Below are 912,216 nucleotides of genomic sequence, written 5' to 3'. Positions count from 1 at the left end.
ACGCGCGAACGGTGGACGGCGGACGCCGAGGCACACGCGCTCCGCGCCGACGCGCTCACCGCCGATCACCGCGCTCGTGCGAGCCGGGCACAGAAGCATCCGGTCGAGGACTTCCTCTTCACGTACTACTCCTACAAACCCGCGATCCTGCGGCGGTGGCACCCGGGTCCGGGCGTCCTGCTCGAACAGGCCGACGAACGGGCCGGCTGGCGCTGGTACCGGGCGGAGGGCGACGGCGTCGAGGTGGACGCAGCGCGCTTCCGCGCCGAGAGAGGGTCGATGTACCGCGGTGTCGTCAACCTGCTGCGGGCGACCCGCGACCGGCCGGCGCAGTTCGGGTGCTTCGGGCTGCACGAGTGGGCGATGGCGTATCGCGCTGACGAGGTGCGGCACGCGGTACCGCTGCGTCTCGGACGTGACGGCACCGACGCGGTGGTCGAGGCTCACGACCTCAAGTGCACGCACTTCGACGCCTTCCGTTTCTTCACTCCCGAGGCCGTACCGCTCAACCGCACGCCGCTCCGTCGGGACGACCAGGTCGCGCGCGAGCAGCCGGGGTGTCTGCACGCGGGCATGGACGTCTACAAGTGGGCGGTCAAGCTCGGGCCGCTGGTCCCCGGTGCCCTGTTGCTCGATGCCTTCGAGCTCGCGCGCGATATCCGCACGCTCGACATGCAGGCCTCCCCCTACGACCTCACCGGCTGGGGCTATGTTCCGGTGGCCATCGAGACGCCCGAGGGCAAGGCGGAGTACGTCGCCCGGCAGCGTGGGTTGAGCGAGCGCGGTCAGGCACTCCGACGCGCCGTTATCACGGCCGTGACGAGCCCCGACGACACGCCCGGCTGCGCCGATTTCTTGCCGTCGCAATCTGTGTTGTAAGCTCATGGAGTTGCCTCGAACGGGGCGGAAAACAAAAAACGGGCCTGTGGCGCAGCTGGTAGCGCACCTGCATGGCATGCAGGGGGTCAGGGGTTCGAGTCCCCTCAGGTCCACCTCGAAAGAAGGCCTCCGCTTCGGCGGAGGCCTTCTTCGTTTCCGTCGGGCTCACCCGCCTCGCGTTCACCGCGCGGCACCCCTCTCGGGTATCACGGGTGAGCATCCGGGTTCCGTCGTTCGCCCGGGTCCGCTCGCGTGTAGCGCTGCCAGCGCCCGATGGCGCTCGCATCTCGTACCCGGCCTCCGCGAACCTCGCCGATACCTCGCCGATCGGCCTTTGCCGCGCCCGGGCGTCGATATGGCGAGCGGCACGACGGAACCGCCTCAGTTCACGCAGGGCACCGACCCCGCGCGCATCGGCTGCTGCGAGTCGGTGTACACAGACGACGTGGGGCTGGGCGATGCCGCCGGCGCGGACGCCGAGGGAGCGTCGCTCGGTGGGGTTTCGGCATCCGCCCCGGCGTCCGGGGTCGCAGCCGGGGCGGGGTGCAGCAAGGTGCTGACCTGAGCCGCGATGGCTTTCTGGTCGACGATGTTCACGCTCTCGCCGTCGATCGTGCCGAAACGCTCGACCGGCAGAGTCTGGAACGTGACGTCTCCCCCGGCGAGGCGCTGGGCGGTCGAGGCGAGGCTGAGCAGATCGAAGCCCTTGTCGACGGCGACGAATTGCTTCGCGGTGTCGAGAAGATTCTGTAGCCGTCCGAAGTCGGTGAACGTCTGTGCATCGCGGAGTTTGAGTGCGAGCGACACCATGAACGCCTGCTGGCGGCGCGTGCGGTCGAGGTCGGTGAGGAAGACGTTGCGGTATTCGGTGTCGCGACGCTGACGTACAAAGGCCATCGCCTGCGAAGCGTCGATCTGCTGCGCCCCCGCCGCGAAGTTCGCACCTGAGTACGTATCGGCGGTCGCGTGGTTGAGGCACACCGAGATCGGCTGCACGGCCTGGGCGACCCGGTAGAACGCTGCCATCGTCACTTCGACGAAATGGTCGATCGGCACACCGCCCAAGAACTGCGACACCGTCTGCATCTCCTCGGTACGGGCGGAGTCGCGGGCCTGCTGGTAAGCCTCGTCGTCCGACACACCCGCCGCGCGGAGCTCGTCGTTCTTGGCGGCGAAAGCCCGCCCGTAGGCCTCCTTGATCTTGCCCTTCTTCGTTCCCCCGGGAGCTCCCGCGTAATCGACGTAGTCGTCGCGCGGGATGGAGACGGCGACCGCTTGTCCGCCACCGGCGGGGATGTGCACGTACATCAGCACGTTCGTGTTGTACCCGCCGACCGAGGCGTCCTCCGCGTGGATCGCGTCGTAGATCTCCTGCGGGTACGGCTTCCCGTCCTCGTCCACACGGCTGTCGAGCCCCATGATGAGGATGTTCTGCTCTCCCTCGTCCTGGGCGATGCCCGGTGCGGCGGTCGGCAGGACCGCATCGGAATGATGGATGCCATCGGCCGCCCCGACGAGATTGACGGCGACGAAGGCCACGGTGCCGACGACGGCCGTGGTGACGATGGCGGCGACGATGAGCAGGAGCCGGCGACGGTTGCGGCGGACGCGGTGCGAGGTCGGTGACACCGACCCAGCATGCGCTCTGGCGTCTATGAATCCGGCGTACGAACGAGAACGCCCCCTGCCATCGGGCAGAGGGCGTCGACGCGATCGGTGTCAGTCGGCGGCGTGGGCCGGCGTGGGAAGCTCGATCGGAAGGACCGGGCAGTCCTTCCAGAGGCGCTCCAGGCCGTAGTAGACGCGCTCTTCCTCGTGGAAGACGTGGACGACGAGGTCTCCGAAGTCGAGCAGGACCCAGCGGGATTCCTGTCGGCCCTCGCGACGAACGCGCTTGTGCCCGTGCTCGAGGAGCTTCTCTTCGATCTCGTCGGCGATCGCGGCGACGTTGCGCTCGTTGCGACCGGTGACGAGGAGGAAGATGTCGACGAGCGGAAGCGGCTCGGAGACGTCGAGGGCGACGATATCGTCGCCGCCCTTCGCGTCGGCGGCGAGGGCGGCGATCTGCGCCATCTCGCGACCGTTGTCGGTGGCTGTCATCGGAAGACTCCTGTCGTGAAGGCGAGGCCGAGAGTGACGGCCACCGCCAGGAAGAGAGCACCGGTCGTGATGATGAGCCCGATGAGGAGCTTGCTGCCCTTCTCGGGCGCCGGCGGACGAATGATCTCGCCGGGCTGCTTGACCGTGCTGATCGCGGCACTTGCAGCGATCGGGGTGGGTGACGAGGCGGGCGGAAGCTCGCCGTCGAGAAGCACCGCGTCGGCGTCACGGCCGTCGGTGGTGCCGGGTGCGTGTCCGACCGAGCCCAGGCCCTCGGGCAGCTCGAAGGTGCCGGTGATCATGACCTCGCCGGTCGCGGTGACGGGGCCGACCAGCGGAACGCCGGCGGGGGTCTGCGACAGAATGAGCGCGTTGGGGGTCGACACCGCACCGCTGGCGGCGGTGTTGCGCGAAAGGAGCTGGTCGAACGAGTCGGGCAGCGTGACCTCGGGCGTCGCCCCGTCGAGCAGCTCGGAACCGAGGGCGGGATTCACCACCGAGGCGCCGGGACCGGCGTCCGCGGCGGTCGGAGCGTCAGCGGCGTCTGGCGCTGCCGGACGGAAGATGGCGGGCTGGGCGGACTCGTCCTCGACCTGCGGCTCCGGCGCGGCGCTCTGGTGGGACAACGACGACTGGAGGTCGGAGCTGATCACAGGTACCGCGGCGGTCCGGATCTTCTCCTGCGCGCGCACCTGACGACGGGTCAGGCCGGTGACACCGAAGTCGCCATCGCCGAAACCTCCGTCGAAGGAGCCCGGGCGCAGGGCAGGGGCGAAGGGCTCATCGCGCGTGGCGGCGGGCGTCGGCTCTTCCGAGACGGCGGGCTGATGCTCCTGCTCCGTCTCGGTGGAGGACTCCTCGACCGCGGACGAGTCGACCGGGGGCTCCTGCGCCGCAGCAGGCTCGGGAACGCGATCGACGACCACCGACTCGGGGGCTCCGGCCGCGGCGGCCGGGGTTTCGGCATCCGGAGTCTCGCCCTCGCGCTGCGGGACGATGATGGGCGTCGCGCCGGTCTGGCGGAGCTCGCGCAGCTGACGACGGGTCAGCGCGGGAGTCTCGGGGTTCTCGGGAGTGCTCATGCTGTGCTCCGGTAGAGGTGGTGCTTCGCGATGTACTGCACGACGCCGTCGGGCACGAGGTACCACACGGGGTGGCCCCGGCGCACACGGGCGCGGCAGTCTGTGGACGAGATCGACAGGGCGGGGATCTCCAGCTGGCTCACGTTCTCGGCGGGAAGGCCCTCGGTGGTGAGGACGTGGCCGGGCCGGGAGACGGCGACGAAGTGCGCGAGATCCCACAGCTCCTGGTGATTGCGCCAGCTGAGGATCTGGGCGACCGCGTCGGCGCCGGTGATGAAGAACAACTCCGCACCGGGGCGCTGCTCCTGCAGGTCGCGCAGGGTGTCGATCGTGTACGTGGGTCCCGCGCGATCGATGTCGACGCGACTCACGGTGAACTGCGGATTGGATGCCGTGGCGATCACCGTCATGAGGTAGCGGTGCTCGCTCTCGGTGACGTCGTCCTTCTGCCACGGGCGACCCGTCGGAACGAAGACGACCTCGTCGAGGTCGAACGATTGAGCGACCTCGCTGGCAGCGACCAGGTGACCGTGATGGATGGGATCGAACGTCCCACCCATGACCCCGATGCGAGGGGCGCGCGTCACCGACATACGGTGGGCCTCAGTGGCCGTGCGCCTCGGGGGTGGGCGTCCCGTGCTTCTGGGTGTACGCCGCCGCCTTGTGCGCGTGACGGTTCGACACGTTGCGGTACGACAGCGTCACGAGGCTCAGGGCGACGAAAACCAGGAACGCCACGGCGCCATACCAGAAGGTCTGGGCCTGGACGTTGCCGCCGTGGTGGGCGCCTTCTTCTGCGGCGTGGGCCAGAAGTGCGACGAAAGTCATCAGTGCTCCGATCAGAGGTCTGCGCGAGGCGCGCGTCCCATTTTAGGCGGTCAGGCGCGTACCTGGCCGTCGCCGCGCCCGAGCCACTTGGTGCTCGTCAGCTCGGCGAGGCCCATGGGTCCGCGGGCGTGGAGTTTCTGCGTGGAGATGCCGACCTCGGCGCCGAAGCCGAACTCGCCTCCGTCGGTGAAACGCGTCGAGGCGTTCACCAGCACCACCGCAGAGTCGACCTCGGCGAGAAAGCGGTCGGCCGCCGCGGGGTCGGCGGTGATGATCGACTCGGTGTGGTGCGTCGAGTACCGGCGGATGTGTGCCAACGCCTCGTCGAGGTCGTCGACGACACGGACGGCGAGGTCGAGGGTGCCGTACTCGCGCGACCAGTCGTCGTCGGTCGCCGCGACGACGCGCGCATCGTGCGCACGCGTGTCGTCGTCGCCGTGCACGGTCACGCCGGCATCGGCCAGGGACGCCAGCAGCTCCGGTAGCAGCCGAACGGCCGCCGCACGGTGCACGAGCACCGTCTCGACGGCGTTGCAGACGCTCGGGCGCTGCGTCTTCGCGTTGAGCACGATGTCGCGGGCCCAGTCGTCTCGGGCGGTCGCGTCCAGGTAGACGTGCACGACGCCTGCACCGGTCTCGATGACGGGGACGGTGGACTCGGTGACGACGGTCTCGATGAGTCCGGCGCTGCCGCGCGGAACAAGTACGTCGACCAGGCCTCGGGCGTTCATGAGGGCCTTCGCGCCGTCGCGACCGAAATCGTCGACGCTCTGGATGGCCTCGGGGTTCACCCCTTGGCTCGCCAGCGCGTCGCGCATGATGCGCACGAGTGTCGCGTTGCTGTTCTGCGCAGCCGACCCTCCGCGCAGCACGACGGCATTGCCGGAGCGCAGCGCGAGCGAGGCGATGTCGACGGTGACGTTGGGTCGGGCCTCGTAGATGGAGCCGACGACGCCGAAGGGAACGGCGACCTTCTCGAGCGAGAGGCCGTTGGGGAGGGTCCGGCTGTCGAGCACGCGACCGACCGGGTCGGGGAGCTCAGCCACGTCGCGAACCGCGGCGGCAAGGGCCGACACGCGCGTGTCGTCGAGACGGAGGCGGTCCAGGAGCGCCTCGCCGATGAAATCTTCCCGCCCTCTTTCGAGGTCTTCGGCGTTGGCGGCGACGATCTCGGCGGACGACGCCTCGAGAAGGTCGGCCACCGCGTGCAAGAGCGCGCTTTTGCGAGCGGAGTCGAGGAGTCCGATCTCGCGCGCCGCGTCTTTGGCCAGACGCAGGCGCTCGTCCACGGAGGCGGCGATCACGGTCATGCGCTCAGTGTACCGGCGCGCGTCAGGGCGCCCACGGGACCGGTGGACAGGGTCACGGGGTCGGGGTTGGGGGCGAACCAGGTGCCCACCGACTCCCCCGCGAGAGCGGATGCCACAAGGTCGGCGCTCGTGACGAGGACGCCCACGCCCGCGGTCGAGGCGAGCTTGGCCGCGGAGGCCTTGGTGGCCGCTCCCCCGGTGCCCACGCCGTTGACGACGCCCGCGCCGAACTCGAAGTCCGACAGGTCGTCGCCCCAGGCGACGTCGGTGATGGGGCGTGCACCCGGCTCGCTGGGCGGGAGGGTGAAGAGCGTCTCGATGTCGCTGAGCAGAACGAGCACGTCCGCCCCGATCAGCTGCGCCACGAGAGCGGCCAGCCGATCGTTGTCGCCGAAGCGGATCTCGTGGGTGGCCACGGTGTCGTTCTCGTTGACAATGGGCAGGATTCCGAGCCCCAGCAACCGCTCCATGGCTCGGCGCGCGTTCGAGCGGTGCGTGGCGTTCTCGAGATCGCCCGCGGTGAGCAGCACCTGCCCCGCGAGCAGACCGAAGCGGTCGAGCGAGGTCTGATACCGCCACATGAGGACGTTCTGTCCGACCGCCGCGGCGGCCTGCTGGGTGGCGAGGTCGTTCGGGCGACCCTGAAGGTCGAGGAGCGGAAGAGCGGTCGCGATCGCCCCCGACGACACGAGGACGACCTCGGTACCCTCGCCGTGAGCGCGCGAGAGTGCCTCGACGATCGTGTCGATGCGGTGCGCGCCGTCACCGCTGATCGACGACGAACCGACCTTCACCACGACGCGAGCGGCGCCGGGGATGTCGGCGCGCGTCGTCGCGGTCACCGGTCCTCGTCCTCGGGCGAGAGCGGGGACGAATCACCGTCGGGAGAGATGCCCACGGCACGCGCCGCGCGGCGTTCGGCCTCGAGCTCGGCTCGGGCGTCGGCCTTGGCATCCATGCGCTCGTGATACTCGGCGCGACGCTCGGAGGAGGTCCGACGCGAGTTCTGCACGAGACGGGGGTCGGTGCCGCGCGGGGCCGTCATGAGCTCGGCGGCCGAGGTGAGAGTGGGCTCCCAGTCGAAGACGATGCCGTCGCCCGGACCGATCACGACGGTCGCACCGGCGACCGCGCCGGCACGGAACAGGCCGTCCTCGACGCCCAGGCGCGCGAGGCGGTCGGCGAGATAGCCCACAGCCTCCTCGTTCTGGAAATCGGTCTGCTGGACCCACTTGACCGGCTTGTCGCCGAGGATGCGGTACACCGGACCGTAGGTGCCGCCCTCGACCTTGATCGTGAAGTCCTTCTCCGCGCCGCGCGGCCGGATGACGACGCGCTCGGCGGGAGCCTGATCGATCGTGGCGAGACGGTGCTGCTCGACGATCTCGCCGAGAGCGAAGGTGAGTTCGCGGAGCCCGGCGCGACTGACGGTCGAGATCTCGAACACGCGGAAGCCGCGGGCCTCGAGGTCGGGCCGCACGAAGTCGGCGAGCTCGTGCGCCTCGGGGACGTCGACCTTATTCAGCGCGATGATCTGGGGTCGGTCGAGCAGCGGGATCTGCCCGTCGGGAACCGGGTACGCGGCGAGCTCGGCCAGGATGATGTCGAGGTCGCTCAGCGGGTCGCGGCCCGGGTCGAGCGTGGCGCAGTCGAGCACGTGGACGAGGGCCGTGCAGCGCTCGACGTGACGGAGGAACTCCAGACCCAGACCCTTGCCCTCGCTCGCGCCCTCGATGAGGCCGGGGACGTCGGCGATCGTGAAGCGCGCGTCGCCCGCCTGCACGACGCCCAGGTTCGGGTGCAGCGTCGTGAACGGGTAGTCGGCGATCTTGGGGCGCGCGGCCGACACCGCGGCGATCAGGCTCGACTTGCCCGCCGAAGGGAAGCCGACCAATGCCACATCGGCGACGGTCTTGAGCTCGAGGACGACATCGCCCTCGTAACCGGGAGTGCCGAGAAGAGCGAAGCCGGGGGCCTTGCGTTTCGGAGAGGCGAGTGCCGCGTTGCCGAGGCCGCCGAGTCCACCCGGCGCGGCGACGAAGCGCATGCCGGGGGTGAGCATGTCGACGAGGACGTTGCCGTCGAGATCCTTCACGACGGTGCCGAGCGGCACCGGGAGCTCCTGGTCCTCGCCCAGGGCGCCGGAGCGGTGGTCGCCCATGCCGAACCCGCCGTTGCCCGCGGAGCGGTGCGGCGAGTGGTGGTACGAGAGCAGGGTGGTCGTCTGCGGGTCGGCGACGAGCACGACGTCGCCGCCGCTGCCCCCGTTGCCGCCGTCGGGACCGGCCAGCGGCTTGAACTTCTCACGGCGCACCGAGACGCAGCCGTTGCCGCCCTTTCCCGCACGCAGGTGCAGGGTCACGCGGTCGACGAAGGTGACCATGGCGGGTCCTTCCGGGTGTGGCCGGCCAAGCCGACTCGAAAAAAGAAGAGGGGGTGGGCAGCGCCCACCCCCTCGTGCGCCGAAGCGCGGGAATTACTCCGCTGCTGCGGTGACGATGTTGACGACCTTGCGGCCGCCCTTCGCGCCGAACTGGACGGCGCCGGGTGCCAGGGCGAACAGCGTGTCGTCGCCGCCACGGCCGACGTTGGCGCCGGGGTGGAAGTGCGTGCCGCGCTGGCGGACGATGATCTCGCCGGCGAGGACGACCTGGCCGCCGAAGCGCTTCACGCCGAGGCGCTGTGCGTTGGAATCACGACCGTTACGGGTGGAGCTTGCGCCCTTTTTGTGTGCCATCTCTGCGTCTCCTGGCTCTTACTTGATGCCGGTGATCTTGACGCGCGTGAGGTCCTGACGGTGTCCCTGGCGCTTCTTGTAGCCGGTCTTGTTCTTGAACTTCTGGATCACGATCTTCGGACCGCGCTCCTCGCCGAGCACCTCGGCCGTGACCGAGACCTTCGCGAGCTTGTCGGCGTCGGTCGTGACCGCGTCGCCGTCGACGAACAGGACGGCGGGCAGCTGAATGCTCTCGCCGATCTTCGCCTTCTGGCGGTCGAGCACGACGACCGTGCCGACCTGGACCTTCTCCTGGCGGCCGCCGGCGCGCACAACTGCGTAAACCACTTCACACCTGTTTTCGTTCGGGAGCGCGGAGCTCCGGTTGTCTGATGACGTCGGGAGGGTCTGAAGACCCAAGTCTCGGTGCGATCCGGCGGGCAGAACCCGCGGGGTCACGCTCTTATCAGGAGTGGACGCGACGCACCAAGGGTCAAGTTTAGCTCACCCGGCGGCATCCGGCAAAAGCATTCGACCCGCGTGTCGACCGTAGGATCGCGGGATGGCAATCCTGATCGACGACCCGCAGTGGCCCGCGCATGGACGGCTGTGGGCTCATCTGGTCAGCGACAGCGATCTCGAGGAGCTCCACGCCTTCGCCGCGGCAGCCGGAATCCCCTCCCGAGCGTTCGACCTCGATCATTACGACGTGCCCGACGAGCGGCACGCCGACCTCGTTCGCGCGGGGGCCGAGCATGTGGGCGGCAAGGAGCTCGTGCGACGCCTGCGAGCCTCGGGGCTGCGGATCACGGCTCGGGAACGGCGCCCTCAGCCGTGAGGGGCCATCTTCGGCCGCTGCGAGCAGAGCTCGGCGACAGAAGATGACCCCTCGAACGATCGGAAGCGAACTCAGGACTCGGACGACGGCTGCGCGTTCACCGGCGTGCCGGTCAGGGCGGCGGTGGTCACGCGGCGGCGCGAGCGCCCCTGTCCCGGAGCCTTGGGTTCGGGCAGGGCCTCCAAGACCGATTCGAGCAGGGCGTCCTTCTCGGTGCGCGGAGCCTTGGGCTCGCGCTTCTTGCGCGGCCGCTTCTCGCGAACCGGCGCGGGAGCCTCGGCAGCGGCCTCGGTCTTGGCATCGAGAACGGCCTCGACGGATGCCACGACCGCCGCCTCGACGATCGAGGGGTCGTCGATGGTGGGCTTGACGGTCGATGCCGCGATCTGCGCGAGAGCCGACTTGACGCCCTCGGTGATCACGTGGGTGCCGCCGGCCTGGGCCGCCGCTCCCCCGCCGTTTCCGTTGCCGCCGTTCTGCGCCGCATTGCCGCCGCCGGACGCCGCATTGCCGTTGGAGCCGTTGGAGCCGTTGTTGGAGCCTCGACCGCGACGGTTCGAGGAGCCGTTGCCGTTGCCGCCGCCGTTTGAGGAGCCTGCGGGGCGGTGCTTCGCGACGGGGTCGTGGTGCACGATGACTCCGCGACCGGCGCACACCTCGCACGCCTCGCTGAAGGTCTCGAGCAGGCCGAGGCCGAGCTTCTTCCGCGTCATCTGTACGAGGCCGAGAGAAGTGACTTCGGCGACCTGGTGCTTCGTGCGGTCGCGGCTGAGGCATTCGATCAGACGACGCAGCACGAGATCGCGGTTGGACTCGAGCACCATGTCGATGAAGTCGACCACGATGATGCCGCCGATGTCGCGCAGGCGCAGCTGGCGCACGATCTCTTCGGCCGCTTCGAGGTTGTTCTTGGTGACGGTCTCTTCGAGGTTGCCGCCGGAGCCGACGAACTTGCCGGTGTTGACGTCGACGACGGTCATGGCCTCGGTGCGGTCGATCACGAGCGAACCGCCGGAGGGCAGCCAGACCTTGCGGTCGAGGGCCTTCTCGATCTGCTCGGTGACCCGGAACGCGTCGAACGGATCCTGCTCGCCTTCGTACTTCTCGACCCGCTCGAGCAGGTCGGGGGCGACGCCCTGCAGGTACGAGGAGATGGTCTGCAATGCCTCATCGCCCTGGATGAGCATGCGCGTGAAGTCCTCGTTGAAGACATCGCGGACGATCTTGACCAGAAGATCGGGCTCGGAGTGCAGCAGGGCGGGGGCCTGGATGGTCTTGACCTGGCTCGACACGTGCTCCCACTGCGACGTGAGGCGCTGCACGTCGAGGGTCAGCTGCTCCTCGGTGGCGCCCTCGGCCGCGGTGCGCACGATGACGCCGGAAGACTCGGGCAGCACCTCTTTGAGGATCTTCTTCAGGCGCGCACGCTCGGTGTCGGGAAGCTTGCGGGAGATGCCGTTCATCGTGCCGTTGGGCACGTAGACGAGATAGCGGCCGGGCAGCGAGATCTGGCTCGTCAGTCGTGCGCCCTTGTGACCCACCGGGTCCTTCGTGACCTGCACGAGCACGCGGTCGCCCGACTTGAGCGCGAGCTCGATGCGTCGGGGCTGGTTGTTGGTCTCGACGCCGTCCCAATCGACCTCGCCGGAGTAGAGCACGGCATTGCGGCCGCGTCCGATGTCGACGAAGGCGGCCTCCATGCTGGGCAGCACGTTCTGAACGCGACCGAGGTACACGTTGCCGATGAGAGAGGCGTCCTGATTGCGCGCGACGTAGTGCTCCACGAGCACGTTGTCTTCGAGGACGGCGATCTGGATACGACCGGCCTTCGAGCGCACGACCATCACGCGGTCGACGGCCTCGCGACGGGCGAGGAACTCGGCCTCGGTGACGACGGGGCGTCGGCGACCGGCTTCGCGACCGTCGCGACGACGCTGCTTCTTGGCCTCGAGACGCGTCGACCCCTTGATGCGCTGCGGCTCGGTGATGACCTCGACTGCGCGCTGGCGCACGGGAGGTGCGGCCGGGGACTCGAGGGGCTCGTCGCGGTTGTCGTTGGGTCCCCCGCGGCGGCGGTTGCGGCGGCGAGCGTTGGCCGAGACGCGCTCGGAGGGGCCCTCGTCGTCGCGGTCGTCGAAGTCGTCGCGGATGACGACGGGAGGGAGGGCGGGAGCGTAGAAGTGCAGGGCCGTCGAGACGGCCGACACGAAGTTCGCGGGGAGCAGGCCCAGAGACACGGCGGTCGGGCGGCCGGGCTTCTCGGGCACGGCGGGGGCCTCGGGCTGCTCCGAAGCGGCGGCGGGTTCCGCCGTGGCCTTCTCGGCCTGAGCGGAGTCGTCCGAGACGGCACCGGATGCCGAGCTCTCGGCGTCCGCGGGCGGTGCGTCGATCTCCGCGGCGGGGACGGGCTCGGCAGCCTGCTGCTCGGGGGCGGCGACCTGTGCGGTCTCGTCGTCATCGTCGGCCGCGGGGATGTCCTCCACGTCCAGCATCGCGGGCGCCTCGGTGTCGTCGGCGGCCGCGTCCTCGGCATCCTGGACCGCTGCCTCTTCTTCGTCGACCGCGGGCGTCGCGTCGGAGGAAGGAGCCTCGGTTTCGGGAGAGATCGCCGTCTCGTCGGCGGGATTCTGTTCGTCTGTCACATCGGCCATGTCGGGGTACTCCCTGGCGGACGACACCGCGCGTCGTCCGACGAAATCTCATGCGGCGCCGCACCCGGCGGGGCCGCGAACTCACTCGGTCTGCAGCCGGCCTGCGGCTCGTGCTGCGAAGGGCGGTCATCGCCCGAAGTCTTCTGGGTGATGTTCCTGCGGCGCGGCCGCGGTCACATCGGCCTTCATTATCGCACGAAGTGCCGGGAACGCCCACGACCGTCGCGGTTGCCTGCACTTATCCACAGAGACTTCTCGCACGAAGCGGGGCCTCGATATGGTCGAAGCTCAGGCGAAGGGGGCCACCATAACCTTGTCCGACGGCCCACTCACCGCTTCGGAGCAGGCACGCGCACGTGTGCAAGCCCAGACGGCGAAAGCGAGAGAACTGTCGCACGAGGCGGCTCGGGACGACCTCGCGACCGCTTACAGCGACGCCGATCTCGCCGGGGCGCGCGGATTGGGGCTGACGGCACGACGCGTCGGGGGCGGATCGCTGCGGTCGTTGGCCTTGCGTTGGCCGCCAGCCTTGCGGCCGGGTGCAGCCAACTGCCGTCTCACGACGATTCGTACAAGACCGACATCCCCGCCGCGCTGAAAGCGGCCAGTCTCGGGATCTCCGACGCCTACGCCGACGTCAGCCTGGACGGGTTCACCGAGACGCTGACGGTCGGTGAAACCGTCGACCTCCCGGCCGCCGAGAAGACGAAGGCATCGCCGGACTTCGTGCGCGACGTGATCAGAGTCGCATTCGACGGGCGCGTTCTGAACATGAGGTCTCTCGATGTGGCCTTCCGGGACAGCGACAACCAGAAGATCGACGTGAAGTCGGCGCTCACCCGTCTGGGCGCAGCGCCCAGTTACGACGGCACGAGCATCACCATGGATGAGGCGAGGACGATCTCCGAGGGGGCGGGACGATGACCGCAGCAGATCAACTCGTCGAGATCGACGGTGGCGTACGGAAAAAACAGGCCGCACTGGCAAGACGCCTCGCACAGCGTCTTCACAACACACGAGTGAACCTGTTCGAGGCGACCGCATAGCGGCGCGATGAGAGAATCGCCGCATGAGCGAAACCGTCACCCCCCGTCGTCCGGTCGTGGTCGCGATCTGGCTGATCTTCGCCGGGATCGTGGGGTGGTGGGCGGCGTTCTCGCTCACCATGGAACGCTTCCACCAGCTCATGAACCCGGGGGCCGCGGCATCCTGTGACTTCAGTGTGCTGGTCCAGTGCTCGACGAATCTGCAGTCGGCCCAGGGCAGCGTCTTCGGCTTTCCTAACCCGATCATCGGACTCGCTGCGTGGATCGCACCCATCGTGGTCGGTATGGCGCTACTGGCTGGCGCGCGCTTCGCGCGGTGGTTCTGGGCCCTGTTCTGGCTCGGCTTCGTCTTCGCCCTGTGCTTCGTGATCTGGCTCATCGGGCAGAGCCTCTTCGTGCTGGCGACGCTGTGCCCGTGGTGCATGGTGACGTGGTCCGTGGTGATCCCGTCGTTCTTCGTCGTCACGCTGCACGTGCTGCGCGAGGGGGGCATCCCGCGCCCGCGCGTGCAAGAGTTCGCCGACAGGCTCATGGCGTGGGTGCCGCTCATGACGATCGTCGCGTTCGCCGTCGTCGCGGTGCTGGCGCAGGTGCGCCTGGACGTGCTCTCGCAGCTCTGAGCCGACGCAGATCCTCCGAGATTCGCAGAACCTCCGCCAGATAGACCTGGATGCCGCTGAGGTTGCGCGAATCACGGGGCGGGTGCAGCGCTCCAAAGCGCAGAAGACCCTGACAGGCTCCCCCGGCTCGCCCGTGTGCGGATGAGAATCAGGGCCGGGCGTTTCGACAGGCTCAGCCGCCTCGACGCCGAACGACGAAGGCCGCCACCCTCTCGGGGCGGCGGCCTTTACGGCATCCGGGATCAGGCGAACCAGATCGCGAGCTCGCGCTCGGCGGACTCGACGCTGTCGGACCCGTGGACGAGGTTCTGCTGCACCTTGAGGCCCCAGTCTCGACCGAAGTCGCCGCGGATGGTGCCGGGGGCGGCGGTGGTCGGGTCGGTCGTTCCGGCGAGCGAGCGGAAGCCCTCGATGACGCGGTTTCCGGCGAGGCGGATGGCGACCGACGGGCCGGACATCATGAACTCGAGCAGCGGCTCGTAGAACGGCTTTCCCTCGTGCTCGGCGTAATGCTGAGCGAGGGTCTCACGGTCGGGCTCGACGAGGCGGATGTCGACGAGGGCGTAGCCCTTCGCCTCGATGCGGGCGAGGATCGCGCCGGTCAGGCCGCGAGCGACGCCGTCGGGCTTGACGAGGACGAGGGTCTCTTCGGTAGCCATGGGTCATTCTCCGTTCGAGAGGTCGGGGGAAGCGGCGCGTCGGGCGTTCTGCCGATCGAGCGCTGCTCCCTTGATGGTCGCATACGCCCACATGCCGCCGAAAATGAGAGCCACGACGGCGAGGGCCGGAACGAGGAAGCCGCCGAGCAACAGCACCACCTGGAGTCCCCATCCCGCGAACAGCGCCCACCGGTGGCGGAGCGATCCCGACACGGCGACCATCGCGACGGCCAGGACGACGCCGCCGACGATCCCCCACCAGGGTTCGATGCCGAAGGGCAGCACCTTGAGGCCGTAGACCACGAGGCCGCCGAGGAAGACGATGATCGACTCGAAGCCGAGCACGACGGCGCCCAGCGACTCTTGGGCTCCGCGCTGACGACGGGGGCGCGGCGTGCGCGGGGCGCGGGCTCCGCGGGGGCTCATCCCTGCCACCCGGCCTTCCAGTCCTCGAGTTCGGAGAGGCGCAGGGCTTCACCGGCGAGCACGACGGAGCCGGCGATCACGACGGCCCGACGATCCGACTTGGCAGCCCACGAGCGGGCGGCATCGGCGGCGTCTTCGAGGGTGGGGTGCACGGTGACCGGCAGGTCGGCCGACTCGGCGACGTCGGCGATCACGTCCGGGTCGGTCGCGCGGTCACTGTCGGGCGCGGTGGCGAACACGCGCGCGACGCCGGGGGTGAGCGCCGACACGATGCCCGCGGCATCCTTCCCGTCCAGGATGCCGACCACGGCGCCCCACTCGTCGATGTCGAACGACTCGTCGAGAGCGGCGACCAGGGCGCGAGCACCGTGCGGGTTGTGCGCGGCGTCGACGAACACGGTGGGCGCGGTGCCGATGAGCTGCAGGCGACCGGGCGAGGTGGCGTTGCCGAGGCCGTCGGCGATCACCTCGGCCGCCAGAGGCTGGGTGCCGCCGCCGATCAGCGACTCGACGGCCGCCACCGCGAGGGCAGCGTTCGCCCCCTGGTGCGCACCGTACAGCGGGAGGTAGACCTCGGAGTAGGTTCCGGCCACGCCGCGGATCGTCAGCTGCTGACCGCCCACCGCGAGCGTCTGCGCCTCGAGGGCGAAGCCGTCGCCCGCCACGGCGACCGTCGCGCCTTCCTTCTCCGCGCGGGCGCGGATGACTCGCAGGGCCTCGTCGGGCTGCTCCGCCGAGACCACGGCGGCGCCGGGCTTGATGATGCCGGCCTTGACGGTGGCGATCTCGGCGATGGTCGAGCCGAGCCGATCGGTGTGGTCGATGTCGATGGGCGCGAACACCGCCACGTCTCCGTCGGCCGTGTTGGTGGAATCCCACTCCCCGCCCATACCGACTTCGAGCACGAGGACATCGATCGGCGCATCTGCGCACGCGACGAACGCGAGAACGGTCAGCAACTCGAAGAAGGTCAGCGGCGCGTCACCGGCCGCGGCCAGCTCGGCATCCACCATGTCGACGAACGGCTGGATCTCGTCCCAGGCGTCGGCGATCGCGGCATCGCCCACGGGCTCGCCGTCGATGAGGATCCGCTCGGTGAAGCGCTCGAGGTGCGGGCTCGTGAACAACCCCGTGCGAAGACCCATCGACCGCAGCAGGCTCTCGATCATGCGGCTGGTCGAGGTCTTGCCGTTGGTGCCGGTGACGTGGATGACGCGGTACGTGCGCTGCGGGTCGGCGAGCAGTTCGAGCACGCGGCGCGTGCGCTCGACGCGCGGCTGCACCCACTGCTCGCCCTGCCGTTCGAGCAGCGCGCTGTAGACGGCGTCGGCCCTGGTGCGGTCGCTCATGCGGAGGCTCCGATCCGCGCGACGGCCACCGTGACGGCGCCGACGTTCGCGTAGGTCTTGGCGGCGAGGACGTTCTCGAACTCCGGCTCGCCGACGGTCCCGCGCTCGATGAGCCGCTCGGTGCGGCTGGCGAGCGCGACGCCTTCGGCGAGGGTCTCGGATGCCACTCCCGCGACATCGAACGCCTGGGCCACGGCCGCTGCGTCACCGGCGTCGTCGAACGTGAGCGTCAGGGCGATGCGGTCGCTCACGTCGAAGCCGGCCGCCTTGCGCGTGTCCTGGATGCCGCGGATCATGTCGCGCGCCAGGCCCTCGGCCTCGAGCTCGGGGGTGGTGACGGTGTCGAGGAGCACGAATCCCCCGCTCGCCAGCACGGCCAGTGCTTCACCCTCGGGCCGACCCGCCGTCTCGACGACGAGGTCGTACTCGGAAGGCTCGAGCGCGATGCCCCCCGCGACGACCTGTCCGTCGACCTCGCTCCAGTCGCCCTCGCGGGCGGCCTTGATGGCCTGCTGCACCTGCTTGCCGAGGCGGGGGCCCGCGGCGCGCGCGTTCACCGAGAGACGGTGCGTGACACCGTACTCCGCGGCCGTGCCCTCCTGCAGCGGCACCTGTTCGACGCTCTTGACGTTGAGCTCCTCGCGGAGGATGTCGTCGAACTGCGCGAGGCCCGCGGCATCCGGGGTCACGACCGTCAGTCGCGGCAGCGGCAGACGCACGCGCTTGCCTTCGCGCTTGCGGAGGGCGTTCGCCACGCTCGACACTTCGCGCACGGTGTCCATCACGGTGCGGATGTCGGCGGACGCGGGGAACGCGGCGGCATCCGGCCAGTCGGTCAGGTGCACGCTGCGTCCACCGGTCAGACCCTGCCAGACGCGCTCGGTCACGAGCGGCAGCAGCGGGGCGGCGACGCGGGTGAGGGTCTCGAGCACCGTGTACAGCGTGTCGAAGGCCTCGCGGCTCGTGGGGTCGTCGGTCACGCCCACCCAGAAGCGGTCGCGCGAACGGCGGATGTACCAGTTGGTCAGCACCTCGACGAAATCGCGCAGACGCTCGGCCGCAGTCGTGGAGTCGAGCCCCTCGAGGTCGGCGGCGACGTCGCGGACGAGATCGCCGGTGAGCGCCAGGATGTACCGGTCGAGCACGTCGGTGGAGTCGGTCCGCCACTCGGCGGTGTATCCCTCCGGACCTGAGGCGTTGGCGTAGGTCGCGAAGAAGTACCACGCGTTCCACAACGGCAGCAGGAACTCGCGCACACCCGAGCGGATGCCCTCCTCGGTGACGACGAGGTTGCCGCCGCGCAGCACCGAGCTCGACATGAGGAACCACCGCATGGCATCCGAGCCGTCGCGGTCGAACACCTCGCGAACGTCGGGGTAGTTGCGCAGCGACTTCGACATCTTCTGCCCGTCGTTGCCGAGCACGATCCCGTGGCACGAGACGCCGGTGTAGGCCGGGCGGTCGAACAGCGCGGTCGACAGCACGTGCATGACGTAGAACCAGCCGCGGGTCTGTCCGATGTACTCGACGATGAAGTCGGCGGGGGCGTGCTCGTCGAACCACTCGTGGTTCTCGAACGGGTAGTGCACCTGCGCGAACGGCATCGAGCCGGAGTCGAACCACACGTCGAGCACGTCCTCGATGCGGCGCATCGTGGATCGCCCCGTGGGGTCGTCGGGGTTGGGGCGCGTGAGGTCGTCGATGTAGGGGCGGTGCAGGTCGACCTCACCGTCGGCGTTCACCGGCAGGCGACCGAAGTCGGCCTCCATCTCGGCGAGCGAGCCGTACACGTCGACGCGCGGATAGTTCGCGTCGTCGCTCTTCCACACCGGGATCGGCGATCCCCAGTAGCGGTTGCGGCTGATCGACCAGTCGCGAGCGCCCTCGAGCCACTTGCCGAACTGGCCCTCCTTGACGTTCTCGGGCACCCAGGTGATCTGCTGGTTGTTCGCGAGCAGATCGTCCTTGATGTCGGTCACGCGCACGAACCAGCTCGACACGGCCTTGTAGATCAGAGGGTTCCGGCACCGCCAGCAGTGCGGGTACGAGTGTTCGTACGACGCCTCGCGCAGGAGCCGGCCGTCCTGCTTCAGCAGGCGGATCAGGGGCCGGTTGGCCTCCATCCACAGCTCCCCCGCCACGTCGGTGACGGCGGAGAGGAACCGGCCACCGTCGTCGAGCGAGATGATCGTGGGAAGACCCGCGGCATCCGCCAGTCGCTTGTCGTCCTCGCCGTAGGCGGGGGCCTGGTGCACGATGCCCGTGCCGTCCGAGACGGTGACGTAGTCGTCGACGAGGATCTTCCACGCGTTCTGCGTACCCCAGGTCTCGGCGTCGGCGTAGTAGTCGAAGAGGCGGTCGTACGACACGCCCTCGAGCTCCGCACCCAGGATCGTGGTCTGCACGGCCTCGCGGGCGGCATCCGGGCTCTCGTAGCCGAGGTCCTTGGCGTAGCCGGCCAACAGGTCCTCGGCCAGAAGGTAGCGGTGGGCGACGGCTTCGATCGCTTCGTCGGGCGTGCCGTCGGGAGCACGGTGCACGTCGGCGGCGCCGTGGGGTCCGCCCTCGATCACGGCGTACCGGATGCCGGGGCCCACCGCCAGCGCGAGGTTCGTCGGCAGCGTCCACGGCGTCGTCGTCCACGCCAGCGCGCGCACGCCGGTGAGGCCGAGCGCCTCGGCCTTCGCGCCCACGAGCGGGAAGGTCACGGTGACCGAGGGGTCCTGGCGCATCTTGTAGACGTCGTCGTCCATGCGCAGCTCGTGCGTGGAGAGAGGGGTCTCGTCGCGCCAGCAGTACGGCAGCACGCGGTAGCCCTCGTACGCGAGACCCTTGTCGTGGAGCGTCTTGAACGCCCACAGCACGCTCTCCATGTAGGTGGTGTCGAGCGTCTTGTAGCCGCGCTCGAAGTCCACCCAACGAGCCTGACGCGTGACGTAGTCCTGCCACTCGCGCGTGTACTCGAGCACCGACTCGCGGGCCTTCGCGTTGAAGGTCGCGACGCCCATCGCCTCGATCTCGTCCTTCTCGGTGATCCCGAGCTGTTTCATGGCCTCGAGCTCAGCCGGCAGCCCGTGGGTGTCCCAGCCGAACACGCGGTCGACCTTCTTGCCGCGCATGGTCTGGAAGCGCGGGAAGACGTCCTTCGCGTACCCGGTGAGCAGGTGCCCGTAGTGGGGCAGGCCGTTGGCGAAGGGCGGGCCGTCGTAGAACACCCACTCCTCGGCGCCCTCGCGGTTCGCGATCGAGGCGCGGAAGGTGTCGTCGCTCTTCCAGAACGCGAGAGTGTCGTTCTCGATCGCCGGAAAGCGGGGGCTGGGGACGACGGAGGCTGAAGCGTCGGCGGCGGGGCCGAAGGATGAGGGGCGTGGGTAGGTCATGTCTCTCCGCAGGTTGGAATCCACCTGCGGGGACGATCCGTGCGGACCGCGGTACCACCCCGCGTTGCGCCGCCCCCGTTCGGGACCGGTGCCACTCTCACTGCGGCTGTGACGGGCCTGCCCCGCGCGGTTCTACTCGGGGCTTGCGCCCGTTTCTTCCGCGAGCTCCCCGGTGATGGCCGGATCGGTGCGTGTGGCTCCAGTCTACGCGAGCCGGGCGCGGTGCGCTGCGAGCCGTGCGCACGCGATCCGTGTCCGAGACACGCCGCGTGCCGGCAGCGGTCGCGGCGTGTCCTGGACACTCGGCATGCTGTCGCGCGCCCAGCCTCGTCGAGTGTCCAGAACACCCGGATGCGAGGTCGGTCGCGTCCGGGTTACTTGGACACTCGACGAGCAGAGGGGCCGGGCACGACCCGAGGCTCACTCTGCGGGCGTGCCCAGACCCGCCGCGGCCAGCAGCTCTCGGGTGAACGGGTGCCGGGGAGCGGCGAACACGCACGACACCGTTCCCTGATCGACCACCCGACCGTCCTTCATGACGATCACGTCGTCGGCGATCGCGGCCACGACGTCGAGGTCGTGCGTCACGAAGATCATCGCGAGGTCGCGCTCACGTTGCAGGTCGAGCAGACGCTCGAGGATCTTCGCGCGCACCGAGGCGTCCAGCGCCGACACGGGTTCGTCCAGAACGAGCAGGTCGGGAGACACCGCAAGCGCCCGCGCGATCGCGACACGCTGGCGCTGACCGCCCGAGAGCTGAGCGGGCCGGCGGCGCGCGAACGCGGGCGAGAGCCCGACCTCGTCGAGGAGGGCGGCGACGGCTGAGCGGCGGGCCGCGCGGGGCACCCCGCCCGCAGCCGCGGCCTCGGCGAGGGTGCGACCGACGCTCCAGCGCGGATCGAGCGCCCCCCAGGGGTTCTGCTGCACCAGCTGCACGCGGCGACGATCGGCGCCGCGAGCGACACCGGGCGTCCAGTCGCGCTCGACGAAACGCAGGCGTCCCGCATCGGCGCGGGTCACCCCGACCGCCAGGCGCGCCAGGGTCGTCTTGCCCGACCCCGACTCCCCCACCACTGCCAGCGTGCGGCCCCGGCGCACCTCGAAAGAGACGTCGTCGACGGCGACCCGCTCGCCGAAGCGCTTCGTGATGCCCTCGGCGGTGAAGATCGGGGCATCCGCGCGCGGGGCTCGACCCAGCGGCTCGTGCGAGACGGCGGCGACGAGCTCGCGCGTCACCGGATCGCGGGGGGATGCCAGCACCTCGGCCGTGACCCCCGTCTCGACGACGCGGCCCTCGTGCATCACGACGACCCGGTCGGCGACGCGGGCGACAGCGCCGAGGTCGTGGCTGATGAACACCACCGCCACGCCGTCGTCGGCGATGCGTCGCAGCAGCGCGAGCACGCGGGCCTGCACCGTGGCATCCAGAGCCGTCGTGGGCTCGTCGGCCACCAGGACTGCGGGCGTGGCCGACAGGGCCGAGGCGATGAGCGCCCGCTGGCGCAGACCGCCCGAGAGTTCGTGGGGATACTGACGTGCTCGCCGTTCGGGTTCGGGGAGCGCCACCCTCCGGAGACTGTCGTGCACTCGACCGACGAGGGCTCCCCCGCGCACGGCGGGCTCGTGGATACGGATCGGCTCGGCGACTTCGGCACCGACGCGGCGAAGCGGGTCGAGAGAGACGAGGGCGTCCTGCGAGACGAGCGCGATACGTCGGCCGCGCAGGCGACGCCAGTCGCGTTCGGTCAGGGATTGCGCCGACGCCCCGTCGATCTCGAGCGCCTCCGTGGACCACGACAGGCCCTCGGGCACGAGCCCCAGCAGGGCCCGGGCGCTGAGCGATTTGCCCGCACCCGACTCGCCCACGATCGCCACGCACTCCCCCGGCGCGACGTCGAGGTCGAGACCGCGCACGATCGCCCCCTCGGGGCCGTCGATACGCAAGCCGCGCACCCGCACCCCGCTCATGCGCCCCGCTCCTCGGAACGCGCGCGCAGGATGCGCCCGACGACGCTGACACTCACGACGGTCGCGGTGATCGCGAGCCCCGGGAACACGGCCACCCACGGCGCTTGCAGGAGCAGATTGCGTCCCGCCGAGAGCATGAGACCCCACTCGGGAGTGGGCTCGGTCGGGCCGAGGCCCAAGAAGCTGAGGCCCGCCGCGGCGAGGATGCTCGTGCCGACGCCGATGGTCGCCAGCACGCTCACCGCGCCCAGCACCCCGGGCAGGACGTGCCGTCCGTGCACGACGACGGCCGGCACGCCGATGATGCGCGCCGCTTCGACGTGCTCGGCGGCGGCGAGCGAGCGCGTCTGCGCACGCGCGAGACGCACGTACACCGGCACGGCCGCGATCGTCACGGCCACGGCGATGTTCGCCGGCCCCGGCCCCAGCACCGCCACGACGAGGAGCGCGACGAGGAACTCGGGGAAGGCCAGCAGCACGTCGACGACGCGCATCGCCGCGGCGTCCGCCCATCGCGGCGCGACGGCCGACAGCGAGCCCACGACCACGCCGACGACCAGGGCGAGGCCCGTGGCGAGCAGGCCGATGCCCACCGACCGGCCGGCGCCGAACACGACGCGCGAGTACACGTCGCGGCCGCTCTGATCGGTGCCGAACCAGTGCGCGGCACTCGGCGGCTGCAGGGCCGCGCGCACGTCGGTGAGCAGGGGATCGTGGGTCGCCAACAGGCCCGGGGCGACGGCGGCGAGAGCGATGACGGCGAGCACGACTCCGGCCAGCGACAGCGCGACGACGGCACCGGGTCGAGTGCGGTGCCGCCCCGCGACGACGGCGGTCATGCGGGCACCCCGGTCCGAACACGCAGCGCCGCCGCAGACGACTGCAGCCGCGGGTCGAGCAGGGGGACGACGAGGTCGACGATCGTGTTGACCACGACGAAGACGAGGGCGCTGAGCAGGATGACGCCCGTGATCACAGGCAGATCCCGGTCGGTGATCGCCGTCAGCGTCACGCGTCCGAGGCCGGGGCGCGCGAACACCGTCTCGACGAGAACGGCACCGCCCAGGAGCGACCCCACCAGGTAGGCGGCGAGAGTCGCTCCCCCGACGCTCGCGTGCCGCAGCGTGTGGTGCAGGGTCTCACGGCGACGAGATGCGCCGCGCGCCCGCACGGTGAGCAGGAACGGCTCGCGCTCGGCGGCCTCGATCCCGTCGCGCAGCACCTGCGACAGCAGGGCCGCGACCGGCAGGGCCAGCGTCACCGCGGGGAGCACGATCGCCGCGGCATCCCGCCCTCCCGACACCGGGAACCACCCGAGCTGGAACGAGAAGACGCTCAGCAGCACGAGGCCCGTCCAGAACACCGGCGACGACAGCACGACCAGCTCGACGCCCGCGGCCACGGCCCGTCCGCGGCGACCGCGCACGAGCAGAGCGGTGACGACGGCGAGCAGGATCGCGATCCCGAGCGCCAGCGCCGACAGCTGCAGAGTGGGCCCGAGCTGTCGCCCGATCACCTCGGTGACCGGCAGGCGCAGCTGGTACGACTCCCCCAGATCGCCGCGGACGAGCCGACCGAGAAAGGCGGCGTACTGCTCCCAGACCGGGCGGTCGAGTCCCAGTTCGCTGCGGATCCCCGCCTTCACGGCCTCACTGACCTGCGCCTGCGGGCCGAGCATGACGTCGACGGGGTCGCCCGGGATGATCCGGAACGCCACGAACGCCAGCGTCGCAGCCCCCCACAGCACGAGCACGACGGATGCCACGATCCCGCCGAGGCGCGTCACGAGGGCGCGCGACCGAGAGCGTGGCATCCGAGGACGGGGTCGAGGGCGCGAGGGCTCAGCCGACCGAGGCGGTGGCGAACAGCGGGCGGCCGTACAGGTCGAAGGTGAGACCCGTCACGTCGGGCCGCACGGCGCTGATCAGCGCGGGGCTGTACAGCGGCACGATCGCCGCCTGCTGCGCGTTCCACTGCTGCACCTGCGCGTAGATCGCGTTACGGGCGGCGGGGTCCGTCGTCGACGCCCCCTGCGCGAGAAGCGCATCCATGGCCGGGTCGCTCACCTGGGAGGCGTTCTGGAAGCCGTCGGTCGCCAGGTGGCTGCGCAGCAGATCGGCGTCCACGCCCGAGAAGCCCCAGTCGGTGACGTCGTAAGTCTTCGGACCGTACTGCTCGTTGTAGGCGCCGGGCTCGAGCACCTCGCGCTGCAGGTCGAAGCCCACGGCCTTGAGGTCGCTCTGCACGGCGTTGGCGAGCGCCGCGCGATCGTCGGGCACCGGGGTCCACGCGATCCAGCGCGCGGTGAGGCGCTGACCGTTCTTGGTACGGATGCCGTCGGCATCCCGTCCCGTCCAGCCGGCCTCATCGAGAAGGGCGTCGGCGGCGGTCGGGTCGAAGGGCCACGTCTGTTCGAGGCTCGCGTCGTAGCCGGGGGTGGTCGAGCCGAGGATGCTCCACGCGCGGGGGTACTGCCCGAAGAAGATCTCCTGCACGGCGGTGTCGACGTCGATGGCCTTCGAGAACGCCTGGCGCACCTTCTGGTCGGCGAAGACGCCGTACTTCTCGTTGAGGAACAGCGAGTACGGCAGACCGGGGTAGGCGATCGACTCGACGGTGTCGTCGGCGGGAACCTGGGCGACCAGGTTGGGCGGGAGGTTCGTCACGACGTCGGCCTGGCCGCTCGAGAGGGCGCCCACCCGCACCGAGGCCTCGGGGAGGATGTCGACGCGCAAGGTCTTGACCGCGGGCTTGCCGCCCCCGTCGGGGCCCCAGGTGTAATCGTCGTTGCGGGTGTAGACGAGGTCCTGGTCGGGCGTGTACTCGGTGAGCTCGAAGGGACCGGTTCCCACCGTGACCCCCGGGCCGCCGGCCTTGAGCTGGTCGGCCTTGGACGAGAGCACGGCGGGCGAATAGAAGCCCAGCAGCGCCGTGCTGGCCGCCTGCAGGAACGGGGCGTACGGCTGGGTGAAGCGCACGCGAACGGTGTGCTCGTCGACGACGTCGGTGCCGGCGTACAGGTCGCCGCCGAGCATGCTCGCAGCCTGGGCCGAGGCGGTCTCGGGGTTCGCGATGCGATCGAAGTTCGCCTTGACCGCCGCGGCGTCGAACGCGGTGCCGTCGTGGAAGGTCACGTCGGTACGCAGGCGGAAGAGGTAGCTCGCGCCGCCGTCCTCGACGTCCCACGACTCGGCGAGCCAGGGCGAGAAGGTGCCGTCGGACTCCTGGAAGACGAGCGAGTCGAGCACGGCCCGCTGCACCATCGCCGACACGTCGAGCTGGCTGGTCTGCGGGTCCATGTGCCCGGCCGAGAGGTTGGCGCCCTCGATCGCCCAGACGATCTCGCCGTCGCCCGAGGCGGCGGGGTCCGATCCGGCACAGGCGGAGAGCGAGAGAGCGGCGACCGCCGCGACCGCGGCGGCCGACAGCAGGCGGCGGGCGAGCGGCCCGCGGGACGACACAGAAGGCATGCAGAGACCTCAGAAGTTTCGATGGGGAAGCTCCCAGCCTACCCGCGTTCCTGGACCGGGTGCGGAAAGTCCGCCGCGGGCGTCGCGCCGACAGCGAACGGATTCGGACGGTCGCAACGGATTCGGATCATCGGGCTCGCGGCATCCGAATCCGCTGCACCGGTCCGATTCTGGTGAGCTCGCGCCGCACGTCCCGTCGCACCCCCGGTATCGTGGATGCCACACCCATCAGGCACGCTCACACAGTGCCGCCCATATCGCTCGAGGAGTACACCCATGGCCACCATTCCCGACAAGCCCGCCCTGGAAGGCCTCGAGCAGAAGTGGGACGCCGCCTGGCGTGAGCGCGGGACGTACGTCTTCGACCGCCTGCGCGCCGCCGAGGCCGGTCGTCAGGGGGTCTACTCCGTGGACACCCCGCCGCCGACGGCATCCGGAAGCCTCCACATCGGTCACGTGTTCTCGTTCACGCACACCGACGTGAAGGTGCGCTTCGAGCGCATGCGCGGCAAGACCGTGTTCTACCCGATGGGCTGGGACGACAACGGCCTGCCCACCGAGCGCCGCGTGCAGAACTACTACGGCGTGCGCTGCGACCCCTCGCTCCCCTACGACGCCGACTTCACCCCGCCGTTCGCGGGCGGCGACAACAAGAGCAGCAAGGCCGCCGATCAGGTGCCCATCAGCCGCCGCAACTTCATCGAGCTGTGCGAGCAGCTCACGATCGAAGACGAGAAGCAGTTCGAGGAGCTCTTCCGCGAACTGGGCCTGAGCGTCGACTGGACGCAGACCTACCGCACGATCTCCGACGACTCGATCCGCACGAGCCAGTTGGCGTTCCTGCGCAACATCGAGCGCGGCGAGGCGTACCAGTCGATGGCGCCGACGCTGTGGGACGTCGACTTCCGCTCCGCGATCGCGCAGGCCGAGCTCGAGGACCGCGACCAGCCCGCGGCCTACCACCGGGTGGGCTTCGCCAAGACCGACGGCTCGGGCGACGTGTTCATCGAGACCACCCGCCCCGAGCTGCTGCCCGCGTGCGTGGCTCTGGTGGCGAACCCCGATGACGAGCGCTACCAGCCGCTTTTCGGCACGACCGTGCGCACCCCGCTGTTCGACGTCGAGGTGCCGGTACTCGCGCACCCCCTCGCGCAGAAGGACAAGGGATCGGGCATCGCCATGATCTGCACCTTCGGCGACGTGACCGACATCATCTGGTGGCGCGAGCTCGACCTGCCGAACCGCACGATCATCGGCAAGGACGGGCGGATCGTCGCCGAGGCTCCCGACGTGATCGTGACGGATGCCGCGAAGGCGGCGTACGACGAGCTCGCGGGCAAGACCGTGTTCAGCGCCAAGAAGCGCATCGTCGAGCTGCTGCAGGAGTCCGGGGCCATGGAGGGCGATCCCAAGCCCTTCACCCACCCGGTGAAGTTCTTCGAGAAGGGCGACCGGCCGCTCGAGATCGTGTCGACGCGCCAGTGGTACATCCGCAACGGCGCGCGCGACGCCGAGCTGCGCGAGCGCCTGATCTCTCTCGGTCGCGGGATGTCGTGGCATCCGGACTTCATGCGCGTGCGCTTCGAGAACTGGACGAACGGTCTCACCGGCGACTGGCTCGTGTCGCGCCAGCGCTTCTTCGGCGTGCCGATCCCGGTCTGGTACGCGCTCGACGACAACGGCGAGCGGGACTACTCGCGCGTGCTCACCCCCGACCTGGCTGCGCTTCCCGTCGATCCGACGACCGACGTTCCCCCGGGCTACACCGAGGATCAGCGTGGCGTCCCCGGCGGCTTCGACCCCGAGCGCGACATCCTCGACACGTGGGCGACGTCGTCGCTCACCCCGCAGCTTGCGGGCGGTTGGCAGCGCGACGAGGAGCTGTGGAACCTCGTCTCGCCGTTCGACCTGCGCCCGCAGGGCCAGGACATCATCCGCACCTGGCTCTTCTCGACCATGCTGCGAAGCGCCCTCGAAGACGACCGGAGCCCGTGGTCGGATGCCGCCATCTCGGGGTTCATCGTCGACCCCGACCGCAAGAAGATGTCGAAGTCGAAGGGCAACGTCGTCACGCCCGCCGACATTCTCAAGCAGCACGGCTCCGACGCTGTGCGCTATTGGTCGGCGTCGAGCCGCTTGGGCACCGACGCGGCGTTCGACCCGCAGAACCCCACGCAGGTGAAGATCGGACGGCGCCTCGCGATCAAGCTGCTGAACGCGGCGAAGTTCGTGCTGTCGTTCCCCGTGCCCGAGGGTGCCGAGGTGACGCACGCGCTCGACGCGTCGATGCTCGCGACGCTGGATGCCGTCGTGCGCGACGCCACCGCCGCGTTCGAGGCCTACGACCATGCGCGGGCGCTCGAGATCACCGAATCGTTCTTCTGGACGTTCTGCGACGACTACCTCGAGCTCGTCAAGGAGCGCGCGTACGACCAGACCGACGTGGGCCAGGCCTCGGCGGCGCTTGCGCTGCGCACGGCCCTGTCGACGCTCGTGCGCCTGTTCGCGCCCGTGCTGTCGTTCGCGTCCGAAGAGGTGTGGTCCTGGTTCGAGCAGGGCTCGGTGCACACCGCCGCGTGGCCCGAGCCGCTCGGCATCGAGGGTGATCCCGCGGTGCTCACCGCCGTGAGCGCCGCGCTGATCGGCATCCGTCGCGCCAAGACCGAGGCGAAGGCCTCGCAGAAGACGAAGGTTGCCTCGCTCACCGTGTCGGGTCCGCTCGTCGAGGCGCTGCGCCTCGCCGAGGGCGACCTGCGCGCCGTGGGCCGGATCGAGACGATCTCGTTCGCCGAAGCCGACACCACCACCGTGACCGACATCGTGTTCGCACCCCAGGAGGCCTGATGCAACTCGGAACCCGCTGGACCGCCCGCGAGCAGCCGCCGAAGGCTGTGCCCGAGGCGCTGCACGCGCAGATCGCCGCCGTCGAGGCCGCGCTCAACCCCGACGGCCTCAGCGCCCCCGCCCCGCGGTGGACGCTGACGTTCCTCGAGGGGCGCCCCGTCGCCGAGCTCGACACCGGCGTCATCGTCACCCAGGATGCCGCGGGCGAGGTCGTCGTGCGCTACGACGACGACGCCGAGTTCGCCTGACGAGGACCGCCTCGGAACACAGAGCCCGTCGACGCGTTGGTGCGCCGACGGGCTCCGTGCTCTCGTGCCGACGACGGCATGTCCGGATGGCGAGTGCTCCGGGGCGGAGCAGAGCCGGGCTGCGGAGGACGAGTCCGCTCGGGTGATCCCCCACCGGCAGACCCTTCTCCCCGAGCGCGCTCGACCTCAGGTTCCGCGCGCCGAAATCGACCTACCGGGGCAGCAGGTACCGCGCGACGTCGCCCGACATCGCCCGGGATGCCGCGATCCCGGCACGACGAGCCGGCTCGGCCTCGACGCGGGAGATGCGCCGGCGAATGCGACGCTCGGCGACGGTCGACATGGCCTGGGCGCTCACGAGGAGGGCGTTTTCGAGGAGCGTCGGCCGGGCGGAGACGGCGATGGTCTGCGTGATGGCGCTCATGCGGAGCCCCTCTCGGTCGGAAGCGGAAAGATGTCGTTGCGGATCGTGACGGGGCGCACGCCGTCGCCGGTCTGGTCGCGGTAGCGGGCCACGGTTTCGTCGACGAGCGCGTGGATCCGCCGGACGAGGTCCTGCGACTGCTCCGCGGTCAACCGGGCGGTCGCGGTCGAGATGATCGCGGCATCCCGCCACTCCTCCGCTTCATCCCAGCCGTGATTGGCGAAATGCATCAACTGCTGATGACGAAGGGTGAGGGTTTCGGACTGCACCGCCTCCATCACGGTTCGACCCGCGGGGGTGTTCTGCATGTCGGGGTTGGTGAGCGTCACCATTCCGGCCGGGCGTTCCCACCATCGCTCGCGCGCGGTTCCACGGTCGGTGACCTCGCGGATGAGGTCGTGCTGGGCCAGGGCGCGCAGGTGGTAGCTCGTGGATCCCGTCGACTCGCCCGTGAGTTCGGCGAGGCTGCTCGCCGTCTGGGGGCCGTACTGGCTGAGGATGTCGTACAGCCGCACGCGGAGAGGGTGGGCGAGAGCTCGGAGCGCCCCGGCGTCCAGAACCCGTTCGGCGCGCGGAGACGACTGATCGGTCATACTGCAAAGATATCTTTGCAAGGGATTGTTTGCAACCCTTTCTCTGCACAGGAGCGGTGGGGGCGCATAGGCTGGAGCGATGACGGATGCCGTGAACAATCCCCTCCTCGCGCCGCCCTCGCTCCCCTACGACCTGCCGCCCTACGGCAGCATCGCCGTCGAGCATTACCTCCCCGCTTTCCACGCTGCCTTCGCGGCGCAGCGGGCCGAGGTCGACGCCATCACCGCCCAGACCGACGCGCCCACCTTCGAGAACACCCTGGTCGCCCTCGAACGAAGCGGCGAGCTGCTCGATCGCGTCGCCCGTGCGTTCTACACCGTCGCGTCCGCCGACGGCACTGCAGAGATCCAGGCCGTCGAAGAAGAGCTCGCCCCGCTGATGGCGGCTCACAGCGATGCGATCCAGCTCGACGCAGCGCTCTTCGCCCGCGTCGCCGCCGTGCACGCGCAGCTCGACGCTCTCGCCCTCGACGACGAGAGCCGTTACCTCGTCGAGCGCCACCATCGCGAGATGTCGCTCGCCGGCGCCGGACTCGACGACGAACAGAAGCAGCGCCTGACCGACCTCAACCAGCGCCTGTCCGTGCTGACGAACGCATTCGAGAAGAACCTCCTCGCCGACACCAATGACCTCGCCGTCGCCTTCGACACCGCAGCGGAACTCGACGGCCTCAGCGACGGCGAGCTCTCGGCCGCCGCCCAGGCCGCCACCGACCGCGGGCTCGACGGCCGCTACGTCGTCACCCTCACGCTCTACACGGGCCACCCGCTCCTCGCCTCGCTGAAGAATCGCGAGAGCCGCCGCCGCCTTCTCGAGGCCTCGCGCTCCCGGGCCATCCGCGGTAACGACCACGACAACCGCCCGGTGCTTCGCGAGATCGTGCGCCTGCGAGCCGAGCGCGCGGCCCTGCTCGGCTATCCCTCGCACGCTGCCGCGGTCCTCGCCGACCAGACGGCGGGATCCCCGGATGCCGTGCGCGACCTGCTCCGTCGACTCGCCGCCCCCGCTGCCGCCAATGCCCGCTCCGAGCAGGAGGCGCTCCAGGCGATCGCCGATGCCGACGGCATCCGGATCGAGGCGCACGATTGGGCGTTCTACACCGAGAAGGTGCGCGCGAAACGCTACGACCTCGACCGCGCAGCTCTGCGCCCCTGGTTCGAAGTGGAGCGCGTACTGCGCGACGGCGTGTTCTACGCGGCCGAGCAGCTCTACGGCATCCGCGTCACCGAGCGTCACGACCTGCAGGGCTACCACCCCGACGTCCGCGTGTTCGAGGTGCACAACGCTGACGGCGGTGAGCTCGGGCTGTTCCTGCTCGACCTGTACACCCGCGACACCAAGCGCGGCGGCGCCTGGATGAACTCGATCGTCACGCAGTCGGCCCTCCGTGGCACGGCCCCCGTCGTGGTCAACAACCTGAACGTGAACAAGCCCGCCCCGGGCACCCCGACACTGCTGACCCTGGATGAGGTCACCACCCTCTTCCACGAGTTCGGGCACGCCCTGCACGGCCTGTTCGCCACCGTCACCTACCCGCACTTCGCGGGTACGGCCGTCTACCGCGACTTCGTCGAGTTCCCGAGCCAGGTCAACGAGATGTGGATCCTCTGGCCCGAGATCCTCGCGCACTATGCCCGCCACATCGACACCGGAGAGCCCCTCCCGGCCGACGTCGTCGAGCGACTTCACGCGTCGGAGGCGTTCAACCAGGGCTTCGCCACGAGCGAGTACCTCGCGGCATCCTGGATCGACCAGGCGTGGCACGCTCTCTCCGTCGACGAGGCCTCGGCCGATATCGACGTCGCGGCGTTCGAGGCAGCGGCCCTGAGCGACATCGGGCTCGACAACCCCGCCGTGCCCACCCGCTACGCCTCGACGTACTTCGCGCACGCGTTCTCGGGCGGCTACAGCGCCGGCTACTACTCGTACATCTGGAGCGAAGTGCTCGACGCCGACACCGTGGAGTGGTTCCGTGAGAACGGCGGACTCACGCGTGACAACGGCGACCGCTTCCGCCGGCGCCTGCTGGGGGTCGGCGGTTCGGGCGATCCGCTCGCCGCCTACCGGGGCTTCCGGGGTCGGGATGCCGAGATCCAGCCGCTGCTGGAGCGTCGCGGTCTCGCGGGCTGAGGCCGGTCGAACCTCGGGCCCGGGCGCGTCGTGCGCGCGGGCCCGATCTCGTCACAGCCCGTACTTGAACCCGATGTGCGAATCGACGAAGCCGAGCCGCGTGTAGAACCGGTGGGCATCGACGCGCGCGGCGTCGGAGGTCAGCTGCACGAGGGTGGCGCCGGTCGCCGGAGCAGCCACGTCCATGACCCAGCGCATCACGGCGCTGCCGATGCCGCCCGACCGCCGGCTCGACGACACCCGAACCGCCTCGACGAGCAGGCGGGTAGCCCCCTGACGTGCCATGCCGGGAATGAGGGTCAGTTGGAGAGTGCCGATCAGCACTCCCCCGGCGTCGTCGACGACGAGCAGGTCGTTCAGCGGGGCGTCCAAAACGCTCCGCAGGGCCGTGTCGTAGGTCGCCTCGTCTCCGGCGTCGGCGCGGTCCCCGCGCGCGGCGCTGATGGGGTCGTCGGCGAGGAGCGCCATCAACGCGGGCAGATCGGCCGGCCTCGCCCGGCGGACGGTCACCTCGCCGATGCGGGTGGTCAGCGTCGCGGGGAGATCGAGGTCGGAGAGCATGATCTCCATCCTGCCGCGTGCGTCAGCGCCAGCCGAGCACCTCGCGCACGACGGCTTGGGATGCCGGTGAGCCGTCGTTCTTGATGGACAGCAGCTTCTCGCTGGAGATGAGCGCCCCCGATGCGCTGTACGCGTTCGAAAGGCCTTCCACCGCGCGACGGACGAGGGGGGCCGCATCGTTGCGATCCGCGCCGCCGCGCACCGAGTAATGAGGGTAGACGATCAATTCGGCGCCCTCGGGCGTCCGTCGTGCGCACGCAACGACCACGGTGGGGGTGGCCCCCCTCCAGAACCGGGGGAAGAAGTCGAAGCCCGTTCCGTCCGCGAAGAATTCGACGACTCCGCGCTTCCGGGACTTTGCGATGTCGCCGAGGCGGACGTCGCGGGCAACCCACTCCGACCCGCTGTCCCGGATCGCCGTGGCGAAGGTGTCACCCCCGTCGGAGAATCCCGCCGCGATGAGCGCGTCGGTCGCGCGGCGTACCGTCGAGGCGGGGTCGTCGTGCACCAACATCCGCGCCCCGCCCCGCGTCAGTCCGTTCCACCGGACGGGACCGACGCGGGCGTCTTCACCGGATCCGCGCATGATCACAGCGACCACGCCCGCCCCACGGCCTCGTCGGCCTCGCGGTACGCCCGGGCTGCGTCAGCGGCCGCGCGGCCGACATCGGCCAAGCGCGCAGGCTGCTCGACCGCGCGGTAGGCGTCGATGATCTCGCCCATCCGCTCGGTGCCGATACCGAAGGCCTGCGAAGACATGTCGGCGACGCGCTTTCCGACGTCGACGATGCCATCGCTGATCGGCTGGAACAGCTGCAGAATCAGCCCCAGTTCTCCCGCATTCAGGCGGGCATACGTTTCGAGATGTTCCCCGATCGCCTGCCCGTGCCCGGCTTGCCTGTCCAAGACCTGCTGCGCAAGCGAAAGCTGGTCGGTATCGACATCCACTCGGTCCCCCCGGTCCGTAGGTCGAATGTCAGCGAAGCTGAGTTACGCACTCCGTCGCTTCTGTGCGAGCACGATGGTGGGCTGCGCGCGATCCTCGACGGCCGCACGGGTGATGACGACCTTGGCGATGTCGTCAGCCGAGGGCACGTCGAACATGATCGGACCCAGGACGTCTTCGAGGATCGCACGCAACCCGCGCGCACCCGTCTTCCGCAGGACGGCGAGGTCGGCGATGGCGCGGAGGGCATCCTCTTCGAACTCGAGCTGCACCCCGTCGAGCTCGAACATGCGCTGGTACTGCTTGACCAGCGCGTTGCGCGGCGCGGTGAGGATCTCCATCAGCGCGTCCTGGTCAAGCGGCGAGACGGATGCCACGACGGGCAGGCGACCGATGAACTCGGGGATCAGACCGAACTTGTGAAGATCCTCGGGCAGGGCCTCGCTGAACAGGTCGGGCGCGTCTTCCTTGCGCTGCAGCGGGGCGCCGAAGCCCACGCCGTGCTTGCCCACGCGGGCGGAGATGATCTCCTCGAGGCCCGCGAAGGCCCCGGCGACGATGAACAGGACGTTCGTCGTGTCGATCTGGATGAACTCCTGGTGCGGGTGCTTGCGGCCGCCCTGCGGCGGGACCGATGCGACGGTTCCCTCGAGGATCTTCAGCAGCGCCTGCTGCACGCCTTCTCCCGAGACGTCGCGCGTGATCGAGGGATTCTCGGCCTTGCGGGCGATCTTGTCGACCTCGTCGATGTAGATGATGCCGGTCTCGGCGCGCTTCACGTCGAAGTCGGCGGCCTGCAGCAGTTTGAGGAGGATGTTCTCGACGTCTTCACCGACGTAGCCGGCCTCGGTGAGGGCCGTGGCATCCGCCACCGCGAACGGCACGTTCAGACGCTTCGCGAGCGTCTGGGCGAGGTAGGTCTTACCGCAGCCGGTGGGTCCGAGCAGCAGGATGTTGCTCTTGGCGATGTCGATCTCTTCGGCACGGGCCTCGGCGGGCTGCAGGGTGCCGTGCGAGCGGACGCGCTTGTAGTGGTTGTAGACGGCGACGGCGAGAGCGCGCTTGGCGGGCTCCTGACCGACGACGTACTCCTCGAGGAACGAGAAGATCTCGCGCGGCTTCGGCAGGTCGAACTCGGCGACCTCGCCGGCCGACGACTCCGCCATGCGCTCTTCGATGATCTCGTTGCACAGCTCGACGCACTCGTCGCAGATGTAGACGCCCGGACCGGCGATCAGTTGCTGTACCTGCTTCTGGCTCTTGCCGCAGAAGGAGCACTTGAACAGGTCGGCGCTCTCACCGATACGTGCCATGGCCGGTTCCTCCCGTCACCCGGCCCCCGCCGGTGTGTTACCCGAGCCTAACCCGAGCCCGGGTGATCCAAGGGCATTCGCGCGCGCGGCGGCGTCATGATCGCCGACGGCGGACATACGGCATCCGGTCACCCACCGGATCTTCGCGCTCCCCGAACCTCTGCGATCGCCACCTCGACGCGGTGCCCGACGGCCCAGAAACTGCATCATGCCGACATCTCCGCCGCCGCTTGTCGTCGGGTTGTCGGCGAGGTGCCGTCTCGCGATCCGTGGGGCCTGCCGCACACGACGAGGCGCCCGCGCACACGACGAAGCCCCGCAGACCGAAACGGGTCTGCGGGGCTGATCGTGGCGCGAGCGCGTCAGGCGGTGAGGGCCGCCGGGGTGCGCTTGCGGGTCGTGAGCACCTGGTCGACGATGCCGTACTCCATCGCCTCGGCGGCGGAGAGGATCTTGTCGCGATCAATGTCCTTGTTGACCTTCGCGACGTCCTGGCCGGTGTGGCGCGCCATGGTCTCTTCGAGCCAGGTGCGCATGCGGAGGATCTCCTGCGCCTGGATCTCGATGTCGGACGCTTGTCCGTGACCGGCCTCGCCCATCGCGGGCTGGTGGATCAGGATGCGGGCGTTCGGCAGGGCGAGACGCTTGCCGGGGGCGCCGGCGGCCAGTAGCACGGATGCCGCAGAGGCTGCCTGTCCGAGCACGACGGTCTGGATCTGCGGCGAGACGTACTGCATCGTGTCGTAGATCGCCGTCATGGCCGTGAACGAACCACCGGGCGAGTTGATGTACATGATGATGTCGCGGTCGGGGTCCTGCGACTCGAGCACGAGAAGCTGCGCCATGACGTCGTCGGCCGACGCGTCGTCGACCTGCACGCCGAGGAAGATCACGCGGTCTTCGAACAGCTTGTTGTACGGGTCCTGACGCTTGTAGCCGTAAGCCGTGCGCTCCTCGAACTGAGGGAGGACGTAGCGGCTCGAGGGCATGTGGGCTGCGGTGCCGCCGAAAGTGGGGATGTTCATGTCGGTGTCCTTTTCCTCTCGGCTCAGACCGCTGCGGTTCCGCCGCCGCCGGTGACGTCGGTGGCGTGCTCGCGCATGTGGTCGACGAAGCCGTACTCGAGAGCTTCCTGGGCGGTGAACCAGCGGTCGCGGTCTCCGTCGGCGTTGATCTGCTCGACGCTCTTGCCGGTCTGCGCCGCGGTGATCTCGGCGAGGCGACGCTTCATGTCGAGGATGAGCTGCGCCTGCGTCTGGATGTCGCTGGACGTCCCGCCGAACCCGCCGTGCGGCTGGTGCAGCAGCACGCGGGCGTTGGGCGTGATGTAGCGCTTGCCCTTGGTGCCGCTGGTGAGCAGAAGCTGACCCATCGAGGCCGCCATGCCGATACCGACGGTGACGATGTCGTTCGGCACGAACTGCATGGTGTCGTAGATCGCCATACCGGCCGTGATCGAGCCACCGGGCGAGTTGATGTAGAGGTAGATGTCCTTCTGCGGGTCTTCTGCGGCAAGCAGCAGGATCTTGGCGCAGATCTCGTTGGCGTTGTCGTCGCGCACCTCGGAACCGAGCCAGATGATGCGGTCCTTGAGCAGTCTGTCGAAGACGCTCGTTGCCATAAGGGGTTCGGGCATGTGTGCTCCTCTTCCGTGATCTGAAACGAATCTACCGGCGCGTTCCAGGGCGGGATGCCGTGTTCGCCGCGGGCGGATCAGCGCGGTTGTTCGGCGATTTCTCGCGCGTATCCGGTCACGGAGCGGGTATAGCGCGGCAGGTGCGGGGCGAGGGCCTGCAGAGCGACGGATGCCGCCCGCTCGGGCTCTGCATTCGACACGAGAGCGAGCGCGTAGAAGGCGGCGGCCGCATCGTGCAGCGGTCCGCGAGGCTCGCGCTCGTACTCGGCCTTGAGCATCGCGAGTGCCTCCGCGGTCTTGCCGAGATTACGGATTGTGCTCGCGAGCTGGATCGTCGCGCGCGTGCGGCGCTCGTCGTCGAGTCCGAGCTCGAGGGCGCGACGATAGAGCTGCTCGGCCTCGTCCTCGACGCCGGCGGAGTCACGCGCTCCGGCTCGCTCGAACAGCGCGACCGCGTCATCCGCGGGCCGCTCGGCAGCCAGCGCGTCGATGCGTTCGATCACGGCCTCGGGACTGAGCGCCTCATCGGCCCAGACGGCATCCGCTCGGCTCTGCCAGTCGCTCATCTCACGTGCTCTCTCTCATGTTGAGTGTCCCGAACATGCCGTGGGGCGCGGCGCCTGTGCGGCGTGTTCTGGGCACTCGACCGACGGGACCGGACGGCCTGCGCGGCTTCCGGGAACGAAAAAAAGGGGGCGGATGCCACGGCATCCGCCCCCTCGTGTCGACTTACTCGCTGTCCGAAGCCTCGTCGGCGACCTTCTTCTTGGCCGGCGCACGCTTCTTGGCGGGAGCCTTCGCGGGCGCTTCCTCAGCGGCGGGAGCCTCGTCGGCGGCGGGCTCGGCGGCCTTCTTCTTGGCGGGGGCGCGCTTCTTGGCGGGAGCCTTCGCGGGAGCGTCCTCGGCGGCGGGAGCCTCGTCGGCGTCGTCGTCGCCCTCGGCGGGCTCTTCGCCCTCGACGGCGACGAAGCCGGTCAGGTCGACGGGCTTGCCGTTGGTGTCGACGACCGAAACCTTGCCGAGCGCGATCGCGAGGGCCTTGTTGCGGGCGACCTCACCGACGAGCGCGGGCAGCTGATTGCCCTGCTGCAGCGCGTTGACGAAGTCCTGCGGCGCCATGTTGTACTGCGCGGCCGACTGGATGAGGTACTGCGTCAGCTCGTCCTGCGACACCTGGACGTTGGCGTCTTCGGCGATCTTGTCGAGGACCATCTGCGTGCGGAACTGCTTCTCGCTCGCCTCGGTGACCTCGGCGCGGTGCTCGTCGTCTTCGAGGCGGTTCTCGCCCTCGAGGTGCTGGTGCACCTCGTCCTCGATGAGCTGCGGGGGCACGGGGATCTCGACGGCCTCGAGGAGCGCCTCGATGAACTTGTCACGCGCGGCGGAGCCCTGCGTGAACACGGACTGCTGCGAGACGCGCTCGCTCAGCGACTCGCGGAGCTCGGCGATGGTGTCGAACTCCGACGCCATCTGCGCGAAGTCGTCGTCGGCCTCGGGGAGCTCGCGCTCCTTGACGGCGGTGATGGTGACCGAGACCTCGGCCTCTTCACCGGCGTGCTCGCCACCGACCAGCTTCGAGCGGAACGTGGTCTGCTCGTCTGCCGTGAGCGACTCGATGGCCTCGTCGATGCCCTCGAGCAGCTCGCCGGAGCCGATCTCGTACGACACGCCCTCGGCGCGGTCGATCTCGTTGCCGTCGATCGTGGCGACGAGGTCGAGCTCGACGAAGTCACCCGTCTTGGCGGGGCGGTCGACCGTGATGAGCGTGCCGAAGCGCGCGCGCAGGCGGTCGAGCTCGGCGTCGATGCCGGCCTCGTCGACCTCGGCGGCGTCGACCGTCACCGTGATCGAGTCGTACGCGGGAAGGTCGAACTCGGGACGCACGTCGACCTCGACGTCGACGATCAGGTCGCCGGAGAAGTCCTTGAGCTCGGGGAGCTCCACGATCTCGGCGTTGGGACGACCGATCACTCGCAGCTCGTTGGCCTCGACGGCCTCGCGGTAGAACCCGTCGAGACCCTCGTTGACGGCGTGCTCGATGACGGCACCACGGCCCATGCGCTGGTCGATGATCGGCGCGGGGACCTTGCCCTTGCGGAAGCCGGGGATCTGCACGTCACGGGCGATGTGCTCGTAGGCGTGGGCGATGCTCGGCTTGAGCTCGTCAGGCGAAACCGTGATGTGCAGCTTGACCCGGGTGGGGCTGAGCTTCTCGACGGTGCTGTTGACCATGCGGTTCGTTCTCCTCGTGTGGCCCGCGCGCACGCGGGGGCCGGCTAGGCCTGTGGTCTGTGGGGCCGTGACGTCGGGGCGACAGGATTTGAACCTGCGGCCTCCCGCTCCCAAAGCGGGCGCTCTACCAAGCTGAGCTACGCCCCGGGGCGGCGCGCGGCACGCGCCGACGAAACGACCGCTGAAAGTCTAGTCGATAGCCCTGGCTCCGCCGATTTCACCGGCCCCCTTGCCATCCAGGACGCCTGGATGTCTCGTCGCGCGTTCGCGAGGAGCGTCGACGTGTCGTAGAGTTGGTGTCGTCCGACTTCGCGGTTCGTCGAAAGATCCGCGAAAATCCGGGGCTGTAGCTTAGTGGTAAAGCCTCTGTCTTCCAAACAGATGATGCGAGTTCGATTCTCGTCAGCCCCTCCACAGTAAGTGCCTGGTCAAGCACCGTTTCCGTAGCTAATTCAGCTCCCTCCGCTGGAGCCTCTGACCCTCCATGGACAAAGTCTTGAATAGCACCCGCTCTCCGGCGTACAGAAGATATGACCGGAAGCACGAACATGGCCAAACGCTCCCACGGGACGGGCACCGTCACCGCGTACAAGGACGGACATCAGTTCAAGTGGTCGACCCCTGAGGGTGGACGTGGCTCGAAGGTCTTCAGACCCTCTACTCGGCCTCAGGCGGAACGAGAGCTTCGACGCATCCTCACCGAGGTTGAGAAGGGCGAGGGTCAGTGACCTTCGACGGCTTCTTTTCGGACTGGCTGGCCATCCGGGAGATGGAGGTCAAGCCGAGCACGTACAAAAATCTCGTAAGCATCAACAAGACGATGCTCAGCCCCACCTTCGGGACCAAGAAGCTCAACCCCATCACGCGCCGCAGTGTGGACAACTGGTGGGCGAAGCACTCGACCCACCCCGTGCAGCGCCGCAACAGCTACTACGCCCTGAGGGGCGCGCTGGAGCAGGCCGTGGACTGGGGCATGCTCTCCGCGTCACCGTGCAAGGTGAAAGACCCCGGCAGGGACGTGTCGAAGAAGCGGCCGACGTGGGGCGTCGAGGATTCCGACGCCGTGCTGGCTCACGTGGCCCCCTTCTACCGACCAGCGATCGAGGTGATGTTCGCCGGTCATCTTCGACTCGGCGAGCTGATCCCGCTGGACTGGTCGGACGTGTCGCGTGACGGCATGCTCACGGTAACGAAGCAGCGCCTGGGGCTGGGAATCACCGCGGACACAAAAACTGGCCAGCACAAGCGCATCAGATTGCTCCAGCGGCGCGCGGACGCCCTCCAGGCACTCCCCCGCGGCTTCGGAGCCACTCCTGTGTTCCCGGCGAGCGTGGGGCACACATGCCACGCAGGTCACTGCAAGACACCTGGAACAATGCCGTCATCGCTGCCGGGCTGGAGAACTTCCACGCGCACGACATCCGGCATATCGGTCTCAGCCTCGTGGCCGAGGATGGCGCCTCAGAGCGAGTTGTTCAGGAGCGCGCCGGACATGCCTCGGCTACGAGTACCAGGCGCTACCTCCACTCCAACGAGCGCATGCACGTCGACGCCGTGGAGAAGGTGGACGCTCTGGTGTCCAAACTTCAGCAAGGCAAGAAGCGGAAGAAGGCGTGAGCGTCTAGTGCCCCGTGCGGGGCGTGGGATGGCGCACGGCGTACGAGCGCCGCGGATGCCGGTGCCGATACGTGCACAGCCGAAAACACCGCGAAGAGCGAGCGTCAGCGGCGCCGCCGGGGTGACCGCGTCCAGAAGCGCAAGACCAGCACCGCCATCCTGTGCCCTCTCCCGGGCACGCCGGTGGCGTTGGCCTACCGCTCCGGCTGCCGGTGCGACACGTGCCGCTCCACGGCCAACCGGCAGCCCATCCGGAAGGGCGCGAGCTTCACGCAGGGCGAGCTGGACAGGATCACCCAGGAGGCCATCGAGGGCCTGAGGGGCGATGTGGGTCTCGTTGTCGAGCTGGCCGAGCTGGCCGAGCTGGCATCGTGTAATCGCCAGCTCAACCCGGGAGAGGCCACTGACGGGGCGCTAGCTATTCACCCTCGGGTGGGTTCACGGCGAAGTGGAAGTAGGCGTGACCGTCGTACCAATCGGTCCGATGGAACTTCGACGTGCTGGCCATGCGCACGTGAACCGTCCGCTGCTCGCTCACATCAGCCGCGGTCATTCGATATCGCAGCACCACCTCAGACCCGATGGCATCTGGGCCGCGATTAGGGCGCGTCATCATCTCGAACCCAGGCAACAGGTCGCCAGCGAAGATCCACCATTCCAAGTCGAACCCGCGGGCCGCGACGGCGCTAGCCTGCACCTCCACCCAATCTCCAACATCGAGGCGCGGACGGGCGGGTTGGCTATAGATGTCCGCGGGCACAACCGAAGCACGTCCTAGATGATCCGTCGCGGACTCGATTCGCGGGTAGTACCTAGTCTTGCTCCCCGAGGTACCCCTGAAGATAGCTACCTGATTCTGTACCTGCTGCGCGCCCCCTGACAGAAGATCGCGCTCGAACGGCAGGACCACGCGGTTGTGTTGTGCCGGGTTTCGATAGTCATTCACCAGCTCGAACATCACTTTGAGTCGCGCCAGGTCCTGAAACAAGGGCTTGAAGCTATCCCAATTCGACTCCACCAGACGAGTTAGCTGCGTCGTCTCTGTGTAGTCGAGAAGATCGGAGCTGGCGACTGCACCGTCTCGCTTTTTGTTGTCAATTGACTGCTTCTCTTTTAGCTTCTCAACAGCCTCAGCCGTGAGCTTTGTCTGCCACACGGGCAAAACCTCGCGTATGGCGCTACGCAGGGCGCTCTCGAAGACTGCTACAGATTCACTGGGTTCAAGAGCCATACACGCATAATAGCCAGGCGCACCTGATCGCTGATACTTATCAGCAGTGGATAGCGAGCGCTCCTGCGTGACAGAGCACCACTATCTGGTCTCCCGTTTCGACGACGTGCCACCCATTTTCCTGTGCTCTCTCGACGATCTCGTCCATCGCGCCAAAGCGCCGCACATCGTGCACGCTCCGACGGACGACTCCGCCCGCAAGAACTGCCTGCGCGTCGAACATCTGATCCACCCACCGCGACATCGCTGCCCCCATCTCGGAAACTCGTACTGGTCCATCATGGCCGATAGATAGTCCGCGTGTCTCGGCATGGACAATCCGTGGACAATCTTTGCTCTCAGACGGGTGCCTTATGACGCGAGGGAACCGCCTTGTTTCCTGAAACGACGCGGGTCTAGTCGCAGCCAAAAGGGTCTTTCATCTGTCTTCCAAACAGATGATGCGAGTTCGATTCTCGTCAGCCCCTCCACATTCCGCGAGCGAGAGATTCGTCGTTGCGATTTTCTCCTCACGCCCTCAGCGCAGCCTGAAACGATTCCGGCAGCACGACGTTCGCGCCCGCACCCGCGAAGAAGGCCGCCACCTGTTGCGGACGATAGCCGGCAATCCCGCATCCGACCTCGGTCACGAGGAACCGCAGTTCGGAATGCGTCCGCGCGAACGCCAAGAAGCGCCGGGCCTGCTCTTCCAGAACGCCGAGCCCCGACATCGTGTCGATGCCGTACGACCGGCCTTGGAGACCCTCACTCTGCCCCCACACCGCGCCGAAGCGGTCCAGGGCGAAACGCGCTGCTCCGCCCCCGTGAGCACCTGCGGCGTTCGAGCCGAAGACGAAGATCTCGTTCGGTTCCAGAGACGTGATCTGCATTCGGCGAGACTACGCCGACCGCGCGCCGCGAGACAGCTCAGCCGGCCGATATCGCCGGGGTGTCGGCATCCGGGGTCGGTGTCGCCGAGGCGTGGCGAGCGGTGTGGGCGAGGTAGGTCTGCGCGTTGCGCAGGATGCCGTCGCGTTCCTCGTCGGTCAGGGCGCGACGCACCTTGCCGGGGACGCCCGCGACCAGTGAGCCCGCGGGGATGACGGCACCCTCCAGCACCACCGCTCCCCCGGCGACGAGGCATCCGGGTCCGATCTCGGCCCCCGACAGCACGACACTGCCCATCCCGATCAGCGAGCCGTCGCCGATGGTGCAGCCGTGCACGACGGCGTTGTGCCCCACCGAGACATCGGCCCCGATGGTGACCGGCCGTCCGCGGTCGACATGAACAGACACGTTGTCCTGCAGGTTGCTGCGGGGCCCGACCGTGATCGACGCGCTATCGCCGCGCACGACGGCGTTGTACCAGACGCTTGCCCCCTCCTGCAGAGTCACGGCCCCGATGATGCGCGCACCGGATGCCACGAAAGCCGTGTCGTGAAGGCTCGGAGCAGCGTCGGGAAGGGCCAGGACAGCGGCATCGGGGGCGATCGGCATGGGCCGAGGCTAACGCGTCTGGGGTTCGGCGGTGGTGGCTGCCGTTCCGGACGTCGGAAAGATGGCCGTTCGGGCACGCTCCACACTCGCAGCCGCCGGTGCGGACGCGTCCTGATGAGTTTCGGCCCTGTGCCCGGCGCTCCTCACGGGGGTGTCGAGGCTAGGTGAGGTTTGCCTATTCACCAGGTATTTAGCCGAGCCTCATCTTGCTTGCGGAATGCTCTCACGTGAGTAGCGTTGCATCCATCGAGACTTCGAACGTCGCCTAAGGAGCAAAAAAAATGAGCACCGTTCAGACCCCCGCCGCCACCACCGTCGACCCCACGATGGCCGCCGGCACCGCCCAGTTCCTCTCCCCCGTCGTGATCGGCCTCGAGGCCCTCGTCGTCAACGGCAAGCAGGCCCACTGGCACGTCCGCGGCTCCAACTTCATCGGCGTGCACGAGCTGCTCGACTCGGTGGTCGCCCACGCGCAGGACTGGGCCGACCTGGCTGCCGAGCGCATCGTCGCCCTGGGGCTTCCCATCGATTCGCGTCTGTCGACGGTCGCCGCCAAGGCCAAGGCCACCGAGGTTCCCGCCGGCTTCGCGCAGTCCGACGTCGTCATCCGCGCGGTGATCGCCGACATCGACGCCGTGCTCGTCGACATCGAGACCGCCATCGAGGGTCTCGACGAGATCGACATGTCGAGCCAGGACGTCGCGATCGAGATCAAGCGCGGTCTCGACAAGGACCGCTGGTTCCTCTTCGCGCACCTCGCCGCGTAAGACGTCTCTGCGAAGGGGGCGGTGCTTCGGCATCGCCCCCTTCGTCGTTCCCGCACGCGGGAGCCGCCGAGAGTCGGCTCCTGTCGGCGAACGCGCGAAGGCGACGGGTAGCCCCCGCGCGGGGAAGTTCAGACGCCGTGCGTCACGCGTCCGGCCAGGAGCGTCGTGCGCACCGGCATCGACCGAAGGCTCCGCTCGTCGGCCGTGAGCGGATCCGCGCCGACGATGACCACGTCGGCGACCGCGCCGGGTGAAATCTCCGCCGCGTCCGTCGAACCCCCGGCGGTGGATGCCGCGATGGCGGTGTCGATGTCGACTCGCTGGTGAGGCTGCCACGCGTCCCGACCATCGCGCGTGCGGAAGACCGCCGATGCCATGGCTGCCCAGGGATCGAGGGGCGCGACCGGCGCGTCGGAGCCGAAGCGCAGGTTGGCGCCGCTGTCGGCGAGGGCGCGGAGCGGGTAGGGCTGGGCGGATTGCTCGGCCCAGATGGCATCCGTCATGTCCCGATCATCCAGCGCGTGTTCGGGCTGCACGCTCGCGGCGACTCCCAGACGGGCGAAGCGCGGAATGTCGGCGTGCGCGACGAGCTGGGCGTGCTCGATCGTGCCGACCGCGCCGGTGCGGGCGTAGGCGTCGAGGGCGTGGGCGTTGGCGAGATCACCGATCGCGTGGATCGCGCACTCCAGCCCCGCGGCCGTCGCGCGCGTCATCATCTCGACGAGCTCGTCCGGCGGAACCGTGAGCAGGCCGTGATTGCCGACCTCGCCCGGATAGTGGTGAGCGCAAGCGGCGGTTCGGGTCCCCAGCGAGCCGTCGGTGATGGCCTTGAGCGGTCCGACGCGAACGAGGCCGTTCGTCGACCCGCGGACGGGTTCGCCGGTGCGCAGTCCTTCGGCGATGGCGCGGTCGAGGTCCTGCGGATACGTTCCGTACGACACCCTCAGCGCGTCGAACCCGCGTGCGGAACGTCGCTGCCACGGCTCGTCGTTCCAGGTCATGTCGAGGTCGACGAGGCCGACGACGCCCCGCGCCGCCGCCGCGTGCGCCATTCGCTCGACGGCCGCGTCCGCCACTTCGGGGGCGACGGCGTTGAGCCGCCGCGAGATCTCGAACGCGTCCTCTTCGACGACGACCCCGGATGCCACGAGCTCGAAGCCCTCGCGGCGGAAGGCCGCCGTGTTCATCCACACGCTGTGCACGTCGGCGTTGATCAGATAGGTGGGGACGCCGCCGGTCGCGGCATCCAGCACGTCGAGGCTCGGCGAATCAGGCCAGAGGCCGTCGCGGAAGCCCGTGCCGATGCGGCGCCCGTCGGTCTCGGGGGCGAGGGCCATGATCGCGGCGGCGTCGCGCGCGTTCGCCACCTCGCCGAGGGCGACGCGGTCGGCGGCGAGAGCCCATTGCAACACGTGCACGTGGTGGTCCCACAGCCCTGGGAGGAGCCACCCGCCCTCGCCGTCGACGACGAAGCCGGTGGGACGCAGGTTTCCCGTGGGGGCGATGTCGGCGATACGCCCATCGGCGACGACGATGTCGACCGGTTCGGTGGTGGGGAGGAACTCCCGCCCCGGGCCGGCCACCCGCACCGCACGGACGAACCCCGCCTCCTCGCCGATCACGGACGGACCCGGGCGTCGGCGGCGCGCCGCATCTCGTCGGCGAGCTCGTGGCGCCCCTCGGCGGTCAGACCGTCGATGATCGTCTCGACGACCTCGACCGTGCGGTTCTGGCTGAGCTTGCGCTTGGCCGTCACATGCGTCGGAGTGAGGCGGAACCCCACCGTGCCCCGCTCGAGGCGCTCGACGAACGTGACGTCGTTCGGCAGCGTGTAGAGGCCGCGGGCGTCGTCTCCGTGACCTTCGAATCGGTCGACCAGTCTGTCGAGGACGCGCAGGTTCTCTTCGGGAGAAAGAAGTTCCGGGATGCCACGGAGATGGGCCGACACGAAGTTCCACGTGGGCACGGCCGCCACCTCGCCGTACCAGCGCGGTGTGATGTAGCCGTGCGGGCCCTGAACCACGACGAGCAGTTCACGAGCGCCGAGACCCAGGATCGCGTCGTCGGGCTTGCCGACGTGCCCCACGATCGTGAGGTCGTCGCGGTCTTCGTCGAGCATGACGGCGTAGTGCGAGGCGACGAGGCCCTCCTCGGCCTGGCTGACGAGAGTGACCCACGGGTTGAGATCGATGAGACGGCGGATCTCACCGACGTCGGTCATCGCGAAGCTCGGGTTCTGACGCACCGGATCAGCCTAGAACGCGGGGAGCCGGCCGTACGACAGGCTCAACGACTCGGACGCCCACGCGGCTATGCCTGGCAGTTCGGGCACCAGTAGAGCTTGCGCCCCGCGGCCTCCTCCATCAGCACCGTCGTCCCGCACACCCGGCAGGGCAGCCCCGCCCGGTGGTACACCCAGTGCCGGTCGTCGCGGTGGGCCATCGCGCGACGGTAGGCCTCGGGGTCGAGGTCGTCCATCGTCATCATCTGACCGGTCTCGACGCCGATCGGCAGAAGTCGGGCCCAATCGCGCCACAGCCCCCGCACGACCTCCTCCGGCACATCGCGACCGGGGGTGTGCGGGTTCTGCCGTGCGCGGAAGAGCAACTCGGCGCGGTAGACGTTGCCGATCCCGCTGACGACGGACTGGTCCATGAGCAGCAGGCCGATGGCCGTGGGCTTCTTGCGCACGGTCGCCGTGAACTGCTCCTCGCCCTCGGCGAGGTCGTCGACGAGCGGATCGGGCCCGAGCTTGGCGATCGTCGCCGCCACCTCGTCGGGCGTCTGCAGCGCGCACGCGGTCGGTCCGCGCAGGTCGGCGCAAGTCGTCTCGGTCAGCAGACGCAGCCGCACCGCGCCGACGACGGGCGGCGGCCACTCCGTCTGCTCCTCGAGCCCGGTCGTCTGCTCCGACATGCGCACGCGAGTACGCCGCGGGGCCCCGATCGAGCTCAGCGAGTTCTCGCCCGCCGCATCCAAGATGGGCTCGTCGTCGAGCACGGTGCCGCGCTGATTCGTGTGGCCCATCCGGCCGTTGGCCGACGCGATCGTGGCGTCGACGACCACCTCACCCGAGAAGTCCCACGCGCCGTACATGCCGAGATGGACGCGCAACCACACGTCGCCGTCGAACCGGAGGAACATCTGCTTCGCCACGGCGCGGACCTCGAGCGCCTCGCGACCGTCGATCACCGCAGCACCCTCGACGAAACGCCCCTGAGGACTGGATGCCGCGACGGTCCGGCCCACGATGTTGCGCTCGAACTGACGCGCGATGCGGTGGACGGAATGCCCTTCGGGCATCAGCCTGCCTCGGGGTCGAACGAGTCGCTGGCGTCGGTCATCGTGTTCGGCTTCTCGCCGGCGCGAGGGTCGGGCAACAGCACCCCGTCCTGCTCGTAGGCGGCGAGCTGGCCGATACGGCGCGCGTGGCGCTCTTCGCCCGAGAAGGGGGTGGCGATGAAACGGTCGATGAACGACGCGGCCTCGTCGAAGGTGTGCTGACGCGCACCGATCGAGATGACGTTGGCGTCGTTGTGCTCGCGGGCGAGCTCTGCCGTGGAGATGTTCCACACCAGCGCGGCGCGCACTCCGAGCACCTTGTTCGCGGCGATCTGCTCGCCGTTGCCCGAACCGCCGAACACGACCCCGAGGGCGTCGACGCCCGCGGCCTGGTCGCGGACGACCGCCTGAGCTGCGCGGATGCAGAACGAGGGGTAGTCGTCGAGAGCGTCGTACTCGATCGGACCGTGGTCGATGACCTCGTGGCCCTGCTCGGCGAGGTGGTGCTGGATCTGGGTGGAGAACTCGAGACCGGCGTGATCGGTGCCGATGTGGATACGCATGCGGCAAGTCTATTGAGAGGGTCCGACATCGCGGGCGGACATGACGACGCCGCCCGCTCCTCAAAAGGAACGGGCGGCGTCGAGGATGGTCAGGGGCGCAGCCCCGCGGCGACGGGCTTGAAGCCGGCACGGATGTTCTCGCAGCATCCGGGGCGGCAGACGTCGTACCAGGGACCGAGGTCGGTGAGGTGCGGTCGCTCGGACTTCGGCGTGCCCTTCAGCCGCTCTTCCACGAGGTCGACCAAGCCCGAGACGTACGCCGGGTCGATGCCCGGAGTCGGCGTGCGCACCGCGCGGATACCGGCTTCTTCGGCCGCCTCCATGGCCTCGGTGTCGAGGTCCCAGAGCACCTCCATGTGGTCGCTGACGAAGCCGAGCGGCACGATCACCACGGCCTCGGCGCCGCGCCCGGGCAGCTCCGCGATGACGTCGTTGACGTCGGGCTCGAGCCAGGGCTGCGTGGGCGGGCCCGAGCGCGACTGGTAGACGAGCTCCCACTCGACGTCGGCGACGGCGGCGGCCACCTCGGCCATGACGAACGCGGCGACGGCCTTGTGCTGCGCCTCATAGGCCCCGCCCTCGCCGAAGTCGACGTCGCGGGGGCCCGAACGCTGCGCGTCGGCGGTGGGGATGGAGTGCGTCGAGAACAGCACACGGATCTTCTCGGGCGCGATTCCGTCGGCGACGTACGCCGAAACGGCATCCGTCACTCCACGCACGAACGTGGTGACGAAGCCGGGGTGGTCGAAGAACTGGCGGACCTTGTCGATGGTCACCGTCTCGCCGAGGCCGGTCGCCTCGAGAACGCGCGCGTAGTCCTCGCGGTACTGGCGGCAGCTCGAGAACGAGCTGTAGGCGCTCGTCGCGATGGCCAGCAGAGTCGTGTCTCCGGCCTCGGCTGCCTCTGTCACGGCCTCTTCGAGATACGGCTCCCAGTTGCGGTTGCCCCAGTAGACCGGAAGACCCAGGCCGCGTTCGGCGATCTCGGCTTCGAGCGCGGCCTTCAGCTCGCGGTTGTGCTGGTTGATCGGGCTCACGCCGCCGAAGTGCCGGTAGTGGTGTGCCACCTCTTCGAGGCGCTCGTCGGGGATGCCGCGCCCGCGCGTGACGTTGCGCAGGAACGGGATGACGTCGTCTTGGCCCTCGGGCCCGCCGAAGCCGGCGAGGAGGATGCCGTCGTATGCCACCGGCGTCTCGACCCACTTGGGTCCGGACGCTGCGGCGGACGACGCGTAAAGGACGGTGTCAGGGCTGGTGTCCGTGTCGGTCGTGCTCACGATCACATCTTCCCACCTGGCTGACGAGCGCGAGGCGAGATATCTCGCTACTAGGCTTATACGGTTGTCAGCGACGTCAACCGCGTCACCCGCGACAATTCCACCCAGATCCCCGGGAGTACGCCAGTGCCAGGAGAGAACCTCACCCGCATCGAAGCGCAGGAGCGCCGCGCGATCGTCGACACGCATTCCTACGATGTGCAGCTCGACCTCACCCGCGGTGAAGAGGTGTTCTCCTCCCGCACCGTCGTGTCCTTCGCCGCTACCGAGGGGTCGTCGACCTTCATCGACCTCGTCGCGCGCACGGTGCACTCGGTGACGCTCAACGGCCGTTCGCTCGACCCCGCCACGGTGTTCGCCGATTCGCGCATCGCGCTCGACGACCTCGCCGCGCAGAACGAACTCGTCGTCGAGGCCGACTGCGAGTACACCAACACCGGTGAAGGCCTGCACCGCTTCGTCGACCCCGTCGACGGCGAGGTGTATCTCTACTCGCAGTTCGAGGTGCCCGATTCGCGCCGTATGTACACGGTGTTCGAGCAGCCCGACCTCAAGGCCGAGTTCACCTTCTCGGTCACCGCCCCCGCGCGCTGGAAGGTCGTCTCGAACTCGCCGACCCCCGACCCGGTCCCCGTGTCCGACGACACCGCCCGCTGGGACTTCCCCGCGACCCCGCGCATCTCCTCGTACATCACCGCCCTCGTCGCCGGCCCCTATGAGGCCACCTACAGCGAGCTCACCAGCGCCGACGGCCGCGTCATCCCGCTCGGCGTGTTCGCCCGCAAGAGCCTGTGGCAGTACCTGGATGCCGACTACGTCTTCGAGAAGACCCGTCAGGGATTCGCCTACTTCGAGGACAAGTTCGGCTTCCCCTACCCCTTCGCGAAGTACGACCAGCTCTTCGTGCCCGAGTTCAATGCCGGCGCGATGGAGAACGCGGGCGCGGTGACCTTCACCGAGACCTACGTCTTCCGCAGCAAGGTGACCGACGCCGTCAAGGAGCGCCGCGTCGTCACGATCCTGCATGAGCTCGCGCACATGTGGTTCGGCGACCTGGTCACCATGAAGTGGTGGAACGACCTCTGGCTGAACGAGTCGTTCGCCGAGTGGGCGTCCACCATCGCCACCGCCGAGGCCACCGAGTGGGAGGCCGCATGGACGACCTTCAACGCGATGGAGAAGACCTGGGCCTACCGTCAGGACCAGCTGCCCTCGACCCACCCGGTCGTCGCCGAGATCAACGACCTCGAAGACGTGCAGGTGAACTTCGACGGCATCACGTACGCCAAGGGCGGTTCGGTGCTCAAGCAGCTCGCCGCGTGGGTGGGCATCGAGCAGTTCTTCGCCGGTGTCGCCGCGTACTTCCAGAAGCACCAGTGGTCCAACACCGAGGTCGGCGACCTGCTCGTCGAGCTCGAGGCCACCAGCGGTCGCGACCTGGGCGACTGGTCGAAGAAGTGGCTCGAGACGGCGGGCGTCAACACCCTCGCCCCGCTCATCGAAGAGGGCCCCGACGGCACGATCACGCGTTTCGCCATCGTGCAGACCGCCCCGGCGGACTACCCGACGATTCGTCCGCACCGCCTCGGAGTCGGTTTCTACTCGCTGAACGACGCGGGGGCGCTCGAGCGCGTGCACCGGGTCGAGATCGACGTCGACGGGGACCGTACCGAGGTCGCGGAGCTGCGCGGCATCCGTCGCCCCGATCTCGTGCTGCTCAACGATGACGACCTCGCCTACGCGAAGATCCGCCTCGACGAGCGTTCGCTGGCCACGGCCATCGCGCACCTGAAGGACATCTCCGACCCCCTCGCACGCTCGCTCGTCTGGGGCGCGGCGTGGGATCAGACCCGGGATGCCGAGTCCTCCGCGACCGACTACCTCGACCTCGTCCTGCAGAACATCGGCTCCGAGACCGAGTCGACCACCGTGCGCACGACCCTCGGTCAGCTGCAGCTCGCCGCCAACTCCTACGTCGCCCCGACGACCCGCGAGGCCGCGCGCGAGCGCGTCGCCGACGGGCTCTGGGCACTCGCGCAGGCGGCGGAGGCCGGCAGCGACAGCCAGCTGCAGTTCGTCACCGCCTTCGCCTCGGCCGCCACCACCCCGGCGCACGCCGAGACGGTGCGGGCCCTGCGCGAGGGCGACAGGACGCTCGAGGGCCTCGAGATCGACACCGACCTGTCGTGGCAGCTGTTGGTGTCGCTCGCCTCCGCGGGTGCCGCAACCGCCGCTGACATCGACGAAGCCCGCGCCGCCGACAACACCGCCAAGGGCGGCGAGTTTGCGGCCATGGCCAAGGCGTCGCTGCCCTCGCACGCGGCGAAGCAGGAGGCCTGGGACTCGCTCATCGAGCGCACCGACGCCCCCAACACGATCGTTCGCTCTACGGCTGCCGGCTTCACGAACCCGGCGACGGTCGATGTGCTCGCCGATTTCGTCGAGCCGTACTTCGCGATGCTGCTGCCCATCTGGGAGTCGCGCAGCTACCAGATCGCGAACTACCTGATCGTGGGGCTGTACCCGGCCGCGCTGGCGAACACGGCTCTGCGTGACGCGACGCGCGCATGGCTGTCGCAGAACGCCGACGCCGCGCCCGCGCTGCGTCGCCTCGTCGGTGAGAACCTCGCCGGTGTCGAGCGCGCGCTGGCCGTGCAGGAGCGCGACGCAGCCTGAGCGTCCGCCCCGATCGAATGCCCTCTCCCTCCGGGGAGGGGGCATTCGTCGTTCTCGGGATCATCCTCGCGACGGCGCGAGTCATCCTTTCGAGGGACGCGGTGGCTGAGGCGTGCTTCATAGCGTGGAGGCATGATCGTTGCAGAGAACCTCACCAAGCGATACGGCGACAAGACCGCCGTCGACGGCATCTCGTTCACGGTGGCCCCGGGCCGGGTGACCGGCTTCCTCGGACCGAACGGTGCGGGTAAGTCGACGACGATGCGCATGATCGTGGGGCTCGACCGCCCCACCGCGGGACGCGTCACCGTGGGCGGCCAGGACTACCGTCAGCTGCGCTCCCCCCTCACCGAGGTCGGCGTGCTGCTGGATGCGAAGGCCGTCCACACCGGCCGATCGGCGCGCAACCACCTTCGCGCGATGGCCGCCACGCACGGCATCGGTGCGCAGCGCGTCGACGAGGTCATCGAGCTCACCGGTATCGGCACCGTCGCCGGAAAGCGCGCAGGCGGATTCTCGCTCGGCATGGGCCAGCGGCTCGGGATCGCAGCGGCCCTGCTCGGCGACCCGCACACGCTCATCCTCGACGAGCCGGTCAACGGCCTCGACCCCGAGGGAGTGCGCTGGGTGCGCCAGTTCGTGCGGCACCTCGCCGCCGAGGGTCGCACGGTGCTGCTGTCGAGCCACCTGATGAGCGAGATGTCGCAGACCGCGGATCACGTGATCGTCCTCGGTCGCGGCCGCGTGCTCGCCGACGCGCCCCTGCCCGAACTCGTGCGCACCTGGACCACGACCACACTGCTCGTGCGCTCTCCTCGCCTGGGCGAGCTCGTCACCGCCCTCGAGATCCCGGATGCCACCATCTCGGCCGTCGAACCGGGCGCGGCCCAGATCACCGGGATCACCCCCGAGACCGTCGGCGACATCGCCGCAGCCCACGGCATCCCCCTCTACGAGCTCAGCCCGCGCGTCGGATCTCTCGAAGACGCCTACCTCGCCCTCACCGACGACTCCGTCGAGTACAAGACCAAGGAGATCGCATGACCGCTCTCGCCGCCGCTCCCCGCCGGGCCACCCACACCACCGGACACCGTCTGAGCTTCGCCCACCTCCTCCGGAGCGAGGCGATCAAGATCCTCACCCTGCGCTCGACGTGGTGGTCGCTCGGGGTCACGGCCGCCTTGTCCGTCGGCATCTCGCTCTTGATCGCCCTGGCCACCAGCGGCATGGGTGGGAGCATGGCGCCAACCAACGTCATCCTGGCGCCCACCCAGTTCACGATGCTCGTCGCCGGCATCCTGGGCGCGATCGTGGTGACCGGGGAGTACTCCACCGGGATGATCCGGTCGACGCTCACCGCCCAGCCGCGCCGGGGCGCCGTGCTGCTGGCGAAGGCGATCGTCGTGGCTCTCACCATGATGGGGACCACGGTGGTCATCTACGCCGTCGCGATCGCGGCCACCGCTCCCCTGTCGGGCACCAGCATCGATTGGGCGCGCCCGGCCGATTCCCTCGTCCCACTGGCCCTCGGCGTGCTGTCGATGGCCTGCTTCACCCTCATGGGCGTCGGATTCGGATTCCTGCTGCGTAGCGGCGCCGGCGCGATCGCCGTGACCGTGGGGGTGCTCTTCGTCCTGCCGATCATGCTCAGCCTGTTCTCGATCGCCGGTCCGGACTGGATGTGGGTCGTCGAGGCCGGCAAGTACCTCCCGGTCAGCGCGGCGGGCTCCCTCACGCAGCCCGGTGCCCAAGACCTCCTCGAGCCCGCCCTCACGATGGCCGGCTGGGTCGTGGGCCCGCTGCTGCTGGGGTGGGTCGCCCTGCGCTCGCGCGACGCCTGAGCGTCGTCCACACGGATGCCTCGACGCTCAGCCGGCGCCGAGGCATCCGTCGTTAGGCTGAAGCCGATGTTCGTTCTCGCCGAAAACCCCGAACCGACCCCGTCGCCCTCGATCACGTCGCCGAGCGATCTCGCCAACCCGGACACGTGGGGCTGGATCGGCGGCCAGCTGCTGAGCTTCGGCGGCACGCTGCTGCAGATCCTCGGGATCATCGTGGGTGTGGCCGTGGGTGCCTGGCTGCTTCGCCTGATCATTCGGCGCGTGGTCGATCGCATCGTCAACGGGGCCAAGAGCAAGGCGCGTGTGGACGACACGCAAGCCCTCGATCGCTCTCCGCTCAACGCGGTGCGCCTCGTGCAGCGCACGCGCACGCTCGGCACGATCCTGCAGAACATCGTGAACGTCATCCTCGTGATCGTCGCCCTCGTCTGGATCGCCAGCATCGTCGCTCCGAACGCCCTCGCCTCGCTGACCCTGCTCACCGCGGCGATCGGCGCCGGTCTCGGCTTCGGCGCGCAGAACATCGTCAAAGACGTCCTCAACGGGATCTTCATCGTCGCCGAAGACCAAATCGGCATCGGCGACGTCGTCGATCTCGGACTCGCGACGGGCATTGTCGAGTTCGTCAGCGTCCGCATCACCCACGTCCGCGACGTCAACGGCACGCTCTGGTACGTCCGCAACGGCGAGATCACCCGCATCGGCAACATGTCGCAGGGCTGGTCCCGCGTCATCATCGACCTCGCCGTGCCCGTGGACGCCGATATCGACGACGTCGAGAAGGCCATGCTCACCGCGGCGAAGACGATGGCGAAAGAGACGAAGTGGCGCTCGCGCATCATCGAGCAGCCCGAGATCTGGGGCCTCGAATCCATCAGCGGCGATGCCCTCGTCATCCGGCTCGTGATGAAGACACGCTCGAGCGCGAAGGACGACGTGGCCCGAGAGCTGCGCGCGCGTCTGAAGAAGGCGATCGACGCGATGGGCATCGCCCTCCCGCAGCTGAACTCGATCGTTCTGACAGGCGCCGAGGGCGCACAGAGCGTGCGCGGCGCACACCCGCCCAAGACCAAGGAGACCCAGGTCACCGTCGGCGCGAGCCGGCCCATCTGGCGGCCCCGCCGCAGCAAGCTGGACGTGTCCGAGATCGTGGAGGATCATGCGGCGGACACTTCGACATCCAAGGTGAAGAAGAAGACCGTCCGCGACGACACGCCCACCGCCGTAGTGGACCTGCCTCCCGCCCCCGGAGCCGACACGCCCAAGCCCACGCCCCCGGCCGTGCGCGCCGACGACAAGGACCAGACATGACCGAGCCTGTGAACTTCTACGACCAGGTCGGGGGCATGGACACCTTCCGTCGATTGGTCGATGCGTTCTACCGCGGGGTCGCCTCGGACGAGGTACTGAAGCCGATGTACCCCGAGGAGGACCTCGGCCCTGCAGCCGAGCGGCTGACCCTGTTCCTCGCGCAGTACTGGGGTGGCCCGACCACCTACGGTGAGACGCGCGGGCACCCGCGCCTGCGGATGCGCCATATGCCCTTCCACGTCGACCCCGACGCCCGCGACCGGTGGCTGCGGCACATGCGCACGGCCGTCGACGAGATCGCCCTGCCGCCCGCGTTCGAAGCACCCCTGTGGGACTACCTCGAACGGGCGGCCTACGCGATGGTCAACACCTTCGAGTCACGCGGTATCGGCCCGCAGCAAGGCGGGCGACCCGATACCGGGCTCCCGGTCCGCGCGATCGACTGATCACCGCCCGAGGAAGTCTCCGAATCCGGGGATGTCGAGGTTGGACAGCCCCTCACCGAAGCCGCTGATCTGCTCACCCGCTCCCGAGACGGCGTCCTGTGCGCCTCCCGCCCACTCGCCGATCCCCGTGCCCTCCGCGAGCGAGGTGAGATCGACTCCGGATGCCATGGCCTCCAGGTCGACGCCCTCCGCGAGTCCCGTGAAGTCGACGCCCAGCTGCCCGGCCTGAGCCAGCAGCGGGCCGGCGACGGCGCTGACGACCGCGCCGCCGGCCACTGCGGCCAGCAGTCCCCCGGCCCCCACGATGCCGGCACCGACGAGGCCTCCGCGCCCGGCCTTGGCCAACAGCCCCGACATGCGTCCGGGCCGCGCGGCCTCCGCCCGAGCAGCGGTGCGCGCGAGATCATCGGCGGCGTCGGTGCGGGGACGCTCGTGGGGAGCCAGATCGGCATCCATCCGCTCCTTCACCAGCGCGCGTTGGGCCGGGGTGAGGCGGGCGAAGGCCTCACGGTGCATCTGCTCCACCCGATCGGGCTCGGCCGTGCGCACGAGGTAGTCGTAACGGGCGATTGCCGCGCGGTCCTCGGTCGACAGCGTGGATGACGTACGAGAAGAGGCCGGCGGGGCGTAACGGCCCTGCGACGCGGGCGGGGCATAGCCGTTCGGCGCCGCCGCGTGCGGGGGATTCGTGCGGCGATCGCCCGTGACCGCGTCAGCCGCCGAGCGCACCATGTCGCGCCAGTCCTTGCCGCCGGCGGCGCCCGGCGTGCGCTGCGACGACGAGGCCTTGCCCGCAGCCTTGGAAGCGAGATCGAACAGACGGGAGAACGAGACCATGGAGGAACCTCTCGACGGGCGGCACGCGGCCGCGACGTCAAGGTCTCCTCCGCCCTTACGGACCGACGTACCCGGAATCCAACCGTGGACTCGTGATGACGGATACGCCGCGACGGGAGTACTCCCCTTGCTGTTCTTCAGCGTAATGACGCCAGCTGTGCGCTTGCTGGATCAGCTGCCCGTCGCGCGGACGGCGGTGAGTCCGGAACGCACCGGCCCGCGCACCAGCACGTGGCCACGCGCGAGGCTCACGCGCGTCCAGGCGCCGCTGCGACGCACGGGGGCTTCTTCGGACCCGGCGATGAAACCCAGGGCGAAAGCCGCGAAGGCCGTACCCAGCGGCAGTCCGCCGAGAGCGTCGTCGGGCTGACCCCACACCTGAGCCCGCACGAGCCGCACGACGTCTTCACCCGCGTCGGCGGGGAGCGCGTCGGCGACGGCGGCGACGCCGTACTGGGCTCGGGATGCCAGAACGGCCGCGTCGACGGCATCCGTCTGTTCCCACCCTCCGCGAGGGGGCGAGATGCCGGCCCAGGCGGGAGACGTCGCGGTCTCGGGCAGCACGACGGCGGAGGCGTCGTCGGGAGCGGGAAGCAGGGCCGAGGCGTCGACGACCACGTCGCATTCGAGCTCGGGGTCGATGGCCGACACGCGAAGGCCCAGGACCGTCGGGGTCGCATCGAGCAGCCCCCGCGGGGCGAGCGGTGCGGCCGTCGCGACGAGTACTCCCCCGTCGGCGCGCAGTCGCACGGTGCCGTCACCGAGGCGGATCGTTCGGGCGGCGAAAGTGAGCAGGTCGGCTGCCGCCTGCGGGTCGGGGAACAACAGGCGCGCGGACACCCGCCCTAAACTATCAAGCGGTGCGGGTTCATCGCGCCGGAACGGGAGTCAGTGTGTCCGAGGCCATCGATCCCGTGGCGTCGCTGCTCGCCGTGCTCGACCTGCGCGACGCGGGAGCGCGCACGACCGAAGACATCTTCACGGGGGTGTCGCAGCCCATGCCGACCGGGCGCGTCTATGGCGGACAAGTTCTCGCACAGACGGTCGTGGCCGCCTCGCGAACCCTCCCGCCCGAGCGATCCGTGCACTCGATGCACGGCTACTTCCTTCGCCCCGGGGATCCGACGGACGGGATCACCTTCTCTGTCGATCGCATCCACGACGGTCGTTCCTTCTCGACCCGGCGGACCCAGGCGTTCCAGTCGGGTGTGCCCATCTTCTCGATGATCGCGTCGTTCCAGGACGAGGACCCGGGTCTCGAGCACTTCGAGCCGATGCCCGGCGGCATCCCGCAGCCCGAGGACGCCCCCGTCCTCGACGTCGACGCCCTGCACCCGGTCAGCCGACGGATCTTCTCAGAGAGCCCTGTCGATGTCCGGCACGTGACCTCGCCGCTGTATGCGTCTGCGGACGGTCCGCAGGTTCCGCGACAGGCGGTGTGGATGAAGCTGCGTCGGGCGATCACCGACGACCCGGCCGTTCACCGCGCCGCTCTCGCGTACCTGAGCGACCTCACGATCCAGGAGTCGATCATGCGCGCGCACGGCGTGGCGTGGAACGCCCCCGGGCTCAAGGTCGCGAGCCTGGACCACGCGATGTGGTGGCACCGCCCCGGCCGTGTCGACGACTGGTTGCTGTACGTGCAGGAGTCCCCCAACGCCCGCGGTGGCCGCGGTCTCGCGACGGGCAGGATCTACACGCGCGACGGCGCCCTGTTGGCCAGTGTCGCGCAAGAGGTCATGGTGCGCGTCCCGCGAGACTGATCCCGGATGCCGGCACCCCGGCGACTGCGTTCGCGAGGCGAGGCTCGAGGCCGGCGGTGCGTCGCACCCGCCGAGAACCGGGAGATCGCCGATGGAGAACAGCGGGCGAGCTCGAAGCTCTGGGGCGATGTCGGCGTCAGCCGCGTGAGGAACGGCGGCGGTACTCGATCGGGTCTCCGGTGTACGGCGCCCAGGCCGCACGCTCCGCCTCGGTCCAGCGGGTCGGCCGACCGGTCGCCGTGTCGACGAGCACCGTCACAGCGGTGGCCCGGGCGTAGAGAACGCGCTCGGCGTCTCCGACGGGGCTGTAGACCTCGTAGCAGATGTCGGCGCTGGAGCCGCCCATCGCACCGATCCACATCCGCACGTCGAGGGGACGCTGGCTGTAGGGCACGGGACGCAGGTACTCGATCTCTTGACGCGCGATCAGCGTGGCCCGGTCGCCGCCGCTCTCGAGCACGTCCATGTCGAACACCGCCGTCGGCAGGGGCTCGCCTTCGCCGTCGCTGAACCAGAAGGCGCGCAGGCGCGCCTCTTCGAGCAGCTTCAGCATCGAGGTGTTGTTGACATGCCCGAGCGCATCGAGATCGCCCCACCGGAGGTGGATCGGCACGTGCACCCGCGAGGGCCCGGCAGCGGCCGGACCCTCGTCGGGAGTGCTCATGGCGGAATCGTCAGTCACGCGTGAGCTTGCGGTAGGAGGAACGCGACGGATTGGCCGCATCGGCGCCGAGGCGTTCGATCTTGTTGGCCTCGTACGCCTCGAAGTTGCCCTCGAACCAGTGCCACTGGTCGGGGTGATCCTCGGTGCCCTCGTAGGCGAGGATGTGCGTGGCGATGCGGTCGAGGAACCACCGGTCGTGCGTGATGACCACGGCGCAACCGGGGAACTCGAGAAGGGCGTTCTCGAGCGAGCTCAGGGTTTCGACATCGAGGTCGTTGGTGGGCTCGTCGAGGAGCAGCAGGTTGCCGCCCTCCTTGAGCGTCATGGCGAGGTTCAGGCGGTTGCGCTCACCGCCGGAGAGCACTCCGGCCTTCTTCTGCTGGTCGGGTCCCTTGAATCCGAACTTCGACACGTAGGCGCGCGACGGGATCTCCGTCTTGCCGACGGTGATGATGTCGAGTCCGTCGGAGACGACCTCCCACAGAGTCTTCTCGGGGTCGATCGCGGCGCGGGACTGGTCGACGTAGCTGATCTTGACCGTTTCGCCGATCTTGAGCGAACCACCGTCGAGCGGCTCGAGACCCACGATCGTCTTGAAGAGCGTGGTCTTTCCCACACCGTTCGGGCCGATGACACCGACGATGCCGTTCGGGGGCAGGTTGAAGCTGAGGTTGCTGATGAGCGAGCGGTCACCGAAGCTCTTCTCGAGCTTCTTGGCGTCGATGACGATGCCGCCGAGACGCGGACCCGCGGGGATCTGGATCTCGTCGAAGTCCAACTTGCGCGTGCGCTCGGCCTCGGCCGCCATCTCCTCGTAACGAGCCAGGCGCGCCTTCGACTTGACCTGGCGGCCCTTGGCGTTGGAGCGCACCCACTCCAGCTCCTCTTTGAGGCGCTTGGCGAGTTTGGCGTCCTTCTTGCCCTGGACCTCGAGGCGCTGACCCTTCTTCTCGAGGTACGTCGAGTAGTTGCCCTCGTAGGGGTACAGGTGACCGCGGTCGACCTCGGCGATCCACTCCGCGACGTTGTCGAGGAAGTACCGGTCGTGGGTGATCGCGATGACCGCGCCCTTGTAAGCCTTCAAGTGCTGCTCGAGCCACAGCACGCTCTCGGCGTCGAGGTGGTTGGTGGGCTCGTCGAGAAGCAGCAGGTCGGGCTTCTGCAGCAGGAGCTTCGCGAGCGCGACACGACGACGCTCTCCACCGGAGAGCGGAACGACGGAGGCGTCGGCCGGCGGGGTGCGCAGGGCGTCCATCGCCTGGGCGAGCTGCGAGTCGAGATCCCAGCCGTCGGCTGCGTCGATCTCTTCCTGCAGCGTGCCCATCTCGGCGAGGAGTGCGTCGAAGTCGGCGTCCGGATCGGCCATGAGGGCCGAGATCTCGTTGAAGCGATCGAGTTTGGGCTTGATCGCCACGCCGTCCTGGATGTTCTCCAGCACGGTCTTGGTGTCGTCGAGCTCGGGCTCCTGCATGAGGATCCCGACGGTGAAGCCCGGGCTGAGCCGCGCTTCTCCGTTGGACGGGACGTCGAGCCCGGCCATGATCTTCAGGATCGTCGACTTACCCGCACCGTTCGGTCCGACCATGCCGATCTTGGCACCGGGCAGGAACGACATCGTGACGTCGTCGAGAATCAGCTTGTCGCCCACAGACTTGCGAGCGCGGACCATGGAGTAGATGTATTCCGCCATAACCCTCTCAGTCTAGGGGCGATGGGACATTCCGCTGACGTGCCGTCAGCCCTGCGTCACCAGTCGATCGCCCTCGTCTGGCCGATCAGGCACCCGCCGGACGACAGGCCAGGCAGCACCGCGGTGACGGGGTTGCCGATCGAGGGACCGACTTGGCCGACGAGACACTGGTCGCTGAGCCGGACCGAGAACTCGATGCTCTCCGCGGGGTTGCCGACGGTCGTCTGGTCGGCAGTGACCTGCATCGCTGCCTTGTCGAAGCCCGCCGCCGCCAGGGCGTCGATGTAGGCGCGTCCGGCGACCTGGTTCGGCCCCGACCAGACGCCGCGGACGACCTGCGTGAAGAACGGCAGGTTCTCTGCCGCCGTTCCCCCCGCGACCAGCGTCGGCGTCGCGGCGGCCGTGGGGGTCGAAGAAGGCGTGTCGACGACGGAGGCGGACGGTTCCGTCGTCTCGACGGGACCGGGGGTGGGCGACTGGCCGGTGCAGCCCGCGAGGCCCAGCACCGCGACGAGGGTCAGGGCGGCGAGGGGACGACCGAGAAGGCGAGACACGCGACCGAGTCTACGTACCCTCCCGCGCTGCTCCTGGCTGCCGCACGCGGACGTGCGTGGCCCCGGCCCCGCGCCGCCTCGAAGACCCGCGTCAGAACGGACCGCTCGACCCCGCCTCCGACGACGAACCGCCGTCGGCCGGGGCCGCACCCGCACCGGCCATCTCGAGGCCGGGTGCACCCTCGTCTGCTCCACCGGGAATCGCCCAGGCCTCCTCCGCCGACGGATCCGCCGCCTCATCCCCTGTCGCGGCGGGGGATCCCGGCGCTTTGGCCGCCTTCTCGAAGCGCGTAGTGCCCCAGCGCAGATCATGGCCGATGGCGTCGGCCACCACGTCTGCGCTGATGCCGCGTTTGACCTCGTTCTCCCACTCGCGCAGACGCAAGCGACCGGTCAGAACGACCCGCTGGCCCTTTCTGAGCGAGTGCAGTGCGTGTGCCCCCAGGTCACCGAACGCGGAGACGTTGTAGTAGTTCGTGTGACCGTCCACCCACTCCCCCCGCTCGCGGTCGAGCTTGCGCTCTCCGACTGCGAGGCGGAACGCCGCGATGGGACCTCCCCCGCGCGTGGAGCGCTGCTCCAGTTCTCCGACGATGTTGCCCACCAGGGTGATGTGATCGCTCATGTTCGTGGTTCCTCTCGACGTGGTGTGCGCTCCGGCATCCGTGTGCCCGACGGATGCCGGAGCCAGGCCCAGAATGACCGGACCGGGCCGGTCCTTCGAGGCGGTTCCGCAACTTTGTGGAGGGATCGGGCGGTTTCTCACCTGGGGAGGAGGCACTCACTCGCTCGCCCCGGTCAATGTCGGAGGTTGGTTCTACCGTCGTCGCATGAGCACGGCACTGTGGAACGATCTCGCTCCGGCCCCGCGTCCGGCCGGGTGGGGAGCGGCGACGCATGTCGCCGCGGGCCTGTGGCGCATCGCCGATCCGCGCGGCATCGTGGTCGGCCACATCCGCGCGATCGCCGCCGACGGGGGCTGGCGATACGCCGCGGAGCGGTTTCACACCGCTTCCGGAAGCTTCCGGCGCCTCGGAGAGTTCTGGTCCTCCGCAGACGCTGTCGAGTGCCTCCGTTACCTGCGCTGAGGCCCGGGGCCGGGTTCAGGACGCAGCTCCTCGCGCGAAGTCATATCGGGGCTCACACCACGGTCGCGAAGTCTGTGCGCGAGGGAATCGCGCCTCCCCCGCGGACGTCGTCCCATGCCTCGCGCAGAAGAGCGACAGCCCGCTGCAGGGTCGACGGAGCCGCGGTGAACGGGACGCGCAATCGTCGGTCATGCCCCCCTTCGACCGCGAACCGCGACCCCGCCGACAAGGCCAGTCCGCGCGCACGCGCGGACATGACCAATGGAGTGCTGAGCGGCTCGCCGATCCCCACCCACAGCGACACGCCGCCGTGCACGTCGGGGACGTCCCACTCGGGGAACACCCGCCGCAGTTCTGGAACGAGGCAGTCGCGACCGGCTCGCAGGAGCGTCCCACGCTGCGCCGCGATCTCACCGAGACGAGGAATCAGCCGGGCGGCGACGGCCTGTTCGAGCTCGGGGGTGCCCAGATCGTGCACGGGGCGACCACTCGCCAGTCGACGCACGATGTCGGGCGCCGCGCGTACCCATCCGATACGCAATCCGCCCCACACCGTCTTGCCGAGGGATCCGACACGGATGACGCGCTCATCGTCCGTGAAGGGCGCCGGGCCGACTGCGCGGTCGATGCCCAGCTGGGCGGTGGTCTCGTCGATCACCAGCAGCGTGCCGACCGAACGCGCGCCGATGAGAAACGCCTCGGTCTCCGCGGCGGTCATCGTCCTGCCGGTCGGGTTGTGGAAATCCGGCATGAGATAGGCCAGCGAAGGCAGGGCTCGCGCGAACGTCTGCTCCGCTCGCTCCAGATCCCACCCCTGAGCGGGCGAGACGGGCACCCCCACGAGGCGGGCGCCGACACGGCGGAAGGCTTCGGCGGCGTGCGGGTAGGTGGGAGTCTCGATCATGACCCGATCCGCCCGGTGGAGCAGGACCGAGGCAATCAGATGGATGGCGCTCTGAGCGCCCGTGGTCACCAGGATCTGATCGGGCGAGGTCGAGAACCCCCGATCGCGATAGTGCTCGGCGATCGCCTGGCGCAGCCCGAGATCGCCGACGACGTCGTAGCCGATCCGCGCGACGAGCGCGGGGGCGTCTTGAACGACCTCGGCCATGACGCCCGGCAGACCGGGCCACGCCGCCGGGCTCGCCTGCTGCAGGTCGATCGTTTCGGCATCGAGCTCGTGACGGCCGGGGTCGGTGCGGCGCAGGGGCAGGGTCACGCTGCCGCTGCCGCGAAGGCTTTCGATGTGCCCGGTATCGCGAAGGCTCTGATAGGCGGCCGCCACCGTCGTCCGGCTCACCCCGAGCGCTGCGGCGAGCTCGCGCTCGGCGGGGAGCGCGGTGGCGGGAGCGAGCCGGTTGTCCAGACAGAGCAGGCGAACCCCATCGGCGAGGGCCTCGTACGCCGGGCCCTTGCCTCGCCATCCGCCGAGAGACGAGGCGAGCGTCCTAGCCGATACGCGCGAGTCCATGCGGCCACCATAGTCGAATTGGCATCCTTCCCAAAAGCCAATCGCATGATTGGATCTGTCCATGCCTTCTCGGATCGCCCGCCTCCTCGTCGGACTCGTGTTGTACGGCCTCGGCTGTGCCGTCACCGTCGCCGCCGGCCTGGGCGTCGACCCCTGGACCGTGTTCGCGCAGGGCCTCTCCCGCGTCACCGGGATCGGGATCGGCTGGATCACGAACATCGTCGGAGTGGGCGTCCTGCTCCTGTGGATCCCGCTGCGTCAGAAGCCGGGTGTCGGAACCGTGGCCAACATCCTGCTGGTGGGCACGAGCCTTCAGCTGGCACTGGGGTTCCTCCCCCACCCCGACGCATTCTGGCTCCAGGCGCTCATGCTGGTCGCCGGGGTCGTGCTGGTGGCCGTGGCATCCGGGCTCTACATCGGAGCCCACTTCGGACCCGGCCCCAGAGACGGGCTCATGACGGGCATGAACCTGCGCTTCGGCTGGCCCATCTGGGCCTGCCGGCTCGGGGTCGAGGGATCCGTGCTGACTCTGGGGTGGCTCCTCGGCGGCACCGTGGGAATCGGTACCGTCGTGTTCGCCCTGGGCATCGGACCGCTGGTCCACCTCGCTCTGCCCCTGTTCGCCACGCCGAAGCCCGTGAGTCGTCCGCGCGCCGTGGCGAACGCCTGAGTCAGCGCGGGGAAAAGCCCTGCGCGACCGGGCCGGCCGCCCTCAGTGCTCGCGGAACTCCGGCCGCTCGCTCCCGGGCTTCAGGTGGGAGTGCACCGCGTTCTTCGCGATCTCCATCGAGGGGTACACCCCCAACGGGGCGTCTTTACCCGCCATGTGGACGCGATAGCCGTCTGCATCCTTCTGGATCTTGCCCACGACTCCGTTGGGCCCGTAGGCCACCCAGATTCGTCGTGTCGCTGTCTCGGACATGAGCGCTCCTTTGCTCTCGATGCCCGGAATGTACCGCCGCCCCGACGGACGCGCCAGGGGCTGGCGCGGCGTGGCGGGACCGGGCGATATCCTGGGTTCGACCCCCAGTAGCTCAGTGGATAGAGCAGCGGCCTTCTAATCCGCCGGTCACACGTTCGAATCGTGTCTGGGGGACCAGAACCGGTGCCGGAACCCCTCACTAGGATGTGGGAATGGTAAACGCCTCCGAGAACGACCGGCTCGTCTGGATCGACTGCGAGATGACGGGCCTCGACCTCGGCGTCGACGAGCTGGTCGAGATCGCGGTCGTCATCACCGATTTCGAGCTGAACGTGCTCGACCCGGGCTTCCAGATCGTCATCAAGCCCGACGACTCCGCTCTCGCCAACATGGGCGAGTTCGTCACCGAGATGCACCGCTCCTCCGGGCTTCTCGACGAGATCCCGAACGGTGTGAGCCTGGCGGATGCCGAGTTCCAGACCCTCGAGTACATCCAGCGCTTCGCACCGGTCGAGGGCAAAGCCCCCCTCGCGGGCAACACGATCGGCACGGATCGCATGTTCTTGGCGAAGTACATGCCGCGGGTCGATCGCTGGCTGCACTACCGCAATGTCGATGTGTCCAGCATCAAGGAGTTGTCGCGCCGCTGGTACCCGCGCGCCTACTTCCAGGCCCCGGCGAAGAACGGCGGGCACCGCGCGCTGGCCGACATTCGCGAATCGATCCGCGAACTCGCCTACTACCGTGCAGCGGTCTTCGTGCCGCAGCCCGGTCCGACGAGCGAAGAGGCCAAGGCCGTCTCGGCCACGGCCGTGTCGTCGTTCGCGCTGGACGTATGACATAATCGTTCAGTTGTCTGCTTCGGCAGGCACATGGTGGCTATAGCTCAGTCGGTAGAGCACCGCGTTGTGGTCGCGGGGGTCGCGGGTTCAAGTCCCGTTAGCCACCCCATTCCCGAAGGCCCGGCAGAGCATCGCTCGCCGGGCCTTCGTCATCCGAACCCCGCACTCCCCCGCGCCGTAGAATCGACGAAGGATGCCACGGCAAGCCGCCGGCATCCCTCAGACGGCTCGAGACCCCCGGGAGGCCCGCCGTGAACGACGATGTCGACGCGCGCCCGACGCTCGAGATGGACGCAGCGTCGTTCGAGAAGCTCGTGATCGATGAGCTGGACCAGCTGCCCGACGACATGGTCGACGGTCTGGACAACGTGATCTTCGTCGTCGAAGACCGCCCGGAGGACGGGTCTCTCGATCTGCTCGGCCTGTACGACGGCTGGGCGCTCACCGAGCGCGAGAGGTACGGGGTCGGCGAACTCCCCGACCGGATCATCGTCTACCGCGAGCCTCACCTCGCCGCGTGCGACGACGAGACCCAGCTGCGCGATGAGATCCACACCACTCTGGTCCACGAGATCGCACACTTCTACGGCATCGACGACGAGCGCCTGCACGAGCTGGGGTGGGCGTGATGGCGGGCCTGGCCACTCCCGATCTCGACGTCGATCTCGACACGAGCCTCGCTGCCGCACCGCCGGCGTCGTGGCAGACGGTCGTGTGGAACGACCCCGTCAACCTCATGAGCTACGTCACGCACATCTTCCGCACGTACTTCGGGTTCGACGCCCCCACCGCGAACAGACTCATGCTCGCGGTTCACCACGACGGTCACGCGGTCGTGGCTCGCGGTCCCCGCGAGGTGATGGAAGCGCACGTGCAGGCGATGCACGACTTCGGCCTGTGGGCCACGCTCAGGAAGGACCCCGCGTGAACGAGCGAATCGTCGTGCTGGAGATCAGCGGACTCGAAGCCCTGCACCTGGCCGGCATCGTCGGACAGTTCCGCGACCTCCTGGCGGACTCCCGCTCCGAAGCCGACCCCGCCATCGAGCGTCTGCTTCCCGACGCCTACCCCGACGACGCCGACGCGAGCCGTGAGTTCCGCCGCCTCACGGGCGAGGACCTCCTGGAGCGCCGATCCCAGGACGTCGCGACGGTGCTGCACACGCTCGGTCTGGACGGGGCCGACCTCGACCCCGAGAGCGACCCGGACGCGGCGATCGCCGTGGCCCTCGGCGAAACGGAGGCGCTCGCCTGGATGCGGACCCTCTCGGCGCTGCGGCTGGTCATGGCGACCCGTCTCGGCATCCAGAACGACGACGACCACGACTCGGATGATCCCCGGTTCGGCGTGTACGACTGGATCGGCTACCGACTGGACGGGCTCATCGGCGCCCTCGGCAGGGCCTGACGCGATAGGTCGTCAGTCGCCGCGCCCGCGGGGCCGTTCCGGTGTCCCTGGCGGGCAGGCGACGGCGGACGTCGTGACGCGATCCGTCGCCACGACGTACTCCCGGCACGCTCGAACCCATTAGGCGCCCGTCAGCCCCAGCAGGTCGGAACCTTCCTCGAAGCGGTACGAAGCCACCACGAAGGTATCGCCCTTCTGCGACAGCAGCACGAGATCGAACGGGAAGAGGTCCCCCAGCTCCGTTGCGGCGCGGGCGAGGAACGCCGCCGCCTCGCGAGAGGGATGGTCCGAGACCCGAACCAACGAGCGCAGGTGATCGAGCACCGTCTCATCTGCGAAGGCGGCCGCGGACCTGTCCCCCTCGCGCTGGAGCGGGCGGGGAGGCTCTGAAACCGCCCGAGAGGTGATCGACGCCACCACGACGATCGTCGCGAACGCGGCGAACCACAGACGTCTCTTCCCGCTCACCGGCATCCCCACTCGCCACCAATGATCAGGGAATGGACAGGACGAGGTCGGCGAGGCCCGCCGGGTCGTGAGCTGCGAGGTGGCGGTCCTCCTGGGCGGCCCACCGGGCCCAATGCGGACGGTAGGTGTCGCCATCTCGCCCGAGGGCGCGCGCCTTGCGCGACGGGAGCGGCGCATCGACCCACACCGAGACGTCGGCGAGGCGGGCGACCTCGGGCGTCAGGAGTCCTGCCCCTTCCACGACGAGCGGCAACGAAGGATCGACGGCGTACGGCTCCGCGCGCGAGCCGGTCTCCCAGTCCCATCTCTCCCATACGCCGACGAGACCACGAGCGTGCGGCGACAGGATCGTCTGCCGTGCGTACTCGACGCCGGCGGCGAGCCCGTCCCACCCGGGATACACATCGTCGAGCGCGACCAGTTGCACGCGCCCGCGCCCGGGCCACGCCGCAACGAGCCGTCGGGCCAGAGAGCTCTTCCCCGCCCCGCTACGGCCGTCGAGGGCGACGACCGGATTCGCGGCCCCGACCGCGACGATATGCGCTCTCACCGCCCCGAGGGCCGCCGTGAGAGCGTCGTCGACCGGGTCTGCGCTACTTCTTGAGAGCGCGGATGACACGGCTGAGGGCACGGCCTGCTACCCACACGAACGGGATGCCGACGGCCAAGAGCGAGACGAGGTTCGGGTCGAACCGCAGATCGTCGCCACGACGGATGTAGGCGCCGAGCGGAAGGGTGTAACCGCCCCCGCCACCGCCGCCGTTCCCCTGCTCGTCGGAGCCGCCGCCGTACCCGGCCCAGACGAGGGCGACGGGGACGATGCGCACACCGTCGACGTCCTGCTGCTCGCCATAGGCGGAGGTGACGCCGAAGCTCGTGGCCTGCTTGCCGAGTTCCAATGCGATGTTGGGCATGAGCCCACCGTAGCGGCCCGCCGGCGACCGGCCCAGGGTGTTGCATACGGCGTCCGGCCGTGCACCAGAAGCCGACGGAGCGCTCCACGACAGGTGGCGGTTCAGTGATCGTACGACGGGCGGGCATTCGTCGGCAGCGCTCCCCCTCCGCGCGACGGCCCCAGAAGCGATCCCCGTGTCACCGCCCCCCGACCGAAGCGCGCCGTGGCACCGTCGAGGGCGCCTTCGACGCGGCGCCACTCGGCGTCGTCATCCCACAGGGTTGCGGCCATCACCGCGGGCTTCAGCTTCTCTCCACGGACTCCGACGAGGCGCACGGCCTGCCGGCGCTCGAGCCCGTCGAAGAGCTCGATCGCCGCGTCGCCGATGCGCTGGCCGACCGATGTCGGCTCCTTCAGCGTGCGCGAACGGCTGAGGGTCGTGAAGTCCGAGAAGCGCACCTTGATCGAGATCGTCGACGCCTCATACTGCTGCCCGCGAAGACGCGCCCCGACCCGATCGGCCAGCCGTCGCAGCTCGACGTGCAACAGGCGCGTGTCGGAGATGTCGGTGTGGAACGTCTCTTCGTGCCCGATGCTCTTCTCGGTGCGGCCCGTGTGCACCTCGCGAGCGTCGATCCCGCGCGAGAGGTGCCAGATCCGCTCCCCCATCGCCGCACCGAGGACCTGGTCGAGCGCGTGCCGCGGGGTGTCGAGGACGTCGGAGACAAGACGGATGCCGCGCGATTCGAGTGCTTCGGCGGCCTTCGGCCCGACGCCCCACAGCGCCCGCACCGACCGAGGGCGAAGGAACGCCTCGGTGTCGGCGGCCGCGACGACCAGCAGTCCGTCGGGCTTCGAGATCGTCGAGGCCATCTTGGCGACGTGTTTGGTCGCGGCGACACCGATACTGCAGGTGAGCCCCGTCTCGGCCTTCACCCGCGCGCGAAGGTCGCGGGCGATCGTGCCGGGACTCCCCCAGAGTCGTCTCGCGCCGCGGACGTCGAGAAAGGCCTCGTCGATCGAGAGCGGCTCGACCAGCGGCGTAACGTCGTGGAAGATCCCCATGACCTGTCGCGACATCTCTGTGTACCGGTGATACGGCGGATTCACGACGATCGCCGTCGGGCACAGTCGCAGCGCGATGGCCACCGGCATCGCCGACTTGACGCCGTATCGGCGCGCTTCGTACGAGGCGCTCGAGACGACACCGCGCCCCTCGGAGCCGCCGATGATCAGCGGCTTCCCCGCGAGCGACGGATCGTCGAGGACCGCGACGGAAGCGAAGAACGCGTCCATGTCGACGTGCAGAATACCCGCACCCGTGTCGTCGGCGTCGGGGCGCGAGACGATGCGTCCCGTCCCATCACCTCGTCCCATGGCATCCATTCTCTCCCGGACCTCCGACATCGGATCCGGCCCCGCAGAGGGAACTCCGCGAACGACGGATGCCACGACCCCGAGCCGTACGAGACGGCCGAGGTCGTGGCATCCGGAGTCCTACTGCGCGGCGGCGCGCTCCAGGACGAGCTCGCGCACGCGCGCGGCGTCGGCCTGGCCCTTCATCGCCTTCATGACCGCGCCGATGACGGCGCCGGCGGCCTGAACCTTGCCGTCACGGATCTTCGCGAGTACGTCGGGCTGAGCCGCCAGGGCATCGTCGATCGCCGCGATGAGCGCTCCGTCATCCGAGACGACGGCGAGACCGCGGGCGTCGACGACCTCCTGCGGGGTGCCCTCGCCGGCGATGACACCCTCGAGCACCTGGCGCGCCAGCTTGTCGGTGAGGGTCCCGGCGTCGATCAGCTTCTGCAGGGCGGCGACGTTCTCGGGCGATACGAGATCGGCGGCGTCGCGCTCCTGCGCGTTGGCGACGCGGGTGATCTCCCCCGTCCACCACTTGCGGGCAGAAGCCGGCGCAGCACCCGCGGCGATCGTGTCGGCCACCGCGTCGAGCAGTCCGCCGTTGGCGACGTCCTGGAACTCGAGGTCGGTGAAGCCCCACTCGGCCTTGAGCCGGCGACGACGTGCCGCCGGCGGCTCCGGCAGTGCGGCGCGCAGCTCCTCGATCAGCTCGGGAGCGGGCACGACCGGCAGCAGGTCTGGCTCGGGGAAGTAACGGTAGTCGTCGGCATCCGACTTCGGACGACCCGGCGAGGTGCGACCCGTGTCCTCGTGCCAGTGACGCGTCTCTTGCGTGATGGTGCCGCCCTTGGCGAGGATCGCCGCCTGACGCTGGATCTCGTAGCGCACCGCACGCTCCACCGAACGCATCGAGTTGACGTTCTTCGTCTCGGTGCGCGTGCCCAGCTTCTCCTGGCCGCGGGGGCGCAACGAGACGTTGGCGTCGCAGCGGAGGTTCCCGCGCTCGAGCTTGGCCTCGGAGATACCCAGACCGCGCACGATGTCGCGGATGGTCGCGACGTACGCCTTCGCCAGAGCGGGAGCGGCGTGCTCGGCGCCGAAGATCGGCTTGGTGACGATCTCGACGAGGGGGACGCCCGCGCGGTTGTAGTCGACCAGCGAGTACTCGGCGCCCTGGATGCGACCGGTCGCGCCGCCCATGTGGGTCAGCTTGCCCGCGTCTTCTTCCATGTGCGCACGCTCGATGGGCACGGTCACGATGGTGCCGTCTTCGAGTTCGACCTCGACCGAGCCCTCGAAGGCGATCGGCTCGTCGTACTGGGAGATCTGATAGTTCTTACCGAGATCGGGATAGAAGTAGTTCTTCCGCGCGAACCGGCTCGACGCAGCGATAGAGCACCCCAGCGCCAGGCCCAGGCTGATCGACGAGCGGATCGCCTCGGCGTTCACCACGGGAAGGGCTCCGGGAAGACCCATGTCGACCGGCGCGACGAGCGTGTTCGGCTCGGCACCGTGGTTGGCCTCGTTCGCGGGGTTGGGTGCGGCCGAGAACATCTTCGTAGCCGTGTTCAGCTCGACGTGCACCTCGAAGCCGAGGACGGGCTCGAACATCTCGAGCGCCTCGTCGAAGTCCATGAGTGCGTCTTTCGCCATCAGAGCGACGCTCCGTTCGTGAGGGAAGGGGCTTTGTCGAGCAGCGGTCCGCCCCATTGGTCGACGAGCAGCGCTTCGAGCGCCGCACCGACGCGGTACAGACGCGCGTCCTCGCGAGCGGGGGCGAGGAACTGGATGCCGACGGGCAGGCCGTCTTCGGCGGCGAGACCGCTCGGCACCGAGATGCCGGGGACTCCCGCGAGGTTCGCGGGGATCGTCGTCACGTCGTTCAGGTACATCTGCAGCGGGTCGTCGATCTTCTCGCCCAGTCGGAAGGCCGTGGTCGGTGCCGACGGCGTCGCGATCACGTCGACCTGCGCGAAAGCGGCGTCGAAGTCCTGCTGGATGAGCGTGCGGACCTTCTGCGCGCTGCCGTAGTAGGCGTCGTAGTAGCCCGCGGACAGGGCGTAGGTGCCCAGGATGATGCGACGCTTGACCTCGGGGCCGAAGCCCGCGTCTCGCGTGAGCGCCATGACGTTCTCGACGGTGGCTGCCCCCTGCGGGTTCACCCGCATCCCGAAGCGCACCGAGTCGAACTTCGCGAGGTTGCTCGAGGCTTCGGCGGGGAGGATGAGGTAATACGCGGCGACGCCGTACTCGAAGTGCGGGGCGCTGATGTCGACGATCTCGGCGCCCTGCGCCTCCATGGCCGCCAGCGACGAGCGGAACGAGTCGGACACGCCCTTCTGGAAGCCGCGGTCGTCGAGTTCGCGGATGACGCCGACCTTGAGGCCCTTGAGGACCTCTCCGGTCGCGCCCTCGCGGGCGGCGGCGGCGAACGACGGCCACGCGTCGGAGAGCGAGGTCGAATCGTTCGCGTCGTGCCCGCCGATGACGTCGTGCAGAAGCCCCGCATCGAGCACGGTGCGTGTGACGGGCCCCACCTGATCGAGGCTGGATGCCAGGGCGATCGCGCCGTAACGGCTCACGCCGCCGTAGGTCGGCTTCACTCCCACGGTGCCCGTGACGTGCGCCGGCTGGCGGATCGAGCCGCCGGTGTCGGAGCCGAGGGCCAGCGGCGCCTCGAAAGCGGCGACGGCCGCAGCCGACCCGCCGCCGGAGCCGCCGGGGATGCGGTCGAGATCCCAGGGGTTGCGGGTGGGACCGTAGGCCGAGAACTCGGTGGACGAGCCCATCGCGAACTCGTCCATGTTCGTCTTGCCGAGGGGTACGAGACCGGCGGCGCGCGAGCGCGCGACGACGGTCGCGTCGTACGGCGACATGTACCCCTCGAGGATCTTCGACCCGCTCGTGGAGGGCATGTCAGTGGTCACGAGCACGTCCTTGACGGCGAGTGGGACGCCCGCGAGCTCGTGGAGCTGCTCGCCCGCCGCGCGACGGCGGTCGATGTCGGCGGCCACCTCGAGGGCGTGATCGCTCACGTGCAGGAAGGCGTGCACGTCGCCGTCGACGGCGGCGATGCGGTCGAGGTGCGCTCGCGTGGCCTCGACGCTCGACACCTCGGACGAGGCGAGCTTGGCGGCCAGGTCGGCCGCGGTCAGGCGGGTGAGGTCGGTCACTGCTCTTCTCCCAGGATCGCGGTCACACGGAAACGGCCGTCGGCCTGGTCGGGAGCGTTCTGGAGCACCTGCTCGCGCGTGAGCTGCTGCTGCACGACATCGGGGCGGAAGACGTTCTCGAGCGGGATCGGGTGGCTCGTCGCGACGACCTCGGGGGTCGCCACCTCGGACACCTTCGCGATGTTGTCGACGATGGCATCCAGCTGACCGGTGAGGCTCTGGACCTCCTCGTCGCTCAACTGGATCCGGGCGAGCACACCGAGATGGCGCACGAGATCAGGAGTGATTTCAGACACCCGGCAAGTCTAGTTCGCGCGCGGTGCCGCGCCCGCCTCGACCCCGCCGCGTACGCGCCCATAGGCTGGCGGGGTGACGAGCTTCGATCCGCCGCGCCCCTGGACCTCGAGCTATGCCGCGGGGGTGCCCGAAGACCTGGCGCCCCAGGGCGGGTCGCTCGTCGACATCGTCGACGCCTCGGTGCGGGATTACCCCGACGCCCCGGCCCTGCAGTTCTTCGGCCGTGAGACCTCCTACGCCGAGATGTCCGACCAGATCGCCCGCGTCGCCAGTGCTCTCGCAGAGCGCGGCGTCAAGGCGGGGGATCCGGTCGCCCTCGTATTGCCGAACTGCCCGCAGCACATCGTGGCGTTCTACGCCGTGCTGCGACTGGGTGCGGTCGTGGGTCGAGCACAATCCGCTCTACACGCCGCGGGAGCTCCGCAAGCAGTTCGAGGACCACGGCGCGAAGCACGCCATCGTGTGGAGCAAGGTCGTCGCGACCGTGCAGGAATTTCCCGCAGATCTGAAGGTCGACACGCTCGTCTCGGTCGATGTGACCACCGCCATGCCGCTGCGCACCCGACTCGCCCTGCGTCTGCCGATCGCCAGGGCACGCGAGGCCCGTGCCGCCCTGACGACGAAGACCCAGGATGCCGACCGCTGGGCCGACCTGACACGCCACCAGCCCCTTCCCGAGACGCACCCTCGGCCGGGCTCGACGGATCTGGCGATCATCCAGTACACGAGCGGCACGACCGGGACCCCCAAGGGGGCGATGCTCACCCACGCGAACCTCCTCGCCAACGCCGCGCAAGCACGGGCCTGGGTACCGCAGATCGTGCGCGGCGAGGGCTGCGTCGTCTACGCGGTGCTGCCGATGTTCCACGCCTACGGCCTGACGTTGTGCCTGACTTTCGCGATGTCGATGGGCGCGCGTCTCGTGCTGTTCCCGAAGTTCGACCCCGACCTCGTGCTCGAGGTCACGAAGAAGCACCCCGCGACGTTCCTTCCGCTGGTGCCACCGATCGCCGAGCGCCTGCTCGCGGCCGCGAACGAGAAGGGGGTGTCCCTCACCGGCACGGATGTCGCGATCTCGGGGGCCATGGCGCTCCCGCACTCCCTGGTCGTCCCCTTCGAGCAGGCCACCGGCGGGTTCCTCGTCGAGGGTTACGGGTTGAGCGAGTGCTCCCCCGTGCTCATGGCCAATCCCGTGGCCGACAACCGGGTCGCGGGCACCGTCGGCCTGCCCCTTCCCGGCACCGAGTGCCGCGTGGTCGACCCCGACGATCCCCGCACGGACGTCGAGCGCGGAGAACTGCTCGTGCGCGGTCCGCAGGTCTTCTCCGGCTACTACGGCAAACCCGAAGAGACCGAGGCGGTCTTCGTCGACGGGTGGTTCCGCACCGGAGACATCGTCACGATCGACGACGGCGGGTTCGTCCGGATCGTCGACCGCATCAAGGAGCTCATCATCACGGGCGGCTTCAACGTCGCCCCCACCGAGGTCGAGAACGTGCTGCGTCAGCACCCCTCTGTCGTGGATGTCGCGGTCGTCGGCGTGCCGAGCGAGCACTCGGGCGAAGAGGTCATCGCCGCGGTGGTGCCGTCGTCGCCGGGCGAGTTCGACGGCGAGGCGGTGCGGGCGTTCGCCCGCGGCATCCTGACGCCGTACAAGGTGCCGAAGCGGATCGTCGTGGTCGACGAACTCCCCCGCTCCCTCATCGGCAAGGTGCTCCGGCGCCAGGTGCGCGACAGGCTCCTCGAGGGCTGAGGACCCGGTCCCTGCTACACCCGAGCTCGTCGCGCAAGGGCAGGGGTCGAATTGGCATGGCCGGCCACGGGGTCGATACGGTGGGCGAATCCGGGCCGTGTCGTGCCCGGGTGTGACCTTGGGGGAATCACATGATCATCAAGCGCACTCCGTTCGCTCTCGTCGCAGCCTCTGCGCTGCTCCTACTCGCCGGCTGCTCGGGCGGCGCGTCGAACACCGCCGAGTCGAGCGACAACAGCTCGAACGACGGCGGTACCACCACCACGCAGGAGACCACGGCGCCCGCAACGCCCGCCGCTCCCGCGGGCGACCAGTCGAAGGCGGAGGCCTGCGACATCGTCCGCGAGCAGTTCCAGGCGGTCAGCGGTGCGGGCAGCACGGTCGACAGTTCCGACCCGCAGGCGACGCTCACGGCGTTCAAGCAGCTCGCATCCGACGTCGGCACCCAGTTCTCGTCGATCACCAATGAAGAGATCGCGCCCGCGGCGCAGAAGGCCAGCGGTGCGCTCAGCAACTACGCCGCGTACCTCGAGACCGTCGTCGCGGACCCGTCGAAGGCCAGCGGGCTGAGCGACCAGATCAGCACTCTGCAGTCGAGCTTCACCGAGGCTGCAACGGCCTGCGCCGGCTGACGCCGGACACGACCGAGCAGAGAGGGCGGGGGCTTCGACTCCCGCCCTCTCTCGTTCTCTCAGCCTGCGGACGCGGCGCGCTCGTCTGGCTCGTCGGGCTCGGAGCTGCCCGCCTCGACCCCGTCTGTCGCGCCGTCCAGGGCCGCGGGTCCCTGCTCGACGAGGATGCGGAACTGCGCGGCATCGAGGATCCGCACGCCCAGCTCTTCGGCCTTCGCGAGCTTCGACCCGGCGCCCGGCCCCGCGGCGACGAAGTCGGTCTTCTTCGACACGCTCGATGCGGCCTTTCCGCCCGCCAACAGGATCGCCTCTTGCGCGCCCTCGCGGGTATAACCCTCGAGCGAGCCCGTGGCCACGACGGTCACGCCCGAGAGCACTCCGCCCGCGGCCTCCGCGGCCCCCGGCCCGGGGTGACCCGGGATCGAGAAGCGCACCCCGGCCGCGGCCCACCGTTCGACGATCTCGCGGTGCCAGTCGACCTCGAACCAATCGATCACGGCGTCCGCGATGATCCCCCCCACGCCCTCGACGGCGGCGAGTTCTTCGCGCGACGCCGCGCGGATGGCATCGAGGGACCCGAACCACTGGGCCAGAGCGCGGGCCGCGACGGGACCGACGTGACGGATGTTCAGCGAGACGAGCAGTCGCCAGAGGTCCTTGGTCTTGGCCTTGTCGAGCTCGGCGATCAGCTTCGTCGCCTGCTCGGAGGGGCGGACCTCGCGATAGTCCTTGCGGATGCCGCGCCGACGGCGCTCCGCAGGATCGAGGTCTTCGGTGCCCGGGGGGTACGTCGCGGGCGAGAGCTTCTGGAACGGCAGGCGACGCACGAGCTCGCCGGTGTCGGGGTCGACCTTGCGCTCGCCCGTTTCGGAGTCGCGCACGATCACCTCGATGGGCACGAGCTCGTCGACGGTCAGATCGAACAGCCCCGCCTCGGTGTCGAGCGGTGGCTGGTCGGGGACCTCGGGTTGGGTCAGCGCTGCCGCGGTGACCTCGCCGAGAGCTTCGACGTCGAGCGCTCCGCGCGAGCCGATGTGTTCGACACGTCCACGCACCTGGGCGGGGCAGGAACGAGCGTTCGGGCACCGCAGGTCGATGTCGCCCTCTTTCGCCGGTCGCAAGGGGGTGCCGCACTCGGGGCAGTCCGCGGGCATGACGAATGCGCGTTCGCTGCCGTCGCGCAGCTCGACCACGGGCCCCAGAACCTCGGGGATGACGTCGCCGGCCTTGCGCAGCACGACCGTGTCGCCGATGAGCACGCCCTTGACCTTCACCACGTCCTGGTTGTGCAGGGTGGCCTGGCGGACGACGCTGCCGGCGACCTTGGCGGGTTCCATGACCGCGAAGGGCGTCGCACGACCGGTGCGTCCGACCGAGACGACGATGTCGAGGAGCTTCGTGTTCACCTGCTCGGGCGGGTACTTGTAGGCGATCGCCCAGCGCGGTGCGCGGCTGGTGGCCCCGAGCTCGTCGTGCAGCGCGAGCTCGTCGACCTTGACGACCACTCCGTCGATCTCGTGCTCGACGTCGTGTCGGTGCTCGCCGTGGTGCGCCACGAAGGCGAGTACCCCGTCGATCGACGACTCGACGCGACTGTACGGCGAGGTGGGCAGGCCCCAGGAAGCCAGCAGGTCGTAGATCTCGCTCTGCGCTGCGACGGGCGGGTTCTGCCAGGCTCCGATGCCGTGCACGTAAAGCTTGAGCGAGGCGATCCGCGCAAGCCCCGCCTCGAGCTCGAGGCCGCTCTTCTTGTCGATCTGCTGACGCAGACCGCCGCTGGCCGCATTGCGAGGGTTCGCGAAGGCGGGGAACCGCCGCGCCGCGGCGATCTCGGCCTTCTCTTCGTCGAACGCGCGTCCACCGCGACGACCGGCCGCACGCTCGCGCGCCTCGGCCAGCGCGCGCTCCCGGAGCTCGCCCTGCCGGCGATTGAGGTCCTCGAAGGACGCGACGGGGATGAAGACCTCGCCTCGCACCTCGACGATCGCGGGGTGGCCCTCACCCGAGAGCTCACGCGGGATGTCGGCCAGACGCAGCGCGTTCTCGGTCACGATCTCGCCCACCCGCCCGTCGCCGCGCGTCGCGGCCGAGGTGAGCACCCCGTTCTCGTAACGCAGGCTGATCGCGAGCCCGTCGATCTTCAACTCGCTCAGCCAGTGCACCTTTCGGCCCGCGGCGGCCTCGGTCTTGACGGCCCAGTCGCGAAGCTCGTCGGGAGAGAAGACGTTGTCGAGGCTGAGCATGCGCTCGGCGTGCTCGATCGTCGCGAGATCGGTGGCCTCGGCCGCGCCCACCGACAGAGTGGGGCTGTCCTGCCCCTGCAGCTCGGGGTGAAGGCGTTCGAGCGCCTCGAGCCGGTGCATCCACCCGTCGTAGGTCGCGTCGTCGACGACCTCGGCATCGCGCCCGTAGTAGGCGTCGCGCGCGCCGACGATGCGCTGCGTGAGTTCGCCCGCCTCGGCGCGTGCCTCATCGAGGGTGAGGTCGGGAAGCTGATCGTGCTCGGTCACTCATCCAGCTTAGGGAGGGGTTCCGACATCCTCGGAGGGCCTTGCACCACCAAGTCCCTCACCGGTCACGCCTCGACCGGAACCGCCGACACCGTCCGATCGATCGTGAACTGCCCGAGCACGCGCGTGCCGTCGTAGAGCACCGCGGTCTGCCCGGGCGCCACACCGTCGAACGGCGTCTCGGGACGCACCGTCAGCACACCGTCGACGAGCTCGGCCGTCGCCGGGACGGGATCGGCGTGCGCGCGGATCTGCGCGTGACACGCGAAAGAGGTCGACGAGGGTGCCCGACCCGCCCAGGTGAAGCGCTCCCCCGCGATCTCGGAGCACGCGAGCGCCTCCTTGGGGCCGACCACGACCGTGTTGTTGATCGGGCGGACCTCGAGCACGAATCGCGGTTTGCCGTCGGCCGCGGGAACCCCCAGTTGCAGGCCGCGACGCTGACCGACCGTGAAGGCGTGCGCCCCCTCGTGCGTGCCGACCACCGCACCTGTGCGATCGAGGATCTCTCCGCGCTCGGCACCGACCTTGTTGGCGAGCCAGCCGCGCGTGTCGCCGTCGGGGATGAAGCAGATGTCGTGGCTGTCGGGCTTCTGCGCCACCGACAGCCCGCGCTCCTCCGCCTCGGCGCGCACGAGCGCCTTCGAGGGCGTCGAACCGAGCGGGAAGTAGGTGTGAGCGAGCTGCTCGGCCGTGAGCACGCCCAGCACGTAGGACTGGTCCTTCGCGTTGTCGGAAGCCCGATGCAGCTCGCGCCCGTCGGGCGTATCGACGAGCGTGGCGTAGTGACCCGTGCACACGGCGTCGAAGCCGAGCTCCAGCGCGCGCTCCAGAAGCGCGGCGAACTTGATCTTCTCGTTGCAGCGCATGCAGGGATTCGGGGTGCGCCCGGCACGGTACTCCGCCACGAAGTCATCGATCACGTCGTCGCGGAACCGCTCCGAGAAATCCCAGACGTAGAAGGGCATGCCGAGCTTGTCGGCGGCACGCCGTGCGTCCATGGCGTCTTCGATCGTGCAGCAGCCGCGGCTACCGGCGCGGAGAGTCCCCCCGGCGCGCGACAGCGCCAGGTGTACGCCGACCACGTCGTGACCCGCCTCCACCGCGCGGGCCGCAGCCACCGCGGAGTCGACCCCACCGCTCATCGCCGCCAGAACTCGCATCGTCCCAGTCTACGAACGTCGGTCTGAACGGGCGCCGGATGCGACGGCCCGGGCGTACGCATCGGGCAGACGGGAGAGCACGGCGTCGACGTCGGCGTCCGTCGAGGTGCGGCCGAGCGTGAATCGCAGAACCGAGCGCGCCGCACGATCGTCCAGCCCGAGAGCCAGAACCACGTGCGAGGGCTCCGCGACCCCGGCCTGACACGCGGACCCCGTCGACACCGCGATCTGCTCCATGTCGAGCAGGAAGAGCAGCGTCTCGCCCGCGGCATCCGGGAAGAGCACGTGCGCGTTACCGGGGAGACGCTCGGTGGGATGCCCGAGCAGTCGGGCCGAAGGGATGGACGAGCGGATGCCGGCCACCAGGCGATCCCGCAGGGCCTCGAGACGCACGGCCTCGTCGCGGCGCTCGTGCTCGGCCGCCGTGATCGCGGCGGCGAAGGCGGCGGCTCCCGCGACGTCCTGGGTGCCGGCACGGAGGCTGCGCTGCTGCCCGCCGCCGTGGACGAGGGGCGTGAGGCGGGCGTGTCGCGAGACGACCGCTGCACCGACGCCGACCGGACCGCCGACCTTGTGAGCCGACACCGACATCGCGACGAGCCCGGAGGAATCGGTGCCCGCCCCGCGCCACGCGGCGAAGTCCACCGTGATCTGGCCGAGCGCCGAGACGGCGTCCAGGTGCAGCGGCACTCCGGCCTCGTGCGCGCGCAAGGCCAGATCGGCGGCATCCTGGATCGTTCCCACCTCGTTGCTCGCCACGAGCGCGGTGGCGAGGGCAGCACCGGGCAGAACGGTCAAGAACGCCTCGACGTCGATGCGTCCGAGCGGATCGAGGGGCGCGGCGCGCACCTGCGCGTCCTGCGTCGCAGCGAGCCACCCCACGGCGTCCAGCGTCGCGTGGTGCTCCCCGTCGGGCAGCACGATCGCGTCCGTCGCCGGCTGACGCGACCACCACAGGCCCTTCAGGGCGAGGTTGGCGGACTCGGTGCCACCCGAGGTGAAGACCACCTCGATGGGCTGGCACCCCAGGACCGCGGCGACGCTCTCGCGCGCGTCTTCGAGGAGACGCCGGGCATCCTGCCCCGCGGCATGGATCGACGAGGGGTTGCCGAGCACGTCGTGGGCAGCGAGCCACGCTTCGCGCGCTTCGGGGCGCAGAGGGGTGGTCGCCGCGTGATCGAGGTAAACCCGCATCCTCACCCTCCCCGTATCTCCCGCGCCTTTCACTAGCCTAAGACGCATGTCCCGACCCGAGACTGTCCTGCCCGCTCGCCCCGCCCTGCTCAGCTCGTCCCTCGACGACCTGGGGGTGCGCCTCGGCCCCGACGGCGGCACGCTGCGCGTCTGGTCCGGGTCGGCCGACGCGATGCAGCTGCTCGTCTTCGACGACCTCGACCTCGACTGGGCGACCGAGACGATCACCATGGACCCCGTCGGCGAGGGCGTCTTCGAGGCGACCACCGCACTGCTCCGCCCCGGCGCCCGGTACGCGATCCGCGTCGGCGGACCGCACGGGCCGGGACACACCTTCAACCCGCAGTCGCTTCTCATCGAGCCGTACTCCCGCGGGCTCGTGTCGGGCAGCTACGGCGATTGGCGCTCGGTGGTCGTGGACGGATCCTTCGACTGGGGCAGCTCGGCCAAGCCGCGCGTGCCCCTCGACCGCACGGTCATCTACGAGGGTCACGTGAAGGGCCTCACCAAGCGGCATCCGTTCATTCCGCCCGCCCTCCACGGAACGTATGCGGGTCTCGCGCACCCCGCGATGATCGACCACCTGCTCTCCCTCGGGGTGACCAGCGTCGAGCTGCTGCCGGTGCACGCCTTCGCCACCGAGCCGCGGCTGCTGCAGCTCGGACTGTCGAACTACTGGGGCTACAACTCGCTGAACTTCTTCACCCCCCACGCTCCCTACGCCACAGCGGCGAGCCGCGCCGAGGGGCCCGAAGCGGTGCTGCGCGAGTTCAAGGGCATGGTGAAACTCCTCCACGAGGCGGGCCTGGAGGTTCTTCTCGACGTCGTCTACAACCACACGGCGGAAGAGGGCATCGGCGGCCCCCGCACGAGCCTGCGCGGCCTCGACAACAGGGCCTACTACCGGCAGACAGCCGAGGGCGCGTACATCGACGAGACCGGCTGCGGCAACGCCGTGAACACCTCGACGGACGCCGCCGCGCGTCTGATCCTGGATTCGTTGAGGTACTGGAGCGAAGAGGTCCAGATCGACGGCTTCCGCTTCGATCTGGCGGTCACCCTCGGTCGCGACGAGCACCATTCGTTCACGCCCGAGCATCCCCTGCTCCAGGCGATCCGCGACGACGACCGGTTGGCGAGCACCAAGCTGATCGCCGAACCGTGGGACGTCGGAATGGGCGGCTGGCAGACCGGCAACTTCGGCGAGGGCTGGCTCGAGTGGAACGATCGGTACCGCGACCGCGTCCGCAACTTCTGGCTGAGCGACATCGACTACGCACGTCGGGCCGCCACCGCCCCCGTCGGGATCGGGGGCTTCGCCACGCGGCTCGCGGGGTCGTCCAACACCTTCAGCGAGGAGCGCGGCCCGCTCGCGAGCGTCAATTTCGTCACCGCTCACGACGGTTTCACACTGCGTGACCTCGTGTCGTACGACGTCAAGCACAACCTCGGCAACGGCGAGCAGAATCGCGACGGGGCCGACACGAACCGGTCCTTCAACCACGGCGCCGAAGGGCGCACCGACGACGAGCGCGTGCTCGCCACCCGACGCAAAGCCATGCGCAACCTCATGGGTACTCTGCTGCTCTCGGCGGGAGTGCCCATGATCACGGCCGGCGACGAGATGGGGCGCACGCAGCGCGGGAACAACAACGCCTACTGCCACGACTCCGCGCTCACCTGGCTCTCGTGGGACCTGGCGCCGTGGCAGCGCGATCTCTTCGCGCACACGCAGCGGCTCACGCAGCTCCGGCGCGAGAACCCCGCGCTGCGCCCGCGACGATTCGCCCGGCTCGGCGAGGTCATCCCCTCGGCATCCGTCATGGAATGGTTCGACGAACGCGGCGAGACGATGTCGATCGACGGCTGGAACGACCCCGCGCACCGGACGCTGCAGTATCTGGCGACCTCGACGCCCGAGGACGAGGAGCCCAACCGCGTGCTGCTCGTCGTCCACGGCACCGAGGCAGCCACCGAGATCGTCCTCCCCGAGCTCGAGGGCGCGCGGTACGTCTCGCTGTGGTCGAGCGCAGACGAGAGGCCGTCCGACCAGGCCGAGCGTTTCGCTCCCGGAGACGTGGTCCCCGTCGCCGGGGCCAGCATGCGCCTGTTCCGCGTCGACTGATCCGGGCCCGCTGTCAAGGCCGAGCGAAACCGTACGGCAACGTCGGTGGCCCGCGATAGGTTCGGACCGTGGCCACCACGACGACTCCCTCGCCCGAGCTGCCCTGGCGCAGCGCCGCCTCGATTCCCGTGCGTCCGGTCAAGCCGACGCCCACCTCGCGCAGCGTGGTCACCCCGCGCATCCCCATGGCGCTGCCGCATCCGAGCGTTCCGGGTGGCCGCTTCCGGCCTTCCGCGTACGTGGGCGAGGCCGTGCCGTTCACCGTCACGGCGTTCCGCGAGGGCCACGACCGCATCGGCGTGCAGGTGCGCCTGTTCTCGCCGTCGGGCGACGAATCGCTGCACCGTCTGAGCCCGCTGAACGACGGCTTCGACCGCTGGTCGACACTCGTGGCACCCCTCGAGCAGGGAATCTGGCGGTTCCGGTTCGAGTCCTTCGCCGACGACTTCGCCACCTGGGAGCACGCCGCCGAGCTCAAGATCGCGGCAGGCATCGACGTCGCGCTCATGCGCGAGATGGGCGCGCAGCTGTTCGACCGTGCTCGCGGCGAGAAGAAGCGCCCGGCCAGCGACAAAGACCGTCTCTACGACGCGGCCCGCGCGCTGCGCGACCCGGACGTGCACGACGACACCGCCCTCCAGATCGTCCGCGATCCCGAGATCGCGTCGCTTTTCGAAGCGCGCCCGATGATGGGCCTGGTATCGGTCGGACGGGATGCCGAGCTGCTCGTGGAACGCGAACGCGCCGGCGTCGGCGCCTGGTACGAGTTCTTCCCCCGGTCCGAGGGTGCGCGTCGCGCCGAGGACGGCAGTGTGGTCAGCGGCACCTTCCGCACCGCCGCCGAGCGCCTCCCGGCCGTCGCCGACATGGGCTTCGACGTCCTCTACCTCCCGCCGATCCACCCGATCGGACAGACCAACCGCAAGGGCCCGAACAACACCCTCGTCACCGAGCCGGGCGACCCGGGCTCGCCCTGGGCGATCGGCGCCGCCGCGGGCGGGCACGACGCCGTGCATCCCGACCTCGGAACGCTCGACGATTTCCGCGCCTTCGTGCAGGCCGCCCGTGAGAACGACATCGAGGTCGCTCTCGACCTGGCGCTCCAAGCCTCGCCCGACCATCCCTGGGTCACGGAGCACCCCGAGTGGTTCACGACGCTGCCCGATGGCTCGATCGCGTTCGCCGAGAACCCGCCCAAGAAGTACCAGGACATCTACCCGATCAACTTCGACAACGACCCTGAGGGTATCCGCGCAGAGGTCCTGCGAATCGTGCGCCATTGGATCGCGCAGGGCGTCACGATCTTCCGCGTCGACAACCCCCACACCAAGCCCCTGCAGTTCTGGGAGTGGCTCATCGCCACCGTCAGCGCCGAGGAACCCGGAGCGGTGTTCCTCGCCGAGGCGTTCACGCGCCCCGCCCCCCTGCAGGGACTCGCGATGGCCGGGTTCCAGCAGAGCTACACGTACTTCACGTGGCGCAACACGAAGGAGGAGCTCGAGGAGTTCCTCGGCGGCCTCGCTCACGAGACCTCCGACTTCCTGCGGCCCAACCTCTTCGTCAACACTCCCGACATCCTCACCGAGTACCTGCAGTTCGGCGGCCGCCCGGCGTACAAGATCCGCGCCGCGATCGCCGCGACGGCGGCGCCCACCTACGGGGTGTACGCGGGCTACGAGCTGTTCGAGAACGTCGCGCGCCCGGGTGCCGAAGAGAACATCGACAACGAGAAGTTCGAGTACAAGTTCCGCGACTGGGCCGGCGCCGAGGCCGCGGGCGACTCGCTCGCCCCGTACATTCGGATGCTCAACGCGGCGCGTCGTGCGCACCCGGCCCTGCTGCAGCTGCGCAACCTCGACATCCACTGGAGTGACGACGACTCGATCCTCGTCTACTCCAAGCACCTGACCGCAGAGCTCTCCCCCACCGGTTCCAGCGACACGATCATCGTCGTCGCGAACGTCGATCCGCATTCCGCCCGCGAGAGCACCGTGCACCTCGACACGACCGTGTTCGGCATCGAACCCGGCGTCTCGTACGAGGTCGAGGACCTCGTGACGGGCCAGGTCTGGACCTGGGCCGACCACAACTTCGTGCGCCTCGACGCCTTCGTCGAGCCGGTGCACATCCTGCACGTCAAGGAGAACCGATGACCTCTCTTCCCCCCGAGATCCTGGACGCCGTCGCCCACGGCGCCCACCACGACCCGCACAGTGTGTTGGGTGTGCACGAGACGGGCGCCGGGTGGGTCATCCGCTCGCGGCGCCCCCTCGCCCGCGAGGTGGTCGCCGAGCTCGCCGACGGTACGGCGGTTGCGTTGGAGCACGTGCGCGGAGGCATCTGGGAGGCGCCCGTCGAGACCTACCCCGGCGCCTACACCGTGCGTGCGTCCTACGACGGTTCCGAGCACGTGTCCGACGACGGGTACCGCCACGCGCCCTCCCTCGGCGAGCTCGACCTGCACCTCATCACCGAGGGCCGCCACGAAGAGCTCTGGCGCGTCCTGGGTGCGCACGTGCGAGAGCTCGACGGTTCGGCCGGCACCGCTTTCACCGTCTGGGCCCCCGATGCGCGCGCCCTGCGTGTGATCGGCGACTTCAACGGCTGGGACGGGGCCGGACACGCCATGCGCTCGATGGGCGGCAGCGGTGTCTGGGAGGTCTTCGTCCCCGGTATCGGCGTCGGCACCCGTTACAAGTTCGAGATCCTCACCCGCGCCGGCCAGTGGATCGAGAAGGCCGACCCCATGGCCCGTCTCGCCGAGGTGCCTCCCGCCACGGCATCCGTCGTCACCGCATCCGAGTACGACTGGGCCGACGACGAGTGGATCGAAGAGCGTTCGCGCACCGCACCGCTCGACCGGCCGATGTCGATCTACGAGCTCCACCTCGGCTCGTGGAAGCAGGGCCTGTCGTACCGCGAGGCCGCCGACGAGATCATCGACTACGTGGGTGCTCAGGGCTTCACCCACGTCGAGTTCCTGCCCCTCGCCGAACACCCCTTCGGCGGATCGTGGGGCTACCAGGTGTCGGGCTACTACGCCCCCACCAGCCGTTTCGGCTCCCCCGACGACTTGCGCTACCTGATCGACCGCCTGCACCGAGCCGGTATCGGCGTGATCATGGACTGGGTCCCCGGGCACTTCCCCAAGGACGACTTCGCCCTCGCGCGCTTCGACGGCGAGGCGCTGTACGAGCACCCCGATCCCCGTCGCGGAGAGCACAAGGACTGGGGAACGCTCATCTTCGACTACGGCCGCAACGAGGTGCGCAACTTCCTCGTCGCCAACGCGCTGTACTGGTTCGAGGAGTTTCACGTCGACGGCCTGCGGGTGGATGCCGTGGCCTCCATGCTCTACCTCGACTACTCCCGCAACGACGGTGAATGGGCGCCCAACCAGTTCGGTGGACGTGAGAACCTCGAAGCCATCCGCTTCCTGCAGGAAGTCAACGCGACTTCATACAAGCGCTACCCGGGCATCGCCCTGATAGCCGAGGAGTCGACCAGCTTCCCGGGGGTCACCGCCCCCACCTCTCACGCGGGCCTCGGCTTCGGGTTCAAGTGGAACATGGGCTGGATGAACGACTCGCTGCAGTACATCGGGCGCGACCCGATGTACCGCTCCCATCACGAGGGCGAGCTGTCGTTCTCCTTCGTGTACTCGTTCAGCGAGAACTTCGTCCTGCCGATCAGTCACGACGAGGTCGTGCACGGCAAGGGCAGCCTCTTCGGCCGGATGCCGGGAGACCACTGGCAGAAGCTCGCCAACATGCGCGCGTTCCTGGCCTACATGTGGGGCCATCCCGGAAAGCAGCTGCTGTTCATGGGCCAGGAGTTCGGCCAGATGTCGGAATGGTCGGAGTCCCGCAGCATCGATTGGTGGATGCTCGACCAGCCCTCTCACAAGCAGCTGCACTCCTTCGTCGCCGAGCTGAACCGCGTCTACAAGGATCAGGCGGCCCTCTGGTCGCGCGATCACGACGGTGCGGCATTCTCGCGTCTCGGCGCTCCCGCGTGGAACCCGAACGTGCTCGCGTTCGCGCGCCGCGATCATCACGGCAACACCATCGTGGTCGTCTGCAACTTCTCGGGCGTCCCGCTGACCGATTTCCCGCTGGATCTGCCCGAATCGGGGACCTGGAGCGAGATCCTCAACAGCGATGCCGAAGTGTTCGGCGGTTCGGGTCAAGGAAACTTCGGCGCCGTCGACACGGACGGCCGCGGAAGCGCCACCCTGACCCTCCCGCCCCTCGGCGTTCTCTGGCTCCACCACCGCGCGGGAAGCTGACACCGGCACGACAGACCCCGGGTACTGGACCGCATGCCGCGTCCCGGTGCCCGGGGTCTGTCACGCGTGCACCTTCGCGAACGACGAACGGCCCCGTCCTCCTGCGGGAGGGCGGGGCCGCGGATCGTCCGGCGTCAGAAGAGCAGCGACGCCAGACGCGAGCGCGCGCGGATGACGCGGGCGTCGTCGTCGCCGACGAGCCCGAAGAGGTCGAGCAGGCGCTCGCGAACCGGAGCGCGCTCGTCGGTCGGCAGAGCGGCGAAAAGGTCGAGCAGGCGGCCGAAGGCGTCGTCGACGTGACCGCCCACGACATCGAGGTCTGCGACGAGGAACTGCGCCTCGAGACCCTTCGGATCCGCGGCCGCGGCAGCGCGTGCCGCCTGGAGGTCGGCACCCTGGACGCGATCGAGAAGGCGGACCTGTCCGAGACCTGCGCGGGCATCGGCATCGCGGGGGTTCTCGGCGAGGGCCTGCTCGTAGGCGCGGATCGCGCGCGCGTAGTCGCCCTCTTCGATGGCGGCGAAGGCCTCGGCATGCAGCGGGGGCAGCTCCGGCTCGGCAACGGGGGCGTCGGGGGCGGAGCTCCCCTCGACCGGCACGGTTCCGGTGACACCGTGCTGGGCGGCGAGCTGCAGGAGCTGGGCGAACACGTCGCGCACCTGCTGCTCGGGCACGGCGCCGGTGAAGAGGGGAACCGGTTGACCGGCGACGAGGGCGAGCACCATCGGAATCGACTGCGCCCGGAAGCCCTGCGCGAGCTGCGGGTTCGCATCGACGTCGACCTTGGCCAGCACGAGTCGACCGGCGAGCTCGGTGACGACTTTCTCGAGGACGGGGCTGAGCTGCTTGCACGGTCCGCACCACTCGGCCCACAGGTCGATGACCACCGGCACGGTGCGCGAGAGCTCGAGCACCTCGCCGAACGTCTCGTCGGTCACGTCGAACACGAGCGGCAGGGCGCCGACCGCGTCCGCCGGCGCGGCGGGGGCGCCGGCTGCGGGAGCGGCGGGCGGCTGCGGACGGTTACGCAGCGACGAGAGGTCGACGGCACCGCGCATCACGGAACCGGGGGCGGGAGTGCTCACGGGGACACCTTCGCTTCGAGGAGGCTGGATCGGTAGCCGAGCAGGCGGATCTGGTCATCGGAGCCCTGGCTGGGCACGTAGAAGAAGACCTGGTCGGAGTATGTCGTGGTGAAGCCTGTCGCGGACTGGTCGACACCGGTGAGGGCCTTGACCGCGGGGTTGTTGTCCAGCTTGATCACGGCGTCTTTGTTCGTGGGCTTCGCCGTGTCGCTCTCGTACACGTTGACGGCGACGATGGCACCCGTGTCGAGCGTGGCCAGCGCGATCGGAGTAGCCGCTCCCGCCGAAGCCGAGAAGCTGATCTCCGCCGTTCCCGCACCGGTCTGGTTCAGCTCGTCGGTGCGCTTGGTCTTGTTGTCCAGGATCGCGGACAGCAGGAGATCGTTGGCCGTGTCGAACTTCGCGAACGAAGCGCTGTTCTGACCGTTGTTGATGACGTCGGCGTAGGCCGCGGCGACCTTCTCGGGCGCCATCACCAGGAACGAGGAGTCCGGCGGGACCTGGGTCGCGCCCACATACGGAGCCGCCAGCTCGGGGAGGTTGGTGGAGGCTTCGAGATTGCCGACGTAGGAGGCCTTGTACTCCTCCCACGGCGTCTGCTGCGTCATCATCATGATCGTGGTCGTCGGGGTCGCGGCATCCGCCGACTCCACCACCGTCATCAGGGTGCGGGGCCACGTTCCCGTGGTCTGCGGGAGGACGATCTGCACGGGCTCCGCGGGAATCGCGGGCAGAGCCGGACGATCGGCGATCGCGGCGCGCAGCTTGTAGTTGGTCTGGCGCTCGGCCAGGGCGGGACCCGAGAGGCGCTCGGCGACCACGTTCGCATCGAGCGAGGCGTCCGCCTGGGCAACGGTCGACGAGACCTTCGAGACGATGCGCTGGGCCTGAGCCTCGGTCACCGCGGGCGGGAACTGTCCCTCCGGGACGATCACCGTGGGTGTGGGGCTCGGCGAATCCGTCGCGGCGAGCTGCGGCCAGGCATCGGCGGAGCAGCCCGCGAGAAGGGCCACCGACACGCCCAGAGCCGGCACGGCCACCAGCGCACGACGACCACCGAGGGCGCCGCGTACGCGCGCGCCTGCCCGGCGCCCGGGGCTCTGGGTCACGACCCCCTTGCTCTCGCCATCCGCGCCGATCGTCGAGATCGGCTCGGTCACGGGCAGCGGCAGGCCCTTGCGGCGCGGACGACGCTGGCGACGCACATGGCGGATGCCCAGCAGGTAGAGAATCAGGCCGATCAACAGGACGATCCCACCGCCGACGATGAGGGGACCGGCCCACGGCGTGGAATCGTCGATCGGCCAGGTGAGGCTGATGTTCGCGGGCGCCGGGGCGGTCCCGTCGGAGGCGACGAGGACGCTCATGTCGCGCGGGAGCTGCAGGGTGGTCGACAGCGACCCGGTCTGCTCGAACTCATCGAGCCAGAGATCGGAGTCCACGGGAGAGCGTCCGGTCGTCGCGGCGCCGGAGGCGGGTGTCACCGTCGGCTCGACCTCGGAGGTCTGCACCGTTCCCTCGCCGTCGAGCGTGACGGAGGTGTACGCGACGTCGGCGAGCCACGCCTTCACATCGGCGGTGCGCCCGTACGAAGCGAACACGGCGCCGTCGCCCTGGACGCGCAGCGTCTGCGCACCCGGGACGCTGTTCAGCACCGCTCCGTCGATCAACGTGAACGCCGTCGATCCCTCGGTCTGCACGTTCGCCGAGGTCTCCGAGGGTCCGTGGAACACGGTCCTTTGAGCGATACCGGCACCGATCATGGCCGCAGCGATGACGAATGCCACCACGGCCCAGACGAATCTCACGCTTCACACCATCCCCACCGGTGGCTCGGGCGCCACCGAATCGACATTTCAGACTATCCGAGGGTGCCTGAAAGTTCTCGGCAAGGCCCGTCGCGCGCTCGGACGGCTGTCGGCTCAGTATCCTGACGACACGGGCGCACCTGCCCGGCTGATGCGGGAGTCGTTCGGCATGAAGATCCACAACCCCTTCCGGGTCGCTCTGCTCGCCACCCTCGGCGTGGGAGTCGGCCTGCTGCTCATCGGCAGCGTGCAGAACCTCTCGACGATCCTGCTGTACGTCGGAACGGCGCTGTTCCTCTCCCTGGGCCTGGACCCCGTGGTCTCGTTCCTCGAGCGTCGCGGGCTCCCCCGCTGGGCGGCCGTGCTCGTCACGATCCTGGCGGTGCTCGGCGTCTTCGCCGGCATCATCTTCATGGTCGTGCCCATCATCGTCAGCCAGATCGCCCAGCTCGTCACGCAGATCGAGCAGCTGCTGCAGCCCGGCCGATGGAACGAGATCGTCACCGACGTGCAGACCTGGGTGTCGCAGACGCTCCCCTGGCTCAAGATCGACGAGGTCTGGGCGGGTATCCAGCACTGGTTCTCGACGCTGGATGTCGGAAGCATCTCCACCATGATCGGCAACAGTCTGCTGACCATCGGCGGCGCGGTCGCGGCCGGCCTCGGCGGCGCCTTCATCGTGCTGATCCTCACGATCTACTTCACGGCATCCACCCCCTCGCTGAAGTCGGCCGTCTATCAGCTGGTTCCGGCGTCGAAACGTGCTCGTTTCATCGAGTTGGCCGAGAAGATCACCGACTCCGTCGGCTACTACGTCATGGGACAGGTCAGCCTCGGCGTCATCAACGGCGTGCTGAGCGCGATCTTCCTGTCCATCATCAACGCCCCCTTCCCCGCCGTCCTCGCGGTGATCGCGTTCTTCTTCTCGCTGATCCCCCTCGTCGGCACGCTCACGGGTTCGACGATCATCGTCCTGACCTGCCTCATCCCCGGCCTCGGCACACCCACCTGGGCGATCGTGGCCGCGGCGATCTACTACCTCGTCTACATGCAGATCGAGGCGTACGTGATCTCCCCGCGCATCATGAACCGCGCCGTGTCGGTGCCGGGATCGGTCGTGGTCATCTCGGCACTGGCCGGCGGCGCGCTGCTGAACCTGCTGGGCGCGCTCATCGCGATCCCGGTGGCGGCGAGCATCCTCATCATCTACCGCGAGGTCATCATCCCGCGGCAGAACGAGCGCTGATCCTCAGCCCCCGAGCTCGCCGTCCCACTCGGTCGGCAACGGCAGGGCGTCGGGGTTCACCGCAGCGACGATCTCGGTCAGCACGCGGCGCGTCTGCGTCTCGCCGACCCACAGATGCTTGCCGCCGTCGACCGCGATGAGGGTGGCATCCGGAACGGATGAGAAACGCTCACGGGCTTCGGCGGGACGCAGGTAGTCGTCGAACTCGGGCACCAGCACGACCATCCGGCGTGCATCGCCCGCCCAGGCGCCGACCTCTTCGGCCGTCGCGCGGTGCAGCGGGGGTGAGAGCAGGATGACGCCCTCGATGTCGTGATCGCGTCCGTACTTCAGGGCGAGCTCGGTGCCGAACGACCACCCCACGAGCCAGGGGCGCGGAAGACCGCGCTCCCGCACGAAGTCGACGGCCGCAGCCACGTCGAAGCACTCCTTCGCGCCCCCGTCGAAGGCGCCCTCGCTCGTTCCCCGCGCAGACGTGGTGCCGCGGGTGTTGAACCGCAGCACGGCGAGGTTCGCAAGCGCCGGAAGCCGGCCAGCGGCCTTGCGCAGGATGTGCGAGTCCATGAATCCGCCCGCGGTGGGCAGCGGATGAAGAGTGACGAGGGTCGCGACCGGCTCGCCATCGGCGGGAAGAGCGAGTTCGCCCACGAGGGTCAGCTCGTCGACCGTGCGCAGCTCGACCTCCTCACGGCGGGCGGGCAGCAGAACGGGTCCGCGAATCTCCATCAGGCGATCCTCCAACAGTGCGTGTGCCAATGACGCCGGGCGGCGAGGTCGGCAGCGTCTCCGAGAACGCCATCGGCGCGCCAGACGACCAGATGAGCGGTTCCGGCCTCGACGGTGCGACCGCAGCCCGGACACAGGTAGTCCTTGACCGCCTGGGCAGCAGAGATCGGCTGCACCGTCCACTCGCCGCCGCGTTTGACCTCGGTGCGCTTCCACCCCGCGATCAAACGGTCGAGAGAGTCGTCGCTGCGCGACGAATCGGGGCGTCTCTTACGGGAGCGGGGCATGGATGCCGCTCACCACCAGTGGTTGGCGGTCCAGAACGCGTACGCGCCGGCCCAGCCGCCGTAGCGACCGGTGGCGTAACCGGTTCCCCAACGCAGGTTGTCGACCGGGTCGTAGCCGTTGCCGGGGACCTTGCTGCACGGCAGGGCCTGGACCAGGCCGCACGCTCCCGACGACCGGTTCGTCGCGTTCGGGTTCCAGCCGCTCTCGCGACTGACGATGTAGTCGACGTAGCCCATGTCGGCTTCGGAGATGCCGGCTGCGGCCATCCACTCGGCGGGAGCCCCGCCGCCGGAATACAGCACGGGGCCGGAGTTGCCCGACGACGAACCCGAGCCCGCGTCTTTCGAGCGCGACGGAGCCGGGGTGGGCGTCGGGGTCGGTTTGGGCTTCACGTAGACGTTGTAGCTCGCGCGATCGAGCTGCGGAGCCTGCTTCTCTCCCGAGGTCGAGACGGCTTGCGTATCGCCGAGGCCCTCGGCGTACAGCGTGACGGTGTGCGGCTCCTCGGCCTGCGCGGGCAGGAGTGAGGCCCCCATGGGGCCCACGTAGGCTCCCACGAACAGAACGGCGGCGGCGGCTCCGAAGACGCCGACCACCCCACGACGACGCGACCACCGCGGACCGGAGCGACGAGGGAGCGTCGGCGGGACCACGTCGACCCACGCGCCCCGGCGGGCGACACGGGAGGCGGATGCACGCGAAAGTTCCGAACCAGAAGTCACAGTGCGCCCGATTCTACCGAGGCCCGAGCGAGGATGCCACGCGCGGGAGTCATCCGACAGCGAGCATCACTTCGACGACCGCGTCGAGCACCGCATCGACCTGCGTCTCGCGATACCCGCCCCGCTGCATCCGGAAGGCGACGGAGCGGACCTGCTCGGGCGTCACCGGATCACCCGCGGCGAGATAGCGCGCGACACGCTCCGCGACGACGTCGACCTCGTCCACGCGGTAGCCGTAACGGAGAACACCCACACGGTCGAATCGCGAACCGCGCGGTCGACGGAGTCGGTCGAGGACCACCTGCGCCGTGTCGCGGGTTTCGGCGACCCAGGCGCGGGCACCGAGACGAGACAGGGCGTACTCGCGCTCGCGCGCGGCGAAGGCGTCTTCGACGCGCCCGAGGGCGGCGTCGACCACTTCCACCCGGTACCCGCCCTTGACGAGCGGGAACGCGGCGGCGCGCACCTCGGACGAACGCAACGCACCCAGATCATCGGCCTCGAAGGCTTCACGGGCACGGGCCAGGAACACGTCCACGGCACGCTTCTCGTACCCCTTGGTGCGACCCGAGGTCGTCGGGAACGGTGTCGCGGCCGCGGTGTCGTGGATCGGCGTCTCGGTCATGACACTCCCAACGGGGCGAGCAGATAGAACATCACGAGGGCAGCGGTCGCCGACGGAAGAATCGAATCGAGCCGGTCGAGCACTCCCCCGTGACCGGGGAGCCACGAGCTCATGTCCTTGATTCCCAGATCGCGCTTGAGCATCGACTCGCCGAGATCGCCGACTGTCGCCGTCGCGAGTACGACGGCACCGAAGATGAGCCCGGCCCACCACGGCACCTGCAGCATGAAGGCAGCGAGCAGGGCACCGGCGAGGAGAGCGGCGACGCACGCGCCCGCGAAGCCCTCCCAGGTCTTCTTCGGACTGATGCGAGGGGCCATCGGATGCCGCCCACCCCGGCCGAACGTCAGGCCCGAGACGTAGGCCCCGGTATCGGCAGCCACCGCAAGGATCAGGAACGCGAGCACCCACCACTCGCCGCGGGGCTGTGCGAGCAGGATCATCGCGACGCTCGTGAGGAACGGCACGTACAGCTGAACGAAGCTCGCGACCAGCACGTCGCCGATGACCTCGATGTGCGCGCGCCCGTCGGAGGCGAACATCTGCGCGGTGAGCCGCCACACGATGACCACGACGACGGCCGCCAGGGTCGCGACCCAGTGCACCCATGGCCCGAGGAAGAATCCGCTGAGCAGCAGCAGGAAGCCCATGACGAGCTGGGGAACGACATCGACGCGTCGACCCGACACCTGCAGGGCCCGCGAGAACTCCAGGACGCCGAGCACCATGGCGGCGGCGGCGAACAGCACGAACAACCACTTGATGAAGATCAGCGAGGCGACGACGATCGCACCGATGGCCACACCGATCAGGGTCGCGACGATGAGGTCGCGGCCGGTGCGCTGTTTGAGCCGCTCATTCGCCTGATCGAACTCCGCACGGGCGTTGGCGATGTGCTGCTCGGCATCCGATCGCATGGCGCGCAGCTGCGACTCGATCGCGTTCACGCCCTCGCCCGTGTTCGGCGAACGGCGCGCCGGATCGAGCCGGCGAGGCGAGGCGGTCGGGTGGACCGGCTCGCCTTCGCCGATTTCGGGGGCGTCGGGCATGGGTGTCAGACCTCGAGGAGCTCTGCCTCTTTGCGCTTGAGCGCCTCGTCGATCAGGTCGACGTGCGTGCGCGTGACCGCGTCGAGCTCTTTCTCGGCGCGAACGAGTTCGTCTTCTCCGACGTCGCTCTTCAGCGCGTCGAGGTCGTCCTTGGCCTTGCGGCGGAGGTTGCGCACCTGCACCTTGGCGTCCTCGCCCTTGCCGCGCACGATCTTCACGTACTCCTTGCGGCGGTCCTGGGTGAGCTCGGGCATCGTGACGCGCACGATCGTGCCGTCGTTGGTCGGGTTGACCCCGAGGTTCGGCATGTCGCGGATGGCCTGCTCGATGGCCTTCAACGCCGACTTGTCGTACGGGTTGATGACGAGAGTGCGTGCCTCGGGGTTGTTCAGCGAAGCCAGCTGGGCGAGAGGGGTGGGCGACCCGTAGTAGTCGACCATCACCTTCTGGAACATCTGGGGGTTCGCGCGCCCGGTACGGACCGTCGCGAAGTCTTCCTTGGCGGCCTCCACGGCGCGATCCATACGCGCTCCGGCATCGGCGAGGACATCGGAAATCACGGTGACTCCATTCGTTGGGACTGACTGATTAGTCTAGTCGCGCGCGAGCCCGGCTCCCCGGGCTCGCGCGGCGCGTCATGCGGTGACGAGCGTGCCGATCGTCTCGCCGAGCAGGGCCCGCGTGACGTTCCCCGCGGGCTCCATGCCGAACACGCGCATGTCCATACCGTTGTCCATGCAGAGGCTGAACGCGGTGGAGTCCACGACCTTGAGTCCCTTCTGCAGCGCATCACCGTAGGTGACGTGGTCGAGCTTGGTCGCATCCGGATCCACGTTCGGGTCGGCGGTGTAGACGCCGTCGACGCCGTTCTTGGCGACGAGGACCTCGGTCGCGCCGATCTCCAACGCGCGCTGGGCGGCGACCGTGTCGGTCGAGAAGTAGGGAAGGCCCGCACCCGCGCCGAAGATCACGACGCGGCCCTTCTCGAGATGACGCACCGCGCGGCGCGGGATGTAGGGCTCCGCCACCTGCGTCATCGAGATGGCGGACTGCACGCGGGTGGCGGCACCGGCCTGCTCGAGGAAGTCCTGCAGTGCGAGGGAGTTCATCACCGTGCCGAGCATGCCCATGTAGTCCGCACGCCCGCGGTCCATCCCGCGCTGGCTGAGCTCGGCACCCCGGAAGAAGTTCCCACCGCCGACGACGATGGCGATGTCGACGCGGTCCACCGCCTCGGCGATCTCGCGGGCGATCTGTCCCACGACGTCGGGATTCACGCCCAGTTGGCCGCCGCCGAACGCCTCCCCCGACAGCTTCAGCAGTACTCGGCGGCGCTTGGTGGATTCATCGATCACGTGTGATGTCCTCTCGTCTTGAACAAACTATCTCCCCGCACCTGCGACCGATACGACGGATCCGATATGGGTAGCGGGCAGGGAAAAGGCCCGGGATGCCGTGGCATCCCGGGCCTCATGACGGGCCCTGAGCCTGTCTAAGGGTTACGCGCCGACCTTGAAGCGGGCGAAGTCGGTCAGCGTGAGACCGGCGTCGGACGCGACCTTGGCGACGGACAGCTTGTTGTCCTTCGCGTAGTCCTGGTCGAGCAGCGAGACCTGCTTGAAGAACGCGTTGACGCGTCCCTCGACGATCTTCGGCAGCGCGGCCTCGGGCTTGCCCTCGTTGCGGGAGATCTCGGTGACGATCTCGCGCTCCTTCTCGACGTCGGCCTCGGGCACGGCGTCGCGAGTGAGGTACGAGGGGTTCGCGAACGAGATGTGCTGCGCGATCGAGCGAGCGGTCTCGGCGTCGTCGCCCGAGTAGGCGAGGACCACGCCGACCTGCGGGGGCAGGTCCTTGCTGGTCTTGTGCAGGTAGACCTCGAACTTGTCGCCCGAGATGGTGCGCACGCGACGGAGCTCGACCTTCTCGCCGATGATCGCGGCCTCGTCCGAGATGAGCTGCTCGACGGTCTTGCCGTCGGCGTCGGCGGCCAGGGCGGCCTCGACCGAGTCGGCACCGGCGGCGGCGGCCGCGTCGACGACCTTGTCGGCCAGCGCGATGAAGCGCTCGTTCTTGGCGACGAAGTCGGTCTCGCAGGCGAGCTCGAGCAGCGTCACGGAACCGTCGTTCTCGCGAGCGGCGACGAGGCCCTCGCTGGTCGAACGGTCGGCGCGCTTGGCGTTGCCCTTGGCGCCCTTGAGGCGCAGGATCTCGACGGCCTTCTCGACGTCGCCGTCAGCCTCTTCGAGCGCCTTCTTCGTGTCGACCATGCCCGTGCCGAGCTGCTCGCGCAGCGCCTTGATGTCGGCGATCGTGAAGTTTGCCATGGTGTGGCGTCTCCTTGTCGTTTTCGTTCTCGATGTGAGCCCGGCGGGGCCGTGCCGCTGCCCTGCGAAGAGGGAGCTGTCACGACCCCGCCGGATCGTAGCCTGTGCGGGTGACGCACCGTTCACACGTAGACGAACGGATTGCCTCGCGGCTTACTTGCTGTCGGTGGCTTCGGCGTCGGCGGCCTCGGTCGACTCGGCGGCCGGAGCCTCGGCCGACTCGGCGACGGGCGCCTCGGTCGACTCGGCGGCGGGAGCCTCGGTCGACTCGGCGGGCGCCTCGAGAAGCTCGCGCTCCCACTCGGCGAGGGGCTCGGCAACCTCTTCCTCGCCGGCGGGCTGGTGACGCTGGATCAGGCCCTCGGCGGCGGCGTCGGCGATGATGCGCGTGAGCAGGCTCACGGAGCGGATCGCGTCGTCGTTACCGGGGATCGGGTACTGGAACTCGTCGGGGTCGGCGTTCGTGTCGAGGATGCCGATCACGGGGATGCCGAGCTTCTTGGCCTCGTCGACCGCGAGGTGCTCGCGCTTGGCGTCGACGACCCAGATGGCCGACGGGGTCTTCTGCAGGTTGCGGATACCACCGAGCGACTTGTGCAGCTTGTCGAGCTCGCGCTTCTTGAGCAGCAGCTCCTTCTTGGTGAAGCCGCTCTCGGCCGGGTTCTCGTAGTCGAGCTCCTCGAGCTCCTTCATGCGGGCGAGGCGCTTCGACACCGTCTGGAAGTTGGTGAGGAGGCCACCGAGCCAGCGCTGGTTCACGTAGGGCTGGCCCACGCGGGTCGCCTGCTCGGCGAGGACTTCCTGCGCCTGCTTCTTGGTGCCGACGAAGAGGATGGTGCCGCCGTGCGCGACGGTCTCCTTGACGAACTCGTACGCCTTGTCGATGTACCCGAGCGACTGCTGCAGGTCGATGATGTGGATGCCCGAGCGCTCGGTCAGGATGAAGCGCTTCACCTTCGGGTTCCACCGGCGGGTCTGGTGTCCGAAGTGAACGCCGCTGTCGAGCAGCTGGCGGATGGTGACGACGGCCATGGTCGTACTCCTGTTTCTGGGCGCTTTCGCGCCGTGGTTGTGGTTGTTCGCGTCGGACGGTCCGTCTGACGAGCCTGGTGCCCGGCGCACACCCGCCGACCGCCGAAGCGGAGGACCATGGGGTGTGGATGCCGCGCGGTGCGCCACCCCGAGGGGCGTCGCGTTGCGCTGTGGGCACGCGGAGTCATCTCGACGAGCGAGATGCAGGGTCCAGCATACAGGACTGCTCCTCCCCAGCCGCGTGCGGGGCGCGGACTCTCCCCGGTGGCACCTCCCCGCCCGCGGCCGGAACGCGGAGCGCGGAAGACTTCCGGGATGTTTTCGACATTGCTTCGCTCTCTGGGCCTGGTCGTCCTGATCGCGGTCGTGCTCGTACCGCCACGAGCAGAGGCCGCGGAAACCGATCCGCTCGCCCATCTCGGATGGGTGTGGCCGGCGACACCCGCGCAGGTGACTCGAGCGTTCGTCGCCCCCGCGCACGCGTACGGTCCGGGGCACCGCGGCATCGATCTGCGCGCCGACGCGGTTCGATCCCCCGCAGATGGACGGATCGCCTTCGTCGGGATGGTCGCCGGTCGCGACATCCTCACGATCGACCACGGGGGCGGGCTCGTGACGACTTTCGAGCCGGTCGTCACCGAGCTCGCCGTGGGCGACACGGTCGCGCGGGCAGCGCTCGTGGGCAGGGTCTCCGCGGGCGGTCACGCGACGCCCGGCACCGTCCACTTCGGCGTCCGGTTCCAGAGCGACTACGTCAACCCTCTGAGGCTGCTGGGTGGGGTACCGCGGGCCGTGCTCCTGCCATGCTGCTGAGCCGCGCTCAGCCGATCTGGTTGCCCCGGCCCTCGACCGTCTGCGGGCCCACTCCCCCCGTGGCGCGGATGACGTTGTCCTGACCGCGGACGGTGACGGACGAGACCGCGCCTCCCGCGTCGACCGTCGAGCGATCTCCGCTCAGATCGATGCTGCCGATGGCTCCGGCGGCGCGGACAGAACCGTCGTTGCCCTGGAGGACGAGCACGTCGATCGCCGCGGCATCCACTCGAGCGCGGTCTCCTGAGATGCGGAGGGTGCGGATGGATGCCGCCGAAGCGTCGACCGAGAGGGCGGAGCCCGACACGGTGAGTTCGGAGCAGGTGCCGACGATGCGGACGGTCTGCTCGGCCCCTGACACCGACTGGCTGCCGCCGTCGCCGCACGAAAGCGCGTCAGCCGGAGCGTCCCCGGGAGGACTGGTCGAGACACCGATCTGGGCCGGCACGGGAGACGCCGTCACGACGGACGGAGACGGAACCGCCGCAGCGGGCGGCGGGCTCGAGACGGCGAGTCCGGGAGGCAGACGGGTCTCGACCGGCTCGGGTGTCAGGCTGCAGGCGCTGAGCGCGACGGCGAGGCCGATCACGCCGATCGCGGCGGGCGCTAGACGGTGAAGGTCCACGAGTCCACGCTAAGGGGTGGGGCGCACGTGCGCACGCGAGGCGCCGTCGACGCGAGCGCGCTGCCGAGCTGCGCGGGCCGAGTACGCGGAAGACACCGCGCGAGACCCCGTCTGTCAGGCTCGGGGGTGGGCGAGACGGTAGGCCTCGCGCAGACGCTCGGCCGAGACATGCGTGTAGATCTGGGTCGTGCCCAAGCTCGCGTGGCCGAGGATCTCCTGCACGGCGCGCAGATCCGCCCCGCCGTCGAGCAGGTGGGTCGCCGCAGAGTGGCGGAGGGCGTGGGGGCCGAGCACCTCCGTGCCGACGCTCGGCGCGACCGTCCTCGTGACGAGCGTGTGAACGGCCCGCGGCCCGAGCCGGGCCCCTCTCGCGCCGAGGAAGACGGCGCGACCAGCGCCAGGGGCCACCTCGCGCGTCTTTCCGCGACCGTTCGGGCCCCGCGTCGCGGCACCGTCGCCCCCCGCGTCGGGAGTCGTGGAGGCTTCCAACGCACGAGCCCGCAGTGCCGGACGTGCTCGCACGAGATAGGCCTCCAGCGCACGAGCCGCGGGGAGCCCGAACGGGACCACTCGGTCCTTGTCGCCCTTACCTCGCAGCAGGACGGTCCGTCGCTCGTGATCGACGTCGTCGAGGTCCAGCGCGCACACCTCGGACACACGAGCGCCGGAGCCGTACAGCAGTTCGAGCAGGGCATGATCGCGGAGGGCGACCGGATCTCCGCCGGCCGCGTGCTCGGCGGTGGCGGCGAGCACGCGCTCCATCGCATCCGCCGTGGCCACCACGGGAAGCGTTCGTCCGCGTTTGGGTGACACGAGCCGCTGCGAGGGATCAGAGGCGACGATTTCCTCCTCGACCGCCCACGCGAAGAACCCTCTGACCGTCGACGCCCGACGCGCCGCGGTCGCCTTCGACTGCCCCGATTTCGCGGCCTGCCACTGCCACTCACGCAGGTCTTCGACATCGACGTCCGCCAGGACTCGGTCGCCCAGGGCCGAGGCGAGGTGGGCGAGGTCGGACCGATACGACCGCACCGTCGCGACGGAAAGCCGACGCACGTCGGACAGATGGGCCAGGTATCCCTCCACGGCTTCCGTCAGGTGCATTCATCCAGACTGCCCGCCGATCGCCCTCGATGGTTCGACGACGCGCGAGATCTCGTTCATCGCTCCCCCCGCGAGCGCGCCGCCGTCCAGAGACCGTCGTCATCGCGGCGGACTCTGCCCTCGAGCTCGGCGAAGCCGAGGAGCACGCCCGCTTCATCGACCGACAACCCGCTCCGGCGTGCGATCTCGACCGTCGAACGAGCCGCGCGCGGGGAGAGCGCGTCGATCACCCTCGTCGTCTCGTCCGTTCGATCCGTCGGGTTCTGCGGCTCCTGCACGTGCGTCCCGATCATCTCGAGAACGTCCGCCGACGACGTCACGCACACCCCGCCGAACTCGCGGAGGATCCGGTGGCATCCCGCGGAGGCGGCGCTCGTGACGGGCCCGGGTACCGCACCGAGCGCGCGGCCGAGGCTCGCTGCGTGAGCGGCTGTGTTGAGCGAGCCGCTCCGCCAGCCGGCCTCGACGACCACGACCGCATCGGCTATCGCCGCGATCAGACGGTTCCTCGCGAGGAACCTCCACTTGGTGGGTGCCGCACCGCAGGGCGTCTCACTCCACACCGCGCCCTCGCTTGCGATCCTCGACAGCAGGCTCTCGTGCCCGCGGGGATAAGCGCGGTCCACACCCCCGGCGAGGAAGGCGAGCGTCTTACCCCCCGTCGACAACGCGGCGCGATGGGCCGCCCCGTCGATCCCGTAGGCCGCACCCGAGACGACGACGACGCCGGCGGCCGACAGTTCCGCGGCGAGGTCGGCCGCCACGCCCTCGCCGTAGGCCGTGGACGCCCGAGCACCCACCAGCGCGACGGCGGGACGATCGCTCGCCACATCTCCCCCACGACGCCAGAGAGCCGCCGGCGCGTGATCGCCGAGGTCGTCGAGCCGCGTAGGCCAACGGTCGTCCCCCGGCACGACGAGCGAGGCGCCCGCGCGACGAGCGGCGTCGAGCACCGCGGCGATGGCCTCCGGCTGCAGGCGCGGAAGCCAGCGCGCTCTCGCGGCCCGGAACTGCGCGTCCTGCGTCTCGGTGGCGACGCGTAGGGCCTCCACTGCCCCGTGCGTCGCGATGAGCGCACCCGCCGATCCGTCGCCCGGTTCGGCGAGGACGCTCCAGACGGCCCGGGCGTAGGCCTCCTCGACCTCCTCGTCGGTCTCTCTGAGCCCCGCGAGCGCCCGGCGAGCCTGCCCGGGATCGACGACGAACGCCGTCACGCGACCGCTCCCCGGCGCAGAAACAGAGCGCGACCGACGTCTTCGGATCGAAGCGCGTCGTGACCGGCGATATCGGCGACCGTCCAGGCAACGCGCAGCAGCCGGTCGTACCCGCGCAAGGTCAGGGCACCGCGACGCAGGGCCGTGTCGAGGGGCCGCAGCACATCGGGCGAAGGAGCCGCGGGTCCGCGCAGCCACGTCCCCGGGACGTCGGCGTTTCGGCGCCAGGGCGTCTGCGCCCATCTCTGCGCGGCGCGCGCACGCGCACGCGCCACGATGGCGCGTGCCTCCTCGGACGACATCGATCGCGCGCTGCCCTCGTGACGGGCGGTCGACACACGTTGCAGCCGCAGGTCGATGTCGATGCGGTCAAGAAGCGGGCCGGAGAGACGCCGCGTGTATCGCCGGATCGCCTGCGGAGCGCACTCGCACGAACCGCCCGCTACCCCGTACTGACCGCAGGGACAGGGGTTCGTCGCCACGACGAGCTGGAACCGCGCCGGATACGTCGCGGAGACCCCGGACCGGTGCACCTGGATCACACCGCTCTCGAGCGGTTGCCGGAGGGCGTCGAGAACGGATGCCGGAAACTCGCCGCCCTCGTCGAGAAACAACACCCCCTCACTCGCGCGGGCGATGGCCCCCGGGCGCACGACGCCCGATCCGCCGCCGATCAACGCCGCGGCGGTCGCCCCGTGGTGAGGGCTCTCGAACGGAGGCGTCCGCGACAGACGCGTCACAGCCTCGCCCGACAATGAGCGGATCGAAGCGACCGACAGCGCTGCCTCGTCGTCCAAGGGCGGCAGGATGCCGGGGAGCCGTCGCGCCAGCATGGTCTTCCCCGCACCCGGGGGTCCGCTCATCAACAGGTGGTGCCCACCCGCGGCGGCGACCACCAGCGCGTCGACCGCATCCCTCTGCCCGACGACGTCGGCGAGCTCGAGACACTCGTCTTCCTCCGCGCCCGTCGCCGGTGCCGAGACCGGCTCGAGGTCGACGGCATCGCTGTTCCCGCCGTGCCACCGCACCACTTCGGCGAGGCAGCCGGCCGCGAACACCTCGACGCCGTCGATGAGTCCGGCCTCCGCGGCGTTCGCCGCCGGAACCACCACCTGCCGGTGTCCCGCCCGCTGCGCCGCGACCACCGCGGGCAGCACTCCGGGAACGGGTCGGAGACGGCCGTCGAGCCCGAGCTCGCCGATGTGCACGGTCTCTGCGACGCGTGCGGCATCCATCCGCACCGACGTGGCGAGAGCGGCGACGGCGATGGCCACGTCGAAGCCCGACCCGCGCTTGGGCAGACTCGCCGGAGAGAGGTTGACGGTGATCCGCCGCTTCGGCAGGTCGAGACCGCGGTTCGTGCAGGCGCCGCGCACGCGCCGTCCGGCCTCGCCCAGGGCCTTGTCGGCGAGCCCGATGATCGAGAACTCCGGGGTCTGCGACGACACGTCGGCCTCGACCTCGACGAGGTCTCCGCGCAGCCCCGACAGAGCGACGGCCCAGGTGCGCGCGAGGGTCACAACGCGTCCTCGAGGTGCTCGAGGCGAGCGTGCGCGGGATCGGCCCCGACCAGACCGATCGCATCGACCCGGAGCCTCCGGCCTCGCGCCTCGTCCGGGTGGGCCGCGAGCCACGCCATCGCCAGGCGCCACAGACGCTGCGCCTTGCGGGCGTCGATCGCCTCGAAGGGATGACCGTAGTCCTCGGTCCGCCGGGTCTTGACCTCGACCACCACCAGCGTCTCGCCGCGCACCGCGACGATGTCGATCTCGCCGTGAGCGCACCGCCAGTTGCGCGAGAGGATGCGGTAGCCGTCGTCCGTCAGGTACGCGGCGGCGCGGTCTTCGCCGGCCCTGCCGAGCTCGTCTTTCGTTGCCATGCCCGAGAGCGTGGCATCCGTCTCACCCGGCCCGCGGCACGCGAACGGCTATCCGGGGACAGCGGCGTGAACCGCCCCTCTGTGGAGGAGTCTCAGTTGTCGAGAGAGAGCTCGTCCGGAAGCTGGAAGTCGTGGCGCGAGAGCTCCTCGACGTTGACGTCTTTGAAGGTGAGCACGCGCACCGACTTCACGAACCGGTCCGCGCGATAGATGTCCCACACCCAGACGTCCGTCATCGAGATCTCGAAGTAGAAGTCGTGCTCGGTGTCGCGGCGGACGACGTTGACGTCGTTCGCGAGATAGAACCGGCGCTCGGTCTCGATCACATAGGTGAATTGGCGCACGACATCGCGGTACTCGCGGTACAGGGCCAGCTCGAGTTCGCGGTCGTAGTCCTCGAAGACGTCGTCATCCATGGTTGTTCCATCCTAGGCGGGCGCCGTCATCCCGGCCGCACGGTGGTCTCGCTCGGGCGAGTCCCGCGGGCGACGTTCACGAGAGTCAGAAGAGCGTCGGGGCGGCGGCGATCGCCCAGGAGTGCCGGTGGTGCACGCTCATGCCGTACGCGGTGATCGCGTCGCGATGGTCGAGGCTCGCGTATCCCTTGTTCCGAGCCCACCCGTACGCCGGATGGTCGTCGTGCAAGCCCGTCATCAGCGTGTCGCGGGCGACCTTGGCGATGACGGATGCCGCGGCGGCGCTCGCGCAGTCACGGTCGGCCTTGATGATCGGACGCACGGTCAGACCGGACTCCCCCGCGGGCGTGATGTAGTCGTGGTTGCCGTCGAGGATCACCACGGCGTGTTCGGGCACGACGCCGTGCGCGCGCAGATCGGCAATGGCGCGGACCGCGGCCAGCCCCAGTGCCCGGATGATGCCGATCTCGTCGACCTCGACCGAGCTCGCCCATCCGACGGCGCTGTGCTGCACGAAGGCTGCCGCGCGCGCGGCGACGTCGGGGCGACGCGCCTCGGGCACGAGCTTGGAATCCCGCAGCCCTTGAGGCACCCTCTTGCGCGATCGCGTCGGATCGATCACCGCGGCCCCCACCGCGACGGGACCCGCCAGGGCTCCGCGCCCGACCTCGTCGCACGCGATGACGATCGCGTGCTCCTTGAGCAGGCGACGCTCGAGGGTGAGAGTGGGTTCGATCACTTCGCCGCCGGCGCGGGAACCCCCGCGAACACCTCGTGGTGGAAGTCGATCAGACCGAAGCGCGTGAACGGCCAGGTGATGAGGAAGGCACGACCCACGACGTTGTCGACGGGAACGAAGCCCTGCCCCGGCTGGTCCTGATTGAAGCGCGAATCGCGCGAGCTGTTGCGGTTGTCGCCGAGCACCCAGAGCGAACCGTCGGGCACCGTGATGTCGTACGGAACGGGCTCGGGGGCGGTGGCGCCGGGGGCGAGACGCACGTAGCTCTCGTCGATGGGCACGCCGTTGACGGTCGTCTGCCCCAGGGCATTGCAGCAGACCACGTGGTCGCCCGCGGTGCCGATGACCCGCTTGATGAGGTGGTCGTCGCTGTCCGGAGCGGACAGGCCGAAGAGAGAGAGCACCCAGTCCGCGCCCTCGACGACCGGCGACCGCTGCTCGGAGGGGCTCGGGGGCAGCCACCCGCCCGGATCGCGGAACACGACGACGTCACCCCGCGAGTACTGACCGAAACGCGGAGTCAACTCGTCCACGAGGATGCGGTCCTTGATCATCAGCGTGTTCTCCATCGACGCCGACGGGATGTAGAACGAGCGCACGACGAACGTCTTGACGAGGAACGACACCACGAGCGCGATCAGCACGATCACGAGGAGGTCGCGTAAGAACGCTCCCCATCCGCGTCGACGTCGTCCGGCGGGGCGGGATGCCACGGCATCCGAGGTCGAGGCGGTCTGATCGCTCATGTGTTCCTTCACCGGGTCCGACGCACACCGACCGAACCGCAGGAACCAGGGTCGCACATCACGGACCCGCCCCGTGACCGGTCTCGCCGTGAGAACGCCGAACGCCCCGGGGGTGAGACCCACGGGGCGTTCGAGAGAGCGGACTCAGCGGTCGCGCTTCTCCTTGATCTTCGCCTTCTTGCCACGCAGGCTGCGCAGGTAGTACAGCTTGGCGCGACGCACGTCACCGCGCGTGACGACCTCGATGTGGTCGATCACGGGGCTGTGAACCGGGAAGGTGCGCTCGACGCCGACCTGGAAGCTGACCTTGCGGACGCAGAAGGTCTCGCGAACGCCGTCGCCCGAGCGGCCGATGACGACGCCCTGGAACACCTGGATACGCGAACGGTTGCCTTCGGTGATGTTGACGTGGACCTTGACGGTGTCGCCGGGGCCGAAGGTGGGAATGTCGGAGCGGAGCGAAGCCGCGTCGACGGAGTCGAGGATCTGCATGATCATCACTTCCTGCGACCGCCACAGGTCGATCGCACGATAAGAGGGAAAAGGTGAGGCGTACCCGAAGCCGCGAGAGCGGCTGACTCCCCTGAGGCAGAGCCGGTCAGGGCACAATCGACCATTCTGCCACGCCGGGGCCGACCAGCCAAAACGATCCGCCTGACGGGGTCCGGGAGTCGCGCGTCACTCGGCGCGACGGGACTCGGTCACGACGATGACCTCGGCATCCGTCGGCCGGGTCGTACGCTCGCGCGCGGGCGGGATGTAGGCCGTACCGTCGGGCGTGTGCAGCACGGTCATCGCGCCGCGCGCCTCGCTCCACAACTGCGCGAGCGTCGACCAGAACAACACGAGCGCGCCCACGATCGACAGCACGAGCAGAGGGAAGAAGACGCGGGAGTCGAACAGCCCGAGGGCGACGATCACGACGTGCCAGATTCCGAGACCGGCCAGATCCCGCCACGACACCGCGCGATTCTCACGCACGCTGCCGCGCGCACGGATCAGCAACGACAGCACGAGCTGCGAGATGAACACGGCCGGCACCGCGACGAAGAGCCACAACAGCCCCCAAGCGCTGCCCCCGGAGAACACGATCCACCCGACGAACAACCACAGCGGCAGAACGAAAGCGGCCGGGAACAGCCAGTGGAGGAACAGTCTTCGCAGCGCCATGACCTGATGCTAGGGCTCCACCATGTGCTTCGCCTCTGAGAAACCTATGGCGACGTCCGGTCGGGCGGCCTCCTCGCGCATCGGGGAGAATGGAGGTTCGACGCGAGAGGAACCACCCATGATCGAACTGCGCACCCCGGCCGAGATCGACGCGATGCGCCCCGCCGGACGCTTCGTCGCGGAGGTGCTGGCCACGCTGCGTGCCGAGACGAAGGTGGGAACGAACCTCCTGCAGCTGGACCGTCGCGCGCACGAGATGATCCGCTCGGCGGGGGCCGAGTCTTGCTACATCGATTACCACCCCTCGTTCGGCGCGAGCCCCTTCGGCAAGGTGCTCTGCACCTCGATCAACGACGCCGTGCTGCACGGGCTCCCCCACGACTACACGCTGCGAGACGGCGACCTCGTGTCGCTCGACTTCGCCGCATCGGTGGACGGCTGGGTCGCCGACTCGGCCGTCTCATTCGTCGTGGGTACCGCGCGCGACGAGGACCTCGCACTCATCGACACGACCCAGCGCGCTCTCGCCGCGGCGATCGAGGCGGCGACCGTCGGGCACAAGATCGGCGACATCTCCGCCGCGATCGCCTCCGTCGCGCACGCGGACGACCTCAGCATCAACCTCGACTTCGGCGGTCACGGTGTCGGCCGCACCATGCACGGCGACCCCCACGTCGCCAACGACGGCAAGGCCGGACGCGGCTACCCCCTGCGCGCGGGTCTCGTCCTCGCCCTCGAGCCCTGGTTCCTGCAGACCACCGATGAACTCGTCACCGACCCGGACGGGTGGACGCTTCGCAGCGCCGACGGCTCGCGCGGCGCGCATTCCGAGCACACGGTGGCGATCACGGCCGAGGGCCCGATCGTGCTCACCGACCGCTCGTTCCTCGGCGTCGACTGAAGAACGTCTCCGGATGCCGCGGCCTCGAGGTCGCGGCATCCGTCATGTCCGGCCCGTCCTGCGGCGGCGAACCTCCGAAGAACCGCTCGCTCTTCTCCGGCTGCACCGCGGAGAATGCGAGAGCACGCCGACCCGGGGGCTCGGCGAACGTCAGACAGAGCCGCAGATCCCGCATGCCGCGGCGCGGCGCGGCGCGGCGCGGCGACGAGCGTCAGTCGGCGAGCAGGTCGGGTCGACGCTCGCGGGTGCGCTGCATCTGCTGCTCACGCCGCCAGGTAGCCACAGCGCCGTGGTTGCCGCTGAGAAGAACGGGAGGCACCTCGCGCCCGCGCCACGCGGCCGGCTTGGTGAACGAGGGGTATTCGAGGAGGCCGTCCTCGTGCGACTCCTCGACCAGGCTCTCGGGGTTGCCGACGACACCGGGAATGAGGCGCCCGATCGCTTCGACCATCGCCATGACGGCGACCTCACCGCCGTTCAGCACGTAGTCGCCGAGCGATATCAGGCGCACGTCACCGAGTTCGGCCGCGTAATCGAAGACGCGCTCGTCGATGCCTTCGTATCGCCCGCAACCGAACACGAGGTGCGGTGCGGTGGAAAGCTCGCGGGCTGTCGCCTGCGTGAACCGTTCGCCCGCGGGCGAGGGGAAGATGATGACAGGGCGAGACTCGGCGTCGCGCGTCACGTCATCGAGGGCCTCGCCCCAGGGCTCGGGTTTCATCACCATGCCGGCACCGCCACCGTAGGGGGTGTCGTCGACCGTGCGGTGTCGGTCGTGCGTGTACGCGCGTAGATCCCGGATGCGCACGTCGAGCAGCCCGCTCTGCCGGGCCTTGCCGAGCAGCGAGACCTCGAGAGCGTCGAAGATCGTCGGGAAGATCGAGACGACGTCGATGCGCACGTCAGTCCTCGGAGGTATCGGTGTTCTCGTCGTCGGAGTCGTCCGACACCGAGGCGGGCTCGGGCTCGTCGCCGGCCTCGGCCGGGAGCTCCTCGAACAATCCCGCGGGGGGCGTGACGACGATACGGCCACCGGTGATGTCGACCTCGGGCACGATGGCACCGACGAAGGGGACGAGCACCTCGCGGTCCTCGCCGACCATGCGGACGATGAGGAGGTCCTGAGCCGGGAAGTGGTCGACACGCGCGACCCGACCGATGACGGCCCCGTCGCGCACGACATCCAGACCGACCAGCTGGTGGTCGTACCAGGCGTCGTCTTCAGCGGGGGCGGCCTCGGAGTCCTGGTCGATCCAGAGGATCGCCTTGACGAGCTCTTCTGCGGCGTTGCGGTCGTCGACACCCTCGAAGAAGGCGACCGGGTGCGAGTTCATCCATCGGAACTCACGGACCGTCAGCTCTCGGCCGTGCCACGGCGAGGATTCGGGAACCTGCAGGGTGAAGGTGCTCCCCGGCGTGAAACGGCCGTCGGGATCGTCGGTGTACAGCTCGAGCTTGAACGCGCCCTTCAGGCCGTGGGCCTTGACGAGGCGGCCGACGCGGAGCTGGGTCTTGGCGGGCTGAGCGCCCGCAATGTCGCCGTTCGCCATCAGTCGTCGGCGACATCGACGCGCACACGGCGTCCGTCGGCGAGAGCCGACACGAGCGTGCGCAGTGCTTTGGCGGTGCGTCCGCCGCGCCCGATCACGCGACCCCGGTCATCGGGGTGCACGCGAACCTCCAGCACGTCACCGCGAGGCGAGGAGCTGGAACGGATGGTCACGGCATCCGGGTGATCGACGATCCCCTTGACGACGTGTTCGAGCGCGGCAGACAGCACGGGAATTACTCGGCCGAGGTCTCGGCGGCGTCCTCAGCGGGCGCCTCGGCGGGAGCTTCGGCCTTCTTCTCGGCCTTGGGCTTGACGACCGACTTCTTCGAGGCATCCGCCTCGAACGCGGCCTTGGGCTCGCGCACCTTGACGGTCGAGACGGCGTTCTTGTCGCCCTTGAACTTGCCCCAGTCGCCCGTGAGCTTGAGGATGGCGGCAACCTGCTCGGTGGGCTGGGCGCCCACGGAGAGCCAGTACTGCGCGCGCTCCGAGTCGACCTCGATGAACGAGGGCTCCTCGGTCGGGTGGTACTTGCCGATCTCCTCGATGACACGACCATCGCGCTTGGTGCGCGAGTCGGCGACGACGATGCGGTAGTAGGGCGCACGGATCTTTCCGAGGCGCTTGAGACGGATCTTGACAGCCACGATGACTCCAAATGATGAAAAAGGAACGAACCGAACGCCTGGAGAGTGGGGTGCACACCCGGCGGAAGCTCAAAAGGGTGGACCGACACTGGATAGAGGGTCGAGTGGCGGGTCCAGCCCTCTATTCTGCCAGATCCCCGGACCCCGCGGTGACACGCGACGCGCCGCGACACGGAGCGTAGCGGAGGATCCCGGCATCCGACCCCCGTGTCAGACTGAGCCGCATGAGGCTGCCGTTCGCTGCATCGACACGCTCGTCCGTGGGTCTGGAGTGGGAGCTCATGCTCGCCGACCGCGAGACGGGCGACCTGGTCCCCCGCGCACCGGAGATCCTCGACCAGCTCGAGGAGAAGACCGCCCTCGAGCGCTTCACCGTCACGGGCGAACTGCTGACCAACACCGTCGAGGTGACCAGCGGCGTCGGCCACACCGTCGCCGAGGCCGTCGACGACATCGCCGACGCCATCTGCGCGGTGCGCGAAGAGACCGAGCCGCGCGGCGTCGAGCTCCTGTGCGCCGGCAGCCACCCTTTCGCGCAGTGGTTCGACCAGGAGGTCACCGACAAGACGCGGTACCACTCCCTCATCGAACGCACCCAGTGGTGGGGGCGCAACATGATGATCTGGGGCATCCACGTACACATCGGCGTCGACGACGTCGAGAAGGTCGTGCCGATCGTCAACGCGTTGACCGTGTACCTCCCCCATCTCCAGGCGCTGTCGGCATCCAGTCCGTTCTGGGCGGGCGAGCGCACCGGCTACGCCTCGAATCGCGCCCTCGTCTTCCAGCAGCTGCCGACCGCAGGTCTCCCCTGGCAGCTGGAGTCCTGGGGGGACTTCGAGAGCTACCTCGACGACATGGTCCGCACCGGGGTGATGGCGGATGCCAGCGAAGTGCGCTGGGACATCCGACCGGCGCCCAAGTGGGGCACCGTCGAGATCCGCGCCTGCGATGGGATGTCGACCCTCCCGGAGCTGGCCGCGGTCGCCTCTCTCGCGCAGACGCTGGTCGAGCACTTCTCGCGGTTGCTCGACGAGGGGCGAGAGCTGCCCGGGATCCCGCCCTGGTACGCCCGCGAGAACAAGTGGCGCGCAGCCCGGTACGGCCTCGATGCGCGAGTGATCGTCGATCGTGAGGGCACGCAGCGCCCCGTCGTCGATCACCTGCGCGAGACCATGGACGAGCTCGCCGACGTCGCTCTCGAGCTGAAGGGCGCGAAGGAGTTCGCGAGTCTCGAGACGATCCTGGCCACGGGCGGCAGCTCAGCGCGCCAGATCGCGGTGGCACAGGCCGCCGACGGCGATCTGCGCGAGGTCGTCCGGCACCTCATTCGCGAGTTCCGCGGAGGCCCTACCCTGCGCGAGCATCTCGCGGCCCTGCGCGTCTAGGGAGCGAACCTCGGCGCTCGTTCATAGGTGGACACTCCTAGGATCGCGTCATGACCTTCGGACGCCGGATCAGGGTGGCCGCGCTGACAGCCCTCTCCGCGGGCGTCCTCGCGACGCTCGTCGGCTGCGCATCCGGTCTTCCTCAGCCCGCAGCCGCCCCCACGTTCGCCGCGCCCATCCTCGAGGCCAGTCCCTCGCCCTCGTCGACCTCCTCGACGCCGCTGCGCGTGGTGACCCTCGGAGACTCCCTCATGTCGGGCTTCGGCTTGGAGCCGCAGCAGGCCTGGCCGACGCTTCTCGCCGGGCGAGCTCATGTCTGGCTCACGAACCTGGCCTGCCCGGGCATGGGCTTCGTCGTCCAGGGCGATTGCGGCACGACCTATGCCGGCCTCATGCCCGCGGTCGCCGCCCTTCAGCCGCAGCTGCTCATCGTCGAGTCCTCGAGCAACGACTTCTGGGAAGACGAAGACGAGATCCGCACGGACACCGCGGACACCGTGGACCAGTTGCGCGCAGCCGCTCCCGATGCGCGCATCGTCGGCCTCAGCACCATCTGGAACGATGACCCCGAGGTCCCCGGCGACACGAAAGTCACCTCCGACGCCCTCAAGGACGCCGTCGACAAGGTGGGGGGAACCTTCATCGATGTCGGCCAGCCCCTCGCCGGTCACCCCGAGTGGATGCAGGAGGACGACGTCCACCCCACCCCGCGGGGCCAGCGTGCGATCGAGCAGACCGTCATGTCGGCCTTGCAGGACGCAGACGTCCTGCCCTGACGCAGATGCCGGGCCGACCCCGGCGACACGGGTCAGCCGCGACCGAGCATCTTCTGCAGCTCGGCGAGGTCGGCCTCGCTCGGAGCCGCCTGACCGCCCAGTCCGAAGCCCGAGCCGGTGGCCGGGGCAGAGGCCGCGATGCCGGCGTTCTCGGCCGCGCGCTTGGCCGGGTTGCCCGAACGCGAGCCCTTGGCCTTCTGCTGCTTGCCGCGCTTCGACGAGGCGCCGGGCTTTCCGCCGACGGGACCCATGCCGGGGATGTTGGGCACACCTCCGCGCGCGACCGTCTTCATCATCTTCGCCGCCTGCTCGAACCGCTGCACGAGCTGGTTGACGTCCGTGACCGTCATACCCGAACCGCGCGCGATGCGCAGGCGCCGAGAGCCGTTCAGCATCTTGGGGTTCCGGCGCTCCGCGACCGTCATCGAGCGGATGATCGCCTCGGTTCGGTCGATCTCGCGCTCGTCGAAGTTCTCGAGCTGTTGCTTCATGTTTCCCATGCCCGGGAGCATCCCGAGCATCTTCTTCATGGAGCCCATCTTCTTCATCTGCTGCATCTGCTCGAGGAAGTCCTCGAGGGTGAAGGTCTCTGTCGCGAGCTTCTCGGCGACCTTCATCGCCTCGGCCTCGTCGAAAGCAGACTGCGCCTGCTCGATCAGGGTGAGGATGTCACCGAGGTCGAGGATGCGCGACGCCATGCGGTCGGGGTGGAAGGGCTCGACGTCGTCGAGACCCTCACCCGTGGACGCGAAGATGATGGGGCGGCCGGTCACCGAGGCCACCGAGAGCGCGGCACCGCCTCGGGCGTCACCGTCGAGCTTCGACAGCACCACGCCGGTGAAGTCCACGCCGTCCTGGAACGCCTTGGCCGTGTTCACGGCATCCTGACCGATCATGGCGTCGATGACGAACAGCACCTCGTCGGGCTGCGTCGCGGTGCGGATGTCGGAAGCCTGCTTCATCAGCTCGGCATCGACGCCGAGGCGGCCGGCGGTGTCGATGATGACGATGTCGTGCTGCTGACGCGTCGCGTAGGCGACGCCGTCGCGGGCGACCTTCACCGGGTCGCCGACGCCGTTGCCCGGCTCGGGCGCGTACACGGCGGCTCCGGCGCGCTCGGCGACGACCTGGAGCTGGTTGACGGCGTTGGGGCGCTGGAGGTCGCACGCAACGAGGAGCGGGGTGTGGCCGTCCTTCTCGAGCATCTTGGCGAGCTTGCCCGCGAAAGTGGTCTTACCCGAGCCCTGGAGGCCGGCGAGCATGATGACGGTCGGCGGGTTCTTCGCGAATTGCAGACGACGCTGCTGGCCGCCCAGGATGCCGATGAGCTCATCGTTGACGATCTGCACGACCTGCTGTGCCGGGTTCAGCGCGCGATTGACCTCGTCGCCGAGGGCGCGCTCGCGGACGGCGGCGGTGAACTCCTTGACCACGGGCAGCGCGACGTCCGCGTCGAGAAGGGCGCGGCGGATCTCGCGCACCGTCCCGTCGACGTCGGCGGGCGTGAGCTGGCCCTTCTTCCGGAGATTGCGGAAGGTCTCTGTGAGCCGGTCGGAGAGGGTGCCGAAAGTCGCCATGATGAGTCGAGTTTACGCGGGGCAGGGCGCGTTCGCCGCCCGCCGTGCGCTCTCACGCCGCGGAGAGCGCTTCTGCGAGCGTCTCGGCGAGCGAGCGGCCCGCGGCCGTACGGTCCGCCCACGCCCAGACCGCTGCCAGCACCGCCGCCGACAGCGCCCCCGCGCGCACCTGTGAGAGCAGAGGAGGGATGCCATCGCGCACGAGTCGCGCCGAGATCTCGCTCTGCAACCGGAACTGGCGGATAGCGCGTTCGCGATCGAGTTCGCTCGCGATGCCCATCGCCTCGGCATTGGTGATCGCCAGCGCCAGGGCATCGGGGGCGAGCTCGTCGCCGATCGCCGTGAGTGCCGCGGTCACGTCCACGCCGTCGTGGAGCAGAGCGGTCGCGCGGGCGGATTGCTCGTCGAACCCCGACCACAGGACATCGCTCTTCGCCGAGAAGTAGTTGAAGAAGCTCGAGCGGCTGACGCCCGCGCGCCGGGTGATCTCCGAGACGCTCGTGGCGTCGTACCCCTGCTCGAGGAACAGCTCGCAGGCCGCCTCCGAGAGCACTTCGCGCGACGATGCGCGCGGTCGTCCACTTCGAGGCTCGGCGGTCACGACCCCAGCCTAGGGGCGCATCCGCTGTGTATTGTTGGACCCAATCCAACATCGGAGCCATCGATGATCGACATTCACCACGTGGGCCTGGCCCCGCGCTACGTCCCCTACCTCGACGGCTGGGCGCACCAGCGTCGCATCCACGCCGACGTCGTGGCGGGAGCGCGTGCCGACACCCTGCTGCTGCTCGAGCACGAAGCCGTCTACACGGCGGGCAAGCGCACCGAGGCGCACGAGCGTCCCGACGACGGCACGCCGGTCGTCGACGTCGATCGCGGGGGCAAGATCACCTGGCACGGCCCCGGGCAACTCGTGGGCTACCCGATCGTGCGTCTGCCCGAGCCCCTCGACGTCGTCGCGCACGTGCGCCGACTCGAGGCTCTGCTCATCACCGCCCTCGCCCCTCTCGGCGTCGACGGTTTCCGCGTCGAGGGCCGCAGCGGCGTCTGGGTTCGCCGCCCCCTCGGCATCGACAAGGTCGCGGCGATCGGTGTCCGCGTCGAAAAAGGAGTGACGATGCACGGCTTCGCCGTCAACTGCGACAACACCCTCGCCGGTTTCCGGCGCATCGTGCCATGCGGGATCACGGATGCCGGAGTGACCACCGTCAGCGAGGTGCTGGGTGCCGATGTCTCCCCCGCCGATCTCGTTCCGACGATCGAGCGCGTGTTCCGCGCCGAGTACGCGGCGGTGGCCGCATGAGCGCCTGCGGGACCGGGAACGCCGACGTCCCGGCATCCACCGCTCCGAACGGGCGGAAGCTCCTGCGCCTCGAGGTGCGCAACGCCGAGACGCCGATCGAACGCAAGCCGGAGTGGATCAAGACCAAGGCCAGGATGGGGCCGGAGTACACCGCCCTGCAGAGCCTCGTGAAGACCGAGGAGCTGCACACGGTGTGCCAGGAGGCCGGCTGCCCCAACATCTTCGAATGCTGGGAGGACCGCGAGGCGACCTTCCTCATCGGTGGCTCGCAGTGCACCCGCCGGTGCGATTTCTGCCAGATCGATACCGGCAAACCCGCCGACTACGACCGCGACGAACCGCGTCGGGTGGCGGAGAGCGTCACGCGCATGCAGCTGCGGTACGCGACCGTCACCGGCGTCGCCCGAGACGACCTGCCCGACGAGGGCGCGTGGTTGCACGCCGAGACGGTGCGCCGCATCCACGCCGAGAACCCGGGCACCGGGGTCGAGATCCTCGCGACCGACTTCTCGGGAAACCCCTCCCACCTCGACGAGGTCTTCTCGTCGCGTCCCGAGGTGTTCGCGCACAACGTCGAGACGGTCCCCCGCATCTTCAAGCGGATCCGCCCCGCCTTCCGCTACGAGCGCTCGCTCGGGGTGCTCACCGCTGCCCGAGACGCGGGGCTCATCACGAAGTCGAACCTCATCCTCGGCATGGGCGAGGAGCCGGAGGAGGTCGTCCAGGCCCTCGAAGACCTGCGCGCCGCGGGCACCGACATCATCACGATCACCCAGTACCTGCGCCCGACCCCGCGACACCTGCCGGTACAGCGCTGGGTCAAGCCGGCCGAGTTCGTCGAGTTCAAGGAAGAGGCCGAGCGCATCGGGTTCCTCGGCGTTCTCGCCGGTCCCCTCGTGCGCTCGTCGTACCGCGCCGGGCGCCTGTGGGCGCAGTCGATGGTGTCGAAGGGGCGGGAGATCCCGCCCCACCTCGGGCACCTGGCGAAAGACATGGCGGCAGCGGACGCCGGGTTCGCTCAGGCGGTCTGAGGTCTCACGCGGCTGCGTTGCCGGCGGGGGCGGCCGGCGATCGTCCCGCTCCGTGCCGACCTCGGACGAAGAAGCTCGGGATCAGTCGCCCCGAGCAGGCTGCCGACGGTATCGGCTGATCGGCGAGACCAGCGGCATGCCCGATGCGGGATCGGCCACGACGACGGACTCGATCCCGAAGACCTCGCGCACGAGGTCGACGTCGACGATCCGTTCCGGTGCTCCCTCGCGCACGATTCGGCCGCCTCTCATAGCGATGAGGTGATCGGCGTAGCGACACGCGAGCGAGAGCTCGTGCAGCACCATGACGATGGTGACGCCCCGCTCGCGATTGAGCTCGGCGAGCAGGTCGAGCACCTCGATCTGGTGGCTCACGTCGAGGTACGTGGTCGGCTCGTCGAGCAGCAGAACGTCGGTCTGCTGTGCCAGCGCCATCGCTATCCACACGCGCTGCCGCTGCCCGCCCGACAACGAGTCGACCGATCGAGGGGCGAGATCCAGCACTCCGGTCGTCGCCATCGCCGCGTCGACGATCTCATCGTCTCCGCTCGCGCGCCGTCGCAACCAGCTCTGGTGGGGATACCGCCCCCGACCGACCAGGTCGGCCACCGTGACGCCCTCGGGCGCTATCGGCGACTGCGGCAGCAGACCGAGCCGCCGCGCGACCTCGGCAGTGGGCCGGGATCTGATGTCGGCGCCGTCGAGGAGAACCGTCCCCGCGGAGGGCGTGATCAAGCGTGCCATCGCCCGCAGCAGGGTGGACTTGCCGCAGGCGTTCGCGCCCACGATGACGGAGATGCGTCCCGGGGGGATCGCGAGAGTGAGGTCTTCGACCACGGGTCGCGCGTCGTAGGCGAGGAAGACGCCCTCGGCACGCAGGTCGACGGGGCCGTCGTTCATGTGAGTCCTCCCGGACGGGTTCGGGTTCCTCGTGCCAGAAGCCACACGAGATACGGGGCGCCGACGATGCCGGTCACGACCCCCACGGGCAGGTCCACCCCCGGTATCGCGTACTGCCCCAGCAGGTCGGACGTGCTCACCAGCGCCGCTCCCACGGCCGCGGCGGCCCAGAGCGAGAGCGGGCCGGTGCCTCCGATCCGGCGCGCCAACTGGGGTGCCACGAGTGCGACGAATCCGATCGGGCCGGCAGCCGAAACGGCGACGGCGGCGAGGACCACCGCGGTGGCGAGGACGCCGACTCGGGTGCGTTCGACGCGGAAGCCCAGGGCGGTCGCGCTCGCGTCGTCGAGCTCGAGCGCCCGCAACCCGCGCCGCTGCAGCGTGAGCACCAGCGCCCCGATGAGAGCTATGACCCCGGTCGAGCCGACCACCGGCCACGCCGCTCCGCTGAGATTGCCGACCAGCCAGGTGTAGGCCACGCTGACGTCGCGGAGATCGGACAGCGTGAGCAGGTACCCCGTCACGGCCGATGCCAGCGCGGCCACACCCACGCCCACGAGCACCAGTCGCAGAGCGTGGATGCCGCGTCGCCAGGCCAGGGCGCCGATCAGGACTGCCGCCGCGATGCCGCCGATCACGACGAGCACGGTCAGGGTCACACCGCTCACGGAGAGCATCAGCACGGCGAACACCCCCACCGCACCGGCCGACGCGGTCACCCCCAGCACGTCGGGACTCGCCAGCGGATTGCGCAACACGACCTGGAAGACCGCGCCGGCAAGGCCGAGCGCGGCGCCCACGATCACCGCCGCCGCGGCGCGGGGCATGCGCAATTCCCAGACCACATAGGTCGCGATGCGGCTGCCCGTGCCGGTGAGCGCACTCCATACCTCGGCCGGGGTGAGGGCCGCGGCGCCCAGAGACAACGCGACCGCCGACAGCGCGACCACCACGCCCACCGCACCCGCGACCACCGCCAGGACGCGGCGCCGCTCGGCGCGTCGCAGGCGCGCCGTCACCGCGGTCACAGACCCACCGCCTTCATGCGACGCACGAGTGCGATGAACACGGGAGCACCGACCACCGCGACGACGACCCCGACCTGCACTTCACCCGGTCGAGCAACGACCCGCGCCACCACGTCGGCCGCGACGAGGAACGCCGCTCCCACCGGTGCGGAGTACGCGAGGATCCAGCGATAGTCGACCCCCACCAGCAGCCGGACGACATGCGGCACGACCAGCCCCACGAACGCGATGGGACCGGCGACAGCGGTCGCCCCGCCCGCGAGGGCCACGACGATGAGCCCGGCCACCAGCCGCGCGCGCCGGACGCGCACGCCCAGGCCCGCGGCGGTGTCGTCTCCCAGGGCGAACAGGTTCAACACCCGGCCGGACGCGAGCCCCGCCAGCAGCGCGACGACCAGGACCGGCAGCACCGGGATCAGTACGTCGAGGCCGCGCCCCGCGAGTGCACCGACCTGCCAGAAGCGCAGCGCATCGAGCGCATCCTGTCGAACGAGGAGGACCGCCGAGACCAGGCCGGCCAGGGCGGCGCTGAGTGCGGCACCGGCGAGTGCCAGTTTGGCGGGTGTCGCCCCGTCGCGACCGCCGGAGGACACCGCCCACACGACCGCCGCGGCCAGCGCGCCGCCGATCCACGCGAACCACATGTACTGGGCCGAGCCGACGGCGCCGAACACGGTGATGGCGACCACCACCGCGAGGGCGGCACCCTGATTGATGCCCAGGATGCCGGGATCGGCCAACGGGTTGCGCGTCACCCCCTGGGCGATCGCGCCGGCGACGCCGAGGGCCGCCCCGACCAGCAGGCCGACCACCGTGCGCGGAACGCGCTTGTCGACGATGGCGATGTGCTCGGCGTTGGCGGGGTCGTAGTGGGTCAACGCCGCCCAGACCGTCTCCGGCCGGATGTCGGCCGAGCCGACGGCGATACCGAGGCCGGTGACGAGGACGAGCGCGCCGATGACGATCCCCGTGGCGGCGAGACGGCGACGCGCGAGGAGGACTCGCGCGGCGCCGTCTGCGAGGGCGACCTCAGCCGACACGCTCGGCGACGGCGGCCAGCTGCGGAACGTACTGGTCGAGCATCCACGGGATCGACAACGCCGTGGGAGCGCTCGAGGCCATCACGAACGATTCTCCGACGATGGGGGCGAACCGCCCCTCCTTCACCTGCGGCATGGCGGCGACGAGGGGGTCTGCGACGAAGGCGTCGGCGGCATCCTGTGTTCCGAAGTAGGCGACGAGCACGTCGGAGCTCAACGATCCGAGGTTTTCGAAGCTGACCTTGTAGAAGTAGCTCGAGGCATCGGAAGCGGGCACATTGGCCTCGACGCTGGGTGCGACGGCCATGCCGAGCTGCGTGAGAAGCTGCACGCGCGGGTCGTCGGCGCGGAAGACGTTGAACGTCTCGGGCTGGTTGTTCGCGCCGTAGACGAAGGTCTTGCCCTGCAGCGCGGGGTACTTCGCGGCCAGCGTCGTGATCTCGTCGTTCGTCCGGGCGATGAGTGCGTCGGCCTCGTCGGACAGCCCCAGGGCCTGACCGATGATCTTCGTCTGGTCCTGCCAGGACGTGGCCCACGGCTTGTCGGGGTACGCCACCACGGGTGCGATCTTGCTGAGCTCGTCGAACTGCTCCTGGGTCAGTCCGGAGTAGGGGGCGAGGATCACGTCCGGCTTGGCCTGGACGAACTCCTCCACGTTCGGCGTGCCGTTGTCGCCGCCCGAGAGCAGCTGCGGGGTCTGGCCGCCGAGCTCGTCGATGGCGTCCTTGTCCCAGGGGAGGATGCCGTCCACACCGCCGTAGGCGAACGCGGGCATGGCCACCGGCACCACGCCGAGCGCGAGCGCGGCATCCTGAGACGACCAGCCCCACGTGGCGACCCGTTCGGGCTTGGCGTCGATGACGGTCTGCCCGAGGGAGGAGTCGATGGTCACCGGGAACCCCGCGGCGGCCGGGGCGGCGGACTCCGGCGACGACGACGTCGTGCCCGCGCAGCCGGCCACGGCGATCATGCCGGTGACGATGAGGGTGGCGGCTCCGATGAGACGGGTGCGACGGCGCGAGCGCACGGACATGGGACTCCTTCGAGGGTCGGGTAAACCTCGACAGCTTGAGGTTAGGACAGCCTCACCTTAGTGGAGTGGGGCGTGGTTCGCACGTCGGCATCACTGACGGCGTCTCCCGCAAGGCTGCGGAGCTCAGACGGCCTTCGACCCGCTCGACGTCTCGCGCGTCGATCGCCCGCGGAGAACAGCGAACGACGCGGTCGCCTCAGGCCGGCCAGACATACGGGAGGTCGTCGCGTATGTCGCCGAAGCGCGGTACGTAGAACTCGGCGTCCTTGCGGATGAGGTTGGAGCGGTGGGCGAAGTGGAACGCCTCATCTCCGATCCACGGCGGCAGGTCGAGATCGCCCTGTCCGAGGCCGTCCACCTCGGGCGCGAAGTCGCGGATCTTCTCGCGGACGGTGTCCGCGCGCCCCTGCGAGATCCACTCGTCGGTCATCACCAGACCGTACGAGACGAGGGCGGGAAGGTGACCGTCCCACATCTTGGCCGCGGGATGGTGGCGCCAGCCGTGGTCAGGAACCGTCAGCGCGCGCAGCAGTTGAAAGGTCTCGACCCGCTGTTTGCCGAGGCGCTTCGGATCGAGCACACGGGCGGAGTCGACGAACGAGGGATACGGCAGAAAGGTCTGCACGCGCTCAGTCGGCGCTCGTGACCGACTGGACGCTGCCGTCGGAGGCCAGGTTGACCAGAAGGACGTCGTCGGTCGCGTCGGGGTCGAGAGCGTACTCCAGCACCGCGAAGGGGTCTGCTCCCCCGTGCTCATCGGCGAGGATCGTCATGGTCATCAGCTGCAGCGCCTTGATGACGTCGATGTGCGTGTCACCCGAGACGTCCGTGAGCAGGTCCTCGAGCTCTTCACCTAGGGTGGCCTGCTGCTGGAGGATGTACTCGGTCACCTCGCTGGTGCGCGAATCGAGTTCGTTGACCATGGCGTTGCGCGCGGCGAGGTCGATGGCCTCGAGCGACGAGACCATGGATGCCGCGACGTCGAGCGCCTCGGCCGACACGTCGTCCTGATCGGGGGCCGTCAGATCGACCGTGACGCTCTGATCGCCGAATTCGACGTTCTCGCTCCAGAAGATCGACCCGTCCGGGCCCGACTCGAGGAGTCCGAAGAAGTCGTGCTCGATGGCCATGACTCCATGTAAGCATTCCGCCCGGTGTTGGGGAAGACGACCCGCCCGGGTGGGTGTGTGCGGTATGAGTCAGTCGACGAGAGAAGCTGCGAACACGTGCGGGGTGAAACCCGTGAGGTCGTTGATGCCCTCGCCCTGGCCGAGGAGTTTGACCGGGATGCCGGTGCGCTCCTGCACCGCGAGAACGAAGCCGCCCTTCGCGGAACCGTCGAGCTTCGTCAGCACGAGGCCGGTGACCCCCGCGCTGTCGAGGAATGCCTGCGCCTGCATCAGCCCGTTCTGACCCGTGGTGGCATCCAGGACGAGGAGGACCTCGGCGATCGGCGCCTGCTTCTCGATGACGCGCTTGATCTTGCCGAGCTCGTCCATGAGCCCGCCCTTGGTATGAAGTCGACCCGCCGTGTCCACGAGCACGATCTCGGTACCGGTCTCTTTCGCGTGGGCGACGGTCTGGAAGGCCACGGATGCCGGATCCTGGCCCTCGTGCTGTGGGCGCACGATCGTCGCTCCCCCACGCTCGGCCCAGGTCGCGAGCTGGTCGACCGCCGCGGCCCGGAAGGTGTCGGCGGCCCCCACCGTGACGGTGCGACCGTAGCGCTGCAGGAACTTCGCGAACTTTCCGATGGTCGTGGTCTTGCCCACACCGTTCACACCGACGACGAGCACGACCGCCGGACGCTCGGTGAGGCGAAGGGTCGTGTCGAACTTGGCGAAGTGCTCCTCGAGGGTCTCTTTGAGCATGCGCTGCAGATCACGCGGGTCGGTCGTACGGAAGCGCTCGACCTTCTCGCGGAGCTCCTCGACCAGACGCTCGGTCACATCGGGACCGAAATCGGCCGTCAGCAGCGCCGTTTCGAGGTCGTCCCACGTGGTCTCGTCGATCGTGGGCTTGACGAACAGCCCGCGCAGCGCGCGGCCCAGCGACCAGGAGTTCTCAGCCATTGCTTCAGCTTACGGGGGCGGCTTCGTCGGAGGCCCTCGCGACGGGGTCCTGCGTCGCTCGCGCGATGGCGCGATCGCCGACCCTCTGGCCCACGACCGCCGAGACCCCGTCCTGACGCATGGACACCCCGTAGAGCGCGTCGGCGATCTCCATGGTGCGCTTCTGGTGGGTGATGACGATGAGCTGGCTACTCGCGCGGAGCTTCTCGAAGACCCCGAGCAGACGACCCAGGTTGGCGTCGTCGAGCGCCGCCTCTACCTCGTCGAGGATGTAGAACGGGCTCGGGCGCGCCGTGAAGATCGAGGTGAGGAACGCCACCGCCGCGAGCGAGCGTTCTCCGCCCGACAACAGCGAGAGCCGCTCGATCTTCTTGCCGACCGGACGCACCGCGACCTCGATGCCGGTGGTCAGCGGGTGCTCGGGATCGGTGAGAGAGATGCTGCCGGCCCCTCCCGGGAAGAGAATCGGGAAGATCTCCGTGAAGGCCGCACGCGTGTCTTCGAAGGCCGCGACGAAGATCGTCTGCATGCGCTCGTCGAGGTCGGCGATGATCGTCTGCAGATCGGCTCGCGTCTGCTGCAGGTCGGCGAGCTGCTCGGTGAGGAAGGCGTGGCGCTGCTCGAGCGCGGCGAATTCCTCCAGGGCCAGCGGGTTCACCCGGCCGAGCTGCGACAGCTTGCGCTCGGCATCCTGGAGCCGGCGCTTCTGAGCGGCGCGATCGAAGGGCACGCCCTCCTCCGCGTTCTCGGTGGGGATGGGCTGGTCGGGGCCGTATTCCGAAACGAGAATGTGCTCGTCCAACGCGAGCTCGGACTGAGCACGCTCGAGAAGACCGGTCACGTGGAGCTTCTTCTCGTGCATCTGCAGCTCGAGCCCGTGCACGCTTTCGGTGAGCCGTGCCAGACGCTCTCGCACGAGGGACTCGTCGGCTCGCGCACGAGAGAGCTCCTCCGTGATCGCCGTGCGGGCGGACTCCGCGGCCGCCAGCTCCACCCGCGCCTGACTGACCGAGCGATCGACCGAGTCGAGCAGGGCCGGGAGGTGGCCCGCGACCTCAGCGGCGATCTCACGCTGCGCCCGGCGAAGCACAGCACGGCGTGCCGCCTCGGCGGCCGCGGTTCGCTCGCGCTCACGTTGCTGCTCGAGCTGCACGATGCGAGCCTCACCGGCGCGGACGCGCTCTTTCAGCGTCTCAATGTCGAGGCGGGCGCGCATCTCGGTCTCGCGCGCGGCGTCGACCTCTGCCGCCATTCCTTCGCGCGCCGAGGCGTCGAGGAGCGGGCGTGGCGCGTCGAGGGCCCGGGCCAGCGCATCGTCGGCCCGACGTGCCGCGTCCTCCGCCTCGGCGACCGCGCTCTCGGTCTGCGCGAGCCCCGCGACCAGACGGTCGCACTCGGCGACCGCGGCTTCGTGGCGCACGGTCACGCGGTTGACCTTCTCCGCGTGAGCGGCCAGGGCTGCGTCATGCGCGCGAAGGGTCGAAAGGGCGTCTTTCGTGCGCTGGCGCGCATCGACCTGCAGACGCTGTTCGTCGGCGAGGGCTTCTCTCAGCGAATCCACGATCACGACGACCTCGTCGAGCCGTTCCACGGCGGCGTCGCGCTCGGCGGCGAGTTCGAGGCGCGACCGGCCCGAGCCCGAGCCGGCGCGAACGGTCCGCGCGGTCACGACCTCGCCAGAGCGGGTCACGACCGTGAGCCCGTCCGCCAGACTCGACTGCGCCGATCGCGCGGCGTCGAGGTCTTCGACGATGAGGACGCGAGCCAGGATGCCGAGCACCCCGGGCGAGGCCGTGACGACATCCGCTGCGAGCACCGCACCCTCGAGCGCCGGGAGGGACTCCCCCGGCCCGGGGGCGTCGGCCAGAGCGATCTCGACCAGACCCAGGTCGGCCTCGGCGGCCGTGCGGGCCGCGGTGAACGCCGCTTCCGCGTCGTCGACGAGCAACCCTTCCGCGAGGGTTCCGAGCACCGCGGCCACCGCCGCTTCGTATCCGGCCCTGACCTTCAGGTCGTCGCCGACGAGACCTCGGATGCCGGAACCCCCGGCCGAGATCAGATCGGCGGCCGCGTTGCGGACATCCAGGGCGCGGCCGAGAGCGGTGGTCTGCGCGGTGAGCGCGTCGCGCTCACGCTCGGCGGCGTGTAGGCGTTCACGCAGGCCGGACACGCGCGCCTCGACGTCGTTGGCGTCGCGCTGAGCGCGCTCGTAGGCGGCCGCGTGCTCGGCCGTCGAGGCCTCGGGGACCACGTCGGGATCCAGCTCGGCGACGGCTTGCTCGGCTTCCGCCCGTCGGATCAGCGCGGCGTCGAGCGCCCGCTGCTGCCGGTCGACACCGGCACGCACGGCGGCAAGGGCCGAGCTCGCCGCATCCGCCGCTCCCCGCAGGCTCGTGATCTTCATGTCGTGTTCCGACACCAGCGCACTCTGCGCAGCGATGTCGACGTCGAGCGCGTCGAGGTCGGCGCGGGCACGCGTCACCGCTCGGGACGCCTCTGCCGCGGCATCCTGAGCCTCTCCGAGACCCGCGGCGATGTCGTCGATCTCGGCGCGGACGTCGTCGATCATCGACTGTGTCACCGTGGGGGCGAAGCCCGACCCGTCCGTCTCGTCGTCGCCGAGGAGCGTCAGGCGCTGGCCGGCCAGTGTGTAGAGCCCCCGGAGTCGCTCCTGCACCTGCTCGAGCGCGAAGGCGACACCGCGCGCGCGGTCGACGGCGTCGGAGCGCTGATCGTTCTCGAGGCGCTCCACCCGACCGCGCAGCCCCTCCGACTGCTCCTGCAGGCCCAGCCGCTCGGTGTGGCGCTCACTCTCGGCTCGAGCGGCGTCGGCGAGTTCCGCGCGCAGACGCACGAGCTCGTCGGCGTAGAGGCGCGCTTTCGCGTCCCGGACCACCGCGGCGATCGTCGCTGCCTCTCGAGCGATCTCGGCCTGCTTGCCCAGCGGCTTGAGCTGCCGGCGCAGTTCACCGGCGAGATCGCTCAAGCGCGTGAGGTTCGTCTCCATCGCCTCGAGCTTGCGGACGGTCTTCTCTTTGCGTCGGCGATGCTTGAGGATTCCTGCGGCTTCCTCGATGAACCCGCGACGGTCCTCCGCCGATGCCTGGAGCACGGTGTCGAGGCGGCCCTGCCCGATGATCACGTGCATCTCGCGCCCGAGGCCCGAATCGCTCAGCAACTCCTGCACGTCGAGCAGGCGGCACGTCTGCCCGTTGATGGCGTACTCGCTCGCGCCGGTGCGGAACAGCGTGCGACTGATCGTCACCTCGCTGTAGTCGATCGGCAGAGCACCGTCGGCGTTGTCGATCGTCAGCTGGACCTCGGCCCGCCCCAGGGGTCCCCGCGTCGAGGTGCCGGCGAAGATGACGTCCTCCATCTTGCCGCCGCGAAGGGTCTTCGCCCCCTGCTCCCCCATCACCCAGGCCAGGGCGTCGACGACGTTGGACTTGCCCGACCCGTTCGGTCCGACGATGCATGTCACGCCCGGCTCGAGGGCGAAGGTGGTCGACTGCGCGAAGGACTTGAAGCCCTTGAGCGTCACGCTCTTCAGGTGCATGTCACCCGCCCTCCGCTCGATCGAACCGCGTGTTCACGGTATCCGAGAAACCGCAGGATTCCGCGGCGGCGGGCCGGTGGGCGCGGTTCGACGCGCCCGGCACCCGCCCCAATCTGAGCGGAAGCTTGACATTCGCTGACAGCCTTCGCTAGCGTCTGAGGTCGCAACCGACGTCGAAAGGAGGTTACTTCCATGATTCGCACCACGACCGGCTTCACCGCCACCGGCTTCATCGCCGTCCCCGTGCTCTCCGCATACGCCACGGGAGTGACCACCGCCGTCGGCATGCCCCCTCGTCAGGGCTAGTTCGTCGCGTCGAGACGCCTTGTCGTCTCCGCTTCCCGTGAGCCCGTCTCCTCGACGTCGGCCACCCGGACCCTCTGCGTCCGCCCCCGCGTGAGCTGTCTGCTCGACGCGCTTCCTCCTCGCCAGATCTTCTTTACGGAGCTTCCGCATGAACGCCCTGTTCACGCGCGCGCCGCAGCACTCCTCGGCCGCGCCTTCCACCCCTCCCACTCCCTCCACGATCACGTTCGACACGACGGCCTACCGGCCGCTGGGTCTGCTCGACCGCCTGTCGCTGCGTCTGGGGCTCTGGCTGCTCAACCGGCACGCCAACCGGGCCCGCGCCCTCGACCACCGCGCGGTCGAAGCCCTGCGAGCTCGCGACGCGGCCGCCGAGCGGGACCGCCGCGAGCGGGCCTGGCAGAGCGCCGCGGCGTTCAGCCGCCCGCCGTTCTGATCCCGGTGGGGTCGGCCTCTCGGCCGGCCCCACCCCTCCCCCGTCTCATCCGACGAAAGACCTTCGAATGACTTCCTTCCCCGCCGGCCTCGAGCTGCGCCCGCTTCACATCCCCGCCCACATCGACGATCCGGATGCCGCGGACTTCCGCGAGATGGTCCGCCTCCGCAACCTCGTCTACGCCGAGATCTCGGGGCACGACGATTCGTTCATGCCCGCCGACGAGCTCCTCCCGCTCTACCAACCCCGACCTGAGATGAAACGATTCGCATGGATCGCCGTCCACCACGGCGAGGTCATCGGGCGCGTGGGTCTCGACTTCCCGCAGGAGGAGGGCGCCCGCACCGGATTCTGGCTCATCGAACTGCGCCGCTCCGCATGGGGCAACGGCATCGGTCGCGCCGCCTACGCCCTCATCGAGAACACCGCACGAGAGCACGGGCGTACCGTCCTGCAGTCGTGGGCCGAACATCCCGCCGCGGACGGACCGCGCCTCGACGCGCCGACGGGATTCGGCTCGATCCCGCGGGATCACGCGGCGCGGTTTCTTCTGGCATCCGGATTCTCGCTCGAACAGATCGTGCGCGTGAGCTCGCTGGATCTCGCCGGAGCACGACCGCGCCTAGAGGAACTGCTCGCTGAGGCCGAACAGGCGGCCTCGGGCTACCGGATCGTGCAGTGGACTCTGCCCACGCCCGACGAGTTCGTGGACGCGTTTGCGTGGATGAAGTCGCGCATGGTGACCGACGCCCCCTCGGCGGACCTCGAGTTCGACGAGGAGGTGTGGGATGCCGGTCGAGTGCGCCGCTACGAAGCCGGCTACACCGACGCCGGACGGCACATGCTCGTCACCGCCGCCCAGCACGTCGACACCGGCGAGCTTGCGGCCTTCAACGAACTCGTCATCGGCAAGGACCGCACCGCTGCCACCAGCCAGGAAGACACCCTCGTCGTCGCGGCCCACCGCGGCCACCGACTCGGCATGCTCGTGAAGTGCGCGGGACTCCTCGCGTGGCACGACGTCGCACCGGAGTCACCCCGTGTGCTGACCTACAACGCCGAAGAGAACCGTCCGATGCTCTCGATCAACGAAGCCATCGGCTTCACGCCGATCTCGTACGAAGGAGTGTGGAAGAAGGTGCTGTGACCTGAGAGGGGGACGGGTCTGGAGTCCCGTCCCCCTCTCGCGTCATGACCACAGTGCGGTCACATCTGCCTCGGTCTGGGTGAGGCGGTCACCGGCGTGCTGCGCCGCTCCCGTCGCATCACCCAGCGCGGAATGCAAGCGACCGATGGAGTCCGCCCATTCTCGGTGAGTACGCTCGTACGCCGCCTGCGCGGCACCCGACCACTGCCCACGCAGTACGGTGACCTCCCGATCGAGGCCGTCCAGCTGATCCTGGATGCCAGCGATCACCCGTCGCAAAGCGGCGATCGTCTCCGCGTGCCGCTGGGGATCGAACCTGAGGGTCATGGGGTCGGCGTGGGGCTGGTGAGTTCGAAGATGTCGCCGGGTACGCAGGCACTGGTGGCCTGGAAGTAAACAGCGCGATCGCTGACGTCCAGCAGATAGTAGCTGCCATCCGGTTCGGTGCCCGTGAGGTAAGGCGGATCAGAAAGAATCCACCGTGGCGGAGTCAGGTTCGTGTCGCGCTCGACCGTCACGTCGTGTCCTCGCTCCTGCCACACTTTCTGCGCGTTTGCTATGAGATCAGCGGCAGCGCTCGGCAATGGCTCGGAGCGGGACGCGGCAAACGACAACTTCACACGCGGTCCCGCGGAGTCGTCGGCGCAAGCTAGCCACGAGGCGTCATCTACTTTCCAGCCCTCAGCCGCGACCGCGGCTGCGCTCGCCTCGTAGAGATCGAGGATCTGCGCCTTGACATCTTCTGGGGTCACGTCGGGTCCCTTCGAGTTCTGGTCGCCACCGGGTGAGCAAGCGGTGAGCAGGACGACGAGCAGCGCGCTGACTGCGATGTAAGTGCGTCTGTTCATAGTCAACGAATGCCGTTCCACCCGACCGGGTACTCATTCGATCCGCTCGAGTGATGCGGCCCGATGAGGTCTGATTCTGTCAGCGGTTTGTCGACGATGACCTCGTCCCCGCGGCCCGTCGTTGCCAACGCCGTGTTGAACTGCGCGGTCGTGTTCGCATCGAAGTAGCTGAATGTCTCCGAGCCATCGCCGAACGGTCCGTGTTTGTCAACCGCGCGCAGCGTCTCGCCGCCGGGGGCGATGCCCGCTTCCGAGGAGAACTCGCGCGCCCCGAACGATGTCGCTGTCGGGTCGACGCGTCCGTCTAGGACGACGTACGAGGTGATCTGCCCGACAGGCGCCCAGCCGTCGTGACGGGCTTGAGATGCGAACACCTGTCCGGGAGGCACATTCAGGTCCGCGACGTTGTCTACTTGATTGTCTACACCGGCCGAGCCGAGCAGGACGACGTGGTCCGCGTGAGCGTCGGTGAGTGCGAGTGCCGCGACATTGGTGCCATAAGAGTGGGCGATGACAGAAACCGAGGCAGGGATGCCCGATGCTTCGTGAACAGCAGCCATCGACGTGAGGTCTTTCGATAAGGCGGGTGCGCCCGCCTCGGCTTTCCCGTTGAATGCCACGTCCACCGGCATATCGTTCGTCGGGGGGTGGTAGCCCAGCCACGCGATAACGGCGTAGTCGCCGAGCTCTCCGCCGCCCGCACGGCGCTGCGCGTACTGGAGTTGCTTCGCAGCATCGACGTAAGTCGCCATGTCACCCGCCACGTTCGAGTTCATCCCCGGCACGATGAACGACACATTCCTCGCGGCATCCAGGTCGCCGACGGCGACCTGCGCGAGCGGAGGTTCGTCAAGCACAACCGACACCAACGTGTGACTCTGGGCCGACTTCTTCAACGCCTCTAGCGCCGCGATCTGCTCCGACTTGTCGAGGGGGCTGCGCTTGGCATCCGCGATCGCTTGGTCGAGCACGATGCGATTGGCCTCATCACGCGCGCGGTAGGCCACTCCGCCGAGGTTGCCGATGACGGCGGGGGCAGCGTGGACCAGCGCTTCCTGCTGGTCACCGTCGAGACCCGACCACCAGCTCGCGACATCGGCGGGCGACGCCTGCGAGAGAAGAGCGGCGAGGTCGGGACGCGCCGACAACAGCGACGTGAGGTCGTCGCCGCGCAACGACTTCAGGACCGACAGCGCCGTCGCCGGCGTCACCGGCCCGCTTCCGAGGGCTGCGCTCGCCGACGCCCACACGGATCCGCTGTCGGCACGGAGCACCGCGGTCGCAGCAGCCACAGCCGCGGTTGCGGTGCGTGCCGCATCGGCCACCCATCTCCTCCCCTCGGCAAGCCAGCTGTCAGCCGTTGCGAACGCCTCCGCACTCGTGCGCGGCGGACTCGTGTCGGCGCCCCCGGCGAACACGAGGGGCCACGCGCCGGAGAACGGCTCGACGAAGCCCGGCGACTCCGCACCGGCCGTCTGCTCCGTGCGTTGAAGGGACCGCGCATAATCCCAACCCTCGATCGCGGTGGCAGCTCTCGCCTGTGCCCCCGCCAACGCCGACGCGTATGCGCGCATCGCGGCGCCGACACGGGCCAGCGCCTCGTCAGCGTCGGACCACGCGGTCGCCACCTGGGTCACGCGGGCGGTGTAGGCGTCGGCGGACTGTCCCACCCAGTCGTCGATGTTCTTCTTCCTGCCCACCGTCTCGGCGGCCTGCCGTGCGACACGCGAGCGCCGGGCGCACAGCTCGACAATCGCCTGGACGTCTCCGACCGAGCCCGGCACCAAGGACATCGGATCGGAGGTCTGCCCCAGTTCCGCCATCAGAAATGGTCCGCCTGGCGCACGTCACGAACACCTTCTTCATCGGCTGTCTCATACAACGTCGCCGAGGCCGCCAACGTCTGACACACACCCTCGGTCGCGGACACCCGCTGCATCCACCCACCTGTCAGAGCCTGCATGAACGCCGACAACGCCGCGGCGAGCTCAGCATCGCCGACACGTGCGGTCGCCGCCGTTGCCGTCTCCGGCTCAGTGATCTGTACGGCATACCGGACGACCGAAGCCGCGAAACGCAGCCCTTCCGGATCCACTGACCAGCCGTTCATCGCCAACACTGTACCGATTACGCAACGCCACCGACGAGCACGATGATAAAAATCACCCGACGACTCAGCTGCTCAGAAGCGGGCGGCCCGTGCTACTTTCAGCGCCGCTTCTGGCAGTGCGGGCAGAAGTGGCTCGACCGGTTCATGAACGACACCCGCACGATGGGGCGCCCGCACCGCGGACACGGCTGGCCTGTACGCCCGTAGGCATTCAGCGAGTGGGCGAAGTAGCCGGCCTGACCGTTCACGTTCACGTATTGCGCGTCGAAGCTGGTCCCACCCTCGGCAAGGGCCTTCTCGAGGACCGCCTGCACCTCGCCGAGTAGCCGATTGACAGCACGCGTCGGAAGATCGGATGCCGCGGTCTCAGGGTGGATACGCGCGGCCCACAGCGACTCGTCGGCGTAGATGTTGCCGATACCGCTCGCCACCGTCTGATCCAGCAGCACGCGCTTGATCCCCGAGGAGGTCCGCGTCAATCGCGCGCGGAATCGCGCGACATCGAACGCAGGGTCGAGGGGATCTCGACCGATGTGCGCGACCTGCGTCGGCACGCGGGCGAGCTCCGAGCCTCGACCGCCCGCGGCACCATCGGGAGTATCGACGAGCCGGTCGACGGCGAGCGAGCCGAAAGTGCGCTGGTCGGCGAAGACGACCGAAAGCGACCCGTGCACCGGATGCTCCAACTCGATGCGGATGCGTTCATGCCGCTCCTCCGGCGCCCCGGGGGTACGCAGGAGCATCTGGCCGCTCATCCCGAGATGGGTGACGATGGCCTCATCGTCGGCCATCGGCATCCAGAGGAATTTGCCTCGCCGCACGGCGGACGCGATGCGCCGGCCGGTCAGCTCCGCCTCGAAGTGCGCCGCTCCCCCGGTGTGCCGGGTCAGCGCCCGCTCGTCGCGCACGTCGACAGAGGCGACGAGTGCACCGGACACGGCGGGTTCGAGGCCGGCGCGGACAACCTCAACCTCGGGAAGCTCAGGCACGCGCGTCGAGCTCGCGCCACGCGGTCAGCGCCGCTGCCATCTCGGCGTGCTTCTTGCTCGATCCGACGCCCGTGGTGACGACGTCGCCCGTCGTGACCGTGGCGGTGAAGCGTCGGTCGTGGTCGGGACCGGTGGCCTCAACCACGTACACGGGTGCCGCCAGTCCCAGGCGGGCAGCGATCTCTTGCAGGCTCGTCTTCGGGTCCATCGCCGCGCCGTAGCGCTCCGGGTCGGCTAAGAGCGGTTCGACCAGGCGAAGCACCATGCCGGTCGCCGCGTCGGGGCCGGCTGACAAGAACGTCGCCCCGATGAGGGCCTCCATGGTGTCGGCGAGGATCGAATCCTTGTCGCGCCCACCGGTGAGGATCTCGCCCCGACCCAGTCGCACGTGGTCGCCAAGACCGATCGTGCGGGCGACCTCGGCCAACGCCACCGTCGACACGACGCTCGCGCGACGTTTCGCGAGGCTTCCTTCGTCGAGGTCGGGATGCCGTGTGAACAGCCGGACCGTCACCGCCTGGCCCAGCACCGAGTCGCCGAGGAACTCGAGACGCTCATTGTGCGGGATGCCGCCGTTCTCGTAGGCGAACGAGCGGTGCGTCAAAGCAAGAGAAAGAAGCTCGGGGTCGATCTCGACCCCGAGCTTCTCGGTGAGCGCTGTGCGCTCGACGTTCTTCCGCGTCACGAATCGCCGATCAGACGTCGGCGACCTTGCGGCCCTTGTACTCGAGGAAGAGCTCGGTGCCCTGCGAGTCGGTGACGACCTTCGCCTGGTGGGGACGGCTGTAGACGACCTTGCCGTTCTCGATGGTCTTGACCAGCGCGGGGGCTTCAGCCTTCCACTGCGCACGACGCGAGCGGGTGTTCGAGCGGGAGACCTTCCGCTTCGGGGGGTTACCTGCCATGACTAGCTCTTCTCTGTCTTGGGGGCGGCGCGGAGCGCATCGCCGTCGTCTGGGGTGTACTGCTGGAGCGCAGCCCATCGAGGATCGACAGGCTCCTGCTCCGTGGTGCCGGGGCTTTCCGTCAGCCTCTCGCCCGTGTTCGGGTCGAGCCCGGGGCAGTCCGGCTGACACACCGGCTGGAACGGAAGCGACAGGACAATGGCATCCCGGACCAGATTTTCAAGATCCACGTGGTCGTCTTGAACGTCGAAGTCACTCGCTTCGTCCCCAGGATACGCGAAAAGTTCCTGGAACTCGACTTCGACAGGCTCGACGATGTCGATGAGGCAGCGTCCGCACACTCCCGTGGCGCTGGTGTCCACCGTGCCCGACACGAGGATCCCCTCGTGGACGGATTCGAGACGCACATCGAGTTCGAGCATCTCAGCCTCGGGGACGGAGAGCAGGCCCTCACCCCATTTCTCGGGGGTGGGGATGTCGAGGGTGTGTTCGCGCATCTCGCCCGGGTGGCGCTCGATGTCGCGTATGGGGAGCTGGAAGGGTCCGGGTCGGCGAGTTCTCACGGTCGTCAATGCTACCCGTGCGCCCCTGAGCAAGGGCCGGGCGGACGCGCCGGCGCCGCACTCTGAGAACTCACATCACGCATAAACGCTCTGAGCGCCCACAAACGCGAGGAGCGCGCGTTTCTCTGCGCGGATCGCGTTTATGCGTGGAGGGGACGGCGCGGGTCAGATGCCGCGGGCGCCGGTGTCGAGGAAGCGCGCGACGGCGGGCGGGACGTAGGGCGACACGTCGCCGCCGAGGCCGGCCACCTGACGTACGAGCGAGCTCGAGACGAGCGCGTGGGAGGGGTCGGGCAGCAGGAACACCGTCTCGACGTGCGCGAGATCGCGATTGACGATGGCCATCGGCGTCTCGTAGGCCACGTCGACCTGAGAGCGAATGCCCTTCACCAGCACCTTCGCCCCCACCTCTGTGCAGTAGTCGACGAGCAGACCCATGCTCCACGCGGCGACGATCACATCGCCCTCGACGCCCGCCTCGGCGATCGACCGCTCGAGCAGGCTCTGCCGCTGGGCGATGGGGAGCATCGCTTCTTTGCCCGGGTTGTGGACGACGAGCACATGCAGCTGATCGAACAGGCCGGCCGCTCGACGGATGACGTCGAGGTGGCCGAGGGTGGGCGGGTCGAATGAGCCGGGAACGACGGCGATCCGGGGGTCCATGCCGTCAGCCTACCGACGCGGCCCTCAGAGCGGCTCGCCGGTCAGGACTTCGCCAGAGCGGCGCGCTCCTCGACACCCACGCGGCGTTCGAGAGCTGCGGCGAGACCGGGATGCCGCAGCAGGGCCGGGTCGTCGGCGAGAATCCGCTCGCCCTCGGCGCGTGCCTCGGTGATGAGATCGGCGTCGGTGACGACCCGCAGCAGGCGCAGCGAAGAGCGCGCCCCCGACTGCGCACCGCCGAGCACGTCGCCTTCTCCGCGCAGGTCGAGGTCGACCTCGGCGAGGGCGAAGCCGTCGAGGGTTGCAGCGACGGCCTCGACGCGTTCGCGCGCCGACGTCCCGGGCGAGGCCTCGGTCACCAGCAGGCACAGGCCCGGGAGGCCGCCCCGGCCGACGCGACCGCGGAGCTGATGCAGCTGCGAGACGCCGAAGCGGTCCGCTTCGAGGATCACCATGGTCGAGGCGTTCGGCACGTCGACACCGACCTCGATCACGGTGGTGGCGACCAGCACGTCGATGTCGCCGCGCGCGAAGGCCTGCATGACGGCGTCCTTCTCGTCGGAGGGCATCTTGCCGTGCAGAATCTGCACTCGGATGCCGGTGAACGTCGGCAATCGCGAGAGGAGAGCCTCGACCTGCACGACGCCCCAGCGCGTGCGCGCGCCCTCGGCCGCGGCGGCGGGCGCGTCGGCCGGTTCGTCGGTCTTCTCGTCGGCGGTGAGCTGGTCGGAGTCGATGGCGGCGCACACGACGAAGGCCTGGCGGCCCAGCGCGACCTCTTCGGCGACGCGATCCCACACGCGGGCGAACCACGCGGGTTTTTCGGCCAGCGGCGCGACGAAGGACTGGATGCCGGCACGCCCGGCCGGCATGGTGCGGATGGTCGAGACGTCGAGATCGCCGAACACCGTCATCGCCACCGTACGAGGAATCGGAGTGGCGGTGAGGACGAGCGTGTGCGGGGAGCTGCCCTTGGAGCGGAGCGCCTCTCGCTGATCGACGCCGAAGCGGTGCTGCTCGTCGACGACGACGAAGCCCAAGTCGGCGAAGGTGGTGGTCGCGCTCAGCAGCGCGTGGGTCCCCACGACGATGCGCGCCTGACCCGACGCGACGCGCAGCGCGGCCTTGCGCCGTTCGGCAGCGGGCATCTGCCCGGTGAGGAGCGTCGGCATGATCTCGGGGGCGAGCTCGGGCCCCAACATGCGGGCGATCGAGCGCAGGTGCTGGCCGGCCAGCACCTCGGTGGGGGCGATGAGGGCGGACTGACCGCCGGACTCGGCGACCTGGAGCATGGCACGCAGCGCCACGAGCGTCTTGCCCGAGCCGACCTCACCCTGCACGAGACGGTTCATCGGCCAGTCCGCGACGAGGTCGGCTGCGAGCTGCGCACCGACGCTCCGCTGGTCCGGGGTCAACTCGAACGGCAGGATCGCGTCGAAGCGTTCGAGGAGCCCGCCGGGCGCAGCGCGGCGTTTCGTCGCCGACAGTGCCCGCACGAACTGCCGCTGCTGGAGCAGCGCGGTCTGCAGGACGAAGGCCTCGTGCATGCGCAGCGTCGCGATCGCGGGAGCGATGTCGTCGTCGCTCTCGGGACGGTGGATTTGCTCGAACGCCGCCCGGGCGGGAAGGAGTCCTCTGCGCGCCCGCACGTCGTCGGGCAGAGGATCCTCGATCTCTCCGAGTCCGTCGAGCACGAGGGAGATCGTCTTCTGCACGAGGGTGCTCGGGATCGAACTCGTCGCGGGATAGATCGGAATGGGCCGCTTCGCCGTGACCTCAGCCTCGGCACGGGCTTCGGCGATGTCGTCGAACAGCTCGTAGTCGGGGTTCGTCAGCTGCGTCTGCCGGCGGTACTCGCCCACCTTGCCCGAGAAGATGCCGCGGCGGCCCGGCGTGAGGTCTTTCAAGCGCCACGGCTGATTGAAGAAGGTCAGCGACATGCGTCCGTCGCCGTCGCTGATGACGACCTCGAGGAGCGAGCCGCGGCGGTTCTGCATACGACGCTCGTTCGCGCTGACGACCTCGGCGACGATCGTGACCGGCTCACCGAGCGGCAGCGAGTCGATGGGGGTGAGTTCGCCTCGCCGCGCATACCGACGGGGATAGTGCTCGAGGAGCGCGCCCACCGTCTTCACGCCGAAAGCCTTGTCGAATGCCGTCGCCGTCTTGCCCCCGATGGCGCCGTCCAGACGCGAGGCGAGCGAGAATCCGGGCATGATCCGAGTCTAGGCAGACCCTCGGACATCGCCGCGCGTGCGCGCACCGGGCCGCGGCGCCGGGGACTCTAGGCTGAAGAGGTGACGCGCATCATCTCGGGCCGCGCCGGAGGCACCGTCCTCGACGTCCCACCCAAGGGCACTCGTCCCACGAGCGACCGCGTCCGCGAGTCGCTGTTCGGTTCTCTCGAGTCCGCCGGGCTCCTCGACGACGCGCGCGTGGCCGACCTGTACGCGGGGTCCGGGGCGCTGGGGCTGGAGAGCCTGAGCCGCGGCGCCGCCTCCGCCGACCTCGTCGAGTTCTCGGCCCCCGCCGCCACCCTGATCCGTCGCAACGCCGATCGGGTTCGAACCGCCGGCGTCGCCGCCCCCGCTCGGGTGCACCGCGCGAGTGTCACGACCTTTCTCACGGCATCCGGCCTCGAGTGGGATCTCGTCTTCCTCGATCCGCCCTACGACCTCTCCGACGACGAGCTCACCAGAGCCCTGGTCGCTCTCGCCCCTCGGCTCAGTGCCGATGCGACGGTCATCGTGGAACGCGCGAAGCGCTCGGCCGCCCCCGACTGGGCCGCCGCGGGCTTGGAGCCCGAGCGCGACCGCGCCTACGGCGACACGACCATGTGGTGGGGTCGGCCGCGAGGCGCGTGAGCCTCAACCGCGTCCGGTATCCCAGTCGCGGTAGGGGTCCCACCCCGAGCGACCTGTCCACGGCCGGCCGTCGACGGTCAGCGCATGGTCCCCGCGCGTCACGACCGTTCCCACGCGGCGACCGAGCGGGTCGGCATCCATCGGGAAGGTGACGAGGAACCCGTGGTCTTCTCCCCCGCCGAGAGCGCGTCCGGGGTCCGCACCGAGGGTCGCGGACTCCAGGGCGATCGTCACGCCCGACGCGTCCGCCAAGCGCGTGGCGTCGAGCACCAGGCCGTCCGAGATGTCCATCATCGCGGTGGCCCCCGCGTCCGCCGCCCGAAGGGCTTCGGCGATCGGAGGACGGGGCGTCAGTTGACGTGCCAGTCCGCGCGCGTCGTCGGCATCGAGAGCCTCGCGGGCCTCGGTCGTGACAGCGACGGGGGTGCCCGCGGCATCCGTGAACCTGTCGAACAGCACGTCCAGCCCCCGTGCGGCCTCGCCGAGCTCACCGATCACGTAGACGCCGTCGCCCACCCGCGCGCCGGATCGCCGCACGGGTTCGCGGCCGTCGAGACTGCCGAGGGCAGTCACGGCGATCGTGAGCGTGTCCGACACGGTGAGGTCTCCGCCCTCGACCGCGCAGTCGGGAGCGAGCTCCGCACACGCGGAGGCGAGACCGTCGGCGAACCCGCGGACGAAGGAGATCGGCGTGTTGTCGGGCATCGCGAGAGCGACGAGCAGGGCGATGGGTCGCGCGCCCATCGCGGCCACGTCGGCCAGGTTGACCGCCGCCGACTTGAAGCCGAGGTCGAACGGCGACGACCATGCCAGGCGGAAGTCCGGGCCGTGCACGAGGGTGTCGGTCGTCGCCACGACCCGCCCGTCGGGAACGGCCAGCACCGCGGCATCGTCGCCGGGGCCGACCAGCGCGGTCGAGGGCGGAAGGCGATCCAGGATGCCGCGCAGGATCTGCCCCTCGCTCAGGTCGCCCACAGTGGTTGCACGGGTGGTCTCGGCGTCGGTCACTCCCCCACGCTATTAGCCTGGAGGGGTGCCCCGCTCCTCCCGCCTCCTCGCGCTCCTCGCCGCCGCCGCTCTCCTCCCGGGACTCGCGGCGTGCAGCACCACGGTCGCGATGCAGCCGGCGAAGGACGCGAACAACCCCGCCTGCGCCGAGATCACCTCGCGCCTGCCGAAGACGATCTCCGGCCTGGAGCGGCGGTGGACCGACGCGCAGTCGACCGGAGCGTGGGGGGATCCCTCGGCGATCCTCATGACCTGCGGTCTCGAGACGCCGGGCCCCTCGACCCTGCCATGCCGAGCGTTCGACGGCGTGGACTGGCTCGTCGACGAGTCACAGGCGTCCGAGAACCGCTATACGCTCACGACCTTCGGCCGCAGCCCCGCCGTCCAGATCTATCTCGACTACTCGGCCGCGAGCAGCGCCGACGTCGCGCAGGCTCTCGGGCCCCTCATCCGCTCGTATCTGCCCGCGACCGGGGCGGTGTGCACCTCGGCATCCGACGCGACGGCGTCGCCGACTCCGACGCCCACGCCCTGACAGGCGCGGAGACGCAGCACGAGGGCGGGACCATCCCGCCACGCCGACGCGATCGACCCCGGCGACGGCGTTTTTACCGGCCGACCTGCCGGGCACGCCGGGTGGCGGCTCAGGCCCTCTCGAGCGCTGCGTCGAGCAGGTCGCTGATGAGATCGGGGTACGACAGTCCCGACGCGATCCAGCACGTGGGGAACATCGAGATCGGGGTGAACCCGGGCATGGTGTTCACCTCGTTCACGTAGAACTCGGTGCCGGTGTAGAAGAAGTCGACGCGTGCCAGGCCCTGCCCGCCGATCGCCTCGAACGCCTGTGCGGCGATCCGCTGCATCGCGGCCAACTCGCCGTCGCTCAGATCGGCAGGGCACACCAGGTCGACGCCCGCCGCTCCCAGATACTTCGCCTCGAAATCGTAGAACTCCCGGCCCGTCACGACGATCTCGCCGGCCACGCTCACGCGTACCGGTCCGCCGTCGCGCCCGGGCAACACGCCGCACTCGACCTCGCGACCGACGATCGCCTGTTCGACGAGCACGAGGCCGTCTTCCGCGAAGGCGGTGTCGAAGGCGGCATCGAGGTCCTCCCAGCGCGAGACCTTCGTCACGCCCACGCTGGATCCGGCCTCGTTCGGCTTGACGAACACGGGCAGGTCGAGGGCGCGGATACGGCGCTGCCACAGCTCGCGGTCGCGAGCGAGGTCGGCCCGGGTGACGGCGACCCACGGCACGACCGGTACGTTCGCCGCGCGGAGCACCTGCTTGGTCACGTGCTTGTTCATGCCGATCGCCGACATGAGCACACCACCGCCCGCGTACGGGATGCCGAGCAGCTCGAGCAGACCCTGCACCGTGCCGTCCTCGCCGAACCGCCCGTGCAGGATCGGCAGCACGACATCGACGTCTCCGAGCGAGCGCGTGCGCCCGCCATCGGTCACGGTCCACTCCCGCGACAGCGTCGAGTCGGGCAGACGCACGCGCGTGCCGTTGTCGCGCACCTCGGGCAGCGCGTCGGGGATGAGCGCGAACTTGTCGGGGTCGTCGTCTTCGAGGACGAAGGCGCCGTCACGGGTGATGCCGACCGGGATCACCCGGAAGCGGTCACGGTCGATCGCCCGCAGCACCCCGCCCGCCGTGGCGGAACTGATCGAATGCTCGCTGGAGCGCCCGCCGAAGAGCACCACCACCACCGGTTTGGTCATTCTGCGTCCTCTCGCCCTGCGGCTGGTCGTCGTCTGTCGTCAGGTGCGGTGCGATGTCCCGCGGATCCATCGTCCCGTCGAGCACCATCTTCACCTGCTGCACGATGGGCATGTCGACGCCGACCTGCTTCGCGAGCTGGAGCACGGGAGCCACGGATGCCAGCCCCTCGGCGGTCTGCTGCATCTGGGCGACGACCTCTTTGTAGCCGTAGCCCTGGCCGAGCAGGCGCCCCGCGGTGTTGTTGCGGCTCAGCGGCGACTGGCACGTCGCGATGAGGTCGCCGAGGCCCGCCAGGCCCTGGAGCGTCTCGGGCTGCGCGCCCTGCGCGACCGCGAAGTCGGTCATCTCGACGAGCCCGCGCGTGATGATCGACGCCTTCGTGTTCTCGCCGTACCCGACGCCGTCGACGATGCCGATCGCCACCGCGATGAGGTTCTTCAGCACCCCGCCGAACTCGGTGCCGATCACGTCGGTGTTCACGAACGAGCGGAAGTACCGGTTGCGCGCGCGACGGGCGACGGCCTCGGCGGTCTCGGGGCTGAGCGAGCTGATGACGGCTGCGGTCGGCTGCTCGCGCGCGATCTCGAGGGCGAGGTTCGGACCGGATGCCACCGCGATGCGGGCGGGGTCGCACTGCAGAACCTGTTCGATGACCTGGCTCATGCGCAGGCCGGTCGACTTCTCGACGCCTTTCATGAGCGAGACGATCGGCACGTCGGTGTGCTCGACGAGCGGCTTGATGGCGGCGAGGTTCTCGCGCAGCGACTGGCTGGGCACCGAGAGGTAGATCTGCTCCGCACCGTTCAGCGCCTGGGCCAGGTCCGTCGTCGCGGTCATCGTGCGCGGCAGGTTGATACCCGGGAGGTACCTGCTGTTGCGCTTGGACTCGGTGATCTCGGCCGCGAGCTCGGGACGACGCGCCCACATGACGACGGAGGCGCCGCCGTCGGCGAGGATCTTGCCGAACGTCGTTCCCCAGCTTCCGGCGCCGACGACGGCGACCTTCGGGCCCGCGACGGGCAGGGCGCTCTTACGGCTCAAGGCGGCCCGTCTCGTTCTGCCCGTGCTGCGACGGGTTCCAGCGCTCCGCGGGGGCGGGCAGGCCCCGGATGCCGGAGAGCATCGCCGTGACCTCGTTCATCATCGCGTCGGTCGCCTTCGTCAGCGTGGCCGGCTGCGTGGGCGTCGCCGTATAGGCGCTCATGTCCATGGCGGGCCCGAACTCGACGATCACGTGCGAGCGGCGGGGGAACTTCAGCTTCCCGTACCGCGGGAGGATCTGCTGCACGCCCCACTGCGCCATGGGGATGAGCGGCAGGTCGCCGGCGAGGGCGAGGCGCACCGCGCCCGTCTTGCCGCGCATCGGCCACAGGTCGGGGTCGCGCGTGAGGGTGCCCTCGGCGTAGACGATGACGCCGCGGCCGTCGCGGGCGATCTGCTCGGCGGCCTTCATCGACTGGTTCGCGCTCGTCGAAGCCCGGGGCACGGGGACCATCCCCGTCGCGCGGAGCGCGGCGCCGAGCACGGGGACCTTGAAGAGACTCTCTTTCGCCATGAACCGCGGGGCGCGACCGAGTCGCCAGACGGCGACCGCCACGATCACGGGATCGAACTCCGAGTTATGGTTCGGAGCGAGAACGTAGGCGCCCTCGCGAGGGAGGTTCTCCGCACCGCGGATCTCGATCCGGGCGAAGAGCCCCGTGAGGGGGACGATGATCGCCGCGAGCGGCCAGAAGGCGCTCGGCCGGCTCTTCTCGGGGTTCGAAGCCACCGGCGTCAGCCCACGACGTCGAAGTCGGCGTCGAGAGCCGTGAGCTTCTCGAGGAACTTCTCGTACCCGCGACGGATGATGCCGATGTTGCGCACCGTCGATTCGCCCTCGGCCGCGAGAGCCGCGATCACGTAGCTGTAGCCGCCGCGGAGGTCGGGCACCTCGACGTCGGCGCCGTGCAGCGGCGTCGGCCCGTTGATGACGGCCGCCTGCTCGAGGTCGCGACGGGGAACGCGGCGGTCGGGGCTCGAGATGCCCTTGGGGTGCACGACGATGTCGGCGCCCATCTTGTTCAGCGCCTCGGTGAAGCCCAGGCGGTTCTCGTACACGGTTTCGTGCACGGTGGAGGTCCCAGGAGCCTGCGTGAGGGCGACGATGAGCGGCTGCTGCCAGTCGGTCATGAAGCCCGGGTGCACGTCCGTCTCGACCATCACGGGCTTGAGGGCCTCACCGCGACGGAACAGGATGCCGTCCTCTCGGACGTCGAACCATCCGCCGGCCTTCCGGAAGACGTTGAGGAAGGTCAGCATGTCCTGCTGGCGGGCGCCCTTGGCGAAGATCTCGCCGTCGGTGGCCAGGGCCGCGCACGCCCAGGATGCGGCCTCGTTGCGGTCGAAGATCGCGCGGTGGTCGTAGCCGACGAGCTTGTCGACGCCCTCGATGAAGATGACGCGGTTGGGCTCGTACGAGATGATCGCGCCCATCTTCTGTAGCACCGCGATGAGGTCCATGATCTCGGGCTCGATCGCCGCGTTGCGCAGCTCGGTCACGCCCTTGGCCCGGACAGCGGTGAGCAGAACCTGCTCGGTCGCGCCGACGCTCGGGTAGGGCAGCGTGATGTTCGCGCCGTGCAGGCCGTTGGGGGCGGTGATGCGGATGCCCTCGTAGCTCTTGTCGACGACCGCACCGAACGCGCGCAGGGCGTCCATGTGGAAGTTGATGGGACGGTCGCCGATGCGGCATCCGCCGAGGTCGGGGATGAGCGCCTCACCGAGCAGGTGCAGCAGCGGACCGCAGAACAGGATCGGGATGCGCGACGCACCCGCGTGCGCATCGATCTCTTCGAAGTGCGCGGCGACGGCGCCCGAGGGATCGAGGTGCAGCGTGCCCTCCTCGTCGCCCTCGGTCACCGTGACACCGTGAACCTCGAGGAGCGAACGCACGACCTTCACGTCGCTGATCATCGGCACGTCGCGAAGCGTGCTCGTGGTCTCGCCCAGCAGGGCCGCCACCATGGCCTTGGTCACCAGGTTCTTGGCGCCCTTGACCTCGACGGTCCCCCGCAGCGGTCGGCCGCCGCGGATCGAGAGGGTCTCTGCCGCCTCCCAATCGGGCTGTCCGGGATTCTGATCTCCGGAATCGGTGACGAGTGTGCTCATGGGGGGTGGACCTCACTTCGTGGACGAGGGGCGGCAGATCGACCCGATCGGGTCGATCGGGCTCAGCGGACCGGGAGGGTCCGCGGCCGCCATGCCTCGCGGCGCGCCTCGAACTGCGTGATCTTGTCTTCGTCACGCAGCGTGAGCCCGATGTCGTCGAGCCCTTCGAGAAGCCGCCACCTAGTGTAATCGTCGATCTCGAACGAGACCTGGAGGTCGCCCACCGTGGCGGTCTTCGCGGTAAGGTCCACGGTCATCTCGATGCCCGGATTCGCCTCGATCACCGCCCAGATCTGCTCGACCTCGTCTTCGGTGATCACGCCCGTGACCAGGCCCTGCTTGCCCGAGTTCCCGCGGAAGATGTCGGCGAACTTGGGGCTGAGCACCACCTGGAAGCCGTAATCGCGCAGCGCCCACACGGCGTGCTCGCGACTCGAACCCGTCCCGAAGTCGGGGCCGGCGACGAGGACGGATGCCGAGCGGTAGGCGTCCTGGTTCAGGACGAAGTCCGGGTCCTGGCGCCAGTTGGCGAACAGGGCGTCGTCGAAGCCGGTCTTGGTGACGCGCTTGAGGAAGACGGCCGGGATGATCTGGTCGGTGTCGACCGCCGAGCGCTTCAGCGGAGCGGCGACACCGGTGTGCGTGGTGAACTTCTCCATGTCAGGCCTCCGCCCCGGTCGAAACGGTCTCGGTGCGGACGGGATCGAGGTCCGCGGGGCTGGACAGGGTTCCGCGCACGGCGGTCGCGGCCGCGACCAGCGGCGAGACGAGGTGGGTGCGCCCGCCCTTGCCCTGGCGGCCCTCGAAGTTGCGGTTGGAGGTCGACGCGCAGCGCTCCCCCGGAGCCAGCTGATCGGGGTTCATGCCCAGGCACATCGAGCACCCGGCGAAGCGCCACTCGGCACCGAAGTCGACGAAGACCTTGTCGAGGCCTTCTGCCTCGGCCTCGAGGCGCACGCGCGCCGATCCGGGAACGACCATGACGCGGACGTTCTCGGCCTTGGTGCGGCCCTGGATGACGGAGGCGAAGGCACGGAGGTCCTCGATACGGCTGTTCGTGCACGAGCCCATGAACACGGCATCCACGGGGATGTCCTTCATCGGCGTGCCGGCCTGAAGGTCCATGTACTCGAGGGCGCGCTCGGCGGCGGCACGCTCGTTGGGGTCGGCGATCTCGGACGGCGTCGGAACGACGTCCGACAGCGAGACGCCCTGGCCCGGGTTCGTGCCCCACGTGACGAAGGGCTCGAGCTCGTTCGCGTCGAGGAAGACCTCGGCGTCGTAGACGGCGCCCTCGTCGCTGGGCAGGGTGCGCCAGTAAGCGACCGCGTCGTCCCAGTCCCGGCCCTGCGGGGCGTGGGGCTTGTCCTTGACGTAGGCGAAGGTCGTCTCATCGGGGGCGATCATGCCGGCTCGTGCGCCGGCCTCGATCGACATGTTGCACATCGTCATGCGTCCCTCCATCGAGAGGGAGCGGATGGCGCTGCCGCGGAACTCGAGCACGTAGCCCTGCCCGCCGTTGGCGCCGATCTTGGCGATGATCGCGAGGATGATGTCTTTCGCGGTGACGCCGGGCTTGAGGTCGCCCTCGACGGTGATCGCCATCGTCTTGAACGGTTTCAGCGGCAGTGTCTGCGTGGCGAGCACGTGCTCGACCTCGCTCGTGCCGATGCCGAACGCCATCGCGCCGAACGCACCGTGGGTAGAGGTGTGCGAGTCGCCGCATACGACGGTGATGCCCGGCATGGTGAGCCCGAGCTGCGGGCCCACGACGTGGACAATGCCCTGCTCTTTGTCGCCGAGCGAGTGGATGCGCACGCCGAACTCCTCGGCGTTTCGGCGCAGGGTGTCGATCTGCGTGCGGCTGGTCAGGTCGGCGATCGGCTTGTCGATGTCGAGCGTCGGGGTGTTGTGGTCCTCGGTGGCGATCGTCAGATCGAGCCGCCGCACGGGGCGCCCCTCGGCGCGCAGACCGTCGAAGGCCTGGGGGCTGGTGACCTCGTGCACGAGGTGGAGGTCGATGTAGATCAGATCGGGCTGGCCGTTCTCGCCCTTGACCACGAGGTGGTCGTCCCAGACCTTCTCGGCCAGGGTGCGGGGGCGGTCCGGGATCCGGATGCCATCGATCGGGGTGCTGCTCATGTTTGCGTTTCTCCTCGGAAGGGGTGTGAGGCCCGCGACGAACTCCGCGACGAGAAAGGCCTAGGACAAGGTCTCGTCGCGGCCGCTAAGGAGGAGGCGAGCGATCCGCACCCGGTCACGATACCACCGGGCTCACCCGTGCCGGCCGCGCCACGGCGTCCGCGACGTGGGTGCCGCCCGTAACAGAGCGCCGCACATTTCGTCGCCGACGACTCCCCCGTGCGAGCCTGGGCCGATCCCGAACACCCCTCGGGAACGGGCCCGACCCGCGAGCCCGCCCCGCCCCCGCGAAACGGAGCGTGACCCATGGCCGCGAACGCCGACATCGGATTCTCGACGCGTCAGGTGCACGCGGGCTCGGCCACCGCCCACGCCTCGCCGCGGGCCACGCCGATCTACCTCACGGCGGGCTTCACCTTCGACAGTCTCGACGCCTCGGCCGAACACTTCGGCACCGGCACCGGCTTCGGTTACACGCGCACCGGCAACCCCACGATCCAGGCCGTCGAGGAGCGCCTCGCTTGCCTCGAGGGCGGCGACCAGGCCGTTCTCGTCTCGAGCGGGCAAGCGGCCGTCACCGTCGCCCTGCTGGCCCTGGCCGGGGCCGGCGACCACGTCGTCGTCTCGGAGCACATCTACGAGGGCACGCGCGGCCTGCTCCTCGACAACCTCGCGCGGCTCGGCATCGAGACCACCTTCGTGCCCACGGGCGATCTCGCCGCATGGCGGGATGCCATCACCCCCCGCACGCGCGCACTGTTCGCCGAGACGCTCTCGAACGCCCGCAACGACGTTCTCGACATCGCCGCCGTCTCGGCGATCGGGCGGGAGCGCGGCATCCCCCTCGTCGTCGACAGCACGTTCACCACGCCCTATCTCCTGCGTCCCCTCGAGCACGGCGCCGCCGTCGTCGTGCACTCGGCGAGCAAGTTCCTCGCGGGGCAGGGTGCGGTGCTCGGCGGGGTGATCGTCGACGACGGTCGCTTCGACGCCGCGGCATCCGGTCATCTCTTCCCCCATCTCGTGCAGACCGACCGCCTCGGCGGGGCGAGCTTCGCAGAGCGGCACGGCGCCCGCGCCCGCGGCGCCTACATCCGCGAGAGTGCCGCGCCGCGGTTCGGTCCCTCGCCGTCGCCGTTGAACGCCTTCCTCATCGGTCAGGGCATCGAGACGCTGAGCCTGCGCGTGGAACGTCAGTCGCAGAACGCCCTGGCCGTCGCCCGATGGCTCGAACAGCGCCCCGAGGTCGAGCGCGTCGACCACGTGGGTCTCGAGTCGCACCCGGACTTCGACCTCGGTCGGCGGTACCTCACGCGCGGCACCGGGTCGGTGTTCACCGTGACCCTGCGCGGCGGCCTCGAGGCAGCGCGCCACGTCGTGCAGTCGGTCGAGCTCATCACGCACATGACCCACCTCGGCGACGTCCGCTCGCTCGTGCTGCACCCGCAGAGCACCTCGCATTCGGCCCGGACGGTCGAGGAACGCCGGCGCGCGGGGGTGTCCCCCGGCACGATCAGGCTGTCGATCGGCATCGAAGACATCGACGACCTGCTCGCCGACCTCGAGCAGGCCCTCGTGGGCGTCCCCGTCGTCGAGCGCGAGACGGTCGTGCTGTGAGCCGTCTGCAGCACTTCGGCTGGTTCCTCGCGCGCGGTTTCGGTCCGCACGGATGGGGGCACCCCTACCTGCGCTGGAACCACCGCTGGAGTGAGCCGGGGCTCTATCAGGACTCGGCGCGGACGCTTGAGCAGGCCGGATTCGACCTGCTGATCATCGAGGACGCGCCCTCGCTCGGCAGCGCCGACACGATCGACCTGCGGGTGCGTCACGCCTTCGGCGGACCCAAGCACGACCCGCTGCTGCTCGCGCCGTACCTGTTCGCGGCGACGCAGCACCTGGGCGTGGTGCCGACGGTCAACCCGGCCGCCTACCTGCCGTACACCGCCGCCCGGCAGTTCGCGACGCTGCAGCACCTGAGCGGCCACCGTCTCGGCCTGAACGTCGTGACCGACACCGGTAGCGCGCGCCACTTCTCGACCGCGCCGCAGCTCGGGCACGACGCGGCCTACGACCGGGCCGAGGAGTGGCTCGACGGCATCCGGAAGCTCTGGGACAGCTGGGGCGAGGGCGCCCTCGTCGCCGACGAAGAGACGGGGATCTACGCCGACGGTACGAAGCTCGCGGCGGTGCAGCACCGGGGTGAGCACTTCGGCTTCGACGGGCCGCTGAACGCGGTGCCCTTCACCGACGGCGCGCCCGCGATCGTCTCCCCCGGCGGATCCGGTCGCGGCCTGTCGTTCGCGGGACACAACTCCGACGTGCAGTTGGCCCTCGCGCCTCTCGACGAGCAGAGCATCCGGGCCTATCGCGGACGCATCCACGCGGCAGCCGAGGCTGCGGGGCGCGCCGCGTCCGACATCAACATCCTCTTCGCGATCCAGCCCGTGCTCGTGTCTTCCCCGGAAGAAGCCGATCGCCTGGTCGCGGCATCCGCCAACCCCTCCGAGGACGCGCTGGTCGCCATCGCGCGCAAGCAGTCGAGCGATCTCGAGACCGATCTCACCGGCCTCGACCTCGACAAGCCTCTCGACCGGTCGATCTTCGGCGAGCACGTGTCGGAGGGCAGCATCAACCGCCTCGTCGGAAAGCACGACGCCGACACTCCGTTACGGACGCTTCTGGGCGCGCACGCGCGCGTGGGGCGCCTCCGCGACGGCTCGGGCTTCGTCGGCACGGCGGACGAGTTCGCCGACCGCATCGAGGAACTGGGCGAGTGGGGCAACGACGGCGTCCTTCTGTGGGGAGACCTGCACCCGGTCACCGTGCACCGCGTGCTCGACGACCTCGTGCCGATTCTCCGCCGACGCGGCATCCTCCGCGAGGAGTTCGTCGACGGCGGCCTGCAGGCGAACCTGCGCGCGTTCTAGGTCCCGGATGCCGGGGCCGGCGCAGACGGCTCGACGCCGGATCACCCCCATGTCCCAATCGTGGTTGTCTCGGGGCTGCTCGGGCAATCACTTCTGGGACACGCAGCGCATCCACCGGGACAGGGGCGGTGTCGCGCGGCGAGACGACGGCCATGTCCCACTTATGGTCGTCCGCAGGCCGCACAGGCAACCACTTCTGGGACACGCAGCGCATCCACCGGGACAAGCGGAGTGTGCGGCGACGCGTCAGTCGCCCTTCGGCTGATCGACCGTGCGCGGCGTCCCCTTCTCGTCGGCGACATCGGCCGCGGCATCCTGGGGGCCCTCGACGGACGCGGGCTCCCGGCGCGCGGCGATGAGGCTCGCCATCGTCGCGACCGCCATCGACAGCACGATCACGGCGAGCGACACCCACGTCGAGATCTCGGGAGCCCACTCGATCGGCTCGCCGCCGTTGATGAACGACAACTCGTTGACGTGCATCGCGTGCAGGATGAGCTTCACGCCGATGAAGGCGAGGATGAAGGCGATCCCGTAGTGCAGGAACTTCAAGCGGTCGAGCAGGTCGCCCAGCAGGAAGTACAGCTGACGCAGACCCATGAGCGCGAACAGGTTCGCCGTGAAGACGATGAACGGGCTCTGCGTGATGCCGAAGATCGCGGGAATCGAGTCGATCGCGAACAGCAGGTCGGTCACACCGATCGCGACGAACACGATGATCATCGGGGTGAAGAGCTTCTTCCCGCCGATTCGCGTGATGACCTTCTTGCCGTCGTACGCATCGCTCATCGGCAGCACCCGACGCAGTGTCCGCACGATGAGGTTCTCTTTCTGCGAATCGTCGTCGTGGTCGTCGCCCGGGAACGCCTGGCGGATCGCCGTGTAGACGAGGAACGCGCCAAAGAGGTAGAAGATCGGACTGAAATTCTCGATGATGGTCGCGCCGACCAGGATGAAAGCGCCGCGCAGGATGAGCGCGATGATGATGCCCACCATCAACACCTCCTGCTGATACCGGCGCGGCACCGCGAACTGCCCCATGATCAGCACGAACACGAAGAGGTTGTCGATCGACAGGCTGTACTCGGTCAGCCAGCCCGCGACGAACTGCCCGGCGACCTCTCCCCCGGCGACGATCCACAGCACACCCGCGAAGATCAACGCCAGCGTCACGTAGAACACGACCCAGAGCGTCGACTCCCTCGCCGCAGGGATGTGCGGGCGCTTGAGGATGATCAGCAGGTCGGCGACCAGGATCAGCACGAGCACGACGAGCGTGATCGTCTGGAAAAGGGGGTCGAGCTGCAGCTCCATCGCGGGGCCTTTCATCGGGGGAAACGCTCGAGTTTATCCGTCGGCCCCGTTCGCACAGGGGCTTGTGCACGTAGAGCTCATTGCGTGCGTACATCCGTGAGACGATCCGGCGCGCCCGGACACCCCTGAGTGAGAGAGTGCTTTCCCGGGGCTCACCCGGAGGGCGGAACGGATGCCATGACCCACGGAGTCATCGACGACAGGGCCCTCGTGGCGCGCGCCGCCGGCGGGTCGGAGGTCGCGTATCGCGAGCTGTACCGGGCATACGCGCGGCCGGTCTACTGGATCGCCCTCGGGCTCGTCGGCGAAGCCGCGGACGCGGAGGACGTCGTGCAGGAGACCTTCGTGGTCGCCTGGCGGAAGATCCCGTCGCTGCGGCTCGAGGGCGAGTCCCTGCTGCCCTGGCTCGCGACCGTCTGCCGTCTGCAGGCGCAGAACCGTCTGCGCGCTCGCCGCCGTCACAGCTCGCACGCCGCGCTGAGCGATGAGATCCCGTCAGCCGTCGACGTCGAAGCCCAGGTCGTGCAGGCGCACACGGTGTCGGCGATCCTCGCCGAGGTCGACCGCCTGAGCGACCTCGACCGCGAGATCTTCCGCCTGTGCGCCGCCGAGGGCTACGGATACGAAGCCGCCGCCGTCTCGCTGGGCGTCTCGCACGGCACCGTCCGCAACCGGCTCTCGCGCATCCGCTCCCGGGTGCGCGCCACAGCGATCGAGACGGAGACCCCATGACCGCGCACACTCTTCCCCCTCTCCCCGCCGATCGGATGGATGCCATCGAGGCCGCGGTCTTCGGAAGGATCGCCGACGAGCGCGAGCGTACGCGCCGCCGTCGTCGCGGGATCTGGACGGGCGCCGGGGCCGCGGCCGCCGTGGTCGCGGTCGCCGCGTTTGTGGGCCCCTCGCTGGCCGCCACCTCGGGGTCCAGCGGATCGAGCGCCATCGTCGGGGCCAGCGAGCAGCACTCGAGCGGAGCCGCCCAGAACCCACCCCTCGTACCGGTGGACCCGGGTCAGGGTGCCGGGGGGTCAGCCTCGTCTTCCGAGGCCGCTGCGGGTGATGCAGCGGCGCGCGACACGGCGACCCGAGACATCGTCGCCACCGCGTCGAGCACCGTCGAGGTGGACGACATCGCTGCGGCGATCGCCGCGATCGGCGCCTCCGCGACCGGGGCGGGTGGATACGTCGAGTCTTCGCAGCTGGGCGGCGCGATCGGCGCGGTGCCGTACGAGGGCGCGGTGACGGGCCCCACGGCATCCTCGGGATGGATCACCGTGCGCGTTCCGGCGGCCGCCCTCACGAGCACGATGGACGACCTGCGCCAGGTCGGAGAGGTCACCGCCACGACGGTCAGCCGCTCCGACGTGACCGAGCAGACGGTCGACCTGCGCGCTCGCGTCGCGGCCGGCGAGGCCTCGGTGGCGCGCTTGACGCAGCTGTTGGCGCAGGCCGGGTCGGTGTCGGACCTGATCACCGCCGAGTCCGCTCTCGCCGAGCGGCAGGCGCAGCTCGACTCCGACCGCCAGGTGTTGCAGTCGGTCGAGTCGCAGGTCGCGATGTCGTCTCTGAGCGTGCAATTCGTCGAGCGCTCCCCCGCCGTCGCCGCCGACCCCGCCGGCTTCGGCGACGGCCTCGGCGCCGGCTGGAACGGACTGGTGGCCACGCTGAACGGGATCGTGATCGGCCTCGGGTTCCTGCTGCCGTGGATCGCGGTGGCGGGCGTGGTCCTGGCGGTGGTGTGGGGGGTGCGCCTCCTGGTGCGGCGCCGCCGAGCCGAACGCGAAAGCTGAGCCGCGCCTCTTCCGCACCGGATTCGGATCGGAGCAACGGAATCGGATGCCGGGAGTCCTGGCATCCGAATCCGTTCGACGTATCCGAACCCGTCGCGGTGCGCATCCACCCCGAGAAGCTCGTGAACGCTTTTCTCCCGGTTCCGCGAGTGCCCGCAGGAGCCATTTGCGGTGACGGGTGCTCGCTCGGATCCCTTGCCGTACTGACCCGCATGTGAGGCGCACAGCGCCTCCCGGTTACCTTTCTGGGGCGACGGCACGTGTGTACCCTGGCCGCATGGAAATTCGGGCTGATTTTCAGGCGCTCGTTTCGGAGACGACGCGTCTCGATGAGGCTTCGGATGACCTATCCGCTCGAGTCCGGCAAGTGCGCGAGCGCGTCGAAGACCTCCTCGCCGTCGGGTGGACAGGGGATGCGGCCTCCGCGTTCCGGCCGCTCTTCGACGCGTGGTTCACAGCAGCAACGGGAAGTACGGAGGAACTCTCCCGCCTGACCGCCGCGTTGCGAGGCGCAACCGCTGATATTGCCGCTGCTGAGCAGGCCAGCCGCGATGCCGCCCGCACCCTGGGATCGAATCTGCCTGCGGGCGGTCAGCGATGAGGCACTCGGTCCATCTCGCGCAGCTTTCGGAGTTCGTCGAGGAGCTGACAAGCATCACCCGCAGCGTCACGCAGGCTCTCGAAGACGCGAACGCAGCCTCTCATCGCCTTCACGGGACGTGGGACGGTGAAGCGTCGGACGCCCACACGCTCGCCCACACCTCCTGGGCCGACGACTCTCGCGAGATGGCGGAGGCTCTGGCCGGGATGCGCCGACTGCTCGACGGCGCACGAGCGAACTACGACGCGGCGGTGGATGCCAACTCACGGATGTGGGGGTGACCAGTGCTCATCACCGTTGACCCCGACGCCTGGTACGCGGCGTCGACGAAGTTCGGCGCCAACGTCGCCCGGACGCTCAGCGACGCTGAATCTGCCCTCGGCGCTACCCTCGCTGACTCAGGACGCATCGCGGGCAATGACCCCTCGGGGGCAGCGTGGGCGCAGGCGTACGACCAGACCGCTCCCGCCGTCGCTCAGGCCATCAACGACGCGGTGGCCGCCGCGCTCACGGTGAGCGGGTTGCTCCGGCAGACGGGCTTGAATCACGCGTCCGCGGATGCGGACTCGAACGCGCTCGGCGCTATGCTCCAGGCGCCGATCGCCGTCGATGCACCGGCGTTCGGTGTCTGCGTCTCCGTTCCCAGCGTCGCGGGTGGCTCGCTCGGCCCACCAAACGGCTGGTTAGACATTCAGAAGTATGTAGCGGTCATTTGGCCGGACGGCGACCCTACGAAACTGCGCGCCCTCGCGCTCGCCTGGAGAGACTGCGCCACCACGCTCGAAAGCGCCTGGCCCTCGATATCGTCTGCCCTCACCGCGCTTGCGGATGAGGAGTCGCCGGAGGTGGATTCCGCCCGAGGTGTCTGCATCACGGTGGGCGATTCGCTGACCGACATCGCCGCGCAGGCACGAGCCATCGCGGACTCTGCCGAGACGCTTGCTCAGCACATCGACGATGCGCAGAACGAACTGCGCAAACAAGTCGCTCTCTTCCTCGCAGAGACCGCAGCCATCGAAGCAATCGCCCTAGCCGCTGGCGCGGCTACGGAAGGGGCGGGCCTGCTCGTTGGACACGGCGTCGCTGTCTTCAACGCCAGTAAGTACACGGTCCGGTTCGTCGAAATCGTCGTACGCCTAGCCGAAGGTGCGAGGGCCGCCGCCGCAGGTCTCGCCTGGCGCTCCCTCGACGCAACGAGCGACGGACTCCGGGCGATAGCCGCCCGGACGCCCTCCGTCGCAGCCACAGCCAGCGTCACCGGCGCAGCGGAGAAGCTGACCGCGCTGGCGGACAAACTCGCTAAGTCCCCTTGGCCCTTCGGCCCCTCCCCTCGGGGATTCGCCATTGAGGCTCGCCTGGGAGGCAACCTCCCGGCGTCCTTCCCCACCATCGACCGGTTCAACGACGCGACCGGCGTCGCGACGAGCATCAAGAGCATCGATCTAGCTTCGAAGACGTATCTCGTTCCGTCTCGTCTCCGCGGCACCCTGAGGGGGTACATCGATAGACTTGCTGAGTTCAAGGGTGCGACCTGGGGCGGTCGAGAAATCGACGATATCGCCATACAAGGTCGCGAGTTGCAGCTCGCGGTTCCCCGCACGGCGACGGCTGAGCAGCAGGCTGTTCTGAATAGCATGAAGGACTACGCACTAGAGAAGGGCGTACGCCTGACTGTGGAGGTCATTCGGTGAGTCAAACCTACGGAGTGGTCAACATCGACCTACGACCGGACGGCACTCTTCTCGTCCATGTGATGGCCCGCACGACGGAGGGTGCGATGATTCTGAGCGGTCTCCCAAAGGTCCTTACGGATGCCGATGACGACATTTCGCTTGGACAGACCGTCATGGCAGCGACCGACGAGGCCGCGTCCACCGTGCTGCCTGCCCGTGACCTACGACACAACCCGCCTGACGCTGAACTACTGGAGTGGTTGAAGCTCCCCTCCTACGCTGCATACGCGAAGGGGGTTCGAGAGGTAAAGGTGCACGGTTTCTATGAAGCTGGTGCACTGACGCACGTCCTGGTAACGCCCGCCCACAATGGCGGCGCACGAAGCGGCTTCACTCCGCTCACTGACCATCGGGTCAGGCTGGATAGCCCCACGGCGGCGCAGCTTGGGGCGGCTGTCCAGGAAGCTTTTGCTCTGGCCACTCTTTAGGGAAGAACGAGCGGGCGAGCGGAACGGATTGGTGACAACTGATCGCTCGTTCCGTCAGGTGCTGGCGGGGAGGACGCCGTCGCGGCCCGTCCCAATCCCAGGGGCTTGGCGAGGGCGTTTCGGTGGCCGCCCGTGGGCCTCAAAGCGGCGTCACCATCGAACAGATCGTGACCGATTTCGGGATCAGCGAAGCAATGCCGCAGAACTGGCTCCGCGGGCCGATATCGAGGAAGGCAACCGGCCCCGCCAAGCTGCTGTCGCGCGCCCTCTGAAAGCCTCCACTGCGTGAGCCGGGCGAGGCATGACGAACCCCTCGATATCGGTCCTGAGAACTCCGAGACGCCCCGAGTTCTCAGGCGGGGCACGCAGCCGGTTCGCCACGACACTTCAATTCCCACGAATCCCAGTCAGGCCACGTCTCTCTGTGCGGTCGCGATGACAATGTGCTCGAACAAGCTGTCCACTCGGCACACCGCGTAGGCGGCGCACCAGGGCTGGCGTTGGCTACAGCCAGCACTCCTTTCACCGCTGGGTGATACGGCAGAGCTGCCTTGATATTGACATTCGCGGCGGTTAGCTCGGCGCGTAGGCCGATGACACGGCGACCGTGATGGCATCAGGCCACACAGCGACGAGCAGACTCATCAGCTTCTCTCGCATGAGACGAGCGTCCGTCGGTATAAGGGCGCTCCCGCTGAACGGGATCGTCGTCGGCCTCGGGTTCCTGCTGCCGTGGATCGCGGTGGCGGGCGTGGTCCTGGCGGTGGTGTGGGGGGGTGCGCCCCCTGGTGCGGTGCCGCCGAGCCGCACGCGAAAGCTGAGCCGCGCTTACTCCGCACCGGATTCGGATCGAAGCAACAGAATCGGATGCCGGGAGTCCTGGCATCCGATGGTGGTGCACGTCTCCGATTCTGTTGCGAAGTCCGGGCATCCCCTGCCAACACGAAAATGCCCCGACCATGCGGTCGAGGCATTTTCGTGTTGGTGACCCCAGCGGGATTCGAACCCGCGTTACCGCCGTGAGAGGGCGGCGTACTAGGCCGCTATACGATGGGGCCGCGTCGTCAACCATTCAAGTATGCATGACAGTTGACGCCCACGCAAAATCGAGGCCGAGCCACCGACTTCTCGGGCGTGTCCGGCCACGGTACCGCGAGATGGCCTCTCACGGAAGAGCCGTTAGACGCTGTTCACCCCCCGCGCCAGCGCTTGCCCCGCTCCGGCGTGCAGGAGTTGACTCGTCTCATGCGCCTCACGAAGCACGAACACGCCGCCCTCGTCCTCGCCGAATCCGGTCACTCGCTCGTGATCGACCCGGGCAGCTTCACCTCGCCCCTCGAAGACCTGACGAACCTCGACGGCATCGTCATCACCCACGAACACGCCGACCACTGGACGCCGGATCACCTCACGCGCCTGCAGAAGGCCCACCCCGGCGTGCCGATCTACGGACCCGAAGGGGTGCGCGACGCCGCGGCCGGTTTCGACGTCACCGTGGTCCACCCGGGCGACACCCTCGACCTCGGGCCCTTCCACCTGGAGTTCTTCGGCGGGAAGCACGAGGTCATCCACTCCTCGATCCCCGTGGTCGACAACGTCGGCGTCCTCGTCAACGACGCGGTGTACTACCCGGGCGACTCGTTCGCGGTCCCCAAGCACAAGAAGGTTCAGCTGCTCGCCGCCCCCGTCGGCGCCCCGTGGCTCAAGGTCGGCGACGCCATCGACTACGTGCTCGCGGTCAAGCCGGAGCGCGTCTTCGCCACCCACGACATGACCCTCTCGGTCGCCGGCAAGCAGATGGGTGACGCACGCCTCACCTGGGCCGTCGAGCAGAACGGCGGCTCGTTCGTCGACCTCAAGCCGGGCGACTCCGTCGAGGTCTGACGGCCGCGTGCCGAACTCCTGAGAAGTTCGCGGGAGTTCGTCCCGAACCTTCGAAGATCAGCGTCCGTCGTCGACTTCTCGGGAGTTTCGTACGCCTCGATCCCGCAGAAACGCCGGATGCCACGAGCCCTGGGCCCGTGGCATCCGGCGTTCTGCGAGGAAGCGCTTACTGCGCGTCGAGATCGGTCTCCAGAAGGGCGACGAGCTCGTCGAGCGCCTGCTCGGCGCCGTCGCCCTCGGCCTTCAGCGTCACAACGGTGCCGTGACCGGCACCGAGGCCCATGAGCGAGAGGATGCTGCCGGCGTTGAGGTCGGCACCGCCCTCGGCGGCGATCGTGACGGGGATCTTCTTCTCCTGCACGGCCTGCACGAAGAGCTTCGCGGGGCGTGCGTGGAGGCCCGAGGCGCTCGCGATGGTGGCCTGACGTTCTGCCATGGTGAATCCTTCCGATTCGACGGGGTGTTACGCGGCGACCGTGGCTGCGGGAGCAGCCTCGGCGACGGCGGCGTCCTGCGTGCTGCGGCCGATGCCCTTGAGGGCGACGACGATCAGCGCAGTCACGACGGTACCTGCCACGATTGCGAGGGCGAAACCCCAGAAGGGGTTGATCGCGAAGAAGACGAAGATCCCGCCGTGGGGGGCGAACGACTGCACCGAGAGCAGCATGCTCAGACCACCCGTGATCGCGCCGCCCACCATCGAGGCGGGGATCACGCGCAGCGGGTCGGCAGCGGCGAACGGAATCGCGCCCTCGGAGATGAACGAGGCGCCGAGCAGCCAAGCGGCCGCGCCGTTCTCGCGCTCGACCGGGGTGAACTTCTTGCGGGCGAGCAGCGTCGAGGCGAGGGCCATCGCGAGCGGCGGGACCATACCGGCGGCCATGACCGCGGCCATGATGAGGTACGGCGTGGTGTTCGTCTGGGTCGCGGCGGCCAGGCCGGTCGTGGCGAAGACGTATGCGACCTTGTTGACGGGTCCACCGAGGTCGAAGCACATCATCAGACCGAGGATGACACCGAGCACGATGGCACCTGCGCCGCTGGCGGCGAGCGAGGTCAGACCGTCGGTGAGGGCGGCCATGAGGGCGGCGATCGGTCGGCCGAGGAAGAGGATCATCAGGCCCGAGGCGAAGATCGATCCCAGGAACGGCACGATCACGACGGGCATGAGGCCGCGCAGCCACCGCGGGGCGTCGAAGCGACCGAGCCACCAGGCGATGAAGCCCGCGAGCAGACCGCCGATGATGCCGCCGATGAAGCCGGCGTTCATCAGGACGGCCACGGCACCCGCGACGAAGCCGGGGGCGATACCGGGGCGGTCGGCGATGGCGTACGCGATGAAGCCCGCGAGAACGGCCACGATGAAGCCCATCGAGGTCGCACCGATCATGAAGGCGACCGAACCGAGGTACTGCCCCACCGGACCGAACGACGAGGTGATGCCCTCGGTCGGGAGAGCCCAGAGCGAGTTCTGGATGATGACGTTCGAGGCGTTCTTGGTGACCTCGTAGCCGCCGAGCAGGAAGCCGAGGGCGATGAGCAGACCACCGCCGGCGACGAACGGGATCATGTAGCTGACACCGGTGAGCAGCCACCGCTGGATGCGACGGCCCACCGACTGCTGCGCCACGGGAGCATCGGACGCGGATGCCGCGGCGGCACCGCCCTGCACGCGTGCGGCGTTCGGGTTCTCGCTCGCGGCGAGGGCCTCGGCGATGAGCTGCTTCGGCTGCTCGATGCCGCGCTTGACGCCCGCGCGGACGACGGGCTTGCCGGCGAAGCGCTGGGGCTCGCGCACGTCGACGTCGACCGCGAAGATCACGGCGTCGGCGTCGTCGATGACGCTCTGCGGGAGCGCCTTGTAGCCGCTGGAGCCCTGGGGCTCGACGACGAGCTCGACCCCCTCGGTCTCGGCGCCGGCGGCGGTGAGCGCGTCGGCCGCCATGAAGGTGTGCGCAATGCCGGTCGCGCAGGCGGTGACGGCGACGATCTTCTTCGTCTTCACGGCCGTACGGGCCTCGGCGCGCGTCGTGGCCGGCGCCGCGGCGGCGGGAGCTTCGGCCGCGACCGGCGACTCGGCCGGGGCGATGGCATCCGTGATGATCCGGACGGCCTCGGTGGGCGTCTGCGCCGAACGCAGGCCCGACATGAAGTCGTTGTTCATGAGGCTGCGCGCGAGCTGCGACAGCACCGAGAGGTGGGCCTCGTCGGCACCTTCGGGTGCCGCGATGAGGAACACGATGTCGGCGGGGCCGTCGGGGGCGCCGAAGTCGACGCCCGGGGTCAGCCGCGCGAAGGCGAGGGTGGGCTCGGTGACCGAGGCGCTGCGCGCGTGCGGGATGCCGATGCCGCCGGGCAGGCCGGTCTCGTCCTTCTGCTCGCGGGCCCAGGCGTCGTCGAACAGCTCTTGCGCACTGCGCGCGCGGCCCTGCGCGACGACGCGCTCGGCCAGAGCGCGGATCACCGACTGCTTGTCGGTGCCCAGGGGCACGTCGAGGGTGACGAGCTCCGGAGTGATGATGTCGGACATTGTCAGTGACCTCCGTGGTCAGGATGTTGCGATGGGGGTGGGGAATTCGGTGACGGCGATCGCACCCGCGGGCAGATCGTCGGGGGTCGGCGCCTGCGTGCCCGGAAGAGTGGCGGCGGCCGCTCCGTAGGCGATGCTGCGCGCGAGACGGTCGGGGGCCGAAGCCCCTTCGAGGTCGGCGAGCAGGTAGCCGGCGAGCGAGCTGTCGCCCGCGCCGACGGTGCTGGCGACCTGGATCTTAGGGGCGCGTCCGCGCCAGGTTCCCTCGGCCGTGAACAGCAGGGCGCCGTCGGCGCCGAGGGTCACGAGGGCGGATGCCACTCGGCCCGGAACCAGCGACTGCGCGCGGCGCGACGCCGCGGCCAGGACATCGTCGTCGGATGCCGGGTCTTCTCCGACGAGCTCGGCGAGTTCTTCGTGGTTGGGCTTGATGAGGTCGGGGTGCGCGGTCTCGACGACCGCGGCAAGGGCAGGACCCGAGGCATCGACCGCGATGAGCGGAGCGGCGCTCCCCCACCGCGCACGCACGGCGGTGATGAGATCCACGTAGAAGGAGGTCGGGACGCCGGGAGGCAGCGACCCCGCCAGAACCAGCCAAGTGGCCCCTTCGGAGGCGGCGACGACTCCCGCGACGACGGCCTCGGCCTCGGCGGCCGAGAGCTCGGCGCCGGGGAGGTTGAGCTTCGTGGTCTCACCCGCGGGATCGGTGATGGTGAGGTTGGCGCGGGCGCGGCCTGCCACCTCGATCACGTCGAGCGCGATACCGGTGTCTTCGAGGAGCATGCGATACGGGTCGTGGGCATTGACCGGCACCACCGCGCGTGCGGGTGCGCCGGCGGCCGAGACCACGCGGGCGACGTTCACGCCTTTGCCTCCGGCGTCTTCGCGCGAGGACACAGCGCGCTGCATCTCACCGGGCTGGAGGGCCTCGGACAGCACGACGGCGCGGTCCGCGGAGGGGTTGGCGGTCAGAGTGACGATCATGCGACGCGCACCTCGATGTCAGCGGCCTCGAGGGCCTCGGAAAGCGCCGCGGGAGGGGCGGCGTCGGTGACGAGCACGTCGAGCTCGTCGAGTCGGGCGAAGCGCACGAGCAGTTCTTCGCCGAACTTGGCCGCGTCGGCGACGAGAACGACGCGACGGGCGGACTGGATGATGGCCGCCTTGACGGCGGCCTCGTCAGGGTCGGGGGTGCTCAGGCCGAACTCCACGCTCAGCCCGTTCGTCCCTACGAACGCGATGTCGGGGCGGAGCTGGCCGATGGTGCGCACCGTGTGGGCGCCGACCGCGGCCGCGGTGACGCCTCGGACGCGCCCGCCGATCGTGGTGAGCGACAGGCGTTCTTCGCCGGCGAGCAGGTGCGCGGCCTCGAGCGAGTGCGTCACGACCTCGACGGCGCTGATACCCGCACCGAGAGCGGACGGCAGGAGCGAGGCGACAGCTGCGGACGTGGTACCCGCGTCGAGGAAGATCGAGCCGCGGAAGTCGGAGCCGAGCAGGGCCACGGCCTCGGCGGCGATGGCACGCTTCGCGTCTCGGTGACGCTCCCGACGCTCGGTGAGCGGGGACTCCGCCGTACTGGCACGACCGATGTCGACCGCGCCGCCGTGGACGCGACGGAGGGAACCGAGCCCTTCGAGCCGGTCGAGGTCGCGGCGGACGGTCTCCGTGGTCACGTCGAAGCGGCGAGCGAGATCGACGACGCTGACACGTCCGATCTCGCGCAGTTCGCGCTCGATGAGCTGCTGGCGCTCCATTGCGTACACGGGGATCCCCTTCGAAGATTCCCACACGATACAACACGAAACCACACACGGCAACAGATTCGCGACACCGCACACGACGCCGCGGGCGACGGGACTCCCACACGAACGAAGAGACCGGTCCGGCCCGCGCAGCAAGTGAGGCTATCCTTACCCGTGGTCCACCGTCGGGCCGCTCGTTCCACGATCCCTACGGAGTTCCCGGATGCCACGCGCCCGCGCCCTCGCCTTCCCGTTCGTCCTCGTGACCGCTGCAGCCCTGCTCACGGGGTGCGGCGCGTCGGAGGTCGTCCCCGAAGCCTCGGCCTCCTCGACCGGAGAAGGCGCCACCGCCTACCCGCTGACGCTTCAGAACTGCGGGCGCGAGATCACGGTCGACAAGGCGCCCAGCCGTGTCGTGTCCCTGGACCAGGACTCCACCGAGATCCTGCTGTCGCTGGGCCTGCAGGACCGGATGGTCGGCACGGCATCCTGGACCGATCCGGTCCTCGACTCGCTCGCCGAGGCGAACGCGGCGGTCCCCCGTCTGTCCGACAACGCCCCCTCATACGAGGTCGTCCTCGGCACCGACCCCGACTTCGTGACCGCCTCGTTCGGTCGCCACTTCGCCCAGGGCGGGGTCGCCACGCGCGATCGCTTCGCCGAGACCGGGATCGCCTCGTACCTCTCCCCCACCGACTGCGACGGCGACGTGAGCTTCAACGCCGGAGGAAAGCGCACCACGCCCCTCACGGTCGACACGCTCTACGGCGAGATCCGCGACCTCGCGCGCATCTTCGACGTGTCCGACCGTGGCGAAGCGCTGGTCCAGTCACTGCAGCAGCGGGCCGCGGCGGCGACCGAGGGCATCGACTTCGAGGGCCACACCGTGGCCTTCTGGTTCGCCGACACCAAGACCCCGTACGTCGCCGGCGGCTTTTCGAACGCCGCTCTGCTGGCATCCACCACGAAGATGACCAACGTGTTCGCCTCGCAGACGGACGACTGGCCCGCAGTCGGCTGGGAGAGCATGGTCTCGGCCGACCCCGACGTTCTCGTCCTTGGCGACCTGCAGCGCGACCGCTTCCCGGGCGACCGGCTCGCCGACAAGATCGCCTTCCTCGAGAGCGACCCCCTGACGAGCACCATGACCGCCGTCAAGAACAAGCGCTACATCGCGTTGCACGGCGCCGAGCTCAACCCCTCGATCCGCTTCGTCGACGCACTCGACAAGATCCGCGCGTGGTGGGACGAGAACGGGAGCACGCTCTGAGCGCGAGCGTCGTCTCGCGAGCCCGGCTCGGTCGGGGCTCCGCGGGACTGGGCATCGTGCTCGCCCTCGTCGGGCTCGTGGTGCTGGTGATCTCCGTCGGCGTCGCCGTCACGCTGGGACCGGCCGACGTGTCACTGGTCAACGTGCGCGACGTGCTGCTGAACCACCTGGGTCTGACCGACATCCCGGTCAAGGCCGCCAAGAACGCGATCGTGTGGGAGGAGCGCCTCCCCCGCGCCCTCGTCGCGGCGTGCGCAGGCGCAGGACTCGCCCTGTGCGGTGTCGTCATGCAGTCGCTGCTGCGCAACCCCCTCGCCGAGCCGTTCGTGCTCGGGGTCTCGTCGGGAGCATCGACCGGTGCCGTCGTGATCGGCGTGCTCGGAATCGGCGGCGGAGTGCTCGGCCTCTCGGGCGGGGCCTTCGTCGGTGCTCTCGTGGCCTTCGGCCTCGTGCTGCTGCTCTCGCGCTTCACCTCGGGCGGCACCTCCGGCGTGATCCTCGCCGGTGTCGCCAGCACGCAATTCTTCTCGGCGCTGACCTCGCTCGTGGTGTTCGCCGTGGCCGACAGCGACGAGACGCGCGGGGTGATGTTCTGGCTCCTCGGCTCGCTCGAGGGCATGCGGTGGGACAAGGTCGCGCTCTGCGCCGTCGTGGTCGTCGTCGGCGGCGCCGTGTGCCTGTTCGCCGCGCGCGCCCTCGATGCCTTCACGTTCGGCGACGATGTGGCCGCCTCCCTCGGCATCCCGGTCGCTCGTACGCGCATCGGCCTGCTCATCGTGACGGCCCTGATGACGGCCGCGCTCGTCAGCGTGGTCGGCGCGGTCGGTTTCGTGGGACTCGTCGTACCGCACGCGGTCCGGCTGATGGTGGGTCAGCGTCACGTGCGCGTCGTTCCGCTCGCGGCGGTCGTCGGCGCCGTGTTCATGGTGTGGGTGGATGCCGCGACCCGCACCCTCTTCGCCCCCACGCCCCTGCCGGTGGGGGTCGGAACGGCGCTGGTAGGCGTCCCGGTATTCGTGGCCCTGCTCGTTCGACGGAGGGGCCGCGCATGACGCTCGAAACCCGCGAGGTCCGCTGGACGCGGGGCGGTGCCCTGGTCGTCGACGACGTGTCGATTCGCCCCGAACCCGGCTCGACCGTGGGCCTTCTCGGTCCGAACGGCTCGGGCAAATCGTCGCTGCTGCGTCTGCTGCAGGGTGCCGCGCGCCCCGACTCGGGCCAGGTGCTGCTCGACGATCGACCGCTGGGCGAGTGGCGTCGCCGCGAGATGGCGCGATCCGTCGCCGTGGTCACGCAGCACGCCGAGACGGACGCCGACATCGTCGTCCGCGACGTCGTGCGCCTCGGCCGCACACCGCACCGTCCGGTATGGGGCGGCTCCACCACCGGCGACGAGGCCGCGATCGATGCGGCGCTCGAGCGCGTGGGCCTCACCGACAAGGCCGATCGTCTCTGGCACACCCTCTCGGGAGGCGAACGCCAGCGCGCCCAGATCGCCCGCGCTCTCGCCCAGGAGCCCCGCGAACTGCTGCTCGACGAGCCCACGAACCACCTCGACATCCGTCATCAACTCGACGTCCTGGCCCTCGTGGCCGCCCTCCGCGTGACGAGCATCATCGCGCTGCACGACCTCAATCTCGCCGCGACCTACTGCGACAGCGTGCTCGTGCTCCGCGCCGGCCGCGTCGTGGCGGCGGGGACTCCCGCCGAGGTGCTCACCCCGGCGCTCATCGCCGACGTCTACGAGGTCAAGGCGCGAGTGATCCCGGATGCCGAGACCGGACGCTCCACGATCCTGTTCGACGGGCCGCTGGCATCCTGACCCCTCTTCTGAGCCTCAGGGCGCCACGACGGAGAGAGTGAAGCGGATCGTCTTACCGTCGGGGCCCGTGAGGGTGGCGGGAGTCTTGCCGACGGCGTGGGGCAGGAACCCGGGCCGGAAGACCGAGCCCTCGGACGGCCCTCCCGGCGAGAAGTCGGCGATCGCGACATCGCCCGTCGACCCGGTCCACTCAGCCTCGGTGCCGTCGGGCACGGCGACCACGAGCGAGGTGCCGATCTTCACCGTCGCCTCTTTGCCGTCGAGGTCTTCGGGCGAGGCGACCGTCGGCGCAAAGGCCTGATCGTCCACCGAGGCGGCGGGACTCGGGGCCTCGGCCGCGGGCACGGCCGGGGCGTCGGAGGCCGCGGGCGTGCAGCCCGCGAGCACCACGCCCGCGGCGACGACCGCGGCGAGCCGGAAAGCGAGGGAGCGCTTCACGAAGACCTTCTTTCGCGAACGGAGACGCGGATCGCGACTCTCGATCGGATGCTAGCCCTCGAAGTCTTTGACGACGCCGAACGCGCGCAGACTCAGTCGCCGATCGGGATCTCGATCGAGGTGACCGCCGAGCTATCGAGATCGAGCAGCCCCGGCACCGCCGCGGGTTGCTCGTCATCCGGCAGCAGTTCCGCCCGAGTCTTCGGCCGCGCGGGCTCGCCGGGAAGCCCCGCCCACTCGCTCGGTTCTTCGGGTCGCTGTACGAAGAGTCCCATGGGTCTATCCTCTCCCCGCTCCGCGGTTCACGGCAGAGGGTGGGCTGTGAAGAACGTTTCGATCAGGGTGGTGGCCGAGACCGCCGTCGAGCCCGAACCGGCCGCGCCGGGCCAGACGTGTCCGCCCCCGTCGATCCGGTAGTGCACGAGAGCGCCGGGGTCTCGGCATCCGGTCCAGGTCTGCCTCTCGACTCCCGCGGCGACGGTCTCCGGGCGCGGGTCGGACGCGCAGCCGTTGCGGATCACCAGCTGCGACAGCCACAGCGACACCGGCGCGACGGTCGCATCGTGGCGCGTACCGCCGTCGTACGGGATGACCTCGTCGGCGGTGCCGTGAAACGCGATCACGGGGACAGGGGGTGCGCTCGGGCAGGGCGGATTGGTCGCGGGGTAGATCGCCCCCGACACCACGGCGAAGGCGGCGATGCGCTCGGGGAGAGCGCACGACAGCAGAGAGACGAACCCGCCGCCGTTCGAGATACCGACGGCGAAGACGCGCTCGCGGTCGATGCAGAGACGGGACTCCACGTCGTCGAGCAGCGCAGAGACGAAGGCGACGTCGTCGGCGCCCGAGGAGTAGGGCGCGCCCTGCCAGCCGCTTCCTGCCGCGGTGTCTGCCGGCTGGGGGTAGACGACGACCGCGCCGCTGTCGTCGAGACCGCTGAGTCGCTCCACTTCGCCGGTCGGCATACGGTATCCGGCGAAGGCGAGGATGAGGGGTGTGGGTGAGGTGTTCGTCGTGGCCGCCGGGACGTACATGCTGAACGTACGGGGTGCGCCGTCGACGGTCACTGCGAGCGGTGTGCTCGTGCCCGACTCGAGCGACGGGATTGTGCCGCAGCCCGACGCCGGCGCCGGCTCCGCGGGGCTCTCGCTGCATACCGAGAGGGCGAGCCCGCCGAGGATCGCGGCGAGGACGACGAGCGGGCGGAGGCGCATCGGGCCATCCTACGGTTCGCCTCGGAACGGGCTCTCCCGACCGTCTGCCGTGCCGTGACGGGGATAGGCGAAAGGCCCGAGATCTCAGAGATCATCGGGCCTTTTCACGAAGCTGGGGTACCTGGACTCGAACCAAGAACAACGGAACCAGAAACCGCCGTGTTGCCAATTACACCATACCCCAATGGCTTCGAGCCGTAACTCGTGCCGAGGATCAAGCTTACGCGAGACCGGGCCCAGCGCCAAACCAGAGCCCCGCGCCACGCGTCCCGGGCGCGTCCCGGGGCTCGAGGTTCGGGCCACGAGACGGACTCGCGCACGCGAACGAACCTCGCGAATTTCGCGCGGGAACGCCGGAGACGCATCCCGCTCTGCGCGTTCCGTGCTGCTTGTCGACCCTTCCCCGCGCACGGCGCCCATAGCGGCGATACCCGCGGCCGACGAGGCCACGGGGATCGAGGTCGAGCGTCTCAGCCCAGGTGCGCCGCCAGCGCCTCGAGGCGACGGATCGACTCGGCCTTGCCGAGCAGCTCCATCGACTCGAACAACGGCGGCGAGATGCGGCGGCCGGTGAGGGCGACGCGGGGCGGGCCGTAGGCGACACGCGGCTTGAGCCCCAGGTCGTCGACCAGGGCGCCCGACAGGGCCTCCTGCACCGCGGCGGCGGTGAAGTCGTCGACGCCCTCAAGAGCGCGGACGGATGCCGCGAGCACCTCGGGCGCGTTCGCGGGAAGGCCCTTGAGTGCGTCCTCGGCGTAGTCGACGTCCGAGACGAAGAGGAAGCCGAGCATGCCCGGCACCTCCCCCAGCAGCTGCACGCGCTCCTGGACGAGCGGCGCCGCCTGGGCGATGATCGCGCGGTGCTCGTCGCTCGGCTGCTCGGCGATGTAACCCGCACCCGCGAGGTAGGGGACGATGCGGGCCGCGAAGTCTGCGGCATCCAGCATGCGGATGTGATCGCCGTTGATGGCCTCGGCCTTCTTCTGGTCGAAGCGCGCAGGGTTGGGGTTCACGTCGGCGATGTCGAAGGCGGCGATCATCTCGTCGAGCGAGAACACGTCACGGTCGGCCGAGAGCGACCAGCCGAGAAGCGAGAGGTAGTTCAGCAGCCCCTCATGGATGAAGCCCTTCTCGCGCTGCAGGAAGAGATCGGCCTGAGGGTCGCGCTTGGACAGCTTCTTGTTGCCGGTCTCGCCGAGCACGAGCGGCATGTGGCCGAATCGCGGCATGTAATCGGTGACGCCGGCATCGAGCAGCGCGCGGTAGAGCGCCAGCTGGCGGGCTGTGGAGGGCATGAGGTCTTCGCCGCGGATCACGTGGGTGATGCCCATGAGCGCGTCGTCGACCGGGTTCACGAAGGTGTAGAGCGGAATCCCCCCGGCGCGCACGATGACGAAGTCGGGGAACGATCCGGCGGGGAAGGTCACCTCGCCGCGGATCAGGTCGACGAAGGTGAGGTCCTCGTCGGGAACGCGCACGCGCCACGCGGGCTCGCGCCCCTCGGCACGGAAGACGGCCTTCTGCTCGTCCGTGAGGTCGCGGTCGTAGTTGTCGTAGCCGAGCTGCTTGGCGCGGCCGTTGGCCTCGTTGCGCGCGTCGATCTCTTCGGCGGTGGAGTAGCTCTCGTACACCGCTCCCGCGGCGATGAGCTTGTCGAGTACCTCCCGGTAGATCTCGTGGCGCTGCGACTGCCGGTACGGCGCGTGCGGGCCGCCGACCTCGACGCCTTCGTCCCAGTCGATGTTCATCCACCGCAGTGCCTCGAGGAGCTGCTGGTAGCTCTCTTCGCTGTCGCGCGCGGCGTCGGTGTCTTCGATACGGAAGACGAGCTTGCCGCCGTTGTGCCGGGCGTAGGCCCAGTTGAACAGGACGGTGCGGATGAGACCGACGTGCGGCAACCCCGTTGGTGAGGGGCAGAAGCGGACGCGAACGTCGGCGCCGGTGGCGGTCGTGGTGCGGGGATCGGGCGTGGCAGACATCCCCTTGATCCTATCGGCGGGCGGTGGAGCTTCCCGAGTGCCGCAGATGATCGGCCAGGACCTCGCCCATGACCTCGAGTGCGGCTCCGACCGCGGGCACGTGCTCGGCGCCCCGAGCGGTGATCACGTGCAGGGTCCGCGCTTCGGCGGCGGGCAGCCGCGGCGCCGCGATGCCCGAAAGCATCGGGAGGGATGCCACGGCCATTCGCGGCAGGATCGCCATGCCCACCCCCTGGGCGACGAGGTTCTCGACGGCGATGAAGTTGTCGGTCTCGAAAGCGATGTCGGGGGTGAACCCCGAGCGTCCGCACGCCTCGAGCAGATGGCCGCGGCACTGCGGGCACCCCGCGATCCACCGCTCCCCCGCGAGTTGCGAGAGGTCGATGGGGTCGTGGGCGGCCGCGGGGTGGTCCGTGGGCACGACCACCACCGTGTCGTCGTCCCCGATGAGTCGGGACGAGAGTCCGGATGCCGCCGACTCCAGGTGTTCGCGTCGATCGCCCGGATAGCTGTAGATGAGCGCGATGTCGGCGCGATTCTCGCGCACGGCGGCGATGGCCTCGGGCGGCTCGGCCTCGACGAAGCTGATGGACACACCCGGCCGGCGAGCGGTCACGGCGGCGATGACGCGCGGAACGACCGTCGACGACGCCGACGGGAAGGCGGCGATCCGTACGCGACCGGCCCGCAGACCACGCAGCTCGGCCAGGTCTCCGGCGGCGGCGTCGAGCGCCGTGGTGACGGCGGCCGCGTGACGGGCGAGAATCGACCCCGCCTCGGTGAGACGCACGCCTCGACCGACACGCTCGACGATCGGCATCCCGGCGCGCCTTTCGAGGCGGCGAAGCTGTTGGCTCACCGCGGGTTGACTGTAACCGAGCGCTCGGGCAGCGGCGGTGATCGAACCGGTGTCGGCGATGGCCTTGACCACCCGCAGGGCGTTCGCGTCGAGGGAGTCGTCGATCTCGGCCATTCCCACACATAAGCAGAGGTGATGGTTCTCATGCAACACCTGTTCTAGTGCAATGTCAGGCGCGAGGCGATCCTGGTTTCATGAGCAGCCTCGCCTCGCACTTCGCCGGTGGCCGCGACTACCTCGCGGCCTGCACCCTCGGCCTGCCCTCGCGCGCCACGGTGGCCGCGGTCCGCGCCGACCTCGAGTCCGCGGCATCCGGACGCCCCGATGTCGTCGCCGCGTCGCAGGCCGTCGAACAGGCCCGGGCCTCGTACGCGCACCTCGTGAGCTGCCCGGTCGGTGACGTCGCGATCGGCTCACAGACGTCGGTGCAGGTCTCGCTCCTCGCCGCATCGGTGCCGGACGGCGCCGAGGTGCTCTGCGCCGAGGGGGACTTCTCGTCTCTCGTCGCCCCCTTCGCTCACGCGGGTCGAGGCGTGCGCCTGCGCACCGCCCCCTTGCAGGAGCTGGCCGCCGCGATCTCTCCCGACACGTGGCTCGTCGCGTTCTCGCTCGTGCAGTCGGCGACCGGAGAGGTCGCGGATGCCGCGGGCATCGCCGCCGCGGCCGCCCGTGCCGGCGCCCGCACGCTCTGCGACCTCACCCAGGCCGCCGGGTGGCTTCCCGTCGACGCGACGATGTTCGATGCGACCGTCTGCCACGCCTACAAGTGGCTCTGCTGCCCGCGCGCGGTGTCGTTCCTCACTCTCTCGCCCGCGTTCGCGGGCGAGATCCGTCCCGTTCAGGCCGGCTGGTACTCCGGCGACGACCCGTGGTCGTCGTGCTACGGCACCGGGGGAACGCTCGCCGCCGATGCCCGCCGGTTCGATGTCTCGCCCGCCTGGCAGGCGTTCGTCGGGGCAGCCCCCGCCCTGGCTCTCTTCGCCGACGCCGACATCACCGCGACCTACGCACACGTGACGGGCCTGGCGGCGCGCTTCCGCGACGGCCTCGGACTCGAACACCCCGAGCGTCCCTCGGCGATCGTCACCTGGCCGGATGCCACGGGCGAAGCGCTCGCTCAGCTCACTGCCCACGGGATCACGGCGTCGGGCCGCGCGGGTCGCGCCCGCGTGGCGTTCCACGTCTTCAACGACGAGCTCGACGTCGACCGGGCGCTGCACGCACTCGGTGTGCGTGGCGACGAGGACCTGTCGGCGTTCGACGGCCTGGTCTACGCGATCTGAGCCGCCCCGGGCCGCCGTCGGTGAGGGGCGCCGGCAGCAGCCCTGCGCGGAACCGCCGACTTCTTCGCGAGGCTCATGCCGAGGCGCGGCTTCTACCGACCACGACCGCGCCCACGCAGACGGCGGCGACCGGGACTAGCGCCCAGAGCGCCAGACCCTCGTAGCCGACCGCCCCGAGGACCAGGCCGGCCAGCACCGAGCCCACGGCCGCACAGGCCGTCATGAGCGTGTCGCTGCGGCCCTGACGGCGCGGGCGAAGCGCGAGAGGCGTCGCCTCGGTGAGCAGCGCCGATCCCGAGACGGTCGCCGCGCTCCACCCGAGGCCGAGCAGCACGAGGGCGACGAGCACACCGGCCTGCGAGTCGGGCAGGGTCGCCGCAACCGCCAGCGACGCCGCGAGCAGCACCTGACCGAGGACGATCACGCCGATGCGGCCGAGACGATCGGCCAGAGCACCGAACACGGGTGAGAGGCCGTACATCCCGAACACGTGTGCGGCGATCGTGATGCCGACGGCGAAGGTCACGGCATCCGGAGCGACGATGTGCGAGAGGTGCACCGGAGTCATCGCCATGACCGAGGCCATGGTCACGTGCGACGCCGCGACGGCCAGTATCGCGAAGCGCGCGAGACCCGGTCGATCCGCCTGCGGTGCGGAAGCGGTGACGGATGCCGAGGCGTCCCGTTCCAGACGTTGGGCCAGCAACAGCGGGTCGGGCCGCAGGACGAGCACGTACAACGCGAAGGCGCAGACCTGGGCGGCGAACGAGAAGAGGTAGGCGCCGGTCAGGCGCGGCATCCCGACGCTGGCTCCGATGAGCTCGCCGGGCGCGAGCAACAGGGGGCCGACCACTCCGCCGATCGTGGTGGCCCAGACCACCGTGGCCAGGTCACGCCCGCGGCGGGCGGTGCGGGCGAGGTCGGTGGCGGCGAAACGCGACTGCAGGGTCGCGGCGTTCCCCGCGCCGATGAGCGCGATCCCCACCAGCAGCAGGGGGAAGAGCCGGAGTGCGGCGGCCGCGATGACCACGGCGATGCCGACCAGGGCCGCGACGTTGCCCGTGGTGAGCGCCACCCGGCGGCCTCGACGACCGGCCAGCCGGGCGAGCGGGATCGCCGTGAGGGCCGCACCCAGCGTGACCGAGGCCGTGGCCAGGCCCGAAAGGGCCTCCTGCCCCGACAGGTCGGCGGCGAGGAGCGCTCCGAGCGAGAGGGTCGCCCCGAAGGCGACGCCCGTGAGCACCTGCCCCGCTGCCAGCACGCAGACCGTGCGGCGCTGCGTGACGGCGAGGTCGCGCTCGGTGAGCACCGCCCCCGCCGCCACACGGGAATCAGGCATCGCGCGCCGTGTTGCGCAGAATGCCGATGCCACTCACCTCGACCTCAATAGTGTCGCCCGCTTCGAACGGACCGACGCCGGCCGGCGTGCCCGTGAGGATGAGGTCGCCGGGGAGGAGCGTGAACACCGCGGAGGCGTAGGCGACGAGCGCGCCGATGCCGTGGATCATGTCGGAGACCGGGCCCTGCTGACGCACCTCGCCGTTGACGCGCGTCGTGATCCGGGCCGCGTCGAGGTCGAGGTCGGTCTCGATCACCGGGCCCACGGGGCAGAAGGTGTCGAAGCCCTTTGCGCGCGACCATTGGCCGTCGGTGCGCTGCAGATCGCGTGCCGTGATGTCGTTGGCGACCGTGTAGCCGAAGATGTAGCCGCTCGCGCGCTCGGCGGGAACGTTCTTCGCGATGCGGCCGATCACGACGGCGAGCTCGCCCTCGTAGTCGGTGTGCGAGCTCAGGCTCGTGGGGCGCACGATGACGTCGTCCGGGCCGACGACCGACGTGTTCGGCTTGAGGAACATCAGCGGTTCGGCCGGCGCCTCGCCACCCATCTCCGCGGCGTGATCGTGGTAATTCTTGCCGATGCAGACGACCTTCGAACGCGGGATTACCGGCGCGAGCAGGACCACGTCGGCCAGAGGCACGCGCTCGCCCGTCGTGTCGAACCCGGCGAACATCGGGTCTCCGGCGAGGACCACGAGCTCGCCCTCGTCGACGATTCCGTAGCGAATGGCATCCTGATAGCTGAATCGAGCGATCTTCACGGAGCCAGCCTATCCGCGGCCCCCGACATCGCACCGGGTCCGCCGAGGCCTCACTCGCGCTCGGCCGCCGCACGCGCGCCCGGCGTGACGCCGCTCACCCACGCATAAACGCGATCCGCGCGCAGAAACGCGCGCACCACGCGTTTCCCGTCGCAGATCGCGTTTATGAGTGGAACCCGAGGCCGCTCCCCCGCCGCCGCCACGCTCGGCGCACGACACCCGCGCCGGAGCCCGCTACCTCGGGCACAACACCGCGTCCCGCCACCCCAGGCACAACCCCGCGTCCCGCCACCCCAGGCACAACACCGCGTCCCGCCACCCCAGGCACAACACCGCGTCCCGCCACCCCAGGCACAACACCGCGTCCCGCCACCCCAGGCACAACCCCGCGCCTCGCCACCCCACGCATAAACACGATCCGCGCCCAGAAACACGCGCACCACGCGTTTCCCGTCGGAGATCGCGTTTATGCGTGGAACCCGAGGCCGCTCCCCCGCCACCCCGGGCATAAACGCGCTCCGCGCTCAGAAACACGCGCACCACGCGTTTATGAGCGCGGAGCGCGTTTCTACACGCTTGCCGGTACAGGGCCTCACCGCACGCCGTCGCGGACGGTGAGCGGAGACGACGGAGGGGCCCCGGTGTCCGGGAGCCCCTCCGTCCGCGCGACGCTTATGCGTCGAGGCGGTACAGCCAGCCGTGCTTGTCTTCGGCGCGGCCGTACTGGATGTTCGTGAGTTCCTCGCGCAGTTCGAGCGCGAGCGTGCCGGTGGGCTGCTCGTCGATGAAGTCGCGACCCTTGAGCACGCCGATCGGGGTGACGACCGCGGCGGTGCCGCACGCGAACACCTCGACGATGTCTCCGGATGCCACTCCCTCGCGCCACTCGTCGAGCGAGACGTTGCGTCCCACAACGTGGTGACCGCGGTCGCGTGCGAGCTGCAGGAGCGAGTCGCGCGTGATTCCCTCGAGGATCGAGTCGGACTGCGGTGTGACGATCGTGCCGTCCTTGTAGACGAAGACGACGTTCATGCCGCCGAGCTCTTCGACGTTGCGGTCCTGGTCGAGGAAGACGACCTGGTCGCACTCGTTCTCGTACGCCTCGGACTGAGGAAGCAGACTCGCGGCGTAGTTGCCGCCGGTCTTGGCCGCACCCGTGCCGCCCTTACCGGCACGCGAGTAGTCCTCGCTGAGCCAGATCGAGACGGGCTTCACCCCGCCCTTGAAGTAGGCGCCGGCGGGACTGGCGATCAGGTAGTAGGCGACCTTGTGCGCGGGGCGGACGCCGAGGAACGCCTCTTTCGCGAACATGAACGGGCGCAGATACAGGCTCTGGTCGTCGCCCGAGGGGACCCACGCGCCGTCGAGGGCGATGAGCTCCTTGAGCGACTGCAGGAAGTACGGCACCGGCAGCTCGGGGAGCGCGAGTCGGCGGGCCGAACGCTGCAGACGGCGGCCGTTCTGGTCGGGGCGGAAGGTGTGAACCGAGCCGTCGGCGTGGCGGTAGGCCTTGATGCCCTCGAAGATCTCCTGGCCGTAGTGCAGCACCGCCGCGGCGGGGTCGAGCGAGATCGGACCGTAGGGCGAGACGCGCGGGCGGTGCCAGCCGCCGCGAACCGACCAGCAGATGTCGACCATGTGGTCGGTGAAGCTCTGCCCGAAGCCGGGGTTGGCGAGGATCGCGTCGCGGTCGGCCGCGTTCTTGGCGGCGAGGTTGCGCGTGACGGAGAACTCGAGGGGCTCGAGTCCGGTGTCGGGATCGGTGTCGATGGTGGTCATTCGTTGTCCAAAGCTTCTCGAGTGCCGGAGGCGATGCTCGCCGATCGGTCCAGGTTACGCCTGGACGCGCTCGGCGATGGCGTCGCCGATCTGGGCGGTGGTGCGGACCCCGTCGCGGCTGGCGATGTCGTCCTCGACCGCGCGGGTCACGCGGGCGGCCTCGTCGGTGAGCCCGAGGTGGTCGAGCAGGAGGGCGACGGAGAGGATCGCGGCCGTGGGGTCGGCCTTTTGGCTTCCCGCGATGTCGGGCGCCGAACCGTGCACGGGCTCGAACATCGAGGGGAACGCGCCGTCGGGGTTGATGTTGCCCGAAGCGGCGAGGCCGATGCCACCGGTGACGGCGCCGGCCAGGTCGGTCAGGATGTCGCCGAAGAGGTTGTCGGTGACGATCACGTCGAAGCGGCTCGGGTTCGTGACCAGGAAGATGGTTGCCGCGTCGACGTGCAGGTAGTCTACGTCGACCCCGGGGAACTCGGAAGCCACGGCATCCACGATCCGCTTCCACATGCCACCCGCGTGCACGAGCACATTCGTCTTGTGCACGAGCGTGAGCGTGTGGCGGCGGCGCTCGGCGAGAGCGAAGGCGTAGCGGACCACGCGCTCGACGCCGTAGGCGGTGTTGACCGAGGTCTCGTTCGCGACCTCGTGGGGCGTGCCGCGGCGGATAGATCCGCCGTTGCCGACGTACGGCCCTTCCGTTCCTTCGCGCACCACGACGAAGTCGATCTCGCCCGGCTCCGCAAGCGGGCCGGTGGCTCCCGGGTAGAGCTTCGACGGGCGCAGGTTGACGTAGTGTTCGAGCTCGAAGCGGAGTTTGAGCAGCAGGCCGCGCTCGATGTTCGCGTCTTTCAGGCGGGGGTCGCCGGGCACTCCCCCGACGGCGCCGAGCAGGATCGCGTCGTGTGCGGCGATCGCGGCGAGGTCGTCGTCGGTGAGAGTGTCTCCGGTCTCGAGGAAGCGGCCGGCCCCCAGCGAGAACGGCGTCTTGTCGAACGACACGTCGGATCCGGCGGTGACGGCGTCGAGCACCTTCACGGCCTCGGCGACGACCTCGGGACCGATGCCGTCACCGGGGATGACGGCCAGCTTCACGACACGCGACATCGCTCTCCTCAGAGCTCGGGCACGTCACTTCTTCGACGCGCTGCGGGATCCTCCCAGGGTAGTGGCAGCGACGACCGCGGCCACGACGATCAGCGCCGCGCCGATGAGGGCGGTGACGACGACGCCCGAGTCGAAGGCGTAGGCGGCGGCGGCGCGCAGGGCCTCGGCCAGCGCGACGTCGTCGAGGGTGTCGGCGACGGAGACCGCTCCGGCGAGGGTCTCGCGGGCAGCGTGAGCCGCGGCATCCGGAAGCCCGGCGGGCAGAACGAGCTGCGCCCGGTAGAACGCGGCGAGGATGCCGCCGAGCACGGCGGTGCCGAGGACGGCGCCGACCTCATAGGCGGTCTCGGAGACCGCGCTGGCCGCACCCGCCTTCGCCGAGGGGGCACTGGAGAGGATCAGCTCGTTCGAGACGGTCTCGGCGGCGCCGATGCCGACACCCAGCAGCGCGAAGGCGACGATCAACAGCGTCAGGTCGGACGTCGAGAGGGCGACCATGATGTACGCGACGACCGAGAACGACAGAGCGACGGGCACAACGATCCGCGGCGCGAAGCGCTTGGCCACGGGGACCACCACGAGCCCCGCGATGATCATGAGCACGAGGCCGGGCAACAGGGCGAAGCCCGCGACCATCGGCGAGAGGCCGACCACCAACTGCAGGTGCTGGGCGACGAAGTAGAGGAAGCCGACCAGGCCCACGACGCTGAGCAGGTTGACCAGGATCGCACCCGAGAACGTGCCCTGGCGGAACAGTGTCATGTCGAGCATGGGCGTCGCCAAACGGCGCTGGCGGCGGACGAACAACCACCCGAAGACCACTCCGATGACGAAGAGCACCGGGGCCAGCGACATCGGACCGTCGACGGCGAGCTTCTTGATGCCGTAGACGATCGGCACCATGGTCGCGAGCGAGAGGACGACGCTGAGGGGGTCGAACCGGCCCGGCTTCGGGTCGCGGCTCTCGGGCACGAAGAACGGGGCGAGGACGAGGAGCGGTACGAGTACCGGCACGGCCATGAGGAAGACGGAACCCCACGTGAAGTGCTCGAGCAGGAAGCCGCCGACGATGGGGCCCAGGGCCGCTCCCGCCGAGAAACCGGAGGCCCAGACGGCGATCGCGATTCGACGCTGGTCACGGTCGCGGAAGATGCTCCGCAGCAACGAGAGGGTCGACGGCATGAGCATGGCGCCGAAGACACCCATGAGCGCGCGGCCCGTGATCAGCAGGGCCGCGGTGGGCGCGAACGCCGACAGCGCGGACACGGCCGCGAAGCCGGTCGCCCCGATCAACAGCATGCGGCGACGTCCGAAGCGGTCGCCCAGGGTGCCCATGGTCACGAGAAGCCCGGCGAGCACGAGCGGGTAGACGTCGATGATCCACAGCTGTTCGATGCTCGAGGGGCGCAGAGACAGCGCGATCTCGGGCAACGCGAAGCTCAGGACCGTGTTGTCGACCGAGACGAGCAACACGGGAAGCATGAGCACCGTCAGTGCGAACCATCCACGCCACCCGGCGCGAGCCACGGTGATCTCCGAGGTGGGCAACGACGAGGTGAGCATGCGCGAATCCCTTTCTTAACCGTCCAGCCGGTATAGTAACAGAGTGAACCCGGCGCCCGCCACTACGATCGAGGAGTCATGAGCCGCCCCCCTCTCGCCCGCGAAGCCGTCCTCGACGCCTTCAGCCGCATCCTCGTCGACGAGGGTGAGCGCGCCGCGACGATGGATGCCACTGCTCGCGCAGCCGGGGTGTCGAAGGGTGGTCTGCTCTATCACTTCAGTTCGAAGAGCGCTCTCGAGGCGGCGCTCGTGGAGCGGCTCGAGCGGCTCGCCGAGGAAGACGTCGCCGAAATCGAGAGGTCGAACGAGGGCGTCGTCGCGGCGCACCTGCGCTCGTCGCAGAACACCGGCTCCCCCCTCGACCTGACGATCCTCGCGGTGTCACGCCTCGCGCAGAACGGCAGCGATGCCGCCTCGGCATCCCTCCGACGAGTTCGAGAGCTCTGGGAAGAGAGCCTTCGCGCACACACCCGCGACGACACGGCGCTGCAGATGGTGCTGCTGGTGAGCGACGGCCTGTACTTCAACGCCGTCCTCGATCTGAACGCGGTCGCCGGTCCGGCACTCGAAGGAGCGGACCTCGACGCACTGATCGCCCGAGTCGTCGCCTCGGCGACCTAGAGGTCCCCCCGCGCCCTCTCGCGCGCGCTGCGACGCTCCCGGCGCTCGCGCCGCAAGTCGATGACGACCCCGAGCAGGATCAGCACTCCCCCGATCACGCCGAGAAACCCCCACGGAGTGCGACGCACGACATCGGCCACCCCCGCGACGAGGAACAGGATGCCGAAACCGGCGGAGACGACGCGAAGGACGAGGGCCACTCGCGCAGTGTGAACCCCGCGGTTTTGCGCGGGCCCTGAATCTCCGACGCGCCCGCCCAGAACGCCGAAGGAGGGGGCCGCCGAAGCGACCCCCTCCCCGAACGATCGGACCCTCAGCCCTCGACGATGTCGATCTGGCGGAACAGGTCGGCGCCGACGGCCTCGCGCATCGCACCGAGGATCTCGTCGGGGACCGGCGAATCGACGGTGAGCACCGAGAGCGCCCGGCCCGTGGCATCCGGAGCCGCCACCTGGAGACCCGCGATGTTGATGCCCGCCTCGCCCAGCTTCTGGCCGTAGATGGCGACGATGCCGGGGCGATCGGCGTAGCGCATGACGACGTGGTGCTGCTCGATGGGCACCTCGATCTCGTAGCCGTTGATCGAGACGACCTTCGGCACCATCCGCGTGCCGGCGAGCGTGCCCGCGACCTCGAGGGTCGACCCGTCGGCCAGCGTGCCGCGGAGGATCGTGATGTTGCGGTACAGCGGGCTCTCGGCCTCGACGACCAGGCGCGCCTCGACACCGCGCTGCTCGGCGAACAGCGGGGCGTTGACGTACGACACGCTCTCGCTGACGATACGGCTGAAGTACCCCTTGAGCGCGGCGAGGCGGTAGACGCTCACGTCGTACTGCGCGAGCTCTCCGTGCACCTCGATGTCGAGGCTCGTGAGAGCGCTGTCGGCGAGACCGCTGAAGAACTGTCCGAGCATCTCGACGAGGGCGATACCGGGGCGAACGAACGGGTCGATCGCGCCACCGGCGACGTTCACGGCATCCGGGACGAGGTCTCCCTCGAGCGCCAGCTTGACCGAGCGCGCGACCGAGACGCCGGCCTTTTCCTGCGCCTCCTCGGTGCTCGCGCCGAGGTGCGGAGTGACCACGACGTTGGGGAGGTCGAGGAGCTTGCGCGCGGGGCCACCCTCGGCCGGGGGCTCGGTCGAGAACACGTCGAGACCCGCTCCGGCGATCTCGCCGCCGGTGAGCGCCTCGAAGAGCGCCTCCTCGTCGATGAGACCTCCGCGGGCGACGTTGATGACGTACGCGGTCTTCTTCATGCGGCGCAGCTGCTCGGCACCGATCATGCCGGTCGTCTCGGGCGTCTTCGGCATGTGGATCGTGACGAAGTCGCTCTGCTCGAGCAGTTCGTCGAGTGACACGAGCTGAACGCCGAGCTGCTGCGCCCGAGCGGCGGTGACGTAGGGGTCGTACGCGATGACACGCATGTCGAAGCCCTGCAGGCGCGCCGCGATGAGTGCACCGATGCGGCCGAGGCCGATGATGCCGATGGTCTTCTCGAACAGCTCGGTGCCGGTGAACGAGCTGCGCTTCCAGAGGCCCTGGGCGAGCGAGGCGTGCGCCGCGGGGATGCGGCGAGCGAGGCTCAGCACGTGCCCGACGGTGAGCTCGGCTGCCGAGATGATGTTCGAGGTCGGCGCGTTGACGACCATGACGCCGGCCGCGGTGGCCGACTTGATGTCGACGTTGTCGAGGCCGACACCGGCGCGAGCGACGACCTTGAGAGACGGCGCGGCCGCGAGGGCCTCGGCATCGATCTGGGTGGCCGAGCGCACGAGAACCGCGTGCGCCTCGGCCAGGGCCGAGAGCAATGCGGGGCGATCGGTCCCGTCGACGCTGCGCACGTCGAAGTCGGGGCCGAGCGCGTCGATCGTGGCGGGAGAGAGTTCTTCGGCGATGAGCACGACGGGCTTCGTCACGGATGCGTCCTTCGAAACGGTGCTGGGGGCTGCCGCGCACCGTCGCACATCACCGGCGCGAACCGGGCGCGCGACCCGTGCGGGCCGTCTGTCAGCCTAGCGCGGGGGCGAGGGCGCCCCCGACCGTGTGACGGCGGACGACGGCGCGCCCGACACCCGCGGCAACCGAGAGCGCGAACGGGCAACTCGCTGACAAACCCGCGTCAGCCTGACACGCAGATGTCAGCGAGATGCAGTCTCGCGACCAGAAGAGACCAGCGACCGGAGGCGACGCGCGCCCGTTGGGCACCGGATCCCGGATGCCGCGACCCCGGCGGATCAGCCGCCGTACAGCCCGTACGAGGTCGTGCCGTAGCCCACGACGGCGAGCCAGAACGCCGCCGACAGCGTCAGCCCCGCGAGCAGAGCGATGGCGAGCTCCCCCGCCTTACGGCGCTGGCCGATCGCGAAGGCGATACCGAAGGCGAGGAGCGGGAACACGATCGGCAGGATGTACACGAACCAGCCCAGGCCGTTGAGCCCGAGCGGGCCGTTGACCTGCTGGACGAGCAGGGCGACCGAACTCCACACGACGTAGGCGTAGAAGAGACCGAAGAGACCGGAGATGGCCACGAGCAGCCAGGTCGGCAGGTGGCGGGTACGGGCGGCAGTGCTCATGCGAAGGCTCCCAACGACAGGAACGGCCAGGGAACGAGCAGCACGATACCGACGATGAGCAACAGGAAGCGCTGCCACGTGCGCCAGCTGCGCGTCAGCGCGAGCACGGCGACGAACCAGACGACGGGCGCGAGAGCCGCGCCGATGGTGAGCGCGATCACCGTCACCGACGGGATGGGAAGCCCCAGTCCGTTCAAGCGCAGCCCCGCGAGCAGCCATCCGATCGCGAACAGCAGGAAGGTCGCCGCCACCATGCCGATCCCGACGAGGCCCACGTTTCCGAGGGGTGCCGCGTGGGCGGCATCCGGGTCCTCGCCCTCGGTCACCTCGACGGCGGTCGGCTCGGAAGGGGCAGGCTCGGGATGCCGGGTGACCGGCGCCGCGGCAGGCGCTTCGGGCTGCAGAGGCTCGAGGGGCTCGGCTTCGACCCGCGGCTCACCGCCGGCGGGACGCGTCGGCGCATGTTTCTCACCGACGTCGAGGGTGGGGTCGTCGTCACCGCCCCAGGACAGGGCGTCGTCATCGCGCGGAGTGCTCACGCGACCACGCTAGCGGCGCTCCCCCGCGACCGGGTCGCGCCCCGCCGGTCGCCGGGGTCCGCGGCATCGGGATCCGAACGGCGCCGCGGAAAAGGGGAACGCCCCGGGATCATGAGATCCCGGGGCGTTCGTAGACGAAGAACTCAGCGCGCGGCCGAGCCTTCGACGTAGTCGGTGTCCTGCTGCTTCCACGCGAACAGACCGCGCAGCTCCTTACCGGTCGCCTCGATCGGGTGACCCTGCTCCTTCTCGCGGAGCTCGAGGAACTCGGGAGCGCCCTTGTCCTGGTCGGCGATGAAGCGCTCGGCGAACGCCCCCGACTGGATGTCGGAGAGGACGGCCTTCATGCTGGCCTTCACGTCGGACGAGATGACGCGGGGGCCCGAGACGTAGTCGCCGTACTCGGCGGTGTCGGAGATCGACCAGCGCTGCTTGGCGATGCCGCCCTCCCACATCAGGTCGACGATGAGCTTGAGCTCGTGCAGCACCTCGAAGTACGCGATCTGGGGCTGGTATCCGGCCTCGACCAGGGTCTCGAAGCCCGCCTGGACGAGGTGGCTCATGCCACCGCAGAGCACGGCCTGCTCGCCGAACAGGTCGGTCTCGGTCTCTTCGGTGAAGGTCGTCTTGATGACGCCCGCGCGGGTGCCGCCGATCGCCTTCGCGTACGAGAGGGCGGTGTCCCAGGCCGAGCCCGAGGCGTCGCGCTCGACGGCGATGATGTCGGGGATGCCGCGGCCCGCGACGTACTCGCGACGCACAGTGTGACCGGGGGCCTTGGGAGCGACGAGGATGACGTCGACACCCTCGGGAGCGTCGATGTAGCCGAAGCGGATGTTGAAGCCGTGCGCGAAGGCGAGCGTCTTGCCCTCGGTGAGCTTGTCCTTGATCGAGTCGGCGAAGATCGAACGCTGGTGCTGGTCGGGCGCCAGGATCATGATGAGATCGGCCCACTCGGCGGCGTCGGCGACGTTCTTGACCTCGAAGCCGTCTTCCTGCGCCTTGGCGGCCGACTTCGAGCCGTCCTTGAGCGCGATAACGACCTCGACGCCGGAGTCGCGGAGGTTCTGCGCGTGCGCGTGACCCTGCGAGCCGTAGCCGACGATCGCGACCTTCTTGCCCTGGATGATCGAGAGGTCGGCGTCGTCGTCGTAGAAGATCTCTGCCATGAGGATGTTTCTCCTTGAATCGTGGCCCCCGCTCAGGGGCCGCTGGTGAGTGGAAGTTGGGGAATTTCTCAGCCGCGCAGAACGCGCTCGGTGATGCTCTTGCCACCGCGGCCGACGGCGAGAAGGCCCGACTGCGCGAGCTCCTTCACCCCGAAGGGCTCGATCGCCTTGAGGAAGGCATCGACCCCGAAGGGCTCGATCGCCTTGAGGAAGGCATCGACCTTGCCCTTGTCGCCCGTGATCTCGATCACGACGGCGTCGTGGGCGTAGTCGACGACCGAGGCGCGGAAGAGGTTGACGACCTCGAGCACGTTGGAGCGGCTGGCGTTGTCGGCGCGCACCTTGACGAGCACGTGCTCGCGCTGCACGGAGCTGGCGGCGTCGAGCTCGACGATCTTGATGACGTTGATCAGCTTGTTCAGCTGCTTGGTCACCTGCTCGAGCGGGAGACCCTCGACGTCGACGACGACCGTGATGCGCGAGAGACCCGGCACCTCGGTCACGCCCACGGCGAGCGACTCGATGTTGAAGCCGCGACGGGCGAAAAGGCCCGCGACGCGCGTGAGCAGACCCGGCTTGTCCTCGACGAGGAGGCTCAGAACGTGACGAGACATCTCAGTCCTCCTGCTCGTTGAACGTGGGCGAGTGGTCGCGCGCGTACTGGACGTAGCTGTTGCTGACGCCCTGCGGGACCATCGGCCAGACCATCGCGTCGGCGCTCACGACGAAGTCGATCACGACCGGGCGGTCGTTCGTGTCGAGCGCGAGCTGGATGGCCGCGTCGATCTCGTCTTCCTTCTCGACGCGGAGCGCCAGGCACCCGTAGGCCTCGGCGAGCTTGACGAAGTCGGGGACGCGGCGCGTGCCGTGCCCCGTGTTCAGGTCGGTGTTGGAGTGGCGGCCGTCGAAGAACAGCGTCTGCCACTGGCGCACCATGCCGAGCGAGGAGTTGTTGATGATCGCGACCTTGATCGGGATGTCGTTGATGACGCAGGTCGCGAGCTCCTGGTTGGTCATCTGGAAGCAGCCGTCCCCATCGATCGCCCACACGGCGCGCTCGGGCTGAGCCACCTTCGCGCCCATGGCCGCGGGAACCGCATAGCCCATGGTGCCGGCGCCGCCGGAGTTCAGCCACGCGTTGGGGCGCTCGTACTTGATGAACTGCGCCGCCCACATCTGGTGCTGGCCGACGCCCGAGGCGTAGACGCCCTCGGGTCCGGTCATCTCCCCGATGCGCTGGATGACGTGCTGGGGCGAGAGCAGACCGTCGGTGGTGGGCGTGTAGCCGAGCGGGAACTCCTCGCGGAGCCCGTTCAGGTACGTCCACCACTCGGTGTAGTCGTGCGGGTGCTCGGCGTCGGCGGCGCGGAACGCGGCATCGAGGTCGATGAGGACCTCGCGCAGGTCACCCACGATCGGGACGTCGGCCGTGCGGATCTTGGAGATCTCGGCGGGGTCGATGTCGACGTGCACCACCTGCGCGTGGGGGGCGAACAGCGCCGCCTTACCGGTCACGCGGTCGTCGAACCGGGCACCGAGCGAGACGATCAGGTCGCTCTCCTGCAGGGCCAGCACCGCGGGCACGGTGCCGTGCATGCCCGGCATGCCGAGGTGCTGCTCGTGGGAGTCGGGGAAGGCCCCGCGCGCCATGAGCGTCGTGACGACGGGAGCCCCGGTCGCCTCGGCGAGCACCTTGAGCTCGGCGGAGGCGTTGGAGCGGATCGCGCCGCCGCCCACGTAGAGCACGGGCTTCTGCGCGGTGGCGAGCAGCTGGGCCGCGGCCTGGATCTGCTTGCCGTGCGCCTTGGTCACCGGGCGGTACCCGGGCAGCTCGATCTTCGGCGGCCAGACGAACGGCGCCTCGGCCTGCTGCGCGTCCTTGGTGATGTCGACGAGGACGGGCCCGGGCCGACCGGTCGAGGCGATCTCGAAGGCCGCGGCGATCGCGCCGGGGATCTCGTCGGCCGACTTCACCAGGAAGGAGTGCTTGGTGATCGGCATGGTGATGCCGACGATGTCGGCCTCCTGGAAGGCGTCCGTTCCCATGAGGGTCGAGAACACCTGGCCGGTGATGCAGACGAGCGGCACCGAGTCCATGTAGGCGTCGGCGATCGCGGTGACGAGGTTGGTCGCGCCGGGCCCGGACGTCGCGATGGCGACGCCGACCTTGCCCGAGGCGGCGGCGTACCCCTCGGCGGCGTGGCCGGCGCCCTGCTCGTGACGCACGAGGATGTGGCGCACGTGCTCGTCGTCCATGAGCGGGTCGTAGACGGGCATGATCGCGCCGCCCGGGAGGCCGAACACATCGGTGACGCCGAGCAGGTCGAGCGATCGGACGACCGCCTGTGCTCCCGTCATCACGGGCGCCGGAGCGGTGCGGGCGGGCGGCCGGGGAATGGCCGCCGTAGGGGAATCGATGGACATGGGAGTACCTCGAGAACCGGGAGAAGGTGAAAAGGGGGACGGCCGTCAGCCCGTGACAGCGCCCTCCGCGGCGGAGTGCACGAGCTTGGAGTACTTGGCCAGAACGCCACGGGTATAGCGCGGGGGGAGCGGTTCCCAGCCTTCGCGGCGGGAACTCAGCTCGGCCTCATCGACGATCAAGTCGAGAGTGCGAGCGGCGATATCGACCCGTATCAGATCACCATCGCGCACGAAGGCGATGGGACCTGCGTCCACCGCTTCGGGAGCTATGTGGCCGATGCACAGGCCGGTTGTGCCGCCTGAGAATCGTCCGTCCGTCAACAGTAGTACATCTTTTCCGAGCCCCGCGCCCTTGATGGCGGCCGTGATGGCGAGCATCTCGCGCATGCCGGGGCCGCCCTTGGGGCCCTCGTAGCGGATGACGACGACGTCGCCGGCGACGATCTCGCCCGCCTCGAGGGCGTCCATCGCGCCGCGCTCGCGCTCGAACACGCGGGCGGGGCCCTCGAAGACGTTGCCGTCGAAGCCGGCCGACTTCACCACGGCACCTTCGGGGGCCATCGAGCCGTGGAGGATCGTGATACCGCCGGTGGCGTGGATCGGGTTGTCGAACGAGTGGATGACCTTGCCGTCGACCGGGTCGGGGGCGAGGTCGGCGAGGTTCTCGGCGAGCGTCTTGCCCGTGACGGTGAGCGCGTCGCCGTGGAGCAGGCCCTCGTCGAGCATCGCCTTCATGATGACGGGGATCCCGCCGTGACGGTCGACGTCGTTCATGACGTACTGGCCGAAGGGCTTCATGTCGGCCACGTGCGGCGTGCGGTCGCCGATGCGGTTGAAGTCGTGCAGGTTCAGCTCGACCTCGGCCTCGTTGGCGATGGCGAGCAGGTGCAGCACGACGTTGGTCGAGCCGCCGAGCGCCATGGCGAGGGCGATGGCGTTCTCGAACGCCTCTTTGGTGAGGATGTCGCGCGTGGTGATGCCCTGGCGCAGCAGGTTGACCACGGCCTCGCCCGAGCGGTGCGCGAAGTAGTCGCGGCGGCGGTCCGCCGACGGCGGCGCAGCCGAACCGGGAAGGCTGAGGCCCAGGGCCTCGGCGACCGAGGCCATCGTGTTGGCCGTGTACATGCCGCCGCACGCGCCCTCACCGGGGGCGATCGCGCACTCGATGCGCTTGAGGTCGGCCTCGCTCATCTTGCCCGCGAGGCATGCACCCACGGCCTCGAACGAGTCGATGATCGTCACGTCCTTCTCGGTGCCGTCGCTGAGCTTGACCCAGCCCGGCGCGATCGACCCCGCGTAGAGGAAGACGCTCGACAGATCGAGTCGAGCGGATGCCATGAGCATGCCCGGAATCGACTTGTCGCAGCCCGCGAGCAGCACGGAGCCGTCGAGGCGCTCGGCCATCATGACGGTCTCGACGCTGTCGGCGATGACCTCGCGCGAGACGAGCGAGAAGTGCATGCCCTCGTGGCCCATCGAGATGCCGTCGGAGACGGAGATGGTGCCGAACTGCAGCGGGTACCCGCCGCCGGCGTGCACCCCCTCTTTCGCGCCCTGCGCGAGCCGATCGAGGCTGAGGTTGCAGGGGGTGATCTCGTTCCAGCTCGACGCGATGCCGATCTGGGGCTTGTCCCAGTCCTCGTCGCCCATGCCGACCGCGCGGAGCATTCCGCGAGAGGTGGTGGCTTCGATGCCGTCGGTGACGACGCGACTGCGGGGCTTGATGTCGAACTCGCCGGTGTTCGGATTCTGCGGTGCGGGCATTGTCGAAGTCTATTGCGCGCGCCGAGGGCGTGACGCGAACGGAGCCGGTCGAACCGGCAACTGTTCAGCGGATGTGCGATCGGCGCAGCCGGGCGACGGCCTCCAGTACCGCCACGAAAGCGTCGATGTCCGGCACGCGAAGCGTCGCGGCGGTCTCTCCCCCGCCGACGCGCACGCCCAGGTCACCGGCTTCCAGCGAATTCAGCGCATCTTCATCGGTGACGTCGTCGCCGGCGAAGAGCACGGCCGTGGCACCGACCCGGGCGCGCAGGTGCGCGACGGCCGAGTCCTTGCCCTCGTGGCGGAACGAGAACTCGAGGATGTCGTGACCGGTGCGACGACGCCACGACGGCGCCTCCGCCGCGAGCAGTTGGTCGACGAGCGATCGCGCGGCGTCGGCGGTGTCGGCATCCGCGGTGCGCGTGTGCACGCCGAGGCCGTACTCCTTCGGTTCGATCCAGACACCGTGCATGCGGGCGGTACGGTCGGCGACCTCGCTCTGGAGGCGGTCGCGCAGCGCGAGGTCGGCCTCGTCGTCACCTGCGGCCTCGATGCCCGCGCCGGGGACCCAGAACTGTGCGCCGTGCGAACCGGCGAGCCAGATCGGCGAGGCGTCGTCGTGTTCGGAGATCTCGCGAAGGTGTCCCAGCGAACGACCTGAGACGAGCGCGACGACGGTGCCCGGCAGCGCGGCGAGGGCGTCGACCGCGGCGCGGGCACCCGCAGTCATCCGCGCCGACATCGGCTCATCGACCAGGGGCGACAGGGTGCCGTCGAAGTCGAGCGCGATCAGCAGGGTGTCGGTCGTGGCGACGGCCTCGATCGCCGCGTCGGCGGCGGTCACTCGGCATCCGTCTCGTCGATGGACTCGCGTTCGGGAACCGAGCCGTCGTCGTCCTCGCCGACCTCGGCGGCCGCGGCGGCGCTGGAGGACTTCTCGTGGAAGACGGACAGCGCATCGAGGAACTCGCGCGACCAGTCCTCGACGTCGTGGTCGCGCACCCGCTTGCGCAGGGCGCGCATGCGGCGGCCCTGCTCGGCGGCCGGCATGTCGATGGCTCGCAGGATCTGATCCTTCAGACCGTCGATGTCGTGCGGATTGATGAGCAGCGCGCTGCCCATCTCGTCGGCGGCACCCGCGAACTCGCTCAGCACCAGCACTCCGCGGTTGTCGGTGCGGCTGGCCACGTACTCCTTGGCGACGAGGTTCATGCCGTCGCGCAGCGCGGTGACCAGCATGACGTCGGCGGCGAGGAACAGCGCCACCATCTCTTCACGCGGGTACGACTGGTGCAGGTAGCGGATCGCGGTGTGGGTCGTGGTGTCGTAGTCGCCGTTGATGCGACCGACCGTCATCTCGATCTCGTCGCGCAGCTGCATGTACGCGTCGACGCGTTCGCGGCTGGGGCTCGCGACCTGCACGAGAGTGGCGTCTTCGACCGTCGCGCGGCCGTCCTCGAGCAGCTCCCCCCAGGCCTTCAGGCGGTGGCGGATGCCCTTGGTGTAGTCGAGGCGGTCGACGCCGAGCAGGATCTTGCGCGGGTTGCCGAGTCCCTCGCGGATCTCTCTCGCCCGCTGCTGGATCTCGGGCTTCTGCGCCAGCTCGATGTACGAGTCGGCGTCGATCGAGATGGGGAAGGCCTTCGCGAGAGCCACGCGCGTGCCGCCCGAGGCGTCCGGGACCAGGATGCCGCTGGCCTTGGTCTCGTACCGCAACTGGCGCCGCACCGCCCGGGCGAAGTTGCCCGCGTCGGCCACCCGTTGGAAGCCGATGACGTCGGCGCCGAGCAGTCCTTCGAGTACCTGCTTGCGCCACGGCAGCTGGGAGTACAGGCCGTAGGCGGGAAAGGGGATGTGATGGAAGTAGCCGATCGTGAGGTCGGGGCGAAGCTCGCGCAGCAGCTTGGGGACGAGCTGCAGCTGATAGTCCTGCACCCAGACGATCCCGCCCTCGGCGGTGACGTCGGCCGCGGCTTTGGCGAAGCGCTCATTGACCTTGACGTAGGCGTCCCACCAGGCGCGCTTGTACGTCGGCGCGGCGATGACGTCGTGGTAGAGCGGCCAGATGGTGTCGTTCGAGAAGCCCTCGTAGTACAGCTGCACGTCGGCGGCCGAGAGGGTCACCGGAACGAGGTGCGTGCCCTCGAATTCGAAGGGCTCCACGGTGGCGTCGGCTTGTCCGGCCCACCCCACCCACGCGCCCCCGGCGCGACGCATGACGGGTTCGAGGGCGGTGACCAGCCCGCCGGGCGAGCGTCTCCACCCCTCTCCATCGGGGGTGCGATCGACGGGCAGTCGGTTGGCGACGACGACGAAATCGGCCTGGGTCACAGGTCCTCCTCGGGGATCTTCCTCAGGCTAACAGCGGGCGCGATCGCGTCGAGGGGGTGGACGGAGTGCGCGAGGGCACTCCGGGAATCGGCCCGCTGCTGTCAAGGTCCGCCGCCGAGGCGCCCCGCTCGGTAGGTTGGGCGCATGCGGCAGTACATCTTCGGAACCGGTCTTCTCAGCGCCATCACCGGCGGCGTCACCCTCTTGCGGGGTCTCAAGAACGACGAACCGTTCACCTGGCGCACGGCGCTGGCCTGGCTCAGCTGGGGCATCACGCTGGCTCTCGCCATCGGCGCGGTCGTCGACACGCGTCGCGCGCGCCGCGGCCGCGTGATCGCGGGCGACTCCCCCGTCTCCAAGAAGCAAGAGAAGCTGTTCAAGAAGCGCCTCGCGCGCTGACCCGGAGCAAAAGCCGAACGGATGCCGTGCCCTCGGGGTCGCGGCATCCGTTCGCCGTATCTGCGGGCTGGGGTCAGCGCGTCAGGATCAGCGCGTCGCCCTGACCGCCGCCGCCGCACAGCGCGACCGCGGCCGTGCCGCTCCCCCGCCGAACGAGCTCGTGCACGGCGTGCACCACGAGACGGTTGCCGGAGGCGCCGATCGGGTGCCCGATCGCGATGCCGCCCCCGTGCGGGTTGACGACGTCGTCGGGGATCCCGAGCTCGGCCTGCGAACGGGCGACGACCGCGCCGAAGGCTTCGTTGATCTCGACGAGATCGAGGTCGGATGCCGCAAACCCCTGCTTCTCGAGCGCCCGGGCGATCGCGCGGGCCGGCTGGTCGTGCAGGGAGTTGTCGGGGCCGGCGACCTGACCGGCCGCCCCGACGACGGCCAGGACATCCCAGCCGTGCTCCCCGGCGACCTCGCGCGTGGTCATCACCACGGCGGAGGCCCCGTCGGAGATCTGCGAGGCGTTGCCCGCGGTGATCGACCCGCCCTCGGCGAAGGCGGGGCGCAGCCGCGAGAGCGTCTCGACCGTCGTGTCGGCACGAATCCCCTCGTCGGCGGTGACGACGACCGGGTCGCCCTTTCGCTGCGGGATCTCGACCGGCACGATCTCGGCGTCGAACACGCCGGCCGCTTGCGCTGCGGCGGCGCGCTGGTGGGAGCGGGCGGCCACGGCATCCTGTTGCTGTCGGGTGACCTCGTACCGGGCGTTCGCGCGCTCGGTCGAGGCGCCCATGCTCTCGCGGTCGTACGCGTCGGTCAGGCCGTCGTACGCGAGGTGGTCGAGCACCTCGACCGAGCCGTAGGCGTAGCCCTCTCGCGAGTTCATCAGCAGGTGCGGGGCGCGGGTCATGGACTCCATGCCCGCGGCGACCACGACCGTGGCGTCGCCGAGGCGCAGCATGCGTGCGGCGTCGATGACCGCCGTGAGTCCCGAGAGGCAGACCTTGTTGATCGTGGCGCTGTGCACGTCCCACCCGATGCCCGCGGCGACCGCTGCCTGGCGCGCGGCATTCTGGCCGGTCCCGGCCTGCAGCACCTGCCCGACGAGCACGGCGTCGACCGTGTCGGCCGGGATGCCGCCGCGCTCGAGCGCTCCCCGGATGGCGGCGGCGCCCAACTGCACGGCGGTCAGCGGCGCGAGTTGACCCTTCAGGCGTCCCTGGGGGGTGCGGGCGGCGGCGACGATGACGACGTCGTTCTGAGCGGTCATGCGTTCTGCTCCTCGGTGAGTCGGACGATCAAGGCAGGCTCGGTGGCGGCCCGCACCTCGTCGACGCTCACTCCGGGAGCGAGCTCGACGAGCACGAGTCCATCCTCGGTCACGTCGATGACGGCAAGGTCGGTGATGAGGCGATCGACGACGCCGCGGCCGGTGAGCGGCAGGGAGCACGAGTCGACGATCTTGGGAGAGCCGTCCCGGGCCACGTGCTCCATCAGCACGATCACGCGCGCGGCGCCGTGGACCAGGTCCATCGCCCCTCCCGGGCCCTTGACCATCTTGCCGGGGATCATCCAGTTCGCCAGATCTCCGGATGCCGACACCTGCATCGCCCCGAGGATGGCGGCGTCGATCTTGCCGCTGCGGATCATGGCGAAGCTCAGCGCCGAGTCGAAGAAGGCGGCGCCGGCGAGGGTGGTGACCGTTTCTTTGCCGGCGTTGATGAGGTCGGCATCCACGTTCTCCTCGGTGGGATACGGGCCGACGCCGAGGATGCCGTTCTCGGACTGCAGCACGACGGTCACGCCATCGGGGACGTGGTTCGGCACGAGAGTGGGCAGGCCGATGCCGAGGTTGACGTAAGAGCCGTCGACGAGTTCGAGGGCGGCGCGAGCGGCCATCTCGGTGCGGGACAGGGGCATCAGCGGGTTTCCTCTCGCACGGTGCGCTTCTCGATGCGCTTCTCGATCTCGCCGACCTCGACGATGCGGTGCACGAACACGCCGGGCAGGTGCACGGCATCCGGATCGATCTCTCCGGGCTCGACGAGGTGCTCGACCTGCACGATGCAGGTGCGCCCCGCCATCGCGGCGAGCGGGTTGAAGCTGCGCGCGGCCCGGCGGAACACGAGGTTGCCGTGGCGGTCGCCCTTCCAGGCGTGCACGAGCGAGAAGTCGGTGGTGATCGCTTCTTCCAGCACGAACTCGCGCGACTCGCCGTCCACCACGAACGTGCGGACGTCCTTCGCCGGCGAGGCCACGGCGACACCGCCGGACCCGTCGAACCGTCGCGGGAGCCCGCCCTCGGCGACCTGCGTGCCGACACCGGTCTGCGTGAAGAACGCCGCGATACCCGCACCGCCCGCGCGGAGCTTCTCGGCGAGGGTGCCCTGCGGGGTGAGCTCGAGCTCGAGCTCGCCGGAGAGGAACCGGCGCTCGAACTCCTTGTTCTCGCCGACGTACGACGAGGTCATCTTGCGGATGCGTCCGGCACGCAGCAGGATTCCGAGCCCCCAGTCGTCGACGCCGCAGTTGTTCGACACCACCGAGAGATCGCGGGTCCCCCGGGCGAGCACCGCCTCGATGAGGGCGATGGGGTTGCCGGAAAGGCCGAAGCCGCCGACGGCGAGCGACGCGCCGTCGGCGATGTCGGCGACCGCTTCGGCGGCGGTGGCGAAGGTCTTGTCGATCACGCGAACTCCTCTGTCGTGGTGCAACTCCACCGTGCCGCCCCGCCCGCGGCGTCCGCGACCCCGCGCTTGTCATGTGGATACCGCGGGGCGTAGCGTCCACATCGTGGACACCGCACCCGGTTCCGTACCCGGCGCTCAGGCGATCTCTCGGGCTGCCCGGCTCCTCCGACTCGTGACGGCTTCCGGCGACGGCGGCGCGTGGGTGGGCGATCTCGCGCGTGACGCCGACCTGACCCGACCGACCACGCACCGACTGTTGAGCGCGCTCCGGGTGGAGGGGCTCGTCGACCGCGACGAGACGACGGGTCGATGGCTGCCGGGGCCGGAGCTCTATTTGATGGGCAGTGTCGCGGCATCCCGTTTCGACATCACCGCGACCGCTCGCGACATCGTGCGATCCCTCGCCGTGCGCACCGAGGAAAGCGCATTCCTCTCGGTGCGGCGCGGGGACGAGACGGTGTGCCTGGTGCGCGAGGACGGAAGTTTCCCGATCCGCTCGTTCGTCTTGTCGGAGGGGGTGCGATTCCCCCTCGGGGTGGCCTCGGCGGGGTTGGCGATCCTGGCGTTCCTGCCTGCGCACGAGGTCGACGCGTATCTCGAGCGGCATCCGGAGCTCGCACGACGATGGGGAGCATCGCACTCCCCCGCGCGACTGCGTGCCCGGATCGGCGATACGCAGGCTCGCGGATACGCGGTGAACCCGGGACTGATCGTCGAGGGCAGCTGGGGTGTCGGGGCAGCCGTCTTCACGCGGGCGGGAGATCCGCAATGGGCGCTGAGCCTGACGGGCGTGGAGTTCCGATTCGGCGGCGAGCGCCTCGCGGAGCTGGGGAGGATCCTGCTCGCGCACGCCCACGAGCTGTCGTCACGGATCTCGTCTCGCTAACCCCCCGAGATAGATACCCCAGGTATATATCGGGGGTATACTTCTTTGTGTGACCCGTGACGATGACCTGCAGACCCTCCTGCTCGCCGTACATGCGCTCACCCGGATCGCCGCTCTGGACACGAAGAACGAAGCTCCCGCCGCCCAGTGGCGCACCCTCACCCTGTTGCGCGATCACGGCCCTCAGCGCCTGGGTGACCTCGCCACGTTGAGCCGTGTGACGCAACCCGGCATGACCCGGCTCGTCCACCAGATGGACGCGGCCGGGCTCGTGGAGCGACGCCGCCACCCCGATGACTCCCGCGTGAGTGTCATCGCCGCGACCGCGAAGGGGATCGCAGCGCTGGCCGGCTGGTACGAGCAGTTCCGCACCGCCCTCGCACCCCACGTCGCCGACCTCTCGCAGAGCGAGTGGGATGCCGTGAGTCTCGCCGCCTCTGCCCTTTCGCTGCGCGTGGGAATGACGCCGACCGGGACAGCACACCATCAACCCCCCGACGACGAAGACGACGCCGATACGACCGATGATCGCGGAGCCCTCGCGGGTGACGCAGAAGAACAGGAGGTGGTCCGGTGACTGCCGGTACCGCAGTAGTCAGCAAAGCGCCCAGCGTCTGGAAACAGCCCGCGCAGGTGTGGGCGGTCGCCTTCGCGTGCGTCGTGGCCTTCATGGGCATCGGACTGGTGGATCCGATCCTTCCCGCGATCGCCGAGTCGCTGAAGGCGTCCCCCGTCGAGACCGAGCTTCTGTTCACCAGCTACCTCGTGGTCACGGGCCTTGCGATGCTCGTCACGAGCTGGATCTCGAGCCGCATCGGAGCAAAGGCGACGCTGCTGGTCGGTCTCGGCCTGATCGTCGTCTTCGCCTTCTTCTGCGCCATCAGCGGCAGCGTCGACGCCGTCATCGGCTTCCGCGCCGGCTGGGGCCTGGGCAATGCCCTGTTCATCTCGACGGCGCTGGCAACCATCGTGGGCGCCGCCTCCGGTGGGAGCTCGGCCGCGATCATCCTCTACGAAGCCGCTCTGGGTCTCGGTATCGCCGTGGGGCCGCTGCTCGGCGGCATCCTGGGCGAGGTCAGCTGGCGCGGGCCGTTCTTCGGCGTCGTGGTGCTGATGGCGATCGCGTTCCTCGCGGTGCTCGCACTGCTTCGGGGCCCCGCCCCCGAGCGCAAACCCCTCCCCTTCAGCGCGCCCTTCCGAGCCCTGGGCCGTCCGGCGCTGGCGATCCTCGCCGCGACCGCGCTGTTCTACAACATCGGATTCTTCACGCTGCTGGCGTTCTCGCCCTTCCCTCTCGGCTTCGGGGCGATGGGCATCGGCCTGACCTTCTTCGGCTGGGGCCTGGGACTTGCGATCACGAGTGTGTGGGTCGCTCCCCTGCTGCTGCGTCGCTTGCGCCTGACGACGGTGCTGCTGATCGCGCTGCCCCTGCTGGCCCTCGACCTGCTGGTCGCGGCGTTCATCGTGTCGTCGGCCGTGGCGCTGGTCGTCTGCATCATCGTGGGCGGTTTGGTGCTCGGTGTCGTCAACACCGCGCTCACCGAAGCCGTGATGGAAGCGACCGACCTGCCGCGATCGGTGGCGTCGTCGGCGTACTCCGCGGTGCGCTTCCTGGGTGGCGCGGTCGCCCCGCCGCTCGCTGCGCTGCTGTGGCACGCCTACGGCGCCGGAGTGCCCTACGTCATGGCCGCGGTGTCGGTCGTGATCTCGGCCGCGTGCATCTTCTTCGGACGGCGTCTTCTCGCACACGTCGATGGATCGCACCCGGATGCCGCTGACGAGGGCGCCGCCGTTCTCATCGGAGACGCAGCCTGACGTCGAGCAGCAAAACCCGACACGGAGGGGCCGACCGCAAGGTACGGCCCCTCCGTGCATCCCGGTCGGCGGACCCCGACCGCGCGCGACCGTCGGCTGCTCGCCCGTCTCCTCGGGACGACGTTTAACGAAGACGTTGTCCCGTTTCGGAAACGTTAAATCTCCCCCAGATCCTCCCCGATCGGTCACCCGGGACCGTACCTTCGGTGCATGACTTCCCCCGGAGTCAGCGTCGCTCCCCCGGTCGACGCCGAGCCTGCCCGCCTCGCCGGGCGAGAGAGGATCCCCATGTCATCGACGACCCCTACCCGAACGCGTCGGACCATCGCCTCCGCCGTCGTCACCGTCGCCGGAGCGCTGACCGCTCTGTGCCTCGCCCCGGCAGCGGTTGCCGCGCCCGAATCAGAGGACGACTACATCGTCATGCTCGAGGGCGGCACCGCCGTCGACCGCATCTCTCAGCGGCTGGGCGGGCTCCTTCCCGCCGGAGCAGTGACGCGGACGTTCGACACCCTCGGCGGATTCGTCGCCACGAACATCCCCTCCGTCCGGCGAATCGCCGCGGAGGGGATGCTTCGTGGGCGTCCTGGGAAGAGGTTTGCCCGATGCCGTTCTAGACGCCGTCGGCGGTGACGTGCATCTCTGCGACCCGTTGACCCAGCGTCTCCCACAGCTGATCGAACCGGGCGTTCCAGGGTGTCGCGAAAACACCGTCCTGCCACCGCTGGTGCACGACGTCGAGGGTGACCCACTCGGCATCCTGAACCTCCTCCGGGTCGGGCACGGGCACCGGCTCGCCCTCGATGCGAGCCACCCACAGGTCGAACAGGGCGCTCTCTTCCACGACGCGTCCGACGAGCACGAGATCGTCGGGAGTCAGCACCATCCCGGTCTCCTCGGCGAGCTCGCGCACCGCGCCCGTACGGCTGGTCTCTCCGCGCAACGCGCTGCCGGCGGGGAACTCCCACGCCAACGGGTAGTCCTTACCCGCAGCCCGCAGACTCATCAAGACCCGCCCACTCGACGACACCAGGCACACGGATGCCACGATGTGGAATGACCCCGCCGGCACGGGGCCGTCACCGCGTCGGTGCAGCGTTCCCGTCGGGGTGCCTTGGATGTCGGTGACATCCCACATCTCGTCGTCGGCCATGGGAACCTCCCGGGTTCGTCGTGCGCCGCGTGCAGCGCATCGCTCCATCCTGCCGGGCCCCGGAACCCCGTGCAGGAGGATTGCGCGGGCGCACAGTGCTTGATTTGAACGGCACAGAATCCCGCAGTAGCGTTCCCAGCCGGGGGTCACGGGAAATCATGCTGCTGCTGTCGGTGGGCGTCGTCGTCGTCTCTGTCGCTGTCGCCATCGTCGTCGCTGCCTACGCCTTCGCCCGACCCCGCCCCCTGGATCCCCGCGCCGCGGCGTTGAGAATCACCGCCGCGGCCGCGACGCTGTCCGTCGGGTCGGCCGTCATGCGTCTCATCGGAGACCGCGATGTGAACGTCGTCTCCGCCACCTTCCCCGCCGACACCGCGTTCGTTCTGTCCATCGGCCTCATGTGCGTCGCAATGACCATGGCGCGGCAGCGTCTCGCACGCTCCGCAGCGGGCGCAACACTCGTCGCGGGGCTGACGGTCGCCACGAGTTCGGTGTTGCTGCCACCGGACGCAGCCCGCATCGTGCTGCTGTGCACGCTGACCCTCACGTGCGGGGCCTGCGCGTTGCTGGCGCTGCGCAACACCGTCCTACCCCGGCCCCCTCGGATCGTCATCGCGGTCGCGACAGCCTTCTACGCACTCCACTGCGCGACGCGGGCACTGGCGTATCTGACGAGCGGACCTGACGCCGCCTTCGGCGCGGCGCCGTTCGGTGTGAGCACCTTGGCTGCGGCACTCCTCGCCAACGCATGCGTCGCCGCCGCGATTCTCCTGCTTTTCCTGCCCGTCGCCCGAGAGACCACCGCCGCCTCACGAGCATGGACGACCTTGACCATCGCGGACTGGCGTCTCGTGGTCGACGCCTACGGGATCCTGCGCGCCCGAGAACTCGTGTCCGAACTTCAGGCCGCCGTCCGCGATCGAGACCCCGACGCCCGGAACGCGCGCCACGGCATCTCTACGACCCTCTCGTCACCGATGCAGGTGCTCACGACGTATCTGCCCTACGAGTACGGATGGCAGCCGCACGAGATCGCGCCCATCGCGGAACAGACGGAGCAACGCGCCGACTGACGCATGGGCGCGTGCCAAGGCGAATGAGACCCCCGCCGAGAACTGAGGCGCGAGGGCGCCACACCGTCTTCACGGTTCTTCGCACGTCGCGTACGCGATCACGCATGCGGCGCGTGCCAGAATCGCCGCACGATTCCATTGGGGGGCATATGAAGGCTGGGCAGCGCGGCTTGGCTATTACCGGCCTCCTGATCGGCGGCGCAGCCCTTCTCGTGGGGGGCACGGTGCTCACCGTGATCAAGGGGACTCAGATCATCGGCATGGGTGTCCAGGTGTTCGGGGCATGGTTCAGCTACGTGCCCATCTTCACCGAAGCCACTCCGAAGCCGATACCGGCCTATCACTTCTTCTGGCCCGCGCTCACGCTCGTCGGAGGGTTGGCCGCGTTCTTCCTGGGCTGGGTAGTCGTCATCAGGGGTGCAGCGCTTGCTTGGCCGACTCGATTCGACCGCTCGCTTCTGAAGTGATCTTGCATCCGCAGAACGACGAACCGCCCCAATACCAGCGGCGCCTGGTGAGGAGGGGTTTGATGGTGCACCCCTGGAACTCGAACCCACAACCCAGCAATTAAGAGTCAAAGGGACCGGCCCATCCTCACCTATCCGATAGTGTCCGTTGCCGCCGCCCCAATCGGCACGAGAACGGTGGCAGCGGGCGCTGTCTTTGGCCTCCTCTGTCCGCGTCTTGTAATGCGTCGTGTGCCTGCGGTGTGCCTGCTGAGCGCGCGCGTTCTGCAATTGGACTGGGCCGAGAGCACCCCAGCGCGGTCGTCCCACGGCGAGGCACGACCGGAACGACGCTGCCCCCCCCCCCCCCCCCCCCCGATACCTTGTGGCCATGATTTGAAGCTTTCACTATGGCGAGAAGCAGCTAGGCACCGGGCTGAGTATGAAAGCGGTGGACCAGCTCACCGATCAGCTCGAACAAGCTCTGGCGCAGGCTGAGGCAAATCACGGGTGGGTCTGGTTCTCGATGCAGCACGACAACGGCCAGGGCGGTGTCGCCGAGGAACGTCTGCTCATCTCGCCCGGCATTGCCATGTGCTTCCTGGAGGAGTAGCCGCGTGAGCGACACCCCCGGGCCCTACCCCAGCTAAGCGCCGCGAAGCGATGACCGAGGAGCGGCACCCCTAGGCTCCGCGCCCGTGGTCGAGGGACTGAATCAGGACGTGCGGCTTCGGCTCAAGGTCGTCCTCGAGGGCGCGCAGCGAGCACGCGGCGACGTCGAGCGCCTCGGCGAGAACATTAATCAGGATCTCCGCGGCGAGCTGGAGAAGGCCACCGACTCGATCGTCAAGATGGAGAACGAGCTCGAGAAGCTCGGCGGGCTCGGCAAGAACGCGGGCGCCAAGCTCGCTGGCGGAGCGAAGGACGCGGGCGCCGCGTGGAAGGCCGCGCTCAAGGAGGTCACGGACGCGCAGAAGGCGCTCGCAGTCAACGCGCGCGGTGCCGTCACTGCCGTCGGGCCACGACCGAGAACTCACCCCGCGACGACGCGTGGGGCATCCTCCTGCCCATGATCTTCATCGGCGGCATCCTCGCCGTAGGCGCCGTCCTCTTCGCCGTCTTCTTCCACTGATCTCGCACCGTCGCGCGCCAAACGGAAGAAGGCCCCAGGATCGCGTCCTACCGAACGCACCTGGGGCCCTCCACTACGCCTCCGACTCGAGCGGCCGGATCAGCTCGCCTGCATTGTGCGGATGCGCGCCTCGAGTTCCGCTAGCTCCTGACGCAGCGACAAAACGCTCGCCGTCGAGAAGCGCGAGACAGGCAACTCCGCAATCGCCTCTGCCCAGAACTCGTTCACCTCGAGCTCCCGCGCGATCTCCTGCAACACGGTGTCGCGTCCGCCCGACGCCCGCTGAACCGCCCGCATCACGGCGTCCGGGGCTTCCGCCGCGCGAAGCAGCACCACAAGCAACGCGCGCCGGTCTTGGAGGTTCTCGAGCTCGTCCATGCGACCGATCCTAAGACGCGGGCGTGCGCGCGGTGTTCGGATTGTAGCACCCATCACTCACCGTGCGGATGCCCTTCGAGCCCTCCACGCTCCACTTAACCGGGTACCCAGAGGGAACGGGCTCGTAGTAGTAGACATGGGTTATGCCGCGCTTGCTGAGATACTCCGTACTGTTGCTTCCGCTGCGGCGATAGACTACATCGCCCACCGAGTCCAGCTCCACACGCACCAAGACTTTGTATCCGCGAGGGCAAGTTTCCTCGCCGTAGCTCTTGTACACCGCTGCCTGCGCGCCCGAGGCACCCAGCCCTACGAGCATCCCCGCTGCGACCGCGACTGCCGCCGCCTTACCCGCGAGCGCACCAATTCTCCGCTTTGCCGACATTGCAAACCCCTTCGTGAGTAGGAACTGCTTTTCGCGAGAACAGTAACAACACGAAAGCGTCTGTGCATATCACGCAGTCACATGAATTTAGTTTTGTCAGCTTTCGCAATTCCTTACACGCAAAAGACAATTTCGAATAACAATCCGCGTAAGCCGACCGAGCCGCGAACGCCATGCGACCCAACGTCGGGCTTAGACTCCGGCCCACGCCTCCGGCCCGCTGCCTCCTCTCTCAGCAGACCGGGGCGATCCACGTCCGAGGGCGCTACAGCCCAAGGCGGCCCCGCTCGGGGCGTAGCCCCGCGGCTCCTTCCTGACCGACGTCGGCCGGAACGGCCCAGCACCCCCGCGTACAGCAGTTCACCGAACGGTGTATGGAACCGGGCGAGAAAGCTCTCGATTAGCGCGCAAACGCGTACGAGGGTCAGACGTCTAAGGCCGGTACCACACAGAACCGCCGGAAAGTCGCCCACCGGCGGAGTGTGCGAGGCGGGCGCCGTGACCGCCAGCGACCTCGCGCTGAGCGCTTCCGCGATCGCCGCCGGCGCACAGCTCTGAATTGCCGTCACCTCCGTCCCCAGCACGCCTCTCCGCGGCATAAGCCTCACCGCGTGGTGGCGATGATCTCCGCCGGGCCCGTGCAAACCCCCGCTTACCGACCCCTGTCCCTGTCCAACTACCGGGACGGCAAGATCGCCGGCTACATCGCGAACAGCCTCAGCACCTCCATCGGGACGCTTCTCGAGCGCTCGCTCGCGATGGTGCCGCAGGCTCACGTCGGCAAAGCCGCCCACCCCTTGCCCTGGAGCGCTACTCCGAACGCCTGGCTCGGTGCGCCCCAGTCCGAGACGTACGAGCCGCACAGTTTCCTCGTCAGCCCCAACGCCGCCTTCCGAAAGCAGAACTCTTGCGCGGCGGGCTTGAACGCGAGCCTGTACGTCATCTTCTACCCCAGCGCGAGCCCGAGGATGCCCCCTTGGCGGACAATTCTGCTCGCGAGCGCCGCCGACTGGGTGCAGCGCGTGACCAACCTAAGCGACGGAATCGACACCGTCAGCTGCATCTTCCTCCATGAGTTCGGCCACTACATCGACGCGGAAGGCCGATGGGTCACCGATGGCATCTAAAGAACGGCAGCCGACGCGGAGCTGCAGCCGAGCATCACCAACCGCCCCGAGTGGACGGCGCTCTAAACCCGCATCATGGCGAAGCCTGTGCCGAGCACAGCCGGGCTACCCTTCCTCGCCGACTAATTCCGCTGGAACATCGCGGAGTGGTTCGCGGGCCTCTACTCGGTACGGGTGCTGACGAACCTCCGCTCGGGCGAGACCGTCGCGTACGGCCGCGTCAACGCAGAGCAGACCCGCTTCCATCCCTCTCTTCTGCGCCTCATGGCCGCCGGGGACAGCGCCCTATACACGGACATGATGCAGCTCTTCTCGAGCGCTTTCCCCCAGCTCTCATCGCCCTCCCCCGCGTGGGATGGCTTCGGAGAGCCGCCCGCTTAATGGGCGCGAGACCGCACCAGCCTGCATTGGCTTGGGCACGTTCAGGGCACGACGCCGTCTCTCGTGCCTTCCGGCGTGCCCAGAGTAGTTAGGCCAGACGCAGAAAGGCCCGGCTTGCCGGGCCTCTCTGTTTGGTGCACCCCCTGGGACTTGAACCCAGAACCCACTGTTGGCTCAGGGCCGTTTTTTACCGTTATGCGACGTTGTCAAGCGTTTGTGGAGAGCTGTGCAAAACCCAGGTAATCCGGTCTTTCGGAGCTTCAACTCGTCACGTCGCGTCACGCCCAAACTCGGACGCATCCTGACTAAATCCTGACTGGGCGGCCGTCCGAAGGCAGCTCGAAAGGCGGCGTCCAGCCCTCTGCCTCGAACAACTCGGCGAGTGGTTGCTCCAGGGCGCGCTTCATCTCGGGATGCTCGGGCAGGTCATTGATGCGCATACCGATGACATGGAGGCCTGTGATCTCGGTCACGGGCCATGCGATGTCTCTTCGGACCGCGATTAGGAAATCGGCCATGAGACGCATAGTGACGAGAGTCGGGGGTGACGCAACCGACCCCACCCTGAATCGGTAGAACGTCTCGACAGCCTCGTCAGAACCCCAAATGGCGACGAATGACGAGAAGTCAGCCATCACGGCTTCTAGACGATCGCTGGCGGCATCCTTCCGAAACGGGGTGAGCATGTCACCCAAAGTCTGCAAAAACGGCTGATACAGCTCGTACTTTCTCTCGGCGACGCGATCTTCGAGCGCTCTGAGTCGAGCGGCCTCGTGCTCAGCTCTCTGAGCTTTCCGCGCGGAGCGTGTCGCCCACAGCGCGGAGAAGATGCTCACCGCGGCAGGCACTGCCAGAGCGACTATCTGTACCCACAGGGGAAAGTCCATAGGCGGAGTCTCCCAGCGGGCCAGGTGCGCGACGCAGACGACACGCGTCGACATCTTCAGGTGAACACCGCCGGGGCAAAAAGAACCGCCCCCCGACGCCAATCGGAGAGCGGTTCAAGAGTTAGCAGCTCGTGTCTAGCCTACCGAACGCACCCACCGCATGCCCCCCTCGGCGCGTGCCTCTCGGCTCCGGCCGAGACGCCATACACCATGACTTCTCTTGTGAGTCTTCAGCCCCTGTGACACCCCCCTCCCCGGGGGCACTCTTCACCAAGGTGTTCTCCGCCAGGAAAAGCATCCAGAACTGCACCGTGGGCTGGATGTGCAACGTGGCCGATTGTCACTCGTGCGGTGAGCGCGTAGCGCTGAGAGCACAGACTGACGCGCTGGCACGGTTTGCTCGGTTCCCTTGGTGCGTGAGCCTGCGCCTGTCGGTCGAGCTGAACGCCGACCTCGATGGAGGACGACGCGACCTTGATCGGGTGCGGAGGACGTTTCTCGAAATAGCGAGACTGAGGCACACGGCGAAGGGGTACCACCGCAGCACCGAGGTCACTCGCGTGGGCGCCCGCTGGAATTGGCACGATCACGTCATCGTCATCCCCCTCGACCGCACCCTGGATGACGAGACTCACCGCCTTCTCGACGCGTGGGATGACGCCTGCCGTCAACACGACCTGACGCCTTCCACGCACAACCAGATCAGTCGGACGGACTCCGCCCTCACCTACATCACAAAACCTCGGCTCGGTACCGGTGAACGCTCCCTGCGCGACCTCATCGACCGCGCCGCCCAGGGCGACGCCGACGCCGTGGACGACTGGATCGAGTGGGACGGCTGGCGCCTCGCTCACCCCCACGCCCGGCTCCGCAGCTCGTGGGTCTCCTCGCCGACAACGGCACCATCCCCCACAGCTCCTAAGCCTCGCAATCAGCATGTGACAGGCATCGACCCCGCCGACTTCAACCGGTTGAGCCTTCTCATCGCGCTCGGCGTTACGACCGCAGCCGAGCAGGCTGACATCCTCGGAACCTCGCTCAGCACCACGAAGCGCCGTCGTCGCCACCTTCCGGACCTCCGCCCTGGACTCGCACCAGTGATGCGCGCCTGACACCCACAACACGCCCGACTTTCCGCCGCGATGAGCGATCGCAGCGCGGATGCCGACATGTTCCTTTAGAGGGAACCGACATGACCGCACCAGCAGCAGCACCCGCCCGCAGAGGGCGTCGGTGCGAGGCGTGCGCTCTCGACCCTGATCGCCGGGCACACCTCGAAACGCAGCTCCTCGCCGGTCACTCGCTTTCGCGCATTGCGCGCAATCCTGCGATGCCGAGCCGCGACAGCATCCGTCGCCATGTAGCTGGCGGTCACTTGCCCGCGGCCATTGCCGAAGAGGTTGCACGAGCGCACGGCCTGGACGCCACCAGCATCAGCGCACGCATCGTCGACATTGCCCGCCGCGCCCGTGAGACCGCTCTGGAGGCGCAGGAGGCGCGCGACCGGCGCGGAGTGCTCGCAGCCGGGGATAGCGAGTTACGTGCTCTCCTTGCCCTCGGGGGCGCCGGTGTCGAGACGGAGCACGATGCATTCATGCGCGACGGCGTAGCCGTGCTCGCCCGAAGCGCGCTCGCCGTGGCACAGCAGCATCCCGAGCTGGCAGAACTCATCGCGGCAGACCTACAGCAGCGTGACCGCGATGACCTTGCCGACGATCTTCTCGACTCAATCCCCGACACGACGACCCTGGAGGTTTCCCCGTGACCGACACGACAGCACTCACGCCCGCGCAGCAGCGCCTGGAGGCGGCCCGCGCCGAGGCCGCCGCTCTCGCAGCACGGAAGGCCGCCGCTGAGACCACCTCGACCACGGAGGGGCCGCGCGTCGCAGAGGTGGGAGAGCGTGTGCACTTTCTGGCGTCCGGCTTCAGCGTGCCGCAGTCACTTCCGGATGAACTGTGGGGCGGTCCCGGCAACCTTCAGATGACGCGCGGGGATGAGCTTGTGATCACCGAGCGTCACCGTGACGCCGCCCGCAATCGTTTCGGGGAACCGGGATGGTTGGGTCTCGTTTACGACGCTGACGAGCAGCGTCGTCGATACGGCCGCGTCGTGGTCGCACCGGGTCCCCGTCCCGCCGGAATGGAAAGCTGGGTAGTCGGCGACCGCGACTGGGCGCTTGCCCGCGAGAACGCGATGTTGGCCGCCGGGGCAATTGGCGACGCATATGAGCGCCAGGCGGCTATCAAGGCCGTCCAGGATCGGTTCGGCGCCCCGTGGAATCCGCATGTTGGCACGGTCACTTATTCGGGCGACGACGGCGACGCGGCGGTCCGTCGATGACCGCGCTTGGCAACACCAACCGTGGCGTACACAACGCCGTCACGCAGCTCGTGAGCGCGCACCTCGCCAACTCTGGCTTGCCCGCATCCCCGCGGCCCTACGTTGCTCCCCGCGCCAAGCTCTCGGATGCACTCGCCGCCGACCTGGAGCACGCCCACGACGGCGATGTGCGCGGCCTCGACGACCTGTGGATCGGTGTCACGGCGCGGCAGTCGTTCAGACCCTGGGACGACCTTGACCGCGCTCGCGTCGGCGCTGACATCACGGGCCGCAAGCTCGCCGCGTTCGTGCAGTGGAGGGCCGCTCGACGCGTTGGTGACGCGCTCGTAGTTATGTCGCTCGACGACCTGGCCCGGCTCCTCGGCGGCGACCCTCCGACCCGATAGACCCCCGCGGTCGCGCGACTAGGGCATGGTTGCGCGGCCTCGGGCACGCTGGGGGACCCGATGACAGATCCCAGCCCCCCGCCCCCAACTTTGAGGACATCGCGAAGTTGGGGGCGGGACCCCTCACCTTCTCGTGAACGGATACGCAATATGGGCAATCTCATGGACGACGCTCGCGAGGAGTTCGCGCGCATCCGCTTCGACGACGAGACGCAGCTCGTCGAGCCGACCGTCGGCAGCAGCAAGGCTGGATCGATTGCTGTTCACATCGACGGCGCCGGACCGTGGGCGCTCCCGTCCAAGGTCCGTGTATCGCCCGGCAGAGGCGTTCTGTATGTGCTCGGGACCGCGAACCGCGTGCACGTCCTCATCGCTCGCCAGGGGCGCGTACGCGAGTTGCTCGTGCCTCTCGACATCGCCGCTCGCATCCGTCGCGAGCGGTTCGGCCTCACCGGCTGATTCCCACCTCAACCCCGATCGGACACACGATGACTATCCATCTCCCCGGCCACCTGGTGAGCCGCCAGCCGACGGGCACGCCGGACGGCCTCCGGACGATCCCGCCGACCATCCTCGCCCCCTCCACCAGCGACTCCTCCGCTTACGCGGTCGGCACCCTCGTGGTCCGCATCCGCACGCGGCTGGAGGCAGTACCCGCCGAGATTGACGGTGTGCCGGTCCTATTCGTGACCGACCGTGAGGGTAAGGCCGTGCATGTCCTCGCTGACAGCCGCCATGGGATTACCGAGGTAGTCGGCTGGACTGCCGACCAGCTCGACGAAATTCGAACCAATCACTTTGGCGGCCTCGGGGTCGGGACGGCAAAGGCCGCCGCCGCGGGTACCGTCGTGCAGCTCAGTAACTCGATCGACGGCAACCTCGACAACACCTTTCATGCCACGCGAGCGACAGCAGGCGGAGACCGTGAGATCGCCCGCCTCGTCGCCCTGTCCGCGAGCATGGACGACAACGGCACCGGCGGCAACACTGAGGTCGATCGACTGGCAAAGCTGGGCGACTCGCTGAGCGACGGATGACGCGCTCCCGGCGACCCCAGACCGCCGCTGAAGCATACGCAGCGCTACGGCGCGCAATGCTCAGCGCTGACCCGGCGTGCGCGGGCGATCCGCGGTTCACGGAGGAGAATGCCGAGCTGGAGCCGTTGGCCGTGATCTGTGCGACGTGCAAGGTCTTCACGCAGTGCGAGGCCGTCGCGATGTCGTCGCAGACGGGGCCGATCTCGGGTGTCGTCGCTGGCCGTATCCGCCGTGGTAGCGCCCCGACCACCCTTTCCCGGGCCGATTGATTCGCTCCGAACCTCGATAGCGGATCGCCTCTCAAAAACGATGCTGGCGTGAGAGACCCGGCAGTGAGAACGGGTCCGCGTGATTCCGCGCCTGGACTCACCCGAGAGGCTGTATCAGAACTCAGACCGAATCGAGTCGAAAAAACGTGTGAGTCTATGAGAGGCTTGACGCATGACGACCTCGCAGAGCATCCGCCTCGGTTACACCCGTGTGTCGACCTCGGCTCAGGATGAGCAGCTCCAGCTCGACGCCCTCGACGGCGCGAAGGTGCTTCGCCGTAACCGGTACTCGGATCACGGCGTGAGCGGCACGAAGACCTCGCGCCCCGGACTCGACGCGATGCTCGCCGACGCCTACGCCGAGCGAGAGGCCGGGCACGAGGTGACGATCGTCGTCTACCGCCTCGATCGCCTCGGGCGCAGCTCGCTTCACATCGCGCAGCTCCTCGCCGACCTTACGGAACGCGGGATCAACATTGAATCGGTCTCGGACGGTCTGAATAGCGCCACCCCCATGGGGAGGGCCATGTTGCAAATGGCTTCGATCTTCGCGGAGATGGAACGCAACATCATCGCCGAGCGCACCGTCGCCGGACTCGCAGCAGCGAAGGCGCAGGGTCGCACCGGGGGCCGCCCCAAGGCGATCGACAGCAAGCAGGCCCGCACGGCGCAGACCCTCCGCGACTCTGGCGAGAGCGTGCCCGACATCGCAAAGACCCTCGGCGTGAGCATCGCGACCGTCTACAGGACCACGAAGGCACCCGCGGGCAAGTAGACCGTCCGCGCTCGCGACGATCCCAGTCAATCCGATAAAACGGGGGCGACGAATCGCGCCACAGCCTCACTCTCATGAACACGCTCATGCAAGGCTGCGGACACCCATTGCGTGCTGTGCCCGCTCAAATGCTTCGCGAAAGACTCCATCTCTCCGGACGGCACTAGGTGGATACGAATCGATGTCAGCCGCTTGAGCAATTCTCTTGCGGACATGTACACGCTGCCTGCCGGAAGTGCTTGGAGTCCTGAGACCTTCAGCTGACCCCACATTTTATCCTGGTTTGCCTGCCGCACCGTCTCGGTGTACAGCTCATCTAAATGCGCATCCCAAGACGACCCCATTGCCTCCACAATGTTCCTTAGCTCCGCCTTTTTCTGCAATACGTCGAAATCGGGGAATGCCCAGGCTTCGACCCCGAGACTCGCGACAGCTTTGAGAACGCTCGGTATACCCGCCTTCCCTGATGCTGGCACGAACAACGTATCGTCTGCCACCGCGCGCCTATTTCGCTTCATTGCGAGATCGTCGAGCGCGGCCGAATAGAACCGGCAATCGGCGTCAGATTCGCAGACCACCACCTTGCGATGAAACAGGCCCTGCAAGACATTGGAGTAACGGAGCACGGGCGTCGACCAGACATCTGAGACCATATCGGGGGATATCTGAGTGAAATGGGTCTTATTCGACGAACGCGTTAGACGCAGGAGATTCACCGGTGCAGTGTCAGCCACAGAAAGCAAGCCGAGGACAAAATCCCGATCATGGGTTGAGACGATCAACTGCATGTTCTTAGAAGCAGCCTGCGATGCCAGCCACCTGCCGAGTACTCGACATTGCCCTGGGTGCAGGAACGCTTCCGGCTCATCGACGAGAAGAACGTCAAACCTGTGAGTCAGCACAAGGCTGGCGATACCAACGAAACTGCGAAACCCGTCACCTTGCACATCTAGCGTCGGCAGTTCGCTTAAAGCGTCTGCGTAGGCTTGCGTGGGGCTGTCGAATGGCGGCACCGGAACATTGATACTACCCACTCGCAGACGGGTCTGGACATCCAATCGGTCCATAATCAAGTTTTCACCGAAAGCCTCCGCGATTAGGGCCGACAGTTCGCGTTCCAACTCACCTGAAGCGCGCAACTTCAGCAACGCGTAATTCGATTCCCGCGCACTCGGGTCGATAAACCCGGCGGCGTACTGACTGAGAGTGCCCGCCGGGGCGTATTCGACAAAGAATGGTGCGATATTGCCCATGTGCAATTGCTCGCTCCCAGCATTTACCCAGAAGTGAAAACCTTCGAGGGTAATGCCGTGATCGCCTATCCGCATTGCGAAGTGTTCGTTCTCGCCCGGTTTGAGATCGTAGCGAACCGCGTGGCGGCGCAGCCAGTCCAGGGACTCATCCTTTGAGCCTTCCGGAACAGAGGCTTCCACCTTTTCTGCGACTACACGCCCGTTCGTTGGCTCCTCGTAAGCGAGGTCTCGTAGCTCACGGAGCAATTGAGACTTGCCCACGTTGTTGCCGCCTACAACGCAAGTAACCCCCGAGGGCGCGAGCGCGATCCGCTCCCCACCTGTCGACAAGATCGAGGAAAAGCGGTACTGGATGGTCATGTCTCACAGTGTGGCAGCGCCCACAAGCTTGTGGGCATGGCGCGCCGACCAGCCAACGCGGTTGAACGGCTGGGTTTAGCCTCCGCCGGTGCGATAATTTCTGGGCGCCCAGATCAGTCCACTGCGCCCCGCAGATCTCTCGCTAATACTTAGCAGCGCACGAACACGTCCAACGCCATCGGCTCGTTAGATTGCGTCGTCCTCAGGTCGCGCTCCTCTCCCCAGCCGTTAGCCACGCCTCTACATCACAAACTCGATATCGGACTCGGCCACCGGCACGGATGAAGCGCGGGCCGGTGCCCCGATAGCGCATCTGAGATAGCGCGGGCACGGAGCGACCGAGCCACGCCGCGACCTCCCTGGGCGTGAGAAGGCGAGATGTGTTGTTAAGGTCCGTGACAGTCATATCTTCTCTACGCCGATGACCCGGCGACCTTCAAGACTTCGGGGGAACGTTTTCCAAAGCATGGATCATCGATCGATGGAAGGGCGCCCGTACGGGGGCTGGTCTGCGCTGGCGTGTGGTGCACATCAACCCCGATACCCGGCGAGAGGTGTCCAAGTCATTCGACAAAAAGCCCGACGCCGAGGCACACCGAGCCAAAATCGAGAACTCTCTCCGCGATGACACCTACGTCTCGGCCGAGACCGCGGCCCTCACCGTCGCCGACGCCGTCACCGCGTGGATCAGCTCGAAGAAAGAGCCAGGCGACGCGACCATGGCGAAGTACAACAACGCGGTGAACAACTACGTCATCCCGCGATGGGGCAACACCCGCCTCAGCGCCGTCAAACGCACCGACGTCGACCAGTGGGTCTCTGCGCTCCAAAACGGCTCTGCGCCCCGCAGAAATGGCATGAAGGCGCACTCCGGCGGCCTCGCCCCCGCAACCATCGACGGCGTGCTCGTGCCGTTCATCGCGGGCCTACGGTTTGCGGTTTCCGAGGGATGGATCAGGCGCAACCCGGCCGAGGGAGTCGAGACGCCGCGCGTCGAGTCGGACCCCGTCATCTTCCTTACGCACGCGCAGCTCGACCACCTCGTGTGGACCACGAGACATATGGCCACTCCCGCCGACGCACTCATGATCGCGGCGATGGGGAATATCGGCCTCCGCATTGGCGAGGTAGCCGCTTTGACCGTCGGCGCCGTCGACCTCAAACGGCGCCGCATCTCCGTCACGGCGACCTTCACCACGGACATAAACGGACGCCCGCTCGTCGGGCGTCGAGCGAAGACCACCGCGGGCACGCGGGAGGTTCCAATTCCTCCGCACCTAGTCGACGACCTCCGCGCCCTCGTACGTGGTCGTGCCGCCAGCGCTCCCCTCTTCCCGTCATCGACCGGTACACACCTGAGCGTGTCGAACTGGAGGAACAGGGTGTGGTCCAAGGTGACCGCCGAGGCCGGAACGCCGGACGGCCTGACTCCGAAGGGTCTCCGACACACCGCCGCCTCTCTCGCTATCGCGGCAGGCGCTGACGTCCTCATGGTGCAACGGATGCTCGGCCACGCCGACGCCACGGAGACCCTGAACACTTACGCCAAGCTGTTCCCGGATCGCATGGATGAGGTCACGGAACGCATGTCGAAAGCTCGCGAGAAGGCACTCCGAAAGCGGACCGCCAGTCAGGGCGAATCCTGACCAGCTCAGGCGCATCCTGACCAGATCCTGACTCGGCTGCCAAACGCAAAAACGCCTCTCACTTGCAAAAACCAGGTGAGAGGCGTTTTATTGGTGCACCCCCTGGGACTTGAACCCAGAACCCACTGATTAAGAGTCAGTTGCTCTGCCGATTGAGCTAGAGGTGCGTTCTTTTCGGCCGAAGTTTCGCTCTCCGCGCCGAGGAATGACATTACCAGGCGTGACTCGAGCACACCAAATCGAGCCAGGAGCGCCCGTTATCCTTGAGCCGTGTCCTCCATCGAAGAGCCCGCCGCGCCCCTCGCGGACCTGACCGACGATCTCGCGCTCGCCCTTCGTCTGGCCGATGCCGCCGATGCGGTGACGATGGAACGCTTCGACTCGGCTGACCTGCGGATCGATACGAAGCCCGACCGCACGCACGTCACCGAGGCCGACCTCGCCACCGAGCGGGCCATCCGTCAGATCCTGGATGCCGAGCGCCCCGGCGACTCCGTCCTCGGTGAGGAGTACGGCACCTCGGGTGACACCTCCCGACGCTGGGTCATCGACCCCATCGACGGCACGCACAACTACATGCGGGGGATCCCCGTGTGGGCGACTCTCATCGCGCTGACGGTGGACGGCGTCCCCCGGGTCGGCGTGGTCAGCCAGCCCGCTATCGGCCGACGCTGGTGGGCCGCCGTCGGACACGGCGCCTGGACTGCCACCGCCGACGGACACACCCGCCGCATCTCCGTGTCCGCGATCGATGAGGTCTCGGCATCCAGCATCAGCTTCCAGAGCATCGAGCAGTGGGACGACGTCGACCTCGTCCCCACCCTCGAGAAGCTCGCGAGGGCCGTGTGGCGCGACCGCGCGTACGGCGACGCCCTCCCCTACATGTGGCTCGCCGAGGGTCGCCTTGAGCTCGTCGCCGAGTTCGGCGTGAAAGAGTACGACATCGCCGCGATCGCCCCGATCGTCCGCGAGGCCGGAGGTCGCTTCACCGCTTTCGACGGCACCGACCGTCTCGACGCGGGATCCTCGCTCGCGACGAACGGTCTGCTGCACGACGACTTCTTCGCCCTGCTGCACGAGGAGGACGCCCGATGATCCAGTTGCGCACCCCGCTCGTTGCCGCCGCCGGCCTCGTCGCGGCCCTCACGCTCTCAGGCTGCACCCCGACGCCCGACGCCGCGCCGAGCGTCGCCGCCAGCGCCACGGCGACCGACGTACCCGCTCCCGATTCGACCGCCAGCGCGACTCCGACGACGGCTCCGATCGATCCGACGTGCGAGAACATCATCCCGAAGTCCACCGCAGACGACTTCAAGAGTCTGGGCTGGACGTACCAAGAGGAGCCGTTCCGCATCGGGGCCACCGCGCTCGACGAGGGCATCCAGTGCAAGTGGGGCGACGCGAAGGTCGCCTCGGACCGCGTGCAGATCTTCGGCTGGGCCCCCATCGACGATGCGACCGCGCAGCGGGCGGAGAAAGACCTCGTCGCCTCGGGCTGGAAGCTCGAGCGCGACGCCACCGGAGACTACGTCACCGAGAATCCCGACTGGCTCGGCGGTCGCGGTGCGGACGGCTACGGCTTGACCTACCTGTTCGGTGACGGCTGGGTGAAGTTCGCCGACACCCGCCAGAGCCTGCTCCTCGTCGAGACGCCGCAGTAAGGGGTGCGCCCGCGCCGAATCATCGGTACGGGTTCACCGCCGCGGCATCCTGTCCTGCCGCGAATCCCTCGTCCCACGCGTCTCCGCGCGCTTCGCGCTCCCGCCACAGCTCGTCGGCTCGCAGCACCCGGTGGGCCAGAGCGACCCAATCGCTCCATCCGCCTTCTATCGGGGCGCCGTCTTCACGTGCCACGGCCCGCCAGCGCGCCGAATCCGGCACGGGCTCGAGGCGGAACGAACCGATGTCGATGCGGGAGCTACGCGGGTCGGGCATGCCCCGACGCTAGCCGGTTCACGACGACCACGGGTTCCATCCCGCCCGACAAGAAGGGCGGGACAACGTAGGCTCGATCCTCGTGGCTATCGGCTCGACCATTCACACCTTCACGGTGCAACTTTCCGACGTCGACCGCGGCGTGTACGACGAACTGCCGTTGCGCGTCGCCCGGCATCCGTCCGAGACCGCTCCGTACATGCTGACGCGCGTGCTGGCGTACTGCCTCGAGTACGAGGAGGGCATCGGCTTCAGCGAGGGTGTCGCCGCCACCGACGAGCCCGCCGTGATGGTCCGCGATCTCACCGGTGCGCTCGTCGCCTGGGTCGAGGTCGGGGCTCCGGATGCCGCCCGCCTGCACACCGGCAGCATGAAGGCCGAGAGGGTCGCCGTCTACACGCACCGCGACCCCGACAAGGTCGCAGCGCCCTGGGCCGGCAAGCGCATCCACCGCGCCGACGAGGTGCTGCTGCACAGCTTCGAGCCCGGCTTCGCCGAGAAGCTCGCCGACGCCATCGAACGCCGCAACACCGCCACCCTCACCCGCACCGAGGGGCGCATCTACCTCGAACTCAACGGCGTTTCGGGCGAGAGCGACATCCACACCCGCACCGCGGGCTGAGCGAACGCGAGAAAGCCCCCGCTCCCACCGAAACGGGCGGGAGCGGGGGCTTTCTCTTCGTGACAACCTCTTCGTGACAACGGCTCGTGGAGCTGGGGGGAATCGAACCCCCGTCCAACGCTGGGTCTCCGCGTTTTCTCCGGGCGCAGTCTGTGCAGACGTTCTGCTCGGCTCCGACCTTTGTCACAGACACCTAAGTCGACAAGCCCAGCCTGGGAAAAGTCCCGCGTGACGTCCAGACGCCGTCACACAGCAAGACCCCTAAATGACGCCAGATTCCGTGGCGGGGTCACACACGGTCTGACGGACTATCGGGCTCGCTTACGCAGCGAGGGCGAAGTCAGTGCGCTTAGCATTGGCACTTATTGTTTTGCAGGGAGCGTTTACGAGATAACCCCACATCCTCGGCCCGCTTCTCGCGGGTTCGCAGGCGCTGTCGAAACCGATCAGCCCCGGGAACTCCGTGATGGAGCGGCCGTTGTCACTCTGTTGAATTGCCACCTCGGGAACCGAAGCACCCGAGCATCACAGTCTATAACGGATCCCGGGCCCGGGTGATTCCCGCTCGACGGGATCCCACCCCCGTCCCGTAGGCTCACCGCATGAGTGAGGTCGTCATCACCGTCCGGGGCGAGAGCAACGCCCGCGTCCGCGCCGAAGAGGCCGCCGTCCGGGTGACCGTCTCGACCGATGGCCCCGTGCGCGGTCCTGTCGTCGAGCGGGCTCAAGAGCGCGCCGCGAGCGTGCAAGACGGGCTGGTCGCCCACCTCCGCTCCGGCGAGGTGTCCGAGTGGTCGAGCGCCCGTGTGTCCGTCTGGTCCGACCGCCCCTGGAACAACGAAGGCGCGCAGCTCCCCCTCGTCCATCACGCCGCGGTAGAGCTGTCCGCCACCTTCACCGACGCGGGAGCCCTGTCGTGGTGGCTGGGCGATGTCGCCGAATCCGACGACGTGCAGGTCACCGCCGTGGAGTGGCGCCTGTCCCCCACCACCCGCGCCCGGGTCGAGCGAGAGGTCGCCGCCGACGCCGTGCACGTCGCCGTGGAGCGCGCGACAGCGTATGCGGACGCTCTCGGGCTGGCATCCGTCTCCGCCGTCGAGATCGCGGATGCCGGCTTGCTCGCCGCCCACCCCGAGACTCCGGCTCCGATGGGTGCGCGCCTGATGGCCGCGTCCGCCACCGGACCGTCGTTCAGCCTGCAGCCGCCCGAGATCGTCGTCACCTCGGTGGTCGAGGGGCGCTTCCGCGCCGAGTGACGCGCCCCGCAGGCGAAGAGGTCAGTCGCCCAGGCGGTTCTTCGTGCGCATCGCGCGCTCGGCCTCGCGCTTGTCCTCGCGCTCGCGGATCGTCTGACGCTTCTCGAACTCGCGCTTGCCCTTGGCGACCGCGATCTCGACTTTCGCGCGCCCGTCGAGGAAGTACAGCCGCAGCGGAACGAGCGTGTATCCGCCCGCCGACACCGCGTGCGAGAGCTTGATGATCTCTTCCTTGTGCAGCAGCAGCTTGCGCGTGCGCTTGGCCGAGTGGTTCGTCCAGTGGCCCTGCGAGTACTCGGGGATGTGGACGGCGTCGAGGAAGGCCTGGCCGCCGTCGATGTAGGCGTAGCCGTCGGTGAGGTTCGCGCGTCCTTGCCGCAGCGACTTCACCTCGGTGCCCGTGAGCACCAATCCGGCTTCGTACGTCTTCTCGATGGCGTAGTCGTGACGCGCCTTCTTGTTCGACGCGATGAGCTTCTCACCCTGCTCACGAGGCATGGTGCCACCTCCTCATGATCATGGGCACACAGAGCCTTACAGTTTACCCACACCGGATGCCGGCCGAGCGCGATACCGCGAGCTGCTAGGCGCGCAGCCAGCGGCGGATGGCGAAGCTGGCACTCAGTGCCGCGAGCACGATGCCGATCACGACCAGAAGCGGGATCACGATCGCCACGTCGCCGAAGTCCACCCACGAGGTGATGAAGCCGATCCGGTCTCTGAGGTACTGATTCACCCCGACGCCGACGATCGCCCACACCGCCACGCTCGCGAGCGCCGAACCGATGAGTGCGGCCAGCACGCCCTCGACGATGAACGGCGTCTGGATGAAACGGTTGGACGCACCCACCAGACGCATGATCCCGAGCTCCTTGCGTCTCGCGAACGCCGAGAGCCGGATGGTCGTGGCGATCAGCAGCACGGCCGCGATCAGCATGAGCCCGGCGATCCCCACCGCGACGTAGGTCGCGACGGTGAGGGCTTGGAAAAGGGGTTCGAGGTACTGCAGCTGATCGGTGACCGCTTCGACACCGTTCTGCCCGCTGAAAGCCTCGGCGATGACGTCGGACTGGCTCTGGTCGACCAGGTTGATGCTGAAGGTCGCGTTGAACTGATCCGCCGTCACGACGCCGGCGATGTCTTCGGGCAACTGCTGCTTCGCGTTCTCGAAGACCTGGTCGCTGGTCTGGAACGTGTAGTCGCGGATCAGCGGTGCGAGCGCCTGACCGTCGAGCGTCGCCTTGACGGCGTCGATCTGGTCCTGGGTCGCCGGCTCACCGGCCACGCAGGTCGGAGCGTTCGATGAAGCCGCGCACATGAACACCGCCACCTGGGCGCGGTCGGCCCAGTACGACTGCATCTTGCCGATCTGCATCTGCATGAGCATCGCGGCCCCGACGAAGGTCAGCGACACGAAGGTGACGAGGATGACCGAGATCACCATCGACGCGTTGCGACGAAGACCGGTGAAGGCCTCCGAGAGGATGAGCCCGAACCTCATGACGTGGGTCCCACTTCGTCGTTGCGGTCTTTCTTCTCGCCCAGTCCGAGCCGGTCGGCAAGACCGAGAGCGTCGACGTCGGGGCGGGTGACCGGGATGGAGCGTGTGTTGGTGCCAGGCTCACGGGGCTCGGCGGCGACGGGAGCCTCGGGCTCGGAGTTCTGGGCGGGAGCCTCGGATGCCGCGGGAGCAGGCTCCGCGACAGCCGGCTTCGTCAACGGCTCGACCGGACCCGTGAGCCCGGTGACCTCGCGCTGCACCTCGAGAACGGCGGTGAGAGCGGCCACAGCCGCCGCACCGCGCTCGACCTCGGGCGCGAGTCGCGGAAGGCTCGATGTGTCGCCGTAGCCGCCGTGACGTTCGTCACGCACCATCTCACCGCCGCGCAGCTCGATCACGCGACGCTGCATCTGGTCGACGAAGCCTGCCTCGTGGGTGGCCATGACGACGGTCGTGCCACCGGCGTTGATGCGCGCGAGCAGGCGCATGATGTCGATCGACGTGCCGGGGTCGAGGTTTCCGGTCGGCTCGTCGGCGAGCAGCACCTGCGGGCGGTTGACGAGTGCGCGCGCGATCGCCACGCGCTGCTGTTCTCCACCCGACAGCTCGTGCGGAAGACGCTTCTCTTTGCCGTCGAGGCCGACGAGCGCCAGCACCTCGGGCACGGCCTGCTGGATGAACCCGCGCGAGGCGCCGGTCACCTGCAGCGTGAAGGCGACGTTCTGGTGCACCGTCTTGTTCGGCAGCAACCGGAAGTCCTGGAACACCGAACCGATGTGACGGCGGAAGTAGGGAACCTTGCGGTTCGACAGCGTGCGCAGGTCGCGACCGAGCACGACGACGCGGCCGTCGCTGGGGGTCTCGGCGCGCAGGATGAGCTGCAGGCACGACGACTTGCCGGAGCCCGAAGCGCCGACGAGGAAGACGAACTCCCCCCGCTGCACTTCGAAGTCGACGGCGTTCAGGGCGGGCTTCGCGGTGCCGCGATACCGCTTGGTGACGTTCTCGAACCGGATCATGGCTCGATGAGCCTAAGCGCGGGTCCGAACCAGGCCGAGAGGACGCGCCGTGTCGCGAAACCGAGAGAGCCCTATGGATGCCGGGCCAGCGGCATCCATAGGGCTCTCTTCCCCGCGGGGAAAGCTCAGTCGTCGTCCTTGCGCTTGCGCCAGCGGATGCCGGCCGCGATCAGACCGTCGAGGTCGCCGTCGAAGACGACCGCGGGGTTTCCGACCTCGTAGCCGGTGCGCAGGTCTTTCACGAGCTGCTGACCGTAGAGGAAGTAGGAGCGCATCTGATCGCCCCAGCTCGCGGTGATCGTGCCGGCGAGCTCCTTCTTCTTCGCGGCCTCTTCTTCGCGCTTGAGCAACAGCAGGCGGGTCTGCAGCACGCGCATGGCGGCCGCGCGGTTCTGGATCTGCGACTTCTCGTTCTGCATCGAGACGACCAGGCCCGTGGGAAGGTGCGTGATGCGCACGGCGGAGTCGGTGGTGTTGACCGACTGACCACCCGGGCCCGAGGAGCGGAAGACGTCGACGCGGATGTCGCCCTCGGGGACTTCGACCTCGACGGCTTCTTCCATCACGGGGATGACCTCGACCGCGGCGAAGCTCGTCTGGCGCTTGTCGGCGCCACCGAAGGGGCTGATGCGCGCGAGACGGTGCGTGCCGGCCTCGACCGACAGCGTGCCGTAGGCGTAGGGCACGTCGACCTCGAAGGTGGCCGACTTGATGCCGGCGCCTTCGGCGTAAGAGGTGTCCATGACCTTGACGGGGTACTTGTGACGCTCGGCCCAACGCAGGTACATGCGCAGCAGCATCTCGGCGAAGTCGGTGGCGTCGTCGCCGCCGGCACCCGAGCGGATCGTGACGACCGCCGAACGCGGGTCGTACTCGCCGTCGAGAAGCGTCTGCACCTCGAGCTGGCCGATCACGTCTTTCAGCGAGGCGAGTTCGCGACGAGCCTCGTCGGCGGACTCCTCGTCGTCCATCTCGATCGCGAGACCCACCAGCACCTCGAGGTCGTCGAGCCGCTGCTCGATCTCCGAGACGCGCTTGAGCTCCGCCTGGCGGTGGCTGAGACGGCTGGTGACCTTCTGAGCGTTCTCGACGTCGTCCCAGAGGTCGGGAGCACCGGCCTCTTCGCTCAGGCGATCGATGTCGGCTTTGAGTGCGTCGACGTCGACCACGGCCTGGATATCGGCGAAGGTCGAGCGCAGCGCCTGGATGTCGGCGGTCAAATCGAGTTCGAGCATTTGGCATCAAGCCTATCGTGGAGACAGTGACAGCCGACTCTCCCCGGAACGTGCTGGTGCGCTTCGCACCGATGATCTACGGCCCCACGCTGCTCTTCGCCGTGGGCGAAGGCGCCGTGATCCCCCTCATCCCCGTCATCGCCGACCGCCTCGGCGCCGACGTCGCGGTGGCCGCTCTCGTCGCCGCCGCGCTGGTCGTCGGGCAGCTCTGCGGCAACATCCCCGCCGGGTGGGCCGTGGCCCGCTTCGGCGAGCGCGTGACGATGGGCGTCGCCGGCATCGTCGTCCTGGCCGGTCTGGTGGGAATCGTCCTCGCCCAGTCGTTGGCGTTCTTCACCGGGGCGGTGTTCCTCATCGGCTTCTGCGCCGCGTCCTTCGCCTTGGCCCGCCACTCGTTCATGACCACGCGGGTCCCGCTCACCTTCCGCGCCCGGGCACTGTCGCTGCTGGGCGGCACGTTCCGCCTGGGCATGTTCGTCGGTCCGTTCATCTCGGCGGCCCTCTTGGCGGTGCTCGGCACCGAGACGGCATCCATCGTCTTCTTCGCTGTCTGCCAGATCGCCACGATCCTGCTGGTTTTCTTCGGTCCCGACCCCGAGAAGGCCGTCCCGGTGGGGGCGGGGTCTGCCACCCGGCGAGACGCGGGCGACTCCCGCGACGCAGAGGACACCGGCGAGCCCGTCACCGGCTCCATCCCGACCGTGGAGAGGGTCGGCGTGTTCCGCACGATGTGGCGGTACCGCGGGGTGCTCGCGCGTCTGGGACTCGCCGCCTCGTCGCTGTCGGCCGTGCGCTCGGCTCGTCAGGTGGTGCTGCCCCTGTGGGGCGTCTCGCTCGGATTGGATGCCGGAACGATCGCGGTGGTCGTCGGGGTCTCGGGAGCGATCGATTTCGCCCTGTTCTACGCCAGCGGCCAGGTGATGGACCGCTTCGGGCGCCTCTGGGCGGCCCTTCCCGCCATGGTCCTCATGGGTGCGGGGTTCTTCGCCCTGTCGGTCACGCACGAACTGTCGTCGGCGGCCATGTGGTACGCGATGTTCGCCGCGGTCCTGGGGGTCGGCAACGGCCTGTCGAGCGGCATCCTGCTCACTCTCGGCGCCGATGTGGCTCCGCCCAGCGACCCCGCAGCGTTCCTGGGTTCGTGGAGGACGTTGACGGATGCCGGCGGAGCTGTGGCCCCGTTGATCGTCTCCGCCCTGACCGCCGTCGCATCGTTGTCGGTCGGTGTCGGCGCGATGGGCCTCATCGCCGTCCTGGGTGCGGCCGGCTTCATCCGCTGGGTCCCGCGGTACGTGCCTCGTACCCGTTAGGGCGGCGCCCCCTCGAGGACGCCGCCCTCGGGCTCACTCCGCGACGCGGATCAGCACCTTCCCGAGCGCACCCTGCTCGACGGCGTCGTGCGCGGCGGCGGTCTCATCGAGCGCGAACCACGTGAGCGGCAGCCCGGCGTCGTGCCCGACCGGAAGCGCCCCGTCGGCGACGGCCGCGGCCACGTCCTCGGCGGCGGCGAGCAGCGCCCGCTCCCCCACGGTGTACAGCAGCAGTCCCTGCCAGCGCACGTTCTTGGCGAAGCTCTCGCGCACGCGGGCCGTGAACTCCGCCCCGCCGTTGTCGGCGTAGTACCCGATCGTTCCGTGATTGGCGACGACCTCGACATCGAGACCGGCGTTGTCGGCGATGGCGACCTCGACGATGTGCTCGACACCCTTCGGCGCGAGTTCCCGGATATCGGCGGCCAGCGACTCGCTCGGGTACTGCAGCACGTGGTGGGCGCCGGCAGAACGGGCCAGTGCCTCTTTCTCGTCGCTGCTAACGGTGGCGATGACCGTGGCTCCGGCCCAAGCGGCGAGCTGAATGGCGGCGTGCCCCACGGCTCCGGCACCGCCCTGCACCAGGACAGTGCGTCCGGCGAGCGCCCCGGGAGCGAGGCGCGAGGGGCCGTCCTCGTGCACGGTGAGGGCGCGGTGCGCGGTCATCGCCGGAACGCCGAGGCTCGCGCCGAGCTCGAACGATGCGCTGTCGGGCAGCGGCACGGCCCGCGACGCGGGCAGGACCGTATACTCCGCCGCCGTGCCGAACGGGCGCTGGTGGGCCGCGAGATACACCCACACCCGCTGACCGACCGACAGGACGTCGACGCCCTCGCCGACGGCATCCACCACTCCCGCTCCGTCGTGGTTGGGCGTGACCTCGTCGAAGGGAAGCGGGCGGCCGGTGGTGGCGCGGGCCTTCCAGTCGGTCGGGTTCACCCCCGACACGGTCAGGCGTACGCGCACCTCTCCCGCGGCGGGTTCGGGCAGCGGGCGGTCCTCGAGCGAGAGGACGGAGGAGTCACCGGGCTGGGAGTACGTGATCGCTTTCATGAAGGGGAGAACGGATGCCATGTCGTTCAGCATTCCCCGCGGCGCGTCGGCGAGGGTGGACGACTCCCGGGGTTGACGGCGGCTTCACAACGTGCGCGCACTCCACCCGCCTACAATGATCAGACTCGCGGGAGTGGTGAAATCGGTAGACACGCAGGATTTAGGTTCCTGTGCCTTCGGGCGTGGGGGTTCAAGTCCCCCCTTCCGCACGGTAGTAGTCATCCCCTGCACCGACATTCCGACCCGACGGGACCGATGTGATCCACACCACCAGCGCGCTGCTCCCGTGGCTCGACCCCGCGACGATCATCACCAACTCCCAGCCCTGGGCGCTGCTGGTCGTCTGCTTCATCATCTTCGCCGAGACCGGTCTGCTGATCGGCTTCCTGCTGCCGGGCGACACCCTGCTGATCATGGCGGGTCTGCTGTCGCACTCCACCGACGCGGCTCCGCACGGCGTCTTCGGGATCAACGCCTGGTGGGTGGCTCTCGCGATCGGTGTCGCGGCATTCATCGGCGGTGAGGTGGGCTACCTCATCGGCCATAAGGCCGGGCCTTCGATCTTCGAGCGCAAAGAGTCCGGGTTGTTCAGCAAGAAGAACGTCGAACGCACGAACGCGTTCTTCGAGCGCTTCGGCGGACTGACCGTGATCCTGGCGCGCTTCGTGCCCGTGGTGCGCACCTTCGCGCCGATTGCCGCCGGTGTCGGTCACATGCCGTGGCGCAAGTACTCGCTCTACAACCTGATCGGCGCGATCATCTGGGGCATCGGCTTGACGATGCTGGGCTACCTGGTGGGCTACATTCCGTTCGTCCGCGACATCGTGACCGAGTACATCGACGTCATCCTGCTCGCCGCCGTCGCCGGCACCGTGATCTTCATCGCGATCCACTACTTCCGTGAGCGCGCCGCCGCCAAGCGCGAGGGCGCCGTCACCGCGGCCGAGGCCGAATCGCTCACCCTCGACCCGAAGACCCTCGAAGACGGCGATCAGCCCGCTCGCTAAGACGCCTTCGAGTTCTTCTTCTTGGCCGCCGGCTTCGTGCCGGCGGCCTTCTTCTTTTCGGCGGTGCCGTCGGTGGCCGCAGCGCCCGATCGTGCCGCCCGGCTGCGCTCCACGCTCGCCCGCAGCGCCTCCATCAGATCGATGACCTCGCCGCCGTCCTCCTCTTCCTGCTTTCCGAAGGTGGCGTCGGTATCGATCGCATCGCCCTGCTCGAGCTTCGCGTCGATCAGGGTGCGCAGCTCCGCCTGGTACGCGTCGGTGAACTCCTCAGGCTCGAAGTCCTTCGAGAAGCTCTCGACGAGTGACGCCGACATCTCGAGCTCCTTCGCCGAGATGCGCACACTCTCATCGAGAGCCGGGAAAGCCGCCTCGCGCACCTCGTCGGCCCAGAGCAGTGTCTGCAGCACCAGCACGTCCCCGCGGACGCGAAGAGCCGCCAGCCGGGTCTTCTGTCGCAGCGAGAACCGCACGATCGCCGTGCGGTCGGTCTGCTCGAGGGTCTTGCGCAGCAGCACGTATGCCTTGGGCGACGACGAGTCGGGCTCGAGGTAGTACGCCTTGTCGAGCGTCAGCAGGTCGACCTGGTCGCTCGGCACGAACTCCACGACCTCGATCTCCCGGCTGCGCTCGCTCGGCAGCGACGCCAGATCGTCCTTGGTCAGCACGACCGTCTGCTCGCCGTCGTCGTAAGCCTTGTCGATGTCCTGGTACGGCACGACCTCGCCGTCCACCTCGCAGACGCGCTGATACCGGATGCGGCCGCCGTCCTTGTTGTGCACCTGATGCAGCGAGACGTCGTGGTCCTCGGTCGCCGAGTACACCTTCACAGGCACGTTGACGAGCCCGAACGTCAGGGCGCCCTTCCAGATCGATCGCATGTGCCCAGTGAACACCGGGAGAGCGGTGGATGCCGAGACCCTTGCGCGCGAACGTGTCCGGCCCCTTCGAGCAGACCTCGGACCTGGCCCCCGGGTGGCCGAGCGTCTCGAAGCCACCGGAACCCCGAGTTCGCCGCAACCCCCTCGGCATCCCTCTCCCCCTCCGCTCTACGCTGGGGCGATGACGGAGCAGACGGTGCGCATCGGCGGTCGTCGCCTGCGCCTGTCGAACCTCGACAAGGTGCTCTACCCCGAGACCGGCACCACCAAGGGCGAGGTGATCGACTACTACTCGCGGATCGCTCCCCTGCTTCTCCCGCACGTCGCCGACCGCCCGCTCACGCGCAAGCGCTGGCCCGACGGAGTGGGGACGGATGCCGACCCCGGCGAACCGTTCTTCGCCAAGGCCCTCGAGCCCGGTGCTCCGGCATGGGTGCGGCGCTTTCCGATCGACCACTCCTCGGGCGCCAAGGACTACCCGCTCGTCGACGACCTCCCCGCCCTCGTCTACCTCGCGCAGGTCGCCAGCCTCGAGTTGCACGTGCCGCAGTGGCGTTTCTCGAGCGACGGCGAGAGGCAGAACCCCGACCGGCTCGTGCTCGATCTCGACCCCGGTCCGGGCGTGGGCTTGGCCGAGTGCGCCGAGGTCGCGCGGTGGGCGCGTGCGATCCTGCGAGACATGGGGCTCGACCCGTTGCCGGTGACGAGTGGGAGCAAGGGCATCCATCTGTACGCCCGCCTCGACGGGCGCCAGTCCAGCGACGCGGTCAGCGTCGTCGCGAAGGAACTCGCGCGCGCGATCGAGTCCGATCACCCCGACCTCGTCGTCAGCCAGATGTCGAAGGCCGCACGCCCCGGCAAGGTGTTCATCGACTGGAGTCAGAACAACGGCTCGAAGACGACGATCGCGCCGTACTCGCTGCGCGGCCGCCCGCGCCCCTACGTCGCCGCCCCGCGCACCTGGGACGAGCTGGACGACCCCGACCTGCGGCACCTGTTGTTCACCGAGGTCCTCGGGAGAACCGACGACCCGCTCGCCTCCGTCGACGCGGCGCACGGGCCCCTGCGCGCCTACATCGCGAAGCGCACAGCCGGAAAGACCCCCGAGCCGGTGCCCGAGGCTCCCCACGGCGCGCCCGCCGCCGAGGGGCTCCCCCGGTTCGTCATCCAAGAGCACCACGCCTCACGTCTGCACTGGGACCTCCGCCTCGAACGCGACGGCGTGCTCGTCAGCTGGGCCGTCCCCCGGGGTGTGCCGCCCACCACAGCGAAGAACAGCCTCGCCGTCATGACCGAGGACCACCCGCTGCAATACCTCGACTTCGCCGGCGAGATCCCCCGCGGTGAGTACGGCGCGGGCACCATGACGGTCTGGGACACCGGTACGTACGAGCTCGAGAAGTGGCGCGACGACGAGGTCATCGCCACCCTCGAGGGCAGAACCGACGGACCGCTCGGCCGCGTGCGACTCGCCCTCATCCGCACCGAGGGGCAGGGTGAGAGATCGCAGTGGCTGCTGCACCGCATGAAGACGGATGCCGCGGGCCGACCGCAGAGCGGCGGAGCCCCCGTGGTGGCCCTGGACCACGGCTCCGCTGATCCCCCTGCATCGACCGAGGTCCCACCGAGCGTCGACAGGGACGGCGACATCGAGCCCATGCTCGCCACCTCCGCGACGCCGGGGATCGCCCGCGCCGCCGCCGAGCGCTGGGGCGGCACGCCCTGGGTCGAGATGAAGTGGGACGGCATCCGGGGTCTGGGAACCTGGGACGGCGAACGGCTGCGCCTTCGATCGCGCAACGGCAACGACCTGACGGACGCCTACCCCGAGCTCACGAGCGTCGACCTGGGTCTCGGTCCCGACCCGGCCGTCTTCGACGGAGAGATCGTCGCGCTCGACGAGCAGGGACGGCCGAGCTTTCCGCTTCTGCAGAGGCGCATGAACCTCGCGAAGGCGCGCGAGATCGCCCGCGAGGCCGAGCGCACCCCCGTTCACCTCTACCTCTTCGATGTGCTGTCGGCGGGTGGGCGGGATGTGGCATCCCTCCCCCTGTTGGAGCGGCGCGACGTGCTCGAGGAGCTGGCCGCCGAGGCCGGGGGTCCGGTCGTCGTGCCTCCCGTGTTCGACGACGTGGATGCCGCGGTCTCCACGAGCGGCCGGTTCGGGCTCGAAGGGGTCGTCGTGAAGGACCCGGGCTCGACCTACCGCCGCGGGGTGCGATCCGAGCGGTGGCTGAAGGTCAAGCACTCGCGCACGCAGGAGGTCGTGATCGGCGGGATCCGACCCGGTAGAGGAAACCGTTCCGGCACGATCGGTTCGCTGCTGGTGGGGGTGCCCACGGCGGGCGGACTGCAGTACGCGGGGCGGGTGGGCTCCGGGTTCGGCGAGCAGACCCTCGCTCGACTGACGAAGGCACTCGAGCCGCTACGCGCCGATGCGAACCCCTTCGTCGGTGTGCCGGCCGCCGACGCGCGCGACGCCCTGTGGGTGCACCCCACCCTGGTGGCAGAGGTCGAGTTCGCGGAGTTCACCCCCGGCGGGATCCTCCGCCAGGCGCGGTGGCGCGGCCTCCGCCCCGACAAGTCGCCCGCGGAGGTCGTGCGCGAGAACTGAACGCCGTGATGCCGTTCAGTCGTCGACGACGATCCACTCGCCGAAACGGCGGAATCCGGATGCCAGCGCGAGAGCCACCGACGGGGCATTATCGAGCTGACACCGGTACTGCGGCTCGTAGCCGCGCTCCAGCGCATCGGCGGCCATCGCCAGCACAGTCGCCCTCGCCAGGCCGCGGCCGCGGAACTCCGGAAGAGTGATCACGCCGAGGTCGGCGAGGCGCGTGCCCCTCCAGGGATACATGCTCGCCGCAGCAGCCAGCGTGCCGTCGACGAACGTGCCGAACACGAGCCAGTGATCGAGCTCGACGAACGCCTCGTCGAGCTCGTCCTCGGGCGCCGCCGCGACGAGGGCGGCGAAGGCGTCGGCGTCTTCGGCCGTCAGCCGGCGCGTGTTCGCCTGCGGCTCGGGTGCGGTGACGTTGGCATGCTCTTCGACCGGAAGGTAGAAGAGGTGGTCGGGGTCGTTCAGCGCGATGCCCGCCGCGTCGATGCGCTCCAGAACCTCATCAGCGGCGAGACGTTCTCCGTCGGACACACCGAGCTGATCCGCTCGCTCGGGGCTCAGCGAGACGACCGTCGCCCCGTCGCCGATGCGCAGGATCGAGACGGACCGGTTCTCGGGCGCCTCCGGATCGACGACGACGACCGCGTCGTCATCAGAGAACGCGCTCGCGGGAGACGGCAGCCAATGGTCGATGACGAGTGACGAGAACATGAGGAACCTTCCGGGGGGTGCGGGTGCCTGTCCGAAGGCTACCGGACGGCACCGACATTCACGCGTGACGCGAATCGTGCTCCACGTGCCCCGCGGGCTCCAGCTGGAAAGTGGAATGCTCGACGTCGAAATGGTCGGCGAGACACGTCTGGAGCGAAGCGAGGATCGCGGCGGCGCGCCCATCGGCGAGCGCGGCATCTTCCACGATCACGTGAGCGCTGAACACCGGCGCTCCGCGGGTGAGCTGCCACACGTGCACGTCGTGCACGTCGACCACCCCGTCGGCCTCGCGCAGGTGCTCGCGGATCTCGGCCACGTGCACCCCCACCGGGGCCGACTCCGTCAAGACCACGACGACCTCGCGCAGCAGACCGATCGCCCGCGGGACGATGAGCACCGCGATCAGCAGCGAGGCGATGGCATCCGCCTGCATGAATCCCGTCGTCACGATGACAAGGGCCGCGATGATCACCGCGATCGATCCGACGAGATCGCCCAGCACCTCGAGATAGGCGCCGCGCACGTTGATGCTGCGCTTCTGCGCGCGAGAGAGCAGGAACATCGACACGGCGTTGGCGATCATGCCGACGGTGGCCACCACCAGCATCAGTCCGCCCTGCACCTCGGTCTCGGCCGGGGCGAGCAGACGTTGCACCGCCTCGACGCCGACCCACGCGCACAGCACGATGAGGATCACGCCGTTGGCGAGGGCCCCCAGCACCTCGGCACGCTGGTAACCGAAGGTGCGACGATCATCGGCCGGGCGCGCGGCGATCGCGGTGGCGATGAGCGCGACCACCAGAGCGGCCGCGTCGGTGAACATGTGCGCGGCGTCGGCGAGCAGGGCGAGCGAGCCGGTCAGGACAGCCCCGACGATCTGCACGAGCATCACCGTGGCCGTCAGGGCCAGGGCGGTCGCGAGCAGGCGCCGATTGCTGGCATCTCGGATGCCGCCGGAGGGCGCGTGATCGTGCATGGTTCCAGGCTAGAACGGGCACAGGCTCCGCCGCGGTGGTTCGGCCAAGTCGGGAATGAGAACCGGTGTCGGTCTCGTTCTCAGAGCCCCCGAAGAAGCGGTGTCAGCTCGCGGAAAGCGCGGGCTCGGTGCGACTCGGCGTTCTTCTCGGCCGCGGTCCACTCGCCGACGGTCCGCTCTTGTCCCGAAGGCTGGCCGTCGGGGATGAAGACCGGGTCGTAGCCGAAACCGCCGGGACCGGCCGGGGCCGTGGCGAGGCGGCCGGGCCAGCGGCCCTCGACCGTCTGCTCGGTGCCATCGGGGTGCACGAGCGCGATGACCGAGACGAACTGCGCGGTGCGGTGCGGGTCGGCGACATCCGAGAGCTGGTCGAGCAGCAGCTCGAGGTTCGCCGTGGCGTCTTTCTTGTGCCCCGCCCAGTAGGCCGAGAACACCCCCGGCGAACCGCCCAGTACGTCGACGGCCACACCGGAGTCGTCGGCCAGAGACGGCAGACCCGTGTGCGCCGCCGCCGCGCGCGCCTTGATCAGCGCGTTCGCCGCGAACGTCACGCCGTCTTCGACCGGCTCCGGGCCGTCGTACCCCATGACCTTGAGGTCGGGGCGCACCTCGGCGACGATCGCCTGGAACTCCTCGACCTTGTGCGGATTGTGCGTGGCCAGGACGATGCGAGCCATCTCAGCCCTCGAGCGTCGAGACCTGGATGCCGCGCAGCTCGGCGCAGCCGTTCACGCCCAGCTCGAGCAGCTGGTCGAGCTCGCGCTTGTCGAACGGCGCGCCCTCGGCCGTCCCCTGCACCTCGACGAACAGACCGCGACCGGTGACGACGACGTTCATGTCGGTCTCGGCGCGCACGTCTTCGACGTACGCCAGGTCGAGCATCGGTTCGCCGTCGATGATGCCCACCGACACCGCGGCGACCGAGTCGCGCAGCACCTCGGCGCGCTGACCGATGAACTTCTTCTCGCGTCCCCAGGCGATGGCATCCGCAAGAGCGACATACGCGCCGGTGATCGCCGCGGTGCGCGTGCCGCCGTCGGCCTGCAGCACATCGCAGTCGATGACGATGGTGTTCTCGCCCAGCGCCTTCGTGTCGACCACCGCACGCAGGGCACGGCCGATCAGGCGCGAGATCTCGTGCGTGCGCCCGCCGACCTTGCCCTTGATCGACTCGCGGTCGTTGCGGCTGTTCGTCGCGCGCGGGAGCATCGCGTACTCCGCCGTGACCCAGCCCTTGCCCTTGCCGGTCAGCCAGCGCGGAACGCCGTTCGTGAACGACGCGGTGCACAGCACCTTGGTGCCGCCGAACGTGACGAGGGCCGAGCCCTCGGCGTGAGCCGACCAGCCGCGCTCGATGGTGACGGGACGGAGCTGGTCGTTGGTGCGACCGTCTTTGCGGGTCATGGGTCCTCCAGGGGAACGGGAATGGATGCCGCGACTCAGCGCGGCAGGTCGATGGCGCCGGTCTGCACGAGCTGCACCTCGCGCACCTCGCGGCCCATGAGGCGGTGAGCGAGGCGCACGAAGTCGTCGGCCGATGAGCCCGTGGCTTCGTAGCGGGCGGTGGGCACGGCATCCGGTGTCGCGAGAAGGTCGCGCGACACGAGCTGGCGATAGACGTCTTTCGCGGTCTCACTGTCGCTCGAGACGAGGCTGACCTCGGGGCCCATGACGTAGCTGATGGCGCCCTCGAGGAACGGGTAGTGGGTGCAGCCGAGCACGAGGGTGTCCACGCCAGCGTGGCGGAGCGGCGCGAGGTACTGCTCGGCGGTGGCGAGGACTTCGGGCGAGTCGGTGACCCCTGCCTCGACGAACTCGACGAAGCGCGGGCAGGCCTCGGCGAAGACCGTCAGGCGCTCGTTGACCTCGAGCATGTCCTGGTACGCGCGGGAGCCGATGGTGCCGACGGTGCCGATCACGCCGATGCGACCGTTGCGGGTGGTCGACATCGCGGTGCGCACGGCGGGGCCGATGACCTCGACCACCGGCACGTCGTAGCGCTCGCGCGCGTCGCGGAGCATCGCAGCCGAGGCGGTGTTGCACGCGATCACGAGCATCTTGACACCCTGCTCGACGAGGGTGTCGAGCACCTCGAGCGAGTACTTGCGAACGTCGGCGATCGGCTTCGGGCCGTAGGGCGAGCGGGCGGTGTCGCCGATGTAGAGGATGGACTCGCGCGGCAGCTGCTGAGAGACGGCCCGGGCGACGGTGAGTCCGCCGACTCCTGAGTCGAAGATCCCGATCGGCGCGTCGTTCATAGGGCTCCAGCCTATCGGGAGGGGGTGGACCGGGCTGGTCTCCGACATCGGGTGGTGTCGAACTCCTGAAAAACGAGGCGAAGAGGCGCCATGTGCTGCCGTTCGGCCGTCTCACGGTCGGAAAGTCAGGAGTTTCGCACGACGCGGCGCGGGTGCGGGCGCTCGGGCTGGTTGCCGGCGCGGGCGCGGCGCGGGGGTGGCCGGCGCGGGGGTGGCCGGGGGCGGGGGTGGCCCGGCACAGGGGTGGCCGGGGACGCGCGGCGTGCGAAACTCCTGAGGAAATTCGACGGTTCGCGGTGCCACGGCATCCATGGCTCGCATCCCCCGAAAGTTCAGGAGTTCGGTACGCCGGGCGGCGACTGTCAAGCGCGGGAGTCCGCGCGGGCACGGCCACGGGGCCGCAATATGCTGGCGCCATGAGCCGCAGCACCGCCCTGCACACCGACCGTTACGAACTCACGATGCTCGACGCGGCGCTCCGCGACGGCACGGCCTCGCGCCGCTGCGTGTTCGAGGTGTTCGGCCGACGCCTGTCGGGTGGGCGCCGGTTCGGCGTCGTCGCGGGGACGGGGCGTCTGCTCGAAGCGATCCGCGACTTCCGCTTCGGCGACGACGAACTGCGCTTCCTCCGCGACAACCGGGTGGTCGATGGCGGAACCCTCGACTTCCTCGCCGACTACCGCTTCACGGGGTCGGTGACGGGGTATCGCGAGGGCGAGGTCTATTTCCCCGGGTCTCCCCTGCTCACGATCGAGGGAACGTTCGCCGAGGCCGTACTGCTCGAGACGCTCGCACTCAGCATCCTGAACTACGACTCCGCCGTCGCCACCGCCGCCGCCCGCATGAGCGTGGCCGCGGGCGACCGACCACTCGCCGAGATGGGGTCGCGCCGCGCGAGCGAAGAGGCCGCGGTCGCCGCGGCCCGCGCGGCGTACATCGCCGGGTTCTCGGCGACCAGCAACCTCGAGGCCGGTCGCCGCTGGGGTGTGCCGACCATGGGCACCGCCGCTCACGCCTGGACGCTGCTGCACGACAGCGAAGAAGACGCCTTCCGGTCGCAGATCGACGCTCTCGGCGCCGGGACGACCCTGCTGATCGACACGTACGACATCACCGAGGGGGTCAAGACCGCCGTCCGCGTCGCCGGCACCGACCTGGGCGGGGTGCGCATCGACTCCGGCGACCTGCCGATCGTCGCGGGCGAGGTGCGCGCGCTGCTCGATGAACTGGGCGCCACGAGCACCCGCATCACGGTGACCAGCGACCTCGACGAGTACGCTCTCGCCGCCCTGGCGGCCTCACCCGTCGACTCGTACGGCGTGGGCACCTCGGTCGCGACAGGCTCGGGCGTCCCGACCGCGGGGCTGGTCTTCAAGCTCGTGGCCCGAGAGGCCGCCGACGGCTCGTGGGTGGCCGTGGCCAAGGCATCCGCGCAGAAGGCCTCGCACGGGGGGCGGAAGGCCGCGTTCCGGACCCTGGAATCCGGCACCGCGACCTCGGAGCTCATCGTCGTCAGCGACGGCTTCGAAGAACTCTCGACCGCGGCCGAACACCCCGATGCGCGTGCGCTGCAGGCGACGCTCATGGAGCACGGCGAGGCGGATGCCGGTGCTCTCGGCTCGGCCGGAGTCCAGGCCGCGCGGGCCCATCACGCCCGCGTGCGTGAGGAACTGCCCGTGCGCGCCCTGGCGCTGAGCAAGGCCGACCCGGCGCTGCCGACGGAGTACCGCGAAACGCGGTGAGCCCCGGCGCGCGCGCTGAGCGGCGGGTCCGGGGCGCACGGGCCCTTCACGCGGCGGACGCGCGTGAGGGGCCGGAGAGCGCCGCCGAGCGCTAGCCGGGGCGACGCTTTCCGGCCCCTCAGGCGGAGCGAGAAGACCTCAGTTGATGAGGGATTCGTAGATCTCTTTGCACTGCGGGCAGACGGGGAACTTCTCGGGGTCGCGCCCCGGAGTCCACTTCTTGCCGCAGAGGGCGCGCACCGGCTTGCCGCTGAGGGCGGACTCGAGGATCTTGTCCTTCTTCACGTAATGGGAGAACCGCTCGTGATCACCGGGCTCGATGTTCTCCTCGCGGATGAGCTCTTCGAGCTCACGATCCAGGGTCGCGAGACCCCCGCTGTCAGGACTGTCGAGAGGCGTGCTCATGGAGAGCCAGTGTAGCCGCGGTCAGCCCTGACGGGTCGGTCGCGAGCCAGGTCAGGTCGCTTCGGCGAACTCCATGAGACGCGTTCCGCGGCGCTCGAAGAGAGCCGCACCGATCGCGACGCCGACGACGAGCACGATGGCTCCGGCACCGATGCCGACCCAGAGCGCCAGCGCCGTGTCGACAGTCTCGCCGTTGATCGCCCGCCATGTGAGCCATGCCGCAGGCGAAGCCGCGACGATCGCGCCGGCCATCACGAGCCCCTGGGCGACGACGCCGCCCGAGCCCGTGCGCTGCGGTTGCTGGAAGGGGCTGTCCCCCGGTCGAGAGACCGCGTAGGGCGCCACCACCGAGGAGATGCTCGACAGCCCCAGCCCCGCCAGGAACAGAGCCGCGCACACCCCGACCATCGCCGGGAAGATCGCCCAGCGCCCGTGCGCGACGATGGCGAGCGGCAGGGTGACGGCGAGGATCGGGATGCCGATGAGCAGCACGGGCACCAGACGCCCGATGCGGTCGGGAGCCCCGCGCATGCCGCTGGCGATGTGCATCCAGAGCGCGGTGGAGTCGTACGCGAGGTCGTTGTGCGGCAGCCACCCGAAGAACAGCGCCATGATCGGCACCGGCAGCAGGACGGCGAGTTCGAACGGGACGCCGGCGACGAGCAACGGCACCGTCGAGACGACGGCGGCGATCGGCACGATGACGACGTTGACGATGTACCGGCGGTCGCGCAACCAGTACGAGAGACTGCGGGCGGCGACCGCTCCCCCCGGCGTGCCCGGAAGGATCGCGAACCAGCCGAGGCCGCCGCGCTCGCGCACCGCGGCCGGACGACGGGTGGTGGTGAGCAGGACGTTGACGAGGGCGAACCAGGCGAGTCCCAGCGCGGCGACGGTTGCGAGGGCCACGACGAGGCTGCCGACGGCCGCTCCCACCGACGGTGCGAGGGCGATACCCCACGCAGCCCCGATCGGGGTCCACGCGAGCACCTCAGCCGCCGAGGCGAGCTGCGACGGCACGACCCCCCGCCACTCGAGCGATCCGAGGAAGACACCCACCGGCACGACGACGACGAGAACGGCGATGAGATACACGCCGACGAGTTCGCGCGACTGCCGCGGTCGCTGCACGAGGGCGCCGAGCGCCATGCTCACGCGAGCGAACAGCACACAGGTCGTCAGCCCCAGAACGACCGATGCCGCACTCGCCCAGGCCGAGGCGCCGTGCGCGCCCCACGCGACGGCGAGGCTGACCCCGAGGACGAGCACGACCAGCACCGGCACGGAGAGGAACCCGGCCAGCAGCAGCGCGCCAGCCAGGGGCCGAGGCTCGGGCCCGACGACGGCGAAGCGGCGCGGGTCGAGGGGGTCGATCGAGGCGGTCACGGGCGGACCGACCGCGAAGCCGAGCGTCACCGCCGACCCCGCGAGCACCGTGACGACGGCGGTGGTGAGGGGGCTGGCATCCGCCAGACCGGCGGCGCTCGTCGCCGCAACGACGGTGGCGGCGATGAGGATGACGACGCCGATGGCGCGCCGGACGACCTCGCGCCGGTCGCCCCGGAGGGCGCCCAGCATCATGGCGAGTCTCAGGCGGAGAACGTGTGCAACCACTCGAGTCCCTCCACGTCGCCGAGACCACCGGAGAGTTCGCGGAAGCGCTGTTCGAGCGTTCCCTCGCCGCGCACCTCGTCGACGGTGCCCTCGGCGAGCACCTGACCCGACACGATGACGGCGACGCGTGAGCACACGCGCTCGACGAGCTCCATGCCGTGGCTCGAAAGGATGACCGTGCCGCCGTGTTCGACGTAGGTGCCGAGGATGTCGAGGATCACGCCGCTCGACACCGGGTCGACGGCCTCGAAGGGCTCGTCGAGCACGAGCAGACGCGGCGAGTGGATCATGGCCCCCGCGAGCATGACCTTCTTGGTCATACCGGCGGAGTAGTCCGACACCGGGCGCGAGAGCGCTTCGACGAGGTCGAAGGCACGAGCGAGGTCGGCGGTGCGGCTCTCGACCAGCGGGGCGGGCAGCCCGCGCAGCGCGCCGTAATACGACAGCAGTTGACGGCCGGTGAGCCGGTCGAAGGTGCGCAGCCGGTCGGGCAGTACGCCGATGAGCTTCTTGGCCTCGCGCGAGCGCTTGGCCGCGTCGACACCGTTGATCGTGACGGTGCCGCGGTCAGGACGCAGGAGGCCCGCGATGATCGACAGGGTCGTGGTCTTTCCGGCGCCGTTCGGTCCGACCAGGCCGTAGAACGCCCCCGCGGGCACGGTCAGATCGATCGCGTCCACGGCGCGCAGTTCGCCGAAGCTCTTCGTGATCGTGCGCAGGGCGAGAGCCGGGACGGCGGTTTCGTCGTCGGATGCCGTGGGCGCATCGACCGGCTGCGCAACCACCGCGGTGGGGACGAGCGCGTCGTCGACCTGGGTGACGGGCTCGTCCACCTCGGAGCGTGGCTCGGGGTCGACGGCGCGCTCGATCGTCTCGGCCGGGGATGCGTCGAGGACGGCGGTCTGCCCGTCGTCTTCGGCGCCCGCCGCATCGACGCCGGTGGTCTCGGGCACCTCGGTCGACTCCGGAGCGACGAACGGGGCGGTCTCGGGGTCCGCGGGCTCGGCCTCGTCGACGCGCACGTCGGCGGGGGTGGGGTCCTCCTGCTCGCTCACGCCGTCGGCGCTCGCGGGTGACTCCTCGCTCGCCGAGGTGTCGGCCGGAGCTGCCGAGTCGGAAGGGAGGTCGTGCTCGAGCGGCGTCTCGGTGACGACCTCGGTGGACGACGACATGACGAGGGAGGACGACGCGTCGGTCTGCTGGGGCGTATCTGCTGCGACAGTCGCGGGCTCCTCGACGGCGACGTCGGCCGGCGTCGGGTCGGCCACGGTTTGCGCGGCCGGCTCCTCGACGGCGACATCGGCGGGAGCCGGATCGGCAACCGGTTCTTCGACGACGACGTCGGCGACGATCGGATCGGCGACCGCGACATCGGCGGGAGCCGGATCGACGACCGGCTCCTCGACAGCGACATCGGCGGGGGTCGGGTCGGCAACGGTCTCCGACTCGGCGTCACCGGCAGCGGACGAGTCCTCGGCGGAAACCTCAGCCGGAGCGGAGCCCGCCGCATCCGGTGTGACCACCGCGTCCGGCTCGGCGACCGCCTGGTCGGGCTCTGCATTGGCGTCGTCGCTCTCGGTCGTCGCGCTGGCAGCCGGTAGCGGCGGGCGCGGCGGCACCACGATGTCATCGGGCAGAAGCGGCGGCATAGCGACGTCCGGCGCGGTCACGGTCGCCTCGGCCCGCGACTGCTCGAGAGCAGCCGCCTCCGCTGCCGCCTTGGCATCCGCGGCCTTCGCCGCAGCCGTCTGACGCGGAGCCGCGGGCTTCTTGGGAGCGGCGGGCTTCGCCGCCGCCGCCTTCGTCCCCGCAGCCTTCGCCGCCGTCGTGCGGGGAGCAGCAGGCTTCCTCGGCGCGGCGGGCTTCTTCGGCGCAGTCGGTTTCTTCGCCGCGGGCGTCCGGCCGGTCGTCTCCGCGGCCGAGGCGGCGCGCGCGGCAGTCGTCCGCGGGGTGCGCGGCGGGACGGTCGCCTGGGGTGCCTCTGCCGAATCGGCGTCCGCAGCCTTCGCCGTCGGGCGTCGCGGAGTTCGCGGCGTGGTCGCACGCGGCGCGCGGGGCTTGGCCGGGGGCGACACCGCGGCTTCGGCGCTCGCCGCCGCGCCCTCGGTATCTGAAGAGGACTTTTCGGGGGGCTCCGGCAGCGACGCTGTCATCGCACCAAACTACCAACCCCCTCCGACACCGACCGACGCTCAGTCGCGCGCCCCACACACTCACAGATAACGAAAGGCCGGTGGATCCCCGCAAAACATTTCATCTGAACGGATGACGTCCTCTTCGACATCCCGGGCGCGTACGTGCGCAGGCGCACTCGGGGTCGACTCGCGGCCGCACTTCGTGGCTGCGCACGCCGCACCACGCCCCGCGGCCGTCAAGCACCCCCGCCCGACCCGCCCTCCGGGTGAGGATGGAGGCATGGCTGAGAAGGTGCACCGCATTCACACCCTGCCCGACGACGCCCCCTGGAAGGGCGGCCTGCCCCCGGTGGGGTCGGAGGAGCACCCGCGCACCATCCGCATGCTCGATCGCGTGCTGTCGGTCCAGCGCCCCGTGGTGCTCGCGCACCTGCGCAGCATTCGTCTGCGGCATCCGGATGCCGGCGTCGACGACATCCTGAAAATCCTCGAGCGGCGCTATCTCGCGGCCGTCACCACCGGCGGGGCCGCGGTGGGAGCGACCGCCGTCGTACCCGGTATCGGGACCGGCGTCACCCTGGCGCTCAGCGGCGTCGAGACGGTGGGCTTTCTCGAGGCGACCGCTCTGTACGCGCAGTCGGTCGCCGAGGTGCACGGGGTCGTGGTCGAAGACCCCGATCGCGGCCGCGCGCTGGTGCTCGCGCTGATGCTCGGCAAGGAGGGCATCGACCTCGTCTCGCAGCTGGCCTCGCAGGCCGCCGGCCGTGGGGGCTCGCGTTCCAGTTACTGGGGCGAGATGGTGACCAAGACGCTGCCGCGCGCGATGGTCGGCCCCCTCGTCGACCGGCTCAAGACGACGTTCGTGCGTCAGTTCGCCGCGCGTGGCGGTGCCTCGTGGATCGGCAAGGCCCTCCCCTTCGGCGTCGGCGCCGTCGTGGGCGGGGCGGGAAACAACATCCTGGGTCGTCGCGTCCTGGTCAATGCCCGTCGCGCGTTCGGCGCTCCCCCGTCGACGCTTCCCGCAGACCTCGAGCCGCGGCCCGGTACCGAGCCCCTCGAGCGGGCCGCGTTCGGCGGGATTCGTCGTGCCGGTGACGCCCTCGCGGGGGCGGGACGCCGAACCGGCGCGATCGCCCGCAGGGCCCTCTCGCGCCACGAGCACCGCTCAGAGTCCCCCGAGCTCGAGCCGGGCGGTGACGACGAGAGGCCGGCATCCTGAATCTCGCCCTCTCTCACCGACGAGGGGCCGCGCGCAAGACCTGCACGAAGGACTCGACGGCGCGTTAGCCTGCCCGCATGGGCGACCTCCTCGAACTCCTCGCTGTCTGGATGCCGCGTCAGCGCTGGTACGGAACAAAGGGCCGCGACCCGCGGCTGACTCTCGTGGCCGACTGGCCGCTCGACGCCGCCGACGCGCGAGTGCTGCTGGTGCGCGACGAAGCCGTGCAACCGGCGATCGTGTACCAGGTGCCCGTCGCACGCCGGGCGGAAGGCTCGGTTCCGCCGGGGAGCCTGATCGGCGCCGCAGCGGAGGGACAGGTATGGACGGATGCCACCACCGACCCCGCCTTCACCGACGCGCTGTACGCGCTGGTCACCGCGGGCGGCGAGGTAGGGGCGCCGGAGGACGGCTTCCGGGGCATCCCGCTCGGGGCGACCAACGGGCGCCCGTTGGCCTCGCGTACGACGGCCCGCGTGCTCAGCGGCGAGCAGTCGAACACCTCGATCATCTACCGTCTCGAGGGTGAAGAAACGGGTGTACCCGTCATCTGTAAGTTGTTCCGTCAGGTGAATCCGGGGATTAATCCCGACGTCGAGCTCCAGTCCGCGCTGGCCGCCGGCGGGGCCTCATTCGTGCCCGGAGCGATCGGTGAGATACGCGGAATCTGGATGACCCCGGAGGGCGTTCCCGTCAGCGGTTCGCTCGCCTTCGCGCAGGAGTTCTTCGAGGGCGTCGAAGATGCGTGGCGCGTCGCGCTCGATGCCGCCGCCGCAGGCGACGACTTCTCGGAGCGTGCGTACGCCCTCGGAGCGAGTGTCGCCGGCATGCACGTGGCCCTGGCCGAGCGGTTCTCGACATTCCCCCCGAGTGCGGCCGACAAGTCGTCGGTGAACAGCGCCTGGGAGCGCCGCCTGACCATCGCACTGATGGAGGTGCCCGCTCTCAAGCCCTACGAGGAGCAGATCCACGAGGTCTACGACAGGGCCCTCGACGTGAGGTGGCCGGCTCTTCAGCGCATTCACGGCGATCTGCACCTCGGGCAGGTGCTCGACACCACCTCGAACGGCTGGGTGCTCCTGGACTTCGAGGGCGAGCCGCTTCGCCCGATCAACGAGCGTCTGCAGCCCGACGTCGCCGTGCGCGATGTCGCGGGAATGCTCCGCTCGTTCGACTACGTCTCGGGCGCGGTCGCCGACGACGACGGCGAAGCCGTGCGCGCGTGGGTCATCGCTGCGCAGCAGGCGTTCCTCGACGGGTACGCCGCGACGACCGGCCGCCCCCGCACCGACGACGACGCTCTGTTGAAGGCCTTCGAGCTCGACAAAGCCGTGTACGAGGCGATCTACGAGACGCGCAACCGCCCGGACTGGGTGGGCATCCCCCTCGCGGCGATCGGGCGGTTGGCACCCCTGCACTGACAGGGGCCGAAACCCGCGAAGTCAGCTCGTGGGCATGGACCCCAGGGTCACCTCGGCGGTCTTCTCGGCGTTGCCGCGGTTGTACGTGACCTCTGCCTTGCTGCCGGCGGCGAGAGCGCGCACCTGGGCGGTCAGGTCGATGGAGTTCGTGATCGGGATGCCGTTGAACTTCGTGATCACGTCACCCTTCTGCAGCCCGGCGGCCTGGGCCGCGCCGCCGCTGGACACGTCGGCGATGTAGGCACCGGTCGTGGTGGCGCCCTCGATGGACGCGGCATCCTGAACCGAGGCACCCAGCAGGCCGTGCGTGGCGGAGCCGTTGTCGATGATCTCGGTCGAGATGCGCTTGGCGATGTCGGAGGGGATCGAGAAGCCGACGCCGATGTTGCCCGACTGTCCGCCCGACGACGATCCGCCGGCGCTCGCGATGGCGACGTTGATGCCGATCAGCTTGCCCTCGTTGTTGACGAGCGCTCCGCCCGAGTTGCCGGGGTTGATGGCGGCGTCGGTCTGGATGACGGCGATCTTGATCGTCTGGTTGGCGGACTGCTGCTGCTGGCCCTGGCCGAAGTCGAAGCGGAACGGGCTCTCCTGGCCGGGCTCCTGCTGCTGCTGGTCGGTGCCGTCGCTCGGGGCGGCCGACGAGGCGACCTGGATCGAGCGGTTCAGCGCGCTGACGATACCGGTGGTGACCGTGTTCGGCAGGTCGAGCGGGGCGCCGACGGCGATGGTGTTGTCGCCGACGTTCAGCTTCGACGAGTCGGCCCACTCGATCGGGGTCAGGCCTGAGGCGTTGTCGAGCTTGATGACCGCGAGGTCGTAGGTGGGGTCGGTGCCGACGACCTTGGCGGAGTAGACCTTGCCGTCGGAGGTCGTGACCGAGATCGCGGCGTTGCCGCTCTGGCCGTCGAGGGTGACCACGTGGGTGTTGGTGAGCACGTAGCCGTCCTGGCTGAGGATGACGCCCGAACCGGTGCCGCCCGACTGCTGAGCCGTGGCGCTGATGGTCACGACGCTGGGGACGACCTTCGCCGCGACCGCGGAGGTGTTGTTGACGTTGTCGGGGTTGTTGACCGTGATGGCCGAGGGGCCCGAGGCCGCCGACGTGTTCGAGCCGCCCCAGAGGGTGAGCCCGGCATAGGTGCCGCCGAGACCGGCACCGCCGCCGACGAGGGCGGCCGCGACCAGCAGGGCGGCGATGCGCGGTGCCGCGCTCTTCTTGCGGGGAGCGGTGGATGCCGAGGACGGCATCGCGAGAGTGGGGTGGGCGTCGGTGGCGGCGGGGCCGAAGGCCTGACCGGTCGGCGAGGTCGCACCCGAGGGGGCGGAGGCGTGGCCGGGGTGCACCGACCCGGTGCCCGGGACGGGCGGCGGCCAGGCCGCGGCGGCCGACGCCGGCGAACGCGTGGGAACCGGCGGCGCGTCGTAGCGCGGCGCGGCGGGGGTGGTGGACTCGGGCTGCGGCGACGCGGGAACGGCGCCGTTCGCGGCCGAGTTCGTGGGGTGGCTGTTGTCGTTGCCCTCGGGACGGTTGTCCGTGGTGTCGCTCATGGGATGCTCCTTGTTCCAGGTGCTTCTACGATGACCACCGTTCCTGTGGACCACCTATGACGGGCGTGGGCCGTCTCTATGGGTCTAGCAGCAAGCGACCGCGAGGCATTCCCGCTTGCGCCGGGCCGCCGTGCGGCATTCTTGATCCATGCGACACATCCCCGGCGCCTGGCAGCGCACCGCCCGCGGCGCGGGCCTCCTCGCTCCCGACGGCACGTCTGTTCCCACGATCTTCGCCGAGATGAGCGCGCTCGCAACCGCCACCGGGGCGCTCAACCTCGGACAGGGCTTCCCCGACGAAGACGGGCCGGAAGCGGTTCTGGATGCCGCCCGCGCGGCCATCTCGTCGGGAATCAACCAGTACGCGCCGGGGCGCGGCTTTCCCGACCTGCTCGCGGCGGTCGCCGATCACCAGCGGCGCTTCTACGGGATCGAGCTCGACCCGCAACGCGAGGTGCTCGTCACCGTCGGGGCGACCGAGGCGCTCGCCGCGACCCTGCTGGCGCTCGTGGACTCCCCCGACGACGAGGTGGTGGTCTTCGAGCCGTACTACGACTCCTATGCGGCGTGCGTGGCCCTTTCGGGAGCGAAGCTCGTGCCGGTGCCCCTGGAGTGGCCCACCTTTCAGCCCGACCTCGGGCGCCTGGCATCCGCCGTCACCGACCGCACCCGCGTGATCCTCGTGAACGACCCGCACAACCCCACCGGCACGGTGTTCTCGCCCGAGGTGCTCGACGAGGTCGTACGCCTGGCTCACCAGCACGACGCGATCATCGTCACCGACGAGGTGTACGAGCATCTCGTGTTCGACGGCCCGCACGTGCCGATCGCGACGCTGCCCGGGGCCGCAGAGCGGACGCTCTCGATCTCGTCCGGCGGAAAGACGTTCTCGCTCACCGGGTGGAAGACCGGGTGGGTCACTGGGCCCGCCGACCTCGTGACAGCCGTGCTCGCCGTGAAGCAGTACCTGACCTACGTGGGCGGCTCGCCCTTCCAGCCGGCGATCGCCGTGGGCCTGCGCCTGCCCGATGCCTTCTTCGCCTCGGTCGCGTCGGAGATGGCCGCCAAGGCCGCCCTGCTGGGCACGGGGCTCCGCGCTGCCGGATTCGACGTGTCCTCCCCCGCGGGCTCGTACTTCACGGTGGTGGATGCCGCCCCGCTCGGCGCCACCGACGCCGACGCGTTCTGCCGCGAGCTGCCGGCCCGCGCCGGAGTGGTCGGTATTCCGCTCACCGCTTTCGTCACACCGGATCACCGCGGCGAGTACGCGACGTTGGTGCGGTTCGCCGCATGCAAGCGGGTGGAGGTGCTGCAGGAGGCGGCGGAGCGGTTGGCGGGGATGACGTTGGGCTGACGGGGCGGTGGGGCCGAGCCTCAGCGCGGTGTGACCCGATACCGGCGCAGCTGCAGCGCAGGATTCACGCGACGCACGCGCGCGATCGCGTCGGGGTCGATGTGCGCGACGGCCACATCGGTTGCCGTGCCCACCTGAGCGAGCGTGACGCCCTGCGGGTCGAGGATCATCGAATGGCCCACACCGAGGGGCGGCGGGTGATCCGCGGCCGCCACGAAGAACGTGTTCTCGATGGCGCGCGCGGTCAACAACGTCTGCCAGTGGTGCTCTTTCAGCGGCCCCCGCACCCACTCGGCGGGAACCAGCGCCACATCGACCGCCGCGTCGGCGAGCGTGCGCGCCACCTCGGGAAAGCGCAGATCGTAGCAGGTCATGAGGCCGAACCGCAGCCCCCGCACCTCGAACGTCTGGGGAGGAGCGATCTCGCCCGGCTCGACCCAGTCCGACTCGCGCTGGCCGAAGGCGTCGTACAGATGGAGCTTGCGATACACCGACCGGATGCCGTCGGCCCCCACCGCCACGACCGCGTTGCGCACACGGCGACCGTCGTCGGCGTTCTCCACCAGTCCAGCGACGACGACGATGTCGAGCTCGGATGCCAGGGCCGTCAGCGCCCGCACGAAGGGACCGTCGAGGTCTTCGGCGTTCTCGGCGAGAGAGCTGTCGAAGGGGTCCACGAAGTAGCTCGAGTACTCGGGAAACACGACGACGCGGGCTCCGCGGGCTGCGGCCGTGCGGGCAGCATCGGCGATGTCGGCGAGATTGCCCTCGCGAGACGCCGACGGCGCGAACTGCGCGACGGCGATTCCGACGGTGACGTCGCTCATGGAGTGTTCTCCCTCCCCCGGCGCCGTACGAACGCCGGCACCACGATCCACAGTACGAGGATGATCCCCCCGAACACGAAACCCGACGCCAACGCCCCACCGAACCCCACGACCACGTCGAACACGAACGCCACCACACCGACCAGCAGCAGCGACACGAGCGCGAGCGCGCCACGCAGGGCGTTGTGGCCTACGCGCACGAGGTCTGGCTTTACCTGAAGGCGGAACACCGCGCGATGCAGGGCCACCGGGGCCAGGGCGACGACGGCGCTCAGGCCCGCCAAGCAGATCAGCACCAGGTAGAAGACCCGCTGCCCCAGGTCGAGCTCGGAGAACGACGGCTGGAACGCCAGCGCGAGCAGGAAGCCCGTGAGGATCTGCGTGCCCGTCTGCAACACCCGCAGTTCTTGCAGAATCTCGTTCCAGTTGCGGTCCGCACGCTGCGCGGCCGTTTCGGGACGCCCGTCGGCCACATCGTCGATATCGCTGCTCACCGGGCTATTCTCGCGCGACACTCCCGGGTGGTGTGCCAGGATTTGCGGGTTCGTTCATCTGTGGGTAATGTTTTCTCTTGTGCCGCGGGGTGGAGCAGCTCGGTAGCTCGCTGGGCTCATAACCCAGAGGTCGTAGGTTCAAATCCTGCCCCCGCAACAAGAAGAAGGCCCCGGATCGCGAGATCCGGGGCCTTCTGTCATCCGCGATTCACCTGAGTCACGCCGCATTTCACCCTCTACACCCCGCGCGCCATGCGCAGTGATAAATATGCTGGTTGAGTGCCGTCGTTCTCCGTAGATCCCTCGACGCTCCGCGCGACAGCGTCGAAGATCGACGCTGTCGCCGAAACTATTCCGCCGGGCGCCACAGCTGCACGACCGCGAGACGTAGGCCACAACCGCCTCCGCGACGCGATCAACCGGTTCGTCGACGCCACAGAAGGAAACTTGCGGCAGCAGATTACCGAAACCTTCTCAACTGCGGACAGGCTCCGAGATAGCGCCATGGTGTACGAAGACGCGGACGAGAACGCTTCCGGAAGTGTGAAGGCGATCGAGGGCTTCCTCTGATGCTCATCGAGATGTCGAACGATCCAGACGTTCTGATACCTGGTTCTCTGGGAGATATCACGACGTCCGCCGCTTCTTGGCGCGAGCTAGGGAGGCGCGCCAACGATGTGGCCGCCTCGCTTCGGAGGCTCCCCCTGCCAGAAGGGTGGAGCGGGCAAGCATCGCTCGCCTATGAAGCCCACGTCGCCGAGCAGGCGAAGCACTGGGAACTGCTCGCGGAGTCGTTAACGGCCGCCGCCGGGGTCTTGCAGGAGTACAGCTCAACGCTCGCTTGGGCCAAAGATCAGGCGAGGCTCGCCATCGAAAAGTGGAGAGCGGCTTCGGCGGCGGAGGCCGCAAACCCTATTCTTTCTCCAACCACGCAGGCGGATGAATTGCGTCGCGGAGCGTGGGCCATCCTCCAACACGCGGAGGCCGAGTTAAATTCTGGAGGCGAGCGCGCAGCACTCACCTTAGAGATCGCATCGTCGCAGCCCGAGATTCGAGACGAGACGTGGGCACGTATCGCCGCGCCCGTTACGACCCCCCAGGAAGCGCTAGAGCTTACGAAGAGCTTGTCCGGTCCCGAGTTGACCGCCGTTCTCAGCGCCAGGCCAGAGATCGCGGCTTTCCTGCAGCGCGTTGACGCCAGCACGATCCATTCTTGGTGGACGGAATTGGACGGCGCTCAGCACGATGCTCTTGTGGCGACGATTCCCCAAATCATTGGCAATCTCGAAGGCGTTGCTTATGAGGCACGCGACGTCGCAAACCGGAACGTCCTCAACCAGAAGCTGGCCACGGCGCGGGCGGCCCTAGCTCAAGCGGAGCAACCGCTCCCCTGGTTTCCACCACCGACGCAAGGTCAAGTCAACGCTCACGTGATCGCGCTCGATGCTGCGCGAGATCAACTCGCGGCGTTGGAGCAGGTCTCCGACAGCTTGGCAACCGATCCCGCTAGCGGAGTCCCCCGCTCGCTGGTCTCGCTCAGCAGCGACGACCCGCCACTCGCCGCCGTATCGATCGGCAATCTTGATACGGCAACGAACGTTACGTACGCCGTTCCGGGCATGGGGTCTTCGGCACTGCATATGCAGGATTGGGCAGCTTCGGCGCAGAACCTGCAGACCGCACAGATGGTGGTTGATCCTGCACACGAACAGGCCGTCGTGGCGTGGGTCGGATACAAGTCTCCTCCCATCCCCGTGCAGCAGGGCGGCTTAGATGTGCTTGACACCACGCTCGCCGTCGCCGGCGCGAAGAACCTCGATAACGCGCTGGCCGGCTTTCATGCCACACGCGGCGAGGCGGCGCTAAACGTTGTCGCCCACAGCTACGGGACAACCACAGCCAGCATCGCTGTATCTGAGTCGAGCGTTCGCGTGGACTCGTTCGTGTCGCTCGGCAGCGCGGGGCTGCCTCCCGAGATCAACGAGGCGTCCGATTTGAACGCTGCACACGTATTCGCCGGTCAGGCGGTGAATGTTTCGCCTCTCGCCGGAGAACCCGGAGATCAATGGGCTTGGACCGGACGGTTCTTCGGGAATCACCCGGTTGACCCATCCGCGCAGGCGTTCGGTGCCCATCGGTTTGGAGTGGACACTCCTGATAGCGGCCTCACTCCGGTCGACGACCACAACACCAGCTCGCCGACGGGCGGAGGCTATCTGGATGCGCAGACAGAGTCGCTCCGAAACGTCGCCCTGGCGACGACTGGCCAAGGCAACTTGACTTCGGCGTACGTACGCCCATGGTGATGCAGGAGACTCACTTCATGCACACATTCACGCGGCGCGCCGTCTTTGGAGTGGCGGCGGCCCTCGCTGGTGCCGTCATTCTGGTTAGTTGCAGTGCAGGGAAAGGATCAGCCATGACGGCTTTACAGGAACGCGACCGTCTTCTGCAGGTCGTAGACGATACAGCAGCCCAGTTGCCCGGCCGCACATGGGAAGCTGTCGGAGCTTCGCCGGTGGCCGCACCTTGCGGCTCAGACGGCACTGCCGAAACCTCTCACACGATTGCCTCGCAACCCGGCCAAGACCGCCTCGCAGACGCTCGTGTGATTCGGGACTACTGGCTCAGCCTCGGCATGGAGGTTCGGCTGGTCGAGGATCCCATCCCGGTCGTTTACGCGACTGGAGGCCCCGTCCAACGCATGTCATTTGGCACCGGTCCGGCTCTCTATGACATATCCGGAACCTCCCTTTGCGGCGTCGGTGACGCCGCCGAACTCAACGGAGGGATGAACTGAGCGTGATCCGGTTCGATTCGGAACGACTGACCGACCTAGTTCACGTGATGACCTCAGCCGCCGAGGTCATCGATGAGCACCTGAATCAACTGGACACCGAGGAAACTGCCCTCCGCGATCAGTGGACCGGAGATGCTCGCGCTGCTTACGACGCGGCTCGCGCGCGTTGGCTGAATTCGATGCAGGGGCTGACCACCGCCCTCTCTGCGGCGACCCGATCGGCAACGATTGCCGGGCAGATGCTGGAGGACGCCAACCAGAGTGTTTGCGCCAAGTGGGGCTAGGAATCCCCCCCAAGCTCTCAGACTGAGTTCCTCTGCTGGCTCATCGCCGCCGCCGGGGCGGCGATGATGAGAGCCGCCACGAGCATCAACGCCCCCAGGTCTCCCTTGACACTGATCGTGGTCAACCCCGCCAGGGCGAGGGTGACGACGGCCGTCCAGACGAGCACGATGGCAATAACATTCGTCCAGACGCACGACCTGTCTCGAACTGCATGTCTTCGTTTTGCATGAGCCCTCACCTTTGAGATGCGGATAAACGACTTGGACGACCTGCAAACAGGATAAAGGTCCACCCGTCGCCCAATTGGGGGACATTGTGCGGCGTGTCGACTTTCCGGTATACGCAGAACGTCACGAGTCGGTGACCCCGTGACGCACGCACCCCGCGAACGGACGCCGCGCGCCCGAGCTCTAACCCGCAGGAGCCAATCGCCGCCGCCAGCGCAGACCCCGTTACCGGGCGTCCGCCTCCCAGTCCCCCACCCACCAGTCGGCTAACCCCGCCATACGCTCAGCAACCCGTTTGTGGGCGTCACCGGCCCGCCACGTCTCGAATGCGGACCGGTCTACGAAGCTGCCATCTTCGACGATGACCCGCCCCTTGCGAGTGTCGAGCGACATCTCGATGGTCCACAAGGTAACGCCCGGCGCCTTTCCGACCGCGCGCAACTCGTCGATTGCCGCAGACAGGTCCGGGTCCGTGACGTCATCACGGACCCGGAACAACACAACGTGTCGGAACATTTACTCGCGAATGGTGTCGACGTGGTCGCGGTACCACGCGACCGTGCGCTCCATGCCTTCTTCGAGCGAGATGGATGCCGTCCACCCCGCCTCCGCGAGCTTGGAGACGTCCAGCAACTTCTGCGGAGTCCCGTCGGGCTTCGACGTGTCCCATTCGGTCTCGCCGGTGTACCCGGTGACGCGCGCGATCGTCTCGGCGATCTCGCGGATCGTCACGTCGCTGCCGGTGCCGACGTTGACCTGGTCCGGGCCGTCGTAGTGCTCCATGAGATGCAAGCAGGCATCCGCCATGTCATCCGCGTGGAGGAACTCTCGGCGAGGCGTCCCAGTACCCCAGTTCGTGACGCTCGCCGCGCCGGAGTGCGCAGCCTCGTCGTAGCGGCGGATGAGCGCCGGCAGCACGTGCGACCCCTTCGGCGAGAAGTTGTCGTTGGGGCCGTACAGGTTGGTCGGCATCGCGCTGATCCACGGCAGGCCGTACTGACGGCGCACAGCCTGGGTCTGCAGGATGCCGGCGATCTTCGCGATTGCGTACGCGTCATTCGTGGGCTCAAGATGCCCCGTCAGCAGCGAGTCCTCGCGGATCGGCTGCTCCGCGAACTTCGGGTAGATGCAGGACGAGCCGAGGAACAGCACTCGCTCCACGTCGTTGGCGAGGGCGGCGTCGAGCACATTGACCTGAATGCGCATGTTGTCACTCAAGAAGTCCACGGGGTAGGTGGAATTCGCCAGGATGCCGCCCACCTTCGCAGCAGCCAGCACGACGTACTTCGGCTTCGTCTCTCCCATGTAGGCGAAGACCGCGTCGCGGTCCTTCAGGTCGAGCTCAGCCGAGGGCTTCCCCACGATGTTCTCGAACCCCGAGGACTGGAGCTTACGGACGATGGCCGACCCGACGAGCCCGCGGTGACCGGCGACGTAGAACGTCGCGTCGCGGTCGAGCTCGTTCGGGGTGTACTGCACTCCGTCGACGGCAGTGCTCACGCGCGCGCTCCGAGCATGTCGCGGTTGGTCCAAGTCGGAAGCGACACGGTGTCGATCCACTCTGAACCCCGCTCGAGAAGAGTGACGTCGGCGTCGACCATGAGCTTCGCCAACTCGTCTCCGTGCACCGAGGGCACCCAGCCGAGCTTGTCAGCGGCCTTCGTCGGATCGCCGATGAGAGCGTCCACCTCGGTCGGCCGCAGGTATCGCTCGTCGAACTTCACGAACTCGGCCCAGTCGAGGCCGACGTGACCGAACGACACCTCGAGGAAGTCCTTGATCGTGTACCCCACGCCGGTGGCGAGCACGAAGTCCTCGGGAGTGTCGGCCTGCAGCATGCGCCACATGCCTTCGACGTACTCCGCGGCATATCCCCAGTCGCGAATCGAGTCGAGGTTGCCGAGGTAGAGGTCTTTCTGCACGCCGGCCTTGATGCGGGCGACCGCGCGCGTGATCTTGCGCGTCACGAAGGTCTCGCCACGGCGGGGCGACTCGTGGTTGAACAGGATGCCGTTGACCGCGTACATGTCGTACGCCTCGCGGTAGTTCTTTGTGATCCAGTAGCTGTAGAGCTTGGCGGCGGCGTAGGGCGAGCGCGGGTAGAACGGGGTCTCCTCGTTCTGCGGCGGCGGCGTCGCGCCGTACAGCTCCGATGTAGAGGCCTGGTAGAACTTCGTCTGGATGCCGGAGAGTCGCACGGCCTCCAACAGGCGGATGGTTCCGGTGCCGGTCGTGTCGGCGGTGTGCTCCGGCTCATCGAACGAGACGCGCACGTGCGACTGAGCCGCGAGGTTATAGACCTCGTCCGGGTTGATCTCGGACATCAACGTGACGAGACGCGCTCCGTCGGACAGGTCGCCGTAGTGCAGGAAAAGCTTTGCGTTCGGGTCGTGCGAGTCGACGTAGAGGTGGTCGATGCGGTGGGTGTTGAAGGTCGACGCTCGACGGATGAGTCCGTGGACCTCGTACCCCTTGGAGAGGAGGAGCTCGGCGAGGTAGGACCCGTCCTGGCCCGTGATGCCGGTGATGAGTGCGCGCTTGGTCACTGTGTGAGCCCCTGTTTCATGTCGAGACGAGAAGATTGAGAAGATAGCGACGCCGCCGAACGTTCTACCGGCATCCGCTTTGGAAGAATAGTGGACCTCTGTGTCGTCAATTTTCTTCGACGTTACGCGGGCGCAACGCTGCACTTTCGGCGAGCGCTCGCTTCAGTGACGGTTCGGAGAACGAGCCGCTTCCACCCATGTGGGTCCATCGCCCTTCATCCGGAATGTGATGCCACCACGGTGCGCGAGCGAGGACTGCCCCGCGAGATACCAACGCCGCGTTGAAGCTGAACGAACTCGGAGCGGCTACGACCAGTCGAGCAGCCGACAACTCCACGAAGTCACGATCGCGCTCGCCGTTCAGGTGAAGGTGCACGCCGACCAACTCCGACAGCGGGGCGAAAGACTTCGGGTCACCCAGCGAGTACACACGAATGGGTAGCCGGCTGAGCTCGTCCACAGTCCTGATACGAACGATGAGATCCGCGTACCACTCGCTGGTGAGCCACCGATCCGGATGAGTATTCGGGCCGATCTCGTTCTCGCGGGCGGGCCGTCGAACGTGCACGGCGACGTAATCCTCTCCGGCCTCGAGGCGCCGCAGCTCGTCTCCGAGCGACCCGGCCAACACGGCAGAGCGCAGCACGTCCGAGGCGGGGGTGTGATCGAAACGCGGGTGATCGAGAGGGAGGCGGAACTCGATCGCCGTGGCCGGCCGCTTCTTTCGTGCACGGTCCACGTGCGATCGCAGAATGCCCACAGAAGTGTCGTCTCGCTCATCCTCGGTCGCGGGGAGCCGGACGATCGCACGCTTGCGCACCTCGACAGACCCCGCGTCCGGCGCGAGGGCGAAAACGCCGTCGGTGTCTTCCGGCAGCACGGAGCCGACGTAGTCGAGATCCAGATCCCGCGCCCACAAGTAGCCCGACATCCATCCCGACGCCTGATGGCCCAGAAGCGCGTAGGGGTGGAGTTCCACCGTGAGGATGTCCCCTGGACGCCGCACGGAAGTCGACGGGACGCCGCGCGCCGAGGCACGCGCCCAGTAACGTTGTTGGAAGCGCTTCTGAACCTTGTTCTGAAAGCGACGAGCGCGCAGGCGGAAACGAAGTGGAATGGTTCGGAAAGGGCGGAGGGCCAATTCGGCTCCTGTCTTCAGGTTTCGACGTCCAGCGCGATGTCTAGACATTCGTTAGTTTAAGGGGAGTCATCGTTGGGCGTAGGACGGACGTTGGCTCACGGCGCTGCATGGACATATGGGTCACAACTTGTGATCGTTGTGTTGCAATTCGGTTACGCGAGTATCACCACGCGAGCACTAAATGATGACGCGTTCGGAGCGTACGCCGTCGCTCTGTCGGTAACAGGCTTTGTCGCCCTCCTTTCGACGGGCGGAATCGGCCAGTCCGTCGGAAGGATGATTGAACTGGACTCGAAACGTTTGCGCGGTTTGATGACGTACGCCACCGGACTCGGCGTGATAGCAGCAGCGGTTGTGTGGCTCACCGCCCCCTTGTGGACCGTCCTCTGGGACGCACCGGCCGCTCTCGGACCGATTCAGTGGTTTGCCGTCAGCGCCGGATTCGCCCCCCTCGTCGGCTTCGCGACAGGCTACGTGCGCCGAATCGGCAGGTTTCGCCAACTCGCGATCTTCACGCTCGTGGCAAACGTGCTGGGTATGGCGATCGGGGTGGCGGCGGTCCTCGCGTGGGACAACGCTGAAGCGCTCCTCGTCTTTCCCCTCGTTGCGCAGCTCGCGACCCTCATCGGCGCGCTCATGTTGAGCGATCGACGACACCTCGGTTTCGGGAGCATCGCGTCAGCACGCGGTGACGTGGCATTCAGTTGGCGCGTGACCGTCGCGTCGCTCCTGTCCTATGGAATCGGAAACATCGTCAAGATCGGCACGTCCCGGGTGCTCGGCCCCGATTACATCGGTCAGTGGAATCGCGCCGATGTTCTTTCCGCCGTACCGTTTCAGCAGGTGCAAGCCGCTCTTATCCCCGTGATCTATCCAGAGTTCCGACACGACCTGAGTGGCAGCGAGCGCACACGGGCGGTGTGGACGGACATGCTGTCTCTCGTCGCATGGGTGGTCGTGCCGACCGCAGGCATCGCCGCGGTCATCATCCCGGCCGTGCTTCCCGTGCTCTTCGGGTCCGGATGGGGCGTCGCGGTCGCAATCTCTCCTGTAATCTGTGTCGCTGCCGCGATCCAGGTTGTGAGCACCCTCCTCGCGAGCGCGGTCGAAGCTCTCGGGAAATTCAGATGGATCTGGTGGACGCAGGGTCTTCTCCTGCTCATCCAGCTTCTGGCAGTTCTCGCGATCTCGCTGTCCCAGTCGATCGTGCCGGCCATGATCGCGCTCGTCGCGACGATGCTGGCTCAGCACATCGTGTACGTCTGCCTCTGTGTGAAGGACGACTACCTCGACGGGCGCAGTCTCCTCACCACGTACGGGATCGTGACCCTCGCCTCCGTGCTCGCCTACTTCATGACCCAGGGCCTTCTCTGGATGAGCACGTCGCTGTTCACGCTCGCACCGGTCGCTTCGCTGCTGACGCTGATTCCCGTCGCGGCGCTCGTCGTCGTTCTGTGGGCCTTCCGATGGAAGCTCACGCCGGTGAAGATCGCCCGAAAGTACGGACTGCTCCGCGGTTGAGGAGCGAGGGTGCTGGTTGCTCCGTCGCGGCCTCCGGCAGCGCGCGCTGTCCGCGAAGAACGGCCGGCCTCGTGTCTCGAACGCTTTCTCGGTGCGCCGAGTAGAGAACCAGGCCCAACCACGGGGCGATATACCACGGCAGGTGATAGAACCACGCGTAGGCACATATCGCCATCAGCACCGCAAGTGATGCTCTCGAGACCCGCAGAACACGAATGAACGTGTAAGCGATGACCCCCGCAACGAACAAGAGACCGACCAAGCCGATACGCAAGTACAGAACGACGTACCAATTGTGCGGATTGAAGTCGATGAAGCCACCGTTCACAACTCGTCCCCACCCGGCTCCGAAGCTAGCCCCGAAGATGACGGTTTGCGGGCCTTGTTGAATGGACTGATCGATCAGTTCCGTCCATGAACCTTCTCGGGCATTCAGAGTCCCATCGCTGCTGAGAGCATGACTCACGGTGTCACCGAAGGCGGCCAGGACACCGAAAGCGATGAGACACGTCAGGACGACACCGGCATAGAACGCGAGAAAGACCGTCGAAGCAAGGGCGCGCCCTCGCAGTGACACCGCGACCACCAGGAGACTGAGCACCGCCGCCACCCAGATCGATCGGTGCATGCACAGGATCGACATGGCGACGAAAACGTAACCGACGAGCAAGTCAGACACGCGTATCGCTCCGCTTGTGAGGATGAGCGAAAGCCCACAACACAGGAGAACGAGCGCCTGTCCGGATACAAGAGGGCGCCCCGTCTGCAGGACTCCGGTCGCCGCGGTCACGAAGCTGTCAGCGCCGCCCCACCCGTACACGATGACGTGGATCACCGCGAAAGCGCAGAGCACAGAGCCACTGTGCAAGAAGAGTCTTCGTAGGGATGCTGACGACTGCGACCAGTCTCTCGAAAGCGTCCAGGCGGTCGCCGCAACCAGCCAGATCGTCGACCGCGCCTCGTTGAACGCCTGAGTACCGTCATGCACCAGACCACTCGCCAACGACATCGACAGGCAGAACACGATCAGCCCGAGGAAGGGCCCCACTCGCACAAGGTTCTTCGACATCTGTCGAAAGGACGTCAGGGCGGAAACGAGAAGCGCGATCGAAATGAAATCTTCCGACTTGATCTGCACTCCGGCGACACTGACCAACGACGGACTGTCGGGGAGTTCCCACGCGATGACCGCGAATGCCGCGATGAGATACAACCCGACGATCTGCCAGCGCTGTATCAGCGCCACGAGCGCCCAGACACACACGCCACCGAAGGCGAGCGCGCCCACAGCGATGAGAAAAATCATCCGTCTCCTCCGGAGAGTGCCCGTGAGACGCTCACAGGATCCTGCCTCGACCCTACGCGTGAGTCACATCTCGTCAAGAGCATCGACGCGCACCTCCCGCAACGGCTCGTATGAGCTCTGGTCGATCCCGGCACCGCCACGATTGAGCATTCGCACGAGCTGGTCGTCCTGCCGGAAGTGTCGATGTGCAAACTCCCACGCGGCAGCCTCCCGTTCGATCCGCTCATCGGCGTCGACGTTCGTCAGGTACTGCTCGATCCTGTCGCCGAGCGCGACCATGTTTTCGGACATCAGCAGGAACGGTTCGGCACCGGCGAAGATCTGGTTGAAACCGGGGTGAGCGGTGGTCGCGTGCACGCTGCCCGTCGCTAGCGAGGTGGGCAAGCGGTCGGAGAAATACTTCGGCTCACGAGCGAAATGATCCCAGTTTGCCGACACCCAGCCGGAACGTATCGCGGAAGATTGGTCGGAGTATGCGACGGTGCCCTGGGCGCTTTGCCCCGTCCACCCGCCACCGAAGATCGCGAAACGAGAGCCGAATCGCTTCTCCATGTAGTTCACGAATCGGATGCGATCACGCCAGTTCGGAAGTCCCCGAAACCGCGGGCGATTCCTATTCGCCACCATGACGATGTCGAAATCACGATGGCGGTTCGCGGGAGGCCTCCCGCGACCGAATCGCTCCGGGTCGAAGATGCTCGGCTCCCATTGGACGTCAGACGCGCCCGCTCGTTCGAAGTTCCTCGCGAACGTCCCGGTCCCCACGGTGAAGACCGAATCGGCTACTGCACCCGCTTCGCGCGCCTCTCGGGGCAGAGCGTGCACGAACCGGGAATAGGGATCCGCCTCGTGGTAGATGAGAGCGTCACAACTCTCCCTCAACTCCTTCAACTCGTCGCGGGTAATACCGGTTCCACCGAGATGCTGCATGAGAATGATGTCGGGCCGGTAGTCCGCCGCCAGCTCGACGAGCTCTCTTCGCTGTGATGCACCGGCCATTCCTTCACGGATCCGCCACAAGAGGCTGAAGATCCTGACATCGGATATACAGCCCCCTGATCGCAATCTAGAGAAAGTCGTTCGAATACCCGATTGACGCGCTGAACCATGCTCGTTCGGCACATACAAAATTCGCGCGCCCATCTTTCCTCCCGTGACGGCACCGTCTGTTCGTATCAGGCGGCTGCCGCCGCAATCGTGCGTCGATATTTCTCGAGGTAGATGTCCGCGATCACATCGGCGCCGAACCTCTCCTCGACCATCCGCGCCCCATCGAACCCCTCCGCCGAGGCCCGCTCCGGCGTGGAGATCGCGAGAACCAGCGCATCCGCCACGGCCTGGGGAGAGCGAACATCCGTGAGAATCCCCGCTGCCCCGTCGAACAGCGTCCATCGGACGGCGCCGGAGTCGCGACCGGCGACGACAGGCAGCCCCTCCCGCACGGCCTCCAACAGCACGAGGCCCTGCGACTCCTCGAGTGACGTATGGCAGAAGACAGTTGCGCGTGCGTACTCGCTCGCGACGTCGTCACGCCCCCGGCGACCCACGAACACGACCCCTGACGCAGGCGAATCCCTCGTCCACGTACGAGCCATCTCGTCATCGGGACCCAATCCGTTGCCGACCAGTCGCAATTCGGCGTTCGGGTAGCGGGACCGGACGATGAGAAATGCCCGCAGAAGAGTCATGACGTTCTTGCGCCGAGAACTGTCCGAGACGCTCAAGATGACAGGGCCCGCGACCGACGCGGCACCTCCCTGCGAGTGGTGGATGGAAGCCGACACAGGATTGGGAATCACGTCGATGGGGTTTTGAAAGAACATCTCGCGCCGCCACCGCTCGGCAAGATACGGAGATACGGCCGTGAGAGTCGGCCGTTTGAGCCGCGTCATCGATGCCATCAACGCCCGAACGAAACGATAGGCATCGGGCATATGCCTGAGCACCGTGAAAGGCGCGTCGTGTGCGGTGATCACCGTCGGTCGATCTCTGGTCTTTAGCGCGCCTAGAGCGAACTCGTACGTCCAATGCGCGTGCACCACGTCAGCGCGTATCCCCGACAGAGCACGAGCCACCCCTGCCCGTTCCACGGCAAACATGTCGAGCGCACGATCGCGAGCTCTCGGACGAGAAGGCGCGAGGAGTACCGAGACGTCTCGACCCTCATAACGGGTCACTCGATCTATGTCGGACGACGTCGTGACGAGGGACACCTGATGCCCGCGGTTCAGGAACGCTTCCGCCAAGGTGGGCAAGAGGGGGAACGGATAGCCAACGTGCCGCAAAGCCCCTCGAGCCTCGCCTTCGAGGCGACCTTCGAGCATGTCGAGGGAAGCCGGTCCGCAGAGAGCGATGTGCAAGCTCACTCGCCCACTTTCCCTACCGGCATGCACGGGTTACCGGCTGCAATGGTGTTGGGCGCGATGTCTTTGCTAACGACGCTGCCCGCGCCGATGACCGAACCACGACCGATCGTCACGCCCTTCAGCACGATCGACCGCGCCCCGATGAACACGTCGTCCTCGATCGTCACGGCGTGGTGCGGCTCGGCCGCCGGCAAACCGAGATGGCGTCGAGAGCTGCCCTCTTGTGGGCGAACAATATGATGGTCGGAATCCGTGATGATGCACCCCGATCCGATGAGGACTCGTGCACCGATGGACACATCGATCACCGCGCTGATCGTGGAACTCGTGATCCCCGTTTCCGGACCTATCGTGATTCGCGCCGATGGCGAGAGGCTCTTGATGATCACGGGACCGCGCGCTTCGAGCGAATTCTTCGAGACGACGGAGTTCAAAACGACATGATCGCCGATGGAAACAGTGCTTGGCTTATCGATGTTGATGATCAAGCGGCCCGTGATGACGACGGTCCTCGAGACTGCCGCACCGGCTCGTCGCGCAAGAGCGCGGGCGACCTCTCGTCGAGCCTCTCGCAGGCCTCTCGAGAGTGGACGAAGCACACGACGCAGCCTTTCGTCAGTCAACAACTGCTCGCCATTCGAACGTCTCTGCTCTCTTCATTTCGTTTCACCCCCACCGTCGCCGACCCTCCTCCGAATATTCTTCGCACACCACGTCGCGTACGTCACCGGCAGCCAGACAAACCATGACGCCGGCGAAGTCTTACGGAGGAAACGGGAGAGCGACGCAGGATTGCCGCCACCTTTCGGCCCTACGAATCGCTTCCACTCGGTGATGATCGACAGGCCCCGCGGCGACTCGTTCCGGGGACACGTGCCGAGGGTCCCAGGCATCAGCAGAACGTCGATCCCCCTCTTGCGGCAGCGGAGACCGTAGTCGATGTCGGCCAGGGCGTGCGAATACTCCCCATCGATCCCGCCGACCTCTCTCGCGACCGCGACGGGCACGACGACGAAATTGCCGTTGAAAGTGTCGACGTCGACGACGACGTCACGAGGGGCGAGCGCCTGGTACCTGAGCGGATGACGACCCGCACTTGTCATCCCGGAGTACGTCATCTCGCCGCTGCCCGGATCACGCATGGCACCGACCAACACGGCGCGCGGTCGTTCCGCATGTATCCGCAAGCTGGTGGTGAGAGCGCCCGAGTCGAGAACCACGTCGTCGTTCAGCCACACGATGAGGTCGTGCGCCGAGACGTCCACACGTTCCAAGAGGACGCTCTCGGCCATCGCCATGCTCTTGGCCCAGAACGCCGTTCCGTCTCCGGTGACGATAGTTGCGACAGGAAGGATTTCTCGCACCGCCTCCGCGGTGCCGTCGGTCGACCCGTCGTCGAAGACCGTGACGGACAAGGACACTTCTGCATCCGATGCCGCCTGTACCAAGGAGCGCAATGACCGGACCGTGAGCGGGCGCCGGTTATGGCAGGCGAGAATCGCATGCACGGAAGGTGTTCGTTGCGAATCTGTTGCGGGATGCTGTGTCATTCTCGGTTCTTGCCGTCCTGCAGACCGGATGGAACGCGCGTCCCGCGTATCCACTCCTCGATGCCGTCGACGTATCGCTCTGCCATCTTCTCGACCGAGTATGTTCGCGCGGATCCGAGTAGGTCCTGTTTCAAGCGTTCCCTCATCGAGTGGTCCGTGAGCATCCTTAGCACCCCGTCCGCGTATATGTCGATCGAGTCCTCAGTCACGATCGCGTTGACATCGGGAATGAGGTACTCGAACTCCGGCGCGTGCCACGGCCAGTCCGTCGTCACGATCGGCACTCCGGCAGCGAAGCTGTCGACGGCGACGAGACCGACTCGGCCCGGGACCAGCATGGCCTGGGAAAGCGCGAGAGCGGTCCACTTCTTCTTGCCGTGAACCGGCCCGAGGTAGACGCACCACGAATGATCCGCTGCGAACGCCGCCACGTCGGACTCCCGCTCACCGGAACCTGCGATCAGAAGACGGAACTCCGGCACCTTCGCATGGACGGCGGCGGCGCTCTCGAGCAGAAAATTCAGCCGCTTCGACTCATCGAGCCCTCCGATGTAGAGGGCCGTCGCATCGGTCAGGCCGTGTTGCGCAGCGAACTCCGCCTTCTCGTCCTCGGTCACGTTCCTCATGCCCTCCAAGAGCTCCGAAGTGTCGACCGCGTTTTCCAGCACTGTAACCCTTTCCCCCGGGTACCCTTCGGCGATCACAGCTTTCTTCCCGCCCTCTGTATAGGCAAAGAACCAATCGGCGCGGGACGTCAGCCACGATCGAAGCCGCTCGCTCAGCGCACCGACATCCTGGGTGTAATCACGACCGTGTCCCCACAGCGCAACCGGAAACCGTCGTCGTCGTCGACCGAGCAGCACGTACGCATCGAGGTTGCGACGGGCCTGCTCCAACACGACGAAGTCGGCGTCGGCCAGCACGCGGGCCAGCTTGCGCACGGTCAGTCGTCTGCCGGCGAGGTTCAGCTCACGTTGCGGGATGGAACGTTGACCCGATACGTCCACGCCATCCGACCGGGCGGCGAGGGTTCCGGACGGTTTTCCCGCCGCGATGATGATCTCGATCCCACGAGCGCGTCCGCTCTCCGCCATCTGATTGAAGAGCGGCGCACGATAATGAGGAATGTACTCCTGGACTATGACGACTCTTGTCACTTACTGTCCCTCCCCGCGCAAGAGCGTCGCCCAGCGCTCGCCAAAGACGCTGACAGAAAAGTCGCGGCTGAAGCGCTCCGAAGCCTCCCGCGACATGCCGAGTAGCAGTTCTTCGTCTTCGAGAAGCCGCAGGACGCCTTCCTTCATCCCTTCGACATCGTCCGTCGCGTACACGAGGCCGGTAACGCCATCGCTGACAATGTCTTTGATGCCGCCCACGTCGAAGGCTACGACGGGCGTGCCAACCGCCATTGCCTCCAGGATGGTCAGCGGTTGAGCCTCGAAGGCGTAGGTGCTAGGAAATACGAGCACTGATGCGCTCGCTAATAGATCCCACTTCTTGTGCTGATCGGTGATCGCCCCCAGGAAATCTACTCGTGACGCCAGTCCGTTGTTGGCGGCCTCTGATACGAGCATCGCCTGGAAGTCATCGTCGACCGGTGCCCCTGCAATGACGAACTGTGTTTCAGGGCGATTTTCGGAGAGGGCCCTTGCCACCTGCAGAAAAGTTCCGGCGCCTTTTTCTGGAATAAGATTCGAGAAGTACAGCACGGGGCCAGAGAAAGCAGACTGCAGTCCGACCGGAGGGCTTACAGCGTTGGGTATCGAAAGCACAGGAGCGGAGACGAACGGTCGAACGTCTGCACATAGCGTCTCACCCAGACACACAACCACGTCGCCGCTACGGAGAAGCATCTTCACGAAGAAGCCATAGACACGCGATCGCCCCGCGAGATCCGAAAATCCGCGAGTGTGCAAGTAAATTATAGTTTTCGCACGAAGAGTTCGCAGAACACAACTCAACGCAACATCGACCCAAAAAGAGAAAGTCCGGTTCGTGACGAAAAAGATGACAACTCCAGGCTTGAGCGACAAGATTCGCCCCGCGAGTCGTCCCGGCATCATCGTTGCCGAGAAAAGTTTTCGAAACGAGAATTTGCCGACTTCAGAAACCGCCCTACTAAAACGGCGTTCGACAATATCGAGGGCGAAGCCGCGGTCCCGAAGTACCTGCATGAGTGTCCGCGTCATGAGCGTCGATCCGTGCAGGGGCGGCGGGAGCTGACTGATCACGAGAACCTTCTTGTCTCTCGCATCACGCATGCGGTCACTCACCCTTGCTCCGGAGCGGACGCAGGAGAAGGTGTTTAGTGGACACGATCAAGAACCGAATGTTTCCATATAGGTATCTTCGACCGAGTCGCCGAGGCTCCGACAGCAGACGATAAAGCCACTCGAACCCGGAGTTCTGGACGAAACGAGGAGCCTCAGGGATCGTCTGCGCGACAAAGTCGAAGGCTGCGCCCACGTTTAACACCGGAACACTTACGAATTTCGCTATCTCCGTACCAACGAAATCCTGTTTCGGCGTCCCCAAACCTACCCAAATAATATCGGACTCGACACGACCCACTTCTTCGATACAGGTCTTGATGTATGCCTCGTCGAGGGGCGCGAAAGGCGGCGAGAAAACCCCAGATACGCGAGCGGCCGGGTACTCGACAGCCATCCGATGCTGTAGCGCCTCCAGCATTCGAGGAGAACCTCCCAGCAGAAAATGGCGCAACGGCTCGCGCGAACTGTCTCTCAGGACCTCGCGAAAAACCGACGGCCCCCTCACCCGACGAGCTGCCCCCTGGGTGGCGCGCATAAACCATACGACGGGCGTACCGTCGGGAAAGTTGAGGCAGCCCGGCTGCACGAGCAGACGCTTATATGCCGGGTCCTCACTCGCGAGGGCCACGTTCCAAGCATTGGCGAAACGGACGTTCATGCCACCGCGTCTCGACAATGCGCGGTCGACGATCCACCCGACGGTCCGCTGCGGATCTGCGACAGCGAAAGGGATGCCTCCAACGTCGACCAGACCGAAATCGGACCGATCAAGAGACCCGCCCTGCCACTCAGGCACGGTGTTCAACGATTGATCCTCAACTTCCCCAAGGATGCCCGAGACACATCGCGAACCCATTTTATCGGCGTGTTCTTCGGGACCCCGAGGCATGCGCCGAGCGTTCTTACGGCCATGGGTCGCAAACCATGGCCAGCTTCTTCCGCCGAGTGAGAGAGAGCATCCGAAGTAACTCTCCTGTACAGGCGGCGGATACCATAGCGCTTCTCCGCGGGGAGATGCCACAAGGGTAGTGTCACGTCATCTTCTCGCGCGTTTTTGAACTTCAAGGGTTGCGTCCATAATCGTTTGACAAAAGAGTTGGCGGATCCAGCCTGTATTCCGAGTCGACTATTCACCACGCTTAATACGTGAGCCTCTTCGAACGCATATATGGTCCCCCCTGCCGAACGATCGATGTTCTCCAACAGGATTGCAGCTGCCTCCAGGTAGTACGCCTGGACAATCTTCCCGCTCAGCGCAACGAACTCACCTCCGCAATATGCAAGCGGCAGTGCGGCATCATTGAGGCCAGCCATCTTTTGAGTCATCTCACGTCGAGACATGGAGTTCACCGACTCGTCGGGCGCATAGTCAATACTGAGAGCGATTCCCCCATCTTCGCGCACTCTTTGCCACATGTTGGACGTACGGGGCGACCCCGTCCAAACAATATCGCTGTCAAGAACGAGGATCTCGTCGTCCGGACATAACGTTTGGGCCGCCCATTTCAAGACGTCGAGCACGAAGAATTGATTACGCCATGCCGCTGGCCACGTTGCTGGCGGTTCGTGCGAGTAAGGGATTTGAATAATCTCCACACCCAATCGACGAAGTAGCACCTCAACTTCATGCGAGACTCGCGAGGCGCTCTTGTCCCACGTGACATTCGAGAAGAGCACTAGCCGAGCAGTCGGCTCGACTAGTCTCGCTGTCGCGAAGAAGACTGCAATACATCGGCGATAAACATCACGAAAACTCTCACTCGCTATACCCCCGCGCATCTGAGCATACGCGCCCAGCTCACCGTCGCCATGCGTGTAGAACCAACTCGAAACTATCTTCATCGCAACCCCATCGAGTCTTGCCGCGCAACAAGCGGTGTCTGCCTGACCCTCAAAACGAACATTACCAGCGCCAGCCAGCCCTTTCGTCACCGAAAAATGAACGGAAAGTTTCGTTCGTGCGCAGATTTCTGAGGAAACCGAGGGAACGCGGGAGTGGCGCACCATTGTCGCACACACTAACTGCACCCCAATTGCAACTCAGGTCCGCGTCCGCACTCATAATCGAATTCTGGACTATGCATCCTCCCTTGACTCCCTGCCGCCATCGAGGGCGATCAGCCGATATGTCGGGCACAATGGCCCGCTCCTCTGACCTCAGAATGTGGCAGTGCCGATAAGAGTTAAAGCTACAAATGTTGCGTTGTACACCGCGTGTATCAGCACTGCCCCCCAAATGCGTCCTGTCAGAAGCACTGTGGCAGAACAAACCATGCCAAGAGCGAACAGCTCAAGACCGCTGACGAACTCAACCGCCGCGAACGCCGCGTGGAGTAGAACAAACGTGCCCGCCGAAGAGAGTGCCGCGGTCAGTCCTGCCGTCAACGGCCCCACGCTTCGGCGCAGAATTTGATAGACCGCAACCAGAACGACGGCTCGAAAAAACAGCTCCTCGACAACAGGCGCGACCAGTGCCGCCGGTACGGCCTGTGTCCACCACCATCGGATCGGCACCGAACCGTCGAGAGATCCTGTTGTGGGAAACGAAGAAATATTCACGCCCGAAATAGCCCCCGCTCCTGTGCGGAGGAGCAGGCCGACCCCGACTCCCCAAAGGATGTCGGTTGCTTTGAATCGTAGGAGACCAGCCGGCCGTGCACGTGCGATCGCGGCGCAGATCGCGACACCCATCCCCGCCCACAAAGTAAGCAGCGACGCCTCCGGTGCCCACGAGAGCGCCGAACGACCTACGAGGAGCGCGGCTGCCATTCCAGATGCAAGGACGGCAAACGCACATAGGAGCACCCAGCGGTCCCACTTCCGAACAGCGCGTCCCCCGAGACGCCAATCGACGCGACGTTGACGATGAGCGCGCGTCGTTGATCCGCCCGCCGAGAACCGAACGTTCACGGGCGAGGAGTCCACGGCGGAAGGCGTCGCGGTGAACTCAGTAGGCTGCTGATGCACGTGGCCAACATAGCGTTCATCTGGACCACTATCCGCTCGGCTCCACCCTCATTCACCCGAGGAAAATCATGCTGAACATCTTGACCGTATGTACTGGCAATGTGTGCCGTTCGCCTGTCGCTGCGCAGCTTCTCGCAACGCGTCTCGGTGACCTGGACGTCGAGCTCCAGAGTGCTGGGACAAGGGCGCGAAACGGAATGTCGATGACCTCAGAGGCGATGGCATTGGCGACCGACCGCGGAGTGGACCCGGCAACGACGCTTGCGCACCGCGCAAGGTTGTTGGCAGACAGCCATCTGCGCGGCACAGGCCTCCTGCTCGGAATGGCACGGGAGCACCGCAGAGAGATTGTCGAATTGGCGCCATCCTCGATGCGACGGGCTTTCACCATCCGAGAGCTCGCGCGTCTTTGCGGGGCCATTACGGACGACGACCTCCGGGGAGCGTGGAGCCAAGCTGAGAGGTCAAACGAGCCCGGGGTTCGCCTTGAGTTCATGCTGCGGTTGATCGCCGCTCAACGCGGGCTCGCGCCCGAACCCGTCACAGCGCTCGACGACGATGTCGTTGATCCATACGGCCGATCGCCTGAATTCTACGAACGGTCAGCACGTGAGTTGGAGCCCGGCCTTGAAACCGTCGAGCGCATTGTTCGGCTCACCTTCGAATGAGATGGACACGCTCGACGCCGAGCGGGCCGGAAGTGCCTCTCACGCCGGTCGACGCCCCCGTGTAGCAGCCGCACACGGGCGTCTTGCATTCTGTGTGTCAGACTGAGCACGACTTTCCGCACGCTGCGCCTTCGGTCGTCAGCGACTCCCCGAAAGGCCCCATGGAGCTCAGCGATTACATCCGCATCCTCCGCAAGAACTGGTTGACGGTATTGGTGCTGACTCTCCTTGGCCTCGTTGTGGCGACCGTCTTCACCCTGACACGCACCCCGACCTACGAGTCGTCAAGCACGGTCTTTGTGTCGACACAAGGCTCCACGACGACGGCCGAACTCCAGCAGGGTTCCACCTTCACACAGGCGCGAATCAATACCTATGTGGGCCTAGTGGGCACTCCGGCCGTACTCGACCCGGTCATCGAGAGCCTCGGCCTTCCCACAACTGCAGATGCGCTGGCGAACAACGTCAAGGCTTCGGCGACTCTCAACTCCACTCTCATCACTCTGTCGGTGACCGACACGAACGCAGATCGCGCAGCGGCCATCGCGAACGGTATCGCGTCGAGCCTTGCGACAGTCGTGCCGGAGCTTGAGCCGGCCGTAGATGGGGGCGCTAGCCCAGTACGTCTAAGCCGCGTCCGAGACGCGCAACCGGCGCTGCAACCTGCAAGCCCGAACGTCCCGTTGAATGTTCTGATTGGCGGGCTCGTAGGTCTCGCCGTGGGAATCGCCGCCGCCGCTCTCCGGACCAGCCTAGATAACCGCGTCCGCACTCCTCGAGATGCTGAACAAATCACACAAAGACCCGCTATCGGCGCTATTGCATACGACACGAAGGCGAAAGAACGACCGCTCATCGTTCACGCCGATCCTCTGAGCCCGCGCGCCGAGTCGTTCCGAGCCCTCCGGACGAACTTGCAGTTCCTGGACATGGGGGGACGTTCGAGCTTTGTCATCACCAGCTCAATCCCTAGCGAGGGCAAATCGACGACGACGATTAATCTCGCGATTGCCCTCGCTGACGCTGGAAAGCGTGTCGCACTGCTCGACACCGATCTGCGTAAGCCGAAAGTAGCGGAGTACCTCAGCATCGAGGGCGGCGCTGGTCTGACCGATGTACTTATCGGACGCGCCAAAGTCAACGAAGTGATGATGCCGTGGGGCGGCCGGAGCCTCTACGTGCTGCCCGCCGGCAAGATCCCGCCGAACCCGAGCGAACTGCTCGGATCGCAGCAGATGGGCGTCCTGCTCGAGATGCTCGAGCGGGAGTTCGACGTCGTGCTGTGCGACGCCCCCCCGCTCCTCCCTGTGACCGACGCTGCAATACTGGCGCGCGCTACGAGCGGTGCGCTCATGGTGGTCGCCGCAGGCAAGACGACCAAACACCAGCTCACCGGCGCGACGGAGGCTCTCGAAACGGTCGGAGCGAAACTCGCCGGCTTCGTCATGTCGATGGTGCCGACTCGCGGCCCCGACTCCTACTACTCGGGTTACGGGTATGGCTACGGGTACGGCTACCGCGAGGTGCCCGCCAAGCCGAACCGTTTTGCATCCAAGAAGGCGAAGCGCGCCAAAAACGTCGAGGTGGCCTCGGCGGACGCACTCGACGAACTCGGCTTCTCGCCGCGCCGCACCTCGCGAGAAGGTCAACGCGACTCCTGACCCAGGAGCATCCAAACCGGGTTGACTTCGCTGAGCTGTCCGTTGGGCAGCACGGCTACGGCAGGTCCGAGACGAAAGGCGCCCCGCATGACCTCGCCCGTCCTTCCTCCAGCCATGCTCACCGCAGGTCGTATAGCGGCGTGGGTGCTCGCCGGGCTTCTCCTCCTCATGGTCGTGATGGGTGCGTGGATCGGCATCCGGGGCTGGATGGCCTACCAGCACCTCATGCGCATCGAGGCCGAAACCACCGACGCATCTTCGGCACTCGCTTCCGATCCTTCGGCAGCGGGTTCCACCCTCGGGCGACTCTCGGCTGACGCCTCCGCGGCTCATGACCTCACCTCAGACCCCATCTGGCACCTGGCCGAGGGCACGCCGTGGATCGGCCCCCAGCTGCGCGCCTTCGGGACCGTTGCTGCGGCTGGCGACGAGCTTCTCGGTGAAGCGCTCATGCCCCTCGTCACGGCCACCCAAGACACATCCTTCGACGCTCTCAAGCCCGTCAACGGTCGCATCGACACGAGCGGGCTCGGGACACTTGTGGCGCCCGCGCAGACCGCGGCGGTCTCGGCAGCCCACGCAGCACGCCAGGTGGACGACATCAATCAGACTCCTCTCGTCGGCGTCATCTCCCGGTCGGTCGACAAGTCGAGCACCGTGTTCGACCAAGCAGCGAGGGGACTCGACGCTCTCTCGCGTGCGACGCGACTACTGCCCGACATTCTCGGGCAGAACGGCGAACGCAGCTATCTCGTGCTCGTCCAGAACAATGCGGAATGGCGATCGCTCGGCGGTATCGCCGGAACAGCGATTCTGTTGAAGACGAATCAGGGCGCCATCAGCCTGGCCGCCACGGAGTCAGGCACGTCGCTCTCGAGCGGCATCAAGAGCCCCGTCGTCGACCTTCCTGCAGATGTGCAGAACATCTACGAGACCAGACCAGCACGCTTCTTCCAGAACCTCACGCAGGTTCCCGACTTCACCTTCGATGGCCCGCTCGCCCGAGAAATGTACAAGCAGCGAACGGGTGTGTCGGTGGACGGCGTCATCGCCCTGGACCCCGTCGTGCTGTCCTACCTTCTGCGCGCAACAGGACCGGTAGCGCTGCCCGACGGCTCGACACTGTCTGCCGAGAACGCCGTGAAGACGCTGCTTAGCGACGTCTACCAGCGATACCCAGATCCGTCAGTGCAGGATGCATTCTTCGCTGCCTCGACGGGAGCTGTGTTCAACGCGTTCCTCGAAGGTCGTGGGTCGACGGTAAGCCTGCTGACGAATCTCGCGACTGCGGCCGACCAGCGCCGCGTTCTGATGTGGAGTGCCGACCCCGACGAGCAGGCTATTCTCGACGGGTCGTCCGTCGCAGGTGAGCTGCCGGAAACGAATGACGAAACGGCCCGGTTCGGGGTGTATCTGAACGATGGCGGCGGTTCGAAGATGAGCTATTACGTCACGCCTGACGTGAGTCTCGCCTGGGACCAGTGCGCCCCCGATGGGCGGAACGGTCCGCGACAACTGACCCTGCGGATGCGGCTCAGGAATACCGCGCCCACCGACGCCGAGACATCACTTCCGCGTTACGTCACTGCCAACGGCGCATTCGGTACGGCGCCGGGAACGGCGACGGTGGTGAACAACGTCTACCTGCCCGAGGGGTTCGAACTCGTGTCGGCCGAGACCGCGACGGGGACGGGTCCCTCGACCGGGACGTTCGAGGGTCGCCAGGTGCTGACCTTCGGGTTCCAACTTCTTCCCCAGACGTCAGCCGACCTCACCGTGACCGTGCGCGCCACGTCGACCGCGTCGAAAGCCGAAGCATTCATAACCCCGACGGCCGACGCCGGAATCGACCCGACGGTCAAAGCAACGTGCGAAGCAACCGGAATCGCAACCCTGCAGTGATGAATGCGACTGCGTAAATGCGCGTCTGACTGCGCGTCGGCGTAAATTTACGTATTCGAAACCTTCCCAGTTTGCAATGCACGGAACGCTTAGGCAATACTCAGGAAGGGTCTCAGCACCGCCCACCGCTTCATTGTTGTCCTTCCCCTTGCAGCTCCATCGGGATAGCACGAACGCGGACCACCAACCACCGGTAGCCCGGATTCGAAAGCAGGCACTCATGAAGCTCTCCCTCAAGAAGGCCGGCGTCTCCGCCGCCCTCGCCGGCGCACTGCTGTTCGCAGCTCCCGCCGTGGCCCAGGCCTATGTCCCCACCGCCCCCGGCACGCAGACCGTGACCATCAACAACAGCGGTCCCGTCACCTTCAACGTCGCGCCGGGCGCCACCGTGAACTTCGTTCTCGTGGGCTACAACGCCAACCAGGCCGGTCTCGCCACGGCGAACCTGCCCGTCAGCTCCAAGTCGATCACGAAGGTCGCCGACGCTTCGGGTTCGGCCACCGTTGCCGTCACGCTCCCCGCCGACCGCCGCGGCACCTACACGCTGTCCGCTACGCCCACCGGTGGCGCCGCTGGTGGCACCAACGCCGGCGGCAGCACCGGCCTCCCCGCGACCGGCTTCGACGCCAACTCGATGCTCGGCATCTGGGTCGGCGGCGGCGCTCTCGTCCTCGCCGGTGGCACGATCGCCGTGGCCACCACGGTTCGTCGCAACCGCGCCGAGGCTAAGGCCTGACGCACCACACGTTCCGGAAGGGGCGCCGTCGACTTCGGTCGGCGGCGCCCCTTCTTCGTTCATCCAGACCGAGGTCGGCGCCACCGCCTGGCATCCGTCCCTCCCCGTCAACCCTCCGCTCCCCCGGGCTCACCGCGGTTGACTCGAACCATGCACACGACCACGACCGCTCCCCTCGACAACGACGGACGCGACGCCGACACCCCGCCCACCCTGCCCTTCGTGCACATGTGGACCGGACTCGACGGCAAGAGCCGGCTCGATGAGTCGGTGCTGCGAGGCTTCGGGCTGCAGAGCGTCGGCGGTGGGGCCGACCCGCAGTGGATGCGGCCGTTCCCCGGCGAGGTGTCGGCGGTGCTATTCGCGGCGCTCCCGGTCGGGTGGGTGGGGCAGTGGCATCCCTCTCCTCATCCTCAGTGGGTGATCCCGCTGCGGGGGCGCTGGTTCCTCGAGACGCAAGACGGCTCACGCGTCGAGATGGGGCCCGGCGACATCCACTTCGGGCAGGATCTCGAGACCACCGAGGTGGACGGTGAAGAGGGGCACCTCTCGGGCACCGTGGGAGACGAGCCGTGCCTGCAGCTGCTCATCCAGTTCGCGTCGTCGCCGGCCGCGCCGACACCCCACCCTTTCGGCTGAACGCGTCAACCCGGCTCGCCCCGCGGCGCGCACCCGTTTGACTGGAACCATGCCCCGTATCTCCGTCGACGGTCAGATCCTGCAAAGTGCCCGCTCCCCCGAGGCGGTCGACGTCGCTCCCCCACGCGTCTGGAACGAACGCCTCGCCGCCGTCTTGCCGCCCACCTCGCGCCTGCTCTCGCTCTACGCCGACGCCACGTGGGCAGAGGGACCGGTGTGGTGGCCCGAAGAGAGCTCGCTCATCTTCAGCGACGTAATTGGGCGGCGCACTCTCGCCTGGCGCGAAGACGGCACCATCGTCACGGTGCGTGACCGCTCGAACTTCGCCAACGGAAACGCGATGGACGCCGACGGCCGCCTCGTCCAGGCCGAACACGGGCGCCGCGGCATCAGCCGCACCGACGAGAACGGCACTGAATTGCTCGTCGACGCCTTCGAGGGCGAGCCCCTGAACTCTCCGAACGACCTGGTCGTGGCATCCGATGGCTGGATCTGGTTCACCGACCCCACCTACGGCATCTCGGATCCGCGCGAGGGATACCCCGCCGACCCCGCACTCCCCCACCAGAGCGTCTACCGCTGGCGGGACGGCGACGGCCTGCAGCGCATGATCGACCTCGACCAACCCAACGGACTGGCCTTCAGCCGCGACGAGAGCACCCTGTACGTCGCCGAGTCGAACGCCGAGCGGCTCCCCCGCGTCGTCGCGTGCAGCTGGGACGGCGAAACCCTCGGCGCCCCGCGCACCTTCGCGACGGTGGATGCCGGCATTCCCGACGGGTTCGTCGTCGACAGCCGCGACTGGCTCTGGATCTCGAGCGAAGCCGGCGTGGTCATCGTCGATGAGACGGGCGCGCGCCTGGGCGTCATTCCCACCCCGCACGTCGTGAGCAACTGCACCTTCGACGCCGACGAGAAGCGCCTGTTCATCACGGGCGACAGCGACCTCTGGATGGTGGAGCTCGCGTGACCGACGTCGAGATGGCGCGCATCCCCGCCGGCCGCGTGCTGCGCGGCGACCTGCGGGGCGCAGAGCGGCGCGAGATCATCGTCGACGCCTTCGAGATCGGCGTGTACGCCATCACCGAAGAGCAGATGGCCGAGCTGCTCGGCATCCCTTCTCGCTCTCCGCGGCGCCCGGCGACGCAGCTGAGCTGGCTGCGGGCGATCCGGCTGTGCAATGCCCTGAGCGAGTGGGAGGGGCTCGACCCCGTCTACTCGTTCGACGGCGAGGTGGTCACGGGCGATCCCGACTCCGACGGCTTCCGCCTGCCCACCGAAGACGAATGGGAGTACGCGTGCCGCGCGGGCTCGACCTCGTCGGCCTACGGGCCGGTCCGCGAGGTGGCGTGGACGGCGGCAGACGGCCTGCGCGCCCCCGCCGAGGTCGGAGGACGGATGCCGAACCTCCACGGCCTCTTCGACACCCTCGGCAACGTGTGGGAATGGTGCGCCAACCTGTACGACCCCGAGAGCGAGAGCGACGCCCGCGTCTTCCGCGGGGGCGGGTGGTCGGACGCCCCGGCCCAGGTACGGGCGACGGCCCGACGCGGAGGGCGACAGCGCGACGCCTTCGACGACGTGGGCGTGCGCGTGGCGCGCGGGCCGGTCACCGCGCGCTGAGCCTCAGTCGTCGGTCGTGATCGACTCGGTCAGCGAGTCCATGAACGCGACGATGGTGTCGAGCTCGCCGTCGTCGAAACGCTCGGCCACATCGCGCATGGCACCCAGACGCGAGCCGAAGTGCTGGAAGAACTCCCGACGTGACTTGTCGGTCAGCACGACCACGCGCGCCCGACCATCGGAGGGATGAGGCAGACGCTCCAGGTGCCCCGATGCGACGAGCCGATCGATGAGCTTCGTGGTCGACGCGGTGGAGATACGCAGGTGGGTCGCCACATCGTGGGGACTGACCATCTGACCCCGGTGCTCGCGGATGGTGAGCATGCGCAGCGTCGCGAGATCGCTGGCGTTCATGTCCATCTCGCCCTTCATGCCCGAATGCATGCGGTCGAGGGCGTCGCTGAGTGTTTGAACGGCGCGTAAGGTGTGGGTCACGGCGGGCCTCGTACCAGAGGCCGACACGGCTTTCGTCACGGTGGACACCCCCTTTCGGCGTCGGTATAGTCAAGCCTACATCGCTAGCTAAACTAGCAAACGGGAGGCACGATGAGCGAGACCGAATATGTCGTCCTCCTGGACGACTTCGGCAACGAGATCGGCACGGCGCCCAAGGCTACCGTGCACGACACCGATACCCCCCTGCACCTGGCCTTCTCGTGCCACGTCCTCAACACCGCCGGTGAGGTTCTCGTCACGCGTCGCGCCCTGCACAAGAAGACCTGGCCCGGCGTCTGGACCAACTCGTTCTGCGGCCACCCCGGCCCCTCCGAGCCATCGCTGTCGGCCGTCCACCGTCGTGCCGCCCACGAAGTGGGCCTGGTCATCCGCGACCTCGAGCTGGCCCTCCCGACCTTCCGCTACCGCGCCGTCGACGCGAGCGGCATCGTCGAGAACGAGATCTGCCCCGTCTACATCGCCCGCGCCGACGTCGACCCCGACCCGAACCCCGACGAGGTCGCAGAATACCGCTGGGTCGACCCGCTCGAACTCGCCGCTTCGCTCGAGTCGACGCCGTGGGCGTTCAGCCCGTGGCTCGTGCTGCAAGCGCAGCAGCTCCACCTCTTCCAGACCCCTCACGCCGTGCGGCGCGCCTCATGATCCGTCTCGAATCCACCCCCGTCGCCCGCCAGGGCATCGACCGCGAGATCGACGGAGCGCTCTCACGCCTCCAGCGCCGCGCGACGAACCTCGGCGACGGCGCCCGGTACCTGGCATCCGCGATCCGTCGAGCGACGGAGGGCGGAAAGCGCTTTCGCCCCCTGCTCGTGGTCTCGGCCTTCGAAACGCTCTGGGGCGACGACGACCACCGCATCGGCGTGTACCAGGTCGCCGCGGCCTTCGAGCTGCTGCACACCGCCTTCGTCATCCACGACGACGTGATCGACCACGACACCGAGCGCCGCGGCCTGCCCAACGTCGGCGGAGAATTCCGCCAGCGCGGGCTCAAGAAGGGGGCGGATGCCGACGGCTCGGCGCTGCTCGGAGACGCCGCCGCGATCCTCGCCGGAGACCTCCTGCTGCACGAGGCCGGACGCATGATCGCCCTCGCGCAGCTTCCCGACCACATGCGCCAGCCGCTGCTGGAGATGCTCGACGACGCCGTGCTCATCTCGGCGATGGGCGAGCTCTCCGACGTGGAGCACGCCGTCTCACCCGGTGAGGTCGACGCCGACGCGGTACTGCGCACCACGCGCGACAAGACCGCCGCGTACTCGTTCTCGGCGCCGCTGCAGGCCGGAGGGCTCATCGCCGGCGCCCCGAGCCCCTCGGTCTACGCTCTAGAGCGGTTCGGCCAGCGGCTGGGCCTGGCGTACCAGCTCGTCGACGACCTCATCGGCGCCTTCGGATCGTCGGCGGTGTCGGGCAAAGAAGAGGGCTGCGACCTTCGCGAGGCGAAGAAGACCCACCTCATCTCGCTCGCCCGCAAGACCCCCAAGTGGCCCGAAGTGAGCGAGGCCCTGGCCCAGGCCCACACCGGTCCGATCGCCGTGCGCGCCGCGCAGGAGGCCCTCTCCGAGTCGGGCGCCCGCGCCGAGCTCGAGTGCCTCATCTTCGACACCCTCGAAGAGACCCTCGACATCGTCGACTCCTCGACCCTGCCCGAGGCCTGCAAAGACATGCTGCGCAACCTCGTGCGCGCCGTGCAGGAGCGCATTCCGTGAGTCATGCGCCCACGGGCCTCGAGCTGTACTCCCAGACCGCCGACGACGCCGCCGCCGCGGTGATCTCCCGCTACTCCACCTCGTTCGGCATCGCCGCGCGCCTGCTCGGGCCCCGCCCGCGCCCGCACGTGCGCAACATCTACGCGCTCGTGCGCGTGGCCGATGAGATCGTCGACGGGCCCGCCCACGACGCGGGGCTCAGCCCCGAGCGGGAGCGCGCGGTGCTCGACGGGCTCGAGACCGAGGTGCGGGATGCCATCGCCACCGGCTTCAGCGCCAACCTCATCGTCCACGCCTTCGCGCGGACGGCGCGGGAGTGCGGCATCACCGACGAGCTGATCGCCCCGTTCTTCGCGTCGATGCGCACCGACCTCGACACCGCCGAGCACGACGACCTGTCGCACGACGCCTACGTCTACGGCTCGGCCGAGGTCGTCGGGCTCATGTGCCTGCAGGTGTTCGTCAACGCCGGCATGACCGCTCCGGCCGCGCCCGCCGCCGACCTCGTCGACGGAGCACGGCGCCTGGGCGCGGCTTTCCAAGACGTGAACTTCCTCCGCGACCTCGCCGACGACGCCAATCGCCTCGGCCGCGACTACCTCGACGGCGCGGCCGATGACGAACGCCGGGTCGCGGTTCTCGATCGCATCGACGCCGACCTCGCCGCCGCGGCATCCGTCATCCGCCACCTGCCGCCCGACTGCCGCGCCGCGGTCACCACGGCGCACGACCTGTTCGCCGAGCTGTCTCGCCGCCTTCGCTCCTCCCCCGTCGGCGCCCCGCGCGTGCGCGTTCCCGACGGCGTCAAAGCCACCCTTGCCGCCCGCGCCCTTCTGGGCCGCCCCCCGAAAGGTTCACGCTCATGAGCGCCCAGCGCATTGTCGTCGTCGGAGGCGGGATCGCCGGTCTCGGTACCGCCGCCCTGCTCGCCGACCGAGGACACGACGTCCACCTCTTCGAGGCGCGTGACGCCATCGGTGGCCGCGCGGGATCGTGGGAGAAAGACGGCTTCCGCTTCGACACCGGCCCCAGCTGGTACCTCATGCCCGAGGTGTTCGACCACTTCTTCCGCCTACTCGGGACGAGCGCCGACGAGCAGCTCGACCTCGTGCGCCTCGACCCGGCCTACCGCGTCTACGGCCCTCCCGGAAAGGGCGAGCCGATCGACATCGTCTCGGGCCGCGAGGCCGTGCGCGCGCTGTTCGAAGAGCACGAGCCCGGTTCGGGTGCGAACCTCGAGGCCTACCTCGACTCGGCGAAGGACGCCTACGAGCTGTCGACGTCGAAGTTCCTCTACGACCCCTACTCGTCGACCAAGGGCCTGCGCGACCCCGCGCTCGTGAAGCGCCTTCCCACCCTGATCCCGCTGCTGACGCGCACGCTGTGGAAGCGCGTCACCACGGACTTCAAGAACACCCGGCTGCAGCAGATCCTCGCGTACCCCGCGGTGTTCCTCGGCGGATCGCCCTTCGAGGTGCCGAGCCTCTACCACCTCATGAGCCACCTCGACCTGGGAGACGGCGTGCTGTACCCCAAGGGCGGCATGACCGAGATCATCACGGCCATCGAGAAGCTGGCGCGCGAGCGCGGCGTCACGATCGAGACCTCGGCCCCCGTCGAGGCGATCATCACCGAGTCGGGCACCGCTCGCGGCGTGCGGCTCGCCGACGGTCGAGTGATCGCAGCGGATGCCGTGGTCTCGGGCGCCGATCTGCACCACACCGAGAACGACCTGCTCGAGGCGAAGGACCGCCAGTACCCCGAGAAGTGGTGGAAGGACAAGGTGCCGAGCCCCGGCGCCCTGCTGCTGCTGCTCGGAGTGAAGGGCGAGCTGCCGCAGCTCACCCACCACACGCTGCTGTTCACCGACGACTGGCACACGAACTTCGACGCCATCTTCGGCGAGAACAAGCGCATCCCCGACCCCGCGTCGATCTACATCTGCCGACCCAGCGCCTCGGACGACTCCGTCGCCCCCGAGGGCCACGAGAACCTGTTCGTCCTCGTCCCCGTGCCCGCAGACCCCGACAGCGGGCGTGGCGGCGTCTCGGGCGCCGGCGACGAGCGCATCGAGAAGGCCGCGGACCGTGTCATCGCCCAGATCGGCGAGTGGACCGGCATCCCGGATCTGGCCGAACGGGTCGTCGTGCGCAAGTCGATCGCGCCCGAGGACTTCAAGGAAGACCTGCACGCGTGGCACGGCAACTCGCTGGGACTGGCGCACACTCTGAATCAGAGCGCGATATTCCGCCCCAAAAACCGCTCGCGCAAGGTCGACAACCTCTACTACGCGGGAACCTCGGTGCTGCCGGGCATCGGCCTGCCGATGTGCCTCATCTCGGCGGAGCTCGTGGTCAAGCGCCTGACCGGCGACACCACGGCCGGTCCCCTGGCGGAACCCGCGCGCGCGGCGGTCTGACATGCCCGGGATCTACCTGGGCGCGATCCTCTTCTCGTTGACGGGCATGATGCTGATCGACTGGAAGTACTCGCTCGCGCTGCGGGTCGCTCCGTGGCGCACCGCTCTGGCCGTGGTGGCGGGGACGGTGTTCTTCCTCGCCTGGGACCTCGTCGGGATCGTGACGGGCGTGTTCGTGAAGGGCGAGAGCCCGCTGTTCGTCGGGATCGTGCTCGCGCCGCACCTGCCGCTCGAGGAAGTGTTCTTCCTGCTCTTCCTGAGCTACCTGGCGGTGGTGATGTTCGCCGTGTTCGAGCGACGGGCGGCGTCTCGACGCTCCGGCGCCGCGGCGGTCGAGAGGCGACCCGGGTGACGTATCCGCTCATCGTGCTGCCGTTCGTCGTCGTGACCGTCATCGTCACCCTCGCAACGGTGAAGCGGCCGCGGTTCCGGGAGCGCATGGCATCCTCCGGTCTCACCGCCCTGGTGCTGGTGGGACTCACGCTCGTGTTCGACAACCTCATGATCGCCGTCGACCTGTTCTCGTATCCTCAGGAGCACCTGAGCGGCCTGAAGCTCGGGCTCGCGCCCATCGAGGACTTCGCCTATCCCCTTTGCGCCGCGTTCCTCCTGCCGGCGCTGTACACACTCCTCGCTCCCCTGCCCTCGAAGGACACCGCATGACCGCTCCCGCTGCCCTCACCCCCGGCCGCGTGCTGCGGGAGCTGTTCGTGTCGTCGCGACCGGTCAGCTGGATCAACACCGCATTCCCTTTCGCGGCCGCCTATCTGCTGACCACGCGGACGATCGATGCGCCGTTGATCATCGGCATCCTGTTCTTCCTTGTTCCCTACAACCTCGCGATGTACGGCGTGAACGACGTGTTCGACTACGAGTCCGACCTGCGCAACCCCCGCAAGGGCGGCACGCACGGCGCCGTGCTCGACAAACGGATGCACACGATCACGCTGTGGGCCTCGGCGCTGACGTGCCTGCCGTTCGTGGCGTACCTGGTGGTGATCGGGTCGCCGCTGTCGTGGCTCGTGCTGGCGCTGAGCCTGTTCTTCGTCGTGTTCTACTCCGCGCCGCCCCTGCGGCTCAAGGAGCGGCCGTTCGCGGACTCGATGACGAGCAGCATCCACTTCTTCTCTCCCGCGGTGTACGGCCTGGTGCTCGCCGGGGCCGTGTGGACGCCGCAGCTCGTGTTCGTGCTGGTCGCTTTCGCGTTGTGGGGTATCGCCTCTCACGCTTTCGGCGCCGTGCAGGACGTCGAGGCCGACCGCGCGGCCGACATCTCGTCGATCGCGACCGCCCGCGGAGCCCGCTGGACCGTGCGCTTCGCCCTCGTCGCATACGCCCTGGCCGGCGTGGCCATGCTGTTCACCGCCTGGCCCGGCCCGCTGGCCGCCATGCTGGTGGTGCCCTACCTGGTGGTGTGCTGGCCGTACCGCAACGTCACGGATGCCGACAGCGACCGCGCCACCGCGGGCTGGAACCGCTTCTTGTGGCTGAACCAGATCGCCGGTTTCGGCACGACGATGCTGCTGATCTGGTGGTGGTTCCTCACCGCGTGAGCGCGGGCGGGGCGCGGGGGTGTGCGAGGGGCGGTGGGTTCCGCGCGGCGGGCGGGCGCCGGCATCCGGTGTCCCCCGTTGAGTGTCCAAAACACCCGGACGAAATCCGAAACCGTCCGGGTGTTTTGGACACTCAACGTCGTTCACGCGGGGTGCACCTCGGGCACGGCGCGGGACGCGGGCCGGCGCGGGCCGGGCGCCGGCACGCCGGGCGCGGCGCGGGACACGGGTCCGGATGCCGGCACCCCGGCCTTGAACGTCCAAGACACGCCGAGTGCAGGGCGAGGCATGCGGCGTGTTCTGGACACTCGACCGGGGGGGCGGCGCGGGCACGGCTCGGGACGCGGGGACCGGATGCCGGAACCCCGGCGGCGAGTGTCCATGACACGCCGGGTGCGGGGCGCGGTGTGCGGCGTGCTCTGGGCACTCGACCGGGGGACGACCGCGGCACATCCAGGATGGCGTGGTCCGGCGCGACGGGAACGGCCCGCGCGAAACGACGACGCCCGCGTCCCGCGAAGATGCGGGACGCGGGCGTCGAGGGAGTGGATCAGCCCGCGGGCGTGGACGAGGGGGCGGGGGTCGGCGAGGTCGTCGCCGTGCCACCCTGGCCCTGCGACTCGAGGTCCAGCAGGCGCTGGACGGCCGCGGTGAGACGGGCATCCTGCGTCGCGAAGCCCGCGAGGTCGCCGCTGGTCAGCGCTGCCTGACGCGCGGTCAGGGCATCTCGCGCCTCTTGCAGGGCAGCCGCGTAGTCGCCCGTCGGAGCCGGAGTACCAGATGATCCGCCCGTGCCGCTGTTCTGGTCGCTCGGGGTGACGGTCTCGTCGCCGGTGTTGGCTCCGGAATCACCGCCGAACAGCGTGTCGAGTGCCTCGCTCAGCGTGTTCTCGAACGCGATCTTGTTACCGAACGCGACGAGCACGCGTCTGAGCTGCGGCAGCTTCGTATCACCGGACGACTGGACGAACACCGGCTGCACGTACAGCAGGCCACCGCCGACCGGGAGCGTCAGCAGGTTTCCGTTGAGCACCTGCGACTGCCCCTGTTTCAAGATGTTGATCTGAGACGAGACGTTCGTATCGGAGTCGAAGGTGTTCTGCACCTGGCCGGGTCCGGGGACCGTCGTGGACGCATCGATGACGAGCATCCGGAGTTTGCCGTAGTCCGGGCGCTTGGTGCCCTGCTGATTACCGGCGTTGGAGTCGACGGCGAGATAGCCCGTGAGCACGTTTCTCGCCTGTCCGCCCTGGGATGCCGGGATGAAGCTCGTGAACATCGAGTACGACGGGTCGTCCTGGTTCGGCATCTTCATCGTCAGGTAGTACGGCGGCTGGAAGGTCGCCGGGTCCTGCGGGTCGTTCGGGGTCGTCCAACGGTTGTCCTGCTGGAAGAACGAACGGGCGTCATCGACGTGATAGACACCGAGCATCGAGCGCTGGACCTTCATGAGGTCGGTCGGGTAGCGCACGTGGCTCATGAGGTCGGCAGACATGTCGGTCCACGGCTTGAGGGTCGTGGGGTAGACGTTCTGCCACGCCTTGAGCAGCGGGTCCTGGTCGTCCCACGCGTACAGGCTCACCGAGCCGTCGTAAGCGTCGACCGTCGCCTTGACCGAGTTGCGGATGTAGTTGATGTCGTCCAGCGCGTAGGTCGGAGCGGGGTTGTTCGAGTCGGCGATGGCCCGCGACAGCGAGACGCCCGAGGAGTACGGGTAGTTCGCACTCGTGGTGTAGCCGTCGATGACCCACTTGATGCGCCCGTCGACGACCGTGGGGTACGGGTCGCTGTCGAGCGTCAGGTACGGCGCGAGCTTCTGCACGCGCTGCTTGGGATCACGGTCGTAGAGGATCTGCGAGTCGGAGTTGACGTAGTCCGAGAAGAGGATCTGCTCCGACTGGAACTTCAGCGCGTAGATGAGGCGGTTGAAGACGTTTCCGACACTCGGTCCGCCGTTGCCGGCGAAGGTCGTACGCGTCTCGGTACCGCCGTCGGCGCCGAGCGGGTAGTCGAGCTCGATCGGCTCGCCACCCTCGGGTCCACCGACGATGGAGTACGGCGGCGACTGCTCACCGAAGTACACCCGGGGCTCGTAGTTGAGGTCGGTCAGGAAGCCGGTGCCGGGAATGGCCTGCTCGAGGAAGACCGGGTCGCCGTCGGCGGTGCGCTCGTTACCGGCGGCTGCGACCATGCCGTAGCCGTGGGTGTAGACGAGGGTCGTGTTCTGCCACGAGGCCGCGTCGCCGAGCTGGCCGATGTTGAGCTCGCGGAGCGAGACCACCGTGTCCTGCGTCTGGCCGTTGATCGTGTAGCGGTCGACGTCGAGCGGGGTGTTGAACTGGTAGTACGCGCGGTACTGCTCGAGCTGGCGGACCGTCGGCCCGATGATCGCCGGGTCCATGATGCGCAGCTGCGCGGTGGACTCGGCATCGTTGCGCAGCTGACCCGCCTGCGCGGTCGTCGTCGCCTGGAAGTTCTCTTTCTCGATGCTGTCGAGGCCGTAGGCGGCCTTCGTCCCGTCGAGGTTGCGCTGGTAGTACTGGCTCTCGAGGGCGAGCTCGTTCGGGCGCACCTGGAACGTGGTGACCGCCCAGGGGATGGCAGCTCCCACCACGATCGCCGAGACGACCAGCAACGCGGTACCGATCAGCGGGTAGCGCCAGCGACCGAGGAAGGCCGTGACGAAGAACGCCAGGGCCACGATGACGGCCGCGATCGCGAGGATCGTCTGGCCGGGGATGACGGCATTGGTGCCGACGTAACCGGGGCCCGTGATGCGCTCCGACGGCTCGACGAGCGTGCGGAAACGGTCGAGCCAGAGGCTCGCACCCTGCAGCAGCAGGTACACACCGGCGAGGATCGCGAGCTGGATGCGCGCGGCCTTCGAGATGCGGAGCTCTCGCTGGCCGACCCGCACCGAGCCGTAGAGGTACGACACCACACCCGTGAGCAGGAGGCACACCAGCACCACGGCCGACGCGAACCCGAGGGCAGCGGCGTAGAACGGCATCCCGAACAGATAGAAACCGGTGTCGAGACCGAACTGGGGGTCGGTGGTGGACGTGGAGACGCCGTTCAGCCACAGCCACGTGGTCTCCCACTGGGCGGAGGCGGCGAAGCCGGCGAAGAAGCCGAAGAAGATCGGAATGCCCCACATGGCGAGGCGGCGCAGCGGCTCGACGACCTCCTGGTAGCGGTCGAGCTGCGAGCTCAGACGCGCATACACCGGGCGGAGCCGGTAGGCGAGCTGGATGACACCCCACACGGGCAACGCCATCGCGAGGAAACCGACCACGAACATCACGCTGCGGGCGAGCCACTGGGTGGTCAGCACGGTGGTGAAGCCCAGCTGCGAGAACCACAGCCAGTCGGAGTACAGGTTCGCGAAGACGAAGAACGCCACGACGAGAACCGCGATCACCGCCAGGGTGATCGAGATGATCCGTCGGGAGCGGTTAGGGGGCGTGGCCTGATTCGGCGCCGAGGTCGTGGTCACCCGTCCATCCTAGGCGCGCCCTGCCTGGGGTTCGCCGTGAAAGATCGATCACGAAGTACACGTCGGCAGGGCGTCGAGATCCCCTCCGTCGCGGATGGTCTCGAGCACGGTGAGCGACTGCTTCAAGGTCGAGGTGGAGAACACTCGGATGCCGTCGGGCACGTGGCCCACGACCTCGTTGCAGTTCTCCTCGGGGGCGAGGAACCAGGTGGCCCCGGCATCCCGCGCTCCGTAGAGCTTCTGACGGATGCCGCCGATCGGGCCCACGTTCCCGTCGGCGTCGATCGTGCCGGTGCCGGCGATGTGCTGGCCGCCGGTGAGGTCGCCGGGCGACATCTTGTCGATGATCCCGAGGGCGAACATCATGCCGGCGCTGGGGCCGCCGACATCGTTGAGCTGGATCTTCACGTCGACGGGGAGGTCGAACGTCATCATCAGCCCCACGCCCAGCAGGTACTGCGTCTGGCCGTTCACCTCGGTCTGACGGGGAGTGATAGAGATCGTGGATGCCGTGCCGTCACGCTCGTAACCGACGCTCACGGCCTGACCCGCGGCCTTCTGCACCGCAGCGCGGATGTCGTCGATGTTCGAGACGGCGGTGTCGTCGACCGAGGTGATGACATCGTTCTGCTGCAGCTTGTCTTTCGCGGCGCCGGAGTCGTCGATCGTGCCGACCGCGATCTGCTGCCGGACGTCGTAGCCGAGCTCGCGGAGAGCGGCCGCGCTCGCCTCGAGCTGAGAGTCGGTCATTAGGGCGGCGTTCTCGCTGTTGCGCTGCTCGGTGCTCTGCCCCGCGGGGAAGATGCGATCGATCGGCACGACGGCGCGCGAGCTGTCGAACCAGGCCGAGGCCAGCTCGATCCACGACGGGGTGTGCTCGCGGTTGCCGCTGACCTGCACGGTGAGCAGGTCGAGCTGACCGCTGCTGGTGGAGTCCTTCTCGTCGCCCTCGGGCACCGAGATGAGCGGAACCTGCTGGCCGTCGGCGGAGGCCGTGGTGCCGAGGGTGTTGTAGACCGGGCCCGGCTGCTGGATGACGTATGCCGAGGGCAGGAACGTCATCACGAACAGCACGATGACCGCGATGGTGAGAGACCACACGCCCACGACGGTGCCGCGCCGCCACCGCTGACGCGGGGCGGGCACGACGGAGACGTTCTCATCGAACAGGGTCACGGTCTCAATCCTTTGCCGGGTCGTTCGCGCGCGGCGTAAGCGGCCCGGGGGCCGAGCCGACTGATGCGGGGAAGCGTGCGACTAGCGTAGAACCCGTTCCCCCAGACCTGGCTGAAAGGCGGCTCACGTGGCAGACGACAACCCCGGCGGCGACCGGAGCCCCGAGGACGAGTTCCAGGAACTCATGCGCCGTCTCATGTCCGGAGACGTCAGCGGCATCGACCCCGAGCAGCTCTCCCGTCTGTCGGGCATGCAGATCGACCCCGCCATGCTGCAGGCCGTCATGAACCAGTTGCAGGGCGCCTTCGCCGGCACGCAGGAGGGCGTCGACTGGAGCCTGGCCGAGCGCCAGGCCCTGCACATCGCCAACCAGGACGGCCTCGGCGTGACCACCGGTCAGCGCACCGATCTCGACCAGGCGTTCACCCTCGCGGCCCTGTGGCTGGGCGAGGCGACCTCGATCAGCGACCTGCCGCGTCCCCCGCGCGCCGTCACGCGCGGCGCGTGGGTGAGTGCGACCCTCCCGATCTGGCAGGAGCTCGCCGAACCCGTCGCCACGAGCATCGCCGACGCGCTCACCGCCGCCCTCGGCCAGCAGGCACCCGACGACATGCAGGACATGATCGCCGGTGCCGGTCGCCTCATGCGCACCGTGGGCGGTTCGCTCTTCGCCACGCAGCTCGGCCAGGTCGTCGGCCGGCTGTCCACCGAGGTCGTGGGTGGCGGAGATGTCGGCATCCCGGTCATGCCCGACGGCGACGCGGCGATCCTTCCGCAGAACTTCGCCGACTTCGGCCGCGACCTCGAGATCCCCGAGGATCAGCTGGCGCTGTACCTGGCCACGCGCGAGCTGGCGCACGCGCGCCTGTTCCGTCACGCGCGCTGGCTGCGCCTGCACGTGATCTCGCAGGTGCGCGACTTCGCGCACGGGATCCGCGTCGACACCGACGCCCTCGAGGACCTCGCCTCGCGCTTCGACCCCTCGCAGCCCGAAGAGCTGCGCGGCGCCCTCGAGAGCGGTGCGCTGCTGCCCGAGCGCTCCGAAGAGCAGACCGCAGCTCTCACGCGCCTCGAGAACCTGCTCGCGACGATCGAAGGCTGGGTCGACGTGGTCACCGAGGACGCGACCTCGCGCTTGCCCTCGGCCGCTCGCATCGCCGAGGCGGTTCGTCGTCGTCGCGCGGTGGGCGGGCCCGCTGAACAGGCGCTCGGCTCGCTCGTCGGCCTCGAACTGCGCCCCCGTCGCATGCGGGAAGCCGCGGCCATGTGGCGCGCCGTCACCGACGCCGTGGGCGTCGACGGTCGAGACGGGCTGTGGGACTACCCCGACCTCATGCCCTCGTCGGAAGACATCGACGACCCCGCGGCGTTGATCGCGCGACTGACCGCGGCCTCCCGCGGAGAAGCGGCTCCGTCGGACGCGATGGACGACGCCCTCGCGCAGCTGTTGGCCGAAGAGGCCGACGGTGGGCGGCGCGACGGTGGTTCGGGAAGCGGGAGCCCGGATGCCGGGACCCCGGACGACGGCACGGATGCGGGTGGGACGCGGGAGCATGGCGACGGTCCCCTCGGCGGCGGCGACGACGGAGCGGCGCCGGGAGATCAGCGGCCGGTGTGAGCACTTCGGCGGGCTGAAGCCCGTCGTGTCGTGACGCCCGTGGGGAGGATGACATTCCTCCACACGGGCGTCACGCATTTTTCGCCCTGGGGACAACGGCATCCGAGATCTCCGCAGACGCGATGATCGGGCGATGATCAGACTCGATTCCGCTGCTCCCCCGCTCTGGCGTTCCGATGGGAGCGTGCAGTTCGGCGCCCCCGCGGTAGCCGTCTCGCCCTTCACCGGCTCGTGGGTCGACGTCGTCGTCGCGGCGCTGGCGGACGGGACGAGTGCGGCCGCGGTCCGGGGTCTCGCCCGCGTGCACGGGGCCGAGGACGGAGCCGCCGACGCTCTGCTCGCGGCGGTGGCTCCGGCGTTGGCGCGAAGGTCACGGCATCCGCCCCTCGCCCTTCAGGTCGACGATGACCTGCCGCCGCGAGCCGCCCGAGCCGTCTTGGCGGCATTGCCCCCGCGCACCCGCGTCGTGGCGTGGGCGGGGACGGCGACCGAGAGCGTCGCTCCCGGAACACGGGTGGTGCTGCTGGCCGCACACCGGGTCGACCCCCGCAGAGCGGGGCCGCTCGTCCGCGACGACGTGACGCACCTGCCGCTCGTGCTCGACGGGTCGAGTGCCCGGATCGGGCCCGTCGTGGTGCCGGGACAGACGGCGTGCCTCGCGTGTCTCGACGCGGACCAGCGCCGCGACGACCCGGAGTGGGCGACCGTCGCCGCTCAGCTGGTGGGACGACCGCGGCCCGAGATCGACGTGGCGCTGGCGGCCGAGGCCGGACGGGCGGCGCGGTTCCTGCTCACCGCTCCGATCGGGCAGACGACGCGCTCGCTGCGCCTGCGCGCCGATTCGTTCCGGCGGGCCTGGGCGCTGCATCGGCCGAGCGCAGACTGCCACTGCCGATCTCTCGAAGAAAGCGCGACGGGGACCGTTCCATCCGCCCTCGACCCCGTGCCCAGCTCACGGACAGCGTTCGTGCGGCCCGCGTGACGCCCACGTACGCGAGGCGCCGCTCTTCGTCGACCGCTTCGAAGGTCTTGGCGTACGAGATCGGCAGCAGCCCTTCGCTGAATCCCACGAGGTACACGTGATCCCACTCCAGCCCCTTCGCCGCGTGCAGCGTCGCGAGCGTCACCGTCCGCGTCGTCGGCTCGTGCTGATCGCGCGCACGCGCCTGCAGATCGTCGGTGAACGCGCGCAGGTCGGTGCCGTGCGGCGCTTCCTCCGCCAGGCGCAGGATGGCGGCGCGCGCCTCCCACGCCTCGCGGAGCGCGCCGCCCGCCTCGGGCGGGTCGTCGGTGAGCCCGACGCTGCGGAGCACGTCGCGGACGGTCGGAAGGAACCCGGTCTCGAGCGGCGCCACGGACGCGGCGCGAAGCGCCATGAGAGCCTGCCGAACCTCGGGAAGGTCGAAGAACTTGCGGCCGCCCAGGACGGACGCCGCGACACCCACCTTCGCGAGGGCCGAGATCAACCCCGCGGACTGCGCGTGCGAGCGGTACAGAACCGCGATGTCGTGGGGATCGACGCCGCGCGCGAGCGAGTCGCGGATCGAGGCCGCGACCGCAGAGGCCTCGTCTTCATCGTCGTCGAAGGCGCGCACGGTCGGCGTGGGCGTGTCGTCTTCGCTGGCCGCGACGAGCTCGAGGGCGCCGGCGCGACCCCTCATGAGGTCGTTGGCGACGGCGAGCACCGGAGCCGTCGAGCGGTAGTTGCGCTCGAGACGCACGACACGCGCATCTTCATGCGTGCGCTCGAACTCGAGCAGGTACCGCGCGTCGGCGCCGGTGAACGAGTACACCGTCTGGCTCGCGTCACCGACGACGCACAGGTCGCGACGATCGCCCAGCCAGAGCTCGAGCAGGCGGTTCTGCAGCGGCGAGACGTCCTGGTACTCATCCACGGTGAAGTGCCGATACTGCTCGCGTACGGCCGCGGCGACCCGCGGTTCGGCCTCGATCATGCCGGCGCAGGTCAGCAGGACGTCTTCGAAGTCCATCTGGCGGCGCTCGTCCTTGAGCTTCTCGTACGCGCTCTGCAGGGCCACGACCTGGTCGACGCTGAGACGACCGACGCCGTCGGGGCGGTCCGCCGCGTACTGCTCGATGGAGCGCAGAGTCACCTTGCGCCACTCGATCGCCGACGCGACGTCGCGCAGAGTCGCGGTGTCGGGGGCCAGTCCCACGCCGTCGGCCGCGTGCGCGAGCATGCGCACCTTGTTGTCGATGATCGAAGGCGCCTGATCACCGGCGAGCGTCGGCCAGAAGAAATTGACCTGCGCGAGAGCGGCGGCGTGGAACGTGCGGGCCGAGACCCCCGCGACCCCGAGCGCACGCAGACGCCCGCGCATCTCCCCCGCGGCCTTGGCGGTGAACGTCACGGCCATCACGCGCTGCGGCGAGTAGGCGCCCGTGTCGACACCGTGAGCGATGCGGCGCGTGATCACGCGCGTCTTGCCGGTGCCCGCACCCGCGAGAACGCAGACCGGACCGCGAAGCGCACGCGCCGCCTCGAGCTGGTGCTCGTCGAGTCCCTCGAGCGGCGCGGTCATGCGACGCCCCGGTACCAGTCGTCGATCAAGCGACGAGCGATGGATGCCGGGCCCGGGAGCATCGCCGTGCCCTCGCCGCGAAGGGCGGCGCCGATCTCTTCGCGGTCGAACCAGCGGACCTCGACGATCTCCTCACCGTCGGCTTCCGCTTCAGCGTCGTCGACGACGACCGCTCGAAAGCCCAGCATGAGCGAACGGGGGTACGGCCAGGCCTGCGAACCGCGGTACGCGATGTCGCGGAGACGAACACCGGCTTCCTCGCCGACCTCGCGGGTGACCGCATCCTCGAGCGACTCCCCCGCCTCGGCGAACCCGGCGAAGCAGGAGTACCGGTCACCTCCCCAGGCGGCGTTCGCGCCGAGAAGGATCCGATCGTCACCGGTCGCCGAGGTCACCAGCACGATCACCGCCGGATCGGTGCGCGGGAAGTGCTCACGCCCGCAGACAGGACAGTGCCGCGACCAGCCGGCGTGGCGCAGCTCTGTCGCCGAGCCGCACGCCGGGCAGAACGCGGCATCGCGCAGCCACCCCGCCAGAGCGACGGCGGTGGTGAGCAGTTCGGCTTCACCGTCGGGCAGGTCGCCTCCGGCCGCGCGGAGGGGTGCCCACTCGGCATCCGGAACGAGGTCGTCGGGGGCGCCGGCGGTCAGGGCCGCGAGGACGACCGCGGTGTGATCGGGAGTGCGGCCGAGAAACGCCCACTCCTGGACGTGCTCTCTCCCGATCCGCGCCTGCGAGCCCAAGACCAAGTGTCCGTCGCGCAGCGGCGCCGCATCGCGACGGATGGCGAGGACCAGGGTGCTCGGTTCAGACAGGACGCGCTCGAGCAGGGTCTCGTCGTCGCGCTCACCGCCCGCGCGGTCGACGGTCAACGGGACCTCGGACGGCGAAGACGCGGGACGCGGCATCGAACACCTCTCTGACGGCGGGCACGGGTGGGCGGTCGCCAGACCGACCTGCTCGGTGAAGGGCGTGGCGCGGGCCGGTGAAGGAAGGCCCGACCTACCCTGGGGGCATGGCACGCTCGCCCCTCATTTTAGCCGCGTCGGCGACGACGGCCCTGCCCGGCGCAGCCTTCTCGAACGTCAGCGCTCTGACCGAGAACGCCGCCGGCCGTTTCGATGCCGCGCTGGCCCGCACCGCCGACGGGCGCGAGGTCGTCATCCGCATGCCCGCCGGCGAAGAAGGCGCTCCCGACCTCGCCGCGGAGTCACGAGCGCTGCACGCTCTGACGGCGGGCGTTCGCGCCCTCCTCCCCTTCGCCGTGCCCGAGGTGATCGGCGAGAGCGGTTCCGGAACGCAGCGTGTCCTCATCGTCGATCGCATCGACGGATACCGCATCGACCCGGCGCACCTCCCCAAGGGCCCCGGGTACGCGCCGGCGATCGGCGGGGCGCTGGCCGCAGTCCACGCGCTCCCCGTGTCGATCGTCCGCACCGACGGATTGCCCGTGCGCTCTCCCGAGCAGGTGCGGGACGACGTCAAACGACTCCTCGACCGCGCTGACGCCACCGGTCGCGTCAGCGACGACCTCATGCTGCGGTGGCGCCGCGCCCTCGACGTCGACGAGCTGTGGCGCTTCGAGTCGGCGGTCGTCCTGGGCGGCGCGACGAGCTCGTCCATCCTCCTCGCCGACGATGAGGACGAGATCCCCCACGTGGTCGGCATCCTGGACTGGGCCGGCCTCAGCGTCGGCGATCCGGCCGTCGACCTGCGCTGGTTGGCATCCGCTCCCCTCGCCGCCGACGACGTCCACGCCGGATACGCCGCGGCCGGCGATCGCTCCCCCGACCCCCTGCTGCGCGAACGCGCGCGGTTCTACGCGGAGCTCGAATTCGCGCGCTGGCTCGTGCACGGACACGACGCCGGCGAGACCGACGTCGTCGCCGACGCCGTCGCGTTGCTCGATGCCCTGGCCGACGGCGTGCGCGGCGACCACATCGTGCCCGACTCGCGAAGCGACATCGACGACGCGATGGCCCTCGTCGAGAGCGTTCCCCCGGTCTCCGCCCCGGCCGCCGTCGACACCTCGATGCAGACCGACGCCTACGACCCCGAAGCGTTGTCGCTGTACCTGTCGGCGGAGCGCGATCGCGCCACCGCCGCTGAGGCGCTCGCCGAAGCGCTCGCGAACGCGAAAGAGTCGGATGCCGACAGCGGCGCGATCCACGTCGACCGGCTGCCCGTCCCCGACAGCGTCGAGCCCGGCGAGACCGAGCCCCTCGACCTCGACGGGTGGGAGGACAAGACTCCCGAGACCCGGAACGACCGTGGCCAGGCTCCCGCGCTGAGCGGCGACACCGACGCGACCTCGCTGTGGTCACGCTCTGCCGTGTCGACAGACCCCGCCGAGCCCGCCGTCCGCGAAGAGGGCGCACCGGGTACGGACGCAACGGCGTCCGACGCCTCGCGCGATTCCGGCGCCGCGCACACCGACGATGAAGAAGACGCCGCTCGCGCGAGCCGCGCCGCGCTGCGCCGCTGGGGCGTCTCCGGCGACGGGGCCTGACGGGCGTCGTCGCTCTGCTGTCGCCGCTCGTCGCCGTCGACCTGGTTCGCGACGGTGGCCGGGGGCGGCTCTTTCTCGCGCCTCAACCGGCACATCGTGCCTCGAGCCGCGCGGGGTGCGACCGGGTCACGTGACCGGGCTGTGACCGAGTCGGCAGATCCGAGCAGCGGTCTTGCGCGTCGCTGCCCGAAACCTCTCACGCGTACGTTTCCCGGTCTGGACGGCCCGCGCCCTCACCCCCGCAGCACCAGCTCATCGCCGACGTAAAAGAGGGCGACGTCGATCAGGTCGAGGTCGATACCGTGCTTGGCGTGATAGGCCTCGCGATAGAGCTCGAGCTGCAGCATGCGCGAACGACGCTCGGACTCGCTGGCGGGTGGGCGCCCCGTCTTCCAGTCGACGATCTCGTACCGCTCGCCGCGGCGGTACACGGCATCCAGCTTGCAGATGACGACGTGCTCGCGCCCGTCGAGGCGCGTCGTGACGAAGTCGATCTCGGTCTCGACCTCGAGAGGCCGCAGTGCGGCCCACTCCGAGCGTTCGAAGCATTCCCGCAACCGCTGCAGTTCGACGGCATCAGCTGCGGACGCTCCCGCTTCGTCATCGCCCCACAGACCGTCGTCGTCGAGCCCGACACCCGCTCCGACCAGCCCGGAGCGCTGCTCGACCCAGGCGTGGAAGAGCGTTCCGAGGCGCGTCTGCCGATAGGGGCGCTCCGGCATGGGCCGGCGAAGATCCTCGACCGCGCGTCCGTAGTCGTCGACGAAATCCTTGAAACGAGAGGCTGGGATACGCGTCGGAGCCGGCGTATGCACGGGCCGGAGCCGCTCGGCACGCTCCGCGAGCAGCAGCTCGAGGTCGTCATCGGCGTCGACCGGCGTCGCCGCGCGCGCAGCGGTGACGGCCCCGACCGCGGCCGAGATCGCCGTGCGTCGGGCCCCGAGCGGGTCGAGCGGCCAGTGCAGCAGGCGTCGCTCACCGTCGTAGGGGTCGTCTCCCGCCTCGTCGATGAACAGCTCCGCCCCGAGCGCCTCAGCGGCCTCGTCGAGGAAGACGCTGGGCCGGCGAGGGCGCTTCGTGCCCGACCAACTCGAGCCCGAGAGCATGAGGTGGTCGCGGGCTCGGGTGAACGCCACGTAGGCGAGGCGTCGGTCCTCTTCGAGCTGGCGGGCTCGGTTGTCGGCGACGAACGCGTCGATCGCCGCCTTCAGCTCTTGCTGCGTCTGGGCCCCGCGCCATCCGAACACCGGAAGCCACGCAGAATCGCCTCGGAACTGCGAGGGGAGGATGCCAAAACCCAGCCACCCCTTCGTGTCACGCGGAAGCGAGGGCAATTCGTCGGTCACGAGGCGCACGACGGCCACGGCATCCCACTCCAGGCCCTTCGAACCGTGGATCGTGAGGAGCTGGACGACGTCGTCCTCGGGCGGCTCGGTACGCGGCGCGAACTCGTCGGCCTGCTCGGCGTGATCGAGCCACGCCAACAGGCTCGAGACGGAGCCGGACTCGTCCGCCGCCAGGAACCCGCGGATCTCGTCGACGAAAGCGCGCAACTGCGCCGAGGCGATACGGGCAGGTCCGCGTGCCTCGTTCGCGGCGAGTTCGATGTCGAGACGCAGCTCCGCCTCGATGAGGCGGATGAGCTCGGGGATCGGGGCACCGACGCTCCTGCGGAGGGCTGCGAACACCGCACCGGCTTCCCGGAGGCGCGCACGGCCTTCGGGAGTGATGTCGGTCAGCCACCCGTGGCCGTCGGTCTGGCGGGTGACGAAATCGAGAGCGTCGACCAGCGACGCGCGATCGGCCCCCGGCGTCGAGCGCAGGCGGTCCACGACCTCGGGGGCGAGCGGTTGCAGGGCGACGTCGTGTGTCGCTAGCCGCCTCGCGACTTGAGCGAGGGCGCGCAGATCGGCCAACCCCACCGCCCACCGCGGTCCGGAGAGCAGACGGATCAGAGCCGACCCCGCCTCGGGGTCGCTGATGACCCGCAGCACCGACACCACGTCGACGACCTCCGGGGTCGTCAGCAGGCCGCCGAGCCCGAGGATGCGGTGAGGGATGCCACGCCGCCCGAGCGCATCACCGAAGCGCACCATGTGCTTCTTGCTGCGGAAGAGCACGGCGCCGGTCGTCCCGCGCCCCTCGGCGGCGCGCGCCGCACGGACGCCGACGAACCACGACGCGACGCGGTCGGCCTCGGCGTCGAGATCGTTCTCGAAGGCGATCTCGACCACACCCTCGGGCGCGCCGGGACGCGACCGCAGCTCTTCAACGGCCACGGCCGCCCGGTGGGCGAGGGGCGCGAGCACGGCATTGGCGACGTCGAGCACACGGGCGCTGTTGCGCCAACTGGTGAGCAGCGCGAAGCGCTGGCATCCGCCCTCCGGAGCGAAGGCATCGGGGAAGCCGCCGAGGTTTCCCGCGCTCGCTCCGCGCCACGCGTAGATCGCCTGGTGCGGGTCGCCGACCGCCATGACACCGGTACCCCCGAACAGGGTGGCCAACAGGTCGGTCTGGACGACCGACGTGTCCTGGTACTCATCGAGCAGGACCACACGGTAGCGCGCTCTCAGCTCCTCGACGACCGCGGGATGCTCCTGCGCGATGCGCAAGGCCCCCGCCACCTGGTCGGCGAAGTCCATGACGCCCAGGCGCGCCTTCTCACGGTCGTAGTCGGCGGCGAGGCGCGCGAGCAACGACAGAGCCGACACACGCGACGCGGCGTCGGCCACCTCTTTGTAGACGGTGACGCGTGCCGAGGTCGACGGACGCTCGACGATACGAGCGAACTCGTCGGGGAACGCGGCGAGCTCGTCGAGGTCGACGAGATTGTCGACGCCGTCGCGAGCAATGCGCAGAGCCGCGTCGATGAGTGTGCGAGGCGACTCCTGCCGTTCCTCCAGGCGCGGGTCATCGGAGGTGAACACGACCCGGCGCATGAGCAGCCAGGCCGCGGACTCCGAGAGCACGGCAGCCTCGGAGTCGCGGCCGATGCGCAGGCCGTGCTCACGCACGATCGAGTCGGCGAAGCTGTTGTAGGTCGACACGGTGGGCCGGTGCAACAGCTGGTCGCCGTCGTCGAGGCCGGGGTCGTCCGCGCCGACCTCGGCGGCGAGGGCGTCGAGAACCTCGAGACGGGCGGCATCTGCGCGCGCCCCTTCGACCCGTGCGAGTTCGGCGAACACCGACAGGCGACCCGCCTCGTGCAGCGCCGGAAGAGCACCCAGCAGTCCGCGCGTCTCGAACTCCGACAGACGCTGCAACCGCCGCTGGATGCGCTCGGCGAGCTCGCCCGCGGCCTTTCGGGTGAAGGTCAGCCCGAGTACCTCGTCGCGACGGACCAGTCCGTTCGCGACGAGCCAGACCACGCGACCGGCCATGGTCTCGGTCTTGCCGCTACCCGCACCGGCGACGACGAGGGCGGGCGCGAGAGGCGCTTCGATCACCGCGGTCTGCTCGATCGTGGGCGGGAACTGTCCGAGGGCGGCGGCGATGGTTGCCGCGGAAAGCACGACGGTCACGATGCGCTCACCGCCGACACCGTGTGGATGCGGCACAACCCGTAAGAGAACTCGTCCCGGCAGTGCACCTCGTACGGCGCGGCGAAACTGGTGCCGCGCATCACCTCGACCGCCCGCTGCACGCGTTCGACGAACTGGCCGCGCTGTTCGTCGTCGAACGGCTTTTGCGTCGGCTCCGCGTAGTCCTTCTTCGCCGCGGTGGGGCGCAGGACGAGCAGTTTCGCACCGCCCGACGGCAACCCGGCAACCTGCTCGATCGCCCCGGACGAGAACGCCAACTGGTACGCGGCGAGCTGCGGGTTGTCGGCGACCTTGGCATCCGTCTGGGGTTCGCTCTTACCCGTCTTGAGGTCGACGATCACGACCTCCCCCGAGGGCGTCACCTCGACGCGGTCGATGTCGCCGCTCAGCACGGCGCCGTGTTCGCCGGCATCGGGAATGGGGATCGGCACCTCGAAGTGCCGCTCGGCGCCGATCAGGCGTCCGCCCGCATCATCGAACCGGCGCAGATAGGCCGCCAGACGCCGCACGAGCTCGCGCGCTCGCGTACGTTCGGCGCGCTCGCGCCAGACCGCGTCGAACGCCAACTCGCCCCAGCGTTCGTCGACCACCGCCCAGAGGTCGTCTTCAGACGACGATGCCGCCGTCTCGAGCGCCGCATGGATGATGGTGCCGATGCCCGCCGTCGTCCCGCCCCGGTCGCCGCCGAGGTCGGCGATGACCCAGTCGAGCTCGCACTCCTCGAGGGCGTGCAGGCGCGACGGCGAGACGCGGACGTCTTCGCGCGTCAGATCGCGCAACGGCGCCGACGACGTGGGAGCAGCCACGCCGTACCACTCCTCGGGCGCGGCGCCGGCGACACCCGCCGCGGCGAGCAGCGCCAACTGTCCGGCCGCGTGGGTGCGATCGGCAACGGCGACGCGCGGCGCGGTGAGCGAGCGGCGATGCCGCGCCACGAGACCACGAAGCGACAGGGGATGCTCGGGAATGGATGCCGCCGGCTCGGGCGTCGGGAGCATCTCGAACAGCACGCTGGGACCGGTGTCGTCGTCGTCGACCGCGGTGACCACCAGTAGTGACCCCGCCCTGCTGAGGGCGCGGACGAAGAGGCGTAGCTCATCGTGCATCGCCGCACGGCGGCGATCGAGCGTGCCCGCGGCGGGGAGGTCGGGGTTCTGCACCGCGTCGACAAGTCGCCACGTTTCGAGCAGGCCGCCGCGCAGACGGGTGTTGGGCCAGACGCCGTCCTGCACCCCGGCGACGATGACGGTGTCGAACGCCGTACCGGCGGCGGCCGCGGGGGTCAGCACGCGGACCGTGTCGACCACGGCGGGCAGTTCGATGCGGTCTTCGGCGACGTCGCTGTCGAGCACCGCGCGCAGGAAGACAGAGGCCTCCCCGTCGGGCTCACGCTCGGTGAACCGCTTCGCGGCCTGGAACAGCGCGACGATCGCGTCGAGGTCGCGCTCCGCCTGCTCGGCGATCGGCCCGTGCCCGCGCACCGCCTCGCGCCAGGTCCGCGACAGGCCGCTGCGCTCCCACGCGGTCCACAGCAGTTCGTGCGGGGTCGCGTGCGACAGCGCCTGCGCGCGGAGTGCGGCGAGGGTCTCGCCCAGCCGTGCGGCGCGGCGTGCTTCGCGCGTGTCGACGGCCTCGAGCTCGAGTGGGAAACGCACGCCGGAGACGAGCAGCTCGGTCGCGGTGCGCGCGCCCCCGGCACCGACCTCGTCGTGGCGGAGCGCCGTGCGCAGGCGCCGCAGCTCGATCGGATCGAGGCCGCCGAAGGTGCCGATCAGCGCGTCGACCACCTCGTCGGCGACCCATTCGTCGGGATCTTTCATGCCGAGCTCGACCAGTCCGACGAGATCGCGGACCGGCCGCTGCACGCCCAGGGCCAGCCCGGGACCGCTCGCGCGCGCGGGCACCTCTCGTGCGGCGAGCTCGGCTTCGAGGGTCGCGACCTGCCGCGAGTCATGCGCGATCACGGCGCACGAGCCCCACGGGACGCCCTCGAGAACGTGCCGTTCGCGCAGCAGGCGGGCGATGGCGTCGGCTTCCTCCGCCGGCGACCGCAGCAGGTAGGTGCGGACCGAGCCCTGCGGCGCGGCGCCCGAGGGAGCACGTCGGTGCGCGACGATCCCGGCCGCACCGATGCGCGTCACCACGCGACGGACGAGGTCGATCTGCTCCGGTGTCCCGCGGTGGGGCTCTCCGAGAGCGGCGACGGTACCGAGCTCACGGGCGAGGCGAGCGAAGTTCTCGGGCGTCGCTCCGCGGAAGGCTCCCGACCCGACGTCGGGGTCGCCGAACGCGACCACCCCGATGCCGAGGGCTCGACACGCGCGCAGCAGATCGATACCGCCGGCGGTGAGCTCTTGCGCGTCGTCGACGAGGATGCAGCGCAACGTGGCGAACCGCCCCAGAAGCGCGCGATCCGCGCGGGCCTCGTCGAGCACGGCGACGGCCTCGCGAGCGAGGTCGGCCGCGTCGCGGTGCGTGCCGCGCATCGCCGAGCGCACGGCCCGGTACTCGTCGGCGAACGACGCGAGAGAGGCCCAGACCGGCAGCTCCCACCGCTGCGCCAGCTGGATCAGGTCGTCGGAGCCGATGCCCAGGTCGGTGCACTCCGCGAGGAACGCCCGGAGGTCGCCCCGGAAACCGCGGGTCGCTCGAATGACGGGCCCGAGCCACGCGGGCCAACGCGACGCGCCCTCGAGCTCGTCGAGGGCATCGCCCTCGAGCAGATCGCGGATGATCTGGTCTTCGTCTCCGCCGGTGAGAAGCTGCGGGGGTTCGACCCCCCGCCGGACTTCGGCGCCGCGGACGAGCTGGAACGCGAACGACGCCACCGACCGGGCGAGAGCGCCCGAGGTCGCCCGCGCGACGGCGAGGGCGAGGGGATCGCGCAAGGCCGTCGCCGCGGGTCGCGTGGGCGTGAGCACCAACACCTCGTCGGGGTCGACTCCGGATGCCACGAGCTCACGCACACGAGCGAGCAGCGTGGTCGTCTTGCCCGAGCCGGGAGCCCCGACGACCACACCGCTCGCGGTCGCGGGCCAGTCGACGACGACGCGCTGCTCGGCGTCGAGCGCACCTCCCCGAGCGGGAGATGCGTCGAGGGCGACGGCATCCGGGATCTGCATGTCTCCACGCTAATCGCGACCTCCGACATCGCCGGGTTCGACGCCGCGTCCGCTCCGGTCGCCGTCGGCGCGAGGCGCGTTCGCCGTCCGCGAAGCGGGCCCTCCCGCGAGCTCGGGTGTCGGATGCCTGCCCTAGAGTCGAATCACGCGCCGGGCCGACCGCGGCCCGCGGGGAAAGGACGCATCGTGGAGATCCGCATCGGAATCACCAACACCGGCCGCGAGCTGAACTTCGAGACGAACGAGAGCTCGGACGCCGTGAAGTCGGCCGTCGCCGCCGCCCTCGACAACTCCGCCAGCCACGTGTCCTTCACCGATGTGAAGGGCAACTCCTACCTCGTTCCGACCGCCAACCTCGCGTTCGTCGAACTCGGCACCGAAGAGTCGCGCCGCGTCGGCTTCGTCGCCTGACACTCGAACCGTGCAGATCCTGCTCGGTCTGATCATCGGCGCGGTCATCGGCCTCGCCGTGCACTTCGCGCTGCCGCACCGCCACCTCCGCGGCGTCGTTCTCGCCCCTCTGGCGGGCGCGGCCGCGGCGGCGGTCGTGTGGACCGCCTTGACGTGGATGGGTCTCGGGGTCGACTCGCCGATCCTGTGGATCGTCGCCGTCCTGGCGCCGGCCGCCACGACTCTCGCGCTCGTGCCGCTGCTCACTCGTTCGCGCATCGCCCGCGACGAGGCCGATCGCGTGCGCCTGGGCGTCTGAACCTCTCGAGAGACCAGCGGATGCCGGCACCCGGCGTCGTCCAGACACTGTGCGGTGCATCGACAGGCGTGGTGCCTCACCCCGTCGCGCAGACCGTGGTGACGCTCGTTACGCGGCGAGCCCCATGGCATCCATCCGCCTCGCGTGAGCACCCATCAGCTCGCTGAACACGGGCTCGACCTTGGCCTCCTCGGCGCGGTCGAGGTGTCCGTGGCGGAGGGCCGTGCGGGCGACGAGCAGGGTGTCGCCGACGAGACGACGCCCCCAGAGCGCCAGTAGCCAGCGCCACTCCTCGTCGCTCTCGATCGTCGCTCCGAGGATGTCGACGATCGCCTGACGGTCGTCATCGGCCTGCAGGATGCGCGCGACCCGGCGACCGGTGTCGCCGTAGCTCGACGACAGCGCGAGATAGAAGTCGTCGAGGAGTCCCGCCGTGATGTGCACCGTGAGCATGGTCTCTTGGGGGCGAACGCCGTGCGTGTTGCGGCGGAAGGCGTCGAGCGACTCGCGGAACGGCAGCATGAGCTGCGTCGGATCGGCCCCGCGTTCGCGGATCAGCGCGACGAGCTCCTGGTGCTTGATGAGCGCCGCTCCCGCCGCGCGGGAGAGCGACTCCTTCTCGGCGAGTTCGGGGGTCAGGGCGATCAGCTCGCTGAGCGTCTCGAAGAACCCGAGCTGCAGATAGGCGGCTTGACCGAGAAACGTCTCGATCTCGGGGGCGAGCTCGGCGAAGTCGACGCGCATGGCCTCGCCCAGGTCTCCGCGCGAGCGCAGCTGGAGCGTACGGCCCACCGGGCGCTGGCGACGACGGAACCACTCGAACACGTACGACAGCCTAGGCGTCGGGGGCTGCCGAGACACGCCGGGTAGAGTGGAGAAGCCCCGGCGTCGGATCGGGGCCCCGCGCCTGTGGACGAGTGAGGCGTGGATACGACTCCCCCAGGCGGTCTCTCGCCGCCGGAACAGGCACGCACTATGACGACTTTCGCCGATCTCGGCATCGACCAGGACATCGTCGATGCCCTGGCCTCCAAGGGCATCGTCGATGCCTTCCCCATCCAGGAGCAGACGATTCCCCTCGGCCTCCCCGGCCAGGACATCATCGGTCAGGCCAAGACCGGCACCGGGAAGACCTTCGGCTTCGGCATCCCCGTGGTCCAGCGCCTGGGGCTCAACCCCGAGCCCGGCGTCAAGGCACTCATCGTCGTCCCCACGCGCGAGCTCGCCGTCCAGGTCTACGAAGACATGGACATGCTGACCAGCAACCGCTCGACCAGCGTCGTCGCCATCTACGGCGGCAAGGCGTACGAGGGGCAGATCGACCAGCTCAAGGCCGGCGCGCAGATCGTCGTCGGAACGCCCGGTCGCCTCATCGACCTCGCGAACCAGCGCCTGCTCGACCTGTCGAACGCGACGGAGGTCGTGCTCGACGAGGCCGACAAGATGCTCGACCTCGGCTTCCTCGCCGACATCGAGAAGATCTTCTCGAAGGTCCCGCCCGTGCGTCACACGCAGCTGTTCTCGGCGACCATGCCCGGCCCCATCGTCGCCCTCGCGCGTCGCTTCATGTCGAACCCCATCCACATGCGCGCCAACGACCCCGACGAGGGCCTGACGCAGGCGAACATCAAGCACCTGGTCTACCGCGCGCACTCGCTCGACAAAGACGAGGTCATCGCCCGCATCCTGCAGTCGGAGGGCCGCGAGAAGGCGGTCATCTTCACGCGCACCAAGCGCGCTGCGCAGAAGCTCGTCGACGAGCTCGGCGACCGCGGCTTCAACGCCGCCGCCGTCCACGGCGACATGAGCCAGGAGGCCCGCGAGCGCTCGATGGCTGCGTTCAAGGCGGGCAAAAAAGACGTCCTGATCGCCACCGACGTCGCCGCCCGCGGTATCGACGTCAACGACGTCACCCACGTGATCAACCACACGATCCCCGACGACGAGAAGACCTACCTGCACCGCGCCGGTCGTACCGGTCGCGCCGGCAACACCGGTATCGCCGTGACCTTCGTCGACTGGGACGACCTGCACAAGTGGGCGCTCATCAACCGCGCCCTGGAGTTCGGCCAGCCCGAGCCCACCGAGACCTACTCGTCGAGCCCGCACCTCTACACCGACCTCAACATCCCCGAGGGCACCAAGGGCCGCCTCGTGACGGCACCGAAGGCCGTCGCGCCCAAGCAGGTCGAGAAGAAGAACGAGAGCCCGGATGCCGAGGGCACCCGCGCCCCGCGCCGTCGCCGTCGCGGTGGTTCGTCGTCCGAGAGCACCGCCCCCGCCGGCGACAGCGCCTCGCGCGAAGAGGGTGGCGCCGGCACGCACGACGGTGCCGGCAAGGAGCACCACGACGGCAACGCAGCCCCGCGCCGTCGCCGCCGTCGCCGCGGAGGCGGCAGCTCGGGAACGCCGACGGCCCCCGTCGCCTGACGCGTCTTACACGGAACGGCACCGACCCCCACCGCGGGGTCGGCGCCGTTCGCGTATGAACCGGCATCCGGAATCGTCGACCTCGGGCGTCGGTTGCTCGGCGCGGACCGACGCGACCAGGCGCGCGGCGCCGCCACGCGGTCACCGACCCACGCATAAACGCCCTCCGCACGCAGAAACACGCGCTCCCCGCGTTTCCCCGCGCGAACAGCGTTTATGCGTGACCCACCGCGACCGCTGCACACCGCCCGCCGCTGCACGCCGCCACCGCTGCACACCGCCACCGCCCGCCGCCGCCCGACCACCCCGGCCCGCTCCCACCCCGGCCGCAACTCACACCGAACGCTCCGGCACGCCCCCGCCCCGCGTTCGACACGCATAAACGCCCTCCGCACGCAGAAACACGCGCTCCCCGCGTTTCCCCGCGCAAACAGCGTTTATGCGTGCCCCACCGCCACCGCTGCACATCACGACGCGCGCCGAGCGACAGACGCCCGCACCGAGCCACAGACACCCACGCCGAGCAACAGACGCCCGCGCCGCCCCCGCCGCCCGCCCATCCGCACGCGACACCCGGCCACTCCCGCACTCCGCGGGCAGCCCCTACGGGAAGACCGGCGCCGTCCCGCGGCCCAGGGCGAAGATCCGCGCGACCATGTCGTCGGCCGTCGTGTTCTCGCCCGGGACGTTGGGCTTGCCGAGCCCGTGGTAGTCGCTCGAGCCGGTGACGATGAGGTCGCGCTCGGCGGCGAGATCGGCGAGCAGGGCCGTGGGCTCGGGCAGGTTCTCGCGGTGCGCGAGCTCGAAGCCCGCCAGGCCCGCGTCGAGCATCGCGTGCAGCACGCTGTCGGGCAGCAGCGACCGCCCCGCCGGGTGAGCGATGATCGGCACGCCGCCCGCGCCAACGACGAGCTCGACCGCGGTCACCGGGTCGGGGGCGTACAGCGCGACGTAGTAGTCGCCGGAGGGATGCAGGATGCCGGCGAACGCCTCGGTCCGGTCGGCGACGATGCCGCGGGCGACGAGAGCGTCGGCGATGTGCGGACGCCCGACGGTCGCGCCGTCGGTGGTCTGGGCGAGGATGTCGTCCCACGCGATGTCGTAATCGTGGGAGATGCGCTCGGCCATGATCTGCGCCCGATCCAGCCGCGAGGAGCGGATGCGGTCGGTCATGGCGCGAAGCGCCGTGTCGTCGGGGTCGACGAGGTAGGCCAGCAGGTGGACGCTGCGCCACCGGTGCCGGGCCGACAGCTCCATGCCGGGCACGAACGTCATCCCGAGCGAGGTCGCCGCCTCGGCGGCCTCTGCCCACCCCGACGTCGTGTCGTGGTCGGTGAGGGCGGCGGTGTGCAGACCGTGACGGTGGGCGGCGGCCATGACCTGCGCGGGCGGCTCGGTTCCGTCGGAGTGCGAGGAATGCAGGTGCAGGTCGCTCGGACCCTCGAATCGCCGTTCACGCTGCACCCGTCGAGCGTAGCGCCCCGTATTCGCGGAGGTCGCGCTCAACCGGCATCCGTGGATCTCTCAGACGGCTCCCCTATGGTCGGGTGCGTGCGTCGTCTGGTCGGTCTCCTGGTCGCGCTCGCTTTCGCGGCGGGTGCCGCGGTGCTCACGTGGCCCTCGGCGTTCGGGGCCGAGCGCACCTTCCCCCTGGCGCAGGTCATCTCGTTCCGTGCGCCGCTGGCGGCCGCCTTCATCGCCGCAACGCTGCTCATGCTGCTGTTCGCGCTGATCCGCCCGATCCGGGCCCTCGCCTTCGTCCTCGCGGTCGTCTTCGCTCTCGCGGGCGGTGTCAACGTCTCACTGCTCTCGCAGCGCGGCCTGGGATCGGAGGAGATGCCGGCCAAGACGGCGTCGAGCCTGCGCATCATGACGTGGAACACCGCCGGTTCGGCCACCTCGGCCGAGTCGATCGCGCAGTTCGCGGTGGGTATGCAGGCCGACGTCGTGACCCTCCCCGAGACCACGATCGAGACGGGGGCTGAGGTCGCCGAGCTCATGCGCGACATGGGCCAGCCGATGTGGGCGCACCACGCCGAGTACGGCGAGTACGGCATCACCGGATGGGATGCCACCTCCACCACCGTCCTCATCAAGCCCGAGCTGGGCGAGTACTCCGTCATCCAGTCCTCGCTCGACGGATCGAGCAACACCTCGACCGTCCCGAGCGCCGTGGCCATGCCCGTCTCGGGAGATGGCCCGATCATCGTGGCCGCCCACGCCGTCGCGCCGCGACAGGAGTACATGACGCAGTGGCGCAGCGACCTGCAGTGGCTGGCCGACCAGTGCGCGACCGACAACGTGATCCTCGCGGGCGACTTCAACGCGACCCTCGATCACATGACCGGGATGGGCGTCGACGGTGGCACCCTGGGCCGCTGCCACGACGCCGCGTCCGAGAGCGGCAACGGCGGTGTGGGCACGTGGCCGACGAGCGCTCCCGCCCTGCTGGGCGCGCCGATCGATCACGTCATGGCCACACCCGACTGGACGGTCTCGGCGTCGGTCGTCATGCGCACGCTCGACGGCTCGGGCAGCGACCACCGCCCGATCGTCGTGCAGCTCGAGCGCACGGGCGGCTGACCGCGCCCGCGACGCACGTCCCTCCTCGACCGGATGCCGACTCCACGGCACCGGCGCGGGCGGGACGCCCCGGTTCGGCGCAGGACGAAACCCCCGCCACGGCGCACCCGGCCGCGCGCGCCGATCGGCGTCGTGCACGCGACGCCCGACGGTGCGAGACTGGAACGATGGACGCCCCCTCCACCAGCGACACGACCGCGACGACCGCCGAGCCTCAGATCCCCGAATCGCAGACTGCCGAACCGCAGTCCGCGGACGTCGAGCTCGACGCCCCCAGCAACCGCAAGGCCCCGTTCCCGCGCGGATTCCTCGACACGATCTCGACCGGGTGGGCCGAGCACCCCGCCGCGCTCCCCGAGCCGCGCGAGCAGGCCGCCTGGGCTGCACGTCGCCGAGCCCGCGTATCGGAGGCCTTTCTCGGCCAGCGCGTCGTCGTACCCGCCGGTGGGCTGAAGCAGCGCAGCAACGACACCGACTACCCCTTCCGCGCGCACTCCGCCTTCGCACACCTCACCGGCTGGGGCAGCGACGCCGAGCCCGACGCCGTCCTCGTCTTCGAACCGCGTGACGACGGTCACGAGGCCGTGCTGTACTTCCGCGAGCGTGCCGACCGCACCACGGCGGAGTTCTACTCGGATGCCACGGTCGGCGAGTTCTGGATCGGCCCCCGCCCCGCCCTCGACGGCGTCGCCGCCGATCTGGACCTGGCCACCGCGCACCTCGAGGACTTCCAGGTCGGCGAGAACGACCGCACGGTCGGCGACGACGACGAGGTCACCCGGTTCGTCTCGGAGCTGCGCCTGGTGAAGGACGAGTACGAGCTCGCCGAGCTGGCCCTGGCCGTCGAGGTGACCGGCCGCGGGTTCGACGACATCGTCGCCGAGCTCCCCCGCATCATCGCGCACCCGCGCGGCGAGCGTCTGGTCGAGGGCGTGTTCCACCAGCGCGCCCGCTCCGACGGCAACAGCGTCGGCTACGACACCATCGCCGCCTCGGGCCCGCACGCCTGTTACCTGCACTGGACGCGCAACGACGGCGCGGTCAAGCCCGGAGATCTGATCCTCGTCGACGCCGGCGTCGAGGTCGACAGCCTCTACACCGCGGACATCACCCGCACGCTGCCGGTCTCGGGCACCTTCACCGACATCCAGCGCCGCATCTACGAGACGGTCCGCGAGGCCGCAGACGCCTCCTTCGCCGCCGCGAAGGTCGGCGTACCGTTCCGGCGCCTGCACGAGGCCGCGATGGAGGTCATCGCCGCGCGCGTCGCCGAGTGGGGCCTGCTTCCCGTCACGGCCGAGGAGGCCCTCGACGCCGACAAGGGCGGCCAGCACCGTCGCTACATGGTGCACGGCACGAGCCACCACCTCGGAATCGACGTCCACGACTGCGCCCAGGCCCGTCGCGACATGTACTACGACGGTCTGCTCGAGCCCGGCATGGCGTTCACGATCGAGCCCGGCCTGTACTTCCAGATCGACGACCTCACCGTCCCCGAGGAGTACCGCGGCATCGGCGCGCGCATCGAGGACGACATCGTCATGACGGCAGACGGTCCGGTGAACCTGTCGGCAGGCATCCCCCGCACGGCCGACGAGGTCGAGGAGTGGATCGCCCGGCTGTCGCGATGACGTTCACGCCGCCGGCATCGTTCACCACCCGGCCGACGCTGCGAGGCACCTTCGGGATGTCGGCGTCGACGCATTGGACGGCGACGGCCACCGCGCAGGCGGTGCTCGAGCGCGGAGGAAACGCGTTCGACGCCGCCGTCGCGGCCGGCTTCGTGCTGCACCTCGTCGAGCCGCACCTGAACGGCCCCGGGGGTGACCTGGTCGCCCTCGTGCGACCGGCCGGAGCGGCTGAGCCCGTCGTTCTCATGGGTCAGGGCCCGGCACCGGCCGCCGCCACCATCGAGCACTTCCTCGGACGCGGGCTCGACCTGGTCCCGGGCTCGGGCGGCCTCGCGGCGACAGTGCCCGGCGGCGTCGACGCGTGGTTGCTGCTGCTGCGCGATCACGGCACGTGGGAGCTCGCCGACGTCCTCTCCTTCGCCACGGGCTACGCGCGCGACGGACACCCGCTAGTCGCGGGAGCCGCCGCCACGATCGGCCGCGTCGCCGACCTGTTCCGCGACCATTGGTCTTCGTCGAAAGACCAGTGGATGCCGACCGGCGAGCCGCCCGCACCCGACACGCTGGTCCGCAATACGGCGTGGGCCGATGTGCTCGACTCGCTCGTGGCCGCGGGCCATGACGCCGCCGACCGGGAGTCGCGTATCGACGCCGCGCGCGAGCGCTGGATGAGCGAGGTGCTCCCCCGGGCGGCGACGTTCCTGCACGAGCCGCACCGGCACGCCGATGGCGGCGATCATCCCGGCATCCTGACGACCGCAGACCTCGCGTCGTGGCGCGCGTCGTTCGAAACCGCCGTGTCGGTGTCGTTCCGCGGATGGGACGTGTTCAAGGCGGGCGCCTGGTCGCAGGGACCAGCTCTGCTCCACACGCTCCGTCTGATCGAGGACGCGGACGACGTGGATCCCGGCTCGGTGGAGGGGGCGCACCTGCTGCTCGAGGCGCAGAAGCTCGCCTATGCCGATCGCGATGCGTGGTTCGGCGACACCGACGAAGCCGCAGAGGCCGCCGCCCTGCTGAGCGACGAGTACGTCGCGACACGGCGCGCCCTCCTCGGGCCGGATGCCTCCGCCGAACTTCGCCCCGGCTCCCCCGATGGTCGCGAGCCGGTCCTGCCTCCGCTGCGCACGACGCAGCGGGTCGCGTCCGGGTCCACGGGGGAACCGACGGTCGATCGCTCGGGCCAGACCCGAGGGGACACCTGCCACCTCGACGTGATCGATCGCTGGGGCAACGCGATCTCGGCCACCCCGTCCGGCGGCTGGCTGCAGTCCTCCCCCACCGTCCCCGAACTCGGGTTCTGCCTGGGCACGCGACTGCAGATGGTGGTGCTGGAGCCCGGGCACCCGGCATCCCTCGTTCCCGGTCGCCGCCCGCGGACCACCCTCACCCCGACGTTGCTGACGCGCGGCGACGAGGTCGTCGCGCTCGGCTCCCCCGGCGGCGACCAGCAAGACCAGTGGCAGCTCCCCGTGCTGCTGCGCCTGCTCGTCGGCGGCTACTCCCCGCAACAGGCGATCGATGCCCCGACCCTGCACACCACGGCGCTCGTCGACTCGTTCTGGCCGCGCACGTGGTCGCCGGCGGGAGCGGTGGTAGAAGATCGCCTGGGCGAAGACCTGATCGCCGGCCTCGAGCGGCGCGGACACCGCGTGCGCCGGGCCGGGGACTGGGCTCTCGGGCGCGTCAGCGCGGTCGGTCGCGACACCGACGGACTGCTGTGGGCAGCCGCGAACCCGCGCGGTGCGCAGGGGTACGCCGCCGGTCGCTGACGCGGCTAAACCCCCCGCGCGAACCCGGCGACGACGCTCGCCAGCCCGGCGCCGATCTCGTCGGCCGGGCGGCGCGCGCCTTTGACTTCGAAGGAGTGATTGCCGCCGGCGACCCAGTGCACGCGGGCGTCCTGGCACGACGCGACCACCTCTTCGAACTGCTCCCGCGGATCGATGAACGGGTCGTTCTCGCCCTCGACGAAGAGCTGGGGCACCGTGATGCGCGGGAGGTGCTCGCGGCGCGGCTTCTCGGGTCGCCCCGGCGGATGCAGCGGATAGCCCAGGTACGCCAGGCCCGCGGGAGAGATCACACCCTCGGCGGCGGCGACGGATGCCATGCGCCCGCCGTACGACTTACCCGCGGCGGTGAAGGGTCCGGGCTCGGCTGAAGCGAGCCAGGCCTGCACGCCGACCCAGGTGGCGAGGGCGTGCGCGGCGGGTCCGGGCATACGCCGGCCCGCCTCGACGTAGGGGAACACGAATCGCAGGACCGAGACCCCCTCGGTCACCAGCGCATCGGAGAGACCCGTCAAGAACGGGTGTTCCATGCCGGCGCCCGCCCCGTGCGCCAAAGCGACGGTCGCCGAGGAGTCGGGGGCAGCGGACCACAGCCCCGACACCTCGGTGTCGCCCGTCGGCAGCGCGACGGCGATGCGGACGGGCTCGGCGCTCACCGCTCGGTGGGGGCGGGGTGCTCGTCGGAGCCGTCGCGAGCGTCGGCGGGACGCTCGGCGTCTCGCTGGTCGTCCGCGGGGCGCTCAGCCGGCGGCGCGATCCGCTCGCCGAACCGCGGCGGCTCGTCGTCGCGCGGGGCGGGGGCCTGAGTCGGCGCGGGCGGACGCGGAGGGGCGACCGGCGCGGCCGTGCCCGGGGCAACGCGCTCGCCGTACTGCGGCGGGGAGGTGTCGGGCGCCGCCGGGCGCGAGGCAACGCTGCGACCGGTGCCGGCACCCGAGGGGCCGACGATCCCGCGGGCCTTGTGGACGCTCGGGGCCGCGACGCACACGTCGTAGTGGTCGGCGGTGACCTGCATGACCGAGGCGAAGTCCCGACGTCGGCGCACGATCGAATACGTGCCGATGCTGAGGATCATGCCGAGCGCCATACCGACCAGCAGAACGCCGACGAAGGCGGAGATCTGCACGGTCGGCATCCCGAGCACAAAGATGAAAGCGAACAGCAGGCCGAGCATGAGGCCGTTCAGCGCTCCCGAGCGGGCCGCCGTGGCGTAGCCGAGCTTGCCGGTGATGCGCTCGATGGAACGCAGACCCGAGCCGACGATCGCGATGTCGCGAGCGGGTACTTCTCCGGCGATGAGAGAGGACACGGCCTTCTGCGCCTGCTCGTAGGTCGGGAACGAGGCGATCTTCTCGCCGACCTCGTCGCGGCCGGCACCCGGACGCTGCGCGAACATACTCATTTCACCATCCTGTCACGCGCGCCTGACCGTTCCACCGGTGTTGCATAGGAGGTGCGGACTACGCTGGTCCAGTGAGCACGCAAAGGGTATTCGTCGCCCGCTTGGCGGGCTGCACGGTGTTCGACCCGGCGGGAGACCGTCTGGGTAAGGTGCGCGACGTCGTGGTGATCTACCGCGCGTCCGCCGCGCCGCGCGTCGTGGGGCTCGTCGTCGAGATTCCCGGACGGCGACATGTGTTCGTGTCCATCGGGCGCGTCACCTCCATACAGGCCGGTCAGGTCATCACGACCGGCCTGATCAACGTGCGCCGCTTCCAACAGCGCGGGGGCGAGGTGCGTGTCATGGCGGAGATGCTCGGCCGTCGCGTGCGCCTCGTCGACGGTTCCGGCACCGCCGTGATCGAGGACGTCGCGATCGAGCGCAACCGCCTGGGCGAGTGGGATGTGGGGCAGCTGTTCCTCCGCCGCCCGCGCACGAGCGCGTCGCCCTTCGCCAAGGGCGCGACGACCTTCGCCGCGTGGGGCGAGGTGCGCGAGAACCAGACGCCCGGCGAGGCGCAGTCCGCCGAGCAGCTGGTTGCGACCTATTCCGAGCTCAAGCCGGCCGACCTCGCCAACACGCTGCTCGATCTTCCCGAGGAGCGCCTCATCGAGGTCGCCGAAGAGCTGAGCGACGACCGCCTGGCCGACGCCCTCGAGGAGATGCCCGAGGACGAGCAGGTGCACATCCTCGAGCAGCTCGGGGACGAACGCGCCGCCGACATCCTCGATGCCATGGAGCCCGACGACGCGGCCGACCTTCTCGGTCAGCTCCCCGAGTCGCGCTCCGAGCAGCTGCTCGACCTCATGGAGCCGGAAGAGGCCGACGACGTCCGCGCCCTCCTGCAATACGGCCCCGACACCGCGGGTGGTCTCATGACGCCGGAGCCCATCGTGCTCTCGGCCGACGCGACGGTGGCCGAGGCCCTGGCCCTCATCCGGCGGCACGAGCTGCACCCCGCCCTCGCGGCATCCGTCTTCATCACCCTGCCCCCGTACGAGACGCCCACCGGGCGTCTGCTCGGCACGGTCCACTTCCAGCGCATGCTGCGTTACCCGCCGCACGAGCGCCTGGGCGCGATTATCGACGACACGCTCGAGCCGGTCACCGCAGACGCCACCGCGGCCGAGGTCGCCCGTCTGCTCGCGAGCTACAACCTCGTGTCGCTGCCCGTGGTCGATCAGGCGCACCGCCTCGTCGGCTGCGTGAGCGTCGACGACGTGCTCGACTACCTGCTGCCCGACGACTGGCGCACGCACGACAGCGACGATCCGAGACCCCGGACGACCACGAGGTCCACCGCGACCGCGAGCATCCCCCAGATCACCCCGCAGACCCCGAGGAGGCGCTGATGGCACGCAACAACCGCAAGCCCGCTCTCGACGCCCCGCGCGGCCGCACCGGCGTCCTGGCCCCGCGCGCTCCGCAGCCCTCGCGCGACCGCTTCGGACGGTTCACCGAGTGGGTCGCCCGCGCGATGGGGACGCCCACCTTCCTGCTGTCGCTGACGCTGTTCTGCGTGGTGTGGATGGGCTGGAACTCGATCGCGCCCGACGAGTTGCGTTTCGACTCCGCAGCGATCGGCTTCACCGCGCTGACGCTCGTGCTCTCGCTCCAGGCCTCGTACGCCGCTCCCCTGATCCTGCTCGCGCAGAACCGACAGGACGACCGCGACCGCGTGCAGATCGAGCAGGACCGTCAGCGTGCCGAGCGAAACCTCGCCGACACCGAGTACCTCGCCCGCGAGATCGTGGCGCTGCGCATGGCCGTGCGCGACCTGACCGACGAGGTCATCACGAAGGACACGCTGCGCGCCGAACTGAAAGCGGCGCTCGAGCGCCTCGACGACCACGACGACGCTCCTCGGCCCGCCTCGTGACCGACGCCCTCGCCGAGAGCGTTCGCCGAGCGGTCGCCGCCGTCACCGATCCGGAACTACGACGGCCGCTCGGCGAGCTCGACATGGTGCGCGAGATCACGGTCTCGGGTGCGTCCGCCGAGGTGGGCATCGCCCTGACGATCGTCGGCTGCCCCGCCGCGGATCGCATCGAAAGAGACGTCCGGGATGCCGCGGCCTCGGTCGCCGGCATCGACGCGGTCGACGTGCGGGTCGGGGTGATGTCGCCCGACGAGCGCAAGGCCCTCACCGAGAAGCTGCGCGGTGGGCGCGCGAAGCGCGAGATGCCTTTCGGCCCGGACTCGCTCACGCGCGTGATCGCCGTCACGAGCGGTAAGGGCGGAGTGGGCAAGTCGACCATCACCGCGAACCTCGCCGTGGCGCTCGCGGCGAAGGGGCTTCGCGTCGGGCTGATCGACGCGGACGTGCACGGATTCTCGATCCCGGGCCTTCTCGGCCTCGTCGACGACGACGGCCTGCCGCCGGCCCCCACCAAGCTCGACGACCTGATCCTGCCACCCGTGGCGTACGGGGTGAAGGTCATCTCGATCGGCATGTTCCTGCGGCGACCCGGAGAGGACGCCGCGGGAGCCGTCGCTTGGCGCGGACCGATGCTGCACCGCACCGTTCAGCAGTTCCTCACCGACGTGTTCTTCGGCGACCTCGACGTGCTGCTGCTCGACATGCCTCCGGGCACGGGCGACGTCGCGATCTCGGTGGGGCAGCTGCTCCCCCATGCCGATGTGCTGGTCGTCACGACCCCGCAGGCGGCGGCCGCCGAGGTGGCCGTCCGCTCGGGGCTCGTCGCACGCCAGACCGGCCAGCATCCGATCGGGGTGATCGAGAACATGGCGGCCATGACCCTCCCCGACGGCACCGTGCTCGACCTGTTCGGCGCGGGCGGCGGCGAGGAGGTGGCACGCGCCCTGTCGAGCGACGACGTGCGCGTGCCACTGCTGGCATCCGTGCCGCTCAGCCCCGCGCTCCGCGCCGGCGGTGACGACGGACGACCCGTGGTCCTGTCGCAGCCCGACGACCCTGCCGCTCGCGCGATCGACGCCGCCGCCTCGGCATTGGCCGTGCGCCCGCGGGGTCTCGCGGGCAAAGCGCTCCGCCTGAACGTCTGACCCTCGCCGCCACCCGTCACGGTGCGACCCCGGGCCACGGCATCCGGATCGCACTCTCCGCCGCGCCGCCACGGCGAGCCGCTCCCGCCACGAGAACAGGGCGACGCCACGAGAACAGGGCCATTCGTGGCGGATCGGCCTGTTCCGGTGACATCCCCTGTTCTGGTGACACGCGGTCTGACGCCGCCCCGACCAGTTCCGGCCTCTTCGACAGCCTCAGGGACCTCCGCCCGGGGCAGCCGCCGGAATCCGCGTCAGGTCGCCTCGTCGTCGAACGGCGGGAGCTCGCCCGCCACGAAGGGGGTGGATGCCGGTTTCTCGCGCGCTGCGAGAGCGGCGGCGCCCGCGGCACGCATGGTCGCCGTCGGGGTGTCGTCGAGCAGCGCCTCGCGGATGATGCGGCGCGGGTCGTACTGACGCGGGTCGAGCTTCTTCCAGTCGACGTCGTCGAACTCCGGGCCCATCTCGTCGCGCATCCGCGTGCGCGCACCCTGAAGCGTCTCTTTCGCACGCTTGGTGAACTTGGCCAACGCCTCCGCGTAGCGCGGGAGGCGCTCGGGGCCGACGAGGACCGCTGCGATCACGCCGATCAGCATCAGCTTCTCGATCGTGAGGCCGAAGAACATGGGACCAGATTACCGGCCTCGCCTAGGGGGCGAGCGACCATCGGCCGTCTAGCCTGATCTGAGGAGGTCCACGTGAGCGGTCATGAGGCGAACGAACGGTTCGTGCAGGAGTCGACGGTCGAGCCCGAGCACATCGCTCGCGCCCGGGCGCACGCGCTCGAGCTCGGAGCGGCGCCGATCAGCCCCGCGGTCGGAGCCCAGGCGGCCGTGATCTCGGCGGCATCCCGTGCTCTCAACATCGTCGAGGTCGGCACCGGAGGCGGAGTTTCGGGCCTGTGGCTGCTGCACGGCTCGCCCCGTGCGACGATCACGACGATCGACAGCGAGCCGGAGCACCTCGGGGCCGCCCGCTCCGCGTTCATCGACGCCCGCGTACCCGCCGCGCGCGCCCGGTTCATCACCGGTCGGGCCTCCGACGTCCTGCCGCGCATGAACGAGGCGTCGTACGACATCGTCTTCATCGACGCCGACCCCGAGGGCGTCATCGAGTACGTCGAGCACGGTCTGCGCCTCGTGCGCGCCGGCGGAACGGTGCTCATCCCCCGTGTCCTCGCGCACGGTGCGGCCGACCCGGTGCGCCGCGGTCCGGTGACCACGGCCTACCGTTCGCTCATCCAGGAGGTGCAGTCCTCCCCCGCCGTCATCGGCGCACTGTCGACCACCGGCGAAGGGCTGCTGCAGCTCACGACGCGGCCGACCGAGGTCTGAGTCTTCCGAACGCACGAAGAAGGCCGGCCCCCGAAGGGACCGGCCTTTTCTGCGTCGATGGTCGTCAGGCGGTGACGACACCACCGAGCACGTCGTAGAGTTCCTTCGCCTCGGCGTCGTTCACCGAGACGACGAGTCGCCCGCCACCCTCGAGCGGCACGCGCACGATGATCAACCGGCCCTCCTTCACGGCCTCCATCGGTCCGTCGCCGGTACGCGGCTTCATGGCTGCCATCGCGGCCCCCTTTTCGTCGTTGGTCTGCCTGAGAAGTTTACCGGTATCCTGCGCGGCGGGTCGTACCGCGTGGTCGACGGACGTGAACGGGGATCAGGGAATCTGCCAGTACGCGTTCGCGAGGGCGTACATGTTGTAGATCCACCACCACTGTCCGAGCAGAGCGAGAGCGAGGACGCCGATCCGCCATCGGCGTGATTGCGGCACCGCGAGAGCCCCCCACAACGGCGAGATCGGCACCAGCAACCGGAAGATGCTCGACTGCGGGAAGAACACCAGCAGCAGGTAGACCAGGTAGCTCGCCGACCACAGTCGCACCTCGATGCCGAGGCGCTTCACCTGCGGGGAGAACAGCAACAGCGCGGCCACGGCCAGCACGAGCACTGCCAGGAAAACGTATCCCGTCGCCGCGCCCAGCCCCCAGCGGGCGAACCAGAATCCCGCGGCCTGCACGAACCCGTCGACGGGGAGGAACCCGCCGCTCGAATCGCCGAGCCAGTTGCGTCGCCACGCGAGCTCGGTGGCGAGATACGCGCCGGGGTCGCCGGTGACGAAGCCCGCGATCGCCTGCCACGCGAAGCCCACGACGACCGAGAGTCCGCCCAGGGCCACGAGGTGCGCGATATCGCGCGTCGGCAGCGGATCCGTCCGACGATGGAGGAAGCGATGGATGCCGTAGAGCCCGAGGAACAGGGCGAAAGCGAGGATGCCGGGGCGTGTGAAACCCATCGCGGGAACGAGCAGGTAGAGCCAGGTCCATTGCCGCCGCTGAACACACCGGATAGCGAGGAAGAGTAAGAAGAGGAACAACGCCTCGGCGTACCCCACCTGGAACAGGGCTGCCAGCGGCCCGCACGCGAAGAAGACCACGGCCCACATCGCAGCCGACGCGCCGATGCGCTCGCGCAGCAGGGAGTGCAGCACGAGACAGGCTCCGTAGCCCGCGGCCAGCGAGATCGTTATGGCCCCCGCGCCCCACGACCCGAGCAGGAAGCCCAGCCCGGCCGAGAGGTACGAATACAGGGGCATGAACGCCCAGGCGTTCTCGGCGACGTGACCGCCCGCGGCGATCGGCAGATCCACCGGGTACCCCGACACCGCGGCGAGCCAGTACCACTGCGCGTCCCACCCCAGGGCGAGCTTCTCGAGCGAGGGCGCGATGCCGTAGCGCGAACCCGGGCCCGACAGCGCTGACGCGAGAAGGAAGAAGCCCGTCGTGACCACGCGCGCAGCGATGTAGACGATCGCGATGCGCGCCGCCAGGGGCAGACGCTCCCCCCAGGCGACCCGCGTGCGCGTCGTGGCCGCGGTGGTCACGACCCGCTCAACCAGGCACGCAGGCCTTGCTCGACGGCGTCGATCTGCGCGAGCGGCACGCGCTCCTCGTCGTGGTGCGCGAGATGCGGGTCGCCGGGGCCGTAGTTGACGGCCGGGATGCCGAGGGCCGAGAACCGCGCCACATCGGTCCAGCCGTACTTGGGTTTCGGCGTCGCGCCCACGGCATCCACGAAGTCTCTCGCGAGAGCCGCGTCGAGGCCCGGGCGAGCGCCCTCGGCCACGTCGACGATCTCGACGTCGAAGCCGGTGAACACGTCGGTGACGACGCGGATCGCAGCCGCGGCGTCGCGGCTCGGAGCGAAGCGGTAGTTGACCTCGACGGCGCACGCGTCGGGGATGACGTTGCCCGCGACACCGCCCGAGATGCTCACGGCATTGAGGCCCTCGCGGTAGACGAGACCCTCGACCTCGATCTCGCGGGCTCGGTACTCGGCCAGGCGCGCGAGGATCGGCGCCGCCTTGTGGATCGCGTTCTCGCCGATCCACGAGCGGGCGCTGTGCGCGCGTACGCCCTCGGTGCGCACGATCGCGCGAAGCGTTCCGTTGCAGCCGCCCTCGACCTCGCCGTTGCTGGGCTCGCCGAGGATGGCGAAGTCGCCCTCGAACAGATCCGGGCGGTTGCGCGACAGCCGACCGAGGCCGTTCAGAGCGGAGTCGACCTCTTCGTGGTCGTACCACATCCACGTGATGTCGACCGGGGGCTCGGTGAGCTCGGCGGCGAGCTTGAGCTGCACCGCGACGCCGGCCTTCATGTCGACCGTCCCGCGCCCCCAGATGACCTCGACCCCGTCGACCGTGCGGTCCTCGACGGGGAGGTTCCGGTTGATCGGCACGGTGTCGATATGCCCGGCGATCACGACCCGGCGCTCGCGCCCCAGATTGGTGCGGGCGACGATGGTGTCGCCATCGCGGATGACCTCGAGATGGACGTACGCGGAGACGGCGGCCTCGATGGCATCCGCGAGAGGGGTCTCATCTCCCGAGACGCTGTGGATGTCGCAGACCGCTCGGGTGAGGGCGGCCGAGGACTGGGTGAGGTCGAGCGCGAGCATGCCCCGATCTTCGCACAGGCGGTGCCCCACTACCCTGGGACCGTGAGCAACGAACGACGCATCAGCGCTGCCGGCCTCTCGACACGAACCACCGGGGGGACAGTGCTCGATGCCTGGTTCCCGAAGCCGGTCCTGGGCGACTCGAACGACCTGGATGCCGAGAAGGCGGCGCTCGCATCCTCCACGGGCCCCGATGAGCGACGCGGAGTCGTCGTCGAGACGGTGTCCCTCACGATCGACGCCGACGAGGCCCCCGCCTCGACGATCGATGCCTACCTGCGTCTGCACGCGCTGTCGCACCTGCTCGTGCGCCCCAACGAGATCAACCTCGACGGGATCTTCGGCCACCTTCCCAACGTCGCCTGGACCAACGCCGGCCCCGTGCACCCCGACGACGCGGCCCGGCTGCTGCCGCAGCTCAAGCGTCACGGTATCGAGCTGCAGGGTCTCGACAAGTTCCCGCGCCTCACCGACTACGTGCTCCCCGCGGGCGTGCGCATCGCCGACGCTTCGCGTGTGCGCCTGGGCGCGCACCTCTCCCCCGGCACGACCGTGATGCACGAGGGCTTCGTCAACTTCAACGCCGGCACGCTCGGCTCCTCGATGATCGAGGGCCGCGTGTCGCAGGGCGTCGTCATCGGTGACGGCACCGACATCGGCGGCGGCGCCTCGATCATGGGCACACTGTCGGGCGGCGGCACCCACCGCGTCTCGATCGGAGCGCGCACGCTGCTCGGCGCGAACGCGGGTATCGGTATCTCGCTCGGCGACGACTGCGTCGTCGAGGCGGGTCTGTACGTCACCGCCGGAACGAAGGTGAAGGTCGGTGACGAGACGATCAAGGCCGGGGAGCTTTCCGGCCGCGACGGCATCCTGTTCCGCCGCAACTCGCTCACCGGCACCGTCGAGGCCTCGGCCCGCGCGGGTGTCGGCGTCACCCTCAACGAGGCGCTGCACGCCTGAGGCGCGACACGCCTGAGGCGCGACACGCCTGAGGCGCGATCGCTCGGGCCGGGGCGGTGCGGGCATTGCGTCGCCGCGGGGTGTCGCGCTGCGTCGACGTCCCGCTGCCTCCCCACCCCGCGCATAAACGCGATCCGCGCTCAGAAACGCGAGCACAGCGCGTTTACGCGCGGTGAGAGTGTTTATGCCGCGGCCGAACCCACCGGGGGGCCACCGCGCGCAACGCTGTACCCGGGGCGCGACGCGGCCGGCCCGCGGCATCCGCCCCTCACGCATAAACGCTCCCCGCGCGCACAAACACGCTCTCCTCGCGTTTACGCGCGCCAAGAGCGTTTATGCGTGCAGCCGAACCCACCGACGTGCCCGCCGCGCGCAGCGCCCTACCCACACGAGCCCACCGCGCGCAGCGCTGCACCCGGGGCGCGACGCGCCCGGCCCACGGCATCCGCCCCTCACGCATAAACGCTCCCCGCGCACACAAACACGCTCTCCTCGCGTTTGCGCGCGCCAAGAGCGTTTATGCGTGCAGCCGAACCCACCGACGTGCCCGCCGCGCGCAGCGCCCTACCCACCAGGGCCCACGAGGCCCAGCGCCGCACCCGCGGAACCCGCCGCGCGCAGCGCCGCGCCCTTGGCGCTCGCCCCGCGCACGGCGAAACGCCCCGCCCCTCGCGAGAGGGACGGGGCGTTTCGGATTCGGTCAGACGCCGGGATAGTTCCGCTCGGCGGCACCCGTGTACAGCTGCTGCGGGCGACCGATCTTGGTCTGCGGGTCGGTAATGGCCTCGCGCCACTGCGCGAGCCAGCCGGGCAGGCGTCCGATCGCGAACAGCACGGTGAACATGCGCGTGGGGAACCCCATCGCCTTGTAGATCACGCCGGTGTAGAAGTCGACGTTCGGGTAGAGGCGACGCTCCTTGAAGTAGTCGTCCTCGAGAGCGATCTGCTCGAGCTCTTTGGCGAGGTCGAGCAACGGGTCGCTGACGCCGAGGGCCTCGAGCACCTCGTCGGCCGACTCCTTGACGAGCTTGGCGCGCGGGTCGTAGTTCTTGTAGACGCGGTGACCGAAGCCCATGAGCTTGACGCCCTGCTCCTTGTTCTTCACCCGCTCGACGAAGCGCTCGACGCTCTCGCCCGAGTCGCGGATGCGCGCGAGCATCTGCAGCACGGCTTCGTTCGCGCCGCCGTGCAGGGGACCCGAGAGCGCCTGGATACCGGCCGAGATCGAAGCGAACTGGTTGGCCCCTGTCGAGCCGACGAGGCGCACGGTCGAGGTCGACGCGTTCTGCTCGTGGTCCTCGTGGAGCATAAGCAATAGGTCGAGGGCCTTCGTCATGACGGGGTTGGCCTCGAAGGGCTCGCTGTGCACGCCGAAGTTCAGCTTGAGGAAGTTGTCGACGAAGCCGAGCGAGTTGTCGGGGTAGAGGAAGGCCTGACCGATGCTCTTCTTGTGCGCGTAGGCCGCGATCACGGGGAGCTTCGCGAGCATGCGCACCGTGTTGAGCTCAACGTGCTCGGGGTTGTGCGGGTCGGACTCTGCCTCGTAGTAGGTCGAGAGCGCGGCCGTCGCGGCCGACAGCACCGACATGGGGTGCGCCGTCGGGGGCAGAGCCGAGAACAGGCTCTTGAGGTCTTCGTGCAGCAGCGTGTGACGGCGGATGCGCTCGTCGAAGGACGCCAGCTCGGATGCCGACGGCAGCTCGCCGTAGATGAGCAGCCACGCGACCTCGAGGTAGGTGCTGTTCTTCGCCAGCTGCTCGATCGGGTAGCCGCGGTAGCGGAGGATGCCCTGGTCACCGTCGATGTAGGTGATGTCGGACTTGGTCGACGCCGTGTTGACGAAACCATAGTCGAGCGTGGTGTGACCGGTCTGCTTCGTCAGCGACGCGATGTCGATGCTCGGAACGCCGTCGGTGCCTCGCAGGACCGGGAATTCGGCGGTGGTGCCCCCTACCGTGAGAGTGGCCTTGTCCTGCTGCGTGCCCGCGTCGCTCACCGCGCCTCCTTGCGATTTCTGGTCGCCCGTGTGGTCGAACGCGGGGGCTTGCGGCACCCCGCGATCTTCTCGACCGATGGATGCCACGGGGGTGTCATCCTGGTCGGCCTTCGCCCGGAGGGTCACCCGAGCACAAGGCTTTTACAGCCTAGTAGGCCCACCGACGTACGGATGACACCGCCTGAGGAGGTTGCCCTCCTCGGCCGAGACCGTCGCCACGACGGCGATGAAGGACGACGACCCGTGATCGACGTCGTCGCGCGGGAGCCGCGACTGCCCGGCATCCGACGGGGTGAACATCTCGAGCGATTCTCGGCGTGACGTCGCCGCTCTCGGTCCCGTCTCAGTCGGGCATCTCGCGCGATCGCCCGGCGTAGACGGCCGGAGTCACCCCGAAACGACGGCGGAACGCCGAGATGAAACTGCTGACCGAGTCGTATCCGACCGCGGGGGCCACGACGTGCACCGGTTCTCCCTGCAGCAGAAGACCCACGGCGGCGTGCAGGCGCGCGCGCACGCGCCACTCGCGGAAGGTGCGCCCGGTGTCGGCGACGAAGGCCCGCGCGACGGTTCTGGCGCTCACACCCACCTCGGCCGCCCAGGCGTCCAGGTCGCGCTCGTCGTCGGGCCGGTCCAGCAGGGCGACGGCAACGGCCCGTGCCCGCGGGTCCTGCGGCAGCGCGACGACCTCGCGCGCGACGGGAGCCTCGGCGACGAGGTCGCTCAGGATCGCGAAGCACGACTGGCGGCGCCCCTCTGCACGATCGCCCGCGGCGAGGTGGCTCAGCAGGGCGCCGCCGAGCGGGTCGAGGGCGAGCACCCGGGCGCGCTCCCACCCCGTGCGCGCGGGCCGGTGACGCTGGTCGACGTAGGCGCTGACGAGTTCCCCCGGCTCGGTGAAGCGCATCTCGTGGAGGACGCCGGCGGGGATCCAGACCTGGTGGTCGCGGCGCAGGTGCCAGCGGTCGGCCCCGACCGAGACCTCCATGGAGCCGGACGCCATCCAGGCGAGCTGATCCTCCTCGTGGCGGTGCGGGTCGAAACCGGCGCCGGCACTGACCGACGTCGAGATCACCGCGAATTCCGCCGATGTCCAGTGGCGACTATGGGTGGCCTCGGATATGGCATCCGTCGATCCGGGATGTTCGCTACGCGACATCACGGTGTCGTGATCCAGCACCGAATGTCTCCTCACGACGATGGCGGCCAAGGTAAGGCAAGGCTAACCTAGCGGCGCCCGTCCCATCGACCCGAGAGTCCGCATGCCTGCTCCCCGCCATCGCTCCCGCCCCGTGCGCCTCGCCGCACTGGGCTCCGTCCTCGCCGTCGCCGCGGCCCTGCTCGCCGGCTGTGGCAGCACTGCCGAGGCCGGCGCCCGTAACGCCACCTACTCGACACAGCCGAGCGACACCTTCCCCGTGACGGTCACCCACCAGTTCGGCGAGACGACCGTCACAGCCGAGCCGCAACGTGTCGTCGTGGTCGGCCTGACTGAGCAGGACGTCCTGCTCGAGCTCGGCACGCCCCCGGTCGCCACGACCGAGTGGTACGGCGAACAGCCCTATGCCGTCTGGCCCTGGGCCACGGATCTGCTCAACGGCGCCGAGCCCACCGTGCTCTCCGCGACCGACGGCCTCGAGTTCGAGAAGATCGCCTCTCTCGAGCCCGATCTCATCGTCGGCACGAACGCCAAGCTGACCGCCGACGACTACACCAAGCTCAGCGCCATCGCCCCCACGATCGCGAGCGTCGCCGGCACCGAGGGCTACTTCTCGGACTGGAAGGGACAGACCCGTCAGATCGCGCAGGCGATGGGGCGCAGCGCCGAGGGCGAGAGCCTGATCACCGGAATCGAAGAGAAGTACGCGGCAGCCGCCGCGGCGCACCCCGAGTTCGCGGGCAAGACCGCGTCGTTCTCGCAGGGCGGCCCGTGGCAGGGCAGCATCTACGTCTACCCCGACGGCTTGAACACCGATTTCCTCACCGATCTGGGCTTCGTGATCACGCCGGGGCTCGACAAGTACGTGCAGCAGAAGGGCGCGCAGGCGCTCATCTCGGGTGAGAACATGTCGCTCATCGACGCCGACGTCATCGTCTTCGCCACCGAGAGCGCCGAGTCGCTGCCCGCGCTGCTCGACTTCGGCACGACCCGCTCGTTGAGCGCGGTCGCCGGCGGCCGAGCCGTGTACACCGACGCGGAGCTGGCCGGAGCCATCTACTTCCTCACCCCGCTGAGCCAGAAGTACGCTCTCGACGAGCTCGTGCCGCGCCTCGAAAAGGCCGTCGCGGGGACCTCGCCGCAGAGCGTCGAGGGCTGATCCTCCGGTGACACCCTCGCCGTCGGTCGCGTCGCGCCCCAGCGCGCGGCGCGACCGCCTCCCCTCGCTCCCACGGCGTCGGCGGGCCGCCGGTCTCGTCATCGCCGTGCTGGCGCTCGCCCTAGCGGCGGGCCTGAGCATCGCGGTCGGCTCGAACGCGCTCGGCCCCACCGAGATATGGCACGCGCTGACCAGCCCCGACGGCGGTGTCGGCGATCAGATCGTGCTCGACCTGCGCCTGCCGCGCACGATCGCCGCGATCGTCGCCGGAGTGGCCCTGGGCCTCGCCGGCGCCCTGATCCAGGCCTTCACCCGCAATCCGCTGGGCGATCCCGGCATCCTGGGGGTGGATGCCGGAGCAGCCCTGTTCGTCGCCGTCGGCGTCGTGCTGGGGGCCGTGACGGCACTGCAGTTCCTACCGTGGGCTTTCGGAGGCGCACTGCTGGTCACGGTGACGGTGTACGCGATCGGCGGTGTCGGACGCGGCGGGCCCGACCCGGTGCGCCTGACCCTGGCCGGTGTGGCCGTCGGAGCCGTCCTGATGGGGATCACCAGCGCGATGATGCTGCTGGATCCGGTGACCTTCGCGCGACTGCGCGGCTGGAGCGCCGGGTCGTTCGTGGAGCGCGGCTGGGACGTCATCGTTCCCGTGCTGCCCTTCGTCGGAACCGGCGTCGTCGTTGCCCTCGCGTGCGCGCGGTCGCTGAACGCCCTGGGCCTCGGCGACGACCTGGCCGCCTCCCTCGGCACGCGCCTCGTGCGCACGCGCGTGCTGTCGGTCGTCGCGATCACCGTGCTCGCCGGGTCGGCGACCGCGATCGCCGGCCCCATCGCCTTCGTCGGGCTCATGGCCCCGCACGTCGCGCGCTGGATCGTCGGCCCCGACCAGCGCTGGATCCTGCCGTACACGATGGTCATCGCCCCCACCGTGCTGCTGCTCTCCGATGTGATCGGGCGGGTGGTGCTGTGGCCGAGCGAGGTTCCCGTGGGCATCGTCACCGCGTTCGTGGGCGCGCCCGTGCTCATCGCGCTCGTCCGGCGCGCGAAGGCGAGCAGCCTGTGACCGCCCTCTCCCCCGGCTCCAATCGGCCGGAAGCAGGTCGCGGTCTCGCGGGCGGCCCCCGCACCGTCGTCGTGCGCCACGGGCTGCTGTCGCTGCGCCTGCGCGTGCGCACCCTCGCGGTCGGCGGCGCCATCGCCGCGGTCGCCCTCGCGCTGGCGATCCTCGCCCTGTGCCTGGGCGACCTGGCGCTCACCCCCGGCCAGGTGGTCGGCGCCCTGCTCGGGATCGACGGCGGCTTCACCGCCACCGTCGTGCGCGAGTGGCGTCTGCCGCGCGTGCTCGCGGCCCTGATCTTCGGTGCCGCCCTGGGCGTCTCGGGCGCGGTGTTCCAGTCGCTCACCCGCAATCCGCTGGCCAGCCCCGACGTCATCGGTCTGTCCGCGGGCTCGTACGCCGGCGGGCTCAGCGTCATCCTCCTGGTCGGGGCCGGTGCCGGCACTGTCGCGGTGTCGGGAGGCGCGATCGGCGGCGGTCTCGTCGCGGCTGCTCTCGTCTACGCGCTCGCGTACCGCCGCGGCATCCAGGGTTTCCGTCTGATCGTGGTGGGCATCGGTGTCTCCGCCATGCTGCAGGCGCTCAGCACGTACCTGCTGCTGCGCGCGAAGGTCGAGGTCGCGATGATCGCCGCGGTGTGGGGCGCGGGTTCGCTCTCGCCGGTCGGCTGGTCTCAGGTGCTGCCCGCCACCGGGGTCATCGTCGCCGCGTGCGCTGCGCTGGGGCTGTTCTCCCGTGCTCTGTCGCGCCTCGAGCTCGGCGACGATGCCGCCCGGGCACTCGGCATCCGGGTCGAGAAATCGAGGCTGGGGCTGGTCGTCTGCGCCGTCGCACTCACCGCCGCGGTCACCGCGTCCGCCGGTCCGATCGCCTTCGTGGCGTTGGCCGCCCCGCAGATCGCCCTCCGTCTGACCCGCACCGCGGGCATCGCTCTCGCACCATCGGCGCTCGTCGGGGCGGTCGTGCTGCTCGCGTCCGACATCGTCGCCCAGCACGTGCTGCCCATTCCCCTGCCCGTGGGCCTGGTCACGGTCGTCGTCGGCGGGCTCTACCTCGTCTGGCTCCTCATCCACGAAACCCGGAGACGCGCATGACCGCTCCCGCCCGCCTCACCGCCCAGGGCCTCACGATCGGCTACGACCGGCGGGTGATCTCCGAGAACCTATCGATCGCCATCCCCGACGGATCGTTCACCGTGATCGTGGGGGCGAACGCCAGCGGCAAATCGACCCTGCTGCGCGCGCTCGCCCGCCTGCTCGCGCCGACCGCGGGCGTGGTGCGCCTCGACGACCGGCCGCTGGGCGAGTACCAGCCGAAGGAGCTGGCGCGCGCGGTGGGTCTGCTGCCGCAGACCTCGCTCGCCCCCGACGGCATAACGGTCATCGACCTCGTCGCCCGCGGACGGCATCCGCACCAGGGGTTCTTGCGGCAGTGGTCGATCGACGACGAAGCGGCGGTGACCGAGGCGATGGATGCCACGGGCACGGCCGATCTGTCGGGGCGGCTCGTGTCGGAACTCTCCGGCGGCCAGCGCCAGCGCGTCTGGATCGCCATGGCCCTGGCCCAGCAGACGCCCATCCTGCTGCTCGACGAACCCACGACGTTCCTCGACATCGCGCACCAGATCGAGCTGATGGAACTGCTCACCGATCTCAACGCCCAGGGGCGCACCCTCGTCGCGGTGCTCCACGACCTCAACCAGGCGGCCCGCTACGGCACCCATCTCATCGCCGTGAAAGACGGATGCGTCGTCGCCGAGGGCGCCCCGGCCGAGGTCGTGACGGCAGAGATGGTCGAGGAGGTCTTCGGGCTGCGCTGCGTGGTCACCCCCGATCCCGTCTCGGGGTCGCCCGCCGTGTCCGCCCTCGGACGGGATCGAACGGCGCCGCGATGAGGATGCTGCTTCAGGCGCCTACGGAGCCGATTCCCACGCGTGCACTGCCCGTGACCGATCGGACCACGCCACGCGGGCTGACGTGGCGGGTGGTGCGGGCTGCTCCCCGCTACTCGGTTCCCGCCGCCGCGCTGTCGATCACGCATCAGGTGGGCGAGGCCCTCGTCCCCGTCATCATGGGTCTCGCCATCGAGCGAGCGGTCGCCACCGGCGATCCGCTGCAGCTGGTGCTATGGCTCGGCCTGCTGGCGGCCGACTTCCTGATGCTGTCGTTCTCGTGGCGCTTCGGTTCGCGACTGGCCGAGCTCGGCACGCTCGCGGTGCAGCATCGCCTGCGCACGACGGTCGCCGCTCATCTGATGCGGCGGGCGCCACGCGCGGGCCGCCCCTCGGAGCAGCCGGGCGTCGCCCTCTCGCTCGCCACCTCGGATGCGAATCGTCTTTCGGAGGCCGTGTCCATCGGCGTGTACCCGGTCGGTCAGCTGGCCGCGGTGCTCTTCGGCGGCGCGGTGCTGCTCACCCTGTCGTGGCCCCTCGGGCTGGCCGTGCTCGTGGGCGCTCCGTTGCTGCTGTGGCTCACCGAGCGTGCGGGCCGGACCCTGCGCGACCGCAGCGGCGCCGAGCAGCGGGCCGCGGCCGCCGCCGCCGGCCGGGCGGCCGACCTGCTCAGCGGCTACCGTGTCATCCGCGGTATCGGCGCCGAGGCCGAGGCCGCGCGCCGCTACCGACAGGCCAGCCGGACCGCTCTGGCCGACACCGTGCGCGCCCGACGGGCCGAGGGCGTGTTCGGCGGGGCGATGAGCATCGTGACGGGCCTGTTCCTCACCGCGATCGCCGTCTGCGCGGCCGTCCTCGCACTGTCGGGATCGCTGAGCGTCGGCGCCTTCGTCGCGGTCGTGGGCCTCGCGCAGTTCCTCATCGACCCGCTCCGGGTGCTGGCGCTGTACACCGGGGCGTGGTGGGCCTCGTCGACGGCGTCCGCGGCACGCCTGCTCGACGTGCTCCGCGACACCGAACCCGACGTCGAGGGCGTCGAAGCGTCCCGCGCGCCCGCGCGCCCGGCCGAACAGAGCCTGCTCGCGGCCGGTTCGCCCACCGACGACCTCGCTGACGACCTCGCCGTTCGCCCGGGCGAGTTCGTCGTCGTCGCGTGCGCCGGCGAACGGTCCGTGGCGGTCGCCGCTGCCCTGCGCGCACGGCATCCGGATGCCCTCCACGCCCCGCACGTGGCGCACCTGTTCGCCGGAACCGTGGCCGAGAACGTCGCCCCGCCGGGAGCGGATGCCGAGACCCTGGCGGCCGCTCTGCGCGCGGCCGCGTGCGACGATCTCGCCGGAATCCTTCCCCAGGGGCTCGACAGTCGCGTCGGCGAGAACGGCACGGCACTCTCGGGGGGCCAACGTCAACGCGTCGCTCTGGCCCGGGCACTCGCACACGACCCCGATCTGCTCGTGCTGCACGACCCGACGACCGCGGTCGACGCCGTCACCGAGGCGCGCATCGCCGAAGGGGTGCACGCGTCTCGTCGCCACCGTCGCACCCTCGTCGTCACTCGCGCGCCCGCATTCGCCGCCGTCGCCGATCGCGTCGTGCACGTCGCCGAAGGAGACGACGCGTGAGCGTTCCGCTGCCCCTCGCCCCCGCCGGGGCGGTCGCGCGAGAGATGTGGCGCGCGTTCCCCCGGGGCTGGTGGCGACTGCCCGCACTCTTCGTCGTCGTGCTCGCCGCCGCGGCCGCCGGCGTCGTCGGTCCGCTCGCGCTCGGCGCGGTCGTCGATGCGATCGGCGCGGGTGGCGATGATCCGGGACTGGCCTGGACGCTCGCGGCGGTGATGGCCGGTGCCGTCGTGCTGGCGTCGGTGCTCACCGCCGTCGGGGCGGTATCGGCCTCGCGGCTGTTCGAGCACGCCCTCGCCTCCCTGCGCGAGCGCATGGTCGACACCGCCCTGCACCTGCCGCCGGCGCGCATCGAACGCGCGGGCACCGGAGATCTCGTCGCCCGGGCCGGAGACGACGTCGCGGAGGTCTCGGACGCGATCCCGCAGGTCGTGCCGGCGCTGGTCGGGTCCGCCTTCACGATCGTGGTGACGCTCGTCGGCATGGCCGCCATCGACCCGTGGTACGCCGTCGCGCTCGTCGTGGTGACGCCCCTGCACGTCTTCGCCGTGCGCCGGTACCTGCGCGCTGCGCCCGCGGTGTACGCGGCCGAACGCGCCGCCATGTCCGATCGCGCTCAGCACCTGCTCGACGCGCTCCGGGGACTCGAGACCGTACGCGCCTACCGCACGGAATCCGCCCACCTGTCGCGCATCTCGACGGCGTCCTGGGCGGTCGTGCGGTGGAGCATGCGCGCGCGCGGCATCCAGAACCTGTTCTTCGCGCGCCTGAACGCGGCCGAGTTCCTCGGCATGGCCGGGCTGCTCGTCGCCGGCTTCGTCCTGGTGGCGAACGGGGCGGGAACGATCGGCGGCACGACCGCGGCAATGCTGCTTTTCCTGCGCCTGTTCGGGCCGATCAACCAGCTCCTGTTCGTCGTCGACGACCTGCAGTCGGCCCTCGCCTCGCTTTCGCGCATCGTCGGCGTGATCCGCGCCGGGGCGCAGAACGCGCCCGTCGCGCGCCGCGACGACGAGCGGCCGGACCGCGGCACCGCAGCAGACGACGACCTCGTGCTGCAGGGCATCACGCACGCCTACGAAAGTGGTCACCCGGTGCTGCACGACGTGTCGGTGCGCGTCGCCTCGGGCACCACCGTGGCCGTGGTCGGCGCCTCAGGGACCGGCAAGTCCACGCTTGCGGCCATCGCCGCGGGTGTCCACGATCCGGTCGCGGGCAGGGTGCGTCGCCCCGGCAGGGTGGCCCTCGTCACGCAGGACGTGCACGTCTTCGACACCGACCTGCGCGAGAACCTCACCCTGGCCGCCCCCGACGCGGGCGACGACGATCTCGTCGAGGCGCTGCGGCGCGTGGGCGCGGGCGGCCTCGTGGCGCGCCTCGCCCGGGGGCTGGACGAACCCGTCGGCGCCTCGGGCACCCCGCTCTCGCCCGCCGAGGCACAGCTGATCGCCCTCGCGCGCGTGTCGTTGAGCGACCCCGCCGTCGTCGTGCTCGACGAGGCGACGGCCGAGGCCGGATCGGCCGAGGCGGGCCGACTCGAGGATGCCGCGCTCGCGATCGTGGAGGGACGCACCGCCCTCGTCGTCGCGCACCGGCTCAGCCAGGCCGCCCGCGCCGACCGCGTCGTGCTGCTCGAGGCCGGCCGCATCCGCGAAGAGGGCACGCACGACGAACTGCGCGAGGCCGACGGCCCCTACGCGCGCCTCTGGGAGGCGTGGAACCGCTCGAGCTGAATCAGGGAGTCAAGCGCTCGGCCGCGGCGGCGATGCGCTCGTCTGTCGCCGTCAGCGAGAAGCGCACGTGGTTCGGGAAGTGCGCGCCGTAGAAGTGCCCGGGACCGACCAGGATGCCGAGGTCGGCGAGTCGGTCCACGCTCTCCCAGGCGTCGCGCCCCTCGGTCGCCCACAGGTACAGGCCACCCTCGCTGCGGTCGATGGTGAAGCCGGCGGCCTCGACGGCGGGCTTGAGGACCGCCCGACGGCGAGCGTAGCGTTCGCGCTGCTCTGCCACGTGCGCATCGTCGCCGAGAGCGACGGTCATCGCGCGCTGCACGGGCGCGGGCGGCATGAGACCGAGGTGCTTCCGCCCGTTCAGCAGACGCGCCACGAGAGCGGCGTCACCGGCCAGGAACGCCGCACGATACCCGGCGAGATTCGACTGTTTGCTCAGCGAGTAGACCGAGAGCACATCCGTGAGATCGCCGTCCACGACGGCCGGATCGAGAACGCTCGGGACGGGCTGCGCGTCCCACGGGGCATCCCAGCCGAGCTCGGCGTAGCACTCGTCGGAGGCCAGGACGGCACCGATCTCGCGCGCCCGGGTCACGGCATCCCGAAGCTCGTCCGTCGACAGGACGCGGCCGTCGGGGTTGCCCGGCGAGTTGATCCAGACCAGACGCGTGTGGGCGGGCCACTCGGAGGGATCGTCGGATGCCACGGGCTCGGCGCCGACGAGACGCGCGCCGACCTCGTAGGTGGGGTAGGCCGCTCGGGGGTGCACGACGGCATCGCCCGGGCCGAGGCCCAGAAGCAGCGGCAGCAGGGCCACGAGCTCTTTCGAGCCCACGGTCGGCAGGACGTTCACCGCGCTCAGACCCGGAACGCCGCGGCGGCGCTCGTACCAGTCGGCGATCGCCTCACGCAGCGCCGGAGTGCCCGCGGTGGCCGGGTAGGCGTGCGCATCGGTCGCGTCGGCCAGGGCCTCGGCGATCACGACGGGGGTCGGATCGACGGGCGAGCCGATCGACAGATCCACGATGCCGTCGGGGTGTCGCCGCGCGCGCTCCGCGTAGGGGGCGACGGCGTCCCACGGGTAGTCGGCGAGGTCGGCGACGCCCACGGCTCAGTGGCTCTGCGGGGGCAGCGCGGTGATGACGGGGTGGTCCTTGGCGATCACGCCGACCTTGGCCGCTCCACCGGGCGATCCGATGTCATCGAAGAACTCGACGTTGGCCTTGTAGTAGTCGGACCACTCTTCGGGGAGGTCGTCCTCGTAGTAGATGGCTTCAACGGGGCAGACCGGCTCGCACGCACCGCAGTCGACGCACTCGTCGGGGTGGATGTAGAGCGATCGTTCACCCTCGTAGATGCAGTCGACGGGACACTCATCGATGCAGGCGCGGTCTTTGACATCGACACACGGGAGGGCGATCACGTAAGTCACCCGCCCAGTCTAATCGCGCCGAGGCGATCGCCTCCGCCGACGGGCCCTCGGGCCTAAGATTCGACCGGACGCGCGGGGGTCTGGAGCTTGGAGAAGTCGGGCCACAACGCCACGAGCACCATCAGGGCGGGGCCGACGACCGTCCACACCAGCGGAATCCATTCCGTGCCCGCCGTGGGCGCCGCCACGATCGCGGAGCCGCCCGGGCCCACCTGCGAGAAGAGATAGGTCGCGGCGGTGATGCCGAGCCCGCCGGCGAGGGCGTTGACGCGGTCGCCGGTGAGGGTACGCAAGGCGATGAGCAGCGCGGCGCTGCCGATCGTCGCGAGGATCAGACCGACCGGCACCGGGCCGACGAGGAAGGCCTGGCCGACGGTACCGGCGGCTCCGTAGAAGGCTCCGACGAGCAGGGCCACCACCCAGCCGACGACGCGAAGAATCGTGGAAGTCACCGCCCGAGTCTAGGCGGGACGGCTATGCGCGCAGCGCGAGCCCCCTCACGCCGCCCACCCCCAGAGCCGCAGCAGCGCGGCGGTGACGGCGGCGGCGGCCACCACGACGAGGAACGGCGCACGCGCCCACAGCAGCAGCGCGGCGACACCGACGGCCGGGAGCCGCGCATCGACCACGACGGCGGCCCCCGCCCCCAGCGTCTGCACCATCACGAGCGCCGCGAGCAGGGCGACGGTGAGGAGGTCCGCGACGCGGGCCGGACGGGGAGAGTCGAGCCAGTGCGCCGGAAGCAGGTACCCGATCGCCTTGAGCGCGACGCAGATGACGGATGCCAGGAGCACCGCGGTCCACAGGGTCATGGCATCCGCTCCTCTCCCGTCGACGCCTTCGCGGCCCGCGGGTCGAACAGGCCCACCGCGACGGCGACTCCGGCCGCAGCGATCACCGGGATGCCCGGCATGAGCCAGGGCGTGAGCAGCGCCGCGACGACCGCCGCTCCCGCCGCGACGGCCAGGGGCTGTCGTCCGCGCAGGCGCGGCCAGAGCAGGGCGAGGAACGCGGCCGCCGCGGCGGCGTCGAGACCGTAGGAGCGCGGGTCGCCGAGCACGTCGCCGAGAAGCGCTCCCAGCAGGGTCGAGAGATTCCACCCGACCCAGATCGCGATCCCCGTCACCCAGAAGCCGGCCTGGCGTGCGCGGGGTGCATCCTGGGCGAGGCCGACGGCCACCGACTCGTCGATCGTGAAGTGCGTCGCCGACAGCTTGCGCCAGAACCCACCCGCGACGACCGGAGCCATGCGCATCGCGTACGCCGCGTTGCGAACGCCCAGCAGGGCCGAGGAGGCGATGGCCGCGGGGGCGGCGGCCGCTCCCCCGGCGGCGACGACGCCGACGAAGGCGAACTGCGATCCCCCCGTGAACATCAGCAGGCTCAGCACGCAGGTCTGCCAGATGTCGAGACCGGATGCCACGGACAGGGCCCCGAACGAGATGCCGTAGGCACTCGTGGCGAGGGCGACCGCGAGCCCTTGCCGGGTCGCCACCCCCTCGGGTGTTCGGTAGAACGAACGCATGAGCATCATCGTGAACGATAGTGGCGTGTTCGTCAAATCGAACGATCGGCAGCGATAATGAACACATGAGCGATCTGAGCAACCGCATCGCCGCGAGCCTGCGACGCGAGCGGGAGAGACGCGATCTCAGCGTGTCCGAGCTGGCGCGGCGCGCCGGAGTCGCCAAAGCGACCGTGTCACAGCTCGAGAACGGCGGCGGGAACCCGAGTGTCGAAACGCTCTGGGCCCTGGCCTCCGCTCTCGGGATCACCTTCGCCGACCTCGTCGATGAGGGCGCGCACTCCCCCACCCTGATCCGCGCCGGAGAAGAGGGAACCGCCGTGGCGTCCTCGGCATCGGAGTACGTCGCCGTGCTGCTGTCGGCGAGTCCGCCGCACGCGCGCCGCGACATCTACCTGCTCTCCGCCGAGCCCGGACAGCCCCGCCGATCCGACCCTCACCCCCGGGGGACGGTCGAGCACCTCGTCATGGTGTCGGGTCGCGGCCTCGTCGGCCCCGCCGATGCCCCCTATGAGCTCTCCCCCGGCGACTACCTCTCGTACGCAGGCGACTCCCCGCACGTCTTCGAGGCGCTCACACCCGGCATGAGCGCCGTGTGCGTCGTCGAGTCGCGCTGACGGCCATCGCCCGGGGCCGGGGCCGGCATCCCGATCGAGTGTCCATGACATGCCGAGCCATCGCACCCCGGCACGGCGCCTTCTGAACACTCGACGTCGGTCGTCGCCCGGCACCGACGGCGCGCTCGCACGTCCGGCGCCGTCACGTTCCCGTCATGACGCGACGGCACCGTCGGCAGCCGGTCGAGTGTCCAAGACACCCGAGACGGAGTTCAGACCGGTCCGGGTGTTCTGGACACTCAACGGGCGGAAAAAGCCGAACGGCCCCGCTCAGCACGGGGCTGGGCGGGGCCGTTCGCGAGCGGGATCGCTCAGGCGTTGGCATCCTGACGCTTCAGGCGCGAGGCGGTGCGGCCGCGCTCGGTCGCGTCGAGCACGACCTTGCGGATGCGCACCTTCTCGGGCGTGACCTCGACGCATTCGTCGTCGCGCGCGAACTCGAGCGACTCCTCCAGCGTCAGCAGGCGCGGGGGCGTCATCGATTCGAAGGAGTCGGAGGTCGACGAACGCATGTTCGTCAGCTTCTTCTCTTTGGTGATGTTGACGTCCATGTCGTCGGCGCGGGAGTTCTCGCCGATGACCATGCCCTCGTAGACCTCTTCGGTGGGCTGCACGAAGAAGCTCATGCGCTCCTGCAGAGCGATCATCGCGAAGGGGGTCACGACACCCATGCGGTCGGCCACGATCGAGCCGTTCTGACGGGTGGTGATCGAACCCGCCCAGTCGTCGTAGCCGTGCGAGATGGCGTTGGCGATACCGGTACCGCGGGTGATCGTGAGGAACTCGCTGCGGAAGCCGATGAGACCGCGCGAGGGGACGACGAACTCCATGCGCACCCAGCCGGTGCCGTGGTTGGTCATGTTGTCCATGCGGCCCTTACGGGCGGCCATGAGCTGCGTGATGGCGCCGAGGTGCTCTTCGGGCGCATCGATGGTCAGGTGCTCGAAGGGCTCCTTGAGCTTGCCGTCTTCACCGCGCTTGGTGACCACCTGCGGCTTGCCGACCGTGAGCTCGAAGCCCTCGCGGCGCATGTTCTCGACGAGGATGGCCAGCGCGAGCTCGCCGCGACCCTGGACCTCCCACGCATCGGGGCGTCCGATGTCGACGACCTTGAGCGAGACGTTACCGATGAGCTCGCGGTCGAGGCGGTCCTTGACCATGCGCGCGGTGAGCTTGTGGCCCTTGACCTTGCCCATGAGGGGCGAGGTGTTGGTGCCGATGGTCATGGAGATGGCCGGGTCGTCGACCGTGATCGCCTTCAGCGGGCGGACGTCTTCGGGGTCGGCGATGGTCTCGCCGATGGTGATGTCGGGGAATCCGGCGATGGCGACGATGTCGCCGGGGCCGGCGTCTTCGGCGGGGTAGCGCTCGAGGGCGCGGGTCTTGAGCAGCTCGGTGACACGAGCATTGCTGGTGGTGCCGTCGGCGCGCACCCAGGCCACGGTCTGCCCCTTCTTCAGCGTGCCGTTGAAGACGCGCAGCAGCGCGAGGCGGCCGAGGAACGGCGAGGAGTCGAGGTTGGTGACCCAGGCCTGCAGGGGCGCCTCGTCGTCGAAGGCCGGAGCCGGGACGTGCTCGAGGATCGCGGCGAACAGGGGCTCGAGGTCGTCGTTGTCGGGCAGCGACCCGTTGTCGGGGCGGTTGAGCGAAGCGGCGCCCGCGCGGCCGGAGGCGTACACGACCGGCACGTCGAGCAGGGCGTCGACATCGAGGTCGGGCACGTCGTCGACGAGATCGGACGCGAGGCCGAGCAGGAGGTCGTGCGCCTCTTCTTCGACCTCGGCGATGCGCGCGTCGGGGCGATCGGTCTTGTTGACCAGCAGGATCACGGGGAGCTTCGCCTCGAGAGCCTTGCGCAGCACGAAGCGCGTCTGGGGCAGCGGGCCCTCGGACGCGTCGACGAGCAGCACGACGCCGTCGACCATGGACAGACCGCGCTCGACCTCGCCGCCGAAGTCGGCGTGACCGGGGGTGTCGATGACGTTGATCGTCACCGGCACGTCCGAGTGGATGCCGTTGTACGTGATCGCCGTGTTCTTGGCGAGGATCGTGATGCCCTTTTCGCGCTCGAGATCGTTCGAGTCCATCGCGCGCTCTTCGACGTGCGCGTGGTCGCCGAACGAGCCGGTCTGGCGGAGCATGGCGTCGACGAGGGTCGTCTTGCCGTGGTCGACGTGCGCGACGATCGCGACGTTACGGAGGTCAGGACGAAGGGCGTGCGCCATGGAGGGTCTCCAGGAAAATTCGGGGTGATGCCCGGAATCGGGCCTGCCTAGTCTACCGGGCGCCTACGACACTCCCGGGCAGGAGACGTTCAGGAAGCGCGGCGGCGTGAAAAAGGGGCGGGATCCCGCGGGATCCCGCCCCTCTCGGTCAACGGATCACGAGTTGGCGAAGCCCACGATGGTCCAGTCGATGGTCTCGAACTGGGTCGCGCCCCAGTTCACGAGGCCCTGCTTGACGGCGTAGACGTTCGGCAGCGGCGCGATCGGGATGATCGGCACGGACTCCCAGAGCACCTTGTCGATCTCCTGGGCGGTCTGCAGGCGCGCGTCGGGGTCGAGCTCCGCGTTGGCCTTGGCCCACAGGGCGTCCAGACGCGGGTCGGCGATACCGGTGTAGTTCTGCGCCGAGTCGACCGGGGTGAACAGCGACCGGGTCGACGAGATCGGGTACGCGGTGCCCTGCCACGAGAACGTCACCATCTCGAAGTCGCCCTTGATGATGTAGTCCGAGAAGTAGCTGCCGACGGGGACCGAGACGAGCTCGACGGGGATACCGACCTCGGCCAGGTCCGCCTGGATCTGCTCGGCGCGCTGGATGTTCGTCGTGGTGTCGGCCGGAACCGTCACCTTGAACGACAGGGCGGTGCCGTCCTTCTTCCAGGAGTCGCCGTCCTTGGTGTAGCCGGCGGCCTCGAGGTACTTGGTACCCGCGTCGACGTCGTACGGCAGGGAGTCGTCGGTGTAGCCGTCCTGGCCGGGCATGAAGATGTAGCTGCCCTGGGTGATGGCGGGGACGCCCACCGGCGAGTTCGCGTTGTTCGCGATCTGTCCGCGGTTGACGATGGATGCCACGGCCTTGCGGACGTTGACGTCGGCGAGCGGTCCGCTCGAGGCGCGCATGGTGATGTGCGTCCAGGTCAGACCGTTGGACGCCTGGATCTCGGCGCCCGGGACGTTCTGGGCCGTCTGGTACAGGTCGGCGTTGGAGCTGATGTTCAGCGCGTCGATCTCACCGTTGCTGAACGAGGTGCCCTGCTGGCTCTGGCTCACGGCACGGAAGACGACCGAGTCGAGCTTGGGCTTGTCACCCCACCAGTTGGGGTTTGGCTCGAGCGTCGCGACACCGGCCGTCGAGTCGAAGCTCGCGAGCTTGAAGGGGCCCGAGGACGGGAGCGCCTTGGTGAGGTACCCGGTGTTGAAGGTGTTCGGGTCGTTGGCGACGCTCGCGGGCAGCACCTGGCCGAACAGGCTCTGCCAGTCGGCGAACACCGACGAGAAGGTGATGACGACGTCGAACTGGTCGGTGCCCTGCTCGACGGAGGAGATCTGGTCCCAGCCGGTCGTCGAGATGACGACGTACGCAGGGTTGCTGCCGTTGTTGGCCTTCCAGGTGGCCTGGTAATCAGCGACGGTGATGGGCGTGCCGTCTTCCCACTTGGCATCCGGGTTGAGCTTGATCTCGACCTTCTGGGGGTCGGTGCTGGTCAGCTCGACGGAGGACGCGTAGTTCTTGTCGACGACGGGCTTGCCGTCCTCGCCGATCCGGATGGGGCCACCCTGCATCGCGGCGACGATGTTGTTGGTGTTGACCTCGTTGCCGTCGATCTGGAAGTTGTTCCAGTTCACGGGCATGGAATCGACCGCGAGAGTGAGCGTGCCGCCGTCCTTGACGTCGGAGGCGTCGGCGCGAACCCACGCGGTCGAGGGCAGGGAGTTCTGGTCTTCGGGGTTGGCCGAAGGGGCCGCCGTGTTGCCCGGCGCGCACCCGGCGATCGCCAGGGCCGCGGCGCTCAGCAGCGCGAGAGCGCTGAGAGCCTTCGCTTTACGCATTCTCATGTGATCAATCCTCTCGTTGGTGATCGGGAAGGGCCCCCGCCGACGTGGTGCCGTCGGTCGGGGACGTTCGGGGGGATCCGACCGACACCGTCTCGAGGACGAGGTCGGATCGTTCGGCGTAGTGGCACGCCACCTGGGAGTGCGCCTGGGTGCGCAAGCCCGGGTCGTCGTTGTCGCACCGGCGCCGGTCCGCGTCGGGCAGCAGGCGGTAGAGCGGGCACCGCGTGCGGAAGCGGCATCCCGAGATCTCCTGCGTGGGACTCGGAAGGTCGCCGTCGAGCAGGATGCGCGTACGCGCACGCTCGATGCGCGGATCCGGGATGGGAGCCGCCGAGATGAGGGCCTTGGTGTACGGATGCCGGGGGTCGTCGAACACCTCGTCGACGGGGCCCTGCTCGACGATGCGTCCGAGGTACATGACCGAGACGTCGTCCGCGATCTGACGCACCACCGCGAGGTCGTGCGCGACGAACAAGAACGAGAGCCCGAGTCGCTCCTTCAGGTCTTCGAGCAGGTTGATCACACCGGCCTGGATCGACACGTCGAGCGCCGAGACCGGCTCGTCGAGGACGACGACCGCGGGGTCGGTCGCCAGAGCCCGCGCGATGCCGATGCGCTGACGCTGCCCGCCCGAGAACTCGTGCGGATAGCGGTCGGACATGTTCGGGTCGAGCCCCACGAGGTCGAGCAGCTCCCGCATCTTGCGATCGCGTTCGGCACGCGGGACGCCCTGCACCAGCAGCGGTTCGGTGATGACCTCGCCGACCGGCAGGCGCGGGTCGATCGCGCCCATCGGATCCTGGAAGACGATCTGGATCCCCTTGCGCAGCACCGCCTTGTCTCTGCGGTTGACCGTGGCGACGTCGGTGCCGTTGATGTGGATGCTGCCGCTCTGCGGGGCGACCATCTCCATGATCTCGAGGATCGTGGTGGTCTTGCCGCAGCCCGACTCCCCCACCAGGCCCATCGTGCGACCCGGTTGGATCGAGAACGAGATGCCGTCGACGGCGCGGACCGTGCCGACGCGACGAGGGAAGACCGAGCCCTTCATGAGCGGGAAATGCTTTACGAGGTTGGTGACCTCGACGGCGGGGGTCACGTCGGGGCGCAGCGGCGGGATCTCACCCAGCGCCTCGGGTCGCGGGAAGATATCGGGCCGCGCAAGGGCGCCGGAGGCGATCTCACCGGAGCGGATGCACGCCGCGACATGGTCGGGCACCGTCCCGTGGACCTCCAGGACGGGCTCGATGTCGTGGCACGCGTCGATCGCGATCGGGCAGCGCGCGGCGAACGGGCACCCCTTCGGGAGGGCGGCGAGGGACGGCGGGCGCCCCTCGAGCGGGACCAGTCTGTGCGAACCCGCGGTCTGCATGTTCGGCACCGAGCGCAGCAGGCCCACCGTGTACGGCATGTGCGGATCGTGGAAGATCTCGTCGACCGTCCCTCGCTCGACGAGCTTGCCGGCGTACATGACCGCGACACGGTCGGCGTGACCGGCGACGACGCCCAGGTCGTGCGTGATGAGCACCACGGCGGCGCCCGTCACCTCCCGGGCCTTCTGCAGCACCTCGAGGATCTGCGCCTGAATGGTGACGTCGAGAGCCGTGGTCGGCTCGTCGGCGATGATCACGCGCGGGTCGTTCGCGATCGCCATGGCGATCATCGCGCGTTGACGCATACCGCCCGAGAACTCGTGGGGGTACGCGCGGGCCCGACGCTCGGCATCCGGGATGCCGACGAGCTTGAGCAGCTCGACGCTGCGAGCCTGCGCCGCCTGGGCGCTCAGAGCGCGATCGTGCAGACGGAGTCCCTCGGAGATCTGGTCGCCGACCGTGTAGACCGGGGTCAGTGCCGACAGGGGGTCCTGGAAGACCATCGCCAGCTCGGCGCCGCGGATCTTCGACAGCTGCCCGTCGTTCATCCCGAGCAGGGAGCGCCCATCGTAGAGGATGTCGCCCTCGACCTGCGCGTTCGAGGGCAGCAGCCCCATCACGGCGAGCGACGACACGCTCTTCCCGGAGCCGGACTCCCCCACGATTCCGAGGAACTCGCCCTCGTGCACGTCGTACGAGATGCCGCGGACCGCACGGACCGGAGCGCCGTCACGCTGCGGGAAAGTGACGCTGAGGTCGCGGACCGACAGCAGCGGCGAGCAGCCGGTCGAGGACAGCATGGTGGCGGATCGGGTGTCAGTCACGGTTCGCTCCCGAGGTGGGGTCGATGGCGTCGCGCAGGGCGTCGCCGATGAGGCTGATGGCCAGGAGCAGCACGATCAGCACGCCGGCGGGGTACACGAACAGCCACGGGCGGGTCACCGCGGCCGACGTGCCCGACGCGAGCAGTGTGCCGAGCGAGACGTCAGGCGCCTGGACGCCGAAGCCGAAGTAGCTGAGCGAGGTCTCGGCCATGATGGCCGAGACGATGCCGAGGGTCGCGTCGATGATGAGCAGCGACGCGATGTTGGGAATGATGTGGCGGCCCAGGATCTGCCGGGTCGGCATGCCCATGTAGCGCGCCGCGCGGACGAAATCGCGGTTGCGCAGCGACCGCGTCTGGTTGCGCACGACCTGGGCGAGGATCATCCAGCTGAACACCGCGAGGAAGAACGTCAGCGCCAGCCACGACAGGCCGCGTGTCAGCGGGCTCAGCAGCACGAGGATGAAGAACGACGGGATGACGAGCAGAAGGTGGATGAGCCACCCGATGACCGCGTCGATCTTGCCGCCGAGGTAGCCGGCGAGCGAACCCACGGCCGCCGCGATCAGCGTGGCGCCGATACCGGCGAGGGCGCCGATGATGAGCGACTTCTGCAGACCCACGAGGGTTTGGGCGTAGATGTCCTGACCGATGCCGTTGGTGCCGAACCAGTGCAGTTGGGTGGGCCCGAGACCGACGTTGAGGAAATCGCGCTGGGTCGCGTCGTAGGGGTACAGCAGCGGGCCGACGAAGGCCCAGAGCACGATGAAGACGAGGATGCTCGCCCCCACCCAGAAGCGCGGCATCTTGCGCAGGCGCGAGCGGACGAGCGCTCCGCGCGAGAGCGGCTTGCGGTCGCGGGTGACAGGGCTGGTGGCGACGAGCGATCCGTCGAGGGCCTCTTCCTGCATGGTCATGTCAGCTCCTCACTCTCGGGTCGAGTGCGGCGTAGAGCACCTCGGACAGAGTCGACGACAGCAGCACCAGCACGGCGACGAACAGGGTCGAACCCGCCACGGCGTTGATGTCCTGCTGGGTGACGGCGTTGAGCTGGAACTGCCCCATGCCTCGCCACGAGAAGACGATCTCGAGCATGGTGGAACCGGCGATCAGGGTGCCGAAGCTGTAGGCGAAGAAGGTGGACATCGGGATGAGCGCGATGCGCACCCCGTGGCGGAAGAGCGCCTGGGTGCGCGGCAATCCCTTCGCGCGGGCCGTGCGGATGTAGTCGGCCCCAAGCACGTCGAGCATCATGCTGCGCTGGTACCGCGAGTACGACGCGGCGCTGATGAGCACCAGCGCGAGGGTCGGCAGCAACAGGTGCACCGCGCGGTCGGCGACCATCGGCCAGAACCCCTCGACCCCCGCGGTGTACTCCCCCGTGAAGCGGATGAGCTGAGTGCCCGCGGCGTTGTTGAGGTTGGTCGCACCGATCATCAGGAGAACGCCGATGACGAAGGTCGGCGTCGCGAAGACGAGGTACGAGGCATAGGTCGTCACCTGATCGGTGGCACGGTACTGGCGCACCGCTCCCCACACGCCGATGAGGACACCGACGACGGCACCGATCAGCGATCCGATCAGCAGAAGACGAAGGCTGGTTCCGGCGCGCGTCGCGATCTCGGTCATGACGTCCTGGCCGCCGATCGTGTTGCCGAGCGAGAACTTCGTGAACAGGTTCACGAGCCAGTTCCACAACCGCACGAGGATCGGCACGTCGGGGTTGGCGCCGAGAGCATCCAGGCTCGCGACGATCGACTCCTGAGGGGGACGCGGGTTCATACCGTAGAAGCGGTCCTGGGGTCGCAGCAGAGCACTACCGAGCACGTACGCCAGGCACGTCGCCAGCAGGCTCAGGACGGCGTAGTTCACGAACCGTCGTAGAACGTACAGCGTCATGAGGTGCGCGAGCCCGTCCGGAACACATCGGGGGTCAGCATCATGGGTGGTCCTCTCGCCTTCGAGATCCCCGCCTATTCGTTTGCCTGGCTAAGGATCTTCAGCGACCCTACGTCGGCTTCCCATGAAACGCGTGCCGGGGGAACACACTTTTCACGACCGTAACAAAGCTCTTACATGGCGCTTTGTCACCACGGTCTCCATCGAGCGCAGCATCGCGCTCAGCCGAGACCGCCTGAGATGAACAAAGCGATGATAACCCAGCAGATCAGAACCAGCAGGGAAATGACCGAGGGAATGTCCCACGAGCGGCGCACGACACCGCTCTTCGAGGCAGTGCGGCGCGCGGTCTCCCACGCCTCCTGAATGAGCTGCAGATCACGGATCGCGGGAGGCTCGCGACGACCCCGTGAGTCGTCGCGACGCAGCGGCGGTCGGCCGGGACGCCCCGCGACGGGGCCGCCGAACGCCTTCACGACGCGCGGCTCGTCGGTACGGATCTCGAGCTGCCAGCGCATGTCGATATCGGCGACACGCGCCCAGGCGACGTCGACGACGCGCAGCGGATTGTGGATGCGGATGCCATCGGCATCGATGCGCACGTGAGGGGCGAAGAGCAGGGCGTAGACGGCCCACAGCGCCAACAGCACCCACGGCGCCAGCAGGAGCATCTCGCCGACGCCGGCGCGGAGCGCGGCATCCCCCAAGAGCACGACCGCGAGCACCGCGCCGACGATCAGGCCCACGATCGACGACGGGGCGCGGAACACCCGTGGGTGCTCCGCGCCCCGAAAGCGCTCGTCGCGTGTCACGCGCCGCCCAGTGAGAGCGAGGCGCCGGGAATGGCGTCGAGCAGGCGCTGCGTGTACTCCTGCGACGGCTGGGCGAAGATCTCGTCGACCGTGCCCTGCTCCACGAGCTTGCCGCGCTCCATGACGCACACCAGGTCGGCGGCGACGCGGACGACGGCGAGGTCGTGCGTGATGAACAGGTACGTCAGCCCCAGCTCGGACTGCAGCTCCGCCAGCAGCTGGAGGATCTGCGCCTGCACGAGCACGTCGAGAGCCGAGACGGCCTCGTCGAGCACGAGGATGTCGGGCTTGAGCGCGAGCGCACGCGCGATGGCGACGCGCTGACGCTGTCCGCCGGACAGCTCGTTCGGATAGCGGGATGCCAGCTCCTGCGGCAGAGCGACCTGCTCGAGCAGCTCTTCCACACGGGCGCGGCGCGAGGCACCGTCACCCACCTTGTGGATGTTGAGCGGCTCCGCGATCAGGTTGCCGATGCTGCGGAGCGGGTCGAGCGAGCCGTACGGATCCTGGAAGACCGGCTGCATGCGGCGGCGGAGGTTGAAGGTGTCCTTCGCGTTCAGCTTGCCGGTGTTGACGCCGTCGACCTCGATCGAGCCCGAGGTGGGTTCCTCGAGCTTGAGCACCATCTTCGCGATCGTCGACTTGCCGGAGCCCGACTCGCCGACGAGGGCGAGCGTCTTGCCACGCGGGATCTCGAACGAGACCCCGTCGACGGCGCGGAACTGCTCGCTGCGGAACCCGCCCTGGCGGATCTTGTACTCCTTGACGAGGTCGGTGACCTTGACCGTCGCGGGAGCGTCGATGTCGGACTCGCGCAGGATGCCGCGGTCCTCCACCTTCGCCTGGATGCGCTGCGAAGCGATGCTGGGGGCGGCCGCCACCAGTCGCTGCGTGTACGGGTGCTGCGGGTTCTCGAGGATCTCGCGGCTGGGACCCGACTCGACGATCTCGCCCTGGTTCATCACGACGATCGTGTCGGCGCGCTCCGCGGCGAGCCCCAGGTCGTGCGTGATGAGCAGCACCGAGGTGCCCCGCTCCCGAGTGAGGGATGCCATGTGGTCGAGGATGACGCGCTGCACGGTGACGTCGAGAGCCGAGGTCGGCTCGTCGGCGATCAGCAGCTTCGGGTCAGCCGCGAGGCCGATACCGATGAGCGCGCGCTGGCGCATACCGCCCGAGAACTGGTGCGGGTACTGGTGCAGTCGACGCTCGGCGTCGGCGAGACCGGCCTGCTTCAGCACCTCGATCGCGCGCTGCTCGACCTCTTTGCGGCCGGTGGCTATGCCGTTCGCGCGGATCGCCTCCTTGACCTGGAAGCCGATGCTCCACACGGGGTTCAGGTTCGACATCGGGTCCTGCGGGACGTAGCCGATGTCCCTGCCGCGTACCGACTCGAACTGCGTCTGGCTGAGGTCGGTCAGCTCGCGCCCGTCGAGGGTGATGCTGCCGGCGGTGACGTGTCCGGTGCCGGGGAGCAGACCGATGACCGCAGACGCGGTCGTCGACTTGCCCGAACCGGACTCACCCACGATGGCGACGGTCTGACCGGGATACACGTCGAGGCTGACTCCGTGCAGGACCTCGCGCGTACCGCCTTCTCCCTCGAACGCGACCTTCAGGTCGCGCACGGACAGCAGCGGCGTCATGGTGGCGTCGCTCATCGGCGGGCCCTCGCTCTCGGGTCGATGGCGTCTCGGATGAGCTCGCCCAGCAGGATGAAGGCCAGCACCGTGACCGTCAGGGCGACAGACGGCCAGATCAGGGCCAGCGGCGCGATACGCAAGGACTGCTGCGCCTGACTGATGTCGTTACCCCACGACATGGTGTCGCCGCCCAGGCCGACACCGAGGAACGACAGCGTCGCCTCCGCGACGATGGCCGCCGCGAGGCTGATCGTGGTGACCACGAGCAGAGGGGCGATCGCGTTCGGGATGACGTGCGTCAGCAGCGTGCGGAAACGCGTCTGACCGAGCGCCTGCGAGGCCGCGACGTAGTCGGCCTGACGCACGCGCAGTACCTCGGCGCGCACCACGCGCGCCGTCGACGCCCACGCGAACCCGCCGATCGCGAACGCCAGGGTGACGACGTTGCGGTACTGCGAGAACACGCTCATCACGACGATGGCCGCGAGGATGTAGGGAATCGAGAAGAAGATGTCGCCGACGCGCGAGATGACCGCGTCGAGCCATCCGCCGTAGAAGCCCGACAACGCACCCATGATCAGGCCGATGATCGTGCCGATCGCGGTTGCGAGCAGACCGACCGACAGCGACGTACGCGCTCCCCACACGATGCGGGAGAAGGTGTCGCACCCCTGGAACGTGAAGCCCAGGATGTGGCCCGAGGCGGGACCGGCGTTGCTGTTGGACAGCTGGCAGTCGTTGTTAGGCGGCACCTGGGTGAACAGCGTCGGCCACACGGCCATCAGGATGACGACGGCCATGACGGCCAGCGCGATCCAGAACGTGGGGCGGCGACGGAGGTCGCGCCACGCGTCGAGCCAGAGGTTGCTCTTACGGGCGGCGACGCGAACGGCGTCGACCGAGATGGTCTCGGTCTTGATCGGCGCGACATAGTGCGGCGCCGGGAACTGACTACTTGACATAGCGGATCCTCGGGTCCAGGAGGCCGTACAGGAGGTCGACGACGAGGTTGACCAGCACGTAGATGATGACGAAGACGGTCACGAACGAAACGACCGTGGGTCCCTCGCCGCGGATGGTGGCCTGGTACAGCGTGTTGCCGACACCGGGGATGTTGAAGATGCCCTCGGTGACGGTGGCGCCGACGAGGAGCACCCCGAAGTTCGTCGCGGAGTTCGTGATGACCGGGATGAGAGAGTTGCGCAGCACGTGCACGGGGATGACGCGGCGACGCGACAAGCCCTTGCTGTAGGCGGTACGCACCCAGTCCTGGTTCAGCGTGTCGATGACCGAGCCGCGCATCAGGCGCATGCTCGTGGCGAAGAGGCTGAAGCCCAACACGATGGCCGGCAACCACAGATCGCCCCAGTTGTTCTGGGCACCCACCGTGGGTTTGAACCAGCCGAGCTGGATCGCCAGGAAGTACTGGGCGAGGAAGCACGCCACGAAGATCGGCAGGGCGACGAACAACAGGGCGACGATGAGCGCCACGTTGTCGAACAGCTTGCCCTTGCGGATCGCCGAGATGGTGCCGACCACGACGGCCAGGACGAGCTCGATGGCCAGGGCCATCACCGCGAGGCGACCGGTCACGGGGAGCGTGCGCGCAAGCACCTCGTTGACGGACTGGCCCGAGAAGGTGGTGCCGAGGTCGCCGCGGAAGATCCCGCCGATGTACAGGAAGTACTGGACGATGAAGGGCTGGTCGAGGTGGTACTGCGCGCGCAGGGCTTCGACGACCTGGGGCGCGGGGGTCTTGTCGCCGAAGAGGCCGAGGATCGGGTCCCCCGGCATGGCGAAGACCATGAAGTAGATCAGCAGGGTGGCCCCGAAGAACACGGGGAGGACCTGCAGCAGACGTCTGAGGATGTAGCCGAGCATCCGCTCTCTTTTCGAACGTGGGAAACGCCTCATCCGACGTTTTTAGGGGGGCGTGGGCCACGAAAGGGCCCGTGCCGTTTTATCACACGTCGTGATGAGGCCTGGCTGGCAGACCGCGAGGCGGTGACGAATCCGTCACCGCCTCGCGGGTGAGATCGGAAGGGTTACTTCGTGATCTCGTAGTACAGCGGAACCGAGTTCCACCCGAACTGGACGTTGTTGACGCCCTCGGCGTAGCCGCCGGTGACGTTGGAGTACCAGAGCGGGATGGCCGGGAGGTCCTTCAGCAGGATCTCCTGAGCCTTCGCGAAGTCGGCGTTCTGCGCCTCGAGGTCGGTCTCGGCGATGCCGGCCGTGATCTGCGCGTCGAACTCGGGGTTCGAGTAGTCACCGTCGTTCGACGAGGCACCCGTGGCGTACAGCGGTGCGAGGAAGTTGTACGCACCGGGGTAGTCGGCCTGCCAGCCCGAACGGAAGGTGGTCTCGATGCTGCGGTTGGTGACCGCCGAGCGCAGTTCCTTGAACGTCGGGTAGGGCGCACCGGAGGAGTCGATGCCGAGGGTGTTCTTCAGCGAGTTCGTCACCGCGTCGACCCAGGACTGGTGTCCGCCGTCGGCGTTGTAGGCGATCTGGAGCGAGCCGGTCCAGGGCGAGATGGCGTCGGCCTGGGCCCACAGCTGCTTCGCCTTGTCCGCGTCGAACTTCAGCACGTCGGAGCCCGACAGCGAGTCCGACCAGCCCGCGATGACCGGCGAGGTGAAGTCGCTGGCCGGGGTGCGCGAGCCCTGGAAGATCGTCTTGGTGATCTCGTCGCGGTTGATGGCCATCGAGATGGCCTGGCGACGGAGCTGGCCCTCTTCGCCGCTGAAGTGCGCGAGACGCTCGGGGATCGTGAACGACTGGAAGATCGCCGCCGGCTGGTTGACCGCGCGGTCGCCCAGGTCGGACTGGAACGTGGCCAGCGACGACGAGGGAACGCCGTCGATCACGTCGACGTTGCCACCGAGCAGGTCGGCGTACGCGGCATCCTGGGTGGCGTAGAAGATGATCGAGAGACCACCGTTCTCGACCGTGCGACCGCCCTGGTAGTCGTCGTTCTTGACGAGGTCGATCTGCACGTTGTGCTGCCAGGCACCCTCGCCCTTGAGCTTGTAGGGGCCGTTGCCGATCGGGTTCTCACCGAAAGCGGCCATGTCGTTGAACGCGACGTCGGGCAGCGGGAAGAACGCCGAGTAGCCCAGGCGCAGCGCGAAGTCGGCGGCCGGCTTCGACAGTGCGATCGTGAAGGTGTAGTCGTCGACCTTCTGCAGACCCGTGAGCTCGGAGTCAGCGTCGTAGCTGAAGCCCACGATGTCCTCGAAGAACGAGCTGCTGACCTGGTTGTTCGACAGCTGAGCGCCGTAGTTCCACGCCTTGATGAAGTTGTCGGCCTTGACCTCGGTGCCGTCCGTGAACTTCTGGCCCTTCTTCAGGGTCACCGTGAGGTTCTGGGGGTCGTTGGTGACGATGGACTCTGCCATGTCGTTGACCGGGGCGCCGGTTCCGTCGTAGTAGACCAGACCCGCGAAGATCGAGTCGAGGATCTTTCCTCCACCGACCTCGTTGGTGTTGGTGGGGATCAGCGGGTTCTGCGGCTCGGAGCCGTTCGTCCGAATGATCGCCGTGGCGTCGCCGCCCGATGACGAGCCGCCGCCGTTGTCTCCGCCGCCCGAGCAGCCGGCGAGCATAAGCCCGACAGCTCCCAGCAGGGCGAGGCCGGAGAGGGCAATCTTGTTGCGCTTCACAGTTCCTCCAGGGAAGGGATGATCGTCGCCCATGCAGGGCTTTCGCGCAGCACAAGGCGCGTGAAAGATCCGTCGGGCAGGATGAGAACACACTAGGCACGTTTACCCAGGTGCCCCAAACTCCTCTGAAAAACGTTACACAGCATTTACTCGAGAGGCTCTCCATGGAGCAATCTGACAAGCCGGGCCGGTCACGCGGTGCCGCGGACTGGACGTATCCTCCGGCCATCGAGCGCACGGACTCCTACCGACGACGCCGGCTCGGGTGGGAGATCGCCATCGTGCTGCTCGTCAGCGTCGGTCAGTCCGCGATCTACTCGGTCGTCTCCTTCGTGCGTGCGGCGACGCGCGCTCCGATCTCGCAGCAGCAGACGCAGCTGAATCCCTCGCGCAGTGCCGAGCCGCTGTGGGACGCGATCTATCAGTTCCTCGACATCTTCTTCTCGCTGGCCCTGGTGGCCCTCGCCGTCTACCTGCTGTGGGAGCCGGCGAACAACGCGCTGCGCCGCATCGGCCTCGATTTCCGCCGTTTCGGCGGTGACACCGCCCGAGGGATCCTGCTGGTGATCTTGATCGGCGCCCCGGGAATCGGCGTGTACGCCATCGGCCGCGCACTCGGCCAGAGCATCGCGGTGATCCCCGCTCCCCTGGACTCGTCGTGGTGGGTCATCGCGCTGCTCATCCTTGCGGCGTTGCGCGCCGGTCTCACCGAAGAGGTCATCTTCCTGGGGTTCCTCTTCGACCGCCTGCGACGTCTCGGCTGGTCGTGGACGTGGATCATCGCGTCCACGGCCCTGCTGCGTGGCAGTTACCACCTGTACCAAGGATGGCCCTCGGCGCTCGGCAACGTGGTCATGGGACTGGTCTTCGGCTGGTGCTACAAGCGGTGGGGGCGCGTGATGCCCCTCGTCATCGCGCACACGATCATCGACATCGTCGCCTTCGTGGGATACCCCCTCGCGGCAGCGTGGTGGCCCGGGATCTTCGCTCCCACCCCCGCGCCGTCTCCGAGCTCCTGAGAATCAGGACTGAGGCGGCGACCACGTCCAGAACGCCGGTGGCAGCCCGTTGGGCTCGGAGGTGTAGGTCACTCCCTCCACACCCGCGGCGTTGACCACGGCGCCCGTCCGCTCGAGCAGCGGCACTCCCGCGTAGGCGGCGAACAGCGAGCGGTCGATGAGCTTCGCCTCCGACAGCACGTCGACGGGATCGGTGTGCGTGGTGAGGTCGTCGAAAAGCTCCTCGGTGTCGCCTCCGTCGATGCCCTCGGCGATGCGGTCGCGTGCCGAGCGGTAGAGGCTCTCATCCTCGCCGACCCAGGTGAGGGTGGCATCCGGGACCTCCGTCGCCGTCGCCGCGCGGACGGCGATCCCGGCCTTGGCGGCCATCGACACGAGGCGGGGGAAGACCAGCGCCGCCGTCGCGTCGGTGGTGTCGTAGGCGACGCGGAGCACGGCCGCTCGGTCGCCGAGGGCGGAGCGGGCGGCGTTCACGTCGGCCCCGGTCCCGGGTGCCCCGTTCCCCGACACGAGGTCGTTGTAGAGCTGGCCGGTCGCCGGTGAGGAGAGGAAGGACTGCAGGGGCTGCGCGTCGGGGCGGACAGCACCGAGGACGTCCTGGACGAGGGACGAACGGTCGAGCGACAGAGTCGTCGCCTGCCGGAGGTCGGAAGCCGTCGTCGTGGCGAACCGCAGTTGCAGCGTCTCGGACGTGGGCCCCACCTGCACGTTGAGTCCGGCGTCGGTCAGGGTCTTGTGTTCGGCGACGTCGAGATCGCCGACATTGGCCACATCCACCGTGCCCGCTTCGAGCGCCGACAACTGCGCCGCCCGATCCGGGAAGAACCGGACGGTGAGGCCTTCGAGGCCCGGGAAATGCGCGCCCTGGTAGCTGTCGCGTCGAGCGAGCTGCAGGGTGTCGGCCGTGATCTCGGAGACGGTCCACGGGCCCGAGGACACGACACCGGCGGGATCGGGGGTGGTCCCCGGTGCGACGTCGAAACCGGTGTTCCACGCCTGCGCGGCGGCGGCCAGCACGGGGTTCGGCGCAACCGGCGCCTTCGGATCGCCCTCGGGCACGGTGAGGATGGCGGTGAGCAGATCCTTCACGCTCACACCCGCTCGCTGCGCGACGACGTGCACGGGCCGGTCGAGCAGCCACTGCCTGTTCCAGTCCGCGAAAGGCTGGTCGTACGTGAGTATGAGCGTGTCGTTCGCCCGATCGAGGCGGGGCCGCGTCGTCCGAGCGTTCGGGTCGGCCGGCAGAGCGGTGTCGAAGTAGCGCGTGCCCGAGACCAGCTGCCCGTTGGCGTCGTAGGTGGCGTCGTCGAAGAAGTGCGAGGTGACGGCCCACCCGAACAGCAGGTCGTCGAGGGTCACCGGGGTGCCGTCCGACCAGACCCGGTCGGAGAACAGCTCGTAACTGACGGTGAGCGGGTCACCGTCGACGCGGGTGATGCGTCCGAGCCCGTTGTTCGGCACGACCTGCAGGTTGCCGTCGAGGGAGCCCAGCTTCTCGTCGAGAAGGGCCGACACCGCCCGATTGGCAGCGGTGTCGCCGGTGGCGCTGGCGGCGTTGAAGCTGGTGAGGGAGCCGACGACGCCGACGGTCAGGCTCGTGCGCTGTTCTTTCGCCGGCTCAGGCGCCGGGTCGGTGGCCGAGCAACCGGCCAGCGCGAGACCAGCGGCGACGAGGAGGGCGATCACCCGTCCCGGGCCGCCACGGCGTGGATTCGGTCGAGGAACGTCGTTCAGCCCGTGGTGCACAGGGGCACTTTACTAAACGCCTCCTGAGGATCTCCCCGGTCTGCTGCGCGTCCCCCTAGAACGACGAAACGGCATCCCGTTCAGCCCCCACCGCGAGGTGCGGAAGGAGCGTTGGGGGGGATGCCGTCTCGTCGAGGGACGGGCAGGGGTCAGGCGAACGCCTCCGGCGGCGGGCACGAGCAGACCAGGTTGCGGTCGCCGTAGGCCTGGTCGATGCGGCGCACGGGAGGCCAGTACTTGCCGCGGATCAGCGAGCGGACGGGGTACACGGCGGTCTCGCGAGAGTACGGGTGGTCCCACTCCCCCACGACCACGGTCTCCGCCGTGTGCGGAGCGTTCACGAGGGGGTTGTCGTCGGCGGGCCACTCGCCAGCCGCGACGGCGAGGGCCTCGTGCTTGATGGCGATCATGGCATCCACGAAGCGATCCAGCTCGGCGAGGTCCTCGCTCTCGGTGGGCTCGACCATCAGGGTGCCGGCGACCGGGAACGACATCGTGGGCGCGTGGAAGCCGTAGTCGATGAGGCGCTTGGCCACGTCGTCGACCGTGACACCCGTCTGCTCCTTGAGCGGACGCAGGTCGAGGATGCACTCGTGCGCGACCAGACCGCCCTCGCCCGCGTACAGCACCGGGTAGTGCTCGCGCAGGCGTGCGGCGATGTAGTTCGCCGAGAGCACCGCCGCGGCTGTGGCCTGGCGGAGTCCTTCTGCGCCCATCATGCGGACGTACGCCCATGAGATGGGCAGAATGCCCGCCGAGCCGTGCGGGGCAGCCGAAACCGGACCGCCGTCGAACGTGCCGCCGGCGTGGTCGGCGCGCTGCGAGAACGGGTGAGAGGGCAGATAGGGCGCGAGGTGAGCCTTCGCCGCCACCGGTCCCACGCCCGGGCCGCCCCCGCCGTGAGGGATGGCGAACGTCTTGTGCAGGTTCAGGTGCGACACGTCGCCGCCCAGGTCGCCGAAGCGGGCGAAACCGAGCAGCGCGTTGAGGTTGGCGCCGTCGACGTACACCTGTCCGCCGGCATCGTGCACGGCCTGCGTGATCTCGAGCACATCGTGCTCGTACACCCCGTGGGTCGAGGGGTACGTGATCATCAGGGCTGACAGCTCGGCCGCGTGCTGCGCGATCTTGGCCCGCAGGTCGCCGAGGTCGACGTTGCCGGCCTCGTCGCACGCGACGACGACGACCTTCATGCCCGCGAGGATCGCGGAAGCGGCGTTGGTGCCGTGGGCCGACGACGGGATGAGGCACACCGTGCGCTCGGTGTCGCCGTTCGCGAGGTGGTACCCGCGAATCGCGAGGAGCCCGGCGAGCTCTCCCTGCGACCCGGCGTTCGGCTGCAGCGACACCGCGTCGTACCCGGTGACCTCGGCGAGCCAACGCTCGAGCTGGTCGATCATCTCGAGGTAACCGTGTACGTCGGCCTCGGGCGCGAAGGGGTGCACGCGCGAGAACTCCGGCCACGACACAGCCGCCATCTCGGTGGCCGCGTTCAGCTTCATCGTGCACGAGCCCAACGGGATCATGCCGCGATCGAGCGCGTAGTCGCGATCGGCGAGGGTCTTGAGGTACCGCATCATCGCCGTCTCGCTGCGATGAGCGTGGAAGACGGGGTGCGTGAGGAACTCGTCGTCGCGGTGCAGGGCGTCATCGATCCCCCGCAGCGCCACTCCATCGGGCAGCTCGCCGCCCGAGAGACCGAAGGCGTCCATAACGACCGAGATATCGGCATCCGTCGTCGTCTCGTCCACCGAGACGCCCACGGTCGCGTCGTCGACCCACAGCAGCTGATAACCACGCTCGCGCGCGCGGTCGACGACGTCCTGCGCGCGCCCAGGAACGTGCACGCGCACCGTGTCGAAGAACGCGTCGCTCACGAGCGTCAGGTCATGAGAGCGGAGTGCGGATGCCAGGGCGTCGGCCTTGCGCGCGACCTGCGTCGCGATCGCGCGGAGCCCGTTGGGACCGTGGTACACCGCGTACATCGCCGCCATCACGGCCAGCAGCACCTGAGCGGTGCAGATGTTCGACGTCGCCTTCTCGCGGCGGATGTGCTGCTCGCGCGTCTGCAGCGAGAGGCGGTAGGCGGGGGCGCCGACGGCATCCTGGGACACTCCGACGAGACGGCCCGGCAGCTGACGCTCGAGGCCCGCCCGCACGGCCATGTAACCGGCGTGGGGTCCGCCGAAGCCGAGCGGCACACCGAAGCGCTGGGTCGTGCCGACCGCGACATCGGCGCCGAGCGCGCCCGGTGAGCGCAGCAGGGTGAGCGCGAGCAGGTCGGCCGCGGCGACGACGAGACCGCCCTTCGCGTGCATCGTCTCAGCGACGGTCGAGAAGTCCCAGACGCGTCCTGTCGCGCCCGGGTACTGCACGAAGGCGCCGAACGCCTCGGGCAGCTCGCCCGCGAACGAAGTCTCTTCGATGCGGATGCCGACGGCCGCGGCACGGTGGTGCAGCAGTGCCTTGGTCTGCGGCAGGGCGTCGACGTCGACGAGGAAGAGGTCAGTCTTCGCCTTCGACGCGCGACGGGCCACGAGCATGCCCTCGACGACCGCCGTGGACTCGTCGAGCATCGAGGCGTTCGCCGTGGCGAGGCCCGTGAGGTCGGTGACCATCGTCTGGAAGTTGATGAGCGCCTCGAGCCGGCCCTGCGAGATCTCGGGCTGGTACGGCGTGTAGGCCGTGTACCAGGACGGGTTCTCGAGCACGTTCCGTGCGATCACCGAGGGGGTGAACGTGTCGTAGTAGCCGAGGCCGATCAGGGGGCGGGCCGAGCGGTTCGCGGTCGCGAGCTCACGGAGTTCTGCGAGCGACTCGGCCTCGGTGGCCGCGGGCGGGATCGAGCTGGTCGCGCGGGGCTGGACGTGGATGGATGCCGGGACCGCGGTCTCGACGAGCGCCTCGACGCTGTCGTAGCCGACGGTCTCGAGCATGCGGGCCTGGGCCGCCGCGTCGACACCGATGTGGCGGTCGACGAACACCGCGGGCGTTCCCGCGTCGGTGCGCGGAGGAAGAAGAGTGCTCACGCGGTGAGCTCCTCGTAGGCGGCACGGTCGAGCAGGTCGGCGGGGAGCTCGCCGTCGACGCGGATCTTGATGAGCCAGCCTCCGTCGAAGGGCTCGGCGTTGACCAGGGAGGGGTCGTCGACGACCGCGTCGTTCACCTCGACGACGGTGCCGCTCAGGGGCGCGTAGAGCTCGCCGACCGACTTGGTCGACTCGATCTCGCCGCAGACGTCGCCGGCCGAGACGGTCGAATCGGCGCCGGGCAGCTCGACGAAGACGACGTCGCCGAGCTTGTCGGCGGCGAAGTCGGTGATGCCGACGGTGGCGATGTCGCCCTCGAGGGCGATCCACTCGTGCTCGGACGTGTAGCTGAGGGCGGTGAGGTCGGTCATGCGTTTCTCCGATAGAAGGGAAGGGCGGTGACGGTCGCGGGGATGCGGGTTCCGCGCACGTCGATGGTCAGTTCGGTTCCGAGTTCGGATGCCGCGGGGGCGACGAACGCCATCGCGACGGGGTGGCCGAGAGTGGGGCTGAGGGCTCCGCTGGTGATTTCTCCGACGGTGTCGTCGCCGAGCAGCACGGTGTAGCCGGCGCGGCCTGCGCGACGGCCTTCCGACACGAGACCCACGAGCACCGGGGCGTCGGCGGGGCCGGACGACAGTCCGTCCTTGCCGACGAACGACTCCTTGTCGACGGCGACGACGCGCCCGAGACCCGCCTGCGCGGGCACGATGTCGCGCGAGAGCTCGTGGCCGTACAGCGGCATGCCCGCCTCGAGGCGGAGTGTGTCGCGCGCGGCGAGACCGCACGGAACGAGGCCCCGATCGGAGCCCGCGGCGAGCGCGGCGTCCCACAGGGCGGCCGCGTTCGCGGTGGGGATCATGAGCTCGTAACCGTCTTCGCCCGTGTAGCCGGTGCGGGCCACGAAGAGCGGCACGCCGTCGAAGGTCCCCTCGGTCCAGGCGTAGTAGCCGAGCTCGTCGAGGGCGGTTCCGGTGATCTCCACTCCCGGGGTGGAGCTCAGGATGCCGCGCGCCTCGGGACCCTGGAGGGCGATGAGGGCGTAGTCGTCGGTGACGTCTTCGACGAAGAGGCCGTCGGCCGCCGAGATCCACGTGCGCTGGGCGAGGTCGAAGGCCGAGGCCACGGCATCCCGGTTTCCCGCGTTCGAGATGACGAGGAAGCTCCGCTCCCCCGTGCGGTAGACGATGACGTCGTCGACGATGCCGCCGCTCTCGGCGAGGACCAGAGAGTACTTCGCCTTGCCGATCTTCATGGTCGAGAGACGCCCGGCGAGCACGTAGTCCAGGAACGCGGCGGCTGCCTCCCCGTCGACGCGGAACTCGGCCATGTGCGAGATGTCGAACAGGCCGGCGGCTTCACGCACGGCGCGGTGTTCGGCGAGGTCGGAGGTGTAGCGCACGGGCATGTTCCAACCGCCGAAGTCGGTGAACGAGGCGCCGAGGGCCTCGTGCCGATCGTTCAGTGGCGACGTGCGCGGTGGAGCGGGGGTTTCGGTCATGAGTTCTGCCGTTCGCGATGACGGACAGACGTCGGACGACGCCTGGAGAACTCCCCCTCTGTCATGGACCTGAGAGTTTCACCCGCGCGGTCGAGGACGAGCGCGGGCTTTCACCGTCGGTGGACCCGGGACGGTGCATCCGGGTCTCTTTCCAGAGTGGCCCGATCGACGCGGTACGCGTACCTGAGAGATTGGCGGGGAGGCTTGCTCCTTCGGTGCCCGGCTGAATTCGCCGGAGCTCTCCCGCATCGATCATGGGGCCGGTGTGGACTTGTGGGGTCAGCCTAGCGGAGCTTGAGAGAGTGTCGTGAGATGTTCAGCCGTTGTCCTGCTTCCGTAATTCTCGGGCGTCTCCAGGGACGCAGAGGGAGGTGCCTGCGATGTAGTAGTCGCCGGGGGCCGTTGAGAACGACAGACCCGCCACGGTCCCGCCCGAGGCGTACACGACGTAGAGCGGCGTATCGACGACGCGCACCTGCATGCCGAGCGAACGCCAGTAGTCGGCGATGACCTTGGCGTCGGCACCCCGGTCACTGTCCGGAGCGGGTGCCCCGTAGCCATATGAGTAATTGACGCGCTGCCCTTGTTGATCGCCGCAATCGCCGACCTCGGGCGCGTGATCGCGGTTCCACCCCGCGACATTGAGCTGGGCCGCACTGTCTTCGATGGTTGAGACGAGAGCGTCACGGGCCTCAGCGGGAGTCATGCTGTCTTCCTTCGATTGCGCACAGCCGGCCAAAGTGATCGGTGAGATGAGGACGAGCGCTCCGAGCACCATCGCAAGGACGGGCCGACTAGTTCGAAAAGCCATTCGTCAATCCTTCGATCAGCGCTTTCTGCAGCGGGGTCGGAGCTGGCGGAACATAAGGCGACACGAGATCACCACGTCCGGTCGTGGCGAGGGCCACGTTGCGCAAAGACTCCGTCTGCTTGTCAAGATAACCCCCCTCATCCGAGGTGACTGCGCCATGATCGTTGACCGCGCGCAGCGCTCCGTCTCCGGCGACGCTGAATGCGTGTGATCCAAAATCCGGGCTGATCGGATTGACGGAATGGTCAGGAGCCAGACGCCCTGTCCACGCCCACTGATCGCCTCGAGCAGGATCTACCGCCCAAACGTCCTGGGCCTGCCCCGAGAACACGGAATCCGCATGTATGTCCGACGCCGAATCAATGTTCGTCGGCAAACCTGCTGAACCTAGCGTGACGAAGGAGTCGACGTGGACCTGGTCTTGAGTCAGAGCCAGAGACGCCGTGGTGGTCCCGTAGGAATGCGCCACAATGTTTACGTGCGCTCCGGAGTTGACGTGGTCAAGGGAACGCAAGTCACGAGCGAGGTTCGCTGCTCCCGCGTCAGCCAGGTCGTTATGCATGACGTCGAAGCCTCCCTCCATGATCGGAACGGGCGGGGTCTTGTACCCGATCCAGGCCACGGTCGCATGGGAATGGCCCGGATCCGCGCGGTCTTGCTGATCGAGAAGGTTCTGAGCGGCGCGCGACCAACCGTCCATCCCCTCGGTCGTGGTTCCCATGCCGGGCACCGCGTACGTGATGTTGTCCGCGGTGTCGAGATCGCCGATGGATATCGCGGCGAGAGGGGGCGAGTCCCCCGTGAGAGTGAGGAGGTGCCGAGGGGTGCCGCCGGCGGGTGACGTCAGCGACGACTCGATATTCTCAAGACCCTCCACCCGAGAGCGCGCACGATCGAGCCGCTCGGCATACGCCTCGGCGGCGGCCTGTCCCCCGACGATCTCGTCGTATGTCGGCGGCTTCTCCGCCTCGGCCAGCGCCGCGCGCGCGTCTGCGAGCTGGTCCGCGAGCCAGATGCGGTTCGCCTCGTCGCGAGCGGCGTAGGCGACTCCCCCGAGGTTGCCGATGATCGCCGGCGCGGCGTGGATGAGCGCGTCTTTCTGCGCCGCGTCAAGCTGCGCCCACCAGGGCGCGACTGCCGCCGGCTCTGCCTGGGCGAGAATCCCGGCGAGGCTCGGCCGGGCCCGCAGAAGAGCGGCCAGACTCCCGGCGTCCGCGCCGGCGAGAGCATCGAGCACCTGGCCGGGGTTCGCACAACCCGTCAAGAGAGCCGCCCACTCGTCGGCGCCGAGGCCGGGCACGGCGATGGCGGCGCGAAGCTTGGCAGTCGCCTTCTGCGCGGCATCGCGGAGTGCCGCACGCGCATCCGCGAGGATCGCTTTGGCCTCTGCTCGCGGTCCGGAGCCGAGGAACGCTCGTCGGTCCGGCCCGAGCCAACCGGTGGGCGTGGCGGATGGCTCTTGGAAAGCCGCAGCGTCGAGCGCGTCGGCTCTGTCCCACAGATCGACGGCGTCTCCCGCCCTTGCCCGTGCAGCATCGATCGCGGCGGCGACGTCTTCGAGTGCCGATTCACCGTGCCGGAAGGCGGTCGCCATGGCCGACCAACCGGACGCCACCGCCCTCACACGCGTCCCATAGGCATCGGCCGCTTCGCCGGTCCAGCCCGAGATCGACTGCGTCGCACGGAGCGCCGTCCCGACCTCGTCGGCGTTCTGCTCGCGCACCCGCCACACGGAGGCCGCCCGGTACAGAGAGGCGACATCGCCGGGGATGAGGGCGGACGGGTCTCGGGTCTCACCGAGCTCGGCGGTCATTCGATGACCCACCCCTCGACGGCGCCCAACGCGCGCACGTCGGCCTGGCTGGTGGCATCCAGGTTCTCGAACATGTCCGCGACCTCGCGCAACCCCGTCACGAGTGCCTCGACACCACGGCGACGCTCGGCGGTGCAGTCATTCATGCACCCGACGAACTCCGCCAGGGCAAGACTCAGATCGGGCTGATCGGCGACGGAGAAGCCCCAAACGTCGGGCTCGTCGGGAACGACGCCGACCATCTTCGCCGCCACCCGCCGCACCTCATCGACGGATATCGAGATGTCCCCCATGCGCAGGAGCATAGACAGATCACGCAGCGATACAGGGCGCTAGAGGGAAATTTCACCCGCCCCACGGCCGACGGCCCTCGTCGCCGGCGGAGCAGAAAGCGCACACCGAAGCAGGCAGCGTGTTGGCGCTCCCCACCGCCCCAGGCGCGGAGGCGGCTCAGCCGCGCGTGCAGCTCCCGGACGCCACGGGTGCCGACAACGACCCCATCTGGGCCATCACGGGTTCCAGCTCGGCCGGGGTCATGGCGTAGCCGACGTCGTCATCGGTGTCGGAGCGGGCGAAGACGATGCCCGCGACCTGACCCGAGGTGGTCAGAAGCGGTCCGCCCGAATTGCCCGGGCGCACGATACCGGCCAAGGCGTAGATGTCGCGCGGAGCTCGGGAGTCGTCGTAGATGTCGGGGACGGGGACCGTGCCCTCCGACAGGATCTGCGCGCTGCCGGAGGTGAACGGACCGCCGCCCGGGTAGCCCTGCACCACGGCGGGAGCCCCCACCGCGAGCGTCTCGGCGATCGGCAGAGCCGCGGCATCCAGTCCATCGACCGAGATCACGGCGATGTCGTCGATGGGGTCGAAGTACACGACGCGCCCCTCGCGCGCCGGGCGGCCCGGGAGCTCCACGAGCGGGGTGTCGACCCCCGCGACGACGTGCGCGTTGGTGACCACGCGATCGTCGGCGACCACGAAGCCCGAGCCGCTCGAGGTGATGCCGCAGGCGTACGCGGTGCCCGAGATCCGCGCCACCGATTGCGCCGCCTGCGTCAGCGCAGGATCGTCGAGGGCGATGCTCGGGGTGGTCGGCACGGGGCCGATCTGGATGAGTTCGCCCAGGCGAGGGATACCGTCGGCGAAGATCGTTCCGCGCAACTCGGCGAGCGCGCCGCGCACGGGAGCGGGCGTCAGGTTGTCGATCGTGCGCACCACCGCGGAGGAGCCGAGAGCTGCGGAGACGACGGGGACCCCGACCGGGGTGAGGGAGCCGGCGACGAACGAGATCGCGAGCGCGGCGGCCGCGACGTTGACCACCCCGCCGAGGAGTCGCTCGGGGATGCGCAGCTTGATGCGGTCGGCTCCTCGACGGAAGAAACCGCCCACGGCGCTGCCGAGGCCCGAGCCGATCACGAGCAGCGCGATGCCCGCGCCGATCATGGCGGGTCCGCGCCAGGCGAGGTCGGTGACCCACTGCCCCACGAACGGAAGCGCCCAATAGGCGGCGACGGCGCCGAGGGCGAGGCCCGCGAAGAAGCCGATGGTGGCGAGAAAGCCCCGAGAGAGCCCCGCGACGAGTGCGACCGCCAGAAGGGCGATCAGGGCGATGTCGACGATCGGCATCCGACCTCCTGTATTCGCATCGAGGCTAGATCGCCCGTCTGGGAGAACCCTTTCGACGCGCGGACCGCGCGTCCCGGCATCGGGGATTCGCCCTTCGAGTCGAGATGACACTAAGATCGATCCCGGAGATATGGTCACCATGACACGAACCCCTCGCCCCGAGTCCCGCGACGCCGACGTGCGCGTCGCGGTGTCGACCGTCATCTTCAGCGTCCGCCGGAACGAACACGACGAACCGGTCCTGTCCCTCCCCCTCGTCCGCCGCACCCGCGACCCGTTCGATGGGAGGTGGGCGCTGCCCGGCGGCTGGCTCGACGCAACCGAAGAGCTCGACACAGCGGCATCCCGCACCCTCGCCGAGACGACCGGCCTCACCCCCAGCTATCTCGAGCAGCTCTACGCGTTCGGGGCCGTCGACCGCTCCCCCACGCGCGTGGTCTCGATCGTGTACTGGGCACTGTTGCGCTCCGACGAGGTCGATGCGCAGGTCGCCGCGCACGCGCGGGAGGGCGATGCGCCCGAGAATGTGGAATGGTTCGACGCGACCGACCTGCCGGCCCTGGCTTTCGACCACAACGACATCGTCGAGTACACGCTCTGGCGCCTGCGCAACAAGGCCGGTTACAGCCGCATCGCGCACGGGTTGCTGCCCGACGAGTTCACGCTCGCCGACCTGCGCGAGGTGACCGAGTCGATTCTCGGCAGACGGCTCGATCCCGCCAACTTCCGTCGGCAGGTCGACATCTCCGACACGCTCATCCCGACCGAGCGCTTCCGCACCGGAAGCCATCGTCCCGCCCGCCTGTACCGCTACAACCGCGATGTGGAGCTGGCCGACCGCGGCCCGCTCCGCTCCCGTCACTGATCGGAACGCCCATGTCCGCCACCCCCCTCACCCTGCAGCCCCGTCCCGCGATCGACCCGAGCGTCGACCACGCGATCCAGGCGATCGTCGCCGGCGCCTCCACCGACGCGACCTGCACCACCGATCTCGCGGCCGGGCCCTGGGATTTCGACACGCGCCCCGGCTACGGCCCCGGCTCGTCGATGGGCGACGTCATCCCCACCGGAGCGCCTCGGCAGGGCGAGCTGCCGCAGCAATACCGCGACGCGTCCGACGACGAGCTCGACGCCCGCATCCGCGCGGCGAAAGAGACGCTCGGCGACCGAGTCGTCGTGCTCGGGCACTTCTACCAGCGCGAAGAGGTCGTGCGACACGCCGACTACGTGGGCGACTCGTTCCAGCTCGCCAACGCCGCGAAGGACCGCCCCGAGGCCGAGGCCATCGTGTTCTGCGGGGTGCACTTCATGGCCGAGACCGCCGACCTGCTCTCGCGCCCCGAGCAGGCGGTGATTCTCCCGAACCTCGCCGCCGGCTGCTCCATGGCCGACATGGCCGACATCGACCAGGTCGAGGAGTGCTGGGAACAGCTCGAAGACGTGCTGGGTGATCTCGAGACCTCGGATGCCGAGGGCTTGGTCCCCGTGATCCCGGTGACGTATATGAACTCGAGCGCGGCCATCAAGGGCTTCGTGGGGCGTCACGGCGGGATCGTCTGCACCTCCTCCAACGCCCGTACGGTGCTCGAGTGGGCGTTCGCACGGGGACGCCGGGTGCTGTTCTTCCCGGATCAGCACCTGGGCCGGAACACCGCCAAGGCGATGGGTGTGCCCCTCGAGCAGATGCCGATGTGGAACCCGCGCAAGCCCCTCGGCGGCTCCTCCGACGCTCAGATCATCGACAGCCGCGTCATCCTGTGGCACGGCTTCTGCTCGGTGCACCGCCGCTTCACCGTCGACCAGATCGACAAGGCGCGCGCCGAGCACCCCGGCGTCCGCGTGATCGTGCACCCGGAATGCCCGATGGACGTGGTCGATGCCGCCGATGAGGCGGGTTCGACGGACATCATCCGCAGGGCCATCGCCGCGGCGACCGAACCCACCACCTTCGCGATCGGCACCGAGATCAACCTCGTGCAGCGCTTGGCCGCCCAGTACCCGCAGCACGAGATCTTCTGCCTCGACCCGGTCGTCTGCCCCTGTTCGACGATGTACCGCATCCACCCGGGCTATCTCGCGTGGGTGCTCGAGTCGCTCGTCGAAGGCACCGTCGTCAACCGCATCACCGTCCCCACCGACGTCGCCGAGCCCGCCACCGTCGCGCTCGAGCGCATGCTCGCTGCGAAGCCGAACGGTGCGGTGAAGTGATCACCGTCGTCGTGGTGGGCAGCGGCATCGCCGGTCTCACGGCGGCGCTGCACGCATTCGAGAACGGATGCCGTGTCACGGTCGTGACGAAGGGCGCCCTGCCCGACACGAACACGCGGTGGGCGCAGGGCGGGATCGCCGCGGTGACCTCCCCCACCGACTCGGTGGGCTCGCACGCGGCCGACACGATCACCGCGGGCGCGGGACTTAGCGACCCCGCCGCCGTCGACGTGCTGGTCGGCGAAGGACCGCAGCGGATCGCGGAGCTCGTCGCGCGCGGGGTCGGTTTCGACCGCGCCGACGACGGCGACTTCTCGCGCGGGCTCGAGGCCGCTCATGCGGTCCCCCGTGTGCTGCACGCCGGCGGCGACGCGACCGGAGCCGCCATTCAGGCCGCTCTCGGTGCAGCCGTGCGTGCCGCAGCTATCGAGGTTCGCGGGCACGCCCTTCTGCGCGACCTGGTCGTCGCGGGGGGCCGGGTGACGGGCGTCGAGCTCGACGGCGGCGAGCGCCTCGATGCCGACGCGGTCATCCTCGCCACCGGAGGCGCGGGCCAGCTCTACTCCCACACCACCAACCCCCTCGGCGCCACCGGGGACGGGATCGCCGCGGCGTTGCGCGCGGGAGCCGCTGTCGCCGACCTCGAGTTCGTGCAGTTCCATCCCACGGCCCTGGCCGTCGGCATCCCGTTCCTCGTCTCGGAGGCGGTGCGCGGAGAGGGCGCCGTGCTCATCGACGACACCGGCCGCCGGTTCACCTTCGACTCCCACCCCGACGGCGAACTCGCCCCGCGCGACATCGTCGCCCGCGCCAACGCCCGGGCGATGACCACACAGGACGGTCGGCCCGTCCGGCTGGATGCCACTGCCCTGGGCTCCGAGCGACTCGCACGGCGCTTTCCCACGATCGACGCCGCGGTACGCGATCGCGGGCTCGACTGGAGCCGCGATCCTATCCCCGTGACCCCCGCGGCGCACTACCTCATGGGCGGGATCGTCACCGATCTCGACGGACGGACCACCGTGCCCGGGCTCTACGCGGTCGGAGAGGCGGCGCGCACCGGCGTGCACGGGGCGAACCGCTTGGCGTCCAACTCGCTCCTCGAAGGAGCGGTGTTCGGAGCGCGAGCCGGAGACGCCGTGCCTCGCGGCGGCGAGTGGCCGGGCTTCCCCGTGCGCGAGGTCCCGCCTCTCGACGTCGCCCCCGCGGTGGACGCTCCCCCCTTCTCGCGCCGCGCCCTGCAGGAGCTCCTGTGGGCCGAGGCGGGTCTCGTGCGCGAGGCCGCGGGCCTGGGGCGCGCCGCCGCGGTGCTCGCCGCGTGGGATGCCGACGCCGCACCGCGCAGCGTCGAAGATGCGAACCTCCTCCTCCTCGCCACGCGCGTCGTGGCCGCGGCCCGTGCGCGCGAGACCTCGGTGGGCGCGCACTTCCGCTCCGATACCGAGCCCTCGGCATCCCTCATCGAACCCCAGGAGGTCCTCGCATGCTGACCCGCGCCACGATCGATCGGATCGTCTCGGCAGCCCTCGACGAGGACGCCCCCTGGGGCGACCTCACCAGCGAGACGCTCATCCCGGAACACGCGACCGCGCGCGCCGAGCTCGTCTCCCGCGTCGAGGGCGTGTTCAGCGGCTCTGCGGTGTTCGTCGCCGCCTTCACGCTCACCGACTCCTCGATCACCGTCGAGATGCAGATCGCCGACGGCGAGCGGTTCGCTCCCGGCGACACCCTCGCCGTGGTCACCGGACCCGCGCGAGGCGTGCTCACGGCCGAGCGCGTCGGTCTCAACTTCGTGCAGCGCATGTCGGGGATCGCAACCCTCACCGCGCGCTACGTCGCCGAGGTCGCCCACACCGGCGCCCGCATCGTCGACACACGCAAGACCACGCCGGGCCTGCGCGCGATCGAACGTCAGGCCGTCCGCGACGGCGGCGGCCACAACCATCGCTTCTCGCTGTCGGATGCCGTCATGGCCAAGGACAACCACCTCGCGGTGCTGACCGCGAGCGGACTGTCAGTGACGCAGGCACTCGAGAGCGCCATCGCGCGACTCCCCCACACCACGCACGTCGAGGTCGAGGTCGACCGGCTCGAGCAGATCGACGCGGTGCTCGCCGCCGGCGTCGGCACGATCATGCTCGACAACTTCTCACTCGACGATCTGCGCACCGGTGTCGCCCGTGTCGCCGGAGCAGCCCAGGTCGAGGCCTCGGGGGGCGTGACGCTTCAGACCGTGCGCGCCATCGCCGAGACCGGCGTCGATGTCATCTCGGTCGGCGCGCTGACGCACTCGGCATCCGCCCTCGATCTGGGCCTGGACATCCGCATCGAGACGGCGTGAGCCTGTACCTGGACAACGCCGCCACCACCCCCGTGCGCCCCGAGGTGCTCGAGGCCATGGCCCCCTTCCTCACGCGGTTCTTCGGCAACCCGTCGAGCCACCACGAGGTCGGTGAAGCTGCGGCATCCGCTCTCGACGAGGCTCGCGCGCAGGTCGCGGCCGTCCTCGGCTTCCGCGCGGGAGACGTGGTCTTCACCTCCGGCGGCACCGAGTCGAACAACGCCGCGATCAAGGGGCTCGTGCTGGGGTCGGGGCGTTCGCACCTCGTCACGACGGCGATCGAGCACGAGTCCGTGCTGGCCTCGGCCGATTACCTGTCACGCCTGCACGGGGTGCGCGTGACCCACGCTCCGGTCGATGACACCGGCTCGCTGATGCCCGAGGCGCTCGCCGAAATGCTGCGCGACGACACGGCGCTCGTCAGCGTGGGCTACGCCAACAACGAGATCGGAACGGTTCAGGACGCCGCGGCCCTCGCGGCCGTCGCTCACGAACGCGGGATTCCCCTCCATCTCGACGCCGTCCAGGCCGCCGGGTGGCTCCCCCTGGCGGGACTCGGAGCGGATGCCATGACCGTCGCCGGTCACAAGATCGGTGCGCCGAAGGGCACCGGGATCCTCGCCGTGCGCGGGCGCCTCCCGTTCGAGCCTCTGCTGCACGGGGGCGGGCAGGAACGCGGTCGACGCTCGGGCACCCCCGACGTCGCGGGGGCGGTGGCCATCGCCACGGCGCTGACGCTCGCCGAGGCGGAGCGCACCGCCGATGCCCTGCGGGTGGGAGCCCTGCGCGAGGCCTTCACCGCGCGCGTGCTCGCCACGGTGCCCGGCGCGCGTCTCACCGGCCACCCGGAGCGCAGACTCCCCGGTACCGCCAGCTTCGTCTTCCCGGGCACGAACGGCGAGACCGTGTTGCTCGAGCTGGAGCGTCGCGGAGTCGTCTCGTCGAGCGGCTCGGCGTGTGCTGCGGGCAGCGACGAGGCCTCGCACGTGCTCCTCGCCGTGGGTCTCGATCACGACGACGCCCGCACCGCCGTGCGCTTCACGCTGCCGCACAGATGGACCGGTTCTCTCGATGCCGTCGCAGATGCCGTCGCCGTCGCCGTAACCGCCGTAGGCTCGCGCGGGTGAGTTCCACCCCCGTCACCGTCATCGTCCCCGGATTCGACGTCGCCCCCTTCGCGGAGGAAGCCCTCGGGTCGTTGCGCGCACAGACGCACCGGCACTGGACCGCCGTCCTCGTCGACGACGCCTCGACAGACGACACGGCCCGCATCTTCGCCGATGCCGCCTCCGCCGACCCCCGCTTCCGGCTCGAACAGCACACCGAACAACGTGGGCTGGGTGCCGCGCGCAACTCCGGTCTCTCGCACGTCGACACCCCCTACATCGCGTTCCTCGACGCCGACGACCGCTTCCGCCCCGACGCGCTCACGCGCCTGGCCGACACGCTCGATCGCACCGGCAGCGACTTCGCCGTCGGCGCATACGTCCGTCTGCGGCCGGATGCCGACACCCCCGGCTACACCGCGGGCGAGGTGCAGCCGTGGGTCACGGCATCCACTTCTCCTGCCCGCGCGCGCACGACGATCGCGGAGCATCCCGCGGCCTCGGGCAACATCGTGGCGTGGTCGAAGATGAGCCGCGCGGAGTTCTGGCGGGCGAACGGCCTGCGTTTCCCCGAGGGGCGCTACTACGAGGACCAGGTGCTCACGCAGCGCATGTACACGGGGGCAACCGCGTTCGATGTCATCCCCGACGTCGTCGTCGACTGGCGTCAGCGCCGAGAGGGCGGGTCGATCACCCAGCGGCTCGGTGAGCTCGACGTTCTGCGCGACTATCTCGACGCGCTCGGTGAGGGGATCGCGGTGCTGCGCGAGGCCGGGGCCGAGGCTGCGGTGAAGGAGCGCGGAGCGCTGATCCGCACGCTCGACCTTCCGCCGCTGCACCGCATCGCCGAGACGCACCCCGACCCGGCCTACGGCATCGCGCTCGAGGCGTTCCTCGAGACGCTGCCCGGCTGACACTCCCTCGGCCACAGCGCCGGCCGGATTCGCGCCGGCCGGGTTCGGGCCGGCCGGGTTCGCGCCGGCCCGAGTTCGCGAGACTGCAAGACGCTGACATCTCCGCTGCAGGCTGACACCGGATTGTCAGCGGTATGCCATCTCACGAACCCGATACCGGAACCGGAACCAGACAGAACCGTCGCAGCTCAGGCAGGCGCCTCGTCGGCGCGACGGACGGGGAGCGCGGCGTGCGCGAGACCCGCGGCGTCGTGCTGCTCTTCGGCGAGGACGAACGAGGCGGCGAGCTGCTCGGCCGCGAGGCTCGCGTACAGACCCCCCGCAGCCAGCAGCTCGGAATGCGTCCCCGATTCGACGATGCGACCGGCATCTACGACGTGGATCCGGTCGGCGCTGATGACCGTCGAGAGTCGGTGTGCGATCGACAGCGTCGTGCGCCCGCGCGAGGCGGTCTCGAGCGCTTCTTGCACGATGCGCTCCGAGACGGTGTCGAGGGCGCTCGTCGCTTCGTCGAGCAACAACACCGGCGGGTCTTTCAGCAGCACGCGCGCGATGGCGATGCGCTGCTTCTCGCCGCCCGAGAGCCGGTACCCGCGCTCGCCGACAATCGTGTCGTACCCCGCCTCGAACGAGGCGATCACGTGGTGGATGTTGGCCGCGCGGCAGGCGGCTTCGATCTCGTCATCGGTGGCGTCGGGCCGGGCGTAACGCAGATTCTCGCGCACGCTCGCGTGGAAGAGGTACGTCTCTTGCGAGACGATGCCGATCTCGTCGATGATCGATGCCCGCTCGAGGGTGCGCACGTCTGCTCCGGAGAACATCACCGCTCCGCCGGTCGCCTCGTACATACGAGGGGTGAGATAGAGGATCGTCGTCTTTCCCGCTCCCGAGGGGCCGACGAAGGCGACGTGCTGCCCCGGCTCGACGGTGAACGAGACGCCGTCGAGCGTGGGCCGCGCCTGCACGGATGCATCGGGGTAGCGGAACTCGACGTCACGGAACTCGATGCGCCCCACGGGGCCGGGGGCCGCCGAGACGGGCAGGGCATCGGGCACGTCGACGATCGCCGGACGCAGGTCGAGGTACTCGAAGATGCGGGCGAACAGCGCCGAAGAGGTCTGCACGTCGAGCGCGACGCGCATGAGCCCCATCAGGGGCATGAGCAACCGCGCCTGCACCGTGGTGAAGGCGACGATCGTTCCGGCTGTGATCGCTCCCGCTCCCCCGCCGATGAGGTACCCGGCCACGAGGTAGATGACCGCCGGCACACTCGACATGATCACCTGGACGACGGCGAAGAAGCCCTGACCGCTCATGGCCCGGCGCACCTGCAGGCGCACCTGGTTGTCGTTCTCGGCGTCGAAGCGCGCGGACTCGGTTCGCTGACGGTTGAAGGACTTCGACAGCAGGATGCCGGACACGCTCAGCGTCTCTTGCGTGATCGCCGACAGCTCGGACAGCGACTCCTGCGTCTCTCCCGCGATGCGCGCCCGCACCTGACCGACGCGGCGCTGGACGAAGAGCAGGAACGGCATGAGCGCGACGGCGATGAGGGTGAGACGCCAGTCGATGAGGATCATCGCCACGAGTGACGCGATGACCGTGACGGCGTTGCCGAGGATGCTGGTGACGGTGTTGGTCAGCACCCCCGAGACGCCGCCCACGTCGTTCTGAAGTCGTGACTGGATGACGCCCGTCTTCGTGCGCGTGAAGAAGCCGAGCTCCATGTTCTGAAGGTGGTCGAACAGACGCGTGCGCAGGTCGCCCGTGACCCGGTTCCCCACGGTCGCGGTGAGCCAGGTCTGACCGACGTTGAGTGCGGCCGAGACGAGGAACAGACCGATCATGACGCTCACGAGGACCGCGAGGAGCTGCAGGTCGGGGCTCGATCCATCGACGGGGAACAGCGCGTCGTCGAAGATGCGCTGCACGAGCAGCGGCGGGATGACGGCCACGGCCGCGCCGACGACGACGAGCAGCGCGGTGAACCCGATGCGCCCGCGATAGGGCCGGAACAGGTCGACGACACGGCGCCCGAGGTTCTGCACCCGCGGAGCCTGAGCGTTGCGGCGGCGCTGCATGTCCGCGTCCACGCCGCGGAACATGCTGCCGCCCATCCCCATGCTCATGTTCGTCAGCCTACGTCCGACCGCCGACGGTGAGCGCCGGGGCGGCGATGTCGGACGCCCCCGATAGGGTCGCTTGCGGATGACCTCGAATCCGTTATCTCGATGTCGGAATACCTCGGGCCGCGCACCCGTTGTCTCCGTCGCAGTCGCCCTCCGTGGCGCCACGAAGCCCCCCGCATGTAAAGGACCTCGTCATGGCCGCCACCGGCACCATTCCCGTCTCCCGAGCGAGCACCGCGTCGTCGCCGTCGCACCGCTCCGGTCCCGTCATCGCCCTGCTCGTCGTCGCCGCGTTCGTCGTCATCCTCAACGAGACCACGATGTCGGTCGCGCTTCCGGCGATCATGGCCGACTTCGGCATCAGCGCCGCCACCGGTCAGTGGCTCACCTCGGCGTTCTTGTTGACGATGGCCGTCATCATCCCCCTGACCGGCTTCCTCCTCGAGCGCTTCCCCATTCGCGTGGTGTTCTTCAGCGCGATGAGCGTCTTCGCGCTGGGCACCCTGGTCGCCGCGCTCGCGCCGGTGTTCGGGGTCCTGCTGGCGGGTCGCATCATTCAGGCCATGGGCACCGGGGTGATGATGCCGCTGCTGTTCACCACGGTGCTGAACCTCGTCCCGGCGAACCGACGCGGTCGCATCATGGGCGTGGTGACGATCGTCATCGCCGTCGCACCCGCCGTGGGCCCGACGGTGTCGGGGCTCATCCTGTCGGTCCTGACCTGGCACGCGATCTTCTGGCTGATCCTCCCTATCGCTCTGCTCTCCATCGCGCTCGGCGCCCGCTGGGTCCGCAACGTCACCCAGACCCGCCCGGACGCGCGCTTCGACGTGCTCTCCGTCGTCCTGTCGGCGATCGGCTTCGGTGGCCTGGTCTACGGCCTCAGCGCCATCGGAGAATCGGCCTCCGGGCACACGTCCGTGCCGGTGTGGATCCCCCTCGCCGTCGGAGCGGTCTTCGTCACCGTGTTCGTCATCCGTCAGCTCCGACTGCAGCGGTCCGACTCCGCGCTGCTCGACCTGCGCGTGTTCCAGAGCCCGTCGTTCCGGCTCGCGGTACCCCTGGTCGCGATCGTGATGGCCGCTCTGTTCGGCTCGCTCATCCTGCTGCCCATCTTCCTGCAGCAGGCGCTCGGCCTCAGCAGCCTCACGGTCGGCCTCATGCTGCTCCCGGGCGGCGTGCTCATGGGCGTCATGGCGCCGATCGTCGGCCGCCTCTTCGATCGCTTCGGGCCGACTCCCCTCGTCATCCCCGGAATGCTGATCGCCGCCGCCGTGCTGTGGACGATGGCTCTGACCTTCGACCTGGGCACCCCCATCTGGTGGATCGTCACGGTCTACCTCGGCCTCAACCTCGGACTCGGCCTGGTCTTCACCCCGTTGATGACCTCCGCGCTGGGCTCTCTCCCCCGCCGCCTGTACTCGCACGGCAGCGCCGTCGTGGGCACCGCTCAGCAGGTCGCCGGAGCCGCGGGCACGGCCGGTTTCGTCGCGATCATGACCGTCTTCTCGAGCACCGCCCTCGCCGGTGGTGTCGACCAGGCCGGCGCCGTCGCGTCAGGTGTGCACGCGTCGTTCCTCGTCGGAGCCGTGATCGCCTCGGCCGCCGTCGTCCTCGCGTGCTTCGTGCGCAAGCCGGCGGAGGCGGAAGAGACCGACGCGCCCGTCAGCGCGCATTGAGTCCACACGAAGTCGGGGTCGACTGATCGGTCTCGCCCTCCCGGCCCAACGAACCGCCGTCGTGTCGGGGCACGCGCACAACCGCGTCAAGGCGACGGACACGTCGGGATGGACGACGCGGGCGCGATATGACGCGTGCGGCGCGGACTCAGAGAGAACAGGAACCGCCGCCGCAGCACTGCGACGCGGCGGGCTTGTCGTCGCTCTCACCCTCGACAGCGGGAGCGTTCAGCAGCGCGATCAGCGGCTTGGACGCGGTGGTCGCGTCGGACGTGGTGTCAGCGGACATGCGCCCCATGCTACGCCTGCGCGCGGTCACCGGGGCCGGCGTCGGCGATAACGCCGCGCTCCGGCATCCGCAACCCCCGCCCCTCCGGTCGAGACGCTTTCTAGCGTGGGAACCCCGATCGAGAAAGAGAGGCTTTCCATGACTGATCTCAGCGGCAAGCGCATCGCATTCCTGCTCACCGACGGCTTCGAGGACAGCGAGCTCACCAGCCCGTGGGATGCCGTGACCTCCGCCGGCGCCGAGGCCGTTCTGGTCTCGCCGAGCGAAGGCAGCATCACGGGCGAGAACGGCCACCAGCAGAAGGTCGACCTCTCGGTCGCGGGTGCCTCCGCGGGTGACTTCGATGCTCTCGTCCTGCCCGGCGGCGTGCAGAACGCCGACGACATCCGCATCGTGAAGGATGCCGTGTCGTTCACCCGCGACTTCTTCGACCAGCACAAGCCGGTCGCCGTCATCTGCCATGGCGGGTGGATCCTCACCGAGGCCGACGTTCTGAAGGGCCGCACGCTCACGAGCTACCCGACGCTGCAGACCGACCTGCGCAACGCCGGCGCCACCTGGGTCGACGAAGAAGTACACGTCGACCAGGGTCTCGTCTCGAGCCGCAACCCCGGCGACCTGCCCGCGTTCACCGCGAAGCTCGTCGAAGAGGTCGCAGAGGGCACGCACTCGCGACAGACTGCCTGACCCCTTTGTCGGCGAGGGCCCCGGACATCGTTCCGGGGCCTTCGCTCGTTCCCGGCCTGCCACACGGCGGCCGAGAGGACTCGCCGAGCGATCACCTCCGCTCCCTCTCGCGCACTCGCCCGCATCCACGAGGGCGGCTCTGCCGCTCAATCGTCGGCCGGCAGCGCCTGACACACGGGGCACCACTGCCCGCCGCCTTTGGTACCGGGGATGTCCTCGATCACTCCACCGCAATCCGGGCACGGCTCGCCCGTGCGCCCGTGCACGCGCATCGACGCGACTTTCGCCGCCTTCTGCTCTGCGATCGGCACGCCGCGACGCGCGAGCACCGCAGCGGTGAGGGTGTCGTGCAGAGCATGGTGGAGCCGCGTGACGTCGTCCTCGCTCAGTGCGGCCGCGTGGGCCGTCGGACGCAGCCGCGCGGCGAAGAGGATCTCATCGGAGTACGCGTTACCGATCCCCGCGAGAGTCTCCTGCTCCTGCAGCAACGCCTTGAGCTGCTTGCGCCGACGGCCGAGGGCCTCGGAGAGCATCTCGCGCGAATAGGCCGGGCTGGCGGCATCCGGTCCGAGCTTCGCGACCGAGGGCACCTCGTCGGCCGCGTCGACGACGTGCAACTGCACCGAGAGCCACTCGCCGGCATCGGTGATACCCAGGATCCCGTGCTCGAAGGTCACCCGAGCGATCACGGCCGCAAGGGGCGCAGGCTCATCGTTCGGCGCGGACTCGTCCCACGTCGCCCAACCGGCGCGGCCGAAGCCCACCCCCACGTGCACGCCGCCGAGATCGAGGTCGATGTGCTTGCCGTGGCGGGTGATTGCGGTCATCGTCCGGCCCACGATCTCGTCGAGGGGACGCGCACGGGTTTTCAGCGCACGCCCCTCGACGAGCTCGACGCCCGTCACCTGACGACCGGTCAGTCTCTCGCGCAGGAACAGCGCGAGCGCTTCGACCTCGGGAGCCTCAGGCACGGGTCACCGCGATCACGACTCCGCCGACGCCGGGGGCGTGCTCGGGGCCGGGTTCGAGGGCGTCGAGGTGGGCTCGTCCGCCTGTCGAGAGTGCGCGAACGAATCCGCCATGACGCGGCCCTGAATGATCTGCGTCAGGTCGATGCCGGTCGCCGCGCGCACGGCCTCGAACGACGAACGCAGGCCGGTGGCCGACTCCGCCGCGAGATGACCGCTCGCGCCCTCCCCTCCGAGGACGGTGATGTTACCGACCCGGTCGTACCCCTTGGCGAACTCGGCCATCATCGGCACGAGAGCCTCGAGGGCGCGCTGCGCGAGCAGGGCCTCCTGATTGTGAGACAGGGCTTCGGCCTCGGCGCGGATCGCCTCGGCACGGGCTTCACCGGCGAGACGGACGGCCTGGGCGTCGGCCTCCGCGCGCACGCGAACGGCGGCCGCCTCTTGCTCGGCGATCTCGGCACGGGCCTGGGCGGCCTTGATCTGCGCATAGGCCTCGGCGTCGGCATCCTTCTGACGCTGGTACAGGTCGGCGTCGGCGACGCGCGAGACCTCGGACTCCAAGCGGGCCTGGGTGTTCTGCGCCTCTTGCTGCAGAACGGCCTGACGACGCTCGGCGCGCGTGAGGGCCTCGGCCTGCTCGGCCTCGGCGTTGGCCCGACCGACCTCGGCCTTCGCCGCCGCGCTGTTCTTGTCGAGCTTGGTCTGCTCGATCAGGTTCGCCTCGTCGGTGGCGATCTGACGGGCGCGGATCTCGCGGACGGCATTGATGCGGGCGACCTCGGCCTCGCGCTTGACGCGCTCGACCTCGGTCGCGCCCAGGGCCGAAATGTAGCCGTTGCTGTCGGTGACGCCTTGAATCTGGAAGGAGTCCAGAATCAGCCCCTGCGACGACAGGTCACCCTTGATGCCCTCGGCGATCTGGTCCGAAAGTCGCTGACGATCGCGCATCAGTTCTTCGACGGTCAGCGTCGCGACAACCCCGCGCAAGGCGCCTTCGAGCTGCTCGGTCGTGAACTGCTCGATCGCTTTGTCCTGGGAGGCGAAACGCTCGGCCGCGCGACGCACCTGTTCGGGGTCGGAACCGATCTTCACCAGGGCCACGCCGCTGACGTTGACCGTGACGCCGTTCGACGACTGAGCCGTGGGCTCCATCTTGATCTGACGTGCGCGCAACGAGATCATCTCGCCGCGCTGCGTCAGCGGATTCACGATGGCGCCGCCACCGGTGATGACGGTGATGCGCGAGGACTCCCCGTCGGCCCCCCTCTGCCGCTTTCCGACGATGACCAGCGCTTCGTCGGCCTTGGCAACGCGGTACCACCCGCGTATCAAGCCCGCGATGATCAAAAGGACGACGACGACAACGACGAGTGCGATGACCACGACGATGCCGATCGCCCCCAGAGCAGCAAATTCCATGGTTCTCCTTCGACAGGCGCCGCGAACCGCGGCGCGGGGGAATTCCCTCCAACCTATCCGGGCGCCTTCGGGCGCTGTCCACCCCTTCCGCGCACGATTCTCGTCCCCGGCGGGGTGGGGAGGAGCGTACCGTTGGAGGTGGGCGGCCCGAACCGCCCCAGAAGGGTCCCCCATGAAGATCGTTTCGTCGCAGGACTGGCGAGATGCCATCCGCTTCGATGCTCCCGTGCTCGTCGCCGAGGTCGTTCCCGGCGAAGCCACCCGCTGCGTCGCCTGCGGCACCGATGGTCCGCTGTACGACCGGACCGAGCTGTGGGCGGTCAAGCACCGCCACCCCAAGCACCACGGCGGGTTCGTCCGTTTCTACTGCGAAGAGCACAAGCCCGCCGCTCCCCCGCCGCCGCCCGCCCCGACGATCGAGGCTCGCCGCGCCCGCGCCGCGTCGGCGCCTAAGGAGCGTCGCGCCCCCAGCCTGAAGCCCACCCCGATCACCGATCGCCCCACGCGCGCGATGTGCCCCGACTGCTTCGTCGAGGTCTCGGCCGGTGGCGACTGCGGAATGTGCGGCGCGCAGGTCGTCTGACCGACCGCCCGTACGAACAGAACCGCCCCGGATCGCTCCGGGGCGGTTCTGTCGTTGCGAGGGTCTCAGCGCGCCGAGATCGTCCACCCGGCTTCGTGCGAGGCGCCGGGGTCGAGCGAGACGACACCCGTGTCGAAGTCGTACGCGTCGTCGTTGAACGCGTCGGGCGCGCAGGTCATCGGCTCGACGGCGAGGCCGGCGCGGTGACCCGGCGTCCCCGGGCCGTCCGGCAGGTCGGCCGTGTGAATCTGCACCCACGCGCACTCCCCCGCCCAGCTCATGGCCACACCGCTGCCCGAAGGATCGGTGAGCGTGACGGTCGCGCGGCCGTCGGCATCCCGGATCAGCCCCGTGTAGGCGTGGTCGATCTCGACGGCACCCAGCACCCGCTCCTCGCGGAAGTCGAATCGCTCCGCGTCGGAGGTGACGGATGCCAGCGCCACCGGCGCGAGCCGGTCCGGCGTGACCTCGAGCACGGTGTCGGCCGGCAGGCCGAGCGTCCACTCGTCGAGCGTCGCCGGACCCGCGACGAGATACGGGTGGGGTCCGGTGCCCCAGGGCGCCGGCGTGTCCGACAGGTTGGTGGCGCGAACGGTCTGGGTGAGGCCGCCGGCATCCAATCGGTACGTGGTCGAGACCACCAGCCACCAGGGGTATCCGGCCTGCGCGGTGACGGTCGCGGTGAGCGTCACCGCATCGTCGGACGCCTCGAGCACGTTCCAGTCCACCCACGACAGCAGTCCGTGCAGCGCGTGGCCGCGGTTCGGCTCGGTCAACGGCAGCTGATGCTCGAGACCGTCGAAGTGGTGGATGCCGTCGACCACCCGGTTCGGCCAGGGCGCGAGGGTCGTGCCGCGGTAGGCGGGGCGCAGCTCGTCGGCGTCGAAGGAGACGACGAGGTCGCGGCCCTCGTGCGTGAGAGAACGGAGGGAGGCACCGACGCTCGCGATCGCGGCTTCGTAGCCGTGGGCGCGCAGAACGACGGGGGTACCCGAGACCACGGTGGGGGTCTCGGTGGGAACGGCAGCGGTCATGTCGCCATTATCCCGGCCGCGGCAGGTGCACCCCGGCATCCCGTGCGTCGATTTCATCCGAACAGACGAAATGCCCCGACCCGCGGAGGGGTCGAGGCATTTCGGGGAGGGCGACTTACTTGAAGGCGTCCTTGACGTCTTCGCCGGCCTTCTTGACGTGAGCCTTGGTCTGGTCGGCCTGGCCCTCGGCTTCGAGGCGCTCGTTGTCCGTTGCCTTGCCGGTGGCTTCCTTCGCCTTGCCAGCAATGTTCTCCGCGGCGTTCTTGATCTTGTCGTCGAGTCCCATGGTCGGCTCCTCCCGTTGTGGTCTTCGGGTATCTCCCGATGTGCGTCTACGCTAGGTCGGCCACCCCGCGGGCGAAGGGGGGCTTGAAATTCAGGTCGTGGTGAGGCACGGATGTGAATAGATTCGGAACGTGGGCATTCGTGGGGGACTTTCGTGAGCACTCTGGCCGACTTGGGCGATCTCCTCGAGAAGGCGCCCGACGAGCCTCCGCGCAACGGCCGGGCCGATCGTGTCGTCCTCATCGTGTTCCTCGTCGTCACACTCGTCGTGCTCGGCGGAAGCGGCGGATACGTGTGGTGGGCGTCTGCGGCAGCTCTGCCTGCCCCGACGGTCACCTCGCACGCTCCCACCGCGAACGCCGGGGCTCCGGCATCCCTCGCTGTGCCCTCCGGCGGAGAGACGCTGGTGCGCGTGGACGGCGGCTCCGAGTACCTGGGTCCCGATGCGGCCCAGTCTTTCGTCGCCTCGGGCGGGAACGAGGCACGCTCCCTCGCGAGCATCTTGAAGCTCATCACGGCCCTCGTCGTCCTCGACGCCCACCCGCTGACCGGCCCCACGGATCCCGGTCCGACCATCTCGTACACCGAGGCCGACACCGACCTCTACGACCAGTTCTACGTGCAGGGTGCGGTCATCGCACCGATGCCCGATGGGCTCAAGCTGTCGCTGCACGACTCGCTCACGACCATGCTTCTGCCCTCGGCCGCCAACTACGCCGTCGCCGTCGCCCGGTGGGGTTTCGGTTCCGAGGGGGCGTACGTGTCGGCGGCCCGTTCATGGCTGAGCAAGAACGGCCTGAACGACACCAGGATCGTGGATGCCACGGGCATCGACCCCCGCAATGCCAGCACGCCGACGGATCTGCTCACGCTCGCGGGACTCGCGCAAGCGAACCCCGTCATCGCCCAGATCACCGGCACCCGCTCGGCGCAGATCACCGGCGTCGGCACCGTCTACAACACCAACGATCTGTTGGGCACGCTCGGTATCACGGGTCTGAAGACCGGCAATCTCGGTGACGGCACGTTCAATCTGCTGTTCACTTCGTCGCTCGACGTGGGAATCGGTTCTCCCTTGAAGATCACGGGCGTGCGGCTCAGCGGCGAGACCCATGAGAGCACCGACGCAGATGTGCGGGGGCTGCTGCAGAGCATCAGCGACGGGTTCCACGACATCCCGCTGGGAACCGTCGGCGACGACGTCGGCACGATCACCACGCCGTGGGGATCGAAGGCCTCGCTCGTGCTCGCGCAGACCACCAAGGTCCGGACCTGGTCGGACACCCCGGTGACGGTGACCCTCGATACGACGACCCCCCAGAACTACGCCGACGGCGAGGTGGTCGGTTCGGTCGTCTGGACCGCCGGCCCGAAGACGACTTCCGCCAGCGTCAAGATCTCGGGAGCGATCGAGGAGCCGACCCTGTGGTGGCGCCTCACCCATCCGAGCGAGCTGGGCTGAGCGCCGAGAACGCCCCCGTTCGTCGAGGACGCATCGAAGGGATGCCAAGGCCTGAGCTCTCGACGAGCGAATGCACCCGCGGCCCGTTGAGGCCGACCCGCCCCGCCGGTAGCGTTCGAGGATGAGGCGCTCGGTTTTTCTCCTGACGATCGCGGTTGTTTCCGCCCTCGGGCTCAGCGCCTGCGTCCCGCCGCCGGCTCCGGAACCGGTGACGACGGACGCGGCCACGCCGGCGTTCACACCGACCGTGAAGCCGACCCCGACGCCTTCGCCCACCGCGGGCGCGGTAGCACCGGCGAGCGATGCCGTCCTGATCGTCTCTCTCGACGGCGCCTCCATCGCCGCGGGGTCGACCCTCGAGTACACGCTGAACGCCGTGGACGCCTGGACGGCGGCGCTCGGCACGGCTCCCACGCGGTCGGCAGTGCAAGGCCCCTACGGCGGCGCCCTCGAGCTCACCGCTCTTGAGTGGCCCGGGTTCACGCTGACCGTGCCGAACGACGGATCCACACGGGCCGCCTCCGTTCGCGTGTCCACGCCCACGGTGTCCGGCCATCCGATCGTCACCACGGGGGGCATCGGTGTCGGCTCGACCCGCGCCGAAGCCGTCGCGGCGGGCGCCACGGAGGGCTTCGACTCCACCGAGCTGCGGCTGGACACGCGCGATGCCCCCGGGACGCAGTCGTTGCAGCGCCCGGGCGAGGTCGGCCGCGAGTACGTGATGCTCGTGCTCGACGGCGACTCGGTGGTCCAGATCATCCTGCCGGCGAACGACTTCAGCGACATCTGAGAGGGCGCCCTCCTAGGCTGACCTCATGACCAGCCTCTCCCCCGCCCAGGTCGATCGCGCTGTCGGTGCGGTGCTCGTCTCCGCCGCGGGCGACGCCCTCGGCTCGGCGTACGAGTTCGGCCCCGCGCTCGCCGACGACGTCATCCCCGCTTTCGGCCGCGGCCACTTCGGCCACGGCGAGCGCGAGTGGACCGACGACACGAGCATGGCCGTCCCGATCCTCGACGAACTCGCCGCCGGCCACCGGCTCGAAGACGCCGGGTCGCTTGAGACCATCGTCCGCCGCTGGCAGGAATGGGCTCGCGACGCGCTCGACGTCGGAGCGCAGACGCGCCAGGTTTTGTCCCGCATCCCCGCCGGCGGACGAATGGATGCCATCACCGCGGCCTCTCGTGCCGTGCACGACGCATCGGGTCGCAGCGGAGGCAACGGCTCGCTCATGCGCACCGGACCCCTGGCCCTCGGCTACCTCGAGCGTCCCCGCGAGGAGATGGCCGCGGCGGCCGGAGCCGTCGCTCGCCTGACCCACTGGGAAGACGACAATCTCGACGCGTGCGCCCTGTGGTGCGGGGCCATCCGCCACGGCATCCTGACCGGAGAACTCGACATACGCGCACAACTCGACCTCGTACCCGTCGAACGCCGCGACCGTTGGGCCGACCTCATCGACGCGACCGAGGGGCGGCATCCGCGAGACTTCCGGCAGGCGAACGGCTGGATCGTCCGGGCGTTCCAGGGCGCACTGTCCGCGGTGGCCGGTGCAACCTCGCCCCTCGACGCGATCGAGCGTGCGGTCCGTGGCGGCAACGACACCGACACGGTCGCGGCCATCGCCGGTTCTCTCGCGGGCGCGGTGTGGGGCGCCGAGGCGTTGCCCTCATCCCATGCCGACGGCCTGCACGGCTGGCCGGGGATCGACGGCGCCCAGCTCGCCCGCCGCGCGCAGGCGGCGGTGGGGACCTGACGTCTGCCTAGAACGACGTCGCCACGCTGAAGACCGCGATCAGGATGCCCACCGGAACGAGAACGGCAGCCGCCGCAATTCCGATTCCTATCCAGACCCAGCGTGGCAGGCTGCGCTTGAGCCGGCGCCCCTCCGGACCCATGGATGCCGACAGCCCCGGTACCGCGCGATCGTCGCTGTACCCGTCGGTCTGGGTCCACGCCTTCGCCCCCACCGTGGCCCGGATGCGCGCGAAACGGTCCCAGACCGCGGGGTCGTGCAGGTCGAAGCCACCCGGGCGGTAGACGATGAGCATGTCATCGCGCACCTCGACGTCGAGGTCGCCCGTCTCATCGATCAGCAGAGCCATGAGGTCGGGCGTGAAGACGTACAGGGCGTCGCGCTCGTACCCCTTCGGTGCGAAGAGATGGAAGTGCGTGTCGAAGTCGCCTTCGAGCGAGAGTCGCTGCTTGCGCTGTGGTCGGTGCTGGAGAGACGACAGGATGCCGTCGTTGCTCCGCGCATCGAGAACGAAGTGCGGCAGTTGCCGGGGCAACCGGATCGCCAGGTAGCCGAGGTTGATGCTCTTCACCGGCACATTCACCGAGACGCTCGTCCGAATCGTGACGATCCCGCTCTGGCGGACGTTCTCGGCCTTCCTCGCCCCGCCGACGATCCGGCCGGCCTCCCACCCCGGTCCGGCGATGCGGTCCTGGACGTTGCCCGCCGTGGCGTACTCCCACATGTCACCAGAAAGCGCAGGGGGTTCGGCGGTCGGCTGGTAGGTCCAGCCATTCGCTGCGGCGAAGGAGGCGAGGTCGTCGACGCGGGCGGGCTCGGGGGTGGTCACGTGCCCGACCCTAGCGGTCACTCCGACCCCCACGGAACGCTTCGCAACGCGAGGCATCTCGGGAACGCGCACTCAGGCGCGACGACCCTCATCCGCCGCCGCAGCGACGACATCTGACACGGACACCCACAGCGGCCCCAGCGACGAACAGCATGAGCACGGCAATCCCGAGGGCGACCCCGAGAGCGACCAGCGGGGTGCCCTACGTGCCTGCTAGCCTCCGAATGTCTGCTCGGCAGGGTCTCTGCGTCCGCGTCAGAGCCGACCAACATGGCGCGTCAAAGGCTACCGGTCGTCACTCCCGAGCGGCCACGGCTCGTACTGAACGTCGGCGAATGCGATGACTTCCGCCTGCAGACGCCTCGCGATCTCCGCGCCGGCTTTCCGCCAGGCTTCTCGGGCAGAATCACTTCTCCAACCGTCAAACGGATCGAACTGCGACTCCCACAACGTGTTCCACTCGGCGAGCTCCTTCGTCAGCGCGTCGGACAGCCCGTACATCTCAGGGGTTGTCGTGTACCCGACATCCCAGGTGGGCGTCGAGTTCTCCCAGAGCGGCCAGTCGCGAGAGTAATCAGGGAAGAGACGGATGACACGACGAGCAGGAGGAATGTGCGTCACGGCGACGAGGCTATACCCGAGGTCCAGGGGCTCGACAGAGCGAGGCAACCTTGGGGGAATGAGATCCTGCACGACAACGCGGTACATAATCTCATCAGCCTCGAGCCGTGATGATGCCTGAATTTCTCACGATCCTTCGTTCTCCTCCGCACCTTCGCCGAGAAAGGCTGTTCCGTACATAGGGCATCCGAGAACACTCAACTTCGCGATGAGGTCGACCTCCAGGACGAACCCGCCCTGCATGGTGTCGGAGTCTCCCGACCACCAGATGATCGTCTCTCCACCGTTGCGGAGATCGGCAAGCCGGTCCGCGACGGGGAGCGCCCGTTCCACCAACCGTCTCAGCGCGGAGAACCCGGTTTCGTCCTCGGCATCCGCCCCGAGCGAGTTCTCGTGCAAACTCCAGAGCGTTCGCTGATAGGTCAGATACTGCGGTTTGAGGTTTCGACCGGCACGCCCGGACGGAGTCAGATCGCCGATGTCGCCGAAGCTTTCCGGTTCCAAACCGAGCATGTCGCTGATCTGCGCCACGGTGTAGGTATCGCTGTACACGCACAGAGATGCTCGGTTGTTCCGGATCATGGGCGCAACGTTAGCGCGGGGACCAACCCGGTCCCGTCCCCGGGCGATCCACCCGTCTCGGTCGTCCCGCGAGAGCTCACGACCCTACGGCTGTCACGGCCACGAGATATGTGCGCAGGCGCGCAGCAGGCCGGTCGGCGTGTGCGGGCCGCTTCTGTCGTCTCCGCACTCGCGGAAGACTCAGTTGTTGAAGCGGAACTCCACCACGTCACGTTGTCGATGTCCATGACATCTAGACGAGCGGAACCGTGAATCCACCGGAGAACAGGACCGCACCCAGCCCGCCAAGCGCCAACCCGACCAGCACGACATAGGACAGGGTTCGCATCCACGCCCAGGATCGCCCGGTCCGGGCGGTAAGAATGAGGGCACCCGTCGGTACCAACAGGAGTCCACCGAAGAGCAGCGCGGGAGCCACGCGCACGTCTTCAGGCGGGCACGGATTCGCAAGCGCACACAAAGTCGGGATGCTCTGGGCGCACCACATCACTATCCACGTCGCGAGCGATATTCCGGTTGCAGGCAACACGCGCGCACGGACATTCGGACGTGTCGTGGCATCGAGATACACGGCATCACTCTGCCGCATGTGGACACGCCTCACTAGTTGTTGAAGCGGAACTCCACCACGTCGCCATCCTGCATGACGTAGTCCTTGCCCTCGAGACGCGCCTTGCCCTTCGCGCGGGCGTCGGCGACCGAGCCCAGCTCGACGAGGTCTTCGAACGAGATGACTTCGGCCTTGATGAAGCCCTTCTCGAAGTCGGTGTGGATGACACCGGCGGCCTGCGGCGCCTTCGCGCCCTGCGGGATCGTCCAGGCACGGGCTTCTTTGGGACCGGCGGTGAGGTAGGTCTGAAGGCCGAGCGTGTCGAACCCGATGCGGGCGAGCTGGTCGAGACCGGACTCGTCTTGGCCGGTCGATGCCAGCAGCTCGGCCGCGTCCTCGGGGTCGAGGTCGATCAGCTCCGACTCGATCTTCGCGTCGAGGAACACGGCCTTCGCGGGTGCGACCAACGCGGCGAGCTCGTCCTTGCGCGACTGATCAGTGAGCACGGCCTCGTCGACGTTGAAAACGAAGATGAACGGCTTGGCCGTGAGCAGCCCCAACTCGCGGATCGGTGAGAGGTCGATTCCGGATGCCGACAGCAGCACGCCACGCTGAAGAGCGTCTTGCGCAGCCTGGGCGGCCTCGAGCACGGAGGGGTCGAGCTTCTTGCCCTTGACCTCTTTCTCGTACCGGGTGATGGCCTTCTCGAGCGTCTGGAGGTCGGCGAGCTGCAGCTCGGCGTTGATGGTCTCCATGTCATTGGCCGGGTTGACCGAACCGTCGACGTGGACCACATCGTCGTCGGCGAATCCGCGGACGACCTGAGCGATGGCATCCGCTTCACGGATGTTCGCGAGGAACTGGTTGCCGAGGCCCTCGCCCTCGCTCGCGCCGCGGACGATGCCGGCGATGTCGACGAACGACACCGCAGCGGGCACGAGCCGCTCGCTGCCGAACACGTCGGCGAGCTTCTGCAGGCGCACATCGGGAAGGTTCACGACCCCGACGTTGGGCTCGATGGTGGCGAACGGGTAGTTCGCCGCGAGCACCGAGTTCTTGGTCAGAGCGTTGAAGAGGGTCGATTTTCCGACGTTGGGAAGGCCGACGATTCCGATGGTAAGAGCCACGGGAGTCCAGGTTACCCGGCCCGGAGACCGGCCACTCGCGTCACGGCCGCCGCGCCCGGAACGCGTGGGTCACGTACGGCAACGCGACCGAGCCTGCGTTCACAAGTTCGGGAACGGATGCCACGACTTTATCGACCGCAGCCTCGATGCCCGCGCGCTTCTCGGGGCTCGCCGTGATGATGTCGCTGCGCGAGACGACCAGGTCACGCAACTGCGGCAGGGTGATGCGCCGTTCCCATGACCACTCGCGGTGCTCGAGGTGGGCGTAGGGCTCGGCGACGCGTGGGCCGCCCGTGGCGAGAAGGACCTCGGCGTTCGAGCCGCCCATGGCCGCGGTGAGCCGCCGCACCCAGTCGACCCGGTCGTCGCGGATGTTCCAGATGAGCCCGAGCACTCCCCCGCTGCGCAGCACGCGGGCGGTCTCGAGAGACGCCGGCTCGACGTCGACCCAGTGCCAGGCTTGACCCATGACGACGGCGTCCAGGCCGGAATCGGGCAGGGGCAGATTCTCGGCCGTCCCGACGAACGTGGGCACGCCCCGCGCGTTCTCTCGCAGGGTCGCGAGCATGTCGGCGTCCGGATCCACCGCCACCACGTCGGCGCCGAGCTCGACGACGGCGCGTGTGAGCTTGCCCGTCCCCGCGCCGACGTCGGCCACGCGGAGCGCGCGGCCCGGCTCCCGCACGGGCGCAAGCAACCACGCCACGGCCTCGGCGGGATACCCCGGACGCCCGGATTCGTAGGCGGAGGCCGCCTGCCCGAACGAGGTCGACTTCTCGCGATCGGTCATGTCCCCGACCCTACGCCGCCCCTCCGACATGCCCCGTTCGCGGTCGAAAGGGGTGGCGGGGCGCGAACGACCCGCCGCCCGCGATCCGTCCCGCGGAGTTTGGGGGCGACACGACGTGGGCGGATGCCAGAGGCCGGCGTGTCGTCGATGATCTCCGCGCGACGGCACGGGCAGGCCGCCTCCGGGGTCGGGCAGACATCAGCGGCTGTGCGAACCCGCCCCGGCGCGCCTCCTCCGCGACACGGCGGTCCCGCCGCAGTGTGGTCTCGTGGCTTTGGACTTCACCGCGATCGACTTCGAGACGGCGAACTCCAGTGGTGCGTCGGCGTGCGCGGTGGGTCTTGCCCGTGTCCGCGACGGCCGTGTCGTCGCAACCGCGGCCTGGCTGATAAAGCCTCCCGCCGGTCACGACCACTTCGCCCCGATCAACGTCGGGATCCACGGCATTCAGCCCTCCGACGTGGTGAACGCCCCCGACTGGTCGGCGCAGCTCGAGCGTCTGACCGCTTTCGCGGGAGCCGACGTCCTGGTCGCGCACAACGCAGGCTTCGACATGTCGGTGCTGCGTCGCGCGTGCGCCGCGACCGGCGACGAGTGCCCGCCGTACCGCTACATGTGCAGTGTGCAGATGTCTCGCAAGACGTACACGCTCGATTCGTACCGCCTTCCGCTTGTCGCCGCCGAGGCGGGTTGCTCCCCCTTCGCGCACCACGACGCTCTCGCCGACGCCGTCGCCTGTGCCGAGATCACGATCGACTGCGCCCGCCGCGCGGGCGTCGATGACGTGCACGCCCTGGCTGCGCATCTGGGCGTGCGGGTCTCGCAGATCGTCGCCGAGCCCGCCGAGCGGGCGGTCGCCTAACCCCCATCGGACAGTCTCTCCGGCGATGTCGGAGGTCTGGTGCAAGCTGACCCCATGGATGCCATCGCTCTCGTCTTCGCGATCCTCGCCCTCGCCGTCGGCGTCGTCGGCGGGTGGTTCGTGGGTTCCTCGCGCACCGCCACCCGCCACGCCGTCGGCGAGCAGGCCCTGGGCGCACGGGTGGCCGCGGCCGAGACCGCGCGCGACGGCGTGCAGGCGCAGCTCGACCACCAGATCTCGCTGTACCGCGAGCTCGTGGGTCAATCGCGCGCCGACCAAGCGGCCCGCGAAGAGCGCGAGCGCCGGGAGCAGACCGTACTGCGCGCGCTCGACCCGGTACGCGAGACGCTCGACGCCATGCAGCGCAAGGTCGACGGCCTCGAGCGCGACCGGGTCGAGCAGTACTCCGCCCTCGGCGAGCAACTGCGCCTGTCCCGCGAAGCCGACGAGGCCCTTCGCGCGACCACCGAGTCGCTCGCCTCAGCCATGCGCTCCGGAACCACGCGGGGCGTCTGGGGCGAGACCCAGCTGCGCCGGGTCGTCGAAGCCGCCGGGCTCACGCGCTACGTCGACTTCGACCTGCAGACGGCGATCTCGAGCGACGCCGGTGCTGGTCGCCCCGACATGGTGGTGCGCCTCCCCGGAGGCAAGTCCCTGGCGGTGGATGCCAAGGTCCCCCTCGACGCGTATCTGCAGGCAAGCGCGATTCCGGTGACGGCGCACGGCGACGAGGGGGCCCGTCGTGCGGCGCTTCTCGCCAAGCACGCGAGAGCGGTGCGCGCGCACGTCGATGCTCTGGCGAAGAAGGCGTACTGGGCGGGCCTCACCACGAGCCCGGAGTTCGTCGTGTGCTTCCTCCCGAGCGAGTCGCTGCTCGCGTCGGCCCTCGACGAAGACCCGACCCTGCTCGACTACGCCTTCACGCGACGTGTGGCTCTCGCCTCCCCCGTCAACCTGTGGGCGGTGCTCAAGACCGTCGCGTTCACCTGGACCCAGCAGGACGTGTCCGACGAAGCCCGGACGCTCTTCGCGCTGGGCACGGAGCTGTACGAACGCGTCGGAAAGCTCGCCGAGCACGCGAACGACCTGCGACGGGCGATCGAGAAGACCGTCGACAGCTACAACCGGTTCGCCGGATCGTTGGAGTCGCGGGTACTCGTGACGGCGCGCAAGTTTCCCGGTATCGACGAGACGAAGCTCGACGCGGTTTCCGCGCCCGCCGCTCTCGAAGCGGCACCGCGTCGGTGGACGGCGCCCGAGATGATCGAGATGGGGGACGGCGACGCTCCACGGGAAGACACCGCGGGCGACCAGGCGACGGCGCACGCCGATGTGGGAGCCATTCGCGAGCGGGCGGGTCTCTTCGACGACGAGTCGTAGAGGGTCACGCGCCCATCGCCGCGTTCACAGGAGCGAGCGGAACGACGGCGGTGCGGCTCAGGCGCCGCCGGGAACCCAGCTCAGCAGGCTGACCACGGCGGTCGAAACGGCGACGAACGCGCCGACCATCCACCACGCGCTGACCTCGTGACCCTCGTCGCGACGCACGCGCAACAGCACGTCCGGTCGACGCGCGGGATCGACCGCGCTGGCGATGACCGCCTGTGCACCTGTCTGAGGTGCGGTGTGATTCGTCGGAGCTGCCATGGACGATCCCCCTTCGGGTCTCGGAAGAACACAGCGTCGCCGTTGACACTGCGTTCGATTCTGCCAGACACGGCCTCCTGGGCCGGTCACGCTTGCGTCACGACACGCCCGGCTGTATCTGCACATCGCGGGACTCTCGGCACGTCGCCGGTTCCCCCGGGCGCCGGAGCGTGCTCGGACGCCGGGCCCCCGCCCCACCGCCGGGACGGCATTCCGCTGACAAGACAGTTGCGACTTGCAACCGATCTGTCAGCGAGATGCAGTCTCACGATCAGAGGTGTCTCGGACGGAAAGCCCCCAACACAAGCTCACGACGACATCGCGACACCGACTCCAGAGTCCTAGCGAGACCCCAGCGCCGTGGCGTCAGCACTCGCACATCAGCACCGTGGCGTCAGCACCGTGGCGTCAGCACCGTGGCGTCAGCGCCGTGACGTCAACGCCGTGGCGTCCGCCCAGCGACTCAACGCCGAAGCGTCAGCCCAAACGTCACAGCCACTTCGACGTCAGGTGCTCCGACGAGATGCGGCGAAGCGTTCCCGAGGCGCCACGCAGCACGACGCTCTCGGTGTACAGGAAGTCCCCCTCGCGACGCACACCCTGCACGAGCTGGCCGTCGGTGACGCCCGTCGCGACGAAGATCGTGTTCTTGCCCTTCACCAGACCATCGGCCTCGTAGACCTCGCCGTCGACCTGGAGGCCGGCATCCCGGCCCTTCTCCTTCTCGTCGTCGTTGCGCGGGGCCAGGACACCCTGGATGTGGCCGCCCAGAGCCTTGATCGCGCACGCGGTCACGATGCCCTCGGGGCTGCCGCCGATGCCGACGCACATGTCGGTGCGGGCGTTGTGGCGGGCGGCGTTGATGCCGCCGGCGACGTCACCGTCGCTCATGAGCCGCGTGCCGGCCCCGGCTTCGCGGATCTCGGCGATGAGCTTCTCGTGCCGCGGACGGTTCAACACCGACACCACGATCTCGTCGACGGGCTTGCCGAGCGCCTTCGCCAGGAGGCGGATGTTCTCGGCGATGGGGAGTCGGATGTCGACGACGCCGACTCCGGCCGGGCCCGTGACGAGCTTGTCCATGTAGAAGACGCTCGATGCGTCGAGCATCGTGCCCTGATCCGAGACGGCGATGACCGAGAGGGCGTTCTGGCGCCCCGCGGCGGTCAGCGACGTGCCGTCGATCGGGTCGACGGCCACATCGCACTGGGGTCCGCGGCCGCTGCCGACGCGCTCACCGTTGTAGAGCATGGGCGCGTTGTCCTTCTCGCCCTCACCGATCACGATCGTTCCGTCGAAGTTGACCGTGCTGAAGAACGCGCGCATCGCGTCGACGGCCGCTCCGTCAGCGGCTTCCTTGTCGCCCCGGCCGATGAACGGGACCGCACGGATGGACGCCGCCTCGGTCGCTCTCACCAGCTCGAGCGCCAGGTTGCGGTCGGGGTGCAAAGGGCTCATGTCGGCAGTCAGGCTCACCATGCGGCCACTGTATCCAGCAAAGCGTGGACAATCGCCGGATTTGACCGGATGTGCAACGAAGGAATCACGGTTCTTAACGGTTCGGCAGAAGTGTCCTCTTCCTGCCGTGCCCGCCGCGTCACGATCCGGTGGCTTCGCTAGAGTGACGGTGTCCCGACAACACCAAGGAGCACCTCCATGCCCGTCGCTTCCCCTGAGCAGTACGCCGACATGCTGGACCGCGCGAAGGCCGGCGGCTTCGCGTACCCCGCGATCAACGTCTCGAGCTCGCAGACCATCAACTCCGTGCTCCAGGGCCTGACCGAGGCCGGCTCCGACGGCATCCTGCAGGTCACCACGGGCGGTGCCGACTACTTCGCAGGCCACACCGTCAAGGCCCGCGCCACCGGAGCTCTCGCATTCGCCAAGTACGTGACCGAGGTCGCGAAGAACTACCCCATCACGGTCGCCCTCCACACCGACCACTGCCCCAAGGACGCCCTGCCCGGCTTCGTCCTGCCGCTGCTCGAAGCCTCTGAGGAAGAGGTCAAGGCCGGCCGCAACCCGATCTTCCAGTCGCACATGTGGGACGGCTCGGCCGTTCCTCTCGACGAGAACATCGACATCGCGGCGGAGCTCCTTCCCCGCATGAAGAACATCAACGCCATCCTCGAGATCGAGGTCGGCGTCGTCGGCGGCGAAGAAGACGGCGTGCAGCACGAGGGCTCGAACGAGGCTCTCTACACGACCGTCGCTGACGTGTCCAAGGCCGTCGAGCGCCTCGGTCTCGGCGAGAACGGTCGTTACATCTCGGCCCTCACCTTCGGCAACGTGCACGGTGTGTACAAGCCCGGTGGCGTCAAGCTCCGCCCCGAGCTGCTCGGTGAGATCCAGGAGGGCATCGCCGCCAAGTTCGGCACCGGCGCCAAGCCCCTCGACCTCGTGTTCCACGGCGGCAGCGGCTCGACCGACGAAGAGATCGCCCTCGCGGTCGCCAACGGCGTCGTGAAGATGAACATCGACACCGACACCCAGTACGCCTTCACGCGCTCGATCGCGGGCTACATGTTCTCGAACTACGAGGGCGTGCTCAAGCTCGACGGAGAGGTCGGCAACAAGAAGCTCTACGACCCCCGCGCCTGGGGCAAGGTCGCCGAGTCGGCGATGGCCGTCCGCGTGGTCGAGGCCACGAAGCAGCTCGGCTCGTACGGCCAGTCCCAGCACTGACCGAACACGTCTGCGCGAACGCCCCGGCTCGAGCCGGGGCGTTCGTCGTTTCCGGATGCCGAGCCCCGGGCCGGGCGTTTCGGTCCGGCGAAACACCATCTCGCTGACGATCCGGCGTCAGGCTGCAACCGAACTGTCAGCGAAATGCCGTCTCGGCGCGCCGACCACCCGTGAGACGACGCGGCTCAGCTCCCGTACACCTCGAGCACGGTGGGCGCCCCCTCGGGCGAGGACAGCACCTCGATGGCATCCCCGGCTCGCACGTCGCCCGCGCGACGGACCCGAAGGTACGCGCCGAGCCGCCCCTCGTCGGAGAAGCGCTTCACCCAGCCCCGCGCCGTCGAGCCGCCGACCCATCGCGCGAAGGTCGCGCACGGGGTGCGCGGCATCGTCACCTCGACCTCGACGGTGTCGCCGATGCGCCAGATCTCGCCGACACGCGCACCATTGACGTCGAGTCCCGCGATGCGCAGGTTCTCGCCGAACCAGCCGGGATGCAGCTCGCGATCCAGCTCACGCTCCCAGAACGTCGCGTCTTCCTCGGCGTAGGCGTAGACCGCCTTGTCCGGCCCGCCGTGGTGCTTTCGACTCGCCTGCACGTCGGAGCGGATGCCGAGCTTGCCGACGCGCACGCTCCCCTCGATGGCGCGCTTGTCGATCGCCGTCACCCCGACGGATCCGGAATCCGGGTGCAGGCTGTGGACGGCGCAGACGGCAAACGAGGTGAGGCATGGATCGATGCTAGATCGTCGGAGGACGACGGGCAGACGAGCGGGTCACTCGAACTCCCGCCGCATCACGACGGTGTCGCCGTCGAGCGATCGGATCTCGACCGCACCGATGTTGGAGGCGGAGAGGTCGGTGCCGGCGCTCAGCTCGGTGGTCGAGCCCGGGTCGGCGCGCCAGGTCGAGAGCACGCTCGTCGTGCCCGAGTCGTCGGTGATCGCGAGAGCGTAGGGCCAGCCGCCCGGAGGGGCGTCGAGCACCTGCCCCGTGTACTGGCAGACGAGGTCGATGCGAGTGCCCCAGGGCGCCGACGTGAGCTTGACCGAGGCTTCGAGTGGCGCGCCGGCCACGTCGTCGAGGGCATAGACCGTCCCCGAGGACTGCTGCACCGCACTGTTCACGGCGAAGACGCTCGGCACCGCGACGGCGACCAGGGCGATGGATGCCGCGAGCGTCCACACTGCCACGCGGCGCGTGCGACGACGTCGGGCGGCCTCGACGACGCGTCCCCGCAGAGCCGGGTCGGGTGAGGCCAGCGGAACAGGTCCGGTCGTCGCGCTGAGCGCTCGAGCCCGTTCGGGGGAAAGCCGGGAAAGAAGGCCCGCGGTGGGAGCGAGCTCGGCCACAGACGCTCGGCATTCGGCGCACACCGCCAGGTGAGCCTCGAATTCGGCGCGGTCCGAGGCACACAGGGCCCCCAACACGTAGGCGCCGTCTGACATAGACAGGCGATCGTGTTCGTCGTTCATCGGGTCACCCCCCTCTCCTGCAGCGCGAGCCGCAATGCCCGCACCGCGTAATGCAGTCGCGATTTGACGGTTCCGGCCGGGATGCCGAGCTCCTCGGCGGCCTGAGCGACGCTGCGCCCACCGTAGTAAGCGCTGACGATGACGGCGCGGTGGTCAGGAGTCAGGGTGGCGAGCGCCTCTTCCACGAGGAGGGCGTCGAACATCGCGTCGGTGTCGTCGTCGCGGACCACCTCGGGCAGTTCGTCGACCGGATGCTCGTGCCGACGCCGCGCGCTTCGCGCTTCGTCGATGACGAGGTTGCGGGCGACGGTGTACATCCACGACCGCAGCTTCGCGGGATCGTCGCTCATCACCCGAGGCGTCCGCCAGGCGCGCAGCAGCGTCTCTTGTACGACATCGTCGGCTCCCGCGTGATCACCGGTGAGGCTCACGACGTAGCGCCAGACGGGGGTCGCGTGCGCGTCGTACAGCGCGGTCAGCTGCGCGTGTTCGTCTCGCACCGCGGCATCCCCTTTCCCTCTTCTTCTAGGAACACGGGATGCCGCGCAGAACGGTTCAGTTCGAGACGCTGCCCATGACGGCCGACAAGAACTGCGGATCACTCGCCATGCCGACCAGAGACAGGACGGCGGCGATGACCGTGCTGACCAGCGCCCCGACGATGGGGATCCAGAACGAGATACGCCCGCGCTTCATGGACCGCCAGGTGAACATCGCCGTGAGCAGCCACCCGATGCCGGTGACGGCCGCGGCCGCGGCGCCCCAGAGATATCCGGCCGTGAGGTTCGTGAACGTCGCATCGACCCGGAAGACCCGGGCGAAGTTGTTCGCGTACTCGGGGAAGTTGAGCAGCTGGATGATGCTGGTGACGACCGAGAACAGACCGTAGATGAGCAGGCCGAACGTCACGATCCGGTCGATCTGGCCCCCGCGGGTGGTGAGAGCGGGCATCGGCGAGGGCTTCGCCGCGGCACGCTGTTCGACGACCGGTTCCGGCTGCGGGGCTACGCCGGCCTCGAGGGCCTCGGTCACCTCGGGACGCCGGATGCGCGCGCGCTGCTCTTCGGGGGTGGCGTATTCGCCGTACTGCGGACGAGGGCGGGCCTCGTCGGCCGGAGTGCGCGGCTCGGCGTCGCTCACGCGCGCCCCCGGCCGCCCAGCGCGCGCTCGTCGCGCTTGCCGCTGGAATCCTGTCGCAGCTCCTTGGGGAGCGAGAAGATGAGGTCTTCCTCGGCGGTGCGCACCTCTTCGATGTCGCGGTAGCCCGCTCCCGCGAGCTCGTCGAGCACCTCGGTCACCAGGACCTCGGGGACCGAGGCGCCGCTGGTGACGCCGACCGTCTCGACTCCCTCGAGCCACTCCTGCTTGACCTCGTCGACGTAGTCGACACGGTAGGCGGCCTTGGCGCCGTGCTCGAGGGCGACCTCGACCAGCCGGACGCTGTTGGAGCTGTTCGCCGAACCCACCACGATGACGAGGTCCGCACCGACGGCGACCTTCTTGATCGCGACCTGCCGGTTCTGAGTGGCGTAGCAGATGTCGTCGGAGGGCGGATCCTGCAGCTGCGGGAAGCGCTCGCGCAGGCGCCGCACGGTCTCCATCGTCTCGTCGACGGACAGCGTGGTCTGCGAGAGCCACACCACCTTCGAGGGGTCGCGCACCTCGATGGTGTCGGCGTGGTCGGGAGAGTTCACCACCGTCACGTGCTCGGGGGCCTCGCCGGCCGTGCCCTCGACCTCTTCATGCCCCTCGTGACCGATCAGCAGGATCTCGAAGTCGTCACGGGCGAAGCGCACGGCCTCGCGGTGCACCTTGGTCACGAGCGGGCACGTCGCATCGATCGCCTGCAGGCCCCGGTCGGATGCCGCGGACACGACGGCCGGCGACACACCGTGGGCACTGAACACGACGTGGGCGCCCGAGGGAACCTCGTCGACCTCTTCAACGAAGATCGCACCCTTCTTCTCGAGTTCGGTCACGACGTGGATGTTGTGCACGATCTGCTTGCGCACGTAGACCGGGGCGCCGTAACGCTCGAGGGCCTTCTCGACGGCGATGACCGCGCGGTCGACACCGGCGCAGTAGCCTCGGGGCGCCGCCAGCAGCACCTTCTTCTGGCCCTTCACGGGGATATCCTGGAGCCGCCCGCGTCGACCCGGGATACGGGGAACGGGCAGGTGGACGGCAGGTGAGCTCACGCCTCGATTCTACCGGGACGCCCCTGAACACCGGCCGAACCGCCCCCCTCGACCCTCCGGAGACCATGACTTCGTTTCAGCCCGAGACCATCGCGGGCCAGGCCCCGCCCGCCGACAGCGTGCACCCCCGCGACTCGAGCACCGACGCCCCCACGTCGGTGTCGCGACTGAACGACACGATCCGCGGCTTCATCGAGCGCTGGGGCTCGGTCTGGGTCGAGGGCGAGATCACCTCGTTCAACCGCCGCGGTGGCAACGTCTTCGGGCGCCTCAAAGACCTCGGCACCGAGTCGACGGTCGCTTTCCGCATCTGGTCGAGCACCCTCAACCGCTTGCCGAAAGACCTGAAGGTGGGCGACCACGTCGTCGCGTGCGTGAAGGCCGACTACTTCCCCCGCACCGGCGATTTCTCGTTCGCGATCTCGGCGATGCGGCACGTGGGGCTCGGAGAACAGCTCGAGCGCTTGGAGCGCCTCCGTGTCCAGCTGCGCTCCGAGGGCCTGTTCGACCCGGTGCGCAAGAAGAAGCTGCCGTTCCTCCCCCACTGCATCGGTCTCATCACGGGCGAGAACTCCGACGCCGAAAAGGACGTCCACCGAAACGCCGAGCTCCGCTGGCCTCGCGTGCGCTTTCGCACCCAGCACGCCGCCGTCCAGGGCGACCGGTGCGTCCCCGAGACCCTCGCGGCCCTGAAGATCCTGGATGCCGACCCCGAGGTCGACGTGATCGTGATCGCTCGCGGCGGCGGAGACCCGCAAACGCTGCTCGGTTTCAGCGACGAGCGCTTGCTGCGCGCGGTGGCCGCGGCATCCACTCCCGTCGTCAGCGCCATCGGGCACGAGAACGACCGGCCGCTCCTCGACGAGGTCGCGGACGTGCGCGCCTCGACGCCCACCGACGCCGCCAAGCGCGTGGTGCCCGACGTGAGCGAGCAGCGGGCGCTCGTCTCGCAGCTGCGCGCCCGGCTCACGGGGCGTCTCACCCAACGCGTGCTGCACGACATCGCGCAGCTCGAGCAGATTCGTTCGCGACCGGCCCTGCGCACTCCCCATTCCATGCTCACCTCCCGCGCCCAGGAGCTGTGGATGCTCTCGAACCGCGGGCGCGACATCGTCGACCGCCGCATCGAGGCCGAGCGGCGGCGCACGAGCGAACTGGGCGCGGGGTTGCGCGCGCTCTCGCCGTTGGCGACGCTCGCCCGCGGCTACGCGATCGCCCAGCTGCCCGACGGCTCGGTCCTGCGAGACGCGGCCCAGGCACCCGCCGGCACCGCCCTGCGACTCACGATCGAAGAAGGAACGCTGACCGCCCGCTCGGAGGGCGGCGTCCCCGACGCCGTCGCCCACGGAGCCGCGACCCGCAGCCGTGAGAGCGCGGAGCCGGCCGAATCCTCGGCATCCGTCGATCGTCCGCTCGACGACGAGGCACCCGGCGACGGGGTGTCGGCGGGGCGCGCCTAGAATGGATGCCATGACCGCGACGACCCCCGGCCCCGCCGTCGACGTCGCGAACCTGTCGTTCGAGCAGGCCCGCGACGAACTCGTGCGCGTGGTCGCCGAGCTCGAGCAGGGCGCCCCGACCCTCGAAGAGTCGCTCGCACTGTGGGAACGCGGCGAGAAGCTCTACGCCCGCTGCGAGGAATGGCTGCTCGGCGCGAAGCGTCGCCTCGACGCCGCCCGCGGCGAGGGTGACGACTGATGGCTCGCGTCGTCGCCCACCTCGGCCGACCCGAGACCCCGCAAGAGGCGGCCGACCGCAAGGCCGAGTCCTCGCGTCGGTACCGCTCCAGCAAGACCTTCCGCAATCTGATCGCGGCGCTCATCGTCACCGTCGGTGTGGTGCTGATCGTGGTCGCGGCCGTCCCTCGCGGCGAGCCGGCCCCCCGCCCCGACATCGACGTCTCGGCCCTCGCGTCCGAGATGCAGAGCGACCTGGGTCGACCGGTGCTCTCCCCCTCCCTCGGCGCCGGGTGGCGCGTCAACCAGGCGAGCACCGAGGGCGTCGGCGGCACCGAGGCGTGGACCATGGTCTACGTTCGCTCGGGCGAGAGCGGTTTCCTCCGCGTCGCGCAGGGTTTCGAGGCCGACGAGACGTGGGTCGCTCAGGTGCTCGACGGCACCCGTAGCACCGAGACCACAGAGATCGACGGCATCACGTGGAACGTGTACCGCCCGTCGAATCCCTCCGGCACCGGGAACATCGACTATGCCCTCGCCACCCCGGCCGGGCCCGACTACGTTCTCGTCTACGGCGACGCCGCCCCCGAGACCGCAGCGTTGGCGGCCTCGTCCGTCACGTCTCAGATCGAGCAGTTGAGAGAGATTCCGTGAGCGAGCGCATGACTCCCCGTCAGGTCTGGCAGCAGATGGTGGAGGGCAACGAGCGCTTCGTCTCCGGCGCCCCCGCGCACCCGCGCCAAGACGTCGAACGTCGCACCGAGCTCGCGAGCTCGCAGCATCCGACGGCCGCACTCTTCGGGTGCTCCGACTCGCGCCTCGCGGCCGAGATCATCTTCGACGAGGGCCTCGGCGATCTCTTCGTCGTGCGAAACGCCGGTCAGGTCATCTCCGACTCGGTGATCGGCAGCCTCGAGTACGCCGTGGGCGTGCTCGAGGTTCCCCTCATCGTGGTGCTCGCGCACGACGCCTGCGGGGCGGTGGGCGCGGCCATCGAGAGCACGGGCGTCGACGCCCCGACCCTCCCCGCTTACATCTGGCGGCAGATCGCGCCCATCGTCCCGGCCGTCCGCCGCGTCCAGCGAGCCTCCGCCGTGGACGGCCACCTCCCCGACGTCGTCGACCCAGAACTCGTGGGCCGCGAGCACCTCCGTCACACGGTGGGCGAGTTGCTGCGCGCGTCCGAGCTGATCAGCGAAGCCGTGGCCGAGGGTCGTACCGCCGTCGTCGGCGCCAACTATCGCCTCGATGAGGGCGAAGCCTTCCCCGTCGTCATCGTGGGCGATGTCGACGACCCCCGCGTCGACGACCCTCGGGTCGAAGACGCCCGCATCTGACAACCGAACGAACGACCCGGAGGAACGACGACGTGACCGACATCGAGTACCGCATCGAACACGACACCATGGGTGAGGTGCGGGTACCCAAGGACGCCCTCTACGCCGCGCAGACGCAGCGCGCGGTCGAGAACTTCCCCATCTCGGGCTCGGGCCTCGAGTCGACGCAGATCGCCGCCCTCGCGCGCATCAAGAAGGCCGCCGCCCTCGCCAACAAAGAGCTCGGCACCCTCGACGGAAACATCGCGGATGCCATCGCCCAGGCCGCCGACGAGGTCATCACCGGCACGCACGACGCACATTTCCCGGTCGACACCTACCAGACCGGCAGCGGAACCTCCTCGAACATGAACATGAACGAGGTGCTCGCGACGCTGGCCACCCGTATCCTCGGCGACACGGTCCACCCCAACGACCACGTCAACGCCTCGCAGTCGTCGAACGACGTCTTCCCCACCTCGGTGCACATCGCCGTCACCCAGGCGCTCATCACAGACCTCATCCCGGCGCTCCAGCACCTGTCGGCGGCGCTCGAGACCAAGGCCGAGGCGTGGAAGGGCATCGTGAAGTCGGGCCGCACCCACCTCATGGACGCCACCCCCGTCACCCTCGGCCAGGAGTTCGGCGGCTACGCCCGCCAGATGCGCCTCGGCATCGAGCGCGTCGAGTCCGTGCTCCCCCGCGTCGGCGAGGTCCCCCTCGGCGGCACGGCGGTCGGCACCGGCATCAACACGCCCCTCGGCTTCCCGCAGAAGGTCATCGAGCTGCTCGCGGCCGAGACCCAGCTGCCCATCACCGAGGCCGAGGACCACTTCGAGGCCCAGGCGAACCGCGACGGTCTCGTCGAGGCATCCGGCGCCCTCCGCACGATCGCGGTCTCGCTGACCAAGATCAACAACGACATCCGCTGGATGGGCTCCGGCCCCAACACCGGTCTGGGCGAGCTGCACATCCCCGACCTGCAGCCGGGCTCCTCGATCATGCCCGGCAAGGTCAACCCGGTCGTCCCCGAGGCGACGCTCATGGTGTGCGCGCGGGTCATCGGCAACGACGCGACCGTCGCATGGGCGGGCGCCTCGGGCTCGTTCGAGCTCAACGTCGCCATCCCGGTGATGGGCACCGCGCTCCTGGAGTCCATCCGTCTGCTCTCGAACGCCATGCGGGTCCTCGCCGACAAGACCATCGACGGTCTCGAGGCCAACGTCGCGCGCGCCGAGGCGTTCGCGGGCATGTCCCCCTCGATCGTCACCCCGCTGAACAAGGTCATCGGTTACGAGGCCGCGGCGAAGATCGCGAAGCACGCGGTCGCCAAGGGCATCACGGTACGCGAGGCGGTCGTCGACCTCGGCTACGTCGAGCGCGGCGAGATCACCGAAGAGGTTCTCGACGCCAAACTCGACCTGCTGTCGATGACCCACCCGGGCTGATCACCCCCACCCGCACAACCACGACGCCGAGGCGCGCCATAATCAGAGGATGAGCCGCACGACGAGACCCGTCTCGACGCGCGTGCGCTTCCTCGGCGCCATCCTCGGCGTCGTGCTGCTCGGCATGATCATCGCCGGCGGCGTGACGTTCCTCGTGCAGAGCGAGCGCGTCGTGGCCAACGCCGAGCGCCAGCTCGACGGATTCGTCTCGACCCTGTCGACGAGCAGCCAGGATGCCGCCACGCTCGTCGCCGCGGCCGTTCCCGGCCGGACCGACGGCACCGTGGCGCTCGACGGGGGTCGAGTACTCGCGAGTACGCCGTCCCCACCGGGGCTGTCGATCGGCGACGACGCCGCACTCGTGGCATCCCTCGCCGATGAGATCAGTCTTGGCAACGACCGGGGCCGCGTCGACAGCACCCACGGACCCGTGCTGTATGCCGCGGTGCAGACGCGAGACGGAGTCGCCGTCCAGGTCATCTCCATCGACCAGCGCATGGAACTGGTGACGCTCTCGACGCTCACCTACGGGGTCTCGGGGCTCGTGGTGCTGCTGCTGGTCGCCGTCGCCGGCTGGTTCGTCACGGGGCGCCTGTTCTCTCCCCTCCGGCGCCTGCGCGACACCACCGACGCCATCACCATCGACGACCTCGGCATGCGCTTGCGCGCGCACGGCAACGATGAGATCTCCGACCTGACGACCTCGGTCAACTCGATGCTCGATCGACTGGCGATGTCCGTGGACGCGCAGCGGCAATTGCTCGACGACGTGCGGCACGAGCTGAAGACCCCCATCACGATCGTCCGGGGCCACCTCGAGATGATGGACCCGGCCGACCCCCACGACGTGACCGAGACGCGTGACCTCGGTATCGCCGAACTCGACCGCCTCGCCCGGCTCGTCGACGACATCGACACCCTGGCCGATGTCGAGAGCGGAGCGCTCGAGGCCGCGGTCATCGATGTGGGAGCCCTCACCGACCGCGTCGCGGAACTCGCGGGCGCGATCCCGGGGCACACGTGGACCGTCGAGCAGCGCGCACGTGTTCGCATCCACGGCGACGCAGATCGCCTCGTGCAGGCCTGGCTGCAGCTCGCCGACAACGCGGCGAAGTACACCCCCGAGGGCACCCCGATCGAGATCGGCAGCACCGCCGACGACGTCACGGCGCACCTGTGGGTGCGCGATCACGGCCCCGGCATTCCCCCCGCCGCCCGCCACCGCGTGTTCCGCCGCTTCGACCGCCTGTCGACGGGGCGCGGGGTAGACGGGTCGGGGCTGGGGTTGTCCATCGTGGATGCCATCGCCAAGGCACACGACGGGCACTGCACCGTCGGTGACACCCCCGGCGGCGGCGCGACGGTCGCCCTGCACATCCCCGTGACCGGGGCGCAGTCCCCCGCTGAGCTTCCGACGCCCGTGCGCGCCGGTGACGTCGTCATGCAGAGAGAGGCCACCGGATGACACGCATCCTCATCGCAGAAGACGAGGAACGCATCTCGGCGTTCGTCTCGAAGGGGCTGGAGGCCGCCGGGTATCAGACCCTCATCATCTCCGACGGCGCCGAGGCTCTCGACACCGCCCTGTCAGGCGACATCGACCTCGTCCTGCTCGACGTCGGCCTACCGACGATGGACGGCTTCGAGGTGCTGCGGAGCCTCCGTGGGCAGGGCTCGCAGATCCCCGTCATCATGCTCACCGCCCGCACGAGCACGCGCGATACGGTCGACGGGCTCGACGCCGGCGCAAACGACTACGTCGCCAAGCCGTTCAAGTTCGACGAGCTCCTCGCCCGGGTGCGTTCGCGCATGCGAGAACCCGTCACCGTCGGCCCGATGACCGTGGCACATGGTGACGTCTCGCTCGACGTGCTCGCCCGGCGGGCCACCGTCGGCAGCCGGGAGATCGATCTCAGCGCGAGGGAGTTCTCGTTGGCCGAGGAGTTCATCCGCCATGCCGGTCAGGTGCTCAGCCGTGAGCAGCTCTTGAGCCGCGTGTGGGGAATGGACTTCGACCCCTCGTCGAACGTCGTCGACGTGTACGTGCGCTATCTGAGGGCCAAGATCGGCCAATCCCATATCGTCACCGTGCGCGGCGCGGGTTATCGCTGGGAATGACGCGTACAACCCGAAAACCCCCGGCGGGGGAACCGGGGGTTTTGGGGAGACGCTCACTGTGGTCTTCCGACTCACCCGAAGAGCGGTGACCTGCACGTGACGTTCTCGTGTTTTTCCTGGGGGAACCGCCGAGGCGGGTGACGAGGTCTCCCTCGTCGATGGCTCTACTCTGACGGGCCATCGTGAGAAGGCGGAGAGCCCAAAATGAGAACCCTCTCATCAAGGCGCCAGCGCCGCCGCACCCGGATTTGCCTGGTCGAACGATGCCTACCCCGCCGTTCTGAGCGCGAACGCAAACCGCTTCGACCCGGGCATGCCCGTGTCGCTCCCACATCACGGAAGAGGGGCCGGGATGCCACGGCATCCCGGCCCCTCTTCCGTGACCGTTACGACAGCTCGCCCGCCTCCAGCAGCTCCGTCACGAGGGCGGCGATGGCCGAACGCTCGGACCGCGTGAGCGTCACGTGCCCGAAGAGGCCGTGGCCCTTCAGCGTCTCGATCACCGAGGCGACACCGTCGTGGCGACCGACGCGCAGGTTGTCGCGCTGCCCGACGTCATGCGTGAGCACCACGCGCGAGTTCTGGCCGATGCGGCTGAGCACGGTGAGCAGGACGTTCCGCTCGAGAGACTGCGCCTCGTCGACGATGACGAAAGCATCATGCAACGAACGACCGCGGATATGCGTGAGCGGGAGAACCTCGAGCAGACCCCGCGCGAGCACCTCTTCGAGGACGTTGCCCGACACGACCGAGCCGAGGGTGTCGAAGACCGCCTGGCCCCAGGGACCCATCTTCTCGGCCTGATCGCCGGGAAGGTAACCCAGCTCCTGCCCGCCCACGGCGAACAGCGGTCGGAAGACGATGATCTTCTTCTGCTGCTGACGCTCCAGCACGGCCTCGAGGGCGGCGCACAGCGCCAGCGCCGACTTGCCGGTACCGGCACGACCCCCGAGCGAGACGATGCCCACCTCGGGGTCGAGAAGCAGGTCGAGGGCGATGCGCTGCTCGGCGGACCGGCCGTGCAGTCCGAAGGCGTCGCGATCGCCGCGCACAAGGCGGTACTCCCCCTTGCCGGTGACACGGCCGAGCGCCGAGCCGCGCTCGGAGTGGATGACGAGTCCGGTGTTGATCGGCAGGCCCTTCACCACCTCGCTGACGCCGACCTCGGTCTCGTAGAGATCGGAGATCTCGTCGCCCGATAGATCGATCGACGCGATTCCGGTCCAACCGGAATCCATGGCCTGCTCGGCGAGATACTCCTCGGTACTCAGTCCGAGGGATGCCGCCTTCACCCGCATCGGGAGGTCCTTCGACACCACGGTGACCTCGGCGCCGTCCTGGGCGAGGTTCATCGCGACGGCCAGGATGCGGCTGTCGTTGCCACCCGTGCGCATGCCCGAGGGCAGTACCTGCTGGTCGGTGTTGTTCAGCTCGACGCGAAGGGTGCCACCGGTGCCGACCGGGACGGGGAAGTCCAGGCGGCCGTGCTCGATTCGGAGTTCGTCGAGGTGACGGAGCGCCTGGCGGGCGAAATACCCGATCTCGGGGTCGTGACGTTTTCCCTCGAGCTCGGTGATCACCACGACGGGGATCACCACCGAGTTCTCCGCGAAGCGGAAGAACGCCCGCGGATCGCTCAGCAGGACGGAGGTGTCCAGGACGTACGTGCGCAGGGCCTGATCGACTCCCGCTTCGGACTCGGTGCTCTCGACGACGTGATGCTGGTCGTACGGTGCTCGTGCAGTCACAACCCACTCCCGACCCGGGTGTTCACCCGGTTTTCACGAGTCGACCTGTGGGTCACGAGTCGCGATCCGAAGGTCGACTCGACCGGACTCCGTGTCCGATGAGATCACCGTACGGCCCGTCGACACCACCCGGGGTCGTTAACACGCCGCGAAAGTGACGAGTTCGTAAACAGCATGTTCACGCCGATCCCGTCGTCGAGATCGTTTACTGTCCGAAGCGGCGATCGCGCGCCGCGAAGTCGCGGATCGCGCGGAGGAAGTCCACCTCGCGCAGGTCGGGGCCGAGCGCCTCGACGAAGTAGAACTCCGAGTGCGCCGACTGCCAGAGCAGGAAGTCGCTGAGGCGCTGCTCACCGGAGGTGCGGATCACGAGGTCGGGATCGGCCTGTCCCCCCGTGTACAGGTGCTCCCCGATCTGCTCGGGCGTGAGGCTCGCGGCGAGTTCCTCGAGAGACCCGCCCGACTGGTCGTGCTTCGCGATGATCGAGCGCACGGCATCCACGATCTCGCTACGCCCGCCATAGCCGACGGCGAGATTCACGTGCAGTCCGTCGTGGCCGCGCGTGCGCTCCGTGGCCTCGTGCAGCACCTCGGCGAGCTCGGTGGGCAGCCCCTCGGCCCGCCCCACGTGCTTGACCCGCCAATTCGGCTCGTGCGACAGTTCGGCGGCGAGTTCGGCGATGATCTCGAGCAGATCCTGCAGCTCCTGGCTGTCGCGCTTGACCAGATTGTCGTTCGACAGCAGGTACAGCGACACGACCTCGATACCGAGGTCGTCGCACCAGCGGAGGAACTCGTGCATCTTCGCGGCGCCGGCCCGATGACCGTGCGCCGCGCTGTCGAAGCCCAGCTGACGCGCCCACCGGCGGTTGCCGTCGATCATCATGGCGACGTGGTGCGGCACGGTGGCCGGCATGCGACGGCGAAGGCGCGAGATGTAGAGACGGTAGAGCGGTCCCCGCCCCTCGTTCTTCCGCATGCGCGCCACGCGCCTACGCTACCGCGTCGAGGCTGCCTCGACCTCGGAAACGGGTCATCCTCCCTGGGGGAACGGTGAGCGGATTCCCCATGTTCCGCGCGAAGCATGCTCGCAGACGTAGGGTCGGAGTCGTGACGAGCTCGCCCCCCGCAGATGGCCCCGACATGCCCCAGCTCCCCCTTCTGGAAGCGGGCGCCGTGGGCGCGCAGGCCGATCTCAAGCCCACCTGGCGCGGCTGGATCCACGCCGCGACCTTCCCCGTCGCGATCGCCGGCGGCATCGTGCTGATCGCCCTGGCGCACGGGACCGCGGGCAAGTGGGCCGCAGCCGTGTTCATGGCCACGTCGATGCTGCTGTTCGGCAACTCGGCGCTGTACCACCGCTTCCATTGGAAGCCCCGGACCCTCGCGGTGCTCAAGCGCATCGACCACGCGAACATCCTGCTGCTGATCGCGGGGACCTACACGCCCCTCGCCGTGCTGGCTCTCCCGACGCAGAAGACCGTGCTGCTGCTATCGATCGTGTGGGGCGGGGCGATCCTCGGCATCCTGTTCCGCGTCTTCTGGATCAACGCGCCGCGCTGGCTCTACGTCGCGCTCTATCTCGCGCTCGGGTGGGCGGCCGTGATGTATCTGGGCGACCTGCTCGCGGCGAACGTCGCGATGATGGTGCTGGTCGTCGTGGGCGGCCTGCTCTACACCGGGGGTGCGATCGTCTACGCGCTCAAGAAGCCCAACCCCTGGCCCGGGCACTTCGGCTTCCACGAGATCTTCCACGTGTGCACCGTGCTGGCGTTTCTCTGCCACTGGACGGCGTGCCTGCTCATCGCTCTCGCTCCGGCGTACCACGGAGGCTGAACGACTCGACGCGGCTGCTCAGGCCCTCGGCACGACACGTCGACATCGGGCGACCGATACCGGATGCCGCCCCCTCACGGCCGGTAGTCAGTTGCGGGGAGCGGCCGGGTCGATGTCCTGGTCGTCGGTCGTGGTGGCGTCCTGAGCCGCGCGCGCCTGTTCTTCGGCATCCAGTTCGGCGTTGACCTCTTCGCGGTAACGACCGCGGCGGATGCGACGCAGCATGTCCCATACCAGGAGGAATACCGCGATACCGATGAAAGCGATCGCGGCGAAGCCGAGCGGCCCGGGGGTGACGATCGATTCGTCGGGCGTGACGACCGGGGAGGGTGTGGTCGCGAGAGCGACGATCACGGAGTGCATGGAGTCCTTCGGTCCGGACGGAAGCGCGTAGCCTGGTACTCCAGCCTAAAGCCCGGGGAGACCATGACGACGCAAGCCCTGCTCGACGACCGGTACGGGCGTACGCGTTCGCCCCGGCGACGCATCGTCGGCTGGGCGATCGTCGCGGTGCTCGCCCTCGGCGCCATCGGGTATCTCGGCTATACGACGTTCACGAACAGCGCCGCCTCGGTGACCGCCACCGACACCGGCTTCACCGTCATCGACGACAAGACCGTCTCGAGCAGCTTCCAGATCACCGCCCCCGTGGGAGAACCGGTCGCGTGCGCCCTCGAGGCCCGCGACGAGGACCACGGCACCGTGGGCTGGAGGGTGGTGCAGTACCCGGCATCCGACGACGCATCTCGCGCCTTCACGGAAACGATTCCGACCCTGTCGTTGGCGACCACAGGTTTTGTCAACGCCTGTTGGGTGCCGTAAACTCGCGGAATCACGACGCGCCCCGGCTCGATGCCGGGGCGTTCGACATATCCCCCGCCGACGGCTGCAGACACCGCCGTCAGCGCCTCGACGAAGGAGTACCCGTGTCCAACGACGCTCAGGTGACGTTCCTCACGCAAGACGCCTACGACCGCCTCCACAGCGAGCTGGAGCACCTCTCGACCACGGGCCGCGAAGAGATCGCGAAGCGCATCGAGGCCGCGCGCGAAGAGGGTGACCTCAAGGAGAACGGCGGTTACCACGCCGCGAAAGACGAGCAGGGCAAGCAGGAGGCGCGCATCCGCACCCTCCAGGCTCTCTTGAAAGACGCCAAGGTCGGCGAGGCCCCCGAGAGCCACGGCGTGGTCGAGTCGGGCACCGTCGTCACGGCGATCGTCGCCGGCGGCGAAGAGAAGTTCCTGCTCGGCAACCGCGAGATCGCGGCCAACTCCGAGCTCGACGTCTATAGCGAGGCCTCGCCTCTCGGCACGGCCGTCATGGGCCTCAAAGAGGGCGACAAGGGCTCGTACACCGCGCCCAATGGGAAAGAGATCCAGGTCGAGGTCGTCAAGGTCGAGACCTACTCGGGTCAGTAACCCGCCTTCGTTCGCGAGCCGCTCCCCCGCTGCCGGGGTGGGCGGCTCGCGATGTTTCCGGACCGCCGCGGCCGGGGCCGTGCGACCACGCTGGACGGGCCTCGACCAGCCTCCCGGTCGAGGCCCTGACGCGTCAGTTCGGAACGACGGTCGCGATGAACCCGGCGTTCTCGAGCGTCGCGATCACCAGCGCCCGATGCTCCTCACCGCGTGTCTCGACGCTGAGCTGGAGAATCACCTCGCTGATCTGCAGGCCCTGTCCGTGGCGGGTGTGCAGCACCTCGATGACGTTCGCGCCGACGCCTGCGAGCAGTTCCGATACCCGGGCGAGCTGGCCCGGGCGGTCGGGCAGCGGGATCCGCAGCGACATGTAGCGACCGGATGCCGAGAGCCCGTGCGCCACGACCCGCTGCAACAGGAGGGGGTCGATGTTGCCGCCCGAGAGGATCGTCACCGTGGGGCCGCTGGCCTTCACCTTGCCGGCGAGGATCGCCGCCACGCCCACGGCTCCGGCGGGCTCGACGACCTGCTTGGCGCGCTCGAGGAGCACGAGCAGCGCGCGGGCGATGTCGTCCTCGGTGACGGTCACGACCTCGTCGACGTACTGCCGGATGAGTTCGAACGGCAGGTCGCCGGGGCGGGCGACCGCGATGCCGTCGGCGATCGTCGGGGTGGTCTCGACCTGCATCGGATACCCCGCGGCGAGCGACGAGGGGTAGGCGGCGGAGTTGTGCGCCTGCACGCCGATGATGCGCACCGCTCGGCCCTCGGCTGCGGCACGCGCCTTCACGGCGGCGGCGACTCCCGCGGCGAGCCCTCCCCCGCCGATGCCTACGATGACCGTCTCGAGATCGGGCATGTCCTCGACGAGCTCGAGGCCCAGGGTCCCCTGCCCCACGACGATGTCGCGGTGGTCGAAGGGGTGGATGAGCACGGCACCCGTGCGCTCGGCGAACTCGGCGGCGAGGCGCAGCGGCGTCTCGACGGTCGCGCCCTCGAGGATCACCTCGGCACCGTATCCGCGCGTGGCGAGGAGCTTGGGGACCGGAACACCCAGGGGCATGAAGATCGTGGCTGCGATACCGAGCTGCTGCGCGGCGAGCGCCACGCCCTGCGCGTGGTTACCCGCGGACGCTGCGACGACCCCGCGCGCCCGCTCCTCCTCGGTGAGACGGGACAGGCGGTAGGTCGCTCCGCGGATCTTGAACGATCCGGTGCGCTGCAGGTTCTCGAGCTTGAGGTTGACCGGCACACCGAGGAGCTCGGTCAGGTGCAGCGACTCGTCGAGGGGCGTTCGCGTGATGATGCCGCGCAGGTTCTGCGCGGCATCCTCGAACTCGGCCAGGGTGGGAGTGTCGTTCATGATCTCCTTCCGCGCTCGCGCGGGACGGTCCGCCAGATCAGATCCGGGGATGCCAGGGTCTCACCGTCGCGCTTCCACGCTTTCGTGCTGAGGTAGACGGCGACGACGTTGACGAATGCGGCGAGGGGAACCGCGAACAGGGCGCCGGCGATGCCGCCGATCATCGCGCCTCCTGCGACGACGAGCACCACCGCGAGAGGGTGCACCTTGACGGCCGAGCCCATCAGGATCGGGTGGAGCACATGGCTCTCGAACTGCTGTACCCCGAGGACGACGATGAGCATGAACAGGGCGATGAGCGGGCCGTTGTAGACGAGGGCGATGAAGACCGCGAGCGCCCCGGTCGCGACCGCGCCGACGAACGGGATGAACGCGCCGAGGAAGACGAGCACACCGATCGGGATCGACAGGGGCACGCCGAGCAGGAAGGCGCCGAGACCGATGCCGATCGCGTCGATCGTCGCGACGAGCAGTTGGGTGCGGGCGTAGCTCTTGATGGTCCGCCAGCCGGCGCGACCTGCACCGTCGACCGCTGGTCGGGCGGCGCGCGGGAAGAGGCGCGTCGTCCACCGCCAGATGCCGCCCCCGTCGGCGAGCAGGCACAGCAGGATGAAGAGCGTCAACAGCACGCCGGTCGCGACGTGCCCGATGGTGGAGCCGATCGTGAGGGCCCCGGTCCAAATGACCTCGCCCTGCTGCTGCAGGAAGGTCCCCGCCCGCGTGAGCCCGTCGTCGATCTGCTGAGCGCTCAGATGCAGGGGGCCGCTGATCAAGTACTCGCGGAATTGCTGGACGGATGCCTCGGTCTGCTTGCGCACCGACCCGAACTGCCGCGAGATCTGCCACACGGCGACCCACACCAGACCCGCGATGATCGCGAGCGTGCCCAGCACCGTGACGATGATGGCGAGCCACTTCGGCCAGCGGTGCCGCAGCAGGAAAGAGAACCCGGGCCACACCAGTGCCGAGATCAGCACGGCGACCAGCAGCGGGATCACCAGCAGCTTCAGCTGGATAACGACGAAGATCACCACCGCGAGCGCCGCGGCGATCACCAGCAACCGCCACGCGTACGCTGTCGCCTGCCGCAGACCCGGTGGGACGGGCGGCTGCAGGTCACTCGACACGGTGCGCCGCTTGAGGGCGTCGAGGAAGGACCCTCGCTCGTCGGGACCGGTTCCGCTCATCCCGCCAGCCTACCGCCGCGCCGACTGCGCTCTGGCGGCGATGTCGGAGGGTGTGGGTACGGTGAAACGCATGACCACGACGCTCCGCCGCGCCGACGCTCGCCGCATCGCCCTGGCAGCTCAGGGCTTCGCCCGGCCGCGCCCCGACACGGTGGGAACGCGTCAGATCACCGGTGCGCTGCAGCGCATGCGCATCCTGCAGATCGACTCCGTCAACGTCTTCTCCCGCTCGCACTACATGCCCCTGTTCGCGCGGTTGGGCCCCTACGACCCCGCACTGCTCGACAAGCTCGCCTTCTCGCGCAGGCCGAAATGGGTCGAATCCTGGGCGCACGTGGCATCCCTCGTCTCGGTCGACGACTGGCCCCTGCTGCAGTTCCGTCGGGACGAGCTCCGGGCCAAGTACGAGCGCGACGCGTGGGCCGAGGCGAACCAGCCGCTTCTGCGGTGGTTGCGCGACGAGCTGGCCGACCGCGGTCCACTCCGTCCCGCCGAGATCGAACACGACGCCCGCAGCGGCTCTCGCGGCTCCTGGTGGGGGTGGGACGACGTCAAGAACGGCCTGGAGCGCCTCTGGTTGTTCGGCGATGTCGCCATCGCCGGCCGACGCGGCTTCGAGCGGCGCTACGCCCTCGTCTCCGATGTCCTTCCACCGGCGGCGCTCGAGACCTCCGTTCCCCGCGCCGAGGCGATCAGAGAGCTCGTGCGTCGCGCCGCCATCGCGTACGGCGTCGCCACGGCGGCCGACCTCGCCGACTACTGGCGCATCCGCGATCGACCGGCGGTGATGGCCGGCATCCGCGATCTGGTCGACGCCGGCGAGCTCATCCCCGTCTCTGTCGAGGGCTGGCAGGTCGCCGGTCCACCGGCCAAGGCATGGCTGCACCGCGACGCCGCCCGGCCGCGCAAGGTCGATGCCGCAGCCATCCTCACCCCGTTCGACCCCGTGGTGTGGTTCCGCGACCGCGCCGAGCGGCTGTTCGACTTCGACTACCGCATCGAGATCTACACCCCCGCGCCGCAACGCCGCTTCGGCTACTACTCGCTGCCCGTCCTCGTGGGAGACGACATCGTGGGACGCATCGATCTCAAGGCCGACCGCGCGTCACGCGCTCTGCGCGTTCAGTCCGCGTGGTGGGAGCGCGGGGCGCCGTCGAACGCCGCCGAGCGCCTCGCCGCGGAGCTGCTCACGGCGGCGCGCTGGCAGGGCCTCGACCGCGTCACGGTCTCGCGGTGGGGCGACGCGGCGGAAGATCTGGCCGGGGCCCTGCGCGCCGAGCGGCACGAACACCCCGACGGTCGCGTCAACTGAAACGCGCCCCCTCTGCCGAAGCGGAGGGGGCGCGTCGACTCAGAACTGCACGCGTGGCGGTTCGGCGATCGCTGCGCCGTCGATGACCTCGAAGAACTCCCGCTCGTGGAAGCCGAGCTGACGGGCGAAGAGGTTGTTCGGGAACACCTTGATCTTGGTGTTCAACTCGCGTACGCCGCCGTTGTAGAACCGGCGCGATGCCTGGATCTTGTCCTCGGTGTCGACGATCGAGTGCTGGAGCTGCAGGAAGTTCTGGCTCGCCTGGAGCTGCGGGTACGCCTCGGCGACTGCGAACAGCGACTTCAGCGCCTGCTGCATGTGTCCTTCAGCGACCCCGGCTTCGGCGGGGCTCTGCGCCGACAGCGTCTCGGCCCGAGCGCGCGTGACGTTCTCGAACACGGCCTTCTCGTGCGCCGCGTAGCCCTTCACCGTCTCGATCAAGTTCGGCAGCAGGTCGGCGCGACGTTTGAGCTGAACCGTGATGTCGCTCCACGCCTCGTCGACGCGCACATTGAGCGCGACGAGGCTGTTGTAGGTGGCCCACAGGTAGATGCCAGCGATGACCAGAATGCCGACGATCACGATGACCGGTACGAGCCACTCCCACATAAGTCCCCACACTCCGTTCGGAAGATTGCCCTCCATTGTAACGGCGGGTCGCGCCGCGTTACGGGTGGAGACAGGTACTCCCAGGCGATGCGCACGCAAGAGGAGATGGGTACCCCCGGTGGGACTCGAACCCACACTGAAGCGATTTTAAGTCGCCTGCCTCTGCCATTGGGCTACGGGGGCCCGTGCCCTCCACCGTATCGCGGGTGTCGCCCGCCGACCGTCGACCGTCCCGCGGAGAACAGCGAAGACACGTCGACCGCCGATGCCAACGCCCGGCCTCGCGGTCCCGGGCTCCGCACGACGGCACCCGACGCCCCGGGAACGCCGAGACCCCCGCACCCGGAAGGGCGCGAGGGTCTCGGAACGGACAGTCTTACTTGGCCGCGACGGGCTCCGCCTTCTTCTCAGCCGGCGCTGCGGGCGTCTCGGCGGCGGGGGCCGCCGGACGCGGGCGAGCGGCGAACTCCTCGAACGCGGCGCGAGGCTTCTGCACGGCCTCGAGCGACACGACCTCGCGGCCGTGGACGAAGTTCTGCATCCAGTCGCCGATCACGCGGAACTTGCGCTCCCACGTGGGCATGGCGAGACCGTGGTAGCCGCGGTGTGCGAACCAGGCGATCAGACCGGTCAGGGCGATGTTGCCCGACTGGAACGCGCCGTTGTACAGACCCAGGCCGGCGACGGCGCCGAGGTTCTTGTGGTTGTACTCCTTGGGCTCCTCGCCGCGGAGCACGGCCACGAGGTTCTTCGCCATGAGCTTGCCCTGGCGGACCGCGTGCTGAGCGTTCGGAACGCAGAAGCCGCCCACGCCGCCACCCGACAGATCGGGCACGGCCGACACGTCACCGGCGGCCCAGGCTCCCTCGACGATCTCTTCATCGGTACCGACACGCAGGTCGGGGCGGGTGCGGATGCGACCGCGCTCCTCGACGGGCAGGTCGCTGCCGCGGACGACCGTGGGGTTGGCCATGACGCCGGCGGTCCAGATGATCAGGTCGGTCGGCAGGTTCTCGCCCGTCGACAGCTCGACGACGCCATCGACGGCACCCTTGACCTGCGTGTCGAGGTGCACGAAGGCACCCTTCTTCGCGAGGTCGGCGAGAACCCACTCGCTCGTCTTCTGCGAGACCTCGGGCATGATGCGGCCCATGGCTTCGATGAGGTGGAAGTGCGTGTCATCGAATGCCAGCGTCGGGTACTGCTTGAGCAGCGAAGACGCGTAGGCGCGAAGCTCGGCGAAGACCTCGATACCGGCGAAGCCGCCACCGACGACGACGACGGTCAGCAGACGGTCGCGCTCCGGACCGGCGGGAAGGACCGACGCCTTGTCGAAGTTCGACGTGAGGCGGTCACGGATCGCAACGGCCTCTTCGATGGTCTTGAGCCCGATCGCGTTGTCGGCGATGCCGGGGATCGGGAAGGTGCGCGAGACAGCACCGGCGGTGACGACGATGTGGTCGTAGCTCTGCTCGAAGGTGTCGTCACCGGCGATCGGCGTGATCGTCGCGGTCTTGGTGGCGTGCGAGATGCCCGTGACCTTGCCCGCGATGACCGTGGTGCGCTTGAGGTGGCGGCGGAGGCCGACCACGACGTGGCGGGGCTCGATCTCGCCCGCAGCGACCTCGGGGAGGAAGGGCTGGTACGTCATGTACGGCAGCGGGTCGACGAGCGTGACTTCGGCCTCGCCTCGGCCGAGCAGCTTCTCGAGCTTCCAGGCGGTGTAGAAACCTGCATAGCCCCCACCGACGATGAGGATTCTGGGCACGTTTGTGGTCACGATGTGAGGGACTCCTCGTTTGTGGTGCGGCTCGGCTCGCGGGAGGCGCGCGCCTGTCGGATTCGCCGGGCAGCAGCAGTGACACCGAGCGCAATCATTATAGCGGCCAGTGTGGCAGCACCGAGCGGCAGCGACCCGTAGAGCACGCTATCGCGAGACGGCAGCAGGGGCGAGCCCGCAGCGGGCGCCGCCTCGACGGGCGGGAGCGGCGGGATGACCACCGGCGTCGAGGTCGGCTCCGGCGAGGGCTGCGAATCCGCACGTCGATACAGACGGATCCATTCCTTCAAGCTTCCGAGCGGGTTCTCCGATACGGTCTCGACCCGCGCCGACACCGCGGCCGCGGCATCCACCAGGCCGTAGCCGTACAGCTTGTCGGGACGAGCCGAGGCGCCGGCAGCCGGCTTCGCCGTCTGGATCAGGCGGTTCAGGACGTTGTTGGCATCCATTCCGGGATGCGCGGCGCGAACGAGGGCCGCGATACCGGCGACGATGGGAGCCGCGCCGCTCGTACCGTTCCACTGCACCAGCGAACCGTCCGCCGAGACGCCGATGAGCCGCTCGCTCGGGGCGGAGAGACCGATCGTGATGCCCTGGGTCGACGCGTCATTGCTCGCCGCGCCGGTCGGATCGACGCCGCCGACGGCCAGCACGCCGGGGATGGTAGCCGGGGCCCCCACGCGGTCGGTGCCGCTCCCCCGGTTGCCGGCGGCCACCACGATCACCACGTCGTGGTCGAAGGCGTACTCGAACGCCGTGTCCCAGCTGGTGTCCCAGTCGAGAGTGTTCGTCGTCAACGACATGTTGATGACGGTCGCACCGTTGTCGACCGCCCAGCGGATGGCATCCGCGATCTGGTCCGTGAAGGGTTTCGCGCTCGAGGCTCCGAAGCCGACCGAGATCGACAGCAGCTCGGCCTCGGGCGCGACGCCGATCATGCCGCGGCCGTTGCCGGTCCCGCGGGCTGCGGCGAGCGAGCCCACCCAGCTGCCGTGGTTGGCGTCGACCGCCCCCACCGGGGTGCGTCCATCGGAGGCCCCCACGCCCGACACGTCGGTTCCGCCGACGACCGCCCCGTTGAACTCGGCGGGACCGCGTCCGATACCGGTGTCGATGACCGCGATCTTCTGGCCTGCGCCGCGGGTGGTCTTCCATGCCTCGCGCACGCCGTACTGGTCGATCCAGTACTCGCCGGCACGGACCGAGTCCGTGGGATCCTCCGGCACGGGGTTCGTCGGTGCCTGGGGCGAGGCCGATGCGGGAACCGTCGTGGCCATCGCGGGCATCGCCGTCGCGCCGCACAGCAGCGTCATCACGATGACGGATGCCACGGCGGCGGCGACGCGCTTCATCCGCCTGTCCCGGGGCTTTCGCACTGGCACCGCTCGGGCGACCAGGTGCCGCGCGCGAGGGCGCGGTCGCCGATCGGGTTGACGCCGGGGCCCGCCGCCAGCGCGTGACCCGCGAGAGCGTGCAGGCACTTCACGCGCGTGGGCATGCCCCCGGCCGAGATGCCCGCGATCTCCTCGGGCTCGCCGTAGGCGGCGCGGTCGCGGAGGTACGCCTCGTGCGCCGCGAAGTACTGCTGCTGCAGCTCTTCGTCCTCGGCGAGCTCGTCCGAGAACTCCTTCATGACGTGGCCCGCCTCGAGCACCGACATCGCGGCAGTCGCGGCGGGGTGGGTGAGGTAGTAAAAGGTGGGGAACGGACTGCCGTCGTCGAGCCGCGGCGAGGTCGCCACCACCGTCGGATTGCCGCACACGCAGCGCGCAGCGATTCCCACGACTCCGCGCGGAACACGGCCGAGCTGGGATCGAAGCACGGCCACGTCGGCGTCGGAGGCGGGAGGGAGCGTTGCGGTAGTCATCGCCTCCAGGGTACCCGGCGTCTCCGACAGCCCGCCGAGCCCGCGTCAGCCCGCCGGTGCGTCCGGCACGGGCGTCGGGTCGGGAACGCCGACCGTGACATCGGGAACCGCAACGGGTGTCGCCGCCGACGATGTGAGCGAGCGCACGAGCTGCGCCATCCAGTCGGTGCGGGTCTGGCCCACGTCGCCGCTGACGTCGTCCTGCTCCTGAGGGGTTGCTGAAGCCGGAAGGTCGTTGTCGATCAGGTAGACGACCTCGCCGGGAAAGGTGTAGCCGAGGCGCTCGCGCGCCTGCGTCCGGATGTACGCGGGGTCGGACCACCGGTCGCGCTGCGTCTGCAGATCGGCGACCTCGGACTGGCTCAGCTGCACGGCACTGCGGAGCGCCTGGATCTGCTGACGCTGGTCCATGTAGGTGCCCACGGTCGGCACGAGCACGAAGGTGCCCAGCACCACGAGCCCGAGCATGATCACGACGAAACCCGAGATGCGGACGCGTCCGAGCCACTCGCGCACGTCGACGCGGCGTTCCTCGACAGTCGGCCGGGCCGAGGAGCGCACCGGTCGGGTCGTCGTCTTCGGCGCGCTCTTCGGGGTCTTCTTCGCCGCCTTCGGGGCCTCGGATGCCACGGGGCGTCGAGGAGGCAGTGTCGGTCGCTGCACGGCATCCCTTCCCTCGTCACCCGGATCGGATCTCGAACCGCAGGCGATTCTACGTCGCGGCGATAAGGGCTCCCGGGGACGCGCCGGGGGCTCGGCGTCCGCTCAGCCAAAAGGGAGCGGAACGACGGAAGAGGGGGAGCCAGCCGGCTCCCCCTCTTCGTGTGTCAGACGATCAGCCCTTGAAACGGGGGAACGCCGAGCGGCCCGCGAAGACCGCGGCGTCGCCGAGGTCTTCCTCGATGCGGAGCAGCTGGTTGTACTTGGCGACGCGCTCGCTGCGCGCGGGGGCGCCGGTCTTGATCTGGCCGGCGTTGACGGCGACGGCGAGGTCGGCGATCGTGGTGTCTTCGGTCTCGCCCGAGCGGTGCGACAGCATCGAGGTGTAGCCCGAGCGGGTCGCCAGCGAGATGGCATCGAGCGTCTCGGACAGCGTGCCGATCTGGTTGACCTTGACCAGCAGCGAGTTGGCGACGCCGAGGTCGATGCCCTGCTGCAGGCGCTTCGGGTTGGTGACGAACAGGTCGTCACCGACGAGCTGCACCTTGGAGCCGATGGCATCCGTCAGCTTCTTCCAGCCGTCCCAGTCGTCCTCGGCGAGGGCGTCTTCGATGGTGACGATCGGGAAGTTCGCGACGAGATCGGCGAAGTAGTCGACGAGGGTGTCGACGCTCCACTCCTTGCCCTCGACGGTGTAGACGCCGTCCTTGTAGAACTCGGTTGCGGCGACGTCGAGGCCGACGGCGATGTCCTTGCCCGGGGTGAAGCCGGCCTTCTCGATCGCGCGGATCAGGAAGTCGAGGCCCTCGCGGTTGCTGGGCAGGTCGGGGGCGAAGCCGCCCTCGTCGCCGAGTCCGGTGTTGTACCCCGCGGACTTCAGTTCGCCCTTGAGGACGTGGTAGACCTCGGTACCCCAGCGGAGGGACTCGCCATACGTCTCGGCTCCGATGGGGGCCAGGAAGAACTCCTGGAAGTCGATGCCGTTGTCGGCGTGCTCGCCACCGTTGATGACGTTGAACAGCGGAACGGGCAGCAGGTGCGCGTTGGGACCGCCCAGGTAGCGGAACAGGGGAAGGTCGGCGCTGTCGGCGGCGGCCTTGGCGACGGCCAGCGAGACGCCCAGGATGGCGTTGGCGCCGGTGCGCGACTTGTTCTCGGTGCCGTCGGTCTCGATGAGGATCTCGTCGATGATGCGCTGCTCGCTGGCCTCGACGCCCTCGATGGCGGGGCCGAGCTCATCGACGACCGCGGCGACGGCCTTGAGGACGCCCTTGCCGCTGTAGCGGCTCTTGTCGCCGTCGCGCAGCTCGTAGGCCTCGAACGCTCCGGTGGACGCGCCGGAGGGGACAGCGGCCCGCTGGACGATTCCGTCGTCGAGGAGCACCTCCACCTCGACGGTCGGGTTACCGCGCGAATCCAGAATCTCGCGCGCGTTGACAGCCTCGATAAGTGCCACGAAGGACTCCTCGTTGGTTCTTGAGTGGGAGGGGGCGGAGCGACATCGGTCCGTGGTCGAGTCTAGTGACCGGCTCAGACACTCGTGAGCCGCTGTGTCAATCCGAGTCGGTCTCCGCCGGATCCACCACGATGGCGAGGGCGATCCCGTCCCACCCTTTGCGATCGAGGGTCTGCAGCGCCGTGGCGTCGAAGCGGGGATCGGAACCGAGCATGAGGATGCCGCGGCGAGCGCCCCGAACCTTGGCATCGACCGTGTCGGCGTCGGCGACGTCGCCCCCGCGCACGACGTTGTCGAGCACGACGACCGTTCCCGACCGCCCGAGACGTGCGGCCCAGTCGAGGTACAGCTCGTTCGACTCCTTGTCGGCGTCGATGAAGACGAGGTCGAAGGGCTCCCGGCCCTGCAGCGTCGGCAGAACGTCGGCACCGCGACCCACGAGGACCTCGACCCGGTCCGCGACGCCGGTTCGTTCGAGGTTGCGCTGCGCGATCTCGGCGTTCGCCTGCTCGGCCTCGATCGTCACGACCCGCCCCTGCGCCCCCACGGCCCGCGCGAACCAGAGCGTGGAGTATCCGCCCAGCGTGCCGATCTCGAGCACGCGGCGTGCACCGGCGATGCGTGTGAGCAGATGCAGGAACTTCGCGTTCACGGGGGCGACCTCGATCGCCGGCAATCCCGCGTCGTGCTGGGCCGCGAGAACGGACTCTCCCGCGGGGTCCGCCCCGACCAGGGTCTCGGTCAGGAAGGCGTCGACGTCTTCGGGGGTGGGCACTCCCCCAGCCTGACGGCGTGAGAGGAGTCGGTCAACGCTCTCCGCGCAGATGCGCGCGGGTCATCTCGTCGTATTCCTCGTCGGAGAGGTCGTCGAAGCCCTTCGCTTCCACACGGTCGCTGCGCATCCACCGGATCATGAGGATGACGAGGATCGGCACGTCGGCGAACTCGGCGATGAACCAGATCATGTCGCCCGCGAGGTGCTGGTCGTGCAGCAGTGACGGCCACCACGACACCGATCGCGCGGCATCCGGAACCAGATCCAGCACGTTGTCATTGAGCCGGAGGAGAAGCCCGGGGACGGAGTCGATGAGCAGCTCGACGAACGCGAGCAGGAATTCGATCGCGATGAACGTGCCCGTGTGGACGGCGCCGAGAGCCATCATCGGCAGCACCATCGCGAGCCCGACGAGGGGCACGACGATCCCGAGCGACGCCTCCACGACGGGATTCACGCGCAGGATGCCGGCGAGCGGCGTCAAGAACAGGCAGAACACCGCGGCGATCACGACCGTGGCGACCATGGCGTTGCCGAAGACCCGCGTCAGGCGCGAGGCGAGGAAGCGCTCCCGGAGGCGCGACGGGACGAGATCGAGCGGGCGCCCGGCGGCGATGCCTGCGGGGATCGCGAAGATGAGCAGGGCGACGCGCGTCGAGAACGCCCAGCGCAGCTCCGACGAGTAGACGCCGAGGAACCCGAGCTCGATCACCGCGTAGGGCAGCAATCCGAGAGCGAAGAAACCGACCGTGCGCAGCACCGGCCACGGCTGCCCGCGACGGCGAACGCGCCGAACCCCGAGGAGATAGGCCGAGGATGCGACGAAGAGCACGCCGAGCGTGATCGGATCGGCGCGCCAGGTGCTGAGGAAGACTTCGATGGGAGGCGTGGAAGAACGGTAGATCCGAGAGCTATGCGTCTGCCGGGGATTGGGGCGGGCCGAACTCCGGAGACTCCGCCGCGCGCGGCGCCTCGGCGGCCGGGCGCGCACGCGGGGGCCGCGCGTCCGATGCGCGACTCAGGAGTTCGGCACGCCCCGGGCAGGTCAGCCGCGGCCGGCGTCCTCCGGCGCCCGGGCCTGCTCGAGTGCTGCCAGCACGGCGGGTAGCAGCGACTCCGCCGTTCGGCGGTACCCGAGGGCGCTGGGGTGGAAGCGGTCGACGCTGAACATCTCGTCGGGGCGCTCCGCGAACACCGGCCCCACTGCGCGCGCGAGCCCGACCACCCGGCCGCCCGCACGGTGAACGGCGGTCGCTTGGGCCGCGGCCAGCTGCCGAGACGACCGGGCGGCGAGCGCGCGCAGCGGCTGCGGGATCGCGCGCAGGGTGCCGAGGTCGGGGCACGTGCCGACCACGACGGGCACGCCGCGGGCGCGCAGGTCGCGCACGACGTGTTCGAGCTGCCCCGCCGAACGGGATGCCGGGATCCGGTGCGTCACGTCGTTGCCGCCCACGACGATGACGGCGGCATCCGGCCGATACTCCGGGGGGAGCGAGGCCACCTGTGCAGCGAGGGCCGAGGTCTCCGATCCGACCACCGCGGCGGTGCGAAGGCGCACCGGTCGCCCTGCCTCTCGAGCGATGCCCTTGGCGAGCCGCGCCCCGAGCGTGTCGCGCCGGTGGCCCGCGCCGAGCCCCGCGGCGATCGAGTCACCGAGCACGAGCAGCTCGACCGGCTCGCCCGGGTGCTTCTTCCGTCGCCACACCCGGTCGGCATCGAGCGCCTGCTCGCCGAGGGGCTTGCCGATGCGGCGACGGGCGATCGCGGCCTGTCGGGTGATGAGGGTGCGCAGTCCCACCGCCCCCGCTCCGGCGAGCGCCACCACGGACGCCGCGGTCAGGGTCACCGGTCGACGCGCGCGCATCCTCCGATGACACCCGCCCGTGGTGAACGCCGGGTGGCCGGGCCGTGACGCTCGGACGACGGCGGCTTCCTGGCATCGACCCGAACGGTGCCGTCGAGCTAGAGCGACGCGCGGCGCCCCCGCGCGCGCAGCGCCATGGCGAGAACGAGCACCGCCACGGCGAGCACGATGTCGAGGGCGAGTCCCGCGAGCAGCTCCGTTCGGCCCCCGACACCGGTGAGGGTGACGACACCGCCGATGACGATGACACCGAACGACAGGGCGAGCTGCTGGGCGGTACTGAACATGCCGCCCGACAGGCCGGCGGCCTCGACCGGAACCTCGCGGACCACGAGCTGGGTCAACGGCGAGAAGATGAGCGCCTGACCCGCTCCGAGCAGCACCAGAGCGGGCTGCAGCCACAGACCGATGTCGTTCCCCCACGCGAAGACGAGGGTCGCGGCCATCCCCGCGAGCGCGACGATCTGCACCGAAACGCCGAGGACGAGCGTCGAGTCACCGAGCCGAGCCTGGATGCGCGCGACGGCGAGTGAGACGCCCGCGAACACCACGGCGAAGGGCAGCAACGCCATCCCGGCCTCGAGCGAGCTCAGTCCCCCCGCTTCGACGGCTCGCGGGAAGACGTACAGCAGCGCCGAGTACCCCGCGAAAAAGAGACCCGCGGCGAGGAGGCCCAACTGCAGGGGACGCAGCCTCAGCACGCTCGGCGGCAGCAGCGGCACCCGTCCGGATCGCTCGATCGCGTTCTGGTGCTTCCACATCGCCACGAGGGACACGGCCGCGATCACCAGGGCCACCGCCACCGGCCACGACCAGTTCCAGACCGGCCCGAAGGTCAGGGCGACGGAGGCGGCGAGGATGCCGAGTCCCAGCGCCGCCGTGCCGACCAGGTCGATCGCGACGACCTCGTGCGCGCGAGAGCGCGGCGCCAGGGGGGCGAGGGCGATCGCGGCGACGGCGATAAGGGCGACGACCACGAACACGGCACGCCACCCCTCGACCGGACCGAAGGAGAGCGCCGCCAGGGCACCGCCCGCGACCTGACCGACGGCTGCGCCGATCCCTCCGCTCGCCCCGAACGCGGCGATCGCGCGCGTGCGGGCGGCGCCCTGCGAGGTCGCCTGGATCGTCGCGAGCACCTGCGGCGTGCACAGCGCTGCGCCGACACCCTGCACCACCCGGGCGGCGATCAGCGTCTCGATGGAGGGCGCGAGAGCGCACGCGACCGCGGAGACGAGGAACAGAGCCATCCCCACCACGAACAGCCGGTGCCGACCGAAGCGGTCACCGAGCCTCCCGCCCAGGATGAGCAGGACGGCGAAGGGGATGCCGTATCCCGCGATCACGAGTTCGAGGGCGACATCCCCGGCGCCGAACCGCTCGCGCAGGGTCGGCAGGATCACCGTCACCGCGTTGAAGGCGAACGTCCCCACGCCGGGGCCGAGCAGGAAGCCGAGATAACGCCAGGTGGGTACCTCGACGACCGTTCCCGGGCGGATCGGCACGGGGGCGGTCCCCGAGGCGGGGTGTGCGGAAGTCGTCATGGTGCCAGCATCGAGATCGATCCATCCTGGTACCAGGAGTGCGCTCATCCTGGTACTGCCAGCACTCCCCTGCGGCGGGCGGGAGGTCGCACGCCCGTCCTATGATCGCCGGAGAGGGAGGGATGCCGTGACTCGATCCGACGATGTCCGCGCCGAATTCGCGGGGTTCCTGCGGAGTCGGCGAGCGCGCCTGCGTCCCGCCGACGTCGGGCTGCCCGAGGGAACACGGCGCCGCGTCGCGGGCCTTCGCCGCGAAGAAGTCGCCCAACTCGCCGGAGTCGGCCTCACCTGGTACACCTGGCTCGAACAGGGTCGCCCGATCGCGGCGTCCGCCCAGGTCGTCGCAGCCATCGCCCGCGCGCTCCGCCTGAGCGACGACGAGCGCGATCACCTGTTCGCCCTCGCCGACCTCCCCGTGCCAGACCGCGAGGCGCGGCACTGCGTCGGTGCGACCCACCTCGACCTGCTCGAGAAGCTCCTGCCCTACCCCGCGGCCGTGCAAACCGCGCGTTTCGACATCCGCGCATACAACCGCGCCTATCGGTACCTCTTCGACGACCTCGACGACATGCCGGCCGAGCGACACAATTGCGCCGTGCTGCTCTTCACCGACTCCGAGTGGCAGCGCTCGCACGTCGACCTCGACCACGCTCAGCGGCGGATCGCGGCGCGCCTCCGCGCCGCCTACGGCCGCCACCACGAAGAGCCCTCGTGGCAGCGCTTCATCGCCGAGCTCGAAGAAGAGTCCCCGCGCTTCGCCGAGCTCTGGCGTCTGGGCGACGTCGGGGGCGAGCGCAATGCCAACAAGCACCTCCTGCATGCCCGCGTCGGCGAACTGCACCTGGAGATGTCGAGCCTGTGGATCGACGACGGACTCGGCTCTCGCGTCGTGTGGTTCTCTCCGCGGGATGCCGAGACCGCGGCGCGCCTGGAACGCCTCGCCGCCGAGAGCCCGACGGAGGCGTTGATCAGCGCGGTGGCCTGACGCCGGCCCGCGAGACCCGGAGCGCTCAGCGGCGTCGGGGTCACGGCATCCGTCGACCTCCCGCTCTCACGAAAGCGGCTTGATCTCCAGCGTCTCGGGCGTCGTATCGACGTTCACGGTCGCGAACGACGCGTAACCGTCGGCGGTGGAGCGCTCGAGCAGGGCCTTCATGTTCTTCGGCCGCTGCTCGACGCGTACGCGCGCTCCCCCGCCGATCAGGGCCGTCTTGAGCGACAGCAGTTGGGCGATCGGCACATCGCGGTCGTGCACGAGGACTACGGAGCGCTCGCCTTCGCTGCCGGTCTCGGGCAGCAGGTCGACGATGCGCTCGAAGCCGATCGAGAAGCCGACAGCCGGCACCTGCTGGCCTAGGAAGCGGCCGATCATGCCGTCGTAGCGTCCACCGCCGCCCAGCGAGTAGTCGACGCTCGGGTGGGCGAGCTCGAAGATCGTGCCGGTGTAGTAGCCCATGCCCCGCACCAGGAAGGGGTCGAAGACGAGCGGCACCTCTCCACCGCGTGCCGCGGCGACGGTGTCGCCGAGGTCGACGAGGTGAGCGACGATCTCGTCGGGGATGCCGTCGGGCAACGTGGCGCGGATGCCTGCCTCATCGAACGACGGGACCGACGCGGGACGGTCGAGGTACGCCGCGAAGGCGTCCACGGCGGACGCGTTCACGCCGCGTCCGCGGAGCTCGGCGACGACTCCCGAGGGACCCACCTTGTCGAGCTTGTCGATCGTGATGAGAACGCCCGGTCGCTGGTCCGGCGCGAAGCCGAACACGTCCAGCATCGCGTCGAGAGCGCGACGATCGTTGACGCGGATCGATCCGCCCACGAGCCCGAGCGCGTCGAGCACGTCGAGGCTCGCGATCATGAGCTCGGCTTCGGCCCGCGCCGACGCGTCGCCGATGATGTCGATGTCGCACTGCATGAACTGGCGGTAACGCCCCTTCTGGGGCCGCTCGGCGCGCCACACCGGTGCGATCTGAACCGACCGGAACACCGTCGGCAGCTGCGCGCGGTGGGTTGCGTAGAACCGGGCGAGCGGGACCGTGAGGTCGTAGCGCAAGCCGAGATCGGCGAGCGCCGCTTGGTCATCGGCGGCGGCGCGGATGCCGTCGGCATCCATCCCCCGCTTGAGGATGCTGAACGAGAGCTTCTCGTTGTCCCCGCCGAGGCCGGCGTGAAGGCGGTCGTAATCCTCCATGACCGGGGTCTCGATCTCGTCGAAACCGTGCGCGCGGTAACGCTCGCGGATGACGGCGAGCACGCGCTCGCGGCGGGCCTTGTCTGCGGGGAGGAAGTCGCGCATGCCGCGCGGCGGGTTCACGGATGCCACGAGTCCATTGTTCCAGGGTCGGGGCGATGCTCCGCGCGGCCCTGTTCCGCGGCGGCGCGGCCGGGGGTGGCCGAGACGCAGGCGACAGCCACTCACCGCCCGCGAATCACTTACCCCGACGCGGCCTCGCCGCGTCCCTCGGCCGCGCGCACCTCGGCGCGCAGCGTCCGCAGACGCTCCCGCAGCGCGCGTTCGGCGTCCCAGCCTCGGGCGCGAGCAAGCTGCACGAGAGTCAACAGAGCGTCGCCCAATTCGGCCTCGCTCACGGGGTCCGCCAGACGATGCGGCGGCGCCTGCGCCCCCACCTGCGCCGCCTTCCCCACCAGCTTCTGCGCCAGGGCCAGGGCGGGCATGTGGTCGCTGACCCCGTCGAGCACACTGGTGCGTGTGCTCTTCTCGGCCGCCTTGGCCGCGTTCCAGTGCACGAGGACTTCCTCGGGTGTGGATGCCACGGCATCCGCGAACACGTGCGGATGCCGCCGCACCATCTTCTCGGTGAGTCCCCGAGCCACGTCGTCGATGTCGAAGGGGTCGCGCGCGTGTCCCGCGGCGATCTCCGCGTGGAACAGCACCTGCCACAACAGGTCGCCGAGTTCCTCGCGCAGGTCGGCGCGCGTGCCGGACTCCACCGCGTCGATGACCTCCGCGCTCTCCTCGACCAGGTACGGCACGAGGTCGCGGTGGTCGATCGTCTGGGTCCAGGCGCAGCGTTCGCGCACCGCGCGCATGGTCTCGGCTGCCTCCCGCAGGGCGTCGTCGCTCACGGTTCCTCCCTCCGCGGGCCGGACGGCACCGCTCGCCACGAGTATCCCCCGGGAGGACGCTCACGGGGCCGCCCCCCCGGCATCTGCCATGCGGTCATCTGCTCCGCCCGCTTCTCGCCGAGCGAACGCCCCCGGCCGTCGATGCGCGACCCGTCGCCCGGACGCACTTCCTCCCCGTACCGCCCCTCGGTGCGTCGTTGAAGCCGGAGATTTCCGGATGCCACGCCCCCGTCGCCTCGATTGCTGCGGTCATGACGCCACGCGACCGGAGAAACTCCGGAGTTCGGCGCGCGAAACCGACGCATGCCGTTACACGTGAATCGGTGCACGCTCGACGCCGATAATCTGGGGCGTGTGCGTGAACTGACCCCGACCGAGGCCATCGACCTCGTGGGCCGCTTCGAAGCGGGCCAGGAGCTCCCCGAGCAGATGCGCGCCGACGTGCGCCTGCTCGGATCGCTCCTCGGCCGCGTCCTTCAGGAGAGCGGCTCCCCCGGACTGTACGACGACGTCGAGCGCTTGCGCTCGGCGACGATCCAGGCCTACACCGACGAGACGCCCGAGGCGTTCGAACGCGCCGCCGCGATCGCCGACGGTTTCTCGATCGAGCGAGCCGACGAAGTGGCGCGGGCGTTCACGGCCTACTTCCACCTCGTCAACCTCGTCGAAGAGCACCAGCGCGTACGCGTGCTGAGAGAGCGCGGCGATCAACCGTCGCGCAGCGGCGTTCCCGACACCATCGCGAGCGCCTTCGAGCGTCTCGCGACCGAGGTGGGCCAAGAGACCGCGCTCGCGCGTCTCCAGGCCCTCCGCTTCCACCCGGTCTTCACCGCCCACCCCACCGAGGCCCGCCGTCGCGCCATCTCGACCAGCATCCGGCGCCTCTCGGAGCTGCTCTCGGAGCACGACGACGCCTCCGAGGGAGGAACCGAGAGCCGTCGCACGGAACGCCGGATGCTCGAAGAGATCGACACGCTGTGGCGCACCGCTCCTCTGCGGCGCGAGAAGCCCTCGCCCGTCGACGAGGTCCGCTCGGTCATGTCGGTCTTCGACGAGACCCTGTACACCGCCGTGCCCCGTGTGTACCGCCGCATCGACGACATCCTGCAGGGCGAGAACGCCGGATCCCGCGCCCCGATCGTGAAGCCGTTCGTGCGCGTCGGCTCCTGGGTCGGCGGCGACCGCGACGGCAACCCCTTCGTCACGGCATCCGTCACCCGCAAAGCCGCGGCGATCGCGAGCGAGCACGTCCTGCTCGGGCTCGAACGCACCACTCAGCGTGTGGGCCGAGGTCTGACGCTGGATGCCGAGAGCACCCCGCCCAGCGATGCTCTGATCGCTCTCTGGCACCGTCTACGCGCCGCCGACGAGGACGCCGCGGCCGAGATCGCCGAGCGCTCGCCCGACGAGCCGCACCGCCGGATCCTGCTGCTGCTCGCACGCAAGATCGCCGCGACGCGCACGCGCAACGCCGACCTGGCCTACCGCGACCCCGAGCACCTGCTCACGGACCTGCGCCTGGTGCAGGACTCGTTGGTCGCCGCTGGCGCCGCCCGTCAGGCGTACGGGTCCCTCCAGCGTCTCGTCTGGCAGGTCGAGACGTACGGCTTCCACCTCACCGAGCTCGAGGTGCGCCAGCACTCCGCCGTGCACCGTAAGGTGCTCCAGGAACTCCGATCCGGCGGCGCGCGGAGCGAGCAGACCGACGAGGTGCTCGAGGTCTTCCGCTCGATCGCATACGTCCAGGAGCGATTCGGCCCCCGCGCCGCCGGTCGCTACATCGTCTCGTTCACCCAGTCGGCCGAAGACCTGGCGAATGTGCACGAGCTGGCCACCTACGCGGTGGGCCCCGGCGAAGCCCTCCCCGTTCTCGACGTGATCCCGCTGTTCGAGACGTTCGCCGACCTGCAGGCGGCCCCCGGCATCCTTGCCGAGATCGTTTCGCACCCCTCGTTCGTCAGCCGACTGGATGCCACCGGCAGACGCCTCGAGGTCATGCTGGGGTACTCCGACTCCTCGAAGGACGTCGGCCCCGTCGCAGCCAACCTCGCTCTGTACGAGGCGCAGGCCGAGATCTCGACGTGGGCTGAGGCGGAGGGCATCGAATTGACGCTCTTCCACGGTCGCGGTGGTGCTCTGGGCCGTGGTGGCGGACCGGCGAACTCCGCCATCCTCGCGCAACCCCCGCACTCCGTCGACGGCCGGTTCAAGCTCACCGAGCAGGGCGAGGTCATCTTCGCCCGTTACGGCGACGCCGATATCGCGATGCGTCACATCGACCAGGTGGCGGCTGCCGTGCTGACCGCATCCTCTCCCTCCATCGAACGACGCAATCGCGGCGCGGCAGAAGCATTCGCGGATGTGGCGAGCACGATGGACGTCGCCTCACGCGAGCGTTTCTTCGCCCTGGTGAAGGCGCCCGGCTTCGCGCCGTGGTTCGCCACCGTCACGCCGATGGAGGAGCTCGGACATCTCGCCCTCGGATCTCGCCCCGCCCGCCGCGGTCTGTCGGTCGAGTCCCTCGAGGACCTCCGCGCCATCCCGTGGGTGTTCTCGTGGACGCAGGCGCGCATCAACCTCGCCGGCTGGTTCGGTCTCGGCACCGCGCTCCAGGCCGTCGGCGACGAAGAACGTCTCCGTGACGCGTACGAGCAGTGGCCGTTGTTCCGCACGATGATCGACAACGTGGCGATGAGCCTCGCGAAGGCCGACGAGCGCATCGCTCGCCGTTACCTCGCTCTCGGCGATCGAGACGATCTCGCCCAGCTCGTCATGGACGAGATGCTTCTGACGCGGTCGTGGGTCGAGCGCATCACCGGCGGCGATCTGCTGAGCAACAAGCCGATCCTCCAGCGCGCGGTGAAGATGCGCAGCCCCTACGTCGACGCCCTCTCGCTGCTTCAGCTGCGAGCTCTGCGCGCCCTCCGCGACGCGGACGCCGACAACCCGACTCCGGATGCGGAACATCAGCGCCTCCTGCTCCTCTCGGTGAGCGGAGTCGCGGCCGGTCTACAGAACACCGGCTGAGACACGATCCCTCGCAGAACGCGCCGGCTCCCGGGAGGGGAGCCGGCGCGTTCTGCGTTGACGAGGCGATTCCTCGAGCTGCTTCACCGGTCCGAACCCGTCGGCGGAGCACGACGCGAACGACCTCGCGTGTGCCTCGATCGAACGCACCCGCGGCGCGGAGGATGAGTAGAGAATGCCTACGAGACGAGGGCCGGGGCATGGGCCAGCCCCGTCACCGTGGATGGCACGCAACCACAGGTAGCGAGCACGCGGCAGGCTCACATGCGGTGGGTGTGGTGATGCGTCGGTGGGTGCTTCCCTACGGAAGAACGCGCCGACGCGGTACCGCACCGAAAGTGCCCGTAAATGCGAAATGGCCACCCAACGTTGGGTGGCCATTTCGACTGAAAAGAAGTCCGGCGGTGTCCTACTCTCCCACAGGGTCCCCCCTGCAGTACCATCGGCGCTGAGAGGCTTAGCTTCCGGGTTCGGAATGTAACCGGGCGTTTCCCTCTCGCTATGGCCGCCGAAACACTATTGATGTTTCACAAACCAACAACGACATGATCATTGTTGAGTTCCCGACCGTACATCGAGAACCACTCAGTGGACGCAAGCACCAAAAACAGGTGTGTTATCAAGTCATCGGCTTATTAGTACCGGTCAGCTTCACGTATTACTACGCTTCCACATCCGGCCTATCAACCCAGTAGTCTGGCTGGGAGCCTCTCACCATAAAGGTATGGAAGTCTCATCTTGAGGCCGGCTTCCCGCTTAGATGCTTTCAGCGGTTATCCATCCCGAACGTAGCTAATCAGCGGTGCTCCTGGCGGAACAACTGACACACCAGAGGTTCGTCCAACCCGGTCCTCTCGTACTAGGGTCAGATCCTCTCAAACTTCTTACGCGCGCAGCGGATAGGGACCGAACTGTCTCACGACGTTCTAAACCCAGCTCGCGTACCGCTTTAATGGGCGAACAGCCCAACCCTTGGGACCTACTCCAGCCCCAGGATGCGACGAGCCGACATCGAGGTGCCAAACCATGCCGTCGATATGGACTCTTGGGCAAGATCAGCCTGTTATCCCCGAGGTACCTTTTATCCGTTGAGCGACAGCGCTTCCACAAGCCACTGCCGGATCACTAGTCCCGACTTTCGTCCCTGCTCGACCTGTCAGTCTCACAGTCAAGCTCCCTTGTGCACTTACACTCGCCACCTGATTGCCAACCAGGTTGAGGGAACCTTTGGGCGCCTCCGTTACATTTTGGGAGGCAACCGCCCCAGTTAAACTACCCACCAGGCACTGTCCCTGAACCGGATCACGGTCCTAAGTTAGATATCCAGAGTGACCAGAGTGGTATTTCAACAATGACTCCACACTCACTGGCGTGAATGCTTCACCGTCTCCCACCTATCCTACACAAGCCACACCGAACACCAATACCAAGCTGTAGTAAAGGTCACGGGGTCTTTCCGTCCTGCTGCGCGTAACGAGCATCTTTACTCGTAATGCAATTTCGCCGAGTTCGCGGTTGAGACAGTTGGGAAGTCGTTACGCCATTCGTGCAGGTCGGAACTTACCCGACAAGGAATTTCGCTACCTTAGGATGGTTATAGTTACCACCGCCGTTTACTGGGGCTTAAATTCTCAGCTTCGCCTTACGGCTAACCGGTCCTCTTAACCTTCCAGCACCGGGCAGGCGTCAGTCCGTATACATCGTCTTGCGACTTGGCACGGACCTGTGTTTTTAGTAAACAGTCGCTACCCACTAGTCTCTGCGGCCACCACACCCTTTCGGAGCAAGTCCTAATAAGTGGATGGCCCCCCTTCTCCCGAAGTTACGGGGGCATTTTGCCGAGTTCCTTAACCACGATTCTCTCGATCTCCTTGGTATTCTCTACCTGACCACCTGAGTCGGTTTGGGGTACGGGCGGCTAGAACCTCGCGTCGATGCTTTTCTTGGCAGCATAGGATCACCCACTTTTTATCCGCATCGTGTCTCAGCCTCATGACTCCCGGATTTGCCTAAGAGTCGGCCTACGCACTTGCACCAGGACTACCATCGCCTGGCTTGGGCTACCTTCCTGCGTCACACCTGTTAATACGCTAGCCGCACCAGCATGGGGTCGAGCGTTCACACACACCCGCCTCACCCCGAAGGGATCCGCTAAAGCGTGAGCTAGGACTCTTAGCACCACTGGATTGACTGGGGCGGTTCTTCGCCGGTACGGGAATATCAACCCGTTGTCCATCGACTACGCCTGTCGGCCTCGCCTTAGGTCCCGACTTACCCAGGGAAGATTAGCTTGACCCTGGAACCCTTGGTCTTTCGGAGGACGTGTTTCTCACACGTCTTTCGCTACTCATGCCTGCATTCTCACTCGTGTAGCGTCCACGGCTGGGTCACCCCGCCGCTTCACTCGCCACACGACGCTCTCCTACCCATCAACACGGCTGGACCACGAAGGCCTACCAAAAATGTCAATGCCACAACTTCGGTGGCGTGCTTGAGCCCCGTTACATTGTCGGCGCGGAATCACTTGACCAGTGAGCTATTACGCACTCTTTCAAGGGTGGCTGCTTCTAAGCCAACCTCCTGGTTGTCAAAGCAACTCCACATCCTTTCCCACTTAGCACGCGCTTAGGGACCTTAGTTGGTGGTCTGGGTTGTTTCCCTCTCGACTATGAAGCTTATCCCCCACAGTCTCACTGCTGCGCTCTCACTTACCGGCATTCGGAGTTTGGCTGACGTCAGTAACCTTGTAGGGCCCATCGGCCATCCAGTAGCTCTACCTCCGGCAAGAAACACGCAACGCTGCACCTAAATGCATTTCGGAGAGAACCAGCTATCACGAAGTTTGATTGGCCTTTCACCCCTATCCACAGCTCATCCCCTCAGTTTTCAACCTAAGTGGGTTCGGTCCTCCACGACGTCTTACCGTCGCTTCAACCTGGCCATGGATAGATCACTTCGCTTCGGGTCTAGGACACGCGACTGAATCGCCCTATTCAGACTCGCTTTCGCTACGGCTACCCCACTCGGGTTAACCTCGCCACGTATCGCTAACTCGCAGGCTCATTCTTCAAAAGGCACGCTGTCACCCCTACTAAGGAGGCTCCAACGGTTTGTAAGCAAACGGTTTCAGGTACTATTTCACTCCCCTCCCGGGGTACTTTTCACCTTTCCCTCACGGTACTTGTCCGCTATCGGTCATCTGGGAGTATTTAGGCTTATCAGGTGGTCCTGACAGATTCACACGGGATTTCTCGGGCCCCGTGCTACTTGGGATACTTCTCACGCCAAGAACAGGCATTTCGACTACGGGGTTCGCACCCTCTATGACCGGCCATTCAAAACCGTTCGTCTATACCCTCTTGTCACGTCGATCATTCGGCAGAACAATCAGAAAAGTCCCGCAACCCCCAACATGCAACGCCTGCCGGCTATCACACACGCTAGGTTTAGCCTCTTCCGGTTTCGCTCGCCACTACTTACGGAATCGCTTTTGCTTTCTCTTCCTGTGGGTACTGAGATGTTTCACTTCCCCACGTTCCCTCTACCCGCCCTATATATTCAGGCGGGAGTCACCAGGTACGCACGCGCCCTGGCGGGGTTTCCCCATTCGGACATCCTCGGATCAAAACTCGCTTATCAGTTCCCCGAGGCTTATCGCAGATTGCTACGTCCTTCTTCGGCTCCAGATGCCAAGGCATCCACCGTTTGCTCTTAAAGACTTGAAATCACATGAGTTGAATCGTCAAAAAATTGACTAATGATCTTTAAGATCATCTTCACGACACAACCAAAAAGTCATGTCGAAGATGCTCGCGTCCACTGTGTAGTTCTCAAAGTACGGGCGGTACCCACCCCACACGCCACAACCGTGACAGCAGGGAAGGCCCACGAGGAACAGCCACCAACCACACCAGCCTTCCGACTAGCGCAACCAGCGCCCGGCCCCTCAGGACCCAACAGCGTGCATGTACCCACCCCTCCAACCCGAACCGTTCCCACAGCAAGCTGCGTACTAGACCCGAACCATCGGCATGAGCACCCCATCAAATGTTCCACCCATGAGCTACCAGCAACACACATTCGGTGTTGAACTGGCGCCTGGACACCCACGATTCGAAAACCCCGGATGCCAGATGCTCCTTAGAAAGGAGGTGATCCAGCCGCACCTTCCGGTACGGCTACCTTGTTACGACTTAGTCCTAATTACCGATCCCACCTTCGACGGCTCCCTCCACAAGGGTTAGGCCACCGGCTTCAGGTGTTACCGACTTTCATGACTTGACGGGCGGTGTGTACAAGACCCGGGAACGTATTCACCGCAGCGTTGCTGATCTGCGATTACTAGCGACTCCGACTTCATGAGGTCGAGTTGCAGACCTCAATCCGAACTGGGACCGGCTTTTTGGGATTCGCTCCACCTCACGGTATTGCAGCCCTTTGTACCGGCCATTGTAGCATGCGTGAAGCCCAAGACATAAGGGGCATGATGATTTGACGTCATCCCCACCTTCCTCCGAGTTGACCCCGGCAGTATCCCATGAGTTCCCACCATTACGTGCTGGCAACATAGAACGAGGGTTGCGCTCGTTGCGGGACTTAACCCAACATCTCACGACACGAGCTGACGACAACCATGCACCACCTGTTTACGAGTGTCCAAAGAGTTGACCATTTCTGGCCCGTTCTCGTATATGTCAAGCCTTGGTAAGGTTCTTCGCGTTGCATCGAATTAATCCGCATGCTCCGCCGCTTGTGCGGGTCCCCGTCAATTCCTTTGAGTTTTAGCCTTGCGGCCGTACTCCCCAGGCGGGGAACTTAATGCGTTAGCTGCGTCACGGAAACCGTGGAATGGTCCCCACAACTAGTTCCCAACGTTTACGGGGTGGACTACCAGGGTATCTAAGCCTGTTTGCTCCCCACCCTTTCGCTCCTCAGCGTCAGTTACGGCCCAGAGATCTGCCTTCGCCATCGGTGTTCCTCCTGATATCTGCGCATTCCACCGCTACACCAGGAATTCCAATCTCCCCTACCGCACTCTAGTCTGCCCGTACCCACTGCAGGCCCGAGGTTGAGCCTCGGGATTTCACAGCAGACGCGACAAACCGCCTACGAGCTCTTTACGCCCAATAATTCCGGATAACGCTTGCGCCCTACGTATTACCGCGGCTGCTGGCACGTAGTTAGCCGGCGCTTTTTCTGCAGGTACCGTCACTTACGCTTCTTCCCTGCTAAAAGAGGTTTACAACCCGAAGGCCGTCATCCCTCACGCGGCGTTGCTGCATCAGGCTTCCGCCCATTGTGCAATATTCCCCACTGCTGCCTCCCGTAGGAGTCTGGGCCGTGTCTCAGTCCCAGTGTGGCCGGTCACCCTCTCAGGCCGGCTACCCGTCGACGCCTTGGTGAGCCATTACCTCACCAACAAGCTGATAGGCCGCGAGCCCATCCCAGACCGAAAAATCTTTCCAAACACGACCATGCGATCACGTCTCATATCCAGTATTAGACGCCGTTTCCAGCGCTTATCCCAGAGTCCAGGGCAGGTTGCTCACGTGTTACTCACCCGTTCGCCACTGATCCACCAAGCAAGCTTGGCTTCACCGTTCGACTTGCATGTGTTAAGCACGCCGCCAGCGTTCATCCTGAGCCAGGATCAAACTCTCCGTAAAAAAGAAATGCATACAACCACCGGGAAAACGACAGTCATAGCGAGTTTGAAACTGACCAAAGAGAAAACATCAAAACTGACGAATTCATATGCCAACCCCCGGAAGGGCTGGTCTTTGATCCAAAGGAATTTCTCGCAATCCAACAAAAGTCAGACCGACGAGGAATAAATTGGCATTTGACAAGTGCACGCTGTTGAGTTCTCAAGGAACGGACGCACCCACAGAAACAGTCTCCCGACCTACCCGTGAGGCAATTCACTACCTATTCGATCATTCAAACCTTAAGGCTCTCACCGTGGGACCTCTAAAAGATCAACGTCGTGAAACCCGGTCGAAGACCAGAACCAAAACCCTACACCGAAACGATGAGGTTCTGGGCAGTCCGCCACTTGAGACGAAGCGGGGCCTTCCGGCCTCTCCGCTCTCCCCTGTGGGGCGAACAGGTAATAAGTTACGCGGGAACGACCGACCCGTCGAATCCGGGCACATCTCGGGCGTGTCGCCGGACCGCAGGCGCGGAATCCTGCGGAAACGTCGACGGCCCGGCGCGACCTTCCAGGTCGTCCGGGCCGAACCGCGGGAACGGTATGACGGTCAGGCGACGAGCGTCCATGTCGACGGCGAGGTCATGGCATCCGCGTGTCCCCCGGTGAACTCGATCCCGCCGAAGAACATCGCGCCGATGACCAGAGCGAAGACGAACGCGATCGACAGGAAGAGCACGGCCACGCCGGCGAGGGTGATCAGGAGCGGAAGTCGAGAAGCCATGTCTTCATCCTGCCCTGCTCCCCCGCTCGTTCACCAGGGCTTGCGCCCGGGAACGACCGAAGGCCGGCACCTCCGAGGAGGTACCGGCCTTCAGTGCGGGACGGATCAGCGACCGGAGAGCTTCTCGCGAAGCGCAGCCAGCGACTCGTCGTCGGCGAGGGTGCCCTGGGCGGGCGACTCGGACGAGAAGGATCCACCGAACGAACCGGTGTCCGTCGGGTTGGCTGCCTCGGCCTCGAGGGCCTTGGCGACGGCAGCCTTGTGAGCTTCCCAGCGACCCTGGGCAGCGGCGTACTCCTGCTCCCATGCTTCGCGCTGAGTGTCGAAGCCCTCGAGCCACGCACCCGACTCGGGGTCGAAGCCCTCGGGGTACTTGTACTCGCCACGCTCGTCGTACTCGGTGGCCATGCCGTACAGCGCCGGGTCGAACTCGGTGCCGTTGGGGTCGACCGACTCGTTGGCCTGCTTCAGCGACAGCGAGATGCGGCGACGCTCGAGATCGATGTCGATGATCTTGACGAAGACCTCTTCGCCGACCGACACGACCTGCTCGGCGAGCTCGACGTGCTTACCCGACAGCTCGGAGATGTGCACGAGGCCCTCGATGCCGTCGGCCACGCGGACGAACGCACCGAACGGAACGAGCTTGGTGACCTTGCCCGGAGCGATCTGGCCGATCGCGTGGGTACGGGCGAACACCTGCCACGGGTCTTCCTGCGTCGCCTTGAGCGAGAGCGACACGCGCTCGCGGTCGAGGTCGACCTCGAGGATCTCGACGGTGACCTCCTGGCCCACCTCGACGACCTCGGAGGCGTGCTCGATGTGCTTCCAGGAGAGCTCGGAGACGTGGACGAGACCGTCGACGCCACCCAGGTCGACGAACGCACCGAAGTTGACGATCGACGAGACCGTGCCCTTGCGGACCTGGCCCTTGTGGAGGTTGTTGAGGAACGTGGTGCGCGACTCGGACTGCGTCTGCTCGAGCAGGGCGCGGCGCGAGAGCACGACGTTGTTGCGGTTCTTGTCGAGCTCGAGGATCTTCGCCTCGATCTCCTGGCCGAGGTACGGCGTGAGGTCGCGGACGCGGCGCAGCTCGATGAGCGAGGCCGGGAGGAAGCCACGGAGGCCGATGTCGACGATGAGGCCACCCTTGACGACCTCGATCACGGAACCGGTGACAACACCGTCGTTCTCCTTGATCTTCTCGACGTCGCCCCACGCACGCTCGTACTGCGCGCGCTTCTTGGACAGGATGAGGCGGCCTTCCTTGTCCTCCTTCTGGAGAACGAGGGCCTCGACGTGATCGCCCACGTTGACGACCTCGTTGGGGTCGACGTCGTGCTTGATCGAGAGCTCGCGGGAGGGGATGACGCCCTCGGTCTTGTAACCGACGTCGAGGAGGACCTCGTCGCGGTCGATCTTCACCACGGTGCCTTCGATGAGGTCGCCGTCGTTGAAGAACTTGAGCGTCTTCTCGACCGCGGCCAGGAAGTCTTCGGCCGAGCCGATGTCGTTGATCGCGACCTGCTTGATAGCCGGGGCGGTCGTTGCGGTAGTCATGTAGTGGGTTGTCCTAGTTGGGTGTGGTGTCGGGCTCCGACTCCTGTACCCGTCGGTCCGAAGACCGGGGGCCGTCGGGCTGGGGCCGCCCGAGGGCGAACTCCAACCACGAGTCGAAGCGAAGCGGATTGTTTGTGCGATGCCACGGGCCCGCCAGACAGACGAACCCAGATGTGACACCCCAGTCTAACGCACCGGGCCTGGCGCGTGGTCGCGGGCTCCGCGCACCCGCCGTCGGGCACGTCGTACGGGGACACCCGACCCTGGCGACGGTGACGGACGGAGCCTGAGGCACCGGGAGCTTCGGGCGAGTGATTCGCCTCGGATCGGCGCTTTTGTCTGGCCGGTTTGAGGCGGTCCGCCCAGGTGGCGTCCAGAAACACGTGCCAGGCTCCCCGTCTTGTGCCCGCTGAACGCGGGTCGGACGGTGACACCCGCACCGTCCTCCCTCACGTGAAACCGGTTTTATGCGCTCTGACTCGACGCCCCCCACCAATCGTCGTGACCGCCGCCTCGCCGCCCGCCGCACTCGTCGTCGCCCCGTGACGACGGTGGGCACGCTCGTGCTCGGCGTCGTCGCGGCTGCGGCTCTCACCGGCACCGCGCCGGCTGCCACGGCTTCCCCCGCAGACCTGTCCACGGCGACGTTCTCTCTCGCCTCCTCGATCACTCCCACGGTCCTCGCCGCCAGTCCCGGCCCCGAGAAGACCCAGGCGAAGACCGCCGAAACCGCGGCCTCGACCTCGATCCAGGCTGCCGCCGCCGTGCAGAAGGACATCGCGGCATCCGGTCTCGACATCGGCCAGCCCGCCACGGTCGACACCACCGCTCTGCAGCACGCGACGGATCGTCTGGAGGCGGCGTCCGCGCTTCCCGAAACCTTCCTTCCCGCCCTCGCCCACGACGTCACCGCGGCCACCGCCTCGGTCGACCAGCGCGTGGCGGAGCTGCGCGGCGGCCTTGACGCCGCCGTCGCCAAGAAGGCCGAAGAAGAGGCCGCCGAGAAGGCACGACAGGAGGCCGAGGCCGCTGCTGCCGCGAAGGCCGCCGCAGACAAGGCGGCCGCGGAGAAGACCGAGTCGTCGTCGTCGGGCTCCAACAGCGGTGGAGGCGGCGGATCGTCGGCCCCCATTCCCACAGGCGGCGGATCGGGCGACAACAGCGTCGCGGGTGCTCAGGCCGCTGCTCGCGACATGCTCGCCAGCCGCGGCTGGGGCGACGACCAGATGTCGTGCCTCGTGTCGCTGTGGAACAAGGAGTCGGGCTGGAACTACAAGGCCTACAACTCCGGTAGCGGCGCCTACGGCATCCCGCAGGCTCTCCCCGGCAGCAAGATGTCGTCCGCCGGTGCCGACTGGCAGACCAACGCGGCCACCCAGGTGTCGTGGGGCCTCGGGTACATCTCGGGCCGCTACGGCACGCCGTGCGGCGCGTGGGGCCACTCGCAGTCGACCGGCTGGTACTGAGCCCTCAGCTCCACCGCATCATCGAGCGCGCCGCTCCGGAGAACCCTCCGGTGCGGCGCGCTTCTGCGAGCAGCGAGAGGTTCTCGGGACCGTTGAGCTCGTGCAGGACGGCCGGACCCACGTGCACCTGCCAGGCGCCGTGAAAGCGGAGAGCGTCCGCCCGACGACGACCGATCTCGGAAGGCACGGCGACGAACTGCCGCGACCGGGAGCGTCCCGCGCGCTCGAGGACGCCGCGCACCCACCACGGCCCTCCGCCGCGATCGACCTCCAGCACGAAGCGCGGCGTCCGAATCGGACCGCACAGCTCCTCCAGGGCGATCCCGAACGTCCTCTGATCGGCAAGGCTCGCGTCCGCCATCCGGATCTCGGCGCGGGTGCCATCGGCATCCCTCCGCTCTCGCTCCCAGACGGGCACCGCGAGCGGGGACCGGACGCGCCCACTCTCGGACAGCGCCGTCCACACCACATGCGCCATGTTCCGCAGCGTCGCCGCGGCGTCCCGAGCCTGCCGACGCGTGCGACGCCACGCGGAGAACAGGGGCACGGCCATGACGGCACCGATCAGGATGCTGACTCCCCCCACCGCGACTCCCGCGACGGGTGGCAGGAAGAACGACAACGCGAGCATCGCCGCCGGCGCTCCCGCCGATACTCCGAGCCACCCGCCGAGGGCACGCTCGGCCCGCACCGACGTCGAGAAGACCGGCGTGCGGGCCGGGCGCTCGACCACCGCGGAGAGCTCCTCGCGATCGTCGTACGGGGAGCCGATGCGCCAGGCGGATCGCGTCTCGTTCCGCGGCGGAACTGAGGTCAGGGCGTCGACACGCTCCAGTGACGCACCGGGGGCCTTCTCGAGCACCCCGTCGAGCGCACGACGACGTTCGCGCCCCAGCGCCGCCGGCAGCCCGCGGACGATGCGGTCGGGGTGGTCGGCGTCGAGTCCCCACAGGCCGGCGTGCTTGCGACGGAGGCGGGCGGCATCCGGTTGCGCGTCGAGGGGCGAGTCGGGCGGCAGAAGCGCCGAGACCGTCCAGTTGTGGGCGACCTTCTCGGGCCAGCTCGGATCGCGTCGCAGCGTACGGCCCCGCAACTGCTGCGTCGCTGACGCCGTCGCCACCGCCGTGAGGTCGATCAGGGTGTTCACCGCCGGGCAGTCCCAGCCTTCGCCGAACAGACCGCGCGTGCCCACGACCACCTCGAGCGAGCCGTCGGCGAGCAGCCGGGAGACGGCGCCGACCACACCCGACCCCGTGGTCCCCCGCACCTCGAGGACGGCCCCATCGTCGGGGCAGGGCTCCCCCGTCACCGGGACGCCGAGCTCGCGCGTGAGCGCCGGAAGCAGCGTGTCCGCGTGGCGGACGGCGACGCGCACCGTCGAGGACGTGACGAGGATCGCGCGCAGCGCCGAGGTAACGGCATCCGTCGCCACGATCGAGAACGTGCGGACGGCACCGGCCGAGCCCAGCAGCCCCCCGTGGACGTTGCCGTGGGTGACGTAATCGGTCACGACGAGGGCGCGGAGGCGGTCGCCGAGCTCGGTGCGCTCGCGGGCGAGGATGTCGCACGCTCCCCTGTCCTTCGAGAGGGAGGACGCGAGGACCGTGTCGATCGGGTCGCGGGTGCGCCGCACCCCGCGGTCGGTCAGGGCGAAGCCGAAATCGGCGAGCAGGCGGCGCAGCCGGCGCCAATCGTCGGCGCGCGCGGGGTCGGGGAGCACCCGGTCCAGGGCATATCGACCCAGGAGGCGCAGCGTCTCCTCGGTCGTGGGCGCACGTCGCGCCACGGCGGGAAGACGAGCGGTGAGCGGGTCGTCGGGCGCGACGACGGAGAACATCGCCGCAGCGGCCTCGGCACCGGCGAAGTCGACGGCGAAGGCCGCCGAGAGAGCGGCATCGACCGCGGCATCGGGGTCGGACGACTCGGCGGCGGGCGGCGGGGGCTCCATCTCGGCACCGCCGACCGCGCTCCTCCCCGCGGGAGCGACCGGGGCCGAGACGCCCTCAACGGGCGGTTCGAGGGGATCCGCGGGGGCGGAAGGGGCCGGCGGCTGGAGCACCGCGCGGAGGAACTCTCTCCCGGCGCCCACCGCGAAGGTCGTCCGCAGCGCCTCGGCGAGAGCTTCGGCGTGGGCGGAGAGGAACGCTCTCTCCTCACCCGTCGGTTCGACCACGTGGACGAGGTCGCGGTACGGCGCGAGATCGCCCTCGCGCACGACGGCCGGCACGGGAACCTCGAGATCGACCTCGCCCAGCAACGAGACGTAGTTCTCGTATTCGTTCGCATCCTCGGGCGAAGGAAGTGTGGCCGTGAGTCCGATCACGAGCGGCTCCCGACCCACCGCGCGCGACCGCGCGACGAGCGCCGCGACCACCAGCGCCCAGTGATCGAGGAGGTGGTGGCACTCGTCGAGGACGATGGTCTCGACCCCCGCCTCGACCAGGCGCTCCAACAGCTCGCGCGATCGCGGGTGCAGAGCGGCCGTGAGCGCGGCGGCATCCTGTCTCGCCAGAGTGCGCCGAAGAGCGCGGGAACGAGAGCGGATGCCACGGCCGTACGCCGCGGCATTGCTCTGGCTGAGCGCCTCGAGCCATCCCTCGGCCTGGTCGGGAGTGCGATCGTCGGCGATCAGCTCGTCGACCCAGCGGGCGCGCGCCAGGGCCGCGAAGGGTTCGCTGGAGTCGACCACGCTGATCGCCTGGTACGTCAGGGCGGTGAGGTCGGCGGGGCGGTCGGGGTCGTCCGACACGGCGGCGGCATCGTTCGCCAGCACGCGGGCAGCGCCCACCCACTGCGCCCGGATGGCCGTCGTGGGCGCGAAGACCACGGTGCGGCGCCCCCGGCGTGCGGCGAGGAGGAGCCCGAGCAGAGTCTTCCCGGCACCCGGCGGGGCGACGAGGTGCAGCGGCTCCCCCGCGTCGACGTCGACACGGTCGAGCGCGGCGCGCTGGTAGGCCCGGAGCGTTCCGTCGAATCGCCACGCCGACAGGGGACGGCGTGATTCGGTCGACACCGCGCCAGTCTAGGGAGGGGCCCCCGGCGGGCGGGCGGACCGACACCCGCCGGAGAGGACGACCCGTGGACCTTCGGTGGCTCGACGCTGCCGACGACGACGTGCGGCGGGAGCTGCCGACCACCCCGCCACGGGTGGTGGGCGAACGTGCGCGTGGTCTCGTCGTTCATGGTCGGAACGGCGGTCTCCGGCATCCCGGTGTTCTTCGGCGTCGTCACGCTTCTGAGCATGTTCGCCGGGCGCTGAGCCGGGCGGCATCCTTCGCCGTCCCGCTCGGCTCCGACCCCGTCAGGCGCCGTTGCGTCGAGCGACCCACCCGGCCAGCAGGGCGTGCGAGAGCGGCGCGATCGACACGACCATGAGAATCGTCCCCAGCACCGCCTGCTCGGACTGCAGCAGCACCCCGCCGATGAGCAGGCCCGTGAACAGCACCGACGACACCACTCGGCGCACCATGCGCTCGAGATCGCGCATGCGCCGTTCGATGCGCGGAGTCTGCACCGAGACCGATCCGTCTTCGAACCGCGAGATGAGGTTATCGGCGCGACGCGGGAGGCGCGCGGTCACCGCAGCGACCGCTCCGACCTCGCGGACGAACGCCTGCGCGGTGTTGCCGCTCTCTTCGCGGATGAGGCGCTGGGCGTAGGGCTCGACGGCATCCCAGATGTTGAAGGCCGGATCGAGGGCGCTGCACATGCCGCTCGTGAGCGACATCGCGCGCACGATCAGCAGGAAGTTCTCGGGCAACTGGAACGGCAGCGACCGCACGACGTCGCCGAACTCGATCGCGAAAGAGCGGAACTCGCGCGGATCGACCTCTTGCAGTTCGGCGAAGCCCATGCCACCGAAGCGCGAGAAGAGCTGCGTCATCGCCCGCTCGAGTTGGATCGTGTCGGCCGAGGGCAGCAGGACGCCCACATCGCGGATGCCGTCCACCAGGCCCTTGCCGTCACGGGAGGCGGCCGCGATGAGCACTCGGCGCAGCCCACGGCGCAGGCTCGGCGGGACTTCTCCCATCATGCCGAAGTCGATGAACGTGAACCGCCAAGCCGGGGTGCCGGCATCCGTCGTCCCGGGAAGGGGGGTGACGAAGACGTTGCCGGGATGCGGGTCGGCGTGGAAGAAGCCGTCGTCGAAGAGCTGGTCGAACATGACCTGCGCGAAACGTGCGGCCACCTCGGCCGGATCGATGCCCGCGGCGCGCAGTGCATCGGCGTCGTTGATCTTGATCGCCGTGACGTCCTGCAGGGTCAGGACGCGGCGGGTCGTGCGCTCCCACACGACCTCGGGGACGGCGACACCGCCCTCTCCTCCGAAGTCGGCGGCGAAGCGCTCGGAGTTCGCGGCCTCGTGGAGGTAGTCGATCTCTTCGAGGCTCGTGACGGCGAACTCCTCGACGAGCGAGGGCATGTCGACACGGTCGCGCACCAGGGCGACCTTGCTGAGCCACACGCCGACCTTGCGCAGGGCGCGCAGGTCGACATCGACGATGCGGTCGATGCCGGGGCGCTGGATCTTCAGGACCACGGCGCTCAGGCCGGTCTCGGCGGCGAGATCCTCCGTCAGCACGGCGCGGTGCGCCTGGCCCAGCGAGGCTGCGGCGAGAGGCCGTTCGTCGACGCTCGCGAAGGCGCGCTCCAAAGGCATGCCGAGCTCTTGTTCTGCGCGGGCGCGCATCTGCGCGAACGGGACCGCGGGCACTTCGTCTTGAAGGCCCTCCAGCTGCTTCGTGATGGAGGGCGGCAGGACGTCGAGGCGCGACGACATGAACTGGCCGACCTTGATCATCAGACCGCCCAGGTCGACCGCCAGCACGTGAAAGCGCTGAGCGATGCGTTCGAGCCGCCGGGTGCGGCCCCGGGCGGAGATCCACCCGAGACCGAACCGCGGCAGAAAGAGCTCGAACCACCATGCCTGCACCAGATAGCGCGCCGCGAAACGGGTGATCCGCCGGTAGCGGGCTTTCATGAGGGCGTCGTCGGTCATCGGTTCTCCTGGATGCCGACGGGCGTGGAGCCCCCGTCGAGCGGGCGTGACCTCAACCCTGGGCGAGGATGGAGTAGAGCTTACGGCGGGCCTCGTCGAGGATCTCGACGGCTTGCGCCACCTGCTCTTTGTCGCCCGTGCGTGCGACCTGGGCCGCGGCCTGGGCCAGCTCGACGCCCGCCTTGGGGAGCGCCGTCATGCGCCCGCCGTCACGCGAACCGGCCGACTCCCACGGGGCGGTGCGCTCGGTGGTCTCGTCGCCGGCGGCGGCACGGCCTTCGGCGGTGAGCGAATAGGTCTTGCGGCCGCTTGATTCCTCGGCCTCCACGAGACCCTCGTCGGTCAGCAACTGCAGCGTGGGGTAGACCGAGCCCGGGCTCGGCTTCCAGGACCCACCGCTGCGATCCTCGATCTCGCGGATGATCTGGTACCCGTGCATGGGCTGCTCGAGCAGCAGCGACAGAACCGCCGAGCGCACGTCGCCCTTGTTCATGCGGGGCGTGGAACTGGTCTTCTGCTCGAACTGCGTGCGCAACTGCTCGAGACCCTCGAGGATGTTGGACATCGGCCAGCCGGGGGTGTTGTTGCCACCGCGTCCGCCGAACGCGTCTCCCAGGAATGAACCACTCATGACGACCTCCTTCGCGCGGACCCGATCTGGGCCAGCGATATATAACGATATATCGCTGAGCGCGATCGGGGGTCGTCTTCGAGGGGGTTCTCAGTACCAGTTCATCGCCTGCGAGTGACCCCAGGCGCTGCACGGCGTGCCGTAACCGCGCGAGATGTAATCGAGACCCCAGGCGATCTGGGTGGCGGCGTTGGTCTTCCAGTCGGCACCGAACGTCGCCATCTTGCTGCCGGGGAGCGCCTGCGGGATGCCCGTAGCGCCGCCGTCGTTGTTGTAGGCCTGGTAGTTCCAGCCGGACTCCTTGGTCCACAGCGACGACAGGCAGGAGAACTGATCGCTCCCCCACCCGTACTTCTCGGAGGCGAGTTGGGCCGCGTACGCCTTCGCACCCTCGGTGGTGTTGACGCGTGCCAGCGCGGCCGCGGCGTCGGCCTGACGCTGAGCTTCTGCGGCAGCGGCGGCCTCGGCCTGGCGCTGAGCCTCGGCGGCGGCGTCGGCGGCGGCCTTGTCGGCCTTGGCCTGGTCGAGGCTCCCACTGACCTCCGCCACGCGAGCGTTGACGCGCTCCGTCTCGGCCTGGGCGTTCTGACTCAACGCGGGCACGAGCAGCACGGGGAGCAGATCTCGCGAGTTGAGGCGGTCCACGGCATCCTGCAGCGCGCTCGTGTCGATGGACGCGTCGCCGATCGAGAGCGGGAGACCGGTCGCGGCGACGTCGGACTGCACGGTGCTCGCGCTCGAGAGCGCCGTCTGCGCTCCGTCGAGGGCGGCGCTCGCCCCGGTGCTGACGGCGTCCAGGGTGGGCGCCGTCGAGACGGGCACGGACGTGCTGGGAGCGGAGAACGAGGACGCCGACGCGTCGGGAAGCGACAGGGGCGCGGCCATCGCGAGACCGGTCGTGGCGACCACGCCGAAGGCGAGACCGGCACAGGTCGCCGCCGTGACGAGGGTGCGCCGGGCGCGGTTGACGTGGGTGAGCTTTATATCGGAACGCAGCAAGGGAGATCTTTCGTCGAGGGCGCGCTCGTCGGGATCGAGCACGCTGTCGCGCCGTCGGGTCGGCACGGGCCCCGAGTGTGGGTGCTAGTTCTGGACGTTATCTTTTCGTTACCTGGAAGACCGGTGAGAGCGTAGGGGCCGGGTCACGGTGGGACACGTCGCCTTCGACCGCGATTCCACGCGACATCCGCGCGAGTCGGAAAGCAGCAGAATTGCCCCTCTCACTAGGTGATTCGAGGAAAACACGCGCGCTACGACGCCGCAACATCGACGGAGCGTCGCGCCCGGGTCGACAAGAGGCCGACCCGACGAGGAAAACTTCTCGCCGAATCGGCCTCTTTGCGAAGGCTCTCGCCCACGCAGAGCGTTTTGCGGACTAGCCGCGGTGAGCCCGGTAGTAGTCGAGGAGCGCTCGGGTCGAGGAGTCCTGCGCGGCCAGGGCCTCGTCGTCGCCCTCGATCGCGGGGGCGATCTGAAGGGCGAGCTGCTTGCCGAGTTCGACACCCCACTGGTCGAAGGAGTTGATGCCCCAGATCGTGCCCTGCGTGAAGGTGATGTGCTCGTAGAGCGCGATCAGTTGTCCGAGCACGGAGGGGGTGAGGGAAGGAGCGAAGATCGAGGTCGTCGGGCGGTTGCCCGGGAACGTGCGGGCTGCGACGAGTGCTCCCCGGGTTCCCTCTGCCTCCACCTCTTCGGCGGTCTTGCCGAAGGCCAGCGCCTTGGTCTGCGCGAGGAAATTCGCCAGGAAGAGACCGTGCACGTCGCGACCGTCATCGGCACGGGGGTAGGCCGGGTTCACGAAGGCGATGAAATCCGCGGGGATGAGCCGCGTGCCCTGGTGGATGAGCTGGTAGAAGGCGTGCTGGCCGTTCGTGCCGGGCTCGCCCCAGAACACCTCGCCGGTGTCCGTGGTGACGGGCGTGCCATCCCACCGGACGGACTTGCCGTTGGACTCCATCGTGAGCTGCTGCAGGTACGCCGCGAAGCGGTGCAGCTGCTGCGCGTAGGGCAGCACCGCATGCGACTGCGCGCCCAGGAAGTTCGTGTACCAGACGTTCAGGAGCCCCATGAGGACGGGCACGTTCTGCTCGATCGGGGTGGATGCCACGTGCTCGTCGACCGTGTGGAAACCGGCGAGCAACTCGCGGAAGACGTCGGGACCGAGGGCGACCGCGAGCGACAGCCCGATCGCGGAATCCACGGAGTAACGTCCCCCCACCCAGTCCCAGAACCCGAAGGCGTTGGCGGTGTCGATGCCGAACGCCGAGACCTTGTCGAGGGCGGTGGAGACCGCGACGAAATGGTGGGCCACGGCGTCGGTGCGCGCGGCATCCGAATCGTCGATCGCGCCCTTCTCGGCGAGCTGTGCCCAGAGCCAGTCGCGCGCGAGGCGGGCGTTGGTGAGGGTCTCGAGGGTGGTGAACGTCTTCGACGCGACGACGAAGAGTGTCGTCTCGGGGTCGAGGTCTGCGGTCTTCTGCGCGATGTCGGTGGGGTCGATGTTCGACACGAACCGCGCGTGGATACCGGCGTCGGCGTAGGGAAGGAGAGCCTCGTAGACCATGACCGGTCCGAGGTCGCTGCCACCGATGCCGATGTTGACCACGGTCGTCACCTTCTTACCGGTGACCCCGCGCCATTCGCCCGAGCGCACGCGGTCGGCGAAAGAGCTCAGGCGGTCGAGGACCTCGTGCACGTCGTGGTCGATCTGCTGGCCGTCGACCACGAGGGCGGGCTCGGCGCCGGCGGGACGACGCAGAGCGGTGTGCAGCACGGCGCGGTCCTCGCTGGTGTTGAGGTGCGCGCCGCGGAGCATGTCGGCGAAACGCCCGCGCACACCGGTCTCGTCGGCGAGCGCGACGAGGGCGTCGAGGATCTCCGGGGTGACGAGGTTCTTCGACAGGTCGACGTGGAGATCGCCGACCGTGCGGGTGAGGTCGCGAGTGCGGTCGGCGTCGGAGGCGAACCAGCCGCGCAGATCGGGGGTGAAGCCCTCGCGCAGGGCGCTGAGGCGGGACCAGGCGGAGGTGGTGGTGGGGTCGATAGGCGCAGTCACGGGTTCCACGCTAGCGACCCGCGTCCTTCGCCACGCCGCGGATGACGAAGTACACCGGAAGGGCTACGGGCGACGCACGCCCGAGGAACGTCCTCCGCCGCCGGCGATCGCCTCGGGCAGCGCGATCACTCTCGAGCGATCCCACGGCTCCGTCCACTCGAGGAGATCGAAGAGGCCGTCGAGCAGCATCGCCGTGAACCCCCAGACCGTCTGCAGGCCGCGGGCCGTCTGCAGTGAGAAGGCGGGCCCGCGCCACTCCCGTCCGTCACGCCGGACGACGGTCACCCCACGACGCGCGGGGTCGAGCAGGTCGGCCACGGGGGCTCGGAAGACCGCGGCGGACTCCGCTTCGTCGACGGCGCGGACCGGCGTCGGTCGGACCCACCAGCCGATGACCGGGGTCACCTCGTGCCGAGAGAACGCCAGCGGCACCGGATCGAGCGTCCCCAGCACCTCGACGCCGTGCGGATCGAGCCCGGTCTCCTCGCGGGCTTCACGGAGCGCCGCTGCCACGGCATCCCGATCTCCGGGATCCACCCGACCACCGGGAAAGGCGACCTGACCGGGGTGGGCGCGCAGGGTGCTCGCCCGCGCCAACAGGAGGACGTCGAGATCGCTGGGCACGTTCACCGCCTCGCGAGAGCTCGGGATGCCGTCGAGGACCCCGAACAGGATGAGCACCGCCGCGGCGCGGGCCTCACCCTCGACCGGGACCGCCCGCAGGGCCGGCGAGACGTCGCCGAGCCCCCGGGCGAGGAGGTCTTCGAGTTGGGCGCGGGGAGACGGCATGGATCGAGGCTAGCCGCGGCCTCTGCTCAGCGGGTTCTTAGCGCGGCCCGTTGCAGGCGAAGCCGTCACCGTCGCCATCGAGCTTGTAGACGTCGGCACCGACGACCCGGGCGACACCGTCGAAGTAGGACGGGCCGTTGCCCTTCCCACCCGCGCAGTCGACGTCGGAATCGATGGGCACGCACGCGTCGGCGTAGTTCGGGTCACAGCCCTCGCCGCCGGATGCCGCTTCGACCGGCGCGGGCGGAGGGGGTGCGACGTACGTTCCTCGCGAGGTGACCTCCGCGACCGGCGCGCGACCGACGGATTCGCTGAGCAGAACGCGCTCGGACTCGACCCCGTCGATCGTCGTCACGCGGTAGACCGAGACCTTCTCGCCATCGACGCCCGCCGTCGACACGCGTGACTCTCCCGACGGCAGGGAACCGTCGTCCACCGTCGTCCGTTCGAAGGGCAGGGCGGACGTGACGGTCTGCTCCGACACCGCGACGACGGGTGTCGGCGACGGCGTCTCGGTGGGCGACGACGCCACGAGGCGTCGCGCGTCGCCGGTGGCCGCCGGCTCGGCGGATGAGACGGAAGAAGAGCATCCCGCCGCGAGCAGCACGGTCACGACGACCGCCGTCACCCCCAGGGCGACGTGCCGGGGTCGGTGGGCGCGCAGGCGCGCAGAGATTCGATCGTTCGCAACGGTCATCGTGGTGTTCCCCCCAGAACAGGAGCGCGGCGTCTTCGCCATGCTGATGCTCAGCAGACCAGATCGGAGGCGCCGAGGCAACCACGACTTTCACGCGCCAGCCGCGTCAGGGTCAGCGGCCGCCGGGCATCGCCCCCGCGGCCGCCGTCGTCGTGGTGTCGACGCGAACCGTGAGGGCGACCGTCCACCCCGTGGCGTTGTCTCCGGTCGTCGTGGCGAGTTCGAGCACTCCCCCGTCGTCGCCGAAGACGTTGTCGCTCTCGAGGGAGACGCGGGAGAGGTTGGATGCCGAGGAGGTGTAGGCCGCGTCGGCGTAGACGACGTCGCAGGTCGCGGCGGGCAGGGCCACCTGCGACGTCGCGATGGCGTTGGCGGCGTCGGTGATGGCGTCCGCGTTCGGATACACCTCGAAGTGGATGTGGGGCCAACGCCCGTCGTAACAGGCGGGGAAGATCGAGGTGAAGGAGACGACGCCGTCGGCGCCGACGACCTGAACCCCCCGCAGGTAGGTCTCGTTCTGGATGCCGGACGAGTACATGGAGTATCTTCCCTCGGCGTCGCAGTGCCAGACGTACACCGCGGCCCCGGCGAGGGGGACGTCGCCGTTCGCCATGTCGAGGATGGTGAGGTCGAGCGTCATGGGCACGCCCGCCGCGGTCGCCCCGCCGTCCAGGCTCGAGCGCAGGTCGCTGCGCACGACCCCTGACCTTTCGAGGATGTCGGCGCCGTTCGAGCCGTCACCCGGGTAGGGGCCCGCCGTCTCTTGCGGGATCTCCCCCGCGGGCAGCGCGACAGCCGGTGCGGTCGTCGAGGTGCTCGGGGACGGCGCGCTCAGGGCGGTCGCGCTGGGGCTCGCGGTGGCCGCGGTGCCGGTGGGCGCGCACGCCGCGAGGGTCGCCGTTCCCGCTCCGACGGCGAACAGTCCCAGGAGACGACGGCGGGATACAAGCGTGCGGATGTCGAAGGGCGCACCCTGGTCGACGACCGGCTCGTCGGCTCGGTCGAGCAAGCGGCCCTCGTAGGCGGGACCTTCCGGGGTCATCTGGGTGTCGGGGATGCGGCTCATGGTCGGTTCTCCAAGGTCGAGGCGGGCGTTCCCCCGAGGATGGGGAACGCGGCCTGCCCCCGCCCTCACCGATCCTGTGCGCCGCCTGTGACATGGCATCCCCCGTCGGAAAGACCCGCCCCTCACCGGACACGCGCGTGTGAGGATGAGGAAGGGAGGTGCGCGATGACCGGAGTGCTGCACGCGGTGACCCTCGTCGTGAACATGCCGATCACCAAGATCGACGCACTCGACGCGATCGCCTTCGCCGCCGACGGCGGGGTCGAAGATGCGGGTACCGCCCGCCCCCGCGTCTGGCTCGCCCCGCACGCGTGGGCCGAGGTCGAGATCCCGAAGTTCGCGGATCCCCCGCCGTTCGCCATCGACATCTACTCCGACGTCTCGGGGCAGATCGCGTGGGCGCAGGCCCGGCGTCTGCACGACGCTCTCGAGCGCTTCGGGTGGAACGTCTCGCCGCCGCGGGCGGGCGTGCGGTAGGCGAGGCCGACTCGCGGCTAGCTTGCCGTGGGCGTACTGAAGAGGTTCACGACGTTGCCGTCGGGGTCGCGGACGAGTGCGGACCGGTTGCCCCACGGCATCGTGGTCGGTTCGAGAACGACATCGTCGCCGGTCCGTCGCAGTCTCGCGAACTCGGCGTCGACGTCGGCGACTTCGAACTCGATGAGCACGGATCGATTCGTCGCGGGGACCACAGCATCGCCGAGCATCGCGACGGTGGCGCTGCTCGCGATCGCGAGGTTCACGCCGGAGCCGCGGAACTGCGCGAAGACGGGGGCGGGGCGTTCGGCCGACCGGCCGGTGACCCACTCGTAGAAGGCGACGAGAGCGTCGAGGTCGTCGGTGACGATACGGATGGAGGCAAACGGCATGGCGTTCCTTCGATGGGGTCGACGAGATGAGAGCACCAGCCTCGCGGAGCCTCGCGACACCGTCCTGTCGGTGTTTCGCGAAATCCCCCGACGAAGTTCAGCCCTCGACCACCGACCGCAAGCGCCCGTAGGGGATCGCGAGGTGCGCGGCACGCAGGGCTCGTTGCGGGGGTCGCTCTCGCGTCACCTCGATCGACAGCATCCGGTCTCCTCGAAACGCCCGTACCCCGTCGCGCAGGCGGCACCACGCGATGAGGTACCACCGCCCGTCCTTGCCGATCGATCCCAACGGTTCGACGTCTCGGGTGGACTCTGCGCCGCTGGCGTCCTGGTATCGAAGGCGAACGACACGGTCCGCGCGCAGGGCCGCGGCGAACGCGGACGGTACGACAGCGTCATCCTCACTCTCGAGCAGATGCACGCGCGAAGCGAGCGCGCTGGCACGCGCCGCATCTTCTTCCGGCATGACCGCCAGCAGCTTTCGCATCGCCGTCCGGGCCGAATGCCGGAACGGACTGTGGCGAAGGGTGCCGAGCCCGATCAGCACCGAGAGGGCCTCGTCGAGCGTGAACCCCGCCGGTCCCAGCGTCGCCGACGCGTCGATCACGTACCCGCCGGTGCGGCCCGGCTCCGCCCAGATGGGCAGCCCCGACTGCTGCAGCGCCGCGAGGTCTCTTTCGATGGTCCGAACCGATACCTCGAACCTCTCCGCGAGACGGCGAGCGCTTCGCGGCCGCGGCGAGACGGCCCGAAGCTCCTCCACGAGGCCGTAGAGGCGATCGGTACGATTCACTGCCCCATCATGCGTCACGTCTCCCGCAGGACGACAATGCGGGCGGGTGATCGCGGGGATCAGCCGTCGAGACCCACCAGCACCTCGCTGCGCTCCCACAGCTGCCGAGCGAGAACGGGGTCGTCCGCCAAGCGGCTGGTCTTCGCCTGTTTGTTGTTGGAGTAGAAGCCGCCGGGGGCCCAGTCCACGCCGGGCTTTCCGAGGGCGAGCCACGTCAGACGCGCACCGCCGACCGACGTCGAGGTCATCAGACGTTGGGCGAGCGGACCGCCGTAGAGGAACTTCCACGGCCCATCGCTGGTGGAGCCGAAGTTCGAGGCGATGACGCCCGGATGAAAGGCCACCGCCGACAGCCCCGCATCGCCGAAGCGACGGTTCAGCTCCTTCGTGAACAGCACGTTCGCGAGCTTCGCGTTGCCGTAGGCCGCGGTCGAGGAGTACCGGTGCTCGCCCTGCAGGTCGTCGACGTCGAACCGCGGGAACAGCTTCGCCGCGGCGCTCGAGGTCTGGATCACCGACGCCCGCGACTCCACGAGCCGCTCGCGCAGAAGATCCGTGAGCAGGAACGGCGCGAGGTGGTTCACCTGGAAGGTCATCTCGTACCCGTCTTTGGTGAGCGTGCGCTGCCCGAACACCCCGCCGGCGTTGTTCGCGAGGACGTCGATGCGCGGATAGCGCTCGAGGAGGGATGCCGCGAGCTCGCGCACCTGAGACAGCTCGCTGAAGTCCGCGACGAACGACTCCACCCCGAGCGTCCGGGCCACTCGCGCGGTCTTCTCGGGGTTGCGCCCCACCACGACCACCTCTTCGCCGAGCTGGGCGAGCTGTTTCGCGGACGCGGCGCCGATGCCGTCGCTGGCTCCGGTGATGACGATCGTGCGGGTCATGCGTACCTCCTGGTCGATGGCGCCACGTTAATGCGGGCACCGATGAGAACCGCGGGGCTTGCCCTCGGCATCCGGGGTCGATGAGAACTCACAGCCCGCTCCCAGCCCCGCGGGACCAAAACCGGCGGGCCTCGCGTTCTTACCCATGACGCTCGACACAGGGCGTCATGACGAAGGGATACGCACCGTGAGCACGGAGTACCGGAAGACGTCGGAGGCGCTCAGCCGCCTCACCGACCGCCAGTTCGCCGTCACGCAGGACGACGCGACCGAACCGCCGTTCCGCAACGAGTACTGGGACAACCACGAGGACGGCATCTACGTCGATGTCGTATCGGGACAGCCGCTGTTCTCCTCGACCGACAAGTTCGAAAGCGGCTCGGGCTGGCCGAGCTTCACCAAGCCCATCGACGACGCCGCCGTCGTGAACAAGACCGACCGATCGCTCTGGATGACCCGTACCGAGGTGCGCTCCGCCGGCGCCGACAGCCACCTCGGGCACCTGTTCGACGACGGCCCCCGCGACGCCGGTGGACTGAGATACTGCATGAACTCGGCGGCGATGCGCTTCGTGCCCGTCAGCGAGCTCGAGGCGCAGGGCTACGGCGCGTACCTTCCCCTGTTCCGCGAGAGCCGGGCCTCATGAACCTCTTCCCCTTCCGCAACCGCAAAAGGAGCATCATCATGACCAGCGGACCTTCCGACACCGGCGAGATCACCCGTCGTCCCGGCACCGAGACCGCCGTCCTCGCGGGCGGCTGCTTCTGGGGGGTCGAGGACCTCATCCGTCGCCAGCCCGGTGTGCTCGACACGCGCGTCGGCTACACCGGAGGTCAGAACGACCACGCGACCTACCGCAACCACCCCGGTCACGCCGAGGCCGTCGAGATCGTCTTCGACCCGACGCAGACGTCGTACCGCGACATCCTGGCGTTCTTCTTCCAGATCCACGATCCGTCGACCCTGAACCGTCAGGGCAACGACGTCGGCACGAGCTACCGCTCGGCGATCTTCCCGCTCTCGCCCGAGCAGGAGAAGGTCGCGCGCGACACGATCGCCGACGTCGACGCGTCGGGCATCTGGCCCGCCAAGGCCGTCACCACGATCGAGCCCGAGGCGCCCTTCTGGGAGGCCGAGCCCGAGCACCAGGACTACCTGATCCGCATCCCGAACGGGTACACGTGCCACTTCGTACGCCCCGGTTGGGTGCTGCCCAAGCGCGAGCAAGCCTCCGCGTAAGCGACGAGCGAGGGCCCGGATGCCATGGCATCCGGGCCCTCTGTCGTGTCACGTGACGGCTCGGCTGCGTCTCTCGATCAGCACGGTGTCGCGCCACATGCCGGCAGCGTCGCGGCCGATGCGCTCGCGAACCCCGATGGTGCGGAAACCGTGGCGCGCGTGCAGGGCGAGCGAGGCGTGATTGTCGGCAAAGATCGACGACTGAATCGTCCAGACACCGGCGGCCTCCGTCGAGGCGATGAGGGCCTCGAGCAGCAGGTGACCGATCCCCCGACCGCGGGCGTCGGCCTCGACGTAGACCGAGTGCTCCACGACCCCGCGGTAGACGGGGCGTGCCGACACGGCGGAGACGGCCGCCCACCCGACGACCCGGTCGTCGACGACCGCGACGACGCGATGCGCGACCACCTTGCCCTCGTCGAACTCGCCCCACGTCGCCGGGGGCGCCGTCTCGAACGTCGCGTGGCCGGTCGCGATGCCCTCCGCGTAGATGCGGTGGACCTCCGGCCAATCGTCCGCGGCGAGCGGGCGCAGCGACGCGCTCACGCGCAGCAGGACCCCGCGTCGGTCGTGCACACGCCCGTCTCGGGCAGCACGAGATCGACCTGCCGTGCCGCCACCCGGTCGCCGGCGAGTTCCGCCGCGATCGAGCGCACCTGCTCGTATCCGGTGAGCAGCAGGAAGGTGGGCGCCCGCCCGTAGGACTTCATGCCCGCGAGGAAGAAGTCGGGCTCGGGGTGCGTCAGTTCGGCGACCCCGTGCGGCGGCACGGAGCCGCACGAGTGCAGGTTCGGGTCGATCAGCGGGGCGAGCGCGCGCGGTGCCTCGACGATCTCGTCGAGCCCCACGCGGATCTCGCGCAGCATCGTCAGGTCGGGACGGAATCCCGTGGCGTTGACGATCACGTCGACCTCGAGGGCGAACGCCTCACCCGCGCGGCGGCCGCTGACGCGCACGCCGTCGTCGCACAGCCGCACGTCGTCGATCTCGAACGAGGCGATCTGCTCGACACGGCCATCGGCCACCAGGTCGTGGACCGCCGTGCCGAGGCGTCCGCGCGCGGCGAGGTCGTCGGCGGCGTCGGCGGCCAGGCGTGCGGTGCCGTCGTTGCGCACCGCCCACGACACACGCGTCGCCGGATCCTCCTCGGCGAGAGCGGCGAGGGCGATGAGGGTGTTCGCCGCCGAGTGCCCCGCACCGACGACGAGCACGCGCCGACCGGCGAAGCGGTCGCGGTCGCGTCCGCGCACATCGGGGAGCGCCGTCGTCACGCCATCACCGAGGTCGTCGTGCGCGAGACCCGACGACAGCAGCGACCGCGGCGAGCTCGTGGTGCCCGAGGTGTCGATGACGGCGCGAGCTGTGGCATCCGTCGTCTGCTCGGCCGTGCGCAGTCGCAGCACGAAAGGAGTGGCCGCCCGACCCACCGACCGCGTGCGGTCCATGCCCTGGCGGGCCACGGCCTCGACGCGCGTGCCGTACCGGATGACGGATGCCAGGGCGGCGGTGCGCGCGAGGGGTTCGAGGTAGCCGTCGACCAGCTCGTCTCCGGTGGGGAGTCCCTCGGCATCCGGGGCGGTCCACCCCTCGGCCTCGAGCAGGCGACGCGCGGCGGCGTCGACGACGTAGCGCCATGGCGAGAAGAGACGGGTGTGCCCCCACGCGCGAACGGCCGCTCCGGCGGTGTCGCCCGCTTCGAAGACCACGACCGGCAGCCCGCGTTCGACGAGGTGCGCGGCGGCAGCCAGGCCGACGGGGCCGGCGCCGATGATAGCGACGGGCAGACCCGCGCGGCGATCGGCCTCGAGCCGCGGCGGGACCGTGAGGGTCAGGCTCATGCGTCGACCCCGAGCTCGCGCAGCAGCGTGGTCACCCGCGCCTTGATGTCGTCGCGGATGGGGCGTACCTCGTCGAGACCCTTGCCGGCCGGGTCGGTCAGCTCCCAGTCCTCGTAGCGCTTGCCGGGGAAGATCGGGCACGCGTCTCCGCAGCCCATCGTGATGACGGCGTCGGAGGCACGCACGTCGTCGGTGAGCAGCAGCTGCGGTACCTCGGAGCTGATGTCGATCCCCTCTTCGGCCATCGCGGCCACCGCCATCGGGTTGAGAGCGTCGCCGGGAGCGCTGCCGCCCGAGAGCACGCGTACGCGGTCGCCGCCCAGGGTGCGGGCGTAGCCGGCGGCCATCTGCGAGCGGCCGGCGTTGTGCACGCAGACGAAGAGGATCGTGGCGGTGTCGGACATGGCGATTCCTTCGGCTCGGGTCGAACGGGAACAGCATGACGCAACACATCGACGTTCGTCAATATTGACGTTCATCGATGTGAGGGCGATGATGGATGCCATGACCTCCCCCATCGCCCTGCCCCTGCTCGACGCCGGCTGCTGCGTCTCGTCGAGCGACGCGGCGATGGCCCCGGCCGAAGCGGAGACGCTGGCGAAGACGCTCAAGGCGCTCGCCGATCCGGCGCGGCTGCGGATCGTGTCGATCATCGCCGCGCAAGACGCCGGCGCCACGTGCGCGTGCGACCTGCAGGAACCCCTCGGCCTCTCGCAGCCCACGGTCTCGCACCACACGAAGGTGCTGGTGGATGCCGGCATCCTGACCCGCGAGAAGCGCGGCACCTGGGCGTACTTCTCGCTCGTGCCGGGCGCTCTCGACAGCGTCGCCGCGGCCATCGCGCCCCGTCGCTGACGCCCGCAACCCCCGCTTCCTCTCGCGTTCGCCTGCTTAGGCTCGCGGCATGAGCGAATACGACGTCGTCGTGGTGGGAGCAGGGCTTGCGGGACTCCGCGCCGCGACCCGGCTGGCCGAGGCCGGGCGCGACGTCGTCGTCCTCGAGGCGAACGACGCGGTCGGCGGGCGCGAGCGCACCGACATCGTCGACGGATTCCGCCTCGACCTCGGCTTCCACGTGCTGAACCCGGCGTATCCGGCCGTGCGGCGCTGGGTCGACATCGACGCCCTCGCGCTCCGACGCTTTCCGGTCGCCGTCGGCGTGCGGCTCGACGACCGGGTCGCGCGGTTGGCCCATCCGCTGCGGCATCCGTCATCTCTCCCGACGACTCTCGCGAGCGGGCTCGTCCACCCCGCCGATGTCGCCGCACTCGCACGATGGGTCGGCCCCACCCTGCTGTCGCCGCGGGCCGCGAAGAGGGGCCGCGACTTCTCGCTCGACGAGGGCTGGGACCGGGCCGGGCTACGCGGACCCCTTCGCGAGGCGGTGCTCGAGCCCTTCCTCGCCGGGGTGATCGCCGACGACCGGCAAGAGACCTCCGACGCCTTCGTACGCCTGCTCATCCACAGCTTCGCGCTCGGGCGCCCCGGCGTTCCCGCCGCAGGGATCGGCGCCCTTCCCGCGCAGCTCGCCGACACCGCGCGGCGTGCGGGTGTCGGCATCCGCCTCTCGCACCGCGTCGTGTCGACCCGGCGGCGCACGCGCGGCTGGCACCTCGGGGTGGAGGGCCGGGATGCCGTGACCGCCCGCAGCGTCGTGCTCGCGAGCGGTCTGGATCACGCTCTCGATGCCCCGCACCCCCGCACGCGGGGCCTGCAGACGTGGTGGTTCGCCGCCGACGAGGCCCCCTCGGACGATGCCGCGCTGCGCGTCGACGGACGTCGCCGCGGGCCGATCGTGAACACCGCGGTCATGACCAACACCGCCCCCACGTACGCCCCGCGCGGACAGCACCTCATCCAGGCCACGTGCGTGATGCCGTCGGCCGCCACCGAGCGGGACGTGCGGCGTCAGCTCGGCGAGGTGTGGGAAGCCGACACCCGGCCGTGGCGCCTGCTGCGCCGCGACGACATCACCCACGCGCTCCCCGTGCAGGACCCGCCGCTGCGCCTGCGCCACCGCGTGCGTCTCGACGACGGCCGATACCTCGCCGGCGACCATCGCGACACGGCGTCGATCCAGGGCGCTCTGGTGTCGGGGCAGCGAGCGGCGGAGGCGGTGCTGGGAGACCTCGCGCGGTGAATTCGCGCGGTGAGTTCGCGCGGTCAGCCGGCGCGATGCGCGAGACTTCGCGCGCCACCTCCATCGCGAGACGGCATCTCGCTGACAGCTCCGCTGCAACCTGACGCGGGTTCGTCAGCGAGATGCTGTTTCGCCCCCGCCGCCCGCGCACCGCGCGCTGCTCGGTCCGCGCCGCGACCGGGGAATGCACGGGCGCAGAACCCGAGCTACCCCCGCGCCGCCAACGCCGCCAGCGCGTCGCCGGTCACCCGGCGGGTCGTCCACTCGTCCATCGCCTGGGCGCCGAGCGCGCGGTAGAAGCCGATCGCGGGCTCGTTCCAGTCGAGCACGGTCCATTCCAGACGCGAGTAGCCCTTCTCGAGGCACTCCGCGGCGAGCGCGGCCAAGAGGGCGACGCCGTAGCCGTTCGACCGGTACGGCTCGTGGACGTACAGGTCCTCGAGCCAGATGCCGTGGCGACCGGTCCACGTCGAGTAGGTGAGGAACCAGATCGCGATGGCCCGGATCTCCCCCTCCCTCTCGACGACGAAGGCGAATGCGCGGGCGTCATCGCCGAACAGCGTGTCGGCGATCATCTCGGCGGTGTTGTCGACGGCATCCGGTTCGCGTTCGTAGTCGGCGAGAGCCTGGATGCACGCGAGGATTCCCTCTTCGTCTCCCGCACGAGCGGGGCGCAGCACGGCGCCGTCTTTCAGGTGGGTCATGTCAGGGGCTCCCAGCTCTCGGCCGCGACGCGGCGGAAGTTCCCGCCGAGCACGGCGGCGACGTCGGTGTCTTTCCATCCTCGCGCGGCGAGCGCCGAGCCGAGGAGCACGAAGGTCTCGGGCGGCATCCACTCCATCGGCCCCCACCGGGTGTAGCTCGCATCGTAGAGCTCGGGCATGCGGACCACCTCGTCGCGGAAGGTCTCCCAGTCGAACGAGAAGTCGGTGCTGACGCCCACGTGCTCGCTACCGACGAGCTCGACCGCGTACTCGAGGTGGCGGATCATCGCCTCGAGGGTCGGGGTGTTCGGCCCCAAGAAGATGCCCACGCCGGTGATGCCCACCACTCCCCCGGTGGCTGCCGCCGCGCGCGCCTGGTCGTCGGTGATGTTGCGGGGGTGCTCCCACACGGCGCGCATGTTCGAGTGGCTGAACACGACCGGGCGGGTCGACGCGGCGCACATGTCGAAGGTCGTGCGGGCGCCGACGTGCGAGCCGTCGGGAACCATGCCGCGCCTGTTCATCTCGGCGACGAGATCGCGGCCCCACGCGGTGAGTCCGTCGTCGACCGCGTCGAGGCACCCGCCGCCGGCGCGATTGGCGTGGTTGTAGGTCGGGCCGAGGGTGCGCACTCCGCGGGCGACGAGGGTGGCCACGGCATCCAGGTCGCCCCCGAGGGGGCCGCTGTCTTCGAGGTCGAAGGCCACGGCCGTGTCGCCCCGGGCCGAGACCCGGTCGATGTCGGCCACCGTGGCGGCCAGCTCCAACCCGTCGATCGCGTCCACCTGCGCGCGGAAGGAGTGAAGGAGGGATGCCGTGAGCTCGGGCGTGTGCGGGGCGTAGCCGACGTTGATCGAGACGTAGCCTCCCCCGGCCCCGCGGTAGCGCCGCAGGTCGCCGAGGTCGGCGGACTCGACGAGCTCGACGCAGGCGTGCTGATCCCAGAGCACGTCAGGCCACGACCCGGGCGGAGAGGGCGGGGTCGAGGGCCTCGCGCTCGTCGAAGACGAAGCAGTCGCCGTTCCAGTGCGCGGCGCCCTGGGCCTCGAACCACCCGAGGATCCCGCCCTCGAGCTGGTAGGCCTCGAGCCCCTCGGCCCGCAGATGCAGCGCGGCCTTCTCGCAGCGGATCCCGCCGGTGCAGAAGCTCACCACGGTCTTGCCCTCGAGTTCGTCGCGGTGCGAGTCCGCGGCATCCGGGAACTGGGTGAAGCGGTCGATGCGCCAGTCCTTCGCACCGGCGAACGTGCCGTAGTCGACCTCGAACGCGTTGCGCGTGTCGACGAGCACGACCTCGCGACCCTCGTCGTCGGCGCCCCGGTCGAGCCAGCGGCGCAGAGTGGCGGGGGTGACGACGGGAGCCCTTCCGTCCTGCGGGCGGACCTCGGGCCGGTCCATGCGGATGATCTCGCGCTTGACCTTCACGAGGAGCTTGCCGAAGGGCACCTCGTCCGACCAGCTCTCTTTGGCTCTCAGGGCCGCGAACCGCTCGTCGCAGCGCACCTCGTCGAGGAACCCGCGCACCGCGTCGCCATCGCCCGCGAGGAACAGGTTGATGCCCTCCTCCGCCAGCAGGATCGTTCCGCGCAGCCCCGCCTCGCTCGCGCGCTCGCGAAGGACCGTGCGCAGGGACGCCGGATGATCGATGCGCGTGAACAGATACGCCGAGACGTTGAGGACGGATGCCATGGCATCCACGATACGAAAGGTGCGCGCTGTCGGCCGACGGCGCGGTCGTCAAGCCGGGAGGCTCCGATCGCGCATCGCCTAGCGTGGAAGCACTCGTCCCCGGGAGGAAGCGTGCCTCAAGGCCCCGTTGCGTCGGCCGTCACCGTCTCCGTCGTCATTCCCTGCCGCGACGACGGCGCCCACCTGTGGCGCTGCCTGCGCGCCCTCGCCGCGCAGACGCTCGCGCCGGACGAGGTCGTCGTCGTCGACAACGCCTCGACCGACGACAGCGCCGACATCGCCCGAGCCGCGGGCGCGCGGGTGGTGTTCTGCGGCGAGCGCGGGATCCCCGCCGCAGCCGCGGCGGGCTACGACGCGGCGCGGGGCGAACTCATCCTGCGCCTGGATGCCGACAGCATCCCCACCCCGACGTGGGTGGAGAGCATGGTCGAGGCGCTGAGGGACACGACAGTGGATGCCGTGACCGGCGGCGCCGTGTTCCACGACGGCCCCGCGCGAGGACGGGTGGCGATGGCGCGGCTCTTCCTCGGCACCTACGCCACCTTCGCCACCCCGGCCCTGGGTCACACGCCGCTGTGGGGATCGAACATGGCGTTCCGCCGTCGCGCGTGGGAGGACGTGCGCGGCGAGGTGCACCTCGACCCCGAGCTGCACGACGATCTCGACCTCGCCTATCACCTCGGCCGGCGGCACCGGATCGCGCGGGTGTCGGGCGCGCACATGCGGGTCTCGTCGCGCACGGTCGAACCCCGCCGCTTCGCGCGATGCTTCCGCCGCGGCGCGGGCACGGTGTTCGTGCATTGGCCCGCCGACATCCCCCCGGCCCGGTGGATGCGTCTGGGCATGCGGGGGCGCTCGTGACCGGCATCCTGTTCCCGAACGTCGAGCCGCCCGAGCTGCATGTGATGAGCTTCAACATCCGCCGCCGCTTCGACCGGATCACGTGGCCGCCCGCCGACCGGTGGCCGATGCGCAAAGAACGCCTGCGCACCTTCTTGAGCGCCAACAAGCCGCACCTGCTGGGCACGCAGGAGGCGATGCCCGATCAGGCGCGGTGGGTGCAGGGCGCGCTCGGTTCGGACTACGGACGGATCGGCCTCGGGCGGGGGCCGCGCCGCGACGGCGAGGGCACCCCGCTGTTCTACGACCGCGAGCGCATCGAGGTCGAGGATTGGGAGCAGGTCGCCCTGTCCGATACGCCCGAGGTGCCCGCCTCGACCGGGTGGGGGAACACGATCCCGCGCATCGCGGTCATCGCGCAGCTGCGCGACCGCGCCACCGGCTCCCGGTTCACCTTCGTCAACACGCACTTCGACGCGTTCTCGCGCCGGGCCCGGCGCCGATCGGCGACCTGGCTGCACGAGCTCGTCGCCCGACGCGAGCACCCGTTGCTGTTCACGGCCGACGTGAACGCGCACGTGCGCTCGAGCGAGCTCGCGGACATGTTCGCCGACGGCCTGCTCGTCGACACGTGGTCGTACGCCCCCGCCCGCCGCACCGCCGAGTGGGGCACCTTCAACAACTACGCGGCGCCCAGGATCGGCGCACGACGCATCGACGCTCTGCTGGCAACCCCCGACGTGGGAGTGAGGGCGGTGGGGATCGACCCGCGCCCGACGGGCACGCAGTGGCCGAGCGACCACCTTCCGGTGCAGGCCGTGGTGCGCATCCATCCCCCGGGGACCCCGTGATCCGGGCGATGTATGCGAACCTGAAGCGTCCGCCTCGAAGCCTCACCGACTGGCTGTCCGACGCCGTGCGGGCCCTGGCGATCGTCGTCGTCCTCGCGTCGTCGTTCACCCTGCCGTTCACGGACTTCGCCGTGCTGTCCATGTCGTTGCCCGCCGTCATGCTCTCGCGGATGATCGGTCTGCGGTCGGGGCTCGACCTGATCACGTGCGTCACGGTGTTCGTGGCCGCGGGCAGCAACGTCATCGATCTGTACCGCACCTGGACGGGTTGGGACCTGGTGGTGCACCTGGTGTGCACCGGGGTTCTCGCCGCGATCGCTCTCGTGCTCCTCGACGACGCGGGAGTGATCGGGTCGACCGGCCGCCGCCGCACGCCGATCGTCGTCGCGACGATCGCGGGCCTCGCGCTCAGCGCCGTCTGGGAGATGGTCGAGTGGTTCGGCTACCGCTTCATCACCGACGCGATCTTCGTCACCTACGACGACACCATCGGCGACATGATGGCCGGCGGCGCGGGCGCGCTGATCGCCGGCGTCCTGGCATCGCGGCTGCCGCTCACCCGAGCGGATCGCGCCGCGCTGTGAGGACGCGCCGCGACGCGAGACGGCGTCTCGCGGACGACCGAGGCGTGTGACCGCCGTACCACCGGTGAGAGGCGGCTTCGGCACGATATCGCCGCGTCGGAGCCGGCCTCCGCGCCGGACGAGAAGACCGGCGGCCCCCGAAGGAAGCCGCCGGTCCGGTCTGTCGACGCTCAGATACGACCCGCAACGTCCCGTCCGACGAGGTCGCCATCGGGGTTGGGCTCGCTGAGCTGCTCGCCCGGAGCGGTCGACCCCTCGAGCGGCGGAAGACCGGCCTCGACGCGGGCGCCGAGCTCGGCATCCACGTTCTTCCAGTACTGCACGGCGCGATCGCGCACCTCGGCGCGGGTCACACCGCCGACGTGCCCGGTGATCGTCTCGACCAGGCGGTCGCGCTCCTCGGCCGACATGACCTCGCGCACGAGCGTTCCCGCCTGACCCCAGTCGTCATCCTCGGGGTGGAGGGTCGCCGCCGAGCGCACGAGCTCGCCGTCGCTCTGCCAGCCGCCGTCGCCCGCGCGGCGCGGGTCGGCCGCAGGGCCGCCGACCGAGTTGGGGGCGTAGACGGGCACCTCGGGCGGGTTGTACTCGTAGCGCATGGCGCCTTCCTTCGAGTACGAGTGCACCTCGGTGTGCGGCCGGTTCACCGGCAGCTGCTGGTAGTTCGTGCCCACGCGATAGCGGTGCGCATCGGCGTAGCTGAAGATGCGCGCCTGCAGCATCTTGTCGGGGCTGCCGTCGATGCCGGGTACGAAGTTCGACGGCTCGAAGGCCGCCTGCTCGATCTCGGCGAAGTAGTTGCCCGGATTGCGGTTCAGCTCCATCGTGCCGACCTCGATCTCGGGGTAGTCGCTGTGCGGCCACACCTTGGTCAGATCGAAGGGGTTGAAGCGGTAGGTCTTCGCATCCTCGTACGGCATGATCTGCACCTTGAGCGTCCACGTGGGGAACTCGTTCCGCTCGATCGCGGCGTAGAGATCGCGGATGTGGAAGTCGGCGTCCTGCCCCGCGATCTGATCGGCTTCGTCCTGCGTGAGCGTCTTGTGGCCGAGGTCGGTGTGGAAGTGGTACTTCACCCAGAACCGCTCGCCCTCGGCATTGATCCACTGGTACGTGTGCGACCCGTAGCCGTTCATGTGGCGCCAGGATGCCGGGATCCCGCGGTCGCCCATCAGCCAGGTGACCTGGTGCGCGCTCTCGGGAGAGAGCGTCCAGAAGTCCCACTGCATGGTGTTGTCGCGCAGGTGGCTGCCGGGCAGACGCTTCTGCGAGCGGATGAAGTCGGGGAACTTGATGCCGTCCTTCACGAAGAAGACCGGGGTGTTGTTTCCGACGAGGTCGTAGTTGCCCTCGGTCGTGTAGAACTTCAGCGAGAACCCCCGCGGGTCGCGCCAGGTGTCGGGGCTGCCCTGCTCGCCGGCGACCGACGAGAAACGCGCGAGCATCTCTGTCTCGACGCCCGGCTGGAACAGCGCCGCGCGCGTGTAGGCCGACACGTCACCGGTCGTGCGGAACGTGCCGAACGCCCCGCCGCCCTTGGCGTGGACGACGCGCTCGGGAACGCGCTCGCGGTTGAACTGCGCCAGCTTCTCGATCAGATAGTGGTCGGTGAGAGCGATCGAGCCGTCGGCTCCGACGCTCTGGGAGTGCTCGTCGCTGGCGACGGGGGCTCCGTTGTTGGCAGTGGTCGGCTCGGTCATGGCTCTCCTCACGTCGTGGGCCGAAGACGAAAGGCCCACCTCCACGGTAGGCGGGGCCTCCGACATCGCGGAGGCATTGCGCAATGGGTCTCGACCACGTAGGGCTCCTGAGGCTGTCAATCCCCCGCTGAGCGGTGTCCCACCTCGACAGCATGGCGGGACCGAACGAGAGGAACGAGCACATGTCGAAGGATCTGTCGAAGGGCGACCGCGTCAGCTGGGACACCCCGCAGGGGAAGACCCAGGGCAAGGTCGTGGAGAAGAAGACGAAGGACTTCCAGCACGACGGCCAGAAGTTCACGGCATCCGACGACGAACCGGCCTACATCGTGGAATCGGAGAAGTCCGGCTCGAAGGCCGCGCACAAGGGTTCGGCACTGAACAAGCTGAAGAGCTGAGCGAGCGCGTCGCGTGCCGAACTCCTGAATTCTCGCGTCTGCGCCGCGATACAGCGGTCGCGGACCCGGCCCACCACCGATATCTCAAGAGTTCGGCCCGCCGCCGTCCGCCTCGCGGGCGTCCCGCCGCTTGCGCATCTGCGCCAGGGCCAGCCCGAGCCTGTGGTTGCCGGCCAGCACGTCCTCGTGCCGCTCCAGGAACTCCCAGTAGGCGTCCGTGAAGACCGAGTCCTTGGCGTCCTGAGCCGACGGCCACCACGAGCCCATCTTCTGCAGGTAGGCCCCGCCCGAGACGTACGGCTTCGTCGCGACGAACCCGCCGTCGGCGAACTGGCTCATCCCCATCACGTTGGGGACCATCACCCAGTCGTAGGCATCGACGAACAGAGCGAGGAACCACGCGTTCACCTGCCGCGGCGCGTACCCCTGCAGCAGGAACCAGTTGCCCAGCACCATGAGCCGCTCGATGTGGTGCGCGTAGCCCCAGCGGTGCACCCGTTCGAGCACCGTGCGCACGGGGATCGGGAGGTCCCGCGGCATCCGTTCTGCCGTGTACCAGTACTTCTCGATGCGCTTCTCGAGGTGCAGCGCGTTGACGTGCTCGAGCTTCGGGTGGGCTCGGTACATGCCGCGCATGTACTCGCGCCACCCGATCACCTGACGGAGAAAGCCCTCGACGGATGCCAGGGGGGCATCGGTCCGTGTGGCGGCGGCGACCACTTCTTCTACGGTGAGCAGACCGATGTTCAGCATCGGCGAGATGATCGCGTGGAAGAGGAAGGGCTCGTCGGCCTTCATGGCGTCCTCGTACCGACCGAAGTCGTGGAGGCGCTCGGCGACGAAGACATCGAGCCAGTCGCGGGAGTCCTCGGGGGTGACCGGCAGCCAGAACTCCTCCGCCTTCCCCGGGTGGTCGGGGAACAGTTCGTCGACCTTGGCGATGACCGCCCGTGTGATGTCGTCGTGGTCGACCTGCGGCAGGGGCGGGATCTCCACGCCCTTCTTGGGCAGCGCTTTGCGGTTGTCGGCGTCGAAGTTCCACCGGCGACCGGCGGGCTTGCCCCCGTCCATCAGAATTCCGGTACGCCGACGCTGCCAGTGGTAGAAGTCCTCCATGAGCGGCGTCGGGTGCTCGGCGAACCACCCGTCGACGTCGTCTTCGGGAGTGAGGAACAGGGCGTCCGAGAGGACGTCGGTCTCGACGTCGTGATCCGCGCAGATGCGGGCGATGCGATCGTCCACCGGGCGGTTCGGGTCGCTCATCCAGGTCAGCTCGGTGACCCGGTGTCTCTGCAGCAGGCGCTCGAGACCGGCCTTGAAGGTGAGGTCGTCGTCGAGGGTGATCCGCCGAACGATACGTCCCTCGGCCTCGAGTCGGGCAGCCGTGTGACGCATCGCCGAGATCAGCAGCACGATCTTGTGACGGTGATACGGAAGCTTCGCGAAACGCGGTGCCGACTCGATGAAGAAGAACTCCTGCACCTCGTCGTCCTCGTACGCCGGGTGCTCGGCGAACTGCTGCGTCGCGAGGATCAGCGCGGCCTTCACGCGCGCCGCCTCTGCTTCGCGGCGTTCGCCCGGCAGCCGCGCGAGCAGTACAGCACCTGGTCCCACTGGTCACGGCCGCTCCACCGTTTGCGATCGGTGAACGGGCGTCCGCAGTAGGCGCAGGGCTTGGAGCGCACCTCGGGTCGTGACATGCCGTCATCGTCGCAAAGCGCACCCGCGGCATCCGGGGGCTTGCGCTCGCACGCCGACCCGGTTTGCGCAAGGCCCGCGCGGCGGCGGGCCCGGACGTGGTCCGCTAGCGACATGGATACCGCACCGGAGCGCACGAACGACACCGCCGACGACCCCGACGAGCTCGAGACGGCCGACGCCCCCTCGATCCCCGACACGACCGACGACGGCGACGCCCCGGTCGACAATCCCTCGGGCGGCTGACGCACGAGGAGCCCCGCACCTGTCCGGCGCGGGGCTCCTCGATGGGTCCTCAGTCGGTGAGGTCGAACTTCTCGTTCTCGCCGCCCTTCGGGCGCTGGCCCGTCACCTTCGAGGTGACCAGGGCGATCGCCGTCGCGAGACGTCCCCCCGCGCTACCCCAGTACTCGCCGGTCAGCGCGGACACCTTCAGCAGCGTCACCCCCGGCGACTCGGGGCCGTCGGGGAACCATGCCTCGACGCTCGTCGACCACAGCTCCTTGAGCTTGGCGAGGTCGTCGATCACCTCGGCCTCGCCCGCCAGCGACAGCCAGGTTCCGTCGGTGCTGAACGACAGACCCACCTTCGGTTCGCGGCGCACGTGCTGGACGGCCGAGGCGTGCGTGCCGACGATGAACCAGAGGTCGCCATCGGACTCGCGCTCCTGCACCGTCAGCGGGTGCGCGTGCAGAGCACCGTCCTCGGCGCGGGTGGTGACCATGGCGAAGCGGAACTTCTTCAGCAGTTCGTTGAGCGTTTCGAGCTCGGACGCGGTGGTGGACATGAGACTCCTTCGGTTCGATCCTTCAGCGAATCGCGCGAGATGACGCCGCGCTATGCGTTGACGTCGGCCGCACCGTCTGCTCTGTCGGTGGCCGCCAGCGCATCGAGAGCTTCCAGCGCGTCGCGGGCGCGGCGCACACGCGCGTCGACCTCGTCGTCCCACCAGCGCGGTCCCCGCTCCCCCAGGCCGCGTTTGGCGATTCCCACGCGCTCGCGCGCGGCGGCGACGGCGTCGTCATCGCCGGTCCCCTTCGCCGTGCGCACCGCGGATCGCGCCCGCCCGAGATGCGAGCGCAGACGCACGGCCAGGTCCTCGGGGAGCCGCGGATCGGTCCGTCGCCATCGTCTGCCGTCGATCACGAGCCAACGCTCGTCGTCGGTGGTTTCGTCCGCGGATGCCATGACCCCAGTGCACCCTTCAGACAGGGGTCGCGAAATCTCCCCGGCACAGAGGGGACATCCGTGCTAGCCTCGTCAGTATTCGTTCTGGGACTTGCTTCATCGACGCCCGCCTCATCGCTGAGATGCCGGGCGCACGGCGCCGAGCCGTTTCCGACAGCAATCCCCCCTCTCACCATCGCGTGCCTCGCTCGACGGCTTCGGTCCTCGCCTCGCACTCGCGGAAAGTTCTTGTGTCTCTGCTTCACCCCTCGCCGCTATCGTGGCGCCAGGCCGATCTCGACGTGTACGTCGCGACGGTCGGATCCGACTACGCCGGTTTCGTCGGCGCGGGAACCTCGGGCTTCGAAGCCCAGGGCCCCCTCGGCGAAAATCTCGGTGTCCACACGTCCGTCGACGCGGCTCAGGCCGCCGTCGACGGGCACCGCGTACGCGCCACCACCACGGTGACGCGGCGTCCCCGTCCGCTCCGCACTCGTCGGAGCGGCGCCCACGGCCGCATTGCGGCCCAACATGAATAAAGGAAGAACACGATGGCCACTGGCACCGTGAAATGGTTCAACTCCGAAAAGGGCTACGGCTTCATTGCTCCCGACGACGGCTCCGCCGACCTGTTCGCGCACTTCAGCGCGATCCAGGGCAACGGCTTCAAGGAGCTCACGGAAGCACAGAAGGTCGAATTCGACGCTGAGCAGGGCCCCAAGGGCATGCAGGCGGCGAACATCCGCCCCCTCTAAGCTCCGCTTACCTCGAGAGCCGGGTTCGTCGCCATCGCGACGACCCGGCTTTCGTCGGTTTCCGGCCCCTTTTCGCTCGCTGGGTTTCGGTTTCCCGAGAGCCCGCTGAGCATCGCGACGTATTCCGAGTCGCCCATACGGCCAGCCGTAGTGTGGGCCTCAGCGCGGAGTAGCCGCTCCGCCGTCCACCCCGGTCCTTCCCGATCCGAGGAGCAGAACATAGCCTCCACCGTCGTCGAGTCCCGTCTCGGCCCCGTTCGTCAGACCTACTCCGGTACCACCGAATTCCCCCCGATCACCAAGGCCTACACAGAGCTGTCTCAGGTCGTCCGTGAGAGCGGACTGCTCGTTCGCACGCCGGTGTTCTACTCCGTCGTCGCCGGCGCCATCGTGCTCGGCTTCGCCGGGTGCGTTACCGGCTTCATCCTCCTCGGCGACAGCTGGTTCCAGCTGATCGTCGCAGCGGTCCTCGGCATCCTGTTCACCCAGGTCGCATTCCTCGCCCACGAGGCCGCACACCGTCAGATCTTCGCCTCGGGCCCCGCCAACGACCGCCTGGGCCTGCTCATCGGCAACGGCATCGTGGGCATGAGCCGTTCGTGGTGGGCATCGAAGCACACACGACACCACGCCAACCCGAACCGGGTGGACAAAGACCCCGACATTGAGATCGACACGATCTCTTTCCTCGACGTCGACGCCGCCAAGGCCCGCGGCATCCAACGCTGGATCACCCGGCGTCAGGGCTACCTGTTCTTCCCGCTGCTGGCTTTCGAAGGCATCAACCTGTACGTCCTGGCCTTCCGACACCTTTTCTCGCGCGGCGAGGTCAAGGGGCGCTGGGTCGAGATCGCCCTGCTGACGCTGCGGCACGCGCTCTTCATCGCGCCGATCTTCATCTTCTTGCCGGTCGGTCTCGCCTTCGCGTTCTTCGGCGTCTCGGTCGCGGTGTTCGGCATCTACATGGGAGCGTCCTTCGCCCCCAACCACAAGGGCATGCCGATCATCGCGCCCGGCGCGAAGCTCGACTTCTTCAGCAAGCAGGTGCGCACCTCGCGCAACATCTCCGGCGGCTGGTGGGCCACGTGGCTCATGGGTGGTCTGAACTACCAGATCGAGCACCACCTGTTCCCGAACATGCCGCGAACGCACCTCAGCAAGGCCCGTGTCATCGTGCGCGAACACTGCGCCACCCTGAACGTGCCCTACGTCGAGACCACGCTGTTGCAGTCGTACGGCATCGTCATCGCGTACCTCAACCGGGTCGGCCTCGCCGCCCGCGACCCCTTCGACTGCCCGCTGACCTCTCCGACGCGTCAGCTCAACGTCGAGTAGGCATCCCGATGACGGCGCCGTCCCCTCCGGGGCGGCGCCGTCGTCGTTCACCCGCGCGCGTCCGCCATCGGCGCGGGGCATTCTCCTCCGGCGTCTGTCGCCCTCTCGAAGTGCCACCGCTCGTTGGCGTAGGTCTGGCACAGACCCCACTCGCGTCCGTGATCGATGATCCACAGCTGCGCGTCGAGCGAGCCGATGTCGACGGCGTGACCGGTGACGTGGCTCGACCCCTCGGGCGAGGCGACGTACTGTCGCGCGATCGCTTCGGAGCCGTAGGTGCGGATCGCATCCCCCAGCAGCCACCGCTGGTAGTCGGCGCTGCGCCACCCGCTGGTGACGTCGAAGACGATCCCGTCGACCTCAGCGGCCCGCTGGGCCGCGCGCAGAGCATCGCGCAGCTCACCATCGAGCCCGGTCATCGCGGGGTGCTGATCGTCGTAGACCGTCAGCGGCGCCTCGGCGGGGATCATCCCCTCGGCCTCGGTCGGCGAGAACGGCGCGTGCGCGCTCAGCCCCGCCGACAACGACGACGCCGTGGTCATCGCGAGCACTGCCGCGACCGCGGTGAGGACGACGGCGAGACCGACCGCGACCGCGACGAATGCGATACGGCCGCGAGAGGGGGATCGAGTGCGGGATGCCGAAGATGCCATGCCCCCATTCGAGCCGGGCCCGCGTTGCCGGGCCGTATGGCGGGGACCATACGACGGCGATACGCCAGAGTCGATAGCTCAGTCGCGTGAGACCTCGTGCAGCACCACGTCGCGGATCTCGCCGGCAGAGAGGGTCGCGGTCATGAGGGTGCACGCGGGCTGACGGCGGCGGTCGGTGGGCGAGCCCGGGTTGAGAAGGCGAAGGCCGTTCGGGGTGACGGTATCCCACGGGATGTGGCTGTGCCCGAACACGAGCAGGTCGGCGTCGGGGAATGCGGCATCCATCCGCTTCTCGCGCCCGAGCGACGCCCCGGTCTCGTGCACGACGGCGACCCGCACCCCGTCGATCTCGGCGCGCGCGATCTCGGGCAGGCGCGAACGCAGGTCGTCGCCGTCGTTGTTGCCCCACACACCCAGCACGGGGCCGAGCGTCTCGAGTTCGTCGAGCACGCTCGCGCTCACCCAGTCACCCGCGTGCACGATGAGATCGACGCCGGATGCCGCTTCGCGCACCGCCGCGGGAAGCACGCGCGCCCTCCGGGGAACGTGCGTATCGGCCACGATGAGCAGTCGGGTCGCCATGCCCCCACGCTATCGAGGCCGAGGTTGTCGGGGGCGGGAACGACTCCCACTCCGGGCTCCGGCTCGCGCATACGTCGGCGATACGCCCCCGCACCTACGATGACGGGATGCGCGTGCTGATCGTCGAGGACGAACCCTTTCTCGCCGAGGCCATCCGCGACGGCCTCCGTCTCGAGGCGATCGCGGCCGACATCGCCAGCGACGGCGACGCCGCCCTCGAGGTCCTCGGCTACACCGCCTACGACGTGGTGGTGCTCGATCGCGACATCCCCGGTCCGAACGGCGATGAGATCGCACGCCACCTGAGCGCACAGCCTGCGGCTCCGCGCGTGCTCATGCTCACGGCCGCAGACCGGCTCGACGACAAGGCCAGCGGCTTCGAGAGCGGTGCCGACGACTACCTGACGAAACCGTTCGTTTTGCGCGAGCTGGTGATGCGCCTGCACGCCCTCGCCCGTCGTCCCGCGGCCTCGCTCCCGCCGGTGCTCGAGCAGCACGGCATCCGCCTCGACCCCTTCCGCCGCGAGGTCTATCGCGACGGGCGCTACGTCTCGCTGACCCGCAAGCAGTTCGCGGTGCTCCAGGTCCTCATGGGCGCCGGCGGCGGCGTGGTCAGCGCCGAGGACCTGCTCGAGCGCGCATGGGACGAGAACGCGGATCCGTTCACCAATGCCGTGCGCATCACGATCTCGACGCTGCGCAAACGCCTGGGCGAGCCGTGGCTCATCCAGACGGTCGCGGGTGTCGGCTACCGCATGGGTCCGGTCGATGCGTGAGCGTGCCCCCGGGCTCTCGGTACGACTCAAGCTCACCCTGAGCTACGCGGGCTTCGTCGTGATCGTGGGGATCGCTGTCTTCGTGGTGGGGTTCCTCGTGCTGCGCTTCCTCCCCGAGGGCAACCTGTACTCCCAGAGCGGTCTGTTCACGCCGGGTCGCGGCGACCTCACCGAGGTCTTCGTCCGCTACGCGTGGTACGCCGTGCTCGCGCTGGCGGTCCTCGGCCTCGGCGGCGGCTGGATCGTGTCGGGGATCATGCTGCGTCCGCTGCACCGGATCGCGGATGCCGCCCGCGCGGCGCGGGACGGCGACCTCGCGCACCGCGTCGAGTTGCCGGGGCGTCGTGACGAGCTGACGGACCTCGCCGACACCTTCGACGCGATGCTCGCGCGGGTCGAAGAGACCCTGGACGAGCAGAGGCGCTTCGCCGCGAATGCCTCTCACGAGCTTCGAACACCGCACGCCACGATGCGAACGCTGCTCGAAGTGGCCCGGGTCAATCCCGCCGGCGTAGACGTGGACCAGCTGCTGCACCGCCTCGAGCTCACGAACGAGCGCGCGATCCGTCTGATCGAGGCGATGCTCGCCCTCGCCCGGTCGACACGCGAGGACGCGCTCTCGCTCGAACCGACGGGAGTCGACGATCTCGTCGCGACCGTGGTGGCGGAGGCCGAGGGCGACACCCGGGGTCTCGACCTGGCGATACTCGGCGCCTCGGGCGGGGTGGCGCGGATCGACGAGACGCTCGTGCACCAGGCCGTGACGAACCTGGTCCGCAACGCGCTCGTGCACAACGTGGCGGGCGGCTGGGTGCGCGTCGCGGTGAGCGGCGAGGTCGACGAGGTGGTCGTCGACGTCGTCAACAGCGGCGACACGCTCTCGCACGAGCTCGTCGCCACGCTCCCCGAACCTTTCGTGCGCGCGGTCGGCCGTACGCGCGGGCGCGCCGACGGCACGGGCCTCGGACTCGCGATCGTCGCCTCGATCGCTCGCGCGCACCGTGGCCGCCTCGAGCTGTGGCCCCGCGACGGCGGCGGCCTCCACGCCCGCCTCCGGCTGCCCCGCTGACGACGAGCTCAGCGTCGAGCCGCGTGCCCGCCCCGGGCGGCAGCTCTCATCGCGACGACGAGGACCGTCCCGATCGCGGCGCCGATCGTGTTCGACAGGACATCCTCGGCATCCGGAACCCGACCGGGGATCCCCGCCTGCAGCGTCTCGACCGCGAGCGAGACGAGAGCGCACAGCAGAACGGATGCCGGCGACCACCGCAACGGCAGAAGCAGCGCGAGCGCCGCCCCGAGGGGGACGAAGAACGCGATGTTGAGGGCGACGTCGGCACCAGCGCCGAACATCAGCGCGCGCCACGACGACGGAAGGTGGTCGAGGGCGTCGAGGACGACGGTGCGGGCCGGCCACGCGATCGCGCGGGGCGCGAGGGTGAGCACCCCCACCGCCGCGAGCACGGCCCCCGCCGACAGCACGCGAGCGGAAGTGAAGACGGGACGATCGGACACGCGGACCTCCAGGATCGGGAGATCCCATCCCAGCCTGCGAGGTGTTGCCCCGATGTCTCGGCTCCGGGATACGCGGACGATACGCTCGCGCCACGGCGGGACAATGGGAGCGTGTCCTCTTCGCGCCGTTTCCCCGTGCTCGCCCTCGTCATCGACCTCGTCCTCGTCGTCGTCTTCGCCGCGATCGGGCGGGCGACCCACGACGGCGACGTGCTGGGCCCCGCCGGTTCGGGACTCGCCACCACAGCCTGGCCGTTCGTGGTCGCGTTGCTGGTCGGCTGGCTCGTGACGCGCGCCTGGCGTCGACCCGCCGCCATCGCGAAGACGGGGCTGCCCGTGTGGGCGATCACCGTCGCGCTGGGCATGGTGCTTCGCGCGCTCAGCGGTCAAGGGGTCGCGGTGGCGTTCGTCGTCGTCGCCACGATCACCCTCGCCGTCATGTTGCTGGGGTGGCGCGGGATCGCCCGCCTCGCATCGCGGTCGCGACGGGCGTGAGGCCGGGTCGTACCCGGAGCGAGAGCGGTGGACGACCGGCGCCCCGCTGCCGGTGACGGCGGGTCGTGAGCCGGCCGGTCAGTCCGCGAGGGTCACGTCGACCTGGATCTCGGTCGCGAGACGCTCGAGCTGTGCGACGAGGTCGTCGACGGCGACGTCGGCCGCCACCGTCGCGGTGATGGAGGCCTCGAACAGGCGTCCGCCCGCCATCGCGGCATCCGTGGTCTGCGTCGACATGCGCTCGATACTCGCCCCGTGGGCGCCGAGCGCGGCCGACAGCTCGCGCACGATGCCGGGGCGGTCGTTGCCGACGACGTCGAAGGTGACCGTGCGGCCCGTGGTCTCGGCCGACCCCGCTCCCGCGTGGACGGTCACGGTGAGCGTGCCTGCGAGGCCTTCGAGCGCGGCGCGCACGGCATCGGCGCGGTCGGAGGCCACCGAGACCTCGATGATCCCGGCGAACGCGCCGGCGAGTTCGGCGAGCTCGCTGTTCTCCCAGTTGCCGCCGTGGGCGTCGACGATGTCGGCGACCGCGGACACGAGGCCCGCGCGATCGTCGCCGACGACGGTGAGGACGAGGGTGGTCATGGCGACAGCGTAGCGACACGCGCGCTGCTACCGTAGATGTTCAACCACGGGGGGGGGGTGAGCACGTGATCGCATCGCTGATCGCCGCCCTCAACCTGCTCCTGGCCACCGCCGAGCTGGCGCTGACCCCCGGCGGCGGCGCACCCCTGCTGGCGGTGGCCCTCGCCGCGGCCGTCGTGCTGACCGCGGTCGTCGTGCTCGTCGTCGCTCCGGCCCTCGTCGCCGCCACGCCGCCCCCGTCCGCGCGTCCGATCGACCCCTCGGCATCCCTCGCCCAGAGCGATCCCGACGCCGCGGGTCATCCGCGGCCCCGAGCTCCGGGGTTCGCGGCCCGCGTCGCGTAGCCACCTGCCCCATCGCCTGACGACGGTCCGCAGCGAGGCCGCGACGCCGGTCGCTCGCGTGATCTCCGCGCGCTGGGCGACCGATCAGTCCGTGATCGCTCGCTCTGATGGGATGCCCCGTGGACCTCTTCGCCTTTCCGCCCCTCGCACTGCTGCTCGACCTGACTACTCGCGCCCTCCTCGCCCTCACGTCGTTCTTCGACCCCCTCGCCGGCGGTCTCTCCGCCGCCCTCGCCGTCGTCGTCGTGACGCTCGCGGTAAGGGTCCTGTTGATCCCCGTGGGAGTGTCGCAGGCGCGCGCCGAGCAGACGCGTGCACGCCTCGCCCCGCGACTTCGTGCGCTGCAGGAGCGGTGGCGTAAGGATCCCGAGCGTCTCCAGCGCGAGACGATGCAGCTGTACCGCGACGAAGGCGCCTCCCCCTTCGCGGGCTGCCTTCCCGTGCTGGCCCAGGCACCCGTCGTCGGACTGCTCTACGCGGTGTTCCTGCACCCGCAGGTCGGCGGACACGTCAACACGCTGCTCGCGCACGACGTCTTCGGCGTTCCGCTCGGCCGGAGCCTCGTCGGAGCCCTGTCGGCGGGGACGACGGATGCCGGCACCCTCGCCGTCTTCGCGGTGCTCGTCGCCGTGATCGCCGGGGTGGCCGAACTCACACGTCGACTCCTGCGACCCTCGGTCGATCCGTCGGCGCCCGCGTGGACGACGGGGATGCTCGGCGTCCTGCCGTTCACGACGGCCGTGGTCGCGCTGTTCGCCCCCCTCGCGGCGGGGCTCTACCTCACCGTCACGACCGCGTGGACGTTGGTCCAGCGCCTGCTGCTGCGGCGGCGCTACCCGCTGCCGCGCTGAGTCCCGCCGCGGCGAACGCCCGGTCCCACCTCGGTGCGGCCGAGGCGTTCACCGCCGCCATGGCGAGCACGAGAAGGGCCGCCCCCGCGGGCAAGAGCATCGCGGTGGAGACGGAGACGTTCTCGGCCACCGCCCCGGTCACGGCTGACGACAGCGCCTGCGCGAGGGTCAGGGCCGAGGCGAGGATGGTCATCGTCGAAGCCGTGCGGCCGCGCGGTGCGCGGTGTCCGGCAAGGCTGAAGAGCGTCACGAGCGCCGGGCCGACGCCGATGCCCATGAGGCACAGCACCAGGGTGACGGTCGTCACGGATCCACCGACCGTATAGGCCCCGGCGGACGCGGTCAGCACACTGGCGAACAGCACGAGGCGCCAGCGCAGCGGGAAACGCTCGGGCACGAGGGCGACGGCGAGGGCCAGCACCGCCGACCCCACACCCATCACCCCGTACAGCAGCGCGCCCGCCTCGGGCGCCCCCTGTGCCTCCATGAACGCCGTCAGCGAGGTGAGGGTCGAGCCGAAGAACAGCCCGACGCCGAACACGGCGGCCACGAGCACGAGCATGCGCGGATGCAGCACCTCGCGCAGCGGCGCCATCGCGGTGTGCTCTGAGCGTTCGGGCACGGCGCGGCCGGTGGGGTGGAGGGCGAAGGCGGTCACGAAGACGAAGCTGAGGATCGCGGCCCCGACGATGGGAGCCCAGGCAGCGACCAACGCCGCCAGTACACCGACCACGAAGGGACCGATGACGAACGCCGTCTCATCGGCCGCCGACTCGTAGGCCATGGCCCGAGAGAACGTGCGGTCCCGCCGCTCGGGATGCACCCGCAGACCGATTAGCGCCATCACACGGCTGCGCGACATGGCCGCGGTCTGCGGGCCGGTCATGCCGATCACCGCGGCTGCTCCCAGCAGCAGGGCGTCCGACGTCGCGTACTCCACCACGAGGGGGAAGATCGCCAGCAGGATGCCGTTGGCCAGGCCCACCGGCACGAGCACCCGCCGCTGCCCGTAGCGGTCGGCGAGATCGCCGAGCACGGGACCGGCGACCACGACGCCGAGACCCACCGCCGCGGACGTCAACCCGCCGAGGGCGACGGACCCGCGCGTCGCGACGACGAGGGCGAGGACGCCGACGGTCATCATCGCGAACGGCAGCCGAGCCACGAAAGCGATCGGGAAGTACCAGAAGCCGGTGTGATGGACGAGGGGCCGATCCTCGACGGCGGGCGCTGTCATGACGCGGGTCTCCAGGGAGGGGGCGATGGAACGTGCCGCCTTGCCGGACCGGTAGGTAGTTGCACAGAGTGCGGCGGGGGGATCCCGCGTCCCCATGCTACCGCGGGCGCCTCCCGGGCACCTGGGTGCGCGAGATCAGCCGACGAGGGCGGCGACCGCGGCGATGACCGAGGCCGCCGCCAGCACGAGGGCGAGCCCGATCAGCACCGCGTGCACGATGAGGAACGGCGTGGCCTTGCCCGCGGCGTTCTTCGCGCGGGGGTCTTTCGCCACGCGCACGAAGAAACGCGGCCAGACGACGACGTTGAAGACGGCGTTGGCGAACAGCAGCGCGATGAGGACGGGTTCCATGCTTCGAGCCTAGGCGCCGCGGCTCACCTGACACGTCGACCGCCGCCGCCGCGGATCAGGCCGCGCACGAGATGCAGCGCCGCGCGAAGGGCAGCACCTCGAGACGAGCGTCGGCGATCGGCCGCCCGCAGTTCTCGCACACGCCGAAGGTGCCGGAAGCCACCCGCTGGCGCGCCGCGGCGATCTCGCCGTGCTCCGCTTCGGCGCCCCGCCGCAAGGCATCGACCTGGGCCCACTCCCCCGACAACGTCGAGCCCTCGGGATCGTGCTCGTCGTCGGCGGTCGCGTCGGCGCGATCGTGGCGCAGGCTCGCCTCGTCGTCGAGCAAGCGCGACAGACGGTGCTCCACCTCGCGCTCGCGTTCGTCGAGCATGCGCGTCGCGGTCCTGGCATCCATGCTTCGACGCTAGCCCTCACCACCGACACCGAGGCTGCGGAAAGATCTGTCTATGACCGCACTCCGACGACACTGGACCCCCACCGCCGTGGCCTTCCTCGTGCTGGCCCTGGCCGGCCTCGCGGGCACCTGGACCTTCAACGCCTTCGCGATCGTGCAGATGCGCGACTTCATCGGCGACCTCGTCTCGAGCGGGCCGGCGGTCTCGTCGATCACCGTCGATCTGCTGGTCGTGGCGGTCGCGGGGAGCATCTTCATCATCGTCGAGGGGCGACGGCTCGGTATGCGCTTCACCTGGCTCTACGTGGTGCTCTCGGGGGTGACCGCTTTCGCGTTCACCTTCCCCCTGTTCCTCGCGATGCGCCAGCGCCGGATCACCGCCCTCGCGGCCGAGGGCCCGGCACGCCCGTCGTGAGGCGCACCGGACCCCGGGCCAGCTGCCGCGGTGCCCGACGCTCAGCGAGCGGCGAGACCCTCGCGCAGGCCCTCGATCAGCGGCGTGGTGGGACGCCCGATGATGCGCGAGAGCGAACCGTCGGTCTTCTCCAGTGCGCCGCGAGCGATCGCGTCGTCGATCCCCGCCACGAACGCCGCCGTGCCGGCATCCAGTCCCGCCGCTTTCAGACCCTCCGTCAGCTGCTCGACCGAGACGCGCGTGTAGCTCACCGGACGGCCGAGCACCTCCGTCGCGGCTGCGGCGAGTTCGTCGTAGGTCCACGCGACGTCGCCGCCGACCTCGATCGTGCGGTCGGCGAGGTCGTCGGTGGTGAGGGCGATGGCCGCCGCCTCGGCGTAGTCGCGACGACTCGCGCTGGCGACGCGCGCGTCACCCGTTGCCGCGACGATCTCGCCGGTGTCCGCCGCGCGGGAGACCGCGTCGAGGTAGTTCTCCGTGTACCAGTTGTGGCGGAGGATGGTGGCGCTGACGCCCGCCGCGGCGATCGCCTGCTCGGTCGCCTTGTGATCGGCCCCGAGGGCGTAGTCGATCTCGTCGACGCGGGGGGCGCTGGTGTAGACGAGGCGCTCGACACCGGCGGCGCGGACGGCGTCGATGACGTTGCGGTGGCCCGCGACGCGGTCGGCGTCGGTGCCGGAGATGAGCAGAACGCGGGTCACGCCCTCGAGGGCGGGGGCGATCGTCTCGGGGCGCGCGTAATCGAGCTCGGCGACGGCGATGCCGCGGGCGGCGAGGTCGTCGACCTTGGCGGGGGTGCGCACACCGGCGACGATGTCGGAGGCCGCGATGCCGCGCTCGAGCAGAGCGTCGACGACGAGGCGCCCGAGGTGGCCGGAGGCGGCGGTGACGAGGAGGGTCATGATGGAATCCTTTCGGTGGGTTCGTCGGGCTCAACGCCCCGTGGCTCGTCACATTCCAGAATGCCGGTACCCACTTTCTGGTTAGGTACTTACATGAGCGTCAGTCTTGCGTCGATGCGCGCCGAACACCCCGGACTCTTCGCCGACGGGTGCCCCACACGCACGGTCCTCGATCACGTCATGGGCAAATGGGGGGTCCTGGTGCTGCTCGCCCTCTCGGACGGCACGCAGCGCTGGGGAGCCCTCCGGCGCAACATCGAGGGCATCAGCGAGAAGATGCTCGCGAGCACGCTGAAGACGCTGGAGGCCGACGGCCTCGTCCTCCGCACGGCCTATCCCGAGGTTCCACCCCGCGTCGAGTACGGCCTCACCGACCTCGGGCGCGGCCTCATGACGCACGTCATTCCGCTCATGGGATGGGTCGCCGAGAACGCTGCCGACATCGTCGGACGACGGGAGTGAGGGTGCGCGTCCCCTCCGCCCGCGCCATGCGCGACAGCCTCACCTTCCGCGCCCCGCGGCGCGTGCCGCTGCTGCAGGTCGCCAAATCGGCCATCGCGATCGTGGCCGCATGGCTGCTGGCCGGCTGGCTCGTCCAGGGCCCGCCCCCGATCTTCGCCGCCATCGCCGCGCTGCTGGTGGTCCAGCCGAGCATCAACCAGTCCTTCACGAGGGCGGTCGAGCGCAGCGTCGGGGTGATCGTCGGCGTGCTCATCGCGGCCCTGCTCGGCCTCGTGTTCGGCTCGCACCCGTGGGTCGCGTTGCTCTCGGCGGGAGTCGCCCTGCTGGTCGCGTGGGCGGCGCGCATCTCCGCCGGAGCGACGAACCAGATCGCGATCAGCGCCCTGCTCGTGCTCGCCCTCGGCACGGCGACCCCGAACTACGCCCTCGACCGCGTCCTCGAGACGCTGATCGGCGCGGCCATCGGCATCGTCGTCAACGCCGTGCTCGTTCCCCCCGTCCTCGTCCCCACCGCGCGCACGAAGGTCGACATCCTCGGTCGCGAACTGGCGGCGGCACTGGAGCGTCTCGCAGACGCCCTCGAGACACCGCAGACGTCGGCCTCTGCCGAGGGGCTCCTGCTCGAAGCGCGCCTCCTGCGTCCGGTTCGGGATGCCGCGGCCGACGCGATCCGCGACGGTGCCGACTCGCTGGCGCTGAACCCTCGGAGCGGTCGGCACCGTACCGCCCTCGCGGAGATGGATGCGCTCGTCGAGCGCTTCAGCCCCGTCGTCACGCAGACGATCGGCATGACGCGCGCCGTCTACGACGGCTACGAGCCGACGATCGTCGACGAACCGGCCGTCCGCGCGATCGCCGAGCAGCTGCACCGCGCCGCCCACGACGTGCGGCTGGCGTTCGCCCTCGACGCGGGTCCCGAGCGCGTCGCCGAGGAAGAGCCGGCCCTCACCCGCCCCCTGCAGATCCGCACGCCGTCGACCGCGCACTGGGTGCTCGTGGGCTCTCTGCTCATGGACCTGCACCGCATCCACGAGACGCTGCGCGGCGACCAGGACTGAGAGCGCACGGCCGACCTGGGAACTCGCTCGCTGATCGCGCTCCCCCGGCCCCGCGTCCGCCCGCCCCTGATTGACTGAGCGCATGGGTACCGCGATGTTCCCCCTCGGGGCCGTCCTCTTCCCGCACACGCCCCTCGCGCTGCGGATCTTCGAGGAGCGCTATCTGGTCATGCTTGGGCGTCTGCTCGACGAGACGGATCCCGCCTTCGGCGTCGTCCTCATCGAGCGCGGCAGCGAGACCGGCGGAGGCGACCAGCGCTTCCCCCTCGGGACGATGGCACAGCTGAGCCAGGTCGTGCCGCAGGCCGGACAGATGCAGATCGTCGCTCTCGGAACCGAACGCTTCGAGATCGTCGAGTGGCTCGACGACGACCCCTACCCGCGGGCAGACGTGCGCGCGCTCCCCGATCTCGAGTGGAACGACGCCCTGCTCCCCCTGCTCGAAGAGGCCGAGAGGATCGTCCGTCGTGTCCTGGGCCGCGCCCAGATGTTCGGCGGCACGCGGTGGGATCCCGAGGTGGAGCTGGCCGAGGAACCGCTCCCCCGCGCCTGGCAGGTTGCAGCGATCGCCCCGCTCGGCGAGCTCGATCAAATGGAGCTGCTGCGGTCGGCGACCCTCGGCGGGTTGCTGCGTGCGACCATCGACCTCACGCTCGCGGCCGAGCCGCTGCTCGGCGACCCCGTCCCCGACGGCGTGATCATCGTCGACGACGAGGGCCCGAGCGACGCGGACTGAAACGCACCGCCGCCCGCCACCGCGGGCGGGCAATGCCGGGGCGCCGCATCGCGTCAGCGCCGGCGTCCCGACCAGGAGCCGGCCGGGACGCCGCGCCGAGGAGCGACGTCCCGACTCTCGTCAGTTGAGTTCGCGCACCGACGAGGGGATGACCCCGTCGCCGTAGAGATCGATCGCGAGATCCTGCAGCGAGGTCAGCGCGACCCGCTGAGTGAGCGGACCGTACGAGATCCGGGCGACACCGAGCTTCTCGTACTCGCCGGCCGAGAGCGCCCCGGGGAAGCCGATGACGCTCAGACGCTGCTCTCCCAGACCCTCGACCAGCCGACGGGTCGTCTCCGCGTCCAGAAGACCGGGGACGAACACCGAGGTCGCTCCGGCATCGAGGAAGGCGCGTCCGCGCTTCACGGCATCCGCGATCTTCTCGTCGAGCGGGCGATCGCCGCCCTTGACGAACACGTCGGTGCGCGCGTTGAGCACGAAGGGCACGCCCTCGGCCTCCCCCGCCGCGATGACGGCCTCGACCGCTGCCACCGCCTCGTCGAACGGCTTGACCCGGTCCTCGACGTTGGCGCCGACGATGCCGACGCCGATCGCGCGGCGCGTCGTCTCGCCGGGGTTGCCGAAGCCGGCGTCGAGGTCGGCGGTCACCGGCACATCCACCGCCGCGACGATGCGTCCCACCATGTCGAGCATGACCTCGAGCGGGATGTTCTCGCCGTCCTCGTAACCGAAGGTGGCGGCGATCGAGTGTCCGGCCGTGGCCAGGGCCTTGGTCTCGGGCAGGGCGGCGACCGCACGGGCCGAGACGACGTCCCAGATGTTCACGACCCGCAGGATCTCGGGCGCCGTGTGCAGCTTCGCGAAGGCCTCGGCCTTCTCGCTCAGAGCGTTCATGCCTGTTCTCCGTTCGTGCGACCGGCATCGGCCACGATGGCCTCGGCGATCGGGGTCTGCCCGGCGCCGAAGCGGATGAAGCGCCCCACCGTGGCGGGCTGGAGGAGTACGGCCGCCGCGACGGCCGCGACGTCGGCTCGCGAGACCTCGGCCTTGCCCTGCGGCGCCGTGGTGATGCGACCCGTGGGCTCGTCCGTGGTGAGCGTCCCGGGGCCGAGGATCGTCCAGTCCAGATCGCTGGCGCGCAGGTGGTCGTCGGCCGCGAGCTTCGCATCCGCGTAAGCGAAGAACGCGTCATTGGGGTCGATGCCGTGGTCGGGCGTCGAGCCAATCCACGAGACCATGACGAAGCGCCGCACGCCGGCCTTCGAGGCCGCGTCGATCGCTCGTTGCGCGGCATCGCGGTCGACCGCGTACGTGCGCTCGGCGCTGCCGCCGCCCGCTCCCGCCGACCAGACCACGGCATCCGCTCCCGAGAAGGCCTCGACCATCTCGCCCACATCGGCCTTCTCGACATCGAGCACGAGCGGCGTGGCGCCCGCGCTCTCGATGTCGGACGACTGCTCCGCCGCGCGGATGACCGACGTCGCCTCGTCTCCACGGTCGGCGAGCAGCCGAGCCAGATGGAGGGCCACCTTGCCGTGCCCTCCCACGATCACGATGCGTTCCATGTCACTGTCCTCCTACTTTGTCGATCGACATCTTCAGGATCACTCGATCCGCGCTGTCCGGCGGAGCCGCCTGCTCGGCGTTGCCGTAGCGCCGCCCGAGGCGCACGTAGAACGCCCCTGTCGGGTCGGGCTCGGCCGCGATCAGACGCCCGCGCACCTCGACATAGCGATACGGGCGTTCGGGATCGAACACCATCAGGCTCATCGAGGGGTTGCGCTGCAGGTTGCGGAACTTCTGCCGCGTCGAGGTGTGGGTGAAGAGCAGGTGCTCCCCGTCGAACTCGAACCACATCGGATTGACCTGCACCGTGCCGTCGGGGCGAACGGTACCGAGGCTGCCGTAGTTCGGGTTCTCGAGGAGGTCGCGGTGTTCGTCGAGGATCATCCGTGTCCTTTCGCCGAGGATCCTGGACCGACCCTACGCACCACCCCCGACATGCCCCGCGGGCTTGACGACCCCCGCGAGCGGCTCCGTGTCAGTCGACGTCGCCGTCCACGTAGACCCAGCGCCCGCCGCGCCGCGCGAACCGGCTGCGTTCGCGCAACTCGCCACGCTCACGGCCATGCCGCCATGCGGCGCGGAAGGTCACGGTCGCGGCATCGCCGTCGTCGGAGGCATCCTCGATCACGAGCGCCGTCCACTCCGTGCCGTCGTCGACGACGATGTCGTCGGGGCGGGTACGCGGATGCCATGACCTGGCCAGATGCCCCGCGTCGCCGACCGAGAACGCGGTGTAACGCGAACGCATCAACCGTTCCGCGCTCGGGGCGACCGCGCCGTCCAGGATCGGTCCGCAGCACTCGCCGAAGGGAGCGCGACCGCACGGGCACGCGGCATCCGGTGCCGGACGATACGAGGCGGAGCCGAAGGACATCCGGCCACTCTAGGTCAGCGGGCCACCCCGCGTGCCAGGATCGAGGGCGTGACCGATCGCCTCATGCTCCTCGACACCGCCTCGCTCTATTTCCGCGCGTTCTACGGGGTACCCGAAAAGGTCAAGGCGGCCGACGGCTCGTCGGTGAACGCCGTGCGGGGCCTGCTCGACATGATCGCGAAGCTGGTCACGGCATACGAGCCCTCGCGGCTCGTCGCCTGCTGGGACGACGACTGGCGCCCCGCGTGGCGCGTCGATCTCCTGCCGAGCTACAAGGCCCACCGCGTGGTCGAGGCCGTTCCCGCCGGGCCCGACGTCGAGGAGGTCCCCGATCCGCTCGAAGCGCAGATCCCCCTCATCCGCGAGGCGCTGGCCGTGCTCGGCATCCCCGTGGTGGGCGCCGCCGAGCACGAGGCCGACGACGTCATCGGGGTCCTCGCCACGCGCGCCGACGTCCCGGTCGACGTCGTCACCGGCGACCGCGACCTCTTCCAACTGGTCGACGACGATCGCGGCATCCGGATCGTCTACACCGCTCGAGGGATGAGCAATCTCGAGCTCGTCGACGACGCGGCCGTCTTCACCAAGTACGGCGTCCACGCCAAGCAGTACGCCGACTTCGCGGTGCTGCGCGGCGACCCCTCCGACGGGCTGCCCGGCGTTTCGGGCATCGGCGAGAAGTCCGCGGCGGCGCTGCTCACCGCGTGCGGCGACCTCGACGGCATCCGCGCGGGGGTCCTCGAGGGCACCGCGGGAACACCCGCCCAGCGCGCGAGGATCGCCGCCGCCGCGGACTACCTCGAGGTCGCCCCGACCGTGGTGCGCGTCGCGCGCGAGCTCGACCTCGAGCCCTTCGACGACCGCCTCGGTCCCGTGGACCGGTCCGCCGCCGAAGAACTCGCCGAACGCTGGAACCTCGGATCGTCGATGACGAGGGCGCTGGCCGCCCTCCCCGCCTGAGCGGGCTCAGCGACCGCGCTCGAGCCAGGCGCGCAAGCGCTCGAGCGGCCAGGTCGTGACGATCCGGTCGACGGGCACCTGCAGAGCCTCGGCGCGCGCGGCACCGAAGTCCAGCAGCGACAGCTGACCGGGAGCGTGCGCGTCCGAATCGATCGCGAAGAGGCATCCCGCCTCGATCGCGAGAGCCAGCAGGTCGTCCGGAGGATCCTGTCGCTCGGGTCGCGAATTGATCTCCACCGCCACACCCGAGGCCGCCGCCGCCGCGAAGACCTCGCGCGCATCGAACTCCGATCGAGGTCGCGTCCCCCGCGCTCCCTCCACGAGCCGGCCGGTCACATGCCCGAGCACGTCGACCCGCGGGTCGCTCGCCGCCGCGACGAGCCGTTTCGTCATGGGCCCGCGTTCCATGCGCAGCTTGGAATGAGCGGATGCCACGACCACATCGAGCGCGTGCAGCAGCTCGTCCTCCTGGTCGAGGGCACCGTCGTCGAGGATGTCGACCTCGATGCCGCTGAGGAGCGTGAACCCGTCGCCCCGATGACCGCGCACGATGTCCATCTGCGCGCGGAGCCGCTCGGGCGAGAGTCCGTTCGCGACGGTGAGTCGCGGAGAGTGATCGGTGAGGGCGAGGTACTCGTGACCGAGTCCGCGCGCCGCGTCGACCATGGCCTCGATCGGCGTCAGTCCGTCGGACCACTCGCTGTGGCTGTGCAGGTCGCCTCTCAGCTGCGCCCGCAGCTCGGAGCCTCCCACCGGCGCCGATTCGGCGCGCAGCTTCGCCAGGCGCTCGGGCACCTGGCCCGCGAGCGCCTGCTGGATGACCGAGAAGGTGGACTCGCCGATGCCCGCACGACGACGCAATGCAGGATCGCGCAGTTGCGCGTCGCTCAAGCCCGCGATCGCGGCAGCCGCCGTGCGGAAGGCCTTCGACTTGTACCGCGAGGATCGCTCCCGCTCGAGCAGGTACGCGATCTCCGTGAGCGCGTCGAGCGGGTCCACGGCTACTCCGCCAGCGCTCTCGACGCCTCGACCCAGTCGTCGAGCTTCGCGGAGGCGCGGCCGTCGTCGATGGCGGCCGCGGCATCGGCCATGGCCTCGGCCAGTCGCTCGAGGATCGGACGCTGCACCTGCGCGGCATCCTGGAACAGTCGGAACGACACCAGACCGGCCGCGGCGTTCAGCAGCACGATGTCGCGCACGGCCCCGAGGTCGCCGCCGAGCACGCGCCGCACCACGGCGGCGTTGTGGTCGGGAGACCCACCCAGCAGGTCGTCCATGTCGGCGAGCGGGATGCCGAGATCGCGCGGATCCAGGTCGTGCTCGTGGACGTCACCGCGGCTGATCTCCCACACCCGGCTGTGCCCGGTGGTGGTCAGCTCGTCGAGACCGTCGTCGCCGCGGAACACCAGGGCGGTCGCTCCGCGCGTGCGGAAGACGCCCGTGATGAGCGGAACGCGGTCGAGGTGCGCGACGCCCACCGCATTGGCCTCGGCGCGCGCGGGGTTGCAGAGCGGGCCGAGGAAGTTGAACACCGTCGGCACGCCGAGCTCCGACCGGGTGGCCGCTGCGTGGCGGAAGCCCGGGTGGAAGGCCGAGGCGAAAGCGAAGGTGATGCCCGTGCGGTCCAGGATCTCGGCGACCTTCTCGGGCGACAACGTCAACCCGATCCCCAGAGACGACAACACGTCCGAAGACCCCGAGGCCGAGCTCGCGGCACGGTTGCCGTGCTTGACGACGGGAACGCCGGATGCCGCGGCCACGACAGCCGCCATCGTCGAGATGTTCACGGTGCCGTAGCGGTCGCCGCCCGTACCGACGATGTCGAGGACATCGGCGCGGACCGGGAGGGGCACCGCGGCTTCGAGGATCGCGTCGCGGAAGCCGACGATCTCCTCGACCGTCTCGCCCTTGGCCCGCAGCGCCATGAGGAACCCGCCGAGTTGAGAGGGCGTCGCCTCCCCCGCCATGACCTTGCGCATGGCCCAGGTGGACTCCGACACGCTGAGGTCGTCGCCGGCCAGCAACGACGTGAGGAGATCGGGCCAGGTGAAACGTTCCGCCATGCCATGATCCTTCCACACGCGTGTCGCGCGACAGCGCTCCGCACCCGCCGACGAAACAGCCTCCGTACCGGGGATTACTTGGAGATTCTGAGGCTTCCCTAAGTCTCGACGATGGAATATCGCAGGGTAGGGATGGGAATATCGGGCTCTCGGATCGCGCATAATGGAACGGTGACGACCTCAGCGACGTATTCCCAGGCTGTGCGTGCCGTGAAGCGGCCCGACCCGGTCGCCGTGGGCACCATCGTGTGGCTGGGCAGCGAGGTCATGTTCTTCGCCGGCCTGTTCGCGATCTACTTCACCCTCCGCAGCACGTCGGCCTCTCTGTGGGCCGAAGAGACGCAGCTGCTGAACGTTCCCTTCGCGACCGTCAACACGATCATCCTCGTGCTGTCTTCGGTCACCTGCCAGATGGGCGTCTTCGCCGCGGAGCGGTACCAGCCGTACCGCACCGGCAAGGCCACCGGCTTCCTGAAGTGGGGAATGGTGGAGTGGTTCTACCTCACCTTCATCCTCGGCGCGGTCTTCGTGTCGGGTCAGGTGTGGGAGTACGCGACCCTGGTAGCCGAAGGCATGCCCATCAGCGCCAACCCCTACGCCTCGGCTTTCTACATCACCACCGGCTTCCACGCCCTGCACGTGACGGGTGGCCTCATCGCCTTCCTGCTCGTGATCGGCCGTGCGTACGCCGTGAAGAACTTCGGTCGGAAAGAGATGACCACCTCGATCGTCGTGTCGTACTACTGGCACTTCGTCGACGTCGTCTGGATCGCCCTGTTCTTCGTCATCTACTTCCTCAAGTAAGAGAGCAGTACTCCACATGGCACGCGAGAAGAAGACTCGTCGGGCGTCCGGGCGTCGTAGCCCCCTGGCCGCCGCCGCGCTCATCGGCATCGGACTCCTCCTGACCGGAGGCGTCTACGCCGGCGCATCGGCCGCGATGGCCGCCACCTCCAGCACCCCCACGAGCGAGGCGAACTCGGCGTCGGCGGTCGAAGAAGGGCAGAAGCTCTTCCAGGCCAACTGCGCCACGTGCCATGGTCTCGACCTGCAGGGCAGCCAGCAGGGCCCGTCGCTCTTCGGCGTCGGCGAGCTCTCGGTGCACTTCCAGGTGTCGACCGGTCGTATGCCGTTGCAGGCCCAGGGTCCGCAGGCTCCGGTCAAGCCCGTGCAGTTCACCGAGGAGCAGGTCAACGCGATCGCCGCGTACGTCCAGTCATCGGCCCCCGGCCCGAGCTACCCCACCGAAGACCTGGTCGACGGTCAGGGCGACCTGTCGCACGGCGCAGAGCTCTTCCGCATCAACTGCGCCATGTGCCACAACGTGGCCGGCGCCGGTGGCGCGCTCACCGAGGGCAAGTACGCCCCCGACCTGCACACCACCACCCCGGTCAACATCTACGCGGCCATGGTCACCGGCCCCCAGAACATGCCGGTGTTCAACGACCTGAACCTCACCCCCGAAGACAAGCGCGACGTCATCTCCTACCTGATGTACCTGCAGAAGAGCGACTCGCCCGGTGGCTACGCCCTCGGTTCGCTCGGCCCGGTCTCGGAGGGTCTGTTCATCTGGATCTTCGGTATCGGGGCGCTCATAGCCCTGACCGTGTGGATCACGGCGAAGTCCAACTGACCGTCGTCTTCGACATTACGTAAACGCACGAGGAGCACCATGGCACACGAGGACGACGCACTCGAGCACGAGAGGGCTTCCTGGAAGCCCACCTCGGGGCTCGCCGTCGCGGTTCCCGACGCCGTACAGAACCCCGGCCTTCCCGGCCACCGTCAGCGCATGACCGACCAGGACCCGCAGGCGATGAAGCGTGCGGTTCGCACGGTCTACACCCTGTTCTACTTCTCGGTCGCGGCGAGCATCTGGGCGAGCATCGCCTACATGATCTTCCCGATCGAGTCGGGCGCGCTGATCGACATCCGGTACAACAACCTCTTCATCGGACTCGGCATCGCCTTCGCGCTGCTGGCGATCGGCATCGGCACCATTCACTGGGGCAAGTCGGTCATGTCCGACAAGGAGTACATCGAGGACCGTCACGCCACCCGTGGCCGTGACGAGGTCCGCGAGGGTGCGATCAATGTCTTCGCCGAGGCCGACAAGGACTCGGGGTTCGGACGTCGTGAGATCATTCGCAACTCGATGTTCGCCGCCCTGGCTGCCTCGGTCATCCCGGGTATCACGCTGTTCCGAGGCTTGGCGCCGCAGGACCAGGACCCGGTGAAGCTCCTCAGCCACACCATGTGGAAAGAGGGCATGCGCCTGACGCACGACCCCTCGGGTCGTCCGATCCGCGCGGCGGACGTGACCCTGGGGTCCGCCTTCCACGTGATCCCCGAGGAACTCGCGGGCCTGGGCCACGACGAGGGCTACCTCGAAGAGAAGGCCAAGGCGATCGTTCTGCTCATGCGCATGCAGCCTGAGCAGCTCAACCCCGAGACCAACAATCTGGACTGGTCGTACGACGGCATCATCGCGTACTCGAAGGTCTGCACCCACGTCGGTTGCCCCGTCGCGCTCTACGAGCAGCAGACCCACCACCTCCTGTGCCCCTGCCACCAGTCGCAGTTCGACGTCGCCAACGGTGCGGCCGTCATCTTCGGCCCGGCCGCCCGTCCCCTGCCGCAGCTCCCCATCACCGTCGACGCCGAGGGTTACCTCGTCGCGCAGAGTGACTTCCACGAGCCCGTCGGCCCCAGCTTCTGGGAGCGCTCATGAGCATCGGTACCCATCCCACCGAGAACGTCACCACCGAACCCGCGGTGCACGCGGGTCCCCCCGCGACGAGCGGGCGCGACGGCAAGCCGCTCGGCGGCCGCTTCGTCGGCTCGGTCGCGAACTACATGGACGAGCGCACGAGTATGTCGGGCATCGTCAAGGAGCTCGGCCGCAAGGTCTTCCCCGACCACTGGTCGTTCATGCTCGGCGAGATCGCTCTGTGGAGCTTCGTCGTCGTGCTGCTCTCCGGCACCTTCCTGACGTTCTTCTTCCAGGCCTCGATGGTCGAGACGCACTACAACGGTGCGTACGAGCCCATGCGCGGTATCGCGATGTCCGCCGCCATGGAGTCGGCTCTGCACATCTCGTTCGACCTGCGCGGCGGCCTGCTCGTTCGCCAGATCCACCACTGGGCTGCGCTCGTGTTCGTCGCCGGTATCGGCGTGCACATGCTCCGCGTGTTCTTCACGGGCGCGTTCCGCAAGCCCCGCGAGCTCAACTGGGTCGTCGGCTTCATCCTGTTCATCCTCGCGATGGCCGAGGGCTTCACCGGATACTCGCTCCCTGACGACCTGCTGTCCGGCAACGGCCTGCGCATCATCGACGGCATGATCAAGGGTCTGCCGATCATCGGCACGTGGACGTCGTTCCTGCTCTTCGGTGGCGAGTTCCCCGGTACCGCGATCGTCGGACGCCTCTACACGCTGCACATCCTGCTGCTGCCGGCGATCCTCGTGGCGCTCCTCGCGGTGCACCTCATGCTGATGATCATCAACAAGCACACCCAGTTCGCCGGCCCCGCCCGCACGAACAGCAACGTCGTGGGCTACCCGATGCTCCCGGTCTACGCCTCCAAGATGGGTGGCTTCTTCTTCATCACGTTCGGTGTGATCGTGCTGATCGCTGCTCTCGTGACCATCAACCCCATCTGGAACTACGGTCCGTACGACCCCTCCCCGGTCTCCGCGGGAACGCAGCCCGACTGGTACATCGGCTTCGCCGACGGCATGCTCCGTCTGATCCCGCCGCACCTCGAGTTCGTGCTCTGGGACCACACCTTCTCGTGGAACATCATCATCCCCGTCGGCGTGCTGGGGCTGTTCATCGTCCTGGTTCTCGTGTACCCCTTCATCGAGGCCTGGGTGACCGGAGACAAGCGCGAGCACCACATCGCCCAGCGTCCGCGCAACGCCGCGACGCGCACCGCGATCGGCGCCGCCGGCGTGACGTTCTACGCCGTGATGTGGGCGGCTGCGTCGTCCGACATCATCGCGACGCACTTCCACCTCACGATGGAAGGTGTCATCCACGTCCTGCAGGCCCTGCTGATCCTGGGTCCGATCCTCGCCTACTTCATCGCGAAGCGCGTCTGCATCGCGCTGCAGAAGAAGGACCGCGAGATCGCGCTGCACGGCTATGAGTCCGGTCGCATCGTCCGTCTCCCCGGTGGCGAGTACATCGAGGTCCACCAGCCCGTCGACGAGTACGAGCGCTGGAAGCTGATCGACAACGAGACCTACGAGCCGCTGGTCGTGCGTCCCAACGCCAAGGGTGAGATCCCCTGGTACGAGAACGTCCGCGGTTCCGTGTCGCGCTGGTTCTTCGAGGATCGTCTCGCTCCCCTCACGCAGGCCGAGCTCGACGCCGCGGTGGCTCACCAGCACCACGAACTCGACCACATCGATCACGAAGAGGCCGACGAGATCGCGGGCGCCAACGCTCGTGCCGACGAGGATGGTCGCCCCCGTAACGCGGTGGGTGAGCGTACCGAGGTCGAGATCCCGGCTCCCAAGGGTCTCGAAGAGCGCAACCGCCCGGAGGGCGACAAGAGCGAGTGATCGCCTCCCCCAAGAACCCCGGTGCTTCGGCACCGGGGTTCTTGCGTTCTCCCCGCCGTGCCTCACGTCCGCGAGAGACACGTAGCCCGAGCCACACCTCCATCCACGCGGAGAGGGTCTGGCAGGCAGGCACCGCGGAATGGCATCCGTGCTCCTCCCCCGGCGTGACGCGCTCCCCTAACGTGGGAGACATGACCGACGCTCAGGATTACTTCTCGCGCCGCCTCGCCTTCGAGACCGACCCCAGCGACGTGTACGCGGCCCAGAAGAACGGCGACCGCTTTGTGCTCGTCGACGTGCGCGGCAACGAGGCCTGGGCGCAGGGACGCATCACGGGCGCCGTTCACATGCCGTATCGAGACATCGACGATCGCGCACCTCTCGAGATCGCGCTCGATACCCCCGTCGTGGTGTACTGCTGGAGCCCCGGCTGCAACGCCGGGCAGAAGGGCGCCCTCGCCTTCGCCCGCCTCGGCTACGAGGTCCGCGAGATGATCGGCGGCTACGAGTACTGGGTACGTGAGGGCCAGCCCTTCGAGAACGACCAGGGTCCCTGCGAGCGGGTCTTCGACCCGACGGTCATGGTCGTCCGCTCCTAACCTCGAACACGACACGGGATGCCGTTAGGCTGCCGAGATGCAGCATCCCCCTCTGGAACCGTTCGACTCCGGGTTCGTGGAAAGGCCGGACGGCGCCCGGCTGTATTGGGAGACCTCCGGTAATCCGCGAGGGCGACCAGCGCTCTATCTGCATGGCGGACCCGGAGGGAATCTCGGCAAGGGCGGGTACCGACGCCGGTTCGACCCCGCCCTTCATCTGATCGTCGGGATCGATCAGCGCGGTTGCGGGCGGAGCGAGCCCTGGGCGATGGACGACCTCTCCAGCCTGCAGCATCAGACCATGGACGACCTCCTCGCCGATATCGAGGCGGTGCGGGTGCGTCTCGGCATCGACCGCTGGCTCTGGCACGGAGTGTCGTGGGGATCCACCCTGGCGCTCGCGTACGCCCTCGAGCATCCCGATCGCGTCACGGAGATCGTCAACTTCGCCGTCACGACCGGAGGGCGATGGGAGATCGATTGGATCACCGACGGCATCGCTCCGGTGTTCCCCGAGGCATATGAGCGCCTCCGTTCGCTCCTGCGCGCGGATGAGCGCACGATCGAGGGCTACGCACGGCTCTTGACCCAGGGCGATCCGCACATGCGCCAAGTGGCCGCCGACCAGTGGGACGAGTGGGAGGCCACCCACATGTCCCTGGGCCCGCTCTCCACCCCGGGTCCGCTGCACGACGACGAGCGGCACAGACGAAACTTCGCCACCCTGGTCTCGCACTACTGGGCGCGCGACTGCTTCCTCACCGGTGACGCGGCCATCCTCGCCCGTGCAGAACAGCTCGCCGGCATCCCCGGGGTCCTCGTCCACGGACGGCGTGACATCAGCGGGCCGGCATTGACGGCGTGGAGACTGCACCGCGCCTGGCCAGGATCCCGCCTCGAGATCGTCGAAGAGGACGGCCACGGTGGACCGCGGAGCGCGGAACTCTCTCAAGAAGCGATGGACGCGTTCGCCCGGGCATCGCGATGAACGCCGATCGACGAGACCGAGCCTGACCGGACTCTTCGTTGCCGGACGCGTCAGGCTGTTTCGACGTCCTCGGCGAACCAACGCGCCGCAGAACCGCAGAACACCGGGTCGCCGCCCACCGTCTGATCGTCGTCGACGACATCGCAGACGACGACGGTCACGTTATCGCGCGTGCCGGCCTCGAGCGCGAGCGCCACAGCTGCGGCCGCGGCAGATCGCGGGTCCGCCGCCTCGCCGACGAGGCGGGCGACATCCGCCTCGGGGACGTAGTCGGTCAGGCCGTCGCTGCAGAGCACCCATCTGTCGCCGGCCACCGGCGGACGCTCGGCGACGGAGACGACGTCTCCCTCGGCACCGCCGAGCGAAGCGGTGATGATGTTGCGCCGCGGGTGCGCCTGCGCGGCCTCGGGAGGGATGATCCCGTGGTCGACGAGCGCCTGAACATACGAATCATCACGCGTCTCGCGCGTGAACTCGCCGTCGCGGAGCAGGTACGCCCGCGAGTCGCCGGTGTGCGCGAGCAGCAGCTCGCCGCTCACACTGAGGAAGATACCCGTGAACGTCGTCGCCATGCCCTGCAGCGCAGGGTCACGCTCGACGTGGGCGCGGATGTCCCAGTTCGCTTCGCGGATGCGCACGAGCAAGCCGTCGGCATCCATCCCGCCGCCGCGCGTGGCGACGAGGCGATGAAGGAGCGCAGCAGACGCGAGGTCTCCAGAAGGCCCTCCTCCGACGCCATCTGCCACCGCCGCACCCCAGGACGCCGAGAAAGCGGCGTCCTGGTTGGTGGGACGGTGGGAGCCGGCGTCGGAGACGGCGGCCGCATTCAGCCGAATGGGCACGGGATCAGCGCGCGAAGTACCCGCGGTAGTACTCGTACACCCAGCCGACGATGGCGATGACGAAGATCGCGAATCCGACGGGGACGAGCCAGCTTCCGACGGCAAGACCGATCACCGCGATCGCCGCGGAGGCAGCGAGAACGATGGGCCACCACGACCACGGGCTGAACTCGCCCATCTCGGGGTCACCGTCGTCGATGTCCGCCGTGAGGGTGTCCTCGGGAAGATCACCGCGCTGCGCCTTCATGACGCGCGAGATGTAGAAAGCGATCATCGACGACATCAGTCCGAGGAAGACGAGCGCGACGCTGCCCACCCACTCGACTCCACCGTGCTGGAGAAGACTCCAGACGGTGTAGACGGCGGCGATCAGGAAGCCGAAGACGGCCAGGAGCCACCAGAGTCCAACGTTGGTACGCATTCTTACTTGACCTCTCCAGCCGCAGAGTCGACCACGGGCGCCTCGGGCGCGTCCTTCGCGGGGCCCACGCCGACCGGGATACCGGCCTCGGGGTGGTTCAGATCGAAGGCGGGACGCTCACTGCGGATACGCGGGATCGAGGTGAAGTTGTGACGCGGCGGGGGGCACGAGGTGGCCCACTCGAGCGAGGCACCGTAGCCCCACGGGTCGTCGACCGTCACGCGCGGCGCCTTGCGGGCGGTGATCCAGACGTTCAGGAGGAACGGGATCATCGACGCGCCGAGGATCATCGAGCCGACGGTCGAGAGTTGGTTCTCCCAGGTCCATCCATCAGCGGCCGCGTAGTCGGCGTAGCGACGGACCATGCCGTCGACACCCAGCCAGTGCTGGATGAGGAAGGTCATGTGGAAGCCGATGAACAGCATCCAGAAGTGAACCATGCCCAGACGCTCGTTGAGCATCTTGCCCGTCCACTTCGGCCACCAGAAGTAGAAGCCGGCGAACATCGCGAACACCACGGTGCCGAACACGACGTAGTGGAAGTGGGCCACCACGAAGTACGAGTCGGACAGGTGGAAGTCGAGCGGGGGCGACGCGAGGATGACGCCGGTCAGACCACCGAAGACGAACGACACGAGGAAGCCGAGGGCGAAGACCATGGGCGTCTCGAAGGTGACCGAGCCGCGCCAGAGCGTTCCGATCCAGTTGAAGATCTTCACGCCGGTCGGGACCGCGATCAGCATCGTCATGAGGGCGAAGAACGGCAGCAGCACACCGCCGGTGACGTACATGTGGTGCGCCCACACCGCGACAGACAGGGCCGCGATCGCGATGGTCGCGTACACGAGGGTCTTGTACCCGAAGATCGGCTTGCGGCTGAAGACCGGGAAGATCTCGGAAACGATGCCGAAGAACGGCAGCGCGATGATGTACACCTCGGGGTGTCCGAAGAACCAGAAGAGGTGCTGCCAGAGGAGCACTCCGCCGTTCTCGGGGCTGTAGATGTGGGCGCCGAGCACGCGGTCGGCGGCGGCGGCGAAGATGGCCGCGGCCAGCACGGGGAACGCAAGCAGGATCAGGATGCTGGTGATCAGCGTGTTCCACGAGAAGATCGGCATGCGCCACATCGTCATACCGGGGGCACGCATCGTGAGCACGGTGGTGATGAAGTTGACCGCACCGAGGATCGTGCCGAAACCGCTGATGCCGAGACCGAGCATCCAGAGGTTGCCGCCGACGCCCGGCGAGAAGCTGGCGTTGGCGAGTGGCTGGTAGGCGAACCAGCCGAAGCCGGCCGCGCCCTGCGGGGTGAGGAAGCCGGAGACGGCGATGGTCGACCCGAACAGGAACAGCCAGAACGCGAACGCGTTCAGACGGGGGAACGCCACGTCGGGGGCGCCGATCTGCAACGGCAGCAGCGCGTTCGCGAAGCCCGCGAACAACGGCGTCGCGAACATGAGCAGCATGATCGTGCCGTGCATGGTGAAGAGCTGGTTGTACTGCTCTTTGGTCGGGATGATCTGCATGCCCGGCTCGAACAGCTCGGCGCGGATGATCAGCGCCATGACACCACCGAGCATGAAGAACATGACGGAGGCGATCAGGTACATGTACCCGATGGTCTTGTGGTCGGTGGACGTGATCCACTTGACGACCAGGTTGCCCTTCTGCTCGACACGCGTGGTGCTGAGCAGTGCGGCTTGACGCGGCGGGAGAGTCGTCGGCCGCGAGGGGCCCGTCCCCTGGAGCGGAAGCGTCGTGGCCATGATCACTCGTTCCCTTCGGTACCGGCCGTCGTCAGGTTCTGCAGACGCGACAGGTCGCTGATGTCGCCCACGTCGCCGGCACGGCGCAGCGAGTCGAGGTAGGTGTTGTACTCGTCTTCGCTGACGACCTTGACGTTGAAGAGCATGGCGGAGTGGTACTCACCGCAGAGCTCCGCGCACTTGCCCTCGTACGTGCCTTCACGGGTGGGCGTGAACGACCACTCGTTGTCGCGACCGATGTACATGTCTTTCTTGTAGAGGAAGTCGATGATCCAGAACGAGTGGATGACGTCGCGCGAGCGGAGGTCGATCTTCACGGTCTTGTTCACCGGCAGGTACAGCGTCGGGACGTCCTGGAGGTCGTACCCGTCGGACGTGGCCTTGGCCTGGACGCCCATGGAGTACACGGCGTCGGAGTTGTCTTCCTTCGTGCCGTTGTACTGGAAGTCCCACGCCCACTGCTTGCCGTAGGCGGTGATCGAGACGTCGGGGTTCTCGTACTGCGTCTCGAGCGTGTTCTGGTCGCGCGCCGTGAAGGCGAAGAAGCCCACCACCAGAATGAGCGGCACGACCGTGTAGAAGATCTCGACCGGCATGTTGTAGCGCAGCTGCACCGGCAGACCGGACTGACCCTTGCGACGGCGGTACGCGATGACCGACCACAGCATGAGGCCCCAGGTGATCACACCCACGGCGAGGAGGACAATCCACGAGTTGACCCAGAGCCCTGCGACCATGTCGGTGCGGTTCGTGGCGGCCGGGCCGTCATCGACGAAGCCGGGCAGGAAGCCGTGGAGCTGGGTGGTGGTGCAGCCGGAGAGGGCCGCGACGGATGCGATTCCGAGGGGAAGCGCTGCCCAGCGAAGGCGACGTTTGGAGGGCACAATGCACCTTTCCGGGTCGTGGATGTTGCTCTGACAGTCTAGAGCAACCTCTCACCGTTCTCAGGCCATTCGTCCAGTGCCGAGACATCGAGAGCCCCCGGTTTCCGCGGTGTGATCCGGGATTCCGGGGGCTCTCGATTCGGCGCCGGAGACCGACGTCGGGGTCAGTGGAAACTGTCTCCACAGGCGCAGGAACCCTGCGCGTTGGGGTTGTCGATCGTGAAGCCCTGCTCCGAGATCGTGTCCTTGAAGTCGATGTTGGCGCCGTCGAGGTACGGAACGCTCATGTCGTCGACGATGACCTCGACGCCGTCGAAATCGACGACCTTGTCTCCGTCGAGGTAACGCTCGTCGAAGTACAGCTGGTAGATGAGGCCGGAGCAGCCGCCGGGCTGGACGGCGACGCGCAGGCGCAGGTCGTCGCGGCCCTCCTGCGAGAGCAGGCTCTTCACCTTGTCGGAAGCGGCCGCGGTCAGGCCGACGCCGTGCTCGCGGGTGTCGGCGGAGGACGACAGTGTGGTGTCGGTCATGGCGATGCCCTTCGGTTGTTCGGTCGCGGGGACGGGACGAGTCTACGCCCGTCCCGCCCGCGCGGCCTCGATCAGTGCGAGCGCGCGTTCAGACGCGCGAGCAACAGCGCCTCGGAGACCAACGCGTTGCGGAAGGTCTCGAGGTGCAGCGACTCGTTCGGACTGTGCGCCCGGGCGTGGGGATCTTCCACGCCCGTCACGAGGATCTGCGCCTCCGGGAACTCGCGGACGAGGTCGGAGATGAACGGGATCGACCCGCCGATGCCGACGTCGACGGAGTCGACCCCGTATCCGTCGGCGAACGACGCTCGTGCCTCTTCCACGGCCCACCCGCTCGTGTCGACGAGGAACGAGTCACCGCAGTCGACGTCGCTGAATTCCAACTGCGCTCCGAACGGGGCGTGGGCGCGCAGATGCGCCTCGACCGCGGCGAAGGCCTCTCGGGCGTCCTGCCCGGGGGCCACGCGCGCGCTGATGACCACACTCGTCTGCGGAGAGAGGGTGTTGGATGCCGCCTCGACCGGGGTGGCATCCCAACCGGTGATCGTGATCGACGGCTTGTTCCAGATGCGGCTGAGGATCGAATCGCGTCCGATCGGGCTCACCCCTTCGAGCAGGCCGGATTCGGCGCGGAGCGCGGACTCGTCGTAGGCGGGCGTCTCGGCGTCGCGCACGGCGAGGCCGTCGACCGCGACGGCGCCGTCGTCGTCCCACAGGGTCGCGAGCAGCTTGACCGCGGCGAGCATGGCATCCGGAACCGCCCCGCCCATCATCCCGGAGTGCGACGCGTGTTCGAGAGTGCGCACGGTCAGGGTGAAGCGGGCGTTGCCGCGCAGGGAGACGGTCAGACCGGGGGTGCGCTCGTCCCAGTTGCCGGAGTCGGCGACGACGATCACGTCGGAGCGGAGGACGTCGGCGTTGTCGGCGAGGAACTGCCCGAAGGAGCGCGAGCCGTACTCCTCCTCGCCCTCGATGAAGACGGCGATGCCGAGGTCGAGGTCGTCGCCGAGAACCTCGGAGACGGCCCGGATGGCGCCGACGTGGGCCATGACACCGGCCTTGTCGTCGGCAGCGCCGCGACCGTAGAGTCGCCCGTCGCGGACGGTGGGCTCGAACGGCGGCGAATCCCAGAGCGCCTCGTCTCCGGGGGGCTGCACGTCGTGGTGGGCGTAGAGCAGCACCGTGGGGCGACCGTTTCGGGCCGCGCGCGTGGCGAGAACGGCGGGCTGACCGAACTCCTCGGTTCCGGGGATCGCGGCGCGTTTCACCTCGACGGAATCGAAGACGCCGGTGCCCTCGAGGAGGGCGGCCACGGCGTCTGCGCTCTTCACGAGCGCTGACTGGTCGAAGGCCGGCCATGCGATCGAGGGGATGCGTACGAGGGAGCCGAGATCGGCGAGGGCGGAGGGGATGCCGGCGTCCGCTGCTTTTTGCACAGCGTCCTGCCGGGACAGGTCGAGGGTCATGCGGGTAATCTTAAATCTCCCGATCAGCGAAGCACCGAGGTTTCCCGTGGCCAAGTCCCCCGCACCCGCCCCCAACGACACTCCCGTCGAGCCGACGGAGCTCGGTTCGGGCAAGGGCCGCGCGACGCCGTCGCGCGCCGAGCAGGAGGCCGCCCGCAAGCGTCCGCTCGTGCCCGACACCAAAGAGGCCAAGGCCCGCGCCCGCGCCGAGCTCGCCGCTCAGCGCGAGAAGGCGCGCATCGGAATGGCCGCCGGTGAGGAGAAATACCTCCCCGTGCGCGACCGCGGTCCGCAGCGTCGCTTCGCCCGCGATTTCGTCGACGCCGGGTGGCACCTCGGTGAGGGCGTCATGCCCTTCATGATCCTCGTGATCGTGGCGACCCTGATCCCCGTCTCGTTCTTCCAGTACTGGTCGTTCGTGGCGCTGTGGATCTTCATCCTCTTCGTCGTCGGCGACATGATCATCACGTCGATCCGCATCAAGAAGGCCGCCAAGGAGAAGTTCGGCGAGAGCCGGCTCGAGAAGGGCCTCGGCTGGTACGCCGCGATGCGCACCGTCCAGATGCGCTTCATGCGCCTCCCCAAGGCGCAGGTGAAGCGCGGTCAGTACCCCGTCTGACCCCGGGTTCCACGAAACGGCGCGCCTTCGGGCGCGCCGTTTCTGCGTTGCGGGCCCATCACCCCGTTTCGGCGTTGAGTGTCCAAGACACGCCGCTCGAGAACGTCTGGGCACGGCGTGTTCTGGACACTCGACACGCGTGCCGGCGCCTGCGGGCGGGGTCCGCGCCGGGTCGCGGGAGTGAGAGACGCGTGCGCGGGTCAGCGGGTGCGGGCGAGACCGCGGTTGATCTGGCGGGCCCACAGCGGGCCGCGATAGAGGAATCCGGTGTACCCCTGCACGAGGGTCGCACCGGCGTCGAGGCGCTCGCGCACGTCGGCAGCGGTCTCCACTCCCCCAGCCGAGATCACGACGAACTCCGCCGGGACGACCTCGCGGACGAGCCGGAGCACGTCGACGGCACGCTTCTTCAACGGCGCGCCCGACAGCCCACCGGCGCCCATCGCCTCCACCCTCGCGGCATCCGTGCTCAGACCGGTTCGCGCGATCGTCGTGTTCGTGGCGATGATGCCGGCGAGCCCCGAATCGACGGCGAGGCGCGCGATGTCCTGCACCTCCGCGTCGTCGAGATCCGGGGCGATCTTCACGAGCAGGGGCGTATCGCCCGCGGCATCCCGCACCTCGGTCAGGAGCGGACGCAGCGTCTCGACGGCCTGCAGACCCCGCAGACCGGGAGTGTTGGGAGAGGAGACGTTGACGACGAGGTAGTCGGCGAGAGGGGCGAGCAGTCGCGCGCTGCGGACGTAGTCGGTCGTGGCGTCCTCGACGGCGACCACGCGGCTCTTGCCGATGTTGACGCCGATGATCGGGCGCCGACGCGAACGACGCACGCGGCGCAGTTTCGCCGCGGCCGCGGCCGCACCGTCGTTGTTGAACCCCATGCGGTTGATGACCGCGCGGTCGGCGACCAGGCGGAACAGACGGGGTTTCGGGTTGCCCGGCTGCGGGAGCGCGGTGATGGTCCCCACCTCGACGTGTCCGAACCCGAGGGCTCCGAGGCCACTGACCATCGTGACGTTCTTGTCGAAGCCCGCGGCGACACCGAAAGGCGAGTCGAATACGAGGCCAAGCGCCTCGACCTTCTGTGCGGGCACGGGCGCGGTGAAGCGACGGACGAGGGATGCCACCGGCCCCGCCCCCGCAGCACGGATCACGACCGCGCCGAGATGGTGAGCGAACTCGGGGTCGAGGCGGGTGAGGACCGTACGGAAGAGAAGGGGATACATCCCCGCCAGGTTACTGGACCGGGTCGTCCTCGCCGATCCGTGCCGTCGAGCGCTCGGCGTGGTCGGCCCGGAGCTGAGCGATCGCGACGTCGAAGTCGTCGAGCGAGTCGAACGCCTGATAGACGCTCGCGAAGCGCAAGTAGGCGACCTCGTCGAGCTCGCGCAGCGGACCGAGGATCGACAGACCGATCTCGTTCGCCTCGATCTGCGACGACCCGGTCTGACGGATGTTCTCTTCGACCTGCTGGGCGAGCACCGCCAGGTCGGCATCGGTCACCGGCCGCCCCTGGCACGCCTTGCGGACGCCCGACATGACCTTCTCCCGGCTGAAGGGCTCCACGACACCGGAGCGCTTGATGACGTTGAGGCTGGCGGTTTCCACCGTCGAGAAACGCCCGCCGCACTTGGGACACTGGCGACGTCGACGGATGCTGAGGCCATCGTCGCTCGTGCGCGAGTCGATGACGCGAGAGTCCGGGTTCCGGCAGAAGGGGCAGTGCATGACGCCGCCAGACTACGCGTCGAAGCGCGCGGTCACGGCCTCGCCGTGCGCGGGCAGCGCCTCGGCGTCGGCGAGGGTCACGATGGCATCGCGCACCCGCGCGAGGGCGTCGCGGTCGTACTCGACGACCTGCTGGGGCCGCAGGAAGGTCGCCGCCGACAGACCGGCGCCGTAGCGTGCCTGTCCCCCGGTGGGCAGCACGTGGTTACTGCCCGCGAGATAGTCGCCGAGGCTGACCGGGGTGTAGGGGCCGACGAACACGGCGCCCGCGTTGACGAAGTCCTCGGGCCGCGGGTCGGAGAGGTGCAGCTCGAGATGCTCGGGCGCGTAGGCATTGCTGAACGCGGTGGCCTGGGCGAGGTCGTCGACCAGCACGACGGCCGACTGCGGGCCGTGGAAGGCCGCGGTGACGCGCTCGCTGTGGGGGGTCGCGGCGACGCGGCCAGGCAGAGCCGCGAGCACGGCCTCGGCCAGGTCGGCGGAGGCGGTGACCAGCACGGCGGAGGCCTGCTCGTCGTGCTCGGCCTGGCTGACCAGGTCGGCGGCGACGAGGGAGGGGACGGCGCTGTCGTCGGCGACCACGAGGATCTCGGTCGCTCCGGCCTCGGAGTCCGTTCCGACCCGACCCGCGACGGCGCGCTTGGCGGACGCCACGAAGTTGTTGCCGGGGCCGGTCACCACATCGACCGGGTCGAGCCCGATCTCGCCGACGCCGTGGGCGAAGGCGCCGATCGCTCCCGCGCCGCCCATGGCGTAGACCTCGGTGACGCCTAGAAGCTTGGCGGCGGCGAGGATGACCGGGTGCACGCGTCCGCCGAACGCGGCCTGCGGCGGAGAGGCAAGGGCCACCTCGCGCACTCCCGCCACCTGTGCGGGAACGACGTTCATCACGACGCTCGAAGGATAGACGGCCTTGCCACCCGGGACGTACAGACCCACGCGGCGCACCGGCTGCCACCGCTGGGTCACGCGTGCACCCTCGCCGAGCTCGGTGACGACGGGGGCAGGCACCTGGGCCGCGGACGCGGTGCGCACGCGCGCGATGGCCTCGTCGAGAGCGGCACGGATGCCGGGATCCAGATCGCGCAGGGCTTCGTCGAGGTGGTCGGCTGGCACGCGCAGGGCGTGATCGCTCACCCGGTCGAAACGCGCGGCCTGCTCGCGAAGAGCTTCTTCGCCGCGCCGGGCGACGTCGTCGACCAGCCGGGCGGCGGTGGCGAGGGCCTCGTCGCGGGCGGCGTCGGCTCGCGGGACGACGGCGAGAAGCTCGGCCGGCGAGAGCACGCGGCCGCGGAGATCGATCGTGCGAAGCATGTGTTCCAGGCTACCGGCGCCTGCGAGCCGCCTCGCGCGGGGCGGGCGGCTCGCAGGCTCTGTTCAGCCGCGTGTGACGCCGGAGACGTCGTGCAGGTAGCCGATGCGGCCGTCGTCGTGGCGGACGACGAAGGTCTCGCCGCGGTCCTCGATCACGAGCGCCCACGCCGTGGGACCGATGTGGAAGATCGGTGTGCCGTAGTCGTCTACGATCTCGCGCTGCTCGGGAGCAAGCGCCCAGAACGCCTGCGCGTGCGGGTGGTCTTCGTGAGCGGTGCGCTGCTGGGAGGTGGGCTCGTCGCCCGAGGGGGCCTCCCAGCGCGAGTGATCCTCGCGGTCGTTCGCGCGATCGTCGTCATCGGTCCGCAGCGGAGCGAACACATCGGTGTCGTTGGCGTCGGCATGGGCGGGGAACACGCTGGTCGCCGGTGCCGGGTCGTGCGAGAGATCGGTCGAGCCGGTGTAGCTGCCCGGGACGGGGACGTCCGCCCCGGCCTCGGCGCCCGAGTCGGCGGCCGCCACGGGGGTCGCCGTCTGCTCCGCCGCCTTCGGGGTACGCGGGGTACGCGGGCGCGCCACGACCGGACGGATCGGACGCGCGTTGCGGTGAGCCGGGATCTCTTCTCGACCACGGAAATCGGCCGAGAAGGGCGGGATCAGCGGCGCGAACACGGTGAGGACGACGCCCGCCAGCAGGAGGACGGCCTCGACCCAGATCACCCAGGAGCGCGTCCAGACTCCGTTCGAATCGAAGACCGCGACCGTGTCCCACACCCACGCGATCCACACCAGGGCCGCGACGGCGAAGGCGACGGAGGCGAACTGGTCGATGCCGAGCGAGCCGACGCGCCGGATGCCCTGGGGCGACAGGCGCCGGAGCACGATGAGGCCGACCGCGACGGTGGGAAGGGCGATGGACGGGATCCACCACAGACCCGAGAGCCAGACGTTGGCACCACCGACGAGGACACCGGAGCCCGATTCGAGGATGTTGGTGCGGAAGAACGAGACGAAGAACGCCACGACCCAGATGCCGAGGAGCGCGACCTCGCGAACGGAGAACGGACCGACGCCGTAGTTGGGGCGGTCGGCATGTCCGTCGACCTGCGAGTGAGTGCCGGTGCGGGCGTTCGCGTGCGCCGCGGCGGGTACGGACGCGCCGCGGGATCCGGCGTCGAGAGCGCCGGTGTCGTGGCCTCCCGTGTCGGTCAGATCTGCGACGTCGTCATCGGAGCCCCGTCGACGAGCGCCGGTCGGCTGGTAGGGCGCATCCTCGGTGTGGGATGGGTCGAGTGCGTCGGGGTCGGTGGGCGTGAAGCCGTCGTGGGGGGTCGGATCGGTCACGGTGGTCCTTTCGGAGGGCGGCAAGCGCCCGGTCATCCTAACCAGGGGGTCCCCAGCATCCGCTGGGGTTGCAACTCTTTACGGAGGCGCGTCGATCAGCCGAGGCAGTTCGGGCCGAGGAGGCCCTTGAGCTCGCCGAACAGGTCGGCGGTCACGCGGACGGGCATCGGCACCTCGAACACCTTGGCGGTGCCGCCTTTGTGCAGCTTGAGGACGACCTCGGTCGAACCGGAATGCCGGCGCAGCATCTGCGCGAGCTCGCCGACGAGAGCCTCGTTCGCGCGCTGCTCCGGAACGACGAGGGTGAGCCCGCCCGCATCGTCGAGGCCCTCGAGGTCGGGAGCGAAGGCACTCTGCGCGTGCAGGTTCAGCCCGTCGTCGCGGCGCGAGACCCGACCACGCACCACGAGGATGGAGTCTCCCTGCAGGATCGGCGCGAACTCCGCATAGGTCTTGCCCATGAACATCACGGTCACCTCGCCGTTGAAGTCCTCGACGGTGACCATGCCGTAAGGGTTGCCGCTCTGCTTCGCGACGCGGTGCTGGACACTCGTCAGCAGGCCCGCCACGGTGACCTGGTCGCCGTCCTGGACGTCCTCGGAGGCGAGGAGATCGTGGATCGACGTCGAGGCGTGCTTGGCGAGGGGCACCTCGAGACCGGCCAACGGGTGGTCGGACACGTAGAGCCCGAGCATCTCGCGCTCGAAGGCGAGTTTGTCCTTCTTGGTCCACTCGGGACGCTCGGGGACCTTCTCGACCTGCTGCGGTTCGTCCCACAGAGAGTCGAAGTCGAAACCCACCTCGCCGTTCGCCTCGCGACGCTTGTCGAGCACGGCCCCCTCGCACGCGTCCTCGTGGATCTCGACGAGGGCGCGGCGGGTCGACCCGAGCGAGTCGAAGGCGCCGGCCTTGATGAGCGATTCCACCGTGCGCTTGTTCGCCACGTGCAACGGGACCTTCGACAGGAAGTCGTGGAACGACGTGTACTTGGCATCTTGTCTGGCCGAGACGATCCCGTCGACGACGTTCGTTCCGACGTTGCGGACGGCTCCGAGGCCGAAGCGGATGTCCTCGCCGACGGCCGCGAAGAAGCGGATCGACTCGTTGACGTCGGGCGGCAGCACCTTGATCCCCATGCGACGGCACTCGTTGAGGTAGACCGCCATCTTGTCCTTCGAGTCCCCGACGCTCGTGAGCAGAGCGGCCATGTACTCGGCGGGGTAGTGCGCCTTGAGGTAGGCGGTCCAGTACGACACGAGACCGTAGGCGGCGGTGTGCGCCTTGTTGAAGGCGTAGTCCGCGAACGACTCGAGCACCTTCCACAGCGTCTGCTGCGCGACCTCGCCGAAACCGCGCTCGGTCATGCCGCCGAAGAACGTCTCTTTCTGCTTGTCGAGCTCGCTCTTCTTCTTCTTGCCCATCGCGCGACGCAGCAGGTCGGCCTGGCCGAGGGTGTAGCCGGCGACACGCTGGGCGACGGCCATCACCTGCTCCTGGTAGACGATCAGGCCGTACGTTGTGTCGAGGATGTCCGCCAGCGGTTCTTCGAGCTCGGGGTGGATGGGCTCGATCTCTTGCTGCTTGTTCTTGCGCAGCGCGTAGTTGATGTGCGAGTTCACGCCCATGGGGCCCGGGCGGTACAGCGCGAGCACCGCCGAGATGTCCTCGAAGTTGTCGGGGCGCATGAGACGCAGAAGCGAACGCATCGGCCCGCCATCGAGCTGGAACACACCGAGCGTGTCCCCGCGGGCGAGGAGCTCGTACGAGGCGGGGTCGTCGAGCTCGAGGTCCTCGAGCACGAGGGGGTGACCGCGGTTGGCTTCGATGTTGTCGAGGGCGTCGTTGATGATCGTGAGGTTTCGAAGCCCCAGGAAGTCCATCTTGATCAGGCCGAGCGACTCGCACGCCGGGTAGTCGAACTGCGTGACGATCTGGCCGTCCTGCTCGCGGCGCATGATCGGGATGATGTCGATCAGCGGCTCGCTCGACATGATGACACCGGCCGCGTGCACGCCCCACTGGCGCTTCAGGTTCTCGAGCCCCAGAGCGGTGTCGAAGACCGTCTTGGCCTCGGCATCGGTCTCGATGAGGGTGCGGAACTCGCTCGCCTCTTTGTGCCGGGGATGCTCGGGGTTGAACATGCCGTCAAGCGGCATGTCCTTGCCCATCACAGCCGGGGGCATGGCCTTGGTGAGTCGGTCTCCCATGCTGAAGGGGAATCCGAGCACGCGACCGGCGTCCTTCAGCGCCTGCTTGGCCTTGATCGTGCCGTAGGTCACGATCTGGGCGACGCGCTCGTCGCCGTACTTCTCGGTGACGTATTGGATGACCTCGCCGCGGCGACGGTCGTCGAAGTCGACGTCGAAGTCGGGCATCGAGACGCGGTCGGGGTTGAGGAAGCGCTCGAAGATGAGGCCGTGCTGGAGCGGATCGAGGTCGGTGATCTTCATCGCGTACGCGACCATCGAGCCGGCGCCGGAACCACGGCCGGGACCGACGCGGATCCCGTGGTCCTTCGCCCAGTTGATGAAGTCGGCGACGACGAGGAAGTACCCGGGGAACCCCATCTGGAGGATGACGTCGGTCTCGTACTCGGCCTGCTTGCGCACGGCATCCGGGATGCCGCCGGGGTATCGGTCGTGAAGCCCGTTCTCGACCTCTTTGATCATCCAGCTGCCCTCGGTCTCGCCGTCGGGCACGGGGAAGCGCGGCATGTAGTTGGCCGAGGTGTCGAACTCGACGTCGCAGCGCTCGGCGATGAGCAGCGTGTTGTCGCACGCCTCGGGGTGATCGCGGAACACCTGACGCATCTCGGCGGGCGACTTGACGTAGTAGCCGTCACCGTCGAACTTGAAGCGCTTCGGATCATCGAGCGTCGAGCCCGACTGCACGCAGAGCAGCGCGGCGTGGCTCGTCGCGTCGTGCTGGTGCGTGTAGTGCAGGTCGTTGGTTCCCAGGAGCGGGATGCCGAGATCTTTCGACAGCTTCAGCAGGTCGCCCATGACGCGGCGCTCGATCGAGAGGCCGTGGTCCATGATCTCGGCGAAGTAGTTCTCTTTGCCGAAGATGTCCTGGAACTCGGCGGCCGCGGCCCGGGCGGCTTCGTACTGGCCGAGGCGCAGGCGCGTCTGCACTTCGCCGGACGGGCAGCCGGTGGTGGCGATGAGGCCCTTGCTGTAGGTCTGCAGCAGCTCTCGGTCCATGCGGGGCTTGAAGTAGTAGCCCTCCATGCTCGCCTTGGACGACAGCCGGAAGAGGTTGTGCATGCCCTGCGTCGTCTCCGACAGCAGTGTCATGTGCGTGTACGCACCCGAACCCGAGACGTCGTCGCTCTGCTGTTCGGGCGTGCCCCAGCGCACGCGCGTCTTGTCGGAACGGTGGGTGCCGGGGGTGACGTAGGCCTCGATGCCGATGATCGGCTTGATGCCCGCGTCTTTCGCGGTCTTGTAGAACTCGAAGGCCGCGAAGGTGTTCCCGTGGTCGGTGACGGCGATGGCCGGCATGCCCTGTTTGACGGCCTCTTGGACCATCGGGCCGATGCGGGCCGCACCGTCGAGCATCGAATACTCGCTGTGCACGTGAAGGTGAACGAAGGAGTCTGCTGCCACGGGTCGAGTCTACGTTCGGCCCCCGACATCGATCACGGAAGTTCGCAGCCGGCGCTCAGTTCGACGCGCTCCCCCGGGCGCGTCGCCGGGTTCCCGGCATTCGGTCCGTCCGTCTGCGCCCAGGGAGCGTGCCAATCGTCGGTCAGGCCCCGTCGCCGAGCAGCTCGAGGGCGTGCGCGAGATCCGCGGGGTACGGAGACTCGAACTCCACCCGCTCCCCCGAGCCGGGGTGCGTGAAGGCAAGTCGATGCGCGTGCAGCCACTGGCGCGTAAGACCGAGGCGGGCCGACAGCGTGGGGTCGGCGCCGTACAGGGGGTCGCCGGCGCAAGGGTGGCGGTGGGCCGCCATGTGGACGCGGATCTGGTGCGTGCGTCCGGTCTCGAGATGGATCTCGAGGAGGGAAGCGCGCGGGAACGCCTCGATCGTCTCGTAGTGCGTCACGGAGTCTTTGCCGTCCGGCGTCACGGCGAACTTCCACGAATGATTCGGATGCCGGCCGATCGGCGCGTCGATGGTGCCGGAGAGCGGGTCGGGGTGGCCCTGCACGACCGCGTGGTAGATCTTGTCGACCTCGCGCTCCTTGAAAGCGCTCTTGAGCAGCGTGTAGGCGCGCTCGGTCTTGGCGACCACCATGAGTCCGCTCGTGCCGGCGTCGAGGCGGTGTACGACACCGCGCCGCTCGGCCGGTCCGCTCGTGGCGATGCGGAAGCCCGCCGCGGCGAGGGCGCCGAGCACGGTCGGTCCGTCCCACCCCACGGAGGGGTGGGCTGCGACGCCGGCGGGCTTGTCGACCACGACGATGTCGTCGTCGTCATGCACGATGCCAAGGTCGGGGACCTCGACCGGCACGATCTCGGGTTCTCGCCTGGGCTCCCACTCGACGCTCAGCCAGGTGCCGGCGCGCAGGCGGTCGGAACGGCCGGCCACCCGGCCGTCGACGCTCACGCCACCGGCGTCGGCCACCTCGGCCGCGAACGTGCGCGAGAAGCCGAGCATCTTCGCCAGGCCCTGGTCGATGCGCGTCCCGTCGAGCCCATCGGGGACGGGCAGGCTCCGCGACTCCATGTCAGCGAGCGCCCGGATCGGCGGGGGCTTCGACGTCGCCCTCGGCGGCGTCCGCCGTCGTGCTCGAGGCCTTGGTCTCGCGGGTCCCGTCGAGCTTTAGGCCGAAGAGCACGAGGACGGCCACCGAGATCATCATCGTGACGATGAACATGTCGGCGACGTTGTAGATCGCGGGCATCATCCAGGGCGTCGAAATGAAGTCGACGACGTGACCCACGGGGAACCCGGGCTCTCGCACCAAGCGGTCGGTGAGGTTACCGAGCACACCGCCCAGCAGCAGTCCCAGCACGATGGCCCAGAGACGGGAACGGACACGACGAACGCCCAGATAGACGATCACGCACGCGACCACCGCCAGGGCGATCGTGAAGATCCATGTGACGCTTTCGCCGAGCGAGAACGCCGCACCGGGGTTACGGACGAGATAGAACTGCAGGAAGTCGCCGATGATCGGGACCACGCGCTCCGAAGGGAGGCTGGCGATCGCGGCGTTCTTCGCAAACTGGTCGGCGGCCAGCACCAGCACCGCGAGAATCGCGATGATGATGCCGGCCGCCGCCGTACGCAGAGGAGGTCGACTGCGCAAAGAGTCGGCCTACAGACCGATCGCCGACACCGGCGTCGAGCCCGAGGACGTCGCGGTGGTGTCGAGGTCGCGGAGCTGACCCTCGATGTACGAGCGCAGCTGCGAGCGGTAGTCGCGCTCGAAGTTGCGCAGCTCGGTGATGCGACCCTCGAGCGTGGTGCGCTCCTTCTCGAGACGGGCGCGCTCTTCGCGGCCCTTCTGCTCGGCCTCGGCGACGATGGACGCCGCCTGAGCCTGCGCCTCACCGATGAGCTGGTCGCGCTGGGCCTTGCCCTCGGCGACGTGCTCGTCGTGCAGGCGCTGCGCCAGCTCGATGATGCCGGCGCTCTGGGCGGCGGGCTCGACGTCGTTCGACGGCGCGGAGGCGACGGGGGCCGGAGCGGGCGTCTCGGCGACGACCGGCTCTTCGACCTTGGGGGCCTCGGCGGGGGCTTCGGCGGCGGCCGGGGTGGCCTCGCCGGACTCGTACGCCGCGAGCTTGGTCTTCAGCTCTTCGTTCTCGGCGATCGTCTTGCGCCATTCGACGACGATCTCGTCGAGGAAGTCGTCGACCTCATCGGGGTCGAAGCCCTCCTTGAAGCGGACGTGCTGGAACTGCTTGGTGACGACGTCATCGGGGGTCAGTGCCATGGTGTTTCCTCTTTCGAGAGCTCTGATGTCGGAACTGTGGGGGTGTCGCACCGGGGCGTACCGCTTCGGAACAGCATAGCCGCCGCCCTCCACCGGTGTCGAAGATCACCGGTGAAGAAGCGGCGGCGAAGAGTCACACGGCCGCGAGGGACCGCGTCACACTCAGAAGCATGAAGCAGACGAACATCACGATCGCGAAACCGAAATCGATCGCGATCCCCCCGATGCGCAGGGGTGGGATGAAGCGACGGATCAGCTTGATGGGCGGGTCCGTCACGGTGTAAACGATCTCTGCCAACACCAGCGTGACGCCGCGTGGACGCCATTCACGGTTGAACATCGGGATGTACTCGAGCACGAGGCGCGCGAGCAGGAGCACGATGAAGATGAACAGGATCGCGCTGAGAATGGAGCCGACGAGGCTCAGAACGGCCACTGTTACTGGGACGCGAAGGGCGCAGCTTCAGGGTCGGCCTGCGCGATCGCACCATCGCCGGACACGGCGATGTTCTCGGGCGAGAGCAGGAAGACCTTGCTCGTGACCCGCTCGATGCGACCGTACAGCCCGAGCGAGAGACCGCTCGCGAAGTCGATCAGGCGGCGCGCGTCGGCGTCGCTCATCTGCGACAGGTTGATGATGACCGGGATTCCCTCGCGGAAGTTCTCGGCGATCGTCTGCGCATCGCGGTACTGCTTGGGGTGCACCGTGAGGATCTCGCTCACGGGTCCGGCCGCGGGCTGGCGCACCACGGCGGGACGGTGCAGGGGGGTCACCGGCGCGGACTTCTCGAGGGGAGCGGCAGCGGTGGGCTGCTTGCGCGCCATGGGCTGCGGCGCGGTCTCCTCGTAGGTCTCTTCCTCGTCGGCGAGGCCCAGGTACACCATCGTCTTCTTGAGGGGGTTCGACATCGCATCCTCCGTTCGCTCGTCTGGTCCGAGGCTAGTCGCGCGGGGGCCTCGGGCCCGTGATTGCGGAGCCGATCCGCAGGTGTGTCGCGCCCATTGCGATCGCTTCGGGGAAATCTCCGGTCATCCCGGCCGAGATCCACCGCGCGTCGGCGACGACCGAGCGCACCGCGTCGGCGCAGCGGTGCAGTCGCTCGAAGGCGCGGGCGGGTTCTTCGTCGAGCGGGGCGACGGCCATGACACCGCGAAGGCGCAGCGTCGACAGCCCCGCGACGTGCGCTGCGAGTTCCTCCACGCTCTCGGGAGCGACTCCCCCGCGACCCGGGTCGTCGGTGAGGTTGACCTGCACGAGGACGTCGAGGAGCTCACCCGCGGCACCGGCGGCGTGCAGCGCGTCGGCGATCCGCGATCGGTCGACGGAGTGCACGGCATCCGCCCCCGCTCGCACCGCCCGAGCCTTGTTCGTCTGCGCCTGGCCGATGAAGTGCCAGACGAGATCCGGGATGCCGTCGAGCTCGGCGCGCTTGGCAGTGAGCTCCTGCTGCCGGTTCTCGCCGACGTGCCGCACGCCGAGGGCGTGCAGGTCGGAGACGAGGGATGCCGGGTGGAACTTGGTCACCACGATGCGGGTGATCTCGGCGGGGTCGCGGTTCGCGGCCTCGGCGGCTTCGCGGATGCGCTCGTCGACGGCGGCGAGGCGGTCGGCCAGGGCGGTGTCCATGCTGCTCCTTCGACGACGAGAGCGGGCCCGGTGGAGACCGGACCCGCTCGTCGTACCGTTCGCTCTTACTTCAGGAAGTCGGGCACGTCGAGATCGTCGTCGGCGTAGCCGCCGTCGTACGAGGTCTCGGGCACGCGGGCGGTCACCGGCGCAGGCTCAGGGCGACGCTCGGGAGCGCGCTCCGTCGCCGCCTTCTGCTCTTCGGCCGCGTCGAGGTCGCGAGCGACGTCGTCGGCCGGGATGACGGGCACGACGGGCGCCGAGACGGGACGCTGGGCGCCGACCGCGTCGATGCGCAGCGACGGCTCGCCGCCGTCGAAGCCGGCAGCGATGACAGTGACGCGCACCTCGTCGCCGAGCGTGTCGTCGATGACGGTTCCGAAGATGATGTTGGCCTCGGGGTGCGCGGCCTCTTTCACCAGCTGGGCGGCGTCGTTGATCTCGAAGATGCCGAGGTTCGAACCACCCTGGATCGACAGCAGCACACCGTGAGCGCCCTCGATCGAGGCCTCGAGCAGGGGCGATTCGACGGCGAGCTCCGCGGCCTTGATGGCGCGGTCGGCGCCGCGGGAGGAGCCGATGCCCATGAGGGCGGAGCCGGCTCCCTGCATGACCGACTTCACGTCGGCGAAGTCGAGGTTGATGAGACCCGGGGTCGTGATCAGGTCGGTGATGCCCTGCACACCGGCGAGCAGCACCTGGTCGGCGGTCGCGAACGCCTCGATCATCGAGATGCCGCGGTCGCTGATCTCGAGCAGGCGATCGTTGGGGACGACGATGAGGGTGTCGACCTCTTCTTTCAGGCGCTGCACACCGCCCTCGGCCTGGCTCTGACGGCGGCGGCCTTCGAACGAGAAGGGCTTGGTCACGACACCGATGGTCAGTGCGCCGATCGACTTCGCGATCTTCGCGACCACGGGAGCACCACCGGTGCCCGTGCCGCCGCCCTCGCCCGCGGTGACGAACACCATGTCGGCGCCGCGCAGCGCCTCTTCGATCTCCTCGGCGTGGTCCTCGGCGGCGCGTCGCCCCACCTCGGGGTCGGCGCCGGCACCGAGGCCGCGCGTCAGCTCACGACCGACGTCGAGCTTGACGTCGGCGTCGCTCATCAGCAGCGCCTGGGCGTCGGTGTTGATCGCGATGAACTCCACGCCACGAAGGCCGAGCTCGATCATGCGGTTGACGGCGTTGACGCCGCCCCCGCCCACACCGACGACCTTGATCACGGCGAGGTAGTTCTGGTTGTGGCTCATGCCGGCCTCCGTTTGTCCCCGAACCCGAAACTTTAAACCTCATGTTGAGGGTTAAAGAATTGCCCGGTATGCAATTCCTTAGCTCGAACGTAGGCGGCGGATGAGACCCCGCCCGCCCGACACGCGGCGTGTCGGATTATCGCCTCGAAGATCAGCGGACGACGCCCGCCTCGGGCGAGGTCACGTCGTATTCCTTCGCCCGATCCGGAGGGCTCTTCTGCATGAGACGGTCGAGGACGACGGCCTTCTCGGCGGAGCGGTCGGCGCTGCCCCACACGACCTTCGACCCCGACGCCCCGAGCGTCAGCGTCACGTCGTCGGGCGTCGAGGCCGACACCGCGGTGACCGGCGACCGCACGGCATCCGGAAGGGAGCGCACCACGCGTCCTGCGGCCCGGAAGGCGGCCGAGGCGGTGCCACCGGTGATGTCGAGCACGGGCTGACCGGCGGGCGCGTCGGGGGTGGTCGATAGCGCGACGCCGGCGGCATCCACCACCGTGAAACCCGCCGCGGACTGCATCGCGCCGATCGGGGTGCGCTCCACGATGCGCACGACGAGATCGTGCGGCGGACGCGCCTCGAGCGTGTACGACTCCACGAGGGGGAAGCGCACCAGGGCCGCCTTGACGGCGCTGTCGTCGACCATCGCCAGGGGAACACCCAGCTGATCGCCCAGGGCGGCGGAGACGGCTGCCGGGTCGAGCTGCGAGGTTCCGACCACGTCGACCTTCTCGACCGAGAACAGAGGGCTGTACGCCACACCCGCCGTGCCGAGCGCCATGACGAGGAACGCCGAGATCGCCCCGATCCACACGCGCCTCCGACGCCGCTGGCGCACGGTGAACCGGCGCACCTCGGCCGAGAGCGCCCGGCGCCGGGCCCGGGAGGCGCGCCACACGTCGCGCAGACCCGCTCCCTGGGCATCCGACTCCCCCGCACCCGAGCCGGCATCGCGCGACCGATCCAGAGGCGTGAGGGCCGTGGTGTCGTCGACCGAGGCCGGACGCCGCGTCGCCGCGGAGCGCTGAGGCGTGGGGCGGCGCGCGGACTCCGACGTCGACGGCAGGGGCGAGGGCCGCTTCACGCTCAGACCGCCGCGGCCTCGGTGCGGGACAGCGCCTCGAGCACCTGCGGGATGATCTGGTACACGTTGCCGCAGCCCAGGGTGATGACGTAGTCGCCGGGGCGGGCGATCCCGGCCGTGTAGTCGGCTGCCGCCTGCCAGTCGGGCACGTAGTGCACGTGGGTCGGATCGGCGAAGGCACCGCTGACCAGCTCGCCGGTCACGCCGGGCACCGGGTCTTCGCGCGCGCCGTAGACGTCGAGCATGACCGTGTGGTCGGCGTGGGTCTCGAGCACCTCGGCGAATTCGCGATACATCTCCTGCGTGCGCGAGTAGGTGTGCGGCTGCTGGATCGCGATGATGCGTCCCTCGCCGACGACCGTGCGCGCGGCCGAGAGCGCGGCGGCGACCTCGGTGGGGTGATGCGCGTAGTCGTCGTAGACGCTGACACCCTGCTGCACGCCGTGCAGCTCGAAACGGCGGACCGTGCCGCCGAAACCCTCGACGGCGCGCGCGGCCTCGACGAGAGAGTGGCCGAGCACGCGGAGCACGGCGACCGCACCGGCGGCGTTGACGGCGTTGTGGGCCCCGGGGACGCGCAAGCGCACCTCGACGCTCTCGCCGTCGGCGGTGAGCGTGAAAGCGACGGGACCGTCGGTCCGGATGCCGCTGAGTCGCACGTCTGCCGCCGCATCCTCGCCGAAGGTCACGACGTTCGCGTGCGTGATGCGCTCGCGCACGGAGCGAGCGCCGGCGTCGTCGGACGAGATCACCACGGCCTCACGCGCGGCATCCGCGAACCGGGCGAAGGCCGCGTCGAAGGCGTCGCGCGAGCCGTAATGGTCGAGGTGGTCGGGGTCGACGTTGGTGATGAGGGCGACGGAGGTGTCGTACAGCTCGAAGGTGCCGTCGGACTCGTCGGCCTCGATGACGACGAGGTCGTCGCTCCCCGTGCCGCTCGAGGCTCCGAGGTCGGCGATCACGCCGCCGTTGACGAACGTGGGGTCGACGTCGAGGGCGCGCAGGGCCGTGACGATCATGCCCGTCGAGGTGGTCTTGCCGTGAGCACCGGCCACCGAGACCAGGCGGCGCCCGCCGATGAGCCAGTGCAATGCCTGGGAGCGGTGGATGACGTGCAGCCCGCGTTCCTTGGCCGTGACGAACTCGGGGTTCTCGGGCCAGATCGCTCCGGTGTGCACGACCGTGTCGGCGTCCCCCAGGTGCGCGGCGTCGTGACCGACGTGGACGACCGCACCGCGTGCGGCGAGATCCCGCAGAGCGGCACTGTCGGAGCGGTCGGAGCCGGAGACCCGGATCCCGCGGTCGAGGAACATGCGCGCGAGTCCCGACATGCCCGAACCGCCCACTCCGATGAAGTGGGCGGAGGAGATCGTCTCGGGGATGGGGAGGCTCAGGTCGGGTCTGATCATGGCGCTTGCGAGTTTACGTCGCCGATCCTGAGCGAAGGTCTCGGCGCGCTGGGGAGGCGGGGCGGTCGAGGCCGGACGTCGGCGGCGGACCGTCGGGCAGACCCGGGCGGGCCGGATGCCCGCGGCGGGCCGTCAGGCGGAGTTCTCGGACGACTCACCGACCGCACACACCCCGAACCGGCATGTCGCCGACGAACTCCGCGCGACGGCACAGGCGGAGAGTGACGCCGGCGGCGGGTCGGAGGGTTCAGCCGCCGAGCGCCTCATCGATGAGGGCGATGACGTTCTCGGTTCCCGTGCGGATGCCGGTGCGCGCGGCGGCGTCGCGCATCGCGGTGCGGCGATCCTCGTCGCGCAGCAGCGGCACGATGTCGGCGCGCACGCGCTCGGGCGAGAAGTCGGCGTCGGGGATGAGCAGTGCGGCGCCCGCGCGGACGGAGGCGCCGGCGTTGAGGCTCTGCTCGCCGTTGCCGACCGCGTAGGGCACGTACACCGCCGGGATGCCGAGGGCATTGATCTCGCTGACCGTTGCGGCGCCAGAACGGGAGACGACGAGATCGGCGAGGGCGAAGGCGAGATCCATGCGGTCGACGTAGCGGACGACGGCGTAGCCGGCGACACCCGGGTCGGGCAGATCGGAGTTCTGCCCCGTGACGTGAAGCAGCTGCCAGCCCGCGTCGAGGACGTCGCGCCACGCTCCGCCGAATGCGGTGTTCAGGCGCAGGGCGCCGAGCGACCCGCCGAAGACCAGGAGCGTGGGGCGCGCGGCGTCGAGCCCGAAATGCACAGCCGCCTCGGCACGGCGTGATGGGGCGTCGAGCTCGACGATCTCTCGGCGCAACGGCATCCCGACCTCGCGCGCTCCGCGTAGCGGCGTGCCCTCGAAGGCCACACCGACGCCCGCCGCGCCACGGGCGCCCAGCACGTTGGCCAGGCCGGGCCGGGCGTTGGCCTCGTGCACGACGAACGGCACGCGTTCGCGCCGAGCCGCCACGTAGGCAGGCGCAGCGGCGTACCCGCCGAACCCGACGACGACGTCCACTCCGCGCGAGCGGATGAAGCGGCGAACGTGGGCGACCGCGCGCAGGAACCGCACGGGGAACGCCGCGGCTGCCCCGTTCGGTCGGCGCGGGAAGGGGACCTTGGCGACGGTGAGCAACTCGTAGCCGCGCAGCGGGACCAGACGGGACTCGAGGCCCTCGCGCGTACCGAGGACGAGGACATCGGCGGCGCCGTCGCGCGCACGAAGGCCGTCGGCGACCGCGAGCAGGGGGTTCACGTGTCCGGCGGTGCCGCCGCCGGCGAGGAGGTAAGTCGTCACTGTTCGACCCTAACCACGTCGAGCGCGGCCGAAAGGCGAGCGCGCGCTCAGCCGCGCGGACGGCGGGCGGATGCCGCGGCCCGGCGCGCCGTGCGCGGGGGCGCCTCGCTCACCGCGCGGCGATCCGGCAGCGTCCGTGCGCAGGACAGCAACACGCCGCACCCGATCAGCACCGACAGCAGCGACGTCCCCCCCTGGGACATGAACGGCAGCGGCACACCCAGCACGGGGAACACGCGCAGCACCACCGCGACGTTGATCATGGCCTGGCCGACGATCCAGATCGTGATGCCGCCCGCGACGATGCGCACGAAGGGGTCGTCGGTGCGGCGGATGATGTGGAAAGCGCCGACGGCGAAGAGGCCGAAGAGGAGGAGGACCACGACGCAGCCGATGAGTCCGAGTTCCTCGCCCACGATCGCGAAGATGTAGTCGTTCGCCGCGGCCGGAAGCCAGTCGTACTTCTCGGCGGAGTTGCCGAGGCCGACACCGAAGATCCCGCCGGCGGCGAGACCCCAGATCCCGTGCAGCGGCTGATAGCAGTCGCCGAGGTAGTTGGCGATGCAGTCCTGATCGAGGAAGCTCATGATGCGGCGCATGCGGTCGGCGCTCGTGATGGCGAACAGGGCGATGGCGCCGACGGCCGCGAGGGCCGGCAGCACGAAGATGCGCAGCTTCACGCCCGAGAAGAACAGAGCCCCCAGCAGGACGAGCACGAGGATCATCGTCGTCCCCAGGTCCTTGCCGCCCATGACGGTGGCCACGACGAGAGCGAAGACCGGAACGATCGGGATGAACACGTGCCGCCAGTCCCCCAGCAGCGTCTGCTTGCGGTACAGCACGTAGCCGAGCCAGAGCGCGAGAGCCAGCTTGAGGAACTCCGCCGGCTGAGCCTGGATGCCCGCGAGATTGATCCAGTTGCGGTTGCCGTTCGCCGAGATGCCCAGGGGGGTGAACACCAGCAGCTGGAACAGGGTCGCGAGGATCAGCGCGGGCCACGCCATGCGCTTCCAGAAGCGCAGGGGTGCTCGGCTGAGGACGAACATCAGCGGGACGCCGATGACGGCGAAGACGCCCTGCTTGATCACGTGCTCGAAGGGGTTCTGCGCGCCGTCGAGAGCCGAGGTCGCCGACAGCACCATCACGAGACCGAAACCGGTCAGCAGGAGCGCGGCGGAGGTGATGAGCAGGAACTCGCTGGGCACGGGCCGGAACGCCCGGCCCAGGGAGACACGGGCGGCGAGCCCGGTGCGTTCGGGTTCGCCGGATGTGCGCCGCGGAGGAGGTGCCGTCGTGGTCACGCGAGTCCCCTCAGTCGTGCGGTCGAGAATCTCCGTCGTGGCCCGCGATCCACACCTGCACCGCTTCGGCGAAACGGTCGCCGCGGTCGGAGTAGGACGCGAACTGATCGAAGGATGCCGCCGCGGGAGCCAGGAGAACGGTGTCTCCATCCCGGGCCACACCCGCCGCCAGTTCGACGACCCGGGCCATGACGTCTTCAGTCTCGGCGTGGTCGACCTCGAACAGCGGCACCGCCGGGGCGTGTCGCTCGAACGCCGTCACGATCTCGTCGCGCTCGGTGCCGATCACGACGACCGCTCGCACCGACGCGCCACGAGCACGGACGAGGTCGCCGAGGTCGACGCCCTTGAGGAGCCCCCCGACCACCCAGACGGCGCCGGGATAGGCCGCGAGCGACGAGGCCGCCGCGTGGGGGTTCGTCGCCTTGGAATCGTCGACCCAGGTCACCCCCCGGTGGACTCCGACGACCTGGATGCGGTGCGGGTCGAGGCGGAAGCGCTCGAGCGTGTCGTGGATGTGCGCGGGGCTCGCGCCGAGGGAGCGCGCGAGCGCCGAGGCGGCGAGGATGTTGGCGACCATGTGGGGGGCCGCGAGCCCCCGCTCGGCGAGGTCGGCCACCGTCGTGAGTTCGAGAGCGGAGGTGGCACGTTCCTCGAGGAACGCCCGATCGACGAGGATGCCGTCGACCACGCCCAGGTCGCTGGGGCCGGGGACACCGAGGTCGAAGCCGATGGCGCGAGCGCCCTCGATCACCTCGGCGTCCTCGACCATCTCGCGGGTGGCGACGTCCGCCTTGTTGTAGATGCAGGCCACCCGCGTACGAGCGTAGACGCCGGCTTTCGCCGACCGGTACGCGTCAGCACCGCCGTGCCACTCGAGGTGGTCGTCCGCGAGGTTGAGGCACACCGAGGAGTGCGGCGACAGCGCGTCGGAGCCGGTCTGCAGGTTCAAGTACCAGAGCTGGTGGCTCGAGAGCTCGACGACGAAGACGTCGAAGCCGCTCGGGTCGCGCACCGCGTCGAGCACGGGGGTTCCGATGTTGCCCACCGGAACCGCCCGCTGACCCGCGGTCATGAGCATCTCGGCGGTCAGGCGCGTCGTGGTGGTCTTGCCGTTCGTGCCGGTGATCAGCACCCAGTCGGCGGGGCGCCCGTCGGCCCGCACGACCTTGTCGCGCACGCGCCACGCGAGTTCGACGTCGCCCCACAGCGCGATGCCCCGCTCCTGCGTCCACGCGATCACGGGGTGGTGCGGGGGGAAGCCCGGGGATGCCACGACCACCTCGGGTGCGAAGTCGGCCATCTCGGCGGGCACGGTCTCGAGCGGGCCCTCGTGCAGATTCACGCCCAGCACCGGGAGGAGGCGGGAGTACTCGGCATCCGCCCGCTCGGTCACCACGAGCACCTCGGCGCCGAGCTCGGCGAGGGTGTCGGCGACGGAGAAACCGGTCACCGAGAGACCGAGGACGACGACGCGCAGTCCCTTCCAGTCGGCGTGCCAGCTGGTGAGGGTGGAGAGGTCGGTCATACGCGTGACAGCCATTCGACGTAGAAGAATCCGATGCCCGAGACGGCTAGGAGCCCGGCGATGATCCACATGCGCACGACGATGGTGACCTCGGGCCACCCGCGCATCTCGAGGTGGTGGTGCAGCGGGCTCATGAGGAAGAGGCGCTTGCCCCGGGTGATCTTGAAGTAGGCCCGCTGCAGGATGACCGAGCCCGACGCGATCACGTAGACGCCCGCGATGAGGATGAGCAGGAGCTCGGTGCGGGTGAAGATCGCCAGGGCGGCGATCACGCCGCCGATCGCCATCGAGCCGCAGTCCCCCATGAAGACCTTCGCCTTGGGCGCGTTCCACCAGAGGAAGCCGACGAGGGCTCCCACGAACGAGGCACCGACGATGGCGAGGTCGAAGGGGTCGCGTACGGCGTAACACCCGGCCTGCACGGTGGGGTCGAGCACGTCGGCGCAGACCTGCTTGTTCTGCCAGAAGGCCATGAGGCTGTACGCGCCGACCACGAAGATGCCCGAGCCCGCGGCGAGGCCGTCGAGACCGTCGGCGACGTTGACCGAGTTGGAGGTCGCGGTTCCGATGAGCGAGATCCACGCGAGGTAGAGCAGCCATCCGAGGATCGGCCCGAGCGCGAAGAACGACAGCAGCTGGATGTCGCGGAACACGGAGACGTAGCCCGAGGCGGCGGTCTGTCCGACCGTGTTCGGGAAGTTCAACGCCACGATCGCGAAGGGCACGACCACGATCACCTGACCGGCGATCTTGCGCCAGCCGGAGAGTCCGAGGCTGCGCTGCTGGCGGATCTTCATGTAGTCGTCGATGAAGCCGACCACACCGAAGCCGAGCATGAGCCACAGCACGAGCAGGCCCGAGACCGTGGGCGGGTTGTTACCGGCGTACGAACCGATGAAGTACCCGACCATCGTCCCGAGGATGAAGATCGTGCCACCCATGGTGGGAGTGCCGCGCTTGGCCCCGTGCGAGGGGTTGTGCACGTTCTCGGGGGTGCGGATGACCTGGCCCCAGCCCCACTTGCGGAACCACCGGAGGAAGACCGGGGTGAGGAAGAGGGTGAAGGCGAGCGAGATCGCAGCCGACGTCAGAAGTGATCTCACGCGAACAAGTCTCCCAGACGGTCGCCGAGGTGCCGGAGCCCCGCCGAGTTCGACGACTTCACCAGCACGCGATCACCGTCGCGCAGTTCGGTCGAGAGGTAGTCGTAGGCCGCATCGGCGTCGGCGAAGAAGACGGCCTCGCCGTCCCAGGAGCCCTGGGCGATGGCCTCGAGGTACATGCGGCGCGCCTCGGGTCCGATCACGACGATCCGCTGAATGCGCAGGCGCACGGCCAGCAGTCCCACACGGTCGTGCTCCTCGTCGGCGTACTCGCCCAGCTCGCTCATCGCGCCCAGGACGGCGACCGTTCGCTCCTCGGGACCGGTGATCTGGGCGAGGGTGCGAAGGGCGGCGGCCATGGAGTCGGGGCTGGCGTTGTACGCGTCGTTGATGATGCGCACGCGATCGGAACCCAGCGGCTGCATCCGCCAGCGCTCGGCGATCTCGACGGTCTCGAGACGGGCGATCGCGTGGGCTGCGGGCACGCCGAGCGCGGTGGCGGCGGCGAGGGCCGCGAGAGCGTTCATCACGTGGTGCTCACCGAGCACGCGCAGGGTGAGGGTGAAGGGTTCTCCGTCGATCACCAGATCGGCGCGGGTCCCGGATGCCGAGACCTCCACGTCGACGGCGCGCACCTCGGCCCGCTCGCCCCGGCCGAACCACCGTACGTCCTGCCCGCGCTCGCGCGCGATCGGCTCCATCGCGGCCACGCGCGGATCGTCGGCATTGAGGACGGCGAGGCCGCCTTCGCGGGTGGCCTTCACCAACTCGCTCTTGGCATGGAACGTCGACTCGATGCCGCCGAACCCGCCGGCGTGCGCCATGCCGACCATCAGCACGACTCCGATGTCGGGGGTGACCAGACCCGCGAGGTGCGCGATGGCGCCCGGGGCACTGGCTCCGAACTCGCTCACGAGGTAGCGCGTGTTCTCGGTGACGCGCAGCATCGTCAGCGGGGCGCCGACCTCGTTGTTGAACGAGGCGCGCGGTGACACCGTCTCTCCCTCGTCCTCGAGGATGCAGGCGAGGAGGTTCTTCGTGGTCGTCTTGCCATTCGACCCCGTGATGCCGACGATCTTGAGCGCGCCCGTCTCGCGGACTCGAGCCACCACGTCCCGAGCCAGGTCGCCGAGGGCGGCCACGGCATCCGGGACGACGATCTGGCTCACCGCGTCGTCGAGCTCGCGTTCGACGATCGCGAGGGCCGCGCCCCGCTCGACGGCCGTGCCGACGAAGAGGTGGCCGTCGGTGGTCTCACCGGGCTTGGCGACGAAGATGCCGCCGGGCTCGATCAGGCGCGAGTCGGTGTCGACGAGCCCCGAGACGAGGGTGTCGGCAGTGTCGTCGCCGCGGACGACGAGGCGCCCGCCGAGCACGTCGGCGAGGTGGGAGAGGCTGAGGGAGATCATTGCTGTGGGACGCCCTTTCCGGTCGCATTCGTTACCGAGACGAGACCGACGTGGGCCCTTTCTCAGCCGAACTTGGGCAGTTCGGGGGTCGTGGTTCCGGACGGGATCACCCGGTACGACTTGAGAACCTGGGTGAGGGCCTTCTGGAACGCGGGGGCGGTGGCCGCCGACGATTTTACCGTCCGCGGCTCGTCCAGGTTGACCGCGACGACGTACTGCGGGTCGTCGGCGGGGGCGAAACCGATCATCGTGGTGAAGTACGCGTCGGGCTTGTAGGCACCCGTGTTCTCGTCGACTTTCTCACCCGTACCGGTCTTGATCGCGATGCGGTAGCCGGGAATGGCGATCTTCGAGGCGAGCTCGCCCTGCGTGGCGACGTTCTCGAGCATGAGCGAGACCTCCTTCGCCGTGTCGGTCGAGATGACCTGGGTGCCCTCGGTCGAGGGGACGTCGGTGACGGTGCCGTCGGCCGCGGTGCAGCCCTCGACGATCGACAGCGGCTTCTTCACGCCGCCGTTGGCGATGGTCTGGTACGCGCCCACGAGCTGGGGCACGGTGACCGACAGGCCCTGACCGAAAGCCGTGTTGAAGAAGGTCTGCTTGTCCCAGTCCTGGACCGGGTGCAGAATGCCGCCCGACTCACCCGGGAAGTCGATCGCGCTCGTCGTTCCCATGCCGAACTTCTGCAGGTAGTCGAAGCGCGTCTGCGCGGGGATCATCTCGGCGAACTTGGAGATACCCACGTTCGAGGAGTCGATGAGGACGCCGGTGGGGGTGTAGACGTTCGGGCCGTGCGAGAACGCGTCGGAGACGCGCGCGTCGCCGTCCAGCACCTCGCGCCCCGAGGCCGTGACCGTCGTCTGCGGCGTGTACGAACCGCTGTCCAGGCCGATCGCCGTCGTGAGGGCCTTGAACGTCGAGCCGGGCTCGAACGGGCTCGAGAACGCACGACTGCCGCGGTCCTCGGGGGCCGTGGCCGTGGGGTCGTTGGGGTCGACCGTCGGGTACTCGGCGAGGGCCCGGATCTTGCCCGTCTTGGCCTCGACCACGGTGATGGTGCCGCGCAACGACCCGGTGTTCTGCACCTGCTCGGCGATGAGCTGTTGCAGGTACCACTGCAGGTCGCGGTCGATCGTGAGCTTGAGGGTGCCGCCGTCGACGGCGGGCTGAGTGACGACCTCGGTGCCCGGGAGCACCACGCCGTCGCGGCTCTGCTGGAAGACGACCTTGCCGTTGGTCGAGGCGAGGCAATCGTTGTCGGCCGCCTCGAGGCCGGCGAGGGCCTGACCGTCGCTGCCGACGAAGCCCAGCAGGTTCCCCGCCACCGCCCCGTCGGGATACATACGACCGGCCTGCGGCGGGAAGCTGAGGAACGGCAGCCCCAGGGCCACGAGGGCTCGGTACTGCTCGGTCGAGACGTTCTTCGCGATCATCGCGTAACGCGACTCGGGGTTGTCGGCCACGGCACCCTGGACGATCTTCTGCACGTCGGCGGCGTCCTGGCCGGTGACACCGGCGATCTGGGCCGCCAGGTCGGGCCAGGCCGTCGTGGTCTCGTTGCCGTCGTCGTCGCGCGTGGTCACGCCCTTCGCGGCGAGCATCGGGTCGATCTGCACGTCGTAGCGATTGACGCTGGTGGCCAGGGGCACCCCGTTGTCGTCGACGATCGATCCGCGCGAGGCGTACTCGATGCGGGAGTTCTGCAGCCCCATCGAGAGCGAGTCGTCCACGTGGTCTCGGGCGTTGACGACCTGGATGTCGACCAGGCGGACGACGAAGGCGATGATCACGATCAGGACGACCGCGAGGGCGACGACGGTGCGACGCCGCGGGGAACGGGAGGTTGTCGTCGTCATGGCTCTCATCGTGTCGCGGGAGTCGGCAGACCGTCGCTGATCGGCGGGGGTGTCGCGGATTGGGCGGTCGGGGCGGCGGCCTCGGTCGGCGAGGGCGACCCGGGTGCCGCGGGCGCGGGAGTGGCCGTGCCGTTCTCGGTGGTGGATGCCGCCGGGTCGGTCACCAGCGGGACACCCGAGATCAGGGCGTTGCCGACCGAGCCGCGGCCCTTGGCGTCCACCGAGGAGGCGGTGTCTGCGGGCTTGTCGGAGCCGATCACGGCACCGTCGCTGAGGCGCAGGTACGTCGGCGACTCGTCGATGACCATGCCGAGCGCCGCGGCGTTGGCCGCGAGGTACTGCGGCGAGCTGAGTCCCGCGCTCTCGTCGGAGAGGATCTGCTTCTGGTAGGTCAGATCGCGCTGCTGCTGGGTGAGCGACGAGATCTCGAAGGAGCTCTGGGTCGTCAGGATGCCGAGCCCCATCTGCACCAGCACGATCGCCAGCGCGCCGAGCACGGCGATGACGCCGAACAGGCGCCGCGGGGCCCGACGACGCGCGGTCGCGGGCACGACGGTGAGCCGGCGCTCGCGAACGGGCGTCGGGAAGTCGGGCAGGAAGGCCGCATCGATGGCCTGGGGTGCACTCATGCGTCCTCCTGGATTCTCTCGGCCGCGCGCAGACGCACGGGGGTGGCACGGGGATTGAAAGCGCGCTCTTCGTCGCCCGCCAGCTCCGCGCCGCGAACGAGGAGCCGGAACTTCGGCGCGTGCTCGGGCAGCTCCACGGGCAGTCCGCGCGGAGCCGTGGACGTCGACGCGTCGGCGAAGACGCGCTTGACCAACCGGTCCTCGAGCGACTGATACGACAGCACGACGATGCGCCCGCCGACACCGAGCACGCTCAGCGCGGCCGGGATCGTTCGCTCGAGCACCGACAGTTCGGCGTTGACCTCGATGCGCAGGGCCTGGAAGACGCGTTTGGCCGGGTGACGCTCGCGCAGCACCGCGGCGGGAGTGGCCGCCTGCAGGACGTCGACCAGCTGGCCGGAGCGCTCGAGCGGCGCCTCGGCGCGGGCGGCGATGATCGCGCGGGCGTAGCGACCGGCGAGCTTCTCTTCGCCGTAGCGCTCGAAGATGCGGCGCAGATCGCCCTCGCCGTAGGTCGCCAGCACCTCCGCGGCCGTCACGCCGGTGGTCTGGTCCATGCGCATGTCGAGCGGCGCGTCCTGGGCGTAGGCGAAGCCGCGGTCGGCGACGTCGAGCTGGAGCGACGACACCCCGAGGTCGAACAGGATGCCGTCGACCTGGGCGACACCGGCAGAGGCCACGGCCTCGGCGATCCCGTCGTAGACGGTGTGCACGAGGGTCACGCGGTCGCCGAAACGCGCGAGACGCTCCCCCGCGATGCGAAGGGCGTCGGTGTCGCGGTCGAGGCCGATGAGACGGGTCTCGGGGAAGCGTTCGAGGAACGCCTCGGAGTGGCCGCCCATACCGAGCGTTCCGTCGACGAACACCGAGCCGGGCTTGTGGAGCGCAGGGCCCAGCAGCTCGGCGCAGCGCTCGAGCAGGACGGGGGTGTGGATGTCGCGGATGTCCATGATGTGTCGGGCGGAACCTTCGAACTCTGATCCCCATCCGCGTCGACCTGGCGCCGGGGAAGTGCGTCAGGGCGAGCGGCTGGGCATCACAGCCGAAGGGTCAGAAGAGTCCCGGGATCACCTCCTGTTCCATCTCGGCGTACGTTTCTTCGTTGCTCTCCGCGTAGGAGTTCCACGCCTCGGCGTCCCAGATCTCGGCGTGTGCTCCGACGCCGGTGACGACGAGTTCGCGACCGAGCCCCGCGTAGGTACGCAAGGCGGGCGGGACGGTGATGCGGTTCTGACTGTCGGGCTTCTCGGCGCTGGCCCCCGAGAGGAACATGCGCAGGAAGTCGCGGGCCTGCTTGTTGCTGAGCGGGGCCTCGCGGATCCGCTCGTGCACGCGCTCGAACTCCTCGGTGCTGAACACGTAGAGGCAGCGGTCCTGCCCGCGCGTGATCACCACTCCGGCGCCGAGATCGTCACGGAACTTCGCCGGCAGGATGACCCGACCCTTGTCGTCGAGCTTGGGTGTGTGCGTTCCGAGCAGCATTCGGGCGTCCACCCCCTTCGTCCGGCCTGCGAAGTTTCCCCCACTTTACTCCACCGCCCTCCACTTTGCTATCAAATTCCGGGGCTTCTGTGCGCAAGCACAGCCGTGTACAGTGATCGACCGCCCCGACGGATCGCGTCGGACTCCGCGTGTTTCCGCCACCGAACCGCGACAATCACCCCCGAAGACAGCTCGAGTGGAGGAAAAGGGAGCGATTCGAGGCCTTATCTCGCCCCTCTTCCCCTCCACGGCGCTATTCCGTCGCGGACAGGCCCCCGGGCGCACGAAAAAGCACCGGCTCCGAAGAGCCGGTGCTGAAGAAGTGGGTGTCGGGCTTAGGGTCCGTCGTGGCGGCGGTCCCAGCGTTCGTTCATGCGATCCATGAACGACGAACCGGAGGCGCGAGCCGGTCGGGGCTTCGCGGCGGGTGCGGCCTGAGCGGCGCCGCGCGTCGGGGTGACGGCGAAGACGACCCCGCCGACCATGAGGAGGAATCCGACGACGCCCACGGCGATGCCGACGAAACCGGTGTTGAACCCTATCGACACGCCCGCGACGAGAGCGCCGAGACCGGCCAGCACGAGGATGGAACCGAGGACGATGTTGCGGTAGCTGAGGGCACGACTGGGGGCAGACACCACATCGGTGTCGTTGCTCATGAGATGGCGCTCCATCTCGTCCAGTAGACGCTGCTCCTGCTCTGACAGTGGCATGCATCCCCCTTTGTTGTTCGTTGTGGACGATTCTACGCGCGGCGTGGATCACTAGGCTAGGCCCGTGGCGACCTCCCCGGAACCGATCGAAGCTGTTTCCCAGCGACTCGACAAGTTCCTCTCCGAACAGCTATCGTACGCCTCTGCACTGGGCCCGGAGGCGGAGGCGTTCACCCGATCGGGGGCTTCCGCCCTCCAGGGAGGAAAGCGTCTGCGGGCCCGCTTCTGCCTCGCCGGGTGGAGTGCGGTTCGCGCGCTCGACGCCCCGCCCTCCTCCGCCTTCGACGAGTCGGCTCTGGCCGTGGCCACCTCCCTCGAGATCTTCCATGCCGCCGCCCTCGTCCACGACGACCTCGTCGACAACAGCGACACGCGCCGAGGTCAGCCCGCGGCCCACCGCGCGTTGCAGAAAGCGCATCAGGATGCCGACTGGGCCGGCGACTCCGACGCGTTCGGCCGATCCGGAGCGATTCTCCTCGGCGACCTGCTGGTCGCGTGGAGCGACGATCTGCTCGAGGAGGGTCTGAAGGGCCACCGCCATGCCGCCCCGACCCGTCGCGCCTACGCGCGGATGCGCCGCGACGTGACGATCGGCCAGTTCCTCGACGTCGCCGAGGAGTCCGCCTACACCGTCTACCCCGACGACGCCCATGCGGAGCGGGCGCTGCGCATCGCCTCGTACAAGTCGGCGCGCTACAGCATCCAGCAGCCCCTCCAGATCGGCGCGGCTCTCGCCGGCGCCGACGAGGCGCAGCTCGACGCCCTCGGGCGCTTCGGTCACGACGTCGGCATGGCGTTCCAGCTGCGCGACGACGTGCTGGGGGTCTTCGGCGACAGCGCGGTCACCGGAAAGCCGGTCGGTGACGACCTGCGCGAGGGAAAGCGCACGGTGCTGGTCGCCTACGCCCGTGAGAGTCTGTCACCTCAGCGACGCGAGGGCTTCGACGCCCTCCTCGGCGACCCCGCTCTGGATGGGGCGCAGATCGCGGCGCTGCAGCAGACGATCCTCGACACGGGAGCGCTCGAACGCACGGAGGACCTGATCGCCGACTACTCGCGGCGAGCCGATCTCGCTCTCGCCGACGCCGAGGTCGACACGGCCGCACTCGAGGACCTCCGCGCTCTCGCGCGTGCCGCCACCGAACGAACGGCCTGAGGCCGGAACGTCTCAGGCGAGGGTCGCGGCGACTCGGCGGACCTCGCTCTTGCGCCCGGCGAGCAGAGCCTCGATGGGTGCCATGCCGATGCTCTCTTCCGGAGTCAGGAGCCAATCGATGGTCTCGTCGGCGTCGAACCCGGCATCGTGCAGAACGATGATCGTGCCGCGCAGCGACGCCAGCGGGCGCCCGTCCACGATGAAGACCGCCGGCACCTTGAACACGCCTTCGCGGCGCGAGCCGACGAGGTAATGCTCGTCGAACAGGCGGCGGACGCGGCCGAGCGACTCGTCGAGCATCTCGACCAGGTCGGGAATGGTCAGCCACGCGGTCTCGTAACGGGAAGTCTCACTCACTCGCCCATCCTCTCATTTCCGCCGCCCCGGACCGCCCCGCGGTCCATCTGCACACGAGTCACATGCGTCACAACCGTCACTTTCGTTGACATCAGCCCCGAGGCATGCCAGCGTGTCGGGCAGTCGAACGAACGGAATCCCCCCACCATGCGACGACTCACGCTGTCCCCCCTGCCCTCGCGACGCCGCGCGGTCGCCATCTGGCCGGCCGCTGTGGCCGGCTCGATCGCCCTGACCCTCGCCGCCGAGCACGCCGCTCACGCCGCGCCCCCCGAGCCTGCCCTCACGGTCCTGCCTCCCGCCCCCCGCGGTATCGGGGTGCAGGCAATCGCGGGCGTCACCGCCCCCACCACCTACACCGTCAAGTCAGGCGACACGGTGTGGGGCATCGCTCGGGCTCATGGTCTCGACACCGCGGCGGTCCTGGCGGCCAACGGCCTGACACCCGACAGCCTCATCCGACCCGGCCAGGTTCTCGCACTCACCCCCGCGGCGACGCCCGCTCCCCCGGCTCCCGCCGCTCCCGAAGCCGCGCCCCGGTCGCACGAGGTCCGCCCGGGCGACACCGTCTCGGCCATCGCCCGCGCCAACGGCGTCTCGCTCGACGCCGTGCTCAGCGCGAACGCCCTCACGCGCGCCTCGATCATCTACCCGGGCGACGTATTGCAGATCCCGTCGGGATCCCCCGCACCCGCACCCGCGGCCGTGGCCCCCGCCACCGCCCCCGGGCTGGATGCCGAGCAGTCCGAGAACGCACGCCTGATCATCCGCATCGGACGAGAACTCGGCGTCTCGGATCGCGGAATACTCATCGCCCTGGGCACCGCGATGCAGGAGTCGTGGCTGCGCAACCTCGATTGGGGCGACCGCGACTCGCTCGGCCTGTTCCAGCAGCGCCCCAGCACCGGCTGGGGCACCCCGGATCAGATCCTCGACCGAGAGCGGTCCACCCGCGTGTTCTACGGCGGAGCGGCCGACCCCAACGGCTCCGCGACCCGCGGCCTGCTCGACATCCCCGGGTGGGACCAGCTGTCGTACGCCGACGCCGCTCAGGCCGTGCAGATCTCGGCCTACCCGGACCGGTACGCGCAGTGGGAGCAACCCGCCACCACGTGGCTCTCCGTTCTCGGCTGATCTTCTCGTCCGAGGTGAGGGTGAGCCGCTCCCCGGCCTCACAGGGGGCGCTCCGTAGACTCGACCTGTGAGCACGAGTCAGCAGGCAGACCCGCTGATCGGCCGTCTCGTCGACGGCCGATACCGGGTCCGCGCGCGTATCGCGCGCGGCGGGATGGCGACCGTGTACGTGGCGACCGACCTGCGCCTCGAGCGCCGCGTCGCGCTGAAGGTCATGCACGGCCACCTCAGCGACGACACCGTGTTCCAGAGCCGCTTCATCCAGGAGGCCCGCTCGGCCGCCCGCCTGAGCGACCCGCACGTCGTGAACGTGTTCGACCAGGGCCAGGACGGCGAGATGGCCTACCTGGTGATGGAATACCTCCCGGGCATCACCCTGCGCGAGCTGCTGCGCGAGCATCGGCGCCTCACGATCGATCAGACCCTCACGATCATGGATGCCATCCTGTCGGGGCTCGCGGCAGCGCACCGGGCCGGGATCGTCCACCGCGACGTCAAGCCCGAGAACGTGCTGCTCGCCGAGGACGGCCGCATCAAGATCGGCGACTTCGGTCTGGCGCGCGCGACGACCGCGAACACCGCGAGCGGCGCCCAGCTCATGGGCACGATCGCGTACCTGGCGCCCGAACTCGTCACCCGCGGCACCGCGGACGCCCGCAGCGACATCTACTCGCTCGGAATCATGCTCTACGAGATGCTCGTCGGCGAGCAGCCCTACAAGGGCGAGCAGCCGATGCAGATCGCCTATCAGCACGCCACCGACTCCGTCCCGCGCCCCAGCGCCAAGAATCCCGGCGTTCCGGAGCAACTCGACGAGCTCGTGCTGTGGTCGACCGAGCGCGAGCCGGGCGATCGCCCCCTCGACGCCGGTGCGATGCTCGAGCGGCTGCGTGCGATCGAGAAAGAGCTCGGCCTCGCCCCCCAGGTCGCTCGCGCCGTGTCGGTGGGCACGACGGGCCCGGCCTCCGCAGCGGAGTCCCGCGAGCTGACCAAGGTCCTTCCCCAGACGGCATCCCTCCCCTCCGCCACCATCGATGAACCCGACAACGCCGCGCGTCTGCGCACCCGCACGCGTCGACGCACGGCGCGCGGGGCCTGGCTCCTCGTGCTCGTGCTGCTGCTCGCCGGCGGCGCCGGATTCACCGGCTGGTACTTCGGGTCGGGGCCGGGCTCGCTCGTCGCCGTCCCCGACGTCTCGGGGCGGAGCTTCGCCGACGCCCAAGCCCTGTTGACGCAGCAGCAGCTGCAGGCGCAGGCGCAAGAGGTCACGGATCGAGAGATCCCCTCCGGCACGACGGTGGGGTCCGACCCCGCCCCCGGCGAACGGCTCGACAAAGAGACCGTCGTCACCGTCTTCGTCTCGATCGGACCGGCGACCCATCAGATCCCGGCCCTCGCCGGCAAGAGCGCGGACGAGGTGCGCGCGATCCTCGAGCAGGCCTTCGTCGGCGTCGCGGGCGACCCCGAGCGCCAGTTCGCCGACCCCGCCGACGGAACGGTCCTGGGCGCCTCGGTCATCCCCCGCTCGGGCGGCGACGCGATCGACTGCACGCAGGGATGCACCGTCTACGAGGGTGACGCGGCCTCGCTCGTCGTCTCTCTCGGCCCGATCCCCGACGTCACCGGAGACTCGCGCTCGCAAGCCCAGCGCGCCCTCGACGGCGTCGGGCTGAAGTCCTCGGTGACCGAGGATTACAGCAACTCCGTGGCATCCGGCAACGTCATCTCCATGGGCCAGCGCGACGGCGGCGGCAACTGGCGCCCCGGTGACACGGTCCCCCTGCGCGTGTCGATCGGGCCGAAGCCCGTCGAGATCCCCGGCAACGTGGTGGGGATGTCGATCCGGGATGCCGTGAAGACCCTCGAAGCGCTCGGATTTCAGGTCAACGCGGGTATCGACGACGGCACCCTGCCCCTCGGCTTCAAGTACTGGGACATCTACAAGGTTCGCGCCACGAACCCCAAGGCCGGGACGACCGCTCCGCAGGGATCGACGATCACGCTGACGCCGACGCTGTAGGCATCGCCGCCGAAGAGATCGTCGAGCCGCTCGCTGCGATCACCTTCGCGTCCTGACCGCGACCTCACGAACGACGACGCCCCCGACCTGAAGGCCGGGGGCGTCGTCTGATTCACGAGAGAGTCAGCGCTTCTCGAGCTCCTCGGCCACGAGGAAGGCCAGCTCGAGGCTCTGGCGGTGGTTCAGACGCGGGTCGCACAGGCTCTCGTAACGCGTAGCGAGAGTCGCCTCGTCGATCTGCTCCGAGCCGCCCAGGCACTCGGTGACATCGTCGCCGGTGAGCTCGACGTGGATGCCGCCGGGGTGCGTGCCCACCGAGCGGTGCGCCTCGAAGAAGCCGCGCACCTCGTCCACGACGTCGTCGAACCGGCGCGTCTTGTAGCCGGTGGGGGTGGTGATGCCATTGCCGTGCATCGGGTCGGTGACCCAGAGCGGGGTGGCGCCCGAGTCGCGGACGGCCTCGAGCAACGGCGGCAGGGCGTCGCGGATCTTGCCCGACCCCATGCGGGTGATGAAGGTCAAGCGACCCGGCTCGCGCTCGGGGTCGAGCTTGTCGATCAGCGCCAGCGCGGTGTCGGTCGTCGTGGTGGGGCCGAGCTTGACACCGATGGGGTTGCGGATCTTCGAGAAGTAGTCGACGTGAGCGCCGTCGAGCTCGCGGGTGCGCTCGCCGATCCACTGGAAATGCGACGAGGTGTTGTACGGCTGGCCCGTGCGCGAGTCGATGCGCGTCATGGGGCGCTCGTAGTCCATGAGGAGGCCCTCGTGGCCGGTGTAGAACTCGACACGGGTGAGCTCGTCGAAGTCCGCCCCGGCGGCCTCCATGAACTTGATGGCCCGGTCGATCTCGGTCGCCATGCTCTCGTAGGCCTGATTGGCCGGGGTGCTCGCGAAACCCTTGTTCCAGCTGTGCACCTCACGGAGGTCGGCGAAGCCGCCCTGCGTGAAGGCGCGGATGAGGTTCAGGGTCGACACGGCCGTGTGGTAGCCCTTGAGCAGACGCGCGGGGTCGGCCTTGCGCGACTCCTCGGTGAAGTCGTAACCGTTCACGATGTCGCCGCGGTAGGCCGGCAGCGTCACGTCACCACGCGTCTCGACATCGCTCGAGCGCGGCTTGGCGAACTGACCCGCCATGCGGCCCATCTTGACCACGGGCATAGAGGCGCCATAGGTCAGGACGACGGCCATCTGGAGCACCGTCTTGATGCGGTTGCGGATCTGCTCGGCGGTGGCACCGGCGAAGGTCTCGGCGCAGTCACCGCCCTGCAGGAGGAAGGCCTGGCCGGCGGCGGCACGAGCGAGGCGCTCGCGCAGGTTGTCGACCTCACCGGCGAAGACCAGAGGCGGGAGGGTCGAGAGTTCTGCGGATGCCGCGGCCACAGCGGCCTCGTCATACCACTGCGGCTGCTGCTTGATGGGCAGGGTTCGCCAGTGGTCGAGGTCGTGGAGCTGCTGATTCACCCCTGAAGTCTAGTGGCGGGAGACCGGCGCCTTCGCCGCCCGTGACGTGGCGAGACGGTCCTTCACGGTCGAGGCGTAGACGTCTTCGTACCGCTGCTCGCCGAGACGCTGGAGCGCCACCATGATCTCGTCGGTGACGGAACGCAGCACGTAGCGGTCGCCCTCCATCCCCTCGAAGCGCGAGAAGTCGAGGGGCTCGCCGATCACGATGCCGACACGCCCCACGCGGGGCAGGCGCTGGCCGATCGGCATGACGGCGCCGGTGTCGACCATGACCACGGGCACGACCGGGACGCGCGCCTCGAGAGCCATCCGTGCGATACCCGTGCGCCCGCGGTACAACGTGCCATCCGGGCTGCGCGTTCCCTCGGGGTAGATGCCGAGCAGCTCGCCACGCCCCAGCACCCCCAGGCCCGTGTTGAGAGAGGCCTCGGAGGCCTTGCCGCCCGACCGGTCGATGGGCAGCTGGCCCGTCGCGGTGAAGAACATGCGAGTGGCCCAGCCCTTGAGACCCTTGCCCGTGAAGTAGTCGCTCTTGGCGAGGAACGCCATCCGGCGGTCGATCATGAGCGGCAGGAAGATCGAGTCGGAGAACGACAGGTGGTTGCTGGCCAGGATCGCCGCGCCGTCGGCGGGGATGTTGCGCCGGCCCACCATCCACGGGCGGAACACGGCCTTGATGACCGGCCCGATCACCACGTACTTCATGAGCCAGTAGAACATTGTCAGCGCTCCTTCCCGGCGAGGTCCGCGACCCCGATGAGACCGGCGTCGTTGCCCAGACGTGCGATCGCGAACTCGGCGACCGGACGTTCACCGTACCCCGGGAGCGAGGTCTCGTACGCGAGCTTCACGGGCTCGAGCAGGTCGGCGCCGAGCTGGGCCACTCCCCCGCCGATCACGAAGACCTCGGGGTCGAGCACCGCCTGGAAGCCGCCGCACGCCTCGCCCAGGGCCGTGGCGACACGGCGGAGGGCCTCGATCGCCCCCGGATCGCCGGCGAGGACCAGGCGCGAGACGGCGGGGCCGGGGATCGCGCCCCGCTCCTCGCGCACGGCGGCAAGAGCCGCGCCGATGCCACCCTCGTCGGCGATGGCGTTGGCCTCGCGCTGCAGCGCGCGTCCCGAGGCGTACTGCTCGAGGCATCCGTTCTGCCCGCACCCGCAGGGGTGACCGCCGCGCACGAAGCGCATGTGGCCCAGTTCGGCGCCGATGCCGTGCCCGCCGCGGAAGAGCTCCCCGTCGGTGACGACGGCACCGCCGACGCCAGTGCCCATCGTGAGCATGACCATGTCGCGCACGCCCCGACCCGCACCGAAGCGGTACTCGCCCCAGCCCGCGGCGTTCGCGTCGTTCTCGATCGTGACGGGGGCGTCGAGACGCTGCTCGAGACGCGCGCGGAGGGGCTCGTCCCGCCAGTCGATGTTCGGCGCGTAGATGACGGTGCTGCGGTCGCGGCTGATGAAGCCGGCGGCGGCCACGCCGATCGCGTGGATCTCGTGGGCGCGGCGCAGATGATCGGCCATGTCGACCACGGCGTCCACGAGGGCCGCGGGGTCGATGGGAGTGTCGACACGAAGCTTCTCGACGATGGTGCCGTCGTCGTCGACGACGCCCCCCGCGATCTTCGTTCCCCCGATGTCGATGCCGACGTTGCGCACCGCGCTCCCTTCCGGGCCCACCGTGCGGCTCGGCCCGGAGCAGTCTAGCCACCCGGTGCAACCGACGATGATGCCGTGCGCTCCCCGGGGCGAGCACGTCGATGCGGATAGACTCGTCCCACAGCTCGACGTTCTTCCGGTGCCAAAGGAGTTGCCGTGATCCAGTTCGATCAACCCGCCCTCATCCCCGCAGACCCCGACGCCAACGCGTCCGACCTGCTCGCCGACCGCGTCCGCGCTACCCCCGACCGGCCGCTGTTCGCGGTTCCCGACCGAGACGGATGGCGAGACGTCACCGCCGTCGAGTTCGAACGGCAGGTCATCGCCCTCGCGAAAGGCTTCGTCGCCGCCGGCATCCAGCCCGGCGAGAAGGTGGGGTTCATCGCCCGCACCACCTACGACTGGACCCTGATCGACTTCGCGCTGTTCTACGCCGGCGCCATCATGGTCCCGGTCTACGAGACCAGCTCGCCGTCGCAGATCTCGTGGATCCTGTCGGATTCCGGTGCGATCGCCGTGGTCCTGGAGTCCACGGAACACGCCGAACGTCTCGACGAGGTCCGCAGCGACCTCCCCCTCGTCCGCGAGGTCTGGGCGATGCACTCGGGAGCCCTCGACGCGCTCGTCTCAGGCGGCACGCACATCACCGACGAAGAGATCGAGCGCCGCCGCCACCTGGCGAAGGCCTCCGACGTCGCCACCCTCATCTACACCTCGGGCTCCACCGGCCGTCCGAAGGGCTGCGTGCTCGTCCACAGCAACTTCGTCGAGCTGGCGCGCAACTCCGCCAAGTCGCTGCACGAGGTCGTCGAAACCCCTGGCGCCTCGACCCTGCTGTTCATCACGACGGCGCACGTGTTCGCGCGTTTCATCTCGCTGCTCAACGTGCACGCGGGCGTGAAGACGGGACATCAGCCCGATACGAAGCAGCTCCTCCCGGCGCTCGGCAGCTTCCGCCCCACCTTCCTCCTCGCGGTCCCCCGCGTGTTCGAGAAGGTCTACAACTCCGCCGAGCAGAAGGCCGAGGCCGGCGGCAAGGGCAGGATCTTCCGCGCCGCCGCCGACGCCGCGATCGAGCACTCCCAGCGCCTGCAGGACGGAAAGTCGATTCCCCTGCTGCTCAAGATCAAGTTCGCGCTCTTCGACAAGCTGGTCTACTCCAAGCTGCGGGATGCCATGGGTGGCAACATCGTCTATGCGGTGTCGGGATCGGCCCCTCTCGGCCCCCGCCTGGGTCACTTCTTCCGCAGCCTCGGCGTCGTGATCCTCGAGGGCTACGGCCTCACCGAGACCACCGCCCCGGCCACGGTGAACCTCGCCACGAAGTCGAAGATCGGCACCGTCGGTCCCGTTCTGCCGGGTGTCGGCATCCGTCTCGCCGATGACGGCGAGATCCAGGTGCGCGGTATCAACGTGTTCCGCGAGTACTGGCAGAACCCCGAGGCGACGGCCGACGCCTTCGACGGCGAGTGGTTCAAGACCGGCGACATCGGCGCCTTCGACAGCGACGGATTCCTCGCCATCACGGGCCGCAAGAAAGAGATCATCGTCACCGCGGGCGGCAAGAACGTCGCTCCCGCCGCTCTCGAGGACCCGATCCGTGCGAACCCGATCGTCGGTCAGGTCGTGGTCGTGGGCGACCACAAACCGTTCATCGCGGCCCTGGTCACGCTCGACACCGAGATGCTCCCGACCTGGCTGGCCAACAACGGCCTGCCCGCCGACATGCCGCTCGCCGAGGCGGCCGAGAACGACAAGGTGCGCGCCGAGGTGCAGGGCGCGATCGACCGCGCCAACACGCGGGTCTCGCGCGCGGAGTCGATCCGCAAGTTCACGATCCTGCCCACCGAGTGGACCGAGGCCAGCGGGCACCTGACGCCGAAGATGAGCATCAAGCGCAACGTCATCGTCGCCGACTTCGCCGACGCCATCGAGGACATCTACGCCGTGCCGGTGAACACGACCAACGTGTCGCTCCCCTGAGACGCGCGACGACGACGGCCCGGTCCCCCCGAGGGGCCGGGCCGTCGCGTATCCCCTCTCACTACGTCAGCGATCCGCACAACCTCAGCCCGGCACACAGCAAACCCACGGAAGTTGCGCAAATCGCGGAGAGTACGCCGACGCCGGCCACACCCCAGCGACCCGCACAACCTCGGCGACCAGCACAACCTCAGCGATCCGCACAACCACAGCCCGGCGCACCGGAAACCCACGGAGGTTACGCAAATCGCCGAACGTACGCCGACACCGGCCACACCCCAGCGACCCGCACAACCTCAGCCATCCGCACAACCACAGCCCGGCGCACCGGAAACCCACGGAGGTTACGCAAATCGCCGAACGTACGCCGACGCCGGCCACACCTCGGCGACCCGCACAACCTCAGCGACCCGCACAACCTCAGCCCGCCGCACCGGAAACCCACGGAAGTTGCGCAAATCGCCGAGGATACGCCGACGCCAGCCGCACCTCAGCGACTCGCACAACCTCGGCGATCCGCACGACTACGGCTCGACATGGCCGAGAACGACGGAGGTTGCGCGAATCCCGGGGGAAGCGCGTGACCCGGCTCCGAATCAGAACCAGTCGCTCTCGCGCACCTGGCGCATCGCCTCGCGACGCGTCTCGGCGGACAGGCGCGAGAGGTACAGCATGCCGTCGAGGTGATCGGTCTCGTGCTGCAGGGCCTGGGCGAGCAGCCCCTCGCCCTCGAGCACGACCTCGTTGCCGTCGAGGTCCATTCCGACGACCTTGGCCCACGGATAACGCAGCGCATCGTGCCAGAGACCCGGCACCGAGAGGCACCCCTCCCCCACCGGCTCCGGCTCTCCGCGCGTCTCGACGAGCACGGGGTTGAGCACGTAGCCGATGTCGCCATCGATGTTGTAGCTGAAAGCGCGCAGACCCACGCCGATCTGCGGCGCCGCGACCCCCGCGCGCCCGGGCAGCTCGACCGTGTCGATCAGGTCTTGGACGAGGGCACGGATGCCGTCGTCGATCTGCTCGATGGGCGCACTGGGCGCGCGCAGGACGGGGTCGCCGAACAGGCGGATCGGGCGAACGCTCATGCCGCGACCGCCGGGGCACGCAGGCCTTCGACGACGGCGGCGGCGAGCTCGCGCGCGGCCTGTCGGGTCGAGGGCTGCAGGTCGCGGAAGGTGATGGCGCTGCCCGCGGCGATACGTGCGTCGTAGGGCATGCGGATCACGGTGCGCACACGCGAGCGGAAGTGTGCCTCGAGCTCGCTCTCGCGCACCAGCGGCGTGCCGGGGCGGGAGTTGTTCAGCACGACGACCGCATCGCGGACGCGCGCCGCGTAGCCGTTGGTCTCGAGCCACGTGAGCGTCTCGGACGCGAGGCGCGCCTCGTCGACCGACAGGCCCGCCACGATGACCAGGGTGTCGGCCAGTTCGAGTGTCGCACCCATGACCGAGTGCACGATCCCCGTGCCCGTGTCGGTGAGGACGATCGAGTAGTAGTGCGAGGCGACGTCGGCGACCTGGCGGTAGTCGTCGTCGCTGAAGGCCTCGGACACCCGCGGATCGGAATCGGATGCCAGCACGTCGAGGCGCGTGGCGTCGCGAGCGACGATCGACGAGACGTCGTTGTAGCCGACCATCTCGTCGTGCGAACGGACGAGGTCGCGGACCGTGCGTCCGTTCGGACGGCCGACGCGGTCTGCGAGCGTCCCGCGATCGGGATTGGCGTCGACCGCGATGATGCGGTCGTCGCGCGCGTCGGCGAGGGCCATGCCCAGGAGCGAGGTGACGGTGGTCTTGCCCACACCGCCCTTGCGCGAGAGCACCGGCACGAACCGCGCGCCGCCCGCGAGAGGCGTAGCGATCCGGCGGTCCAGATCCTTGCGCTGACGGGCGCGACGACCGTCGCCGAGGTTGATGCGGTGACGCGAGACCGAGTACACCAGCTGCTGCCAGAGACCCTCGGGCTCGGGACGCGCGATCTGACGCGGATCGAGCAGACGGTCGGCGGTGAGCAGGTCGGAGCTTTCGCGCGCGTCGTCGATCTGACCGATGCGCTTCGAGGTCAGTGTGACCTCCGGAGCGGGCGTGCGCACGCGCTCCAGCGCGTGGGCGCGATCGACGCGGGCGGCCTCGTCGGCGGCACGGGCGGCATCATCGGCCTGGTGGGCGCTGCGGCGCGTGAGCGGAATCGTTCCGATGACGCCCGTCGCGGCGCGCTCTGCGCGCGTGGTCGGCGCCGCTGCGGGGGCGACGACGGTCTGAGGCTCCGCCCCGGCAGAGTCGGCTTCGATCTCGACCTCGGCGGTAGCCGGCGGTGCGGGCTGCGACTCGGCGGTGACCGGCGGGAGGGGCGCGTCGACGGACTGTCGGGTGGGCTCGGGTGTATCTGCCACGGTCTCGGTCTCCTCGACCTCTGCGTCGTCTGCGTCGTCGGCGTCGTCGGCGTCGTCGGCGTCGGCGTCGGCGTCGGCGTCGGCGTCGGCGTCGAAGGGTACGGTCGCGGCGAGCTCGGTCTCCTCGACAGCGACCTCTTCCGGCTCCGCGAGTGCGGGCACCGAATCGTGCGGCCTCGCTTCTTCCGGGTCGATTTCTTCTGTGTCGCCGTGCTCAGGCTCGGCGACGGCCGCGGGGACCCACGGCGCGTGCGTGAGCGGCTCCGAGGTGTCCGCCGACACGTCGGACTCGACGTGCGTCTCGGGCTCGCGTTCATCGGCCGGTGCGTGGTCCGGCTCGAGGTCTTCCCCACCCCGGGATGTCGCATCCAGGGCTTCCACCGTCTCGGCGGCATCGGCTTCGGTCGCGAGGTCGTCGACGATCTCGGCATCGGCAAGGTCTTCGGCCCGCGGGTCGGACTCGGCTGCCCCGGCCAGGTCGTCTTGCGCCTGGTCGATTGGCGCGAGCAGGTCCTCACCCGGGAGGGCGTCAGCGGCGGTCGGGGCGTCGACGTCATCGTCCTCGTCGACGCCCACGGACTCGTCGCCGGAGGCAAGCTCCTCGGCCTCTTCCGACGAGAAGGTCTCGCCCGAGCGGTCCTGGTCTTCGTCGATCTCGCGCGATTGCGCGGACGGCTCCGCCGCGGCATCCGCTGCGGTCTCGTCACCGACTCTTTCCGCGACGGCCGGGGGCTCGGCATCCGGCATCTCGTGCTCCGAGGCGTCGCGGGGCGACTCGTCGACGATCTCCGCATCGTGCACGTCGTCGTCGGAGAGCGGCTCCGTCGTTGCGTCCGTGTCATGCGGCTCGAGGATGATGTCGCCGGTCGGGAGCTGCTCGACGTGCGGGTCGTGCACGATCTCGGCGTGGTCGTCGATGCCGGCGGGTACGGCGGAGGGAACGCGCGGGGCGTCGAGGGCGGCGAGATCGGCCTCGTCGAGGGGGATCTCGTCTTCGATCACATCGTCATCGAGGTCGTCGTCGTCGCTGGCCACGGGCAGGTCGACATTGACCTGAGCGATGTGCCCGCCGAGGATCGTGATGCTGGCCGTGTCGAGATTCCCGCTCTCCTCGAGCACGCCGTGCTCGGCGTTCTCGTCGGGGTTCGCGTCGGTGCGGTCGGGGGTCACTGCAGTCTCCAAACGGGAAGAGGGCGCGAAAGCGCCCCCTTCTAGGTTACTGCGCTTGGCGGATTACCAGCAAAAGATCTCCTGCTTCCACCTGTTGTGTGGTACCGATGGCGACACGTTCGACCACGCCGTCGACGGTCGCGGTGATGGCCGCTTCCATCTTCATCGCCTCGATCGAGGCCACCGCCTGACCGGCCGAGACGCGGTCCCCCGCCGTCACCTTCATCGTCACGACGCCCGAGAACGGCGCTGCCATCTGCCCGGGTTTCGAGGTGTCGGCCTTCTCGGCCTGGCGGGCTTCGACGTCGATCGAACGATCGCGCACGAAGACCGGGCGCAGCTGGCCGTTCAGCGTCGTCATCACCGTGCGCATGCCCTTGTCGTCGGCCTCGCCGACGGCCTCGAGCCCCACGAACAACTGCACACCCCGCTCGATCTCGACGGTGTGCTCTCCGCCGGACTGAAGACCGTAGAGATAATCGGCCGTATCGAGCACGCTGAGATCGCCGTACGTCTCGCGGGTCTGCTCGAAGGTGCGTGTCGGGCCGGGGAAGAGCAGCCGGTTCAGACGCGCGCGTCTCTCGGATGACTCCCCCGCCAGGGCGGCCTGGTCGTCGTCGGTGAGCGGGGTCGTGCCGGTCTTGGCATCCCGCCCGGCGAGAACCTTCGAACGGAGGGGCTCTGGCCACCCGCCCGGCAGGTCGCCGAGCTCGCCCGCCATGAACGAGACGACCGAGTCGGGCACGTCGTACTTCTCGGGGTGCTGCTCGAAATCGTCGGGGTCGGCCCTGACGGCGGCGAGGTGCAGGGCGAGGTCGCCCACGACCTTCGAAGAGGGTGTGACCTTCGGCACGCGGCCGAGGATGCGGTTCGCCGCGGCGTACATGTCCTCGATGAGCTCGAAGTCGTCGGCGAGCCCGAGCGCGATCGCCTGCTGGCGCAGGTTCGACAGCTGCCCGCCCGGGATCTCGTGCCGGTACACGCGTCCGGTAGGACCGGCCAGTCCCGATTCGAACGGACGGTACAGGTGACGCACCGCCTCCCAGTACGGTTCGAGGTCGCTCACGGCCGCGAGGTCGAGACCGGTGTCGCGATCGGTGTGCGCGAGGGCCGCGACCAAGGCCGACAGAGACGGCTGGCTGGTGGTTCCCGCCATGGGTGCCGACGCCGCGTCCACGGCATCCGCTCCCGCAGCCGACGCGGCCAACAGGGTCGCGAGCTGCCCGCCCGCGGTGTCGTGGGTGTGCACGTGGACCGGCAGGTCGAACCTCTCGCGCAGAGCCGAGACGAGCTTGGCCGCGGCCGTGGGGCGGAGCAGCCCCGCCATGTCCTTGATCGCGAGCACGTGCGCGCCCGCATCGACGATCTGCTCGGCCAGACGAAGGTAGTAATCGAGCGTGTAGAGGTCTTCGGCGGGATCGAGAAGGTCGCCGGTGTAGCAGACGGCCACCTCGGCGACGGCGGTGCCGGTGCGCAGAACCGCGTCGATCGCCGGGCGCATCTGAGAGACGTCGTTGAGCGCATCGAAGATGCGGAAGATGTCGACACCGGATGCCGCGGCCTCGGCCACGAACGCATCGGTGACCTCCGTGGGGTACGGGGTATAGCCGACGGTGTTGCGGCCGCGCAGGAGCATCTGGATGGCGACGTTCGGCAGGGCCTCGCGGAGAGCGTCGAGGCGCTCCCACGGGTCTTCGCCGAGGAAGCGAAGGGCGACGTCGTAGGTCGCCCCGCCCCAGGCTTCGACGGAGAGGAGTCCGGGCGTCAGGCGTGCGACGTAGGGGGCGACGCGCGCGAGGTCACGGGTACGCACGCGCGTGGCTAGCAGCGACTGGTGCGCGTCGCGGAACGTCGTCTCGGTGACCGCGAGAGCGGTCTGCTCGCGCAGCGCCTTCGCGAAGCCGGCGGGTCCGAGCTCCCGCAAACGCTGGCGCGAGCCGGCGGGGGCCGAGGCGGCCAGATCGAGCGTGGGAAGCTTCGCGCCCGGATCGATCGAGAGCGGGTTCTCACCGTTGGGGCGGTTGACGGTGGTGTCGACCAGCCACGAGAGGATCTTCGTTCCGCGGTCCTTCGACTCGCGGCCCTTCAACAGCTCGGGGCGTTCGTCGATGAACGAGGTGCTCAGGTCGCCCGCGACGAAGGCGGGGTCGTCGAGCACGGCCTGCAGGAACGGGATGTTCGTGGAGACACCTCGGATGCGGAACTCGGCGAGGGCCCGACGGGCGCGCGACACGGCGGCCTCGAAGTCGCGGCCGCGACACGTGAGCTTCGACAGCATCGAGTCGAAGTGCGGGCTCACCTGCGAACCGGCCGCTGTCGTGCCTCCGTCGAGACGGATGCCGGCCCCACCGGGCGACCGGTAGGTCGTGATCTTCCCGGTGTCGGGGCGGAATCCCTGGGTGGGGTCCTCGGTGGTGATGCGGCACTGCAACGCCGCGCCGCGCAGGCGGATGTCCTCTTGCTGGAGATGCAGGTCGGACAGTGTGGCTCCGGCAGCGATGCGCATCTGCGACTGCACGAGGTCGACGTCGGTCACTTCTTCGGTGACCGTGTGCTCGACCTGGATGCGCGGGTTCATCTCGATGAAGACGACCTCGCCGGTGCGCGGGCCCGCGGTCTCCAGCAGGAACTCCACCGTTCCCGCGTTCTGATAGCCGATCGAGCGCGCGAACGCGACGGCGTAGCGATGCAGGTCGTCGCGGACCGACGGGTCGAGGTTCGGCGCGGGCGCGATCTCGATGACCTTCTGGTGGCGCCGCTGCACCGAGCAGTCGCGCTCGAACAGGTGCACGGTCTCTCCCGCGGCATCCGCGAGGATCTGCACCTCGACGTGACGCGGACGCTGGACAGCCTGCTCGAGGAACATGCGCGGGTCGCCGAAAGCGCTCTGCGCCTCGCGCATGGCCTCGGCCAGGGCCGGGGCGAGCTCGCCCTTCGATTCCACGCGGCGCATGCCGCGCCCGCCCCCGCCGGCGACGGCCTTCGCGAACACGGGGAACCCGATGTCGTCGGCCTGAGCGAGCAGTTCGTCGATGTCGTCCGACGCCGGGGTGGAGCGCAGCACCGGAACGCCCGCCGAGATCGCGTGCTCCTTCGCCGTGACCTTGTTGCCGGCCATCGCGAGCACTTCGGCGGGAGGACCGATGAAGGTGATGCCGTGAGCGGCCGCCTTCTCGGCGAGCTCCGGGTTCTCGGACAGGAAGCCGTAGCCCGGGTAGATGGCATCCGCCCCGCATTCGCGGGCGACGCGGATGATCTCGTCGACGTCGAGGTAGGCGCGGACCGGGTGGCCGCGCTCACCGATCTGGTAGGCCTCGTCGGCCTTCAGGCGGTGGAGCGAGGCACGATCTTCGTACGGATAGACCGCGACGGTGCGGGCGCCGACCTCATATGCCGCGCGGAAGGCGCGGATCGCAATCTCCCCGCGATTTGCGACCAGGATCTTCGAGAACATGCGCACCTCACGTCAAGCTGGCGGAGCTGAATGTGCTCACAGCCTAGAGGACGGTAACGTGGACTCTCGTGCACGTACTCTCCGTCAGCTCTCTCAAAGGCGGGGTCGGCAAGACGACCGTGACACTCGGGCTGGCTTCCGCAGCCTTCGCACGTGGCGTTCGCACTCTCGTCGTCGACCTCGACCCTCAGTCCGACGTGTCGACCGGGATGGACATCCAAGTCGCCGGTCGGCTCAACATCGCCGATGTCCTGGCCAACCCCAAGGAGAAGGTCGTCCGACAGGCGATCACCTCCAGCGGGTGGGCGAAGGTTCATCCGGGCACGATCGACGTGCTCATCGGCAGCCCCTCGGCCATCAACTTCGACGGTCCGCATCCCAGTGTCCGCGACGTCTGGAAGCTCGAAGAGGCTTTGGCGACCATCGAGGCCGATTACGACCTGGTGCTGATCGACTGCGCGCCGTCGCTGAACGCCCTCACGCGCACCGCGTGGGCCGCGAGCGACCGCGTCGTCGTGGTCACCGAGCCGGGCCTGTTCTCCGTCGCCGCAGCCGACCGTGCCCTGCGCGCGATCGAGGAGATCCGCCGTGGACTCTCGCCGCGCCTGCAGCCGCTCGGCGTCGTGGTCAACCGCGTCCGCCCCCAGTCGATCGAGCACCAGTTCCGCATCAAGGAACTCCGCGACATGTTCGGCCCCCTGGTCCTCAACCCGCAGCTGCCCGAGCGCACCTCGCTCCAGCAGGCGCAGGGCGCGGCCAAGCCGCTGCACGTGTGGCCCGGCGACTCCGCTCAGGAGCTCGCTGCCGACTTCGATGCGTTGCTCGACCGGATCGTGCGCACCGGCCGTATCCCCGTCGAGAACGAGGCACCCCAGGCCTGACCGCAGTCCTGTCCGACGCCGCCCGCTGCCTCGCAGTCGGGCGGCGTCCGTCATTACGGCGCTCCGCGAGACCGGTGAGCACATCGAGGGGCCGAGATCCGTGCCGGCATCGGCGTTGTCGACGCACCCGCCGCTCCCCTGCTGGTCGTCGGCCAAGAGGAGCCGGAGCACGACGCATTGCCGGATGCCGTGGCGTCCGACGAGAACGGGCGTGTCTACGCGGTGCGGGCGGCGCGGCGCGCGGCGAGTTCGTCGACGGCCTCGGGGGTCGCCTTTTCGAAATCGACCAGCGTCGACTCTACCTCGCGGAGGACCTTGCCCACGGCGATGCCGAAAACGCCCTGTCCGCGGCTGACCAGGTCGATGACCTCGTCGTTCGAAGTGCAGAGATACACCGATGCCCCGTCGCTCATGAGCGTGGTGCCGGCGAGGTCGCGGATGCCCGCGGCGCGGAGCTGGTCGACCGCCGTGCGGATCTGCTGCAGCGAGATGCCCGTGTCGAGAAGGCGCTTCACGAGCTTGAGGACGAGGATGTCGCGGAAACCGTAAAGGCGCTGGGACCCCGAGCCGCTCGCTCCGCGAACCGTCGGAACGACGAGCTCGGTCCGAGCCCAGTAGTCGAGCTGGCGATAGGTGATGCCGGCGGCGCGTGCCGCGACGGCTCCGCGGTAACCGGTGTCGTCGTCCATCTCGGGCAGACCGTCGGTGAAGAGGAGATCAGCGGCGAACCGAGGTTCACCGAGTGCGTCGCCAGCGTTCATGCTCGCGTCCTCCTCATCGGTTCGTTTCCTCCACGCTAGATGAGCGGAGGTCCCCCGGCAATGACATCCGCTCCGAGGGTTGCGGCGTGTCGCGATCAGGACAGGATTCGCTCGAGAGCGTCTCGCACGAACATCGTGCGCACCTCGTCGAGACGGGCCGCGAGCTCGGGTGCGAGCTCACTCGCGCGAGCCCGAGAAGGCGCGTCGGGACGACGCAGCAGAGCCGACAACGCGGACTCCACCAGTGAGACCTCGCGCTCGGCGCTCTGGCGGAGCGAGCGGATGTGACGCGGCTCGATGCCGTGGCGATCGAGCGCGACGAGAGCCCGCAGCAGAGTGACGGCCTGCTCGGAATACGTATCGGCACCGGCGATCACCCCCGTGCTGACCGCGTCGTTCAGCAGCTGGGGACGCGCGCCTGCGGCGGACAGGAGTTCTTCGCGACGATAGCGGCGCGGAGCGCTCGTCATCGACGGGATCGATGTGGGCGGCGCCGGGTTGCGGCCCGCGTCGAGGTCGGCGAGGTAATCGCGGATGACGACGAGCGGAAGGTAGTGATCGCGCTGCAGAGTGAGCGCGAGGCGCAGGCGCTCGAGGTCGGCGGGCGAGAACTTGCGGTACCCCGACTCGGTGCGGGTCGGCGACACGATGCCCTGCACCTCGAGAAAGCGGAGCTTGCTCGAGGTGAGCGCGGGGAAGTCGGGGGTCAGACGCGCGAGCACCTGGCCGATGCTGAGCAGCCCCGCAGCCGTCTGTCGACTACGGGAGGGGGCTGCCGCCATCAGCGCTCTGCCGCGGGCAGGTCGACCGGCGAGCCGAAGAAGTTCAAGCGGAACTTGCCGATGCGCACTTCGGCGCCGTTGACGAGAGCCGAGCGATCGACCCGCTCGCCGTTGACGTAGCTGCCGTTCAGCGAACGCTGGTCGACGATCTCGAACGAACTGCCGGAACGCAGGATCTCGGCGTGACGGCGCGACACGGTCACGTCGTCGAAGAAGAGGTCGGCCTCGGGGTGACGGCCGACGGTGGTCACGTCGGTGTCGAGCAGGTACCGGGCGCCCGTGGTCGGACCGGAGCGCACGATGAGCAGGGCCGCCCCCGAGGGGAGGGCCTCGATCGCCTCGAGCTCGGCCTCGGTGAGATCGGCACCGAAGGGCACGAACGACAGGTCGGCGTCGTGGGTCTGGGTCGTGTCGTGCGACGCGCCGGCCGCTGCGGCGTCGGCCGCGCGCCGGATCTCGTCTCGCTCGAATCGGCTGGTCTCGTCCACGGCTTCTCCTTCATATTCACCATAACCGATCGGTCGCCAACGGCGGGGTCGACCGACTTCGAGCGGGTCATGGTGAGGCGTGATGTGTCTGTATTCGCCGAAACCGGGACACCGCGGTTTGGGGGATGCGGAGGCGGCCGACGAGACACTCGAACCTATCGACCCGGACCTACCCCTGTCGAGTCCGCATCACCCGCTGTCGGCGCGCCGTCTTCACCCCGGACCGCTACGCAGGACGCCGAGACCCTGCGCATGCCCCCCGTCCGGCCGCTTTCACCCTGGTTAGGGTCGGAGAATGACTTCCTCCGAGACGCCTCGCCGCCGCACTGTTCCCGCTGTCCTCGCCGCAGGCCTGCTGGCCGCCGCCGCACTTCTCGTGCCGGCACTGCCGGCCGCGGCCCACGACGAACTCGTCTCGACCGACCCCGCGGCCGGCGCGACGCTGGAGTCGCTCCCCTCCCAGATCACCTTGTCGTACAGCGCCGACATCCTGACCGACGCGGGAGCGACCGTGATCGAGGTCACCGACTCCGCCGGAGCCTCCCTCGCCAACGGCGCCCCGGCCGTCTCGGGAACCGAGGTGACGCAGGCCCTGGCGGGGCCGGCATCCGGGACCGTCACCGTGAAGTGGCGGGTCGTCTCGAGCGACGGGCACCCCATCGACGGCGACTTCGCCTTCGCGGTCCCCGCGGCCGCTCCCACCCCCACCGCGACCGCGACCCCCACCGCGTCGGCGAGCCCCGCGGCGACCGAGAGCGCCGCACCCTCGGCGACGTCCGAGGCCATTCCCCTGCCCGTCGAGGACAGCTCCGGCGCCTCGCCCCTGCCCTGGATCCTGCTCGCGATCCTGCTCGTGATCGTGGCGGGCGTCCTCGTCTACGTCTTCGCCTCGCGCGCGGGCCGCAAGACCGCCGGCGGCGACACCACCGGGCGATAGGCTGGAACCATGCCTCATTACGATCTGGTCATTCTTGGTGCGGGTCCCGGCGGGTACGTCGCCGCCGTCCGCGGCGCACAGCTCGGACTGTCGGTCGCGATCGTCGAAGAGAAGTACTGGGGCGGTGTGTGCCTCAACGTGGGCTGCATCCCCTCCAAGGCGCTGCTTCGCAACGCCGACCTCGCGCACACCTTCCACGCGAAAGCCGACCTGTTCGGCATCTCGGGGGACGTCACCTTCGACTTCGGCAAGGCGTTCGACCGCTCGCGGTCGGTGGCCGCTGGCCACGTCAAGGGCATCCACTACCTGATGAAGAAGAACAAGGTCACCGAGTACGAAGGCCGCGGCTTCTTCGCCGACGACCACACCCTCGACGTGACGCTGACCGACGGGTCGAAGGAGCAGGTCACCTTCGACAACGTCATCATCGCCACCGGCTCCACCGTGCGCCTGCTCCCCGGCGTCAGCCTCTCCGAGAACGTCGTGACGTACGAGGAGCAGATCCTGACCCGCGAGCTCCCCGAGTCCATCGTCATCGTCGGCGCCGGGGCCATCGGCATGGAGTTCGCCTACGTCATGACGAACTACGGCGTGAAGGTCACGATCATCGAGTTCCTCGACCGTGCGCTGCCCAACGAAGACGCCGAGGTCTCGAAAGAGATCCAGAAGCAGTACAAGGGCTACGGCGTCGACATCCTCACCTCCACGAAGGTCGACTCCGTCACCGACCACGGAGACAAGGTCACCGTCGCCTACACCGCGAAGGACGGCTCGACCGGGTCGATCGACGCCGACCGCGTGCTCATGTCGATCGGCTTCGCCCCCAAGGTCGACGGCTTCGGTCTCGAGAACACCGGCGTGAAGCTCACCGAGCGCGGTGCGATCGACATCGACGACCACATGCGCACCAACGTGCCGCACATCTACTCGATCGGCGACGTCACCGCCAAGCTGCAGCTGGCCCACGTGGCCGAGGCGCAGGGCGTCGTGGCCGCCGAGACCATCGCCGGTGCCGAGACCCAGACCCTCGGCGACTATCGCAACATGCCGCGCGCCACCTTCTGCAACCCGCAGGTCGCCTCGTTCGGCCTCACCGAGCAGCAGGCCCGCGACGCCGGTCACGACATCAAGGTCGCGAAGTTCCCCTTCTCGGCCAACGGCAAGGCCAACGGCCTGGGCGAGCCCGTCGGCTTCGTCAAGCTCGTCGCCGACGCCGAGACGCTCGAGCTCATCGGCGGTCACCTCATCGGCCCCGACGTGTCCGAGCTGCTGCCCGAACTCACCCTCGCCCAGAAGTGGGACCTCACCGCCCTCGAGGCGGCCCGCAACGTGCACACCCACCCGACGCTGTCGGAGGGTCTGCAGGAGGCCTTCCACGGTCTGACGGGACACATGATCAACCTCTGATCGCGTGACGCACGAAGGCCCGCCCGGTTCGACCGGGCGGGCCTTCGTCGTCCCCGCGGGCGACCTCGGCGCGAACGCGAAACGGCACTCCGCCGACGGTCGGTCGCACGTGGCGACCGTGTCGTCGGCGGAGTGCCGTGTCTCTTCGCGCGGGCGGAGAGGTCAGTGCCCGAGCGCGCGAGCGAGCTTGGACCCGGATGCCGCGTGGCGGCCCCCCGCAGCGAACACCGCCGCGTCGACCGCGGCGAAGAACGCCGCACGCGCGTCGTCGTCGGTCGGCGCGGCAGGACCGAGTTCGACCTCCCACTCGCGCCAGACGGACTCTACCCCGCGGCGCTCGTCGCGGGCGTGGACGCGGTCGTCGACGAACTCGGCGACCTCGTTCCCGACCGCGTCGAGCAAGGAGTAGGCGGTGCGATGGTTGCGCACCCGCGCGAGGGGGGTGAACGGAGGCGCGGCGACCGAGGCGACGGCATCCTGAATCGCTTCGGGCACCACCGGATCGGCGTCGGGGTCGATGTCCCCCTCGAGCGGCCACTGCCTCTCGGTGCGACCAGCGCCCTCGACGGGACCCTTGATGTGCCAGCCCTCGTCGGGCCCTCCGGTGCGGCGGCGGACAGCGATCCCCGCGCGAGCGAGGTCGGCGTCGGCCGTATCGAGGTAGCGTGCGTCCAGGTCACGCGGCTCGGGCTCTCCGACCCGTGTCACGCCCGGGAGGGCCGCCCAGTCGGGAAGAGGCGTCTCATCGTCGACGTCGTACTTCGACTCGATCTCGACGTTCGACGACCCGCTCGGGGCTGCGCTCAATCGTCGCGGCCGTCGGCGTCGGGGTTGATGTCCTCGGTCTCCTCCGAGAAGACGAAGACGGCCTCGGTCGGCCCGTCGGACTCGCCCTGGTTCGCCAGGCCGCCATCGCGGCGGTAGACGAGCTGGCCCTCGCTGTAGGGCATGATCAGCGTGTCGTCGGACTCGTTCTCGAGCGGGAGCACCTGCCCGTCGAGCGGGCCTCCGGTCAGTCGTGCAATAGCCATGACGCCAGCGTAGACCGCGGCACCGACACCGCCCGGTGCCTTGACAGCGCTCACCTACAATCGCTGGAGTGACCTCGACCGACCTCCCCGGCGACCGCCCCTTCGTGCTGCTCGCCACGCGCGCCGAAGACCGCCCGGCCGACGAGGAGTACGCGCTGTTCCTGCGATTCACGCGGCTGCCTCCCGAGCGGCTGCTGCGTGTGCGGCTCGAGCGGGACTCGATGCCCGCCTTCGACCTCGACGCGGTGTCGGGGATCCTCGTCGGCGGCAGTCCTTTCAACGCGTCCGACCCGCCCGAGCGCAAATCCGCCGTCCAACGGCGCGTCGAGGCCGAGATGGCCGCCCTGGTGGACGAGGTCGTCACCCGGGACGTCCCCTTCCTCGGCGCCTGCTACGGGGTCGGCACCCTAGGGACGCACCTGGGGGCACCCATCGACGGGACGTTCGCGGAGCCCATCAGCGTCGTCGACATCTCCCTCACCCCCGAGGGACGCGACGATCCTCTCGCAAAGGGACTGCCCGCGACCTTCCCCGCGTTCGTCGGGCACAAAGAGGCCATCAGCGCGCTCCCGCCCTCGGCGACCCTTCTCGCGTCGTCACCGACGTGCCCCGTGCAGATGTTCCGTGTGAAGCAGAACGTGTACGCGACGCAGTTCCACCCCGAGCTCGACCTCGACGGCATCGTCACGCGCATCCACGCCTACGCCTCGTACGGCTACTTCGCGGCGGACGAACTCGACCTGACCCTCGCCGCCGTCCGCCGCGCGCCCGTGACGGCTCCCTCACTCATGCTGCGGACCTTCGTCGAGCGCTACGCCCGCTGAACCCCTCTCGTCAGGAGCGGTCGCGGGGAGTCACCCGCACGACCTGGACGGGAGCGGTCACCGCGGGATGCGCGAGCCGGAGGTAGGGTTCGAGCCCCAGGTCGACCAGGTGCACGAGTCCGGACAGCTCCGGACCCCGTCCACGGACCAGGCCCGCCTTGAGGGCCCCGAAGGTGACCGTGACGTCGGCGGCGAGCACGGCGGCATCCGCCGTCCCGTCATCGGGATCGAGGCCGCTGGGGAGGTCGACCGCGACGACGAACGGTTGCTCCCGAAGGCCGCGGACGCCTTCGACGAGAGCGCGCGCTCCCCCGCGCGGGCGCCGGTCCGCCAGACGACCGATGCCGAGGATGCCGTCGAGCACGAGCGCGTACTCGGCCAGCTCACCGCGGACCTCCGACGCCGACCGCACGCGCGCTCCCGCGGCGACCGCGGCATCGAGCGCCGCCCGGTGCACGCGATCGCGCACGAGCACCAGATCGACGCGCTCGGCGACGGCGCCGAGCTCGGCCGCGGCGTACAGGGCGTCTCCCCCGTTGTCGCCCGCGCCCACGAGGACGAGAACTCTTCCGGGTCGCGCGACGAGCTGCTGCGCGACGATGTCGGCCAGGGCCGCGGCGGCCCAGCGCATGAGCGGCCGCCCCTCCGCCAGCAGAGGCTTCTCGGCGGCACGGACGGCGTCGGCGCTGTACGCGGCGACGCGTTCCCCCGAGGCCAGCAGCCCGCTCGCGGACTCACTCATCGGGGGACCCCGCGCGAGCCTCGGCGCGGTCCTCGCGAGCGGCCGCCGCAGGGTCGTTCGTCGCGAGGTTCTCGCGCTCCTTCGTCTCTGCGGCGCGGGCGGCGTCGAGCTCACCGGTCGCAGCGCGCACCGCCTTCTCGGCTCGGCGGACGCGGAACTGGATCATGGTCGACGCGCCGTACTTCGCGCGGACGCGGTCGTGGTCCTCTTCGGTGGCGACGGTGATGTACGCGCCCGCGATGAGGATGACCTGGCTGGAGAGGTTCAGCCACAGCAGCAGAGCGATGAGCGAGGCGAACGTCGCGAGCAGCGGGTTGTTGCCCGCTCCGCCGACGAACAACCCCGACAACTGCTGCAGGACGACGAGTCCCACGCCGCCGAGAAGGGCACCTCGTAGGAGCGTGGGGCGGCGCGTCTTCACGCCCGAGAGGGCGGCGAAGGCCACGGCCACGGCGGCCGTGTCGAGCAGCAGGACGACGAGCGTCGAGACCAGCCAGGTCAACACCGCGGAGATCCAGGAGTCGGCGGAGATGCCCAGCAGCTCCCGCACGAACGTCAGCCCGGCGGTGGCGAGGAAGGTCACGACGGCCGCGCCGACGAGAGCGACGCCGATGCCGATCGCGACGGCGAGGTTGCGCACGATGACGAGGATGGGGAGCGTGTCGTCGGTGGCGACGCCGGCGATCTGCCGAAGGGCCGAGCGCAGCGAGCCGATGGCGCCGATCGCTGCGCCGAGCAGACCGATGGTTCCGATCACCCCCGCGACGGTGAACTCCCGCGGGGCATCGAGCTTGCTCACGTCGAGCAGACCATCAGGTCCGACGAGACCCGGCACCACGTTGTTGACCGCTCGCTCGAGCGCCGAGAACGCATCGGGGTTCCCCGACAGCCAGATCGCCGCGAACGAGAACCCGATGAGCACCGCAGCGAACAGGCTGAACAGGGTGCGATAGGTCACGCTGTCGGCGAGCATGGGGCCGCGCGCCCCCGAATAGACGAGGAACGCGCGCACGAGACGGAGCCGCAGCGCCCACGCCGTGACACGACGTATGAGGTCAGCCATGCGCTCAGGGTATCGGCGCGGCGGGGCGTGCCCCACGGGCTTGACCGCGGAGGTGCGCAGCGACAGGTCAGCCCGACGGCATCCCCTCTCCCGGCCCGCCCACCAGACGCAGCCACGCGCCCGAGAGAAGCCAGGGGCCGTAGGCGATCTGCGTGCGTCGCTCACCCGCGAGCAGAACACCGGTGGCGGCGACGCCGCCGAGAACAACAGCGAAGAGCAGGCCGGATGCCACGGCCTCGGGCCCGTACCACCCCAGCGGCGCCCCGACGAAGGCGGCGAGCTTGACGTCTCCTCCGCCGAACGCACCGGGACGCGACAGGTGCAGCGCGAGAGCGACGGCGAACGCCGCCGCCGACCCCCCGACGACGCCGAGCGCACGCCCCGGTTCACCGGTGCGCAGGGCTTCGGCCGTCAGCAGCGCCGCGACCACGAGCAGCGCCGGAAGCACAACCGCATCGGGCAGCCGGTGGGTGCGGACGTCGACCACGGCGAGCGCGATGCCCGCCACGGCGAACACTCCGGCGGCCAGTGCGATCAGCATCGGCACGGCTCAGGCGTCGATCACGAAGAGGTCGACGCGCACGAACGACCCGGGGTCGATGGCTTCGGCGTCGCGCACCGCACGCTTGAGGGGCAGGACGTAGACGCCCCCGGCCTGCGGGAAGATCGAGGTACGGAAGGTCGTGGCGCCGATCGTGGCGTCGACCCGCACCCCGCCGAAACCGCGCCGATACGTCTGCGTCTCACGGATCTCCGCGCTGAGCTCGGGCGGCAGCGCGACGAAGTACCAGTCGCTGTCGCTGCGCGCCTCCCACCGGAAGACGTCGCCCTCGAACCGCACTCTCATCGCCGCTCCCCTCCGTCGTGCGAGGTGGTCACGATACCGGTGAGCGGCTGACGGCGGGCCGCGTCATCCCCTGGGGAGGAACGTCGACGCTCATCGTTGCGGTTCGCGCCTCGGCGAGCGTCCGACGGCGACATCCGCGCCGACGGCGACGATCGCCGCGCACACGTAGACGACGATGTCGCGTGCGTCGAACCCGGTGCCGAGCACGAGCGCGATGGGACGGAACCGTTCCGCCAGGTCGACGGGGATTCCCGTGGCCTGGAAGAGTTCCACGGCCACGCTCCATCCCCCGGCGATCAGGCCGACGACGAACGGGCGCAGGCGCGGGAGCACCATCACGAGCGCGGCGTAGACCGCGACCGTGTAGAGCGCGTCGCCGGCGATATCGGTCGCGGTGTTCGAGGGCAGCACGAGGTGGACGACGAGCCCGGCGGCGACCACCGCAGCCAGTGCGAACAGGGCTATCGTGCGGCGTCGAGTGGGCGGCATCCTGCCATCGTGACACCTTCCGCCGCGGCGTGAGACGCGCGTCAGCGGATGACCCCCGCGGCCCGCGCCGGGTCGGCGTACGCGCGAGCGAGCGAGTCGACGGTGTCGTGGGCGTTCAGCCCGCTGGGGTTGGGCAGCACCCAGGTGGGGACGTCCGCGATCGACTCCTCCTGTCGCCCCGCGGCCGCGCGGGGCCGCTGGAAGCCCTGGCGGTAGGCGGTGAGCCCGACGACCGCGACGGCCCGAGGCTGCCACCCGGCGACCCGCTCGACGAGCGACGCCGCACCCGCCCGGAGCTCCTCCCGTGACAGCTCATCGGCTCGCGCGGTCGCTCGCGCGACGAGGTTCGACACGCCGACTCCCGCGTCGAAGATCATGCGGCGGTCCTCGTCGCCGAGCGGCTCGGAGTAGGCGGGCAGACGCGGAAGGATCCCCGCCCTCACCAGCGCCGGCCAGAAGCGGTTGCCCGGGCGTGCGAACGGGGTCCCGGTCGCCGCGGTCCAGAGGCCCGGGTTGATGCCGACGAACAGCAATCGCACGCCCGGCTCGACGAGGTCGGGCCTCGTGGCATCCCGATAGGACTCGAGTTCGGCGCGCGTATACCCCATGAGACCACTATGACCACTACGCGGTGCGGGCCGGCGCGCTCTGCCAGGATCGGAGGAATGGATGCCGTTCCCGCCCTGACCGAGGTCCCTCCCGCGCAGTTCGTCATCGTCGGCGACAACGTGCGCCTCGCGACCTACTCGTGGGGCGACGTCGAGGCAGATCCCGTCCTGTGCGTCCACGGCTTCGGTTCGAGCACCCGCGACAACTGGGTCAACACCGGGTGGGTGCGCGACCTGCTCCGCGCCGGTTACCGCGTGATCGCGGTGGATCAGCGCGGTCACGGCGCCAGCGAGAAACCGCACGACGCCGCGTCGTACACCATGCCCACGCTCGTCAGCGACCTCGTCGCCGTGCTCGACACGTACCTCCTCGATCAGGTGCGCTACCTCGGCTACTCCCTCGGCGGGCGGGTCGGCTGGCAGCTCGCCGTCGACGCCCCCGAACACGTGGAGCGCGCGGTTCTGGGCGGCATCCCGGACGGTCGTCCTCTCGCGCGACTGCAGGTCGACCAGGCTCGGGCATTCCTCGACCACGGTGAACCCGTTCAGGATGCCACGACCCAGCGTTACGTCTCGCTCGCCGAACGCGTGCCGGGCAACGACCTGCGTGCGCTCGTCGCGATCGCAGAGGGGATGCGCCTGGGTGAGACCGATCCCGACCCCTCGTCGCCCCCACAGCAGCCCGTGCTCATCGCCACGGGAACGGAAGACCCCATCCACGACCAGTCGAAGCACCTGGCCGGGCTCCTCCCCCAGGGTGAGTTCGCCGACATCCCGGGCCGCCACCACGTGAATGCCCCCGGCGCTCGGACGTTCCGCGAAGCGGGCATGGAGTTCCTGGGGCGCTGAGCCGCGAGCCGCGGTGCGCGGAGTTGCCGCGGCGCCGTCCCGACGGCATCCCGCGTTCTCTCGCGGGGTGTCCCGCTCCCGCTCTTGCTCCCGCTCCCGCTCCCGCTCCCGCTCCCGCTCCCGCTCCCGCTCCCGCTCGTTGAGTGTCCAGAACACCCGGAGAGATTTCGAATTCGTCCGGGTGTTTTGGACACTCGACGTACCCGGGCTGAACGTGCGCGAGATGCATGGGCGGCGGTTGCCCTCCGTCGAGTGTCCAAGGCACGCCGCACGCGCGTCCCGGGACCCGGAGTGTCGTGGACACTCAACCGGAAAAGCGCCGTCTCAGCCGCAGTCGTAGACCGTAGAGGGGGCGGAGCTGTCGGTGGCGCAGTGCTGCGTCACCCAGGTGCGGATCTGCGACGACGCGGTGGTCGTGGCCGCGGCGGCCATCGACGTGCCCCCGCCGCGCTGGTCGCCGCCGATGACGTATCGCACCTGGCCCGAGTCGACCATGGCGGTGAAGGCCTGCAGGGTCGGCACATCGTCGGTGCCGTTGAAGCCGCCGATCGGCAGGAACGAGCCGCCGTCCGAGGCGATGATCAACTGCGCCGCCGACTGCGCCCCGAAGGTCGCGGCCAGATACGTGGATCCCGTACCGCGGGCCTGCAGCCACGAGACGAGAGCGTCGCTGTCCTCGCCGCCACCGGCGCCGAAGCCTGCGCCGCCGGTCGGCGCTCCGCCCGCTCCCCCGCGCGCGTGCCCCGAGGCCGAGCCGCCGGGCGCCGTCGCAGGGCCGGATCCCTGCCCAAACCCCTGGCCCGGCGTTCCTCCTCCCCCGTGTGCGGCGCCGAGTCCCTGGCTGCCGCGTCCGCCGGTCGGCATCCCGCCGGCGAAATCTCCGCCGCCGAAGCCCCGGCCACCGAAACCCGAGGTCTCCGATACCCCTCCCGCGACGGGATTGATCGAGTTGGGGTGGGCGACGGTGACCGCCGACCAGACGGCCGGGGTCAGCAGCAGCCCGATCATCAGCGCGACGGTGGTGACCGGACGCCTACGGTGGCGTGTCGACAGCAGCACGATTGCAATCACGGCGGCGATGGCCTGAGCGATCGAGACGGGCACGCTGTATCCGCCGGTCGAGATGCCGATGCCGAGAGCCGTCGCCCCCGCGGAGGCCACGATCGCGATCTGCGGCCACACCCTGCCCGCGCGATGAGCCACGGCGAGCGCGGTACCGATGGCGAGGGCGAGGGGTATCGCGAGCGATGCCGTGTAGAACTGGTGCATTCCCGCGACGGCGGAGAACATCGCGGCGAAGGTGGCGAGCCACACGGTCAGCAACACCGTGAGCGGTCGCGAGAAGCGCAGCACCCACAGGACGACGAGAGCGATGACGGCGGCCGGAACGAGCCACGCCACCTGCCCCGCGAGCTGGGCGTTGAACAGGCGCAGCACCCCGGGCTCTCCCGAGAACGGAGGGGTGAACGACTCGTACGCACCGCTGTCGGCGGTCGCCGAGAACCGGCCCAGGCCGTTGTAGCCGAACACCATCTCCCACGGGTTGTTCGTGAGTGTGCTGCCGATGTAGGGCCGGCTTCCCGCGGGGATGAGCGACACGATCGCGACCCACCACAGCGAGGCCGCGAGGCTCACCGCACCCGCGAGCGCGAGGTGACCGATGCGTCGAGACCACGGCTGCCGGGTACACAGGTATGCGGCGGCCAGTGCCGGCCAGACCGCCCAGGCCTCGAGCTCGTAGAACTGGAACGACAGGCCGATCAGGGCGCCCGCGGCAATGAGCCACCCGAAACTGCGCGCCTGAACGGCGCGCACCGCCGCCCAGGCCGTCAGCGACAGACCGAGCACGAAGAACGTCTCGGGCTGGTTCGAGCGCGCGACCGCGACCAGGATGGGCGTCACGGCAACCACCGCGCCGGCGATGAGCCCGGCGCGCTCCCCTGCCACGCGTCGTGCGGCGAAGGCGGCGACGAGTGCCGCGGCGACCGCCGCGAACGCGTTCGGCAGGATCACCGCCCACGCCGAGTACCCGAAGGCGCGCACGAAGAGCGCCGGGATCCAGAACGACCCGGGGATCTTGTCGAGCGTCACGGTGCCGGCGGGGTCGACGGCTCCGAAGAAGAAGTTCGACCACGAGCGACTCATCGACAGCGCGATGGAGGCGTAGTACTCGCTCGGAGCCCCCGCCCATACCTGCCACCCTGTGAGGGCGAGCGCGACGAGTCCGACGGCGGCGAGGCCGACGGTCCAGCGTCGAGGTCGACGCAGACCCGACGTCAGCGGAAGCGTCGGGGTGGGAACGAGAGGAGATGCAGCGGCCACCGGCGCATCGTAGGCAACGCTTCCCCCATCGCAGCCCTGGGTACCCTATGCGCCAGCGATGGATGCGAGGTCGTCCCCCTCGCAGGAGGACCTCAGGATGCCGTGACGATGAGCTTCGGAGCGGACGGTGCCCGCGTGGCTGCCGCCTGCAGGCCCACCCGCACGCTCTGACCGGGAGCGAGCGCAGCCGCCCAGGCGCTTCCGGTGCACGTGACACGGCCCGCGGCCACGGAGCAGCTCATGCCCCACGCGTTCGACACCGCGGTGGTGCCGGGGGCGTCGAAGGATACGGACCACTTCTTCACCGGCCCGGTGGCGGTCACCGTGAGCTCGGCGACGTATCCCTCGCCCCAGGTGCTCTGCGGAACCCAGGTAGCGGTGATGCCAGCCGCCGCGCTCGCACCCGGCTTCGGCGTGGGTGCAGGGGTGGGCGACGCGGTGGGCGACGGGCTGGGAGCCGCCGGTTTGGGAGACGCCGTCGGCTTCGGTGACACCGTGGGAGACGCCGTCGGCTTCGGCGTGGCCGTCGGCGCGGGGTTCGGCTGCGGCGCCGGCGAGGCGACCGGTGTCAGGATCGGCGCGAGAGCGGCGAGTTTGGCCTTCTGCGGGGTTCGCCAGTCGTCGCCGACGAGCCCACCGGTGTCGCCGCTGTTCGGGTTGAACGACCAGTAGGCGTAGCTGATCTTGGTCTTCGCGAGGTACCCCACGAGCGCGTCGAGCCAGGCGCGGTCGCTCGCCGTCTCGAGCTTCGTGCCGAACTCTCCGAGCAGCACGGGAGCGATGTTCCCCCGCACGAGGTAACCCCAGTTGGCATCCCACACCGCTTCGAGATTGGCGGGATAACCGGATGCCGAGAACCAGGTCTGCGCGTAGACGCTCGCCGGGTAGTCGTGCGGCGAGTAGACCACGCGGTTCTTCACCTCGAGAGCGACCGGTGCGGCGCCCGCGTCTTTCAGGCCGCCGCCCCACCACGTGCTCGATCCGTCGTTCTGGCGTTCGACGCCCTCGACGATGATGAGCAGGTTCGGGTTCACCGCCAGCACCGCATTGCCGGCGCGGGTGGCCGCCGCGCGCCAGTCGCGCGCGGGGTCGCCGCAGTTCCAGCAGGCCGACCCGTGAGGTTCGTTGTGCAGATCGACGCCGATGACGGCGGACTCGTTCTTGTAGCGAGCGGCAAGCATCTTCCAGTCGTCGATCCACCGCTGTTCGCTGTACTGCGCGGTGTACCAGAGCTCGCTCTGGGCCGCGGAATCAGGACGGTGCCGATCGAGGATCACCGAGAGACCGTGCGCCTTGGCCCGCGCGATCACGGTGTCCATGAGCTGCAGGGGGGTGAGCGAGACCAGTCCCGGGTTGGCGTTCGCATTGATCGAGTTCGACGTCTTGGCGGCGAGGCACTCGTTCGAGAAGGGGAGGCGGATGGCGTTGAACCCCATCCCCGCGATTGCGGCGAGGCCGTCGTCGAGGGGAATCGACCACAGCCCGTGCGGGGCGCAGTTCGAGGTCTCCATGCCGAACCACGCGGCCGCCTTGATGGTGAACGGTGCACCGGATGCCGTGACGATCGTCGACCCGTTGGTCGAGAGCCAGCCGGGCAGCGCCGTCGCGGCAGACGCGGGAGAGGCGATCGCCCCCGCGGCGACGAGGGTTGCGCCCGCGACGATAGCCGCAGCGCGCCGCAGCGCACGACGCGTGAACGAGCGGTTCTTGCGCCAAACGGACATGGGCACCTCCGCGATCATCGTAGGGGGCGCGAGCGCTGCGGCGGAGCGGATTCGGCGATCTTCTCGGCGCGGCGACGCCGCCCGCCGCGGTCGTCTCGGAAGGCGGTCCTCGGTGCGTGCCCCAAGACGATCGCAAGCGCGGTTCTCGCCGGTCGTGTCACCCACAGCGGCGGCATAGCCGATTGATACCCGCTCCCGTTCTCACCGAGGGAATCTGTGCGTCGTGACCTCTCCCGTCCCTCTCGCGCGCTGGTGGCGCGAACCCCGGTGGGCACGGATCGCGCTGACGCTGATCGTCGCGGGTTTCGTCGTGCTGACCTGCTGGAACCTCTCGCGCGGCGGTGACTTCTCCTTCTACGAGGCTTCGGCCCGGTCGATGTCGCAGTCGTGGCACGCGCTCTTCTTCGGGGCCTTCGATCCGGATGCCACGGTCACCCTCGACAAGCTCAGCGGCTTCGCCGTGCCCCAGGCGCTCAGCATCCGTCTCTTCGGGATGTCGATCTCGGCCATCGCCCTCCCCCAGGTGATCGAGGGTGTCGTCACCGTCGTCGCGTGCGCGGTGCTGGCCCTCCGCTGGGGAGGACGCGGCGCCGGGCTGCTCGTCGCCGCCGCGGCGGCCTCGACCCCGATCTTCGTGTCGATGTTCGCCCACCCGATGGAGGACGGGCTGCTCACCATGGCCCTCGCCGTGGCCCTGGTGTGGTGGCAGCGCGCGGTGCTCACCGCGAGATGGTGGCCGCTGGTGCTCTGTGCGGTGTTCATCGGCGTGGGCTTCCAGGCGAAGATGATGGCCGCGTGGTTCGTCCTTCCCGCCCTCGTCGCGGGCACCCACATCGCGACCCCGGGATGGCGTCGTGGCCTCGTTCGCGCCGGAGCCGTCACGGGCGCCGCGCTCGCGGCATCCGTCGCCTGGATCACCGTGGTCGCCCTCGTTCCCGCCGACGCGCGCCCCTATATCGACGGGTCGACGACGAACGACGTCTTCGCGATGGTCTTCGGATACAACGGCCTCGACCGCTTCGTGCCCGGAGCGGTCCCGGGCTCGGTGGGCGCCTCGAGCTCCACGGGCGGGCTCGGCGCGACCCTCGCCGCCCTCGGCCATGCGCTCACGACGCCCGCCCCCTCCGGCTCGGGAGGCTCCCCGACCCTCACGAAACTGCTGGAGCTGCCGCTCGTGAGCCAGATCGGCTGGCTGTACCCGGCGGCGCTCGCCGGTATCGCCCTGGGCCTCTGGCGGTATCTGCCCCGACGCGGCCGCCCACGCACGCCGCTGAGCACGGCCCGCCTGCCGCTCGTCGTCGTCGCCGCGGTGTGGTTCGCGACTGCCGCGGCCGTCCTCTCCTTCACCCACGTGCCGCACACGGCGTACGTCGCTGCCCTCGGCGTCCCGATGGTTCTGCTCGTCGCCGTCGCCTGGGTCGAGGGGGTACGGCTGCTTCGTGCGCCCCTCAGACGGTGGCGGCTCGCGCTGCCGGCCGTCGTCGTGGTGCAGGCCGCCTGGTGGGTCGCGCTCATCGGCCAGGCGCGTCTGCCCGCGGTGCTGCTGGTCCCCGCGATCGCGATCGGAGCGCTCGGGCTCGCGGTGGGCGTGACCGCCGCCCTGGCATCACCCGGTTCGCTCCCCCGTCTCGGCCGTGCCGCCCCGGCCGCTTTGGCCGTCGCCCTGATCTGCCTGCCCGTGGCGACCAGCCTCCAAGTGCTCGACGACGCGCGCGACGGCAGCGGAGGCGACGCCTACGTCGGCGTCACCGCGCGCGGCGGCCACCCCGACGAGACGTTCACGGTCTCGTCCCCTTCGATCTGGGGCGGAACCCCGCAGATGAGCCCCGCGGTCGCGCAGATCGCCGAGGCTGCCCGTCAACACGGCGGCGGCGAGAACGGCACCCCGCTCTTCGTGACCGACTCGTGGGCCCTGTCGTCGCAGGTGATCGACGCCACCGGCTCGAGCGTGCTCACCGACGGCGGCTACAGCGGACACGTGCCCGTGTTCACGACGGACGACCTCGAGCAGATGGTCCAGACGGGTCACGCGCGGGTGTTCGTCGTGGCATCCGGTGCTCCCGAGGGCGACCCGGTGAGACGCGTGGCGACCGGCCCCGGCTGCCACGAGGTGAAGGAATGGGACTTCAGCCAATCGAAGGAGGGCGGCGAGATCAACAAGGTCACCGGCGCCACTCTCTATCAGTGCACGGGTGGGTGACCGGCTGCGGCCCTGCCGCCTCGCGTGCACGTCGCCGGAACAGGCGGACGAACGGCGCGGTCTCGCCCCGACAGGTCGCGCCACGGCGCTCACTGCGCCGCCGGTAGACTTCAGCCAGTGAGCAGCACCCGAACCGAAGCCGCGTACCTGCGCTCGGTGACGGCGTTCAAGAACCCGACCCTCGACCTGCTGCACGGACGCTTCGCGCCGTTCGTCGTCGCGGTGCTGTCGATCGTCTTCACCCCCGACCGCCCCGCCGTCGCGGTCGCCGACGCCCACGTCGAGGTCGCGGAGGCGATCGAGGAGCTGCGGGCCGCGGGCATCGACACCGACGACGACCGGCGGATCCCCGCGGGTTCCGCTCGAGAGATCTGCCGCGGATGGGTGCGCGTGGGGTGGCTCGGTCTGCAGATTGAAGACGACGTCGAGGTGTACCGGCTCTCGGCGCACGCGGTCGGCGCCCTCGAGATCGCCGGTCGCGCCGGCGGCGGGCGCGCGCGCGTCTCGCGCTCTCGCGTGCGGACCCTGCTCGATGCCGTCGACCGGCTCGCGCGCGACGCCGAGAGCGACCCCGCCCGTCGCCGCGAGGCGCTGCTCGAAGAGAGAGCGGCCCTGGACGCCGAGATCGCCGCCCTCGACGAGGGGATCGTCGAACCTCTCGACGACGATCACCTGCTCGAAGAGGCCGAGAACGTCATCCACCTCGCGCGAGAACTCCCCGCCGACTTCTCGCGCGTGGCCGAGTCGATCGCCGCGATGCAGCGCGACGTGGTCGCCGAGCTGCGTCGCGACGTGCGCCCCACCGGCGAGGTGCTGCGCGAATACCTCGAGCGCGGGCGCCAGGTGATGCAGGCCACCCCCGAGGGCCGCGCGTTCCAGGGCGCGCTGCGTCTGATCGGCGACCCCGAGAACATCGACGACCTCACCGACCAGCTGCACGCGGTGCTCGCCCAGCCCTTCTCGCGCCTCATGACGCCCGAGCAGCGCGGCGAGCTCGACGCGATCGCGCGCCGCGTCGAGGCCGGCGTGCAGGAGGTGCTCACCGCCCAGCGGCGGGCCTCGCACGTCATCACCGCGCAGGTGCGCACCCACGACCCCATCCGCGACCGCCAGGTCGACGATCTGCTGCGCGCGGTCATGGCGGGCCTGCACCGCTGGAGCCAGACCCGCTCCCCCGGCCGCGTCGAGCCCGTGCGGACGCTCCCCCTCGCCGACATCGGGCACCTGCGCCGGTCTCTCAGCGACGTGCGTCCTCCCGGGGCGCCGGAGCCCCTGGCATCCGGAGACGAGGACGTCGAATTCGTCGACGCCGACACGCGCGCGTGGGGCGGGCCGCACTACCCCGAGCTCGAGGCCTACGTCGCCACCCTCGGCGAGGGCTTCGACCTCGCGACCGCGTTCGCCGCAGCCGGGGCCGACACCCGGCGCCCGGTCGACCTCGTGGGCCTGCTCGAGATCGTCCACCGCGGAGGACTGATCGAGACCGACGACGTCTCGATCGTCGAGGCCGTCCGCCCCGACGGCACGACCCGTCGCTTCGCCTTCGGGGCGGTCACCGCCTCCCGCACGACAGAAACGGATGCCGATGACTGACATCGACCCGTCCGCCCCCGACACGGACACCCCCGCGTTCATCTCGCCCGTCGCGATGGAGAACGATCCCGACGCGCTGTTCGCCGGGGACCGCGGCATCCTGGACGCCGACGTGCGGCGCGTGCTGGTGCGCATCCTGCAGCGGCGCTTCCTCGTCGCCGAGAACTCCCCCGCCGAGTGGAAGCTGCTGCTCGAGCACCAGCAGATGATCGAGTCCCGCCTGAACGATCTGTTCGTGCGGCTCGTCGTCGACCACGCGCGCGGGGTCGCCTACAAGGAACAGGTGCGCAGCGACGACGTCGACGTGCCGATCCTGCTCAAGGACGAGGCGTACTCTCGCGCCGAGACGCTCGTGCTCGTCTATCTGCGGACCGTGTTCCAGCGCGAGACGACCGCCGGCACCGCCTCGGCCCGCGTCGACGTCGAAGAGGTCGAGCAGACCGTGCTCACCTACTTCAGCGAAACGGACGGCACGCGCGCGAGCCAGCAGCGGGCCGTCCGCACCGCCATCGCCCGTCTCGATCGCGAGGGCATCATCGAGGAGGAGTCCGAGGGGCGCTACCGCATCGGCCCGCTCATCGAGATCGTGCTCAGCGCCGAGGTCCTCCGCGAGCTCCAGCGCTGGCTGGAAGAGCAGATCCCGGATGCCGGCACCCCGGCGGCGGTCCTCGACGAGGCGGACGCCGACACCGAGGTCGTGGCATCCGGAGAATTCGAGGAGGAGAGCGCATGACGATGCTCGAGACGCTGTTCGGGCTGATCCCCGCGGCATCGCGTGGGCAGCAGTGGGTCGCCGAAGACCTCCAGCTCATCAACTGGGGTGGCTACGACGGCACGCACCGTGTGCGCTTCGCGCCGACCGCGACGCTGCTGTGCGGCGGGTCGGGCTCGGGCAAGTCGACGCTCATGGACGCCTACGTGGCGCTCATGATGCCGCACACCACCCCCTTCAACGGCGCGTCGAACGGCGCGGTCGTGGGGCGCCCGCGCGGGCAGGAGCAACGCAACATCCTCTCGTACGGCCGCGGCAAGCTCGACGAGTCGCGCACCGACGAGGGCACCAAGGTGCGGGTGCTGCGCGGCGACGGCGTCGACACGTGGACCGCGATCGCCATGACGTGGGCCGATCACGACGGCGCCCGGTTCACCGCGGTGCGCGCCTGGTACATCCCGGCGGCAGCGCGCACGCTCGACGACGCCGTCAAGGTGCGCGCAACCGTGCACGGCGCGTTCGACCTGCGCCAGCTCGACCGGGCGGCGCAGAGCCACCTCTCCGACTCCGCGGTCCGGGCCACGGGCCTCGACACCCTCGCGACCGACCGCGAGTTCTCGGCGCGGCTGCACGCGGTGCTCGGCATCGGGGCGGCGGGCGCGGGAACGAAAGCCATGAGCCTTCTCGCGCGCATCCAGGCCGGGCAGCAGATCACCACCGTCGACGACCTGTACAAGCGCATGGTGCTCGAGGAGCCCGAGACGCTCGTCGTCGCCGACGCCGTCGTCACGCACTTCGACGGACTCGAGTCGACGCGTACGCGCATGCTCGAAGCCCGCCAGCAGGTGCGTGCGCTGCAGCCCATCCGCGGGATGAAGACGCGCATCGACGACGCCGCCGAGCGCTTGCGCCTGATCGACGCGCTCGGCCGTCTGGGCGACCCCGACTCGCGCGCCTCGCTCTGGCGCGCCCAGCGCCGGGTCGACCTGCTCGAAGCGGTCGAGGCCGAGCTGCGCGAGCGCACCCACGCCACCGACGCGCTCGTGCGCGAACGCCAGTCCCTCGCCGACGCCGCCGAAGCGGAGCGCGAGGGACTCGGCGACGTGCTGCGCGCAGCCGGCGGTGACCGGCTCGACGCCGCCCAACGCGAGCTCCGGAACCTCGAGCGGCGCCTCGCCGGCATGCAGCGCGACCGCGAGCGATTCGAGGCGGCGCTGGCGGTGCTGTCGGTCGAGGTCGCCACCGAGAAGCAGTTCGCCGCCCTCGTCGCCGAGGCGCGTCGCACCCTCGCCGACGCGGATGCCAAGAGCGCGGTGCGCAACGCCTTCGTCGCCGCCAGCAGCCGGCACACCGATCTGCGCCAGCAGCTCGCCGCCCTCGAGACCGAGCACCGGCGCACGCAGACCCGCGACGACAACATCCCACAGCGTCTCCACGAAGCCCGCGAAGCTCTCGCCGAGGCCGCGGGACTCACCGCCGCCGAGCTGCCCTTCGTCGCCGAGCTCGTCGACGTGCGCACCGAGTTCGAGCCGTGGCGCGGGGCGTTCACCCTCGCCCTGGGCGGATTCGCGACGACACTGCTCGTCGACGCCGCGCATCTGGCATCCTTCCGCTCCGCGATCGACGGCGTGCGCCTCGCCGAGCGACTGCGCTTCGAGGGCGTTCCCACCGACCTGCCCGAGCGCGGCGGGCTCGACCCCGCGACCCTTCCCGGGCGCCTCGAGTTCCGCCGCTCCCCCTTCACCGGGTGGCTGCAGGACCGACTCGAGCAGCAGTTCGCCTTCGTGTGCGTCGATTCCGTATCGGAGCTGTCGCAGCACCGCATGGCCCTGACCATCTCGGGACAGACGAGCCAGGGCGCACGCGGCGCTCACGGCGGGTCGGCGCGTCAGAGCATCCTGGGATTCTCGTCGCGCGTGCGCCTCACCGAGCTCGGCGAACAGATCGTCACCGTGCGCCGCGACCTCGCCACCGCCAAGACCGCGGTCGATGAGGCCGCCGCCGCCCTCGACGCCTTCGACAACCGGCGCGGTGCCCTCGAGAAGATCGCCGATCTGTCGTGGGACCAGGTGGACGTGGCATCCGTTCAACGCGAACTCGACCGCTGGAACGAGACCGTGGTCGACATCACCGCGGGCAACCCCCGCATCGCCGAGCTGCAGGAGCAGATCTCGGGCGCGAAGGCCCGCGTGGCGCGCCTGCGCGAGGAGATCGGCGGAGCCAAGACCGAGCAGCAGGCGCTGGCCGCGCGCTGGGCCGAGATCACCGACGACGTGGATGCCGCGCAGATCCTGCTCGAACGGGCCGAAGACCTCGAGATGACGCTCACCCCCGATGAGGTCGCCTACCTGGACGGGCTGTTCGTGGCGCCCTCCGGCGACGACCTCTCGCCGTCGCAGCGACTCGCACGCTTCGACGCGGCCCTCGAGTCCGCGTCGAAGCGCCTGCTCGAGGAACAGCGGAGCGCGCAAGAGACGTGGAGCGACCAACGCGAGAGCCTCCGCCGCACGATGACCGCGTTCACCGACCGGTGGCCGAGCCCCAACCTGCTCGCCGACCCCGACGACTCGCTCGGCGACTTCGAGCGGATCCTCGCCGACCTCGAGGCCAGCGGCCTGCACGAGCTCGAAGCGGAGTGGCGCGACTCGCTGCTACGCCTGTCGGGCAACGACCTCACCAGCCTCGACTCCGCTCTCACCCGGGCCCTGCGCGAGATCCGCGAACGCATCGCGCCGATCAACGACATCATGCAGGATCTGCCGTTCTATGACGACGAGCACCGGCTGCAGATCGTGCCGCGCGAGAGCCAGTCCGAGGTGCGCAAGCGCTTCCGCCGGGAGCTCCGCGACGTGCGGGCCGCGATCGACGCCGCCTCATCCGATGAGGAGCGCGAAGCCGTGTACGGGCGGATGGCGCGGCTCATCGGCCGCATCCGGCCGACCGCACCCGACTTCGCCGACCTCGTCGACGTGCGTAACCACGTGCGGGTCAGCGCCGAGCGCTTCCGCGCCGACACCGGCGAGCACGTCGCCCTCTACGACCACATCGGCGAGAAGTCGGGAGGCGAGTCGCAGGAGCTCATCGCCTTCATCGTCGGCGCCGCTCTGCGGTATCAGCTCGGGGATGCCGGTGCCGAACGGCCGCGGTATGCCCCGGTGTTCCTCGACGAGGCGCTCATCAAGGCCGACGCCCACTTCACCAAGCGCGCGATCGGCGCGTGGCGCGGCCTCGGCTTCCAGCTCGTCATCGGGGCCCCGAACGACAAGTACAGCGCGATCGAACCGCACGTCGACGTCGAGTACGACATCCTCAAGGACACGCGCGGGCGCTCGTGGGCGAAGGCGAAGGTGGGGCTGGCGGCGGAGTGAGCGCCGCGCCTCGCGCTGGTGGCGGTGCGGGGGCTTGCGAGGTCCGCACTCGCGGCATCGCGGGATTCCTGCGCGCCGTCGGTCAGCGCTCGAGAGCGCGAAGAGAGTCGTCCACTCGGCGAAGGATCATGGGACCCTTCTCGCTCAACTGCGAACGAGCCGCAGGGTCGTCGCGGAAGTACCGGACCACAGTGGCGACCTGATTGGGGTCTGAGCCGAGCGCGAGCATCGGCGCCTCGACGCGCGGGCCCGCGCCCGTCGCGATGAGGTGAAGCTTGGCGACCGGCCCCGAACCGACCCCGACCTCAGCGAGCTCATCCCACGACCAGTTCACTCGACCGCGGCCCCGGATGCCTGTGAGACCTTCCTGCGCCAGACGCAGACCGGCGGGCTCGCGCAGACGCAGAGCACTCACGACGATTACGCCGACGCCGAAGAGGCCCAGGGCATAGGGCGCGCGAGTCAGGAGGAACGACGGCATGGTGGCCAGGTTCCCGGCATCCACCACGATCTGGGCGATCGCGGGAAGAAGGAGCAGGGCTCCCAGCACGAAGGGCACCGCGGTCGCCGCCGGAGCCGGACGGAACCAGATCCCGGATGCTGAGGCGTCGACGCGCAGCAGACGTTCCTGAATCGTTCCGAAGAGCACGTTCAGACATATCGCGGCCCCGAGGATGGTCACGGTGAGAGCGCCCATGACGAGGCGGAGCCCGAGTCGGTCGTCGGCGGCGACCATCAGAACGGGGAGGACGGCGAACAGGGCGATGACGACGACGAGCCACGACGGGCGTCGACCATTCGGGAACACGGGGACGCGGGGCGCGGTGGACGGGAGTCTCGGCGACGACGTATTGATGGCCACTGTCAGTTCGCTCCTACGTATGGCCGTGACCGGGGAGACGGGGGCACGTACCCCTCCAGCCGCGGCGGGCTACCGGTGAAGAAGTCGTCGATGCTCTCGCGCGACTCGAGGGGGACGGCGGCCTCCCAGAGCCACCTGGCCCCGGCACCGACGGCCAGACCACCGAGCACGGTGCCGCCGATGACCCAGCCGACCGGGTTGCTGCCCAACGCAGCCGCCGCGGCACCGCCGACCGCAGCGCCTCCAGCGCCTCCGGCCACGCCCCCGGCGATCTCTGCAACGCCCGAGCTGAGGGACCCACCGTCGGCGACGTCCGCGGCGAGGGAGACGACGTCGATGACGTTACCCGCGACGGGGAGAACACGCGTCACCCGCGAAACTCGACCTATCTGCTCTGCCAGCTCTTCTACCCCTGCGCGCATCCCGTTCGGATCCGCTGCCTCAGCCGCCGCACGGAGAGCAGGGTTACCGGAGCGCAGCTGATCGCGGAACGTCTCGGCCGCCGACTGCAGAGCGTCGTGATCCTTACGCCAGGTGCTCAGGGTCTGATCGTAAAAACTCTCGTATCCGTCGAGCACCGACGTCGCGAGCGACTCGTTCCCCTTTGCGGCAAGGGCGGAAACCGTGCCCGCGAGCTTCTGAAGTGTGTCCACCCGGGCGACAAGAGGGGCCATGTGCTCAGCGACCCACTCGTCCAGTTCTCCGATCATCGTGCCGATCTGAGTACCGAGGTCGTTGTAGCTCGCAACCAGCGAGATGTATCTGTCGTATGCCTCGAGATCGGCGGAGGGCGCACCGGGACCGGGGCAGTAAGAGAGCGAGGTCGTCGGAGGGAGAACGTTGGTACCGATGACCTCGAGCCCCACGGAGTCCGCTTGAGAGCGCAGCGTCGCCACATCATCCTGGGCTCGCTCCAATCGCGCGGCGTACGCGCGGAAAACCTCTACCGCATCCCCGAGATAACCCAGCACCTCGTCCGCGCGACTGCGGATGTCGCCGACCGCGGACCTCCACGCATGACCCGCTTCGCCCGTCCAGTAAGAGTTCGAGTCGCTCCAGAGGGAGGTGAGTTCGAGGTCGGCACCCGTGTACGCCTCCTTGACGCGATCGAGCCAGTCGGCAGTCGCGCGCACACTCGCCGGGTCGCCGGGAATTCTCGCATCGATCGGCATCAGTCTTGGAGCCCCTCCTCGAGTTGCGAGATCTCGCTCTGGATCTGCTCTTCGGTCGCTCGTACGTCGTCGAGGACGCTGTCGGTCACGGCACCCACGAGGCGCACCGCGCCGGCGTACTCGTTCGCCGCTTCCGCGGCAGCACCAGCGATGAAACCGATGAGCGCGGAGGCGGCCCCGCCGTCCGCGGCACCGGGAAGGGAAGCCAACGCATCATCGACACGATCCACCTCGTCGACGACGAGACCCATCCGGCGCGTCATGTTCTCTCGGTCGACATAGATGGGGTCACTCATCCGAGCCGCCCTCCCCGACGAGAATGTGGTGGCACATCGATGTCGAAGGCGACGACATCGAAGGGCTGGACCTGCCGGATCCGATCGAGCTGCGACGTCATCAACAGCATCCAGGGCTGTTCATGACCACATGCGTCGGCAAGCCTGTCGAGTGCGGTGTAGGCGAGCAGTCCACGCCGACCATCGGCGAGCTTCTGAACGACCGCGAGCTGGCCCTGACCGTCGGGATCATCCACGAGGGGAAGGTACAGGGCCGGCGGAACGAGGATCTCTTTGCGCATCGTGTCTTTCAGACTTCCGCCCAGTGACATCCTCGCCCCCCACGTCGAGTTCGTCCGACGAGACTAGTAGGACCCTCGTGTCCGCGTCCAGCCGGTCAAGGGCGAGGCGGGGCGACACCATCGCCCACCGACCGCGCGCTCGCTTCCCTTCGGTGCACGCCGCCCTGTCCCGATGCCTCGCACTCGCCGCCGCGTCGCCGTCCCCTCACGCGGTACTACAACGCCGGCACCGCGGGAGCGGGTATCGCCGGCACGGCCCTCGCCATCAGGGGCTGGGCCGCCGCCACGATCGTCGCGACGGACGCGACGGCGAGCGGGGCACTGCTCTCGCGATCGCCGCGACGGTGGACGGCGGCGACGGTCAGCTCGGCCAGTCGTCGTCGTCCCACTGCGGGCTCCTCCGACACCCGCACCGCGACCTCCCGCACGAGTGAAACCGTGCTGGACGGCGATCCGGCCGCGCGCGGCGACCCGGGACGCAGCGCCGAGAGCACGGCATCCAGAAGCTCCGCCAGCCCCTCGTCGTGACAGCGCGCATCTTCGGCGCCGATCCACGCGAGCAGCTCGCCAATGGTCCAATCGAGGGTCAGTGGACTGAGAACGAACGGTTCGGCTGATTCACGACGAGTCATTGGTCCAGAATCGGGGGCTATGACCCTCGTCGACAGAGCCACTTCCGCCCTGGTGGACCACCGGACGGCTGTCGTCTCGGCCGAAGCCCTCGCCGCGCGCCTCGGACGCTGGGCGACGACCGACGCGACTCTGTCCGCCAGTCTCGCCGACGGCATCGCCCGCCTCGTCCGTGAGGGAGAACTGCGCGGCGGAGACCGCCTCCCCTCGGAACGCACCCTCGCCGCGACCGTCGCCGTCTCGCGCGGCACGGTCGTCAGCGCGTACGCGCGGCTGTACGAGGACGGCATCCTGGACCGCCGGCAAGGCAGCGGGACGCGGATCGCGGGGGCGGCGCCCACCGCCGCGCGCTCACGGGCCGGGCGCGGCGAGGCCCTCTACGCATCGCTGTCGTCGAACATCGATCTGCTGCGCGCGGTACCGGCGATCGCGCCGCGCGCCGTCGAGATCGTGCACCGTCACCGACCGGTGCTCGACGCCACCACCGCCGAGGCCGACCCCGCGGGCCTGCCCGCCCTGCGCGCACTGATCGCCCAGACCGTGACCGACGACGGAACGCCCACCACGCCCGCGCAGATCCTCGTCACGCACGGCGGCCAGCAGGCGCTCAGCCTCCTCGTGGAAGAGCTCGTCTCCCCCGGCGACACCGTGCTCACCGAGAACGTCAGCTGGCCCGGACTCACGGACGCGGTGCGCCGCCGCGGCGGCCTGGTGCACGGCATCCGCCTGACCGCCGACGGGATCGACGTCGCAGAGCTCGAGGCCGCCATCGTCGTGCGCCGCCCCGTGCTCATCGCCTTGAACCCGCACAATCACAATCCGACCGGCATCCAGACCCACCCGCTCGTCCGACAGCGGATCGCCGACCTCGCGGCCGAGCACGGCATCACCGTGGTGGAGGATCGCGTGCTCGCGCACCTGTCATTCGACGGCGTCACTCCCCCCTCGCTCGCGGCCCTGCGGCCGGACGCGCCGATCATCGCCGTCGAGTCGCTGTCGAAGTGGGCCTGGGAGGGTCTGCGGGTGGGGTGGGTGCGCGCCGATCCAGTACTCGTGAGGCGCTTACGGGGCCTCCGCCAGACGACGGATCTGTCGACGAGCGTGCCCGCCCAACTGCTCGCGCTCGATCTGCTCGCCGAGGCGCCCGCACTGCGACGGGATGCCGTCGTGACGCACCGCGAGGCCGCCCTGCGCGCCGGCGCCCTCCTGACGTCGCACCTGCCCGACTGGGAATGGCGACCGCCCCGCGGAGGCCTCTGCATCTGGGCCCGGATGCCGGTGGGCTCGGCCGCGGCGTTCGCGCGGCACGCTGCGGCTTTCGGCGTCTCGGTCGCCGGGTCGGCCGCGTTCTCGTCCGACATCGACACCGACGATCGGATTCGTGTGCCGATCACCTCGCCCCTGCTCGATGAGGGACTGCGGCGACTCGCCGACGCGTGGGAGGGATATCGAGATCGCGACTGAAGACGACGCGCGCACGGGGACGTCGGCCCTCCCACCCCGCGGCTGACGCCGCTCGGGAATTCTCCGCACGCTCTCTACGCTGTGTCCAGGGGCACGACGAAGGGCGGCAGGCATGCAGGGACTCGAGATCACGGTTCTGCTGGGCCTCGCGATGCTCGTGGGCACGGTCCTTGCACCGCGACTGCGCGTGGCCACACCGCTCGTGCTGCTCGTCATCGGCCTCGCCCTGGGCTTCATCCCGGAGCTCCGTCAGATCGAGCTCCCGCCCGAGACCGTGCTGCTGCTCTTCCTGCCCGTCATGCTGTTCCGCGAGGCGTGGACGACCTCTCTGAGGTCGGTGCGCCGGTCGCTGCGCTACATCATCCCCATGAGCACGCTTCTCGTCGTGGCATCCGCTTTCGCCGTCGCCGGGGTCGCGACGTGGATGGGGGTGCCGTGGGAAGCAGCCCTCGTGCTCGGTGCCGCAGTCGCTCCGCCCGACGCCACGGCCGTCGCAGCGCTCGGACGACTGTTGCCCGCCAAGACCTTCATGAAGCTCAAGGCCGAGAGCCTCACCAACGACGGCACCGCGCTCGTTCTCTACGCGATCGCCGTCGCCCTGCTGCTCGGTGACCAGATCACGCCGCTGCAGATCACCGGCATGGTGCTGCTGTCGTACCTCGGTGGCGCGGCGGCCGGTGTCGCGGTGGCGGCCGCCGCCTTCTTCGCCCTGCGCCGCATGCAGTCGACGCTCACGATCAACCTCACGATGGTGCTCGTCCCGTTCGTGTCGTTCCTCATCGCCGAACTCGTCGAGGCCTCGGGAGTGCTCGCCGTGGTGTTCGCCGGCCTCATCATGGCGTGGGTGTCGCCGCGCATCACCACCGCGATGTCGCGACGAGCGGCGGATGCCACGTGGCCCTTCGGCGTCTACCTGCTCAACGGTGCGCTCTTCGTGCTGATCGGGCTCGAGGTGCAACTCGTGCTGCACGAGATCTCGGGGTCGGAGATCGGTCTGCTGCTCCTGGTCACCGTTGCGGCGTGGGTCGCTCTCTTCGTCGTGCGGTACCTGTTCCAGTGGCTCTTCTCGCCGTTCTCGCGACCCGCCGCCGGATCATCGCGGTCGCTGAGGCATCGATCTCGCGTGGTGAGTACGGTGGCGGGATTCCGCGGCGCCGTATCGCTAGCGATCGCGTTGTCGGTGCCGGTTACCACGGCCGAGGGCGCACCCGTGGCCGGTCGCGACGCCATCGTGTTCGTCACGGCGGGCGTGATCGTGCTCACCCTGCTCGTCCAGGGTCCCCTGCTGCCCGCCGTGATCCGGTGGGCGAAGCTTCCGAACGACGACGCCGCGATCGAGGAGTACGAGCTCGCCGAGCGCGCGATCTCGGGTGCCGCCCTCGCCGCCCTCGACGACCTGGCGACCGAGCACGGCATCAGCGATCGCGTGCGCGACCGTGCGCGACGGGAAGGCTACGAGCGTCTCGAGCTGGCGAACGCCCGCGCGATCGCGCGTCAACGCGCGATCGAAGAGCGCGACCTCGCCGAGCTCGACGCGTCACTCGGCGATGAGCCCTCCTCCACGGGACCGGTGCCGCCCGACGTGCCCGAAGCCGAGCGTCGCCGCGCGGGCGCCGACAGCACGGCGGACAGCCCCGACGAGGCAGCGGCCTTCACCGGGCCCCTGCAGATGATCGCCGTGAGCGACGACATCGACGTCACCCAGCGCTCTCCCCTGCTTCGCCACAAGGAGGCGCAGCGACTGCGGCTGGCGGTGCTGGACCGCAAGCGCGAGGTGCTGCTGCGACTGCGCCGCGAGGGCACCATCGACGACCTCGTCGCGCGGAAGATCCTCGCGGGCCTCGACCTCGAGGAGATCCGCACGCGGGGGCTCGAGAAGGCGAGCGAGTAGGGGGATCGGCGGGATGTCCCGCGTCGTAATCAGCCCCCGACGGGACGGAGCACGTCTGCTGCGCGGTTGAGCGCCGCCTCTCCCCCGGTCTCGAGCACACCGCGCTCTTCGGGATGGTCGCGGAAGAAACGGACGATCGCCGCTACCTGATGGGGATCTGCGCCGAGGTAGCGCATCGAACACGTGACCGGCACGTACCCGTCGACCATCGTGAGCGACAGCGTCGCGGGCGGCCCGGCGACGGTGACCTCGCCCACCAGGTCCCACGGCCAGTCGACGTCGCCGCGCGCGCGGGTGCCCTGCAGGCCGTCGTCTGAGCCAGGCGCTCGCACGCGGATGAGACGATTCTCATCCTGTTCGACGGCTTTCCGACCTACCCTCGTCTGTGGATAAGTGACGATTGCCGCGCGTTGTGGAGGAACGTCTGCCGCGAGTGGCCGGGGTGGGGGCGCAGCGTGTACGGATCACCGGAAGAGACGCTCGCGCGGATCGAAGAAGATACGCGTCGAGCGCAGGAACGCGGCGAGAAGCTGCCCGCGCTGCAGGCCGCGATCGCCGATGTGCGAGCGAAGGCCGTGGCACGCACCCGGGACATCTCAGTCGAGGTGGACGCGGCGGGGGTCGTGCGCGACCTCGAGATCGCGGACGCGGCGCTGGACCGCGGGGGCCGACGCGTCAGCGCCGAGGTGATGGAGCTGATCGCGAAGGCGACGAAGAACGCCCGCGTTCGCACCCTAGAGGTGACCACCGAGATCATGGGCGAATCCGACCCCATCGTCGGCGTCGTGGCCGCGGAGCTCATTCCCGACCAGGAAGACGACGGAGTGACGCGCCGAGGAGGGCTGCGATGAGCCAGCAGATCCGGATGGATGCGGACATTCTGCTGCAGCACGCCTCGCGCGTGCAGCAGCTGGCCTCGGATGCTGCCGAGGCCGCATCGGCGATTCAGAGCGTCAACCTCGGCGGAGGGGCGTTCGGCGTTCTCTGCGCCTGGATCGTTCCCCCTGTCGGAATGGTGTCGGGGGCGGTCTCTCAGCACATCAACGGCGCGGAGGGCGTACTCGAACGCACGGGGCAGGAGTTACGCGCAGTCGTCACCGACTTCGACACGTTCGAAGAGACCGTCATCCAGGTGACGAAGCACCTCGAGGGAGGCCTTGGATGAGCAACTCGCTCGTGGCGGCTCCCGTGGATACGACATCCGCGTTCTCGGGCGCCTTCCTCGTCACCGATGGGCAGGCTCTGGCCGATGCCATCCAGAGCGGCAACTGGGTCGAGGGAGGGATCGCGGGATTCTCGGCCGCGATGAACACCGTCGCCGCCGTGATGGACCCCATCGGCACGCTGATCGCTAACGGCCTGGGGTGGCTGCTCGACCACATCGAGCCGCTCAAGGGATGGCTGAACGATCTCACGGGGAACGCGGCCGAAGTCCAGGCATTCGCCGCGACCTGGAGCAACGTGGGCGCCCGGATGAGCGAGCTCGGCGTCACCGCGCAGAACCGGCTCGCTGACCTCGACGGGCTATCGGGTGAGACCATCACCGCGTACACGGCGCACGTGCAGGGGCTGTCGCAGCACCTCACGACCTCGGGCCAATGGGCGGGGGCGATCTCGACGGGCTTGTCGATGGCGTCGTCGCTCGTGCAGATGACCCATGATCTCGTCCGAGACGCCATCAGTCAGATCGTCGGCATGGCGATCTCCGCCGCCATCACCGCCGTCGCGACAGTCGGTCTCGCGACGCCCGTGATCGCGGCGCAGGTCGGCTCGCGGGTCTCCGCACTCGTCCCGCGCATCAGCAAGACCATCACCACCGTCGTGAACGCCTTCACGAAGCTCCGCGGGCTCGTCGACGAGCTGAGCGGCATGGCGGGCAAGGCGTTGCAGTTCCTGACGAAGTGGGCCGGGGGCGGCAAAGGCTCCAGCACGGTACACGCCGCGGAAACTGCAGCCGAGAGCCTCGTGCGCCATCCGACTCAGTTGGACGTCGACTTCACGTACAACACGAAGCACAGTCGCCCCGAGTGGGATCGTCAGATCACCAACGCTCAGGACGTCTTGGACAACACGACGTTCGAGACATGGCTGCAGCGGAGGGATGAGTTCACCGGGGACCGCTCGAGCGCAGTGAAGGCCGAACAGGCCGCGGTGAGAGAGGTCGCCCTGAGTGACGCGATCGCCCAGCGCGTGCGGTCGGGCATGCCGTACGACGAGGCGGAGCAAGCTGCCCTTGAGTGGATGAAGTCTCAACATGCCATCCATCGGTTGGATGCTGTGGCTGGCGGGGATCCCCTCGACTTCGACGGAGTCGGGGATGCCGCTGTCAACTCATCAATCGGTTCTCAATGGCGGTCACGCGTCCCGGATCTCGAGCAAGCGGTTAGAGACATCGCTGCGACTATGACGCCGGAGCAACTCCGGAACACCCTCCTCAACATCAAACTCGGCGGATAGGATTTCGATGATGAGTGTCGAACTGTTTAGAGATTTCGTGCCGGTTGCCCCGGTTCCCGAGGCGGTCATCGACCGATACCGCCCGTCGGTAGAGCCGGCTCTCGTCGAGCTGTGGCAGGCGCAAGGATTCGGCCTGGCTGCCGACGGGTTCCTGCGCGTGGTGAACCCGGATTACTACACCTCGATGATCGGAGAATTTCTTCCCCGGTCGGACATGATTCCGGTCCTCGCCACGGCCATGGGGGACGTGGTGGTCTCGTTCGACGGGAAGTACCGCGTCCTGCAGTTCCGCTATGCCCGGGCAACCGGCGGAGTCGGATCGAGTCTGGACCTCATCGGACTGTTCGCAGCCCAGGAGAGCTGGCTCAACAGATTCATGGACTACGCGCCGTACGCCGAGGCTGCCGTGACGTATGGCTCACTCAACACCCTCGAGGATTTCGATTACATCTATGCGTACAAGCTTCCGTTGCCTGCAGGAGGTCCAGAAGGGGTCGAGTACCTGACCCGTTCCCGCATTTTCGAGCACATCGCGTTCACCACGCAGCTTGCGGGGCCGATTCCGTTTGCGAGTTGATCATCGATCTCTTCGCGACCGCCTCTAGGGAACCCGCACGCACCTTCTTTTCACTCTTTCGCCCCGGCGACGCTCAAAAGGTGGACGCGAGAGGACGTGGGCTCCTGCTGCAGGCACTCGCCAATAAAGACCTGCCGAGTAGATACAGCCTCGGCCACTTCTTGCTCGACGAGGGCGCCCCCCTCACGGCTGGTGATGGTGGGGCAACCGCTCTTCACGTCCTCTTCGGTCAGGTCTCCCACGACGTCGGAGAAGACGCGCGCATCGCGCGACGTCTGATCGATGCCGGCGCCGATATCAACGCGCTGGACGAGAACGGACGCGTCCCTTTTCTTGAAGTCCTCAACATGAAGTACAGCGACGAGGACCTGAATCCGATCTACGACCTGTGGTTCGAGCGTGAAGATGCCGATTTCACGTTGGTATCGGTACACGGAGTGTCCCCGATCAGTTTCGCCAAGAAGCTCCCGTTCCGCGGCTCCGTCGTGGACCGGATGGAGAGCTATGTCCACTCGCATTCGTCGCCGTCCTCGCCATGAAATACTCCGACGACCAGCCCTAGACGGTCTATAACCTCTGGTTGGCGCAACCGAACCCCGACTTCACTACGGCATCGCGCTTCGGGCTCTCCTCTTTGACCGCCGCCAAGAAGCTCTCGTATCGGAGCGCGATCCTGGCTCGGATGGAAGCGTCTCTGCGCGACCACGCATGATTGCGGCAGGATCGCACTCTCCCACCGGAACCGGATCACCCTCCCCCGTCAGTCGAGCACCAGCTCGATGTTCCGGTGATCCCGGAAAACCCTCACCACCAGCTCGAAGTACGTCTCCCCTGCCCCCGACTCGAGCGCAGCGAGGGCGCGCTGAGCGGTGGCCGCGGAGTAAACCTCCGGCCGGGCGAGCTTGGCGCGGTAGTACTCGCGCGTCGCATCGATCCCCAGCGCTTCCCGCGCGATGTCAGCCCGCTTCCACACCACCAGCGCCGACTCCGCCCCGTTGAGCACCCCGAACCCGCCGTACAGCAGGTCGTCGAGGGCATCGAGGCTCTCGCCCAGCGTCCACTCCTCGTCGGGCATGAACACGCGGTTAAGTTCGGCGTAGAGCGACGGGATGCCGTGGATCGTCGTGCCGTCGATCTCGATGGTGCGTGGGGTCATGGAATCCCTTCTTCTGGACGGTGGGAGCTAACGACGAAGGGCCGGACGCCCACGGCATCCGGCCCTCTCGTACGAACCTCGCTCGGAGGTTCCGGACGACTAGTTGCCGCCGTTGATCACCGACAGGTACGAGCCGAAGGGGCGCGAGGTGTCGAGATCGGCGAAGTCGTCGGCAAGGCCCTCGTGAGGCGTGTTCTCGTTCTTCATGGATCAAGTGTCCGCGAGAGGCCATCGCCACGGAGGGCGCTTGACAAGCGACCAATATTTCGCCTAGCTAACTACTCATCCCTCTAGAGATTGGATGCGCCGCTCCAGGTAACCGACGCCGTCGACCGCGGCCAGGGCGAACAGGATCACGATGCGCGCGGTGGTCATAGCGACATTGTCGGGGGCGCTTCGGCTCCGATCGTGACCGACCGGGTTACGCCGGAAAACCGGCAGATGACGGGTGCGAGACATTTGGGATGAGGGCGATTCACGGGCGCTACGGTTCCCTCAGGAGGCATCCATGACTCGACCCCGCACGGTGACCCACACCTACACGCTGGCGGGCGGATGGCAGAAAGCGCATCACGCGCCCTTGACGGCAGAACTCGCCGAGAATCTGCGCCGCTCCGGCATGACCATGGTCCGCGCGCGTCGAGGCATGTTCGACAGCCGCGAGATCTCGCTTCGCGACTACCCACCGCGGCGAGCGGAGGCGCCCGTCGTCCCGCGCTGAGAACCGGCAGCGAGCGGACGGAGGCGGCCGACCGCCGGGGCCTGCATCCCGAACCTCGACGCGAAGATCACCCGGCCCCGGCGAGTGAGTGCGCGCATGATCCGCGCACGGGCGGTCAGTGCGCCTCGCTGCGGACGCGCGGCTGCTCCCCGTCGAATCTCGCTCGAGAGATGGAGTCCGGGTCCCAAGAACCCCCCTCGAATCGACACTCGGAGAACGTCGCCGCACCGAAATCGGACTGCGTGACGACCGTGTGCCGGAACCGGCAGTCGATGAATGTCGCTTGCCGCCATTGCTGTCCCGTGAATCGCGCACCCACGGAACACCGCACCGCGACCCCCGCTCGTCGTCGATCGATCCGGTAGCTCTCCCGTTTCCACCGCTGGCGAAGTTCACCGATCTGTTTCGCCGTGATCACCACCACCGATCGTACGAGCGAGAACCGTCAGTGACCGGGGCGGAGCAGCCCGCTCTCGTACGCCGCGATCACCAGTTGCGCGCGATCGTGGGCCCCGAGCTTGAGCATCGTGTTCTTCACGTGCGACTTCGCCGTGTGCGGAGAGATGAACAGCTGGGCGGCGATCTCGTCGTTCGAGTGCCCGCGCGCGATGAGCAGCAAGACCTCGCGTTCGCGATCGGTCAATGCCTCGAGCGACGGGGGCGCACCCACCGGCGCGGGAGCCGCGCGCACCCAGGTCTCGATCAGCGCGCGCGTGGCCGTCGGAGAGAGCAGGGCTCCCCCCTCGTGCACCGCTCGCACCGCCCGCACGATGTCGTCGGGCTCGGCGCCCTTGCCGATGAACCCGCTCGCCCCGGCCCGCAGAGCCGAAACGACGTACTCGTCCTCCTCGAAGGTGGTCAGGATGAGCACCCGGGTGTCGGTGAGGGCCGGGTCGGCGCAGATCACCGCGGTGGCGTCGATGCCGTCCATCCGCGGCATCCGGATGTCGCACACGACCACATCGGGTCGGAGGTGCCGGGCGAGCGCGACAGCAGTCTCGCCGTCGACGGCCTCGCCCACGACCGTGATCCCCTCGGCTGCGTCGAGCAGATCGCGAACGGCGGAGCGGATGAGCGACTGGTCGTCGACGACGATCACGGTGGTCACGGGGCGGTCTCCGATCGAGCGGCGGCGGGGAGGGGAAGACGCGCGGCCAGCCGGTAGCCGCCGGGGGCGAGGCCGGCGTCGAGCTCACCGCGCACGGCGTCGACGCGCTCGCGCAGACCGACGAGCCCGAACCCCGACGTCGGCGGTGCGTCCTCGGGGTCGGGCATGCGATCCAGGGGGTTCGTGACGACGACTTCGAGAACGTCCCCGTCGCGACGCATCAGGACGTGCGCGCGGCGCGTGCTGCCGTGCTTCATCGCGTTCGTGAGGCCCTCCTGCACGACGCGATAGGCCACGATGCCGATTCCGATCGGGATGGCGGAGGCCTCGGCATCCGTTCCGATCTCGTCGCGCACCACGACGTCCCACCCCGCCACGCGCACCGACTCGACCACCTCGGGAACGCGCGCGAGCCCGGGCTGCTCGAGGGCCACGGCCTCGTCGGGGGTGCGGAGCACGCTGAGCATCCCGCCGATCTCGCCGAGCACGTCGCGCGAGGTGGTGCGGATGGTGGCGAGCGCCTCACGTGCCTTCTCGGGTCGCGTCTCGATCGACGACGACGCGACACCGGCGTTCAGGCTGATCACCGAGATGCGGTGCGCGACCGCGTCGTGCAGGTCGCGCGCGATGCGCAGGCGCTCCTCGGTGACGCGCCGACGGGCCTCGGCCTCACGGGTCTCTTCGGCCCGTCGTGCCCGCTCCTCCACCGCTTCGACGTACGCGCGTCGCGATCGGGATGCGTCGCCGACGGCGCCCGCGAGGGCGAGGGCGAGGGCCACCTGAAGAAAACGCGTGTCCATGCCGGTGACGAGCGTGATGGCGATGCTCACCCCCGCCACGACCATCACGGCCACGAGGCCAGCCGGGACCGACACCCGCCGGGTCGTGCGCTGGGCGACGGCGTACATCGAGACGATCAGCGCGAGGGTCGCGCCGGGAGAGAGGGTTCCCAGGCTCAACGCCCCCAGGTACAGCGCCGCGCACGCGGCGAGCGCGACCCGGGGACGCACGCGCCGCAGCGGCAGCACCGCGGCCGGAAGCAGCACCAGGACAAGGGCGAGGGTGTTCGCCGGACGCATCTCGGCGACGGGGATGGGCGCGAACGCGGGTCCGACGATGAGGAAGCCGAAGCCGAGGTCGACGAGCCACGGACGCGCCGCCCGCATCGCGCGACGCGCGGGCATCGTCGATCCGGGGGCGCTCACCCGACCAGTCTGTCCCCTCGCTCCCTGTCCGACGATCGCCCCGGCGGGTCATTGTCGAATACCCCCGTGGGGGGAGGCGTCCTCCCCGGCGGTGGGACGCGGCATCCGAGGTTCGAGCGCGAGGGTGAGGTCATGGCATCCGATCCCGCTCCCCCACTCCTCTCGGTCACCGACCTGCACAAGTCGTACGGCCGAGGTTCCGCCCGCTTCGACGCGCTGCGCGGGGTGACCCTCGACATCCATCGCGGCGAGAGCATCGCGATCCTCGGCAAGAGCGGCTCGGGCAAGTCCACGCTCATGCACCTCTTGGCACTGATGGACGCACCTACGCGCGGCACCGTGCGCCTCGACGGAGTGGATGCCACGACCCTGCGCGGACGCCGGCTCAACCGCACGCGCAACAAGACCTTCGGTTTCGTGTTCCAGCAGTTCTTCCTGACGCCGACCGCGTCGGTGTTCGACAACGTCGTGCTGCCGCTGAAGATCGCCGGGGTGGGACGCGCCGAGCGCAAGCGTCGAGGGCTGGCCGCCCTGGCCGAGCTCGACATGGGCGACAAGGCCCGCAACAAGGCCACCGCTCTGTCGGGCGGACAGAAGCAGCGCGCGGTGATCGCGCGGGCGCTCGTGAACGACCCGCAGGTGATCTTCGCCGACGAGCCCACCGGCAACCTCGACTCGGCGACCGGAGCGGTCGTGGAGGACATCCTCTTCCGCCTCAATCGCGAGCACGGCATCACCCTGATCGTGGTGACGCACGACGAAGACCTGGCGGCGCGGTGCGACCGCCGCGTGCAGATCCGCGACGGCCTGATCGTCGCCGAAGAGCGGAGCGCGGCATGAAAATCCTCGACCTCGTCGGCACCGCCGTCGCCAACACCTTCCGCTCGAAGACCCGCACGATCCTGACGGTGCTGGCGATCTTCGTCGGCGCCTTCACCCTCACCATCACCAACGGGCTCGGAACCGGCATCAACGCCTTCATCGACAGCACCGTCAGCGCGATGGGCGCCTCCGATGCGCTGACCGTGACGAAGACGAGCACCGACGCTACGGCATCCACGGGTCCTCAGAAATACGATCCGGGTGCCATCTCGTCGGGGCGTCAGTCGGGCCCTCCCGGAACGACGAGCGAGGTGACAGCGCTCACGGATCAGGACATCACGACGCTCGCAGCGGTGCCGGGTATCGCGCGGGTCGTACCGGTGAAGTCCGTGACGATCGACTACGTGCAGGCGCCCGGCGGTGACCCGTATGTCGCGCGGGCCGGGAGCCTCGTGGCGGGACAGACGCCGCAGCTGGGAGCGGGGGCAGCGCCCGACGACGGTACCGAGACGTTGGAGGTCGCCCTGCCCGACGGCCTGGTGGCGCCGATGGGCTTCGCCGACGCCGAAGCGGCCGTGGGTGCCACCGTGACCATCGCGGTCACCGATCCGGTGCGCACGCGACACACGGTCGAGGCGACGGTGACCGGGGTGACCGAGGAGGCCTTCGGCAGCACCACGACGCTGAGGACGAACGCCGCGCTCGAGGACGCCCTGTCGGCCGCGCAGAACACCGGCGTCCCCGCCGACCAGCTCGACCGGTACGCCTCGGCAAGCGCGACGATGGCAGCGGGTGCGAAAGGGACCGACGTGAAGGCCGCGCTCACCGACGCCGGCTACACCGGCACGACGGTCGCCGATCAGCTGGGCACCTTCGAAGCGGTGATCAACGGGATCGTGCTGGTCCTGAACGCCTTCGCGATCATCGCGCTGCTGGCCGCGAGCTTCGGCATCGTCAACACCCTGCTCATGTCGGTGCAGGAACGCACGCGGGAAATCGGCCTGATGAAGGCGATGGGCATGGGGAGCGGACGCGTGTTCACGCTCTTCAGCCTCGAGGCGATCTTCATCGGTCTGCTGGGCAGTGCGCTCGGCGCGGTCGTGGCGATCGGGGTGGGGACGGCGGTCAGCGCCCAACTCGCGACGAGCCTGTTCAGCGACCTACCCGGCCTGCAGCTCATCGCCTTCGATCCGGTGTCGATCGTCGTGACGACGCTGGCGGTGATGGGGATCGCTTTCCTCGCCGGAACATTGCCGGCGGCGCGTGCCGCGCGCGCCGACCCGGTCGAGTCGCTGCGATACGAGTGAGACGAGGGCCGGTGCGCGGGGACTCCCCGCACCGGCCCTCGACGCGTCGACCGGCGTAGCGTGGGTCCCGCCACTCGACGCCGAGGGAGAACATGGACGCCGACGTCATCATCATCGGAGCAGGGCTCGCGGGCCTCGTCGCCAGCAACGAGCTCGTGCGCGTGGGAAAGCGCGTGATCATCGTCGAGCAAGAGAACGCCGCCAACCTGGGCGGGCAGGCGTTCTGGTCGTTCGGCGGGATCTTCCTCGTCGACTCCCCCATGCAACGCCGTCTCCGGGTCAAGGACTCGTTCGAGCTCGCTTGGCAGGACTGGCAGGGCTCCGCCGGCTGGGACCGCCTGGATGGCGCGCACCCCGAGGACGAGTGGGCGCAGAAGTGGGGGCGGGCGTACGTCGAGTTCGCCGCCGGCGAGAAGCGCGCGTGGCTGCAACAGCAGGGCGTGAGGTTCACCCCCGTCGTCGGCTGGGCGGAACGCGGGTCGCTCAGCGCCGGGGGCCACGGCAACTCCGTTCCCCGCTTCCACGTGCCGTGGGGAACGGGCACCGGGATCTCGGAACCCTTCGCCGAAAAAGCGAGAAAGGCGGATGCCGTCGACCTGCGGTTCCGCCACCGGGTCGACGAACTGGTCTTCACCGACGGCGCCGTGACGGGCGTGCGCGGCGCGATCCTCGCCCCCGACGATTCCCCGCGCGGGGTGTCGTCGTCACGTGAGGTGGTCGGCGAGTTCGAGCTCTCGGCGCAGGCCGTCGTCATCGCCTCGGGCGGTATCGGCGGCGACCACGAGCGAGTGCGCCGCTGGTGGCCCGATCGCCTCGGCACTCCCGCGCGCACGATGGTCACCGGCGTCCCCGCGCACGTCGACGGACGCATGCTCGACATCGCCGCCGACCAGGGCGTGCGGCTGGTGAACCGCGATCGTATGTGGCATTACACCGAGGGGCTGCAGAACTGGAACCCCGTGTGGCCGGGTCACGGCATCCGGATCCTGCCCGGTCCCTCCTCGATGTGGCTCGACGCGCGCGGTCGCCGGTTGCCCCTCCCGGGGCTGCCCGGGTACGACACCCTCGGAACGTTGAAGATCCTGCGATCGACGCCCGACCTCGTCGAATACGACTACTCGTGGTTCGTGCTCGATCAGACGATCATCAAGAAGGAGTTCGCGCTGTCGGGGTCGGAGCAGAACCCCGACATCACCAACCGCGACCTGGCTCTGCTGCTGCGCACGCGGCTCGGGCGTGCCGCTCCCGGCCCGGTCGAGGACTTCAAGCGGGAGGGAGCCGACTTCGTCGTCGCCGACACCCTGGCCGAGCTCGTGCGCGGAATGAACGCCCTCACCGGAGACGACCTCCTCGACGAGGACTTGATCCGCCGGCAGCTCGAGGCGCGTGACCGCGAGGTCGTGAACCCGTACTCGAAAGACGCTCAGACCATCGGCATCCAGAACAGTCGACGCTTTCGCGGCGATCGACTCTTCCGCACGGTCCCCGCCCACGCGATCCTCGACCCCCGCCACGGCCCGCTCATCGCCGTACGACTCTGGATCGTCACGCGCAAGACGCTCGGCGGCATCCAGACCGACCTCGACGGCCGCGCCCTGAACGGATCCGGGATGCCGATCCCCGGCCTCTACTCGGCGGGCGAGGCCGCGGGCTTCGGCGGCGGCGGGGCCCACGGGTACAACGCCCTCGAGGGGACCTTCCTCGGCGGGTGCCTGTTCACTGGGCGGACGGTGGGGAGGGCGTTGGCGGGGAGTCTGTGAGCCGGAGTTCACCGACCGCCTCCTGCGTCATCGCGCGCAGCCAGAGCGATGCCGGATCGGCTTCGACCCGCTCGTGCCACCGTTGCTGCACGGTGGCCTTCGGCAGGTCGACGGGAACCTCGTGCACGCGCAAGGGCACCCCGCGCTCGGTCAGGTGCCGGGCGAGCACCGAGGGGATGAGGCACAGCACGTCGTCCTCGAGCGCCATCAGCGCACCGACCGCGTAGGTCGGGACCACAGCGACGACGCGCCGGCTCCGCCCCCGCGCTTCCAGGGCCTCATCAAGCGGACCGCGATCGAGTCCGCGGCGCGATGCCGAGACGTGCGGCACCGCGCACAGCTCGTCGAGATCGAGCCGCGGCATCCGTCCGATTCTCGATGCCGCCGAGACCACGGCGACGAAGGTGTCGGCGAAGAGGACGGATGCTCGCACGTCGGGCGGACCGGGATCGACGACGCCCACGTCGAGATCGAGGGTGCCATCGCGTAGGAGTTCGACCGTCTTGGACTGCTGCGCCACGAACCGCAGCTGGACGTGCGGGGCACGGGTGGCGACCAGACGCGTGAGCCGCGGCGCGAGCACGGGCGACAGGGCGTCGTTGATGCGGATCGAGAACGTTCGGTGCCACGCGGACGGGTCGTCGGCGGCGGGACGCCGGAGGCGTTCGATCTCCTCGAGGAGAGACCGCACGCGCGGCGCCGTCCGCAGCGCGAACGGGGTGGGAACCATGCCGCGGCCCGCGCGCACGAGCAGCGGGTCGTTCATCGTCTGGCGCAGACGACCCAGCGCCCGGCTGGTCGCGGGCACGGAAAGATGCAGACGCTCCGCGGCCAGCGACACGCTGCCCGTCTGCAGGAGCGCGTCGAGTGCGCGCAGGAGATTGAGGTCCATCTGTTCGATCGCCACCTTCATCATTGTGTCTGACGCAATGACGGTTTGCGTATGTTGCGCTTTCTGAAACCCATTCCCCGGGCGACGATGGATCGGGCGCGAGATCGAGCCGCCCCCTGATCCCGGAGGTCCCCATGTCCAGAGTCATCCGCCCGCGCGCCTTCGGCGGTCCCGACGTACTCGAGGTGATCGAGATCGACACCCCCGAGCCCGGGCCCGACGAGGTCGTGGTGCGCGTGCGCGCTGCCGGCGTGAACCCGCTCGACTGGAAGCTCTACAGCGGAGCCTTCCACGACGTGGACGACGACGAGAAAGAGGAGGCCGGATTGACCGAGACGCTTCCGGCGCTCGGCATGGATGCCGCGGGAACGGTCATCGCGGTCGGCTCGAGCGTCGAGGGCACCGCGGTGGGCGACGATGTCATCGTCTATCCCGCGCACGCGGCGTATGCGGATCACGTCGTCGCACCCGTGGCATCCCTCATTCCCAAACCCGCCGCGCTGGGCTGGGCGGAGGCCGGGTCGCTCATGCTCGCGGGCCTCACCGCCGCCCACACCCTCGCGGCGACCGGGCTCGGCGCACGAGAGACCGTGCTCGTCCACGGCGGCGCGGGCGGAGTCGGGCTCATGGCCGTGCAACTCGCGAGGCAGCTCGGCGCGCGGGTGATCGCCACCGCCTCAGCCCGTCATCACGAGCTGCTGCGCGAACTCGGCGCGATCCCCGTCGAGTACGGTGCGGGGCTCGCCGATCGAGTGCGCGGCGTCGCGCCGGACGGAATCGACGCCGCGATCGACACCGTCGGCACCGACGAAGCGCTCGACGTCTCGCTCGCGCTCGTCGCGGATCCCGCCCGCATCGCCTCGATCACGGGCTCGGACCGACGCCACGGCACCGGCATCAAGCTCCTCGGCTATGGACCGGGTCAGGATGCCGGCACCGCCTACCGACTCTCGTTCCGGGAACGCCTCGCCGAGTTCGCGGCGAGCGGCCAGGTGCGTGTGGTCGTCGCGAAGACGTTCCCCCTGTCCGACGCCGCGGCAGCGCACGCGTTCGGGCAGGCGGGGACGGGGACGGGAAAGATCGTTCTCGTGCCCTGAGCCTCAGCCGCCGACGAAGCGGCGCGTACCCTCGGCGATCTCGCGCGAGAGCGTGTGGTGCAGGTAGTGCTCGCCCGCCATCGGCACCATCTCGCCCCGGTCGACGGATGCCGCCTGGGCGCGGTGAAGGTCGACCCATCCCTCGACGTCGTCGTCGGCCACGCGCGCGAACAGCAGCACCGGGAGGTCGGCGGGGAAGCGTCGACCTCCCGCGTCGGCGAAATTCGTCGATGCGTGGGCCATCTCGTCGAGCACGGTCGGCGCCGCGGAGTTCGCGTTCGTGAGCAGACGCATCTGCTCCCTCTCGTTCGCGCCGTAGGGCAGTCCCTCGTACGGGTCGGGGGCGAGCGCTCGAAGGGCGCGGGTGAGGCCGAGAGTGTTCAAGAGGGCGAGGGAGTCGGTCGCGATCGGTTCGTCACCGCCGGGTTGGTCCGGCACGCTGCTGTCGATGCCGACGAACGCCGTCACCTCATCGCGATACGCCTCGACGTAGGTCAGCGCGTAGATGCCCGAGATCGAGTGCCCCATGAGCGCGTAGCGGTCGACGCCGAGGTACTCCAGCGCCGTGTGCACCTCGCTCGTGATGTTCGCGGCCGTGCGCGGTACGTCGGTCTGATCGCTCAGCCCGGTTCCGAACGGCTCGACGGCGACGACGCGGTACGTGTCGTCGAGCTGGTCGATGAGCGGGGCGAAGTCGAGGCCGGGTGCCGCGGTGCCCAGGCCCGGCAGCAGCACGATGGTCTCCGCGTGGTCACCGCTCACGACGACGTTCATCGAACGACCCCCCACGGGAACCCGCTGGCCGTACGGGGTGATCTCCGCGGCCTCGGCGCGGGTGGCCACGGCGTTGACGGCGGCCGTGGTGGCCAGCGTCGCCGCGAGGACGCCGACGATCACGACGGGTGGGAACAGGAGGGCGAGGCGGGTGGATTTCTTCACGGGGATCCTTCGGGTCGAGGTTCCTCCAGTCGACCAGCGGACCCCCGTGGGCGGGAGAGCCGTCGGTCACCACTCGCGGTGACATTTGTCACCGAAACCACGACAGAGGGCCCCGCGCGATGCGGGGCCCTCTGGGATGGATGGTCGTGCGGGCGTCAGGCCCGCGCGGCCGCCGAAGTCATGGGGCACTCGAACGGGTCGCGAGCGGCGAGCCCCACCTGGTTCAGGTAACGGATGACGATGCCGTACGACTCGAACAAGGTGGTCTCGACGTAGGGGACGTTGAGCGTCTGGCTGTGCTCCTTGACGATCGCACGGGCCTTGCTGAGGTGCGGGCGCGGCATGTTCGGGAACAGGTGGTGCTCGATCTGGTAGTTCAGACCGCCCATGAGCCACGTGGCCCACCACCCGCCGGTGATGTTGCGCGAGGTACGCACCTGCTTGCTGAAGAAGTCGAGCTTCGCATCGGGAGCGATGACGGCCATGCCCTTGTGGTTCGGCGCGAACGAGGCACCCATGTACAGACCGAACACGGCGAGCTGCACGCCGACGAAGGCGAAGGCCATGCCGAGCGGCAGGAAGACGAACACCGGAGCCACGAAGACCGCGAAGCGCAGGGCGATGAGGCCGAGCTCCGTCCAGCGGCCCTTGACCGGCTCCTTCGAGAGCAGGTGGCGCAGACCGATGAAGTGGAGGTTGGCGCCCTCGAGCGTGAGCAGGGGGAAGAACGCCCACCCCTGGCGCTGGGTGATCCAACGCTGCAGGCCGCGCGCCTTGGCGGCGTCGACCTCGATGAACGAGATCGTGTCGATCTCGATGTCGGGGTCTTTGCCCACGCGGTTGGGGTTGGCGTGGTGGCGGGTGTGCTTCGAGGTCCACCACGACAGGCTCATGCCGACGACACCGGCCGCGAGCCACAGCGCGAGGCGGTCGTTGGCTTTACCCGAGGAGAAGATCTGCTTGTGCGCGGCCTCGTGGGCGAGGAACGCCACCTGGGTGAACAGGATGCCGAGGGCCGCGGCGATCAGCAGCTGGAACCAGCTGTCGCCGAGCAGGACGAAGCCGGTGATCGCCCCGCCGAACCCGAGGGCGAGGACGGTGCCGACCAGGGCGTAGAACCGGCGGGCGCGAACGAGCAGGCCCGTCTCACGGACGACCTGCGACAACTCCGTGTAGGCCTTGGCCATGGGCGGGAACTCCGTCGTTCCCTTGTAGGTCTGACGGATCGGTCCCATCCGGGACTCGATGACGGGTGCAGCCAATGCGTGCTCCTCGGTGGGGGTGACCGAAGTCTCGAAGCCGGGGGCAGATGCCGACGACTTGTTGGCCACGCTACGGGGAGCGTATGCGCGCAGGCGCATACGGCGACGCCGTGATCCCCGGAATTCCGCATGTTCCGGGTCGATGGCGATGGCGTTGCCCAGGCGATTGCCAGTCTCGGGCCGTTTTCAGGGCTGCCGCGCGGTGGGTGAGCTGGTCGAGAGGGTCGACGTGGATCTCGAGGAGGACGGCGGGGCCGGGGGCTCCCTAGGCTGACGGGCACTGGCATTTCGTCGGCCACGTTCGCGTCCTGGCTGTGTCTGACGACGCGGCGCGCGGAGATGACGCGGCGGTGGCCGACGGCCGCCCGTTCCAGTTCATCGCGGCGACGTCGGGGTACCCCTGGCGATGGCACGGCGCCGACGCGATCCTGCTGTTCTTCGAACCCGAGACGCGTACGGCGGTGTTGACGTTCGACTTCTCGTGATCGGGCGGACGGGGGTGGTTCGACCGGCCGCGCCTCAGAGCTGGTCCGAGTGCCCCTCGATCTGCTCCCGGCGGTACGTGCGCTGTGCGGAGAGGACTGCGCCGCGGATGACTAGCCACGACACCAGGGCCGAGATCCCACCGATGATCACGATGGACGGAAGCGCGATCACGAACTCGTCGAAATCGAACATGAGGCTCACCCGATGGGCGCTGCGGTGACGAGCTCTCGGACATCCCCCGAGAAAAGACGAAGGGCCGGAAACTCTTGCGAGTTCCGACCCATTCCGTCGGGATGACAGGATTTGAACCTGCGACCCCTTGACCCCCAGTCAAGTGCGCTACCAAGCTGCGCCACATCCCGTTACCCGCGAGCGGGCAACTCCCCTATATTAGCCCCTCGCCGACTCCCCCGCGAACCAACGGCCACCCCGGGCGTGTGCGCACTCCCTTGTCGATGTCGGAACCCCTCGCTACGGTCTCGGGCATGACGATCGAGATCCTCCCCGCCACCGGCGACCGCTTCGACGACGCCGAGACGGCGCTCGACAGCGGAGACGGTCCCGGCTGCCAGTGCCAATGGTGGCTGCTCACGAACGCCGAGTTTCAGAAGACCTCGCGCGACGACCTCACCGCGCGATTTCACGCCGAGATGCACGGCGATCGCGCTCCCGGACTCATCGCCTACGTCGACGGCGAGCCCGCGGGCTGGGTACGCGTCGGTCCCCGCATCGACCAGGCGCGCCTCCTGCGTACACGCGACGTCACGACCGCGACGGACGAGCCCCTCGACGCCGACGACGTCTGGTCGATCTCGTGCTTCGTCGTTCGCACGACCCACCGCGGTCAAGGCCTGATGAAGAGGCTCCTGGATGCCGCGGTCTCCACCGCCCGCGAGGCCGACGCCCGCGTCATCGAGGCGTATCCCCTCGACACCACCGTCACGAAGCGCTCCGCCAACCAGCTGTATCGCGGCACCGTGTCGATGTTCGAGAAGGCGGGCTTCGACATCGTCGATCGCCCCAAGCCCGATCGCGCCCTCGTCTCGCTGAGCCTGCGCGACTGACCGCCCGACCTACGATGGAGGTTCGCCGACGAAAGACCTGACATGACGGATGCCGCGACCACCGCACGCGTCGATGCGTGGCTCTGGGCGGTGCGCGTCTACAAGACCCGGTCTGCGGCGACCACCGCGTGCCGCGCGGGGCACGTCCGGGTCAACGGTGAGCGGGCCAAGGCCGCCCAACCTGTGCGCCCCGGCGATGAGTTGCGTGTGCGCATCCAGGGCTTCGACCGGATCCTCGTCGTGAAGAAGACGATCGCGAAGCGTGTCGGCGCGGCCCTCGTCGCGGAGTCGGTGGACGACCGCACTCCCCCGCCGCCCTCGAAAGAGAGCATGCCGTTCGTTCCGGTGCGCGATCGCGGCGCCGGTCGCCCCACCAAGCGGGACCGCCGCGACATCGAAAAGCTCCGAGGCCGCGACCCCAACTGACCGCGCGTCACAGCCTCGGCAATCCGCAGAACCTCAGCCGGCCCCCGGCCCCGCCAACTGACCTTGTGCCAATCTCAGACCCTGAGCACGCCCCGCCCCGAGCAACCTCCACAATTCGCACAACCTCAGCCGACCCCCGGCCCCGCCGGCTGACCTCGCGCGAATCTCAAACCTCGTGCACCCGCCGCCCCGCACATCCCGGCACAACCCCCACACCCCAGCCGAACCGCGCCCCCGCCAACTGACCTTGCGCGAATTTCAGATCTAGCGCGACCTGCGCGACACCGAGAAACTCCGCGGCCGCGACCCCGACTGACCGGCGCGTCACAACCTCGGTAACCCGCACAACCCCAGCCAAGCAGCGACCCCCGCACCTGATCGTGCGCGAATCTCAAACCTTGTGCACGCGCCGCCTCAGCACGCCCCGCACATCCTCGGCAATCCGCAGAACCTCAGCCAAGCAGCACCCCCGCCAACTGACCTTGCGCGAATCTCAAACCTCGTGCACCCGCCGCCCCCGCACGCCCCGCACAACCTCCACAATCCGCACAACCTCAGCCGACCCCCGGCCCCGCCAACTGACCTTGCGCGAATCTCAAACCTTGTGCACGCGCCGCCTCAGCACGCCCCGCACAACCTCGGCAATCCACACAACCTCAGCCGACCCCCGGCCCCGCCAACTGACCTTGTGCGAATCTCAGACCCTGGACAGGCGCCGCCCCCGCACGCTCGCAGAACCTCCGCAATCCGCACAACCTCAGCCGACCCCGCCAACTGACCTTGCGCGAATCGCCGACCCAGCGACACCGCCGACCCAGCGACACCGCTGACCCAGCGACACCGCTGACCTAACGACACCGCAGACCCCTCGCCGCACGCACGACGTCGGGGCGGTGACGCCCCACAGCCGTCAGTCCAGCTGATCCAACAACCAGCGCGCACCGCGCACGCTCGCCCCGAGCTCCTCGACGCGCGCCGACAGCTCGCGGTCGCTCGTCACGACGACCACCGGGCGGCACGCCCCCGCGACCTCGCGCACGACCGCGACGATCTCGTCGTCGCCCTCGCCCGGCGCGTGCCGCACCTCGACCGGGGGTGCCACCGGCTCGGCAGACCGCGCCTGGCCCTCCAGCACCGCCGTGACCACCGGGAACCAGCGCGTCGCGGACAGCCCGAGCGCCTCGGCATCCACTCCCCGCTCCGCCAGCCGCGAGAGCTTCGTAACCAAACGGGTCGCGGCACCGGCGCGATCCTTCCACCACCCGTCGGGAACCGAACCCATGACGTTGGCCACGTCGACGACGATCGCCGGCCGCGCGGTGAGCGCTTGGCGCAGGGCCGGCCACGAGGCGGCGAAGCCGGGGTGCAGCGGCAGGGAATCGACGTCGTCGACGGCGACCCACTTCAGGGCGACGCTCTCGGGATCGCTGATCACGGGCTCGAACGGGGTCGTCACATCGGCGACGAGAGTCGAATACGACCAGATGCCGAGGTCGAGAACGCTCTCGAAGCGCGCACTCACGGCATCCGCCGGCACTCCCGCCTCTTCGCCCGATTCGCGCAGGGCGCCGTCTCGAGCGGATTCGCCCTCGTGCCGCGCGCCACCCGGCAGGGCCCACGTGTTGCCGAAGTGGCTCCACGAGACGCGATGCTGCAGCAGCACTCCGCGCTCGGGGTCGAGGGCGAGCAGACCCGCGGCGCCGAAACGACCCCAGTACTTCTCGCCCGTGGGCGCGACGACCCAGGCATCGCCCGGGTCGCGAGGCCCGTGCGGGCGTCGCGGCTCGCCGGGGGCGGGGGGCTCGATCGTCATCGTCTCCAGCCTGGCACACACAGGACCGACGGTCCCCGCCGAGCGTCACGAGACGCCATGAGATCACCCGCGCCAACGCACATACCGCGCCGAGAAGCGCGATATGACCGCCACCCCTCGGCCGCGGGGAAGTCCGACTCGCCTGGAGTTGCCACAATCGTCGGATGGAGTATGAATTCGACGACAACCCCGAACGGGTCGACCGCGACGCGGTCTGGCAGTGGCTGAGCACCGAGGCGTACTGGGGGCGCTGGCGCACCCGAACCGACGTCGAGGCCCAGCTCGACAGCGCCTGGCGTGTCGTCGCCGCGTACCACCGAGAGACGGGCGCGTTGGTGGGCTTCGCGCGGGCGATCTCCGACGGCGTCGGATTCGCCTACCTGGCCGACGTCTTCGTCGTCGCCGCGCACCGCGGCCACGGCCTCGGCAAGGGCCTGGTCTCGCTGATGATCGACGAGGGTCCGGGTCCTCACTTCCGCTGGACCCTCTTCACGAGCGACGCGCACGGCCTCTACCGTCAGTTCGGTTTCGCCGAGCCCGACCAGACGGCTCTCGTGCGCCCCGCGGCGCCCCTCTGAGACACCGGATGCCGGCTCCCCCCGCCGACGCCGCATCCCGCTGACACGTCGGTCGCCGCCCGTCATCCCCCACCGCCGAGGCCGCGCGCGAGTGGAGCGCCGGGCCCACGGCATCCGGAACGACGAGCGCCGATGCCTCACGCGTCGAAACGCGCGCCCTCCGGCCGCGGCCCCTGGAGCGTGAAGACGAAGAGAACCAGGACGCCGATGAGCGGCACCACCCCGATGAACACCCAGAAGCCGCTGTGACCGGTGTCGTGCAGGCGCCGCACGAGCACCGCGAACGTCGGGACGATGGTTGCGAGGGCCCACACGAGCCAGATCGTCCCGAGGACCACCCCGAGCGGTCCGGTGACGGTCGTCGAGCCATTGGCTTCGATACGGATGCCATCGGTCAGCGTGGGCAGCGCGTTCAGCACCGTGCCTACGACGGCGGCGGTCAGCACCCACCACCAGTACTCGCTGCGGCTCGCGCGCCCACGGAAGGTGGCGTACTTCGCGAAGACGCGGCGGACCGCAGCGCCCAACGGCGCGCCGTAATACGGCTGGTCGAGCGGCGGGACGGCGGTGGTCATGGGGTCTCCCGGCGTCAGTGGAGGGCGGATGCCACGGCGTCGCCGTCGCGAGAGCACTGTATCGACCACCCGGTCCGGCCCGACCCCGCTTGCGCTCGTGCCCGTCCGTGCCTCACGGCACCCACCGCGCGCGAGACGGCATCTCGCTGACACACCCACGTCAGCCTGCAACCGACTCGTCAGCGAGTTGCAGTCTCGCGCGACATACGGGCCCGCAGACGCAGCGCACACACGCCGCCGCCCCACCGCCGTGCGCGCGAGGCACACGCCCCAGCACGCGAAAGCGCCCCGACCCCCCACGTGGGGATCGGGGCGCTCGCTGCGCGACTCAGCGCTGGCGCTTCTCGCGAATACGCATGTTGAGCACGATCGGCGTGCCCTCGAAGCCGTAGATCTCGCGCAGGCGCCGCTGGATGAACCGGCGGTAGCCCGGGTCGAGGAACCCGGTCGTGAACAGCACGAATGTCGGCGGACGCGTCGCCGCCTGCGTGCCGAACAGGATGCGCGGCTGCTTGCCACCGCGCAGCGGGTGCGGGTGCTCGGCGACGAGCTCCGACAGGAAGGCGTTGAACTTTCCGGTCGGGATGCGGGTGTCCCACGACTCGAGCGCCTGCTCGAGGGCCGGCACGAGCTTGTCGAGGTGGCGACCGGTGCGGGCCGAGATGTTCACGCGCGGGGCCCAGGCGACGTGCGCGAGGTCCTGCTCGATCTCGCGCTCGAGGTAGCGGCGACGGTCCTGGTTCTCCATGTCGTCGTCGTTGAGGCGATCCCACTTGTTGAACGCCAGCACGAGCGCGCGACCCGACTCGAGCACGAGGTCGATGATGTTGAGATCCTGCACGCTGATGGGCTGCGACACGTCGATGACGACGACCGCGACCTCGGACTTCTCCAGCGCCGTCGAGGTGCGCAGTGACGCGTAGAAGTCGGCGCCCTGCGACAGGTGCACGCGGCGACGGATGCCGGCGGTGTCCACCAGCGTCCAGAGCTTGCCACCGAGCTCCACGACCTCGTCGACGGGGTCGCGGGTGGTGCCGGCGAGCTCGTTGACGACGACGCGCTCTTCGCCGGCCGCCTTGTTGAGGAGAGACGACTTGCCGACGTTCGGGCGACCGAGGATCGCGACGCGGCGAGGTCCGCCGATCTCGTATCGGGCGACCGCCGACACGTCGGGCAGCACCTTCATGATCTCGTCGAGCAGGTCGGCCACGCCGCGGCCGTGGATCGCCGACACGGGGTGCGGCTCGCCGAGTCCGAGGTTCCACAGGGCGGCGGCCTCGGGCTCGTGGCGGGCGTCATCGACCTTGTTCGCGATGAGGAAGACCGGCTTGCCGCTCTTTCGCAGCAGCTTCACGACGTGCTCGTCGGTCGAGGTCGCTCCCACCGTGGCATCCACCACGAACAGGACGATGTCGGCGAGATCGATCGCGACCTCGGCTTGCGCTGCGACCGAGCGGTCGATGCCCTTCGCGTCGGGCTCCCAGCCGCCGGTGTCGACCAGCGAGAAGCGCCGGTCGAGCCACTCGGCCTTGTAGGTCACGCGGTCGCGGGTGACACCGGGGGTGTCCTCGACCACGGCCTCGCGGCGACCGAGGATGCGGTTCACCAGCGCCGACTTGCCCACGTTCGGGCGGCCGACGATCGCGACCACCGGCAGCGCCGGCAGGAACTCGATCGCTCCCTCGCCCGAGGCGAGACCGGCGAGCAGCGCCGCGTCCTCCTCGTCGAGGTCGAAGTCCTCGAGGCCCGCGCGCAACGCTTCGGCCCGCTGTTCGGCGAGCACCTCGTCGAGCTGCTCCATCTTCTCGGCGAGCTGGTCGGGCCCGCCCTCGTACTCGTCTTCAACGCCCATCGCGGGCTCCCATCGTGGAGTCGACGACGCTCAGCACGGCGTCGACGGTCTGTTCGAAATCAAGGTGGGTCGAATCAACGACCTGCACGCCGGGGGCGGCGGTGAGGAAGTCGACGACCGTGGAATCAGCGGCGTCGCGCTGGTGGAGGGCGGCGGCGACCTTCGCGGCATCCTGATCCGTCAGCTCCGCACTGCGGCGCGCGGCGCGCACCTCGGGAGCGGCGGTGAGGAGGATGCGCACGGGGGCGTCGGGGAACACGACCGTGGTGATGTCGCGGCCTTCGACCACGACGCCCGGAAGAGCAGCGGATGCCACGAGCCGGCGGAACAGCTCGTTCACCGCGTGGCGCACCGCGGGAACGCGGGCCACGCCGCTCACGGCATCGGTCACGCGGGGTTCGCGGATGGCGGCGGTGACGTCGGTGCCGCCGACGCGTACCCAGCGATCGGTCGGGTCGAGCGAGATCGCGTAGTCGAAGTCGCCGAAGACCTCGAGCACCGCCGTCGCGTCGGAGGTGTCGGCCTCGTGCGCGAGGGCGTGCCAGGCGAGGGCGCGGTAGGCGGCACCGGTGTCGAGGAAGCCGTATTCGAGACGGGTGGCGGCGGCCTTGGACACGCTGGACTTGCCGCTGCCGGCGGGGCCGTCGATCGCGATGACGGCGGGGGCGGATGCCGAACCCTCGGCGGGCGCGGCGAGACCGGGCCGGAAGAGCGCGGAGGTGGAATCAGTCATGGGTGGTGCTCGCAATCCGCCAACCGCGCTGCTGGAGGCCGTCGACGGCGCGGCGGACCGCGTCGGGGACGACGCTGATCTCGGCCAGGCCGAACGGGGCTCCGGGCGAGTGCTCGAGGCGTAGGTCTTCGACGTTGACGTCGAGGTCGCCGAGCTCGCCGAACAGGCGCCCCAGCTGGCCGGAGGTGTCGTCGACCATGACGACGAAGGTATCGAAACGGCGATTCTGGCCGTGCTTGCCCGGCAGGCGCTCCACGCCCTCGTTGCCGCGGCGAATGGTGTCGGCGACCGCGCGACGTGCACCGGGCACCTCGGGATCGCGCAGGGCCCCGGCGACAGCGGTGAGGTCGGCGGCGAGCTGATCGAGCACCTCGACGACGGGCGCCGCGTTCGCCCCGAGGATCTGCACCCACAGTTCCGGAGCGGAGGCCGCGATGCGCGTCGTGTCGCGCACGCCCTGACCCGCGAGACGCAGCGAACCGTCGGGGGCCTCGACGAAGCGCCCGGCGAGAAGGCTCGCCACGAGCTGCGGAACGTGCGACATGAGCGCGACGGACTCGTCGTGCTCCTCCGGCGTCATCTCGATCAGGGTCGCGCCGAGATCGAGAGCGAGGCCCTCGACCAGGGAGAGATCGTGCGCGGAGGTCTCGCCGTCGCGGCAGACCACCCACGGGCGCCCCACGAAGATGTCGGCGCGGGCCGAGATGGCTCCGCCGCGCTCACGACCGGCCATGGGGTGCGAGCCGATGTAGTGGGTGAGGTCGACGCCACGTTCACGCAGCGTGCGCAGCGGCTCGAGCTTCACGCTCGCGACGTCGGTGACCACGGCATCCGGGAATGTCTCGAGCTCGCGCTGCACGACGTCGGCCGTGACATCGGGCGGAACAGCCACCACGATCAGCGAGGGCCTGTCGTCGGGTCGTTCGGCCCGACCGGCACCGTAGTCGATGGCGAGCCGCAGCTGCGACGGCGACGCGTCGACGAGCACGACGTCGACACCGCGGGCGGTGAGCGCGTGGCCGATGCTGGCTCCCAGCAGCCCCGAGCCGACGATGCGGACGGTGCCGCTCGTACGGGTCGCCAAAGACCCGGCCGCGCGCGCGGACGTTCCGTTGACTTCGCTCATCGGGTCTCCTGCCCTGGGCGGCGCCGCTGGCACCGCGAAGCGCCCGAGAGGCTCACTCCGCCGGATCGGCCGGAGCGCTGTCGTCCTGGCGGGACAGCGTGAGCAGGGCACCGCGTTCTACTGTAGTCAACTCGCGGGCCTTGCCCACCGGGAGAGTTCCCAGGTGGAGCGGTCCGAACTGCCGCCGGACCAACTCGATGACCGGGTGACCGACCGCAGCCATCATGCGGCGGACGATCCGGTTCTTGCCCGAATGCAGGGTCAGCTCGACCAGGCTCTCGCCGCGGGAGGCGTCGAGCAGGCGCGCCTTGTCGGCGACGATCCGCCCGTCTTCGAGGTCGACGCCCTTGATGAGGCGTTGGATCGTCTGGGGCAGCACCTGCCCCTCGACCTTGGCGATGTACACCTTGGTCACCCCGAACGAGGGGTGCGCGAGCACGTGCGCGAGGTCGCCGTCGTTGGTGAGGACGAGAAGACCGCTCGTGTCGGCATCCAGTCGTCCGACGTTGTAGAGGCGCTCCTCCCAGTCCTTCGTGTACTGGCGCAGATCGGGGCGGCCGCGGTCGTCGCTCATGGAGCTGACGACGCCGGTGGGCTTGTTGAGGATGACGTAGCGCTTGGACTCGTCGAGCTGGATGGCCGTACCGTCCACGTCGACGAGGTCGGTCTCGGGGTGGATGCGGCGGCCGAGCTCGGTGACGACGACGCCGTTCACTCGCACGCGTCCCTCGACGATCATCTGCTCGGCGACGCGGCGCGAGGCCACTCCCCTGTTCGCCAGCACCTTCTGCAGGCGGATGCCGTCCTCGCTCGCGGCTCCCGTCGAATCGTCGCTCATTTCAATACCTCTCCGTCGAATCCGTCCGAGCCGTCGTCGAGCAACGGCGAGATGTGCGGCAGCTCGTCGAGCGAGTTGATGCCGAGGTTGACCAGCAACTGGTCGGTCGTTCCGTAGTGGATCGCGCCCGTGTCGGAGTCAGTGAAGACCTCCGTGATGAGTCCGCGCGACAGCAGCGTGCGCACCACGGAGTCCACGTTCACCGCGCGGATGGATGCCACCTGCCCGCGCGTGACGGGCTGCTTGTACGCGATGACGGCCAGGGTCTCGAGCGCCGCCTGAGACAGGCGCGAGGGCGCCTGGGTGTTCACGAACTCGCCGACGACGTCGTCGTACTCTTCGCGTACGTAGAGGCGCCAGCCGCCGCCGACCTCGCGCAGCTCGAAGCCGCGGACCGGTCCCCCGGTCTGGCCGTCATAGTCGGCGACGAGCGCCTCGACGGCCTGGCGGACGGCCGGGACGGGCGCACCCACGGCGGCGGCGAGGCTGACGAGGCTCTGCGGCTCGTCGAGGACCAGCAGGATCGCCTCGAGGCGACGGGCGACGGATGCCGGATCGCTCGGGCGCGGGGCCGGAGCGGCGTCGGTGAGCTGTGGCGACGGGAACGTGGCGTCATCGGTCATAGTCGGCTCCCAGGGCGGCGAGGTTCTCTTCCGACCACCGCTCGGCGGTCCAGCGGAGCGTCAGCTCCCCCAGCGGTTCGAGCTGCTCGAACGACAGTGCCGCGTGGCGGTACAGCTCGAGGATCGACAGGAACCGAGCGACGACGACCCCGGTCTCGGTGACGCCGGCGACGAGGTCGCGGAAGTTCAGTGTTCCCGCCGATCGCAGCAGGGTCACCACGATCGCGGCCTGCTCGCGGATGCTCACGAGGGGCGCGTGCAGGTGGTCGAGACCCACCGTGGGGATCTGCTTGGGCGCGAAGGCGACGACGGCCAGCGCGGCGAAATCGTCGACGCTGAGGGTCCACTTCAGCTCGGGCACCGCGCTGCGGTACTTCTCATCGAGTCGCACGTTGCGCGTGTGCCGCTTGTCCTCGCGCTGCAGGCACCGGGCGAACCACGCCGACACCTCCTTGAAGGCGCGGTACTGCAGCAGGCGCGCGAACAGCAGGTCGCGAGCTTCGAGGAGCGCCACCGACTCGGCATCGACCAGCTCCCCCTGCGGGAGGAGGCCGGCGATCTTCATGTCGAGGAGGGTCGCGGCGACGACGAGGAACTCGGAGGCCTCGTCGAGATCGCTCTCCGGGCCCATCTCGCGCAGGTACGCGATGAACTCGTCGGTCACGCGGCTCAGTGCGACCTCGGTGATGTCGAGCTCGGCGCGCGCGATGAGGGTGAGCAGCAGGTCGAAGGGTCCGTCGAAAACGGGGAGGGTGACACGGAAGCCGGGGGCGTCGGGGGTTCCAGACCCGTCGACGGCCTCGAGGACCGATGGCACCGCGAGGCCGGTGCCGGCGGGGGCGTCGTCAGGCGACGGCGCCACGGGCGACCAGCTCCCGCGCCAACCGCAGGTAGGCCTGGGCGGCTGCGTGCTCGGGAGCGAACTCGGTGATCGGCATGCCCGAGACCGAGGCATCCGGGAACTTCACCGTGCGACCGATGACCGTCTCGAGCACGTCGTCGCCGAAGGCCTCGACCACGCGCTCGAGCACCTCGCGCGAGTGGAGCGTGCGGGGGTCGTACATCGTGGCGAGGACGCCGTCGAGCTCGATCGCCGGGTTGAGGCGATCGCGCACCTTGTCGATGGTCTCCACGAGCAGGGCGACACCGCGGAGGGCGAAGAACTCGCACTCGAGCGGGATCAGCACGCCGTGCGCGGCGGTCAGGGCGTTGACGGTCAGCAGACCGAGCGAGGGCTGGCAGTCGATGAGGATGACGTCGTAGTCCGCCGCGACCTTGCGCAGCACCCGGGCGAGGATCGTCTCGCGCGCGACCTCGTTGACGAGGTGCACCTCGGCGGCCGAGAGGTCGATGTTCGCGGGGAGGATGTCGAGACCGTCGACGCGCGTCGAGACGATGACCTCGCGGGGGTCGCGCTTGGTGTCGAGCAGCAGGTCGTAGATGGTCGGCACATCGTGCGTCTGGATGCCCAGGCCCGCCGACAGCGCGCCCTGCGGGTCGAAGTCGATCGCGAGAACGCGACGACCGTAGCCCGCGAGCGAGGCCGCCAGGTTGATCGTGGTCGTCGTCTTGCCGACGCCGCCCTTCTGGTTGCAGAGGGCGATGATGCGAGCCGGGCCGTGGCTGTCGAGCGGCTTGGGGGTGGGGAACCCCTGGTAGGGGCGACCGGTGGGTCCGAGGATGACCTCGTCTGCGCCCGTCTTCTGGCCCTTTGTGCTCGCCGACACCGAGTCTCCCGCCTTCGTCATAACGTCCCCGAGTCTAGCCGCCGCCCGCCGCCGAGCCCGTGTGACCCGCGGGTGGTCGCCGCCTCGGCACACGGCATCCCTCCGCCCCGCACGACCTCAGCGATTCGCACGACCTCAGCGCGAGAGGACCACGTCCCGCTGAGTCTGCGCGAATCACTGACCTCGCGCGCGCCGCAGCCCGGCCCGCGGTCCCCGCACCTGTCGAAGGACCGCAACCCGTCGCACAACCTCCGTGATTCGTACACCCTCCGCGCGAAAGGCCCGCATCCCGCTGAGGCTGCGCGAATCACTGACCGTACGTCGAAGCCCGCTTCGCGTCGACCGCCCGCGCGCGCCGCACCTGCACGACCACCGCCAGCGCGAGCGTCAGCGCCGCCCAGGCCGCGGCGACCTTCGTCAGCACGCCGTAGATGAGGTGCGTGGGCGTGTAGTCCGCGCCGAACCCGCCCTGCACCGCGAGCGCGACGAGCGCGGCACCGACCAGCGCGACCGGGAGCGAGAGCCACCACGCCGCGCGGGCGGCATCCGGGATCACCCTCCGCACCGGGTGCGGCGCGTGCCGCGACAGCCACACGAGAGCGAAGATGGCGAGCACGAGCAGGCCGAACGCGCTCGACGCATGCTGCAGCCACTTCGCGCCCGTGAACATCCCCCACTGCCCCGAGAGCGCCGGGAACAGTTGCTCCCCCACCCGGCCTTCGTGCGTGAACAGGTCCCACGCGATGTGCGAGACGACGCCCAGCGCGAGCGAGACGACGAGCCACAGGATGCCGACGACTCCCCCGCCCACGCTCTCGCGCAGCGCCGTGCGGGCACCGGCATCCCACTCCGCCGGCAGGCGCTCCGCGACCGCGCGCGGCAGCAGCTCCCGGCTCGCCGGTCGCAGCACGCACCGCCACACGAGCAGGAGCACGAACGCCACCACGACGGTGATCGGCACCCACGCGAAATCGTGCGTGAGTCCGTAGCCGGGCCACATCCCGCGAACGAAGAGCGGCAGGTCCGGAGTCATCGCCCCGATCGCGATCGCCGCCGGAACCAGCCGCGTGCGCAGGAAGGGCAGCGCGACGACGGCGTGGCTCGGTGTGAACGGCATGTCAGCTCAGGAACAGCCCCGCGAGCGTCTTCTTGCCGCGGCGGAGCACCGAGACACCGCCGGGGAGCGTGCCCTCGACGACCGCCTCGTCGCTCGTGACCTTCTCGCCGTCGAGCGAGACACCGCCCTGCGAGATCGCTCGTCGCGCTTCGCTGAGGCTCGCGCACAGCCCCGTGGCGGTGAGCGCTTCGACGACGGTGGATCCGGCGGCGACGGTCGCGTGGGGCAGCTCCTCGAGCGCACTGCGCAGCACGGCGGCGTCGAGCACGGTCATATCGCCCTGCCCGAACAGCGCCTCGGTCGCGGCGATGACGGCCTCGGTCGCCTCGACGCCGTGCACGGTCGTCAGCACCTCACGAGCGAGACGCTTCTGCGCCGCACGACGGAACGGCTCCGCCTCGACGAGGGTCTCGTACTCCTCGATCTCGGCGCGCGTGAGGAACGTGAACACCCTGAGGCGCTCGATCACGTCGCGGTCGTCGGTGTTGAGCCAGAACTGGTACATGACCCACGGACTGCACATCTCGGCATCGAGCCAGATGGCGTTGCCCTCGCTCTTGCCGAACTTCGTGCCGTCGCTGTTGGTGATCAGCGGCGTGCCGATGGCGTGAACCGAGCCCCCTTCGACGCGGCGAACGAGATCGGTGCCGCTGGTGAGGTTGCCCCACTGGTCGCTGCCGCCGGTCTGCAGGATGCAGCCGTACTGGCGGAACAGCTCGAGGTAGTCCATGCCCTGAAGGATCTGGTAGCTGAACTCGGTGTAGCTGATTCCGGCCTCGGAGTTCAGGCGCGCGCTGACCGCGTCTTTCTTCAGCATCGTGCCGACGCGGAAGTGCTTGCCGATCTCGCGGAGGAAGTCGATGGCGCTGAGCGGCGCCGTCCAGTCGAGATTGTTGACGATGCGCGCGGCGTTCTCGCCCTCGAAGCTGAGGTAGCGCTCGACCTGATCCCGGAGTTTGCCGACCCACTCGGCCACCGTCTCGGGCGTATTCAGGGTGCGCTCGGCCGTCGGGCGAGGATCGCCGATCAGGCCCGTCGACCCGCCGACGAGCCCGAGTGGGCGGTGCCCGGCGAGCTGCAACCGGCGCATGGTGAGCAGCTGCACGAGGTTGCCCAGGTGCAGGCTCGGGGCGGTCGGGTCGAAGCCGCAGTAGAACGTGATGGGGTCGCCACCGAGGAGCTCGCGCAGCTCGCCCTCATCGGTCGAGACGTGCACCAGACCGCGATACACCAGCTCGTCCCAGACGTTGTCGAAGGTCGGGTCGTTGGCGGGGGCGAGGGCGCTCACGGGCGCCGCATCGGTGGAGGCAGACACCGGTTTAGGCTATCAGCGGGGGTGTCCGAGTCCGGATGCCATCGCCCGGGCGCTCAGCGGGGTCGCCGCGGAGACTGGCCGGCGGCGGGCGGCTCAGCGGGAAGAAGCAGCGTTCTCGAAGCCGTCTCCCTCGGTGATGACCATCGACCGTGTCGGCCTCAGTCGGTGTCCCTCGCGCGACGCGTCAGTGCGCGTGCACGCCCCACCACACGAGGAATGCGACCGCGAGCGAGGTGACCCAGCTCACGAGGCTGCCGATGAGGAAGTACTCGGCGCGGTCTCCGTCGTCGCGGTCGCGCGAGATCTCGGGGAATCGCACGATTCCCTTCGCCGCGAGCACCGCGGCGAGCAGCGTGTACGCCCCGGTCAGCGTCAGCACGAAGACGAGGATGCGCTCGAGCGGCCCGATGAGTCGACCGCCTCTGAGGGTCGGCACCGCGTCGCGCTCGGGATCGGCCGCGCGCCCGCCCATCTCGGACCGCAACGCGATGCGCACCACCGCGTTGCCCGACTCCAGCAGGAACACCAGCGAGCCGATGACGAGGACGGCGACGTCGATCGACGCCGACGCCCCCGGCCGATAGGCGGCCCACGCCTCGCCGAGCAGGCCCGGCCGCTCGCGCCCCGGCGCGATGACCACGCACGCCGCTGCGGCGAGCGCGAGCAGGGCGACCGGCCACAGCCCCGCTCGAGCGGGACCGTCTTCGGGCACGACCCACGTCCAGATGGCGGCGACGGCGACGGCGAGGAGCCCGGCGATCACGGCATCCAGTCCCGCCGAGACGACGACGAGAGCTAGGGATGCCACGGCGAAGGCGAGCCAGCGCCGCGTGCGGATCATCTGACGGATGAGGTCGACCGCGCCCACCGCGAGCAGCAGGAGGCCGGCGGCGATCATGAGCGCACCCGCGCGGTGAGAGCCGCGAAGCCCTCGACGAGAGCGGCGGAGCCTGCGGCGGAGAGCGCCTGCGATACCGCGGACTGACTGATGCCCTCGATGTCGGCGAGTTCGCGCTGAGAGCGTCCGACGCAGCGTCCGTAGGTCAACCGACGCGATCGCTCGCTCATGGCCGACACGAGCTGGTCGCGGCTCAGGGCGTAGGCGCGGGCCAGCGCGATGGTCTCGGTCATGCTGGCATCCTGCCCCTCGGCGAGAACGATCCAGGTGCGCGCGAGCGGCGCGGCGCGGGTCTGCAGCCGTTCGATGTGGTCGATGGCCTCTCGAGCGGCCCACCATGCCGGACCCTCGGGGACGGTGCGGTCGGCGAGCTCGATCGGTCGCACCTCCCCCACTCCCACACCGAAACGGCAGTCGACGTCGTCGGGCAGGGCCAGGCGCAGCAGCAGGAGCGAGGCGAGCGCACCGGAGAGGTCGTCGTACTCGCCTTGCAGCTCGTCGCCCACGACGGGCGCGAGGGGGCCCCCGGCGACGGGCAGATCATGCTGAACCATGCGCACCGACTCGACGATGGCCCGCTGCGCGCCGGCGCGATCGTCGAGTCGCCGAGAGGCGATGATGTCGGCGATCACAGCGACGGTCATGAGATAAGTCTAACGCTTATTATCTCGTCTTGATAAGCGAATAGCTGATACTCAGGCGATGAGTGAGCGAGATGCCGCCTGCGCCCGGGCCACCAGCTCTTCGCGCTGTTCGCGCACGCGCTCCGGAGCAGTACCGCCGACACCCGTCCGGCTCGACACGGACCCCTCGATCGTCAGCACCTCGCGCACCCGCGGGGTGAGCTGGGGCGACACCGAGGCGAGCAGAGCGTCGTCGGCGTCTTCGAGTCCGATCTCGCGCTCCTCACACGCCCGCACCAGGGCCCCCGAGATCTCGTGGGCATCGCGGAAGGCCACCCCCTGACGCACCAGCCATTCGGCGACGTCGGTCGCGAGCGAGAAGCCCTGCGGGGCGAGCTCGGCCATGCGATCGGTGTGGAAGCGGAGCGTGGCGATCATGCCCGAGAACGCGGGCAGAACGAGCTCGAGGGTGCGCACCGAGTCGAAGACGGGCTCTTTGTCTTCCTGCAGGTCGCGGTTGTACGCCAACGGCAGGCCCTTGAGCGTCGCCATCAGCCCCGACAGGTTGCCGATCAGGCGGCCGGCCTTGCCACGCGCGAGTTCGGCGATGTCGGGGTTCTTCTTCTGCGGCATGATGCTCGAGCCGGTCGAGTAGGAGTCGTCGAGGGTGACGAAGCCGAACTCGCGGGTGTTCCAGAGGATCACGTCTTCGGCGAGGCGCGAGAGGTCGACGCCGATCATCGCGGTGATGAAGGCGAACTCGGCGACCACGTCGCGCGAGGCGGTGCCGTCGAGGGAGTTCTCGGCCGGACGGGCGAGACCGAGGCGGTCGGCCACCAGCTGGGGGTCGAGGCCGAGGGTCGCCCCGGCGAGCGCACCGCCGCCGTACGGCGAGACCGAGGCGCGCACCGACCAGTCGCGCAGGCGCTCGAGGCCGCGGACGAGAGCCCAGCCGTACGCCTGCAGGTGGTGGGCGAGGAGCACGGGCTGCGCGTGCTGCAGGTGGGTGCGACCGGGCATGATCGCGCCCTCGTGCGCCTCGGCCTGAGCGACCAGGGCGTCGATGAGGCGGAGGAGCTCACGCGTGATGGTGCGCGAGTGATCGATCAGGTACAGCCGCACGAGAGTGGCGATCTGGTCGTTTCGGCTGCGACCCGCGCGGAGCTTGCCGCCGAGAGCCGGGCCCACGGTCTCGATGAGCACACGCTCGAGAGCCCCGTGCACGTCTTCGTCGCCGGGTGCGGCGAGCAGCGAGCCGTCCTGCACGCGGGCCGCGAGCTCGTCGAGGCCGTCGTGCATGGACTGCGCCTCGTCGGCCGTGAGATACCCCGCCGCCTCGAGAGCGGCGGCGTGGGCGTGCGAACCCTGGATGTCGTAGAGCGCGAGATCCCAGTCGAAGTGGGTCGAGCGGCTCAGCGCCGCCAGTTCGGGAGACGGTCCGCCCGAGAAACGGGCTCCCCACAGGGCGCCCTCGTTCGTCGATTGACCGGTCTCGCTGCTCATGGCGTCCAGCCTACCGAGGGCCACCGACGCCGCCGTCGGCGCGCGGCCCGAACCGGTGACGCTCCCCGTGCCACACTCCGGAGAAATCGCGCCCGCCGGCACCGACCACGCCAGAAACCGGCCCCCGGCGCACGTTCCTCCGGAGTTCCGCACACCCCGCGCCGCGCACCCCGAGGCCAGGCCCCCGGCGTCAGCGGTGAGGTGTGACCGGCGGCCGGGTATCCCGTCCGACGATTAGACGCACGACGGCGTCGACGAACATCTCGAGCGGGCCGCGGCCGATCGTGAGCGCCCAGACCGTGCAGCCCACGATGAGCCCGAGCGTCAGGGGGACGAACAGCCCCGCCTCGCGGATGCCGACGAGGTCGGACGTGTCGCCCAGCAGGGCGGAGGCGACGATGGCCCAGACGACGAGTTGCAGCACGTACGCGGTCAGCGGCATCGACCCGACGGCGCGCAGCGGCACCGCGACCCAGCGCAGCGGCGTGCGGCACAGCAGCAGGCACACCCCGATCGTCAACAGCGCGAAGCCGCCGGAACCGATGACCTCCCACAGTCCCGAAGAGTGGTCTTCGGCGGTCAGCACCGCCGCGAGATACGGATCCCCCGCCGCCACCGGGGCCGTGGCGATCGCGAAACCGTACCCGGCGAGCGCGAGCGAGGCGCCCGCCATGGCGAGCAGCGCCTGATCCGTGACGTTGCGCAGGTCGAGTCGGCCCACGCCCATGCCCGCCAGCAGGAACGCGATCCACACGGTGAACGGGTACGCCCACCCCACGGCGGCCTCGAGCTCGGCTCCCGCCGGACCCGCCCAGATCGGCGCCGCGTCGAGGAACGGCTGGATCCACGGCATGACGATCGCGAGCACGCCGGCGGTCAGGAACAGATTCCGCGCACGCATGCCCAGAAACGGCAACGCCAGCACGAACAGCAGCGCGTACGCCGGGAGGATGACGTAGACGGGCACTCCCGTCATCACCAACGACAGGCCGATCACCCAGAGCAGGGCTCCGCGCAACGCCAACCGGGCGGCCGCGCGGGGTCGTCGCTGCGGGGCGAGCGGCCGCGGTCCACCGGTGACGAGGGCGATCGAGACCCCCGCGAGCACCGCGAAGAGGATCGACGAACGACCGTTCACGACGGTGACCCACGTGCTCGGATCCGGTGTGAAGGTGCGCTCGGTGTCGAGCAGGTGCGCGGCGAGCATGCCCAGGACGGCCAGCCCGCGCGCGAGGTCCACGCCGACCAGCCGGCCCGGTCCGTCGAAACGGGACCAGGCGCGGCCGAGCGGCGAAGAGGTCACTGCTGACGCAGAAGCCACACCAGGAGCGCCTTCTGGGCGTGCAGACGGTTCTCGGCCTCGTCCCAGACGACGCTCTGCGGCCCGTCGATGACCTCGGCGTCGACCTCGTAGCCGCGGTCGGCGGGCAGGCAGTGGATGAAGATCGCGTCGTCGTCGGCGCGCGCCATGAGCTCGCCGGTGACCTTGAAGCCGCCCAGGTCGCGGATGCGTGCGATCTTCTCCTCCTCTTTGCCCATCGAGACCCACGTGTCCGTGACGACGACGTCGGCTCCGGATGCCGCGGCCTCGGGGTCGGCGAGCAGGGTGATCGACCCGCCGGTCTCGGCGGCGATGCGCTCGGCGTCGGCGATCACGTCGGCGCGCGGCGCGTAGTCGGCGGGGGCCGCGACACGCACGTGCATGCCGGCGGTGACTCCCGCGAGGACGTACGAGTGGGCCATGTTGCTCTGACCGTCACCGAAGAACGACAGGGTCAGGCCCTTCAGCTCGCCCTTGTGCTCGCGGATCGTGAGCAGGTCCGCCAGCAGCTGGCACGGGTGGAAGTCGTCGCTGAGCGCGTTCACCACGGGAACGCGCGTCCCGCGCGCCATCTCTTCGAGACCCGCCTGCGCGTAGGTGCGCCACACGATCGCGGCGACCTGGCGCTCGAGCACGCGCGCGGTGTCGGACGGGGTCTCCTTGCCGCCGAGCTGGCTGTTCGCGGTCGAGATGATCAGCGGGGAACCGCCGAGGTCGGCGATCCCGACCGCGAACGAGACACGCGTGCGGGTCGACGACTTGTCGAAGATCACGGCGACGGTCTGAGGGCCCTCGAGCGGCTTCTGCGCCCAGCGGTCCTTCTTCAGCTCGATCGCGAGGTCGAGGATCTCGGCCTGCTCGGCCGGGGTCAGGTCGTCGTCACGCAGCAGGTGGCGGGTCACGCGGGGGCTCCTTCGAGGATCAGGGCATCGGAGACGGTGGCCAGCGCGGCACCGAAGAGGTCGAGGAACGCCGAGACCTCGGCATCCTGGATCGTCAGGGGCGGCGCGATGCGGATCGAGTTGTCGTTCGCGGCGTTGACCACCAGGCCGTGCTGCTGGGCGGCGGCCACCACGGCCTTGGCGACGGGGCTGTTGAGCCCGATGCCGAGGAGCAGACCGCGACCGCGCACGCCCGACACGAGCGGGGAGCCGAGGGCGGCGATCCCCTCGCGCAGCTGGATCTCGCGGCGGGCGGCGTTCTCGACCAGTCCCGCCGACTCGATCTCTTCGAGCACGGCCCCGCCGACGGCGGTGCCCAGGGCGTTGCCGCCGAAGGTCGAGCCGTGCGTGCCGGGGAAGAAGAGGTCGCTGGCCGCGCCGAAGGTGATGAGCGCGCCGATCGGGAAGCCGCCGCCGATGCCCTTGGCGACCGTGATCGCGTCGGGGACGATCCCGGCGTGCTGGAAGCCGAACCAGGCGCCCGTGCGACCGGCACCGGTCTGGATCTCGTCGACGATCAGCAGGGCCCCGTGGCGCGCGGTGATCTCGCGCGCAGCCTGCAGGTAGCCCTCGGGCAGCTCGACGACCCCGGCCTCGCCCTGGATGGGCTCGACGAGCAGCGCCGCCACGCGCTCGTCCATCGCGGCCTCGAGAGCGTCGATGGTGGCGTCGATGTGCTCGACGCCCGGCACCATCGGCAGGAAATCGGCCTGCAACGAGGGCTTGCCGGTGAGGGCGAGAGCACCCATCGTGCGGCCGTGGAAGCCGCCCTTGAGGGTCAGGATCCGGGTGCGGTCGGTACCGCGACCGTGCAGGCGCGCGAGTTTGAGAGCGGCCTCGTTGGCCTCGGCACCCGAGTTGCCGAAGTACACACGGCCCGACTCGCCCGTGCCCGCGAGACGCTTCAGGCGCGCGGCCATCGCCAACTGCGGGGGCGTGGCGAAGTAGTTCGAGACGTGCGCGAGCGTCGCCGCCTGCGCCGAGACGGCCTCGACGAAGACGGGGTGGGCGTGGCCCAGGGCGTTCACGGCGATGCCCGCGAGGAAGTCGAGGTACTTGGTGCCCTCGCTGTCCCAGACGTACGCGCCTTCTCCGCGCACGAACAGCGCCATGCGGTCGCCGAAGCTGCGGACCAGGTCGCGTCCGGCGTCGTCCTGCCAGGTTGCGGTGGTCATGCGACCACCTCCGTTCCGATTCCCTTGCTGGTGAACAGTTCGACGAGCACCGAGTGCGGTACGCGTCCGTCGATGATGGCCGCGGTGGGCACTCCCCCGTCGACGGCGTCGAGACACGCCTGCATCTTCGGGATCATCCCCGACTCGAGCTTCGGCAGCATCGCGCGCAGCTCCGTCGAGGTCAGGTGCGACACCAGCGAGTCACGGTTCGGCCAATCGGCGTAGAGCCCGGGGACGTCGGTGAGCACGACGAGCTTCTTGGCGTTGAGGGCCGTCGCGAGCGCCGCCGCCGCGGCATCCGCATTCACGTTCAACGAGGTGCCGGGGTTGTCGAGGTCGGGCGCGATGCTCGAGACGATCGGCACGCGGCCGGCGGCCAGGTGGTCGAGGACCGGCTGCGGGTCGACCGTGACGACATCGCCGACACGACCGAGATCGTGCTCGACACCGTCGACGACGACGCCGCGACGGCGGCCGCCGAAGAGTCCCGCATCTTCGCCGCTCAGGCCGGTGGCCAGGGGGCCGTGGGCGTTGACCTTCGCCACCAGCTGCGGGTTGATCTGCCCGGTCAGCACCATGCGGACCACGCTGATCGCCTCGGTCGAGGTCACGCGGTAACCGCCGCGGAACTCGCTCGGGATGTCGAGGCGGTCGAGCATCGACGAGATCTGCGGGCCGCCGCCGTGCACGACGACGGGCTTGACGCCGACGTAGCGGAGGTAGGCGATGTCGGCGGCGAAAGCGTTCTGCAGCTCGTCGCTGACCATGGCGTTCCCGCCGTACTTCACCACCACCACCTGGTCGCGGTACTTGCGCACCCAGGGCAGCGACTCGACGAGCGTGACCGCCCGTTCGCTCGCCTGGGCGGGATCGGTGTCTTGGAGATCGACGTGGGTCATGAGGAGTAAGCGCTGTTCTCGTGGACGTAGTCGTGCGTGAGGTCGTTGGTGCGGATCGTCGCCGTCGCCACGCCGACGCGCAGGTCGATGACGAGGTCGGTGGCGCGCGGGGTGAGGTCGACGTCTTCGCGGGGGCGGTCGGGGCCGCCGGCGGTGCACACGCGCACCCCGTTCATCCATACGTCCACGTCGTACGGGTCGAAGGCCGCGTCGGTCGTGCCGATCGCGGCGAGCACGCGGCCCCAGTTGGGGTCGTTGCCGAAGATCGCCGCCTTGAACAGATTGTTCCGAGCGACCGAGCGACCGACCTCGACGGCATCGTCCTCGCTCGCGGCGTTCACGACCTCGATCGTGATGTCGTGGCTGGAGCCCTCGGCATCGCCCTGCAGTTGCGCGGCCAGATCGTCGCACACCGCGGCGAGCGCGGCGGCGAACTCATCGGCATCCACGCGGATGCCACTGGCTCCGCTGGCGAGGAGCGTGACCTGGTCATTGGTCGACATGCACCCGTCGGAGTCGAGGCGGTCGAAGCTGACCCGCGTCGCAGAGCGAAGGGCCGCGTCGGCCTCGGCGGCGTCGAGCACGACGTCGGTCGTGAGAACGACGAGCATGGTCGCCAGGCCCGGGGCGAGCATGCCGGCGCCCTTCGCCATCCCGCCGATCGACCATCCCTCACCGGCGTGGACCGCGCGCTTGGGCCGGGAGTCGGTGGTCATGATCGCCAGCGACGCGTCTTCTCCGCCCTCGGCGGACAGGGCGGCCACGCCCTCGTCGACGCCCCGCAGAACCTTGGCCCGGAACGCCTCGTCCCCCGTGCCGATGAGGCCGGTGGAGCACACCACCACATCGCCCGCCCCGACGCCGAGGAGCTCGGCGGCGCGCTCAGCGGTTTGATGAGTGGTCTGGAAGCCGAACGAACCGGTAAAACAGTTGGCCCCGCCGGAGTTCAGGACGACCGCCTCGATCGTGCCGTCCTTGACGACCTGCTCCGACCAGAGGATCGGGTTGGCCTTGGCGCGGTTCGACGTGAAGACGGCGGCACCCACTTTGAGCGGGCCGCGGTTGACCACGAGGGCGACGTCGCGCGCGCCGGTCGATTTCAGGCCGACCGCCACACCGGCGGCCTCGAATCCTGCGGGGGCGGTCACGCTCACGGGGCGACTCCGTTCAGGGGAAGGGCGGTGGTCTCGGCGAGACCCAGCGCCAGGTTCATGGACTGGATGGCAGCGCCGGCGGTGCCCTTGACGAGATTGTCGACCGCCGCGACGACCGTCACCCGGTTCGCCGCGCGATCGATCGCGATTCCCATCGATGCGATATTGGCGCCGAGCACGTCGGCCGTCCGCGGGAAGACGCCCTGGGGAAGCAGCTCGACGAAGGGCTCGTCGGCGTAAGCCGTCTCCCAGGCACCGCGGATCTCGGCATCCGTCACTCCCTCCCGGATCGGAGCGGACGAGGTGGCGAGGATGCCGCGCGACATCGGAACCAGAACGGGAGTGAAAGAGAGCCGTACGCCGTCGCTCGGCGCTCCGGCTGCCACCAGCGCCTGGCGGATCTCGGGAATGTGACGGTGCGTACCGCCAACGGCATATGGGTTGGCGGAGCCGAGGATCTCACTCGCGAGGAGGTTCGTCTTGGCCGACTTCCCGGCACCACTGGGACCCACGGCGAGCACCGACACGATGTCGAAAGGATCGATGACTCCGGCGGCGACACCGGGAGCGAGGGAGAGAGCGACGGTGGAGGCGTTGCAGCCGGGAGCGGCGATACGCGCGGCCCCGCGGAGGTTCTCGCGCTGCTTTCCCCCCGCGACGGGCAGTTCGGGGACGCCGTAGGCCCACGGGTCGGGGTGAGCCCCGCCGTAGAACGCCGCCCAGTCCTCCGCCGAGGTGAGGCGGTGGTCGGCACCCGCATCGATCACGAGCGGGGTCTCGGCCAGGGCGTCGGTGTACTGCGCGGACTGCCCGTGCGGCAGGGCGAGGAACACCACGTCGTGCCCGGCGAGCACCTCGGGAGTCGTCGGTTTCAGCTCGAGGTGCGCGAGGGAACGCAGGTGCGGCTGGTGGGCGACGAGGGGCTGCCCCGCGCTGGAGTGCGCGGTGACGGTGCGGATCTCGACGTCGGGATGAGAGGCCAGGAGGCGGAGGATCTCGCCGCCCGCATAGCCGGAAGCGCCGGAGACGGCGACCGAGAGGGTCATGTATCCACCTTACGAGTCGGGGCTGGTGCTGAAATCAGCGTGAACCGGGGCGGCGACGCCCGTACGCCCGACCGAAGGCGGGTTACGAGGTCGCCGAGAATCGGCGCGCGACCCGACGTCGACGCTCGCCACCGGTGCTCACGAAGAGCTCCTCGGTGCGCACGGTGATCGACGACATGTGGCGAGGGTATCCGCAGCGCAGGGATGGGGGCAAATCGAGCCTCCCGCCGGCCGGTGACGATCGATGCGAGCACGAACTGAGATGCCCGCCCCCCTTTGTCCCCCAAATGGGGGACAAACAACCGGTATGATGAAGTACCTGCCCTCATCGCCGGGCGCTTCCGGCAGCCCCCCTTACCGGCGGTGAGGGCAGGCCCACCGTGCGCGATCGCGTCCGAGCGTGTGACGCACACCACGCCGTCGACGAGAGAATCCGCCGACGGCGGGAACGCCGAAGCGCCGCACGGCCTGAGCCGGCGACGCTCCAGAACGCGTGGAATGCTCAGTCGCGAATCGCGGCGCCGAAACGCTCGGCGGCCACGGCGACACCGGCGAGCTTCGCCTCGGTCGCCTCGGCTGCGGTGAGCGTGCGGTCCTCGGCCCGGAAGCGCAGGGCGAAGGTCAGGCTCTTCGTTCCCTCGGCCAGACCCGGGCCGCGGTAGTCGTCGACGAGCCGAGCGCCTTCGAGAAGCGGAGCCCCGCCCTCGAGAAGCGCGGCACGCACCGCGCCGGCGGCGACGTCGGTCGAAATGGTCAACGACACGTCCTGAGTCGCGGCCGGGAAGCTCGAGAGGGATGCCGCGACCACGCGCGCGTGAGCGAGCTCGAGCATCGCGTCGAGGTCGAGCTCGGCCACGAGAACGCGACCGGGCAGGTCGGCGGCGGCAGCGACCGCGGGCAGCAGCTCGCCGACGTAGCCGATGTCGGTCCCCGCGGCGAGCACGCGAGCCGTGCGACCCGGGTGCAGGGCTGCACGCTGCGCCTGCACCAGCTCGATGTCGAGACCCGCGGCGGCGGTGAGTACGCGCACGGCGTCGACGGCGGCGGCGAGGTCCGCTGCCACCGCGGCCTGGCCGGGCTGCTTGGCCACGGTGTGTCCCGTCAGCAGCACGGCGATATGGCGACGCTGCGGCGGAATCGATGCGTCGAGGGCCGTGAGCGTCGCGGCGTCCGGTCGCACGGCCAGCGGCGGCACCGACGGGGTGCCGTACTGCACGCCGGGCTTCGGCAGGAACACCGTGCCGGTCTCGAACAGCGCGAGATCCACGATGCCGCGTGAGACGTTGCGGTGCGCGACCTGCAGCAGAGCCGGGACGAGGGAGCGGCGCAGGAACGGCGCCAGGCCGTCGAGCGGGTTCGCGAGCTTCACGCTCGGCAGCCGGTCGCCTGACGGCGAGCCGTGCAGGGCGTTCTGCTCTTCGGTGGTGAACGGGAACGACGGCGTCTCGACGAAGCCGGCCGAGGCCAGAGCGTTCGCCACGCGACGGCGCCCCTGCTGAGCGGAGGTGAGGCCGCGACCCGACGGGGGCGTCGGGAGCACGGACGGGATGCGGTCGTAACCCTCGATGCGCGCGACCTCTTCGGCCAACGTCCACTTGTCGCCGAGGTCGTGACGCCAGGACGGTGCGGTCACGGACCAGCCGCCGTCGCGCTCGTCGACCGTGCAGCCGATGAGGCGCAGGGCCGAGACGATCTCGTCGTCGGTGTACTCGACGCCGATCAGACCGGGCACGAAGCCCGACGGAAGCGTGATGGCCTCGCGACGGTAGGTCGAACCGAGCGAGGCGCCCAGCTCGGTGTCGAGCGTGCCGCCGGCCAGCTCGACCATCAGCGTGGCGACGCGCTCCGCCGCCACGTACGGGACGAGCGGGTCGACGCCGCGCTCGAAACGGCGCGAGGCCTCGGAGGGCAGCTTGTGTCGACGCGCGGTGCGGGCGATCGATACCTGGTCGAAGGTGGCGGCCTCGATGAGCACGTTGCGCGTGGCGTCGCTCATCTCGGTGAGCCCGCCGCCCATGACGCCGGCGAGACCGATCGGCCCCGACTCATCGGTGATCAGCAGGTCTTCGGCGTGGAGCGAACGAACCTGGCCGTCGAGGGTCTCGAGCTTCTCGCCCTGCTCCGCGCGGCGCACCGTGATGCCGCCCCGCAGACGGTCGAGGTCGTAGCCGTGGATCGGCTGGCCGAGCTCGAGCATGACGTAGTTCGTGATGTCGATGAGCACCCCGAGGGAGCGGATTCCGGCGAGCGACAGGCGCGTGATCATCCACGGCGGCGTCGGACGCGAGGGGTCGACGTCTCGCACGATCCGCGCCACGAACTCGGTCGCGCCGTGGCGTCCGCGAATGGGTGCCTGATCGGCGACCGTGACCGGGAAACCGGAGGGCGTGCGCGCTGCAGCCTCATCGTGCCCGAGGCCCGGATCGCGGAAGTCCGCCCCGGTCGCGTGCGAGTACTCGCGGGCGACACCGCGCAGCGACAGGGCGTAGCCGCGGTCGGGGGTGACGTTGATCTCGACCGCGAGATCGTCGAGACCGAGGAGCGCGATGGCATCCGTTCCGACCGGCGCATCGATCCCGAGATCGACCAGGCGCAGGATGCCGCCGTGCTCGCTGCCGAGCCCCAGCTCTTTCGCCGAGGCGATCATGCCGTCGGACACGTGGCCGTAGGTCTTGCGGGCGGCGATCGGGAAGGGACCGGGCAGAACCGAGCCGGGCAGGGTCACCACGACCTTGTCGCCCTCGAAGAAGTTGCCCGCACCGCAGACGATGCCGCGCACTCCCCCGTGCTCGGCGCCGACGTCGACCTGGCACCAGCGGATGGTCTTGCCGTTGGACTGCGGCTCGGGAGTGAATTCCTTCACCTCTCCGACCACGATCGGGCCGGACAGTTCGAAGCGGTGCACGTCCTCTTCTTCGAAGCCGACCGACACCAGAGCCGCGAGGACGTCGTCGGGCGTGGCCTCGGCGGGCACGTCGACGTACTCGCGCAACCAGGAGAGCGGGACGCGCATCAGACCACCATTCCGAACTGCTCGCTGAAGCGCACATCGCCCTCGGCCATGTCGCGCATGTCTTGCACGTCGCTGCGGAACATGAGCGTGCGCTCGATGCCCATGCCGAAGGCGAAGCCCGAGTACTCCTCGGGGTCGATGCCTGCGGCCCGAAGGACGTTGGGGTTGACCATCCCGCACCCGCCCCACTCGATCCAGCGCGCCCCGCCCTTGAAGGTGGGGTGCCACAGATCGAGCTCGGCACTCGGCTCGGTGAACGGGAAGAAGTTCGCGCGGAAGCGCGTCTTGGCCTCGGGCCCGAACAGCACGCGCGCAGCGTGATCGAGCGTGCCCTTGAGGTGCGCCATCGTGATGTTCTTGTCGATGACAAGACCCTCGAACTGCGTGAACACCGGCAGGTGCGTCGCATCGAACTCGTCGGTGCGGTAGACCCGGCCCGGGCACAGCACGTAGATCGGCAGGTCGCGCTCGAGCATCGACCGCACCTGCACGGGGCTGGTGTGGGTGCGCAGCACCAGGTGGCGCGCGACCGGGTCGACGAAGAACGTGTCCTGCATCTGACGCGCGGGGTGGTCGACGTCGAAGTTCAGCGCATCGAAGTTGAACCACTCGTGCTCGAGCTCGGGGCCCTCGGCGATCTCCCATCCCATGCCGACGAAGATGTCCGACACCTGCTCCTGGAGGAGCGAGATCGGATGCCGGGCCCCGACGCGTGCGCGCTGCGGAAGGGCGGTGACGTCGATGCGCTCGGCCTCGAGCTGGGCGGCGGTCTCGGCTTCGGCCAGCTCGCTCTCTCGAGCGGCGAGCGCCTGGTTCACCTGACCGCGCGCCTGCCCGACGAGCTTGCCGAAGGCGGCCTTGTGCTCGGGGGCGACATTGCGCATCTGGGCGTTCAGCTGCGCGAGAGAGGACTGCTCCCCCGTGTGCGCGGAACGGGCGGACTTCAGCTCGGCCGTGGTCGCGGCTGCGGCGATGGCGGCAAGCGCGTCATCGACCGCGGAGGCGACGGCCTCAGGGGTGATCTCGGGTGCGTCGGACACGAGATGAGAGTCTACCGACGGGCGGGGACACTGCCCCGCCCGTCGGTCGGTCACATCGTCACTCGGAGTGTCTGCCGAGAGCGTCAGGCGGGAGAACCCGGGTCGTGCTTCCCGAGACCGCGCTGAGCGACGATCAGCTCGGTGTCGGTGCCGGTCTGCCCCGCCGGCTCGGCGGGGGCGACGTTGCCGCCCTTCGGCGACCGGCGCAGACCGATCTCGACGCGGTGCGCGGTGTACGACAGGGCGAGGCACATCGCGACGTAGATGACGCTGGCGACCATCGCGGCGGGAATCAGCGGCGACCCGTACTCGCCATTCGATCCCAGCAGACGTGCGAAGTACAGGAGTTCGGGGTAGGTGATGATGAAGCCGAGGGCGGTGTCCTTCAACGTCACCACGAGCTGGGCGATGATCACGGGCAGCATGGCGCGGATCGCCTGCGGAAGCAGGATCAGGCGCATCACGCCGGCCTTGCGCAGCCCCACGGCGTACCCGGCCTCGCTCTGGCCGCGCGGCAGCGCCTCGACGCCCGCGCGGATGACCTCGGACAGGACCGAGCCGTTGTAGAGGATCAGCGCGATGACGACGGCCCAGTACGACGACATCTTGATACCGACGACGGGCAGGCCGTAGTACAGCAACAGCATGAAGACGAGGACGGGGACGGCGCGGAGCAGTTCGACGACCCACCCGACCGGAAGGCGCACCCAGCGGTGGTCGGACATGCGGCCGATGGCGAGGATGAATCCGAGGACGAGCGCGCCGACGGCCGCGACGGCGAACGCCGCGAGAGTCGCCAGCGTCGCCTGACCGAATCGCTCCCAGATCGCGCTGTAGCTGAAGACGTTCCACTTCGCCGCCGAGAACTGGCCGGTGTCGATGAAGCGCCACACGACGAAGCCGATGACGGCGGCGACGAAGACGAGCGTGATCACGCCGAGGATGCGGTTGCGCAGCTGCGCGCGGGGACCCGGCACGTCATAGAGGACGGAGGAACTCATCGGGCGACCTTCCACTTCTTCTCGGCGGCGTTCTGCAGCCCAGCGAGCAGCAGGACGAGGATGACGAAGACCGCCATCACGAGGAGGATGGTGACGAGCTGGTTCTCGCCGTTCTCACTCATCGTCGCTCGGATGTTTCCGAGGTTGACCACCGAGAATCCGGCGGCGACGGTGGTGTTCTTGAGCAGGGCGATGAAGACGCTCATCATCGGCGGGATGACCGAGCGGGTCGCCTGGGGCAGCACGACGAGCGTCATGACCTGGCCGAAACCGAGGCCGAGCGCGCGAGCCGCCTCCGCCTGGCCGACGGGGACGGTGTTGATGCCGGCGCGCAGGGTCTCGGCCACATAGGTCGCGGTGTAGATGCCGAGGCCGCACACGGCCAGCGTCAAGAAGCTGCCGCGCGGGACGTCGATCAGCAGCGGGACGCAGAACGCGAAGAAGAACAGCACCAGCGTGAGCGGGGTGTTGCGGATCCAGTTCACGTAGACCGCGCCGACCGCGCGCGCGATGGGCACGGGCGACACGCGCATGGCGGCCACGATGAAGCCGAGCACGAGCGCGATCAGGCCGCCGCCCAAGAAGAGCACGACCGTCCCCCAGAGCGCCTGCGCCCACAGGTCGGGGTAGTCGAAGATCTGGTTCACCGTTCGCTGTCCGTTTCTCTCTCGTCGTCCTCGTCGGGCGGTGCGGACGGCGCGGTGTGCGCCGCCCGCACCGGGAGATCAGCTGACGGGGTCGACCGCCGGCTGCTCGCCCTTGACGCCCGAGGCGCCGAGGTTCTTCTCGAAGATGGCCTCCCAGGTGGAACCGCCATCGGTGAACATGGTGTTCACGAACTCCTGGAAGGCGGTGTCGCCCTTGGCGATGCCGACGCCGTAGCGCTCCTCGCTGAAGGGCTCGCCCGCGATCTTGAGGTTGTCGGGGTCCTGCGCGGCGTAGCCGAGGAGGATGGCCTCGTCGGTGGTCACCGCGTCGACCTCGCCGTTCTTCAGCTTCTCGACGCACTGCGAGTAGGTGTCGAACTCGACGACCTTGGCCGGCGTCTGCTCGCGGATCCGCTGGATCGGCGTCGAGCCGGTCACCGAGCACACGGTGGTCTCGGCCGTGAGCGAGTCCTTGCCCGTGATGGTGTCGTTGTCGGCGGCCACGAGCAGGCCCTGACCGGTCAGGAAGTAGGGACCGGCGAAGGAGATCTGGTCCTTGCGCTTGTCGGTGATCGAGTAGGTCCCGACGTAGTAGTCGATGTCGCCGTTGATGATGGCCTGCTCGCGGTTCGCCGAGGCGATGGCCTTGTACTCCACCTTCGAGGTGTCGGCCGGGTCGTACCCGAGGGACGCGGCGATCCAGCGCGCGACGTCGACGTCGAAGCCCTTGCGCTCGCCCGTCACGGGGTCGAGGTAGCCGAGGCCGGGCTGGTCTTCCTTCACGCCGACCACGATCTTGCCGGCCGAGGTGATCTTCTCGAACGTGGGGCTGCCGTCGATCTTCACGTCGGTGGCGACCGCGCCGTAGACGGGGGCGTCGGAGCCGCTGCCGCCGTCGGAACCGGGTGCTGCGCCCGGGGTGCCGCTGTTGCAGGCCGTCAGGGCCAGCAGGCCGGCGGCGACGATGCTCGCGCCGGCGAGAAAACGAGTTTTACGCATGTGATGTCTCCTTGGTTACGTGTGCTGTGCGGATAGGGGTCGTCGGTGACGGCGCGCGAGATCGACCGGGGGGAACGGTGCGTATGCGGTCGGCGGAAGAACCTCCTCGTTCATCGCCGTCAGGGGAAAGCCTCAGTGCGTGATGAGCTTCGAGAGGAAGTCCTTGGCACGGTCGGACTCGGGGCGGGTGAAGAACTGCTCGGGCGTCGCCTGCTCGACGATCTGCCCGTCGGCCATGAACACCACGCGGTTCGCGGCCTTGCGCGCGAAGCCCATCTCGTGGGTGACGACGATCATCGTCATGCCGTCCTTGGCGAGGCCGACCATGACGTCGAGCACCTCGTTGATCATCTCGGGGTCGAGAGCCGAAGTCGGCTCGTCGAAGAGCATGACCTTGGGCTTCATCGCCAGCGCACGGGCGATCGCCACACGCTGCTGCTGTCCACCCGAGAGCTGGGCGGGGAGCTTGTCGGCCTGGTGGCCCACGCCCACGCGATCGAGAAGCGCACGCGCCTCTTTCTCGGCATCCGCCTTCTTCATCTTGCGGACCTTGATGGGCCCGAGCGTGACGTTCTCGAGGATCGTCAGGTGTGCGAAGAGGTTGAACGACTGGAACACCATGCCGACGTCGGCACGCAGTTCGGCCAGGCCCTTCCCCTCTTTGGGAAGCTCCTTACCGTCGATCGTGATCGAACCGCTCGTGATGGTCTCGAGACGGTTGATGGTGCGGCACAGCGTCGACTTGCCGGAACCCGACGGGCCGATGACGACGACGACCTCGCCGCGGTCGACGGTGAGGTCGATGTCTTTCAGAGCCTGGAACTGCCCATAATGCTTCTGGACGTCGGAGACGACGACCAAGGGCTCGGTCTTCGGGGGAACGGATGCCATGTCCTCACCCTATGAGGATGCTGGGCGCCCGACCACATTCCTGCGCACGCCTTAACCGTTCTGTAACAGCAGGGGTCAGCGTGCTCGCTGCGCGAAAGCCGTCTCGTAGAGGCAGACGCTCGCCGCGGTGGCCAGGTTGAGGGACTCGGCGCGACCGTAGATCGGCAGGCGCAGAGCGAGGTCCGCCTGAGCCAGGGCGGACTCGTCGAGACCGCGGGCCTCATTACCGAACAGCCAGGCCGTCGGCTCCGACAGAAGCTCTCGGGATGCCAAGAAATCGGTGCCCTCGACATCGGCGGCGACGATGCGCAACCCCGCCTCGTGAGCGCGGGCGACGACGTCCGCCAGCTCGAGATCGACCGCGATCGGCAGGTGGAAGAGCGAGCCGGTGGTCGAGCGTACGACCTTGGGGTTGTAAGGGTCGACGGTCCGGCCGGTCAGGATCACGGCGTCGGCTCCCGCGGCATCCGCGGCTCGGATGATCGTGCCCAGATTGCCGGGATCACGCACTTCCTCGCAGATCGCGACCAGGCGAGGCTCCCCCGCCAGGATGTCCTTCAGCGCGGTGGGCGCCTGCCTCGCCACCGCGACGATCCCCTGCGGCGTGACGGTGTCGGCCATGGCGTCCAGAACCGCTTCGGTGGTGACCTGCAGGTCGACACCCGCCTGCTCGGCGGCATCGCGCACGTCGGTGTGTTTGTCGAGAGCGGCAGATGTCGCGTACACCTCGAGCACGGTCTCGGGCGCCCAGGCGAGCGCCTCGCGAGCGGCTTGCGGACCTTCGAGCAGGAACAGGCCTGTCTCCTGGCGGGCAGCGCGCTTGCTGAGCTTCGCCACGGCGCGCACCCGGGGCGAACGGGGGTTCTCGAGCACGACCCCAGTGTATGGCGCAGACGGAATGCTTTCCCCACGCCGCGCGAACGACTCGTGGGAACGACGAAACGGGCGCCCTCCAAAGAGGACGCCCGTTTCGAGAAGACGTGTCTTACGCGGTCTTCGCAGCGTTGACGTCGGTCGGCAGCGCGGCCTTCGCGGTCGCGACAAGCGACGCGAACACGGCGGGCTCGTTCACGGCGAGCTCGGCGAGCATGCGACGGTCGACCTGCACACCCGCGAGGCCGAGGCCCTGGATGAAGCGGTTGTACGTCATGCCGTTCGCGCGCGAAGCGGCGTTGATGCGCTGGATCCACAGACGACGGAAGTCGCCCTTGCGCTTGCGACGGTCACGGTACGCGTAGACCAGGGAGTGGGTGACCTGCTCCTTGGCCTTGCGGTACAGGCGCGAACGCTGACCGCGGTAACCGGACGCGCGCTCCAGGATGACGCGACGCTTCTTGTGGGCGTTTACTGCCCGCTTGACTCTAGCCATTTCTCATTCTTCCTAACGTGCGTCGGCGCTCAGAGGCCGAGGAGCTTCTTGGCGACCTTGGAGTCGCCCTTGGCCAGGACCTGCTCCTGGTTGAGGCGACGGGTGCGCTTGGAGGCCTTGCCCTCGAGGTTGTGGCGCATGCCGGCCTGCTGCTTCATGAGCTTGCCGCTACCGGTGAGCTTGAAGCGCTTCTTGGCGCCCGAGTGGGTCTTCTGCTTCGGCATCTGTCTTCCTTCGTTGGGGTTCCCGCCGGAGCGGGAGTCGGGGAGCTTTACTCGGCGGACGCCGGAGCAGCTTCGTCTGTGGGTGCCGAGTCGCCTCGAGCGGCGCTACGCGCGGCTTCACGGTTCGCCGTGCGCTGCGCGTTCTGCTCGGTCTTGACCTCGGACTTGTTCTTGTGAGGGGCGACCACCATCACCATGTTGCGGCCGTCGATCGTGGGGTTCGACTCGACCGTGCCGAACTCGGCGACGTCTTCGGCGAACTTGCGGAGCAGACGGACACCCTGCTCGGGACGCGACTGCTCGCGACCACGGAACAAGATCATGGCCTTCACCTTGTCGCCCGCCTGGAGGAAGCCCTCGGCGCGCTTGAGCTTGGTGATGTAGTCGTGAGCCTCGATCTTCAGACGGAACCGGACCTCTTTGAGGACGGTGTTCGCCTGGTTACGACGCGTCTCTTTGGCCTTCTGAGCGGCCTCGTACTTGAACTTGCCGTAGTCCATAATCTTGACCACGGGCGGCTTCGAGCTCGGCGCGACCTCGACCAAGTCGAGGTCCGCTTCCTGGGCCAGGCGCAGCGCAGCTTCGATTCGGACGATGCCGACCTGCTCGCCGTTGGGTCCGACGAGACGGACCTCCGGGACTCGGATGCGCTCGTTGGTGCGGGGATCGCTGATGCGGAACTCCTCTTTCATACGGGTGGTGGCCGCCGCGATCCGTCGGAATCGCGGGCGAAGAGGAGAGACACGCCACCCGGCACGGTGCTTTCGGCACCGGCTTCTGCACCCAGGCAACCCCGTGGGAAACGGAGCGGAGTGCGGGAACCCGGTAGCCTGGAGCGGCAAGCGCGGGTGGGATGTGATCCTCTTTCGTACGGAGTGAAACACTCCGAAGCCCGCCATAGTCTAGCAGAGAGATTCACGTGGACACGATCCCCTCCGACCAGCCCGCCCACGACCAGGGCACACACCGCCACGGAGCCGAAGACGAGCGTCTCGCCCGCTGGGAGGAGCAGGAGCGTGCAGCCTCTTCCGCCACGCGTGACATCGCCGATGTCCCCGCCGTCGAGGTCATCACCACCGCCGCGGTCCACCTCATGAGCGCCGCCGCGGTCAAGACCGGACTCGCCGACGACCCCGGCCAGCAGCTCGACCTCGACGAAGCCCGCAAGCTCATCAACGCCCTCGCCGGCCTCATCACCGCCGGAGCTCCCGAGATCAGCGACATGCACGCCCGCTCCCTGCGCGATGGCCTGCGGTCGCTGCAGTTGGCTTTCCGCGAGGCGTCGACGATTCAGGACCCCATCGGCAAGGGCCCGGGCGAGAAGTGGACGGGGCCCGTCACGTAAGTCTGTCGTTCTGGGGTACCGGGCTTCGTGATGCCCCCTTCCCAAGGCAAGAGTGGGGCCCCTTCCCCGATTGCCTTGGGAAGGGGGCATCACTGCGCCCTGTGTCGCAGGCCACCTCTTCCGTGACACCCGCGGGGTGTGGGAGCGGGCGACGCCCCGGCTGCTGTCACGAGCACAGGGGATGTCACGAGGACAGGGGTCCGGACGCCGGGGTGGCCTGTTCTCGACGCACCGTCCTGTTCTGGTGACGAGCGGAACGCCCCCGTCAGGACTCGGTGCTGCGGTGGAGCTTCACCGTCAGAGAGTCGACGAGGACAGCGATCCGATCGTCCGCCGACCAGCGTCGCGCCAGACGCGCCAGCGTGGCATCCAGTTCCTCCTGCTCGAGGCCGGACATGAGCTGCAGGTGCACGACGAGTTCAGGCCCGCGCAGACGCCCGGTCGGGTCTCCCGACTCGACGGCGAGATCGAGGACGGCCAGCTCTCCGGCGATGCTCTCGTGAAGCCCGGTGAAGATCGAGGGCGAGGTGTGCGCGGGCTCCCAGGGCTCGCCCTGAGCGATCGCCCACACGGCCGGACGGCGGATGACGAACTCCGTCTCCGACGCGGGATCGACGACGATGAGTTCGGTGTCCTCCGATGCCGCCGCCAGCGCCGTGCGCCGTCCGTCGGCGGGCACCGGCCGTGCGGTGGCATCCCACGTCTGCAGAGCCGTCACCGAGGTGAAGACCGGGAGCACTTTGCGACCGTCGGGCGCGGCTACCGTCACGATCGACAGTTCCTGGGTCTTGTCGACCTCGAGGCCGTGCGCTCCGATGCCGTGGTCGCCCTTCTCTGCCACCAACGGAATGAGCAAGCGCGCGTCGCGATACGCGTCGACGACGGAGCGGGCATCGCCCTCGCCCGCGCGGAACGCCAGGAGAGCCGCCAGCAGCGCCGGATCGGCGGATCCGTCGTCCCCCGAGTGGGGGTTGGCCGAGAAGCTCCGGCCCTCCCACGGGACGCCTGCGGAATCCGCGTGAGCGCCGTGGGCGTGGCCGTGCGGATCGTCAGTGTCCGGCGACATCCAGCGCCTCGGCCAGGGTGAACTGGCCCGCGTAGAGCGCCTTGCCGACGATCGCGCCCTCGACACCGAGCGGGACGAGCTCGCGCAGGGCCGCGATGTCGTCGAGGCTCGAGACGCCGCCCGAGGCGACGATCGGCTTGGGGGTGCGCTGCGTCATCTCGCGCAGCAGCTCGATGTTGGGGCCGCGGAGAGTGCCGTCCTTCGTGACGTCGGTGACGACGTATCGGCTGCAACCGGCGTCTTCGAGGCGCTCGAGCACCGTCCACAGGTCGCCGCCGTCGCGGGTCCAGCCGCGCGCGGCGAGGGTCGTGCCCCGCACGTCGAGACCGACCGCGATCGCCTCGCCGTAGCGGTTGATGACGTCGGCGGCCCACTCGGGGTTCTCGAGGGCCGCGGTGCCGAGGTTGATACGGCTCGCGCCGCTCTCGAGAGCCGCCTCGAGGGAACGGTCGTCGCGGATGCCGCCGGACAGCTCGACCTGCACGCCCTTGACCTGCTTGATCACTTTGCGCATGACGCTGGCGTTGCTGCCGCGACCGAAGGCGGCGTCGAGGTCCACGAGGTGGATCCACTGAGCGCCCTGCCGGGCGAAGTCCGCGGCGGCATCGACGGGGTCGCCGTAGCTGGTCTCTGTACCGGCCTCACCCTGGGTCAGACGGACGGCCTTGCCGTCGGCGACGTCGACCGCGGGAAGCAGCACAAGTTCGGGCGTGGACGCGAAATCGTTCATGGCTCCTCGCACCCTTCGGCGCATCTCGCCGAGCCGGGGCACGAGGTCACACAGTAGTCGTGCGCAGCCCGTCGATCCAATTGGCGAGCAGACGGATGCCGGCTTCGCCCGACTTCTCCGGGTGGAACTGGGTGGCCGACAGGGGGCCGTTCTCGACGGCCGCCAGGAACGGCGCCCCGTACGTGCACCAGGTCAGAACGGGTTGGGGGAACGGCGGGGCGACCTCGAGCGACCAGTCCTGCGCCGCGTACGAGTGCACGAAGTAGAACCGCTCCTTCTCGAGGCCGTCGAACAGGCGTGACCCGTCACCGGGTGCCACGGTGTTCCAGCCCATGTGCGGGAGCACCGGCGCCTCGAGCTCCGCGACGGTTCCGGGCCACTCCCCCAGGCCGGGGGTGTCGGCGCCGCGCTCGATACCGCGCGCGAACATGACCTGCATGCCCACGCAGATACCCAGGACGGGGCGACCGCCCGCCAGACGGCGATCGATGATCTCGCCGCCCCGGCTGTCGTTCAACGCACCCATGACCGCACCGAACGCGCCGACGCCGGGGACCAGCAGCCCGTCGGCGTCGAGCAGCAGAGAACGGTCGGAAGTCAGCCTCGCGTCGGCTCCCGCCTCGATGAGCGCCTTGACCGCGGAGTGGACGTTGCCCGAACCGTAATCGAAGACGGCGACGACGGGTCTCCGCGTCACAATGCGCCCTTGGTGCTCGGGATGCCGTCGACGAGGGGGTCGAGAGCCTTTGCCTGACGGAAGGCACGCGCGAGCGCCTTGTACTCGGCTTCGGCGATGTGATGCGGGTCGCGCCCACCCAGAACACGGACGTGGACGGTCAGTCCGGCGTGGATGGAGAGCGCCTCGAACGAGTGACGCACGAGCGACCCGGTGAAGTGACCGCCGATGAGGTGGTGCTCGAAGCCCGTGGGCTCGCCGGTGTGCACGAGGTAGGGACGACCGCTGATGTCGACCACAGCCTGCGCGAGGGCCTCGTCGAGCGGCACGAGAGCGTCGCCGTAGCGCGCAATACCGGACTTGTCGCCGAGCGCCTGGCGGATGGCCTGTCCGAGCACGATCGAGGTGTCTTCGACCGTGTGGTGGGCGTCGATGTGGGTGTCACCCGTGGAGCGGACGCGCAGGTCGGTCAAGGAGTGCTTCGCGAACGCGGTGAGCATGTGGTCGAAGAACGGCACGGTCGTCGAGATGTCGCTGACGCCTCGACCGTCGAGGTCGAGCTCCAGCTCGACGCGGGACTCGCTCGTCTCCCGGGTGATCGAAGCGGTACGGGGCGAGGCGGGGCCGGTCATGATCGCGATCCTACCGAGGCGAGCGCGTCGAGGAATGCGGTGGTCTCGTCGGCCGTTCCCGCGGTCACGCGGAGGTGGTGGGCGATGCCGACGTCTCGAATCAGGACACCCCGGTCGTAAAGCGCCTTCCAGGTGGCTGCCGGGTCGTCGACACCGCCGAACAGGACGAAGTTGGTCCACGACTCGTGGGCCGTATAGCCCAGCGCCGACACCGTCGCAGAGATGCGGTCGCGTTGCGCCACGATGTCGTCGACCATCGACAGCATCGTCTCGGCGTGGCCGAGAGCCGCGGTCGCCGCCGCCTGCGTGAGAGCACTCAGGTGGTACGGAAGACGGACCAGGCGGAGAGCGTCGACCAGCGCGGGGTCGGCCGCGAGGTAGCCCACCCGGGCGCCGGCGAAGGCGAAGGCCTTGCTCATAGTGCGCGAGACGACCAGCCGCGGGCGGTCGGGGAGCAGAGAAACCGCCGACGGCTCGTCCCGCGGGGCGAACTCTTCGTACGCCTCGTCGACGATCACGATGCCGTCGGTGGCGTCGTACACCGCCTCCACCACGTCGAGGCGCAGAGGCGTTCCCGTCGGGTTGTTCGGCGCACAGAGGAAGACGACGTCGGGCCGCTGCTCGCGCACCTGCGCCGCAGCTGACGCGGGCGAGAGGGTGAAGTCGTGCTCCCGTTCCCCGGTGACCCAGCGCGCACCCGTGGCGCGCGTGAGGATCGGGTACATGGAATAGGTGGGAGCGAAGCCCATCGCCGTACGGCCGGGGCCACCGAAGGCCTGCAAGATGTGCTGGAGCACTTCGTTCGAGCCGTTGGCCGCCCAGATCTGTTCGGGGTTCAGGCCGTGCCCGAGGTATCCCGCAAAGGCCTCGCGCAGTCCGGTGAACTCGCGGTCGGGGTACCGGTTGACGTCCCGAAGCGCCCGAGCGACGGCGTCCAGGATGTCGTCAGCCACCTCGGACGGAACAGGATGCGTGTTCTCGTTCACGTTGAGCGCCACGGGCAGTGCAGCCTGCGGGGCTCCGTACGGGGTCATACCCCGCAGATCGTCGCGAAGAGGAAGGTCGTCGAGGCGTACGGTCACCTCACCCATCGTAGGCGTCGAGCGGAGTCGAGGCGCACGAGCCGCGACCCGTCGTTCAGGCCGCGGGGGCGTACTCGGCGGGGATCGCGATGCGCTGACCCGCTGACACCGAGCCGCCGGGCAGAGCGTTGAGGCGCGTGATCTCTGCCACCACGTCGCGCGGGTCGGCGGAGGGGGCCACGTCTTCGGCGATCGACCACAGGGTCTCGCCGCTCATGACGGTGATCTCGGTGAACGAACCGGCGGGAGCGCCGGCGTCGCCGGAGGCGAGGGCGGATCCGCCACCGACGATCGCCACGGAGAGCACGGCGACGATCGGGAGGGAAACGAGGAACGCCACGACACGACGGCCACGCGCGGTGATGCGCAGGCGAGTAGACGGGGCGGTGAGGGCGATGCTGCTCATGATGTGCTCCTTGGTGGGGAGAGATTCGCACCCCACCCTCGGCCGGGAGGGCGGTGGTGCGAATCTGTATTCCGAATCTATATTCGAACCTGTTCGAGTGTCAAGACCTCGTGTATCGCAGACGAATCGAACGCGACACGCGTGGGCCTCCGTGTCAATCGGGTCGTCGACCGGATACGGTTTCGACACGGAGACCTCATCACCAACCTCCGACATTCGAATTTCCGCCGTGGTTTGCGCGGCGCGAGGGGAGCACAGATGACCGACGCGACGACCGCCGCCGGCCGCGAACGGCCGCAGACCCGGCGGCGCAAGAATCTCAGCGACAAGCAGCTGGCGATCCTCGAAGTGATCCAGCGATCCATCGCGCGGCACGGGTATCCGCCGAGCATGCGCGAGATCGGCGACGCGGTCGGGCTCAAGTCGCTCTCAAGCGTCACCCACCAGCTCAACCAGCTGGAGCTCAGCGGCTACCTTCGCCGAGACCCCGGCAAGACGCGCGCGATGGAGGTGCTCATCGACCTCCCCGGCGCCGCCGCGGAGAACCCCGCCGACGCCGCTCCCGCCCTCGGCGACGCCGCCCTGGTGCCCCTCGTCGGTCGTATCGCAGCCGGCGTGCCCATCACGGCCGACCAGCAGGTCGAGGAGATCTTCCCCCTCCCGCGCCAGCTCGTCGGCAAGGGGGAACTGTTCATGCTCAAGGTCTCGGGCGAGTCGATGATCGACGCGGCCATCTGCGACGGCGACTGGGTCGTCATCCGGTCGCAGGCCACGGCCGAGAACGGCGAGATCGTCGCCGCCATGCTCGACGGCGAGGCGACGGTCAAGACCTTCCGTCGGCGCGACGGCCACACGTGGCTGCTCCCCCGCAACAGCGCGTTCGAGCCGATCCTCGGCGACGAGGCCGTCGTCCTCGGTCGTGTCGTCGCGGTGCTGCGTACCGTCTGAGCCCGACGACTCGAGGCCGGATGCGCACCGAGAGGTGGCATCCGGCCTCTTCCGTTCCACGCGGGTGGATGTCCTAGGCCCTGCCTAGGCTGGGGTCATGGCTGACACCCTTCCCTACGGTTCCTGGCCCTCCCCGATCACGCCCGAGTCCGTCGCGCAGGCATCACCGCGCGTCGACGGGGCTCGGCTCGTGGGCGACGAGATCTGGTGGGGCGAGTCCCTCCCCCACGAAGCCGGTCGTGTCGCGGTGAAGCGTCGACGGGCCGACGGCTCCGTAGAGACGGTTCTCCCCGCACCCGCCAACGCCCGCTCCGCCGTCCACGAGTACGGCGGCGGCGCGTGGACCGCGTCCGACGATGGCGAGCTGTACTACGTCGAGAAGACCGACCAACGCGTGTGGGCGCTTCGCCCGGGCGGGACCGCGCGACCCCTCACTCCCGCCGACGACGCCGTACGCCACGGCGGCCTCCGCTGGGAGCACGGGGTGCTCCTCGCCATCCGCGAGACACACGGCGCGTCCCGCGTGCCGCGCCGCGAGATCGTGCGCATCCCGCTCGACGGGGCGACGGAGGTGCTCGCCGAGGGCAGCGACTTCCTCGCGCAGCCCGCCCTCTCCCCCGACGGCCGTCGTCTGGCCTGGATCGCGTGGAACCACCCCGACATGCCGTGGGACGCCACGACCCTCCGTGTCGCCGACCTCGAAACGGGGGTCATCCTCGACGTGGCCGGCGGGGAACGACGCGCACCGCTGCAGCCCGTCTGGATCGCGGACGACGAGCTGCTCTACGCCGACGACCCCGAGGGTCGCTGGAACCTCTTCCGCCGTCCTCTCGACGGCGAGGCCCAGCCCCTCGCCCCGGCCGATGCCGACACCGGCGGAGGCCTGTGGGTGCTCGGCACCCGCTGGTTCGGCGCAGCCGCCGACGGACGCGTCGTCGCGGTCCGCACGAACGGGGCAGACGAGATCGTCGAGATCGCCCCCAGCGGCGTGCGCCCGATCGACGTGCCCGTCGTCGCGGGGGCCGCGATCGACGACGTCCGAGGCTCGCGCGTCCTCGTCTCGGGGTCCGACGCTCGCGGACGCTCGGGGCTCTGGCTCGTCGACCTCGACTCCGGCGCGGTGGAACTCGTGACCGGCGGTTCCGGCTCGTGGGGAGACGAATGGATGCCGGCAGCCCGCGCCCTGTCCACCGACGGACCCCATGGCCCGGTGCACGCCTTCGCCTACGCCCCCACCAACCCCGGCGTCGCGCCGGTCGCGGGCGAACGCCCGCCCTACGTCGTCCTCGTCCACGGCGGACCCACCTCGCACGTGGGCCCCGCCCCCTCGGCGAAGACGGCGTTCTTCACCAGTCGCGGTATCGGCGTCCTGGACGTCAACTACGGCGGCTCGACCGGGTACGGCCGCGCGTACCGAGACCGGCTGAGGGGCCAGTGGGGCGTGGTCGACGTCGACGACGTGGCGGCCGCCGCATCCGCCCTCGCCGAGGCGGGGCTCGCCGACCCTGATCGCCTCGCCATCGCGGGTGGCTCGGCGGGCGGCTGGACGGTGCTGGCTGCCGTGACCCGCACCGACGTGTTCTCGGCCGGCATCTCGCGCTACGGCGTCGGAGACGCCCGGGCCCTGGCGGAGGACACGCACGACTTCGAGGCCCGCTACCTCGATGGCCTCATCGGGCCCCTGCCCGAGGCCGAGGCGGTGTACCTCGAGCGCTCACCCCTGGGGCGCCCGGAGCTCTTCCGTGTACCCCTGCTCATCCTGCAGGGCTCGGAAGACCGGGTGGTCCCGCCGTCGCAGGCCGAGGCCATCCGCGATGCTCTGACCGCACACGGCGTGCCGCACGCCTACGTCCTCTACCAGGGCGAGGGACACGGGTTCCGACGGTCCGAGACGGTGATCGACTCGCTCGAGCGCGAACTCGGCTTCCTCGGCGCGGTGTTCGGCTTCGAGACACCGGGCACTCCGGCGCTCGAGCTCGACTGAGTCCGCGCGGGACGCAACGGACGCAGACGTCGCTGCACGCGGAGCGGCCCCGCGTCCGAGAGGACCCACCGCTCCCCCCGGGGAGAGGCGACGGGCCCCCGCGCCTACGCGCAGGGGCCCGTGACGCCGCCTCGGGTCAGGCTCCGAATGCCGCAAGCTCCGCCGCGAGACGAGCGCCCACGTGCGCGTGCAGGAACGTTCCGCTCTCGCGGTGCTCCTGCGCCACGATGAGTCCGCTCTCGTGGACGGCTGAGACGAGGTCGCCACGGTCGTAGGGAACGACCGCCTGCACCTCGACCGCCGGCAGCGGAAGGGCGTCCTCGATCGCGGCGCGGAGCTCGTCGATGCCCTCACCCGTCCGCGAGGAGACGAACTTCGCGTTCGGCGCGAGCCCCCGCAGCACGAGGCGGTCGTCTTCGCCGACGAGGTCGGCCTTGTTGAAGACGACGATCTCCTGACCGAAGTTCGCATCGACGTCGCCCATCACGTCGCGCACCGTCATGAGCTGTGCGGCCGGGTCGGGGTGCGAGGCATCGACGACGTGCAAGATGACGTCGGCGTCGCCGACCTCCTCGAGCGTGGACCGGAACGCCTCGACGAGCTGGTGCGGGAGGTTCCGCACGAAACCGACCGTGTCGGTCAGCGTGTACACGCGGCCGTCGCTCGTCTCGGAGCGGCGGACCGTGGCATCCAGCGTCGCGAACAGGGCGTTCTCGACCAGGACACCGGCGCTCGTGAGGCGGTTCAGCAGGCTCGACTTACCGGCGTTCGTGTACCCGGCGATGGCCACCGACGGGATGGTGTGCCGCTTTCGCTCGGCGCGCTTGGCCTCGCGAGCGGGAGCGAAGTCGCGCAGCTGCTTGCGCAGCAGCGCCATCTTCGTGCGGATGCGGCGGCGGTCGAGCTCGATCTTCGTCTCACCGGGTCCGCGTGAGCCCATACCGGCACCGCCGGCGCCGACCTGTCCACCGGCCTGACGCGACATCGAGTCTCCCCACCCGCGCAGACGCGGGAGCAGGTACTCGAGCTGCGCGAGCTCGACCTGAGCCTTACCCTCGCGGCTCTTGGCGTGCTGACTGAAGATGTCGAGGATCACCGTCGTGCGGTCGATCACTTTGACCTTGACGACGTCTTCGAGGGCGCGCCGCTGGCTCGGGGCGAGCTCCGTGTCGGCGATCACGGTGTCGGCACCGACGGCGGCGACGATGTCGCGCAGCTCCGCCGCCTTGCCGCGTCCGACATAGGTCGCCGGGTCCGGATGCGGCCTGCGCTGCAGCACGCCGTCGAGCACCACGGCACCGGCCGTCTCTGCCAGAGCCGACAGCTCGCGCAGGGAGTTCTCGGCATCCGCCTGCTCGCCCTGAGGGTGCACGCCGACGAGCACGACGTTCTCGAGGCGCAGCTGCCGGTACTCGACCTCGGTGACATCTTCGAGCTCTGTGGACAGACCTGCGACGCGGCGCAGCGCCGCACGTTCCTCGCGGTCCCACTGATCGCCGTCGGAGTCGCCGCCGTAGGCCGTGGTGACGTCCTGGAGCGCTTGAGCGGCGCCGAAGACCCGGACCCCGCGGTGCGCTTCGGCGCGCGAGAGCACGCGGTCCACCGGATCCACCGGAGACGCGTCGGTGCTCGGGGGTGTGGTCTGTTCGGTCATGGGTTCCTTCCGTTCGCGGTGTTCCCGCGTGTTCTGGCACTTTATCCGTCCCCGCGGTGCGGTGGACGGTCGGATATCCTGGCGTGATGGGGAGCGAGCACTACTTCAGCGCGTCGCCGTCGAGTCCCGAGCAGCTCCGCCACCTCCGCGTGACGCTGGCCGGTCGAGAGCTCGAGGTGGTCACGGCCGGCGGCGTCTTCAGTCCCGACCATGTGGATGCCGGCACATCGGTGCTGCTCGCGAACACCCCGCCCCCTCCCGCCGGCGGGCACTTCCTCGACCTGGGGTGCGGGTGGGGTCCGATCTCGCTGTCTCTGGCGCTCGCCTCACCGCACGCGACCGTCTGGGCGGTCGACGTCAACGAGCGTGCTCTCGATCTCGTGAGACGCAACGCCGATTCGCTCGGCCTCGACAACATCAACGCCGTTCGGCCCGAGGATGTTCCCGACGACGTCTCGTTCCGCACCATCCGATCCAACCCGCCGATCCGCGTCGGCAAGTCCGAGCTGCACGGCATGCTGCGGCACTGGATCCCGCGCCTCTCGGAGCGCAGCGACGGCTGGTTCGTCGTGCAGCGCAACCTGGGCTCCGATTCGCTGCAGCGCTGGATGGCGGCGACCTTCCCCGACGGCTATGGCGTACAGCGCGCCGCCACCGGCCGGGGCTTCCGTGTGCTGCGCGTCCGCAAGCACGGCTCGCCGCCGAGCGAGCTCATCGACGTCGTCTCCTGACGGCGCGGCGATCCGTCTCACCGAGACCGGATGCCAAGATCGCGCCTCTCACGCGAGACCACCCGACCGCACGAGGCTCGGTCGTATCCCCTCGCGCCGATCGCGCATGCCCAGGACAGGGCGGCGCGCCTCAGGCCAGCGCAACCTCGCCCGTGAAGACCAGCGACGCGGGACCCGACAGGTAGACGCGACCCTCGGCCACGCGCACACCCAGCGTGCCGCCCGGGGTATCGACCACCCAGGAGTCGGGTGCGGCCGCCCCGGCCCAGTGGCGCACGGCCAGAGCCGCCGCGGCCACGCCCGTACCGCAGCTCAGCGTCTCGCCCACACCGCGCTCGAACACGCGCAAGCGGATCGCCCCGACCCCGTCGCGCACGAGCGGGTCGGCGGGGACGACGAACTCGACGTTCGCGCCGTGACGGGGCGCCGGGTCGAGCACCGGCTGATAGGCGAGATCGAGACCCTCGAGTTCGGCGTCCGACGAAAGGGCGACCACGACGTGCGGATTGCCCACGTCGATACCCACCCCCGGTCGCGCGACCGGCAGACCCTTGGCGCGCACGAGGGTCTCATCGCCCTCGATCGCGTAGACGCCCAGGTCGACCTCGTAGCCGCGGTCGCTGCGTGTCAAGGTCTTCACTCCCGCGCGTGTGCCGATGCGCAGGCCCCCGTCGAGCGAGGCGAGACCGGTGTCGCTCAGGTAGCGCGCGAACACGCGGGTTCCGTTGCCGCACATCTCCGCCTTCGATCCGTCGGCGTTGCGGTAGTCCATGAACCACTCGACACCCGCGGCAGCGGCATCCGCCCCCTCGTCGATCGCGGCGCACCGCACCACGCGCAACAGGCCGTCGGCCCCGATACCGAAGTGACGATCGCAGAGCACGGCGATCTGCGCGTCCGAGAGGTCGAGTTCGCCATCGGGGTCGGCCACCACCACGAAGTCGTTGCCGGTGCCGTGGCCCTTGGTGAACGCGAGAGTCGCCATGCGCCCAGTCTAGGGAGGGGGCGCCGTCCGTTCGTCGCTCAGGCCGAGGGCGACGGCCCGCCCGGCCCGTCGACGACGAGCCGCTTGCCGGTCGCCCACGTGTCGAAGGGCTCGTAGCCGAGCGCGTCGTAGAAGCCGCGTGCGCCGGCGTTGTCAGGACGCACCATGAGCTGCACCTTGGGGCAGCCCATCGACTCGAGCAGCCGCTCCGCCTCGGCGACGAGGATGCGGCCGATCCCCCGCCCGCGGTGTGAGGCCGCGGCCGCGAGGTAGTACAGCCAGCCACGGTGGCCGTCGTAGCCGGCCATCACACTGCCGACGACCCGGCCGTCGTCGACGGCCACGAGGAAGAGCTCGGGCTGGACAGCGAGCTTGCGGCGGATATCGGCGCGCGGATCGTTCCAGGGCCGCGTGAGACCCGCCTCTTCCCAGAGCGCCACGACCACGTCCTCGTCCGTCGGCGCGAACGCACGGATGTCGATCGTCACGGTTCCTCCCCCGGTCGGGATGCCAGGTGGCCGGCATCCACCGCCCGCGCATCGACCCACCGGGCCGTGTCGTACCGCCGGAACCACGACACCTGCCGACGCGCGTAACGCCGCGTGAGCGCCTGGGTCTCGGCGACGGCCTCGTCGCGGGTCAGCTCGCCCCGCAACTGCGCGAGGGCCTGCGCATAGCCGATAGCCCGCCCCGCGGTCGCGCCGCGCTCGAGGCCCTGCGCGCGCAGCTGCGCGACCTCGTCGACGAGCCCGTCCGCCCACATGCGCTCGACGCGCGCGTCGAGCAGCGGAACGAGCTCCTCGCGGTCGAGGGCTGTGGCCACGATCCGGGTGTCCGGATGCCAGAACTCCGGCGCCTCGGGAAGGGCACCGCCGTGCGTCTCGCTGCCCTGCGCCAGCACCTCGAGGGCGCGGACGACCCGGCGGCCGTTGCGCGGATCGATGCGCTCGGCGGCCGCGGGGTCGGCCTCACGGAGACGAGCGAACAGCACACCCGCACCGTGTCGCTCGAGCTCGTCCTCGAGTTCGGCGCGCAGCTTCTCGTCGCGCGGCGGGAAGCGGAAGTCCCACAGCACGCTCGAGACGTACAGTCCCGAGCCGCCGACGAGGATCGCGTCAGCTCCCCGCCGGTGGATCTCGCGGATCGCGGTGCGCGCGGCATCCTGATACCAAGCCACCGCGGCCTCGTCGGTGACCGCAAGGGCGTCGAAAAGATGATGCGGGATGCCACGACGCTCGGACTCGGGGAGTTTGGCGGTGCCGATGTCCATGCCGCGATACAGCTGCATCGCGTCGGCGTTGACGATCTCGACCGGCCGACCGCCGGCTGCCAGAGCCTCGGCGAGATCGAGCGAGAGCCCGGTCTTGCCCGTGCCCGTCGCACCGACGACGGCCCACAGGACCGGCGCGGTCACACGCCGACGCGGAGGGTGGGAAGGCCCAGCGACACCGCGCGCGGGGTACCGCTCTCGCCCGCCGGCGCCGGGATGCCGCAGGACTCGGCCTGCGACCGATCCCACGCGTCGCCCGCGCGCGTCCGGCGAATGCGCAGCGGTGCTCCGTCGGGCGCATCGGCGAGCAGATGGAAGGGCGCCGCGTGCGTCACCGTGACGGACACCACGTCGCCAGGGCGCGGGAGCGGCGAGCCCTCCGGCAGCTCGAAGTGCACCAGGCGGTTGTCTTCGGCTCGGCCGGTGAGACGGTGGGTCGAGGCGTCCTTCTTGCCCTCGCCGGCAGAGACGAGCACCTCGAGCGTGCGGCCGAGCTGCTTCTGGTTCTCTTCGGCGGCGATGCGGTCCTGCAGCGCGAGCAGACGCTCATAACGCTCCTGCACGACCGCCTTCGGCACCTGATCGGCCATGGTGGCCGCGGGAGTGCCCTCGCGGATGGAGTACTGGAACGTGAAGGCGCTCGAGAAGCGCGCGGCCTCGACGACTCGAAGCGTCTCTTGGAAGTCCTCCTCGGTCTCACCGGGGAAGCCGACGATGATGTCGGTCGTGATGGCCGCGTTCGGGATGCGCTCACGTACACGGTCCAGAATGCCGAGGAACTTCTCGCTGCGGTACGACCGGCGCATCGCCTTGAGGATGCGGTCCGAGCCCGACTGCAACGGCATGTGCAGCTGCGGCATGACCGCGGGGGTCTCTGCCATCGCCGCGATCACGTCGTCGGTGAAGGCAGCCGGGTGAGGACTCGTGAAGCGGATGCGCTCGAGGCCCTCGATCTCGCCCGCCGCCCGCAGGAGCTTGCCGAACGCCAGACGGTCGCCGAACTCCACGCCGTAGGAGTTGACGTTCTGCCCCAGCAGGGTGACCTCGATGGCGCCATCGTCCACGAGCAGGCGGATCTCGTTCAGGATGTCGCCGGGGCGGCGGTCCTTCTCTTTGCCGCGCAGGCTCGGCACGATGCAGAACGTGCAGGTGTTGTTGCAGCCCACCGAGATCGACACCCACCCGCTGTGAACGGAATCGCGCTTCGTCGGCAGCGTCGACGGGAAGATCTCGAGCGACTCCAGGATCTCGAGCTCGGCTTCGCCGTTGTGACGGGCGCGTTCGAGCATGCCGGGGAGCGAGCCCATGTTGTGCGTACCGAACACCACGTCGACCCAGGGGGCCTTCTGCTGAACCGCGTCCTTGTCCATCTGGGCGAGGCAGCCGCCGACGGCGATCTGCATCCCGGCGTGCGCGTCCTTGCGTGATTTGAGGTGGCCCAGCGTTCCGTAGAGCTTGCCGGCGGCGTTGTCGCGCACCGCGCAGGTGTTGATCACCACGACGTCGGCTTCCGTGCCGGCATCCGCTCGGACATACCCGGCGCTCTCGAGCGAGCCCGAGAGCCGCTCCGAATCGTGCACGTTCATCTGGCAGCCGAACGTACGGACTTCGTAGGTGCGCGGACCGTCGACGCCGTGAGCGGCGATGGACGGCGCGATCAGCGTCGGGGTCGAGACAGGGGTGGTCATGATGCGAGCAAGTCTAAACGCCGCCCCTGCGACGGACGTCTGATCGTCCGCACTCGTCCTCCCGCGGCGGACGCACCGATCGGCGCTTATCGGGTCAAAGGATGCGCAATCGGAATGATGCCGCGCGCTCCTCCTCGGTACGTTGGGGACACGTCAACGTCCGCGAGGTCTGCGGGCGGTCTCCGGGGGGAGAAATCATGGGGGAAGACCGTTCGACGAGGTGGTCGAGGGGGCTGGTCGGAACGGACCGGGATGCCGCGGCGCTGGCGCAGCGAGCGCGGAGCGGAACGTCGCTGATCCTGGCGGGACCGCGTGGGAGCGGACGCAGCTACCTTCTGCGCGCCGTCGCCGCTGAGCTGGAACGGGACGACGCCCTGGCTGTCGATCTGCGCACCTCCCCTGCGCTCACCCGCGTCGACTTCGGAGCGATCGACGCTTCCGGACACGCTGGGCTCCGCAGCCTCGCGGACCGCAGCGCCACCACTGTCGTCGAGGGAGTGGTGGTCGTCGACGACGTCGACTTGCTCGATGCGGCGTCGGCGCGAGCTCTCGCTCGGGGCATCGCCGCCAACCGCGTGATCGCAGTGATCGGGCTGCGGACGGCGCGTGCTGGATCGACCGGTCTCCCCGACGACGTGGGCGTCGTCCGCCGAACCGTTCTCGACCTCTGGCTCGATGGATTCGCGCACCGGATCGACCTCGCCGACCTCGGCAACGACGACGCCCTCGACATGATCGACCTCTTCCCGGGAGCCGACGTTCTCGACAGCTCCACCCGTGCCGGGATCGTCTGGCGGGCCGATCGGTCCCGGACCCTTCTTCGACACCTCATCGTCGAGGCGATCGATGCCGCCCGAGCCGGACGTGACCCGCTGAGAGAGCTGCAGACAGTGGATCCACGCAGTCGGCTCGCCATCGCCGTGTCCGAACACGTCGCCGACTTCTTACCGGAGGATCTCGCGTGCCTCGCCGCGGTGCGGCGACTGCCTCACCTCGAGCTCGCGGTCGCCGCGCGACTGCTCGATGCCGAGAGGATTCAGGCTCTCGTCGCGAGGGGTCTCCTGCACGCCGACGCTTCCGCCGATCGCCGCCTCACTGCGAACGATCTCATCGCCCAGCAGGCGCAGAGGCAGCTCGGTGCGGCTCGGGTCGACGAGGTGGTGGAGTCGGCGGGACATCGCATGCTGAGGGAATCGGCTGAGTGGTGGAGTCCGGCTGTCGCCATCTCGGTCGCGGAGCGCTGGCACCGGCATGGGAGCTCCTCGTCAGGCGAGGCAGACTGCTCCCCCGCACTGCGCGCCCGTGTCGCGCTCGACGCTGCTCGAGAGGCCAACGACCGAGGTGACACCGCACGCGCGGCGGCGTACGCCGCTCGGGGCCTTCGAGCGATGGAGGATCCCGAACTCCGACGGGAGGCGCATCTCGCCGCCGATCGGCCGGACCCGATGCCGGGGGCCGCCGAGATGGCGAGTACCGACACACGGCGACGTGTCGCGCGGTCCCGCGCGACACGTCCTCCCCGCGGCACGACCGGCCACCGCGTCGCGGCGTCGACGCTCGCCGATGAGCGCATCGACGTTCTGCTGCAAGACGCCGTTCACGCAGCCGCCGACATGGACTGGGCCCGGGCGGTGACCGCGACCGAGAACGCGCTCGCGGAGACCTCCGCGTCCCCGGCGGCTCGACTACGCGCCCTCGTCGCCGCGGGATCCGCACTGACGTTCCGGGGAGATTGGCGTCGAGCCCAGAAGCATTTCCGATCGATCGAGCGTGTCCTCGACGCCCGTCGATGCCCAGAGGGCATAGGGGTGCGCGACCGCCTGATGGCTCTGCTCACCATGCTCGCCTGCCATCAGATCGCCGGCGCCGACGGCACGGCAATGCGCAAGCGACTCGAGGACGAGACGAGCATCGCCGTCCGAGAGGGGGAATCGGCGGACCTCTCGGTCGCTGGCGCCGCCTGCGCGATCGCATTCGCGTGCGTCGGCCGTCCCGAGGCATCGCAACGGGAACTCGCCTCTGCGCTTTCACGGGAGTCGACGATGGTGCCCCCCTTGCACGCGGCCATGATCGAGCTCGGCGTGGCTGACGAGCTCGCCATGGCGGGCCGCACGAGGCAGGCTCGGGCGATCCTGAACAGCCTGCGAACGCAACCCGTGCCGCTGCTGGTGCGCAGCCGACTGTATGTGGAGACGACCATTCTCACGGCGGAGGGACGGATCAACGGAGCGCGGCGAACCGCCCGGGCCGCGGCCGACCTCTCGTGCGGGCGCTCCACCGCCGCGCTTCGCATTCGAGACCTGTTCCGGCTGGTGACCCTCGGAGAGGCCGAGGAGGGCGAGATCGACGAGCTCGTGCAGCTCGCCGCCACCACCGACCTCCCCCTCGCCTCCGCGGCCGTGCGCCGAGCGACGGCGCGCACCAGCGTGGAAGCGCGATCTCCGGTCGACGAGCTTCGACTCCACGATCTGTGGTCCGCCCCCGACACACCCGCGGCGCGCACCGCCGTCGTCGCTGCGCGCAGCACTTCACGAGACACACCGGCCGAGGCGATCGACGACCTCACGGCGCGCGAGCGCGAGATCGCGCTCCTGGCCGACGAGGGTCTGAGCAATCGCGATATCGCTCAGCGCCTGTTCCTGTCGATCCGGACGGTCGAGTCGCACGTCTACCAAGCGCGGATGAAGGTGGGAGCACCCTCGCGGCGGGAGCTCGGCCGTTTCGTGGCAGCGGCGTCCGGCGCCGGTAGCTGACAGGCGGCGTCGACCACGGAAGGCTCGACGTCAGCGGTCGGGCGTGAACCTCACACCCGAAGCGGGACGCGAGAACGACCGGGTCCGCCCGATCCCCGCCTCATCGAGGGCTGATCGCGCGGCCGTGAGAGCGACCGACGACGGGTACCCGCGTCGCGACAGCTGACCGGCGAGGCGTCGGAGAGCCGCGTCGTAGTCCTTGCCCTCGACTCCTCGCACCTTCGACCGCGCGAAATCGAGTGCGCGTTCGGCGTCGTCGTCGGGGAGGGAAGCCAGGACCGCCTCGGCGACTTCCCTGGGAATGCCACGCTTGCGTAGGGTCTCGGCGACGGCGCGTCGCCCCTCGCCTTTGCGCTCGACCGCCGACATCGCCAGTTGCTCCGCGAATGCGACGTCGTCGAGGTAGCCGAGGTCGACGAAGTGGTCGACGAGTTCGTCCGCGGTCGAGTCATCGGCACCCTCGACGCCGCGCACGACGGTCCGGGCCTCCGACAGCGACAAGGATCGCGAGCGAAGCTTGCGCAGGAGAACCGCTTCCGCCCGCTCACGGATCTCTACCCGCTCCGGGAAAGACTCGTCGTCACCGGTGTCGTCACCGACGACGGAGAATCGGGGACGCCCCGCGATAGGGGCGACCGCCCCTTTCACACCGGGCATTCCGGTCGAGTCGTCCGCGATGGCCTCGTCTCGGCGCGAGGGGTGGTCGCCGCCCGGCCGGACACCCGCCCCGAAGAGAGGGATGACCGGAGCAAGATCGGTATCGTCCACGGCCCGAAGCTCACGGCGCGTCGGAGACTCGTCGAGTCCGCCCCAGTCCTTCTTGCTTCCCCGTTCACGGCTGTCACCGAGACTCCGGTCGTCGCCCACTTCCTCGGACGGGCGACGACCGGAACCCCGCGTGTCGTCGGTCATCAGGCCGGGCGCCGTGCGGCCAGCTCGTCGTCTGCCGGCGCAGCAACGGCGGGAGCGCCTCCGATGCCCATCTTGGTCTTGATCTTCGTCTCGATCTCTTCCGCGATGTCGGGGTTCTTGATGAGGAAGTTGCGCGCGTTCTCTTTCCCCTGACCGAGCTGCTCACCCTCGTAGGTGTACCAGGCGCCCGACTTCTTGACGATGGCGTGCTCGACGCCGAAGTCGATGAGGCTTCCCTCACGCGAGATACCGACGCCGTAGAGAATGTCGAATTCCGCCTGCTTGAAAGGCGGGGCCATCTTGTTCTTCACGACCTTGACGCGCGTACGGTTGCCCACCGCCTCGGTGCCGTCCTTCAGCGTCTCGATGCGACGGATGTCCAGTCGCACCGACGCGTAGAACTTGAGCGCCTTTCCACCGGCCGTGGTTTCCGGCGAACCGAAGAAGACACCGATCTTCTCGCGCAGCTGATTGATGAAGATCGCGGTGGTCTTCGTGGTGTTCAGTCCACCGGTGAGCTTACGTAGGGCCTGCGACATGAGGCGGGCCTGGAGACCGACGTGCGAGTCACCCATCTCACCCTTGATCTCGGCCTCGGGAACGAGTGCGGCGACCGAGTCGATGACGACGAGGTCGATCGCGCCGGAACGGATCAGCATGTCGGCGATCTCGAGCGCCTGCTCACCCGTATCGGGCTGGGAGACGAGGAGGGCGTCGATGTCGACACCGAGCTTCTTCGCGTACTCGGGGTCGAGTGCGTGCTCGGCATCGATGAAGGCGGCGATTCCGCCGGCACGCTGCGCATTCGCGATCGCGTGAAGCGTCAGCGTGGTCTTTCCCGAGGACTCCGGGCCGTAGATCTCGATGATGCGGCCGCGAGGGAGCCCACCGATACCGAGAGCGACGTCGAGAGCGACGGAGCCGGTGGGGATGGTCTCGATGGGCGCTCGATCGTCGCTGCCCAGTCGCATGACCGAGCCCTTTCCGAACTGACGGTCGATCTGAGCCAGCGCGGACTCGAGGGCCTTTTCGCGCTCTGCAGGTGAGGGCATGACGTCTTCTTTCTTCTCGCGTTCCGGTCGCCTATAGGCTGTCGCGCCTCCCACCGACGGTGGGTTCACCCGACAAGGCGTTCAGAGTGTCGTTCGACATCTCTCACGTTAGAGAGGGCCTCCGACATTGGCTTCGGAGAACCCCCCGGCCGTGGACAGACGAGGAACAAACCCTGGTGTGAAGGAGCCTACGCCGGTTTCGAACGTAGATTCGAGGACACGCCGAAAGAACGGTGTCGACAGCCGAAAGCCTCGGCGGCACACCGTCGGACGCACGAAGACGCTTCAGGAGCGCCGCGGCTCCAGCCGACCCACTCCGTAACGACGGGTGGCGGGAACGTCCGTCTCTTCGCACAGTGCAAGCCAGACGTCTCGCGGGTCGACGCCCGCCGCGAGAGCGTCGACGCTGGTGCGCCCGCCCACCGACGACAACACGAGATCGGTCAACAGCGAACCCCCGCGCGCGCCGAACTCGTCACGGACGGCGCGATCGAACTCGCTACGACGCACGAGCGTCGCTCAGCGGAGCGAGAGCTCGGGCTCGACGGAGGCGACGAGCTCGTCGGGCACCACGTCGGGGAAGGTCTGCAAGCCCTCGAGCACCGAGAGCCGGTCGCCGACTTCGCGCATGATGGTCGAGATGGGAACGTCGAGGGCTTCCGCGACCGAGGCGAGGATCTCGCTCGACGCTTCCTTCTGACCGCGCTCCACCTCGCTGAGGTAACCGAGGGCGACGCTCGCGCGGCTGGCGACCTGGCGGAGGGTACGACCCTTCTGCTGGCGGAGGTCACGCAGGACTTCGCCGATCTCTTGACGAACCAGGATCATGTTGGGGCCCTCCTCACTGCTGATTCCGTCGCCGCCCTCCGTGGACGGCTGTGAAACACCTTCTGTGGTCACCCTAATGCTGTGCGCTGTGCACCGGATGGGAATCGCTACACGAAACCGGGATATGCGATGATTTGTTCCCGTTTTCGTCGACCGGGTACGCCGACGTCTTCACAAGGCCGCCAGCGCCCGCCGAATCGCCAGGTGGGCCGTCTCACGGCGGATGCGCTCACGGTCGCCGGCGATGACCAGGGAGTCGACCCGAGTGCCCAACGGCGTCGACACGGCGATGTGCACCGTGCCGACCGGCTGCCCATCCTGCTCTTCGGGGCCCGCGACGCCCGTCGTGGCGATCCCGACGTCGGTGGGCACGCCGTCTCGACCCAAGACGTCGCGCACGCCGCGGGCCATCTGACGCGCCACGCGAGGGTGCACAGCCCCGTGCGCCTCCAGCAGCGTCTGATCGACGCCGAGCAGACCGTGCTTCAGGTCGGTCGCGTACGCGACCACTCCCCCGCGCACCGTGCGCGAGGCGCCGGGGATGTCGACGAGCGAAGACACCACGAGTCCACCGGTCAAAGACTCCGCCACGCCGATCGTCCACCCCAGCTCGACGAGGCGCTCCAAGAGGACGGCAGCGCTTTCACGAGGTGTCCGGACGAGGGTCTCGTCGAGGTCGTCGGGAACGCCGTCGATCACCGTGCCGCTCGCTTCTTCCGCGCCGCCCGGACCTCGGTCACGACGTAGTCGAGTCCGGAAGCGATCGTAAGGACGACCGCGATCGTCATCGTGATGACGCCCGCCCACCAGACGGTGGCCTGCCACGCACCCGCACTCGACACCGTTGCGAACGGGATCAGAGCGATCGAGAGAGCGATGGCTTGGAAGACCGTCTTGAGTTTGCCCATCCACGCCGCCGCCAACACGTGATCGCTCACGACGAGGAAGCGGTAGACGGTGATGCCGATCTCGCGCACGAGCACCACGATGGTGACCCACCAGGGAAGCTCACCCAGGATCGACAGTCCCACGAAGGCGAGTCCCGTCAGGGCCTTGTCGGCGATGGGGTCGAGGAGCTTTCCGAGGTCGCTGACGATGTCGTACCTGCGGGCGATGTAGCCGTCGACGCCGTCGGTGGCGATGGCCACGATGAACAGCACGGCGGCTGCCCAGCGGAGGCCGCCGTCGGCGCCCGCGTCGACGAGAAGGAGCCAGAGGAAGACCGGCGCGCAGACGATGCGCGCGATGGTGATCGCGTTGGGCAGCTGCGGGTGCACGGCCATCAGTCGCGACCCGTCAGCTGCCAGGCGTCCTCGGAGCCCTCGTCGTCATCGGCGTTGACAACGGGCAGACCCTCGAACTGCGCCTCGATGGGATCGGAGCCGTACCGGTCGTCGGCGCCGGGTGCGGGGGCCGCCGGAGCGTCATCGCCTCGAAGGCGCGCGAGCACCGCGGGGAGTTGCTCGTTGGTCACCATCACGTCGCGCGCCTTCGACCCCTCGGACGGTCCGACGATCTCGCGGGATTCCAGGAGGTCCATGAGACGACCCGCCTTCGCGAAACCGACACGGAGCTTGCGCTGCAGCATCGAGGTCGAGCCGAACTGAGTCGACACCACGAGCTCGGCGGCGGCGAGCAGCAGCTCGAGATCGTCGCCGATATCGGCGTCGATCTCTTTCTTCTCGGCGGCGGCCTGCACGTCGGAGCGGTACTCGGGCCGCGCCTGCTGAGTGACGTGCGCGACGACCTTCTCGATCTCCTGCTCGCTCACCCACGCGCCCTGCACGCGAAGAGCCTTGGAGGCTCCCATCGGCAGGAAGAGACCGTCTCCCTGCCCGATGAGGCGGTCGGCACCGGGCTGGTCGAGGATGACGCGGGAGTCGGTGACGCTGGTCACCGCGAATGCCAGGCGTGAGGGGACGTTCGCCTTGATCAGCCCCGTCACGACGTCGACCGATGGACGTTGGGTGGCGAGGACGAGGTGGATGCCGCTCGCGCGGGCGAGCTGGGTGATGCGGACGATCGAGTCTTCCACGTCACGCGGGGCGACCATCATGAGATCGGCGAGCTCGTCGACGACGACCAGCAAGTAGGGATACGGCTTCAGCACCCGCTCGCTGCCGGCCGGCAGCGTGATCTCTCCCGCGACCACGGCGCGGTTGAAGTCGTCGATGTGGCGGAAGCCGAACGACGCGAGGTCGTCGTACCGCATGTCCATCTCTTTAACGACCCACTGCAGCGCCTCGGCCGCCTTCTTGGGGTTCGTGATGATGGGGGTGATGAGGTGCGGCACGCCGGCGTACGACGTGAGCTCGACGCGCTTCGGGTCGATCAGCACCATGCGCACGTCAGAGGGTTTGGCGCGCATCAGCAGGCTCGTGATCATGGAGTTCACGAAGCTCGACTTACCCGAACCGGTGGAACCGGCCACCAGAAGGTGAGGCATCTTCGCGAGGTTGGCGACGACGAACCCGCCGCCGACGTCTTTTCCTACGCCGATGGTCATCGGGTGCGTGGACGAGGTCGCGGCATCCGAGCGGAGGATGTCGCCGAGGGTCACGATCTCACGGTCGGCGTTGGGGATTTCGACACCGATCGCGCTCTTGCCCGGGATGGGCGCGAGAATGCGCACCTCGTTGGAGGCGACGGCGTAGGCGATGTTGTTGGTCAACGCGGTGATGCGCTCGACCTTGACCCCCGGACCGACCTCGATCTCGTATTGGGTCACTGTCGGGCCGCGCGAGAACCCAGTCACGCGCGCGTCGACCTTGAACTGCTCCATGACGCTCTCGATCGCCGCGACCACGGCGTCGTTCGCCGCCGAGCGCGCCTTCGGCGGCGTCCCGGCGGCGAGGGCGGTGACCGCGGGAAGGCGGTAGTTCGCCGCGGGGGGCGCACCGGCGTGGTCTCCGCCGAGACCCGAGATCCCGGGGAGATCGTCGTCCGGTGCGTGTTCGAGGGGCGAATCGTCGTGCAGACCACGACCCGCCGCGGCACCCGCCAGAGCCGTGGCGTCGAACACCTCGGTCAAGGCGTCGGGCGTCGGGGGCAGGGGCGGCGGCGTGGGACGGGTCGTCGGCTCGGGCTCGACCACGGCGGATTCGAAGCCGCCCTGCGTCGTTCCGGGCGACAGCAGCTCGGTCAGGTCGTTCGACCCGAGGGAGCCGTCGGTCTCTTCTTCGCGACCCGTCTTGTTTCGGCGCCACCACGGCAGCGACTTCTCGCCCGATTCCTCGTCGGAGTCACCCGCGGGCAACACCTGGGTCGCGGCAGTCTCGTCGCGCTCGGCACGCTCGGCCCCGAACATCCATGCGTACAGGTCGCCCAGGCGGCGTCCGATGCGATTCGGCGGGGTCTTGGTGAGGATGAGGATGCTCAACACCGCGAGCACGGAAAGAGCGATGTACGCCCCGACGTTCTGAAGGACGAGCGCGAGCGGCTCTCCGACGATCCAGCCCGCGAGCCCGCCGGCGGGACTCAGCGCCGGCAGACCACCGATGTTCGGTGCGGGGCGACCCCCCGCGACGTGACAGAACCCCGCAACCGTCACGACGAACAGGGCAAAACCGATTCCCACGCGGCCGTTGTCGTGCACCGAGGCCGGGTGGCGGAACAACCAGCCCGCCAGGAGAATCAGCAGAACCGGCAGAACGAAGGCGACCCGGCCCACCAGTCCGCCGAAGCTGTACGCGCTGATCAGCGCAGCGGCATCCGTCCCGATGAAGAACCACTCGACCACCGCGCCGAGAGCCGCGAGCACGACGAGGAAGAACGGGAAGCCGTCGCGTCGCTGATCGCGCTCGAGGTTCTCGGGGCCGAATGCGCGGAACATGCCGCCCACGCCGTGCGCGACCGCCATCCACGCGCGGGCCGCCGCAGCAGGCTTTTCGGGCTCGTCGACGTAGCGCTTGGGCGCCGGGGCTGCGCGCTTCGACGCGGGCGGCGTGGATTTCGCGCGCGACGACCCCTTGGCGGGAGCGCGGCCGCCGGACGGTGACGAGGTACGAGGCATTCCTCCACGGTAGGCCGACCCTCCGACATTCGGGCGTACCGACGCGGACTTCAGCCCAGGCGCTTGACCATGACGTCGCGCCCCATGCCCTTCCGCACGACGGCGAAGCCCTCCGACCGGTACAGGGAGAGCGCGTAGTTGTCACGCTCGACGCTCAAGCTGATGCGCGCGAATCCCTGCACGCGGGCGTGATCGACCAGGCGCTGCAGCAGTGCACGACCGGTGCCGTGCGCGCGCCAGACGGGGCGCACGCCGATGATGAGCTCGGGCACCCCCGTGCCGACCCACCCGAAGCCGGGTTCGTCGCGGGGAAGCATGCGGTACCACGCCGCCCCGACGGGTTCGCCGCTCGGCGACTCGGCGACGAACCCCGAGTCGCCTGGGCGCATCCACCCCGCGATGTAGCGGCGGTACTCCGGGCTGCTGACGATCTCGTGACGCGGCCGCGAGACACCCGCGCGCCACGTCGCGGCCTCGACCGTCATGTCGGCGAGGAAGGCGCCGTCGGAGGCGAGCGCCGCACGGATCGGGAGACCGGGCATGCCCGAATGATAGCGAGCGCGCGCGGGGAGCGGGAACGACGAAGCGCCGCGGGCAAACCCGCGGCGCTTCGATGAGAATCAGGCCTCGATGACCATCGGCACGATCATGGGCCGCCGACGCAGAGACTGGTTGACCCAGCGACCGATCGTGCGACGGACGACCTGCGACAGAGCGTGGTTGTCGCGCACCCCCGACTTCGCGGCCTCCGCGAGGGCCGCGGCGATCTTCGGCTTGACGCTGTCGAACACCTTGTCGGCCTCGGCGAAGCCGCGCGCGTGGATCTCCGGACCGGAGATGACGCTGCCGGTCGCGGAATCGACGACGACGATCACCGAGATGAAGCCCTCCTCGCCCAGGATGCGACGATCCTTCAGATCGGCATCCGTGATCTCGCCCACCGACGAGCCGTCGACGTAGACGAAACCGATATCGACCTGACCGACGACCTCGGCGACGCCGTCGCGCAGGTCGACGACCGTGCCGTTCTCACCGAGGATCGTGTTCTTCTCGGGAATGCCGGTCTCGCGCGCGAGCTTCGCATTCGCCATGAGGTGGCGGTACTCGCCGTGCACGGGAAGCACGTTCTTGGGCTTGAGGATGTTGTAGCAGTAGAGCAGCTCGCCGGCGGCCGCGTGGCCCGAGACGTGCACCTTGGCGTTGCCCTTGTGCACGACGGTCGCCCCGAGCTTGGTCAGCCCGTCGATCACACGGTAGATCGCGTTCTCGTTCCCGGGGATCTGACTGGATGCCAGGATGATCGTGTCGCCCTCGCCGGGCTCGATCGCGTGGTCGAGGTTGGCCATGCGACTGAGCACGGCCATCGGCTCGCCCTGCGAACCTGTCGACATGTAGACGATCTTGTCGTCGGGCAGGTCGCGCGCCTTCTTGTAGTCGATCAGCACGCCATCGGGGACGTTCAAGTAGCCCAGATCGGCGGCGATGCCCATGTTGCGCACCATGCTGCGGCCGAGCAGCGCCACCCGACGACCGTTGGCGTGGGCGGCGTCCAGCACCTGCTGCACGCGGTGCACGTGACTGGAGAAGCTCGCCACGACGACGCGACGCGGAGCGCGGGCGATGACCTGGTCGAGCACGGGGCCGATGCCCCGCTCCGTGGGGGTGAACCCGGGGACGTCCGCGTTGGTGGAGTCCACCAGGAAGAGGTCGACGCCCTCCTCGCCCAGGCGGGCGAAGGCGCGCAGGTCGGTGATCCGGCCGTCGAGCGGCAGCTGGTCCATCTTGAAGTCGCCGGTGGCCAGCACGAGGCCGGCGGGCGTGCGGATAGCGACGGCGAGCGCGTCGGGGATGGAGTGGTTCACGGCGATGAACTCGAGATCGAACGGGCCGACCTTCTCGTGCTGACCCTCCGTGACCGTCAGCGTGTACGGGCGGATGCGGTGCTCTTTGAGCTTCGCCTCGATGAGCGCGAGCGTCAGGCCCGAGCCGATGAGGGGGATGTCGCCCTTGAGCTTGAGGAGGTAGGGAACGGCGCCGATGTGGTCTTCGTGACCGTGGGTGAGAACGACACCGACGATGTCGTCGAGGCGGTGCTTGATGGGCTCGAAGTCGGGCAGGATCAGGTCGACGCCGGGCTGGTGCTCCTCGGGGAAGAGCACGCCGCAGTCGACGACGAGCAGCTTGCCGTCGTACTCGAACACGGTCATGTTGCGGCCGACTTCGCCGAGACCGCCGAGCGGGATGACGCGGAGGGTACCCGCGGCGAGCGCGGGCGGGTCGAACGGGGTAGTGGGCATATGAGCCTCCTCGGACACCGCCTCGCGGCATCCCTTCGTGTGGCGTCCCTGGCCGCGGTTCGGCGGACGCCGATGCTTATCTCGTGGTGCCGTGCACCTTCGGCAGGGCACCGCCGGCGGCCGCGTTGCGGTCGGGGCGGAAGTTGGAGAAGTCGGCGCCGGCCACGTCCTTCACGAGGGCCAGCTCGTCTTCGATGACGGCGGCTTCCCACTCCTCCGGCCCGACGAGGGGCAGGCGGACGCGCGGGCTGCCGATGCGGCCGAGGCCGTGGAGGATGTACTTCGCCGCGACCGTGCCGGGCACGTGCGTCATGACGGCGCGGACCAACGGCTCGAGACTCTTGTGCGCGGCCGTGGCCGAGGCCAGATCGCCCGCGTTCACGGCGTCCACGATCGTGCGGTAGGGCATCGCGGTGATGTTCGCCGTCACACCGATGAGGCCGGAAGCCCCGATCGACAGGTGCGGCAGCACGTTGGCGTCGTCTCCCGAGAAGTACATGAGGTCGGTCTGGTTCAGCACGCGGCTGACCTCGCTGAAATCGCCCTTGGCGTCCTTGATGGCGAGGATGTTCGGGTGCTTGGCGAGACGCAGGATCGTCTCGTACTTGATGGGCACACCGGTTCGACCGGGAATGTCGTAGAGGATCACCGGCAGGTCCGTCGCGTCCGCGACGAGACGGAAGTGCGTCAGGATGCCGGCCTGGGTCGGCTTGTTGTAGTACGGCGTGACGATCATGATGCCGTCGGCGCCGGCCTTCTCGCTCGCCTTGTAGAGCTCGATCGCGTGCGCGGTCTCGTTCGACCCGCCGCCCGTGATGATCTTGGCGCGACCGGCCGAGACGCTCTTTCCGACCTCGACGAGACGCAGCTTCTCGGGGTCCGTGAGGGTCGAGGTCTCACCCGTGGTGCCGGTGACGACGATGCCGTCGGCTCCGGCGGTGATGACGTCGTCGATGTGCTTCTCGGTGGCGGGCCAATCGACTTCGCCGTCGGCGGTCATCGGGGTGATGAGCGCGACGAGCACCTGACCGAAGGGATTGCCGGAGTGCGTCATGGGTCCAGGTTATCGGTTCGCGGCGTTCCACCCTCGGCGTCGCCCGCAGCTCGGGTGAACAATGCGTGACAGCGACCGCGTCCTAGGGTGGGCGTCATGGCCTGGACCACCCGCTCATCGCGCACCGTCTACGAGAATCGCTGGATCCACGTGCGTGAGGACGAGGTGACCGGCCCCCACGGCGACGGGATCTACGGCGTCGTGCGGATGCAGCACCCCGCGGTGTTCGTCGTGGCCCTCGACGAGCGGGAGCGCGTGTGCTTCGTCGAGCTCGAGCGCTACACGACCGGGCGCTCCCTCGAGGTTCCCGCGGGCGGCTCCGACGGGGAGGATCCCCTCGAGGCCGCGAAGCGCGAACTGCTCGAGGAGACCGGGGTCACGGCATCCGAGTGGAGCTCGCTGGGGCGGATGAATGCGCTCAACGGCATCGCAGACGCTCCCGAGTACGTGTTCCTCGCGCGGGGGTTGACGACGACGGATGCCACGGCCTCGCAGCACGAGGAGGGCATCGACGCCGTGCGGTGGATCCCCTTCGCCGAGACGCTCGATCTCATCGCGAGCGGGGAGGTGTCGGACGGCGAGACGATCGGCGCTCTCGCCCTGGCGGGAATCCGGCTGGGCCGTTTCCGCTGAACCCGTGCGGGGCGCGGTTCAGCGTCCGCGCGAGGCGGCGCGCACGACCATGGCGTCGGGAAGCAGGCGCGAGGCGGCGACGAGCACCCTGTACCGCCACGACGGCACCGACACCGAACGACCGCGAGCGGCGTCGCGCAGGCCCTCGCGGACCACGTGCTCGGCGTCGAGCCACATGCCCGCAGGTACGCCCTCTCGGCCGGGCGGCAGGCCGAGGCGCTCGTGGAAGTTGGTGTGCACGAACCCGGGGCACACCGCGGTCACGCTCACACCGCGCGGGGCGTAGACGACGTTCGCCCAGCGGCTGAACGAGATGAGCCAGCCCTTCACCGCACCGTACGTGCCGCGCGGGACGAACCCGGCCACCGATGCGACGTTGACGATGCGGCCGCTCCCCCGCTCGAGCATGGCGGGCAGGGAGGCGTGCATCAGCCTCATCGCGGCTTCGACGTGCAGGCGGAGATGCCGCACCTCGAGGTCGACGGGGTTCTCTTCGAAGGCGAGATCGAGGCCGAAGCCGGCGTTGTTGACGAGCACGTCGACGCCCTCGGCCAGGCGCCTCTCGACCACGGCGAGCGCATGGCCGTCGAGGAGGTCGGCGCCGAGCACCTCGACTTCGACGCCCCATCTCGCTCGCACATCGCTCGCGACCCGTTCCAGCGCCGCGCCGTCGCGGGCGACGAGGACCAGATCGGCACCGCGGGCGGCCAGCTGACGGGCGAACTCCGCGCCCAGGCCCGAGCTGGCGCCGGTGATGAGGGCGACGGCCACCTCAGCGCGTCCCTCGGCGATAGGTCTCGAAGCGATACCGGATGCCGCTTACGGAGGTGTGCCACCCCTCGACGGGATCGGCGGCCTCGAGCGTCCATCCGTCGACCGAGGGGGCGAAAGTGTCGCCGTCCACCTCGACGTCGAGGCGTGTGAGTTCGAGGACGTCGGCGCGGTGGATCGCCTCGGCGTAGAGCCGGCCTCCCCCCATCACCCAGACGTCCTCGCCCTCTGCCCGCGCGAGAGCGTCATCGAGCGAGGATGCCCTCTCGGCGCCCTCGGCGGTCCATCCCTCGGAGCCCGACACGACGAGATTCCGGCGCCCGGGGAGGGGGCGGAACCGCGGCGGGAGCGACTCCCATGTGCGCCGGCCCATGATGACGTCGGACGACCCGGTCACCGCGCGGAAGTGCGCGAGGTCCTCGGGCACGTGCCAGGGCATCCCTCCGTCGGCGCCGATGACGCCTCCGTGCGCCTGCGCCCACACGAGGCCGACCGCGGTCATACCGCGACGGCTCCGCGGATCGCGGGGTGGTGCTGGTAGTCCTCGACGACGATGTCGTCGAACGAGTAGTCGAAGATCGACTCCGGCCGGCGGGCGAAGCGGAGCGTCGGGTAGGGGTATGGCTCGCGCGAGAGTTGCTCGCGGACCTGCTCTCGGTGGTTGTCGTAGACGTGGCAGTCGCCACCGGTCCAGACGAACTCGCCGGGCTCGAGGCCCGTCTGCTGCGCGACCATGAGCGTCAGGAGCGCATAGGAGGCGATGTTGAACGGCACGCCGAGGAACATGTCGGCGCTGCGCTGGTAGAGCTGGCACGACAGCTTGCCGTCGGCGACATAGAACTGGAACAGGGCGTGGCACGGTGCGAGCGCCATGTCCGGGATGTCGGCGGGGTTCCAGGCCGACACGATCAGCCGACGCGAGTCGGGGTCGCGACGGATCTGCTCCACGACCTGCGAGATCTGGTCGATCGTCCCGCCGTCGGCGGTGGGCCACGAGCGCCACTGGACACCGTAGACGGGCCCGAGCTCGCCATCGTCATCGGCCCACTCGTCCCAGATGGTGACGCCGTTGTCTTTCAACCACGACACGTTCGATTCGCCGCGCAGGAACCACAGCAGCTCGTACACGATCGACTTCAGGTGCACGCGCTTGGTCGTGATGAGCGGGAAGCCGTCGGCGAGGTCGAAGCGGATCTGACGCCCGAACACGCTCGTGGTGCCCGTCCCGGTGCGGTCGGACTTGTGCACGCCCGTTTCGAGAACGTCGCGGAGCAGGTCTTCGTAGGGCGTCGGGATGTCGGCGGTCACGGCCCTCACGATACCCGCGAAGCGGTCCCACCAGAACGTGGGAAGGGGGCTCGGTGCGTGGCCGCGGGGCGCGCTCCGCTGGGGAGGAGGCTCCGTCACGGGAGGACTCATCGGCCCTCGTCGCGCGCACGCGCATTAGCGTTGACCGTCGTGGACGTGACCTTCGCTCTTCTCGCGGTCGGCGCGCTGGTCGTGCTGACGACGCTCGTCGGTGTCGTGTTCCGCCGACGACAGGGGCGCGCACGGACCGTCGACTCGGCCGAGGCGGTCGATCCCGGCCTGCTCGGCGCGGACCGCCTGGGCCCGGAGGCGACCCTGGTGCAGTTCAGCACCGAGATCTGCTCGCGCTGCCCCGGGGTGCGCCGCATCCTCACGCAGGTCGCCGACTCCCGTGAGGGCGTCCACTACATCGACGTCGACCTGACCCATCGTCCCGATCTCGCTCAGCAGTTCCACGTCCTGCAAACCCCCACCACCCTCGTGCTCGATCGACGCGGAGCCATCCGCACCCGTTTCGGCGGGACTCTCGAACGCGCCGCGGTCGAGAACGAGTTGAGCCGACTGCAGAAGGAGCCCACCCGTGCCTGACCCCTCGCGCATCGACGCCCGCGGCCCGCGCTTCGCGGCATCCATCACCGCCGCCCTGCTCCTGGTGGCGACGGCACTCGGCCTGGTCGGTATCTCGACGCGGCGCGGGGATCTCGGGTGGGTCGCCTACCAGCCCGCGGCCGATGCCACCTTCCGCCCCGACGCCTGGACCGTTCAACAGGTCTCGTTCCAGGACCGCGTCGCCGACCCCGGCTTCGTTCTGCTGCTCGTCATCGCGCTGCTGTTCGTGTGGGGGGTCGCCTGGCCCCGCACGGCGCCCTGGGGCGTCGTGTATCGCCGGCTGGTGCAGCCGCGGCTCGCACCGCCGACCGAGTTCGAGGACCCCCGTCCGCCCCGCTTCGCCCAGGGCGTGGGGCTGTTCGTCACCGCCGCGGGGCTGCTCCTGCACCTCGTCGGAGTGCCGTGGGCGCTGCCGATCGCGGCGGCGATGGCGTTCGTCGCGGCGTTCCTCAACGCCGTCTTCGGGCTGTGCCTCGGATGCCAGCTCTACCTCGTGCTGCAGCGCGCGGGACTCATCGGTCGCCGCGGTCCCGCCGCAGCCTGAGCGTCTTCGAGCAGAGCCCTGTCAAGACCCGCCCGGCGGCCGACGCTCTCACTAGGCTGGCCGCGTCGCGGTCACCCCTGACCGCGCCGAGACAACGGAGGTTCCCCATGGCCGTCACGAGCGAAGCCACCACCGCCTGGAAGGGCAGCCTGTTCGAGGGATCGGGTGAGGTCACCTTCACCTCGTCTGGAATCGGCACGTTCGACGTGAACTGGAAGGCGCGCAGCGAGGGATCGGGCTCGGTCACCACGCCCGAAGAGCTGCTCGCGGGTGCGCACTCGTCGTGCTTCAGCATGGCGCTGTCGAACGCACTGGCCGAGAACGGCACCCCGCCCGAGTCGGTCGACGCCACGGCGTCGATCACCTTCAAGCCCGGCACCGGCATCACCGGCAGCCACCTCAACGTCAACGCCGTCGTCCCCGGACTCGACGACGAGACGTTCCAGAAGATCGCCGCCGACGCGAAGGCCAACTGCCCCGTGTCGCAGGCGCTCACGGGCATCGACATCACCCTCGAGGCGACGCTTGCCTGAGACTCCGGCCCGACGCGTCGTCCTCGCCGGCGCGTCGGGCCTCATCGGCTCGGCGCTCCTCGACTCGCTGCGCGGCGACGGCGTCGAGGTCACCTCGCTCGTGCGCCACGAGCCGACGGCGCCGCACGAGGTGCAGTGGCTGCAGGACGCCGCACCCCTCGACCCCGACGTGCTCGCCGGGGCCGACGCGGTGGTGTGTCTGAACGGCGCGTCCATCGGGCACTTCCCCTGGACGGCCTCGTACAAGAGCACCCTGCTGTGGTCGCGTATCACGCCGACCCGTACGCTGGCCGCGGCCGTGCGCGCGCTCGGTGCCGACGCCCCCGCACTCGTGAACGCCAGCGCCACCGGCTTCTACGGATCGCAGCCGGGAGCCGTGCTGACCGAGACCTCGAAGCGCGGCTCCGGTCTGCTGGCCGACATCTGCGTCGACTGGGAGCACGCCGCCCGCGCCGCCGGCGACTCGGCCCGCGTGGCGATGCTGCGCACCGCTCCCGTCGTGCACGAGCAGGGCGTGCTCAAGCCCCTGCTGCTTCTGACCAAGCTCGGCCTCTCGGGCCCCATCGGGCGCGGGACGCAGGTCTGGCCCTGGATCTCGCTCGACGACGAGGTACGGGCCATCCGCCACGTCATCGACGCCGACGTGTCGGGACCGGTCAACCTCACCGGGCCGGTGCGCGCGACGGCGAACGACCTCGGGTTCGCTCTGGCTCGCCGCATGAACCGTCCCTACCTCGTACGCGCGCCGATCTGGGGCGTCAAGCTCGCCCTCGGGTCCGACGCGACGGAGGCCCTGCTCACCTCGGATGCCGACGTTCGTCCCGCCGTCCTCGAAGACAGCGGATTCATGTTCACGCATCGCACGGTCGAAGAGGCCGTCGCCTCGGCCGTTCCGGCGCGCGACGCGGCCTGAACGCGCGGGGACGACCGACGCCACGCCGGTCGTCCCCGCGGCGCTGGCTCGTGTTCAGGCCGTCCGGCGCTCCGCCGTCTCGAGGCGGATCGCCGTGCGGATCGCGTCTCGCGCGCGACGACGATCTCCCGCCGCGTCGTACGCGAGCCCCAATCGGTAGCGCGCGCGCCAATCGCCGGGGTGCTCCTCGACGTCCGCGCGGTAGCGCGGAAACAGCGCGTCGCCGTCCTCGCGCTCGATGCGGCCGCTGGGACGAACGGGAAGGTCCTCGTCGGGCAGCCCGCCCTCGGCCTCCAGCCGCTCGCCCAATCGCTGTGCACGCACGCCGAACCACAGCTCCCGACCGATCGCCCAGATGGCCAGGGCCGGAAGGACGAGCAGCGCCACGCCCATCACGACGCCGACGGTCTCGCCGCTCGAGAGCAGCACGATGGCCCGCTGCCCCGCCAGCACGACGTACATCAGCAGAAGCACCGTCATGACGGCGACCGCGACGCGGACTCTCATGCGCTGGTGACGCCCGCCACCTGGCCCGACACGTCGCCGTCGGCGATGGGGGCCTCGGGCGGCAGGGGTCGCACGCGTACCCCGATGTCGATGAAGCTGTCGAGGCCCACGTGCACCCCGCGCGCGTCGCGGGCGGCGGCGAGGGCGATCCGGATGCCGGGAGCGTACGCCCTGGCCGGCTCGATCGTGTCGTGGACGACGGTGAGCGACTCCCCCGCACCCGAGAGAATCGTCTCCTGCCGGGCGACGACGCCCGGACGGCGGAGCGAGTGGATGGGGACCGATGCGACACGCTGGCCACGGGCTCGCTGATCGACGTGCGGCGATTCGACGGGTCCGACATCGGCCCGCGCCGCTGCGATCAGCTCGGCCGTGCGCACGGCGGTGCCACTGGGTGAGTCGATCTTGGTCTCGTGGTGCGCCTCGATGATCTCGATCGAGGGGAAGAACGGCGCCGCGGCCGCGGCGAGGGCACTGCCGATCACCGAGCCGAGGGAGAAGTTCGGGATGAAGACGGCGCCCGTGCCACTGGCATCCACGAGGGAACGGACCAAGGCGATGCGCTCGTTCGACCAGCCCGACGTGCCTACCAGCACATTGATGCCGCGTTCGACGGCCGCGCGGACGACGTCGATCGACACCGCGGGCGTGGTGGCGTCGATGACGAGGTCGGCTCCGTCGATCTCGCTGAGCGGAGAGGCCGAGGTGAGCACCGCCGTCACCTCGTAGCCGTCCTCGGCGTCGACGACCGCGCGGATCACTCCGCCCAGCTTTCCGGTTCCCCCCACGATGGCCACACGCGTCGTCATGCGTCCAGCCTAGGCGCGAGCACCCGGCGTCGCGGCGTTATCCACAGACGCGCCGCGGACGAACTCAGACGGGAAGCGGGTCGACCAGGCCGGTGCGCAGCTCCACCGGCAGGTGCGCCAAGTCGTTGTGGGAGAGCAGCGTCCAGGGGCGCCCCTTCTTCTGCGCGATGACCGTCAGGCCGCAGTAGGCCTGGTTGATCGTCATCCAGCGCCAGTCGGGCGCCTGCAGAACCTCGCGAACGAACCACGAGATGACGAAGTTGTGCGTGATGACGAGCTCGTGCACCTCGCCGGCCTTGCGCGCGAGGAACTCGGCGGTGGCGTCGGCCATCTGGGCGCGACCGGCGTCGATCTCGGCCTCGCTCACCGAACCGAAGAAGGGCTCGAACACCGAGGGCGTCTCGGGCGTCATCCCGGTGGGGATGCAGTCGAACAGCAGCGCCGAGGACTCGGGCGTGACCGCGGGCAGGCGGTCGGCGACCGCGCGGGCGGTCTGCGCCGCGCGCTCGAGAGGCGAGTGCCAGACAGCGTCGAGAGGGAGGCCCGAGAGGCGGTCGGCCAGCAGAGCGGCCTGCCGCTGCCCTCTCGGAGACAGGGGCCCGTCGGTCAGACCGTGTTCGGCATCCTGGTGCTCGCCATGGCGCACCAGGTAGATGTAGTGCGTCACGTCAGCTCACTTCGTCGTCGATCTGCCGTCCCCCGGCCCTCTCGACAAGCCTACGTCACACCCCCGACACCGGGCCGGTCACTCCGCGGCTCGGGCGATATCCGACAGGTGCGCGCGGCTCAGGCGCACGCCCACGGCGCGCATGCACTCCACGACGTGGCGGGGGGCGAAAGCGTTGACGATCGGCGCCGTCACGATCTTCTGCGCGAGCAGCCAGGCGACGGCGACAGCGGCATCCGGGAGTCCGAGCTCTTCGCCCACCGCGTCGAGGGCCCGCAGAACGCGCGAGCCACGACGGTTCAGGTGCGCCGCCACCTGCGTGCCGCGCACCGACTGCGAGGACTGGCCGCGGGTGCGCGTCTCGCCGGCGAGGAAGCCGTGGGCGAGCGGGTGCGAGGGGGTAACGGCCATGTTCTGGGCCGAGGCGATGAGCCGCACGTCGCCCTCGAACTCAGACCGGCGCAGCACGTTGTAGGGGACGTCGAGTACCGCGATGCGCGGGTACCCGGCGGAGGACAGGATGCGGGCCTCGACGAGCTGTGCGGCGGTATAGCCGTGCGCACCGATCGCGCGGACCTTGCCCGACTCCACGAGCCACTCGCTGGTGGCCAGGGTGTCCTCGAGCAGGGCTCGGTCGCCGCGGGCGGCGTCGAGCGAGAGCACGTCGATGCGGTCGGTGCCCAGGCGCGTGAGCGAGGCCTCGACGGCGCGGACGAGATTGACGGAGTCCAAGCCCGGGTTGTCGGGGTGGCCGCCGATGCGGACCGTCAGCACCGTGTCGTCGCGCATGCGGCGGGTGCGGAGCCACTCGCCGATGATGAACTCGCTGCGACCGGCGGCGTAGCTGTCGGCCGTATGCAGCGCGTTGCCGCCGAGCTCGGCGTACGCGTCGAGGATCTCGTGGCTCGAGCGGGCGTCGACGTTCCAGCCGAACTCTCCCCCGCCGAGGAACAGGGGGAAGACGTCGAACCCCGTCTCGCCGAGAGGCACGCGCACGTGAGAGCCGAGGCCGGGGCCCTGCAGGGTGATCGGCGACGAGGGGTGCGCAGCACGATCCCGACGCAGGCGCGGCGAGGCCGTCTCATCGACGCCCGAGCCGCTCATGGTGAGGTCCTCTCCCCGCGATGCCGGATGACGGTACGGAACCACCCGTATCACCACGCCCCCCGACGTACTACGAGGCTAGGCCTTCCCCGAGACCGGCCAGCCCATTGCCCCGCCGTGGCGATAAACATTGCGTAACGCTTACGCGGCGATCGTCACACCCGCCCCACGGGCCACACGACGGATGCCCGCCCCGCGAGAGCGGGACGGGCATCCGGTGATCAGAGGATCAGCCTTCGGCGGGAGCCTCGGGACCCTGGCTCGCGGCGGCCGAGCTCTCCGTGTCGGCGGGCTCGGGCGTGGTGGCCTCCTCGTCGAGCACGGGCTCGAGCGACAGCTTGCCGCGGTCGTCGATCTTCGTGATGCGCACGAGGATCTTGCGACCGACCGAGAGCACGTCTTCGACGTTCTCGACGCGCTTGCCGCCGGCGAGCTTGCGGACCTCGCTGACGTGCAGCAGGCCGTCCTTGCCGGGAAGCAGCGAGACGAACGCGCCGAAGGTCGCGATCTTGACGACGGTTCCGAGGAACTGCTCGCCCACCTCGGGGTTGGTCGGGTTGGCGATGGCGTTCACCTGGGCACGGGCGGCCTCGGCCGAGGGGCCGTCGGTCGCGCCGATGTAGACGGTGCCGTCGTCCTCGATCGAGATCTGTGCGCCGGTCTCGTCCTGGATGGAGTTGATCGTCTTGCCCTTGGGCCCGATGAGCTCACCGATCTTGTCGACCGGGATCTGGACGCTGATGACGCGGGGCGCGGTGGGCGCCATCTCGTCGGGGGCGTCGATCGCCGAGTTCAGGACGTTGAGGATCGTCAGACGAGCCTCCTTGGCCTGGGTGAGCGCGGCCGCGAGCACCGACGACGGGATGCCGTCGAGCTTGGTGTCGAGCTGGATCGCGGTGATGAACTCGCTCGTTCCGGCGACCTTGAAGTCCATGTCGCCGAGAGCGTCTTCTGCGCCGAGGATGTCGGTCAGGGCGGCGTAGCGCGTCTGTCCGTCGACCTCGTCGGTGACCAGGCCCATGGCGATACCGGCGACGGGGGCGCGAAGGGGCACACCCGCGTTCAGCAGCGACAGGGTCGAGGCGCACACCGAGCCCATCGACGTCGAACCGTTGGAGCCGAGAGCCTCGGACACCTGACGGATCGCGTAGGGGAACTCCTCGCGGCTGGGGAGCACGGGAACGAGAGCACGCTCGGCCAGGAAGCCGTGGCCGATCTCGCGACGCTTCGGGCTGCCCACGCGACCGGTCTCACCGGTCGAGTACGGCGGGAAGTTGTAGTGGTGCAGGTAACGCTTGCTCGTGATGGGCGAGAGCGAGTCGATCTGCTGCTCCATCTTGAGCATGTTCAGCGTGGTGACGCCCAGGATCTGGGTCTCACCGCGCTGGAAGATCGCCGAACCGTGCACGCGCGGGATGACCTGCACCTCGGCGTCGAGCGGGCGGATGTCGGCGAGGCCACGGCCGTCCATGCGCACGCCCTCGGCGAGGATGCGACCGCGGACGATGGTCTTGGTGACCGACTTGTACGCGGCGTTGAACTCCAGGGTTGCGACGGCGGGCAGCTCGCCCGACTCGACGGCGGCGAGGAGCTGCTCCTTGACGGAGGTCTTGACCTCGTCGTCGGCGTTCTGACGCTCCTGCTTGTCGGCGATCTGGTAGACGGGCACCAGACGGTCGTAGGCACGGCCGGCGACGAAGTCGTAGGTCTCCTGGCTGTATGCCGGGAAGACGGGGAAGGACTGGATCTCCTTGGCCGCGGTACGGGCGACCTCGTTCTGCGCGTCGACCAGCTGACGCAGGAAGGGCTTGGCAGCCTCGAGGCCCTCGGCCACGACCTGCTCGTTCGGCTTGGTCGCGCCGCCCTTGATCATGTTCCAGCTGCCCTCGGTGGCTTCGGCCTCCACCATCATGATGGCGACGTCGCCGTCGTCGAGCACGCGGCCGGCGACGATGAGGTCGAAGACGGCGTCTTCGAGCTGCGTGACGGTCGGGAAAGCGACCCACTGGTCGGCGTTCTCGCCCTGGCCGGGGATGAGCGCGAGACGCACACCGGCGATGGGACCCGAGAACGGCAGACCCGAGATCTGGGTCGACAGCGAGGCGGCGTTGATCGCGAGGGCGTCGTAGAACTCCCCGGGAGCGATCGAGAGCACGGTGACGACGATCTGGACCTCGTTGCGGAGGCCGTCGACGAACGACGGGCGCAGCGGCCGGTCGATGAGGCGGCACACGAGGATGGCCTCGGTCGAGGGGCGACCCTCGCGGCGGAAGAACGAGCCGGGGATCTTGCCGGCGGCGTAAGAGCGCTCTTCGACGTCGACGGTCAGCGGGAAGAAGTCGAATCCTTCACGCGGGTGCTTGCCGGCGCTGGTGGCCGACAGGAGCATCGTCTCTTCGTCGAGGTAGGCGGCGACAGCGCCCTGAGCCTGCTGAGCGAGGCGTCCGGTCTCGAACCGGACGGTACGGGTGCCGAAACGGCCGTTGTCGAGAACGGCTTCAGCGGCGGTGATTTCTGGACCTTCCAAGAGGTCCCTCCTTCTTTGTTTAGGCTCGCCGCCCCGTGTGGGCGACGAGCTGACATGCGAAGGAGCAGGAACAGGCAGAAAGGGCGCGCCGACGAATCGGCCCGGAAATCCCGGCGACTGGCCACCAGTAGACGACCACCCGGCGATCCGACGGGGAGTCCACCACAGGGGACCAGCGTCTGCCGGCCTGCTCCGTGAGCTCATATGTAGTTGAGCCGATGCCGAGGCGGCATCCTTCCCCACCCTATCAGCGACCACCGTTCGGGGGTGGGCAGCACACGGGATCGTGCTCTAGCGTGACCTCATGGGCCTCATTCGTCGCATGAGTCACACGCTTCTCGCGTGCGTCGTCGTCGGCGCGGCCCTCGTGCCCTCTCCCGCCTCGGCGGGCGTCCGCACCGGCCATGCCCTCGCCGTCGTCGACGACAGCGCCGTGGCCCAGGTGAAGCAGGAATTGGATGCCGCGGAGGCCGATGCCGCAGCCGCGTCGCACCGTGCCCTCGATGCGTCGGCCGTCGCCGAGCAGACGCGCCTTCAGGCGGAACGGACCGCGGCGCGCGCGGCGGAGCTGACCGCGCAGAGCGCCTCGGCCGATGCCGCGGAGACCTCCAGCGCCGCCGCCGCGGGAGCGAGTGCCGCGCGGTTGTACCGAACCGTGGGCGGTGGCCCCCTCGTGGCGCAGCTCCTGACGGACGCCGATCCCGATTCGCTGCTCGAGCGGCTCGGCATCCTGGATCGTGTGTCCGAGGTCACGGCACGCACCGCGGGCCGGGCCCGCAGCGCGGCCGACGTCGCCACCTCTCTGCGCGAGCAAGCGGAGCAGGCCCGGGACGAAGCCGCGCGCCTGGCCGACGACGCGCGGACCACCGCCGCGACCGCGCAGAGCGACGCCGAGGCCGAGGCCGAGACCGTGCGGGCGGCGCAGGCACGCCTTGATGATCTGTACGCCCAGCTCGCGGCGTTGCGGGCGACCACCGCCGCTCAGGAACGCGCGGCGCGCGAGCAGGAGAAGGTGCAACGCGACGCGCAGCAGCCCGGCGGGTCGGCGGGAGGACCGGTGGCGGCATCCGGCGGCGGATCGGGCTCCGGCGGCGGGTCGACGGGTGGGTCCGGCGGGTCGAGCTCGTCCGGCGGGTCGAGCTCGTCCGGCGGCTCGGGCTCCGGCGGGTCGGGCTCGAGCGGCGGGTCGGGCTCCGGCGGCTCGAGCCCGGGCGGCGGGTCCGGCGGCGGGTCGACCGCCCCGGCGGGGCCGGTCATGAGCCCCGGCGAAGCGCGCTCCGCGGCCCGCGGCGCGATCGGTCGCTACGGCTGGGGCGACGACCAGTTCTCGTGCCTCGTCTCGCTGTGGAACCGCGAGTCGAGCTGGCGGGTCGACGCCTACAACAGCGGCAGCGGCGCCTACGGCATCCCCCAGGCGCTCCCCGGCGACAAGATGGCCACCTTCGGCCTCGACTGGCGCACGAACGCGAACACCCAGATCTCCTGGGGCCTGTCGTACATCAGCTCGCGATACGGATCCCCCTGCGGGGCGTGGGATCACTCTCAGCGCACCGGCTGGTACTGACGATCCGGGTCGAGCCCGCGCGAAACGCGAGAGAGCACACCAGCTCAGCGCGCATCGTCGTGCGACGTCGAGCCGATCGTGAGATCCCGAACGGAGGGCTCACACCGCGTCGGCGCGCTGGCGATCGCCGCGGGTCGGCAGCTCGACGAGGCCGGTGTGCTTGGCGACGATCCCGTCTCCCGCGGTGCGCCCGCGCAGGCGCCGCCACACCCACGGCAGCGCGTCGCGTGTAAGCCAGGTCCCTCGCGACCGCTCGGCGTCGTCGGCGTGCAGAGCCTCGTCGAGTCCGAGCAGCGCTCGCGCATCCGGCACGCCCAGCGCCTCCGCCGCCCGGTAGGCGACGAGGCGGTGCCCGGCCGAGCTGAGGTGCACGAGGTCGTCGGCCCACATCGACGCCTCACCGATCTCGCCCACCGCCTCGAGATCGAGCAGGATGGCGCCCTGCTCGGCCGCGATGCGGCGCACGTGCACGTTGTACGCGGCGAAACGCCGGGCGAAGATGCGCGCCGCGGGCCGGCGCGGGAGGAACGTCGTGACCAGCAGAACGTCGGCGCCGCTGCGGCGGACCGCCCGCACCGCCGACTCGACCTCGGCCACCAGGGCCGGCAGCACCGGGGCGGGGCCGACGAGGTCGTTCGCCCCGATGAGGATCGACACGAGATCGGGTTTCAGCTCGAGCGCGGCAGGGATCTGCTCGTCGATGAGGTGTCGCACCCGCCGGCTGCGCACGGCGAGGTTCGCGTAGCGGAACGGCCCCTGATCCGTGGTGCCCGCGAGCAGCTCGGCGAGGCGATCCGCCCACCCGCGGAACTGCCCCGACGGCATGCGCGACGCGTCGCACAGACCCTCCGTGAGCGAATCACCCAGGGCCACGAAGCGCGTCCACCGCCCTCGGGTTCGGGATGCCGTCATGCCCGCCGGTCGTGGGCTCGTACGCCGCAGCAGACTGTCGTCGACGCGGCGCAGAGCCACGGCGTCGCGGTAGTGCTCGATCAGTGCCCCGGTCAGGGCCGACCATGTCCGCCCCTCGACCGAGTCGCGCGCCGCACGGGCGAAGGCGCGGCGCTTCGACTCGTCACCGATGAGGTCCGCGACCCGGGTGCGCAGATCGTCGAGGTCGCCGGGCTTGTACAACCACCCGTCCACGCTCGAGCGCACGAGATCCAGCGGCCCGCCCACGCCGGTGGCGACCACCGGGACACCGCTCGAGAGCGCCTCCTGGATCGTCTGGCCGAACGTCTCGCTCTCCCCCGGATGCACGAACACGTCGAAGCCCGCGAGGGTCGATGCGAGCTCGGCGCCATCCAGGTGGCCCGTGAACACGGCATCCGGTATCGCCCGCTCCAGCGCCGGACGCGACGGTCCGTCCCCCACGATCACCAGGCGCGTATCGGGCAGGTCGGCGAGGGCACGCAGGTCGTCGACCTGCTTCTCGGGGGCGAGACGCCCGACGTAGCCGATGATGCGCTCGCCGTTCGGCGCGATCCGCGCTCGCCACGCGTCGTCGCGGTGCTCAGGGGCGAAGCGCACGGCATCCACTCCCCTGCCCCACCGGCGGATGCGGTCGACGCCCAGCTCTTCGAGCTGACGGGTCGAGGCCGACGACGGGGCGAGCGTCAGAGTCGCGCGGCGGTGCAGGCGCGCGACGTGGCCCGCGACGAGGGCCGTGGCGTGCGGGAGGCCGTACTTCTGGGAGTAGGCGACGACGTCGGTCTGATAGACGGCGACCGAGGGGATCTTGAGCGCGTCGGCGGCGGCGAGCCCCTGCCAGCCGAGCACGAAGGGGGATGCCAGATGCACGACGTCGGGTTCGAAGTCGCGCAGCAGCGCGCCCAGGCGCGCCGCTCGGGCGAACACCACGCGCACCTCGGGATAGGAGGGCAGCGGCACCGAGCGCAGCAGCTCGGTGCGGGCTCCGTGCAGGTCGGCGGTGACGTCGCCGGACTTGGGGGCGATGACCAGCGTCTCGTGCCCCGCCTCGGCGAGATGGCGCAGAACGTGGAGAACGGAACCGGTGACCCCGTTCATGTGCGGCAGGAAGGATTCGGCCAGCAGCGCGACTCTCACGTGACCAGGGTGGAGCGCATCCGCCTCCCGTGGGAGCGCGGAGGGGCCGACGTTCGCGATGTTCACCGGATGCTCCGCTCGGCGTCACCGCCGCGTCGGCGGGGCGTCTCGATCGGCGGCGGAGAGTGACGGAATGGACGGAGTCGACGCCGGGCTGCAGGCGATCGCGGCGAGCCCCTGGGCTCTGCTCGGCATGGCCGCCCTCGTGTTCGCCGACGCGTTCCTGGTCGTCGTGCCGGGAGAGGCGGCGGTGACGGCATTCGGGGCGCTGGCCGTGTCGCACGGGACACCGCCGTTGGCCGGGGTCATCGTCGTCGCCGGGCTCGCCGCCTTCGCGGGAGACGCCTGTTGCTACCTCGTGGGGCGCACCGTCGGCGTCGAACGCTGGGCGTGGATGCGCGGACCCCGCGTGCGCGCGGCGCTCGAGTGGGCCCGGGCGCGCCTCGAGCGCAACGCCGCCGTGGTGCTGTTCACGGCGCGCTTCGTGCCCTTCGCCCGGCTCGCCGTCAACCTTGCTGCGGGCACCGCGCGGGTGAATCCGGTGCGCTACCTCGGCGTCGCGGCGCTGGCGGCCCTGGCGTGGGCGGCGTACCAGGCGGTGGTCGGCGCGGTCGTGGCCGCGGTCGTCCCGGGCGGCCCGGTGGTCGCGGTGATCGTGTCGATCGTCGTGGCGGTCGGGATCGGCGTGGGCATCGATCTCGTGCTGGCGCGGCGAGCGCGACGCCGGTCGAGCGTGGAAGCGTGACGGCCGCGCCGGTGGGCACGGATGCTCGGCGGGCGGGCGGACGGACCGGGACGAGGGAGACTCGCCCCACCCCGAACCCCTCGGCGTTCAGTCCGAGGAGACCGTGACGCCCGCGGCCCGGAACGGGGCGAGCGTGCGATCCAGCGGCGCCCACCCCCGCGGATCGAGCGGCACGAACACGGTGCGCGCGGCGCGCGCCGTCGCGCGATCGAGCTGGGCGCGAAGATCGGCCGTCGCGGTCGACGGGTCTGCGCGCCCGACGAGGTCGACCGTCGCTTGACCATCGCTGACGATCACGAGGCGGCAGCGCTCGCGCGGCGCGTCTCCGAACTGCTCCAGAGCGCATCTGACGGCATCCGCGAGGGGCGTGCCGCCACCGCCCTGGGCGCTCGCGCGCTGAAGGGTCGCACGAGCGCGGGACGTGCGGGCGGTGCGCTGCTGCACCACACGCGAGAACGACCCGGCCGCGAGCACGATGCTCACATCGCCCCGGTCCCGGTAGACGTGCGCGAGGGCGGCGTCCGCGACGCGGCGCGCGTGCGCGGCTCCGGCCGTTCCCATCGACGATGAGCCGTCGACCACGATCACCGTGTGCGATGCCGTGGGCTCGTTCCGCAGACGCCCGCGCAGGTCGTCGCGAGCGAGGGCGAGCTCACCCGTCGCGCCGGTCGTCGCGTGCCGGCGCAGAGCGCGTTGCAGAGTGGGGAGGATCGCGATGCGCCCGCCCGCCCTCTCCGGGGCGACGACGCGACCGGGCCGGCCCCGACCGCTACCCGCCCGCATGGCACCGCGACGCGCGCTCCGCCCCGCCCGCACCGTCGCTCGAACGACGGTGTCGCTCAGGGTGGGGTCGGCGAGCGCGACGGCACGGGCGGAGGGGCTCTCGCCGGGATCGTGGGTCGCCACACCGGCTTCGGGCGCCCCGTCGGCCGATGTCGTGGCCGGCGCGGCGTCGGACGTCGGGGCACGCGGGTCGCCCGCCTCGCGGGGGCTCTCCCCGCCGTCATCGGCCGAGGGCTCCGCGGCGCAGACCTGCTCCGCCGCCTCGTCGGTCGCCGGACCCGCGTCCGCCGACGTGTCCTCTCCCCCACTGCCGGCCTCGGGCGCGGCGGCTTCACCCCCATCCGCGGACTGCTCCTCGCCCCCGCTCCCTTCCACCGCCGTCTCGTCCTCGCCGTCGGCGCTGTCGCCCCCCTCCGCGCCCACCACCCACTCACCGGGCGGCTCAGCGGCATCCGTCCCGTTCGGCACCTCGTCCGATGCGCCGTCCGTCGCTTCGACGTCGCCGTCGCCGCTCGCCCGCACCGCCCGCCCGTGGGGGACGGCGATCATCGCGCGCACGAGGGCGACGGGGTCGCCTTTCCATCCCTCCGAGACGAGGGTGGATGCCAGGACGCAGGCCGCGACGTCGATCGCCCCGTCGTGCACACCGTGCGTCGCCAGCACCCTGACGACACGACGCCACAGTCCCGCTTCATCCTCGCCCGCCGGCCTCCGCCCCGGTGCCACCCGTCCACCCACGTCGACGACGACGGTGCAGAGGCGGCGCACCGTGCCGGGCAGCGTCGTCCCCTCGGGGAACAGCGCGAGGACCCGGGCGGTCTTCGGGGGCGGCTCGTCCGCATCCGCTCGCCGAACGACCAGGGAGGCCTGCGGCCGCAGAGAGCGGAACACCTGCTCGGCGCGCTGGGCGTCACCCGTCAGCGCGAGACCGAACGGGGCACCGGAGCGCCACGCCTCGATCACCGCGTGAGCAGCGGGCGCGAGGAAGGTGTCCCCCGCGATCTCCGCTCGGAGCTCTGCCACCGCACCGTGGGCACGCGAGCCGGTCGCGGCGACGGGGCGACCGGGCGGTACGACGTGCCTCTCAGGCAACGCGCCGCCCCAGCACCGCGGTCGCGGCGACCCGCACGCGGGCGGCGGCGACCGATACCGGCTCGAGGGCGGTGCGCGGCGTGCGGTGCTGCAGAGCGGGAACCGCCACGGCGGCGAGGTCGTGGACGGTGACCGCGGGGCGTCCCGCGAGCGCCGCGGCCGCCCGGGCGGCTCGCACGAGGACGAGCTCCGCGCGGTGCCCCACCGCTCCCGCGTCGACGCAGAGGCGGACGGCGGCCTCGAGCAGGTCGTCTTCGAGGTCGACGTCGGCGCACCGGTCACGAGCGAGGCGGATCCGCGCGGCGAGGCGTTCCTCCCGCTCGGCCCACTCCGCGAGGAAACCGTGCGGATCGCGCTCGAACGCCAAGCGTCGGCGCACGATCTCCCACCTCTGCTCGACGTCGCGGATCGTCGCGACCGGCGTCGACAGTCCGAAGCGGTCCTCCAACTGGGGGCGCAGCTCACCCTCTTCGGGATTGCCGCTGCCCACGAGCACGAACCGCGCGGGGTGCGTGTGACTCATACCGTCGCGCTCGACGGTGTTCACCCCCGAGGCGGCGACGTCGAGCAGCAGGTCGACGAGGTAGTCGTCGAGCAGGTTGACCTCGTCGATGTACAGGATGCCGCCGTGCGCCGCCGCGAGCAGGCCCGGTGCGTAGGCGACCTCACCGCGGAGCGCCCGGTCGATGTCGAGCGATCCGAGCACGCGGTCTTCGCTCGCGCCGAGCGGCAGATCGACGACCGGCATGTCGAGATCCTCACGCGCGAGCAGCTGAGCGAGCCCGCGCACGGTCGTCGACTTCCCCGTTCCGCGGTCGCCCAGCGCCAGCACGCCTCCCACTGCCGGATCGACGGCGCACAGCGTGAGAGCGTGTCGCAGATCGTCCTGACCGACGACGGCGGTGAAAGGGAAGACGGGTGAGGTCATGGCATCCATCATATTGAGAATGTTTCTCAATAAGTGGAACCTCGCGCCTCACACCAATGCGAGCGTGCGCTCCGCGGCGCTGACGAGCGCCCGCCCGTACGAGGGGCCGTGGCCCGCCGCGTGCACCGCGAGCGGATGCAGCTGATGGAGCGGCACACGGGCTCGCCATCCCTCCCGCAGGGGGTGTGCGTTGTCGTACGCGGCGAGGATGTCGTCGAGGAACGGGCACCCGAACAGCTCCAGCATCGCGAGGTCGGTCTCGCGATGCCCGCCGTGCGCCGCGGGGTCGATGAGCACCACGCCCTCCGCAGCCCAGAGCACGTTGCCCGCCCACAGGTCGCCATGCAGGCGGGCAGGCGGCTCGTCGTCGTCGAAGGCGCCGTCGGCGATCAGGCCGCACGCCCGTCGGACGACCTCGGCACCGGATGCCGACAGGTTGCCCGCCGCGACCGCGATGGGCACGAACGGCTCCACGCGCTGAGCCGCGTAGAACGCGCCCCACGCGGATTCGGGACGCGCCTCTTGCGAGCGCCGACCGATGAAGATGTCCCCCTCCCATCCGGGCGGCGGTGAGCCGAAGGCATCGGCCCCGGCCGCATGGGTCGCGGCAAGCGCCGCCCCGAAGTCCGCCGCGGCCGCGCGAGTCGGCGCGGCCTCCGCGATGCGCTCGAGAGCGATCCGGTCCTCGCCGACGGCGATGACCCGTGCGATGCGCGCTCCCCCGGCCGCCGCGAGCCATCGCAGCCCCGCAGCTTCGGCGGCGAAGAATCCGGCGGGCGCGTCGACGCGGGTCTTCACGAGCTGTTCCATCGCCCCAGTCTGTCGCGATGTCGGAGGTCACCGGCACGATGGAGGCATGAGCGACGGCTACGACCCGGACTTCCTCGGCATCCCCCTCCCGCTTCCCGCGCCCGCCGCGGCGACCACGCGGCTCGACTATCCGAGATTCTCGGTGCTGATCGACGAACGGCGCCGATTCGCGGCGGTCACCGGCGTCGTGATCGACGGCGCGACCCTGCGCGAGCAACCACGGACGGGCGAGTGGCGTCTCGACCCGCGGGTGCCCGACGACGCGCAGGCCGGGCCCGAGGTCTACAGCCGCAACGACCTCGACCGCGGTCACCTGGTGCGCCGCCGCGACCCCGGCTGGGGCTCCGCGGCCGAAGCTCGGGATGCCACCGAGGCCACGTTCTTCTACACGAACGCCGCCCCGCAAGCGGCCGGATTCAACCAATCGAAAGAACTGTGGCTCGGGCTCGAAGACCACGTCCTGGCCTACGCCGAGACCACCGATCAGCGGCTGGCGGTGTTCACGGCACCTGTGCTCGACGACGACGATCCGCCGTACCGCGGCATCCGGGTGCCACTGCGGTTCTGGAAGATCGCGGCGTGGCGGCAGGGCGAGACGCTGGCCGCGGCCGGATTCGTGCTCGATCAGACCTCGCTCGTCGACACGCGCCAGGGGCTGACGGTGCCGCCGCTCGGCGCGTTCCGCACGTTCCAAGCCCCGATCGCCGACATCGCCACAGAGGCGGGTATCGACGTCGGCCCCCTGGCCGCGGCCGACACGTTCATCCGGCGCGGGCTGCGGCCGGTCGCGGCGCGGGAGTTGCGGAGCGTGCAGGAGATCGAGCTGTGAGGTCCGCGGTCGTCAGTCCACCCGCACCGCGTGCAGCAACGTGTCGATCGCCGCGGAGCCGTGTCCGCCACGCAGCTCGGCATCCGCGGTCGTCCGGGTGATCCGCTCGCAGCGCTCGATGCGGAACCGGTCGTCGAGCGCACCGCGCAGCAGCTCCGGGGTGTACAGGATCGCGGGGTCAGACGGACCGTGACCACCCGCCGCGATGTTCTCGACGTCGTGGCCGATCACGACGAGCGTTCCCCCGGGCGCGACCCATTCCGCGATCCGCGCGACCGCGGCCGCGCTGTCGGGCAGGTGCAGATAGCACGAGACGACGAGGCCGACCGGTGCCGGCGGCTCCCACTCGTGCACATCGGCGTGGGTCCAGGTGACGGCGTCACCGCCGGGTCGAGCCGCGGCGAGCGCGAGCCCCGCCGCCGAGAAGTCGATCCCGATGCAGCCCCAACCGCGGGCGGCGAGCCAGACGGCGGTACGTCCGTCGCCCGTCGCGACGTCGATGGCCGTTCCGGGACGAAGCGCGGAGACGATCTCGCGCACCACGGCGGGAGGCTCTGCGGCCCACACACCCCCGGCGGAAGCGCGGTATCGCTCGTCCCACTGCGTGGCATCCATTCGGGCTCCCTCTCCTCGACCCACCCTAGGCCGCGCGCGTCGCCCACCCGCGCCGGCCCAGCGCTCGGTCACAAGCTCGGCGATTCGCACAACCTCAGCCCCGAGACCGCGATCGCAGCGGAGGATACGCGGATCGCTGAGAGAGTGCCTCCGACGCGGCGCCCGAGCCGCACGCACGGCGGAGGATACGCAGATCACCGAGACAGTGCCTCCACCGCGGCGCCCACGCGCGCACGCAAGTGAAGCCCCGCCGCTCACGGGAGCGACGGGGCTTCACCACGGGGTCACTCCCCCGACAGACCACCCAGTAGGTGACCGAACGACCGGCCCTCGCCGAGATACGACGAGGGGTCGAACGGATCGGCGTCGCGCACCGGCTCGCGGGCGGCGATGGCGTCCGCGAACTCCCGCGCACCGCGGTCGACGCGGGAGCCGAGCGGGGCCACCTCGTCGGCGTTCGCCCCCCAGTCATTCGAGGCGGCGAACACGCCGGTCGGCACGGGGTTGGCGTGCAGGTAGGTGAACAACGGGCGGATCGCGTAGTCGATCGCAAGGGAATGCCGAGCGGTGCCGGCGTTCGCGCCGATCAGCACGGGCGTTCCGCTGAGAGCCTGGGGGTCGAGCACGTCGATGAACGACTTGAACAGACCCGAGTAGCTCGTCGAGAAGATCGGCGTGACGGCGATGATGCCGTCGGCCGAGACGACCGTGTTGATCATCTGCTCGAGCGCCGGTGGCGCGAAGCCGGTGAGCAGGTTGTCGGTCAGGTCGTGGGCGTAGTCGCGCAGCTCGAATACGTCGCTCGTGGCGTCGATACCGCGCTCGCGGAGCTCGGCAAGGGCTGCGTGAGAGAGACGGTCGCCGAGCATGCGCGTCGACGAGGGCGTCGAGAGCCCCGCGGTGATGACCGCGATGCGGCGAGCGGCCATATCAGGCACCGACCTTCGTCGCGGCGGCACCGAACGCGCTGCCCGCGCGGGCGGCATCCTGGTACGGGCTGCCCGCGGTGAGGTTGTCTCCGCGGTTCGCGGCGGGAACGGCCTGACGCGGGGCCGCACCGGCGTAGATCTTCTCGACCTGGTTGGCGTGCGTCGGCGCGTCGGGCACCTCGGCCGGGCGGTTCACCTGCAGTTCCTTGCGCAGCACCGGCACGACCTCGGAACCGAGGATGTCGAGCTGCTCGAGCACGGTCTTGGTGGGAAGACCCGCGTGGTCGATCAGGAAGAGCTGACGCTGGTAGTCGCCGAATGTCTCGCGCATCGCGGCGTAGCGGTCGATGATCTGCTGGGGCGAGCCGACGGTCAGCGGAGTCATCTCGCTGAAGTCCTCGAGGCTCGGGCCGTGGCCGTAGACCGGCGCGTTGTCGAAGTAGGGGCGGAACTCGCGCACCGCGTCCTGCGAGTTGGCGCGCATGAACACCTGGCCGCCGAGGCCGACGATCGCCTGCTGGGGCGTGCCGTGACCGTAGTGGGCGAAGCGTTCGCGGTAGAGCGTGATGAGGCGCTGGTAGTGCTCCTTGGGCCAGAAGATGTTGTTCGCGAAGAAGCCGTTGCCGTAGTACGCGGCCTGCTCGGCGATCTCGGGGGTGCGGATCGAGCCGTGCCACACGAACGGGGGCACGCCGTCGAGCGGACGCGGGGTCGAGGTGAAGCCCTGCAGCGGGGTGCGGAACTTGCCCTCCCAGTCGACGACGTCCTCACGCCACAGCTTGTGCAGCAGGTCGTAGTTCTCGATGGTGAGGGGCAGCCCCTGACGGATGTCCTTGCCGAACCACGGGTAGACCGGGCCGGTGTTCCCGCGACCGAGCATGAGGTCGGCGCGACCGCCCGACACGTGCTGCAGCATCGCGAAGTCTTCGGCGATCTTCACCGGGTCGTTGGTGGTGATGAGCGTCGTCGAGGTCGTGAGGATGAGGCGCTCGGTCTGAGCCGCGATGTAGGCGAGCGTCGTCGTGGGCGACGACGACCAGAACGGCGGATTGTGGTGCTCGCCGAGGGCGAAGACGTCGAGGCCGACCTCTTCGGTGTGCTTGGCGATCGTGAGGGTGTCCTTGATGCGCTGAGCTTCGCTCGGCGTCTTGCCGGTCGTCGGGTCCTGGGTGATGTCGCTCACCGTCATGACACCGAACTGCATTCCGGGCCAGCTGCTCGTCTCACTCATGATGCGCCTCCTATTTGTATGCATCTGAATATACATGGTGAAACGTCTCGCGCCGATCTTTATTCCGCGTTCGGAAACGTCGAGCGGACCCTCGCAACCCGGCGGAGCACTCGGCGTCAGGAGCCGAGCAGCCCCGCCCCCACCGACGCCCCCGCGGCCGGAGCGGGAGGCACCGCCCACAGTCCCGAACCGACGTGGCGAACGTACTCGTTCATGGCATCCGTCGACAGAGCCTTCTGCACGGTGATGTAGCGCTGCGGGCTCTTCTGGAACGACAGGAAGAACAGCCCCGCATTCAGCCGCCCGAGGTCGGTCGTGCCGTCGACGAAGTTGTAGCCGCGGCGCAGGAGGCGGATGCCGCCGTTCATGTCGGGGTGCGCCAGCCGCACGTGACTGTGGGGGTCGATGGCCGGGGTTCCCGTCGAGCCCATCGCCGCGAAGTCCGGCTCCGTGAACTCGTCTCCGCCCGACAGCGGCGCGCCCTTCGCCTTGTCGCGCCCGATCACGCGATCCTGCTCGGCCAGGCGCGTGCGGTCCCACGTCTCGATGAGCATCGAGATGCGACGCGCGACGAGGTACGACCCGCCCGCGAGCCACGCCGGGCCCTCGGATGCCGATACCCACACGTTCTCGTCGAGGGCGGCCGCGTCGTCGGCGAGGATGTTGGCCGTTCCGTCCTTGAACCCGAAGAGGTTTCGGGGAGTCGACTGCTCCGACGTGGTCTTCGACGTGCGACCGAATCCGAGCTGCGACCAGCGGATCGTGGCGCGCCCGAAGGCGATGCGGCTGAGGTTGCGGATCGCGTGGACGGCCACCTGGGGGTCGTCGGCGCAGGCCTGGATGCAGAGGTCGCCGTCGGATCGCAGCGGGTCGAGGTCGTCGCCGAGGAAGGCCGGGAGTCGCTCGAGCCCGTCGGGTCGCTGACCTTCCAGGCCGAAGCGCGCATCGAACAGCGAGGGGCCGAAGCCGAAGGTGATCGTGAGGTTGCTCGCGGGAAGCCCGAGAGCCTCCCCCGTGTCGTCCGGCGGCGCCTCGGGAGATCCACCGACGGCTCCCGTGGCGGTGACCTCGAGCCCCTGCATCATGCGAGTGGCGGCGTAGGTCCAGTCCGAGAGCAGCTCGGCGAGGTCGTCGCGGGTCGTGCGCGCCATCATGTCGTACGCCGCGAAGTGCAGGTGCTCCTGCACGGGCGTGGTGATCCCCGGCTGATGGATGCCGGTCGACGCCGCCGCGGCATCCATCACCGCCCGCTGCTGCTCGCGGCCGTAGGCCGCCCCACCCACGAGTCCTGCGCCCGCGCCCACCACGAGCCCCGTGGCGCCGGCACCGAGGGCGAGGCCCATCAATCCGCGGCGCGACAGGCCCGTGACATCCGGCGCCTGCTGTTCTTCCTCGGTCACGCTCACTCCAGGATCGTCACCGTGAGCTGCGACAGCGGCTCGGCGAGCGCGTTGATAAGGTCGGTGAGCTGACGCTTGTCGGCCTCGGTGATCTGGCTGTAGGGGACGAAGCCGGCGTCGAGCGAGCCGTACTTGGCCAGCGCCGCCTCGAGGTCGGCGTAGCCGCCGTCGATGCGCGAGACCAGCGCGGTGCCCTTGTCGCCCTTCGAGTCGGCGAAATCACGGACGAGCGAGAACGCCATCTTCGAACCCTCGACGTTCGCCGCGAAGTCGTTGAGATCGGTACCCGACCACCAGTCCTCTTCGCCGCTGATCTTGCCGGTGGCGACCTCGTCGAGCAGCGAGATCGCGCCGTTCGAGATGCCCGCCACCCCCTGCGTGGTCAGCGCCTGGGTGAACGCGTCGGAGTGGACGTAGTCGTACAGCTCCTGCGTGTCGGCGATGAGCTTGTCCGCGTGGGTCGCCCGCTCGGCCGGGGTCGAGGGAGCCCAGTTCTTCCACGCCGGGGTCTCGCCATCCGCATTGAGCGCGTCCTTCGCGGGCACCCACAGGTCTTTCTCGATGCGGTGGAACCCGGTCCAGTCGAGCCCCTCGGCTACGGCGTCGACCTCGCGGTAGTCGATGCGCGGGTCGAGGTCTCCCAGCGCTTCGGCGATCGGCTCGATGCGCTCGTAGAACGCCCGCACGCGCGGGAACTGCTCGCGCGCGGAAGCGTCGTCACCCGACTCGTACGCGGCCGTGAAAGCCTTGACCGCGGGGATCAGCTGGCCGACCTGGTCCTTCACGAACGCCGCGTAGAGGTCGACGGCCTGCTGCTTCTGCTCGGCATCCGGTCCGGTGACGGCCACCGCGTCGCCCGTGACGGAGAAGCTCGCCCGCCCCACTCCGTCGCCGACCATCCCCGGCTTGCAGAGGGTGAAGTAGTCACCGGGCTGCGCGACGACCGTGAGGTTGCGCGAGGCGCCGGGGGCGATGTTCTCGACCTCGCCGACGATACGCAGACCATCGGATGCCAACAGGTAGAACTCCGTGACCTGATCGCTCTTGTTGCTGACGTCGAAAGCGACGGTGCCGCTGGGCGCGCTGGCCGACGACACCGTGCACCCGTCGTCGGTCGAGGTGACCGACAGGGCTCCGGAGGCCGAGGCGTCGGACTTGGCGACGCAACCGGAAAGGACGAGGGCGGCCGCGCCGGCCACGGCCGTGGCCGCGAGGAGGCGAGTCGAGTTCATGATGCTCCGTTCGGAAGGAGGGGTGGATGCCGCGGCGTCGGGCACGCGAGCGGCGTCGGGGGCTACGGGGCGGCGGTCGCCGCGTCGGGGGTCGGGGCGGGGGCGGGCGCGGCCTTGACGGCTTCACGCGATCGGCGGTTGGCGCGGACGCCCCGCACGAAGAGGGGCACGACGACCGCTACGTAGGCGATCCACGCGAGGACCTGCAGCCAGGTCATCTGGGGCATGAAGCCGACCGTGGCCTGCAGCAGCGCGGCCAGAGGGCCGCCGGGGGCGATCGCCCCGGAGACGTCGAACGCCCAGCCGAAGGGGAAGCCCGCCCAGCCGGTCGCGACCGAACCCGTCGCCGCATCGACCGGGGCGCCGGCACCGAAGGGACCGGGGAGCGCCCCGGCCTCCTGCAGGTCGTGGAAGGCGTAGGCGAGCACACCCGCTGCCACCACGACGAGGAATCCGCCCGTCCACGTGAAGAAACGCGAGAGGTCGAGGCGCAGCATGCCGCGGGCGATGAGCCAGCCGAGCACGACGGCCGCGGCGAGACCGAGGAGAGCCCCGACGAGCGCCGTCGGGGCGTCGCCGAACGACTGGACCATGGACCACAGCAACAGCGTCGTCTCGACGCCCTCGCGCGCAACGGAGACGAACCCGATCGCGACGAGCGCCCAGACGCCGCCACGCAGAGCCCTGTCGACACCCCCCTCGAGGCCGGCCTTGAGCGTACGGCCGGCGCGCTGCATCCAAAAGATCATCCACGTCACCATGGCCACCGCCAGCAGCGAGAGGCCGCCGCCGAGCAGCTCCTGCGCCTCGAACGTGAGCATGTACGCACCGAAAGTGAACACCGCACCGATGGCGAGGGCGAGGGCGACGGCGAGACCGACACCCGCCCACAGGCGCGGCAGGGCGTCGCGCCGGTCGAGGCGCGTGAGGTAGGCGACGAGGATGCCGACGACGAGAGCGGCTTCGAGGCCTTCGCGAAGGCCGATGAGGAAGGTGGCGAGCACGGGCGGGTGTTCCGACTTTCAATTCTCGGGTGGGAGCCGCGGCGCTGCGGGTAGGTAAGGGAAGCCTCACCTGACCAGTACACATTACGCAATCCCCTGCCCCTCCGCACCCCGCTGGTCGGCGGGGATCGGCCCATTTCACCCGGCTCATCGGTGTCGTCGGTAACCGTCGGCAACATTTCGGCGCGCACCGCAGAGACGACCTAGCCTCGACGCATGTCCGACCTGAACCTCCCCGTGCTCGACCTGTCGCTCCTCGACCAGGGCCCGGATGCCGCCGCCCGCTTCCGCGAAGAGCTGCGCGCCGCGACCCACGACGTCGGCTTCTTCTACCTCACCGGCACCGGCGTGAGCCCCGAGCTGGAGGCGCGCCTGCTCCAGGCGGCCACGGACTTCTTCGCGCTTCCCGAGGCCGAGAAGCTCTCGATCGAGAACGTCACGAGCCCGCACTTCCGCGGCTACACCCGCGTCGGTGGCGAGCGCACCCAGGGTCGCGTCGACTGGCGCGAACAGATCGACATCGGCCCCGAGCGCGACGCGATCGATGACCCCGACGGTCCGGGATACAACCGGCTCATCGGCCCGAACCTGTGGCCGTCGGCGCAGCCCGAGCTGAAAGACGTCGTCACCGAGTGGCACGACCACCTCACCGGCGTCGCCCGCAAGCTGCTGCGCGCGTGGGCGCTCGCCCTCGGCGCAGAGGAGCAGTACTTCGACAGCCACTTCGGCGACCCGCAAACCCTCATCAAGATCGTCCGCTACCCCGGCAAGGACGACCCGACGCCCCAGCAGGGCGTCGGTGCCCACAAGGACTCCGGCGTCCTCACCCTGCTCTGGGTCGAGCCCGGCAAGGGCGGCCTGCAGGTCGAGCGCGAGGGAGAGTGGGTCGATGCTCCCCCGGTCTCGGGAGCTTTCGTCGTCAACATCGGAGAGCTGCTCGAGTACGCCACGCAGGGGTACCTGCGCGCGACGAACCACCGCGTGATCTCGCCGCAGTTCCCCGACGAGCGCATCTCGGTGCCGTTCTTCTTCAACCCCGCCCTGGATGCGCGTCTGCCGATCATCGAGTTGCCGGCCGATCTCGCCGCCGAGGCCCGCGGCGTCGAGGACGACCCCACGAACCCCATCCACGCCACCTACGGCGAGAACGCCCTCAAATCACGGCTGCGCGCCCACCCCGATGTGGCGGAGCGCTGGCACTCCGACCTGCTTGCCGCGCGCACGGCATCCTGACCCGTCCACCGCGTGGCCGCGGGTCGCTACCGCTCGCGTGGCCGCGGGTCGCAGGGCCACAGGGCCACGCATAAACACCGTCGGCGCCCATAAACGCGTGCACATCGCGTTTATGGGCGCCGATCGCGTTTATGCGTGCGACCCGGTGCACGTGGCCGCGCGACGCCGACGCATCGAGACGCGACGACGAGCACACGCCGCGAGGGCACGGCATCCGGGAATGACGAAGGCCGCCCCACACCGTGGGGCGGCCTTCCAAGAATGTTTTGCGCGATAGAACGCTGGTGCGATTAGCGACGCAGACCGAGACGCTCGATGAGCGAGCGGTAACGGTTGATGTCGACGTCCTGCAGGTAACCCAGCAGGCGGCGGCGCTGACCGACGAGCAGGAAGAGCCCACGGCGCGAGTGGTGGTCGTGCTTGTGGGTCTTGAGGTGCTCGGTGAGGTCCTTGATGCGCTGCGTCATCATCGCGACCTGCACCTCGGGGGATCCGGTGTCACCGGGGTGCGTCGCGTACTCTTCGATGATCGCCTTCTTGACGTCTGCTTCGAGTGCCATAGATGGGATCCCCTTCCTTCTCATTGCGCGGCGCCCGTCACACGATGTGCGAGCTCTCTTTATCCGCGGCCGATCGAACGGCAACCGCATGAGTCTACCAGCATCGGGATGCCGACACCGCACCGGTCCGCGGCGTCCGGTGTCGGAGGGCTGGCGTAGCCTCGATCCGTGAGTCAGACCGATCCCGCCGCTCCCCCGCGCCGAGGCGCGCGCGGCGCGTTCATCGATCTGCGGCCCCTCACGACCTCTCCGGCATTCGCACGGCTGTGGGTCGGGTCGACGCTCGCCGGACTCGGCGGCCAGCTGACGGTCGTCGCCGTCATGCTCCACGTGTTCGAACTCACCCAGAGCACTCTCGCGGTGTCGATGATCGCGGTCGCGGGGCTGCTCCCCATGATCGCGGCGGGGCTCTACGGCGGCATGCTCGCCGACGCCTTCGACCGGCGTACCGTCGCGCTGCTCGCCGCGGTGGTCACGTTCGCGTCGACGGCGTTGCTCGCCGTGCTCGCGTGGACGGGGCTCGAGACCGTGGCCTGGCTCTTCGTCCTCAGCGTGATCAACTCCGCGGCGAACTCGATCGTCATGGCCACCAAATCGGCGATCACCCCGCGCCTCATCCCCCGCGATCTGCTGCCCGCCGCTGCGGCTCTGCAGGGCGTCACCGTGGGAGTCATGGTCATGGCGGGTCCGGCTCTGGCGGGTGTCCTCGTGGCGGTCGCGGGCTACGCCTGGACGTATTCGCTCGACGTGCTGCTGATGACCTCTTTGTTCCTCGGCCTGTGGTCACTGCCCAAGCTCCGCCCCGAGGGCGAGATCGTGCGCCCGGGGCTGGAGTCGTTCCGCGACGGCGTGCGTTTCCTGCGCCGCGCACCCAACATCCGCCTGCAGTACATCCTCGACATCATCGCGATGACCTTCGGCCAACCGGTCGCCCTGTTCCCCGCGATCGGCGCGGTGCTGCTCGGTGGTGGCGCGATCACCACCGGAATCCTCACCGCGGCGGTCGCCGCGGGCGCCTTCTTCTCGAGCCTGTTCTCGGGCCCGGTCGGCCGGGTGCGCCGGCAGGGGCTCGGCATCGAGCGTGCGATCCAGGTCTACGGTCTGTCCATCGGCCTCTTCGGGCTGGTGCTGCTCGCCGCCACCCTCGGGTGGCTGCGTCCCGCTCTCGTCGACGAGACCCACGCCGCGGTCGCCCTCATCGCCCTTGCCGCGGTCGTGCTGGCGGTGTCGGGAGCCGCCGACAATGTCAGCGCGATCTACCGGTCGACCATGATGCAGGCGGCGGTTCCGGATGCCATGCGCGGTCGCCTGCAGGGCATCTTCATCGTCGTGGTGGCCGGTGGCCCCCGCGTCGGCGCCCTGTACGCCGGCACTCTGGCGACCCTCGCCGCCCTGTGGGTTCCACCCCTGTTCGGCGGGATCCTGATCCTCGCCCTCGTCGGAACGCTGGCGCGCTTCTCGCCGCGCTTCCGGCACTACGACGCCCTCGACCCTCAACCCTGACCGGGCGCGAGGCGCGGCGACTGCCGACCGTCGGCGGATTACGGACGTCGCATCGGCGGATGCCCACTCGATGTCGCACCTCGGCCCTAGGGTCGGGATCGTGGCATCCACTTCCGCTCCCTCGCCCGTCTCGATCGCGGTGCAATTCGTCCTCACCGGCGTCGTGTGGGGGTCGAGCTTCCTCTTCATCGCCGTGGCCCTGACCGGCATGACCCCCGCGCAGGTCGCCGGCGGGCGCCTGCTGTTCGGCGCCCTCGCCCTCGCGGCGATCGTGGCGATCCGCCGCGAGCGCCTTCCCCGCAGTCGACGCGTCTGGGGGCACCTGAGCGTGTTGTCGCTGAGCTTCTGCGTCGTTCCGTTCCTGCTGTTCGCGTGGGCCGAGCAGCACGTGTCATCGGGCCTGGCGAGCATCTTCAACGCGACGACGCCGATCATGACCGCGATCATGGCGTGGGCGGTGTTCCGCGTCGAGAGCCTCAAGGTCGGCCAGCTGGTCGGCATCGCCGTGGGTATCGCGGGCGTGGTGGTGATCATCGCGCCGGGCGCCGCGGCCGATGTGGGCGACAGCACGATCGCGCAGATCGCTCTCCTGGGCGCGACGGCCTGCTACGGCTTCAGCCTCGCGTACATGCGCCGCTTCCTCGGCGACACCGGCCTCTCGGGCATCGCGTTCGCGTTTGGCTACATCGGCCCGGCGGCGGCGTTCATGGTGCTGCTCTCACCGTTCATCCTCTCCGAGCCGATGCAGCTGACCCTGCCGGTCGTCGGGAGCATCGTCGCCCTCGGGGTCCTCGGCACGGGCATCGCCTACGTCTGGAACCAGAACACGCTCCGCGCCTGGGGGCCCACCCGCGCCTCGACCGTGACGTACATCACGCCGGTGGTGGGGGTGGCTCTCGGCATCCTGGTGCTCGGTGAGCGCATCTCGTGGAACGAGCCCGTGGGCGCGGCGGTCGTGTTCGTGGGCATCCTCCTCGTCCAGCAGCGGATCCGCCTCTCGGGTCGAACCCGCTCCTGACGCTCCGCGAGAATCACCCCGCGGGAACGACGAAGGCCCCGGATGCCGAGCACCCGGGGCCTTCGCGATGTTTCATGTCCGCAGCGCGAGCTGCGGCGAGATCACGCCTGGAGCGCGAGCTGCAGGTCGAGCTCGATGGTGACGTCCTTGCCGACGAGCACGCCGCCGGTCTCGAGGGCGGCGTTCCAGGTGAGACCGAAGTCTTCGCGGTTGACGACCGTCTTCGCGGTGGCGCCGGCCTTGTAGTTGCCCCACGGGTCGGTGCCGAAGCCGCCGAAGTCGAGCGCGAAGGTGGCGGGCTTGCTGATGCCGCGGATGGTCAGGTTGCCGTCGACGAGGAAGTCGCCGTCCTCGACGCGAACGCCGGTGGAGCGGAAGTCCATCGTCGGGTAGGTCTCGACGTCGAAGAACTCGGCGGAGCGGAGGTGCTGGTCGCGGCCCTCGTCCTTAGTGTCGACCGAGGTGACGTCGACGGAGGCCTCGACGGTGGCCTCGAGGGGGTTCTCGGGAGCGACGATCGTGGCGCTCTTCATGCCGAAGGTGCCGCGGACCTTCGAGATCATCATGTGGCGCACCGAGAAGGTGACCTCGCTGTGCGACGGGTCGAGGACCCAGGTGCCCGCTTTGTAGCCGGGGATGTCGAGGGCGGTGGTGTCAGTCATGTCACTCCTAAAGGTCTGGGGAGCCGCATCGGCGTCCTGCCGGGGGTCAACTCCCATTCATACGAATGTATTCCACGATCGAGCGAAATAACGAACCCGAGGAGGCCGACGCCCCCTCGGGTTCGTGAACGTTCCGTGAAGAACGCCCGATCAACCGACCTTCAGCAGGTCGATGATGAAGATGAGGGTCTTGCCGCCCAGGAAGTGCCCACCGGCGGGTCCGTAGGCCAGGTGCGGCGGGATCACGAGCTCGCGGCGTCCGCCGACCTTCATGCCCGGGATACCGTCCTGCCACCCCTGGATCAGGCCGCGGAGCGGGAACTGGATGCTCTCGCCGCGACCCCAGGAGGAGTCGAACTCTTCACCCGACTCGTACTCGACACCGGCGTAGTGCACGGTGACCGTGTCGCCGGGCTTGGCCTCGTCGCCGTCGCCGACGATGATGTCGCGGATGACGAGGTCGGAGGGGGCGGGGCCGCTGGGAGCGTCGAACTCCGGCTTGGTGCGATCAGTCATGTCTCCATCCAAGCACGGCGAGCGCGCCCGCGAAGCCCCTGGACACGGAGCCGAGAAAAGACTCAGCGCCCGGTGCCGCGGCGATGCCTGCGTGTCTACCGGGCGCTGAGTTGGCCTACATCGATGGTGCCCCTGCCCCTCGACGGTGTCAAGACCCCGCCGCGGTGCCGGGTCAGGGGCCCAGGAGCGTCGCCCGCGCGGCCGTCGTCCGTTCGAGCAGATACCGCTCGGTGGCCGGGGCGTGCGGGTCGCGACCCGACAGGGTGCGCTGCCGCGCGGCGGCGAGAGCCGTGGCATCCGCGATGAAGCCCTTCATCACCGCCGAGCGGTCTCCGGGCAGCGTGCGCGACCAGGCCAGGGCCGAACGCCGCCCCGGGGCGGTGGCGAGCATGTCGACCTCTTGGGGGGTGAACCATCCCGCCGCGGCGTACTCGCCCAGCCGCGCACGGGTCAATCGCGACTCCTCGCGGCGGAGGGCCAGGATGCCGAGGATGAACAACACGAACAGCGGCACCTGCAGCGCGGCGTACAGCTCGAAGAAGTCGAAGAAGGTGGCGGAGCCGTTCCACAGGGCGTGCAGCACGATCGCACCGATGACTCCGGGGACCGCGTAACGCAGTGCCGCGCCGGTGCGCAGCCCCCGGCGCGCGGCCAGCCCGAAGGCGAACCCGGTGAGGCTCGTGAACATCACGTGAGCGAACGGCGAGAGCACGGCGCGCAGGAAGAACGTGCTCGCGACCTGCCCCGGGCCTCCCTCGAGGTAGCTGACGGCGAAGTACTGCACGTTCTCGGTGAGGGCGAAGCCGGCTCCGATGAGCGCACCGTAGACGATGCCGTCGACCGGGCCGTCGAACGCGCGGCGAGCGAGAGAGAAGACGAGGAGCACGCCCAGGCCCTTCGCGAGCTCCTCGACGATCGGCGCCTGGATGACGCTGCTGAATGCCGGCGGCTGCGAACCGACGACCAGCGTGACGACGAGGTCGACGCCGAGCGCGAGCGTGACCGAGGCGATGGCGCCCCAGGCGACGGCGAAGACCAGCAGGCGACGCGGCTCGGGCTCCCACCGATCGATGTAGCGCACGGCGAACCACACGATCACGAAGGGGATCGTGGCGAGCACGAGGCCGATGAACGACGCGGCGGTGCCGAGGAATCCGGTGAAGTAGCGGACCAACAGCGCGAGCAGCGGCACCAGGAGCACCGCCACGATCCACAGCGCCACGCCACCCCGGCGCGAGCGAGGCGGGGCTGCCGAGACGGCCGCCTGCGGAGCCGTCGAGATGCGGGGCGCATCGGCCGATCCGGGCTGCGACAGCGGCGAGGGATAGGTCATGCGCACAGCCTAGAGGCGGCCTCGGACACGGCATCCGGGGCTTGCGGACTCCCCCACCGGGCCCGGGCCGGTAGCGTGGAGGCATGCGTTTCGCCCACGTCCGTGCACAGGAGGGGGCGGAAGCCCCCCGTCTCGTCAGCGTCCAGGGCGAGGAGTTCTCGTTCGTGGACGAGTTCTTCGCCGGTGCCCCGAGCACCCTCGAGCAGCTGATCGCCGGCGGCGACGAGCTGCTGGGGCGCGTTCGCGATGCCGCGGCCGGCGCTTCGCGGCATCCGCTCTCCGGCATCCGATACGCCTCCGCGGTGCTCGCGCCGCCCTCGATCCTCGCGGTCGGGCTCAACTACGCGGCCCACTCGGGAGAGCTCGGACTCAAGACCGATGCCGGCCCCACCGTCTTCGTCCTCTGGCCGAACTCCCTCACCGCCCACGGCGAGACCACCTCGTGGCCGCGTTCGCTCAGCGAGGCCGTCGACTACGAGGCGGAGCTCGGCGTCATCATCGGCCGTCCGGGTCGTGACATCGCCGAGGAGGACGCCCTCGACCATGTCTGGGGGTACACGGTCGTCAACGACGTGACGGCGCGCAACATCCAGTTCTCCGAGGCGCAGTGGTCGCGCTGCAAGTCGTTCGACGGGTTCACCCCGACCGGCCCGTTCGTCGTGACCGCCGACGAGATCCCCGATCCGCAGGACCTCCACATCTGGACCGTCGTCGACGGGCACACGGTGCAGGATGCCAGCACCGGCCAGATGGTGCGCTCGGTGGCGACCCTCATCAACAAGCTGTCGGAGTCGGTGACCCTCCTGCCCGGCACCCTCATCTCCACCGGTAGTCCCGGGGGCGCCGGCTACTCTCGCGACCCGCAGATCTTCCTGCGCGACCGTTCGACCGTGACCGTCGGCATCGACGGCATCGGCGAGCTGACCACGCACTGCCGCATCCTCGGCTGACGTCGGGACGAACAGAAGGGCCGGGACGAACGCGTCCCGGCCCTTCGCTGTTCGCGGGGCTCAGCCCTCGACGACGCTGTCCGCCGCACGCACGATCGGAATCGCGGCCGTGACGGCCTGCAGGCCCGAGAGGCGCGCGGGCGAGATCTGCTTGAGCACCTCATCGCGCGTCATCAGCCCGGCCTCGACGACCAGGTCGGCGACGTTGCGGTGCGTGAGCAGCGCCGTCTTGGCCAGGGCCGCGGCGGCGGCGTAGCCGATGAACGGAGTGAGGGCGGTCACGACGCCGACGGAGGAGCCGACCATCGCGCCGAGCCGCTCGCGATTGGCCGTGATGCCGTCGACGCAGTTGACGCGAAGGGTCCACATGGCCTGACGCATCCAGGTGATCGACTGGTAGATGGAGTGGGCTATGACCGGCTCGAAGGCGTTGAGCTGCAGCTGACCGCTTTCGACGGCCATCGTCACCGTCATGTCGGCACCGACCACCGAGAAGGCGACCTGGTTCACGACCTCGGGGATGACCGGGTTGACCTTGCCGGGCATGATGCTCGAGCCCGCCTGGCGCGCGGGGAGGTTGATCTCGCCCAGGCCCGCCTGGGGACCGCTCGAGAGCAGGCGAAGATCGTTGCAGATCTTCGATAGCTTCACGGCGTTGCGCTTGAGCGACGACGAGAACGACATGAAGGCGCCCGTGTCGCTCGTGGACTCGACGAGGTCGGTCGCCGTCTCGAGGTCGAGGCCGGTGATCTCGCGCAGGTGCCGCAGCACCGCTCCCCCGTACCCCGCGTGGGCGGTGATGCCGGTGCCGATGGCGGTCGCGCCCATGTTGATCTCGTAGAGCAGGTAGGCGTTCTCGGTGAGGCGGCTGTAGTCCTCGCCGAGGGTCGTGGCGAAGCCGTGGAACTCCTGTCCGAGCGTCATCGGCACGGCATCCTGCAGCTGCGTACGCCCCACCTTCAGCACGTCATGGAACTCCTCGGACTTCGACAGGAACGACTGCCGCAGGAGCTTGAGCTCCTCGAGCAGGCTCTGAAGCGTGAGGGCGAGGCCGATCTTGATCGCCGTCGGATACACGTCATTGGTCGACTGACTGCGGTTCGTGTCGTCGATCGGCGAGAGGAAGGCGTAGTCGCCCTTCTCACGTCCCGCAAGCTCCAGGGCGATGTTGGTGATCACCTCGTTGGCGTTCATGTTGGTCGAGGTGCCGGCCCCGCCCTGGATGACGCCGACGGTGAACTCGTCGTGGAACTCACCGTCGATCACGCGCTGAGCGGCACGGTCGATGAGGTCGGCCTTGTCGTGATCGAGCACGCCGATCTCGCGGTTGGCGCGCGCCGACGCCTGTTTGACCATCGCGAGGGCGCGCACGAGGTCGGGATAGACCGAGATGGGACGCTTGGCGATCGGGAAGTTCTCGAGCGCTCGAGCCGTGTGGATCCCCCAATACGCGTCGGCGGGGATCTCGAGGGATCCGAGGGAGTCGGTCTCGGTACGGGTGCGCGTCATTGCGTCCAAAGCCATGTGGGAGTCCTCGTGGGTGTCATGGTGAAGAGGGGATGCCACGAGCCTAACGAGCACCGCTACCCGGGCCAGTGGACACGGCGGCCGGTCGACGGATCTGCGCGCTCCGTAGTGTCTATTGCCGCCGCGCGCGCCCGGCCGGGCCTCAGACCGGGCAGGCGGACGCGGGGCCGGGCTCTGCCGCTCAGGACCGTTTTCGCGAGAACGCCTCGAGACGCTCGTCGGGGCTGAGCGCCGCCATGCGCGCCGTCCACTCCGGGGTGAACAATCCCGACGCCTCGACGTCGACCACGGGGACGACGGCGTGGGTGATCGTTTCGTCCCAGACGTGCACGAGGTGGAACGATCGCCCGGCATCCATACCGTTGACCGCGTCCGCGGGGCGCGCGAGATCCATCGTGTAGCAGGAGGCCGATGCGACGCTCACGGGAACGCCGGCGAAGGTGCCCGAGGTCGAGTAGTGCAGGTGCCCCGCCAGGATCGCCCGCACGTCGCTCCCGGCGATGGCCGCGGCGAGGCCCGGCTGGTCCCGCAGCTCGAGGATGTCGAAGAAGGGGATGTGCGTGGGCAGCGGCGGGTGGTGGAGCGCCAGGATCGTGCCCAGCGGAGCCGGCTCGGCGAGTTCGGCGCGCAGCCAGTCGAGTTGCGCGGCGTCGAGATCGCCGTGGTGCCAGCCGGGGACGCTCGAGTCGAGCGCGATGAGCCGCAGGCCGTCGAGATCCCAGACCCCCGTCACGGGTTGCTGCGTCGGCTCGGCGTCGAGGAGCCCTTCACGAAGGGCGGGGCGCTCGTCGTGGTTCCCGGCGACCCACACCACCGGTGCGCCCAGGCGCGAGGCCCACGGCTCGACCGCGTCGCGCAGCGCACGATAGGCCTCGGGCTCGCCGAGGTCGGTGAGGTCGCCCGTGAACACCACCGCATCCGGCCGCACCCCGGTCGCCTCGGCGGCCTCGAGCGTCCGGCGAAGGTGCAGCGCGGTGTCGTATCGGTCGCCGAGCAGACGATCGCCACCCAGCAGGTGTGTGTCGCTGAGGTGAAGGATCACGCGCGCCGCGGGCGCGTGTTGACCGAACTGCACGGATGCCATGTCTTCAGCCTACGAGGGGGCTCCGACATCGCGTCCGAGGTCTCAGTGACGCAAGAGGATCAGCAGCAGAGCACCGAGCACGGCTGCCGCGCACACCGCGAAGCAGAGGTACGCGCCGATCAACGACACGCGCTTCTGCGCGTCGCTCAGCGGGTTCTTCTTGGCCGCTTTGGCCACCGCCTTCTCGGCGCGGCGCTTCTGCTTGTCGGTGAGCACCGTGATGGCATCCGTGAACTCCGCCGGGGACACCAGCGGCGGGCGGCCACCGCGCACGAGCAGGCGCAGGCCGACCGAGTAGAACGTCACGACGATCGAGGCGCCGACGATCGCGGCGACGAAGACGTGGAGGAAGGCTTCCCAGTTGATCAGCATCAGGCGTCTCTCCCGACCTTGTCGCGCTCGAGACGGCGCTGACGACGCGTGGGTCCGGGCTTGCGGGGCACGTTGACCGCGGCCCCCGAGTCGGCGACCTCGCTCATCGCGTTGGCCGAGGTGACCGAGTCGCGCCGCGAGCGAAGGAACAGCCCCATGATGATGACGACGGCGATGACGGCGTCGACGGCGACCCCCCAGCCGCCCAGCCACACGACGATCAAAGCCGCGGCAGCTCCCACCGCACCGGCGGCGGGCAGGGTGAGGACCCAGCCGATCATGATGCGGCCCACGGTGTTCCAGCGCACGGTCGAGCCGCGGCGTCCGAGGCCCGAGCCGATGACCGAGCCCGAGGCAACCTGCGTCGTCGACAGGGCGAAGCCGAGGGCGCTGGATGCCAAGATCGTGGCGGCCGTGGAGGTCTCGGCCGAGAACCCCTGGGCGGGCTTCACGTCGGTGAGGCCCTTGCCGAGCGTGCGGATGATGCGCCAGCCGCCCATGTAGGTTCCGAGGGCGATCGTCAGCGCGCACGCGAAGACGACCCAGAGCTGCGGGTCCGGGTTCGACGTCGACTGCCAGCCCACCGTGATGAGGGCGAGCGTGATGACACCCATCGTCTTCTGGGCGTCGTTCGTGCCGTGCGCCAGGGCGACCAGCGACGAGGTGAAGATCTGGCCCCAGCGGAAGCCGTCGCGACCATCGGCCTTCATGTCGTAACGGCGGGTGATGCCGTACGCGATCTTGGTCACGGCGAAGGCGATGATCCCGGCCGTGAGAGGCGCGATGAGCGCCGGCAGGATGACCTTGCTCAACACCACGCCGGTGTCGATCGCCGAGGCACCCACGCCCACGAGCGTCGCGCCGATCAGGCCGCCGAACAGAGCGTGCGACGAGCTCGAGGGAAGACCCAGAAGCCACGTGAGCATGTTCCACGTGATCGCGCCGATGAGGCCGGCGAAGATGATCGGCGGGAAGATGTCGGGACTCAGCTGGTCCTCGCGGATCATCCCGCCCGAGATGGTCTTGGCGACCTCGGTCGACAGGAACGCGCCCACCAGGTTGAGGCTGGCGGCCAGCAGGACGGCGACCTTCGGCTTCAGCGCACCGGTCGCGATGGGGGTGGCCATCGCGTTCGCGGTGTCGTGGAATCCGTTGGTGAAATCGAAGAACAGTGCCAGCGCGATGACCAGCACGATGATGAGGGCTGCGCTCTCCACCGTTCGCTTTCCGTGAGAAGGAAGAGGGGATGCCGACGGGATCGGCGCGACGAACGAAGAGTTCACCTGGAGTTCGACACCCGTTCACCGGGGTCGCCTCGTCATCCTTTCACCGAGGACCGCGACGGTCAAACTTGCGCAGCGTCGAGGCGCCGGCATCCTGAGCATTCTCGCGGACCGATCACGCACGGGCGCACTAGCGTGGGACGGTGACCGATCTCGACCCGAAGCTCACCCCGCCCGTCGCCGACCGCCGCCCTGTCGCGCGAACCCACCACGGCGACACGTTCGACGATCCGTACGAGTGGTTGCGCGCCAAGGACGATGCCGAGGTTCTCGCGCACCTCGAGGCCGAGAACGCCTACACGGGCGAGCGCACCGCGCACCTCGCCCCCCTTCGCGACACGGTCTTCGGTGAGATCAAGGGCCGCACGCTCGAGACCGACCTGTCGGTGCCCGCGCGCCGGGGCGATTGGTGGTACTACGGTCGCACGGTCGCCGGGGCCCAGTACGGCATCCAATGCCGCGCCCCCCTCGACTCCCCCGACGACTGGACGCCGCCTACCCTCTCGCCCGACTCCCCCGTCTCCGGCGAGCAGGTGCTGTTCGACGGCAACGTCGAGGCCGAAGGCACCGAGTTCTTCTCGCTCGGCAGCTTCGAGGTCTCGAACGACGGCACGCGCATGCTCTACGGCATCGACGTCGCGGGCGACGAGCGCTACACCGTTCGCGTGCGCGACCTCACCACCGGCGAGACGCTCGCCGACGAGATCCCCGGCACCTTCTCGGGTGCGACGTTCTCGCCCGACGGGCGCTTCATCGTCTACACCACCGTCGACGACGCCTGGCGGCCCGACACCGTGTGGCTGCACGAGATCGGAACGCCCGTCAGCGACGACGCGAAGCTCTTCCACGAGCCCGACGATCGGTACTGGATCGGCGCCGACTTCACCCGCAGCGACCGCTTCCTCGTGATCGAGATGGGCTCGTCGATCACGAGCGAGGAGTGGATCCTCGATGCCGATGACCTCCGCGGCGAACCCCGCGTGGTGTGGCCGCGCCGCGAGGGCGTCGAGTACTCCTCCTCGCACGCCGTGGTCGACGGTGAGGACGTGCTGTACATCCTGCACAACGACGGCGCTCTCGATTTCGAGCTCGTGCGGGTCTCGGCATCCGATCCTCAGGGTCCGCGCGAGACGGTGATCGCGCACCGCACCGGCCACCGTCTGCTGGGCGTCGACACCTTCCGCGACTGGGGCGTGGTCGGCTACCGGCGCGACGGCCTCGCACGCCTGGGCATGCTGTCGTACGCCGACGGCGCCGTGACCGAGATCGGGTTCGACGAGCCGCTGTACAGTGTCGGCACCGGCGGCAACCCCGAATACGCACCCCCGGTGCTGCGCCTCGGCTACGGCTCGTTCGTCACCCCCGGCACCGTGTACGACTACGTCGTCGAGACCGGCGAACTGCTGCTGCGCAAGCGCCAGCCCGTGCTGGGCGGGTTCGACCCCGCAGACTACGGGCAGGCGCGCGTCTGGGCCCCCGCCGAGGACGGCACCCAGGTGCCCGTATCGCTCGTGTGGAAGCGCTCGTTCGGCGACCCCGGTTCGTCGCCCCGACCGGTGCACCTATACGGCTACGGATCGTACGAACACTCGATCGAGCCCGGCTTCTCGGTGCCGCGCCTGTCGCTGCTCGACCGAGGCGTCGTCTTCGCGGTCGCCCACGTGCGCGGCGGCGGCGAGATGGGCCGTCAGTGGTACGAAGACGGCAAGATGCGGGCCAAGCGCAACACCTTCACCGACTTCGTCGCCGCGGCGCGTCACCTCGTGGATGCCGGGTACACCACCCCCGACCGGATCGTCGCCGAAGGCGGAAGCGCCGGGGGCCTGCTCATGGGCGCCGTGGCGAACCTCGCGCCCGAGATGTTCGCCGGTGTGCTGGCCGACGTGCCCTTCGTCGATGCGCTGACGACGATCCTCGACCCCTCGCTCCCCCTCACCGTTATCGAGTGGGACGAGTGGGGCGACCCGCTGCACGATGCGGACGTCTACGCCTACATGAAGTCGTACTCGCCGTACGAGAACGTGCGCGAGGGCGTCGAGTACCCCCGCATCCTCGCGGTCACCTCGCTCAACGACACCCGCGTGATGTACGTCGAGCCCGCGAAGTGGGTCGCGCGCCTGCGCGAAGTCGGTGCCGACGCGCTGCTGAAGTGCGAGATGGTCGCCGGTCACGGCGGCGTCAGCGGCCGCTACAACGCCTGGCGCGAGCGCGCCTTCGAGATCGCGTGGTTGCTCGACGTGCTGGGCCTGGCGGAGTAAGCCCGACCCGCGTCTCGAACGCCCCGTCGCCTCGCGCGGCGGGGCGTTCGGCGTCTGGATTCCGCGGCGTTGCGTCATGAGAACAGGGGAAGTCACGAGAACAGGGCGAATCGGCCGGTTTCGCCCTGTTCTCGTCGCATCTCCTGTTCTCGTGACGAACGCGCTGCTCCGACACTCGTCCCCAGGCCGCTCCTCCTCCGAACCATCCCCATTTCGCGGAAGCAGGGGACGACTGGCGTCTCCCGGCCGCGAGTCTGGTGCGATGGAACCCAGCCTGGTCGCATGGTTGACGGCACGCGGCGGCGTCGCGCACACGACCTCGGCTGCGGCTGCCGGCTTCGGCCCACGGGCGATCGCGGCGGCGGTGGCGACGTCGGAGGTGGAACGCATCCGGCGTTCCTGGATCGTCACGCCCGACTGTCCCTCGAGCCGGAAGAGAGCGGCATCCGTCAGCGGTCGGTCGACGTGCGTGAGCGCGGCTCATGACATGGGCCTGTGGACACCGCAGAGCGAAGACGTGCACGTGTGGGTGCCCGCCACGGCCTCGCGCCTCGACGACGCACGTCTGCGACTGCATCGCGCCACTGCACCCATACCCCTGATGCGCACCGATCCCCTCGAGCCCATCGTCAACGTGCTGTTCCACGTCGCCCGCTGCCTTCCTCCCGTCGACGGTCTCGCCGTGTGGGAATCCGCACTTCGGTCGAAGAAGGTGGATGCCGACACCCTGGCGGCGGTGGGTTGGCGCTCGACCCGAGCCTCGAGGTTCGCGCACGTCGCCACGTTCCTCTCCGACTCGGGCCTCGAGACGCACTTCCGCGAGCTGATGCTCGCGATCGGCATCCGCCTGCGGCAGCAGGTATGGGTCGACGGGCACCCGGTCGACGCCGTGATCGGCGAGCGCCTGGCGATTCAGATAGATGGGTTCGCTTTCCACAGCTCACCGACGGACCGGCGCCGCGACCTCCGCCAGGACGCCCGGCTGGTGCTGCGCGGGTACACGGTCCTCCGCTTCGACTACGTGCAGATCCTGTTCGAGCCCGCCTATGTGATCGACACCGTGCGCCTCGCGATGGCGCAGGGACGCCACCTCTTCCCGTCCCGCTGAGTCGTTCCGCCCGGTCCGCCCCCCTGCGTCACCAGAACAGGGGATGCCACGAGAACAGGAGAAAACTGCCTCGATTCCCCTGTTCCGGGCGCACCGCCCTGTTCTCGTAACGGCCCGGAGGAAGCGCATACGTCAGGCCGACCCGCCCACCGAATCGATACCGCGGCCCTTCCACGTCACCAGAACAGGGGATGCCACGAGAACAGGAGAAAACCGCCCCGATTCCCCTGTTCCGGGCGCACCGCCCTGTTCTCGTGACAATCCGGACGAGGCACCCCGACCGCCCGACCCCACAGCGCAACACCCCACCCACAGCGCGACGCCCCGCCCCGCACGAGGCGGGACGGGGCGTCGACGCACCGAAGCTCAGCCGAAGAGGGCCGCGGCCTCTTCGTAGCGGTACAGGGGCACGCTGTTGAGCTCGCCGAGGGCGTCGGCGAAGGGGACGCGCACGATGTCGGTGCCGCGCATCGCCACCATCTGGCCCCACGCGCCTTCGTGGAGAGCGTCGGCGGCGTGCAGACCCAGGCGCGTGGCGAGGACGCGGTCGAAGCCCGAGGGCGAACCGCCGCGCTGGATGTGTCCGAGCACGGTGGAACGGGTCTCGATGCCGGTGAGGCGCTCGATCTCGGGCGCGAGCAGCTCGCCGATGCCGCCCAGGCGGGGACGGTTGAAGGCATCGAGGCCCTTGTCGCTGAAGGCCTCGTCCATGCCCGTGAGCTTGAAGCCCTCCGACACGACGACCAGGGGCGCGCGACCGCGGTCGTGCGCGCGGGTGACCTGCTCGACGATCTCGTCGATCGACATCGGCACCTCGGGGATGCAGATCACGTGGGCACCCGCGGCGATACCCGCGTGCAGGGCGATCCAGCCGACGTGACGGCCCATGACCTCGGCCACCATGCAGCGCTGGTGCGAGTCACCGGTCGTTCGGAGGCGGTCCATGGCATCCGTTGCGATGTTGACGGCCGTGTCGAAACCGAACGAGTAGTCGGTGGCGCGGAGGTCGTTGTCGATCGTCTTGGGGACGCCGAGCACGTTGATGCCGTCCTTCGACAGACGGTCGGCCGCGGCCAGCGTGCCTTCGCCGCCGATGGCCAGGATGCCGTCGAGCCGGTGCCCGTACATGGTCTTGGAGATGTTCTCGGCGCCGCCGCGTGCCCCCTCGTAGGGGTTGGTGCGGCTCGTGCCGAGGATGGTGCCGCCGACCTTGGACAGGCCCTTCACCTCATGACGCGTGAGCGGGAAGAAGTCGCCGTCGACCACGCCGCGCCAGCCGTCGCGGATGCCGACGAACTCGATGTCGTAGTTCGTCGTGCCCTTGAGCACGACGCCACGGATGACCGCGTTCAGCCCGGGGCAGTCGCCGCCGCTGGTCAGGATGCCGATCTTCATGGGCAGAGTCCTCTGGTGCTGTGGTTCGGGTGAAGGGGTCGGCGCCGTTGCCGTCTTCGACCCTATCGCCGCGGGCGGGACTGCTGCCACACGGTGACGGACGGGCGGTGGTCCCTCGGCCGACCCCGCAGGCCGCTCCTACGCCCGCCGCCACCGCCCATCACTCGCGCCGCGATCGACCGACCACGTCTCCTCCGAGCGGGAGGGGACGACCGTGTCGAACCAGAACGTCTCATCGGGGCCCCACCCCGCGAGCAGACTCGCGCCGCCGTCTCCGAGGTCGACGACGCGTCCCGCGGTGGTCAGGTATCCGGCGACCGTCAGGTGGACGCCGACGGCTTCGTCCGCGACGGCCGCCCAGTCCGGCTGCACCCAGTCGCCCACACGGCCCGTGGTCATCCCCCAGACGTAGCGGCGGGAGGCGGTGACGACCAGCGGATGCCGACGGCATAGTCGCGCCCATGCCTCGGGGCCGTCGATCTCGATGACCTCCCCCTCGGGAACCCGCACGGGCTGGACGCGGGCCGTCTCCCAGCCGAACGAGTCCTCGACGAGAGTCAGTCCGAGGGGCTCTCCCCCACGGCGCGCACGGGTCGAGCGAGGAAGATCCTGCGGCGGTGTCGACCACCACACCCCGGAGACGTCCTGCCCGGCGTACTCCGTCGCGAACTGCGTCTCTTCGGCCTCCATCGAAGCGCGCCACCGCGAGAGCCGGGCGCGCAGAGGTTCCTCGGACGACCTCTCCGATTCCCAGAAGACACAGGCCTGGGCAGCGCGCGCGACCGGCTCCGTCCACCAGCTGATCGACGGGTCACGGCTGACCGACTCGGCCACGGGCTCGAGCGCGGCGAGGACCTCCTCCGTCGACACCAGGACGTCCTCTCCCGACGGCGGCTGCCAGTAGGCGGCGAGGTCGACCGCCGCCGCCAAGGCGGTATCGAGCACGGCCGGGTGGATGTGCGGTCGCACCGCGCCGAGCGCGACGGCGGCCTCGGCGGGGCTCACCTCGGGCTCGACGAAGGAGATCGCATCGCCCCCGAAGGCGATGACGGTGCCTCGGTGCTCGTCGAACGGTCGCGCGGCCCACGACACCGCCCACGCGGCCCTCTGCACCGCCGGACCGTCCCCCTGGGCGAGAAGCACTTCGAGGCACAGCCGTCGTCCTCGGGGTCCGGCCAGCAGCGCGGAGGGGTCCAGGGTCATGTCCCCGACGTTAGTTGCCGGCCGTCGCACCGGCCACGCACGAACGCCCCGACGCCGAAGCGACCGGGGCGTTCGAGGGAGAACCGGATCAGGCCGCGCCGAGCGCCTGACGCAGCAGATGCATGAGCGCCGACAGCTGAACCGAATCGCTCGAGCCGGGCTCGATCGCCTGGCCGTCGAGGGCGCGGGCCGCGAGGCCTTCCTTCGAGTCGATGAGCTCGGCGATCTTGGTGTCGATCGTGTGCGCGGCGATGATGCGCCACGCGGTCACGGGCTCCTCCTGACCGATACGGTGCACGCGGTCGATCGCCTGGGTCTGCTCGGCGGCGGTCCACGACAGCTCGGCGAGCACGACGTTGGACGCGGCCTGCATGTTCAGGCCGACACCGGCGGCCGTCAGCGAACACACCGCGATGCCGACGTCGGGGTCGCCGTTGAAGGCGTCGATCGCGGCCTGGCGCGCGGTCGAGGTCTGCTCCCCGCGCACCGATACGGCCTTGAGGCCGGAGGCCTTGAAGTGGGCCTCCGCGGCATCCATCACGTCGATGTGCTTGGCGAAGAAGACGACCTTGCCGACGGAGCGCTGCAGTTGCACGGCGTAGTCGGCGGCGAGGTGCGCCTTGGCCTGACCGATGCGGCGGACCATCGTGAAGACGTTCTCGCTCCCCGAGCCTGCGGCCTTGGATTCCTCGAGCTCGCCGTGGGCGACGAGACGCACGATGTCCTCGTCGATCTCGCCGGCGGCGGAGCCCCGGTCGCCGCGCGCCTCGATGATGCGGCGGTACTTCGCCGCGAGACGGGCGCCGAGTTCGCGCTCGGCCTGGCGGATCGAGCGGCCGAACTCGTCGTCGAGCTCGACCGGCAGGTCGGCCACGAGCTTGTCGGGGAGGTCGGCGGCGACATCCTTCTTCTTGCGCCGCACGATGCCCATCGAGATGACCGCCTCGCGCGCCTCGGGGTAGAACGCCTTGTCCGCGGGCGTCAGACCCGTGGCATCCAGCTTCTCCATGAGCTCGGGGCCGGGCTTCTCGCCGTTGGTCCAGCCGAGGAAGCGCCAGATCGCGTCGAAGTCCTCGACGTCGTTGATCAGCGGGGTACCGGTCAGCGCCAGCAGGAGCGGGTCGCGGGTCTGCTGACGGACACGGGATGCCAGGGCCAGCACGTTCTGCGAGCGCTGCGACGTGAGGTTCTTGATGAAGTGCGCCTCGTCGACGACGATGCCCTTCAGCCCGATCGACGACAGCCATGAGAGGTGTCGGTCGAGGATCTCGTAGTTGACGATGAAGATGTCGGCGAAGGCGTCGATGTCGGCGCCGCCGCCCGAGATGACGGTGGCGCGCCGCTGGGGCGTCCATCGCTGCACCTCGCGGGCCCAGTTCATCTTCACGACGTTGGGCACGACGACCAGCAGCGGGTACGCGTCGGCGACGGATGCCGCGAGCACCGACTCCGCGGTCTTGCCGAGGCCCGGCTCATCGGCCAGCAGGAACGAGCGGTGGCCGGTGCGGACGGCCTCGAGGAACCGCGACTGGTGCGGCATGACCTCGAGCCCGCGCGGCGAGAGACGGTCGAACTCGGGGACGGGCGGCAGCTCCATGCTCGCGGCCGACCCGCCGGCGCCGGTCTCGAACGCCTTGTACAGCGGTCCCATGAGTTCCCAGCCGTCGAGGCGACGACGGGGGGCGTCACCGGTCGAGCGGGGAGTGAGGTCGGGTGCAAGGAAGGGGTTCGCCATCTGGCGCGCCTCGATCGAGGCGGGGATGACCTGCTTCTCGGCGAGCGCCGCGGGAACGACTGGGGCGACCTTCGGCGTGTTGTCGGTGATGATGAGCTCGTCGGGCGGCAGCTCGGCACCGGATTCGAGCAGCCAGTCGCGGCGCATACGACGGGCGACCGGCGAGGTGGCCTGGTCGACCTCGAGCAGCTGGATCAGCGAGGTGTCGCGGGCGGCGGTCTTCGCGAGGATCGTCGCGACCCCGTCGAGGCGCTTGAGCAGCTCGGCGCGTGCGGCGTCGGTGATCTCGGTGTCGGCCTTGACCCGGGCGCGCTCCTCGCGGACGAGGAAGGCGATCACCTGGAACTTGACGCGGTTGGTGGGCCCGAGCTTTCCGCGCTGCGCCTTCGCCTCGATCTCGCGCACCTTGCGGGCGAGGATCGGGATGACGGGTGCTTCGTCGTCGCGTCGGGATGACGTGGTCTTCCTGCGTCGTTGGCTCGAGCCTCGGGACGCGGTTGCCGTAGTCGGCATGCTCCTCCTGAGCGTGTCGTCCGGATGACAATCCGGAGCGTCCGGCGAATGCCGGTGGATCAGTGACCCCGGGGATTCGTCGCTCGAACCGCCGCCGAAGAAGCGGTGTCGGCGACCCGCAACGCGTCTACGCCGAAACGGCTCGCGAGGACAGCGGAGATCGGGGTCGAGATCATTCTAGCGACCGGAAGCCGCTTTCCGCGTGAGGCGGAGGAATTCGTCGCCGCCCAGGACGCTGAGTGAGAATCCTCCGCACCTCGCCGGGTCTCACGCCGCGCGGCGCAGCCTCAGGCTGTTCAGCACGACGAACACGCTCGAGAAGGCCATCGCGGCCCCGGCCAGCATCGGGTTCAACAGGCCCAGCGCGGCGAGCGGCAGCGCGGCGACGTTGTACGCGAACGCCCAGAAGAGGTTGCCGCGGATGATCCGCATCGTGCGCCGGCTGAGGGCGAGGGCGGTGACGATGCCCCGCGGGTCGTCGCGCATGAGAGCCACGTCGCTCGCGTGCAGCGCGGCATCCGCCCCTCCGCCCATCGCGATACCCAGATCGGCGGATGCCAGCGCCGCGGCGTCGTTGACTCCGTCGCCGACCATCGCGACGGTGCGTCCCTGGGCGCGCAGGGCCGTGATCTCGTCGACCTTCCCTTCGGGCAGGACCCCCGCGCGTACGCGTTCGATGCCCAGTGCATCGGCGACGGCACGGGCGACGTGCTCGTTGTCGCCGGTGAGGAGCACCGGCTCCAGGCCCATGGCCTTCAACTGCGCGACCGCTCGGGCGCTCTCGGGGCGGACCGTGTCGGCCACCTCGATGACGACTCGGGCGTGCGGGGCACCGTCGGGACCGGCCCACCCGGCCACCACGACGGTGCCGCGCCGCTCCCCCGCCTCGACGGCGTCGGCGAGCGCCGCGGGCAGCTGCGCGCCGAGGTCCGCGGCGAGCGCCGGACGACCGGCGAACACCCGTACGCCGTCCACGGTCGCGGTGACCCCACGACCGGGCAGGGCCTCGAGGTCGGTGGCGACCGGCCCCTCGCCCGCGGCGGCGACGATCGCGTGGGCGATGGGGTGCTCCGACCCGCGTTCGACGACGGCGACGCGCCGCAGGGCGTTGGCGGCATCCTGAGCATCGGCGGTCGTGACGCGCGCGACGCTCATCCGGCCCGAGGTGAGAGTGCCCGTCTTGTCGAGCACGATCGTGTCGATGCGCTCCGCGGACTCGAGCGCCGCGGGTCCGGTCACGAGGATGCCGAGCTGCGCTCCGCGACCGGTGCCGACGAGGATCGCGATCGGGGTCGCAAGTCCCAGGGCGCAGGGGCAGGCGATGATGAGCACCGCGACGGCCGCGGTGAAGCCGGCGGCCACGGGCTGCCCGGCGACGAGCCACGCCACCAGGGTCAGGGCGGCCAGCGCGATGACGACGGGCACGAAGACGCCGGAGATGCGGTCGGCGAGCCGCTGCACGCGACTCTTGCCGAGCTGGGCGTCTTCGACGAGGCGGGCGATACGGGCCAGGCGGGTCTGCTCCCCCACTCCCGTCGCGCGGACGACCAGTCGCCCGCCCGAGGCGATGGTGCCGCCGGTGACGGTGTCCCCGGGGCCGACGTCGACGGGCAGCGCTTCTCCGGTCAGCATGCTCTCATCGATCGAGGCACGCCCTTCGAGCACCTCCCCATCGGTGGCGACCGTGGCGCCCGGCCGCACGACGAAGGCATCGCCCACCGAGAGCCGGTCGATGTCGATGCGTCGCCCATCGGCGAGTTCCGCCTCGCGAGCGCCGAGGTCGAGCAGGGCGCGCAGCGCCGCGCCGGCCCGCCGCGTGGAGCGTTGCTCGATGACGCGCCCGAGCAGGAGGAACACCGTCACCGCGGCCGCGACCTCGAAGTAGACGACGGAGGTCGCGTCGTGCACCGGGCCGAAGAGCATGACCTCATGTCGGATGCCGATCCGCCCGGCCGTTCCGAAGACGAGTGCCCACACGCTCCACAGGTAGGCGGCGAAGGTGCCCAGGGTGATGAGGGTGTCCATGGTCGCCGCGCCGTGGCGCGCGTTGCGCAGCGTCGCACGATGGAACGGCCAGCCGCCCCACAGCACGATCGGTGTCGTGAGAACGAGCGAGACCCATTGCCAGCCCGGGAACTGCCACGCCGGGATCATCCCGAGGGCGACCACCGGCACGGCGAGGGCGAGCGAGACCCACAGACGGACGCGCAACGGGGTGGAGCCGGGCGCGTCGCCGGTGTCGTGGACGTGGCCGGGGTGGTCCGCCGCCGTGCCGAGCGCGTGGCCGGTCGCCGCGTCGATCTCGCCGCCGGGCGCGGGAACGGCGACGGAATCGGGCGCCGAGGTGCCGGCATCCGCTCGCTCGCCCGTTGGGGTCGGCAGAGGGGCGGATGCCGCCACACCCGCCACCGGCCGAGAGGCGGGGCGCGGACGGACGGTGGCGTCGTATCCGGCGGAGCGGACGGCGTCGACGAGGGCAGCGGGGTCGAGGTCGGCGGGGTAGCGCACCCGCGCGGTCTCGGTCGCCAGGTTCACCGCGGCCTCGACGCCCTCGACGCGGCCGAGCTTCTTCTCGACGCGGGCGACGCAGCTGGCGCAGGTCATGCCTTCGATATCGAGCACGGCCTCCGCGGTCGGTGCTTCGGTGCTCTCGGCCATGGCTCCTCCTCCGGTCACTCCGTTCTCAACACGATACCCCCTGGGGGTATTCCCGGGGCCGGATCCCATCCGGGCCGCCCACCCGCCCGCGCCGGCCCACGCGACCCTACGCTGGAGTCATGGCCGACACGATGACACGCGAGCAGCGGGTCGTCCTGGCGGTCGCCGTTCTGGCGTCGTTCGTGTCGTTCCTCGACGGGACCGTGGTCAACGTCGCTCTCCCCGCGATCGCGGGCGAACTCGGCGGCGGCCTGTCGACGCAGCAGTGGGTCGTGGACGCCTATCTCGTGACCCTCGGGGCATTCATCCTCGTTGCGGGTTCGCTGAGCGATGTGCTGGGGCGCGTCGTGGTGCTGCGGATCGGCCTCATCGGCTTTGGCATCACCTCTCTCGCGATCGCCGCAGCCCCCACGGCCGAGTTCCTCATCGTCGCCCGAGCGCTGCAGGGCATCGCCGGCGCGCTCCTGGTCCCGAGCTCGCTGGCCCTGATCACCTCGACGTTCCGCGGACCCGCGCAGGCCCGCGCGATCGGCATCTGGACCGGCGCGACCACCGTCGCCATGCTCGCCGGCCCTCTCATCGGCGGCATCTTCGTCGACACGCTCTCGTGGCGCCTGGTGTTCCTCGTGAACGTCCTGCCCATCGCGGTGACCCTGTGGTTGCTCGCCCGCCTCGGGCACCGCGACCACCGTCGTCCCGGCGCGCGCGTCGACATCCTCGGGGCCGTGCTGTGCGCCCTGGGACTCGGCGGCATCGTCTTCGCCCTCATCGAACAGCCGAACCTCGGGTGGGCCTCGCCGGTGATCTGGGTGCCCGGGGTCATCGGCACCCTGTCGTTCGCGGGTTTCCTGGTGCGCCAACGCACGGCGCGCGACCCGATGATGCCGCTCGACCTGTTCCGCTCGCGCAACTTCTGGGCGGGAAATCTCACCACCGTCTTCGTCTACGCAGCCCTGTCGCTCAACGGCTTCGTCCTGAGCGTGTACCTGCAGCAGGGCGCGGGGCTGCCGGCCACCCTCGCGGGACTCGCATCGCTGCCGAGCACGGTGCTGATGATCCTGCTCAGCTCACGGATGGGCGCGCTCGCGGGGCGTTTCGGACCGCGCCTGTTCATGACGCTCGGCCCGATCGTGATGGCCGTGGGCGCCCTCCTGCTGCTGAACGTCGGCGGCGACTTCGCCTACGTGACGCAGGTGCTGCCCGGAGTGATCGTGTGGGGCCTGGGCCTGACCGCCACGGTGTCCCCCCTCACGGCGGCCGTGCTCGGCGCGATCGACACCGAACGATCGGGCATCGCCTCGGCCGTCAACAACGCCGTCTCGCGCGTCGCGGGACTCCTCGCGATCGCCGCGGTGTCGGCGGTCGTGGGCGGCTCGCTCGATCTCGACGGCTTCCACCGCGCTGCCGTCTTCACCGCGGCGCTGATGATGCTCGGGGCTGCGGCGTCGTTCCTCGGCATCCGGAATCGGTTGCCCCGGCAGGACTGAGCGACGGACCCGGGCGTCACGCGCAACCCGGAGCGGTGTAGCGGTGCCCGAGCGGCCCCGAGGCCACGGACGACGCCGCGAAACCGCGCCCTCTCCGCGCTCAGCGCAGAATGGCCCGCGCCCGCTCCACGTCGTCGGCCATCTGCACCAGGAGGGCGTCGATGCCGTCGAAGGCCGTCATCTCGCGCACCCGCTCGACGAAACGCACCTCGACATGATGGCCGTACAGGTCGAGGCCGGTCTCATCGATCACGTACGCCTCGACCTGGCGGGCGTGCACGTCGTCGAACGTGGGATTGGTGCCGACGCTGATCGCGGCCGGGTAGCTGATGCGCCGCGCGCCGTCGACGTCCACGAGCCAGCCGGCGTAGACACCGTCAGCGGGGACGAAGCCCTCGAGTTCGGGCGAGAGGTTCGCGGTGGGGTAGCCGAGCTCGCGGCCGCGCTTGAGTCCGTGCACGACTTCGCCCCACACCGAGGGCGCACGACCGAGCAGGCGCGCAGCCGTGGCGACGTCGCCGACCGACAGCGCCTCGCGTATCCAGGTGGACGACACCCGCCGATCGGCGTGCACCGCGCGCACATCCTCCACCACGTCGACGCGGAACCCGTGCTCGGCGCCCATACGCGTCAGCAGGTCGGGGTCGCCCTCTCCCCCGGCGCCGAAACGGAAGTCACGGCCCACGAGCACCGTTCGCGCCTGCAGCGCCTCCACGAGCACCCGCAGCGCGAAGTCGTGGGCGGGGATGGCCGCCAGCTCTTCGTCGAAGGTCAGCAACAGGGTGGCATCCACCCCGGCCCGCTCGAGCAGCTCGAGCTTCTGGTGCGGTCCGATCACATCGGGCGGACATTTCTCGGGGCGCAGCACGCTCAACGGGTTGCGGTCGAAGGTCACCGCGACCACGCGCGCTCCGTCGGACGCGTCGATGCGCGCCCGGTCGATCACGGCGCGGTGCCCGGCGTGGACGCCGTCGAACTTGCCGATCGCCACCACCGAGGGACCGAAGTTCTTCGGCACCTCCGCGGGCTCGCGGAACACGATCACCGGGTCGCCCGACGGTGACGCACGAGCCACCACAGTCCGAGGAAGGGCAGCACGAGGGGGATGAACAGGTATCCGTATCCGTAGACCGACCACACCGTCGGGTGCTGGAACAGCTCGGGGAGCACGAGACTCAGGGTTCCCACGACGAGGACACCCACCAGCTCGAAACCGATGGCGATCCACGCGATGCGGTACCAGGTCGGTCTCGCCGAGAAGACGAGCGCGAGGGTGGCGAGGATGTACACGACCGCGGCGAGGGCCGACAGCGAGTACGCGAGCGGGGCGTCGTCGAACTCGCGAACGATCTGCACGAAGGAGCGGCCGGTGGCGGCGAGCGCCATGATGCCGTAGACGACGACGAGGACACGGCCGATGCCGGTCATCCCCCGAGAGCGGGTGGGAGTGGTGGATGCCATGACCTGTCGATTCTAGTTCGCCCGCGGCCGCGGCGAGCGGTGCGGCCCGCGTCAGGCCAGCTGTACGGTCCAGATGATGTGCATGCGCCAGACCATGACGGCCACGGCGAGGGCCGCGACGCCCATGATGACGGTGCTCCAGCGGCTGCGTTCGATAAGCGCCCACGCGGCTCCCGCGACCGGCACGAGGGCGGCCGAGACGAGATAGGTCCAGAACTCGAGCAGGCTCCCCGACGGGGGGTTGCCGGCGAACGGCGAGATGATCGCCACCACGATCTGCACGATGAGCAGCAGTTCGATGAGCGCGAGGGATCCGACCGTGACGTCTCCGGGGCGGCGTCCGACGAGCCCCGCCGTGATCGCGACGAGGCCCGCCAGGACCGCGATCCCCACCTGCACGAGCGTGAACCACAGGATCATCGGGCGGCCTCCTCGGGCATGTTCATGGCGCTCTTGAGGTGCGTCCCCCGCTTCTCGACGATGCCGACGAGGCGACCGTCGGGGTCGATCGCGGCGGCGAGGGCGCCCGTCAAGCGACCTCCCCCGTCGATGCGTTTGCCGTGACGCAGATCGCGCGCTTCGTCCGCCCCCACCGCGAGGGCGCCCACGACGACGGCGGCCGCGGTGGCCGGCTCGACCAGGGCGTCTTCGGCGATGTCGTCGACGGATGCCGCGCCGGCGACGTCGAAGGCACCGATACGGGTGCGCCGAAGGGCCGTCAGATGCCCTCCCACGCCCAGCGAGCGACCCAGGTCGCGGGCCAGGGCCCGGATGTACGTACCGCTCGTGCAGTCGACGACGACGTCGAGCTCGATCGTCGTGTCGCCCCGACGGGTCTCGCGCACATGGAAGCGCGAGACGGTGACGCGCCGAGCCTTCAGCTCGACCTCCTCGCCCGCGCGGGCGAGGTCGTAGGCGCGGCGCCCGTCGACCTTGATGGCCGACACCGTGCTCGGCACCTGGTCGATCTCGCCCGTCAGCTCGGCGATACCCTCGAGGATCTGCGCCTCGGTCACGGCGGAGGCGTCCGCACGGGCGGTCTCGGTCCCGTCGGCGTCGTCGCTGTCGGTCTCGACCCCCAGGAGGATCGTCGCCTCGTACGTCTTGTCGGCGCCGACGATGTACGTGAGCAGACGTGTCGCCCCCTCGACGCCGAGGACGAGAAGTCCGGTCGCCATCGGGTCGAGCGTGCCGGCATGGCCGATCTTGCGGGTGCCGAGCGCCCGGCGGGCCCGCGACACGACGTCATGGCTGGTGATGCCCCCGGGTTTGTCGACCAGGAGGATGCCGGGGCGGACCATCAGCAGAAGTCTCCGAACACCTGGACCGGGTGCGAGGGGTCGGAGTTCTCGACGATGACCGAGGCGGCGACGCGCGGCCGCGCGGTGTGGACGTACTGTTTCTGCGCGTCGGGCAGCTCGGGGCGCGGCTGTCCGACGGGCGGGTTGGACTCGAGCCACACCGACCAGTTCCACAGTCCCCGCCGCGCCGGGGTCTGGAGGAACACGCCGTCGACCACGAGCACTGCGTCGCCCTCGCCCGCGCGGAAGGGCGCCACGACGCCGTCGCGCACGTCGGCTGCCTCGTCGGAGACGCTCGCCCGGTGCACGGCCGTGCCATCCTCGGCCACCGCGGACGCGAAACCCTCGGCGAAAGCGCGCGCCGCCTCGGCATCCAGCCCCTCGATGGCCACCACGACGCGGCCCGCGCGGTTGTTCTGCCGCATGAGGTCGCGCAAGCTGCGCTGAAGGGTCTCGACGGGGTTCTTGCTGGGCATGCCTCCAGCCTACGGTCGACCACCGACACTCGACCGCGCTCTCCGCCCCGCAACGGCTGCGCCGCGCCGTCCCGAACCAGGCAGAAACGCGACCCGCGCACAGAAACACGCTCTGCTCGCGTTTACGGGCGCGGAGGGCGTTTACGCGTGCCGAAGGACCGGGTTCTGCGACCGTAGGCTGGAGGGATGCCAGATCTCGCCGCCCCGCTCATCGCGTGGTACCGCGACGCGGCGCGCGACCTCCCCTGGCGCCGCCCGGGGTTCGGCGCGTGGGGCACGCTGGTCAGCGAGTTCATGCTGCAGCAGACCCCGGTCACGCGAGTCATCCCGCATCTCGAAGCGTGGCTGGAGCGCTGGCCGACCCCGGCGGACCTGGCCGCCTCTCCCCCGTCCGAGGCGGTGACGCAATGGGCCAACCTCGGCTACCCGCGGCGCGCGCTGTGGCTGCATCGGGCGGCGGTCGAGATCCGCGACCGGCACGACGGAGTCGTCCCCCGCGATGTCGACGCGCTCCTCGCCCTCACCGGGATCGGCGATTACACCGCCCGCGCGGTAGCGGTCTTCGCCTACGGCGACCGCCACCCGGTCGTCGACACGAACACGAGGCGCGTCCTCGCCCGCGCGGTCGAGGGCGTGGCGCAGCCCGGTCCTCCGCACCGCCGGGATCTCGAGCGGATGGATGCCGAGCTCCCCCACGACATGATCGATGCGGCGATCGTGAACGCCGCCGCCATGGAGCTCGGCGCGATCGTCTGCACGGCCCGCTCGCCGAAGTGCGACCTCTGCCCGCTCGCCGCGCAGTGCGCCTGGCGGGCCGCAGGCTACCCCGCCTCCGAAGACCGCCGCCGTCGGCAGGCGAAGTACGAGGGAAGCGACCGCCAGGCGCGCGGAGCCGTGCTGAAGGTGCTGCGCGATGCGGCCCCCTCCTCGGTGCCGCTGTTCGCGGTGCTCCCCGACTGGCCCGACACCGCACAGCGCGACCGTGCCATCGACTCGCTCATCGCCGACGGCCTCGCCGAAGCGGTCGACGACGTCCTGCGTCTGCCCGGTCACTCGGCATCCTGAATCCGCCCCGGGGCACTCCGTGCCGGACGCGCCGCTCCGGCGACACCGTCGCGGCGCGGACTGAGCCCGTCGCCACCGCCGGACGGCGCGGTCCTCCACCGACAGCCCTCCCAGGAACGACGAAGGCCGGACACGACCCCTCGGGGCGGTGTCCGGCCGTGTGCTTCGAAGCTCAGGCGCGAGGCGCGTCTTCGACGTCGTCTTCGCTGTCGTCGTCGTCCTCTTCGTCTTCGCGCGGCTTGACGTACGGATCGGCGTCTCCGGCGTAGGCGGCCGAGGCGGCGAGACCCGCGACCGACTCGTCGCGCTCACGCGCTTCGCGCAGCAGCGCCGAGATGTGGTCGGCGTTCTCGGGAATTCCATCGAGGATGAACTCCAGTGACGGGGTGAGCCGCGTGTTGAGGTTCTTGCCGACCTCGCTGCGGAGCATGCCGGTCGCCGACTTCAGCGCGGCGGCGGTGTCGGCGCGATGCGCCTCGTCGCCCATGACGGTGTAGAACACCGACGCGTGCTGGAGATCACCCGTGACCCGCACGTCGGTGATGGTGACGAATCCAAGCCGCGGGTCGCGCAGCCCCTTCTCGAGACGCTCGGCGAGCACCACGCGGATCCGGTCCGCCACTCGCGCCTGTCGTTCCCCTGCCACGTCAATTCCTATCTCTCACTAAGCCAGACGTCACACGCCAGATGCCGAAGCATAGGCGAAGGACGGAGGTTTCGTGGGTCTGCGGGAGCATCGGGGTAGGGCCCCGCTCTGCTCCCGCAGACCCACGAAACCGGAGGCCGTAGCCGGTGGCTACGACCTCCGGTGTGTGATCAGCCTCGCGGCTTCTCGACCATTTCGGTGGTCTCGATCTCGTCACCGATCTGGATGTCGTTGAACTTGCCCAGACCGATACCGGCCTCGAAGTCCGTACGCACCTCGGTGACGTCGTCCTTGAAGCGACGCAGCGACTCGATCGCCAGGCCGTCCGCCAGCACGACACCATCGCGGATGACGCGGGCCTTGGCGTTGCGCGTGATCGTTCCCGATCGCACGATGACACCGGCGATGTTGCCGAACTTCGAGGAGCGGAACACCTCGCGGATCTCGGCGACACCCGACTGCACCTCTTCGAACTCCGGCTTGAGCAGGCCCTTGAGCGACTGCTCGACGTCGTCGATCGCGTTGTAGATGACCGAGTAGAACCGCACGTCGACACCCTCGCGGGCGGCACGCTCGCGGGCCTTCGTGTCGGGACGGACGTTGAAGCCGATCACGATCGCGTTGTCGATCGTGGCCAGGTTGATGTCCGACTCGGTGATCGCACCCACACCGCGGTGGATGATGCGCAGCTGGACGCTGTCGTCGACCTCGATCTTGAGCAGCGATTCCTCGAGCGCCTCGACGGCACCCGACACGTCACCCTTGATGATGAGGTTGAGCGACTCGACCTTGCCCTCTTCGAGAGCACGGGTGAAGTCCTCGAGCGAGATGCGCTTGCGGGCCTTGGCCAGCTGGGCGTTGCGCTCGGCGGCTTCACGCTTCTCGGCGATCTGACGCGCGGTGCGGTCTTCCTCGGTGACGATGAACACGTCGCCGGCGCGGGGCACGGAGTTCAGACCCTGCACCGAGACGGGACGCGACGGGTAGGCCTCTTCGACCGCTTCGCCGTTCTCGTCCATCATCGCGCGGACACGGCCGTAAGCCGTTCCCGCGACGATCGCGTCGCCGACGCGGAGGGTTCCGGACTGGATGAGCACCGTGGCGACCGAACCGCGACCCTTGTCGAGCTTCGCTTCGATGGCGACACCGCGGGCCGCCTTGTTCGGGTTGGCCGTCAGGTCGAGACCGGCGTCGGCGGTGAGCAGGACCGCATCCAGGAGGGCCTGGATGTTGAGGTTCTGCCGAGCCGAGACGTCGACGAACATGACGTCTCCGCCGTACTCCTCGGCGACCAGGCCGTACTCGGTGAGCTGCTGGCGGACCTTGGCCGGGTTGGCGTCGGGCTTGTCGACCTTGTTGACCGCGACCACGATCGGCACGTTCGCCGCCTGGGCGTGGTTCAACGCCTCGACCGTCTGGGGCATGATGCCGTCGTCGGCCGCGACCACGAGGATCGCGATGTCGGTCACCTGCGCTCCTCGAGCACGCATGGCGGTGAACGCCTCGTGACCCGGGGTGTCGATGAAGGTGATCGCGCGCTCGATGCCCTCGTGCTCGGTCCAGATCTGGTACGCACCGATGTGCTGCGTGATGCCACCGGCCTCGCCCGCGACCACGTTGGTCTGGCGGATGGCGTCGAGGAGCCTCGTCTTACCGTGGTCGACGTGACCCATGACGGTGACCACGGGAGGACGGATCTCGAGATCGTCCTCGCTCTCGGCCTCAAGCTCGGCATCGAGGTCGAGACCGAAGCCCTCGAGGAGCTCCTTGTCTTCGTCCTCGGGCGAGACCATCTGGATCTTGTAGCCGAGCTCGGCACCGAGCACCTCGAAGGTGGCCTCGTCGAGCGACTCGGTCGCGGTGGCCATCTCGCCCAGGTTGAACAGGATGGTCACGAGCGTGCCGGGCTGGACGGTGTAGCCGCGCAGGGCCTCGAGCTTGTCCGCGAAGTCGGCGATGGATGCGCCGCGGCGCAGGCGGATGATCTCGCCGTTGCCCTTCGAGACGTTGACGCCGCCGACGACCGGCGCCGACCGCATCTCGAATTCCTGCCGCTTCGCCCGACGCGACTTACGCTGCTTGGACTTGCCGCCACCCTTACCGAAGGCACCCGCGGTACCACCGCCGGGACCGCGGCCACGGCCGCCGCCACCACCGGGACGACCGGCGAAACCACCGGCCGGAGCACCGCCACCGGGGCGCTGGAAACCGCCACCGGCGCCGCCGGGACGACCGGGACCGCCGGGACGCTGCTGGAACGGAGCACCGGGACGACCGCCGCCACCGGGACGACCGGCACCGCCGGGGCGCGGGGCTCCGGGACGCGGGGCGCCGGGACGCGGAGCCTGGGGACGCGGGATGTTGCCGGGGGTCGGGCGCTGGCCCATGCCCTGCGCCGAAGCGAAGGGGTTGTTCCCCGGACGGGGGCCCGCGGGACGCTGGCCCATGCCCTGCGAGGAGGCGAAGGGGTTGTTGCCCGGACGCGCTCCACCCGGACGCGGGGGCGCGCTCGGGCCGGGCTTGGGGGCACCGGCGCCGGGGGCGGCGGCACCGGGGGTCGGCGCACCGGACGTCGACGCCGAAGCGGCGGGCTTGGCTGCCGGGGCCTCGGCCGCTGCGGGAGCGGCCTTCTCGGGGGCAGCGGTCTCGGGGACCGGGCTCGCCGCGGGAGCGGCGGGGGCCGCGGGCTTGGCGGGGCCGGGGGTCGGGCCCGAGGGACGGGCACCGGGGGTCGCCGCAGGACGCGCGGGGCCCGGACGGGCGCCGGGGCGCGCCGCGGGCGCGGCGGGCGATCCACCGGCGGCCGGCGCCGAAGAGCCCTCGGCCGCGAGGGCGGCGCGGAGCTTACGGGCCACCGGGGGCTCGATGGTGGAAGAGGGGCTCTTGACGAATTCGCCGAGCTCCTTCAGCTTCGCAAGCGCGACCTTGCTGTCGACGCCGAGCTCGGAAGCGATCTCGTGCACGCGTGGTTTTGCCACAATTCTCCTGTCTGAGGGCCTACCCCGGACAGGGCAGACCGCTAGTTGCGGACGGGTCTCATTTCGAGCCGTTCACTTCGTGTCCATAGCCGTTCAGCCTTTTCGCTGGAGGTGTGATTCGAAGGTCTGCGTGTCAAGCGGGCCTGACACACGCAATGCTCGTACGAAGGCGCGACGCGTAAGAGCTTTTCTCACGCATGCGTCCGTCTCGTGCACCCACGCTCCCCGACCCGGAAGGACCGCTCTTTCGTCTGCGACGAGGACCGATCCGTCGGTGACCACTCGCAGAAGCGAGGATCGGGGGGCGCGTGCGCGGCATCCGACGCACGTTCGTACGGGTTCCACTCTACACCTCGTGATCGTGGGGACGATCGGACCCTCAGTTGTCTTCGAGGATGCTGTCGGGCTGGATGTCGATCTTGGCGCCGGTGAGCTTCGCGGCCAGGCGGGCGTTCTGGCCCTCCTTGCCGATCGCCAGCGACAGCTGGTAGTCCGGCACGAGGGCGCGCACGGCCTTGGTCGTGGCATCCAGGACGAAGGACGAGGTGACCTTGGCCGGCGACAGCGCGTTCGCGACGAAGCGCGGAAGCTCGGCGTCGTAGTCGATAATGTCGATCTTCTCGCCCGAGAGCTCCTCGGTCACGGCGCGCACGCGACGGCCGAGTTCGCCGATGCAGGCACCCTTGGCGTTGACCGTCGGGTCGGTCGCCTGCACGGCAATCTTCGAACGGTGGCCGGCTTCGCGAGCGAGCGAGACGATCTCGACCAGGCCCGCGGCGATCTCGGGGACCTCGAGGGCGAAGAGCTTTCGGACCAGGCCCGGGTGCGTGCGCGAGACGGTGATCTGCGGACCCTTGTTGCCCTTGGAGACGCTCGTGACGTAGACGCGCAGTCGCGAGCCGTGCGCGTAGGTCTCGCCGGGCACCTGCTCTTCGGGCGGGAGGATGGCCTCGACGGTGCCGAGGTCGACGTGCACCATGCGCGGGTTGGGACCCTGCTGGACGACACCGGCGACGATGTCGCCCTCTTTGCCCTTGAACTCCCCCAGCACGGCGTCGTCGGCGATGTCGCGCAGACGCTGGCTGATGACCTGCTTGGCGGCGAAGGCCGCGATGCGACCGAAGTCGTCGGGAGCCTGCTCCTCTTCGCCGATGACGGCCCCCTCGTCGTCGGTCACGGGCGTGAAGATGCCCACGTGACCGGTCTTGCGATCGAGGGAGGCACGAGCGCCCGTCGGGATCTCGCCGCTGGGCGAGATGTGCTTGGCGTAGGCGGTCAGGATCGCCTGCTCGATGATGCGCGCGAGTTCATCGAAGGGGATCTCCTTCTCGCGTTCGATCGTCTTCAGAAGTGCGAGATCGATGTCCACAAGGGCCCTCCGTTATTCAGCTCTCGTCGACGCGACCGGCGCCGACAACCCCCCTACGATACCCGGGATGCCGCGAGCATTGCGACCGTCGCAGGGTCACGGCCGTCGTCGCACAGCCGTTTCCCGGCCGGGCGGACGTTCGAGCACGTGCAGAACTCTGGAACACGGCGACCGGACCACGCGAAGATGCTGCCTGCCGGCACGCCGACCGACCAGGGCGAAGCGTGCCGCTGGGTAGGCTCGACGGGACCCGACCGCTGCGGCGGGTCCGGGCCGAGGAGGGCATGTGGCACGACCGACTCTCAGCGATGTCGCGGCTCGAGCCGGGGTTTCGGTGACGACCGTCTCGCGGGTCCTCAACGATCGCGGCTACCTCAGCGACCGAGTGCGTGGCGATGTGCGCCGCGCGATCGAGGAGCTCGGCTACCGGCCCAATGAAGTCGCCCGCTCGCTGCTCGGCCGGGGCACGCACGTCGTCGGACTGATCGTGCCCACGGTGGCCGATCCGTTCTTCGGTGAGTTCGCCGCCGCCGTCGAAGCTGGGCTCGCCGATCGTGGTTACCGCACCCTGCTGTGCGACAGCCTGCGTAGCGTCGACCGCGAGACGGCGTCGCTGGAATTACTCCTCGCCCACCAAGTGGCCGGCGTGATCACCTCCACCCACAACGACGGCGTGGATCTGTATCGCACGGCGGGGCTGCCGATTGTGGCTCTGGACCGGAGCCTCGGACAGGGGATCCCCGACGTCCGCAGCGACAACGTGGCCGGCGCCGCCCTGGCCACGGAGACGCTCGTGGATGCCGGCTACCGCCGCATCCTCTTCGTGAGCCCGCGTGACGACGTCCGCTCCGCTCGACGGTCGGGCCATCGCGAGGTCATGGCCGCACGGGGACTCCCCGAGTCGGTGCTGGCCTACGGGTTCAGCTCGAGCCTGGACGAACGGCGCGCCCTCATCGAGGAGACCCTCGACGGGGGCGAGTACGACGCGGCGTTCTGCACCGACGACGTCAGCGCCCTGATGGCGGTGGAATGGGCGCGGTCCCGCGCAATCCCCGTCCCGGCGGAATTCGGGGTCATCGGGTACGACGGCTCCGCGACCGTGCGACACCTCGCCCCGACCTTGACCACCGTGCTCCAGCCGATCGAGCAGTTGGCAGCCGAGTGCGTGCGACTCCTGCTTCGGCGCATCGACGAGCCCGCGGCCGATCTCCCGGCGGAGACGGTGCTTCCGGTGTCGCTGCGCCGCGGATCGACGGTGCGCGGGCACGACGCCCCTGCGGACCGACCGGCCCGGTGAATCTGCCGCGCGGGTGAGGCGGCGACTCCCGCCGTCCGATCCCGCGAGCGCCCGCGGGGGTTCGCCGTCCCCGCGGGCTCGCACTCCTCGGCTCAGGCCGTGGGGGCCTCCACCGCGCCGCGGAGCACCTGGAACACGGGGGTGCCGGCCTCGACGTCGGCCGAGGTGATGACCGCGTCGACCTCGAAGTCGTCGGAGTTGGTGACGACGATCGGAGTCGTGACGTCGTACCCGGCCGCGCGGACGGCGGACCAATCGACGCGGGCGAGCGGGGTGCCGACCTCGACGCGCTCCCCTGCGGCGACGAGGGCAGTGAAGTGGGCGCCCTTCAGGTTGACGGTGTCGATGCCGATGTGGACGAGGACCTCGACGCCGTCGTCGGTCGTGATGCCGTAGGCGTGACCCGTCGGGAAGACCGCGGTGAGCACTCCGGCCACCGGGGCGGTGACATCACCGTCGCTGGGCACCACCGCGGCGCCGCCGCCGAGCACGCCGCCGGAGAACATCGGGTCGGGGACCTCGGAGAGCGGGATCAGGCGGCCGCGGACGGGCGAGACGATGTCCAGACGGACAGCGTCGGCATCGGATGCCGCGGCGGCGGCCACGGTGTCGGTGGCGACCTCCGCGACGTCGGACGTCGAGGTGTCGGCATCCGTCGGCTCATCCAGCGGGGCGACGCCCTCCGTCGGGTCCAGCGGCTTACCGCGGGCGATGCGCCAGCGACCGTAGACGAGGGTGGCGACGAAGGCCAGAACGAAGCTGATGAGCGCGCACAGCGCGAACTGCGGGATCGAGGACGGCTGGATGGACACGAATCCGATGACGCCGGCCGCACCGAGGGAGATGGCCTTCACGCCGAGGGCGCTGATGAAACCGCCGGCGACGGCTGCGGCTCCCATTCCGATGAAGAAGGGGAACTGCAGGCGCAGGTTCACGCCGAAGATCGCCGGCTCCGTGATGCCGAGCAGGGCGGAGGTGCTCGACGCGCCCGCCATCGCGCGCAGCTTGGACCCGCGCCGGACCAGGAAGAACACCGCGAGGCACGCCGCTCCCTGCGCGATGTTCGCCATCGCCGCGATCGCGAAGATGAACGACCCGCCCTGGGCGATCAGGCTCAGTTCGACCGCGGGGAAGCTCTGGTGAAGGCCCGTGACGACGATGGGCGAGTAGACGAGGCCGAAGAGCGCACCGCCGAGGAAGCCGAAGCTCTCGTACACCCACGACAGCCCGAACGTGATGGCATCGCTCACCCACCGCATGGCCGGGCCGACCGCGACGAAGGTCGCGACCCCGACCACGAGGAGCGAGATCATGGGGGTGAAGAGGAAGTCGAAGGTTCCCTTCAGCACGCGTCGGAGCAGCTTCTCGCACACCGACAGCAGGTACACCACGGCGAGGACCGGGATGACGGTGCCCTGGTAGCCGGCCTGGGCGACGTCCATGCCGAGGATGTTCCAGTAGGTCATCGTTCCGGCGGCCATGGCCTCCGACACGGCGTAACCGTTGACCAGCGAGGGCATGACCATCGCGGCACCGAGCGCGGCGGACAGGTAGGGGTTGGCCCCGAAACGCTGACCGGCCGAGAAGGCGACGAGCACCGGGAGGAAGGCGAACGCCGCGGAGGCGAGCAGGTTGATGAGGGCGGCGGGGTCGGCCAGCCACGGGAGGGTCGTCGTGACCGCCTCGGGTCCGAACAGGCCCGGCGCGGTGAGCACGTTGTTGAGCGCCATCAGCAGACCGCCGGCGATCAAGGCGGGAAGCACGGGCACGAAGATGTCGGAGAGCATCTTGATGAAGCGCACCACGACGTTGCCGCTCTGGCCGGCGACCTGCTTGACCTCGTCTTTGGTGGCGGCGCGCACCCCCGAGAGCGCCACCAGTTCGTCGTAGACCTTGTCGACGTCACCGGGTCCGATGATGATCTGGAACTGCCCTCCCGCCTCGAACGTCCCCTTCACATTCGGGTCGGCGTCGAGCGCGGACTGGTCGATGCGCGTCTTGTCGACGGTGACGATGCGCAACCGCGTCGCGCAGTGCGCGGCTGCCTGGATGTTCTCGGACCCGCCGAGAGCGGTGAGAACGGAGCGGGCGACAACATCGTGCTGCATCGGGAGTCCTGGAAGTCGGAGACAGGGTGAGAGGCCGAGTGACAATGCTGTCAAACGTTTGACACAGTATGCCGCGCGAATGCACCACAGCAAAAACCGCTTTCCCACCCGAGCAGACGTCGGCGGATGACGGGGGTCAGGGGCTGTAGAGCGACGACTCTCCCGAGAGGACCGCCACCTCACCGCCGCGCGCGCTCAACGACACCGAGACGGGTCCCTCGGCGAAGAACGTCCGGGCGGTGAAGGCCGTCGTGCCGTCGACGATGATCTCGACGATCGAGCGGTCCACGAGCAGCTCGATGACTCGCTCGAAGGCCCCGGGTGCGGGCAGCGCGACCTCGCGACGTGCACCGCCGACGCGGTAACGGGTGGCCGAGCGATCGACCGTGAGCGAGGTCGCATCCAGATCGACGGTCACCGGGGATGCCTCGGGACCGATGAGGATCCGCGCCGATGCACCGGTGTCGACGCGCAGACGCAGGCTCGTCCAGCTCGCGGATGCGTCGCCCGGAGCGAGAAGACCCACGCTCTCGCCGTCGCTCAGCGTCGCCGCGGGCACCGCGGTCGTCGCACCGAAGTCGGCGCGGGCCGGGGCGAGACGCTGGTGCAGCACACCGCCGCGCAGGGTCAGGCTGCGGGGTGCAGAGAGCGTGTGCACCCAGCCGTGCGCCCGCGAGGGCTGATCGTCTTGGGCGGGCATGCCCGCCCAGGCCAGCAGGAGTGCGTCGTCGGCATCGCCGCGGCCCGCGAAGACCTGCGGAGCGTAGAACTCGAACCCCGCGTCGAGCAGACGGAACCCTCCCGTGTCGCGCAGACGCGAACCGTCGAGGTGACCGACCACGTACCCGCAGACGTCGGCGACACCGAACGGATTCACGTCCGCGTCCGTCGCCCCCTGCGGACACAGCACGAGCACGTCGTGCTCGACGCCGGTCTCGAGGTCGGTGAGACGGAAGATGTTCGGGCACTCCCACATGTACCCCGCGGATGCCGCATCCAGCCCCTCGACCGTCAGCTCGCCGTCGAAGTGCCAGGGGCCTTCGGCATCCGGCGCAGAGTAGAGCAACACCGCTCCGGTCTCATCGTCGCGCTGCGCGCCGAGGCACATCCGCAGACGGCCCCCCTCGGTGGCGTAGACCATCGGGTCGCGGAAGTGCGCCGTGTAGCCCGCCGGGCGGTCCGCATCTGGGAGGAAAGGACCGGCGGGGTCCTTTTCGAAAGCGACGAAGTCGTCGGTGTGGACCCGCACCTGGTGAGCCTCACGCGTGCCGTCCGGGTTCTTCACGTTTCCCGTGTACAGGAGATCCGCTCCGGCCGCCGCCGGAATCGCGGAACCCGAATAGCATCCGTCGCGGTCGTACGCGGCGTCCGGTTCGAAGGCCATGCCGTGGTGGGTCCATCGAAGGAGATCGCGGGAGGTCGCGTGGCCCCACCCGATGCCGCGTTCCGGAAAGGCCGGACCCCACTGGTAGAACGCGTGCGCCACGCCGTCGACCACGATGAGACCGTTCGGATCGTTGATCCGCCCGTACGGGGACGCCAGATGGAAGAGGGGGGCGTCGGGATCGGACAGGGTACGCGCGTGGCGCTCGATATCCATAGCGCCAGCCTATTCGGCTCGCGTGAGCGGTCATGTCGGCCTCCCCCGCCCACCTCGAACGAAGGCCGCGTCGTGACGGGTCAGTACCGCTCGAGCGGGTTGGCCGCGAGCTTTCGCACCACTCCCCCGTCGACGAGCCGCCGAGCGGCGGTGTCGGGCTTGCGCGCGGCCTGGTCGGTGACGCACGCGCCGAACTCCGCTGCGAGAGAGCTCCGGGGATGCACCGCGAGCACCTCACGGACGAACTCCGCGGGCAGCGCGTCGGGACGAGCGCCGGAGATGTCGAGCGCGGTCGCCGTCTCGAGCAGGTAGCCCTCGGCATCCATCGAACGATCCACGCTCGGCCAGTTGTGGCGCACGATGACGTCGAGGACGCGTTCGCGTCGTTCGCGGTCCCACCCCGCGCCGGCGGTCAGAGCGACGCCGACGTGGCCGCCCGCGTGCTCGTACGACAGGGTGTGGTTGTCGAACTCGGTCACCGTGCCGATGTCGTGCAGGACGGCTGCGACGTAGAGCAGCTCGTGGTCGATGCCCGCGACCCCGTCGACCAGCGCGAAAGCCTCTGCCCACAGCCACGAGCGCAGGGCGTGCGCGGTGATCGCCGGTGACTGGTACTCCCGCGCCAGGGCGAGGGCACCGCGCGCGGCGAAGCTATCGGGCACGGGGAAGTCTGCGAGCTGCACGGGGCCTCCGGGGTTTGGATCCCTCCACCCTCGCAAGATCCCGCTCCGCGCGGCAGTGCCGCCACGGTCACCCGCCGACGTCTTCCTGCCAGAGCGCTCCGGATGCCGCGGCCTCGAGGTCGCGGCATCCGGAATCGATCACTGCACCGGGGTGGCGTGCCAGATGCGATCGAGGTAGTCGCGCATCGCGCGGTCGGACGAGAAGTAGCCGCTGCGCGCGACGTTGAGGATGGCCGAGCGCACCCAGCCGTCCTGGTCGGCGTAGGCGGCGTCGACGCGGTCCTGGGCGTCGAGGTACGCCGAGAAGTCGGCGAGCGCCATGAACCGGTCTTCGTACAGCAGGTTCGACACGAGCGGTTCGAAGACCGTGCGGTCGCCGCCCGAGAACGCGCCCGAGGCGATCAGGTCGATCGCACTGCGCAGGCGTTCGTCCTTCTGGTAGAAGTCGGCGGGGCGGTAGCCCTCGGCCCATAGGGCCTCGACCTCGGGCTCGCTCATTCCGAACAGGAAGAAGTTGTCGTCGCCGACGAGCCCCCGGATCTCGACGTTCGCTCCGTCGTCGGTACCGATGGTGAGGGCACCGTTCAGGGCGAGCTTCATGTTGCCCGTTCCCGAGGCCTCCTTGCCGGCGAGAGAGATCTGCTCCGACAGGTCGGCGGCGGGGATGATGCTCTCGGCGAGGGTGACGTTGTAGTTCGCCGGGTAGAGCACCTTGAGCTTGCCCTGCACGCGCTCGTCGGCGCTGACTACCTCGCCGACGGCGTTGATGAGGTGGATGATGCGCTTGGCCATGCCGTAGCCGGGGGCGGCCTTCGCACCGAACAGGAACGTGCGTGCCTGCACGTCGGCGACGTCGAGGCGGCCCGACACGATGCCCTCGTAGGTGCTGACGATGTGCAGCACCTTCAGCGTCTGACGCTTGTACTCGTGCAGACGCTTGATCATGACGTCGAGCATGTGACCGTCGTCGAGGGCGGCCTCCCCGCGAGCTTCGAGCACGCGGCTGAGGCGACGCTTGTTCGACGCCTTCACCGCGGCGAACCGCTCGCGGAAGTCCGCGTCGTCGGCCAGGGCCTCGAGTCCCCGGAGTCGCTCGAGGTCGACCGTCCAGCCGGCGCCGAGGGCCTCGGTGATGAGCGCCGAGAGGTCGGGGTTCGCCAGGCGCAGGAAGCGACGGGGTGTGACGCCGTTGGTGACGTTCGTGAACTTGTCGGGCCACATGGCGGCGAAGTCCTTGAGCACGTTGTCGCGCAGCAGCTGCGAGTGCAGCTCGGCGACGCCGTTGACCTTCGAGCCGGCCACCGTGGCCAGGTAAGCCATGCGCACCGAGCGGTACGGGTGCTCGCCGATGATCGACATGCTGCGGATGAGCATCTCGTCGTCGCCGAAGCGCTCTCGCACCTCGAGCAGGAACTCGTCGTTGATGCGGTAGATGATCTCGAGGTGGCGGGGCAGCAGGCGACCGAGCAGATCGACCGACCAGACCTCGAGGGCTTCGGGCAGCAGGGTGTGGCACGTGTAGGCGAAGCACTTCTGAGTGATGGCCCACGCGGCATCCCACTCGAGATGCTTCTCGTCGACGAGGACGCGCATGAGCTCGGGCACCCCGATGACCGGGTGCGTGTCGTTGAGCTGGAAGATCACGCGCTCGGGCAGACGCTCCAGGTCGAAGTCCTCGGGCAGGACGTTCTCGATGAAATCGGCGATGGATGCCGCGACGAAGAAGTACTGCTGCTGCAGGCGGAGTTCCTTGCCCTGGGGCGTGGAGTCCTCGGGGTAGAGCACCTTCGAGATGTTCTCGGCGAAGGTCTGCGCGCGCACCGACTCGACGTAGTCGCCGGAGTTGAAGGTGTGCAGGTCGAACGCGTTCGTCGCCACCGCGCGCCACAGGCGCAGGGTGTTCACGCGACCGTTGTGGTAGCCCGGGACCATCATGTTGTACGGCACCGCGAGGACGTTCCACTCGGGTACCCAGCGGGTGCGCTCGACACCCTCGTCGTCGTAGGTTTCGGTGGTGCCGGCGAACGAGATGGTCTGCGCGGCCTCGGGGTGGGCGAAATCCCAGGGCGACCCCATGCGCAGCCAGGCGTCCGGCTGCTCGATCTGCTGACCATCGGCGAAGGTCTGACGGAAGATGCCGTACTCGTAGCGGATGCCGTAGCCGATGGTGGGCACGCTCATGGTGGCGAGCGAGTCGATGAAGCAGGCGGCGAGGCGCCCGAGGCCGCCGTTGCCGAGCCCGGGTTCGATCTCGACCTGGCGGAGGTCGTCGATGTCGATGCCGCACTGCGCGAGGGCCTCGGTGGCGATGTCGGTCAGACGCGCCGCGAGGAGGTTGTTGTCGAGCTGCCGGCCCAGCAGGTACTCGGCCGAGAGGTAGCAGACGGTCTTCGCCTGCTGCGTCTTCTGCTGTGCCCGATCGTCGAACCATCGCGCCATGAGGTAGTCGCGCACCGTGTAGGCGAGGGCGAGGTACTGGTCGTTCACGTCGGAGGTCGACAGGGTCACGCCCTGGTCGAAATTCAGGTTCTGGAGGAACTGTTTCGCGAAGCCGTCGACGGACGCCGCGGGGGCGACGACGGGCGCGATGGCGAGCGGGTGGGTGGGGCGCAGCTCTGGGGTGTTCTCGGGCACCTTCCGACCGTAATCAGAACCGCCCCCTCCCGCCAATGGGGCAACGGCACCGACACACGATCTTCACCCGCTCGCCGCACACGCTTATCGACCCGAGAAGCCGCGCGAGCCGAACGGATGCCGACCCCGGGCGCGCACCCGGATTGTCGCTCGCCCGGGAATCGGCGTACGGTTCCGTGGTGCCCTCCTCCGCCCGCAGCGCCGCCCGCGAGGCCGAGGCCAACCCCGCATTCCGTGTCATCGCCCGCGCCGGGTACGCGGCCAACGGCATCCTGCATCTCCTGATCGGCGGGCTGGTGATCGCGGTCGGTTTCGGAGCGCGGGAGGACAGCGATCAGACCGGCGCGTTTCGCGCCCTCGCCGCCGTACCCCTGGGTGCGGCCGCGCTGTGGGCCCTCGCGATCGGCCTCGTCACCCTGGGTGCGTGGCACCTCCTGCAGGCTTTCGCACCTCGACGCTTCACGGTGTGGCGCCGCATCGGGCGGATCGCGACCGAGGCGCCGCAGGGCCTGATCTTCGTCGCCGTCGGCCTGGTGTCGGCATCCGTCGCCCTCGGTGCGCGTCCGCACGCCGAACAGGCGGCCGAGAGTCTCAGCGAGGCCGTGCTGACGTGGCCCGTCGGCGGGTTCGTGCTCGGGGCCGTGGGCCTCGCGGTCGCCGGTGTCGGCATCGGGTTCGTCTGGATGGGACTGCGCCGGTCGTTCCACTCGAAGGTGCGCACGCCCGACGGCCCCGCCGGCTTCGCGCTCAGCGCGCTCGGAGTCATCGGCTTCGCGGCGAAGGGCGTGGCGCTCATCGTCGTGGGCGTCCTCGTGGTCGTCGCCGCCATCACCGTCGAGCCCGACACCGCGGGCGGTCTCGACGGTGCCACCTCGGCGGTCATCGCGCTTCCGGCCGGCCCCGTTCTGGCGTCGCTCGTCGGCCTCGGATTCCTCGCCTACGGAGCGTTCACGGTGTTCCGTGCCCGGTACGCCCGCCTCGACGCCTGACCCGACGACTCAGTCGAGATCGGGATTGCGACCGGTCCGCTCCCCCGTGTCGAGGGTCGCGATAGCCTCGTGGTCGTCGGCGTCGAGCACGAAGTCGAAGACGTCGCCGTTCTCACGGATGCGGTCGAGCGACACCGACTTGGGGAACACGACGAGGCCGCGATCGAGGTGCCAGCGCACGACCACCTGGGCCGGAGTCTTGCCGTAGCGCTCGGCGATGCGCGCGAGGTCGGGCTCGTCGAGCAGGCCGCCGCGCGCGAGCGGTGCCCACGACTCGGTGACGATCTCGTGCGCGGCCTGCCAGTCGACGAGCTCGACCTGCGGGAAGCGCGGGTGCAGCTCGACCTGGTTCACGGCGGGGAGGACACCCGTCTCGTCGCGCAGACGCTCGAGGTGCGGCACGGAGAAGTTGCTGACGCCGATCGAGGTGGCGCGCCCCTCCTCCTGCAGGCGCTGCAGAGCCCGCCAGGTGTCGACATAGCGATCGGCGCTGGGAATGGGCCAGTGGATGAGGTAAAGGTCGACGCGGTCGACGCCGAGCTTGGCCGTGCTGGTGTCGAAGGCGCGGAGCGTCTCGTCGAAACCCTGGTCGTCGTTCCAGACCTTGGTGGTGACGAAGACGTCGTCGCGATTCAGGCCCGAGGCGCGCAGTCCCTCGCCCACCTCGGCCTCGTTGCCGTAGAGCGCCGCGGTGTCGATGTGGCGGTAGCCCATGGCGAGGGCGCCTTCGACGAGACCGGCGGTCGCGTGGGCGGGCACCTTGTAGGTTCCGACACCCAGCTGGGGAATGGTGGAACCGTCGGACAGGGACAGACGGGGAGCCGAGATCATGGCATCCACGCTACCGATCTCGGCGTCGCGTACGGTCGGCGTGCCCTCCGAAAACCGGGGAGGCGCCGGGGAGGAGGGGGTCAGCGCGTCAGCGCGGCCACGGCGTCGTTGACCGACACCGTCTCGCGCTCGCCCATGCGGCGGTCCCAGAGCTCGACCTGGCCCTCGGCCGCGCCGCGACCGACGATGAGGATGCGCGGGATGCCGACGAGCTCGGCGTCGCCGAACTTCACGCCGGGCGACACCTTGGGGCGGTCGTCGTAGAGCACGTCGAGGCCCGCGGCCTCGAGCTGGTCGGAGACGGATGCCGCGAGCTCGAACGCCACCGCGTCGCGGCCGGTGGCCACCACGTGCACGTCGAACGGGGCGACCGACGACGGCCAGATGAGGCCCTTGGCGTCGTTGTTGAGCTCGGCGATGATCGCGAGGATGCGGGTCACCCCGATGCCGTACGAGCCCATGGTGACGGTGGCGAGCTTGCCGTTCTCATCCAGCACCTTCAGGCCCAGGGCCTCGGCGTACTTGCGACCCAGCTGGAAGACGTGGCCGATCTCCATACCGCGCGCGAGCTCCACGGGGCCGGAGCCGTCGGGGGCGGGGTCGCCCTCGCGCACGGTCGAGACCTCGACGAAGCCGTCGCCGACGAAATCGCGGCCGGCGACGAGCGAGTGCACGTGCTTCTGGTCGATGTTGGCGCCGGTGATCCACGCCGTGCCGTCGACGACGCGGGGGTCGAGGTAGTAGCGGATCTTCGTCGCCGACTCCTCACCCAGCACCGCGCCGGTGGGCGACCAGGGTCCGATGTAGCCCTTCACCAGCAGCGGGTTCTTCGCAAAGTCCGCCTCGGTGGCCGCCTCGACCTCGGCCGGAGCGAAGGCGACCTCGACGCGCTTGTCGTCGACGTCGCGGTCCCCCGGGAGGCCGACGACGACGAGCTCGCGCGTGCCGTCGAGGTGCGTGAGGGCGAGCACGACGTTCTTCAGCGTGTGCGCCGCGGTCCACTGGTTCGCCTCCGCCGTGGCGGGACCGGCGATCCCGGGAGCCGGGGCGTCGAGGTGCGCGTTCGAGTGGTCGACGAGGGTCGCGATCGTCGGGGTGTCCGGCGAGTCGAAGACGACCGGCTCGGGCTGGCCCTCGATCGGCAGCGCGTCGGGAACGACGGTGGTGAACGCCTCGACGTTGGCCGCGTAGCCCCCGGCGGAGCGCACGAAGGTGTCCTCGCCGATCGGCGTCGGGTGGAGGAACTCCTCCGACTTCGAGCCGCCCATCGCCCCCGCATCGGCCGCCACGATGACGTACTCGAGGCCCAGGCGGGTGAAGATGCGCTCGTAGGCGTCGCGCTGAGCCTGGTACGAGGCGTCGAGCCCGGCATCCGTCGCGTCGAACGAGTACGCGTCCTTCATCGTGAACTCGCGACCGCGCAGGAGACCGGCACGGGGACGAGCCTCGTCGCGGTACTTGTCCTGGATCTGGTAGATCGTCAGGGGCAGGTCCTTGTACGACGAGTACAGATCCTTCACCAGCAGGGTGAACATCTCCTCGTGCGTCGGCGCGAGCAGATAATCGGCACCCTTGCGGTCCTGCAGGCGGAACAGCGCGTCGCCGTACTCCTCCCAGCGACCGGTGACCTCGTAGGGCTCACGCGGCAGCAGCGCCGGGAAGTGCACCTCGAAGGCACCCGCGTTCGCCATCTCCTCGCGGACGATCGTCTCGATCTTGGCCTTGACCTTCAGACCGAGCGGCAGCCACGCGAAGACGCCCGGGGCGTTGCGACGGATGTAGCCGGCGCGCACGAGCAGACGGTGGCTCGTGACCTCGGCATCCGAGGGATCTTCGCGAAGCGTGCGGAGGAAATAGTTCGACAGACGGGTGACCACGAGAGTCGAGTCTAGGGCGGTGGATGCCGAAGACCCGGCCTCTGAGCAACAGTCACGCCGCTCACCGTCCCTGGAACCAGAGAGATCACGCCGTGGGGTGGTCGAGCGGGATCCCCAGGTCAGCCGAGTTCTGTCAGGACAGCCTCGACCATGGCGCGCATCTGTGCATCATCGAGCCCGCGCCCGCGCACGTTCAAAACTCCACCGCGTGCAGCGGCATCCAGCTCAGAGGCAACATTGGGAGGGTTCTCCGGATAAAGCCATCCGGAGACGCCGCCAGCAAGAGGGAACGATTGTCGTCTGTCGTCGCCGGCGGCTGCGTCCTCGTCGAGCGTGCCGCCCGGCCAGAACGTCAGATCCATGGTGAAGAGCGTGCTGACGTCTTCGCTGTGTCCCGAGAAGCCGCACCATCCCGCGGCCCCATTCGAGGTCAACACGTCCCAGGCCTGCCCATGCGGGAAGTAATCGGTCTGGATGGGGCCGATGTCATCGCGCCCCAGCGCCTCTCGGACGGCCGGGAGAACCTCACTCTCGCAGTCGGGGATCGACCATGCGTCCGAGGACAGCGCGCGTGCGATACCCGGCGTCTCAGCTGCACGCGGACCGATGTTCTGCACCGCAGCCGCGGCACCCTCCACGTCGTCGGATTCCGCGTTCACCCATGCATCGCCGTGGCGCTCGCTGTAGGAACAGACACTGCCGCCGACGCACGGGGGCACGAGTCCCACTTCCTGGCGAACGGAGTCAGGCACGGCCTCCCATGGCACGACAGTCATCGTCACCGGGACTCCCTCCCCGGCGGACACGGGAATCCATGTGCACGACACCCCTCCGAGAACCCGGGCACCCCCGAGAAGATTCGTCCCTGGCTTCATCGGAACACCGAAGAACTCCGAGACAGTTTCGTCATCCAGCACGACGGAGCACTCGCCCCCGAAGGCAAGTGCCTGCAGTACGGTCGTCGGTGACATCGTCGGCGTCGGAGCCGACGTCGGGGTAGGTATCGGGATGGGGGTCGTCGTCGTGGTGACCGTCGGCGATGGCGTCGTCGCGATCTCCGGCGCACTGAGCGTCGAGGTCACCGCCACTCCCCCGGCGATCGCGACCACCATCGCCGCGGCCACGGAGCCCGCGATCCAGGCGTTGCGGTGCGCCCCGACGGGCTTGATGTCGTGGGCGCCGCCCACGATGCGGGCGCGCAAGGCCGCGCGCTCGGAGGGCGTCAGTTCGTCGTTCATGCCCGTGCCCCTTCCAGCGCGAGCTCGTCGCGCAACTTCGCTTTGGCGCGGGCGAGCCGCGATTTCACCGTTCCGGCCGGGATGCCGAGGGCTTGAGCGATCTCGCGCTCGGCGTAGCCCTCGAGCACCGACAGCACGACCACCGCCTGCTCGCGCTCAGGGAGGCGCTTGAGCGCCGAGAGCACCCCGCTGTCGTCGGCAGCGTCGCTCGACACCTGCTCGGCGACCGGGGCGCGGTCCAGCAGGGCGCGATAGCGCCGGCTCGACCGCTCCAGGTTCCGCGCGCTGTGCGCCACCGTCGTCAGCAGCCACGGCAGCGGAGACCCATCGACCAGACGCACCGAGGCGCGCTTGCGCCACAGCTCGAAGAAGGCCACGGTCACGGCATCCTTCGCATCCTCCCGATGACTCAGCAGCCGTGACGCATGGCGGAACAGCCGCGTCTCGTGCCGATCGAACAGCGCGGCGAGCGCGAGCTCGTCGCCTTGGCGTACCCGGTCCCACAGCCCGGCATCGTCTTCATCCACACCCAGTAATGTCCGCGGGGGCGCCATCGGTTCCCTTTCCGGCGACGAGATGGATAACGAAACGGTGACGGTCCGCGAGGTTCGTGCCGCACGGCGACGCCACCGTCATCGGGCCGCAAGCTCAGGCCGCCCGACGCCCCACGTGCAGCACCGCGCGCACCACGAGTCCCGCGACCAGGGCCCAGAACGCGGCGCTCACCCCGAACACCGCGATCCCGGAGGCGGCCACGAGGAACGTCACCACGGCGGGCACCCGCTCGCCGGGGTCGTCGATCGCCTGCTGGATCGCCGACCCGAACGCGCCGAAGAGCGCCACACCCGCGACCGCCGGGATGACGCCCGCCGGGGCCAGCAGCACGATGGCCGCGAACGCCGCCGACAGGGCGCCGAGGACGAGATAGGTGCCCCCGGCCGACACCCCCGCGACCCACCGCTTCTTCGGGTCGGGGTGCGCATCGGGTCCCGCGGCGATCGCCGCGCTGATCGCGCCGAGGTTCATCGCGTGCCCGCCGAACCCGGCCGCGGCGGCCGAGCCGAGCCCGGTGACGAGCATCGCGGGGCGCCACGGGATCGTGTAGCCGAGGCTGCGCATGACGGCGACCCCGGGCACGTTCTGCGACGCCATCGTCACCACGAACAGCGGCACCGCGATGCCCACGACCGCGCCGACCGTGAGAGAGGGGGCCGTGAACTCCAGGCGCGGCAGCAGGGTCGCGGCATCCGCGTCCACTCCCGTACGGGCCAGCTCCACCCCGACCACCGCGATCGCGGCGACGAAGGCGAGCGGTACGGACCAGCGGGGAAGGAATCGGGATGCCACGAGCCACACCAACAGCACGGGAGCCACACCCGACGGGTCGTTCACGAGGCCGGCGAACGGCGCCACGCACAGCGGCAGCAGGACACCGGCGAGCATCGCCTGCGCGATCGAGGCCGGGATCCGCGCGATGAGCGCGCCGAGCGGGGGGAACAGCGCCGTGCAGAGGATCAGCGCGGCGGAGACGAGGAATCCCCCCACGACCGCCGGCCACCCACCGTCGACGGCGCCGGTGGCGGCCAGCAGGGCGACGCCGGGGGTCGACCACGCGACCGTGATCGGAATGCGGTATCGCCCCGCGAGCACGATGCAGCCGATCCCGACCACGAGCGTGATCGCGAGCAGGCCGCTGGCCGCCTGGGCGGGAGTCGCCCCCACGGCACGCAGGCCCGTGAGCACGACGGCGAAGGTGCTGGTGAATCCGACGAGGGCGGTGACGACCCCGGCGACGAGCGGTCGGGCGAGCGAGGGCGGCGAGGTGTCGGCCATAGGCCCCCGAGGCTACCGGATGCGCAGAGGCCCTCCGTGCCCCGGCCGCGACCGGGTGCCCCCGGGGCCTACGGCGTTCCCGGGGCGGTCACCCCGCGGGCGCGGTGGGCGTCAGCGCAGCACGACGAGCGTGCCGAGAGGAAGCGCGGCGAGCGCCGCGACCGCGTCGGCACCGATCCGGACGCAGCCGTGCGAGATCGCCCCGTCGCGCTCGTCCGCGTAGTGGATGCCGATGAGTCCCCCGTCGTGGCCGCCGAAGGGCTCGTCGGCGGCGGCCGAGTGCAGCGAGGTCAGGTGGATCGGCTGGTCGCCGGTCCCCTGCGACGGGTCGACGTAGCGCGCCTCGAGGTACCCGACCACGCCGGTCGGCGTGGGTGTGCCGTCGGCACCGACGGCGGCGGGGAACGTCGTCTGCACGGTGCCGTCGACGGCGACGATCGACACGGACCGCTGCGCCACCGACACCTCGACGCGAGACGTCGGGCCGGTCGTCTTCGCCAACGACGTCACCGGGGCCCAGGCCGCGGTCTGCGCCGCCGCGGGCTGACCCGCCGGCGCAGCCGACGGGAGCGTGCGGCGGGCGGGCGTCAGCACGAGCGCCCACGACCCCTCGATGCGGACCACGACGACGGGAGTGGCCTCTCCCAAGAAGTCGCGCGCGGCCAGACGCGCGATGGGACCGCCGCTGCCGCCCGGGCGTCCCGTGCCGTCGGCGTCGCCGAAGAGGGGCAGGTCGGATGCCGTCGAGTACACGTCGGCGTGCGCGGGCACGGCCGTGTCGGCGACGAGGAGCCCGCCGATCACCGCGTCATAGCGCGCCTCCGGCAACGCCGACAGTGCGCCGGCGTCGACCGCGGGCACCGGGCGAGGCGACGCGGCGGTCGCGGGCGTCAGGGAGGACGAGGGCGTGGGATCGGCTGCCGGGACCGAGGGGGCGGCGGGAGCCAGCGCCCACGCGGCGATCACCGCGACGACGGCCGCAGCCGCCGTCGCGGTGATCGTGACGAGCGCCAGGCGCCGACGAGCGGGGCTCGTCGTCATCCGCTCACCAGGGGCAGGCGCACGCCGGTGACCATGACCGCGAGCGGTCCCGCAACGACGGCGCCCGTGGCATCCAGGAGCGTGATCGTGTGCGCACCGGCCGGGGTCGAGGCGGGGATCGTGACGGTCGTGGCGAAGGCGCCGTTCGCATCGGCGGCGATGGTCGCGATCGTCACCGGGTCGCTGTGCAGCTGCACCGTGAGCGGCTGACCGGCGGCGAAACCCGAGCCCGCGATCTGCAGCTGGCCACCGGCGGCGACGGTCGTGCCGTTCGGAGCGGTCAGCGCGCGCGTCGTGCTCGTCGAGCCGCTCGGGGCGGGGAACACCTGGGCCGCGCCGCCGACGCCGAGCACCGTGACGGTGGCGTCGGCGTTGACCTGCACCTTGGCCGACATCGCGGCGGCGAGGTTGAGACGCTGCCACGAGCCGTTGCCGCCGGACGTCTGATCGAGCGGGTAGCCCGAGTCGATCTGGGTCTGCGCGAGGATCGACGTGCGCTGCGCGTCGGTCAGCTGCGGGAACGCGGTCAGCAGCAGGTTCGACGCGCCCGCCGGCACGGCCGCCGGCTGACCGGCGGTGCCCGTGCGAGCGAAGCCGTAGGTGAGGCGTTCGGTGTACACCGACACGGCCGAGGCGCGGTCGGTGACCTTCTGCGCCGTTCCGCCGGGCATGGCCTTCCCGCCGTAGGGGTCGTTCTGGTACGGCGTCTCGGCGGCGATGCACGCGGCGAGGGTGCTTCCGCACTGCTGCTGCAGGTACGTCATCAGCTCTTGACGGGCGGGCTGCAGCACGCCGGTGCGGTAGGCGTCGTCCGACCAGCGGGCGGCGAGAGCGGCCTCGCCGTCGATGCGGCCGCCGACGATGTCGAGCGGGTAGTGCACACCGAGCACGATGCGGTTGTTGCCGTTCTCGGACGCCCGCGCGAGCACCTCGGGCCCCAGTTCGGGCACGAGGGTCGCGAGGGTGATACCGGCCTGATAGGCGGTGGTCGTGTGACCGGACGGGAACGAGCCACCCTTGCAGATGCCCGGCTGACCGTACGCGGCGTCGAGGGGCACATCGTTGGGCGAGAACTGGTGCGTGGTGTCGGTGACCGGTGCGACACGGCCGATGAGCAGGTTGCCGTTCGCGTCGGCCCATGCCGTTCCCTGGCGCATGGCCTTGAGCGACGAGGCGTTGTTCACGCTGGGCGCGCAGGAGGCGTTGTCGCCCGAGACGGCCGTCGCGTTCGGATCGGTCATGACGAAGGGGCGCGCGTAGCTGAACGTGTTCTTCGCCGTGCTCGTCGACACGTAGGCGCCCGACGATCCGTTCGAGCTGTTGATGAGGGCCTGCGTCAGCGGCAGGGCGCCCGAGTTGAGACCGTTGACGTAGATCGCGCCGAGCGACGAGCCGAGACCTCCCGAGACGGTGAAGGACTGGTCGTAGGCGGTCTTGGCGTTGTTGTTGTACTCGGAGTCCTGCAGAGCGCGGAACTGCTGCGCGGCGGTGGCATTGTTGTTGATCCACACCGTCAGCCGGTCGTTGTAGGCCAGCACCGTCGGGTTCACCACCGTGCCGCTGAAGTCGCCCTGACCGCTGGGCGTCCAGAAGTCGCGGTAGCCGCTGAGCAGCGCGACGAGATCGGGCTTGGCGCTGTCGCTGGGGTAGCTCGCCGCGTTCGCCGAGAGCGGCGCCGCGGTGCCGGCGACGACGAGCGCGCCGGCGATGGCGATGCGCCACGCCGTGCGGAGCCTGTGGGTGCGTGAATCCATGCGTGATGCGCCGCGGGGTGCGCGGCGTCTCCTCTCCGACCGTCCGATGGGATCGGCCGCGACGCGTCGCCGCGACCGGATCAGACGGTAGGCCCGCTCCGTGAGCATCGGTGGTTCGCCCGCCGCCGAGACGTCGAACGGCCGGTGTCCACGTGAACGAATGCTGTGGGGAGGCGATGAGAGCCCGGTAGGCCAGCGACGACGCGCGAGGCTCAGGCCGTGATGACCTGCGCGGTGCCGGTGGCGGCGTCGGGGCCCATCTCGGCGGCGAGGCGGTTGGCCTCGGCGATGAGGGTCGCGACGATCTCGCTCTCGGGAACGGTCTTGACGACCTCGCCCTTGACGAAGATCTGGCCCTTGCCGTTGCCGGATGCCACACCCAGGTCGGCGTCGCGCGCTTCGCCGGGTCCGTTGACGACGCAGCCCATGACGGCGACGCGCAGCGGCACGGTCATGTCCTTGAGGCCCTCGGTGACGTCGTCGGCGAGGGTGTAGACGTCGACCTGCGCACGGCCGCACGAGGGGCACGAGACGATCTCGAGCTTGCGCTCGCGCAGGTTCAGCGACTGCAGGATCTGATGGCCGACCTTGACCTCTTCGGCGGGGGGCGCCGACAGCGAGACGCGGATGGTGTCGCCGATGCCCTCCGACAGCAGGATGCCGAACGCCGTGGCGCTCTTGATCGTGCCCTGGAACGCGGGGCCGGCCTCCGTGACGCCGAGGTGCAGGGGCCAGTCGCCCCGTTCGGCGAGCAGGCGGTACGCCTTGACCATGACGATCGGGTCATTGTGCTTGACCGAGATCTTGAAGTCGTGGAAGTCGTGCTCCTCGAACAGCGAGGCTTCCCACACGGCGCTCTCGACGAGCGCCTCGGGGGTGGCCTTGCCGTACTTCTCGAGCAGGCGGCGGTCGAGCGAACCCGCGTTGACGCCGATGCGCAGCGAGACGCCCGCATCCTTGGCGGCCTTGGCGATCGCGCCGACCTGGTCGTCGAACTTGCGGATGTTGCCCGGGTTCACGCGCACCGCGCCGCAGCCGGCGTCGATCGCCTGGAACACGTACTTCGGCTGGAAGTGGATGTCGGCGATGACCGGGATCTGGCTCTTCTTCGCGATGATGTGGAGCACGTCGGCGTCGTCTTGCGACGGCACGGCCACGCGCACGATCTCGCAGCCGGACGCCGTCAGCTCGGCGATCTGCTGCAGGGTGGCGTTGATGTTGGTCGTGGGCGTCGTGGTCATCGACTGGACGCTCACCGGGGCGTCGCCGCCCACGAGGACCTTGCCCACGCGGATCTGGCGGGTCTTGCGACGGGGCGCGAGGGTCTCCGGCACGCGGGGCATTCCGAGGTTCACAGCAGGCACGCGATCAGCCTACGCCGCCCGCACCGCACGGTGCCTGAACCGGCGCCGAAAGGCTGCTGTGGTAGGTTCGGCGCCATGCGCGCTCACACATCCTGGTGGCACACCGTTTAGGCGGTGCGCACGCATGCAACAGACCGCCCTCCCCCTGGGGAATCCGGGCGGTCTTCGTGTTTTCGGCGGCCGCATCGGACCTCGTTCAGCACAGACGGAAAGACTTCTCGATGACCGGGCTCGACCCCTCCTCCCCTTTCACGGACCTCGCCGCAGGCTCCGCCCCTTTCGCCCTCATCGCCCGTGACGGGGCGACCGTCGAGGTCCTCACGGGAGACGTGGTCGACGTGGACCTCCTCGCCGACATCCCCCTGACGGATGCCGAGGGCCGCGCCCGCGAGGTGCTCGCCCTCGTTCCCTACCGCCAGGTGCGCGAGCGCGGCTTCGTCTGCCACGACGACGGGGCACCGCTGCGCTGCCTGGTGATCGACGACCGTGTCTCCGTGCCGCGGGCGGAGGCCCTGGCATCCCTCCCCTCCTCGCCCGTGCCCCTTGCCGACGCCGGCTTCGACATCACCGACGAGGACTACGCCGCCATCGTGCGCCGCGTCATCGCGGACGAGATCGGTCGCGGCGAGGGTGCGAACTTCGTGATCCGTCGCGACTTCGTCGCCGGCGTCGACATCGACCCGCGCATCGCCGCGCTCACGTGGTTCCGGGCTCTTCTCGAGCACGAGAAGGGAGCGTACTGGACTTTCGCCGTCGTCACGGCCGATCACATCGCGGTGGGAGCGAGCCCCGAGGCGCACGTGAGCGCCAAGGACGGCATCGTCACGATGAACCCCATCTCGGGCACCTTCCGCCACCCGGCGGGCGGGGCGACGTCCGAGACGCTCGCCGAGTTCCTGCGCTCGACCAAAGAGACCGAGGAGCTCTTCATGGTCGTCGACGAGGAGCTCAAGATGATGAGCGCCGTCTGCAGCGACGGTGGCCGCATCACCGGCCCGCACCTCAAAGAGATGTCGCGCCTCACGCACACCGAGTACATGCTGCGCGGCTCGAGCGATCTCGACCCGCGCGACATCCTCCGCGAGACGATGTTCGCCCCCACGGTCACCGGCTCCCCCATGCAGAACGCGTGCACCGTGATCGCCCGGCACGAGACACAGCCGCGCGGCTACTACTCCGGTGTCGCCGCCCTGTTCACCCCGAACGGCTCGACCGAGGGGCCCACGCACGACCTCGACGCGCCGATCCTCATCCGCACGGCCTATCTGGTCGACGGGCGCCTGCGCGTTCCGGTCGGGGCCACGCTCGTGCGCCACTCCGACCCCGACGGCGAGGTGGGCGAGACCCACGGCAAGGCCGCCGGCGTGCTCGGCGCGATCGGCGCGGTCCCTCGAAGCGTGTCCGTCGCTCCCGAGGGGGCGGATGCCGATGCCCCCGCCGCCCCGCAACGACCGCTCGCCGAGGATCCCGCGATCGCCGAACTGCTGGCATCGCGCAACGATCGCCTGGCGCCCTTCTGGATGAACCCGCAGGACCCCGACGGGTCGGGCCCTTTCGCGGGCCGCACGGCGCTCGTGGTGGATGCCGAGGACCGCTTCACGACGATGCTCGCGCACCAGCTGCGACACCTGGGACTCGACACCCGTATCGTGCACTGGTCGCAGGCGACGGACGACGAGGTCGATGCCGCCGACCTCGTGATCTCGGGCCCCGGCCCCGGTGATCCGCGCGACGACAGCCCGCGCATGTCCGCGATGCGCCACGTCGTCTCCCGCCGCCTCTTCCGCCACGCTCCGCTTCTCGCGGTCTGCCTGAGCCACCAGATCCTCGCCGACCAGCTCGGCATCGATCTCGCCCCTCTCGCGCAGCCGCACCAGGGCCTGCAGAAGAGCGTCGACGTCTTCGGCGAGGACGCCTCGATCGGGTTCTACAACACGTTCACGGCGCGCGTGGCGCCGGGCACGACCGAGCGCGGGATCGTTGTCGAGTCGATCACCGTGCGCGGGGAGTCGACGGGGGCTCCCCTCCCCGTCCCGGAGGGGCGCATCGAGATCCCGGCCGAGGTCGCGGCCGACCCCGAGACCGGCGACGTCTACGCCCTCCGCGGCCCCGCGTTCGCGAGCGTGCAGGGGCACCTCGAGTCGATCCTGTCGCGCGACGGCATGCGGACCCTCGAACGCCTGATCGCGCACGCGCTCTGACCCGCGGCCTCTCGGCGGGCTCACACCCTTCCCACGGGGAGGGTGTGAGCCCGCCGCCCCCGGGCGCGGCTAGAGCAGCTGCACCGGGTTGAAGATGTCGGCGAGGAACAGCACCCCGCCCGTCGCCACGAGCAGGATCACGACGACGAAAGTCACCGGAACGAGCTTCGTGGCATCCACGGGACGAGCGACCTTGCCGCGCAGACGCGCGATCTGTCGCTTGATGCCGTCCCACAGCGCCACGACGACGTGACCGCCGTCGAGCGGGAGAAGCGGGATGAGGTTGAAGACGAACAGGGCGATGTTCAGGCCGCCCAGCAGCGTGATCATCGTCTGCACGCGGTCGAGGATCGGCGCGTCGACCGCGGCGATGTCGCCGGCGAGACGGCCGGCGCCGACCACGCTCATGGGGCTGTTCGCGTCGCGCGGCTGGCCGCTGAGGGTGTCGACGGCCACGTCGTAGATGCGCACGGGGAACTGCGACACGATCTGCGCGACCGAGCCGATGTACTGCCCCGTCGCCGCAAGGCTCGTCCCGATCGGTTGGCGAACCAGGGCGCTCTGCGGGCTGATGCCCGCGAATCCGACGGTCTGGTACTCGGTGGCGCCCGCGGCGTCGACCACGGGACGACCGTCCGCGTCGGTGACCGCACGGTCGGTGGTCGCGGGCGTGAACTCCACGGTGCGCTGCGCGCCGTCGCGGTCGATGACGACCGAGAGCTGCTTACCGGGTGATCGCTGGATGATCGCGGCCGCCTCGGCGAACGTCGAGACGGGGGTGCCGTCGATCGAGACGAACTCGTCACCGGGTTGGATGCCGGCGGCGGCCGCCGGAGCGACGGGATCGCTGGGGGTGCAGTCGGTGCGCCCCTCGCTCGCGGGGATCACGCACTGCGAGACCGAGGCGACGGTCGTGGTGCCCTGCTGGATGCCGATGCCGCTCAGCGCGATCGTGAAGAGCACCACCGCGAGCACGAGGTTCATGATCGGGCCGCCGAGCATGACGATGATGCGCTTGTAGACGGGCAGCTTGTAGAAGACCCGATCGTCGGCGGCGATCAGGGTCTCAGCGTTCGCGTCGCGGGCGTCCTGGACCATCGTCGCGAAGAAGCGCGAGCGCTTGGTTCCGGGCTTGGCGTCCTCGGGTGCGGGCGGGTACATGCCGGCCATCGAGATGAAGCCGCCGAGCGGCAGCACCTTCAGGCCGTACTCCGTCTCGCCGATCCGCTTCGACCAGAGGGTCGGTCCGAAACCGATCATGTACTGGCCGACGCGCACGCCGAAGAGCTTGGCGGGCAGGAGATGCCCGACCTCGTGCAGCGCGATCGAGACGGCCAGGCCGAGCACGAGCACGATGACGCCGATGAGGAACGCGATCGCAGTCACCCGCCGACGATACCGCCGCGCGCCTTTGAACCGCCCGTGCAGCCTCGATGCGGTGTCTGTGCGACGCCGGATGAGACAATGGATCCGATGTCCTCCGCCGCCCCCTCGAACCTGCCGCCCGTCCTCCGCCCGGAGAACCCGCCGCGCCGCGACCTCGCCGAACTCGCCCGACGCTACGGCGTCCGCACCGTGGGCGACGTCGACGGCACCACCCTCACCGGCATCACGCTGGCCACCGCCGATCTCCGCGCCGGCGAGGCTTTCGTCGCCATCCGCGGCGTGAACCGGCACGGGGCGGAGTTCGCCCCCATCGCCGCCGAGCGTGGCGCCGTCGCGGTCATCACCGACGACGCGGGGGCGGAGATCGCCGGCCCGGCGGGTCTTCCGATCGTGGTCGTCGACGACCCCCGCGCGCTCCTCGGCGATCTGTCGGCGTGGGTCTACGGAACCGGGCCCGACGACGCGCTCCCCCAATTGCTGGCGACCACGGGCACCAACGGAAAGACGAGCGTCTCGCACCTGCTCGAGGGGATCCTCGGTCAGCTCGGCGTCGTCACCGGCTTGTCCTCGACCGCCGAGCGTCACATCGCGGGCGAGGTCATCGTCTCGCGCCTGACCACTCCGGAGGCCTCCGAGTTCCACGCCCTCCTCGCCCTCATGCGCGAGCGCGGCGTGCAGGCGGTCGCGGTCGAGGTGAGCGCGCAGGCTCTCACCCGCCACCGGGTCGAGGGGCTCGTCTTCGATGTCGCGGGCTTCACGAACCTCACCCACGACCACCTCGACGACTACGCCGACATGCGCGAGTACTTCGAGGCGAAGCTCCCCCTGTTCCGCCCCGACCGCGCGCGTCGCGGCGTCGTCTGCCTCGACTCGGCGTCCGGCGCCGAGATCGCCGCGCGCGCCGAGATCCCCGTCGTCACCATCGCCACCCCGGCGATCAGCGAGAACGCGGCCGCTGCGGCATCCGCCGACTGGACCGTCGAGATCGTCGACGAGCGCCAGGAAGGCACCGAGTTCACCCTCAGCGACGGCAAGGGCCGTTCCCTCACCACCGTCGTTCCCGTCATCGGTCGGCATATGGCCGCCAACGCGGGCCTCGCCATCGTCATGCTGCTCGAGACCGGATACACCTGGGAGCACCTCTACAGCACCCTCGACGGCTCGCACATCGAGGCTTCGCTGCCCGGTCGTACCCAGCTCGTCTCGGGCACCGAGGGTCCCGCGGTCTACGTGGACTTCGGCCACTCCCCCGACGCGTTCGAGAAGACCCTCGCCGCGGTCCGGAGGGTGACCCCCGGCAAGGTCGTCATGGTGTTCGGCGCCGACGGCGACCGCGACGCCACCAAACGTCACGACATGGGCCGCACGGCCGTCGAAGGCAGTGACATCCTCGTCGTCACGGACCACCACCCCCGTCACGAGAACCCGGACACCATCCGCGAGGTGCTCGTCGAGGGGGCGCGACGCGCTCGACCCGACGCCGAGATCCTCGAATTCACCCCGCCCGAGCGCGCGATCCTCGAGGCCGTGAAGCTGGTCGGAGACGGCGACGCGATCCTGTGGGCCGGTCCCGGTCACCAGGACTACCGGGACATCCGCGGCGTGCGCACCCCGTACTCGGCGCGCGAGCTGTCGCGTCGTGCGCTGCGTGCAGCCGGCTGGCCCGTGCCCGACCCGCAGTGGCCCGTGCCGTACCCGGCCGACAGCACTCCGTCGTCGGACCCCGAGCGCCCGGTCGACTTCCCCGCCTGACGCCCGGGCGAGCGCGTTCGGGTCATCGCGCTCCAGCTGCATCGATCCGGTCTCGCGCAGCCGTGAGCCGCAGGCGCGGCAGGGTCGTGGGGAGTCGTGCGGGAGTCGTGCGGACAGCGCCCGCCGCCTGAGGCACAAGGCCCACGACCTCGACGCTCAGCGACCCTCAGGCCGACCGCGGCGCAGCGCCCGCCCCGGTAGCAGCCGCCGCTCCGGGTTCAGCGCGCCGGGTTCAGCGCGCCGGGTTCAGCGCGCCGCGATGATCTCGTCGGCGGTGCGCCGTGCCCAGGCCTCGGCTTCGGCGAGCGACTCGCGCGTGAGCTTCGTCGGCGGCTCGTGGCGGTCCACCACGCGCTCGATCAGCTCGACGATCTCGAGGAAGCTCAGCCGACCCTCGTGGAACGCGTCGACGGCCTGCTCGTTGGCCGCGTTGAACACGGCGGGATAGGTGGCGCCCGCGCGTCCGACCTTCTTGGCCAGGGCCACCGATCCGAACGCCTTCTCGTCGAGCGGCTCGAAGGTCCACTGCGAGGCGCGCGTCCAATCGAGCGGAACGCCCACGCCGGCGATGCGATGCGGCCAGTCGAGGCCGAGCGAGATCGGCAGACGCATGTCGGGCGGCGACGCCTGCGCGATGGTCGAGCCGTCGACGAACTCGACCATCGAGTGCACGATCGACTGCGGGTGCACGGTCACCGCGATCCGGTCGTACGGCACGTCGAAGAGCAGGTGCGCCTCGATCACCTCGAGGCCCTTGTTGACGAGAGTGGCGGAGTTCGTCGTGACCACACGGCCCATGTCCCACGTGGGGTGAGCGAGGGCTTCCGCGGGGGTGACGTTCTGCAGCTCGTCGCGCGAGCGTCCGCGGAAGGGGCCTCCGGATGCCGTGAGCACGAGCCGGCGCACTTCACCGTCGTGACCGGAGCGCAGCGCCTGGGCGATCGCGGAGTGCTCGGAGTCCACCGGGACGATCTGCCCCTCGGCGGCGAGCGCGGTGACGAGCTCGCCGCCGACGATCAACGACTCTTTGTTGGCGAGGGCGAGGGTGCGCCCCGCCTCGAGGGCGGCGATGGTGGGACCGAGTCCGACCGACCCGGTGATGCCGTTGAGCACCACGTCGGCCTCGACGTCGCGCACGAGCTGCTCGGCCTCGACGGCACCGAGGGCGGTGTGCTCGACGCCGAAGGCCAGGGCCTGCGCCTCGACGCCGGCACGGTCGGTGCCGGCGGCGAGACCGACGACCTCGAAGCGATCGGCGTTGTCGGCGATGACGTCGAGCGCCTGCGTGCCGATCGAACCGGTGGAACCGAGGATGAGGACGCGGCGCATGCCCTCAGCCTAGTTAGCCCGCCATGTTGGCGTGCTGCACGCCCAGGATGTCGACGACGAAGAACAGGGTCGAGTTGGCCGGGATGTCGCCCTGCGCCTTGTCGCCGTAGCCCGCGGCGGGCGGGATGACGACGACGACCTGCGAGCCGACGGTCTGCCCCTCGAGGGCCTGCCGGAAGCCGTCGACGACCTGGTCGGTCTGGAACTGCGCCGGAGTGCCGCGCTGCCAGCTCGAGTCGAAGACCTGCCCGCTGTCGTAGAGGGCGCCGGTGTACTGCACGATGACCTGGTCACCGGCGTTGACCGTTTCGCCCGCTCCCTGGCGCAGGTTCTCGATGCGCACGTCGGTGGGAGCCGGAGCGGTGGGCTTGGGCAGCATCTGCTTGCCGTCGGCGTCGGTCGTGGTCGTGGGGGCGCCGTTGTCGTCGAAAGTCACCGCCGGCATGCCGTCGACGGGGGCGACCTCGGTGCCCTCGGCGCGGGTCGGCAGCTCCGAGATGGCGTCGGCGACCATGACGAAGGCGGGTGAGCCCTCACCGAGCGTGCCGGCGGGGAACGACGAGACGGTGCGCGACCCGATCGGCGCGCACTCGAGAGCGGCCCCGAAGATCTGCTGCGAAGAGACGAGCGTGTCCATGCCGCTCGGCTCGGTGTCGAGGGTCTGGAGCTGAACGGCGCCCGAGGCGGTGTCGATCAGCGTGAAGTTGGCCTTGAGGACATCGCCCGCCTTGACCTGCTGGCCCGTGCCCTCGACGAGGGTCGTGCGCTGCAGGGCGGTGGGGTTGTACCCGTCGGGCAGAGTCACGGTGACCTTGCTCTGGAAATCGCCCGAGACGACGAGACCGTCGGGAGCGGGCGCGTCGGCGAGCGCGCTCTGGCACTGCCCCGCGTCCGCCGACCCGCTCGCGTCGGGCGTCGACGTCTCGTCGGGCGAACCGGAGCACCCGGCCAGCAACAGGGCAGCGACGGCAGCGACGGACAGGGAAGCGATCGGGCGGAAGCGCACGGGTGACCTCTCGAGGAAAGACAGAGAACCCTCATCTTGGCGCATCCGGCTTTGCCGCGGCTGAGAGGCCGGTGCGCGCGCGTTCGCGCGTACGCGCGCGCACCATGCACGCCCGGGCATGCGGCGGCGAGTAACCTCGTCGAGTGAGTTCCGACCTGCCCGCCGAGACCCCCGCGACCGTGCCGGAACAGATGGGCGCGACCTACCGCCTCGGACGCCTGCTGATCGCTCCCCTGGCGCGCGCCGTCTATCGACCGCGCATCGAGGGGCGAGAGAACGTCCCCCGGACCGGTCCCGTGATCTTCGCGAGCAATCATCTGTCGTTCATCGACTCGATCGCCATCCCGGTCGCCGCTCCGCGCCCCGTGCACTTCATGGCGAAGTCCGCGTACTTCGAGAAATGGGCGTCGCGCCAGTTCTTCACCGCGATCGGTGCGATACCCGTCGAGCGCGGCGCCGGCCAGAAGGCCCTCGACGCCCTCGACCAGCAGCGAGCGCTTCTCGACGACGGCCGGGCCGTCGCTCTCTACCCCGAGGGCACGCGCTCCCTCGACGGCCGCCTCTACAAGGGCCGCACCGGGGTCGCCTTCCTCGCCCTGCAGACCGGCGCCCCGGTCGTCCCGGTCGGTCTCATCGGCACCGACAAGGTCATGCCCGTCGGTGCGAAGATCCCGACGACCAAGGAGCGCATCACGGTGCGTTTCGGCACGCCCCTCGACCTCTCCCCGCACGGTGCCGCCTCCTCGGGCCGCGCGCGTCGCGGTGCCACCGACGAGATCATGGCCGCGATCCACGCTCTGAGCGAGCAGGAGCTCGCGAACGCCTACAACGAGGCACCCGCGCAGAACCCGATCGAGCGCATCAGGCAGGTACTGCCGCACGAGCGCCTCTGAGACGCGGTCTCTCACCGGCTTTTCCTCCTTGACGTGACGGCCCCCCGCGAGCAGGGTCGAAACCGACGGCCCGAACCGTCGTCGCCACAACGAGGAGGCACCGTGAAGAAGTTCGTCAACGACCCCGCCGACGTGTTGGCGGAGGCCCTCCGCGGCATCCGAGCAGCTCATCCGAACGTCCGAGTGGATGCCGAGAATCGCGTCATTCTGCGGGCGGAGCCGACACGCGCGGGCAAAGTGGCGCTCGTGTCGGGCGGCGGATCCGGGCACGAGCCCCTGCACGGCGGTTTCGTCGGTCTCGGCATGCTCGACGCCGCGGCGGCCGGCGAGGTGTTCACCTCCCCCACCCCCGACCAGGTGCTCGCCGCGACGCAGGCGGTCGATTCGGGTGCGGGCGTGCTGCACATCGTGAAGAACTACACCGGCGACGTGCTGAACTTCGAGATGGCGGCGGAACTCGCCGAGGCCTCGGGCGTGCAGGTGGAATCCGTCGTGGTCGCCGACGACGTCGCCGTCACCGACTCCACCTGGACCGCGGGCCGCCGCGGCACCGGCACCACCGTGATCCTCGAGAAGGTCGTCGGCGCCCTCGCGGAGGAGGGAGCCGACCTCGCCTCCGTCGCCGATCTCGCCCGCCGCGTCTCGTCCGCCGGCCGCTCGATGGGCGTTGCCCTGACCAGCTGCACCGTCCCCGCGGCGGGCCGACCCACCTTCGAGCTCCCCGACGACGAGATGGAGGTCGGCGTCGGCATCCACGGCGAACCCGGCCGTTCGCGCGTGAAGCTGGCATCCGCTCGAGAGATCGCGAAGCTCATGGTCGATCCGATCGTCCACGACTTCGGCGAGCCCGTCGGGCCAGCGATCGTGCTGCTGTCGGGCCTCGGCGGCACCCCGCTGATCGAGCAGTATCTGCTCTACGGCGAGGTCGCACCGCTACTCGCCGCGGCCGGCGTCGACATCCAGCGCGTGCTGATCGGCGACTACATCACGAGCCTCGACATGGCCGGGGCGTCGTTGACGGTCGTCAAGGCCGACGAAGAGATGCTCCGCCTGTGGGACGCCCCCGTCGTGACCCCCGGTCTGCGGTGGGGCGCATGAGCGGCTCCGTCTCGACCGACGATCTGGTGGCATGGATCCGCGCGTTCCACGAGGCCGTGCAGCAGCAGAAGGACGAACTCACCCGCCTCGACTCCGAGATCGGCGACGCCGATCACGGCTCGAACATGGCGCGAGGTCTCGACGCGGTGGTCGCCAAGCTCGACCCCGTCCCGGCGAATCCGGCCGATCTGTTCAAGACCGTCGGCATGACCCTCGTCTCGACGGTCGGCGGTGCCAGCGGCCCGCTCTACGGCACGTTCTTCCTCCGCATGGGCCCCGCCCTCGCCGCTGGGGGACAGATCGATGCGGACGCCCTGGGCGCCGCCCTGCGCGCCGGCGTCGACGGGGTCGTCGCCCGCGGGAAGGCCGAGCTCGGCGACAAGACCATGATTGACGCCCTCTCGCCCGCCGTCGACGCCTGGGATGCCGCAGCCCACGAGGGCCCCGCCACGGCCGCCCGGGCCGCCGCCGAGGCCGCGGCCCGGGGGCGCGACGCCACTGAGCCGCTCGTCGCCCGCAAGGGTCGCGCGAGCTATCTCGGCGAACGAAGCGCGGGGCACCTCGACCCCGGCGCGACGTCCGCGACCCTGCTCCTGCAGGCGCTGAGCGACACCCTGGCGGCCGCCGAGTGATCGGTCTCGTGGCCGTCTCGCACTCCCGCGCTCTCGCCGAGGCCGCCGTGCACCTCGCCCTGCAGATGGGAGGCGAGACACCGCCGACGGTTCGCGTCGCCGCAGGCGGTCCCGACGACGATCTCGGAACGGATGCCGTGGCCATCGCCGCGGCCATCGACGAGGCCGACTCCGGAGACGGGGTCCTCGTGCTGATGGACCTCGGCTCTGCGATCCTCAGCGCCGAGACGGCTCTGGAGTTCGTCGCCGCACCCGAGCGCGTCCGTTTGAGTCCCGCCCCCTTCGTGGAGGGACTCGTCGCCGCCGTGGTGACCGCCGCGGGTGGGGGCGACCTCGAGACCGTGGCCCGCGAGTGCGCCACCGCCGCCGCCGCGAAGGCACGGCAGCTGGGCGCCGACGCCGAGGGGGCGGCATCCGGTGTCGGGGATACGGGAGTCGCCCCGCCCGGAGAGGCGCTCTCGTTCGAAGCCGTCGTCACCAACCCCTCCGGGCTGCACGCACGACCGGCCGCCGCCTTCGTCAAGGCCGCTTCGCGGCACGATGCCGACGTGCGCATCGCCGACCTCGAGACCGGTGCCGACGAAGTATCGGGGCGGAGCCTGCTCGCGCTGATGGCGCTGGGGATCCGTCAGGGATCACGCGTGCGGGTGCGCGCGTCGGGCCCCGAGGCCGAGGCGGCGCTGGCGGAACTCCGGGCGCTCATCGACGAGGGGTTCGGCGAGCGGTGAGCGCTCGGCGCGGCCTGCGTCAGCGCGTGACGCTCAGCAGACGCCGCGCGAGCGACTCCTCGACGACCAGTTCGGTCACGAGGTCCGCAGCGAGCGCTCCACGCAGTCCGTCGAGCTTGGACAGGCTCGACACGACGCAGAAACGACGGGGGATGCGCCGGACCGTGTCGAGATCGGGGCCGCTGGAGCGGGCGTTGAGCTCGGGGATGTCACTCGAGCCGTCCGCGCGGTAGAAAACGGTCGCGCAGTCGCCGACCACGCCCTCGCGCTCGATGACCGCGCGGTCGCGCTCGTCGAAGTAGTCGCCGCTGTACACGTGCGAGGGCACGTCGGCATGGGGCGAGCCGAGGCCGAAGACGAACAACCCGACGCGCTGCTGGATCTCCAGCACGGAACGCACCGACCGCTCCCGCCACATCGCCTGCTTCGTGTGCGGGTCGTCGAACAGCGCGGGCACCGGGAATTGGTGCACCGACGACGACCACGCGGCGCCGAGCTTGGACAGGATCTCCCCCGCGTAGGGGATGCCGGAGGTGCGGACGTTCGCCGCGCCATTCATCTGGACGATGTGGGTATCGTGCACGTCTTTCTGCGGGACGTGACGCGCGACGGCGGAAAGAGTGGAACCCCAGGCGACGCCCACCGTCATCGACGATTCGACGCGCTCGGCGAGGATGCGCGCCGCGGTCAGCGCCGTGCGCTCGAGACGCTCGGCCTCCGAGGTGCGCGCGGGGGTGGGCACGACGTGCGCCGTGATGCCGAAGCGGTCCGCGATCCGCTGAGCCATCTGACCCCGGGCGTCGTCGGGCGGGCTGATGGAGATGGTGACCAGACCCACGTCGCGGGCATGCTGCAACAGGCGCGACACGGACGAACGCGAGACCCGCATCTCGTGCGCGATGGCATCCATCGTGAGGTCCTGCATGTAGTAGAGCTGCGCCGCGCGCAGGGCGTCGCGGGAGCGCTCCTCTGCTTGCGTCACCACCGTCGGAATACCTTCATGAACACTATTCTGCACGTTTGTTCAAGGGGCTTGCAACAACGTGCAGACAGGCGCATTGTGATCGTCGTACCAACAACGAAAGGTCGCAGTCGACATGTCGTCCCCCGCAACTCCGCTCCGCGCCGACGTCCAGGCGCTCCGCGACGCCGAAGACCTCGACGTCCTCATCATCGGTGGGGGCATCAACGGCCTCGCCACTCTCCGCGACCTCGCCCTCCAGGGCGTCAGCGTCGCGCTCGTCGAGCGGGGCGACTTCGTCTCCGGCGCCTCCTCAGCCTCCAGCCACATGGTCCACGGCGGCATCCGCTACCTCGAGAACGGCGAGTTCCGTCTCGTGAAAGAAGCGGTGACCGAGCGCAACGACCTGCTCAAGACGGCCCCCCACTACGTCAAGCCGCTCGAGACGACGATCCCGATCTACAAGACGTTCTCCGGCATCCTGTCGGCGCCCTTCCGTCTCCTCGTGACGCACGGTCGCGGCAAGCCCAACGAGCGCGGCGCCCTGCTGATCAAGGTCGGCCTGATCATGTACGACACCTTCTCGCGCGACGGCGGCTCGGTTCCGCGCCACAAGTTCCTGGGCAAGAAGAAGTCGCTGTCCGAGCTGCCCAAGCTCAACCCCGACCTCGCCTACACCGCGACCTACTTCGACGCCTCGATGCACGACCCCGAGCGCATCGCCCTCGACGTGCTGCGCGACGGCATCGAGGCCGGCGCGGGCCGCACGCAGGCCGTCAACTACGTCTCGGCCGTCGGTGCCGACGCGAACGGCGTGCGCGTACGCGACGAGGTGTCCGGCGAAGAGTTCAGCGTCAAGGCGAAGGTCGTCCTCAACACGGCCGGACCCTGGACCGACCTCGCGAACAAGGCCATGGGTCTGGACACGACCTTCATGGGCGGCACCAAGGGCTCGCACATCGTGCTCGACAACCCCGAGCTGCTCGCCGCCACCGGCGGTCGCGAGATCTTCTTCGAGCACTCCGACGGCCGCATCGTCCTCATCTACCCGCTGAAGGACCGCGTCCTGGTCGGCACCACCGACATCGACGCCGATCCCTCGAAGCCGGTCGTGTGCACCGACGACGAGATCGAGTACTTCTTCGACCTCATCGGTCACGTCTTCCCGACCATCGGCGTGGACCGCTCGCAGATCGTCTACACGTTCTCGGGCATCCGCCCGCTCCCCCGCCACGATGACACCGCCCCCGGCTTCGTCTCGCGCGACTATCGCATCGTCGAGGACGAGGTCGCGGGCGTCCCCGCCATGAGCCTCGTCGGCGGCAAGTGGACCACCTTCCGAGCCCTCGCCGAGCACCTCAGCATGAAGACCCTGCAGAAGCTGCGCCGCCCCCACCGCGTCAGCACCCAGGGGCTGCCCATCGGCGGCGGCGCGGGCTTCCCCGCCACGCCCGAGCAGCGTCGCCGCTGGATCGCCGCGCGCACGAATGCGCACTCCGCGGAGCTCGTCGAGGCGATGCTGGAGCGCTACGGCACCCGCGCCGACGCGATCCTCGCCGCCCTGCCCGCCGAGCCGACGCCGGTTCCCGATGCGGCGGGCTACTACCGCGAGGAGCTCGCCTTCATCGCGAAGAACGAGCAGGTCGTGCACCTGATCGACGTTCTGCTGCGCCGCACGCATCTCGCATTCGTCGGCGGCATGACCGAGCGCACGCTGCGAGAGGTCGCCGAGGCGGTCGCCGAGCCCCTCGGTTGGGACTCCGCGCACGTCGACGAAGAAGTGGCCCGTACGACTGAGATTCTCCGCTCCGCGCACCGTGTCGATCTGGCACAGGCCGGGGTGGCCCGAATCTGAGAGAACGTGCGGGCGCGCCACCTGTTGCGCGCCCGCACGTGAGCCGTAGGTTCGGAGCACCGAGCCGCACTACCGCCCGAGCCGAAGGTGTCCGGGCGACGAAAGAAAGGTCGATGACGACATGCAAGAAGTGAACCTGGGGCTGTACTTCCTCTCGGAGGTCGTCGGCACCGCGATGCTCATCCTGTTGGGCTGCGGCGTGGTCGCCAACGTGGCCCTCGCCAAGACCAAGGGCAACGCCGGCGGCACCCTGATGGTCAACTGGGGTTGGGGCCTGGCGGTCTTCGCCGGTGTCATCGTCTCCGCCTACTCCGGCGCTCAGCTGAACCCCGCCGTCTCGATCGGCCTCCTGGTCGCCGGCAAGATCTCCTTCGTCCAGTTCCTCGTGGCCGTGGCCGCGCAGATGGTCGGCGCCATCATCGGTGCCGTGCTCGCCTGGGCCTCGTACAAGCAGCACTTCGACGACGAGCCCGACCCGGCCGCCAAGCTCGGCGTGTTCTCTACGGGCCCCGCGATCCGCTCGTACGGCTTCAACTTCCTCACCGAGGTCATCGCCACGTTCGTCCTGGTGTTCGTGATCTTCGGCTTCGCCGACTACGGTGTGGCCAGCGTCGGCGTCCCCGCCGGTATCGGCGGTCTCTCGGCCGTTCCCGTGGCCCTGCTCGTCGTCGGCATCGGCGCCTCCCTCGGTGGCCCGACCGGATACGCCATCAACCCCGCCCGTGACCTCGGACCCCGCATCGCCCACGCGATCCTCCCCATCAAGGGCAAGGGTTCGAGCGACTGGGGCTACGCGTGGGTTCCCGTCGCCGGTCCCCTCGTCGGTGGCCTGCTCGCGGGTCTGCTGGCCCCCGTGCTCCTCGGTCTCGGCAAGTAATCACTCTTCGCGAGGGCGTCGCCCGACGCTCTCGCGCCCTCCTCCCTTCCGCTTCACCCATCACAGACACTGACAAAGGAGTCCATCCATGGCCGACTACGTCCTCGCCATCGACCAGGGCACGACCTCGACGCGCGCGATGATCTTCGACAAGTCCGGGAGCGTCGTCTCCGTCGGACAGAAGGAGCACGAGCAGATCTTCCCGCGCGCGGGTTGGGTCGAACACGACCCCGCCGAGATCTGGCGCAACACCCAGGAGGTGATCGGCCTGGCCCTCAGCCGCGCCGACATCACCCGCCACGACATCGCCGCCGTCGGCATCACCAACCAGCGCGAAACCGCGGTGGTGTGGGACAAGAACACCGGAAAGCCGGTGTACAACGCCATCGTGTGGCAGGACACGCGCACGCAGTCGATCGTCGACCGCCTCGCCGACGGCGATCCGGAGCGCTACAAGAGCATCGTCGGCCTGCCGTTGGCGACCTACTTCTCGGGTACCAAGATCGTCTGGATCCTCGAGAACGTCGACGGAGCCCGCGAGAAGGCCGAGGCCGGAGACCTGCTGTTCGGAACCACCGACACCTGGGTGCTCTGGAACCTCACCGGCGGCATCGACGGCGGCGTGCACGCCACCGACGTCACCAACGCCAGCCGCACGTTGTTCATGGACCTCGAGACCCTCTCGTGGCGCGAGGACATCCTCGCCGACTTCGGCGTTCCCGCCTCCATGCTCCCCGAGATCCGCTCCTCCTCCGAGGTCTACGGCACCGTCGAGTCCTCGTCGCTTCTGCGCGAGACCCCGATCGCCGGCATCCTGGGCGACCAGCAGGCCGCGACCTTCGGCCAGGCGGCCTTCGACCCGGGCGAGAGCAAGAACACCTACGGCACGGGCAACTTCCTCATCTTCCAGACCGGTGAAGAGATCGTCCACTCCAAGAACGGCCTGCTGACCACCCTCGGCTACAAGCTGGGCGACCAGCCCGCCCGCTACGCGCTCGAGGGATCGATCGCCGTGACCGGCTCGCTCATCCAGTGGCTGCGCGACCAGCTCGGCATCATCTCCTCGGCCCCCGAGGTCGAGAAGCTCGCCGAGAGCGTCGACGACAACGGCGGCGTGTACTTCGTGCCGGCGTTCTCGGGCCTGTTCGCACCGTACTGGCGTCCTGACGCCCGCGGCGCGATCGTGGGCATGACCCGCTACGTCAACCGCGGTCACATCGCCCGCGCCGCGCTGGAGGCCACGGCCTTCCAGTCGCGTGAGGTGCTCGACGCCGTCAACGCCGACTCCGGCGTCGACCTGGCCGAGCTCAAGGTCGATGGCGGTATGACCGCCAACGACGCGCTCATGCAGTTCCAGGCCGACATCCTCGGCGTGCCGGTCGTGCGTCCGGTCGTCGCGGAGACCACCGCCCTCGGCGCCGCGTACGCGGCGGGCCTCGCGGTCGGTTTCTGGGACAACCTCGACGACCTGCGTGCCAACTGGCAGGAAGACAAGCGCTGGGAGCCCAACATGGACGACGGCGAGCGCGAGCGAGAACTGCGCCTGTGGAAGAAGGCCGTCACCAAGTCGATGGACTGGATCGACGACGACGTGCGCTGATCCCGCCCCTCACGAACGACGGAACCCCGTCGGCCTCATGCCGGCGGGGTTCCGTCGTTCCCGCGGTTCTCGGGGCCGTGAGGTCCTGAGGCCGTCGCAGAGATCGCTCGCTCCCCCGACACGCCGGGTTCGCGGCACGCGGATGCCACCGACTCAGCGCTGCGGTTTGGGGTATGCGGCGCGTACGGCGTCGGACTGCAGGTAGTCCGAGACGCCGATGAGCAGGATCGCGAAGAGAATCTGCTCACTGACGACCCAGAACGGGTAGAGCCCCGGGATGGCGGCGAGGACGAGGGCGATGACCGGGAAGATGCGGCTGAACAGCTGCAGCCGACGGAACGCCCAGTACCAGCCGACGCGGGCACGCCAGAGGAAGTAGAACAGGGTCGTGGTAATGGCGAGCACCACGAGGCAGCGCATCCAGACGGCGAAGCCGACGTCGTCGCCGTTCATCGTCATGACGAGGGCGACGACGACCGTCGCGACACCGAGCACGAAACCGACCGCAAGCAGAAGCGTGATGGCGCGGAAGGCGCGGTACACCTTCGGGTCGGTGGAGACGGCGACGCGGTGATCGGCCTGACGGCCCCCGGCGATCCGGTCGAGTCGGCGCAGGGCGGGTTCGAGCTGCATGCGCTCACTGTACGACGCCGCGGCATCCTCCCCGCGACGCTCGGCGCTCAGCCGACCGTGACCTCGGGTTCGTGTCGCACGGGAAAGTTGACGGAGTTGGCGATGAAGCACCATTCGCGCGCCTGCCGGTGGGCGGCGACCGCCGCCTCGATCATGGACTCCTCGGCCACGCGGACGCGGGGGCGCAGAACGACCTCGGTGAACGCTCCCCCGCTGTTGCCGTCCTCCTGCATCGTGCCGGTGGCGTCGTCCTCGTAACCGGTGACGACGACGCCGGTCGTGACGCACGCGTGCAGGTACGACAGCAGATGGCACTCGCTGAGCGCGGCGATCAGGAGTTCTTCGGGATTCCACTTGGCGGGGTCCCCGCGGAAGGGCTTGTCGGCGGATGCCGCGATCGCGGGCTTTCCGTCGACCTCGAGGGTCACGGCACGCTCGTAGTCGCGGTACCCGCTCGTACCCGTCCCCAGGTCGCCGGTCCAGGTCGATCGCAGGCGGTAGTGGTGCTCTCCGTTCATGTCCCCAGTCTGCCCGTCCGCGCCCGCGCGCGGGCCACTGGAGCGCGAAGATCCCCGCCCGGGCGAGCCGGACGGGGATCCTTTCGCGTCATCGTCAGGCGCGGCGGCGAACCCGTCGCAGCACCAGACCGAGCACGGCGAGCATCAGGGCGACGCCCGACAGAGCGGCCAGGACTCCCGAGGCCACACCGGTGGCCGCGAGATCGCCCCGACGCGGGGTCGACGGCTGCCCGCCGGCGCTCGCACCCGTGGTGCCCGCGGTCGCAGCGCCACCGGCGCCCGCAGCCGGGTCGACGGTCACGACGGGACGAGCGACGCTCACGCGCGCCCAGCCCACCAGCTCACCCGTCGCGGTGTAGACGGCGAGACGGTGCTCGCCCGCGGGCACGCTCCCGGGAACCGTGAGCGAGATCGCACGGTTCGCCACGGTCGCCGTGCCCAGCCCCGTCGGCTGCGAGAAGAGGAACCCGTAGAGGTCCTTCCCCTCGAGACCGGCGGGCACGCCGACCGTCACCGTGTCTCCGGCGTGGAAGGTGCTCGGGGTGACGGTGACCGTCCCCTCCTTGTCGGTCGCCACCTTCTCAGGATCGGGAGTCCACGCGGCATCCACTCCCATCGTCACCGTCAGCTCGAGCGGCGACCCGACCCGCGTGCCGATGGACTGCGTGAACGACAGGGCGTGCGCGCCGACGCCTGCGACGGGCGTCTTCAGCGTCAACCGCCACGCGCCGTCGGCGCCGACGGCTGTCGAGCCCGCGTCGGCCCCGTCGACGCGGACCGCGACCTGCGCACCCACGACACCGCGCCCCTCGAGGGTCGGCACCGTCGCGGTCGAGGCCAGCACGCCCGACAACGGCGTGGTCACGGCGAAGGCCGAGGCGGTGGCGTCGAGGTCGGCGCGCTGGAAGAGGAACTGCTCGCGGGGCAGGGCGTGATCGACGATGCGGGTCTCACCCACGCACCCGTACCAGCCGTGCTCGGGCTCGGTGTTCCACAGCGACGCACCGATCACCCACGGCATGAGATCGGCGGCCATCATGCCGCCCACTCCCGAGGCGTTGCGCAGGACCGGCACGCCGTCGACGTACATGATTACCGTTCCCGCCGCGGGGTCGTCCACGATCGCGACATGGTGCCAGCTCCCGGGCATGATCTCTCCCGACCAGAGCGTGTACGAGTTCTTCGACGCGGTGTCGGCCGCCGAGAACTGGTACTCGCGCAGGTTCGAGATCCCCAGCCACGCCGCTCCCGCCCCCTCGTCGGACGAGTCGTTGATGCCGATCCAGCTACGCGCGCCGCCGCGGCTGATCGCGGCGCCCCAGCGGTTCGCGGCCTCGGTCCAGTCGGCATCCATCTGCAGGAAGGTCTCGAGGGTGTACCCCGACTGGGCGTTCAGATGCGCAGAGGTCGCCGGAGCGCCGTACTCGGTCGTGAGGAAGGCGAGGTTGTCGGGGCCGCTGGCGTTGCGATGCACGTCGCTGAAGCACACTGCGCCGCGGTCGGCGGAGTAGAACGGAACGTCCTTGTGGGTGACCGCCACGTCGTCGAGCTCGTCGGGGGCGTCGGTCTGTTCCAGCGGCAGACGGTACATCGGGCTCGACCCGGCGATGTCGGGGACGACGGTGTTCTCGTCGACCACACCCTCCTTCACGTCGCCGAAGCGCCAGTGCGCCACGGTCCCGGGCACGGCGAAGTAGTCCGAGGCGTCGCCCGCGGCGGCGAGCTTCTCCCCCGTCGACGACCCGGTCCATCCCCGCGACACGATGTCCTTCGCGGCGGCGGTGAGGTCGGAGCCATCGGCCTGGGCGGCCGAGGGCGCTCCCCACCCGAACCGCGAGCCGAAGTCCATCGCGAGCGAGAACTGCTGCCAGGTGCCGGTGAGCACGGGGGCGTCGGTCGAGGTCCGCGAGTCGGCGTGCTTCTTGCCCACCCACGGCGAGATGGTCGACACGTCGATGCTCCCTCCCGACAGGTCGAACTCGAACAGCGTCATGATGCCGTTCCCGCCGTCCGCGGCCATTTGGTAGTCGGTGAGCACCTCGTGCACGGGGTGCCCGAAGTTGTTCGTCAGCGTGCGCATGGTCGCGCCGTGGAAGTGCCCGTTCAGCGTCAGCACGATCTGGTCGTTCTTGCGGATGAGCTTGTCCCACAGCAGGTCGCCGTACCACCAGCTGGTCGGCGACACCTGGTCCTGGTCGATGCCGATGATCGCGTGCGACGACAGGATCACGGGCACGCCCTTGTTGGCATCCAGGATCCCCTGGGCCCAGGCGAAGGTGTCGTCCGAGGCGTTCCATCCCAGCGACAGCACGACCCAGTCGTGACCCTCGGCCGAGAAACGGTAGGCCGAGGAGTAACCGTTCTGGAAGGTTCCGAGCAGGGTCGAGCCGCCCTGGCGCTGCAGCGTCGAGGCGCCGAAGTTCGCGAGGTAGTTCGCGGCGTTGCCCTCCGAGGAGCGCGCCCCCTGGTCGGCCACGTCGTGGTTGCCGGGGATCACCGAGTACGGCACCTTGCCGTCTTCGAGGATCTTCATCGCCTTGGCCGCGGCGCTCCACTGGTCGCTCTTGCCCTGCTGGTCGACGACGTCACCCAGCTGCATCGCGAACGGGATGTTGAGGGTCTTCTTGTTGTCGACGACCCACTGGGTCTGCACCTCGAAGGGGTTGGTGCCGTACTGCGGCACGAACTGCGAGGCGCTGTAGCGCGAGTAGAACTGCGTGTCCGGCAGCACCGGCAGCAGGAAGCTCGAGCGTCCCGCCGACGAGGACGTCCCGGATGCCGAGACCGCCGCCGCCGTGGAGCCGGACGCCGCCGAGGTGCCCGGGGTCGACGCGGTCGCCGGTCCCGCCGCCGAGGAGGCGGCGGGCGCGCCGGGGGTCGAGGTCGAGGTCGTGGTGGAGGCGGCGAGCGCGACCGAGGCACCGCCGAAGGCGAGGCTCGAAACGGCGAGCGCGCCGACGACCATTCCGGCCGAGATGCCGCGTACCGAGCGGCGCAGACGAGGGAACATATCTCTTCTCATGTCGGGGGTGTCGTTCAGGAGACGGGGGTGAGCTGAGGACCGTAGGCCTCGATCTCGGACAGGGTCATCCAGGTGGACGAGGTCTTGTTCTTCACGAGCACGCGGAGCCCGGTCGCCAGGACCGGTCGGGACGCGGTGACCTCGAGACGCAGATCGGTCGAGGTGTTCGCGGCCGGCCAGGTCGTCGCGGACGGCAGGTTCGCCCACCCCCCGCGCGTGGTGCGGTACTGCACCGTGACCGAGCCGATGTTCTGCTTGCCGCCGATGTCGTACACGTTCACGCCGGTGATCTGTCGCGGCTGATCGAGGTAGAAGGTCACGCGGTTGGGGTTCACGCGGTTCGCGGCCCCGCCCGAGCGCCAGTCGGCGAAGCCCGTGGCGGTGCGGTTGCCGTCGGTCAGCGCGAAGGTCGTGGAGTCCTTGAACGACCAGTCCGGGTGCACTCCCGACTGGCGCAGGACGTTCACCTGTTGAGCCGCGGCGACCGTGACGACAAGGGTGGCCGAGAAGCCGAGTCCCGATACCGCGGGGACCCTGACGGTCCCCGGCGTCGAGAACGCGGCATCCGTCACCTTCGAGAAGTCCCACCGCACGGCAGCGGTCACGCTCTGCCCGGTGTCGCCGATGCGACGCTGGACCGTGCTCGGGGCGCGCATGGCGACCTCGGCCACCGTCGCGCCGGCGTAGGTGGTGAGCGAGGAGTCGGCGGCATCCGAGAGCGCGCCGACGGCGACGGATGCCGAGAGCGCGACGTCCTCACCGAAGAGGCCCTTCGCGGAGCCGGCGACCGACACCACTCCGGGGGTCAGCCACGTCGTCGCGGCGGGCATCGCCCACGTGATGGGCGACAGCGTGATCGTGCGGCCCCAGCCGTAGCGCCCGGTGAGGCTGCTCGGCAGCGCGGGGAGCACGCCCGGGGTCGTCACGACCGCGGGCGAGGTCACGGTCGGGGTGAGGGGGTGCACGCGCCACTGCTGCACCGCGGCGGAGGCGTTGAGGGTGTAGGTCTGCACCTCGGATCCGTCGGCGGTCTTCCAGTTGTAGAGGTCGAGAGCCGACTCCTTGCCGTCGCGATCGCGCTGCACGTTCACGAGGTTCACCGTGCCGTTGCCCGCGTCGCGCAGCTCCCACTGGGCGTAGGGGTCGGTGGCGGAGTCGGCGACGTCGGCCGTCTGCAGGTAGCGGAACGTCTCCTGATCGTTGCGCGAGCGGATGAGGACCCGGTCCTTCTGGTCGGCGATCAGGAAGGTGCGGGCCGAGCCGACGACAGGGTACAGACGCAGAGCCTGGGCGGAGAGCGTCCGGGGGTCGGCCTGCGCCATCGACGAGATCGAGGCGACGGCGGGGACGGTCGCTCCCGGTGCGCTCGAGACCTGCGCGTCGCCGGCCCCGATCTGGAGCACCTTGCCGCTCGCGTGGACGCTTTCGACGAGGACGAGTTGCGCGGCCCCGACGGCGTTGGCCGGGGCCGTGGCCGCAACAGCGGGGGGAGCGGATGCCAGCAGGCTCGCGGCGGCCACGAGGGTCGCGGCCGCGCGGAGCAGTCGCGATCGGGTGGGGGTCATGGGTGACGGGTCCTTCCGGGTGCGTACGCTCCCCCGCGGCGCGCGGACGGGTGCCGCGGAGAGTCGGCGCTCGTGGGCGGCGGGAGCAGACGACTCGAAGCTGTGGGGAGCGGCCCGCGGAAGCGGGCGACCCGACTGTAGGCAGCGCCCCCTCCGGACGCGGGTCCGAATCGGGTCGCTCCGATGAACGAGACCCGTCCTGTTCTGGTCGCGATCCCGGTCGGTTCTCCCCTCGCCGACGTCCTCTCACGCGCCCGGGGGCGGAGGGGGCCCGGGGATACGATGGGGGGATGCCCGCAACGCCTCCCGCCTCCGTCGAGCTCGCCGTCGTGGACCGCAACGGCTTCGTCGAATCTCGTCACTACGGCGTCGCCGTGGTCCTCGCCCCCGACGGATCCGAGAAGCTCACCCTCGGCGAGGCGAGCGCCCTCTTCCTCCCCCGCTCGAGCATGAAGCCGCTCCAGGCCCTGGCGTGCCTCTCGGCCGGGGCCGATCTGGCCGGCGAACGTCTCGCGATCTCGATGGCGAGCCACGCGGGCACCGAGCGTCACGCCGAGGTGGCCCGCGGCATCCTGCAGTCCTCCGGCCTCACCGAGGACGACCTGGGCTGCCCCGCCGCGTGGCCGACCGACACCGCCTCGCGCGACGACATGGTGCGCGACCACGCCTCCCCCTCGCCGCTGCGCATGAACTGTTCGGGCAAGCACGCCGCGATGCTCGCGACCTGCGTGGCCAACGGCTGGAGCACGAGCGACTACCTCGACCCCCAGCATCCGCTCCAGGCCCACATCCGCGAGGTCGTCGAGCGTCTTGTCGGCGAGCGCACGACCACCACCGCCATCGACGGCTGCGGCGCGCCCGTCTACGCCATGAGCCTCGTCGGGCTCGCACGGGCCATCCAGCGCATCGCGACCTCGTCGGAACGCTCCCCCTTCGCCCTGCACCGGAGCGCCGGCACACTCGTGCGCGCGGTGAAGGAGAACCCCTGGACCATCGACGGGCCCGGGCGACCCGACACGGTCGTCATCGAGCGACTCGGCGTCTTCTCGAAGATGGGCGCCGAGGGCGTGCAGGTCATGACCGCTCCCGACGGCACGACGGTCGCCCTCAAGATGCTCGACGGCTCCAACCGTGCCGGCCACGTCGTCGCCCTGCGTCTGCTCGAGCGGGTCGGAGCCCTGAGCGCGCAGGAGGTCGACGACACTGTCGCGCAGCTCTCGCTGTCGGTGCTCGGCGGCGGTCGCGAGGTCGGGTCCATCCGCTCCGCGGTCTGACGCCTCGAGAACGGCTCTCCCGGCTGATCCGAGACCGACTCCGCTCAGATACCCCCGTCGACCGAGCGCGGGTGCGCGATCGGCTCGTCCGGCACGAGCACCTCGGTCTCGCGATTGAGGCTCTCGCCCCGGAAGAACGGCTGGGAGCCGGGGAACAGGAACCACAGCACCATCAGCACGACACCGATCGCGAGCGATCCGATGCCGACCACGAACGTGCCGCCGATCCCCAGCAGGACGGTGTTGCCGTACTCCGGGTCGTACATGTCGATCGCCGACTGCACGAAGGCGAACGTCAGCATGAGCGCACCGAGCAGGGGCAGGATGCCGCGGTACACGAGGTTCTTCGCCGACGAGAACAGCTGCCGACGGTAGTACCAGACGCAGGCGTACCCGGTCATGGAGTAGTAGAAGGCGATCGCGAGCCCGAGAGACAGGATCGAATCCTGCAGGATGTTGTCGCTGATGATCGTCATGCCCACGTAGTAGACGCTCGCGACGATGCCCATGACGAGGGTCGAGAACGACGGTGTGCGGTAGCGGGGGTGCACCGTCTGGAAACGATGCGGCAGTGCCTTGTACGCGGCCATGGCGAGCGTTCCGCGCGCCGTGGGGAGGATGGTGGTCTGCGTGGACGACACCGCCGAGATGAGCACGGCGACGACGAGGACCCATCCGAACGGACCGAACAGATCGTCCTTGAGGGCGAGGAACACGTCGTCGGCGTTCGCGGGGTTGGCCAGGCCCGCCCCGTCTTCTCCGACCCCGGCATACATCATCGCCGCGACGGTGACCGTGACGTACGTGCCGAGCAGGATGACGGTCGTGAGCAATGCCGCGCGCCCGGGGATGCGCTGGGGGTCCTTGGTCTCTTCGTTGAGCGCCAGGCAGGTGTCCCAGCCCCAGTAGATGAAGAGGGCGAGCAGAACCGCCTCGGTGAACCCGCTCCAGTCCGTGAAACCGAACGGGTTGAACCATGCGAGGTCGAAAGGCGTGGGGTTCGGCGCGGTGCCGTCGAAGAACTTCCACAGCGCCAGCACCACGAACAGCGCGAGCACGACGTACTGCACCGCGAGCAGGATGTTCTGGATCCGCTCGCCGATCTCGACACCGCGGTAGCTGATGAAGGTCATCGCCGCGATGAACGCGACGCCGGTGGCGGTGACGAGCGGCACGTTCTGGGCGAGAGAGCCGTCGCCGACGAGGGACCAGAGGTAGACACCCGCGATCTGCGAGAGATTGGCGAGCACGACGATCCCGGCGACCGCGACGCCCCAGCCGCCCATCCACCCGGCCCACGGACCGAAGGCCTTCGTGCTCCAGGTGAACGTGGTCCCGCAATCGGGCACCTCGTTGTTGAGCTCGCGATAGGCGAAGGCGATGAACAGCATCGGGATGAACGCGAGGACGAAAGCGATCGGCGCCGAAGCCCCCACCGCGAGGACGACGAATCCGAGGGTGGCGACGAGGGAATACACCGGAGCGGTGGATGCCAGACCGATCACGGTCGAGCCCCAGAGACCGAGGGTGCCGGCGGCCAGGCCTTTGCCGGCCGTCCGTTCGGGTGCAGAGGTCATATGCCGAACGTAGAATCCGCGGGTCTCCGCGGTCAAGATGAATTTATGCGGGGCGACGGATGACGTCGAGCACGACGATCGAGATGTTGTCACGCCCACCGTTCTCGAGCGCGGCCGCCATCATCGCGTCGACGGCCGCGGCCGGGTCGGCGTTCGCCTCGAGGAAATGACGGATGCCGAAGTCGGTGAGCTCCTTGGTCAAACCGTCGGAGCAGATGACGAAGCGGTCACCGTCGAGCACGTCGAGGCGAAGATAGTCGGGCTTGACGCTGTCGCTCGGGCCGACGGCCCGCGTGATGACGTTGCCGTACGGGTGGTTCTCCGCCTCTTCGGGACTGAGGCGTCCCGCCGCGATGAGCTCTTGGACCACCGAGTGATCGGTCGTCACCTGGACGATCTCGCCGTCGCGCAGAAGATACACGCGCGAGTCGCCGATGTTCAGGGTCACCCAGTGGGGTTCGTCCGTCTGGGTCTCGAGGTATACGCCCGTGAGCGTGGTGCCGGTGCCCTCGTCGGTCGTCTCCGGGTGGGCCACGATGTCTTTGACCGCGCGGGACAGGGCCTTCTCGATGTTCTTGGTCGAGACGGGACCGGTCGCGACGACGGCACGGAGACGTTCGACGGTGCTCGCGCTGGCGATCTCTCCGCCCAGGTGTCCGCCCATACCGTCGGCCACCACGAACAGCGGGTAGTCGGCCAAGACCGCATCTTGATTGACCTCGCGGCGACGTCCGACCTCGGTGCTCGCTGCCCACGACAGCTCGAGGACGGTTTCGCCGAGCGAGACGGTGCGCGTGTGGGTGGTCACCTCGGGCACGAACGATCCTCCGGTTGGCCGACTGCGCCGGCGGAACCGCACGGCCCTGTCATCTTAGTCGACGCTCGCCCCCGATCCGCGGACGCGCCGCAGGTGCGCCTGACCTCCGTGTCGATCACCCCGCGGCAGGATCCGCGGGAAGGGGCAGGATGCCGTCGAGCTCGACGAGGTCCTCCCCGCTCGGCGTCCACGCGGTAGCCGCGGCGGCGTTCGCTCGGACCTGCTCGGGACTCGTCGCTCCGGCGATCACGCTCGAGACGACGGGCTTGGACAGGAACCAGGCGAAGGTCGCCTCGAGCATGCTGATGCCGCGCGCGTCGCAGAACGCCTGGTAGCGCTCGAGCGCGTCCCATGGCGCCTCACTCCACAGATGCCGCCTCTGGCGCATGATGCGACTGTCCTCCGGCCCGCCGTCACGCGTGAACTTGCCGGTGAGCAGTCCGTTGTGCAGGGGGAAGAAGGGCAGGAGCCCCAGGCCGTAGCGCTCAGCCGCGGGAATGACCTCACGCTCTGCGGCGCGCGCGAGCAGGCTGTACTGATTCTGGGTCGAGACGAAACGCACCCCCCGCGCCGCGTGGTCGGCCTCGGCGATCTGCCACCCCGCGAAGTTCGAGTGGCCGACGTAACGGACCTTGCCCTCGCGAACCAAGTCGCTCAGAGCGTCGAGCGTCTCATCGATCGGGGTCGACGGATCGGGCGTGTGCAGCTGGTAGAGATCGATCCAGTCCGTCCGCAGGCGACGCAGCGAGGCTTCGACGGCGCGGCGCACATGCGTGCGGGACCCCTTCGCCCCTCCCGAGATCGCCGGCGCGAAGTCGGAGTGCCCGAACTTCGTCGCGAGGACGACCTGGTCGCGTCGTCCCTCGAGAGCCTCCCCCAGCAGGCTCTCGGACAGACCGAACTCGCGTCCGTACATGTCGGCGGTGTCGAGGAAGGTCACCCCCGCCCCGATGGCGGCGTCGAGTACCGCCCGCGTGCCCTCGATCGTCTCGGTCGCCGTGCCGGCGCGCCCGAAGTTGTTGCAGCCGAGGCCTACCGCGGATACGCGGAGTCCGGAACGGCCTACGCCGCGGAGGAGAAGAACGGGGGACGTCATCCCTCCACGCTATCGCCGCGTACGACGAAGGGCTCCCCGTCGTGACGAGGAGCCCTTCGATGACGTCAGACCTGGGGGCCTGCCGGCGGAGCCGGAGGCGGCGGGGTCGTACCCGTGGCCGGCGGGTTGTACGGCTGCTGCGCCGGGGGCGCGCCGTAGCCGGGGCCGGCGTATCCGCCACCGTTGCCGGCGACGGGCTGACTCGGCTGAACGGGGATGCCGTTCCACACCGTCTTGTCGGCGAGGAAGGAGTTGGCCCACGGCGCGGGAGCGATCGCGGGGTTCCATCGATTGTTGCTGAAGGCGATGATCGCGAGCCAGATGAGCGCGCCGATACCGGGGATCAACCACAGCAGGAGCAGCGGCCAGTCCTTACCGAGCTTGAGGCCGATGCGGTACGAGTACATGACCGCGACCGCAAGGATCGCGAGGCTGAAGATCGGGCCGATGACCGGGATGTTCGAGAGCACGCTCGAGGCGACCGCGACGATCAGGACCACCCACGGCGAGACATCGCCGAGCTTGGCGGCGATGAGGCCGTTGTATACGGGCACCCAGGCGCGCCACTTGCCCTGCACACCGGCCTTCTCGAAGATCTTCATGTAGAGGAACGACGAGATCACGTATGCCGCGACAGCGAGGATGAAGAGGATCGGGATCAGGACGAGCAAGACTGCTGCGAGAGCGGCGGCACCGCTCCCGTCGTCGTAGTAGTAGGAGTCACTCATGCGAGTTCCTTTCCAAGCGAGTGCGCGGGAAGCATCCATGCGCCCCCCGCGTCTCACATGCTAGCGATCCTGAGACTTTCCTGACAGGGGCGCGCGAGACTTATACAATCAGCGCCACCTCGCCGGGTGCGCCGGCGCGGAGCGTCCACCCCGCGCCCTCCGCCCATTCATGAAGGTCGTCGATGGTCTCGATCCGCGCTCGTTGCACGGCCAGCGCCCGGACCAGCTCCCCCTTCGCGTGTTTGTTGAAGTGGTTGAGGGCGCGCGCCGCGCCGCCGGAGTCCTCGCTCATCACGCGGACGTACACCGCCGCCACCCCGGCGGGAAGGGGACCGAGCGCGGCGTACGCCTCCGAGCGCAGGTCGAGGACGAAGTCCGGCCGAAGCTCTGCCCACGCCTGGCTCACGGCGTCTGCCCAGATGCGTCGCAGCGCCGGAGTGCCCGGCAGCGACGTGCCCGCCGCGAGACGATAGGCCGGGATGCCATCGAGAGCGCCGACCGGTCCGAACGGCGCGGACTGGATCATCACGTGGTCGCCGAGCCAGGCACGCGCCGCGGCGTCGAGGCCGGCGGCATCCAGGGCATCGAAGAGGACCCCGGTGTAGCGGTCGATCGCCGGCATGGTCGGCGCGGTACGCAGGGCAGCGTTGTCGCCGATCTCGTGCCGACGCTTCGCGCTGATCTTGAGTACCCGAGCGGCTTGTTCCTCATCGGAGGAGAGAGCGACCAGCGCATCGACGACGGTCTTGCGCGCACCGCTCAACGAGGGCAGGGGCAGCCCCGCGAGATCGAGAGGGAGGCCGTCGCCGCCCGGTCGCTTGGTCTCGGACGGGGGAAGAAGGACGAGCATGGGTTCTCCGCAGACAGACGACGCGCGCCGCCCGAAATCGGGCGACGCGCGTCGAGGGAAAGAGACGGTGTCAGGAGACGAGTGCCGCGTTTCCGGCGACGATCGTGAGTTCGTCGTTCGCCATCGACAGGAAGCCGTCCTCGGCGTTGGCGAGGATCTTCGAGCCGTCGGTACGGGTGATGCGCACCTCGCCCTGGGCGAGGATCGCGAGAACCGGCTCATGACCCTGCATGAAACCGATCTCACCCTCGACGGTCTTGGCCACGACGAGCGAGGCCTCCCCCGTCCACACCTCGGCGTCGGCCGACACCAGGCTCACGCGCAACGACATGTCAGCCGTTCTCCTTCTGGATCTGCGCCCACTTGGCCTCGACGTCGGAGATGCCACCGACGTTGAAGAACGCCTGCTCGGCAACGTGGTCGAACTCACCCTTGACGATCGCGTCGAACGACTCGATGGTCTCCTTGATCGGGACCGTGGAGCCCTCGACACCGGTGAACTTCTTGGCCATGTAGGTGTTCTGCGAGAGGAACTGCTGGATACGACGCGCACGCGACACGACAATCTTGTCCTCTTCCGAGAGCTCGTCGACACCGAGGATGGCGATGATCTCCTGCAGTTCCTTGTTCTTCTGGAGGATCTGCTTCACCGAGGTGGCCACGCGGTAGTGGTCGGCACCGATGTAGCGCGGGTCGAGGATGCGGCTCGTGGAGGTGAGCGGGTCGATGGCCGGGTAGAGACCCTTCGACGCGATCTCACGCGACAGCTCGGTGGTCGCGTCGAGGTGAGCGAAGGTGGTCGCCGGAGCCGGGTCGGTGTAGTCGTCGGCGGGGACGTAGATCGCCTGCAGCGAGGTGATCGAGTGGCCGCGCGTGGAGGTGATGCGCTCCTGGAGCACGCCCATCTCGTCGGCGAGGTTCGGCTGGTAACCCACGGCCGAGGGCATGCGGCCGAGCAGCGTCGAGACCTCGGAACCGGCCTGCGTGAAGCGGAAGATGTTGTCGATGAACAGCAGCACGTCCTGCTTCTGGACGTCACGGAAGTACTCAGCCATCGTCAGGGCCGACAGCGCGACGCGCAGACGCGTTCCCGGCGGCTCGTCCATCTGACCGAACACGAGGGCGGTCTTGTCGAAGACACCGGCCTCTTCCATCTCGCCGATGAGGTCGTTGCCCTCACGGGTACGCTCACCGACACCGGCGAACACCGAGACACCACCGTGGTCCTGCGCGACGCGCTGGATCATCTCCTGGATCAGGACGGTCTTGCCGACGCCGGCGCCACCGAAGAGGCCGATCTTTCCACCCTGCACGTACGGGGTGAGGAGGTCGATCGACTTGATGCCGGTCTCGAACATCTCGGTCTTGGACTCGAGCTGGTCGAAGCTGGGCGCCTTGCGGTGGATGCCCCAACGCTCGGTGATCTCGACCTGCTCACCGGGAGCGGCGTTGAGCACCTCACCGGTGACATCGAAGACCTTGCCCTTGGTGACGTCTCCGACGGGCACCGAGATGGGGCCGCGGGTGTCACGCACTTCCTGACCGCGGACGATGCCGTCGGTGGGCTTGAGGGCGATGGCGCGCACGAGGTCGTCACCGAGGTGCTGAGCGACCTCGAGGGTGATCTCGGTCGACTCGTCACCGATGGTGATCGTGGTCTTCAGCGCGTTGTAGATCTCGGGGATCGCGTCATGCGGGAACTCGATGTCGACGACCGGGCCGGTGACGCGCGCGACGCGTCCGACGACGGCCGCGTCGGTCTTCTCGGCGGTGAGGCTCATGGCTTCTTCTCTCCTTGGGAACTTACTTGCCGGATGCCAGAGCATCGGCGCCGCCGACGATCTCGGCGATCTGCTGCGTGATCTCCGCCTGACGCGCGTTGTTGCGCAGGCGGGTGTAGTCGGTGATGAGCTTGTCGGCGTTGTCGCTGGCCGACTTCATGGCCTTCTGCGTCGCGGCGTGCTTGGCGGCCGACGACTGGAGGAGGGCGTTGAAGATTCGGCTCTGGACGTAGACCGGCAGAAGCGCATCGAGCACGGTCTCGGCGTCCGGCTCGAACTCGTAGAGCGGGTAGATCTCGGCCTGACCCGGGGCCTCGTCGGCCTCGAGCACCTCGAGCGGAAGCAGGCGCACCGACTCGGGCGACTGCGTCATCATGCTGACGAAGCGGTTGTACACGAGGTGGATCTCGTCGACACCCTCGTTGTCGCTACCAGCGCGATACGCCTGGAGAACGGCATCCGAGATTTCCTCCGCGGTGGAGAACTGCGGGGTGTCGGTGTCACCGACCCACTGCGCGGCGCTCGCCATGCGGCGGAACTGGAAGTAGCCGACGGCCTTGCGACCTACCAGGTAGAACACCACGTCCTTGCCCTGCGAACGCAGGAGCTCGGCCAGCTCGAGAGCCTCGCGAAGGATCTGCGAGTTGAACGCTCCCGCCAGGCCTCGGTCGGAGGTGAACACGACCAGGGCCGAACGGCGGATGTTCTCGCGCTCGGTCGTCAGCGGGTGGTCGACGGAGGAGTGCGTGGCCACCGCGGAGACGGCGCTCGTGACGGCCCGCGCGAAGGGCGATGCCGCGCGCACACGCGCCATCGCCTTCTGGATGCGCGAAGCCGCGATGAGCTCCATCGCCTTCGTGATCTTCTTGGTCGTCTGAGCAGAAGAGATCTTCTGCTTGTAGACCCGCAGTTGTGCGCCCATGATTCCGTTCTCGTGTCGTCGCTATCAGCGACGGCCCTTGACGATCCGCTCCTGGTTGACGTCTTCCGCCTCGGCAGCGTCGACCTTCTCGGCGCCGACGACGCCCTGGTCCTTGCCGGGCTGGAATTCCTTCGCGAATGCGTCGATCTTCTGCTCGAGCTCCGCGAGCGTGTCGTCACCGAGCACGTTGGTCTCACGCAGGGTGTCGAGCACCGTCGAGTTGCGGCGGAGGTAGTCCAGCAGCTCGCGCTCGAAGCGCAGGACGTCGGACACCTCGACGGTGTCGAGCTTGCCGTTCGTTCCGGCCCAGATCGAGACGACCTGCTCCTCGACGGGGTACGGCGAGTACTGCGGCTGCTTGAGCAGCTCGGTCAGACGCGCACCGCGGGCGAGCTGACGACGTGAAGCCGCGTCGAGGTCGCTGGCGAACATCGCGAAGGCCTCGAGCGAGCGGTACTGCGCGAGCTCGAGCTTCAGGGTTCCCGACACCTTCTTGATCGACTTGACCTGAGCGTCACCGCCCACTCGCGAGACCGAGATACCCACGTCGACAGCGGGACGCTGGTTGGCGTTGAAGAGGTCGGACTGCAGGAAGATCTGGCCGTCGGTGATGGAGATCACGTTGGTCGGGATGTACGCCGAGACGTCGTTCGCCTTCGTCTCGATGATGGGCAGACCCGTCATCGAACCGGCACCGAGCTCGTCGGAGAGCTTCGCGCAGCGCTCGAGCAGACGCGAGTGCAGGTAGAAGACGTCGCCGGGGTAAGCCTCGCGGCCCGGCGGGCGGCGGAGCAGCAGCGAAACGGCACGGTAGGCCTCGGCCTGCTTCGACAGGTCATCGAAGATGATCAGCACGTGCTTGCCGCCGTACATCCAGTGCTGGCCGATGGCCGAGCCGGTGTAGGGGGCGAGGTACTTGAAGCCGGCGGGGTCGGACGCCGGGGCGGCGACGATGGTGGTGTACTCCATCGCGCCCGCCTCCTCGAGGGCGCCCTTCACCGAAGCGATGGTCGAGCCCTTCTGGCCGATCGCGACGTAGATGCAACGCACCTGCTTGTTGACGTCGCCGGACTCCCAGTTGGCCCGCTGGTTGATGATCGTGTCGATCGCGATCGCCGTCTTACCGGTCTGGCGGTCGCCGATGATGAGCTGACGCTGGCCACGACCGACGGGGATCATGGCGTCGATCGCCTTGATGCCGGTCTGCAGCGGCTCGTGGACGCTCTTGCGCTGCATGACGCCGGGAGCCTGGAGCTCGAGCGCGCGACGCCCCTCGGTCGCGATCTCGCCGAGACCGTCGATCGGGTTGCCGAGCGGGTCGACGACGCGGCCCAGGTAGCCGTCACCGACACCCACCGAGAGGACCTCACCGGTGCGAGTGACGCTCTGGCCTTCTTCGATGCCGGCGAAGTCGCCGAGGACGACCACACCGATCTCGTTCTCGTCGAGGTTCTGAGCGAGGCCCAGCGTGCCGTCCGCGAAGCGGATGAGCTCGTTGGCCATGACGCCCGGAAGGCCCTCGACGTGCGCGATGCCGTCGGCCGCGTCGACGACGGCGCCGACCTCGGTCGCCGCGGCGCCGGTGGGCTCGTAGGCGTTGACGAAGTCCTTCAGCGCGTCACGAATGACGTCGGGGCTGATAGAGAGATCTGCCATTGTCTTCCTTCGTTCGTGGGGCACTCGGCCCCCAGATCCACGCCCATTCGGGCGGAAAGTCTTTAGCCTGCGATCCGCTGGCGGAGGTCAGCGAGACGTGCGGACACGCTCGCGTCGATGACGTCGTCCGCGACCTGCACGCGCAGACCGCCGACCACCGTCGGGTCGATCACGGTGTTCAGCGTGACCGCTGAACCGTAACGTGCGCTGAGAGCGTTCTGCAGACGAGTCTGCTGTTCGGCGCTGAGGGGGGCTGCGGCGTACACGGTGGCGACGATCCGCGCGCGCTGGTCGGCGACGATGCGCTCGGCCCGGCGAAGCAGGGCGCGTACGCGGCGGCCGCGGGCGTGCTGCACCAGCGACGACACGATGAGTGCGGTGCCGGTGCTCGCGCGGCCGTCGAGAAGGGTCGAGACGAGCGACCCCTTCGCCGAGGCGCCGCCGAGGCGCCCACCGAGAGCGAGCTCGAGCTCGCCGTTGCTCGCGACGGTGCGCGAGAAGGCGAACAGCTCCGACTCGATGTCCGCCGACTCGGCGACCGAGGTCGCCTGGATCGCCAGCTCTTCGAGACCCTCGACGAACTGCCCGGCGTTCGACCAGCGCTGCTGGGCAGCGCTGGAGAGCAGGGCGACCGTGGCGGGACGGTAGGTGGAGCCGAAGACGGCCGAGACCAGCCCCGCGCGAGCGGGGGCCGGCACCGACGAGTCGGACAGCGCGCCGCTCAACTGCGACGATCCGCTCACGGCACCGACGGCCGCGAACAGCTCGCGCGCGACGTCGAGATCGACGCCCGACGTGGAGGCCAGGGCCTCCGTCGTCGCGGTCCGCGCCTGAGTGGTCGCGCTGCCCATTACTTGGCCGCCTTCTCGGACGCCTCGAGCTCGGCGAGGAAGCGGTCGACCACGGCGTTCGCACGCGCGTCGTCGGACAGGGTCTCACCGATCACGTTGCCGGCGAGGTCGACCGCGAGGGTACCGACCTCGGAGCGCAGCTGCACGAGGGTCGCCTGACGCTCCGCCTCGATCTGCGCGTGAGCGGACGCGGTGATGCGAGCGGCATCGGCTGCCGCGGTCTCGCGCGCCTCGGCGACGATCTTGCGACCGTCCTGGGTGGCGGACTCGCGGATCTCACCGGCTTCGCGGCGCGCCTCGGCGAGCTGAGCCGTGTACTGCTCGAGGGCGGCCTCGGCCTGACGCTGGGCCTCGTCGGCCTTCGCGATGTTGCCCTCGATGGCAGCACTGCGCTCGTCGAGCAGCTTCGCCATGCGCGGCAGAGCGACGCGCCACACCACGAAGATGATGACGACGAAGCACACCGCCGACCAGATGATGTCGTAGACCGCAGGAAGCAGCGGGTTGTGCGCTTCCCCCGCGGGCTCCGCGGCGAGAGTGACAAGAGCGTTCAGCATCCTGTCTCCTTACAGTGAATCGAGAGCGGCCGGGATCAAGTGAAGATGAAGCCGGTCGCGATACCGATGAAGGCGAGCGCCTCGGTGAAGGCGATACCGATGAACATCAGGACCTGCAGGCGGCCCGCGAGCTCGGGCTGACGGGCGACGCCCTCGATCGTCTTGCCGACGACGATGCCCACGCCGATGGCGGGGCCGATGGCGGCGAGACCGTAGCCGATCGTGGCGACGTTACCGGTGACCTGGGCGAGAACCGTAGTTGCGTCCACGGGTTTTTTCCTTTCGTTGGGTGGCTCGGCGTGCGCCGGGCCGCTCAGTGCTCTTCTGCGACCGCGAGCTGGATGTAGACCGCGGTGAGGATCGCGAAGACGTACGCCTGGAGGAAGGCGACGAAGATTTCGAACAGGGTGAAGGCGAAGCCGAAGGCCAGCGAACCGGCGCCGAGAGCCGTCCACCATCCGCTGAGCCCCACGACGAAGAACTGCGTCGCCGAGAAGAACAAGACCAGCATGAGGTGACCGACGACCATGTTCATCAGCAGACGCAGCGTCAGGGTGACGGGCCGGATGATGAAGGTGGAGAGGAACTCGAGCGGGACGATGATGATGTACAGCGGCCACGGGACGCCCGAGGGCAGCAGCGCGTTCTTGAAGAAGCCGGCGGGGCTCTTCTTGATGCCTGCGTAGATGAAGGTGACGTAGGCCACGATCGCGAGCAGCATCGGAACGGCGATGACGCTGGTTCCCGCGATGTTCAGGAACGGGATGACACCCGTGATGTTCATGAACAGCACCATGAAGAAGATGGTGGTGAGGATCGGCAGGAAGCGCTTGCCGTCCTTGCGTCCGAGGATGTCCTCGGCGATGTTGACGCGGACGAAGTCCAAACCCATCTCGGCGACGCTCTGGAAGCGGCCGGGGACGATCTTCATGCGGCGAGTGCCGAGCACGAGGAAGAGAACGAGGGCCAGCGTCGCCAGCATCTGCGTGAGGTTGATACGCGTGATCGCGAAGATCGTGCCCTCGAACAGCACCGCATCCGGGAAGAACTCCGAGATGGACGGCGGGTGGAACTCGGCACCCGCGGACGCGAAGTTCGTGATCAGGGTCGCAGCTTGAGTAGTCAGCGCTGGCTCCAGCTTCGGGGCATCGGTGTGAACCGTTGCGACGATGGTCGGTGATTGTTACCCGAAGTGCGAGCCTGGAGAAGAGTTCCAATCGCGGGTGGGTACTACGGCAACCCTATCAAACTCCCGGCGGATCCATGAGTCCGAGTGCCGTGATCGTCTCGCCGACGGACTAATAGGCCTCGGCGTGCCGCCTCATGAGATACGGGGGTCTCAGGATCGGCGATCGCCCGCGTCGGGGTCGGTGGGCAGGGTCACATCGCTCACGCTCGGGATACGCATGCGCAGCAACACGACCACGTCGACGACGAGCGAGGCGATGACGCTGACGACGAGCGCCACGTAGAACACGACCGGGTCGACCCACCCCTGTCCGCGCAGCACCACGATCGCCACAATGAACAGGATGAGCTTCAGCAGCCACCCGCCCAGGACGATTCCGAAGAAGATCGGCACGTAGAGGGGATCTCCGAACCAGCGGTTCGCCACGAGGATGCTGATGGCCGTCACCGCGAGGAAGATCGCGCTGACCGCGACGCCCGACAGGGCGCTGCCGAGGCCTCCCCCGCCCCCGACGAGGAAGCCCACGACAGCCCCGAGCACGAGCAGCACCGCCGTCACGATGCCACCCCATACCAGGGCGGTGCGCAGCACCGGGGTACTGGAGAGAGGGCGACGAGGGGCGGGCGAAACACTGCTCATGAGGAGGACTCCGGTCGGGTGGGTCGGGGTCGGCGGGACAACCGCAGACGGTGCTGGGAGGGCAGGAGCGTGAGGACGGCGCAAGCGGCGACACCGGTCACGCCGAAGGCGATGCCGATCGCGTAGTCGCCGGGCCAGCCCTGCTGGGTGCCGATGTACATCAGCAGGAACGCGAGGCTCACCACGGCGGTCCAGCTGTAGAAGATGAGGACCGCGTCGCGGTCGGTGTGCCCCATGTCGAGCATGCGGTGGTGAAGGTGCTTGCGGTCCGGCGAGAAGGGCGATCTGCCCGCCCACTGCCGCCGCGCGACCGCGAGCCCGAAGTCGAGCAGGGGCAGCAGCACGATGACCACGGGCAACAGGATCGGGATGAAGGCACCGAGCAGCTGCGAACGGCCGATCTTCTCGGGATCGAGCACCGCGGGGTCGAGCTGACCGGTGATCGCGACGGCGGAGCTCGCCATGAGCAGCCCCAGCATGAGCGCGCCCGCGTCGCCCATGAAGAGCTTCGCCGGGGTCCAGTTCATCGGGAGGAAGCCCAGGCACGCCCCCACGAGCACCGCCGCGATGAAGGACGCGAGGTTGAAGTAGGTGCTCGCTCCGGTATCGCGCACGAGGAGGTACGAGTACGCGAAGAAGACGCCGTTGGCGATCAGGCAGACGCCCGCCACGAGACCGTTCAGCCCGTCGATGAAGTTCACGGCGTTCATGACGACGACCATCGCGAACACGGTCAGCAGGAAGCTTACCCAGCTCGATCCCACCGTGAGTGCGCCGATCGGCAACGACAGGATCTGCAGCTGACCGAACCAGGCGATGATGCCGGCCGCCACGAACTGCGCCCCGAGCTTGATCATCCAGTCGAGATCCCACAGGTCGTCTGCGACGCCGACGAGCACGATGAGCAGCACCGCCCCAAGCAGAGAGAGCACCGGGACGGGGTCGATCCAGAAGATCGCGAAGTAGGGGTTCCTGCTCGAGAGCGCGAAGGCGGCGACCACGCCGAGGAACATCGCGACACCACCGAGGCGCGGGGTGGGCGTCTTGTGCACATCGCGGTCGCGGATGCCGGGGTACAGCTTGAACCGCAGAGCAAGCTTCCACACCACCCACGACAGCGCGAGCGTGACCGCCGCCGTGAACAGGATGGTGAGGAGGTATTGGGTCACGGACCCGGCGCCTCGGCATCCGGGGTCGTTGCGGAGGGTGTCGCGAGGGGGTCCACGACCTCGTCGACGGGGTCCGGCTCGAGGAGGTCGCCCACCACCGCGCGCAGACGGTCGCGCGAGATCGCGCCCTCGCGCAGCACGCGGATCTGCGGTTCCGCTCCCCCGACGAGTGTCGTGGCATCGATGATCGTCGAGGCGACGCCCGTCTCGCTGACGCCGGCGTCGAGGTAGGCCGCCACACTGTCGCCGAGCATGTCACGAGCGGAGTCGATGTCGACCGCCGCTGCTCGACCCGTGAGGTTCGCGCTCGACACCGCGAGCGGTCCGGTCTCTTCGAGCAGTTCGAGCGTCATCTTCTGCGCGGGCATGCGCACCGCGACCGTGCCGTGCGTGTCACCGAGGTCCCACGAGAGCGAGGGCTGGGCGGGAAGCACGATCGTCAGCCCTCCCGGCCAGAACTCGCGAACGAGATCGTCGACGGCGGGAGGGATCTCGGCGACGAGGGCCCGCAGCGTCCCGACTCCGGGGACGAGGACGGGCGGCGGCTGCTGGCGTCCGCGGCCCTTCGCCTCGAGCAGGCCCGCGACGGCACGCGCGTTGAAGGCGTCCGCGGCGATTCCGTAGACGGTGTCGGTGGGGAGCACGACGAGCTCGCCGCGGCCGATCGCTTGACGCGCGTGGCGCATTCCGGACAGCAGCTGCGATTCGTCACGGCAGTCGTAGACGGGTGACATAACGCGCGTCAGTCTAGTCGCGCGCCGCCCTCCGCGTGGTCACGGACGGGTGGCGGTGGTGGCGCGATCCCTGCTCGTCAGATCGCGGTGGGTCGCGGCCGAACGCCAGCCGTCGGCGACGAGGATGTCGCGGATGGCCTCGCCCTGCCACTCGCCGTGCTCGATGACGATCATCGCCCCGGGGTGACCGAGCCGGAGTCCGACGCGGCTGAGATGGCGCACGGCATCCAGTCCGTCCGGTCCCCCGTACAGCGCCGCCGGCGGGTCGTAGAGACGCACCTCGGGATCACGCGGGATCGCGTCGTCTGGAACGTAAGGAGGGTTGGATGCCACGACCGACACGGTCCCGTCGAGCTCGCGGAACGCGTCGGCGAGGTCGACGAAGGCGAGTGTGACGTTGTCGGCACCGACGCGGGCCACGTTCTGCTTCGTCCAGACGAACGCATCAACCGAGTTCTCGGCGGCGAAGACACGGGCGTGGGGCACCTCGGTGGCCATCGCGAGCGCGATCGCGCCGCTGCCGGTTCCGAGATCGACCGCGATCGGCGCCTCGGATGCCGCAGAGCGCAGCGCGTCGATCGCGAGCTGGGCCACCATCTCCGTCTCGGGGCGCGGGACGAACACGCCCGGTCCCACCGCCAGCTCCAGGGAACGGAACGGCGCGAGACCGGTGAGGTGCTGCAGGGGCTCACGGGCCGCACGGCGGTCGAGCAGAGGGGCGAGGGCGCGCGCGGCGGGCTCCGGCATCCGGTCTCCGCGGATGGCGGCGGCCTGCACCCCGCCGCGGGAGGAGTCGAGCACATGGGCGACGAGGAGTTCGGCGTCGACCTGCGGATCGGGTACTCCCGCCGCGTGCAGTCGCTGCGCGGCGGAGCGCAGGACATCGGCGACCGAAAGGGCCGTGGGGACGGGGAGCGGGACGGTCTTTGGCATGACGGGAGCCCAGCCTAGTCGCGCGGCGTCACACGGGCCGGCGGTGTCGGAAGGCTCGCCTAAAATGATCGCGTCCCGACCGACGGCGAAAGGCGAGCCATGCCCGGCATCCACTCCGACATCACCTCTGCATTCGGCGACACGCCGCTCGTGCGGCTGAACCGCGTCGCCGAAGGCGCGGGCGGCCAGATCCTCGCCAAGCTCGAGTTCTACAACCCCGCCTCGAGCGTCAAGGACCGCCTCGGCATCGCCATCATCGACGCGGCCGAAGCCTCGGGCGAGCTCAAGCCCGGCGGCACGATCGTCGAGTCGACGAGCGGCAACACCGGCATCGCCCTCGCCATGGTGGGCGCCGCACGCGGGTACAAGGTCATCCTCACGATGCCGGCCTCGATGTCGAAGGAACGCCGCATCCTGCTCAAGGCCTTCGGCGCCGAGCTCGTACTCACCGATCCCACCAAGGGCATGTCGCACGCCGTGGACGAGGCCAAGCGCATCGTCGCCGAGACGCCGGGCGCCGTCTGGGCCCGCCAGTTCGAGAACGAGGCGAACCCCGCGATCCACCGCAAGACAACGGCCGAAGAGATCCTGCGCGACACCGAGGGCAAGGTCGACTACTTCGTCGCCGGAATCGGCACCGGCGGCACCATCACCGGCGTCGGCCAGGTGCTCAAGGAACGCGTGCCCGGGGTCAAGGTCGTCGCCGTCGAGCCCGCCGACTCCCCCGTACTCACCAAGGGCCACCCCGGTCCCCACAAGATCCAGGGCATCGGCCCCAACTTCGTGCCCGCGATCCTCGACCGCGACATCATCGACGAGGTGATCGACGTCGAGTTCGACGACGCGATCCGCCTGGCCCGTGAGACGGCTGCGAAAGACGGCATCCTGGTCGGCATGTCGTCGGGTGCGGCGATCTGGGCGGCCCTCGAGGTCGCGCGGCGCCCCGAGGCGGCGGGCAAGAACATCGTCGTCATCATCCCCTCCTACGGCGAGCGGTACCTCTCGACGGCGCTCTACGAGCACCTGCGCGAAGACTGACGTGGGGGTCCTCTCCCGCATCCGCGAAGACATCTCCTCGGCCAAGCTCCGCGATCCCGCGGCGCGCGGCGGCCTCGAGATCGCGCTGCTGTACCCGGGGCTTCACGCCGTGTGGGCGTACCGCATCGCGAACCGGCTCTGGCGACGGGGTCTGCGCTTCCCGGCGCGGGCCCTGTCGCAGGTGACCCGGTGGCTCACCGGGGTCGAGATCCACCCCGGCGCCACGATCGGTCGACGCTTCTTCATCGATCACGGCATGGGTGTCGTGGTCGGCGAGACGGCCGAGGTCGGCGACGACGTGATGCTGTACCACGGCGTGACGCTCGGCGGCCGGCAGCGCGAGGGGGGCAAGAGGCACCCGACCCTGCACGACGGTGTCGCGGTCGGCGCCGGGGCGAAGATCCTCGGGCCGATCACGATCGGCGCCCGCAGCGCCGTCGGCGCCAACGCCGTCGTGACCGCGGATGCCCCGGCCGACAGCGTGCTCGTCGGCGTCCCCGCCAAAGCGCGTCAACGCCGTGCCGGCGAGGACACCCGCGCGGTGCTGACGACGCCCGAGTACTGGATCTGAACACCCCCGTGCGGGTCCGCCATCGCCGCGGTCCCGCACGGGGGTGGGTCGATCAGACCCCTGATGCTCGACGGGCGCTGCGTCGTCTCGCAGGACGGCCGACGCAGCATGTCGGGTCCGGGGACGTTCTCGATCGTGGATGCCACCCGCGCGTTCACGCTGGACTACCTCGACCCGTGGCGGACGGTGTCGTTCCGCGTACCGGCTCATGACATCCCCGACGTCTTGCGGGCGGATGCCACGGCACGGGCGTTCTCCGCCGCGACCGGGCTCGGAGCGGTCGTCGCCGACACCCTGCGCTCCTCGTGGGAGCAGGCGTCGAGAATGACCGACAGCGAAGCGGATGCCGTGGGGGTCGCCGTCTCGTCTCTGAGCCGCGCACTCTCGCATTCCGCGTCGACCGGATCCGTCAGCGATGAACACGGCGGGGACGAGGAACTGCGTCGCAGCATCGCGCGCCATCTGGAGAGGCACATCCGGTTCGTGGACACTTCACCGTCAGCGATCGCGCGGCACTTCGCCGTCTCGGTGCGCAAACTCCATCAGCTGTACGAGGATGCTCCCCTCACCTTCGGTCAGACCGTCATGCGCGTGCGGGTGCGGGGGTGTGCCGACGACCTGCGCGCGATGCGCGGGCGGATGACGATGACGCAGCTCGCCGCCAAGTGGGGGTTCAGCGACCTGTCTCACCTGCATCGGGCTTTTCGTCACCACCTCGGGCAGACGCCCCGCGAGATTCTGGAGCAGCTCGACGAGGACAGCGCGGCGTGGGAGCGCGCCGGATAGCCGTCCGCGGTGGACAGGCGCCGGGCCGGCGACGAGGCGGCCCGTGCGGCCTGGCGAGGCAGGTCCACGGGGACGCTGCGTGAACGTGGGTCGCATCGGTGCGTGGCGTCGGCGAGAGACGCGCTGCTCGATGCCGTCGTAGGCTCGGAACATGACCCGCCTGCACGACCTGTCGCTCGTCGCGCAGGTCGGAGGCCTCGCCGACGGCACGCTCGACCCGCGCGAGCTCACGGCCCATTACCTCGACCGCATCGCCCGGTTGGCCGACCTGGGCGCTTTCGCCGAGGTGACACCCGATGCCGCGCTGCGCCGCGCTGCCACCCTCGACCCCGCCACCGGTCCCCTGTGGGGTGTGCCGCTCGCCGACAAGGACCTCGTCGCCCGCGCCGGCGTCCCCACCCGCTACGGCTCGCGAGCCCGCGTGCACCTCGTGCCCACGGCATCCGATCCCCTTGCCGAAGCGCTGGATGCCGCGGGGGCGATCAACGTGGGAAAGACGAGCACGTCGGAGTTCGGACTCACCGGGTTCACCGAGCCGCTGATCCACGCGCCGGCGCGGGATCCGTGGCGCCTCACGGCCGGGGCGGGCGGATCCAGCGGTGGGGCCGCCGTCGCCGTCGCGGCGGGGCTCTTGCCGGCGGCCGTCGGCTCGGATGGCGGTGGGTCGATCCGCATCCCCTCGGCGACCGTGGGTGTCGTCGGACTCAAACCGTCGCGGGGGCGGCTACCGATCGGATCCGGCTTCGACTCCCCGGACGGCCTGTCGGTGACCGGACCGATCGCCCGCTCGGCAGAGGACGCCGGGCTGCTGCTCGACGCGCTCGTCGGCCTCGCGCCGTTCACGTACGCCACGGCGGCGCCCGGCACGGGACCGTTCGTCGAGGCCGCCCGGCGGCGACCGGGAGCGTTGCGCGTGGGGATCACGACCGTGTCACCGTGGGACGACGACGAGGACATCGTGCTCGACGCCGACGCCCGCACCGCCTTCGACACGGCCGCCGCCTGGCTCAGCGACGCCGGACATGCCGTGGCGGATGCCGACTGGCATCCCTTCGGCTACGCGTCGCTGTTCCACGTGCTGTGGAGAGCGAGCGCAGCGCGGATCCCGTTGAGCGACGACGACATGATGCTCGTCGAGCCGTTGACGGCGTGGCTCGTCCGCGAGGGACGCCGACTGTCCGCGCTGGACCTGCTCGGCGGTCTGGCCTCGGCGCGCGCGTTCGAACGCCGCACGATCGCCGACTTCGCCGCTTTCGACGCGGTGCTCACTCCCGCGCTGGCGCAGCGGCCGCAACCCGTGGGGGCTTACGCCGGACATGGCCCCGAGCGGTCGTTCGCGATGCAGGTGGAGTACGCGCCGTATTCGAGCTTCGTCAACGTCGCGGGGCTACCCGCGCTGACGGTGCCGCTGACCAGGGACGCCACCGGCCACCCCGTGTCCATCCAGCTCGTCGGGCGTCCGGGCGGCGAGGCGACGCTGCTGTCGCTCGCCGCGCAGCTCGAGCGGCGCCGTGGCCCTCTCCCCCACCCGCCCGCCTGGGACGACTGACCCCCATCAATGCACAGCGCAGGAGATCCGCCCGCGCCGCGCTCTGCGGACGGGTCACGGCCGTGGATCCTGTGTCGCGGTCCCGGATTGGCGCCCGTCAGGGCAACAGGCCCGCCGCCGCGAAGGCGCGGGCGTAGATCTCGCGGATCACGCCCTGTTTGCGGGCGTTGTACTCACTCATCAAGCCGTCGGCCGCGACCTCGCGCTTGACCGCGGCATACCGCTGTCGATCGGCCTCGTCTGCGCGCAACCAGTCGCGGAAGATGCGGTGCCGCGCCGCCTCGGGACTGTCGGGCGGCCACACGTGCAGGTTGGCGGCCGGCTCCGCCGAGACCAGGCAGCGGTGCCCCAGCCACCACGGCTCGCGCACGCGCAGCACGAATCCGAGCGCCTCGAGGGCAGGGACGAAGGCGTCCTCGTCGTCGGGGTCGGCGACCGTCAGGTCGATGTCGATGATCGGCTTGGCGGCCAGCCCCGGCACCGACGTCGAGCCGATGTGTTCGATCTCGAGGACGCGGTCACCCAGCGCACCGACGATGCGGGAGCGGAGCACCTCGAAGATCTCGGGCCACGCGGCATCCGGATCCACGATCTCGATCTGCCGGACCTGCTCGGCGGGACCGACCCACGGCGAGAGCCCGGGCGGGGGCGGGGTGTCGTCGAACGACACGATCTGAGCGGCGGTGGGCACCACCCGAGCTTAGGAGTCGGCGAGGGCCGCGAGCCGCGCTTCTTCGTCGGCCGTGATGGCCGACTCGATGATCGGGCCGAGGGCGCCGTCCATCACCTGGTCGAGGTTGTACGCCTTGTACCCGGTGCGGTGATCGGCGATGCGGTTCTCGGGGAAGTTGTAGGTGCGGATGCGCTCGGAGCGATCCATGCCGCGGATCTGCGACTTGCGCGCATCGGCGGCGACGGCGTCGCGCTCCTCCTGCTGCTTGGCGAGAAGGCGGGCGCGCAGCACGCGCATGCCGGCCTCGCGGTTCTGCAGCTGCGACTTCTCGTTCTGCATCGACACGACGATCCCGGTGGGAACGTGGGTGATGCGCACGGCGGAGTCTGTCGTGTTGACGGACTGACCACCGGGGCCCGACGAGCGGAAGACGTCGATCTTCAGGTCGTTGGGGTCGATCGCGACCTCTTCGGGCTCGTCGACCTCGGGGAAGACGAGCACGCCCGTGGTGGAGGTGTGGATGCGCCCCTGCGACTCGGTGGCCGGCACGCGCTGCACGCGGTGCACGCCGCCCTCGTACTTCAGGTGCGCCCACACTCCCTGGGCCGGGTCGCTCGAGGACCCCTTGATCGCGACCTGCACGTCCTTGTAGCCGCCGAGGTCGGACTCCGTGCGCTCGAGGAGCTCGGTCTTCCAACCCATGGATGCCGCGTACTGCAGGTACATGCGCAGCAGGTCGGCCGCGAAGAGGGCGCTCTCGGCTCCCCCCTCGCCGCCCTTGATCTCCATGATGACGTCGCGGGCGTCGTCGGGGTCGCGCGGGATGAGCAGACGTCGCAGACGCTCCTGCGTCTCGGCGACCCGCTCCTCGAGACCCGGCACCTCGTCGGCGAACGCCTCGTCCTCGCGGGCGAGCTCGCGGGCGGCCTCGAGATCATCGGATGCCGAGACCCACGCCTCGTGCGCCGTCACGATCCGCGACAACTCGGCATAACGCCGGTTGACGCGCTTGGCGCGCGCGGCGTCCGCGTGCACGGCCGGGTCGGAGAGCTCTTCCTGGACGGCCTTGTGCTCCTCGAGCAGTCCGCGGACCGACTCGAACATCGCGGGCTCCGACATCGCGTCTCCCGCCCCGATCAGCGGATGCTGTTGTCGTCACCGCCGCGCGCGGGCGCCGGGATCGACTTCTGCATCTGCACGAGGAACTCGACGTTCGACTGGGTCTCCTTGAGCTTTCCGAGCACGACCTCGAGGGCCTGCTGGGGCTCGAGGCCGGCCAGCGCGCGACGGAGCTTCCAGGTGATCTTGACCTCGTCGTTCGACAGCAGCATCTCTTCACGGCGGGTGCTCGACGCGTTGACGTCGACGGCCGGGAAGATGCGCTTGTCGGCGAGCTGGCGGTTCAGGCGCAGCTCGCTGTTGCCAGTGCCCTTGAACTCTTCGAAGATGACGTCGTCCATCTTGGAGCCGGTCTCCACCAGGGCCGTGGCGAGGATGGTGAGCGATCCACCGTTCTCGATGTTGCGCGCGGCGCCGAAGAAACGCTTGGGCGGGTACAGCGCCGAGGCGTCGACGCCACCGCTCAGGACGCGTCCCGAGGTGGGAGCGGCGAGGTTGTAGGCGCGACCGAGGCGGGTGATCGAGTCGAGCAGCACGACGACGTCGCGGCCGAGTTCCACGAGACGCTTCGCGCGCTCGATGGCGAGCTCGGCGACGGTGGTGTGGTCTTCGGCCGGGCGGTCGAACGTCGAAGCGATGACCTCGCCGCGCACCGTACGCTGCATGTCGGTGACCTCTTCGGGGCGCTCGTCGACGAGCACGACCATGAGGTGGACCTCGGGGTTGTTCGTGGCGATCGCGTTGGCGATCTGCTGCAGAACGATGGTCTTACCGGCCTTGGGCGGGGCGACGATCAGGCCGCGCTGGCCCTTGCCGACCGGGGCGACCAGGTCGATGATGCGCTGCGTGAGCTTCTCGGGGCCGGTCTCCAGGCGCAGGCGCTCCTGGGGGTAGAGCGGCGTGAGGTTGTTGAACTCGACGCGAGCGGCGGCGTCGTCAACCGACAGACCGTTGATCGAGTCGACCTGCACGAGTGCGTTGTACTTCTGGCGCCCCTGCTGCTCGCCCTCGCGGGGCTGCTTGATCGCACCGACGACGGCGTCGCCCTTGCGCAGGTTGTACTTCTTCACCTGGCCGAGCGAGACGTAGACGTCGCTCGGGCCGGGCAGGTACCCCGTGGTGCGGACGAAGGCGTAGTTGTCGAGCACGTCGAGGACACCGGCGATGGGGACGAGGACGTCGTCCTCACCGATCTCGGTCTCGAACTCGTCGCCCGCGACGCTCTGGCCACGGCGCTTGTTGCGCTGACGGTTGCGGCTGTTCGCCGAGCCGCCCTGCTGCTGCTGGGCCTGCTGGCCGTTCTGCGCGTTCTCGCGCTGAGCGTTGTCGCGCTGAACGTTCTCGCGCGGGGTCTTCTCGGGCGCCTCGGCCTCGTCGGCGGAGGGCTGTGCCGGCGTCTCGCCCTTGTCGGCGTCGGCCTTGTTGCGGTTGCGGTTGCGCGAGCGGCTGCGGCCGCGGCCGCGGGCCGGCGTCTCGTCGCCCTGCTCGGCGCTCTCGGGCGCCGACGCGTCGGTCGATGCGCCCTCGGCCGACGCCGTGTCGGTCGCCGAAGCAGCGGCGTCGTCGGTCGAACCGGTCTCAGCGGACGCGGTCTCGGTGGCGCTCGCCTCATCGGCGGCGGTCGTCTCGGCGACGGCGGGGGTCTCGGCGACGGCGGGGGTCTCGGCGACGGCCTCGGCGTCAGCGGCGACGTCGGCCGCCGTGGTGACGGGCGTGGCGGCGTCGGCGGACTCGTCCGCGGCCGGCGCTTCGGCCGCAGCGGCGTCCGCGGCAGCCTTCTCTTCGGCGGCGGCGGCCTCAGCGGCGGCCGTCTCCTCGGCGGTGGCGCTCTTCGCACGGCGCGGAGCGCGCTTCCGCGGAGCGCGAGCGGGCTTCTCGACGGGGGCGGCCTCCTCGACGGGGGCCTCCGCGACGGGGGCCTCTTCGGCCGCGGGCGCGGCGTCGGCGGCAGGCGCCTCGGCGAGCGCGTCGTCGGTGAACAGCGCCTCGGGCTGCGCGTCGGCAGCGGCGGCGTCCGCCTCGGCGGGCTCGTCGACAGCGGGGGCGCCAGCGCCCTCCGCAGCGGCCTCGGTGGCCTGTTCGGTGTCGGTGCCCTGATCGGCAGCGGTGGGCTGCTCGTCGGTCTCGACGCCCTCGGGCGCGTCGACGGGCTGGGTCTCGGAGATGGACTCCACGAGTGCTCCTCAGAAAATGAAACGTGATCAGATCGCGCTTCGCCATGCAGAACGCAGACGAAGGACACCAGCGGTTCGGGAGACTGCAGCCGATACCGGGTTCGCGATGTGTTGCGGATTTCGCAGGTGGTGCAGAGGCTCAGATTCGCGAAGTTACGCGGAACCCTCTGCGTTTTTCACTGTACCACCCTTGACGTCGACGGCGAGCATGAGGGCCTGCCACGGGGTGTCGACGACGGATGCCATAAGATCTGCGGCTGCAAGTCGCTGCCCCGGGCCGTCGGCGAGCACGAGCACGCTGGGCCCGGCGCCCGAAACGACGGCGGCGTAGCCCTCGGCGCGGAGCGCCCGCACGAGACGGTCGGTCTCGGGCATGGCCTGCGCGCGATAGTTCTGGTGCAGCTTGTCTTCGGTCGCTGCCATCAGCAGTTCGGGGCTCTGCGTCATCGCCGCGATCAGAAGGGCCGAGCGCGAGACGTTGAACACCGCGTCCTCGCGCGGCACCTGCAGCGGCTGCAGGCTCCGCGCCACGGCGGTCGACATCGTGAAGCTCGGCACGAAGACGAGCGGCGACACGCCACGGTGCACGATGAGCTGCTTGTGCTGGGGGCCCTCGGCATCCATCCACGCGATCGTGAGTCCGCCGAAGAGACCCGGTGCCACGTTGTCGGGGTGCCCCTCCATCTCGGTGGCGAGGCGCAGCAGGTCGACGTCGCTGAAGGCGACCTCTCCCTCGAGCAGACCCTTCGCGGCCAGGATGCCCGCGACCACGGCGGCCCCGGACGATCCCATGCCGCGCCCGTGCGGAATGACGTTGTGCGCCGTCAGCCGCAGTCCCGGAAGGGAACGACCGACCGAGGCGTACGTGTGCGCCATCGCGCGCACCACGAGGTGCGAGGCGTCGCGGGGGACGTCAATCGCGCCCTCCCCCTCCACCTCGATCTCGAGGCGGTCCGCATCGAGCTGCTCGACGACGAGCTCGTCGTACACGCTCAGGGCGAGGCCGAGGGTGTCGAAGCCGGGCCCGAGGTTCGCGCTGGTGGCGGGAACGCGAACGGCGACCCGACGACCGGGGCCTGGGCTCACGCGGTCACCGGCTGCAGGTCGAGCACGGAGGCGACCTCCGAGGTGGCGGCGTCAACGACCGTGGGCGAGACGTCCGTGCCGTCGGCGCGGCGCAGGGCCCACTGGGGGTCCTTCAGGCCGTGACCGGTGACGGTGAGGACGACCTTGGCGCCGGCCGGGATGACCCCGGCCTCGGCACGTTCGAGCAGACCCGCGACGCTGATCGCGGAGGCCGGCTCGACGAAGATGCCCACCTCGCCGGCGAGGATCTTCTGCGCCTCGAGGATGCCGGCGTCGTCGATCGCGCCGAAGTAGCCGTCGGTGGCGTCGCGTGCCTCGAGGGCAAGCTCCCAGGACGCGGGGTTTCCGATGCGAATCGCGCTGGCGATGGTCTCGGGCTGCCTGACGACCTCGCCGCGCACGAGAGGTGCGGAGCCGGCGGCCTGGAAGCCGAACATGCGCGGCACGCGGGTGGCGACGCCGCGGGCGGCCTCTTCGCGATAGCCGCGCGAGTACGCGGTGTAGTTGCCGGCGTTGCCGACCGGGATGAAGTGGAAGTCGGGAGCGTCGCCGAGGACCTCGACGACCTCGTAGGCCGCCGTCTTCTGCCCCTCGATGCGGTCGGGGTTGACCGAGTTGACCAGGTGCACCGGGTAGTGGTCGGCGAGCTCGCGCGCGATCTCGAGGCAGTCGTCGAAGTTGCCCCGGATCTGGATGAGCCGGCCGTTGTGGGCGACGGCCTGGCTGAGCTTGCCCATGGCGATCTTGCCCTCGGGCACGAGCACCGCGGCGGTGATGCCGGCGTGCGCGGCGTACGCCGCCGCCGAAGCCGAGGTGTTGCCGGTCGAGGCGCAGATGACGGCCTTGGCGCCGTGCTCGACCGCACGCGAGAGCGCCACCGTCATGCCGCGGTCTTTGAACGACCCGGTGGGGTTCATTCCCTCGTACTTGACCCAGACGTCGGCGCCCGTACGACGTGACAGCGCGGGTGCCGGCAGCAGCGGCGTACCGCCCTCGCCGAGGGTGACGACGGTGGAGGCGTCGGTGACACCCAGACGATCGGCGTATTCGCGGAGGACTCCGCCCCAGAGGTGTGCCATGTCAGTTCCCTTCCACACGCAGCACGGAGACCACGCGCTCGACGACGCCGCTCGCGGCGAGACGCTCGACGGTCTCGCTCAAATCCTGCTCGCGGGCCTTGTGTGTTCCGATGACCAGGCGGGCGGATCCCGCTCCGGTCGCTGAGCCTGTCGAAGCGCCCGAGTCTGCGGCATCCGGAGACGAGTCGATGACCGTCTGCTCGACGGTTGCGATCGACACGCGCCCCTCGCTGAGGATCCCGGCGACCGTCGCGAGGACGCCCGGCTGATCGTCGACCTCGAGCGTGATCTGGTAGCGCGTGATGACGTGCCCGATCGGCACGGCCGGGAGGTTCGCGCGGGTCGACTCGCCCACGCCCACACCGCCGGCGATATGACGGCGGGCGGCCGACACGACGTCGCCGAGCACGGCCGAAGCGGTCTGCACGCCACCGGCGCCGGCACCGTAGAACATGAGATCGCCCGCGGCCTCGGCCTGCACGAAGACGGCGTTGTTCGCACCGTGCACGCTCGCGAGGGGATGAGTGCGCTCGACCAGGGCCGGGTACACGCGCACCGAGATCGACTCGGTGCCGTCGACACCGGCGGCCAGGCGCTCGCACACCGCGAGAAGCTTGATGACGTACCCGGCGTGACGCGCCGACTCGATCATCGCGGCGTCGACCGAGGTGATGCCCTCGCGGTGGACGGCGTCGAGGGGCACGGTCGTGTGGAACGCGAGGCTCGCGAGGATCGCCGCCTTCTGCGCGGCGTCGTAGCCCTCGACGTCGGCGGTGGGGTCGGCCTCGGCGTACCCGAGGGCCTGTGCCTGGGCGAGGACGTCGGCGAAGTCGGCGCCCTCGGTGTCCATGCGGTCGAGGATGTAGTTCGTCGTGCCGTTGACGATGCCCATGATGCGCACGACGCGGTCGCCGGCGAGCGAGTCGCGCAGCGGCCGGATGATCGGGATGGCACCGGCTGCGGCGGCCTCGTAGTACACCTCGGCGCCGACCTGGTCGGCGGCCTCGAAGACCTCGGAGCCGTGCGTGGCCAGCAGCGCCTTGTTCGCGGTGACGACGTCGGCGCCCGAGGCGATCGCGTGCAGCACCTGGGTGCGGGCGGGCTCGATCCCGCCCATCAGCTCGATGACGATGTCGGAGCCCACGATGAGGGTCTCGGCGTCGGTGGTGTAGAGCTCCTGCGGGAGGTCGACGTCGCGCTTCGCGTCGAGGTTGCGCACGGCGATGCCGGCGAGTTCGAGCTTGGCGCCCGCGCGATCGGCGAGCTCGTCGCCGTGCTTGAGCAGCAGGTCGGCGACCTGCGAGCCGACGGCGCCGGCGCCGAGAAGCGCCACGCGGAGCGTGCGGTAGTCGGTCATTCGGTGTCTCCGTGGGGTGATGCGGTCGTGCCGCGTGAGAAGGATGAATCGGATGCCGGGATGGCGGCGTCGCGCGAGAGCAGGTCGTCGATGCTCTCGCCGCGCACGATCACGCGAGCCTGACCGTCACGGACCGCGACGACCGGCGGGCGCGGCGTGTAGTTGTAATTGCTCGCGAGAGAGAAGCAGTAGGCGCCGGTGGCGGGCACCGCGAGCAGATCGCCCGGGGTCACATCGGCCGGAAGGTACTCGGCATCCACCACGATGTCCCCGGACTCGCAGTGGCGGCCGACGACGCGCGAGAGCGCCGGGGTCGCGGAACTCGTGCGCGAGACGAGGCGCGCCGAGAAATCGGCGCCGTACAGCGCGGGGCGGGCGTTGTCGCTCATACCGCCGTCGACGCTGACGTAGGTGCGGTCGAGGTCCTCCCCCGCGGTCACGGTCTTGACCGTGCCCACCTCGTAGAGCGTGATGCCGGCCTGACCGACGATGACGCGACCCGGTTCGGTGGCGACATCGGGCATCGGGATGCCGCGCACCGCGCACTCGTCGGCGATGGCATCGACGATGCCGTCGGCGATCTCTTCGATGGGCTTCGGGTCGTCGACCGAGGTGTAGGAGATGCCGAAGCCGCCGCCGACGTTGAGAAGGGGGATCTCTCCCCCGGCCAGCAGATCGGCGTGCAGGTCGACCAGACGCGCGGCCGACTCCCGGAAACCGGAGGAGTCGAAGATCTGCGAACCGATGTGCGCGTGCAGCCCCACGAACCGCAGACTCGACAGCTCGCGGATGCGGGCGACGGCCTCGGCCGCCCCCTCGAGCGAGAAGCCGAACTTCTGGTCTTCGTGGGCCGTGGCCAGGAACGCGTGGGTCTCGGCGTGCACGCCCGTGCGCACGCGCACGAGCACCGACTGCACGGCGCCGCGCCGCGCGGCGATCGCGGCGAGACGCTCGATCTCGATCGGGCTGTCGACCACGACCGAACCGATGCCGACCTCGACGGCGCGCTCGAGCTCGCTCACGCTCTTGTTGTTGCCGTGAAAGCCCAGGCGCGCGGGCTCGGCGCCCCCGGCGAGGGCGACCTCGAGCTCCCCGCGGGTGCAGACATCGACCGAGAGGCCCTCGGCGACGACCCAGCGCACGACCTCGGCAGAGAGGAAGGCCTTGCCGGCGTAGTAGACACGAGCCCGGATGCCGTGGCGTGCGGCCGCGGAATCGAAGGCGGAGCGAGCACGACGAGCGTGAGCACGCACCTCGTGCTCGTCGAGAACGTAGAGCGGCGTTCCGAAGCGGTCGCGGAGGTCGAAGACCGAGACCCCGCCGACCTCGACGGAGCCGTCGGCGACGCGGTGCGCCGAGGCGGGCCAGACGGAGGAGACGAGCTCGTTCGCTTCGGCCGGGGCGGTGAGCCAGGCGGGCACGAGCGCGGAAAGCGAGGCGGACACAGGGGGACCAATCGGGTTTTGCGGCGACGCGACGGCCGCGGATCACGGCTCCCACCCGCGCGGAGAGTCACGCGGCGGGCAGTCCTTGCAGTCTAGGGCACGACGTATGCCGCCCTTTTCCCACGACCGCCCCTGCTGTCTCGATTCCGAGGGGGCGCGGGCGTCGCGGCACGCGACCGGGAGGAACGCACGCGCGGACGTCCGGGGCGATGCTCCGTGTCGAGCCGGGCGGTCAGCCGCAGGCGCCGTCGCTCTGCAGGGCGGGATCGTTCAGGATGCCGCCGGCCACGTCGAACGTCGCCACGAGATCCTGCCCCTGGACGGTGGCCGAGGTCAGGGTGAGCCCCCGCGGGAGGCGGTCGGCGATGCAGAGGCTCGTCGTCTTGAGCAAGGAATCGGCCACGCCGCCGAACTGGCCGCGGAGAGTGTCGGCATCGATCGCGTTGCCGCCCACCTGGAACGACGACGGGGTCAACGTCAGATCGCCTTCGGCGGCACCGGGGGTGACCCCGACGCCGACCGGGATCGCGATGCCGAAGAGCGAGAGCGAGGTCTCGAGATTCACGTCGGGGGCGGCCATGGTGACGGTACTCGCCGGGAGGTCCGGAACCTCGGCGAGCAGAGTCTTGAGGTGATCCTGGTCGAGTCGCACCGAGGCCACCCCGCCGTCCGCCGCGGCATCGCCCGAGACGGGGACCCCGCGCAGGTCGACGCGGACGTCGCCGGTGATGGGACCGAGGGTCACGTCGTTCGACGACACGGCGACCTCGTCGAGGCGTCCGCCCAGCAGCTGCGGCAGGACCAGACCCGACACCGACACGTCGACATTCTGATCGTCGGGCAGGCCGACGTTCTTCACGACGAGCGAGCGCACGGTGCTGGTCACGACCGAGCGGGCGATGAACTCCGCTGCCACGACCGCCCCGGCGAGCAGGACGACGACAACCACGAGGACGGCGACCCAGCGAACGGTGCGGCGGCGGGGGGCCGTGGCATCCGTCATGCTCTACATCCGCTCCGGAGCGCTGACGCCGAGCAGGTCGAGGCCGTTTCGCAGCACCTGGCCGGTGGCGTCGTTCAGCCACAGGCGCGTGCGGTGCACGGACTCGACGGGGGCTTCGCCGAGCGGGATGACGCGGCAGTTGTCGTACCAGCGGTGGTACAGCCCCGCGAGCTCCTCGAGGTAACGCGCGACGCGGTGCGGCTCGCGCACCTCGGCGGCGTACGCGACGATGCGCGGGTACTCCTGCAGTGCGCCCAGGAGCGCCGACTCGGTCTCGTGGTCGAGCAGCTCGGGGGCGAACTCTGAGCGGTCGACGCCGGAGTCCGCGGCGTTGCGCGCGACATTGTGCGTGCGCGCGTGGGCGTACTGCACGTAGAAGACCGGGTTGTCGTTCGTGCGCTTCTGCAGGATCTCGGGGTCGAGCGTCAGCGGCGAGTCGGCCGGGTAACGCGCGAGCGAGTAGCGCAGGGCGTCGGTTCCGAGCCACGCCTGCAGGTCGTCGAGCTCGACGATGTTGCCCGCCCGCTTGGACAGGCGTGCCCCGTTGATCGAGACGAGCTGCCCGATGAGCAACTCGATGTCCTTCTCGGGGTCGTCGCCCGCGGCTCCGGCGAGCGCCTTGAGGCGGTGCACGTAGCCGTGGTGGTCGGCGCCGAGCAGGTAGATCTTGTGAGCGAACCCGCGGTCGCCCTTGTTGAGGTAGTAGGCGGCGTCGGCGGCGAAGTAGGTGTACTCGCCGTTCGAGCGACGGATGACGCGGTTCTTGTCGTCGCCGAAGTCGGTCGTGCGCACCCACACGGCGTCGTCCTCGTCGAAAACGTGGCCCTGCTCGCGCAGGCGGTCGACAGCCTCGTCGACGAGGCTCGGCTGGCCCTCGATGCGGGCGTGCAGGTCGCGCTCCGAGAACCAGACGTCGAAGTGCACGTTGAAGCGCGCGAGCGAGGCCTGGATCTCGCCGAGCTGGAAGCCGTATGCGAGCTCGGTGGCGACCGAGACTTGCTCGGCGCGGTCGAGCTCGAGGATGTCGGTGCGGGCGGCCTGCACGCGCTCGGCGAGAGCGGCGATGTAGGCGCCGCCGTAGCCGTCTTCGGGTGTCGGCTCGCCGGCGATGGCGGCGACCACCGAGCGGCCGAATCGCTCCATCTGGGCACCGGCGTCGTTGATGTAGAACTCGCGCACCAGGGTTGCCCCGCTCGCGAGGAGCACGCGGGCGATTGCGTCGCCCAGGGCTGCCCAGCGGGTGTGGCCGATGTGCAAGGGACCGGTCGGATTGGCGCTGACGAACTCGAGATTGATCGTGTTGCCGCTCTGGCTGTCGTTCGAGCCGAACGCGGCGCCCTGCTCGACGATCGTGCGGGCCAGCGCACCGGCGGCCGCGGCGTCCAGCCGGATGTTGATGAATCCGGGGCCGGCGACCTCGACGCTCGCGATGCCGTCGACGGACTCGAGGCCGGCGGCGATCTCTGCCGCGAACTCACGGGGGTTGGCCACGATGACCTTCGAGAGCTTCAGGGCGGCGTTGGACGCCCAGTCACCGTGATCGCGGTTCTTGGGCCGTTCAAGCGGCAGGTCGGCGGCCGTGATCCCGGCCGAGGAACCCTCTCGTCGCGCCTCGGCGAGCGGGGCGATGACAGCGAGCAGGGCGGCGGAGAGGGCTGCGGGATCCATAACCCGACAAGTCTAGGGCGCGACGCCTGGGAGGCCGCGTCAGGCGATCCGCACCAGGGTCTCGTGGTCGTCGGGCTCCGCAGCGGGGGCGTCTTCGAGCACGGCATCCACGCGCATCCGCTCGAGCCCCACGTATCCGCCGTGGAAGCTGAGGAAGGCGCAGTCGGCCGCGTCGCGTCCCGTGGCGATCCGCACGAGCGAGCGACGATCGGCGAGGCGCGTGGCGTCGACGACGTACCAGTGCCCGTCGAGGTACGCCTCGGCGACGGCGTGGAAGTCCATCGGGTCGAGCCCGGGGGCGAAGCACGCCGCGTACCGGGCGGGCATGTCCATCGCGCGCAGGAGGGCGATCACGACGTGCGCGTAATCGCGGCACACGCCCTGACCGGTCGAGAGGGTCGTCACGGCACTGTCGGTGCCCATGCTGAGCCCGGGCGTGTACGTGACGGTGGATGCCACGAAGTCCGACACCGCGGCCAGGAGCTCGCGCCCCGACAGACCGCGGAACTGACGCCGCGCCTGGGCGAACACCTCGTCGGACTGGCAGTAGCGGCTTGGCCGCAGATAGCCGATGGTCTCGAGATCGCTCGTGCGGGGACTCTGGGCCGCACCCGAGACGAGCGCTTCGTAGCGCACCGAGAGGGGCCCCTGGTCGGCGGTGAGCCGATGGAGTCGACTGCCGGACGGTTCGACGAGCTCGGTCGGTGCGTAGAGACGGTCTCCCTGTGCGAATGTCAGATTCTCGCTCGCCAGGGGTGCTCCCTGCGCGGCGGTGATCTGGAAGATGAGGTCGACGGAGGCCCCGAGATCGAGGTCGAGTTCTGCGGTCACGCGGCGCGGCACCGGGCAATCCTCGCACGCGTTCCGACCCCCTCGGCGCGACCCGGGCGAAGCGGCTCAGCCGTCTTTCTTGCCGGGGCCTTTGCCGTTGCCATTGCCATTGCCGTTGCCCGGTCCCTTGTCGTCTTTTCCGCCGGGACTCTTGTCATTCGGAGCCGGCTGGGCGGGCTCATCACCACCGTCGTCGACGACCGTGTCCGACGACTGTGTGGGCGCGGGATCCGTTGTGGGCGTCGGCGTCGGCGTCGGCACGAGAGAGGTCAGGTCGGCTCGGACGGTGGCGATCCGACTCAGGATGCCGTCGGCTTCGTCCGCGGAGATCTCGCCGGAGTCACGGCGGGCGACCACGTCGGCCTCGAGAGCATCCAGGCTCGCGAGAGCCGAGGCGTAGTCGCCACCAGAGGCCTGATCGGCCACGGTCTGCACGTTCTGCTGCCAGGCCGTGGGGGTCGCAGCCGGCGGGGTGCACGCCGTGAGGACGATGGCCGCGGCGAGGAAGAGGCCCGCGGCAGGGGCGGCGCGGCGGATCACGGACCCACCTGCTTCCAGAGGTCGTCCATGTGCTGGTCGAGGGGCTGGGGAAGCGACGGCAGAGCGGGCTCGTCGGCCCCGCCCGCGGAACCGACAGCTGCGGCGATGCCGACGCCTCCGGCGGCCAGGAGAACCGCAACGACGGCGCCGATGACGAGCGCGCGAGGCGAGGGCTTTGTCTCGGCCCGCCGCCGAGTCGGGTTCACGGACGGCTCGAAGACGCGCGTGGGGCCGGTGCTGCCGGCAAGGGCGGCCGTCGAAAGAGGCGAGGCCGGCTTCGCCGGGGCCGATACGGGCACCGTCACCCCCGAGAGGGTGCCGAGCTCGGAGATGAGGCCCGTGGCATCCGGTCTCTCGTTCGGCTCGATCGCGGTCATCCGCTCGAGAACTCCACGCCACGCGGGCGGGATCTGCGCGGGGATCTCGGGAGCCGCGACGAGACGGGCGGCGAGGGCCTCGTGCGGGGTGCGGGACCCGAAGGGGCGGGAGCCGGTCAGCGCCTCGAGCAGGACGAGTCCGAGCGCGTAGACGTCGCTCGCGGGGCCGGCGGGCATCCCCCGCGCTTGCTCGGGGCTGAGGTACGCCGCGGTGCCGATGACCGTGTCGGCTCGGGTGACGCGTGTCGCCCCGACGAGCGAGGCGATACCGAAGTCGGCGAGGGTCGCGCGCGGGCTCTCGCCGGCGTGGGCGGCGGGTCGGATGAGGATGTTCGAGGGCTTCACATCGCGATGGACGATGCCGCGACCGTGGATGACGGCGAACGCCTCGGCGATCTCGCGACCGATGCGGGCGACATCGGGCCCCGGAAGCGCTCCGCGCGCTATGCGATCGGTGAGGGTCGGTCCGGCGATGAGTTCCATGGCCAGGTAGGCCGGCTGCGCGTCGAGCTTGGCGTCGTACAGCGTGACCAGGGAGGGGTGCGACAGGGACGCGAGCAGCCGGATCTCGGAGCGCACGCGCGCCACGTCGGAGGGGTCAGCGCCGTCGCCGTCGATCACCTTGAGGGCGAGGGTGCGTTCGAGAGCGGTGTCGACGGCTTCGTAGACACGCGCGTAACCGCCCTGGCCGAGGACGCGCCCGAGGCGATAGCGCCCGTCGAACAGGTCGTCGACGGCAGGGTCGTATGCGACGGTGGGGGTGGGTTCGGTCATATCAGCTCTCCGGGGATCGACCCCGCGGGGCTCAGACGAGGTCGTCGTTCGAGGAGCGCGTGCTCGAGCGCGTGACCTGCGCCGCCCCCGCTCCTTCGGTACGGGTGACCGTATCGGTTTGGCGACGACGAACCAGCATCACGACCCCGATGAGGAAGACGACGACGCCCGCGCCCATCATGATGTAGCCGATCGTGGTGAGATCGACGAAGTCGTTGGGGAGGTTGACCGCGAAGGCGAGGATGGCACCGACGACGAACAGCGCGATACCGGCTCCGACACTCATGACAGACCCCTTTCGAAGGTCTCCTCAGCATCGCAGCACCCTGCGGAACCCCGTGACGGTCTTGACAACGCCTGTCAAGACGGGGGCGGTGCCCCCGACCCGGGTGTGACATGGATGCCATGAGCCAGAACGACGTGACCACCCGATTGAACCGAGGCCAGTGGGAGAACGCGGTCGAGGGCCGGCCCGAGCTCTCGGCGAGCTTCTCCAGCCGCGAGGAAGCCGTGGACCAGGGACGCACCGTCGCGGACGAACTCGGTTCGCGGCACATCGTCGAAGACGCCGAGCCCACCGGGTCCGTCACCGACGAGGACTGACCCCGGCAAGACCGAAGGCCGCGATCGTAACGATCGCGGCCTTCTCGATGTGCCCCCGACTGGAATCGAACCAGCGACCTTTGGTACCGGAAACCAACGCTCTATCCCCTGAGCTACGGAGGCGGACCGGTCAAGATTAGCACCGTGGAGCGGTCGAGCCTGACCCGCGGAGCGGCCGTCGGCTTGTCGCGACGCCCGCCCCGCGGCATCCGGATCATTCGTCGCCGACGACTCCGATGCCCGTCGCCTGGTGGTCGGCATTCGGGTCGTCCTTGGAGGGAGCCTTGGCTTCCTCGTCGACGTCGTTCTCCTGGCTCGGCTTGACCGTGGGGTCGTCGCCGAGGTCGGCGGCATCGTCGGCCGGTGCGGAGTTCTGCGGGTCGCTCATGGGATTCCCTTCGTCGCGTACCTCTCCAGCCTGTCAAGAGTGCCGACGGGGAACACCGGCTTGACCGAAGCGTCCGCCGGGCCTAGCGACCGAACAGACCGCGCACGCGACGCCCGACGGACTGCGTCAGCAGCACCTGTCGACCGTTCACGTCCACCGCGAGCACCGAACCGCCGAGTCCTCCGCTTCGCACCGGCTCGGCCTCGCCGCGGACGTACGCCTCGGCGACGTCGACGTGGACGGCGAGCAGCTGAGCGCTCTGGTCTTTGGAGGTGTTGGCGTCGACGATCTGCAGGCGGTGGCCCGTGTCGGTCTCCACCGAGAACCACCGCGAGCCGGGCGTCGACACGACGGCCCAGCGCTTTCCGCGCGAGAACCGCGCCCAGGCGGCACCGTCACGCAGCTCGGTCGTGACATCGAGGTCGGCCTGGGCGATGACGAGCACCTCGAGCATGGCCAGTGCTTCGGCCGCGGTCACGTAGTCACCGCGGTCGGCGCTGAGACCGCCCCATTCGAACCTGCGCTCGCCCATCAGACACTCGCCAGCAGGTCGCGCAGCCAGCCTTCTCCGACGACGGGGACGCCGTAGTCCCGCGCCTTGCGCGCCTTGCCCGACAGCGAGTCGGGGTCCGCGGCTACGAGAATGGCTGTTCTCTTGGTCACGGCGGGTTTGGGCACGAAGCCGGCTGAACGAAGATCCCGCTCCCACTCGGACCTCGAACGCGACATCTCGCCGGTGAGCACGATCTCGTCGCCGGGCGCGAGAAGGAACTCCTGGAGGACGACCGTCGGAGGTGACGTCAAACGCGTGGGCGGCGCGAGAAGAAGACGGGACACCATCTCGTCATCGATGTCGAGCAGAGCGCCGACGAGCTCGACGTCCGCCCGTTCGACATCCGTGACGACACCGTCTGCCCAGACGACGTTGACCAACGCGGTGAAATAGTCGCGGTGCAACCGATGCGCGGTGTCCCGCCCGATCCCGGACCGATCAGCGAGAGCGACGAGGGCATCCTTCTCGTGCTCGGAGAGGTAGCGATCGAGAAGGGCGCGCTCGACGAGCGCGAGATACTCCGCTTGCTCATGGGTCTCTGAGACATCGGGAATCCGCACCACGATGCGGTCGATGAAACCGGGGGTGACGGGGGGCACCTCGTCCCGGGCGAGCCACGCATCGCGCCCACCGTCGAAGGGCGTCAGGTGCGGGGCTGACAGGAGAAGCGGATCCCACTGCTCGCTCCCCCCGCTTGCGATGAACGCCTCGAGAAGGCGGGCCGTGGCCAGCGCATCAGCTGAAGCCCGATGCGCACCCACGAGCGGTATACCGAAGGCATCGCAGCAATCCGCGAGGGCAAGGCCGCTGCCGAGATGTGTGCGGGCGAGGCGCATCGTGCATGCCGTGACGAAGTCGTCGGCTCGCCTGTAGTCGATCCGATCGAGCTCGGCGTTGAGGAATCGAAGGTCGAAAGACGCGTTGTGGGCGACGACCACTCGACCCGACAGCAGCTCCAGCAGCTCGGCGGCGACCCTCTCGAAAATCGGAGCCGCGATGATCTCGCGAGCGGAGATGTTGTGAATGCGTTGTGCACCCAGATCTCTACGCGGGTTTATCAGTGTCTCCCACTGCCCCGTGATCGTTCCGTCCGGGTCCGAGTGCACGACGGACACCTCTATCGCACGATCGTCACGTTCGGGGACGAGGCCCGTCGTCTCGAAGTCGATGGTCGCAAAGCCGCCCGCGGCGCCGGTCTTCATGCCCAGAGCGTAACCCCGCACAGGAGTCGAGTGGCCCCCGGGCGGAGACATCGACCGCGTCGAAACTGCGCCCGTCAGGTGCGGGGCCGGAGCCGGTCGTCGGGATGCAGACTGCGCAGCGGCACCGAGCCGTCGACGATCGCTTGAATCGCACCGGTGCTCACCTCGAGCTCGGCAGAGATGCGGTCGAGGTCGGCACCCGACGACACCGCGGAGCGAAGCGCGGTCACGGCCGCGTCCGAGGTCTCGTCGACGTCGTCTGCCGTGCTCTCCACGAAAGCCGCCAGGCGGGCCTGAGCGAGGCGGATGCACGTGCTTTGGCGTTCACTCCGGTCGGAGAGGTCGGGATGATGGTCGATGGTCTGGGCACGATCAGGGGTCATGAATCTTCACTCCGGGGGAAGTGTCCGCCCGCGCGGCTTCGCGAGCTCCTTTCCATCGTCGCGAAACGACGTCCGTCCGCACATCCCCCGAGCGATGTATTCCACCCCGGCCGAACGGCGGATGCCATGGCTGCGGCGTGGCAGCCATGGCATCCGTCTCAGTCGCCCTTCACATTGACGATCTGGCGCAGCGTGTGCCGCACCGTGACGAGGTCGGCGGCATCGGCCATGACCCGGTCGATCGACTTGTAGGCCTGCGGGATCTCATCGATGAACGCGTCGGTGTCTCGGTACTCGATCCCCACCATCGCTTCGCGCAGCTGTTCGCGCGTGAAGGTCTTGCGGGCGACCGATCGCGAGTATTCACGACCCGCGCCGTGCGGCGACGAGTTCAGCGCGACGGGGTTGCCCCGACCCTCGACGACGTACGAGGCCGTGCCCATCGACCCCGGGATCAGGCCCGGACGACCGGCGTCGGCCATGATCGCGCCCTTGCGCGACACCCACACCTGCTTGCCGAAGTGCCTTTCGGACTGGGTGAAGTTGTGATGGCAGTTGATCCGCTCGCGCTCTTCGACGGGGGCGTCGAGGAATCGCCCGAGCTGGTTCGCGACGCGGTCCATCATCTCTTCGCGGTTGAGCAGGGCGAAATGCTGCGCCCACCGGAGCTCGCTGACGTACCGGGTGAACTCCGGCGTGCCCTCGACGAGGTAGGCCAGGTCGGGGTGCGGAAGCTCGATCCACCACTGCTTCGCGAGCCGCTGCGCCACCTTGATGTGGTGCTGCGCGATGCGGTTGCCGACGCCGCGCGAGCCGGAGTGCAGGAACATCCACAGGTCGTCGTTCTCGTCGAGCGAGATCTCGATGAAGTGGTTGCCGCTGCCCAGCGACCCGAGCTGGTGCCGCCAGTGACCGGCGTACGACGCGGGGTCGAACCCGGCCTCGTCGGCGAGCTCTTCGAGCTCGGCCACCCGCGGCTCGGCGGTCGCGACGATCTTGCGGTTGTCACGACCGGCCGAGAGCGGGATGGCACGCTCGATCTGCTGCCGCAGCTCCGCGAGGTCCAAGCCGTCGAGGGCGGAGGCGTGGAACTGCGTCTTGACGGCGATCATGCCGCAGCCGATGTCGACGCCGACGGCCGCGGGCATGATGGCGCCGAGCGTCGGGATGACCGACCCGACCGTCGCGCCCAGACCCAGGTGGGCGTCCGGCATGAGAGCCAGATGGGGGTGGATGAACGGCATCCGGGACGAGGTACGGGCCTGCTCGATGGTCTTGTCATCGATCAGGCTCGCCCACGACACCAGCCGTTCGGTGAGCTTGTGCATGGATCCTTCCTTCGTGTGGTGCGCCGAAGCGCGGGGAGTCGAGCCTGCGGACGAGGCACTCCCCCACACGGTGGAAAGAGAAACGCCCCGACCTGACGGGGCGGGGCGAAACGAGACAGATGTCTAGACGACCGGCGCCGGAGGGTACGACGAGAGCAGGAACGGCAGGTAATTGCCCTGCTGCTCCGGACGGAGATCGCGCATCGCGGTCATGGTCTCGTCTTTCCTCGGCTCACCGTGCCGAGTGGCACGGATTTGAGACCATAGCGGATGCCGAGAGCCGATGACAAGGCTCCCGGCGGTCGTGGGCGGAGGGGGCGAACCTCACCCCGTCGACTCAAGCCTCGGTCGGCCGATCGAAGTCGTAATCGAGAAGCTCGTCATCGGAGTCGGAAACAGGCTCGACAGCTCGAAGGTGCGGACGCGGGAAGAGCCGGTGCTTCTCGAGCTCGGCGGCCGCGTGCGAGAAGTCCGGCTCTTCTTCATGCCAGTCCAGCGGGGCGGAGAGCACATCGTTTCCGACCCCGATCACGAGCTCCGCCTGAGCGACCTTCTTGTCCTCCGTGACGATGGGGATGCTCACGGCCTCGGACTGCCCCTCCTTCGCCACCGCCGCGGTCAACTCGATCAACGACGCGGCGACGTCGTCAGTGGTGATCACGGTCTCGCCGGCATAGGTCACGCATCGCATACGCCTACTGTGCGGGTCGTGAGGACCGACGCAGGGTGGCTTGCTCGTCGAGCGAGCGTGAGATAGACCCTCAGCCGCGACGCTGGGGCGAGCGGAACATGGTCTCGTCCAACTCGAACCACACCGCGCAGACGGTGTCGAAATCTCCGAAGGGTTCGGGTTGGGGATCGCTGAGGGACAGGCGATAGCCGCGAGGAAGGTCGTCTACGTGCTGTCCGTCGCGCGGGCCGCCGACGAGCACGTAGATCACGGGGAATCGACCGCCGGGTGCTCTACCGCGACGCCGTCCACCGCGTCACTCATGCGTCGGAGGAACGCGACCACCGCGGCAGACTCGTCGGGCGTCATGTCGATGACGGCTGCGAGCATGCGATCGTGCATGTTGCCGAGCGTCTGCCGCACCTCGGCGTGCGCGCGGGGGGTGGCCTGGATGAAGATGCTGCGCCGGTCGTCGGGATTCGCCGCCCGGGTAACGTGCCCCGAGCGTTCGAGCCGGTCGAGGATCGCCGTGGTGGAGGCGGTCGAAAGACCGAGATAGCGGGTGAGCTCCCCGGGTCGCACCTGACGGTTGACGTCGCGCAGCAGATATCGCAGGACGAGGAGTTCGTTCTCGCCCATCGACATCGAGTCGCGCGTACGACGGCGCATCGCGACCTCGGCCGCGCGATAGATGCGGAGGGCTTCGAGAACGGCCTTACTACGGTGGCGCCGATCGGACGGCTCGTCGCCGTACCAGTACGTGACCTCTTCGGCTGCGTCCGCGGGCGCGGGACGAAGGGACGTGGTTTCGATGTCCGTCATGAAACACTCCTCCCCGCTCTTCCCGCGACTATACCTCGGAAATAATAGTTAGACAAACTAGTTACTAGCCGAGTATGTTCTAAGTGCAGTTAATCGCTTTCGAAGGGAGTACCCCATGGGCCACCTGTTCTACGGCACCTCGACCGACTCGATCCAGATCCCGGATCGCCTGCTCTCCCACATCAAGGTCGTCACGACCACCAAGCTTCGACGCAGCGAAAGCTTCACGCTCAGCTGGACGCACGTAGACGGCGCCCCCGGCCGCTCCACCCTGTGGCTGCAGCCCGCCATCCCCCTGCGCTTCGTCTTCGACTCCGCTGAGCCCGAGAGCCTCAATTCCACCGCGCTGAAGAACATGGCCGACATGGCCAACTCCTCGGCCGGTCTCGTCGTCGACCTCGAGGTCGAGATTCCCGCGAGCGACAGTGCACAGCGTCCGCAGACGGTCCGCGCCAGCGCCCCCGCCCGCCGTACCCTTTCCGCGGTGGCCTGACATGACGACCCCGACGTCCACGTCCCCTGCTCCCCTGACGGCGGCCCGCGTCCTGTGGGCGAAGGTCGACACCGGTTTCTGGGTCGTTCACCGCGGCGGCGAGTATTTCGGCTGCGTCGACCAGGTCGCCGGTGGGTTCGTCTCCCGCGATGCGCACGGCGTACCGGTCGGCCGTTACGACACCCTCGACACGGCCAAGGCGTCGCTGCGTTCCACCACTCACCCGGCGAACGTCTCGCGCCGTCGCCGGTTCGAGCGCGCGACTGTGCTCACCGCTACCGGCGTGGGCGGTACGACCCTCGCCCTCGCGTTGACGGCCGGCGCCTTGGCGCCGTACCTGTGATCGTCGTGGGCGACATCGAGCTTCGCGACGAAGCAGACGATTTCGAGGATGCCGCGAGCGCGGACTTCACCGAGCGCTTCGGCGTTCGTCCCCTGTGAGAGCGTCCACCCCCTGGACACGGACGGTGGTCCGTGACACCGTCGCTCCACACCGACGACGAAGAGGATGACCATGACGCATCACGACGGACGCGCGAACGACGCTCCCGACCACGACTCCTCCGGGGCGGGAAGCGAGTCTCCCGAAGAGGGCGCCGCAGCCCAGCAGGATGCCGACGAGGCGGCCACCACCGAGGGGTCGCCCACCGGCCGCATCGACTGATCGTCAGAACGCGTACCGCACCCGGCAATACGGGAGCTTGAGCGCGATGAGGTCGCCCAGAGCGGCCACCGCTTGCGCCTTGAGCGGATGGCGGTAGCGCACGTTCACGGCCCTGTTCTGCGACGTCTTCTCTTCTTGGACGGCGGGAGTCCACAAGAGTTCTTCCCCCTTCGGATGCCACCCGAGGTTGACCTCGTGGAGCCCTTCGTTGTGAGTGAGGAAGATCACCTCGCATGCGAGTTGTGCCTTCGCCCGGGCATGGAGGGCGGCGTCGAGCTGGTCGAACAGCTCCGCCCAGTCGGCCAGCCACGTCGGGGTGAGGATGACGGGTGAGAAGTTGACGTGCACCTCGTACCCGGCGTCGACGAAATCGTTGATGGCCGCGATCCGTGCGGCCATGGGCGAGGTGCGCAGGTCGGTGACCTTCGCGGTGGCCGCGGGCATGAGCGAGAAGCGGATGCGCGTCCGCCCCGCCGGGTCCCAATCCAGCATGTCGCGGTTGACGAACTTCGTCGCGAAAGACGCCTTCGCGGTGGGCGTCATGCGGAAGAGCTCACAGACGTCGCGTACGTTGTCGCTGATCATCGCGTCGACGGAGCAGTCGCCGTTCTCGCCGATGTCGTAGACCCAGGAATCGGGATCGCATTGATTCGGCTCGGCCTTCGGCCCGCGCGCCGCCACATGCCGCGCGAGATGCCGGCTGATCTGGTCGACGTTCGCGAAGACCGTGATGGGGTTGCTGTACCCCTTGCGCCTCGGCACGTAGCAGTAACTGCACGCCATCGCGCAGCCGTTCGAGAGCGACGGGGCGATGAAGTCGGCGGATCGCCCGTTCACCCGCGTCGTCACGCTCTTCTTCACCCCCAGCACCAGAGCCTCGGTCTTGATGCGCACCCAGCGCGCGACGTTGGTCTCGTCGCCGTGCACCTCGGGGATCTGCCAGTGCGAGGCGATGGGCACGATGTCGGCCTCGGGCCAGCGCGCGACGATTTCCCGGCCGCGCTCGAGCTCGAGAGCGGCGTCCTCCGCGTAGATGCGGGTGACGCGCAGCAGATCCTTGCGCTCGACAGCCATGGTCCTTGTCTACTCGGGGGTTCCGACATCGGTGGCGCCGGGCATCGGCTGGCAGCGCGGGCACCACCACGTCCGCCGTTGCTCGGGGTCGTTCTGCACCTCGTCGCGCACCCGCACGCGGGTTCCGCAACGCAGGCAGGGCCGCCCCGCGCGCCCCGCCACCCAATGCGACGCCCCCTTCCGGCGGTCACCGGTCGTGACCTGATACATGCCGGGCACGGTCGCCGAGATCCGCAGGCACCGTGCGGCGAGCGCCGTGAGCGCGTCGAGGTCGGTCATCCCGATGGGGGCGAAGGGGTGGATGCCGCGGAGGAAGGCGAGCTCGTTGACCCAGAGGTTGCCGAGACCCGCGACGGCGGTCTGATCCAGAAGCGCCGCGACGAAGGGCCGGTCGGGGCGTGACGAGAGTCGGCGCACCGCCTCGGCGGCATCCCAGTCGTCCCGCAGCGGGTCGGGACCGAGGTATCCGATCACATCGCTCTCGCTCGCGGTGGGGACGAGCTCCACGACGGGGAGATCGAGACCCCACACCTCTCGCCCGTCGTCGAGTCGCAGGCGCACCCGCGCCGTCTCGCGCACCGCGGACGGCAGGGAACGCCCTGCCCGCGTGATGGTCCAGCTCCCCTGCATGCGCAGGTGGGTGTGCAGGGTGGACCCGTTGTCGAAACGGGTGAGCAGGTGCTTGCCGAAGGTGTCGTATCCCTCGATGCGAAGACCCCCGAGCGAGCGCCCGGCGGCGTTGCCCGACCGCAGCTCCCCGTCGTGCACGCGCGCACCGAGGGTCGCGGCCTCGAGTCGTTGCCGGAGCCGATAGACGCTGTCGCCCTCGGGCACGGCTACCGTGCGGCTGCGTGCAGCTGATCGTCGCGGGGAGCGAGGTCGGGGCGCAGGCGCGTGCCGAACTCGTGCCGGAGTGCGCTGAGCGCGGCCTGCCATCCCGCCAGGCCGTGCACGCCCGGGCCGGGGCTCGTCGACGACGAGCACAGGTATACGCCCTTCATCGGCGTGCGCCAGGGGTCGGGGCTGTAGACCGGGCGTCCCAGGAGCTGCGTGAGCGTGGGGGCGCCGGCCGAGATGTCGCCGCCGGGGAAGTTCGGGTTCCACGCCGCGATATCGACGGCCGTCCGAGACGACGAGGCCAGCACGGTATCGCGAAATCCCGGGGCGAAGCGCTCGATCTGACGCACGACCGCCTCTTCACGATCGGCGGGGCTCCCCGACGGCACGTGGGTGTACGCCCACAGGACGTGTTTGCCCTCGGGCGCGCGGGTGGAGTCGAACAGCGTCGGTTGGGCGGCCAGGACGTAGGGGGCGTCGGGGAGGTCTCCCCGGGCCACCGCGTTCTCGGCCTCGGCGATCTCGGCGCGCGTGCCGCCGATGTGCACCGTGCCGGCGCGGGCGACATCGGCGTGGGCCCACGGCACGGGATCCGACAGGGCGAAGTCGACCTTGGCGACGCCGCCGCCGTAGCGGAACCTCTCGAGCACATGACGGTAGGCCGCCGGCATCCGGTCACCGCAGAGCCGGATCAGCGAGCGCGGGGTCGTGTCCAGGAGCACGGCGCGGGCCGGAGGCAGCTCGTCGAGGGAGGTCACCTCGACACCGGCGCGCAGCACTCCCCCGTGAGCGCGGATGTCGGCGATCATCGCGTCGGCGATCGCCTGACTGCCGCCGACGGGAATCGGCCACCCGCGGCCGTGACCGTAGGTGGCGAGCACGAGGCCCGCTCCCCCGGCGGCGAGGCTCGGCTGGTGCAGGATCGTGTGAGCCGAGACGCCGGTGATGAGGCTCGGTACCACCTCTTCCCGGAAACGCGCGTTCCACCACGGCCCGCCCTGCTCGAGAGCCCGGATGCCGAAGAAGAATGCCGCGAGGGGATCACCCGGGACGCGGAGAAGGGCATTCCCGGTGAAGTCGGCGACCCCGCGCAGGTGATCGACGAGGGGGCGCATGAGGCGCTCGTAGGCCGGACCGTCGACACCGAGTCCCTCGGCTGCTCGCGACAGGTCGCGGTACGCCAGCCCCGCGCGGCCGCCGTCGAGCGGATGGGCGTACGAGACCTCGGGGACGACGAGAGGAACACGTCGGTCGAGACCGAACTCGCGGAAGAACCACGACTCGAGCGCGAGTGGATGCACGGCTGAGCCCACGTCGTGCCGGAAACCGGGGAGGGTGAGTTCCGCGGTCGAGGCGGCACCGCCGAAGGTGTCGCTCCTCTCGTACACGGCGACCGAAAGCCCCGACCGAGCCAGCGTGACGGCGGCGGCGAGCCCGTTCGGGCCGGAGCCGACGATGATCGCGTCGTAGCTCTCGCTCATCGGTCGATCGGCTCCTTCTCGGCGGTGGACTCGTGGCCGAGCGCCGCCGCACCGCCCGTCGATCCGGGGGCGCCGCCCTCGGCCAGATAGGCCAGGCGGTGCAGGGTCTCGGCGTTGCGGTAGCGCGTGATCGCATCGAACACCGTGTCGGGCAGAAGCGTCGTCGGGCCCGTGACGGGCTCCTCTTGGATACGTACGACGCAGCGATCACCGCGGGCCTTCACATCGATCGCCACGCGCGCGACGCCGATGAGTCCGCCATGGGGCTCGAGCACCGCGCGACGCGGCGGATCCCACTCGCGCATGACCGTGTTGTCGTTGACCACGAGCGGCCACGAGCCGAAAGAGTGGTGCAGCGTCGCACCCTCGGCGGGCCACGACTCGGAGACATCGCGTATGCGCGAGGTGCCCACCACCCAGAGGGGATACAGCCATCCGTTCGCGAGGACCCGGAAAACGTCGTCGGGCGTGCAGTGCATCAGACGCACGTTTCGTGCCATGGGGCGTTCCTCCTCGGCATCCGGATCGACGGCGAAGACCCGATGGCCTTGCCGACACCGCCCACGCTACGGCCCCTCTCGGACAACCGTCTCGGAGGTTGCGCCCGGGCGCATCGCCCGATAGCGTTCAGGCGGCGGACGGGAGCACGAACCACGCGCGCGTGCCGCCCGCGGGAGAAACGTCGAGACCGATCGTGCCGCGGTGCGCCTCGACGATGCGCCGGCAGGTCGCAAGACCGATGCCGATCCCCTGCACCTCGGCACCATGGCCGCGCTGCATCGGCTCGAAGACGCGCTCGCGCAACTCGGGGTCGAGCGCATCGCCGTTGTCGTCGACGGTGATGCGCCACCCGTCGGAGAGGACCTCGACGCTCACCGCGATGCGCGGTGCCCTCTCGGCCGCGACCGTGAACTTCACCGCGTTGGCGATGAGGTTCTGCAGAAGGACCCGCAGCAGCGTGTCATCGGCGCGCACGAACGACGTGCTCTCGACCATCACCTCGGCACCCGTGTTCGCGAGTGCGCCGTCGAGGTCCTCGAGGACGGCGTCGACCGTGTCGGACACATCGACCTGGGTCATGTACGGGCGGGCGCCGCCCATTCGAGCGAAGTCGAGCAGATCGGTGACCATCGACGTCATGCGCCCGGCCGCGGCCTCCGCGCGGGCCAGCGACTGAGCGGCGCGCGGGGCGTCGACCATCTCGGGGCTGTCGGCCGCCAGCTCGAGAAAGCCCGTCAACGCGGTCAGGGGGTTGCGCAGATCATGACTGACCTGCATCGCGAAGCTCTCGAGTTGGGCGTTGGACTCGATCAGATCGCGCTGGACCCGGCGCAGTTCGAGAACGTCGATCACCTGGTGCGCGAGCAGATCGAGGGCGCGGCTGCTGGCATCCGAAAGTTCTCCCACCTCGGTGTCGAAGACGCAGAGCGTGCCGATGGCGACACCGGCCGGGGTGATGAGGGGGCTCGACGCGTAGAAGCGCGTGTGGGCGATCTCGCCGGTGACGAAGGCGTTCTGCGCGAAACGCGGATCGAGACGGGCGTCGGGGACGACGACGCGACCGGGAGTGCTGATGACGGCGGCGCACATCGAGTCCTCGCGGGCGCACGACGCGACCTGGATGCCGACCGCCGCGACCTGGTGCTGCATGCGGTCGTCGATGATGTTGATCACCGCGGTGGGCACGTTGCACACGGTCGCGGCGAGCTCGACGAGCCCCTGGAGGTCGGGCTCGGTGGGCTCGCCGACCAAGCGGTACTGCGCGATGGCATCGCGCCTCGTCACGTCATGTGCCGTGGACATGTGGTCCCCTCGTCCCTGAGAGCCCCGCCCGAAAGCCCCGCCCGAAAGCCTATCCGCACCGGGATACACCGCGGCCGCCCGATGGGAAAGGGGCTCGCGAACTCTTCCCACACCGCGGAGAGTCGAGCAATGAGTACTCCGACCTTCCCCCAGACCCCGTCCGACCCCTCGCAGCCCACCCCCTCGGAGCCCACCGCCCCGAACCCCTCCGAGCCGACGGTTCCGACGCCCGCGGAGCCGACCATCCCCCTCCCGCCCGAGACGGAGCCCGCACCCGCCGGCGCGTCGGACTCCTCCGCCGGAGCGTTCGCACGGACGGACGAAGACGCGACGGGGTCGGCGGAGATGGATGCCGACAACGCCGCGGAACAGGACGTCATCGACGCCGTCGACCCCGGCGGACAGCCCGACTGACCCCCGGGCATGACAAGAGGGGCGGCGCCGAAATCGGCGCCGCCCCTCTTGTCAGGTCAGTGTCGGATCACGGGTTGCCGCGCGTCCACAGCAGCAGGATCGCGACCGCCTGGAGCACGAGGCATCCGACCAGGATCGCCGTGCGACGACGCGGGGTCGACGACCACCGCTCGTCGCCGAGCAGGGGCGCCATCGGCATGAGCAGGCGGAACGTGCTCTGCTGCGGCAGGAACACCGCGAAGATGTACACGCCGTAGCTGAAGCCGTAGGCGACGACCATGAGGCCGAGCTTGCGGACGGGGCGCGACCACATCAGCGCTGCGAAAGCGACGATCAGCGCGATGACGAGGACGACGCCGACGACGCCCAGGTGCGTACCCGCCTGGCGGAACCACGGGGTGAACGGCGTGAACTCATCGTTGCCCACGTAGTCCAGCCACCAGCCGAGCTCGGTGCGGATGTAGGCGTTGTGCGTGCCCGTGACATACTGCGCGATGTGGTTCCACGACAGACCCGCCGCGGCGATGACGAGACCGGATGCCATGAGCGAGAGCCACTCCCGCATCGGGAACGGATCGACCTTGCGGCGGAAGAAACGCACGAGGAACACGATGCCGAGAGCCAGGCCCAGAGCCAGCACGCCCGGACGGGTGTAAGCCGTGATGAGGCCGATCGGCAGGATCCACAGGTAGCGCCGTTTGATCGCGAGCAGCATGCCCGCGAACATCAGCAGCATGAACAGGCCCTCGCTGTAGCCGATCACGAAGAGGAACGACATCGGGGCGAAGGAGAAGAAGACGACGGCCCACCAGGCGGGCTGCGGCTTGGTGACCGTGCGCATCAGCACGAAGAGCAGCCAGGTGGCGCCGAGGCTCGCCCCCAGGCTCAGGAGAACAGCGATGGGCTGCCAGCCGAGACCCGTGGCACCCGAGAGCACGCGGACCATCGTCGGGAAGACCGGAAGGAACGCCCAGTTGTTGGGCAGGATGTCGCCCGAGACGTTCATCGGCAACGACATGGGATAGCCCTGGGCGGCGATCTGACCGTAGCGGTCGGCATCCCACCCCGTGAGGTAGTCGAAGAAGGTGCCGAGTCGCTCGCTGTCGGGACCGAATCCCCAGCGCGCTGCCTTGGCGATCGAGTAGAAGCCCCACAGCATCGCGAAGTTGACCACGCGAGCGATGGCCCACAGGATCAGGACCTTGGTGAACGCGCCGCGCTCGATCGGGACGATGCCCTCGGGCTTGCGGAGGACGTCGTGACCGTACTGGCGCAGGGAGCGACCGAGGCGCGAATCGCGCAGACGGTCGAGACGACTCGGTCGTGCGATGACGCGCGACGGACGCGTCGGGGAGACAAGCTCGCTCGGCGGTGCGCTCACTCGGAACCTTTCACAGGGGGAAGATGTGGGCGAGTGACGACGGTGTCTGGCCCGGACAAGTGCAGTTGGAGAGGATGGTACCGGATGAAACCGTGCGTTCCATCCGGTTGACTTTCGAGAAATGACCTGGTCAGTGGCTGTCGCCCACGAGCTTCAGACCGACCACGCATCCCACCAGCCCCAGCACGAGCAGCACCTTGACCACCGAGACCGTCTCGGTCCCGCTGACCATCGCGACCACGATCGTCAGCGCCGCGCCGATCCCGACCCACACCGCGTAGGCGGTGCCGGTGGGGATCTCGCGCATCGCGAAGGCGAGGCCGCCCATGGATGCCACGAGCGCGACGCCGAAGATCACGCTCGGCCAGAGCTTGGTGAAGCCCTCGGTACGGCCGAGGGCGGTGGCCCAGACGGCCTCGAGTATTCCGGACAGGATGAGGACGATCCACGACATGGCTGTGCTCCTTGGCCAGTCTTGTCGCAGTCCGGGTACTGATCCCTCGTCCGGGGACGCGGGGGGCGTCCAGTCCCGAAGGTAGCGCGCCGACCTGGGCAGAACCCGGGCACCGCGGCATCCGCCCCTCTCGAGCCACGCATAAACGCTCTGCGCGCGCGGAAACACGCTCTGCTCGCGTTTCTGCGCGCACATCGCGTTTATGCGCGGGGCGTTAGGCGGCGCGTTGGGCGGGGCGTTGGGCGGGGCGTTGGGCGGGGCGTTGGGCGGGGCGTTGGGCGGGGCGTTGGGCGGGGCGTTGGGCGGGGCGTTGGGCGGGGCCGGGCGGCGGGGTGCCGGCATCCGGGGTCAGATCAGGAAGATGGATGCCGACCCGGGATTGTGGGCGTGGACGAGGACGCCGAAGACCACGGCGTCGAAGAGCAGATGCACCGTCACGACGTACCAGAGCGAGCGCGTCTTCAGGAAGAGGAAGCCCTGCACGATCGCGAAGGGGATCGTCAGCAGCGGCCCCCACGCCTGGTAGCCCAGCTCCCACAGGAACGACACGAACACGATCGCCTGCAGCAGGTTCGCGGTGAGGTCGGGGAAGTGTCGACGCAGCAGCGCGAAGACGGTGCAGATGAAGAAGAGCTCGTCCCAGATGCCGACGGCGCCGACGCCCACGAACAAACGAGCGATGAGGCTCGGGGGTGACGACCTCGGGCCAGTTGCGGTAGACGCCCGAGGTGATGAAGTAGAACGGCAGGATCAGGTAGCCGAGCACGATGACACCGCCGAGCCAGGCCCACTGCCACCAGGTCCATCGTCCGCCGCCGCGCCACGGGAAGCGGATCGCATTGTCGCGGTAGACGAAGCGCGAGATGACGTAGGGCACGACGACGGCCCCGCCCAGGGCGAGGGTGAAACGCACGAACGCGGCGTTGTCGAGTTCGGCGTGCAGCGGGATGAGGCTCACGATGAACTGGCCGATCGCGACGAGCGAGACGTCGCGGGCGATGCTCGGCTCCTCACCGCGAGCCAGCGCGACTCCGCCCCGGCGGTCGACCAGGATCCCGGATGCCACCGCGAGCGCGAGCAGGATCCAGCCCAGCCATACGACCTGGACGACGAACAGCGCCGGCGCAGCGAGGCACACCAACAGCGCCGGGACGAGCTTGGGCGTCCAGGTGGAACGCTCGCGGACCGGCACCGCGGTGTGCGCGGTCACGGCGAGACCCGCGTGTAGCTCAGGTCGCGGATGTCGCGGCCGACGCGCAGCCCCTTGCGCTCGAAGGCGGTGAGCACGCGGCCGTCGAAGCGCTCTGCCCACTCCCCCGCGAACGCGCGCTCGAAGCCGGGCGCTGCGTCGAGAACGTCGCGCATCTGATCGGCGTAGTCCTGCCAGTCCGTCGCGAGGCGCAGGGTGCCCCCGGGGCGCAGGGCCTGGGCGGCGATACGCGCGAAGTCGGGGGCGACGAGGCGACGCTTGGTGTGCTTGTTCTTGTGCCAGGGATCGGGGAAGAAGAGCCAGAGCTCGTCGACGGATGCCGGCGGGAGCAGGTGCTCGAGAGCCTCGGGGGCATTGGCCTCGACCAGGCGCAGGTTCTTCACGCCCTCGCGGTCGGCGTCGAGCATGGTGCGGGCGAGACCGGCGGTGAACACCTCGACGGCGAGGAAGTTGCTGTCGGAGTCGGCCGCTGCGGCGGAGACGATCTGGTGGCCCTGACCGGAGCCGATCTCGACCACGAGGCGGGCCGTGCGTCCGTAGACCTCGGCCGGGTCGATGGCCGTGCCCGCCTTCACGCTGGTCGTGGCTGCGGCGCGCTCGACAGGGAGCAGATAGAACGGTGAGAGCTCGGCCCACGCCCGGTCCTGCGCCTCGGACATGCGGCCGCTGCGGCGCACGAACGACACCGGCTTGTCGCGGAAGACTGGGGCGTCCATAGCATCCAGGCTAGGCGTCTGCGTATCGGGGGTGTGCCGCACGGGCACCTTGCGGCCGCTCACGGGACGGTCACGAAATCGATGAGTTCCTCGACACGGCCGAGCAGGGCCGGCTCGAGGTCGCGGAAGGTGGTGACCTTCGACAGGATGTGCTGCCACGCGCGAGCCGTGTCGGCCTGCTCCTCGGCGGGCCAGCCGAGCGCCCGGCAGACGCCGACCTTCCACTCGATCCCGCGCGGCACCTCCGGCCACGCGGCGATGCCGAGCGCCCGGGGCGTGACGCACTGCCACACGTCGACGAAGGGGTGGCCGACGATGCGCACGTGCGCGCCGTGACGGCCCCGCGCGATCTTCTCGGCGATGCGCGACTCCTTGGAGTTCGGCACGAGGTGGTCCACCAGCACGCCGTAGCGTCGCTCGGCGGTGGGGGGCTCGGCATCCAGGGTCTGCTCGAGAAGGTCGACGCCCTCGAGGAACTCGACCACGACTCCCTCGGCGCGCAGGTCCGCACCCCACACCTTCTCGACGAGCTCGGCGTCGTGCTTTCCCTCGACGAAGATGCGGCTGGCGCGGGCGGTACGCGCGCGCTGGTCGGCCACGGCGAAGGACCCGGATGCCGTCCGCGTGCGCCCCTTCGCCGCGGCGGCGGGGGCCCTCAGCACCACGGGCTTGCCGTCGACGAGGAAGCCTCCGCCGAGCGGGAACAGCCGGCGCTTGCCGAAGCGGTCTTCGAGCTCGACGTTCGAGCCGTCGATGCGGGTCACCGCGCCGACGAAGCCGTCGCCCGCGATCTCCACGACGAGATCCGCGGATGCCGCGACCTCGGCGGGCCTGATGCGTCCGGCGTCGCGCCACCCGCGGGCGAGCACGTCGGTTCCGTAGCGGTCGTCCATGGTGTACCTCCGAGCGTCCGAGCCTAAGCGGCGCTCGCGTGCGCTCACAGCGGACGCGCCGCTCCTACCCCGGTGTCGGCGGTCGTTTATAGGGTGGACGCATCCGGCAACCGAAGGGGACTGCATGCGAAAGCCGAACGTGCTGCGCACGATGACGGTGCTGCTGCTCGCGTTCGTCGGAGTCCTGGTCGCTCCCCTCAGCGCCGCGGCGATCCCCCCGCCGACGCTCGGGTCGAGCTATGTGCTCGACCAGGCGGACGCGCTGACCGACGCGCAGGAGGCGGACGTCCAGCGACGTCTGCTCACTCTCTCCGAGCAGACCGGACTCGACCTCTGGGTCGTCTACGTCGACGGCTTCCAAGACCCCACCGGCGCCGACGACTGGGCGAACGAGACCGCCAACCGCAACCGGCTCGGTCCCAACCAGTACCTGCTGGCCGTGGCGATCGAGGGCGATACCTTCCAGTACTACCTCTCGGGCGACGTCGATGCGGGCGGGATCTCGGCGGCCCAGCTCACCTCGATCGAGCAGGATCAGGTGCAGCCGGCGCTCGAGGCGGGCGACGACGCGGGCGCGGCGGTCGCCGCGGCCGACGGCCTGCGCACCGCGCACGCGAAAGCGGGCGGCAACATGCCGAACCCTCCCCCGACGCCGGCGACGCAGAACGGCCCGGCCATCGTGCCGATCGTCCTGGTCGGCGTGCTGTTGCTCGCCATCGCCGCCGGCCTCGTCTGGCTGGCCGTGCGTCGACGCCGTCGAGCGACGACGCCCGGTGCGGGTGGTATCCCGACCGAGAGCATCGACGACCTCTCCCGTCGCGCCGGTTCCGCCCTCGTGTCCACCGACGACGCCGTCAAGACGAGCGAGCAGGAGCTCGGCTTCGCCCGCGCGCAGTTCGGCGACGCCGCCGCAGCTCCCTTCGTCGAGGTGCTCGACCAGGCCAAGGCCGACCTCGACCGGGCGTTCTCGATCCAGCAGCAGCTCGACGACAGCACCCCCGAGACCCCTGAGCAGCAGCGCGCCGGCTATACCGAGATCCTGCGGTTGTGCACGGCCGCCGACGAGGCTCTGGATGCCAAGGCGTCCGCCTTCGACGAACTGCGCGCTCTCGAGGCAGACGCCCCCGGCGCCCTGGCCGCGATCCGCGGCCAGCACGCGACGGTCGCCGCGGGCCTGAGCGAGGCGGAGACGAGACTCGCGCGCCTGACCGAACGCTTCAGCGACGACGCGCTCTCCCCCGTCGCCGACAACCCGGCCCAGGCCCGAGCGCGGCTCGAGCTCGCAAGCTCCCAGGAAGCGGAAGCCGCCGCCGCTCTCGCCGCCGGTCGCACCGGAGAAGCGGCCGTCGCCATCCGCGCAGCGCAAGCGGCCGTGGCCCAGGCCGACACCCTCGAGCGCTCCGTGGGTGCCCTCGAGGCATCCCTGTCGGACGCGAACCGACGCGCCTCGGCCCTCGTCGCGGAGATCGAGGGCGACCTCGCGGCGGCCGGCCGGCTGCCCGATCCCGACGGACGAGTCGCCGCCGCGGCGGCCTCGGCGCGGTCGCAGCTCGATGACGCGCGCGGTGCGCTCTCGGTCTCGCGCCCCCACCCCGCGCAAGCGATCGACACACTGCAGCAGGCGAACGCCACCATCGACGCGGTGCTCGACGAGGCCCGTGACGCGGCCGAGCGTCGACGCCGCGCCGAGAGCGAGCTCGACACGACACTCGCTCAGGCGCGCGCCCGGGTGACCGCGACCGAGGACTTCATCTCCACGCGTCGGGGGGCGGTGGGGGCCACAGCGCGCACGCGTCTCGCCGAGGCCGGTGCCGCCCTCGTGCAGGCCGAGCAACTGCGCATCGCCGACCTGGTCGCAGCCCTCGCCGCGGCCCAGCGCGCGGCCCAGCTCGCCGCCGCCGCCGATTCCGCGGCACAGAACGACGTCGGCGCCTTCGGCGGCGCAGCCGCCGGCGGCGGAGGCGACATGATGGGCGCGATCCTCGGCGGCATCGCCGTGAACGCCATTCTCGGCGGCGGGCGCTCGCGCGGTGGCTTCGGCGGTGGCGGACTGGGCAGCCTGGGCGGCCTGGGCGGCCTCGGCGGCGGGTTCTCCGGCGGGAGCGGGCGCTCGCGCAGCGGAGGCTTCACGGGCGGCGGACGCTCTCGAAGCGGCGGCGGCGGAGGCTTCTCGGGCGGTGGTCGCAGCCGCGCCGGCGGCGGGCGGGGATCGCGCCGCTAGTCCACCCCTCGCGGCCACGCCGTCCGATCACAGACAATTCGTAGAATCCGCCACCAGACTCGACACCGTCGCCCTCAGGAAGGAACACCCCGCATGGCCAAGCAGTCCATCTTCGGTCGCATCCAGACCCTCGTCCGCGCGAACGTCAACGCGCTCCTCGACCAGGCCGAGGACCCGCAGAAGATGCTCGACCAGCTCGTCCGCGACTACTCGAACTCGATCGCCGATGCCGAGTCGGCCATCGCCGAGACGATCGGCAACCTGCGCCTGCTCGAGCGCGACCACCAGGAAGACGTCCAGGCGGCGGCCGAGTGGGGCAACAAGGCCCTCGCCGCCAGCCGCAAGGGCGACGAACTGCGCGCCGGCGGCAACCTGAGCGAAGCCGACAAGTTCGACAACCTCGCCAAGATCGCCCTCCAGCGTCAGATCACCGCCGAGGGAGAGGCCAAGGCCGCCGCCCCCACCATCGCCGCGCAGACCGAGGTCGTCGACAAGCTCAAAGACGGCCTGAACGGCATGAAGACCAAGCTCGAGCAGCTCAAGGCCAAGCGCAACGAGCTCACCGCTCGCGCCAAGGTCGCCGAGGCGCAGAACAAGGTGCACGACGCCGTCAAGTCGATCGACGTGCTCGACCCGACGAGCGAGCTCGGCCGCTTCGAAGACAAGATCCGCCGCCAGGAGGCCCTCGCCGCCGGCAAGCAGGAGCTCGCCGCCTCGAGCATCGACGCGCAGTTCAACGCTCTCGAAGACGTCGGAGAGCTCACCGAGGTCGAAGCCCGTCTCGCGGCTCTCAAGGTCGGCGGTCCGCAGCGTGCCGCCATCGACGCACCGAGCCCCGACCAGGTCTGATCCACGACCGCGAGTGCACCGCCCGATCGATCAGGCGGTGCACTCGCGTCTCCCGCCGAGGGGAACCGCCATGACCCGATTCATCGTCGCTCCGCAGTGGCAGGGGTCGTCCTCCTCGCGCGCGATGCAGCTCGTCGACGGGGCCGAGGCCATCGCCGGAGACCTGCCGCGCGCCTCGACGATCGTCCTCGAACCCCCGACCGAAGCCGGCGACGCGCAGGGCACCCGTGTGCAGCGCCACAGCGCGATCGTTCGCATGCGCGAGCGCATCGAGGAAGCCGTCCGTAGCTCCGACGAACCCGCCGTGGTCGTGGGCGGCGACTGCGGAATCACCCTGGGGGCCGTGTCGGCGATCGCGGGAGACGATCTCGCGGTCGTGTGGATCGACGCTCACCCCGATCTGAACACCCCCGAATCCTCCCCCAGCGGAGCGTTCACCGGCATGGTGCTGAGGGCTATCGCCGGGGAGGGCGAGGCGCTCCTGCGCCTCGAGCCCGGCATCGCACCCTCGCGCCTCGTGCTCGTGGCCCCCCGTGCGTGGGATCCCGAAGAAGAGGCTTTCGTCACCGCCCACGGGATTACCGTGGTCCGCGCCGAGGAGCTCGTCTCCCCCGACGCCCTGGCCGACGCCGTCGCCGCCACGGGAGCGACACGTGTGCACGTGCACGTCGGCCTCGACGCCCTCGATCCCGCCGACATCGGCGGCATCGCCCAGGCCGTGCCCTTCGGCGCGCGCACGGCCGAGGTCGTGGCATCCATTCGCCGCCTGCGCGAGCTGCTCCCGCTCGCGGGAGCGACACTGACCGAGTTCTCCCCCTCGAGCCCGGCGGCCGCCGTCGACGACCTGGGGACGATCCTGCGTCTGATCGGAGCACTGGCATGAGCCCCCTCCCCCCGCCCCCGGAGGGCTGGCGAGAGCGGGCCGAACGGGCGGTGGCGCGCGGCCGCCGTTTCGACCGGTTCCTCCCCGGCGTCCTGCTCGACTCCCCCCTCAGCCGCGTCGGCTACTGGTACGGCTGCGCGGTGGGCTGGATCTGGGGGTCGGTGTGGAGCACGGGCCGCATCGAGAAGCGTCTCGGTCTGTGGGTGTTCCGCGGGCTCCCGTCGTGGGCGTTCCCCCGCGGGGGCGTATGCGTGGGCGGCTGCTTCCTCACCGGCGACGACCGGCCGACCGACGTCGTGCTCGGGCACGAGGCGGTCCACAAACGCCAATGGCGTCGGTACGGCTTCCTCATGCCGCTGCTCTACGCCCTGGCCGGGCGCGATCCCCTGCGCAATCGGTTCGAGATCGAGGCGGGACTCGTCGAGGGCAACTACGTCCGCCGCGGGGATTGACCCACCGAACGAGAGCTACCGGCCCGAGGGATTCTCCCCGCGCACGATCACAGCGAACGGGGCGGATTCCGAGCGAGACGGCGCGTATCGACCAGCCGGCATCCGTCGAGGAGCGTGGGTGGCGCTTCAGCGCGCGGTGGCGAGGCCGAAGCGCTCGGGAGTGTGAATGGCCTGCGCGTCGACGCCGTGACGCGCGACGAGCTCGTCCACGATCTCGGCGGTGCCGAGGTATGCGCCGAGCAGGATGACGCGCGTGGCGTCGTCATCGCAGCACAGCATCTCGCCGGCCCAGCCCGAGACGGCGCGGGCGAGGGCTTCACCGGCTGCGCAACCGCGACCGGTACCGGGGGCACCGCCGCGACGCGAGCGGTCGAGCCAGGTCAGGGTCATGCGGGCGGGGGCCGTGATCGACCCGATCCACGACGCGTCGGGGACTTCGACGAACACGCGGCCGGTCGAGCAGATCGGCAGCGTCGCGAGCAGGGCTTCGAGCTCGGCGAGCGAGGTCTCGTCGGCCGTCACGAGGTGCTGCACGCGCGTGTGACGCGAGGCGCGACACGCTGCCGCATTGTGCTCGGTGGGGATCGACATGATGCCTCCACTATACCCGCGACATAGGTTTGCCTAACCTGTGTCCCTGCCCACTATCTCGACATCGACACGATGCCGCGGGGGCGGCCCGGTCAGTCGATCAGCACCTCTCGCAATCGGTCGATCTCGCCCTGGGACATCCCGTTCGCGCGGAGGTAGCCCGCCGGCGAGCCGAAGTCCCGGTCGACCCGTTGCAGCAGCGCGCGCATGACCGGGGCGGGCGAGCGGGTCGCGAGGGCTTCGGCGTGGACGTTGTCGGGGTGCACGGCGCGGATCGCCGCGAGGACCCGCGCATTGCGCTCGGCGGGGAGGAACTCCTCGGTGCGGGCGTAGTCGGCGATCACCGCCTCTCGATCGACCTCGGCCGCGGCGAGCGCGATCGCGACGGTCACCCCGGTGCGGTCCTTCCCGACGGTGCAGTGCACGAGCGCGGGCTGCGCGCCCAGGATGCCGCGGATCGCCGACACCACCCGCTCTGCGGAATCGTCGACGAGGGCGGCGTACATGTCGTCGAGGCTCAGGTCGCGCGCGAAGAAAGAGGCGACCGAGCCGAGGAACAGCGGCTCGTGCTGGATCTCGACCGCGGTATCGAGGCGGCTGGGAGCATGGGCGACCTCCGATTCGTCGCGCAGATCGATCACGCGTCGGATGCCGAGATCTCGCAGAGTCCGAGCGCCCGCGTCGTCGACGGCGACGAGGTTGCCGGAGCGGTAGAGCACGCCCGCGCGCGTGCGACGCTCTCCCGCCGGAAGTCCGCCGACGTCGCGGAAGTTCACCGCGCCCGAGACGAGCGAGCCGGTCATGCCGCGCCGTCCGCGTGCACGTGAGGCTCGCGCGGGCGCGTCGTCGCCGCCGGCGCGGCATCCGGGGCGACCGGCATCGGAGAGGAAGCGCGGGGCGGCACGGCGTATCGACCCGCGATGGCGACGCGATTGAAGGAATTGATGGCCACGAGCACCCAGCTGAGCGCGACGTACTCGGCCTCGCTCAGGATGCCGCCCGCTTGGTCGTAGACCTCGTCGGGGATGCCGTCCTCGTGGATGAAGGTGAACGACTCGGTCAGCTCGAGGGCGGCTCTTTCGCGCTCATCGAAGACGCCCGACTCCCGCCACGTCGCGATCTGGGCGATCACATCGGCGTCGAGCCCGGCTTTCACCGCGGCATCCACGTGCATACGCACGCAGTAGGCGCACCCGTTGAGCTGGGAGGCATGGATCTGGACGATCTCGCGCAGCCGCGCGTCGATGCCGGCCTCGGCGGCGAGTCGGCCGACGGTGCTCGAGAACGAGCGCAGAGCGGCGTACGCCTCGGGAGCCGACTTCGACAGGTGCACGCGCCGTTCTTCGCCCATGGCCACAGCCTACGGCGGCTCCGCTCGGGTGGGGAGGGAATCGGTGACGCTCCGTGGCGCGGTGGTAGCGGCATCCCGTTCGCGGTGGAAGGCTGTTCCAATGCCCGAGCGCGACGAGTTCTCGTTCCTCCCCGCCCAGGCGGCCGATGTCGGCCGCGAACTCCCTCCCGTCGAACGGGTGCGGCTGACCCTCGCCGACGACCGCACGCTCAGCGGGCTGCGCTGGGGCGGGGCGCCCCCGGTGGTCACGCTGTTGCACGGCGCCGGTTTGAACGCCCACACCTGGGACACGACGCTGCTGCACCTGGGGGTGCCTGCTCTGGCTCTCGACCTCCCCGGCCACGGCGATTCGTCGTGGCGCGATGATGCGGCGTACGTCGCGCGCGTGATCGCCCCCGATGTCGTCTCGGCCCTCGAGCAGTGGACGACGACGCCGCAGGTGCTCGTGGGGCACTCGCTGGGCGGTCTCACGGCGGCCGCGGCCGCGGCATCCCGTCCCGATCTCGTCTCTCGCCTCGCGATCGTGGACATCACACCGGGGGTCGACCCGAGCGCGGGTCCCGCGCAGATCCGCGCGTTCTTCGCCGGCCCCACCGACTGGTCGTCGCGGGAAGAACTCGTCGAACGCGCCCTCTCGTTCGGCCTGGGCGGATCCCCCGAGGCTGCGGCGCGCGGGGTGTTCCTCAACTCGCGTCTGCGCCCCGACGGACGGGTCGAGTGGAAGCATCACTTCGCTCACCTCGCCGCGGCCGCCGCGAACGCCGGGGCCGATGCCACGACCCCGGATGCCGTGAAGGCTGTGCTGTCGACGACCGGATGGGACGACCTGGGCGGGGTCACCGCACCCGTCACGCTCGTGCGCGGCGAGCGCGGTTTCGTCACCGAGACGGATGCCGAGGAGCTCGCGCGGCGTGTGCCCGGGGCCGACGTCCGGGTTCTGTCCACCGGGCACAACGCGCAGGAGGAAGATCCCGAGGGCCTGGCGCGTCTGATCCGATCGCTCCTGACCACCCCCTGACCCGCCGACCCGAACCCGGTCATCCCGCGTCGCGCACCGTCACAGACGGCGTCGAGGGAATACGGGTGAAAGTAGGCTGTTGCCACCCCTGCTCGGCATCCACAGCACCCTGATGCCTCGGCCTGCGAAAGGACACACCCCGCAATGCTGCGCCGCACCGCTCTCGCCACGAGCATGCTCCTGATCGGAGCGCTCCTGCTCACCTCGTGCACCGGCTCGAGTACGACGCCGAACCCCACCGGAGAAGCCGACCCAAACGCCACCCTCACGGTGCGTCTGTCGCTGGAGCCGTCGAACCTCGACATCCGCCGCACGAGCGGCGCCTCGCTCGAGCAGGCTCTCATCGACAACGTCTACCAAGGCCTGGTCACCCGCAACGGCGACGACTCCAACGCGATCGCCCCGGCACTCGCCACGGCGTGGACGGTGTCTCCCGACGGACTCACCTACACCTTCACCCTCCGTCAGGGGGTGACCTTCCACGACGGCAGCGCGCTCACGGCCGACGACGTCATCACCTCGCTGCAGACGGCCAAGGACGACCCCACCATCCAGAACAGCTCCGACCTGGCGAACGTGGCCTCGATCGCGTCCCCCGACGCCTCCACGGTGGTCGTGACGCTCGCGAAGCCCAACATCGACTTCCTCTTCGCGATGACGGGCCGCGCGGGCCTGATCTTCAAGAGCGGCGACACGACCAACTTCCAGACCGCCGCCAACGGCACCGGTCCCTTCCGGGTCGAGAGCCGCAACGCCGGGCAGAGCCTGACCCTCTCGCGCTACGACGGATACTGGGGGGACAAGGCCGGCGTCGCGGAGGTCGTGCTCGACTACATTCCCGACCAGAGCGCCGCGACCAACGCGGCCGTCGCCGGCGACGTCGACGTGGCCCTCGAGATCGACCCCGAGCTGCGCGACCAGATCGAGGGCACGAACAACTTCTCGATCGAATCGGGTCTGACTACCGACAAGGGCACGCTGGCCTTCAACAACCAGCGCGCGCCACTCAACGACCAGCGCGTGCGCGAGGCGCTGCGTCTGGCGATCGACCACAAGGCGCTCATCGACACCCTCGGCTCCGGCAGCGAGCTCTACGGCCCCATCGCCCCGCTCGACCCCGGATGCGAAGACCTGTCGGGAAGCATCTCGTACAACCCCGACCGTGCCCGCGAGCTTCTCGCGCAGGCCGGCGCCGAGAACCTCACCCTGACGCTGACCATCCCCAACGTCTACCCCACGACGATCCCGACCTTCCTCGTGTCGTCGTTCGCCGACGTGGGCGTGACCCTCAAGGTCAACTCGGTCGATTTCAGCACGTGGCTCCAGAACGTCTACAAGAACCACGACTACGACCTGAGCTTCGTGCGCCACGTCGAGGCCCGCGACTTCGGCAACTGGGCGAACCCCTCGTACTACTTCGGCTACGACAACGCCGAGGTGCAGGGCCTGTACGCCCAGGCGTTGGCGACCACCGACCAGCAGCAGTCCTCCGACCTGCTCGCCGAGGCCGCCCGCATCGTGAGCGACGAAGATGCCGCGGACTGGCTGTTCCTGTCGACACCGTTGACCGCGGTCGGCACGAACGTGGCGAACTTTCCGAAGAACTCCCTCAACGTGCGCCTGCCGCTTGCGGGCGTGACGGTCGCGGCGGAGTGATCCGCTACACGCTGACACGGCTGGGCCTGCTGGTGCTGGGCCTGGCCGTGGCCAGCGTGCTGATCTTCGTCTCGCTCCGGGTGCTCCCCGGCGACGTCGCGCAGCTGATCGCCGGCACCGAGGCGACGCCGGAACAGGTGGCCGCGCTGCGCGCGAGCCTGGGCCTGGAGGCCCCGCTCTGGACGCAGTACCTCGATTGGATCGGCGGGCTGCTGCGCGGCGACCTGGGCACCTCGCTCATCACGGGCACGTCCGTCGTCGCGGAGCTGGCAGACAAGGCCCGCGTCACCGTGCCGCTCGCGGCGATGTCGCTCACGGTTGCGCTGATGGTCGGCATCCCCTTCGGCGTTCTCTCCGCTCTCGGACGACGTCGCGTCGGCGGGACGGCGCTCAGCGTCGGGGCGCAGGCCCTGGCAGCGGTGCCCGTGGTGTGGGCGGGAATGATGCTCGTCGTCGTGTTCGCGGTGTGGCTGGGCTGGCTTCCGCCCCAGGGCTTCCCCCGGGCGGGGTGGAACGACCCCGCGGCGGCGTTCCGAGCCCTCATCCTCCCCGCCCTCACCATCGGCGTGGTCGAAGGGGCGATGCTGCTGCGCTTCGTGCGGAGCGCCACCCTCCAAGCGCTCGGTCAGGACTACGTGCGCACCGCCGCCGCGAAGGGTCTCACCCGCACGCGCGCCCTGCTGAGCCACGGTCTGCCCAATGTGGGACTCTCGGTCATCACGGTGCTCGGCCTTCAGATCGCCGGGATCATCGTGGGCGCCGTCGTGATCGAGCAGCTCTTCACCCTCCCCGGTGTCGGGCGCATGCTGGTCACCGACGTCGCCGCGCGCGACCTGCCGAAGGTACAGGGCGAGCTGCTCGCCCTCACGGGCTTCGTCCTTGTGGTCGGCTTCCTCGTCGACCTCACCCACCGCCTCATCGATCCGCGTCAGAGGGAGGCCTCATGACCACCCTCCGGCGCCTCTGGAGTCTGGGCACCGGGCGATTCGGCATCCTGATCGTCGCTCTCGTCGTCGTCACGGCCGTCGTCTCGCTCTTGTGGACCCCCTTCGACCCGGCCTCCGTCGACGCCCGCGCACGCTGGAGCGACCCCGCGTGGCCGCACGTGCTCGGCACCGACAACAGCGGCCGTGACATCGCCAGCCTGCTGATGGCCGGGGCGCGCACGACCGTCGTCGTCGCCGTCGGCGCGGGAGCGGTGGCCTCGGTGCTCGGCATCGCCCTGGCCGCCCTCGGCTCGCTCACCGCGCGGTGGATCCGCGAGAGCGTCGCGGTCCTCGTCGACATCCTCATCGCCTTCCCGGTCCTGATCATCGCCATGATGATCTCGGCCGTGTGGGGCGGCTCCCTCGCCGTGGTCATCTGGTCGGTGGGTATCGGGTTCGGAGTGAACGTCGCCCGCGTGACACGGCCCGAGCTGCGGCGCGTGCTGCACAGCGACTTCGTGCTCGCGGGACGGGCGAGCGGCCTGTCAAGCGCGCAGAACCTCACGAGGCACCTCCTTCCCAACGTCGCCCCGGTGTTCATCGTGCAGCTGTCGTGGGGCATGGCCGTGGCCGTGCTCGCCGAAGCGGGGCTGTCGTACCTGGGCTTCGGAGCGCCCGTGACCCAGCCCTCGTGGGGTGTGCTGCTCAGTGACCTGCAGGCGTACATCGCCGTGCACCCGCTCACCGTGGTCTGGCCGGGCCTGGCGATCACGCTGACGGTGCTCGGCCTGAACCTGCTGGGTGACGCGCTGCGCGAAGCTGCCGACCCCACCCTGGGCGAGCGCGCTCCCGCCGCGCGTACGCACGTGCCGGGGGTGGTCGCGTGAGCCTCGTCGTGACAGACCTGCGGATCGAGATCGGCGGTCGCGCCGTCGTCGACGGCGTCTCGTTCTCGGTCCCCGGGGGCGCGCGAGTGGGGCTGATCGGCGAGTCGGGATCGGGCAAATCGCTGACCGCCCTGGCGATCCTGGGGCTCTTGCCCGACGGCACGCACGCCTCGGGCAGCATCCTCTGGAACGGCCGCGAGATCCTGGGGCTGCCCGATCGCGAGCTCGCACGCCTGCGCGGCGACGACATCGGCATGGTCTTCCAAGAGCCGCGCACGGCCCTGAACCCCATTCGCACGGTGGGTCGACAGATCGGCGAGTCGGTCCGCATCCACGAGGGTGTCTCGCGCCGCGAGGCGCTTCGTCGCGCCGTCGCCGAGGCGGAGCGCGTCGCGCTCCCCGACCCCGAGCGGCTCGTCTCGCGCTACCCGCACCAGCTCTCCGGCGGCCAGCGGCAGCGCGTCGCGATCGCCATGGCCCTGGCCTGCCGCCCGCGGCTGCTCATCGCCGACGAGCCGACCACCGCCCTCGACGTCACGATCCAGGCGGGGATCCTGTCGCTGCTGCGATCTCTCGTCCAGGATGCCGGGATGTCCCTCGTCTTCATCACGCACGACCTCGCGGTGCTCGCGCAGGTCGCCACCCACGCCGTGGTCCTCGAACACGGACGTGCGGTCGAGGAGGGCCCCGTCGCCGATCTGCTGAAGGCACCGTCGTCACCCGTCACGCAGGCCCTGTTGCGGGATGCGACCGCGACGCTGTGGCATCCCGAGCTCCCCGCTCGCGAGATCGCGACCGAAGAGGCCGAGGGGACCCCGTGACCGAGACGCTGATGCGGGCGCGAGGGCTCTCGCGCACCTACCCCACCCCGCGGACGCGGGGCGTCGGCCGAGCCGAGCGGACCGTGGGTCTCGCCGACGTCGACCTCTCGGTGCTCGCGGGGAGCGCCGTCGGCATCATCGGCGAGTCGGGGTCGGGCAAGTCCACCCTCGTGCGCCTGCTGCTGGGCCTCGACGTGCCGAGCGCGGGAACGGTCGAGGTCGACGGACGCCCCGTCGATGCTCGGGGTTCGGCGCGATCACTGCACTGGCTGCGCCGGGCGACCGGCATCGTGTTCCAGGACCCCTACGCCTCGCTCGACCCCCGCATGAGCGTCGAACGCATCGTCGGCGAGCCGCTGTGGGCGCTGGGGGTCGAGGGCGACCGCCGCGCGCGGGTGCGCGAGGTGCTCGAACAGGTCGGCCTCGACGCCGACATGGCCGCACGCTTCCCGCACGAGTTCTCGGGCGGCCAGCGTCAGCGCATCGCCCTGGCCCGCGCGATCGTCCACCGCCCGCGCATCCTCGTCGGCGACGAGCCGCTGTCGGCCCTTGACGTCACGGTACGCGCGCAGATCCTGCGCCTGCTCGCGCGCCTGCGGGTCGAAGAGGACCTCACCCTCGTGCTCGTCTCGCACGACATCGGCGTGGTCCAGAACGTCTGCGACCAGGTGGTCGTGATGAAGGATGGCCGGGTCGTCGAGCAGGGGCCGACCGAGAAGGTGCTGCTGCAGCCGCAGGCGGCGTACACGCGGCAGCTTTTGGCATCCATTCCGACGCTGCCGGCCTGACGGTCCGTCTCAGACACGACAGACCCTGACTCGAGAACAGGGAACGTCACGAGAACAGGCCGATTCGCCCCCGTTTCCCCTGTTCTCGTCGCATCCCCTGTTCTGGTGCCGGGGGCGAGGCACCGGATGCCGGCATCCGGCGCCTCGGGAGGGTCGCGCTCGGAGGGATCAAGGGATCCCTCGATGTCGGAGGTCGGCGCTACCCTCGGCGCATGACCCCAGGTATCGTCCCCCCGTTCCTGCTCGACCGACTCGCCTCCACCGACGACCCGCGCATGGCACGGGCCGCCGAAGCGGCGCGAAAGACCCTCGCCGTGCCGCGGCCGGCGCGTCCGACGCGAGCGCGCCTGCGGCTGTCCATCGAGGGCGACACCCTCGTGGCCGAGACGGCGCCGGTGCCCGATCGCGTCGTCTCCGACGCGGCGAACACCGAGAACCTCCCGGGTCGTCGCGTGCGCAGCGAAGACGACGCCCCGTCGGGCGACGCCGCGGTCGACGAGGCCTACGACGGTCTCGGCGAGACCTACGACTTTTTCTGGGATGCCTTCGCCCGCGACGGCATCGACGCCGCCGGTGGATCGCTGCTGGCCACCGTGCACTTCGGCGACGACTACGACAACGCCTTCTGGAACGGCGAGCGCATGGTCTTCGGCGACGGCGACGGCGATGTGTTCGTCGGATTCACGCGGTCGCTCAGCGTCATCGCTCACGAGCTCGGGCACGGCGTCACCGAGGCCTCCGGCGGGCTCGAGTACCAGGGTCAGTCGGGCGCGCTCAACGAGTCGCTTTCCGACGTGTTCGGTGCCCTCGCCGAACAGCATCACCTCGGCCAGAGCGCCGACCAGGCATCGTGGCTCATCGGCGAGGGCATCTTCGCCGCCCCGGTGCAGGGCGAGGCCCTGCGCTCGATGAAGGCACCGGGCACCGCCTACGACGACGACGTGCTCGGCAAAGACCCGCAGCCGGGGCACATGCGTGACTACGTCGAGACGACCGACGACAACGGCGGGGTGCACATCAACTCGGGTATCCCGAACCGGGCCTTCTACCTCGCCGCGACCGCGCTCGGCGGGTTCGCGTGGGAGCGCGCCGGTCTCATCTGGTACCGCACGATCACCGCGGGCACGCTGTCGCCCACCGCCGATTTCTCGGTGTTCGCGGCCGCCACCCTGTCGGCCGCGGCCAGCGAGTACGGTGAGAAGTCGGAGGAGGTCGCCGCCGTCCGTGCCGCGTGGGCCGGGGTCGGCGTCGAGGAGGATGCCCGAGCCTGACGACGAAGAGCGCTGGAGCGTACTCGTCGTGCGCTCGGGAGGTATCGCGGGGCTTTCGAAGCAGTGGCGGGCCGAGCCCGATCGCGACCGGCTCCCCCGGTGGCGGCAGCTCGTCGAGAGCTGCCCCTGGGACGCCCCTTCCCCCGGCTCCCCCGGCGCCGATCGCTACCAGTGGCGCATCGAGGTGCACCGGGGCGACACCGCCGTCCACCAGGCGCGGCTGGGCGACGGGCAGCTCGAGGGGCCGTGGCGCACGCTGGTCGACGAGGTGCGGCAGGCCGCTCCGTCGCCGCCGCGCGGGCGCTGAGGCCGCGTCGAACGCAGCGGGACATTCGACCGCGGATCACGCGTCCTGGCCGCCGACCGGGCGTGACGTCGCGGGCGGCCGGCCCACCTCGGCGACGGTGTGACCACTGCACGCGATCGAAAGCGCTGTCGCCCGATCGATCCGCGCGACGGCGAACCACCTCATCGCCTCGCGCAGGCGGCACCAGCCCACGAGGAACCATCGTCCCTCCCGCGCTGCGAAGAGGACGGGCTCGACGTCGCGGGTGGTCACCGTCCCCGTCTCCGCGGTGTACCTGACGCGCACCACCCGCTGCTCGGTGAGCGCTTCCTCGAGCGCGGATCGCACCGCCCGCGACGGCGCGGCGGGGGCGTCGACCCACACACGAGCGGCCAGCTCGTCTGCCCGTGCGCGCGTCCGCGGGTCGACGACGTCGAGGATCTTCGCCACACCCGCGCGCGCCAGATCGTTGTAGGGGGCGTCGGGATTCGCGGCGACGGCCGCCGTGAGGGCGACCGCCTGCGCCGGAGAGAGCGTCACCGGCGGAAGCGACGAACCGACCGCGAGACCGTACCCGCCACCGGGACCCGGCCGCGACCAGATGGGCGCACCGCTGCGCTCGAGTGCGGCCAGGTCGCGCTTGATCGTCCGCACCGAGACGGCGAACTCACGGGCCAACCGCTCGGCCGAACTGCCGTGGACGCCCCGCCTTCGCAGCATCTCGGTCAAGGCGTGCAGCCGCTCCGCCCGCTTCATCGTCGCTCGATGCCAAAATTCATGCCAGTAATGGTGACATACCGTTGCCCCTCGCCGCTTGCATGCTGGGCGGATGAACACCACCGCAGTCCTTCCGCCCCTCGTCCTCATCCCCGGCCACTGGCTCGGCGCCTGGGCGTGGGACGACGTCCTCCCCCATCTCCACCCCGCCCGCGCGACGGCTCTGACCCTGCCGGGTCTCGACCCTCGCGATCCGGCCCGGGCCGACCGCACGCTCGACGAGCAGGTCGACGCCGTCCTCGAGGTGCTCGCGCACCTCGACGAACCCGCGATGCTCGTCGCGCACAGCGGCGCCAACGCTCCGGTGAGCCTGGTGCTCGACCGGCATCCGGAACTCGTCCGCCGGGTCGTCTGGGTCGATTCCGGCCCCTCGGCACCGGGAGTCGCGTTCGCCGCCGACCTGTCGTCCGAGGTTCGCGCTGTCCCCCTGCCGCCCTTCGACGCCCTCGGGCAGCAGGCGAGCCTCGAGGGCCTGAACCCAGCCGCGCTCGAGCGGTTCCGCCGCGACGCCGTCGCCGAGCCCGGTCCGGTGCTGCGCCAGTCGGTGCAGCTCACGAACCCCGCCCGGCACGACGTGCCGACCACCCTCGTGTGCTGCTCCCTTCCCCGCGCGCAGGTCCGTGAGCTCGCGCACGCGGGTCACCCGATGTTCGCCGAGGTGGCGATGTTGACGCACGTCGCGAGCATCGACCTGCCGACCGGCCACTGGCCCATGTGGTCACGTCCGCGCGATCTCGCCGAGGTCATCCTCGCCGCCGCCCGCCAGGACTGAGCCCGGCCGGGCGGGCCGAACTCCGGAGAAATGCCGCGCGTCGCCCGTCGCGAGCGCGGCGAACGGCATCCTGACGCGAAATCTCCGGAGTTCGGCACGCCCGCTCGAACCGGCTCAGCCGAACAGCTTCCGCCGCTTCTTCTTCGACGGGATGCTCTTCTGCAGATACACGACCCCGAGCCACCGCCCGAACTTGAACCCCACTCGGCCCATCCGCCCCACCTCGTTGAAGCCGAGCTTCTCGTGCAGGGCGATCGAGGCGTCGGCCCCCTTGTCGCTGATGGCCGCGACCATCTCGCGGATGCCGAGGTCTTGGCACGCCGCGACGAGCGCCTCGAGCAGAGCGCGCCCGAGGCCTTTGCCCGCGGCCGCCTGCCCCAGGTAGATCGAATTCTCGACCGTGTAGCGGTACGCCGACTTCGACTGCCACGGCTGCACGAGCGCGTACCCGAGGATCTGACCGCTCGGCGACTGGGCGACGAGGAAGGGCAGCCCGAGCTTGTGGAGGGTGGCGAACTTGTCGCGCCACTTCGCGAGGGACCACGCCTTCTCGTCGAAAGTCACCACCGAGTTGCGCACGTAATAGTTGTAGATCTCGCGGATGTCGGGAACGTCGGCCTCGGTCGCCGGGCGGATCTCGAACGCGAAGGGTTGCTCGGGCTTCGGCGTCGGGCGCAGGTGGGCAGGCAACCGCCGCCGGCTCTTCTCGTACTCCTCTTCCAGCACCCCGCAACTCTACGGGCGTCGTGGTTTCGCGCGTGTGACGGATACGATCCCGGGGCGGGTTCGCCGCCCCGTGGCATCCCGTGTAGAGGACCTCAGGCGGGGATGCGCCAGTCCACGGGCTCGGCGCCCTGTTCTTCGAGCAGCGCGTTCACGCGCGAGAACGGACGGGAACCGAAGAAGCCGCGACTCGCCGACAGGGGCGACGGGTGCGGCGACGCAACGATCGCCGTGTCGCCGAGCAGCGGCGTCAGACCCTGGGCGTCCTTGCCCCACAGCACCGCCACCAGCGCAGAATCCCGCGCGACGAGACAGCGGATGGCGTGCTCGGTCACCCGTTCCCACCCCCACCCGCGGTGGGATGCCGGAGCCCCCGGTGCCACGGTCAGCACCCTGTTGAGCAGCATCACGCCCTGAGCGGCCCACGCCGAGAGATCACCGTGCGGCGCGGGGGCGACACCCAGGTCGTCGGAGAGCTCGCGATAGATGTTCGACAGGCTCCGCGGCAGCGGCCGCACGTGCGGGTCGACCGCGAACGACAGGCCGATCGGGTGGCCGGGGGTCGGATACGGGTCCTGCCCGACGACGAGCACGCGCACCGCATCGAGCGGGGTGCGAAAAGCGCGCAGCACGAGGTCACCGGCGGGGAGGTACGGCTTGTCCTCTGCCCGGAGGCGGTTCCCGACCGAGGCGATGTCGGCGGCCACCGGCTCGAGCGCCTCGACCCATGAGGGGTCGATGAGGCCCGCGTCCGCGAGTTCGGCGAGCGTCATCGCGCTCACGCGGCGTCTTCCTCCTGCACGGATCCGAGGTGCGACCAGGGGAACTCGATCCACAGGGAGGTGTCTCGCCACGAGTAATCGGGGGCAATGATCGTCGTGGGCTTCGTGTAGATCACCGCGGAGCGCACGTCGGCGCCCTGCCGATTCAGGAGTTTCACGGCGAGATCGAGCGTGCGGCCGCTGTCGGCGACGTCGTCGACGAGGAGCACCCGTCGTCCCGTGAGGTACGACAGGTCGAGGGCCGGGGGCAGCACCTCGGGGGCATCGAGCACGGTGCCCACGCCCGTGTAGAACTCGACGTTCAGGGCTCCGCAGTTCTTCGCCCCGAGGCCGTACGCGATGGCCCCTCCCGGCAGCAGTCCACCGCGGGCGATCGCCACGACCACCTCGGGCTGGAAGCCGTCGGCCACGATCGCCCGGGAGATGTCGCGGGTGGCCCTTCCGAAGTCGTCCCAGCTCAGGCGTTCGCGTTCGTCCGTCACGGCGGATTCCTCTCCTCGTCTGCATTCACCCTAGGGGGCGCGGCGGGGAAGGCCGTCTACGAGCGCGAACCCACCGGGAGGATCATCGAGGTCGTCCCCGGGATGTCGACGAACCCGATCGCCGCCCAGTGCGCACGGTCGGCCCAGAACCCGGTCGATCCGTCGCTCCCCGTTCGCCGTGTGGTGAGCAGCGCGATGGTGTCGCCGTCGAACACCCGGGCGATGATGCGCACGAGCTCGTGACTCAGCGACGGTCCCTGGAGAGGGTCCTCGACGTGGACCGAGGAGATGATGCAGAGGTTGTCGGTGAACAAGGAGGATTCGTCGACCAGGGAGATGAGTTCTCGGTCGACGAACGCGGAACTGATCGATGTGAGGTCCGCCCCGGCATCCCGCAGCTGCTCGACCCAGCGCGGGTTCGCGTAGTGCACGCGGTACACGGTCGCCTCGGCCGAGCCGGGCTCGCCTGCGAGGAGGGCGACACCCCCGGTACGAACCGTCGTCGCGTGCCAGATTTCGGGATCGACGTCGTTGCCGGTGGTGCGAAGCGTGAGCTGGAACGCGGTCGCATCCGGGTCGGGCTGTTCTGCCATATGGCCCCCACGGCCTGTCGGAGTGTCGGGAGGCACTCGGCTTCTTCCCGACCATAGCGAAACGGTGCCCCGGACTTCTCATCTTCCGCGCTGGGAATGCAAGGTGGTATGCGGTAGGCGGTGGGCAGAAAAGCGCGCGAAAACGGGCGCCAACAGCATTCTTGCGCCGAAATTCGGGCAATCCTCACACAAAGATGAGAAGACGCTAATGTAAATCTCAGACAGAGATCGGCCCACCGGCACGCCTTTTCCCCCTCAGGAGCCCGACGCAGTGAGCAGTACCTACATCGAAACCGGCGGACAGGTTCGGGTCTACGACTCCGGCGTCCAGGCTCACGATTCCCTCCCCCTCGGTACCTACCGCGTGCGATACAGCATCAAGGAGGGCTTCAGCCTCCTGCGCACCGAGAACCTCGGCGTGGGTTCGGAGAAGGTCTACGGCCGCCGCGAGGCCAAGGTCGACAAGATCTTCCGCACCTACGCCCGCTTCGAACGCAACCTCGGCGTGATGCTCTCGGGCAACAAGGGCCAGGGCAAGTCGATGTTCTTGCGCATGCTGGCCGCTCGCGCGATCGAGAGCGACATTCCCGTCGTTCTCGTCAGCGAGGATGCCGAGGGCATCGTCGACTTCCTCGAGACCCTCGACGAGTGCCTCGTCATCTTCGACGAGTTCGAGAAAACGTTCTCGTCCGGCCGCACCCCGCTCGACGGCCCCAACCGTCAGAACCAGTTCCTGACGCTGTTCGACGGGACGTCCTCGGTCAAGCGGATCTACTGCCTGACCGTGAACGACGTGCAGGACGTCAGTCATTACATCGTCAATCGACCGGGTCGATTCCACTACCACATGCGGTTCGACTACCCGAGCCCCGACGACGTGCGCGAGTACCTCCGCGACCAGGCGCCGCACGCCGCCGCATGCGAGATCGAGAACGCCGCGCTGTTCTCGCGCCGCGTCAACCTCACGTACGATCACCTGCGCGCGATCGCCTTCGAGATGAACCACCCCGACGCCACGTTCACCGACATCGTCGAGGATCTCAACATCAAGGCGGTCGAGCCGAGCACCTACCGCGTCGAGGCCACCTACCTCGACGGTTCGGTCCTCGCGGACGAATCGGTCCTCAACCTGCACGAGCGCAGCGACGTGAGCCGCACCGTCGAGCTGCGCGGCACCCACCGGGTGCTCTTCTTCTCGTTCGCTCCCCGGGATGTGGTCTTCGAGGACGACGGCAACATCACCGTCCCCATCCACAAGATCGAGGCGTTGGACGAGGACGAAGAGATCCCGGAGGAGCTCCCGACGCGCATCACCCTCACCCTCGTCGGGCAGGCCAGCTACTCGTTCGAGCGCTGAGTCCCTCAGTCGTCGAGGTCGCGGGGCTGCGTGACCCTCTTGTTGACCTCGCGGGTCGCGGAGAACTTCAACACGCTGTAGTCCTCGACCCGGCCCCGGCTCTCGGGATTGTCGCGAATGTTCAGCACGACATTGTGTCCCTTGTGCGACTGCGCGTAGAACTTGCCGAAACCCGTCAACGTGACGCGGTTGCCGGCATTCACCAGATCGAGAATCTCCCCGAAGATCGCTTCGTACGCCAACTGCGTGACCTTCGGAGACAATCCGGCGCGGTGGGACACGCGCTGGATGAATTCTCGCTTGCTCACCTTGGGCTCATCGGTTCTCATGACGGGCATTGCTCACCATCCCCTGCTCTTGTGCTCGGTTACGAACGTATGCGTCGACAACGTCGCGGGCAGAGGGGGTTGCCTCGCCGGTCGCGACGCGCACGTCATCGGCATCGTCGTTCGGGTAGACGAAACCGGGGTGGGCAGACGGGTGCGGTGAAGCTCCGGCCGCCGGACGGGCGACGCCACCGCGTTTCGGGTCGCGGGGGCGAATCGTCGTTTCTGCTCGTATTCGCGTCGATCCTACTCGCTTCGTCGACGTGGGAGCGTCGTGTTACTCGGCTCGCTCCCTGCTCGTCGATTCACGCGGTCAGACGAGCACGGATCGGATACACCGTGTCGTCGAAGATGACCTGCGCGGCCGCCCCCGTCCGTGCATTGACGAGGATCGGTGCCCGCAGGTTGACGAAGACGCCGTCCTCCCCGGGGTTCGCGACGACGAACATCCGCACCTCGTCGGCCGCCGCGCCGATGTCGACGAGCGCTGCCGCGGCGAGGGGAGGATCGTAGGACAGACCGCCGCTTGCGGGGTCGAGCAGGAAAAGACGCACGTCGTCGGTCGTGGAGCGAAGGGCGTACAGGCCCTCGGCTCCCTCGATCGGTTCCAGGAGGAAGGACGTCCGCGGCGCGAGACCGGGAAGCGACTTCGCGAACTCGACGTCCACGCTCGACAGGGGCAGGGCGGTCGTCATCTCACGAACTCCAGGAGAGTGGTCTGCAGGGTCTTGGCGGTGACCTGCAGGGCGGACTGATACACGAGCTCGGCGGACTTCAGCTTGATGTAGACCTCCAGGGTGTCGACGTTCTCGACCTCGGCGCGACGCGCCTCGATGTCCACGCCGACGCTCGCGTTCGTGGCCTGCGCGCGCTCGATCTGCGCCTGGCGCGCGCCCGCGACTCCCCGTGCGGTGACCAGCTGCTTCAGGTGGGCGTCCACCTCGGTGAGGCGCGAGCCCACGTCCGTTCCCGCCCGCAGGTCCGCGGCGACCTTCTGGAGGGTGGCGAAGACGCTGGCCCCGCCCACCCCGAACGCGTCCGCACCATCGAGGTCGACGCGCACCCTCTCGTTCTCCGAGATGCGGCGATCGACCGCCGCCCCCGGCACGCCGGTGAAGGCGAAGGTCGCGGGATCGAAGGCGCGACCGCTGTCGTCGGTGCCGGCGAACACGGTGCGACCGAGCACGGTGGTGTTGGCGTGAGAGAGGAGCTCGAGGCTCACGCTCTCGAGTTCGGCCGCGATCGAGTCGCGCGCGGCAGGGCTGAGCGCCCCGGAGTTGGCTCCCTGGGCGGTGAGATCGCGCGCGCGGTTGAGCAGGTCGATGCTGGCGCCCAGTGCCGTGTCGGCCGTGGTGACCCACGTCAGCGCGTCGCTGATGTTGCGGGCGTACTGGGACGCGCGCGACTGCTCCCCGTGCACGCCGAGGATGGCGGCGGCGACGGTCGGGTCGTCGCTGGGTGCGCGGATGGCGAGTTGCGAGGTCGCCTGGTCCTGCAGACGCGCACGGTCGGCCAGGCCCGCCTGGAGCGTGCGCAGAGCCTGCTGATTGACGGTGCTGCTGGTGATTCGTCCGATCACGATGACTCCCGGATCAGCGGCCGACCAGGCCGACGCGGTTGATGAGGATGTCGAGGGCCTCGTCGACGGCGGTGAGCACGCGCGCCGCCGCCTGGTAGGCCGTCTGATAAGTGAGGAGGCTGATGGTCTCTTCGTCTCCGTCGACCGAAGCGTGGGACTGCTGACCCGAGACGGCGGCGATCGCGCTGCGGTCGGCCGTGTCGGCGCGCTGGACATCGCCGGCGACGGCGACTCCGAACCCGGTCACGAAGCTCGCCCACCCCTTGCTGGGGCCCGTCGCTGCTGTGGCGAGGGTCGAGATGCGGTCGGCCACGGAGGTGTCGAGAGCCCCCGCGCCGGGCGCGGCCAAGGCCAGCTGGTCGAGCGAGGTGGGCACCACGGACAATCCGAGGGCTGCGGGCCCGTCCGCCGCGAGCGCGAAGAAGTCTCCCCCGGCGGCGCCCGTCGACGTCTGCCCCGACCGGTGGATCTCGTTGACCGCCTGCGCGAGCGCGGTGGCCGTGGCGTTGTAGGCGTCGGCCACACGCGCGAGGGTGCCCCCGTCGGAGGCCGGTGCGAGGACGCCGATCGCCCCTCCCAGGGATCCGCCGGTGACCGCGACGGGCACCCCCGGCCGATCCGACCAGGAGAGAGTGAGCCCCCCGGCATCGGCGAGAGCACGCGGCCCCTCGATCTGCAGGGTGCGACTCGAGTCGCCGCTGACCAGGGCGTTGCCATCGACCCGCAGGGTCAGAGTGCCGTCGTCTTCGACGCGACCCGTCGCCCCGACGGTCGTGGACAACTGCTGGGCGAGGACGTTTCGTTGGTCGATGAGCTCGTTCGCGCCGCGTCCAGACTGCAGGGCCGAACGGATCTGTCCGTTCAGCGTGGCGACCTGGGTCGCGGCGACGTTGACGACCGCGACATCGCGATCCATCTGCGCGCGCAGGTCGGACCACTGCCCGACGGCGGCGTCGTAGCCGGCCGCGATCTGGCCGGCGAGCACGCGGGCGTTGGTGAGGACGACCTGAGCGGCCGCCGGCTCGGGGGTGTTGGCGAGGTCGGACCACCCGGACCAGAAGCGGTTCAGGTTGGCGGCCAGGCCGTCTTTCGTCGGCTCCGCCATCGCGGCTTCGGCTTTCTGCGCCGCCGAGGACCGCGCCGACCAGAATCCGGATGCCGAGAGGGCATCGCGGACGCGCGCGTCGAGCACCTCGTCGCCGAGGCGGGCGATGCCCTGCACGGAGACACCGTCTCCGACGGAGAGTCCCGTCGACCACAGCCCCGCCGTGCCGGGAGCGCTCACCGACGACTGCTCGAGGCGCTGACGGGTGTAGCCCGGGGTGGTCTCGTTGGCGATGTTCTGCCCGGTGACGGTCATCCCGGCTCGCGCGGCGGCGAGAGCGGAAGCGGCCACGTTGAGTCCTGCGAAGGTCGACATCGTCTACACCTGCACGTCGAGCAGTCGGGACCCGGCGCCCGCGACGCGCGATCCGCTCGCCGCGTACTCGCCCGTGGGTTCGCCGAGGCCCGCGATGGTCTCTTGCGTGACCCGCAGGGCCGTGCGCAGGTGCTGGTTGACCGAGCCCTTCTTCTCCGCGATCTCCGCGGCGAGACCCGACAGGGCGTCGTGGTGTGATCCGAGCACCTCGCGCCATGCATCGGTGGGGGCGACGTCGACGAGCTCGCGCAACGAGGTCGCCTCGGGGACGCCCCATTCGGCGGCGACATCGACGAAGAGGGCGTCACGCTCGATGGTGCCCGCTGTGAGGGCCTTGGCCACGCGGTCGACCTCGACGGTGGCGTGCTGGATCCAGCGCGTCCTCCCCGTCGACAGGAGCAACTCGAGTTCTTCGAGCTTGAACAGCATGAGCTCGAGCACCTCGCGCTGACGCAGCAGCTGCATGCTCAGGTCGGTAGCGGACACGTGAGTCACCTCGTTCGGGTCGAGTGGCGGGGCGGGTGCGCCCACCACGGGACCGACTATCGCGACGCGGCGACGCGCGAGTAACCCGTCAGTCCGATGCCCCGGCGCGCGCTCCCCCGCGCAGGGCGTCGAGCAGGTTGGTCTCGGCGTCCGCGGATCGCGACGCCGAGATGGCATCCTGATTCTCGTTCGAGACCGCCACGACGATCTCGCTGCGGTGGATGCGGGTGTCGCGGGGAGCGTCGATGCCGATGCGCACGCCGGTCGCCGTCACCCCGAGCACCGTCACCGTCACGTCGTCGCCGATCATGATGCTTTCACCGGGGCGTCGGGTGAGTACGAGCATGTGCGTGTGGCCGCCTTCCGTGGCTGAGGCGCCCGCGGCGCCGTCCCCCGCCAGACTACCTTTTCTTCTCGGTTACGAGCGTTCTCGACTCCCCTACGACGCCGGGAGGGCGATCTGCTCGGAGCGGACGACGCCCACGACGTCGGTGGCGAAACCGCCCGCGGCCGCTTCGTCGTAGGACAGGATCGGCATGCCCGCCACCTGTCCGGCCACGAGCGACCGCACGCCCTGGCGCAGTGACGGGGCGCACACGAGCACCGGTTCGCCGCCCACGGGTTCGACGGCGGCCACCGCGCGGCGGACGCCCTCGATCAGCTGCATCGTCTGGTCGGCGTCGAGCACGATCTGCGCGCGACCCTCCACGTGCCGGAGCCCCTCGAGCATCTGCTGCTCGAGGAGCGTGTCGAACATCACCACGCGCAGACGCCCGTCCTGGGCGAAACGCGCGGAGATCGCGGGCCCGAGAGCGCTGCGCGCGGCCTCGACGAGAGCGGGCACCTCCGTGGTCGACTTCGCGCGCAGGGCGAGCGCTTCGTAGATGCGGCCGAGGTCGTTGATCGAGACCCGCTCGGCGAGGAGGCTGGCCAGGACGCGCTGGATGAGAGCCAGCGGGAGCAGCGCGGGGGTCAGCTCCTCCACGACGCTCGGCTGGGTCTGCTTGAGATGGTCGGTGAGCAGGCGGACGTCTTCCAGGGAGAGCAGGCGGTGCGCATGCGCGTGGACGATGTCGGACAGGTGCGTGATGATGACACTGGCCCTGTCGATGACGGTGGCCCCCGCCATGTCGGCGGCGTGCGACATCTCGGTCGGCACCCATCTTCCGTCGAGGCCGAAGACCGGGTCGACCACGGCGGTGCCCGGCAGGTGCTCCAGCCCCGCGCCGATTGCGAGCACATGCCCGCGGGGAACGACGCCGCGGCCCACCTCGATGCCGGCCACCAGGATCGCGTAGGTCTCGGCGGGAAGCCCCACGTTGTCGCGGGTGCGCACCGGCGGCATGAGCGTTCCCAGCTCGAGGGCCACCTTTCGCCGCAGCGACTTCACCCGGGACAGCAGGTCTCCCGCGCCGCCGGCGGCCAGGTCGACGATATCCGGGGAGAGGGAGATCTCCAGGGCGTGAACGCGCATGGTGTCCATGAGGTCGTCGGGGCCCTCGGCGGAGGCGGCCTCCGCCCGTTCGCGTGCCTCGGCGTCGGCCACGTCGGCGGCCGCGCGGTCGGTGTTCGCCTTGACCCGCGAAGCCGCGAACAGCAGTACGGCGCCGATCGCCAGGAACGCGAGGAAGGGCATGCCCGGGATCAGGCCCATCCCGATGGCCGCCATCGCCGTGATCAGAAGGGCGGTGCGCGACTGCAGGAGCTGGCGCCCGGCCGCGCGGCCGAGCTCGGCCTCGGCGTTCTCGCGCGTGACGATCATGCCCGTGGACACCGCCATGAGCAGGGCGGGGATCTGGGTGACCAACCCGTCTCCGATGGTGAGGAGGCTGTAGGTCTCGAGGGCCTTGTCGATGGCCATGCCGTGCATGGTCATCCCGATGATGATGCCGCCCACGAAGTTGATGACGAGGATGACGATGCCGGCGATGGCGTCGCCCTTGACGAACTTGCTGGCGCCGTCCATCGCCCCGTAGAAGTCGGCTTCCGCCGCCACCTCGGCGCGGCGCGCTCGGGCCTGCTCGTCGGTGATGAGTCCGGCGTTGAGGTCGGCGTCGATGGCCATCTGCTTGCCCGGCATCGCATCCAGGGTGAAGCGGGCGCCCACCTCGGCGACGCGCTCGGCGCCCTTTGTGACCACGACGAACTGGATCACGGCGAGGATCAGGAAGATGACGAAGCCGATCACCAGCGAACCGCTGATCGTGATCTGCCCGAAGGCCTGGATGACCTGTCCCGCGTGCGCCTCGCTGAGCACGAGGCGCGTCGAGGCGACGTTCAGGCCGAGCCGGAACAGCGTCGCGACCAGCAGGAGGCTCGGGAAGACCGAGAAATCGAGCGGCTTCTTCACGAACATCGCCGTGAGCAGGATCAGCAGCGCGAAGGCGATGTTGGTCACGATGAGCAGGTCGAGCAGCCCCACCGGGATGGGGACGATGAGCAGCAGGATGATTCCCACCACGCCGACCGGGACGGCGCCCTTCGACAGCAGTTGACCGATCATGCGGTGCCATTCCTTCGTGTCATGGTTCTCGGGCGGCTACAGGCCGCGTCCGGTCAGGGCGGCCGGGGGCATCTCGAACGTCCCCTTGCGCGAGCCCCTCGTCTTCAGGTGTTGGACGAAGGCGAGGACCTGCGCCACGGCGGTGTACAGCTCTTCGGGGATCTCGCGACCGATCTCCACGCTCGCGTGCAGAGCTCGCGCGAGCGGGACGTCGCGCACCAGCGGCACGGCGGCCTCCTGGGCGCGCTCGCGGATCTTCTGGGCGATCACGCCGGCGCCCTTGGCGACGACGCGCGGAGCCGATGTCCCCGGCTCGTAGCGGAGGGCGACGGCGACATGCGTCGGGTTCACGAGCACCACGTCACTGTCGGCCACCGCGGCGATCATGCGGTTGCGACTCACCGCGAGCTGACGCGCTCGACGTTGCGAGCGGATGAGCGGGTCGCCCTCGCTCTTCTTGTGCTCGTCGCGCGCTTCCTGCTTGGTCATGCGGGTGTGCTTGCGGTTGCGCGAGATCACCACGAAGACGTCGATCGCCGCCAGGAGCAGGCCCACGACCACGGCCACCTGCAGCAGCGTCGCCACGGCCTGACCCGCCACCTCGAGCAGCCACGCGATGCGGTGACGACCGCTCCCCATGAGGATCGGCACGAGTCCGGCGACCACGCTCCACAGCGCCGCTGCGATCGCCGCGGTCTTCAGCAGCGCCTTGATCCCCTCCCAGAGGGCCGCGACGCCGACGGTCCGCCTGAGCCCCGCGACCACGTCGAACTGCTCGACCCGCGCGGGAATGCCCCGCAGATGGATGCCGCCCTGCGCGATCGCCGTGAGGGTCGTGGCCCCCAGCACCACGATCAGAAGCGGCAGGAGCACCTGACCGACCGAGGCGATCGCGCCGCCCAGCGACTCGACGACGGCGCCCACCGACGGGTCCTTCGCCACCGCCCCCACCCGCAGCGTCTGCTCCGTGAGCACCGCCGAGGCCGAGGACAGCGTCGCGGGCATCATCACGCCGGCAGCGCCGATCCCCACCCACGCCGTGAAGTCCTGGCTGCGCCCGATGCGCCCCTTCGCGATCGCCTTCTTCAGTCGCTCCGGAGTCGCTTTCTCGGTGCGCTCCCCGGCATCCGTCCCGCTCATCGGGTGACCCCGATCACGAGTCGGGCGGCCTCGTCCGCGATCGCGGAGACGATCGAGGGCAGGGCGGCGAAGACGAAGCCCACCAGCAGGAAGGTGAGTGCGATCTTGATGGGAAAGCCCAGCGCGAAGGCGTTGAGGGCGGGGGCCACGCGCGAGACGAGACCGAGCCCGACGTCGGCCAAGAACAGCACGATCAGAAGCGGACCTGCGATCTGCACCGCGCTGAGCAGCATCTGCCCCACCGCGGAGGTCAGCACCTCGGCGGGGCGCGACAGGTCCAGCGCCCCCGCGACCGAGACCGCGTCGAACGAGCGGAACAGGCCGCCCAGCACGAGCTGGTACGCGTCCGACGCGAACAGCAGCAGGATGGCGGTCATCTGGAACAGACGCGTGAACTGGGCGCCGTTGACGTTCATGCCCGGGTCGTAGGCCTGGGCGAGTTGAAAACCGCCGAAGGTGTCGACCAGGAAGCCCGCGCCCTGAACGGCGCTGAAGAGCACCAGCACGAGAAAACCGAGCAACGCCCCGACGAGCACCTGGCCCGCGGCCGCGAACAGGAACCCTGCGGTGTCCAGACGCTGGTATCCCGGAACGACCACGGGCGACACCGCCAGCCCGAGTCCCACCCCGAGCATCGCGCGCACCCGCATGGGGATCGAGCCGTGGCTGAAGGGCGGCGCGATCACCAGGAACGCCGTGATGCGCACGATCGCGAGGGCCGTCGCCTCGAGCCACCGGAAGTCGACGGGGATGTTCATCCGCCGCCGTTCAGGAGCGACGGGAGGCGCCCGAAGAGCTCGTGCGTGAAGGCGACGCTCTCGGCGATCATCCAGTTGCCGCAGACCATGAGCGCGATCCCGACCGCCAGCAGCTTCGGCACGAACGACATCGTCATCTCCTGCACCTGCGTGATCGACTGCAGGAGCGAGATGGCGAAACCGACCACGAGGGCGGTGATGAGCAGCGGCGCGCTGAGCTTGGCCGCGAGGATCAGGGCGCTCGCGCCGACGTCGATGACCGCTTCGGGGTTCATGCGCCGCCTCGATAGGACTGCACCAGCGAGGTGATCACCAGGCCCCACCCGTCGACGAGCAGGAACAGCAGGATCTTGAAGGGCAACGAGATCATGACCGGCGGCAGCATCATCATGCCCATCGACATCAGCGCGCTCGAGACGACGAGATCGATCACGAGGAACGGGATGAACACGATGAACCCGATCACGAAGGCCGCGCGCAGCTCGCTGAGCATGAACGCCGGGATGAGGGTGTACAGCGGGATGACCTCGGGGCTGTCCGGGTTGGCCATCTGCGCGGCGCGATGCATCAGCGCGATGTCCTCTTCGCGCGTGAACTGCAGCATCCACGTGCGAAGAGGGGCTTGAGCTGCGTCGAAGGCCTGCCCGAAGTCGATCTGTCCCGCGGTGAAGGGCGCGACGGCGAGCTGGTTGATCTCGGTCAGCACCGGCCACATGATGAACAGCGTCAGGAAGAGGCTGAGCCCCGCGAGCACCTGGTTCGGGGGGATCGACGGCAGCGAGAGCGCGTTGCGGGTGAGCGCGAGCACCACGAAGATCTTCGTGAAGCTCGTCATCATCAGCAGCAGAGCCGGCGCGACGCTGAGGACGGTGATGCCCAGCAGTGTCGTGATGCTGTCGGAGGGCGTGGCGTTGATGCCGTTGATGCTGACGCCGCCCGGCTCTCCGGTGGCCGCCTGAGCCACGCCGCCCGCGACGATGTCGCCGACGAACAGCATGGCCACGACCGCGAACAGCATCAGGATGCCGGCACCCCGACGCCCGCGGGAGCGCCGACGTCGGCGGGGCGCGATGCGCGACGAGGGAACGGGCAAGACGGCACTCCGTGCGTGGGTGACGAGGCCGATCCGTAGCCAGGGGTCGAGCGATCCGTGCTCGCGACCGACTATCGCGACGACGCCCGCACGCGGTAACCGTTCAGGCCGCGTGGGCCCCGGAGGTCTCGGCGCCGCGCGGGCTGCCGGTATCGGTCAGCGTCACGACGTTCTCGCTCCGCTCGGCGTCGTCGATCGGCGCCTCCTGCGTGTCGACGACGTCGATGCCCTTCTCGCTCACGCCGAGCACGTAGCGGATGCCGCCGAACTCCGCGACGACGAGCTGGGCGCGACCACCGAGACCGGTACGGGCGACGACCGTGATCTTCTCGCTCCGCGGCCGGGAGGGGGACGCCGTCCGCGTCCGCGGGGAAAGGCCGGGGAGGTTCCGCAGCCGGCCGAGTCTCTGGGGAACGAGCGCCGAGAACGGCCCGTCACCCGCGGCCTGTCCTTTCTGCACGCGCTGGGCCAGGAAGAGCAGAAGCCCCACCACCGCCGCGAGCGAAACGACGGTGCGCGCCGCGAGGAGCAGTTCGTCCACGATCAGTCGGTCCCGGTCTGGTCGATGATGCGCTCGACGCGCACCGCGAAGTCGCCGTCGGCGACGACGACGGTGCCGTGGCCGATGAGGCGACCGTTGAGGGTGATGTCGGCGGGGGATCCCGCGGCGCGGTCCAACTCGACGACGTGACCGGGCTCAAGGCTCAGCAGGTCGCGCACGGGAAGCCGCGTGCGTCCGATCTCGACCACCAGCTCCATCTCGACCCCGGCGATCCGGCTGAGACGGGCCGGGCCCGTCGTTGACGTCGCCACGCGGGCGTCGTCGATGCGAATCGCCGCGCGGGCGACGGTGCTGCCGTCTTCGCGGACGAGGTCGAACACCTGGACACCGGCCTCGGCGAAGACGCTCGCGGCATCCATCTCCTCCCCCTCACCGAGGGTGCCGGCTCCGAGCACGGCCACGGCCGCCTCGAAGGCGGGGTGCAGGCGGTCGGACAGCTGCTGATCGATCGAGCCGTCGTCGAGGGCCGCGGCATCCGCGACCTGGATCGCGATCCTCGCGCCCGGGGTGCCGCTGAAGGCGACGACGACCGCGCTGCCGGTCGCCCCGGGATCGGTGGAGGGCGTGGGCAGCACGGGGAAGCCGAAGGGGAGTTTCGCCGCGATCGCGGCGGCCATGGCGGCGGCGTGGAAGGTGCTCATCGGGTGGTCTCCTCGAGGATGGTGGTGATCGTGCACGCGAGCCGCGACCCCTGGGCACCGGGAACGGCACGTGCGACCGGGGTGTCGCCGACGACGAGTTCGAAGGGCTTGGTCTCGGGGTGCGAGAAGCGCAACAGGTCGCCCGGGGCGAGGTCGAGGACCTCTCCGGCGCCGATGACGCGGGGCGCGACGCGCAGCGACACCTCCAGCGGGGTGGCGAGCACCTGGTCGGCCGTCGCGCCCGCACGGTGGGCGGAGGCGGCATCGCGCTCGCTCTCGGCGAGTTGGTCGACGACGACGGCGGTGGGCAGCATGACCGTCGCGGTCGAATGCGACTCCCCCATCCGCATCGCGAACCGCGCGACGACGACGGCCTCACCGGGCGAGATGACCTGCAGGTACTGCGGGTTGTCGTGCAGGCCCGCGTAGGTGAGCTCGGCCGGGAGCAGCATGCCCAGGCTCGTCGTCAACAGCTCGAAGGTACGGTCCATCAGCTGCCGGATCAGCGCCGACTCGATGGGGGTCAGGGTGCGCGGCTCGATCGGCGCGCTGCTCTTGCCGCCGAGCATCTGCACGACCCACGTCAGCGCCACGCCGAGATCGAACTGCACCACTCCTGGCTCGTCGCGCCCCGCGGTCGCACCGGTGACCATCGCGGTCGTCGCCGGGAGGGTGTCGGCGTACTCCTGGTACGACATCGACTCCACGCCCTCGAGCGTCAGGTGGGTGCGCATGCGGACCTTGCCGGTCAGTTGCGACGCCCACTGTCGCGCGAATGCCTCGAAAGCCGCCTCCACCCGGCGCCGGTGCTCCCGACCCAGCTGGACGGGGCGGCTGAAGTCATAGGCGGGATAGCGGCGCAGGGGGTCGTCGCGGACGGCGGTGGTCGCCATGGCGGTCTCCTTGAGAGTGGTGGTCACGAGGGGTCAGCCCTGCGGAGCGGTCTGGACGAGTCCGGGGATGAGAGCACGTACCTTCTCCTCCTCGGTGGATTGCACGACGATGTCCACGCGGCGGTTCGCCGCCAGGTCTTCCGCGGTGTCGCCCTCGACGAGGGGGCGTTGATCGGAGTAACCGACCGCCTGCACACGGGACCCGGTGATGCCCTCGTGCTCGACGAGGAACCGTGCGACCTTGGTGGCGCGTCCGCTGCTGAGCTCCCAGTTGCTCTCGTAGGGAGCGACCGCCGCGCGATGGTCGGCGTGCCCCTCGATACTGAGGGGGTTGCCCGCGGCGGCCAGCACGTCGCCGACCGCGTCGAGGACGGCATCCGCCTTCGCCGAGAGGTCGGTGCGGTTGTCGGTGAAGAACGTCTCGGCGCCGACCAGGCCCACCTTCAGACCGCGCTCGTCGATGACGAAGTCCACGGTCTCGGCCAGGCCCTGCGCTGCCAGCGCGGAGGTGATCTGCTGCTTCATCTGCTCGAGGTCGTCGCGCTCGCGAGCCGCGCGCACCGCGACGTCCTCGACGCCCTCCTCCGCCAGCAGCTCGGGCGGGATCACGAGCCCCTCGGTGAAGTCGCCGCCGCCCGGCGTCTGGGATTGCCCGAACGCCTCGGCGAGACCGTTCTTGAGCTGTTCGTACTTGGTCTCGTCGACGATCGACACGGCGTACAGCACGATGAACAGGCACATCAGAACCGTCACCATGTCGGAGTAGGACACCGCCCAGCGCTCGTCGGGCTCGTCGTGCTCGCCCTCGTCGTGGCCGCGTCCGCGCGCGGGGCGCCTGCTGCTCACTCGGCATCCCCGGTCACTGCGACCTTGTCGGGCCGGGGCTCTTTCTTCTTCTTCGGTTTGTAGGTGGTCAGCGCCAGCAGACGCTCCTCGACCAGGCGCGGCGCACTGCCGGCCTGGATGGCGAGGATCCCCTCGCACACGAGCGTCATGCGCTCCTGCTCGACGGCGGCCATGCGATTCAGCCGCCCCGCGATGGGGTTCCAGATGAAATTGGCCGACAACAGGCCCCAGAGGGTGGCGACGAAGGCGGCCGCGATCATGTGGCCGAGCTCGTCGGGCTTGTCGAGGTTCTCGAGCACGTGCGTGAGCGAGACGACCGTCCCGACGATGCCGATCGTGGGTGCGTAGCCGCCGAGGGCGGAGAAGAACCGCGCGGCCACGCGGTTGCGCGCGGCCTCGGCGACGATCTCGTCGTCCATCAGCGTTCGCAGCTCTTCGGCGTCGACGCCGTCGGCCACCGCCTGCACGGCGCGGCGGGTGTAGTCGTCGGGCGCGGAGTCGAGCTCGTCCTCGAGGCGCAGCAGGCCCTCGGTCCGCGCCTTCTCGGCGTAGGAGACGAGGATCGGGATGACGGCGGCCGGGGTGGATCGCGGACCGCGCGCCATCCGCCCCAACGAGCCGAAGGCCGCGATCGCGTCGCGCAGCGTGTGGCTGGCGATGCCGACGCCGATGGTCGAGCCGAGCACGAGGATCATCGGGGCGGGCAGCAGGAGCGCGCTCAGGTGGGCGCCCTCCATCGTGATCATGGCGTACAGGGCCCCGAAGGCCACGACGACGCCGACGACGAAAGCGATGTCCATGTCAGCGCTCCGACGGGGCCGAGAGAGCGGATGCCGCGGCGAGCACGCGCGCGCGGTAAGCGATGATGCGCTCGATGAGCTCGTCGAGGCTCTCTTCGACGTTGTAGACGCGGCCGTCGACCATGTGCAGCGTGGTGTCGGGAGACTCGTGCACCCGTTCGATCAGATCGGGGTTCACCGCGAATCGCGTGTGGTCGAGACGGGTGAGCGTGATCATCGGGAGATCTCCGGTCGATGGGTGAGGGGACGCCCCCGACTATCGCGACGCGGCCCACCGCGGGTAACTCGGGTGGGCCGCGCCATCGAGGGGCGCCGGGTCAGCGCTTGAGGTTGGTGAGCTCCTGCAGCACCTCGTCGCTCGTGGTGATGATGCGCGCGCTCGCCTGGAAGCCGCGCTGCGCGACGATGAGGTTGGTGAACTCCTGCGAGAGGTCGACGTTGCTCATCTCGAGCGAACCCGAGACGAGCTTGCCGAAACCGGCTTGACCGGCCTCGCCGACCTGCGCACCGCCGCTGTTGACGGAGGCGCGATAGGCCGTCCCGCCGACCTTCTCGAGGCCTTCGGCGTTGGCGAAGGTGACCATCGCGACCTTCGCCAGGGTCTCGGTACGGCCGTTCGAGAACGTGCCCACGATCGAGCCGTCTCCGGTGATCGAGTAGGACTGCAGGGTGCCGGCCGCGGCCCCGTCCTGCGAGGTGATCGCGACCGTGCTCAGGTCGGCGAAGCCGGTGACCGCGGTGAGGTCGACCGCGACGCCGCCGGCATCGAGGGTGAGTCCCGCGCTCTGGCGGCCGTCGGTGAACGCGAGGGCGCCGGTCGCGCCGCTGACGGGTTCGGTGACGTCCCACCCCGTCGCGGTCCGGGTGAAGGTGAGGCTGAGGGCGGTGGTCGTGCCCTGGGCGTCGTGCACGTCGATGTCGCGGACGAGCTGGTCACCGACGGCGGCGGACGAAGGCAGGTTGCCCGTCACGGTCGCCGCCGTGGTCGCGCGCGCCGGCGAGACCACCCCCTGGGGCAGGGAGATGTTCCCGACCGCCTGGCCGGTGCCCAGGACACCGTTCTGGGCGATCCATCCCTGCACGAACGCTCCGTCGGCGGTGACCATGTTTCCGGCTCCGTCGAAGCCGAAGCCTCCCGCGCGCGTGTAGAGGGTCTCCCCGCCCGAACGCACCGCGAAGAAGCCGTCACCCTGGATCATCAGGTCACCGCCGCGGCCGGTGGTCTGCGCGGCGCCCTGGCTGAAGTTCGTGCGGATGCCCGCGACCTGGACGCCGAGTCCGACCTGAGCGGGGTTGCGACCGCCGGCGCCGGCGCCGGGGATCGCGGCACCGCCGACCGCCTGCGACAGCGTGTCCTGGAAGAGCACCGAGGAGCCCTTGAATCCTGCGGTGTTGACGTTGGCGATGTTGTTGCCGGTGGTGTCGAGCATGGTCTGGTGCGCACGGAGTCCGGAGATGCCGGACGAGAGGGAACGGAGCATGGAGGTCTCTTTCGTGTGGGTGGTCAGGCGGACGCGCGGGAAGCGGCGGTGGCGAGGGAGGTGATCTCATCGAGCGGGACCGTCGCGTCGCCGATGGTGACCTGCGGGATGGCGCCGTCGAAGCTCACCTTGGTCACGGTCCCCGTGACGGCGAGACCCTTCGCGTCGAGGTAGCCGGCCTGCTGCCCGATGAGCGTCGAGGCGGCCTGGCGCATGTCCAGGGCGAACGCCTCGGTGGAGGTGCGGCTCATCGCCGTCAGCTGCTCCATCATGGCCAGCTGCGTGGTCTGCGAGATCATCTGGTTGGTGTCCATCGGGGTGGACGGATCCTGGTTCGTCAGCTGCGTGACGAGCAGTCTCATGAACACCTCGCTGTCGAGCCCCTTCTTCGCCGCGACGGCGGTCGTCGTCGCGGTGGTCGTGTTCGCGGGGATCGGGTCGGGCGAGCCGGTGACGGCGGTGACGGGCATGGCGGTCCTCTCAGACGAGAATGTCGAGCCCGCGACCGGTGACGGCGGGCGAGAGCGCGGGCAGGAGACGGGCGGGGGGACGGGCGGATGCCGACGGGGCGGTGTCGTCGGAACGTTGAACGCGACCGGGGTCGGACGAGTCGGCCCCGTTCTCCCCGGGAGCGCCGCGCTCGCCCGTTCCGGCGTCGGCGGTGAGGGATGACCCGAGGCTGAGGTGGGCGTGCGGCATGACCGCGGCCAGATCGCGGCGGAGGTCGGCGACGATGACGCGCAACGCCTCACGGCCCGCCTCGGTGGCTCCCGCCAGGTCGATGCGCACCTCGCCCCCGGCGCCGAGGTGGGCGCGCACGGTCACCGGTCCCATCTCTTCGGGGGTGACGGTCAGCGTGATCTGGTGGGCGCCCGCCGGGCGCTGGGCGATGTGCATGATCGCGGGTGCGACGTGAGCGGCGATCGAGCGCGGGGTCGCGGTCGGCGCAGCGGTCTGCTCCGGGGCGGGTGCGAGAGGGACGGATGCCGACAGGGGCGCGGTTGCCGCGACGCCGGTCGACCCGGCGGTCGCCGCCACCGACGGTGCCGCCTCGTGTCGGGTCGGTGCGTCCTCCGGCGCGGCGGCGAGGGCGAGCCCGGTGACGACGACGCCGCCGGGGTGCGCCGGCTCGGGCGTGCCCGCCGGCCCCGCGGCGGCGGCCGGGGGAGGGGCACGGACAGGCGCGCCGGTGGATGCCGGCACGGCCCGCGGAACCTCGGGCCCGGGAGGTTCCTCGGAAACGGTCGCGGTCGCCGGCGGTACCGCCGCCGCGGCCTCGCGGGGGAAAGCGACGGCGGCACCGGGCCGCGCCGATGTCGGCAGGGCGGCGTCCGCGCGGGTACCGGCGGTGACCGCTGCGGGCGTCGTCGGATCGGACGGGATCTCGGTACCGCCTCCCGCGGCGAGCGCGACGGGCGCCGTGTCGAGGCGAGCGTCGCCCGCGGGTCTCGCGGCGTCGGTGGCGATCCCGGCGAGGGGCACTCCCCCGAGGGGTCCGGCCTCCGGCGCTCCGACGGCCGGAGCAGGCGTCCGCGCGAACGGCTCCCCCGCTGCGGCTGTCGCGATCGACTCGGTCGCGGCGGTGGGCGACGCGGCGCTCCCGGCCATCGGAACGGCGTCCGCCCGGACCGCCGCGGACGCGGGTATCGCGATACCCGTGAGGGCTTCGGGCCCGACGATCGCGGCATCCGACCCCGAAGACGGCCCCGGTTCGACGGGACGATCATCGCAGCCGTCCGCGGGGGCGTCGAGGGTGTCTCGCGCGGCGGGCGCCGGCCCGGCCGCGAGAACCGGAGCGGGCTCATCATCCCGGCTCACCGCGGCGTGGGCCAGCGCGTCCGCGAAGCTCGTGCGCGTGGCCGCGGGCCCCGACCCCTCGCCCGTCGAGCGCGCACTCCGGGGCGAGGCGGGCATCGACCCCGCGGTCGGCAGCAGCATGCTCACGCGGCGCTCCCCGCGTCGCGCGCCGCACGCACCACGGCGATCTCGTCGAGCGCGCTCTGTTCGGCGCGCTGTTCCTGCGCGAGCTCGCTCGCGCGGTGGGCGCTCTCGAGCCGCTCGAGTCCCTTGAGCTCGCGGCGGGCCTCGACGTGGGCGGCAGACGCGGCCTCCGCGGCATCCTGTCGGAGCTCCGCGAGAGCACGCAGGTCGGCCAGCGCCGCCTGCCCCGAGGATCGGGCCGCGGCCATCGCCAGCAGCGTCGCGGGGTCGTCGATCTCGGTGGCGATGTCGCTCAGGCTCGACACCGCGTGCTCGACCGCCGTCTCGGCGGCGACGGCCTCGGCGCGAGCGTGCGACAGCGACTCGGCCGCGGCGCGCTCCTGCACGCCGCGCACGCGCAGCAGCCCGGAGAGGGGGAACGTCATGAGAGTCCTCCGAAGGTGGTCGTCAGGGCGGCCAACCGCCGCCAGGAGTCGTCGGTCGGGGTCAGATCGTCCATGCGCTGGGTGAGGAACCCGTCGATGGCGCCTTGATGGGCGAGGGCGGCATCCACGAGCGGATTCGCCCCCGCCTTGTACGCGCCGATGTCGATGAGGTCGTTCGCCTGCCGACGGGCGGCGAGCACGCGGCGCAGGGTCACCGCCGCCTCGCGTTGGTCGGGCGAGGTCACCTTCGACACCACGCGCGAGACCGACCCGAGCACGTCGATCGCCGGAAAGTGGCCGCGCACGGCGAGACCGCGGTCCAGCACCACGTGCCCGTCGAGGATCCCGCGCGCGGCGTCGGCGACCGGCTCGTTGTGATCGTCGCCGTCGACGAGCACGGTGTACAGCCCCGTGATCGACCCGGTGGGCCCGGTGCCCGCGCGCTCGAGCAGGCCCGCCAACACCGAGAAGGTGGAGGGCGGGTAGCCGCGGGTCGCGGGCGGTTCCCCCGCAGACAGTCCGATCTCGCGCTGGGCCATCGCCACGCGCGTGAGCGAGTCCATCATCAGCACCACGTCGAGGCCGTCGTCGCGGAACTGCTCGGCGATGCGCGTCGCGACGAAGGCCGACCGCAGGCGCGCCATCGCCGGTTGATCCGAGGTGGCGACCACGACCACCGCGCGCGCGAGGCCCTCGGGACCGAGGTCGTCCTCGAGGAACTCCCGCACCTCGCGACCGCGCTCGCCCACCAGCGCGATCACGGTGACGTCGGCGGTCGAGCCGCGCGCGATCATCGACATCAGCGACGACTTGCCGACCCCCGAGCCCGCGAACAGTCCGAGTCGCTGGCCCACGCCGACGGGGGTCATCGTGTCGAGCGCGCGCACACCCAGCCCCAGTTGGCGGTCGATCCGCTGGCGTCCGATGACGCTGGGCGCGGTGTTGCCCAGGGCGACGACGGGGGCGCCGGTGAGCGGGCCGAGACCATCGATCGGGCGACCGAGACCGTCGAGGACGCGCCCCAGCAGGCCGCGACCGGTCGGCACCGTCAGCGCCGCACCGGAGTGGTGCACCGCCGCACCGACGCGCACACCGGTCATCGGGCCCATCGGCATGCAGCGCACGGCCTCGCCGTCGACCGCGACGACCTCGGCCTCGATCTCGACGGCGCCGGCCGCTTCGATGCGCACGCGGTCGCCGACGGCGGCGGGGATGCCGAGCGCCTCGACGCCGAGACCCACCACGGCCTTCACGACCCCCGAGCGGCGCGGACCGGTCGACCGCAGTGCGCGCTCCCAGCGACGGGTGGCGACGCTCACGAGCCTGCCTCGCCGTCGTCGTCCAGAGCGAGTTCTGCGCGCGCCCGCTCGAAGGCCGCACCGATCCGCGTGTCCACGCTGCCGTGCGCGATCCGGACGATCGCGCCGCCGGGATCCACGTCGGCGTCCGCCATGACCTCCACGCCCTCCGCGAGTTCCGCGGCGGCCGCGTCCCGGAGTGTGCGCAGGTCGCGTTCGTTCAGGTGCACCCGCACCCATGCCGCGCGGGGCGTCTGGGCCGCGGCCCGCCGCATCGCGTGCGCGGCCGAGCGGGCGGCATCCGACATCTCCGTTCGGAGGATCTCCGCGGCCATCTCGACGGCGAGCTCCTCGAGGCGTCGCACATCGGATGCCACGAGAGCGCCGACCTCGGCGTCGAGCCGGGCCTTCGCCTCGCCGAGAGCCGAGAGGGCTGCCCGGTGGGCCGCGTCGGCCGCGGCGTCGCGCGCGGCGATCCGCCGCTCGTCCAAGATCCGCTCGCGCTCGAGTTCGGCCCGGGCATCGCGGCGGCCCGCGGCGAACCCGTCGGCGTATCCCCGCGCCCGTGCTCTGTCGACGACCTCCCGCGCGTCCGGTCGCGCATCTCCCACGCGCGGCACCACCAGCGGCGTGAAGACGGAATCGGACACGGTGGTCACCCTGCGGTTGTGGCGAAGCCGATCCGTGGCCAAGTCGACGAGCGATCCGTGCTCTTCCCGGACTATCGCGACGGGTGCGCCCCGCCGTAACCGGCCGCCCCCGAGAGGGCGGTCGGCACCGTGGTCACTCGATCAGTTCGTCGTCGTCCTCGCGCGCGAGCGTGATCTCCTCGGCGGCTTCGAGCTCGCGGATGACGCGCACGACCTCGGCGCGCGCGTCGTCCACCTGCCGCATGCGCACGGGGCCGAGAGCGCGCGTCTCCTCGTCGAGGTTCTCGCGGTTGCGCTCGGTCATGTTGCGGCGGATCACCTCGCCGATCTGATCGTCGGCGCCCTTCAGCGCGAGAGCGAGGATGCGCAGGTCGATCCCCCGCAGCACGCGCTGGGCGTCGCGGTCCTCGAGACGCGAGATGTCGGCGAAGGTCAGCATGCGGCTGCGAACCTCTTCGGCGAGAACCTGATCGCGGTCTTCGAGGCCGGCCAGCAGCGCCTTCTCGAGCGCGGTGTCGGACCGATTGATGATGTCGACCAACGGCTGCACGCCGCCGATCGCCTCGTGCGCCTCGCGGATGCCGAAGACCCCCGTCCGCGCACGCAACGACTCCGCGACCACGGTGATCGCCTCCTGGGAGGCGACCCCGAGCTCGGCGATCGCCTGCGCGACGTCGGTGCGCAGCGGGTCCTGCAGCGCGGCGAGGACCGCGGCGGCGCGGTCCGCGCGGAGGTTCGCGAGCACGACGGCGACGGTGGTCGGCATCTCGCCGTCGAGGATCGTGGCCAGTTGTGTGGGATCCGCGGCGTTGAGGAAGTCGAACGAGACCACGCCCTGCGACATCACGCGCCCGACCATGCCCACGGCCTTCTCGCGCCCGAACGCCGTCTCGAGCAGCCCGGTCGCGAACTGCTCTCCCCCGCGGCTCATGAGGGATCGACCCGAGGCGATGCGGCGGAAGTCGGCGAGAGCCGCGGCGGTCGCCGCGGTGTCGATGCTGCCGAGCTGCGCGAGCTCGCCCGCCAGGAGCTCGGCCCGGTCCTCGCCCAGATGACGCAGCACCTCGGCGCTGGTCTCGCGGTCCATGTTGAGCATGACGATCGCGGCCTTGCGCAGACCCGACGTCGCAGCCGCCGGCACGGCGAGCACCTCGGTCACGGCGGTGGCGGGGGCCTCCTCGGCGTCCGTCGCCCGGGTGTTCAGCAGGCTCATACCGTCGCCTCATCCATCATGTGGGCGAGCGCCTTCGCCGCGTTCTGCGGATCGCTCTTGGCGAGCTGGTCCACCTCGCGCCGTCGCTGCTCGACGAGCACCTGCGGCGACTCCGGCTCCTCTTCGATGTCGAGCAGGGTGGGGATGATCTTGGTCGGCGGCACCGCGGGCAGCGCGATGGGCTCGGCCAGGCCCTTGAGGGTCTTGAGCTTCTGCTCCTCGGTCTCGGTCATCGTCGCGAAGTACTCGATGGGTCCGTCGTCGGTGTAGAGCGTGCGGCGTTTCAGGCGGCGCCGGACCAGCAGGGCGATCACGAGGATGAGGGCGGCGAGCACGATCGAGCCGCCGATGATCGCCGCACGCATGAGCTCCGACTGCACCAGCGCGGCCTTCTCGGCCTCCGCGGCCTCGAGCGCAGCGGTGGCGGCGGCGGCGGCGCTCTGGCTGAAGTCGACGAACTCCACCGTGACGGTATCGCCGCGTGCCGCGTCGATTCCCGCCGCGTTGGTCACCAGCGCCTGCACCTGTTCGGCCGTGACACCCTGCACCGACCCGCGATCGAGGGCGATGCTGACGGTCTGCCGGGTGACCTCACCGGCCGGCGTCGTCGTCTTCTCGGTGGACTTGTTGACGGCGTTGTTGCGCGTGGACTCCTCCGACTCGAACGACCCCGCTCCTGCGGTGTTCGGCACGGCGATGTTGTCGGGTCCGAGCACACCCGTTCCCCCCGCTTGACCGCCGCTCGAGGTCTGGGTGCGGGTCTGCTCGTTCATCATCACGCCGCCCTCGGGAGCGGTGTAGGTCTCGTCCATGCGCTCGGAGGTCGAGTTGGCCACGTCGGTGCTGACGCTGACGGTGGAGTTGCCCGGCCCCACGATGGTCTCGAGCATCTTCGTCACCGCCCCGGCGACCTTCGCCTCGTGTTCCGAGGCTTGCGTGCTCGCGGAACCGGTGAGCCCCTGCCCCACGGCCGCGAGCACCCGACCCGACTGATCGGTCACCGCGACGTCCTCGGGGGTCATCCCGGGGATCGAAGCGCTGGTCAGATGCACGATCGCGGCGATCTGGTCGTCGCTGAGGGTGGCCCCGCCCTGGGTCTTGACGAAGACGGATGCCGTGGGGTGCTGCGTGTCGGCCACGAACACGCTCTGCTCGGGAATGGCCAGTTGCACGGAGGCCGCGGTGACGCCCGACATCGCCCCGATGGTCGCCGCGAGCTCGCCCTCGATGGCGCGCTTGTACGTCACCGACTGCTGGAACTCGCTGGCGGTCACGCCCATCTTGTCGAGGAGCGTGTACCCGCCGGTGTCGTTGGTGGGCAGCCCCGCCGCCGCGGCGGCCAGACGCTGCGGGTAGACCTGCGCGTCGGGCACCAGGACCGTCGCGCCTCCCTCGGTGAGCTCGTAGCTCACCCCCGCCGATTTGAGCTGCTCCACGACCGCCGACGCGTCGCTGGGGCTCAGGCCGGTGAACAACGGACTCATCTGCGGTTTCGCGAGCCAGCTTCCGAGCGCGATCACGCCCATCACGACGAGGGCCGCGCCGATCACGGCGATGGTGCGTTGAGCGACGCTGAAACCGGCGACGATCCGCTTGAGCCTCTCGATCGAGGACGCGAGCACGCGGGGCACGTCAGGCCTGCATCCGCATGACGTCGTTGAACGCGGCGACCCCGCGATCGCGCACGGCGACCATCAGGTCGAGCGTGACCCCGGCGCGCGTCGAGGCGAGCGTGGCCTTGTGGATGTCGTCGAGGTCTCCGGTGACGGCCTGCACGGCCAAGCCGTTCGAGGTCGACTGCAGCTGCTGCAGATTCTCGACGGCGGCGGCGAGCGACGTCGCGAACGACTGTCCGCCCGCGGCGCCGCCGATCGCCTGCGGTGCCGAGGCGGTCTGCTCGAAGCTCAGCGGGCTGAGGGGCGTCACGCCCACGGCTGCGATCGGGTCGAGGGGAATGCTCATCAGCTTCGTCCGATCTGCAGGGCCGCTTCGTAGCTCGTCTTGGCGCGGTCGATGACGGCGGCGTTGGCCTGATACCCGCGCTGGGCGAGGATCAGCATGCTCATCTGGTCACCGAGGTCGACGTTGGGGTACTGCACGTAGCCGTTCTCGTCGGCGTAGGGATGCTCGGGCTCGTAGACGAGACGCCCCTCCGCGGTCGACTCGCGCACGCCCGTGACGTACACGCCGGGGGTCACGGTGCCCTCGGCCGCCGTGACGTACTTCTCGCGGAACATGTCCTGCCCCGCGGGGGTGGCGGTGTTGACGTTGGCGATGTTGTCGCTGATGGCATCCAGCCATTTGCGGTGGGCCGTCAAGCCCGTCCCCGCCACGCCGATCGCGTCGAAGCTCATGCGGAGGCCTGACCGATCGCCTTGGTGATGGACGATGCCTGGCCGCTGAGGGCCTGGGCGGCGAACTGGTAGCGCAGCACCGTGTCGATGTTCGACATCGTCTCGGTGTCGAGGTTGACGTTGTTGCCGTTGAGCCGAGTGGGCTCGAGCGAGCGCTGCACCACCGCCTCGACGCTCCCGGACCCCCGTCCGACGGCGCTCGCGAGCTCCTCTTCGAACGACACGCGTTTGGCGTGGTAGCCGGGCGTGTTGACGTTGGAGATGTTCTCGGCGATCGCGCGCTGGCGCAGCGACAGCGCGTCGAGAGCGCTGGACAGGGCTGTTGAGGTGACGGATTCGAGCACGCGGCACTCCGGTCGAGGGGCGAGCCGATCCGTGGCCAGTCGTTGAGCGATCCCTGCTCGGCACCGACTATCGCGACGGGTGCGCTCCGGCGTAACCGCGAGCGGGAATCGGGGACGGATGCCGGCCCGGGACGCCCGCGGCACGCGAGCGAAGCGACGGGCTGCGCTTATCCGCGCACGTCGAGGTAGACGGGTGGGCTCACTCGCGTGGGCGGGATCCGCCGCAGAGCCGCGAGCTCGCGCGCGACCTCGGCACGGGCGACGCCGAGTGCCTCGATCGCGCGGAGCTGCCTCTCGAGCACCTCCCGCGCCCGGGCGACGAGGTGCTCCGGGGGCGGACCGGCCGGTCGCACGAAGGACCCGGGCGCCATCTCGTCGCCACCGTCGAGGGCGCGCTCGAATGTGTCCAGGAGGTCGGCCCACGCCGCGTCGTCGGTCATCGCTTCGTCACGAGACGGTGAGCGCGGACGCCGCGGCGTGCCAGGCCTCGCGGAGCGGGGCGATCAGGGTCGCGCACTCCTGTGTGGCCGCCGTGTCCCGGCCGACGTTGGCCACGATGAGACGACCCGTGATGTAGGTGTAGAGCCCCCGCAGCCCGTCCGAGCCGTCCCAGCCGTCGTCGAGCGAACCGTTCAGTTCCGCGATGATCGCCTGCGCGTGCGTGAGGTACGTGCCCGCCGAGGGCCAGTCGCCGCTCTCCTGCGCGGCGCGCGCGCGCTCGACGTCGACGAGCAGACGGTCGTAGAGCATGGTGACGAGACGCTCGGGGGTGGCGGATGAGACCTGCTGCTCGAGGTATTCCTGCTGGGCGCGGGCGAGGGTGGTGACGGGCATCGATCTGTCTCCTGTTCGCGGTTACTGGGACGGCGGAGTGAGGGCGGCCAGCTGCGAGGTGAGCCAGGACGACTGCGACTGCAGACCCGACAGGCGGACCTCCATCGCCGAGTAGGTGCGCTCGAGCGTGGCTCGGCGCATGTCGAGCCGCAGGTCCATGCGTTCCACCTGCTGCTGCAGCGACCTGACCTCGGTCTGCTGGCCGGTGATGCGCTGGGTGAGCAGGCCGTCGTACTTGTCGGAGTACTGCGTCGTGCTCGCCTGCACGCGATCCGCGACGGCCGAGAACATCGCCTGCGTCGCAGCCGGGTCGGCTCGCATGGCCGCGGCGAACTTCTCCTGGTCGAACGACAGCGCGCCGAACTTGTCGACGCTGATACCGATCGTCGACGGCGAGACGGAGCCGACCGGGCTCTGGACGGCGTTGGCGAGGGCGCCGCGGAGTGAGCGGACCGTACTGTCGCCGGTGAACACGCCGAGGGTCGTGGCCGACCCCGGGGCGGCGACCGTGGCCTTGGAGCCGTTGTCGATCCGCGTCAGCAGGGCGGCGATGTCTTTTATGAAGGCCGCGGCGGTGTCGGATTGCGCCTTGCCGTCGGCGGCGACGGTGACCGTGACCGGCTGCGTCGACGTGGCGCGCACCGTGATGTCGACGCCCTCGCCGATCCCGACGAAGGTGTTGGAAGAACTGGTCACGCTCTGCTCGGCGGCGGTCCCCGCGAACAGGCGGATGACGGCATCCGCGCCGCGTGCGACGATCGCCGCGCCCGTCTCGGTCGTGACATCGTCACCGGTTCCCGCGGCGACGGCGGCGGCGCTGCCGCGGTGCAGGGTGAAAGCGGCATCCGCCCCCGTCCGGTTCGCGGTGATCTGCACCCGCGACAGGGGTTGGCCGTCGGCACTCCGACCGCCCGGTACGACCGTGGCGGTGACGCCCGTGCCGGAGGCGTTGATGGCGGCGACCAGATCGCTGGGCGCGGCACCGGCCGGGGTGATCTCGGTGGCGGTCCCGTCTCGGGCGACCAGGGTGAACGGGCCCGCGAACGCGTCGGCTCCCCCGGGCGCGGTCACCACGGCGTGAGCGGTGGCGAGGGTGTCCACCACCACGGCGGTCGAGAAGGCGCGGGCCTTGTCGCCCGCGGTGACGGTCACGGCCTCGGCGGAGCTCGTCGCCGAGAAGCGCGCGAGCGACGTCGCGGAGGCCGCGGTCTTCGCCTTCTCGGCGAGGTTCTGCAGGGTCGTGTTGAGCGACTGCAGATTGGCGATGACGGTGTTGCGATCGGTGATCTTGTTGGTCACCAGGGTCTTGGGGATCGCGGCGACGTTCATCAGCGCGTCGATGACGTCCGCGGTCTTCATACCGGATGCCAGGCCGTCGATGTTCATCGTGTCTCCGCCTTCCGTCGGTGAAGCGATCCCGGGTGAGGCGACGCCCGAGCAGGAGGAACCTCCCGCCCGGGCGTCGTCGGTGCGTCAGCGCTGCGGATCAGCGCAGGAGCTGCAGGACGCCCTGGCCCGACTGGTTGGCCTGGGCGAGCATCGCGGTGCCGGCCTGCGCCAGGATGTTCGAGGCCGTGTACTTGACCATCTCGGCCGCCATGTCGGTGTCGACGATGCGGCTCTTGGCGGCGGAGAGGTTTTCGGCCGAGACCTGCAGCGAGTTGATGGTCGACTCGAAGCGGTTCTGGACGGCACCGAGCTCGGCGCGAGCCGACGACACGGACTTGATCGCCGTGTCGACCGCGGTGATGGTCGTCGCCGCGACCGTCGGGTCTGCGAAGCCGTCGGTCGTGACGATGCTCGTGCGCAGATCCGTGGCCAGCGTCTTGATGTCGGCGACACCGAGGTCGACGGAGATCTGGCTGGACGCCGAACCGTCCGCTCCGATCTGGAAGCTGAGCTTGCCGTCCGCGGCGGCGCCTGCGGAGCCGTCGAGGAGCTTGATGCCGTTGAAGTTCGAGCTGTCCGCGATGCGCTCGAGCTCGTCGACCAGCTGCGTCACCTCGGAGGTGATGGCCTTGCGGGAATCCGCGTTGTTCGAGTCGTTACCCGCCTGCACGGCGAGGTCGCGCACGCGCTGCAGGATCGAGTGGACCTCCGTGAGGCCACCTTCCGCGGTCTGGATGACCGAGATGCCGTCCTGGGCGTTACGCGCGGCCACGTTCAGGCCGTTGACCTGCGAGCGCAGGCCCTCGGAGATGGCGAGGCCGGCGGCGTCGTCGGCCGCACGGTTGATGCGCAGACCGCTCGAGAGCTTCTCGAGCGACTTCGACACGTCGTTCTGGTTCGACGACAGGTTGCGGTACGCGTTGAGGGCACCGACGTTGGTTGCGATCTGAAGACCCATGTTGTTCCTCCGTGGATGGGATATTCGAAGCGGAGCCGTCCGTGGCCTCGCATCCCCCACCATCGCGACGGATCGGCCGACGCGTAACCGCCGTTTCCGGCGAGATTCGCGCCTCAGGCGGGAAGGGCCAGTCCCCTCAGGTCCACGCTCAGACCCGTCGCCGCTCTTGCGCCGCGAGCAGAGGGCGCCGCGACGGGACCGAAGACGCCATCGAAGAAGGCCGCTTTCGTGGCCGTCGATCGGTCGGGCGTCGTACCGTTCTCCCAGGCGTCGAGGGCCTCGCGCATGAGGGTCAGGCCCACTCGTCGGAGCTTCGAGACGTAGGCGTGACTCACCTCGAGGTCGGCCGCGACGTCTTTCACCATGCGCTCGTCGAGGTACACGCCGCGGATGACCTGGCGCATCTGGTCGGGCAGCGCGCCGATGATGCGGTCGAGCATCCGCTGCCTCTCCGCCTGCTCGACCGCGTGTTCGGGAAGGATCACGGTGTCGGTGAGATCGGGAGCCGAGCGGGAGTCGTCACCCTCGAACTGCGCCTCGAAGCTCGTTCCGGTACGGACCATCTCGTCGAGCATCTGCATCTTCACCACGACCTCGGCATCGAGACCGGATTCGGCAGCCAGCTCTGCCACGGTCGCCGCGCGCCCCGTCCGCACCCGCACGAGCTCATCGGCCACGCGCACGCGTTCGATCTTCTCGCGACCGCGTTCGCCCGCGGGATCCGCCGAGCGCATCTCGTTGAGGATCGCCCAGGTGATCTTGGTGCGTGCATAGGCGCCGAACGGGATGCCGCGTTCGGATTCGAACTCCAAGGACGCGGTGGCCAGGCCCAGATACGCCGCCGACAGGAGGTCGTCGAGGTCCACGTGCAGGGCGGTACGCGCTTTCTCAACGGCGAGGTACTTCGCCAGGGGCAGGTTCTCCCGCGCGAGACGCTCGGGCGACATCGGGGTGGCGGAATCGGAGGGGGCAGTGACGCTGCTCAACACGGTTGCTCCTGCTTTTTGCTCGTTTATAAGCAGAAACTAACACAACTCCCAGTCGACTCCGAGGCCACGCCCAGCAACGGAGAAGATGCGGCGCGTGGGGCGAGACGCTTCGGCGCCGCGTCGCCACCCGGCGCTCGACGACTGTCGCGGCGCGCATTTCGATCCAGGGGGCGACCGACGGCGCCGGCGATCACCGCCACCGCCGAGCACGCTCACGCGCCCCCACGCCGCACTCCGGTGCGAACGGTCGCCGCGCACCACCAGCGACAGGAGACGACCTTCTCGACGCGTCAGCGCGCCCATTTTTCCACGTTTACGAGTGAACGTAGCACGCCGGCACGGAAGGGCCCCCGCCGACCACCCCAGACCGACCCCCACGCTGCGACGGAGGGCCCGCGGAGGGTATCGGCGAAGACATCGACGAGACGATCGACGATGCTACCCTCGCGCCATGTCGCGCGTCTCCGGCGCGGTCACCCGGGTGCGCTCCTCCGCGCTCGGGGCGACCGCGGGTCTCATCGGCTGGTTCGTTCTCGTGGAGCTGGTCAGTGGCATCCTGCAGGGTTTCTACATCCCCCTGTTTCCCGAGATCGTCGCGCACCTGGGCATACGCGACGCCGACATCAACTGGTTCGAGGCCGCGCAACTGCTGCTCTCGGCCCTCGTCCTCCCCGTGCTCGCCAAACTCGGCGACATGTTCGGGCACAAGCGGATCCTGCTGCTCTCGGCGATCGCCACCGCGGTGGCGAGCTGGGCACTGGTGTTCGCCGACTCCTTCGCGACCTTCCTCGTCGCGTGGGCCTTCCAGGGCTTCTACGTGGTGTGGCTCCCCCTCGAGATCGCGCTGATCTTCGACCGCGGTCGACGGCAGCAGCGCGGAGTCTCGCAGACGCGCCGCGCCGCGGGTCTCATCGTCGTCGGCCTGCATCTCGGCGGCATCCTCGGCGCCCTCGCCGCCGGCCGCTTCTTCGCCGCGAGCGGCGGCAACCTGCAGCTCACGCTCGCGATTCCCGCCGTCGTCGTCACCCTCGTCAGCGTCGCCATCTGGCTGGGCGTCCCGGAGTCCGAGCGTTCGAGCGGCGCACGGCACCTCGATCTGGGCGGCTTCGTCATCCTCGCCGGCGCGCTGCTGTTCCTTACCGGCGCCCTCTCGTTCGTCCGCCTCCCCGCGGGCCCGGGCCCGGTCGTCATCGGCGCACTGCTCGCGATCGGCCTGGCCCTGGGCGCACTCTTCGTCCGGTACGAGCTGCGCCAACGCGACCCGGCGATCGACATCCGCATGCTCCGGAGCCCCGAGATGTGGCCGGTGCAGGCGACCGCGTTCCTCGTCGGCATCAGCCTGCTCGGCGCTCAGGGCCCGCTCCTCACCTACCTCGGCACCGACCCCGCGATCGGGTACGGCCTGGGCCTCGATACGACGCAGCGCTCGAACGTCGTGGGGGCCTACCTGCTCTCGCTGATCGTGGGCGCGGTGCTCTTCGCCGTCGCCTCGCGCCGCACCAGTCCCCGCGTTCCGCTCATCGGTTCGGCAGTCCTCGTCGGCATCGGGTACGCCCTGCTCCTGCCCCTCCACGATGAGCCCTGGCAGGTGCTGTTGAGCCTCGGTGTCGCCGGGATCGGGGCCGGCGCCCTCATCGCCGCGATGCCCGCCGCCGCGGCCGCCGCCGCTCCACGCGGACGCACCGGCATGGCCTCGGCGATGACCAACACGACGAAGATCATGGGCGGCACGATGTCGTCGGCGTTCTTCGGCGTCGTTCTCGCCGGCGGTGCGGCCACCGCGATCGGCACGGCCGCCCCCTTCACCGGGTACGTCACCGTATGGGTCGTCTGCAGCGCGAGCGGCCTTCTCGCCGCCGTTCTGCTGGCCTTCGTTCCGAGTGCCGCGTTCTCGGACGCGGCCGAGGCGAAGGTCGCCGCCACCGCCGCGCGCGGCGAGTTGGTGTGACCCCCGATCAGCGCGTCTTCAGCGGCCCCCGCGCCAGCAGGTGCTGCGCCGACTGCGCCACGGGGCGCAGGGTCACCAGGTCGAGATTCACGTGGCCGGGCGCATCGAGCGCATAGGCGATCACATCCGCGACATCGCCGGCCGTCAGCGGCGCCTCGACACCCTCGTACAGTTTGTCGGCGGCATCCTGGTCTCCCCCCAGGCGGTTGAGCGTGAACTCCTCCGTGCGCACCATCCCCGGGGCGATCTCGATGACGCGCAGCGGTTCGCCGTTGAGCTCCTGGCGCAGCGCGTGCACGAGCATGGCCTCGCCCGCCTTGGCCGCGTTGTAGCCGCCACCACCGGGGTACGCCGTCTGCGCGGCGGTGGAGGTGACGAAGAGCACGTCGGCGTGACCGGTCGCGTTCGCAGCCGCGCGCAGAAGCGGCAGAAGCGATGCCACGAGCCGCTGTCCCGAGAGCACGTTGGCCTCGAACATCCAGCGCCAGTCCTCGGGGTCGCCGTCTTCGATCCGGTCGCTCCCGCGCGCCCCGCCCGCGACGTGCACGAGGGCGTCGACGCCCCCGGTCTCGCTCAGCCAGGCCGAGAGGCCGGCGATGTCGTCGGCGTCGGTGAGGTCGGCCGCGTGCGCGACGACCCCCGTCTCGGCCTCGAGGGCTCGGAGACGCTCGGCGCGGCGCGCGACGCCCACGACGTCCCACCCGCGCGAGCGCAGCAGCCTCGCCGTCGCCTCTCCGATACCCGAACTGGCCCCGGTCACCACTGCGCGTCGCGTCATGGCATCCACGCTATCGCCCCCGTCCGACACCGGCATGGCAGAGGTGTTACGGCCCGTGTCCGGGTCGCTTGTCGGCGTCCGAGGCTGTCCCTACGCTCGCAGCAGGCCACGGCGACCGCCCGGCCTCCCGAAGCTGAGGAGCAGTCATGTCGGTACCCGAGAACTGGCGTTTCGAGACCAAGCAGATCCACACGGGTGCGCAGCCCGACCCGGTCACGAAGGCTCGCGCCACCCCGATCTACCAGACGACCTCGTACGTGTTCGACAACGCCGACCACGCCGCGAACCTCTTCGCGCTGGCCGAGTTCGGCAACATCTACACGCGCATCCAGAACCCCACGCAGGACGTCGTCGAGCAGCGCGTCGCGGGCCTCGAGGGCGGCACCGGCGCCCTTCTCGTCGCCAGCGGCCAGGCGGCCGAGACCTTCGCCGTGCTCAACATCGCACAGGCCGGCGACCACATCGTCTCGTCGAGCTCGATCTACGGCGGCACCTACAACCTCTTCAAGTACACCCTCGCCAAGCTCGGCATCGAGACCACGTTCGTCGAGAACCAGGACGACCCCGAGGAGTGGCGCGCCGCGGTCCGCCCGAACACGAAGCTGTTCTTCGCCGAGACCATCGGCAACCCCAAGATCAACGTCCTCGACATCCGCTCGGTCGCCGACGCGGCGCACGACGCGGGTGTTCCGCTGATCGTCGACAACACGATCGCGACCCCGTACCTGATCCGCCCCTTCGAGCACGGCGCCGACATCATCGTGCACTCGGCGACGAAGTTCCTCGGCGGGCACGGCACCACGATCGGCGGCGTGATCGTCGACGGCGGCACCTTCCCGTGGTCCGAGCACTCCGACCGCTTCCCCGGCCTCACGACCCCCGACCCCTCGTACCACGGCGCCGTGTACACGCAAGCGGTCGGCGACGGTCTCGCCTACATCATCAAGGCCCGCGTCCAGCTGCTGCGCGACCTCGGAGCCTCCATCGCCCCGCAGAGCGCGTGGCAGCTGATCCAGGGCATCGAGACCCTGTCGCTGCGCATCGAGCGCCACGTGCAGAACGCCCAGGAGATCGCGGAGTGGCTCGAGTCGCACCCCGACGTCGCCACGGTGAACTACTCCGGCCTTCCCACCTCCCCCTGGTACGCCGCCGCCAACAACTACGCCCCCAAGGGCGTGGGCGCGGTGCTGTCGTTCGAGCTCAAGGGCGGTGTCGAGGCGGGCCGCGAGTTCGTCAACTCGCTGAGCCTGTTCAGCCACCTGGCCAACATCGGCGATGTGCGCTCCCTCGTCATCCACCCGGCCTCGACCACGCACTCGCAGCTGACCCCCGAGCAGCAGCTCACCGCGGGCGTGACGCCCGGCCTCGTGCGCCTGTCGGTGGGGCTCGAGAACATCGCAGACCTCAAGGCCGACCTCGACCAGGCTCTGGCATCGGCGCGTCGCCTCTCGGAGGCCGCCCGCGCCTGACGGCTGCACGAACGCCCCGCCCCGTTGCTCCGGGGCGGGGCGTTCCCGCGTGCCGACGGGGCACCGTCGAGGCACTCCGGGACAGCCAGGAAGACCCCGAGCCGATCCACCCCGGGCCGTCACACCTTCTGCCGCGGACGCAGACTCCCCAACCCGCCGTCGACCCCGAGCACCTGCCCCGTCACCCACGCGTTCTCGGGCGCGAGCAGGAACTCCACGGCGCGCGCGACGTCGTCGGGCTCGCCGAGCCGGCCGAGCGGGTGCATCGCCTCCGAGACCTTGCGCGACATGTCGCTCGAGGTGAGCTTCTCGGTCAGCCGGGTCTGCACGAGTCCCGGCGCGACGGCGTTCACCCGGAGTCCGTGCGCGGCGTAGCTCGCCGCCGCCGACAGGGTCAGGCCGATCACCGCGGCCTTGGCCGCCGCGATCCCGTCGTGGTTCGGGAGCCCCGCGAGAGCGGCTGCCGACGACACGAGCACCACCGCTCCGCCGCCGCGCATGTGCGACCCCGCCGCGCGCACCGCCGCGAAGGCCGTGGTGAGCGAGGCGGCGATGAGCTCGTCGTACTGCGCGCGAGAGGTCAGGTGCGCGGGCTTGAGCAGCATCGACCCCGCGAACACCGCGATCCCGTCGAGCTCACCCGACTCGCCGACGATGCGGTCCACGGCGTCGAAGTCCGTCGCATCCAGGATGAAGTCGGGCTCGATCCGCGAGGAGTCCCGCGCGGTGGTCACGACACGGTGACCCGCGTCGCGCAGTCGTGTCGCCGTCGCCTGACCGATGTCGCTCGAGGCCGCGATGAGGAGGAAGTTCGCCATGCCGCGATCATGACGAGCCGACCCGTGCGTCGGCGGGGGCTGGACAACGGTGTCCACCGGTGGTCGGGGCACCGCGCAGGCCCTCGTCGTCGCCGCGCCGGTCGTAACAGTTCGTGGCGACCCTCCCCGCCTAGGGAGAATGGATGCCATGGACTGGCAGATCTCCGAAGACACGGTGCCCTCGGCCCCGGTGACGGAGGCGGACGCCCGCTCCCTCCTCGGCAGACCCCCCGCGACCGGCGCGTGGCGCGACGGCGACCCCGTCGGCGACCGACGCTTCGCCGCCTTCGGCGTCTTCGAGACCGAGAGCGGCGAGTCCCTCCCCGCGTTCCGCCTCGCTTTCGAGACCTGGGGGGAGCTCTCCCCCGCGCGCGACAACGCCGTCCTGATCCTGCACGCCCTCACCGGCGACAGCCACGTCCGGGGGGCCGCCGGCCCCGGTCACCCCACGGCCGGATGGTGGAGCGATCTCGTGGGACCCGGCGCCGCGATCGACACCGACCGCTACTTCGTGATCGCCCCGAACATGCTGGGCGGATGCCAGGGCTCCACCGGTCCCGCGAGCATCGCCCCGGACGGCTACGAGTGGGCCTCGCGCTTCCCGTACCTCACGATCCGCGATCAGGTGAACGCCCAGGCCCTGCTCGCCGACCGTCTCGGCGTCGATCGCTGGCACGCCGTGGTGGGCGGATCGATGGGAGGCATGCACGCCCTGGAGTGGGCCGTCGGTTTCCCCGACCGGGTCGAGCGCGCGGCGATCCTCTCCGCACCGCCCATCACCACCGCCGACCAGATCGCGTTGAACTCCGTGCAGCTCGACGCCGTGCGCGTCGACCCGCGCTTCGCCGGCGGCGAATACTACGACTCCGGCGACGGCGACGGCCCGCACCGCGGTCTCGCCCTCGCCCGGCGCATGGCGCTGCTGAACTACCGCAGCCCCACCGAGCTGAACCAGCGTTTCCAGCGGTCGTGGCAGTCGGGTGTGAGTCCCCTCGGCCGGGGCGGACGTTTCGCGGTGGAGTCGTACCTCGACTTCCACGGCAACAAGTTCACGCGCCGCTTCGACGCCAACAGCTACCTCGTCCTCGTCGAGGCGATGAACTCGCACGACGTCGGCCGCGACCGCGACGGCGTCGAAGACGCGCTGCGCCGTGTGACCGCCACGACCCTCGTCCTGGGCGTCGACAGCGACCGCCTGTTCCCCATCGACGGGCAGCACCGCATCGCCCGCGGCATCGCGAACACCCTCGACAAAGACGGCGCGATCGTTCTGTCGAGCGACTTCGGCCACGACGGCTTCCTCATCGAGACCGCCGCGGTCGCCGCGCACCTGCGCCGACTCCTCGCGACCTGACGATCCCGGATGCCGTGAGCCCGCGGCATCCGCGTCCGCTCACCCGGACTCCGGACCCCGGACGTCGCGCCGTCGCCCCGTCGCCCCGTCGCCCCGGGACAACGCCCGAATGTCCAGGAAACGCCGTACACCCCGCTCGCGACACGGGGTGTTCTGGACACTCAGCGACGGCCGGTGGCCCCCGGCCGCGACGGCCCGGTGCGTCCGCGACCGCCCGGCCGCGTCAGCGCTGCGTCGGGATCGATCCGGTGATCGCGGTCTGCGCCGCCTCGGCCGCCGGCATCCGGTGATCGGGGTGGCGTCCACTGCGGTCCTCGACCCGGTACGCCACGATCGCGACGACGAGCCCGCCCGCGGCGAGCACCGCGCCGACCCACGCCGGTGCCACCAGCCCCAGTCCGGCGGCGATCGCGAGGCCGCCGAGGAATGCTCCGAGGCTGTTGCCGATGTTCAGCGCCGAGTGGTTCAGCGCCGCGGCGATCGACTGATTGTCTTCGGCGACGTCCATCAGACGGGTCTGGATGGCGGGGCTGAGCGCCGAGCCGCAGAACGCCACGAGGAAGGCGAACAGCACGAGACTCACGATCCACCCGGCTGTGAGAGCCAGACCCACGGATGCCGCGCCCAGGGCGATGAGGCCCGTGAAGAGCCAGAAGCGCAGATCCTTGTCGGCGAGGGCGCCGCCGACCATGTTGCCGATCGTCATGCCGATGCCGACGAGCACGAGCACGAGCGAGACCGTCCACTCGGGCTGGCCGGCGACGCCGGTGATCATCGGGGCGATGTAGCTGTACATCGCGAAGAACCCGCCGAAACCGATCGCCCCGATACCGAGGGCGAGCCAGACCTGACCGATGCGGAACACGCGCAGCTCGTCGCGCAACCGCCGGCCAGGCGAGCCGGGGTGCTTCGGCACGAACAGGGCGATGCAGATGGTCGCGAGCAGGAAGATACCGGTGACCACGGCGAAGGCGGCGCGCCAGCCGACCTGCTGACCGAGGAGGGTGCCCAGGGGCACGCCGACGACGTTGGCGATGGTCAAGCCCGTGAGGACGAAGGCCACGCCCTTGGCGCGGTTTCCCGGGCCGAGGGCGTCGGCGGCGACGAGAGCACCGATGCCGAAGTACGCACCGTGCGGGAGCCCGGCGAGGAAGCGGGATGCCGCCACGAGCTCGAACGTGGGGGCGATCACGGTCAGCAGGGTGAAGAACGCCAGGGCCGCGGCCAGCACGATCATCACGCGGTGGCGCGGGAAGCGGGCCACGGATCCGGCGATCGTGGGAGCTCCGACGACGACGCCGAGGGCGTACAGCGAGATCAGCCAGCCCGCCTGGGCGATCGCGTCGTCGGGAGAGGCCGCCCAGGCACCGGGGACGAGTTCTCGGGCGATGTTGGGCAGGAGGCCCATCACCACGAACTCGGTCATGCCGATGCCGAAACTGCCGATGGCGAGAGAAAGGAGCGCCCGCATCGCCGCACCTCTCGAGGTCGTCGAAGAGGTCACCAGGCGATGCTAGTCGGCGCGACCGGGTCGGGTCGAATCGTTTCGAGATTCGGGGGTGGCGTTCTCTCCCCGCGAGCCGTCGCTCCTCGACAGACCGCGGAGCGAAGGAGGTCTCCGCAGGCGAGACGGAGCGAGCAGCGCAGGCAGGAGACGGCGCGGCTCAGCCGCGGGTCAGTCCTGCCGGCGCTCCAGCGCGTCCTCGAGGCGCTCGATCTTGCCGTCGAGCTCGCCGGTGTGCCCGGGGCGGATGTCGGCCTTGAGCACCAGCGAGACACGCGAGCCGTAGGGCATCACGGCATCCGTCGCCGCCTTCACCACGGCGAACACCTCGTCCCACTCCCCCTCGACCTCGGTGAACATCGAGGTCGTGCGGTGTGCAAGGCCCGAGGCGCGCACGACCGCGACCGCCGCGGCGACCGCGTCGTGGACCGATCCGTCGGGGTTCTCCGTGGCAGCGGTGCCGACCCCCGAGGGGGCGACCGAGAAAGCGATGAGCATGGATCGAGACTACGTCTCGGCCGTGTGCAGCGGAACGCTCCCGCCTCGGTCAGCGTCCGGTCGGAACCCGGGCCGGGATCGGCCGACGCCCCGTGACGATCTCGCGGAGCCCCGCGGGCGGGCGCACGCGCCCCGTGGGAACGCGCACCACGCGCACGACGGCCCACACCAGCAGAACGAGGGCGAGCAGGTTGCGCGCCTCGAGCACGAACACCGGGAAGGGGTTCGGGTGCGTCGCCATGAGCCCGTCGTACAGCAGCGGGTACATCCACTGCGTGAGGGCGGCGATCACGAGCGTCATGCCGGCGAAGGCGTACCAGCGACGGCGGTCGATCATGAGCCCGAGTACGACGGGGGCGAACAGCCACACGTAGTACTGCGGCGAGCCGACCTTGTTCAGCGCGATGAACGCGGTCACCAGCGCGAGCGTCAACGGCGGGAAGAGCGACAGGAAGGTCGCTCCTCGGCGCATCTTCGTCACCCCGACGATCGCGACGGCGACCATCGTGAGCAGCATGATCGGGGTCATGGCGGCGATGAGGGGCTCGGCGCCCGGCCCGGTCACCTGGAAGGTGAGCACGCCGCCGTCGTAGTAGACCTCGCTGCCGGGCACGTAGAACGCCGCGAGGAACATGTAGAGGCCGCCGACGGGGGCCTCCATCTGGATGCCGCGCGAGGTCTGGTCCCCGACGAATCCGAAGACGTAGGGCGCTCCGCCCAGGGCCACGACGGGGATGATCGTTGCGAGCGACACCGCGACGGCTCCCCACACCAGCGCGAGTCGGCGGCGCACGACGATGAGACCGGCGGCGAGGATCGCGGCGGGCCAGACCTTCATCCACACCGAGATCGAGAGCAGCACCGACGCCACGAACGGACGCCGCAGCATCCAGATGCTGCCGAGGATCGCGAAAGGCACCGTGATCCCGTCGATGCGGTACAGGCCCACGGGGCCGATCAGCAGGATGGCGGCGAGCCAGAACCAGGCGGCGAGAACGCGACCCGTCGAGCGGCCCTTGCCGACCAGCACGACGAAGGCGACGAGGTTGAACAGCGCCACCGTGATCACCCACGCCGGGGTGTAGCCGACGGCCCAGGCGAAGACCCAGGCGAACGTCATCGGCAGGAACGCGAGCTGCGGATAGATCCACTTCTCGGTGATGCCCGGCCAGGCCCAGGCGTCGCTGCGCGTGCACGAGGTCACATCGATGCCCCCGAAGAGGGCGCAACGCGACCAGGGTTCATACACCAGGTACACGTCGCCCATGGGTTCGTTGGGCTGCTGATACCCCAGGATCCCCACCACGACGTGCACGGCGACGAACGCGATCAACAGGGGAACGACACGCCTCAACACCGCCTCATCCTAAACGGGCGTCACTCGCGGCCCCGGACGGAGGTCGGTCGGACCCCCGCCGTCGCGCGGGCCGACGCAGCGAACCGTTACGCGATCGAGTCCCTCAGCACCGCGGCCACCACACCCGGCAGCGTCTCGGCGACGTCGAGCGCCGCGATCGGCCCCCCGTCTGATCCGCGGGCGAGGGATGCCACCCGCCCGGCCGTCCCGTGCAGCCACGCGGCGGCGGCGGCCGCGGCGGCCAGGTCCTCCACGCTGTCCCGCCCGTCGGCCACCGACCCCGCCAGCACGGCCCCGAGCACCCCGCCGAGGACATCGCCGGTGCCCGCCGTCGCGAGCCACGGCGTCCCCGTCGAGACCCGGCGCGTCCAGCCCCCGGCCGCCGCCACGATCGTGACCGCCCCTTTCGAGAGCACGACTCCCCCGAACGCCTCCGCCGTCTCGCGCGCCGCCGCCTCTCGTGCGTCGTCGTCGCGGGCGTCGACCACCGGCATCCCGAGACCGTCCCGCAACCGGTCGAGCTCTCGCGCGTGGGGCGTGACGATCACGGGGGCCGTCGCTCCCGCGACCAGGTCCAGCGCCCCGGCGTCGACGACGACGGGTACCTCTTTCGACAGGATGCCCCGCAGCGCCGCGGTCTCGGCGGCATCGCGCTCGGCGGCATCCGTTCCCGATCCCATCACCCAGGCCTGCACCCGCCCGTCGGCCGTCACGGTCTCGGGGCGCCGGTGCAGCACGAAGTCCTGGGCGCGCGCGGGTCCGAGATAGCGGACCATTCCCGTCCCGGTGCGCCACGCGGCCTCGACGCCGAGCACCGCAGCGCCCGGGTACCGGGCCGAGCCGGTTCGCAGCCCGACCACCCCGCGGGAATACTTGTCGTCCTCCGCCGTTGGCTTCCGCAGTGCGCGGGCGACATCGTGCCCGCTGAAGTCCTTCGCCGTCATGGCGTCACCCTAGAACGCAAAGGTCCTCATGAGTGCCCTCTTCACACCCCTGTCCATCCGCGGTACCGAGGTGCGCAACCGCCTCTGGGTCTCCCCGATGTGCCAGTACAGCGCGGTCGAGGGCGTCCCGAACGACTGGCACCACGTGCACCTCGCGCAGTTCGCGTCCGGCGGTGCCGGCATGGTGATCGCCGAGGCGACCGCCGTCTCGCCCGAGGGGCGCATCTCGCCCGAGGACACCGGCATCTGGACCGACGCGCAGGCCGAGGCGTGGGTCCCCATCGTCGCCGCGATCCGATCGCGCGGAGCCGTCGCCGGCGTGCAGCTCGGCCACGCGGGTCGAAAGGCCTCGACCACCTCTCCCCTCACGGGCGGCCGCGGCACGATCGCTCCCTCCGATGGCGGCTGGACCACCGTCGCTCCCTCGGCGCTGGCCTACGACACCTTCGCCGCCCCCGTCGCCCTCGACCCCGCGGGGATCGAGAAGGTCGTCGCCGACTTCGCCGACGCCACCCGCCGGGCCGTTCGGGCCGGCTTCCAGGTCGTGGAGATCCACGCCGCCCACGGCTATCTGCTGCATCAGTTCCTCTCGCCCCTCACGAACCACCGCGACGACGAGTACGGCGGATCGTTCGAGAACCGCGTGCGCCTGCTGGTCCGGGTGACCGAGGCCGTTCGCGGCGCCGCGGGGGACGCCGCCGTGTTCGTGCGCTTCTCGGCGACGGACGCCGCCGAGGGCGGCTGGGACGTCGCCGACACCGTGGCCGCCGCGCGCCTCGTCGCCGATGCGGGCGCCGACCTCATCGACGTGTCCAGCGGCGGCCTCGTCCCCGAGCAGCGCATCGTCCCCGGGCCCGGGTACCAGGTCGACTACGCCGAGACCGTCCGACGCGAGACGGGCCTGCTCGTCAGCGCGGTCGGCATGATCGACGACCCCACCTTCGGCGAGCAGATCCTCGTCGACTCTCGCGCCGACGCCATCATGTCGGGCCGCGAGTGGCTCCGCGACCCGCACTACGCGCTGCGCGCCGCCGTGGCTCTGGGTGCGGACTCCCCCGCCCCCGCGCAGTACCTCCGCGCCTACTGAGCACCGCCCCGATCCAGGTCACGTGATCTCGCGCCGTACCGCCCGCTTCAGGGGCCGGATCACGTGATCTCGCCCACAGCACGCGCCACGACGGGTGCCGAGGGCCAGGTCACGTGGACTCGCCCACAGCACGCGCCACGACGGGTGCCGAGGGCCAGGTCACGTGGACTCGCGCACCGCCGCGCCACGACGGGTGCCGAGGGCCAGGTCACGTGATCTCGCCCACAGCACGCGCCACGACGGGCGCCGTGGGCAAGGTCACGTGATCTCGCGCCGCACCGGCCGCTCGCACCCGCGCGACCTCACACGAAGACACCGGATGCCACGGAGCCCAGGCCCCGTGGCATCCGGTGCGGTGTGTTCAGGCGAAGCGGCGACGCTCCGTGGCGTCCTGCACCTCGCCGACGAGCTCCTCGATGACGTCCTCGAGGAAGAGCACGGCCTTGACATCGCCGCTGTCGTCGCGCACCTGTGCGAGGTGGCGGCCGGAGCGGCGCATCAGGGCGAGGGCGTCCTCGAGGTCGGTGGTCTCGAGCATCGACACCATGTGGTGCACGCGCTTGCTGGGGATGGGGCGAGCCATATCGGCATCCGATCCCTCCGCCGCCCGCAGGACGTCCTTGAGGTGCACGTAGCCGGTGGGGTGTCCGCTCCGGTCGACGATCACGTAGCGCGAGTAGCCGTGCTGGGCGACGGCCCGCTCGATCTCGGCCGGCGTGGTCGTCTCGGGCAGCGTCACCAGGGCGCTCACCGGCACCGCGATGTCGGCCGCCTTCTTCTCGGTGAACTCCACCACCGCGGTGACCGTCCCGGCCGAGTCGTCGAGGACTCCCTCGCGGCGCGACTGCGTCACGATCGTGGCGACCTCGTCGAGCGTGTAGGTCGAGGCGGCCTCGTCCTTCGGCTCGACGCGGAACAGTCGAAGCACGTGGTTGGCCGTCCAGTTGAGCGCCACGATGATCGGGTGGAATGCCTTCGAGACGGCCACGAGAGGGGGCGCGAGCATGAGGACGGCCCGATCCGGCAGCGAGAAGGCGAGGTTCTTCGGCACCATCTCGCCGAACACGACGTGCAGGTACGACACCACCAGCAGGGCGACGACGAAGCCGACGACGTCGACTGCGGCCTCGGGGATGCCGGTCAGGCCCAGGGGGCCGGCCAACAGGTGGTGGATCGCGGGTTCCGAGACGTTCAGGATCAGCAGGGAGCAGATGGTGATGCCCAGCTGACAGGTCGCCAGCATGAGCGTCGCGTGCTCCATCGCGTACAGCGCGGTCTTGGCCGCGCGCGAACCGCGGTCCGCGTGCGGTTCGATCTGCGAGCGCCGTGCCGAGATGACGGCGAATTCGGCACCGACGAAGAAGGCATTGGCGGCCAGCAGGACCACCAGCCAGGCAATTCCGGCCCAGTCGCTCATCGCTGGTCACCGCCCTTCGCCGCCCGCACGAGTTCGTCGACGTCCTGCTCGACCGGCGTCGGGGTGAACTGCACGCGGTCCACGCGACGACCGTCCATGCGCTGCACGGTGAGCCGGCCGTCGTCGAGGTCGACGGTGTCGCCGACGACGGGGATGCGCTCGAGCGCCGCCATGATGTACCCGCCCACCGTGTCGTAGACCTCCCCCTCGGGCACGCGCACTCCGGCGCGATCGAGGGCCTCGTCGGGGCGCAGGTCGCCCGGGAAGGTGACGAAGGCGGCCGAGCGCACGACGCCGGCGCGCGAGCGGTCGTGCTCGTCGAGCACCTCGCCCACGATCTCCTCCACGAGGTCTTCGAGGGTGACGACCCCGGCCGTTCCGCCGTACTCGTCGATGACGATGGCCATCTGATAGCCCCGCGAGCGCAGCTCCGAGACGAGGGCGTCGAGGTGAACGGTCTCGGGCACGCGCAGCGGCTCGGTCGACAGAGCGGCCACGGGCACCTCACCGCGTCTCTCGCGCGGTACCCCGATGGCGGCCTTGAGGTGGACGACGCCGACGATGTCGTCCATCGACTCGCCGTACACCGGGAAGCGGCTGTGACCCGTGCGGCGGGCGAGCTGCACCACGTCGTCGGCGGGGTCGCCCGCGGCGAGCGCGTGCACGCTCGGGCGCGGGGTCATGACGTCGGCGGCGCTGAGCCGCGCGAAGGTGAGGCTGCGATCGAGGAGCGATGCCGTGTCCTTCTCGAGCATGCCCGCGCTGGCAGACCGCTTGACGAGGCTCGACAGCTCTTCGGCCGAGCGCGCTCCCGACAGCTCCTCCTTGGGCTCGACGCCCATGGCCCGCAGCACGCCGTTGGCGCTGCCGTTGAGCACGACGATGGCGGGCTTGAACACCGCGGTGAACGCGACCTGGAACGGCATGACGAGCTTGCCCGTCTGCCGCGGGATGGCCAGGGCGAAGTTCTTAGGGACGAGCTCGCCGAGGATCATCGACAGCACCGTCGCGAAGCCGACGCCGATGATCGCGGCGATCGACACCGTGAGGGCCTCGGGCAGCCCCCACGACTGGAACACCGGGCGCAGCAGGTTCGAGATCGCCGGCTCCATCGTGTATCCGGTGAGCAGGGTCGTCAGCGTGATGCCGAGCTGGGCGCTCGACAGGTGCGTCGATGTGATGCGCAGGGCGTCGATGGTCAGCGACAACCGGGTCTCCCCGGCGGCGCGACGCGATTCGAGGTCGGCGCGGTCGAGGTTGACGAGGGCGAACTCGCTCGCGACGAAGAGTCCGGTCCCCACGGTGAGCACGAGCCCCACAACCAGCATGACGTAATCCATCAGGCATCACCCCCGCTCGATCGCTCGGCGGAAGAGGGTCGTTGGGGCCTGGGTCTACAACTGGGAGGGTCGTCCATCGTGCGGACGATTCTATTGCAGCCCCGGCCCCTCGGCATCCGTATCGTGCACCTTCCTGCGCACTGGGGAGGATGGGCGAATGGATGCCGACACCCCGGCGCAGCAGCGCGCCGCCGCCGCGGAGCACTCGGTGCTCGAGCGCTACCTCCACCGCTACGGGCCCGTCGCGTGGGCGCACGCCTCGCTCGGCGGTGGCGAGAACCCCCGGATGTGGCACTACTGGTGGCACGCGCACCTGCTCCACGTCCTCGCCGACGCCGAGACCCACCGGCCCGACGCGCGTCGGCGGCGCCTCATCCGACGCGTGGGGCGCGGGGTGGCGCTGCGCACGATCGGCCGCTGGACCACGCCCTTCTACGACGACATCGCCTGGATGGGCCTGGCCCTCGCCCGCAGCGGACGGCATCCCCGTGCGCTGCGCAGGATCGCGCGCGTCCTCGACGATGCCGTGGACCCGGGCGTGGGCGCGCTCGCCTGGAGCGTCGACAGCGAGCTGTACAACGCCCCGGCAAACGCACCGGGCGGCATGGTGCTGGCGGTCACCGGACGACGGACCGAGGCCGCCGGTCTGGCCGCGTGGATGGCATCCGTCCTCGACGATCCCGCCACCGGTCTCGTGCGCGACGGTATCGAACACGGGGTGACACGGCCCGAGCTGTGGACGTACAACCAGGGCGCCGTGATCGGTCTCGAACTGGTGCTCGGCGAGCCCGCCCTGGCCGACCCGGCCCACGAGGCGGGGTCGCACGTGGAACGCGCCCGGGCACTCGTGCGGGCGGTGGAGCGGTGGTGCTCCGCGGACGACGGCCTGTTCCCGGGTGCCGGAGGGGGCGACGGCGGACTGTTCGCCGGCATCCTGGCCCGCTATTTGGCCCAGGCCGCGCGGGATCTCGCGGAGCGAGGGGATGCCGAGGGCGACGCCCTCTCGCGCACGGCCCGGCGTCTTGTGCAACGCAACGCCGACGCCCTGTGGGAGGGGCGCCGTGACGGCCTCTTTCCGGCGGACCCGCGTCGACCCGCGCGGTCCGAGGGCGACGACCTGGACCTCTCGGTCCAGCTGGGCGCCTGGATCACGTTCGAGGCCGCGGCCGGCCTCGAACGCGTGGTCACCAGCTGACGGGCAGCGCCTTGCCCTCGTCGTAGCCCGCGGCAGACTGCAGACCGACACGCGCGCGCTCGTGGAACTCGGCGACCGTGGCCGCTCCGGCGTAGGTGAACGACGAGCGCACGCCCGAGGTGATCATGTCGAGCAGGTCTTCGAGGCCCGGGCGCTGCGGGTCGAGGTAGATCCGCGACGACGAGATCCCCTCGGCGAAGAGCTCCTTGCGGGCGCGCTCGAAGGGGTCGAGACCGCCGAAGCGCCCCTGCACGGCCTTCGTCGATGCCATGCCCCACGACTCCTTGTAGATCCGCCCGCCCGCGTCGGTGAGGAGCTCTCCGGGAGCCTCGATCGTCCCGGCGAACCACGAGCCGACCATGACGGATGCCGCGCCCGCGGCCAGCGCGAGCGCGACGTCGCGGGGATAGCGCACCCCACCGTCGGCCCAGACGTGCGCGCCGACGCTGCGCGCCGCCTCGGCGGTCTCGAGCACAGCCGAGAACTGCGGCCGACCGACGGCGGTCATCATTCGGGTCGTGCACATCGCGCCCGGTCCCACGCCCACCTTGAGGATGGTCGCCCCCGCGTCCGTGAGGTCGGCCACGCCGTCGGCGGTCACCACGTTGCCGGCGGCGATGGGGATGCCGAGGTCGAGAGCGGCGACCGCGCCGAGCGCGCGGAGCATCTGCGCCTGGTGACCGTGGGCGGTGTCGACGACGAGGACGTCGACACCGGCATCGGCCAGAGCGCGCGCCTTGGTGGCGACGTCGCCGTTCACGCCGACCGCCGCGGCCACGATGAGACGACCCCGGGCGTCCACGCCCGGTCGGTAGACGGAGGCGCGGAGGGCGCTGCGCGCGGAGAGCGTTCCGACCAGACGGTCGCCGTCGACGACCGGGACGATGTCGACGCCCGCGGCCTCGATCCGCGCGAAGACCTCGCGGGGGTCGTGCACGTCGGCCGCGTCGACGGGCTCGGCGTCGCGGCGCGCGATGTCGCCGAGAGTCGCGTCGGGCAGGGCCGTGGCCAGGCGCCCGGCGGGCACGATGCCGCGCACGTCCGAGAGGGCGACCACGCCGTCCTCCCGCGCGGTGGCCACGACGATGCCCCGGCCGGGCACGGCGGGAAGGATGCGCCGCGCGTCGGCGACGGTGGCCTCGGGCGGAAGGATCAGCGGGGTGTCCCACGCCGTCGGCTGCGCCTTGACCCACGACACGGCCTCGACGAGGTCGTCGAGGGCCATGTCCTGGGGCAGGACGCCGAGGCCGCCGCGACGCGCCAGGGTCGCCGCGAGTCGCGTACCCGTGACCGAGTTCATGTTCGCCGACACCAACGGGATGGTGGCGCCGCTGCCGTCGGCGGGGGCGAGATCCACGTCGAGGCGGCTGCGCACCTCGGAATGGCGGGGGACGAGAAAGACGTCCGAGTACGTCAGGTCGACATCGGGCTGCGCGCCGGAGAACTCCATGGCATCCACCTCACCACATCAGGGCGAGGGAAAGACCCGAAGGACGTCCAGATTCCTCGGCTAGGCTGGCACCTACGCGGCACGGCGACGTTCGCGTATCCACAGGAATCTTCATCGAGGAAAGCAGGCGATCGACTGTGTCGAGCCAGGTGACGGGCGTCGGTACTTCGAGCGAGGGCGAGTTCGGCGCGAACGAGTGGCTCGTAGACGAACTCTACGAACAGTTCAAAGTCGACAAGCACTCCGTAGACAAGGCCTGGTGGCCGATCCTGGAGGCGTACCACCCGGTCGTCGACGGGTCTTCCGCCGCCGCTCCCCCGCCCTCCGCGCCGCAGGCGTCGACGGCGTCCGAGCCCAAGCCGGTGACGGCCCCCATCCCCGTGGTCGGACAGGCACCCGTCGCCCGCACCACGGCCAAGCCGGCCAAGCCGCAGCCAATTCCCGCTCAGGCTCCGAGCGCGGTTCCCTCCGCGGCCGCCGAGAGCACCGAAGAAGACCGTGTGACGGTCCTCAAGGGGATGCCGAAGGCCCTGGCATCCAACATGGATGACTCGCTCACGGTGCCCACCGCGACGAGCGTGCGCACGATCCCGGCGAAGCTGATGATCGACAATCGCATCGTCATCAACAACCACATGTCGCGCACGCGCGGCGGCAAGGTGAGCTTCACCCACCTCATCGGGTGGGCGCTGATCCAGGCGCTCAAGGAGTTCCCGAGCCAGAACGTCTACTACGCCGAGATCGACGGCAAGCCCTCGGTGGTCGCTCCCGCGCACGTCAACCTGGGCATCGCGATCGACATGCCCAAGCCCGACGGCTCGCGCGCGCTGCTCGTGCCGAGCATCAAGCGCGCCGACACGATGACGTTCGGCGAGTTCCTCGCCTCGTACGAAGACCTCGTCCGCCGCGCGCGCAACAACAAGCTGACGCCGGCCGACTTCCAGGGCACCACGGTCTCCCTCACCAACCCCGGCGGCATCGGCACGGTCCACTCGGTCCCGCGCCTCATGCGAGGACAGGGCGCCATCATCGGCGCCGGCGCACTCGACTACCCCGCCGAGTTCATGGGTGCGAGCGAGAAGACGCTGAACGAGCTGGCGATCGGCAAGACGATCACGCTCACGAGCACCTACGACCACCGCGTCATCCAGGGTGCCGGCTCGGGCGAGTTCCTGAAGAAGGTGCACGAGCTGCTCATCGGGCAGCGCGGCTTCTACGACGACATCTTCGCCGCCCTGCGCATTCCCTACGCCCCCATCCACTGGGCGGCCGACATCAGCGTCGACATCTCGGAGCGCATCGACAAGAGCGCCCGCGTGCAGGAGCTCATCAACTCCTTCCGCGTGCGCGGCCACCTCATGGCCGACATCGACCCGCTCGAGTACGTGCAGCGCACGCACCCCGACCTCGAGATCGAATCGCACGGCCTCACGTTCTGGGACCTCGACCGCGAGTTCGTCACCGGCGGCCTCGGCAACAAGCGCGTCGCCAAGCTCCGCGACATCCTGGGCGTCCTTCGCGACTCCTACTGCCGCACCATGGGCGTCGAGTACATGCACATCCAGGACCCGGCCCAGCGCCAGTGGTTCCAGCGCAACGTCGAGGTCAAGTACACCAAGCCCGGCCACGACGAGCAGCTGCGCATCCTGTCGAAGCTGAACCAGGCCGAAGCGTTCGAGACGTTCCTGCAGACCAAGTACGTCGGCCAGAAGCGCTTCAGCCTCGAGGGCGGCGAGTCTCTCATCCCCCTGCTCGACCAGATCCTGCAGGGTGCGGCCTCGGCCGGCCTCGACGGCGCCGCGATCGGCATGGCCCACCGCGGTCGCCTGAACGTTCTCACCAACATCGCCGGCAAGACCTACGGCCACGTGTTCCGCGAGTTCGAGGGCGCCGTCGCGATCGGCAGTAAGCGCGGCTCCGGAGACGTGAAGTACCACCTCGGCACCGAGGGCACCTTCGTCGGCGACGCCGGCGACGAGCTCCCCGTGTACCTGGCGGCCAACCCCTCGCACCTCGAGACCGTCGACGGCGTGCTCGAGGGCATCGTCCGCGCCAAGCAGGATCGCAAGCCCATCGGCACGTTCTCGTGGCTGCCCATCCTCGTGCACGGCGACGCCGCGTTCGCGGGTCAGGGCGTCGTGGTCGAGACCCTGCAGATGTCGCAGCTGCGCGGCTACCGAACGGGCGGCACGATCCACGTCGTGGTCAACAACCAGGTGGGCTTCACCACCACGCCCACCGACGCCCGCACCTCGGTGTACGCCACCGATGTCGCGAAGGCCATCCAGGCGCCGATCCTGCACGTGAACGGCGACGACCCCGAGGCCGTCGTCCGCGCCGCGGAGCTCGCATTCATGTACCGCGAGGAGTTCCACCGCGACATCGTGATCGATCTCGTCTGCTACCGCCGCCGCGGTCACAACGAGGGCGACGACCCCTCGATGACCCAGCCCCTGATGACGAACCTCATCGAGGCCAAGCGCTCGGTCCGCCGTCTCTACACGGAGTCGCTCGTCGGTCGCGGTGACATCACCGAAGACGAGTACGAGCAGGCGAAGCAGGACTTCCAGAACCGCCTCGAGGTCGCCTTCGCCGATACGCACGAGGCCGAGACCGGCACGAACCCCGTCGTCACCATGGACGCGGCGGAAGAACCGGCCGTCGGCGCGCCCGAGACCACCGGCGTCTCGCGTGAAGTCGTCCAGCACATCGGCGACGCGTTCGTGAACAAGCCCGACGGCTTCACGGTGCACACCAAGCTCCAGCAGCTGCTCGAGAAGCGCCACGACATGAGCCGCAACGGCAACATCGACTGGGCCTTCGGTGAGCTGCTCGCCTTCGGCTCGGTGCTGATGGAAGGCACCCCGGTGCGTCTCGCCGGTCAGGACTCGCGCCGCGGCACCTTCGTGCAGCGTCACTCGGTGCTGCACGACCGCGACAACGGTCAGGAATGGCTGCCGCTTGCGAACCTCAGCGAGAACCAGGGGCGCTTCTGGGTCTACGACTCCCTGCTGAGCGAGTACGCCGCCATGGCGTTCGAGTACGGCTACTCGGTCGAGCGCTCCGATGCACTCGTGCTGTGGGAGGCGCAGTTCGGCGACTTCGCCAACGGCGCCCAGTCGGTCATCGATGAGTTCATCTCGTCGGCCGACCAGAAGTGGGCGCAGCAGTCGAGCGTCGTGCTGCTGCTGCCCCACGGCTACGAGGGTCAGGGACCCGACCACTCCTCGGCCCGCATCGAGCGCTACCTGCAGATGTGCGCGCAGGACAACATGATCGTCGCCCGCCCCTCGACGCCCGCGTCGTACTTCCACCTGTTGCGCCGTCAGGCCTACCAGCGCCCCCGTCGCCCCCTCGTGGTCTTCACCCCGAAGGCGATGCTGCGTCTGCGCGGCGCGACGAGCCCCGTCGAGGACTTCCTCGAGGGTCGCTTCGAGCCGGTGCTCGACGACAACCGCGGTGTCGACAAGAGCGCCGTCACGCGCGTCCTGCTGCACGCCGGAAAGATCCACTGGGACCTGCGCGCCGAGCTCGACAAGAACCCCAACCCCGAGATCGCCCTCGTGCGTCTCGAGCAGTACTACCCCGCACCGATCGAGGAACTGACCAGCGTGCTGGCGCAGTATCCGAACGCCGAGCTGGTGTGGGTTCAGGACGAGCCCGAGAACCAGGGTGCGTGGCCGTTCATCGCGCTCGAGGTCGCAGACCAGCTCGGTGGCCGCTCGATCCGTCGCATCTCGCGCGCGGCTGCGGCGTCGACCGCGACCGGTTCGCCGAAGGTGCACGCGAGCGAGCACGCCGCGATCATGAAAGAAGCGCTCGCGCGCTGACATCGAAACGCTGCGGGGCCCGATCGACATCCGTGTCGGTCGGGCCTCTCGTGTCTCACCCCCGGCCCGGGCGTACCGCCGGTCGGGGGTGAGCCGAAGACCGTTCCAGAGGGCACGGACACGCGATGCGATCAGCCGCGCGCGGATCTCGAGGTCGCGCAGTGCGGGGCCTGGACCCCGCCCGCGGGCTCAGGATGCCGGCGCAGCCAGCCCCAGCGTCGGGGCGAGGGCGGGAATGGCCCACGCCAGGCTGCCGTCCAGCGCTTCACCGGTGTGTCCGGCCCCCTCGACGATGTGCGTCAGGACGGTGAATCCCGCCGCCGCCGCCGCCTTCGAGTTCGCGAGCTGTCCCGGCCCGTAGGTCTTGTCTTCGCTCCCCCACGTGAAGATGGCGGTATGGCCGGCGTACGAGCCGGGCGCCGCCGCCGCCATGATCACCGCGGGCTTGTTGGCCTGGAAGGCACCCGCGTTCCCGTTGTAGACGTCTTTCACGGTCTGGTCGACGTGCTCGGACCCGGGGAACTCGTTGCCCATCACGTCGAGCATCTGCCCCCAGGTGTCGGGGTACTTCGCCCCGTAGTACGCCGCGCACGAACCGCCGTTCGAGAACCCGCCGATGACCCAGTATCGGTGGTCCTTGATGATGTTGAGGTTGTTCTGGGCCCACTGCGGCACGAGCTGGTTGATGTACGTCGCGACGGCGCCGTACTTGCTGGAGTCGACGCACGTGGGGTCGCGGTCCGGAGCAGTCAGCTGATCGACGACGATCGCAATCGGCGCGAGACCCTTGTTCTTCGCGGCGAAGGCGTCGAGCGCCTTGGCCAATGCCGTCGGGTCGGGCGACCCGGGCTGGCCCATCATGAACACCAGCAGCGGGAGAGCCGGGGGGTTGGCGACCTGCGCCGCCGGCGGAAGATAGAGCGAGGCATCGCGCGCGGCGTACTGTCCGGTGGGGATCTTCGTGCTCCCCGTGAGAGCACTGACCGACCCCTTGGCGGGCATATCCGCCGGAGGCTCCCACGTCTGGTACAGCGTGGCGGGATCCCCCACCACCGCGTCCTGCGGAGGAAGCGAAGCGGGGTCGAGGGCCTGCACCCCGAGGATCGCGGCGAGATTGTGCGTGACGCCGTAGGAGGTGTTCACCCCCAGGATGCCGGCGAGGAGCGAGGCGATGACGGTGACGACGCCGAAGACACGACGCGGCCACGGAGCACGGAAGATCCCGACGACGCCGACGGCGACTGCGGCCACCGCTCCCGACGCCCACCAGATCGCAGCCCCCGGAAGCGGCCCCTGGAAGGTGTCCATCGCCTCGAGGATCTTCGCCGTGACGAACATGACCACCCCGACGGCGGCACCGATCACGAGGGTGCCGATGACTCGACGAGGACGCCAGACGACCACGGCCACCAGGCCCAGGACGGCGACGATGGCGCTGATGAGCAACAGGGGGCTGTCGATCAGCTCGAACGAAAGAATGAACTTGTTCACCGACGGCCCTCCCAGGCGGTTCGAGCGAGTGCCACCATCTCTCGGCGTGAGGCATCGGGCAGGTACGCACGCCCCACCGCGGCGCCGATCGCGGGGAGCTCGAGGGGATCGCGGTACGCCAGCGCCAGGGGCCGGTAACGCGGCCGGAACTTCCCCTTGAAGCGGAACAGCGAGGCGAACCCATAGGCGGGTTCGAGCACCTCGGCGAGCCAGCGAAGCAGCGCACGCAGGGGGGCCGGGTCACCGTCGACGGCTTCGTCGGGGTCGTCGGCGAGAGGGGCTCCCGACAGGCTGAGGACCGTCGCGCCCTCTTCCTGCAGCGCCAGCGCGGCCTTGGCGATGAGGAACTCCATCATGCCGTTCGGCCCATCGGTACGCCGTCGCATGAAGTCGAGCGTCCACCCCGTGATCTCGCCCGCCGTCCAGGAGGGCATCCAGCTCGTGACCGCCTCGATCCGCTCGTCCGGGCCTACCGCGAGCAGCAGACGGACATCGCGGTCGCGCAGCTCGTCGAGAGAGCCCAGGGTGAATCCCATCTCGGGGAGGGCTCGGTCGGCGACCCACTCCTCGTCGATCGCGACGACCTGCGAGGCCTGACCGACACTCAGCTCGTGCCACCGCGACCAGACGGCGGTGTACCCCTCGCGTTCGGCGCGGGTGAGAGGCTGGCGCACCTTCTGCCAGGACTTGCCGGCGAAAGTGAGGCCGGGCAGGTCCATCACCGTCTCGACCCCGACCGGAACGTGCCTCCAGCCGAGGGCGACCAGGGCCTCGAGGGTGTCCCCGTGGACGCTGTAGAACGCCGGCGTCCAGCCGTGCTCGACGCAGTAGTCCGTGAACCCCTGCAACGCCTCGGCACGCCGGCCCTCGGGGACGAGGGGATCGCCGACGGCCAGGGCCACGTCCCCGCTCAGCCGGTACGCGACCGCGCACTCGCGGTCATCGGAGTACCAGTGGAGGTTGCCGGCCCAGGTGCCCAGGAAGCCGAGGGTGTCGCTCCCCCGTCGCAGCAGGTCGCGGTAGTGACCGTCGTCGACGGTCGCGGGGCGGCGCGAGCGGCGGTAGAGCCACAGGATCGCGGCGACCACGATCGCCCAGAACAGCACGCCGATCCACTGGTAGGCGAACAGAGCCGGTCCGCTGTGCGGGAACGCCGTCGAGCCGCCCGGGTGGGTGAAGGCGGGAGGGAGGAAACGGCGCAGCGTCAGACCGAGCAGATCGAAGATCGACACGTCGCGGTCGAAAGCGCGATGACCGATGGCCTCGACGACGAACAGCGTCGTCGCGCAGGCGAGGAAGGCGAGCGAGACCACGGCTGCGACGACCCGCGCCGCGCGACGGGTCGCACGCACCGAGAACCGGGCACGCACGACGGCGAGCGCCGCGGCGAGCGCGAGAGGGATGATGATCGTCGCGATCGCCCACAGCACGTACTCCGCCCCGCTGCCGTCGACCCAGGGGTCGATCCGCAGGCGCCCGTCGAGAAGAGAGACGACGGGGAGGACCGCGGATGCCACGAGGACGAACTCCGCGACGATCCACGCCGAGCGTCGTCCCTGCCGGAGGCCCCACGCGGCCACCAGCAGCAGGACCAGGGGCACGATCGCGAGAAGGGCAGGGCCCGCTCCCCGGGTCATCAGGAGCGCGATCTGCTCGTCGCACACCGATGAGGCGACCTTGCCGCACTGGGACAGCAGCTCGTCGTCGTACTGCGTGTACGCGTCGACCACGAGCGAGAGAGGACCGCGGCCTCCGCCGCTGACGAGGGCGACGATCGGTCCGCTGCCCACGACCGCCACCAGCAGAGCCAGAAGGGTGCGCGTCTCGCGCGTCGAGCTGCGGTGCCACGAACGCCGCTCCCGGCCGCGCGCGAGGAGCGCACCGACGATCAGTCCGATGACCGCGGCCGAGAGCCGGTACCAGGAATCGGCGTCACCCGCGTAGAGCGCGAACAGGGCCAGGAGGGCGAAGCCCACCAGACGCAGACGACGACGCCACAGCGTCGGCGCGAAGGCCGACCCCGCCATGACGGCTCCGGCGATCGCGGTGGTCGGGTCGAGCACGGGCACTTCGGCGGCGACGACCGGGCGCAGGTCGGTGATGGTCCAGGCCGCCGCGTGCAGACCGATGCCCACGACCAGGCCGCTCAACCCGATGGCCACCAGGAAGACGCTCGTACGCCGTGATCCGACCAGACGCTCGACGTAGGCCAGAGCGGTCAGGGCGAGCAGCACCGACGAGAGGGCGTCGATCGTGGAGTCCGGGACCACCAGTGCGGTCACGAGCGTCCACCACCGGCCGCTTCCGAAGGTGGCCAGCGGCCCCGCTCCCCAGACGAGGGCGTCCTCGCCCCAGAGCGATCCCGTCGTCGCCGCCGCCGCGACGACCACCACGGACACGACGATCGCCACGGGGTTGTGCGACACGTAGCGGCGAAGCGCGACAGCGAGAGCCGTCAGGCGCGACGGTGAGCGTTCGGCGACCGGAGGAGCGACGGATTCGGACATCGGCGAAATCGTATTGCCAATTCCTATGAGAAGCCGTCAGTACCAGATGTCGAGCAGCGGGGTGACCTCGGGGGCGAAGACGCGGTCGAGGGATGCCAGGACGTCGGCGTCGCCGTGCACGAGACCCGCGAGCGCGAGCTCGGCCGAACGGACCCCGCCGAGAAGGAGCGAGCTGAGGGCACCGACGGTGAGCTCGACGTCGACCGGCCGGTCGCTCGCGGGCACGACCTCCGCCTCGCCGTCCGCCGTGATGCGCAGGTTCCACGTGCCCTCGGCGAAGCCGAGCGGGTCGGCGACGCGCAGGACCACGTCGAGACCGGCCGCGTACCGGCGCGAGGCCAGCGCCCCGGGGACGTCGAGGATGCGCAACCAGTGATGGTCGGTGAGCGTCGCCGTCACCGCGCGGCGGTCGGCGACCATCCACTGCACGGGAGGCACGGCCGGCTGCAGCCACGCCTTCACCCGACCGACGAGGTCGTGCTCGAGCGCGAACCGCCACAGGGCGGCCGAGGCCTCGCCGTCGACGGCGAAGATCGCGCGCACCTCGAGATCGTGTGCGGAGAAGTCGTCGCGCTCGTCGATCACGTAGACGAGGATCCCCGTCTCGTCACCGTCGGCGGTGCGGTACGAGACGGCGCGCACCTTCTCGCCGGACTTGTCGCCCGGCGCGAGACCGGCCACGCCACGCCACCGGCCATCCCACCCGGGGACGGACCCGGGACGCTGGAGGCGCACGCGCTCGTGCACAGCGCTCAGACGATCCGCCACCGCCTCACGCGGGACGAAGTCGAGACGCCCGGGGGACGACGGGCCGATCCAGCGGGCACGACCCGTGTCGACCTCGACATCCGAGGCCCACGCGGCGGGAGAGAACCCCCAGCGCCCGTAGATCGTGGCCTCGGTGACGGTGAGACCAGCGATGGCGAAGCCCGCCGCCGCTGCCGTGCGCAGCTCGCCGCCGATCATCGCGCGGGCGATACCCCGCCGGCGATGCGTCGCCGCGACCGTGACGGCGCTGATCGACCACAGCGGCGTCGTGCGCCCGGGCGACGTCGTGAGCTCCGACGCCCACGAGTCGATCGTGCCGACGGGCACCTCGGGCTCGACGCCCCGGCGGTCGTAGACCGCCGTGAGACGGCGGGTCCGCAGGGTCGTGCGCGCGTTCTCGGCCTCGTCGTCTGTCGACTCCCCGCCCAGGAAGCCCCGGGCCACCGCGCGCTGGAAGGGACGGAACCCCTCTCCCTCGGCATCCACACGCGCGTACTCCAAGCCGGAGGCGGCGAGGTCGGCGGCGGAGGTCTGGTCGAGGGGCAGCGTCAAGGTGTCGGTGGATGCCATGACCCCAGCCTAGGGATCACCTCCGACACCCGCCGGGCCGGCGCGGGTGCCGTCAGTGCGTCGCCTGAATGGCGCGAAGGCGCGAGAGCACCTGATCGCGGAGTTCGTCGGGAGCCGTCTCTTTGCACGCACGGGCGACCACCTCGGTCAGCGTGCGCGCCACGAGGGCCTCGTCCTGGCATCCGGGACAGTTCTCGAGGTGCTCGCGGATATCGGTGTGCTGGGTCTTGCAGACCTCGTTGCGGAGGTATTCCTCGAGGTCGCGTCGCGCCTCGTCGCAGCCGCAGTCGCTCATTTCTTCTCTCCCGTCGCGGCCTGGATGCCGCGCTCCTTGGCGTAATCCGACAGCAGGTCGCGCAGCAGCCGCCGGCCGCGGTGCAGACGGCTCATGACCGTACCGATCGGGGTTTTCATGATGTCGGCGATCTCCTGGTAGGCGAAGCCCTCGACGTCGGCGAGGTACACCGCCATCCGGAAATCCTCGGGGATCGACTGCAGCGCGTCCTTGACGACGGATGCCGGCATGTGGTCGATCGCTTCGGCCTCGGCCGAACGGGCGCTGCTCGCGGTGGTCGACTCGGCTCCGCCGAGCTGCCAGTCCTCGAGGTCGTCGATCGCACTCTGGTACGGCTCGCGCTGCTTCTTTCGATACGTGTTGATGTACGTGTTCGTCAGGATGCGGTAGAGCCACGCCTTGAGGTTCGTGCCCTGCGTGAACGTGGCCCACGAGCCGAAGGCCTTCACGAAGGTCTCCTGCACGAGATCGGCCGCGTCGGCCGGATTGCGCGTCATGCGCATGGCTGCGGCGTACAGCTGATCCATGAAGGGCAGAGCCTGCTCTTCGAACTGTTCGCGGGGCTCCACCTGCGGGCCGGCGTCTGCGGTGTCGTTCATCGCGCGCCAGTCTACGTCGGGCATGTCGACGGCCACCGGGATGGCCTGCGGCAAGCGGTCGCGTTCGAGAAGTGCGGTCACGTGTCCTCCCCTTTCAGTAGGCTAGGAACCGATGTCTCCCCTCGGGTATTCCCCTTCCGCCGCCAGTCCCCGCGGTGAGTGGGACGCGCCCGTCTCCGACGGACCCGTGAATGCCACGGTCACCGTGCCCGGGTCCAAGTCGTTGACCAATCGAGAGCTGATCCTCGCTGCCATCGCGGACGGCCCCGGCACGTTGCACGGCCCCCTGCACTCCGACGACTCCGCACGCATGGTCGACGCGCTGCGCGTGCTCGGCGTCGGGATCGACGAGATCGACACCGGCTCCCCTTTCGGCCCCGACCTGCTGGTGACGCCCCCCTCCTCTTTCGCGGGCGACGGCACGATCGACTGCGGGCAGGCGGGAACCGTCATGCGGTTCATCGCTCCAGTGGCCGGCTTCGCCCGGGGCGACGTGCGCGTCACCGCCCATGAGAGCGCATTGCACCGCCCCATGGGGGCGATGATCCACGCCCTGCGCGACGTGGGCGTCGACATCGACGACGGCGGCCACTGGGCGCTCCCCTTCTCGGTCCGCGGGCACGGACACGTGCGAGGCGGCGAGGTCGAGATCGACGCGAGCCAGTCGAGCCAGTTCGTCTCGGGCCTTCTTCTCGCGGCCGCGCGTTTCGACGTCGGACTCCACCTCCGCCACGTCGGCTCGCGCCTGCCGAGCATCCCGCACATCGACATGACCGTCGAGGCCCTCGCCCACCGTGCCGTGCACGTCGAACGTCCCGCACCCGGCGAGTGGGTCGTGCCCGCGGGACCCGTGCGCGCGAAAGACGTGGCGATCGAACCCGACCTCTCCAACGCCTCCCCGTTCCTCGCCGCCGCGATGGTCACGGGCGGCTCGGTCACCGTCACGGGCTGGCCCCTGCACAGCACGCAGCCGGGTGCCCTCCTCGTCGACATCCTCGCCGAGATGGGAGCCCGCGTCAGTCGCCGCGGCGGAGCCCTCACCGTGGCCGCCGGCGATGACGGCATCCTGGGCGTCGAACTCGACCTGTCGGCGGCGGGCGAACTCGCCCCCACTCTCTTCGGCCTGGCCGCCTTCGCGGACGGGCCGACCACGCTGCACGGCATCGGCCACATCCGCGGCCACGAGACCGACCGCATCGCGGCCCTCGTCGGCAACCTGCGCTCGCTCGGCGGCGAGGCGCACGAGCTCGAAGACGGCATCCGCATCGTCCCGCGGCCGCTGACCGGCGGTGAGTGGAAAGCGCACCACGACCACCGCTTGGCCACCACCGGCGCCCTGATCGGGCTTCGCGTGCCCGGCGTGCGCATCGACGACATCGGTACGACCGCCAAGACGCTCCCCCAGTTCGCGGGCCTGTGGCAGAGCATGCTCGACGACTCGCGCCCGTGAACGGGGACTGACGCGTGAGCTGGCTCGACGATCCCGACGACGACGAAGACGACCTCCGGTACGACGAGTCGTCCATCCGGGTGCGTCCCAACCCGAAGGCGAACAGGCCCCGCACCAAGCGACGCCCCGCCCACGCCGACGCGCAGATCGCCCGTGTGCTCGGAGTCGACCGCGGCCGGTACACGGTGCTCGTCGACGAAGACGGCCCCGACGAGCGCCGGGTGCTGGCCACCCGCGCCCGCGAGCTCCGCAAGCAGCCCATCGTCAACGGCGACCGCGCCCGCGTCGTCGGCGACCTCTCGGGCGACGAGGGCACTCTCGGGCGCATCATCGGCCTCGAGGAGCGCACGTCTCTGCTGCGTCGGAGCGCCGACGACACCGACCAGGTCGAGCGCGTGATCGTCGCCAACGCCGATCAGATGCTCGTCGTGGTCGCCGCGGCCGACCCCGAGCCCCGCGCCCGTCTCGTCGACCGTTATCTGGTCGCGGCGTTGGATGCCGGCATCCGCCCCCTGCTCGTCGTCACCAAGACCGACCTGGCCGACCCGACCGAGTTCCTCGCGCACTTCGTCGGACTCGACCTGCGGGTGTTCACCAGCGCCCAGGGCGAGATGCCCCTCGACGAGATCGGCGAGGCGCTCGTCGGCCACTCGACCGTGTTCGTCGGGCACTCGGGCGTCGGTAAGTCGACCCTGGTCAACGCGCTCACCGGCTCGGAGCGCGCGATCGGGCACGTCAACACCGTCACCGGTCGCGGCCGCCACACCTCGTCGTCAGCGGTGTCGCTGCGCTACCGCGGCCGCGACGGCTCGGGCTGGGTCATCGACACCCCGGGCGTGCGATCTTTCGGGCTGGGCCACGTCGACCCCGCCCACGTGCTCGGCGCCTTCACGGATCTGGCCGAGGTCGCCGAGGAGTGCCCGCGCGGCTGCACCCACCTCCCCGATGCCCCCGACTGCGCGATCATCGAGGCGGTGGAGTCCGGACGCCTCGGACCCGGAGCCGCCGCCCGGCTCGACTCGCTGCAGCGGCTGCTCACGACGTTCCAGGGCATCGAGCGTTCTAGGCTGGAGGGGTGACGAACCTCGAAAAGGGCGATATCGCCCCCGACTTCACCCTCCTCGACCAGGACGAACACCCCGTCTCGCTGGGCGACTTCCGCGGCCGCCGCGTGATCCTCTACTTCTACCCCGCGGCCCAGACCCCGGGGTGCACCACCCAGGCCTGCGACTTCCGCGACAGCCTGGCCTCGCTGCAGGGCGCCGGCTACACGGTGCTCGGCATCTCGCGCGACCTGCCCGAGAAGCTGCGCGCCTTCCGCGACAGCGACGCGCTGACGTTCCCGCTCCTCAGCGACGCCGACCACGCCGTCCACGAGGCCTACGGCGCCTGGGGCGAGAAGCAGAACTACGGGAAGACGATCACCGGCGTGCTGCGGTCCACGTTCGTCGTCGACGAGGAGGGCAAGATCCTCGAGGCGATGTACAACGTCAAGGCCACCGGCCACGTGGCGCGTCTGCGCAAGAACCTGGGGCTGGCCGCAGCCTGACCTGCGACGACCACGACCCCGCCCCGCGACAGCGGTAGGCGGGGTCTTCTCGTGAGGGCGACGCGTCAGTCGTCGTCGCGGCGGCGCGGAGCCGCCGCGCGCACCGCCAGGGCGAGCAGCACCAGGCCGACGACAGCGGGGACCGCGATCAGCACGGCGATCCCGGGAGACGCCCACTCCCCCGTGACGGCGCCGATGGCCACCGACAGGATCAGCAGTTGCGTCACGATCCCGCCCGATCGGCCGGCGGAGACGTCGCGAGCGGTCGCGACGCCGAACGCGCCGACGATGGCCGCGCCGATCACGGTGAGCACGATGAGGGCGATCGAGCTGACCGCCGAGTCGGTGTCTCCGCCGATGAGGGCGACCGTCTGCCAGCCCGCGAGGGCCAGGATGCCGACACTCTCGAGCCCCAGGAGAGCTGCGGCCGCAAGACGAATCGGCATCAGGAAAGCCTCCCCGGCGGGCGCACCTGCGCCGTTACGATCTGGAAACCTACCGGTTACCTCTTGATCAGGCGGAATCGCTATGGGAGCATGGAACAAGCCGTGTGCTCCCACAGCGAAGTGGGGCGAGCAATCGCTCGCGTTCCCACCAGGGTACCGGACCCGAATCCCGGTGCCGAATCGACCAATTTTCTGTAACAAGGAGCACCCCCATGGATTGGCGCGACAAAGCAGCCTGCCTGACCGTCGACCCCGAGCTGTTCTTCCCGGTCGGCAACACCGGCCCCGCGGTCGACCAGATCGAGAAGGCCAAGTCGGTCTGTGCACGCTGCACCGTTACCGAGGTCTGCCTGCAGTACGCCCTCGAGTCCGGTCAGGACTCGGGCGTCTGGGGCGGTCTGAGCGAAGACGAGCGCCGCGCGCTCAAGCGCCGCGCTGCTCGCGCCCGCCGCGCCTCCTGACCACAGTCACGCGAAGAAGCCCGCCCCTCTCGGGGCGGGCTTCTTCGCGTTGTCGAGGTGGAGGGATCGGCGCGTCAGGCCGCGGAGCCGCCGATATAGCGCAGCGGGATCTCGATCGTGACCTCGGTGCCGCTGCCCATCAACGTGTGCCAGTCGATCGTGCCACCGAGTTCGCCCTGGATGAGCGTGCGGACGATCTGCGTGCCGAGCCCCCGGCCGACCTGCCCCTCGGGCAGGCCGACGCCGGTGTCGCGCACGCTGACCTCGAGCATTTCGCCGCTGCGCTCGGCCGCGATCTCGACATCGCCCTCCTGCCCGGCGAGGCCGTGCTCGACGGCGTTGGTCACGAGCTCGGTGAGGGCCAGGGCGAGGGGCGTGGCGAACTGGCTGGGGAGCGTTCCGAACTTGCCCGTGGTCCGCGTGCGAGCGCGGGTGTTCGGGGCCGCGGCCACCTCGGCGACGAGCTTGAGCACGCGAGCGAAGACGTCGTCGAAATCGACGTTCTGCGCGAGACCCTCGGAGAGGGTGTCGTGCACCACCGCGATCGCCGAGACACGGCGCATGGCCTGCGTGAGGGCATCGCGCGCCTCGTCGGAGTGCGTGCGGCGCGCCTGGATGCGCAGCAGCGAGGCGACCGTCTGCAGGTTGTTCTTGACGCGGTGGTGGATCTCGCGGATCGTCGCGTCCTTGGTGATGAGCTCCTGCTCCTGGTGGCGGATCTCGGTGACATCGCGGCTGAGCACGATCGCGCCGATGCGCGTGCCGCGGTCGCGCAGCGGAATGGTGCGCAGTGACACCTGCACACCGCGCGCCTCCATGTCGGCTCGCCAGGGAGCGCGGCCGCTCACCACGACGGGGAGCGACTCGTCGACGTCCTGGCGCTTCGCGGGAAGGATCCGAGCGGTCACCTCGGCCAGCGACTCGCCCTCGAGCTCGTCGTCGAAGCCCATGCGGTTGAAGGCCGAGAGCGCGTTGGGGCTCGCGAAAGTGGTGATGCCGTCGACGTCGAGGCGGATGAGTCCGTCGGAGGCGCGGGGAGCACCGCGTCGCGGAGCGGTGGGAGCCGAGAGGTCGGGGAACTCGGCCGAGGCGATCATTCCGAACACGTCGTCCGCGCAGTCGTTGAACGTGATCTGCTGCCGCGACGGGGTGCGCGTCTCGCCGAGGTTGGTGTGGCGGGTCAGCACACCCACCGTCGTGACCGCGTACCCCTCGCGCGAGAGCTCGCGCACGATCGGTACCGCACGCACGCGAGTGGGCGTCTCTTCGAACCAGTCGGGGGATGCCGAGTCGACGATGCGACCGCTCTGGAAAGCCTCGCGCACCTGGGTACGCCACTGCGGACGCACGCGGTCGCCGACGATGTCGCGGTAGAACAGCGTCGCCGCTCCCCCGGGCCGCGTGTGGGCGACAGCGACGAAGGATTCGTCGGGGGTGGGGACCCAGATGACGATGTCGGCGAACGCCAGGTCGGCCAGCAGCTGCCCGTCGCCCGCCAGCCGGTGCAGCCACTCGACGTCCGCCTCGCTGGAGCGGCCCTGGGCGTAGACGAGTTCACTGAGTGTCGACACCCCTCCACCCTACGGGGAGCCCTCGTCTCGGGCAGCCGTCGCGGGCTCGTTCCCGACGAGGGGTGAGGATCCGGGCGAATTTCGAGGCGACGGAAACAGGTCAGGGGGCTACCGCACAGACGATAAGTCCCCTGCCGTTGCGGGCATTCTGCCGGCCTCGGGACGACTGGCGGGGTGGCGGGTGACTTCTCCGCGTCCCCAGGACGGTGGACATAATGACCGCATGACGGAAAGGGACTCACCCAGAGGACGATTTGCGGCGCCGGACGCCGTCGCCGAAATACTCGGGATCACGCATGCAGACGTGCGATCTCTGATCCGCGAAGGACGACTCCGGGGTCTCCCGGTGGGGTCTCCCCCGCGGTGGCGGATCGACCTCGACAGCGTCGACGATTATCTCGACGAGCAGGCCGAACTCACGCGTCGCGCGGCCCTGTGGCAGCAGTCGCAAGCGGCCAGCTTCCCGGAGCTGTGGGGGCGCGGCGCGGTCCGTCACGACGACTGATCACCCGCTCCTCCCCGATCTCACCCCGCGGGCGAGTAATCCACAGCCACAGCGAATGCCCCACCGGGTGTGCGTGTCCACGCCTACTGTCGGCGTCATCCCCGCCCGCTGGACGCACGACCGACAGATTGAGGATCCATGCCCGAAGCAGCCCGGCGACCCGAGGACGCACGATGTGCGCCGCAGAACGCGTGCGACCTGAACGCCCTCGGGACCAATCCGTCCCCGGAGACTCCCTCGCCGGTCGAGGTGTTCGTCGGCAACATGGTGCGCGGCATCCTCGAGGTGGTCGCCGGCGTCCGAGACCCGGAGCAGTTGGCCCGGTGGATGTCGGAGGAGGTCTATCGAGCCCTGCTCACGCGCACGAGCCTGGCCACGCGAGCGCGCAGCGCTCGACGCGTGCAGGTGTACCGCGTCATGCACGAGATCCGAAGCGTGCGCCTGTTCTCCCCGCGAGACGGCGCGATCGAAGCCACGGTCGTCGTGTCAGGCCGCATGCGCACCCGAGCGGTGGCCCTGCGCCTCGAGTCCCTCGAACGGCGATGGCGCATCACGGCGCTCAGCCTGCTGTGACGCGTGCGATCACGCTCCGGGCGCGTGTGTCAGGGGCGCCAGGACGCGAGGAAGTTCCCCAGACGCTCGATCGCGTCGCTGATCACGCGGGCTTCGGGGAGCGTCACGATACGCACGTGGTCGGTCGCGGGCCAGTTGAAGCCCGACCCCTGCACGAGCAGCACGTGTTCGGCGAGCAGGAAGTCGCGCACGAACTTGCCGTCGTCGGGGATCTCGTACACCTCGGGGTCGAAGCGCGGGAACGCATACAGCGCACCGCGCGGCATGACGCACGAGACGCCGGGGATCGCCTCGAGGCCCTGCCACGCGGCATCCCGTTGCTCGTGAAGACGCCCCGTCGGAGCGATGAGCGCATCGATCGACTGCACGCCCGAGAGCGCCGCCTGAACGGCGAACTGCGCCGGCACGTTCGGGCAGAGCCGAGTGGATGCCAGCAGGTTGATGCCGTGCAGGAAGCCCTGCGCGTGCTCCTTGGGGCCGGTGATCGCGAGCCAGCCGGAGCGGTATCCCGCCACCCGGTAGGTCTTGGACAGGCCGTTGAAGGTCAGGCAGAGCAGGTCGGGGGCGACCGTGGCCATGGGGATGTGCACCGCGTCGTCGAAGAGGATGCGGTCGTAGATCTCGTCGGCCAGCAGCAGCAGCGAGTGTTCGCGGGCGATGTCGGCGATGCCCTCCAGGATCTCGCGCGAGTACACCGCTCCCGTGGGGTTGTTCGGGTTGATTACGACGATCGCCTTGGTACGGGGGGTGACCTTGGAGCGGATGTCCTCGAGGTCGGGCTGCCACTCGCGCTGCTCGTCGCAGAGGTAGTGCACGGGGGTGCCGCCGCCGAGGCTCGTCATCGCCGTCCACAGCGGGTAGTCGGGGGCGGGGATGAGCACCTCGTCGCCCTCATCGAGCAGGGCTTGCATCGTCATCGTGATCAGCTCGGACACGCCGTTGCCCAGGAACACGTGGTCGGGGTCGAGGTGCGGGAAGTCGGGCTCCTGCTCGTAGCGCGAGACGACCGCACGCCGAGCCGACAGGATGCCGCGGCTGTCGCTGTAGCCGTGAGCGTTGGGGACCGAGGCGATCATGTCGCGCACGATCTGGTGCGGCGCCTCGAATCCGAAGATCGCCGGGTTGCCCGTGTTGAGTTTGAGGATCGCGTGGCCCTCGGCCTCCAGACGGTCGGCCTCGACGAGGGCCTCCCCGCGGATCTCGTACAGGACGTCCTTCAGCTTGGATGACTGGTCGAGGGGGCGCAGCGGGCTCATCGGTTCAGGATATCCCCGCCCGCATCCGGCCAATCGACACCGTGTGGCCCCCGCCGGGCGAAGGCTGCCCCAGGCGAGGCGGCGGAGAGCTGCCCTCGAAAACGACGGATGCCGCGCCCCCGACCTCGGGGCGCGGCATCCGTTCTGCGCTTACTTCTTCTTGGCTGCGCGGCGGTCGGCGCGGTTGCTCGCGGCCGGCTCGTCACCCGAGGGCACGCGCTGACCGAAAGCTCCGCGGGCGGCAGGAGCCTGCTCTGCGGCGGGCTCGGCCTGCTGCTCGGCCTGGCGGAGACGGTTGGTCGCCGCCTGCTGAACCTGACCGCGGTCGTTGCGAACCTCGACCTCTCCGGCGTCGTTCGCCGCGGAGTACTCGAGGCGCTGCGTCTCGACGGGCGTCGGGGCGAGTCCCTTGGCCTCGACCTGCGCCTCGTCGCCCTCGACCTTTCGGACCTCGACCTCGAGGTTGTAGAGGAAGCCGACCGACTCCTCCTTGATCTGCCCCATCATGGACTGGAACATCTGGTACCCCTCGCGCTGGTACTCGATGAGCGGGTCGCGCTGGGCCATGGCGCGCAGGCCGATGCCGTCCTTGAGGTAGTCCATCTCGTAGAGGTGCTCGCGCCAGCGACGGTCGAGCACCTGCAGCACGACACGGCGCTCGAGCTCGCGCAGCGCCTGCTCGCCGAGGGCCTTCTCGCGGTTCTCGTACGCGATACGGGCGTCGGAGATGATCTCGCGCTTCAGGCCCTCGGGCGTGATGCGGCCCTTGTTGCCCCCGGCCTCGGCCACGACCTCGTCGATCGTGACGCTTACGGGGTACATGGTCTTCAGCTCGGTCCACAGGGCGTCGAAGTCCCACGACTCGGTGTGACCCGAACCGGTGTGGTCGTCGATGACGGCGGTGATCGCGTCCTCGATGAAGTGCTGGACGCGGTCGGCGATGTCGTCGCCCTGCAGCATGTGCCGACGGTCGGCGTAGATCGCCTCGCGCTGACGGTTCAGCACGTCGTCGTACTTCAGGACGTTCTTGCGCATCTCGGCGTTGCGCGACTCGACCTGCGACTGCGCGCTCTTGATCGCGCGCGAGACCAGGCCGGACTCGATCGCGACGTCGTCGGGGAAGTTCGTGCGCGCGAGGATCGCCTCGGCGGCGCCCGACTGGAACAGACGCATCAGGTCGTCGGTCAGCGACAGGTAGAAGCGGCTCTCACCGGGGTCGCCCTGACGGCCCGAACGACCGCGCAGCTGGTTGTCGATGCGGCGCGACTCGTGGCGCTCGGTACCCAGCACGTACAGCCCGCCGGCCTCGACGACCTTCGCGGCCTCTTCGGCCACGGTGTCGCGCATGCTCTGGTAGACGGTGTCCCACTCCGACTCGTAGGCCTCGGGGGTCTCGACGGGGTCGAGGTTCTTCGCCTTCATCTCCTGCACGGCGAGGAACTCGGCGTTACCGCCGAGCATGATGTCGGTACCGCGGCCGGCCATGTTGGTGGCGACGGTGACGGCACCCAGACGACCCGCGCGCGCGACGATCTCCGCCTCACGAGCGTGGTTCTTGGCGTTGAGCACCTCGTGGCGCACGCCCTTCTTGGCCAGCAGGCGCGAGAGGTACTCGCTCTTCTCGACGCTCGTGGTGCCGACGAGGACCGGCTGGCCCTTCTCGTGGCGCTCGACGATGTCTTCGACGACCTGCGCGAACTTCGCCGTCTCGTTCTTGTAGACGAGGTCGGACTGATCCTTGCGGATCATCGGCTTGTTGGTCGGGATCGGCACCACGCCGAGCTTGTAGGTCGACATGAACTCGGCCGCCTCGGTCTCGGCGGTACCGGTCATGCCTGCGAGCTTGTCGTAGAGGCGGAAGTAGTTCTGCAGCGTGACGGTGGCGAGCGTCTGGTTCTCGGCCTTGACCGGGACGCCCTCCTTGGCCTCGATCGCCTGGTGGATGCCCTCGTTGTAGCGGCGACCCACGAGGATGCGACCGGTGTGCTCGTCGACGATCATGACCTCGTCGTTCATGACGACGTAGTCGGTGTCGCGCTTGAACAGCGCGATCGCCTTGATCGAGTTGTTGAGGAACGAGATCAGCGGGGTGTTGGCCGACTCGTACAGGTTGTCGATGCCGAGGTAGTCCTCGACCTTCTCGATACCGGGCTCGAGCACGCCGATCGTGCGCTTCTTCTCGTCGACCTCGTAGTCGACGCCCGCTTCGAGGGTACGGGCGAGCTTGGCGAACTCGGCGAACCAGCGGTTGGCTTCACCGGATGCCGGGCCCGAGATGATCAGCGGGGTGCGGGCCTCGTCGATGAGGATCGAGTCGACCTCGTCGACGATCGCGTAGAAGTGACCGCGCTGCACGAGGTCTTCCTTGCGCCACGCCATGTTGTCGCGGAGGTAGTCGAAGCCGAACTCGTTGTTCGTGCCGTAGCTGATGTCTGCCTCGTACTGCTCACGCCGCACCTCGGGGGTCTGACCTGCGACGACCGTTCCCGTCGTCATGCCCAGGGCGCGGTAGACGCGACCCATGAGCTCGGACTGATAGCTCGCGAGGAAGTCGTTGACCGTGATGACGTGGACGCCCTGGCCCGCGATGGCGTTGAGGTAGGCCGGAAGAGCGGCGGTCAGGGTCTTGCCCTCACCGGTCTTCATCTCGGCGATGTTGCCCAGGTGAAGGGCCGCGCCGCCCATGATCTGCACATCGTAGGGGCGCTGTCCGAGCGTGCGCTTGGCGGCCTCTCGGACGGCCGCGAACGCCTCGGGCATGAGCTGGTCGAGCGTCTCACCGGCTTCGTAGCGGGCGCGCAGCTCGACCGTCTCGTTGCGCAGCTCGTCGTCGGTGAGCTGCTCGTAGTCCTCTTCGAGCGCTCCGGTCGCTTTCACGACGCCCTGCAGTCGGCGCAGGATGCGGCCCTCGCCGGCGCGCAGCAGTTTCTCGAGCGGATTGGCCACGAAGCATCTCCATCTGTCGGGTGCGGCGCCCGCATGGACGCCGGCCTGCGAACAGGCATACATCGCCCATGCTATCCGTGTTACCCGTTCGTGACCTGCGAGTGAGCCACAATCCGATCGCGGGGCAGCGCGCCCGCAGCGAACACACGGCGACGGCGGCGAGGGCGACGCCTAGGATCGAGCCATGGCCGGTTTCTGGGGCAAGAGGAAGCGCGAAGAACAGGACGCGGCGGATGCCGATCTGGCACGCCGAGCGGAGCTTGCGATCGTCGCGGCCGACGAGCGTGTCCGCCTGACCTCGGACGAGCTCGACTTCGCCCGCGCCGAGCTCGGCGACAAGGCGACGGAAGACCTCGCGGCGGCCCTCGATTCCGTACGAACCCACCTCGCCGAGGCGTTCCAGCTGCATCAGCTCAACCACGACGAGATCCCCGACACGAAAGAAGAGCTGCGCACGCGCAATGCGCGCATCGTCCAGCTCTCGCAATGGGCCGAGGACCTGCTCGAGGAGCGCACCCAGGTTCTGCAGCCCAAGATCGACGCCGTGCGCCGCGCCCCCGAGACGCTGGCTCGCGTGCGAGCCGACCGTGAGCGGCTGGCGCAGCGCATCCCCAACGCCCGGGAGGTCGTCGACAGGCTCTCCCGCCGGTACAGCGACTCCGCCCTGGCGCAGATCGGCGGCAACCCCGAAGAGATCGAGCAGCTCCTCGACTTCGCCGTGCACACCGCCGCCGTATCGGAACGTCGACGCGAGGCGGGCCAGCGCGAGCAGGCCTCCGTCGCCCTCGAGGCCGCCACCGAGGCCGCTCGTCGAGCCGAATCGCTCCTGGATGCCGTGGACACCTTCGAGATCGAGGCCCTCCGCGCCGAGTCCACCCTCGCCGCCGTGGTCGACGACTCGCGCAACGACCTCATCGAGGCGCGTCTGGGAGCGCAGACCCCCGCCGTCACCCAGGCGATGGCCGCGCTTCAGCAGGCGCTCACGGCCCTCCCCGCCTCGGGAACCCGCAGCGACCCCTTCCAGGCCCTGTCGTCGCTGCGGCAGGCCAACGCGGATCTCGACCTCGCCCGCGAGCGGGCGGCCCGCCCCGTCCCCTCCCAGGATCAGGTGGAGCACGCCATCGACGATGCCGACCGCCAGATCGCCGTCGCGCGCGGCCTCATCACCGGTCATCGGGGCTGGATCGGAGCCGATGCTCGCACGCGCTTCGTCGAGGCCGAGCGGCTGCGCGCGGGTCTGCCGCTGGGGCCCGTGCCCGAGGACCAGCGTGAGACGGCGCTCGCCACCGCACGACGCGCCGGGGCACTGGCATCCGAGGCCCTGCAGATCGCCCAGCGCGACATCGAGCAATCCCGCCCGAACGACTGGGGCAATGACGGCCGGGGAGGCGGTTACGGTCGGGGAGGCGGCATGGGCGGCGGCAACATGGTCGGCGGCATGCTCGGCGGTCTCGTCATCGGCTCTCTGCTCGGCGACATCTTCGACGGCTGAGCGCGGGCGTCTGCGCCCGCGGCATCGCCCGCACGACGAAGCCCCCGGTCCGAGGACCGGGGGCTTCGTGGCGTTCTCAGGTCAGGATGCGACCTCGACGGCGGGTGCCGCCTGGGTCGCGAGGGCGATCACACCGTAGTCCCAGCCCTTGCGTCGGTAGACGACGCTCGGGTGGTCGGTGCGGGCGTCGATGAAGAGGAAGAAGTCGTGGCCGACGAGCTCCATGCGGTCGACGGCGTCTTCGACCGTCATCCACTCGGGACCGAACTCCTTCTGGCGGATGACGACGGGCGAGTAGTCCTCTTCTTCGGCCCCGGCCTCTTGCACGGGGATCGAACCGGTCGCGACGGCGCGCAGCACCTCGACGGAGGCGGGCTCGACGTCGATACCCGAGAGCTCGCCGGTGCCCTTCTCGAACTTCGCACCGCGGGGGTGGTTGCGGGCGTCGATGCGCTTGTCCTTGGCGCGACGCACCTGTTCGGAGATCTTGTCGACCGCGAGATCGAGGGCCGCGAACTTGTCGGTGTCGGTCGCCTCCGCACGAACGACCGGGCCCTTGCCGTCGAGGGTGAGCTCGACCGTGTCGTCCTCCAGACGACCGTTGCGATAGGAGCGATGAGTCACCTTGACCTCGAGCGCCTGAGCGCGAGGCGCGAGGTGCTCGATGCGGCTGACCTTCTCTTCGACGACCGAGCGAAAACGGTCGGTGATACCGACTCCCACTCCGACGATGTTGGTGTCCATCAGTGACCTCCTTGTTCCGGGTTCCGCCCGGTCTAAGGGCGGAACATCCGTCGCCTTCAGTCATCCCCACGCTAGTAGTCCGACACCGCCGTGTCACGTCTCAATCACCCGGGATTCACCTTCGAAGCTCCTTCGACGCGGCGTGTCCGCCAGCGCTACGACGACGACCTCGTCGGCTCCCGCGGCACGGAGGGCGCGCGCCGCCTCGGCCAAGGTCGCCCCCGTGGTGACGACGTCGTCGAGGACCACGACCGTGCCGCCCGCGATCGGTCGGCTCACGAACGCTCCCCCGACGTTCTCTCGTCGCGCGCGGCGTCCGAGACCCCTCTGGTCGTCGGTGGCACGGGCCACCCGCAGCAGCCGCTCGTGCCTCCACCCCGCGCGGCGCATCAGCACGTCGAGCGGTCGGAACCCGCGACGGCGGAATGCCGCGCGCGTGCCCGGGACGGTGGTGAGAACGGCACCGGCGGGCACCGACAGGCGCAGCAGCTCATCGAGCGCCGGGGCGAGCTCGCGGGCGAGAGAGGTGCGACCCTCCTCCTTGATCGCGCGGATGACGCGGGCCGCCACGCCCTCGAAGACGAGGACGCTCGTCACGGACAGGCCCGGCTGAATGGGGCGCCGGATCCGCCTGGCGTTCAGGGCGTCACGGCATCCGCGACACAGGTCCGAATCGACGACGCCGCAGCCCGCGCAGGAGACGGGCAACCAGAACGTCAGGGCATCGCGGAAGGAGCGGGTGAGCGCAGCGTGAAGCGACATGCGCCCAGGGTGCCCGGGGCCCGCCGCCGCGCGCACGCGCCGAAGCCCCACTCGGGGAGAACGCCCCGCATACCCGGGGTGGGGAGGAGCCTCAGGAGGTGGTGCCCTGCTGGGCGGCGAGCACGCGGATATCGGTGGCCACCAGCGTCCACGAGCTTCCGCGCCGGCTGTAGAGGCGACCGGCGTTGTCGAGCACACGCACACTCGTGCTCCCCGCGGCGAGGGTGGTGGCGCCGTCGGGAGCCGCGGCCTCGGTTCCTCGCCCGCCGACGTTGAGCTCGCGCAGGCGGCCGGCGCCGTCGACGTCGGCGAGGACTCCCACCGTGGTGTCGTCGAGCCAGGCCAGCTCGAAAGCGCCCTGCTGAGAGAACGACAGCACGTGCGGGACGCCGAGGTCGACCGCGCCGCCCTCGCGCTCGATGCCGGCGACCCATACCTCGCGCGTACCCGAGACCGTGACGATCGCCGCCACCCGCGTCCCGTCGCGCGAGATCTGCATCGCGCTGATCTCGGAGGCGTCGGGCCAGGCGTTGCCGACGTTGCGCGGAACGCCCTCGGCGGAGATGGCACGCAGTTGCGTCGGCGCGGAGCTGGGCACGCTCCAGATCGCGCCCTCGGCGTCGATCGTGGGGGCAATCAACCCGGGGCGGTCGTCCAGCAGGAACGTGCGTCCGTCGGCCAGTGCACTCGCCACGCTCCCCTGCTGAGTACGGACAGCCGCGAGGCTCCGGTCGGCCTCGAGCTCGACCGAGGCCGGCGCGAGCGACTCGATCGCATCGGACAGCCCGCCGAGGGTTTCGACCGTGTCTCCGGCGAGCGCACCGAACACGCCGGCGGTGGTGAGCACCGCGGGAGAAGGATCGACCCGGGTGACGCGCACCGACACCTCGGAGGCGGGTACCGGGGTACCCTCCACCGTCATCTGGACCTCGCTGATACCGGCCGTGACCAGACTCTTGGACAATTGCGTCTGCATCCGGTCGAGCGTCGTGCGATCCAGACTCAGCGCGGTGCGCGGCAACTGCACCTGGGCGACGCCGCTCGAGGACAGCGTCACCGAACGGCCCACGAGGGAGAGCTCGTCGGGGAACGCCGTCTTGACCGCACCGGCGAGCCACGCGCTGGGCTGGCCGTCGACGAGGGCCGTCGCCACGCGGCTGGCCACGAGCGCCCGGGGGAACCAGCGGACGTCGGGCACGATGAAGCTCCACGTGGGGTCGAAGTACGCGATGGATGCCGACTGGTAGACGGTCGGGAACACCTCCTCGTACAGCACGACCCCGTCGGGAGCCGAGGTGATGCGCCACTGGTCGTCGATGCGCGCGAGGGTGAACGACAGCGACTCCGCGGTGCCCGAGGCCGTCGGGGCGTAGGCGCCGTCGGCATCCACCCCCGCCACCGTGGTGAGCGAGACGGTGACGCCGGTGCCGACGGCGTTCGCGACGGCGCGGCGATCGGCGAGGCGGTCGATGGTGACGCGGGCGCGGGGGTCCCACTGCGTCCCGGACGCCAGGAAGAGCTTCGCCGTAGCCCAGTCGTCGGCGGGGCCGGAACCGGCGCGCAGGAACCCCTCCACGATCTCAGCGGGAGAGGCGTCGTCCTGCGGTCCGTCGGGGACGAAGGCGAAGGCCTGGGTGTCGTCGACCTGCGGGCCGCGCCCGGGATTGACGTAGCCGGAGGTCGGCAGACCCGTGCACGCGGTCAGCGCGAGCACCAGGGCGAGGCTGACGAGGGCGAGGGCGCGTCTCATGTCGTCTTCCTCACTCCGGGCCGGGTCGAGATGGGCTGCGTCAGGCCCAGGGCTTCGAGGGCTCCGCCCTGTTCGTCGTCGGGCACGAGGGGCAGGGGCGAACTGCTGACCGGCTGACCGGCTCGCGGCAGCGTGAGCACGAAGTTCGAGCCGCGTCCGGGCTCGGACCACACCGACAGGGTACCGCCGTGCAGCTTGGCGTCGCCGAGGGCGATCGACAGACCGAGGCCGGTACCGCCGATGGTGCGCACTCGCGAGGGGTCGGCGCGCCAGAAGCGGTCGAAGACGCGCTCCACGTCGTCGGGCAGCATGCCCAGGCCGAAGTCGCGGACGCCGAGGGCAACGGCATCCCGATCACTGTCGACCGACACCACGATCGGGCGCCCCTCGCCGTGCTCGATCGCATTGCCGAGAAGGTTGCGGACGATCCGGCGGACGCGTCGGGCGTCCATGTCGACCGGCGTGTAGCCGCCCGGGGCGACGAGGCGCACGTCGGAGCCGTGCCCCTCTGCGAGCTGCTGCATCGAGAGGATGACGTCTTCGGCCAGATGGGCCAGACTCGTCGCCTCGAGCTCGAGCTGGACGGAGCCGGCGTCGTAGCGGCTGATCTCGAGCAGGTCGGTGAGGAGCACCTCGAATCGCTGCACCTGCGCGTGCAGCAGCTCCGCGGCGCGACCGGTCGCGGGATCGAACTCCTCGCGCTGGTCGTTGATCATGTCGGCGGCGAGCTTGATCGTCGTGAGGGGTGTGCGCAGCTCGTGCGACACGTCGGAGACGAAGCGCTGCTGCACGAGCGAGAGGTCGGCGAGTTCTTTGATCTGCGACTCGATGCTGTCGGCCATCGCGTTGAACGAGCGGTTCAGGGTGGCGAGCTCGTCCTCGCCGCGCACCGGGAGCCGTACGCCGAGATCGCCCGCCGCGAGCTTGGCGCTGGTCTCGGCGGCATCCGCGATCGGTGTGGTCACGGATCTCAGGACGAACCACGCGATCGCACCGATCAGCAGCACGAGCACGAGGCCCACCACCCACAGCAGCACCTGCACGAAGGCGAGAGTCTGCGAGGCGCTCGTGAGGTCGTACCCCATGTAGAGCTCGTACGAGTCGACCCCGTCCTCCGCGGGGAAGCGCAGTTGATGACCGACCAGGATGCCGGGCACCTCGCGGCCGTCGTCGGCGGGGAGCGCCACGGACTGCCACCACTGCAGATCGGGGCTCGACTGCACCTGGGTGCGCAGGGCGTCGGTGACCATGCCGGACTCGAAAGCCGGGGAGATGAACGGCTGCGGAGCCAGCGGGGAGGGCGGTCCGATGCGGTAGAGGGCGATGAGATCGCTCGAGGACTGCTGCGACAGACGCGTCGCGATGCCGTTCATGAGGGTCTGCGCCGCGGCCGGATCGGTCGAGTCGACGGCGGCGTCGAGGGTCGCCTGGGCTGCGGCGGTGGCGCGCTGGGCCTCGAGCAGCACCTGATCCTTGCGGGCCGTGAACAACTCGTTCTGGATCACGAGCGCCATGGCGACGCAGGTGACGAGGATGGTCACGGCGGTGAGCGTCACCGTCAGCACGATCGTGCGGAAGCGGAGCGAGCGACGCCACAGCGTCGCCAGACGATCGCGCACCACGCGCCAATCGCGCCATCCCCGTACCCGCTGCCGCGGGAGGGTGCGCACCGCGCCCGTCATGAGGGGCTCAGGCCACCGCGCCGGCGCGGTAGCCCACGCCGCGCACGGTGGTCACGATGCGCGGGTTGTCGGGATCGGCTTCGATCTTCGCGCGCAGACGCTGGACGTGCACGTTCACCAGGCGGGTGTCGGCCTTGTAGTGGTAGCCCCATACCTGCTCGAGGAGCATCTCTCGGGAGAAGACCTGCTGGGGCTTCTCGGCGAGGGCGACGAGGAGCTCGAATTCGAGAGGGGTCAGGGCGATGGGGGCATCGCCGCGGCGGACCTCGTGCGCGGCGACGTCGACGACGAGGTCGCCGATGCGCAGCGTCTCATCGACCGGAGCCTGCACGGGGCGCAGGCGCGTGCGGATGCGGGCGACGAGCTCCTTCGGGTTGAAGGGCTTCATGATGTAGTCGTCGGCGCCCGACTCGAGCCCCTTGACCACATCGGCCGTATCGGTGCGCGCCGTGAGCATGATGATCGGCACGCCGGACTCCGCGCGAACGCGCGTGCAGATCTCGATGCCGGTCGACGCCCGGGAGCATGAGGTCGAGCAGGATGAGGTCGGGGCGCTCGGTGCGCCAGGCGTCCACCGCTTGCGCACCGTCGGCGCAGAACACCGTGTCGAATCCTTCGGTGCGCAGCACGATGCCGATCATCTCGGCCAGCGCGGTGTCGTCATCGACAACCAGGATCCGTGAAGTCATTCGGGTGTACGTCTTCCGTCTCGAAACCCGCTCGGGGACGGGCACTACGCCCCGGGTAGGGGCACGTCCCATCGAGAGTAGTCGACCTGCCTGCACGACAGGCGTGCGTGTCGGGGGTGTGTGACACGATGAGGTCACCGCCATGTGACCAGGAGGGGCCCCACATGACCGCGTACCCGGCTTGGACTCCGGCATCACGCCCGGGGATCGTTCCGCTGCACCCCTTCGGGTTCGGCACGATCCTGGGCCGATCGTTCGTCGCTCTCCGGCACAATCCGAAGGTGCTGCTGGGCTTCGCCCTCGCGGTGCAGGCCGTGGCGTACATCATCGTGACGGCGGCGATCGCCGGGGTGGCCATCGCCAGCTTCTCCCGGCTCGACACCGTTGCTTACGGCAGCGACGACTACGACGCGATCCTCGCGGGCTCGGTCGCCCTCACCGCCGTCGCGGCTCTCGTGCTCGGCATCCTCTCCGGGGTGCTGGGGGTCGTCGTGCAGGGCATCGTCGTCGCCGAGGTCGCGCACGCGGTGGTCGCCGAGAAGCCGTCCCTCCGGGCCGTCTGGGCGCGGGTGCGCCCGGTGTTCTGGCGCCTGGTCGGCTACAGCGCACTCACGGTCGGCGCGGTGGTGATCCTCGTCGGGGTGCTCGCGGGGATCGTGGCGTTGCTGGTCATCGCCGCGACCTGGGTCGGCGCCCTCGTCGGCGTGCTGTTCTTCCTGGCGCTCATCCCGCTCTATCTCTGGTTGACGCCCAAGCTGTTCCTCGTCCCCTCCGTCATCATCCTCGAGCGGGCACCCGTCTTCCGCTCGATCGCACGGTCGTGGCAGTTGACCCGTGGACGCTTCTGGTCGACGCTCGGCGTCGTCGTGGTCATCTCCTTCGCCTTCGGCGTCGTCGCTCAGATCATCTCGCTTCCCCTCAGCCTCTTCGCCGGCTTCGTGCCGTCGATCGTCGCCCCCACCGGCGAGAGCGGCGCCGGCGCCGTCGTCGGCGTCATCGTCCTGCAGGTCGTCGGGCAGTTCGGCATCCTGCTCGTGCAGTGCATCGCTCTCGTGGTGCAGTCCACCTCCGCCGTGCTCGTCTACATCGACGCCCGCATGCGCGTCGAGGGCCTCGACCACGACCTGCAGTCGTACGTCGAGGCGCGCGATTCCGGCACCACCGAGCTGAGCGACCCGTATCTCGTGGGCGTCGGCCGCATCGTCGAGCGCCCTGCCCCGGTGCCCTACGGGGCTCCCCCGGCGTTCGCGGGCTACGGGCCGCCGTCGGGGAACGCCGGGTACGGCGCACCGGCAGGGTACGGCGCCCCCGCGGCGGGAGGGTACGGTGCGGTGCCGCAGGGCTCCGCGACCCCCCAGCAGCAGCCCGCCCCGGGCTACGGCCCCCCGCCCCCGCGGCCGCATCGGCGACCCCGCCGTATGCCGCGCCCGCCCCGCACACGTTCCCCGCCCCCACGGCCCCCGCGGTGTCGCAGGAGTCCCCCGCGGCACCGCCCGCGCCTCCCGCTCCGGATCGGGCGCAGACGACGTGGGCCGCCCCCGGCTCGAACGGCGACGCGTGATCCTCACGGCCATGGCAGCCGTCGCGCCGCTGCTTCCCGACCCCGACCAGGCCCGGGAGTGGGCCGAGCAGGAGCTCAGTGACCCCACCTACCAGGCCGCGGAGCCGAACCTGGTCGACCGTATCTCCCAGGCCGTCGGCAAGTTCCTCGAAGATCTGCTGCGCGTCCCCGAGAACGGCGGGTGGGGCCCGTCGGCTCTCGTCGTACTGGGCATCATCGTGGTCGCGCTGATCGTCGTCGCCCTGTTGATCTGGGGCCGACCGCGCCTGTCGACACGCGCCTCGGAACCGGCTCGCGCGCTGTTCGATCACGACGACGGCCGATCCGCCGACGAACTCCGCACCGATGCGGCGGCCGCGGCCGACCGCGGGGACTGGGACGACGCGATCGTGCTGCGCTTCCGCGCCTTCGCACGCGGCCTCACCCAACGCGGGCTCGTCGACCCGCCTCCCGGCGCCACGGCCCGCGCGTTCGCACGCGAGACGGCGACAGCGCTGCCCGCGCTCAGCCCGCTGCTCGATCCGGCCACGACGACGTTCGACGACATCCGGTATCTGCGCCGCCCCGGCACCGAGGAGCGCTACCGGCTGGTCGCCGATCTCGACGCCGCCGCCGTTCGCGCGCGCGCCGTACCGGTGGCTCCCCGATGAGCGCCGAGACGGCCTCGGCGGCCCCGGTGCGCTCCCGCCGGAGGTCCGCCCTCGGGTGGGTCGCTCTCGCCGGGGGCCTGCTGCTCGCCGCGCTGGTGGGCGGCACCCTCGTCTACGGCGGGTACACGCAGCGAGCGATCCTCGATCCCGAGTCGGCCGGTTCGGACGGCACCCGCGCGGTCGTGCGGGTCCTCGAGCAGCACGGTGTCTCGGTCACGATCGCTCGAGACCGGGCCGCCGCCGAACGCGCACTCGTGCGAGGCGACGCCACCCTCGTCCTGCGCGACGCGCCGATGCTGTCGGACGACGCCCTGCGCGATCTCACCGGCCGCGCGCGCCATGTCGTCCTCGTCGAGCCGCGATCCCGAGCGCTCGACGTGCTCCTCGACGGTTCCTCGCTCGGCGGATTCTCCCCCGACCTGTCCGCGAGCCCCGAATGCGGTGTCCCCGCAGCCGCCAACGCCGGAGCGGCTCACGTGGGAGAACTCCTGCGCCCCGCGGACGGGATCGAGGGGTGCTACCCCGTCGACGGCGAGTTCGGACTCCTGCAGTCCAAAGGTGTCGATGGACGAACGGTCACCGCCCTCGACGGGCTCTCGGTTCTCACCAATTCGTCCCTCCCCGTCGACGGCAACGCCGCTCTCGCCCTCGGCGTGCTCGGCCAGACCGACACCCTCGTCTGGTACGTTCCCTCGCTCTCCGACGCCGATCAGGGAACGGCCGCCCCCACCCTCGGCGATCTCACCCCCGCGTGGGTGACGCCGGCCATGCTGCTTCTTCTGACCGCGGCTCTCACCGCCGCGATCTGGCGCGGTCGCCGGTTCGGGCCGCTCGTCGCCGAGCGCCTGCCGGTCACGGTCCGCGCCGCCGAGACCACCGAGGGCCGTGCGCGCCTGTACGCCTCGTCGAAAGACGCCGCACACGCCCTCGACGAGCTCCGTCGCGCCGCCCGCTCGCGTGTGGGGCGTCTGCTGGGGCTCACCGCCCGCACCTCACCGCACGACATCGCCGACGCCGTCGCACAGCGACTGGACGCGGACCGTGCGCGCGTGCGCGGCATCCTCGTCGACGACATCCCCCGCACCGACCGCGAACTCGTCGCGGCGGCCGACCGCCTCCGCGATCTCGAAGAGAGCGTGCGCGCCGCCGTCCGAACCGAAGGGACCACACGATGACCGACAGCCCCGAGACCCCCGCAGCCGCGGCCTCCGTCGCGCCGAGCGACGACCACGCGCAGCTGCGCGACGCGATGCACCGCGTGCGCCTCGAGGTCGGCAAAGCCGTCGTCGGCCAGGACGGCACGATCACCGGCCTGCTCATCGCGCTGCTCTCCCGCGGCCATGTGCTGCTCGAGGGCGTCCCCGGCGTCGCCAAGACGCTGCTGGTGAGGTCGTTCAGTCGCGCGCTCGGACTCGACACCCGGCGCGTGCAGTTCACCCCCGATCTCATGCCCGGAGACGTCACCGGCTCCCTCGTCTACGACACCCGCGCCGGCAACTTCGAGTTCCGCGCCGGTCCCGTGTTCACCCACGTGCTCCTGGCCGACGAGATCAACCGCACGCCCCCGAAGACCCAGGCGGCGCTGCTCGAGGCCATGGAGGAGCGCCAGGTGTCGTCCGACGGCGAGAGCCGCGCGCTGCCCGATCCCTTCCTCGTCGCCGCGACGCAGAACCCCATCGAGCACGAGGGCACGTACACGCTGCCCGAGGCGCAGCTCGACCGCTTCCTCCTGAAGCTCGTCGTCGACCTGCCCGGTCGCGACGCCGAGGTCGACGTGCTGCGTCGTCACGCCTCGGGCTTCGATCCCCGTCGCCTCGACGACGCCGGTGTCGCGGCGGTCGTCACGGCACCGCAGATCCTCGCGGCGCAGCGCGCAGCGGCATCGGTCTCGGTCGACGACGACCTGCTCGGCTACGTCGTCGACCTCGCGCGCGCGACCCGGCAGAGTCCCTCGGTGCTGGTCGGGGTCAGCCCGCGCGCCTCCACGGGTCTGCTGGCCGCGGCCAAAGCGTGGGCCTGGCTGAGCGGCTACCCCGCCATCACCCCCGACCACGTGCAGACCATGCTGGTCTCGGTGTGGCGCCACCGCATTCGCCTCCGTCCCGAAGCCGAGATCGAGGGCGTCTCGGTGGATTCCATCCTCACCTCCGTCCTGCAGCAGACCCGCGTTCCCATCTGATGTTCGTCACCGGCCGTCTCGCCCTGCTCGTCGCGCTCGGCGTCGTCCCCCTCGTGCTCCTGAGCACGGCGGGGCTCTCGGCGTGGGCGGTCGCCGGCGGGTGGGTGCTGCTGTGCCTCATGCTGGCGATCGTCGACACGGTGCTCGCCGCCGACCCTCGACGGGTGGAGATCACCCGCACGCACCCCGAGCGGGCGCTGCGCGACGAACCCGTGTCCGGCGAGCTGCGCGTGCGCAACCTCGGCACCCGTCTGCTCCGTGCCCGCGTCCGCGACGCGTGGCAGCCCACGGCCGGAGCGCCCGCGGAACGTCTGCGCCTCGTGGTCCCGCCCGGCGAGCGGCGCGCCGCGCCTCTCCCCCTGCGCCCCCGCCGCCGCGGCGAACTGCGCAGCGCCTTCGTCGTCGTTCGCGCGGCGGGCCCGCTGGGACTGGCCGGGCGCCAGGGCGTCGTGGACGCTCCCGGTCGGATCCGCGTGCTCCCCCCGTTCACCTCGCGACGGCACCTCCCCTCGCGCCTGGCCCGGCTCCGCGAGCTCGACGGCAACACGAGCCTGCAGGTGCGCGGCCAGGGCACCGAGTTCGACAGCCTCCGCGAATACGTGCGCGGAGACGACGTGCGCTCGATCGACTGGCGCGCCACCGCCCGCGCGGGGACGACGATGCTGCGCACCTGGCGCCCGGAGCGCGACCGCCACGTCGTCGTCGTGATCGACACCGGGCGCACGGCCGCCGCTCGCGTGGGCGACGGCGTACGCCTCGACGCGGCGATGGAGGCGGCGTTGCTGCTGTCGGTGCTGGCGACGCGCGCGGGCGACCACGTGCACCTGCTGATGTTCGACCGTCTGCCCCGAGCTCGCGTCACCCGCGTCGACGGCACCTCGCTCCTGCCCGCCCTGGTGGATGCCATGGCGCCCGTCGATCCGCAGTTGATCGACACCGACTGGGATGCCGCTTTCGCGCACGTGCGCGGCTTCGCGGTCCGTCCGGCCCTCGTCGTGCTGCTCACGGCGGCCGACGACCCCGAGGCCGCCCGCGCGTTCCTCGCCTCGCTTCCCGCGGTCGCCTCCCGCTCGCGCCTTCTGGTGGCCACCGCCACCGACGGACCCGGCGACACCCCCGTCCACCGGGACGCGTCCGACGTCTACGCCGCCGCCGCCGTCGAGCGCGCCCGGCACGATGCCGAGCGGGTTGCCGCGGCGATCGTCCGCGCGGGAGGCGATGCGGTGTCGGCGTCGGCCGACGATCTGCCCCCGCTCGTGGCCGACCGCTACCTCGCCCTCAAAGCGGCCGGTCGGCTCTAGCACACCCACCCCTCATGCAGCCTGCGACATATCTCGCGGCTTATCCTGGGGGGTACCCTTCCAGCCGTCGATGCGTCCCCTCCGCGCCCGGCTGCGCCGTCTACGCACAGGATGCGGGAGATCTCTTGCCAGGTAACGCCACCACGCACTTCGACGATGTGGCCCTCGTTTCGGTGGCGAGCGTCTTGCCCAGCCGCGTCACGACGTCCGACGACATCGAGGAGCGCCTCGCCCCGGCCCTGCAGCGCCTGAAGCTCAAGCCGGGCCTGCTCCGCCGCGTCGCGGGCGTCAACGAGCGCCGCAACTGGGCCGAGGGCGAGTCCTCCGACGAAGCCACGATCGCCGCGGGCAAGCAGGCGCTCGCCGAGGCAGGCGTCGACCCGAGCGAGATCGGGCTCATCATCAACACGTCGGTGACGCGAAAGCATCTCGAACCCTCGGTCGCCGTGCGGCTGCACCACGGTCTGGGACTGCCGAGCTCCGCGATCAACTTCGACGTCGCCAACGCCTGCCTCGGCTTCATCAACGGCATGAGCCTGGCCGCCGGCATGATCCAGTCGGGCCAGGTCAAGTACGCCCTGATCGTCAACGGCGAGGATGCCGACGAGATCCAGGTCAACACCATCAACCGCCTCGTGCGCGAGGACCTCGACCGCGACGCCTTCATGCAGGAGTTCGCCTCCCTCACCCTGGGCTCGGGAGCCGCCGCCGCCGTCCTCGGCCGGGCGAGCGATCACCCCGAGGGTCACCGCATCGTGGGCGGCGTCACGCGCGCCGCGACGCAGTTCTACGACCTCTGCGTCGGCAGCGTCGACGGCATGTTCACCGACGCCAAGGCCCTGCTGAAGGGCGGGCTCGACCTCGTCGTCTCCGCCTGGAAAGAGGCGAAGGGCGAGTTCGCGTGGACCGGCATGGACCGCTACATCACGCACCAGGTGTCCTCCGTGCACACCTCGGCGATCGTGCGCGCCGCCAAGCTCGATCGCGAGCGCGTCCCGGTGACCTACCCCACCCTCGGCAATGTCGGCCCGGCCTCGATCCCGATCACGCTCGCCGCCGAGCAGAAGACGCTGCGCCGAGGTGATCGCGTCCTGCTGATGGGAGTGGGCTCCGGCCTGAACACCGGAATGCTGGAGCTGGCCTGGTGAGCTTCGCGCGCGTCACGGGACCGCAGGCCACTCTTCCCCCCGCGGGCCTGCCCGGGCTCGACCCGGCCCTGTCGCGCCTCGTGAGCGTTGACGGCGTCCTCGCCGACGCGGGCGCCACGCGCCTGTGGCACGTGCTCGACACCGGCGACGCCCTCGTCGAGCACGGCCTCGAGCCGATCGGGACGATTGTCGCCGTGCACGGCAATCCCACGTGGTCGTACCTCTGGCGCGCCCTCGTGAACGCCTCTCTCGCGCGGGCCGACGCCGGAGGGGCCGTCTGGCGCGTGGTGGCCGTCGACCAGCTCGAGATGGGCTTCTCCGAACGCTCCTCGCTGCGGCGCACCCTGGCCCAGCGCATCGCCGACCTCGACGCTCTCGTCGAGGGACTCGGCATCCGAGGTCCTATCGTGACCATCGGCCATGACTGGGGCGGGCCCGTCTCGCTCGGCTGGGCCGTCGAGCACCGCGACCGCCTCGCGGCCGTCATCGCCCTCAACACCGCCGTGCACCACCCCGACGGCGCCTCTCTTCCCTTCGCCCTCCGCGTCGCCACGGCTCGCGGCATGCTCGCGGCCGGCACCACGGGCACCACGGCGTTCCTCGACACCACCCTCGCGCTGGCCGAGCTCGACCCGGCCGTGAAGGCCGCGTTCCGCGCGCCGTACGCGACCGTCGCGCGCCGCCGAGGGATCGGCGGCTTCGTCGCCGACATCCCCGCGACCCCCGAGCACGAGAGCACTCCGGCCCTGCACCGCATGTCGTCGGGGCTGCGTGAGCTCGCCGTGCCCGCCCTGCTGCTGCGGGGCCCCAAGGACCCGGTCTTCGGCGAGGACCACCTCGACGACCTCACCGATCGTCTCCCGCACGCCGACGTGCACCGCTTCGAGGGCGCCGGGCACCTCATCGCCGAGGAGCGCCCCTACGCCGACGTCGTTCTCGACTGGCTCGACGAGAAGGTCGTGGATGCCGTCACGCCCGCGACCCGTTCGCGTCGCTCGGCCGCCGCGAAGCGCGCAGCCGCCGCGCCCGCGCCCGCCCCTTCCGACTCGCCCCAGGCCCCGTCGGGTCACCTGTGGGACGCCCTCGATGCCCGCCGCGACGACGACGGCACCGCCGTCATCGACATGACCTCCGCCCGCGACGGGGAGCCGCTCCGCGTGAGCTGGCGCCACCTGTCCGCCCGTGTCGACGAGCTCGCCGCGGGGCTCGACGCCTTCGGGGTGCGCGCGGGCGACCGCGTCTCGCTCCTCGTGCAGCCGGGTCCGACCCTGACGGCCGCCCTGTACGCGTGCCTGCGCATCGGCGCCGTCGTCGTCGTGGCCGACCGAGGTCTCGGCATCCGGGGTCTCTCCCGCGCCGTACGCGGGGCGGTCCCCGACGTCGTGATCGGTGAGGTCGCGGGGCTCGCGGCCGCACGCGCGCTCGCCTGGCCCGGTCGCCGCATCTCGGCCGCGTCTCTTCCGGCGGTCACCTCCCGCGCGCTCGGCGTCGAGGCGAGCTTGTCCGACCTCGCTCGGGCCGGGCGCGGTCGTGCCGTTCCCCCTCCCCCCGCCCCCGAGGCCGAAGCTGCGGTGCTGTTCACCTCCGGCTCGACGGGACCGGCCAAGGGCGTCGTCTACACGCACGCCCAGCTCACCGCGCTGCGCGACACCCTCGCGGCGCACTTCGGCGTGACCGCCGAGACGGGACTCGTCACCGGCTTCGCCCCCTTCGCGCTCCTCGGCCCGGCGCTGGGCACGCGCTCCGCGACGCCCGACATGGACGTCTCGGCTCCGCGCACCCTGACGGCGGCCGCCGTCGCCGCGGCCGTTCGCGCCTCGGACGCGCGGATCGTGTTCCTGTCTCCCGCGGCGGTGTCGAACGTCGTCGCGACCGCGTCGGCCCTCACCGCCGACGACCGCGCCGCTCTCGAGGGTGTCGAGACGTTCCTGTCGACCGGAGCCCCCGTGGGCGTCGATCTTCTCCGCCGCGCGCAGGCGCTCATGCCGAACGCAACGGCCCACACCCCCTACGGCATGACCGAGTGCCTGCTCGTCGCCGACGTCACTCTGCCCGAGATCGAACAGGCGCGAGGCGACCGCGGCGTGTGCGTCGGTCGCCCGCTCGGCAGTGGTCAAGTGCGCATCTCGGCGATCGACGCCGACGGCCGCGCCTCCGGCGCACCGTCGACGCAGCCGCGGGTCACCGGCGAGGTCGTCATCTCGGCGCCCCACCTCAAGCGCGGATACTTCCGCCTGTACCTCACCGACCGCGAAGCGCAGCGCGGACTCCCCGAGCGCTGGCACCGCACCGGAGACGTCGGACACCTCGACGCCGAGGGCAGGCTCTGGATCGAGGGGCGACTGCCCCACGTCATCACCACCGCCGACGGCCCCGTCACTCCCGTGGGAATCGAGCAGGACGTCGAGACGGTGCCCGCCGTCGAACGCGCCGCTGCCGTCGGCGTGGGCCCGGTGGGCGGCCAGGTCGTCGTCGCGGTGGTCGAGGCGGGCGCCCGTCGCCCGGGGCTGGCATCCCCCGATCTGACCGATCAGGTGCGTGCGGCCACCGGCCAGCGCCTCGCCGCCGTGCTCGTGGTCCCCACGCTTCCGACCGACATCCGCCACAACTCCAAGATCGACCGCGCGCGCGTGGCCCGCTGGGCGGAGCGCGTGCTGGCCGGAGAGAAGCCGACGGCGCCGTGAGGGTCCTCGCCACCGGGTCGTCCGGCTTCCTCGGCCGGGCCGTCGTGCGTTCTCTGCAGGAGGCGGGGCACGAGGTGCGCACCCTGCAGCGTCGCCCGTCGGGCGTCGACGGCGCCGATGACCGGCTCGGGTCGGTCACGGATCCGGATGCCGTGGCTTCCGCCCTCGAGGGGGTCGACGGGGTCGTGCATCTCGCGGCGAAGGTCTCTCTCGCCGGCGACCCGGCGCAGTTCCATGCCGTCAACGTCGAGGGCACCCGCATCCTGCTCGATGCCGCCGAGGCGGCCGGCGTGACGCGCGTCGTGCACGTCTCGTCGCCGTCGGTCGCGCACGCCGGCCACGCCCTCGCGGGTGTGGGAGCCGAGCCCGCCGATCCGGATGCCGCGCGCGGCGAATACGCCCGCACGAAGGCCGAGGCCGAAGTGCTGGCGCTCTCCCGCACCGGCGGCGACACCGCTCTGGTCGTGATCCGCCCCCACATCGTGTGGGGCCCGGGCGACACCCAGCTCATCGAGCGCGTCGTCGCCCGCGCGCGTCGGGGCACCCTGCCCCTGCTGGACGGCGGGACGGCTCTCATCGACTCCACGTTCGTCGACAACGCGGCATCCGGGATCGTGGCCGCCCTGCACCGCGTCGACGAGGTCAGCGGGCGCGCGTACGTGTTGACGAACGGCGAACCGCGGCCGGTCGGCGACCTGCTCGCCGGGATCTGCCGGGCGTCGGGCGTCACCCCGCCGCGCTTCAGCGTGCCCGCGGGGGTGGCGAAGGCCGCGGGATCGCTGATCGAGCGGGTGTGGGCCGTGCGCCCGGGCCAGGACGAGCCGCCGATGACGCGTTTCCTCGCCGAGCAGCTCTCCACCGCGCATTGGTTCGATCAGACCGCGATCCGCCGCGACCTGCGCTGGGCGCCGTCGGTGTCCATCGACGAGGGTCTGCGCCGCCTGTCTCGCGCCTGAGCCGCGCCGCCCCCGCGCGTGTCCGCCTCCGTGCGGGGAAACGCGCCGGAGCCTGCGCCAAGTGGGACACGGGTCTTCTACGTCGCTCGCCCCGAAGGTGCGTGAGTCGGAGCTCGGTCCGGCACGGGGTGGGACACGGCGCACGGGACACGGCGCGCGACGCGGGCGGGCACGAGAGAACCGCCCGGGACGCAACGAGCGACGGAAGGCCCGCCCCGCGAGGGGACGGGCCTTCCGGTTGCCGCGGGTTACCGAGCCGCAGCGTTCGCCGAACTCAGACCAGGTCGAACCGGTCGAGCTCGGTGACCTTGCGCCACGCGGCGACGAAGTCGCGCACGAACTTCTCCTTGGCGTCGTCCGAGGCGTAGACCTCGGCGAGCGCGCGCAGCTCGGAGTTCGACGAGAACACGAGGTCGACGCGCGTGCCGATCCCGACCTTCTCGCCCGATCCGTCCTTCGTGCCCTCGAAGGCGTGCTTGCCACTGTCGAGCGGCTTCCACGTCGTGCCGAGGTCGAGAAGGTTCGCGAACACGTCGTTCGTCAGGGCACCGGGAGTGTCGGTGAACACGCCCCAGTCGCTGCCGTCCCAGTTCGCGCCGATCGCGCGGAGGCCGCCGACGAGCACGGTCATCTCGGGAGCCGTCAGCGTGAGCAGGTTCGCCTTGTCCAGCAGCAGGAACTCCGCGGGAAGCCGCGCCTCGCGAGAGGCGTAGTTGCGGAAGCCGTCGGCGATCGGCTCGAGCCAGCGGAACGACTCGATCTCGGTCTGCTCCTGCGTGGCGTCGGTGCGGCCCGGGGTGAAGGGCACCTCGACCTCGACGCCGCCGGCGAGGGCGGCCTGCTCGACACCGGCGTTGCCCGCGAGCACGAGCAGGTCGGCGATCGAGACCTTCTTGTCGCCCTGCGCGTCGAATGCGCCCTTGATCTTCTCGAGCACGTCGAGCACGGATGCCAGCTGCTCGGGGTTGTTGACCGTCCAGCTCTTCTGCGGCTCGAGGCGGATGCGCGCCCCGTTCACGCCGCCGCGCTTGTCGCTGCCGCGGAAGGTCGAGGCGGCGGCCCACGTCGTAGTGACGAGCTGCTGCACCGACAGGCCGCTGTCGAGGATCTGCTTCTTCAGCGCTGCGGCGTCGGCGGCGTCGATCAGAGGGTGATCGACGGCGGGCACGGGGTCCTGCCACACGAGCACCTCGGAGGGGACCTCGGAGCCGAGGTAGCGCTCACGCGGGCCCATGTCGCGGTGGGTCAGCTTGAACCACGCGCGGGCGAAGGCGTCCTGGAACGCGGCCGGGTCCTCGGCGAAACGGCGCGAGATCTTCTCGTACGCCGGGTCGACGCGAAGCGCCAGGTCGCTCGTGAGCATTCGGGGCTCGCGGCGACCGTCGGAGTGCGCCTCGGGGACGAGGCCTTCGCCTCCGCCGTTGACCGGACGCCATTGGTGCGCGCCCGCGGGGCTCTGGAAGAGCTCCCACTCGTAGGCGAACAGGATGTGGAAGAACTCGTTGTCCCAGCGGGTGGGGTGGTACGTCCACGTGACCTCGAGGCCGCTGGTGATGGTGTCGTCACCCTTGCCCGTGCCGTGGCTGTTCTTCCAGCCCAGGCCCTGGTCGTTGATGTCGGCGGCCTCGGGGTTCACGCCCACGTGCGAGTCGCTGGCGGCACCGTGCGTCTTGCCGAAGGTGTGACCACCGGCGATGAGCGCGACGGTCTCCTCGTCGTTCATGGCCATGCGCCCGAACGTCTCGCGGATGTCGTTGGCCGACAGCTGCGGGTCGGGGTTGCCGTTGGGTCCCTCGGGGTTGACGTAGATCAGACCCATCTGGACCGCGGCCAGGGGCTTCTCGAGCTCGCGGTTGCCCGTGTAGCGCTCGTCGCCGAGCCACGTGGTCTCGGGGCCCCAGTACACGTCGTCGTCGGGCTCCCACACGTCGGTGCGGCCACCGGCGAAGCCGAAGGTCGGGAAGCCCATGTCCTCGAGCGCGACGTTGCCGGCGAGGATCATCAGGTCGGCCCACGAGATGGACTGGCCGTACTTCTTCTTGACAGGCCAGAGCAGACGCCGCGCCTTGTCGAGGTTGACGTTGTCGGGCCAGCTGTTCAGCGGGGCGAAGCGCTGCATGCCCGCGCCCGAGCCGCCGCGACCGTCGGTCACGCGATAGGTGCCGGCGCTGTGCCAGGCCATGCGGATCATGAGAGGGCCGTAGTGGCCGAAGTCGGCGGGCCACCAGTCCTGCGAGGTCGTCATGACCGCTTTGAGATCCTGCTTGACGGCGTTCAGGTCGAGCGCCTCGAAGGCGGCGCGGTAGTCGAACCCCTCGTCCAGCGGGTCGCGCAGGGCGTTGTTCTTCGCGAGGATCTTGACGTTCAGGGTCTCGGACCACCACACGCGGTTGGCGGATCCCTGGGTGGGGTGGGGCAGGGCGCCGGCGGGCTCGCTGTCGGCGGGGGCTTCGCCCACGGGCAGTCGGTTGTCGTCGGGGGCGGCTCCATCGTGGAAGACGGGGCACCCGTTCAGAGCGTCGCTCATCGGGATCCTCTCGGTTTTTCGGCTTCGGACTTCGCTCGGCAATCGGAGCACACGCCCCAGAACGTCACTTCAGCGGTCTCTATGAGAAAGCCGCTGCCCTCCGGCATGTGCAAGCACGGCGCCGCGCCGACGACGCAGTCCACGTCGTCGATCCGGCCGCACCCGGTGCACACCACGTGGTGGTGGTTGTCGCCCACGCGCAACTCGAACGTGCCGGCGTGGCCGGCGGGTTCGATGCGACGCGCGAGACCCGCGTCGGCGAAATCGCCGAGCGCGTTGTACACCGATTGCTTGCTCGTTCCGGGGAGCGTGCCGACGATGCCGTCGTAGACGGCGTCGGCGGTGGCGTGCGGCCGGGCGCGAAGGGCTTCGAGGACGGCGACCCGCGTCGCCGTCACCCGCAGACCCGCTCCGCGGATGAGGGCATCCGCGGGGGCTTCCGGTCGATTGTCGAGCATGCGTTCAGCGTACCTAGTTTTGAGTGAATCAAAAATGACACGCCGGGAAACGATCGGGAATGCTCACCTCCCGGGCCGAACGACACGGCATCCGGATGCCGTCAACCCGCCGTCAGCGTGGGGGTCCCGGCCTCGTACTCGGTGAGGTCGCCCGTCTCGCCCGCGCGGACCGCGCGTCGACCGACCCAGAGCATGTAGAAGAGGAAGACACCGAGGGCGAGAGCGCCGATCGCGATCTTGATCTGCCACGGCCACTCGCGCGGGGTGACGAACCCCTCGACGAGACCGGACAGGGCCAGGGCGAAGACGAGCCCCACGGCGACGGTGGCCAGCGATCGACCCGCTGCGGCGAGCGCCGCCGCCCGCGAACGCCGCCCGGGGGCGACCCAGGCCCAGAAGATCTGCAGGCCCGCCGCGCCCGCGACGAAGATCGCGGTGAGCTCGAGCAGGCCGTGGGGAAGGATGAACTGGAAGAACAGGTCGCCGCGGTCGAACGAGAACATGATCGCCGCCGAGGTCCCCACCCCGACGGCGTTCTGCATCATGACCGCGAGGGGCCAGAGTCCGGTGACGCCGAACAGCACGCACTGCGCCGCGATCCAGGCGTTGTTCGTCCAGACGGACCCCGCGAAGATCGCATTCGGGTTCTCGCGGTAATAGTTCACGAACTGCTCGTCGGCGTAGTTCTGCAGCTGGCTCTTCTCACCCAGGGCCGCGACGGCGGCCGGGTCGCTCGAGATCCACAGGGCGACGAGGCTCGAGACCACGAGGAAGCCGACGGTGACAGCCAGGGTGCTCCAGCGCACGCGATACAACGCCGCCGGAAGCTGCAGGACGAAGAAGCGCGGCAGCTGCTTCAGCACGTTGTCGCGGACGCCCGTGAGGCGCAGGCGCGTGCGCGCGAGCAGGATCGAGACGTAGTCGCCTTCGGGCGTGCGTCCGGCGGAGGTCTTAATGTCGGCCAGGTCGGCCGACGCCGCACGATAGCGGGTCACCAGCTCGTCCACGTCGGGACCGCTGAGGCGCTTGCGACGACCCAGCTCGTCGAGCCGCGCCCACTCCTCGCGCCGGGCGGCCGTGAGGGCATCGAGGTCCATGTGGTCAACTGTACGCATGGCTTCGTCGACGACCCCCTCTCCCGCGGTCGCCCTCGTGCACACGGGTGCGGACGAGACGCTCACCGGAGAGGCCGTCGCCCTCGACGTCCAACCCGTCGGCTTCTTCCTGCGCGCGCTCGGAACGCTCATCGACTTCCTCATCGGGGCGGTACTGCTGATCGGCGGAGCGCTGCTGCTGACGACGATGGTCGCGGCGGGAACCCTTCCGGAAGCCGCCGTCCGCATCGGCGTGATCTCGCTGCTCGTGCTCGTGACCGTCGTGATCCCCACCACGGTGGAGACGCTCTCTCGCGGCAGGAGCCTCGGTCGCCTCGCCGTGGGAGCCCGGATCGTACGCACCGACGGCGGGGCCGCCGGCTTCCGTCAGGCCCTCATCCGATCCCTGACCGGTGTTCTCGAGCTGTGGTTCACCCTCGGCGCGATCGCCGCGGTCGTGGGGATGTTCACCCCGCGCGCTCAGCGACTGGGCGACCTGCTCGCCGGCACGGCGAGCGAGCGCACCCGCACGCGTCGCCTCCCTCCCCCCGCGCCGGGCCTGCCGCCGGGCTGGGAGTCCTGGGCCGAGATCGCCGACGTCTCGCGGCTTCCCGACCGCCTCGCCGCCCGCGTGGCGCAGTTCGTGCGAGGCGCCGACGCCCTCGAGCCCGCCGCCCGCACCCGGGTCGCAGCGTCCCTCGCCGAAGCCGTGCGCCCCTTCGTCTCGCCGATTCCCCCGTCGGATGCCGAAGGGCTCGTCCGCGCCGTGTCGTCGGTGCGACGGGACCGCGAGTACCGCGCGCTGCTGCGTGAGAACGAGCGCGCCGCCGCCCTGACCGAGCGCGCGTGACCCCCTCGGGCCAGAGCGCCCCGCCTCAGGTGCGAAGCGTCTCGTGCCGCACGACCACCCAGCCCTTGGGAACCGACAGCCGATCGGCGTGGATCGCGCAGAGGTCGTGCGCGTGAGGGTCGCCCGCGGGACCGAGGGGGCCGAGGGCCGCCATCTGGTCGCCGTAATCGTAGGTGAGAGTGCTCATCGCCTCGCGGGCGCATCCCACTTTCGAGCAGAGTCTGTCGCGCATCGCGGATCAGCCTAGCCAGCCCCTCCGACACGGCCCCGACGCCGCGCCGGGGGCCCGGATGCCGGCCCGCGGCGCGACCGGAGCCTCGAGCGCACTCGCGCCGCGGCACGGGCGCGAGCGGGCCGCTGCCTCGAACGTAGGATGGGCCCATGATGCGTCGTCGATCCCGGGAAGCGCGGCCGGTGGCCCGCCCCTCGCGACACGGTCGTCACGGCCGCGAGAACCGCAGTCCCGTCGTCCGCCCGCCGCTGCCCCCCATCGACACCCGCGTCGAGCGCTTCGACATCGCGGTCGGTGCGGCCGCGGAGTTCCTCCGTTCGGCATGGACCGATCTGCGCGAAGTCTCGTTCGAGATCGGGATCATGCCGCCCGCCGCCGACGACGGCATCCCTCGATGGACGGTCCTGCGCGAAGAGAAGCGCATCATCCTGTACCGAGTGCCCATCGAGCGCCTGGGACACCCCCACCACGACGACGACCTGCACCGCCGCATGATGATCGAGGGCGCGGTCTTCCGCGCCGCCGCCGAGTACCTCGATCGCGACCCGTGGGACCTGGGCCCCGAGCGGTTCCGCTTCTTCTGACCGGCCCCGGGCGTCGGGACCGCTAGGGCAGGATCGTGAGCGCCGAAGCCGCGGCATCCGCCGGCCACAGCGGGTACGAGGCCAGCGCTCCCGCCCCGGCGTACGACACCGCCGCGCGCACGGGAGAATCGGCCTCGAGCCGGTAGACGCCCGCGGCGACGGGCACGGCCACGCTGGCTCCGGCGGCGACGGTCGTGGTGACGGGCGCGCCTGCGCCTGCGGGGGTGAGCGTGACGGTGGTGTCGCTCGAGGCGCCGGCGATCACCAGGTTCGCGCCCACGCCCGCGGCGACCGCGATCGTGCTGGGGGCCGAGATCTCGGGAGCGGGGACGTACCAGGCGAAGTCCGCTCCCTCGCCGAAGCCGGTCGTCGACCAGGTGGCGCCCACGATGGGAGCCGTGGCCGTCACGTCCACCGTGTAGGAACCGGCGGCGAGCCCCGACAGGTTCAGCGAGGTCGGAAGGCCCGACGTGAGGGGGACGTCGGTGGGCGCGGGTGCGCTGACCGCGGGGTCGTTCGGCACCACTGTCACCGTCGCGGCGGCGTCGGACCCCGGCGACAGCAGACGCAGCACCGTGCCCGCCTGGCTGGCGTCGGTGGCGAGCACCTGCACCCCCGGCATGACCAGATGCGCGTCCGCCTGAGCGAGCGGCGCGACCTGGTCGGCGCCGCCGGGAAGGAGCAGGCGCGTCAGCGTGGCCTGGAGCGAGGCGTGAACCGGTGCACCCGACGAGACGACGCGCACGACCGGACTCTCCTCCCCGAGGAGGAGCCCCGCGAGAGGGACCACGCGGCGTCCGCCCGCGGGAACCACGAGATTCTGACCGCTCGGCGGGCTCGACACGCCCTGTGCCCCGTAGACCGACAGCTGGACGGTCGCGGGGACGTCGCCGGGATTCGCCAGCACGACGAGGTCGTTCGCCCCCGTGGTGGAGGCACCCCCGACCAGCCACGACTCCGCGAGAGGAGGTCGGCAGGCGGATGCCGCGAACCCGATCAGGTCGCTCGCGGCGGCCGTGGCGGACCCGGCGGCGGCCAGCGGCGTCTGAAGGCGATCGCGGGGCGCGGCACGCAGGGCCTCGGCGTCGCCGGAGGAGTCGGCCGTCGCCCCGTTCAGGGCTGTCGTGGTCGCGTCCGCGTCGGCGGGGCCGCTGACGACCTGCTGGGCGGCCGCCGCGCTCAGGGAGCCCGCAGAGTCGGCGCTGCGCCCGAGTGCCAGCAGAGGACCGTCGCACGCGAGGAGGGTGTCTCCGGGGGTCGGGGTGGCCTGCACACGCACCGGCGTTGCGGAGTACTGCGGCCAGGGAGCCGCGATTCCCACGACCGTGCCGATGACGGCGGCGGTGGCCACGGCCGCACCGGCGATGACGCGGGCGCTCGTGGCGGCGACACGGAGCAGACGACGCTCGCTCATCGGGCTCCTCCCGGGTTCGGGCCCACGATGCGGGGCGTGCGGCGTGCGACCCGTCGGGACGCTGCGGTCGGCACGGCGAGCAGGAGGGCGATCAGGACGACGGCGAGGGAGCCGAAGGCCACCAGACGCTGCAGGGTGAGGCGGTGCTCGTCGAGCGGCGGGCGCGGGGTGACGGCGGTGTTCACGCGCCAGAGGTCGCCGCGCGAGGTCGCTCCCACCGGGTCGAGCAGGTCGCGCTGGTCGAGGGAGGTGGCCGCTCCCAGTCGCGTTCCGCGGATCACGTCGTCCTCGCCGGCCGGAGCCGATTCGAGCAGCACGAACGAGATGCCGCGCTCCGCGAGGCGCGAGACGACGTCGTCGGCCGAGGGGGTCACGAGGTCCGCCGCGAGGGCGGCGAGCTCGACGTCCTGGTCGTCGACCGTCGTGCGCGTGGCCTCGACGGTGCTCTGACCCGAGAGGGTGGCGCTACCGCCCCACACGACCTGCACACGCAGACCGTCGGCACGGGGGTCGAGGACGATCGTGCCGATGTCGAGCGACCCGCGCCCCTCGGCGGCGACGAACGCCGGGAGGGTCGAGACGGGCCCGTTCGTGAGCACCGAGCGCCCGCTGTCGGTCCCGGCCGTCTGGGCGGTGAGAGCGGGGGCGACCGAGACGGTGAGGGCCGCGAGCGCGAGCAGGGCACCGACCGGTCGGAGGACGCGCACGCGAGCGGGGATCCCGGCGTCGAGGGTGATGACGGCCGCACCGACCAGACCGATCCACGCGAGGCTCAAGCCCGCCCCCGGCCACAGGGGCACGGCGACCGAGTGATCGAACGACACGGCGATGCCGACGGCGGCGAAAGCGGTGGCGAGCCCCACCACGGTGAGGACGATGAGGGCGGATGCCGTGATCCACCGCGGGGTGAGGACCGCGAGAACGGCCAGAGCCGCGAGGGGCGCGACGAGCAGGCCGACCCACCACACCGGCCCCCCGGTCAGGCTCGCCCACCCGCCCGGGTCGGAGGTGGGGAAGCCCGCCGCGAGCAGTGCGCGACCGAGCGGCGTGGCGGAGGCCTCGGCCCCCGCGTAGGCGATGCCGGGGTCGGCGAGCAGGCCCCAGGGGTTGCCCGCGCGCACCTGCGTCCACACGAGCGGGGCGAACACGACGATCGAGGGGACGAGCAGCCAGACGACCCGAGCGATGCCGCGACCGGCCACGAGGGCGACGACCACGAGCGCCGCCGACCACAGCACCACGACGGCCGGAGCCAGCGAGGGCGCCGACGCGAGGACGGCGACGAGCAGGAGGGATGCCGCTCCCGCCGGGGCCCACGACCGGTGGGCGACGCTCGCGGCGTAGAAGAGCCAGGGCAGCAGCAGGTGCACGAGCACGCCGGCCGGCCGGCCCTCGACGAGAGCGGCGAGGAAGGTCGGGGCCAGGGCCCAGGCGAATCCGGCGACGATGCGCAGCATCGACGACTCCGTCACCCGGGTCGCCGCGAACCACCCGCCGAGGACGGCGAGGGGCAGGGCGAGCACCCACAGCACGACGAAGGCGCGCGACGGCTCCCCCGGCGAGAGCGAGCCGATGACCGCGACGAGGGCCGAGAACGGATCCGCCGGCCCGATGGCATCGAGCCCGAGGGGGCGCGCCCCCCAGGCGGCGTCCTGCCAGAGCTGGGCCACGTTCTGTCGCAGCGGCGCCAGAGCGCCCCCGCCCAGGACGGGCCACGCGAGCAGCGGGGCGAACAGGGCGGCCGAGACCGCGAGGGCACCGAGAACCGCCCAGGCACCCCCGCCGACGAAGAAGCGCAGTTCCGAGCGCACCGGGGCATCGGGGTCGGCGACATCGCTCTCCCATCGCAGGCGCATCTCGGCGCGCGTGACGCGCAGGGGCGCGAGCCGCGACCACCCCACCTTCCGCGAAGAGCGAATGCGGCCTCGGGCGCGGGCGACGGCGGCGGGCCGGACCATGACGAGCAGCGTCGCCCCCCACTCGGGCAGCACTCGGTAGGGGACTTTCGTCACCAGGTGCAGGATCGTGCGCCACAGGGCGAGCGGCAGCAGCGAGAGCCAGTGCAGGGCGACCGCGGGGGCGGGGGCGTAGACGAGTCGGCGGTGCAGCTGGGCCGTGCGCGTCGCGAAGGCGCGGCGGCGAGCGCGACGTCGACCGCGGGCCATGGCGGCCACCCCGTCTCCGGCGACGGCGACGCGGGCGGAGGGCACGAGCGAGACGAGATGACCGGCGAGGCGGGCGCGCACGCCGAGATCGAGTCCCTCGTCGGCACCGCCGAGGGCGGGGTCGAGACCGCCGAGCACCGTCCAGGCGTCTCGCCGCACGAGCAGCCCCCGCACGTCGGCGCCGAGCACGTCGGCATCCCCGTCGCGCTGTCCCTGGTCGAGCTCGCCGGCGGCGAGTTCGACAGTGCCGCCGTAGCGGTTCATGCTCACGCCCAGCGAGAGGATCGCGTCGCGGTCGTCCCACGCCACGAGCTTGGGGGCCGCGACCACGAGGGGCGGGGAGAGTTCGAGGGCGCCCGCGAGACGTACGAGCGCGTCGGGGTCGGGAGCGGTGTCCTGCGCGAGCAGCCAGACGGCGTCGCCGGTCAGGCGGGGCGTGGCAAGCGCCGTGGCCGCGGCGAACGAGGTGCCGGCCGGGGCCGTGATGACGCCCTCCGCGCCGGAGGATGCGGCGAGATCGCGCAGAGCGGCGTCGGCGCCGCACAAGACGATGGTGAGCGCATCGACGGGGCGGGTCTGCGCGGCGAGAGCCGCCAGAGTGCGCTCCAGATGGTTCGCTGCAGGAGTGCGTCCTTCGGGACGCACGACGAGGATGGCGTGAACACGGTCGGGCATGACGCGGATCAGCCTAGGTGCGCTCCCCCGCGATCACGAACGCCGCGCCGTCGGCTGCCGGATCACTCAGGGAGTGGACCGTGGAAGACGAAGTCAGGCGCGCCGCTTGAGCTTGCGACGCTCGCGCTCGCTGAGGCCACCCCAGATACCGAAGCGCTCGTCGTTCTGGAGCGCGTACTCGAGGCACTCGGACTTCACGTCGCAGGAGGTGCAGATGCGCTTGGCGTCGCGCGTCGAACCGCCCTTTTCGGGGAAGAAGGCCTCGGGGTCGGTCTGCGAGCAGAGAGCATCGGTCTGCCAGGCGAGGGTGTTCTCTTCGGTGGAGTCGATGTCGCGACGGACTCCGGGAACACCGAGGTCCACCGGGTCGACGAACCAGTTCTCCGGGACACCGGACCGGTACTGCGATGTCGCCATCTCGTCCTCCGCCTCGCTCACGCCCCCATGACGCGATTCCGCGCAGTCATAATTACACCCGTGTCATTCCGCTGAGTCAAGTCGCGGATCGTAAACCCTCAAGGGCGAGATGAACCTTCACGGGCAGCCCCGGCGTGTCGCGGGCGTCAGGCGCCCGGCATGGCCACGAAGACCTCGCCGCCGCCGTCCGACGCGAGAGGAGACTCGTCGGGGGTGATGAGCGCGGCCTCGCCGGGACGCACGATGATGTTCTCTCCCGAGGCTCCGGTGAGCACGGTCTCGCCCGCCACGCCAAGCGCGATCGCGATGCCGCGCAGCTCCAGGCTGCCCGCACCGCCCGCCTCGAGGTGGCCGAGCGCGAAGTCGGCGATCCCCGGCGCGAAGATCTCGGCCCCCTCCCCCGACGCGGTCGGACGGAGCAACGGAGGCTCGGCCGGCCGGAAGTCGACGAGACCGAGCAGTTCGGCGACATCGATGTGCTTGGGGGTCAGCCCCCCGCGCAGCACGTTGTCGCTCGCGGCCATGATCTCGACGCCGAGACCGGCGACGTAGGCGTGCAGCACGCCGGCCGGTACGAAGATCGCTTCGCCGCGTCGCAGCTCGACGAGATTCATCATCAGGGCGACCACGATGCCGGGGTCGGCGGGGTAGGCGGAGTGCAGCGACCGCGTCAGGGCCAGTTCGGCGGCGAACCCGGGCGCCTCGGCAGAGGCCGCGGCATCCACGATCTCTTCGATCTCGGCTCGCTCGGCTCCCCCGAGCAGCCAGCCGATCGCCGAGCGCAGAGCGTCGTCACCCGCGAGGTGGGCGCGCAAAGCCCGCACCGCGGGAGCGTCGCCGAGGGCATCCACGAGCGAACGCGTGCGCTCCAGATCACGCAGCCCCGCCAGGGCGGTGAAGGTGTCGCTGAGGGCGACGATCACCTCGGGCTTGTGGTTGTCGTCCTTGTAGTTGCGCTCGCCCGCGTCGCGCGGGACACCGGCCTCTTCTTCGCGAGCGAAACCCCGGGCCGCCTGCTCTTTCGAGGGGTGCACCTGGATCGACAGCGGCGCACCGGCCGCGAGCAGCTTCAGCAGGTAGGGCAGCTTCCCGGGGACGCCCCGCTCGGACGCGGCGGCGGGCAGCCACTCGTCGAGCGTGCGACCCGAGCCGTCGTGCACCTCGGCCGGTGAACCCGGGTGGTCGCCGAACCACACCTCGGCCTCGGGCGCCCCGGTGGGCTCGCGGCCCTCGAGGTCGGCGATGAGGGTCGGGCTGCCCCAGGCGTAGTCGCGGGGGGTGTTCGAGATGGCGATCAGCACGGCGTCAGCATAATGCGCTCACCCGACGACGACGGATGCCGACCGCTACCCTGAACACACCATGGCGATGCACACGAGTCACCCGGTGTCGGCGCTGCCGTCGGCGCCCGCGCGCGAGACGACGGGGCATCTGCTGCTGCGGGCATGGTGCGTGTTCCTCCTCGTCCTCGCCCTGGGCGGCGTGGGTCTCGTGAACGCCGTGGGCCCGGTCGCCACCGCCGTCGTCGTCGCGGCGACCGCCGTCGTGTCCGTCGTCGTCTGGGTCGTCGTGCGCCCGCCCCTCGCCGTCCGGCGTCTGCCGTGGATCGCGGCGGGCTACCTCGTCTGGTCGACGGCGTCGGTGCTGTGGAGCGCCTGGCCCGCGGCATCGGTGCTGACACTGCTTCTGTTGTGGGTCACGACTCTCCATGCGCTGTTCGTGGGGGCTGTGCTCACCTGGAGAGACGTCGTGCGCGCGATCGCGTCGGCGGCGAAGTGGGTCGTCGGGCTCTCGGTGCTGTTCGAGCTCGCGGTGTCGGTGATCGTGCGGGGTCCGCTGCTGCCGGGGTTCGTCGTACCGACCGAGCCCGCGGTCGCCCCCTGGTCTCGCGGCGCCCTGCTCACGGGCGGCCGGATCCAGGGCATCTTCGGCGACGCCGACCTGTTGGCCGCGGTGATGCTCGTCGCGGTCATCGTCTTCGGCGTGCGACTGGCCGTCGGTGCGCCGCGCCGCGCACTGCTGGTGGTGTGGATCGTCGTCGCCGGCTTCCTCTTCGTACGCGCGGAGTCGATCACGGGGGTCATCGCCGCGGCCTTCGTCGCGCTCGTGCTCGGCACGGTGCTGGTCATGCGCACCGCGCGCCGCCCCGGCGAGCGCACGCGCTGGTACCTCCTGTACGCGGCGATCGGCCTCGGCGGCGGCGCGACGCTGTGGTTCGGGCGCGACACGATCTTCGGCGTGCTGGGCCGCGGTGCCGACCTCATCGGCCGCGAGGGGATCTGGGCCGACGTGCTGGCCCGGGCGGATCGGCATCCGCTCATCGGGTGGGGTTTCTCCACGCCGTGGGTCACCTCGGAACCGCTCCTCGGCGGGTGGATCGTCGACCGCGGGCAGCCGGTCACCCAGGCGCACGGCATGTGGCTCGACACCTACCTGCAGCTCGGCGCCGTGGGGGTGGCGCTGCTGGCGCTCGTGTACCTCGCGTACCTGTGGCGCTCGTGGTTCTTCGCGGTCGACCGGCCGCGCTGGGATCTGCGGGACGATCGACCGCACTCCCCCCTCACCCTGTTGCCGACCCTCGTCGGTGCGCTGCTCGTCGTGCAGGGGCTCACCGACTCCGGCCCCCTGCTGCTGTGGGGCTGGATGTTCGTGATCCTCTTCGGCGCGAAGATCAAGCAGACCCCGCTCGTGGGCGTCGGCCCGAGCGAGCAGAGCATCTCGATCGAGCGCGGCGAGCTGCAACGACCGACGCCCTGAGCCGCGCGGCGGGGGCGCCGAACGCTCAGGGTGACGGGACCCGGGCCCGGTAGACTGCCCGCTGGCCGTCCGCGGCCGCGGCTCCTCGACCGAAAGATCTCTTCGTGACGTACACCCTGCAGAACGCCGTGCTGCCGCTCGACCGCGACCCCGACCTCCTCCCGTTGTACGTCGACCCCGAGACGTGGTCGACCATCGACGAAGAGCCGGTACGGGTCACCAACGTCGCCCAGCTCAGCAACATCCTCGACCGCCACCGCGCCCGCATCGTCGCGGGCCGTCGCGTCTCGTTCGGCACCTACTTCAACGCCTTCCCCGCCTCGTACTGGCAGCACTGGACGGGCGTCCGCCAGGTACGCCTGACGGTGCGCACCTCGGGGGATGCCACGGTGCTCGTGTACCGCTCGAACGGCGGCGGCACGAAGCAGCGCATCGAGACGCGCGAGGTGCGCGGCGACGCCGTCGCGACCTCGTTCGACCTCGTGCTCGATCAGTACAGCGACGGCGGCTGGATCTGGTTCGACGTCGCCGCCGACCGCGCGGACGCGATGTTCGAGGGCGCCGAGTGGACCACCGAGCAGGAGCCCGTCCGCGGCGGCAAGGCGAGCATCGGCGTCACGACCTACAACAAGCCCGACTACTGCGTCGAGACGCTCAACGCCCTCGCCGACTCCCCCGATGTCCTCGACGTCGTCGACCGGGTGTTCATCATCGACCAGGGCACCGACCTGGTCGAAGCGCAAGACGGCTACCCGGCGGTCGCCGAGCGCCTCGGCGACACCCTCCAGGTGCTGCGCCAGCCCAATCTCGGCGGCTCCGGCGGCTTCGCCCGCGCCATGGTCGAGACCCTCGCCCGAGAAGGCAGCGATTTCGTGCAGCTGCTCGACGACGACGTGCGCATCGAGCCGGAGTCGATCCGCCGCTCGGTGGTGTTCGGTCGGTACGCCTCGGTGCCGACGATCGTCGGTGCCCACATGTTCGACCTGCTCGACCGTCCCAAGCTCCACGCCTGGGCAGAGGTCGTCGACGACGCCCCCTTCATGTGGCGCGCCCTGTTCCAGGAGCGCCTCCCCCACGACTTCAGCGTCGCCAACCTGCGCCAGAGCCCCCTGCTGCACATGCGCCTCGACGCCGACTACAACGGCTGGTGGATGTGCCTCATCCCCACCAGCATCCTGCGCGAGATCGGCCTAGCGCTGCCCGCCTTCATCAAGTGGGACGACGCCGAGTTCTGCGTTCGGGCTCGGGATGCCGGCTACCCCACGGTCTCCATGCCCGGTGTCGCGCTCTGGCACGTCTCGTGGCTGGGCAAGGACGACTCGATCGACTGGCAGGCGTACTTCCACGCCCGCAACCGCATCGTCGCCGCGCTCCTGCACTCGCGCTCACCGCAGGGCGGGACCCTCATCCGGCACAGTCGACGCGTCGACCTCAAGCACCTCATGATGATGCAGTACTACCCGGTCGAGCTGCGTCACCGCGCCCTGCGCGACGTGCTCTCCGGCCCTGACCACATGCGTGCGAATCTCGCCACGGCCATGCCCGACGCCCGCACGGTGGCGAAGAAGCACCCCGAGACCGTCGTGCACAAGGATTCCGGCGTGCCCCTGCGCTCGCGCCGCGGACGCCAGGTGTTCAAGCGCCTGAAGAAGCACGAGTTCGACAGCCCGACGGGTCTGGACCTGCGCACCTTCACCGCGCGCACGCTCGTGTCGCACTGGTTCCACACCCCCAAGCCCGAGAACGTCAGCCAGCCCGAGGTCGAGTTCGGCAAGGGCGATGCGCACTGGTGGCGCGTCCCGCTCTACGACAGTGCCCTCGTGAGCGCCGCAGACGGCTCCGGCAAGAACATCTACACGCGCGATCGCGCCCTGTTCCGTCGGATGCTCGTCGACAGTTGGAAGCTGCACCGCCGCCTCCAGCGCGAGTGGCCCCGCCTGTCCCGTCAGTACCGCAGCGCCCTGCCCGACCTCGTCTCCGAGGCCAATTGGCGCGCGACCTTCGAGGAGCGTCCGTGACCACGGCCCCGTTCGACCCGAAGACCGCGACCATCGTCGTCGTCACCTACAACCGCACGCACCTGCTGACGCGGCTCCTCGAGAGCATCGAACGCATGGACCCGGCGCCCGGTCACCTCGTCGTGATCGACAACGCCTCGACGGACGACACCACCGCGGTGGTCGAGTCGTTCCGCGATCGCCTGCCCACCGAGCTGGTCTACCGGCGGCTCGAGACCAACACCGGCGGCTCGGGCGGATTCAGCGAGGGGATGCGCACGGCCTACGAGCTCGGATCCGAATGGATCTGGCTCATGGACGACGACGTCGAGGTGGTCACCGACGGGCTCGCTCGCATGGGGCACTGGACGCCGCGCTTCCGCAGCATCCAGGGCCGTCGCTACGACTACGACGGCAGCGAGTTCTACTGGCAGTACCGCGTCGCCGAGTCGATGGCGATCCCGATTCCCTTCGCCCCCGCCGCCTTCGACGACTCCGGGTTCAAGCCGATGAACTCGGGCTGCTTCGAGGGCATGTTCATCCACCGCGACATCGTGGCGAAGATCGGCCTGCCCGATCCGCGCTTCTTCATCTACTGGGACGACCAGTTGTACGGCTGGCTGGCCTCGCGCCAGACGCCCTCGGTGATCGTCAACGAGTTCGTGCTGCGTCGCACCCGCGAGATCAAGCAGTGGGACATGGGTATCCGGCACATGAACGCGTCGAGCGACGCGTACCGGTACTACATCATGCGCAATCGCGCCTACCTGCAGAAGTACTACCGCGCGCTCGGCGTCTACCGCGCCCTGCCCTTCACGCTCGGGACGACGCTCACCTTCGTGAAGGAACTCATCCGCCTCGTCGTGGTCGAACACAAGATCACCGGCACGAGCCACCTGTTCCGTGGGCTCCGCGACGGCCGACGCATCCTGCGCGACTCCTCGTGGAAGCCGATGCCGCCGCTCGAGCAGTCGCAGCCCGTCGGCTGACTCGTCCGCGCTGACGCGACGCGGGACGCCTGTGCATCCGCGGCTCAGCCGATCGTGGCCGGAAGCTGCTCGGCCAGGGACGGACTGAGCGTACGCGCATAGAGGCGGCTGAGGTGGTTGTCGTCGCGATAGACCGCGACGTTCCCGATCTCGCCGACGCAGAGGTCGTCGGGGCAGATCCACGGCGTGAGGTCGACGAGGTGCAGACCCGGGCGGTCGAGGTCGTCGGCGGGGTTCCGATCGGCGAGCGATGCCGACCGCGGAACCGCGCAGTCGAGCGGATCGTCGGACCCGACCACGCAGTCGTACATGTTGAAGGCGAAGCGCGGGTTGTCGCGGACGCCCAGCACCGGCACCCCCGCGCCGTCCATCCGGTCGAGGAAGCGTTCGATTCCCGGGCGCAGTCGCTCGTCGTCCTCCCCGGCATCCGAGCGCGTCACGACCGTCAGCGCCGCATCGGGTCGCACTCGTTCGACGAGCTCGATGGCCGCCTCGCGCCACCCGTCGCAGCGCTCGTCCATGCCCGGCTCGTCGAGACCCATCGAGCAGCCCCCCTTGATGAGGAAGACCACGCCCCACCCGTTCGCCTCGGCCGCCGGAAGCAGGGCGCTCGTGATCTGCTGCGCGTGCGAGTCGCCGATCACGGCGATGGTGTGGCGGGCCCGCGGGGTGCCGGTGGTCTCGGAGCAGGTCCCGCGCAGCATCTCGACATCGTTCGCCCACTCCCCCGAGCACTCGCGGTCTAAGTGGACCCACTCGTCGTCGATCAGGGTCGGAAGCGGCAGCAGCGGGGCGTCGGCCGGAGGTTTCGACAACGAAGGATCGCGCAGCACGGCGGCCCCGGGATTGGCTTGCAGCGCCCGAGCCTCGATCGCGCGCTCCTGCACCCAGGCCGACGCCTGCCAGGCTCCGACGGGAACGGCCACGACGGCGACGGCGACCGTGAGGACCACCACCGGTACCAGAGCGGAAGTGTCGGTCCTCCGCCAGGCACGCACGGGACGGTCGACGGCCCAGGTCAACAGCCGCGCGAGCAGCAGCGACAGCACGATGATCCCCGCGCCGCCCACCAAGCCCACCTCGGTGCGGCCGTTCACGACGAGGAAGGTCACCAGAATCGGCCAGTGCACGAGATACAGCGCATAGGCATCGCGCCCCACGGCCTGGAGCGGGCGCGACGACAGCACACGCGCGAGCGAGAACCGCCCGGTCTCGCCCGATCCCGACACCACGATGGCCGCAGCGCACAGCACCGGCCACAGCGCCAGGAACCCGGGAAAACCGCCCTGGACGTCGAGTACGGCACCCAGCACGAGAAGTCCGACGAGGCCCGCCCACCCGATCAAGGTGCGGGCGATCGCGCCGAACCTCACACGGGGCAACGCGATGACCAGCAGGGATCCCGCGGCGAACTCCCACAGTCGCGCCCCGGTGTCGAAGTAGGCGAGCTGCTGCGCCGACGCGGTGCGCACGACCGAGTAGACGAACGAGCTCGCGAAGACGGCGCCGAAGACCACCCCCACCACGCGATCGGCAGACCATCCGCGACGCCGGACCACGATCTGGCACGCCCAGAGCAGGATCACCCACAACACGAAGGCCTGCCCCTGCACCGACATCGACCAGAAGTGCTGCAGCGGGCTTGGCACATCGGTGCGCGCGTAGTAGTCCACCGCCTCGGCGGCCAGGAACCAGTTCTGCACGTAGCCGAGGCAGGCCCACGCCTGCTCGGCGATCGAGCGGTGCATGGTCTCGGGGTAGAGCGTCCAGACCACCGCCAGGATGCCGACCAGGGTCACGGCCGCGGCCGGCAGCAACCGCCGGAACACACCGAGCAGGTGTCGGATCGGACGCACCGGGGCGGGGCCCGCCATCCGGCGCACGAACCCGCGGGTGAGGAAGAACGCCGAGAGCATCAGGAAGACGTCGACGCCACCCGAGACCCGGCCGAACCACACGTGGTACGACACGACCAGCAGGATGGCGACGGCGCGCAACCCGTCGATGTCGCGACGGTACGCCCAACGCCCCTCGGTCTCCCGCTGTGCGGGCACGGGGCGGGTGGGCGACCCGAGGGTCAGCTGCACGAGGACATCACGCGAGCTGGTTGTTCCACATCGACAGGGCGGAACCGATGGCCATGTGCATGTCGAGGTACTGGTAGGTGCCCAGACGCCCACCGAAGTGCACGTCGCGCTCGCCCTTGGTCAGCTCGCGGTAAGCCAGCAGGCCCGCGCGGTCGTCGGCGGTGTTGACCGGGTAGTACGGCTCGTCGGCGCGCGTGGCGAAGCGCGAGTACTCGCGCACGACGACCGTCTTGTCGGTCGGGTACCGGTCGGCGCGCTCGGGGTGGAAGTGCTTGAACTCGTGGATGCGCGTGTACGGCACGTCGGCGTCGGCGTAGTTCATCACGCTGGTGCCCTGGAAGTCGCCGATCGGCAGCACCTCCTGCTCGAAGTCGAGGGTGCGCCACGACAGCTCGCCCTCGGCGTAGTCGAAGTAGCGGTCCACGGGCCCGGTGTAGACCACGGGCACCTGGCCGACGGTCGCCTTCTTGTTCAGCGGCTGCGACTCGTCGAAGTAGTCGGTGGAGAGCTTGACGTCGATGTTCGGGTGGTCCGCCATGCGCTCCAGCCACGCGGTGTAGCCGTCGACGGGCAGACCCTCCCACGTGTCGTTGAAGTAGCGGTTGTCGTAGGTGTAGCGAACGGGCAGGCGCGAGATGACCTCGGCGGGCAGGTCCTTCGGATCGGTCTGCCACTGCTTCGCGGTGTAGTCGCGGATGAAAGCCTCGTACAGGGGCCGACCGATCAGGGCGATCCCGCGTTCCTCGAGGTTCGCGGCATCCTTCGCATCGAACTCCCCGGCGAGCTCGTGCACGAGCGCGCGTGCCTGGTCAGGCGTGTACGCGGCTTGGAAGAACTGGTTGATGGTGCCGAGGTTGATCGGCAGGGGGAAGACCACGTTCTTGTGGGTCGTGTACACGCGGTGCACGTAGTTCGTGAACTGCGTGAAGCGGTTGACGTACTCCCACACCGTCGGGTTGGAGGTGTGGAAGAGGTGAGCACCGTACTGGTGCACCTCGATACCCGTCTCGGGTTCGTCCGCCGAGTAGGCGTTGCCGCCGATGTGGTGACGGCGGTCGATGACCGTGACCTTGCGGCCCGCGGCGGCGGCACGCTCGGCGATGGTGAGGCCGAAGAAGCCGGAACCGACGATGAGGAGGTCCATGAAATGCTGCGTCTTTCGTGTCGAGGGTGGGGGCACGACCCCGCGGGAGACGTCCGCTCGATACTACCCGGGGCGCATCCGAGCCCCCGCGGCCGCGCTCAGCGGCCCCGCAGAGACCGTCCGATACGATGGCGTGTCGAAACGGCCGCGGACGGAGACGGAATTGCATGGGTGACTGGATCAGCGCGGTCCCGGCGTACCTCGCGGTCGCTGCCGTCCTGATCATCCCCGGCGCCGCCGTGGTCGTCGCAGGCTGGGGCTGGCGGAGCCCTCAGCGCCTGCTCCTCGCCCCGGCCATCTCGGTCACGATCGCCGCCGCCGCGGCATCCGTCGCTCCCCTCGTGGGTCTGCGGTGGAACCTGATCCCCCTCGCCCTGGTCACGCTCCTGGTCGTCGGCATCGCGCTCGTCCTCCGCCGCTTCGCCGGGGTCGACGCCGCTCCCGCCGCACGCCGGACCGGCCTGGTCGCGCTGCTGTCGCTGGCGGCGACGGCCCTCGTCAGCGCCGTCATGTTCGCTCGCGCGTTCGGCGCTCCCGGCAACATCGCGCAGCGCTTCGACAACATCGTCCACCTGAACGCGATCGCCCTCGGCCTGCAGAACGGCAGCGCTTCGCCGTTCCAGATCGGGTCGACCTCCGACATCGGCTTCTATCCGAACGCCTGGCACGCCCTCACCACCCTCGGCGCCGAGTTGACGGGCGCGAGCGTCCCCGTCGCGGTGAACGGATCGAACCTGGCGATCGTGTCGATCCTCTGGCCCGCCTCAGCGATGGCTCTCGCCGGGGCCTTCTTCGCCCAGCGCCGCACCGCCTATGTCGTCTCCGCCGCGCTGTCGACGGGGTTCGGGGCTTTCCCCGCCCTGTTCTTCAACTGGGGCGTGCTGTACCCCAACCTCGTCGGTTACGCGATGCTCCCCGCGGCCCTCGCGGTCATCGTGACGATGCTGCCAGAGCGCGGCGCGCCCGCCCTGGTACGCTCGGCTCTCCTCGTCGCCCTGCTGGCCGGCGGGACCTTCCTCGGCCACCCCAACGCGTTCCTGAGTCTGTTGTTCTTCGCCGCCGCCGTCGTGGTCACCACCTTCGCGGTGCGCGCGATCACCGACCGCACCCGCGGAGCTCTTCTCGGGCTGTTGATCTCGGTCGTCGCTTTCGCCGTGGCGATGGCGGGCACCGTCGCGGTCTTCCGCACGGGGGCCGAGCACTCGGGCTGGGCCCCGTGGCAGCAGCTGTCGCAGTCGCTCGGCGAGGGCCTGTTCGCCGCGCCCCGCGGGTTCACCCCGACCGTGGTCGCATCCCTGCTGCTGATCGCGGGCTTCATCGCCGTTGCGCGCCGCCCGCGTCTGCTACCGGTCCTGGCTCCCTTCGCCGTCGCCGTGCTGCTGTTCGCCGTGGCCTCGGGCCTGCGCATCGACAGTCCCCTGCGTCAGCTGCTCACCAACCCCTGGTACAACGACTCGAACCGGCTCGCCGCGCTCCTGCCGCTGGTGGCCATCCCCGTCGCCACCCTCGGCGCTCTCGCGATCGTCGATCTCGTCCGAGCGGGGGTTCGTGGTCGACGCGTGCCGGGATGGCTCCACGTCGGCGCCGTCGTCGTCGGCGTCGCCGCCGTGTTCTCGGTCGCGATCGGGCCGAACGTGCGCATCGCGCTCAGCCAGGTGCACGAGGCCTACGCCTACACCGACAGCTCCCTGATCCTGTCATCCGACGAAGAGGCCCTGCTCGAACGCCTCGACGACGAGACGCCCCCCGACGCCCTCATCGCCGGGAGCCCCCGGACGGGTGCCTCTCTCGCTCTCGCCTTCGCCGACCGCCAGGTGACCCAGAAGCACGTCTTCGGCAACCCCTCCCCCGAGCTGCTCTTCCTCAACGCTCATCTGCGCGACATCGACTCCGACCCGGCCGTGTGCCGCACGGTCGACGAGCTCGGCATCGACTACGTGCTCGACTTCGGCACCCAGGACGTCATCAATCCGGCGGGCGCCGCGGAATACAACGGCATTCAGGACCTCACTGCCGGCACGCACCTCGTGCTCGTGGACTCCCAGGGTCCCGCCGCGCGGCTTTTCCGCATCGAGGGGTGCTGACGTGTCGCGCGCCTCGACCGTGGCGGTCGCCTACGACTGCCTGTTCCCGTACTCCACCGGCGGCGGCGAGCGACAGTACCGTGCCTTCGCCGACGAGCTGGGCCGCACGGGCCTCGACGTCGACTACCTGACCGCCGTGCAGTGGGATGCCGCGACCCCGGGGGAAGAGCACTTCCGCGTCGTGCCGGTCGCCGGCCGTCTCTCGCTCTACTCCGCCGATGGGGTCCGCCGCATCCCCGCCGCGCTGCGCTATGCGGCGGGACTGTTCGGCGCACTCCTGCGCCGCCGCCGCCGTTACGCGGCCGTCATCGTCAGCGGCCTGCCCATCTTCAATGTGTTCGCGGCTCGACTCGCCCTGCTCGGCTCCGGGACGCGCCTCGTGGTGGACTACCTCGAGGTGTGGCACCGCCGTCAGTGGATCGAGTACTCGGGCGTCGTCACCGGCACGATCGCCTGGGTCCTGCAGCGCGCGGCCATCGCGATCACCCCGCTGGCCACCTGCCACTCCCAGCTCTCGGCCACGCGTCTTCGTCGTGAGGGGCTGCGTCGTGCGCCCCTCGTCAGCCCCGGGCTCATCGACGGCGCCGCCGAGGTGGCTCCCCCCTCGTCGGCCGCGACTCCGCCGTACGTGCTGTACGTCGGCCGCCACATCCCCGACAAGCGCGTCGAGGTGCTCCCCGCCGCCGTCGCGGCGGCGCGCGAGAACCTCCCCGACCTCCGCCTGGTCGTGCTGGGCACCGGGCCCAGCTCCGAGGCGGTGCGCGCCGAGGTGCGACGCGTCGGCGGCGAGGACTGGACCGACTTTCCGGGCTTCGTGTCGGATGCCGAACTCGACGCGCTCCTGCACGGCGCGCTCACCCTGGCCAACCCGTCGCGGCGCGAGGGGTACGGCCTCGTCGTCGTCGAGGCCAACGCCCACGGCACGCCCGTGATCCTCGTCGCCGACGAAGGCAACGCCGCGACGGAACTCATCGACGACGGCGTCAATGGCGTCGTCTCCCCCACCACCCGCCCCGCCGATCTCGCCCGGGCCATCCGGGACGTCGCCGCCGGCGGTGACGACCTGCGCCGCACCTCGCGCGCCTGGTACGACACCGCCGTCGGCACACGCACCATCCGCCGAACCGTGGACGGGATCCGCGCAGCCCTCGCGCTGCCCGCACCGACCGCGGTGAAGACGAAAGAAGACACCCCGTGACCACTCCCGCACCGTCCGACGTCGAATTGACGATCCTCATGCCGTGCCTCAACGAGGTCGAGACGCTGGAGGTCTGCATCCGCAAGGCGCAGGGCTTCCTCGAGCGCAGCGGCATCCGGGGCGAGGTCCTGATCTCCGACAACGGCAGCACCGACGGCTCGCAGGCCCTCGCTGAGCGTCTCGGCGCGCGCGTCTCGCACGCCCCGCGTCGCGGATACGGCGCCGCTCTCATCAACGGCATCGAGACGGCCCGCGGCCGGTACATCATCATGGCCGACGCCGACGACAGCTACGACTTCGAGAACCTCGAGCCCTTCGTCGAGCGCCTGCGCGCCGGCGCCGACCTCGTCATGGGCAATCGCTTCCGCGGGGGCATCGAGCCGGGCGCCATGCCCCCGCTGCACAAGTACCTCGGAAACCCGGTGCTCTCGTTCATCGGCGAGCTGTTCTTCAAGCCCGGCATCCGGGACTTCCACTGCGGCCTGCGCGGATTCAACCGCGCCCGTATCCGCGAGCTCGACCTGCAGACCACCGGCATGGAGTTCGCCTCCGAGATGGTCGTGCGCGCCTCGCTCGCCCGCTTCCGCATCGAAGAGGTCCCCACGACCCTCAAGAAAGACGGTCGCTCGCGCCCGCCGCACCTGCGCAGCTGGCATGACGGGTGGCGTCACCTGCGCTTCCTCCTGCTGTTCGCTCCGCGCTGGCTCTTCGTCTACCCGGGTCTCGTGGCCTTCTTCTTCGGCGCCATCGCGGTCGGCGTGCTGTCGTTCGGCGGGGTCCGCATCGGCGACGTGGGCTTCGACGTGACGACCATGGTCTACGCGAGCGCGCTGTGCGTGATCGGGTTCCAGTCCCTGCTGTTCTTCTGGTTGACCAAGCTCTACGCCACGCAGGAGGGGTTCCTCCCCACGAGCGAGAGATACCGGCGCATCGTGGCGAAGTGGTCGGCCGAGCGCGGTCTGCTGATCGGTGTGGGCCTGTTCCTCCTCGGCATCGTCATCGGCATCGTGCAGGTGGCTCTGTGGGGCAACCTCGACTTCGGGGCGCAGAACGCCGCCCAGGCCGTGCGCATCGCCGTCCCCAGCGCGCTGTTGATCATCCTCGGCTTCCAGACCGCGATGATGAGCTTCTTCTCGGGCGTGCTGACCACGCCCCGGCGCGAGCAGCGCCCCGAAGCCGTCATCGAGAGCTGATGGCCGAGCGCCGAATCCTCGTCGACCTCCTCGGGTTCACCGGCTCACGCGGGGGCACCGAGACCTACGTCCGCGAACTGCTGCCCCGTATCGCAGGCCTTCTGCCGGAGACGCGCTTCGCCGCGGTGACCGGTCGTGCCGGCACCGACCGCGTGTCGGCCTTCTTCCCCGGCCACGTGCAGACGGTGCCGTGGGTGGGCTCCGACCCGGCGACGTGGGCCCTCGGCGCGGTCGCGTCGACCGATCTGCTCGCGCGGCGGGGCCGGGCCGACCTGGTGTGGGCACCGGCCAACTTCGGGCCCGTCTTCCGCGGCGTCCCGCGCGTGGTCACCGTGCACGACGCGATCTACGACGAGGTGCCCGGCGGCCTCGCCCACCGCGCGCAGCGCGCGGTGACGTCGACCCTCATGCGTCGTTCGGCGCAGACCGCCGACCGTGTGATCACGGTGTCGCACGCGGCGGCCCACAGCATCGAGCGCTTTCTCGGCGTTCCCGCCGGTCTCATCTCGGTGGTGCACAACGGCAGCTCCGAACCGCGACCCGTCGCCGAGCCCGACGGCATCCTGTCGCCCTTCGCGCTGCCGGCGGGCCGACCCCTCGTGCTGAGCGTCGGCAACCGCATGCCGCACAAGAACTTCCCGGGGCTGCTCGCCGCTCTCGCGACCATCTCCCCCGCCGATCGACCCGTCACGGTCATCGCGGGCAGCCGCCTGCCCGATCCGCTCGCCGGCGACGTGACGCGGCTGGGCCTGGAGCGCGACGTGATCCTGCCCGGCTGGGTCAGCGACGAGCAACTCGAGGCGCTCTACCAAGCCGCCGCCCTCTACGTCTGCCCCTCCCTCGCCGAGGGCTTCGGCCTCCCCGTCGTCGATGCACTGCGCCGGCGCGTTCCCGTCCTCGCCCACGATGTCCCCGTCCTGCGGGAGGTCGGCGGCGACGCGGCTCACTACGCCGATGCGACGGATGCCGACGCCTTCGGCGCCGCGATCACGGCGGCGTTGCGGACTCCCGCCGACGACGCCGCGCGGTCCGAGGCCCAGCGGTGGGCGTCGCGCTTCACCTGGGACGCCGCGGCCGAGGCGACCGCGGGCGTGCTCGATGCCGTTCGCCGGGGGGCACGACGATGACGGCCGCACCCTCGATGAAGCGGCGCCTGCTCGGGTTCCTCCTCATCCCCGCGATCGCGGCCCTCTCGCCCCTCATCGCCCTCCCCGCGGTCACCGCGATCGCCGGCCAGGCGGGGTGGGCGAGCGCGATAGCGGGCGAGTCGATCGGAACCTTCGCTGCTATCGCGATCGGCTGGGGATGGGCCACCGTCGGTCCGGCTCTCATCTCCATCGCCGCCGATGATGACGAGCGAGCGCGCCTCTACCGCGAGTCGATCGCCGTACGTCTGTCGATCTCGATCCTCGCTCTCCCCGCGCTCGCCGTCATCTGCTGGTTCGTCGCGTCTCCCGGTTCGGAGTGGCTCACCATCCTGATGGGGATGCAGGGCGCTCTCATCGCCCTGTCGTTCACGTGGTTCTGCGCCGGGGTGGGAGACCCCCGCACGATCGTCGTCTTCGATGCCGCTCCGCGTCTTCTGGCGAACCTCGCCGCGGCCGGACTCGTCCTGACGACCGGGGTCGTCGTGCTCTATCCCCTCGCGGGAATCCTCGTCACGCTCGTGGGGACCTCGATCTTCACGCTGCGCTTGCTGCGGCGGCATCCGGGACCGTGGCCGCGCCCACGGGATCTGCCGAGACTCCTCCGTACGAATCTCGCGGTGGCGCTGAACGATGCGGGCCTCAGCGGGTACTCGAGCGTGCCCGCCCCCGTCGTCAACGTCACCGCGCTCCCCGCGGCGGCCAGCGGCTACGCGACGGCCGACAAGATGCTCAAGCTCGGGCAGTTCATCCCGATGACCCTCGCCAACGCGCTCCAGGCGTGGGTCGGTGAGGCCCACGGGCCCCACCGCGGCCGTCGGATGCGTCTGGCCATCGGGCTCTCCGCCGCCACCGGTCTGCTCGGATGGGCGGGTCTGGCCCTGGTCGGTCCCTGGCTCACCCAGGCTTACCTCCCGGCCGCCCCGGCCCCCTTCGACATCCTCTTCGTCATGGGCCTGGTGTTCTTCTTCTTCTCAATCCGCACGGCCGTGGCGCGCCTCGTGCTCTTCCCGGCGGGACAGGCCTCCGCCGTCATGCGCGCCACCCTCGTCGCCACGGCGGCCGGAATCCCCCTCATGATCGGCCTCGGCATCGCCTGGGGCCCGATCGGTGCGGGACTCGGCTACGCCTTCACCGAGGGAGCCGCGGCTCTCCTGCTCACCCGCCGCTGCCTGCGGGTGCTGCACGATCTGCGCCACACCCCCGCCGAGGCCGCGGCGTGAGCCCTCACGCTCTGCGCCCCCACGAAAGGACCGCGCGATGACCATCGCCGTCAACGGCCGCTTCCTCATCGACTCCTTCGGCGGAGTACGCCGCTTCGCCACGGAGCTGACGCACCATCTCGCGCAGTCGCGTGACGACGTGGTGCTGCTGGTGCCGGCATCGGCCGACACCTCCAGCGTGGCGGGAATCCGCACCGAAACGGTCGGGCGGCTCGCCGGCCCCCCGTGGGAACAGCTCGAGCTGCCCCGGTGGCTGCGTCGCCACGGCTCACCCCTCCTGCTGAATCTGGCGAACATCGCTCCCGTGTCGTACCGCCGCCAGATCACCGTGCTCCACGACATCGCCCCCGCCATCCGGCCCCAGGACTTCACCGTGCCGTTCCGCGTGCAGTGGCAGTTCGCGGTCCGGTTCGGGATGCTGCGCCGCGGTCAGCGGCTCGTCACC

The 912,216-nt window shown here is 69.5% G+C and carries 876 protein-coding genes, 14 tRNA genes, 3 rRNA genes, 1 other RNA gene, 5 pseudogenes and 2 riboswitches (2 of these 901 only partly in view); of the genes and pseudogenes, 305 read left to right on the top strand and 594 right to left on the bottom strand.

The features are described from left to right. A protein-coding gene (locus tag OVA17_RS14305) for a 3-methyladenine DNA glycosylase (protein ID WP_267787179.1) crosses the window boundary here: on the top strand, nt 1-879 show its 3' portion. Its footprint begins 30 nt before the window's first position; 879 of the gene's 909 nt are visible here — the last part of the coding sequence; its start codon lies off the left edge, out of view; the stop codon is at nt 877-879. A gap of 40 nt (nt 880-919) precedes the next feature. After that, nucleotides 920-992 (top strand) — tRNA-Ala (locus tag OVA17_RS14300). A gap of 268 nt (nt 993-1,260) precedes the next feature. Here OVA17_RS14300 and OVA17_RS14295 read toward each other — a convergent pair. The 10 genes from OVA17_RS14295 to rplU form a co-directional block, all read right to left on the bottom strand. Next, nucleotides 1,261-2,508: an LCP family protein gene (locus tag OVA17_RS14295; RefSeq protein ID WP_267787178.1), complete on the bottom strand. Its 1,248-nt coding sequence runs from the start codon at nt 2,506-2,508 to the stop codon at nt 1,261-1,263. Between the two features lie 90 nt (nt 2,509-2,598). Continuing rightward, on the bottom strand, nt 2,599-2,979 hold the full coding sequence (gene rsfS / locus OVA17_RS14290) for a ribosome silencing factor (RefSeq protein ID WP_267787177.1): 381 nt from the start codon (nt 2,977-2,979) through the stop codon (nt 2,599-2,601). Further along, on the bottom strand, nt 2,976-4,061 hold the full coding sequence (locus OVA17_RS14285; protein ID WP_267787176.1) for a hypothetical protein: 1,086 nt from the start codon (nt 4,059-4,061) through the stop codon (nt 2,976-2,978). The genes rsfS and OVA17_RS14285 overlap by 4 nt, the downstream gene beginning before the upstream one ends. Further along, nucleotides 4,058-4,654, bottom strand: coding sequence for a nicotinate-nucleotide adenylyltransferase (gene nadD, locus OVA17_RS14280; protein WP_210074848.1), 597 nt, complete (start codon nt 4,652-4,654; stop codon nt 4,058-4,060). Before nadD ends, OVA17_RS14285 begins: the two co-directional genes overlap by 4 nt. A gap of 10 nt (nt 4,655-4,664) precedes the next feature. Further along, on the bottom strand, nt 4,665-4,889 hold the full coding sequence (locus tag OVA17_RS14275) for a hypothetical protein (RefSeq protein ID WP_210074846.1): 225 nt from the start codon (nt 4,887-4,889) through the stop codon (nt 4,665-4,667). 50 nt (nt 4,890-4,939) lie between these two features. After that, nucleotides 4,940-6,199, bottom strand: coding sequence for a glutamate-5-semialdehyde dehydrogenase (locus OVA17_RS14270; RefSeq protein ID WP_267787175.1), 1,260 nt, complete (start codon nt 6,197-6,199; stop codon nt 4,940-4,942). Then, nucleotides 6,196-7,041: a glutamate 5-kinase gene (gene proB / locus OVA17_RS14265; RefSeq protein ID WP_267787174.1), complete on the bottom strand. Its 846-nt coding sequence runs from the start codon at nt 7,039-7,041 to the stop codon at nt 6,196-6,198. Before proB ends, OVA17_RS14270 begins: the two co-directional genes overlap by 4 nt. Beyond that, on the bottom strand, nt 7,038-8,582 hold the full coding sequence (obgE, locus tag OVA17_RS14260) for a GTPase ObgE (RefSeq protein ID WP_210074840.1): 1,545 nt from the start codon (nt 8,580-8,582) through the stop codon (nt 7,038-7,040). The genes proB and obgE overlap by 4 nt, the downstream gene beginning before the upstream one ends. A 93-nt stretch (nt 8,583-8,675) precedes the next feature. Further along, the gene (rpmA, locus tag OVA17_RS14255; protein ID WP_055836932.1) at nt 8,676-8,936 is read right to left on the bottom strand and encodes a 50S ribosomal protein L27; all 261 of its coding nucleotides are present in this window, start codon (nt 8,934-8,936) and stop codon (nt 8,676-8,678) included. Nucleotides 8,937-8,954: 18 nt separating this feature from the next. Further along, entirely contained in the window at nt 8,955-9,263 is a 309-nt protein-coding gene (rplU, locus tag OVA17_RS14250; RefSeq protein WP_055836929.1) for a 50S ribosomal protein L21, read from the bottom strand. 214 nt (nt 9,264-9,477) lie between these two features. Between rplU and OVA17_RS14245 the strand changes: the two genes are divergently transcribed. Beyond that, entirely contained in the window at nt 9,478-9,753 is a 276-nt protein-coding gene (locus OVA17_RS14245) for a DUF4031 domain-containing protein (RefSeq protein WP_267787173.1), read from the top strand. Nucleotides 9,754-9,824: 71 nt separating this feature from the next. On the opposite strand, the gene OVA17_RS14240 is transcribed toward OVA17_RS14245, so the two are convergent. Beyond that, nucleotides 9,825-12,404, bottom strand: coding sequence for an Rne/Rng family ribonuclease (locus OVA17_RS14240; RefSeq protein WP_420712421.1), 2,580 nt, complete (start codon nt 12,402-12,404; stop codon nt 9,825-9,827). A 516-nt stretch (nt 12,405-12,920) separates the two neighbouring features. Between OVA17_RS14240 and OVA17_RS14235 the strand changes: the two genes are divergently transcribed. Together OVA17_RS14235 and OVA17_RS14230 are read left to right on the top strand one after the other, a co-directional pair. Next, nucleotides 12,921-13,328: a hypothetical protein gene (locus tag OVA17_RS14235; protein WP_267787172.1), complete on the top strand. Its 408-nt coding sequence runs from the start codon at nt 12,921-12,923 to the stop codon at nt 13,326-13,328. Between the two features lie 145 nt (nt 13,329-13,473). After that, nucleotides 13,474-14,070: a vitamin K epoxide reductase family protein gene (locus tag OVA17_RS14230; protein WP_267787171.1), complete on the top strand. Its 597-nt coding sequence runs from the start codon at nt 13,474-13,476 to the stop codon at nt 14,068-14,070. A 242-nt stretch (nt 14,071-14,312) separates the two neighbouring features. Here the strand turns inward: OVA17_RS14230 and ndk are convergent, their stop codons facing one another. The 8 genes from ndk to OVA17_RS14190 all read right to left on the bottom strand — a co-directional run bounded on the left by ndk (nt 14,313) and on the right by OVA17_RS14190 (nt 25,322). Next, nucleotides 14,313-14,729 (bottom strand): nucleoside-diphosphate kinase, encoded by a 417-nt coding sequence (gene ndk / locus OVA17_RS14225; RefSeq protein WP_013586434.1) that lies wholly within the window; start codon nt 14,727-14,729, stop codon nt 14,313-14,315. Between the two features lie 3 nt (nt 14,730-14,732). Further along, nucleotides 14,733-15,155, bottom strand: coding sequence for a DUF4233 domain-containing protein (locus OVA17_RS14220; RefSeq protein ID WP_267787170.1), 423 nt, complete (start codon nt 15,153-15,155; stop codon nt 14,733-14,735). Then, nucleotides 15,152-16,504, bottom strand: coding sequence for a bifunctional folylpolyglutamate synthase/dihydrofolate synthase (locus tag OVA17_RS14215; protein WP_267787169.1), 1,353 nt, complete (start codon nt 16,502-16,504; stop codon nt 15,152-15,154). The genes OVA17_RS14220 and OVA17_RS14215 overlap by 4 nt, the downstream gene beginning before the upstream one ends. Further along, on the bottom strand, nt 16,501-19,884 hold the full coding sequence (ileS, locus tag OVA17_RS14210; RefSeq protein WP_267787168.1) for an isoleucine--tRNA ligase: 3,384 nt from the start codon (nt 19,882-19,884) through the stop codon (nt 16,501-16,503). The genes OVA17_RS14215 and ileS overlap by 4 nt, the downstream gene beginning before the upstream one ends. Before the next feature lie 420 nt (nt 19,885-20,304). Further along, the gene (locus OVA17_RS14205; RefSeq protein WP_267787167.1) at nt 20,305-21,852 is read right to left on the bottom strand and encodes a dipeptide ABC transporter ATP-binding protein; all 1,548 of its coding nucleotides are present in this window, start codon (nt 21,850-21,852) and stop codon (nt 20,305-20,307) included. Then, nucleotides 21,849-22,691: an ABC transporter permease gene (locus tag OVA17_RS14200; protein ID WP_267787166.1), complete on the bottom strand. Its 843-nt coding sequence runs from the start codon at nt 22,689-22,691 to the stop codon at nt 21,849-21,851. Before OVA17_RS14200 ends, OVA17_RS14205 begins: the two co-directional genes overlap by 4 nt. Continuing rightward, on the bottom strand, nt 22,688-23,665 hold the full coding sequence (locus OVA17_RS14195; RefSeq protein ID WP_267787165.1) for an ABC transporter permease: 978 nt from the start codon (nt 23,663-23,665) through the stop codon (nt 22,688-22,690). Before OVA17_RS14195 ends, OVA17_RS14200 begins: the two co-directional genes overlap by 4 nt. A 28-nt stretch (nt 23,666-23,693) precedes the next feature. After that, the gene (locus tag OVA17_RS14190; protein WP_267787164.1) at nt 23,694-25,322 is read right to left on the bottom strand and encodes an ABC transporter substrate-binding protein; all 1,629 of its coding nucleotides are present in this window, start codon (nt 25,320-25,322) and stop codon (nt 23,694-23,696) included. Nucleotides 25,323-25,598: 276 nt separating this feature from the next. On the opposite strand from OVA17_RS14190, the gene valS reads away from it, so the two are divergent. Together valS and OVA17_RS14180 are read left to right on the top strand one after the other, a co-directional pair. Then, nucleotides 25,599-28,166: a valine--tRNA ligase gene (gene valS / locus OVA17_RS14185; protein ID WP_267787163.1), complete on the top strand. Its 2,568-nt coding sequence runs from the start codon at nt 25,599-25,601 to the stop codon at nt 28,164-28,166. Beyond that, a complete protein-coding gene (locus tag OVA17_RS14180) occupies nt 28,166-28,414 on the top strand; it encodes a hypothetical protein (RefSeq protein ID WP_115918078.1) in 249 nt (82 codons plus the stop codon). The genes valS and OVA17_RS14180 overlap by 1 nt, the downstream gene beginning before the upstream one ends. 211 nt (nt 28,415-28,625) lie before the next feature. Here the strand turns inward: OVA17_RS14180 and OVA17_RS14175 are convergent, their stop codons facing one another. Both OVA17_RS14175 and OVA17_RS14170 read right to left on the bottom strand, forming a co-directional pair. Continuing rightward, the gene (locus tag OVA17_RS14175) at nt 28,626-28,838 is read right to left on the bottom strand and encodes a hypothetical protein (RefSeq protein ID WP_267787162.1); all 213 of its coding nucleotides are present in this window, start codon (nt 28,836-28,838) and stop codon (nt 28,626-28,628) included. Continuing rightward, entirely contained in the window at nt 28,835-29,431 is a 597-nt protein-coding gene (locus OVA17_RS14170) for a winged helix-turn-helix domain-containing protein (protein WP_267787161.1), read from the bottom strand. Before OVA17_RS14170 ends, OVA17_RS14175 begins: the two co-directional genes overlap by 4 nt. 79 nt (nt 29,432-29,510) lie before the next feature. Between OVA17_RS14170 and OVA17_RS14165 the strand changes: the two genes are divergently transcribed. Next, on the top strand, nt 29,511-31,562 hold the full coding sequence (locus tag OVA17_RS14165; protein ID WP_267787160.1) for a M3 family metallopeptidase: 2,052 nt from the start codon (nt 29,511-29,513) through the stop codon (nt 31,560-31,562). A gap of 51 nt (nt 31,563-31,613) precedes the next feature. On the opposite strand, the gene OVA17_RS14160 is transcribed toward OVA17_RS14165, so the two are convergent. From OVA17_RS14160 to OVA17_RS14120, 9 genes are all read right to left on the bottom strand, one after another. Further along, on the bottom strand, nt 31,614-32,123 hold the full coding sequence (locus tag OVA17_RS14160) for a GNAT family N-acetyltransferase (RefSeq protein WP_267787159.1): 510 nt from the start codon (nt 32,121-32,123) through the stop codon (nt 31,614-31,616). Nucleotides 32,124-32,145: 22 nt separating this feature from the next. Next, nucleotides 32,146-32,724, bottom strand: a complete 579-nt coding sequence (locus OVA17_RS14155) for a hypothetical protein (protein ID WP_267787158.1) — start codon at nt 32,722-32,724, stop codon at nt 32,146-32,148. Beyond that, nucleotides 32,712-33,071: a hypothetical protein gene (locus OVA17_RS14150; protein WP_267787157.1), complete on the bottom strand. Its 360-nt coding sequence runs from the start codon at nt 33,069-33,071 to the stop codon at nt 32,712-32,714. Before OVA17_RS14150 ends, OVA17_RS14155 begins: the two co-directional genes overlap by 13 nt. 42 nt (nt 33,072-33,113) lie before the next feature. After that, a complete protein-coding gene (gene clpX / locus OVA17_RS14145; RefSeq protein ID WP_267787156.1) occupies nt 33,114-34,382 on the bottom strand; it encodes an ATP-dependent Clp protease ATP-binding subunit ClpX in 1,269 nt (422 codons plus the stop codon). 362 nt (nt 34,383-34,744) lie between these two features. Continuing rightward, on the bottom strand, nt 34,745-35,407 hold the full coding sequence (locus OVA17_RS14140; protein ID WP_267787155.1) for an ATP-dependent Clp protease proteolytic subunit: 663 nt from the start codon (nt 35,405-35,407) through the stop codon (nt 34,745-34,747). Between the two features lie 23 nt (nt 35,408-35,430). Further along, entirely contained in the window at nt 35,431-36,018 is a 588-nt protein-coding gene (locus tag OVA17_RS14135) for an ATP-dependent Clp protease proteolytic subunit (RefSeq protein ID WP_174799692.1), read from the bottom strand. Nucleotides 36,019-36,095: 77 nt separating this feature from the next. Beyond that, nucleotides 36,096-36,584 carry a tetratricopeptide repeat protein gene (locus OVA17_RS14130; RefSeq protein ID WP_267787154.1) on the bottom strand — a complete coding sequence of 163 codons (489 nt, stop codon included), beginning with the start codon at nt 36,582-36,584 and terminating at the stop codon, nt 36,096-36,098. Between the two features lie 163 nt (nt 36,585-36,747). Next, nucleotides 36,748-38,250 carry a trigger factor gene (gene tig, locus OVA17_RS14125; RefSeq protein ID WP_267787153.1) on the bottom strand — a complete coding sequence of 501 codons (1,503 nt, stop codon included), beginning with the start codon at nt 38,248-38,250 and terminating at the stop codon, nt 36,748-36,750. A 73-nt stretch (nt 38,251-38,323) separates the two neighbouring features. Then, nucleotides 38,324-38,397 (bottom strand) — tRNA-Pro (locus tag OVA17_RS14120). Between the two features lie 193 nt (nt 38,398-38,590). Here OVA17_RS14120 and OVA17_RS14115 point away from each other — a divergent pair. The 3 genes and pseudogenes from OVA17_RS14115 to OVA17_RS14110 all read left to right on the top strand — a co-directional run bounded on the left by OVA17_RS14115 (nt 38,591) and on the right by OVA17_RS14110 (nt 39,867). Next, nucleotides 38,591-38,664: transfer RNA gene (locus tag OVA17_RS14115), tRNA-Gly, on the top strand. 310 nt (nt 38,665-38,974) lie between these two features. Then, nucleotides 38,975-39,127, top strand: a pseudogene (locus tag OVA17_RS16435) (hypothetical protein); the annotation flags it as partial. 377 nt (nt 39,128-39,504) lie between these two features. Then, on the top strand, nt 39,505-39,867 hold the full coding sequence (locus OVA17_RS14110) for a tyrosine-type recombinase/integrase (RefSeq protein WP_267789406.1): 363 nt from the start codon (nt 39,505-39,507) through the stop codon (nt 39,865-39,867). A 418-nt stretch (nt 39,868-40,285) separates the two neighbouring features. On the opposite strand, the gene OVA17_RS14105 is transcribed toward OVA17_RS14110, so the two are convergent. Further along, nucleotides 40,286-41,098 carry a hypothetical protein gene (locus tag OVA17_RS14105; RefSeq protein ID WP_267787152.1) on the bottom strand — a complete coding sequence of 271 codons (813 nt, stop codon included), beginning with the start codon at nt 41,096-41,098 and terminating at the stop codon, nt 40,286-40,288. A 391-nt stretch (nt 41,099-41,489) separates the two neighbouring features. Between OVA17_RS14105 and OVA17_RS14100 the strand changes: the two genes are divergently transcribed. Further along, nucleotides 41,490-41,568: transfer RNA gene (locus tag OVA17_RS14100), tRNA-Gly, on the top strand. A gap of 39 nt (nt 41,569-41,607) precedes the next feature. On the opposite strand, the gene OVA17_RS14095 is transcribed toward OVA17_RS14100, so the two are convergent. Beyond that, nucleotides 41,608-41,967 (bottom strand): hypothetical protein, encoded by a 360-nt coding sequence (locus OVA17_RS14095; RefSeq protein ID WP_267787151.1) that lies wholly within the window; start codon nt 41,965-41,967, stop codon nt 41,608-41,610. A 37-nt stretch (nt 41,968-42,004) separates the two neighbouring features. After that, entirely contained in the window at nt 42,005-42,574 is a 570-nt protein-coding gene (locus tag OVA17_RS14090; protein ID WP_210074782.1) for a gamma carbonic anhydrase family protein, read from the bottom strand. Nucleotides 42,575-42,855: 281 nt separating this feature from the next. Between OVA17_RS14090 and OVA17_RS14085 the strand changes: the two genes are divergently transcribed. Then, nucleotides 42,856-43,341 (top strand): Dps family protein, encoded by a 486-nt coding sequence (locus tag OVA17_RS14085; RefSeq protein ID WP_210074780.1) that lies wholly within the window; start codon nt 42,856-42,858, stop codon nt 43,339-43,341. Between the two features lie 128 nt (nt 43,342-43,469). Here OVA17_RS14085 and OVA17_RS14080 read toward each other — a convergent pair whose 3' ends face one another. The 5 genes from OVA17_RS14080 to OVA17_RS14060 form a co-directional block, all read right to left on the bottom strand. Further along, nucleotides 43,470-44,963: an amidohydrolase gene (locus OVA17_RS14080; RefSeq protein ID WP_267787150.1), complete on the bottom strand. Its 1,494-nt coding sequence runs from the start codon at nt 44,961-44,963 to the stop codon at nt 43,470-43,472. After that, the gene (locus OVA17_RS14075) at nt 44,960-45,586 is read right to left on the bottom strand and encodes an FMN-binding negative transcriptional regulator (RefSeq protein ID WP_267787149.1); all 627 of its coding nucleotides are present in this window, start codon (nt 45,584-45,586) and stop codon (nt 44,960-44,962) included. The genes OVA17_RS14080 and OVA17_RS14075 overlap by 4 nt, the downstream gene beginning before the upstream one ends. Before the next feature lie 65 nt (nt 45,587-45,651). Then, on the bottom strand, nt 45,652-46,644 hold the full coding sequence (locus OVA17_RS14070) for an Fpg/Nei family DNA glycosylase (RefSeq protein ID WP_267787148.1): 993 nt from the start codon (nt 46,642-46,644) through the stop codon (nt 45,652-45,654). Then, nucleotides 46,644-47,186 carry a ribose-5-phosphate isomerase gene (locus OVA17_RS14065; RefSeq protein ID WP_210074773.1) on the bottom strand — a complete coding sequence of 181 codons (543 nt, stop codon included), beginning with the start codon at nt 47,184-47,186 and terminating at the stop codon, nt 46,644-46,646. Before OVA17_RS14065 ends, OVA17_RS14070 begins: the two co-directional genes overlap by 1 nt. A gap of 89 nt (nt 47,187-47,275) precedes the next feature. Continuing rightward, nucleotides 47,276-48,463, bottom strand: a complete 1,188-nt coding sequence (locus tag OVA17_RS14060) for a ferrochelatase (protein WP_210074771.1) — start codon at nt 48,461-48,463, stop codon at nt 47,276-47,278. Between the two features lie 126 nt (nt 48,464-48,589). On the opposite strand from OVA17_RS14060, the gene pepN reads away from it, so the two are divergent. The 5 genes from pepN to OVA17_RS14035 all read left to right on the top strand — a co-directional run bounded on the left by pepN (nt 48,590) and on the right by OVA17_RS14035 (nt 54,737). Further along, nucleotides 48,590-51,139, top strand: coding sequence for an aminopeptidase N (pepN, locus tag OVA17_RS14055; RefSeq protein WP_267787147.1), 2,550 nt, complete (start codon nt 48,590-48,592; stop codon nt 51,137-51,139). Between the two features lie 132 nt (nt 51,140-51,271). Next, nucleotides 51,272-52,183, top strand: coding sequence for an ABC transporter ATP-binding protein (locus OVA17_RS14050; protein WP_267787146.1), 912 nt, complete (start codon nt 51,272-51,274; stop codon nt 52,181-52,183). After that, a complete protein-coding gene (locus OVA17_RS14045; RefSeq protein ID WP_267787145.1) occupies nt 52,180-52,980 on the top strand; it encodes an ABC transporter permease subunit in 801 nt (266 codons plus the stop codon). Before OVA17_RS14050 ends, OVA17_RS14045 begins: the two co-directional genes overlap by 4 nt. Before the next feature lie 66 nt (nt 52,981-53,046). After that, nucleotides 53,047-54,291: a mechanosensitive ion channel family protein gene (locus tag OVA17_RS14040; RefSeq protein WP_267787144.1), complete on the top strand. Its 1,245-nt coding sequence runs from the start codon at nt 53,047-53,049 to the stop codon at nt 54,289-54,291. Beyond that, nucleotides 54,288-54,737: a globin gene (locus OVA17_RS14035; RefSeq protein WP_267787143.1), complete on the top strand. Its 450-nt coding sequence runs from the start codon at nt 54,288-54,290 to the stop codon at nt 54,735-54,737. Before OVA17_RS14040 ends, OVA17_RS14035 begins: the two co-directional genes overlap by 4 nt. Here the strand turns inward: OVA17_RS14035 and OVA17_RS14030 are convergent, their stop codons facing one another. Beyond that, a complete protein-coding gene (locus OVA17_RS14030; protein ID WP_267787142.1) occupies nt 54,738-55,574 on the bottom strand; it encodes a cation-transporting ATPase in 837 nt (278 codons plus the stop codon). Between the two features lie 171 nt (nt 55,575-55,745). Continuing rightward, nucleotides 55,746-56,414 carry a hypothetical protein gene (locus tag OVA17_RS14025; RefSeq protein WP_210074759.1) on the bottom strand — a complete coding sequence of 223 codons (669 nt, stop codon included), beginning with the start codon at nt 56,412-56,414 and terminating at the stop codon, nt 55,746-55,748. Nucleotides 56,415-56,467: 53 nt separating this feature from the next. Between OVA17_RS14025 and OVA17_RS14020 the strand changes: the two genes are divergently transcribed. Next, complete coding sequence (locus tag OVA17_RS14020) at nt 56,468-57,337, top strand: acyl-CoA thioesterase (protein ID WP_267787141.1); 870 nt, start codon at nt 56,468-56,470, stop codon at nt 57,335-57,337. A 136-nt stretch (nt 57,338-57,473) separates the two neighbouring features. Here the strand turns inward: OVA17_RS14020 and OVA17_RS14015 are convergent, their stop codons facing one another. The 4 genes from OVA17_RS14015 to OVA17_RS14000 form a co-directional block, all read right to left on the bottom strand. Beyond that, the gene (locus tag OVA17_RS14015; RefSeq protein WP_267787140.1) at nt 57,474-58,001 is read right to left on the bottom strand and encodes an acyl-CoA thioesterase; all 528 of its coding nucleotides are present in this window, start codon (nt 57,999-58,001) and stop codon (nt 57,474-57,476) included. A gap of 10 nt (nt 58,002-58,011) precedes the next feature. After that, nucleotides 58,012-59,691, bottom strand: coding sequence for an energy-dependent translational throttle protein EttA (ettA, locus tag OVA17_RS14010; protein ID WP_210074755.1), 1,680 nt, complete (start codon nt 59,689-59,691; stop codon nt 58,012-58,014). A 56-nt stretch (nt 59,692-59,747) separates the two neighbouring features. Next, nucleotides 59,748-60,245 carry a DUF6993 domain-containing protein gene (locus OVA17_RS14005; protein ID WP_267787139.1) on the bottom strand — a complete coding sequence of 166 codons (498 nt, stop codon included), beginning with the start codon at nt 60,243-60,245 and terminating at the stop codon, nt 59,748-59,750. 91 nt (nt 60,246-60,336) lie between these two features. Further along, a complete protein-coding gene (locus OVA17_RS14000) occupies nt 60,337-60,870 on the bottom strand; it encodes a single-stranded DNA-binding protein (RefSeq protein ID WP_267787138.1) in 534 nt (177 codons plus the stop codon). A 205-nt stretch (nt 60,871-61,075) separates the two neighbouring features. On the opposite strand from OVA17_RS14000, the gene OVA17_RS13995 reads away from it, so the two are divergent. After that, entirely contained in the window at nt 61,076-61,333 is a 258-nt protein-coding gene (locus tag OVA17_RS13995) for a hypothetical protein (protein WP_210074748.1), read from the top strand. Between the two features lie 52 nt (nt 61,334-61,385). Here OVA17_RS13995 and OVA17_RS13990 read toward each other — a convergent pair whose 3' ends face one another. After that, nucleotides 61,386-62,804, bottom strand: a complete 1,419-nt coding sequence (locus OVA17_RS13990; protein ID WP_267787137.1) for a PLP-dependent aminotransferase family protein — start codon at nt 62,802-62,804, stop codon at nt 61,386-61,388. A gap of 61 nt (nt 62,805-62,865) precedes the next feature. On the opposite strand from OVA17_RS13990, the gene OVA17_RS13985 reads away from it, so the two are divergent. Next, the gene (locus tag OVA17_RS13985) at nt 62,866-63,474 is read left to right on the top strand and encodes a YczE/YyaS/YitT family protein (protein WP_267787136.1); all 609 of its coding nucleotides are present in this window, start codon (nt 62,866-62,868) and stop codon (nt 63,472-63,474) included. A 42-nt stretch (nt 63,475-63,516) separates the two neighbouring features. Here the strand turns inward: OVA17_RS13985 and OVA17_RS13980 are convergent, their stop codons facing one another. Continuing rightward, nucleotides 63,517-63,726 carry a methyltransferase gene (locus OVA17_RS13980; RefSeq protein WP_210074742.1) on the bottom strand — a complete coding sequence of 70 codons (210 nt, stop codon included), beginning with the start codon at nt 63,724-63,726 and terminating at the stop codon, nt 63,517-63,519. A gap of 101 nt (nt 63,727-63,827) precedes the next feature. Between OVA17_RS13980 and OVA17_RS13975 the strand changes: the two genes are divergently transcribed. From OVA17_RS13975 to OVA17_RS13950, 6 genes are all read left to right on the top strand, one after another. Continuing rightward, nucleotides 63,828-63,903 (top strand) — tRNA-Arg (locus tag OVA17_RS13975). A gap of 35 nt (nt 63,904-63,938) precedes the next feature. Further along, nucleotides 63,939-64,565: an oligoribonuclease gene (gene orn / locus OVA17_RS13970; protein ID WP_267787135.1), complete on the top strand. Its 627-nt coding sequence runs from the start codon at nt 63,939-63,941 to the stop codon at nt 64,563-64,565. Nucleotides 64,566-64,601: 36 nt separating this feature from the next. Continuing rightward, nucleotides 64,602-64,677: transfer RNA gene (locus tag OVA17_RS13965), tRNA-His, on the top strand. Between the two features lie 178 nt (nt 64,678-64,855). After that, the gene (locus tag OVA17_RS13960; protein ID WP_267789405.1) at nt 64,856-65,197 is read left to right on the top strand and encodes a metallopeptidase family protein; all 342 of its coding nucleotides are present in this window, start codon (nt 64,856-64,858) and stop codon (nt 65,195-65,197) included. After that, nucleotides 65,197-65,496 carry an ATP-dependent Clp protease adapter ClpS gene (clpS, locus tag OVA17_RS13955; protein ID WP_267787134.1) on the top strand — a complete coding sequence of 100 codons (300 nt, stop codon included), beginning with the start codon at nt 65,197-65,199 and terminating at the stop codon, nt 65,494-65,496. The genes OVA17_RS13960 and clpS overlap by 1 nt, the downstream gene beginning before the upstream one ends. After that, the gene (locus tag OVA17_RS13950; protein ID WP_267787133.1) at nt 65,493-65,975 is read left to right on the top strand and encodes a DUF2017 family protein; all 483 of its coding nucleotides are present in this window, start codon (nt 65,493-65,495) and stop codon (nt 65,973-65,975) included. Before clpS ends, OVA17_RS13950 begins: the two co-directional genes overlap by 4 nt. A 120-nt stretch (nt 65,976-66,095) precedes the next feature. Here the strand turns inward: OVA17_RS13950 and OVA17_RS13945 are convergent, their stop codons facing one another. From OVA17_RS13945 to gatC, 7 genes are all read right to left on the bottom strand, one after another. After that, nucleotides 66,096-66,443, bottom strand: a complete 348-nt coding sequence (locus tag OVA17_RS13945; protein ID WP_267787132.1) for a hypothetical protein — start codon at nt 66,441-66,443, stop codon at nt 66,096-66,098. Nucleotides 66,444-66,468: 25 nt separating this feature from the next. Beyond that, the gene (locus tag OVA17_RS13940) at nt 66,469-66,993 is read right to left on the bottom strand and encodes a hypothetical protein (protein ID WP_267787131.1); all 525 of its coding nucleotides are present in this window, start codon (nt 66,991-66,993) and stop codon (nt 66,469-66,471) included. A 43-nt stretch (nt 66,994-67,036) separates the two neighbouring features. Then, the gene (locus OVA17_RS13935; RefSeq protein ID WP_246078284.1) at nt 67,037-67,357 is read right to left on the bottom strand and encodes a hypothetical protein; all 321 of its coding nucleotides are present in this window, start codon (nt 67,355-67,357) and stop codon (nt 67,037-67,039) included. Between the two features lie 101 nt (nt 67,358-67,458). Beyond that, nucleotides 67,459-68,715: a DNA polymerase IV gene (dinB, locus tag OVA17_RS13930; RefSeq protein ID WP_267787130.1), complete on the bottom strand. Its 1,257-nt coding sequence runs from the start codon at nt 68,713-68,715 to the stop codon at nt 67,459-67,461. Nucleotides 68,716-68,835: 120 nt separating this feature from the next. After that, nucleotides 68,836-70,353, bottom strand: a complete 1,518-nt coding sequence (gatB, locus tag OVA17_RS13925; protein ID WP_267787129.1) for an Asp-tRNA(Asn)/Glu-tRNA(Gln) amidotransferase subunit GatB — start codon at nt 70,351-70,353, stop codon at nt 68,836-68,838. Next, a complete protein-coding gene (gatA, locus tag OVA17_RS13920; RefSeq protein WP_267787128.1) occupies nt 70,353-71,873 on the bottom strand; it encodes an Asp-tRNA(Asn)/Glu-tRNA(Gln) amidotransferase subunit GatA in 1,521 nt (506 codons plus the stop codon). Before gatA ends, gatB begins: the two co-directional genes overlap by 1 nt. Further along, nucleotides 71,870-72,169: an Asp-tRNA(Asn)/Glu-tRNA(Gln) amidotransferase subunit GatC gene (gene gatC, locus OVA17_RS13915; RefSeq protein WP_056230955.1), complete on the bottom strand. Its 300-nt coding sequence runs from the start codon at nt 72,167-72,169 to the stop codon at nt 71,870-71,872. The genes gatA and gatC overlap by 4 nt, the downstream gene beginning before the upstream one ends. A 73-nt stretch (nt 72,170-72,242) precedes the next feature. Here gatC and OVA17_RS13910 point away from each other — a divergent pair. Further along, nucleotides 72,243-73,923, top strand: a pseudogene (locus OVA17_RS13910) (long-chain-fatty-acid--CoA ligase). Between the two features lie 131 nt (nt 73,924-74,054). Further along, on the top strand, nt 74,055-74,555 hold the full coding sequence (locus tag OVA17_RS13905) for a hypothetical protein (protein WP_267787127.1): 501 nt from the start codon (nt 74,055-74,057) through the stop codon (nt 74,553-74,555). Nucleotides 74,556-74,614: 59 nt separating this feature from the next. On the opposite strand, the gene ligA is transcribed toward OVA17_RS13905, so the two are convergent. The 3 genes from ligA to OVA17_RS13890 all read right to left on the bottom strand — a co-directional run bounded on the left by ligA (nt 74,615) and on the right by OVA17_RS13890 (nt 79,422). Continuing rightward, complete coding sequence (ligA, locus tag OVA17_RS13900) at nt 74,615-77,065, bottom strand: NAD-dependent DNA ligase LigA (protein WP_267787126.1); 2,451 nt, start codon at nt 77,063-77,065, stop codon at nt 74,615-74,617. A 65-nt stretch (nt 77,066-77,130) separates the two neighbouring features. Next, nucleotides 77,131-78,228: a tRNA 2-thiouridine(34) synthase MnmA gene (mnmA, locus tag OVA17_RS13895; RefSeq protein WP_267787125.1), complete on the bottom strand. Its 1,098-nt coding sequence runs from the start codon at nt 78,226-78,228 to the stop codon at nt 77,131-77,133. 9 nt (nt 78,229-78,237) lie between these two features. Continuing rightward, a complete protein-coding gene (locus OVA17_RS13890; RefSeq protein ID WP_267787124.1) occupies nt 78,238-79,422 on the bottom strand; it encodes a cysteine desulfurase family protein in 1,185 nt (394 codons plus the stop codon). Nucleotides 79,423-79,468: 46 nt separating this feature from the next. On the opposite strand from OVA17_RS13890, the gene glgX reads away from it, so the two are divergent. The 3 genes from glgX to glgB all read left to right on the top strand — a co-directional run bounded on the left by glgX (nt 79,469) and on the right by glgB (nt 85,835). Further along, nucleotides 79,469-81,547, top strand: coding sequence for a glycogen debranching protein GlgX (glgX, locus tag OVA17_RS13885; protein ID WP_267787123.1), 2,079 nt, complete (start codon nt 79,469-79,471; stop codon nt 81,545-81,547). A 185-nt stretch (nt 81,548-81,732) separates the two neighbouring features. Further along, entirely contained in the window at nt 81,733-83,700 is a 1,968-nt protein-coding gene (locus OVA17_RS13880; protein WP_267789404.1) for an alpha-1,4-glucan--maltose-1-phosphate maltosyltransferase, read from the top strand. Beyond that, nucleotides 83,697-85,835 carry a 1,4-alpha-glucan branching protein GlgB gene (gene glgB, locus OVA17_RS13875; protein ID WP_267787122.1) on the top strand — a complete coding sequence of 713 codons (2,139 nt, stop codon included), beginning with the start codon at nt 83,697-83,699 and terminating at the stop codon, nt 85,833-85,835. The genes OVA17_RS13880 and glgB overlap by 4 nt, the downstream gene beginning before the upstream one ends. A gap of 134 nt (nt 85,836-85,969) precedes the next feature. Here glgB and OVA17_RS13870 read toward each other — a convergent pair whose 3' ends face one another. Together OVA17_RS13870 and OVA17_RS13865 are read right to left on the bottom strand one after the other, a co-directional pair. Continuing rightward, nucleotides 85,970-86,920 (bottom strand): tetratricopeptide repeat protein, encoded by a 951-nt coding sequence (locus tag OVA17_RS13870; protein ID WP_210074722.1) that lies wholly within the window; start codon nt 86,918-86,920, stop codon nt 85,970-85,972. Next, nucleotides 86,917-88,728: a glycosyl transferase gene (locus OVA17_RS13865; RefSeq protein ID WP_267787121.1), complete on the bottom strand. Its 1,812-nt coding sequence runs from the start codon at nt 88,726-88,728 to the stop codon at nt 86,917-86,919. The genes OVA17_RS13870 and OVA17_RS13865 overlap by 4 nt, the downstream gene beginning before the upstream one ends. A gap of 169 nt (nt 88,729-88,897) precedes the next feature. Between OVA17_RS13865 and OVA17_RS13860 the strand changes: the two genes are divergently transcribed. Then, a complete protein-coding gene (locus OVA17_RS13860) occupies nt 88,898-89,974 on the top strand; it encodes an AI-2E family transporter (RefSeq protein WP_210075358.1) in 1,077 nt (358 codons plus the stop codon). A gap of 3 nt (nt 89,975-89,977) precedes the next feature. Here OVA17_RS13860 and OVA17_RS13855 read toward each other — a convergent pair whose 3' ends face one another. The 9 genes from OVA17_RS13855 to rpsB form a co-directional block, all read right to left on the bottom strand. After that, nucleotides 89,978-90,700, bottom strand: coding sequence for an alpha/beta hydrolase (locus OVA17_RS13855; protein WP_210074718.1), 723 nt, complete (start codon nt 90,698-90,700; stop codon nt 89,978-89,980). Further along, complete coding sequence (locus tag OVA17_RS13850) at nt 90,700-90,987, bottom strand: hypothetical protein (RefSeq protein WP_210074716.1); 288 nt, start codon at nt 90,985-90,987, stop codon at nt 90,700-90,702. The genes OVA17_RS13855 and OVA17_RS13850 overlap by 1 nt, the downstream gene beginning before the upstream one ends. A 9-nt stretch (nt 90,988-90,996) precedes the next feature. After that, entirely contained in the window at nt 90,997-91,524 is a 528-nt protein-coding gene (locus tag OVA17_RS13845; protein ID WP_267787120.1) for a transglycosylase SLT domain-containing protein, read from the bottom strand. Nucleotides 91,525-91,759: 235 nt separating this feature from the next. After that, nucleotides 91,760-92,335, bottom strand: a complete 576-nt coding sequence (locus OVA17_RS13840; protein ID WP_210074711.1) for a DivIVA domain-containing protein — start codon at nt 92,333-92,335, stop codon at nt 91,760-91,762. Continuing rightward, nucleotides 92,332-93,384, bottom strand: coding sequence for a phosphatidate cytidylyltransferase (locus OVA17_RS13835; RefSeq protein WP_267787119.1), 1,053 nt, complete (start codon nt 93,382-93,384; stop codon nt 92,332-92,334). The genes OVA17_RS13840 and OVA17_RS13835 overlap by 4 nt, the downstream gene beginning before the upstream one ends. Nucleotides 93,385-93,389: 5 nt before the next feature. Continuing rightward, nucleotides 93,390-93,944: a ribosome recycling factor gene (gene frr / locus OVA17_RS13830; protein WP_210074708.1), complete on the bottom strand. Its 555-nt coding sequence runs from the start codon at nt 93,942-93,944 to the stop codon at nt 93,390-93,392. A gap of 75 nt (nt 93,945-94,019) precedes the next feature. Then, nucleotides 94,020-94,739, bottom strand: coding sequence for a UMP kinase (gene pyrH / locus OVA17_RS13825; protein WP_210074706.1), 720 nt, complete (start codon nt 94,737-94,739; stop codon nt 94,020-94,022). 144 nt (nt 94,740-94,883) lie between these two features. After that, on the bottom strand, nt 94,884-95,711 hold the full coding sequence (gene tsf / locus OVA17_RS13820) for a translation elongation factor Ts (protein ID WP_103208967.1): 828 nt from the start codon (nt 95,709-95,711) through the stop codon (nt 94,884-94,886). A 153-nt stretch (nt 95,712-95,864) separates the two neighbouring features. Further along, nucleotides 95,865-96,743, bottom strand: a complete 879-nt coding sequence (rpsB, locus tag OVA17_RS13815; RefSeq protein ID WP_267787118.1) for a 30S ribosomal protein S2 — start codon at nt 96,741-96,743, stop codon at nt 95,865-95,867. 315 nt (nt 96,744-97,058) lie between these two features. On the opposite strand from rpsB, the gene OVA17_RS13810 reads away from it, so the two are divergent. Then, the gene (locus OVA17_RS13810) at nt 97,059-97,556 is read left to right on the top strand and encodes a murein hydrolase activator EnvC family protein (RefSeq protein ID WP_267787117.1); all 498 of its coding nucleotides are present in this window, start codon (nt 97,059-97,061) and stop codon (nt 97,554-97,556) included. A gap of 7 nt (nt 97,557-97,563) precedes the next feature. On the opposite strand, the gene OVA17_RS13805 is transcribed toward OVA17_RS13810, so the two are convergent. The 10 genes from OVA17_RS13805 to OVA17_RS13760 form a co-directional block, all read right to left on the bottom strand. Beyond that, on the bottom strand, nt 97,564-98,181 hold the full coding sequence (locus tag OVA17_RS13805) for a DUF3060 domain-containing protein (RefSeq protein ID WP_267787116.1): 618 nt from the start codon (nt 98,179-98,181) through the stop codon (nt 97,564-97,566). A gap of 114 nt (nt 98,182-98,295) precedes the next feature. Continuing rightward, nucleotides 98,296-99,285 (bottom strand): tyrosine recombinase XerC, encoded by a 990-nt coding sequence (locus OVA17_RS13800; RefSeq protein ID WP_267787115.1) that lies wholly within the window; start codon nt 99,283-99,285, stop codon nt 98,296-98,298. A 56-nt stretch (nt 99,286-99,341) separates the two neighbouring features. Then, nucleotides 99,342-100,499, bottom strand: coding sequence for a DNA-processing protein DprA (gene dprA, locus OVA17_RS13795; protein ID WP_267787114.1), 1,158 nt, complete (start codon nt 100,497-100,499; stop codon nt 99,342-99,344). After that, a complete protein-coding gene (locus OVA17_RS13790; protein ID WP_267787113.1) occupies nt 100,496-102,019 on the bottom strand; it encodes a YifB family Mg chelatase-like AAA ATPase in 1,524 nt (507 codons plus the stop codon). The genes dprA and OVA17_RS13790 overlap by 4 nt, the downstream gene beginning before the upstream one ends. Next, nucleotides 102,016-102,378: a YraN family protein gene (locus OVA17_RS13785; protein WP_210074691.1), complete on the bottom strand. Its 363-nt coding sequence runs from the start codon at nt 102,376-102,378 to the stop codon at nt 102,016-102,018. Before OVA17_RS13785 ends, OVA17_RS13790 begins: the two co-directional genes overlap by 4 nt. Before the next feature lie 92 nt (nt 102,379-102,470). Further along, nucleotides 102,471-102,794, bottom strand: a complete 324-nt coding sequence (locus OVA17_RS13780) for a DUF2469 family protein (protein WP_055836674.1) — start codon at nt 102,792-102,794, stop codon at nt 102,471-102,473. Between the two features lie 85 nt (nt 102,795-102,879). Beyond that, a complete protein-coding gene (locus tag OVA17_RS13775; protein ID WP_267787112.1) occupies nt 102,880-103,533 on the bottom strand; it encodes a ribonuclease HII in 654 nt (217 codons plus the stop codon). Next, entirely contained in the window at nt 103,530-104,279 is a 750-nt protein-coding gene (gene lepB / locus OVA17_RS13770; protein ID WP_267787111.1) for a signal peptidase I, read from the bottom strand. The genes OVA17_RS13775 and lepB overlap by 4 nt, the downstream gene beginning before the upstream one ends. A 144-nt stretch (nt 104,280-104,423) precedes the next feature. After that, entirely contained in the window at nt 104,424-104,771 is a 348-nt protein-coding gene (gene rplS / locus OVA17_RS13765; protein ID WP_267787110.1) for a 50S ribosomal protein L19, read from the bottom strand. A gap of 186 nt (nt 104,772-104,957) precedes the next feature. Next, nucleotides 104,958-105,449: an MFS transporter permease gene (locus tag OVA17_RS13760; RefSeq protein ID WP_267787109.1), complete on the bottom strand. Its 492-nt coding sequence runs from the start codon at nt 105,447-105,449 to the stop codon at nt 104,958-104,960. Between the two features lie 118 nt (nt 105,450-105,567). Here OVA17_RS13760 and map point away from each other — a divergent pair, with 118 nt between their 5' ends. Beyond that, on the top strand, nt 105,568-106,350 hold the full coding sequence (gene map, locus OVA17_RS13755) for a type I methionyl aminopeptidase (RefSeq protein ID WP_210074681.1): 783 nt from the start codon (nt 105,568-105,570) through the stop codon (nt 106,348-106,350). Between the two features lie 211 nt (nt 106,351-106,561). Here map and trmD read toward each other — a convergent pair whose 3' ends face one another. The 4 genes from trmD to rpsP are packed head-to-tail and all read right to left on the bottom strand — an operon-like array spanning nt 106,562 to nt 108,549. Beyond that, nucleotides 106,562-107,251 (bottom strand): tRNA (guanosine(37)-N1)-methyltransferase TrmD, encoded by a 690-nt coding sequence (gene trmD, locus OVA17_RS13750; RefSeq protein ID WP_267787108.1) that lies wholly within the window; start codon nt 107,249-107,251, stop codon nt 106,562-106,564. Between the two features lies 1 nt (nt 107,252). Then, nucleotides 107,253-107,900 carry a ribosome maturation factor RimM gene (rimM, locus tag OVA17_RS13745; RefSeq protein WP_267787107.1) on the bottom strand — a complete coding sequence of 216 codons (648 nt, stop codon included), beginning with the start codon at nt 107,898-107,900 and terminating at the stop codon, nt 107,253-107,255. Continuing rightward, the gene (locus OVA17_RS13740; RefSeq protein ID WP_094736438.1) at nt 107,900-108,130 is read right to left on the bottom strand and encodes an RNA-binding protein; all 231 of its coding nucleotides are present in this window, start codon (nt 108,128-108,130) and stop codon (nt 107,900-107,902) included. The genes rimM and OVA17_RS13740 overlap by 1 nt, the downstream gene beginning before the upstream one ends. 5 nt (nt 108,131-108,135) lie before the next feature. Further along, on the bottom strand, nt 108,136-108,549 hold the full coding sequence (gene rpsP / locus OVA17_RS13735) for a 30S ribosomal protein S16 (protein ID WP_056230889.1): 414 nt from the start codon (nt 108,547-108,549) through the stop codon (nt 108,136-108,138). Between the two features lie 224 nt (nt 108,550-108,773). On the opposite strand from rpsP, the gene OVA17_RS13730 reads away from it, so the two are divergent. Next, complete coding sequence (locus tag OVA17_RS13730; protein WP_267787106.1) at nt 108,774-109,937, top strand: glutamate--cysteine ligase; 1,164 nt, start codon at nt 108,774-108,776, stop codon at nt 109,935-109,937. A 50-nt stretch (nt 109,938-109,987) separates the two neighbouring features. Beyond that, nucleotides 109,988-110,713: an SGNH/GDSL hydrolase family protein gene (locus OVA17_RS13725; RefSeq protein WP_267787105.1), complete on the top strand. Its 726-nt coding sequence runs from the start codon at nt 109,988-109,990 to the stop codon at nt 110,711-110,713. Between the two features lie 32 nt (nt 110,714-110,745). Here the strand turns inward: OVA17_RS13725 and ffh are convergent, their stop codons facing one another. Further along, nucleotides 110,746-112,290 (bottom strand): signal recognition particle protein, encoded by a 1,545-nt coding sequence (gene ffh, locus OVA17_RS13720; protein ID WP_210074668.1) that lies wholly within the window; start codon nt 112,288-112,290, stop codon nt 110,746-110,748. A 52-nt stretch (nt 112,291-112,342) separates the two neighbouring features. Beyond that, nucleotides 112,343-112,891, bottom strand: coding sequence for a TetR/AcrR family transcriptional regulator (locus OVA17_RS13715; protein WP_267787104.1), 549 nt, complete (start codon nt 112,889-112,891; stop codon nt 112,343-112,345). A gap of 63 nt (nt 112,892-112,954) precedes the next feature. Here OVA17_RS13715 and lipB point away from each other — a divergent pair, with 63 nt between their 5' ends. Next, nucleotides 112,955-113,593, top strand: coding sequence for a lipoyl(octanoyl) transferase LipB (gene lipB / locus OVA17_RS13710; protein WP_267787103.1), 639 nt, complete (start codon nt 112,955-112,957; stop codon nt 113,591-113,593). Further along, nucleotides 113,590-114,624, top strand: a complete 1,035-nt coding sequence (lipA, locus tag OVA17_RS13705) for a lipoyl synthase (protein ID WP_267787102.1) — start codon at nt 113,590-113,592, stop codon at nt 114,622-114,624. Before lipB ends, lipA begins: the two co-directional genes overlap by 4 nt. Before the next feature lie 81 nt (nt 114,625-114,705). On the opposite strand, the gene OVA17_RS13700 is transcribed toward lipA, so the two are convergent. From OVA17_RS13700 to smc, 8 genes are all read right to left on the bottom strand, one after another. Next, a complete protein-coding gene (locus tag OVA17_RS13700; protein WP_267787101.1) occupies nt 114,706-115,524 on the bottom strand; it encodes an ABC transporter ATP-binding protein in 819 nt (272 codons plus the stop codon). Next, nucleotides 115,521-116,552 carry a FecCD family ABC transporter permease gene (locus OVA17_RS13695; protein WP_267787100.1) on the bottom strand — a complete coding sequence of 344 codons (1,032 nt, stop codon included), beginning with the start codon at nt 116,550-116,552 and terminating at the stop codon, nt 115,521-115,523. Before OVA17_RS13695 ends, OVA17_RS13700 begins: the two co-directional genes overlap by 4 nt. Continuing rightward, nucleotides 116,549-117,592 carry a FecCD family ABC transporter permease gene (locus tag OVA17_RS13690; RefSeq protein ID WP_267787099.1) on the bottom strand — a complete coding sequence of 348 codons (1,044 nt, stop codon included), beginning with the start codon at nt 117,590-117,592 and terminating at the stop codon, nt 116,549-116,551. The genes OVA17_RS13695 and OVA17_RS13690 overlap by 4 nt, the downstream gene beginning before the upstream one ends. Next, the gene (locus tag OVA17_RS13685) at nt 117,582-118,625 is read right to left on the bottom strand and encodes an iron-siderophore ABC transporter substrate-binding protein (RefSeq protein ID WP_267787098.1); all 1,044 of its coding nucleotides are present in this window, start codon (nt 118,623-118,625) and stop codon (nt 117,582-117,584) included. Before OVA17_RS13685 ends, OVA17_RS13690 begins: the two co-directional genes overlap by 11 nt. A 196-nt stretch (nt 118,626-118,821) precedes the next feature. After that, a complete protein-coding gene (locus OVA17_RS13680) occupies nt 118,822-119,250 on the bottom strand; it encodes an MSMEG_6728 family protein (RefSeq protein ID WP_267787097.1) in 429 nt (142 codons plus the stop codon). A 4-nt stretch (nt 119,251-119,254) separates the two neighbouring features. Further along, nucleotides 119,255-119,755 carry a DUF2004 domain-containing protein gene (locus OVA17_RS13675; RefSeq protein ID WP_267787096.1) on the bottom strand — a complete coding sequence of 167 codons (501 nt, stop codon included), beginning with the start codon at nt 119,753-119,755 and terminating at the stop codon, nt 119,255-119,257. 69 nt (nt 119,756-119,824) lie between these two features. Next, nucleotides 119,825-120,697: a signal recognition particle-docking protein FtsY gene (ftsY, locus tag OVA17_RS13670; RefSeq protein ID WP_210074646.1), complete on the bottom strand. Its 873-nt coding sequence runs from the start codon at nt 120,695-120,697 to the stop codon at nt 119,825-119,827. 4 nt (nt 120,698-120,701) lie between these two features. Continuing rightward, nucleotides 120,702-124,253: a chromosome segregation protein SMC gene (gene smc / locus OVA17_RS13665; protein WP_267787095.1), complete on the bottom strand. Its 3,552-nt coding sequence runs from the start codon at nt 124,251-124,253 to the stop codon at nt 120,702-120,704. 454 nt (nt 124,254-124,707) lie between these two features. On the opposite strand from smc, the gene OVA17_RS13660 reads away from it, so the two are divergent. Both OVA17_RS13660 and OVA17_RS13655 read left to right on the top strand, forming a co-directional pair. After that, on the top strand, nt 124,708-124,995 hold the full coding sequence (locus OVA17_RS13660) for a hypothetical protein (RefSeq protein WP_267787094.1): 288 nt from the start codon (nt 124,708-124,710) through the stop codon (nt 124,993-124,995). A 67-nt stretch (nt 124,996-125,062) separates the two neighbouring features. Beyond that, nucleotides 125,063-126,142: a GNAT family N-acetyltransferase gene (locus OVA17_RS13655; RefSeq protein ID WP_267787093.1), complete on the top strand. Its 1,080-nt coding sequence runs from the start codon at nt 125,063-125,065 to the stop codon at nt 126,140-126,142. Between the two features lie 42 nt (nt 126,143-126,184). On the opposite strand, the gene OVA17_RS13650 is transcribed toward OVA17_RS13655, so the two are convergent. The 10 genes from OVA17_RS13650 to OVA17_RS13605 all read right to left on the bottom strand — a co-directional run bounded on the left by OVA17_RS13650 (nt 126,185) and on the right by OVA17_RS13605 (nt 134,436). Beyond that, nucleotides 126,185-126,469: a WXG100 family type VII secretion target gene (locus OVA17_RS13650; protein WP_267787092.1), complete on the bottom strand. Its 285-nt coding sequence runs from the start codon at nt 126,467-126,469 to the stop codon at nt 126,185-126,187. Then, complete coding sequence (locus OVA17_RS13645; protein WP_147301882.1) at nt 126,466-126,894, bottom strand: hypothetical protein; 429 nt, start codon at nt 126,892-126,894, stop codon at nt 126,466-126,468. The genes OVA17_RS13650 and OVA17_RS13645 overlap by 4 nt, the downstream gene beginning before the upstream one ends. A 98-nt stretch (nt 126,895-126,992) precedes the next feature. Beyond that, the gene (locus OVA17_RS13640) at nt 126,993-128,813 is read right to left on the bottom strand and encodes an alpha/beta hydrolase (RefSeq protein WP_324289897.1); all 1,821 of its coding nucleotides are present in this window, start codon (nt 128,811-128,813) and stop codon (nt 126,993-126,995) included. Continuing rightward, complete coding sequence (locus OVA17_RS13635) at nt 128,813-129,100, bottom strand: hypothetical protein (RefSeq protein WP_267787090.1); 288 nt, start codon at nt 129,098-129,100, stop codon at nt 128,813-128,815. Before OVA17_RS13635 ends, OVA17_RS13640 begins: the two co-directional genes overlap by 1 nt. 98 nt (nt 129,101-129,198) lie before the next feature. After that, nucleotides 129,199-130,089 carry a bifunctional DNA-formamidopyrimidine glycosylase/DNA-(apurinic or apyrimidinic site) lyase gene (gene mutM / locus OVA17_RS13630; protein WP_267787089.1) on the bottom strand — a complete coding sequence of 297 codons (891 nt, stop codon included), beginning with the start codon at nt 130,087-130,089 and terminating at the stop codon, nt 129,199-129,201. Further along, nucleotides 130,082-130,774 carry a ribonuclease III gene (gene rnc, locus OVA17_RS13625; protein WP_267787088.1) on the bottom strand — a complete coding sequence of 231 codons (693 nt, stop codon included), beginning with the start codon at nt 130,772-130,774 and terminating at the stop codon, nt 130,082-130,084. The genes mutM and rnc overlap by 8 nt, the downstream gene beginning before the upstream one ends. 10 nt (nt 130,775-130,784) lie before the next feature. Then, the gene (gene rpmF / locus OVA17_RS13620; protein ID WP_013586329.1) at nt 130,785-130,994 is read right to left on the bottom strand and encodes a 50S ribosomal protein L32; all 210 of its coding nucleotides are present in this window, start codon (nt 130,992-130,994) and stop codon (nt 130,785-130,787) included. Nucleotides 130,995-130,996: 2 nt separating this feature from the next. Next, complete coding sequence (locus OVA17_RS13615; RefSeq protein WP_103208886.1) at nt 130,997-131,491, bottom strand: YceD family protein; 495 nt, start codon at nt 131,489-131,491, stop codon at nt 130,997-130,999. A 231-nt stretch (nt 131,492-131,722) separates the two neighbouring features. Then, the gene (gene coaD, locus OVA17_RS13610; protein WP_103208883.1) at nt 131,723-132,220 is read right to left on the bottom strand and encodes a pantetheine-phosphate adenylyltransferase; all 498 of its coding nucleotides are present in this window, start codon (nt 132,218-132,220) and stop codon (nt 131,723-131,725) included. Nucleotides 132,221-132,261: 41 nt separating this feature from the next. Next, complete coding sequence (locus tag OVA17_RS13605; RefSeq protein ID WP_267787087.1) at nt 132,262-134,436, bottom strand: ATP-dependent DNA helicase RecG; 2,175 nt, start codon at nt 134,434-134,436, stop codon at nt 132,262-132,264. 81 nt (nt 134,437-134,517) lie between these two features. Between OVA17_RS13605 and OVA17_RS13600 the strand changes: the two genes are divergently transcribed. Further along, nucleotides 134,518-135,084 carry an RsmD family RNA methyltransferase gene (locus OVA17_RS13600; RefSeq protein WP_267787086.1) on the top strand — a complete coding sequence of 189 codons (567 nt, stop codon included), beginning with the start codon at nt 134,518-134,520 and terminating at the stop codon, nt 135,082-135,084. 3 nt (nt 135,085-135,087) lie between these two features. Here the strand turns inward: OVA17_RS13600 and thiL are convergent, their stop codons facing one another. Further along, entirely contained in the window at nt 135,088-136,092 is a 1,005-nt protein-coding gene (gene thiL, locus OVA17_RS13595; protein ID WP_267787085.1) for a thiamine-phosphate kinase, read from the bottom strand. Between the two features lie 25 nt (nt 136,093-136,117). Between thiL and OVA17_RS13590 the strand changes: the two genes are divergently transcribed. Then, nucleotides 136,118-136,627: a DUF3515 domain-containing protein gene (locus OVA17_RS13590; RefSeq protein WP_267787084.1), complete on the top strand. Its 510-nt coding sequence runs from the start codon at nt 136,118-136,120 to the stop codon at nt 136,625-136,627. A gap of 109 nt (nt 136,628-136,736) precedes the next feature. Here OVA17_RS13590 and OVA17_RS13585 read toward each other — a convergent pair whose 3' ends face one another. The 6 genes from OVA17_RS13585 to leuC all read right to left on the bottom strand — a co-directional run bounded on the left by OVA17_RS13585 (nt 136,737) and on the right by leuC (nt 143,115). Continuing rightward, entirely contained in the window at nt 136,737-137,822 is a 1,086-nt protein-coding gene (locus OVA17_RS13585; RefSeq protein ID WP_267787083.1) for a D-alanine--D-alanine ligase family protein, read from the bottom strand. Further along, nucleotides 137,722-138,864 (bottom strand): NAD(P)H-dependent glycerol-3-phosphate dehydrogenase, encoded by a 1,143-nt coding sequence (locus tag OVA17_RS13580; RefSeq protein ID WP_210074611.1) that lies wholly within the window; start codon nt 138,862-138,864, stop codon nt 137,722-137,724. The genes OVA17_RS13585 and OVA17_RS13580 overlap by 101 nt, the downstream gene beginning before the upstream one ends. After that, nucleotides 138,854-139,594: a lysophospholipid acyltransferase family protein gene (locus OVA17_RS13575; RefSeq protein WP_210074609.1), complete on the bottom strand. Its 741-nt coding sequence runs from the start codon at nt 139,592-139,594 to the stop codon at nt 138,854-138,856. The genes OVA17_RS13580 and OVA17_RS13575 overlap by 11 nt, the downstream gene beginning before the upstream one ends. Before the next feature lie 5 nt (nt 139,595-139,599). After that, nucleotides 139,600-140,973 (bottom strand): UDP-N-acetylglucosamine 1-carboxyvinyltransferase, encoded by a 1,374-nt coding sequence (murA, locus tag OVA17_RS13570; protein ID WP_144785342.1) that lies wholly within the window; start codon nt 140,971-140,973, stop codon nt 139,600-139,602. 62 nt (nt 140,974-141,035) lie between these two features. Then, on the bottom strand, nt 141,036-141,632 hold the full coding sequence (gene leuD / locus OVA17_RS13565) for a 3-isopropylmalate dehydratase small subunit (protein ID WP_210074607.1): 597 nt from the start codon (nt 141,630-141,632) through the stop codon (nt 141,036-141,038). 1 nt (nt 141,633) lies between these two features. Continuing rightward, nucleotides 141,634-143,115: a 3-isopropylmalate dehydratase large subunit gene (leuC, locus tag OVA17_RS13560; protein ID WP_267787082.1), complete on the bottom strand. Its 1,482-nt coding sequence runs from the start codon at nt 143,113-143,115 to the stop codon at nt 141,634-141,636. Between the two features lie 306 nt (nt 143,116-143,421). On the opposite strand from leuC, the gene OVA17_RS13555 reads away from it, so the two are divergent. Together OVA17_RS13555 and OVA17_RS13550 are read left to right on the top strand one after the other, a co-directional pair. After that, nucleotides 143,422-144,732: an O-acetylhomoserine aminocarboxypropyltransferase/cysteine synthase family protein gene (locus tag OVA17_RS13555; protein WP_210074604.1), complete on the top strand. Its 1,311-nt coding sequence runs from the start codon at nt 143,422-143,424 to the stop codon at nt 144,730-144,732. Beyond that, nucleotides 144,729-146,042 (top strand): LLM class flavin-dependent oxidoreductase, encoded by a 1,314-nt coding sequence (locus tag OVA17_RS13550; RefSeq protein ID WP_267787081.1) that lies wholly within the window; start codon nt 144,729-144,731, stop codon nt 146,040-146,042. Before OVA17_RS13555 ends, OVA17_RS13550 begins: the two co-directional genes overlap by 4 nt. Before the next feature lie 246 nt (nt 146,043-146,288). Here OVA17_RS13550 and OVA17_RS13545 read toward each other — a convergent pair whose 3' ends face one another. Continuing rightward, nucleotides 146,289-147,356, bottom strand: a complete 1,068-nt coding sequence (locus tag OVA17_RS13545; protein WP_267789403.1) for a TerC family protein — start codon at nt 147,354-147,356, stop codon at nt 146,289-146,291. A 177-nt stretch (nt 147,357-147,533) separates the two neighbouring features. Here OVA17_RS13545 and OVA17_RS13540 point away from each other — a divergent pair, with 177 nt between their 5' ends. From OVA17_RS13540 to OVA17_RS13515, 6 genes are all read left to right on the top strand, one after another. After that, a complete protein-coding gene (locus OVA17_RS13540) occupies nt 147,534-148,088 on the top strand; it encodes an RNA polymerase sigma factor (protein WP_267787080.1) in 555 nt (184 codons plus the stop codon). Next, nucleotides 148,085-149,146: a DUF4349 domain-containing protein gene (locus OVA17_RS13535; RefSeq protein ID WP_267787079.1), complete on the top strand. Its 1,062-nt coding sequence runs from the start codon at nt 148,085-148,087 to the stop codon at nt 149,144-149,146. The genes OVA17_RS13540 and OVA17_RS13535 overlap by 4 nt, the downstream gene beginning before the upstream one ends. 277 nt (nt 149,147-149,423) lie before the next feature. Next, a complete protein-coding gene (locus tag OVA17_RS13530) occupies nt 149,424-149,747 on the top strand; it encodes a WXG100 family type VII secretion target (protein ID WP_141378450.1) in 324 nt (107 codons plus the stop codon). Continuing rightward, nucleotides 149,744-150,028 carry a WXG100 family type VII secretion target gene (locus OVA17_RS13525; RefSeq protein ID WP_267787078.1) on the top strand — a complete coding sequence of 95 codons (285 nt, stop codon included), beginning with the start codon at nt 149,744-149,746 and terminating at the stop codon, nt 150,026-150,028. Before OVA17_RS13530 ends, OVA17_RS13525 begins: the two co-directional genes overlap by 4 nt. Nucleotides 150,029-150,031: 3 nt before the next feature. After that, on the top strand, nt 150,032-151,438 hold the full coding sequence (locus OVA17_RS13520; protein WP_103208844.1) for a hypothetical protein: 1,407 nt from the start codon (nt 150,032-150,034) through the stop codon (nt 151,436-151,438). Then, on the top strand, nt 151,435-151,908 hold the full coding sequence (locus OVA17_RS13515; RefSeq protein WP_267787077.1) for a hypothetical protein: 474 nt from the start codon (nt 151,435-151,437) through the stop codon (nt 151,906-151,908). Before OVA17_RS13520 ends, OVA17_RS13515 begins: the two co-directional genes overlap by 4 nt. A gap of 982 nt (nt 151,909-152,890) precedes the next feature. Here the strand turns inward: OVA17_RS13515 and OVA17_RS13510 are convergent. Further along, nucleotides 152,891-152,966 (bottom strand) — tRNA-Glu (locus OVA17_RS13510). A gap of 187 nt (nt 152,967-153,153) precedes the next feature. On the opposite strand from OVA17_RS13510, the gene OVA17_RS13505 reads away from it, so the two are divergent. Further along, on the top strand, nt 153,154-153,792 hold the full coding sequence (locus OVA17_RS13505) for an MBL fold metallo-hydrolase (protein ID WP_267787076.1): 639 nt from the start codon (nt 153,154-153,156) through the stop codon (nt 153,790-153,792). Between the two features lie 166 nt (nt 153,793-153,958). Here the strand turns inward: OVA17_RS13505 and OVA17_RS13500 are convergent, their stop codons facing one another. From OVA17_RS13500 to OVA17_RS13485, 4 genes are read right to left on the bottom strand one after another with little or no spacing between them, the layout of a single operon-like run. Next, nucleotides 153,959-154,228: an HPr family phosphocarrier protein gene (locus OVA17_RS13500; protein ID WP_055836516.1), complete on the bottom strand. Its 270-nt coding sequence runs from the start codon at nt 154,226-154,228 to the stop codon at nt 153,959-153,961. Nucleotides 154,229-154,255: 27 nt separating this feature from the next. Continuing rightward, nucleotides 154,256-156,322, bottom strand: a complete 2,067-nt coding sequence (locus tag OVA17_RS13495) for a PTS fructose transporter subunit IIABC (RefSeq protein WP_267787075.1) — start codon at nt 156,320-156,322, stop codon at nt 154,256-154,258. Between the two features lie 18 nt (nt 156,323-156,340). After that, nucleotides 156,341-157,306: a 1-phosphofructokinase family hexose kinase gene (locus OVA17_RS13490; protein WP_267787074.1), complete on the bottom strand. Its 966-nt coding sequence runs from the start codon at nt 157,304-157,306 to the stop codon at nt 156,341-156,343. Next, nucleotides 157,303-158,088, bottom strand: a complete 786-nt coding sequence (locus tag OVA17_RS13485; protein ID WP_210074589.1) for a DeoR/GlpR family DNA-binding transcription regulator — start codon at nt 158,086-158,088, stop codon at nt 157,303-157,305. Before OVA17_RS13485 ends, OVA17_RS13490 begins: the two co-directional genes overlap by 4 nt. A gap of 202 nt (nt 158,089-158,290) precedes the next feature. Here OVA17_RS13485 and OVA17_RS13480 point away from each other — a divergent pair, with 202 nt between their 5' ends. Genes OVA17_RS13480 through OVA17_RS13470 form a run of 3 tightly spaced genes read left to right on the top strand, consistent with a single transcriptional unit; the run spans nt 158,291 to nt 161,159 of the window. Continuing rightward, a complete protein-coding gene (locus tag OVA17_RS13480; RefSeq protein ID WP_267787073.1) occupies nt 158,291-159,337 on the top strand; it encodes an ABC transporter substrate-binding protein in 1,047 nt (348 codons plus the stop codon). A 47-nt stretch (nt 159,338-159,384) separates the two neighbouring features. Further along, a complete protein-coding gene (locus OVA17_RS13475; RefSeq protein WP_267789402.1) occupies nt 159,385-160,389 on the top strand; it encodes a FecCD family ABC transporter permease in 1,005 nt (334 codons plus the stop codon). Beyond that, nucleotides 160,386-161,159, top strand: a complete 774-nt coding sequence (locus OVA17_RS13470) for an ABC transporter ATP-binding protein (protein ID WP_267787072.1) — start codon at nt 160,386-160,388, stop codon at nt 161,157-161,159. Before OVA17_RS13475 ends, OVA17_RS13470 begins: the two co-directional genes overlap by 4 nt. A 15-nt stretch (nt 161,160-161,174) precedes the next feature. Here OVA17_RS13470 and OVA17_RS13465 read toward each other — a convergent pair whose 3' ends face one another. From OVA17_RS13465 to OVA17_RS13440, 6 genes are all read right to left on the bottom strand, one after another. Continuing rightward, a complete protein-coding gene (locus OVA17_RS13465) occupies nt 161,175-161,597 on the bottom strand; it encodes a hypothetical protein (RefSeq protein ID WP_210074582.1) in 423 nt (140 codons plus the stop codon). A 92-nt stretch (nt 161,598-161,689) separates the two neighbouring features. Next, on the bottom strand, nt 161,690-161,872 hold the full coding sequence (locus OVA17_RS13460; protein WP_267787071.1) for a hypothetical protein: 183 nt from the start codon (nt 161,870-161,872) through the stop codon (nt 161,690-161,692). A gap of 27 nt (nt 161,873-161,899) precedes the next feature. Next, the gene (locus OVA17_RS13455) at nt 161,900-162,811 is read right to left on the bottom strand and encodes an alpha/beta hydrolase family esterase (RefSeq protein ID WP_267787070.1); all 912 of its coding nucleotides are present in this window, start codon (nt 162,809-162,811) and stop codon (nt 161,900-161,902) included. 112 nt (nt 162,812-162,923) lie between these two features. Beyond that, nucleotides 162,924-162,995, bottom strand: a tRNA-Gln gene (locus tag OVA17_RS13450). 286 nt (nt 162,996-163,281) lie between these two features. Beyond that, nucleotides 163,282-164,790, bottom strand: coding sequence for a glutamate--tRNA ligase (gltX, locus tag OVA17_RS13445; RefSeq protein WP_267787069.1), 1,509 nt, complete (start codon nt 164,788-164,790; stop codon nt 163,282-163,284). A gap of 10 nt (nt 164,791-164,800) precedes the next feature. Beyond that, nucleotides 164,801-165,763: a LysR family transcriptional regulator gene (locus OVA17_RS13440; protein WP_267787068.1), complete on the bottom strand. Its 963-nt coding sequence runs from the start codon at nt 165,761-165,763 to the stop codon at nt 164,801-164,803. Between the two features lie 80 nt (nt 165,764-165,843). On the opposite strand from OVA17_RS13440, the gene OVA17_RS13435 reads away from it, so the two are divergent. Beyond that, on the top strand, nt 165,844-166,932 hold the full coding sequence (locus OVA17_RS13435) for an aminotransferase class V-fold PLP-dependent enzyme (protein WP_267787067.1): 1,089 nt from the start codon (nt 165,844-165,846) through the stop codon (nt 166,930-166,932). A 73-nt stretch (nt 166,933-167,005) separates the two neighbouring features. Here OVA17_RS13435 and OVA17_RS13430 read toward each other — a convergent pair whose 3' ends face one another. The 5 genes from OVA17_RS13430 to OVA17_RS13410 form a co-directional block, all read right to left on the bottom strand. Then, nucleotides 167,006-168,271, bottom strand: a complete 1,266-nt coding sequence (locus tag OVA17_RS13430; RefSeq protein ID WP_267787066.1) for an MFS transporter — start codon at nt 168,269-168,271, stop codon at nt 167,006-167,008. Continuing rightward, complete coding sequence (locus OVA17_RS13425) at nt 168,264-169,031, bottom strand: fumarylacetoacetate hydrolase family protein (RefSeq protein ID WP_267787065.1); 768 nt, start codon at nt 169,029-169,031, stop codon at nt 168,264-168,266. The genes OVA17_RS13430 and OVA17_RS13425 overlap by 8 nt, the downstream gene beginning before the upstream one ends. 672 nt (nt 169,032-169,703) lie before the next feature. Further along, nucleotides 169,704-170,810 carry a branched-chain amino acid aminotransferase gene (locus OVA17_RS13420; protein WP_210074566.1) on the bottom strand — a complete coding sequence of 369 codons (1,107 nt, stop codon included), beginning with the start codon at nt 170,808-170,810 and terminating at the stop codon, nt 169,704-169,706. Nucleotides 170,811-170,864: 54 nt separating this feature from the next. Then, a complete protein-coding gene (locus tag OVA17_RS13415; RefSeq protein WP_267787064.1) occupies nt 170,865-171,914 on the bottom strand; it encodes a 3-isopropylmalate dehydrogenase in 1,050 nt (349 codons plus the stop codon). A 24-nt stretch (nt 171,915-171,938) separates the two neighbouring features. Next, a complete protein-coding gene (locus OVA17_RS13410; protein ID WP_267787063.1) occupies nt 171,939-173,477 on the bottom strand; it encodes an MFS transporter in 1,539 nt (512 codons plus the stop codon). A gap of 78 nt (nt 173,478-173,555) precedes the next feature. On the opposite strand from OVA17_RS13410, the gene OVA17_RS13405 reads away from it, so the two are divergent. Next, nucleotides 173,556-174,098, top strand: coding sequence for a TetR/AcrR family transcriptional regulator (locus tag OVA17_RS13405; RefSeq protein ID WP_267787062.1), 543 nt, complete (start codon nt 173,556-173,558; stop codon nt 174,096-174,098). Here the strand turns inward: OVA17_RS13405 and OVA17_RS13400 are convergent. The 10 genes from OVA17_RS13400 to otsA all read right to left on the bottom strand — a co-directional run bounded on the left by OVA17_RS13400 (nt 174,095) and on the right by otsA (nt 184,900). Continuing rightward, nucleotides 174,095-174,298 (bottom strand): hypothetical protein, encoded by a 204-nt coding sequence (locus OVA17_RS13400; protein WP_210074559.1) that lies wholly within the window; start codon nt 174,296-174,298, stop codon nt 174,095-174,097. The genes OVA17_RS13405 and OVA17_RS13400 overlap by 4 nt on opposite strands. A gap of 113 nt (nt 174,299-174,411) precedes the next feature. Then, nucleotides 174,412-176,016, bottom strand: a complete 1,605-nt coding sequence (gene serA, locus OVA17_RS13395; RefSeq protein WP_267787060.1) for a phosphoglycerate dehydrogenase — start codon at nt 176,014-176,016, stop codon at nt 174,412-174,414. 318 nt (nt 176,017-176,334) lie between these two features. Next, nucleotides 176,335-176,673 (bottom strand): bacitracin resistance protein, encoded by a 339-nt coding sequence (locus OVA17_RS13390; RefSeq protein ID WP_267787059.1) that lies wholly within the window; start codon nt 176,671-176,673, stop codon nt 176,335-176,337. Further along, nucleotides 176,670-177,212, bottom strand: coding sequence for a DNA polymerase III subunit gamma/tau (locus tag OVA17_RS13385; RefSeq protein ID WP_267787057.1), 543 nt, complete (start codon nt 177,210-177,212; stop codon nt 176,670-176,672). The genes OVA17_RS13390 and OVA17_RS13385 overlap by 4 nt, the downstream gene beginning before the upstream one ends. Before the next feature lie 143 nt (nt 177,213-177,355). After that, the gene (gene ilvC / locus OVA17_RS13380) at nt 177,356-178,381 is read right to left on the bottom strand and encodes a ketol-acid reductoisomerase (RefSeq protein WP_056230637.1); all 1,026 of its coding nucleotides are present in this window, start codon (nt 178,379-178,381) and stop codon (nt 177,356-177,358) included. 68 nt (nt 178,382-178,449) lie between these two features. Further along, the gene (gene ilvN / locus OVA17_RS13375; protein WP_267787055.1) at nt 178,450-178,995 is read right to left on the bottom strand and encodes an acetolactate synthase small subunit; all 546 of its coding nucleotides are present in this window, start codon (nt 178,993-178,995) and stop codon (nt 178,450-178,452) included. Nucleotide 178,996: 1 nt separating this feature from the next. Further along, entirely contained in the window at nt 178,997-180,805 is a 1,809-nt protein-coding gene (locus OVA17_RS13370) for an acetolactate synthase large subunit (RefSeq protein ID WP_267787054.1), read from the bottom strand. A gap of 45 nt (nt 180,806-180,850) precedes the next feature. Further along, the gene (ilvD, locus tag OVA17_RS13365; protein WP_210074548.1) at nt 180,851-182,569 is read right to left on the bottom strand and encodes a dihydroxy-acid dehydratase; all 1,719 of its coding nucleotides are present in this window, start codon (nt 182,567-182,569) and stop codon (nt 180,851-180,853) included. Between the two features lie 64 nt (nt 182,570-182,633). After that, nucleotides 182,634-183,413: a trehalose-phosphatase gene (gene otsB, locus OVA17_RS13360; RefSeq protein ID WP_267787052.1), complete on the bottom strand. Its 780-nt coding sequence runs from the start codon at nt 183,411-183,413 to the stop codon at nt 182,634-182,636. Beyond that, a complete protein-coding gene (otsA, locus tag OVA17_RS13355; RefSeq protein ID WP_267787051.1) occupies nt 183,410-184,900 on the bottom strand; it encodes an alpha,alpha-trehalose-phosphate synthase (UDP-forming) in 1,491 nt (496 codons plus the stop codon). Before otsA ends, otsB begins: the two co-directional genes overlap by 4 nt. 144 nt (nt 184,901-185,044) lie before the next feature. Here otsA and OVA17_RS13350 point away from each other — a divergent pair, with 144 nt between their 5' ends. Next, complete coding sequence (locus tag OVA17_RS13350; protein WP_210074544.1) at nt 185,045-185,299, top strand: hypothetical protein; 255 nt, start codon at nt 185,045-185,047, stop codon at nt 185,297-185,299. A 73-nt stretch (nt 185,300-185,372) separates the two neighbouring features. Here OVA17_RS13350 and OVA17_RS13345 read toward each other — a convergent pair whose 3' ends face one another. The 3 genes from OVA17_RS13345 to OVA17_RS13335 are packed head-to-tail and all read right to left on the bottom strand — an operon-like array spanning nt 185,373 to nt 187,980. Continuing rightward, complete coding sequence (locus tag OVA17_RS13345; protein WP_267787048.1) at nt 185,373-186,560, bottom strand: acetyl-CoA C-acetyltransferase; 1,188 nt, start codon at nt 186,558-186,560, stop codon at nt 185,373-185,375. Next, entirely contained in the window at nt 186,557-187,210 is a 654-nt protein-coding gene (locus OVA17_RS13340) for a 3-oxoacid CoA-transferase subunit B (protein ID WP_267787046.1), read from the bottom strand. The genes OVA17_RS13345 and OVA17_RS13340 overlap by 4 nt, the downstream gene beginning before the upstream one ends. Beyond that, nucleotides 187,210-187,980 carry a CoA transferase subunit A gene (locus OVA17_RS13335; RefSeq protein ID WP_267787044.1) on the bottom strand — a complete coding sequence of 257 codons (771 nt, stop codon included), beginning with the start codon at nt 187,978-187,980 and terminating at the stop codon, nt 187,210-187,212. Before OVA17_RS13335 ends, OVA17_RS13340 begins: the two co-directional genes overlap by 1 nt. A 103-nt stretch (nt 187,981-188,083) precedes the next feature. On the opposite strand from OVA17_RS13335, the gene OVA17_RS13330 reads away from it, so the two are divergent. From OVA17_RS13330 to OVA17_RS13315, 4 genes are all read left to right on the top strand, one after another. Further along, nucleotides 188,084-188,866 carry an IclR family transcriptional regulator gene (locus tag OVA17_RS13330; RefSeq protein ID WP_210074537.1) on the top strand — a complete coding sequence of 261 codons (783 nt, stop codon included), beginning with the start codon at nt 188,084-188,086 and terminating at the stop codon, nt 188,864-188,866. A gap of 49 nt (nt 188,867-188,915) precedes the next feature. Next, nucleotides 188,916-189,443 carry a MarR family winged helix-turn-helix transcriptional regulator gene (locus OVA17_RS13325; RefSeq protein ID WP_267787042.1) on the top strand — a complete coding sequence of 176 codons (528 nt, stop codon included), beginning with the start codon at nt 188,916-188,918 and terminating at the stop codon, nt 189,441-189,443. Next, the gene (locus tag OVA17_RS13320; protein ID WP_210074533.1) at nt 189,440-190,681 is read left to right on the top strand and encodes an MFS transporter; all 1,242 of its coding nucleotides are present in this window, start codon (nt 189,440-189,442) and stop codon (nt 190,679-190,681) included. The genes OVA17_RS13325 and OVA17_RS13320 overlap by 4 nt, the downstream gene beginning before the upstream one ends. 210 nt (nt 190,682-190,891) lie before the next feature. Further along, nucleotides 190,892-191,314, top strand: a complete 423-nt coding sequence (locus OVA17_RS13315) for a hypothetical protein (protein WP_267787040.1) — start codon at nt 190,892-190,894, stop codon at nt 191,312-191,314. On the opposite strand, the gene OVA17_RS13310 is transcribed toward OVA17_RS13315, so the two are convergent. Beyond that, complete coding sequence (locus tag OVA17_RS13310) at nt 191,295-191,834, bottom strand: NUDIX hydrolase (protein WP_267787039.1); 540 nt, start codon at nt 191,832-191,834, stop codon at nt 191,295-191,297. The two genes, OVA17_RS13315 and OVA17_RS13310, sit on opposite strands and share 20 nt — an antisense overlap. A 158-nt stretch (nt 191,835-191,992) precedes the next feature. On the opposite strand from OVA17_RS13310, the gene OVA17_RS13305 reads away from it, so the two are divergent. The 4 genes from OVA17_RS13305 (at nt 191,993) to OVA17_RS13290 (ending at nt 194,426) form a co-directional block, all read left to right on the top strand. Then, the gene (locus tag OVA17_RS13305; RefSeq protein ID WP_267787038.1) at nt 191,993-192,907 is read left to right on the top strand and encodes a hypothetical protein; all 915 of its coding nucleotides are present in this window, start codon (nt 191,993-191,995) and stop codon (nt 192,905-192,907) included. A 149-nt stretch (nt 192,908-193,056) separates the two neighbouring features. Then, nucleotides 193,057-193,374, top strand: a complete 318-nt coding sequence (locus OVA17_RS13300) for a hypothetical protein (protein ID WP_267787037.1) — start codon at nt 193,057-193,059, stop codon at nt 193,372-193,374. Nucleotides 193,375-193,804: 430 nt separating this feature from the next. Further along, entirely contained in the window at nt 193,805-193,966 is a 162-nt protein-coding gene (locus OVA17_RS13295) for a hypothetical protein (protein ID WP_267787036.1), read from the top strand. An 85-nt stretch (nt 193,967-194,051) separates the two neighbouring features. Then, nucleotides 194,052-194,426 (top strand): hypothetical protein, encoded by a 375-nt coding sequence (locus OVA17_RS13290; RefSeq protein ID WP_267787035.1) that lies wholly within the window; start codon nt 194,052-194,054, stop codon nt 194,424-194,426. 158 nt (nt 194,427-194,584) lie between these two features. Here OVA17_RS13290 and OVA17_RS13285 read toward each other — a convergent pair whose 3' ends face one another. Beyond that, complete coding sequence (locus tag OVA17_RS13285; RefSeq protein WP_267787034.1) at nt 194,585-194,863, bottom strand: hypothetical protein; 279 nt, start codon at nt 194,861-194,863, stop codon at nt 194,585-194,587. A 996-nt stretch (nt 194,864-195,859) separates the two neighbouring features. Here OVA17_RS13285 and OVA17_RS13280 point away from each other — a divergent pair. Both OVA17_RS13280 and OVA17_RS13275 read left to right on the top strand, forming a co-directional pair. Beyond that, nucleotides 195,860-196,375, top strand: a complete 516-nt coding sequence (locus OVA17_RS13280; protein ID WP_267787033.1) for a hypothetical protein — start codon at nt 195,860-195,862, stop codon at nt 196,373-196,375. Nucleotides 196,376-196,549: 174 nt separating this feature from the next. Further along, the gene (locus OVA17_RS13275) at nt 196,550-196,756 is read left to right on the top strand and encodes a hypothetical protein (RefSeq protein ID WP_267787032.1); all 207 of its coding nucleotides are present in this window, start codon (nt 196,550-196,552) and stop codon (nt 196,754-196,756) included. A 305-nt stretch (nt 196,757-197,061) separates the two neighbouring features. Here OVA17_RS13275 and OVA17_RS13270 read toward each other — a convergent pair whose 3' ends face one another. Beyond that, nucleotides 197,062-197,643, bottom strand: coding sequence for a hypothetical protein (locus OVA17_RS13270; protein ID WP_267787031.1), 582 nt, complete (start codon nt 197,641-197,643; stop codon nt 197,062-197,064). 416 nt (nt 197,644-198,059) lie between these two features. Between OVA17_RS13270 and OVA17_RS13265 the strand changes: the two genes are divergently transcribed. From OVA17_RS13265 to OVA17_RS13235, 7 genes are all read left to right on the top strand, one after another. After that, nucleotides 198,060-198,755 carry a hypothetical protein gene (locus tag OVA17_RS13265; RefSeq protein ID WP_267787030.1) on the top strand — a complete coding sequence of 232 codons (696 nt, stop codon included), beginning with the start codon at nt 198,060-198,062 and terminating at the stop codon, nt 198,753-198,755. A gap of 80 nt (nt 198,756-198,835) precedes the next feature. Next, nucleotides 198,836-199,408, top strand: a complete 573-nt coding sequence (locus OVA17_RS13260; protein WP_267787028.1) for a hypothetical protein — start codon at nt 198,836-198,838, stop codon at nt 199,406-199,408. Further along, nucleotides 199,405-199,986: a hypothetical protein gene (locus tag OVA17_RS13255; protein WP_267787026.1), complete on the top strand. Its 582-nt coding sequence runs from the start codon at nt 199,405-199,407 to the stop codon at nt 199,984-199,986. Before OVA17_RS13260 ends, OVA17_RS13255 begins: the two co-directional genes overlap by 4 nt. Further along, entirely contained in the window at nt 199,983-200,372 is a 390-nt protein-coding gene (locus OVA17_RS13250) for a hypothetical protein (protein WP_267787025.1), read from the top strand. Before OVA17_RS13255 ends, OVA17_RS13250 begins: the two co-directional genes overlap by 4 nt. Before the next feature lie 162 nt (nt 200,373-200,534). Next, nucleotides 200,535-200,831 (top strand): hypothetical protein, encoded by a 297-nt coding sequence (locus OVA17_RS13245; protein ID WP_267787024.1) that lies wholly within the window; start codon nt 200,535-200,537, stop codon nt 200,829-200,831. Between the two features lie 29 nt (nt 200,832-200,860). Further along, complete coding sequence (locus OVA17_RS13240; protein WP_267787023.1) at nt 200,861-201,409, top strand: hypothetical protein; 549 nt, start codon at nt 200,861-200,863, stop codon at nt 201,407-201,409. A 441-nt stretch (nt 201,410-201,850) separates the two neighbouring features. Next, complete coding sequence (locus OVA17_RS13235) at nt 201,851-202,453, top strand: recombinase family protein (protein WP_267787021.1); 603 nt, start codon at nt 201,851-201,853, stop codon at nt 202,451-202,453. A 26-nt stretch (nt 202,454-202,479) separates the two neighbouring features. On the opposite strand, the gene OVA17_RS13230 is transcribed toward OVA17_RS13235, so the two are convergent. Both OVA17_RS13230 and OVA17_RS13225 read right to left on the bottom strand, forming a co-directional pair. Further along, entirely contained in the window at nt 202,480-204,066 is a 1,587-nt protein-coding gene (locus OVA17_RS13230) for an ATP-dependent nuclease (protein ID WP_267787019.1), read from the bottom strand. Nucleotides 204,067-204,268: 202 nt separating this feature from the next. Then, nucleotides 204,269-204,472, bottom strand: a complete 204-nt coding sequence (locus tag OVA17_RS13225; protein WP_267787017.1) for a helix-turn-helix transcriptional regulator — start codon at nt 204,470-204,472, stop codon at nt 204,269-204,271. A gap of 148 nt (nt 204,473-204,620) precedes the next feature. On the opposite strand from OVA17_RS13225, the gene OVA17_RS13220 reads away from it, so the two are divergent. Next, nucleotides 204,621-205,712, top strand: a complete 1,092-nt coding sequence (locus OVA17_RS13220) for a tyrosine-type recombinase/integrase (protein WP_267787016.1) — start codon at nt 204,621-204,623, stop codon at nt 205,710-205,712. A 91-nt stretch (nt 205,713-205,803) separates the two neighbouring features. Here OVA17_RS13220 and OVA17_RS13215 read toward each other — a convergent pair. Continuing rightward, nucleotides 205,804-205,879, bottom strand: a tRNA-Lys gene (locus OVA17_RS13215). A 103-nt stretch (nt 205,880-205,982) separates the two neighbouring features. Between OVA17_RS13215 and OVA17_RS13210 the strand changes: the two genes are divergently transcribed. Then, nucleotides 205,983-206,807: an inositol monophosphatase family protein gene (locus OVA17_RS13210; RefSeq protein ID WP_267787015.1), complete on the top strand. Its 825-nt coding sequence runs from the start codon at nt 205,983-205,985 to the stop codon at nt 206,805-206,807. Beyond that, the gene (locus OVA17_RS13205; RefSeq protein WP_267787014.1) at nt 206,804-207,373 is read left to right on the top strand and encodes a hypothetical protein; all 570 of its coding nucleotides are present in this window, start codon (nt 206,804-206,806) and stop codon (nt 207,371-207,373) included. Before OVA17_RS13210 ends, OVA17_RS13205 begins: the two co-directional genes overlap by 4 nt. A gap of 19 nt (nt 207,374-207,392) precedes the next feature. Here OVA17_RS13205 and OVA17_RS13200 read toward each other — a convergent pair whose 3' ends face one another. Then, the gene (locus OVA17_RS13200) at nt 207,393-207,647 is read right to left on the bottom strand and encodes a hypothetical protein (protein ID WP_267787013.1); all 255 of its coding nucleotides are present in this window, start codon (nt 207,645-207,647) and stop codon (nt 207,393-207,395) included. Between the two features lie 82 nt (nt 207,648-207,729). On the opposite strand from OVA17_RS13200, the gene OVA17_RS13195 reads away from it, so the two are divergent. After that, complete coding sequence (locus OVA17_RS13195) at nt 207,730-208,269, top strand: YaeQ family protein (protein ID WP_267787012.1); 540 nt, start codon at nt 207,730-207,732, stop codon at nt 208,267-208,269. An 84-nt stretch (nt 208,270-208,353) separates the two neighbouring features. Here OVA17_RS13195 and ssrA read toward each other — a convergent pair. Then, nucleotides 208,354-208,723: a transfer-messenger RNA gene (gene ssrA, locus OVA17_RS13190) on the bottom strand. Between the two features lie 148 nt (nt 208,724-208,871). Between ssrA and OVA17_RS13185 the strand changes: the two genes are divergently transcribed. Continuing rightward, complete coding sequence (locus tag OVA17_RS13185) at nt 208,872-209,525, top strand: SIMPL domain-containing protein (RefSeq protein WP_267787011.1); 654 nt, start codon at nt 208,872-208,874, stop codon at nt 209,523-209,525. A gap of 21 nt (nt 209,526-209,546) precedes the next feature. On the opposite strand, the gene smpB is transcribed toward OVA17_RS13185, so the two are convergent. The 4 genes from smpB to prfB form a co-directional block, all read right to left on the bottom strand. Further along, nucleotides 209,547-210,023 (bottom strand): SsrA-binding protein SmpB, encoded by a 477-nt coding sequence (gene smpB, locus OVA17_RS13180; protein WP_094734236.1) that lies wholly within the window; start codon nt 210,021-210,023, stop codon nt 209,547-209,549. An 85-nt stretch (nt 210,024-210,108) separates the two neighbouring features. Next, the gene (ftsX, locus tag OVA17_RS13175) at nt 210,109-211,026 is read right to left on the bottom strand and encodes a permease-like cell division protein FtsX (protein ID WP_210074513.1); all 918 of its coding nucleotides are present in this window, start codon (nt 211,024-211,026) and stop codon (nt 210,109-210,111) included. Beyond that, nucleotides 211,023-212,045 carry a cell division ATP-binding protein FtsE gene (ftsE, locus tag OVA17_RS13170; RefSeq protein WP_210074511.1) on the bottom strand — a complete coding sequence of 341 codons (1,023 nt, stop codon included), beginning with the start codon at nt 212,043-212,045 and terminating at the stop codon, nt 211,023-211,025. The genes ftsX and ftsE overlap by 4 nt, the downstream gene beginning before the upstream one ends. A 125-nt stretch (nt 212,046-212,170) precedes the next feature. Next, complete coding sequence (gene prfB, locus OVA17_RS13165) at nt 212,171-213,280, bottom strand: peptide chain release factor 2 (RefSeq protein WP_210074509.1); 1,110 nt, start codon at nt 213,278-213,280, stop codon at nt 212,171-212,173. Between the two features lie 71 nt (nt 213,281-213,351). Between prfB and OVA17_RS13160 the strand changes: the two genes are divergently transcribed. Next, the gene (locus OVA17_RS13160; protein WP_267789401.1) at nt 213,352-214,590 is read left to right on the top strand and encodes an MFS transporter; all 1,239 of its coding nucleotides are present in this window, start codon (nt 213,352-213,354) and stop codon (nt 214,588-214,590) included. 33 nt (nt 214,591-214,623) lie between these two features. Here OVA17_RS13160 and OVA17_RS13155 read toward each other — a convergent pair whose 3' ends face one another. Continuing rightward, entirely contained in the window at nt 214,624-215,643 is a 1,020-nt protein-coding gene (locus OVA17_RS13155) for an NADPH:quinone reductase (RefSeq protein ID WP_267789400.1), read from the bottom strand. 127 nt (nt 215,644-215,770) lie between these two features. On the opposite strand from OVA17_RS13155, the gene OVA17_RS13150 reads away from it, so the two are divergent. Both OVA17_RS13150 and OVA17_RS13145 read left to right on the top strand, forming a co-directional pair. Beyond that, nucleotides 215,771-215,852: transfer RNA gene (locus OVA17_RS13150), tRNA-Leu, on the top strand. Between the two features lie 48 nt (nt 215,853-215,900). Then, the gene (locus OVA17_RS13145) at nt 215,901-216,650 is read left to right on the top strand and encodes a DedA family protein (protein WP_210074507.1); all 750 of its coding nucleotides are present in this window, start codon (nt 215,901-215,903) and stop codon (nt 216,648-216,650) included. On the opposite strand, the gene OVA17_RS13140 is transcribed toward OVA17_RS13145, so the two are convergent. Then, the gene (locus OVA17_RS13140) at nt 216,647-217,528 is read right to left on the bottom strand and encodes a Ku protein (protein WP_267787008.1); all 882 of its coding nucleotides are present in this window, start codon (nt 217,526-217,528) and stop codon (nt 216,647-216,649) included. The genes OVA17_RS13145 and OVA17_RS13140 overlap by 4 nt on opposite strands. Before the next feature lie 181 nt (nt 217,529-217,709). Here OVA17_RS13140 and OVA17_RS13135 point away from each other — a divergent pair, with 181 nt between their 5' ends. After that, nucleotides 217,710-220,142, top strand: coding sequence for an ATP-dependent DNA ligase (locus tag OVA17_RS13135; protein ID WP_267787007.1), 2,433 nt, complete (start codon nt 217,710-217,712; stop codon nt 220,140-220,142). A gap of 15 nt (nt 220,143-220,157) precedes the next feature. Here OVA17_RS13135 and OVA17_RS13130 read toward each other — a convergent pair whose 3' ends face one another. The 5 genes from OVA17_RS13130 to murI form a co-directional block, all read right to left on the bottom strand. After that, nucleotides 220,158-220,859 (bottom strand): GNAT family N-acetyltransferase, encoded by a 702-nt coding sequence (locus OVA17_RS13130; RefSeq protein ID WP_267787005.1) that lies wholly within the window; start codon nt 220,857-220,859, stop codon nt 220,158-220,160. A 58-nt stretch (nt 220,860-220,917) separates the two neighbouring features. Next, on the bottom strand, nt 220,918-221,835 hold the full coding sequence (locus tag OVA17_RS13125) for a cation diffusion facilitator family transporter (RefSeq protein ID WP_210074498.1): 918 nt from the start codon (nt 221,833-221,835) through the stop codon (nt 220,918-220,920). Between the two features lie 80 nt (nt 221,836-221,915). Then, nucleotides 221,916-222,512: an RdgB/HAM1 family non-canonical purine NTP pyrophosphatase gene (gene rdgB, locus OVA17_RS13120; protein WP_267787004.1), complete on the bottom strand. Its 597-nt coding sequence runs from the start codon at nt 222,510-222,512 to the stop codon at nt 221,916-221,918. Between the two features lies 1 nt (nt 222,513). Next, nucleotides 222,514-223,239 (bottom strand): ribonuclease PH, encoded by a 726-nt coding sequence (gene rph / locus OVA17_RS13115; RefSeq protein WP_210074494.1) that lies wholly within the window; start codon nt 223,237-223,239, stop codon nt 222,514-222,516. 35 nt (nt 223,240-223,274) lie between these two features. Further along, the gene (murI, locus tag OVA17_RS13110; protein ID WP_267787002.1) at nt 223,275-224,093 is read right to left on the bottom strand and encodes a glutamate racemase; all 819 of its coding nucleotides are present in this window, start codon (nt 224,091-224,093) and stop codon (nt 223,275-223,277) included. A 416-nt stretch (nt 224,094-224,509) separates the two neighbouring features. Between murI and OVA17_RS13105 the strand changes: the two genes are divergently transcribed. Continuing rightward, a complete protein-coding gene (locus OVA17_RS13105) occupies nt 224,510-225,835 on the top strand; it encodes a nicotinate phosphoribosyltransferase (protein ID WP_267787001.1) in 1,326 nt (441 codons plus the stop codon). A 138-nt stretch (nt 225,836-225,973) separates the two neighbouring features. Here the strand turns inward: OVA17_RS13105 and OVA17_RS13100 are convergent, their stop codons facing one another. Genes OVA17_RS13100 through OVA17_RS13090 form a run of 3 tightly spaced genes read right to left on the bottom strand, consistent with a single transcriptional unit; the run spans nt 225,974 to nt 230,007 of the window. After that, nucleotides 225,974-226,240: a DUF3039 domain-containing protein gene (locus OVA17_RS13100; RefSeq protein WP_056230575.1), complete on the bottom strand. Its 267-nt coding sequence runs from the start codon at nt 226,238-226,240 to the stop codon at nt 225,974-225,976. A 51-nt stretch (nt 226,241-226,291) separates the two neighbouring features. Further along, nucleotides 226,292-227,821 carry a hypothetical protein gene (locus OVA17_RS13095; RefSeq protein ID WP_324289894.1) on the bottom strand — a complete coding sequence of 510 codons (1,530 nt, stop codon included), beginning with the start codon at nt 227,819-227,821 and terminating at the stop codon, nt 226,292-226,294. A gap of 8 nt (nt 227,822-227,829) precedes the next feature. Continuing rightward, nucleotides 227,830-230,007 (bottom strand): ABC transporter ATP-binding protein, encoded by a 2,178-nt coding sequence (locus tag OVA17_RS13090; RefSeq protein WP_267786997.1) that lies wholly within the window; start codon nt 230,005-230,007, stop codon nt 227,830-227,832. Between the two features lie 262 nt (nt 230,008-230,269). Between OVA17_RS13090 and OVA17_RS13085 the strand changes: the two genes are divergently transcribed. Together OVA17_RS13085 and OVA17_RS13080 are read left to right on the top strand one after the other, a co-directional pair. Then, nucleotides 230,270-231,208: a hypothetical protein gene (locus OVA17_RS13085; protein ID WP_267786995.1), complete on the top strand. Its 939-nt coding sequence runs from the start codon at nt 230,270-230,272 to the stop codon at nt 231,206-231,208. A 77-nt stretch (nt 231,209-231,285) separates the two neighbouring features. Next, on the top strand, nt 231,286-232,629 hold the full coding sequence (locus tag OVA17_RS13080) for a maltokinase N-terminal cap-like domain-containing protein (protein WP_267786994.1): 1,344 nt from the start codon (nt 231,286-231,288) through the stop codon (nt 232,627-232,629). A 21-nt stretch (nt 232,630-232,650) separates the two neighbouring features. Here OVA17_RS13080 and OVA17_RS13075 read toward each other — a convergent pair whose 3' ends face one another. Then, nucleotides 232,651-234,180: a S1C family serine protease gene (locus OVA17_RS13075; protein ID WP_267786993.1), complete on the bottom strand. Its 1,530-nt coding sequence runs from the start codon at nt 234,178-234,180 to the stop codon at nt 232,651-232,653. Nucleotides 234,181-234,328: 148 nt separating this feature from the next. Here OVA17_RS13075 and OVA17_RS13070 point away from each other — a divergent pair, with 148 nt between their 5' ends. Continuing rightward, entirely contained in the window at nt 234,329-235,534 is a 1,206-nt protein-coding gene (locus OVA17_RS13070) for an aminotransferase class I/II-fold pyridoxal phosphate-dependent enzyme (protein WP_267786992.1), read from the top strand. Nucleotides 235,535-235,554: 20 nt separating this feature from the next. Here OVA17_RS13070 and OVA17_RS13065 read toward each other — a convergent pair whose 3' ends face one another. Continuing rightward, nucleotides 235,555-236,361 carry a carbon-nitrogen hydrolase family protein gene (locus OVA17_RS13065; RefSeq protein ID WP_267786991.1) on the bottom strand — a complete coding sequence of 269 codons (807 nt, stop codon included), beginning with the start codon at nt 236,359-236,361 and terminating at the stop codon, nt 235,555-235,557. Next, a complete protein-coding gene (locus tag OVA17_RS13060) occupies nt 236,358-236,855 on the bottom strand; it encodes a DUF6328 family protein (protein ID WP_267786990.1) in 498 nt (165 codons plus the stop codon). The genes OVA17_RS13065 and OVA17_RS13060 overlap by 4 nt, the downstream gene beginning before the upstream one ends. Nucleotides 236,856-236,938: 83 nt before the next feature. Here OVA17_RS13060 and OVA17_RS13055 point away from each other — a divergent pair. From OVA17_RS13055 to OVA17_RS13035, 5 genes are all read left to right on the top strand, one after another. Further along, nucleotides 236,939-237,012 (top strand) — tRNA-Met (locus OVA17_RS13055). A 122-nt stretch (nt 237,013-237,134) separates the two neighbouring features. Beyond that, on the top strand, nt 237,135-237,425 hold the full coding sequence (locus tag OVA17_RS13050; RefSeq protein ID WP_267786988.1) for a type VII secretion target: 291 nt from the start codon (nt 237,135-237,137) through the stop codon (nt 237,423-237,425). Further along, nucleotides 237,425-239,161 (top strand): alpha/beta hydrolase, encoded by a 1,737-nt coding sequence (locus OVA17_RS13045; RefSeq protein WP_267786987.1) that lies wholly within the window; start codon nt 237,425-237,427, stop codon nt 239,159-239,161. The genes OVA17_RS13050 and OVA17_RS13045 overlap by 1 nt, the downstream gene beginning before the upstream one ends. Before the next feature lie 17 nt (nt 239,162-239,178). After that, nucleotides 239,179-239,655, top strand: a complete 477-nt coding sequence (locus tag OVA17_RS13040) for a hypothetical protein (protein ID WP_267786986.1) — start codon at nt 239,179-239,181, stop codon at nt 239,653-239,655. 2 nt (nt 239,656-239,657) lie between these two features. Then, the gene (locus tag OVA17_RS13035) at nt 239,658-239,939 is read left to right on the top strand and encodes a WXG100 family type VII secretion target (RefSeq protein WP_267786985.1); all 282 of its coding nucleotides are present in this window, start codon (nt 239,658-239,660) and stop codon (nt 239,937-239,939) included. A 17-nt stretch (nt 239,940-239,956) separates the two neighbouring features. On the opposite strand, the gene OVA17_RS13030 is transcribed toward OVA17_RS13035, so the two are convergent. The 5 genes from OVA17_RS13030 to OVA17_RS13010 form a co-directional block, all read right to left on the bottom strand. Continuing rightward, nucleotides 239,957-240,106: a hypothetical protein gene (locus tag OVA17_RS13030; RefSeq protein ID WP_267786984.1), complete on the bottom strand. Its 150-nt coding sequence runs from the start codon at nt 240,104-240,106 to the stop codon at nt 239,957-239,959. Between the two features lie 286 nt (nt 240,107-240,392). Continuing rightward, nucleotides 240,393-240,683, bottom strand: a complete 291-nt coding sequence (locus OVA17_RS13025) for a Dabb family protein (protein ID WP_267786982.1) — start codon at nt 240,681-240,683, stop codon at nt 240,393-240,395. Continuing rightward, nucleotides 240,684-241,667 carry a GDP-L-fucose synthase family protein gene (locus tag OVA17_RS13020; RefSeq protein WP_267786981.1) on the bottom strand — a complete coding sequence of 328 codons (984 nt, stop codon included), beginning with the start codon at nt 241,665-241,667 and terminating at the stop codon, nt 240,684-240,686. Continuing rightward, complete coding sequence (gmd, locus tag OVA17_RS13015) at nt 241,664-242,713, bottom strand: GDP-mannose 4,6-dehydratase (protein WP_267786979.1); 1,050 nt, start codon at nt 242,711-242,713, stop codon at nt 241,664-241,666. Before gmd ends, OVA17_RS13020 begins: the two co-directional genes overlap by 4 nt. 106 nt (nt 242,714-242,819) lie before the next feature. Then, a complete protein-coding gene (locus tag OVA17_RS13010) occupies nt 242,820-243,854 on the bottom strand; it encodes a hypothetical protein (protein WP_267786978.1) in 1,035 nt (344 codons plus the stop codon). Nucleotides 243,855-243,944: 90 nt separating this feature from the next. Between OVA17_RS13010 and OVA17_RS13005 the strand changes: the two genes are divergently transcribed. Beyond that, entirely contained in the window at nt 243,945-245,375 is a 1,431-nt protein-coding gene (locus tag OVA17_RS13005) for an oligosaccharide flippase family protein (protein ID WP_267786977.1), read from the top strand. On the opposite strand, the gene OVA17_RS13000 is transcribed toward OVA17_RS13005, so the two are convergent. The 10 genes from OVA17_RS13000 to OVA17_RS12955 all read right to left on the bottom strand — a co-directional run bounded on the left by OVA17_RS13000 (nt 245,329) and on the right by OVA17_RS12955 (nt 255,639). Beyond that, a complete protein-coding gene (locus OVA17_RS13000; protein ID WP_267786976.1) occupies nt 245,329-246,681 on the bottom strand; it encodes an O-antigen ligase family protein in 1,353 nt (450 codons plus the stop codon). The genes OVA17_RS13005 and OVA17_RS13000 overlap by 47 nt on opposite strands. 63 nt (nt 246,682-246,744) lie before the next feature. Beyond that, nucleotides 246,745-247,824: a glycosyltransferase family protein gene (locus OVA17_RS12995; protein ID WP_267786975.1), complete on the bottom strand. Its 1,080-nt coding sequence runs from the start codon at nt 247,822-247,824 to the stop codon at nt 246,745-246,747. Nucleotides 247,825-247,856: 32 nt separating this feature from the next. Then, nucleotides 247,857-249,047 carry a glycosyltransferase family 4 protein gene (locus OVA17_RS12990; protein WP_267786974.1) on the bottom strand — a complete coding sequence of 397 codons (1,191 nt, stop codon included), beginning with the start codon at nt 249,045-249,047 and terminating at the stop codon, nt 247,857-247,859. After that, the gene (locus tag OVA17_RS12985; protein ID WP_267786972.1) at nt 249,044-249,535 is read right to left on the bottom strand and encodes an acyltransferase; all 492 of its coding nucleotides are present in this window, start codon (nt 249,533-249,535) and stop codon (nt 249,044-249,046) included. The genes OVA17_RS12990 and OVA17_RS12985 overlap by 4 nt, the downstream gene beginning before the upstream one ends. A 168-nt stretch (nt 249,536-249,703) precedes the next feature. Continuing rightward, nucleotides 249,704-250,597: a glycosyltransferase family 2 protein gene (locus OVA17_RS12980; protein ID WP_267786970.1), complete on the bottom strand. Its 894-nt coding sequence runs from the start codon at nt 250,595-250,597 to the stop codon at nt 249,704-249,706. After that, nucleotides 250,594-251,754, bottom strand: coding sequence for a glycosyltransferase family 4 protein (locus OVA17_RS12975; protein ID WP_267786968.1), 1,161 nt, complete (start codon nt 251,752-251,754; stop codon nt 250,594-250,596). The genes OVA17_RS12980 and OVA17_RS12975 overlap by 4 nt, the downstream gene beginning before the upstream one ends. Beyond that, nucleotides 251,755-252,828, bottom strand: a complete 1,074-nt coding sequence (locus OVA17_RS12970) for a glycosyltransferase family 4 protein (protein ID WP_267786966.1) — start codon at nt 252,826-252,828, stop codon at nt 251,755-251,757. Nucleotides 252,829-252,862: 34 nt separating this feature from the next. Beyond that, nucleotides 252,863-253,666 (bottom strand): WecB/TagA/CpsF family glycosyltransferase, encoded by an 804-nt coding sequence (locus tag OVA17_RS12965; RefSeq protein WP_267786965.1) that lies wholly within the window; start codon nt 253,664-253,666, stop codon nt 252,863-252,865. Nucleotides 253,667-253,671: 5 nt separating this feature from the next. Continuing rightward, nucleotides 253,672-254,877, bottom strand: a complete 1,206-nt coding sequence (locus tag OVA17_RS12960) for a hypothetical protein (protein WP_267786964.1) — start codon at nt 254,875-254,877, stop codon at nt 253,672-253,674. Nucleotides 254,878-255,027: 150 nt separating this feature from the next. Continuing rightward, nucleotides 255,028-255,639 (bottom strand): CPBP family intramembrane glutamic endopeptidase, encoded by a 612-nt coding sequence (locus tag OVA17_RS12955; protein WP_267786962.1) that lies wholly within the window; start codon nt 255,637-255,639, stop codon nt 255,028-255,030. Between the two features lie 266 nt (nt 255,640-255,905). Between OVA17_RS12955 and OVA17_RS12950 the strand changes: the two genes are divergently transcribed. From OVA17_RS12950 to OVA17_RS12920, 7 genes are all read left to right on the top strand, one after another. Further along, nucleotides 255,906-256,505: a low molecular weight phosphatase family protein gene (locus OVA17_RS12950; RefSeq protein WP_267786961.1), complete on the top strand. Its 600-nt coding sequence runs from the start codon at nt 255,906-255,908 to the stop codon at nt 256,503-256,505. 161 nt (nt 256,506-256,666) lie between these two features. Next, a complete protein-coding gene (locus tag OVA17_RS12945) occupies nt 256,667-258,166 on the top strand; it encodes a polysaccharide biosynthesis tyrosine autokinase (RefSeq protein WP_267786960.1) in 1,500 nt (499 codons plus the stop codon). A 225-nt stretch (nt 258,167-258,391) separates the two neighbouring features. Further along, nucleotides 258,392-260,068: a DUF4012 domain-containing protein gene (locus OVA17_RS12940; RefSeq protein WP_267786959.1), complete on the top strand. Its 1,677-nt coding sequence runs from the start codon at nt 258,392-258,394 to the stop codon at nt 260,066-260,068. Nucleotides 260,069-260,288: 220 nt separating this feature from the next. Beyond that, entirely contained in the window at nt 260,289-260,804 is a 516-nt protein-coding gene (locus OVA17_RS12935; RefSeq protein ID WP_267786958.1) for an LPXTG cell wall anchor domain-containing protein, read from the top strand. A 150-nt stretch (nt 260,805-260,954) separates the two neighbouring features. After that, nucleotides 260,955-261,443, top strand: a complete 489-nt coding sequence (locus OVA17_RS12930; RefSeq protein WP_267786957.1) for a hypothetical protein — start codon at nt 260,955-260,957, stop codon at nt 261,441-261,443. Between the two features lie 49 nt (nt 261,444-261,492). Beyond that, nucleotides 261,493-262,413, top strand: a complete 921-nt coding sequence (locus OVA17_RS12925; RefSeq protein WP_267786956.1) for an SMP-30/gluconolactonase/LRE family protein — start codon at nt 261,493-261,495, stop codon at nt 262,411-262,413. After that, the gene (locus OVA17_RS12920; RefSeq protein ID WP_267786954.1) at nt 262,410-263,066 is read left to right on the top strand and encodes a formylglycine-generating enzyme family protein; all 657 of its coding nucleotides are present in this window, start codon (nt 262,410-262,412) and stop codon (nt 263,064-263,066) included. Before OVA17_RS12925 ends, OVA17_RS12920 begins: the two co-directional genes overlap by 4 nt. A 3-nt stretch (nt 263,067-263,069) precedes the next feature. On the opposite strand, the gene OVA17_RS12915 is transcribed toward OVA17_RS12920, so the two are convergent. Continuing rightward, a complete protein-coding gene (locus tag OVA17_RS12915; protein WP_324289892.1) occupies nt 263,070-263,501 on the bottom strand; it encodes a MarR family winged helix-turn-helix transcriptional regulator in 432 nt (143 codons plus the stop codon). Nucleotides 263,502-263,612: 111 nt separating this feature from the next. On the opposite strand from OVA17_RS12915, the gene idi reads away from it, so the two are divergent. The 7 genes from idi to OVA17_RS12880 are packed head-to-tail and all read left to right on the top strand — an operon-like array spanning nt 263,613 to nt 269,200. After that, a complete protein-coding gene (gene idi, locus OVA17_RS12910; protein WP_267786952.1) occupies nt 263,613-264,164 on the top strand; it encodes an isopentenyl-diphosphate Delta-isomerase in 552 nt (183 codons plus the stop codon). Beyond that, complete coding sequence (locus tag OVA17_RS12905) at nt 264,161-265,228, top strand: polyprenyl synthetase family protein (RefSeq protein WP_267786951.1); 1,068 nt, start codon at nt 264,161-264,163, stop codon at nt 265,226-265,228. Before idi ends, OVA17_RS12905 begins: the two co-directional genes overlap by 4 nt. Next, nucleotides 265,225-266,094, top strand: a complete 870-nt coding sequence (locus OVA17_RS12900; protein WP_267786950.1) for a phytoene/squalene synthase family protein — start codon at nt 265,225-265,227, stop codon at nt 266,092-266,094. The genes OVA17_RS12905 and OVA17_RS12900 overlap by 4 nt, the downstream gene beginning before the upstream one ends. Next, nucleotides 266,091-267,647, top strand: a complete 1,557-nt coding sequence (crtI, locus tag OVA17_RS12895; RefSeq protein WP_267786949.1) for a phytoene desaturase family protein — start codon at nt 266,091-266,093, stop codon at nt 267,645-267,647. Before OVA17_RS12900 ends, crtI begins: the two co-directional genes overlap by 4 nt. A 1-nt stretch (nt 267,648) precedes the next feature. After that, nucleotides 267,649-267,999: a lycopene cyclase domain-containing protein gene (locus OVA17_RS12890; RefSeq protein WP_267786948.1), complete on the top strand. Its 351-nt coding sequence runs from the start codon at nt 267,649-267,651 to the stop codon at nt 267,997-267,999. Further along, nucleotides 267,996-268,310 carry a lycopene cyclase domain-containing protein gene (locus tag OVA17_RS12885; RefSeq protein WP_267786947.1) on the top strand — a complete coding sequence of 105 codons (315 nt, stop codon included), beginning with the start codon at nt 267,996-267,998 and terminating at the stop codon, nt 268,308-268,310. The genes OVA17_RS12890 and OVA17_RS12885 overlap by 4 nt, the downstream gene beginning before the upstream one ends. After that, the gene (locus OVA17_RS12880; protein WP_267786946.1) at nt 268,307-269,200 is read left to right on the top strand and encodes a prenyltransferase; all 894 of its coding nucleotides are present in this window, start codon (nt 268,307-268,309) and stop codon (nt 269,198-269,200) included. The genes OVA17_RS12885 and OVA17_RS12880 overlap by 4 nt, the downstream gene beginning before the upstream one ends. A gap of 550 nt (nt 269,201-269,750) precedes the next feature. Here OVA17_RS12880 and OVA17_RS12875 read toward each other — a convergent pair. Together OVA17_RS12875 and OVA17_RS12870 are read right to left on the bottom strand one after the other, a co-directional pair. Next, on the bottom strand, nt 269,751-272,696 hold the full coding sequence (locus OVA17_RS12875) for a UPF0182 family protein (protein WP_267786945.1): 2,946 nt from the start codon (nt 272,694-272,696) through the stop codon (nt 269,751-269,753). A gap of 48 nt (nt 272,697-272,744) precedes the next feature. Further along, nucleotides 272,745-273,872, bottom strand: a complete 1,128-nt coding sequence (locus tag OVA17_RS12870) for a PDZ domain-containing protein (protein ID WP_267786943.1) — start codon at nt 273,870-273,872, stop codon at nt 272,745-272,747. A gap of 184 nt (nt 273,873-274,056) precedes the next feature. On the opposite strand from OVA17_RS12870, the gene OVA17_RS12865 reads away from it, so the two are divergent. After that, nucleotides 274,057-275,490: a zinc-dependent metalloprotease gene (locus OVA17_RS12865; RefSeq protein WP_420712442.1), complete on the top strand. Its 1,434-nt coding sequence runs from the start codon at nt 274,057-274,059 to the stop codon at nt 275,488-275,490. A gap of 791 nt (nt 275,491-276,281) precedes the next feature. On the opposite strand, the gene OVA17_RS12860 is transcribed toward OVA17_RS12865, so the two are convergent. Continuing rightward, on the bottom strand, nt 276,282-278,033 hold the full coding sequence (locus tag OVA17_RS12860) for an ATP-dependent helicase (RefSeq protein WP_267786941.1): 1,752 nt from the start codon (nt 278,031-278,033) through the stop codon (nt 276,282-276,284). After that, entirely contained in the window at nt 278,030-278,941 is a 912-nt protein-coding gene (nudC, locus tag OVA17_RS12855; RefSeq protein ID WP_267786940.1) for an NAD(+) diphosphatase, read from the bottom strand. The genes OVA17_RS12860 and nudC overlap by 4 nt, the downstream gene beginning before the upstream one ends. Before the next feature lie 107 nt (nt 278,942-279,048). On the opposite strand from nudC, the gene OVA17_RS12850 reads away from it, so the two are divergent. Further along, nucleotides 279,049-280,542: a phosphotransferase gene (locus OVA17_RS12850; RefSeq protein WP_267786939.1), complete on the top strand. Its 1,494-nt coding sequence runs from the start codon at nt 279,049-279,051 to the stop codon at nt 280,540-280,542. Between the two features lie 233 nt (nt 280,543-280,775). On the opposite strand, the gene OVA17_RS12845 is transcribed toward OVA17_RS12850, so the two are convergent. Both OVA17_RS12845 and OVA17_RS12840 read right to left on the bottom strand, forming a co-directional pair. Further along, complete coding sequence (locus tag OVA17_RS12845) at nt 280,776-284,066, bottom strand: UvrD-helicase domain-containing protein (RefSeq protein WP_420712441.1); 3,291 nt, start codon at nt 284,064-284,066, stop codon at nt 280,776-280,778. Beyond that, the gene (locus tag OVA17_RS12840) at nt 284,060-287,206 is read right to left on the bottom strand and encodes an ATP-dependent helicase (RefSeq protein WP_267786937.1); all 3,147 of its coding nucleotides are present in this window, start codon (nt 287,204-287,206) and stop codon (nt 284,060-284,062) included. The genes OVA17_RS12845 and OVA17_RS12840 overlap by 7 nt, the downstream gene beginning before the upstream one ends. Before the next feature lie 186 nt (nt 287,207-287,392). On the opposite strand from OVA17_RS12840, the gene OVA17_RS12835 reads away from it, so the two are divergent. Continuing rightward, the gene (locus OVA17_RS12835) at nt 287,393-287,617 is read left to right on the top strand and encodes a DUF3107 domain-containing protein (protein ID WP_144835131.1); all 225 of its coding nucleotides are present in this window, start codon (nt 287,393-287,395) and stop codon (nt 287,615-287,617) included. Nucleotides 287,618-287,627: 10 nt separating this feature from the next. Continuing rightward, nucleotides 287,628-287,915, top strand: a complete 288-nt coding sequence (locus OVA17_RS12830) for a hypothetical protein (protein ID WP_267786936.1) — start codon at nt 287,628-287,630, stop codon at nt 287,913-287,915. A gap of 108 nt (nt 287,916-288,023) precedes the next feature. On the opposite strand, the gene OVA17_RS12825 is transcribed toward OVA17_RS12830, so the two are convergent. Next, complete coding sequence (locus OVA17_RS12825; protein WP_210074414.1) at nt 288,024-288,740, bottom strand: ferritin-like fold-containing protein; 717 nt, start codon at nt 288,738-288,740, stop codon at nt 288,024-288,026. A 150-nt stretch (nt 288,741-288,890) separates the two neighbouring features. On the opposite strand from OVA17_RS12825, the gene OVA17_RS12820 reads away from it, so the two are divergent. Beyond that, on the top strand, nt 288,891-290,345 hold the full coding sequence (locus OVA17_RS12820; RefSeq protein WP_267786933.1) for a DEAD/DEAH box helicase: 1,455 nt from the start codon (nt 288,891-288,893) through the stop codon (nt 290,343-290,345). 603 nt (nt 290,346-290,948) lie between these two features. Here OVA17_RS12820 and OVA17_RS12815 read toward each other — a convergent pair. Continuing rightward, nucleotides 290,949-291,809, bottom strand: coding sequence for a PHP domain-containing protein (locus OVA17_RS12815; RefSeq protein ID WP_210074410.1), 861 nt, complete (start codon nt 291,807-291,809; stop codon nt 290,949-290,951). An 87-nt stretch (nt 291,810-291,896) separates the two neighbouring features. Here OVA17_RS12815 and OVA17_RS12810 point away from each other — a divergent pair, with 87 nt between their 5' ends. From OVA17_RS12810 to OVA17_RS12800, 3 genes are all read left to right on the top strand, one after another. Next, entirely contained in the window at nt 291,897-292,928 is a 1,032-nt protein-coding gene (locus tag OVA17_RS12810; protein WP_210074409.1) for an endonuclease/exonuclease/phosphatase family protein, read from the top strand. A gap of 167 nt (nt 292,929-293,095) precedes the next feature. Continuing rightward, complete coding sequence (locus OVA17_RS12805) at nt 293,096-294,559, top strand: aminopeptidase P family protein (RefSeq protein ID WP_267786931.1); 1,464 nt, start codon at nt 293,096-293,098, stop codon at nt 294,557-294,559. Continuing rightward, entirely contained in the window at nt 294,556-296,331 is a 1,776-nt protein-coding gene (locus OVA17_RS12800) for a gamma-glutamyltransferase family protein (RefSeq protein WP_267786930.1), read from the top strand. Before OVA17_RS12805 ends, OVA17_RS12800 begins: the two co-directional genes overlap by 4 nt. 5 nt (nt 296,332-296,336) lie before the next feature. Here OVA17_RS12800 and OVA17_RS12795 read toward each other — a convergent pair whose 3' ends face one another. Further along, on the bottom strand, nt 296,337-297,005 hold the full coding sequence (locus tag OVA17_RS12795) for an alpha/beta family hydrolase (RefSeq protein WP_267786929.1): 669 nt from the start codon (nt 297,003-297,005) through the stop codon (nt 296,337-296,339). Continuing rightward, nucleotides 297,002-297,751: a general stress protein gene (locus OVA17_RS12790; protein ID WP_267786928.1), complete on the bottom strand. Its 750-nt coding sequence runs from the start codon at nt 297,749-297,751 to the stop codon at nt 297,002-297,004. The genes OVA17_RS12795 and OVA17_RS12790 overlap by 4 nt, the downstream gene beginning before the upstream one ends. Before the next feature lie 71 nt (nt 297,752-297,822). On the opposite strand from OVA17_RS12790, the gene OVA17_RS12785 reads away from it, so the two are divergent. Genes OVA17_RS12785 through OVA17_RS12775 form a run of 3 tightly spaced genes read left to right on the top strand, consistent with a single transcriptional unit; the run spans nt 297,823 to nt 300,814 of the window. Beyond that, complete coding sequence (locus tag OVA17_RS12785) at nt 297,823-299,142, top strand: magnesium transporter MgtE N-terminal domain-containing protein (RefSeq protein WP_210074401.1); 1,320 nt, start codon at nt 297,823-297,825, stop codon at nt 299,140-299,142. After that, a complete protein-coding gene (locus OVA17_RS12780; protein WP_210074399.1) occupies nt 299,142-299,669 on the top strand; it encodes a DUF1003 domain-containing protein in 528 nt (175 codons plus the stop codon). The genes OVA17_RS12785 and OVA17_RS12780 overlap by 1 nt, the downstream gene beginning before the upstream one ends. Continuing rightward, complete coding sequence (locus tag OVA17_RS12775; RefSeq protein WP_267786927.1) at nt 299,666-300,814, top strand: Mrp/NBP35 family ATP-binding protein; 1,149 nt, start codon at nt 299,666-299,668, stop codon at nt 300,812-300,814. The genes OVA17_RS12780 and OVA17_RS12775 overlap by 4 nt, the downstream gene beginning before the upstream one ends. A gap of 254 nt (nt 300,815-301,068) precedes the next feature. On the opposite strand, the gene OVA17_RS12770 is transcribed toward OVA17_RS12775, so the two are convergent. After that, nucleotides 301,069-301,440 carry a Sec-independent protein translocase TatB gene (locus tag OVA17_RS12770; protein ID WP_210074387.1) on the bottom strand — a complete coding sequence of 124 codons (372 nt, stop codon included), beginning with the start codon at nt 301,438-301,440 and terminating at the stop codon, nt 301,069-301,071. Nucleotides 301,441-301,512: 72 nt separating this feature from the next. Between OVA17_RS12770 and OVA17_RS12765 the strand changes: the two genes are divergently transcribed. Beyond that, nucleotides 301,513-302,148 carry an O-methyltransferase gene (locus OVA17_RS12765; protein WP_267786926.1) on the top strand — a complete coding sequence of 212 codons (636 nt, stop codon included), beginning with the start codon at nt 301,513-301,515 and terminating at the stop codon, nt 302,146-302,148. A 64-nt stretch (nt 302,149-302,212) separates the two neighbouring features. Here OVA17_RS12765 and OVA17_RS12760 read toward each other — a convergent pair whose 3' ends face one another. From OVA17_RS12760 to dapE, 3 genes are all read right to left on the bottom strand, one after another. Next, a complete protein-coding gene (locus OVA17_RS12760) occupies nt 302,213-302,383 on the bottom strand; it encodes a DUF3117 domain-containing protein (protein ID WP_074615842.1) in 171 nt (56 codons plus the stop codon). Between the two features lie 93 nt (nt 302,384-302,476). Then, complete coding sequence (locus OVA17_RS12755) at nt 302,477-303,700, bottom strand: hypothetical protein (protein ID WP_267786923.1); 1,224 nt, start codon at nt 303,698-303,700, stop codon at nt 302,477-302,479. Further along, on the bottom strand, nt 303,697-304,773 hold the full coding sequence (gene dapE / locus OVA17_RS12750; protein WP_267786921.1) for a succinyl-diaminopimelate desuccinylase: 1,077 nt from the start codon (nt 304,771-304,773) through the stop codon (nt 303,697-303,699). The genes OVA17_RS12755 and dapE overlap by 4 nt, the downstream gene beginning before the upstream one ends. A 42-nt stretch (nt 304,774-304,815) precedes the next feature. Here dapE and dapD point away from each other — a divergent pair, with 42 nt between their 5' ends. Beyond that, nucleotides 304,816-305,736, top strand: a complete 921-nt coding sequence (gene dapD / locus OVA17_RS12745) for a 2,3,4,5-tetrahydropyridine-2,6-dicarboxylate N-succinyltransferase (RefSeq protein ID WP_267786920.1) — start codon at nt 304,816-304,818, stop codon at nt 305,734-305,736. A gap of 700 nt (nt 305,737-306,436) precedes the next feature. Here the strand turns inward: dapD and OVA17_RS12740 are convergent. Together OVA17_RS12740 and OVA17_RS12735 are read right to left on the bottom strand one after the other, a co-directional pair. Then, nucleotides 306,437-307,732 (bottom strand): citrate synthase, encoded by a 1,296-nt coding sequence (locus OVA17_RS12740; RefSeq protein WP_115918874.1) that lies wholly within the window; start codon nt 307,730-307,732, stop codon nt 306,437-306,439. A 343-nt stretch (nt 307,733-308,075) separates the two neighbouring features. Beyond that, a complete protein-coding gene (locus tag OVA17_RS12735) occupies nt 308,076-308,807 on the bottom strand; it encodes a helix-turn-helix transcriptional regulator (RefSeq protein ID WP_267786919.1) in 732 nt (243 codons plus the stop codon). Nucleotides 308,808-308,994: 187 nt separating this feature from the next. Here OVA17_RS12735 and OVA17_RS12730 point away from each other — a divergent pair, with 187 nt between their 5' ends. From OVA17_RS12730 to OVA17_RS12705, 6 genes are read left to right on the top strand one after another with little or no spacing between them, the layout of a single operon-like run. Further along, nucleotides 308,995-310,050: an ABC transporter substrate-binding protein gene (locus tag OVA17_RS12730; protein WP_267786917.1), complete on the top strand. Its 1,056-nt coding sequence runs from the start codon at nt 308,995-308,997 to the stop codon at nt 310,048-310,050. A 7-nt stretch (nt 310,051-310,057) separates the two neighbouring features. Beyond that, nucleotides 310,058-311,113 (top strand): FecCD family ABC transporter permease, encoded by a 1,056-nt coding sequence (locus tag OVA17_RS12725; protein ID WP_210074372.1) that lies wholly within the window; start codon nt 310,058-310,060, stop codon nt 311,111-311,113. Beyond that, nucleotides 311,110-312,201, top strand: a complete 1,092-nt coding sequence (locus OVA17_RS12720; RefSeq protein ID WP_267786914.1) for a FecCD family ABC transporter permease — start codon at nt 311,110-311,112, stop codon at nt 312,199-312,201. Before OVA17_RS12725 ends, OVA17_RS12720 begins: the two co-directional genes overlap by 4 nt. Next, nucleotides 312,198-313,001, top strand: coding sequence for an ABC transporter ATP-binding protein (locus OVA17_RS12715; protein WP_210074368.1), 804 nt, complete (start codon nt 312,198-312,200; stop codon nt 312,999-313,001). The genes OVA17_RS12720 and OVA17_RS12715 overlap by 4 nt, the downstream gene beginning before the upstream one ends. Before the next feature lie 50 nt (nt 313,002-313,051). Next, a complete protein-coding gene (locus OVA17_RS12710) occupies nt 313,052-314,620 on the top strand; it encodes an ABC transporter transmembrane domain-containing protein (protein ID WP_267786913.1) in 1,569 nt (522 codons plus the stop codon). Further along, nucleotides 314,617-316,350 carry an ABC transporter ATP-binding protein gene (locus OVA17_RS12705; protein WP_267786912.1) on the top strand — a complete coding sequence of 578 codons (1,734 nt, stop codon included), beginning with the start codon at nt 314,617-314,619 and terminating at the stop codon, nt 316,348-316,350. The genes OVA17_RS12710 and OVA17_RS12705 overlap by 4 nt, the downstream gene beginning before the upstream one ends. Nucleotide 316,351: 1 nt before the next feature. On the opposite strand, the gene dapC is transcribed toward OVA17_RS12705, so the two are convergent. The 5 genes from dapC to OVA17_RS12680 are packed head-to-tail and all read right to left on the bottom strand — an operon-like array spanning nt 316,352 to nt 319,304. Next, nucleotides 316,352-317,455, bottom strand: a complete 1,104-nt coding sequence (gene dapC, locus OVA17_RS12700; protein ID WP_267786911.1) for a succinyldiaminopimelate transaminase — start codon at nt 317,453-317,455, stop codon at nt 316,352-316,354. A gap of 3 nt (nt 317,456-317,458) precedes the next feature. Next, a complete protein-coding gene (gene fdxA, locus OVA17_RS12695) occupies nt 317,459-317,779 on the bottom strand; it encodes a ferredoxin (RefSeq protein ID WP_013586172.1) in 321 nt (106 codons plus the stop codon). A gap of 53 nt (nt 317,780-317,832) precedes the next feature. Beyond that, nucleotides 317,833-318,231: a DUF6113 family protein gene (locus OVA17_RS12690; RefSeq protein WP_210074360.1), complete on the bottom strand. Its 399-nt coding sequence runs from the start codon at nt 318,229-318,231 to the stop codon at nt 317,833-317,835. 45 nt (nt 318,232-318,276) lie between these two features. Then, nucleotides 318,277-318,591: an AzlD domain-containing protein gene (locus OVA17_RS12685; protein ID WP_210074358.1), complete on the bottom strand. Its 315-nt coding sequence runs from the start codon at nt 318,589-318,591 to the stop codon at nt 318,277-318,279. Then, nucleotides 318,588-319,304, bottom strand: coding sequence for an AzlC family ABC transporter permease (locus tag OVA17_RS12680; RefSeq protein WP_267786904.1), 717 nt, complete (start codon nt 319,302-319,304; stop codon nt 318,588-318,590). Before OVA17_RS12680 ends, OVA17_RS12685 begins: the two co-directional genes overlap by 4 nt. A gap of 65 nt (nt 319,305-319,369) precedes the next feature. Here OVA17_RS12680 and OVA17_RS12675 point away from each other — a divergent pair, with 65 nt between their 5' ends. After that, nucleotides 319,370-319,921, top strand: a complete 552-nt coding sequence (locus OVA17_RS12675; RefSeq protein ID WP_267786902.1) for a helix-turn-helix domain-containing protein — start codon at nt 319,370-319,372, stop codon at nt 319,919-319,921. A gap of 311 nt (nt 319,922-320,232) precedes the next feature. Here OVA17_RS12675 and typA read toward each other — a convergent pair whose 3' ends face one another. From typA to OVA17_RS12625, 10 genes are all read right to left on the bottom strand, one after another. Next, nucleotides 320,233-322,146, bottom strand: coding sequence for a translational GTPase TypA (gene typA, locus OVA17_RS12670; protein ID WP_210074354.1), 1,914 nt, complete (start codon nt 322,144-322,146; stop codon nt 320,233-320,235). A 156-nt stretch (nt 322,147-322,302) separates the two neighbouring features. Further along, nucleotides 322,303-323,982, bottom strand: coding sequence for an ABC transporter family substrate-binding protein (locus OVA17_RS12665; RefSeq protein ID WP_267786901.1), 1,680 nt, complete (start codon nt 323,980-323,982; stop codon nt 322,303-322,305). A gap of 4 nt (nt 323,983-323,986) precedes the next feature. Next, entirely contained in the window at nt 323,987-326,155 is a 2,169-nt protein-coding gene (locus tag OVA17_RS12660) for an ABC transporter ATP-binding protein (RefSeq protein WP_267789397.1), read from the bottom strand. 16 nt (nt 326,156-326,171) lie between these two features. Further along, the gene (locus tag OVA17_RS12655) at nt 326,172-327,095 is read right to left on the bottom strand and encodes an ABC transporter permease (protein ID WP_103210907.1); all 924 of its coding nucleotides are present in this window, start codon (nt 327,093-327,095) and stop codon (nt 326,172-326,174) included. Nucleotide 327,096: 1 nt separating this feature from the next. Further along, nucleotides 327,097-328,077 (bottom strand): ABC transporter permease, encoded by a 981-nt coding sequence (locus OVA17_RS12650; protein WP_103210908.1) that lies wholly within the window; start codon nt 328,075-328,077, stop codon nt 327,097-327,099. A gap of 221 nt (nt 328,078-328,298) precedes the next feature. Continuing rightward, nucleotides 328,299-328,847, bottom strand: a complete 549-nt coding sequence (locus OVA17_RS12645) for a PH domain-containing protein (protein WP_246078222.1) — start codon at nt 328,845-328,847, stop codon at nt 328,299-328,301. Between the two features lie 38 nt (nt 328,848-328,885). Then, nucleotides 328,886-330,550, bottom strand: a complete 1,665-nt coding sequence (locus OVA17_RS12640; RefSeq protein ID WP_103210910.1) for an ABC transporter ATP-binding protein — start codon at nt 330,548-330,550, stop codon at nt 328,886-328,888. Then, nucleotides 330,547-331,494, bottom strand: coding sequence for an ABC transporter permease (locus OVA17_RS12635; RefSeq protein ID WP_103210911.1), 948 nt, complete (start codon nt 331,492-331,494; stop codon nt 330,547-330,549). Before OVA17_RS12635 ends, OVA17_RS12640 begins: the two co-directional genes overlap by 4 nt. Then, a complete protein-coding gene (locus OVA17_RS12630) occupies nt 331,484-332,413 on the bottom strand; it encodes an ABC transporter permease (RefSeq protein ID WP_103210912.1) in 930 nt (309 codons plus the stop codon). The genes OVA17_RS12635 and OVA17_RS12630 overlap by 11 nt, the downstream gene beginning before the upstream one ends. 164 nt (nt 332,414-332,577) lie before the next feature. Beyond that, entirely contained in the window at nt 332,578-334,197 is a 1,620-nt protein-coding gene (locus OVA17_RS12625; RefSeq protein WP_267786895.1) for a peptide ABC transporter substrate-binding protein, read from the bottom strand. A 164-nt stretch (nt 334,198-334,361) separates the two neighbouring features. Here OVA17_RS12625 and OVA17_RS12620 point away from each other — a divergent pair, with 164 nt between their 5' ends. Further along, a complete protein-coding gene (locus tag OVA17_RS12620; RefSeq protein WP_267786893.1) occupies nt 334,362-335,216 on the top strand; it encodes a CPBP family intramembrane glutamic endopeptidase in 855 nt (284 codons plus the stop codon). A gap of 3 nt (nt 335,217-335,219) precedes the next feature. On the opposite strand, the gene OVA17_RS12615 is transcribed toward OVA17_RS12620, so the two are convergent. The 8 genes from OVA17_RS12615 to OVA17_RS12580 all read right to left on the bottom strand — a co-directional run bounded on the left by OVA17_RS12615 (nt 335,220) and on the right by OVA17_RS12580 (nt 345,742). Further along, nucleotides 335,220-336,902 (bottom strand): ABC transporter substrate-binding protein, encoded by a 1,683-nt coding sequence (locus tag OVA17_RS12615; protein ID WP_267786891.1) that lies wholly within the window; start codon nt 336,900-336,902, stop codon nt 335,220-335,222. Between the two features lie 209 nt (nt 336,903-337,111). Further along, entirely contained in the window at nt 337,112-339,898 is a 2,787-nt protein-coding gene (gcvP, locus tag OVA17_RS12610) for an aminomethyl-transferring glycine dehydrogenase (protein ID WP_420712440.1), read from the bottom strand. A gap of 89 nt (nt 339,899-339,987) precedes the next feature. Next, nucleotides 339,988-340,362: a glycine cleavage system protein GcvH gene (gene gcvH, locus OVA17_RS12605; RefSeq protein WP_267786886.1), complete on the bottom strand. Its 375-nt coding sequence runs from the start codon at nt 340,360-340,362 to the stop codon at nt 339,988-339,990. Then, nucleotides 340,359-341,492 (bottom strand): glycine cleavage system aminomethyltransferase GcvT, encoded by a 1,134-nt coding sequence (gene gcvT, locus OVA17_RS12600; protein ID WP_267786884.1) that lies wholly within the window; start codon nt 341,490-341,492, stop codon nt 340,359-340,361. Before gcvT ends, gcvH begins: the two co-directional genes overlap by 4 nt. Nucleotides 341,493-341,653: 161 nt before the next feature. Continuing rightward, a riboswitch (glycine riboswitch) is annotated at nt 341,654-341,748 on the bottom strand. Nucleotides 341,749-341,808: 60 nt separating this feature from the next. Beyond that, nucleotides 341,809-342,198, bottom strand: a complete 390-nt coding sequence (locus OVA17_RS12595; RefSeq protein ID WP_267786882.1) for a hypothetical protein — start codon at nt 342,196-342,198, stop codon at nt 341,809-341,811. An 88-nt stretch (nt 342,199-342,286) separates the two neighbouring features. Beyond that, nucleotides 342,287-344,116, bottom strand: a complete 1,830-nt coding sequence (locus OVA17_RS12590; protein WP_324289890.1) for an alpha/beta hydrolase — start codon at nt 344,114-344,116, stop codon at nt 342,287-342,289. Next, nucleotides 344,113-344,409, bottom strand: a complete 297-nt coding sequence (locus OVA17_RS12585) for a hypothetical protein (RefSeq protein ID WP_267786879.1) — start codon at nt 344,407-344,409, stop codon at nt 344,113-344,115. Before OVA17_RS12585 ends, OVA17_RS12590 begins: the two co-directional genes overlap by 4 nt. A gap of 157 nt (nt 344,410-344,566) precedes the next feature. Next, the gene (locus tag OVA17_RS12580) at nt 344,567-345,742 is read right to left on the bottom strand and encodes a MarP family serine protease (protein WP_267786878.1); all 1,176 of its coding nucleotides are present in this window, start codon (nt 345,740-345,742) and stop codon (nt 344,567-344,569) included. Nucleotides 345,743-345,881: 139 nt separating this feature from the next. Between OVA17_RS12580 and OVA17_RS12575 the strand changes: the two genes are divergently transcribed. The 6 genes from OVA17_RS12575 to OVA17_RS12550 are packed head-to-tail and all read left to right on the top strand — an operon-like array spanning nt 345,882 to nt 352,311. Continuing rightward, a complete protein-coding gene (locus tag OVA17_RS12575; protein WP_373458862.1) occupies nt 345,882-346,607 on the top strand; it encodes an NUDIX hydrolase in 726 nt (241 codons plus the stop codon). 11 nt (nt 346,608-346,618) lie between these two features. After that, a complete protein-coding gene (nadA, locus tag OVA17_RS12570) occupies nt 346,619-347,950 on the top strand; it encodes a quinolinate synthase NadA (protein WP_267786876.1) in 1,332 nt (443 codons plus the stop codon). Next, the gene (gene nadB / locus OVA17_RS12565; protein WP_267786875.1) at nt 347,947-349,440 is read left to right on the top strand and encodes an L-aspartate oxidase; all 1,494 of its coding nucleotides are present in this window, start codon (nt 347,947-347,949) and stop codon (nt 349,438-349,440) included. Before nadA ends, nadB begins: the two co-directional genes overlap by 4 nt. Continuing rightward, the gene (nadC, locus tag OVA17_RS12560) at nt 349,434-350,291 is read left to right on the top strand and encodes a carboxylating nicotinate-nucleotide diphosphorylase (protein ID WP_210074319.1); all 858 of its coding nucleotides are present in this window, start codon (nt 349,434-349,436) and stop codon (nt 350,289-350,291) included. Before nadB ends, nadC begins: the two co-directional genes overlap by 7 nt. Then, entirely contained in the window at nt 350,288-351,418 is a 1,131-nt protein-coding gene (locus OVA17_RS12555) for a cysteine desulfurase family protein (protein ID WP_267786874.1), read from the top strand. Before nadC ends, OVA17_RS12555 begins: the two co-directional genes overlap by 4 nt. Then, nucleotides 351,415-352,311: a glycosyltransferase family 2 protein gene (locus OVA17_RS12550; protein ID WP_267786872.1), complete on the top strand. Its 897-nt coding sequence runs from the start codon at nt 351,415-351,417 to the stop codon at nt 352,309-352,311. The genes OVA17_RS12555 and OVA17_RS12550 overlap by 4 nt, the downstream gene beginning before the upstream one ends. Nucleotides 352,312-352,499: 188 nt before the next feature. Here the strand turns inward: OVA17_RS12550 and OVA17_RS12545 are convergent, their stop codons facing one another. Next, nucleotides 352,500-354,440, bottom strand: a complete 1,941-nt coding sequence (locus tag OVA17_RS12545) for an ABC transporter ATP-binding protein (protein ID WP_267786870.1) — start codon at nt 354,438-354,440, stop codon at nt 352,500-352,502. A 194-nt stretch (nt 354,441-354,634) separates the two neighbouring features. Between OVA17_RS12545 and OVA17_RS12540 the strand changes: the two genes are divergently transcribed. Then, entirely contained in the window at nt 354,635-356,119 is a 1,485-nt protein-coding gene (locus OVA17_RS12540) for an MDR family MFS transporter (protein ID WP_267786869.1), read from the top strand. 148 nt (nt 356,120-356,267) lie between these two features. Here OVA17_RS12540 and OVA17_RS12535 read toward each other — a convergent pair whose 3' ends face one another. Further along, nucleotides 356,268-356,408, bottom strand: a complete 141-nt coding sequence (locus OVA17_RS12535) for a hypothetical protein (RefSeq protein ID WP_210074312.1) — start codon at nt 356,406-356,408, stop codon at nt 356,268-356,270. Between the two features lie 138 nt (nt 356,409-356,546). Here OVA17_RS12535 and OVA17_RS12530 point away from each other — a divergent pair, with 138 nt between their 5' ends. Continuing rightward, nucleotides 356,547-357,095, top strand: a complete 549-nt coding sequence (locus tag OVA17_RS12530) for a type 1 glutamine amidotransferase domain-containing protein (protein ID WP_267786868.1) — start codon at nt 356,547-356,549, stop codon at nt 357,093-357,095. A 146-nt stretch (nt 357,096-357,241) separates the two neighbouring features. Here the strand turns inward: OVA17_RS12530 and OVA17_RS12525 are convergent, their stop codons facing one another. Continuing rightward, nucleotides 357,242-358,066, bottom strand: a complete 825-nt coding sequence (locus OVA17_RS12525) for a DNA-formamidopyrimidine glycosylase family protein (protein ID WP_267786867.1) — start codon at nt 358,064-358,066, stop codon at nt 357,242-357,244. Nucleotides 358,067-358,078: 12 nt separating this feature from the next. Continuing rightward, entirely contained in the window at nt 358,079-359,485 is a 1,407-nt protein-coding gene (locus OVA17_RS12520; RefSeq protein WP_267786865.1) for a flotillin family protein, read from the bottom strand. 172 nt (nt 359,486-359,657) lie between these two features. Here OVA17_RS12520 and OVA17_RS12515 point away from each other — a divergent pair, with 172 nt between their 5' ends. Continuing rightward, entirely contained in the window at nt 359,658-360,068 is a 411-nt protein-coding gene (locus OVA17_RS12515; RefSeq protein ID WP_210074305.1) for a glucose-6-phosphate dehydrogenase, read from the top strand. Nucleotides 360,069-360,133: 65 nt separating this feature from the next. Here OVA17_RS12515 and OVA17_RS12510 read toward each other — a convergent pair whose 3' ends face one another. Both OVA17_RS12510 and OVA17_RS12505 read right to left on the bottom strand, forming a co-directional pair. Then, nucleotides 360,134-361,102, bottom strand: a complete 969-nt coding sequence (locus OVA17_RS12510; RefSeq protein WP_267786864.1) for an aldose 1-epimerase family protein — start codon at nt 361,100-361,102, stop codon at nt 360,134-360,136. Nucleotides 361,103-361,217: 115 nt separating this feature from the next. Continuing rightward, nucleotides 361,218-361,388, bottom strand: a complete 171-nt coding sequence (locus tag OVA17_RS12505) for a CsbD family protein (RefSeq protein ID WP_103210933.1) — start codon at nt 361,386-361,388, stop codon at nt 361,218-361,220. Between the two features lie 153 nt (nt 361,389-361,541). Between OVA17_RS12505 and OVA17_RS12500 the strand changes: the two genes are divergently transcribed. The 3 genes from OVA17_RS12500 (at nt 361,542) to OVA17_RS12490 (ending at nt 364,603) form a co-directional block, all read left to right on the top strand. Then, a complete protein-coding gene (locus OVA17_RS12500; protein ID WP_267786863.1) occupies nt 361,542-362,849 on the top strand; it encodes a D-alanyl-D-alanine carboxypeptidase family protein in 1,308 nt (435 codons plus the stop codon). Between the two features lie 247 nt (nt 362,850-363,096). After that, nucleotides 363,097-363,639, top strand: coding sequence for a hypothetical protein (locus tag OVA17_RS12495; RefSeq protein ID WP_267786862.1), 543 nt, complete (start codon nt 363,097-363,099; stop codon nt 363,637-363,639). 25 nt (nt 363,640-363,664) lie between these two features. Then, entirely contained in the window at nt 363,665-364,603 is a 939-nt protein-coding gene (locus tag OVA17_RS12490; protein WP_267786860.1) for an ADP-ribosylglycohydrolase family protein, read from the top strand. 7 nt (nt 364,604-364,610) lie between these two features. Here the strand turns inward: OVA17_RS12490 and OVA17_RS12485 are convergent, their stop codons facing one another. The 6 genes from OVA17_RS12485 to OVA17_RS12460 all read right to left on the bottom strand — a co-directional run bounded on the left by OVA17_RS12485 (nt 364,611) and on the right by OVA17_RS12460 (nt 369,102). Continuing rightward, nucleotides 364,611-365,432 (bottom strand): hypothetical protein, encoded by an 822-nt coding sequence (locus tag OVA17_RS12485; RefSeq protein WP_267786859.1) that lies wholly within the window; start codon nt 365,430-365,432, stop codon nt 364,611-364,613. A 285-nt stretch (nt 365,433-365,717) separates the two neighbouring features. Continuing rightward, complete coding sequence (locus tag OVA17_RS12480; protein WP_267786858.1) at nt 365,718-366,053, bottom strand: hypothetical protein; 336 nt, start codon at nt 366,051-366,053, stop codon at nt 365,718-365,720. Nucleotides 366,054-366,179: 126 nt separating this feature from the next. Next, on the bottom strand, nt 366,180-366,605 hold the full coding sequence (locus OVA17_RS12475; protein ID WP_267786857.1) for a hypothetical protein: 426 nt from the start codon (nt 366,603-366,605) through the stop codon (nt 366,180-366,182). A gap of 262 nt (nt 366,606-366,867) precedes the next feature. After that, complete coding sequence (locus OVA17_RS12470) at nt 366,868-367,206, bottom strand: hypothetical protein (protein WP_267786856.1); 339 nt, start codon at nt 367,204-367,206, stop codon at nt 366,868-366,870. Nucleotides 367,207-367,238: 32 nt separating this feature from the next. Then, nucleotides 367,239-368,312, bottom strand: coding sequence for a redox-regulated ATPase YchF (gene ychF, locus OVA17_RS12465; protein ID WP_267786854.1), 1,074 nt, complete (start codon nt 368,310-368,312; stop codon nt 367,239-367,241). Between the two features lie 40 nt (nt 368,313-368,352). Beyond that, complete coding sequence (locus OVA17_RS12460) at nt 368,353-369,102, bottom strand: class I SAM-dependent methyltransferase (protein ID WP_267786853.1); 750 nt, start codon at nt 369,100-369,102, stop codon at nt 368,353-368,355. Between the two features lie 268 nt (nt 369,103-369,370). Between OVA17_RS12460 and OVA17_RS12455 the strand changes: the two genes are divergently transcribed. Together OVA17_RS12455 and OVA17_RS12450 are read left to right on the top strand one after the other, a co-directional pair. After that, nucleotides 369,371-369,964 carry a 3'-5' exonuclease gene (locus OVA17_RS12455; protein WP_267786852.1) on the top strand — a complete coding sequence of 198 codons (594 nt, stop codon included), beginning with the start codon at nt 369,371-369,373 and terminating at the stop codon, nt 369,962-369,964. Nucleotides 369,965-370,018: 54 nt separating this feature from the next. After that, complete coding sequence (locus tag OVA17_RS12450; RefSeq protein WP_267786851.1) at nt 370,019-371,344, top strand: DNA recombination protein RmuC; 1,326 nt, start codon at nt 370,019-370,021, stop codon at nt 371,342-371,344. 57 nt (nt 371,345-371,401) lie between these two features. Here the strand turns inward: OVA17_RS12450 and OVA17_RS12445 are convergent, their stop codons facing one another. Next, on the bottom strand, nt 371,402-371,611 hold the full coding sequence (locus OVA17_RS12445) for a UDP-N-acetylmuramyl pentapeptide phosphotransferase (protein ID WP_210074268.1): 210 nt from the start codon (nt 371,609-371,611) through the stop codon (nt 371,402-371,404). Nucleotides 371,612-372,100: 489 nt separating this feature from the next. Then, on the bottom strand, nt 372,101-373,090 hold the full coding sequence (glpX, locus tag OVA17_RS12440) for a class II fructose-bisphosphatase (RefSeq protein ID WP_210074266.1): 990 nt from the start codon (nt 373,088-373,090) through the stop codon (nt 372,101-372,103). A 177-nt stretch (nt 373,091-373,267) separates the two neighbouring features. Between glpX and fbaA the strand changes: the two genes are divergently transcribed. Then, nucleotides 373,268-374,296 (top strand): class II fructose-bisphosphate aldolase, encoded by a 1,029-nt coding sequence (fbaA, locus tag OVA17_RS12435; protein ID WP_210074264.1) that lies wholly within the window; start codon nt 373,268-373,270, stop codon nt 374,294-374,296. Nucleotides 374,297-374,481: 185 nt separating this feature from the next. Here fbaA and OVA17_RS12430 read toward each other — a convergent pair whose 3' ends face one another. The 6 genes and pseudogenes from OVA17_RS12430 to OVA17_RS12410 form a co-directional block, all read right to left on the bottom strand. Beyond that, nucleotides 374,482-374,964, bottom strand: a complete 483-nt coding sequence (locus OVA17_RS12430) for an MOSC domain-containing protein (protein ID WP_324289889.1) — start codon at nt 374,962-374,964, stop codon at nt 374,482-374,484. Between the two features lie 108 nt (nt 374,965-375,072). Then, entirely contained in the window at nt 375,073-375,648 is a 576-nt protein-coding gene (locus OVA17_RS12425) for a hypothetical protein (protein ID WP_267786849.1), read from the bottom strand. Nucleotides 375,649-375,666: 18 nt separating this feature from the next. Beyond that, nucleotides 375,667-375,744, bottom strand: a pseudogene (locus OVA17_RS16430) (zf-HC2 domain-containing protein); the annotation flags it as partial. 23 nt (nt 375,745-375,767) lie between these two features. Continuing rightward, the gene (locus OVA17_RS12420; RefSeq protein WP_267786848.1) at nt 375,768-376,271 is read right to left on the bottom strand and encodes a sigma-70 family RNA polymerase sigma factor; all 504 of its coding nucleotides are present in this window, start codon (nt 376,269-376,271) and stop codon (nt 375,768-375,770) included. A gap of 55 nt (nt 376,272-376,326) precedes the next feature. Next, nucleotides 376,327-376,911 (bottom strand): DUF6264 family protein, encoded by a 585-nt coding sequence (locus tag OVA17_RS12415; RefSeq protein WP_267786847.1) that lies wholly within the window; start codon nt 376,909-376,911, stop codon nt 376,327-376,329. Continuing rightward, nucleotides 376,908-377,969 carry a 4-hydroxy-3-methylbut-2-enyl diphosphate reductase gene (locus OVA17_RS12410; RefSeq protein ID WP_210074255.1) on the bottom strand — a complete coding sequence of 354 codons (1,062 nt, stop codon included), beginning with the start codon at nt 377,967-377,969 and terminating at the stop codon, nt 376,908-376,910. The genes OVA17_RS12415 and OVA17_RS12410 overlap by 4 nt, the downstream gene beginning before the upstream one ends. 65 nt (nt 377,970-378,034) lie before the next feature. Between OVA17_RS12410 and xseA the strand changes: the two genes are divergently transcribed. Genes xseA through OVA17_RS12375 form a run of 7 tightly spaced genes read left to right on the top strand, consistent with a single transcriptional unit; the run spans nt 378,035 to nt 384,527 of the window. Beyond that, nucleotides 378,035-379,429 (top strand): exodeoxyribonuclease VII large subunit, encoded by a 1,395-nt coding sequence (gene xseA, locus OVA17_RS12405; protein WP_267786846.1) that lies wholly within the window; start codon nt 378,035-378,037, stop codon nt 379,427-379,429. Nucleotides 379,430-379,439: 10 nt separating this feature from the next. Beyond that, on the top strand, nt 379,440-379,667 hold the full coding sequence (locus OVA17_RS12400) for an exodeoxyribonuclease VII small subunit (RefSeq protein ID WP_210074251.1): 228 nt from the start codon (nt 379,440-379,442) through the stop codon (nt 379,665-379,667). Further along, nucleotides 379,667-380,299, top strand: coding sequence for a DUF4245 family protein (locus OVA17_RS12395; RefSeq protein WP_267786845.1), 633 nt, complete (start codon nt 379,667-379,669; stop codon nt 380,297-380,299). Before OVA17_RS12400 ends, OVA17_RS12395 begins: the two co-directional genes overlap by 1 nt. Continuing rightward, entirely contained in the window at nt 380,296-380,982 is a 687-nt protein-coding gene (locus OVA17_RS12390; RefSeq protein ID WP_373458863.1) for a carbonic anhydrase, read from the top strand. Before OVA17_RS12395 ends, OVA17_RS12390 begins: the two co-directional genes overlap by 4 nt. 32 nt (nt 380,983-381,014) lie before the next feature. Beyond that, on the top strand, nt 381,015-382,409 hold the full coding sequence (locus tag OVA17_RS12385; protein WP_267786843.1) for a class II fumarate hydratase: 1,395 nt from the start codon (nt 381,015-381,017) through the stop codon (nt 382,407-382,409). Nucleotides 382,410-382,458: 49 nt separating this feature from the next. Beyond that, the gene (locus OVA17_RS12380; RefSeq protein WP_267786842.1) at nt 382,459-383,874 is read left to right on the top strand and encodes a sensor histidine kinase; all 1,416 of its coding nucleotides are present in this window, start codon (nt 382,459-382,461) and stop codon (nt 383,872-383,874) included. After that, the gene (locus tag OVA17_RS12375) at nt 383,871-384,527 is read left to right on the top strand and encodes a response regulator transcription factor (protein WP_210074244.1); all 657 of its coding nucleotides are present in this window, start codon (nt 383,871-383,873) and stop codon (nt 384,525-384,527) included. The genes OVA17_RS12380 and OVA17_RS12375 overlap by 4 nt, the downstream gene beginning before the upstream one ends. A 386-nt stretch (nt 384,528-384,913) precedes the next feature. Here the strand turns inward: OVA17_RS12375 and OVA17_RS12370 are convergent, their stop codons facing one another. Both OVA17_RS12370 and OVA17_RS12365 read right to left on the bottom strand, forming a co-directional pair. Next, nucleotides 384,914-386,275, bottom strand: coding sequence for a PhoH family protein (locus OVA17_RS12370; RefSeq protein ID WP_373458864.1), 1,362 nt, complete (start codon nt 386,273-386,275; stop codon nt 384,914-384,916). A 205-nt stretch (nt 386,276-386,480) separates the two neighbouring features. Then, complete coding sequence (locus OVA17_RS12365) at nt 386,481-387,254, bottom strand: isoprenyl transferase (protein ID WP_267789395.1); 774 nt, start codon at nt 387,252-387,254, stop codon at nt 386,481-386,483. Nucleotides 387,255-387,418: 164 nt separating this feature from the next. Here OVA17_RS12365 and trhA point away from each other — a divergent pair, with 164 nt between their 5' ends. Continuing rightward, on the top strand, nt 387,419-388,111 hold the full coding sequence (trhA, locus tag OVA17_RS12360; protein ID WP_267789394.1) for a PAQR family membrane homeostasis protein TrhA: 693 nt from the start codon (nt 387,419-387,421) through the stop codon (nt 388,109-388,111). Nucleotides 388,112-388,198: 87 nt separating this feature from the next. Here the strand turns inward: trhA and OVA17_RS12355 are convergent, their stop codons facing one another. After that, nucleotides 388,199-388,474, bottom strand: coding sequence for a hypothetical protein (locus OVA17_RS12355; protein ID WP_210074243.1), 276 nt, complete (start codon nt 388,472-388,474; stop codon nt 388,199-388,201). Between the two features lie 63 nt (nt 388,475-388,537). On the opposite strand from OVA17_RS12355, the gene OVA17_RS12350 reads away from it, so the two are divergent. Both OVA17_RS12350 and greA read left to right on the top strand, forming a co-directional pair. Further along, a complete protein-coding gene (locus OVA17_RS12350) occupies nt 388,538-388,933 on the top strand; it encodes a DUF4307 domain-containing protein (protein WP_267786838.1) in 396 nt (131 codons plus the stop codon). 104 nt (nt 388,934-389,037) lie between these two features. Then, a complete protein-coding gene (gene greA / locus OVA17_RS12345) occupies nt 389,038-389,529 on the top strand; it encodes a transcription elongation factor GreA (protein WP_103210960.1) in 492 nt (163 codons plus the stop codon). A 133-nt stretch (nt 389,530-389,662) separates the two neighbouring features. Here the strand turns inward: greA and ilvA are convergent, their stop codons facing one another. After that, nucleotides 389,663-390,892 (bottom strand): threonine ammonia-lyase, encoded by a 1,230-nt coding sequence (ilvA, locus tag OVA17_RS12340; protein ID WP_210074239.1) that lies wholly within the window; start codon nt 390,890-390,892, stop codon nt 389,663-389,665. Beyond that, nucleotides 390,889-392,079 carry an AI-2E family transporter gene (locus tag OVA17_RS12335; RefSeq protein ID WP_210074237.1) on the bottom strand — a complete coding sequence of 397 codons (1,191 nt, stop codon included), beginning with the start codon at nt 392,077-392,079 and terminating at the stop codon, nt 390,889-390,891. The genes ilvA and OVA17_RS12335 overlap by 4 nt, the downstream gene beginning before the upstream one ends. A gap of 70 nt (nt 392,080-392,149) precedes the next feature. Between OVA17_RS12335 and OVA17_RS12330 the strand changes: the two genes are divergently transcribed. Next, on the top strand, nt 392,150-393,391 hold the full coding sequence (locus OVA17_RS12330) for a winged helix-turn-helix domain-containing protein (protein WP_267786833.1): 1,242 nt from the start codon (nt 392,150-392,152) through the stop codon (nt 393,389-393,391). 39 nt (nt 393,392-393,430) lie between these two features. Here OVA17_RS12330 and OVA17_RS12325 read toward each other — a convergent pair whose 3' ends face one another. From OVA17_RS12325 to OVA17_RS12275, 11 genes are all read right to left on the bottom strand, one after another. Next, nucleotides 393,431-394,000 carry a LemA family protein gene (locus OVA17_RS12325; RefSeq protein ID WP_115917600.1) on the bottom strand — a complete coding sequence of 190 codons (570 nt, stop codon included), beginning with the start codon at nt 393,998-394,000 and terminating at the stop codon, nt 393,431-393,433. A 110-nt stretch (nt 394,001-394,110) separates the two neighbouring features. Beyond that, nucleotides 394,111-394,183 (bottom strand) — tRNA-Leu (locus tag OVA17_RS12320). Nucleotides 394,184-394,376: 193 nt separating this feature from the next. Next, nucleotides 394,377-395,768, bottom strand: a complete 1,392-nt coding sequence (locus OVA17_RS12315) for an NAD(P)/FAD-dependent oxidoreductase (protein ID WP_210074234.1) — start codon at nt 395,766-395,768, stop codon at nt 394,377-394,379. A gap of 8 nt (nt 395,769-395,776) precedes the next feature. Then, nucleotides 395,777-397,132, bottom strand: a complete 1,356-nt coding sequence (locus OVA17_RS12310; RefSeq protein WP_267786830.1) for a S8 family serine peptidase — start codon at nt 397,130-397,132, stop codon at nt 395,777-395,779. Beyond that, nucleotides 397,129-397,647: a DUF501 domain-containing protein gene (locus OVA17_RS12305; protein WP_267786828.1), complete on the bottom strand. Its 519-nt coding sequence runs from the start codon at nt 397,645-397,647 to the stop codon at nt 397,129-397,131. The genes OVA17_RS12310 and OVA17_RS12305 overlap by 4 nt, the downstream gene beginning before the upstream one ends. Nucleotides 397,648-397,692: 45 nt before the next feature. Beyond that, entirely contained in the window at nt 397,693-398,310 is a 618-nt protein-coding gene (locus tag OVA17_RS12300) for an FtsB family cell division protein (RefSeq protein WP_267786827.1), read from the bottom strand. Between the two features lie 172 nt (nt 398,311-398,482). Next, nucleotides 398,483-399,763, bottom strand: a complete 1,281-nt coding sequence (gene eno / locus OVA17_RS12295) for a phosphopyruvate hydratase (protein ID WP_210074229.1) — start codon at nt 399,761-399,763, stop codon at nt 398,483-398,485. Nucleotides 399,764-399,860: 97 nt separating this feature from the next. Beyond that, nucleotides 399,861-400,538 (bottom strand): O-methyltransferase, encoded by a 678-nt coding sequence (locus OVA17_RS12290; protein ID WP_267786826.1) that lies wholly within the window; start codon nt 400,536-400,538, stop codon nt 399,861-399,863. Nucleotides 400,539-400,569: 31 nt separating this feature from the next. Beyond that, entirely contained in the window at nt 400,570-401,370 is an 801-nt protein-coding gene (locus OVA17_RS12285; protein ID WP_267786825.1) for a cytochrome c oxidase assembly protein, read from the bottom strand. 213 nt (nt 401,371-401,583) lie between these two features. Next, entirely contained in the window at nt 401,584-402,402 is an 819-nt protein-coding gene (locus tag OVA17_RS12280; protein ID WP_267786824.1) for an SGNH/GDSL hydrolase family protein, read from the bottom strand. Between the two features lie 98 nt (nt 402,403-402,500). After that, a complete protein-coding gene (locus tag OVA17_RS12275; RefSeq protein ID WP_267786823.1) occupies nt 402,501-403,946 on the bottom strand; it encodes an MFS transporter in 1,446 nt (481 codons plus the stop codon). Nucleotides 403,947-404,073: 127 nt separating this feature from the next. Here OVA17_RS12275 and OVA17_RS12270 point away from each other — a divergent pair, with 127 nt between their 5' ends. Further along, a complete protein-coding gene (locus OVA17_RS12270; RefSeq protein ID WP_267786821.1) occupies nt 404,074-404,931 on the top strand; it encodes a helix-turn-helix transcriptional regulator in 858 nt (285 codons plus the stop codon). 66 nt (nt 404,932-404,997) lie between these two features. Here the strand turns inward: OVA17_RS12270 and hisS are convergent, their stop codons facing one another. After that, nucleotides 404,998-406,245, bottom strand: coding sequence for a histidine--tRNA ligase (gene hisS / locus OVA17_RS12265; RefSeq protein WP_267789393.1), 1,248 nt, complete (start codon nt 406,243-406,245; stop codon nt 404,998-405,000). Nucleotides 406,246-406,382: 137 nt separating this feature from the next. Continuing rightward, nucleotides 406,383-407,000: a MazG family protein gene (locus OVA17_RS12260; protein ID WP_267789392.1), complete on the bottom strand. Its 618-nt coding sequence runs from the start codon at nt 406,998-407,000 to the stop codon at nt 406,383-406,385. Nucleotides 407,001-407,390: 390 nt separating this feature from the next. On the opposite strand from OVA17_RS12260, the gene OVA17_RS12255 reads away from it, so the two are divergent. After that, nucleotides 407,391-410,063, top strand: a complete 2,673-nt coding sequence (locus OVA17_RS12255; protein WP_267786820.1) for a phosphoenolpyruvate carboxylase — start codon at nt 407,391-407,393, stop codon at nt 410,061-410,063. Between the two features lie 396 nt (nt 410,064-410,459). Here OVA17_RS12255 and rrf read toward each other — a convergent pair. The 5 genes from rrf to rpsA all read right to left on the bottom strand — a co-directional run bounded on the left by rrf (nt 410,460) and on the right by rpsA (nt 418,057). Next, a 5S ribosomal RNA gene (rrf, locus tag OVA17_RS12250) occupies nt 410,460-410,576 on the bottom strand. 102 nt (nt 410,577-410,678) lie between these two features. Next, nucleotides 410,679-413,788: ribosomal RNA gene (locus OVA17_RS12245) — 23S ribosomal RNA — on the bottom strand. Between the two features lie 419 nt (nt 413,789-414,207). Next, nucleotides 414,208-415,729, bottom strand: a 16S ribosomal RNA gene (locus tag OVA17_RS12240). The 16S, 23S and 5S rRNA genes sit together here, the layout of an rRNA operon. A gap of 594 nt (nt 415,730-416,323) precedes the next feature. Further along, nucleotides 416,324-416,497, bottom strand: a complete 174-nt coding sequence (locus tag OVA17_RS12235) for a hypothetical protein (protein ID WP_210076187.1) — start codon at nt 416,495-416,497, stop codon at nt 416,324-416,326. A gap of 105 nt (nt 416,498-416,602) precedes the next feature. Beyond that, on the bottom strand, nt 416,603-418,057 hold the full coding sequence (gene rpsA, locus OVA17_RS12230; RefSeq protein ID WP_058622362.1) for a 30S ribosomal protein S1: 1,455 nt from the start codon (nt 418,055-418,057) through the stop codon (nt 416,603-416,605). 542 nt (nt 418,058-418,599) lie between these two features. Here rpsA and OVA17_RS12225 point away from each other — a divergent pair. Then, nucleotides 418,600-419,523, top strand: a complete 924-nt coding sequence (locus tag OVA17_RS12225; RefSeq protein WP_324289887.1) for a lytic transglycosylase domain-containing protein — start codon at nt 418,600-418,602, stop codon at nt 419,521-419,523. A gap of 4 nt (nt 419,524-419,527) precedes the next feature. Here the strand turns inward: OVA17_RS12225 and OVA17_RS12220 are convergent, their stop codons facing one another. From OVA17_RS12220 to OVA17_RS12185, 8 genes are all read right to left on the bottom strand, one after another. Then, entirely contained in the window at nt 419,528-422,536 is a 3,009-nt protein-coding gene (locus tag OVA17_RS12220; RefSeq protein ID WP_267786816.1) for a DEAD/DEAH box helicase family protein, read from the bottom strand. A 288-nt stretch (nt 422,537-422,824) separates the two neighbouring features. Next, complete coding sequence (locus tag OVA17_RS12215) at nt 422,825-424,522, bottom strand: ABC1 kinase family protein (RefSeq protein WP_267786815.1); 1,698 nt, start codon at nt 424,520-424,522, stop codon at nt 422,825-422,827. Nucleotides 424,523-424,574: 52 nt separating this feature from the next. Continuing rightward, entirely contained in the window at nt 424,575-425,153 is a 579-nt protein-coding gene (locus OVA17_RS12210) for a PadR family transcriptional regulator (protein WP_210076195.1), read from the bottom strand. 90 nt (nt 425,154-425,243) lie between these two features. Next, complete coding sequence (locus OVA17_RS12205) at nt 425,244-426,218, bottom strand: phospholipase (RefSeq protein ID WP_267786814.1); 975 nt, start codon at nt 426,216-426,218, stop codon at nt 425,244-425,246. Between the two features lie 310 nt (nt 426,219-426,528). Further along, on the bottom strand, nt 426,529-428,208 hold the full coding sequence (gene pgi / locus OVA17_RS12200) for a glucose-6-phosphate isomerase (protein ID WP_267786813.1): 1,680 nt from the start codon (nt 428,206-428,208) through the stop codon (nt 426,529-426,531). Nucleotides 428,209-428,271: 63 nt separating this feature from the next. Beyond that, nucleotides 428,272-428,997: an NUDIX hydrolase gene (locus OVA17_RS12195; RefSeq protein WP_267786812.1), complete on the bottom strand. Its 726-nt coding sequence runs from the start codon at nt 428,995-428,997 to the stop codon at nt 428,272-428,274. 37 nt (nt 428,998-429,034) lie between these two features. Continuing rightward, nucleotides 429,035-429,694 carry a G5 domain-containing protein gene (locus OVA17_RS12190; RefSeq protein WP_267786811.1) on the bottom strand — a complete coding sequence of 220 codons (660 nt, stop codon included), beginning with the start codon at nt 429,692-429,694 and terminating at the stop codon, nt 429,035-429,037. Between the two features lie 112 nt (nt 429,695-429,806). After that, on the bottom strand, nt 429,807-430,760 hold the full coding sequence (locus OVA17_RS12185) for an intradiol ring-cleavage dioxygenase (protein ID WP_267786810.1): 954 nt from the start codon (nt 430,758-430,760) through the stop codon (nt 429,807-429,809). Nucleotides 430,761-430,925: 165 nt separating this feature from the next. Here OVA17_RS12185 and OVA17_RS12180 point away from each other — a divergent pair, with 165 nt between their 5' ends. Then, nucleotides 430,926-431,237 (top strand): hypothetical protein, encoded by a 312-nt coding sequence (locus OVA17_RS12180; protein ID WP_210076205.1) that lies wholly within the window; start codon nt 430,926-430,928, stop codon nt 431,235-431,237. Between the two features lie 17 nt (nt 431,238-431,254). On the opposite strand, the gene OVA17_RS12175 is transcribed toward OVA17_RS12180, so the two are convergent. From OVA17_RS12175 to OVA17_RS12165, 3 genes are all read right to left on the bottom strand, one after another. Then, nucleotides 431,255-431,629: a VOC family protein gene (locus tag OVA17_RS12175; RefSeq protein ID WP_267786809.1), complete on the bottom strand. Its 375-nt coding sequence runs from the start codon at nt 431,627-431,629 to the stop codon at nt 431,255-431,257. 97 nt (nt 431,630-431,726) lie between these two features. Further along, the gene (locus tag OVA17_RS12170) at nt 431,727-432,422 is read right to left on the bottom strand and encodes a helix-turn-helix transcriptional regulator (protein ID WP_267786808.1); all 696 of its coding nucleotides are present in this window, start codon (nt 432,420-432,422) and stop codon (nt 431,727-431,729) included. Between the two features lie 59 nt (nt 432,423-432,481). Beyond that, entirely contained in the window at nt 432,482-433,309 is an 828-nt protein-coding gene (locus tag OVA17_RS12165; protein ID WP_267786807.1) for an SDR family NAD(P)-dependent oxidoreductase, read from the bottom strand. 187 nt (nt 433,310-433,496) lie between these two features. On the opposite strand from OVA17_RS12165, the gene msrB reads away from it, so the two are divergent. After that, a complete protein-coding gene (gene msrB, locus OVA17_RS12160) occupies nt 433,497-433,955 on the top strand; it encodes a peptide-methionine (R)-S-oxide reductase MsrB (RefSeq protein WP_144781908.1) in 459 nt (152 codons plus the stop codon). A 38-nt stretch (nt 433,956-433,993) separates the two neighbouring features. Next, nucleotides 433,994-434,548: a peptide-methionine (S)-S-oxide reductase MsrA gene (gene msrA, locus OVA17_RS12155; protein WP_210113123.1), complete on the top strand. Its 555-nt coding sequence runs from the start codon at nt 433,994-433,996 to the stop codon at nt 434,546-434,548. 48 nt (nt 434,549-434,596) lie between these two features. Here msrA and OVA17_RS12150 read toward each other — a convergent pair whose 3' ends face one another. The 3 genes from OVA17_RS12150 to OVA17_RS12140 are packed head-to-tail and all read right to left on the bottom strand — an operon-like array spanning nt 434,597 to nt 436,790. Beyond that, entirely contained in the window at nt 434,597-435,100 is a 504-nt protein-coding gene (locus OVA17_RS12150) for a GNAT family N-acetyltransferase (protein WP_420712439.1), read from the bottom strand. Continuing rightward, on the bottom strand, nt 435,091-436,386 hold the full coding sequence (locus OVA17_RS12145) for an FAD-dependent oxidoreductase (protein ID WP_267786804.1): 1,296 nt from the start codon (nt 436,384-436,386) through the stop codon (nt 435,091-435,093). The genes OVA17_RS12150 and OVA17_RS12145 overlap by 10 nt, the downstream gene beginning before the upstream one ends. Next, a complete protein-coding gene (locus OVA17_RS12140; protein ID WP_103210809.1) occupies nt 436,383-436,790 on the bottom strand; it encodes an arsenate reductase ArsC in 408 nt (135 codons plus the stop codon). The genes OVA17_RS12145 and OVA17_RS12140 overlap by 4 nt, the downstream gene beginning before the upstream one ends. A 100-nt stretch (nt 436,791-436,890) precedes the next feature. Between OVA17_RS12140 and OVA17_RS12135 the strand changes: the two genes are divergently transcribed. Together OVA17_RS12135 and OVA17_RS12130 are read left to right on the top strand one after the other, a co-directional pair. Further along, a complete protein-coding gene (locus tag OVA17_RS12135) occupies nt 436,891-437,241 on the top strand; it encodes an ArsR/SmtB family transcription factor (protein ID WP_210076218.1) in 351 nt (116 codons plus the stop codon). Nucleotides 437,242-437,290: 49 nt separating this feature from the next. Next, nucleotides 437,291-438,526: an NAD(P)/FAD-dependent oxidoreductase gene (locus tag OVA17_RS12130; protein WP_267786803.1), complete on the top strand. Its 1,236-nt coding sequence runs from the start codon at nt 437,291-437,293 to the stop codon at nt 438,524-438,526. A 206-nt stretch (nt 438,527-438,732) separates the two neighbouring features. On the opposite strand, the gene OVA17_RS12125 is transcribed toward OVA17_RS12130, so the two are convergent. Genes OVA17_RS12125 through OVA17_RS12115 form a run of 3 tightly spaced genes read right to left on the bottom strand, consistent with a single transcriptional unit; the run spans nt 438,733 to nt 440,919 of the window. Then, complete coding sequence (locus OVA17_RS12125) at nt 438,733-439,230, bottom strand: GNAT family N-acetyltransferase (RefSeq protein WP_267786802.1); 498 nt, start codon at nt 439,228-439,230, stop codon at nt 438,733-438,735. After that, nucleotides 439,227-440,180 (bottom strand): dipeptidase, encoded by a 954-nt coding sequence (locus OVA17_RS12120; RefSeq protein WP_267786801.1) that lies wholly within the window; start codon nt 440,178-440,180, stop codon nt 439,227-439,229. Before OVA17_RS12120 ends, OVA17_RS12125 begins: the two co-directional genes overlap by 4 nt. Nucleotide 440,181: 1 nt before the next feature. After that, nucleotides 440,182-440,919 (bottom strand): sulfurtransferase, encoded by a 738-nt coding sequence (locus tag OVA17_RS12115; protein WP_267786799.1) that lies wholly within the window; start codon nt 440,917-440,919, stop codon nt 440,182-440,184. 111 nt (nt 440,920-441,030) lie between these two features. Between OVA17_RS12115 and OVA17_RS12110 the strand changes: the two genes are divergently transcribed. From OVA17_RS12110 to OVA17_RS12100, 3 genes are read left to right on the top strand one after another with little or no spacing between them, the layout of a single operon-like run. After that, the gene (locus OVA17_RS12110; protein WP_267786798.1) at nt 441,031-441,780 is read left to right on the top strand and encodes a glycosyltransferase family 2 protein; all 750 of its coding nucleotides are present in this window, start codon (nt 441,031-441,033) and stop codon (nt 441,778-441,780) included. Then, nucleotides 441,777-442,610: an endonuclease/exonuclease/phosphatase family protein gene (locus OVA17_RS12105; RefSeq protein WP_267786797.1), complete on the top strand. Its 834-nt coding sequence runs from the start codon at nt 441,777-441,779 to the stop codon at nt 442,608-442,610. The genes OVA17_RS12110 and OVA17_RS12105 overlap by 4 nt, the downstream gene beginning before the upstream one ends. Before the next feature lie 8 nt (nt 442,611-442,618). Further along, the gene (locus tag OVA17_RS12100) at nt 442,619-443,194 is read left to right on the top strand and encodes a hypothetical protein (protein ID WP_267786795.1); all 576 of its coding nucleotides are present in this window, start codon (nt 442,619-442,621) and stop codon (nt 443,192-443,194) included. Nucleotides 443,195-443,364: 170 nt separating this feature from the next. On the opposite strand, the gene OVA17_RS12095 is transcribed toward OVA17_RS12100, so the two are convergent. Then, nucleotides 443,365-444,894: a catalase gene (locus tag OVA17_RS12095; protein WP_267786794.1), complete on the bottom strand. Its 1,530-nt coding sequence runs from the start codon at nt 444,892-444,894 to the stop codon at nt 443,365-443,367. Nucleotides 444,895-445,076: 182 nt separating this feature from the next. Here OVA17_RS12095 and OVA17_RS12090 point away from each other — a divergent pair, with 182 nt between their 5' ends. Continuing rightward, nucleotides 445,077-445,292: a DUF2945 domain-containing protein gene (locus OVA17_RS12090; RefSeq protein WP_210076235.1), complete on the top strand. Its 216-nt coding sequence runs from the start codon at nt 445,077-445,079 to the stop codon at nt 445,290-445,292. Nucleotides 445,293-445,376: 84 nt separating this feature from the next. On the opposite strand, the gene OVA17_RS12085 is transcribed toward OVA17_RS12090, so the two are convergent. After that, the gene (locus OVA17_RS12085; RefSeq protein WP_267786792.1) at nt 445,377-446,840 is read right to left on the bottom strand and encodes a cryptochrome/photolyase family protein; all 1,464 of its coding nucleotides are present in this window, start codon (nt 446,838-446,840) and stop codon (nt 445,377-445,379) included. Then, nucleotides 446,837-446,992 (bottom strand): DUF2256 domain-containing protein, encoded by a 156-nt coding sequence (locus OVA17_RS12080; RefSeq protein ID WP_150951372.1) that lies wholly within the window; start codon nt 446,990-446,992, stop codon nt 446,837-446,839. Before OVA17_RS12080 ends, OVA17_RS12085 begins: the two co-directional genes overlap by 4 nt. Nucleotides 446,993-447,104: 112 nt before the next feature. Between OVA17_RS12080 and OVA17_RS12075 the strand changes: the two genes are divergently transcribed. Beyond that, nucleotides 447,105-447,236 (top strand): hypothetical protein, encoded by a 132-nt coding sequence (locus tag OVA17_RS12075; protein ID WP_267786789.1) that lies wholly within the window; start codon nt 447,105-447,107, stop codon nt 447,234-447,236. A gap of 49 nt (nt 447,237-447,285) precedes the next feature. Here OVA17_RS12075 and OVA17_RS12070 read toward each other — a convergent pair whose 3' ends face one another. Together OVA17_RS12070 and OVA17_RS12065 are read right to left on the bottom strand one after the other, a co-directional pair. Further along, complete coding sequence (locus OVA17_RS12070; protein WP_210076239.1) at nt 447,286-447,777, bottom strand: pyridoxamine 5'-phosphate oxidase family protein; 492 nt, start codon at nt 447,775-447,777, stop codon at nt 447,286-447,288. A gap of 50 nt (nt 447,778-447,827) precedes the next feature. Then, complete coding sequence (locus OVA17_RS12065) at nt 447,828-448,178, bottom strand: biopolymer transporter Tol (RefSeq protein WP_210076241.1); 351 nt, start codon at nt 448,176-448,178, stop codon at nt 447,828-447,830. A 230-nt stretch (nt 448,179-448,408) separates the two neighbouring features. On the opposite strand from OVA17_RS12065, the gene OVA17_RS12060 reads away from it, so the two are divergent. From OVA17_RS12060 to OVA17_RS12050, 3 genes are all read left to right on the top strand, one after another. Further along, a complete protein-coding gene (locus tag OVA17_RS12060) occupies nt 448,409-448,696 on the top strand; it encodes a hypothetical protein (RefSeq protein ID WP_103210781.1) in 288 nt (95 codons plus the stop codon). A gap of 12 nt (nt 448,697-448,708) precedes the next feature. Beyond that, nucleotides 448,709-448,912 carry a cold-shock protein gene (locus tag OVA17_RS12055; protein ID WP_013583139.1) on the top strand — a complete coding sequence of 68 codons (204 nt, stop codon included), beginning with the start codon at nt 448,709-448,711 and terminating at the stop codon, nt 448,910-448,912. Between the two features lie 150 nt (nt 448,913-449,062). Further along, nucleotides 449,063-450,247, top strand: a complete 1,185-nt coding sequence (locus OVA17_RS12050) for a fatty acid desaturase family protein (protein ID WP_420712420.1) — start codon at nt 449,063-449,065, stop codon at nt 450,245-450,247. Nucleotides 450,248-450,294: 47 nt separating this feature from the next. Here OVA17_RS12050 and OVA17_RS12045 read toward each other — a convergent pair whose 3' ends face one another. Both OVA17_RS12045 and OVA17_RS12040 read right to left on the bottom strand, forming a co-directional pair. Next, nucleotides 450,295-450,900: a M15 family metallopeptidase gene (locus tag OVA17_RS12045; RefSeq protein ID WP_267786781.1), complete on the bottom strand. Its 606-nt coding sequence runs from the start codon at nt 450,898-450,900 to the stop codon at nt 450,295-450,297. Between the two features lie 78 nt (nt 450,901-450,978). Further along, nucleotides 450,979-451,482: a metallophosphoesterase family protein gene (locus tag OVA17_RS12040; RefSeq protein WP_267786780.1), complete on the bottom strand. Its 504-nt coding sequence runs from the start codon at nt 451,480-451,482 to the stop codon at nt 450,979-450,981. Nucleotides 451,483-451,589: 107 nt separating this feature from the next. On the opposite strand from OVA17_RS12040, the gene OVA17_RS12035 reads away from it, so the two are divergent. Further along, nucleotides 451,590-452,258: a response regulator transcription factor gene (locus OVA17_RS12035; protein ID WP_267786779.1), complete on the top strand. Its 669-nt coding sequence runs from the start codon at nt 451,590-451,592 to the stop codon at nt 452,256-452,258. Next, complete coding sequence (locus OVA17_RS12030; protein ID WP_267786778.1) at nt 452,251-453,327, top strand: sensor histidine kinase; 1,077 nt, start codon at nt 452,251-452,253, stop codon at nt 453,325-453,327. The genes OVA17_RS12035 and OVA17_RS12030 overlap by 8 nt, the downstream gene beginning before the upstream one ends. A gap of 8 nt (nt 453,328-453,335) precedes the next feature. Here the strand turns inward: OVA17_RS12030 and OVA17_RS12025 are convergent, their stop codons facing one another. Next, nucleotides 453,336-453,773, bottom strand: coding sequence for a VanZ family protein (locus OVA17_RS12025; protein WP_267786776.1), 438 nt, complete (start codon nt 453,771-453,773; stop codon nt 453,336-453,338). Between the two features lie 111 nt (nt 453,774-453,884). On the opposite strand from OVA17_RS12025, the gene OVA17_RS12020 reads away from it, so the two are divergent. Further along, nucleotides 453,885-454,268, top strand: coding sequence for a DUF3054 domain-containing protein (locus OVA17_RS12020; protein WP_267786774.1), 384 nt, complete (start codon nt 453,885-453,887; stop codon nt 454,266-454,268). 78 nt (nt 454,269-454,346) lie between these two features. Here OVA17_RS12020 and OVA17_RS12015 read toward each other — a convergent pair whose 3' ends face one another. Next, entirely contained in the window at nt 454,347-454,856 is a 510-nt protein-coding gene (locus OVA17_RS12015) for a glycine cleavage system protein R (RefSeq protein WP_267786773.1), read from the bottom strand. A 65-nt stretch (nt 454,857-454,921) separates the two neighbouring features. Here OVA17_RS12015 and OVA17_RS12010 point away from each other — a divergent pair, with 65 nt between their 5' ends. Continuing rightward, entirely contained in the window at nt 454,922-455,200 is a 279-nt protein-coding gene (locus OVA17_RS12010; protein WP_267786772.1) for a DUF6412 domain-containing protein, read from the top strand. 119 nt (nt 455,201-455,319) lie between these two features. After that, entirely contained in the window at nt 455,320-456,051 is a 732-nt protein-coding gene (locus tag OVA17_RS12005) for a YidC/Oxa1 family membrane protein insertase (RefSeq protein ID WP_267786770.1), read from the top strand. Here OVA17_RS12005 and OVA17_RS12000 read toward each other — a convergent pair. The 3 genes from OVA17_RS12000 to OVA17_RS11990 all read right to left on the bottom strand — a co-directional run bounded on the left by OVA17_RS12000 (nt 455,987) and on the right by OVA17_RS11990 (nt 458,036). Next, nucleotides 455,987-457,288, bottom strand: coding sequence for an MFS transporter (locus tag OVA17_RS12000; RefSeq protein ID WP_267786769.1), 1,302 nt, complete (start codon nt 457,286-457,288; stop codon nt 455,987-455,989). The two genes, OVA17_RS12005 and OVA17_RS12000, sit on opposite strands and share 65 nt — an antisense overlap. Nucleotides 457,289-457,423: 135 nt before the next feature. Further along, complete coding sequence (locus tag OVA17_RS11995; RefSeq protein ID WP_210076263.1) at nt 457,424-457,639, bottom strand: SCO4848 family membrane protein; 216 nt, start codon at nt 457,637-457,639, stop codon at nt 457,424-457,426. A 55-nt stretch (nt 457,640-457,694) separates the two neighbouring features. Further along, on the bottom strand, nt 457,695-458,036 hold the full coding sequence (locus tag OVA17_RS11990) for a TraR/DksA family transcriptional regulator (protein ID WP_267786768.1): 342 nt from the start codon (nt 458,034-458,036) through the stop codon (nt 457,695-457,697). Nucleotides 458,037-458,088: 52 nt separating this feature from the next. On the opposite strand from OVA17_RS11990, the gene OVA17_RS11985 reads away from it, so the two are divergent. Then, the gene (locus OVA17_RS11985) at nt 458,089-458,451 is read left to right on the top strand and encodes a DUF2834 domain-containing protein (RefSeq protein ID WP_267786767.1); all 363 of its coding nucleotides are present in this window, start codon (nt 458,089-458,091) and stop codon (nt 458,449-458,451) included. Nucleotides 458,452-458,492: 41 nt separating this feature from the next. Here the strand turns inward: OVA17_RS11985 and OVA17_RS11980 are convergent, their stop codons facing one another. Beyond that, nucleotides 458,493-459,353 (bottom strand): SDR family oxidoreductase, encoded by an 861-nt coding sequence (locus tag OVA17_RS11980; RefSeq protein ID WP_267786766.1) that lies wholly within the window; start codon nt 459,351-459,353, stop codon nt 458,493-458,495. Between the two features lie 93 nt (nt 459,354-459,446). Here OVA17_RS11980 and OVA17_RS11975 point away from each other — a divergent pair, with 93 nt between their 5' ends. From OVA17_RS11975 to OVA17_RS11965, 3 genes are all read left to right on the top strand, one after another. Next, nucleotides 459,447-459,815: a winged helix-turn-helix transcriptional regulator gene (locus OVA17_RS11975; protein ID WP_267786764.1), complete on the top strand. Its 369-nt coding sequence runs from the start codon at nt 459,447-459,449 to the stop codon at nt 459,813-459,815. A 2-nt stretch (nt 459,816-459,817) separates the two neighbouring features. Further along, nucleotides 459,818-460,873 carry an FUSC family protein gene (locus OVA17_RS11970; RefSeq protein ID WP_267786763.1) on the top strand — a complete coding sequence of 352 codons (1,056 nt, stop codon included), beginning with the start codon at nt 459,818-459,820 and terminating at the stop codon, nt 460,871-460,873. Between the two features lie 82 nt (nt 460,874-460,955). Continuing rightward, nucleotides 460,956-461,609, top strand: coding sequence for an LON peptidase substrate-binding domain-containing protein (locus OVA17_RS11965; protein ID WP_267786762.1), 654 nt, complete (start codon nt 460,956-460,958; stop codon nt 461,607-461,609). Between the two features lie 120 nt (nt 461,610-461,729). On the opposite strand, the gene OVA17_RS11960 is transcribed toward OVA17_RS11965, so the two are convergent. The 4 genes from OVA17_RS11960 to OVA17_RS11945 all read right to left on the bottom strand — a co-directional run bounded on the left by OVA17_RS11960 (nt 461,730) and on the right by OVA17_RS11945 (nt 464,052). Continuing rightward, nucleotides 461,730-462,506, bottom strand: a complete 777-nt coding sequence (locus tag OVA17_RS11960) for an isocitrate lyase/PEP mutase family protein (RefSeq protein ID WP_210076275.1) — start codon at nt 462,504-462,506, stop codon at nt 461,730-461,732. Continuing rightward, entirely contained in the window at nt 462,503-463,177 is a 675-nt protein-coding gene (locus tag OVA17_RS11955; protein WP_267786761.1) for an SDR family oxidoreductase, read from the bottom strand. Before OVA17_RS11955 ends, OVA17_RS11960 begins: the two co-directional genes overlap by 4 nt. Nucleotide 463,178: 1 nt before the next feature. Next, a complete protein-coding gene (locus OVA17_RS11950; RefSeq protein ID WP_267786760.1) occupies nt 463,179-463,562 on the bottom strand; it encodes a PPOX class F420-dependent oxidoreductase in 384 nt (127 codons plus the stop codon). Nucleotides 463,563-463,653: 91 nt separating this feature from the next. Beyond that, nucleotides 463,654-464,052 carry a YchJ family protein gene (locus tag OVA17_RS11945; protein WP_267786759.1) on the bottom strand — a complete coding sequence of 133 codons (399 nt, stop codon included), beginning with the start codon at nt 464,050-464,052 and terminating at the stop codon, nt 463,654-463,656. 48 nt (nt 464,053-464,100) lie between these two features. Here OVA17_RS11945 and OVA17_RS11940 point away from each other — a divergent pair, with 48 nt between their 5' ends. Next, nucleotides 464,101-465,012: a 5'-3' exonuclease gene (locus OVA17_RS11940; RefSeq protein ID WP_267786758.1), complete on the top strand. Its 912-nt coding sequence runs from the start codon at nt 464,101-464,103 to the stop codon at nt 465,010-465,012. 6 nt (nt 465,013-465,018) lie between these two features. Here OVA17_RS11940 and OVA17_RS11935 read toward each other — a convergent pair whose 3' ends face one another. Next, nucleotides 465,019-466,011: a PHP domain-containing protein gene (locus OVA17_RS11935; protein WP_267786757.1), complete on the bottom strand. Its 993-nt coding sequence runs from the start codon at nt 466,009-466,011 to the stop codon at nt 465,019-465,021. Nucleotides 466,012-466,013: 2 nt separating this feature from the next. Further along, complete coding sequence (trpD, locus tag OVA17_RS11930) at nt 466,014-467,075, bottom strand: anthranilate phosphoribosyltransferase (RefSeq protein WP_267786756.1); 1,062 nt, start codon at nt 467,073-467,075, stop codon at nt 466,014-466,016. A 132-nt stretch (nt 467,076-467,207) separates the two neighbouring features. On the opposite strand from trpD, the gene OVA17_RS11925 reads away from it, so the two are divergent. The 6 genes from OVA17_RS11925 (at nt 467,208) to OVA17_RS11900 (ending at nt 473,231) form a co-directional block, all read left to right on the top strand. After that, nucleotides 467,208-467,879 carry a cytochrome c oxidase subunit 3 gene (locus tag OVA17_RS11925; protein WP_094733763.1) on the top strand — a complete coding sequence of 224 codons (672 nt, stop codon included), beginning with the start codon at nt 467,208-467,210 and terminating at the stop codon, nt 467,877-467,879. A gap of 16 nt (nt 467,880-467,895) precedes the next feature. Continuing rightward, nucleotides 467,896-468,708 (top strand): c-type cytochrome, encoded by an 813-nt coding sequence (locus OVA17_RS11920; RefSeq protein ID WP_210076288.1) that lies wholly within the window; start codon nt 467,896-467,898, stop codon nt 468,706-468,708. A gap of 39 nt (nt 468,709-468,747) precedes the next feature. After that, nucleotides 468,748-469,806 carry a ubiquinol-cytochrome c reductase iron-sulfur subunit gene (locus tag OVA17_RS11915; RefSeq protein WP_210076290.1) on the top strand — a complete coding sequence of 353 codons (1,059 nt, stop codon included), beginning with the start codon at nt 468,748-468,750 and terminating at the stop codon, nt 469,804-469,806. Next, nucleotides 469,803-471,644, top strand: coding sequence for a cytochrome b (locus OVA17_RS11910; RefSeq protein WP_373458852.1), 1,842 nt, complete (start codon nt 469,803-469,805; stop codon nt 471,642-471,644). The genes OVA17_RS11915 and OVA17_RS11910 overlap by 4 nt, the downstream gene beginning before the upstream one ends. A 191-nt stretch (nt 471,645-471,835) precedes the next feature. Then, nucleotides 471,836-472,243, top strand: coding sequence for a rhodanese-like domain-containing protein (locus tag OVA17_RS11905; RefSeq protein WP_267786754.1), 408 nt, complete (start codon nt 471,836-471,838; stop codon nt 472,241-472,243). A 37-nt stretch (nt 472,244-472,280) separates the two neighbouring features. Continuing rightward, nucleotides 472,281-473,231 (top strand): alpha/beta fold hydrolase, encoded by a 951-nt coding sequence (locus OVA17_RS11900; RefSeq protein WP_267786753.1) that lies wholly within the window; start codon nt 472,281-472,283, stop codon nt 473,229-473,231. A gap of 50 nt (nt 473,232-473,281) precedes the next feature. Here OVA17_RS11900 and OVA17_RS11895 read toward each other — a convergent pair whose 3' ends face one another. The 6 genes from OVA17_RS11895 to OVA17_RS11870 all read right to left on the bottom strand — a co-directional run bounded on the left by OVA17_RS11895 (nt 473,282) and on the right by OVA17_RS11870 (nt 479,140). Next, nucleotides 473,282-474,073, bottom strand: coding sequence for a PP2C family protein-serine/threonine phosphatase (locus OVA17_RS11895; protein WP_267786751.1), 792 nt, complete (start codon nt 474,071-474,073; stop codon nt 473,282-473,284). Between the two features lie 4 nt (nt 474,074-474,077). Continuing rightward, nucleotides 474,078-474,494 carry a cytochrome c oxidase subunit 4 gene (locus tag OVA17_RS11890; protein ID WP_210076301.1) on the bottom strand — a complete coding sequence of 139 codons (417 nt, stop codon included), beginning with the start codon at nt 474,492-474,494 and terminating at the stop codon, nt 474,078-474,080. A 2-nt stretch (nt 474,495-474,496) separates the two neighbouring features. Next, complete coding sequence (gene ctaD, locus OVA17_RS11885) at nt 474,497-476,260, bottom strand: cytochrome c oxidase subunit I (RefSeq protein WP_056227796.1); 1,764 nt, start codon at nt 476,258-476,260, stop codon at nt 474,497-474,499. A 2-nt stretch (nt 476,261-476,262) separates the two neighbouring features. Then, entirely contained in the window at nt 476,263-477,144 is an 882-nt protein-coding gene (coxB, locus tag OVA17_RS11880; RefSeq protein WP_267786749.1) for a cytochrome c oxidase subunit II, read from the bottom strand. A gap of 164 nt (nt 477,145-477,308) precedes the next feature. Continuing rightward, nucleotides 477,309-477,674 carry an iron-sulfur cluster insertion protein ErpA gene (erpA, locus tag OVA17_RS11875; protein WP_210076305.1) on the bottom strand — a complete coding sequence of 122 codons (366 nt, stop codon included), beginning with the start codon at nt 477,672-477,674 and terminating at the stop codon, nt 477,309-477,311. Nucleotides 477,675-477,745: 71 nt separating this feature from the next. Continuing rightward, nucleotides 477,746-479,140, bottom strand: a complete 1,395-nt coding sequence (locus tag OVA17_RS11870; protein ID WP_267786747.1) for a dipeptidase — start codon at nt 479,138-479,140, stop codon at nt 477,746-477,748. Between the two features lie 46 nt (nt 479,141-479,186). Between OVA17_RS11870 and OVA17_RS11865 the strand changes: the two genes are divergently transcribed. Then, nucleotides 479,187-479,759, top strand: coding sequence for a DUF3043 domain-containing protein (locus tag OVA17_RS11865; RefSeq protein ID WP_210076309.1), 573 nt, complete (start codon nt 479,187-479,189; stop codon nt 479,757-479,759). Between the two features lie 200 nt (nt 479,760-479,959). Here OVA17_RS11865 and OVA17_RS11860 read toward each other — a convergent pair whose 3' ends face one another. From OVA17_RS11860 to OVA17_RS11745, 24 genes are all read right to left on the bottom strand, one after another. After that, entirely contained in the window at nt 479,960-480,985 is a 1,026-nt protein-coding gene (locus OVA17_RS11860) for a quinone-dependent dihydroorotate dehydrogenase (RefSeq protein WP_267786746.1), read from the bottom strand. Between the two features lie 10 nt (nt 480,986-480,995). Further along, entirely contained in the window at nt 480,996-481,487 is a 492-nt protein-coding gene (gene nrdR, locus OVA17_RS11855; protein ID WP_267786745.1) for a transcriptional regulator NrdR, read from the bottom strand. A gap of 12 nt (nt 481,488-481,499) precedes the next feature. After that, nucleotides 481,500-482,801 carry a histidinol dehydrogenase gene (gene hisD / locus OVA17_RS11850; RefSeq protein WP_267786744.1) on the bottom strand — a complete coding sequence of 434 codons (1,302 nt, stop codon included), beginning with the start codon at nt 482,799-482,801 and terminating at the stop codon, nt 481,500-481,502. Nucleotides 482,802-482,864: 63 nt separating this feature from the next. Next, nucleotides 482,865-484,145 (bottom strand): hypothetical protein, encoded by a 1,281-nt coding sequence (locus tag OVA17_RS11845; RefSeq protein WP_267786743.1) that lies wholly within the window; start codon nt 484,143-484,145, stop codon nt 482,865-482,867. Nucleotides 484,146-484,240: 95 nt separating this feature from the next. Further along, nucleotides 484,241-487,705 carry a DNA polymerase III subunit alpha gene (gene dnaE / locus OVA17_RS11840; RefSeq protein ID WP_420712438.1) on the bottom strand — a complete coding sequence of 1,155 codons (3,465 nt, stop codon included), beginning with the start codon at nt 487,703-487,705 and terminating at the stop codon, nt 484,241-484,243. Between the two features lie 190 nt (nt 487,706-487,895). Further along, the gene (locus tag OVA17_RS11835) at nt 487,896-488,819 is read right to left on the bottom strand and encodes an RluA family pseudouridine synthase (RefSeq protein ID WP_210076318.1); all 924 of its coding nucleotides are present in this window, start codon (nt 488,817-488,819) and stop codon (nt 487,896-487,898) included. 1 nt (nt 488,820) lies between these two features. Further along, complete coding sequence (gene lspA, locus OVA17_RS11830; RefSeq protein ID WP_267786741.1) at nt 488,821-489,405, bottom strand: signal peptidase II; 585 nt, start codon at nt 489,403-489,405, stop codon at nt 488,821-488,823. A gap of 9 nt (nt 489,406-489,414) precedes the next feature. Then, complete coding sequence (locus OVA17_RS11825; protein ID WP_210076322.1) at nt 489,415-490,035, bottom strand: DivIVA domain-containing protein; 621 nt, start codon at nt 490,033-490,035, stop codon at nt 489,415-489,417. A 133-nt stretch (nt 490,036-490,168) separates the two neighbouring features. Next, nucleotides 490,169-490,471: a YggT family protein gene (locus OVA17_RS11820; protein WP_094733641.1), complete on the bottom strand. Its 303-nt coding sequence runs from the start codon at nt 490,469-490,471 to the stop codon at nt 490,169-490,171. Between the two features lie 2 nt (nt 490,472-490,473). Further along, nucleotides 490,474-490,944, bottom strand: coding sequence for a cell division protein SepF (locus OVA17_RS11815; RefSeq protein ID WP_267786740.1), 471 nt, complete (start codon nt 490,942-490,944; stop codon nt 490,474-490,476). Between the two features lie 31 nt (nt 490,945-490,975). After that, entirely contained in the window at nt 490,976-491,662 is a 687-nt protein-coding gene (locus OVA17_RS11810; protein ID WP_267786739.1) for a YggS family pyridoxal phosphate-dependent enzyme, read from the bottom strand. A 65-nt stretch (nt 491,663-491,727) separates the two neighbouring features. Next, complete coding sequence (ftsZ, locus tag OVA17_RS11805) at nt 491,728-492,915, bottom strand: cell division protein FtsZ (protein WP_074694330.1); 1,188 nt, start codon at nt 492,913-492,915, stop codon at nt 491,728-491,730. Nucleotides 492,916-493,066: 151 nt separating this feature from the next. Beyond that, on the bottom strand, nt 493,067-493,999 hold the full coding sequence (locus tag OVA17_RS11800) for an FtsQ-type POTRA domain-containing protein (protein WP_267786738.1): 933 nt from the start codon (nt 493,997-493,999) through the stop codon (nt 493,067-493,069). Between the two features lie 2 nt (nt 494,000-494,001). Then, on the bottom strand, nt 494,002-495,408 hold the full coding sequence (gene murC / locus OVA17_RS11795) for a UDP-N-acetylmuramate--L-alanine ligase (RefSeq protein ID WP_267786737.1): 1,407 nt from the start codon (nt 495,406-495,408) through the stop codon (nt 494,002-494,004). A gap of 247 nt (nt 495,409-495,655) precedes the next feature. Beyond that, nucleotides 495,656-496,729 (bottom strand): UDP-N-acetylglucosamine--N-acetylmuramyl-(pentapeptide) pyrophosphoryl-undecaprenol N-acetylglucosamine transferase, encoded by a 1,074-nt coding sequence (locus tag OVA17_RS11790; RefSeq protein ID WP_267786736.1) that lies wholly within the window; start codon nt 496,727-496,729, stop codon nt 495,656-495,658. A gap of 47 nt (nt 496,730-496,776) precedes the next feature. Further along, nucleotides 496,777-498,030, bottom strand: coding sequence for a putative lipid II flippase FtsW (gene ftsW / locus OVA17_RS11785; protein WP_267786735.1), 1,254 nt, complete (start codon nt 498,028-498,030; stop codon nt 496,777-496,779). A 10-nt stretch (nt 498,031-498,040) separates the two neighbouring features. Further along, nucleotides 498,041-499,573, bottom strand: coding sequence for a UDP-N-acetylmuramoyl-L-alanine--D-glutamate ligase (gene murD / locus OVA17_RS11780; protein ID WP_420712419.1), 1,533 nt, complete (start codon nt 499,571-499,573; stop codon nt 498,041-498,043). Beyond that, complete coding sequence (gene mraY / locus OVA17_RS11775; RefSeq protein WP_267786734.1) at nt 499,555-500,661, bottom strand: phospho-N-acetylmuramoyl-pentapeptide-transferase; 1,107 nt, start codon at nt 500,659-500,661, stop codon at nt 499,555-499,557. Before mraY ends, murD begins: the two co-directional genes overlap by 19 nt. Further along, nucleotides 500,658-502,070 carry a UDP-N-acetylmuramoyl-tripeptide--D-alanyl-D-alanine ligase gene (locus tag OVA17_RS11770; protein ID WP_267786733.1) on the bottom strand — a complete coding sequence of 471 codons (1,413 nt, stop codon included), beginning with the start codon at nt 502,068-502,070 and terminating at the stop codon, nt 500,658-500,660. Before OVA17_RS11770 ends, mraY begins: the two co-directional genes overlap by 4 nt. A gap of 62 nt (nt 502,071-502,132) precedes the next feature. After that, nucleotides 502,133-503,926, bottom strand: coding sequence for a peptidoglycan D,D-transpeptidase FtsI family protein (locus OVA17_RS11765; RefSeq protein ID WP_267786732.1), 1,794 nt, complete (start codon nt 503,924-503,926; stop codon nt 502,133-502,135). Between the two features lie 5 nt (nt 503,927-503,931). Beyond that, entirely contained in the window at nt 503,932-504,555 is a 624-nt protein-coding gene (locus OVA17_RS11760; RefSeq protein ID WP_267786731.1) for a hypothetical protein, read from the bottom strand. After that, on the bottom strand, nt 504,552-505,505 hold the full coding sequence (rsmH, locus tag OVA17_RS11755) for a 16S rRNA (cytosine(1402)-N(4))-methyltransferase RsmH (RefSeq protein WP_267786730.1): 954 nt from the start codon (nt 505,503-505,505) through the stop codon (nt 504,552-504,554). Before rsmH ends, OVA17_RS11760 begins: the two co-directional genes overlap by 4 nt. Nucleotides 505,506-505,605: 100 nt before the next feature. Continuing rightward, nucleotides 505,606-506,037 carry a division/cell wall cluster transcriptional repressor MraZ gene (mraZ, locus tag OVA17_RS11750; protein WP_056227713.1) on the bottom strand — a complete coding sequence of 144 codons (432 nt, stop codon included), beginning with the start codon at nt 506,035-506,037 and terminating at the stop codon, nt 505,606-505,608. Between the two features lie 335 nt (nt 506,038-506,372). Continuing rightward, a complete protein-coding gene (locus tag OVA17_RS11745) occupies nt 506,373-506,750 on the bottom strand; it encodes a DUF3040 domain-containing protein (RefSeq protein ID WP_210076348.1) in 378 nt (125 codons plus the stop codon). Nucleotides 506,751-506,814: 64 nt separating this feature from the next. Here OVA17_RS11745 and OVA17_RS11740 point away from each other — a divergent pair, with 64 nt between their 5' ends. Further along, nucleotides 506,815-507,906: a polyprenyl synthetase family protein gene (locus tag OVA17_RS11740; RefSeq protein ID WP_267786729.1), complete on the top strand. Its 1,092-nt coding sequence runs from the start codon at nt 506,815-506,817 to the stop codon at nt 507,904-507,906. A 12-nt stretch (nt 507,907-507,918) separates the two neighbouring features. Here OVA17_RS11740 and OVA17_RS11735 read toward each other — a convergent pair whose 3' ends face one another. Beyond that, nucleotides 507,919-508,263 (bottom strand): Rv2175c family DNA-binding protein, encoded by a 345-nt coding sequence (locus tag OVA17_RS11735; protein ID WP_324289885.1) that lies wholly within the window; start codon nt 508,261-508,263, stop codon nt 507,919-507,921. A gap of 147 nt (nt 508,264-508,410) precedes the next feature. Here OVA17_RS11735 and OVA17_RS11730 point away from each other — a divergent pair, with 147 nt between their 5' ends. Together OVA17_RS11730 and pknB are read left to right on the top strand one after the other, a co-directional pair. Continuing rightward, nucleotides 508,411-509,397, top strand: a complete 987-nt coding sequence (locus tag OVA17_RS11730) for a LysM peptidoglycan-binding domain-containing protein (protein ID WP_267786728.1) — start codon at nt 508,411-508,413, stop codon at nt 509,395-509,397. 67 nt (nt 509,398-509,464) lie between these two features. Continuing rightward, nucleotides 509,465-511,417 carry a Stk1 family PASTA domain-containing Ser/Thr kinase gene (gene pknB, locus OVA17_RS11725; RefSeq protein ID WP_267786727.1) on the top strand — a complete coding sequence of 651 codons (1,953 nt, stop codon included), beginning with the start codon at nt 509,465-509,467 and terminating at the stop codon, nt 511,415-511,417. Nucleotides 511,418-511,540: 123 nt separating this feature from the next. On the opposite strand, the gene OVA17_RS11720 is transcribed toward pknB, so the two are convergent. From OVA17_RS11720 to OVA17_RS11710, 3 genes are read right to left on the bottom strand one after another with little or no spacing between them, the layout of a single operon-like run. Then, nucleotides 511,541-512,878, bottom strand: coding sequence for a class II 3-deoxy-7-phosphoheptulonate synthase (locus tag OVA17_RS11720; protein WP_210076356.1), 1,338 nt, complete (start codon nt 512,876-512,878; stop codon nt 511,541-511,543). Between the two features lie 9 nt (nt 512,879-512,887). Next, entirely contained in the window at nt 512,888-513,601 is a 714-nt protein-coding gene (locus OVA17_RS11715; protein WP_210076358.1) for a lysophospholipid acyltransferase family protein, read from the bottom strand. A 2-nt stretch (nt 513,602-513,603) separates the two neighbouring features. After that, nucleotides 513,604-514,539, bottom strand: a complete 936-nt coding sequence (locus OVA17_RS11710) for an ROK family glucokinase (protein WP_210076359.1) — start codon at nt 514,537-514,539, stop codon at nt 513,604-513,606. 156 nt (nt 514,540-514,695) lie between these two features. Between OVA17_RS11710 and OVA17_RS11705 the strand changes: the two genes are divergently transcribed. Beyond that, nucleotides 514,696-516,522, top strand: coding sequence for an AMP-dependent synthetase/ligase (locus tag OVA17_RS11705; RefSeq protein WP_267786724.1), 1,827 nt, complete (start codon nt 514,696-514,698; stop codon nt 516,520-516,522). Nucleotides 516,523-517,118: 596 nt separating this feature from the next. Here OVA17_RS11705 and def read toward each other — a convergent pair. From def to OVA17_RS11690, 3 genes are read right to left on the bottom strand one after another with little or no spacing between them, the layout of a single operon-like run. Further along, a complete protein-coding gene (def, locus tag OVA17_RS11700; protein WP_210076364.1) occupies nt 517,119-517,610 on the bottom strand; it encodes a peptide deformylase in 492 nt (163 codons plus the stop codon). After that, nucleotides 517,607-520,087, bottom strand: coding sequence for a hypothetical protein (locus tag OVA17_RS11695; protein ID WP_267786723.1), 2,481 nt, complete (start codon nt 520,085-520,087; stop codon nt 517,607-517,609). The genes def and OVA17_RS11695 overlap by 4 nt, the downstream gene beginning before the upstream one ends. A 46-nt stretch (nt 520,088-520,133) precedes the next feature. Further along, the gene (locus OVA17_RS11690) at nt 520,134-523,541 is read right to left on the bottom strand and encodes a pyruvate carboxylase (RefSeq protein WP_267786721.1); all 3,408 of its coding nucleotides are present in this window, start codon (nt 523,539-523,541) and stop codon (nt 520,134-520,136) included. Between the two features lie 68 nt (nt 523,542-523,609). Between OVA17_RS11690 and OVA17_RS11685 the strand changes: the two genes are divergently transcribed. Further along, nucleotides 523,610-524,422, top strand: coding sequence for a ParA family protein (locus OVA17_RS11685; protein ID WP_055835478.1), 813 nt, complete (start codon nt 523,610-523,612; stop codon nt 524,420-524,422). 215 nt (nt 524,423-524,637) lie between these two features. Here OVA17_RS11685 and OVA17_RS11680 read toward each other — a convergent pair whose 3' ends face one another. The 3 genes from OVA17_RS11680 to OVA17_RS11670 all read right to left on the bottom strand — a co-directional run bounded on the left by OVA17_RS11680 (nt 524,638) and on the right by OVA17_RS11670 (nt 526,453). Further along, nucleotides 524,638-525,183, bottom strand: a complete 546-nt coding sequence (locus tag OVA17_RS11680) for a MerR family transcriptional regulator (protein WP_210076368.1) — start codon at nt 525,181-525,183, stop codon at nt 524,638-524,640. Nucleotides 525,184-525,278: 95 nt separating this feature from the next. Beyond that, entirely contained in the window at nt 525,279-525,965 is a 687-nt protein-coding gene (locus OVA17_RS11675; RefSeq protein WP_210076370.1) for a MerR family transcriptional regulator, read from the bottom strand. Continuing rightward, nucleotides 525,965-526,453, bottom strand: a complete 489-nt coding sequence (locus OVA17_RS11670) for an FHA domain-containing protein (RefSeq protein ID WP_210076372.1) — start codon at nt 526,451-526,453, stop codon at nt 525,965-525,967. Before OVA17_RS11670 ends, OVA17_RS11675 begins: the two co-directional genes overlap by 1 nt. Before the next feature lie 295 nt (nt 526,454-526,748). Between OVA17_RS11670 and OVA17_RS11665 the strand changes: the two genes are divergently transcribed. Continuing rightward, nucleotides 526,749-527,390 (top strand): copper resistance CopC family protein, encoded by a 642-nt coding sequence (locus tag OVA17_RS11665; RefSeq protein ID WP_267786716.1) that lies wholly within the window; start codon nt 526,749-526,751, stop codon nt 527,388-527,390. A gap of 9 nt (nt 527,391-527,399) precedes the next feature. Continuing rightward, on the top strand, nt 527,400-528,797 hold the full coding sequence (gene lpdA / locus OVA17_RS11660; RefSeq protein ID WP_210076375.1) for a dihydrolipoyl dehydrogenase: 1,398 nt from the start codon (nt 527,400-527,402) through the stop codon (nt 528,795-528,797). 162 nt (nt 528,798-528,959) lie between these two features. Here the strand turns inward: lpdA and OVA17_RS11655 are convergent, their stop codons facing one another. Beyond that, on the bottom strand, nt 528,960-529,604 hold the full coding sequence (locus OVA17_RS11655; RefSeq protein WP_267786714.1) for a CYTH domain-containing protein: 645 nt from the start codon (nt 529,602-529,604) through the stop codon (nt 528,960-528,962). Next, nucleotides 529,601-529,828, bottom strand: a complete 228-nt coding sequence (locus OVA17_RS11650) for a response regulator (protein WP_267786713.1) — start codon at nt 529,826-529,828, stop codon at nt 529,601-529,603. Before OVA17_RS11650 ends, OVA17_RS11655 begins: the two co-directional genes overlap by 4 nt. A 68-nt stretch (nt 529,829-529,896) precedes the next feature. On the opposite strand from OVA17_RS11650, the gene OVA17_RS11645 reads away from it, so the two are divergent. Next, the gene (locus OVA17_RS11645) at nt 529,897-530,652 is read left to right on the top strand and encodes a glutamine amidotransferase (protein ID WP_267786711.1); all 756 of its coding nucleotides are present in this window, start codon (nt 529,897-529,899) and stop codon (nt 530,650-530,652) included. Between the two features lie 10 nt (nt 530,653-530,662). Here the strand turns inward: OVA17_RS11645 and OVA17_RS11640 are convergent, their stop codons facing one another. The 6 genes from OVA17_RS11640 to mug all read right to left on the bottom strand — a co-directional run bounded on the left by OVA17_RS11640 (nt 530,663) and on the right by mug (nt 534,401). Next, nucleotides 530,663-531,394, bottom strand: a complete 732-nt coding sequence (locus OVA17_RS11640) for an NAD(P)H-hydrate epimerase (RefSeq protein WP_267786710.1) — start codon at nt 531,392-531,394, stop codon at nt 530,663-530,665. Further along, nucleotides 531,387-532,457, bottom strand: a complete 1,071-nt coding sequence (locus tag OVA17_RS11635; protein WP_267786709.1) for a YihY/virulence factor BrkB family protein — start codon at nt 532,455-532,457, stop codon at nt 531,387-531,389. The genes OVA17_RS11640 and OVA17_RS11635 overlap by 8 nt, the downstream gene beginning before the upstream one ends. Nucleotides 532,458-532,524: 67 nt before the next feature. Further along, nucleotides 532,525-532,998, bottom strand: coding sequence for a prepilin peptidase (locus OVA17_RS11630; protein ID WP_267789388.1), 474 nt, complete (start codon nt 532,996-532,998; stop codon nt 532,525-532,527). A gap of 9 nt (nt 532,999-533,007) precedes the next feature. Further along, nucleotides 533,008-533,304, bottom strand: a complete 297-nt coding sequence (locus tag OVA17_RS11625) for a DUF1905 domain-containing protein (RefSeq protein ID WP_210076389.1) — start codon at nt 533,302-533,304, stop codon at nt 533,008-533,010. A 90-nt stretch (nt 533,305-533,394) separates the two neighbouring features. Beyond that, nucleotides 533,395-533,793 (bottom strand): DUF2809 domain-containing protein, encoded by a 399-nt coding sequence (locus OVA17_RS11620; protein ID WP_267786708.1) that lies wholly within the window; start codon nt 533,791-533,793, stop codon nt 533,395-533,397. Between the two features lie 41 nt (nt 533,794-533,834). Next, nucleotides 533,835-534,401, bottom strand: a complete 567-nt coding sequence (gene mug, locus OVA17_RS11615; protein ID WP_267786706.1) for a G/U mismatch-specific DNA glycosylase — start codon at nt 534,399-534,401, stop codon at nt 533,835-533,837. A 57-nt stretch (nt 534,402-534,458) separates the two neighbouring features. Here mug and OVA17_RS11610 point away from each other — a divergent pair, with 57 nt between their 5' ends. Beyond that, nucleotides 534,459-535,250, top strand: coding sequence for an alpha/beta fold hydrolase (locus OVA17_RS11610; protein ID WP_267786705.1), 792 nt, complete (start codon nt 534,459-534,461; stop codon nt 535,248-535,250). A gap of 324 nt (nt 535,251-535,574) precedes the next feature. On the opposite strand, the gene OVA17_RS11605 is transcribed toward OVA17_RS11610, so the two are convergent. Next, a complete protein-coding gene (locus tag OVA17_RS11605) occupies nt 535,575-537,572 on the bottom strand; it encodes an ArnT family glycosyltransferase (protein WP_267786704.1) in 1,998 nt (665 codons plus the stop codon). Nucleotides 537,573-537,664: 92 nt separating this feature from the next. After that, nucleotides 537,665-539,296 (bottom strand): cellulase family glycosylhydrolase, encoded by a 1,632-nt coding sequence (locus OVA17_RS11600; RefSeq protein ID WP_267789387.1) that lies wholly within the window; start codon nt 539,294-539,296, stop codon nt 537,665-537,667. Nucleotides 539,297-539,519: 223 nt separating this feature from the next. Here OVA17_RS11600 and OVA17_RS11595 point away from each other — a divergent pair, with 223 nt between their 5' ends. From OVA17_RS11595 to OVA17_RS11580, 4 genes are all read left to right on the top strand, one after another. Next, nucleotides 539,520-541,496 (top strand): glycosyltransferase family 39 protein, encoded by a 1,977-nt coding sequence (locus OVA17_RS11595; RefSeq protein ID WP_267786703.1) that lies wholly within the window; start codon nt 539,520-539,522, stop codon nt 541,494-541,496. Nucleotides 541,497-541,613: 117 nt separating this feature from the next. Then, entirely contained in the window at nt 541,614-543,089 is a 1,476-nt protein-coding gene (locus OVA17_RS11590; protein ID WP_267786702.1) for a DUF3375 domain-containing protein, read from the top strand. Next, nucleotides 543,076-543,822 (top strand): DUF4194 domain-containing protein, encoded by a 747-nt coding sequence (locus OVA17_RS11585; protein ID WP_420712418.1) that lies wholly within the window; start codon nt 543,076-543,078, stop codon nt 543,820-543,822. Before OVA17_RS11590 ends, OVA17_RS11585 begins: the two co-directional genes overlap by 14 nt. After that, nucleotides 543,819-547,169, top strand: a complete 3,351-nt coding sequence (locus OVA17_RS11580; protein WP_267786699.1) for an ATP-binding protein — start codon at nt 543,819-543,821, stop codon at nt 547,167-547,169. Before OVA17_RS11585 ends, OVA17_RS11580 begins: the two co-directional genes overlap by 4 nt. An 82-nt stretch (nt 547,170-547,251) precedes the next feature. On the opposite strand, the gene OVA17_RS11575 is transcribed toward OVA17_RS11580, so the two are convergent. The 5 genes from OVA17_RS11575 to OVA17_RS11555 all read right to left on the bottom strand — a co-directional run bounded on the left by OVA17_RS11575 (nt 547,252) and on the right by OVA17_RS11555 (nt 550,412). After that, the gene (locus tag OVA17_RS11575) at nt 547,252-548,031 is read right to left on the bottom strand and encodes a hypothetical protein (RefSeq protein WP_267786698.1); all 780 of its coding nucleotides are present in this window, start codon (nt 548,029-548,031) and stop codon (nt 547,252-547,254) included. Between the two features lie 2 nt (nt 548,032-548,033). Next, on the bottom strand, nt 548,034-549,164 hold the full coding sequence (locus tag OVA17_RS11570; protein WP_267786697.1) for a hypothetical protein: 1,131 nt from the start codon (nt 549,162-549,164) through the stop codon (nt 548,034-548,036). 38 nt (nt 549,165-549,202) lie between these two features. Next, nucleotides 549,203-549,499 carry a hypothetical protein gene (locus tag OVA17_RS11565; RefSeq protein ID WP_094733593.1) on the bottom strand — a complete coding sequence of 99 codons (297 nt, stop codon included), beginning with the start codon at nt 549,497-549,499 and terminating at the stop codon, nt 549,203-549,205. Beyond that, on the bottom strand, nt 549,496-549,780 hold the full coding sequence (locus tag OVA17_RS16390) for an SAV_915 family protein (protein ID WP_094733755.1): 285 nt from the start codon (nt 549,778-549,780) through the stop codon (nt 549,496-549,498). The genes OVA17_RS11565 and OVA17_RS16390 overlap by 4 nt, the downstream gene beginning before the upstream one ends. Nucleotides 549,781-549,995: 215 nt before the next feature. Beyond that, nucleotides 549,996-550,412: a hypothetical protein gene (locus OVA17_RS11555; RefSeq protein ID WP_267786695.1), complete on the bottom strand. Its 417-nt coding sequence runs from the start codon at nt 550,410-550,412 to the stop codon at nt 549,996-549,998. Nucleotides 550,413-550,431: 19 nt separating this feature from the next. On the opposite strand from OVA17_RS11555, the gene OVA17_RS11550 reads away from it, so the two are divergent. Beyond that, entirely contained in the window at nt 550,432-551,874 is a 1,443-nt protein-coding gene (locus OVA17_RS11550) for a PLP-dependent aminotransferase family protein (protein WP_267786694.1), read from the top strand. Nucleotides 551,875-551,986: 112 nt separating this feature from the next. Next, nucleotides 551,987-553,765, top strand: a complete 1,779-nt coding sequence (locus OVA17_RS11545; RefSeq protein WP_267786693.1) for a Na+/H+ antiporter — start codon at nt 551,987-551,989, stop codon at nt 553,763-553,765. Nucleotides 553,766-553,794: 29 nt separating this feature from the next. On the opposite strand, the gene OVA17_RS11540 is transcribed toward OVA17_RS11545, so the two are convergent. Further along, complete coding sequence (locus tag OVA17_RS11540) at nt 553,795-554,097, bottom strand: hypothetical protein (RefSeq protein ID WP_267786692.1); 303 nt, start codon at nt 554,095-554,097, stop codon at nt 553,795-553,797. 123 nt (nt 554,098-554,220) lie between these two features. On the opposite strand from OVA17_RS11540, the gene OVA17_RS11535 reads away from it, so the two are divergent. From OVA17_RS11535 to OVA17_RS11515, 5 genes are read left to right on the top strand one after another with little or no spacing between them, the layout of a single operon-like run. Next, on the top strand, nt 554,221-554,616 hold the full coding sequence (locus tag OVA17_RS11535) for a YbaB/EbfC family nucleoid-associated protein (protein ID WP_267786691.1): 396 nt from the start codon (nt 554,221-554,223) through the stop codon (nt 554,614-554,616). Then, entirely contained in the window at nt 554,613-554,930 is a 318-nt protein-coding gene (locus OVA17_RS11530; protein ID WP_267786690.1) for a hypothetical protein, read from the top strand. The genes OVA17_RS11535 and OVA17_RS11530 overlap by 4 nt, the downstream gene beginning before the upstream one ends. Continuing rightward, nucleotides 554,927-556,222 (top strand): polymorphic toxin type 15 domain-containing protein, encoded by a 1,296-nt coding sequence (locus tag OVA17_RS11525; RefSeq protein WP_267786689.1) that lies wholly within the window; start codon nt 554,927-554,929, stop codon nt 556,220-556,222. The genes OVA17_RS11530 and OVA17_RS11525 overlap by 4 nt, the downstream gene beginning before the upstream one ends. Before the next feature lie 10 nt (nt 556,223-556,232). Next, the gene (locus tag OVA17_RS11520; RefSeq protein WP_170210601.1) at nt 556,233-556,799 is read left to right on the top strand and encodes a GAD-like domain-containing protein; all 567 of its coding nucleotides are present in this window, start codon (nt 556,233-556,235) and stop codon (nt 556,797-556,799) included. Then, on the top strand, nt 556,796-557,338 hold the full coding sequence (locus OVA17_RS11515) for a hypothetical protein (protein ID WP_267786686.1): 543 nt from the start codon (nt 556,796-556,798) through the stop codon (nt 557,336-557,338). The genes OVA17_RS11520 and OVA17_RS11515 overlap by 4 nt, the downstream gene beginning before the upstream one ends. Before the next feature lie 221 nt (nt 557,339-557,559). Here OVA17_RS11515 and OVA17_RS11510 read toward each other — a convergent pair whose 3' ends face one another. Continuing rightward, nucleotides 557,560-557,955 (bottom strand): barstar family protein, encoded by a 396-nt coding sequence (locus OVA17_RS11510; protein WP_267786685.1) that lies wholly within the window; start codon nt 557,953-557,955, stop codon nt 557,560-557,562. Nucleotides 557,956-558,463: 508 nt separating this feature from the next. Between OVA17_RS11510 and OVA17_RS11505 the strand changes: the two genes are divergently transcribed. Then, complete coding sequence (locus OVA17_RS11505) at nt 558,464-558,676, top strand: alternative tryptophan synthase beta-subunit (RefSeq protein ID WP_267786684.1); 213 nt, start codon at nt 558,464-558,466, stop codon at nt 558,674-558,676. Between the two features lie 445 nt (nt 558,677-559,121). Here the strand turns inward: OVA17_RS11505 and OVA17_RS11500 are convergent, their stop codons facing one another. After that, complete coding sequence (locus OVA17_RS11500; RefSeq protein WP_267786682.1) at nt 559,122-559,784, bottom strand: response regulator; 663 nt, start codon at nt 559,782-559,784, stop codon at nt 559,122-559,124. Next, entirely contained in the window at nt 559,781-560,989 is a 1,209-nt protein-coding gene (locus tag OVA17_RS11495) for a sensor histidine kinase (RefSeq protein ID WP_267786680.1), read from the bottom strand. The genes OVA17_RS11500 and OVA17_RS11495 overlap by 4 nt, the downstream gene beginning before the upstream one ends. Nucleotides 560,990-561,121: 132 nt before the next feature. Between OVA17_RS11495 and OVA17_RS11490 the strand changes: the two genes are divergently transcribed. The 3 genes from OVA17_RS11490 to OVA17_RS11480 all read left to right on the top strand — a co-directional run bounded on the left by OVA17_RS11490 (nt 561,122) and on the right by OVA17_RS11480 (nt 564,878). Next, the gene (locus OVA17_RS11490) at nt 561,122-561,829 is read left to right on the top strand and encodes an ABC transporter ATP-binding protein (RefSeq protein WP_267786679.1); all 708 of its coding nucleotides are present in this window, start codon (nt 561,122-561,124) and stop codon (nt 561,827-561,829) included. Next, complete coding sequence (locus tag OVA17_RS11485; RefSeq protein WP_267786678.1) at nt 561,826-563,118, top strand: ABC transporter permease; 1,293 nt, start codon at nt 561,826-561,828, stop codon at nt 563,116-563,118. The genes OVA17_RS11490 and OVA17_RS11485 overlap by 4 nt, the downstream gene beginning before the upstream one ends. 92 nt (nt 563,119-563,210) lie before the next feature. Continuing rightward, nucleotides 563,211-564,878 carry an FAD-binding dehydrogenase gene (locus tag OVA17_RS11480; RefSeq protein WP_267786677.1) on the top strand — a complete coding sequence of 556 codons (1,668 nt, stop codon included), beginning with the start codon at nt 563,211-563,213 and terminating at the stop codon, nt 564,876-564,878. On the opposite strand, the gene OVA17_RS11475 is transcribed toward OVA17_RS11480, so the two are convergent. Beyond that, complete coding sequence (locus OVA17_RS11475; protein ID WP_267786676.1) at nt 564,835-565,785, bottom strand: LysR family transcriptional regulator; 951 nt, start codon at nt 565,783-565,785, stop codon at nt 564,835-564,837. The genes OVA17_RS11480 and OVA17_RS11475 overlap by 44 nt on opposite strands. 119 nt (nt 565,786-565,904) lie before the next feature. On the opposite strand from OVA17_RS11475, the gene OVA17_RS11470 reads away from it, so the two are divergent. Continuing rightward, nucleotides 565,905-566,867 carry an NADP-dependent oxidoreductase gene (locus tag OVA17_RS11470; protein WP_267786674.1) on the top strand — a complete coding sequence of 321 codons (963 nt, stop codon included), beginning with the start codon at nt 565,905-565,907 and terminating at the stop codon, nt 566,865-566,867. A 3-nt stretch (nt 566,868-566,870) separates the two neighbouring features. Here the strand turns inward: OVA17_RS11470 and OVA17_RS11465 are convergent, their stop codons facing one another. Next, a complete protein-coding gene (locus OVA17_RS11465) occupies nt 566,871-567,806 on the bottom strand; it encodes an alpha/beta fold hydrolase (protein ID WP_267786673.1) in 936 nt (311 codons plus the stop codon). 155 nt (nt 567,807-567,961) lie between these two features. After that, a complete protein-coding gene (locus OVA17_RS11460; RefSeq protein WP_267789386.1) occupies nt 567,962-569,041 on the bottom strand; it encodes a fatty acid desaturase family protein in 1,080 nt (359 codons plus the stop codon). A gap of 341 nt (nt 569,042-569,382) precedes the next feature. On the opposite strand from OVA17_RS11460, the gene OVA17_RS11455 reads away from it, so the two are divergent. Further along, nucleotides 569,383-569,553, top strand: coding sequence for a hypothetical protein (locus OVA17_RS11455; RefSeq protein ID WP_267786671.1), 171 nt, complete (start codon nt 569,383-569,385; stop codon nt 569,551-569,553). Between the two features lie 34 nt (nt 569,554-569,587). On the opposite strand, the gene OVA17_RS11450 is transcribed toward OVA17_RS11455, so the two are convergent. Then, complete coding sequence (locus tag OVA17_RS11450) at nt 569,588-569,746, bottom strand: hypothetical protein (RefSeq protein WP_267786670.1); 159 nt, start codon at nt 569,744-569,746, stop codon at nt 569,588-569,590. 96 nt (nt 569,747-569,842) lie between these two features. Beyond that, a tRNA-Pro gene (locus tag OVA17_RS11445) sits at nt 569,843-569,916 on the bottom strand. A gap of 123 nt (nt 569,917-570,039) precedes the next feature. Between OVA17_RS11445 and OVA17_RS11440 the strand changes: the two genes are divergently transcribed. Both OVA17_RS11440 and OVA17_RS11435 read left to right on the top strand, forming a co-directional pair. After that, entirely contained in the window at nt 570,040-570,618 is a 579-nt protein-coding gene (locus OVA17_RS11440; RefSeq protein ID WP_267786669.1) for a GNAT family N-acetyltransferase, read from the top strand. A 42-nt stretch (nt 570,619-570,660) separates the two neighbouring features. Beyond that, the gene (locus OVA17_RS11435) at nt 570,661-571,044 is read left to right on the top strand and encodes an RNA-binding S4 domain-containing protein (protein WP_267786668.1); all 384 of its coding nucleotides are present in this window, start codon (nt 570,661-570,663) and stop codon (nt 571,042-571,044) included. 910 nt (nt 571,045-571,954) lie between these two features. Here OVA17_RS11435 and OVA17_RS11430 read toward each other — a convergent pair. Continuing rightward, the gene (locus tag OVA17_RS11430; RefSeq protein WP_267786667.1) at nt 571,955-572,857 is read right to left on the bottom strand and encodes an NUDIX hydrolase; all 903 of its coding nucleotides are present in this window, start codon (nt 572,855-572,857) and stop codon (nt 571,955-571,957) included. Between the two features lie 164 nt (nt 572,858-573,021). On the opposite strand from OVA17_RS11430, the gene OVA17_RS11425 reads away from it, so the two are divergent. Further along, nucleotides 573,022-573,435, top strand: coding sequence for a GNAT family N-acetyltransferase (locus OVA17_RS11425; RefSeq protein WP_267786666.1), 414 nt, complete (start codon nt 573,022-573,024; stop codon nt 573,433-573,435). Nucleotides 573,436-573,572: 137 nt separating this feature from the next. Here OVA17_RS11425 and OVA17_RS11420 read toward each other — a convergent pair whose 3' ends face one another. From OVA17_RS11420 to infC, 29 genes are all read right to left on the bottom strand, one after another. Continuing rightward, complete coding sequence (locus OVA17_RS11420; RefSeq protein WP_267786665.1) at nt 573,573-574,010, bottom strand: DUF805 domain-containing protein; 438 nt, start codon at nt 574,008-574,010, stop codon at nt 573,573-573,575. Nucleotides 574,011-574,338: 328 nt separating this feature from the next. Beyond that, a complete protein-coding gene (gene der, locus OVA17_RS11415) occupies nt 574,339-575,862 on the bottom strand; it encodes a ribosome biogenesis GTPase Der (protein WP_210076496.1) in 1,524 nt (507 codons plus the stop codon). Further along, nucleotides 575,852-576,595 (bottom strand): (d)CMP kinase, encoded by a 744-nt coding sequence (cmk, locus tag OVA17_RS11410; protein WP_267786664.1) that lies wholly within the window; start codon nt 576,593-576,595, stop codon nt 575,852-575,854. The genes der and cmk overlap by 11 nt, the downstream gene beginning before the upstream one ends. Further along, nucleotides 576,588-577,721, bottom strand: a complete 1,134-nt coding sequence (locus OVA17_RS11405; protein WP_267786662.1) for a prephenate dehydrogenase — start codon at nt 577,719-577,721, stop codon at nt 576,588-576,590. The genes cmk and OVA17_RS11405 overlap by 8 nt, the downstream gene beginning before the upstream one ends. A 52-nt stretch (nt 577,722-577,773) precedes the next feature. Next, the gene (locus OVA17_RS11400) at nt 577,774-578,559 is read right to left on the bottom strand and encodes a pseudouridine synthase (RefSeq protein WP_267786661.1); all 786 of its coding nucleotides are present in this window, start codon (nt 578,557-578,559) and stop codon (nt 577,774-577,776) included. Beyond that, on the bottom strand, nt 578,556-579,182 hold the full coding sequence (gene scpB / locus OVA17_RS11395) for an SMC-Scp complex subunit ScpB (protein WP_267786660.1): 627 nt from the start codon (nt 579,180-579,182) through the stop codon (nt 578,556-578,558). Before scpB ends, OVA17_RS11400 begins: the two co-directional genes overlap by 4 nt. Then, nucleotides 579,172-580,044 (bottom strand): segregation and condensation protein A, encoded by an 873-nt coding sequence (locus OVA17_RS11390; RefSeq protein ID WP_420712417.1) that lies wholly within the window; start codon nt 580,042-580,044, stop codon nt 579,172-579,174. Before OVA17_RS11390 ends, scpB begins: the two co-directional genes overlap by 11 nt. Next, nucleotides 580,028-580,930: a ParA family protein gene (locus OVA17_RS11385; RefSeq protein ID WP_267786659.1), complete on the bottom strand. Its 903-nt coding sequence runs from the start codon at nt 580,928-580,930 to the stop codon at nt 580,028-580,030. The genes OVA17_RS11390 and OVA17_RS11385 overlap by 17 nt, the downstream gene beginning before the upstream one ends. Before the next feature lie 286 nt (nt 580,931-581,216). Continuing rightward, complete coding sequence (locus OVA17_RS11380) at nt 581,217-582,026, bottom strand: DUF4184 family protein (protein ID WP_267786658.1); 810 nt, start codon at nt 582,024-582,026, stop codon at nt 581,217-581,219. A 1-nt stretch (nt 582,027) separates the two neighbouring features. Then, on the bottom strand, nt 582,028-583,341 hold the full coding sequence (tyrS, locus tag OVA17_RS11375; RefSeq protein WP_267786657.1) for a tyrosine--tRNA ligase: 1,314 nt from the start codon (nt 583,339-583,341) through the stop codon (nt 582,028-582,030). A 184-nt stretch (nt 583,342-583,525) separates the two neighbouring features. Next, on the bottom strand, nt 583,526-584,239 hold the full coding sequence (locus tag OVA17_RS11370; protein WP_267786655.1) for a hypothetical protein: 714 nt from the start codon (nt 584,237-584,239) through the stop codon (nt 583,526-583,528). Continuing rightward, nucleotides 584,236-584,883: a SatD family protein gene (locus tag OVA17_RS11365; RefSeq protein ID WP_267786653.1), complete on the bottom strand. Its 648-nt coding sequence runs from the start codon at nt 584,881-584,883 to the stop codon at nt 584,236-584,238. Before OVA17_RS11365 ends, OVA17_RS11370 begins: the two co-directional genes overlap by 4 nt. A gap of 51 nt (nt 584,884-584,934) precedes the next feature. Continuing rightward, entirely contained in the window at nt 584,935-586,365 is a 1,431-nt protein-coding gene (gene argH, locus OVA17_RS11360; RefSeq protein ID WP_210071846.1) for an argininosuccinate lyase, read from the bottom strand. 190 nt (nt 586,366-586,555) lie between these two features. After that, nucleotides 586,556-587,668, bottom strand: a complete 1,113-nt coding sequence (locus OVA17_RS11355) for a heparan-alpha-glucosaminide N-acetyltransferase domain-containing protein (RefSeq protein WP_267786652.1) — start codon at nt 587,666-587,668, stop codon at nt 586,556-586,558. Then, nucleotides 587,665-588,588, bottom strand: a complete 924-nt coding sequence (gene argF, locus OVA17_RS11350) for an ornithine carbamoyltransferase (protein WP_210071848.1) — start codon at nt 588,586-588,588, stop codon at nt 587,665-587,667. Before argF ends, OVA17_RS11355 begins: the two co-directional genes overlap by 4 nt. Beyond that, complete coding sequence (locus OVA17_RS11345) at nt 588,585-589,802, bottom strand: acetylornithine transaminase (RefSeq protein WP_267786651.1); 1,218 nt, start codon at nt 589,800-589,802, stop codon at nt 588,585-588,587. The genes argF and OVA17_RS11345 overlap by 4 nt, the downstream gene beginning before the upstream one ends. Then, the gene (gene argB, locus OVA17_RS11340; RefSeq protein ID WP_210071850.1) at nt 589,799-590,701 is read right to left on the bottom strand and encodes an acetylglutamate kinase; all 903 of its coding nucleotides are present in this window, start codon (nt 590,699-590,701) and stop codon (nt 589,799-589,801) included. Before argB ends, OVA17_RS11345 begins: the two co-directional genes overlap by 4 nt. Then, on the bottom strand, nt 590,698-591,855 hold the full coding sequence (gene argJ / locus OVA17_RS11335) for a bifunctional glutamate N-acetyltransferase/amino-acid acetyltransferase ArgJ (protein ID WP_267786650.1): 1,158 nt from the start codon (nt 591,853-591,855) through the stop codon (nt 590,698-590,700). Before argJ ends, argB begins: the two co-directional genes overlap by 4 nt. Beyond that, complete coding sequence (gene argC / locus OVA17_RS11330; RefSeq protein ID WP_267786649.1) at nt 591,852-592,901, bottom strand: N-acetyl-gamma-glutamyl-phosphate reductase; 1,050 nt, start codon at nt 592,899-592,901, stop codon at nt 591,852-591,854. Before argC ends, argJ begins: the two co-directional genes overlap by 4 nt. A 502-nt stretch (nt 592,902-593,403) precedes the next feature. Beyond that, nucleotides 593,404-595,914 (bottom strand): phenylalanine--tRNA ligase subunit beta, encoded by a 2,511-nt coding sequence (gene pheT / locus OVA17_RS11325; RefSeq protein WP_267786648.1) that lies wholly within the window; start codon nt 595,912-595,914, stop codon nt 593,404-593,406. Next, nucleotides 595,914-596,954, bottom strand: coding sequence for a phenylalanine--tRNA ligase subunit alpha (gene pheS, locus OVA17_RS11320; RefSeq protein ID WP_267786647.1), 1,041 nt, complete (start codon nt 596,952-596,954; stop codon nt 595,914-595,916). Before pheS ends, pheT begins: the two co-directional genes overlap by 1 nt. Before the next feature lie 83 nt (nt 596,955-597,037). Next, complete coding sequence (locus OVA17_RS11315; protein ID WP_210071855.1) at nt 597,038-597,955, bottom strand: amino acid ABC transporter permease; 918 nt, start codon at nt 597,953-597,955, stop codon at nt 597,038-597,040. Then, entirely contained in the window at nt 597,952-598,602 is a 651-nt protein-coding gene (locus OVA17_RS11310) for an amino acid ABC transporter permease (RefSeq protein WP_267786646.1), read from the bottom strand. The genes OVA17_RS11315 and OVA17_RS11310 overlap by 4 nt, the downstream gene beginning before the upstream one ends. 78 nt (nt 598,603-598,680) lie before the next feature. Beyond that, nucleotides 598,681-599,601, bottom strand: a complete 921-nt coding sequence (locus OVA17_RS11305; protein WP_210071857.1) for a glutamate ABC transporter substrate-binding protein — start codon at nt 599,599-599,601, stop codon at nt 598,681-598,683. A gap of 132 nt (nt 599,602-599,733) precedes the next feature. Continuing rightward, nucleotides 599,734-600,492, bottom strand: a complete 759-nt coding sequence (locus OVA17_RS11300; RefSeq protein WP_373459405.1) for an amino acid ABC transporter ATP-binding protein — start codon at nt 600,490-600,492, stop codon at nt 599,734-599,736. A gap of 75 nt (nt 600,493-600,567) precedes the next feature. Beyond that, nucleotides 600,568-601,365 (bottom strand): TrmH family RNA methyltransferase, encoded by a 798-nt coding sequence (locus OVA17_RS11295; protein ID WP_210071858.1) that lies wholly within the window; start codon nt 601,363-601,365, stop codon nt 600,568-600,570. Between the two features lie 112 nt (nt 601,366-601,477). Next, nucleotides 601,478-601,861, bottom strand: a complete 384-nt coding sequence (gene rplT / locus OVA17_RS11290) for a 50S ribosomal protein L20 (protein ID WP_056227445.1) — start codon at nt 601,859-601,861, stop codon at nt 601,478-601,480. Between the two features lie 29 nt (nt 601,862-601,890). Next, on the bottom strand, nt 601,891-602,085 hold the full coding sequence (rpmI, locus tag OVA17_RS11285; RefSeq protein WP_013583375.1) for a 50S ribosomal protein L35: 195 nt from the start codon (nt 602,083-602,085) through the stop codon (nt 601,891-601,893). A gap of 47 nt (nt 602,086-602,132) precedes the next feature. Then, nucleotides 602,133-602,777 carry a translation initiation factor IF-3 gene (gene infC, locus OVA17_RS11280; RefSeq protein WP_144782047.1) on the bottom strand — a complete coding sequence of 215 codons (645 nt, stop codon included), beginning with the start codon at nt 602,775-602,777 and terminating at the stop codon, nt 602,133-602,135. A 227-nt stretch (nt 602,778-603,004) separates the two neighbouring features. On the opposite strand from infC, the gene OVA17_RS11275 reads away from it, so the two are divergent. Beyond that, entirely contained in the window at nt 603,005-603,430 is a 426-nt protein-coding gene (locus OVA17_RS11275; protein WP_373458847.1) for a DUF1844 domain-containing protein, read from the top strand. A gap of 265 nt (nt 603,431-603,695) precedes the next feature. Here OVA17_RS11275 and OVA17_RS11270 read toward each other — a convergent pair whose 3' ends face one another. Genes OVA17_RS11270 through OVA17_RS11245 form a run of 6 tightly spaced genes read right to left on the bottom strand, consistent with a single transcriptional unit; the run spans nt 603,696 to nt 608,022 of the window. After that, nucleotides 603,696-604,496, bottom strand: coding sequence for an SseB family protein (locus OVA17_RS11270; RefSeq protein ID WP_267786644.1), 801 nt, complete (start codon nt 604,494-604,496; stop codon nt 603,696-603,698). After that, the gene (priA, locus tag OVA17_RS11265) at nt 604,480-605,226 is read right to left on the bottom strand and encodes a bifunctional 1-(5-phosphoribosyl)-5-((5-phosphoribosylamino)methylideneamino)imidazole-4-carboxamide isomerase/phosphoribosylanthranilate isomerase PriA (protein WP_210071861.1); all 747 of its coding nucleotides are present in this window, start codon (nt 605,224-605,226) and stop codon (nt 604,480-604,482) included. The genes OVA17_RS11270 and priA overlap by 17 nt, the downstream gene beginning before the upstream one ends. 46 nt (nt 605,227-605,272) lie before the next feature. After that, complete coding sequence (gene hisH, locus OVA17_RS11260) at nt 605,273-605,923, bottom strand: imidazole glycerol phosphate synthase subunit HisH (RefSeq protein ID WP_210071862.1); 651 nt, start codon at nt 605,921-605,923, stop codon at nt 605,273-605,275. After that, nucleotides 605,920-606,534, bottom strand: coding sequence for an imidazoleglycerol-phosphate dehydratase HisB (gene hisB, locus OVA17_RS11255; RefSeq protein ID WP_210071863.1), 615 nt, complete (start codon nt 606,532-606,534; stop codon nt 605,920-605,922). The genes hisH and hisB overlap by 4 nt, the downstream gene beginning before the upstream one ends. Beyond that, nucleotides 606,531-607,625, bottom strand: a complete 1,095-nt coding sequence (locus tag OVA17_RS11250; RefSeq protein ID WP_267786642.1) for a histidinol-phosphate transaminase — start codon at nt 607,623-607,625, stop codon at nt 606,531-606,533. Before OVA17_RS11250 ends, hisB begins: the two co-directional genes overlap by 4 nt. A gap of 46 nt (nt 607,626-607,671) precedes the next feature. Further along, entirely contained in the window at nt 607,672-608,022 is a 351-nt protein-coding gene (locus OVA17_RS11245; RefSeq protein WP_267786641.1) for a LysM peptidoglycan-binding domain-containing protein, read from the bottom strand. Nucleotides 608,023-608,280: 258 nt separating this feature from the next. On the opposite strand from OVA17_RS11245, the gene lexA reads away from it, so the two are divergent. Beyond that, nucleotides 608,281-608,970, top strand: a complete 690-nt coding sequence (lexA, locus tag OVA17_RS11240; protein ID WP_210071866.1) for a transcriptional repressor LexA — start codon at nt 608,281-608,283, stop codon at nt 608,968-608,970. Nucleotides 608,971-609,067: 97 nt separating this feature from the next. Then, nucleotides 609,068-610,954, top strand: coding sequence for a S9 family peptidase (locus OVA17_RS11235; RefSeq protein WP_267786640.1), 1,887 nt, complete (start codon nt 609,068-609,070; stop codon nt 610,952-610,954). A gap of 136 nt (nt 610,955-611,090) precedes the next feature. Here OVA17_RS11235 and hflX read toward each other — a convergent pair whose 3' ends face one another. Continuing rightward, entirely contained in the window at nt 611,091-612,608 is a 1,518-nt protein-coding gene (hflX, locus tag OVA17_RS11230) for a GTPase HflX (protein ID WP_210071868.1), read from the bottom strand. Nucleotides 612,609-612,694: 86 nt separating this feature from the next. Here hflX and OVA17_RS11225 point away from each other — a divergent pair, with 86 nt between their 5' ends. Then, a complete protein-coding gene (locus tag OVA17_RS11225) occupies nt 612,695-613,339 on the top strand; it encodes a class I SAM-dependent methyltransferase (RefSeq protein ID WP_267786639.1) in 645 nt (214 codons plus the stop codon). Between the two features lie 130 nt (nt 613,340-613,469). Here OVA17_RS11225 and dapF read toward each other — a convergent pair whose 3' ends face one another. The 4 genes from dapF to miaB are packed head-to-tail and all read right to left on the bottom strand — an operon-like array spanning nt 613,470 to nt 617,282. Then, entirely contained in the window at nt 613,470-614,324 is an 855-nt protein-coding gene (gene dapF, locus OVA17_RS11220) for a diaminopimelate epimerase (protein WP_267786638.1), read from the bottom strand. A 38-nt stretch (nt 614,325-614,362) separates the two neighbouring features. Continuing rightward, a complete protein-coding gene (locus tag OVA17_RS11215; RefSeq protein ID WP_267786637.1) occupies nt 614,363-614,812 on the bottom strand; it encodes a GNAT family acetyltransferase in 450 nt (149 codons plus the stop codon). Then, a complete protein-coding gene (miaA, locus tag OVA17_RS11210; protein ID WP_267786636.1) occupies nt 614,809-615,738 on the bottom strand; it encodes a tRNA (adenosine(37)-N6)-dimethylallyltransferase MiaA in 930 nt (309 codons plus the stop codon). Before miaA ends, OVA17_RS11215 begins: the two co-directional genes overlap by 4 nt. Beyond that, nucleotides 615,735-617,282 carry a tRNA (N6-isopentenyl adenosine(37)-C2)-methylthiotransferase MiaB gene (gene miaB, locus OVA17_RS11205; RefSeq protein ID WP_267786635.1) on the bottom strand — a complete coding sequence of 516 codons (1,548 nt, stop codon included), beginning with the start codon at nt 617,280-617,282 and terminating at the stop codon, nt 615,735-615,737. Before miaB ends, miaA begins: the two co-directional genes overlap by 4 nt. A gap of 197 nt (nt 617,283-617,479) precedes the next feature. On the opposite strand from miaB, the gene OVA17_RS11200 reads away from it, so the two are divergent. Beyond that, nucleotides 617,480-620,035, top strand: a complete 2,556-nt coding sequence (locus tag OVA17_RS11200; RefSeq protein WP_267786634.1) for a helix-turn-helix transcriptional regulator — start codon at nt 617,480-617,482, stop codon at nt 620,033-620,035. Nucleotides 620,036-620,065: 30 nt separating this feature from the next. Here OVA17_RS11200 and OVA17_RS11195 read toward each other — a convergent pair whose 3' ends face one another. From OVA17_RS11195 to dapA, 10 genes are all read right to left on the bottom strand, one after another. After that, a complete protein-coding gene (locus OVA17_RS11195; protein WP_267786633.1) occupies nt 620,066-620,803 on the bottom strand; it encodes a regulatory protein RecX in 738 nt (245 codons plus the stop codon). A gap of 143 nt (nt 620,804-620,946) precedes the next feature. Further along, complete coding sequence (gene recA / locus OVA17_RS11190; protein WP_210071875.1) at nt 620,947-621,999, bottom strand: recombinase RecA; 1,053 nt, start codon at nt 621,997-621,999, stop codon at nt 620,947-620,949. A gap of 285 nt (nt 622,000-622,284) precedes the next feature. After that, nucleotides 622,285-622,509 carry a DUF3046 domain-containing protein gene (locus OVA17_RS11185; protein WP_210071876.1) on the bottom strand — a complete coding sequence of 75 codons (225 nt, stop codon included), beginning with the start codon at nt 622,507-622,509 and terminating at the stop codon, nt 622,285-622,287. Between the two features lie 9 nt (nt 622,510-622,518). Then, complete coding sequence (locus tag OVA17_RS11180; RefSeq protein WP_055835145.1) at nt 622,519-622,827, bottom strand: helix-turn-helix domain-containing protein; 309 nt, start codon at nt 622,825-622,827, stop codon at nt 622,519-622,521. 171 nt (nt 622,828-622,998) lie between these two features. Further along, nucleotides 622,999-623,526: a CinA family protein gene (locus OVA17_RS11175; protein WP_210071877.1), complete on the bottom strand. Its 528-nt coding sequence runs from the start codon at nt 623,524-623,526 to the stop codon at nt 622,999-623,001. Further along, on the bottom strand, nt 623,523-624,110 hold the full coding sequence (gene pgsA / locus OVA17_RS11170; protein WP_267786632.1) for a CDP-diacylglycerol--glycerol-3-phosphate 3-phosphatidyltransferase: 588 nt from the start codon (nt 624,108-624,110) through the stop codon (nt 623,523-623,525). The genes OVA17_RS11175 and pgsA overlap by 4 nt, the downstream gene beginning before the upstream one ends. Next, on the bottom strand, nt 624,110-626,839 hold the full coding sequence (locus tag OVA17_RS11165; RefSeq protein ID WP_267786631.1) for an FtsK/SpoIIIE family DNA translocase: 2,730 nt from the start codon (nt 626,837-626,839) through the stop codon (nt 624,110-624,112). Before OVA17_RS11165 ends, pgsA begins: the two co-directional genes overlap by 1 nt. Nucleotides 626,840-626,889: 50 nt before the next feature. Next, nucleotides 626,890-627,381: a GNAT family N-acetyltransferase gene (locus tag OVA17_RS11160; protein ID WP_267786630.1), complete on the bottom strand. Its 492-nt coding sequence runs from the start codon at nt 627,379-627,381 to the stop codon at nt 626,890-626,892. Nucleotides 627,382-627,459: 78 nt separating this feature from the next. Further along, nucleotides 627,460-629,136, bottom strand: a complete 1,677-nt coding sequence (locus OVA17_RS11155) for a ribonuclease J (protein WP_210071881.1) — start codon at nt 629,134-629,136, stop codon at nt 627,460-627,462. Nucleotides 629,137-629,212: 76 nt separating this feature from the next. After that, a complete protein-coding gene (gene dapA, locus OVA17_RS11150) occupies nt 629,213-630,190 on the bottom strand; it encodes a 4-hydroxy-tetrahydrodipicolinate synthase (RefSeq protein ID WP_267786629.1) in 978 nt (325 codons plus the stop codon). A gap of 96 nt (nt 630,191-630,286) precedes the next feature. Here dapA and OVA17_RS11145 point away from each other — a divergent pair, with 96 nt between their 5' ends. Next, nucleotides 630,287-630,823: an NUDIX domain-containing protein gene (locus OVA17_RS11145; RefSeq protein WP_267786628.1), complete on the top strand. Its 537-nt coding sequence runs from the start codon at nt 630,287-630,289 to the stop codon at nt 630,821-630,823. 18 nt (nt 630,824-630,841) lie between these two features. On the opposite strand, the gene OVA17_RS11140 is transcribed toward OVA17_RS11145, so the two are convergent. Genes OVA17_RS11140 through OVA17_RS11130 form a run of 3 tightly spaced genes read right to left on the bottom strand, consistent with a single transcriptional unit; the run spans nt 630,842 to nt 632,902 of the window. Further along, complete coding sequence (locus OVA17_RS11140) at nt 630,842-631,594, bottom strand: SDR family NAD(P)-dependent oxidoreductase (RefSeq protein WP_267786627.1); 753 nt, start codon at nt 631,592-631,594, stop codon at nt 630,842-630,844. Between the two features lies 1 nt (nt 631,595). Beyond that, nucleotides 631,596-632,096: a dihydrofolate reductase gene (locus tag OVA17_RS11135; protein ID WP_267786626.1), complete on the bottom strand. Its 501-nt coding sequence runs from the start codon at nt 632,094-632,096 to the stop codon at nt 631,596-631,598. Beyond that, the gene (locus OVA17_RS11130; RefSeq protein ID WP_267786625.1) at nt 632,093-632,902 is read right to left on the bottom strand and encodes a thymidylate synthase; all 810 of its coding nucleotides are present in this window, start codon (nt 632,900-632,902) and stop codon (nt 632,093-632,095) included. Before OVA17_RS11130 ends, OVA17_RS11135 begins: the two co-directional genes overlap by 4 nt. Before the next feature lie 156 nt (nt 632,903-633,058). Here OVA17_RS11130 and OVA17_RS11125 point away from each other — a divergent pair, with 156 nt between their 5' ends. From OVA17_RS11125 to OVA17_RS11110, 4 genes are all read left to right on the top strand, one after another. After that, the gene (locus tag OVA17_RS11125; RefSeq protein WP_324289883.1) at nt 633,059-633,490 is read left to right on the top strand and encodes a thioredoxin family protein; all 432 of its coding nucleotides are present in this window, start codon (nt 633,059-633,061) and stop codon (nt 633,488-633,490) included. Then, on the top strand, nt 633,483-634,055 hold the full coding sequence (locus tag OVA17_RS11120; RefSeq protein WP_267786622.1) for a DUF4395 domain-containing protein: 573 nt from the start codon (nt 633,483-633,485) through the stop codon (nt 634,053-634,055). The genes OVA17_RS11125 and OVA17_RS11120 overlap by 8 nt, the downstream gene beginning before the upstream one ends. 107 nt (nt 634,056-634,162) lie before the next feature. After that, a complete protein-coding gene (locus tag OVA17_RS11115; protein ID WP_103210405.1) occupies nt 634,163-634,588 on the top strand; it encodes an OsmC family peroxiredoxin in 426 nt (141 codons plus the stop codon). Next, nucleotides 634,581-635,501 (top strand): TIGR01777 family oxidoreductase, encoded by a 921-nt coding sequence (locus OVA17_RS11110; RefSeq protein WP_267786621.1) that lies wholly within the window; start codon nt 634,581-634,583, stop codon nt 635,499-635,501. The genes OVA17_RS11115 and OVA17_RS11110 overlap by 8 nt, the downstream gene beginning before the upstream one ends. Nucleotides 635,502-635,555: 54 nt before the next feature. Here OVA17_RS11110 and OVA17_RS11105 read toward each other — a convergent pair whose 3' ends face one another. The 5 genes from OVA17_RS11105 to OVA17_RS11085 form a co-directional block, all read right to left on the bottom strand. Continuing rightward, a complete protein-coding gene (locus OVA17_RS11105; protein WP_267786620.1) occupies nt 635,556-636,008 on the bottom strand; it encodes a hypothetical protein in 453 nt (150 codons plus the stop codon). After that, the gene (dapB, locus tag OVA17_RS11100) at nt 636,005-636,817 is read right to left on the bottom strand and encodes a 4-hydroxy-tetrahydrodipicolinate reductase (RefSeq protein WP_267786619.1); all 813 of its coding nucleotides are present in this window, start codon (nt 636,815-636,817) and stop codon (nt 636,005-636,007) included. Before dapB ends, OVA17_RS11105 begins: the two co-directional genes overlap by 4 nt. A gap of 64 nt (nt 636,818-636,881) precedes the next feature. Next, on the bottom strand, nt 636,882-637,484 hold the full coding sequence (locus OVA17_RS11095; protein ID WP_210071892.1) for a histidine phosphatase family protein: 603 nt from the start codon (nt 637,482-637,484) through the stop codon (nt 636,882-636,884). A gap of 78 nt (nt 637,485-637,562) precedes the next feature. Next, nucleotides 637,563-638,588: an aldo/keto reductase gene (locus tag OVA17_RS11090; protein ID WP_267786618.1), complete on the bottom strand. Its 1,026-nt coding sequence runs from the start codon at nt 638,586-638,588 to the stop codon at nt 637,563-637,565. 229 nt (nt 638,589-638,817) lie between these two features. Beyond that, a complete protein-coding gene (locus OVA17_RS11085; protein ID WP_210071894.1) occupies nt 638,818-641,115 on the bottom strand; it encodes a polyribonucleotide nucleotidyltransferase in 2,298 nt (765 codons plus the stop codon). Nucleotides 641,116-641,419: 304 nt separating this feature from the next. Here OVA17_RS11085 and OVA17_RS11080 point away from each other — a divergent pair, with 304 nt between their 5' ends. Next, on the top strand, nt 641,420-642,679 hold the full coding sequence (locus tag OVA17_RS11080; protein WP_267786615.1) for a hypothetical protein: 1,260 nt from the start codon (nt 641,420-641,422) through the stop codon (nt 642,677-642,679). Between the two features lie 99 nt (nt 642,680-642,778). Here OVA17_RS11080 and OVA17_RS11075 read toward each other — a convergent pair whose 3' ends face one another. Further along, entirely contained in the window at nt 642,779-644,746 is a 1,968-nt protein-coding gene (locus tag OVA17_RS11075; RefSeq protein ID WP_267786613.1) for a GDSL-type esterase/lipase family protein, read from the bottom strand. A 133-nt stretch (nt 644,747-644,879) separates the two neighbouring features. Here OVA17_RS11075 and OVA17_RS11070 point away from each other — a divergent pair, with 133 nt between their 5' ends. Next, nucleotides 644,880-645,491, top strand: a complete 612-nt coding sequence (locus OVA17_RS11070; protein WP_267786612.1) for a DedA family protein — start codon at nt 644,880-644,882, stop codon at nt 645,489-645,491. A gap of 87 nt (nt 645,492-645,578) precedes the next feature. On the opposite strand, the gene OVA17_RS11065 is transcribed toward OVA17_RS11070, so the two are convergent. The 3 genes from OVA17_RS11065 to OVA17_RS11055 all read right to left on the bottom strand — a co-directional run bounded on the left by OVA17_RS11065 (nt 645,579) and on the right by OVA17_RS11055 (nt 649,104). Continuing rightward, nucleotides 645,579-647,297, bottom strand: a complete 1,719-nt coding sequence (locus tag OVA17_RS11065) for a VWA domain-containing protein (RefSeq protein WP_267786611.1) — start codon at nt 647,295-647,297, stop codon at nt 645,579-645,581. Between the two features lie 61 nt (nt 647,298-647,358). Beyond that, nucleotides 647,359-648,294: an ATP-binding protein gene (locus tag OVA17_RS11060; protein ID WP_267786610.1), complete on the bottom strand. Its 936-nt coding sequence runs from the start codon at nt 648,292-648,294 to the stop codon at nt 647,359-647,361. 48 nt (nt 648,295-648,342) lie between these two features. Beyond that, a complete protein-coding gene (locus tag OVA17_RS11055) occupies nt 648,343-649,104 on the bottom strand; it encodes a fructosamine kinase family protein (RefSeq protein WP_267786609.1) in 762 nt (253 codons plus the stop codon). A gap of 46 nt (nt 649,105-649,150) precedes the next feature. Between OVA17_RS11055 and OVA17_RS11050 the strand changes: the two genes are divergently transcribed. After that, nucleotides 649,151-649,933 carry a DNA/RNA non-specific endonuclease gene (locus OVA17_RS11050; protein WP_267786608.1) on the top strand — a complete coding sequence of 261 codons (783 nt, stop codon included), beginning with the start codon at nt 649,151-649,153 and terminating at the stop codon, nt 649,931-649,933. A gap of 12 nt (nt 649,934-649,945) precedes the next feature. Here the strand turns inward: OVA17_RS11050 and OVA17_RS11045 are convergent, their stop codons facing one another. From OVA17_RS11045 to efeU, 6 genes are all read right to left on the bottom strand, one after another. After that, nucleotides 649,946-650,548, bottom strand: a complete 603-nt coding sequence (locus OVA17_RS11045) for a class I SAM-dependent methyltransferase (RefSeq protein WP_210071903.1) — start codon at nt 650,546-650,548, stop codon at nt 649,946-649,948. Nucleotides 650,549-650,832: 284 nt separating this feature from the next. After that, nucleotides 650,833-651,477 (bottom strand): FMN reductase, encoded by a 645-nt coding sequence (locus tag OVA17_RS11040; RefSeq protein ID WP_267786607.1) that lies wholly within the window; start codon nt 651,475-651,477, stop codon nt 650,833-650,835. 1 nt (nt 651,478) lies between these two features. Further along, nucleotides 651,479-652,708 (bottom strand): LLM class flavin-dependent oxidoreductase, encoded by a 1,230-nt coding sequence (locus OVA17_RS11035; RefSeq protein WP_210071904.1) that lies wholly within the window; start codon nt 652,706-652,708, stop codon nt 651,479-651,481. A 116-nt stretch (nt 652,709-652,824) separates the two neighbouring features. Then, on the bottom strand, nt 652,825-654,108 hold the full coding sequence (efeB, locus tag OVA17_RS11030; protein WP_420712437.1) for an iron uptake transporter deferrochelatase/peroxidase subunit: 1,284 nt from the start codon (nt 654,106-654,108) through the stop codon (nt 652,825-652,827). Nucleotides 654,109-654,110: 2 nt separating this feature from the next. Further along, entirely contained in the window at nt 654,111-655,340 is a 1,230-nt protein-coding gene (gene efeO, locus OVA17_RS11025; protein ID WP_267786605.1) for an iron uptake system protein EfeO, read from the bottom strand. A gap of 62 nt (nt 655,341-655,402) precedes the next feature. Beyond that, a complete protein-coding gene (gene efeU / locus OVA17_RS11020) occupies nt 655,403-656,344 on the bottom strand; it encodes an iron uptake transporter permease EfeU (protein ID WP_267786604.1) in 942 nt (313 codons plus the stop codon). Between the two features lie 216 nt (nt 656,345-656,560). On the opposite strand from efeU, the gene OVA17_RS11015 reads away from it, so the two are divergent. Then, nucleotides 656,561-657,577, top strand: coding sequence for an isopenicillin N synthase family dioxygenase (locus OVA17_RS11015; protein ID WP_267786603.1), 1,017 nt, complete (start codon nt 656,561-656,563; stop codon nt 657,575-657,577). A 290-nt stretch (nt 657,578-657,867) separates the two neighbouring features. On the opposite strand, the gene rpsO is transcribed toward OVA17_RS11015, so the two are convergent. Further along, nucleotides 657,868-658,137: a 30S ribosomal protein S15 gene (gene rpsO / locus OVA17_RS11010; protein ID WP_056227311.1), complete on the bottom strand. Its 270-nt coding sequence runs from the start codon at nt 658,135-658,137 to the stop codon at nt 657,868-657,870. Nucleotides 658,138-658,305: 168 nt separating this feature from the next. Between rpsO and OVA17_RS11005 the strand changes: the two genes are divergently transcribed. Then, nucleotides 658,306-659,640 carry an MFS transporter gene (locus OVA17_RS11005; RefSeq protein WP_267786602.1) on the top strand — a complete coding sequence of 445 codons (1,335 nt, stop codon included), beginning with the start codon at nt 658,306-658,308 and terminating at the stop codon, nt 659,638-659,640. Nucleotides 659,641-659,740: 100 nt separating this feature from the next. Beyond that, nucleotides 659,741-660,658, top strand: a complete 918-nt coding sequence (locus OVA17_RS11000) for a DMT family transporter (RefSeq protein ID WP_267786601.1) — start codon at nt 659,741-659,743, stop codon at nt 660,656-660,658. 101 nt (nt 660,659-660,759) lie between these two features. On the opposite strand, the gene OVA17_RS10995 is transcribed toward OVA17_RS11000, so the two are convergent. The 3 genes from OVA17_RS10995 to OVA17_RS10985 all read right to left on the bottom strand — a co-directional run bounded on the left by OVA17_RS10995 (nt 660,760) and on the right by OVA17_RS10985 (nt 663,169). Then, nucleotides 660,760-661,320: a YceI family protein gene (locus tag OVA17_RS10995; RefSeq protein ID WP_210071910.1), complete on the bottom strand. Its 561-nt coding sequence runs from the start codon at nt 661,318-661,320 to the stop codon at nt 660,760-660,762. Nucleotides 661,321-661,470: 150 nt separating this feature from the next. Then, nucleotides 661,471-661,836, bottom strand: coding sequence for an FKBP-type peptidyl-prolyl cis-trans isomerase (locus OVA17_RS10990; protein ID WP_013583439.1), 366 nt, complete (start codon nt 661,834-661,836; stop codon nt 661,471-661,473). A 172-nt stretch (nt 661,837-662,008) separates the two neighbouring features. Continuing rightward, nucleotides 662,009-663,169, bottom strand: coding sequence for a PrsW family intramembrane metalloprotease (locus OVA17_RS10985; protein ID WP_267786600.1), 1,161 nt, complete (start codon nt 663,167-663,169; stop codon nt 662,009-662,011). 83 nt (nt 663,170-663,252) lie between these two features. On the opposite strand from OVA17_RS10985, the gene OVA17_RS10980 reads away from it, so the two are divergent. Then, nucleotides 663,253-664,119 (top strand): fumarylacetoacetate hydrolase family protein, encoded by an 867-nt coding sequence (locus OVA17_RS10980; RefSeq protein WP_267786599.1) that lies wholly within the window; start codon nt 663,253-663,255, stop codon nt 664,117-664,119. Nucleotides 664,120-664,179: 60 nt separating this feature from the next. Here the strand turns inward: OVA17_RS10980 and OVA17_RS10975 are convergent, their stop codons facing one another. The 4 genes from OVA17_RS10975 to OVA17_RS10960 all read right to left on the bottom strand — a co-directional run bounded on the left by OVA17_RS10975 (nt 664,180) and on the right by OVA17_RS10960 (nt 668,319). After that, the gene (locus OVA17_RS10975) at nt 664,180-665,643 is read right to left on the bottom strand and encodes an aspartate ammonia-lyase (protein WP_210071913.1); all 1,464 of its coding nucleotides are present in this window, start codon (nt 665,641-665,643) and stop codon (nt 664,180-664,182) included. 184 nt (nt 665,644-665,827) lie between these two features. Beyond that, nucleotides 665,828-666,730, bottom strand: a complete 903-nt coding sequence (locus tag OVA17_RS10970; RefSeq protein WP_267786598.1) for a phosphodiesterase — start codon at nt 666,728-666,730, stop codon at nt 665,828-665,830. Nucleotides 666,731-666,772: 42 nt separating this feature from the next. Beyond that, complete coding sequence (locus tag OVA17_RS10965; protein WP_267786597.1) at nt 666,773-667,102, bottom strand: peptidase; 330 nt, start codon at nt 667,100-667,102, stop codon at nt 666,773-666,775. After that, a complete protein-coding gene (locus OVA17_RS10960) occupies nt 667,102-668,319 on the bottom strand; it encodes an inorganic phosphate transporter (RefSeq protein WP_267786596.1) in 1,218 nt (405 codons plus the stop codon). The genes OVA17_RS10965 and OVA17_RS10960 overlap by 1 nt, the downstream gene beginning before the upstream one ends. A gap of 209 nt (nt 668,320-668,528) precedes the next feature. Here OVA17_RS10960 and OVA17_RS10955 point away from each other — a divergent pair, with 209 nt between their 5' ends. Both OVA17_RS10955 and OVA17_RS10950 read left to right on the top strand, forming a co-directional pair. Then, nucleotides 668,529-670,643, top strand: a complete 2,115-nt coding sequence (locus tag OVA17_RS10955) for a S9 family peptidase (protein WP_267786595.1) — start codon at nt 668,529-668,531, stop codon at nt 670,641-670,643. Nucleotides 670,644-670,905: 262 nt separating this feature from the next. Further along, complete coding sequence (locus OVA17_RS10950) at nt 670,906-671,751, top strand: endonuclease domain-containing protein (RefSeq protein ID WP_267786593.1); 846 nt, start codon at nt 670,906-670,908, stop codon at nt 671,749-671,751. Between the two features lie 366 nt (nt 671,752-672,117). Here OVA17_RS10950 and OVA17_RS10945 read toward each other — a convergent pair whose 3' ends face one another. The 4 genes from OVA17_RS10945 to OVA17_RS10930 all read right to left on the bottom strand — a co-directional run bounded on the left by OVA17_RS10945 (nt 672,118) and on the right by OVA17_RS10930 (nt 679,255). Next, a complete protein-coding gene (locus tag OVA17_RS10945) occupies nt 672,118-673,146 on the bottom strand; it encodes a 6-phosphofructokinase (RefSeq protein ID WP_141375580.1) in 1,029 nt (342 codons plus the stop codon). 138 nt (nt 673,147-673,284) lie between these two features. Continuing rightward, nucleotides 673,285-674,349 (bottom strand): hypothetical protein, encoded by a 1,065-nt coding sequence (locus tag OVA17_RS10940; RefSeq protein WP_267786592.1) that lies wholly within the window; start codon nt 674,347-674,349, stop codon nt 673,285-673,287. 88 nt (nt 674,350-674,437) lie between these two features. Beyond that, nucleotides 674,438-676,597 (bottom strand): DEAD/DEAH box helicase, encoded by a 2,160-nt coding sequence (locus OVA17_RS10935; RefSeq protein WP_210071919.1) that lies wholly within the window; start codon nt 676,595-676,597, stop codon nt 674,438-674,440. A gap of 267 nt (nt 676,598-676,864) precedes the next feature. Next, nucleotides 676,865-679,255 (bottom strand): heavy metal translocating P-type ATPase, encoded by a 2,391-nt coding sequence (locus tag OVA17_RS10930; RefSeq protein ID WP_267786590.1) that lies wholly within the window; start codon nt 679,253-679,255, stop codon nt 676,865-676,867. A 119-nt stretch (nt 679,256-679,374) separates the two neighbouring features. On the opposite strand from OVA17_RS10930, the gene OVA17_RS10925 reads away from it, so the two are divergent. Then, on the top strand, nt 679,375-680,742 hold the full coding sequence (locus OVA17_RS10925; protein ID WP_267786589.1) for an MFS transporter: 1,368 nt from the start codon (nt 679,375-679,377) through the stop codon (nt 680,740-680,742). A gap of 100 nt (nt 680,743-680,842) precedes the next feature. Here OVA17_RS10925 and OVA17_RS10920 read toward each other — a convergent pair whose 3' ends face one another. The 5 genes from OVA17_RS10920 to OVA17_RS10900 are packed head-to-tail and all read right to left on the bottom strand — an operon-like array spanning nt 680,843 to nt 683,980. Continuing rightward, a complete protein-coding gene (locus tag OVA17_RS10920) occupies nt 680,843-681,787 on the bottom strand; it encodes a bifunctional riboflavin kinase/FAD synthetase (protein WP_210071922.1) in 945 nt (314 codons plus the stop codon). Next, nucleotides 681,784-682,203 (bottom strand): hypothetical protein, encoded by a 420-nt coding sequence (locus OVA17_RS10915; protein WP_210071923.1) that lies wholly within the window; start codon nt 682,201-682,203, stop codon nt 681,784-681,786. The genes OVA17_RS10920 and OVA17_RS10915 overlap by 4 nt, the downstream gene beginning before the upstream one ends. A 51-nt stretch (nt 682,204-682,254) precedes the next feature. Beyond that, nucleotides 682,255-682,623, bottom strand: a complete 369-nt coding sequence (locus tag OVA17_RS10910) for a hypothetical protein (protein WP_210071924.1) — start codon at nt 682,621-682,623, stop codon at nt 682,255-682,257. Then, nucleotides 682,620-683,504, bottom strand: a complete 885-nt coding sequence (gene truB / locus OVA17_RS10905) for a tRNA pseudouridine(55) synthase TruB (protein WP_267786588.1) — start codon at nt 683,502-683,504, stop codon at nt 682,620-682,622. The genes OVA17_RS10910 and truB overlap by 4 nt, the downstream gene beginning before the upstream one ends. Continuing rightward, entirely contained in the window at nt 683,504-683,980 is a 477-nt protein-coding gene (locus OVA17_RS10900) for a hypothetical protein (RefSeq protein ID WP_267786576.1), read from the bottom strand. The genes truB and OVA17_RS10900 overlap by 1 nt, the downstream gene beginning before the upstream one ends. A gap of 186 nt (nt 683,981-684,166) precedes the next feature. Here OVA17_RS10900 and OVA17_RS10895 point away from each other — a divergent pair, with 186 nt between their 5' ends. Continuing rightward, nucleotides 684,167-685,045 carry an A/G-specific adenine glycosylase gene (locus OVA17_RS10895; protein ID WP_267786575.1) on the top strand — a complete coding sequence of 293 codons (879 nt, stop codon included), beginning with the start codon at nt 684,167-684,169 and terminating at the stop codon, nt 685,043-685,045. A gap of 172 nt (nt 685,046-685,217) precedes the next feature. On the opposite strand, the gene rbfA is transcribed toward OVA17_RS10895, so the two are convergent. The 4 genes from rbfA to nusA form a co-directional block, all read right to left on the bottom strand. After that, a complete protein-coding gene (gene rbfA / locus OVA17_RS10890; protein ID WP_267786574.1) occupies nt 685,218-685,691 on the bottom strand; it encodes a 30S ribosome-binding factor RbfA in 474 nt (157 codons plus the stop codon). Nucleotides 685,692-685,861: 170 nt separating this feature from the next. Further along, complete coding sequence (gene infB, locus OVA17_RS10885; protein ID WP_267786573.1) at nt 685,862-688,669, bottom strand: translation initiation factor IF-2; 2,808 nt, start codon at nt 688,667-688,669, stop codon at nt 685,862-685,864. Between the two features lie 93 nt (nt 688,670-688,762). Then, a complete protein-coding gene (locus OVA17_RS10880) occupies nt 688,763-689,014 on the bottom strand; it encodes a YlxR family protein (RefSeq protein WP_210071930.1) in 252 nt (83 codons plus the stop codon). A gap of 34 nt (nt 689,015-689,048) precedes the next feature. After that, the gene (nusA, locus tag OVA17_RS10875) at nt 689,049-690,038 is read right to left on the bottom strand and encodes a transcription termination factor NusA (RefSeq protein WP_267786572.1); all 990 of its coding nucleotides are present in this window, start codon (nt 690,036-690,038) and stop codon (nt 689,049-689,051) included. Between the two features lie 286 nt (nt 690,039-690,324). Here nusA and OVA17_RS10870 point away from each other — a divergent pair, with 286 nt between their 5' ends. Beyond that, nucleotides 690,325-691,335 carry a LacI family DNA-binding transcriptional regulator gene (locus tag OVA17_RS10870; RefSeq protein WP_267786571.1) on the top strand — a complete coding sequence of 337 codons (1,011 nt, stop codon included), beginning with the start codon at nt 690,325-690,327 and terminating at the stop codon, nt 691,333-691,335. A 92-nt stretch (nt 691,336-691,427) separates the two neighbouring features. Here OVA17_RS10870 and OVA17_RS10865 read toward each other — a convergent pair whose 3' ends face one another. The 4 genes from OVA17_RS10865 to OVA17_RS10850 form a co-directional block, all read right to left on the bottom strand. Continuing rightward, nucleotides 691,428-693,443 carry a sucrose-specific PTS transporter subunit IIBC gene (locus tag OVA17_RS10865; protein WP_267786570.1) on the bottom strand — a complete coding sequence of 672 codons (2,016 nt, stop codon included), beginning with the start codon at nt 693,441-693,443 and terminating at the stop codon, nt 691,428-691,430. A gap of 136 nt (nt 693,444-693,579) precedes the next feature. Continuing rightward, nucleotides 693,580-695,043 (bottom strand): glycoside hydrolase family 32 protein, encoded by a 1,464-nt coding sequence (locus OVA17_RS10860; RefSeq protein WP_267786569.1) that lies wholly within the window; start codon nt 695,041-695,043, stop codon nt 693,580-693,582. A gap of 80 nt (nt 695,044-695,123) precedes the next feature. After that, a complete protein-coding gene (locus OVA17_RS10855; protein WP_267786568.1) occupies nt 695,124-695,726 on the bottom strand; it encodes an HD domain-containing protein in 603 nt (200 codons plus the stop codon). A gap of 138 nt (nt 695,727-695,864) precedes the next feature. Further along, on the bottom strand, nt 695,865-698,360 hold the full coding sequence (locus tag OVA17_RS10850) for a glycogen/starch/alpha-glucan phosphorylase (protein WP_267786567.1): 2,496 nt from the start codon (nt 698,358-698,360) through the stop codon (nt 695,865-695,867). Between the two features lie 179 nt (nt 698,361-698,539). On the opposite strand from OVA17_RS10850, the gene OVA17_RS10845 reads away from it, so the two are divergent. Further along, nucleotides 698,540-699,349: a DUF1206 domain-containing protein gene (locus OVA17_RS10845; protein ID WP_267786565.1), complete on the top strand. Its 810-nt coding sequence runs from the start codon at nt 698,540-698,542 to the stop codon at nt 699,347-699,349. A gap of 9 nt (nt 699,350-699,358) precedes the next feature. Here the strand turns inward: OVA17_RS10845 and OVA17_RS10840 are convergent, their stop codons facing one another. The 8 genes from OVA17_RS10840 to ispG form a co-directional block, all read right to left on the bottom strand. Next, the gene (locus OVA17_RS10840) at nt 699,359-700,180 is read right to left on the bottom strand and encodes an aldo/keto reductase (RefSeq protein WP_267786564.1); all 822 of its coding nucleotides are present in this window, start codon (nt 700,178-700,180) and stop codon (nt 699,359-699,361) included. Nucleotides 700,181-700,260: 80 nt separating this feature from the next. Then, on the bottom strand, nt 700,261-702,057 hold the full coding sequence (locus OVA17_RS10835) for a proline--tRNA ligase (protein WP_267786563.1): 1,797 nt from the start codon (nt 702,055-702,057) through the stop codon (nt 700,261-700,263). A gap of 119 nt (nt 702,058-702,176) precedes the next feature. Further along, nucleotides 702,177-703,295 (bottom strand): hypothetical protein, encoded by a 1,119-nt coding sequence (locus tag OVA17_RS10830; RefSeq protein ID WP_267786562.1) that lies wholly within the window; start codon nt 703,293-703,295, stop codon nt 702,177-702,179. After that, nucleotides 703,292-703,822, bottom strand: coding sequence for an RNA polymerase sigma factor (locus OVA17_RS10825; protein ID WP_267786561.1), 531 nt, complete (start codon nt 703,820-703,822; stop codon nt 703,292-703,294). The genes OVA17_RS10830 and OVA17_RS10825 overlap by 4 nt, the downstream gene beginning before the upstream one ends. A gap of 121 nt (nt 703,823-703,943) precedes the next feature. Next, complete coding sequence (locus OVA17_RS10820) at nt 703,944-705,128, bottom strand: benzoate/H(+) symporter BenE family transporter (protein ID WP_267786560.1); 1,185 nt, start codon at nt 705,126-705,128, stop codon at nt 703,944-703,946. Nucleotides 705,129-705,239: 111 nt separating this feature from the next. Next, nucleotides 705,240-706,169 (bottom strand): L,D-transpeptidase, encoded by a 930-nt coding sequence (locus OVA17_RS10815; protein WP_267786559.1) that lies wholly within the window; start codon nt 706,167-706,169, stop codon nt 705,240-705,242. Further along, entirely contained in the window at nt 706,166-707,923 is a 1,758-nt protein-coding gene (locus tag OVA17_RS10810) for a phosphatase PAP2 family protein (RefSeq protein ID WP_267786558.1), read from the bottom strand. Before OVA17_RS10810 ends, OVA17_RS10815 begins: the two co-directional genes overlap by 4 nt. A 212-nt stretch (nt 707,924-708,135) precedes the next feature. Further along, nucleotides 708,136-709,266, bottom strand: a complete 1,131-nt coding sequence (gene ispG, locus OVA17_RS10805) for a flavodoxin-dependent (E)-4-hydroxy-3-methylbut-2-enyl-diphosphate synthase (RefSeq protein WP_056228466.1) — start codon at nt 709,264-709,266, stop codon at nt 708,136-708,138. Between the two features lie 242 nt (nt 709,267-709,508). Here ispG and OVA17_RS10800 point away from each other — a divergent pair, with 242 nt between their 5' ends. Continuing rightward, nucleotides 709,509-711,488 carry an anthranilate synthase family protein gene (locus OVA17_RS10800; protein ID WP_267786557.1) on the top strand — a complete coding sequence of 660 codons (1,980 nt, stop codon included), beginning with the start codon at nt 709,509-709,511 and terminating at the stop codon, nt 711,486-711,488. 69 nt (nt 711,489-711,557) lie between these two features. Here OVA17_RS10800 and OVA17_RS10795 read toward each other — a convergent pair whose 3' ends face one another. Beyond that, nucleotides 711,558-712,874: a M50 family metallopeptidase gene (locus tag OVA17_RS10795; protein ID WP_267786556.1), complete on the bottom strand. Its 1,317-nt coding sequence runs from the start codon at nt 712,872-712,874 to the stop codon at nt 711,558-711,560. 87 nt (nt 712,875-712,961) lie between these two features. Here OVA17_RS10795 and OVA17_RS10790 point away from each other — a divergent pair, with 87 nt between their 5' ends. Beyond that, nucleotides 712,962-714,626 carry a Mur ligase family protein gene (locus tag OVA17_RS10790; protein ID WP_267786555.1) on the top strand — a complete coding sequence of 555 codons (1,665 nt, stop codon included), beginning with the start codon at nt 712,962-712,964 and terminating at the stop codon, nt 714,624-714,626. A 246-nt stretch (nt 714,627-714,872) separates the two neighbouring features. Here OVA17_RS10790 and dxr read toward each other — a convergent pair whose 3' ends face one another. Next, nucleotides 714,873-715,955, bottom strand: coding sequence for a 1-deoxy-D-xylulose-5-phosphate reductoisomerase (gene dxr / locus OVA17_RS10785; RefSeq protein WP_267786554.1), 1,083 nt, complete (start codon nt 715,953-715,955; stop codon nt 714,873-714,875). Nucleotides 715,956-715,968: 13 nt separating this feature from the next. Next, on the bottom strand, nt 715,969-716,961 hold the full coding sequence (locus OVA17_RS10780; protein ID WP_267786553.1) for an FKBP-type peptidyl-prolyl cis-trans isomerase: 993 nt from the start codon (nt 716,959-716,961) through the stop codon (nt 715,969-715,971). 191 nt (nt 716,962-717,152) lie between these two features. Here OVA17_RS10780 and OVA17_RS10775 point away from each other — a divergent pair, with 191 nt between their 5' ends. From OVA17_RS10775 to dhaM, 4 genes are all read left to right on the top strand, one after another. Continuing rightward, entirely contained in the window at nt 717,153-717,854 is a 702-nt protein-coding gene (locus OVA17_RS10775) for a lysophospholipid acyltransferase family protein (RefSeq protein ID WP_267789383.1), read from the top strand. 102 nt (nt 717,855-717,956) lie between these two features. Beyond that, entirely contained in the window at nt 717,957-718,952 is a 996-nt protein-coding gene (gene dhaK, locus OVA17_RS10770) for a dihydroxyacetone kinase subunit DhaK (protein WP_210071950.1), read from the top strand. Further along, nucleotides 718,949-719,584, top strand: coding sequence for a dihydroxyacetone kinase subunit DhaL (gene dhaL, locus OVA17_RS10765; protein WP_267786551.1), 636 nt, complete (start codon nt 718,949-718,951; stop codon nt 719,582-719,584). Before dhaK ends, dhaL begins: the two co-directional genes overlap by 4 nt. Before the next feature lie 8 nt (nt 719,585-719,592). Next, nucleotides 719,593-720,312, top strand: coding sequence for a dihydroxyacetone kinase phosphoryl donor subunit DhaM (dhaM, locus tag OVA17_RS10760; protein WP_267786550.1), 720 nt, complete (start codon nt 719,593-719,595; stop codon nt 720,310-720,312). Nucleotides 720,313-720,331: 19 nt separating this feature from the next. Here the strand turns inward: dhaM and OVA17_RS10755 are convergent, their stop codons facing one another. Then, nucleotides 720,332-721,297, bottom strand: a complete 966-nt coding sequence (locus OVA17_RS10755) for a sugar-binding transcriptional regulator (RefSeq protein WP_210071953.1) — start codon at nt 721,295-721,297, stop codon at nt 720,332-720,334. Between the two features lie 112 nt (nt 721,298-721,409). On the opposite strand from OVA17_RS10755, the gene OVA17_RS10750 reads away from it, so the two are divergent. The 3 genes from OVA17_RS10750 to glpK all read left to right on the top strand — a co-directional run bounded on the left by OVA17_RS10750 (nt 721,410) and on the right by glpK (nt 725,605). Beyond that, on the top strand, nt 721,410-723,128 hold the full coding sequence (locus OVA17_RS10750; RefSeq protein ID WP_103210287.1) for a glycerol-3-phosphate dehydrogenase/oxidase: 1,719 nt from the start codon (nt 721,410-721,412) through the stop codon (nt 723,126-723,128). A 121-nt stretch (nt 723,129-723,249) separates the two neighbouring features. Next, nucleotides 723,250-724,005 carry an MIP/aquaporin family protein gene (locus OVA17_RS10745; RefSeq protein WP_103210285.1) on the top strand — a complete coding sequence of 252 codons (756 nt, stop codon included), beginning with the start codon at nt 723,250-723,252 and terminating at the stop codon, nt 724,003-724,005. 88 nt (nt 724,006-724,093) lie between these two features. Continuing rightward, a complete protein-coding gene (glpK, locus tag OVA17_RS10740; RefSeq protein WP_074694199.1) occupies nt 724,094-725,605 on the top strand; it encodes a glycerol kinase GlpK in 1,512 nt (503 codons plus the stop codon). Between the two features lie 153 nt (nt 725,606-725,758). Here glpK and OVA17_RS10735 read toward each other — a convergent pair whose 3' ends face one another. The 4 genes from OVA17_RS10735 to OVA17_RS10720 form a co-directional block, all read right to left on the bottom strand. Next, nucleotides 725,759-726,238, bottom strand: a complete 480-nt coding sequence (locus OVA17_RS10735) for a hypothetical protein (protein ID WP_267786548.1) — start codon at nt 726,236-726,238, stop codon at nt 725,759-725,761. 47 nt (nt 726,239-726,285) lie between these two features. Further along, nucleotides 726,286-726,756, bottom strand: a complete 471-nt coding sequence (locus OVA17_RS10730; protein ID WP_103210280.1) for an OsmC family protein — start codon at nt 726,754-726,756, stop codon at nt 726,286-726,288. A gap of 94 nt (nt 726,757-726,850) precedes the next feature. After that, a complete protein-coding gene (locus OVA17_RS10725) occupies nt 726,851-729,766 on the bottom strand; it encodes a LamG-like jellyroll fold domain-containing protein (RefSeq protein ID WP_267786547.1) in 2,916 nt (971 codons plus the stop codon). A gap of 26 nt (nt 729,767-729,792) precedes the next feature. After that, nucleotides 729,793-731,343: an RICIN domain-containing protein gene (locus tag OVA17_RS10720; protein ID WP_141375540.1), complete on the bottom strand. Its 1,551-nt coding sequence runs from the start codon at nt 731,341-731,343 to the stop codon at nt 729,793-729,795. Between the two features lie 290 nt (nt 731,344-731,633). Here OVA17_RS10720 and OVA17_RS10715 point away from each other — a divergent pair, with 290 nt between their 5' ends. Next, nucleotides 731,634-732,617 (top strand): asparaginase, encoded by a 984-nt coding sequence (locus OVA17_RS10715; protein WP_174799629.1) that lies wholly within the window; start codon nt 731,634-731,636, stop codon nt 732,615-732,617. Between the two features lie 44 nt (nt 732,618-732,661). Here the strand turns inward: OVA17_RS10715 and OVA17_RS10710 are convergent, their stop codons facing one another. The 17 genes from OVA17_RS10710 to prmC form a co-directional block, all read right to left on the bottom strand. Further along, nucleotides 732,662-734,194, bottom strand: a complete 1,533-nt coding sequence (locus OVA17_RS10710) for an APC family permease (protein ID WP_267786545.1) — start codon at nt 734,192-734,194, stop codon at nt 732,662-732,664. A gap of 43 nt (nt 734,195-734,237) precedes the next feature. Beyond that, entirely contained in the window at nt 734,238-735,011 is a 774-nt protein-coding gene (locus OVA17_RS10705) for a PP2C family protein-serine/threonine phosphatase (RefSeq protein WP_267786544.1), read from the bottom strand. Between the two features lie 115 nt (nt 735,012-735,126). After that, nucleotides 735,127-736,107, bottom strand: a complete 981-nt coding sequence (locus OVA17_RS10700) for an aldo/keto reductase (RefSeq protein WP_267786543.1) — start codon at nt 736,105-736,107, stop codon at nt 735,127-735,129. 65 nt (nt 736,108-736,172) lie between these two features. Next, nucleotides 736,173-736,835 (bottom strand): large exoprotein, encoded by a 663-nt coding sequence (locus OVA17_RS10695; RefSeq protein WP_210071963.1) that lies wholly within the window; start codon nt 736,833-736,835, stop codon nt 736,173-736,175. Between the two features lie 100 nt (nt 736,836-736,935). Further along, complete coding sequence (locus OVA17_RS10690) at nt 736,936-737,685, bottom strand: YaaA family protein (protein ID WP_267786540.1); 750 nt, start codon at nt 737,683-737,685, stop codon at nt 736,936-736,938. A gap of 70 nt (nt 737,686-737,755) precedes the next feature. After that, entirely contained in the window at nt 737,756-738,016 is a 261-nt protein-coding gene (locus OVA17_RS10685; RefSeq protein WP_058597269.1) for a F0F1 ATP synthase subunit epsilon, read from the bottom strand. 1 nt (nt 738,017) lies between these two features. Continuing rightward, entirely contained in the window at nt 738,018-739,466 is a 1,449-nt protein-coding gene (gene atpD / locus OVA17_RS10680; protein ID WP_210071965.1) for a F0F1 ATP synthase subunit beta, read from the bottom strand. A gap of 22 nt (nt 739,467-739,488) precedes the next feature. Next, nucleotides 739,489-740,388, bottom strand: coding sequence for a F0F1 ATP synthase subunit gamma (locus tag OVA17_RS10675; protein WP_267786537.1), 900 nt, complete (start codon nt 740,386-740,388; stop codon nt 739,489-739,491). A 24-nt stretch (nt 740,389-740,412) separates the two neighbouring features. Then, on the bottom strand, nt 740,413-742,044 hold the full coding sequence (gene atpA, locus OVA17_RS10670; protein ID WP_103210257.1) for a F0F1 ATP synthase subunit alpha: 1,632 nt from the start codon (nt 742,042-742,044) through the stop codon (nt 740,413-740,415). A 62-nt stretch (nt 742,045-742,106) separates the two neighbouring features. Continuing rightward, nucleotides 742,107-742,895, bottom strand: coding sequence for a F0F1 ATP synthase subunit delta (locus tag OVA17_RS10665; RefSeq protein ID WP_210071967.1), 789 nt, complete (start codon nt 742,893-742,895; stop codon nt 742,107-742,109). Beyond that, entirely contained in the window at nt 742,895-743,452 is a 558-nt protein-coding gene (locus tag OVA17_RS10660) for a F0F1 ATP synthase subunit B (protein WP_103210253.1), read from the bottom strand. The genes OVA17_RS10665 and OVA17_RS10660 overlap by 1 nt, the downstream gene beginning before the upstream one ends. Before the next feature lie 35 nt (nt 743,453-743,487). After that, a complete protein-coding gene (atpE, locus tag OVA17_RS10655) occupies nt 743,488-743,721 on the bottom strand; it encodes a F0F1 ATP synthase subunit C (protein ID WP_043360904.1) in 234 nt (77 codons plus the stop codon). Nucleotides 743,722-743,765: 44 nt separating this feature from the next. Further along, nucleotides 743,766-744,578 carry a F0F1 ATP synthase subunit A gene (gene atpB / locus OVA17_RS10650; protein ID WP_103210251.1) on the bottom strand — a complete coding sequence of 271 codons (813 nt, stop codon included), beginning with the start codon at nt 744,576-744,578 and terminating at the stop codon, nt 743,766-743,768. Between the two features lie 213 nt (nt 744,579-744,791). Next, nucleotides 744,792-745,280, bottom strand: coding sequence for a hypothetical protein (locus OVA17_RS10645; RefSeq protein ID WP_267786536.1), 489 nt, complete (start codon nt 745,278-745,280; stop codon nt 744,792-744,794). Continuing rightward, a complete protein-coding gene (locus OVA17_RS10640) occupies nt 745,277-746,449 on the bottom strand; it encodes an MraY family glycosyltransferase (protein WP_210071968.1) in 1,173 nt (390 codons plus the stop codon). The genes OVA17_RS10645 and OVA17_RS10640 overlap by 4 nt, the downstream gene beginning before the upstream one ends. Further along, entirely contained in the window at nt 746,446-747,183 is a 738-nt protein-coding gene (locus OVA17_RS10635) for an L-threonylcarbamoyladenylate synthase (RefSeq protein WP_210071969.1), read from the bottom strand. The genes OVA17_RS10640 and OVA17_RS10635 overlap by 4 nt, the downstream gene beginning before the upstream one ends. A 39-nt stretch (nt 747,184-747,222) precedes the next feature. Next, nucleotides 747,223-748,116 carry a peptide chain release factor N(5)-glutamine methyltransferase gene (gene prmC, locus OVA17_RS10630; protein WP_267786535.1) on the bottom strand — a complete coding sequence of 298 codons (894 nt, stop codon included), beginning with the start codon at nt 748,114-748,116 and terminating at the stop codon, nt 747,223-747,225. A 99-nt stretch (nt 748,117-748,215) separates the two neighbouring features. On the opposite strand from prmC, the gene cysK reads away from it, so the two are divergent. From cysK to OVA17_RS10610, 4 genes are all read left to right on the top strand, one after another. Next, nucleotides 748,216-749,154, top strand: coding sequence for a cysteine synthase A (gene cysK, locus OVA17_RS10625; RefSeq protein ID WP_267786533.1), 939 nt, complete (start codon nt 748,216-748,218; stop codon nt 749,152-749,154). A gap of 1 nt (nt 749,155) precedes the next feature. Then, a complete protein-coding gene (epsC, locus tag OVA17_RS10620; protein ID WP_267786531.1) occupies nt 749,156-749,725 on the top strand; it encodes a serine O-acetyltransferase EpsC in 570 nt (189 codons plus the stop codon). A 63-nt stretch (nt 749,726-749,788) separates the two neighbouring features. Next, on the top strand, nt 749,789-750,511 hold the full coding sequence (locus tag OVA17_RS10615; RefSeq protein ID WP_267786528.1) for a helix-turn-helix domain-containing protein: 723 nt from the start codon (nt 749,789-749,791) through the stop codon (nt 750,509-750,511). 151 nt (nt 750,512-750,662) lie between these two features. Next, nucleotides 750,663-752,060 carry an amidase gene (locus tag OVA17_RS10610; protein ID WP_267786527.1) on the top strand — a complete coding sequence of 466 codons (1,398 nt, stop codon included), beginning with the start codon at nt 750,663-750,665 and terminating at the stop codon, nt 752,058-752,060. 97 nt (nt 752,061-752,157) lie between these two features. Here the strand turns inward: OVA17_RS10610 and OVA17_RS10605 are convergent, their stop codons facing one another. From OVA17_RS10605 to OVA17_RS10545, 13 genes are all read right to left on the bottom strand, one after another. After that, nucleotides 752,158-752,751 carry a GrpB family protein gene (locus tag OVA17_RS10605; RefSeq protein ID WP_267786526.1) on the bottom strand — a complete coding sequence of 198 codons (594 nt, stop codon included), beginning with the start codon at nt 752,749-752,751 and terminating at the stop codon, nt 752,158-752,160. Between the two features lie 9 nt (nt 752,752-752,760). Continuing rightward, a complete protein-coding gene (gene prfA, locus OVA17_RS10600) occupies nt 752,761-753,837 on the bottom strand; it encodes a peptide chain release factor 1 (protein ID WP_267789382.1) in 1,077 nt (358 codons plus the stop codon). A gap of 32 nt (nt 753,838-753,869) precedes the next feature. Continuing rightward, nucleotides 753,870-756,026: a transcription termination factor Rho gene (gene rho / locus OVA17_RS10595; protein ID WP_267786525.1), complete on the bottom strand. Its 2,157-nt coding sequence runs from the start codon at nt 756,024-756,026 to the stop codon at nt 753,870-753,872. Nucleotides 756,027-756,179: 153 nt separating this feature from the next. Continuing rightward, entirely contained in the window at nt 756,180-757,112 is a 933-nt protein-coding gene (gene thrB, locus OVA17_RS10590) for a homoserine kinase (protein WP_267786524.1), read from the bottom strand. After that, nucleotides 757,109-758,191, bottom strand: a complete 1,083-nt coding sequence (thrC, locus tag OVA17_RS10585) for a threonine synthase (RefSeq protein WP_267786523.1) — start codon at nt 758,189-758,191, stop codon at nt 757,109-757,111. The genes thrB and thrC overlap by 4 nt, the downstream gene beginning before the upstream one ends. A gap of 1 nt (nt 758,192) precedes the next feature. Further along, nucleotides 758,193-759,548, bottom strand: a complete 1,356-nt coding sequence (locus OVA17_RS10580; RefSeq protein ID WP_210071980.1) for a homoserine dehydrogenase — start codon at nt 759,546-759,548, stop codon at nt 758,193-758,195. Next, on the bottom strand, nt 759,545-760,993 hold the full coding sequence (gene lysA / locus OVA17_RS10575; RefSeq protein WP_267786521.1) for a diaminopimelate decarboxylase: 1,449 nt from the start codon (nt 760,991-760,993) through the stop codon (nt 759,545-759,547). Before lysA ends, OVA17_RS10580 begins: the two co-directional genes overlap by 4 nt. Nucleotides 760,994-761,225: 232 nt before the next feature. Beyond that, nucleotides 761,226-761,996, bottom strand: coding sequence for a DUF2993 domain-containing protein (locus tag OVA17_RS10570; protein ID WP_267786520.1), 771 nt, complete (start codon nt 761,994-761,996; stop codon nt 761,226-761,228). Between the two features lie 3 nt (nt 761,997-761,999). Continuing rightward, a complete protein-coding gene (gene argS / locus OVA17_RS10565; RefSeq protein ID WP_267786519.1) occupies nt 762,000-763,664 on the bottom strand; it encodes an arginine--tRNA ligase in 1,665 nt (554 codons plus the stop codon). A gap of 39 nt (nt 763,665-763,703) precedes the next feature. After that, nucleotides 763,704-764,507, bottom strand: a complete 804-nt coding sequence (locus tag OVA17_RS10560) for a transglutaminase-like domain-containing protein (protein WP_267786518.1) — start codon at nt 764,505-764,507, stop codon at nt 763,704-763,706. 54 nt (nt 764,508-764,561) lie between these two features. Then, nucleotides 764,562-765,035 (bottom strand): hypothetical protein, encoded by a 474-nt coding sequence (locus OVA17_RS10555; RefSeq protein WP_267786517.1) that lies wholly within the window; start codon nt 765,033-765,035, stop codon nt 764,562-764,564. Next, complete coding sequence (locus OVA17_RS10550; protein WP_267786516.1) at nt 765,032-766,186, bottom strand: serine/threonine-protein kinase; 1,155 nt, start codon at nt 766,184-766,186, stop codon at nt 765,032-765,034. The genes OVA17_RS10555 and OVA17_RS10550 overlap by 4 nt, the downstream gene beginning before the upstream one ends. Before the next feature lie 31 nt (nt 766,187-766,217). Then, nucleotides 766,218-766,472 (bottom strand): DUF6458 family protein, encoded by a 255-nt coding sequence (locus OVA17_RS10545; RefSeq protein ID WP_267786515.1) that lies wholly within the window; start codon nt 766,470-766,472, stop codon nt 766,218-766,220. 119 nt (nt 766,473-766,591) lie between these two features. Here OVA17_RS10545 and OVA17_RS10540 point away from each other — a divergent pair, with 119 nt between their 5' ends. Continuing rightward, on the top strand, nt 766,592-766,789 hold the full coding sequence (locus OVA17_RS10540) for a DUF2188 domain-containing protein (RefSeq protein ID WP_267786514.1): 198 nt from the start codon (nt 766,592-766,594) through the stop codon (nt 766,787-766,789). A gap of 50 nt (nt 766,790-766,839) precedes the next feature. On the opposite strand, the gene OVA17_RS10535 is transcribed toward OVA17_RS10540, so the two are convergent. The 9 genes from OVA17_RS10535 to OVA17_RS10495 all read right to left on the bottom strand — a co-directional run bounded on the left by OVA17_RS10535 (nt 766,840) and on the right by OVA17_RS10495 (nt 772,135). Further along, nucleotides 766,840-766,912: transfer RNA gene (locus OVA17_RS10535), tRNA-Arg, on the bottom strand. Nucleotides 766,913-767,003: 91 nt separating this feature from the next. Continuing rightward, the gene (locus OVA17_RS10530; protein WP_267786513.1) at nt 767,004-767,177 is read right to left on the bottom strand and encodes a hypothetical protein; all 174 of its coding nucleotides are present in this window, start codon (nt 767,175-767,177) and stop codon (nt 767,004-767,006) included. Between the two features lie 82 nt (nt 767,178-767,259). Then, nucleotides 767,260-767,709 carry a hypothetical protein gene (locus OVA17_RS10525; RefSeq protein ID WP_267786512.1) on the bottom strand — a complete coding sequence of 150 codons (450 nt, stop codon included), beginning with the start codon at nt 767,707-767,709 and terminating at the stop codon, nt 767,260-767,262. Further along, the gene (locus OVA17_RS10520; protein WP_267786511.1) at nt 767,709-768,932 is read right to left on the bottom strand and encodes an exonuclease domain-containing protein; all 1,224 of its coding nucleotides are present in this window, start codon (nt 768,930-768,932) and stop codon (nt 767,709-767,711) included. The genes OVA17_RS10525 and OVA17_RS10520 overlap by 1 nt, the downstream gene beginning before the upstream one ends. A 74-nt stretch (nt 768,933-769,006) precedes the next feature. Beyond that, nucleotides 769,007-769,315, bottom strand: a complete 309-nt coding sequence (locus OVA17_RS10515; protein ID WP_267786510.1) for a hypothetical protein — start codon at nt 769,313-769,315, stop codon at nt 769,007-769,009. Between the two features lie 158 nt (nt 769,316-769,473). Further along, entirely contained in the window at nt 769,474-770,643 is a 1,170-nt protein-coding gene (locus tag OVA17_RS10510) for an RtcB family protein (protein ID WP_267786509.1), read from the bottom strand. A 337-nt stretch (nt 770,644-770,980) separates the two neighbouring features. Further along, the gene (locus tag OVA17_RS10505; RefSeq protein ID WP_267786508.1) at nt 770,981-771,304 is read right to left on the bottom strand and encodes a hypothetical protein; all 324 of its coding nucleotides are present in this window, start codon (nt 771,302-771,304) and stop codon (nt 770,981-770,983) included. 100 nt (nt 771,305-771,404) lie between these two features. After that, nucleotides 771,405-771,584, bottom strand: coding sequence for a hypothetical protein (locus OVA17_RS10500; RefSeq protein ID WP_267786507.1), 180 nt, complete (start codon nt 771,582-771,584; stop codon nt 771,405-771,407). Continuing rightward, a complete protein-coding gene (locus OVA17_RS10495) occupies nt 771,581-772,135 on the bottom strand; it encodes a MarR family winged helix-turn-helix transcriptional regulator (protein WP_267786506.1) in 555 nt (184 codons plus the stop codon). Before OVA17_RS10495 ends, OVA17_RS10500 begins: the two co-directional genes overlap by 4 nt. 115 nt (nt 772,136-772,250) lie before the next feature. Between OVA17_RS10495 and OVA17_RS10490 the strand changes: the two genes are divergently transcribed. The 3 genes from OVA17_RS10490 (at nt 772,251) to OVA17_RS10480 (ending at nt 773,292) form a co-directional block, all read left to right on the top strand. Then, entirely contained in the window at nt 772,251-772,628 is a 378-nt protein-coding gene (locus tag OVA17_RS10490; protein WP_267786505.1) for a hypothetical protein, read from the top strand. Nucleotide 772,629: 1 nt separating this feature from the next. After that, nucleotides 772,630-772,971 carry a hypothetical protein gene (locus OVA17_RS10485; protein WP_267786503.1) on the top strand — a complete coding sequence of 114 codons (342 nt, stop codon included), beginning with the start codon at nt 772,630-772,632 and terminating at the stop codon, nt 772,969-772,971. 171 nt (nt 772,972-773,142) lie between these two features. Further along, nucleotides 773,143-773,292: a hypothetical protein gene (locus tag OVA17_RS10480; RefSeq protein ID WP_210071997.1), complete on the top strand. Its 150-nt coding sequence runs from the start codon at nt 773,143-773,145 to the stop codon at nt 773,290-773,292. A gap of 3 nt (nt 773,293-773,295) precedes the next feature. Here the strand turns inward: OVA17_RS10480 and OVA17_RS10475 are convergent, their stop codons facing one another. The 5 genes from OVA17_RS10475 to OVA17_RS10455 form a co-directional block, all read right to left on the bottom strand. Next, nucleotides 773,296-774,366, bottom strand: coding sequence for a spore photoproduct lyase family protein (locus tag OVA17_RS10475; protein ID WP_267786502.1), 1,071 nt, complete (start codon nt 774,364-774,366; stop codon nt 773,296-773,298). A gap of 9 nt (nt 774,367-774,375) precedes the next feature. Beyond that, complete coding sequence (locus OVA17_RS10470) at nt 774,376-775,200, bottom strand: DNA-formamidopyrimidine glycosylase family protein (protein WP_267786501.1); 825 nt, start codon at nt 775,198-775,200, stop codon at nt 774,376-774,378. Between the two features lie 2 nt (nt 775,201-775,202). Continuing rightward, the gene (locus tag OVA17_RS10465; protein WP_267786500.1) at nt 775,203-776,684 is read right to left on the bottom strand and encodes a phytoene desaturase family protein; all 1,482 of its coding nucleotides are present in this window, start codon (nt 776,682-776,684) and stop codon (nt 775,203-775,205) included. Then, nucleotides 776,681-777,184, bottom strand: a complete 504-nt coding sequence (locus tag OVA17_RS10460; protein ID WP_210072001.1) for an SRPBCC family protein — start codon at nt 777,182-777,184, stop codon at nt 776,681-776,683. Before OVA17_RS10460 ends, OVA17_RS10465 begins: the two co-directional genes overlap by 4 nt. Before the next feature lie 127 nt (nt 777,185-777,311). Further along, on the bottom strand, nt 777,312-778,487 hold the full coding sequence (locus OVA17_RS10455) for a sensor histidine kinase (RefSeq protein WP_267786499.1): 1,176 nt from the start codon (nt 778,485-778,487) through the stop codon (nt 777,312-777,314). A gap of 129 nt (nt 778,488-778,616) precedes the next feature. Here OVA17_RS10455 and OVA17_RS10450 point away from each other — a divergent pair, with 129 nt between their 5' ends. After that, the gene (locus OVA17_RS10450) at nt 778,617-778,901 is read left to right on the top strand and encodes a hypothetical protein (RefSeq protein ID WP_267786498.1); all 285 of its coding nucleotides are present in this window, start codon (nt 778,617-778,619) and stop codon (nt 778,899-778,901) included. A gap of 67 nt (nt 778,902-778,968) precedes the next feature. Here the strand turns inward: OVA17_RS10450 and OVA17_RS10445 are convergent, their stop codons facing one another. The 5 genes and pseudogenes from OVA17_RS10445 to OVA17_RS10425 form a co-directional block, all read right to left on the bottom strand. Next, nucleotides 778,969-780,282, bottom strand: coding sequence for a hypothetical protein (locus OVA17_RS10445; RefSeq protein ID WP_267786497.1), 1,314 nt, complete (start codon nt 780,280-780,282; stop codon nt 778,969-778,971). Between the two features lie 130 nt (nt 780,283-780,412). Then, nucleotides 780,413-780,736: a DMT family transporter gene (locus tag OVA17_RS10440; protein WP_103210182.1), complete on the bottom strand. Its 324-nt coding sequence runs from the start codon at nt 780,734-780,736 to the stop codon at nt 780,413-780,415. A gap of 10 nt (nt 780,737-780,746) precedes the next feature. Then, nucleotides 780,747-780,811, bottom strand: a riboswitch (guanidine-III (ykkC-III) riboswitch). Between the two features lie 273 nt (nt 780,812-781,084). Then, a pseudogene (locus OVA17_RS10435) lies at nt 781,085-781,946 on the bottom strand (CPBP family intramembrane glutamic endopeptidase). After that, a complete protein-coding gene (gene trmB / locus OVA17_RS10430; protein ID WP_267786495.1) occupies nt 781,943-782,662 on the bottom strand; it encodes a tRNA (guanosine(46)-N7)-methyltransferase TrmB in 720 nt (239 codons plus the stop codon). The pseudogene OVA17_RS10435 and the gene trmB overlap by 4 nt, the downstream one beginning before the upstream one ends. Nucleotides 782,663-782,721: 59 nt before the next feature. Further along, nucleotides 782,722-783,555, bottom strand: a complete 834-nt coding sequence (locus tag OVA17_RS10425) for a DUF3097 domain-containing protein (protein WP_267786494.1) — start codon at nt 783,553-783,555, stop codon at nt 782,722-782,724. Nucleotides 783,556-783,679: 124 nt separating this feature from the next. Between OVA17_RS10425 and OVA17_RS10420 the strand changes: the two genes are divergently transcribed. From OVA17_RS10420 to OVA17_RS10405, 4 genes are all read left to right on the top strand, one after another. Further along, entirely contained in the window at nt 783,680-785,776 is a 2,097-nt protein-coding gene (locus tag OVA17_RS10420) for a TPM domain-containing protein (RefSeq protein WP_267786493.1), read from the top strand. A 93-nt stretch (nt 785,777-785,869) separates the two neighbouring features. Then, a complete protein-coding gene (locus OVA17_RS10415; RefSeq protein ID WP_074694165.1) occupies nt 785,870-786,625 on the top strand; it encodes a PspA/IM30 family protein in 756 nt (251 codons plus the stop codon). Nucleotides 786,626-786,695: 70 nt separating this feature from the next. Next, nucleotides 786,696-787,508 (top strand): arginase family protein, encoded by an 813-nt coding sequence (locus OVA17_RS10410; protein WP_267786492.1) that lies wholly within the window; start codon nt 786,696-786,698, stop codon nt 787,506-787,508. Next, on the top strand, nt 787,505-787,960 hold the full coding sequence (locus OVA17_RS10405) for a Fe-S oxidoreductase (RefSeq protein WP_267786491.1): 456 nt from the start codon (nt 787,505-787,507) through the stop codon (nt 787,958-787,960). The genes OVA17_RS10410 and OVA17_RS10405 overlap by 4 nt, the downstream gene beginning before the upstream one ends. A 126-nt stretch (nt 787,961-788,086) precedes the next feature. Here OVA17_RS10405 and OVA17_RS10400 read toward each other — a convergent pair whose 3' ends face one another. The 3 genes from OVA17_RS10400 to OVA17_RS10390 all read right to left on the bottom strand — a co-directional run bounded on the left by OVA17_RS10400 (nt 788,087) and on the right by OVA17_RS10390 (nt 789,902). Then, complete coding sequence (locus OVA17_RS10400; protein WP_267786490.1) at nt 788,087-788,551, bottom strand: SIP domain-containing protein; 465 nt, start codon at nt 788,549-788,551, stop codon at nt 788,087-788,089. Between the two features lie 92 nt (nt 788,552-788,643). Then, nucleotides 788,644-789,354: a tyrosine-protein phosphatase gene (locus OVA17_RS10395; protein WP_267786489.1), complete on the bottom strand. Its 711-nt coding sequence runs from the start codon at nt 789,352-789,354 to the stop codon at nt 788,644-788,646. After that, entirely contained in the window at nt 789,351-789,902 is a 552-nt protein-coding gene (locus tag OVA17_RS10390; RefSeq protein WP_267786488.1) for a carboxymuconolactone decarboxylase family protein, read from the bottom strand. The genes OVA17_RS10395 and OVA17_RS10390 overlap by 4 nt, the downstream gene beginning before the upstream one ends. 100 nt (nt 789,903-790,002) lie before the next feature. Between OVA17_RS10390 and OVA17_RS10385 the strand changes: the two genes are divergently transcribed. The 8 genes from OVA17_RS10385 (at nt 790,003) to OVA17_RS10350 (ending at nt 797,576) form a co-directional block, all read left to right on the top strand. Further along, the gene (locus OVA17_RS10385) at nt 790,003-790,920 is read left to right on the top strand and encodes an alpha/beta fold hydrolase (RefSeq protein WP_267786487.1); all 918 of its coding nucleotides are present in this window, start codon (nt 790,003-790,005) and stop codon (nt 790,918-790,920) included. Nucleotides 790,921-791,064: 144 nt separating this feature from the next. Further along, a complete protein-coding gene (locus tag OVA17_RS10380; RefSeq protein WP_267786486.1) occupies nt 791,065-792,576 on the top strand; it encodes an ABC transporter substrate-binding protein in 1,512 nt (503 codons plus the stop codon). After that, the gene (locus tag OVA17_RS10375) at nt 792,573-793,523 is read left to right on the top strand and encodes an ABC transporter permease (protein ID WP_267786485.1); all 951 of its coding nucleotides are present in this window, start codon (nt 792,573-792,575) and stop codon (nt 793,521-793,523) included. The genes OVA17_RS10380 and OVA17_RS10375 overlap by 4 nt, the downstream gene beginning before the upstream one ends. Next, entirely contained in the window at nt 793,520-794,389 is an 870-nt protein-coding gene (locus OVA17_RS10370; protein ID WP_267786483.1) for an ABC transporter permease, read from the top strand. The genes OVA17_RS10375 and OVA17_RS10370 overlap by 4 nt, the downstream gene beginning before the upstream one ends. Beyond that, nucleotides 794,386-795,210 carry an ATP-binding cassette domain-containing protein gene (locus tag OVA17_RS10365; protein ID WP_267786482.1) on the top strand — a complete coding sequence of 275 codons (825 nt, stop codon included), beginning with the start codon at nt 794,386-794,388 and terminating at the stop codon, nt 795,208-795,210. The genes OVA17_RS10370 and OVA17_RS10365 overlap by 4 nt, the downstream gene beginning before the upstream one ends. Then, nucleotides 795,207-795,998, top strand: coding sequence for an ABC transporter ATP-binding protein (locus OVA17_RS10360; RefSeq protein ID WP_267786481.1), 792 nt, complete (start codon nt 795,207-795,209; stop codon nt 795,996-795,998). The genes OVA17_RS10365 and OVA17_RS10360 overlap by 4 nt, the downstream gene beginning before the upstream one ends. A gap of 212 nt (nt 795,999-796,210) precedes the next feature. Beyond that, the gene (locus OVA17_RS10355; RefSeq protein WP_267786479.1) at nt 796,211-797,269 is read left to right on the top strand and encodes a M4 family metallopeptidase; all 1,059 of its coding nucleotides are present in this window, start codon (nt 796,211-796,213) and stop codon (nt 797,267-797,269) included. Further along, nucleotides 797,256-797,576 (top strand): protealysin inhibitor emfourin, encoded by a 321-nt coding sequence (locus OVA17_RS10350; RefSeq protein WP_267786478.1) that lies wholly within the window; start codon nt 797,256-797,258, stop codon nt 797,574-797,576. Before OVA17_RS10355 ends, OVA17_RS10350 begins: the two co-directional genes overlap by 14 nt. A 36-nt stretch (nt 797,577-797,612) precedes the next feature. Here the strand turns inward: OVA17_RS10350 and OVA17_RS10345 are convergent, their stop codons facing one another. Continuing rightward, nucleotides 797,613-798,311 (bottom strand): helix-turn-helix transcriptional regulator, encoded by a 699-nt coding sequence (locus OVA17_RS10345; RefSeq protein ID WP_267786477.1) that lies wholly within the window; start codon nt 798,309-798,311, stop codon nt 797,613-797,615. 73 nt (nt 798,312-798,384) lie between these two features. Between OVA17_RS10345 and OVA17_RS10340 the strand changes: the two genes are divergently transcribed. Continuing rightward, on the top strand, nt 798,385-799,104 hold the full coding sequence (locus OVA17_RS10340; RefSeq protein ID WP_267786476.1) for an alpha/beta fold hydrolase: 720 nt from the start codon (nt 798,385-798,387) through the stop codon (nt 799,102-799,104). 114 nt (nt 799,105-799,218) lie between these two features. Here the strand turns inward: OVA17_RS10340 and OVA17_RS10335 are convergent, their stop codons facing one another. The 4 genes from OVA17_RS10335 to OVA17_RS10320 form a co-directional block, all read right to left on the bottom strand. Beyond that, on the bottom strand, nt 799,219-799,830 hold the full coding sequence (locus OVA17_RS10335) for a GNAT family N-acetyltransferase (RefSeq protein ID WP_267786474.1): 612 nt from the start codon (nt 799,828-799,830) through the stop codon (nt 799,219-799,221). 92 nt (nt 799,831-799,922) lie between these two features. After that, on the bottom strand, nt 799,923-800,600 hold the full coding sequence (locus OVA17_RS10330) for a uracil-DNA glycosylase (RefSeq protein WP_267789381.1): 678 nt from the start codon (nt 800,598-800,600) through the stop codon (nt 799,923-799,925). Between the two features lie 5 nt (nt 800,601-800,605). Next, a complete protein-coding gene (locus tag OVA17_RS10325) occupies nt 800,606-801,091 on the bottom strand; it encodes a phosphoribosyltransferase (RefSeq protein WP_210072021.1) in 486 nt (161 codons plus the stop codon). Nucleotides 801,092-801,147: 56 nt separating this feature from the next. Next, nucleotides 801,148-801,684, bottom strand: a complete 537-nt coding sequence (locus tag OVA17_RS10320) for a hypothetical protein (RefSeq protein WP_210072022.1) — start codon at nt 801,682-801,684, stop codon at nt 801,148-801,150. A gap of 271 nt (nt 801,685-801,955) precedes the next feature. On the opposite strand from OVA17_RS10320, the gene OVA17_RS10315 reads away from it, so the two are divergent. Next, on the top strand, nt 801,956-803,041 hold the full coding sequence (locus OVA17_RS10315; RefSeq protein ID WP_267786473.1) for an AAA family ATPase: 1,086 nt from the start codon (nt 801,956-801,958) through the stop codon (nt 803,039-803,041). A 5-nt stretch (nt 803,042-803,046) separates the two neighbouring features. On the opposite strand, the gene OVA17_RS10310 is transcribed toward OVA17_RS10315, so the two are convergent. The 33 genes from OVA17_RS10310 to OVA17_RS10150 form a co-directional block, all read right to left on the bottom strand. Beyond that, entirely contained in the window at nt 803,047-803,379 is a 333-nt protein-coding gene (locus OVA17_RS10310; RefSeq protein WP_267786471.1) for an HU family DNA-binding protein, read from the bottom strand. 293 nt (nt 803,380-803,672) lie between these two features. After that, the gene (gene fliW / locus OVA17_RS10305) at nt 803,673-804,062 is read right to left on the bottom strand and encodes a flagellar assembly protein FliW (RefSeq protein ID WP_267786469.1); all 390 of its coding nucleotides are present in this window, start codon (nt 804,060-804,062) and stop codon (nt 803,673-803,675) included. Continuing rightward, nucleotides 804,059-804,946, bottom strand: a complete 888-nt coding sequence (locus OVA17_RS10300) for a flagellar hook-associated protein 3 (RefSeq protein WP_267786468.1) — start codon at nt 804,944-804,946, stop codon at nt 804,059-804,061. Before OVA17_RS10300 ends, fliW begins: the two co-directional genes overlap by 4 nt. A 13-nt stretch (nt 804,947-804,959) precedes the next feature. After that, nucleotides 804,960-806,366, bottom strand: a complete 1,407-nt coding sequence (gene flgK, locus OVA17_RS10295; RefSeq protein WP_267786467.1) for a flagellar hook-associated protein FlgK — start codon at nt 806,364-806,366, stop codon at nt 804,960-804,962. 3 nt (nt 806,367-806,369) lie between these two features. Further along, complete coding sequence (flgN, locus tag OVA17_RS10290; RefSeq protein WP_267786465.1) at nt 806,370-806,852, bottom strand: flagellar export chaperone FlgN; 483 nt, start codon at nt 806,850-806,852, stop codon at nt 806,370-806,372. Nucleotides 806,853-806,940: 88 nt separating this feature from the next. Next, complete coding sequence (gene csrA / locus OVA17_RS10285; RefSeq protein ID WP_210072028.1) at nt 806,941-807,198, bottom strand: carbon storage regulator CsrA; 258 nt, start codon at nt 807,196-807,198, stop codon at nt 806,941-806,943. A 93-nt stretch (nt 807,199-807,291) separates the two neighbouring features. Next, on the bottom strand, nt 807,292-809,355 hold the full coding sequence (locus OVA17_RS10280) for a flagellar biosynthesis protein FlhA (RefSeq protein WP_267786464.1): 2,064 nt from the start codon (nt 809,353-809,355) through the stop codon (nt 807,292-807,294). A gap of 36 nt (nt 809,356-809,391) precedes the next feature. Then, nucleotides 809,392-810,495, bottom strand: coding sequence for an EscU/YscU/HrcU family type III secretion system export apparatus switch protein (locus tag OVA17_RS10275; protein WP_267786463.1), 1,104 nt, complete (start codon nt 810,493-810,495; stop codon nt 809,392-809,394). Beyond that, entirely contained in the window at nt 810,492-811,253 is a 762-nt protein-coding gene (locus tag OVA17_RS10270; RefSeq protein WP_210072031.1) for a flagellar biosynthetic protein FliR, read from the bottom strand. Before OVA17_RS10270 ends, OVA17_RS10275 begins: the two co-directional genes overlap by 4 nt. Then, a complete protein-coding gene (gene fliQ / locus OVA17_RS10265) occupies nt 811,250-811,528 on the bottom strand; it encodes a flagellar biosynthesis protein FliQ (protein ID WP_267786462.1) in 279 nt (92 codons plus the stop codon). Before fliQ ends, OVA17_RS10270 begins: the two co-directional genes overlap by 4 nt. Next, nucleotides 811,525-812,271 carry a flagellar type III secretion system pore protein FliP gene (fliP, locus tag OVA17_RS10260; RefSeq protein WP_267789380.1) on the bottom strand — a complete coding sequence of 249 codons (747 nt, stop codon included), beginning with the start codon at nt 812,269-812,271 and terminating at the stop codon, nt 811,525-811,527. The genes fliQ and fliP overlap by 4 nt, the downstream gene beginning before the upstream one ends. A 178-nt stretch (nt 812,272-812,449) precedes the next feature. Beyond that, nucleotides 812,450-812,887 carry a flagellar biosynthetic protein FliO gene (locus OVA17_RS10255; protein WP_267786461.1) on the bottom strand — a complete coding sequence of 146 codons (438 nt, stop codon included), beginning with the start codon at nt 812,885-812,887 and terminating at the stop codon, nt 812,450-812,452. 2 nt (nt 812,888-812,889) lie between these two features. Then, nucleotides 812,890-813,549: a FliM/FliN family flagellar motor switch protein gene (locus tag OVA17_RS10250; protein ID WP_267786460.1), complete on the bottom strand. Its 660-nt coding sequence runs from the start codon at nt 813,547-813,549 to the stop codon at nt 812,890-812,892. Then, complete coding sequence (locus OVA17_RS10245) at nt 813,546-814,469, bottom strand: flagellar motor switch protein FliM (protein ID WP_267786459.1); 924 nt, start codon at nt 814,467-814,469, stop codon at nt 813,546-813,548. The genes OVA17_RS10250 and OVA17_RS10245 overlap by 4 nt, the downstream gene beginning before the upstream one ends. Before the next feature lie 6 nt (nt 814,470-814,475). Next, complete coding sequence (locus tag OVA17_RS10240) at nt 814,476-815,288, bottom strand: OmpA/MotB family protein (RefSeq protein ID WP_267786457.1); 813 nt, start codon at nt 815,286-815,288, stop codon at nt 814,476-814,478. Then, nucleotides 815,285-816,088 (bottom strand): motility protein A, encoded by an 804-nt coding sequence (locus OVA17_RS10235; protein WP_267786455.1) that lies wholly within the window; start codon nt 816,086-816,088, stop codon nt 815,285-815,287. Before OVA17_RS10235 ends, OVA17_RS10240 begins: the two co-directional genes overlap by 4 nt. 1 nt (nt 816,089) lies before the next feature. Continuing rightward, nucleotides 816,090-816,305, bottom strand: coding sequence for a flagellar FlbD family protein (locus tag OVA17_RS10230; protein WP_267786454.1), 216 nt, complete (start codon nt 816,303-816,305; stop codon nt 816,090-816,092). 100 nt (nt 816,306-816,405) lie between these two features. After that, on the bottom strand, nt 816,406-817,569 hold the full coding sequence (locus OVA17_RS10225) for a flagellar hook protein FlgE (RefSeq protein ID WP_210072039.1): 1,164 nt from the start codon (nt 817,567-817,569) through the stop codon (nt 816,406-816,408). A 23-nt stretch (nt 817,570-817,592) separates the two neighbouring features. Continuing rightward, nucleotides 817,593-818,039 (bottom strand): flagellar hook capping FlgD N-terminal domain-containing protein, encoded by a 447-nt coding sequence (locus tag OVA17_RS10220; protein ID WP_267786453.1) that lies wholly within the window; start codon nt 818,037-818,039, stop codon nt 817,593-817,595. A gap of 10 nt (nt 818,040-818,049) precedes the next feature. After that, a complete protein-coding gene (locus OVA17_RS10215) occupies nt 818,050-819,513 on the bottom strand; it encodes a hypothetical protein (RefSeq protein WP_267786452.1) in 1,464 nt (487 codons plus the stop codon). Then, nucleotides 819,510-819,935 carry a flagellar FliJ family protein gene (locus OVA17_RS10210; protein WP_267786451.1) on the bottom strand — a complete coding sequence of 142 codons (426 nt, stop codon included), beginning with the start codon at nt 819,933-819,935 and terminating at the stop codon, nt 819,510-819,512. Before OVA17_RS10210 ends, OVA17_RS10215 begins: the two co-directional genes overlap by 4 nt. After that, nucleotides 819,932-821,254, bottom strand: coding sequence for a FliI/YscN family ATPase (locus OVA17_RS10205; RefSeq protein ID WP_267786450.1), 1,323 nt, complete (start codon nt 821,252-821,254; stop codon nt 819,932-819,934). The genes OVA17_RS10210 and OVA17_RS10205 overlap by 4 nt, the downstream gene beginning before the upstream one ends. Then, nucleotides 821,251-821,883, bottom strand: coding sequence for a FliH/SctL family protein (locus tag OVA17_RS10200; RefSeq protein ID WP_267786449.1), 633 nt, complete (start codon nt 821,881-821,883; stop codon nt 821,251-821,253). The genes OVA17_RS10205 and OVA17_RS10200 overlap by 4 nt, the downstream gene beginning before the upstream one ends. A gap of 133 nt (nt 821,884-822,016) precedes the next feature. Next, nucleotides 822,017-823,096 (bottom strand): flagellar motor switch protein FliG, encoded by a 1,080-nt coding sequence (gene fliG, locus OVA17_RS10195; RefSeq protein ID WP_267786448.1) that lies wholly within the window; start codon nt 823,094-823,096, stop codon nt 822,017-822,019. Then, nucleotides 823,093-824,727, bottom strand: a complete 1,635-nt coding sequence (fliF, locus tag OVA17_RS10190; RefSeq protein ID WP_267786447.1) for a flagellar basal-body MS-ring/collar protein FliF — start codon at nt 824,725-824,727, stop codon at nt 823,093-823,095. Before fliF ends, fliG begins: the two co-directional genes overlap by 4 nt. A 1-nt stretch (nt 824,728) precedes the next feature. Next, nucleotides 824,729-825,058, bottom strand: coding sequence for a flagellar hook-basal body complex protein FliE (gene fliE / locus OVA17_RS10185; protein ID WP_267786446.1), 330 nt, complete (start codon nt 825,056-825,058; stop codon nt 824,729-824,731). Then, nucleotides 825,058-825,450: a flagellar basal body rod protein FlgC gene (gene flgC / locus OVA17_RS10180; RefSeq protein WP_267786445.1), complete on the bottom strand. Its 393-nt coding sequence runs from the start codon at nt 825,448-825,450 to the stop codon at nt 825,058-825,060. The genes fliE and flgC overlap by 1 nt, the downstream gene beginning before the upstream one ends. Then, nucleotides 825,447-825,794 carry a flagellar basal body rod protein FlgB gene (gene flgB / locus OVA17_RS10175; protein ID WP_210072049.1) on the bottom strand — a complete coding sequence of 116 codons (348 nt, stop codon included), beginning with the start codon at nt 825,792-825,794 and terminating at the stop codon, nt 825,447-825,449. The genes flgC and flgB overlap by 4 nt, the downstream gene beginning before the upstream one ends. A gap of 167 nt (nt 825,795-825,961) precedes the next feature. Then, nucleotides 825,962-826,234 carry a hypothetical protein gene (locus OVA17_RS10170; protein WP_210072050.1) on the bottom strand — a complete coding sequence of 91 codons (273 nt, stop codon included), beginning with the start codon at nt 826,232-826,234 and terminating at the stop codon, nt 825,962-825,964. Nucleotides 826,235-826,241: 7 nt separating this feature from the next. Further along, nucleotides 826,242-826,628 (bottom strand): flagellar export chaperone FliS, encoded by a 387-nt coding sequence (fliS, locus tag OVA17_RS10165; RefSeq protein WP_267786444.1) that lies wholly within the window; start codon nt 826,626-826,628, stop codon nt 826,242-826,244. Nucleotides 826,629-826,649: 21 nt separating this feature from the next. Further along, nucleotides 826,650-828,014 (bottom strand): flagellar filament capping protein FliD, encoded by a 1,365-nt coding sequence (gene fliD / locus OVA17_RS10160; RefSeq protein WP_267786443.1) that lies wholly within the window; start codon nt 828,012-828,014, stop codon nt 826,650-826,652. A 100-nt stretch (nt 828,015-828,114) separates the two neighbouring features. Next, entirely contained in the window at nt 828,115-828,975 is an 861-nt protein-coding gene (locus tag OVA17_RS10155; RefSeq protein WP_210072053.1) for a flagellin, read from the bottom strand. Between the two features lie 113 nt (nt 828,976-829,088). Next, nucleotides 829,089-829,961, bottom strand: coding sequence for a sigma-70 family RNA polymerase sigma factor (locus OVA17_RS10150; protein WP_267786441.1), 873 nt, complete (start codon nt 829,959-829,961; stop codon nt 829,089-829,091). A gap of 454 nt (nt 829,962-830,415) precedes the next feature. Here OVA17_RS10150 and OVA17_RS10145 point away from each other — a divergent pair, with 454 nt between their 5' ends. After that, nucleotides 830,416-831,912 carry an MFS transporter gene (locus tag OVA17_RS10145; RefSeq protein WP_267786440.1) on the top strand — a complete coding sequence of 499 codons (1,497 nt, stop codon included), beginning with the start codon at nt 830,416-830,418 and terminating at the stop codon, nt 831,910-831,912. Between the two features lie 7 nt (nt 831,913-831,919). On the opposite strand, the gene OVA17_RS10140 is transcribed toward OVA17_RS10145, so the two are convergent. Then, entirely contained in the window at nt 831,920-832,690 is a 771-nt protein-coding gene (locus tag OVA17_RS10140) for an SDR family oxidoreductase (protein WP_267786439.1), read from the bottom strand. A gap of 146 nt (nt 832,691-832,836) precedes the next feature. Here OVA17_RS10140 and OVA17_RS10135 point away from each other — a divergent pair, with 146 nt between their 5' ends. After that, nucleotides 832,837-834,159: a bifunctional o-acetylhomoserine/o-acetylserine sulfhydrylase gene (locus OVA17_RS10135; RefSeq protein ID WP_267786438.1), complete on the top strand. Its 1,323-nt coding sequence runs from the start codon at nt 832,837-832,839 to the stop codon at nt 834,157-834,159. Between the two features lie 119 nt (nt 834,160-834,278). Here OVA17_RS10135 and OVA17_RS10130 read toward each other — a convergent pair whose 3' ends face one another. Then, nucleotides 834,279-834,977 carry an SDR family NAD(P)-dependent oxidoreductase gene (locus OVA17_RS10130; protein ID WP_267786437.1) on the bottom strand — a complete coding sequence of 233 codons (699 nt, stop codon included), beginning with the start codon at nt 834,975-834,977 and terminating at the stop codon, nt 834,279-834,281. Nucleotides 834,978-835,125: 148 nt separating this feature from the next. On the opposite strand from OVA17_RS10130, the gene metX reads away from it, so the two are divergent. Further along, nucleotides 835,126-836,331: a homoserine O-acetyltransferase MetX gene (gene metX / locus OVA17_RS10125; RefSeq protein ID WP_267786436.1), complete on the top strand. Its 1,206-nt coding sequence runs from the start codon at nt 835,126-835,128 to the stop codon at nt 836,329-836,331. A 223-nt stretch (nt 836,332-836,554) separates the two neighbouring features. Here metX and OVA17_RS10120 read toward each other — a convergent pair whose 3' ends face one another. The 4 genes from OVA17_RS10120 to OVA17_RS10105 form a co-directional block, all read right to left on the bottom strand. Next, entirely contained in the window at nt 836,555-837,802 is a 1,248-nt protein-coding gene (locus tag OVA17_RS10120) for an MFS transporter (RefSeq protein WP_324289939.1), read from the bottom strand. A gap of 204 nt (nt 837,803-838,006) precedes the next feature. Then, nucleotides 838,007-838,333 (bottom strand): thiamine-binding protein, encoded by a 327-nt coding sequence (locus tag OVA17_RS10115; RefSeq protein ID WP_267786434.1) that lies wholly within the window; start codon nt 838,331-838,333, stop codon nt 838,007-838,009. A gap of 49 nt (nt 838,334-838,382) precedes the next feature. Then, complete coding sequence (locus OVA17_RS10110; protein WP_267786433.1) at nt 838,383-839,690, bottom strand: glycosyltransferase family 87 protein; 1,308 nt, start codon at nt 839,688-839,690, stop codon at nt 838,383-838,385. Nucleotides 839,691-839,776: 86 nt separating this feature from the next. Further along, complete coding sequence (locus tag OVA17_RS10105; RefSeq protein WP_267786431.1) at nt 839,777-840,634, bottom strand: ADP-dependent NAD(P)H-hydrate dehydratase; 858 nt, start codon at nt 840,632-840,634, stop codon at nt 839,777-839,779. 28 nt (nt 840,635-840,662) lie between these two features. Between OVA17_RS10105 and OVA17_RS10100 the strand changes: the two genes are divergently transcribed. Further along, nucleotides 840,663-841,721: an NADH:flavin oxidoreductase/NADH oxidase gene (locus tag OVA17_RS10100; RefSeq protein WP_267786429.1), complete on the top strand. Its 1,059-nt coding sequence runs from the start codon at nt 840,663-840,665 to the stop codon at nt 841,719-841,721. Between the two features lie 361 nt (nt 841,722-842,082). Here the strand turns inward: OVA17_RS10100 and OVA17_RS10095 are convergent, their stop codons facing one another. Together OVA17_RS10095 and OVA17_RS10090 are read right to left on the bottom strand one after the other, a co-directional pair. Beyond that, a complete protein-coding gene (locus OVA17_RS10095; RefSeq protein ID WP_267786428.1) occupies nt 842,083-843,138 on the bottom strand; it encodes a hemolysin family protein in 1,056 nt (351 codons plus the stop codon). Continuing rightward, the gene (locus OVA17_RS10090; protein WP_267786427.1) at nt 843,135-844,478 is read right to left on the bottom strand and encodes a hemolysin family protein; all 1,344 of its coding nucleotides are present in this window, start codon (nt 844,476-844,478) and stop codon (nt 843,135-843,137) included. Before OVA17_RS10090 ends, OVA17_RS10095 begins: the two co-directional genes overlap by 4 nt. A 157-nt stretch (nt 844,479-844,635) precedes the next feature. Between OVA17_RS10090 and OVA17_RS10085 the strand changes: the two genes are divergently transcribed. After that, nucleotides 844,636-845,673 carry a hypothetical protein gene (locus tag OVA17_RS10085; RefSeq protein ID WP_267786425.1) on the top strand — a complete coding sequence of 346 codons (1,038 nt, stop codon included), beginning with the start codon at nt 844,636-844,638 and terminating at the stop codon, nt 845,671-845,673. Here the strand turns inward: OVA17_RS10085 and OVA17_RS10080 are convergent. Next, nucleotides 845,663-847,123: a GuaB1 family IMP dehydrogenase-related protein gene (locus tag OVA17_RS10080; protein ID WP_267786423.1), complete on the bottom strand. Its 1,461-nt coding sequence runs from the start codon at nt 847,121-847,123 to the stop codon at nt 845,663-845,665. The genes OVA17_RS10085 and OVA17_RS10080 overlap by 11 nt on opposite strands. Before the next feature lie 137 nt (nt 847,124-847,260). Between OVA17_RS10080 and OVA17_RS10075 the strand changes: the two genes are divergently transcribed. Continuing rightward, nucleotides 847,261-850,953: a multifunctional oxoglutarate decarboxylase/oxoglutarate dehydrogenase thiamine pyrophosphate-binding subunit/dihydrolipoyllysine-residue succinyltransferase subunit gene (locus tag OVA17_RS10075; RefSeq protein WP_210072068.1), complete on the top strand. Its 3,693-nt coding sequence runs from the start codon at nt 847,261-847,263 to the stop codon at nt 850,951-850,953. 189 nt (nt 850,954-851,142) lie between these two features. Here the strand turns inward: OVA17_RS10075 and OVA17_RS10070 are convergent, their stop codons facing one another. From OVA17_RS10070 to OVA17_RS10050, 5 genes are read right to left on the bottom strand one after another with little or no spacing between them, the layout of a single operon-like run. After that, complete coding sequence (locus OVA17_RS10070; protein WP_267786421.1) at nt 851,143-852,444, bottom strand: alpha/beta hydrolase; 1,302 nt, start codon at nt 852,442-852,444, stop codon at nt 851,143-851,145. Continuing rightward, nucleotides 852,441-854,951, bottom strand: a complete 2,511-nt coding sequence (locus tag OVA17_RS10065; protein WP_267786419.1) for a bifunctional lysylphosphatidylglycerol flippase/synthetase MprF — start codon at nt 854,949-854,951, stop codon at nt 852,441-852,443. Before OVA17_RS10065 ends, OVA17_RS10070 begins: the two co-directional genes overlap by 4 nt. Before the next feature lie 36 nt (nt 854,952-854,987). Next, nucleotides 854,988-856,289: a GNAT family N-acetyltransferase gene (locus OVA17_RS10060; protein WP_267786417.1), complete on the bottom strand. Its 1,302-nt coding sequence runs from the start codon at nt 856,287-856,289 to the stop codon at nt 854,988-854,990. Between the two features lie 52 nt (nt 856,290-856,341). Next, complete coding sequence (locus tag OVA17_RS10055) at nt 856,342-856,584, bottom strand: zf-HC2 domain-containing protein (protein ID WP_210072072.1); 243 nt, start codon at nt 856,582-856,584, stop codon at nt 856,342-856,344. Next, nucleotides 856,581-857,183, bottom strand: a complete 603-nt coding sequence (locus OVA17_RS10050; protein WP_267789379.1) for a sigma-70 family RNA polymerase sigma factor — start codon at nt 857,181-857,183, stop codon at nt 856,581-856,583. The genes OVA17_RS10055 and OVA17_RS10050 overlap by 4 nt, the downstream gene beginning before the upstream one ends. A 112-nt stretch (nt 857,184-857,295) precedes the next feature. Between OVA17_RS10050 and aroA the strand changes: the two genes are divergently transcribed. The 3 genes from aroA to bcp are packed head-to-tail and all read left to right on the top strand — an operon-like array spanning nt 857,296 to nt 860,182. After that, entirely contained in the window at nt 857,296-858,633 is a 1,338-nt protein-coding gene (gene aroA, locus OVA17_RS10045) for a 3-phosphoshikimate 1-carboxyvinyltransferase (protein ID WP_267786415.1), read from the top strand. Between the two features lie 14 nt (nt 858,634-858,647). Beyond that, nucleotides 858,648-859,712, top strand: a complete 1,065-nt coding sequence (gene rsgA, locus OVA17_RS10040; protein WP_267786413.1) for a ribosome small subunit-dependent GTPase A — start codon at nt 858,648-858,650, stop codon at nt 859,710-859,712. Next, nucleotides 859,709-860,182, top strand: a complete 474-nt coding sequence (gene bcp, locus OVA17_RS10035; protein ID WP_210072075.1) for a thioredoxin-dependent thiol peroxidase — start codon at nt 859,709-859,711, stop codon at nt 860,180-860,182. The genes rsgA and bcp overlap by 4 nt, the downstream gene beginning before the upstream one ends. Nucleotides 860,183-860,247: 65 nt before the next feature. On the opposite strand, the gene OVA17_RS10030 is transcribed toward bcp, so the two are convergent. Beyond that, entirely contained in the window at nt 860,248-860,628 is a 381-nt protein-coding gene (locus tag OVA17_RS10030) for a histidine kinase (RefSeq protein WP_267786410.1), read from the bottom strand. Between the two features lie 212 nt (nt 860,629-860,840). Here OVA17_RS10030 and OVA17_RS10025 point away from each other — a divergent pair, with 212 nt between their 5' ends. Further along, on the top strand, nt 860,841-861,089 hold the full coding sequence (locus tag OVA17_RS10025) for a WhiB family transcriptional regulator (RefSeq protein ID WP_013583608.1): 249 nt from the start codon (nt 860,841-860,843) through the stop codon (nt 861,087-861,089). A 74-nt stretch (nt 861,090-861,163) separates the two neighbouring features. Here OVA17_RS10025 and OVA17_RS10020 read toward each other — a convergent pair whose 3' ends face one another. Next, nucleotides 861,164-862,660 (bottom strand): sensor histidine kinase, encoded by a 1,497-nt coding sequence (locus tag OVA17_RS10020; RefSeq protein WP_267786405.1) that lies wholly within the window; start codon nt 862,658-862,660, stop codon nt 861,164-861,166. A gap of 223 nt (nt 862,661-862,883) precedes the next feature. Here OVA17_RS10020 and OVA17_RS10015 point away from each other — a divergent pair, with 223 nt between their 5' ends. Then, nucleotides 862,884-863,165 carry a helix-turn-helix domain-containing protein gene (locus OVA17_RS10015; RefSeq protein ID WP_267786404.1) on the top strand — a complete coding sequence of 94 codons (282 nt, stop codon included), beginning with the start codon at nt 862,884-862,886 and terminating at the stop codon, nt 863,163-863,165. 138 nt (nt 863,166-863,303) lie between these two features. Beyond that, the gene (locus OVA17_RS10010; RefSeq protein WP_267786403.1) at nt 863,304-863,738 is read left to right on the top strand and encodes an Rv3235 family protein; all 435 of its coding nucleotides are present in this window, start codon (nt 863,304-863,306) and stop codon (nt 863,736-863,738) included. 29 nt (nt 863,739-863,767) lie between these two features. Here the strand turns inward: OVA17_RS10010 and OVA17_RS10005 are convergent, their stop codons facing one another. Beyond that, nucleotides 863,768-864,994 carry a pyridoxal phosphate-dependent aminotransferase gene (locus OVA17_RS10005; RefSeq protein WP_324289882.1) on the bottom strand — a complete coding sequence of 409 codons (1,227 nt, stop codon included), beginning with the start codon at nt 864,992-864,994 and terminating at the stop codon, nt 863,768-863,770. 150 nt (nt 864,995-865,144) lie between these two features. Next, complete coding sequence (gene secA / locus OVA17_RS10000; RefSeq protein ID WP_267786402.1) at nt 865,145-867,940, bottom strand: preprotein translocase subunit SecA; 2,796 nt, start codon at nt 867,938-867,940, stop codon at nt 865,145-865,147. A gap of 184 nt (nt 867,941-868,124) precedes the next feature. Between secA and OVA17_RS09995 the strand changes: the two genes are divergently transcribed. Beyond that, entirely contained in the window at nt 868,125-869,432 is a 1,308-nt protein-coding gene (locus tag OVA17_RS09995; protein ID WP_267786401.1) for a hypothetical protein, read from the top strand. An 81-nt stretch (nt 869,433-869,513) separates the two neighbouring features. Here the strand turns inward: OVA17_RS09995 and hpf are convergent, their stop codons facing one another. The 5 genes and pseudogenes from hpf to mtrA all read right to left on the bottom strand — a co-directional run bounded on the left by hpf (nt 869,514) and on the right by mtrA (nt 875,059). Then, complete coding sequence (gene hpf, locus OVA17_RS09990; RefSeq protein ID WP_210072082.1) at nt 869,514-870,176, bottom strand: ribosome hibernation-promoting factor, HPF/YfiA family; 663 nt, start codon at nt 870,174-870,176, stop codon at nt 869,514-869,516. A gap of 93 nt (nt 870,177-870,269) precedes the next feature. Continuing rightward, nucleotides 870,270-870,938 (bottom strand): ComF family protein, encoded by a 669-nt coding sequence (locus OVA17_RS09985; RefSeq protein WP_267786400.1) that lies wholly within the window; start codon nt 870,936-870,938, stop codon nt 870,270-870,272. Nucleotides 870,939-871,029: 91 nt separating this feature from the next. Next, nucleotides 871,030-872,688 carry a GerMN domain-containing protein gene (locus tag OVA17_RS09980; protein WP_267786399.1) on the bottom strand — a complete coding sequence of 553 codons (1,659 nt, stop codon included), beginning with the start codon at nt 872,686-872,688 and terminating at the stop codon, nt 871,030-871,032. After that, nucleotides 872,685-874,370 carry an MtrAB system histidine kinase MtrB gene (mtrB, locus tag OVA17_RS09975; RefSeq protein ID WP_210072085.1) on the bottom strand — a complete coding sequence of 562 codons (1,686 nt, stop codon included), beginning with the start codon at nt 874,368-874,370 and terminating at the stop codon, nt 872,685-872,687. The genes OVA17_RS09980 and mtrB overlap by 4 nt, the downstream gene beginning before the upstream one ends. A 7-nt stretch (nt 874,371-874,377) precedes the next feature. Further along, a pseudogene (mtrA, locus tag OVA17_RS09970) lies at nt 874,378-875,059 on the bottom strand (MtrAB system response regulator MtrA). Between the two features lie 164 nt (nt 875,060-875,223). Here mtrA and OVA17_RS09965 point away from each other — a divergent pair. From OVA17_RS09965 to OVA17_RS09930, 8 genes are all read left to right on the top strand, one after another. Further along, the gene (locus OVA17_RS09965) at nt 875,224-876,702 is read left to right on the top strand and encodes a glycerophosphoryl diester phosphodiesterase membrane domain-containing protein (RefSeq protein WP_267786398.1); all 1,479 of its coding nucleotides are present in this window, start codon (nt 875,224-875,226) and stop codon (nt 876,700-876,702) included. Beyond that, nucleotides 876,632-877,270, top strand: coding sequence for a DUF4129 domain-containing protein (locus OVA17_RS09960; RefSeq protein WP_267786397.1), 639 nt, complete (start codon nt 876,632-876,634; stop codon nt 877,268-877,270). Before OVA17_RS09965 ends, OVA17_RS09960 begins: the two co-directional genes overlap by 71 nt. Next, nucleotides 877,267-878,445 carry a DUF4350 domain-containing protein gene (locus OVA17_RS09955; RefSeq protein WP_267786396.1) on the top strand — a complete coding sequence of 393 codons (1,179 nt, stop codon included), beginning with the start codon at nt 877,267-877,269 and terminating at the stop codon, nt 878,443-878,445. Before OVA17_RS09960 ends, OVA17_RS09955 begins: the two co-directional genes overlap by 4 nt. After that, the gene (locus OVA17_RS09950) at nt 878,442-879,449 is read left to right on the top strand and encodes an AAA family ATPase (RefSeq protein WP_267786395.1); all 1,008 of its coding nucleotides are present in this window, start codon (nt 878,442-878,444) and stop codon (nt 879,447-879,449) included. Before OVA17_RS09955 ends, OVA17_RS09950 begins: the two co-directional genes overlap by 4 nt. Then, nucleotides 879,449-880,750, top strand: a complete 1,302-nt coding sequence (locus OVA17_RS09945; RefSeq protein ID WP_267786394.1) for a DUF58 domain-containing protein — start codon at nt 879,449-879,451, stop codon at nt 880,748-880,750. The genes OVA17_RS09950 and OVA17_RS09945 overlap by 1 nt, the downstream gene beginning before the upstream one ends. A gap of 125 nt (nt 880,751-880,875) precedes the next feature. After that, entirely contained in the window at nt 880,876-881,898 is a 1,023-nt protein-coding gene (locus OVA17_RS09940; protein ID WP_267786393.1) for a 3-oxoacyl-ACP synthase III, read from the top strand. Further along, the gene (locus tag OVA17_RS09935) at nt 881,895-884,582 is read left to right on the top strand and encodes an alpha/beta fold hydrolase (protein WP_267786392.1); all 2,688 of its coding nucleotides are present in this window, start codon (nt 881,895-881,897) and stop codon (nt 884,580-884,582) included. Before OVA17_RS09940 ends, OVA17_RS09935 begins: the two co-directional genes overlap by 4 nt. Then, nucleotides 884,579-885,538 (top strand): NAD-dependent epimerase/dehydratase family protein, encoded by a 960-nt coding sequence (locus OVA17_RS09930; RefSeq protein WP_267786391.1) that lies wholly within the window; start codon nt 884,579-884,581, stop codon nt 885,536-885,538. The genes OVA17_RS09935 and OVA17_RS09930 overlap by 4 nt, the downstream gene beginning before the upstream one ends. 274 nt (nt 885,539-885,812) lie before the next feature. Here the strand turns inward: OVA17_RS09930 and katG are convergent, their stop codons facing one another. The 3 genes from katG to OVA17_RS09915 form a co-directional block, all read right to left on the bottom strand. After that, nucleotides 885,813-888,065: a catalase/peroxidase HPI gene (gene katG / locus OVA17_RS09925; protein WP_267786390.1), complete on the bottom strand. Its 2,253-nt coding sequence runs from the start codon at nt 888,063-888,065 to the stop codon at nt 885,813-885,815. Beyond that, the gene (locus OVA17_RS09920) at nt 888,062-888,523 is read right to left on the bottom strand and encodes a Fur family transcriptional regulator (protein WP_210072095.1); all 462 of its coding nucleotides are present in this window, start codon (nt 888,521-888,523) and stop codon (nt 888,062-888,064) included. The genes katG and OVA17_RS09920 overlap by 4 nt, the downstream gene beginning before the upstream one ends. A gap of 101 nt (nt 888,524-888,624) precedes the next feature. Further along, nucleotides 888,625-889,620 (bottom strand): stage II sporulation protein M, encoded by a 996-nt coding sequence (locus OVA17_RS09915; RefSeq protein ID WP_267786388.1) that lies wholly within the window; start codon nt 889,618-889,620, stop codon nt 888,625-888,627. Between the two features lie 16 nt (nt 889,621-889,636). Here OVA17_RS09915 and OVA17_RS09910 point away from each other — a divergent pair, with 16 nt between their 5' ends. After that, nucleotides 889,637-890,467: an RDD family protein gene (locus OVA17_RS09910; RefSeq protein WP_267786387.1), complete on the top strand. Its 831-nt coding sequence runs from the start codon at nt 889,637-889,639 to the stop codon at nt 890,465-890,467. Between the two features lie 25 nt (nt 890,468-890,492). Here the strand turns inward: OVA17_RS09910 and OVA17_RS09905 are convergent, their stop codons facing one another. After that, nucleotides 890,493-890,699 (bottom strand): DUF3499 family protein, encoded by a 207-nt coding sequence (locus OVA17_RS09905; protein WP_103206488.1) that lies wholly within the window; start codon nt 890,697-890,699, stop codon nt 890,493-890,495. Between the two features lie 149 nt (nt 890,700-890,848). Here OVA17_RS09905 and OVA17_RS09900 point away from each other — a divergent pair, with 149 nt between their 5' ends. After that, complete coding sequence (locus OVA17_RS09900) at nt 890,849-891,283, top strand: hypothetical protein (RefSeq protein ID WP_267786386.1); 435 nt, start codon at nt 890,849-890,851, stop codon at nt 891,281-891,283. A 22-nt stretch (nt 891,284-891,305) separates the two neighbouring features. On the opposite strand, the gene OVA17_RS09895 is transcribed toward OVA17_RS09900, so the two are convergent. From OVA17_RS09895 to manA, 4 genes are all read right to left on the bottom strand, one after another. Then, nucleotides 891,306-892,697, bottom strand: a complete 1,392-nt coding sequence (locus tag OVA17_RS09895) for a DUF5719 family protein (protein ID WP_267786384.1) — start codon at nt 892,695-892,697, stop codon at nt 891,306-891,308. Then, complete coding sequence (locus OVA17_RS09890) at nt 892,694-895,537, bottom strand: glycosyltransferase (protein WP_210072099.1); 2,844 nt, start codon at nt 895,535-895,537, stop codon at nt 892,694-892,696. The genes OVA17_RS09895 and OVA17_RS09890 overlap by 4 nt, the downstream gene beginning before the upstream one ends. Nucleotides 895,538-895,630: 93 nt before the next feature. Further along, nucleotides 895,631-895,954: a WhiB family transcriptional regulator gene (locus tag OVA17_RS09885; RefSeq protein ID WP_074694106.1), complete on the bottom strand. Its 324-nt coding sequence runs from the start codon at nt 895,952-895,954 to the stop codon at nt 895,631-895,633. 146 nt (nt 895,955-896,100) lie between these two features. Next, nucleotides 896,101-897,255, bottom strand: a complete 1,155-nt coding sequence (gene manA, locus OVA17_RS09880; RefSeq protein WP_267786383.1) for a mannose-6-phosphate isomerase, class I — start codon at nt 897,253-897,255, stop codon at nt 896,101-896,103. A 61-nt stretch (nt 897,256-897,316) separates the two neighbouring features. On the opposite strand from manA, the gene OVA17_RS09875 reads away from it, so the two are divergent. From OVA17_RS09875 to OVA17_RS09865, 3 genes are all read left to right on the top strand, one after another. Continuing rightward, nucleotides 897,317-898,711: an O-antigen ligase family protein gene (locus OVA17_RS09875; RefSeq protein ID WP_267786382.1), complete on the top strand. Its 1,395-nt coding sequence runs from the start codon at nt 897,317-897,319 to the stop codon at nt 898,709-898,711. Between the two features lie 104 nt (nt 898,712-898,815). Then, nucleotides 898,816-900,729, top strand: a complete 1,914-nt coding sequence (locus tag OVA17_RS09870; protein ID WP_267786381.1) for a glycosyltransferase — start codon at nt 898,816-898,818, stop codon at nt 900,727-900,729. After that, on the top strand, nt 900,726-901,697 hold the full coding sequence (locus OVA17_RS09865) for a glycosyltransferase family 2 protein (RefSeq protein WP_267786380.1): 972 nt from the start codon (nt 900,726-900,728) through the stop codon (nt 901,695-901,697). The genes OVA17_RS09870 and OVA17_RS09865 overlap by 4 nt, the downstream gene beginning before the upstream one ends. A 44-nt stretch (nt 901,698-901,741) precedes the next feature. Here OVA17_RS09865 and OVA17_RS09860 read toward each other — a convergent pair whose 3' ends face one another. Further along, on the bottom strand, nt 901,742-903,784 hold the full coding sequence (locus OVA17_RS09860) for an acyltransferase family protein (RefSeq protein ID WP_267786379.1): 2,043 nt from the start codon (nt 903,782-903,784) through the stop codon (nt 901,742-901,744). 7 nt (nt 903,785-903,791) lie between these two features. Next, nucleotides 903,792-904,928, bottom strand: a complete 1,137-nt coding sequence (gene glf / locus OVA17_RS09855; protein ID WP_267786378.1) for a UDP-galactopyranose mutase — start codon at nt 904,926-904,928, stop codon at nt 903,792-903,794. A gap of 167 nt (nt 904,929-905,095) precedes the next feature. Between glf and OVA17_RS09850 the strand changes: the two genes are divergently transcribed. The 6 genes in view from OVA17_RS09850 to OVA17_RS09825 are tightly spaced (at most 37 nt apart) and all read left to right on the top strand, a layout consistent with a single transcriptional unit that may run on beyond the window. Next, a complete protein-coding gene (locus OVA17_RS09850; protein WP_267786377.1) occupies nt 905,096-907,012 on the top strand; it encodes a DUF6541 family protein in 1,917 nt (638 codons plus the stop codon). 1 nt (nt 907,013) lies between these two features. After that, nucleotides 907,014-908,210: a glycosyltransferase family 4 protein gene (locus tag OVA17_RS09845; protein ID WP_267786376.1), complete on the top strand. Its 1,197-nt coding sequence runs from the start codon at nt 907,014-907,016 to the stop codon at nt 908,208-908,210. After that, entirely contained in the window at nt 908,207-909,403 is a 1,197-nt protein-coding gene (locus OVA17_RS09840) for a glycosyltransferase family 2 protein (RefSeq protein WP_267786374.1), read from the top strand. The genes OVA17_RS09845 and OVA17_RS09840 overlap by 4 nt, the downstream gene beginning before the upstream one ends. After that, on the top strand, nt 909,403-910,530 hold the full coding sequence (locus tag OVA17_RS09835) for a glycosyltransferase family 4 protein (RefSeq protein WP_267786373.1): 1,128 nt from the start codon (nt 909,403-909,405) through the stop codon (nt 910,528-910,530). Before OVA17_RS09840 ends, OVA17_RS09835 begins: the two co-directional genes overlap by 1 nt. Then, nucleotides 910,527-911,771, top strand: coding sequence for a lipopolysaccharide biosynthesis protein (locus OVA17_RS09830; RefSeq protein ID WP_267786372.1), 1,245 nt, complete (start codon nt 910,527-910,529; stop codon nt 911,769-911,771). The genes OVA17_RS09835 and OVA17_RS09830 overlap by 4 nt, the downstream gene beginning before the upstream one ends. A 37-nt stretch (nt 911,772-911,808) precedes the next feature. Continuing rightward, nucleotides 911,809-912,216: the beginning of a glycosyltransferase family 4 protein gene (locus OVA17_RS09825; protein ID WP_267786371.1), read on the top strand. The gene runs 654 nt beyond the window's last position; 408 of the gene's 1,062 nt are visible here — the first part of the coding sequence; its start codon is at nt 911,809-911,811; its stop codon lies beyond the right edge, outside the window.

It is taken from the genome of Microbacterium sp. SL75, assembly GCF_026625865.1.
Classification (GTDB): Bacteria; Actinomycetota; Actinomycetes; order Actinomycetales; family Microbacteriaceae; genus Microbacterium.
This window is presented reverse-complemented; position numbering and strand designations above follow the sequence as displayed.

Excerpts from the sequence above, each read along its gene's own strand:
- OVA17_RS11420 (WP_267786665.1), bottom strand. The coding sequence starts at position 574,010 with ATGACCACCGCCGTCCCGCCGCTCGACCAGCCGTATTACGGCGCGCCG.
- OVA17_RS13780 (WP_055836674.1), bottom strand. The coding sequence starts at position 102,794 with ATGGATGACGACGTCTTCGAGGACTACGACCGCGAACTCGAGCTGGCC.
- OVA17_RS10935 (WP_210071919.1), bottom strand. The coding sequence starts at position 676,597 with ATGCCGACTACGGCAACCGCGTCCCGAGGCTCGAGCCAACGACGCAGG.
- murC (WP_267786737.1), bottom strand. The coding sequence starts at position 495,408 with ATGATCAGACCCGACCTGAGCCTCCCCATCCCCGAGACGATCTCCTCC.
- OVA17_RS12275 (WP_267786823.1), bottom strand. The coding sequence starts at position 403,946 with ATGACGACTTCCGCACACCCCGCCTCGGGGACCGCCCCCGTGCCGATC.
- OVA17_RS10210 (WP_267786451.1), bottom strand. The coding sequence starts at position 819,935 with ATGACGTTCCCCCTCTCCGGGCTGCTGCGCGTGCGCGGCGTGCAGGAG.
- OVA17_RS14090 (WP_210074782.1), bottom strand. The coding sequence starts at position 42,574 with ATGCCGATCGCCCCCGATGCCGCTGTCCTGGCCCTTCCCGACGCTGCT.
- OVA17_RS12165 (WP_267786807.1), bottom strand. The coding sequence starts at position 433,309 with ATGACCCGCACGATCGTCATCACCGGAGCCAGCGACGGCATCGGCGCC.
- mraZ (WP_056227713.1), bottom strand. The coding sequence starts at position 506,037 with ATGCTGCTCGGAACGCACACACCCAAGCTCGACGACAAGGGTCGGGTC.
- OVA17_RS13440 (WP_267787068.1), bottom strand. The coding sequence starts at position 165,763 with ATGGCCGAGATCGACGACTCCCTCGACGCGAACGCCCTGCGGGTGGTC.
- OVA17_RS11385 (WP_267786659.1), bottom strand. The coding sequence starts at position 580,930 with ATGACGAAGGCGGGAGACTCGGTGTCGGCGAGCACAAAGGGCCAGAAG.
- hisB (WP_210071863.1), bottom strand. The coding sequence starts at position 606,534 with ATGACCGGCCCCGCCTCGCCCCGTACCGCTTCGATCACCCGGGAGACG.
- idi (WP_267786952.1), top strand. The coding sequence starts at position 263,613 with ATGAGCGAGACCGAATATGTCGTCCTCCTGGACGACTTCGGCAACGAG.
- rimM (WP_267787107.1), bottom strand. The coding sequence starts at position 107,900 with ATGGCGAACGGCGACATTGCGGGCGCTCAGCCCGCCAAGACCCAGCTC.
- OVA17_RS14045 (WP_267787145.1), top strand. The coding sequence starts at position 52,180 with ATGACCGCTCTCGCCGCCGCTCCCCGCCGGGCCACCCACACCACCGGA.
- lipA (WP_267787102.1), top strand. The coding sequence starts at position 113,590 with ATGAGCGCCTGCGGGACCGGGAACGCCGACGTCCCGGCATCCACCGCT.
- truB (WP_267786588.1), bottom strand. The coding sequence starts at position 683,504 with ATGGTCCGCCCCGGCATCCTCCTGGTCGACAAACCCGGGGGCATCACC.
- OVA17_RS12400 (WP_210074251.1), top strand. The coding sequence starts at position 379,440 with ATGACCGCGACGACCCCCGGCCCCGCCGTCGACGTCGCGAACCTGTCG.
- OVA17_RS11610 (WP_267786705.1), top strand. The coding sequence starts at position 534,459 with ATGGATGCCGTTCCCGCCCTGACCGAGGTCCCTCCCGCGCAGTTCGTC.
- rsmH (WP_267786730.1), bottom strand. The coding sequence starts at position 505,505 with ATGGACATCCGCGACATCCACACCCCCGTCCTGCTCGAGCGCTGCGCC.
- OVA17_RS10750 (WP_103210287.1), top strand. The coding sequence starts at position 721,410 with ATGTCGTCCCCCGCAACTCCGCTCCGCGCCGACGTCCAGGCGCTCCGC.
- OVA17_RS10390 (WP_267786488.1), bottom strand. The coding sequence starts at position 789,902 with ATGGGCGAAGAACGGCGCGTGCACCTGTCGAAGTCGGCTCCCGAGGCG.
- OVA17_RS11045 (WP_210071903.1), bottom strand. The coding sequence starts at position 650,548 with ATGGATGCCACGCAGTGGGACGAGCGATACCGCGCTTCCGCCGGGGGT.
- OVA17_RS12075 (WP_267786789.1), top strand. The coding sequence starts at position 447,105 with ATGGATACCGCACCGGAGCGCACGAACGACACCGCCGACGACCCCGAC.
- OVA17_RS13655 (WP_267787093.1), top strand. The coding sequence starts at position 125,063 with ATGACTTCCTTCCCCGCCGGCCTCGAGCTGCGCCCGCTTCACATCCCC.
- OVA17_RS13685 (WP_267787098.1), bottom strand. The coding sequence starts at position 118,625 with ATGTCCGTGCGCTCGCGCCGTCGCACCCGTCTCATCGGAGCCGCCACC.
- OVA17_RS11160 (WP_267786630.1), bottom strand. The coding sequence starts at position 627,381 with ATGCCCGGTCTCCCGATCCGTGCGGCGCTCGCCTCCGACGGCGCCTTC.
- OVA17_RS13505 (WP_267787076.1), top strand. The coding sequence starts at position 153,154 with ATGCGCCTCACGAAGCACGAACACGCCGCCCTCGTCCTCGCCGAATCC.
- OVA17_RS11995 (WP_210076263.1), bottom strand. The coding sequence starts at position 457,639 with ATGGAACCCGTCCTCATCGCGCTGCTGTTCGCCAACGCCGTCTTCAAC.
- OVA17_RS12445 (WP_210074268.1), bottom strand. The coding sequence starts at position 371,611 with ATGGCAGCTCCGACGAATCACACCGCACCTCAGACAGGTGCACAGGCG.
- flgK (WP_267786467.1), bottom strand. The coding sequence starts at position 806,366 with ATGTCGACCTTCGCAGGACTCAACGTGGCCGCTTCCGCTCTCGCCGCC.
- OVA17_RS12000 (WP_267786769.1), bottom strand. The coding sequence starts at position 457,288 with ATGACAGCGCCCGCCGTCGAGGATCGGCCCCTCGTCCATCACACCGGC.
- OVA17_RS12960 (WP_267786964.1), bottom strand. The coding sequence starts at position 254,877 with ATGGTGCGCCACTCCCGCGTTCCCTCGGTTTCCTCAGAAATCTGCGCA.
- OVA17_RS13245 (WP_267787024.1), top strand. The coding sequence starts at position 200,535 with ATGGACGACGCTCGCGAGGAGTTCGCGCGCATCCGCTTCGACGACGAG.
- OVA17_RS10280 (WP_267786464.1), bottom strand. The coding sequence starts at position 809,355 with ATGATCGGTCAACTGCTGTCGAAGGGCGCCGTCCCGGTCGGCGTGGTG.
- OVA17_RS13240 (WP_267787023.1), top strand. The coding sequence starts at position 200,861 with ATGACTATCCATCTCCCCGGCCACCTGGTGAGCCGCCAGCCGACGGGC.
- OVA17_RS13045 (WP_267786987.1), top strand. The coding sequence starts at position 237,425 with ATGCTCATCGAGATGTCGAACGATCCAGACGTTCTGATACCTGGTTCT.
- murA (WP_144785342.1), bottom strand. The coding sequence starts at position 140,973 with ATGAGCACACTCGTCACCGATTCCGGAGATCAGAATCCCGGACAGCCC.
- OVA17_RS10345 (WP_267786477.1), bottom strand. The coding sequence starts at position 798,311 with ATGAAGCGGGCGGAGCGGCTGCACGCCTTGACCGAGATGCTGCGAAGG.
- OVA17_RS10545 (WP_267786515.1), bottom strand. The coding sequence starts at position 766,472 with ATGAGTGTCGGAGCCGGTATCGCGCTGTTCGTCGTCGGTGCCATCCTC.
- OVA17_RS10250 (WP_267786460.1), bottom strand. The coding sequence starts at position 813,549 with ATGAGCACCTTCCACGCCGCCGCCATGGCCGCCGCGATCGCGGCGAAA.
- OVA17_RS13090 (WP_267786997.1), bottom strand. The coding sequence starts at position 230,007 with ATGACAGCGTCGCTGCCGGAGCCCCCCGAAAAGTCCTCTTCAGATACC.
- OVA17_RS11315 (WP_210071855.1), bottom strand. The coding sequence starts at position 597,955 with ATGAGTTCCTCCGTCCTCTATGACGTGCCGGGTCCCCGCGCGCAGCTG.
- OVA17_RS10645 (WP_267786536.1), bottom strand. The coding sequence starts at position 745,280 with ATGAGCAGTGTTTCGCCCGCCCCTCGTCGCCCTCTCTCCAGTACCCCG.
- OVA17_RS13525 (WP_267787078.1), top strand. The coding sequence starts at position 149,744 with ATGAGGCACTCGGTCCATCTCGCGCAGCTTTCGGAGTTCGTCGAGGAG.
- OVA17_RS12620 (WP_267786893.1), top strand. The coding sequence starts at position 334,362 with ATGGAGCAATCTGACAAGCCGGGCCGGTCACGCGGTGCCGCGGACTGG.
- dinB (WP_267787130.1), bottom strand. The coding sequence starts at position 68,715 with ATGGGACGAGGTGATGGGACGGGACGCATCGTCTCGCGCCCCGACGCC.
- OVA17_RS11530 (WP_267786690.1), top strand. The coding sequence starts at position 554,613 with ATGAGCCAGCAGATCCGGATGGATGCGGACATTCTGCTGCAGCACGCC.
- gcvP (WP_420712440.1), bottom strand. The coding sequence starts at position 339,898 with ATGCTCGAGACCGTCGGCTACGACAGCGTCGAGGCGCTCGTCGAGACC.
- hpf (WP_210072082.1), bottom strand. The coding sequence starts at position 870,176 with ATGGACACCAACATCGTCGGAGTGGGAGTCGGTATCACCGACCGTTTT.
- OVA17_RS13025 (WP_267786982.1), bottom strand. The coding sequence starts at position 240,683 with ATGTTCCGACACGTTGTGTTGTTCCGGGTCCGTGATGACGTCACGGAC.
- OVA17_RS14180 (WP_115918078.1), top strand. The coding sequence starts at position 28,166 with ATGCAACTCGGAACCCGCTGGACCGCCCGCGAGCAGCCGCCGAAGGCT.
- OVA17_RS10940 (WP_267786592.1), bottom strand. The coding sequence starts at position 674,349 with ATGACCCTGGACCCCTCCGCGCTGCTGGCCGGACCCCGAGGACGACGG.
- OVA17_RS10570 (WP_267786520.1), bottom strand. The coding sequence starts at position 761,996 with ATGACGGATGCCACGGCCCCCCGCCGCCGCACCGTTCGCTGGGTCGCC.
- OVA17_RS13495 (WP_267787075.1), bottom strand. The coding sequence starts at position 156,322 with ATGTCCGACATCATCACTCCGGAGCTCGTCACCCTCGACGTGCCCCTG.
- lipB (WP_267787103.1), top strand. The coding sequence starts at position 112,955 with ATGATCGACATTCACCACGTGGGCCTGGCCCCGCGCTACGTCCCCTAC.
- OVA17_RS12640 (WP_103210910.1), bottom strand. The coding sequence starts at position 330,550 with ATGAGCGACGCCACCATGACGCCGCTGCTGTCCGTGCGCGACCTGAAG.
- OVA17_RS10155 (WP_210072053.1), bottom strand. The coding sequence starts at position 828,975 with ATGGGTCTTCAGATCGCAACCAACGTCGGTGCCCTCAACGCGTACCGC.
- tig (WP_267787153.1), bottom strand. The coding sequence starts at position 38,250 with ATGGTCAACAGCACCGTCGAGAAGCTCAGCCCCACCCGGGTCAAGCTG.
- OVA17_RS10715 (WP_174799629.1), top strand. The coding sequence starts at position 731,634 with ATGCCCGCAACGCCTCCCGCCTCCGTCGAGCTCGCCGTCGTGGACCGC.
- OVA17_RS14200 (WP_267787166.1), bottom strand. The coding sequence starts at position 22,691 with ATGACCGCCGTCGTCGCGGGGCGGCACCGCACTCGACCCGGTGCCGTC.
- dhaL (WP_267786551.1), top strand. The coding sequence starts at position 718,949 with ATGAGCGGCTCCGTCTCGACCGACGATCTGGTGGCATGGATCCGCGCG.
- rpsO (WP_056227311.1), bottom strand. The coding sequence starts at position 658,137 with ATGGCACTCGAAGCAGACGTCAAGAAGGCGATCATCGAAGAGTACGCG.
- glpX (WP_210074266.1), bottom strand. The coding sequence starts at position 373,090 with ATGGTGAGCCTGACTGCCGACATGAGCCCTTTGCACCCCGACCGCAAC.
- OVA17_RS11105 (WP_267786620.1), bottom strand. The coding sequence starts at position 636,008 with ATGAGAGTCCGCGTCGCGGTCGCCGTCATGACGGTGCTTCTGCTGATG.
- recA (WP_210071875.1), bottom strand. The coding sequence starts at position 621,999 with ATGCCCTCACCTGCAGAGCGCGAAAAGGCCCTCGAGTCCGCGCTGGCT.
- OVA17_RS11545 (WP_267786693.1), top strand. The coding sequence starts at position 551,987 with ATGCAGGGACTCGAGATCACGGTTCTGCTGGGCCTCGCGATGCTCGTG.
- OVA17_RS12190 (WP_267786811.1), bottom strand. The coding sequence starts at position 429,694 with ATGACCGTTGCGAACGATCGAATCTCTGCGCGCCTGCGCGCCCACCGA.
- OVA17_RS10405 (WP_267786491.1), top strand. The coding sequence starts at position 787,505 with ATGAGCCCCCTCCCCCCGCCCCCGGAGGGCTGGCGAGAGCGGGCCGAA.
- OVA17_RS10115 (WP_267786434.1), bottom strand. The coding sequence starts at position 838,333 with ATGCTCATCGCTTTCTCGGTCGCCCCCTCGGGGGTCGGCACCGCTGCC.
- OVA17_RS12940 (WP_267786959.1), top strand. The coding sequence starts at position 258,392 with ATGCGCATCGAGGCCGAAACCACCGACGCATCTTCGGCACTCGCTTCC.
- OVA17_RS13230 (WP_267787019.1), bottom strand. The coding sequence starts at position 204,066 with ATGACCATCCAGTACCGCTTTTCCTCGATCTTGTCGACAGGTGGGGAG.
- OVA17_RS11235 (WP_267786640.1), top strand. The coding sequence starts at position 609,068 with ATGGCTGACACCCTTCCCTACGGTTCCTGGCCCTCCCCGATCACGCCC.
- OVA17_RS11680 (WP_210076368.1), bottom strand. The coding sequence starts at position 525,183 with ATGAACGCTGGCGACGCACTCGGTGAACCTCGGTTCGCCGCTGATCTC.
- ftsY (WP_210074646.1), bottom strand. The coding sequence starts at position 120,697 with ATGGCTGAGAACTCCTGGTCGCTGGGCCGCGCGCTGCGCGGGCTGTTC.
- hflX (WP_210071868.1), bottom strand. The coding sequence starts at position 612,608 with ATGACCGAACAGACCACACCCCCGAGCACCGACGCGTCTCCGGTGGAT.
- OVA17_RS11060 (WP_267786610.1), bottom strand. The coding sequence starts at position 648,294 with ATGACCTCACCCGTCTTCCCTTTCACCGCCGTCGTCGGTCAGGACGAT.
- OVA17_RS09955 (WP_267786396.1), top strand. The coding sequence starts at position 877,267 with ATGAGCGCCGAGACGGCCTCGGCGGCCCCGGTGCGCTCCCGCCGGAGG.
- OVA17_RS13225 (WP_267787017.1), bottom strand. The coding sequence starts at position 204,472 with ATGACTGTCACGGACCTTAACAACACATCTCGCCTTCTCACGCCCAGG.
- OVA17_RS10275 (WP_267786463.1), bottom strand. The coding sequence starts at position 810,495 with ATGAGCGGGACGGATGCCGGGGAGCGCACCGAGAAAGCGACTCCGGAG.
- OVA17_RS13835 (WP_267787119.1), bottom strand. The coding sequence starts at position 93,384 with ATGCCCGACGCCCCCGAAATCGGCGAAGGCGAGCCGGTCCACCCGACC.
- OVA17_RS13155 (WP_267789400.1), bottom strand. The coding sequence starts at position 215,643 with ATGAAAGCGATCACGTACTCCCAGCCCGGTGACTCCTCCGTCCTCTCG.
- OVA17_RS14050 (WP_267787146.1), top strand. The coding sequence starts at position 51,272 with ATGATCGTTGCAGAGAACCTCACCAAGCGATACGGCGACAAGACCGCC.
- rph (WP_210074494.1), bottom strand. The coding sequence starts at position 223,239 with ATGACCCGCAAAGACGGTCGCACCAACGACCAGCTCCGTCCCGTCACC.
- OVA17_RS09945 (WP_267786394.1), top strand. The coding sequence starts at position 879,449 with ATGTTCGTCACCGGCCGTCTCGCCCTGCTCGTCGCGCTCGGCGTCGTC.
- OVA17_RS13205 (WP_267787014.1), top strand. The coding sequence starts at position 206,804 with ATGATCCAGTTGCGCACCCCGCTCGTTGCCGCCGCCGGCCTCGTCGCG.
- smc (WP_267787095.1), bottom strand. The coding sequence starts at position 124,253 with ATGCACCTGAAGAGCGTGACGCTCAAGGGCTTCAAGTCCTTCGCGCAG.
- glgX (WP_267787123.1), top strand. The coding sequence starts at position 79,469 with ATGTCCCGACCCGAGACTGTCCTGCCCGCTCGCCCCGCCCTGCTCAGC.
- OVA17_RS11640 (WP_267786710.1), bottom strand. The coding sequence starts at position 531,394 with ATGAGTGAGTCCGCGAGCGGGCTGCTGGCCTCGGGGGAACGCGTCGCC.
- OVA17_RS10815 (WP_267786559.1), bottom strand. The coding sequence starts at position 706,169 with ATGACGACGAGCCCCGCTCGTCGGCGCCTGGCGCTCGTCACGATCACC.
- fliS (WP_267786444.1), bottom strand. The coding sequence starts at position 826,628 with ATGCCCGTCACCACCCTCGCCCGCGCCCAGCAGGAATACCTCGAGCAG.
- OVA17_RS12100 (WP_267786795.1), top strand. The coding sequence starts at position 442,619 with ATGTATGCGAACCTGAAGCGTCCGCCTCGAAGCCTCACCGACTGGCTG.
- OVA17_RS14140 (WP_267787155.1), bottom strand. The coding sequence starts at position 35,407 with ATGAACATCCCCACTTTCGGCGGCACCGCAGCCCACATGCCCTCGAGC.
- OVA17_RS10910 (WP_210071924.1), bottom strand. The coding sequence starts at position 682,623 with ATGATCCTGTGGTTCACGCTCGTGCAGGTGGGGATCGCGGTCCTGGCG.
- OVA17_RS10065 (WP_267786419.1), bottom strand. The coding sequence starts at position 854,951 with ATGTCCGAATCCGTCGCTCCTCCGGTCGCCGAACGCTCACCGTCGCGC.
- OVA17_RS13995 (WP_210074748.1), top strand. The coding sequence starts at position 61,076 with ATGAGCACGGCACTGTGGAACGATCTCGCTCCGGCCCCGCGTCCGGCC.
- OVA17_RS11135 (WP_267786626.1), bottom strand. The coding sequence starts at position 632,096 with ATGACCGCGGTCGGCCTCGTGTGGGCGCAGGCGCACGGAGGCGTCATC.
- rpsA (WP_058622362.1), bottom strand. The coding sequence starts at position 418,057 with ATGACTACCGCAACGACCGCCCCGGCTATCAAGCAGGTCGCGATCAAC.
- OVA17_RS10690 (WP_267786540.1), bottom strand. The coding sequence starts at position 737,685 with ATGCTCGTCCTTCTTCCCCCGTCCGAGACCAAGCGACCGGGCGGCGAC.
- OVA17_RS10710 (WP_267786545.1), bottom strand. The coding sequence starts at position 734,194 with ATGACCTCTGCACCCGAACGGACGGCCGGCAAAGGCCTGGCCGCCGGC.
- OVA17_RS14205 (WP_267787167.1), bottom strand. The coding sequence starts at position 21,852 with ATGAGCGGGGTGCGGGTGCGCGGCTTGCGTATCGACGGCCCCGAGGGG.
- OVA17_RS10085 (WP_267786425.1), top strand. The coding sequence starts at position 844,636 with ATGGATGCCGACACCCCGGCGCAGCAGCGCGCCGCCGCCGCGGAGCAC.
- OVA17_RS14070 (WP_267787148.1), bottom strand. The coding sequence starts at position 46,644 with ATGCCCGAAGGGCATTCCGTCCACCGCATCGCGCGTCAGTTCGAGCGC.
- aroA (WP_267786415.1), top strand. The coding sequence starts at position 857,296 with ATGTCTCCCCTCGGGTATTCCCCTTCCGCCGCCAGTCCCCGCGGTGAG.
- OVA17_RS10665 (WP_210071967.1), bottom strand. The coding sequence starts at position 742,895 with ATGGGCAGCGCGACCACTCAGGCGCGGACCGCGACGACGGAGGCCCTG.
- ctaD (WP_056227796.1), bottom strand. The coding sequence starts at position 476,260 with ATGGCCACGACGCTTCCGCTCCAGGGGACGGGCCCCTCGCGGCCGACG.
- OVA17_RS11080 (WP_267786615.1), top strand. The coding sequence starts at position 641,420 with ATGGGCCTCATTCGTCGCATGAGTCACACGCTTCTCGCGTGCGTCGTC.
- OVA17_RS12260 (WP_267789392.1), bottom strand. The coding sequence starts at position 407,000 with ATGCGCGCGGTGCGCGAACGCTGCGCCTGGACCCAGACGATCGACCAC.
- OVA17_RS14240 (WP_420712421.1), bottom strand. The coding sequence starts at position 12,404 with ATGGCCGATGTGACAGACGAACAGAATCCCGCCGACGAGACGGCGATC.
- OVA17_RS09985 (WP_267786400.1), bottom strand. The coding sequence starts at position 870,938 with ATGTCGCTTCACGCTGCGCTCACCCGCTCCTTCCGCGATGCCCTGACG.
- dnaE (WP_420712438.1), bottom strand. The coding sequence starts at position 487,705 with ATGCTCGACGGTGCGGCCCGCATCGGCCCGATGGTCCAAGAGGCCGTC.
- OVA17_RS11985 (WP_267786767.1), top strand. The coding sequence starts at position 458,089 with ATGACCGCACTCCGACGACACTGGACCCCCACCGCCGTGGCCTTCCTC.
- OVA17_RS10475 (WP_267786502.1), bottom strand. The coding sequence starts at position 774,366 with ATGGCTGTCGAGCGCAAGGATCTGCTGCGCGTCACCCGCATCTACGCG.
- OVA17_RS10480 (WP_210071997.1), top strand. The coding sequence starts at position 773,143 with ATGACGCATCACGACGGACGCGCGAACGACGCTCCCGACCACGACTCC.
- OVA17_RS12030 (WP_267786778.1), top strand. The coding sequence starts at position 452,251 with ATGCGTGAGCGTGCCCCCGGGCTCTCGGTACGACTCAAGCTCACCCTG.
- OVA17_RS12890 (WP_267786948.1), top strand. The coding sequence starts at position 267,649 with ATGCCCGGGATCTACCTGGGCGCGATCCTCTTCTCGTTGACGGGCATG.
- leuD (WP_210074607.1), bottom strand. The coding sequence starts at position 141,632 with ATGGAGAAGTTCACCACGCACACCGGTGTCGCCGCTCCGCTGAAGCGC.
- OVA17_RS13480 (WP_267787073.1), top strand. The coding sequence starts at position 158,291 with ATGCCACGCGCCCGCGCCCTCGCCTTCCCGTTCGTCCTCGTGACCGCT.
- OVA17_RS10385 (WP_267786487.1), top strand. The coding sequence starts at position 790,003 with ATGCCCGAGCGCGACGAGTTCTCGTTCCTCCCCGCCCAGGCGGCCGAT.
- ispG (WP_056228466.1), bottom strand. The coding sequence starts at position 709,266 with ATGCCCCGCGTGCCGGAGACCCTCGCGCCCCGTCGCAAGACCCGCCAG.
- hisS (WP_267789393.1), bottom strand. The coding sequence starts at position 406,245 with ATGCGCGACTTCCTCCCCGCAGACAAGGCCCGCCGCGAGCGCGTGCTC.
- dapA (WP_267786629.1), bottom strand. The coding sequence starts at position 630,190 with ATGACGCACTCCGGCAATCCCTTCGGTCAGGTGCTCGTCGCGCTCATC.
- dxr (WP_267786554.1), bottom strand. The coding sequence starts at position 715,955 with ATGCGCCGCGTCCTCATCCTCGGTTCCACCGGTTCGATCGGCACGCAG.
- OVA17_RS10810 (WP_267786558.1), bottom strand. The coding sequence starts at position 707,923 with ATGGATTCACGCACCCACAGGCTCCGCACGGCGTGGCGCATCGCCATC.
- OVA17_RS11145 (WP_267786628.1), top strand. The coding sequence starts at position 630,287 with ATGGCCTGGACCACCCGCTCATCGCGCACCGTCTACGAGAATCGCTGG.
- OVA17_RS11405 (WP_267786662.1), bottom strand. The coding sequence starts at position 577,721 with ATGAGCGAAGTCAACGGAACGTCCGCGCGCGCGGCCGGGTCTTTGGCG.
- ftsX (WP_210074513.1), bottom strand. The coding sequence starts at position 211,026 with ATGAGGTTCGGGCTCATCCTCTCGGAGGCCTTCACCGGTCTTCGTCGC.
- gcvT (WP_267786884.1), bottom strand. The coding sequence starts at position 341,492 with ATGACCGAAACCCCCGCTCCACCGCGCACGTCGCCACTGAACGATCGG.
- OVA17_RS11555 (WP_267786695.1), bottom strand. The coding sequence starts at position 550,412 with ATGACTCGTCGTGAATCAGCCGAACCGTTCGTTCTCAGTCCACTGACC.
- trhA (WP_267789394.1), top strand. The coding sequence starts at position 387,419 with ATGCCCCAGCTCCCCCTTCTGGAAGCGGGCGCCGTGGGCGCGCAGGCC.
- OVA17_RS13040 (WP_267786986.1), top strand. The coding sequence starts at position 239,179 with ATGCACACATTCACGCGGCGCGCCGTCTTTGGAGTGGCGGCGGCCCTC.
- OVA17_RS13660 (WP_267787094.1), top strand. The coding sequence starts at position 124,708 with ATGAACGCCCTGTTCACGCGCGCGCCGCAGCACTCCTCGGCCGCGCCT.
- OVA17_RS14275 (WP_210074846.1), bottom strand. The coding sequence starts at position 4,889 with ATGACTTTCGTCGCACTTCTGGCCCACGCCGCAGAAGAAGGCGCCCAC.
- orn (WP_267787135.1), top strand. The coding sequence starts at position 63,939 with ATGGTAAACGCCTCCGAGAACGACCGGCTCGTCTGGATCGACTGCGAG.
- OVA17_RS12065 (WP_210076241.1), bottom strand. The coding sequence starts at position 448,178 with ATGGCATCCGCGGACGAAACCACCGACGACGAGCGTTGGCTCGTGATC.
- tsf (WP_103208967.1), bottom strand. The coding sequence starts at position 95,711 with ATGGCAAACTTCACGATCGCCGACATCAAGGCGCTGCGCGAGCAGCTC.
- OVA17_RS10015 (WP_267786404.1), top strand. The coding sequence starts at position 862,884 with ATGACGGAAAGGGACTCACCCAGAGGACGATTTGCGGCGCCGGACGCC.
- OVA17_RS12135 (WP_210076218.1), top strand. The coding sequence starts at position 436,891 with ATGACCTCCCCCATCGCCCTGCCCCTGCTCGACGCCGGCTGCTGCGTC.
- OVA17_RS13960 (WP_267789405.1), top strand. The coding sequence starts at position 64,856 with ATGGACGCAGCGTCGTTCGAGAAGCTCGTGATCGATGAGCTGGACCAG.
- OVA17_RS12375 (WP_210074244.1), top strand. The coding sequence starts at position 383,871 with ATGACACGCATCCTCATCGCAGAAGACGAGGAACGCATCTCGGCGTTC.
- OVA17_RS12055 (WP_013583139.1), top strand. The coding sequence starts at position 448,709 with ATGGCCACTGGCACCGTGAAATGGTTCAACTCCGAAAAGGGCTACGGC.
- OVA17_RS11345 (WP_267786651.1), bottom strand. The coding sequence starts at position 589,802 with ATGACCACCGCAACCTGGCAGGACGACGCCGGACGCGACCTGGTCCGC.
- OVA17_RS11380 (WP_267786658.1), bottom strand. The coding sequence starts at position 582,026 with ATGCCGTTCACACCGAGCCACGCCGTCGTCGCGCTGCCCTTCCTGCGC.
- OVA17_RS11620 (WP_267786708.1), bottom strand. The coding sequence starts at position 533,793 with ATGCCGCCCACTCGACGCCGCACGATAGCCCTGTTCGCACTGGCTGCG.
- OVA17_RS10465 (WP_267786500.1), bottom strand. The coding sequence starts at position 776,684 with ATGAGCGAGAGCTACGACGCGATCATCGTCGGCTCCGGCCCGAACGGG.
- OVA17_RS10515 (WP_267786510.1), bottom strand. The coding sequence starts at position 769,315 with ATGACCCCTGATCGTGCCCAGACCATCGACCATCATCCCGACCTCTCC.
- OVA17_RS14245 (WP_267787173.1), top strand. The coding sequence starts at position 9,478 with ATGGCAATCCTGATCGACGACCCGCAGTGGCCCGCGCATGGACGGCTG.
- OVA17_RS12860 (WP_267786941.1), bottom strand. The coding sequence starts at position 278,033 with ATGACCGCGCCGCTCGAGGGACTCGACGAGCACCAGCTCGAGGCGGCG.
- trmB (WP_267786495.1), bottom strand. The coding sequence starts at position 782,662 with ATGGACGCCCCAGTCTTCCGCGACAAGCCGGTGTCGTTCGTGCGCCGC.
- OVA17_RS11665 (WP_267786716.1), top strand. The coding sequence starts at position 526,749 with ATGACTTCCTCCGAGACGCCTCGCCGCCGCACTGTTCCCGCTGTCCTC.
- thrC (WP_267786523.1), bottom strand. The coding sequence starts at position 758,191 with ATGGCACACCTCTGGGGCGGAGTCCTCCGCGAATACGCCGATCGTCTG.
- OVA17_RS10140 (WP_267786439.1), bottom strand. The coding sequence starts at position 832,690 with ATGACGCGACGCGCAGTGGTGACCGGGGCCAGTTCGGGTATCGGAGAG.
- OVA17_RS11400 (WP_267786661.1), bottom strand. The coding sequence starts at position 578,559 with ATGAGCGACGATTCGACGGGAGCCGCGAGCGAGGACGGCATCCGCCTG.
- OVA17_RS12980 (WP_267786970.1), bottom strand. The coding sequence starts at position 250,597 with ATGACACAGCATCCCGCAACAGATTCGCAACGAACACCTTCCGTGCAT.
- OVA17_RS12665 (WP_267786901.1), bottom strand. The coding sequence starts at position 323,982 with ATGAGAATGCGTAAAGCGAAGGCTCTCAGCGCTCTCGCGCTGCTGAGC.
- OVA17_RS13640 (WP_324289897.1), bottom strand. The coding sequence starts at position 128,813 with ATGGCGGAACTGGGGCAGACCTCCGATCCGATGTCCTTGGTGCCGGGC.
- fliQ (WP_267786462.1), bottom strand. The coding sequence starts at position 811,528 with ATGAACCCCGAAGCGGTCATCGACGTCGGCGCGAGCGCCCTGATCCTC.
- rdgB (WP_267787004.1), bottom strand. The coding sequence starts at position 222,512 with ATGGCTCGCATCGTCCTGGCCACGCACAATCCGCACAAGGTCGAGGAG.
- OVA17_RS13615 (WP_103208886.1), bottom strand. The coding sequence starts at position 131,491 with ATGCGCGAACACACCCTCGACATCCCCACCCCCGAGAAATGGGGTGAG.
- OVA17_RS10495 (WP_267786506.1), bottom strand. The coding sequence starts at position 772,135 with ATGACGGACATCGAAACCACGTCCCTTCGTCCCGCGCCCGCGGACGCA.
- OVA17_RS10580 (WP_210071980.1), bottom strand. The coding sequence starts at position 759,548 with ATGACCGACTACCGCACGCTCCGCGTGGCGCTTCTCGGCGCCGGCGCC.
- OVA17_RS11690 (WP_267786721.1), bottom strand. The coding sequence starts at position 523,541 with ATGTTCTCGAAGATCCTGGTCGCAAATCGCGGGGAGATTGCGATCCGC.
- OVA17_RS13370 (WP_267787054.1), bottom strand. The coding sequence starts at position 180,805 with ATGTCCATCGATTCCCCTACGGCGGCCATTCCCCGGCCGCCCGCCCGC.
- OVA17_RS13530 (WP_141378450.1), top strand. The coding sequence starts at position 149,424 with ATGGAAATTCGGGCTGATTTTCAGGCGCTCGTTTCGGAGACGACGCGT.
- OVA17_RS12080 (WP_150951372.1), bottom strand. The coding sequence starts at position 446,992 with ATGTCACGACCCGAGGTGCGCTCCAAGCCCTGCGCCTACTGCGGACGC.
- infC (WP_144782047.1), bottom strand. The coding sequence starts at position 602,777 with ATGAAAGAGGAGTTCCGCATCAGCGATCCCCGCACCAACGAGCGCATC.
- OVA17_RS09830 (WP_267786372.1), top strand. The coding sequence starts at position 910,527 with ATGACGGCCGCACCCTCGATGAAGCGGCGCCTGCTCGGGTTCCTCCTC.
- OVA17_RS13435 (WP_267787067.1), top strand. The coding sequence starts at position 165,844 with ATGAGCAGCCTCGCCTCGCACTTCGCCGGTGGCCGCGACTACCTCGCG.
- OVA17_RS14175 (WP_267787162.1), bottom strand. The coding sequence starts at position 28,838 with ATGAGCGCCATCACGCAGACCATCGCCGTCTCCGCCCGGCCGACGCTC.
- OVA17_RS09890 (WP_210072099.1), bottom strand. The coding sequence starts at position 895,537 with ATGCCCGACCGTGTTCACGCCATCCTCGTCGTGCGTCCCGAAGGACGC.
- OVA17_RS10895 (WP_267786575.1), top strand. The coding sequence starts at position 684,167 with ATGCCAGATCTCGCCGCCCCGCTCATCGCGTGGTACCGCGACGCGGCG.
- OVA17_RS12305 (WP_267786828.1), bottom strand. The coding sequence starts at position 397,647 with ATGACTACCGCAACGCTCCCTCCCGCCTCCGACGCCGACGTGGCCGTG.
- OVA17_RS12460 (WP_267786853.1), bottom strand. The coding sequence starts at position 369,102 with ATGACCGATCGCGAGAAGTCGACCTCGTTCGGGCAGGCGGCCTCCGCC.
- OVA17_RS13310 (WP_267787039.1), bottom strand. The coding sequence starts at position 191,834 with ATGGCCGACGACGAGATGTGGGATGTCACCGACATCCAAGGCACCCCG.
- OVA17_RS12660 (WP_267789397.1), bottom strand. The coding sequence starts at position 326,155 with ATGCTGTCCTCGACCGGCTGCTCGCCGCTGCTGTCGGTCCGCGACCTC.
- OVA17_RS10840 (WP_267786564.1), bottom strand. The coding sequence starts at position 700,180 with ATGATCTCGGCTCCCCGTCTGTCCCTGTCCGACGGTTCCACCATTCCC.
- OVA17_RS13300 (WP_267787037.1), top strand. The coding sequence starts at position 193,057 with ATGAAGGCTGGGCAGCGCGGCTTGGCTATTACCGGCCTCCTGATCGGC.
- OVA17_RS13810 (WP_267787117.1), top strand. The coding sequence starts at position 97,059 with ATGTTTTCGACATTGCTTCGCTCTCTGGGCCTGGTCGTCCTGATCGCG.
- pgsA (WP_267786632.1), bottom strand. The coding sequence starts at position 624,110 with ATGGCCGTGCACCCGCAGCTGCCCAACGCGATCACCATCGCGCGCATC.
- rsfS (WP_267787177.1), bottom strand. The coding sequence starts at position 2,979 with ATGACAGCCACCGACAACGGTCGCGAGATGGCGCAGATCGCCGCCCTC.
- OVA17_RS10425 (WP_267786494.1), bottom strand. The coding sequence starts at position 783,555 with ATGGACGACCGCTACGGAACCGACGTGCTCGCCCGCGGGTGGCGCGAC.
- OVA17_RS11890 (WP_210076301.1), bottom strand. The coding sequence starts at position 474,494 with ATGCGTACCAACGTTGGACTCTGGTGGCTCCTGGCCGTCTTCGGCTTC.
- OVA17_RS10145 (WP_267786440.1), top strand. The coding sequence starts at position 830,416 with ATGTCGCGCGTCTCCGGCGCGGTCACCCGGGTGCGCTCCTCCGCGCTC.
- lepB (WP_267787111.1), bottom strand. The coding sequence starts at position 104,279 with ATGAGCGATCAGACCGCCTCGACCTCGGATGCCGTGGCATCCCGCCCC.
- OVA17_RS12575 (WP_373458862.1), top strand. The coding sequence starts at position 345,882 with ATGACACGAACCCCTCGCCCCGAGTCCCGCGACGCCGACGTGCGCGTC.
- OVA17_RS13105 (WP_267787001.1), top strand. The coding sequence starts at position 224,510 with ATGAGCCGCAGCACCGCCCTGCACACCGACCGTTACGAACTCACGATG.
- OVA17_RS09850 (WP_267786377.1), top strand. The coding sequence starts at position 905,096 with ATGGGTGACTGGATCAGCGCGGTCCCGGCGTACCTCGCGGTCGCTGCC.
- OVA17_RS12140 (WP_103210809.1), bottom strand. The coding sequence starts at position 436,790 with ATGTCCGACACCGCCACGATCCTCTTCGTCTGCGTGCACAACGCCGGC.
- cmk (WP_267786664.1), bottom strand. The coding sequence starts at position 576,595 with ATGACTGATTCCACCTCCGCGCTCTTCCGGCCCGGTCTCGCCGCGCCC.
- OVA17_RS11625 (WP_210076389.1), bottom strand. The coding sequence starts at position 533,304 with ATGAGAGTGCGGTTCGAGGGCGACGTCTTCCGGTGGGAGGCGCGCAGC.
- OVA17_RS10860 (WP_267786569.1), bottom strand. The coding sequence starts at position 695,043 with ATGGATATCGAGCGCCACGCGCGTACCCTGTCCGATCCCGACGCCCCC.
- priA (WP_210071861.1), bottom strand. The coding sequence starts at position 605,226 with ATGAACGATTTCGCGTCCACGCCCGAACTTGTGCTGCTTCCCGCGGTC.
- OVA17_RS10135 (WP_267786438.1), top strand. The coding sequence starts at position 832,837 with ATGTCGGTACCCGAGAACTGGCGTTTCGAGACCAAGCAGATCCACACG.
- OVA17_RS10930 (WP_267786590.1), bottom strand. The coding sequence starts at position 679,255 with ATGGCCGAGAGCACCGAAGCACCGACCGCGGAGGCCGTGCTCGATATC.
- OVA17_RS10965 (WP_267786597.1), bottom strand. The coding sequence starts at position 667,102 with ATGCTGATCAACTGGGAAGCCTTCCTCCACGTCTTCGTCGCCGCGATC.
- OVA17_RS13135 (WP_267787007.1), top strand. The coding sequence starts at position 217,710 with ATGACGGAGCAGACGGTGCGCATCGGCGGTCGTCGCCTGCGCCTGTCG.
- OVA17_RS11565 (WP_094733593.1), bottom strand. The coding sequence starts at position 549,499 with ATGAGTGACCCCATCTATGTCGACCGAGAGAACATGACGCGCCGGATG.
- obgE (WP_210074840.1), bottom strand. The coding sequence starts at position 8,582 with ATGGTCACCTTCGTCGACCGCGTGACCCTGCACCTGCGTGCGGGAAAG.
- OVA17_RS12950 (WP_267786961.1), top strand. The coding sequence starts at position 255,906 with ATGCTGAACATCTTGACCGTATGTACTGGCAATGTGTGCCGTTCGCCT.
- OVA17_RS11070 (WP_267786612.1), top strand. The coding sequence starts at position 644,880 with ATGGACGGAGTCGACGCCGGGCTGCAGGCGATCGCGGCGAGCCCCTGG.
- clpX (WP_267787156.1), bottom strand. The coding sequence starts at position 34,382 with ATGGCACGTATCGGTGAGAGCGCCGACCTGTTCAAGTGCTCCTTCTGC.
- OVA17_RS11585 (WP_420712418.1), top strand. The coding sequence starts at position 543,076 with ATGCCGATGACTGACATCGACCCGTCCGCCCCCGACACGGACACCCCC.
- OVA17_RS13535 (WP_267787079.1), top strand. The coding sequence starts at position 148,085 with ATGACCGCGCACACTCTTCCCCCTCTCCCCGCCGATCGGATGGATGCC.
- OVA17_RS12680 (WP_267786904.1), bottom strand. The coding sequence starts at position 319,304 with ATGCGTTCGTTCTACCGAACACCCGAGGGGGTGGCGACCCGGCAAGGG.
- fliW (WP_267786469.1), bottom strand. The coding sequence starts at position 804,062 with ATGACGACCGCCCTGCCCCTGTCGAGCGTGGACGTCGAGTTCGCGAAG.
- OVA17_RS09980 (WP_267786399.1), bottom strand. The coding sequence starts at position 872,688 with ATGAGACGCGCCCTCGCCCTCGTCAGCCTCGCCCTGGTGCTCGCGCTG.
- OVA17_RS10980 (WP_267786599.1), top strand. The coding sequence starts at position 663,253 with ATGCGTTTCGCCCACGTCCGTGCACAGGAGGGGGCGGAAGCCCCCCGT.
- OVA17_RS11600 (WP_267789387.1), bottom strand. The coding sequence starts at position 539,296 with ATGTCCGTTTGGCGCAAGAACCGCTCGTTCACGCGTCGTGCGCTGCGG.
- OVA17_RS10540 (WP_267786514.1), top strand. The coding sequence starts at position 766,592 with ATGAGCCAGAACGACGTGACCACCCGATTGAACCGAGGCCAGTGGGAG.
- OVA17_RS13605 (WP_267787087.1), bottom strand. The coding sequence starts at position 134,436 with ATGCCCGGATTCTCGCTCGCCTCGCGTCTGGACGGCGCCATCGGGGGC.
- OVA17_RS11155 (WP_210071881.1), bottom strand. The coding sequence starts at position 629,136 with ATGCCCACTACCCCGTTCGACCCGCCCGCGCTCGCCGCGGGTACCCTC.
- OVA17_RS12770 (WP_210074387.1), bottom strand. The coding sequence starts at position 301,440 with ATGTTCTTCGGCCTCACGATCGAGAAGCTGATGCTGATCGGCGTGATC.
- OVA17_RS13650 (WP_267787092.1), bottom strand. The coding sequence starts at position 126,469 with ATGACCCTCAGGTTCGATCCCCAGCGGCACGCGGAGACGATCGCCGCT.
- OVA17_RS11815 (WP_267786740.1), bottom strand. The coding sequence starts at position 490,944 with ATGTCGAACCCCCTCAAGAAGACGATGGTGTACCTGGGCCTCGCCGAC.
- OVA17_RS10800 (WP_267786557.1), top strand. The coding sequence starts at position 709,509 with ATGACCGGGCTCGACCCCTCCTCCCCTTTCACGGACCTCGCCGCAGGC.
- OVA17_RS12330 (WP_267786833.1), top strand. The coding sequence starts at position 392,150 with ATGACCACGACGCTCCGCCGCGCCGACGCTCGCCGCATCGCCCTGGCA.
- OVA17_RS09835 (WP_267786373.1), top strand. The coding sequence starts at position 909,403 with ATGGCCGAGCGCCGAATCCTCGTCGACCTCCTCGGGTTCACCGGCTCA.
- OVA17_RS12130 (WP_267786803.1), top strand. The coding sequence starts at position 437,291 with ATGAGCGAATACGACGTCGTCGTGGTGGGAGCAGGGCTTGCGGGACTC.
- OVA17_RS10095 (WP_267786428.1), bottom strand. The coding sequence starts at position 843,138 with ATGAGCGACTGGGCCGGAATTGCCTGGCTGGTGGTCCTGCTGGCCGCC.
- OVA17_RS10830 (WP_267786562.1), bottom strand. The coding sequence starts at position 703,295 with ATGAACGACGAACTGACGCCCTCCGAGCGCGCGGCCTTGCGCGCCCGC.
- OVA17_RS11550 (WP_267786694.1), top strand. The coding sequence starts at position 550,432 with ATGACCCTCGTCGACAGAGCCACTTCCGCCCTGGTGGACCACCGGACG.
- OVA17_RS12675 (WP_267786902.1), top strand. The coding sequence starts at position 319,370 with ATGAGCGATCTGAGCAACCGCATCGCCGCGAGCCTGCGACGCGAGCGG.
- OVA17_RS10735 (WP_267786548.1), bottom strand. The coding sequence starts at position 726,238 with ATGCAGCTCGAACCCGCCCTGCGCCGACTCGACCGGATCGCCGGGGGC.
- valS (WP_267787163.1), top strand. The coding sequence starts at position 25,599 with ATGGCCACCATTCCCGACAAGCCCGCCCTGGAAGGCCTCGAGCAGAAG.
- OVA17_RS13080 (WP_267786994.1), top strand. The coding sequence starts at position 231,286 with ATGGGCGACCTCCTCGAACTCCTCGCTGTCTGGATGCCGCGTCAGCGC.
- OVA17_RS14015 (WP_267787140.1), bottom strand. The coding sequence starts at position 58,001 with ATGAGCACTCCCGACGAGGGTCCGGCCGCTGCCGGGCCCTCGCGGGTG.
- OVA17_RS11910 (WP_373458852.1), top strand. The coding sequence starts at position 469,803 with ATGAGCATCGGTACCCATCCCACCGAGAACGTCACCACCGAACCCGCG.
- OVA17_RS10485 (WP_267786503.1), top strand. The coding sequence starts at position 772,630 with ATGACGACCCCGACGTCCACGTCCCCTGCTCCCCTGACGGCGGCCCGC.
- OVA17_RS12070 (WP_210076239.1), bottom strand. The coding sequence starts at position 447,777 with ATGTCCACCACCGCGTCCGAGCTCGAAACGCTCAACGAACTGCTGAAG.
- OVA17_RS11470 (WP_267786674.1), top strand. The coding sequence starts at position 565,905 with ATGTCCAGAGTCATCCGCCCGCGCGCCTTCGGCGGTCCCGACGTACTC.
- def (WP_210076364.1), bottom strand. The coding sequence starts at position 517,610 with ATGAGCGTTCGCCCGATCCGCCTGTTCGGCGACCCCGTCCTGCGCGCG.
- OVA17_RS11835 (WP_210076318.1), bottom strand. The coding sequence starts at position 488,819 with ATGGAGTCGCGGAGCCTGCCCGTCCCCGATGGGCTCGACGGGACGCGC.
- OVA17_RS12335 (WP_210074237.1), bottom strand. The coding sequence starts at position 392,079 with ATGAGCGGAACCGGTCCCGACGAGCGAGGGTCCTTCCTCGACGCCCTC.
- OVA17_RS12715 (WP_210074368.1), top strand. The coding sequence starts at position 312,198 with ATGACCGCTCCCGCCCGCCTCACCGCCCAGGGCCTCACGATCGGCTAC.
- rpmI (WP_013583375.1), bottom strand. The coding sequence starts at position 602,085 with ATGCCGAAGCAGAAGACCCACTCGGGCGCCAAGAAGCGCTTCAAGCTC.
- OVA17_RS11630 (WP_267789388.1), bottom strand. The coding sequence starts at position 532,998 with ATGCTGATCGCACTGGCCGCCGGAGTGTTCGCCGTGGCGGGCATCGCG.
- OVA17_RS12880 (WP_267786946.1), top strand. The coding sequence starts at position 268,307 with ATGACCGCTCCCGCTGCCCTCACCCCCGGCCGCGTGCTGCGGGAGCTG.
- OVA17_RS12540 (WP_267786869.1), top strand. The coding sequence starts at position 354,635 with ATGGCCGCCACCGGCACCATTCCCGTCTCCCGAGCGAGCACCGCGTCG.
- OVA17_RS11015 (WP_267786603.1), top strand. The coding sequence starts at position 656,561 with ATGTCCGACCTGAACCTCCCCGTGCTCGACCTGTCGCTCCTCGACCAG.
- OVA17_RS13460 (WP_267787071.1), bottom strand. The coding sequence starts at position 161,872 with ATGGGACTCTTCGTACAGCGACCCGAAGAACCGAGCGAGTGGGCGGGG.
- OVA17_RS13270 (WP_267787031.1), bottom strand. The coding sequence starts at position 197,643 with ATGGACTTTCCCCTGTGGGTACAGATAGTCGCTCTGGCAGTGCCTGCC.
- gatB (WP_267787129.1), bottom strand. The coding sequence starts at position 70,353 with ATGGCGAAAGACGCACTCATGGACTTCGACGAGGCGCTCGAGATGTTC.
- OVA17_RS12580 (WP_267786878.1), bottom strand. The coding sequence starts at position 345,742 with ATGCCGATCGTCGACATCGCCCTGATCGCCCTTCTGGCGGTCGCACTC.
- OVA17_RS13095 (WP_324289894.1), bottom strand. The coding sequence starts at position 227,821 with ATGATGCTGGGCGCCCTCCGGGGCGACCGGCGCGAGGTCGTCCGGCGC.
- OVA17_RS12790 (WP_267786928.1), bottom strand. The coding sequence starts at position 297,751 with ATGAGTATGTTCGCGCAGCGTCCGGGTGCCGGCCGCGACGAGGTCGGC.
- OVA17_RS09895 (WP_267786384.1), bottom strand. The coding sequence starts at position 892,697 with ATGAGCGAGCGTCGTCTGCTCCGTGTCGCCGCCACGAGCGCCCGCGTC.
- OVA17_RS14270 (WP_267787175.1), bottom strand. The coding sequence starts at position 6,199 with ATGACCGTGATCGCCGCCTCCGTGGACGAGCGCCTGCGTCTGGCCAAA.
- xseA (WP_267786846.1), top strand. The coding sequence starts at position 378,035 with ATGACTTCGTTTCAGCCCGAGACCATCGCGGGCCAGGCCCCGCCCGCC.
- OVA17_RS11965 (WP_267786762.1), top strand. The coding sequence starts at position 460,956 with ATGGGTACCGCGATGTTCCCCCTCGGGGCCGTCCTCTTCCCGCACACG.
- OVA17_RS12595 (WP_267786882.1), bottom strand. The coding sequence starts at position 342,198 with ATGACTCCCGCTGAGGCCCGTGACGCTCTCGTCTCAACCATCGAAGAC.
- OVA17_RS14095 (WP_267787151.1), bottom strand. The coding sequence starts at position 41,967 with ATGCAGATCACGTCTCTGGAACCGAACGAGATCTTCGTCTTCGGCTCG.
- erpA (WP_210076305.1), bottom strand. The coding sequence starts at position 477,674 with ATGACCGACACCACACTGTCGTCCTCCGCCGACACCCGCGAGCACGGC.
- OVA17_RS11760 (WP_267786731.1), bottom strand. The coding sequence starts at position 504,555 with ATGAGTGCACCCCAGGCCATCGATGCGGCCTTCCTGCCCGACTTCCCG.
- ilvC (WP_056230637.1), bottom strand. The coding sequence starts at position 178,381 with ATGGCAGAGATCTTCTACGACGACGACGCCGACCTCTCGATCATCCAG.
- OVA17_RS11485 (WP_267786678.1), top strand. The coding sequence starts at position 561,826 with ATGAAAATCCTCGACCTCGTCGGCACCGCCGTCGCCAACACCTTCCGC.
- OVA17_RS12545 (WP_267786870.1), bottom strand. The coding sequence starts at position 354,440 with ATGAGCATGGGGATGGGCGGCAGCATGTTCCGCGGCGTGGACGCGGAC.
- OVA17_RS12355 (WP_210074243.1), bottom strand. The coding sequence starts at position 388,474 with ATGCACTCCGTGATCGTCGCTCTCGCGACCACACCCTCCCCGGTCGTC.
- OVA17_RS13470 (WP_267787072.1), top strand. The coding sequence starts at position 160,386 with ATGACGCTCGAAACCCGCGAGGTCCGCTGGACGCGGGGCGGTGCCCTG.
- fliD (WP_267786443.1), bottom strand. The coding sequence starts at position 828,014 with ATGAACATCGACGGCCTGGCATCCGGTATGAAGACCGCGGACGTCATC.
- OVA17_RS14030 (WP_267787142.1), bottom strand. The coding sequence starts at position 55,574 with ATGGTCTCGTTCTCCCGTCTGTTCGATCTCGCTTCCAAGGCTGCGGGC.
- OVA17_RS13140 (WP_267787008.1), bottom strand. The coding sequence starts at position 217,528 with ATGCGATCGATCTGGAAGGGCGCCCTGACGTTCGGGCTCGTCAACGTG.
- OVA17_RS10820 (WP_267786560.1), bottom strand. The coding sequence starts at position 705,128 with ATGGCCGACACCTCGCCGCCCTCGCTCGCCCGACCGCTCGTCGCCGGG.
- OVA17_RS12925 (WP_267786956.1), top strand. The coding sequence starts at position 261,493 with ATGCCCCGTATCTCCGTCGACGGTCAGATCCTGCAAAGTGCCCGCTCC.
- argC (WP_267786649.1), bottom strand. The coding sequence starts at position 592,901 with ATGACCCTCTCGGTCGCCGTCTCCGGCGCTTCCGGCTATGCGGGCGGC.
- OVA17_RS11920 (WP_210076288.1), top strand. The coding sequence starts at position 467,896 with ATGGCACGCGAGAAGAAGACTCGTCGGGCGTCCGGGCGTCGTAGCCCC.
- OVA17_RS12905 (WP_267786951.1), top strand. The coding sequence starts at position 264,161 with ATGATCCGTCTCGAATCCACCCCCGTCGCCCGCCAGGGCATCGACCGC.
- OVA17_RS13345 (WP_267787048.1), bottom strand. The coding sequence starts at position 186,560 with ATGACCGCTCAGAACGACGTCGTCATCGTCGCCGCCGCCCGCACCCCC.
- OVA17_RS12520 (WP_267786865.1), bottom strand. The coding sequence starts at position 359,485 with ATGGAATTTGCTGCTCTGGGGGCGATCGGCATCGTCGTGGTCATCGCA.
- OVA17_RS12535 (WP_210074312.1), bottom strand. The coding sequence starts at position 356,408 with ATGTCCGCTGACACCACGTCCGACGCGACCACCGCGTCCAAGCCGCTG.
- map (WP_210074681.1), top strand. The coding sequence starts at position 105,568 with ATGATCGAACTGCGCACCCCGGCCGAGATCGACGCGATGCGCCCCGCC.
- OVA17_RS10990 (WP_013583439.1), bottom strand. The coding sequence starts at position 661,836 with ATGACTGATCGCACCAAGCCGGAGTTCGACGCTCCCAGCGGCCCCGCC.
- OVA17_RS10220 (WP_267786453.1), bottom strand. The coding sequence starts at position 818,039 with ATGCCCGTCACCGCCGTCACCGGCTCGCCCGACCCGATCCCCGCGAAC.
- OVA17_RS11745 (WP_210076348.1), bottom strand. The coding sequence starts at position 506,750 with ATGCCACTGTCAGAGCAGGAGCAGCGTCTACTGGACGAGATGGAGCGC.
- OVA17_RS10310 (WP_267786471.1), bottom strand. The coding sequence starts at position 803,379 with ATGCCCGTCATGAGAACCGATGAGCCCAAGGTGAGCAAGCGAGAATTC.
- gcvH (WP_267786886.1), bottom strand. The coding sequence starts at position 340,362 with ATGACCGACCTCACCGCCCTCAGCTACACGTCCGAGCACGAGTGGATC.
- OVA17_RS10235 (WP_267786455.1), bottom strand. The coding sequence starts at position 816,088 with ATGGACATCGCTTTCGTCGTCGGCGTCGTCGTGGCCTTCGGGGCCCTG.
- ilvA (WP_210074239.1), bottom strand. The coding sequence starts at position 390,892 with ATGAACGACACTCCCACCCTGGCCGAGTTCGAGGATGCCGCGCAGAAC.
- OVA17_RS13905 (WP_267787127.1), top strand. The coding sequence starts at position 74,055 with ATGATCATCAAGCGCACTCCGTTCGCTCTCGTCGCAGCCTCTGCGCTG.
- OVA17_RS12115 (WP_267786799.1), bottom strand. The coding sequence starts at position 440,919 with ATGGCATCCGTCCTCAACGTCTCGGCGTATCTGTTCACGCGCATCGAT.
- OVA17_RS13410 (WP_267787063.1), bottom strand. The coding sequence starts at position 173,477 with ATGCTCACCTCGTCGTTGCCCACCTCGGAGATCACCGTGGCTCGCGCC.
- lpdA (WP_210076375.1), top strand. The coding sequence starts at position 527,400 with ATGCCTCATTACGATCTGGTCATTCTTGGTGCGGGTCCCGGCGGGTAC.
- atpD (WP_210071965.1), bottom strand. The coding sequence starts at position 739,466 with ATGAGCCTCACCGCCGAGAAGACCGACGCGGCCGTCGTCGGACGCGTC.
- OVA17_RS12095 (WP_267786794.1), bottom strand. The coding sequence starts at position 444,894 with ATGACCGAGCCGACCACTGCCAACAACGGAGCCCCCGTCGCCAGCGAC.
- OVA17_RS11370 (WP_267786655.1), bottom strand. The coding sequence starts at position 584,239 with ATGATCGCCGCCGGCCTCCTGCTGCTCGCGGTGGGCGCGGTCGACCTC.
- OVA17_RS12210 (WP_210076195.1), bottom strand. The coding sequence starts at position 425,153 with ATGAGTGGTTCATTCCTGGGAGACGCGTTCGGCGGACGCGGTGGCAAC.
- OVA17_RS14285 (WP_267787176.1), bottom strand. The coding sequence starts at position 4,061 with ATGAGCACTCCCGAGAACCCCGAGACTCCCGCGCTGACCCGTCGTCAG.
- OVA17_RS10330 (WP_267789381.1), bottom strand. The coding sequence starts at position 800,600 with ATGACGCTCGCCGAACTCGCGGACGCGGGCCTCATCGACCCCTCATGG.
- OVA17_RS10420 (WP_267786493.1), top strand. The coding sequence starts at position 783,680 with ATGCGAAAGCCGAACGTGCTGCGCACGATGACGGTGCTGCTGCTCGCG.
- OVA17_RS12490 (WP_267786860.1), top strand. The coding sequence starts at position 363,665 with ATGACCAGCCTCTCCCCCGCCCAGGTCGATCGCGCTGTCGGTGCGGTG.
- OVA17_RS10010 (WP_267786403.1), top strand. The coding sequence starts at position 863,304 with ATGCCCGAAGCAGCCCGGCGACCCGAGGACGCACGATGTGCGCCGCAG.
- OVA17_RS12805 (WP_267786931.1), top strand. The coding sequence starts at position 293,096 with ATGGACGCCCCCTCCACCAGCGACACGACCGCGACGACCGCCGAGCCT.
- mtrB (WP_210072085.1), bottom strand. The coding sequence starts at position 874,370 with ATGACGGGCGCGGTGCGCACCCTCCCGCGGCAGCGGGTACGGGGATGG.
- OVA17_RS11770 (WP_267786733.1), bottom strand. The coding sequence starts at position 502,070 with ATGATCTCCCTCAGCCTCTCCCACCTCGCCGACGTGCTCGGCGGGCGC.
- OVA17_RS10720 (WP_141375540.1), bottom strand. The coding sequence starts at position 731,343 with ATGACCCCCACCCGATCGCGACTGCTCCGCGCGGCCGCGACCCTCGTG.
- OVA17_RS11955 (WP_267786761.1), bottom strand. The coding sequence starts at position 463,177 with ATGGAACGCATCGTGATCGTGGGAGGGCACGGCAAGGTGGCCCTCCAT.
- OVA17_RS10525 (WP_267786512.1), bottom strand. The coding sequence starts at position 767,709 with ATGGGCGAGCGCAGGTTCGAATGGGGCGGTCTCAGCGCCGACCGCGGT.
- OVA17_RS12350 (WP_267786838.1), top strand. The coding sequence starts at position 388,538 with ATGACGACGCAAGCCCTGCTCGACGACCGGTACGGGCGTACGCGTTCG.
- coaD (WP_103208883.1), bottom strand. The coding sequence starts at position 132,220 with ATGGACCCCCGGATCGCCGTCGTTCCCGGCTCATTCGACCCGCCCACC.
- OVA17_RS13725 (WP_267787105.1), top strand. The coding sequence starts at position 109,988 with ATGACCTTCGGACGCCGGATCAGGGTGGCCGCGCTGACAGCCCTCTCC.
- miaB (WP_267786635.1), bottom strand. The coding sequence starts at position 617,282 with ATGACCACCCCTGTCTCGACCCCGACGCTGATCGCGCCGTCCATCGCC.
- ftsE (WP_210074511.1), bottom strand. The coding sequence starts at position 212,045 with ATGATCCGGTTCGAGAACGTCACCAAGCGGTATCGCGGCACCGCGAAG.
- glpK (WP_074694199.1), top strand. The coding sequence starts at position 724,094 with ATGGCCGACTACGTCCTCGCCATCGACCAGGGCACGACCTCGACGCGC.
- OVA17_RS11035 (WP_210071904.1), bottom strand. The coding sequence starts at position 652,708 with ATGAGTGAGACGAGCAGCTGGCCCGGAATGCAGTTCGGTGTCATGACG.
- OVA17_RS10995 (WP_210071910.1), bottom strand. The coding sequence starts at position 661,320 with ATGACTGACACCACCGCCCTCGACATCCCCGGCTACAAAGCGGGCACC.
- OVA17_RS12840 (WP_267786937.1), bottom strand. The coding sequence starts at position 287,206 with ATGCAGATCCCGGATGCCGTCGCCCTCGACGCATCTCCCGCTCGGGGA.
- nadA (WP_267786876.1), top strand. The coding sequence starts at position 346,619 with ATGTCCGCCACCCCCCTCACCCTGCAGCCCCGTCCCGCGATCGACCCG.
- OVA17_RS09915 (WP_267786388.1), bottom strand. The coding sequence starts at position 889,620 with ATGGACCTCGATGCCCTCACGGCCGCCCGGCGCGAGGAGTGGGCGCGG.
- OVA17_RS13260 (WP_267787028.1), top strand. The coding sequence starts at position 198,836 with ATGACCGCACCAGCAGCAGCACCCGCCCGCAGAGGGCGTCGGTGCGAG.
- OVA17_RS11090 (WP_267786618.1), bottom strand. The coding sequence starts at position 638,588 with ATGAGCGGCTCGGGCGTCGATGAGACGGCCTCGCCGCGCCTGCGTCGG.
- OVA17_RS13430 (WP_267787066.1), bottom strand. The coding sequence starts at position 168,271 with ATGCCTGATTCCCGTGTGGCGGCGGGGGCGGTGCTCACCGAGCGCGAC.
- OVA17_RS10900 (WP_267786576.1), bottom strand. The coding sequence starts at position 683,980 with ATGCCCAGCAAGAACCCCGTCGAGACCCTTCAGCGCAGCTTGCGCGAC.
- prfB (WP_210074509.1), bottom strand. The coding sequence starts at position 213,280 with ATGCTCGAACTCGATTTGACCGCCGACATCCAGGCGCTGCGCTCGACC.
- OVA17_RS14195 (WP_267787165.1), bottom strand. The coding sequence starts at position 23,665 with ATGCCACGCTCTCGGTCGCGCGCCCTCGTGACGCGCCTCGGCGGGATC.
- fbaA (WP_210074264.1), top strand. The coding sequence starts at position 373,268 with ATGCCCGTCGCTTCCCCTGAGCAGTACGCCGACATGCTGGACCGCGCG.
- OVA17_RS12395 (WP_267786845.1), top strand. The coding sequence starts at position 379,667 with ATGGCTCGCGTCGTCGCCCACCTCGGCCGACCCGAGACCCCGCAAGAG.
- OVA17_RS10530 (WP_267786513.1), bottom strand. The coding sequence starts at position 767,177 with ATGAGCGACCCGCAGAACTCCGCACCGGCCGACGATGCCGCCGACCTC.
- OVA17_RS10675 (WP_267786537.1), bottom strand. The coding sequence starts at position 740,388 with ATGGGCGCACAACTGCGGGTCTACAAGCAGAAGATCTCTTCTGCTCAG.
- OVA17_RS13935 (WP_246078284.1), bottom strand. The coding sequence starts at position 67,357 with ATGCCCAACATCGCATTGGAACTCGGCAAGCAGGCCACGAGCTTCGGC.
- OVA17_RS13585 (WP_267787083.1), bottom strand. The coding sequence starts at position 137,822 with ATGACCAAACCGGTGGTGGTGGTGCTCTTCGGCGGGCGCTCCAGCGAG.
- rpmF (WP_013586329.1), bottom strand. The coding sequence starts at position 130,994 with ATGGCAGGTAACCCCCCGAAGCGGAAGGTCTCCCGCTCGAACACCCGC.
- crtI (WP_267786949.1), top strand. The coding sequence starts at position 266,091 with ATGAGCGCCCAGCGCATTGTCGTCGTCGGAGGCGGGATCGCCGGTCTC.
- OVA17_RS10060 (WP_267786417.1), bottom strand. The coding sequence starts at position 856,289 with ATGGCATCCACCGACACCTTGACGCTGCCCCTCGACCAGACCTCCGCC.
- OVA17_RS11440 (WP_267786669.1), top strand. The coding sequence starts at position 570,040 with ATGACGATCGAGATCCTCCCCGCCACCGGCGACCGCTTCGACGACGCC.
- OVA17_RS13760 (WP_267787109.1), bottom strand. The coding sequence starts at position 105,449 with ATGGCGCTGCGAAGACTGTTCCTCCACTGGCTGTTCCCGGCCGCTTTC.
- OVA17_RS10610 (WP_267786527.1), top strand. The coding sequence starts at position 750,663 with ATGACCCGCCTGCACGACCTGTCGCTCGTCGCGCAGGTCGGAGGCCTC.
- OVA17_RS10950 (WP_267786593.1), top strand. The coding sequence starts at position 670,906 with ATGGAACCCAGCCTGGTCGCATGGTTGACGGCACGCGGCGGCGTCGCG.
- OVA17_RS09960 (WP_267786397.1), top strand. The coding sequence starts at position 876,632 with ATGGCAGCCGTCGCGCCGCTGCTTCCCGACCCCGACCAGGCCCGGGAG.
- OVA17_RS14230 (WP_267787171.1), top strand. The coding sequence starts at position 13,474 with ATGAGCGAAACCGTCACCCCCCGTCGTCCGGTCGTGGTCGCGATCTGG.
- OVA17_RS10380 (WP_267786486.1), top strand. The coding sequence starts at position 791,065 with ATGCTGCGCCGCACCGCTCTCGCCACGAGCATGCTCCTGATCGGAGCG.
- OVA17_RS14190 (WP_267787164.1), bottom strand. The coding sequence starts at position 25,322 with ATGCCTTCTGTGTCGTCCCGCGGGCCGCTCGCCCGCCGCCTGCTGTCG.
- OVA17_RS12145 (WP_267786804.1), bottom strand. The coding sequence starts at position 436,386 with ATGAGCCTGACCCTCACGGTCCCGCCGCGGCTCGAGGCCGATCGCCGC.
- OVA17_RS11860 (WP_267786746.1), bottom strand. The coding sequence starts at position 480,985 with ATGTATCCCCTTCTCTTCCGTACGGTCCTCACCCGCCTCGACCCCGAG.
- OVA17_RS14085 (WP_210074780.1), top strand. The coding sequence starts at position 42,856 with ATGAGCACCGTTCAGACCCCCGCCGCCACCACCGTCGACCCCACGATG.
- OVA17_RS11305 (WP_210071857.1), bottom strand. The coding sequence starts at position 599,601 with ATGCGTAAAACTCGTTTTCTCGCCGGCGCGAGCATCGTCGCCGCCGGC.
- OVA17_RS11960 (WP_210076275.1), bottom strand. The coding sequence starts at position 462,506 with ATGAACGCTCTGAGCGAGAAGGCCGAGGCCTTCGCGAAGCTGCACACG.
- OVA17_RS10985 (WP_267786600.1), bottom strand. The coding sequence starts at position 663,169 with ATGACCTATCCCTCGCCGCTGTCGCAGCCCGGATCGGCCGATGCGCCC.
- OVA17_RS14040 (WP_267787144.1), top strand. The coding sequence starts at position 53,047 with ATGTTCGTTCTCGCCGAAAACCCCGAACCGACCCCGTCGCCCTCGATC.
- smpB (WP_094734236.1), bottom strand. The coding sequence starts at position 210,023 with ATGCCTCGTGAGCAGGGTGAGAAGCTCATCGCGTCGAACAAGAAGGCG.
- ettA (WP_210074755.1), bottom strand. The coding sequence starts at position 59,691 with ATGGCGGAATACATCTACTCCATGGTCCGCGCTCGCAAGTCTGTGGGC.
- nudC (WP_267786940.1), bottom strand. The coding sequence starts at position 278,941 with ATGCCGCGTCCCGCGTCTTCGCCGTCCGAGGTCCCGTTGACCGTCGAC.
- OVA17_RS10745 (WP_103210285.1), top strand. The coding sequence starts at position 723,250 with ATGCAAGAAGTGAACCTGGGGCTGTACTTCCTCTCGGAGGTCGTCGGC.
- OVA17_RS14135 (WP_174799692.1), bottom strand. The coding sequence starts at position 36,018 with ATGCCCGAACCCCTTATGGCAACGAGCGTCTTCGACAGACTGCTCAAG.
- OVA17_RS10030 (WP_267786410.1), bottom strand. The coding sequence starts at position 860,628 with ATGCCGATTCGTCTTGCGGCCGCAGCTCTCCTGGGGCTCGAGAGTGTC.
- OVA17_RS12035 (WP_267786779.1), top strand. The coding sequence starts at position 451,590 with ATGCGCGTGCTGATCGTCGAGGACGAACCCTTTCTCGCCGAGGCCATC.
- OVA17_RS11825 (WP_210076322.1), bottom strand. The coding sequence starts at position 490,035 with ATGGCACTGACCCCCGATGACGTCGTCACCAAGCAGTTCCAGCACGTC.
- OVA17_RS10450 (WP_267786498.1), top strand. The coding sequence starts at position 778,617 with ATGAGTACTCCGACCTTCCCCCAGACCCCGTCCGACCCCTCGCAGCCC.
- OVA17_RS10775 (WP_267789383.1), top strand. The coding sequence starts at position 717,153 with ATGGGCGCGACCTACCGCCTCGGACGCCTGCTGATCGCTCCCCTGGCG.
- OVA17_RS12955 (WP_267786962.1), bottom strand. The coding sequence starts at position 255,639 with ATGGCAGCCGCGCTCCTCGTAGGTCGTTCGGCGCTCTCGTGGGCACCG.
- OVA17_RS11765 (WP_267786732.1), bottom strand. The coding sequence starts at position 503,926 with ATGACGACGACAACCTCCCGTTCCCCGCGGCGTCGCACCGTCGTCGCC.
- OVA17_RS12585 (WP_267786879.1), bottom strand. The coding sequence starts at position 344,409 with ATGGGGGACATCTCGATATCCGTCGATGAGGTGCGGCGGGTGGCGGCG.
- OVA17_RS10080 (WP_267786423.1), bottom strand. The coding sequence starts at position 847,123 with ATGGAGTTCTCCGGCGCGCAGCCCGATGTCGACCTGACGTACTCGGAC.
- OVA17_RS13350 (WP_210074544.1), top strand. The coding sequence starts at position 185,045 with ATGCGGCAGTACATCTTCGGAACCGGTCTTCTCAGCGCCATCACCGGC.
- OVA17_RS10100 (WP_267786429.1), top strand. The coding sequence starts at position 840,663 with ATGAGTGCCCTCTTCACACCCCTGTCCATCCGCGGTACCGAGGTGCGC.
- OVA17_RS10320 (WP_210072022.1), bottom strand. The coding sequence starts at position 801,684 with ATGGCAGAACAGCCCGACCCGGATGCGACCGCGTTCCAGCTCACGCTT.
- OVA17_RS12930 (WP_267786957.1), top strand. The coding sequence starts at position 260,955 with ATGCACACGACCACGACCGCTCCCCTCGACAACGACGGACGCGACGCC.
- OVA17_RS12685 (WP_210074358.1), bottom strand. The coding sequence starts at position 318,591 with ATGACCCTGTGGACCGCGGTGCTCCTGGCATCCGTCATCTGCGTCGCG.
- OVA17_RS12760 (WP_074615842.1), bottom strand. The coding sequence starts at position 302,383 with ATGGCAGCCATGAAGCCGCGTACCGGCGACGGACCGATGGAGGCCGTG.
- OVA17_RS10395 (WP_267786489.1), bottom strand. The coding sequence starts at position 789,354 with ATGACCGGCTCGCTCGTCTCGGGCGCGGTGAACTTCCGCGACGTCGGC.
- OVA17_RS13785 (WP_210074691.1), bottom strand. The coding sequence starts at position 102,378 with ATGGCAACGAAAGACGAGCTCGGCAGGGCCGGCGAAGACCGCGCCGCC.
- OVA17_RS11980 (WP_267786766.1), bottom strand. The coding sequence starts at position 459,353 with ATGACCCTCCTCGTCACCGCCGCCTCCGGCCACCTCGGGCGCCTCGTC.
- OVA17_RS13160 (WP_267789401.1), top strand. The coding sequence starts at position 213,352 with ATGATCTACGGCCCCACGCTGCTCTTCGCCGTGGGCGAAGGCGCCGTG.
- OVA17_RS12515 (WP_210074305.1), top strand. The coding sequence starts at position 359,658 with ATGAAGATCGTTTCGTCGCAGGACTGGCGAGATGCCATCCGCTTCGAT.
- OVA17_RS10790 (WP_267786555.1), top strand. The coding sequence starts at position 712,962 with ATGTCCTCCGCCGCCCCCTCGAACCTGCCGCCCGTCCTCCGCCCGGAG.
- OVA17_RS10695 (WP_210071963.1), bottom strand. The coding sequence starts at position 736,835 with ATGAGTGACTCCTACTACTACGACGACGGGAGCGGTGCCGCCGCTCTC.
- OVA17_RS10400 (WP_267786490.1), bottom strand. The coding sequence starts at position 788,551 with ATGTCGATCCCCACCGAGCACAATGCGGCAGCGTGTCGCGCCTCGCGT.
- OVA17_RS09920 (WP_210072095.1), bottom strand. The coding sequence starts at position 888,523 with ATGCTCGACAATCGACCGGAAGCCCCCGCGGATGCCCTCATCCGCGGA.
- OVA17_RS10005 (WP_324289882.1), bottom strand. The coding sequence starts at position 864,994 with ATGAGCCCGCTGCGCCCCCTCGACCAGTCATCCAAGCTGAAGGACGTC.
- OVA17_RS12235 (WP_210076187.1), bottom strand. The coding sequence starts at position 416,497 with ATGGCTTCTCGACTTCCGCTCCTGATCACCCTCGCCGGCGTGGCCGTG.
- OVA17_RS12310 (WP_267786830.1), bottom strand. The coding sequence starts at position 397,132 with ATGAAGCGCGTCGCCGCCGCCGTGGCATCCGTCATCGTGATGACGCTG.
- OVA17_RS11650 (WP_267786713.1), bottom strand. The coding sequence starts at position 529,828 with ATGGCTATTGCACGACTGACCGGAGGCCCGCTCGACGGGCAGGTGCTC.
- OVA17_RS12380 (WP_267786842.1), top strand. The coding sequence starts at position 382,459 with ATGAGCCGCACGACGAGACCCGTCTCGACGCGCGTGCGCTTCCTCGGC.
- OVA17_RS11180 (WP_055835145.1), bottom strand. The coding sequence starts at position 622,827 with ATGATCCTGGTTCGTCAAGAGATCGGCGAAGTCCTGCGTGACCTCCGC.
- der (WP_210076496.1), bottom strand. The coding sequence starts at position 575,862 with ATGGGCGTTGAAGACGAGTACGAGGGCGGGCCCGACCAGCTCGCCGAG.
- OVA17_RS12865 (WP_420712442.1), top strand. The coding sequence starts at position 274,057 with ATGCGCCGTCTCATGTCCGGAGACGTCAGCGGCATCGACCCCGAGCAG.
- dapE (WP_267786921.1), bottom strand. The coding sequence starts at position 304,773 with ATGCTCGCGCTCGACCTCACCCAGTCCTCGGCCGCCCTCACCCGAGCG.
- OVA17_RS11925 (WP_094733763.1), top strand. The coding sequence starts at position 467,208 with ATGGGAATATCGGGCTCTCGGATCGCGCATAATGGAACGGTGACGACC.
- msrA (WP_210113123.1), top strand. The coding sequence starts at position 433,994 with ATGACCAGCGGACCTTCCGACACCGGCGAGATCACCCGTCGTCCCGGC.
- OVA17_RS10730 (WP_103210280.1), bottom strand. The coding sequence starts at position 726,756 with ATGAACGGAGAGCACCACTACCGCCTGCGATCGACCTGGACCGGCGAC.
- nadC (WP_210074319.1), top strand. The coding sequence starts at position 349,434 with ATGCTGACCCGCGCCACGATCGATCGGATCGTCTCGGCAGCCCTCGAC.
- OVA17_RS10455 (WP_267786499.1), bottom strand. The coding sequence starts at position 778,487 with ATGTCCACGGCACATGACGTGACGAGGCGCGATGCCATCGCGCAGTAC.
- OVA17_RS13065 (WP_267786991.1), bottom strand. The coding sequence starts at position 236,361 with ATGAGCGACGTCACCGTCGGAATCGCCGTCGCGCAGTTCGCGCCGTCG.
- OVA17_RS13990 (WP_267787137.1), bottom strand. The coding sequence starts at position 62,804 with ATGGACTCGCGCGTATCGGCTAGGACGCTCGCCTCGTCTCTCGGCGGA.
- metX (WP_267786436.1), top strand. The coding sequence starts at position 835,126 with ATGGACTGGCAGATCTCCGAAGACACGGTGCCCTCGGCCCCGGTGACG.
- nadD (WP_210074848.1), bottom strand. The coding sequence starts at position 4,654 with ATGTCGGTGACGCGCGCCCCTCGCATCGGGGTCATGGGTGGGACGTTC.
- prmC (WP_267786535.1), bottom strand. The coding sequence starts at position 748,116 with ATGCCAAAGACCGTCCCGCTCCCCGTCCCCACGGCCCTTTCGGTCGCC.
- ilvN (WP_267787055.1), bottom strand. The coding sequence starts at position 178,995 with ATGTCTCGTCACGTTCTGAGCCTCCTCGTCGAGGACAAGCCGGGTCTG.
- OVA17_RS13075 (WP_267786993.1), bottom strand. The coding sequence starts at position 234,180 with ATGAGCGACACCACGGACAACCGTCCCGAGGGCAACGACAACAGCCAC.
- mug (WP_267786706.1), bottom strand. The coding sequence starts at position 534,401 with ATGGGGTATACGCGCGCCGAACTCGAGTCCTATCGGGATGCCACGAGG.
- hisD (WP_267786744.1), bottom strand. The coding sequence starts at position 482,801 with ATGCTTCGCACGATCGATCTCCGCGGCCGCGTGCTCTCGCCGGCCGAG.
- OVA17_RS10915 (WP_210071923.1), bottom strand. The coding sequence starts at position 682,203 with ATGGCATCCACCACTCCCACCCGCTCTCGGGGGATGACCGGCATCGGC.
- OVA17_RS12185 (WP_267786810.1), bottom strand. The coding sequence starts at position 430,760 with ATGAGCCGCATCCCCGACACCCAGATGACCCCGGAAGGTCCCGCCTAC.
- OVA17_RS10510 (WP_267786509.1), bottom strand. The coding sequence starts at position 770,643 with ATGCACAAGCTCACCGAACGGCTGGTGTCGTGGGCGAGCCTGATCGAT.
- OVA17_RS13100 (WP_056230575.1), bottom strand. The coding sequence starts at position 226,240 with ATGAGCACGCCTCTCGACAGTCCTGACAGCGGGGGTCTCGCGACCCTG.
- ileS (WP_267787168.1), bottom strand. The coding sequence starts at position 19,884 with ATGACCTACCCACGCCCCTCATCCTTCGGCCCCGCCGCCGACGCTTCA.
- argH (WP_210071846.1), bottom strand. The coding sequence starts at position 586,365 with ATGAGCAGCGAGACCGGTCAATCGACGAACGAGGGCGCCCTGTGGGGA.
- OVA17_RS10230 (WP_267786454.1), bottom strand. The coding sequence starts at position 816,305 with ATGATCACGCTCACCCGTCTCGACCACACGCGATTCGCGGTGAACCCC.
- OVA17_RS13200 (WP_267787013.1), bottom strand. The coding sequence starts at position 207,647 with ATGCCCGACCCGCGTAGCTCCCGCATCGACATCGGTTCGTTCCGCCTC.
- OVA17_RS10090 (WP_267786427.1), bottom strand. The coding sequence starts at position 844,478 with ATGGATTACGTCATGCTGGTTGTGGGGCTCGTGCTCACCGTGGGGACC.
- OVA17_RS11730 (WP_267786728.1), top strand. The coding sequence starts at position 508,411 with ATGCGACGACTCACGCTGTCCCCCCTGCCCTCGCGACGCCGCGCGGTC.
- OVA17_RS09875 (WP_267786382.1), top strand. The coding sequence starts at position 897,317 with ATGGCGATGCACACGAGTCACCCGGTGTCGGCGCTGCCGTCGGCGCCC.
- OVA17_RS09900 (WP_267786386.1), top strand. The coding sequence starts at position 890,849 with ATGATGCGTCGTCGATCCCGGGAAGCGCGGCCGGTGGCCCGCCCCTCG.
- OVA17_RS12590 (WP_324289890.1), bottom strand. The coding sequence starts at position 344,116 with ATGACCGCCGAGCTCGGTGAGACCCGAGACCCGTCCGCCCTCATCCCC.
- OVA17_RS12365 (WP_267789395.1), bottom strand. The coding sequence starts at position 387,254 with ATGCGGAAGAACGAGGGGCGGGGACCGCTCTACCGTCTCTACATCTCG.
- OVA17_RS12945 (WP_267786960.1), top strand. The coding sequence starts at position 256,667 with ATGGAGCTCAGCGATTACATCCGCATCCTCCGCAAGAACTGGTTGACG.
- mnmA (WP_267787125.1), bottom strand. The coding sequence starts at position 78,228 with ATGCGAGTTCTGGCGGCGATGAGCGGTGGGGTCGACTCCGCGGTGGCT.
- OVA17_RS12195 (WP_267786812.1), bottom strand. The coding sequence starts at position 428,997 with ATGCCGTCTCCCCGCGCCCAACTCGAAGACCTCCTCGCCCGGGGGCTC.
- OVA17_RS13860 (WP_210075358.1), top strand. The coding sequence starts at position 88,898 with ATGAAGATCCACAACCCCTTCCGGGTCGCTCTGCTCGCCACCCTCGGC.
- OVA17_RS10350 (WP_267786478.1), top strand. The coding sequence starts at position 797,256 with ATGCCCGAGCCTGACGACGAAGAGCGCTGGAGCGTACTCGTCGTGCGC.
- OVA17_RS12175 (WP_267786809.1), bottom strand. The coding sequence starts at position 431,629 with ATGCCGTTTGCCTCCATCCGTATCGTCACCGACGACCTCGACGCTCTC.
- OVA17_RS13800 (WP_267787115.1), bottom strand. The coding sequence starts at position 99,285 with ATGCACCTGACGGAAGCCGTGGAGGGATACCTGGCCCATCTGTCCGAC.
- murD (WP_420712419.1), bottom strand. The coding sequence starts at position 499,573 with ATGGCTGTCACGCGTATGACCGACCTCTCCACCCTCACCAGCTGGCAC.
- OVA17_RS12650 (WP_103210908.1), bottom strand. The coding sequence starts at position 328,077 with ATGACGCTGTACGTTCTACGACGGTTCGTGAACTACGCCGTCCTGAGC.
- OVA17_RS14165 (WP_267787160.1), top strand. The coding sequence starts at position 29,511 with ATGACGGATGCCGTGAACAATCCCCTCCTCGCGCCGCCCTCGCTCCCC.
- OVA17_RS13545 (WP_267789403.1), bottom strand. The coding sequence starts at position 147,356 with ATGGAGCTGCAGCTCGACCCCCTTTTCCAGACGATCACGCTCGTCGTG.
- OVA17_RS12180 (WP_210076205.1), top strand. The coding sequence starts at position 430,926 with ATGACCGGAGTGCTGCACGCGGTGACCCTCGTCGTGAACATGCCGATC.
- OVA17_RS10355 (WP_267786479.1), top strand. The coding sequence starts at position 796,211 with ATGACCCCAGGTATCGTCCCCCCGTTCCTGCTCGACCGACTCGCCTCC.
- OVA17_RS14065 (WP_210074773.1), bottom strand. The coding sequence starts at position 47,186 with ATGCGTATCCACATCGGCACCGATCACGCCGGTCTCGAGTTCTCCACC.
- OVA17_RS11520 (WP_170210601.1), top strand. The coding sequence starts at position 556,233 with ATGAGTGTCGAACTGTTTAGAGATTTCGTGCCGGTTGCCCCGGTTCCC.
- OVA17_RS11430 (WP_267786667.1), bottom strand. The coding sequence starts at position 572,857 with ATGACGATCGAGCCCCCCGCCCCCGGCGAGCCGCGACGCCCGCACGGG.
- OVA17_RS09965 (WP_267786398.1), top strand. The coding sequence starts at position 875,224 with ATGACCGCGTACCCGGCTTGGACTCCGGCATCACGCCCGGGGATCGTT.
- OVA17_RS11715 (WP_210076358.1), bottom strand. The coding sequence starts at position 513,601 with ATGTTCTACTGGCTCATGAAGTACGTGGTGATCGGGCCGGTCATCAAG.
- OVA17_RS13490 (WP_267787074.1), bottom strand. The coding sequence starts at position 157,306 with ATGATCGTCACTCTGACCGCCAACCCCTCCGCGGACCGCGCCGTCGTG.
- OVA17_RS10970 (WP_267786598.1), bottom strand. The coding sequence starts at position 666,730 with ATGGCATCCGTGCAGTTCGGTCAACACGCGCCCGCGGCGCGCGTGATC.
- OVA17_RS13890 (WP_267787124.1), bottom strand. The coding sequence starts at position 79,422 with ATGCGGGTTTACCTCGATCACGCGGCGACCACCCCTCTGCGCCCCGAA.
- OVA17_RS14105 (WP_267787152.1), bottom strand. The coding sequence starts at position 41,098 with ATGGCTCTTGAACCCAGTGAATCTGTAGCAGTCTTCGAGAGCGCCCTG.
- rpsB (WP_267787118.1), bottom strand. The coding sequence starts at position 96,743 with ATGGCCGTCGTCACCATCCGCCAGCTGCTCGACAGCGGCGTTCACTTC.
- OVA17_RS10055 (WP_210072072.1), bottom strand. The coding sequence starts at position 856,584 with ATGAGCGACTGCGGCTGCGACGAGGCGCGACGCGACCTCGAGGAATAC.
- OVA17_RS13000 (WP_267786976.1), bottom strand. The coding sequence starts at position 246,681 with ATGATTTTTCTCATCGCTGTGGGCGCGCTCGCCTTCGGTGGCGTGTGT.
- OVA17_RS11435 (WP_267786668.1), top strand. The coding sequence starts at position 570,661 with ATGACGGATGCCGCGACCACCGCACGCGTCGATGCGTGGCTCTGGGCG.
- OVA17_RS11510 (WP_267786685.1), bottom strand. The coding sequence starts at position 557,955 with ATGACCCCACGCACCATCGAGATCGACGGCACGACGATCCACGGCATC.
- OVA17_RS11675 (WP_210076370.1), bottom strand. The coding sequence starts at position 525,965 with ATGGCGGCAGCCCCCTCCCGTAGTCGACAGACGGCTGCGGGGCTGCTC.
- OVA17_RS11900 (WP_267786753.1), top strand. The coding sequence starts at position 472,281 with ATGCAGCATCCCCCTCTGGAACCGTTCGACTCCGGGTTCGTGGAAAGG.
- OVA17_RS11050 (WP_267786608.1), top strand. The coding sequence starts at position 649,151 with ATGAGCGACGGCTACGACCCGGACTTCCTCGGCATCCCCCTCCCGCTT.
- OVA17_RS12730 (WP_267786917.1), top strand. The coding sequence starts at position 308,995 with ATGCCTGCTCCCCGCCATCGCTCCCGCCCCGTGCGCCTCGCCGCACTG.
- fliG (WP_267786448.1), bottom strand. The coding sequence starts at position 823,096 with ATGAGCCTGCTGAACACCCGGGCGACGGACGCCGAGGAGGCCCCCGCC.
- OVA17_RS14000 (WP_267787138.1), bottom strand. The coding sequence starts at position 60,870 with ATGAGCGATCACATCACCCTGGTGGGCAACATCGTCGGAGAACTGGAG.
- OVA17_RS10105 (WP_267786431.1), bottom strand. The coding sequence starts at position 840,634 with ATGACGGCGAAGGACTTCAGCGGGCACGATGTCGCCCGCGCACTGCGG.
- OVA17_RS13675 (WP_267787096.1), bottom strand. The coding sequence starts at position 119,755 with ATGGCCATCGAGCACGACTTCTTCGGACTCCTCGAGTCGGGCCCGGAC.
- efeO (WP_267786605.1), bottom strand. The coding sequence starts at position 655,340 with ATGAACTCGACTCGCCTCCTCGCGGCCACGGCCGTGGCCGGCGCGGCC.
- OVA17_RS09885 (WP_074694106.1), bottom strand. The coding sequence starts at position 895,954 with ATGGCGACATCGCAGTACCGGTCCGGTGTCCCGGAGAACTGGTTCGTC.
- OVA17_RS12450 (WP_267786851.1), top strand. The coding sequence starts at position 370,019 with ATGGATGCCATCGCTCTCGTCTTCGCGATCCTCGCCCTCGCCGTCGGC.
- OVA17_RS11450 (WP_267786670.1), bottom strand. The coding sequence starts at position 569,746 with ATGTTCGATTTCGACGAGTTCGTGATCGCGCTTCCGTCCATCGTGATC.
- ilvD (WP_210074548.1), bottom strand. The coding sequence starts at position 182,569 with ATGCCCGCACCGCAGAATCCGAACACCGGCGAGTTCGACATCAAGCCC.
- OVA17_RS11480 (WP_267786677.1), top strand. The coding sequence starts at position 563,211 with ATGGACGCCGACGTCATCATCATCGGAGCAGGGCTCGCGGGCCTCGTC.
- fliE (WP_267786446.1), bottom strand. The coding sequence starts at position 825,058 with ATGAGCATTCCCCTCGACCCGATCGCAGCCGTGGGCGTGACGCCCCTC.
- OVA17_RS10025 (WP_013583608.1), top strand. The coding sequence starts at position 860,841 with ATGGATTGGCGCGACAAAGCAGCCTGCCTGACCGTCGACCCCGAGCTG.
- OVA17_RS11490 (WP_267786679.1), top strand. The coding sequence starts at position 561,122 with ATGGCATCCGATCCCGCTCCCCCACTCCTCTCGGTCACCGACCTGCAC.
- glf (WP_267786378.1), bottom strand. The coding sequence starts at position 904,928 with ATGGACCTCCTCATCGTCGGTTCCGGCTTCTTCGGCCTCACCATCGCC.
- OVA17_RS10685 (WP_058597269.1), bottom strand. The coding sequence starts at position 738,016 with ATGTCGTTGCGCGTGAGCCTGGTGTCGGCCGACGCCGAGGTGTGGACG.
- OVA17_RS13845 (WP_267787120.1), bottom strand. The coding sequence starts at position 91,524 with ATGGGGGCCTCACTCCTGCCCGCGCAGGCCGAGGAGCCGCACACCGTC.
- murI (WP_267787002.1), bottom strand. The coding sequence starts at position 224,093 with ATGAACGACGCGCCGATCGGGATCTTCGACTCAGGAGTCGGCGGACTC.
- OVA17_RS10700 (WP_267786543.1), bottom strand. The coding sequence starts at position 736,107 with ATGACGTCCCCCGTTCTTCTCCTCCGCGGCGTAGGCCGTTCCGGACTC.
- OVA17_RS14220 (WP_267787170.1), bottom strand. The coding sequence starts at position 15,155 with ATGAGCCCCCGCGGAGCCCGCGCCCCGCGCACGCCGCGCCCCCGTCGT.
- OVA17_RS10460 (WP_210072001.1), bottom strand. The coding sequence starts at position 777,184 with ATGGCACGAAACGTGCGTCTGATGCACTGCACGCCCGACGACGTTTTC.
- OVA17_RS11870 (WP_267786747.1), bottom strand. The coding sequence starts at position 479,140 with ATGACCCTCGACCTGTCCCGGCAGGACGCTGTGCAAAAAGCAGCGGAC.
- OVA17_RS11040 (WP_267786607.1), bottom strand. The coding sequence starts at position 651,477 with ATGGCCGCTCGCCGCATCGCGGTCATCACCGCGGGGCTCTCGACGCCC.
- fliP (WP_267789380.1), bottom strand. The coding sequence starts at position 812,271 with ATGCTGTTCGCGGTCGTGGCCATGCTGTTCGTCGGCGACATCGTCGCG.
- atpA (WP_103210257.1), bottom strand. The coding sequence starts at position 742,044 with ATGGCAGATCTCTCTATCAGCCCCGACGTCATTCGTGACGCGCTGAAG.
- OVA17_RS16390 (WP_094733755.1), bottom strand. The coding sequence starts at position 549,780 with ATGCGCAAAGAGATCCTCGTTCCGCCGGCCCTGTACCTTCCCCTCGTG.
- argS (WP_267786519.1), bottom strand. The coding sequence starts at position 763,664 with ATGGATCCCGCAGCCCTCTCCGCCGCCCTGCTCGCTGTCATCGCCCCG.
- OVA17_RS14035 (WP_267787143.1), top strand. The coding sequence starts at position 54,288 with ATGACCGAGCCTGTGAACTTCTACGACCAGGTCGGGGGCATGGACACC.
- ftsZ (WP_074694330.1), bottom strand. The coding sequence starts at position 492,915 with ATGAGCCACAACCAGAACTACCTCGCCGTGATCAAGGTCGTCGGTGTG.
- OVA17_RS11950 (WP_267786760.1), bottom strand. The coding sequence starts at position 463,562 with ATGATCCTCGACGAACACCGCGACCTCCTCGAGAACCCGAACTACGGC.
- OVA17_RS12045 (WP_267786781.1), bottom strand. The coding sequence starts at position 450,900 with ATGGCATCTTCGGCATCCCGCACTCGATCCCCCTCTCGCGGCCGTATC.
- OVA17_RS13340 (WP_267787046.1), bottom strand. The coding sequence starts at position 187,210 with ATGCCCCTGTCCCGCACCGAGATGGCCGCTCGCGCCGCCCTCGAACTC.
- OVA17_RS13285 (WP_267787034.1), bottom strand. The coding sequence starts at position 194,863 with ATGGACGAGCTCGAGAACCTCCAAGACCGGCGCGCGTTGCTTGTGGTG.
- OVA17_RS11425 (WP_267786666.1), top strand. The coding sequence starts at position 573,022 with ATGGAGTATGAATTCGACGACAACCCCGAACGGGTCGACCGCGACGCG.
- OVA17_RS11915 (WP_210076290.1), top strand. The coding sequence starts at position 468,748 with ATGGCACACGAGGACGACGCACTCGAGCACGAGAGGGCTTCCTGGAAG.
- OVA17_RS10520 (WP_267786511.1), bottom strand. The coding sequence starts at position 768,932 with ATGAAGACCGGCGCCGCGGGCGGCTTTGCGACCATCGACTTCGAGACG.
- OVA17_RS11525 (WP_267786689.1), top strand. The coding sequence starts at position 554,927 with ATGAGCAACTCGCTCGTGGCGGCTCCCGTGGATACGACATCCGCGTTC.
- OVA17_RS11635 (WP_267786709.1), bottom strand. The coding sequence starts at position 532,457 with ATGGCTGACCTCATACGTCGTGTCACGGCGTGGGCGCTGCGGCTCCGT.
- OVA17_RS12935 (WP_267786958.1), top strand. The coding sequence starts at position 260,289 with ATGAAGCTCTCCCTCAAGAAGGCCGGCGTCTCCGCCGCCCTCGCCGGC.
- OVA17_RS09950 (WP_267786395.1), top strand. The coding sequence starts at position 878,442 with ATGACCGACAGCCCCGAGACCCCCGCAGCCGCGGCCTCCGTCGCGCCG.
- OVA17_RS10440 (WP_103210182.1), bottom strand. The coding sequence starts at position 780,736 with ATGTCGTGGATCGTCCTCATCCTGTCCGGAATACTCGAGGCCGTCTGG.
- OVA17_RS09910 (WP_267786387.1), top strand. The coding sequence starts at position 889,637 with ATGGCTTCGTCGACGACCCCCTCTCCCGCGGTCGCCCTCGTGCACACG.
- OVA17_RS11250 (WP_267786642.1), bottom strand. The coding sequence starts at position 607,625 with ATGGGTGAGGTGACCGTACGCCTCGACGACCTTCCTCTTCGCGACGAT.
- OVA17_RS14130 (WP_267787154.1), bottom strand. The coding sequence starts at position 36,584 with ATGAGCGACTGGCAGAGCCGAGCGGATGCCGTCTGGGCCGATGAGGCG.
- OVA17_RS11365 (WP_267786653.1), bottom strand. The coding sequence starts at position 584,883 with ATGACCGTCGCTGTGATCGCCGACATCATCGCCTCTCGGCGACTCGAC.
- OVA17_RS11905 (WP_267786754.1), top strand. The coding sequence starts at position 471,836 with ATGACCGACGCTCAGGATTACTTCTCGCGCCGCCTCGCCTTCGAGACC.
- ndk (WP_013586434.1), bottom strand. The coding sequence starts at position 14,729 with ATGGCTACCGAAGAGACCCTCGTCCTCGTCAAGCCCGACGGCGTCGCT.
- OVA17_RS12995 (WP_267786975.1), bottom strand. The coding sequence starts at position 247,824 with ATGGGCGCGCGAATTTTGTATGTGCCGAACGAGCATGGTTCAGCGCGT.
- OVA17_RS12850 (WP_267786939.1), top strand. The coding sequence starts at position 279,049 with ATGGCACGCTCGCCCCTCATTTTAGCCGCGTCGGCGACGACGGCCCTG.
- OVA17_RS09995 (WP_267786401.1), top strand. The coding sequence starts at position 868,125 with ATGGCCGGTTTCTGGGGCAAGAGGAAGCGCGAAGAACAGGACGCGGCG.
- OVA17_RS14215 (WP_267787169.1), bottom strand. The coding sequence starts at position 16,504 with ATGAGCGACCGCACCAGGGCCGACGCCGTCTACAGCGCGCTGCTCGAA.
- OVA17_RS12090 (WP_210076235.1), top strand. The coding sequence starts at position 445,077 with ATGTCGAAGGATCTGTCGAAGGGCGACCGCGTCAGCTGGGACACCCCG.
- OVA17_RS13315 (WP_267787040.1), top strand. The coding sequence starts at position 190,892 with ATGACTTCCCCCGGAGTCAGCGTCGCTCCCCCGGTCGACGCCGAGCCT.
- OVA17_RS13980 (WP_210074742.1), bottom strand. The coding sequence starts at position 63,726 with ATGTCCGAGACAGCGACACGACGAATCTGGGTGGCCTACGGGCCCAAC.
- OVA17_RS10660 (WP_103210253.1), bottom strand. The coding sequence starts at position 743,452 with ATGCTGAACGCTCTTGTCACTCTCGCCGCGGAGCCCGCGGGGGAAGCG.
- OVA17_RS10865 (WP_267786570.1), bottom strand. The coding sequence starts at position 693,443 with ATGCAGCACGATGTTGTCGCCCGCTCCGTTCTCACCGCTCTCGGCGGG.
- OVA17_RS10050 (WP_267789379.1), bottom strand. The coding sequence starts at position 857,183 with ATGAACGACACCGCAGACGCCGGCCCGCAGGTGGAGCCCCGCGAACAG.
- OVA17_RS13635 (WP_267787090.1), bottom strand. The coding sequence starts at position 129,100 with ATGAACGGCTGGTCAGTGGATCCGGAAGGGCTGCGTTTCGCGGCTTCG.
- OVA17_RS13235 (WP_267787021.1), top strand. The coding sequence starts at position 201,851 with ATGACGACCTCGCAGAGCATCCGCCTCGGTTACACCCGTGTGTCGACC.
- OVA17_RS13500 (WP_055836516.1), bottom strand. The coding sequence starts at position 154,228 with ATGGCAGAACGTCAGGCCACCATCGCGAGCGCCTCGGGCCTCCACGCA.
- gltX (WP_267787069.1), bottom strand. The coding sequence starts at position 164,790 with ATGTCTGCCACGCCCGATCCCCGCACCACGACCGCCACCGGCGCCGAC.
- OVA17_RS13250 (WP_267787025.1), top strand. The coding sequence starts at position 199,983 with ATGACCGCGCTTGGCAACACCAACCGTGGCGTACACAACGCCGTCACG.
- OVA17_RS12630 (WP_103210912.1), bottom strand. The coding sequence starts at position 332,413 with ATGCTCGGCTACATCCTCAGACGTCTGCTGCAGGTCCTCCCCGTGTTC.
- OVA17_RS10490 (WP_267786505.1), top strand. The coding sequence starts at position 772,251 with ATGGGCCACCTGTTCTACGGCACCTCGACCGACTCGATCCAGATCCCG.
- OVA17_RS13070 (WP_267786992.1), top strand. The coding sequence starts at position 234,329 with ATGCGACACATCCCCGGCGCCTGGCAGCGCACCGCCCGCGGCGCGGGC.
- OVA17_RS10170 (WP_210072050.1), bottom strand. The coding sequence starts at position 826,234 with ATGACCGACGACGCGGCGTGGGCCGACCTCCTGGACACATTCGAGCGC.
- scpB (WP_267786660.1), bottom strand. The coding sequence starts at position 579,182 with ATGACCGATGACGCCACGTTCCCGTCGCCACAGCTCACCGACGCCGCT.
- OVA17_RS10270 (WP_210072031.1), bottom strand. The coding sequence starts at position 811,253 with ATGAACATCCCCGTCGACTTCCGGTGGCTCGAGGCGACGGCCCTCGCG.
- OVA17_RS13125 (WP_210074498.1), bottom strand. The coding sequence starts at position 221,835 with ATGCACGATCACGCGCCCTCCGGCGGCATCCGAGATGCCAGCAATCGG.
- OVA17_RS13085 (WP_267786995.1), top strand. The coding sequence starts at position 230,270 with ATGGCTGAGAAGGTGCACCGCATTCACACCCTGCCCGACGACGCCCCC.
- dapF (WP_267786638.1), bottom strand. The coding sequence starts at position 614,324 with ATGGCGACTCTCGCGTTCACCAAGGGCCACGGCACCGGCAACGACTTC.
- OVA17_RS10370 (WP_267786483.1), top strand. The coding sequence starts at position 793,520 with ATGACCACCCTCCGGCGCCTCTGGAGTCTGGGCACCGGGCGATTCGGC.
- OVA17_RS10945 (WP_141375580.1), bottom strand. The coding sequence starts at position 673,146 with ATGAAGATCGGCATCCTGACCAGCGGCGGCGACTGCCCCGGGCTGAAC.
- OVA17_RS10410 (WP_267786492.1), top strand. The coding sequence starts at position 786,696 with ATGACCCGATTCATCGTCGCTCCGCAGTGGCAGGGGTCGTCCTCCTCG.
- OVA17_RS11115 (WP_103210405.1), top strand. The coding sequence starts at position 634,163 with ATGGCCGTCACGAGCGAAGCCACCACCGCCTGGAAGGGCAGCCTGTTC.
- OVA17_RS12325 (WP_115917600.1), bottom strand. The coding sequence starts at position 394,000 with ATGTGGGAGTGGCTCGTACCGGTCATCGTGATCGTCGGCATTCTGGTC.
- OVA17_RS12635 (WP_103210911.1), bottom strand. The coding sequence starts at position 331,494 with ATGTCAAGTAGTCAGTTCCCGGCGCCGCACTATGTCGCGCCGATCAAG.
- OVA17_RS10225 (WP_210072039.1), bottom strand. The coding sequence starts at position 817,569 with ATGCTCCGTTCCCTCTCGTCCGGCATCTCCGGACTCCGTGCGCACCAG.
- OVA17_RS13420 (WP_210074566.1), bottom strand. The coding sequence starts at position 170,810 with ATGACCACCATCGACACCGATCCCGACACCGGACTCGAGCCCCTCGAG.
- OVA17_RS11200 (WP_267786634.1), top strand. The coding sequence starts at position 617,480 with ATGGGGGAAGACCGTTCGACGAGGTGGTCGAGGGGGCTGGTCGGAACG.
- OVA17_RS13305 (WP_267787038.1), top strand. The coding sequence starts at position 191,993 with ATGCTGCTGCTGTCGGTGGGCGTCGTCGTCGTCTCTGTCGCTGTCGCC.
- OVA17_RS13840 (WP_210074711.1), bottom strand. The coding sequence starts at position 92,335 with ATGACCGAGACGCCGATCCACGACACCGCGGCCGCGACACCGTTCCCG.
- typA (WP_210074354.1), bottom strand. The coding sequence starts at position 322,146 with ATGGCGCACGCCCTTCGTCCTGACCTCCGTAACGTCGCGATCGTCGCG.
- OVA17_RS10635 (WP_210071969.1), bottom strand. The coding sequence starts at position 747,183 with ATGTCACCCGTCTACGACTGCCGTGACGAATCGCAGCTGCTGTCCGGA.
- OVA17_RS13700 (WP_267787101.1), bottom strand. The coding sequence starts at position 115,524 with ATGAACGACGGCCCCGTCGACCTGCGTGCCGAGGGCGTCTTCCTCGCC.
- OVA17_RS10415 (WP_074694165.1), top strand. The coding sequence starts at position 785,870 with ATGGCCAAGCAGTCCATCTTCGGTCGCATCCAGACCCTCGTCCGCGCG.
- OVA17_RS11165 (WP_267786631.1), bottom strand. The coding sequence starts at position 626,839 with ATGCCTCGTACCTCGTCACCGTCCGGCGGCCGCGCTCCCGCCAAGGGG.
- OVA17_RS13455 (WP_267787070.1), bottom strand. The coding sequence starts at position 162,811 with ATGCGCCTCCGCCCGCTCGTCGTCCTCGCCGCGATCCTCGGCGGGCTC.
- OVA17_RS13850 (WP_210074716.1), bottom strand. The coding sequence starts at position 90,987 with ATGCCCCGCTCCCGTAAGAGACGCCCCGATTCGTCGCGCAGCGACGAC.
- OVA17_RS12280 (WP_267786824.1), bottom strand. The coding sequence starts at position 402,402 with ATGCGCGCGCGTCGACCGGTGACCCTGACCGCGGCGTCCGTGGTGGCG.
- rpmA (WP_055836932.1), bottom strand. The coding sequence starts at position 8,936 with ATGGCACACAAAAAGGGCGCAAGCTCCACCCGTAACGGTCGTGATTCC.
- OVA17_RS11270 (WP_267786644.1), bottom strand. The coding sequence starts at position 604,496 with ATGTCGCCGGACACTGACGATCCGCACGGCCACGCCCACGGCGCTCAC.
- OVA17_RS10130 (WP_267786437.1), bottom strand. The coding sequence starts at position 834,977 with ATGGCGAACTTCCTCCTCATCGCGGCCTCGAGCGACATCGGTCAGGCG.
- OVA17_RS12820 (WP_267786933.1), top strand. The coding sequence starts at position 288,891 with ATGACGACTTTCGCCGATCTCGGCATCGACCAGGACATCGTCGATGCC.
- OVA17_RS12530 (WP_267786868.1), top strand. The coding sequence starts at position 356,547 with ATGACTGATCTCAGCGGCAAGCGCATCGCATTCCTGCTCACCGACGGC.
- OVA17_RS10615 (WP_267786528.1), top strand. The coding sequence starts at position 749,789 with ATGCTCGACGGGCGCTGCGTCGTCTCGCAGGACGGCCGACGCAGCATG.
- glgB (WP_267787122.1), top strand. The coding sequence starts at position 83,697 with ATGACCTCTCTTCCCCCCGAGATCCTGGACGCCGTCGCCCACGGCGCC.
- clpS (WP_267787134.1), top strand. The coding sequence starts at position 65,197 with ATGGCGGGCCTGGCCACTCCCGATCTCGACGTCGATCTCGACACGAGC.
- pheT (WP_267786648.1), bottom strand. The coding sequence starts at position 595,914 with ATGCGCGTCCCGCTCTCCTGGTTGCGCGAGTACGTCGACGTGCCCGCC.
- OVA17_RS12800 (WP_267786930.1), top strand. The coding sequence starts at position 294,556 with ATGACGTTCACGCCGCCGGCATCGTTCACCACCCGGCCGACGCTGCGA.
- OVA17_RS10120 (WP_324289939.1), bottom strand. The coding sequence starts at position 837,802 with ATGCGGGCGCTCCTTTCTCTCGCCATCGGCAGTTTCGGCATCGGCATG.
- cysK (WP_267786533.1), top strand. The coding sequence starts at position 748,216 with ATGCCCGGCATCCACTCCGACATCACCTCTGCATTCGGCGACACGCCG.
- OVA17_RS13855 (WP_210074718.1), bottom strand. The coding sequence starts at position 90,700 with ATGGAGATTCGCGGACCCGTTCTGCTGCCCGCCCGCCGTGAGGAGGTC.
- rplT (WP_056227445.1), bottom strand. The coding sequence starts at position 601,861 with ATGGCTAGAGTCAAGCGGGCAGTAAACGCCCACAAGAAGCGTCGCGTC.
- OVA17_RS11300 (WP_373459405.1), bottom strand. The coding sequence starts at position 600,492 with ATGGCATCCGTTCCCCCGAAGACCGAGCCCTTGGTCGTCGTCTCCGAC.
- OVA17_RS11810 (WP_267786739.1), bottom strand. The coding sequence starts at position 491,662 with ATGGACACCGCCCTGGCCGACCGCCTCGCCGCCGTCGACGAGCGCATC.
- OVA17_RS11460 (WP_267789386.1), bottom strand. The coding sequence starts at position 569,041 with ATGGGACCGATCCGTCAGACCTACAAGGGAACGACGGAGTTCCCGCCC.
- OVA17_RS11945 (WP_267786759.1), bottom strand. The coding sequence starts at position 464,052 with ATGTCCTTCGGCTCCGCCTCGTATCGTCCGGCACCGGATGCCGCGTGC.
- OVA17_RS11505 (WP_267786684.1), top strand. The coding sequence starts at position 558,464 with ATGACTCGACCCCGCACGGTGACCCACACCTACACGCTGGCGGGCGGA.
- OVA17_RS13555 (WP_210074604.1), top strand. The coding sequence starts at position 143,422 with ATGGCCGCGAACGCCGACATCGGATTCTCGACGCGTCAGGTGCACGCG.
- rplS (WP_267787110.1), bottom strand. The coding sequence starts at position 104,771 with ATGCAGATCCTCGACTCCGTCGACGCGGCTTCGCTCCGCTCCGACATT.
- OVA17_RS13880 (WP_267789404.1), top strand. The coding sequence starts at position 81,733 with ATGGCGCTGCCGCATCCGAGCGTTCCGGGTGGCCGCTTCCGGCCTTCC.
- ffh (WP_210074668.1), bottom strand. The coding sequence starts at position 112,290 with ATGGCGACTTTCGGCACCCTCTCCGACCGGCTCACAGAGACCTTCCGC.
- OVA17_RS11225 (WP_267786639.1), top strand. The coding sequence starts at position 612,695 with ATGGGGAGCGAGCACTACTTCAGCGCGTCGCCGTCGAGTCCCGAGCAG.
- OVA17_RS12510 (WP_267786864.1), bottom strand. The coding sequence starts at position 361,102 with ATGACCGCTGCCGTTCCCACCGAGACCCCCACCGTGGTCTCGGGTACC.
- OVA17_RS11975 (WP_267786764.1), top strand. The coding sequence starts at position 459,447 with ATGAGCGTCAGTCTTGCGTCGATGCGCGCCGAACACCCCGGACTCTTC.
- OVA17_RS10550 (WP_267786516.1), bottom strand. The coding sequence starts at position 766,186 with ATGACCGAACCCACCCCCACCGTCGCATACGACCCTGCCGTCGACGAC.
- OVA17_RS11245 (WP_267786641.1), bottom strand. The coding sequence starts at position 608,022 with ATGAGCAGCATCGCCCTCACCGCCCCGTCTACTCGCCTGCGCATCACC.
- OVA17_RS10925 (WP_267786589.1), top strand. The coding sequence starts at position 679,375 with ATGGCCGACACGATGACACGCGAGCAGCGGGTCGTCCTGGCGGTCGCC.
- OVA17_RS13185 (WP_267787011.1), top strand. The coding sequence starts at position 208,872 with ATGAGTGAGGTCGTCATCACCGTCCGGGGCGAGAGCAACGCCCGCGTC.
- OVA17_RS12780 (WP_210074399.1), top strand. The coding sequence starts at position 299,142 with ATGGCACGCAACAACCGCAAGCCCGCTCTCGACGCCCCGCGCGGCCGC.
- OVA17_RS10725 (WP_267786547.1), bottom strand. The coding sequence starts at position 729,766 with ATGTTCCCTCGTCTGCGCCGCTCGGTACGCGGCATCTCGGCCGGAATG.
- OVA17_RS13985 (WP_267787136.1), top strand. The coding sequence starts at position 62,866 with ATGCCTTCTCGGATCGCCCGCCTCCTCGTCGGACTCGTGTTGTACGGC.
- OVA17_RS12505 (WP_103210933.1), bottom strand. The coding sequence starts at position 361,388 with ATGGGACTCGACGACAAGATCAAGAACGCCGCGGAGAACATTGCTGGC.
- OVA17_RS12655 (WP_103210907.1), bottom strand. The coding sequence starts at position 327,095 with ATGACCATGCAGGAAGAGGCCCTCGACGGATCGCTCGTCGCCACCAGC.
- OVA17_RS12040 (WP_267786780.1), bottom strand. The coding sequence starts at position 451,482 with ATGGCGACCCGACTGCTCATCGTGGCCGATACGCACGTTCCCCGGAGG.
- csrA (WP_210072028.1), bottom strand. The coding sequence starts at position 807,198 with ATGCTCGTACTCACCCGACGCCCCGGTGAAAGCATCATGATCGGCGAC.
- dapB (WP_267786619.1), bottom strand. The coding sequence starts at position 636,817 with ATGACGACGCGTGTGGCCATCGTGGGGGGAACCGGAAAGCTGGGCGGA.
- OVA17_RS13405 (WP_267787062.1), top strand. The coding sequence starts at position 173,556 with ATGAGCCGCCCCCCTCTCGCCCGCGAAGCCGTCCTCGACGCCTTCAGC.
- OVA17_RS11990 (WP_267786768.1), bottom strand. The coding sequence starts at position 458,036 with ATGGATGCCAGGACCGCGACGCGCATGCTCGACGAACGCGAGCGCGAG.
- OVA17_RS09905 (WP_103206488.1), bottom strand. The coding sequence starts at position 890,699 with ATGCGCGACAGACTCTGCTCGAAAGTGGGATGCGCCCGCGAGGCGATG.
- lexA (WP_210071866.1), top strand. The coding sequence starts at position 608,281 with ATGACCGACGCGACGACCGCCGCCGGCCGCGAACGGCCGCAGACCCGG.
- leuC (WP_267787082.1), bottom strand. The coding sequence starts at position 143,115 with ATGAGCAGCACCCCGATCGATGGCATCCGGATCCCGGACCGCCCCCGC.
- argB (WP_210071850.1), bottom strand. The coding sequence starts at position 590,701 with ATGACCCACGTCGATCTCCAAGACACCGATCCCGCCCAGGCGAGCGAA.
- prfA (WP_267789382.1), bottom strand. The coding sequence starts at position 753,837 with ATGTTCGAGTCGGTCCGCGGACTGCTCGAGGAGCACAAGGCCGTCCAG.
- OVA17_RS13730 (WP_267787106.1), top strand. The coding sequence starts at position 108,774 with ATGAGGCTGCCGTTCGCTGCATCGACACGCTCGTCCGTGGGTCTGGAG.
- OVA17_RS14170 (WP_267787161.1), bottom strand. The coding sequence starts at position 29,431 with ATGACCGATCAGTCGTCTCCGCGCGCCGAACGGGTTCTGGACGCCGGG.
- flgC (WP_267786445.1), bottom strand. The coding sequence starts at position 825,450 with ATGAGCTTCGACGCGATCGGCGTGGCGGGGACGGGCTTGACGGCCCAC.
- OVA17_RS13415 (WP_267787064.1), bottom strand. The coding sequence starts at position 171,914 with ATGTCGCGTGTCGTGAAGCTGGCCGTCATCCCCGGTGACGGCATCGGT.
- OVA17_RS10975 (WP_210071913.1), bottom strand. The coding sequence starts at position 665,643 with ATGGCTTTGGACGCAATGACGCGCACCCGTACCGAGACCGACTCCCTC.
- OVA17_RS11055 (WP_267786609.1), bottom strand. The coding sequence starts at position 649,104 with ATGGAACAGCTCGTGAAGACCCGCGTCGACGCGCCCGCCGGATTCTTC.
- OVA17_RS12215 (WP_267786815.1), bottom strand. The coding sequence starts at position 424,522 with ATGACCGACGACGCCCTCATGAAAGCCCGCTACCGGCGGATCACCCGT.
- OVA17_RS10340 (WP_267786476.1), top strand. The coding sequence starts at position 798,385 with ATGAACACCACCGCAGTCCTTCCGCCCCTCGTCCTCATCCCCGGCCAC.
- nrdR (WP_267786745.1), bottom strand. The coding sequence starts at position 481,487 with ATGCACTGCCCCTTCTGCCGGAACCCGGACTCTCGCGTCATCGACTCG.
- trpD (WP_267786756.1), bottom strand. The coding sequence starts at position 467,075 with ATGGCGGAACGTTTCACCTGGCCCGATCTCCTCACGTCGTTGCTGGCC.
- OVA17_RS12015 (WP_267786773.1), bottom strand. The coding sequence starts at position 454,856 with ATGACCACCCTCGTCCTCACCGTCGTCGGCGACGATCGCGCGGGCCTC.
- OVA17_RS13540 (WP_267787080.1), top strand. The coding sequence starts at position 147,534 with ATGACCCACGGAGTCATCGACGACAGGGCCCTCGTGGCGCGCGCCGCC.
- OVA17_RS13390 (WP_267787059.1), bottom strand. The coding sequence starts at position 176,673 with ATGAGCACTGCCGCCCGTACCCGCCACCTGCCGACCTGGCTGCTCGTG.
- OVA17_RS13130 (WP_267787005.1), bottom strand. The coding sequence starts at position 220,859 with ATGTTCTCGTCACTCGTCATCGACCATTGGCTGCCGTCTCCCGCGAGC.
- katG (WP_267786390.1), bottom strand. The coding sequence starts at position 888,065 with ATGAGCGACGCTCTGAACGGGTGCCCCGTCTTCCACGATGGAGCCGCC.
- OVA17_RS12125 (WP_267786802.1), bottom strand. The coding sequence starts at position 439,230 with ATGACCCACCTGAAAGACGGCGCCGTGCTGCGCCCCGCTCGTGCGGGA.
- OVA17_RS11580 (WP_267786699.1), top strand. The coding sequence starts at position 543,819 with ATGACGATGCTCGAGACGCTGTTCGGGCTGATCCCCGCGGCATCGCGT.
- OVA17_RS14160 (WP_267787159.1), bottom strand. The coding sequence starts at position 32,123 with ATGCTCTCCGACCTCGATCTCCCCGCGACGCTGACCACCCGCATCGGC.